The following is a 904,425-nucleotide window of genomic DNA, read 5'->3' as shown; positions in this document are numbered from 1 at the left end:
GGTGACCCCGGGCAGCCACTTCGCCGCCGCCTCGGCGCCGGTGAGCGGGGAGCAGTCGGAGCGGTCGGGGTCGCCGGCGTCGGCGGCGCCCCGACCGGGGGTCGGGTCGGGCCGATCCGCCGCGGCGTCGGCGCCGGCGGCCGGCGCGTCCTCGGCGCCCCAGCGCATCTCGCGGGGCGCATCATCGTCCGCGCAGGCGGCGAGCGCCAGCACGCCGCTGCAGGCGAGGGCGGGCAGCACCCGGCGCAGCCGGGTTCGGCGGTCGGTGGTCGGGGTCATGGTTCCTCCTCGGGCGGGTTGGTTCGGTGGGGTGGGGTGGTCCGTCAGCGGAAGGCGAAGGTGGCGTTGTCCCCGGACCAGCCGGCCGACACCGGGGGGCTGATCCGGAACCGGTAGCCGTCGTGGTTCCCCTCCGGGAGGGAGAGCACCTGCTCGTCGAGCTGTTCGCCGGTGGCCGGGTCGATCTTGAAGCGCATGTCGCCGTCGCGGATGTAGACGTGGTCCTCGTCGACGCCGAGGTAGTCGACGGTGATCCGGCTCAGCTGGTCCGGGGCGATGGCGAAGATCTGCTCGCCGGTGGCGAGATCGACGACCCGGATGCCGTTGTCGTCATCGGTGACCACGGCCCGGTCGCCCATCGCCGTGACCTGCGCGTACTCCTCCGGCGTCGTGCGCAGGAGCACCTCGGACAGGCCCCCGGCGGGGGACCAGGTGCGCAGTTCGCCGGCGGCGGAGTCGTGGATGACGAGCCCGTGCGGGCGCTCGTGGATGCTGAAGCTATCGAGGTACGCGTCGTGGGCGAGGATCTGATGGGCCTGCCCGGTGGTGAGATCGTGCGCGGAGAGGTGCACCATACCGCCCTGCCACACCCGGAGCGTGAGGAAGGGCGCGCCGTCGATGAAGCGGAGGTTGTCCTCGAGGCCGCCGCTGAGGGAGAAGGAATCGCCGTCGGTGCCGTAGTGGCCGGGGGAGAATTCCGGGATGGGGCGGGTCTCCCCGGTGCCGAGGTCGACGAGGACGCCGGCGGCGAGATCGCGGTCGCTGTACCCGGCGGATCCGACGGATTCCTCGAAGCCGGCGATGGCGAGCACGCCCCGGTGGTAGGTCAGCGGCACCGGCAGGATCCCGTCCTCGAGATCCCAGGGGATTTCCCGGGAGTCGATGGGCTCGCCGTCGGTGGCGTCGTAGCGCTCCGCCAGGAAGGTCACCGAACCCTCGTTGATGCCGACGCTGCGCTGCACGATGAACCCGGTGCGCACGATCACCGGGCCGTCCTCGTCCTCGGCGAAGGCGACCCGGGTGGCCCGGAGGCGGTTGCGCTCGTCGACGGGCCGGATGGTCACCGCGTAGGTGGTGCGGCCGGGCACCGCGGCCAGCTCCAGCTGGCGCTGCTTCTCGGCGAGGTCGGTGAATCGGCCGGTGGGCAGCATCGCGGGATCGACGTCCTCGCGCCGGGTGAAGCGGTGGAACAGCGCGGAGCCGGCGAGCTCGGCGTCGAGGTAGCGCTCGGCGGGTTCGCCGATGGACTGCGCGGTGAAGTTCGCCTCCCGCCAGTCGCCCTCGACCCCGGTGGCGGTCTCGCCGCCGGGTGATGCCCCATCGGAGCCGGCCCCGCCGAGGCCGATGACCCCGGCGGCGAGGACGAGGGCGAGCACCAGCACCGCCGCCGCGGCGCCGAGGGCGGCCCGCGGGCGGGTGCGGGCCGCCCCCGCCACCCGGGCCCATCCGCGCCGGGCGCCGGCGGCGCCGGCGGCCAGGCCGTGTCGCAGCCGGGCTCCGGCGCCCCCGCCGGTGGGCGGGCCCGGGTGCGCGCCCGCGGCCGGGGCGGGCCCCGGGCCGGCCGGCCCGGCGGCTGATCCGGTCCCGGCGAGCCGGCGCAGCTCCTCGACGCCGAGCGGCCCGGCGGCGGGATCGTCGAGGTGCCGGTCGTAGATGGTGCGCCGGGCGGGGTCGCCGAGGATGGCCCGGGCGGTGCGCAGCTGGTCCACCTGGCCGGCGTCCAGGCCCGGGGCGGTCAGCGCCCAGTCGATCTCGGCGGCGAGTTGCCCCGGGGGTTTGGCCCGATCCAGGCCGATGGAGGCGTAGAAGTCGAATGTGCGCATGGCGGCTCCTCGTCGATGGGGGTTGACCCGGTCGAAAGGTGACAGTACTGTCACTTCATATGGTGGTCAATACCGAGGTGCCCCCGCCCGGGTTCCCGGCGCATGGGGCCGCGTCCCGCGGTGGGGCACAATGGGGCCCATGCCCCAGTCGCCGAATCACCTCAGCCCCGCGCAGCTCGCGCGGCAGGGGCGGCGCCGGATGAGCCTCGGGCAGACCATCGCCGCGCTGCGCCTGGAGCGGGGCCTGACCCAGCAGCAGCTCGCCGACGCGGTGCTCATCAGCAAACGCGGGGTGATCCGCATCGAGGGCGGCCAGACCAGCATGACCGTGGACGTGCTCTGCCGCTTCGCCGACGCCCTCGGGGTGCGGCCCTCCCGGCTGCTCGCCCTTGCCGAGCGGCGCGAGGCCGGCCCGGATCCCGAATAGCCGAATACGGCGAAAAAAGACGGGCCCCGACGCCGATGGCGTCGGGGCCCGTCAGCGGGGCCTCAGCCCCGGCGGAACACGTGCACCCCGCCGCCGGAGCACGGCGCGGTGCGGTAGTCGCGGGCCAGGTCCCGGGCCCAGCGGGCGTGGTCGAAGTAGGCCGCCGCCTCCGGGTAGGCGCCGTTGATGAGGCCCAGGGCCTCGACCTGGGCGTCGGCGAAGGCGCGGAAGCTCGGCCAGGCGCCGGCGTAGGCCGCCCGGAAGGCGGCCGCATCCGGGGCTCCGGCGGCGTCCCGGGGCGCATCGGCGCCGCGGGCCCAGGCGGCGAGGGCCTCCCGCTCGGCGGGGCCCGTCGGCTGGTCGGGTTCGGTCATGGTGGTCCTCCTGAGGGGATGGGAATCCGGTCAGGACCACCCCCGGCCCCGGCTTTGCCGGGGCACGCCGGGCGACCGGGGCGCGGAAAGGCCCCGCCCCGGCGATGCCGGGACGGGGCGTGGGCGATTTTTGGCGCGGCCCCCCGGGGCCGCGCCGCGCGGGCGGGGCGGGCCTAGGCCCCGGGCGTGACGTGCTCGACGAGGAAGCGGTGCGAGGCCTCCCGGGTGTCCTGCAGGGCCACCCCGTGGTTCAGGCCCGGGGCGACCCGGCGATCCACGGTGAGGAACTCCACCTCCGCCCCGCGGGCGGCCCAGGTGCGGGCCAGCCGCGCCGCCGGGGCGTAGGGCACCACGTCATCGGCGCGGTTGTGCGCCATCAGCACCGGCATCGTCGGGGTGCCCCGGCCCAGCCGCTGCCGCTCCACCAGCGGCCGGATCCGCGGATCCCGGAGCAGCTCGGAAATCGGCCGCCCGGTGCGGGTCAGATCCGCCGAGCGCAGCCCGGTCCAGTTCACGATGGTGGCGTCCACGCACTCCCGGGACACCCGGTCCAGGTACTCCCGGCCGCGGTCGTTGACCAGCTCCGTGACCCGGTCGGCCAGCTCCGGGTAGGCCTCGGCCATCCCGTTGATCGCGTAGCCGAGGAGCCCCGCCAGCGGGGAGGAGTCCAGGCTCGCCGCGGTCGCCGCCAGGTCCGCGGGCACCGACCCGGCGTAGACCGCCCGGATGTCCAGCTCCGGGGCGTAGCCGGCGGCCAGCTCCGCGGCCGCGGCCGCCGCCCCGCCGCCCTGGGAGTAGCCGTGCACGCCGATCGGGGAATCCCCGGACAGGCTCGGCTCCGCGGCGATCGCGGCCCGGGCGGCGTCCAGGGTGACCATCCCCTGGGCGTCGCGCACCATGTAGGTGTGCATCCCCGGGGTGCCCAGGCCCTCGTAATCGGGCACCATCACCGCCCAACCCCGGGCGAGGAAGTGCCGCACCGTCTGCTCCGGGCGCTCCCCGGCGGCGAAGCGGCGGCTCAGCGCGCACTGGTCGCCCTGGCCCAGGGTGCCCGTCGGGGTCAGCAGCAGCGGCCGCGGCCCCGGGCCGGGCCAGGCGGCCTCGGGGGTGAACAGGGAGCCGGTGGCGGTGATCGCCCGGCCGCCGGCGCCGTGGGCGGGGAACTCCAGCACGGTGAGCCGCGCGGGCGCCCCCGGCTCCTCCCCGGGGCGCGGCGGCAGCACCCCGGGCAGCAGCGGATCCCGGCCCGGGGGGATGGGGGAGGTGCCCGGCGGCCGGCCGGGCAGCCCGGGGGCCGTGCCATCGGCCGATCCCGCCGCGGGTGCGGGGAGCGGGGCGGATCCGGGGGCCGCGGCGGCCGGGGCGGTCGCGGCGAGGAGGAGCAGCAGCGCCGCCGCGGCGGTGCGGCGGCCGCGGGCGGGGCGGGGGCGTTCATCGGTGCGCATGGGGGAAACCTACCCCGCCGGACCGGCGGTGGTGAGGCGTGCCTTTTTCAGAATGCCCGGCGCCGATCCGGCCGGGGGATGCCGGACGCCGGCGCGGGCCGGGGCCTAGAACTCCCCGCAGTTCGCCGGCGCGATCGGGGCGTCGCCGACGACGGCGTGGTAGAGGAACTCGTTGCGTTCGGCGCGGGTGCGCGCATCGGCGACCCCGTGGCTCTCCATCGGGCCGACGGACTCGTCGACGGTGAGGAAGCGCACCGCGGCCCCGGCCGCGCACCAGGTGCGGGCCAGATCCCGGGCCTGGCCGAAGGGCACCACCGCGTCGGTGACGTTGTGCGCCATGATCACCGGGGCCGCCGGCACCCGATCGCCGATCCGCTGCTCGGCGAGCAGCCGGCCGAACCCGGGGTCGGTGAGGTGCTCGGCCATGGTGCGCCCGTCGGCGGTGAGCTCCGCCGAGGAGCGGAACCCGAAGGCCGCCCCGGTGTCGTTGAGGCACTGGTCGCGCACCTCGGCGAGGAAGGCCCGGCCCTCGTCGTTGATCGCCGCGCCCACCGGCTCCGCCAGCTCCGGGTAGGCCGCGACCATCCCGTTGATGGCGTAGCCGACCACCCCGGACAGCGGGGACTCGTCCACCCCCCGGGTGACCTCCACCAGATCCGCGGGCACCGCGGAGGCGTCCACGGCGCGCAGATCCAGGTCCGGGGCGTACTCCGGCTGCAGTTCCGCGGCCGCGGCGGCGGCCCCGCCGCCCTGGGAGTAGCCGGCGATCGCGGTCGGCGGCCGATCCCCCAGCGCCGGGTCCAGCTGCACCGCGGCGGCGACGATGTCCAGCACCGCATGCGCCTGCGCGGCGCGCACCATGTAGGTGTGCAGCCCCGGGGTGCCCAGGCCCTGGTAGTCGGTCTGCACCACGGTCCAGCCGAGGGCGGTGAAATGCCGGGCCTGGTCCGGGATGCTGCCCCGGGCCACGCTCGCCGAGGGCGCGCAGCGGTCCGCCATCCCCCAGGTGCCGGGGGCGAGCACCAGCAGCGGGCGGGGCCCCGCGGCCGGTTCGGCGGGGATGAAGGCGGCCCCGCTGACCTCCATCGGACCGCCCCGGGCGTCCCGGCTGGCGTAGCGGAACAGCCGCACCGCCGCGCCCTCCGGGGTGACCCCGGCGTCCTCGGCCTCGCCGATGAGCCCCGGCGGGTGCGCGGCGGGGGTGGGCCGCTCCGGCATGCCCAGCGGATCCGGGGCCTCCTCGGCGGTGGCGCAGCCGGCCAGGAGCAGGGCTGCGGTGAGCGTGGCGGCCAGGCGGCGGATCATGCGCCCGAGTCTAGGGTGGCCGGGCCGGGCCCGTGCGGGCTTCGCTCAGCGCGGCAGCCGGAACCGCCCCCGCCGGTCCTGCTCCGCGAGCCCGTCGGCGAGCAGCGAATCCAGGGCCCGGGCGCGCTGCACCGGGTCATCCCACACCGCGTCGAGGACCTCCTGGGCCACCGGGGCGTCGGCCTCCCGGAGCACCTTGAGCAGTTTGCCGCGCACCTGCCGGTCGGTGCCCTCGAAGCGCTGCACCCGCCGCCGCGCCGCGGCGGCCTCCGCGGCGCTGGGCCCGGGGCGGCCGGCGGCCCGCCAGCGGCAGCCGGCGGCCACCGGGCAGCGGGCGCAGTCCGGGCCCCGGGCCACGCAGACCACCGCGCCGAGCTCCATCAGCGCCGCGGAGAACCGGGCGGCGTCGCGCGCGGGCAGCAGCGCGGCCACCGCCGGGGCGTCCGCGGCCCGGTGCGCCCCCGGCAGCGGCCGGCCCTGCCGATGCCGGCGCAGCACCCGGCGCACGTTGACGTCGACCACCGGCACCGCCGCGCCGAAGGCGAAGGCGGCCACCGCCGCGGCGGTGTAGTCGCCCACCCCGGGCAGGGCGCGCAGCGCCGCCGGATCCGCCGGCACCGCCCCGCCGTGCTCGGCGACGATCGCCGCGGCGGCCGCGCGCAGCCGCAGCGCCCGCCGGGGGTAGCCCAGCCCGCCCCAGGCGCGCAGCACCTCGTCGGCGCCGGCCGCGGCGAGATCCGCCGGGGCCGGCCAGCGCGCCAGCCATTCGCTCCACCGCGGCGCCACCCGGGCCACCGGGGTCTGCTGGCTCATCACCTCGCTGACCAGGATCCCCCAGGCGGTGGTGCCGGGGCGGCGCCAGGGCAGATCCCGGGCATGGGCGTCGAACCAGGCCAGCAGCGCCGCCGCGGGCAGCGCCGGGTCCCCCGACAGCGCGGTAACGGCGTTACCCCCGTCGGGGTGGCGTTGGTTTTCCACGGAAGCGACCACGACCGCAGAATAGACACCATGAGCCGCACCCCCGAATCCGTCTGGCGGGACCTGCGGGAGGGCAACCGGCGCTTCATGCGCGGGGAGTCCGCCCACCCGAACCAGGACCGCGCCCGGCGCCTCCAGCTCGCCGCCGGGCAGAGCCCCAAGGCCGTCGTGCTGGCCTGCTCCGACTCCCGCGCCCCGGTGGAGATCATCTTCGACCAGGGCCTGGGCGACGTGTTCGTGATCCGCACCGCCGGGCAGATCACGGATCTGTCGGTGCTCGCCAGCCTGGAGTTCGCCGTGGTCAGCCTCGGCGTACCGCTGATCTGCGTGCTCGGCCACGAATCCTGCGGGGCGGTCGGCGCCGCGCACACCGCCCTCGACGGCGGGGAGATGCCCGCCGGCTTCCAGCGGGTGCTGATCGAGAAGGTCACCCCCTCGCTGCTCGCCGCCCGCCGCGACGGGCAGACCTCCCGGGACCAGTTCGAGGCCCGGCACGTCGCCGAGATCGTGGAGCACATCGTGGACCGCTCCCCGGAGATCCAGGCCCGCCTGGCCGAGGGCACCGCCGGGGTGGTGGGCATGCGCTACCGGCTCTCCGACGGCCTCGCCGAACCGCTCGTCATGCACGGGATCGGCTGAGCCGCCGGTTACCCTGGGGGCGTGACGAATACGCCGCTGCCCCCCGAGATCTACCGCCGCCGCCGGATCGCCGCCCTGGTGGCCCTGGTCGTGGTCCTGATCCTGGTGATCTGGGCCCTGGTGAAATGCGGCTCACCCGACCCGGCCGAGGAGCCGGGGACCTCGGCGGCGGCGTCCTCCGGGGAATCCGTCACGGTCAGCCGCAGCGACGGCTCCGCGGTGACCTCCGCCCCCGGCGGTGCCGGGGACGGGGACGCGGAGGGGGAGGACGACGGCGCCGCCGAGGCGCCGTACCTCACCACCGAGGTGCGCCAGACCCTGGACAAGGACGCCTGCGAGGCCGGCGACGTGCAGCTCACCGTGGAATCCGATCAGCCCAACTACGGCCCCGAGGGCAAGCCCCGGTTCAGCCTCACCCTGTACAACCCCACCCGCGGCGACTGCGCGGTGGACCTCGACGAGCTGCCGCTGCGCTTCGAGGTCTACACCCTCGACGACTACACCCGGGTCTGGTCGGATCTGGACTGCCACGCCTCCGAGGGCGCCGGGGTGGAGACCATCGCCCCGGGCGAGGAGGTCGTCTACACGGTGACCTGGTCCCGGCTGTCCTCGGCGCCGGGGGCCTGCTCCTCCACCGAGCGCACCCCCGTCGAGGCGGGCGGCTACCTGGTCTACGGCCTGGTCGGGGACCGCAACTCCGACGCCTACACCTTCAACCTGCGCTGAGCGCCCGCCCCGCGGGACGCGCCGCTCAGCCCAGCCGGTCCAGGCCCTGCCGGACGTGCCGGGCCCACAGCGGGCCCACGCCCTCGATCGCGGCGAGCTCCTCCCGATCCGCGCGCAGCAGCGCCGGCAGGGTGGGGAAGCGGCCCACGATCGCGTCCATCAGCGCGTACTGCAGCCGCGGCACCCGGGCCAGCGCCCGGTAGCCGCGGGGATCCACCCGCTCGGTGAGCGATTCCAGGGTGGCCGGGAAGCCCAGGGTGCGGGCCACCGCCTCGGAGCCGAGCAGCTCCGCCTCGTCCAGGCCGGCGAGCTCGGCCAGGGCGGCGTCGACCTGGTCCGGTTCGGGGTGCCCGGAGCCGGTGACCAGGTAGTCGGAGACCAGCAGCCGGCGGTAGTACTCGGTGTCCGCGATGAGCTCGCCGAGCTGCACGTCGAGCTGGTGGCCGTCCGCGCCGAGCGCGATCACGTCCCGGCCGATCGAGCCGGCGGCCCGGCGCAGCAGCTCGGAGACCCGCAGCACCGCGATCGCGTCCGCGGCGGCGGCGACCCCGCGCAGCTCCGCGGCGAAGAGCTCGTCGGCGCCGGCGTCGAGCCGGGAGCGGTAGCGCTCGATGGTGCCCAGGGCCTGGTTCGCCCGGGAGAGGATCGCCGCGGAATCCTGCAGCACATGGCGCACCCCGCCGTGGTAGACGGTGATGATGTTCATCGACTGGGAGACGCTGACCACCGGCGTCCCGGTCTGCAGCGCGGCGCGTTCGGCGGTGCGGTGCCGGGTGCCGGACTCCTCGGTGGGCAGCGAGGGGTCCGTCAGCAGCTGGGTGTTCGCCCGGCGGATCCGGGTGAGGTCCGCGGAGAGCACCACCGCCCCGTCCATCTTGCACAGCTCGCGCAGCCGGGTGGCGGAGAAGGCCACGTCGAAGTCGAAGCCGCCGTCGCAGATCGCCGTCACCGCGTCATCGCAGCCGAGCACCACCAGCGCCCCGGTGCGGCCCCGCCGGATCCGCTCCAGCCCGTCCCGGATCGCGGTGCCGGGGGCGAGCCGGCGCAGCAGATCCTCCCCAATCTCGTTCACCCGTCCAGGATAGCCGCCTCGATCGCCTCCGCCACCGTCGCCGCCTCGATGACGCGCACCCCGGCGGGGGCCTCTGCGCCGACCGGCACCACCGCGGTGCCGAAGCCCATCCGGGCGGCCTCCTTCAGCCGGCGGGCGGCGTCCGGCACCCGGCGCACCTCCCCGGCCAGGCCGAGCTCGCCGAGGGCGACCATCCCGGAGCCGACGGTGCGGCCGCGGGCGGCGGAGGCGATGGCCAGCGCGATCGCCAGGTCCGCGGCGGGTTCGGCCAGCTGCATCCCGCCGACGGTGGCCACGTGCAGCTCCCGGTCGGCCAGGGCCCGCAGGCCCCCGTGCTGGCCCAGGATGGCGGCGATCATCGGCACCCGGCGCGGGTCCAGGCCGGTGACGTTGCGCCGCGGGTTGTGCTGCGGCGAATCCACCACCAGGGCCTGCACCTCGGCCAGCAGCGGCCGGCGGCCGTCCACGGCGACGGTGACCGCGGTGCCCGGGGCCGGGGCCCGGTGGTGCAGGAACAGCCCCGTGGGATCGGGCACCTCCCGGATGCCCTCGGCGGTCTGCTCGAAGCAGCCGACCTCGTCGGTGGCGCCGAAGCGGTTCTTCAGCCCGCGCAGGAAGCGAAGCCCGGTGTGCCGGTCGCCCTCGAAGTTCAGCACCGCGTCCACCAGGTGCTCCATCACCCGGGGCCCGGCGACGGTGCCGTCCTTGGTGACGTGGCCGACCAGCAGCACCGCGATCCCGGTCTGCTTGGCCAGGGCGGTCAGCGCCGCGGTGACCGCGCGGGCCTGGGCCACCCCGCCGCGGGTGCCGTCCACCCCGGCGGCCTGCATGGTCTGCACCGAGTCGACGATGAGCAGCCCGGGGCGCACCCGCTCGGCCAGCTCCAGCACCGCGCCGACATCGCCCTCGGCGGCGAGCAGCAGCCGCTCGTGCAGGGCCCCGGTGCGGCGGGCGCGCAGCGCCACCTGCCCGGGGGACTCCTCCCCGGTGACGTAGAGGGCGGCGGAGTCCCCGGCGGCGGCCCAGCGGTGCGCGACCTCCAGCAGCAGGGTGGATTTGCCGACCCCGGGTTCCCCGGCGAGCAGCAGCACCGAGCCGGGCACCACCCCGGTGCCCAGCACCCGGTCCAGTTCCCCGATCCCGGTGGGGGTGGCCGCGGCCTCCCCGGGGTCGATCCCGGTGATCGGGCGGGCCTCGGCGGCCGCGCCCGGGCCGGGGGCGGGCCCGGGGCCGGCGCCGCCGGATCGGCCGACGGCGGCGGGGGCCCTGGATTCCTCCAGGGTGCCCCAGCCGCCGCAGTCGGGGCAGCGCCCGACCCATTTGCTCACCCGGTGCCCGCAGTCGGCGCACCGGTATCCCGGGCCCTTCGCCATGGGGCGTAACCCTACCGCCCCGGTGGCGCTACTGGCCGACGGCGGTGGCGGTGTCCGCCCCGGTGACCGCGTCCGCGTCCGGGTCGGAGGCGCCCTCGGCGTCGGTGGCCGGGGTCTTCCGGGCCGCCGGCGCCTCGGGGGCGACGGTGCCGTGCTCGCGGTCGAGCACCCCGGCCTCCGGGAGGAAGGCGGAGACGGTGCCGTGCAGCTCGATGCGCTCGGTGCCGCCCTTGTCGGAGGTGAACACGAAGGTGATCAGCCGGTTGCCGCCGGCGGCGGAGGTCTCCGCCCCAGCCAGGGAGCCGGCGTCCACGGTGGTGCCCACGTAGCTGATGCAGGCCGGGTTGCCCTTGGCGGTGTCCGCCAGCTCGGCGACCTGGCGGTCGGCGTCGGCGACGATGGAGCAGTCCCGGGGGATGGTCAGCGGGTCATCGGCGAGCCGCTCGGCGGTGGGGGTCTGCGCCACGGGGGAGAGGTCCACCTCGCCGGCGCCCTCGACCTCCACGGAGACCAGGGTGTACTTGTCGCCGCCGCGCTCCTCGTTGGCCACGGAGAACTTCACGCCCGCGGTGCCGTCGGGGTAGACCACGACATGGGCGTCGCGCACCGCGACGCCGCCGGGCACGGCGGCCTGGGTGTTGGCCGCGCCGTCGACCGCGGCGACCTGGTTCGCGGTCTGCGAGATCTGGCCGGCGCCGCACGCGGCGAGGGCGAGGGCGGAACCTGCGGCGACGGTGGCGATGCCGCCCCGGCGGGCGACCGACTTGAGGGTCATGACTGCGCGTCCTCCATGGGATCGGGAGAAGGGAGTGATTGCGCTCAACCTTAGCTCTTTTAAAGGCTGTTCTCATACTTCGAGGGGGTGGCCGGGTGATCGTGATACGCTGGATGGCCGTTGAAAGGGGCGTGCAAGCAGATGGAATTCGCAGTCGGGGACACCGTCGTCTACCCGCATCACGGCGCGGCGAAGGTCGAGGACATCGTGCAGCGGGAGCTCGACGGGGAGACCCTGGACTACCTGGTGCTGGAGATCCTGCAGTCGGATCTGCGCATCCAGGTGCCGGCGAAGAACGCCGAGCTGGTGGGGGTGCGCGACGTCGTCGGCGAGGAGGGCCTGCGCAAGGTCTTCGGGGTGCTCCGGGAGACCGACGTGGAGGAGGCCGGCAACTGGTCCCGCCGGTACAAGGCCAACCAGGAGCGGCTCGGCTCCGGCGACATCAACAAGGTCGCCGAGGTGGTCCGCGATCTCTGGCGCCGGGACCAGGACAAGGGCCTGTCCGCCGGGGAGAAGCGGATGCTGTCCAAGGCCCGCCAGGTGCTCGTCGGCGAACTGGCCCTGGCCGACGGGGTCGACGAGGAGCGCACCCGGGAGCTCACCGCCCGGATCGAGGCCACCATCGAACGCCACCGCAGCGCCGACGCCGAGGCCGAGGCCGCCCCCGCCGCGGTGGATCTGGACAAGGGCTGAGCCGCCCCGGCGCGGCGCCGGGGGCCGCCGGCGCGCCCGCTATGCTCGGGGACGTGACCTTCCGCATCCACGACACCGCCACCCGCAGCCTGCGCGAATTCACCCCGGTGCGGCCCGGCCGGGCCTCGGTGTACCTGTGCGGGGCCACCCCGCAGACCATCCCGCATATCGGCCACCTGCGCTCCGGGGTCGCCTTCGACGTGCTGCGCCGGTGGCTCAGCGCCAAGGGCTACGACGTCGCCTTCGTGCGCAACGTCACCGACATCGACGACAAGATCCTGGTCAAGGCCGCCGAGCACGGCCGGCCCTGGTGGGAGTGGGCGGCCACCCACGAACGCGAGTTCACCCGCGCCTACGATCTGCTCGGCGTGCTGCCGCCCTCCGTGGAGCCCCGGGCCACCGGGCACGTCCCGCAGATGATCACCTACATGCGCCGGCTCATCGACGCCGGCTTCGCCTACCCCGCCGAGGGCTCGGTGTGGTTCGACGTGGACGCCTGGGCGGGCTCCGCCGGCGGGGACTACGGCTCGCTCTCCGGCAACCGGGTCGCCGAGATGGAGCAGGGCGAACCCGATGCCCGCGGCAAGCGCGGGGCCCACGACTTCGCGCTGTGGAAGGCCGCCCGGCCCGGGGAGCCGGCCTGGGACACCCCCTGGGGGCCGGGCCGGCCCGGCTGGCACCTGGAGTGCTCGGCGATGGCCACCTACTACCTGGGCGCCGAATTCGACATCCACTGCGGCGGGCTGGACCTGCAGTTCCCGCATCACGAGAACGAGATCGCGCAATCGCACGCCGCCGGCGACGGCTTCGCCCGGTACTGGATGCACAACCACTGGGTGACCATGGCCGGGGAGAAGATGAGCAAATCCCTGGGCAACGTGCTCTCCGTGGACCGGATGCTGGAGCTGGTGCGCCCGGTGGAGCTGCGCTACTACCTGGGCAGCGCGCACTACCGCTCGGTGCTGGAGTACTCCGAGGAGGCGCTGCGCGAGGCCGCCGCCGGCTACCGGCGGATCGAGTCCTTCCTGGACCGGGTCGGCGCGGTGGACCCCGGGGAGCTCCCGGCGGCGTTCACCGCCGCGATGGACGAGGACCTGGCGGTGCCGCGGGCGCTGGCGGAGATCCACGGCGCGGTGCGCGAGGGCAACCGGGCCCTGGCCGCCGGCGACGACGCCGCCGCCCGGCGGATCGCCGCGGCGGTGCGCGCGATGACCGCGGTCCTCGGCGTGGACCCGCAGTCGGCGCAGTGGTCCGGCGGCGCCGGCGCCGGCGCCGACCGGGGGGCCGCCGCGGCGCGGGCCGCCCTGGAGTCGCTCATCGCCGAGCAGCTCGCGCTGCGCGCCACCGCCCGCGCGGAGCGCGATTTCGCCACCGCGGACGCGGTGCGCGACCGGCTCGCCGCCGCCGGCGTGACGGTCACCGACACCCCCGAGGGCCCGCAGTGGTCCCTGACCGCCGAGGAGGACTAGATGGCGCGCAAGAACCCCCGACCCGGACGGGCCGGCGGGCCCGGCAAGGGCTCCGCGGCCCGCCCGGACCGGGCCAAGGGCCGGCCCCGCGGCCTGGACGGGCGCGGGCCCACCCCCAAGGCGGAGGACCGGGTCTACCACAAGGCGCACCAGCGCAAGCAGGAGCGGCGCCGCCGCGACCAGGGCCGGCACGTCAAAGCGGAGGGCCCGGAGCTGGTGGTCGGCCGCAACCCGGTCGTGGAGTGCCTGCGCGCGAAGGTGCCCGCGGCGCAGCTGTTCGTGGCCCTGGGCACCGACAACGACGAGCGGCTCACCGAGGCGGTGCGGGTGTGCGGGGACCGCGGGATCGCCGTCAACGAGGTGCCCCGCCATGAGCTCGACCAGATGACCGGCTCCCCCCAGCACCAGGGCATCGGGCTGCAGATCCCGCCCTACCGCTACGCCGAGGTCGCGGATCTGCTGGACCGGGCCGGCGCCTCCGGCGCCCCGGGGCTCATCGTCTGCCTGGACAACATCACCGATCCGCGCAACCTCGGCGCGGTGATCCGCTCCACCGCCGCCTTCGGCGGGCACGGGGTGGTCATCCCGGCGCGGCGCTCGGCCTCGGTGACCGCGGTGACCTGGCGCACCTCCGCCGGGGCGGCGGCGCGGGTGCCGGTGGCCCGGGCGACGAACATGGTGCGCGCGCTCAAGCAGCTGCAGCAGGCCGGCTACCAGGTGATCGGCCTGGACGCCGGCGCGGACGTGGTGCTCGACGACTACGACGGCACCACGCCGACCGTGGTGGTCGTCGGCTCCGAGGGCAAGGGCCTGTCCCGGCTGGTGCGGGAGACCTGCGACACCATCGTGTCCATCCCGATCGGCGCGGGCGTGGAGTCGCTCAACGCCGCGGTGGCGGCGGGGGTGACCCTGGCCGAGTTCGCCCGGCAGCGCCGGGCGCGGGGCTAGTGGCCGCCCCGGTCCTGAAATGGGCCGGCGGCAAGCGCCGCCTGCTGCCGGAGATCCGCGCCCGGATCCCGGAGCGCCTCGGCGTCTACCACGAGCCCTTCCTCGGCGGCGGCGCGGTGCTGCTGGATCTGCAGCCCGCCCGGGCCCGCGCCGGCGACGTCAACGCCGAGCTGATCGGGATGCTCGCCGTGGTCCGCGATGAGCTGCCGGCGCTGCTCGCGGCGCTGCGCGGGCATGCCGCGGCGCATTCCCCGGAGCACTACTACGCGGTGCGCGCGATGGACCGCGGGCCCGACTGGGCCGGGGTGGACCCGGTGACCCGCGCGGCCCGGCTGCTCTACCTCAACAAGACCTGCTTCAACGGGCTGCACCGGGTGAACCGGGCCGGGCACTTCAACGTGCCCTACGGGCGCTACCGCAACCCCAACATCGTCAACGAGGCCGGGTTGCGCGCCGCCCACGACTACCTCGTCGGCGCCGGGGTTGAGCTGGCGGTGGCCGGGTTCGAGCAGACCTGCGCGGCCGCCGGCCGCGGCGACTTCGTCTACCTGGACCCGCCCTATGACGTGGTCAGCGACACCGCGAACTTCACCGGCTACGCCGCCGCCGGCTTCGGCCGCGCCGAGCAGAGCCGGCTGCGGGAGGTCTGCGCGGAGCTCGACGCCCGCGGGGCGCGGTTCCTGCTCTCCAATGCGGCGACCGGGTTCATCCGGGAGCTCTACGCGGACTACCGGGTGGAGATCGTGCAGGCCCCGCGGGCGATCAACGCCAACGCGGCCCGCCGCGGCAAGGTCGACGAGGTGCTGGTGCGCAATTTCTGACCCCGCCCCCCGGCGGCGGTTTCGGCCCCGGCTCGGGGGCCGGGTTCGGCGCACCGAACACCAAGGCCGCCCATATCCGGCACGGCCACGCTAAACTACCGATCGTGCGGCCGCCCCCGGGTGGGCCGCCACGGCCGCGGCCGGATCCGTTCTGCGACGCGAATCCGGCCGCGGCCGCACCCGATCCCGCTAGGGCGCGGCCCGCCCGGCGGCCCCCGCCGCCGGATCCGCCGCCGGGGCGGCCTCCAGCCGGCGATCGCGCACCGCCGCCACCGCCCGGCACACCAGGTAGATGGCGAAGGAGATGGCGGTGACGAACACGCTCACCGGCACCCCCGGGGCCAGGGAGAGCAGCACCCCGCCGACCGCGGCGAGCTCGGCGAAGACCACCGAGAGCACCAGCGCCCGGGTGGGCGAGGAGGTCACCCGCACCGCGGCCGCGCCCGGGGTGATGAGCAGGCTGGTGATGAGCAGCGCCCCGACGATCTGCACCCCCTGGGCGGCGGTGAGCCCGACCAGCACCGCGAAGACCACCGCGATGGAGCGCACCGGCACCCCGCAGGCCTCGGCCATCGCCGGGTCCGCGGAGGCGAAGAGCAGCGGCCGCCGGAGCAGCGCCACCGTGGCCACCACCGCCACCGCGACGAGGGCGAGCAGCTGCACCGAGGCGGAGGTCAGGCCGACGATCTGCCCGGTGAGCAGCGCGAAGGCGGTGGAGGTGCGCCCCGGGTAGAGGTGGATGAACAGCACCGACAGGCCCAGGCCGAAGCCCAGCACCACGCCCACCACCGCATCATCGCGGCCGCGGCCGCCGAGCAGGGCGAGCACCACCGCGGCGAGCACCGAGCCGGCCACCGCCCCGGCGCCGACGTGGAACCCGAGGAGCAGCGCCGCGGAGGCGCCCATCAGGGCCAGTTCGGAGGTGCCGTGCACGGTGAAGCTCATCCGGCGCATCACCACCAGCGGGGCGACGACCCCGGAGACCACGCCGAGCAGGGCGGCGGCCAGCAGCGCCGACTGCACGAAGCCGACCCCGAGCAGATCCAGGGTGGTCGCGATCATGGCCGCACCCCCGGATCCGCGGCGGCCGGCTCGGCCACGCCGAGCCCGGCGAGCGTCGCCGGGTCGAGGATCTCCTCCGGCGGGCCCAGCCGGTGCCCGCCGCGGCCCAGGTGCAGCACCCGGTCGGCGACGCCGAGCACCGGGGCCACCGCATGGGTGACCAGCACCACCGCCGCCCCGGCGTCCCGGCAGGCGGCCAGCCGGCCCATGGTGGCCCGCTGCGCGGCGGCGTCGAGGCTGAGCAGCGGCTCATCGGCGAGGATCAGCCGGGGTTCGCGCACCAGGGCCTGGGCCTGCCGGACCAGCTGCTGCTGGCCCCCGGACAGGGTGCCCACCCGGCGGTCGGCCAGGCCGGCGGCGCCGACCTCGGCCAGCGCCCGGGTCACCCGGACCCGGTCCCGGCCGGCGCGGCCGGCGGCGAGGGAGACCAGATCGCGCACCCGCATCGGCAGATCCCGGGGGAACATCCGCTGCTGCGGGATCCAGCCCACCGGGCCCTCGGCGAGCACGCTGCCGCGGCTGAGCGCGCGGGTGCCCAGGGCGCAGGCGAGCAGGGTGGATTTGCCGCAGCCGTTGGGGCCGACCACGGCGAGGAAGCCCCCGGCGGGCACCTCCAGGTCGAGATCGCGCCACAGCGGCTCCGCCGCGGCGCCGGTGAAGCGCAGCACGCCTCAGCCGATCCCGGCGAACTCGTCGACGGTGCGCCGGTACAGATCCAGGAAGTCCTCCTCGGCGGAGGGCGACTCCCACACCTCGATCACCGGCACCCCGGCGGCGTGGGCGGCGTCGACCAGCCGCTTGGCGACCTGGTCGGCGGTCTGCGGGGCGTCCACCAGGACATCGAGATCCCCGGATTCGATGAGCCGCAGCATGGCGTTGACATCCGCCGCCGCGGGGGTGGATTCGCTGAGCCCGGAGGAGCGGAAGCCCGCCGGGGTGACCTCGCGCATCGCGGTGCCCTCCAGGATCCCGTCGGCGATCGGGTGGGTCTGCGCCACCCGCAGCCCGCCCACGTCCTCCTTGGCCTCCCGGATCTCCGCGATCCGCTCCTCCAGATCGGCGGCGTCGGCGGCGTCCGGGTCGTCCATCTCCCCGTCGACCACGCGCTCCAGCTCCGCGCCGACCCGGGCCAGGGCGTCCAGGTCGTACCAGATGTGCTCGTTGACCTCGCCGTCGTGGTGGTGCCCCCCGGCCCCGTGGCCGTGGTCGGCGTGCCCCCCGGTGGCGCCATCATGATCCTGGTCGTGGCCGTGGTCATGGTCGTCGTGGTCGTGGCCGTCGCGGTCCCCGCCGTCGAGCGCGGAGACCACGGTGGCGCCGGTGTCCCCGGCGGCGCGGGTCAGCCACACGTCGTAGTGGCCGCCGCCGGCGAGCAGCACGTCGGCGTCCTCCACCAGGGCCATGTCCGCGGCGGTGGGCTCGTAGGAGTGCGGGTCGGCGTCATTGCCGGCGATGATCGCGGTGATCGCCACCCGGTCGTCGTCGACGACGTGGGCGGCGATGTCGGACCAGACCTTGGTGGAGGCGACGATGCTCAGCTCGGCGTCCTCCGGGGCGGGCCCGCGGTCCCCGCCGGCGGTGACCGAGCCCTGCGCGGAGCAGGCGGCCAGGGCGGCGGCGGCGAGGGCGGCGGCGGCCGCGCGCAGGGCGCGGCCGCGGTCTCGGGCGGGGGTGCGGGTGCTCATGGTGCACACCTAACCACCGCATGAAAACGGTTGTCAATTGCGGCAGGGCCGGTCCGGGGCGGGCCGCGCCCGCGCCGGGCCGGGTAGATTCGGGGGCGTGACCGATGCCCCCCGCCGCCGCGCCCGCGGCACCCTGGCGTCCATCGCCGCCGAGGTCGGCGTCTCCCGCACCACCGTCTCCAACGCGTACAACCGGCCCGGCCAGCTCTCCCCGGAACTGCGCGAGCACATCCTCGCCGTGGCCCGCCGGCAGGGCTACCCCGGGCCCGACCCGATGGCCCGCAACCTGCGCACCCGCCGCGCCGGGGCGGTGGGGGTGCTCTTCACCGAGGAGCTCTCCTTCGCCTTCGAGGACACCGCCAGCGTGGACTTCCTCGCCGGGCTGGCCGCCGAATGCGGGGCCCGGGAATCCAGCCTGCTGGTGATCCCCGCCTCCTCCGGGGCGGGCGAGGCCGGGGCGGACCTGATCCGGGGCGCGGCGGTGGACTCCATGGTGGTCTACTCCGTCGCCGACGACGATCCCTTCCTGGACATCGTGGCCCGCCGCGGGCTGCCCACGGTGATCTGCGACCAGCCCACCGACCGGGCGGGGCTGCCCTTCGTCGGCATCGACGACCGGGCCGCGATCCGGCCGGCGGTGCGCCGCCTGGTGGAGCTGGGCCACCGCCGGGTCGGGATCCTCTCGGTGCGGCTCTCCCGCACCCAGCGCGACGGCCCGGTGCACCGCCGGGACCTCGCCGAGGCGCACCACCATGTGCAGCGCTTCCGGATCGAGGGGGCGCTCGCGGAGCTCGCCGCCGGCGGGGTGGACCCGGACGCGGTGCCGATCATCGGCCGGCACCTGAACAACCCGGCGGCCAACGACTCCGCCGCCGCGGAGCTGCTCGACGCCCACCCCGGGCTCACCGCCGTGGTGTGCACCACCGACACCCAGGCGCTGGCGGTGCTGCGCGCCGCCGCCGCCCGCGGCATCCGGGTGCCCGAGGAGCTCTCCGTCACCGGCTTCGACGGCATCGAGCTGGCCCGGGCGGCGAACCTCACCACCATCGTGCAGCCGAACCGGGAGAAGGGCCGCGCCGCCGGCCGGGCCCTGTTCGCCGGGGGACCCCGCCGGGTGATCCTGGACACCCGCCTCGAGCCCGGCGGCACCGTGGCCCCGCCGCGGCCCGAGGCGGCGGCGGGGCGGTAGCGCCGCCGCGGCCGGCGGGGGCGGCTCAGCCGCCGAGGGCGCGGCCGCGGGCGGCGACCAGCTCGGCGAGCAGCCGGGTCACCGCGGTGGGGTTGGGCACCCGGAACCGGGCTGCGGTGGGCCCGTCCAGCTCGGAGCCGACCTTCACGCCCACGTCCCCGCGGCGCAGCACCCGCAGCGCGGTCTCGTCGGTGACGTCATCGCCGATGAAGAGCACCCGCTGCCCGGGCCGCCGGGCGGCGTCGAGGAAGCTGCCCTTGGTCACGTCCAGCACGGTGACCTCCAGCACGTCCTTGCCCGGGGTGACGTGCAGGCCGGCGATGGCGCGGACGAAGGAGTGCCCGCGGTCCAGCACCCGGGCCCGGCGCACCGGATCCTCCACGCCCCGCACGTGCAGCACCCGCCCGGCGGGCTTGCGCTCCACCCGGGCGCCCGCCGACGCCGGATCGGCGACCAGCTGCCCCCAGCGCAGGTCGATCGCCTCCAGCAGCGCCGACTCCGCCGCATCCAGGGCCAGGCCCTCCTCCGGTTCCGCGCCGTGGCTGCCCACCAGGCGCACCCGGGGGCCCATCTGGGCGACGTAGCGCAGCTCCTTGAGCTGCCGGCCGGAGAGCAGCATCACCTCCGTGCCGGGCAGCGCGGAGATGTCGTCGAGCAGCGCCACCGTGCCCGGCCGGGGCCGGGCGGCCAGCGGATCGTCGACGAGCTCGGCGAGGGTGCCGTCGAAGTCGAGGGCGAGCAGCAGCCGCTCGGCGGCGGCGATGTCGGCCATCGCCGCGGCGAGGGTCTCGGGTTCCGTCGCGGGGCTCACCCCGCCCACGATAGCCGCCGCCGCGACCGCCCCGGGGCGGCCCCGCGGGGGCGGGGGGTACCATGCCCGGCATGGCCGACGACGACACGGGAGAGCACGCGAACCGGGCGCACGCCGCCCATGAGCTGCCGGCGACGGTGCCGCGCCTGGACGAGCTGCACATCCGCCGGGCGCTGGGCGAATTCGCCACCGGGGTGTCCCTGGTCACCACCGCCGACGAGCACGGCCCCGCCGGGTTCGCCTGCCAGTCCTTCTCCTCGCTGAGCCTGGACCCGCCGCTGGTGCTGTTCACGGTGATGCGCAGCTCCCGGACCTGGCCGCGGATCGCCGAGACCGGCCGCTTCGCGGTGAACGTGCTCGCCGAGGAGCAGCGGCCGCTGTCCGAGGCCTTCGGCCGCCGCGGCGCGGACAAGTTCGCGCACGGCACCTGGGCGACCTCCCCGCTGGGCAACCCGGTGCTGCACGGCTGCGTGATCTGGATCGACTGCGAGCTGATCGCGGTGCACGACGGCGGCGACCACCACATCGCGGTGGGCCGGATCCGGGACCTGGGCCACCGGGAGAAGGCCAAACCGCTGGTCTACCACCGCGGCTCCTACGCGGGCCTGGCCGCCGCCGGCCGGGACGCCCCCGCCGACCAGCTCTCCCGGCAGCGGCCCAGCGTCTGAGGGCCGCCCCGGCTCAGTAGCCCCGGCCCGGGCGCACCCCGGTCAGCGGCTCCCGGCCGGTGCGCAGCCGCCGGTGGTTCTCCGCCACCAGCGGGGCCAGCAGCGCGTCCGTGGAGGCCCGGGTGTTCGCGGTGTGCGGGGTGATCAGCACATTCGGCATCGCCCACAGCGGATGCCCGTCCGGCAGCGGCTCCGGATCGGTGACGTCGAGCCCGGCCCCGCCGAGCCGGCCGGAGTCCAGGGCGTCGACCAGGGCGGCGGTGTCCACCACCGGGCCGCGGGCGACGTTCACCACCACCGCGCCGGGGCGCAGCCGGGCCAGCGCGGCGGCGTTCACCAGCCCCCGGGTGTCCTCGGTGAGCGGGCAGCACACCACCAGGTGGTCCGCCTCCGCCCACAGCCGGTCCAGCTCGGCGAAGGCGGCGCTGCGCCGCGCCCCGGGCACCTCCCGGCCGGAGCGGGTCACCGCGATCGCCTCCGCGCCCAGCGCCCGCAGCGCCGGGATCAGCCGCGCCCCGATCCCGCCGGCGCCGAGCACCAGCACCCGGGCCCCATCCAGCCAGCGGGTGCCGGCGTCCATCGCCGGCTGCGCGGACCAGGAGCCGGCGCGCACCGTGGTGGGGTGCATGTGCAGCACCGACAGCAGCAGCGCCAGCGCCGATTCGGCGACCTGCAGCCCGAAGGCCCCGGCCGCGTTGGTCCAGCGGCGCTCCGGCTCGGCGGCGATCCGCGCCGCGAAGGGCTCCACCCCCGCCTGGCAGAACTGCACCCAGCGCACCGCCTCGGGCAGCGCCGGCAGCCCCGAGCCGTCCGGGGAGTCCGGGAATTCCGTGGTGTAGACGAGCGCCTCCGCCGAGTCGAGGTCGTCGACCAGCTCGGCGCCGTCGGCGGCGAGCGCCGCGGCGATGCGGGGGGAGGGATCCTGACCTATGAAAACGCGCATTCCCCGGTTCTACCCCCCGCCGGTCGGCGGCGGCGACTAGGGTGTCGGCAACCGGCCGGGGCGCCCGCGCCCCGGTGCCGCGACGAGACCCTGGAGGATGCCGTGCCCGCCTGGCCCCCGAGACGACTGAAGCGATGGATGCGCTGGTGGCCGCCGTACCTCGGCGCCGGGGTGCGCATCGTGGAGGCCGCCGACGACGGCACCCGGCTGGTGGTGGAGCACCGCTTCCGCTTCTGGAACCAGAACGGGGTGGGCGTGGTCTTCGGCGGCACCATGCAGGCGATGACCGACCCCTTCTTCATGCTGCTGGCGATGCACCAGCTCGGCCCCGGCTACGTGGTCTGGGACGTCGAGGGCGCCATCGAGTACCTGCGCCCCGGCACCGGGGACGTCCGCGCGGTCATCGAGATGCCCCCGGAGGCGATCGAGGAGGTGCGGGCCGCCTGCGCCGACAGCCGCGGGCACCGGCGCTGGTTCAGCTGCGACGTGGTCGACGACGAGGGCGAGGTGATCGCCCACGTCCGGCGCCGGGTGTACTTCCGGCGCAAGCCGCCCAAGGGCGGCGCGGCGGCGCGCCCCGGCGCGGCGGAGCCGCTGCCCGAGCGGGAGCGCCGCCTCGGCGAGGCCGCCAGCGGGGAGCACGCCTTCGGGCTGGCCGGGGAACCCGAGCCGGACCACCGCGAGCACCGCCACGGCGGCCGGGGGGACTGACCCGGCGGCCGCCGGGGCGGTGCGGGGGGAATCAGTCCGCGGCGCGGGGCGGTTCGGCCACCGCGGCGAAGCCCGCCCCGGCGGCGGGGTCGTCGGCGTCGTCCGCGGGCACCGCGGTGGCGCGCAGTTCGCCCCCGCGCACCCGCACCTCGTGGGTGCCGGGCAGCACCGTGCGCAGCCGCCGGTCGTAGACCCGGATCGCGTCCGTGCAGGGGGTGGCCGCCGGGGCGGTGGCGTCCACCCGGGGCGGGCGGATCCGCACCAGGGAATCGCTCGGCCAGTCCAGCTCCCCGGAGAACTCCCCGCAGGGCGAGGAGCCGGTGTAGGAGCTGGCGCCGAGCACCAGCACCGGGGCCCCGGCGGGCTCCGCCGGGCCGGTGGGCAGCCCCGGATCGTCGAAGACCCCGGTCACCTGCCAGGCGGTGCCGCGCGCCGCCGGCTCCGGATCCGCGCCGGCGCAGCCGGCGGCGGCCAGGGCGAGCGCGCCGAGCGCCGCGGCGGCGCGCAGGCCGGTGCCGCGCCGGCTCACCGGGGGCCTCCCCCGGCATGCGCGGCGGCCAGCTCCTCCAGGAAGGCCCCCGCCCACAGGTCCACGTCATGGTCCCGGACCTGGGCGTGCATCCGGGCCATCCGCTCCCGGGCGTCGGCCGGGTCGGCGTGCACCGCGGCCATCACCGCGCGTTTGACCGACTCGATGTCATGCGGGTTGCACAGGTGCGCCCCGTCGAGCTCGGTGGCCGCCCCGGTGAACTCGGAGAGCACCAGCGCCCCGGAGGCGTCGCCGTGGCAGGCCACGTACTCCTTGCACACCAGGTTCATCCCGTCGCGCAGCGCGGTGACCAGCATGATGTCCGCGGCCCGGTAGAGCTCCAGGAGCCGGTCGAAGGCCACCGGGCGGTGGATGTAGTGGATCACCGGCCGGCCCAGTTCGGCGAAGCGGCCGTTGATCCGGCCGACGGCGTGCTCCACCTCGGCGCGCAGCCGCCGGTAGTCGGCGACCCGCTCCCGGGAGGGGGTGGCCACCTGCACCAGCACCGTCTCCGCCGGGTCCAGCGCCCCGGTGGCCAGCAGCTCCTCGAAGGCCTCCAGGCGGCGCAGGATGCCCTTGGTGTAGTCCAGCCGGTCCACCCCGGCGAGCAGCACCGCCGGATCCCCGGTGAGCCGGCGCACCCGGGCGGCGTCGGCCCGGCCGGCGCGCTCGATCACCTTCGCCGAGTCGATGGAGATGGGGAAGGAGCCCACCCGCACCCGGCGGCCGTCCGGGGCGGTGACCGCCCCGGTGGCCCGGCGCACCGAGGAGGCCCCGGTGACCTCCAGGGTGTCCGGCAGCCCGGTGTGCGCGGAGCCGTGGCCGGGGATGTTGCGGCACAGCTCCAGGAAGTTGTCCGCGCAGGAATCCAGGTGGAAGCCCACCAGGTCCGCGCCGAGCAGGCCCCGGATCACCTCCTCCCGCCAGGGCAGCTGGCGGAAGATCTCGGGGGCGGGGAAGGGGATGTGCAGGAAGAAGCCGATGGTGAGATCCGGGCGCAGCTGGCGCAGGATCCCGGGCACCAGCATCAGCTGGTAGTCCTGCACCCACACCGTGGCGCCGTGGTCGGCGCGCTCGGCGGCGGCCAGCGCGTAGCGGTGGTTGACCTCCCGGTAGGACTCCCACCAGTCGCCCTCGTAGCGGGGGGCGACGATGAGCCCGTGCAGCAGCGGCCACAGGGTGGCGTTGGCGAAGCCCTCGTAGAAGCGCTCGTAGTCGTCGCCGTCGAGCTCCACCGGGTGCAGGTGCAGGCCCTCCTCGGTGACGATCTCGGCGGGGGCCTGCGGTTCGCCCTCCACCCCGGCGCGGGTGCCGGGCCAGCCCACCCAGGCGCCGCGCCGGGCGAGCAGCACCGGGGTCAGCGCGGTGACCAGCCCGCCGGGGCTGGCCTCCCAGGTGACGGTGCCGTCGGCGGCGGTGGCCGGGGCGACCGGGAGCCGGTTGGCGACGACGACCAGCTCAGCCATCTCAGGCCTCTTCGGCGGTCTTCTTCGCGGACGCCTTCGTGGCGGCGGTCTTCTTCGCGGTGGCCTTCTTGGCGGCGGTCTTCTTCGCGGTCGTCTTCTTGGCGGTGGCCTTCTTGGCGGTGGTCTTCTTCGCCGCCGCCTTCTTCGCGGTGGTCTTCTTCGCGGTGGTCTTGGTGGCCCGCTTGGCGGTCTTCTTCGTGGACTTGCGGGTGCGCTTCGCCGGCTTCGGGGCGTTCTCCGCCAGCCATTCGGCGTGCACCCGCTGGTAGTCCAGGCCCTCCGGCTCCACGCCGAGCATGCACATCAGGGTCACGCAGTCGTGGAAGTCCTCCGCCAGCGACGCGACGATCTTCCGCGCCCCCGCGGCGGTGCGTTCCTCGACCTTGACGAGGGCCTCGTTCTGGGCGGTGCGGGTGTCGGTGACCTTCGGCGGCACGAATCCTCCTGGTTGGGCTGCGGTGCAACTTCACCAGTGTACCAGCGCCGCCGGAACCCGGCCCGGCCCGCGCGGGCCGGGCTCAGCCGCGGTGGCGCCGGTGCCGGGGCCCGCGGGGCCGGCCCGCGGCCCGGGCGTCGCGGCGGGCGGCCCGGCGGGCCGCGGCGCCCGGATCCCGGCGGCGGCGTACCCGGGGCCGGATGATGTCCCCGGCCCGGGTGAGCACCCGCGGCCGGCGCAGCTGCCGGGCCACCCATTCGCCGAGCACGATGCCCGCGGCCAGTGCGGAGGCGGTGGCCAGGGCGGTGGCCAGGGCGGTGAAGCCCATCAGGGTCTGCTCGTGCAGCATCGAGTACAGGCCCCGGTAGATGGCCATGCCGGGCAGGAAGGGGGTGATCCCGGCCACCGCGGTGACCAGCGGCGGAATCGCCGCCCGGCGGGAGAGCAGGCCGCCGGCCAGGCCCACCGCGGTCGCCGCCACCGCCGCCCCGGCCACCGGGCCCAGGCCCACCGGCAGCAGCAGGTAGTAGTAGAGCATCGAGCCGAGCAGCGCGGTCGTCCCGGAGACGGCCACCGCCCGGCGGCCGCCCTGGCAGGCCAGGGTGAAGCTCATCGTGGCGATCACCCCGGCCACCACCTTCACCGTGGCCTGGGCCAGGCCCGGGGCGGGGGCGGCGTCCAGGGTGGGCAGGGTGATCCCGACCAGGGCGGCGAGCTCGAAGCCGAAGGCGATCCCGCCGATGATCCCGCCGGTGAGCAGCATGGTGTCGAAGAAGCGGGCGGAGCCGGTCACCGAGGCCCCGGTCATCCCGTCCTGCAGCGCCTGCACCAGGGTCAGCCCGGCGAGCATCACGATGATCCCGGAGGCGACCACCCGCGAGGGCGGCAGCGCGTAGCCCAGCTGGGCGGCGATCTCGAAGGCGGCGGCCGCGGCGGTGGCGGCGATGAACCCGCCGGCGGCGTTCTGGAAGAAGGCGGGCAGCCCGCGCAGCGCCAGCGCGCCCATCGCGGTGACGATGGCCAGGGTGACCACCATGGTCACCGCCGCCACCGGCAGATTCGAGCCCAGCAGCACCGACACCGCCGCGGCCATCATCGCCCAACCGGAGTAGACCACCCGCATCCGGTGCTTCGGCGGGGCCCCCTCGATCTCGGCCATCTCGGCCAGGGCGTCGGCCAGGCACACCGTGCCGCCGCTGATCCGGCGCAGCAGGGAGTCCACCCGCTCCAGGCGGTGGAAGTCCAGGGTGGTGGAGTCCACCACCCGCAGCGCGGTCACCGGCAGCCGGCGGGCGCCGATCAGGTGGTAGACGGTCACCGAGGTGAAGGTGATGTCCACCTGCACCCGGGTCAGCCCGAAGGCGGCGGTGACCGCCTTGAGCTGCACCTCGGTGTCCCGGTTGCCGGTGCCGCAGGCCAGCAGCTCCCCGCCGATCCGCGCGGCGAGGTCCAGCACGTCGGTGACCTGGTCCGGATCGGTGTAGTCGATCGGGGCCAGGGGCAGCGGGGCGGCGGCCGCCCGGACCACGTCCACGGTGGCCCGGGGCCCGCGCAGCCAGTCCCGGATCGGCATCGGCGCCTCCTTCCCGCCGGTAGTCTAAACCGCCCTTGTAGCATTGCCCCCAGCGCGGCGGGGCAGCCCCCGCGGCGCGGTCGCCGGAGTGGCGCAACTGGTAGCGCGCCCGCCTTGTAAGCGGATGGTTGCGGGTTCGACCCCCGTCTCCGGCTCCATCACCCCAGTTCAGAGCGCTGACAGTCGGTGAGGTAGTCGCCCGTTCGGGTAAAAATGGCGATTAAGTGGCAAAATATTCATCCAACGCGGCGGCCACGTCCACCTCGACCAGCCGCTCGGCGTAGTGCGCCTCCGTGGTGCTGATTTTCGCGTGCCCCAGCTGCGCGGCTGCGGCGCGCAGATCGTCGCCGGCCACCGCCGTCGCCACCGTCCGCCGGAACGCGTGGGGGGTGGGGGCGGGGTCGGGGTAGGGCAGGCCCCGCTGGGCGGCGTAGGCGGCCACCGCGCGCATCGCGCGGTGCACCGCACCGGGGGCCACGGCCGTGCCCGCCGACGTGGCCCACACCGGGGCAGCGGGGTCAGCCCCCGCCGGCCGCCACTCCCGCAGGGTGGCGGCGGCGTAGCGGGGGAGGACCACCCGGCGTCGGCGGGCCAGCGTGCCGTGGCGGGTCTTTACGGGCCGCACCAGGAGGGACGGGGCAGCGTCATCGTCAAGGTCCAGGTCGCCCCACCGCATCGCGGTGGCCTCCGACACCCGCAGGCCGGTGCCAAGCAGGACCACGCAAAGCGCCCCCAGCCACGGGTGGCGGGGGCGGGGGCCGGGGATGTCGGGGTCATTGGTGCGCGCCGCCACCGCGGCGATGGTGTCGCGGACCTCGCCGGGGGTGAGGGCCTGGGGGTCACGGGCGGGGACGCGGGGTGGGGTGGTGGGGGTGATCGGGTCGTGCGCCACGACCTCCATCCGCAGCCCCCACTGCCACGCGCCGCGCAGGACCACCCGCGCCCGCCGCCACGATTGGGGCGTCATGCGGTCGGCGGCGGCCTGGACGGCGCGCGGCCCGACCTCCCGCAGCACCAAATCTCCCAGGTAGGGGGCTATTTGATGGTCCAAAGCCGCGCGGTAAATTCGCCGGCTGGCGGGGGACAGGTCGCCCTCGCGGGAGTCCAGCCACGCCCCCACCAGCTCGACCACGGTGGACGCGTCGGTGAGCCCGGCGGCGTCCCCGCCGGCGGTGTCCCCGTATCGCGTCCGCGCGGCCTCCTCCACCGCCGCCTGCCGCCACGCGATTCCCGCCGCCGCGCGGGACGCGCGGGTGCGGCTCACGCGCACGCGGGAGCCGTCGCGGCGGCGCACCTGCCCGCGGGCCTGAAAACCCCCGCCGGGGGCCGGCACGGTGCGACAGGTGCCGATGCTGCCTGGGGGGAGGGGTGGGCGGCCGCGGGCCAAGGGCGCTCCTCACGCGATACGGGGCGCGGTACGGGGCGTGCTACCGGAAGTAGGCGGAGTGATATTCGTCACAGTACGTCCGCGCTGGTCAGGGGACCATTTTAGCGCGCCGGGATGATACCGGGTCGCGCTACCCCCGCGCCGGGGTGCGCTACCGGCGCGACAGCCCCATAAGGGGGTGGGGGAGCGGGGCTATATTGCGTGTTACGCCCGTTACCCGACCAGGAGGACACCCCCATGACCCCCCCGACCCTCTCCACCGCACAGGCTGCGCGCGTCCTCGGAGTCTCACGGCAGACCCTGTACGTGCGCACGTGGCGCAACGAAGGGGTCGCCACGCCCGAGGGCACGGTGATGCCCATCCGCGTCGGTACCGCGGTCCGCTGGCCCACGCGCCCGATCATCGACGCCCTCGGCCTCGATGACGACGCCCTCGCCGCGGCCCTCGCGGACGCCCCGCAGCCCGCCGCCTAACCCCCCCACCGCGGGCCACGGCCCGCCCTACCCCCAGGAGAAAACCCATGACCGAGCACCACGACCAGCACGACCAGCACGCCGACCCCGCCGCCCGCGCCGCCGAGGTGGTCGCCGCCACCCTCGCCGGCCTTGACGCCGGCCCCGGCGAGGTCGAGGCCGCCTACGACGCCCTCCGCGACGCGTGCGCCGCCTACAGCGACGCCCACGAGCGCGCCGCCGTCCTCGGCCTCACCGCCGGCCACCCCACCCCCCGGTCCCTGCGCGGGGTGCGGGCCGTCGAGGCCACCACCCGCGGCCGCCGCCGCGCGCCCCGCCGCAAGGCCGCCTGACCCCCAGCCCCCCCTGGCATTCGGGCGAAGAAAAACCCCCGCATCGGCTGCCACCGATGCGGGGGGTGAGCAGCCCGAAAGCCGCCCAAATAGCTACAGGAGCTACCTTACCATGGGCGTTTACCGTCCCTCATCCACCCCGCCGGCGGCGCTCTTCGCCGCCGCCGACCCCACCGCCGCGCCGGCCACCTTCCACGCACGCACCACCATGCCGTACCCCCGCCGCGTCGCCAGCGTCGAGGCGACCGAAGCGGCGGTCGCCAGCGCAGTCGCCGCCGCCCTGGACGGGGCCCTGGTCTACGACGCCGGCCGCGGCGTCGCGCTCGTCTGGGACGGTACCGTGTGGCAGGACCGCCCCGACGCCCTGACCAGCGGAATCGCCGCCCTCACCCACCGCCGCTACACCGACGACGGCGCGGCGGTGGGCCCGCACATCGAGGTCTACGAGCCGATCACCGCGAAAAGCCGCGCCGCGGAGGCCCGTGACGCGGCGCTGGACGCCGGGGAAATCGAGCCGGCCGACCCCGACAACCCCGACTGCGACCGCTACGTGTGGGCCGATGACCACGCCCCGTGGCGGCCCCTCGCCCAGGTGCCGTGGATGGAGTCGCAGCGACGCACCGCCGCGGCAGCCGCGCTGCTGGAAACCCACCCCCGCATCCGCCGCGACCGCGCCGCCTTCGACGCCGCCCCCGGCGTGGTCGCCACCGCCGGCGGCGCCTACCTGCATCTCGCCACCGACCCGGCCGCACCCGTCCGCGTCGCGGCCCCGGACCCCGCGTTGCTGGTCACCCGCGGCGCCGCCGCCGCCTACGACCCCGACGCCCTGCCCGGTTCGCGGTGGGCGCGCTTCGTGGAGGAGACGCAGCCCGACCCCGCGATGCGCGACTACCTCGCCCGGCTGGTTGGGGTGGCGGTGCAGGGGGCCGAAAAGACGGACGTGTTGCCGGTGCTGGTGGGGGACGGCGCCAACGGCAAAAGCGTGTTCGTGGAGGCGGTGGCGGGCGCGCTCGGCGGCCTCGCCGCGACCCTCGACCCGGCGGTAGTCGCGGGCGACGCCCGCGAGCACATGCTGGTCCCGCTGCGCGGGGCGCGGTGGGCGGTCGCCACCGAGACCGAGGGCGCGTGGAATGCGGCCGCGTTGAAGCGGCTCACCGGCGGTGACCAGCTCACCGCCGCGCAGAAGTACGAGCGCGCGGTGAGCTGGTCGCCTACGCACACCCTTGTGGTGGCCACCAACCACCGCCCACGCATCCCCGCCGGCGACGGCGGGTTTTGGCGCCGCTACCGCGAAATCAGCTGGCCCGCGAGCTTCCGCGACCGCAGCGACCCGTCGTGGCGCCCCGGTGACCTGCCGCCCGACCCCCACCTGGCGGCGGAGCTCGCCACCCCCCGAGAGCGCGCCGCCATCCTCGCCTGGGCAGTCGGCGGCTGGCGCGACTACGTGGCCCGCGGCTGCCGGCTGGACGAGCCGCCGGTGGTGGTGGCCGCCACCCGCGAGGCGCAGGCCGACGCCAGCCCGTTCGCGGAGTTCGCGCACGAGACGTTCGGCCTCGCGGACCACGCGGCGGCCGAGGCGGAAATCCCCGTCGCCGTGGCCTACGCCCTCTGGCAGACCTGGCGCGCCCGCGACACGACCCTGCGGCGGGCCGCGCCCAACACGTCGCGCACCGCCGGCTCCATGCTCGCCCGCGAGCTGCGCTGCGGGCACGTGCCCAGCGCGGGGCGGCAGCGGGCTTCCCTCACCGGCATCGCCCTCACCCCCGCGGGGCGGGAGCTGCTGGAGGCTGCGCGGGATGCCGTGAGGTGGGGGCACGTCGAGGCCACCCCTGCCGCGCGGGAGTGGATCGCCGAGCGCACCCCCCCGCCTGCGGAGGCCGCGCCGCGCCCCTTCCCCATCTCCCGCTGACCCGGCGGAAGGCAAGCGGGAAGGCACGGAAGGCAAGCGGAAGGCAAAAATCCGCGTTGCCTTCCGCCCCATAACCCCTGTTCAAAGGGCATTTTTACCCCCTGGCGGAAGGCGAGGAAGGCAAAATCCCCAAAAGTCCCTCCACAGCGAAAAAACAACCCCGCCGATTCCTCGTAGAGGGGAGTTCGCCCGGATTTACCTTCCTTGCCTTCCGCCCCCCGCCAAAAACCCCTGCTGTACTGGGGAAACACCCCGGAAGGAAAAACAGATTCTTGCCTTCCGCTTGCCTTCCGCTTGCCTTCCGCCCGCCCCCCTACCTCGAAAGGCTGTTCGACATGACTACCCCCGTTACCACCCCCGCCGCCGCGGCCGCCGAGGCGTGGGCGACCGCCCAGGTGCTTCTCGGCATGGGCTTGGCCGTGGTGCTCACTGACCGCGCCGCGCCGCCGGCCAGGGCGAAAGTCCCCTTGGACGCGCGCCCGGCCCCCGCCGGCCCGTCCGGCTGGCACGCACATACCACCCGCCCGGACGAGCTGCGCGCATGGCTGCATGAGGCGGTGCGCCGCGGTATTCGCCCCGGCCTGGGGGTCGTCCCCGGCCCCGGCCGATTGGTGGTGGTGGACGTGGATACCGTCGAGGCGCGGGCCAAGCTCGATGCGATGGGCACCGCCGCCGGTGAGGTGCTGCCGGCCACGGTGGAGACGCCGGGCGCGCGCGACCCTCGCACCGGGGGGTGGCGGCACCGGGGAGGGTGCCACGCGTGGGTGAGGCTTCCCGAGGACTGCGCCGTGGACGACCTGCCGGGGACGGTGGAGGTCGCCCCCGGCGTGGACGTGAAGTGCCATAGCGGCTGGGCGGCGTGCCCGCCCCACGAGCGGGCGGAGGGCCCCTACCGCTGGTCCACCGGTCACCCGCCCGCCGAGGTCATGCCCGCCCCTCGGTGGCTGCTGGAGGCCCTGGACCGGGTGCGGGAGGCCCGGCGGCGGCCCCGCCGGGCGGTGGTGGGGCGGGCCCGGCCGCCGGCCGCGCCGGCCACCCCGGTCACCCCGGCCAGGCCGGGGTTCGACCCCCGCGTCCGCGCGTGGGCGGAGGCGACCCCCTGGGCCGCGATCCTGGCCGAGTGCGGGTGGACGGAGAGCGGCACGGACGCCTGCGGCTGCCCGGTTTTCCGCCGGCCGGGCGGCGCGTCGTCGCGGTCGGGGGTGGGCCATGAGCCGGGGTGCGGGGGAATCTATGGCGACTGGGATTCCCCGCCGCTGGCCGTCTGGAGCACGGACCCCGGCGACCCGGTGGTGGGGCTGCTGGAGGATGCGCAGGCGGAGCGGGGGCGGGGGCGGGTGCTGACCCGCGTCGAGGCGGCGGCCGCGGCGTGGGCCGGTGGTGATGCCGCCGCCTACCGGCGGCGGGCGGGTATCGCCGGGCGGGGCGGGGTGGCCACCGCCCCGGCCGGTGGTGGTGGTGGCTTCGGGGTCGCCGGGGGCGCCCCGGCGTCGCCGCCGCCCGCCCCTGCACCGCAGGCCGCCCCTGCACCGCAGGCCGCCCCTGGACCCGCGCCGGCCACGCCCCCGCCCCCGCCGCCGCCTGCACCTGCCCCTGCACCGCCGGCCGCGCCACCGCCCCCGCCGGCCGCCGCTGCACCTGCACCTGCACCTGCACCTGCCCCGGTCGCGCCGCGTGTGGTGGTGCAGGCGGGGCTGCGCGGGTGGGCGGACGTGACCCCGCCGCCGGTGCTGGTGGGTGGGCCGCCCCTGCCGCGGCCGGTGGTGGTGCGCCTCCAGGCGGGGCAGCTGCCCCGCCTGGAGGTGCCGGAGGCGGACCCGGCGGACGCGGACGGGCCGCTGCTGCTGGGGGGACGGGACGCGGGGGACCGGGCGACGCGGGCCGTCGTCGCCGCGCAGGCGGCGTTGCGGCTGGCCGGTGGGGGCGTGGAGCCGGCGGGGGAGGCGGCGTGGTGGGTGGCGGTGGCGGCGCTGCGGGCCGCCGGCTGCGACCCCTGGGCCGGGCGGGAGGAGCGGCAGCGCCGGGCACGGGCGGGCGGCTGGTTGGCGGCTGCGGGGGCTGCGGTGGCGGTGGCCGCCGCCGCGGCGGGGCGGCCGTGCCCCCCGCCGCCGGCCAGGGCGGCGGCGTGACCGCCGCGCCGCCCCACGCGCGCTCACGCGCGCGAGCGCACGCGCGGCCGCGCGCGTGAGCGCCACCGCCGTGGCGCCCATGCGCGGGGGGCGCACGTACGCGCGCGCATAATGCGCGCGCGCGAAGGGATGGTGGGGCGGTGGTCGCGGATTTTTCGCCGCCGGCCGCCCCGCGCGGCCGCGCGCGCTGCACGGCCCGTAGGGCGCGCAGCACCCCCGCCCCGCTGCCCACCACCGGGCCCGCCGCCCCGGCCCGGCTACGGGCCGCCCAGGGGCCGAAGCGGGGCACCCCCGGCCGCGGCCGCCCCCGCCGCGCCACCACCCCGCCGGGGGCCGCCGGCCGCGTCCGCCCCCGGTGGTGGGGTGGCCCGGTGACCTGGGGAAACGCGGCCCGGACTGCTCCTGACCTGGGCATTCCGCGTCCCCCGCCTACGGGCCGCGGGGCCTCGTTGCTGACACCGTGGCCGCGAGGCCGTGGATCACGCCGCGTAGCGCCCGCCGTACCGGGCCATGTACCGGGCCCCGTAGCGGCCCTCGTAGCACCGCCAGTACCACCCGGCCCCCTCCCCGCGACTCCGCGCCGGCCGGGCCCCTGACCCCCGAAAACCGGGGTGAGCGGCCCGAGGGTACCCCACCCTGGGGTACCCAGCGCGCCCCGCGGCGTGGTGGCGGGGTGGGCCGCGGCGCGGCCCGGCGGCCGGGGATGCGGCGGTGGCGGTACCGGGGATGTGGCGGCCTGCGCGGGGGGCATGTAGCGGCGTCGCGTAGCGCGGTATCGCGGCCCCTGTACCCCCGCTCGTAACGCCGGGGTAGCGCGTCAGCACGGCACGTGCTAAAGCGTCGTTTTTGCTGGTAGAGGGCTTGCTCACGGCGTCAGCAGCGGGTTATACTGGCCTCATGATGCTGACACTGTACCCCCGCTTCCATGCGCTGATGCCGCCCGACTACGACGCCCTCGCGGTGCTCAAGGCCATCGCCCGCTACGCCCGGCCCGATGCCCCGTTCGCCGTCGCGGCCCTGCCCCCCGACTGCACCGCCGTCCGCGTCGCCCGCGGGCGGGTCACCGCCGCCGGCTCCTACCGCGGCGCGCTCCGCGGCGGTGGCCTGGTCTACGGCGTGCCCGCGTGCGGCCTCACGCTCGTGCCGACCGGCGCCGCCGCGCCGGCGCTCTACGACGGCCACGGTCGCGCCGATGGGACGTCCGTCGGCGGCGTGCGCATCGTGGAGCCGGCCGCCCTGGGGGGTGCGGCATGAGCGGCGGCGAGATGCAGGTCGACCAGGAGAAGGCCCGCCGCGTGGTCGCGGCGTTGCGCGCGCAGGCCGATACCGTCGCCTCGTTCATCGACGACTCCGACGCGCTGCACGCCGAGCTCGTACGGCAGGCCAGCCAGGGCACGAGGTCAGGCGCGCCGGCCCCCGGCTACCGGCCCCTGGTCACCATCCACCGGGCGCTGATGGACCGGCACAAGGCCGTCTACGCCGACGCGGCGGCGCGCCTGCACCACGCCGCCGACGTGCTGGAGGCGGCTGCCGCCGCCGCCGAAGCCGCGGACGTCGACGCGGCGGCGGCCATCGACCGCATCTGGGACGAGTCCGGGTGGGGCGCCGCGGCGGCGGGGGGTGGCCTGTCCGGTGCGGGGTGGTGGCAGGCGCAGGCGGCCGGGGCCTCCCCCGCGGGGGTGCGGTTCCGGGCGGAGAGTGACCCGGCGGACGCCGGGTCGCCGCCCCCGCTGCGGTTCCGGGCGGAGAGCGACCGCGCCGGCGCCGGCTCGCCGCCCCCGCTGCGGTTCCGCGGCGCGGGCGACGTGGCGTCGATCCGGTGGACCACTGGGGGCGACGTGGTGGAGCCGCCCACCCGGTTCCGGCCGCCGCGGCAGGTGGTGGGGGAGGAGGGGCGGCAGCCGTGAGCGCGTCAAAAACGACCGAATTCGACCCGTCGCAGAGCGTCGGTATTTCCGCAGGTGGGGGTGCGTCAGATACCGGGGTCAAAAGGCCGGGGCGGGTGGTGGGCTACGCGCGGGTGTCCACCGGCCACCAGGACCACGAATCCCAGCTCGCCGCCCTCGCCGCGGCGGGGGTGGGTGAGGTCGTCACGGAGACCGCCAGCGGCGCCGCCGAGGCAGCGCGTCCCGTCCGGGACGCGCTGCTGGCCGAGCTGCGCCCCGGCGACGTGTTGACGGTGTGGCGGCTCGACAGGCTGGGGCGGTCCATGGCCGACACGGTGCGGGTGGTCGATGATCTCGCCCGACGCGGGGTCCACCTGCGGTCGCTGACCGAGCACATAGACACCGGGACGGCGGCCGGCCGCATGGTGACCGCCTTGCTGGCCGGGCTCGCCGAAATGGAGCGCGAGGCGATCGCCTCGCGCACGGCCGCCGGACTGGCCGCCGCCCGCCGGCGCGGCGCGCGGCTGGGGCGGCCCCCGGCCCTGGACCGCGCCGGCCACCAGGCGGTCGCGGACCTCACCCACGCCGGCCGCACCGCCGGCGAGATCGCGTCGGCGCTGGGGGTCTCCCGGTCCACGGTCACGCGGGCCCGGCGGGCCCTCCGCGAGCGCGGTGACCTCGCCGCGTAGCACCCGTCCCGAAATGCCCCCGCCGCGCACCCCGCGCGGTGGGGGCTTTATCGTGGGGGAATCACCACCGGCGGGGCCACCCGCATAGTGGTGATTTAATGGCAATTTAATAGAGCCGGAGCCGGTATAATCCCTGGTCACAGCGTTACGAGGTTTACACCGCATCCGCAGGTGGTTCAGCATCATCGCAGGTCAGAGCGGTATTGGCCCCGCGTCGGATGGTTGTGGGTTCGAGTCCCATCTCCGGCTCACCCCGCCCGGGGCCCGGCCCCGGGCCCGGCGGCGCGGCAGGCGCGCCGCCGGCGACGATGAGCAGGAGCGGACGATGAACGACGGCGCGCACCCCGGCGGCGAGGGCCCCCGGCCCGACCCGACCACCCCCGCGGACCCCGCCCCGGCCGCGGCGCCGCGCGGCCGGCTGCTGCCGGTGCTGCTCGGCCTGCTCGCCGCCCTGGTGCTGGTGCTCGCCGTGGTGGCGGCGGTGCTCCTCGCCGGCGGCGGCGAGGAGCCCGGCGAACCGGCCCCGGTGCGCCCGGCGGCGGAGTCCGCCGACGCCCCCCGACCCACCTGGGCGCCGGAGGCGGAGCAGACCGTCACGGTCACCGAGACCTCCACGGTGCGGGTGGAGGCGGAGTCGGTGCGGATCTGCCTCACCGGCGACGGCTACGGGGTGTCCCATCTGGCGGTCTCCGGCGGCGCCGACTGCGCCCGGGCCCGCCAGGTGATGGGCGCCATCGTCGAGGGCCGCTCCTCGGAGGAGGATGTCCTCGATTCCCGCGGCGAGTACGCCGGGGCGGACTGCGCCGGGCTGGTCGAGGGCAAGCTGCGCTGCGATCTCGGCGAGGGCGGCGCGGTGTGGCTGTGGAACGAGGCCCCGGCCGGCTGAGCCGGCCGGCCCACCCCCGGCCCCGATGCTCCCGGGGGCAAAACGACCTATGCTGGGCGGCGTGCCCAGGATCCTGTTCGTCGGCGTCGCCAACATGAGCGCCTCCCGCATCGCGGAGGGGCTGCTGCGGCTCGCCGATCCCCGGGCCCGGGTGGGCTCGGCGGGGGTCTCGGTGGCCCCCGGCGCCCGCGGCATGGACGAGGACGCCCGCCGCGCCCTGGCCGAGATCGGCGCCCGCTGCGACGGCGATCCCCGGCAGCTCACCGCCAGCCTGGCGGACCGGCATGACGAGGTGATCGTGCTCGGCGACGTCGACGTGGGCCGGCATATCGCCCCGGACTGCGCGATCCGGCGCTGGGTGCTCGAGGACCCGGCCGGCCGCGGGGTCACCGGCCTGGCCCGGCACCGGCTGCTGCGGGCCATGCTGGGGGAGCGGATCCGGGCGGAACTGGTCACCGGGGCGACCCGGCCGGACTAGGGTTGGGCGCCATGTCGCTCATCCGCACCCTCGTCCGCCGCACCGGCGGGATCACCCCGCCCCGGCTGCGCCGGATGCTCAACCTGTGGCCGCCGCTGCTCGCCTCCGGGATCCGGATCACCCATATCGCCGAGGACTGGTCCGCCGGCCGCCTGGAGCTGCGGATGACCCCGCTCAACGCGAACATGCACGGCGCCGCCTTCGGCGGCACCCTGTTCTCGATGACCGACGTGCTCTTCGGCACCCTGATGATGCAGCGCCTCGGCGCCGAGGAGTTCGAGGCCTGGACCCGCACCGGCTCCTTCGAGTTCATCCGGCCCGGCCGCGACGGCGCCGCGATGACCGTGGAGATCCCCGAGGAGATGGTGGAGCGGATCCTCGCCGACCTGGAGGGCGGCTACTCCACGGTGGTGCAGTGCACCTCCGTCATCCGCAACGTGGACGGCACCCTGGTCGGCATCGGCCAGCAGGACCTGTACGTGCGCCGCCGCGGCGGGGTCAAGCCCCCGCCGAACCCGAACCTGCTCGGCCGGGTGCGCGGGGAGAACCTGTCCTCGGCGGCGCGCACCCTGGCCCGGATGGGCCTGCGCGAGCACCCGGAGCGCCTGGTGGAGCATGAGCGGGTGGCCCGGCGGTGCATCTCCCCGGAGGCCCGGGCGGTGGCCTGGCTGCAGGGGGTGCCCGGCGAGGACGCCGATTTCCGGGCCGCCGGCCTGCCGGAGGACGTGATGGCCGCGCTGCGCGAGGAGCGCCCCGGCCCGGCGGCGGCGTTGCTGCTCGAGGAGGTCGCCGCGGCCCGGGCCTCCCTCGCCGAGGAGTAGCCCCGGCGCGGATGTGAGCGGCGGAACCGCCGGCCGGCGGCGGTGAACGGGGTCACCCCGGGGCCGCGGCTGTGGCGGAGAAGTCCCTGCTCGGCCATGGCGGATCCGGGTTAAAAGGCGTTCAATGGGGGTGTTGCAGTTCCCCAACCCCCCACCCGAGAACACCGTCAGCCGAGGAGGCTCAACCGTGAACGTAGCCGAACAACTCGTCGACACCCTCGCCCGCCAGGGCGTGCGCCGCATCTACGGACTGGTCGGCGACAGCCTGAACCCCGTCGTCGACGCGGTGCGGGTGCACCCCGACATGGAGTGGGTGCACGTGCACCACGAGTCCTCGGCGGCCTTCGCCGCCGGGGCGGAGTCCCTGCTCACCGGGGAGCTGGCGGTGTGCGCCGGCTCCTGCGGCCCCGGTAACCTGCATCTGCTGCAGGGCGTCTACGACGCGCACCGCAACGGGGCGAAGCTGCTGGTCATCGCCTCGCACATCCCCTCCGGGGAAATCGGCTCCACCTTCTTCCAGGAGACCCACCCGCAGCAGCTCTTCGCGGAGTGCTCCGGCTACTGCGAAATGGTCAACTCCGCCGCCCAGGGCGCCCGGGTGCTGCACCACGCCATCCAGTCCACCATGGCCGGGGAGGGCGCCTCGGTGCTGGTGCTGCCCGGCGACATCGCCGAGGACAAGGCCGTGGACGCCCCGGATCTGGCCTCCGCGATCGCCCCGGCCCGGCCCGCGGTGATCCCGGACGAGGCGGCGGTGGCCGATCTCGCCGCGGCGATCAACGACGCCCGCACGGTGACCATCTTCGCCGGCGCCGGCTGCGCCGACGCGCACCCCGAGCTGATGGAGCTCGCCGGCAAACTGCAGGCCCCGGTGGGCCACTCCCTCGGCGGCAAGGAGTCCGTGCAGTACGACAACCCCTATGACGTCGGCATGTCCGGGCTGCTGGGCTACGGCGGCTGCCAGCAGGCGATGGAGGAGGCCGATCTGCTGCTGCTGATCGGCACCGACTTCCCCTACTCCTCCTTCCTGCCCACCGGCAACGTCGCCCAGATCGACGCCCGGGCCGCGCACCTGGGCCGGCGCACCACGGTCGCGCACCCGGTGGCCGGGGATGCCGCGGAGACCATCCGCCGGCTGCTGCCGCTGGTCGAGCCCAAGGACCCGGCCTTCCTGCACAAGCAGCTCAAGCACCACGCCCGGGAGCTGGAGAAGGTCATCGAGGCCTACACCTCCGGGGTGGAGAAGCACACCCCGATCCACCCCGAGTACGTCGCCCGGATCCTCGACGAGCTCGCCGACCGGGACGCCATCTTCACCGTGGACACCGGGATGAACAACGTGTGGGCGGCCCGGTACCTCACCCCCAACGGGCGGCGCCGGGTGCTCGGCTCCTGGCGGCACGGCACCATGGCCAATGCGCTGCCGCACGCCATCGGCGCGGCCAGCGCCACCGAGGGCCGGCAGGTGATCTCCATGTCCGGCGACGGCGGGCTGGCCATGCTGCTCGGCGAGCTGCTCACCGTGCGCCGCCATGACCTGGACGTGAAGACCATCGTGTTCAACAACTCCTCGCTGGGCATGGTGAAGCTGGAGATGCTCGTCGCCGGGGACCCGGACTGGCAGACCGACCACGCCCCGGTGGACTACGCCGCGATCGCCCACGGCGCCGGGATCCCCTCGGTGCGGATCACCGACCCGGCGCGGGTGCGCGAGCAGCTCGCCCGGGCCCTGGCCACCCCCGGCCCGGTGCTGGTGGACGTGGTCACCGACGCCAATGCGCTGTCCATGCCCCCGGAGATCACCCTGGACCAGGTGCGCGGCTTCGCCAAGGCCTCCGCGCGCACCGTGATGGCCGGCGGGGTCGGCGCCATGGTGGACCTGGCCAAGGCCAACCTGCGCAACATCCCCCGGCCCTAGCCGGACCGGGCCCCGCCGGCCGGCGGGGCCGGCTCAGCCGGCCGCGGCGACCGCGTCCAGGGCGTCGCGCACCATCCGGCGCACCCGCCGGTCCCCGGCGATCTCCTCGTGCAGCACCACCGCCCGGGGGTGCACGTCCTGCACCATGATGTTCTGCACCACCCCGGCGCCGCCGTCGTCGAGGAAGCAGGAGCTCGGCGGGGAGATCAGCTGATCGGTGCGGGTGGCGATGCAGGTGTAGGTCACCCCCGGGGCGGTGACGTCCCGGGCGGCGACGGCGTCGGTGAGCTCGCTGCCGGCGATCTGGTCCAGGGCGGAGGGCCCCCACACCCCCACCACCAGGTTCCGCAGCACCTGCTCCGCCCCGGGCACCTTGAGCAGCCCGGCGGCCCGCCCGCCCAACCGGGTGCCGTGGTTCGGCGCCGCCAGGCACACCACGTGCCGCACCCGCTCCGGCATCCCGAAGCTCAGCAGGGTGGCCAGCAGCCCGCCCTGGGAGTGCCCGCAGAGGATCACCCGCTCGCCCCCGGTGGCGGCCAGCACCGCCTCCAGGTACGGCGCCAGCTGGTCCAGGGACTCGCGCAGCGGGTTGGTGGCCCGGAAGCCGTAGTCGGGGGCGAACACCGCCCAGCCGTCGGCGCGCAGCTCCCCGCCGAGATCCGCCCACAGCCCCTTGGAGTGGCCGGTGCCGTGCAGCAGCACCACCGGCCAGGGCCGCGCCGGGGTGACCCGGGCCCGCCAGTCGTCCTCGAAGATGCCCCGGCGGGTGACCCGGGTGGCCAGCGGCGTCGGCTGCTCGGCCACTAGGCGGGTCGGCCCGCCGCGTCGGTGCCCAGGGCGGCGCGCAGCCGCTCCGCGGCGGCGTCCATCTCCGCCGGATCCGGATCCCGGATCACCGCGTCCAGGGAGTAGCCGGACATGTCGGCGGCGGGGAAGACGTGGATATGGGCGTGCGGCACCTCGAACCCGGCGATGAGGTAGCCGGCCCGGGGGCTGCCGAAGGCCTCGATCACGGCGCGGCCGACCATCTGCGCCACCTCGTTGAGCCGGGCCCACAGCGCCGGGGCGGCGTCGGTCCAGCGGTCGACCTCCTCGACCGGCACCACCAGCACATGGCCGTAGGCGACCGGCTCGATGGTGAGGAAGGCGACCACCTCGTCGTCCCGGTAGACGAAGCGGCCCGGCAGTTCGCCGTCGATGATCCTGGTGAATACGGTGGACATGCCCGCCAGGGTAGCGCCCGCGGGCGGCGGGGGCGACCGGATAGACTCGGGCGCATGCGCATCCTCGTCATCGGATCCGGTGCCCGCGAGCACGCCCTGCTTCACGCCATGAGCCGGGGGGAGGCCGGCCACGAGCTGCACGTCGCCCCCGGCAACGTCGGCATGGCGGCCCTGGCCGAGCGGCACGAGGTGGTCGCCGACGACCCGGCGGCGGTCACCGCCCTGGCCCGGTCCATCGACGCCGGGCTGGTCGTGATCGGCCCGGAGGTGCCGCTGGTCGCCGGGGTCGCCGACGCGCTGCGCGGCGCCGGGATCGCCGTCTTCGGCCCGGATGCGGCGGCCGCCCGGATCGAGGGCTCCAAGGCCTTCGCCAAGGAGGTGATGGCCGCCGCGGGGGTGCGCACCGCGCACGCCGAGTCGATCGCCCCCGGCGCCGGGGAGGCCGAGCTGGCCGCCGCGGTGGACCGCTTCGGGCCCACCTGGGTGGTCAAGGACGACGGGCTGGCCGCCGGCAAGGGGGTGGTGGTCACCGACGACCGGGCCGCCGCCCTCGACCACGCCCGGGCGGTGCTCGCCGCGGGCAACCCGGTGCTGCTGGAGTCCTTCCTGGACGGCCCCGAGGTCTCCCTGTTCTGCCTGGTCGACGGCACCGAGGTGGTGCCGCTGCTGCCCGCCCAGGACCATAAGCGGGTCGGCGAGGGCGACACCGGGCCGAACACCGGCGGGATGGGCGCCTACTGCCCCCTGGACTGGCTGCCCGCCGACGCGGTGGACCGGATCGTCGCCGAGGTGTGCGAACCGGTGGCCGCGGAACTGGCCCGCCGCGGCACCCCCTACTCCGGGCTGCTCTACGCCGGCCTGGCCTGGGGCGCGGAGGGCCCGGCGGTGGTGGAGTTCAACTGCCGCTTCGGCGATCCGGAGACCCAGGCGGTGCTCGCCCTGCTGGAGTCCGATCTCGCCGAGGCGCTGCACGCCACCGCCACCGGCCGGCTCGCCGGGCTGGCCCCGCTGCGCTGGCGGGAGGGCCACGCCCTCACCGTGGTGCTCGCCGCCGCCGGCTACCCCGAGTCGCCCCGGACGGGCGATCCGATCGCCGGCGCCGAACCGGGCCGGGAGGCCGAGGGGGTGCTGCACGCCGGCACCGCCCGCGACGGCGCGGGCCGGGTGGTCTCCGCCGGCGGCCGGGTGCTCAACGTGGTCGGCGTCGGCGCGGACCTCGCCGAGGCCCGGGAGCGCGCCTACGCCACCCTCGCCGGCATCGACCTGCCCGGCGGGCACTACCGCCGGGACATTGCGCTGCCCGCCGTCGAGGGCCGGATCCGGATCCCCGGCTGAGGGATCCCGGTGCCCCGCCCCGACCGGCCCACCCGGCCCTCCGCCCGCTCCGGCGTCGCCCCCTTCCACGTGATGGAGGTGCTCGCCGCGGCGAAGGCCCGGCAGCGCGCCCGCGGCGACGCCCTGCTGCTGTGCACCGGGCAGCCGGCCACCCCCGCGCCGCGGCGGGTGCGCGCCGCCGCCGCGGCCGCCGCGGCCGAGGAGGTGCTCGGCTACACCGAGGCCGCCGGCGACCCCGCGCTGCGCGCGGCCATCGCCGCCTGGCACCGCGGGCGCTACGGCACCGCGGTCACCGCCGGGCAGGTGGTGGTCACCACCGGCGTCTCCGGGGCGCTGATCCTGGTGTTCCTCGCCGCCCTGGACCCCGGCGACGAGGTGGTGCTGGCCAGGCCCGGCTACCCCGCCTACCGCAACACCCTGGCCGCCCTCGGCGCGGAGGTCGTGGAACTCGACTGCGGGCCGGACACCCGCCACCAGCTCACCGCGGAGATGCTGGCGGCCCTGCCGCGCCCGCCCCGGGCGGTCATCGTGACCAGCCCGGACAACCCCACCGGCACCATCATCGACGAGGCGGAGCTGGCCCGGATCGCGCGCTGGTGCGCCGCGCACGGCACCCTGCTGGTGAGCGACGAGATCTACCACGGCATCGACTACGGCCGGCGCTGCGCCAGCGCCCTGGAGTCCTCCGCCGCGGCGGTGGTCGCCGGCGGCTTCAGCAAGTACTTCTCCATGACCGGCTGGCGGCTGGGCTGGCTGATCCTGCCCGAGGAGCTGGTGGGGCCGGTGACCCGGCTGGCCGCGAACCTCACCGTGTGCCCGCCGGCGGTGAGCCAGGCCGCCGCGGCCCAGGCCCTGCACCCGGAGTCCCTCGCCGAGCTCGACGGGCACGTGCGCCGCTACCGGGACAACCGGGATCTGCTGCTCGAGGGCCTCGCCGCGGCGGGCATCGACCGGGTGGCCCCCGCCGACGGCGCCTTCTACCTGTGGGCCGACGTCTCCGACTACACCGACGACTCCCTCGTCTGGTGCGCGGAGCTGCTCGACCGGACCGGGGTGGCGCTGGCCCCGGGCGTGGACTTCGACGCCGTGCACGGCGGCGGCCGGGTGCGGCTGTGCTACGCGGGGGCACCCGGGGATCTGGCGGAGGCCTGCCGCCGGCTTTCCCGCGTCACCGGGCGGGCGTAGCCTCCCGGGGGTGTCCCTGAAACACCGGCTCCGCCCGCAGGCCGCGGTCGCCACCGGCTTCGCCTGCCTCACCGCCGTGGGCACCGCCGCCCTGATGACCCCCTTCGCCGCCGCGGACGGGCACGCCACCGCCCCCTCCGACGCGCTGTTCACCGCCGCCAGCGCCTCCTGCCTCACCGGACTGGTCACCGTGGACACCGCCGGGCACTGGAGCTTCGCCGGCAAGGTGGTCATCCTGGCGCTGATCCAGCTCGGCGGGCTGGGCTTCATGACCCTGGCCTCCCTGGCCATGCTGCTGCTCTCCGGCCGGCTGGGCCTCTACGCCCGCGACGGCGCCGGGGCGGAGGGCCGCGGCCCCGACTACGGCTCGGTGTCCTCGGTGGTCGCCGCCACCGTCGCCTTCACCCTGCTCATCGAGGCGGTGGTGGCCATGGTGCTCGCCGTGCGCTTCCTCGTCGGCTACGGGATGCGCCCGCGCCGGGCGATCTGGGAGGGGGTCTTCCACGCGGTGAGCGGGTTCAACAACGCCGGGTTCGCGCTCTACCCGGACAACGTGGCCGGCTTCGCCGCGGACGCCTGGGTGCTGCTGCCGCTGGCCTTCGCGCTCATCGTCGGCGGCCTGGGCTTCCCGGTGCTGCACGAGCTGCTGCGCCGGCCCCGCCGGTTCTCGCTCACCGCCCGGCTCACCTTCCAGGGCACCGCGGTGCTGGTGCCCGCCGGCGCGCTGCTGGTGGGCCTGGGCGAATGGCGCGGCGCGATGGCCGGGATGGCGGTGCCGGAGAAGCTGCTCAACGCCTTCTTCTCCGGGGTCAGCCCCCGCACCGCCGGGTTCAACACCCTCGACTACGGCTCCTTCCACCCCTCCACCCTGCTGGGCACCGACATCCTCATGTTCCTCGGCGCCGGCTCCGGGGGCACCGCCGGCGGGGTGAAGCTGACCACCGCCGCGGTGCTCGTCGCCGCGGTGATCGCCGAGGTGCGCGGGGAGCGGGCGGTGGCCCTGCGCGGGCGCACCGTGCCCGCGGCGACGCTGCGCCAGGCGTTGGCGGTGCTCTCCTTCGGGGTGGTGCTGGTGGTCGGCTGCACCACCGCGATCCTCTTCCTCGCCCCCGGGTTCACCACCGACCAGATAGCCTTCGAGACGGTGAGCGCCTTCGCCACGGTGGGGCTGTCCACCGGGATCACCGGCGAGCTGCCGCTGCCCGCGCAGCTGCTGCTGGTCGCCCTGATGTTCGCCGGCCGGGTCGGCCCGCTGTCCCTGGCCACCGCCATGGCGCTGCGCACCGGCCGGCGCCGCTACGACTACCCCGAGGAAAGGCCCTTCATTGGCTAGGAACCGCAGGCAATCCCATGTCGTCATCCTGGGGCTGGGCCGCTTCGGCCAGGCCCTCGGCGAGGAGCTGATGGCCGGCGGCGTCGAGGTGCTCGGCGTGGACGCCTCCGAACGGCGGGTGCAGCAGCTCTCCGACACCTTCGACCACATCGTGCACGCGGACACCACCATGCCCTCGGTGCTGCGCCAGCTCGGCGTGCACGAGGCGCAGCGGGTGGTCATCGCCATCGGCGCGGACCTGGAGTCCTCGCTGCTCACCGCGAGCGCGGTGGTGGATTTCGGGGTGCCCTCGATCTGGGCGAAGGCCGACTCCATCGCGCACGGCAAGATCCTCGGCCAAATCGGCTGCCACCACGTGATCCGGCCGGAGGCGGACACCGGCCGCCGGGTGGCGCATCTCATCGGCGGGGGCGTGCAGGAGTACGTCGAATTCGACCCGGACTTCGCCGTGGCCAAGATCGCGCCCCCGGTGAGTGTGCTGGGCCGGGAGATCGCGGAGATCAACGCCGGGGCGGTGGTGCGCATCCTGGCGGTGCGCCCCCGCGGCGGCGCCTTCCGCCCGGCGCTGCCCGCCGACCGGCTCGCCGCCGGGGACCTGGTGCTCGCCGCGGGGCCGGTGGCCGAGGTGGAGGCCTTCGCCGCCCGCGGCTGAACCGGGTGCGATACTGGGGGCGTGAACATCGCCAACGTCCTCGCCAGCCGCTACGCCTCCGCCGAGATGGCCGCCCTGTGGAGCCCGGAGCAGAAGATCATCCTGGAGCGCCGCCTGTGGATTGCGGTGCTGCGCGCCCAGCGCGCCCGCGGCGTCGCCGTGCCCGACGACGCCATCGCCGCCTACGAGGCGGTGGTCGACCGGGTGGACCTGGACTCCATCGCCGCCCGGGAGCGGGTCACCCGCCATGACGTCAAGGCCCGGATCGAGGAGTTCTGCGCCCTCGCCGGCACCGAGCACATCCACAAGGGGATGACCAGCCGGGATCTCACCGAGAACGTGGAGCAGCTGCAGGTGCTGCGCTCGCTGATCCTGGTCCGGGACCGCGCCACCGCGGTGGCCGCCCGGCTGGTGGAGCTCGCCGAGACCCACCGGGACCTGGTGATGGCCGGCCGCTCGCACAACGTCGCCGCCCAGGCCACCACCCTGGGCAAGCGCTTCGCCTCCGCCGCCGAGGAGCTGCTGCTGGGCCGGGAGCGCCTGGCCGGGCTCATCGACCGCTACCCGCTGCGCGGGATCAAGGGCCCGATGGGCACCGCCCAGGACATGCTCGACCTGCTCGACGGCGATGAGGCGGCGCTGGCCTCCCTGGAGGCCGAGATCGCCGAGGGCCTGGGCTTCTCCCGGGTATTCGACTCCGTCGGCCAGGTCTACCCGCGCAGCCTCGACTTCGACGCGGTCTCCGCACTGGTGGAGCTGGGCGCCTCGATGAGCTCCCTGGCCACCACGATCCGGCTGATGGCGGGCAATGAGACGGTCACCGAGGGCTTCAAGGAGGGCCAGGTCGGCTCCTCGGCGATGCCGCACAAGATGAACGCCCGCTCCTGCGAGCGGGTCACCGGCTTCCAGACCCTGCTGCGCGGGCACCTGGTGATGGTCGGCGATCTCGCCGGGGCGCAGTGGAACGAGGGCGACGTGTCCTGCTCGGTGGTGCGCCGGGTGGCGCTGCCGGACGCCTTCCTCGCCATCGACGGCATGATCGAGACCTTCCTCACCGTGCTCGCCGAATTCGGCGCCTTCCCCGCCATGATCGACCGGGAGCTGGAGCGCTACCTGCCCTTCCTGGCCACCACCCGGGTGCTCATGGCCTGCGTGCGCGCCGGGGTGGGCCGGGAGGTCGCCCATGAGGCGATCAAGGAGCATGCCGTGGCCACCGCCCTGGACATGCGCGAACGCGGCGGGGAGCAGGATCTGCTGGCCCGGCTGGCCGCCGACCCCCGGATCCCGCTGGACGAGGACCAGCTCACCGCGGCCCTGGCGGACCGGGCGGCGTTCATCGGCGCCGCCGGCTCCCAGGTGGACCGGGTGGTCGCCCGGGTCGCCGCCCTGGTCGAGGAGAACCCGGAGGCCGCCGCCTACCGGCCCGGCGACATCCTCTAGCCGCCGCCGGACCCGCCCCGTCGCCCCGCCCTTTCGGCGGGGTGCGCGGGGCGGCGGCGGATCCGCCTGCCGGGGCCACCCCCGCCGGGGTCGGGCCGGGCGCCGCCGGCGGGTGCGCGGCGGTGCGCCTCGGACGCCTCCCGGCCCCGCTCAGGGCCCGGCCGGGGGCGGGCGCGGCCGTGGCCCGGGCCCCGGCCGGGCACCCCCGCGGGGGTACCCGGGAACTTTCCGCCGGTTGCGTTCTGGTGCAGCCGCTTACATGCGCTTATGCTCAACTCAGGCGAGACTCGCCTATGTAAGTACGGAAAGCAGGTGCTGATGGGCAACCGCATCAACACCCCGGCCCGGATGGCCATCTGGTTCCTCCTGGCCGCGTTCGCCGCCCTGATCCTCGCCTCGGCGACGGCCCCCGCGGCCGCCGCGGAGACCGCGGCACCGGCGGCGACCACCCTGGAGAAGTGCGAGAAGGGCGTCGCCAACCCCGACGGCTCCCCCCGCACCTACCGGGACTACGCCCTGTGCATGGCCGCCGAACTGGAGCTGGCCCAGGTCGCCTACGGCGACGGCGATGCGGAGGGCGCGCTCGACCAGGTCGGCGAGGCCTACTTCGGCTGGTACGAGAACAACCTGGAGCCGGCCTCGATGACCCTGCCGGGCAACCGCAAGGTCACCATGGAGGGCCGCTTCACCCGGCTGAAGATCGCCATCCGCGGCGGCGCCGACGGCGCCACCGTGCACGATGACATCGAGACGCTGAAGACCGCGGTCGCCCGCGACGCGATGGTCCTCGACGGCGTGCTCGCCGATGACGCACCCGAATCCGCCGGGCTGGCCCTCTACGAGGGCGGCCCGCAGGAGGAGGCGGACAGCTCCGCGCTGCGCTGGATCGACTTCACCACGGCGCTGACGCTGCTGCTCCGGGAGGGCCTGGAGGCCCTGCTGGTGGTCGCCGCGATCGTGCTGTACCTGGTCAAGACCGGCAACCGGCGCCTGGTCACGTCCGTGTTCCTGGGCGTCGCGGCCGCGGTCGCGGCGTCCTTCCTGCTGGCCTGGCTGCTGCACGCGGTCACCGGCGGGGCGGGCCGGGCCTCGGAGCTCTTCGAGGGCCTGACCATGTTCCTCGCCGTCGCGATGCTCTTCTACGTGTCCAACTGGATGCTGTCGAAGGCCTCCGGCGAGAACTGGCAGCAGTACATCTCCGGCATGGTGGAGGCCTCGGTCAGCCGGGGCGCCGCCCGCGCCATCGTCTTCGTCGCCTTCCTCGCGGTGGTGCGCGAGGGCGCGGAGCTGGTGCTGTTCTACACCGCGGCGTTCTCCTCCGGGGGACACGACCGCGTCGCCATCGCCGGCGGCTTCGCCGTCGGCGCGGTCATCCTCGCCCTCGTCTACGTCGTCTTCCGCTACGGCGGGGCGAAGCTGCCGATCGGGCCGATCTTCTACGCCACCTCCATCCTGCTGTTCGCCATGTGCCTGTCCTTCGTGGGCAAGGGCGTGGCGGAGCTGAAGGAGGCCGATGTCATCCTCGGCGACACCAATCTGCCGTGGATGGGCCACTACCTGCCCGAACTGGGCATCTACCCCTGGGCCGAGACCCTGCTGCCGCAGATCATCCTCTTGATCGCGGCCGTGTGGATCATCCTCGCCCATGCACGCAAGAACCGCCGGGCCCGCAGCACCGCGGAACCGGACACGAATCAGGAGAATCTCCATGAAGCACACCAATAGCCGCATCCTCACCGCCGCCACGGCCGGCCTCTTCCTCGTCGCGGGCATGACCGCCTGCTCCACCAACGACGCCGCCGACGCCGTCGGCGACGCCACCGACGCCGCGGGCTCCGCGGTCGCCGACGCCACCGACGCCGTCTCCGGCGACGATGCCGAGGGCGAGGACGCCGGGGACGACGCCGCCGCCGAGGACGCCGTGGCCGTCAACGCCCGGCCCGACGAGTGCGGCCTGCAGGAGCAGGAGGGCCCGACCGCCTCCTTCGGCCTCTTCGACGCCGCGGTGATGTACTTCCAGCCCGGCCAGATGGCGGAGAACCCCAACTCCGACATGAAGATGCTGGACTACGCCGATTCGCAGATGCACATCGAGCTGGACCTGAAGGCCAACGCCTACGCCACCAACTGGGGCTACTCGGTCGACGAGACCCCCGCCAACCTGACGATCCTGTACCGCCTCGCCGATGCCGAGGGCAACGAGATCGACAAGGGCATGATGATGCCGATGAACGCCATCGACGGCTCGCACTACGGCACGAACCTGGCCAAGGACACCGTCACCGAGCCGGGCGACTACAAGCTGAAGATCACGATCCTGCCGCCGAAGAACTACGACATCCACTCCGACTACATCACCGGCGTCCCCGCCGACGGGTGGTTCGGCCCGCTCAGCGCCGAGATGGACTGGACGATCGAGCAGGAGAACCTGGACGCGATCGCCGCGAACACCGTCGAGAACCCGATGGAGCCCAGCGACGAGTGCGCCGAGTACCCGAAGACCATGTTCGAGGACGAGACCGCCCAGGAGAACATGGAGGCCGCGGAGGCCGTCGAGCCGCTGCAGATGGGCTAGCCCCCTCCCCGGCTGCCGCGCACCCCGCGGCGGTCGACGCCACCGCCCCCACCCGGGAGCCCCGGGCGGGGGCGGTGCCGCATGCCCGCCCCCGGCGCCGGGGGAGCGGCCTCAGCGGCCGTCCCCGCCGACCGGGTCGGCCAGGCCCGCCTCGGCGATCAGGATCATCGCCTCGCCGAGCTCCCCGGCCTCGGCCCGGCCGGCGCCCGGGGCGGCGGCCCCGGCCGGCGGCCGGGCGCCCCGGGAGCCCCCGGACAGCGGGGTTTCGTGCGCGGCGGCCAGCCGCTCCTGGGCGGCGGCGCCGAGCAGGTGGGCGACCAGGGCCGCGGCGCGGTCGTCGGCGGCGGCCGGGGCGGGCACCGCCACCGCGGTGGCGTCGATGAACCCGGCCGGGTCCCCGGGTTCCCCGGGCGCCCAGCCCACCCCGCCCCGGCCGGGGCGCGCCCGGGCGGCGGCGTCGTCGACCAGGCCGAGGGACACCTCCCCGGCGGCCACCGCCGCCACCACCGCCGCCTCGCTGGGGTAGCGCACCGGGTCGGCCGCGGCGAGCCGGGCCAGCCGGCGGGCGGTCGCCGCCTCGCCCTCCCGGGCGCGCAGCGCCGCCACCATGGCGATGAAGGACGGGTCCCCGGGGGCGATGCCCACCCGGCCCCGCCAGCGCGGCCCGGTCGCCCCGGCGAGGGTGCCCGGCAGCTCCCCGGCGGTGACCCGCCCCGGGTCGTAGGCGAAGCCCCGGGTGCGGGTGGCCAGGCCCGCCCAGGACCCGTCCGCGGCGGCGAAGCCGGCGGGCACCGCGGCGGCGGCGTCACCGGGCAGGGTGGCCAGCAGTCCCCGGGCGTCCAGCAGCGCCGGGGAGCCGGTGCCGGCGGCCAGGTACACCCCGGCCGGGGTGTCCGCCCCCTCGGCGATGAGCAGCTGGGCCAGCTCCCCGGAATCGCCGTAGCGCACCCGCACCGGGGTGCCGGATTCCGCCGACCAGTCCCGCACCAGGGGCTCGACCAGTTCGGCGGGCCGGCCGGAGTAGACCACCAGCGCCTCCGGGTCCGCCCCGGCGGGCGCGGCGCCGGCGTCCGGGTCCACGGGGGCGCAGCCGGCCAGCAGCGCCACCGCCAGGGCGGCGGCGCCGGCGCGGGCGGGCCCGGTGCGGCGGGGCGGGGGCATGGGGATCCTCCCGGGGTGCGGTGGCGGATGCGATCACCGCCGAGGGTAGTCCAGCCCGGCGGCCCGCCCGGTGCGGCGCGGCTACCCGGCGAGCAGGTGCAGCGGCCCCGCGGCCGCCGCGGTGACCTCCGCGCCGGGGGCGTGCCGCGGCGGGCCGGCGGCGCGCGCGGTGATCCGGGTGCCGTCCGGCAGGGCCAGCCCGTAGGTGGTGGCGTGGCCCACGTAGGTCAGATCGGTGACCCGGGCGGGCACCCCGCCCCGGCCGAGGCGCACCTGCTCCGGGCGGACCACCACATACCCGGTGGCCCCGGGTGCGCCGGCGACGGATCCGATCCGGACCTCGCCGAGGGCGCAGCCGCGCCGGCCGCCGCCGAGGTCGGTCGCCGGCAGGGTGGCGCAGTCGCCGACGAACCCGGCCACCCAGCGCGTCGCCGGGCGGGCGTAGAGCTCCTCCGGGGCGGCGCACTGCAGCACCCGGCCGCCGTCGAGCACCGCCACCAGGTCCGCCATGGACAGCGCCTCGTCCTGATCGTGGGTGACCAGCATGGCGGTGGTGCCGGCGGCGGCGAGGATGGCGGCGACATCGGCGCGCAGCCGGGCGCGCAGCGCCGCGTCCAGGGCGGCGTAGGGCTCGTCGAGCAGCACCAGCCCCGGGGCCGGGGCCAGCGCCCGGGCCAGCGCGACCCGGGCGGCCTGGCCGCCGGAGAGCTCCGCGGGCATCCGCCCGGCGAGGTCGGCGATCCCGGCGAGATCCAGCAATTCGCCGACCCGGGGCCCGCGCCGGGCCCGCCGGGGCAGCCCGAAGCCGACGTTGCCGGCCACGTCGAGATGCGGGAACAGGGCCGCGTCCTGCGGCACCAGGCCCACCCGGCGGCGCTCCGGGGGCAGCCCCCGGGGGCCCTCGGCGAGCACCCGGTCGCCGAGCCGGATCCGCCCGGCGGCGGCCGGCAGCAGCCCGGCGAGCACCCGCAGCAGGGTGGTCTTGCCGCAGCCGGAGGGCCCCAGCACCGCCACCAGGCCGCCGGCGGGCACGGTGAGCTCCACCCCGGTGAGCACCTCGGCGGCCCGGGGGTAGCCGGCGCGCAGCCCGGTGATCGCCAGCCGGCCGCCCGCGCCGCTCATCGCCGGCCCCCGTCCCGGGCCAGCAGCAGCGCCGGCACCGTGGCCACGGCCACCAGGGCCAGGCCGTAGGGGGCGGCCTCGCCGAAGGCCACCACGTCGGTGAGCTGCCACAGCCGGGTGGCCAGGGTGTCGGTCCCGGTGGGCCGCAGCATCAGGGTGGCGGGCAGCTCCTTCATCACGGTCAGCGCGACCAGCAGCGCCCCGGCGGCGATGCCCGGCCAGGCCAGCCGGGCGGTGACCGCCACCCAGGTGCCCGCCGGGGAGCGGCCCAGGGTGCGCGCGGCGTCCTCCAGGGCGGGCGGCACCTGCGCCAGGGCCGCCCGCGCCGAGCCCAGCGCCTTCGGCGCGAAGAGGATCCCGTAGGCGAGGACCAGCAGCCCCAGGCTCTGGTAGAGCCCCGGGGCGAGGGCCAGCGCGAGGTAGACCATGGACAGGCCCAGCACGATCCCGGGCAGGCCGTGGGCGAGGTACATGGCGGTCTCCAGGCCGGAGGCCACCGGCCCGCGGTACCGGGCGGCGAGCATCGCCACCGGCAGCGCCAGCGCGATCGCCACCGCCGCCCCGCCCAGGCCCAGGCCCACGGTGACCCGGGCCGCGGCGGCCAGCCGCGGCCAGTCCACCGCGCCACCGGCGACGGAGCGGCCCGCCCGGGCGAGGAGCAGGCCCACCGGCACCCCCACCGCCGCGGCGAACACGGCGGCCAGGGCCGCCAGGGCGGCCCAGCGGCCGCGCCGGGCGGTGGCCGGGGCCGGGGCGGCGACGCGCTGCGCGGCCACCGGGCGGCGCACCGCCCGCTCCACCGCGACCACCGCCATCGCCATCGCCACCAGCAGCACCGACAGCAGCATGGCCAGCTCCCGGTTGAAGCCGCCGGCGAAGGCGGCCTGCACCGCGGGGGTGAGGGTGCGCAGCCGCATGATCGCGACCACGCCGTACTCGGAGATGGCGTAGAGCGCCACCAGCAGGGCCCCGGAGGCCGCCGCCGGCGCGATCTGCGGGCCGGTCATGGTGAGGAAGGCGCGCACCGGGCCGCGGCCCAGGGTGCGCGCGACCTCCTCGCCGCGGGTGTCCGCCCGGCGCAGCGCCGCCGCGGTGGGCAGGGTGACGTAGGGGGCGGTGACCAGGGTGAGCACCAGCACCGAGGCCCAGTAGCCGCGCAGCGGCACCAGGTTCGCCCAGGCCAGCGCGGCGACGTAGGAGGGCACCGCCAGGGGCAGGGCCGCGGCGACCCGGCAGGCCCGGTGGGCCGGCAGATCCAGCCGGGTCAGCGCCACCGCGGTGGGCACGCCCACCGCCAGGGAGCCGAGGACGCAGCCGGCGACCAGGGCGGCGGTGGTCACCGCCGCGGAGCGGGTGCCGGGGCGCGCCGCGGCGGCGGCCATCCGCGCCGCCGGCGCGGTGGCGGCCTCCCCGAGGAGGAAGACCAGGGGTACGGCGACCGCCGCCACGGCCAGGGCCGCGGCGGCGATCAGGAGGGGGGAGGGGCCCCCGCGGGCCCCGGTGCGCGCCCCGCTCACATGGAGGTCAGGCCCGAGGCGTCGATGAGCGCGGTGGTGCCCGCGACATCGCCGAGCTTGGCCAGGTCCACATCCGGCACGGTCATCGAATCCATCGCGGGCACGCCCTCGGGGGAGGCGATCCCGTCGATGAGGGGGAACTCGAAGGTGGTTTCGGTGAACCAGGTCTGCGCCGCATCGGAGAGCAGGAAGTCCACGAACTCCATGGCCCGCTCATCCTCGCCGGCGCCGGTGAGCACGCCCACGCCGGTGGCGTTGACCAGGGCGGCGAGATCGCCGGGGGCGCCGTACTTCAGCTGGGCGCGCATGTTCTCGCCGCCGCGCTCGGCGGCCTCGCGGAACCAGTAGTAGTGGTTGATCAGGCCGATGGCGACCTCGCCGGTGTCCACGCCCTCGAGGATGTGCGAGTTCTTCTCGTAGATGACCGGCTCATTGGCGACCAGCTTGTCCAGCCAGTCGGCGGTGGCCTCGTCGCCGAGGGCGTCGCGCATGGCGGAGACGAAGGCGATGAAGCTGGCGTTGCCGGGGGCGACCCCGATCCGGCCCTTCCACTTCGGGTCCACCATGGCCGCGGCGGTGTCCGGGGCCTCGGCGGCGTCGACGGTGTCCCGGTCGTAGGCGACGACCCGGGCGCGGCCGGTGACGCCCACCCAGGTGCCGTCGCCGGCGGCGAAGCCGGCCGGCACCCGCTCCAGGACCGCATCGGACAGCGGGGCGAGCATGCCCTGCTCGGAGACCAGGCCGAGGGCCCCGGACTCCTGGGAGAAGAACACGTCCGCCGGGGTGTCCTCGCCCTCGGTGAGCAGCAGCTGCGCCTGCTCCGCGGATTTGCCGTAGCGCACGTCCACGTCATAGTCGACGCCCTCGGTGAATTTCTCGATCAGCGGGGCGACCAGGTCCTCGGAGCGGCCCGAGTAGATGACCAGGGCGTCGTCCGGGGAGTCGGCGGCGGAGGTGCCGGAGGCGTCCCCGGCGGTGTCGGCGGAGCCGGAGTCGGACCCGCAGCCGACGAGTGCGCCGGCGAGGCCGGCGAGGGCCAGCCCGGTGGCGGGGAGCTTCTTCTTCAATGACATGCGTTGCGTTCCTCGGGGATTCGGTCGCGGACCGCCGGTGCCCCCGGGATCGGGGCGGTGGTGCCGCTGCTCGGAGATGAGGGTAACCCAAAACTGTTAGCGCTTGCATAGCAAATCGCCTATGGTGCCGCCCCCGACCACCCCCGGGCCCCCGGCGTCGCCGCCGCGGCCACGGCCTCAGCCGAGCAGATCGCGCAGCGCCGCCAGGGAGGCGGCCGCCTCCTCCGGGTCGACGATGTGCACCGCGAACCCGTTCTGCGCGATCACGTGATCGCCGACGGCGACCTCCGGCAGATAGGCCACGCAGATCTCCCGGTGCTCCCCGGCGAAATCGGCGCGGGCCATCGGCATCGGGCCCCCGGTGAGCTCCAGCACGCGGGCCGGCACGCCCAGGCACATGGGTCAGTCCTCCTCTTCGGCATGGTCGACGATGACGCCCATCGCCCCGGCCGGCGCCGAGGTGCACGGCAGGCAGGGATCCGCGGCCCGGATCGCCTGCTCCGGGTCCATCGCGGCGAGCATCCCGGCCAGCCAGGGCTCGTTCTGCGCGGTGGGCGTGAGGATCCGCGCGGCGGTGAGCCGGCCGGCGGCGTCCGCGGCGTACTCGTGCACGAGCAGCCCCCGCGGCCCGTCCACCACCGCCCCGGCCGGCTCCGCGGGCTCGGCGCGCAGCGCCGCCGGGTCCGCGGCGGCCAGCGCCGCCGCCGCCGGGCCGGCCAGATCGGCCACCGCGGCCAGCGCATCGGCCACCGCGACCGCCTGCGCCGCCGCCGGGCCGATACCGGCCGGCAGTGGCCCGCGGTGCCGGGTGGGCAGCCCCAGCCGGGCCAGCGGGCCCACCCGGTAGCCGCGGCCCCGGAACAGCGGCCGCGGCGCGGGCGCCCCGGGCCGGGACTCCACCAGTCCGGCGAGGAACTCCGCCACCGGCACCGGCCGGCCGGCGAAGGACACGTGGTCGCCGAGCGGGTCGAGGAACCCCCCGGCGTCGACGAGGGCGGCGTCCGCGCCGGGGTAGTCGTCCGCCCAACCGGCGTCCGCCGGCGCCGGCGGCGGCTGAGGGGCGGCCGCCGGCAGCGCCGCCAGCGCCGCCGGATCGGCGACCGGGCGCACCCCGCCGGGCAGCGCCACGTCCGGGAAATGCCCGGGGGCGCCCGCGGCGGCCAGGACCGCGGCGCCGAAGCGGGCGGCGGCCGGGTCCACCCGGGGGCCCAGGGTGGTCAGGGTCGCGGCATGGGCCAGCAGCCGGCGCAGCAGCCCGGCGGCCGGCGGCACCGCCGCGGCGCCCTCCAGGGCCATCATCCCGGCGAGGTGGTGCGGCACCGGGCAGATCCCGCAGAGCATCTTCACCGTGTCCGGCACCCCGGCGACCTCCCGGCCGAGCAGCATCGGCTCCAGCCGGGGCAGCGCGGAGAGATCGAAGCGGGGCCCGTCGGCGTCGACGACCACCCGGGCCTCGAAGGGGTCGAGGAACTCGTCGAGGGTGATGCGCATCAGCGGCCTCCTGCGCCCCGGCCCGGTCCGGGGCGGCCCGGGCGGGCGTGGGATAGTGGGGTCGTGCATGAACTGGGTCTGCTCACCGGCGTCGTCGGCGCCGTCGCCGGGGCCGCCGGCGGCCGGGAGGTCGCCGCGGTGGGCCTGCGGGTCGGCGCCCGCTCCGGGGTGGTCGTCGAGGCGCTGCACGCCGCCTGGCCGCTGGCCGCGGCCGGCGGCTGCTGCGCGGGGGCGCGGCTGGTGGTCGAGGAGCTCGGCGCCGCGGTGTGGTGCCCGGCCTGCGCCGCGGAACGCGAGATCGACGAGTACTTCGCGCTGACCTGCCCGGTATGCGGGTTCCCGACCGCGGATCTGCGCCGCGGCCGGGAGTTCGAGGTCGCCTGGGTCGACATCAGGTCCACGAGCTGAGCACCCCCGTCGCCACGGCGGCCGCCGGCTCCAGCGCCGCGGCCACCTCGGCGCTGAGCTCCAGGTCCAGCTCCGGGGAGGCGGCGACCACCCCGACCACGGCCACCCGCCCCGGCTCCCGGCCGAGCAGCCGGGCCGCGGAGAGCAGGTCCAGCAGCCCCACCTGGTGCGGGGAGAGCTTCTGCCGCAGCAGCCGGGGCACCTGGTCGCCGGTGAGGCGGACGACCTCCCCGGGGGCGCCGGGGCCGGCCAGGGAATCCAGCAGCAGCAGATCCCGGGCGCCCTGGATCACCGGCAGCAGCTCCATCCCGGCGGTGCCGCCGTCGACGAAGCGCACCCCGCGGATCTCCTCCTCAGCCAGCGCCGCCGCCGCGGGGGCGGCGTCGCGCCGGTCGCTGGACAGCGGGATGAGCCCGCCGGCGGCCCCGGCCGGCGCGTCCGCGCCCGCCGCCCAGCGGGCGCGCACCCGGGCGAGCAGCGCCAGGCCGGTGGCGTCATCGCCCATGATCGGGTTGCCGACGCCGAGCACCACCGTCATCCGACGCGGTCCTCGTCCACCGGGTGCACGTCCGGGGCCAGCCACAGCCCGCCGCTGATCATCGAGGAGATGGCGCCGTTGCGCTCCACCATGTCCGAGCGCACCGCCAGGTAGACGTGCGCGATGACGAACACCCACAGGCAGAACATGATCCCGGCGTGGAGGAGCCGCACCACGGGCACGCCCAGCCAGTGCACCGGGTAGGAGAGGATCACGAAGACCACGTTGTACTGGTCGTAGAGGCCGTACAACGCCAGCCCGGTGAGCACCTGGAGCAGGCAGAGCACGTAGATGCCGGTGTAGGCGATCTGCTGCAGCGGGTTGTGGGTGAGGTAGACCGGCCCCTCCCGCTTGAGGAAGAGGTAGTGCAGCAGGGTGTCGCGCAGCCCGCGCAGGTCCCGGCGGCCGTGGAAGGGCCACAGGGCGCGCCAGCGCGACTGCGGCGGGCCGATGAAGAGCAGCACCACCCGCCACAGGCCGATCCCGATCCAGGCGAACCCGGCCATGATGTGGATGAACCGGATCCAGCCCATGAGGTAGCCGGCCTCGGTGTCCCCGGTCGGCTGCGGGCCGAAGAAGGGGTCCATGATGTACCAGCCGGTGGCGGACATGATCACGATGAGCGCCACCGAGGTCCAGTGCTGCACGCGCAGCGCCCGGGCCCACAGCCGCACCCGGCGGTGCGTGCGCGGCGGGGCGCCGGCCGCGCCGGCGGCATGCGAGCCGGCCGGCGCGGCGCCGGCGGGGCGGGGGTCGGGGCGGGGGTCCCCGGCGGGGGCGGCCCCGGGGATCCCGGATGCGGCGGTCATTGGGTGCTCACCCGCATCAGCTCCGCCCCGGAGGGGTCCAGCACATGCACCGCGCAGGCCATGCACGGGTCGAAGGAGTGGATGGTGCGCAGCGGCTCCAGGGGCTGCTCCGGGTCCACCAGGGGATGGTTGGCCACCAGGGCCTCCTCGTAGGGGCCGCGCTTGCCCTCCGGGTCCCGCCCGGAGGCCAGCCAGGTCGTCGGCACCACCGCCTGGTAGTTGGCGACCTTGCCGTCCTTGATCCGCACCCAGTGCGAGAGCATCCCGCGGGCGACCTCCACCATGGAGTAGCCGGTGCACTCCTCCGGCCAGGTGTCCGGCTCCCATTTGGTGGAGTCGAACACGTCGAGATCCCCGGCGGCGATGCCCTCGATGAACTCGGGCAGCACCTCGTAGGCGAGGTTGCGGGCGGCGGTGACCGCCTCCACCGCCCGGGCCAGGGTGCGCCCGCCGGTGGAGTTGAGCTTGTCCACCCCGATCCCGTAGCGCTCCAGGGCCTCGTCCACCAGGCGGGTGGTCAGCGGGTCGCCCTGCACGTAGGCGAGCAGCACCCGGGCGATGGGGCCGACCTGCACCACCCGGCCGTCGTAGCGCGGGGCCTTGGACCAGGTGTACTTCTCCTCGTCGGCGAGCCATTCGTAGGGCGGGGTGGGCCCGGTGTACTTCGGGTCGGTCACGCCCACGTCCGGGGTCATCGGCTGGTCGTCGCCGACCGGGTACTCGTACCAGGCCGAGGAGATGTACTCCTCGATCTTGGTCGGGTCCAGGTCGACCACCCGGGTGTAGTCCCCGTCCAGGATGAGCCCGGGTTTGACGTTCGGGTTGACCGTGGGCGTGCGCGAATTCGCCGGGTCCCCGCCGTAGGTCGCCCCGGCCATGCCCACGGCGAGGAAGTTCGGGGCGGCGGCGCCGATGTCGAAGTAGTCGTCGTAGACGCCCATGATGGCCAGCGCGTCCGGCAGGTAGCAGTTCTCCGTGAAGTCGACGATCTCCTCCACCCAGGACTTCACCTGGTCCAGGGCGACCTGGTTGACGGTCTCCGACTTGTCCGGGTCGATCGAGCAGGCCATGCCGCCGACCAGGAAGTTCGGGTGCGGGTTCTTGCCGCCGAAGACGGTGTTCACCCGGATGATGGAGCGCTGGAACTGCAGCGCGTCGAGGTAGTGCGCCACCGCCATGAGATTGGCCTCCGGGGGCAGCCGGTAATCCGGGTGATCCCAGTAGCCGCCGGTGAAGATGGACAGCTGCCCGGATTCGAGCACCTGCTCCAGGGTGGCCTTGACCTCGGCGAAGCGCTCCTCGGAGTTGCCCCGCCAGGTCGAGCCGATGGACTTGGCGAACTCCACCGCCTTCGCCGGATCGGCGCCCGCCGCGGAGACCACGTTCACCCAGTCCAGGGCGTGCAGGTGGTAGAAGTGCACCGCGTGGTCGTGCACCTCCTGGGAGCCGAGCACCAGATCCCGGATCAGCCGGCCCTGTTTCGGCACCTCGATGCCCAGGGCGTCCTCCACGGCGACCACCGAGGCCACCGAGTGCACGCCCGTGCACACCCCGCAGATCCGGCCCACGAAGGCCCACACGTCGCGGGGGTCGCGACCCTCCACGATGGTCTCGATGCCGCGGTACTGGGTGGTCTCCGCCCAGGACTCCCGGATTCTCCCGCCGGAGTGCTCCAGCTCGATCCGCAGATGGCCCTCGATGCGGGTGATCGGGTCGATGACCAGGCGCTCCATATCAGTCCTCCGTCCGTTCGGGCGCCGCCGGGGCCTCCCCGGCGACGTCGATGGTCCGCTCCTCCTCGCCGCGGCGCAGGCCGATCTGGCGCACCACGGTCGCCGCCCCGTGCACCGCCACCCCGGCGGCGGCCAGGCCCACGGCGGTCAGCCCCACCGTCTCCACGGTGGATTCCACGCCGAAGCCGCGCACCTCCGGCAGCTTCTCGTAGAAGGGGGTGAAGCGGTCGAAGAAGTGCTTCTCCGTGCAGCCGATGCACGGGTGCCCGGCGCCGATCGGCCAGCCGGACTTCAGGTTCCACTGGATGATCGGGCAGGGCGAGAAGGTCGACGGCCCCTTGCAGCCGACCTCGTAGAGGCACCAGCCGTTGCGGGCGCCCTCGTCGTCGAAGACCCGCACGAACTGCCCGGCGTCGAAATGCGCCCGCTTCGGGCAGGAGTCGTGGATCCGCTGGTCGTAGGCGAACAGCGGCCGGCCCTCCGCGTCGACCTCCGGGGGTTTGCCGTGGGTGAGCAGGTAGGTGATGGTGGCGGTGATCACCTCGCCGATCGGCGGGCAGCCGGAGACGTTGATCACCGGCTTGTCGGTGATGATCTCGTCCACGCCGACCGCCCCGGTGGGGTTGGGCCGGGCGGCCTGCACCGAGCCGTACACGGCGCAGGCGCCGACGGCGAGGATCGCCTCGGCGTGCTCGGCGGCCTCGCGCAGCACCTGCTCGGCGCTCTTGCCGCCGATGGTGCAGTAGGCGCCGTCCGCGCCGACCGGCACCGAGCCGTTGACCACCAGGATGTGCGGTTCGGCGTTGGTGTCCTCCAGGGCGCGTTCCGCGGCGGCGCCGGCGGCGCCCATCACCAGGTCGTTGTAGTTGACGGAGAGCTTGTTGAGCACCAGGTCCTCGATGGAGGCGCCCCCGGAGCGCAGCACCGACTCCATGCAGCCGGTGCACTCCTGCAGCTGCAGCCACACCACGTTGGGCTTGGTCACCGCGCCGAGGGTGTCGGCGATCTCCTCCGCGGCGGGGGTGAGCTCATCGGCGGCCGCGGCGGGGGTGCCCACCGCGAACACCGCGGCCAGCCCCCCGCAGAACTTGAGGAAGTCGCGGCGGCCGAAACCGGCGGCGAGCAGATCCTCGCCGAGGCTGCGGGTGCGCCAGTCAGCGCTGAGGTTCATCGTCGGAGTCCTTTCCCCCGGCCAGCCAGTCCACCCATTCGGCGACGCCCGCGCCGGTGGTCGCGGAGGTCTCGAAGACGCGCGCGTCCGGGTTGACCCGGCGCAGGTTGTCCCGGAACAGGTCCATGTCGAAGTCCAGGTGCGGCAGCAGGTCCATCTTGTTGACCACCACCGCCTCCGCGGCGCGGAACATCACCGGGTACTTCAGGGGCTTGTCCTCGCCCTCGGTGATGGAGTAGACCATCATCCGCCGGTGCTCCCCGACCTCGAATTCGGCGGGGCAGACCAGGTTGCCCACGTTCTCGATGAGCACCAGGTCCAGCTCCCCGAGATCCAGGCGGGTGAGCGCATCGGCGACCATCGGGGCGTCCAGGTGGCATTCCCCGCCGAAGCCGTCGCCGGTGTTGAGCAGGGACACCTGCGCGCCGAGGCCGGCGAGCCGCTCGGCGTCCAGGGGGGTCTCGATATCGCCCTCGACCACGCCGACCGCGACCCGATCGCGCAGCCGCTCCAGGGCCAGCCGGATGAGCGCGGTCTTCCCGGAGCCCGGTGAGCTCATGATGTTGACGCAGGTGATGCCGTGGTCGTCGAAGGCGGCGCGGTTCGCCGCGGCGCGGTGGTCGTTCTCGTGGAAGATGTCCTCCAGGATCGCGATCCGCTCCCGGCCGGTGTCGTAGCCGGAGTGATCCCCCAGATCCCGATCCGGGTGCCCGTGGGGGTGGTCGTGGTCGTGGCCATGGTCGTGGCCGTGGTGGTGATGGCCGTGCGGATCATCGCCGTCATGCCGGTGGAAACGTCCCAATTCAGCTCCTGCCTGCGATTTCGATGTCGATGACCCGGAACTCCAGGCCCTGGGCGACATCGCCGGGCGCCCCGCATTCCGCGCAGCGGAAGCCGGGCGCCGGTTCGGTGAGGTGGCCGGCCGGGCAGCGCACCCGCGCCGGGCGGTGGATCATCTCCAGTTCCGCGTCGGCGAGGTTGCTCCCCGCCACCGCGAAGCGCCATGCGTGGGCGAGGGAGGCGGGCACCACCTGGCGCAGCGCCCCGATCTCGACGCGGACGGCCATTACTTTTCTGTTGTCGGCAGCCCTGGCCACGATCCGGGCCATCTGCATACTCAAGGCTACCTCATGCATGCATTTAAGGATACTCTGTTGGATATGCCGGACTTACGCCGTTACCTGGAGTACCGCGGAGTGGTGCAAGGCGTCGGTTTCCGTCCGCATATCGCCAGGTTGGCGGGGGATCTGGGGCTTAGCGGAGCCTGCGGTAACACGAACTCCGGCGCATATGCGGATGTGCAGGGCGCACCGGCGGCGATCGCCGTTTTTATTCAGCGCATGCGTGAAAACCCCCCGCCCGCGGCGCGCATTGTGCGGACCATCGAAACGGCGCTGCCGCCGCTGCCCGGGCGGGCCGGATTCGCCATCGACGCCTCCCGCGCGGACTCCGGGCCGCGCACCCTGGCCCCGCCGGACATGGCGCTGTGCGCGGCCTGCGCCGCCGAGCTCGCCGACCCCGCCGACCGCCGCGCCGGGCACCCCTTCATCACCTGCGTGGACTGCGGGCCGCGCTACTCGATCATCGTCGAGCTGCCCTACGACCGGCCGAACACCACCATGGCGGCGTTCCCGATGTGCCCGGCCTGCGCCGCCGAGTACGCCGACCCGGCCGACCGCCGGCACCACGCCCAGCCGATCTGCTGCCCGGACTGCGGGCCCCGGCTGCGCCTGGTGGACCCGGCCGGGGACCCGGTGGCCGGGGATCCGCTGGCCGGGGCGCGGGCGGTGCTCGCCGGCGGCGGGATCCTGGCGGTGAAGGGCATCGGCGGGATGCACCTGCTCTGCGATGCCGCGGACGAGGCGGCGGTCGCCGAGCTGCGCCGGCGCAAACGCCGCCCGGACAAGCCCCTGGCGGTGATGGCCCCGGATCCGGCGGCCCTGGTGGAGCTCGACGCCGAGGCCGCCGCCCTGCTGGCCTCCCCGGCGGCGCCGATCGTGATCGGGCCACGCCGCGCCGGCGCGCCGCTGGCCGCCGGGATCGCCCCGGGCCTGGACGAGGTGGGCGTGCTGGCCCGCTACGCCCCGGTGCACGCGCTGCTGGTGGACCGGCCGATGGTGGCCACCTCCGGCAACCCGCCCGGGGCGCCGCTGTGCCACCGTGACGAAGACGCGATCGCCCGGCTGTCCGGGGTGGCCGATGCGCTGCTGCTGCACGATCGGCCGATCCACCAGCCGGTGGAGGACTCCGTCTACCGGGGCGCGGTCCCGGTGCGCCGGGCCCGCGGCCTGGCCCCGCTGCCGGCGCCGCTGCCCGCCCCGATCCGCGCCGCGGCGGGGGAGGGGCCGGGGCCGGCGGTGCTGGCCGTCGGCGGGGAGCTGAAGAACGCGCCCGCCCTCGCGGAGGGGCCCTGGGTGCACCTGGCCCCGCATCTCGGGGACGTGGGCACCCTGGAGGGCCGGGACCGGCTGGCCGCGACGGTGGACAACCTGCTGCGGCTGCGCGGGGCGACCCCGGCGGTGGTGGTCTGCGATGCGCACCCCGGCTACGCCTCCGCGGCGTGGGCGGAGGAGCGCTTCGGCCGGGTGCTGCGGGTGCAGCACCACCATGCGCACGCCCTGGCCCTGCTCGGCGAGCACGACCTGGTCTCCGGGGTGGTCGCCGCCCTGGACGGCACCGGCTACGGCGCCGACGGCGCCATCTGGGGCGGGGAGATCCTCGACGTCGACGGCCTGGACTGCACCCGGGCCTGGCATGTGCCGGCCTTCGCCTTCGCCGGCGGGGACCGCAGCGTCACCCGGCCCTGGCGCAGCGCGCTGTGCCTGGCCCGCTCCTGGGGGCTGCCGGATCCGCCGCTGCCGGAGGGCCCGGAGCCGGCGGTGCTGCTGCGCCAGCTCGACCGGGGCGCCGGGGTGGCCTCGACCTCCCTGGGCCGGATCTTCGACGCCGCGGCGGTCTACGCGGGGGCCTTCGGCCTCGGGGCGGTGACCCACGAGGGCCAGGCGGCGATGGCCCTCGAGGCCGCCGCGGCCCGGGAGCGCCCCGCGGAGAGCGCGGCGACGGATCTGCCGGAGCTCTTCGCCGAGCTCATCGACGGCGGGGGCCCGCGGCGCTTCCACGACGGGCTGGCCCGGATCCTCGCCGAGCGCCTCGCCGCGGCGGCCGGGGACCCGGCCCGCCCGGTGGGGGTCACCGGCGGCTGCGCCCTGAACCGGCTGCTCGTGGCCGGCCTCGCCGAACGGCTGCCGGGGTTGCGCACCCACCGGCTGGTGCCGCCCAATGACGGCGGGCTGGCCCTCGGCCAGGCGATCTACGGGGTGCTGGCGCTCGCCGAGGGCCCTGCGGGGGCGGGGGCGGCCGGGTAGCGCCCCCGGGGCGGGCTCAGCAGATCCGGGGCAGCGGGTCGCCGACCAGCATGTCCACCATCCGGGTGCCGCCGAAGCCGGTGACCAGCACCACCGACTCCGCCGGCTCCGCCACCACCCGGCCCACCACGGCCGCGTCGGGGGCGCCGGCGGCGACCAGCGCCGCCACCGCGGCCTCCGCCCCGGCCGCGGGCACCACCGCGGCGAAGGTGCCCTCGTTGGCGACGTAGAGCGGGTCGATGCCGAGCATGTCGCAGGCCGCCCGGGTCATGTCGTGGACGGCGATCGCCGCATCCTCGATGGCCACGCCCAGCCCGGTGTCCCGGGCCAGCTCGTTGAGCACCGTGGCCAGCCCGCCGCGGGTGGCGTCGCGCAGCCAGGCGGTGTCCGGCACCGCCTCGAACAGGGCCTCCACCAGCGTGTGCACCGGCCGGGTGTCGGATTCGATGGGGGCGCTGATCGCCAGGTCCCCGCGGGCCATCATCACCGCCATGCCGTGGTCGGCGATCGGCCCGGAGAGGATCACCGCGTCCCCGGCGCGCACCCGGTGCGGCCCGGGATCCCGGCCGGGCGGGATCACCCCCACCCCGGCGGTGGTGACGTAGAGCCGGTCCGCCGCCCCGCGGGGCACCACCTTGGTGTCCCCGGCGACGATGGCCACCCCGGCGGCGTCCGCCGCGGCCGCCATGGAGGCGCAGATCCGGCGCAGCAGGTCGATCTCCAGGCCCTCCTCCAGGATGAACCCCGCGGTGAGGTGCAGCGGCCGGGCCCCGGCGACGGCGAGATCGTTGACGGTGCCGTTGACCGCCAGCTCGCCGATGTCGCCGCCGGGGAACTCCACCGGGTTGACCACGTAGGAGTCGGTGGACATGGCCAGCCGGCCGGCCGGGGGCGCGGCGAGCACCGCGGAGTCCCCGGCGGCGGTGAGCGCCGCGCCGCCGAAGGCCTCGAAGAACACGTTCTCCACCAGGGCGGCCGAGGCCTTGCCGCCGGCGCCGTGGGCGAGGGTGACCTGGGAGTCGAGGAGCCGGTGGCCGCGGGCGCGCACCCGGCCGATGTTGGCGTTGACCCTCGCCTCGTCGTCGTTGAGCCGGTTCTTCGGGTCCATGGGCGTCCTTTCCGGGGCTCAGGCGTGCTGGCCGACCGCGATCCGCCGGGTGGCGTCGCGGTCGATCCGGCCGAAGTTGTAGTAGGCGGCGCAGGCGCCCTCGGGGGAGACCATGCAGGTGCCGATGGGCGTGTCCGGGGTGCAGGCGGTGCCGAACACCCGGCACTGCCAGGGCTTGATCCGGCCGGTGAGCACCGAGCCGCATTCGCAGGTCGCCGGATCCTCGATCCGGGCGCCGGGGACGCGGAAGCGCGCCTCGGCGTCGAAGCCGGCGAACTCCGCCGACAGCGCCAGCCCGGAGCGGGGCAGCTCGCCCAGGCCGCGCCATTCGAAGCTCTCCCGCACCCGGAACACCCGGTCCATCAGGGCCCGGGCGCCGGGGTTGCCCGCGGGGCGGACCACCCGGGCGTACTGGTTGCCCACCTCGGCGCGGCCCGCGGCGACCCGGCCGGAGGTGAACTGCTCCAGCAGCATCGCCACCGCCTGCAGGATGTCCAGGGGCTCGAAGCCGGCGACCACGCAGGGCAGGTTGAACTCCTCGGCGAGGAAGTCGAAGGCGCGGGTGCCCACCACGGTGCCGACGTGGCCGGGTCCGATGAACCCGTCCACGGCGGTCTCCCCGCCGTCGACGATGGCGCGCAGCGGCGGCTCGATGAGCACGTGGTTGCTGAACACGGAGAAGTTGGGCACGCCCGCGCGTTCGGCGGCGGCCAGGGTCACCGCGGTGGAGGGGGTGGTGGTCTCGAAGCCGACGGCGAAGAAGACCACCTGCCGGTCCGGGTTCTCCTCGGCCAGGCGCAGCGCGTCCAGGGGGGAGTACACGAAGCGCACGTCGGCGCCGCGGGCCCGGGCGTCGAGCAGGGAGCCGCGTGAGCCGGGCACCCGCATCATGTCCCCGAAGGTGGTCAGGGTCACCTCCGGCTGCTCCGCCAGGGCGATCGCGTCGTCGACCCGGCCCATCGGGATCACGCACACCGGGCAGCCGGGCCCGTGCACCAGCTCGATGGCCTCCGGCAGCAGGTTCTCCAGGCCGTAGCGGTAGATGGTGTGGGTGTGCCCGCCGCAGACCTCCATCAGCCGGATCGGGCGCTCCAGCCGGTCCGCCTCGGCCTCGATCCGGGTCAGCAGCGCCCGCGCCGCCGCCGGGTCGCGGTACTCGTCGACGTACTTCATCGCGTCGCCCCCGCATCCGGGGCCCCGGCGCCGTCCGGGCCGGCGCCGGGGATCCGGGAGGAGGCGAACTGGGCGACCTCGTCATCGAGGACGCCCTCGCCGAGGCGGGCGATCTGCTCCAGGGTGAGCCGCGCCTCCTCCTCGTCGATCCGGGACAGGGCGAAGCCGACGTGCACGAGCACCCAGTCGCCCGGGGCGAGCGGGCCGGCGTCGGCGAGCAGATCGGTGGCGATCATCCGGCGCACGCCGCTGATCGCGACCGTGGCGCGGGAGGGGTCGACCACCTCGACGATTTGGGCTGGTATTCCGAGGCACATGGGGAAACCTCCTTTTCGCCCATGATGATACGGACGCCCCGGCGTACACCGGAAGCCGCCGTGGTCACCGCGGTCCGGGCGGCGGATCGGCGACGCCGGCGCCGCCGCCCGCGGGATGCGGGGGCGGCGCCGGCGTCGGCGCGCGCGGCCGGCCGGCCGGCCGGTCACAGCATCCGGGTGCTCCCGGTGAAATGCGGCCGCTTGCGGCGGCCGTGCCAGGCGACGATGTCCATGTCGCCGCGGCGGCCGGAGCCCTCGGCCGGGGTGATCGCCAGCAGCACCTTCGCCGGCAGGGTCACCGGGGCGCCGAAGGAGATCGCGAATTCGAAGGGCGCCGCGTCCGGGACGCCGGCCTCGGCGAGCGCCCGGGATGCGGTGTACATGCCGTGCGCGATGACGCCCGGCATGCCCAGCGCCTTGGCGGTGAGCCCGGTGACGTGGATCGGGTTCCAGTCCCCGGAGACCTTCGCCCAGGCCCGGCCGGTGCCGGCGGGCAGCCGCCAGCAGGCGGTGGGCACGGGCACCCGGAACCGGCCCCGGGGGGCGTCCCCGGCCGCGGGGGCGGCCACCCCGGGCAGCCGCCGGCCCTTGGCCAGGTACACGGAGCGCTCCTCGACCAGGGTCTCCCCGCCGCCGGCGGCGGTGACCGTGGCGTCGAGCAGCACCTCGGTGCCGGCGCGGTGCCCGCGGAAGCCGGCGACCCGGACCTCCACGTCCACCTGCGCGCCGAGCGCCACCGCGCCCAGCCGCCGGTAGGTGTTCTCCAGGTGCACCAGGCCCATCATCGGCAGCGGGAAATCGTCCGCGGCCATCAGCTCCATCTGGATGGGCATGATCAGCGCGTGCACGTGGCCGAAGAAGGCCTCCGCGGAATCGGCGGCCCCGGCCAGCCGGCGGAACTCAGCGTCCCGGGCGGCGTCGACGGTGACGCCGCGCACCGCCAGGGCGGGGGTGGCCAGCTCCGTGGAGTCGGGGCGCTTGCGCGCGGCGCCGGCGGCGGCGCGGGCGTAGAGCGGCGCCAGGGCGGGCACCTCGGGCAGGGTCCTCGTCATCTGCGCCACCCCTACTTGCCCACGATGTTCTGGCCGCACACCCGCAGCACCTCGCCGTTGACGCCGAGGGCCTGGTCGGAGACCAGGAAGGCGATCGCGTTGGCGACGTCCAGGGGCAGGCCGCCCTGCTGCAGGGAGTTCACCCGGCGGGCCACCTGGCGGTTGACGAAGGGCACCGCGGCGGTCATCTCGGTCTCGATGAAGCCCGGGGCGACGGCGTTGATGTTGCCGCCGCGCTCGGCGAAGGTCGCCGCCAGCGACTCCACCATGCCGATCACGCCGGCCTTGGCGGCGGCGTAGTTGGTCTGGCCCCGGTTGCCGGCGATGCCGGAGGTCGAGGCCAGGGCGGCGATCCGCGGGGACTCGGCGAAGGCCGGGTGCGCCAGCAGCTGCTCGTTCATGCGCAGCTGGGACTCGATGTTCACCGCGATTACCGCGCCCCACTTGGCCTCGTCCATGTTGGCGAGCATCTTGTCCCGGGTGATCCCGGCGTTGTGCACCACGATATCCAGCCGGCCGTAGCGCTGGACCGCCGCATCGGCGATCACGGTGCCGGCGTCGGCGGCGGTGATGTCCTGCTGCAGGGCCAGCCCGTCGACCTCGTTGGCGACCGTGGCCAGGGCCTCCCCGGCGGCGGGCACGTCGATGACGATCACCTTCGCGCCGAGGGAGCTCATCTGGCGCGCGATCGCGGCGCCGATGCCGCGGGCGGAGCCGGTGATCGCGGCGACCTTGCCGGCCAGCGGCCGGTCCCAGTCCTCGGGCAGCTCGCCGGCGGCGGAGCCCACGGTGAGGAACTGGCCGTCGATGAAGGCGGAGCGGCCGGAGAGCAGGAAGCGCAGCGAGGCCACCGCGGAGGGGGCGGTGACGTCCACCCCGTCGGCGATGAGCACCCCGTTGGCGGTGGCGCCGCCGCGGACCTCGTGGCCCAGGGAGCGCACGATGCCCTCCACCCCGGAGCGCACCGCGTTGAGCGCCGCGTCGGCGATGTCGCCGGACTTCGCCCGGGAGACGAAGACCACCCGGCCGCCCTTGTCCAGCTTGCGCAGGTGCTTCGCGGCGGCGAGCACCGGACCCTGCAGATCGGTGGGCCGGGCGGCCTCGGTGAGCACCACCACGATGGCGCCCACCTTCTTGTCCGCGGCGGAGTCGCGGCGGACGTTGAGCTCCCAGGCGGCGAGCTGCTCGGCGATCGCGTCGGCGTCCGGCCCGGAGCCGGTGACCAGCACCCGGTCATTGGCGCCGAGCAGCCCGGCCCCGGGCTTGTGCCGGCGCAGGTAGGGCGGCTGGGGCAGTCCGAGGGTCTTCGCGACGCCGGTGAGCGGCCCGCCGTTGACCAGTTCCTGATACTTGTCGGCCATGGATTGTCTCCTTATGCGTGTTCGTTCGGGGGTGGCGGCGGGCTAGGCCCGGGCCTCCAGGATGGTGACGACGCCCTGGCCGCCGGCGGCGCACACCGAGATGAGGCCCCGGGCGGTCTTCCCGGTCTCGTCGGCCTTGGCGCGCAGCATCTTCGCCAGGGTCGCCGCGATCCGGGCGCCGGTGGCGGCGAAGGGGTGGCCGCAGGCCAGGGAGGAGCCGTTGACGTTGAGCTTCTCCCGCGGCACCTCGCCGAGGACGCCGTCCAGGCCGAGCCGCTCGCGGCAGAACCCCTCGTCCTGCCAGGCCTTCAGGGTGCACAGCACGGTGGCGGCGAAGGCCTCGTGGATCTCGAAGAAGTCGATGTCGTCGAGGGTGAGCCCGTTGCGGGCGAGCAGCCGGGGGGTGGCGTAGGCCGGGGCCATCAGCAGCCCCTCCGCGCCGTGCACGAAGTCCACCGCGGCGGCCTCGGTGTCCACCACGTCGGCCAGCACCGGCAGCCCGCGCTCGGCGGCCCACTCCTCGGTGGCCACCAGCACCGCGGAGGCGCCGTCGGTGAGCGGGGTGGAGTTGCCGGCGGTCATGGTCGGCTCCGCCTCCAGGTCCAGGCCGAACACCGGGCGCAGCTTGGCGAGCTTCTCCGCGGTGGAGTCCGGGCGCAGGTTGGTGTCCCGGGACACGCCCTTGAAGGGGGTGACCAGGTCGGTGAAGAAGCCCTCGTCGTAGGCGCGGGCCAGGTTGCGGTGCGAGGCGGCGGCCAGCTCGTCCTGCTCGGCGCGGGTGACCCCCCACTTCGCGGTGGTGATCGCCTGGTGGTCGCCCATGGACAGGCCGGTGCGCGGCTCCCCGGTGGAGGGCGCGGCCGGGGCCAGGTCGGCCGGCCGCACGGAGCCGAAGATCTTCACCTGGTCGATCGGCTTCTTCGCCCGGGAGGCGTCCAGCAGCTTGCGGCGCAGCGAATCGGACAGCGCGATCGGGGCGTCCGAGGTGGTGTCCACCCCGCCGGCGATGCCGGCGTCGATCTGGCCGAGCTTGATCTTGTTGGCGATGGAGCTCATCGCCTCCATCCCGGTGGCGCAGGCCTGCTGCACGTCGAAGGCCGGGGTGGCCGGATCCAGGGCGGAGCCGAGCACGCATTCGCGGGTGAGGTTGAAGTCCCGGGAGTGCTTGAGCACCGCGCCCGCGGCGACCTCGCCGAGGCGCTCCCCGGCCAGGCCGAAGCGGGCGGTCAGCCCGTCGAGGGCGGCGGTGAGCATGTCCTGGTTGGAGGCGTGGCTGTACTCCTTGTTGGAGCGGGCGAAGGGGATGCGGTTGCCGCCGACGATGACGGCGCGGCGGATGTCCGTGGGGGGCATGGGGATCAGTGCCTTTCCTGGTACCGATTGTGATCTGAGTTACTAAAATCAGACATTACGTTTTTCCGGGGCGGCTGTCACGGGAACCCCGGGATCGCGGGGGCTAGACTGTGCGGACATGAGACCCGAACTCTCCTCCTATGATCACCTCTCCGCCGGGAAGGTCCGCGAGATCTACGAGATCGACGCGGACACCCTGCTGATGGTGGTCAGCGACCGGATCTCCGCCTACGACCACATCCTGGACACCGAGATCCCGGACAAGGGGCGGGTGCTCACCGCGATGAGCGTGTTCTTCTTCGAGGCGCTGTCCGCGCCGAACCACCTGGCCGGGCCCGCCGACGACGAGCGGATCCCCGCCGAGGTGCTGGGCCGGGCGCTGGTCTGCCGGAAGCTGGACATGGTGCCCTTCGAATGCGTCGCCCGCGGCTACCTCACCGGCTCCGGGCTGCGCGAGTACCGCGAGACCGGGGCGGTGTGCGGGGTGGCGCTGCCCCCCGGGCTCACCGAGGGCTCGAAGCTGCCGGAGCCGATCTTCACCCCCGCCACCAAGGCCGAGCTGGGCGATCACGACGAGAACGTGTCCTTCGCCCATGTCGTCGACGCGATCGGCCGGGAGCGCGCCGAGCAGCTGCGGGAGACCACCCTGGGCGTCTACCGCACCGCCGCGTCGATGGCCGCCGACCGCGGGCTCATCCTCGCGGACACCAAATTCGAGTTCGGCGTCGACGCCGAGGGGACCCTGGTGCTCGCCGACGAGGTGCTCACCCCGGACTCCTCCCGCTACTGGCCGGCCGACTCCTACGCCGAGGGCCAGGTCAACCCCAGCTTCGACAAGCAGTACGTGCGGGATTGGCTCACCGGGCCGAAATCCGGCTGGAAGCGCGGCACCGGCGCGCCCCCGCCGCCGCTGCCCGGTTCCGTGGTGGAGGCCACCCGGGAGCGCTACATCGAGGCCTACGAGCGGATCTCCGGCCGCCGCTTCGCGGACTGGTACGGCGAGCCCGCCTGAGCCATGGCGGATACCCCCGGCACCGCCCCCGACCACCCCGCCGCCGCCCCCGCGGCCATTCCGGCCGCCCCGGTCGCGGCCCGCCGGCCGGTCCGGCGCAGCTTCCACGGCCGCGAGGTCGAGGACGACTACGAGTGGCTGCGCGACCGCGAGGATCCCGAGGTGCTCGCGCACCTGGCGGCGGAGAACGCGCACACCGAGGCGATGACCGCCGAGCTGGCGGGGCTGCGCGAGGAGATCTACGCCGAGATCCGCTCCCGGGTGCAGGAGACCGACCTCTCCGTGCCGGTGCGCTCCGGGGACTGGTGGTACTACGCGCGCACCGTCGCCGGCCGCGCCTACGGGCTGAGCTGCCGGGTGCCGGCCGAGCCCGGGGACTGGACCCCGCCGCGGATCCCCGCCGAGGCCGCGCCCGGCACCGTCGCCGGGGAGCAGATCCTGCTCGACCTCGACGAGCTCGCCGAGGGCCACGACTTCTTCGCCCTCGGCGCCGCCGCGGTCAGCCCGGACGGGAACCTGCTCGCCTACTCGGTGGACCGCACCGGCGATGAGCGCTACGACCTGCGGGTGAAGGATCTGCGCACCGGGGCGCACCTGCCCGACGCGGTGATCGAGGGGATCGCGCCGGGGGCGACCTGGGTTGGCTCCGGGCACCTGTTCTACCAGCGGGTCGACGCGGCCTGGCGGCCCGATTCGGTGTGGCGGCACCGGATCGGGACCGACCCGGCGGAGGATGTGCGGGTCTTCCACGAACCCGACGAGTCCTTCTGGGTGGGCGTCGGCGACACCCGCTCCCGGCGCTTCCTGATCATCGAGACCGCCTCCAAGGTGACCTCGGAGAGCCACTGGATCGACGCCGCGGAGCCCACCGCGGCGCCGCGGTGCATCCGGCCCCGGGAGACCGGCGTCGAGTACGAGGTGGATCATGCCGTGATCGGCGGCGAGGACCGCTGGCTGGTCACCCACAACTTCACCGGGCCGGATTTCGCCCTGGGCAGCTGCCCGGTGGGCGCCTTCGCCGACCCGGGCGAGCTCACCGGGCACATCGCCCATGAGGCGGGCCGGCGCATCGAGGGCGTGGACTGCTTCGCCGGGCACCTGGTGCTGTCCTACCGCTCGGGGGGGATCGGCCGGCTGGCGCTGTCCGGGGTGGACCGGGTGGACTTCGCCGAGCTGGGCTTCGACGAGGAGCTCTACACCGCCGGCCCGGCGGGCAACCCGGAATGGGAGGCCCCGGTGCTGCGCTACGGCTACTCCTCCTTCACCACCCCGGCCCAGGTGTGGCAGCTCGACCCGGCCACCGGGGAGCGCACGCTGCTCAAGGAGCAGCCGGTGCGCGGCGGCTACGACCGCGGCGATTACGTGGCCACCCGCCGCTGGGTCACCGCCGCGGACGGGGCCCGGGTGCCGGTGTCCCTGGTGCACCGCCGGGATCTGGATCTCGGCCGGCCGAACCCGCTGCTGCTCTACGGCTACGGCTCCTACGAGATCCCGGTGGACCCGGGGTTCTCCATCGCCCGGCTGTCCCTGCTGGACCGGGGCATGATCTTCGCGGTGGCGCATGTGCGCGGCGGCGGGGAGATGGGCCGCACCTGGTGGGAGGCCGGCCGGGGCACCGCCAAGCGGAACACCTTCACCGACTTCATCGCGGTCGCCGACGATCTCATCGCCGCCGGGGTGACCGCCCCGGACCGGATGGTCGCCGAGGGCGGCTCCGCCGGGGGGATGCTGATGGGCGCAGTGGCCAACCTCGCCGGGGACCGCTTCGCCGGGATCGAGGCGGTGGTGCCCTTCGTGGACCCGCTGACCTCCATGCTCAAACCCGAGCTGCCGCTGACCGTGGTGGAGTGGGACGAGTGGGGCGACCCCTACCATGACCCGGAGGTCTACGACTACATGGCCGCCTACGCCCCCTACGAGAACATCCGGGAGGCCGACTACCCGCCGATCCTGGCGGTGACCAGCCTCAACGACACCCGGGTGCTCTACGTGGAGCCCGCGAAATGGGTGGCCAGGCTGCGCGAGCGCGCCCGCGGCGGGCCCTTCCTGCTGAAGACCGAGATGAGCGCCGGGCACGGCGGGGTCTCCGGGCGCTACGCGAAATGGCGGGAGACCGCCTTCGAGTACGCCTGGCTGCTGCGCCGCGCCGGCGCCGCCTGAGCCCGGGGGAGCGGGCGTGGAGCTGCACGAGGCGATCCGGCGGCGCCGGGACGTGCGCGCCGAGTTCACCGGCGGGCGGGTGGATCGGGCCACCCTGACCCGGCTGCTCGCCGCCGCCCACGCCGCGCCCTCGGTGGGGCACAGCCAGCCCTGGGACTTCCACGTGATCCGGGATCCGGCGCGGCTGGCGGCGTTCCGGGACCATGTCCTGGACCGCCGGGCGGAGTTCGCCGCGGCGCTGCCGCCGGGCCGGCGGCGGGTGTTCGACCCGATCCGGATCGAGGGCATCGTCGCCGCGGGCACCGGGGTGGCGGTGACCTACGATCCGCGCCGCGGCGGGGAGCATGTGCTCGGCCGGGCCACCATCGCCGACACCGGCCCGCTGTCGGTGGCGCTGGCCATCCAGAACCTGTGGCTGGCGGCGACCGCGGAGGGCCTCGGGGTGGGCTGGGTGAGCTTCTACGAGGAGGGCTTCCTCGCCGATTTCCTCGGCGTGGCCGCCCCGGTGCGCCCGCTGGCCTGGTTGTGCGTGGGCCCGGTGACCCATCTGGCGGACCGGCCCGATCTGGAGCGGGCCGGCTGGCGCCGGGGCCTGCCCCTCGACGAGGTGGTGCACTGGGACTAGCGGCGCCGGCCGGCGGATGTTCCGCCGCCCCTCATCCCCGGGCCACCGGGCGTTCACCGGGGCCGGCCATGCTGGGGCCATGGCCCAGAGTCCCCGCCCGCCCGCGCCGGCCCCGCCCGCCCCGTCGGCCGCGCCACGGCTGCTGGTCTCCCTGTCCGGGATCCGGGGCGACACCCTGCTCGCCGCGGCCCGGGTCGACGCCGACTTGCGCTCCCGCGGAATCGCCCCGGCGCTGCTGGTCGCCCCGCACCAGGGCCGGGATCAGGCGCTGCGGGACTGCCCGGCCACGCTGGCCTGGCTGCGCCGGCGCCGCGCCGCCGGGGCGGAGCTGCTGCTCGCCGGCTACGACGTCTCCGCCCGGGGCCGGCGCGGGGAGCTGGCCGCCCTGGATCACCATGAGGCCCGGCTGCGGCTGGCCGCGGCCTCCCGGCAGCTGGCGGCGCTGGGGCTGGGCACCGATCTGCTCGCCCCGCCGCGCTGGCTGCTCTCCCCGGGGGCGCGCTCGGCGGCCGCGGAGCTGGGCTTCCGGATCGCCGCCGACGCCCACGCGATCCACCATCTGCGCACCGGCCGGGCCGAGCCGATCCGGGTGCTCGCGCTGGGCGAGGGCTTCGGCGGCTCCGCGGCCTGGCGGCGGGCGGTGGGCGCGGCGGTGACCCGCTCGATCGCCGCCGGCCGGCCGATCCGGCTCTCCGCGGCGGCGTCCCGGCTGGGCCGGCCCCGGGTGCGCCGGGAGCTGCTCGGCATCGTCGACGCGGCGCTGGCCGCCGGGGCCCGGCCGGAGGGCTACGCCGCGGCCGCGGGCCGGCTCGCCGCCTGAGCCGCGCCGGGGCCGGGGCCGCCTATCCTGGGGGCATGCGCACCCTGGATGGACGCGAGGTCACCCTCGAGGAGCTCATCGGCCACGTGGTGCTGGTCACCGCCGGCCGGCACCGGGATCTGCTCGCGGAGCTCAACGACGAGTTCCTGATGCGCGGGCTGCACATCGTGGTCGACGAGGTCGGCGAACTGCGGGTGCATGACCCGGCCGGGGCGGTGGTGGGCCGCTTCGACGTCGACGCCGAACCCGACGGGGACGCGATCATCGACCTGCTGGAGGAGCATCTCCCGCTGTAGCCAGCCGGGCCTCCTCGAGCATCCCGGTCCGGCCGAAGCCGAGCACCCCGCGCCGGGAGCGCAGGTCGTAGCTGGTGACCCGGATCCGGCCCAGCTCATCGCCGCCGGCGGCGGTGACGGTGTCCCCGGACACCCGGAGCAGCACCGCGCAGTGCTCGCCGAGGGGGCCGCGGTGGAAGATCACGTCCCCGGGGTGCGGGGCGTAGTCGGGGGCGTCGAGGAAGGCGCCGTGGGCGGCGAAGTCGGCGCGCAGCTGCGCCGGGTCGCGGGGCAGCCGGCCGGGCTCGCCCGGCGGCAGCCCCGCCGACTCCAGCACCCAGGCGGCGAAGGCCGCCGACCACTCGCCCCGGTCCCCCCGGTAGCCGGGATCGCCCTCGGCCTCGCCGCGCTCGGCCTCCACGGCGACCACGGCGTGGATCGCGTGCTGGTAGCCGGGGGCGGCCGCGGGCGGTTCCGGCACCCGCTGCTCCGGGGTGGCCAGCCAGCGCACCGGCGCGAGCAGCAGCAGCGCGGCGGAGAGGACGAAGACGGCGCCGAGGGCGACGATCCCCGCCGGGGGACGCGAATCGGGCATGGCCGCCAGTGTAGGGGCCATGCCCGATCCGATTGCCGGGGCGCCGGGTCAGTCCGGTGCGCCCGGGGATCCGGGCTCCCCGGCCGCGGTGCGCGCCGGGGCGCCGGCGGTCTCCGGGGCCGGACCGCGCACCGGGGCGGCGGTCGCGACGGTCGCGGCGGCCGCCGGCGGCGTGGCGCGGGCCTCGGTGGCCTTGCGGATCTTGCGCAGCTGCACCACCGCGTAGATCGCGAGCACGGGGTAGAACAGAGTGAGGATGAGTGGCGTAGCGAAAAAGCCGGTGAGTGTGAGGACGTTACCGATGGGATTGAAGAAGTCGTTCATCTACACGGTCCTCTTGATCGTGACGCATGCCCGATTGGACCATTCATTCCCGATGCGGATGCGTGCGCAGAATGGCGAGCCCTGATCCAGATTCCGGCGGATTCGGAAGTTCTGTGAGGTGAGTCCGCTACCACACTGCCGGCCGGCGGTCCTGACATGCCTCTTGCCGTTGTCGTAGTAGGAAATGGCAAAGAGATCCACGCATGTATCCGAGGTGCCATAGCTAGTGCCCGGCTCATAGGTGATCCGTGCGTTGTGCACGTATCGGTTCGTTCCGTAGACGCCCAGCACGATACCCGATCCGGCACCTCCAGGGGCCCACGCGGAGTGGTAGGCGGTTGCCGGGTCCGTGGTGCCGCCACCGTCTTCGACCGCATCGCCAATCTTTGTGAGTGGCACGGTGGCGGGGTTGGTGTCGGCCATTGCAATTGGTGTGCTCACGACGGTCATGGCGCAAGCCAGTGCGCCGATAGTCCGTCGGGTCCTGCTGTGAATCATGATTTCTCCCTGGTTGGGTGCATGGGACTACAGCTGGGGGGTGAGTGGGGCCCACCGTACGGGGCCGCTCCGGGTATCGGAACCCCATGTGGGAAATTTCTGAAAATAATTTTGCGACCCCCGGCATGGGGGAGGGGCGCGCCGGGCGGGCGAAAGCGCCCTCGACCAGCGAACAATAGGTAGTGCTGTGCAACCATTGGGATAAAACCTTTGTATTTATTTGGTTGCGCAAGGATGACATCTCCCCCCCCGGATGCGGGGTGGGGGCGGTGACGCTTGGGCCCGCCCCGGACGGTGCGGGGGTGCCGCCGCGGAAGCGGGACCGGGGGCCCGCGCCGGGCCCCACCGGCTAAGCTGTGCCGCGGGACCGGCGGCGCCGCCCGGCGCCGCGCGCCCCACCCCCGGAAACCCCAACACCAGGAGTCAAGCGTGGCCCGCGTAGTCGTCCATGTCATGCCCAAGGCCGAAATCCTCGACCCCCAGGGGCAGGCCGTCCACCGCGCCCTGGGGCGCATCGGCGTCACCGGCGTCGCCGACGTCCGCCAGGGCAAGCGCTTCGAGCTGGAGCTCGACGGGGAGGTCAGCGACGCCCAGCTCGACGAGCTGGCCGCCACCCTGCTCGCCAACACCGTGATCGAGGACTACGAGATCCTCCGCGAGGGGGAGCAGTGACCGCCCGGATCGGCGTCATCACCTTCCCCGGCACCCTCGACGACGTCGACGCCGCCCGCGCGGCGCGCCTGGCCGGCGCCGAACCGGTGGCCCTCTGGCACGCCGACGCCGACTTGCGCGGCGTCGACGCGGTGGTGGTCCCCGGCGGCTTCTCCTACGGCGACTACCTGCGCTCCGGGGCGATCTCGGCGCTGGCGCCGGTGATGCGCTCGGTGGTGGACGCCGCCCGCGGCGGGCTGCCGGTGCTGGGCATCTGCAACGGCTTCCAGATCCTCACCGAGGCCGGGCTGCTGCCCGGGGCGCTCACCCGCAACGAGGGCCTGCACTTCGTCTGCCGGGACATCGAGCTCACCGTGGAGAACACCGGCACCGCCTGGACCGGCCGGCTCGACGCCGGCTCCCGGATCCTGATCCCCTCCAAGCACGGCGAGGGCCGCTTCCAGGCGCAGCCCGCCGTGATCGAGGAGCTGGAGGCCGAGGGCCGGGTGGTGTTCCGCTACGTGGACAACCCCAACGGCTCCGTCAACGACATCGCCGGGGTGTGCAGCGCCGACGGCCGGGTCGTCGGCCTGATGCCCCATCCCGAGCACGCCGTGGAGGCCCTCACCGGGCCCTCCGTCGACGGCCTGCAGCTGTTCCTGTCCGCCGTGTCGGCGATCGCCTAGGAGGCCCCCCATGACCGACGTCCACGATGACACCGTCGACCGCGCCGCGGCCACCCCGGAGCTGGCGCAGCCCTGGGCCGAACTCGGCCTGAAGGAGGACGAGTACGCCCGGATCCGGGAGATCCTGGGCCGCCGGCCCACCGACGCCGAACTCGCCATGTACTCGGTGATGTGGTCCGAGCACTGCTCCTACAAGTCCTCCAAGGTGCACCTGAGGTACTTCGGGGAGACCACCACCGCCGGCATGCGGGAGAAGATGCTCGCCGGGATCGGCGAGAACGCCGGGGTGGTCGACATCGGCGACGGCTGGGCGGTGACCTTCAAGGTCGAGTCCCACAACCACCCCTCCTACGTGGAGCCCTACCAGGGCGCCGCCACCGGCGTCGGCGGCATCGTCCGCGACATCATGGCCATGGGCGCCCGCCCGGTGGCGGTGATGGACCAGCTGCGCTTCGGCCCCGCCGAGGCCCCGGACACCCAGCGGGTGCTGCCCGGGGTGGTCGCCGGGGTCGGCGGCTACGGCAACTGCCTGGGCCTGCCGAACATCGGCGGGGAAACCGTCTTCGACGCCTCCTACGCGGGCAACCCCCTGGTCAACGCGCTGTGCGTGGGCACCCTGCGCAGCGATGACCTGCACCTGGCCTTCGCCTCCGGCACCGGCAACCGGGTGGTGCTCTTCGGCTCCCGCACCGGCCTGGACGGCATCGGCGGGGTCTCCGTGCTCGCCTCCGACACCTTCGAGGACGGCGCCGAGCGCAAACTGCCCGCGGTGCAGGTCGGCGACCCCTTCGCGGAGAAGGTGCTCATCGAATGCTGCCTGGAGCTCTACGCCGCCGGCGTGGTCGTCGGCATCCAGGACCTCGGCGGCGCCGGGCTGTCCTGCGCCATCTCCGAGCTCGCCGCCGCCGGCGACGGCGGCATGGCGGTGGACCTGGACCGGGTGCACCTGCGCGCCGAGGGGATGACCGCCGCGGAGATCCTCTCCTCCGAATCCCAGGAGCGGATGTGCGCCGTGGTGAAGCCCGAGGACCTGGACCGGTTCCTGGGGATCTGCGCCAAATGGGATGTGCTCGCCGCCGATATCGGCGAGGTCACCGAGGGGGAGAACCTCGTGGTCACCCACGGCGGCAAGGTCGTCGTGGACGCGCCCCCGGCCACCATCGCCGACGAGGGCCCCACCTACCACCGGCCCTACGCCCGGCCGGCGTGGCAGGACGCGCTGCAGGCCGAGCCGGATCTCGCCCGGCCCGCCGGGCCGGCGGCGCTGCGGGAGACGGTGCTGGCCATGGCCGCCTCCCCGGCGCTGTGCTCCCGGGCGCACATCACCGAGCAGTACGACCGCTACGTGCGCGGCAACACCATCGCCGCGAAGGACGCCGAGGCCGGGGTGCTGCGGGTCAACGAGGACACCGGCCGCGGGGTGGCGGTGGCCACCGACGCCTCCGGGCGGTACACCAAGCTCGACCCGCGCACCGGGGCCCGGCTGGCCCTGGCCGAGGCGCACCGCAACGTCGCGGTCACCGGGGCGCTGCCCTACGCGGTGTCGAACTGCCTGAACTTCGGCTCCCCGGAGAACCCGGACGTGATGTGGCAGTTCGCCGAGGCGGTGCGCGGCCTGGCCGACGGCGCCGCCGAACTGGAGGTGCCGGTCACCGGCGGCAACGTCTCCTTCTACAACCAGACCGGCGAGGAGCCCATCCTGCCCACCCCGGTGGTCGCGGTGCTCGGCGTCATCGACGACGTCGCCGACGCGATCGGCAACCGGCTGGGCACCGCCCCCGGGGAGCAGCTGGTGCTGCTCGGGGCCACCGCCGACGAGCTCGGCGGCTCCATCTGGCAGCAGGTCGCCCATGACGCGCTGGCCGGGATGCCGCCGCGGGTGGATCTCGCCGAGGAGGCGAAGCTGGTGGGCTTCTTCCACGGCACCCTCGCCGCCGCCGGGGCGCACCCGGCCACCGCCGCCCGGGACCTCTCCGAGGGCGGGCTGGCCCAGGCCCTGGTCGAGGCGGCGGTGACCTCCGGGGTCGGCCTCGCGGTGGACCCGGCGCAGGTGCACGCCGACCCCTTCGTGGCGCTGTTCTCCGAATCGGCCTCCCGGGCGCTGGTCGCGGTGCCGGCGGAGCGCCTCGACGAGGTCCTCGCCCGGGCCGCGGAACTCGACCTGCCGGCCGCCCGGATCGGCGAGGTGCTCGCCGATGAGCCGGTGCTGCGGATCACCGGCGACGCCGGGTTCGAGATCCCGCTCGCCGAGCTGGAGCGGGCCTGGCGGGACACCCTGCCGCGGCTGTTCGCGCACGCCGCCGGGGCGAACTCGGTGGTCGCCGCGGAGGATGACCCCGATGCGACCGGGGATCCCGCGGTCGCCGGCGCCGAGTAGCCGCCGCGCCCCGCGCCGCACCCGCCCGCCCCGGCCCGCCGGCCGGCGGCGGGCAGCGCCGATCCGGGCCCCGGGACCCCGCCCCGGCCCGGGGCCGCGCCGCCGGCGGCGGAAGGGTTCCGCCCGCGGCGGCACCGGCTTCCCCGCGGCGGGCGGCGGCTGCTGCGATGGGGGCATGCACCCGCGCACCCCCGCCTCGACGACCCCGACCGGATCGACCCCGCCACCCCGCCCCCGCCGGCGGACCCCATGCTGGCGCGCACCCGCGCCCGCCTCGCCGGCGCCCGGGTGGTCACCCTCTTCGGGGAGACCACCGGCGAGACCTGCCGCCGCGTCGCCGCGGAGCTGCTCGTGCACGCCGATGAGGACCCGGCGGCCCCGATCACGCTGCTGGTGGACTCCCCGGGCGGCGACGTCTTCGCCGGCATGATCGTGCACGACGTGATGCAGGCGATCCCCGCCCCGGTGCGCACCGTGGCCCTGGGCATCGCCGCCTCCATGGGCCAGTTCCTGGTCACCTCCGGCACCCCGGGGCTGCGCCTGGCGATGCCGCATACCCGGATGCTCATCCACCAGCCGCTGTCCGGGCTGCAGGGGGTGGCCGAGGACATCGCCATCCAGTCCGAGCAGCACATCCTCACCCGCCGGATCCTCTTCGAGGCCCAGGCCCGGCACATCGGCCGGCCGGTGGCCGAGATCGCCGCCGACTCCGACCGGGACCGCTGGTTCACCGCGGAGCAGGCCGTGGCCTACGGCCTCGTCGACGCCGTGGCCGGCTCCTGGCGGGACTATCTCCCGGAGCCGGTCGCGCGCCCCGGCTCAGGCGGCCAGTAGCCGCACGCCCCCGCCGGCCGGCCGGGCCCCGGCGACGTCGCCGAGCCGGGGCCGGGTCGCGGTGGCCCGGCCGAACCAGCGCAGCCGCAGCAGGCCGCGCTCCAGCACCGTCGCCAGGGGCAGCCCCAGGGCGGCGGCCACCGCCCGGATCACCTCCGAGGAGGGCTCCTTCGCGCCGCGCTCCAGATCCGACAGATGGGACACGCTCACCCCCGCGGCCGCGGCGACGTCGGCGAGGCGCTCCCCGCGGCGCAGCCGCTCCTCGCGCAGCACCGCGCCGAGCAGCTCCCGCAGCAGCGGATCGGCGATATCGGCCCGGGGGCGGCGGTGGCGGCTCATGGGCGCAGGATACCGGCGCCCGGGCCGCGGCCGCCGCCCGTTCCGCCGGGCGCGGAACCGGGCCCGGCCCCGGGGCCGCCGCCGCGGCTGGCTACCCTGTCGGGAACATGCCCGGACCGCGGGGGCGGGGAAGTGGAGGAGCGCCCATGACCGAACCGGAGTCGACCACGCCGGAGGCCGCGGGCCCCGCCCCGGCGGCGCGGCCCGCACGGCGCGAGGCCGGCACCCGGCGCCTGGTGCTCGCGCTGGCGGTGGTGCTCATCGCGATCCTCGCCCTCGCCGCGACGCTGCTGCTGCGCGGCGGCGACCCGGAGCCGGCCCCGCCGGCGCCGGCCACCGGGGCCGGCCCGGCGCCCGGGGCGGCCGACCCCGCGTCGCCGGCGCCGGCCGCCGAGGGCGCCCCCGGGGTGTCCGCGGCGGGGGAGATCACCCTGCCCCCGGCCTTCGACGGGCTGCAGGAGGAGCTCGCCCGGCGCGACCCCGGCGACCCGATGGCCCTCGGCGCGGCGGACGCCCCGGTGGTGCTGGTGCTCTTCAGCGATCTGCGCTGCCCCTACTGCGGCGAGTTCTCCCGCGAAATCGAGCCCGACCTGGTCGCCGGGCACGTCGCCGCCGGCCGGCTGCGCCTGGAATGGCGGGATCTGCCCACCTTCGGCGAGGGCTCCCGGCTCGGCGCCCGGGCCGGGCGGGCCGCCGCCGCCCAGGGCCGGTTCTGGGAGTTCACCGCCGAGGTCTTCGCCGCCGCCCCGCGCCGCGGCCACCCCGAACTCGACGAGGAGCTGCTGGTGGCCCGGGCCCGCGCCGCCGGGATCGGCGATATCGACCGGTTCCGCGCCGATCTGCGCTCCGCGCGCTTCGACGCGGCGATTGACGCCGACGTCGCCCAGGCCGGCGAACTCGGCATCTTCTCCACCCCCTCCTACTCGGTGGGGGATCTGCCGGTGGCCGGGCTGCAGCCCAGGGAGTTCCTGGAGGCCGCCATCGCCGATCAGCTGGCGGCGCGGGGGTGACCGGGGCCGGGATCGGCGCGGTCGGCTTCGCCGAGGCCTTCCTCGGCGGGCTCGCCGCCCTGCTCAGCCCCTGCGCGGCGCTGCTGCTGCCGGCCTTCTTCGGCTACGCCTTCGACCGGCCCGGCCGGCTGGTGGCCCGCACCGCCGTGTTCTACCTCGGCATGGCCGCGGTGCTGGTGCCGCTGGGCGCCGGGGTCGGCGCGGTGGGCGCCCTGCTCACCGTGCACCGGGACACGGTCACCGCCCTCGCCGGCTGGACCATCATCGCCCTGGGCGCCCTGGTCGCCCTCGGCGGCGGATTCGGCCCCACCCGGCTGCCCCGGGCCGCCCGGGGCGTCGGCGCGCTCAACGTCGCCGTGCTCGGCGCCGCCTACGGGCTCGCCGGGTTCTGCTCCGGGCCGCTGCTCGGCGCCATCCTCACCGTGGCCCTGGCCGGGGGTTCCCCGGTGCGCGGCGGGGCGCTGATGGCGGTCTACGCCGCGGGGATGGCCGCCCCGCTGCTGCTGCTCGCCGCGGCCTGGTCCCGGGTGGACCCGGATCTGCTGCGCGGCCGCCGGATCGGGCGGTTCCGGGTCCGCGGCCTCGCCGCGGGGGCGCTGCTCATCGCCCTCGGCGCGGGCTACCTGGCCACCGGCGCCGGCGCCGGGCTGCCCGGGGTGCTCGACGTCGGCGCGGAGGCGGCGCTGCAGCGCCGGCTGCTCGCCGCCGACGGGGCCTGGGCGGCGCTGGCGGGGCTGGCCATCCTCGCCGTGGTGCTCGCCGCCGAACTCGGCCGGCGGCGCCGCGCCGGGCGCGCGGGCCGGGCGGCCCCGGGGCCGGCCCCCGCGGATCCGCCGGACCGCCGGCGGGGGTGCGCCACCGGGTATTCGCGCATCCCGGATGCGGAAAAAGGGCCGGGGCCAGGTTAGGCTGGGCTTAGCGCGGCCCCCCGGCCGCCGCACCCCAGCCAGAGGAGCACGGCCATGAGCCGCCAGCAGAAGACCGACTTGGCAGTCGACCGCACGGACACCAGCGAGGACACCGGGGAGGTCGGCGCCGACAACCTCGGCCTGTACTCCCTGATCCTCGCCATCATCGGCGTGGTGCTGTTCTACCCCATGTGGTACATCGCGGTGCCGCTGCTCATCCTCGCCTTCATCATGGGCGTGGTGAAGTACCGCGCCGGCGGCTCCGGGAGGATGCTCGCCCTGGCCGCCGCGGCGATCGCCACCGTGGTGCTGCTCGGCGCCTTCGCCTACTCCATGACCCTCATCGTGGAGTACCACGAGGTCAACGAGATGACCGCCCCCGCCCTCGGCGCGCTCGCGGGCTGACCCGCCGGCGCCCCCGCCGCCGGCGCGCGGCGGATTCCCCGCGCGCGCCGGGCGCACCCGGCGTAGCCTGCCCCCCATGCCCATGCTGAGCCTGCTGGACCGCCTGCTGCCGCTGTGGATCCTGGCCGCGATGGCGGCCGGGCTGGTCCTGGGCCGGGCCGCCCCCGGCATCGGCGCCGCCGCCGAGGCGATCCAGGTCGCCGGGGTGAGCCTGCCGATCGCGCTCGGCCTGTTCGCCATGATGTACCCGGTGCTGGCGAAGGTCCGCTACGACCGGATCGGCCGGATCACCGCCGACCGGCGCCTGATGGGGCTGTCCCTGACCCTGAACTGGGTGCTCGGCCCCGCCCTGATGTTCGCCCTGGCCTGGCTGCTGCTGCCGGATCTGCCGGCCTTCCGCACCGGGGTGATCATCGTCGGCCTGGCCCGGTGCATCGCCATGGTGCTGATCTGGAATGACCTGGCCCGCGGCTGCCGGGAGACCGCCGCGGTGCTCGTCGCGGTCAACTCGGTGTTCCAGATCGCCGCCTTCGCCGGGCTCGGCTGGTTCTACCTGGTGGCCCTGCCCGGCTGGCTGGGCCTGCCCGCCGCCGACGCCGAGGTGGGCTTCTCCACCGCCGCGATCGCCGGATCGGTGCTGGTCTTCCTCGGCGTGCCGCTGGCCGCCGGCTACCTCGGCCGCCGGATCGGGGAGGCCCGCCGCGGCCGGGAATGGTACGAGGGCCGCTTCCTGCCCGCGGTGGGGCCCTGGGCGCTCTACGGGCTGCTGTTCACCGTGGTGATGCTCTTCGCCCTGCAGGGCGAGGCGATCCTCGCCGCCCCCGCCGACGTGGCCCGGATCGCGGCGCCCCTGCTCGCCTACTTCCTGCTCATGTTCGCCCTGGCCACGGTCGCGGCGAAGGTCGCCGGGCTGGGCTACGGGGACAATGCGGCGGTGAGCTTCACCGCCGCGGGCAACAACTTCGAGCTGGCCATCGCGGTGTGCATCGGCACCTTCGGGGTGACCAGCGGGCAGGCCCTGGCCGGGGTGGTCGGCCCGCTGATCGAGGTGCCGGTGCTGCTCGCCCTGGTCTACGCGATGCGGGCCCTCGGCGCACGCTGGTATCGTGGGGAAAATGAACCCCGATAAGCCCGCCGTGTACTTCCTCTGCAACTCCAACTGCGGCAAATCCCAGATGGCGGAGGCGCTGCTGCGGCGCCGCATCGGCGACGCCGCCGAGATCCGCTCCGCCGGGGTGGACCCGGGCGAGCGGGTCAACGCCGAGGCGGCGGCCTCGGTGGCCCGGGCCGGGGCGGACATGTCCGGGGCGGTGCCGGAGCCGGTGGACCCCGCCTTCGCGGAGCGCGCCCGGGTGGTGGTGGTCGGCTCCGCGGTGGTGGAGCCGATCCTGGCCGAGTCCGCGGTGGAGCGCTGGGAGATCGACGAGCCCTCGCTGCGCGGGATCGAGGGCGCGCGGCGGATGGACCTCATCCGCGACCAGATCGACGCCCGGGTGGCGGCGCTCGCGGAGCGGCTGCGCCGCTGAGCCCGGCGGCGGGCTAGTCCCGCGGCTCGCCGGGATCGTCGATGATGAGCGGCAGCGGGTCGTACTTGTCGCGCAGCGCGCGCAGCGCCAGATCGTGGGCGTGCAGCCGCTTGTCCTCGTCGGTGACCGGGGTGAAATGCGGCACCGGCTGGGGGGTGAAGTCGTCGTCCACCGCCACATAGGTCATCGAGGAGTGCAGGGTCTTCTCCAGGCCGCCGCGGCCCTTGCGCGGCTGGCCGGCGTAGACGTGCACGGACATGTGCATGCTGGTGGTGCCGGTGCGCAGCAGCCGGGCCCGGACCTCCACCAGATCCCCGATGTGCATCGGCTTGTAGAAGCGGATCCCGCCGGCGTAGACGGCGATGGTGTCCCGGCCCGCCCAGTTCATGGTGCAGGCGGTGGCCGCCTCGTCGATCCACTCCATGGCGGTGCCGCCGTGCACGTTGCCGCCCCAGTTGACGTCGGAGGGCTTGGCCAGGAAGCGGGTCACCAGCTCCGGGGCGGAGGAGTCCGCGGTGTAGGTCTGCGCCCGCATCGAGGCCTCGATGTCCCGGCGCAGATCCACCCGGGACAGCGCCGCCTCGCGCACCCGCCGCTCCTCCTCGGTGCGCGCCTCGAAGGCGGGCACCGCGCAGGGCCGGCGCTCCTCGTCCATGGCCACGAAGATCACCACGCAGTCCGCGGCCCGGGTGAATTCGCCGGTGCGCGGGTCGGCGGAGAGCACCTCGTTGACGATGTGCATCGAGGACCGCCCGGTGTAGGCGATCTTGGCGCGCACCTCCACCATGTGCCCGGAGGGGATCGGCCGGTTGAAGTGGATGTGCCCGAAGTAGGCGGTGACGCAGTACTGGCCGGACCAGCCCACGGCGCAGGCGTAGGCCGCCTTGTCGATCCACTGCAGCACGCGGCCGCCGTGCACGCTGTTCGAGCCGGCCATGAGGACGTCCTCGGGCGCGGCGAGGAAGCGGAGGGTCACCTGGGGGGATGGCATGCGCATGACTATAGGACTATGGATCGGGTCATGGCGAAAAGGATCGACCCGGCGGCGGTGACCGCCGCGGTGGAGCGGGTGCGCGACTGGCTGACCCGCGAGGACGCACCCGCCCCGGAGCGGGCGGCGGTGGCCGAGGCGGTGCGGTTGAGCGCCCGGATGCTGGCCCAGGAGCTGCCCGGGCGCAGCGTGGAGCTGCGGGTGCCGCCCTTCGTGGCGGTGCAGGCCGTCGCCGGGCCCCGGCACACCCGGGGCACCCCGCCGAACGTGGTGGAGGCCGATCCGCGCACCTGGCTGCGGATCGCCTGCGGGCTGGCCCCGCTGTCCGCCGCGGAGGTCTCCGGGGCCCGGGCGGGGGAGCTGGCCGCGGGGCTGCCGGTGCTGCGGCTGGGCTGAGCCGGCCGCGGCGGGGGGTGGGGCGCCTTGGCCCGGGCCCCGGCGGGCGGCTATCGTCGGGGTCGTGGCTCAACCGACGAATCCGGCGTCCCGGCTCGCCGAGGTCGAGGAGAACGAACCCCGCGAGGAATGCGGGGTCTTCGGCGTCTGGGCGCCCGGCGAGGAAGTGGCCAAGCTGACCTACTTCGGCCTCTTCGCCCTGCAGCACCGCGGTCAGGAGGCCGCCGGCATCGGCGTCGGCGACGGCGACCAGATCCTCGTCTTCAAGGACCTCGGCCTGGTCTCCCAGGTCTTCGATGAGCAGACCCTGGAGGCGCTCAAGGGCCATGTCGCCATCGGCCACGCCCGCTACACCACCGCCGGCTCGCCCTGCTGGGAGAACGCCCAGCCGATCTTCCGGATGGCCCCCGACGGCACCGACCTGGCGCTGGGCCACAACGGCAACCTGATCAACCACCTGGAGCTGGCCCGGGAGGCCGAGCGCCGGGGCCTGGTGGACCTGTCGGTGAAGATGCCCTCCGACTCCGACGTGATGTGCGCCCTGCTCGCCGACGAGACCGGCAGACTCGCCGACGCCGACCCGGTGGCCCTCGGCGGGCGCACCCGCACCGAGGCCGCGGCGCTGACGCTGCTGCCCACCATCCGGGGCGCGTTCTGCCTCACCTTCACCGACGGCGACACCCTCTACGCCGCCCGGGACCCGCACGGGGTGCGCCCGCTGGCCCTGGGCCGGCTGGAGCGCGGCTGGGTGGTCGCCTCGGAGACCTGCGCCCTGGACATCGTCGGCGCCAGCTACGTCCGGGACATCGAGCCCGGGGAACTGGTCGCCATCGACGCCACCGGGGTGCGCTCGGATCGCTTCGCCGACCCCGCCCCGGCCGGCTGCATCTTCGAGTACGTCTACCTGGCCCGCCCGGACTCGATGATCCGGGGCCGCTCGGTCAACGCGGTGCGCGTGGAGATCGGCCGCCGGCTGGCCCGGGAGTACCCCGCCGAGGGGGACATGGTGATCCCGGTGCCGGAGTCGGGCACCCCCGCCGCGGTGGGCTTCGCCCAGGCCTCCGGGATCCCCTTCGGCCAGGGCCTGACCAAGAACGCCTACGTGGGCCGCACCTTCATCCAGCCCTCGCAGACGCTGCGCCAGCTGGGCATCCGGCTGAAGCTGAACCCGCTGCGCGAGGCGATCGCCGGCAAGCGCCTGGTGGTCGTCGACGACTCGATCGTGCGCGGCAACACCCAGCGGGCCCTGATCCGGATGCTGCGCGAGGCCGGCGCCGCCGAGGTGCACGTCCGGATCGCCTCGCCCCCGGTGAAATGGCCGTGCTTCTACGGCATCGACTTCGCCTCCCCGGGCGAGCTCATCGCCAACGGCGTCGACCAGGACGATCTGGTCGAGGGCATCGCCACCGCGATCGGCGCGGACAGCCTCGGCTTCGTGTCCGTGGAGGGCATGACCGAGGCCGCGGAGCAGGACGCGGGCACGCTGTGCCGGGCCTGCTTCGACGGCGCCTACCCGCTGGGCCTGCCCGAGGGCGACCCGAACGCCGAGGCGGTGGCCCGCCTGCGGGCCGCCCGCTAGCCGAACCCCATCCCCGACAGGAGCTGAACCACCCGTGACCGAGAACAAGGGCGCGTCCTACGCGGACGCCGGAGTCGACATCGCCGCCGGCGACCGCGCCGTGGAGCTGCTCGGCCCCATCGCCGGCGCCGCCACCCGACCCGAGGTGCGCGGCGGCATCGGCGGCTTCGCCGGGCTGTTCGCCCTCGGCGAGTACCGCAACCCGCTGCTGGCGGCCTCCTCCGACGGGGTGGGCACCAAGCTGGCGGTGGCCCGGATGATGGACGTGCACGACACCATCGGCCTGGACCTGGTCGCCATGGTCGTCGACGATCTGGTGGTCTGCGGGGCCGAGCCGCTGTTCCTGCAGGACTACATCGCGGTGGGCAAGGTGGTGCCCGAGCACGTCGCCGCGATCGTCTCCGGCATCGCCGAGGGCTGCCGGCGGGCCGGCTGCGCCCTGCTCGGCGGGGAGACCGCGGAGCATCCCGGGGTGATGGCCCCCGACGAGTACGACGTCTCCGCCACCGGCGTCGGCGTGGTCGAGGCCGACCAGCTGCTCGGCCCGGACAAGGTCCGCGAGGGCGATGTGGTGATCGCCATGGCCTCCTCCGGGCTGCACTCCAACGGCTACTCCCTGGCCCGGCACGTGCTGCTGGAGCGCGCCGGGCTGGACGTGCACGCCGAGGTGGAGGACTTCGGCCGCACCCTCGGCGAGGAGCTGCTGGAGCCCACCCGGATCTACGCCCTGGACTGCCTGGCGCTGATGAACGAGGCCACGGTGCGCACCTTCTGCCACGTCACCGGCGGTGGCCTGGCCGCGAACCTGGCCCGGGTGCTGCCGGCCGGGCTCACCGCGGAGCTCTCCCGCGGCAGCTGGACCCCGGCGCCGGTGTTCGGCACCATCGCCGAACTCGGCCGGGTGCCCCGGGAGGAGATGGAGCGCACCTTCAACATGGGCGTCGGCATGGTCGCCGTGGTCGCCCCCGCGGACCGGGACCGGGCGCTGGCGATCCTCACCGCCCGGCACGTGGACTGCTGGGAGCTGGGCGTGGTGCGCGCCGCCGGCGAGGGCGAGGGCCGGGCCGCGCTGGTCGGCGACCACCCCCGGTTCTAGGGGGCCGGCGGAGCCGGAAAAGGCCCGCCGCCGCCCCGGGCGGGGCGGCGGCGGGCGCCGGACGGGCGTTACCGGTCGGTGCCGGTGCGCCAGTCGTCGAAGTCGTCGTCCCAGCGGTCCTCGTGCACGGGCTTGCCGGCCAGCTCGCGCTGGAGCCGCTCGAGATCCATGTCAGGAGTGTTGTACTTCAGCTGACGGGCAACCTTCTGCTGCTTAGCCTTGGCACGGCCGCGACCCATGGCGAGACCCCCTTGCGTGGTCGGGGCGGGCGCGGGCGCCGGCCCCCTCAAATTGTCTATGCGTGATTCCTGTAGAACACCATAGCCGATTGCGCGGCGGATGGGCCACGCGGGCGCTAGCGGCCGCGCAGCCGGTCCACCGCCACCCGCCCCGGCTTGGGTGAATCATCGCGGAACACGGTGGCCGGATCCACCGCCACCGCGCAGCCGCCGGCGGTGAGCCCGGCCGCGGTCTGCGCGGAGCGCTTCACCAGGGCCAGGGCCACCGGGCCGTACTCGTGGTGGTCCACCACGGTGCCCACCCGGCCCACCGCGCGCCGCCCGGCGAGCACCGGATCCCCGGGTGCGGGGCGCTCGCCGGCGGAGCCGTCGAGCTGCAGCAGCACCAGGGTGCGCGGGGGACGGCCCAGGTTGTGCACCCGGGAGACGGTCTCCTGGCCGCGGTAGCAGCCCTTGTCCAGGTGCACCGCGGCCCCGATCCAGCCGGGCACCTCATGCGGGATCGCCTTCGCGTCCAGATCCGCGGCGACCTCCGGGCGCAGCCCGGCGACCCGCTCCGCCTCCCAGGCCATCAGCCCGGTCGGCCGGGCCCCGCCGGCGACCAGGGCGTCCCAGGCGGCGATCGCCCCGCCCTCCGGGGCGAGCAGGGTGCTCATCGCCCGGCGGGGGTGCGGCAGGCACCCCTCCGGCCACCGGTCCGGGTCGGCGCCGAGGATGCCCAGCACATGGTGGCCGGTCTCCGCCACCTGGACGTCGAAGCGGAAGATCATCCGGGTGAGGTAGTCGCGCAGCTCCCCGAACCCGGCGGGTTCGGCGTCGATGTACAGCGCCCCGGCGGTCGGCGTGATCGCCATATGATGCAGCACCCGGCCCTGCGGGTCCAGGTTCAGCGCCTCGGTGGGCTCCTCGCCGACCAGCTGGGAGAACAGGGTGTTGACGTAGTCCACCCGGTCCGCGCCGGTGAGCCGCAGCACCCGGCGGTGGCCCAGATCCACCACCCCCCGCCCGGCGAGCGCGTCGCGCTGCTCCACCAGGGGGGCGCCGTAGTGCCAGGCCACCCCGGCCCGGCCCAGCGGATCGTCGTCGGGCACGGCGACCGCGCCGGGGACATGGTCGATGATCGGGGAGCCTCGCACGTCCGCCATGGTAACGCGCCCTAGGCTGGGCGGCATGAGCCTCATCCTCGTCGACGTCCTCGCCCCGGGCGGGCCCCGCCCCGCCGACCCCGAGGCCCCGCTGCTGCACGCCGACGATCTGGGGGCGGTGCGCGGCGACGGGGTCTTCGAGACCCTGCTGGTGCGCGATGGCCGGGCCTGCAACCTGGCCCGGCACGAGGCGCGGTTCCGGGCTTCGGCGGCGATGCTGCGGCTGCCCGAGCCGGATATGGGGCTCTGGCGCCGGGCCCGGGAGCTGGCGCTGGCCGCCTGGCCCGGCGGGGAGGCGGCGATGCGCTGGGTGTACTCCCGGGGCCGGGAGTCCACCGGCCGGCCCACCGGCTACATCCTGATCTCCCCGGCCCCGCCGCGGCGGACCCGGGTGCGGGTGCTGCTCGCCGAACGCGGCTTCTCCCTGGACGCCGGCGCCCGGGCGCCGTGGGCCCTGATCGGGGCGAAGACCCTGTCCTACGCGGCGAATATGGCGGCGCTGCGGCACGCCCGGGAGCAGGGCCACGATGACGTGCTCTTCACCACCGCCGGCGGGGAGCTGCTGGAGGGGCCCACCTCCACCCTGGTGCTGGTCCGCGACGGCGCCCTGGCCACCCCGGACCCGGGGGAGGGGATCCTGCCGGGCACCACCCAGGCGGCGCTGTTCGCCGAGGCCGCCGCCGCCGGGATCGACTGCGCCGCCGGGCGGCTGCACGCGGCGGAGCTGCACGCGGCGGACTCGGCCTGGCTGGTGTCCTCGGTGCGCATCGCGGCGCGGATCACCGCCGTGGACGGCATGGCCCTGCCGGATCCCGGGGAGGCCGCGGAACGGGACTTCCGGCGCCTGTGCGATCGGGCGCTGGCGCGCTGACCCCGCCCCCGCCGCGGCGGGGGCGGCGGGGGAGGGCTCAGCCGGCCCAGCGGCTCAGCTCGGCGGAGATCCGGGGCACGAACTCCTCGGCCACCATCCGCTCGTCCACCCAGCCGAGATCGTTGTTCGGCATCAGCCCGAACAGCCGCCGGCCGGCGCCGAGATCGGCCGGCCCGGTGGCGGTGACCATGGTGGAGGCCGAGCGCATCTCCCAGGCCCGCTCGGAGATCGGCTCCCCGTAGAAGATCTCCACCGCCCCGGTGGAGTGCGCGGCGACGACCTCCAGCTCATCGGATTCGGAGATCCGCCAGAACCCGGTCTCCCGGTACACCGGGGTGACCCCCGGGGCGGGGGTCTCCGGGGCCGCCGCCCCCTCGGCGGGCTCCGCGGCATCCGTGGCCTCCGCGGCCGCGGCATCCTCCGCGTCCTCCGCGGGCGCGTCGGTCGCGTCGGCGTCGGCCGGCTCCTCGACCCGCCACACCCGGATGTCGTGGCGCAGGTGGTTCTGCCCGTCATGGGCGAAGACGATCTGCACGCCGACGCCGTGATCGCCGTCGGCGGCGTTGAGCCGGCCGGTGCCGCGCCACACCCCGACCAGGGGCAGCAGCGCGAGCAGGCCCTCGTGGATGTCCGGGCCATGGCGCAGGTTCGCGGTGTCCGCCGGCACCGGCAGCCCGGGCAGATCGGAGATGTTGCGGCCCGCGGTGCTGCGGGCCTGCTCGGCGGCGAGGGAGACGGCGTCGTTTCCGTTGAGCGGTCGGGTCATGCGCCCCAGGTTACCGCCCGGGCGCCGGGGCCCCGCCGCCGCGCCCCGCATCCGCCAGGGGCAGGAAATCGGCCGGGGCCACGGTGACGTGCAGCCGCTCGCTCTCCACGTGGATGGACCCGCCGGAGACGTAGATCCGGGTGGGCCGGTCGCCCAGCGGCAGCCGCCCCGGGCCCAGGGTGAGCCGGAAGGCGTCCAGGGTCTCCGACGCGGCCGCGCCCGCGGGGGCGTCGATCACCTCGTAGGGCAGCAGCAGCACCACCCCGTCGCGGATCCGCAGCTTCACCGCCACCGTGGCCGGGCCCGCGAACCCGTCCGGGGTGGCCTGCAGGATCGCCTCGGTCTCCCAGCCGCCGGCCGGGGAGATGTCCTCCAGGTTCTGGATCAGCAGATCGTCGACGCCGAGCAGCCCGCCCAGGGCGACCGCGTCGAGCTGCACCGAGGTGAAGAACTTCTTCGTCGCGGTGCGCTCGAAGTCCCCGGTGAGCACCGCCGAGGCCGGAACCCGGGCGTTGACCGCCCCCGATTCCACGGTGACCAGGCCCAGCCCGGGCACCGCCACATCCCGGGCGCGGACCTTGATCGAGGACCACCGGCCGGTGGCCAGGGAGGAGGCGTAGGCGGCGCCGCCGAGGCCCACCCAGGGCTCCCCGGGCAGGTCCACGGCCTCGCCCAGCCGGGCGGCGAAGCCGTGCTCGGCATGGGCGGCCAGCCCGGTGTCCGCCGCGGCGAGCAGCAGGGCCGCGGCGGCGAGGGCGGCGATGGTTCGACGGGGCGCGCTCACGCCTCCATTCCTACCGCACGGGGTCGATGGCCTACTATCGCGGCAAGGACCCGTTGCGGGAGGAGAGTGGCGAAGTGCGCCTGGCGCTCGTGAGCACGGACCCGGACATCCGATCGAAGGTGCCCACGCTCGGTTTGCTCAACCATGAGGTGGTGCGGCTGCCGGCGACCCCGGAGGCCGCCACGATGCTGGACGACGCCACCGTGGTCCTCATCGACGCCACCGGGCCGAACCTGCTGGCGGTGCGCGAACTGTGCCGGCTGATCGCCGGGGCGAACCCGGATCTGCCGGTGGCGGTGCTGGCGGTGGACACCGCCCTGATCGCCCTGGACGGCTCCTGGGCGATCGACGATTTCATCCTGCCGGTGGCCTCGCCCGCGGAAATCGACGCCCGGCTGCGGCTGCTGCTCAGCCGGCGGCCGGTGCCGGTCACCGAGGACGACGAGGACGCCTTCATCGCGGTCGGCGATCTGGAGGTCGACGAGCACACCTACACCGCCCGGGTCGCCGGCCGGCAGCTGGATCTGACCTACAAGGAGTTCGAGCTGCTGCGCTACCTGGCGGCCAACGTCGGCCGGGTGTTCACCCGGGCGCAGCTGCTGCAGGACGTGTGGGGCTACGAGTACCGCGGGGGCACCCGCACCGTGGACGTGCACGTGCGGCGGCTGCGCGCCAAGCTCGGTCCCGAGCACGAGGGGCTCATCGCCACGGTGCGCAACGTCGGCTACAAGGTCGTCGAACCCGAGGAGCGCTGAACCGGATCGTGAACGCCCGCGAGATCATCGACGCCGCCGCGGCCGCCGACGGGGTGGCCCCGGTGGGGGAGGCGCAGCTGCGCCGGCTGGACTCCGCCCTGGTGCTCGACGGCGCCGGGGTGGCGGTCACCGACGCCGCCGGGGGGATCGCCGAACTGGCGGTGCACCCCGCCCACCGCCGCCGCGGGATCGGCGCCCGGCTGCTCGCCGCGGTCGCCCCGGCGAAGGTGTGGGCGCACGGGGATCTGCCCGCCGCCCGCGCCCTGGCCGCGGCCGCGGGGCTGGCGCCGACGCGCACCCTGCTGCAGATGACGCTGGCCGATCCGCCGGCCGACCCCGGCCCCGCCCCGGCGGGGCTGCGCATCGAGGATCTGCCCGCCGCCCGGGCCCGGCTCGGCGCGGCGGCGGTGGACGCGGCCTGGCTGGCGGTGAACAACGAGGCCTTCGACTGGCATCCGGAGCAGGGCGGCTGGGACGCGGCGCAGCTGCGCCGGGCCCGGGACACCGACTGGTTCGACCCCGCCGGGGTGCTCTTCGCCGTGGACGCGGACGGGACGATCGTGGGCTTCCACTGGACCAAGGTGCACCCCGACGGCGTCGGCGAGGTCTACGTGATCGGGCTGGCCGACGCCGCCCGCGGCCGCGGCGCCGGGGGGTGGCTCACCCGCGCCGGGCTGGCGCACCTGGCCGGGCGCGGCTGCCGCCGGGTGATCCTCTACGTGGAGGGCGACAACGACGCCGCGGTGGCGGTGTACCGCCGGCTGGGCTTCACCGTCTCCCGGCGCGACGTGCTCTACGGCTGAGCCCGCCGCCCCACCGGAATGTGACGCGGATCACGGCCGCGCACCGAAGTTACGCCCCCCGTTCACCCGGGGTTCATCCGCCGACCAGGCGGCGGCCACCCGCGCCGCCTACCTTCGCTCGCGGACGTGGGGCCGACCCGGCCCCCGCCGGCCCAGACCCCGGGCCGCGCCCGCCCACGCGGGGGCCGGCCCCCGAACCCCGGAGGAACCCCGTGATCCACCGCCCCACCCGCCTCGCCGCCCTCGGCCTCGCCGCCGCCGCCGGCCTCGCCCTCACCGCCTGCTCCGAGGGCGGCGGCACCGGCGCTGACCAGGTCGAGGGCCTGGCCGACGTCAGCGGCGAGCTGCAGGGCGAGGGCGCCACCTCGCAGCAGCGCGCCATGGACCAGTTCGCCTCGCTGTTCGAGGTCGCCGCCCCCGGCTCCACCCTGTCCTACAACGCCACCGGCTCCGGCTCCGGGCAGTCCCGGTTCATCGACGGCCAGGTCGCCTTCGCCGGCTCCGACTCCCCGCTGAAGGATGAGCAGGTGGCCGCCGCGAAGGAGCGCTGCGGCGGCAACGACGCCCTGCACCTGCCGATGGTGATCGGCCCGGTGGCGGTGGCCTACAACCTCGAGGGCGTGGACCTGACCCTGACCCCCTCGCTCATCGCCCGGATCTTCGACGGGAAGATCACCTCCTGGGACGACCCGGCGATCGCCGAGGTCAACGAGGGCGTGGCGCTGCCCGCCGAGGGGATCAAGGTGGTGTACCGCTCCGAGGAGTCCGGCACCTCCGACAACTTCATGAAGTTCCTCTCCGCCGCCGCCCCGGAGGACTGGCGCCTCGAGCACTCCAAGTCCTTCCCCTCGGCCACCGGCTCCGGGGCCAGCGGCTCGGCCGGGGTGGCCGACGAGGTCTCCCAGGTGCCGGGCGCCATCACCTACGTCGAGTCCGGCTTCGCCAAGGACAAGGGCCTGGGCATCGCCGCCATCGACTTCGGCGCCGGCCCGGTGGAGCTCACCCCGGAGACGGTGAACACCGCCCTGTCCAACCTGGAGTACTCCGGGGAGGGCGCGAACATGGTGGTCGACGCGGAGAAGCTGTTCGCGATGACCGAGTCCGGCGCCTACCCGCTGGTGCTCACCACCTACGAGATCGTCTGCTCCGCCGGCTACGACGAGCAGACCCGGGACCTGCTGAAGAACTTCCTGCACGTGGTGCTGGAGACCGGCCAGGACGAGGAGCTCGCCGAGCTGGGCTACATCCCGGTGGAGGGCGAGTTCAAGGACAAGCTCGCCGCCGCCGTCGACTCCATCAACTAGCCCCGCCGCGCCCCGCCGCCGCCCCCGCGCGGGCGGCGGGGGCGGGATCGAGAAGCGAAGGACCGAATGGACATGATCACCCCCGCGCCCGCGACCGGCACCCGGTCCCCGGCCCGCGAGGAGCCCCCCGCCGCGCCGCCGGCCGCCCCGGCCCCGGACGCCGCCGCGTCCGTGGTGCGCCCCGGCGACCGGATCTTCCGGCTGCTCGCGGTGGGCTCCTCCTCCCTGACCACGGCCATGATCGTGGCCATCGCGGTGTTCCTGCTGCTGCGCGCCGCCCCCGCCCTGGGCAACAACGCCGCGAACTTCCTCACCTACTCCGCGGACTGGGACCTCTCCGACACCTCCGCGATGGCCTTCGGCATCCCGAACCTGTTCCTGGCCACGGTGACGGTGAGCCTGGTGGCGCTGGCCCTGGCCATGCCGGTGGCCCTGGGCATCGCCATCTACCTCACCAGCTACGCCCCGAAGCGGCTGGTGCGCCCGCTGTCCTTCCTGGTGGACCTGCTCGCCGCGGTGCCCTCCATCGTCTACGGCCTGTGGGGCTTCATGGCCCTGGGCCCGGCGCTGTCCGCCCTCTACGAGTTCCTCGGCACCCGCGCCGGCGGCCTCTTCCTGTTCACCCACTACGCCAACTCCCCGGCCTACGCCACCGGGCGCAACCTCTTCACCGGCGGGGTGGTGCTGGCCATCATGATCCTGCCGGTGATCGCGGCGACCACCCGCGAGGTGTTCACGCAGACCCCGCGCGGGCATATCGAGGCCGCCCTGGCGCTGGGCGCCACCCGCTGGGAGACCACCCGGCTGGCGGTGCTGCCCTTCGGCAAATCCGGGTACATCTCCGGATCCATGCTCGGCCTGGGCCGCGCCCTCGGCGAGACCATGGCGCTGTACATGGTGATCGCGCCGACCTCCTCCTTCCGCGCCTCCCTGCTCGACGGCGGCACCACCTTCGCCACCGCGATCGCCAATGCGGCGCCGGAGTTCAACGACGATCTCAAGGCCGGCGCCTACATGTCCGCCGGCCTGGTGCTGTTCCTGCTCACCTTCCTGGTCAACACCGCCGCCCGCGCGGTGGCGAAGAACAAGGGCTGATCCCCATGAACCGAGACGACACCGCACTCGACGCCGCCGCGCCGGTGCCCACCGCGGAGACCACCTTCACCCCGATCTCCGCCGCCCGGCTGTCCCGGGACCGGCTGGCCACCGCGGTCATCCACCTGTCCATGGCCGCCGCGCTCATCCCCCTGGCCTGGGTGCTGCTGGAGGTGGTCCGCCGCGGGCTGCCGATGGTGCTCGACCCCGCCTGGTGGTCCACCTCCCAGCTGGGGGTCACCGCCGGCGCCGCCGCCGGCGGGGCCGCGCACGCCATCGTCGGCACCCTGGTGCAGGCGGTGGTCACCTCCGCGCTGACCATCCCGGTCGGGGTGTTCGTGGCCATCTACCTCGTCGAGTACGCCGGCGGCTCCCGGCTGGGCCGGGTGACCACCTTCACCGTGGACATCCTCTCCGGGGTGCCCTCCATCGTGGCCAGCCTGTTCATCTACTCCATGTGGGTGGTCATGTTCGGGATGAGCCGCTCCGGGTTCGCGGTCTCCCTGGCCCTGGTGCTGCTCATGCTGCCGCTGGTGGTGCGCAACACCGAGGAGATGCTGCGGGTGGTGCCCGCCGACCTGCGGGAGGCCTCCTACGCCCTGGGCGTGCCGAAGTGGAAGACCATCGCCCGGATCGTGCTGCCCACCGCGCTGTCCGGGATCGTCACCGGGGTGATGCTCGCGGTGGCCCGGGTGATGGGCGAATCCGCGCCGATGCTCATCCTGGTGGCCACCTCCCGGATCATCACCTGGGACCCCTTCGGCCAGTCCCAGTCCTCGCTGCCGCTGTTCATGCTGGACATGTACAAGTCCGGCTCCACCGGTTCGGCCTTCGACAAGATGTGGGGCGCGGCGCTGACCCTGGTCCTCATCATCGCGGCCATCAACGTCATCGCGCGGCTCATCTCCGCGAAGTTCTCCGTCAAAAACTAGCCCCGCCCGCCGCCGGCGGGGCGCGACCCGCCCCGGCCCGGCCGCCCCGACCGCCCGAAAGGTACCGCCCCACCATGGCCAAGCGCCTCGACCTCCACGACGTCGACATCTACTACGGCGACTTCCACGCCGTGCAGAACGTCAACCTGCATGTGCCGCCGCGCTCCGTGACCGCCTTCATCGGCCCCTCCGGCTGCGGCAAATCCACCGTCCTGCGCTCCATGAACCGGATGCACGAGGTCATCCCGGGCGCCCGGGTCACCGGCCGGGTGCTCCTCGACGGGGAGGACATCTACGACCGCAAGGTCGACCCCGTCGCGGTGCGCAACACCATCGGCATGGTCTTCCAGAAGGCCAACCCCTTCCCGACCATGTCCATCGAGGACAACGTGGTCGCCGGGCTGCGCCTGTCCGGGGTGCGCGACAAGGCCCGGCTGCGCGAGGTCGCGGAGCGCTCGCTGCGCTCGGCGAACCTGTGGGAGGAGGTCAAGGACCGCCTGGACAAGCCCGGCGGCGGGCTCTCCGGCGGCCAGCAGCAGCGGCTGTGCATCGCCCGCGCGATCGCGGTGGAGCCGGAGGTGCTGCTCATGGACGAGCCCTGCTCCGCGCTGGACCCGATCTCCACCCTGGCCGTGGAGGATCTGATCCACCAGCTCAAGGAGGAGTTCACCATCGTCATCGTCACCCACAACATGCAGCAGGCGGCCCGGGTGTCCGACCAGACCGCCTTCTTCTCCCTGGAGGCCACCGGCAAGCCCGGGGAGCTGGTGGAGGTCGGCGACACCCGCAAGATCTTCGAGAACCCGGACAAGAAGGAGACCGAGGACTACATCTCCGGCCGCTTCGGCTGAGCCCCGCCCGGGGAGGGCGACGCCCCGCCCGCCGCGATCGCGGCCGGCGGGGCGTCGCGGCGCCCGGGGCGGGCCCGCGGGCGCGGGGCCCCTAGTTGTCGAAATGCCGCTCCAGCTTCGCCAGCCGCTCCCGGATCTGGCGGTCGTCGGCCTCGGATTCGCGCCGGTCCAGGTACTCCGCCGGCTTGTACCCGGTGGCCATGTACACCACCCGGGCGGCGATCTCCACGGCGTGATCGGCGTAGCGCTCGAAGTAGCGGGACAGCAGGGTCACGTCCACGGTGGCCCGGGAGCCGTGCGGCCACCGATCCTCGTTCGTGGTGAGCGTGAACAGGTGGTGGTGGATGTCGTCGACCCCGTCATCGTCCTGGGCCATGGACAGCGCCAGCTCCACGTCGTAGGTGATCAGGATCTCCCGCATCGACTCGGTGATCCGCCCGCACACCGAGGCCATCTCCCGGAAGAAGCCCTCCACGTCCGCCGGCAGGGTGCGCTCCGGGTGCCGGCGCCGGGCGGTGGTGGCGATGTGCACGCTCAGCGCCCCCATCCGGGAGAGATCCTCCACGATCGAGATCCCGGAGACGATCTGGCGCAGGTCCCGGGCCACCGGGGCCTCCAGGGCGAGCAGCTCGAAGGCCCGGTCCTCGCAGCGCACCCGCAGCTCGTCGAGCCGATCCACCTCGGAGAGCACCGATTCGGCCAGCTCCAGGTCCGCCTCGAGCAGCGCCCGGGCCGCGTTGCGGTGCATGGCGTGGATGTGATCGCACATGAGGATGAGATCATGGGCGAAGGTGTCCATCTGCTCTCGGTACACGGTGCGCATGGTCCCCCATAGTAGAGGCCCCGGCCCGCCCGCGCGCGGCGCCGCTCAGCCCCCGGAGTGCATGAGATCCGCCCCCGCCGGCACGCTCGGATCCTCCGGATCGTCGAGCCAGCCCTCCGGCAGCGCCACCTTGGCCGGGGAGCCCTGCCGGCCCCGCGGGCCGTCGGCGTCCACCGGCCGCGCCCCGGCGTGCTCGCCCTCGGCCAGCGGCGCCAGCAGCTCGTCGAGCTCGTCGAGCCCGCGCACCCGGGTCAGCTCGGCGCGCAGCCGGCCCCCGGCGGGGTAGCCGCGCAGGTACCAGCCGATGTGCTTGCGGATGTCCCGGCAGGCCCGGGCCTCGTCGTCGAAGTGCGCCATCAGCCGGGCGTGCCGGGAGATGATCCCGGCGACCTCCGCCAGGGTCGGCGCCGGCGGCACCGGGGCCCCGCGCAGATCCGCGGAGAGCTGCGCGAACAGCCAGGGCCGGCCCAGGCAGCCGCGGCCCACCACCACCCCGTCGCAGCCGGTGGCGGACATCATCGCCCGGGCGTCGCCGGCGGCGAAGATGTCCCCGTTGCCCAGCACCGGCACCCCGGTGCCGGACATGTGCTCCACCAGGCGGGCGATCTCGGACCAGTCCGCGGTGCCGGAGTAGCGCTGCGCCGCGGTGCGCGCATGCAGCGCCACCGCCGCCGCCCCCTGGTCCGCGGCGATCCGGCCGGCGTCCAGGTGCGTCTTGTGCCCCTCGTCGATGCCCACCCGGAACTTCACGGTCACCGGGATCCCGGAGTCGGCGACCCCGCGCACCGCGGCGTCGACGATGTCGGCGAAGAGCCGCCGCTTGTAGGGCAGCGCCGCCCCGCCGCCGCGCCGGGTGACCTTCGGCACCGGGCAGCCGAAGTTCATGTCCAGGTGATCGGCGATGCCCTCCTCGGCGATCATCCGCGCCGCCCGGAAGGTCCACTCCGGGTCGGTGGTGTAGAGCTGCATCGACCGGGGCGACTCGTCCGGGGCGAAGGCGGTCATCCGCAGGGTCTTCTCATTGCGCTCGACCAGGGCCCGGGCGGTGATCATCTCGCAGACGTAGAGGCCGCTGACGGTGCCGGTCAGCGCCCGCTCCCGCTCCCGGCACAGGGTGCGGAAGGCCGCGTCGGTGACCCCGGCCATGGGGGCCAGGATCACCGGCGAGGCCAGGTCGAGGGGTCCGATGCGCAGCGCGGTCACGCCGGGAATTGTCGCACCGGCAGCAGCCCGGCGTGAAATCGGGGATGGGAGGCGACGACCACGGTGCGCCGCGGCCGCGCCCCGGGCAGCTCCGGGGCGGCCAGCAGCCGCTCCAGGGCCGCCGCGCCGGCGTCGTCGAGGTGCTCGTCGGGTTCGTCGAGCAGCAGGATCGGCGATTCGGTGAGCAGCGCCCGGGCCAGCAGCAGCCGACGGCGCTGGCCCCCGGAGAGATCCCCGGCGCCGCCGGCGAGCACCGTGGCCAGCCCCCGGGGCAGCCCGGCCAGCCAGTCGCCGAGGCCCACCGCGGCGAGCACCGCGGCCATCTCCGCGTCCGTGGCCTCCGGCGCGCCGAGCGCCAGGTTGTCCCGGATGGTGGTGGCGAAGACGTGCGCGTCCTCGGTGATGCAGGTGATCCGGTCCCCGCCGGGGCGCACCCGGCCGGCCGCGGCGGGCAGCAGCCCGGCCAGGGTGAGCAGCAGGGTGGTCTTGCCCGCCCCCGAGGGCGCGGTCACCCGCAGCCGGGAGCCGAAGGGCAGGTCCAGGTCCACGGTGCCGAGGCTGCCGCGGATGAGCTCCAGGCCGCGCGCCCGCAGCCGGGGCTCCGGATCGGCCTCCGCCGCCTGCGCCGCCTCGGCCGGCGCGCCGGGCGCGGCCGGGGCGGGCTCGTCCGCCCCGGCGAGGCCGGCCAGCCGCGACCGGGCGGCGCGGGCGCGCTCCCTGGTCACCGCCGCGGCGGGCAGGCCGGCGACCGCCTCGAAGGCGGCCAGCGGCAGCAGCGCCAGCACGCCCACCCACTGCGGGGACTGCGGTCCGGCGGCGAGCACCACCGCGAGCACCCCGGCCACCGTCCACGTCGCCGAGGCCGCGGCCAGCCCGGCCGCGGCGGCGTCGGGCTCCTCGGCGGCGGCCAGCCGGCGCGCCGCCCGATCCGCCTCCGCCAGGGCCTCCGGCAGTGTTCCGCGCACCCGCAGCACCGCCGCATCGGCGAGCACCCGGTCCACCGCGGCGACGTGGTCCTGGGTGGCCCGGGCCCGCCGCGCCCCGGAGCGCCGCTCGGCGCGGGCGGCCAGCGCCGGGGCGGCCAGGCCCGCGGCGGCCAGCCCGGCGGCGAGCACCGCGGCCGCCGCCGGGGAGGCCGCGGCGACCCCGGCCACCGCCACCGCGGAGGTGGCCAGCGCCACCCGGGCCGGCACCCGGGCGCGCACCGTCTCCTCGGTGAGCGCGTCCACGTCCGCGCCCAGCCGGGTCAGCAGCGCCCCCCGGGTGAGCCCGGCCACCCGCTCCGGCGGGGCGGCGGCCACCGCCGCGTACGCCCCGGCCCGGGCCCGCTCGGCCCGGCGCAGCGCCAGATCGTGGGCGGCGAGCCGATCGACGTAGCGGAACACCGCCCGGGAGATGCCCAGGGCGCGCACCGCGGTCACCGCCACCGCCAGATCCAGCACCGGGGGCATCTGCCAGGCCCGGGTGATGAGCCACGCGGAGGTGGCGGTGAGCCCGATCGAGGCCAGCAGGGTGAGTGTGCCGGCCAGCACCGCCCGGATCATCGGCCCACCTCCACCACGTGATCGGCGGCGGCGAGCACCAGGGGATCATGGGAGGCGATGAGCACCGTGGCGCCCCGGTCGGCCTCGGCGCGCAGCCGGGTGAGCATCCGGGCGGCGTTGGCCTGGTCCAGGTGCGCGGTCGGCTCGTCGAGCAGCAGCAGCTCCCGGCCCCGGGCCAGTTCCGCGGCCACCGCCGCGCGCTGCCGCTGGCCCAGGCTCAGCCCGGAGGCGTCGCCGACCAGGGCCGGGGTCAGCGCCGGGCGCTGCGGCAGGTAGGAGGTGCGCGCCCACAGCGCGGCGCCGCGCAGCTCCCCCTCGGCGGCCACCGCCCGGGCGACCCCGGTGACCCCGTCCACGGCGATGCCCAGCAGGGCCAGCAGCGCGGTGGATTTGCCGGAGCCGTTCGGCCCGGCGAGCACGGTCACCGCCCCCGGTTCGGCGACGCCGCAGAGATCCCGGGGCCGGGCGCCGTCCCGGCCGCGGGCGGTGAGCCGGTGGAACTCCACCCGGATGCCCCGCGCCGGCGGCGCCGCACCGGGGTGGCGGTCCCGTGCGGCGGCGCCGGCGACGCCGGCGCCGGCGGCCCCGTCGAGCAGCGCCAGCACCTCCCCGGTGGCGGTCAGCCCGTCCTGGGCGTCGTGGAAGCGGGCGCCGACCTCGCGCACCGGCTGGTAGGCCTCCGGGACGATCACGAGCACGGTGAGCCCCGCGGCGAGGGTGATCGACCCGTCCAGCAGCCGGAAGCCGATCCCGACGGCGACCAGGGCCACCGACAGGGTGGCCAGGAACTCCAGCACGAACCCGGAGAGGAAGGCCACCCGCAGCACCGCCATGGTCGATTCCCGGTGCGCCCCGGACAGCCGCCGGATCTCCGCCGCCGGGGTGGCGGTGCGCCGGTGCGCGCGCAGCGTGGGCAGCCCCGCCACCAGATCCAGCATCTGGTCGGCGAGCACCCCCACATCGCGCAGCCGGCGTTCGGTGCGGCCCTGGGTCAGGGTGCCCACCAGCCACATGAACAGCGGGATCAGCGGCAGCGTGACCGCCGCGATCGCCGCCGAGGCCGGGTCCAGCCACCACAGCACCCCCAGCGCCGCCGGGGAGGCGATCGCGGTGGCCGCCAGGGCGGGCAGGAACCCGGTGAGGTAGGGGCCCAGGCCCTCGATCCCGTCGAGCAGCAGGGTGCGCCAGCGGGCCCGGTCCACGGTGCGCGGATCGGATTCGGCGAGCCGGGCCAGGGCCCGGGCGCGCAGGTCGACCACCGCGGCCGCGGCGGCCCGGCGGCCCAGCCGGCGCCGCGCCCAGGCGATCAGGCCGCGGGCCGCGCCCACGGCGACCAGGGCGGCCAGCAGGGTGCGCGGGACCGGCGCCCCGGGGGCGGGGCCCTCGATCACGGCCGCGGCGATCGCGCCGACCAGCAGCCCGGCGCCGATGGTGGCCAGGGTGCCGGCGGCGGAGAGCGCCGCGGCGAGGGCGATCCAGCGCCGGGTGGGCCGGGAGATCCGCAGCAGCCGCGGATCGATCGGCCTCATCCGACCCGCTCGGCGGTGATCCGGCGGCGGAACACCCAGTAGGTCCAGCCCTGGTAGATCATCACCAGCGGGGTCATCACCGCCGCCGCCCAGGTCATCACCTTCAGGGTGTACGCGCTGGAGGCCGCCGCGTGCACGTCCAGGCCCGGCCACACCAGGGGGAACATGGCGCCGAAGGCGAGCACGGTGACCGCGATCACGGCCGCCGCGGTGGCGGTGAAGGCGATCCCGTCGCGGCCCCGGGCCGCGGCGGCGGCCCCGGCCAGCAGCCCCGCCGCGGCGACCCCGGCCGCCGCCCAGGTCCAGTCCTTGCCGTGGCCGAGCTGCACCACCAGCGCGAAGGCCCCGCCGAGCAGGATCGCCGCCGCCGCCACCGGGGCGAGGAGCCGGCCGGCCTCCGCGCGCAGCGCCCCGGCGGTCTTCAGGCGCAGGAAGGTCAGCCCGTGCAGCACGAACACCGCGGTCAGCCCGGCCCCGCCGAGCAGGCCCACCGGGCGCAGCAGCGGGTAGACCAGGTGCGCGTCCGCGGGCACCCCGGCGACCAGGTTGGCCACCGCCACCCCCCACAGCACCGGCGGGGCCCAGGAGCCGATGATGATCCCGGCGTCGCACCAGGCCCGCCAGCGATCCCCGTCGACCTTGGCCCGCCACTCCAGGCCCACGATGCGCACGATGAGCGCCAGCAGGATGAGGAACAGGGGCAGGTAGAACCCGCTGAACATGGAGGCGTACCACTCCGGGAAGGCGGCGAACAGCGCCCCGCCGGCGGTGATCAGCCACACCTCGTTGCCGTCCCACACCGGGCCGATGGTGCGCAGCAGCGCCGCCCGCCGGGCCTCGTCCCGGCCGAGCACCGGCAGCAGGATGCCGACGCCGAAATCGAAGCCCTCCAGCAGGAAGTACCCGGCGAAGAGGAAGGCGATGATGATGAACCAGAGCAGGGGCAGATCGATGCCGGACATGTCAGGACTCCTTGCCCGCGGGGCCGCCCGCGGCGGTGAAACGGACGGGTCGGGGCGCCTGCGGATCCGCCCCCTCGCCGGGGTCGGGCCCGTCGCCGCCGGCCGCCGGCGGCGCTCCGGCGGGGCCCTCCGGCAGCCCGGCGCGCACCACCCGGCGCAGCAGCCGGAACCACACCACCGCCAGGGCGGCGTAGACCAGGGTGAACCCGACCAGGGAGATGATCACGTTGAGCGGGGCGTGGTCGGTGACCCCCATGTCCACGGTCATCCGGATGAGCTCGGTGCGCGGATCCCCGGCGGATTCCGGGTTGGGGTGCACCACCCAGGGCTGGCGGCCCATCTCGGTGAAGATCCAGCCCGCCGAGTTGGCGAGGAAGGGGAAGGGCAGCGCCGCCAGGGAGGCCAGGGAGAGCAGCCGCCCGGCCCGGCCGGCGGGCAGCCGGCCGCCGCGGGTGAGCCACCAGGAGATCGCGGCCAGCGCCAGGGAGCCGGCCATCAGCCCGATCATGGCGCGGAAGGACCAGTAGGTGACGAAGAGGTTCGGGGTGTAGTTGCCGGGGCCGAACCTGGCCACCGCCTGGGCCTGCAGATCCTGCACCCCCTGCAGGGTCACCCCGGAGAAGCGGCCCTCGGCGAGGAAGGGCAGCACCCAGGGCAGCTCGATGAGGTGGCGCACCGAGTCGCAGTTGTTGTGGGTGCCGATGGTGAGCACCGAGAACCACGGGTCGGTCTCGGTGCGGCACAGCGATTCCGCGGAGGCCATCTTCATCGGCTGCTGCACGAACATCAGCTTCGCCTGGATGTCGCCGGTGAGGAACACCGCCACGGAGGACACCACGGTGGTCCACAGGCCCATGGTGAGCGCCGGGCGGTGCCGTTCGGCGCGGTCCCGGTCGCGCATCATCCACCAGCCGGCGATGCCGAGCACGAAGGTGCCGGCGGTGAGGAAGGAGCCGGCCACCGCATGCGGGAAGGCGGCCAGGGCGGTGGGGTTGGTGAGCAGCGCCACGATGTCCACCAGCTCCGCCCGGCCGGTGTCCGGGTTGTACACCGCGCCCACCGGGTGCTGCATGAAGGAGTTGGCGACGATGATGAAGTAGGCGGAGACGTTCACCCCGATGGCCACCAGCCAGATCGCCGCGGTGTGCGCCCACACCGGGATCCGGCCGCGGCCGAAGATCCACAGGCCGAGGAACACCGACTCCATGAAGAAGGCGACCAGGCCCTCCAGGGCCAGCGGGCCGCCGAAGACGTCGCCGACCATCCGGGAGTACTCCGACCAGTTCATGCCGAACTGGAACTCCTGGACGATGCCGGTGGCCACGCCCATCGCGAAGTTGACCAGCAGGATGGTGCCGAAGAAGCGGGCGAGCCGATCCCAGCGCTCATCGCGGGTCACCGCCCAGATGGTCTGCATGAGCGCGACCATCGGGGCGAGTCCGATGGTCAGCGGCACGAAGATGAAGTGGTAGACGGTGGTGATGCCGAATTGCCACCGCGAGATGTCGACGATGTCCACAGGGGCCTCCGGGAATTTAGGTGATTCGTCAATTAGTCGGCTGGGCGCCGCGGAAGGTTCCCGATGCCCGCGGGGGTATCCGCCTCGCGCGCGCGGGCCGCTACACTGTCCCGCGGGCCTCTAGCTCAGTTGGTAGAGCCGCGGACTTTTAATCCGTAGGTCGTGGGTTCGAGCCCCACGGGGCCCACCGCAGGCGGCGGCCGGGGCCGGGCCGGGGCGGGTGCCCCGGCCGGTCCCGGCCGCCGTCGTCCGCGCCGGGCCGGGGGCGTTTTTGCCGCCTCCGGCGGTGTGCTCTAAGCTCTTCGTCGTCGCCCCCGCGCGGGGGCGGCATGCGGGCGAGCTCCCTTCGTCTAGCGGCCTAGGACACCGCCCTTTCAAGGCGGCGGCGCGGGTTCGAATCCCGTAGGGAGTACCACCCGGCCGCGGCGGGGCGGTCCCGTCCCGCACAATCGAACATGGCCCTGTGGCGCAGTTGGTTAGCGCGCCGCCCTGTCACGGCGGAGGTCGCGGGTTCAAGTCCCGTCAGGGTCGCCAAAGAGGGGCGCGGGGCGTCGGCCGAAGGGCCGGCGCCCCGCGCCCCGTTTTCCTCCCCTCCGGCCCGATAACCCCCGCCACCTGGGGATTTTGCCGATTGCGGGCGGCTGTGTAGAGTAACCGCTTGTGCCCCGGGCGAGCCCGGGGCGCGGTATGAGGCCCTGTGGCGCAGTTGGTTAGCGCGCCGCCCTGTCACGGCGGAGGTCGCGGGTTCAAGTCCCGTCAGGGTCGCAGGACGCCCCCGGTATCCCGGGGGTTTCCGGCCAGATAGCTCAGTTGGTAGAGCGTCCGCCTGAAAAGTGGAAGGTCAGCGGTTCGATCCCGCTTCTGGCCACCGCCCGCGGCGGGCCCGGACATCCGGGCCCGCCGTTTCGCGCTGCCGGTACGATGTCGAACCATGACGGTCGAATTCGCCTCCCCCGGCACCCTCTCCGACGACGCCACCCTGCCCTCGGTGGTGCGGATCTTCATCTACGCCGACGCCGCCCAGCGCGCCGCCGCCGCGGAGCGGGTGCGCGCGGTGCTCGGCGAGCTGCTGCCGGACTCCGGCGCCGAGGTGCACGAGGACGTGATGCCGCCCTCGCCGACCCTGGAGGCGCTGGCGGAGTCCTGGGCCCGGGCCAACCCGGGCGCGGACCCGGGGCCGCGCCGGCATCAGCGGATCACCGTCGTCGTCCCCGGCCTCGGCCACGCCGAGCTGGCGGACCTGTCGGTGCCGCTGGCCGATGCGGTCAGCCCCGGCTGGCGCACCGGGCGCGCCGCCGAGCGCGCCGTCGCCGAGGGGCACCTGCCCTGCCGGGTCGCCGTCGGCCGCGCCGACGAGCATCCCGGGGAACCGCCCATCCGCTACCGTGAGGAGCAGTCATGACCGAGATCCGACATGAGCCCGCCGCCGCCCGCTACGTCCTGGACGTCGACGGGGCCGAGGCCGGCTTCGCCGCCTACGCCGACGATGGCACCGGGGTGCTCGACTTCCACCACACCGTGGTGCATCCGGCGTTCCGGGGCCGGGGGTTGTCCGCCCCGCTGGTGCGCGGCGCCCTCGACGACGTGCGCGCCCGGGGCCTGCGGATCCGGCCCACCTGCAGCGCGGTGGCGCGTTTCCTGGAGAAGAACCCGGACTACGCCGACCTGGTCGGCTGAGCCGGGCGGGCCCCCGCCGGCCGGGGGGGGGGGGGAGGGGCGGCGGCTCAGATGCCGTCGCCGTCGCCGACGATGTAGCAGCCCGGGTCCACCAGCGGGCGGCGCTGATCGGCGCGCCGGGGCCGGATCGTCGCCGGCACCCCGGTGAGGATGGAGTCCGCCGGGGCGTCCCGGGTGACCACCGCGTTGGCGCCGATCGCGGAGCGGGCGCCGATGGTCACCGGGCCGAGCACCTTCGCCCCGGCGCCGACGGTCACCCCGTCGCCGATGGTGGGGTGGCGCTTGACCTTCTCCAGGCTGCGCCCGCCGAGGGTGACCCCGTGGTAGAGCATCACGTCATCGCCGATCTCGGTGGTCTCCCCGATCACCACGCCCATGCCGTGGTCGATGAAGAAGCGGCGGCCGATGGTCGCCCCCGGGTGGATCTCGATCCCGGTGAGGAAGCGGGCGACCTGCGCCAGCACCCGGGCCACGCCCCGGCCCGCCCCGCCCCGGCACCAGATCCGGTGCGCCAGCCGGTGCATCCAGATGGCGTGCAGCCCGGAGTAGACCAGGGCGTTCTCGACATCGCCGCGCGCGGCCGGGTCATGCGCGCGGGCGTTGGCGAGGTCCTCCTTGAGCAGGGCGAGCAGCGTCGGCATGCCCCGTAGCTTAGATCACCCGCGCAGGTCGTCGAAGAGCACCGTGGAGATGTAGCGCTCCCCGAAATCGGGGATGATCACCACGATCCGCTTCCCGGCGGCCTCCTCCCGGGCGGCGACCCGCGCCGCGGCCGCCACCGCGGCCCCGGCGGAGATCCCGGCGAGGATGCCCTCCTCGGCGGCCAGCCGGCGCGCCGCGGCGATCGCGTCCTCGTTGGAGACGTCGAGCACCTCGTCGAGCACGGCGCGGTCGAGCACCTCCGGGATGAAGTTCGCGCCCAGGCCCTGGATCTTGTGCGGGCCGGCGGTGCCCTCGGTGAGCAGCGGGGAGGCCGCCGGCTCCACGCCGATCACCCGCAGGTCGGGGTTGCGCCCCTTGAGGTGCCGGCCGGCGCCGGTGATGGTGCCGCCGGTGCCGATCCCGGCGACCAGGTAGTCCACCGCGCCCCCGGTGCCCTCCCAGATCTCCGGGCCGGTGCCGGCCTCGTGCACCGCCGGGTTGGCGGGGTTGGCGAACTGGGAGGCCAGGATGGCGTTGTCCTCCCCGGCGACGATCTCGCGGGCCTTCTCCACCGCCCCCTTCATGCCCTCGGCCCCGGGGGTGAGCACCAGCTCGGCGCCGAAGGCGCGCAGCACCACCCGGCGCTCCATGCTCATCGTGTCCGGCATGGTGAGCACCACCCGGTAGCCGCGGGCGGCGCCGACCATGGCCAGCGCGATCCCGGTGTTGCCGGAGGTGCCCTCGACGATGGTGCCGCCGGGGCGCAGCTCGCCGGCGGCCTCGGCGGCGTCGACGATGGCCCGGCCGATCCGGTCCTTGACCGAGTTGCCGGGGTTGGCCGACTCCAGCTTGGCGATGATTTCGCCGGGGAGATCGGCGCCGATCCGGGGCAGCCGGACCAGGGGGGTGCCGCCGATGAGGTCGGTGACGTTGTCGTGGATCGTCATGGGGAGGGGTCCTTTCGTCGGGTGCGTACCGACACGGTACCCGCCGATCCCGGATTAGTACAGACCGGTTCGTCTAAATTCGCGGGCGCGCAGGCTTCCCTTCCTCCCCCCGTCCAGGAGATGCTATCGGGAGGGACCCGAAACCACCCGGTATCCTGGGTGGTGGATCACGGTGCCCGGGAACGCCCTGCGAATGGGCGGCGGCCCTCGCCACTGTGATCGGGGTGACCCCGCCCGGCGGAGGCCACCGGCGGCGGCGGGCCGATGGCAAAGGCCCGCCGGCGGCCGGGAAGGCGCCGGGCGGATCCCGCGGCCCGCGGGTGCCCCGTCAGCCAGGAGACCGGCCGGGATCCGACCGCGGCGCCGACCGGCGCCCGCGGAGGAACGGGCGCGGCCGCGAGGTGCCGGCCGCGCGGACAAGGCAGAACGACGGCCATGCATATCGCGGAAGGCTTCCTGCCCCTGGGCCACTGCATCGCGTGGGGGGCGGCCGCCGCCCCCTTCGTGGCGCACGGCGCCTGGCGGGCCGGACGCGTACTCAAGGAACATCCCGGCTCGGGGGTGCTGCTCGGCGCCGCCGGCGCCTTCACCTTCGTGCTCTCGGCGCTGAAGATCCCCTCGGTGACCGGATCCACCTCCCACCCCACCGGCACCGGCTTCGGCGCGGTGCTCTTCCGGCCCCCGGTGATGGCGCTGCTGGGCACGGTGGTGCTGCTCTTCCAGGCGCTGCTGCTCGCCCACGGCGGGATCACCACCCTCGGCGCGAACGCCTTCTCCATGGCGGTGGTCGGCCCCTGGCTGGGCTACGGGGCCTACCTGCTCACCCGCCGGCTCGGCGGGGGGCTGCTGCCGGCGGTGTTCGCCGCCGCCTTCGTCGCGGATCTCTCCACCTACGTGGTGACCTCCGCGCAGCTGGCGCTGGCGCACCCCGCCGAGCCCGGCGGCGTCGGCGGCGCCCTGGTGGCCTTCATGGGCATCTTCGCGATCACCCAGATCCCGCTGGCCGTGATCGAGGGCCTGCTCACCGTGCTGGTGGTGCGCGCCCTGCGCGCGGTCGCCCCGGCCGAACTGCTCGACCTGGGCGTGCTGCGCCCCGGGGACCGGCTCGATGACGCCGGCGCCGAGGTGGTCACCGCCGATATGGCGGCCGCGGACACGGCGGTGGCCCGATGAGCGCCACCCCGGATCGTGCCACCCGGCGCAACAACCCCCTGGTCACCGCGGCCCTGGTGGGCGCCACGGTCGTGCTCGCGGCCTTCCCGATGCTGCTGAACTTCGGCGACCCGGAGGCCGAGGAGCCCTTCGGCGGCACCGACGGCGCCGCCGAGGACGTCGTCGCCGAGGTGCACCCCGGCTACGAGCCCTGGTTCGAGTCGATCACCGGGGAGCTGCCCGGCGAGGTCGAATCGGGCCTGTTCGCCCTGCAGGCCGGCATCGGCGGCGGGGTGCTCGGCTACGCCCTGGGCTGGTACCGGGGCGGCGCCGGCCGCCGGGGGCGGTGAACGCGCTCGAGGCCGCGGCGGCGCGCAGCCGCTGGGCCCGGCGCAACGTCGGCGAGAAGATCCTGCTCTTCGGCGGGCTGCTGCTGCTGGCGGTGGCCGGGCCGCCCTGGCCGGTGGCCCCGGCGGTGCTGCTCTGCGCCGTGGTCGCCGCCCGGCTGGCCCGGGTGCCGGCCCGGCTGTACCTGGTGCTGCTCGCCGCGCCCGCGGCCTTCGTGGTGCTCGGCATCGGCCCGCTGCTGTTCTCCGTCGGCGCCGACGGGCTGGCCTTCTCGCCCACCGGGCCCCGGCGGGCCGCGGAGGTCGTCGCCCGCTCCATCGCCGGGATGGGCTGCACCGTGGCCTTCGCCCTGACCACCCCGCTGGCGGAGCTGCTGAACTGGCTCGGCCGGCATGGCGTGCCCGCGGCGGTGTCCCAGGTCGCGGAGCTGACCTACCGGATGATCGGGGTGCTCGCCGGGTCGGCGCGGTCCATGCACGAGGCCCAGGCGCAGCGGCTGGGCCACCGCACCCGCCGCGGCCTGCTCACCGGGGTCGCCGCCCAGTCGGCGAACCTGTTCGTGCTCGCCATCGGCCGGGCCCGCCGGCTGCAGGAGGGCCTGGCGCTGCGCGCGGAACCCGGGGCCACCGCGGTGGTCGCCGCCGCCCGGCCCCGGGACGCCCGCTTCCTCGCCGCCGCCGCGGCGACCCTGGCCGCGGTGGCCGCGCTGTGGGCGGTGGTCTGATGGCCGGGCCGATCCTCTCCGCCCGCGGGGTGGTCTTCCGGCATCCCGGCCGGGAGGTGCTGCGCGGGGTGGACCTCGATATCGCGGTCGCCGACCGGCTGGCGGTGCTCGGCGCCAACGGCTCCGGCAAATCCACGCTGCTGCGGCTGCTCGCCGGGGCGATCGACCCGGCCGCCGGGCGGCTGACCCTGGACGGGGCGCCCTACCGCCGGGACCGGCGGGGCCGCAACCGGCTGCGCCGCCGGGTGCAGCTGGTGCTGCAGGACCCCGATGACCAGCTCTTCGCCACCACGGTGGCCGCGGACGTCTCCTACGGGCCGGCCAACCTCGGCCTGGACCGCGCCGAGATCGACCGGCGGGTGGCCGCGGCGATGGCGGCCGCGGAGGTCGCCCACCTCGCCGACCGGGTGCCGCACCAGCTCTCCTTCGGCCAGCGCAAGCGGGTCGCCCTCGCCGGGGCGCTGGCCATGGAGCCGGAGGTGCTGCTGCTCGACGAGCCCACCGCCGGGCTGGACCCGGCCGCCACCCGGCGGCTGATGGCCACCCTGGGCCGGCTGCACGCCGCCGGCACCGCGGTGGTGATGGCCACCCATGACGTGGACAGCGCCTGGGAGTTCGCCGAGCATGCCGCGGTGCTGGTCGACGGCCGGGCGCGGACCGGCCCCGCCGCGGAGCTGCTCGCCGACCCCGCGCTGGCCGCCCGGGCCCGGCTCACCCCGCCATGGGCGCCGCTGGTCTCCGCGGCGCTCGGCCGATCGGTGACCCGGCCGGAGGACCTGCTCGACCCCGGCGACGATCCCGGCGCCGGGGGCTGAACGGGCGCCGCCGCACCCGGACCGGGTGCGGCGGCGCGGCCGGGGCCCCGGCTCAGGCGCGGGCCCGCCGGGAGCGCAGGAACTCCGGGCGGCGCTTCGCCCCCGGGTAGTGCAGCGCCCGGCCCAGGTCCACCGCCTCGGCGACCTTCTCCGCGGCGTAGGCCAGGCGGGGGCGCAGCCGCGCCGAAGGCTCCTCGGCGGCCACCGACCAGGGCAGGTGCACCAGCGGCGCCGAGGTCGACGCCGCCACCGGGCGGGTCGCCGCGATCGGGGCGAGCAGACCCAGGGCGGCGTCCAGATCGGTGCGCCAGGGGCTCAGCGCGTCGATCACCCCGGCGGCCACCAGGGTCCGCTCCGGCAGGGGCCGCAGCTCCGGCAGCCCGGAGGTGACCAGGTCCAGGCCGACGGCGTCGGCGCCGACCCCGGCGAGGGCGCCCACCGCCCGGGCGGCGTCGCCCCGGAAGGTGTTCACCAGCACCCGCAGGCCCCGGCCGTGGGCGTGCTCGACCAGCCGCCGCAGCGCCCCGGGCGCGGCGGCCGGGGCCCCGGCGGCGGCGAGGATCGGCTCGTCGTACTGCACCCAGCGCACCCCGGTGCCGGCCAGCGCGTCCAGGATCCGGCGGTGCACCCCCACCAGCTCGGCGAGCCGATGCAGCGGGGCGTCCTCGGCCAGGGCCAGGAAGGTCGCCGGGCCCATCAGCACCGCCCGGGCCGGGGCGTGCAGCCGGCGCGCGGCGCGCACCTGGTCCAGCAGGAACCCGGGGTCAGCGGCCAGGGGGCGCCCCGGGTCCAGGGCCGGCACCGCGTACTCCAGGGGGGTGCCGAACCAGCGGCGCATCGGCCGGCGCTCCCGGGCGTCGAGGTAGTCGCCCAACCAGGCGGGCAGCCCCGCCGGGCCCGGCGCCCCGGCGCCGGGCCCGGGGCCCAGGGCGCCGCAGAGCACCGCGGCGTCGAGCATCCGGTCGCCGAAGGAGAAGGTGCCCACCGGCACCGACTCCAGCCCGGCGGCGGTGGCCCGGGCGACGGGGGAGGCGTTGAGCCGCCCGGCCGTGTCCGCCAGCGCGGCCGCGGCGTCCGGATCGTCCGGGTCCGCGCGGTGGGCGGTGATGGCGCGCTCGAGCTCGCGGTGCGGCCCATTGCGCGGGAAGCCCCCGACGGTGGAGGCGAAGAGGGGTCGATCGGCGTGCATGAGGGGTCTCCTTGATCCTCGTCAAGTGACGGGACGACCCATGGACAGGCGCGATCGCCGAGGACGGGGCTGTCGCGGGCCCCGCCGGTTTCTTCCACGTCACGCCTGTCCACGGGCGTCCCCTGGGCCGGACCGGTCGATCCGGCACACCAGGCAGGTATTCGGGCTCGCTGGCGGGCCGACCCGCGGGGGCCTTGACGACTGCCTGTTCGGCAGAACCCCACGCGGGCGGTCTTCCTACCGGCCGTCGCTTCCCGGGAGTGGCCTCCCAGTGCCATCTGACGGCTTTCGTTCCAGCTGACCGCTGCGGGACAGCTCCGGATTCGCACCGGATTCCCTCTTTCGCCCCGCCCCGGGGGCGGCCCCATGGAGGAGGGGGCCGGGCCCCGGGGAGGGGACCTGATGCACCGATAAGGATACCCGAGGCCCGGTGGGCCGGGTAGAAATGGGGACTGACCCCGCAACACCCGAGGAAGGCGAGGACCCCCATGGACGCCCACGAGACCATCCGCACCGCCGTCGACGGCCGCGTCGCGACGATCACCCTGAACCGGCCCAAGGCCCTCAACGCGCTCAACACGCGGGTGATGGCCGAGCTGGTCGGCGCCGCCGAGGAATTCGACCGGGACCGCGGCATCGGCGCGATCGTGATCATCGGCTCCGAGAAGGCCTTCGCCGCCGGCGCGGACATCAAGGAGATGGCCGGGCTGGACTACCCCGACATCGTCATCGACGACGTCTTCGCCGCCTGGGACCGGTTGCAGAAGGTGCGCACCCCGATCATCACCGCGGTGTCCGGCTACGCCCTCGGCGGCGGCTGCGAACTGGCCATGATGGGCGATGTGCTGCTCGCCGCGGACAACGCCAAATTCGGGCAGCCGGAGATCACCCTCGGCGTGATCCCGGGCATGGGCGGCTCCCAGCGGCTCACCCGGGCGGTGGGCAAGGCCAAGGCGATGGACCTGGTGCTCACCGGCCGGATGATGGACGCCGAGGAGGCCGAGCGCTCCGGGCTGGTCGCCCGGGTGCTGCCCCTAGAGGGCTTCGCCGAGGCCGTCGCCGAGATCGCCGCCACCATCGCGGAGCGCCCGCTGGCCGCGGCCTACGCCGCCACCGAGGCCGTGGACCGCGCCTTCGAGGTCTCCCTGGCCGAGGGCGTGCACTATGAGCGCCGGATCTTCCACGCCCTGTTCGCCACCCCGGACCGGGCCGAGGGCATGGCCGCCTTCGTGGAGAAGCGCACCCCGCGGTGGGATCGCGGCGAGTAGGGGTGGCCGCCGGGGGCCGGGGGTGCCCCGCGGGGGCGACGGACCTCACCCGGGTCACGAAGCGTCCCCTGTTCCCATGCCCGGTTCGCGGGTATAATCACCCATGAACCGAAACCTGCCCCCGCTCGGGGTTGACGGACCACCGGGCGATGTACGGGGCGCGTCAGCAGGAGGAAGCTGGATGGACCCCCACCGCATCGCCGACGACAACGAGGTGATCCGCTCGGCGCTGATCAACCTCAAGAACGTCACGGGCATCCCGGTGACCATGTACGGCGAGGTCGCGGAGCCCGGCAAGCTGAAGATCTCGCACTGGGTGGGGTTGCGCACCCCGGCCCTGCACGACCTGCTGGTCGAGGCCGGCGCCGGGGTCGGCGGCCGGGTGCTGGCCACCCGCCGGCCGGTGGGGGTCAGCGACTACCTGCGCGCGAAGGTGATCACCCACGAATACGACGAGGCGATCCGCGACGAGGGGCTGCACTCCCTGGTCGCGGTGCCGGTGATCGTCAACCGCAACATCCGCGGGGTGCTCTACTCCGGGGTGCACTCCTCGGTGCGGCTGGGCGACAAGGTCCTCGAGGAGGTCACCATGACCGCCCGCTGCCTGGAGCAGGACCTGGCCATCGCCGACGCCTGCCGCTCCATGGACCGCGGCGGCCCCGGCAAGAGCCGCCGGGTGATGAACGGGGCGGAATGGGAGCAGGTGCGCTCCACGCACTCCCGGCTGCGGATGCTCGCCAACCGGATCGAGGACGACATGGTCCGCGAGGAGCTGGAGGAGCTCTGCGACCAGATGGTCTCCCCGGTGCGGGTGAAGCAGACCACCAAGCTCTCCGCCCGGGAGCTCGACGTGCTGGCCTGCGTCGCCCTGGGCCACACCAACGTCGAGGCCGCCGAGGAGATGGGCATCGGCGCGGAGACGGTGAAGTCCTACCTGCGCTCGGTGATGCGCAAACTCGGCGCGCACACCCGCTACGAGGCGGTCAACGCCGCCCGCCGGATCGGCGCCCTGCCCTGAGCGCCCGGCGCCGCCGGCGCGCCACGGCCTAGTCTCCGGCGCCGGCCCCGTCCGGATCCCGGTCCCCGCCGGGGCGCCAGCGCACCTCCGCGCCCGCCGAGGCCACCCGGGCCAGGATGAACAGCAGATCGGAGAGCCGGTTGAGGTACTTCGCCGGCAGCGCCGAGCAGTCCCCCGGGTGCTCCCGCACCGCCGTCCACGCCGAGCGCTCCGCGCGGCGCACCACGGTGCGCGCCACATGCAGCAGCGCCGCCGCCGGGGTGCCCCCGGGCAGGATGAACGAGTCCAGCGCCGGCAGATCCGCGTTGAAGCGATCGCAGTGGCGCTCCAGCCGGTCGATGTAGTCCTGCCGGATCCGCAGCGGCGGATGCTTCGGCTCCGGCACCACCGGGGTGGCCAGATCCGCCCCCGCGTCGAAGAGATCGTTCTGCACCTCCCGCAGCACCCCGGCAATGGCCTCCGGCACCTCGGCCAGCGCCAGGGCCGCGCCGATCGCGGCATTGGCCTCCTCGCAGTCGGCGTAGGCGACCAGCCGCGGATCGTCCTTGGGCACCCGGGAGAAGTCGGCCAACCCGGTGCTGCCGTCGTCGCCGGTGCGCGTGTATATGCGGGTGAGATGCACGGACATGCTCCCAACCCTAGGCGCGGAAATGTGATTGGGTTGAGCCGTGGACCAAGAACGATTCCTCGTCGGCGGCGGAGCCCGGCTCAACGGTCAGGTGCGGGTCTCCGGCGCGAAGAACTCCGTGCTCAAGCTGATGGGGGCGGCGCTGCTCGCCGAGGGCACCACGGTGTTGCGCAACTGCCCGGACATCGACGACGTGCCCCTGATGCGCAATGTGCTGGAGGGCCTGGGCTGCACCGTGGAGCACAGCGGGGACACCGTGGCGATCACCGTGCCCGGGGATCTCTCCCCCCGGGCGGACTTCGACGCGGTGCGCCAGTTCCGGGCCTCGGTGTGCGTGCTGGGCCCGCTCACCGCCCGCTGCCGGCGGGCCGTGGTGGCGCTGCCCGGCGGCGACGCGATCGGCTCCCGGCCGCTGGACATGCACCAGCTGGGCCTGGAGAAGCTCGGCGCGAGCACCCGGATCGAGCACGGCTGCCTGGTCGCGGAGGCCGGCCGGCTGCGCGGGGCCCGGATCAAGCTGGACTTCCCCTCGGTGGGCGCCACCGAGAACATCCTCACCGCCGCGGTGCTCGCCGAGGGGGTGACCACCCTGGACAACGCCGCCCGGGAACCGGAGATCGTGGATCTCTGCGAGATGCTCGTGTCCATGGGCGCCCGGATCGACGGCGCCGGCACGAACACGATCACCGTGGACGGGGTGGAGCGGCTGCACCCGGCCGAGCATGAGGTGGTCGGCGACCGGATCGTCGCCGGCACCTGGGCCTACGCCGCGGCGATGACCGGCGGCGACGTCACCGTCGGCGGCATCGACCCGATCCACCTGCACCTGCCCCTGGAGAAGCTCCGGGTGGCCGGGGCCCAGGTGGAGTCCTACCCGGCGGGCTTCCGGGTGCGCGGGGTGGGCCGGCTGCGCGCGGTGAACTACCAGACCCTGCCCTTCCCGGGCTTCCCCACCGATCTGCAGCCGATGGCGATCGCCCTGGCCGCGGTCAGCGAGGGCGCCTCCATCCTCACCGAGAACGTCTTCGAGTCCCGGTTCCGCTTCGTCGACGAGATGATCCGGCTCGGCGCGGAGGCCACCATCGACGGCCACCACGTGATGATCCGGGGCAAGGAGCGGCTCAGCTCCGCACCGGTGTGGGCCTCGGACATCCGGGCCGGCGCCGGGCTGGTGCTGGCGGGGCTGTGCGCCGAGCCCGGCGGGGTCACCGAGGTCCACGACGTGTTCCACATCGACCGCGGCTACCCGGATTTCGTGGCCACGCTCTCCGCCCTGGGCGCGGACATCCGCCGCGAGGGGGCCGGCCGGCACCACCGCTGAGCTGCGGTTTTGCCGTTGGCGGGGGAGGTGTGTACTGTAAGCCGGGTCAGCGCGCAGGCGTTGGCCGGGAGTTCACCTCCGATTCAGCCCGACTTTGCGGTCGCGGCGCGGATGATGTAGACTCCAATCCTGCTGCCACGGACCGGATGGTTCGACCATGTGGTCCTGGTATGCGCGTGTTGTGTGAGAACTCGATAGTGTGCCGATGTACTACTTATTTTTCCGGTGATGGTGCCGGGAGTCTTTTTCAGGGGCTCTTGAAACAATCACTGATGAGCGTGTGCCCGGTTTGTTCCCCGTCAAGGGCTTCGGGTGCGCGCGTTTTTTGGACAATACGCCAGACTGGGGTCTGTTTGGGTCCTGGTTTGTTGTTTGTTCTTTTTGCCAGTTTTCGGGCTTTTCACTTAAAAGCTTTTGTGGAGAGTTTGATCCTGGCTCAGGACGAACGCTGGCGGCGTGCTTAACACATGCAAGTCGAACGGTAAGGCTCCCGCTTGCGGGGGTACACGAGTGGCGAACGGGTGAGTAACACGTGGGTGACCTACCCTGCACTTCGGGATAAGCCTGGGAAACTGGGTCTAATACCGGATAGGACCACCGTCTAAGGCGGTGGTGGAAAGTTTTTCGGTGCAGGATGGGCCCGCGGCCTATCAGCTTGTTGGTGGGGTAATGGCCTACCAAGGCGTCGACGGGTAGCCGGCCTGAGAGGGTGGACGGCCACATTGGGACTGAGACACGGCCCAGACTCCTACGGGAGGCAGCAGTGGGGAATATTGCACAATGGGCGGAAGCCTGATGCAGCGACGCCGCGTGGGGGATGACGGCCTTCGGGTTGTAAACTCCTTTCACCATCGACGAAGGTTTTCTGACGGTAGATGGAGAAGAAGCACCGGCTAACTACGTGCCAGCAGCCGCGGTAATACGTAGGGTGCGAGCGTTGTCCGGAATTACTGGGCGTAAAGAGCTCGTAGGTGGTTTGTCGCGTCGTCTGTGAAATTCCGGGGCTTAACTCCGGGCGTGCAGGCGATACGGGCATAACTTGAGTACTGTAGGGGAGACTGGAATTCCTGGTGTAGCGGTGAAATGCGCAGATATCAGGAGGAACACCGATGGCGAAGGCAGGTCTCTGGGCAGTAACTGACGCTGAGGAGCGAAAGCATGGGTAGCGAACAGGATTAGATACCCTGGTAGTCCATGCCGTAAACGGTGGGCGCTAGGTGTGGGTCCCTTCCACGGGGTCCGTGCCGTAGCTAACGCATTAAGCGCCCCGCCTGGGGAGTACGGCCGCAAGGCTAAAACTCAAAGGAATTGACGGGGGCCCGCACAAGCGGCGGAGCATGTGGATTAATTCGATGCAACGCGAAGAACCTTACCTGGGCTTGACATATACGGGATCGCCGTGGAGACACGGTTTCCCTTGTGGCTCGTATACAGGTGGTGCATGGTTGTCGTCAGCTCGTGTCGTGAGATGTTGGGTTAAGTCCCGCAACGAGCGCAACCCTTGTCTCATGTTGCCAGCACGTTATGGTGGGGACTCGTGAGAGACTGCCGGGGTCAACTCGGAGGAAGGTGGGGATGACGTCAAATCATCATGCCCCTTATGTCCAGGGCTTCACACATGCTACAATGGTCGGTACAGTGGGTTGCGATGCCGTGAGGTTCAGCTAATCCCTTGAAAGCCGGTCTCAGTTCGGATCGGGGTCTGCAACTCGACCCCGTGAAGTCGGAGTCGCTAGTAATCGCAGATCAGCAACGCTGCGGTGAATACGTTCCCGGGCCTTGTACACACCGCCCGTCACGTCATGAAAGTCGGTAACACCCGAAGCCAGTGGCCCAACCCTTGTGGGGGGAGCTGTCGAAGGTGGGATCGGCGATTGGGACGAAGTCGTAACAAGGTAGCCGTACCGGAAGGTGCGGCTGGATCACCTCCTTTCTAAGGAGTATTTTTTGTAGTCGCGTCATTGGTGTGGTCCTGTGGGCCGGCTGGTGGTGCGCGTTTTTTGTTTTCGGGTGGACGCCGTCTGCCGGGGAGATCGTGGTGCGCCGTGCTTGCCCGGGCCGTGTGGTCCGGGTCGCCCTGTGGTGGTGGGTGGCCCTGTTGTCGGGGTCGCCGGTGGGGTGCGCAGGTGGTGCGTCGGCATGCTGTCGGGTGTCTGGGACGACACGTCCCTTGTTGTGTTGCGCCCGTCGGGTGGCGGCGGAGGCTTGTGGTCTCCGGTTGCCGGCGTCGGGTGGTGTTGTGTGAGAACTGGATAGTGGACGCGAGCATCTTTATTTTTTGTTGTGTGTGTTCCTTGATTTTTGTGTTGTGTGTGTGTTCAAGGGCGCACGGTGGATGCCTTGGCATGGAAGGCCGATGAAGGACGTGAGAGGCTGCGTTAAGCCTCGGGGAGCTGCCAACTGAGCGTTGATCCGAGGGTGTCCGAATGGGGAAACCTGGCCGTCGTTATGGGCGGTCGCCCGCATCTGAATTCATAGGGTGCGTGGTGGTGACGCGGGGAAGTGAAACATCTCAGTACCCGCAGGAAGAGAAAACAATTGTGATTCCGTTAGTAGTGGCGAACGAACGCGGATGATGGCTAAACCGCGCGCGTGTGATACCGGTCAGGGGTTGCGCGTGTGGTGTTGTGGGGCCGCCCGTGGTGGGAGCTGACTGTCCTGCCCGGGGTGTGGATGTGTTAGCGGAAAGTGCGTGGAATCGCCTGCCGTAGACGGTGAGAGCCCGGTACGTGAAAGCATGTTCATATCCTGTGTGGCGTGATCCCCGAGTAGCAGCGGGCTCGTGGAATCCGCTGTGAATCCGCCGGGACCACCCGGTAAGCCTGAATACCTTCCGTGACCGATAGCGGATAGTACCGTGAGGGAATGGTGAAAAGTACCCCGGGAGGGGAGTGAAATAGTACCTGAAACCGTGTGCCTACAATCCGTCAGAGCCTCCGTGTGGGGTGATGGCGTGCCTTTTGAAGAATGAGCCTGCGAGTCAGCGGCATGTCGCGAGGTTAACCCTTTTGGTGGGGTAGCCGTAGCGAAAGCGAATCCTAACGAGGGTGTTTTAGTGGCATGTCCTGGACCCGAAGCGGGGTGATCTACCCATGGCCAGTGTGAAGCGATGGTAAGACGTCGTGGAGGCGCGAACCCACTTAGGTTGAAAACTGAGGGGATGAGCTGTGGGTAGGGGTGAAAGGCCAATCAAACTCCGTGATAGCTGGTTCTCCCCGAAATGCATTTAGGTGCAGCGTCGTGCGTTTCCTCCTGGAGGTAGAGCTACTGGTTGGTTTAGCGGGACTATCATCTTAGCGACATCAGCCAAACTCCGAATGCCGGTGAGGTCAGAGCACGGCAGTGAGACTGCGGGGGATAAGCTTCGTAGTCGAGAGGGAAACAGCCCAGATCGCCGGCTAAGGCCCCTAAGGGTATGCTAAGTGGAAAAGGATGTGGGATCGCGAAGACAACCAGGAGGTTGGCTTAGAAGCAGCCACCCTTGAAAGAGTGCGTAATAGCTCACTGGTCGAGTGGTCCCGCGCCGACAATGTAGTGGGGCTCAAGCATACCGCCGAAGCCGCGGCAGTGCGCCCTCGTGGCGTGCTGGGTAGGGGAGCGTCGTGTACGTGCTGTGAAGCCGCAGGGGTGACCCGTGGTGGAGCGTGCACGAGTGAGAATGCAGGCATGAGTAGCGAATGAGGAGTGGAAACCTCCTCCGCCGAATGACCAAGGGTTCCTGGGTCAAGCTAATCTTCCCAGGGTGAGTCGGGACCTAAGGCGAGGCCGACAGGCGTAGTCGATGGACAACGGGTTGATATTCCCGTACCCGTGATATCGCGCCCCTGGTGAATCAGTGATACTAACCCTCCTGAAGCGCATCCGCCGCCGGCCCTTCGGGGCCGGCATCCGCGGGCGCGTGGATGCAGGGGACCTGAGCTGGTAGTAGCCAAGCGATGGGGTGACGCAGGACGGTAGCCGTGCCACCGGATGGAAGTGGTGGTGCAAGCGTGTAGCCCGCGGGCCAGGTAAATCCGGCCCGCGCTTGAAGGGTGAGACGTGACGCGTACCCGTAGTGGGGACGTCGGTGATCCGATGCTGCCGAGAAAAGCCTCTAGCGATGTGATGTCATGGCCCGTACCCCAAACCGACACAGGTGGTCAGGTAGAGAATACCGAGGCGATCGGGATAACTGTGGTTAAGGAACTCGGCAAAATGCCCCCGTAACTTCGGGAGAAGGGGGGCCGCGGCCGGTGACCCGCCTAGCGTGGCGAGCCGGCTTCGGCCGCAGAGAATAGAGGGAAGCGACTGTTTACTAAAAACACAGGTCCGTGCGAAGACGGGTAAGTCGAGGTATACGGACTGACGCCTGCCCGGTGCTGGAAGGTTAAGAGGACCTGTTAGATCACGTAAGTGGTCGAAGCGGAGAATTTAAGCCCCAGTAAACGGCGGTGGTAACTATAACCATCCTAAGGTAGCGAAATTCCTTGTCGGGTAAGTTCCGACCTGCACGAATGGCGTAACGACTTCCCTGCTGTCTCAACCACAGGCCCGGCGAAATTGCAGTACGAGTAAAGATGCTCGTTACGCGCGGCAGGACGAAAAGACCCCGGGACCTTCACTATAGCTTGGCATTGGTGTTCGGTTCGGTTTGTGTAGGATAGGTGGGAGACTGTGAGGCGGCCACGCCAGTGGTCGTGGAGTCGTTGTTGAAATACCACTCTGATCGGATTGGATGTCTAACCTTGGCCCGTTATCCGGGTCGGGGACAGTGCCTGGTGGGTAGTTTAACTGGGGCGGTTGCCTCCTAAAGAGTAACGGAGGCGCCCAAAGGTTCCCTCAGCCTGGTTGGCAATCAGGTGTTGAGTGTAAGTGCACAAGGGAGCTTGACTGTGAGACTGACAGGTCGAGCAGGTACGAAAGTAGGGACTAGTGATCCGGCACTGGCTTGTGGAAGCGGTGTCGCTCAACGGATAAAAGGTACCCCGGGGATAACAGGCTGATCTTCCCCAAGAGTCCATATCGACGGGATGGTTTGGCACCTCGATGTCGGCTCGTCGCATCCTGGGGCTGGAGTAGGTCCCAAGGGTTGGGCTGTTCGCCCATTAAAGCGGCACGCGAGCTGGGTTTAGAACGTCGTGAGACAGTTCGGTCTCTATCCGCCGCGCGCGTGGAAACTTGAGGAAGGCTGTCCCTAGTACGAGAGGACCGGGACGGACGTACCTCTGGTGTGCCAGTTGTCCCGCCAGGGGCATGGCTGGTTGGCTACGTACGGAAGGGATAACCGCTGAAAGCATCTAAGCGGGAAGCCTGTTCCAAGATCAGGTTTCTTTTGAGGTCCCCAGCAGACTACTGGGTTGATAGGCCGGATCTGGAAGCACCGCAAGGTGTGGAGGTGACCGGTACTAATAGACCGACCACACCACAACCCCCCACCCCGAGCGGTGGGAGCAACGGGTCGAGGTGTGCGCACGACAACACGAAGAATAGAGCTTTTGCTCGCGTCCACCATCCAGTATCTGGGACAACACCGCCCACCATAGGCATGCAGTGCTTTTTTGGTGGGTTTCCCGTAACACGTGTCGGTGGCGAAAGCGGCGGGGCCACGCCCGGTCCCATTCCGAACCCGGAAGCTAAGCCCGCCAGCGCCGATGGTACTGCACCCGGGAGGGTGTGGGAGAGTAGGACACCGCCGGCCACAAACCAATCACGACCCGACGCCCCCGAGGCGCCCGGCCCCCACAAGGGGCCCGGCACCCCGGGGGCGTTCGGCATGTGCCCACCCGCCCCACCGGGGGGTGACGCCTATGAAGGCCCCTTCCCCCACCACCGGGGAAAGGGGCCTTCGTCGTCTGCGCCGCCGGGCTCCGGCGCCTAGGGGCGGCCCAGGTGCGCCGCCAGCCGGTCGCAGCCGGCCTCGATCGCCTCCGGGCCGGCGGCGAAGCTCAGCCGGATCAGGTTCCGCCACCGGGGGTGAGTCGGATCCTCGACGAAGGCGGGTACCGGGATGACCGCCACCCCGGCCTCGGCGGGCAGCCGGCGGGAGACCTCCATCGCATCGCCCAGGCCCAGCGGGGCGCAGTCGGCGAGCACGAAATAGCCCGCGTCGGCGCCGTGGGCCTCGATGCCGAGCCCCGCCAGCCGCTCCAGGAGCAGATCCCGGTTCGCCGCCAACCAGGCGGTGTTCCGGCGCACCCAGCCGTCGCAGTCGGCGAGCCCGCGGGCCACAGCGGCCTGGAAGGGGGCGCCGGCGACGCAGGTGAGGAACTGCTTCGGCGCCAACGCCGCCTGCACCATATCCGCCGGGCCCAGCAGCCAGCCGATCTTCCAGCCGGTGACGTTGAAGGTCTTCGCCGCGCTGGAGGCGATGAGGGTGCGCTCCCGCATCCCGGGCAGCTCCGCGATGGAGCGGTGCGCCGAGCCGTCGAAGATGAGCCGCTCGTAGACCTCGTCGGAGAGCACCGGGCACCCCGCCCGCCGGGCCGCCTCCGCCACCGCGGCGAGATCCCCCGCCGGCAGCACCGCCCCGGTGGGGTTGTGCGGGGAGTTGACGATGATGAGCCCGGTGTCGGCGCCCACCGCCGCGGCCAGCGCCGCCCGGTCCAGATGCCAGCCCGCGGCCTCATCGTGCAGCAGCGGCACCGCCCGCACCCGGGCGCCGGCAAGCGCCGCGGCCGCCCGGTAGGAGTCGTAGTAGGGCTCGATGAGCACCACCTCGGCGCCCGGCTCCACCAGTCCCAGCACCGCGGACATGATCGCCTCCGTGGCGCCGACGGTGACCAGGCATTCGGTGGCCGGGTCGTAGCCGGCGCCGGTGCGCCGGGCGCGTTCGGCGCAGATCGCCTCCCGCAGCCCGGCCTCGCCGCGGGCCGGCGGGTACTGGTTGTTGCCGGCGGCGATCTGGGCGCGGGCCTCCTCGGCGACCGCCTCCGGGGCGCCGGCCGCCGGGGTGCCCCGGCCCAGGTTCACCGCCCCGTGGGCCGCGGCGGCCTCGCCGACCACGGCGAAGATGGTCTCGCCCAGGGGGCGCAGGCGGGAGACGGTTCGGGTCATGGGGACAGGGTACGGGGCGGGTTCCCCCGGCCCTACAATGGCCGCCATGAGCGAGGACCAGTTCACCCCGGTGACCACCGATGAGCAGCGGCTGCGGCAGCTGACCGACTACCTCGAGGAGCATGTCGCCTGCTTCGCCGACCCGCTGCCGGTGCCGCCGCCGCGGCCGGCCGGGTCCGGCGCCCACCCGGGGTGGCTGGCCGAGGTCCGCGCCGCCCGGGACCGGGCCAACGCCATGGCCGCCCGCCGCCCCGACGCGGTGGTGCATGCGGCGATGCTGGTGCTCGGCGCCGGGGTGAACCACACCGCCCCCTTCACCGCCTACGCCCGGCCCGGCACCACCTGGCGGGAGGTGCGCATCCCGGTGCCCGCCCGGCCGGGCTGGCCGGCGGGGGCGCTGGCCCGCGGTGACGGCGGTGCGGACCCCTTCCCGGAGCCGGCCCCGCCGGCCGGGGTGGCTCCGGTGGCGGAGATCGGCGCCACCGTGTTCACCCCCACCGAGCCCACCGGGGCGGTGGTCATCGCCGCCCACGGCGCCACCTGGTGGATGGGCGATGGCGCGGCCCGCGAGGCCGGGTTCTCCCCGGACTGCGCGGCCCTGGCGGAGCGCTCCGGGGCGATCGTGGTGGACGTGGACTACCGGCTCGCCCCGGAGCATCCGCTGCCGGCGGCGGTGGCGGATCTGCGGGCGGCGGTCGACTGGGCCGCGGCGGAGCTCGGCGCGACCCCCGCGACCACGGTGCTGTGGGGCACCAGCTCCGCGGGGCAGGTGTGCACCCTGGCGGCGCTGACGGGGGCGGAGGTGGCCTCCCTGGCGCTGACCATGCCCGCGGTGGACCTGGCCGGCTACGAGCCGGGGACCATGGCCTGGATCTTCGGCGCGGCGGTGGACCCGGCCTCGGCGGTGGCCTCCCCGGTGCACGCCGATCCCGCACTGCTGCCCCGGCTGCACGTGCAGCTGGCCTCCCATGACGACATGGCCCACGGCGGCGCGGAGCTCGCCGCCGCGGCGGCCGCCGCCGGCGGGGCCGCGGAGGTCGTGGAGTTCCTGGGCACCCACCTGGTCACCCCGCCGGCGGTGCACCGGGCGCGGATCACGGATCTGGCCCGCCATGTGCTCGCCGCCACCGGCACCAGCCGGAAGCTGCCCGCGGACCCGGCCGGGGAGTACGACAAGGCCGCGGTGGACGCGGCCAATGAGGCGAGCTGGCGCCGCTGACCCGGCGGCCGGGGCTCAGCCCCTGGCCAGGGGCAGCAGCCCCCGTTTGGTGGCCCGGACCTCGCCGACCCGGTCGATCGCCTCGGCGAGCACCCGCCAGCGCCGCTCCGGGATCTCCGCCTCCGCGGCGGCCACCGCGGCCGCGTCCGGGGTGGCCCAGCACACCGGCACCGGGGTGACCTCGTCATAGTGGATCGCCGCGGCGGAGTGCCGGCCGCCGACGGCCACCGCCGGCACCCGGGCGCCCACGGCGCGGGCCACCCCGGGCAGGCCGGTGACGGTGCGCACCGCCAGCGCCGGGCGCGGATCGGTGCCCTCCTCCGCGGCGGTGTCCACCAGGGCCAGCAGGGTCATGTCCCGGGGGCCGATCTCGGCGATCACCGCCGGGGCCAGCGGATGGTCGTCGTAGAGCTGCCGGGGCGTGCCGATGGTGCGCGGCAGGGTCAGCGCCACCAGGGCGCACATGACGCCGAAGACGAACGCGGCGATGCCCAGGAACAGCGGCCAGCCGGTGTGCCCGAGCCGCCACAGCAGCACCGCGCCGGCGGCCCACAGCAGCACCGCCATGATGGCGGCGGACAGCCGCAGCCGGCGGCTGTCCCGGAAGTACTCGTTGTGCGCGCGCACATGGGCGTCATCGACCGGGATCCGGAACTGGCTCATGCGCCCGATGATAGGCCCGCGCGGGCGGGTCAGTCGCCGAGCAGCTCCGCGGCGTCGGCGATCCGGTAGGCGTAGCCCTGCTCGGCGAGGAAGCGCTGCCGGTGCGCGGCGTACTCGGCGTCCAGGGTGTCCCGGGCGACCACCGAGTAGAACACCGCCCCGCCGCCGTCGGCCTTGGGCCGCAGCAGCCGGCCCAGCCGCTGGGCCTCCTCCTGCCGGGAGCCGAAGGTGCCGGAGACCTGCACCGCCACCGCCGCCTCGGGCAGGTCGATGGAGAAGTTCGCCACCTTGGACACCACCAGGGTGCGCACCTCCCCGGCGCGGAAGGCGGCGAAGAGCTCCTCGCGGCGCCGGTTCGGGGTGGAGCCGTCGATGACCGGGGCGCCGAGCACCCCGCCGAGCTCCTCCAGCTGGTCCAGGTAGCCGCCGATGACCAGGGTGGGCGCGCCGCGGTGCCGGGCCACCAGATCCCGGATCACCGGGGTCTTCGAGGCGGCGCAGGCGGCCAGCCGGTAGCGGTCGGCGGGTTCGGCGGTGGCGTAGGCCATCCGCTCGCCCTCGGTGAGGGTGACCCGCACCTCGATGCACTCCGCCGGGGCGATCCAGCCCTGGGCCTCGATGTCCTTCCACGGCGCGTCAAAGCGCTTCGGCCCGATCAGGCTGAACACGTCGCCCTCCCGGCCATCCTCGCGCACCAGGGTGGCGGTGAGCCCCAGCCGGCGCCGGGACTGCAGGTCGGCGCTCATCCGGAACACCGGGGCGGGCAGCAGGTGCACCTCGTCGTAGATGATGAGCCCCCAGTCCCGGGAGTCGAACAGCTCCAGGGCCCGGTACTCGCCCTTCGTCTTCCGGGTGACCACCTGGTAGGTGGCGATGGTCACCGGGCGGATCTCCTTGCGCTCCCCGGAGTACTCGCCGATCTCCTCGGCGGTGAGGCTGGTGCGGGCGATGAGCTCATCGCGCCACTGCCGGCCGGCGACGGTGTTGGTGACCAGGATCAGGGTGGTGCGCCCGGCGTCGACCATGGCCGCGGCGCCGACCAGGGTCTTGCCGGAGCCGCAGGGCAGCACCACCACCCCGGAGCCGCCGTCGCGGAAGGCGTCCGCGGCCTGGCGCTGGTAGTCGCGCAGGGACCAGTCCGCCGGCTCCGCCCAGGAGATCGGGTGCGCCTCCCCGTCGACGTAGCCGGCGGTGTCCGCCGCCGGCCAGCCCACCTTGAGCAGCTCCTGCTTGATCCGGCCGCGTTCGGAGGGGTGCACCGCGAAGGTGTCGGCGTCGATCCGCTCGCCGAGCATCGGCCGGATCCGCTTGTGCCGGGCGATTTCGGCGAGCACCGCCGGGTCCGCGGCGCTGAGGATGAGCCCGTGCGCGGGATGCCGGGCCAGGGTGAGCCGGCCGTAGCGGTCCATGGTCTCGGCGATGTCGATGAGCAGCGCCTGCGGCACCGGGAAGCGGGAGTGCCGCTCCAGGGCGTCGACGACCTGCTCGGCGTCGTGCCCGGCGGCGCGGGCGTTCCACAGCGCCAGGGGGGTCACCCGGTAGGTGTGCACGTGCTCCGGGGCGCGCTCCAGCTCCGCGAAGGGCGCCAGCGCCGCGCGGGCGGCCTCGGCGTCCGGGTGCGCGGTCTCCAGCAGCACCGTCTTGTCGGACTGCACGATGAGCGCGCCGTCGCCGAGAGCCACGTCAAACCCCGCCTTCCCCGCCGGTCGCCCCGCGGTGTCGTGAAATGGGCCGAACACCCATTATGGCACCGGCGGGGCCTCCTGCACGACCTCGGTGACCCGGTGCATGAGGAAGCGCAGCACCCGCCCCTCGGCCGGATCCAGGGCGTCGACGTGGCCGCCGCCGACGGTGACCGGGCGCACCCGGCGGCGCAGCGCCCGGCCGTTGCGGTCCACGTAGCCGATGGTGACCTCGATCCCGGCGCGGGCGGCGCGGGCCAGCAGATCCTGGGCGGCGGCCCCGGTGGCCGGGTCATCGTCCATCCCGATCCGGGTGCCGCCGGCGCCGTCGCCGGCGGCCGCGGCGGCGTCGCCGCGGACCAGGTCGTCCACGGCGCGGGCGATGACCTCGGCATCGGCCGGCTGCGGGGCGGGGGCGCGCGGCAGCGCCTCGGCGACCCGCCGGGGCTCCTCCGCCAGGTCCAGCACGGCGCCGTCGGCGTCCTCGGCGACCGCCGGCCGGCCGGCGGCGCGCAGCGCGGCGAGCACCTCCGCCAGCGGGGCCTGGGCGATGAGCACCGTGTCCGCCAGCCGGCGCAGGCCGAGCCCGGCCGCCGCGGGGGAGGCCATGATCCCGGCCAGTTCCGCGGCGTCCGCGCAGCGCAGGTAGCTCGCCGCGGGCCCGCCGCGCAGGAGCCCGTGCCGGCGGGCGACGTCGTCGATGAGGAAGCCCATCGCCTGCGGCACCTCGCCCAGGGCCCGTTCGGCGAGCAGGGCGTGCAGTTCCGCGGCGGTCATCCCGGAGTCCAGGCCGCGGCGCACCGACTCCTCGCTCATCCGGTGCACGCTGGCCACCCCGGTGCTCTCCACGTCGGTGAACCGGGCCAGCGCGGCGGCCAGGGCCGGCTCCGCCGGGCCGGGCACCAGGATGGTGAGATCCTCCTGGGCGATGAGGTCGCCGGTGGGGGCGGGCAGCAGCGGGGCGAGCCGGGCGGCGAGCTCCGCGCCGGTGGCGGCGCGGGCGGCCCGCCAGGCGGCGGTGGCCGCCGCGGCGGGGCCCTCGCGGGCGATGAGCCCGAGCGCGGCGAGATCCGCCAGGGCGGACTCCAGCGCCGCCGGCGGGGTGCGCACCGCCACCAGGGGACGGCGGTGCAGCAGCGCCCCCGCCGGGTCGGCCACCGCGGCGTCCGCGTCGAGCAGCAGATCCCCGATCGCGGTGCGCAGCGCCGGCAGGTCCGCGCGCCGGGCCTCCGGGGAGAGCAGCGGCCGGTCCGCGGCCGGGTCCACGTCGGCGCCGCGCAGGCCGTCGATGAGCATCGCCCAGCGCGCCGCGGGCTCCGCGGCGAGGAAGGCGTCGGCCGCCGGGGCGGGGGCGAGGTAGTCGCCGCCGGTGTCCTCGGCGGGCAGCGGATGGGGGGCGCCGACGCCGAGCAGCCCCGCGGCGGCGGCCACGGCCACCAGGCGGGGCAGCTCCGGGCCGAGGGCCTCGGCCAGCCGCCGGTGCTCGCGCATGCCCACGGTGCCGTCCCGGCGCACCGCCGCCGGGGCCCCGCCGAGCAGCTCCAGCAGATCCCGCACCCCCCGGATGAGCTCCAGGGCGGCCGCCGCGCCCCGGGCGTCGGCGTCGCCGGCCGGCAGGGTCGCCGGCGGATCCGGGCGCAGCGGCACCCGGCCCTCCGGCAGCGGGATCCCGCGCAGCAGGGCGCGCACCGCCGCGGGCAGCCGCACCGTGGCGTGGTCGACCCGCTCCAGCAGCCCGGCGGCGATGAGCCGGGGCACCGGCAGCGCCGGGTCCGCGGCCGGGTCGGCCTCCCGGGTGGTGCCCAGGCCCCCGGCCTCGACGAGGGTGTCCAGCAGCCGGCGCTGGTGATCGTCGATTTCGGCCAGGGCCGCGCGGAGCCGCTCCGGGGTGGGCCGGTCCGGGTCCGGCAGCAGCGCCCAGCCCGGCGGCAGCGCCGCCCAGGCCCCGTCGGCGACGCGCAGCGCGCGCCCGGCGAGCCCCGCCCGGCCGGCGAAGCGGCCGCCGCGGCCCGGGCCGTCGCCGATCACCAGGGCGCGCTGCCGCAGCGCGTCGAGGGCGGTGCGCAGCTGGGCCAGGGTGGGCCGTTCCCGGGCGGGCGCGCCCGCGGCGGCGAGCCGGGCGCGCACCGAGTCCAGCACCGTCGCGGCCGGCACCGGCTCCAGATCCGCGCCGAGGTCCACGGCGGCCTCCAGCACCGCCAGGGCGGTGGCGTCCAGGCCGGGCAGCACCCGGCGGGCGGAGGCGCGCAGCTGCAGGCGGGCGGCGAGCACCTCGGAGGAGCGCGGCGGCGGGGTGGCCGCGTCCGGGCGCAGCCGCAGCAGCTCGGCGAGGAAGGCCCGGTCGCGGGCGGCGAGCCAGTCGCGCAGGGCGGGCGTCTCGGTGGCGTGGTCCATGGCGGCTCCCAGGATACTGCGACGGGGGCACCCGAACGGCGTCCTGAACGGAACCTTAAGCGCGACTGAGGTGACTCTGGCCGTTGCTTCTGCCATGATTGGGGGTATGGCTAACGTCGCGAAGAAGCACAAGAAGCAGTACGTCGATCCGGGCTGGCCGCAGGACCTCGAGCCGGGCCAGCACGCCGTGACCGAGCTCATCGCCCACCACGCCGGCGCGGATTCGCCCTTCGGCAGCACCACCTTCCCGGTGGATCCGGAGACCCTGGGCTACGTGCACCCGAACACGGTGATCAACCGCTGATTCCCCCCGGGCGGGGCATGCCCCGCCCCGGCGGCGTCGGCCCATCCCGCCAGAGACCTCATCCGCCCCGCGCGGATGCGGCGTCGGCCGGCGCGCACGAACCGCTACCACCGCCGTGCGCGTCGGCCGATTCGGCGATCCCGGACCCGGATCCCGGCCGCGGCGGCGGCGGGCGCCCCGCGCCCGGACGCGGAGGAACCCGGCCACCCCCAGGGGGTGGCCGGGTTCCGCGTCGGTCGGGTCCGGTGCCGTCCTAGAAGGGCAGCAGCTCGCGGACCATGTCGTAGTAGCCGGCGACCTGGGCCGGGACCGGGAGGTCCTTGGCGTCGTAGGCGCCGGTGATCTCCTCGAAGATGGCGTCCAGGGAGGCGATGTCGGAGGCCTCGCCGAGGCGGGCGATGGCGGCGGCCGGGTCACCGGCGACACCGGAGGGGTCGCCGGCGATGGCGGCGATCGCCTCGACCGGGTTGGCCTCGGCCTTCGGGGCCGGGGCGGCCTGGTGCTTCGGCTTCGGGGCGGCGGTGCCGTGGCTGGTGGTGCCGTTCACCGGCTTCGGCCGGCTGGTGTTGGCCGAGGAGTGCAGGCCGAGCTTGGCGGAGCAGGCGGGCCAGGCGCCCCAGCCCTGGGCGGCGAGGACCTTCTCGGCGACCCAGATCTGCTGATCCTTGGTGGCCTGGCTGGCGTAGGGGGCGAACTCGCCGCCGCCGTAGCCGTTCCAGGTGGAGGCGGAGAACTGCAGGCCGCCGTAGTAGCCGTTGCCGGTGTTGATGGACCAGTTGCCGCCGGACTCGCACTGGGCCAGGCGCTCCCAGTCGGAGTAGGGGGCGGCGTTGGCGGCGGGGGCCAGCAGCGCGGCGCCGGCGCCGAGGGCGACGCCGGTGGCGGCGACCTTGGCGGTGGTGGAGATGGTGCGGGCCTTCTTGGAGTGGCGGGCCATGAGTGGATTCCCTCTCGTTGTTCGGTGGGTCGCCGTCGGGGTTAGCTGTCGGGTTCGGGCGGTGGGGATGCCCGGCGGGCCGCCATGCGGCCCGGCTTCACCCCTAGCCCCGGTGGGGCGGCCGGCCGGCGGGGGCGCCGATCGGCCTCGGGTGGTTTCCCCGACCCCGTCCGCGGTCAGGATGTCCTGTGGAGTTGTGTTCGCGTTGCTCGGGTCCCGGCGCCGCCCCGGACGGGGTTGGGCGAAGGGCGGTCGGGTCTCCCGCGCGTCGTCGCCAAACGTAGCGGTTGGTCACGGAATAGTCACGCCATTGGCGGAAGCCGCCGGTTGGCGGGGGTGCGCACCCGGTGCGCGGGCGGCGGATCCGCACATGAAAACATGCCGCCACCATGGGCAATGGTGGGGAAGTGGCGGATGGGACGGATGTGAAACGTGACGTATATCACGTTATCGGGTCGTTACCGAGAACGGCCTTCGCGGTGTTCGGATATGGTGGGTGGTTCAGATCCGCGAGCGGCCCCGCCGACCGCCACGGCGGCGATCGACGGCGGACCGGGAAAGGTGTGAGGGCGGTGCCCATCGGCAATATCAGGTGGTACGACAAGACCCGCGGCTTCGGCTTCGTGTCCAACCCCGACGGCGAGGACGTCTACGTCGGGCACGCCGTGCTGCCCGAGGGCGTCGAGGAGCTGCACAAGGGCCAGCGCATCGAATACGACTTCGCCGACGGCCGGCCCGGCCCGCAGGCGCTGCGGGTGACCATCCTCGACGAGGCCCCGCGCGCGGCCCGGCCCGCCCGCCGGCATGACCCGGCGGAGCTCAACGGGATGATCTCCGACATGATCACCATGCTGGAGACCACCGTGCAGCGGGATCTGCGCGCCGGCCGGCACCCCGAGCGCCGGCAGGGCCGGCGGATGGCGGAGGTGCTGCGCGCCGTGGCCCGGGAACTCGACCGCTAGCCCCGTGGCCCGCGCCCGCGGGCGGGGGAGGAGGGGGCTACTCCTTCGCGGCGTCCGCCGCGTCCGCGGCGTCGTTGACGATGGACCAGGTGATCCCGTAGGTGGTCTCCTCCCCGGCGGCGTCCAGGCCCACCACCGCGGTGGAGACCTCGATCACGCCCAGCGCGCTGCGCTGCCCGGCGGCGGCCGTGGAGCCGGCGACGGTCTCCGCCGTGGCGGTGCCCGGCTCGTGCAGGGCGGTCGCGTTGGCCGACTCGTCGGCGTAGAAGCGCTGCAGGGTCCACTTCACCGAGGCGACCTCCGGGTCCACCCGCACCTCCGCGGTGTCCTGCGCGCCGAGCGCCATATGGTGCACCCGGTCCTCGTGCACCGTGCAGGAGCCCGGGTCGAAGAGATCGCAGACCCGGTACGGGGCCACCTCGGCCTCCGCCCCGTCGACCACCACGGTCAGGGTCAGCGCCCCCGGGTCGGCCAGCGGGCGCTCGCGCAGCGTGGTCCAGGCGACCACCCCGCCGACGATCACCAGGCCGGTGACCAGGATCGCCGCGACGATGCCCAGTGATTTGCGCGTCCTGCCCCGCCTCATCCGCAGGCTCCCTTCCATCCGGTGCGTTCGCGCCGATCCTAGTCCGCCGGGGTGAACCGGACCTCGAAGAGCACCGGCCAGCGCTTCCCGGCGAGCAGCCACCGGTCGGTGCCGGGCACCTTCGCGATGCCGTTGAGCACATCGGGCTCGACCGCATCCGCCGGCAGCATCGACCGCAGCGCGGAGGCGTCCGCCACCGCGGTGACCCGGCCATCGCGCGGATCCACGGCGACCAGCTCGCCGGTGCGCCACCGGTTCGCCCACACCCGGGGCCCGTCGGGGCCGGTCACGCACTCCAGCTCGTTGAGCTGATCCACCGGGGCCCCGGCGGCGCGCACCGGCACCCCGCCGAGCGGGCGGAAGTCCGCGGCGTCGCGGAAGGCGAGCCGGTCGGTGCCGTCGGAGAGCGCCAGCCGGCCATCGCCCAGATCGCAGATCCCCCAGCCCTCCCGGTCCAGCCGATGCCGGCCCAGCTCCGCCAGGGTCGCCGCATCACGTTCGATGGCCACCCCGTCGCGCCAGGTCAATTGCCAGATCCGCTCCCCGGAGCGGGTGATCCCCTCGCCGAACAGCCCCGGATCCAGGTCCCGGGAGGCGATTTCGCGGGGCTCCCCCAGCGGATCGGCGACCCGGTAGATCCGGGACCGGCCGACCAGCCCGGTGCCCACCAGCAGCTCCCCGTCCCCGGTGAGCTCCAGGCCCTGGGTGAAGGAGGACTCGTCGAAGGGGTGCGCGGCGATCACCTCCACCGCCAGGCGCGCCGGGGCGGCCGGCTCCGCCGGGCGCCCCGCGGCCGGGGGCGCGGGATCCGGGCCGGGGCCGCCGCCGGCGCAGCCGGCCAGCGCGGCGGCGGCCAGGGCGAGGGCGAGCGGCGCGCGGCGGGGCGGGCGGCGGCCGGGGAGGCGGCGGGGGCGGGTCATGGGGCTCATCCTAGGATGGGGCCCATGACGGGCACCCCAGCTTCCGAAGGCGGTTCCCGGCGCCGCCGGCGGCGCCGGGGCGGATCCGGCCGGGACGCCGGCGGCGCGCGCGGCGCCGCCGGCGGGTCGGCGGTGACCCGCCCGGAGGCGGTGCGCCTGGCCCGGCGGGCCGTCGACGATCTCGGCGAGGGCCCGGCCGGCCGGCACTTGGGGGTGGCCCTGCCCGAGGGGCCCGGCGCCGCGGTGCACCGCTTCGCCGCCCGGCTGCCCGGCTACCGGGGCTGGGAATGGCATGTGGTGCTCGCCGCCGCCCCCGGGGCGGATCGGGCCACCGTCTCCGAGGTGGCCCTGGTGCCCGGGGAGGCCGCGCTGCGCGCCCCGGAGTGGGTGCCCTACGAGGAGCGCCTGGAGCCCGGGGACCTCGGCCCGCGGGATCTGCTGCCCCCGGCCGCCGATGATCCGCGGCTCACCCCCGGGGAGGCCGCGCAGCGCCGGCTCACCGAGGCGGGCCTGGCCGCCGCGGCGCGGCGCTGGACCGAATCGGACACCGGGCCCGGCTCCGCGTTCGCCGCCGAGGCGATCCGCTCCTGCGCCAGCTGCGCCTTCCTCATCCCCCTGGCCGGGGAGCTCGGCGGGGAGTTCGGGGTGTGCGCCAACGAATGGGCCTTCGACGGCACGGTGGTGCACCGCGGGCACGGCTGCGGGGCGCATTCGGCGACCCCGGAGGTCACCGGGCAGGGCGCCCCGGTCGGCGACGCCGACGTGGTCTGAGCCGGATCCGCGCACCCGCGCCGGGCTTGCCCCGGCGGGGGCGGCGGTGGGATTCTACGGGGGCCCGGGCGCCGCGAGGCCCCGGGCGGCCGGCCCCGCGGCGGGGCGGCCGGGACCACCTGAGGGAGCAGCGCGCAGTGAGCGAGACCACCGCCACCGGGAGACTGGACGGCTACTTCAAGATCCGGGAACGCGGATCCACCATCGGCACCGAGGTGCGGGCGGGGGTGGTCACCTTCTTCGCGATGGCGTACATCATCCTGCTCAACCCGCTGATCCTGGGCACCGTCGCCGACCGCAACGGCGTGGAGCTGGGCATCGCCCCGGTGGCCGCGGTCACCGCCTTCGCCGCCGGGGTGCTCACCATCGCCTTCGGCGTCTTCGCCCGCTACCCCTTCGGCCTGGCCGCCGGACTGGGCATCAACACCCTGGTGGCGGTGACCTTCGTCGCCGGGGAGGGCCTGACCTGGCCGGAGGCGATGGGCCTGGTGGTCATCGACGGCGTGATCATCGTCGCGCTGGCGGTCAGCGGCTTCCGCTCCGCGGTCTTCGAGGCCATCCCGCCCTCGATGAAATCGGCGATGACCGTGGGCATCGGCCTGTTCATCGCCATGATCGGCCTGGTCGACGGCGGCCTGGTGCGCCGGATGCCGGATGCGGCGGGCACCACGGTGCCGGTGCAGCTGGGCATCAACGGCCAGATCGCCTCCTGGCCCACCGCGGTGTTCCTGCTCGGCATCCTGATCTGCGGGGTGCTGGTCGCCCGCGGGGTGCCCGGCGGGCTCTTCCTGGGCATCGTCGCGAACACGGTGATCGCCCTGGTGGTGGAGGCCGTGGTGGACGCCGGGCCCTCCTTCGCCGATGGCGAGGCCCGCCCGGCCGGCTGGTCGCTGGCGGTGCCGCAGGCCCCGGACTCGATCGGGGGCGTGCCGGATCTGCACCTGCTCGGGGCCTTCGACCTCTTCGGCGCCTTCACCCGGATCGGGGTGATCGGCGCGGTGATGCTGGTGTTCACCCTGGTGCTGGCGAACTTCTTCGACGCGATGGGCACCATGACCGGGCTGGGCAAGCACGCCGGGCTCGCCGACGCCGACGGCACCCTGCCCGGGATGAAGACCGCCCTGGTGGTGGAGGGCGCCGGCGCGGTGGTCGGCGGCGCCTGCTCGGCCTCCTCCAACACTGTCTACGTCGACTCCGCGGCGGGCATCGCCGACGGGGCGCGCACCGGGCTGGCCAACGTGGTCACCGGGGCGCTGTTCCTCGCCGCGATGTTCCTCACCCCCCTCTACGAGATCGTGCCCATCGAGGCCGCCGCCCCGGTGCTGGTCATCGTCGGTGCGATGATGATGGGCCAGATCCGCGACGTGGACCTCACCGAGCTGCACGTGGCCCTGCCCGCCTTCCTCACCATCGTCGCGATGCCCTTCACCTACTCCATCGCCAACGGCATCGGGATCGGCTTCATCACCTGGTCCGCGATGCACCTGTGCACCGGTCGGGCGCGCGCGGTGCACCCGCTGATGTACCTCATCGCGGCGCTGTTCCTGGTGTACTTCGCGGTGGACCCGGTCACCGCGCTGCTCACGGGGGCCTGATGGGCGCCCGGGTGCGGATGGCCGACCCGGCCGATCCCCGGCTGGCGGAGCTGCGCGACCTCAACCGGGCCGAATCCCGCCCGGACCGGCCCGGCGGGAGCGGCCTGGTGGTCGCCGAGGGCCGGCTCATCGTGGAGCGGCTGCTGGCCTCGCGCTACCCGGTGCGCCTGGTCGCCGGCACCGCCGCCCGGCTCGACGAGCTCGCCGCCGGGCCCGGGCTGCCGGCGGGCGCCACCGTCGCGGAGGTGGACCGGGCGACGATCTCCGCGGTGGTCGGCTTCGACTTCCACCGCGGGGTGCTGGCCACCGCGGACCGGGCCCCGGAGCATTCCGTGGCGGAGGTGCTCGCCGGCGCGCGCACCCTGCTGGTGCTCGAGGGCGTCGGCGATCACGAGAACATCGGGGCGCTGTTCCGCAACGCCGCCGGGCTCGGGGTGGACGGGGTGCTCTTCGGCGCCGCCTGCGCCGACCCGCTGTACCGGCGCAGCGTGCGGGTGTCCATGGGCCATGTGCTGCGGGTGCCCTTCGCGCACCTGCCCGGGGGCACCACCACCTGGCAGCGCGGCCTGGCGGGGCTGCGCGAGCGGGGTTTCCGGGTGGTCGCGATGACCCCGGGGGAGTCCTCGGCGCCGCTGTGGGAGGCGATGGCCGCCGAGCGGGTGGCCCTGGTCGTCGGCGCGGAGGGCCCCGGGCTCACCGAGCATGCGATGCGCGCCTGCGAGGTCCGGGCCCGGATCCCGATGGCCGCCGGCGCGGACAGCCTCAACGTGGCCACCGCCGCGGCGGTGGGCCTCTACGAGCGGGCCCGGACGCTGGCCGGGCCGATGGGGCAACCCCGGGTGACCTAGGCCGGCCCCGCCCGCGCGGGCAGGATGCGCGGCGCGGGCCCCGATCAGGGCTCGTTGGAGCGGTTCAGCCGATCCCAGGCGGCCCGGCCCAGCCGGCGGGCCCCCGCCCCGGCGCGGCGCAGCAGCCCCGCCGCGGCGGCGCGGGCGGCCAGGATTCGCTCCCGGGCCTCGTCCGGGGGCGGCGGCGCCGCCTCGTAGTCGTCGTAGTCGCCCGGGCCCGCCCACCCGGCCGGGTCCGCCGGCCCGGCGCCGGCCGGCCGGGCGCGCCCCGTGGCCGGCCGCGGGGCGGGGCGGCCGTCCACGGCGAAGGCGCTCACCGGCACATCGGGGCCCTCGGCGGCCGGGTCGAAGCCCAGCCAGGCGGTGAGCACCGCATCGGCCAGCTCCCCCGGGTCGAAGGGCAGCGCCACCCCGGCGGCCGGGTCCGCCGGCCGCGCCGGGCGCCGCCGGCCCGCCCAGTAGTCCGCCTCCACCGGCTCCGGCAGCCCCGCATCGGCGAGGATCCGGGTGCCGGTGGCGGCGAAGGAGCGGCGCAGCCGGCCGCCGCGCCAATGCGCGAAACCCTGCGGCCCCGCCGCCCCGCCGTCCAGGCGCAGGTAGACGTCATCGGCGGCGATGCCGCGGGTGAGCCCCGCCGGCAGGGCCGCCGGATCGGCGAGCCCGTCGACCACGGTCTGCACCACGGCCAGGCCCGGGTAGCCGCCGACGTAGAACTCCCCGGCCCCGGCGGGGGCGGAGCGGTTCAGCGGGATGTCCGCGATATGGGTCACCGTGCGGGCCGGATCCAGCTGGGCGAGGTACTTCCGGCCGAAGCCGCGGTCATGGCCGGGTTCGGCGCGCAGCACCGCGGCCGGGTCGGCGTCGGCGGTGGTGAACCAGAGGGTGAGCCGGGTCATCGCCGCCTACTTCCGATCGGTGGGGCGCACCCCCAGCAGCACGTCCTCCCAGGAGGGCATCACCGTCTTGCGGCGCCGCCGCGGCGGGGCCTCCCCGTCGGGGTGCCGCAGGAACTCCTCCTCGGCCGGGTCCTCCTCGGCCTGCCCGGCGCCGGAGTCGACCGGGGCCGGGGCGCGGGCGCCCTCGGCGACCGCGGACAGGCCCCGGCGGGGCCGGTGCTGCTCCGGGTCGACCAGCTCGGCGGCCAGCGAGTTGCGGGACACGGTGGTGCCGTGGCCGGGGGACTCCTCATGCCAGCTCCACTCGGCGACCGCCTCGGACATGCCGGTGGTCCAGGTGAGGCTGACGATCCACTGCCCGGTGCGGTCCCGGCGGGCGTCCCAGGTGGCCTCGGCGAGATCCTGGCCGCGGGCGGCGAAGGCGGTGGCCAGGATCTCCTCCAGGGTCAGCTCCGCGGGGCCGTCGCTGCGCCGGGGGTGCGACAGCCGCCCCTGCTCGGCGATCCGGGCCCGGTCGTTGAGCACCGGATGCGCGAAGGCGTCGATCCGGCGGAAGGACATCCCGGTCTCCTCCATCAGCTCCGCCACCGAGGCCCCGGCCCGGACCCGGTCCTGGATCTCGCGCGGGGCCATCACGTACTTCGGGGTGGCCGGGGCGGCGGGCTCCGCCGGCTCCGCGGCCGCGTCCTCCGGGTCCGCGGCGGCGCGCAGCACCGGGCGGGCGGGGGCCGGCCCCTCCGCCGGGGCGGGCTCGTCCCCGGAGGCGTCCGGGGCGGCGTCGCCCCCGGCGGCGGCGACCAGTTCGCGCAGCCGGTCGCCCACGGGCAGCAGCAGCCGCGCCCCGGCATCCTCGTCCTCGACGTCGGCCCAGGTCAGCACGATGGCCCCGGGCTGCGTCTGCTCCGCCAGTGGCTTGAGTTCACGCATTCGGGTACCTCCTGTGCGTTCGCGGACGTGATATCCGCCATGGTATGCGAGGACGCCCCCGCCGGGGGCGCACCGGCTTTCGCGCGGCGTGTGGCGGGGGCGTCCTCGCCGGGGCCGGCGGCCCCGGGGCGGGCGGCGGATCAGGCCGCGGCGTGGCCGCCGTCGAGGATCCAGTCGATGGCGCCGGTGAGCCGGGAGACGTCCTCGGGGTCGATCGCCGGGAACATGCCGATGCGCAGCTGGTTGCGACCCAGCTTGCGGTAGGGCTCGGTGTCCAGGATCCCGTTGGCGCGCAGGATCGCCGCGATCCGGGCGGCGTCCACGGAGTCGTCGAAGTCGATGGTGCCGACCACCAGGGAGCGCTTCGCCGGATCGGCGACGTAGGGGGCGGCGCCCTCCCGCGCCTCCGCCCAGTCGTAGAGCCTGTTGGAGGAGTCGGTGGTGCGCGCCACCATCGCGTCCAGGCCGCCGGACTCGTTCATCCAGCGCACCTGGGCGGCGAGCAGCAGCAGGGTGCCCACCGCCGGGGTGTTGTAGGTCTGGTTCTTCCGGGAGTTGTCCACCGCGGTCTGCAGGTCCAGGAAGGCGGGGATGTAGCGCCCGGAGGCCTTCACCTTCGCGATCCGCTCGATGGCGGCGGGGCTCATCGCGGCCAGCCACAGCCCGCCGTCGGAGGCGAAGCACTTCTGCGGGGAGAAGTAGTAGGCGTCGGCCTGGGCGACGTCCACGGGCAGCCCGCCGGCGCCGGAGGTGGCGTCGATGGCGATGAGCTTGCCCTCGGCGCCCTCCGGCCGGGTCACCGGCACCATCGCGCCGGTGGAGGTCTCGTTGTGCGCCCAGCCGATGAGGTCCACGTCGTCGTCGCCGGCGACCGGCTCCGGGGCGTCGCCCGGGGCGGCCTCGATGAGCTGCGGGTCGGCCAGCCAGGGCGCGGCGGCGGCGGCCTTGGCGAACTTGCCGGAGAACTCGCCGTAGGTCAGGTGCGCGGAGCGGCGCTCGATGAGCCCGAAGGCGGCGGCGTCCCAGAAGGCGGTGGCCCCGCCCAGGGAGAGCACGATCTCGTGGCCCTCGGGCAGGGAGAACAGCTCGGCGAGGCCCTCGCGCACCTCCCCGACGACGTTCTTCACGGCGGGCTTGCGGTGCGAGGTGCCCATCACGTCCACGCCGCCGTCGACGATGGCCTGGATCTGCGCGGGGCGGACCTTGGAGGGGCCGCAGCCGAAGCGACCGTCGCCGGGGCGGAACTCGTCGGGCAGGGTGGGGAAGTCGGCGCTCATGTGGGGCGGGGACCTTTCGTAGCCGGGTCGGTGGCGCGGTCGCGGTCGCGTCCGCGCATTTCCATAATAGGCCCCGCCCGCGACCGGGGGTGCCCGAATCCGCGCACTCCTCGCTTTGCATTATTCGCAAAGTGCGAAGGTTGCGAAGCGACGGTTGCCATTCGGCGGCGCCCCCGGGGCGCGATGGCGCCGCGGGACGCCGTTCGCCGGGGTCGCCCGCGACCTGCGCGGGGTCGCCGCGGGGGAGTCGGCGGGGGGTTTTGTGGCGGATAGCAGATCCGCCCCCGCGCTCCGCCGCGGCCGCCGCGTGTCCTGCGCGGATCGCGTCCGCGGGGCCGCGCGCACGCCGTTTGCGGACGTGACGGCGGGGGAACGGGGTTAGGCGGAACCGGGGCGGGGATGTTGCGGGCCTCACACTCTTTGCTAGGGTGTGCCTCAATCCACTGCTGCCCGGTGGGGCGCGGCCCCGCCGGAACTTGGTGCGAATCGGGCGAAGCCGCCCGGTGTCGGACCGACGCGCCGTGCCCGCCACCGCGGTTACGGTATAGCGTGGGCCGTACTCGGCGTAATCGCCGGTGCGCCGGCGAGAGCCGGATTGTCGGAACGACAGAAAATGAGCGAAAGGGAAGTTGTGGCTACTGAGAACAACAAGGCCGTACTCCATTATCCGGGCGGCGAGTTCGAGATGGACATCGTCAAGGCCACCGAGGGCAACGACGGCATCGCGCTGGGCAAGCTGCTCCAGGAGACCGGGCTGACGACCTTCGACCCGGGCTACACCGCCACCGGCTCCACCGAGTCCAAGATCTGCTACATCGACGGCGCCAACGGCATCCTGCGCTACCGCGGCTACCCGATCGAGGAGCTCGCGGAGAAGGCCACCTTCAACGAGGTCTCCTACCTGCTCATCCACGGGGAGCTGCCCACCCAGGAGCAGCTGGACGAGTTCAACTACGACATCCGGCACCACACCCTGCTGGACGAGGACTTCCGCAGCGCCTTCCACGTTTTCCCGCGGCACTCCCACCCGATGGCCACCCTGGCCTCCTCGGTGAACATCCTCTCCGCGTACTACAACGACGAGCTGGACCCGCAGGACCCGGCGCAGCGCTGGCTGGCCACCTCCCGGCTGATGGCGAAGGTGCCGATGCTGGCGGCCTACGCCTACCGCGCCTCCAAGGGCCAGCCGTACATGTACCCGGACAACTCGCTGAACGCCCGCGAGAACTTCCTGCGCATGATGTTCGGCTTCCCCACCGAGCCCTACGAGGTCGACCCGGTGGTGGTCAAGGCCCTGGACAAGCTGCTCATCCTGCACGCCGACCACGAGCAGAACTGCTCCACCTCCACGGTGCGCATGGTCGCCTCCTCCGGGGCCAACATGTTCGTCTCCATCGCCGGCGGCATCAACGCCCTCTCCGGCCCGCTGCACGGCGGCGCCAACCAGGCGGTGCTGGAGATGCTGGAGGACATCCACGACAACCACGGCGGCGACGCGACCGAGTTCATGAACAAGGTCAAGAACAAGGAGGACGGGGTCCGGCTGATGGGCTTCGGCCACCGGGTCTACAAGTCCTACGACCCGCGCGCCGCGATCGCCAAGAAGACCGCGCACGAGGTGCTCGATCACCTCGGCGGGGACAACCTCCTCGATCTGGCGATGAAGCTGGAGGAGATCGCGCTGGCCGACGACTACTTCGTCGAGCGCAAGCTCTACCCGAACGTGGACTTCTACACCGGCCTCATCTACCGCGCCATGGGCTTCCCGACGGACTTCTTCACCGTCCTGTTCGCCCTCGGCCGGCTGCCCGGCTGGATCGCCCACTTCAACGAGCAGATCACCACCCCGGGCAACAAGATCAACCGGCCCCGCCAGATCTACACCGGCGAGGTCGAGCGCTCCTTCGTGCCGCGCCCGCAGCGCTAGCCGCCCCGCGGCCGCGCCGCGCGCCCGACGGCCCCCGCACCCCGACGTGCGGGGGCCGTCGGCGTCCCCGGGCGGCGGCCCACCCGGTGAAAATCCGCGTTCACCCCCGCTAGGCTGGACGCGCCCCGACCCCCGAGCAACGGAAGGTTCCCCCGCAATGAGCAAGCCGCAGATCGACGCCCAGGCCGGCCCCGCCCCCGAGGGGCTGGTCGTCGCCGACCTCGTCGTCGGCGACGGCGCCGAGGCCACCGCGGACAGCGTCGTCGACGTGCACTACGTCGGCGTCGACTTCGAGACCGGCGAGGAGTTCGACTCCTCCTGGGACCGCGGCGACTCCATCACCTTCCCGCTGTCCCGGCTCATCGCCGGCTGGCAGCAGGGCATCCCGGGCATGCGCGTCGGCGGCCGCCGGCAGCTGACCTGCCCCCCGGAGCTGGCCTACGGCCCCGCCGGGGCCGGGCACTTCCTCTCCGGGCGCACCCTGGTCTTCGTCATCGACCTGCTCGGCGTGGAGTAGCCGGCCCCGCCCCGGCCCCGCCCGGGCTCCGGGGCGCCGCCGGCCGGCGGGCTCAGCCCGCCGCGCCCAGGGCCAGCCGCCGGTAGCGGGCGAAGCGCCGCTCCCGGCCCACCTCCCCGGGCCGGTCGGCGAGCTCGCGCAACGCCGCGGCCACCGCGGCGAGCACCCGATCCGGCAGCTGACCCGGATCCGCCGGCTCGGCGAGCAGCCGATCGCACACCCCGCGGGCGAGCAGCGCCTCCGCCCCGGCCCCCTGGGCGGCGAGCATCTCGGCGGCATGGTCGACGTCGCGGTGCACGATCGCCGAGGCGCCCTCCGGCGGCAGCGGGGAGAGCCACCCGTCGTGCATCGCCAGGCAGCGGTCCGCCGGCAGCAGCGCCAGTGCCCCGCCCCCGCAGCCCTGGCCCAGGATCACCGACACGGTGGGCACCCGCGCATCCAGCAGGGCGGTGAGGGTGCGCGCGATCTCCCCGGCCATGGCGTGCTCCTCGGCATGCCGGGACAGCTCCGCGCCGGGGGTGTCGATGAGCGTCACCACCGGGATCGCCAGCGCCTCGGCGAGCCGGATCGCCCGCTGCGCGAAACGCAGCGCCCCCGGGCCCATCGGGTCCGGGCCCAGCGGGGGCTGGGCGTGCCGGTCCTGGGCGATGAGCACCACGGGGCGCCCGCCCACCCGGGTCAGCCCCGCCCGGATCGCGTCATCGCGCCAGCCGTCCCCGGTGCCGGACAGCGGCACCCAGTCCCCGGCCAGCCGGGCCAGCACCGCGCTCGCCCCGGGCCGGGCCGGGTCCCGGGTGCGCAGCAGCGCCGCCCACGGGTCCCGGCCGTCCGGTTCCGCCGGCGCCGGCGCGGCGGCCGGCTCCGCGGGACCGGCCGGCAGCAGCACCTCGATGGTGCGCAGCACCGCGGCGCGCAGCTGCGCCGGGGCGAGCACCCCGTCGATGATCCCGCGCTCGTGCAGGTGCTCGGCGGTCTGCACCCCCTCCGGCATCGGCTCCCCGGTGGTCAGCTCCACCACCCGGGGGCCGAGGAAGCCCAGCAGCGCCCCGGGTTCGGCGAAGGTGAGGTGCCCGGCGGAGCCCCAGGAGGCCAGCACCCCGCCGGTGGTGGGGTGGCGCAGGTAGACCAGGAAGGGCAGCCGGGCGTCCTTGTGCCGGGCCACCGCGGCGGTGATGGACACCATCATCGCGAAGGCGGGGGTGCCCTCCTGCATCCGGGTGCCGCCGGAGGCGGGGGAGAGCAGCAGCGGCAGCGCCTCCGCGGTGGCCCGCTCGATGGCCAGGATCAGCCGGCGGGCGGTGGCCGCGCCCACGGAGCCGGCGAGGAAGCCGAATTCGCTGCAGATCACCGCCACCCGGCGGCCGGCGACGGTGCCCTCCCCGGAGAGCACCGCCTCGTCCAGTCCGGTGCGCTCGGCGGCGCGGGCCAGCGCCGCGGCGTAGCCCGGATCCGCCCCGGGGTGCTCGGCGGGGGCGTCCCAGGAGCGGAAGGTGCCCTCGTCGAGCACGGAGTCGATGAGTTCGCGGGCGCGGATCGTGGCCATGGACCCCACCGTAGGGCATCGGCGGCGCCGTCCCGCGGCCCCGCCGCACACGACCCCCGGCGACCGGCCCCGGCGCGGGCGGGGGTGACGGCGGGGGTGGTTGTCGAACGATGTTCGCCCCCGCGGACCGGGGTATCCGGGGAACGACGTGGCCGGACGTCGAATGCCCAGCGCAGGCGATGTTTTTCCGTGGCGGGACGATGGCTTCACCACCATACTGGGGGTATGAGCAAAATCATCCTCGACCTCGACACGGGCATCGACGACGCCCTCGCCATCGCATACGCGCTCGGCTCCCCGGAGCTGGAGCTGATCGGCATCACCGGCACCTACGGCAATGTGCTGCTGGAGACCGGCGTCGCCAACGATCTCGCCATCCTCGACCTGCTCGGCGCCGAGTCGGTGCCGGTCTACCCGGGCCTGCCGCACCCCCAGGCGAAGGACTCCTTCGAGGTGCTGGAGATCTCGAAGTTCATCCACGGTCGCGACGGCGTCGGCGAGGTGGACCTGGCCGCCTCGGCGCGCGTCCCGGAGGACACCCCCGCGGTGGACTTCCTCATCGACTCGGTCAAGGCCCATGGCGAGGACCTGGTGATCGTGGCCACCGGCCCGATGACCAACCTGGCCGCGGCGATCCGCAAGGACCCCTCCTTCGCCGAGCGCGCCCGGATCGTGATCATGGGCGGGGCGCTGACCCAGCCCGGCAACGTCAACGCCTGGACCGAGGCGAACATCTCCCAGGACCCGGACGCCGCCGATGAGCTCTTCCGCTCACCGGCCACGGTGACCATGGTGGGCCTCGACGTCACCCTGCAGACCCTGCTCACCTACGAGCACACCGCGAAGTGGCGGGAGCTGGGCACCCCGGCCGGGCGCTTCCTGGCGGACATGACCGACTTCTACATCCGCGCCTACGAGACCATCGCCCCGCATCTGGGCGGCTGCGGGCTGCATGACCCGCTGGCCGTGGCCGTGGCGGTGGACCCCACCCTGGTGGACTGCCTGGAGACCAACCTCAAGGTCGACGTGGAGGGCCCCACCCGGGGCCGCACCATCGGCGACGAGACCCGGCTCAACGATCCCGTCAAGACCGCCCGGGTCGCCGTCGGCGTGGACGTGGACCGCTTCCTCGACGAGCTGATGCGCCGCATCGGCTCCGTCGCCGAGGGCGGGCGATGACGATGAGGGGCGATCCCGTCCACGATCCCGTCCGCCCCGAGGGCCCGGACGCCTGCGGCGGCGCGGCCGCCGCGGCGGCCCCGGCGGACGCCGCCGCGGAGGTGCAGCGCCGGGCGATGCGCACCCTGCCGGCGCTGATCATCATCTTCATCTTCTCCATCCTGTGCATCCAGGCCTTCAACATGGTCTTCGAGGTGATCGGCGCCGAGGTCGGCGCCCCGGAGAAGGCCTCCCTCATCACCGCGATCCCGGGCATCGTGCTCGGCATCGTCTGCGTCATCTACGGCTCGCTCGGCGACTTCGTCTCCCTGCGCCGGATGATGATGGTGGGCATGGTCCTCATCGTGGTGGGCTCGGTGCTGGGCCTGCTGCTGCCCGGCAACATCTGGACCATCGTCGCCGCCCGCGCGATCCAGACCGCCGGCACCCAGGTCGCCGGCTCGGTGTACCTGGTGGTGGCCACCAAGTACGTGCCGGGGCCGAAGAAGGTCATCTACTTCGGCGTGTTCACCGCCGCCTACCAGCTCTCCACCGCGATCGGGGTGCTCGCCGCGGGCTTCCTCGCCGAGATCAACTGGGTGCTGCTCTTCGCCATCCCGCTGGCCTCGGTGGTGTTCATCCCGCTGCTGTGGCGCAACCTGCCGGACGCCTCCCGCGCCGGCGGCCACGTCGACGCGCCCGGCTTCCTGCTCGCCGGGGTCACCATCGCCGCGCTGGTGCTGTACTTCAACACCCAGATCGGCTGGTACCTCGCCGGGTTCGCGGTGCTCGCGGTGGTCTTCTGGGCGTACATCTCCCGGGCCCGGGAGCCGTTCATCACCCCGGCCTTCTTCGCCAACGGCCGGTACCTGATGGCGGTGTCGCTGATCTTCCTGTTCTACTTCGGCAATTACGCGATGACCCCGCTGTTCACCGCCGCCGGCGGGGCGCTGCACGGCTACACCCCGCGGGACATGTCCTTCGTGCTGCTCACCGGCTACCTGGTGGCCACGGTGATGGGCGTCGCCTCCGGCAAGATCGTCGGCGTCATCGGCCGCGGCCCGGGCATCCTGCTCGCCGGCGGGCTGCTCGCCGCCGGCGCCCTCCTCGCCGCGGGCACCCTGCACCTGGGCATCGGCTGGGTGGGCGCGGCGGCGACGGTGTTCTTCGCCGGCCTGGGCATGACCTACGCCCCGGTGGTGGACACCGTGATGGGCACCATCGACGTCAGCGAATCCGGCCGCGCGGTGGGCATGAACGACCTCATCATGAACGTCTCGCCCTCCATCGCGATCTCCCTGATCGGCCCGTGGATGGCCCGGGGCGCCTTCGCCGGCGCCGGGCTGCCCGGGGTGCCGGCCGGTGACGCGGCGACCTACTCGACCCTGTTCGCCGTGGTCGGCGCCGTCGCCGTGCTCGGCATCATCGTGTTCCTGCTGGTGCGGCCGCGGCTCTACGCGGACGCCTGGGGTCGGGCCACCGAGGCCGAGACCGTGGGGGAGGTGCCGGCATGACCACCCGCAACGAGGTCATCACCCGCGGCCCGGCGGCGCCCGCGGCGCGGGTGCCCGCGGAGGTCGCCGGCCCGGCCCGGGCCGCCCTGGAGCGGATCGGCGGCCGGGTGGCGGTGGTCGGCTCCGCCAACGCCGATCTCACCGTGCGGGTCGCCGAGATCCCCGGCCCCGGGGAGACCGTCGCCGGCGGGGACCTGGTGATCCGGCCCGGGGGCAAATCCGCCAACCAGGCCGCCGCCGCGGCCCGGCTGGGCGCCTGCGCGGTGTTCCTCGGCGCCGTCGGCGACGATCCCAACGGGGCGATCCTCGCCGGGGCGCTGCGCGAGGCCGGGGTGGATCTCTCCCGGATGGAGACCGCGGAGGTCGCCACCGGCACCGCGCTCATCACCGTCTCCGACGCGGGGGAGAACTGCATCGTGATCTCCCCGGGCGCCAACGCCCGGGTCACCCCGGACTTCGTCGCCGAGCGGGCCGGGGACATCGCCGGCGCCGGCGCGCTGGGGCTCTGCCTGGAGGTGGAGGTCGACGCGGTGCTCGCCGCGGCCCGGGCGGCCCGCGCCGCCGGGGTGCCGGTGGTGTTCAACCTCTCCCCGATCCGGGAGATCCCCGATGAGCTGCTCGATCTCGTCGACGTGCTCATCGTCAACGAGCATGAGCTGGTGCGCGTGATCGGGGCGGAGGCGGCGGCCGCCGCGGTCGACGGGGGCGCCTGGGCGGAGGCCGCCGAGGCGCTGGCCACCGGGCACGGCATCGCCCATGCGGTGGTCACCCTGGGCGGGGCCGGGTCGGTGGTGCTGGGCACCGGGGCGGCCGGCTCCGAGGCCTCGGTGACCCCGATTCCGGCGGTGTCCGTGGAGGTGGTCGACACCACCGGCTGCGGGGACGCCTACATGGGCACCCTGCTGGCCGGCCTGGCCAGCGGGGTGGAGCTGGCGCACGCCGCCCGGCTGGCGAGCGTGGTCGGCGCCTACGCCGCCGGCGGCGCCGGGGCGCAGGCCTCCTACGGCGACGTCGACGATCTGGTGGCCTTCCTCGACGCCGCCACCGCCGGCTGAGCCGGGGACGGCCCGGCCGGCGGGGCACCCTCCCCGCCGGCCGGGCCGCACGCCGCCTCGCGGGGCGGGCCGGCGCCGCGGCGCTTTAGCCGCGCAGCGCCTCCGCCCAGCGCACCCGGGAGCCCATGCGCAGCACGGTGCGCGGGTAGATCCGGGCGGCCACCCAGGCCACCGCGACCGCGGCGAGGGTGAGCAGCCCCCAGGCGGCGGCCAGGCCGGCGGCGTCGAGGTTGCCGGCGGCGTACTGCAGCGGGGCGGTCGTCGCCGACAGCGGCGGCAGGAAGGCCGCGACCCGCATCGGGGCCGCGTCCAGGGCGCCCCAGCCGAAGGCGGGCACGTAGATAGTGACCACGCCGAGCAGCAGCACCGGCATCTGCGCGCCCTGGAAATCCTCCATCCGGCTGACCAGGGAGCCGGCCGCGGCGTAGCACGCGGCGAAGAGCAGGTAGCCGGAGAGGAAGAAGGGCAGGGTCACCGCCAGCGGGCCGAGATCCATCTCCAGCCGGGAGGCCAGCCCGGTGCCGGCCAGGGTCGCGGCGGCCGCGCCCAGCCAGGCCACCATCATCACCAGGCCCGCGGCGGCGGTGCCCAGGATCTTCCCGGTGAGCAGGTGCACCGGCCGCACCGTGGCCAGCATCAGCTCCACCACCCGGGAGGACTTCTCCTCCACCACGCTCATCGCGGTGGCCCCGCCGAAGGTGAACACCGCCACCATCAGCGCCATCACCGAGCCCAGGGCCAGCGGCACCTCCGCGCCGCCGGGGTCGCCGATGTCGCGCACCTCCGGGGCGGCGGCGGCCTCCGCGGCGGCGAGGGCCGCCGGGTCCACCCCGGACTCGACCAGCGCGGCGTCCCGGGCCTCGGCGGCGGCGAGTCCGGAGATCGTCCCGGCCAGTTCCCGGGCGTGCGGGGAGTCGACGAGGATCACCCGGGTGCCGGGGGCGTCGCCGGGCACCACCGCGGCGTCGACCTCCCCGGCGGCCAGGGCCGCCCGGGCCGCGGCGGCGTCGGCCGCCGGCCGGGGATCGATCGGGCGGATGCCGGCGGGCGGGTCGTCGGCGGCGGGGGCGAGGAAGCCGGCGTCGCCGACCACGGCCACCTCCGCGGGGGCGGGGGCGGCGTCATCGCCGAGGACGAACCGGTCCAGGGCGATGATCCCGCCGATGACGCCGGCCATCGCCAGCAGCAGGGTGATCAGCATGGACCTCTTCAGCAGCGCCGTGCGCAGCTCCCGGCGGGCGACCAGGGCGATGGCGGCGCCGGGCCGGTAGGCCGGTGCGGCGGGCGCCGCGGGTGCGGGCGGGGCGGTTTCGGGGGCGGTCATGACCGCACCACCTCCTGGTAGAGCTCGGTGAGCGGGACGGTGACGGGGGCGAATTCGCGCACCGGGCCACGCGCCAGGGCCGCGGTGAGCAGCCCCTGTTCGGCGGCCTCGTCGGCGGTCCCGTCGGCGGCGCGGGACATGGTGAGCAGCAGCCGGGACGGCGCCGTCGGATCCGGTTCGGCGGCGGTGACCCCGTCCCGGGCGACCGCCCAGGCGGCGTCCACCCCGGGGCAGTCCAGGGCCAGCCGGCGGGGGCCGCGGGCGCGCAGCCCGGCGACGGTGCCGGAGACGGCGATCCGGCCGCCGGCGAGGATGGACACCCGGTCGCAGAGCCGCTCCACCAGGTCCAGCTGGTGGGAGGAGAACAGCACCGGCACCCCGGCGGCGGCGCGGCGGCGCAGCGCCGCGGACATCACGGTCACCGCCACCGGGTCCAGCCCGGAGAAGGGCTCGTCGAGCACCAGGGCGGCCGGGTCGTGCACCAGGGCGGCGGCGAGCTGCACCCGCTGCTGGTTGCCCAGGGACAGGGTCTGCACCGCGTCGCCGGCCCGGTCGGCGAGGCCGAGCAGCTCCAGCAGCCCGGCGACCTGCTCCCGGGCGCGGGCGGCGGGCACCCCGTGCAGCCGGGCGAAGTAGGTGAGCTGCCCGGCGACGCTCTCCCGGGGGTAGAGCCCGCGCTCCTCGGGCATGTAGCCGATCCGCCGGCGCAGCCCCTCGTCGATCACGGCCCCGTCGAGGTAGGCCCGGCCGGCGTCGGCGGCGAGCACCCCCAGGGCGATCCGCATGGCGGTGGTCTTGCCGGCGCCGTTGGCGCCGACGAAGCCGTGGATCTCGCCCGGCGCGACGGCGAGGTCCACCCCGTCGAGCACGGTGCGCCCGCCGTAGGACTTGCGCAGCCCGACCAGGGCCAGGCCCGGACCGGGCGCGTCCGGGGAGCGGGTGGGGGTCATCGTGGTCACGGGGGATCAGTCCTCCGGGGTGGTCCAGGCCAGCGTGACGCTGGGGATGGCGAGGATGCTCAGGCCGCCGAGCAGGGCGATGACGCCGAGCACGTAGGGCACCCCGGCGGCCCAGTCCGGGCGGGTCGCGGCGACCCAGGCGCCGAGGGCGAGCGCCCCGCCGGAGAATAGCATTAAGAACCAGACGCCGATCCGGTAGGCGCGGCCGCGCAGCCGGTCCAGCCGGGACAGCTCGTACTCGTCGAGGCACTCCCGCGGGGCGTCGTCGAGGGTCCCGGCGGCGTAGACCACCAGCTGCCACAGGGCCATCGCGACGAGGACGAGCACCGCCCACGCGACGCCCCAGCGGCCCCAGGCGGGGTCGTCGGCGCGCAGCACCGCCGCGCACAGCGGGATCGCGACCAGGTGCATCGCGGCCAGCGCGGCGACGTAGCCGGCGACCAGGCGGCGGCGCACCCGCAGCGGGTGCAGCGGCCCGTGGGCCTCCGCCAGGCGCCGCCGCCGCGCGAAGCGCTCCCGGCGGTACCGCCAGTACCCGGCCATCCGGTCGTCGCGGTCGTGGATTGTGGTGCTCATCGTCTCTCCCGTCCTCATCGGGGCGTCGCGGCGCCGTAGAGCCTCTCGGACATGGGGGTGAACTCCTCCCGGGAGAACACCGCCTCCACGGGCAGGCCGAAGACCCCGCAGATCCGGAAGGCCAGATCCAGGCTGGGGTAGTGGTCCCCGCGCTCCAGGGCGCCGATGGTCTGCCGGTTGACCTCGATCGCCTCGGCGAGCTCGGCGCGGGACATGCCCCGTTCCGCGCGCAGCACCGCGATGCGGTTGTGGATCGGCCGGCGGCGGCCCGCCCCTGTCGTGCCCATGGCACAAAGTATTGGGAAAACCCAACAACTTGTCAAGTATCGGGGTTTACCGACCGGTTCCCGCCCCCGACCTGCGCCCCGGGGCGGCCGCCGCCCCGGGGCCGCGGGCGGACTCCGTTGCGGGGCGGGGCGCGGTGCGCGCACACTGGCGGGCATGAGCGACATTCCCCTCCTCGATCTCAACGACGGCCACGACATCCCCCAGCTGGGCCTGGGCACCTGGCGGATGGACGACGAGGTCGCCCGGGTCGCGGTGCGCACCGCCATCTCCCTGGGCTACCGGCACATCGACACCGCCGCCCTCTACGGCAACGAGGCCGGGGTGGGCCGCGGCATCGCCGACGCGATCGCCGCCGGGGAGGTCGACCGCACCGAGCTCTTCCTCACCACCAAGGTGTGGAACGACGACCAGGGCGCGGCGCGCACCCGCGCCGCCGCCGCGGCCAGCCTGGACCGGCTGGGCCTCGACTACGTGGACCTGCTGCTGGTGCACTGGCCGGTGCCGGCCGCCGGGCGCTACGTGGAGACCTACGAGACGATCCTGGCGCTGCGCGAGGAGGGGCTGACCCGCTCCGCCGGGGTGGCGAACTTCTACCCCGAGGTCCTCGACGACCTGCCCGAGGCCCCGGCGGTCAACCAGGTGGAGCTGCACCCCGGCTGGCCCCAGGACGCCCTCGTCGCCGAGCACGCCCGCCGCGGCATCGTCACCGAATCCTGGGCCCCGCTGGGCCGCGGCGCCGACTTCGGCGATCCCCGGGTCGCCGGGCTCGCCGCGGAGCTGGGCCGCACCCCCGCCCAGGTGGTGCTGCGCTGGCACCTGCAGCGCGGCCTGGTCGCCATCCCCAAGTCCGCCAACCCGGATCGGATGGCGGAGAACCTCGGCGCGCTCGACTTCACCCTCGACGAGGCGGCGATGGCGGCGCTGGCCGGGCTCGCCGGGCCGGATCGCCGGATCGGCGGGGATCCGCGCACCTTCGGCGAGTAACCTGGGCCACATGTCGAACGCCCAGGCCGGCCCCGAGGGCCCCGTCCCCGCCGAGGTGCGCGTCGTCCACGACGGCGCGATCACCGAGATCACCATCGACCGGGACCATCGGCGCAATGCGCTGTCCGCCGCGGTGTGCGCGGCCATCGCCGACGGCGTGGACGCCGCCGCGGCCCGGGCCGGCGCCAGGGTGATCATCGTGCGCGGGGCGGGCCGGGCCTTCTGCGCCGGGGCGGACCTGGACGGCTCGCACTCCCAGGGCGCCTTCCACGAGCAGCTGCGCCGGATGCTCACCACCATGCAGGACTGCCCGCTCATCATCATCGCGGACATCCAGGGCCCGGCGGTGGGCGCCGGGATGCAGCTGGCCATGGCCGCGGATCTGCGGGTGGTCGGGGAGGGCGCCTGGTTCCAGGTGCCGCCGGTGAAGCTGGGCATCGCGGTGGACCCGTGGACCATCCGCCGGGCCCGGGTGCTGCTCGGCGGGGCGCGGGCGCGCACCCTGCTGCTGGGCGCGGCCAGGATGGACGTCGCCGGGGCGGTGGCCTGCGGCTTCGCCTCCTACGAGGGGGATTCGGCGCGGGTCGACGAGCTCGCCGCGGAAATCGCCGGCTACGCCCCGATGAGCCTGCGCTACCACAAGATGGTGCTCAACGACGACGAGACCCACCGCGAGCCCACCGCGGCCGAACGGGAGCTCTACCGGGCGGTGTGGGCCTCCGCGGACGCCGCCGAGGCTGCCGCCGCCCGCGCCGAACGCCGGGCCCCGGTGTTCCGGGGCGTCTAGCGCCGTGGACGGCCCCCGCCCCGACCCCACGCCGGCCGAGTCCGGCGGGCCGGCGGGGCCGGCGGGGCCGGTGGCGCGGCCGGTGGGCCTGGGCCCGGCGGAGGTGGCCCGGCGGGTCGCCGAGGGCCGGGTCAACGAACTGCCCGGGGCCACCGGGCGCACCGTGGCCCAGATCCTGCGGGCCAACGTGCTCACCCGGGTCAACGCCATCCTCGCGGTGCTGCTGGCGCTGGTGCTGGCCACCGGGTCGCTCATCAACGGCGCCTTCGGGCTGCTCATCATCGCCAACTCCGCGGTGGGCGTGATCCAGGAGCTGCGCGCCAAGCGCACCCTGGAGCGGCTGTCCATCGTCGGCCGGGCCCGGCCCCGGGTGATCCGCGGCGACGCCGCCCCGGCGGAGCTGGACCGGGAGCAGGTGGTGGTCGACGATCTGGTGGCCCTGGCCGCCGGGGAGCAGGTGGTGGTCGACGGGGAGCTCATCGCCGCCCGCGGCCTGGAGGTCGACGAGTCGATGCTCACCGGGGAGGCCGAGCCGGTGGCCAAGGTCGCCGGGGAGGAGGTGCTCTCCGGTTCGCATGTGGTCTCCGGGTCCGCGGTGTACCGGGCCACCCGGGTCGGCGCGGAGGCCTACGCCGCCCAGATCACCGCCCAGGCCCGCCGGTTCACCCTGGTGGACTCGGAGCTGATGGCCGGCATCGACCAGATCCTGCGGGTGATCACCTGGCTGCTGGTGCCGGCCGCGGCGCTGTCCATCTGGACCCAGCTCACCCGGGCCGAGGACGCCGTCGGCGGCTGGCGGGAGGCGGTGCTGGCGATGGTCGCCTCCCTGGTGCCGATGGTGCCCGAGGGCCTGGTGCTGATGACCTCCATCGCCTTCGCCGCCGGGGTGGTGCGCCTGGGCAAGCGCCGGGTGCTGGTCAACGAGCTGCCCGCGATCGAGGGCCTGGCCCGGGTGAGCGTGGTCTGCGCGGACAAGACCGGCACCCTCACCGAGAACCGGATGCGCCTGGGCCGGGTGCTCGACGCCGCCGCGGACCCGGCCGACGCGGGCGCGCCGGAGGCGGCCCCCGGGCACCCGGCCTGGCCGGCCCTGGCGGCGCTGTGCCAGGTGGAGGAGCGGCCCAACGCCACCGCGACCGCGATCCGGGAGGGCCTGGACTCCCGGGGGGTGGCCGACCCGGGTTGGGCGGCGACCGCGGAGGTCCCCTTCTCCTCGGCGCGGAAATGGTCCGCGGCGCGGTTCGGCGACCGGGGCACCTGGGTGCTCGGCGCCCCGGACGTGCTCGCCGACCCGGCCGCCGGGCCGGGGCCCGCCCTGGCCGCGGCCGCCGCCGCGGCGGGGGCGATCGCCGCCGGCGGCCGCCGGGTGCTGATGCTCGCCCGGGCGGCCGGGGAGCCGACCGCCGCCGGCGCCCCGCCGGCGGGGCTGGCGCCGGTGGCGCTGGTGGTGCTGGAGCAGACCATCCGGGCCGACGCCCGGGCCACCCTGGACTACTTCGCCGCCGAGGACGTGGCGGTGAAGGTGCTCTCCGGCGATGACGCCGCCGGGGTGGGCGCGGTCGCCGCGGAGCTCGGCCTGCCCGGGGCCGACCACCCCGTCGACGCCCGCCGGCTGCCCGCCGATCCGCGGGCCTTCGCCGAGGCGGTGCGGGCCAACGGCGTCTTCGGCCGGGTCAGCCCGGAGCGCAAGCGGGAGATGGTCAACGCGCTCACCGCCTCCGGGGAGACCGTGGCGATGACCGGCGACGGGGTCAACGACGTGCTCGCCCTCAAGGACGCCGCGATCGGGGTGGCGATGGGTTCCGGGGCGGCGGCGACGCGCTCGGTGGCGCAGCTGGTGCTGCTCGACGACCGCTTCGCGGCGCTGCCCCCGGTGGTCGCCGAGGGCCGGCGGGTGATCGCGGCCATCGAGCGGGTGGCGAACCTCTTCCTCACCAAGACCATCTACTCGGTGCTGCTGGCCCTGCTGGTCGGCATCGCCGGGGTGCGCTACCCCTTCGAGCCGATCCACGTCACCGTGATCGGCTGGTTCACCATCGGGGTGCCCGCCTTCGTGCTGGCCCTGGCCCCGGCCCAGGAGCGGGCCCGGCCCGGGTTCGCCCGCCGGGTGCTCCGGCTGGCCGCCCCGGCCGGGGCGATCGCCGCCGCCGCGGTGTTCGGGCACTGGCTCACCGTGCTGCCCCCCGACGGGGCCCCGGCGGGGCAGTGGGCGCGGGCGGCCACCGGCACCCTGGCGGTGCTCGTCATCGTGGCCTCCTGGGTGCTCGCCGTGGTGGCCCGGCCCTACCGCTGGTGGAAGGTGGCGCTGCTGGCCGGCTGCGCCGCCGGCTACGCGGCGATCTTCACCGTGCCGGCCCTCGCCCGGGTGCTGCGGATCGCCGCCCTGGAACCGGGCCAGTGGGCGCGGGCGGCGGCCTTCGCGCTGCCCGCGGCGGCGGCGGTGGAGCTGGTCTGGCGGGTGGGCCGGCGCCGGGCCGGCGGGCCCCTCCGGCCGCGAGGCGCCGGCCATGCCGTGAATGGGGATTAACGTTTGGGGGTGGTCGCGGGGGTAACCCCGTTAGTGGGGCGGAACCCGCAGGTGGAGACCGTTTCCACCCGGAAAACGCCCGCCGGGGCCGGGCTGTGGCGTGGATCCGCTTCCCGGATTGGTGTGCCCCAGGTAACTTTGTCGCCACACGTAACCCGGTGTCTCCGCCGCGTACGCCGTCCCCGGCAGGTCCGGGGCCCCGGCGCGGGGGAGGGGCCACCCGGCGGGAGCACCAGCATCACGAGCCCGCCACCCACGACCGGAAAGGTTCACAGTGAGCGCACATCCCGCGCCGGCTAGCCGGCACACACCCACGGCGGAGGAATACCGCTACGTGCAGGGCACGGAGGAGTTCCAGCACCTCCGGTCCACCTTCCGCGGCTTCGCCATCCCGCTGACCGTCGCCGGCCTGGTCTGGTACCTCGCCTACATCCTGGTCGCGATCTTCGCCCCGGACATCATGACCATCGAGCTGTTCCGCAACGTCAACCTCGGCTTCCTGCTCGGGTTCCTGCAGTTCGTGACGACCTTCGCGATCACCGCCTGGTACATCTCCTTCGGCAACAAGAACCTCACGGAGAAGCAGACCGTCATCCGCGAGGCCATGGAGACCGGCCAGATCGCGCAGAAGATGAAGGAGGGCAAGTAGCCCATGAACAACCTCATGCTCCTCGCGGAGAATGACCCGGCCCAGGCCGGCAACCCGCTGCTCAACATCGGCGTCTTCGTCGTCTTCATCGTCGCCACCATGACCGTGGTGACCCGGGTCGGCAAGGGCGGCAACAAGGGCGCCTCCGACTTCTACACCGGCGGCGCCCAGTTCTCCGGCACCCAGAACGGCCTGGCCATCGCCGGCGACTACCTCTCCGCGGCGTCCTTCCTGGGCATCGTGGGCGCCATCGCGCTCAACGGCTACGACGGCTTCCTCTACTCGGTCGGCTTCTTCGTCGCCTGGCTGGTGGCCCTGCTGCTGGTCGCCGAACCGCTGCGCAACGTCGGCAAGTTCACCATGGCCGATGTGCTGTCCTTCCGGCTCCGGCAGAAGCCGGTGCGCACCGCCGCCGCCATCTCCACCCTCTTCGTGACCCTGTTCTACCTGGTCGCGCAGATGGCCGGCGCCGGCTCCCTGGTCGCCGTGCTGCTCAACATCGACGAGCCGGTGTGGCAGTCCGTGATCGTCGCCATCGTCGGCCTCATCATGATCGCCTACGTGCTCATCGGCGGCATGAAGGGCACCACCTACGTGCAGATGATCAAGGCCGTGCTGCTCGTCGCCGCGGTGATCATCATGACCGTGATCATCCTCTGGGGCGTCAAGGGCAACTTCTCCACGCTGCTGCAGAACGCGGTGGACATGCACGGCAAGTCCGCCACCGCCGCGGAGAAGGGCTACGAGGCCCGCGCCATCCTGGAGCCCGGCCTGAAGTACGGCGGGGACTTCACCCACAAGCTCGACTTCGTCTCCCTGGGCCTGTCCCTGGTGCTCGGCGTCGCCGGTCTGCCGCATGTGCTCATGCGCTTCTACACGGTGCCCACCGCCAAGGAGGCGCGCAAGTCCGTCACCTGGGCGATCGTGCTCATCGGCGGGTTCTACCTGCTCACCCTGTTCCTCGGCTACGGTGCCGCGGCGCTGGTCGGCCCGGACCGGATCCTGGCCGCCCCGGGCGGCGCGAACTCCGCGGCCCCGCTGCTGGCCTACGAGCTCGGCGGCTCCATCTTCATGGCCGTGGTCTCCGCGGTGGCCTTCGCCACCGTGCTCGCCGTGGTCGCCGGCCTGGCGATCACCGCCTCCGCCTCCGTCGGCCAGGACCTGTACCAGGCGGTCATCCGCAACGGGCAGGCCACCGAGGCCGAGCAGGTGCGGGTGTCCCGGATCACCGTCGTGGTGCTGGGCATCGCCGCCATCGTGCTGGGCATCCTGGCGATGAAGCAGAACGTCGCCTTCCTGGTGTCGCTGGCCTTCGCCATCGCCGCCGCGGCGAACGTGCCCACCATCCTGATGTCGCTGTTCTGGCGCCGCTTCAACACCTCCGGCGCGGTGGCCTCCATGTACACCGGCGTCATCCTGTCCCTGGTGCTCATCGCCTTCTCCCCGGCGGTGTCCGGGGTGCCGACCGCGATGCTGCCCAACGTGGACTTCTCCTGGTTCCCGCTGACCTCCCCGGGCCTGGTCGCCATCCCGCTGGCCTTCCTCGCCGGGATCGTCGGCACCCTGGTCGGCAAGCCCGACCACAAGGAGGATCTCGCCGCGGAGATGGAGGTCCGCTCCCTCACCGGGGTGGGCACCGAGGCCGCCGTCGACCATTAGCCGACGGGGATCCGCCCCCTCCGCCCGCCCCCGGCGCCGCCCACCGCGGCCGCCGGGGGCGCGGCCGTTCACCGGCCGATAGGATGGAGTCGATTCACCCCAGCCCAGCCCGAGAAGACCCTGGAGGCCCGCCACCCATGACCGACACCGGTTCCACCATCCGCCGCAGCGCCCTGCACGGGGAGCATCTCGCCCTCGGCGCCGACATGGACGTCATCGGCGGCTGGGAGGTGCCGCTGCGCTACCGCTCCGAGCTCGACGAGCACCGCGCCGTGCGCGAGGCCGTCGGCGTGTTCGACCTCTCCCAGATGGGCGAGATCCGGGTCTCCGGCCCGGACGCACCCTCCTTCCTGGCGCACAGCCTCATCTCCGCGATGAAGCCGATCGCGCTGGGCAAGGCGAAGTACACCATGATCGTGCAGGAGGACGGCGGCATCATCGACGACCTCATCGCCTACCGGCTCGGCGTGGACGAGTTCATGCTGGTGCAGAACGCCGGCAACTGCGATGACGTGCTGCGCACCCTGGAGGAGCGGGTCGGCGGCTACGATGTGCGGCTCGACGACCGCTCCGTGGACACCGCGCTCATCGCGGTGCAGGGTCCCCGCGCCGAGGAGCTGCTCATCCGGGTCGCCCCGGACGAGGCCGAGCGCACCATCCGGGATCTGCGCTACTACTCCTGCACCTCCCTGGAGATCGCCGGGGTGGAGTCCATCATCGCCCGCACCGGCTACACCGGCGAGGACGGCTTCGAGATCTTCGCGCCCATGGACCGCAGCGTCGAGGTGTGGCGGGCGCTGCTCGCCCGCGGCGAGTCCCTGGGTGTGCTGCCCTGCGGCCTGGACTGCCGGGACACGCTGCGCCTGGAGGCGGGGATGCCGCTCTACGGCAAGGAGCTCACCCGCTCCCGCACCCCCCTGGAGGCCGGGTTCGCCAGCCTGATCAGCCCCGCCAAGGGCCGGTTCATCGGGCGCAATGCCCTGGTCAACCAGCCGGAGCCGGTGCGGATCCTGGTGGGCCTGGAGATCGTCGGCGCGGCGGCGCCCGCCGACGGCGCCGCCCTGGCCGACGGCGAGGGCGCCGAGGTCGGGGAGGTCACCTCCGCGGCGGTGTCGCCCACCCTGCACCGGGTGATCGCGATGGGCTACGTGGACAAGCGCTGCGCCCTGGCTGGCACCGAGCTGAGCGTCGCCGTGGACGGCGAACCGCGCGCGGCCACCGTCGCCCCGATGCCCTTCTACAACCGCAAGAAGCAGTAGCGGCCCGCCCCGCGCCGCGGGGCCCGGCCCCGCCGCCGCTCAGCCGGTCCCGCCCAGGCCCAGCGCCCGGTGCTTGGCCACGGTGAACTCGGCATCGGTGAGCAGGCCGCGCTCCCGCAGCGCGGCCAGGGCGCGCACCTCCCCGGCGCCGGCCGGCGCCCCGGCCTCCGCCGCCGGCGCCGCGGCGGCGTCGATCCGGGTGCGCAGCAGATCCGCGAAGGTCTTGCCCCGGCCCGGATGCATCCCCTTCATCCGCAGGGTGACGTTCGGCGCGGTCACCGCCACCATGTCCCCGGAGATCCTGGTCAGCGTGGTCAGGGAGGTGATCTTCGCCAGGACGACCTCCCGGGTGCCGGAGCGCAGCAGTTTGCGGTCCTTCACCAGCAGCCGCCGGTCGGTGAGCACCGCCAGGGAGAGGTTCCGGCGCACATGGCAGGAGGCCATCAGGAGCACCCGTTCCCCGGGGATGAGCTCATTGGCCAGATGGCGCAGCTCGAAACCGCCGAGCACCAGCTCCGGGCGGGCCATGGCGGCCAGCGCCGCGGGTAGGCCCTGATCGGCGAGGATCCCCTCCGGCAGCGCGGCGGCGATCTCCGCGGCGAACTCGCCATGGGATTCCCCGCCGCCGTGGATGGCCATCCGCAGCACGCCCGCGTCCGGGGTGAGCCGTGCGGTGAGCGCGAACCGGCGGCCCCGCTCCCCGCCGGCGCGGCGCACCACGATGGGCTCGCCCTCGTCGACGATGGTGCAGCCGTCCAGCCCGGGGAGGGCGGCCAGCAGCGCGGTGCGGGCGCGGCCGGCGTCGGCGGCGAGTTCCCGGGCGTAGGTGTGCGTGAACACCGCGTCCTCTCGGTCGGTCGCGTCCGGTGGGGCGCGGCGGACGGGGCCCCGGGGCGGGCGCCCCGGGGCCGGCGTGCTCGGCTACCTGCCCTCCGCGGCGCGGCGGGCCTTCTCCTCCTCGGCCTGGGCCTGCAGCTTCGCCTCGACCTCCTGGAGCTCCTCGTCGAAGATCTCCACCCGGTCCGCGGCGGACATGTGCCCGTCGATCTCGGCGAAGTTGCGCCCGTAGCGCTGGTTGAGGAAGGTCTCGCAGGCGGCGGCCAGCTGCCGGGCGTCGTAGAAGTTCAGCAGCATGATCTGGTGGCTGTTCTCGTCGAGCAGCTTCAGCCGCAGGTTCCCGTCGATCTCGACCAGCTTGGCGAACACCTGCATCCCCGAGACGTCCGTGAAGGCGGGTTTGGTGGACTTGGCCATGACGATTTCCTTTCCCATGGGGGAGCGGGCGGCCCGATCGTCCCGTTGGCGGGGGATCTCCTCCATGAGCGGCCCGTTCCGGCGGCCGGCGCGCCTCACGACGGGGGCGCACCCTTTCAACGATCAACATTAATCATCTTCGCGGCACCGCGCCGGGCGAGCCTCGGAACACCGTGCGCCGGGGGTGGGCGGATGCGGTGCGATGGCATCCACCTGCGGCGGATGGGACGATTGGGGCGTCAGTGACGGATCCTTCAGGAGGGTGCACCATGCACGCCATCGCCCGCACCATCGCCGCCGGGGCCGCCGCCGCGGGCCTGCTCCTCGCCGCACCCGGGGCCGCCGGGGCGCTTGAGGTCTACGACAAGCCCGGGGACTCAAGGGTGTACAGCCCGATAGAGCAGCCCGAGGACAGCATCATCATCTCGCCCTACGGGCAGGAGGCGACCTGCTTCTCCGTGCTCGGGGGGAAGGGCGGGATGGGGCCCGCCTGCTTCCAGCAGCGCTACGACGGCAAATGGGTGAATCTGTTCCACGTGGTGGATTCGGTGCACGTCTACCCCGTCTGGGAGGACCCGCGGGCGATGCTCGACGCGCTGCCCCCGGAGATCCGCGACGACGTCGCCGAGGCCCTGGGGCTGTAGCCGCCGCCACGGGGACGCCGGCCCCGTCCTCTTTTCGGCCGGCCTGCGTGGCGGGGTGCACGGGGGTGCCGGGACCTGCGCAGCGGTGTGACTGGTGTGACAATTGGGGACGACCGCACGACATCCCTACAGGAGCGCACCATGCACGCCGTCACCCGCACCATCGCCGCCGCGGCCACCGTCGCGGGGCTGCTGATCGCCGCGCCCGGGGCTGCCGGGGCGCTCGACACCGTCGACGATCCCGGGAAGTCCAAGGCGTTGAGCCCGGTGGAGCAGCCCGCAGAGAGCTTCATCATCTCGCCCTACGGGCAGGAGGCGACCTGCTTCTCCTTGCTGGGAGGGAAGGGTGGAAAGGATCCCGTCTGCTACCAGCAGCGCTACGACGGCAAGTGGGTGCGTCTTATCGGCGTGGTGGATTCGGTGTACGTCTACCCGGTCTGGGAGGACCCGCAGGCGATGCTCGACGCGCTGCCCCCGGAGATCCGCGACGCCGTCGCCGAGGCCCTGGGCCTGTAGCCCCTCCACCCCGCCCCCGCTGACCGGGTGCCCCCACCCGGCAACCGGGCCGGCCCCGGCGCGGGGTGCGCCGTGGCCGGCCCGGCGGCGGCCGCCCTAGTCGGGCAGGTTGTCGACCGCGTACTGGGCCTGCTCCGGGGTGTACTGCTCACCGGCCTCGGAGACCAGCTGGTCGTAGATGGCCGACTTCGACATCGCCATGGTGTCCTGGTAGGTCCTCGCGGACTTCAGCGCCTGCTCATTCCAGTCCACCTCGACGTTATCGACCGCGTACTGGGCGGCGTCGGGTTCGAAGCCCGACCCGTACTCGCTGGTCAGCTGGTCGTACAGGCCCCGTTTGGAGAAGGGCATGGTGGACAGGTACCTCTCGGCGCTGCGCAGCGCATTGCGGTACTCCACCGGCACCTCCTCGCCGGGGTCCTCCTCGGCCGCCCCCTCCGCGGTGGTGGGATCCGGGGCCGCTTCCTCGGCGGTGGGCTCCGCGGAGACGGTCTCCACCACGGTCGTGGTGGCCCCCTGCGAGGCGGTGGTGGTCTCCTCGGGGTCGGCGGGGGAGAGGATCGAGCCGATGAGGCCGATGACGAAGAGGACGGCAAGGACGACGCCGATCTTCTTGCCGCGGCTCAACGCGGACCACTTCTCCTTCAGGCCGGTCTTCCTGGGTTCGGGGAGCGGGGTGCTCATGATTGCCCTCGTTTCTCTCGGGAACTGGATTGCATGGCCGAAGGTATCCGGCGACCGGACGCGGCAGCCCCCGCTCACCTGCGACAATCGCCATCCTGTTCGGATGGGGAAAACGATGGGCCTCCCACCGCCGCCGGCGGCAGGATCGCGCGCCGCCCGCCGGATGCCCCGGGGCTCTCCTGTGCCGCCGTCCTCCGGGGCCGGTCGACGGCGCTCCAGTGGGCATGGTCCCGCCGGCGCCGACGTCCCCTGGGGCGGGGGAGGGCGCCGATGGGGTCGACATGGCCCGGGGGTGGCCGCGTCCCCCTATCCCGGTGTGCTCGGGGGATCGGCGATGCGCCGGGTGCTAACGTCCAGGCCCCGACCGGGAACCGCCCGGCGGAACCGGATCGGCGAAGGCGTCGCCGACGCCGATGGGAATGGGGTCAGCCGATCGGCGGCCCGCACGAGGCGGAAACGGTCGAGGTTCCGGCCGGTGGAGTAGGTGGACGAATCATGGACGATTATGACGAGCTCGAGTGGCAGCTCTGGGATCGGATTCGCCAGGACCATCCCGACCTGGCGGAAGAGGAGAGTGTATCAAGCGCGGCGGAATGCGGGCATCCCGGTAATGCCGCAGTGTCTGTTATCGAAGAGGCGTCGCGCCTCGGGATAATGATTGACGATGAACTGCTGGATCTCGCCAATCGCCTGTATCCGCAGGGCGCTAACGGCGTTCTCATGGAGATGGCGATGTCCCGTTTCAACGCCATGCGGGATAAGTAGGCGGAACACCGTCTCGGGCAAACCCGGCATGACCCGTGGTCATGCCGGGTTTTTCCATGGGAGGCGTCCGGCCCGGTAGGGGGCCGTGAGCTGATGGTGGGTTCGATTCCCCCGTCTCCCGCCGGCCCCGCGCCCCGGGGTCCGGGTGGTGTGCCGGGGGCGATCCGGCGCCGCGATTTTTGGCTCACTTTTGGCTCGGCGTTTCGCGGGAGCAGGCCCCGACATGGCCTCGGGGCACCCCGGTGGTGAACAAATCAAACCCTCGCTGTCCTGCATTGCTGCCGGTCAGCGGGGGCGGTCGGGTCGTGCCCCAGGCAGGATTCGAACCTGCGACACCGGCTTTAGGAGAGCCGTGCTCTATCCCCTGAGCTACTGGGGCGGGCGCGGGCGGCGCCCGCGTCATCACCGCGCACCAGGGTAGCGCACCCGGCCACCCCGGCACGAGGCGCCCGGATCGTCCCGGGCCGCTGTCCGGGCCCGGCCGGGCGGGGCCGGTAGATTGGCCCCCGGCACCCCTGGCCCCCGGAAGGACCGCCCCATGAACCTCACCATCGACGTCATCGGCATCGGCGCGGGCAGCCCCGCGCACCTGACCCTGGAGGCGGTCGCCGCCCTCGGCGAGGTCGACGCGGTCTTCGCCATGGACAAGGGCGCCGTGAAGGCGGATCTGCTCGCCGCCCGGCGGGCCATCCTGGACGCCCACGCCCCGGGCGCGCGCCTGGTCACCGTGCCGGACCCGCCGCGGGACCGGGATCCGAGGGACTACCGGGCCACCGTCGAGGACTGGCACGACCGCCGGGCCCGGGTGCTCGCCGAGGCGATCCGGGCCGCGCTGCCGGACGGCGGCCGGGGCGCGTTCCTGGTGTGGGGGGATCCCTCGCTCTACGACTCCACGCTGCGCATCCTGGAGCGGATCCGGGCCCTCGGGGTGGACTTCGGCACCCGGGTGATCCCGGGGATCACCGCGGTGCAGGCGCTCACCGCCGCCCACGGGGTGACCCTGAACCGGGTGGGCCGGCCGGTGCTGACCACCACCGGCCGCCGGCTGGGGGAGCGCCCGGCGGGCATGGACGCGGTGGTGATGCTCGACGGCGGCGCCGCCTGGCTGGAGCACGCCGATCCGGCCGAGGAGATCCTCTGGGGCGCCTACCTGGGCACCGGGCTGGAGATCCTGCGCCGCGGCCGGGTCGGGGAGGTGGGGGAGGAGATCGCGGCGGAGAAGGCGCGGCTGCGCGCCGGCCACGGCTGGATCATGGACATCTACCTGCTGCGCGGGGCCGGCTGAGCCGGTGCGCCGGGCGGGGGCGGTCAGTCCCGGGGCGGTTCACCGTCGGGGATGAGCAGCCAGCCGATGAGGTAGAGCGCCGCCTGCGGGCCGGGCAGCAGCAGGGAGATCAGGAAGGCCAGGCGCACCCGGTTCGGCGGGATGCCCAGCCATTGGCCGATCCCGGCGAGCACCCCGGCGAGCATCCGGTCGGTGCGGGAGCGGCGCAGCGTCGCCGGTGGTCCGGGGCTCATGGGGCGATGGTAGCGCGGGAGGGGTCAGCGCTCCCAGCCGAGGGTGCGCTGCACCGCATCATCCCAGCGGGCGTAGAGCCGGTCGCGCTGCTCGGCGGACATGCTCGGGGCGAAGGTGCGGTCCTCCCGCCACATCTCCCGGATCTCGTCGGTGGACTCCCAGAACCCCACCGCCAGGCCCGCGGCGTAGGCGGCGCCGAGCGCGGTGGTCTCGGTGATCGTGGGCCGGGTGACGCTGACGCCGAGGATGTCCGCCTGGAACTGCATGAGCAGGTCGTTGCCGGTCATCCCGCCGTCGACGCGCAGGCTGGTCAGGCTCACCCCGGAGTCGGCGTCCATCGCCTCGACGACCTCCCGGGTCTGGTAGGCGGTGGCCTCCAGGGCGGCCCGGGCGATGTGGCCCTTGGTGATGTAGCGGGTCAGGCCCACGATCACCCCGCGGGCGTCGGGCCGCCAGCGCGGGGCGAGCAGCCCGGAGAAGGCGGGCACGATGTAGCAGCCGCCGTTGTCGTCCACGGTGCGCGCCAGCGCCTCCACCGAGGGCGCGTCCGGGATGAGGCCCAGGTTGTCGCGCAGCCACTGCACCAGGGAGCCGGTCACCGCGATGGATCCCTCCAGGGCGTAGACCGGCAGCTCCTCGCCGATCCGGTAGGCGACGGTGGTGATCAGGCCGTGATCCGAGCGCTGCGGCACGGTGCCGGTGTTGAGCAGCAGGAAGTTGCCGGTGCCGTAGGTGTTCTTCGCCTCCCCGGGCTCCAGGCAGGCCTGGCCGAAGGTCGCCGCCTGCTGGTCGCCGAGGATCCCGGCCAACGGCACCCCGGCCACCGGCCCGGCCCAGCGCACCTTGCCCAGGTACTGGGAGGAGCTGGCGATGGCCGGCAGCATCGCCGGCGGCACCCCCATCGCCGCGCACAGCTCCCGGTCCCATTCCAGGGTCTCCAGGTTCATCAGCATGGTGCGGGAGGCGTTGGTGACGTCGGTGACGTGCAGCGCCTTGCCGTCGCGGCGGGTGAGGTTCCAGGTCAGCCAGGTGTCCACGGTGCCGAAGAGCAGCTCCCCGGCCTCGGCGCGCTCCCGGGCGCCCTCGACGTGGTCCAGGATCCAGGCGATCTTGGGCCCGGAGAAGTAGGTGGAGATGGGCAGCCCGGTCACCCGGTTGATCCGCTCCTCGCCGATTTCGGCGGCCAGCCGCTCGCAGATCCCGGTGGTGCGGGTGTCCTGCCAGACGATGGCGTTGTACACCGGCTCCCCGGTCTCCCGGTCCCACACGATGGTGGTCTCCCGCTGGTTGGTGATGCCCAGGGCGGCGATGTCGCTGGCGGCGTACTCCGATTCCGCGGTGACGTCGGCGAGCACCCGGCGGGTGTTCGCCCACAGCTCCCGGGGGTCGTGCTCCACCCAGCCGGGCCGGGGCATGATCTGGCGGTGCTCCAGCTGGCTCATCCCGACCCGCTCCCCCTCGCGGTCGAAGAGGATGCAGCGGGTGGAGGTGGTGCCCTGGTCGACGGCGGCGACCACCGAGCCCGCGCCCCGGTTGAACAGGGCGCGCGCCTGGGTCTCGAACTGGGAGGTGAACTGGCCCGGGATCTTCACCCGTCCGAGTCTAGGGGGCGGCGGCCCCGCCGCGGGGCGGACGGCGCCGGAGCGCCCGCGGCGGGGCGGCCCGGGGCTACCCCCGGTCCACCGGGCGGGGATCGCCCGGGTGCGCCGGGTAGGGCCGCGGGGCGACCGCCGCCCGGCCCAGGCCCCCCTCCACCCAGCCGGTGGCGGCCTCCTTCGCCGCGGCGCAGGCGTCGGCGACGGTGACCTCCGGCAGCGCCGGGTCGTCGACCTCGATCACCCGGGCCGGGTCGCCGGCGGCGCGCACCGCGATCTCGGCCTGGTCCTCGCCCACCGGGGTGACGGTGAGTTCGGCGAGCAGCTCCACCCGGGTGCCCTCGGCCACCGCCCAGCGGTAGGCCCGGTCGGCGGCCCAGTCCGCGGCGGCGTCGGCGAAGTACTCGGGGTAGACCCCGCGGCCGTGCGCCCGGGACAGCGCGGGGATGTCGTCGACGCGGTCGTCGTGGCGCAGCGGCCGCAGGTGGAAGCGGCCGGCGTTGAGTTCGATGGGTTCCATGGCGGTGTCCTCCGGGGTGCGGTCGGCCGTCAGTCGGCCGGGGGGTTCTTCTCCAGCTGGTCCAGGGCCCGCTTCTGCTCCTCGGTGAGGTACCACTGCGGGGGGCCCACCTTGGCCACGTAGAGCAGGATCGCGGTGATCGCGGGCAGGAGCCACATCGCATCGCCGATGAGCGGCAGATCGGCCAGCGCCAGCCAGGCCACCCCGGCCAGGGCCATCAGCGCGGTGCGCTCATGGCGCCGCGAGCCCGGCCCCCCGGGCGGCACGATCTCGGCGACGGTGCGCGGCGCCGGGGGCCGCGCCGGGCCCCGCGGGGCGGGCGGCGCCGGCCGGGGCCAGGCCGCCGCGGCATCGGCGGGGCCGGGGGCCTCGGCGGGCAGATCCGCGAACAGGGCGCGGCCCTCCCGGCGGGTGCGGGCGCGGATCGCCTCCGCGGAGCGCTCCTCGAACTCGGCGAGGCTCAGCCGGCCGGCGGCGAGATGCTCCTGCAGCAGCTCCAGCATGCGGGATCGATCCGCGTCGCCGATGCGCATGGCGTCGTCGGCGCGGGGCGGGCTCGGGTCCGGGTGCATGCGCCCAGGATACCGGCAACGGCGGCGGCCCCGCCCGCCGCGCGCGGTGCGCGGGCGGGCGGGGCCGCGGGGTCCGCCGGCCGCGGGCGGGCGCTACTTGATCTCCATCAGCACATCGCCCTTGCCCACCCCGGCGCCGGCCTCGGCGGCCAGCCCGGTGACGGTGCCGGCCTTGTGCGCCTTGACCGGGTTCTCCATCTTCATCGCCTCGAGCACCACCACGGTGTCGCCCTCGGCGACCTCGGCGCCCTCCTCCACGGGCACCTTGATCACGGTGCCCTGCATCGGGGCGACCACGGCATCGCCGCTGGCGGCCTTCTTCGAGCCCCCGGAGCGGCGCTTCTTCGCCTTCTTCCGGGCCCCGCCGGCGCCGCCGCCGAGCGCCAGATCCGCGGGCAGGGCGATCTCCACCCGGCGGCCGTCGATTTCCACGATCACCTTCTTCGCCGGCTCCGCCTCCTCCCCGTCGACCTCGGCGTCGCCCGCGTAGGGCGGGATCGGGTTGTCCCACTCCTCCTCGATCCACTTGGTGTAGACCTCGAAGGACTCCCCGTCGCCGACGAAGGCCGGGTTCTCCACGATGTGCCGGTGGAAGGGGATCACCGTGGCCAGGCCCTCCACCACGTACTCGTCGAGGGCCCGGGCGGAGCGGCGCAGCGCCTCCTCGCGGTCCTCGCCCCAGACGATGAGCTTGGCGAGCATGGAGTCGAACTGGCCGCCGATGACGTCGCCGGCGCGCACCCCGGAGTCCATCCGCACCCCCGGGCCGGCGGGCTCGGCGTAGGCGGTGATGGTGCCCGGGCCGGGCATGAAGTTCGAGCCGGCGTCCTCGCCGTTGATCCGGAACTCGAAGGCGTGCCCGCGCAGCTCCGGGTCCTCCGTGACGGAGAGCTCCCGGCCCTCGGCGATCCGGAACTGCTCCCGGACCAGGTCGATGCCGGTGACCTCCTCGGTCACCGGGTGCTCCACCTGCAGCCGGGTGTTCACCTCGAGGAAGGAGATCAGCCCGTCCGCGCCGACCAGGTACTCCACGGTGCCGGCGCCGTAGTAGCCGGCCTCCCGGCAGATCGCCTTCGCGGACTCGCGCAGCCGGCGATCCTGCTCCTCGGTGAGGAAGGGCGCCGGGGCCTCCTCGACGAGCTTCTGGAAGCGCCGCTGCAGGGAGCAGTCGCGGGTGGAGGCGACGATCACGTTGCCGTGCTTGTCCGCCACCACCTGGCACTCCACGTGCCGGGCCTTGTCCAGGTAGCGCTCCACGAAGCACTCCCCGCGGCCGAAGGCGGCGACCGCCTCGCGGGTGGCGGACTCGAAGAGGTCGGCGACCTCGTCCATGGAGTGGGCGACCTTCATGCCGCGGCCGCCGCCGCCGAAGGCGGCCTTGATCGCGATCGGCAGGCCATGCTCCTCGGCGAAGGCGACCACCTCGGAGGCGTCCTTGACCGGCTCCTTGGTGCCCGGCGCCATCGGCGCCTCGGCCTTCAGCGCGATGGCGCGGGCGGTGACCTTGTCGCCCAGGGCCCGGATCGACTCCGCGGAGGGCCCCACCCAGATGAGCCCGGCGGCCTCCACCGCCTCGGCGAAGTCGCCGTTCTCGGAGAGGAAGCCGTAGCCGGGGTGGATCGCGTTCGCCCCGGACTTGCGGGCGGCGTCGAGGATCTTGTCGAACACCAGGTAGGACTCCGCGGAGGTCTGCCCGCCGAGGGCGAAGGCCTCGTCGGCCATGCCGACGAAGGGCGCGTTCGCGTCCGGCTCGGCGTAGACGGCCACCGACGGGATACCGGCGTCGCGGGCGGCGCGGATCACGCGCACCGCGATCTCGCCGCGGTTGGCGACGAGAATCTTCTCGATCTTCTGGGTGTGCTGCTCGGACACGAAACCCTCCTGTTTTCGTGGCGCCCCGGCGGCGGATTCCCCCGGGGACGATGGTGCGACATGCGGGTTATGCGGGAGGTTCCGCGGCCTCGTCCGGTACCCGGCGGCCCCGGCGGCGCACGGCGTTAGCCCGTGGGCCGCGGGTGTCCCGGTTGCGGTCGACCGGACGCGAAACCCGACAAAACCATTCTTGCACAGGTTCGCCCCGGGACCGGACTCGCCGGTTTCGCCGGCGCCCGTTCCGGGGGAGGGCCCGGGGGCCCTCAGGCCCCGGCCGGGGCCTCGCCGGGGGCGTCGCCGCGGGCGATCGGCATCCGGATCATGTTGCCCCACTCCACCCAGGAGCCGTCGTAGTTGCGCACCCCGCGCCAGCCGAGCAGGTAGCGCAGCACGAACCAGGTGTGCGCGGAGCGCTCCCCGATCCGGCAGTAGACGATGGCGTCCTCGGCGGGCTCGCCGTAGATGGCGTCGAGCTCCTCCCGGGAGCGGAAGCGCGAGTTGGGGTGCACCGCCCGGTTCCAGGGCACGTTGCGCGCGCCCGGGATGTGCCCGCCGCGCAGCACCCCCTCCTGCGGGTAGTCCACCATATGGGTGCGATCGCCGCGGTACTCCTCCGGGGAGCGCACGTCGATGAGCTCCCCGCGGCCCATCTGGGCCAGCGCGTCCCCGGCGAAGGCGCGCAGCGGGGCGTCCTCGCGCGCCACCACGGGGTAGTCGGTGCGCGGGTACTCCGGGACCTCGAAGCTGGTGTCGCGCTCCTCGGTCATCCAGGCGTCGCGGCCCCCGTCGAGCAGCCGGACGTCGGGGTGGCCGAAGAGCTCCAGCACCCACAGGGTGTAGGCGGCCCACCAGTTGGACTTGTCCCCGTAGACCACCACCGTGTCCTCCCGGGAGATGCCCCGGGAGCTCATCAGCTCCGCGAAGGCCCGCGGATCGATGTAGTCCCGGATCACCTGGTCGTTGAGATCGCGGTGCCAGTCGATGCGCACCGCCCCGGGGATGTGCCCGATGTCGTAGAGGAGGGCGTCCTCGTCGGATTCGACGACCCGCAGCCCCGGGGTGCCCAGCCGCGCGGCCAGCCAGGAGCTGGACACCAGCCGTTCGGGGTGGGCGTACTGCCGGAACTGGGCGGTGGGGTCCTGCGGTGCGGCCATGTTCTCCTCCGGGGCTCGTGCGCGGTCGGGCGCATCCGGCCCGTCGACGTCATCGGGTACAGCCTATTACCCGGCGGCCCCGGAGGGGCCCGTCAGGTTCCAGAAGGGGGCCACGCCGAGGCCGTGGCCGGCCAGGATCCGGCGCAGCAGGGGCAGCGACAGGCCCAGCACGCTGGCCGGATCCCCGTCCACGCCGTCGATGAACCAGCCGCCCAGGGCCTCCAGGGTGAACGCCCCGGCGCAGCCCAGCGGCTCCCCGGTGGCGGCGTAGGCGGCGATGTCGGACTCCGCCGGGGTGCCGAAGCGCACCGTGGTGGCCACCGTCTCGGCGTGCTCGCCGAGCACCGCCCCGTCGCGCAGCACGGTCACCGCATGCCCGGTGAGCAGTTCCGCGGCCCGGCCCGCCTGGGCCCGCCAGCGCCGGGCGCATTCGGCGGCGGTGTGCGGTTTGCCGCTGAGCGCCCCGTCCAGCAGCAGCATCGAATCGCAGGCGATGATGACGTCCACCCCGGCCCGCGGGGTGCCGTCCAGGCGCTCGCGCACCGCCGCGGACTTCGCCGCGGCGAGGGCGCGCACCACCTCCGCCGGGGCCGCGGCGCCGAGCCGGTCGCGCACCGCGTCCTCGTCCACCTCGGGGGCGATCACCTCCGGGTCCACCCCGGCCCGGCGCAGCACCAGCCGCCGCGAGGGGGAGCTGGAGGCCAGGATCATGCGGTGGCCGGCGGCGGCCGCCGGGGCCTCGGGTGCCGGGGGCGGCGTCGGGGTGCGCATGGGCCCCGAGCCTACCGCCGGCCGCCGGCGGCGGGCCCACCGGAACCGCCGGCGCCCGCGCGCGGCCGCCGGCGGCCCGGCGGATCCGGCTAGTAGTACTCGACGTTGCGGAAGCTCGACGGGCTGAAGCTGCGCGGCCGGTGGAAGCCCTCGTCGAGCCGGCCCCAGTCATTGCGCGGGCCGGTGTCGGCGGCCCCGCCGGCGGAGGCCGCCAGGGCGGCGACCACCGCGGTCAGCGCGGCGACCTCGGCGTCGTCGGGGTTGCCGGAGAGCACCCGCAGCAGCGGGCGGCCCGGGTCGGCGGCGGTGTCCTCGGTGCGGTCGGCGGCGGTCACAGCGGAATGTTCCCGTGCTTCTTGGCGGGCACGTTGACCACCTTGCGGTCGAGCAGGCGCAGCCCCTCGATGATCTGGCCGCGGGTCTCCGAGGGCGGGATCACCGCGTCGATGAACCCGCGCTCGGCGGCGACGTACGGGTTGACCAGGGTGTCCTCGTACTCCTGCTCATAGCGCTTCTGCACCTCGGCCGGATCCTCCCCGGCCTCGGCGGCGGCCTTGATCTCCCGGCGGTAGACGAAGCCGACCGCCCCGGAGGCGCCCATCACCGCGATCTGGGCGGTGGGCCAGGCCAGGTTGAGGTCCGCGCCCATGTCCTTGGAGCCCATCACGCAGTAGGCGCCGCCGTAGGCCTTGCGGGTGATCACGGTGATCTTGCCCACCGTGGCCTCCGCGTAGGCGAAGAGCAGCTTCGCGCCGCGGCGGATGATGCCGTCGTACTCCTGGTTGGTGCCGGGCAGGAAGCCGGGCACGTCCACCAGCATCACGATCGGGATGTTGAAGGCGTCGCAGGTGCGCACGAAGCGGGCGGCCTTCTCCGAGGCGCGGATGTCCAGGCAGCCGGCGAACTGGATCGGCTGGTTGGCGACGAAGCCCACCGAGCGGCCCTCCACCCGGCCGAAGCCGATCACCACGTTCTGCGCGTAGTCCTCCTGGATCTCCAGGAACTCGCCCTCGTCGACCAGCCGGTGGATCACGTCCTTGATGTCGTAGGGCTGGTTCGGCGAGTCCGGGATGATGGCGTCCAGCTCGAGGTCGGTGTCGGTGATGTTGTCCGCGATGGCGCCGACCATCGGCTCGTGCTCGATGCGCGGCGCCTCGGCCCGGTTGTTCGAGGGCAGGTAGCCGACCAGCTCCTGCACGAAGCTCAGCGCGTCCTCGTCATCGGCGGCGGTGTAGTGCGAGGTGCCGGAGACCGACATGTGCGTGCCGGCGCCGCCGAGCTCCTCCTGGGTGACCTCCTCGCCGGTGACCGTCTTGATCACGTCCGGGCCGGTGATGAACATCTTCGAGGTGCCCTCCACCATCACCACGAAGTCGGTGAGCGCGGGGGAGTAGACGTGCCCGCCGGCGCAGGCGCCCATGATCAGCGAGATCTGCGGGATCACCCCGGAGGCCAGGGTGTTGCGGAAGAAGATCTGCGAGTACAGGCCGAGCGAGACCACGCCCTCCTGGATGCGGGCGCCGGCGCCCTCGTTGATGCCGATGATCGGGCAGCCGGTCTTGATCGCCAGATCCATGATCTTGACGATCTTCTCCCCGTAGACCTCGCCGAGGGCGCCGCCGAAGACGGTGCCGTCCTGGCTGAACACGCAGACCTTGCGGCCGTCGATGGTGCCGTAGCCGGTGACCACGCCATCGGTGACCGGGCGCTTGGCGTCGAGGCCGAAGTTCTTCGAGCGGTGCCGGGCCAGGGCGTCGATCTCCACGAAGGAGCCGTCGTCGAGCAGGAACTCGATCCGCTCCCGGGCGGTGAGCTTGCCCTTGTCGTGCACCTTCTCGATCGGCGCCGGGCCCATCGGCGCCTGGGTTTCGGCGAGGCGGGCGCGCAGGTCCGCGAGCTTGCCCGCGGTGGTGTGCTTGTCCGGCCCCTCGCCGGCGGGTGTGTGTGCGGCAGTCGTCATGTCGTCCATTCTACGTTTGCCGCCGAAGCCCCCGCCCATTCCGGGGGTTTCGTCCCCCGCCGAATCCACCCGCGGCCGCCGCCGGCGGTGGCCGGCGGGGCCGCGGCGGTCCCGGGCGGGGTCCCGGCGGGGGCCGCGGCGTTCCCGGGCGGGGCGGCTAGAGGGGGATGTTGCCGTGTTTGCGGGCCGGCCAGGCCGTGCGCCGATCGGCGAGCAGGCGCAGGTGCCGGGCCACCCGGCCGCGGGTCTCCGAGGGCAGGATGACCTCGTCGACCAGGCCGCGTTCCGCGGCGAGGTAGGGGTTGAGCATCCGGTCCTCGTACTCGCGCTCCCGTTCGGCGATGAGCCGGGCGACGAGCTCCTCGCCCTGCCCGGCCGCCGCGGCGGCGCGGATCTCCCCCCGGTGGATGAAGCCCACCGCCCCGGAGGCGCCCATCACCGCGATCTGGGCGGTGGGCCAGGCCAGGTTGACGTCGGCGCCCAGGCCCTTGGAGCCCATCACGCAGTAGGCGCCGCCGTAGGCCTTGCGCATGGTCACCGTGATCTTCGGCACCGTGGCCTCGGCGTAGGCGTAGAGCAGCTTCGCCCCGCGGCGCAGGATCCCGGAGTGCTCCTGGTCCGCGCCGGGCAGGAAGCCGGGCACGTCCACCAGCAGCACCAGGGGGATGCCGAAGGCGTCGCAGGTGCGGATGAACCGGGCGGCCTTCTCCGCGGCGTCGATGTCCAGGCAGCCGGCGTAGTGCAGCGGCTGGTTGGCCACGAAGCCGACCGCGCGGCCGTCGAGCCGGCCCAGGGAGCAGACCACGTTCTCCGCCCGGTCGGCCTGGATCTCCAGGTGGTCGGCGTCGTCGGTGAGCGCGGTGATCACCTCGCGCACGTCGTAGGGCACGCTCGGCGAGTCCGGGATGATCGAGTCCAGGGCCGCATCCGCCGGCCCCGGCTCGGCCCAGGCCGGGTCCGCCGAGGCCCCGTAGCCCTCCCCGGCGGGGGGTCGGCCGGTGTTGTTGTCCGGCAGGTGGTCGAGCAGATCGCGCACCCAGTCCAGGGCGTCGGCCTCGTCCTCGGCGGTGTAGTGGATGGTGCCCGCCGAGCGCATATGCGGCCCGGCCCCGCCGAGCTCCTCCTGGGTGATCCGCTCCCCGGTGACGGTGCGGATGACGTCCGGGCCGGTGACGAACATCCGGGAGGAGTCGCGCACCATCACGGTGAAGTCGGTGAGCGCCGGGGAGTAGGCGTTGCCGCCGGCGCAGGCGCCGAAGATCACCGAGATCTGGGGCACCACCCCGGAGGCGCGGACGTTGGCGCGGAAGGTGCGGGCGATGTAGTCGAGGCTGACCGCGCCGTCCTGGATCCGGGCCCCGGCGCCCTCGTAGAGGCCGATCAGGGGTCGCCGGGTGGCGATCGCCAGCTCCTGGAGCTTGACCATCTTCTCCCCGTAGACCTCGCCGAGGGCGCCGCCGAAGACGGTGCCGTCCTGGCTGAACACGCACACCTCGCGGCCGTCGACGGTGCCCCAACCGGTGACGATGCCGTCGGTGACCGGGCGCCGGGCGGACATCCCGAAGGCCTCGGTGCGGTGCCGGGCCAGGGCGTCGAGCTCCACGAAGGAGCCGTCGTCGAGCAGGTGGTCCAGGCGGTCCCGGGCGGTGAACCGGCCGGCGGCGCGCAGCCGCTCATGGGCGGCCGGGCCCATCGGGGCGGCGGCCTCGGCGCGGCGGCGCAGCAGATCGGCGTGCCGTTCGGCGGTGGAGCGCGGCGCGGCCGGCGGGGTCGGCGGGGCGGGCGCCGCCGGCGGGGCGGGGGCCTGCGTGCCGGCGGGCTCGGCCAATAAACGTGAGGGAACTGTCATGTTCAGGAAAAATAGCGTTCGGTAACGAAAGAGTAAAGCGGGCCAGGTGTGATTCCGCTCACGGCCGGCCCCGGGGCGGGTGCGGGCGGCGGCGCCCGCGCGGGGGACCGGCGGCGTCCGGGCGGCGACTATGCTCGGCCACCATGACCGCGCGCACCCCCCTCGACCCCGCCGCCCTGCGCGCCGGGCTGCCCGGCCGCGAGGTGCACGCCCCGGCGGCCACCGGCTCCACCAACGCCGACGCCCTGGACCGGGCCGCCGCCGGCGCCCCCGGCGGCACCGTGGTCGCCACCGCGGAGCAGAACGCCGGCCGGGGCCGGATGAACCGGTCCTGGGTCGCCCCGCCCGGGGCGAATATCGCGCTCAGCGTGCTGCTGCGGCCGCTGGGCGTGCCGCTCACCCGGCTCGGCCTGCTGCCCCTGGTCGCCGGGCTGGCGGTGCGCGACGCCCTGGCCGGCCTCGGCGTGGCCGCGGAGCTGAAGTGGCCCAATGACGTGCTCGTCGGGGGCCGCAAGATCTGCGGCATCCTCGTCGAGGCCGCCTCCCTGGAACCGCCCGCCCTGGTCGTCGGCATCGGGGTGAACGTGGACCTCGCGGAGGCGGAGCTGCCGGTGCCGCACGCCACCTCGCTGCGCCTGCTCGGCCACGTCGACGTGGACCGGGAGGCGCTGGTCGCCGCCATCGTCGCCGCCCTGGACGCCCGGGTGGCGCGCTGGCGCGCCGATCCCGCGGCGCTGATGGCCGACTACCGGGGCGCCTGCGCCACCATCGGCCGGCGGGTGCGCGCCGACCTGCCCGACGGCTCCGCCATCGACGGCACCGCCACCGCGGTGCTCGGCGACGGGGAGCTGGAGATCCGGGGCGCCGACGGCGCCCGGCACGCGCTCACCGCCGGTGACGTCACCCACCTGCGCGGCGCCGGCGGATACGGGGGCCGCTGAAGCGATGGCCTTCCCCCAGGACGAGCTCGACCCCGGCGAGGAGGTGCTCCTCGACCTCAACCCCGTCTTCGGCCGGCTGGTGCTGCCCTGGCTGGAGCTGATCTTGATCACCGGGGTGATCTGGCTGCTCATCGGGGTGATCGACGGCCCGCTGATCGCCGCCGGGGATCTCGGCTGGCTGCGCCGGGGGCTGCTGGTCGCCTGGGCGGGGCTGGTCGCCTGGCGCGCGGCGGCCCCGGTGGCGGCCTGGCTGGGGGAGCGCACCGTGGTCACCGACCGGCGGATCCTGCTGCGCCGCGGCTGGCTGCGGCCCCGGGTGGTGGTCATCGACCGGGCCGCGATCCGGGCGGTGGATCGCCGCGGGGCGGACCTGGAGCTGCGGGTGGATCCCTGGGGCCCGCCGCTGGCGCTGCGCGACGTCCCCGGCGCCCGCCGGGTCGCCCGGCTGCTCGCCCCCGGCCGGGGCTGACCCGCCGCGGGCGCTCAGCGCTTCCGGTACAGCGACTTGACCTGGAACTCCGGCTCCGAGGTGACCTCGATGCCCAGGTTGCGGAAGATCCCCTCGTCCACGCTGCCCAGGATGGTGGTGGTGTGCGCCTCGCAGCCGCGCAGATTCGCCAGCTGCGCCAGCGCCCGCCGGGCGTCGTCATCGCCGTCCGCGGAGGTGGACAGCGCGATCAGCACCTCGTCGGTGTGCAGCCGCGGGTTGCGCGAGCCGAGGTGATCCACCTTGAGGGTCTGGATCGGGGCGATCGCGCCCGGGGCGAGCAGATCCACCGCCGGGTCGATCCCGGCCAGGTGCTTCAGCGCGTTGAGCAGCATCGCCGCCGAGCAGCCCAGCAGCGGGGAGGTCTTGCCCACGATGATCGACCCGTCCGCCAGCCGGATCGCCGAGGCCGGCGCCCCGGTGGCCGCGGCCAGCTCCACCGCCGGGGCCACCACCGGGCGCATCCGGTGGGTCAGCCCCAGCTTGCCCATCAGGATCGCGATCCGGTCGGAGACCTCGCTGCCGGACTCCTGCCGGCGCTCCGCCACCAGCGCCTTGTAGTGCCGGCGGATGATCTCCTGCTCCGCGGCGGCCCGGCACACCGCGTCATCGCGGATCGCGAACCCGGCCATGTTCACCCCCATGTCCGTGGGCGAGGCGTAGGGCGAGGAGCCGGAGATCCGCTCCAGCAGGTGCCGGAGCAGCGGGAAGACCTCCACGTCCCGGTTGTAGTTCACCGCCTGCTCACCATGGGCCTGCAGATGGAAGGGGTCGATCATGTTCACGTCGTCGAGATCGGCGGTCGCCGCCTCATAGGCCATGTTCACCGGGTGGTCGATGGGCAGGTTCCACACCGGGAAGGTCTCGAACTTCGCGTAGCCGGCCTCCCGGCCGGCGATATGCTCGTGGTAGATCTGCGACAGGCAGGTCGCCAGCTTCCCCGAGCCCGGCCCCGGCGCGGTGACCACCACCACGTCCCGGGTGGTCTCGGCGTACTCGTTGCGGCCGAAGCCGCCCTCGCCCACGATCCGCTCCGCATCCGCCGGGTAGCCGTCGATCCGGTAGTGCCGGGAGACCGTCAGCCCCAGCCGGGTGAGCCGGGCGCGCAGCTCCTCCGCGGCGGAGTTGTCCTCCTCGTACTGGGTGAGCACCACATGGCGCACCAGGAACCCGCGCTCCCGGAAGGCGTCCACGATGCGCAGCAGATCCTCCTCGTAGGGGATCCCCAGATCGGCGCGCACCTTCCGCCGGGCCAGATCCCGGGCGTTGAGGCAGACCAGGATCTCCATCTCCTCCCGGATCCGCTCCAGCATGGCGATCTTGGTGTCCGGCTCGAAACCGGGCAGCACCCGGGAGGCGTGGAAGTCGTCGAAGAGCTTGCCGCCCATCTCCAGGTAGAGCTTGCCGCCGATGGCCTCCCGGCGGCGGCGGATGTGCTCGGACTGCAGGGCGATGTACTTCTCGCGGTCGAAACCGACGGCAACCTCAGGCATGGGACACCATGGTAGCGGCCCCGCCGGTGCCGGCGGGCCGCCGGACCCTAAGATGAACCCGTGACCACCAGCGACGCGAACACCCCCCAGTCCACCGAGAACCCCGGGGCGCACGCCGCCGGCCGGCCGGTCGTCGCCGTCATCGGCGACGGCCAGCTCGCCCGGATGATGCAGACCGCCGCCATCGAGCTCGGCCAGTCCATCCGGCTGCTCGCCGGCGCCCCGGACGCCTCCGCCGCCCAGGTCTGCGCCGATGTGGTGCTCGGCGACTACCGGGAGCGCGCCGACCTGGACCGGGCGGTCGCCGGCGCGGACGCGGTCACCTTCGACCATGAGCATGTGCCCACCGAGCACCTGCGCGCGCTCATCGACGCCGGCCACAGCGTGCAGCCCGGCCCGGACGCCCTGGTACACGCCCAGGACAAGCTGGTGATGCGGCGCCGGCTCCGCGAAATCGGCGCCCCGGTGCCGCCCTTCGCCCCCATCGGGTCCGTCGCCGACGCCCGCGCCTTCGCCGAGGCGGTGCACGGGGCGGTGTGCCTGAAGGCCCGCCGCGGCGGCTACGACGGGCACGGGGTGTGGTTCCCCGACCCGGGGGAGCTGCCGGAGCTGGTCTCCCGGCTGCTCACCGAGGGGGTGCCGCTGATGGCGGAGCGCAAGGTGGACCTGGTCCGGGAGCTCTCCGCGATGTGCGCGCGCACCCCCTCCGGGGAGGTGGCCTGCTGGCCGGTGGTGGAGTCGGTGCAGCGCGACGGCATCTGCGTGGAGGCGATCGCCCCGGCGCCCGGGCTGCCGGCGGACCTGGCCGACCAGGCGCGCGCGCTGGCCGAGCGGATCGCCGCCGAACTCGGCGTCACCGGGGTGCTCGCCGTGGAGCTCTTCGAGTCCCGCGACGCCAACGGCCGGCCCCGGATCCTGGTCAACGAGCTGGCGATGCGCCCGCACAACACCGGGCACTGGACCCAGGACGGCTGCGCCACCAGCCAGTTCGAGCAGCATCTGCGCGCCGTGGTGGACGCCCCCCTGGGCGCGACCGACCCCACCGCCGCGGTCACCGTGATGGCGAACACCCTCGGCGCCGCCGAGGAGCCCGCCGAGCCCCTGGCGGAGCGCTTCGCCGCGGTGTGGCGGCGCTTCCCGGCGGCGCGCATCCACTGGTACGGCAAAACCCACCGGCCCGGCCGCAAACTCGGCCACGTCAACGTCACCGGCGCCGACGGCTCCGCCGCCGGGATCGCCGCCACCCGCCGGATCGCCGAACTCGCCGCCGGCTACATCGTCGACGGGGTGTGGGCCGACGGGCACGTCGAGCGCGGCTGAGCCGGCGCGGATCGGGGACACTGGGGGACGGACGCCCGCCCGCAGGGGGCGGCGCAGAGAGGATGAGGCATGCAGGACGACAACGCCGCCGCGGGGCCCCTGGTCGGGCTCATCATGGGCAGCGACTCCGATTGGCCGACCATGGCCCCGGCCGCGGAGGCGCTCGCCGAATTCCAGGTGCCCTTCGAGGTGGGCGTGGTCAGCGCGCACCGCACCCCGGAGCGGATGCTGGACTACGCCAAAGCCGCCGCCGGCCGGGGGCTGAAGGTGATCATCGCCGGCGCCGGCGGGGCCGCGCACCTGCCCGGGATGGTCGCCGCGGCCACCCCGCTGCCCGTGATCGGGGTGCCCCGGCCCCTGGAGCACCTCGAGGGCGTGGACTCGCTGCTGTCCATCGTGCAGATGCCCGGCGGGGTGCCGGTGGCCACCGTCGGCGTCGGCCAGGCGAAGAACGCCGGGCTGCTCGCGGTGCGCATCCTCTCCGCCGGGGACCCCGCCCTGGTCACCGCGATGGCCGACTACCAGGAGCGGATGCGCGAGCAGGTGCTGGCCAAGGACCGGGCGCTGCGGAAGCGGCTGCTCGGCGAGTAGCCGCCGGGCCGGGTCAGCGCAGCCGGCGCCAGCGCCGCCAGATCGCCACATCGGCGATCACCAGGACGAGCAGCAGGAAGCTCGCCGCCACCGAGGGGTGGCCGATCGCGATCCGCCAGGCGGCGAGGCCGCCGACCACGGCGGTCCAGAACAGCAGGAAACCCGCGGCGGCCTCCAGCCGCAGCCGGAGCGCCCGCGGGTCGGTGCGCCGGGAATCGTCCATGCCCCCAGCCTAGGCGGGCCGCCGCCCGCCCCCGCCGCGGCGGGGGCGGGGCCTACTCCTTGACCCCGCCGGCGGTGAGCCCGGAGACGATCCACCTCTGGAAGATCAGCACCATCACCACCAGGGGCACGGTGACCAGGGCCCCGGCGGCCATCGTCGCCGCGTAGGGGTATTCGAAGGCGCTCGGCCCGGAGAACCGGGCGATGGCCACGGTCACCGGCTCGGTCGCGGTGGTGGACAGCTGCTTGGCCAGCATGAACTCGTTCCAGGTGGTGACGAAGGCCAGGATCGCGGTGGTGAACAGCGCCGGCGCCGCCAGCGGCAGGATCACGTCCCGGAAGGCCCGGCCCCGGCTCGCCCCGTCCACCCGGGCGGCCTCCTCCAGCTCCCAGGGCAGATCCCGGAAGAAGCTGGTCAGGGTGTAGACGGTCAGCGGCAGCACGAAGGAGATGTTCGGGATCACCAGCGCCCGGTACTCGCCGATCCAGCCCAGCTCCCCGAAGAGCTGGAACAGGGGGGTGACCAGGGCGATGCCCGGGAACATGGACGCCGCCAGGATCACCCCGGTGACCAGGCCCTTGGCCCGGAACTCGAGCCGGGCCAGGGCGTAGGCGGTGAACACCCCCACGGCCAGGGCGGCCGCGGTGGTGGCCGCGCCGACGATGAGCGAGTTGCCGATCGCGGCGAGGAAGTCGTTGCCGGTGCCGGTGGACATCGCCTCCCGGAAGTTGTCCAGGGTGACGTCGGTGAACCAGGGGGTGGTGTCGAAGGTGCCGCGGGAGTCGCGGAAGGCGGTGACCAGCATCCAGTAGAACGGGGCCAGCCCCCACACCAGGATCGCGGCCACCGGCAGGTAGTCCGCGGCCAGCCGGCGCAGCCGGCGCGCGCTCATCGGGCCACCTCCCCGGGGGCCGCGGCATCCGCGCCGGCGGCCGCCCGCGCCCCCGCCCCCGGGTCCGGATCCGGGTCCGGGGCGGGGGAGCCGGCGTCGCGGCGCATGCCGCGGCCGGAGACGTCCGCGCCGAGCAGCCGGATCATGGCGAAGGCGACGCCGAAGATGAGCAGGAACACCAGGGTGGACAGCGCCGAGGAGGAGTTGAAGTGGCCCTGCCGCATATCCTCCACCACCAGCTGGGAGATCGTCGCCGTCGGCGAATTCGAGGAGGCGGAGATCATGATCACCGGCAGGTCGTACATGCGCAGCGCGTCGAGGGTGCGGAAGAGCACCGCCACCACCAGGGCGGGCTTGACCAGCGGCAGGGTGATGGTGCGCAGCCGCTGCCAGGCGGTGGCCCCGTCCACCCGGGCCGCCTCGTGCACCTCCCGCGGGATCATCTGCAGCCCGGCGAGGATGAGCAGCGCCATGAACGGCGCGGTCTTCCACACGTCGGCGACGATCACCGCCGCCCGGGCCGCCCACGGGTCGGTGGTCCAGCGCACCGGATGGCCCAGGATCGGCGCCACCAGGGCATTGGCGATGCCGTAGTCGGCGAAGATGAACTGCCACAGCTTCGCGGTCACCGCGGTGGGGATCGCCCAGGGCACCAGCACCGCGGCGCGCAGCAGGCCGCGGCCGGCGAAGTCCCGGGCCATCACCAGGGCCATGCCCAGGCCCAGGGCGGTCTCCAGGGTGACGGTGACCACGGCGAAGAACAGGGTCACCGCCACCGCCGGCCAGAAGTCGGTGGCCAGGGTGCCGGGGGCGCAGGTGCCGACGGTGCCGTCGGCGAGCAGGCACCGCTGGGTGAGCCAGTACAGGTAGTGCTGGGCCCCGGCGAACCCGCCCTCGACGAACATGCCGGTGGCCGGGTCCAGGTGCCGGTCGGCCCGGAGGGAGAGCCACACCGCGCGCAGCACGGGGTAGCCGATCACCACGGCGAGCACCGCCAGGGAGGGCCCGACCAGCCAGGCGGCGGCGAGCCGGCCCCGGCTGCGCGGGGCGGCGGGGGAGGACACGGGCTCGGATGCTCCTTCCGGCGCGCCCGGGGCGGGGATCCCCGGGGCGCCCTCGCGGGCCCCGCCGCCGGCCGCGCGGGGCGCGGGGCGCGCGGCGGGGCCCTCGGCGGACTAGCGGCCGGCCTGCTCCAGGGCGGCCTTCATGTCGGCGATCGCGTCATCGACGCTCTTCGCGCCGTTGATCGCCGCGTAGGCGTTGTCCTGGATGGCCTTGGACATCGCCGCGTAGAAGGGCGACACCGGCCGCGGCCGGGCGTTCTCCAGGGAGGTCTTCAGCGCCGGCAGGTAGGGGTACTCGGCGACCAGCGACTCATCGTCGTAGATGCTCGCCAGCACCGGCGGGAAGGACTCCTCGGCGAAACCGCGCTGGGACTCCTCGGAGATGACGTACTCCACGAAGTCCCGGGCGGTGGCCTGGTGCGCCGAGGCGGCGTTGATCGCGTTGTTGTAGCCGCCCAGGGTGGACGCGCCCACCCCGCCCGGGCCGACCAGGGCGGAGACCTCGAACTTGCCGGCCACCGGGGTGTCCTCGGCGGCGGTGTACATGTACGGCCAGTTCACCGCCATGGCGGTCTCCCCGGTGGTGAAGGCCTGCAGGGTCTCCTCCTCGGTGGCCCCGGTGGAGGAGGCGGTGATGGTGCCGTCGGCGTAGGCGTCGACCAGGGCCTGCAGCCCGGCCCGGGCCTCCGGGGAGTCCACGGTGACCGCGCCCTCCTCGTCGATGAGGGAGCCGCCCCAGGCGTGGATGAAGTCCAGGGTGTTCAGCGCCAGGCCCTCGTACTGGGACAGCTGCATGGTCAGGCAGCCCGGCAGATCCGGGATCACCCGGCAGGCCTCCACCAGGCCCGCCCAGTCCGCGGGCGGCCCGTCGGGCACCAGCTCGGTGTTGACGTAGAGCAGCTGGCCGTTGGTGTTCTGCGGCACCGCGTACAGGGTGCCCTGGTAGGTGGCGGAGTCCACGGTGGGCTGCAGCAGCCCGGAGACGTCCACCGCCAGATCGCCCTCCAGCGGGGCGATCCAGCCGTTGGCCGCGAACTCCGCGGTCCACGGCACGTCGAGGGCCATCACGTCGAACTCCCCGGAGCCGGACTCCAGGGACTGCACCAGGGTCTCCCGCTGCGCGTCGGCCTCGCCGGCGAGCTCGTGGACGGTGACCTCCTCCTCGGGGTGCTCGGCGTTCCAGCGATCCGCGATCTTCGCCACCTTGCCGATGTCGTTCTTGCCCATCGCGAAGGTGATCGGCCCGCGGCCGTCGGACCCGGCCGCGGTGTCGCCGGCGGCGGCCCCGTCATCGCCGGAGCAGCCCGCCAGGGCCAGGCCCGCGGCCGCGCCGGCGGCGATGAGTGCCTTTCGGATAGAGACCATGGGGTGGTCGTCCTTTCAGTCGGGACCCCGCCCGCGCGGGGTGCTTTCCCAAGTCTAAATGGCCCGGTGGGGCCGCGTGCTCAGTTCAGCCGACGCCCGTCGCCGGCGTCGAAGAGGTGGATCCGCGCCGGGTCGGCCACCAGCGACACCCGCGTCCCGGGGGCCGGCGGCGCCGCCGCGCCGACCCGGGCGATCGCCGGCTCCGCGGCCGCGGGATCGCCGAGGGCGCGGGCGTAGACGTAGGAGTCGGCGCCGAGCTCCTCGACCAGCACCACCTCCGCGTCCAGTCCGCCGGCGCCGAGCCGGGCGTCCTCCGGGCGCACCCCCAGCACCACCTCGGCGCCCTCGGCGGGGGCCGCGCCCGCCGGCAGCGGGATCCGCTGGCCGCCGAAGGCCACCGCGCCGCCGGCCACCCGCGCCGGGCGCAGGTTCATCGCCGGGGAGCCGATGAACCCGGCGACGAAGACGTTGCCGGGCCGGGCGTAGAGCTCCTTCGGCGGGGCGACCTGCTGCAGCACCCCGCCGTCGAGCACCGCCACCCGATCCCCCATGGTCATCGCCTCCACCTGGTCGTGGGTGACGTAGACGGTGGTCACCCCGAGGTCGCGCTGCAGCGTGGCGACCTGGGCGCGGGTCTGCACGCGCAGTTTCGCGTCCAGGTTGGACAGCGGCTCGTCCATGAGGAACACCTTCGGCTCGCGCACGATGGCCCGGCCCATGGCCACCCGCTGGCGCTGCCCGCCGGAGAGATCCCGGGGTTTGCGGTCCAGCAGCCCGGACAGGCCCAGCATCGCCGCGGTGTCGGCCACCCGGCGCCGGATCTCCGCCCGGCCCACCCCGGCCAGCTTCAGCCCGTAGCCCATGTTCTGGCGCACCGACATATGCGGGTAGAGCGCGTAGTTCTGGAAGACCATGGCGATATCGCGCTCCCGCGGCTCCGCGGCGGTGACGTCCACCCCGTCGATGAGGATCCGCCCGGCGCTGACCTCCTCCAGCCCGGCGAGCATCCGCAGGGTGGTGGATTTGCCGCAGCCGGAGGGGCCCACCAGCACCAGGAACTCCCCGTCGGCGATGTCCAGGTCGAGATCCCGGACGGTCGGCGCCGCCGCCCCCGGATAGGTCAGCTGCACATGGTCGAAGGTGACGGTGGCCATGGGGTCGAACCTAGCATTCGGGGGTGCCCCGCGGGCCCCCGCCGGGCGCGCCTCGGCGGGCTCAGCCGCGCCCGGCCGGGGCGGCGTTCTCCATCCCCGCGATCCGGGCCCGCCGCCCGGCGTCGCCGCCGCGCACCACCACCGTCGACCCGGCCGCCGCCCAGGGCGCGAGCAGCCCGTCCACCAGGGCGCCGGCGGTGAGCCGGCCGCCGTCGAGCCAGCCGCGGGTGAGCACCCGGGCGCCGGGGGCGGGCGCGGCCGCCCGGGCCCGGTCCATCAGCTCCGCCGCGCTCGCCCCGTCCAGCAGCGGCTGGCCCGGCCCCGGGCCGGGCCCCAGGTAGTCGTCGGCGTGCAGCCGCACCTCGGGGCCGAAGTCCACCACCCCGGGCGGGATCTCCCCGCCGCATTCCACCACCCCCCGGCCGAAGGCGTCGTCGGTCACCGCGGCGAGCACCGCCTCCGGGTGCCGCTCCTCCCAGCCGGCGAGATCGGCGGGGGCGGCGAACACCGCCAGCGGGTCCTCGTCGCTGAGCTCCACCCCGGCGCGGGCGGCGCCGAGCACCAGGCAGGCCGCCGGCCAGATCACGGGCAGATCCACCCAGGCGGCGTCGCCGGGCTCCAGGTCGAACTCCTCGTGCAGCATGTTCGCCACCTTGGCGGCCCAGTTGTCCAGCGTGGTGGCGTTGAGGTCGGTGCGTCCCCCGGTCACCTCGTCATAGCAGGTGAGCCGGGGCGCGGCCGCGTCGTCGGCGAGCAGCCCGGTGAGAATGTCCACGTCCGCCGATGGTAGCCGGGAATCAGCCCAGCAGCACCGCGATGAGGAGGGTGACCGGCAGCACCGCGAAGGTGGTGAGCACCCCGCAGTCGCGGGCCTGCACCGGCCCGGCGCCGGTGCGCGCCCCGTAGCGGGTGGCGAAGGTGAACACGTTCTGCGCCGTGGGCAGCGCGGCGACCACCACCACGGCGAACAGCGCGGCGCCGTCCATCCCGAACACCAGGTGGCCCAGCGCCCAGGCGGCGGCCGGGTGCACGGTGAGCTTCAGGACGCTGGCCACCGCCACCGCCCGCCGCGGGGAGACCCCGCGGCGCAGCACCGGGGCGCCGTGCATGGACAGCCCGAAGGCGAGCAGGGCCATCGGCACCGCCGCGTCGGCGAGCATGGCCACCGGCCGGTCCACCAGCTCCGGCAGGCGCGCCCCGGTGGCGGAGAGGACGATCCCGACGATCGCGGACAGGGTCATCGGGTTGGACAGCGGGGTGACCAGGGCGGTGCGCGGGTTGAGCCGGCCGGCCGGGGAGGTCAGCACGTCGAGCACGGTGAGGCAGGCCGGGGCGTAGAGGCCGATCTGGAAGAGCAGCGCCGGCACCACCACCGCCGGATCCCCGATCACCGCCGCGGCGATCGGGATGCCCAGGTTGGCGACGTTGTTGTAGCTCGCGGACATCGCCCCGACCACCCGCTCGGGACCGCGCTGGCGCAGCAGCGCCGCGGCGACCAGGGCGTAGAGCGCCGCGGTGGCCAGGGCGGAGCCGGCGGCGACGGCGAAGGCGGGGCCGAAGACGTGCGCCACGTCCCGCTCGGCGAGGGTGTGCACCAGCAGGCAGGGCATCGCCACCCAGAACACCACCATGGTCACCACGGTGACCCCGGAGCGGCCGAGCACCCCGGAGCGGCCGAGCAGCCAGCCCACCGCGACCAGGATCGCCACCGAGCCGAAGCCGGTGAGGATCTCGGTCATCGGGGGAGCTCCCGTCGGGTCGGGTCAGCCGCGGCGCGCGGCGGCGGGGGAGGGGGAAAAGGGGCGGACCCGCCCGCCCCGGTGGGGCGTGGCGGGTCCGCGACGCTGTTGTCGCACGTCTCGTCGTGCGGGCCCAGCGCCAAAGCAGCCGTCCGGGGCCGTTTTAGCGGCTGGAGAACGGCAGCAGGGCCATCTCGCGGGCGTTCTTCACCGCGGTGGCGACCTGGCGCTGCTGCCGCGGCGTCAGGCCGGTGACCCGGCGGGAGCGGATCTTGCCCCGGTCGGAGATGAACTGGCGGAGCAGGTTGATGTCCTTGTAGTCCACCGTCTCGACGCCGGCGGCCTTGAGCGGGTTCTTCTTCGGGCGGCGGGACTGCTCCATCCGCGCCTTCTTCGGGTTGGTGTTGCGCTTCATCGGAAAACTCCCTTACCAGCTGGACTTGCGGACGCCGGGCAGCTCACCGCGGTGGGCCATCTCCCGGACGCGGACACGGGACAGGCCGAACTTGCGGAGGTACCCGCGGGGGCGGCCGTCGGCGGCGTCGCGGTTGCGCACGCGCACCGGGGAGGCGTCCCGGGGCTGCTTGTTCAGCTCGTACTGCGCCTCCATCCGGTCCTCGTCGGAGGTCTCCGGGTTCTTGATGATGCGCTTGAGCTCGGCCCGGCGCTCCGCGTAGCGGGCGACGATCTCCTTGCGCTGCTCGTTCTTGGCGATCTTGGACTTCTTGGCCATCTCTTAGCGCTCCTCGCGGAATTCGACGTGCTTGCGGGCGATCGGGTCGTACTTCTTCAGGGTGATCCGATCGGGGTTGTTCCGCTTGTTCTTGCGGGTGACGTAGGTGTAGCCCGTCCCCGCGGTCGACTTCAGCTTGATGATCGGCCGGATGTCGTTGCGAGCCATATCAGATCTTCTCCCCACGTGCGCGGATCTGGGCCACCACGGCCTCGATGCCGAGCTTGTCGATGGTCTTCATGCCCTTCGGGGAGACGTTCAGCGTGATGCTGCGGCCCTCGGACGCGAGGTAGTACTTCTTGCGCTGGATGTTCGGGTTCCACCGGCGCGAGGTGCGCCGGTGCGAGTGGGACACGGACTTGCCGAAGCTCGGCTTCCGGCCCGTGACCTGGCAAACTGCCGACATGGGTCTTCCTTTGCTCTTCCTGCCGCCCCGCGGGCGTGCGGCACCGCACCGGGGACGCGACCGGGTTTCCGGGCGTGCTCGGGGCGCCGACGTGCCGGGCACGGGGCGTTCAACGATTGGTTAGACAACAGCGAGAGCCGAGCATACAGCCAAACCGGCCCGCGGCCTAATCGCCGGGGGCGCGCGGGCGCTCCCGGCGGCCGGGGTCCGCGGGGGTCGCCCGGCCCCGGCGGGCGGGCCCGGGATTTCCCCGCGGGGGCCGTGGCCTGTACAGTGTCGCGAAGCGCCACCGGGGCCCGCCGGCCGCGGTGCCGCCTCCGAGATCGCGAACCCAACCCGGGCACGACCCGGGGCCCGCCGGCGTCCCCGGCCCGCCCCCGGGACCGACCCGTGGTCCAATCCTGAGGGAATCGAGAGCTTTTCAATGAAGAAGGACATCCACCCCGACTACCACCCGGTGGTCTTCCAGGATGCGGGCACCGGGACGAAGTTCCTCACCCGCTCCACGGCCACCTCCTCCCGCACCGTGGAGTGGGAGGACGGCAACGAGTACCCGCTCATCGTCGTCGACGTCACCTCCGAGTCGCACCCGTTCTGGACCGGCGCCCAGCGCGTCATGGACACCGCGGGCCGCGTGGAGAAGTTCCAGCGCCGCTACGGCAACCGCGTCCGCCGGGCCAAGAAGACCAACTGAGACAAGGAGGGTAGGAAACCATGGCAGTTCCCAAGCGCCGCATGTCCCGCGCGAACACCCGCGCCCGCCGCTCGCAGTGGAAGGCTGACAACGTCGCCCTCCAGGCCGTCAAGATCGACGGCCGCGAGTACATTATCCCGCGCCGGCTGGTCAAGGCCGCGCAGCTCGGCCTGGTCGACGTCGACAAGCTCTAGCCGACGCCGCCCCGCCGCGCGCACGCGGATTCCCGGGGGCGCCCCGGGCACGGCCGACGGCCGCGCCCGGGGCGCCCCCGTTCCCATGCCCGGGGCCGGCCGCCCGCGGCGCCCGACGCCGCGGGCGGCGGGGACGGATCCGGGCCCGCCGGCGGGGCCGCGGGGCGCCGATCCGGGCGCGGCGGTAGGCCCGCGGCCGCGCACGCGGCATGATGGGGGCATGAAGATACTCGTTGTCGACGACGACCAGGCGGTCCGCGACTCCCTGCGCCGCTCCCTGACCTTCAACGGCTACACCGTGGTGATGGCCGAGGACGGTGAGCAGGCGCTGGCCATGATCGAGTCCGACCGCCCGGATCTGGCGATCCTCGACGTGATGATGCCCAAGCTCGACGGGCTCGACGTGTGCCGCCGGCTGCGCAGCGAGGGCGATGATCTGCCGGTGCTCATGCTCACCGCCCGCAACACCGTCTCCGAGCGGGTCTTCGGCCTCGACGCCGGCGCCGACGACTACCTGCCCAAGCCCTTCGCCCTGGAGGAGCTGCTCGCCCGGGTGCGCTCCCTGCTGCGCCGGGCCGCCCTGGAGCCGGCGACCAACCGGGAGCCGGCGGCGCTGACCTTCCAGGACCTCAGCCTCGACCCGGAGACCCGGGAGGTCTTCCGCGGCGAGCGCGCGATCTCGCTGACCCGCACCGAGTTCGCGCTGCTGGAGCTGCTCATGAACAACCCCCGCCGGGTGCTCACCCGCACCCAGATCCTGGAGGACGTCTGGGGCTACGACTTCCCCACCTCCGGCAACGCCCTGGAGGTCTACATCGGCTACCTGCGCCGCAAGACCGAGGCCGGGGGCGAGGAGCGGCTCATCCACACCGTGCGCGGGGTCGGCTACGTGCTGCGGGAGACCGCGCCGTGATCCCGCTCCGCGGCCGGCGGGCGGGGGCCGCCGCCGCGGCGGCGCCGGCCGGCGGGGAGACCGGCGACACCGGCCCGGAGCGGCCGCTGCGCCGGATCTCGCTGCGCTGGCGGCTGACCCTGCTCACCGCCGGGATCGTCGCCGCCGCGATGGCCCTGATGACCGGGGCGGCCTACCTCACCGTGCAGGCCACCCTGTACCGGGAGGTGGACATCAACCTGCGCAACCAGGCCACCCAGCTGCTGAACTCCCCCTACGGCACCGAATTCGCCCTCGAGCCGGCGGTGACCGCGGAGACCCTGAAGATCCTCAACCCGGACCTGGACGCGATGTTCTTCGCCCCCGGCCGGATCACCGGCCGCGGCGACGTGATCACCCTGGGGGGCCCGGAGCTGGCGGTGATCCGCGGCAACCGGGCGGAGTCGCTGCGCACCGACGAATCCACCAACCAGCGCATCTACGCGGTGCACGACGACTCCGGGGCGGCGCTGATCCTCGCCCAGGACATGGACTCCACCGAGGCGATCCTGCGCTCCCTGGGCTCGGTGCTCTTCGGCATCGCCATGCTCGGCATCGTCTTCGCCCTCGGCGCCGGGATCACGGTGGCCACCGCGGGCCTGCGCGCGGTGGCCCGGCTGCGCCGGGCCGCGGAGCGGGTCACCGTCACCGACGAGCTGCGCCCGATCCCGGTGCACGGGGAGGATGAGCTGGCCATGCTCACCCGCAGCTTCAACGAGATGCTGGGCGCGCTGGCCCGGTCCCGGCAGCGGCAGGCGGAGCTGGTCGCCGACGCCGGCCATGAGCTGAAGACCCCGCTGACCTCGCTGCGCACCAATGTGGAGCTGCTCATGATGGCCTCCCGGCCCGGTGCCGCGGCGCGAATCCCGGAGGATGAGCGCGACGCCCTGGAGGCCGATGTGCTCGCCCAGATCGAGGAGCTGTCCACCCTGGTCGGGGATCTGGTGGACCTGGCCCGGGAGGACGGCCCGCAGCAGGTGATCGAGCTGGTGGACCTCTCCGAGGTGCTGGACAGCGCCCTGACCCGGGTCAACCGGCGCCGCGCGGACGTCTCCTTCGAGGTCTCCTCGGCGGACTGGTACCTCTACGGGGATCCGGCGGCCCTGGGCCGGGCGGTGCTGAACCTGCTGGACAACGCCGCGAAATGGTCCCCGCAGGATGGCCGGGTGCGGGTGCGCCTGGCCCCGGCGGGGGCGGATCTCGCCGAGCTCACCGTCGCCGACTCCGGCCCGGGCATCCCCGAGGAGGACCGGGCGAAGGTCTTCGAGCGCTTCTACCGCTCCCTGCAGTCGCGTTCCATGCCCGGCTCCGGGCTGGGCCTGGCCATCGTGGAGCAGGTCGTCGCCCGGCACGGCGGCACCATCGTCGCCGAGGAGTCCGCCGACGGCGGCGCCCTGATGCGGGTGAGCCTGCCCGGGTCGGCCACCCCGCCGGAGCCGGCCGGCGAGGCCGCGGCGGACCCGGACGGGGCCGGCCCCGGCGACGCCGCACCCGGGCCCGGGGCGGCCGGCGGCTGAGCCGGCGCCACCGGCCCCGGCGGATCCGCCCCCGGTGAGCTGCGGTGACCGTATTCACCGGGAAATAGGCCATCCCTCTCAGGGATTCATCAGTTTTCCCGGGCACCCTCTCGGCATGACCGATTCCCAGCCCGGAGGCGTCATGCCCCCCGAACCGCCCGCCCACGACCCCACCCACGACCCCGCCGCCGCGGCGGCCCGGTCCTGGGCCGCCGATCCCCGCGCCGCGCACGGCCCCGCCGCGGCGGCCGACCCCGGCGCGGCGCCGCCGGCCGCCCCGGCCGACGCCGGCGGCCGGGGCGGCCGCCGGGGGGTGGGCCTGCTCGCGGTGGCGGCGCTGATGCTCGGCTCCGCCGCCGTCGGCGGGGTCGCCGGCGGCATGGTCGCCGGCGCGGACGACCCCGCCGGCGGGCAGGCCCCGCCGGGCAACGCCCTGGAGCGGCCCGCCACCCCGCGGGAGCAGCCCGCCCCGGCCGGCTCCATCGAGGAGGTGGCGCAGAAGGTGCTGCCCTCGGTGGTGTCCATCCAGGTCGCGACCGGCCGCGGGATCGACACCGGCTCCGGGTCGATCCTCTCCTCGGACGGGCTGGTGCTCACCAACCACCACGTCGTCGCCGACGCCGACGCCCCCGGGGCCCGGATGAGCGTGCTGCTCAACGACGGCAGCGCGCATCCGGCGGAGCTCATCGCCAGCCACCCGCAGACCGATATCGCGGTGATCCGGATCCTCGACGTGCGCGGGCTGACCCCGATCACCCTCGGCGAGTCCGCCGGGGTGCAGGTCGGCCAGGAGGTGGTCGCGGTGGGCTCCCCGCTGGGCCTGACCGCCACGGTGACCTCCGGGATCGTCTCCGCCCTGAACCGCCCGGTGAGCGCCTCCGGGCCGGGCGGGGAGGCCAGCGTCATCGACGCCATCCAGACCGATGCGGCGATCAACCCCGGCAACTCCGGCGGCGCCCTGGTGGACATGGCCGGCAACCTCATCGGGGTGCCCTCGGTGATCGCCTCCAACACCGGCGGGCCGGGGGAGCAGGCCGGCAGCATCGGCCTCGGCTTCGCCATCCCGGTGGACCAGGCCCGCCGGATCGCCGATGAGCTGATCGACGATGGCCAGGTGACCATGCCGGCGATCAACGCCCGCATCGACACCCGCTCCGCCGGCGGCGCCCTCGTCGGCGAGATCGTGCCCGGGGGTGCCGCGGACCGGGCGGGCTTGCGCGCCGGGGATCTGATTGTGAAGGTGGATGAACGGAGAATCGACTCGGGTGTGGCGCTCATCGCGGCGATCCGCTCCCGCGCGGTCGGCGACACCGTCACCCTCACCGTCGCCGACCCCGACGGCGCGGATCCGCGCACCCTGGACGTCACCCTCGAGGCGGCCCGGGAATGACGGGCGCGGCGCAGTCCGGGCCCCCGGCCGCCCGCGCATGCGCGGCCGGCCCGAACGAGGAGAGGATCATGACGAACCCGGACGTGGACAACGAACCCGACGCGGGCACCCTGGCGCAGGTGGAGCAGCTGCTGCGCGACGAGGACCTGCGCCGCCGGGCCCTGGTGGTGCTGGTCGGGGACCATCCCCGGGCCGATGACCGGGCCGGCGCCCTGGTCGCCGAACTGCTCGACGAGGACGGGCTGAAGGTGGACGCGGTGATCCGAGCCCCCGCGGAGAAGACCCGGGTCCGCCAGGCCCTGGAGACCGCGGTGGTCGGCGGCGCCGATCTGGTGGTCACCGTCGGCGGGGTCGGGGTGGGCCCCCGGGACCGGGTCCCGGAGGCCACGGAGAAGGTGCTGGACCGGCGGCTGTGCGGGATCGAGGAGGCGGTGCGCGCCTCCGGGCTGGCCGTCGGCGCCGCCGACGCGGGGCTCTCCCGGGGCCTGGCCGGGGTCTCCGGCTCCACCGTGATCGTCAACCTCGCCGACTCCCGGGCCGCGATCCGCGACGGGATGGCCACGGTGCTGCCGCTGGTGCACCACGTCATCTCGGACCTGGGCCGCTGGCGGGTGCAGTGAACGGGCCGGGCCCGGCCCGCCGGCCCCGGCGGCGCCGCCGCGCCCGGCGCCGGATTGACCCGGTGCCCCGCGGCGGGGCCGGCGCGGACGCCGCGCCCACCGGGCGGCCGGCGCGGCCCGGGCGGGCGGCCCCGCGCCGGATCGGCGCGGAACCGGAGACCCCGGAGGAGGCCATCGGCCTGGACCGGGGCTTCTGGGAGGCCCAGCGGCCCCCGCACTGGGGCTGAGCGGCTACTCCGCCCGCTCCCCGGACCCGTCCGCGGTGGCCCCGCCGGCCGGCCCGGCCGCGGTCCGCTCGGCGAGCAGATCCCGGATCTCGGTGAGCAGATCCGCCTCGGTGACCTCCTCCTCGGCGGTGGTGCCCAGCCGGTGCTGGCGCAGCTGCTCCAGCTTGTTCATCGGCACCACGATGAGGAAGTACACCACCGCCGCGATGAGCAGGAAGTTCACCGCCGCGGTGATCACCGCCCCGATGTTGACGAAGGTCTCCGGGTTGCCCTTGCGCAGCAGGAAGCCCAGGCCGATGGAGCCCTCCCCGCCGATCGCGGCGATGAGCGGCTCCAGCAGGTTGTCCGTGAAGGCGGTGACGATGGCGGTGAAGGCGGAGCCGACCACGACGCCGACCGCCAGGTCGATGACGTTGCCGCGCATGAGGAAGTTCCGGAAGCCGGCGAGCATGGGGTGGGGGTGTCCTTTCCGCGGGGGCTGGGGTACGGCCGGCGCCGCCGGGGCCGGGATCGGCCCCGGGCGGCGCATGCGGGCCACCACCCTAATCACCGCCCCCGCTCAGCCCGGCGGCGGGGCCGCCCCGGCGAAGACCAGGGTCAGCGGGGCGGCCAGGCCGGCGGCGGCCACCGCCGCCGCGGCCGCCGGCTCGGCCGCCAGCAGCACCGCGCCCTCCGGATCCACCCGCACCACCCGGGCGCCGCGGGCCACCGGGGTGGCCGCCGCACCCGCCCCGGCGGCGAGCACGTCCACCGCATCGCCCACCGCCAGCGCCGGCAGCAGCCCCGGATCGCCCGGGGTGACCGCCACGATCGCGGCATCGCCGCGCCCGGTGAGCAGCTCCGCCAGCCGGGTGCCGGTGAACCGGGCCTCGGTGAGCACCTCCCCGGCGGTCACCGGCCCGGCCAGGGTGCGGCCCACCGCCGCCGCCGGGCCGGCCAGCGCCGCCTCGGGCACCTCCTCCGGCGGGATCCCCCGGGCGGCGACGTCGCCCGCGGCCACCCGGTGCCCGGCGGCCAGGCCCCGGGCGGCCACCGCCACGGTCTCCCGGCCCCGTCCGGGGTGGCGCAGATCCGCCGCCGCCGAGGCCGCGGCCAGGGCCACCAGCGCCGCGGCGGCCAGCCGGCGCCGGGCGGCCCGGTCCCGGGCCCCGCGCCCGCCCGGCCACCGCCGGATCCGCCAGCCCCGCCGCATCACGCCCCCTCCCCCGGGGCGCGGCCGCCGCGCCCCTACCCCTTGGACGCGGCCGGGGTCCGCACGGTTCCCGCGGCGGTGAGGATCGCCCCCACCGGCCGGTCATGCCGGTCATGGGGCACCGCGGCGAGCAGCTCCGGCGGGTGCAGCAGCACCGCCGTCGCGCCGGCGAAGCCGGCCAGGGAGCGGTCGTAGTAGCCGGCGCCGCGGCCCAGCCGCATCCCCTCGCGGTCGGCGGCCAGGCCCGGCAGCAGCGCCGCATCCGCCGCGCCCAGCGCCGCCGGCCCCAGCGCCGGCCCGGCCGGTTCGGCCAGGCCGAAGCGGCCCCGGGTGAGCCGGCCGTCGAAGCGGGCCCAGCGCAGCGCCGCCGGCGGCCCCGGCGGGCACACCGGCAGCAGCAGCCGGGCCACCGCCGCGGAGCCGGCCAGCGCCGCCACCAGATCCGCGGCCGCGGCCGGCTCCGTCCCGGCCGGGGCGTGCGCGGCGAGGGTGAGCGGCCGGCCGCGGGCCCCGGCGAGCCCGTCCACCCAGGACAGCGCCCGCGCCACCAGGGCCGCGTCCTCGGCGGCCCGGGTGCGCGGATCGCGCTCGTCGCGGGCGCGCAGCAGCCGGGCGCGCAGCGCCGCCTTGGCGGCGCCGGCGGACTCCTCGGGGGTGCGCGGCTCCATGGCCCGCAGGCTACCCGCGGGCCGGATCGGCCGGGCCCGCGGCCCGGCACTCGGCCTCGCATCCCGGGCGGGGGCGGTGAACCCGGGTAGGATCCGCAGCATGATCTCCCCCGACGCTGACCCCTCGAAGGCCACCCGGACGAGCGTGCGGACGGTGATCGTCCCCGCCGCGGGGATGGGCACCCGGTTCCTGCCCGCGACGAAGACGGTGCCCAAGGAGCTGCTGCCGGTGGTGGACACCCCGGGCATCGAGATGATCGCCGAGGAGGCCGCCGCCGCGGGGGCGACCCGGCTGGCGGTGGTCACCGCCCCGCACAAGGAGGGGGTGCTCGGCCACTTCCGCCCCCGCCCCGATCTGGAGGAGACCCTGCGCGAGCGCGGCAAGGACGCCATCGCGGACAAGGTCAACCGGGCCTGCGAGGTGATCACGGTCGCCCCGGTGGTGCAGGAGCGCCCGCTGGGCCTGGGGCATGCGGTGCTCGTCGCCGAGGAGCTGCTCGACGCCGACGAGGACGCGGTGGCGGTGATGCTGCCCGATGACCTGGTGCTGCCGCGCGGGGTGATGGACCGGATGGCCGAGGTGCGCGCCCGTTTCGGCGGCAGCGTGCTGTGCGCCCTGGAGCTGCCCCGGGAGGAGGTCTCCAGCTACGGGGTCTTCGACATCGCCGACTGCGCCGAGGAGGGCTTCGCCGACGTCAAGCGGGTGCGCGGGATGGTGGAGAAGCCGGAGCCGGCGGAGGCGCCCTCGAACTTCGCCGCGGTGGGCCGCTACCTGCTGGACCGGGCGGTGTTCGACGCGCTGCGCGCGATCCCGCGCGGCAAGGGCGGCGAGTACCAGCTCACCGACGCCATCGAGGCGCTCATCGAGGACGGCCACCCGGTGCACGTGGTGGTGCACGACGGCTTCCGCCATGACCTGGGCAACCCGGGCGGGTTCATCCGGGCCTGCGTGGACTTCGGCCTGGCCGCCCCCGAGTACGGGCCGGGGCTGCGCCGCTACCTTCAGGCCCGGCTGGCCGAGGACGACACCGCCGCCGCCCGCGACGACGGATCGGGCCGGGGCGCCTGATGCGCCCGGTGGAGGAGCAGCTGGCGGCGATCACCGCCGCCGCGGCGATGCCGGACCCGGTGCGGGTGGCCATCTCGGAGGCGCTCGGCCTGCTCTGCGCCGAGGAGGTCGTCGCCGAGCGCCCGCTGCCCGGGTTCACCCAGGCCGCCATCGACGGCTACGCGGTGCGCGCCGTGGACGTCAACGCCGGCTCCACCGAATCCCTCGCCGAGTTCACCGAGGTGCGGCTGCCGGTGGTGGGGGAGGTGCCCGCCGGCTCGCACCATCCGCTGCGGCTGCAGCCCAAGCAGGCGGTGCGGGTGCACACCGGGGCGCCGCTGCCCACCCTCGCCGACGCGGTGCTGCCCCTGGACTGGACCGACCGGGGCCGGCGCCGGGTCACCGCGCTGCGCCCGGTGTCCTCCGGGGATTTCGTGCGCCGGGTCGGCGATGACGTGCAGACCGGGGACGTGGCCGTGTCCACCGGCTCGGTGATCTCCCCGGCCCAGGTGGGGCTGCTCGCCGCGGTGGGCCGGGCGAAGGTGCTGGTGCACCCCCGGCCCCGGATGTCGGTGGTCTCGGTGGGCCCGGAGCTGGTGGACATCGACCGGGACCCCGGCCTCGGCCAGGTCTTCGACGTCAACTCCTACGCCCTGGCCGCGGCCGGCCGGGACGCCGGGGCGGAGGTGCACCGGGTGGGCATCGCCGCCGGGGAGCCCCGCCGGATCCGGGAGATCCTGGAGGGCCAGCTCATCAAGTCCGAGATCCTGGTGATCTCCGGGGCGGTGGGCGGCGCCGCCGGGGCGGCGGTGCGCGAGGTGCTCGCCGAACTCGGCGAGGTCGACGTCACCCGGGTGGCGATGCACCCCGGGTCGGTGCAGGGCTTCGGGCTGCTCGGCGAGGACCGGGTGCCCACCTTCCTGCTGCCCGCCAACTCCCTGGCCGCCCTGGTGGTCTTCGAGGTGATGGTGCGGCCCCTGGTGCGGATCGCCCTGGGCAAGCGCAACCCGCGGCGCCGGATGGTCGCCGCCCGGGCCGCCGCCCCGGTGGAGTCCACCCCGGGCCGGCGCGGCTACGTGCGCGGCCAGCTGATGCGGGACCGGGACACCGGGGAGTACCTGGTGCAGCCGCTGGGCGCCCCCGGCGGCCGGGGCGCGCATCTGCTCGCCGGGCTCAGCGAGGCCAACTGCCTCATCGTGGTGCCCGACGAGGTGGACCGGGTGCGCGCCGGCGAGGTCGTCGACGTGCTCTTCCTGTCCCGGCAGGCCTAGGCGCGGGCGGGGCCGGGGCGGCGATGCGCACCGAGCGGCTGCGGGTGCCGGCCGGGATCGTGCGGCTGCGCCCGCTGCGCCGCGCCGATCACCCGGCGTGGCGGGCGGCGCGGGCCGCCGACGAGGCAGGCCTGCGCGCCGTGGAGCCGGAGGCCCGCGGGCCCTGGGCGGCCCGGCACTCCCGGCGCGCCTTCCGCGCCTACCTCACCGCCTCCCGGGCCGGGGTCGGCGCGGGCGCCCCGCCCGGCGGGGTGGCCAGCGCCGCCATCGAGCTCGACGGCCGCTTCGCCGGCCAGCTCACCCTCGCCGACTGGCGGCCCTTCCCGGAGGCCGAGTGCAGCGTCGGCTACTGGGTGGCCCCGGCCGCGCGCGGCGGCGGGGTGGCCACCGCGGCGCTGGCCCTGGCCGCCGACCACGCCCATGCGGTGGGGGTGCACCGGGTGACCGCCACGGTGCTGCCGGACAACGCCGCCTCCCGGGCGGTGCTCGCCCGCTGCGGCTTCCGCCGGGAGGGGCTGCTGCGCGCCAGCCTGCGCGTCGACGGGCGCTGGCGGGATCATCTGCTCGCCGCCCGGCTCGCCCCGGGGCCGGGCGAGCCCGGGGCGGTGCAGTCGATCCTCGCCGCCGGGTGGGCCGAGCCGGTCGCCGGGGACCACGGGGGCCCCGATGATTCCTCGGTCTACGGCCTGGCCCCGGGCTGAGCCGGGCCCGGCGTGGCGGGGCCGGTGCGGCCGCCCCGGCGTTTAGGGTGGATCGTGACAGTGCTTCAGGTCGGGGAAGGGCCTGGTCGTCACGGCAACAGGAGGAGACCCCGCATGTCCAGTTCACTTCTCCTTGTGCTCATCGTCGTGGTGTGGGCCTTCGTGCTCGCGCCGCTGGTGGTGCGCAACAGGGAACCGATTCGGCGCACCTCGGAGGCGCTGGGCCGCACCCGGCTGCTGCACACCGGGGGCGAGCCGGTGGCCGCGCGCCGCCGGCCCCGGTTCAGCGCCGAGGAGGTCCGCCGCGGCGCGGACGCCGGGGCCGAGGACCTGGAGATGGTGCACGCCGAGGTCGAGGACCCCGCCGACGGGGTCGACGGGCTGCTCATCGACGACGTCGACGGGGACCCGGGCACCCCGGAGGTGATCGAGGGCGAGCTGGTGCTGGAGCTGGAGCCCGCCGCGGCCGAGGCCGGGGACGCCGCCGATGCGGAGCCCGCGGAACCGGCCCGCGCGGGCGGCTCCACCGCCGCCTCCGCGCTGCTCGCCGATGCGCCCGGCGACGCCGTCGCCGAGGTCGCCGAGGACGATGCCGCCGCCGAGGCGGAGGTGGGCCGGCTGGTCGAGGACGCCGACGAGCCCTATGACGACGACGCCCTGGTCGCCGCCGGCCTCGCCCCCGACCGGGGCGCCGCCCCGGACGCCGACGCGGCCCCGGAATCCGCCGCGGAGGACGCCGGCGCCGACGACCCCGCGGAGCCGATCGACGATGATCTGGCCGAGGAGTTCGACGCCGAGCTCACCGAGGAGGACATCGCCTACGCCCGCTCCCGGCGCGGCCGCGGCGGCTACGAGCCGGAGCGGGAGGACCGCTACGCGGAGACCCGGCACATCCGCCGCCGGCGCAGCGTGGTCGGCCTGGCGGCGCTCGCCGTGGTGCTCGCCGGCCTGGCCGGCTGGCTCGGCGGCTGGCTGGTCTGGGCGGCGGTCGCCGCCGCGGTGCTGCTGGTGGCCTACCTGGCCTCGCTGCGGCGCACCGTGGTCATGGAGCGCGAGCTGCGCGAGCGCCGGATCCGGATGATGAAGCGCCGCCGGCTGGGCGTGCGCACCAGCGCCGATGCGGAGCTGGGGGTGCCGGAGCGGCTGCTGCGGCCCGGCGCCATCGTCGTCGAGCTCGACGACGAGGACCCCGATTTCGCGGACCTGCCCTACGGCCACCTCGACGACCGCTGGGGCGACGACCGGCACCGGGTCGCCGGCTGAGGTCCGCCGCCGGCCGCGGCGCCCGCCCGACCGGGCGGTTTGGCCCCGCGGCGGCGGCGTTGCTAGGATGAGCGACGTCGCAATCGCGGTCCCCGCCGGGCCGCGGTTGCGTCCGGGGCTATAGCGCAGTTGGTAGCGCGTCTCGTTCGCATCGAGAAGGTCAGGGGTTCGATTCCCCTTAGCTCCACCACCGGCCACGACCCCCGCCCGCCAGGGCGGGGGTCGTGGGCGTTCCGGGGGCGGGGAAAGGGTTCCGCCGGCGCCCGGTGAGGCGTAACGTCATGATGATGAACAGGCAAACCTCACAGGACGTGGCCCTCCTCATCCTCCGGCTGGGCCTCGGGATCGTCTTCGTCGCCCACGGGTGGCACAAGCTCTTCTTCACCGGCCCGGAGGCCCTCGGCGGGATGTTCGCCAAGTCCGGGGTGCCGCTGGCGGAGGCCTCCGCGTGGTTCACCGCGGTCGGCGAGCTGGTCTGCGGGGTGGCCCTGCTCATCGGGCTGCTCACCCGGATCGCCGCCGGGGTGCTGCTGTTCATCATGGTGGGCGCCTACGTCTTCGTGCACGCCGGCACCCCGCTGGTCACCGACGAGGGCGGCGCCCAGCTGGTCGTGGTGATCATCGCCGCGCTGGTGGTGCCGCTGCTCATGGGCCCCGGCCGGATCTCCCTGCACCACCTGATCCGCTCCGCGCGCACCCCCGCCCCCGCTAAGGCCTGAGCCCCGCCCGACCCCCGGCCCCCGCCAGATGGCGGGGGCCGTCGCCGTGCCCGGCGGCCCCTCCTTCAGCCCGCCGGCGGCGCCGGGCGGGCGCGGAGCCGCCGGCGGTACCGGGCCATGCCCCGCCGGCCCAGCGGCTCCAGCAGGGTCAGCGCCGCCGGCAGCACCGGCGGGTGCAGCATCGCCACCCGGGCGGCGAGGCCCTCCACCCGGCCCGGGTAGACCTCGGCCACCGGCCGGCCGGCGATCGCGGCGCCCACCGCGCCCAGGATCCGCCCCGCGACGTCGGCGGGGGTGGCCGGGTCGCCGAGGAACTGCAGCGCATTGCCGCCGCCGGCGGCCTCCGCGGCGAGCATCGGGGTGTCCACCGCCCCGGGCAGCACCGAGGTCACCGCCACCCCCTCGGCGCGCAGCTCCATGGCCAGGGAGAGCAGCGCCCCGCGCAGCCCGAACTTGGAGGCGGCGTAGATCGCCTGGCCGGGCATCGGCATGACCCCGCCGAGGGAGCAGAGCACCACCACCTGGGCCCGGGGCGGGCGCCGGCGGCGGGGCCCGCGCCGGGTCGGGTGCGCCCCGGCCAGCCGGCCGGCGCGCAGTGCGGGCAGCGCGGCGGAGATGAGGTGCAGCGGGGAGTGCAGGTTCAGGTGCAGCTCATCGGCGACGTCCCCCGGATCCCGCTCGGCGAAGGGCTCCAGGGACACCCGGCCGGCGGCGTGCACGAGCAGGTCGATCCGGCCATGCGCGGCGGCCACCCGGTCCACCAGGGCCGCGGCCCCGGCGGCGTCCCCGGCCCGGGCGGCGACCTGGGTGATCCGGCCCGACCCGGGGGCCGGCGCGGCCGGGGCCGGCGGGACCGCCGGCAGATCCGCGGCGATCACCTCGGCCCCGGCGGCGGCCAGGGCGGCGGTCACCGCGGCGCCGATGCCGCCGCGGGCGCCGACCACCAGCGCCACCCGACCCCGCAGATCCGGTGGGGTGCGGCGGGCGCGGATGATGTTCATGCCCTGAACGTATCCGATGCGCCGCGGGGCCGGGCGGCCTCGCCCGGGGCGGGGGCGACGCGCGGTAGCATGACCGCCATGGACCGACCCGCCGTACGCGATGCAGCGCTGCTGATCCTCCGCCTGGTGCTGGGGATCATCTTCGTCGCGCACGGGTTCGACAAGGTCTTCGGCGTCGGCGTGGATGCCACCGTGGGCTACTTCGTCGCCGCCGGGATCCCGCAGGCGAAGCTCACCGTGTGGCTGGTCGCCGTGGTGGAGATGGTCTGCGGGGCGCTGCTCATCCTCGGCCTGCTCGCCCCCGCGGTGGCCGGGGTGCTGCTCATCGAGATGGCCGGCGCCTTCTGGTTCGTGCACCTGGGCCACGGCCTCTTCGTCGCCGACGGCGGCGCCGAGCTGGTGCTCGCCCTCATCGCCGGCCTGGTCGTGGTGGTCGCCTTCGGCGCCGGCCGGGCCAGCCTCGACCGGGCCTTCACCCGGTAGGCGGCGGCCGTGGATTGCGAGGCGGTGCGCGCCGCCCTGTCCGCCCGCCTGGACGGGGAGGACGCCCCCGGCGAGGATGACGTCGTCGACGCCCACCTCGACGCCTGCGCCGACTGCCGCGGCTGGTTCGAGAAGGCCGTGGCGGTGAACCGCTCCCTGCTCATGGGCCCGGCCGCGGAACCGCCCGGGGTGGATTTCGCGGAGCTCTCCGAGCGGATCCTCACCACCGTGGAACCGCAGCGCCGCCGCCGGGAGCGGGCCTGGCGGCTGGTCGCCGGCGCCGCCCGCGGGGTGCTCATCGCCTTCGGCCTGGCCTACGTGGTGTGGGGCATCGGCGATCTCGTCGCCGCGGGGCGGCTGCTCGGCGGGGCCGCCGGCGCCGCCGTGGAGGATCCCGGCGCGGGCTACGCGGTGGACGCGGCGGCGCTGCGCCTGGCCCTGGCCGCGGGGCTGTTCTGGGCGGCGTGGCGGCCGCAGGTGGCCGCGGCGATGGCCCCGGTCTACGGGGCGGCGGCGATGTTCTCCGCCGGCTTCGCCACCCGGGCGCTGGTGCTCGGCGCCGCGGATGCCGCGGATCTGGTGCGGCTGGCGCTGATGTTCGCCACCGCCGGGGTGCTCACCGTGGTGTGGTTGGGCGGCTACACCCCGCGGGCGATCGCCGAGGCGTGGCGGGCCGCCGCCGGGCTGCCGGTCGCCGGGGTGCCGCCCCGGCCCGGGGCCGGCCCGGGCCGCTGAGGCCCCGCGCTCAGCGCCAGGAGGGCAGCCAGAAGCGCAGCCCGGCGGAGGCCTCCGGCAGCGCCAGCCCGGCCAGGATCGGGTACCAGAAGGCGAAGGCGGCCACCACCAGGGCCAGGTACAGGGCGACCAGGCCCAGGCCCACCCGGCGGCCGCGGACCCGCCAACCGGCGAGATCGGCGGCCGCGGTGGCGAAGGCCAGGATCCCGAAGGGGATGAGCGCGGTGGCGTAGAAGAAGTACATCTGCCGGTCCTGGGCCACCGCCCAGGGCAGCCAGGAGGCCACCGCCCCGGTCACCGGCAGCGCCAGCCGGCGGTCCAGGCGCCGGATCAGCCGCCATGCCGCCCAGGCCAGCACCGGGGTGAGCAGCCACCAGATCGGCGGGGTGCCGAAGAGCATCTGCCGGGCGGTGCAGCGCATCCCCTCGGCGCAGTCGCCCTCGCTGGAGTAGTAGAGCATCGGCCGGCCCGCCCACAGCCACTGCCAGGGCTTCGACTCCCAGGGGTGGTGGTGGCCCCCGGAGGTGGTCAGCGAGGCGTGGAACTCCAGCACCCCGCGCTGGTAGTGCAGGAAATTGCGGATCGGCTCCGGCCAGCCGGCCGCGGCGGCGAACCCCGGTTCGGCCTGGTCGGCGGGCAGGTGCCGGTACACCGAGGTCTCCTGGGCGAACCAGGAGCGCCAGGACATGAGGTAGGTCCCCAGCGGCACCGCCACCAGGTGGCCCAGCGCCGGGAGGGTGTCCCGGCGCAGGGCGCCGAGCACCGGGTGCGCCGCCCCGGCCCGGCGCCGGTCCGCGAGATCGGTGAACACGCTCCACAGCCCGAAGGCCGCCATGTAGTACAGCCCGGACCATTTCACGCCCAGGGCCAGGCCGAGGGCCACCCCGGCGGCGAAGCGCCACCAGCGCCAGGGAAGCCGGGGGCCGAAGGCGGCGTCGGCGGCGGCGGCCGCGCCGGCCGGTCCCGCCGCGGCGGCGGCCTCGCGCCCCCGCGCCCAGTCGGCGAGCCGGCGGGCCTGCCGATCCCGGTCCACCAGCAGCGCCCAGGCCGCGGCGAGGATGAACAGGGTCTGGATCATGTCCAGCATGCCCACCCGGGAGCCGACGAAGAGCACCCCGTCGCAGATGCCGAGCACCCCGGCGGCGACCATCGCGACCCGGGAGCCGGTGAGCCGGCGGGCGGCGTCGACCAGCAGCAGCACCACCGCCACCCCGGCCAGGGCGGACATCACCCGCCAGCCGGCGGGGCCGTAGCCGAGCAGCCATTCCCCGATGGCGAGCACCCGCTTGGCCACCGGCGGGTGCACCACCAGGCCGAATCCGGGGTTGTCCTCGATGCCGCCGCCGGCGATCCCGGCGAGGGTGCCCCGGGTGGAGCGCAGCATCTGCCAGGCCTGCGGCACGTAGTGCTTCTCGTCGAACACCGGGGTGCCGTGGTCGGTGGGCCGGGTCAGCCCGGTCAGCCGGGTCAGCGCGGCGAGCAGCCCGAGCACGGTGAGGATCACCCGGTCCAGGCGGGTCAGCGGCACCGGCTCCCGGGGGCCCCGGGGGGCGGCGGGCAGCCGGTGCGCGCCCCCGCGGCGGCGCCGGCGCCACCGGCCGCGCAGCCGGGCAAGGGCGCCGCGCCGGCCGGGCCGCGCCGGGCGGGCGGCGGCCGGTGCGGCGGCGGCGGGGTCCTCGCGGGTCGGGGGCTCGGGGCTCACCCGGTCGAGTCTAGGGCCTGCGCGGCGCCGGCCCGCCCCGGTCGCGCCGGGCGGGGGCCGCCCCGGGTGACCCCGGCCGCCGGGCGCGGGGCCGCGGCTGCGGGGGATAGGCTGGCCGCATGCCCGATCGCCCCGCCCGCCCCGCCCGCCCCCGGCATCCGCTGCGTCCCGGGATCACCCTGGCCGCCACCCCGCTGGGCAATGCCGGCGACGCCGGGGAGCGGCTGCGCGATGCGCTGGCGGATGCGGACCTGATCGCCGCCGAGGACACCCGGCGCACCCGGGCGCTGGCCGCCGCCCTGGAGGTGCCGATCCGCGCCCGGGTGGTGTCCAATTTCGACCACAACGAGGACGGCCGCGCCGCGGAGCTCGTCGACGCGGCCCGGGCCGGGGCGAAGGTGCTGGTGGTCAGCGACGCCGGGATGCCGGTGGTCTCGGACCCGGGCCTGGGCGTGGTCGCCGCCGCGCATGCCGCCGGGGTGCCGGTGACCTGCCTGCCCGGGCCCTCGGCGGTGACCGCGGCGCTGGCGCTGTCCGGGCTGGGGGTGGGCCGGTTCATCTTCGACGGCTTCGCCCCGCGCAAGGCCGGGCCCCGCCGGGCCTGGCTGGAGTCGCTGCGCGGCGAACGCCGGGCGGTGTGCTTCTTCGAGTCCCCGCACCGGATCGCGGCCACCCTCGCCGACGCCGCGGAGGTGCTCGGCGCGGAGCGGCGGGCGGCGGTGGCCCGGGAGCTGACCAAGACCCATGAGGAGGTCCGCCGCGGCGGCCTCGGCGAGCTCGCGGACTGGGCCGCCGGCGGGCTGCGCGGGGAGATCACGGTGGTGCTCGACGGGGCGGGGGAGGCCCCGGCGGCGGATCCGGCGGAGCTGGTCGCCGCCGTGGAGCGGCGGGCCGCGTCCGGGGTGCGGCTGAAGCAGGCCTGCCGGGAGGTCCTCGCCGCCCACCCGGGGTCCGGGGTGCGCCCCCGGGAGCTCTACGAGGAGGTGCTGCGGGCCCGATCCGGCGGCGCCGGGGAGGCTCCCGGATAATTGTTATGAACCTGTGATGTTTTGCCGTCGAAGGCGCGATCTACCTGCCGCTATCGGCGTTCACCAACTGCACGAAAACGAAAAGGCGCAGCGTACGGGCCTGCCCCGATTTGAAAAGCCCCCCGCACCCCGGTCACCCTGTTCGCATGACTGACTCGACTCCTTCCGGGGCCGGCGCGCCCGGGGCCGACCCCGAGGCCCTCGCGCCCGTCGCCACCGAGCACATGCCCGCGCCACCGGCCGAGGACGATTCCGCGCCGATCGACTGGAAGGTCGCCGGCCCCGCCGGGGTGCTGCTGCTCGCCGTCGTCGCCTGGGGGCTCATCGCCCCGGAATCCTTCTCCGGCTTCGCCGGCTCCGCGCTGGACTCCGTGGTCGCCGACTTCGGCTGGCTGTTCGTGCTCGCCGGCACCGTGTTCGTCTTCTTCATCATCGCCATCGCGGTGTCCAAGTTCGGGCATATCCGCCTCGGCCAGGACGATGAGGAGCCCGAGTTCACCACGCCCAGCTGGATCGCGATGATGTTCGCCGCCGGGATGGGCATCGGCCTGCTGTTCTACGGCGTCGCCGAACCGCTCAGCCACTACCGCACCCCGGTGCCCGGCCACGGCGAGCACGAGGTGGGCACCGCCCTGGCCACCACCATGTTCCACTGGACGCTGCACCCCTGGTCGCTCTACGCCATCGTGGGCCTGGCGATCGCCTACGGCACCTTCCGGCTGGGCCGCAAGCAGCTCATCTCCGCGGCCTTCATCCCGCTCATCGGCGCCAAGCGCGCCGAGGGCCCGCTGGGCCGGGTGATCGACATCCTGGCCATCTTCGCCACCGTCTTCGGCACCGCCGCCTCCCTGGGCATCGGCGTGCTGCAGATCGCCGCGGGGCTGGGCAAGACCGGGATCCTGGCCAACCCGGGCACCTGGACCCTGGTCGGCATCATCGTCGTCCTCGGCGCCGCCTTCCTGGTCTCCGCCCTGTCCGGGGTGAGCAAGGGCATCCAGTACATCTCCAACTTCAACATGGTCGCCGCGCTCATCCTGGCGGTGTTCGTGCTGATCGTCGGCCCCACCGTGGCCATCCTCAACACCATCCCCACCGCGATGGGCTCCTACCTGGACCAGTTCTTCCAGATGGCCTCGCGCACCGCCAGCTCCGCCAACGCCTCCGCCGGGGACTGGCTGGCCGGCTGGACCATCTTCTACTGGGCCTGGTGGGTGTCCTGGTCGCCCTTCGTGGGCATGTTCATCGCCCGGATCTCCCGGGGCCGGACCATCCGCGAGTTCGTCTTCACCGTGGTGCTGGTGCCCTCCCTGGTCTCCCTGGTCTGGTTCGCCATCTTCGGCGGCTCCGCCATCGACCTGGAGCAGGCCGGCGAGTCCATCTGGGGCGACGGGACCGCGGAGAACCAGCTCTTCGATCTGCTGGCCACCATGCCCGCCGGCAAGGTCGCCGCGATCATCGCGATGGTGCTGCTGGCCACCTTCTTCATCACCTCCGCGGACTCCGCCTCCACGGTGATGGGCACCATGAGCCAGTCCGGCCGGCTCACCGCCGCCAAGCCGGTGACCGCCTTCTGGGGCGTGACCACCGCCACCATCGCCGTGGTGCTGCTGGTCTCCGGCGGCGAGGACGCGCTGAACAACCTGCAGAACGTCACCATCCTCGCCGCCAGCCCCTTCCTGATCATCATCATCGCCCTGATGTTCGCCATCGTGCGCGGCCTCGGCGATGACCCGATGTACCTCGACGAGAAGGAGAAGCGCCGCTTCGCGCTCAAGCTCGCCCGGGAACGCCGGATGGCCGAGCACGAGGCGCGCAAGAACGCCGGGCGGTCCCGCGGCCACGGCCGCGGGCGCGCCGGCGCCCGGGACTAGGCCCCGGAGACGGGACCGGCACCAGCACCGCCGGCGCCGCGGCCCGCCCCGCATCCGGGGCGGGCGGCGCCGGGAAAGGACGACCCCCATGCAGCAGCACGACGACAGCGCCGACCGCCGCCCCGGCGGGGACGCCGCCGGCGGCCCGCTGGCCGCCGAGGCCGCCGCGGTGGACCCGATCGGCCGCGGCGAACCCGTCGCCGCCCCCGAGGCGGTCGCCGACGAGGGCGCCCCCGGCGGGGTGGACCTCAAGGTCGCCGGCCCCGCCCTGGCCGCCGTGATCGGGATCGTGATCTGGGGCCTGGCCGATCAGGAGGGCTTCGCCGCGGTCACCGGGGCGGCGCTGGGCTGGATCCTGGACAACCTGGGCTGGCTCTTCGCCACCATCGCCACCGCCATCGTGGTGTTCGTGATCGCCCTGGGCTTCTCCCGCTACGGGGCGATCCGGCTCGGCGGCGACGAGGAGCGCCCCGAGTTCTCCACCCCGGCCTGGATCGCGATGATGTTCGCCGCCGGGATGGGCATTGGCCTGCTGTTCTACGGCGCCTACGAGCCGCTCAACCACTACCGCAACGCGCCCCCCGGGGTCGCCGGGGAGGACGTCTCCGCGGCCTTCGCGCACGCCCTGCTGCACTGGACCCTGCACCCGTGGTCCATGTACGCCATCGTGGGCCTGGCGATCGCCTACGGCACCTTCCGGCTGGGCCGGCCCCAGCTCATCTCCGCGGCCTTCATCCCGCTCATCGGCGCGAAACGCGCCGCCGGCCCGCTGGGCCGGACGATCGACGTGCTCGCGGTGTTCTCCACCGTCTTCGGCACCGCCGCCTCGCTGGCGGTCGGCGCCACCCAGATCGGCGCCGGGATGGAGTTCACCGGCTTGGTCGGCTCCGCCGGCACCGGGCTCTTCGTCACCGTGGTGGTGGTGCTCGGCGTGGCCTACCTGGCCTCGGCGATGTCCGGGGTGGGCCGCGGTATCCGCTGGCTGTCCAACATCAACATGGTGCTCGCCTCGGTGCTCGCCCTGTTCGTGCTGCTGCTCGGGCCCACCGTGGCCGCCCTGGACGCGCTGCCCATGGCGGTGGGCTCCTACCTGGACCAGCTGCCCCGGATGGCCTTCCGCACCGCCGCGAACCAGGACGGCAGCGCCGGGGAGTGGCTGAGCTCCTGGACCCTGTTCTGGTGGGCCTGGTGGATCTCCTGGTCGCCCTTCGTGGGCATGTTCCTGGCCCGGATCTCCCGGGGCCGGACCATCCGGGAGTTCCTCGCCGGGGTGATCCTGGTGCCCTCGGTGGTCTCCGCGGCCTGGTTCGCCATCTTCGGCGGCTCCGCGATCCACCTGGAGCGGGACGGCCGCGGCATCTGGGGCGACGGCACCCCGGAGTTCATCCTCTTCCGGCTGCTCGACCAGCTGCCCTTCGCGGCGGCGGCCTCCGGGGTGGCGATGGTGCTGCTCGGCACCTTCTTCATCACCTCCGCGGATTCGGCCTCCACGGTGATGGCCACGATGAGCCAGTACGGGCGCACCACCCCCTCGCCGTGGCTGTCCGCCATCTGGGGCACCATGACCGGGCTGGTCGCGGTGCTCTTCCTGGTCACCGGCGGGGAGGACACCCTCACCGCGCTGCAGACCATCCTGATCGTGGCCGGTTCGCCCTTCCTGCTGGTCGCCGCGGGCCTGGCCGTCTCGGTGGCCGCCGGGGTGGCCAAGGACCCGCTCTACCTCGACGAGCGGGAGCGGCGCAGATTCGCGCTCCGGCTCGCCCGGGAGCGCCGGATCAGCCGCGACGAGGCCGCCGCGCTCGGCTGAGCCGGCGCCTGCCCCACCCGCTCGACCCGCGTCACCCGCCCCACCCGCGGCAGCCGCCGCACCAGCCCGCCTGCTCGACCCGCTCGACCGCGTCCGGCGACCGCCGGATGCGCCATCCCGCCCGCGGCGCCCGCCGCGAGCCGGCGGAAGGAACCGACCATGACCGAGGCGTCGCACGCCTCCGCATCCGGCGCCGCGCAGGCGCTGCCCGAGACCCTGCAGGCCCCCGGACCCGCCCCGGACGACGACAGCTCGGGGGTGGACCTGCGGGTCACCCTCCCGGCGCTGGCGCTGATCATCGGCATCGTGGTGTGGGGGCTCACCGCCCCGGCCGGGTTCACCGCCGTCGCCGGCGCCGCCCTGGACTGGATCCTCACCGACCTGGGCTGGTTGTTCGCCCTGGTCGCCACCGGGATCGTCGCCTTCGTGATCGCCCTGGGCTTCTCCGGCTACGGCCGGATCAAGCTCGGCGCCGATGAGGAGGAGCCGGAGTTCTCCACCCCGGAATGGCTGGCCATGATGTTCGCCGCCGGGATGGGCATCGGGCTGCTGTTCTACGGCACCTACGAGCCGCTGCAGCACTACATGAGCCCGCCCCCGGGCCGCCCCGAGCGCGATGCCGCCGGCGCCTTCGCGCACGCCCTGCTGCACTGGACCCTGCACCCCTGGGCGATGTACGCCATCGTCGGCCTGGCGATCGGCTACTCCACCTTCCGGATGGGCCGGCGCCAGCTCATCTCCTCCGCCTTCGTGCCGCTCATCGGCGCCCGCCGCGCCGCCGGCCCGATCGGCCGGGTGATCGACGTGCTCGCGGTGTTCTCCACCGTCTTCGGCACCGCCGCCTCCCTGGCCGTCGGCGCCACCCAGATCGGGGCGGGGCTGACCTACATCGGGCTCATCGACGGCGCCTCCACCGGGCTCTACCTCGGCGTGGTCGTGGTGCTCGGGGTGTGCTACCTGGCCTCGGCGATGTCCGGGGTGGGCCGCGGCATCCGCTGGCTGTCCAACGGCAACATGGTGCTCGCCGGGATCCTGGCGGGCTTCCTCATCATCTTCGGGCCCACCGTCGCCGCCCTGGACTCCATCCCGGTGGCGCTGGGCTCCTACCTCGACCAGCTGCCCCGGATGTCCTTCCGCACCGCCGCGAACCAGGACGGCGGGGCGGGGGAGTGGCTCTCCGCCTGGACCCTGTTCTACTGGGCCTGGTGGGTGTCCTGGACCCCCTTCGTGGGCATGTTCCTGGCCCGGATCTCCAGGGGCCGCACCATCCGGGAGTTCATCGGCGGGGTGCTCGTGGTGCCCACCGTGGTCTCCGCGGTCTGGTTCGCCATCTTCGGCGGCTCCGCGATCCACCTGGAGCGCAACGGCGAATCGGTGTGGGGCGACGGCTCCCCGGAGGGGATCCTGTTCCGGATGCTGGGCCATCTGCCGGCGGCGACCATCGCCTCCGCGGTGGCGATGATCCTGCTGGCCACCTTCTTCATCACCTCCGCGGACTCCGCCTCCACGGTGATGGGCACGATGAGCCAGGGCGGCCGGGTCACCCCGGCGCCGTGGATGTCCGCCATCTGGGGGTCGATGACCGGCCTGGTCGCGGTGCTCTTCCTGGTCACCGGCGGGGAGGACACGCTGTCGGCGCTGCAGACCATCCTGGTGGTCTCCGGCACCCCCTTCCTCATCGTCGCCGCGCTGCTGGTGGTCTCCGTGGCCAAGGGCATCGCCGCCGACCCGCTCTTCCTCGACGAGCGGGAGCGCCGCCGGCATGAGCGGCGCCTGGCCCGGGAGCGCTTCCTGGTCGGCGACCCCGAGGCGCCGGGGGACCCCGCCGGGGCCGCGGCGGCCGAGGGGGCGGGCCGCCGGCCCTGATCCCCGCGGCCCGCGGCCGCGGCCGCCCGGACGGGCGCGGCGATCGTCGATCGCGCCCGGACGCACCCGGATCCGGGGGCGAATCCCGGGCGGCCCCCGGGGGCCCGCCGGGGCCCGGATCGGCCCCGGATCCGGGCCCCGGCCCCCGGATCGGGGCGTCCGAATCCGGTGGTCGAGGTTCACCCATAAGGGGGCAATGCACCCCCGGCGCTGCGGGCATTGCTCTATTGTTATTCCCGGTTTTCTTTGTCAAGTAAACGTCCGGCAGCGCACCCGCACCGCGGGAACGGGCTCCGGGCCCGCCGACGGAAAGTGGAAAAGTGAATAGTCCCGTAACCCGATCCGCCCATCATGACGACGCCACCGGGGTCCCCGACGACCCCGTCGCCACGACGAGCGCGCTGGCCAGGATCGACTTCGGCGTGGCCGTGCCCGCCCTGCTGCTCATCCTCGGCATCGCCGCCTGGGCCATGTTCGGCCGGGATTCCTTCGACGTCGCCTCGACCTCCTCCTTTTCCTGGCTGGTCAATGACATGGGCTGGGCCTTCATCCTCATGGCGACGGTGTTCTTCTTCGTCATGTTCGGCATCGCCTTCTCCCGCTACGGGCACATCAAGCTCGGCCGGGATGATGAGAAGCCGGAGTTCTCCACGCCCTCCTGGGTGGCCATGATGTTCGCCGCCGGGATGGGCATCGGCCTGCTGTTCTACGGCCCCTACGAGCCGCTCTACCACTACCGGGAGGGCGTACCCGGCCACGCCAAGCACGAGGTGGGCACCGCCTTCGCGACCACCCTGCTGCACTGGGGCCCGGTGGCCTGGGCCACCTACGCCATCGTCGGGGTGACCATCGCCTACGGCACCTTCCGGCTGGGCCGGCCGCAGCTCATCTCCGCCGCCTGCATCCCGCTCATCGGGGAGCGCCGCGCCAACGGCTGGCTGGGCAAGCTCATCGACATCGCCGCCATCTTCGTCACCGTCTTTGGCACCGCCATGTCCCTGGGCCTGGGCGCCGGCCAGATCGCGGCCGGCCTCACCGCGGTGGGCTGGATCGACGGCACCACGGTCACCGTGATGCTCGGCGCCATCGGGGTGCTCGCCGTGGCCTACCTGGCCTCGGCGATGTCCGGGGTGGCCCGCGGCGTGCAGTGGCTGTCCAACACCAATATGCTGCTCGCCGGCGCGGTGGCGGTGTTCATCCTCGTCTTCGGGCCCACCGTGGCGATCCTCAACACCATCCCCACCGCCGCCGGGTCCTTCCTGGACCAGGCCTTCGAGATGCTCGGCCGCTCCGCCGGCAGCGTGGACGGCACCGCCGGGGAGTGGATGGGCTCCTGGACCATCTTCTACTGGGCCTGGTGGGTGTCCTGGACGCCCTTCGTGGGCATGTTCCTGGCCCGGATCTCCCGGGGCCGGACCATCCGCGAGTTCACCGTCGGCATCGTGATCGTGCCCACCGTGCTGGTGCTGGTCTGGTTCGCCATCTTCGGCGGCACCACCATCCAGATGGAGCGCTCCGGCGACTCCGTGTGGGGCGACGGCTCCCCGGAGGCGATGCTGTTCAACATGCTCGGCGAACTGCCCTTCCCCGGGGTGGTCTCGGTCATCGTGGTGGTGCTGCTGGCCACCTTCTTCATCACTACCGCGGACAGCGCCTCCACCGTGATGGGCACCATGAGCCAGCGCGGCCGGGTCAACCCCACGCCCTGGGTCACCGGCATCTGGGGGCTGATGACCACCATCATCGCCTCGGTGCTGCTGCTCTCCGGCGGCACCGACATCCTCAACTCGCTGCAGACCATCATCATCGTTGCCGGCGCCCCCTTCCTGCTGGTGGTCATCGCCCTGATGCTCTCCCTGGCCGTCGCGGTGCAGGAGGACCCGATGTTCCTGGAGGAGAAGGAGGCCCGCAAGGCCTACGTGCGGCTGCTGCGCGAGCAGCGCAACCGGGAGCGCCGCGGGGTGATCGACGACTCCGCGCACTCCGGGTCGATCACCGCCGACGCCCCCGAGGATCTGGCGAAGAAGTGGGGCTGAGGCCCCCGCCCGCCCCGGGGCCCCGGGGCGGGGAGCTTAGCCCGCTAAAATGACATCGGGCGGGCGGGGCGCCACCCCGCCGGCCCGGAGCATCGCAGAACCCCGGCCGCCGGCCCCGCCGCCGCGGCCCGAAAGGACCCCATGGCCAACCCCGATGACCCGAACCGCGCCGGAGGCCCCGGCGGGCCCGGCGCCGGCGACGAGCGCTGGACCCAGGAGGAGGCCGCCGCCATCGCCGACCGCGCCGACCGGGCGGCCGAGGACGCCGAGGGGGAGGACCCGCCGGCCCCGGCCGGCACCCCGGATCGCGCCGAGGCCGCCGCGCTGCTCGCCGAGGGCCGCGACGCCTCCGGCCGACCCACCGGCATCGTCGACTACGCCGTCGCCGCCCCGGCGCTGATCGTGATCCTCGCGATCGCGATCTGGGCGATCGCCTCGCCGGCCAGCTTCGACCGGGTCTCCACCGCCGCCTTCCAGTGGCTGATCACCGACCTCGGCTGGATCTTCGTGCTCGCCGCCAGCCTGTTCTTCTTCGCCATGGTGGGCCTCGCGATCAGCCGGCACGGGCACATCAAGCTCGGCCGGGACGATGAGAAGCCGGAGTTCTCCACCACGTCCTGGGTGGCCATGATGTTCGCCGCCGGGATGGGCATCGGCCTGCTGTTCTACGGCCCCTACGAGCCGCTCTCGCACTACCTCAACGGGGTACCGGAGCATCAGCCCCGGGAGGTCGGCACCGCCTTCGCCACCACCATGCTGCACTTCGGCCCGGTGGCCTGGGCCACCTACGCCGTGGTCGGCTGCGCCATCGCCTACGGCACCTTCCGGCTGGGCCGGCCGCAGCTCATCTCCGCCGCCTGCATCCCGCTCATCGGCCCCCGCCGGGCCCGCGGGCTGCTCGGCAAGCTCATCGACATCGCCGCCATCTTCGCCACCGTCTTCGGCACCGCCATGTCCCTGGGCCTGGGCTCGGCGCAGATCTCCGCGGGCCTGGCCGCGGTCGGCTGGATCGACGCGCCCACCATCACCTCCATGCTGTGGGTGATCGGGGTGCTGTCCATCGGCTACCTCGCCTCGGCGATGTCCGGGGTGGCCCGCGGGGTGCAGTGGCTGTCCAACCTCAACATGTCCATGGCCGGGCTGCTGCTGGTGTTCCTGCTCATCGCCGGGCCGACGGTGGCGATCCTCAACCTGCTGCCGCTGTCCGTGGGCTCCTTCTTCGACCAGCTGCCGGAGATGCTCTCCCGCACCGCGGGCGACGATGACGGCAAGGCCGGCCAGTGGCTGTCCAACTGGACCATCTTTTACTGGGTGTGGTGGGTGTCCTGGACCCCCTTCGTGGGCATGTTCCTGGCCCGGATCTCCCGGGGCCGCACCATCCGCGAATTCGTCGGCGGGATCGTGCTGGTGCCCAGCGTGCTCACCCTGCTCTGGTTCGCGGTCTTCGGCGGCAACGCGATCACCCTGGAACGGGAGGGCCGCTCCATCTGGGGCGACGGCACCCCGGAGAAGATGCTCTTCGCCATGCTGGACCGGCTGCCGCTGACCGGCATCTCCTCGGTGCTGGCGATCGTCCTGCTGGGCACCTTCTTCATCACCACCGCGGACAGCGCCTCCACGGTGATGGGCACCATGAGCCAGCGCGGCCGGGTCAACCCCACCCCGTGGGTCACCGGCGTCTGGGGGCTGATGACCACCCTCATCGCGGTGGCCATCCTGCTCTCCGGCGGCACCGACGTGATGGATTCGCTGCAGGTCATCATCATCGTCGCCGGGTCGCCCTTCCTCTTCGTGGTGGTGGCGCTGCTGGTCTCGCTGTGGCGCGGGGTGACCACCGACCCGGCGCACCTGGAGGACCGCAAGGCCCGCTTCGCCTACGCCCGGCTGGCCCGGGAGCAGCGCATCCGGGCCCGCCGGGGGGAGGGCGGCATGGACGCGGCGGCGAAGTCCATCACCCGCGACCGGGTGATCCCGGAACCGGAGGACAACCCCGGCCCGGCGCCGGCGAAACCCCCGATCCGCTAGGTCCCCCGCCGCCCGTCCGGCGAGCCGCTCAGTCCAGCAGCGGCGCCGCCTTGGCGGCGATCTCGGCCCATTCCGCCGCGGCCTCCGAGTCGATGGTGATGCCCCCGCCAACCCCGGCCTCGGCGCGCAGCCGGCCGGGTTCGCCGCGGAACTCCACGGTGCGGATCGCCACGTTGAGCTCCAGCCGGACCCCGGCGGCGGCGCCCACCGCCCCGCAGTGCACCCCGCGCGGCTCCGGCTCGAGCTCCCCGATGATCCCCGCCGCCCGGAGCTTCGGGGTGCCGGTCACCGAGGCCGGCGGGAAGCAGGCGTCGATGAGCCCCGCATGCGGCAGGGCGGGATCGAGCTCCGCGGCCACCGTGGACACCAGGTGCAGCACCCCGGGCGCGGGGCGGACCTCGAGGAGCCGGTCCACCCGCACCCCGCCGACGCGGGCGACCCGGCCCAGGTCATGGCGCACCAGGTCCACGATCATGATGTTCTCCGCCACGTCCTTGCCACTGCCGGTCAGCTCCGCCGGATCCGCCCCGGCCGGCACGGTGCCCTTGATCGGGGAGGAGCGCACCGCCGCGCCATCGCGGATCAGGAACTCCTCGGGGCTCAGCGAGGCCGTCGCCACCCCGGCCCCGTCCGCGGCAACGCCCGGGAGGAACGCCGCCCGGGCCGGGTGGTGGGCGCGCAGTTTCGCGGCGAACCAGGCCTGGGCGGCCAGCTGCGCCGGCGCCGGGCCGGCCCCGCCGCCGGGCAGGGCCGCGCTGGCGTGCAGCCGGGTGGACAGGCAGGCCTGGTAGATGTCCCCGGCCCGGATGTGCTCCAGGATGGCCGCCACCCCGCGCTGATGCGCCGCCCGGTCCCCGGAGTCCCAGGTGAGCGCCGGAGGCGCCGGCGCGGGTGCGGGGGAGTCGGCCAGGGCGGTCGCGGCCAGCCCCGCGGCCACGCCGCGGTTCTCCCACCGGCCCCCGGCGAGCACCAGCACCCCGCGGTCGGCGACCGCAGCGTAGGCCTCACCGGAGTAGGGCAGCCAGCCCAGCCGCAGCCCCGGGCCGGGCCCCTCGTCCCCGGCGGGGGAGGAGGGCGCCGCCGGCCCGGGGAAGACCTCGTCGAAGGCCATCGGCCGGGTGACGGCGCCGGGGGCGACCACCGCGTCCACCCCGAACCAGTCCCCGGCGAGCACCGCGGCCGGCACACCGGCGGCGGTGAGGTTGCCGAGCACCCGGCCCGCCTCCGCGGCGGCCGCCGGATCCGGCCGGCGTGGGCTCATCGCCGGCGCGGCTTCCCGTCGCCGGCGGCGCCGGGCTTCGCCCCGTCCGCGCCGATCCCCCGGGAGGCCACCGCCCAGGCGGCCAGGCCCGCCAGGGCCACACCCAGGCCCGGGCCGACATGGCCGTTGTAGACCACCGCCGCGGCGACCGTGTACAGCAGCGCGGAGACGGTGAGCAGCACCGTGGCCCGGGTCCCCGGGGTGATCCCGGCGGGCAGCATCGGGTGCGGCCGGCCGCGGGAGGCGGCCGCAGCGCCGGTGGCGGTGTACAGGGCCAGCGCGATGAGCAGGATCGGGGTGAGCAGCTGCATGCCGCCGAGTCTAGGTGCCGAATCGGGAGGTGCGGCAGGCGGCCCGGCGGCGGCGTCCGCCGTGGTCGGGCCATGGTTTACCCTGGATGGCATGTCTCGCATCCTCGTCGCCGTCGCCTGGCCCTACGCCAACGGTCCCCGCCATATCGGACACGTCGCCGGGTTCGGGGTCCCCTCGGACGTCTTCGCCCGCTACCAGCGGATGATCGGCAACGAGGTGCTGATGATCTCCGGCACCGACGAGCACGGCACCCCGCTGCTGGTGCAGGCGGAGAAGGAGGGCGTCGCCGTCCAGGAGCTCGCCGACCGGTACAACCGGCAGATCGTCGAGGACCTCGCCGGGCTGGGCCTGTCCTATGACCTGTTCACCCGCACCACCACCCGCAACCACTACGCGGTGGTGCAGGAGCTCTTCCGGGGCCTGCACGACAACGGCTACCTGGTGCGGGAGACCATGATGGGCGCGATCAGCCCCTCGACCGGCCGCACCCTGCCGGACCGCTACATCGAGGGCACCTGCCCCATCTGCGGCGCCGGCGGCGCCCGCGGCGACCAGTGCGACAACTGCGGCAACCAGCTCGACCCGGCCGATCTCATCGACCCGGTGTCCAAGATCAACGGCGAGACCCCCGAGTTCGTGGAGACCGAGCATTTCCTGCTCGACCTGCCCGCCCTGGCCGAGAAGCTCGCCGAGTGGCTGCGTGGCCGCGACGACTGGCGGCCGAACGTGCTGAAGTTCTCCCTCAACCTGCTCGAGGACATCCGGCCCCGGGCGATGAGCCGGGACATCGACTGGGGGGTGCCGATCCCCCTGGAGGGCTGGAGCGAGGAGGCCTCGAAGAAGCTCTACGTGTGGTTCGACGCCGTGGTCGGCTACCTTTCGGCCTCCATCGAATGGGCGCACCGGATCGGCGACCCGGAGGCCTGGCGGCGCTGGTGGAACGACCCGGAGGCGCGGTCCTTCTACTTCATGGGCAAGGACAACATCACCTTCCACTCCCAGATCTGGCCGGCGGAGCTGCTCGGCTACCGGGGCGAGGGCGCCCGCGGCGGCGAGGTCGGCGAGCTCGGCGAACTGCGGCTGCCCACCGAGGTGGTCTCCAGCGAGTACCTCACCATGAGCGGGTCGAAGTTCTCCTCCTCCAAGGGCGTGGTCATCTACGTCAAGGACTTCCTCGCCGAGTTCGGCGCCGACCCGCTGCGCTACTTCATCGCGGTGGCCGGTCCGGAGAACCAGGACACCGACTTCACCTGGGACGAGTTCGTCCGCCGGGTGAACAACGAGCTGGCCAACGGCTGGGGCAACCTGGTCAACCGCACCGTGTCCATGGCGCACAAGAACTTCGGCGAGGTGCCCGAACCCGGGGAGCTCACCGCGGCGGACCGGGAGCTGCTGGAGCTCGCCGAGCGCACCTTCGGCAGCGCCGGGGAGGCCATCGGCGCCTCCCGCTTCCGCACCGGGACCACCGCGATCATGCACGTGGTGGGGGAGGCCAACGCCTACATCGCCGCCCAGGAGCCGTGGAAGCTGGCGAAGGACCCCGAGGCCCGGGGGCGCCTGGCCACCGTGCTGTGGACCGCCCTGCAGGTCGTCGCGGACTGCAACGTGATGCTCACCCCCTTCCTGCCGGCCTCGGCGCAGAAGGTGCACGAGACCCTCGGCGGGGAGGGCCTGTGGGCGGCGATGCCCCGGGTCGACGAGGTCGTCGACGATATGCCGGTGCAGCCGGTGGGCGTGGGCCTGCCGGAGCCCGGCCGCGGCTACCCGGTGATCCGCGGCGACTACGCCGCCGGCGCCGCCCGCTGGGGCCGCCGCGACATGGTCCCGGGCACGCCCCTGGCCAAGCCGAAGCCGCTGTTCGCGAAGCTCGACCCGGAGCTCGGCGAGACCGGTCCGGAGTGGGCGCCGGTGGTGCGCTGAGCCCCTCCCCGACGGGGATGGGGCGCCCCGCCGGCGCGACATGCCCGGTGGACGTGCCGAAGGGGGCGGGGGCGGTCCGGGCATGTCCGGGCCACGTGCCGGTGGCGTGTGCCCGTCGGCGGGACGCGTCGATGGGGGAGGGGCACCTCCGGCATGCCCCGCCCGGGCGGCGGGCGCGGGGCGCGCCGGGCGCGGCTAGTGCCCGGCCTCCAGCCCGGCGATAATGAACTCGACCTTGCCGTCGAGGAAGCCCCGGTCCAGCCAGGTGTCGTCGGGGACGAAGCGCCGCGATCCCTCGGGGCGGATCCGGTCCATCCGCTCCCGGGCGGCGTCCAGCCCCTCCCGGCGGATCGCGGCGACCGCGATATGGGTGACCAGCGCGGTGTCCCCGATGAAGTCCAGGGCGAACTCCATCCGGGCCTCGTCGCCGGGGAAGCCGGCGCCGCGTAGGCCGGTGACCATCTGGTCCAGGTAGCCCTGGATGTGCGCGTGTATCCCGGGGTTGTCCAGCAGCACCTCGGCCAGGCCCGGGTTCGCCTCGTAGCCGGCCCAGCAGTCGTCGGCGAAGCGGCGCAGCTGGTCCTGCCAGGACAGCGTCGGATCCGGCACCCGGAAATCCGCCGCCAGCCGGGCGAGCAGCCGGTCGAGCAGGTCCTGGCGGGAGTCCACCACCCGGTACAGGCTCGGGGTGGCCACCCCGAGCTCCTTGGCGACCCCGGTGAGGGTGAAGTCCCGGATGCCCAGGCGCAGCGCCGCGGCCTCGACGTCGGCCAGCGTGAAGATGGGCTTCGGACCGGTCTTGCGTCCCACGCGCGCTGCATTCATGCCGACGATCCTAGCGGGGGCCGCCGCGGCCCCCGCCCCGGCCGCGGGGCCGGGGCGGGGTGGGCCCGGGTGCCTCGCATGACCGGCGCCGCTCCCGCTCAGCCGGCCAGGGTCCAGCCGGTGGCGGCCTCCCGGCGGTCCCAGAACCTGCGGTAGGCGCCGCCGGCGGCGTGCAGCTGCTCGTGGGTGCCGGTTTCCGCCACCCGGCCGTGCTCGTCGAGGACGATGATCCGGTCGGCGTCGCGGATGGTGTCCAGCCGGTGCGCGATCACGATGAAGGTCGACTCCGCGCGCAGCGTCTCCACGCTGGCCAGGACGTTGGCCTCGTTCTCCGCGTCCAGGGCGCTGGTCGCCTCGTCGAAGAGCACGATCGGGGCCCTCTTCAGCAGCGCCCGGGCGATGGAGACGCGCTGGCGCTCCCCGCCGGACAGGCCCCGGCCGCCCTCGCCGACCCTCGCCGCCCAGCCGCCGGGCAGCCGCTCGGCGATCGCGGTGACCCCGGCGAGATCCGCGGCGGCGCGCACCTCGGCCCCGGTGGCCTCCGGCCGGCCCACCCGGATGTTCGCCTCCAGGGTGTCGTCGAAGAGGTACACGTCCTGGAAGACCAGGGAGAGCTGCGCCATGAGGGTTTCCGTGGGCAGCTCCCGGATGTCCGCGCCATCGACGCGCACGGTGCCGGAGTCGACGTCCCAGAACCTCGAGATCAGCCGGTGCACGGTGGTCTTGCCGCAGCCCGAGGGCCCCACCAGGGCGGTCATCGTGCCCGGTTCGGCGGTGAAGGAGAGATCCCGCAGCACCGGGTGGTCCGGGTCGTAGCCGAAGGTGACGTGGTCGAACTCGACCCGGCCGGGGGCGGTGCGCGCCGCGGTCGCGGCGGGGTCCGGCTCCGGCAGCCCGGGCGCCCCGATGATGGCGCCGGCCTCCTCCAGCGGGGGCCGGGCGATCTCCATGCTCACCACGAACCGGCCGATCGCGTCCAGACTGCGGCTGAACCGCAGGGTCAACCCGATGAAGGCCACCGCCTGCACCGGGGCGACGTCCCCGGACACCGCCAGCGCGGCCACCCCGGTGATGAGCAGCACCACGAAGGCCTGCACCACGATCCCGTTGAGGGTGAGCGCCAGCAGCGACCACCACATGTTCACCCACCGGGCCCGGTCCACCCGGGCGCAGGCCCCGCCCAGGGGCGCGAAGTCCTCGGCCCGGCCGGCCGCGCGCAGCGCCGGCTGGCAGGCGGCGTACTCCACCAGGCGGGCGGACAGCTCCGCCTGGGCGGCGCTCATCGGCCGGTCCTTGGCGCGCTTGAGCGCCTGGGCGGCGACCATCGCGGCCAGCGCCACCGGGGCGAGCAGGGTGAGGGTGAGCCCGATCCGGGGATCCCAGAACCAGCCGCCGAGGATCAGGGTGAGCACCGCGAAGGCGGAGGTCACCGCCTCCGGCATGATGTGCGCCACCCCGCCGGCGGCGGCCATGAACCCGTCGGACATGAGCCGGGACAGGCCCCCGGTGCGCTCCTTGGTGAACCAGCCCAGCGGCAGCCGGGCCAGCTGGTCGCCGATGGCGCGGTGCCCGGTGCGCAGGAAGTCGATGGCCGCGGCGTAGCCCACCCGGGCCTGCGCGTAGCGCAGCACCGCGGCGGCGACGGCCAGTCCGGCGAGCACCCACAGCCAGCCGGCCAGGCCCAGGCCGAGGGAGGGGGAGCCGGTGGCGAGCACCGTGGCCGCCGGCAGCAGGGCGAGCAGGCCGAGGCCCTCCAGCACCCCGCCGAGGGCGTGCAGGATCAGCGCCCGGGTGAGCAGCCGGCGCCCCGCGGGGGTCATCATGGCCCGGTAGCGGCCGAGCAGCAGCGGATCCCGCCAGTCGGCGACCCCGTGGCCGTGCGCGGTGGTCTCATTCATCGGTGGCGTCCTTCCCCTCGGCGCCGGCCGGGGCGGCCCCGGCGGCGTGGTCGGCGGCGCCGGCGGCGCCGCGGGCGAGCGTGATCCGGCGCAGCGCGGATCCGGTGATCTCCGCGCCGGCGAGGCGCTCGGCCACCCGGCCGCGGTCGAGCACCACCACCTGGTCGGCGCCGAGCACGGATTCCGGGCGGTGCGCGATGACCAGCACGGTGCGCCCGGCGGTGAGCCGGTTCAGGGCGGTCTGGATGTCCGCCTGGGCGTCCGGGTCGGTGGCCGACATCGCCTCGTCGAGGATGAGCACGTCGGCGTCGGCGAGCAGGGCGCGGGCGATCGCGATTCGCTGTGCCTGCCCACCGGAGAGCACCGAGTCCTCCCCGTAGACGGTGTCCAGGCCCTCCGGCAGGGCGGCGATCTCCTGGTCGATGGCGGCGTCCCGGGCGGCGGCCCAGATCTCCTCCTCGGTGGCCTCCGGGCGGGCCAGGGCGATGTTCTCGCGCAGGCTCAGCCGGGGCAGCTGCGGGTCCTGCAGCACGAAGGCCACCCGGCGGTAGAGCTCCGCCGGGCGCAGGTCGGCGATGGGCGCCCCGTCGAGCAGGATCTCGCCCTCGTCGGGGTCCTGGAAGCGGGCCAGCATGGTGGCCAGGGTGGATTTGCCGGATCCGGATTCGCCGAGCAGCGCGGTGACCGTGCCCGGTTCGAGCGTGAGGTCCACCCCGTCCAGGGCGCGGTGCTCGCCGTAGGAGAAGCCCACGCCCCGGAACTCGACCCTCCCGGCGCCGGCGGGGGCCTCGGCCTCGCCGGCGGGCAGTTCCCCGGTGGCCAGGATCTCGTGCAGCCGGTGCGCCGCCGCCCCCGCCAGCTCATAGGACCAGGCCATGTTCATCAGGGTCTCGATGCTGCCGGGCAGCACCAGGGCGATGAGCGCGGTGGCGACGACGTCGGCCGGCCCGACCGCCCCGGCGCGGACCAGGGCGGCCCCGCCGGCGACGTTGATGAGCACCAGCACCGGCACGCTGACCGCGGACAGCGAAATCGCCGAGGAGCGCAGCATGGGCTTGACCCAGTCGTAGTAGAAGTCGCCGAACTCGTCGGCGGCCCGCGCGAAGCGGGCGTGTGAGCGGCCCACCGTCCCGAAGGCCTTCACCACGGCGATGCCGTCGGCGAACTCCACCGCGGTGGCGGAGACGTGGCCCAGGCGGGTGTCCATCTCCGCGGTCTTCTCGCCCATGCCGCGCAGCATCAGCGCCTGCAGCCCCAGGTAGATGGGGATCATGGCGATGGTGAGCAGGCCCAGGCGCCAGTCGATGCTCATCGCGTAGCCGACCAGGGCCAGCGGGGTGACCACGGCGACGGTGGTGTCCACCGGGGCATGCGCGACCAGGGCGTGCAGGGTGCTCACGTCATCCTGGACGGCCTTGCGGATCCGCCCGGAGGTCTTCTCCGTGAACCAGGACAGCGGCGCCCGGGAGACCCGGTCGATGATCCGGTCGCGGAGGATGGCGCCGAGCCGCAGATCCGCGAAATGGGTGGCGGCCAGGGCGGTGAAGAGCAGCACCAGCTGGCCGAGGAAGGTGCCGATGAGCAGCATCGCGATCCGGTGCACCCGATCGGCGTCGGGGGCGACCCCGGCGGCGCGGGCGGCGAGCAGCACCTCGCCGAGGCGGACCAGGGCGATGTAGGGGGCGATGGCCAGGATCCCGGAGGCGGCGCCGAGGATCCGGCCCAGCCACAGCCGGCCGCGCACCGGGGCGAGCAGCTCCTTCAGGGCCGCCTGGCCGGCGGCACGCTTGGCCGCCGGGTCCGTCGCCGGCGGGGTGCCCGCCGGCGGCCGCGGGTCGGGTTCGGCCGGGCCGCCCGGGGCGGGCCCGGGTGGTGCGGATGCTGCGCTGCTGCTCATGTGCTCCCCTTTCCGGTGTCGTGATCCGAACCTAACACCTAAGGGGCTTAGTGGGAAGGGTGTGCGATGTATTTTTCCGCGACGCTTCCCGGCGGCGGGGATGCGCGGTGGCAGGGCGGGCGCCCGCGGCGGTGGCGGCCCGCGGCGGGCTCAGCGCGGCGAACCCGGCCCGGCCACCCGGTTCACCGCCGGCAGGTGCACCTCATGATCGGCGCAGGCCTCGATCAGCTCCTCGTCATGGGTGACCACGACCACCACCGACCCGGCATCGGCCAGGGCCCGCATCCGGGCGGCGATCGCCTCCAGATGCGCCCGGCCCACCCCGGAGGTCGGCTCGTCGAGGATGTGCACCCGCTTGTCCTGGGCCAGCGCCGAGGCGAGCACCAGGCGCTGGCGCTGCCCGCCGGAGAGCGACTGCGGATGCCGGTCCTGCAGCCCGGCGAGATCCAGGTCGGCGAGCAGCCCGGCGACGTCCACCGCGGCCGCGGCGGCGCGGTCCAGGCCCAGGGTGACCTCGTGGGCGACGGTGTCGGCGAAGAGCTGCCGGCCCACGTCCTGCATCACGATGTAGCTGGCCCGGGCCCGGGCCGGGCCGCGCAGCCGGCGCCCGGCCAGCCGGATCTCCCCGCCGCGGGCCGGGTCCGCCAGCCCGCAGATGAGCCGGGCCAGGGTGGTCTTGCCGCAGCCGTTGGGCCCGGTGAGCGCGGTGATCCGGCCGGCCGGGAACACCGCCCGGTCGATGTCCAGCACCGGCCGGCCCCGGTAGCCGAAGCGCACCGAGCGCAGCTCCAGGCCGTCCGCCGCGGCCTCCGCCGGCGGGGCCGGGGGCGCCGGCCGCTCCGGGGCGGCCAGCCGGCGCAGGCCGAGGCCGCGCCGGGTGGCCTCGTCGAGGGCGAAGAAGGACTCCCCGTCGAAGCGGCGCTCGATCCGGCCGTTCCGGAAGTACAGCACCTGGTCCACCAGATCGCGCAGGAAGTGCAGCCGGTGCTCGGCGACGACCACCGCCCGGCCCGCGGCCTTCTGCTCCGCGATCAGCCGGCGTAGCCGGCCGATCGCCTCGGCGGAGAGGTTCGAGGTGGGCTCGTCGAGCAGCAGCACCGGTGGCTCGGCGGCGATCGCGGCGGCGAAGGCGACCTGCTGGGTCTGCCCGCCGGAGAGCTCGCCCAGGCCCCGGCCGAGCAGCCCGGTGACCCCGGTGGCGGCCGCGGCGGCGCGCACCCGGGCGACCGTGGTGGCCCGGTCGGCGCCCAGGTTCTCCGAGCCGAAGGCCAGTTCGGCGAGCACCGCGTCGGTGAAGAAGCCGGTGCGCGGGTTCTGGAAGACCATCCCGGTGCTGCGCCCGGCCTCGTGCAGCGGGCGGTTCGGCACCGCCTCCCCGGCGACGGTGATCTCCCCGGTGAGCTCGCCGCGGTGGAACTGCGGCACCAGCCCGTTGAGCAACCGCAGCGCGGTGGTCTTGCCGGAGCCGGAGGGCCCGCACAGCAGGGTCACCGTGCCCGGGGCGAGCTCGAAGGAGATCCCGGACACTCCCTCCGCGGCGAGGTCCCCGGCGGTGCCGCGGGCGTAGCGGAACCCCGCCCCGGCGACCCGCACCGCGGGATCCGCCCCGGCGCTCACGGCAGCCCCCAGCCGCCGTAGTTGGCCACGAGCAGGCCCACGATCATGGCGAGCACCACCGCGTCGACGGCGCGCGGGCCCAGCGGGGCGATGCCCCGGGGCCTGCCCGGGGCGCCCAGGCCGCGCACCATGGCGGCGGCGGCCAGCTCATCGCCGGCGCGCACCACGGTGGTCAGCAGCGGGATGAGCACCAGCTCCCCGGTGCGCACCGGATGCGCGGCCAGGCCCCGGGAATCGGGGCGCAGCCCGCGCAGGGTCATCGCGTCGATGACCGCGGCGGCCTCCACCGCGATCACCGGCAGGACGCGCAGCACCACCGCCAGCGGCACCACCACCGCGTTCGGCAGCCGCAGCCGGCGCAGCGCCTCGATCAGCTCGGTGGGCTTGAGCGAGGTCACCGCCCACCAGCCGGCGGCGATTGCCACCGAGAAGCGGCCGAACCAGAAGCCGAAGAGGCTCACCGCCGCGGTGAGGCCGTTGGCCGCGAGCCGCGGGGCGGCGACGGCGGCGCCGAAGCAGATCAGGAAGACCAGGGCGAAGCGCACCGCGGCCCGGCGCCGGCCGGCCACGGCGAGCAGCGCCACCGCGCAGGCCGAGGCGGCGGTGGGCACGCTCAGGGTGGGCGCGCCCAGGGCGAGCACGTTCGCGGTGAGCAGGAAGAGCAGCACGGTGCGCGGATCCGGGCGGGCCGCCGGGCGCACCCGGGCGGCGGCGATCGGGTCCGCGGCGGCCTCCCCGGCCGCGGCGGCGGGGGCGGGCCCGGTCACGCCAGACCGGAGCGCTCGAAGTGGCGGCGGGTGGCGCGCACCCCGAGCAGCCCGCCGAGCAGGCCGAGGATGAACACGGCCACCGCCCAGGCCGGCAGCACCCAGCCCTGGAAGAGCTCCTGCATCCGCCGCGAGTAGTCGGCGCCCATGGTCTCGTCGACGTAGGTCCAGTACCCGGCCGGGTCGAGCACGATGGGCAGCAGCGGCACCATGTACCACAGGCTCATCACCGCGTAGGCGAGGGGGAAGCGCTTCGCGGACAGGCCGTCGCGGCGGCGGGCGGCGAGGATGGCGTCGCCGGCCAGGCCCAGCAGCGGGGCGAGGATCGGGGTGAACCAGGGGTGCCCGGTGGCCCAGAAGAGCAGCCCGTTGACGAGGCCGATGAGGGCCAGGGCGCCGAACTTCGGGGTGCGGGAGACGTAGAGCGCGATCACGATGCCGTTGAGCAGGATGCCCAGCCCGTAGCCGAGGAACATCACCCAGGGGGCGATGATGCCGAGCATCCCGGTGCCGAAGACGACGACGAAGTAGAGGGCGGCGAAGACGCCGACGTTGATGAAGTCGCGGGTGCCGAGCCGGCCGGCGGCGACGGCGGTGTTCGTGGTGGCCATGCGGTGGTCCCCTTTCTCATGGCGGGCGCGGGCGCGCCCGAAAACCCCGCCTATCCTAACAGCTAAGGGCATTAGGTCAAGTGTCCGCGCCCCGCGCCTACACTCGGGGCCCATGTCCAGGAAGAAGCGCCCCGTCGCCCGCCCCGCCGCCCCGATGGGGCCGCTGTTCGACGCGCACACCCACCTCGCCTCCTGCGGCGCCCGCGATGACGCGGCCGTCGCCGCGCTCATGGACCGCGCCGCCGCGGCCGGGGTGGTGGGGGTGTGCACCGTCGGCGACGGCCTGGCCGAGACCGAGCTCGCCGCCGCGGCCGCCCGCGGCCACGACCGGGTGTGGGCGGCCGCCGCGATCCACCCCACCCGGGCCGGGGAGCTCGACGAAGCCGCCCGGGCCCGGCTCGCCGAGCTCGCCGCCGAACCCCGGGTGGTCGCCGTCGGGGAGACCGGCCTGGACTGGTACTGGCTGGGCAAAATGGACGGCTGCGCGGACCGGGGGACCCAGCTCGAGGCCCTGCGCTGGCATATGGATCTCGCCCGCGAGGTCGGCAAACCGCTGATGATCCACAACCGGGAGGCCGACGAGGACCTCCTCGCCGCGCTCGAGGGCTACGACCATCCGGTGATCCTGCACTGCTTCAGCTCCCCGCCGGCGGTCGCCCGGGAGGCGCTGGGCCGCGGCTACGTGCTCTCCTTCACCGGCAACGTCACCTTCAAGCGCAACGACCACCTGCGCGCCGCGGTCGCCGAGGCCCCGGCGGGGCAGCTGCTGGTGGAGACCGACGCGCCCTACATGACCGCCGAACCCCACCGGGGCGCGCGCAATGAGCCGGCCTTCATCGGCCACCAGGTGCGCTGCATGGCGGAGGTCCGCGGGGTCGCCGCCGAGGAGATGGCCGCGCTGCTCACCGGCAACGCCGCGCGGATCTACGGCATCGACCTGGGCTGAGCCGGGCCCGCGCCGCGCCGCCGGCGGCCGTGGCGGATGTGGCGGACGGGTCGGCTGGGGCGGATGCGCGTTGAGCTGCGCGGATCGCCCCGGACCGGGGTGGACAGCCGCGGCGCCGTTACCGTACTGTTATTGCGATATCGCGGGCCCGGGGCATCCGGGCCACGCGGCCCCCGAGCACCCGAGGAACCCCCGCACGTGAGCAACACCGCCAAGCGCACCGTCAACCCCCGCAACACCCGGGCCGCCGCGCCCATGAAGTTCGGGGCCGCCACCCTGGTCGTGGCCATGGCCGCCGGCGGCGGGGTCGCCGCCGCCACCCAGAAGACCGTCACCGTCGAGGTCGACGGCCAGGTGCGCCAGGTCTCCGTCATCTACGGCGGCCTGGACCGGGTGCTCGACTCCGCCGAGGTCGATCTCGGCGCCGGCGACGAGGTCATCGCCCAGGACACCGTCACCGACGGCGACCGGATCATCGTGCGCACCGCCAAGCCGGTCACCCTCGTCGTCGACGGGGTGCGCCGGGAGCTGACCACCACCGCCGCCACCGTGCGCGAGATGCTCGCCGAACTGCCCGACCTGGACGGCGCCGCCGTCGACGGCTCCGGCCGGATCCCCGCCGACGGGGTGGAGCTGGCGATCACCACCCCGAAGGAGATCGAGCTCGCCGATGACGGCCACGTCGCCCGGATGAGCCTGCCCGCGGCCACCGTCGCCGAGGTGCTGAAGATGCGCGGCATCGAGCTCGGCCCCGGCGACAGCGTCACCCCCGACCCGGCCACGAAGGTGGTGCAGGGCCTGCGCATCGCGGTGTCCCGGATCATCGAGCGCGAGATCGTGGAGGACGTCGAGGTGGCCCCCGGGGAGGAGGTCATCGAGGACCCGGAGATGTTCGAGGACGAGTGGGAGGTCATCGAGGAGGGCGTCCCCGGGCAGAAGCGGGTCACCTACAAGGTGACCACCCGCGACGGCGAGGAGCTCGCCCGCGACGTCGTCGCCGAGGAGCCGATGCGCGAGGCCACCGCCACCCTGGTGCGCCGCGGCACCAAGGCCCGCCCCGCCGCCCCGGCCGCCGGCTACGGCGTCTGGGACGAGCTCGCCCAGTGCGAGTCCGGCGGCGACTGGCACATCGACAACGGCAACGGCTTCTCCGGCGGGCTGCAGTTCACCGACTCCACCTGGGCCGCCTACGGCGGCACCGAGTACGCCCCGCGGGCCAGCCAGGCCAGCCGGGAGCAGCAGATCGCGGTCGCCGAGCGCGTCCAGGCCGGGCAGGGCTGGGGCGCCTGGCCCGCCTGCTCCGCCCAGCTGGGCCTCATCTAGGGCCTTGGCCGCCGACCACCCCGGCGCGCCCCCGGTGCGCTACCTCGGCCCCGCCGAGATCCGCGATCTCGCCACCGGCCTGGGGCTCTCGCCGACGAAGAAGCTGGGCCAGAACTTCGTGCACGACCCCAACACGGTGCGCCGGATCGTCGACGCCGCCGGCATCGGCCCCGGCGACCACCCCGTGGAGGTCGGCCCCGGCCTGGGCTCGCTCACCCTCGCCCTGCTGGACCGCTGCGGCCGGGCCAGCGCCGTGGAAATCGACCCCCGGCTCGCCGAGCTGCTGCCCGCCACCTGCGCCGAACGCGCCCCCGGCCGCCCGCTGCGGCTGGTGCGCGCCGACGCCATGACCGTCACCGCCGCCGATCTCGCCGCCGCGGAGGTGCACGGCGGCACCGCCGCCGCGCTCGCCGACCCGCCCACCGCCCTGGTGGCGAACCTGCCCTACAACGTCTCCGTGCCGGTGCTGCTGCACATGCTCGCCGAGTTCCCCGGCATCCGCACCGTGCTGGTGATGGTGCAGGCCGAGGTCGCCGACCGGCTCGCCGCGGCCCCCGGGTCCCGGGCCTACGGGGTGCCCAGCGTCAAGGCCGCCTTCCACGGCCGGGTGCGCCGGGCCGGCGCCATCGGCCGCACCGTCTTCTGGCCCGCCCCGAAGGTCGACTCCGGGCTGGTGCGGATCGACGTCTTCGGCCCCGGCTCCCCGGCCGGGGAGGCCCCCTGGCCGGTGGACGCCGCCACCCGGGAGGCGGTGTGGCCCCTGGTGGACGCCGCCTTCGCGCAACGCCGGAAGACCCTGCGCGCGGCGCTGGCCGGGCACTACGGCTCCGCGGCGGCCGCGGAGGCGGCGCTGCGCGCCGCCGGCGTCGACCCCGGCCTGCGCGGGGAGCGCCTGGGCGTCGCCGATTTCGTCCGCCTCGCCGGGGTGGCCGCCGGCCGGTAGCGCGCCGGCCCCGCCGCGGATCAGCCCGCGGGCCGATCCCGGCCCCCGGGGCCGGCCGCCGCCGGGGCGGCGGCGCCGGGGGCCGCATCGGCGCCCGCGGCGGGCTCGGAGATGCCGAGCAGCCGGTTGAAGAAGCAGGTGAGCTTGCCGTGCCGGCCGAGGATCACCACGACCAGGGCGAGCGCCAGGGTGATCCCCGCGGTCCAGGCGAAGTTCATCGGCGAGGGCTCCAGCACCGCCCCGGTGAAGGAGGGCACCGCCACCAGCAGCGAGGCCACCGCCAGACCCCGCTCCATCCGGGTGCGCTTGCGCTCCTCCCGATCGCGCTTGCGCTGGGCCGCCTCGGCCTTCTGCTGCCCGGCGAGGCCGGAGAGGATCTCGTGGCGCAGGGTGAGGTCCTCGGTGAGCTCGGCGAGCTGCGCCGGGATGTCCAGCCGATCCTGCATCGCCTGCAGCATCGCGGAGGCCACCGGCCGGCGGGGCACATGGCCGAACCACAGGTTCTTGCGGTAATCCAGCATCATGCCGTTCAACCTGGTCAGCCCCGCGTAGGCGCGGGCGATCTCCCTGCCGGCGGCGCGGTCCGGCGGATCCCCGCCATCGCCGTGCCGGGGGTCCACCGCCGCGGCGCCCTCCGCGGGGGTGGCGTCGAGCGCGTCCGCGGCCTCGGCGAGGTACTCCAGCCCGTAGAGCTGCCGCATCGCCAGCACCGCCAGGTCGACGTCCCGGGTCTGCGCCAGGCGCAGCGGCTCCCCGTACCGGGAGGAGTCCGGCTCGGTGCGGATCGTGGTCATCCCCCAGCCGGTGACGTAATCCGCCCACCCCTCGCGCAGCTCCAGGCTGTCGCGCCCGGCGCCCTCGGCGGTGTCCGGGGGCAGCGCGGAGGAGGTGTCGGCGCCGGTGGACAGCAGCAGCCCCCACTGCCGTGCCCGGGTCCACGCGGGGTCGGCGTAGCTGAGGTCCGTGGCCTCGGCGATCGGGCAGGCCGGCAGCCCCCGGCCGGGCACCGGCAGCGCCGCGACGGTGGTGTACAGCCGCCGCCGATCGGAGGCGTCGTTCTCCTGCCGGGCCTCGGAGCGCACCCGGGTGTGGCCGGCCCGGATGGCGAAGATGACGCTGGTCCCGCCGGCCTCCCCCGCCGGGGCGAGATCCAGCTCCTGCGGCAGGTGCAGGCCCCGCGGATCGGCGGCGGCGAGCAGCTCCGCCGCGATCGCCGCATGATCCGGTTTCCGGGTGGCGGCATCGTAGTGCCGGTGCTCCAGGAGGATCACCTTGACGTGGTACTCCAGCAGCTCCGAGGCGCTGAGCGTGCGCGGCGCCACCCCGTCGCCGGCGTCGAAGGCCATCCGCGCGTACGGCTTGACCTCCCCGGTGGGCGGGCGCAGCGCCGCGGTGGGCGCCCCGGTGCGCAGGCTCTGCCGGAAGGCCACCAGATCCTGGGCATGCGGGGCCTCCAGGGCGAGCTGGGCGACGAGGAAGTCCATGCTGTCGGTGCGGTGCTGGCCGGTGAACCGGAGCACCTCCACGCTGCGCAGGTCGATATGGCCCCGGTGCGCCAGGTCCGCGATGCGCAGGGTGCCGCGGAGGCTCGCCTGGCAGTCCTCGGCCTCCCCCCAGTGCCCGTTGCCGCCGCGGCGCTCCCGTTCCAGCAGCGTCGAATCGAGGTTGATCCCCGGATCCGGGAAGACGGTGCCGTCCGCGCTGCAGGTGGCCCCGGCGTCGGGGAGGCTGCCGGTGGCCCGCCACAGCCGGCGCGGGAACCACTGCTCCGGCGCCCGGTAGACGCCGGCGAGCTCCCCGCCGTCGGGCTGGCGGACCGCGGCGATGCCCCGGTAGCGGCCCGGGTGGAAGCGGTTGCCCAGGGCGGCCTCCGCCCCGGGGGAGCAGAGGTTCACCGGGATGATCACGCTCATCAGGACCAGGCGGAACCGGTCGCCGCACCGGGCCGGGTCGGCCAGCAGGGCGGCCTCGGCCTCGCCCAGGGCGGATTCCTGCCGCCGCTGGGTCCATTTCAGGCAGTCGGGGACCACGCATGAGGTCCCCGCGGCGGTGGCGCGGGTGGCGGCTGCGGTGCTCATGGGCCGAGCACACCGCGGGGCGGCCCCGCCGGGCCAGTGGCGCGAGGAGCGTTCCCCGCCGGCGGGCGCGGATAGGATCGGGCATCATGCGCCTCGCCACCTCCGCCGACCCCGCCGCGGGCGCGGCCGCGGTCGCCACGGCGCCGCTGCTGCTCGCCCCGCATCTGGCGCTGGCCGGGGACGGCTCGGCCACCGCGGTGGTGGTCCCGCTGTCCCAGCGGGTGCGGGCCCGCGCCCGGTGGGCGACCGCCGGCGATGCGGCCCCGGCCCCGTTCGGGCCGGCGGATCCGCCGGTGCGGGTGGCCTACCACGGGTTCTGGACCCCGCCGGCGGCCACCGCGCCGGGCTCGCCGCTGCATGCCGCGGCGGCCGCGGTGGCCCGCGCCGCCGCCGCCGCGGGCACCGCCCCGGCCGGCGCCGCCCTGGAGGTGGCCGCGACGATCCCGGCCCCGCCGCAGGCCGGCCTCGCCGCGGTGGACGCGGCCGTGGCCGCCGCCCTGGTCGCCGCGGACGCGGTGGCCGGCACCCGGCTCGGCGCGGCCGGGCTCGCGGAGGTCGCCGGCTGCCCGCCGGTGGCCGGCGGCGCCCCGCTGGCCGGGGTGGCGCTGGCCGGCTCCGCCGCGCTGGCTCGCCTCCCCCGGCTCGCACCCGGGGAGCCCGCCGCGCCAACCCGGCACAGCCCGGTGCTCGATCGCGGCGCCGTGCACTGGGTGCTCTCCCTGGTCAACGAGGACCCGGGCCGGGACGCGGTGCTGGCCACCCTGGCCCGGATCCGCGCCACCCGGGCGGTGCCCCGGGCCGGGGACCCGGGGCCGCTGCTGCGGGCGCTGGCCGCCGGGGACGCCGCCGCCGCGGCGGCGGCCATGGTCAACGACCTGGCCCCGGCGACGGTGTCGCTGCTGCCCCGGCTGCGCCGGACCCTCAAGGCGGGTGCGGACCTGGGCGCCCTGGCCGGTATCGTGTGCGGGGCGGGTTCGGCGGTGGCGCTGGCCTGGCCGGATCGGGCCGCGGCGCTGGATGCGGCGGCGCAGCTGGCCACCACCGGCGCCGGGGCGTGGACGCTCGCGGCGGCGCAGGCCGGCCCGGGCGCCCGGCTGGAGCCGGTGCGGTAGTCGACGTGGAAGGCGGGATGGGCGGACGATGGCCAACCTGGTGAACCTGGAGAAGGTGTCGAAGTCCTTCGGGCTGAAGACGCTGCTCGACGAGGTGAGCCTGGGGGTGCACTCCGGCGACCGGATCGGGGTGGTCGGCCTCAACGGGGGCGGCAAGTCCACGCTGCTGCGGATCCTCGCCGGGGTGGAGCCGGCCGATGCCGGCCGGGTCTCGCACAACGGGGACATGACCATGGCGCTGGTCGCCCAGGACGTGGGCCTGGATCCGGGGGCCACCGTCTTCGACTCGGTGATCGCCCCGCTGGGCCTCGCCGAGCACGAGTGGGCCGGCGACGCCCGGGTGCGCGAGGTCCTCGACGGCCTGGGCATCGGGGCGCTGGGCCTGGACACGAAGGTCGGCGGGCTCTCCGGCGGGGAGCGCCGCCGGGTGAACCTCGCCGCGGCGCTGGTGCGGGATCTGGACCTGCTGGTGCTCGACGAGCCGACGAACCACCTGGACATCGAGGGGGTGCGCTGGCTGGCCGATCATGTGCTGGCCCGGCGCTCCGCGCTGGTGGTGGTCACCCACGACCGCTGGTTCCTGGACACCGTGGCCACCCGCACCTGGGAGGTCCACGACGGGGTGGTGGACCAGTACGAGGGCGGCTACAACGACTGGACCTTCGCCCGGGCCGAACGCGCCCGGCAGGCCGATGCCGCGGATGCCCGGCGGCGCAACCTGGCCCGCAAGGAGCTGGCCTGGCTGCGCCGGGGCGCCCCGGCGCGGACCTCGAAGCCCCGTTACCGGGTGGAGGCCGCCGAGGCGTTGATCGCCGATGTGCCGCCCCCGCGGGACACCGTGCAGCTGATGAGCTTCGCCCGCACCCGGCAGGGCCGCACCGTGATCGATCTGGAGGACGCGGAGGTGCGCAGCCCCGATGGCCGGGTGCTGGTCGCCGATCTCACCTGGCGGCTGGCCCCGGGGGAGCGGATCGGCCTGGTCGGGGTGAACGGCTCCGGGAAGACCACCCTGCTGCGCGCCCTCGCCGGGGAGCATCCGCTGGCCGCCGGGCGCCGGGTGCAGGGGGTGACCACCCGGGTGGGCCAGCTGCGCCAGGAGCTCGACGATCTGCCCACCGGCATGCGGGTGATCGAGGCGGTGGAGGACGTCGCCGCCCGGATCGAGATGGGCGGCCGGGAGTTCACCGCCGCGCAGCTCGCGGAGCGGCTCGGCTTCCCGCCGAAGCGGCAGCGCACCCCGGTCGGCGATCTCTCCGGCGGGGAGCGCCGCCGGCTGCAGCTCACCCGGGTGCTGATGGGGGAGCCGAATGTGCTGCTGCTCGATGAGCCGACCAATGACCTGGACATCGACACCCTGCAGGAGCTGGAGGATCTGCTCGACGGCTGGCCGGGCACCCTGGTGGTGATCTCCCACGACCGCTACCTGGTGGAGCGGGTCTGCGACTCCACCTGGGCGCTGTTCGGCGACGGGGAGCTGACCCACCTGCCCGGCGGGATCGACGAGTACCTGCGGCGCCGCCGGGACCTGGCCGCCGCCGGGGACGCCGGCAAGGGCGCCGGCCGGGCCGCGCCCGCCGCGGGGGGCCCGGACGCCGCCGGGTCGGGCGGGGACGGGTCGGCCGCCCCCGCGCCGGGGTCGGCGGAGCAGCGCCGGATGCAGAAGGAGATGCGCGCCCTGGAGCGGCGGCTGGCGAAGCTCGAGGAGCGCGAGGGGGCGATCCACCGGGAGATGGCCGCGGCCAGCGCGGACCCGGCGAACCTGGACGCGGCGAAGCTCGCCGCCCTGGACGCGGAGCTGGCGGAGCTGGCCGGCGAACGCGAGGGGATCGAGCTGGAGTGGCTGGGCCTCGGCGAGGCCCTGGAGGGCTGAGCCCGGCCCGAGCGCGGGGCGGATGCGGCGGCGCCGCCGGGGATCCGGGGATCTCCGGCGGCGCCGGGAGCGGGGTGGCCGGGCGGGTCAGGGGTGCATGTCCGCCTCATGGCCGGCATGCGCCGGCTCCTCGATCTGGATGGTGGAGTGGTCGATGCCGAAGCGTTCGCGCAGCACGTCCTGGGCGGCGTCGAGCAGGTCGCAGCCCGGATCCGCCGCCGGATCGGCGACCAGGTGCGCGGTGAGCAGCACCTCGGTGCCGGAGACCGACCAGACGTGCAGATCGTGCACTTCGGCGACCCCGTCGATGGCCTCCAGGGCGGCGCGGATCTCGGCGGCGTCGATGCCGGCGGGGGTGCGCTCCATGAGGATGCCCAGGCAGCGCAGCAGCAGCTGCACGCTGCGCGGCACGATGAGCCCGGCCAGCAGCAGGGAGATCACCGCGTCGATGGCGTTCCAGCCGGTGGCCGCGATGACGATGCCGGAGATGATCACCGCCACCGAGCCCAGGGCGTCGACCAGCACGTGCAGGTAGGCGCCGCGGATGTTCACCGAGTCCTTCGCCGGGGCGGCCAGCAGCATCATGCCGATGAGGTTGGCCACCAGGCCGACCACGGCGACGATGATCATCGGGGTGGTGTGGATCTCCACCTCCTCGCCGGTCATCCGGCGCACCGCGCCGTAGGCGATGACGATCCCGATGCCCAGCACGGTGAGCGCGTTGACCAGGGCGGCGAGCACCTCGGCGCGGCGCAGCCCGTAGGTGGAGCTGTCCGTGGCCGCGCGCCGGCCGATGAGCAGCGCCACCAGGGCCATGATCAGCCCGGCGGCGTCGGTGAGCATGTGCCCGGCGTCGGCGAGCAGCGCCAGGGAGCCGGTGAGCCAGCCGCCGATCGCCTCGGCGAGGAAGATGGTGGTGGTCAGCGCGACGACGGCGAGCAGCCGGCGCGGGGAGTCGGGCACATGGGAGTGGTCGTGGTCATGGCCGTGTCCGTGGCCGTGATCGTGGCCGAGCAGCCCGCCGTGGCCGCGATCGTGGCCGTGGTGCCCGGGGTCGTCGTGGTCGTGGCATTCGTGGGCCTCGGCCCCGGCGGCGCAGCAGGCGCCGTGGGCGTGGTCGCGGTGGCCGGCCTCGGTGTCGCGGCAGGTGCCGTGGTCGTGGTCGTCGTGGTCATGCGGATGCCGGTGATCCGGATGATCGCTCATGCGTCCTCCTTGGGTTGCCCGCAAGGCTAATGGAAAAGCGATGCCCCGTCTACCTGCGTAAATGCGTAGGCGTTTTCAATAAGGCCTAGAATGTGCCGAGCTGCAGGAAGGCCGCTGCGCGTTGCGGCTCCCGGATCCGGCCGGTGCGCGCGAAATCCGCCCAGATCCGGCGCAGCTCGGCGCCCTCGGCATGCGTCCGCGACCAGGGCACGTCCGAGGTCAGCGCGCTGCCGCGCCAGCATTCCCGGTCGCCGAAGAGCAGCGGCAGGTCCGAGGTGTGCGCCGCGCGCAGCGGATTGCCGGGCCCGCCCCAGTCCAGCAGGTAGCGGTACCCCCGGCCGCCCCCGGCGACCCAGTTGGCGAGAAAGCCGTCCAGGCCGTAGGTGCGCTCGGCGTAGCGGGAGACCAGGGCGTCGAAGACCCGGCCCCCGCCGGGCAGCCGGCGCACCCGGCGCAGCGCCGGGTGATCCGCCATGAACAGCGCCGGCTCCCGGGCGGTGCGCCCGATGAGCAGCCCCACCCGGCCGGCCACCGCGCGCCAGGCGGCGTCGAGCTCCTCCTCCGGCGGCAGCGGGGGTGCGCCGTAGGCGAGCCCGAAGGGCATCGCCGCCTGGGGGCCGAGCCCCCGCGCGGCGGCCTCGGCGCGCCGCGCCGCGGCGAGCATCTCCGCGGTCGGGGCGTCCGCCGGCGGTGGGCCGGCGGCGTCCCGCATCGCCGCGAGCATCGGCGACCGGCCGCGGATGAAGCCCACCGGGGCGCTCTGCACGATCGCGCGGGCCACCCGCAGCGGCAGCGCCCCGGCGCCGACCGCGGCGAGGATGCCCAGCACCGCGTCCGCGCCCGCGGACTGGCCGGCCAGGGTGATGTTCGCCGGGTCCCCGCCGAAGCCGGCGATATTGCGCGCGGTCCACGCCAGTGCCCGGTCGATGTCCAGCAGCGCCAGGTTCGCCTCCCCGAGGAAGCCGTAGACGCCGAGCCGGTAGCCCACGGTGACCACCACCACGTCCTGCTCGGCGACCAGCCGGGCCGGGTCATTGGCCGCCGCGTCGGCGGCCCCGGAGGTGTAGGCCCCGCCGTGCACCCAGACCAGCACCGGGCGGCCGCCGCCGTCCCCGGCGGCGCCGGCCGGGGCGGTCACGGACAGCCGCAGGCAGTCCTCGTCCTGGGCCGGGGCGGCCGCGTGCGGGGCGAGCAGTGCCGCCACCGCCGAGGGGTTCTGCGGGCAGGCCGGGCCCGCCGCACGCGCGTCCACCGTCGTCGCCGGGGTGGCGTCGGCCACCGGGGCGGGGGCGGCGTAGCGCTCGGCGCGGGCGTAGCGGATGCCGCGGAAGCGCTCCACCGGGCCATCGGCGAGCCCTAGGAACCGGCCCGCCGGGGCTTCGGCCACCGGGCCATGGGGATCCTTCATGCCCCGATACTGTCACGCCAGGTAGGGTCCCGCCCAGCAGGCGATGAGATCCGCGGCCCGCGCCGCCGCACCGCGGTGCACCAGCCGGTGATCCGCCCCGTCCAGGGTGGCCAGCGCCTTCGGCCAGGCCGCCCCGGCGAAGAGCGCCTCGGCGTGGTCGAGGCCGATCACCTCGTCGTCGGGGGAGTGCAGCACCAGCAGCGGCACCCCCAGCGCGGCCAGCGTCGCCGCCGGATCATGGGCGTCCAGGGTGGCGATGAAGGAGTCGGAGAGCCGCACCGTGCGCCCGGCCAGGGTGATCTCGCGCACCCCGCGCGCATCGGGGGCGCCGAAGAGCTCGGCGAAGCGGTGGATCACCGGGCCCGGCCGGTAGGGGGCGGCCACCGTGGCCACCGCCCGCACCCCGGGCAGGTCGACCGCGGCGCCCAGCGCCGCGGCCCCGCCCAGGCTGTGCCCGACCAGCAGCCCCGGGGCGCGGCCGGCGGCGGCCAGGGCCGCATGCGCCGCGCGCAGATCCGCGATGTCCCGGTTGAGGCCGCTGTCGGCGAGGTCCCCGGGGGAGTCGCCCACCCCGGTGAAGTCGATCCGCGCCGCGCCGATCCCGTGCGCGGCCAGGCCGCGGGCGATCCGGGCGGCGGCGGGGGATTTGCGGCCGCAGGCGAAGCAGTGCGCGATGAGCGCCCAGCCGCGCACCGGCCCGGCCGGATGATCGATGCTCGCCGCGAGCTCGCCGGCGGCCCCGGGCAGCCGGAGATGTTCGGTGGCCATGGGCACCAGGGTAACGGGGCGGCGCGGCGGGTTCCGGCGATCCGGCCACGGCGCTAAGGTGAGGGTCGACTAAGACGGAGGTGGACCCATGGCCGAGCCCGAGATCCCCGCCGAGCCCGCCGGGGCCGCAGTGCCGACCGTGCCGGCGCCGACCGGGCCGGCGGCGCCGGAGGGGCCCGCCGGGCGGGCGGGCCCGCGGCCGGTGCGCGGCCCGCTGCGGGTGCTGCTGCTGGTGCTCGGCACCATCTGCGCGGGCATCGGCGCCCTCGGGGTGGTGCTGCCGCTGCTGCCCACCACGCCCTTCCTGCTGCTGGCCGCGGTGTGCTTCGCCCGGGCCTCGACCCGGCTGCATGACGCGCTGCTGGCGCACCGGGTGCTCGGGCCCTACATCCGCGACTACCGCAACGGCGCCATGACCCGCGGCCAGCTGACCCGCACCATCGGGCTGCTCTGGGCGAGCCTCGTCCTGTCCTCGGTGATCGTGGCCAAGCCCGTGGTGTGGGTGGTGCTCGCCGTCATCGGCATCGCGGTGAGCTGGCATCTGCTGAGCATGCGCCGGCGCTGACCGGCGCGCCCGCGGAGGCGGCTCAGCGCACCGCCACCCCGGGGCCGAGGTCGATGCCGAGCAGGTACCAGCAGACGAAGAAGGCGAACCAGCCGATGAGCATCGCCAGCGAGTAGGGGATGGTCAGCGACATCAGGGTGCCCACCCCGGAGGCCGGCCGGTACTTCTGCAGGAAGGTCAGCGCCAGCGCGAAATAGGGCGACATCGGGGTGATGATGTTCGTCGGCGAATCGCCGATCCGGAACAGCATCTGGGTGACCTCGGGGGCGATCCCGACGTACATGAGCATCGGCACCACCACCGGGGCCATCAGCGCCCACTGCGCCGACCCGGAGGTGATGAACAGGTTCAGCGCGGCGACCATGAGCACCAGGGCGGCGAAGAGCACCAGGGGCGGCAGGTCGGCGCGGGTGAGCAGCTCGGCGCCGCGGATCGCGGTCCACCGGCCCAGGTTCGACCAGTCGAAGTAGGCGGTGAACTGGGCCACCGCGAAGAACAGCACCAGCATGGTGGTCAGCGTGCCCATGCCGCGCTCCATGAAGGCGGGCACGTCCGCCGACCCGCGGATGGAGCCCACCCGCATCCCGTAGGCGATGCCCACGGCGGCGAAGAGGATCGCGATCGGCACCACGATGTCGGTGAGCAGCGGGGAGTTGAGGATCCCGTCGCCGGCCCCGCGCAGCGGGGAGCCGGGGATGAACAGCGCCGCCGACCAGGCGGCGAGCACCGCGGCCCCGGCCAGCGCCCCGGCGACCAGGCCGCGGCGCTCCACCGGGTCCAGGGCCAGCTCCTCGGCGAGCTCCTCGGCGGAGGCGGAGTCCCCGCCGGCCCGCGGGGCCTCCGGGGCCCCGCCCCCGCCCGCGGCGGCGTCCTCGCCGTTGCCGGGTTTGGTGAAGGCCGCGGCCTCGTAGTTGATCTCGTCATCGTGCATGGTGCGCGCGGCGTGGGCGGTGACGAAGAGCTCCGTGACCACGGTGATGATGATGGACAGCACGATCGCCGAGGCCATGGAGAAGAAGTAGTTCGACAGCGGGCTGACCACGTAGTCCGGGTCGACGAACCCGGCCGCGGAGGTGGAGATGCCGGCGAGCAGCACATCGGTGATGTTGAGCACCAGGGAGGAGTTGAACCCGGCGGAGGAGGCGGCGAAGGCGACCATCGCGCCGACCACCGGGTTGCGGCCCACCGAGCGGAACGCCGCCGCGCCCAGCGGGATCAGGATCACGTACACCGCGTCGGAGGCCACCGAGCCGGTGACCCCGGCCAGGGCGATGGCGAAGGTGAGCTGCCAGCCGCCGTGGATCCGGCCCACCGCGGCGCGGATCGCCGCGCCGATGAACCCGGAGTACTCGGCGACCGCGACGCCGAGCATGCACACCAGGATCAGGCCCAGCGGGGCGAAGGAGGTGAAGTTCTCCACCGCGTCGGTGATCATCCGGGAGGCGTATTCGGCGGTGAGCAGGCTCTCCACCCGGATCTCCTCGCCGCTGGCGGGATCGGTGGCGCTCATCCCGGCGGTGGCGCCGGCCCAGGAGGACGCGATCACCGCCAGCGCCAGGATGACGAAGAGCCAGAAGGGGTTGGGCAGCCGGTTGCCGATCCGCTCCAGGGCGGCGAGGACGCCGCCCGGCCGGTCGGCGGCTCCGCCGCGGGTGGCGGCGCCCGGATCGGCGCCGGTGGTGGTCGGGGTGTCGGTCATGGTCATCCTCGGCCGATAGGGGACAGGTACGCGGGGTTCACCAAAATAACGGGTTTCACCGCCGGGCGCGAGGTTTCGGCGGAAAAACCCCGCGCCCGCCCGCGACGGCCCGTGGCCGGGGCGGACCGCCCATGGCCGCCGCGCCGGGCCGCGGGCTAGGATGGGTCGGGTTATGGCGAAGAAGCGGAAGTCGAAGAAGGGCCGGGCGGCCGGGGCGAACCCGGTCATCGCGACCAATCGGCGCGCCCGGCACGACTACCACATCCTGGAGACCTGGGAGTGCGGCATCGTGCTCGTGGGCACCGAGATCAAGAGCCTGCGCGAGGGCCGGGCCAGCCTGGTCGACGCCTTCGCCACCGTCGACGAGGGCGAGGTGTGGCTGCGCGGGCTGCACATCCCGGAGTACTCGCACGGCTCCTGGACGAACCACGCCCCGCGGCGCAACCGCAAGCTGCTGCTGCACCGCCGGGAGATCGACTCCATCGCGGGCAAGGTCCGCGACGGCAACAACACCCTCATCCCGCTGTCGCTGTACTTCGTCAACGGCCGGCTGAAGGTGGAGCTGGCCCTGGCCCGCGGCAAGCAGGACTACGACAAGCGCCAGGACATCAAGCGCCGCACCGAGGAGCGCGAGATCACCCGGGACCTGGGCCGGCGGATCAAGGGCATCAAGGGCTGAGCGGCGCCAACCGCCGTTGACCCGGGGCCCGGCCCGCGCTATCCTGGGATATCCGCCGGGTAAACGCATGACCCGCCCGGCGGCGCACAAGGGGCCGATTCTGGTTTCGACTCCGTACAGCGAGCCAGGGGAAGCGTGCCGGTGCAGGCTGAGGACCACCGCAAGCGTCGCAGCAAACAATCAAGCGCCGAGAACACTCAGCGCGACTACGCCCTCGCTGCCTAAGCAGCGACCGCGTGTCTGTCAGACCGGGATGGCCCCCGTCCCGGACCCTGGCATCGACTAAGAGGGGCTCGCCAGCCCGGTTGGCCGCAAGGCCGGGCTGGGACACCTTCCTTGCGGCTGGGCCCGTCATCCGGACATGTTCGCCTGAGCCGGAGGGCCGAGCAGAGACCCCGCGCGAACTGCGCACGGAGAAGCCCTGGCGAGATGGCGGAGGACCCGGGTTCAATTCCCGGCGGCTCCACTGCTCCCCCCGACCCGGTCCCCGGGTCGGGGGTTTTCCCTGCATCCCGGTCTCAGGCGATGACCTCCCAGCCCGCCTCGGCGAGCTCCTCGAGGTGGGTGAAACGCATGTATTCCTCACCCAGGTCGGTCGGGCTGCCGGTGAGGATGCCCACCGGCAGCGCCGCCCCCGAGTTCGTGACCAGGAACACCGGGGAACCGGAATCGCCCTTGATGCTGAGCATCCGGTAGTCGTCGAAGGAACCGTTCCGGCGATGCCAGGGGCCGCAGCCCAGCCCCGTCTTCACCCCGACCTTGCACACGGTGGGCCGGTGCGCCCGCAGCCACGCCGCATCCCCCGGCACCGGGTCCGGGGCGACGTTGAGCACCGCGATGGTGCGCTCATAGGGGATGGCCGGATCGGTGATCCGGACCACCCCGATATCGCCGTGGGCGGCGGCGTCGCCCGGGTTGGCGTAACGGACGTGGCCGACCTCGATTTTCCGATCCCCGTGCAGGATCCCGATCCGGTCGCCCGGGTCGCCGCAGTGCCCGGCGGTGGCGAAGTCCAGCCCGGGATCCGCGTGGGAGAGCACCTGGAAGCCGAAGGTGCAGATGGTGCGCCCATCGGCCCGATCCAGGTTGTAGAACATGGTGCCCGGGGCGATGCTGCCGTAGTCGCGCAGGTCGACCTGGGGCTCCGCGGCGGCCGGCCCGGCGGGCAGGGCGAGCAGGGCCGCGGCCAGGGCCGCCGCGGCCGGGCGGCGGAGGCGGGCGGGGATCAGGCGGCGGATGCGGGTACGCGGGCGCATGGGGGCTCCTTCGGCGGGTCAGGGGACGAGCAGGTACCGGGCGGGTTCGCAGCCGTCGCGATCCAGGGCGACGATCTTCCAGGCCGGGGCATCCGATCCCCCGCCGAGGGGGAGGCGGGCCAGCCGGTAGCTGCGGGAGCATTCGCCGCGCCTCTGGTCGGTGGGGTCGGTGCTGTCCAGCAGCGTGTAGTCGGCGTCCATAATCATCCCGCCGGCGGTGGGCCGGAGCCCGGCGAGATGCGGATCGTGCAGCTCATAGGCGCCCACCGACCGGGAGGCGGTGTCCAGGATGGGCGCGAGCTCCGCGGGGCCGGCCACGTCGAAGCGGGCGGCGGTGGCCGCCAGGAAGGCCCGGTCGGCGAGCAGCCCGGCGGCCGGGTCGCCCTCGCGCAGCGCGGCCTGCAGCCGGTTGTAGATCCCGGTGGCGGTCTCCGCGTCGAGCTCCTCGGCGAGCTGCCCGGGCACCGGGGCGATCGCCGCGGCCGCCGGATCCGGCGTCATCTGCGCCGTATCCGCGACCGGATCCGGCGCCGCGGGCGGGGTCGCGCACCCGGCGGTCAGCGCGGTCAGGCCGGCGGCGAGCAGCGCGGCGGCGCCGCGCATGCGGTGCGGCGGGGTCGGGGCGGGGAGGGGCATCGCGGGATCTCCTGTCGGCGGCCCCGGCCCGGTGCCGGGGTCGCCGCTGGGACGCGCCGGGCGGCCCCGATGTTCCCCGCCGGCGCCGGGTCGTGGCCGGCTCAGCCGGCGTGGTCCGCCGCGGCCGGGGTGCACTCCCGGTAGGAGTCGGCGAGCGCGGCCAGGTCTTCGGTGGTGGCGGCGTCCGCCGGCCGCGGGATCCCGTCGCCGCCGACCAGCATCGGGGTCCACCGCGCGCCGGTGACCCGGGGCCGGTCCCGCTCGGCGGCGGGGGCGTCGCCGGCGGGGATCTCGACGTCCAGGGTGAGCACCCCGGTGTGCCCGGCCTCGCCGCGGTTGAGGTAGTAGACGAAGTTGCCGAGCCCGTAGTGCACGTAGGTGTCGCCCACCCAGCCGCGGCCGGCGACCCGGTGGTTGTGCGCGGAGATCACCGCGTCCGCCCCGGCGGCGGCGAGCGCGTCGACGGTGTCGATGAGGTGCTCCCCGGGGCAGTGCGTGCCCTCGACCCCGCCGTGCATCATCACCACCACCAGGTCGTGGGTGCCCTTCGCCGCGGTCACCGCCTCGGCGAGGCGCCGCCGGCCCTCCGCGGTGCGGGTCGCCGCGATGCCCGGGGTGGACGCCCCGGCGGTGTGGTGCTGCGTGGTCTCCTCGAGGAGGTCGTTGCCGGCGAGCAGCGCCACCCGGGCCCCGCCGGCGGTGAGGGTGACCGGGGCGTAGGCCTCCGCGGCATCCCGGCCGATCCCGGCCATCGGGATCGGCGAGTCCTCCCGGATCGCCAGGGTCTCCGCGAGGCCGGCGGCGCCGTGGTCGGCGGCGTGGTTGTTGGCCAGGCTCACCGCGTCCACCCCGGCGCCGGCGAGGGCGTCCAGGGCGCCGGGGCCGGTGCGGAAGGTGAAGGGCTTGCCGGGGATCGGCGCCCCGCCGCCGCGGGTGACCGCGGTCTCCAGGTTCACCACGGAGAGATCCGCCGCGCCCAGGGTGCCGGCGAGTTCGGCCAGCGAATCCGGGTCCTCGGCCAGGGGCGCGAGATGGGCCTCGAACATCACGTCCCCGCCGAAGGCCATGGTGAGGGCGCGCGCCGGGGCGGGATCGGCGGTGGCCGCCGCATCGGGCCCGCCGCCGGCGCAGCCGCCGAGGGCGAGCAGGCCCGCCGCGGCGGCGGCGAGGGCGCGGGGCGGGCGGCCGGGCGTCGGGGGCATGGCGGAATCCGGGGTGGCTCGGGCGATCGGGGATGCGCCGCGGGGGCGGGCCCCGGGGTGCGGGGCCCGCCCCCGGCGGGGCGCGGCGCGGCCTAGACCTGGCGGGCGATGATCTCGCCCATCGCCTTCGAGCCCTCGATGGTGGGGTGGAACTTCATGTTGTGGTTGCTCACCGTGTCGTAGACCCCGGAGACGTAGCGCTGCTCGGGGGCGGCGCACATGCCGTGGCCGGCGGTGAGCGGCTTCATGTCGATGAACCGGGCGCCGACCGCGGCCGCGGAGGTGGCCAGGGTGCCGCGCACGCCCTCCTCCAGGCCGGCGACGCCGGGCACGATGAGCGACAGCGGGGTGCCGGTGGTGTCCACCGGGCAGACCCGGTCGCCGTCGGCGATCTCCGGGTAGCCGACGATGATGATCTCGGCGCCGGGGGCGGCGGCGCGGACCTTCTCCGCGAAACCGCGCAGCTCGGCGGTGTAGGCCCGCGGCAGCGGGGACTGGCCGGCCACCCCGGTGACGGTGTCCGCCCACTGCAGGGTGTTCAGGGCGCCGTACATGAGGAAGACCTTCTGCGTGCCGCGGCCGAGGTGCCCGCGGGCGGTGGCGGCGTCGACGTGGTCGTAGAGGGTCTTCACCGGCAGCCGGCCGTCGCCGTTGCAGGAGTAGTCGGCCAGGCCGCGGTCGCCGACGCCGGCGGCGCGGGCGGCGACCCGGGGCCAGTTGTGGAAGTCCTGCTCGCAGCCGGGGGCGAAGCTGGGCACCGGGTGCCGCTCGGCGGCCCGGGGATCGTGCCCGGCGAAGATGGAGCTCGCCGGGATCACCGGGTTGGCGGCGTAGGAGTCGCCGAAGACCACCCACGGCGCGGCCGGGGCGCGGTCCCCGGCGGGGGCCGGGACGGGGGCGCCGGGCAGCGGCGGCAGCGCGGGCAGGGCCCCGGCGGCGGGGGCGGCCAGGGCCATCGCGGCGGCGGCCGCGGTCGCGGCGATGAGGCGGCGCAGCGGGGTGCGCGGGGTCTTCGGGGAGGTGGTCATCGGGGCGGCTCCGGGGGTCGTGCGGGAACCCGCCGGCGGTGGCCGGCGGCGCGGGTGACGGCCGGTTCCTCCGCCCGCTGTGACGCATGGGGCGAACTGTTACCGGTCCGTGACCGGTCATTGTAGGCGGTGCCCGAGTGGCCGCCGCAGCCGGTCCCCGGATGGGGGTGCCCGCGGGGGTGCGGGGCCGGGCTCAGTCGCCCCGGTGGTAGCGCACCGCGATCACGTCGGCGAAGACCCGGGAGCCGCGGTGGGTGAGGTGGTTGGTCATGTTGTACTGCGCCACGTCGGAGTCGAGCACCGCGGAGACCAGGCGCTCCCCGTCCGGGGCGCACATCCCGGCCCGGACGTGGGCGACGTCCTTCATGTCCACGAAATGGGCGCCCGCCGCGGCCGCGGCCGCGGCCTGCCGGTGCTGCAGCTGGGCCTCGGCGACGTGCACCGGGGCGGCGGGCACCTCCGGGGCGACGCCGGCGACGTTCACCGGGCAGGCGAAGTGCCGGTCGTCGCGGGAGGTCAGCTCCGGGTAACCGATGAGCTTCACCTGGGCCCGGGGCGCCCGGGCGCGGATGTCGCGGAGCGCGGCGACCACGGCCTCGTGGAAGGCGGCGTCCTGGGCGGGGGCGGGCGCCCAGCCGGCCTGGGCGGCGTCGTTGGCGCCGATGAAGACGGTGACCAGGCGAGTGGCGCCGTTGAGGTGCCCCGCGGCGGTGGCGGCCTCGATCTGGCCCCGCAGGGTCTTCTGCGGCTGGCTCGGCATGAAGGCGGTGGAGCCGTTGCAGGTGTGGTCGTGCAGCCGCAGGTTGAGGGTGCCGGCGAGCAGCCGGCCGACATTGCCGCGGCCCTGCGGGCAACCGCCCGCGCCGGGCACCTCGTCGCCGGGGCCGGGGTTGGCCGGGAAGGAGTCGCCGAAGGCGACGTAGCCGCCGGCCGGGGCCGCGCCGGCCGGCCCCGCCGGGGCGGCGACCAGGCCCGCGGCCGCGGCGACCGAGGCCAACGCGAGGGTCAGCGGGCGGCGGGTGCGGCGGGGCGTCGCGGGGGCGGGGTGGCGGGGTGCGGGGACCGGCATCGGGGCTCCTCGGGAATCGGCGCGCCGGGGCGCGCGATAACGGAAGGGTAACGACGACCTAGCCAACACCATTACTGTTTGAAATGCAAATCACAGCGATGGGCTCGGGTCCCGCGGCACCCGCCCCCCGGGGGTGCGGCTCAGTCCGCCCCGCCGCCGTCGAAGGTGGCGCGCAGCGCCGCGAGCACCCCGTCGGCGACCCCGGTGCCGTCGCGCAGCTCCACCCGGTCCTCGGCGAAGGGCCCGGCCTCGGCCAGCTCCGCCTCGGTGGGCCGCGGCTGGATGAGGGTCAGCTCCGGGCCCTCGGCGAGGACGGCGGAGATCAGCCGCGCCTGCCGGGCCAGGCCCTCGGGCACCCGGGCCCGGACCTCCTCCAGGCTGAGCCCGCCGATGGCCTCGCCGTCGGCGGGGTCGACCACCAGGATTTCCTGCACCAGCACCGCGCCGACCACCCCGGCCGGCCAGGTGGTGCGGGCCAGGAAGTCCGCCAGCTCCGGGGAGCCGCCCTCGACGCCGGCCGGCAGCGGCTCCTGGGTGACCAGGGCCAGCGGCGAGTCGTCGAGGGTGGCGTCCAGGGCCCGGGCGACCAGCTCCGCCGGCACCAGGGCGATGAGCTGCGGGGGCTCGTCCCAGCCGGCGGCGTGCACCAGCTCCACGGCCTCCAGGGCGGCCCGGTTGAGCGCCTGCGGGCTGCGCCAGGGCGCCGCCTGGGAATCCGACATCTTCGGTGACCTCCTCGTCGACGTGCCCGGCGGGGCCCCGGCCCGCCCCGCGGGCCGGGTGCGCGGATTGCCGCCGCGGCGCGGTTTTTCTTTAGAGTGGGGTCAACCCTAGGCCCGCCGCCGCCGGGCGGCGCAATCGCCGCCGCCGCGCGGCCGGGGCGTGTCCACCGGTATCCGCCCGCACCCGTCGCAGTCAGGAGATTCGCGTTGTCCGCAAGCGCAGCCCCCGCGGGGATGAAGGGTCGGGGCCGGCCCCGGCCGCTGGCCGTCGTGGCCGCGGTCCTCGCCGCCCTGCTCTTCGTCTTCCCCGTCCTCGTGTCCGTGTACACCGACTTCCAGTGGTTCGGGGAGGTCGGCTTCCGCGGGGTGTTCTCCACCGTGTGGCTGACCCGGATCCTGCTCTTCCTCATCGTCGGCGCCCTGGTCGGCGCGGTGGTGTTCCTCGCCCTGCTCGCCGCCTGGCGGACCCGGCCCCCGGAGGACCCGGCCCTGGACCCGCGCAGCCCGGTGGCCGCCTACCGGCGGCTCGCCGAGGCCGGCTCCCGCACCGCGCTGATCGGCCTGCCGGTGGCGATCGGCCTCTTCGGGGGCATGATCGGCCAGTCCGCCTGGCGGCAGGCCCAGCTCTTCCTCCACCGCCGCCCCTTCGGCGAGGTCGACCCGCAGTTCGGCAAGGACTACGGCTTCTACGCCTTCCAGCTGCCCTTCCTGCGCTTCACCGTGGGCACCCTGGTGCTCGCGGTGCTCATCGCCCTGGTGCTCTGCCTGCTCACCCATTACCTGCTCGGCGGGATCCGGGCGGGCAACCCGGCCACCGGGGAGAAGATGAGCGTCTCCGCCCCGGCCCGGGCCCAGCTGGCGGTGTGGGCCGGCGCCTTCATGCTGCTCAAGGCGGCCAGCTACTGGCTGGACCGCTACGACCTGCTGGGCAACCGGCAGGAGACCTTCACCGGCGCCTCCTACACCGACGTCAACGCGCTGCTGCCCGCCAAGATCGTGCTGCTGGTGATCGCGATGCTGGTCGCGGCGGCCTTCTTCGCCGCGATCTTCCTGCGCAACCTGGCCATCCCGGCGATGGCCACGGTGCTCATGCTGGTCTCCGCCCTGGTCATCGGGGTGGCCTGGCCGCTGATGGTGGAGAAGTTCTCCGTGGACCCGAACCGGGCCGCCAAGGAGCGCGAGTACATCTCCCGCAACATCGACGCCACCCGCTACTTCTACGGGCTGACCGAGGACAAGGTCACCGTGGAACGGGACTGGGGGGTCGCCCCCGAGCGGGAGGACGACGCCGCCTCCGCCGCGGAGGGCGCGAAGTCCATCGCCGCCGACGAGTCCACCATGTCGAATATCCGGATCCTGGATCCGGAGGTGCTGCCGGCGACCTTCACCCAGCAGCGCCAGCTGAAGAACTTTTACGGTTTCCCCGAGGTGCTCACCGTCGACCGCTACGAGATCGACGGGCGGATGCGCGACTTCGTGGTCGCCGCCCGGGAGCTCAACCCGCAGACCCTGCAGGGCAACCAGACCAACTGGATCAACCGGCACACCGTCTACACCCACGGCAACGGCTTCATCGCCGCCCCGGCGAACCGGGTCGACGAGGTCGCCACCGAGGCCGGCTCCGCCCGCGGCGGCTACCCCATCTACACGGTGGCGGACCTCTTCGAGTCCGAGGACCCCAACGGGATGAACCTGGAGCTGCAGCAGCCCCGCATCTACTACGGGCCGGTGATCGCCGACTCGGACGCGGACTACGCCATCGTCGGCGGCAACGGGTCCGGCTCGGACGTGGAGTACGACGCCGACGGCCGCAACTTCACCTACGACGGCTCCGGCGGGGTGGGCATCGGCAACCTCTTCGACCGGGCGGTGTACGCCACCCGCTACCAGGAGCTCAACATCCTGCTCACCGACCGGATCGGGCCGGAGTCGAAGATCATCTTCGAGCGCGACCCCCGGGACCGGGTGCAGAAGGTCGCCCCCTGGCTGACCACCGACACCCGCACCTACCCGGCGGTGATCGACGGCCGGATCAAGTGGATCGTGGACGGCTACACCACCCTGGCGGACATGCCCTACTCGCAGCGGATGAGCCTGCAGGAGACCACCACCGACTCGCAGAACCCGGACGGCACCCCGCGGCCGCTGCCGAACACCGAGGTCAGCTACATCCGCAACTCGGTGAAGGCGGTGGTCGACGCCTACGACGGCACCGTGGACCTCTACCAGTTCGACGAATCCGATCCGGTGCTCTCCGCCTGGATGGGCGTCTTCCCCGGGGTGGTCAAGCCGGCCAGCGCGATCACCGAGGATCTGCGGGAGCACTTCCGCTACCCGGAGGACCTGTTCAAGGTGCAGCGGGAGCTGATGGCGAAGTACCACGTCTCCGATCCGGGGGTGTTCTTCACCAACGACGCGTTCTGGTCGGTGCCCAATGACCCGACCGCCCCGGAGGAGAAGAAGCTCTCCCAGCCGCCGTACTACGTCGTCGCCGCCGACCCGCAGACCGGCAAGCCCAGCTTCCAGCTGATCTCGGCCTTCCGCGGCCTGGAGCGCGAGTTCCTCGCCGCGCACATGACCGCCTCCTCCGACCCGGACGACTACGGGCGGATCACCATCCGGGCGCTGCCCACGAACACCCAGACGATGGGCCCGAAGCAGGCGCAGGACACCATGATGTCCGCCGACGAGGTCGCCCAGGACCGCACCCTGCTGGAGGGCGCGAACGTGGTGACCAACGGCAACCTGCTCACCCTGCCCGTCGGCGACGGCGAGATCCTCTACGTGGAGCCGATCTACACCAAGCGCAAGGGCCAGGAGACGGCCTTCCCGAAACTGCTGCGGGTGCTGGTCAGCTATCGCGGCGAGGTCGGCTACGGGGCCACCGTGGCCGCCGCCCTCAAGCAGGTGGGCATCGATCCCTCGGCGGCCACCCGGGTCGCCGGCGACCCGGTCGACGGGGAGGAGGCCGAGGACGCCGAGGGCGCGGAAACCCCGGCCGCGGATGCGGGGGACTCCGGGGAGGCCGACCGGCAGGTCGACCCGGCCGCCCGGGATGCGGCGGTGAAGAAGATCAACGCCGCCCTGGACGCCCTCCAGGAGGCGCAGAAGAACGGCGACTTCGCCGCCCAGGGCAAGGCCCTGGCGGATCTGGACGCCGCGGTGGCGGAGTACCGCCGCGCCAACGGCCAGGAGTAGCCGCCGGGCGGATCCCGCCGACGGGGCCGGGGCGCGCACCCGCGCGCCCCGGCCCCGTCGCCGCATCCGGCCCCGCCGGCGGCGCGCCCGCCGCGGCCCGGGTCCCGCGGATCCTCGCTCTGAACTGGGGATTGGCCTTTTGCGGCGGAGGGCGTTAGAGTGGTGACTCGTTGGCCGCGAGGCCGGCACCCGCTGCGGGAGACCGCAGTCGACGCGGGGTGGAGCAGCTCGGTAGCTCGCTGGGCTCATAACCCAGAGGTCGTAGGTTCGAATCCTGCCCCCGCTACCACGTGAAAGGCGAAACCCCCGGACTCCGGTCCGGGGGTTTCGCCGTATCCGCGATCCCGGGCCCCGCCCCGCCCGCCCCGGGCCCGCGGGCCCCCCGCGGCGGGGTGGGGGAGGGGTCCGCCGGGGCGCCGGGGCGGAGGCCCGCCGGCGGCCCGGATCCGGCCCGGACGAGGCGGCGCGGGCCGGCCGCGGTCCCGGATCCGGGACCGCAGGATACCGCGTGGGGTATTCCGCACTGAATGGTTAAAGGTATTGACCTGCGCTAAGGCAATGGTAATGAACACTTGGCCGGATCGTTGCCGTCCTGTGACGGTAAATCCGGGGCACCTGCGTTATGGTGGGGTCAACGCCACAGAGTGAACGATAAATACTCAGTGGTTTGACAGAATCATCCGAAGATTAAGAGGAGCATTCGCCGCATGAGCGACAAGAAGAGCATCCGGGACCTGTTCGACGCCACCGCCTACGACAAGGCCGGCGACAAGCTGGGCGACGTCAAGGAGGTCTTCGTCGACGACCGCACCGGCCAGCCGACCTTCGTCGAGGTTGGGCACGGCCTGTTCGGCATGAGCAGCTCCCTGGTGCCGATGCGCGGGCACCGCCTCGAGGGCGACCAGCTGACCCTGGCCTTCGACAAGGACCGGATCAAGGACGCCCCCGACTTCGACGCCGACAAGGCGCTCACCCCGGAGGAGGAGCGGGAGATCTACGCCCACTACGGCGTGGACACCGCCGCCGAGGTGCAGGGCTACGACGCCGGCCGGGAGACCGCCCCGCGGCACGCCGCCGGCACCGAGGCCGCCGCGACCACCGGCGCCGCCGACCGCGGCGAGACCGTCTCCGATGACACCATGATCCGCTCCGAGGAGCGCCTCAACGTCTCCAAGGACCGCGTCGCCACCGAGACCGCCCGGCTGCGCAAGTACGTGGTCACCGACACCGAGACCGTGGAGGTCCCGGTGACCCGCGAGGAGGTGCGCCTGGAGCGCGAGCCGATCTCCGCCGAGGAGGCCGCCCGGATGAAGGACGCCGGCGAGATCGGGGAGGAGACCGCCGAGGTCACCCTGCACGAGGAGCGCGTCAACGTGGAGAAGGAGACCGTGCCGGTGGAGAAGGTGCGCCTGTCCAAGGAGCAGATCCAGGACACCGAGACCGTCTCCGGCGAGGTCCGCAAGGAGCGCTTCGAGACCGACGTCGACGGCGAGCGCAAGTAGCACCCGGCCTCCCCGCCGCGGCCGGACCGCTCACCCCGGACCGCGGCGGGGCCGCCGCCGCCAGGGCCCCCACCGCAGCACGGCTGCGGCGGGGGCCCTCGCGCCGTCCGGGCCCGCCCCCGGCGGCCCGGCGCTATCCTTGGCCGAATGGCAGCCCCCATCGACGCCCGCGCCGCCGCCAGCCGCGGCTGGATCCCGGAACTGACCTCGCTGCGCGCCGTCGCCGCCTTCGCCGTCTGCGTCACCCACGCCGCCTTCTGGACCGGCGGCTACACCGACGATCTCGCCGGCCGGCTGGCCGGCCGGATGGAGATCGGGGTCACCGTCTTCTTCGTGCTCTCCGGGTTCCTGCTCTTCCGGCCCTGGGTGGCCGCCCTCGCCGGGGCGGGCGCCGCACCCGGGGCGGCGCCCTCGGCCCGGCGCTACGCCCGGCACCGGGTGCGCCGGATCCTGCCCGGCTACTGGATCACGGTGCTCGCGGTGTACCTGCTGGACCTGCACCCGATCGACGTGGGCGGGCCGCATCCCGGGGGCGCGGCCTGGATCGACGCCGCCGAGACGGGGACGCCGATGGCCGCCGGCGGCTGGGCGGGGCTGCTGCGCACCCTGACCTTCACCCAGTCCGCCCAGGCCGGCTGGTTCCACGCGGGGCTCACCCAGATGTGGTCCATGGTCGTCGAGGTGGGCTTCTACCTGGTGCTGCCGCTGGTCGGGTGGGCCATCTGGCGGCTGCTCGGCGGGCGCTGGCGCCCGGTGGCGCTGGCCGGCTGCGTGGTCGCCTTCGGGCTCATCGGCCCGGCCTGGGCGGTGGCGGCGCACCGGGTGGAGGCGCTGCCCTTCATCGCCCGGCTGTGGCCGATGGGGTACTTCGACTGGTTCGCCGGGGGCATGGCCCTGGCGGTGGCCCGCCGGGCGGGCCTGCGCGCCCCGGCGCACCTGGCCTGGCCGCTGGCGGCCGCCGCGCTGGCGGTGGCCGTCACCCCGGTGGCCGGCCCGGCCACCCTGGTGCCCGAGGAGCTCGGCCAGGCGCTGGCGAAGAACCTCGTGTACCTGGTCTTCGCGGTGGCCCTGATCGCCCCGGCGGCGCTGGGCCCCGCCGCCGGCGCCCCGGCGGCGCGCGGGCTGGGCTGGCTGCGCCACCCCGCCCCGCATTGGCTGGGCGAGATCTCCTACGAGTTCTTCCTGGTGCACCTGGTGGTGCTGGAGCACGTCATGCCGATGCTGGGCTACGGCGCCTTCCAGGGCTCCTTCCTCGGCGCGCTCATCGTCACCACCGCGATCTCGGTGCCGCTGGCCTGGGCGCTGCGCCGGGTCACCGATCGGATCACCGCGCACCGGGGCCCGGCGAGCCCCTGGGCGGCGCCGCTGGGCGGCTGAGCCGGCCGGCGCGGGCGCGGATATGAGGGCGCGCCCGGGGGCTCCGGGCGCGCGGGGCGGGCGGGGCCTCAGGCGCGGATCCGGGCCCGGTCGGCGATGTCGCGCAGCCGCTCCCGGTCGACCTCCCCGGCGTACACGGCGCGCTGCAGCTTGTGCACCACCACCGGGCAGTTGCGGCAGCGCACCCGCTTCTGGCAGCACCGCGGCTTCGGGGTGGCCAGGGCCAGCTTCAGGCCCTCCAGCGGGGAGGAGCGGCGCGCCTCGGCGAGGTCGAGTGCGGAGCCGTAGCGCTCCAGCCGGCGCATGCGCTTGTCCTTGCCCATGGGGGGCAGGCTAGCCCACCCTTCGGCATATCCGCAAACACCGATATGCGAAATACGCCCGTAACATCGCCTGCTCGGCGGCGTTCGCCCAGGTGGAGAATATGCTTCACTACCCCCCGTCGGCCGCCCCCGCGGCACCCTCCGCGGCCGCCGCGCCGGTGCCGATCCGCGCCAGCACGGCGGCGTGCAGCAGCCCGTTGGTGGCCAGCGCGTCCCCGCCGGCCGGGCCGGGGGTGCCGTCCAGGGCGGTGAAGGCCCCGCCGGCCTCGGTGACCAGCACCGCCAGCGGCGCCAGATCCCACAGGCTCACCTCGGGTTCCGCGGCGACGTCCACCGCGCCCTCGGCGACCAGGCAGTAGGAGAGGAAGTCCCCGTAGCCGCGCAGCCGCCAGGCCTCGTCGGTGAGCGCGATGAGATCGTCCCGCAGGCCGCGGTCCCGCCAGCCGCTGAGCGAGGACACCGACACCGAGCAGTCCGCCACCTCGGCGACCCGGCTCACCGCCAGCCGGCGCCGGGCCCCGGCGAAGTCCAGGTGCGCCCCCGCCCCGGCGGCGGCCCACCAGCGCCGGCGCAGCGCCGGGGCGCTGACCACCCCGACCACCGGCTCCCCGTCCACCAGCAGGGCGATCAGGGTGGCCCACACCGGCACCCCGCGGACGAAGTTCTTCGTCCCGTCGATGGGGTCGAGCACCCACTGCCGGCCCGAGCCCGCGGTCGCGCCGCCGAACTCCTCGCCGAGCACCTCGTCCCCGGGCCGGGCCTCGGCGAGGGCGGCGCGCAGCCGGCGCTCGCAGGCCAGGTCGGCGTCGGAGACCGGGGTCAGATCCGGCTTGGCCGACACCGACAGGTCGGCGGCGCCGAAGCGGGCCATGGTCAGCTCATCGGCGAGGTCGGCGAGGTCGCGGGCGAGGGCGAGGTCGGCGGCGTAGTCGGTCATGGCCGGTAGTCTATCCGGCAGGCGCGCCACACCCCGGCCCGCCCGACGCCCGCCACCCAGGAAGATCCCGCCGCATGCTGCACGCCCTCTCCTACGCGTTCGTGGACTCGATCAACGTGCTGCTCATCGGGGTCGTGGTGGCCCTGGGCGTGCTCGCCCCGGCCGGGGTGTACCGGCGGGTCACCCCGCTGCTCATCGCCGGGGACTGGCTGGGCGTGCTGGTCCCGGCGGCGGCGGTGCTGCTGGTCTTCGACGGCCTCGGCGAGACGGTGCGCCGGCTCGTGGAGTCCCCCGCCTTCGGCATCCTGCTGGTGGCCACCGGGGTGCTCACCGGGGCGCTCACCCTGCGCGGCGGGGGCACGCCGCGGGTGCTGGACCGGATCCTGGCCCCGCTGCTGCGCCCCTCCATCCTCACCGTGGGCACCGGCTTCGCCCTCGGCGCGGTGCAGTCGTTGACCTCGGTGCCCTTCTTCGCGGGCCTGGCCGTGCTCTCCGCCGAGGGCCTGCCCGCGGCCACCCGCTACCTGGGGCTCATCGCCTACGCCTCGCTGGCGCTGAGCCTGCCCACCGCGGTGGCCGTCGCGGTGGGCGGAATCCGGCACCGGCCCGACTCCGCCGCCGGGCGGGTCTTCGCCGCGGCCCGGGCGAACCAGGCCGCGGTCGCCCGCGGCGCCGGCTACCTGGTCTCGGCGCTGCTCATCCTGATCGGCGGGCTGCAGCTCATCTGAGCGCCCGCGGTCCCCGCGGCGCGGGCGGGCCTAGTCGGCGCCGAGGATCCCGCCCAGGGTCCGCACCGTCGCCGGGGCGCCGGCGATCCGCCAGCCGCCGGCGAGGTCCCCGGCGCCCCCGGCCCCGGCGACCAGGGCGAACCCGGGCAGCCAGTCCCAGGGCGCCACCGAATGCTGGAACCAGGCGCCCAGCCGGCCCTCGGCGACCCCGGCGAGATCCAGCGAGGCCGAGCCGAGCACCCGCCAGGTGGCGAAGCGGCCGGTCGCCGTGGTCCAGCGCCGCGCCAGCGCCGCATCGGCGGCGCCGGCGCCGGGGCCGAAGTGGGTGCCGTGCAGGTAGGTCGCCGCGCACATCCGCTCCGGGGCCGCCGCGGCCACCCCGGGCAGCGCCCGGGTGCGCCGCACCCCGTCCGCCCCGGGCCGGCTGGTGACGGTGGGCGCGCCCGGGCCGCCCACCCAGCCGGCGTCGCCGGCGGCGCGGTGCACCGCGCCGAGCAGCAGCCGGTCCGGGTCCTCGGCGGGGCCCTCGACCAGGGCCACCGCCGAGCACCAGTAGTCGGAGCCGGCGGTGAAGTTGTAGGTGCCGTCGACCGGATCGACCACCCAGGTCCGCCCGGAGGCGGAGGCCTTCGCCGAGCCCTCCTCGCCGAGGATCCCGTCGGCCGGGCGCAGCCGGGCCAGGGCGGAGACCACCAGCTCCTCGGCGGCCCGGTCGGCGGCGGTGACCACGTCGGAGACGGAGGTCTTGTACTCGGTGTCCAGGCCATCCGCGCGCATCCGGGCGGCCAGCTCCGCGGCGGCGGCGACGACCGCGGCGGCCACCTCGGCGTCGTCGGCGGCCGGATCCAGGGCACGGAGGCGGGCGGCGTGCGGGTTGGGCTGATCCATGGCCCCCATTGTGCCCACCGCGGCCGCCGCCCGCCGCCGGGGCGGGGCCGCGGGGGCCGCTCCGGCGCCGCGCTAGAGTGGGGCCCGTGAATCCCGACGTGACCGCAGACCTCGCCGACCTCGACGTGACGCTGACCACCATCGAGAAGGTGGTGGATCCGGAGGAGCTCTCCGACCGGATCCGCGAGCTCGAGGCGCAGGCCTCCGATCCCTCCCTGTGGGATGACCCGGATCATGCCCAGACGGTGACCTCGGAGCTGTCCGCCAAGCAGGCCCAGCTGAAGAAGGTCCGCGCCCTGCGCGAGCGGCTCGGCGACCTGCCGGTGATGTACCAGCTCGCCGAGGAGGAGGGCGACGCCGACGCCGCGGAGCTCGCCGACGCCGAACGCGCCGAACTGCGCGCGGACATCGCCGCCCTGGAGGTGACCACCATGCTCAGCGGGGAGTACGACGCCCGCGAGGCGGTCATCAACATCCGGGCCGGCGCCGGCGGGGTGGACGCCGCCGACTTCGCGGAGATGCTCATGCGGATGTACGTGCGCTGGGCGGAGAAGCACGGGCACAAGGTCGACGTCTACGACACCTCCTACGCCGAGGAGGCGGGCCTGAAGTCCGCCACCTTCGTGGTGCACGGGGAGTACACCTACGGCACCCTGTCCGTGGAGCAGGGCACGCACCGGCTGGTCCGGCTGAGCCCCTTCGACAACCAGGGCCGCCGGCAGACCTCCTTCGCCGAGGTGGAGGTGCTGCCGGTGGTGGAGCAGACCGACTCCATCGAGGTGCCCGACTCCGAGATCAAGGTCGACGTGTACCGCTCCTCCGGGCCGGGCGGGCAGTCGGTGAACACCACCGACTCCGCGGTGCGGATCACCCACCTGCCCACCGGGATCGTGGTGACCTGCCAGAACGAGAAGTCCCAGCACCAGAACAAGGCCTCCGCGATGCGGGTGCTCGCCGCGAAGCTGCTGGAGCGCAAGCGCCAGGAGGAGCAGGCGGAGATGGACGCCCTCGGCGCCGGGGGCAACGCCTCCTGGGGCAACCAGATGCGCTCCTACGTGCTGCACCCGTACCAGATGGTCAAGGACCTGCGCACCGGCTACGAGGTGAACAACCCGGATGCGGTGCTCGGCGGGGATCTGGACGGTTTCCTGGAGGCCGGGATCCGCTGGCGGATGGACCAGCTGCAGGGCGAGGGCGACTGAGCCCGCGGGGGGTTCGGCGGGGCGCGCCGCCGGGGATGATGGGACATGCGGGGCGCCAGTGGCTAATGTGGCCCACGTGATCACCTTCGACCACGTGACCAAGAGCTACCGCACCTCGACCCGGCCCGCCCTCGACGACGTCTCCGTGGAGATCGGCAAGGGCGAGTTCGTCTTCCTGATCGGCCCCTCCGGGTCCGGGAAGTCGACCTTCCTGCGCCTGATGGTGCGCGAGGAGCGCGCCGACTCCGGCGTCATCACCGTCGCCGGGGAGGACCTCACCAAGCTCTCCGCCCGCAACGTGCCGAAGCTGCGCCGCCGGATCGGCTACGTCTTCCAGGACTTCCGGCTGCTGCCGAAGAAGAACGTGCACGACAACGTCGCCTTCGCGCTGCAGGTGATCGGCAAGGACCGCAAGACCATCGACCGGCTGGTCCCGGAGACCCTGGAGCTGGTCGGCCTCGACGGCAAGGCCAACCGGATGCCCCATGAGCTCTCCGGCGGGGAGCAGCAGCGGGTGGCCATCGCCCGGGCCTTCGTCAACCGGCCGCTGGTGCTGCTCGCCGACGAGCCCACCGGCAACCTGGACCCGGACACCTCCGGGGACATCATGCTGCTGCTGGACCGGATCAACCGCACCGGCACCACCGTGGTGATGTCCACCCACGACGACGACGCCGTCGACGCGATGCGCCGCCGGGTGATCGAGCTGTCCCTGGGCACACTCGTCCGCGATGACGCCACCGGCGTCTACGGCATCGGCCGCTGAGCCGCGAACCCGAGCAGGAGAGAAGCACATGAAGACCCGGTTCGTCCTCGGCGAGGCCCTCGCCGGCCTGCGCAAGAACCTCACCATGACCGTGGCGATGATCATCACCACCGCGATCTCGCTGGCCCTGCTGGCCTCCGGGCTGCTGGTCACCGACATGACCAAGCGGACCAAGGACATGTACCTCGACCGGGTGGAGGTGATGCTGGAGCTGGACGAGGAGGTCTCCGCCGGCGACGACGCCTGCACCACCGAGCCCTGCCGGGAGGTGCTCGACGCCCTCGACGGGGTCGCCGGCGTGGAATCGGCGACCTTCCGCAACCGGGAGGCCAACCACGCCCACTTCGTGGAGCTGTTCCAGGCCACCGATCCGGTGCTGGTGGAGAACACCACCGCCGATTCGCTGCCCGCCGTGGTGCTGGTGCGCCTGGCCGATCCCACGGACCTCTCCCCCCTGGCCGGGGTCCGGGAGCTGCCCCAGGTGGTGCACGTCACCGACCAGGCCGAGGACGTCGGCGAGGCCGTCGGCAACCTCGACTCGATCCGCAACGCCACCTTCGTGATCGCCGCGATCCAGGCCCTGGCCGCGGTGTTCCTGATCGCGAACATGGTGCAGATCGCCGCCTACTCCCGGCGCAAGGAGGTCGAGATCATGCTCATGGTCGGCGCCTCCCGGCTGTTCACCCAGGCGCCCTTCGTGCTCGAGGCGGTGATCGCGAGCCTGATCGGCGGGCTGCTCGCCATCGGCGGGCTGTTCCTGGGCAAGTCCGCGGTGGTGGACCCGGCCCTGGGCAACCTGTACCGGGCGCAGCTCATCGCCCCGGTGCAGGCCGCGGACATCTGGATCGTGGCCCCGGTGGTGATCGCGGTCGGGGTGATCTTCTCCGCGATCACCGCCCAGGTGACGCTGCGGCTCTACACCCGCCGCTGAGCCGGGGACCCGCGGGATCCGCCCCGGTGCGGCCGCGGCGACCTTGTAGCATTGCGATCATGAGCAAAGACGAGCCGACCCGGCCCCCGAAGCTGAACAAGAAGGCCTACGAGAAGGAGCTCAAGCGGCTCCAGGCCGAGCTGGTGGAGATGCAGCAGTGGGTCGTGGAGACCGGCGCCCGGATCGTGGTCATCATGGAGGGCCGCGACGCCGCCGGGAAGGGCTCCGCGATCAAGCGGATCACCCAGTACCTCAACCCCCGGTCCTGCCGGATCGAGGCGCTGCCGGCGCCGACCTCCCGGGAGCAGGGGCAGTGGTACTTCCAGCGCTACGTGGAGAAGCTGCCCGCGGCCGGCGAGATCGTCATCTTCGACCGCTCCTGGTACAACCGCGCCGGGGTGGAGCGGGTGATGGGCTTCTGCACCTCCCAGGAGTACCGCCGCTTCCTGCACCAGGCCCCGATCTTCGAGCGGCTGCTCGTCGAGGACGGGATCATGCTGCGCAAGTACTGGTTCTCCGTCTCCGACGAGGAGCAGGTGCGCCGCTTCGAGTCCCGCCGGGAGGATCCGCTGCGCCGCTGGAAGCTCTCCCCGATGGACCTGGAGTCGATCACCCGCTGGGAGGACTACTCCCGGGCCAAGGACGAGATGTTCATCCACACCGACATCCCCTCCGCACCCTGGTACACCGTCGAATCCGAGGACAAGAAGCGCTCCCGGATCAACGTGATCAACCACCTGCTGTCCACCATCCCCTACGAGCACATCGAGCGGGAGCTGCCGGAGATCCCGGAGCGGCCCGAATCGGAGGCGGCCTACGAGCGCCCGCCGCGCACCGAGTTCCGCTACGTGCCCGATGTCGCCGCCGGCCTGGAGAAGGGCCGGGACGACGACGCCGGCAAGGACAAGGCCAAGGTGAAGGCCAAGGGCAAGGGCAAGGCGAAGTCGAAGGGCAAGGCCAAGGGCGACTAGGCCCGGCGGGGCCGGGGGCGGGGGCGCCCCCGCGGCGGGAAAACGTGTCCTGTGTCACACTGGGGGCATGAGCGATACCGTGCACGCGACCGTCTCCGGGCTCTCCGGGCGGCTCACCCTGGACCGGCCGAAGGCCCTCAACTCCCTCGACACGGCGATGGTGCGCGCCATCGCCGGGGCCCTGGACCGCTGGCGCGAGGACGACGCCATCGCCCAGGTGATCCTCGACTCCGCGCATCCGAAGGCCTTCTGCGCCGGCGGCGACGTGCGCGCCGTGCGCGAGGCCCAGCTCGCCGGGGACTTCGCCTCCGGCGACGAGTTCTTCGCCGTGGAGTACCGGATGAACGCGGCCATCGCCGAGTTCCCCAAGCCCTACCTCGCCCTCATCGACGGCATCGCCATGGGCGGCGGCCTGGGGGTGAGCCTGCACGGCAGCCACCGGGTGGTCACCGAGCGGGCCAGCGCGGCGATGCCGGAGATGGCCATCGGCTTCGTCCCCGATGTCGGGGTGAGCCACCTCTCCCAGCGCACCCCGGTCGCCGGCGGGGCCGCCGACCCGGCGGTGGCCCGCTTCCTCGGGCTCACCGGCTACCGGCTGGACGCCGCGGAGCTGCTCTGGGCGGGCTGGGCCACCCACTACCTCGGCTCCGCGGACATCCCCGCCTTCCTGGACCGCGCCGACGCCGAGGGGGTGGACGCGGCCCTGGCCGAGTTCGCCCGGGATCCGGCGGAGGCCGGGGAGCCCGCCCTGGCCCGCTGGCGCGCCGACATCGACGCGGTCTTCGGCGCCGGGGACTACGCGGCCATCGAGGCCGCCCTGGACGCCCCGGACCGCGATCCGGGCTTCCGCGCCGAGGTCGGGCGGCTGCTCCGCCCCGCGGCGCCGACCTCCCTGGTCGCCGCCGTCGAGCTCTACCGGGCGAACCTGGACGTGGACCTGCGCACCGCCCTGGGCCATGAGCTGGTCATCGGCGGCCTGCTGCGCCGGCACCCCAATTTCGCCGAGGGGGTGCGCGCGGTGCTCGTGGACAAGGACCGCGCCCCCCGCTTCGACCCGGAGCGGGCCGCCTCGGTGGACCCGGCGCCCTATCGGGAGGCGCTCGCCGCGGCCGGCTGATCCCCCGACCCGCAACCGGCGGCCGGCCCGGCCGGCGGCCCCGGCGGCGCCGCCGGGGCGGCGGGGGCGGGCATGGCGTGCCGGCCGGCGGGGGCGCCGAAATCCTCCGCGATGGTCGCCGCCAGGCGCCGGTAGGCCAGCGCCGTCGCCGGCTGCAGCCGGCGCAGATCCAGATCCGCGCCGCGGGCGATATGCGGATCGAAGGGCACCGGATGCACCGCCCGGCAGCGGGCCCCGAACAGCTCGGCGAGCTGGTCGTCATCGACCCCGGTGGCCCGATCCGCGGTGCGGTTGACCACCACCACGGTGGCCGAGACCAGGTGCCGGTAGCCGTGCGCGGAGAGCCAGTCCAGGGTCGCCCACGCCGAGCGCGCCCCGTCCAGCGCCGGGGTGGCCACCAGCACCAGGCAGTTGGCGTGCGCGAGCACCGCGGACATCGCCGAATGCACCAGCCCGGTGCCGCAGTCGGTGAGGATCAGGTTGTAGTGGCTGCGCAGGATGGCCAGCGCCCGGGCGTAGTCCGCCGCGGAGAAGGCCTCGCTGACCGAGGGATCGCGTTCGCTGCCGAGCACCTCCAGCCGGGACGGCGCCTGGGTGGTGTAGGCGCGCACCTCCGCGTAGCGCCGGGTCGAAGGGGCGCGCAGCAGATCCCGCACCGTCGCCGGGTTCGGCTCCGGCACCCGATCGGCGAGGGTGCCCAGATCCGGGTTCGCGTCCACGGCGACCACCCGGTCGCCGCGGGCGGCGGCGAAGGTGGCGCCCAGGCCGATGGTGGTGGAGGTCTTGCCCACCCCGCCCTTCAGGCTGAGCAGCGCGATCCGGTAGTCCCCGGTGATGGGGGCGCCGATCCGCTCGGCCAGCTCCCGATCCCGGCGTTCCGCGGCCGATTCGCCCGGATCGATCCGGCCGCCGGTGGCCCGGTGCACCGCGGCCCGCCAGCCCCGGGTCGGCCGGGGCCGCTCGACCAGGCCCGCGGCCAGGTCCGCCACGGTCAGCGGGGTGCGCCCCGCCCCGGGTTCTCGCGTCATCGCCCCGTCCCCCTTCCTCGCCCCGTCCCCCCTCGGGACCGCGTGGCCGGCAGGCTACCGGCGCCGGCCCGGTCCCGCATCCGGTGCGCGCCGGCGGGGGAGGACCCCGGGGGGGGGAGCGGTCGCCGGGGCGGCTCAGGCGGGCAGCACCGCGGCGAGGATCACCACGGCGCTCACCGCCATCTCGGAGAGGCCGATGGTGCGCGGCCGCCAGGGGGTGCCGCGCCGGGCCGCCTCATGCGGCATCCACCAGGCCCGGCCGGCGACGAGCAGCGCGGCCACCGGCACCAGCCAGTGGATCCGGCCCGCCGCGGCGCCGGCCACCGCGGCGACCGCCGCGAGGGCGTGGAACACCAGCGAGAACATCAGCCAGCCGCGGTCCCCGCGCTCCCGGATGAGGGTCTTCACGTAGGGCACGGTGCCCAGGTAGTAGACGGTGAGCACCCCGGTGACCACGATCACCCGGGCGTCCAGGGGGTGCCCGCCGGCCCAGGCGGCCACCGGCAGCATCAGGCAGGCGGCGATCACCGTGGACCAGCCGGAGAGCAGCGAGCGCGGCCGGCGCCGCCAGGTCTCGTAGACGGCGATGGCGACCAGGGGCGCGTACACCGGCGCCCAGATGAGCAGCCGCCAGTTCAGCAGCAGGGTGAGCGCCCCGGCCACCGCGGTCGCCGACCCGTAGGCGACGACCGGGGGCCGGTTGGTCGCGCGGAAGCGGGAGCGCATCCAGATCCCGGCGGCGAAGAAGGCGAAGTAGCCCGCCCACCAGGTCGCCAGCAGCGGGATGTGGATCCAGGCCGGGGCGAAGAGGACCCCGAGCAGCACCGGGACGGTGACCATGAACCAGGCGCCGTGCTGATCCGGCACCCAGCCCTTGGCCCGGCGGCGCCTGCGCGGCCGCCCCTTCGCCCCCGTGGCGGCCCGGCCCGCCCGGCCCGTCCGGGCGCCCGCGGCGGGTGCCGCGGCCGCGGATCCGGTGTCGCGGGGATTCTCGGGGACGGGTGCGCTCTCGGCCATGAGTCCAGCCTAACCGCACCCGCCGATAAGGCGCCCCGGGGCTGCGCAATAGCCGCCCACGCGGGGCCGGCGGAACCGGTGCCGGGCGCGGTGCGGGGGTGCTAGCCTGGGCCCCACGTTCTCAGGGCGGGGTGGAATTCCCCACCGGCGGTGACGGCGACGCGGCCCCCATGGCCGCGGCGGCGGAGCCCGCGAGCGCCCGGCGGACCCGCCGCCCCGCAGCGGCCCGGGTCCGGCGGGGTCAGCAGACCAGGTGCGATTCCTGGGCCGACGGTGACAGTCCGGATGGAAGAGAACCCCGCGTCCCGTGACGCGCGGCCCGCCCCCGCCGGCGACCCCGGCGGGGGAGGCCCGCCGCCGCGGCGCCCGGGTGCCCCGGAGGACCACGACGACGACCCCGGCACCCGGGAGGGACAAGTGGACCTTTTCATCGGACTCCTCGACGCGCGGCTGAGCATCGGCGGCACGACGATCCTCTGGCGCGAGATCATCGGCAACGCCTTCGGGCTGGCCTGCGCCTACGGCGGCATGCGGCGGGTGGTGTGGGCCTGGCCGGTGGGCATCGTCGGCAACGCCCTGCTGTTCACCGTCTTCCTCGGCGGGGTGTTCCACACCCCCCAGGACCTCGACCTCTACGGCCAGGCCGGCCGGCAGGTGATGTTCATCGCGGTGAGCCTCTACGGCTGGTGGCGCTGGGCGCGCACCCGGGCCGCCGGCCGCCGGGAGGCCGCCGGGGTGGACCCCTCCCGTTCGGTGGTCGCCGCGGTGCGGCCGCGCTGGGCCACCGGCCGGCAGCGGGCGGCGATGGCGGCGTTCTGGGTGGCCGGCACCGTCGCCTGCGCCTGGGCGTTCACCGCCCTGGGCTCCTGGGGGCCGTGGGCGGACGCCTGGATCTTCACCGGCTCGATGCTGGCGACCTGGGGGATGGCCCGCGGGCTCACCGAGTTCTGGCTGGTCTGGATCGGGGTGGACATCGTCGGGGTGCCGCTGCTGCTCGCCGGCGGCTACTACCCCTCGGCGGTGCTCTACCTGGTCTACGCCGGGTTCGTGATCTGGGGCTTCGTCACCTGGTTGCGGGCCGGGCGCGCGGAGCCGGCCGCGCCCGCGCCCGCCCCGGCGCGGGTGGGTTCCTGAGCCCCGGGCGGGCTCAGCGGCCCAGCAGGTCGAGCAGCCGGTTGACCGTGACGACCACCCCGGCCTCGGCATTGGCCGGGGCGACGTAGTCCGCGGCGGCGAGGATCTCCGGGTGCGCGTTGGCCATGGCGAAGGAGAGCTCCCCCTCGGCCATCATCTCCAGGTCGTTGAGGTAGTCGCCGAACACCGCCACCGCGGACCTGGGCACGCCCAGCCGGTCGCGCAGCGCCGCCACCGCGGTGCCCTTGGTGCGGGCCGGGTCCATCATGTCCACCCAGTGCGCCCCGGAGACCACGGTGCGCAGGGTCGCCGGGGCGGCCGCGGCGAGCGTCGGCAGCGCCCGGGCCTCGGCGTCCACCGGCTCGTAGGCGGCGAGCTTCACCACGTCCCCGGCGAGGGCGTGCAGATCGGCGACCACGGCGTGGTTGCGGTAGTACTTCGCCAGTTCCGCGGCCATCCCCTCGGGCAGCCGCTCGGCGTAGGCGCGGTCGGCGTGGCAGCGCACCAGGGTGATGTCCGCCCCGGCGGCGTTGGCGGCGCGCACCGCGTCGATGATCGCGGCCACCGCCGCCGGGTCGATCGCCGCGGAGTCCACCACGGCGCCGTGGTGGGCGACGACGTTGCCGTTCTCCGCGATGTAGGTGTGCACCGGCACCGGGGCATCGTCGAACATGTGCCGCAGGGTGGCCAGCTGGCGGCCGCTGGCGGGCACGAACACCACGCCGGCGGCGTGCATCCGGTGCAGCAGGGCGGTGAAGCCGGCCGGGGTGTCGCCGGCGTCGTCGAGCAGGGTGCCGTCCATGTCGGCGACGACCAGGCGCAGGTCCTCGGGGTGCTCCGGGTACCGGGGATCGGGTCGGGTCATGGCGGCGGCTAGTCCTCGGGCAGCGGGGGCTGGTGGCGCAGGTCCCGGGCCTCGGCGCGGCGCACCTCGCGTTCGGCGCCCCCGCCGCGGCGGCCCCGGGTGGGCCACTCCGGCAGATCGGGCAGCTTCTCCAGGGCCTCCCGGCCGGCCTCCAGGGAGCGGCGGAGCACCCCGCCGCCGGCCTCCCGGGTGCGGTCCAGGGCGTCGGCGGTGATGTGGCCGACCTTGCGCTGCAGCTCCCGGCGGCGGCGCTCCCGGCGCTCCTCCCGGCCGCGGCGGGCCGCGGCGGCGTCGTTCTGCCGGCGGCGCTCCCGCTCGAAGGCCTCCGCGTCCCGGGCCTCCGCGGCGGAGAGCCGCGCCGAGGCCGCGGCGGCGGCGTCCCACAGCTCCTCCAGGGTCTCCGCCAGGTGCAGCATCGCGTCGATCCGGCGCTCCACGTCGCGGATCCGCTCCCGGTAGCCGGACTGGATGGAGAACCGGCGCAGCAGCCGGCGGGCGCGCACCGCCTCCTCCCGCCAGGCCGCGATCGCCCCGTCGTGGATGGACTCGTCGACGATGAAGCGCATCTCCCAGGGATCGACGTCGGCGGCGGCGAGGTTCGTCCGGACCCGCTCCTCGCGGTCGAGGATGTCCTGGACGAGCCCGCGGGCGCGGTCCTCGGCATGCGCGGCGCGGCTGGTGCGGGAGTTGTCCGGTTGGAAGATCACGGGCCCCATCCTACGGGCCGGGGCGGCCCCGGCCACCGCCCGCCGGCCGCCGCGCCCGGGGCGGGTCCGCGGCGCCGCTCAGCGGCGGCGGCCCTCCACGGTGCGCCGCTTGGTCACGTCCACCGCGTCGCCCAGGGCGGCGACCAGCGCGGAGACGGTCAGCGGCTGGAAGGTGCCGGCGATGCGCAGCATCGCCTCCCGGTCCAGCGCCCCGGCCCGGTAGCGCGGCCAGATCCGCTCCCGGAACACCTCGGTGAGCCCCTCGGCGATCGCGGCGACATGCTCGTCGATGAGCCGGCGGGCGGCCTCGGCGGCATCCGGCGGCAGGCCCGCGTCGAGCAGCGCGATGCCCTCGGCGAGGGTGCCGCCGCGCACCTGCCAGCCGCCGCGCGGATCGGCCTCGATGATCCGCAGCTGCACCAGCAGCGCCCGGTCCGCCTCGTCCAGGGCGCGCCCGGCCCGCTCGTCGAGCCCGGCGTCGTCGAGGTGCTCCGCCGGGTCCGCGGTCCACGGCGCGAGCAGCGCCCCGTGCAGCGCGATCGCCTCCTCGGAGGCGTCCGCCGGCAGCCGGCGCAGGTAGTCGCCGATCGCGTTCAGGCTCAGCCCGGTGGCCTGCAGGGTGCGGATCAGCTCCAGCCGGGCCAGGTGCCCGGGCCCGTACACCGCGGCCCGGCCGCGCCGGGCGGGGGCGGGCAGCAGGCCGCGGGTGGTGTAGAAGCGGATGGTGCGCGCGCCCACCCCGGAGCGCGCCGCCAGCTCCGCCAGGCCCAGCTGCGCCGGGGCGCCGGCCGCGGCGCGGTCGTCGGGGTCCTCGGCGGTGCTCATGGGCCCATCGTCTCATAGCCGTGGCAGCGGGCGGGTCGCGCCGGGCCGTGCCCCCGCGCCGGCCGGGGGTGGCCGGGGAGGGGGATTGAGAAGGAGATGCGCGGATCCGGCCCCCATGCTGACAGTGACAGTGTTACTGTCCCCGTAATCGCCGGGGCGCCGCCCCGGAGCCCGTGCCCCGACGAATCCCCCAGGAGCAGCAGCATGACCGCATCCCCCGGCGCCGCCGCCGATTCCCCCGCCGATCCCGCCGAGGTCGCCGCGGCCCCGCTGGCCGGGGTCCGGGTGGTCACCCTCGCCCCGAACCTGCCCGGCCCGGTCGCCGCCGCCCGGCTCGCCGCGCTCGGCGCGGACGTGGTGAAGGTGGAGCCGCCGAGCGGGGATCTGCTGGCCATGGCCTGCCCGCCCTACTACGCGGCGCTCGCCGAGGGGCAGCGGGTGCGGGTGATCGACCTCAAGGGGGCCGCCGGCCGCACCGAGCTCGAGGAGCTGCTCCGCGACGCGGATCTGCTGCTCACCTCCTCCCGGCCCGCCGCCCTGGCCAAACTGGGCCTGGGCTTCGCCGATCTCGCCGCCCGGCACCCCCGGCTGGCGCAGGTCGCCATCGTCGGCGAGGTCGCCGACCCCGAGCACCCCGGCCACGACCTGACCTACCAGGCGGCCGCGGGCACCCTGCAGCCCCCGGCGATGCCCCCGGTGCCCTGGGCGGACATGGCCGGCGCGGAGCGCGCCGTCGCCGAGGCGCTGCTCGCCCTGGCCATCGTCGATCGCACCGGGCGCGGGGTGCTGCGCACCGTGGGCCTGGGCGATGTGGTCGCCGATCTCGCCGCCCCGCTGCGGCACGGCCTCACCGGCCCCGGCGCCCCGTTGGGCGGGGCGCTGCCCCAGTACGCCATCCACGCCGCCGCCGAGGGCCATGTCGCCGTCGCCGCCCTGGAACCGCATTTCCTGGGCCGGCTCATCGACGAACTGGGCCTCGGCCCCGATGAGGCCGCGGCGCTGGCCTCCGGCGACGGCGCCGCCCTGGCCGAGGCGCTGCGCGGGCGCACCGCCGCGCAGTGGGCGGCCTGGGCCGCCGAACGCGATCTGCCGATCGCCGAGGTCCGCCGGCCCGGCTAGCCCCGCGGGCCCCGCCGCCCGACGACCCCCATCGACCCCCACCACCCCCACGCCGCCGCGGGATCCCGCGCCGGCCGATCCCCACACAAGGAGCACGCACATGTTCAGCCGCACCGAATACACCTCGCCCTGGCGCACCCCCGACGTCGAGGAGCTGGGCAAACTCGCCCGGGACGTCTTCCTCAAGGAGGCCGTGCCGAACCAGGAGAAGTGGGACGCGCAGAAGCACGTCGACCGCGGGTTCTGGAACACCTGCGGGGACGTGGGCATGCTGCTGCCCTCGATCCCCGAGGAGTACGGCGGCGGCGGGGGCACCTTCGCCCATGAGGCGGTCATCCAGGAGGAGCAGGCCAAGGTGGACAACGACTCCTTCGGCTTCTCCGTGCACTCCGGGATCGTCGCCCACTACATCCTCGCCTACGGCACCGAGGAGCAGAAGCGGCGCTGGCTGCCGAAGATGGCCAGCGGCGAACTGGTCGGCGCGATCGCGATGACCGAGCCGGGCACCGGCTCCGATCTGCAGGCGATCCGCACCTCCGCGAAACTCGACGGGGACCATTACGTGGTCAACGGGGCGAAGACCTTCATCACCAACGGCTCCCAGGCGGAGCTCATCATCATCGTCTGCCGCACCAAGGACGAGCCCGGCGGGGCGGGCCTGAGCCTGCTCGTCGCCGAGGTCGCCGACCTGCCCGGGTTCACCCGGGGCCGGGTGCTGGACAAGATCGGCATGCCCGGCCAGGACACCTCGGAGCTGTTCTTCGAGGACATGCGGGTGCCCAAGGAGAACCTGCTCGGCGAGGACGAGGGGATGGGCTTCCTGCAGCTGATGATGCAGCTGCCCCAGGAGCGGCTGATCATCGCCGTCGCCGCGGTCGCCGGCATGGAGCGCGCCCTGGAGCTGACCGTCAAGTACACCAAGGAGCGCACCGCCTTCGGCCGGGAGCTGCTGAAGTTCCAGAACACCCGCTTCGAGCTCGCCGAGTGCACCACCGAGACCTACGCGGTGCGCACCTTCGTGGACCACTGCGTGGGCCTGCACATCGAGGGCCGGCTGGATCCGGCGACCGCCTCCATGGCGAAGTACCTGGCCACCGACAAGCTCTGCGAGGTCGTGGACCGCTGCCTGCAGCTCTTCGGCGGCTACGGGTACATGAAGGAGTACCCCATCGCGCGCTCCTACGCCACGGCCCGGGTGCAGCGCATCTACGGCGGCACCAACGAGATCATGAAGGAGCTCATCGCCCGCTCCCTGTAGCGGCCCCGCCCGCGCCGCCGGCGCCCGCGCCCCCTCCCGGGGCCCGGGCGCCGTCGGCGCGGGCCGGTTCAGTGCGGGGCGTAGTGGGAGTCCAGCAGATGCCGGAAGTTCGCCATGATGGTGCGCCGGCGCAGCTTCATGGTGGGGGTGAGCTCCCCGGCCTCCACGGACAGCTCCCGGTCCAGGATGGTGAACCGGCGCACCCGCTCCCAGTGCGAGAGGGTGGCGTTCAGCTGCTCCACGTAGCCGCCGATGAGCTCGCGCACCTCCGGGGCCTTGGCCAGGTGCGGCAGCTCCAGCGAGCCCAGCCCGTGCCGGGCCGCCCAGTCCCGGATCGCCGCCTCGTCGAGGGCGACCAGGGCGGAGACGAATTTCCGGCCCGGCCCGTCGACGACGATCTGCGCGGTGAAGGGGCACAGCGCCCCGAAGGTGGACTCGATCTTCGTCGGCGCCACGTATTTGCCGGTGGAGGTCTTGAACAGCTCCTTCTTGCGGTCGGTGATGCGCAGGAACTCCCGATCGTCGAGCCGGCCGATGTCCCCGGTGTGCAGCCAGCCGTCGGCGTCGATCACCTCGGCGGTGGCCTCCGGCAGCCCGTGGTAGCCGTCCATCACCCCGGGCCCGCGCAGCAGCACCTCCCCGTCGGGGGCGATGGCCAGCTCGGTGCCGGGCAGCGCCCAGCCCACGGTGCCGGCCCGCCAGGCCCACATCCGGTTCACGGTGGCCGCGGCGGCGTACTCGGTCATCCCGTAGCCCTCGTACACCGGCAGCCCGATGATCGCGAACCAGTCGGCGACCTCGGCGGCCAGCGGGGCCGCCCCGCTCATGATGGCCTGCACATTGCCGCCGAAGCGGGCCCGGATCTTGGCGAAGACCAGCCGGTCGGCCAGGGCCACCTGGGCGCGCAGCCGGGCCGGCACCGGCTCCCCGGCGCAGCGCAGCGCCCAGGCCCGGCCGCCGACGGCCACCGCCCAGCGGTACAGGGCGGCCTTGGCCCCGCCGGCGGCGTCCATGGCCGAGCCCACCCCGGCGTGGATCTTCTCCAGCACCCGCGGCACGCAGGCGAGGAAGGCCGGGCGCACCGCGGCGAGGTTCTCCGCGAGATGGTTGACGTCGCCGTCGATGGTGGTCACCGCGCCGACCTGGTAGCTGGCGCCGAGCAGCACCTTGCCGAAGGAGTGGGTCAGCGGCAGCCACAGGTAGTGGCTGTCGCCCTCGTGGATGAAGCCGATGGTGGTGCTCACCGCGCCCTGGTAGGCTACCGCCCGGTGGGACAGGCGCACCCCCTTGGGCAGCCCGGTGGTGCCGGAGGTGTACATCAGGGTGCACAGGTCATCGGCGGTGACCGCCTCGGCGCGGGCGGCGACCCGGCCGGGGTCGGCGGCCAGCGCGGCCCGGCCGGCGGCGAGCAGCTCGGCGAAGGTGCGCACCCGCCCCGGCGCCGCCGCGGCGGCCTCGCCCGGCCGGTCGTCGAGGACGATGATCTCGCGCAGCCCGGGCAGCTGGTCGGCGTGGGCGGCCAGGGTGCGCACATGGTCGGCGTCCTCGGCGAAGAGCACCCCGACCCCGGCATCGCGGAGGATGTGCACCAGCTCGGCGTCGATCGCGGTGGGGTAGAGGGGGGTGGTCGCCGCCCCGGTGAACATCGCCCCGGTGTCGGCGAGCACCCATTCGTAGCGGGTGCCGGAGAGGATGCCGACCCGGTCGCCGGGGGCGACGCCGAGGTCGATGAGCCCGGCGGCGACGGCCTCGGCGGCCGCGCCGAAATCGGCCCAGGTGTGCTCCACCCAGGTGGCCGGGTCGGCCGGGTCGGCCGGGGGCGCGGCGGCGTGCGGATCGGGGTCCGCGGCGGCGCGGTGCCGGAAGGCGATCCGCTCCGGGCTGGCCGCGATCCGGCGGCGGATCTGGGTCACCACGGTGAGGTCGGGGTCCGAGATCGGGGCCAGATCGGCCGGCTCCTCCTCGGGCCGCCGGTGCCGGGTGGGGTTCGGTCGGGGTGCCCGCATGGCGTGTCTCCTCGGGTCGGTTCCTCGGGGCGGCGACCGGGGCCGCGCCCCTAACCTACGGCTCGGTAGGTTACGGTTACGTTAGCGTAGGTTCAGGTGCCCCGTCGAGGGATTCCCCCCGGGGTAGCCTGGTGACATGGATCACCTCCCCCGGCTCATCGGGACGCCCCGCCCCGGCGGCGACCTCATCGTGGTCGCCGTGCCCGCCGAGGCCGCCGGTCTCGCGGAGCTCGCCCCGGTGCTGGTCACCGGGGTGGGCCGGCTCGCCGCGGCCGCGGCGCTGGCCGGGCACCTGGGCCGCGGCCCCCGCCCGGGCCGGATCCTCAACGCCGGCACCGCCGGGGCGCTGCGCGACGACCCCGGGCTCGCCCCCGGCACCGTGCACCGGATCGGGCAGGTGCGCCTGCACGACTACCCGCATGCGGTGATCGCGGACCTCGCCGGGGCGGATCCGCATCCGCCGCTGCGCCTCGACCCCGCCCCCGGGGCGGTCCGGCTGGCCACCGGGGACGCCTTCGTCGCCGACCCGGCCACCCGGGCGCGGCTGGCCCGGGGCGCGGATCTGGTGGACATGGAGGGCTACGCGGTGGCCTGGATCGCCGCGCGCGCCGGGATCCCGGCCCGGCTGGTGAAGGTGGTCTCCGACACCGCCGGCGGGGGCGGCGACGCCGCCGCGGCCTGGGCGGCGGCGGTGCCGCGCTGCGCCGGGCTGCTCGCCGGGCACCTCGGCGCCGGCTGAACGCGCGGCCGCCCCCGCGCGCCGGGGCCGGCGGCGGGGGCGGGGCGGCGGCGGGTCAGCGGTAGTGCGCGTCGAGCAGCTCCCGGAAGTTCTCCAGGATCACCCGGCGGCGCAGCTTCAGCGTCGGGGTGACCTCCCCGCGCTCGATGGACAGCTCCCGGTCCAGGATCGTGAAGCGGTGCACCTGCTCCCAGTGCGCCAGGCCGGCGTTGAGCCGCTCCACGTAGCCGGCGATGAGCCCGCGCACCTCCTCCCGGGCGGCCAGCGCGGGCAGATCCAGATCCCCCAGGCCGTTGGCCGCCGCCCAGTCCCGGATCGCCTCCTCGTCGAGGGCGACCAGCGCGGAGACGAACTTCCGGCCCGGCCCGTCGACCACCAGCTGGGTGCTGTACGGGCACAGCGCCCCGAAGGCGGCCTCGATCTTCGCCGGGGCGACGTACTTGCCCACCGAGGTCTTGAACAGCTCCTTCTTCCGGTCGGTGATCCGCAGGAAGCCGCGCTCGTCGAATTCGCCGATGTCCCCGGTGCGCAGCCAGCCCCCCTCGTCGAAGGCCGCCGCGGTGGCCTCCGGCAGCCCGTGGTAGCCGTCCATCACCCCGCCGCCGCGGATGAGCACCTCCCCGTCGTCGGCGCAGCGCATCTCGGTGCCCGGCATCGGCCAGCCCACGGTGCCCGCCCGCCAGGCGCCGATCCGGTTCGCGGTGGCCGCGCCCCCGCATTCGCTGAGCCCGTAGCCCTCGTAGACCGGCAGGCCCACCGCCGCGAACCAGTCCGCCACCTCCGTCGACAGCGGGGCCGCCCCGCACATGATGGTGCGCAGCCGGCCGCCGAAGCGCTCCCGGATCCTGGCGAACACCAGCCGGTCGGCGAGCGCCATGCGCAGCCGCAGCACCGCCCCGATCGGCTCCCCGGCCACGGTGCGCCGCCAGTATTCGCCGCCGACCGCGATCGCCCGGCGGTAGAGCAGCGCCTTCACCCCGCCGGCCTCCGCCATCGCCGAATCCACCCCGGCCCGGATCTTCTCCAGCAGCCGGGGCACCGCGGCGATGAAGTGCGGCCGGGCCACCGGCAGGTTCTCCAGCAGGTGGGCGGGGTCGCCGTCGATGGTGGTGTCGGTGCCGTTGTGCAGGCAGGCGCCGATGAGCGCCTTGCCGAAGGCGTGCGACATGGGCAGCCACAGGTACTTCGCGTCCCCCGGGTTGACGAAGCCCATGGTGTCGGTGGCCGCGCCCTGGTAGGCGGCGGCCCGGTGGGACAGCCGCACCCCCTTGGGCAGCCCGGTGGTGCCCGAGGTGTAGAGCAGGGTGCACAGATCCGCGGGCCGCACCCGGTCGGCGCGGGCGGCGACCAGCTCCGGGTCCGCGGCGTGCACCCGCCGGCCGCGGGCGATGAGCTCCTCGAAGGTGCGCACCCGGGCCGGGGTGGCCGTCACCGCGGCGGCGGCCGCCTCCCCGGCCAGCGCCCCGGCCCCGCCGAGCATGATGATCTCGCGCACCCGGGGCAGCTGCCCGGCGTGCGCGGCCAGGGCCTCCAGATGCCGGGTGTCCTCGGCGAACACCACCTCGGCTGCCGAATCGCCGAGGATGTGCACCAGCTCGGCGTCGATCACGGTGGGGTAGAGCGGGGTGGTCGCCGCCCCGGCGAGCATCACCCCGGCGTCGGCGAGCATCCACGGGTAGCCGGTGCCGGCCAGGATCGCCACCCGGTCGCCGAAGCCCACCCCGGCGTCCACCAGCCCGGCGGCCACCGCATGGGCCTCGGCGCCGAACTCGCCCCAGGTGCGGGTGGCCCAGCGGGCCGGCTCCCCGGGGCCGTCCACCCGGAAGCGGATCCCGATCCGGTCCGGGGTGTCGGCCACCCGGTGCCGGATCTGCTTGACCACGGTCAGCTCCGGATCGGAGATCGGGGCCAGGTTCACCGGCTCATCCTCGGGGCGGTGGATCCGGTTGGGTTCGGGTCGGGTGCGCTGCATGTCCTCGCCTTCTCCTGGCACGGCCCCGGGCGGGGCCGCGGGGACCGCGGCACCGCCGGATGCTCCGGTGATCCGGACCGTGGCTACGGTTGCGTAGGTTAGCGTCCCGGCCGCCCCGGCGGGGGCGGAACCCCCGGACGGGCCCCCGAACGCGGGGCGCCGCCCCGGCGGCTCAGCGGTAGTGCGCCTCGAGCAGGTGCCCGAAGTTCTCCATGATGGTGCGCCGGCGCAGCTTCATCGTCGGCGTGAGCTCCCCGGCCTCGATGGAGAACTCCCGGTCGATGATGGTGAAGCGGCCGATCCGCTCCCAGGGGGAGAGGGTCCCGTTGAGCTCGTCGACGTAGCCGCCGATGAGCTCCCGGACCTCGTCGGCGGCGGCGAGGTGGGCGAGGGTGTCGCCGGCCACGCCGTGGGCGGCGGCCCAGTCCCGCACCGCCGGCTCGTCGAGGGTGATCAGCGCGGAGACGAACTTCTCGCCCGCCCCGCCGACGATCGCCTGCGCCACGTAGGGGCAGCTCGCGCCGAGGCCGGCCTCGATCCGGCCCGGGGCGACGTATTTGCCGGTGGAGGTCTTGAACAGCTGCTTCTTCCGGTCGGTGATCCGCAGGAAGCCGCGCTCGTCGAGCTCGCCGACGTCGCCGGTGTGCAGCCAGCCCTCGGCGTCGATGGCCTCCGCGGTGGCCTCCGGCAGCCCGTGGTAGCCCTCCATCACATGCGGGCCGCGCAGCAGCACCTCCCCGTCCTCGGCGATCCGCAGCTCGGTGCCGGGGAAGGGCCAGCCCACGGTGCCGGCCCGCCAGGCCCACATCCGGTTCACGGTGGCCGCGGCCCCGCATTCGGTCATTCCCCAGCCCTCCAGCACCGGCATCCCGATGGCGGCGAACCAGGTGGCGATCTCCTCGCCCAGCGGGGCGGCGCCGCTCATCACCGCGCGCACCCGGCCGCCGAAGCGCTCCCGGATCTTGGCGAAGACCAGGCGATCGGCGAGGCGGTGCCGCAGCCGCAGGGTCAGCGGGGGCTCGGTGCCGGCGACCCGGTGCGCCCAGTGCCGGTGCCCGACGTCGATCGCCCAGCGGTACAGCGCGGCCTTCACCCCGCCGGCCTCGCCCATCGCCGCGCCGACGCCGGCGTGCACCTTCTCCAGCACCCTGGGCACCGAGGCGAGGAACACCGGCCGGAACTCCGGCAGGTTCGCCATCAGGTGCTCCGGGTCGCCGTCGATGACGGTCTCCGCCCCGAACTGGATCGAGGCGGCGACCAGGACCTGGCCGAAGGCGTGGCTCAGCGGCAGCCACAGGTAGTGCACCTCGCCCTCCGCGATGAGGTCCAGGGTGCGGGTCACCGCCCCCTCGAAGGACATGCAGCTGTGCGGCAGGCGCACCCCCTTCGGGGCGCCGGTGGTGCCGGAGGTGTACATCAGGCTGCGCAGATCCGCGGGGGTCAGCGCCGCCACCCGGCGCTGCACCAGATCCGGGTCCGCGGCGAGCGCGGCGGCGCCGAGCTCGCGCAGCCCGGTCAGGGTGCGCACCCGCCAATGCGCCCCCGGGTCCGCCGCGCCCGGCTCGTCGTCGAGGATCACCACGTCGGAGACCTCGGGCAGCCGGTCGGCGATCGCGGTGAGCCGGGCCAGCTGGGCGGCGTCCTCGGCGAAGACCACCCGGGCCCCGGAGTCGTTGATGATGTGCCGGATCTCGTCCGGGATGGAGGTGGGGTACAGCGGGGAGGTCGCCGCCCCGGCGTGGATGATCCCGGCGTCGGCGAGCACCCACTCGTAGCGGGTGCCGGAGAGCAGGGAGACCCGGTCGCCGCGGTGCACGCCGAGCTCGGCCAGGCCCGCGGCGACGAGCCGGAGCTCCTCGCCGAATTCGGCCCAGGTGCGGGTGAGCCAGCCGCCGGCGCCGTCGGGGGAGCGGAAGGCGGTCAGGTGGGGGGTCTTGCCGATCCGCCGGGCGATCTGGGCGGTGACGGTGCCGGGATCATCATCCAGGACGGAGCCGTCGATGGGCTCGTCCTCGGGTCGGCGGTAGCGGTTCGGCTCGGGGTAGACGGCGCTCATGCGGCCTCGGCTTCTCGGTCGGTGGTCCATCGCGGTTCCGCGGGCCACCGCGGCGCCATCGGCGCCGTCGGCCGCGGACCCGTCCGGGGTGTGAGCCACATCATAGCCTCGGTGCTATCCGTGGGGAACGGGTTTCGCCGAAAAACCTATCCGCCCGCCGCCGCCCGCCCCGGTCGGCGGCGCGACTCAGTCGGCGACCAGGGTCTCCAGGGTGAACTCGGGATGCTCCTTCTCGATGAAGGACAGCTTCCACTTGTCCCCGAACAGGGCGATGATCGCCCCGTCGGAGCGGTGGAAGATCTCCACCCCGCGCTGCCGGGCCAGCCCCGGCGCGGAGGCCTCGTCGGTGCGCCGGGCCACCGAGTAGGGGATCGGCTCGGTGACCGTCTCCACGTTGTACTCCCCGGCCATCCGGGCCTGCATCACCTCGAACTGCATCGGGCCGACCGCGGCCATCACCGGGGCGGCCTCGCCGCGGGCGTCGTTGCGCAGGATCTGCACCACGCCCTCGGCGTCGAGCTGCTCGATGGCCTTGCGGAACTGCTTGTAGCTGCCCAGCGACTTCGCCCGCAGGGTGCGGAAATGCTCCGGGGCGAACTGCGGCATCGGCGGGTACTGCACCCGCCGGCCCGCGTACAGGGTGTCCCCGGGGGCCAGCGCCCCGGCGTTGACCAGGCCGACGATGTCGCCCGGGTAGGCGGTGTCCACGGTGGCCCGGGTGCGCCCGAACACGGTGAGCGCGTACTTGGTGGAGAAGCTGCGCCCGGACTGGGCGTGGGTGACCTGCATGCCCCGGTCGAAGGCCCCGGAGACCACCCGCAGGAAGGCCAGCTTGTCCCGGTGGTGCGCGTCCATCCCGGCCTGCACCTTGAACACCACCCCGGAGAAGTCGTCGCCGGGGGCGCGGGAGTCGTCCATGGCGCTGGTCGCGGCGGCCAGCGCCGCCGGGTCCGCGGCCCGCGGCCCCGGTGCCGGGGCGAGCTCGCAGAGGGTGTCCAGGATCTGGTGCACCCCCCAGTTGAGCATCGCGGAGGCGAAGATCACCGGGGAGGTGTCCCCGGCCAGGTACATCTCCTGGTCGTGGTCGGCGCTGTCGGCGGAGAGCAGCTCGGATTCCTCGGCCGCGGTCTCCCAGGCCGCGCCCTGCTCCGCGGCCGCGGCCGCCGGGTCCAGGTGGGTCTCCCCGGCGATGGTGGAGCCGCCGGCGGTGCGCTCGAAGCGGATGAACCCCCGGGCGGCCCCGCCCTCGCCACGGTGCAGCAGCCCCCGGAAGTCCCCGGCCTCGCCCACCGGCCAGTACAGGGGGGTGGGCTGCAGCCCGATCTCGGCGACGATCTCGTCCATCAGCTCCAGCGGCGCCTTGCCCGGCCGGTCCCATTTGTTGATCACGGTGATGATCGGGATCCCGTTGGTCTTGCACACCCGGAACAGCTTCAGGGTCTGCGGCTCCAGGCCCTTGGCCCCGTCGACGAGCATCACCGCCGCGTCCACGGCGGTGAGCACCCGGTAGGTGTCCTCGGAGAAGTCCGCGTGGCCGGGGGTGTCCACCAGGTTGATCACGTAGGGCTCGCCGACGTGGCCGGCCGGGGCGTACTCGAACTGCAGCGCCGAGGAGGCCACCGAGATGCCCCGGTCCTGCTCCATCTCCATCCAGTCCGAGACGGTGGCCTTGCGCCCGGATTTGCCGTGCACCGCGCCGGCCTCGGCGATGACGTGCGCATGCAGCGCCAGCGCCTCGGTGAGCGTGGACTTGCCGGCGTCCGGGTGGGCGATGACCGCGAAGGTGCGGCGGCGGGCGGCCTCGGCGGCGGGGGAGGACATGGGGGGATCGGCTTCCTTCCGTGGTCGGTGCCGGTCAAGGATACCGCCGCGGCGCGCCCGCCCCGCGCCGCCCCGGGCCGGGCGCGGGGGCCGCCCCTTCGGGGGCCCCGGCGGCGCGGAGGGGGCGCAAGCGGCTACTTTCGGGGGTGAGCCGTCCGCGGTGACCGCGGACGCCGCCACCAGCCCACCCCCGCCGGCGACCTTCGCCGGCGCCGCAGACGATGGAGGATCCATGACCGTCGACAGCCCGCACCCCGAATCCACCGATCCGGCCGACGCCGACGACATCCGCGGCACCCACGCCGCCGGGGTGTCCGCGCCGATCACCGACGCCGACTGGAACGAGCGGATCGCGCTGGCCGAGGCGATGATCCCGCTGCTGGGCCGGCTGCGCCGGGAGCGCAACGTGGTGACCTCCATCTTCGGCCGCCGGCTGGAGAACGTCACCGAGACCGGGATCATCAAGTCGCACCGCTACGCCCGCCGGATCATCAACGAGGAGCTGCCGCTGGCGCAGACCCTGCCGATCCTGGAGCAGCTGGTGGAGATGGACCTGGGCACCGCCTCCATCGACCTGGGCACCCTGGCCACCCGGCACGAGGAGGTCGGCGGGGATCTGCGCGCCTTCCTCGACGCCGAACTCGCCGAGGTCATCGGCCGCAACGAGGAGACCCCGAAGACCGACGTGGTGCTCTACGGCTTCGGCCGGATCGGCCGGCTGCTGGCCCGGATTCTGCTCACCCGGCAGGCCGACCACAACGGCCCGGTGCTGCGCGCCATCGTGGTGCGCCAGGGCGCCGAGGACGACATCGTCAAACGCGCCTCCCTGCTGCGCCGGGACTCGGTGCACGGCGCCTTCGACGGCACCATCTCGGTGGACCGGGAGAACAACGTGATCTGGGCCAACGGCACCCCGATCCAGGTGATCTACTCCGATGACCCGGCGACGGTGGACTACACCGCCTACGGCATCGACGACGCGGTGGTGGTGGACAACACCGGCCGCTGGCGCGACCGGGCGGGGCTGGAGCAGCATCTGCGGGCCACCGGGGTGGCCCGGGTGCTGCTCACCGCCCCGGGCAAGGGCGACGTGAAGAACATCGTCTACGGGATCAACCACAAGGGGATCACCGACGCCGACCGGATCCTCTCCGCGGCGAGCTGCACCACCAACGGGATCACCCCGGTGCTCAAGGTGGTCAACGACAAGTGGGGGGTGGCGCACGGCCACGTGGAGACGGTGCACTCCTTCACCAACGACCAGAACCTGATCGACAACTTCCACCGGGGCTCGCGCCGCGGCCGGGCGGCGACGCTGAACATGGTGCTCACCGAGACCGGGGCGGCGAAGGCGGTGGCCAAGGCGCTGCCCGAGTTCGAGGGCAAGCTCACCGGCAACGCGATCCGGGTGCCCACCCCGGACGTGTCCATGGCGGTGCTCAACCTCACCCTGGAGCGCGAGGTCACCCGCGAGGAGGTCAACGACTACATCCGGGAGGTGTCGCTGCGCTCGGTGCTGCGCCAGCAGATCGACTACATCCACTCCCCGGAGGTGGTCTCCAGCGACTTCATCGGCACCACGCACACCGGCATCGTGGACGGCCTGGCGACCATCGCCGCCGGCCGGCACCTGGTGCTCTACGTCTGGTACGACAACGAGTTCGGCTACTCCAACCAGGTGGTCCGGATCGTCGAGGAGATCGCCGGGGCCCGGCCGATCGTGCTGCCCAAGCGCAAGCACCTCGAGGAGCTCTAGGCCCCGCCCCGGCCCGCCGGCCGGCGCCCCCGCCGCACCGGCGGGGCGCCGGCCGCCGCCGATCCCCGGGGCGGCCTAGCGGCCGTGCACCCGGTTCTGCGCCCCGGTCAGGCCGAGGTCGACCAGCGCCTCCACCGCGTCGGCGGCCTCGGCCACGGCGAGCGCGAACTCCTCGCGCTCCCGCGCCGGGGGTTCGCGCAGCACGTAGTCGGCCGGGTCCATCCGCCCCGGCGGCCGGCCGATGCCCACCCGCACCCGCAGGTAGTCGCGGGTGCCCAGGGCCTTCGAGGTGGAGCGCAGCCCGTTGTGCCCGCCCTCGCCGCCGCCGCGTTTGAGCCGCACCACGCCCGGGTCCAGGTCCAGCTCATCGTGCACCACGATGATCCCGGCGGGGTCGATCTTGAAGAAGCGGGCCAGGGCGGCCACCGGGCCGCCGGAGAGGTTCATGTAGCTGCGCGGCTTGGCCAGGATCAGCGCCCGCTCGCCGCCGTCGGGCAGCCGCCGGCGGATCCGCGCGATCTCGGCGTTGGAGCGCCGGTGCGCGGAGAAGGACGCCGGCATCGGGTCGGCCCGCCCGGCGAGCTCATCGAGCACCAGGTGGCCGATGTTGTGCCGGGTGCCGGCGTACTTCGGGCCCGGGTTGCCCAGGCCCACCACGAGGAGGGGGGAGTCGCTTGCTGGCATGCCGGCCATGATCGCATAGACCGGCCCCGCCGCGCCCATGCGGGTGCGGCGGGGCCGGTCGGGGCGGCGGGCCGGTGGCCCGCCGGCGGTCCGGGCGGGGGAGGGGCTACTCCGCCGCCTCGCCCTCGCCCTCGGCGGGCTCGTCGGGCAGCTCGTCCTCGCCCATGCCCTCGATGTCGGCGTCGACGTCGCCGGCCGGGTCCTCCTCCGGCTCCACGATGTTGAAGATGAGCAGATCGGCGTCGTCGGCCAGCTCCAGGCCCTCCGGCAGGGTGATCTCGCCGGCGGAGATCTGGGTGCCCTCCTCCAGGCCCTCCACGGAGACCTCGATCTCCTCGGGGATGGCCAGCACCGGGGCGAGCACCAGGATGGAGTCCGCGTCCTGCATGACCAGGGTGTTCGGGGCGGCCTCGCCGACGTGCACGACCGGCACCTCGACCTCGACCTTCTCGCCACGCTTGATCGCCAGCAGGTCGACGTGGTCGAACTCCATGGTGATCGGGTTCTGATCCACGGCCTTGACCATGGACAGCTGCTTCTCGCCCTCGACGTCGAACTCGATGATCGCGTTGATGCCGTAGTTGCGGATCACCGCGTTGAACTCCAGCACGTCCATGGCGATGTGGATCGGGGCGTCCAGGTTGGTGCCGTAGATGACGGCGGGGATGGACCCGTCGCGGCGCAGCCGGCGGGCGGCGCCCTTGCCGAACTCGGTGCGCGCGCGCACCGACAGGCTGGTGATGTTGGGCTTCTTGGCCATGTCTGACTCCTTGTTCGCTCTGTCGGGACCCGGGAGTCGACCACTTCGGCGCCCGCGGCGGCCCCTGGGGGGCGCCGGCGGCGGCGCGTCGCGTCGATAACGGGGCCGGGTGCGGCGGGGACCCGCCGCGCGCCCGGCCGCCCTCGCCGAGACATAACGCACCGCATCCTACCCGCGGGCGGGTGCGGCGGGGAAATCGCCCCCGGGAGGCGCGGGCAGGGGCGGACCCGGCCACCGCGCGGTGGCCGGGTCCGGTGCGGGTGCCTCGGCGGCGGCTAGGCCTGGCCCTCGAAGAGGGTGGTCACCGAGCCGTTCTCGAAGATCTCGTGGATGGTCTTCGCCAGCAGCGGCGCGATCGGCAGCACGGTGAGGTTGTCCCAGCCCTCGGTGCTCTGCGGCAGGGTGTCGGTGGTGATGACCTCCTTGGCCCCGCAGCCGGAGAGCCGCTCCGCGGCCGGCCCGGAGAACACCCCGTGCGTGGTGGCGATGATGACGTCCTTCGCCCCGGCGGCGCGCAGCACCTTCACCGCCCCGGCGATGGTGCCGCCGGTGTCGATCATGTCGTCGATGAGCAGGCACACCCGGCCGTCGACGTCGCCGACCACCCGGTTGGCCACGATCTCGTTGGCCACGTCCACGGAGCGGGTCTTGTGGATGAACGCCAGCGGCACATCCCCCAGGGTGTTCGCCCACTTCTCGGAGACCTTCACCCGGCCGGCGTCCGGGGACACCACGCACAGGTTCTCCATGGAGTACTTGTCCTTGATGTAGTCGGAGAGGATCGGCATCGCGTGCATGTGATCCACCGGGCCGTCGAAGAAGCCCTGGATCTGGTCGGTGTGCAGATCCACGCTGACGATCCGGTCCGCGCCGGCGGTCTTCAGCAGGTCGGCGACCAGGCGGGCGGAGATGGGCTCCCGGCCGCGGTGCTTCTTGTCCTGCCGGGCGTAGGGGAAGAAGGGCAGGATCGCGGTGATCCGCTTCGCCGACCCGCGCTTGAGCGCGTCGATCATGATGAGCTGCTCCATCAGCCACTTGTTCAGCGGGGCCGGGTGCGCCTGCAGCACGAAGGCGTCGCAGCCGCGCACGGACTCCTCGAAGCGGATGAAGGTCTCCCCGTTGGCGAAGTCCCGGGCGGTGGTCGGGGTCAGCCGCACCCCCAGCTCCCGGGCCACCGCCTCGCCCAGATCCGGGTGCGCCCGCCCGGAGAAGAGCATCAGGTTCTTCTGGTTGTCGATCCACTGGCCGGTCATCGGCAGTCTTGGCCTTCCTCGTCGTCAACGGTGGGGTTCGGCGCGGCCTCGCCGGCGCCGCCGGCGGCCGCCGCAGCCTCCGCGGCCGGGGTGCCCGGCCGCTTCCGCTGGACCCATCCCTCGATATTCCGCTGCCTGCCCGCGCTGACGGCCAGCGCACCGGGGGGGACATCGTCCTTGATCACAGTACCCGCCCCGGAATACGCGCCGTCACCGACCGTCACCGGGGCGATGAACATGGTGTCCGAGCCGGTGCGCACATGGGAGCCGATCCGGGTGCGGTGCTTGCGCACCCCGTCGTAGTTGACGAACACGCTGGAGGCGCCGATATTGGACTCCTCGCCGACCTCGGCGTCGCCGATGTAGGTCAGGTGCGGCACCTTCGAGCCCGCCCCCACCTGGGCGTTCTTCGCCTCCACGAAACCGCCGAGCTTGCCGCGCGGGCCGAGCACGGTGCCCGGCCGCAGGTAGGTGAAGGGGCCCACCTCCGCATCGGCGCCGATCCGGGACTCCCGGGCGTGGGTGCGCGCCACCGTGGCGCCCTCGCCGACCTCGACGTCGACCAGGGTGGAGTCCGGGCCGATGACCGCCCCCTCGGCCACCCGGGTGCGCCCGGCCAGCTGCACCCCGGGCAGCACGGTGACGTCCCGGCCGAGTTCGACGTCCATGCCCAGCCAGGTCGTCGCCGGGTCCACGATGGTCGCCCCGGCGCGCATCGCCTCCTCGCACAGCCGGCGGTTCAGCTCCGCGCCGACGGCGGCCAGCTGCACCCGGTCGTTGACCCCGGCGACCAGCCAGGGATCGTCGAGGCGGTGCCCGCGGGCGGTGCGGCCCAGCTCCCGGGCGATGCCGATGACGTCGGTGAGGTAGAGCTCGCCCTGGGCGTTGTCGGTGTCCAGCAGGGTCAGCGCCCGGCGCAGCGTCGCGGAGTCGAAGGCGTACACCCCGGAGTTGATCTCGGTGATCTCCCGCTGCCGCTCATCGGCGTCCTTCTCCTCAACGATCCCGGTGACCTCCCCGTCGGCGGTGCGCAGGATCCGGCCGTAGCCGTGCGGGTCGGCGACGGTGGCGGTGAGCACGGTCACCGCCGCCTTCGGCGCCCGCTCGTGCTCGGCGAGCAGGGCGCGCAGCGTGGCGCCGTTCAGCATCGGCACATCGGAGGTGGTCACCACCACGGTGCCGGCGAACTCGGCGGCCCGGTCCAGGGCGGTGAAGGCGCACTGCACCGCGTGCCCGGTGCCGTTCTGCTGCTCCTGGTGGGCGATGTCCACCGCCTCCGGGGCCAGCCCCGCCGACTCCGCCCAGGCGCGCACCCCGGCCTCCACCCGCTCCCGGGCATGCCCCACGACCACCGCGATCCGGTCGGCGCCGGCGTCGCGGGCGGCGTGCAGGGCGTGCGCCAGCATGCTCCGCCCGGCGACCTCGTGCAGGACCTTCGGGGTGGCCGAGCGCATCCGGGTGCCCTGGCCGGCGGCCAGGACCACCACCGCGGTGGCCGAGTCGGGGTTCATCATCCATCTCCTCATGCGGGCTGGGATCGTCCGTCGGGGATGAGGGTACCGCCTCAGCCGCCCGCCCCCGGCCGGGACACCTCGGGCAGCGCGCGGGCGGCGGCCACCCCGGCCAGGCCCATCGCGGCGAGCAGGAGCAGCGCCCACTCGACCCCGATATGCGCCAGGGCACCCGAGATCACGCCGGTGAGCAGCAGGATCGCGCCCATGGCGGTGTTGCCCACCGCCACGTACGCGGTGCGCCGGTCCCCGGTGGCCATGTCCACCACGTAGGTTTTCCGGGCCACCCGGATCTCGGTGTGGGTCAGCGCGAGCAGGAAGTAGGTCGCCGGCAGCGCCCAGCCGGCCGCGCCCGGGGCGAGCCGGGCCAGCGCCAGGGCGGCCAGGATCACCGCCGAGGCCGCGGCGGCACCGAGGATCATCGCCCGCCGGGAGGAGCGGTCGGAGAGCCGCCCGGCGATCCGGCCGCCGATGATGGACGCCGCCCCGGAGGCGATGAGGAAGGTGCCCAGCCCGCCCAGGCCCGCCCCGCCCCGGGCGGCCAGGGCCACCAGGAAGGCCGGGGCCAGGGCGGAGACCAGCAGCAGGGCGCGCACCACGACGAAGCGCCGGAAGGGCCGGTCCTCGCGCAGCAGGTCCACCGATTCGCGCAGCCAGCCGGGGCCGGCGCCCGGATCCTCGGGGGCGGTGGCCGGTTCCGCGATCCGGGCGAAGATCACCGCCCCGGCCACCCAGGCCAGCGCCGCCGCCCCGATCAGCCACTCCAGATCCGCCTCGGTGAGCCGGCCGGCCCCGCCGAGGACGCGCACCGCGGCGCCGACGGTGATCGCGGCGACGCCGCCGACCATGGTGGACACCCCGCTGACCCGGCCCCGCCGGCCCTTGGGGATCACCCGGCCCTGGATGTCCTTGGAGCCGATCGAGCACAGCGAACGGCCCAGGGAGAACCCGGCCAGGCCGAGCAGCACCAGGGCGCCGGCCGCCGGCCCGGTGGCCGCCGCCGCGGCGAGGGCGATCACCGCGGCCATCGCCGCCTGGGTGAGCGCCCCGATGAGCCACACCCGCTTGCGCCGGGGCTGGGCGCGCACCCAGGGGGTCAGCGCCGCCTGCGGCAGCATGGAGCCGGATTCGCGGATCGGCACCAGCAGGCCGAGCATGAACCCGGGGGCGCCCAGGGCGTGCAGCAGCCAGGGCAGCACCGTCTTCGCGTCCACCACCTGGTCCCCGGCCGATTGCAGCCCCTGGGCGGCGACCAGCCGCCGGGTGTTCGCCGGAATCGCCCGCCGGACGTCGGGATCCATGCCCGCCGCCCCGTCGTCCCCGTGCCCTCCGTCCGCGCCCATCGCGCCCGTCCTTCCCGCGTCAACCTGGTGCCGTCCTCGGCGCGCGGACCGTGCGGCGGGCGCTCCCCCGCCAGGACTCGAACCTGGAATGCCTGAACCAAAATCAGGAGTGTTGCCATTACACCACGGGGGATCGTCGGCGGCGGTGCCGCGGCCACGCGCCGATGGTAGCCGATACAGTGGGGTTTCATGAGCACCCCCGCCCGCCGCCGGATGAGCACCGCCGAGCGCCGCCGCCAGCTTCTCGACGTCGGCTGCACCGCCTTCGCCCGACTCGGCCCGGACGGGGTGTCCATGGAGGAGCTCGCCGCCCGCGCCGGGGTGTCCAAACCGGTGGTGTACGAGCATTTCGGCTCCAAGGAGGGCTTCTACGATGCGGTGGTCGCCGAGGAGATGGAGCGCCTGGAGGCGGTGATCGCCGGGGCGATGTCCCTGGGCCGGGCCCGGCTGCGGATCGAGCGGGCGGTGCTGGCCCTGCTCACCTACGTCGAGGAGCACCCCGACGGGTTCACCATCGTCGCCCGGGACCCGGCGACGAAGGAGGGCTTCGCCACCCTGCTGGGCAACGCCACCTCCCGGGTGTCGCATATCCTCGGCGCCGCCTTCACCCGCGCCGGGCTGGACCCCTCCCCGGCGACGCTGTACTCCCAGGCGATGGTGGGCATGGTCTCGCAGACCGCCCAGTGGTGGCTGGAGCAGGGCAGCGCGGAGACCGCCCCGGACAAGGAGACCGTCGCCGCGCACATCGTCAACCTGCTGTGGAACGGGCTGGCCGGGATGGAGGCCGAGCCCCGGCTGCGCCGGGAGGTGCCCGCCCCGGTGGCCGGGGAGGGGGTGCGCCTGGGCGCCGGGGAGTCCGCCGACCCGGCCGAGGCGATCGCCGCCGGGGCGGAGCCCGGGCCCGGGGACCCGGCCGCGGGCTGAGGCCCGCGCCGGGGCCGCCACCGGCCCGTCCCCGGGCCCGGGGGGCCAAGTAGACTGCCCGGACGTGACCGCCCCCGACGCCGCCGATCCCGACCCCACCGCAGCCGCAGCCCCCGCCCGCCCCGACGCCGCCGCCCCACTGGGCGGGCTGGCCCGGGTGGTGGCCACCGAACCGCAGCTGAGGGGGGTGCTGCGCCACCTCGGCGAGGCCGAGCTGCACCTCACCGGCCCCGAGGAGCTGCGGCCCTTCCTCGTCGCCGCGCTCGCCGGCGCCGCCCCGGTGCTCGCGGTGACCGCCACCGGACGGGAGGCCGAGGAGCTCGCCGCCGCCCTGGCCGGGCTGCTCGGCGAGCGGGTGGCGCTGTTCCCCTCCTGGGAGACGCTGCCCCATGAGCGGCTCTCCCCGGCGGTGGACACCGTCGCCCGGCGCCGCCGGGTGCTGCACCGGCTGCGCGCCGGGGGCCTCGACGTGGTGGTCGCCGCGACCCGCTCCCTGGTGCAGCCGATCCTCGACGACCGGGTGGCGCCGATCCGCCTCGCCGAGGGCGCCGAGGTGCCCGATCTCGCCGAGAAGCTGGCGGAGCTGGGCTACTCCCACGCCGACATGGTCGGCCGGCGCGGCCAGTTCGCGGTGCGCGGCGGGATCGTCGACGTCTTCCCCGGCACCATGGACAACCCGGTGCGGGTGGAGCTGTGGGGCGACGAGATCACCGATCTGCGGCTGTTCAGTGTCGGCGATCAGCGCACCATCGAGGAGGAGCGGGTCGAGGTCGCCGAGGTCTACCCGGTGCGCGCGCTGCTGCTCGACGCCGGCGTGCGCGCCCGAGCCGCGGACCTGGCCGCCCGGCGCTCCGGGGACGTGCAGGAGATGCTCACCCGGATCGGGGAGGGCCAGTGGGTGGAGGGCATGGAGGCGCTCATCCCGCTGCTCAGCGAGGTGCCGCTGGCCACCCTGCCGGAGCTGATGCCCGCCGGCGCGCACACCCTGCTGCTCGCCCCGGAGCGGATCCGCTCCCGGGCCGCGGATCTCATCGCCACCGGGGAGGAGTTCCTCGCCGCGGCCTGGGAGTCCGCGGCGATGGGGGCCGCCGCCCCGGTGGCCGACGACGCCCTGGCCGCCACCGCCTACCGGGACCTGGACCAGGTGCGCGCCGCCGCGCCCGGGCCCTGGTGGGGCTTCGCCCCGGAGGGCATGCTCGGCGCGGTCGCGGACACGGAGATCCTGCCGCTGCGCTTCGAGCCCGCCCCCCGCCCGCGCGGGGACCTCGCCGCGATCGGGGAGATGATGTCCGGGCTGCGCCACCGGCTCGCCGAGGGCGCCCGGGTGGCCTATCTCGCGGCCACCCCGGCGGGGGTGCGCCGGCAGGCGGAGCGCTTCCGGGAGGCCGGGCTGCCCTGCCGGGTGGCCACCGGCCCGGAGGAGCCCGAACCCGGCCGGGTGACCGTCTACCGGGGGGTCAACCACGGTGGGCTGGTCTTCCCGCGCACCGCCGGCGGCCCGCTGACCGTGCTCGCCGAGGCGGATCTCACCGGCAATCGGGTCACCGCCGCCGCGGGCCGCACCCGCGGCCCCGCCAAGCGCCGCAACCGGGTGGACCCGCTGGCCCTGGAGGCCGGGGATTTCGTGGTGCACGACACCCACGGCATCGGCCGCTTCGTCAAGCTCACCGAGCGCACCATCGGCTCCGGGGCGGAGCGGGCCCGCCGCGAGTACGTGGTGCTGGAGTACGCGCCCTCCCGCCGCGGCGGGCCCCCGGATCAGCTCTTCGTGCCGATGGAGAGCCTGGACCTGCTCAGCCGCTACGTCGGCGGGGAGACCCCGACCCTGTCCCGGATGGGCGGCTCGGACTGGAAGGCCACCAAGCGGCGGGCCCGCGGGGCGGTGCGCGAAATCGCCGGGGAGCTGGTGAAGCTCTACGCCGAGCGCAAGGCCGCCCCCGGCCACGCCTTCGCCCCCGATTCGCCCTGGCAGCATGAGCTGGAGGACGCCTTCCCCTTCGTGGAGACCGAGGACCAGCTGCGCGCCATCTCCGAGATCAAGGCGGACATGGAGGCGCCCACCCCGATGGACCGGGTGCTCATCGGCGACGTCGGCTACGGCAAGACCGAGGTGGCGGTGCGCGCGGCCTTCAAGGCGGTGCAGGACGGCCGCCAGGTGGCGGTGCTGGTGCCCACCACGCTGCTCGCCCAGCAGCACATGGCCACCTTCACCGAGCGGATGGAGGAGTTCGGCACCACCATCCGGGGCCTGTCCCGGTTCACCCCCGCCAAGGAGGCCAAGGAGACCCTCGCCGGCCTGGCCTCCGGGGAGGTCGACATCGTCATCGGCACCCACCGGCTGCTGCAGACCGGGGTGACCTGGAAGAACCTGGGCCTGGTGATCGTCGACGAGGAGCAGCGCTTCGGGGTGGAGCACAAGGAGCACATCACCGCGCTGCGGCACAGCGTGGACGTGCTCACCATGTCCGCGACCCCGATCCCGCGCACCCTGGAGATGTCCATGGCCGGGATCCGGGAGATGAGCCAGATCCTCACCCCGCCGGAGGACCGGCACCCGGTGCTCACCTACGTCGGCGCCTACTCCGGTAAGCAGGTCGCCGCCGCGATCCGCCGGGAGCTGCTGCGCGAGGGCCAGGTGTTCTACCTGCACAACCGGGTGCGCACCATCGACGCCGCGGCGAAGCGGATCCGGGACCTGGTGCCGGAGGCGCGGGTGGTGGTCGCGCACGGGCAGATGCCGGAGGAGCAGCTGGAGCGCACCGTGCAGGGCTTCTGGGACCGGGAGTACGACGTGCTGGTGTGCACCACCATCGTGGAGACCGGCCTGGACATCGCCAATGCGAACACCCTCATCGTGGAGGACGCGCACCATATGGGCCTGTCCCAGCTGCACCAGCTGCGCGGCCGGGTGGGGCGCAGCCGGGAGCGCGCCTACGCCTATTTCCTGTACCCGGCGGAGCACACCCTCACCGAGGCCTCCTACGGGCGGCTGTCCACGATCGCGGCGAACAACGAGCTCGGCGCGGGCATGGCGGTCGCGATGAAGGACCTGGAGATGCGCGGGGCCGGTTCCATCCTCGGCGCCGAGCAGTCCGGGCACATCGCCGGGGTGGGCTTCGACATGTACGTGCGCCTGGTCGGGGAGGCGGTGCGCGCCCTGAAGGCCGCCGCCGACGGGGAGGCCGTGGACGGCTCCGCGGAGGAGCCCGCCGAGGTGCGGGTGGATCTGCCGGTGGACGCGAACATCCCGCCGGACTACGTCGCCGCGGAGCGGCTGCGCCTGGAGGGCTACCGGAAATTCGCCGAGGCCCGGGGCCTGGACGAGGTGGATCGGGTACTCGAGGAGCTCGCCGACCGGTACGGGCCGCCGCCGGTGGAGGTGCAGCGGCTCGCGGCGATGGCCCGGCTGCGGATCATCTGCCGCGAATTCGGGGTGCGCGAGATCTCCGCGGCCGGCAAGCACATCGCGGTGTCCCCGATGCAGCTGGCGGACTCCAAGCAGGTGCGGCTGCGCCGGCTGCACCCGGGGTCGACCTACCGGGCGGCCTCCGGGACGGTCACCCTGCCGCAGCCGAGGTCCGGCCGCGGCCCGGCGGCGCGGCCGGTGCGCGACGTCGCCCTGGTGCAGTGGGTGGCCGATTTCCTCACCGCGATGGCGGGGATCCCGGCGATGGACGTCACCGGCGGTGCCGCGGAGCCGCCCGCCGCGGACCCGGCCGCCGGGCGGGGCGGGCGGAACCGCCCGGCACCCGACCGGGGCGGCGCCCACCGTCGCGGTGGTGGACGTGGCAATGTTGAGGGCGGAACAGGGCGACCGGCGCGCCGCGCCGGCGGAAAGGACTGACGATGGCCATCATCGAGCTGGATCCCCGATTCCCCACCGCCGTGCCGCTGCAGGCGGCCGGGCTGCTGGCCGGCGAGGTCAGCTACACCGAGGAGGTGCCGATCCGGGTGCGGTGGGCGATCGCCGACGCCGGCGGGCATTCGGTGAGCGATGCGGAGGTGCTGGTCACCACCGACCCGGACAATGAGGAGGTTCGCGCCCGGGTGGAGCGCGGGGAGCCCCGGATCGCGGTGGAGTTCGCCGAGGGCGCCGGGGCCGCCCCGGCCCCGGCGGCGCAGGAGCCGCCGCAGCCGGTGGTGGACCCCGCCGATCCGCTCGGCGAGAACGCCCCGCCGCTGCCCCGGCTGGCCGAGGCCGTGGAGCTGATGGCCCGCGCCCGGCGCCGCGGGGAGTGGGAGGCCGGGCGCACGCACCGCAACCTGCTGCCGCATCTCATCGAGGAGACCCACGAGTTCATCGACGCCGTCGAGGACGGCGGGGACATCCTGGGGGAGCTGTCCGATCTGCTGCTGCAGGTGCTCTTCCACGCCGAGATCGCCGAGGGCTTCGACATCGAGGACGTCGCCGACGCCTTCGTCGCGAAGCTGCGCCGGCGCGCCCCCTACCTCTTCGAGGCGGGGGAGGGGCAGGTGCCGGTGGCCGAGCAGGAGCGGACCTGGGCCGCCGGCCGGGTCGGCCCGCGCGCCGAGCCGGCCCGGGGGCTGCCCGCCCTGGCGCTGGCCGAGGAGGTCATCCGCCGGGCCCGCGCCGCCGGGCTCAGCGACTCCGACATCCCCAATGAGCTGCTCTGCCCGACCCCGGGCCTGGAGCTCGACGACGGCGCCGAGGCGCGCACCCGGCACGCCGCCCGGGTCTTCCTGGCCACCTTCGAACCCGCCGCCGGCGACGGGGACGCCACCGCGGCCGATGCCGCGGCCGAGGAGGCCCCGGAGGATGCGGGGGAGGAGCCGGCGGACCGCCGGGCCGGGGACGCCGCCGCGGCGGCCGAGGACGCCGAGTCCGCCGGCTACGAGTCCGCCGGGGTCGCCGACGCCGCCGTGGACGAGGCCTGGACCGCGGCCGGCCCCGGCGCGGCCGCCCCGGAGCCCGGGCGGGACTGACCCGGCCCGGCGGGGCCGCGGTGCCCCGGCGCCCGCGCCCGCCCCGTAGGATGTGACCCCGTGCCCGAATCCGCCCGCCCCCGCCCGCCGGCCGCCCGCCGCCGCGGCTCCTCCGGCTGCGGCCTGCTGACCCTGACCTCGGCGGCCGTGCTCGCGCTCATCGCCCTGATCGGGGCCATGACCATGCTCGGCGGCCCCTCCGGGGTGCCCTTCACCCGGCAGCCGATCCCCGATGACGTCCCCCCGAAGGCCGCGGAGCGGGCGCTGAGCGTCGACGTCGACGCCCCCGGCCGGCCCGCCGCGCAGCTCGCCCAGTGGGCGGCGCCGATCGCCGCGGCCACCGGGATCCCGGAGCAGGCGCTGCGCGCCTACGGCCTCGCCGAGGTCCGCGCCGGCCTCGAGTTCCCCCAGTGCAACCTGCGCTGGAACACCCTCGCCGGCCTGGGCTGGGTGGAGAGCCGGCACGGCACCTACAACGGGGACTGGTTCAACCGCTCCGGGCTGCGCGCCGACGGGGTCGCCGAACCGCCGATCATCGGGGTGCCGCTGGACGGCGGACCGGGCCTGGCGGAGATCCCGGACACCGACGGCGGCAGGCTCGACGGCGACCCGGACTGGGACCGGGCGGTGGGCCCGCTGCAGTTCATCCCGGAGTCCTGGGCGAGGTACGGGGTGGACGCCTCCGGCGACGGGGTGGCCGACCCGCAGCAGATCGACGACGCCGCCGCGGCGGCGGTCCGGCTGCTGTGCTCCGGGGAGCGCGATCTGGCCACCCCGGAGGGCTGGACCGCGGCGATCGGGGCCTACAACCAGTCCGCGCAGTACATCATCGACGTGCGCGACGCCGCGGCGAACTACGCCCTGAACCAGCCCGCCTGAGCCCGCCCCGGCGGGGCCCCCGGGGCGCCGCCGACACTGCGGGTGACACCGTTAGCCCATGGTGCCCGGGGCCCGCGCCGGCCCGGCGGCGGGCGGGTCCGGGCGGCGTCGGCGCGCGACCGCGAAAAGTGGAACAATCGGGGTCGTACGGCCGGAAGAGTTCTGGCGGAAAGGTGATACATGGCTGCACCCATCATTGGAATCCGGGCGCTGGAGATCCTCGACTCCCGCGGCAACCCGACCGTCGAGGTCGAGGTGGCGCTGGAGGACGGTTCCCGCGGGGTGGCGATGGTGCCCTCGGGCGCCTCCACCGGGGAGCATGAGGCGTATGAGCTGCGCGACGGCGGCGACCGCTACCTGGGCAAGGGCGTGCAGGAGGCCGTCGCCAACGTCGGCGGCCGGATCCAGGACGCGCTGCAGGGCGAGTTCGCCGATGAGCAGCGGGCCATCGACCGGGCCATGCTCGAGCTGGACGGCACCCCGAACAAGAAGGACCTCGGCGCCAACGCCATCCTCGGCGTGTCCATGGCGGTGGCCAAGGCCGCCGCCGCCTCCGCCGACCTGGAGCTCTACCAGTACATCGGCGGCCCCAACGCCCATGTGCTGCCGGTGCCGATGATGAACATCCTCAACGGCGGCGCGCACGCCGACTCCGGGGTGGACGTGCAGGAGTTCATGATCGCCCCCATCGGGGCGGACAGCTTCGCCGAGGCGCTGCGGATGGGCGCCGAGGTGTACCACGCCCTGAAGTCCGTGATCAAGGGCAAGGGCCTGTCCACCGGGCTCGGCGACGAGGGCGGCTTCGCCCCCTCCGTGGACTCCACCCGCGCCGCCCTGGATCTCATCGCCGAGGCGATCCGGGAGGCCGGGTACGTCCCGGGCGAGGACGTCGCCCTGGCCCTGGACGTCGCCTCCTCCGAGTTCTACGCGGACGGGGTGTACCGCTTCGAGGGCGGCGAGCACAGCGCCGAGGAGATGGCCCGGGTCTACCGGGAGCTCGTCGAGGAGTACCCGATCGTCTCCATCGAGGATCCGCTGGACGAGAACGACTGGGACGGCTGGGTGAAGCTCACCGAGGCCATCGGGGACAAGGTGCAGATCGTCGGCGACGACTTCTTCGTCACCAACCCGGAGCGCCTCGCCGAGGGCATCGCCAAGGGCGCGGCGAACGCGCTGCTGGTGAAGGTCAACCAGATCGGCACCCTCTCGGAGACCTTCGAGGCGGTCGCCCTGGCGCACAACAACGGCTACAAGTCGATGATGTCGCACCGCTCCGGCGAGACCGAGGACACCACCATCGCGGATCTGGCGGTGGCCCTCAACTGCGGCCAGATCAAGACCGGCGCCCCGGCCCGCTCCGAGCGGGTGGCCAAGTACAACCGCCTGCTGCGCATCGAGGACCAGCTGGGCTCGGCCGCCGTCTACGCCGGCCGCGCGGCCTTCCCGCGCTTCGCCAAGTAGCGCACGCCCCCCCGGGGCGCGGCCTGCGCCCCGGGGACGCCCCGGCCCCCGCGGAGGATCCCCCCGCGGGGGCCGCGGCGCATCCCACCGGCCCCACCGGCCCCACCCGCCCCGGCCGCGCGGACCGGGCGGGCGCGCCGCGGGCCGGGTGGGCGCCGGGTAGAGTCGGCGCCATGGACGACCACCCCAGGCGGGCCCGCTGGTCCCGCGGCACCCGAGTCGGCCGCGCCGGCGGCGCCGGCCGCGGCCGGGATCTGCCCTCCGGCGCGGGTTTCCGCGAGCTCTCCCCGGCGCAGGCCCTCGGCGGCGGGCTGCTGGTGCTGCTCCTGCTGGGCACCCTGGTGATCCCGCTGCGCGCCTACGCGGAGCAGCGCGCCCAGCTGGCCGCCACCCGGGCCTCGATCGTGCGCCTGGAGGATCGCCGCGCCGAATTGGAGGGGCAGATGCGCCGCTACTCCGACGAGGCCTACATCCGGGAGCAGGCCCGGATCCGGCTGGGCCTGGTGGAGCCGGGGGAGACCCCCTTCCGGCTGATCGACCCCGAGCTCGGCGCCGGGCCGGGCCGCGCCCCGGGCGAGGAGGACCCCGCCCCGGAGCAGGCCTGGTGGCGGCTGCTGTGGGCCTCCATCGCGGAGCCCCCGCAGCCGGCCGCCCCGGATCCGGGGGTGCGCGACGAGTCCACCTCCCCGGACCGGGTGCCCCGGGTGCCCGACCCGGCCGCGGAATAGCCCCCCGACGCGAGCCGCCCCGGCCCCGGCCGACCCGTCACGGGTCGGCCGGGGCCGGGGCGGCAAGCGTTGCCGGCCGGGCCTAGGCGGCGGCGCCGCGGGCGCGCGCGGCGCGCAGCCCGTTGATGATCACCAGCACCTCGGCGGCCTCGTGGATGAGCACGATCCCGCCCAGGCCGAGCACCCCGGTCACCGCCAGCGGGGGCAGCACGATGACGATGAGCGCGGAGAGCACCAGGTTCTGGGTGATGATCGTGCGGCACCGGCGGGCATGGGCCAGGGCCCGGGGGATGAGCCGCAGATCATGGCCGGTGAAGGCCACGTCCGCCGATTCGATGGCCGCGTCCGAGCCGGCGGCGCCCATCGCGATGCCCACCTCGGCGGCGGCCAGCGCCGGGGCGTCGTTGACCCCGTCGCCGATCATCGCCGTGGGGGAGGCCCCGGACAGCTCGCGCACCGCCGTGGACTTCTCCTCCGGGCGCAGGCCCGCGCGCACGTCGTCGATCCCGGCCTCGGCGCCCAGCGCCGCGGCGGCCGCGGCGTTGTCGCCGGTGAGCATGGTCACCCCGATGCCGGCGGCGCGCAGCGCGGCCACGGCCTCGGCGGCCTCGGCGCGCAGGTTGTCGCGCACCCCGATCACCCCGGCGACCGCGCCGTCGACGCTGAGCGCCACCACGGTCATCCCGGCGGCCTCCAGCTCGTCGAGTTCGCCGGCGAGCTCGGCGGGCAGGCCCGCGGCCAGGTGCCGGGGGTTGCCCACCTCCACCGCGGCGCCGTCGACGACGCCGGCCACCCCGGTGCCGGGGCGCTCCTCGACCTCGTCGGCGACCAGGTCGCCCACCCCGGCGGCGTCCGCGGCGGCCACTATCGCGGTGGCCAGGGGATGGGAGCTGCGCCGCTCCAGGGCGGCGGCCAGGGCGAGCACCCGATCCGGGTCACCGCCGGCGACGGGGCGCACCCGCTCCACGGCGGGCCGGTTCGCGGTGAGCGTGCCGGTCTTGTCCAGGCCGATGTGCCGGATCCCGCCGAGCCGCTCGAAGGCGGCCCCGGATTTCACGATCACGCCGAAGCGGCTGGCCGCGCCGATGCCGGAAATGACGGTCACCGGCACCGAGATGGCCAGGGCGCAGGGGCTGGCCGCGACCAGCACCACCAGGGCGCGGGTCACCCACACCGCCGGGTCGCCGAGGATCGAGCCGAGGATGGCCACCGCCAGGGCGACCACGATCACCGCGGGCACCAGCGGCCGGGCCAGCCGGTCGGCCATCCGGGCGCGTTCGCCCTTCTCCGCCTGGGCCTGCTCGACCAGGGCGACGATGGCGGTCAGCGAGTTGTCCGCGCCGGGGTTGGCGGCCTCCACCTCCAGGGCGGCGGAGCCGTTGATGGAGCCGGCCCGGACCTCGTCGCCGGGGGCGACCGCCACCGGGATGGATTCGCCGGTGATCGCGGAGGCGTCCACGGAGCCGGCGCCCGAGCGCACCACCCCGTCGGTGGCGATCCGGTCGCCGGGGCGCACCAGCAGGGTGTCGCCCACGGCGATCTCGGCGGCCGGGATGGTCCGGGTGAGCAGCCCCCGGCGCACCTCGGCGGTGTCCGGGACCAGCTCCAGCAGCCCGCGCAGCCCGGCCCGGGCCCGGTCCATGGCCCGGTCCTCCAGGGCCTCGGCGATGGAGAACAGGAAGGCCAGCATCGCCGCCTCGGCGACGTGGCCCAGGGCCACCGCGCCGATCGCGGAGATGGTCATCAGCAGGCCCACCCCGGGCTTGAGGTCCTTGACGAAGCGGCGCAGGGTGCCCGGGATGAAGGTGGAGCCGCCGAGCAGCAGCGCCGCCCAGTAGGCCACCTGGGCCGGGATCGACGCCCCCGCCCAGTCCAGCAGCAGCCCGGCGAGCAGCGCCGCCCCGGAGGCCACCGGGACCAGGATCGCCCGGTCCCGGTACCAGGCCGGGTGCTCCTCGATCGGCCCGGCGGGGGCGTCGGCGGCGCAGGGTTCACCGCATCCGCAGGTCATGCCGCACCCCCCGTCACCGCGGCGGCGCAGCCGGGCAGCTCGCAGTCCGGCTCCAGGCAGGTCGCGGAGTGGTCCACGGCCAGGGTGACCTCGACCAGGGTCAGCAGCGCGGTGCGCAGCGCCGGATCGGCGATCTCGTAGCGGGTCTGCCGGCCCTCGGCGGTGGCGGTGACGATCCCGCAGTCGCGCAGGCAGGCCAGGTGGTTGGAGACGTTCGGGCGGGTCAGCCCCAGCCGGTCGGCGAGCGCGGCCGGGTAGGCGGGCCCGTCGAGCAGGATGAGCAGCATCCGGGAGCGGGTCTTGTCCGCCATGGCCCGGCCGAGCCGGTTGACCACGTCGAGGCGCGGGTCCGCACCGGGATCATTATTCAGCATGCGCTGAATGGTACACCCTCGGCTGAACAATGTAAGGGGCGGACTGCCGGACCCGCCCGGCGACCCGGTAACCTACCGCGGGACAGGGGGCGCGCCGGCGGGCCCGGGACCGGTCCGCCGCGCCGCCCGCGATCGACGATCCCCGCCGCCCGGCGGGGCAGTGGAGGGAGCACCGACGTGAGCGTTTCCGAGGCCGACCTGGCGGCCGTCGCCGCCCAGCTGGGCCGCACCCCCCGGGGGGTGCTCGACGTCGCCTACCGCTGCCCGGACGGCGCCCCCGGGGTGATCCGCACCGCCCCCCGGCTGCCCGACGGCACCCCCTTCCCGACCCTGTACTACCTCACCGACCCCCGGCTCACCGCCGAGGCCTCCCGCCTGGAGGTCGCCGGGGTGATGCGCGACATGACCGCGCGGCTGGTCGCCGACGAGGAGCTCGCCGCCGACTACCGCCGCGCCCACGAGCACTACCTCGCCGAGCGCAACGCCCTGGCGGACCTGGGCACCGACTTCTCCGGCGGGGGCATGCCGGACCGGGTGAAGTGCCTGCATGTGCTCATCGCCTACGCCCTGGCCGAGGGTCCGGGGCATTTCCGGCTCGGCGATGAGGCGGTCGCCCTCGCCGCCGAGGGCACCGGGCTGCGCGGGAGCGCGCTGCCCGCCGACTGGCCGGACTGCGCCGCGCTGGGTATCCGCCGCCCCGGCGCCGGGGACGCCGAGGGGGCCGCCCGATGAGCCGCTACGCCGCCGTGGACTGCGGCACCAACTCGATCCGGCTGCTCATCACCGAGGTCGCCGAGCGCGGCGGGGTGCTGGAGTTCACCGAACTGCACCGGCTGATGGAGATCGTCCGCCTCGGCGCCGGCGTCGACGCCACCGGCCGGCTGGACCCGGCCGCGCTGGCCCGGGTGGACGAGGCGCTGGGCCGCTACGCCGGGCTGATGGCCGAGGAGGGGGTCACCCGGGTGCGCATGGTGGCCACCTCCGCCACCCGCGACGCCGCGAACCGGGAGGAGTTCTTCGCCATCGCCCGGCGCCGGCTCGCCCCCTGGGCCGCCGGGGCGGAGGTCATCGACGGGGAGGCGGAGGCGGCGCTGTCCTTCCGCGGCGCGGTCGACGATCTCGACCCCGCGGACGGGCCCTTCGCGGTGATCGACATCGGCGGCGGCTCCACCGAGATCCTGATCGGCGACCACGACGGCACCGGCTACGGCGCGGCCAGCGCCCCGATGGGCAGCGTCCGGCTCACCGAGCGCTTCCTGCACGACTCCCCGCCGAGCGCCGGGCAGCTCGACGCCGCCCGCGACTACGTCGCCGGGATCCTCGCCGGGCTCGCCGAGCGGCTGCCGGTGGCCCGGGCCCGCACCGTGGTCGGCTGCGCCGGCACCTTCACCACCCTCTCCGCCCTGGCCCAGGGCCTGGAGAGCTACGACCCGGCCGCGATCCACCACTCCGAGCTGCGCTTCGACGCGCTGCGCAGCCTCAACGCCGCGGTGCTCGCCACCGATGCCGCGGCGCTGGCGGCCAATCCGGTGATGCACCCCCGCCGCGCCGACGTGTTCGCCGGCGGACTGGTCGTCGTCGATGCGATGATGGACCTCTTCGACGGCGCCGGGGCGTTTAGGATCAGCGAGAAGGACATCCTCGACGGGATCATCGCCGGTCTCGTCGACGAGGCGGGCTAGCCCCGCCGGCGCGGCCGCGCCCCGCGGTCGCGCCCCGGCCCCCGTAGCCCAATCGGCAGAGGCGGCGGACTTAAAATCCGTGCAGTGTGGGTTCGAACCCCACCGGGGGCACCACCGGGCACGCGCCCCGGCGCGCGCACGCCCGCCGGGGCGGGCGCCCGCGCCGAAACCCCCGGCCGGCCGCGGCTGCGGCCGACCGGGGGTTATTCGGTTCCGCCCCGGCGCGGTGCGCCGGCTAGGGCAGGATGCGGAACTTCTTGCCCAGGTTCAGCGCCAGGCTCATCACCCGCGAGTAGTTGCGCCGGGAGAGGAAGGGGAAGGTCACCGGGAACAGCCGCTGCACGGTGACGGTCTGCGACTCGGTGTACTTCAGCAGCCCCTCGGCGCCCTGCCGGCGGCCCACCCCGGAATCCTTCCAGCCGCCCATGGGGGCGTCCACGGAGGCGAAGGTGGCGCCGAAGCCGTCGTTGACGTTGACCGAGCCGGCCTCCAGCAGCGGGCCCAGCTCCCGGCCCCGGCGGGGGGTGGTCCACAGGGAGGCGTTGAGCCCGTAGCGGGAGTCGTTGGCCCGCCGGATGCCCTCCCGGGCGTCGGCGACCCGCTCCACGACCACCACCGGGCCGAAGACCTCCTCGGTGCACACCTCGGTGCCCTCCGGCACGTCCACCAGGATGGTCGGCTCGTAGAAGGTGGGCCCCAGATCCGGGCGGGTGCGCCCGCCGGCGAGCACGGTGGCCCCGGCGGCGCGGGCGTCCTCCACGAAGCGCTCGGCGGTGGCCAGCTGCTCCGGGGACTGCAGGCAGCCCATGTCGATCTCCCAGCCGTAGCCGGCGCCCAGGGTCATCGCCTTGGCCCGGTCCACGAAGGCGGCGAGGAACTCGTCCCACACCGCGTTGGCGACGTAGATCCGCTCGATGGACACGCACAGGTGCCCGGAGTTGGTGAAGCAGGCCACCCGGGCGCCGTCGGCGGCGGCCGCCACATCGGCGTCCTCCGCGACGACCAGGGCGTTCTTGCCGCCGAGCTCCGCGGAGAAGCCGATCAGGCGCTCCCCGGCCTGGGCGGCCAGGGAGCGGCCGGTGGCCGAGGAGCCGGTGAACATCAGGTAGTCGGCGCGCGCCAGGATGGCCTGGCCGACCACCCGGCCCGGCCCGGGCACCACGTTGAACAGGCCCTCCGGCAGACCGGCGCGGGCGAGCAGGTCCGCGGCGATGAGCGCCGAGTAGGGGGTGGTCGAATCCGGCTTGAGCACGATCGCGTTGCCCGCGGCGAGCGCGGCGATGGCGTCGGAGACCGCCAGGGTCAGCGGGTAGTTCCAGGGCGCGATGACGCCCACCACGCCCTTGGGGTGGTGGTGCACCGTGGTGCGGCTGATCACCGGCAGCGCGCCATGGGCCCTCTTCGGGGCGAGCAGATCCGCGGCCTGGTTGCCGTAGTAGCGGGCGGTGATCGCGGTGTGCACCAGCTCCTCGAAGGCGCTGGAGCGGGATTTGCCGGTCTCCGCCTGCACGATGTCCAGGACCTGGTCCTGGTGGGTGAGCAGCAGATCGTGGAAGCGGTGCAGCACCTCCCGGCGGGCCTTCGGGGTCACCTTCGCCCAGGAGGCCTGGGCGCGGCGGGCGGTGGCGAAGGCGGCCTCCACGTCCGCCTCGGTGCCCACCGGGATCTCGGCGATGATCTCCCCGGTGAAGGGCATCGGGATCTCGCGGGTGTCCGTGCGGTCGGCGACGGTGGCGAAGCCGAGCAGGCGCTCGGCGACGCCCCCGGCGAGGGGGTTGCGCGGCGCGGCGCCGCGGTCGGTGGTCTCGGTGGTGGTGCTCGCTGAGGTCATGCGGCGATGATACGTGCCCGCCCCCGGCGGGATATGTCTTTTCGCCCACATAACCCACCGCGGGCGGATCCGCCGCCGCCGGCGGGGCGGCTCAGCGCGCGGACCAGCCCAGCCGGCGGTTGTGATCCGGGTCCTCCCGGCGCCGGCCGAAGGGCAGCCCGGGATCCCCCTCGTGGCCGTCGACGTCGCCGTAGCGGCCCTCCGGGTCCACGTCCGGGTCATCATCGGGGTCGATGTCCGGCTTCTCCTCGGCCAGCCGGGCGTCGAGGGTGTCATGCGGCTCCGCGCCGCGCCAGGAATCCGGGGCGTCCATCACGTAGTTCTCCCCGTCGGAGCTGATCACGTCGCCGTCCAGGCCCTCGGCGCCGTCCAGGGTGGTCTCGTCGAAGTCCCCGGTGGTGTCCGGGTCGTAGTCGCCGGCCATGGCGGCCTCCCATCTCGCGTTCCTCGGGGTCGATGTTACCGGGGGCGATCGCCGTTCCGGCGGCGGGGCGGGCGAATATGCGCGTCCTTCACCACGGTCCCCGGGAACAAGGCGGGCGCCGGGATCGTTGACACCGGTGACAGGCGAAATACGGGCCCGCCCCCGCGGGACCGCGCAAACCGACCAAGAAGAGGTACACGTGCGCCAGAGCTCCAACCCAGCCTTCAGCTCGCTGACCAGGACCGTGGCCGGCGGGCAGGCCGCCGCCACCCGCCAGGCGAACCCCTACGACGGCTACGTCGAGGCCGCCCCGGCGGCGCCGGGCGCCCCGGCGCGGGCGATGACCGTCGACGACGTCGTCGCCAAGACCGGGATCACCCTCGGCGTCATCGTCGCCGGCGCCGCGATCACCTACGCGATCAGCACGGCCAATCCGGGCCTCGGCGCGCTGCTGGCCATGGTCGGCGCGATCGGCGGGCTCATCGCGGTGCTGGTGTCCACCTTCGGCAGGAAGTTCGGCTCCGCCGCGGTGACCCTGACCTACGCCGCCTTCGAGGGCCTCTTCGTCGGCGGGATCAGCTTCATGTTCGCCGGCGCCACCGTCGGCGGCGGCGACGCCGCCGCGCTCATCACCCAGGCCGTGATCGCCACCATCGGCGTTTTCGCGGGCATGCTCTTCGTCTACAAGACCGGCGCCATCCGGGTCACCCCGAAGTTCACCCGGCTGCTCACCGCCGGCCTCATCGGCGTGCTCGTGCTCGCCGTGGGCAACCTGCTGCTGGCCCTGTTCACCGGGTCCAGCCCGCTGCGCGACGGCGGCCCGCTGGCCATCGTGTTCTCCCTGGTGTGCATCGGCCTCGCCGCGTTCAGCTTCCTGCTGGACTTCGACCAGGCCGACCGCCTGGTGCGCGCCGGCGCCCCGGCGAACTACGCCTGGGGCGTGGCCCTGGGCCTGGCCGTGACCCTGGTCTGGCTCTACGTCGAGATCCTGCGGCTGCTCAGCTACTTCCGCGACTAGGGCGGCGCCCGCCGCCGCGAGGGGCCCCGCATCCGGTGTCGGATGCGGGGCCCCTCGCCGATCCCGGCCCCGGCCGCGGCCGCGGGCATGCGCCGGGCCCCCGGCCGCGCGCCGCGCGGTCCGGGGGCCCGGGGGGGGGGCTGGAGCCTAGTCCTCGAAGTTCGGGTCGTAGGGCTCGGCCTTGATCAGGGTCACCCGCACCTCATCGCCGGTGGGGGACTTGTAGGAGCGGGTCTCGCCCTCGGTGGCGCCGATGATCGCCTGGCCCAGCGGGGAGTCGGTGGAGTAGGTCTCCAGGTTCGGGTTGGAGGAGTCCGCCCCGCGGGTGCCGATCAGGAAGGTCTCCGCGTCATCCTCGTCATCGTCGTAGTAGACGTGCACCACGGTGCCGACCAGGGCCACCCCGGACTCCTGCGGGGTCTCCCCGACGGTGGCGCGCTGCAGCAGATCCTCCAGGTAGCGGATCCGCGCCTCCTCCTGGCCCTGCTGCTCGCGGGCGGCGTCGTAGCCGGCGTTCTCCTTCAGATCGCCCTCCTCGCGCCGCTCGTTGATCTCCGCGGCGATGACGGGGCGGTTCTCGTAGAGCGCCTCCAGCTCCGCCTTGAGCTTGTCGTAGGACTCCTGGGTGAGCCACGGGTTCTTCGAATCGGCCATGGGGGACCTCCTGCGGGTTTTCGGCGTAGAACGGCGCCCGGGACGCGCTCCCGGGGCCGCCCGGCCCATCAGCTGGGCCGGACCGGTGGTGTGGATACGAAAAACGGCCCGCGGTGGGCCGTCGAACGTCGACAGGATAGCACCGCCGGGCCCCGGGGCAAACCCGGCGCGCCCCGCGGCGCGCCCGGCTCAGCGGTCCAGCAGCGCCGGCAGCTCCGTGGAGCAGCCGTAGACGTCCCCGGCCACGGCCTTGGCGCGGGTGCGCACCGGCACGTCCATGCGCACCGTGCGCTCCTCGCCGCCGGGCACCAGCACATCGCGCCGGCCCACCTCGTTCATGTCGTAGTCCAGGGCGTAGATGACGCAGTAGGCGTCCCGGGCCGGCTCCTCGCGGGTGACGTCCAGGGTGAACACGAACACGTCGTCCTCCCGGCCCTCCATCCGATCCCAGCCGGCGGCGGAGGCGGTGACGTCCGGGGTGGACACCCGGTTCATCTGCACGAAGATGTAGGCGGTGCACACCACCACCAGGCCGATGATGCCGACCACGATCAGCCTGCCGGTGGGGACCCGGCGCTGGTCCCCGTAGCGGCCGCGCGGGCGATCCGGGTTCGGGGTGCTGGCTTCAGACATGCCCCAACCCTATCCGACCCGGCCGGCGGCGCCGGATCCGGCCCGGACGCGGCTGCGGGGCCCGGATCCGGGGGCCGTAGACTGGTCGGCGATCCACGTGGAAGGAGCGATGATGGGATACCGCTTGCTGGCGGTGCACGCGCACCCCGACGACGAGTCCTCCAAGGGGGCGGCCACCCTGGCCCGCTACGCCGCGGAGGGCCATGAGGTGCTGGTGGTGACCTGCACCGGCGGGGAGCGCGGGTCGATCCTCAACCCCAAGGTGGACCGCCCGGAGGTGGCCGCCGACCTGGTCAACGTGCGGGTGCGCGAGATGGCCGCCGCCGCGGCCGCGCTCGGCGTGCGGCACCGCTGGCTGGGCTTCGTCGACTCCGGGCTGCCCCAGGGCAAGCCCACCCCGGTGCTGCCCGCCGGCTGCTTCGCCCGGGAGCGGGTGGACGTGGCCACCCGGGCGCTGGTGCGGGTGGTGCGCGAATTCCGGCCGCATGTGCTCATCACCTACGACGAGAACGGCGGCTACCCGCATCCGGACCACATCATGACGCACATCATCTCCATGCGGGCCTGGAACGAGGCCGCCGCCGGGGATCCGGAGCTCGGCGAGCCCTGGCAGGTGCAGAAGATGTACTACACGCACGGGTTCATCCGCCGCCGGCTGGAGGTGCTCGACGACTACTACCGCCGCCGGGGCGAGCCCAGCCCGATGGGGGAGGCCCTGGAGCGCTGGCGCGGCGGCGAGGATCTGATGCGCCGGGTGACCACCCGGGTGGAGTGCGCCGACTACTTCGAGGCCCGGGATCGGGCGCTGCTCGCGCACGCCACCCAGATCGACCCGGACGGGCCCTTCTTCGCGGTGCCCACCCCGATCCAGAAGGAGGTGTGGCCCACCGAGGAGTTCGAGCTGGCGCGCACCCGGGTGCGGACTACGCTCCCGGAGGACGATCTCTTCGCCGGCGTGGTGCCGGACGCGGAGTGGACCGCCGGGGCGCAGGGCCCCGGCGCGGAGGACGAGTGAGGCAGATGTACGAGATCATCGATTTCCTGGCCCAGAACCCGGTCGGCCCCCGCGGGGCGGACTTCGGCAAGGCCTCCCCGGTGGGGTGGCTGGTCATCATCGGCATGCTGCTGGTGGTGCTGATCGCCGGCTGGGACCTGGCCCGCCGGCTGAAGCGGATCCGCACCCGCCGCGCCTTCGCGGAGCGCCACGGCATGGACCCCTTCGACATCGCGGCGATCGACGAGGCGATGGTCGCCGAGGCCCGCGGCGAGTTCCAGGGCGCCGGCGCCGCCCCCGCGGAGCCGGACGACGGGGGCAACCGCTGGGCCGGGCCCGCCGATCCGGCCCCCGGCGCGGCCGGGCCCGCGGAGCCGGGGGAGCCGGGGGAGCCCGCCGACGGGGGCAACCGCTGGGCCGGGCCCGGCGATGCGGCCGAGGGCGAGGACGGCCGGCCCCGCCCCTGACCCGGCCGAACCCACCCCCGCGGCACCCCCGAACCGGCGGTCGCCGCGGGGGTCGGTTTGCCTTCGGGGGCCTGGCGGGGCTAATGTCGCCGGCATGCGCGATATCCGGTTCTATTTTCCCGGGGGCTCCGGTGTGACCCCCTGAGGCCGGCGTTCGCGCGGCACCGGAGCCCAAGGCAGCCACCCCATGCGGGGGCTGCCTTTTTTGCTGCCCCGGTGCCGCCGCCGCCCGCGGTGGGCCGGCCCCGGGCGGCGGCGCCGGTCGACCACGCAGACCAGTCCACCGCGCGGTGCGCCCCGCAGGGCGCGCCCGCACCCGGCCGGGGACGCCCCGGCCGCCCGCAGAAAGGCAGTCGCCCGATGGCTCCCCCGACCTCCCTGGCCAACCCCGCATCGACCTCCAACCGGCGGGTGATCGGCTTCCACGAGCTGCCCGCGCCCACCGCGCTGCGCGCGGAGATCCCGCTGCCGGAGCAGCTGGCGGAGCGGGTGGAGGCCGCCCGCGGCGCGGTCGCCGGGATCCTCGCCGGCGAGGATGACCGGCTGCTGGTGGTGGTCGGCCCGTGCAGCGTGCACGACCCGGCCGCCGCCCTGGACTACGCCCGCCGGCTGCGCCCGCTGGCCGATGAGCTCGCCGGGGACCTGCTGGTGGTGATGCGGGTCTACTTCGAGAAGCCGCGCACCACGGTGGGCTGGAAGGGGCTCATCAACGATCCCCGGATGGACGGGTCCTGCCGGGTGGTGGAGGGCCTGCACCTGGCCCGCCGGCTGCTCGTGGACGTGCTCGCCGAGGGCCTGCCGGTGGGCTGCGAGTTCCTCGAGCCGAACTCCCCGCAGTACATCGCCGACGCGGTGGCCTGGGGCGCGATCGGGGCCCGCACCACCGAATCCCAGGTGCACCGGCAGCTCGCCTCGGGGCTGTCCATGCCGATCGGCTTCAAGAACGGCACCGACGGCAATGTGCAGGTGGCGGTGGATTCGCTGACCTCGGCGGCGCATCCGCACGTGTTCTTCGGGATGGACGACGACGGCGCCGCGGCGGTGGTGCAGACCGCCGGCAACGCCAACTGCCACGTGATCCTGCGCGGCGGCAGCGGGGGGCCGAACCACTCCGCCGCCGATGTCGCCGCCGCCGGGCGGCGCCTGGCCGCCGCCGGCCGGCCGCCCCGGGTGATGGTGGATGCCTCGCACGCCAACTCCGGCAAATGCGAGGTGCGGCAGGCCGAGGTGGTGCGCTCCCTGGCGGGGAGGATCGCCGCCGGGGAGGACGGCGTCGACGGCGTGATGATGGAGTCCTTCCTGGTCGCCGGGGCGCAGCCGGCCGCCCCCGGCGGGGCCGGGCTGACCTACGGGCAGTCGGTGACCGACGCCTGCCTGGGCTGGGAGGTCACCGAGGGGCTGCTGCGCGAGCTCGCCGCGGCGGTGCGCGCCCGCCGCGGCGGCGCCGCCGGGCGGTCCGGCGGGGGCCGCTGAGCCGGCCGCTGCGGATCCGCGGCGATGCTAAAATCACCGCCGTGAGCCTCTCCCACCTGCCCGGCTGCCTCACCCAGGCCGCCCGCCGCGCCGCGTACCCGATGTACGAGCGGCATCTGGTGCGCTCCCTGGCGGGCCGGCCCCGGCCGGGCCATGTCGCGGTGATGGCCGACGGCAACCGGCGCTGGGCCCGGGAGGCCGGGTTCACCGACGTCAGCCACGGCCACCGGGTCGGCGCCCGCCGGATCGCGGAGCTGGTCGGCTGGTGCGCCGAGCAGTCCATCGGCCTGGTCACCGTCTACCTGCTGTCCACGGAGAACCTCGGCCGGGAGGCCGAGGAGCTGGACCTGCTCTTCGACATCATCGGCGACGTCGCCGATGAGCTCACCGAGCTGGCGGTGCGGCCCCGGCTGCGCATGGTCGGCCACCTGGAGCTGCTCCCGGCGGAGATGGCCGCCCGGCTGCGCGCCGACGAGGAGCGCACCGCCGGCAACGACGGCATCCAGGTCAACATCGCGGTCGGCTACGGCGGCCGGCAGGAGATCGTCGACGCGGTGCGCCGGATCCTCGCCGACCGGGCCGCCGCCGGGGTGCCCGCCGCGGACCTCGCCGCCGAGATCACCGCCGAGGCGATCAGCGACCACCTGTACACCTCCGGCCAGCCCGACCCGGATCTGGTGATCCGCACCTCGGGGGAGCAGCGGCTGTCCGGGTTCCTGCTCTGGCAGTCCGCCTACTCGGAGATCTGGTTCACCGACACCTACTGGCCGGCCTTCCGGCGGGTGGACTTCCTGCGCGCGCTGCGCGATTTCGCCAAGCGCTCCCGGCGCTTCGGCAAATAGCCCGCGCACCCCCGCGGCGGCCGCGCCGACCCGGGGCTCAGAGCTTGCGCATGCGCACCCGCGTGATCGCGTGATCCGGGCCCTTGCGCAGCACCAGGGAGGCGCGCACCCGGGTGGGCAGGATGTTCTCCACCAGGTTCGGCAGGTTCACGGTCTGCCAGATCCGGCGGGCCTGCTCCGCGGCGGCGGCGTCGTCCAGATCCGCGTAGTGGGCGAAATGCGCCCCCGGCTCCCGGAAGGCGGTGTGCCGCAGCTTCAGGAAGCGGTCGATGTACCAGCGCTCGATATCGCCCTTGTGCGCGTCGACGTAGACGGAGAAGTCGAAGAGATCCGAGACCATCAGCATCGGGCCGGTCTGCAGCACGTTGAGGCCCTCCAGGATGAGGATGTCCGGCTTGTCCACGATGATCGACTCGCCCGGCACCCGGTCGTAGCGGGTGTGCGAGTACACCGGGGCGGGCACCTCCCGGGCCCCGGACTTCACCGCGGTGACGAAGCGCATCAGCGCGCGCTGGTCATAGGACTCCGGGTAGCCCTTGCGCTGCATGATCCCGCGCCGGGTGAGCTCCGCGGTGGGCAGCAGGAACCCGTCGGTGGTGATCAGGTCCACCCGCGGGTTGGTGTCCCAGCGCTCCAGCAGCACCTGCAGCAGCCGGGCGGTGGTGGACTTGCCCACCGCCACCGAACCGGCCACCCCGATGATGAAGGGCACCCCGTGGTACTCCTCGCCGAGGAAGGTGGCGGTGGTGCGGTTCAGCGCCCGGTGCGCCTGCACCCGCAGGTGGATCAGCCGGGACAGCGGCAGGTAGACCTCGGCGACCTCCACCAGGTCGATGTTCTCGCCGATGCCGCGCAGCCGGACCAGCTCCTCCTCGGTGAGCACCTGGGGCATCGACTCGCGCAGCTCGCGCCACTGCGCGCGGTTGAACTCGAGGTAGGGGCTGGGCGCCTGGGGCCGGGACATGCCCCCATTGTGCACGTCCGGCCCGCCGGCGCCCCGGCCGGGCCGCCGCGGATCGGCGCGGGGGGGAGCGCGGGGGATTCCGGCGGCGCCGGGGCGGCGGTAGGGTGCGCCCCCATGAGCCGAGCGCGCCGCGCCGCCGCCGCCCGCGCCGCGGGCGCCGGGGAGGTGCTGCGCGCCTTCGCCGCGCTGGGCTGCACCTCCTTCGGCGGACCGGTGGCGCATCTGGGCTACTTCCGGGCCGAGTTCGTCGACCGCCGCGGCTGGGTGGACGACCGGGAGTACGCCGACATCGTGGCGCTGTGCCAGTTCCTGCCCGGCCCGGCCTCCTCCCAGGTGGGCATGGCGCTGGGGCTGCGCCGGGCCGGGGTGGCCGGGATGCTCGCCGCCTTCGCCGGGTTCACCGCCCCCTCGGCGGCGCTGCTCCTCGCCGCCGCGGCGGGCCTGTCCCGCCTCGGCGGGCTCGGCGGGCACCTGGCGGGGCTGAAGGCCGCGGCGGTGGCGGTGGTGGCCCTGGCGGTGCACGCGATGGCCACCCGGCTGGCCGCCACCCGCACCCGGGCGCTCATCGCGCTGGCCGTCTTCGCCGCGATCCTGCTCGCCCCGCCGGGGGCGCGCGCCTGGGCGCAGCCGGCGGCGCTGGCCGCGGCGGCCCTGGCCGGGGCGGCGCTGCTGCGCGAACCGGCCGCGGACCCCGCCGCCGAACCCGCCCCGGCGGCGGGGCCGCGCCCGGCCGGGTGGGCCCCGCCGGCGCGGCCGCCGCGCTGGCTGGCCCCGGTCGCGGCGGCGGCCCTGGTGCTCGGGCTGGCGTCCGGGCGGGCCGCGGCCTGGGGCGGCTACTTCCGGGCCGGGGCGCTGGTCTTCGGCGGCGGGCACGTGGTGCTGCCCATGCTGGAGTCCGGGCTGGTGCCCGACCGGGTCGGCGCGGACGCCTTCCTCGCCGGCTACGGGCTCGCCCAGGCGGTGCCCGGGCCCCTGTTCACCCTCGCCGCCTATCTCGGCGCGGTGGACTCGGCCACCCCGGACGCCGCCGGCGGGCTGGCCGGGGCGGGGCTGGCCCTGGCCGCGATCTTCGCGCCCTCGATGCTGCTGCTGCTCGCCGTCGCCCCGGTGTGGGCGCGGCTGTCCGCCCACCGCGGGGCGCGCGCGGCGGTGGCCGGGGTCAATGCGGCGGTGGTGGGCCTGCTCGGCGCCGCCCTGGTCGACCCGGTGCTGCCCGCCGGGGTGGATTCGCCGGCCACCGCGGTGCTCGCGGTGGCCGCGGCGGTGGCGCTGCGGGTGCTGCACGCCCCGCCCTGGGCGGTGGTGCTCGGCGCCGGGCTGCTCGGGGCGGCGGCGGGCTGAGCCCCGCCCCCCGGCGGTCGCACCCGCCGGGGCGGGGGCGGCCGGGGCGCTGGGCTAGCATGGGTGCCACTCACGCAGCCCCCCCACGAAAGGTTCCCGCACCCCATGACCGGCTCCCCCACCGCGGACGTCCGCTACCAGCCCCTCGCCGAGCTCGATCCGGCCGTCGCCGAGGCGATGGCCGGGGAGCTCGCCCGCCAGCGCGACACCCTGGAGATGATCGCCTCGGAGAACTTCGTGCCCCGGGCGGTGCTGCAGGCCCAGGGCTCGGTGCTGACCAACAAGTACGCCGAGGGCTACCCGGGCCGCCGCTACTACGGCGGCTGCGAGCACGTCGACGTCATCGAGGACATCGCCCGGGACCGGGCCAAGGAGCTCTTCGGCGCCGAGTTCGCCAACGTCCAGCCGCACGCCGGCGCCCAGGCCAATGCCGCGGTGCTGCACGCGCTCATCGAGGCCGGGGACAAGATCATGGGCCTGGACCTGGCCCACGGCGGCCACCTCACCCACGGGATGCGGATCAACTTCTCCGGCAAGCTGTACCGGGTCGCCGCCTACGGGGTGGACGAGGACACCATGCGCATCGACATGGACAAGGTGCGCGAGCAGGCCCTCGCCGAACGCCCGGACGTGATCATCGCCGGCTGGTCGGCCTACCCCCGGCACCTCGACTTCGACGCCTTCCGGGCGATCGCCGACGAGGTCGGCGCGAAGCTGTGGACCGACATGGCCCATTTCGCGGGCCTGGTCGCCGCCGGGCTGCACCCCTCCCCGGTGCCGGCCTCCGACGTGGTGTCCACCACCGTGCACAAGACCCTCGGCGGGCCCCGGTCCGGGATGATCCTGGCGAAGTCGGACTACGCCAAGAAGCTCAACTCCGCGGTGTTCCCCGGCCAGCAGGGCGGGCCGCTGATGCACGCGGTGGCCGCAAAGGCGGTGGCGCTGAAGATCGCCGGCACCGAACAGTTCCGGGAGCGCCAGGAGCGCACCCTCGCCGGGGCCCGGATCCTCGCCGAGCGGCTCACCGCCGCCGACGCCCGGGCCGCCGGGGTGGACGTGCTCACCGGGGGCACCGACGTGCACCTGGTGCTCGCGGACCTGCGCAACTCCGAGCTCAACGGCCAGGAGGCCGAGGATCTGCTGCACGAGGTCGGGATCACCGTCAACCGCAATGCGGTGCCCTTCGACCCGCGCCCGCCGATGGTCACCTCGGGGCTGCGCATCGGCACCCCGGCGCTGGCCACCCGCGGCCTCGACGAGGCGGCCTTCACCGAGGTCGCCGACGTGATCGGCACCGCCCTGGCCGCCGGCAAGGCCGCCGACGTGGACGCGCTGCGCGCCCGGGTGGCCAAGGTCGCCGCGGACTTCCCGCTCTACGAGGGCCTGGAGGAGTGGACCATCTCCTGACCCGGCGCCCGCCGCCCCCGGGGCCCCGCCCCGGGGGCGCCGGCACGTCCGGGCCCGCCTAGGATCGGGGCCATGAGCTGCGTGGAGACCACCCTCGACGAGGGTCTGCTGGAGATCGCCTTCCATCGCCCGGAGGCCCGCAATTCGCTGGACCGCGCCGCCCGCGCGGAACTCACCGGCGCCTTCGAATCGGCCGCGGCCGGCTGCGACGCGGCGGAGCGGCCGGTTCGCGCGGTGCTGCTGCGCGGCACCCGGGAGGCCTTCTGCACCGGCCAGGACCTCGGCGAGCACCTCGCCGACCTGGACTCCGGGGCGGGCCGGGACAAGGTGCACCGGGAGTACAACCCGATGATCGCCGCGCTGCACGCGATCCCGGTGCCGGTGGTCGCCGCGGTCAACGGCGCCGCCGCCGGCGCCGGCTGGTCGCTGGCCCTGGGCTGCGATCTGCGGGTCGCCGCGGAGACGGCCGTGTTCAAGGCGGCGTTCCCCTCCATCGGCCTGGCCAACGACTGCGGGATCTCCCGGCTGCTGCCGGAGATCGTCGGGCCCGCGAAGGCCCTGGAGCTGCTCTTCGCCGATGCGGCCATCCCGGCGGCCCGGGCCCTGGAGCTCGGCCTGGTCACCGAGGTCGCCGAGGGCCCGGACGCCGACGCCGCCGCCCGGGCGCTGGCGCGGCGCCTGGCCGCCGGGCCGACCCGCTCCTACCGGGAGATCAAGGCCCTGGTGCGCGATCCGCGCGCGGTGGCCGAGATCGCCGAGCGGGAGGCCGCCGCCCAGGTGCGGCTCTCCGACAGCGCCGATCACCGGGAGGCCGTCGCCGCCTTCCACGCCCGCCGCGCGCCCCGCTTCACCGGCCGCTAGGCCGGACCCGCCCCACCCCCGCCGCACCCGCCCCGCAGGAGACCCCGATGCGCCTGGCCACCCTCCGACTGCCCGACCCCCGCCCCGACCACCCCGGCACCGCCGCGGTGCGCCTCGACGACGCCGCCGCCGAGGCCTGGCTCGCCGCCGGCGCCGAATCCGGGGGGATGCTCGCCGGGCACCCCGTCGACGGCGCCGCCGATGTCGGGGCGCTGCTCGCCGACCCGGGGTGGCGCGAGCGCGCCGGGCGGGCCGGCGGACCGCTCCTGGAGTTCCCCGCCGACCGGCTCGCCCCGGTGATCCCGGCCCCGCCGAAGATCCTGTGCACCGGGCTGAACTACGCCCGGCACATCCGCGAGATGGGCCACGAGCCCCCGGAGACGCCCACCCTGTTCGGCAAATTCACCGACGCCCTCGCCGGGCCCTTCGACGAGGTCGCGGTGCCGGCGGCCAATGCCGGCACCCTCGACTTCGAGGGGGAGCTCGCGGTCATCGTCGGCGCGGGCACCGCCGGGCCGGCCCGGCTGGACCGCGCGGCCGCGGAGGCCGCCATCGCCGGCTACGCGGTGTTCAACGACTACACCAGCCGGGGCATGCAGTACCGCACCCTGCAGTGGCTGCAGGGCAAGAACCTCGCCGCCTCCTCCGGGCTCGGGCCCTGGCTGACCACCGCCGGGGACTGGGCGCCGGGGCCGCGGCTGGTGACCCGGCTCAACGGGGCGGTGATGCAGGACGCGCCCACCTCGGACCTGGTGCACGACCCGGCGGCGCTGGTCGCCTTCGTCGCCTCCTTCCTGCCGCTGCGCCCCGGCGACGTCATCGCCACCGGCACCCCGGAGGGGGTGGGCCACGCCCGCCAGCCGCGCCGCTACCTCGGCGAGGGCGATGCGGTGGAGGTGTCCATCGGCGGTCTCGGCCTCATCCGCAGCGTGACCCGGATCCGCGGCTGACCCGGCCGCATCCGGGACCGGGGACGGCGCCGGCCGCCGCCCCGGATGCGGGGCGGCGGCCGGATGGGCGCGCGGGGGAGGGGGGCTTAGGCGTAGCCGCCCTTGGCGATCCGCCGGGAGATGATCTCCTTCATGATCTCGTTGGTGCCGCCGTAGATGGTCTGCACCTTGGTGTCGAGGTAGTGCGTGGAGATCGGGTACTCCATCATGAAGCCGTAGCCGCCGAACATCTGCAGGCAGCGGGTGACGATGTCCTGCTGCTCCTCGGTGGTCCAGAACTTCGCCATCGAGGCGCCGATCTCGTCGAGCTTGCCGGCGTTGTGCGCCATCACCGCCTGGTCCACGAAGGCCTGCAGCGCGGTGATCCGGGTGGCGATGTCGGCCAGGTAGTGGCCGTGCACCTGGTGCTGGATGATCGGGCGGCCGAAGGTCTCCCGCTCCTGGGCGTAGTTGTAGGCCAGGGTCCAGGCGCGCCGGGAGGTGGCCACCGAGCCCACCGCGAGGGTGAGCCGCTCATGGGCGAGGTTGGTGCGCAGGTAGCCGAAGGCGGCGCCCTCCTCGCCGAGCAGGTTCGCGCCGGGCACCCGGACATTGTCGAAGTGCAGCTCGGCGGTGTCCTGGGCCTTCAGGCCGACCTTCTTCAGCGGGCCGTTCTTGGTGTAGCCCTCCAGATCGGAGTCCACCACGAACATGGACACCCCGGCGCGGCCCTTGGCGGGGTCGGTGATCGCGGCGACCAGGGCGAAGTCGGAGAGCATGCCGTTGGAGATGAAGGTCTTGGAGCCGTTGAGGATCCAGTCGTCGCCGTCCTTCCGGGCGAAGGTGCGCATCCCGGCCAGGTCGGAGCCGGCGCCCGGCTCGGTCATCGCCAGGCAGCCGATCAGCTCGCCGGCGTTCATGCCCGCCAGGTACTTCTGCTTCAGCTCCTCGGAGCCGAACTTGGCCAGGTAGGGGGCCACCAGGTCGTTGAGGGTGCCGAAGCTCACCACGATGGAACCGCAGTCGGAGTTGGCCAGCTCCTCGTTGAGCACCTGGTTGTAGCGGAAGTCGGCCTCGCCGCCGCCGCCGTACTCGGCCGGGGTGGACATGCCGATCAGGCCGAGCTCGCCGGCCTTCTTGAAGATCTCCCGGTCGGGCATGCCCTGCTCATGCCACTTCTCGACATTGGGGGTGATCTCCTTCTCGACGAAGCCGCGCACCATGTCGCGGAACATCTCGTGCTCTTCCTCGAAGTGGGTGCGGGGCAGGAAGTCCTTCATGTGATCTCCTTCGTAGGGTGCGGCGAATGCGCTCGGCATCACGCAGCTGGTCTGCCAACCATTATGCCCTCATATGTGACCCCGGACACCAATCCCGGTGAATTCCGAACCCCCGTCGTGGGCCCCCGCCGCCGGCGGCCCGCCGCACCGCCCCGCCCGGCCCGGTCCGGCCGGGGCCGCGTCACCGCCGGTGCGCGCCCCGCCGGGGCCCCGCCACGGGGCCGTCCCGGGGTACGGCGGCGACCGGCGCGGGCGCCGCGGCGGCCGGGGCGGGGGTGGCCGGCGGCCGGATCGGGGGTAGCCGGCGGCGACGCCGAAGGTAAGGCAACACTTATCCAAAAAGATAGGCTGCGCTGGGTGAACGCGGGATCCGGCGGGGTGCGCCGGCCGGTCCGGGCATGGCCGCACCGGGGGTGAAATAGCGCAGATTCGCATGACGTTATTGACCGCACCCCAGGTCACGGGTCTATTGTGTGGTCAGTGGTTCAACTGCCACGCAGTCACGGCAACCTCCAATTGCACACGCGAATGAGGCGGTGCCCCGGGTCCCCCGGGGTGCCGCCTCAGTCGTCGTCGGGCCGGCGCGGCGCTCAGCCGCCGGCGAACCAGCCGGCCAGGATCGGGTTCACCAGCTCCGGGCGCTCCGCGGTGAGCAGGTGCTTGGCCGGGGAGACGGTGATCATCGCGGAACCGGGGATCCGCCCATGCAGATCGCGCACCACCGGCAGCGGGGTGGAGGTGTCCTGCTCCCCGGCGATGACCAGGGTGCGCCGGGCCAGCCGGGGCGCCAGCCCGGCCAGCGCCTCCCGGGAGTCGAACCCGGCCAGCGCCCCGCAGCAGCCCGCGTATCCGGCGTCCGGGGTGGCCCGGATGCCCTCGGCGAAGCGCCGCGGCAGCTCCGGGCGCATCCGGCGGCAGTCGTCGGTGAACCAGTTGCCCACCACGGCATCGGCCAGCGCCGCGGTGCCGCGCGCGGCGACCAGCTCGGATTTGCCCCGCCAGGTCTCCGGGGTGCCGAACCTCGCGGCGGTGGACACCAGGGTCAGCGAGGCCACCAGCTCCGGGCGCGCCAGCGCCAGGGTCTGCGCCACCGCCCCGCCCAGGGACAGCCCCACCAGGTGCACCCGGCGCTCGTTGACCGCGCCGAGGACGTCGAGCACGTCCTCGGCCAGCTCCGCCATCCGGTACGGCCCGCCGGGGGCCGGGGAGCGGCCGTGGCCGCGCAGGTCCGCGGTGATCACCCGCCACCGGCCGGCCAGGGCGCGCACCTGCGGATCCCACATCCGCCGATCCGCGCCGAGGGAGCCCAGCAGCAGCACCGCGGGCTGGCCGAGCCGGCCGTGCACGTCATGGTCGAGCATCATCGCCGCGGCCCCCCGTCGCCGTCCCGGGCGGCCCTCGCGGCGCGCCCCTCCCGGCGGGCCCGCGCCCGGGCGTCCTCCTCGCGGCGCCGGGCCAGCCCCGCCCGGGCCTCGCGCAGCCACTCCGGGGGATCGGCGAGCAGCGCCCGGATCTCCTCGGTGGTCAGCGGCAGGTCCATGTCATTGCGCTTCAGCGCGGCGATGGTGACGCCCAGCCGGCGGGCGACCTCGGGTCGGGGATGCGGTCCGGTGCGGCGCAGCTCGCGCAGCCACTCCGGCGGATCGGACTGCAGTGCGCGCAGCCGCTCGTGGCTCACCTCCCCGGCGCGGAACTCCTCCGGGGTGGCGGGCAGGTGCACGCCCAGTTTCTTGGCCGCGGTCAGTGGCTTCATGGGCGCCACGCTAGCAGCCCGCCCGGGCGGTCCCGCGCGGTAGCATCGGGGCCCATGGACGCCCCCGCCGACCCCGCCGCCGCACCCCGGCTGCGGATCGCCTTCGCCGCCGGCACCAGCCCCGGGAAGTGGTTCCGCCGCTGGCGGGAGCGCACCGGCGGGGAGCTGGTGGAGCTGCCGGCCGATGATCCGGCCGCCCGGCTCGCCGCCGGGGAGGCGGATATGGCCCTGGCCCGGGATCCCGGGGCGGACCCGGGGCTGCACCGGATCCGGCTCTACCGGGAGGCCCCCGGGGTCGCCGCCGGCCGGGAGCACCTGATCGCGCTGCTCGGCGCCGATGAGCCGGTGGCGGAGGCGGATCTCGCGGGGGAGACGCTGCTGGCGGACACCGCCGACCCGGAGCTGCTGCGGCGGATGCTGCCGGCCGCGGCCGCCGGCGCCGGGGTGGTGCGCGCCCCGCGGCCGCTGCTGCGCGCCCTCGGCGGGCGAGGGGTGGTGGAACGGCCGCTGGCCGAGGCCGGTGCCGGCCCGGACGGCGCCGATGCCGCGGGGGAGGCGGAGCCGCCCGGCACCTGGATCTGGCTCATCTGGCCGAGGGAGCTGGACGGGCCGGCGGCCCAGGAGTTCGCCGGGGTGGTGCGCGGCCGCCGGGCCGGGTCCTCCCGCGGCACCGGGGCGCGGCGGGAGGACGCGGCCCCGGCCCGCGCGGGCAGCGGTGGCCGCGGGGCGGGCGCCGGCCGGGCCGGCCGGGGCGGTCGTGGAGCCGGCGCCGGCGCCGGATCCGGGCGGGGCCGCGGGAAATCCGGCGGCTCCCGGGCGGGTCGCCGCCGGCGGCGGCGGTAACCGCCCCGGGCTGGGCCTTCGGCGGATTTCGGGGACCGGATACGACAGTTCTGCGTTATCCGATTGATATGTTCCCGGGTTGCGGGGGTTCGCCCGGTCATGCATGCTGGGGGAGCAGATTTAATTTAACCCAATCATTATCGGAGGCATCCATGCGTTCCACTATCACCCGCTCCCTCACCGCCGTCGTGCTCGGCGCCGGCCTCGTGCTCGGCTCCGCGGCCTGCTCCACCGAGGACGTCGACGCGGCGAAGGACAAGGCCGGTAACGCCGCCGCCGACGCCACCAACGCCGTCGGCGACGCCGCCGACAAGGCCGGCGACGCCGCGGGCGATGCCGCCGACAAGGCCGGGGACGCCATCTCCGGCACCGGCGAGATCGACGGCACCGAGGTGCCCGCCGGGATCGCCGACAAGTACGAGGAGCTCGGCGGCGCGGACGCCCTCGGCGCCCTCGGCGAGGTCACCGAGGACAACGGCGTCACCGTCGCCGTCTTCGACAACGCCCGCATCTACGACACCCCGGACAATGGCGCGGTGCTCATCCAGGGCAAGATCCTGGAGACCTGGCTTGCCGACGGCGGCGCCGAGTCCGAGCTGGGCCTGCCCATTCGCGACGAGGCCGAGATCGAGGGCGGCTGGATCTCCTACTTCGAGAACGGCTCCATGACCTGGACCGTCGGCGAGGACGGCGAGTTCGGCCCGACCACCGAGATCGGCGCCACCCCCGAGGACTGATTCTTCGGACCCGCGAAAAGCCCCCGGACCGTTGGACGGCCCGGGGGCTCGTGCATTAAGACTGGAACCCATGGCAGACACGAAGCCCGGATTCGAGATCCGGCCCATGACCGAGGGCGACTACCCGCAGGTCCAGGAGATCTACGAGATCGGCCTGGACACCGGGCACGCCTCCTGGGAGCATGAGGCGCCCGACTGGCCCGAATTCGCGCGGCTCAAACGGCTCGACCTGTGCTTCGTCGCGGTCGCCGAGGAGGACCCGGCCAGGATCCTGGCCTGGGCCTCGGCCTCCCAGGTGTCCAAGCGGCACATCCTGCGCGGGGTGATCGAGGACTCCATCTACGTGCACCCCGACGGCCAGGGCCGCGGGCTGGCCGGGGCGCTGCTGTCCACCCTGATGGACGCCGCCACCGAGGCCGGCTGCTGGTCCATCCACTCCTGGGTGTTCCCGGAGAACGTCGGCTCGCTGAAGCTGCACCGCAAGCTCGGCTTCCGGGAGGTCGGCGTCTACCACCACATGGCGAAGATGACCTACGGGCCGATGGCCGGCCAGTGGCGGGACATCATCATCCTGGAGAAGCTGCTGGAGAAGCCGGAGGAGCGCGCCGAGAAGCGCGCCCTGCGCGAGGCCGAGGAGGCCGGCGACCCGGTGCGCCCGCTGCTGGAGAAGCTCGACTCCGCCGAACGCCAGGTCGGCGCCTGATCCCCGCCCCGCCCGGGGCGCCCGCAAGCCACCGCGACCCCGCGACCGATCCGGTCGCGGGGTCCTCGCGGATCCGGGCCCCGGCGGGCTACTCCACGGTGTCCTTGAGCTTCTCCTCCCGGATGCCCACCAGCAGCAGCGTGGCCAGCACCATCAGCGGCACCAGCATCGCCAGCACCGGGGTGAGCGCGTCGTTGTAGCTGCCCAGGATCGCCTCGTGCATCGGCGCGGGCAGCCCGGCGAGCACCGAGGGGCTCAGATGCGCCGCGGCGTCGCCGCCGGTGAAGGCCGCCCCGGCGGCCCGGCCGGCCTCCCCGGAGGCGGCCACCGCCGCGGGCAGCCGCTCGGCCATGAGATCCCGCAGATTGTGGATGAAGATGGTGCCCACCACCGCCGAGCCCACCGCCCCGCCGATCTGGCGGAAGAAGTTGTTCGCCGCGGTGGCGGTGCCCACCATGGCCACCGGGAAGGAGTTCTGCACCACCAGCACCAGCACCTGCATGCCCATGCCCAGGCCGAAGCCCATGAGGAACAGCTCCGCGCCGACCACCGGCAGGGAGGTGTCCGTGCTCATCCGGGACATCAGCAGCAGCGCCACGCCCATGATCGCCATCCCGGCCACCGGGTACCACTTGTAGCGGCCGGTGGCGCTCACCACCGCCCCGATGCCGATGGAGGTGCCGAGCATGCCCACCATCATCGGGATCATCATCAGCCCGGCCGCGGTGGGGCTGAGCTCGTGCACCATCTGCAGGTAGGTGGGCAGGTAGGCCATGGTGCCGAACATGCCGATGCCCAGGGCCAGGCCCGCGGCGGTGGTGAGGCTGAAATTGCGGTTGGCGAACAGGTGCATCGGCACCACCGGGTTCGCCGCCCGGCGCTCCACGGCGACGAAACCGGCCCAGGAGGCCACGGACACCGCGATCAGGGCCAGGATCATCGGGTCGGTCCAGGCGTACTGGGTGCCGCCCCAGGTGGTGGTGAGGATGAGCGTGGCCGCGGCGGTGGCCAGCAGCGCGGTGCCCGGCCAGTCGAAGCGGCCGACCGGGGTGCGGGTGGGCAGCCGCAGGTAGCGCGCGGCGGTGGCCAGGGCGATGAGCCCCAGCGGCACGTTCATCCACAGCCCCCAGCGCCAGCCGGGGCCGTCGGTGAACCAGCCGCCGAGCACCGGGCCGAGCACCGAGCTCAGCCCGAACACGGCGCCGATGATGCCCATGTACTTGCCGCGCTCCCGGGCCGGGATCACCTCGGCCATGATCGCCTGGGAGGAGACCATCATGGTGCCGCCGGCCAGGCCCTGCACCGCCCGGGCCAGGATCAGCAGCATCATGGACCCGGCCAGCGCGCCGATCACCGACCCGGCGATGAAGGCGGTGATCCCGGCGAGGAAGAACAGCTTCCGGCCGTACATGTCGCCGAGTTTGCCGACCACCGGCAGCGCGATGGTCTGCATGAGCAGGAAGGCGGTGATCACCCAGGACATGTGGTCCACCCCGCCGAGATCGCCGACGATGGTGGGCAGCGCGGTGGAGAAGATCATCTGGCCCAGGGAGCTCATCAGCATCGCGGTCATCAGCGAGGTGAGCACCAGGGCGCGCTGGCGGCCGACCACCTCGGCGGCGCGGCGGGTGGCCCGGTCCGGGCGGCCGGCGGGGCGGGCGCCGGCGGCCGGGGTGGCCGGGGGCTGGGCGGGGCCGGCCGGGCGGCCGGCGGGGGAGGCTTGGTCTACCACGGGATCTCCTGGGTGAATCGGGTGATGGTGCGGGCGGCGTCGAGGAGCGGGTGATCCCCGGCGGCGGCGCGTGGGCCGGGTCGGATGGTGGCCATCCACATGGCCTCGCGGATGAGCGCCGCGCCGAGCGCGGCCTCCTCCGCGGCGGGGATGCCGGGGGCCCGGCGGGTGGCCGGGTCGGCGGTGTGCACCTGCTCGAGCATGGCGGTGATCCGCTGGAAGACGTCCGCCTGGGCGGCGATCGCCAGGCCGAGCAGCCGGGGATCGGAGTCGATGATCCGGCGGCGCAGCCCGTGCAGCCGGCGGTGCCGGGCCACCGGATCGGCGAGATCGTCATCGCTGTCCGGGGGGCCGGTGAGCGCGTCCTCGACGATGCCCAGCAACGCCCGCAGCGGGTCGGCGTGCCCGGCGGCGCGGAAGCGCTCCGCATCGGCCTCGTCGAAGGTGAGCAGCCCCCGGCCGAGGACCACCTCGTCCTTGGACTCGAAGTAGTTGAAGAAGGTGCGCCGGCTGACCTCCGCGGCGGCGCAGACGTCCTCGACGGTGACCGCGTCGAAGCCGCGTGCGGCCATCAGCTCCAGCGCGGCATCCTCGATCCCGCGCCGGGTGCGCCTCCGGTTGTGCTCGCGGCGGCCGCAGGGGCGGCCGCATTGGCTTGATTCGTTCACGGGGTGCAAAGTTACACCAGGTGCAAGATTGCGGCAACCATCCAGGTCATACCGGGTGAAGGGGCCTCATCCCGGTACGTCGGACGCCCGGCTCAACCCCGTTCGGGGGCGGGCCGGAGCAGTTCATGGCGCAGCGCCCCGGCCAGGCCCGGATGGCGGAACACGTGCCCCATCGACACCAGCCGGGCCGGCACCGCCGGCTGATCGGCCAGGGCCAGCTCCGCGGCCCCGCGGCGGCCCAGCAGCAGCGCCGGGCCGGCGGCGGGCACCGGCGGGCCCACCGGGCGGCGCAGCACCTCCGCGAGGGTCCGGGTGAACGCGGCATTGTCCACCCCGCCCGGGGCGACCGCGTTGACCGGGCCGGCCAGCGCCGGATCCAGCGCCGCCCGGTGGTAGAGGTCCACCAGATCGTCCAGGGCGATCCAGGGGAACCACTGCCGCCCGGAGCCCAGCCGGCCGCCCAGGCAGGCCCGGGTGAGCCCGGCCAGGGGCGGCAGCAGCCCGCCCCCGCCGGCGAGCACCAGCCCGGTGCGCAGCAGCGCCACCCGCGCCCCGGCGGCGCGGGCCGGGGCCCAGGCGTCCTCCCAGTCGGCGACGATGCCGGCCAGCGCCTCGGTGCGCGGCCCCGCCGCGGCGTCCTCGTCGAGGATCTCCCCGCCGCGGTCGGCGCCGTAGTAGCCCACCGCGGAGGCGGAGACCACCACCGGGGTGCCCGCCGCGGCGACCGCCTCGGCCAGCCGCCGGGTCGGTCCCACCCGGGAGTCGCGCACCGCGGCGAGGTGCGCCTCGGTGAACCGGCCGGCGATCGGCGCCCCGGCCAGGTGCACCAGGGCGTCGACGCCCTCGAGCAGGTCCGCCGCCGGCGCCTCCGGATCCCAGCGCCGCTCACCCGGCCCGGCCGCCGCGCCGCGCACCAGCCGGATCACCTCGTGGCCGGCGGTGCCCAGCAGCGCGACGAGCGCCGTGCCCACCGTCCCGGAGGCCCCGGTGACCGCGATGGTCAGCCGCGGCAGCCGCTCCCCGGGCTCCCGGCCCACCCCGGCGCCGATGCCGAGCACCCCGGCGAGCCGGTCCGCGGCGGCGAGATCCCCGGCCAGGGTGGTGTGCCGGAAGGCGAAGAGCCCGTGCAGCGCCGCCGCCGGCACCCGGGCGCGGATCCGGTCCACGACCACGGTGCCGGCGCCCCCGGGGCCGCGGGAGTCGGCGAGCTCGTGCACGTGCCGCCAGCCGGTGAGCGCCCGCCAGGGCGCGTTGACCACCTCATCGGCGAAGCGGCGGCCGGGGATGAAGGCCGCCGGATCATGCCGGGCCCGCCAGGACAGGCCCACCGGCATGGCGAAGACGGTCTCCCCGGCGGCGAGATCCGCCGCGGCGGCGCGCGGGGTCAGCGGGGCCGCGCCCGGGGTGAGCCGGGTCACCGCCCCGGGGCGGGCGAACCAGTCGGCCACCCGCTCGCGGCGGTGCGGCAGCTGCTGGACGAATCGGGCGCTCATCGGATGCTCCTGGGGAATCGGGGTCGGATGCGGGGCGGGCGTCCCGCCGGGGGTTCGGCGCCGGCGCCGCCCGGGGCCGGGCGGGGGAGCCCGGCGGGGGCGGGGCGGCCCCGGGAAGCGCCGCGGCGCCGGCGCATCCGCGATCCTGCGGATGGGCCGGCGCCGGGCGGGCGGGGGAGGGGGAGGGTCAGTCGCGGTCGGTGTTGGCCATGGCCAGCACGTCGAGGCGGCGGTCCAGCTCCTCCTCGGTGAGGGTCTCGCCGTCGACGAAGCCCATGTCGATCACGGTCTGCCGGATGGTCTTGCCCTCCTTCAGCGCCGTCTTCGCCACCTTCGCGGCGTTCTCGTAGCCGATCGCCGAGTTCAGCGGGGTGACGATGGAGGGCGAGGACTCCGCCAGGGTGCGCATCCGCTCCACGTTCGGCTCGATCCCGTCGACCAGCTTCTCCGCGAACACCCGGGAGGTGTTCGCCAGCAGCCGGGCGGACTCCAGCACGTTGCGGGCCATCACCGGGATGAACACGTTGAGCTCGAAGGCGCCGCCGGCGCCGGCGAAGGCCACCGCGGCGTCATTACCGATCACCTGGGCGGCGACCTGGGTGGCGGTCTCGCACAGCACCGGGTTGACCTTGCCCGGCATGATCGACGAACCCGGCTGCAGATCCGGCAGGTGGATCTCGCCGAGCCCGGTCAGCGGGCCGGAGCCCATCCAGCGGATGTCGTTGGCGATCTTGTTCAGGGACACCGCGATGGTGCGCATCGCCCCGGAGAACTCCACCAGGGCATCCCGGTTGGCCTGCGCCTCGAAGTGGTTCCGCGCCTCGGCGAGCTGCTCGACCCCGGTGAGCTTCTTCAGCTCCTCGGTGACCAGGGCGCCGAAATCGGCGGGGGTGTTCAGCCCGGTGCCCACGGCGGTGCCGCCGATCGGCAGCTCGCCCAGCCGCGGCAGGGTGGCCTCCACCCGCTCGATGCCGGCCTCGATCTGGCGGGCGTAGCCGGCGAACTCCTGGCCCAGGGTCACCGGGACCGCGTCCATCAGGTGGGTGCGGCCGGACTTGACCACGGTCTCCCACTCGGCGGCCTTCTTCGCCAGGGAGGCGTGCAGCACCTTCAGCCCGGGCACCAGGTCGGTGACCGCGGCCTCGGTGGCGGCGACGTGGGTGGCGGTGGGGAAGGTGTCGTTGGAGGACTGCCCCATGTTCACGTGGTCGTTGGGGTGCACCTCCACCCCGGCGTTCTTCGCGATCGAGGCGATGACCTCGTTGGTGTTCATGTTCGAGGAGGTGCCGGAGCCGGTCTGGAACACGTCGATCGGGAACTCGGCGTCATGGGCGCCCTCGGCGATCTCCTTCGCCGCGGCGATGATCGCGTCGGCCTGCTCCGCCGGGAGCAGGCCCTTGTCCTTGTTCACCTGGGCGCAGGCGGCCTTGAGCAGGCCCATGGCGCGGATCTGGGCGGACTCCAGGGGGCGGCCGGAGATCGGGAAGTTCTCCACCGCGCGCTGGGTCTGGGCGCGCCACAGGGCCTCGGCGGGGACCTTGACCTCGCCCATGGTGTCGTGCTCGATGCGGTACTGCTGCTCGGTCATGCGTCTTCTCTTTCGTCGGGTGGAAATCAGCCGGGTTCGGCCGGGGTGCGCCGTCGGCCGCCGCGGCCGCCGCCGGCGAGCCCCGGTACCCAGTATCCCCCAACGCCGCCGCGGGGGTGGGCCGCGGCGGCGCGGGGTCGGATGGTCGGTGCCGGGATCGGGGGCTCAGCGCTCCTTCATCGGCTCGCCGTAGTCGATGGTGGCGAACTCGCGGAGCTTCTCCATGGAGTGGAAGGCCTCGATGGAGCGGATCGTGCCGGACTTGGAGCGCATCACGATGGAGCGGGTCCAGGCGCCGGTGCCGCGGTAGGCCACCCCGCGCAGCATGTCGCCGTTGGTCACGCCGGTGGCCACGAAATAGCAGTTGTCGCTGCGCACCAGGTCATCGGTGGTGAGGATGGCGTCCAGGTCCAGCCCGGCCTCCCGGGCGGCGTTGGCCTCCGCCTCGTCCTTGGGGTGCAGCTTGCCCTGCAGCTCACCGCCCATGCACTTCATCGCGCAGGCGGTGATGACGCCCTCCGGGGTGCCGCCGATGCCCATCATGATGTCGATGGAGTTGGTGTCCTGGGCGGCGGCGACCGCGCCGGCGACGTCGCCGTCGCCGATGAGCCGCACCTTCGCCCCGGTGACCCGGATCTCGCGGATCATCTCCGCATGCCGGGGCCGGTCCAGCACCACCACGGTGACGTCCTCGGGCAGGATGCCCTTCTTCTTCGCCACCGCGTTGATGTTGTGCGCCACCGGGGCCTCGATGTCCACCACCCCGCGGGCGGAGGGGCCGACCGCGATCTTGTCCATGTAGAACACCGCCGAGGGGTCGTACATGGTGCCGCGCTCGGCGGCGGCGAGCACCGAGATGGCGTTCGGCCGGCCCTCGGCCATCAGGGTGGTGCCGTCGATCGGGTCCACCGCGATATCCACCGCCGGGCCCTCCCCGGTGCCGACCTCCTCGCCGTTGAACAGCATCGGGGCCTCGTCCTTCTCGCCCTCGCCGATGACCACCACGCCGTTCATCTGCACGGTGTTGATGAGCTGGCGCATGGCGTCGACGGCGGCCCCGTCGCCCTCGTTCTTCAACCCCCGGCCGACCCACCGGCCCGCGGCCAGCGCCGCCGATTCGGTGACTCGGACCAGCTCCATGGCGAGGTTGCGGTCGGGTGCCTGGGGGTGCTTGGCGTTCATCTGGGGGAGCCTCCTGAGCTTCGAGGGCGGGACCGCGGTCCCGGTGTGTCATGCGCCGTCCGGGCGGGCCCGGCGGGCGCGCCGGACTCCCCCGCGGGGGTGCCCGACGGGTGCCGGCACGCACACGGACGCACCCCCCAGTGTTCCACCTTTCGCCCGCCCCGGGGGTGGGCCGGTCCACACTCTCGGGGGTGGCCGGGTGCATCGCCGCTGGCCTGGCATACTGGCGGCGTGAGTTCGGACAAGCCCAGAATCCTGCAGGACGGCCGCGACATGGTCCTCAGCCTCGTCGCGATGGCCGTGCTCATGCTCGTCTTCGTCGGCTTCACCGGCCTGTGCAGCTTCAACCCGGGCCGACCGGAGAACGGCCCGGTGCACGAGGTGGACGCGGAGACCTTCCTGCGCCAGGAGGCCTCCCGGGTGCCCTTCCCGGTGCGCGCCCCCGAGCTGCCCGCGGACTGGACGGTCAACTCCGCCCGGGCCGGGGTGGTCGCCGGCCACCAGGCCACCATCCTGGGCTACGTCACCGGTGCCGGGGACTACGTGCAGCTGCTGCAGACCGATGCGCCGGCCGATGCGCTGCCCGAACCCGAGCCGCCCCGGATCGGCTCCGGGGAGCGCAAGGCCGGGGGGCTGTCCTGGCGGGTCGCCGAGGGTGCGGACGCCGACACCCGCACCACCTGGACCGCCGACGCCGGCGAGCTGCGCCTGGAGATCCAGGGCTCCGCGGCGGAGGCGGAGTACCGCACCCTCGCCGAGGCCGCCGCGGCGGCGCAGCCGGTGGCCGCGCCCGCCGGCTAGCCGCTGCGGGTCGGGCCCTGGTAGCCGGCCCCCTCGGCGGTATCCGCCCCCTCGCCCAGGGCCTCGGCCACCCGCTCCCGGGCCCCGGCGAGGCGCTCCTCGCAGGCCCGGGCCAGCGCCTCCCCGCGCTCCCACAGCGCCAGCGACTCGTCCAGGCCCATCTGGCCCAGCTCCAGCAGCTTCACCGTCTCGATCAGCTCATCGCGGGCCTGCTCGTAGCTGAGCTGCTCCACCGGCGGACGCTGCGCGTCCTGCCCGGTGCCCGCGCCGATGGTCTCCCGGCTCATCCTCTCCCGTCCTTCCCCGGGGCGCCTCGCCCCGGCCGCTCGTTACTGCACCGTATCCGTCCCCGCCGCCGGCGGCGGCGGGCCCCGCGGCCCTAGTCCGCGGGCCGCACCCCCATCGCCGCGGCGGTCACCGCCCCGTCGGTGACCCGGATCCGCAGCTGGGAGCCCGGCGGGGCCTGCCCGATCGTGGTCACCACCTGGTCGCCGGAGCCGTCCCGGGGCTGCACCTGCACCACCGCGTAGCCGCGGGCCAGGGTCGCCGCCGGGCCCAGCGCCGAGATCTTCCCGCGCAGCCCCGCCACCGCCGCCTCCTGGCGCTCCAGCACCGCGGCGACGCCGCGGCGCAGCCGCAGCCGGGCGGCGTCGAGCTCCTCGGCCCGCCGGGTGACCGCGAGCAGCGGATCCGCCAGCGCCGGCCGGCTGCGCAGCTGCGCCAGGGCCTGCTCCTCGCGCTGCACCCAGCGGCGCAGCGCATCGGCGGTGCGCGCCCGGGCCTCGGCGATCCGGCGGCGCTCCTCCACCACGTCCGGCACCACCCGCTTGGCGGCGTCGGTGGGCGTGGCCGCGCGCACGTCGGCGACGTTGTCCAGCAGCGGGGTGTCCATGGCGTGCCCGATCGCGGAGACCACCGGGGTGCGCGCCCGGCTCACCGCGCGCACCAGGGTCTCCTCCGAGAAGGGCAGCAGATCCTGCACCGAGCCGCCGCCGCGGGCGATGATGATCACCTCCACGGCCTCCTCGGCGTCCAGCTCCGCGAGGGCGGCGAGGATCTCCGGCACCGCCCGGGCGCCCTGCACCGCGGTGTTGCGCACCGCCACGTCGACCTCCGGCCAGCGCTCCCGGGCGATGTTCAGCACATCGCGCTCCGCGTCCGAGCCGCGGCCGGTGATGAGGCCCACCCGCCGCGGCAGGAAGGGCGGGGTGCGCTTCAGCCGCGGATCGAACAGGCCCTCGGCGGCCAGGGCCTGCTTGAGCCGCTCGATCCGGGCCAGCAGCTCGCCCTCGCCGACCGGGCGGAATTCCGCGGCCATCAGCGAGAAGCTGCCCCGGGCCTGGTAGAACGCCGGTTTGGCGTGCAATACCACCTGGCTGCCCACGGTGACCGTGCCATCGCGCAGCAGGGAGGTGCGGCAGGTCACCGGCACCGAGGCGTTGGCCTGGGTGTCGCGCAGGGTGACGTAGGACAGCGCCCAGTTCGGCTTGGAGTTCAGCTGGGCGACCTCGCCCTCCACCCAGATCGGGCCGAGCCGCTCGATCCAGCCGCCGACCAGCTCGTTGACCCGGCGCACCGACACCGGCCGCTCCGGGGAGGTCTCCAGTTTGCCGGCCATCAGGACCCCGCCTGCGCCAGCGCGTTGCCCAGCAGGGTGGTGAAGGCCGGCCGGTCGCCGTGCGCCAGCTCGTAGTCCAGCAGCGCGGCGATCCGCGCCCGGTCCAGCTCGGGGAGCAGATCCTCCAGACCATCGGCGTCCAGCTCCGGGTAGCCCACCGCCAGGGCGGTCTGCTCCGCGGTGGTGGCGCGCACCCCGGCGCCGGGGTCGTCGTCGAAGACCGCCTCCGCCCCGGCGGCGGAGTCGTCGGCGACGAGGTCGGCCAGCGCCTCATCGCCCTTGGCGGCCAGCGCGGAGAGGTTCTGCTGCACCCGCAGCGCCCGGGCGAGCACCCGGGTGCCGGCCCGGCCCGCCGCGCTAGCGCCGGCGTCGGCGACCGCGCCGGGGGCGGCGGCCACCCGGGCGGGCGCCCGGCGCAGCCGGTAGGGCAGCCGGAAGGCCTCCTCGGCGGCGGTGACCGCGAGACCGGCGGCCAGGCGGAGCGGTGCGGGCGCGTTCATGGCGACCTCCTGGGGACGGGGGCGGGGCGGCCGCCGGATCCGGCGGCCGCGGTTCGCCGCCGATTGTAGGTGCCCGGCGCCCCGGCGCTACCGGGGATCGCCGTGCCGGGGGCCGTCCCCCGGCCGACCGCGGTAGCGCGGGTGCGGGCCCTCGCCCCGGTATGGATCCCGGGCCGCGCGGGGGTCCCGGGGATCCCGGGCGGTGCGGGGGTCCCGGGGATCCCGGGGATCTGCGACCCGCCGCGGGCCGCGCGGATCCTGCTCCTGCCGGGGGTCCCGCCCCGTGCGGGCGTGCCGGGGATCCCGCTCCAGGCGGGGATCCCGGCCGCCCCGGGCATGCCGCGGATCCCGGGGACCCCTGGGGTCCCGGACCTCCCGCGGATCCCGGGGATCGCGGATCCCGCGGGGATCCCGGATAACCCGCGGATCGCGCGGGTCGCGCGGATCACGGGGATCCCGGCGCTGCGGCTGCGGCTGGGGACGGGGTTCGCGGACCCCGCGGCCGCCGCGCGGATCCATCGGCCCGCGGGGCACCCGGGCCTCCCGGCCGCCGCGGCCCTGCCGCGGATCGCGGGGGTCCCGCGGGTCGCGGGGATCGCGGCGCGGGTCCTGCGGACCCGGCCGGCGCGGCCCCTGCATCCGGCGCGGATCCCCGGCGGCGACCCGGCGGGGGCCGGTCGCGCGCGGATCGGCGCCCCGGGTGCGGCGCTCCCCGGCGCGCACCGGACGGGAGCCCGCGGCGGGATCGGGCCGGCGCGCGGCATGCGGCTGTCGGCGGCGATCCGCCTCGGCGACGACCTCGGAGGCCCGGCCCGGGCGGGGTCGGCCGCCGCCGGCGCCGTGCTCGGCGATCCGGCGCCGGGCCCGGGCAGCCTCCCGGCTGCCCTCCTGGGCGCGGCGGCGCTCCCGGGCGCGCTTGCGCTCGGCGCGGGCGATGAGGTTGTTCTCGGTGCGGATCCGCAGATAGCGCCAGATGCCCACCGCGGTGCACAGCACCAGCATGGCCAGCATCCAGGGGAAGAACTGCACCACCGGGTAGACGGCGGTGATGAGCCGGGTCTTACGGGGGGTGGACGCCAGGGCGCCGCCCACCGCCGGGTCGGCGAAGGAGGCGGTGAACCAGGCGGTCACCGGGGTGAGCAGGCTGAACAGCACCGGGATCTGGGAGACCGCGACGACCAGGCCGCGCGGATCCACCCAGGCCACCCCGGCGAGTGCGGCGAGCAGGAAGAGGATCAGGTAGGGCCAGCCGAGGGAGCCGGTCGGCGTGGACACCGCCACGCCCGCCGCGGCGGCGAGCAGGAGCAGCGCCGCCGGGGCCCACAGCGGCAGCCGCCGCGGTCCCGCCTGGGCGGGCGGGGGCGGTGCGGGGGCGGCGTTGGTGGCGGACACGCCAGGGATGTTACCGACCCCCCGGGCCCGGTCGGGGCACCGCACGGGGTCTGGGTGTCGCGCGGGCACCCCGGGCGGTCGCGGGGCGAGGACGCCGGGATCGGCGACGCCGCCGGGGCGCGCCCGGGGCGGGTGCGCCCCGGCGGCGCGGGGTCGGGGTGCGGACGGGTCAGCGGCGCCGGAAGGGCGGGCGCACGATCTTGGTCAGCCGGGTGAAGGAGGACCCGCGGGTCTCCGGCTCCTCGATGCCCTGGGCGCGGGCCACGGTGTCCGCGGAATCCGCCGGCGGCCGGGGCTCGTCGCCGGCCTCCCCGTCCTCCTCGGCCGGGTCGCCGTGGTGGCGCAGCAGCCGGTCGCGCATCAGCCGGCCCATCGCCTCGGTCTGCATCCCGGAGATGGAGCCGGCCTCGGTGGCGAACTGGATGTCCTTGGCGGTCTTCACCCCGGTGCGCAGATCGGTGAGATCGCCGAGGTAGCGGAACCACACGGCGAGCACCGCGGCCACCGGCACGGCGAGGAAGGCGCCGATGATGCCGAAGATGCCGCCACCGACGGTGACCGCCAGCAGCACGATCGCGGCATGCAGGTCCATGGCCTTGGACTGCAGCATCGGGGAGAGGATGTTGCCCTCGATCTGCTGCACCGCGAGGATGAGCAGCAGGGCGAAGATGGCGGTGGACAGCCCGTTGGCGACCAGGGCGACGACCACCGCGATGAAGCCGGCGCTGACCGCGCCGACGATCGGGATGAACCCGGCGAAGAAGGTGATCACCGCCAGCACCAGGGCCAGCGGCACGTTGAGCAGCCACAGCCCGCCGCCGATGAACACCGCGTCGATGAGGGAGACCAGCGCCTGGGTGCGGATGAACCCGGACAGGGTGTTCCAGGACCGGGAGAGCACCTCGGTGAGGTGCCAGCCCAGCCGGCGGCCGGTGATCCGCCGGATCCAGGGCAGGAAGCGGTCCCCGTCCTTGATGAAGAAGAAGGTGAGCACCAGGGTGACGCCGAGGGTGATGGCCACCGAGCCGACCGCGGAGACGCCCTGCACCACGGTGCCGGCGATCTGCCCGGACTGCTCCTGCAGCCAGTTGGTGGCCTGGTCCAGGGCCTCGGAGACCTGCTCGCCGTTGACGTTGAACGGCGGCTTCATCAGGGTGTCCTGCAGATGCCGGATGCCCTCGTCGAACTGCTGCACCAGGGAGGGCAGCTGGCTGCGGATCACCGGGGCCATCAGCGCGAACACCCCGCCGACGACGGCGATGGAGCCGAGCAGCGCCACGATCGCGGCCAGGGAGGCGGGCAGCTTCGCCTTGCGCAGCGTCGCCGCCACCGGCCACAGCACCGTGGACACGATGAGCGCCAGCAGCACCGGCAGCAGCCCGCCCCAGACCTTGCTCAGGCCCAGCCAGGCGACGTAGAGCGCCGCGGCGACGATGAGGAAGCGCAGGCACCAGGCGGCGAACCAGCGGGCGCCCTCGCCGATCACGTCCGCGCGGTCGATGGTCTCGTCCGCGGACTCGTCGAGGAGATCGTCGATCGCCTCGTCATCGGCGGGGGCGTGCACCGCCGGGGCCTGGTCGTCGCCGGGCACGGCGAGGGTCTCCTCGACGCTCAGCCGGCTGGCACCGGCGATCTGGTCGACGATGTCGCGCTCGGCCGGGTCGCCGCCGTTGTTCTCCGGGGTCTTGTCGTTGTCGCTCACGGGGACATTATGCAGTCTGGGCGCCCTCAGGTGAACCCGGGTGCCGGGGAAGGCGCGGCGGCCGCCGCCGCCGGCGCCCCGGGAACGGCGGTTCCGGGGCGCGGCGGCGACGGCCGCGATGGTGCCGGGTGCGGGCGCTCAGGCCCGCTCGAGATCGGCGAGCGCCTCATCGGAGAGCTCCGGCGTGGTGCCCAGCTCCCCGGAGCTCTCGTCGGGGTGGCGCATGAGGTGCGCGATGGCCAGCGCCAGGCCACCCCAGATGATCAGGATGAACAGTGCCATCATCACGATCGCGATTCCGCTCATGTCAGTCCTCCTTCCCGGAGTCGGTGGTCTCCGCGGCCGCGGCGGCGGCCCGGGCCTCGGCGGCCTCCGCGGAGGCGGCGGTGTCCCGGTCGGCCAGCTGCGGGGCGCGCAGCGCCAGCTTATGCGCCGGGCGCACCCCGAAATCGGAGCCGGGCGGGCCGTCCAGGTAGTGGTCCCCGCGCCAGGGCGCGACGGTCATCATCAGCGCGCCGACCACGATGACGGCGATCACGCCCCAGCCGAACCAGCCCAGCTGGGCGGCGGAGTAGCCCTCGTAGGGCTCCCGCATCCGCTCCAGGATCTCCTGCAGCAGGGTGAAGCCCAGCACGATCGGGGTGATGTTCGCCACGCACACCCGCCACCAGGTGCCCACCTTGAAGGAGGACACCGCGTTGAGGTGCATCCCGAACTCGTCGGTGCGGCGCAGCACCCAGTCCAGCACGATGATCGCGGCCAGGGCCACGCCGACGATGCCGATCTGGTTGGTCCAGCGGTCCATGATGTCCAGGGTGACCAGGCCGGTGGTGGTGGGGAAGAGGATCATGGCGATGACCGCCATCGCCCCGCCGATGCCCAGCACCGCGGTGCGCCGCGGCAGGTCCAGCTTGTCCTGGGCGGCGGAGACCACCACCTCCAGCAGGGACATCAGGGAGGTGAACCCGGCCACGGTGAGGGAGACGAAGAAGAGCACGCCGAAGACGCTGCCCACCACCCCGGGCATCTGGGAGATGACCGTGGGGAAGGCGATGAAGGCCAGGCCGATGCCGCCGGTGACCACCTCGCCGATGGGCTCCCCGGTCTGGGCGGCCATGAAGCCCAGGGTGGCGAAGACGCCGATGCCGGCGAGGACCTCGAAGGAGGAGTTCGCGAAGGCGGTGACCAGGCCGGTGCCGGTGAGGTTGGTGCGCGGCTTCAGGTAGGAGGAGTAGGTCAGCATGATGCCGAAGGCCACGGACAGGGAGAAGAAGATCTGCCCGTAGGCGGCGATCCACACCTGGGAGTCCGACAGCGCCGACCAGTTCGGGGTGAAGAAGGCGTCCAGGCCGTCCACGGCGCCGTCCAGGGTCAGCGAGAACGCGACCACCGCGATGAACAGCACGATGAGCAGCGGGATGAACATCTTGGACACCTTGCCGATGCCCTTGTCCACGCCGAGCGCGAGCACCGCGATCACCGCCACCCAGACCAGCAGCAGCACGATCGCGATCGGGCCGACGAAGTCCAGGGAGGTCACGGTCTCGGTGTCGGCCTGCAGGAAGTCCCCGAAGAAGTGCCCGTTGGGGTCATCGCCCCAGGTCTTGCCGATGGACTTCCAGGCGTAGATGGCGGCCCAGGCGATGATCACCGAGTAGTACACGGTGATGAAGAAGGAGATCCCGACCTGGACCCAGCCCACCGGCTCCGCCCAGGGCTTGATCCGGCGGTACGTCTTCGGCGCGGAGCCGCGGAAGCGGTGGCCGAGGGCGTAGTCGAGGAAGAGCAGGGGGATGCCCGCGGTGAGCAGGGCGACGATGTAGGGGATGAGGAAGGCGCCGCCGCCGGACTCGTAGGCCACGTAGGGGAAGCGCCAGATGTTCCCCAGGCCCACCGCGGAGCCGATCGCGGCGAAGAGGAAGGCGGCGCGGGAGGAGAACACCTCCCGCCGCTGGGGGGTGCCGGCGGTGCCGGCGGAATCTGCGGTCATGTGTCAGGTCCGATCCGTTAGTCGGGACATGGTCCGGCCGGCGGGGTCGGCCCCCGCCCGGCGGACCGGGCGGCCCTGATGTTAGCGGTGGCTTTTCGGATCGGGAAGAATTTTCCCCGGGTGCCCCCGGCTGCGGGTGCCGCGTGCCCCCGGCGGCCGGGCGGGGGTGCTGCGGGGGGCCGCCGGCGCGGCCGCGGCGGGGCCGGATCCCGGAGCCGGCCGCCGGCCCGGCCCGGCCGGCCCCGTAGGATGGGTGGGCGTGAGCCTAACTCTTGGAATCGTCGGTCTGCCCAATGTCGGCAAATCCACCCTGTTCAACGCGCTGACCCGCAATGACGTGCTGGCGGCGAACTACCCCTTCGCCACCATCGAGCCCAACGTGGGCGTGGTCGAGCTGCCGGACCCCCGGCTGGAGACGCTCGCGGGGATCTTCGGCTCGGAGCGGATCCTGCCCGCCACGGTGTCCTTCGTGGACATCGCCGGCATCGTCAAGGGCGCCTCGGAGGGGGAGGGCCTGGGCAACAAGTTCCTCGCCAACATCCGCGAGGCCGACGCCATCTGCCAGGTGGTGCGGGTCTTCGGCGATGACGACGTGGTGCACGTCGACGGCCGGGTGGACCCGGCCAGCGATATCGGGGTGATCGAGACCGAGCTCATCCTCGCCGATCTGCAGACCATCGAGAAGGCGCTGCCCCGGCTGGAGAAGGAGGCGAAGCGGGACAAGTCGGTCTCCTCCCAGGTGGACCTCGTCCGCCGCGCCCAGGGGATCCTGGAGGAGGGCCGCACCCTCTTCGCCGCCCAGGACGACATCGACCTCTCCGGGCTGCGCGAACTGCACCTGCTCACCGCCAAGCCCTTCCTCTACGTCTTCAACGCCGATGAGGAGGTGCTCGGCGACGAGGACGCCCGCGCCGAGCTGGCCAGCGCGGTGGAGCCGGCGGACTGCGTCTTCCTCGACGCCAAGGCGGAGGCGGACCTGCTGGAGCTCGACGAGGAGTCCCGCAATGAGCTGCTCGCCGAGATCGGCCAGGCCGAGCCGGGGCTGAACTCCCTGGCCCGGGCGGGCTTCCGCACCCTGGGGCTGCAGACCTACCTCACCGCCGGGCCGAAGGAGGCCCGCGCCTGGACCATCCCGCGCGGGGCCACCGCCCCGCAGGCCGCCGGGGTGATCCACACCGACTTCGAGCGCGGCTTCATCAAGGCCGAGATCGTCTCCTTCGAGGATCTCGTCGACGCCGGCTCCATGGCCGAGGCGAAGTCCCGGGGCAAGGTCCGCCAGGAGGGCAAGGACTACATCATGCGGGACGGGGACGTCGTCGAGTTCAGATTCAATGTATAGCAACAGTACGGAGAAGAGGGATGGCCGTAGCTATGATCAAGTCCGCCAACCAGTATCATGTGCACGCCCTCTTTAGCCATGAGGGCAACATCCTCTACAAGATTCCGCCGTACCAGCGCGAATACTCCTGGAGTAAGTCCCATTGGGAGGATCTGTTCGAGGACCTCGTCGACGCCGAGGGTCAGCACTTCCTCGGCACGATTATCACACTCGACCAGACCGACGACGCCCTGCAGGGCAGTACGCTCGAGGTAATCGACGGTCAGCAACGGCTGACGACGTTGACGCTACTCCTAGCGGCGGTTTATGCGGTGCTAAAGGAGCACCTCGATGAGCTTGATGAGGATACCCGGACCGACGTTAACAACCTCAGTCGCCAGTTGGTCCGCAGATCCGACGGGCAACCAAGGGTGGTTCCGCAGATGCAGGGGCACAACCTCTCCGACTTCCTGAAGGTGCTCGAGGAGGCCGGACTGCCGGTCAAGGGCGAATGGAAGCCGTACTACCCCAGCCGAAAAATCAAGAAGTGCTACAAGTACTTCCGGCAGGCGATCCGGGACCTCGGCGAAACCGGGGAGGGTCTGGATGAAACGTCGGCTGCGCTGCGGGTGCACAAGGCGGCACTGCAGGCCGTCATCGTGAAAATCGAGGTCGGCAGCCACGCCGACGCCTTCGTGCTCTTCGAGTCCCTCAACAACCGGGGAATGCCGCTATCGCCCGTAGACCTGATCAAGAACCACCTTCTGGCGGTCTCTGAGAAGAAGGAGGTTATGGAGGTCAGTGAGGCGTTCGGGCGCTGGAACGAGATGCTGACCAACCTGGGTGACAGTTATTCCACACACGAGCGGTTCCTCCGGCATTACTACAACGCCTTCAAGCCAGACCTTCCGGATGTGCCTGGCGCATCCATCGCCACGAAGTCCAATCTGATCCGGGTGTACGAAAAGGTTCTCGAACCGGATGTCCTGAAGGTGGTCGACTCCCTCGTTTCCGCCAGCCAGGTTTACGGCCGCATCAATTGCGTGGCCGAGGTCGATCAACCGACCACATTGGACCGAGCCTTTCAGCGCCTCATGCGCGCGCAGGGCGCAACGTCTTATGTCCTCCTGCTCTGGCTCATGACCATGCGGGACGAGCTGGCGCTCAGCGACGCCCACCTCGAGGAGATCGTTGACCTCCTCACTAGTTTCTTCGTGCGTCGCAACCTGACCGGGGCGCCGCCCACATATGTGCTGGCCAAGCTGTTCATGACGATCATAGGTTCGCTTCGCGGTGTTCGCGGTCATGCGGTAGTCGAGCGCGTCCGGGAGAAGCTGACCGCGGTATCGGCGTCCGATGACGAGTTCCGCAACCGGCTCTCCGGCCCCATCTACGACGAGAACACCGATATCGCGCGATTCGTTCTGGCCACGTTGGCGGAGGACGCGATGACCAAGGAGACCTGGGTCGATCTGTGGCGGCAGGAGAAGAACCGCTTCGTGTGGACCATCGAGCACATCCTTCCGCAAGGGGAGAACCTGCCGGCCGCGTGGCGAGAGATGCTGGGTGGCGCGGAGCGCGCCGCTCAGGTGCAGGAAGAGCACCGACACCGGCTGGGTAATCTCACCATAACCGCGTACAACAGCAGCCTCGGCAACAAGTCCTTCGCGGAGAAGCGGGACCGGCAGGACCGTCAGGGGCGGTACATTGGCTATAGGAATGGTCTCTCGCTGAATGTCGACCTGGCCGCCCGGGACTCCTGGACCGGCGATGACATTGCGCGGCGGACGGAGGACCTGGCAGCCCGGGTCCTCGCCCGATTCCCGCTTCCCAATTAGCCGGGTACCATGCCTGGGGTGCCGACTTCGCTCCCGTCCGGTACAGCGGGTTCCACGCGGTGTCCCGGGCGGCGGGCCCATCCGATAGCACCCCGCGGGTATTCGTAGGGGTGACCCGCATCGGTCATAGTAGTGAGGTGCGAAGGATGCCGGACACGTCAACCGGGGATCGGGAAGTGATCGATCCGATCCACCCGGGGAAATCCTCATGGAGGACTTCATCCGCGGGTTCGGCATCACGCAGCACAAGCTCGCCGTGGCCATCGGCGTACCGCCGCGGCGGATCGACGAGATCGTGCACGGCGAACGGGGCATCACCGTGGACACCGCGATTCGCCTGGCCCGGTACTTCGGGACCTCCGCGGAGATGTGGATGACCCTGCAGTCGGACCACACGCTGCGCATGCGCCGGCGCGAGCTGGGGGACCGGATCGAGGCCATCGCACCGCTGCACACCGACTGAGGGCGGATCCGCTGCCGTCCCGGACCGAATGCGGGGCGCCGTCATGTCCGCAGGTCAGTCGTCGGCGACCTCGGCCGGTCCCTCATAGCGGGCCAGGCGGTAATCCAGGGTCATGTAGGACACCCCGGCGCCGGAGTTGCCGATGTAGCCCACCGGCGCACCGTCCTTGTAGGCGCGGGTGCCCATGGCGGTGACGTAGGGGCCGTCGGCCTCGATGTCGTGGAAGGGGTTCGCCGGCTGCCCGGGAATCCGCTCCTGGAGGTACTCCTCGTAGATGGACGCGCCCATGATCCGCAGCATCGGCAGCGGGCTGTCATCACCGCAGACGCCGATGGTCCACAGCGAGGCGCTAGCGAGGTTGCGCTCATACCATTCGGCCTCCGCGGCGGCGGAGGGCACTTCGGCGCCGATCGGCGTGACCAGGCAGGTCCGGCCGGCCTCGTCGGTGACGTGGTCGCCTGGGCGAACCACGACGAGCCCGTCCCCGGCGGCCGGCGCGGTCGCCGCGACGGCGGCGGGGGCGGAGAGGAGCATCAGGGCGGGGGCCCCGGCGACGGCGGAGCGAAACATGCTTTTCATATAAGTAACCTTAGGTTCGCCATGGCCGCCCCGGTGGCCACCCGTGCCCCGGGTTCACCCGGATGGGGGAGCGGGCGTCGGCCCCGGCACGGTCCGGTGCTCGGCGTTGTCCCCGGTCGGGTCCGATTTCCGGTGTCCTGGTGCTGCGAGCCCACCATGGGTGGAAGTGGTGGCAATCCACGGAAATCTGGTGAAGAATCATGACTGAAGGGTGGTGATTCAGATGGTTCGTGATGGTAATGCGGTGGGCCGACGGGTGACCACGGTCCGGGAAGCCGTCGGGATGACCCAACGACAGCTCGCCGACAGGACAGGGATCTCCCCGTCGAGCGTGTGCTGTATCGAGGGGGCTGAACGGGAGCCCAGCCCCATGGAGCTGGTGCTGATCGCAGAGAGCTGCGGGGTGACGGTCGCCGACCTGCGAGCCGATCCCCGGCTTCGCCGAGAGGTCCGGTGCGCCGGCCGGACGGATGATGAAGCAGTTCATGAGCTGACCGTGCACCTCCTCCACGCCTTCGGCGCGGCAGAGACACTGGACGCCCTGGGCATCCCGGAGTAGATGTGAGCAACGAGGGCATCGGCCGTGAGGCTGCTGAGCAGGTGCGCGCTGAAGCTGGTCTCGGGGGCCAGCCGGTGCAGAGCGTCGAGCGGGTCATCGAAGCGGTCACCGGGGCCGGGGTTATGAGGGTGCCCGCCACGAGACCCGGGCATGGCATGACAATGCGGCATGGGGACCGGATTCTTGTCGCCGTCAGCTGCACTCCGCATCCCATGCGGCTGCGGTCAACCCTTGCGCATGAGCTGGGCCATATCAGGCTGGATACCATAGATCGGCCGATTGATGCGGAGGCCTGGTCCACCAGGGAGCCGGCCGAGATCCAGGCGGATGCTTTCGCACGGCATCTGCTGCTTCCTCGGGAGTCCGCGGCGCGTTTCGCGGAAGGTCGGCCACGGGATGAGCGATTACTCTCTGACCTGGTTCAGGAGTACCGGCTTTCCCCGACGATGGCGGCGATCCAACTCCGGGAGAGCGAGGTGATCGGCCTCCAGGTTAGCGAAGAATGGGCAAGGCTCAGTACACGGCAACTGGCGACCTGGTTCGGTTGGGAAGATGAATATCGGCGACTCGCCGCAGCCGCGCAAAATCCGTGTGCGCCACAACGGCTCCTGGCCCGAGCCGTGGAGGGGTATCGAATGGGGCTCGTTGAGCCGGCGCTGATCGCAAGGCTGCGTGGGATCTCTAATGTGACTGAAATAGTCGCCAGCCTCGCCAGCGAGGGAATCGAGGTTGAGGGAATGGATCTGCCACCGGTGCCACGTCCGCCGGACACCGGGAGGCGGTTGCACTCGCCGTCCGTTGACGCGGATGGTGAGGATCGCGGCTAATGTACATCCTGGATACGGGCCCGATCTTCAAGTTCTTGGCTACGCATTGCACGGCCGAGCTCATTGCGGCTCTGGGGGGTAACACAATACATGTGCCAGCCGCCGTGGAGAAGGAAATCCTATCCACGCCGGAGCGGTACCCCCAATTTAGGCCGGCGATTCGAGAATGGGGCGATCTGCGGCCTAACTTCAAGAAAGTGCTCGATGATCGCGGTTCGGAACACCTGGACAGGCATTGCCTCAGGGTCATGCAGCGTCCCCTTGAAGAAGTGTATGCCAATCCCCAAGACTTAGGGGAAACGATGGCTGTGTTGCATGGGCTCGTGGCGGCGGAGCAGGGGGCCGATGTCGTCATCGCTTGCGATGATGGCGCGGGGAAAGAGTTAATCAAGCGGCAACAGGCGTTCATTTATACTAGGCGGGTCAAGGGTTGGTGCAAGGGCTGCGGCTCGATTCGGCACGTCGATACCCTGGATCTGCTCCGTTGGGCTATAGCGGCGGACGGGGGCTTCACGGAAAAGGCCAGGTTCCGGGCCAAGTATCAGGAGATGGCGAACCTCGATTCGGCGTTGCCCCCTGATCTGAATGATACCGACCTCATGAAGCGCTCGCTATGGTCCTCATGAGTCCGGATCACCCACCCTGTCCAGGCCCGTCGATCCCCTTCGGCTCATGGCGCAGCCGGGGCACCCCGCGCTTCTCCGGGCGGAAGCCCGCCTTGTCGGAGTAGAACTCCCGGATGTGCTCCATGTCCGCGTGCACGTCCCCGGTGAGCTCGTACTGGGGGCCCAGCCCCGCGGTCATCGTGGTGCGGTCGATGTAGCACAGGGTCACCGGCAGGCCGGTGGCCCGGGCGATCCGGTAGAACCCGGACTTCCAGTGCGTGTTGCCGCCGCGGGTGCCGTCCGGGGCGACCACCAGGCCGAAGACCTCGCCGCGGCGGACCTGCTCCACCACCGCCTCGACCACCCCGTCCGGGTTGTCCCGGTTGACCGGGATGCCGCCGGTGGCCCGGGTGAGGAACCCGATCGGCCCCCGGAAGAGGCTGTCCTTGCCCAGCCAGCGGAAGTCGATGCCCAGCGCCCAGGTGGTGGCCAGCATGAGCACGAAATCCCAGTTGGAGGTGTGCGGGGCGCCGACGAAGACGGTCGGCCGCTCCGGCTTGGGCCAGGGGGAGAGGTTCCACCGGCTCAAGCGCCAAAACGTTCGGGCGATGAATCTTCGCAGCATGGCCTCACCGTAGTTGCCGCCCGGCGCAATGTCGCGGGTTCTCCCCGCCGGGGGCACCTGTCCGCCGGCCGGCGCGTGGAGGCCCCGGTCCCCCGCGGTGCACGGCATTCGCCGGTGGCTATGGTCGGGGCGTGACCGCCACCCCCGCCGACCCCCGACCCGCCGCGCCCGCCCACCCCGCCGATGACGGTCTGGTGCGCGTGCGCGGCGCCGCCGAGCACAACCTGCGCGACCTGGACCTGGACATCCCCCGCAATCGGCTGGTCGCCTTCACCGGGGTCTCCGGCTCCGGGAAGTCCTCCCTGGCCTTCGGCACCATCTACGCCGAGGCGCAGCGCCGCTACTTCGAGTCGGTGGCCCCCTACGCCCGCCGGCTGCTCGACCAGGTCGGCGCCCCGAAGGTCACCGACATCACCGGGCTGCCGCCGGCGGTGGCGCTGCGGCAGCGCCGCGGCGCCGGCGGGGCGCGGTCCTCGGTGGGCACCATCACCACCCTGTCCAACCTGCTGCGGATGCTGTACTCGCGCACCGGCAGCTATCCGGAGGGCGCGGCCCACCTGGACGCGGAGTCGTTCTCCCCGAACACCGCCGCCGGGGCCTGCCCGGGCTGCGGCGGGCTGGGGGAGACCCATGACGCGGACCCGGCGCTGCTGGTCCCGGATGATTCGCTGAGCATCCGCGAGGGCGCCATCGCCGCCTGGCCCGGGGCCTGGCAGGGGGCGAACCTGCGCTCCGTGGTCGCCGGGCTGGGCATCGACATCGACCGCCCCTGGCGGGAGCTCGATCCCGCCACCCGGGATTGGCTGCTGTTCACCGAAGAGCAGCCGCGGGTGTTCATCCAGCCCCAGGACGACCGGATCGACCACAGCTACCATGGCACCTTCCGCAGCGCGCGCACCCATATCCGGCATGTGCTGGCCACCTCCGCCAGCGAGCGGATGCGCCGCCGGGCGCTGTCCTTCACCCGGGCGATGGCCTGCCCGGACTGCGCCGGCACCGGTCTGCGCGCCGAGGCCCGCGCGGTGACCTTCGCCGGGGCGGGCATCGACCGGGCCACCGCGCTGCCCATGGCGGAGCTGGCCGAGCTGCTGCGCCCGGCGGCGGAGAACCCCGACCCGGCGCCGGCGGTGCCCGGGGCGGCCTCCGGGGAGCGCACCGAGGTGGCCCGCCGGATCGCCGCGGACCTGCGCTCCCGGATCGCGGTGCTGGTGGACCTGGGCCTGGGCTACCTCAGCCTGGACCGGCGGGCGACCACCCTCTCCGCGGGGGAGGCGCAGCGGCTGCGCCTGGCCACCCAGCTGCGCAGCGGCCTGTTCGGGGTGGTCTACGTCCTCGACGAGCCCTCCGCGGGGCTGCACCCGGCGGACAAGGAGCCGCTGCAGGAGGTGCTCACCGGGCTGCGCGACGCCGGCAACTCCCTGTTCGTGGTGGAGCATGACCTGGACCTGGTGCGCCGGGCGGACTGGGTGGTGGACATCGGCCCCGGCGCCGGGGAGCACGGCGGGCAGGTGGTGCACGCCGGGCCGCCGGCGGAGCTGGCCGCGGCGGCCGGCTCCGCCACCGGCGACTACCTCGCCGGGCGGCGCCGGATCCGGCGCCGCCCGCCCCGGCCCGGCACCGGGGCGATCCGGCTCACCGGGGTGCGCCGGCACAATCTGCGCGATCTGGACGCCGCCTTCCCGCTGGGCGCGCTCACCGCGGTCACCGGGGTCAGCGGCTCCGGGAAATCCACCCTGGTCACCGGGGTGCTCGCGGATGCGGTACGGGGGTGGCTGGACGGGTCCGCCGGCGGGTCCGCCGCCTCGCTCAGCATCGACGCGGCCGAGCCGTCCGCCGGGGTGGACCGGCTGGTGCTGGTCGACCAGCGGCCCATCGGGCGCACCCCCAGGTCCACCCCGGCGACCTACGTGGGCCTCTTCGACGCGGTGCGCCGGCTCTTCGCGGGGACCCCGGAGGCCCGCCGCCGGGGCTGGGCGCCGGGCCGGTTCTCCTTCAACGTCGCCGGCGGGCGCTGCCCCACCTGCGAGGGCGACGGGTTCGTGGAGGTGGAGCTGCTCTTCCTGCCCGGCAGCCACGGGCCCTGCCCGGACTGCCGCGGCGCCCGGTACACCCCGGAGACCCTGGAGGTCACCTGGGGCGGGCGCAGCATCGCCGAGGTGCTGGACATGACCGTGGACGAGGCCCTGGCCTTCTTCGCCGGGCAGCCCGCGGTGGCCCGGGGCCTGGCCGCCCTGGCGCAGGTGGGCCTGGGCTACCTGCGGTTGGGCCAGCCGGCCACGGAGCTCAGCGGCGGGGAGGCGCAGCGGGTGAAGATCGCCGCGGAGCTGCAGCGGGCCCGCCGCGGGCGCAGCCTGTACCTGCTCGACGAGCCCACCGCCGGGCTGCACCCGGCCGATGCCGAGCTGCTCTTCGAGCAGCTGCGGGCCCTCGTCGACGACGGCGCCACCGTGGTGCTCGTCGAGCATGACCTGGACCTCATCGCCGCCGCCGACCACGTCATCGACCTGGGCCCCGGCGGCGGGGACTCCGGCGGCCGGGTGGTCGCCGCGGGCGCCCCGGCGGAGATCGCCGCGGCCCCGGGCAGCGTCACCGGCCGGTACCTGGCCCGTCGGCTCGCCGCCGGGGCCGCGGGGGAGGGGGCCGGCTGAAGCCGGCCGCCGGCTCAGGTGCCCTTGAGGTTGAGCACCTGGCGCAGGGTGCCGCGGATCTCCACCAGATCCGCGGCATCGGCCATGACCCGGTCGATCGGCTTGTAGGCGTCCGGGATCTCGTCCACCCAGCTCTCCCCGGGCCGGTAGACGATCCCGCCCATCCGCCGATCCAGATCCGCGGCGGTGAAGCGCTTGCGCGCCGCGGTGCGGCTCATCGCCCGGCCCGCCCCGTGCGGGGCCGACCACAGCGCCTCGGCGTTGCCCAGCCCGGCCACGATGTAGGAGCGATCCCCCATCGACCCGGGGATGAGGCCCGGCCGCCCGGCCGAGGCGTCGATGGCGCCCTTGCGGGTCAGCCACACCCGCCGGCCGTCGATCTCCACCGGCTCGGTGTAGTTGTGGTGGCAGTTGATCCGCTCGGCCTCCCCGGGGTCGTCCTCGCCGAAGACGGCGGCCACCCGCTCCAGGAAGCGGTCCATCATCTCCTCCCGGTTGAGCAGCGCGAAGCGCTGCGCCCAGGCCAGCTCCCGCAGATAGGAGTCGAATTCGTCGGTGCCCTCCCGCAGGTGGGCGTGATCCCGCTGCGCCAGGCGCACCCCCTCCCGGGCGCACTGCTCCCGGGCGGCGGCGATGTGCCGGCGGGCGATCCTGTTGCCCACTCCGCGCGAACCCGAGTGCAGGAAGCACCACAGCCGGCCGTCTTGGTCCAGGCAGAGCTCGATGAAGTGGTTGCCGCCGCCGAGGCTGCCGAGCTGCCGGCGCCAGGCGGGGCTGTGCGAGAGATCCACGCCATCGCGCTCGGCGAGCTCCTCCAGCTCGGCGATCCGCTCCCGGGCCGAGGCCCGGTGCACGCCCCGGTTGTAGTTGCCGGGCGAAAGCGGGATCGCCGCCTCCACCGCGTCGCGCAGCGCCACCAGGTCCACCCGGTGCAGGTCCGCGGCGGTGTAGCGGGTGCGCGCGGCGATCATCCCGCAGCCGATGTCCACGCCCACCGCCGCGGGCAGCACCGCCCCGACGGTGGGGATCACGGTGCCCACCGCCGAGCCCATGCCGGCGTGCGCGTCCGGCATCAGCGCGATATGCGGGTGGATGAACCACAGCCCGCCCAGCGCGATCGCCTGCTCGCGGGCCGCGTCGTCGAGGATGGAGGCCCAGGACAGCACCTTCTCCGCGATGCGCCGCCCGCCCATGATCCCGCTCCTTTCCGCCCGTCGGCTCCGGTGCCCGTCGCCCTCCCGCGGGGTACGGCGGCGCCCCCGGCCCGGGCCCCGCGGGGGAGGCGAGGGACGCTGCCCGCCAGCCTAACCATGGCCCGCCGCCCGGGGCGGGGTGCGCAGGGCGGCGCCCCCGGCCCCCGCACCGGAGGATGCGGCGGGTGACCGGGGGCGCGCCCGTCGGGATGCGACGGCCCGACGGTTCGGGGCGCGGGGTGCGCGGGGGCGGGCCGGCGCGGGGCCGGCCCGCGGGGCGGGCCGTCGCCGCCGCCCCGCGGTGGGGCGGCGGGGGGCCGGTCAGCGCCCGGCGTCGGCCGGGGCCTGCGCCCCGTCCCCGGCGAGCTCCGGGGAGCCGGCGACGGTGCGCTCATCGGAGCGCCGCTTCAGCGAGTGCCCGGTGAGGATGCCCACCATGAACACGCCGATGGACACCGCGCCCAGGGCGAAGAGGACGTCGCCGGGGGTGCGCAGCCAGCGCAGCACGGTGAGCACCGGCTGGTAGAGGAACTCGTCGCTGCGCGCCCACCACAGGCCCTCGGTGATGGAGGCCCAGGCCTGGGCCAGGCCCAGCGGCAGCAGGGAGAGCAGGCTCATCGCGAGCAGGCCCAGGTTGAGCCCCCAGAAGCCCCACTTGATGAAGCGCTCGTGCCATTCCGCGCCGGGCATCAGGCTGCGCACGCAGAACAGCATCAGGCCGATGCCGAGCATGCCGTAGACGCCGAACAGGGCGGTGTGCCCGTGCAGCGGGGTGAGGTTGAGCCCCTGCACGTAGAACAGGGAGATCGGCGGGTTGATCAGGAAGCCGAACACCCCGGCGCCGAGCGCGTTCCAGAAGGACACCGCGATGAAGAAGTAGATCGCCCACCGGTAGCCGGCGACCCACTTGCGGGTGCGCAGCAGCTTCAGGTGCTGGAAGGCCTCGAAGCCGATCAGCGCCAGGGGCACCACCTCGAGGGCGGAGAAGACCGCGGACAGCGCCATGACCACGTCGTTGGCGCCGGTGAAGTAGAGGTGGTGGCCGGTGCCGATGATCCCGCCGAAGAGGAAGATCACCGTCGAGGACAGCGCCGCGGTGGCGGCGGTGGAGGAGCGCAGCAGGCCCAGCCGGGTGAACAGGAAGCCGATCACCACGGTGGCGAAGACCTCGAAGAAGCCCTCCACCCACAGGTGCACGACCCACCAGCGCCAGTACTCGGTGATGGACAGGTGGGTGTCGTGGCCCATGCCGAAGGCGGCGCCGAAGAAGGAGGCGATCGCCAGGCAGGAGATGAGCAGCATGATCACCAGGGTGCGCTGCGAGCCCATCGCCAGCGGCGCGTCGTCCCGCGGGGAGAGGGTGCCGGCGCCGGCGCGGCGGATCGCCGGCCACATGCCCCGGGCCATCAGGAAGAACCACAGGAACAGGCCGATGAACAGGGCCACCTGCCACAGCCGGCCGAGGTCCAGGTACTCCATGCCGGTGGTGCCGAGCCACCAGCTCACCTCGCTGCCGTGGGTCATGCGCCCGGTGATGGACAGCCACTCGCCGGCCATGGAGCCGACCACGACGAGGATGAGCGCGCCGAAGAGCACGTTGACGCCGAGGCGCTGGTACTTGGGCTCGCGGCCGCCGACCGCGGGGGTGACGTAGAGGCCGGTGGCCAGCCAGGCGGTGGCGATCCACAGGATGCCGAGCTGGGTGTGCCAGGTGCGCACCACCGCGTAGGGCAGGATCCGGTCGATCGGGATGCCGTAGAGCGCCCCGCCCTCCACGCCGTAGTGGGCGCTGAGGATGCCCATCGCGATCTGCAGCACGAACAGGCCGCCGACGGCGAAGAAGTACTTCAGGGTGGCCTTCTGCGAGGGGGTCGGCCGGTAGCCGAGCAGCGGATCGTCCTCAGGGGAGTCCAGCAGGTCCTCGTCCTCCTCGCCGTCGTGGCGCTGGTGGTAGTACACCATCCCGGCGATGCCGCCGAGCAGCAGGATGAAGGAGATGATCGACCACAGGATGTTCGGTGCGCTGGGCACGTTGTCGATCAGCGGCTCATGGGGCCAGTTCTGCGTGTAGGTGACGTCCTTGCCGGGGGCGTCGGTGGAGGCGGCCCAGGCCGACCACCAGAAGAAGTCCGCCAGCCGATCCTGGTCGGCGGGCTCGACGAGGGTGCCGGCGGGGATGGCGTAGCGCTCGTGGCCCTCGGCGAAGATCCCGGCGTAGTGGTCGCGGAGCCGGTCGAAGGCGGCGACCCGCGCCGCGGGCAGGGTGATGGTGTCGGTGGCCTCGTCGTAGGTGTTGGTCCGCATCACCTCCTTGAGCCGGGCCTTCAGCGCCGCCTGCTCGGGGGCGTCGGCGGCGGCGTAGGCCTCGGGGCCGCCGGCGAGATCGTCGAGGATGAGCTCGGACTCGCGGTGCAGCCAGTCGGCGGTCCAGTCCGGCGCCACGTAGGCGCCGTGGCCCCAGACGGAGCCGATCTGCTGGCCGCCCATGGACTGCCAGACCCGCTGGCCGTCCATGATGTCCTCGCCGGTCATGAGCACCTGTCCGGATTCGTCGACGACGCGGTCCGGGATCGGGGGTTTGGAGACGTTGATCTGCTGCCCCATGAACAGCAGTGTGGCGAAGGACGCGGCCACGGTGACGATGAGCGCGATCCACCAGCGGCGATCGCGGCGGCTGATTGCTCCCGGGGCGCCGCGGTCGGCGCGCGTGCGGGCGGGCGTTGACATGTGTTCCTCCGGGCTGGGGGAGTGGGACGCGTCGCCGGGCGGCGGCGCCACCCCTTTTGTTACAGGCCGCATGTGAAAAAGGTCAACGATGTTCAGGCTATGCTCTCACCCGAATGTTCCCCTGGGCGAACCGTGTGCGGCGAACGGGGTTCGCGCGGATCCGGGATCCGGGCGCCCGGATCGGGCACCGCCCCGCGGCACCGGGGCGCGGCGGGGATCAGCTCTCCGGGTCCTCCTCCGGCAGCGGGCGCAGCAGGCAGTCCCCGGCCACCGCATGGGGGGTCAGCTCCACCCGATCCGGGCCGCCGAGCCGGCCGAGCAGCTCCCCGGCCATGCCCTCGTGCACCGGGCACATGAACTCCGGGTGCTCCGCGGCGACGTCGAGGTAGGGGCAGCCGCGCAGCACCGCCGCCGCGGTCTCGCCCGCCCCCTCCCCGGCGCCGTCCCCCGCCTCGCCCGCGTCGTCCGCGTCCCCCGGATCGCCGTCGTCGCCCGCCCCGGCGTCCCCGGCGGTCACCGGCGCCGGGTCGAAGCCCTGCACGTCGAGGACCTCCAGCAGCGTCGACCAGGCGTCCGCGGCGCCGTCCCCGCCGGCGTCGACCTTGCGGCCCAGATCCACGCGGGCGCCCCACTCCCGCCCGATCGCCCGGGCCTCCTCCACCCCGGCGCCGCGGGCGGCGAGCACCGCCGCGGTGGCCTGCACCAGCGCCCGGTGCCGGTCCGGCTCCGCCCCGGCCAGCGCCCGGCGCCCGGCCCGGGTGAGCCGGTAGCCCAGCGGGGGCCGCCCGGATCCGGGCTGCGGCAGCGGGGCGACGTCCAGCCGGCCCTCGTCGACGAGGGCCACCAGATGCCGGCGGGTGGTGTTGGGGTGCCCGCCGAGCTCCGCGGCGAGATCGGCGAGCGTCACCGGCGCGCCGCGGCGTTCCGCGATCGCGCGCAGCACCCGGACCTGGCCCGGCGTGGGCGGGTCCGCGGCGTCCCGGCATGGCTCCATGCCCCCGAGGGTACCGCCGTTGCCGGCATCGGCCGCAACGGCGCCCGGCCGCCCCCGCTCAGCCCGCCTCGCCGGCGGTCTCCCGGCGGTGCTGCGCCCACGCCTCCCAGGCGTAGTCCGCCAGCTCCCGGCCGGCGCCCTCGTAGAGGTAGGTCACCGCATCCGCGCCATGCTCGATGAGATCGAAGGTGGTGTGCCGCTGGTGCGCCACCGCCGCCACGGTCAACGGCAGATCGGTGGCGCGCATCAGCTTCAGCACGGTGACGTTGGCGTCGTGCTCCGGCATCGCCAGCACGATCAGCCGCGGCCCCCGGCCGGCCCCGCGCATCCGCCGCCACAGGTCCGGGTCGGTGCCGTCGCCGTGGATCACCCGCAGCCCGCGGTGCACCAGATCCGCGCAGCGGTCCTCGTCGAACTCGATCCCGGCGACCTCCAGGTCATGCTCGTCGGCCAGCCGCCGGTAGACGCCGATGCCCACCCGGCCCATCCCGATCACCAGCGCGTCGATGCCCTCCACGTGCACCGGCCGCTCCGAGGCGGTGAGCCGCTCCTCGGGCACCGTGGGCAGCAGATCCGCGATCCGGTTGATGATCCGCTCGCTGCGGATGCCCACCAGGGTGGAGAGGATGAAGCTCGCCGCGACGGTGACCCCCATCACCGGCACCCAGGTCTCCGGCAGCATCCCGCCGGCCACCGCCACCGAGGCGACGATGAGCCCGAACTCGGAGTAGTTCGCCATGATCAGCGCCGTGATCGCGGTGGTCCGGTTGGACAGCCGCATCGCGTGCAGCAGGGCGATGAACACCGCCGCCTTCACCGGGATGAGCAGCAGCAGCAGCCCGGCGATCGCGAACCCCGCCGGGGTGGGCACCCCGCCGAGGCCGATCTGCAGGAAGAAGCCGACCAGCAGCAGCTCCTTGATCTCCATCAGGGCGTCGAAGAAGCGGTCCGAGATGGGGTGCCCGGAGATGGTCATCCCGGCCAGCAGCGCCCCGAAGTCGCCGCTGACCCCGGCGGCGTCGAAGAGGGCGTAGGCGGCCATCGCCACCGCCACCCCGCCGAGCACCATCAGCTCGGTGCGCCGGCCCCGGTCCGGCAGCCGGTTCACCAGGGGCCGCAGCAGCGGCAGGATGATCAGCGCCGGGGCCCACAGCGCCGGCTTGTCGTCCGCGGAGAGCACCAGGAAGGCCACCGCGACGATGTCCTGCAGCACCAGGATCGAGATCGCGATCGAGCCGGAGGTCGAGCGCATCCGCCCGGACTCCTCCAGCTGGGCCATCACGAACACGGTGGAGGAGAAGCTGGTGGCCAGGCCGATGAGCAGGAACACCCCGAAGCCGGTGCCGGCGAACAGGGCCAGCGGCAGCAGCGAGGCCAGCCCCAGCACCACCGCGACCAGCAGGGTGTAGGCCACCGCGTGGCCGGCGGCGGTGCCCGCGGCGCGGACCTTCAGCAGGGAGCGCGGATCCAGCTGCAGCCCGATGGTGAACAGCAGGATGGTCACGCCCAGGTTCGCCGCCACGTCCAGGCCCGGGATCGCGTCCACCCCGGCGGCGCCGAGGCCGAAGCCGGCGGCGAGGAAGCCGACCAGCGGGGGCAGCCGCAGCGCCGCGGCGGTGAGCCCGCCGACGATGGCGAAGAGCAGGGCCTCGACGTAGATGGCGGTCATATGGTGCTCTCCGGTGGCCTTCCTGGGGTCGGTCGCGGCGGTGGCGCCCGGGCGGGCGCGGGGCGCGCGGGCGGCGGAGCCGGGCCCGCTCGGCCCATCGCCGAGGGTACCCGGCGGCCGCGCCGGGGCGGGCAGGCGCCCGGTGCCGCCCCGCGGCGGGGTCTACCCTGGTCGCATGCGCTTCCTCAACGACGTCCGCGCCCCCTACGAGCTGACCTACGACGACGTGTTCATGGTGCCCTCCCGATCCGGGGTGGGCTCCCGGATGTCGGTGGACCTGCGCTCCGATGACGGCACCGGCACCACCATCCCCCTGGTGGTGTCGAACATGACCGCGGTGGCCGGGCGCCGGATGGCGGAGACCATCGCCCGCCGCGGCGGGATCGCGATCCTGCCGCAGGACGTGCCCGCGGACATCGCCGCGGGGACCATCGCCACGGTCAAGGCCTGCCACACCGTCTTCGACACCCCCATCACGGTGAAGGCGCACCACACCGCCGGCTACGCCCGCAACCTCATCCCGAAGCGCGCGCACGGGGCGGCGGTGGTGGTCGAGGAGGATCGCCCGATCGGCATCCTGACCAACGCGGATCTGCGCGGGGCGGACAACTTCGCCCAGGTCGGCACCCTGATGTCGGCCTCCCCGATGACCCTGCCCGATGACGTCGCCCCCCGGGAGGCCTTCCTGGGGCTCACCGCCGCGGGCCGCCGGCTGGCCCCGGTGGTCGCCGCCGACGGCACCCTGCGCGGGGTGCTCACCCGGGCCGGGGCGCTGCGCGCCTCCATCTACGACCCGGCCCTCGACGCCGGCGGCCGGCTGCGGGTGGGCGCGGCGATCGGGATCAACGGCGATGTCGCCGGCCGGGCCCGGGCGCTGCTCGCCGCCGGGGCGGATGTGCTGGTGGTGGACACCGCGCACGGCCACCAGGACTCGATGCTCGCCGCCCTGGCGCGGGTGCGCGACCTGGACCCGGGGGTGCCGGTGGCCGCGGGCAACGTGGTCACCGCCGAGGGGGTGCGGGATCTGGTCTCCGCGGGGGCGGACATCGTCAAGGTCGGGGTGGGCCCGGGGGCGATGTGCACCACCCGGATGCAGACCGGGGTGGGCCGGCCGCAGTTCTCCGCGGTGCTGGAATGCGCCGCCGCGGCCCGCGCCGCCGGGGCCCGGGTCTGGGCCGACGGGGGCGTGCGGCACCCCCGGGACGTGGCGCTGGCGCTGGCCGCCGGGGCCTCCAACGTGATGATCGGCTCCTGGTTCGCGGGCACCCACGAATCCCCCGGCGATCTCATGCACGACGCCGACGGCACCCCGTACAAGGAGTCCTTCGGGATGGCCTCGCACCGGGCGGTGGTGCACCGCAACGCCGGCACCGAGGAGTTCGAGAAGGCCCGCCGCGCCCTGTTCGAGGAGGGCATCTCCTCGGGGCGGATCCGGCTGGAGCCGGGCGCCGGCGGGGTGGAGGATCTGGTGGACCGGATCGTCTCCGGGGTGCGTTCGGCGTGCACCTACGCCGGGGCCGAGGATCTCCCCGGCTTCGCCGAGCGCGCCGTGGTGGGGGTGCAGTCCGCGGCCGGCTTCGCCGAGGGCGCGCCCCGGCCCGGCGCCCGCTGACCGCCCCGCGCGGGCGGGGGCCTAGAAGGTGGCCTCGGAGAAGATGAACATCCCGGCGGTGAAGAAGGCCACCCCGGCCACGCCGAGCAGCACGTTGAGCACGAAGCCGGTGTCCGACTGCCGGGGCACCCGCACCCGGCCGGGCCCGTCCGCCGCGGGCGGGTCCACGGAGATCTCGATCTCCTCGCCCACCCGGTCCAGGGCGAAGGCGGTGTAGAGCGGGTCGGTCCAGGTGCGGGTGCGCCCGTCGCGGTCGGTGAAGGAGATCACCATCGCCCGCAGATCGTCCTCGGGGCGGCCCACCGCCCCGGTGACCCGGCCCACCGCGGTGAACCGGCGGGCCTCGCGGCGGCGGCGCAGCAGCGCCCAGCCGATCGCGGCGGCCACCGCCGCCATCCCGATCGCCATCGTCACGAGCCCCTCGATCACCTGCGCCGCCTCTCCCGCGGCGGCCACGCCCCGCCGCGATCCGCGCCCAGGATACCCCCGGGGCGGATCCCCGCCCTGCGCGCCGGCGCGGGCTGGGGTACAACCGTGGGCGATGCGCCGCGGGCGCCGCCGCCGGGGCGGGCGCCGGGCGCCGGGGGAGGAGGAGCCGATGAGCGGGGTGTTCGGGGCCGGGTCGGCGGGGCCGGCCCCGCCGGGGGATGCCGCGCGGTGCCCCTGCGGCAGCGGGGCGCGCTACGGGGCGTGCTGCGCCCCGCTGCACCGCGGGGAGGCCCGGGCGCCCACCGCGGAGGCGCTGATGCGCGCCCGGTACAGCGCCTACGTCGCCGGGGAGGCGGATTTCCTGTGGCGCACCTGGCATCCGCACGGCCGGCCGGAGGCGATCCTCTTCGACCCGGCGGTGCGCTGGGAGGGCCTGGAGATCCTGGAGGTCGTCGACGGCGCCGAGGGTGACCGGGAGGGGGTGGTGGAGTTCCGGGCCCGCTACCGCGACGCCACCGGCCCGGCGGTGCTGTGGGAGCGCTCCACCTTCATGCTGCGCGCCCGGCGCTGGATGTACGTCGACGGCGAATTCCGCGGCTGAGCCGCCCCCGCCCCGCCCGGGGACCGGGCGGGGCGGCGGCGTCGGGGCGGCTATTCGCCGAAGCGCCAGCGGCCCGCCGCGGAGGAGGCCTCCGCGAATTCGGCGTAGCGCCCGCCGGCGGCGATCAGCCCCGCGGGCGTGCCCCGTTCGGCGATCCGGGCGGCGCCGGAGGGGTCCGGCTGCAGCACCAGGATCTGGTCGGCGTCGCGCACCGTGGACAGCCGGTGCGCCACCAGGAACACGGTGCGGCCCCGGGTGAGCTCGCGCATCACCGAGGTGATCGCCGCCTCGTTCTCCCCGTCCAGGGCGGAGGTGATCTCGTCGAGCAGCAGGATCGGGGCGTCCTTGACGAAGGCCCGGGCGATGGACACCCGCTGCCGCTCCCCGCCGGAGAGCTTCAGCCCGCCCTGGCCGACCTGGGTGTCCCAGCCATCGGGCAGCGCCTCGATCACCTGGTCCAGGCGGGCGGCCCGGGCGGCGGCGTCCAGTTCCGCGTCGGTGGCCCCGGGCCGGGCCAGGCGCACGTTCTCCCGGATCGTGGTGTCGAACAGGTACACGTCCTGGAAGACCATGGAGGTCAGCTCCATCAGCCGCCGGGTGGGGATCTCGCGCACGTCCACCCCGCCGACGGTGACCGCCCCGGCGTCGACGTCCCAGAACCGGCCGATGAGCCGCAGGATGGTGGATTTGCCGGAGCCGGAGGGCCCCACCAGGGCGGTCATCGTGCCCGCCGGGGCGGTGAAGTCCACCCCGTCGAGCACCGGGGCGGCCGGGTCGTAGCCGAAGCGCACCCCGGAGAAGGCCACCTCGGTGCCGGCCGGCTCCCGGGCCTCGGCCGGCTCCGGCTCCGGCAGCGGTTCGGCGAAGACGATGGAGTGGATGGCGCGCAGCGCCACCGCCGCATTGTGGATCTCCGAGGAGAACAGCACCGCCTGGGTCAGCGGGCCGAGCATCCGGGCGGTGATCACCATCACCGCCAGGTAGGCCACCGCGTCCAGGCGCCGGTCCAGCACATGGGCCAGGCCCAGGGCGATGAGCGCGGCGAAGGTGGCGTAGAGCACCAGGGTGAAGCCCATCGCGGGCCGGCCCTTGACGGTGAGCGCCCGGCGCACCGCGACATCCTCCTCGGCCAGGGCGTCGTCCAGGCTGGCCCAGCCCCGCCGGGTCAGCCCGGTGGCGCGCAGCACCGGCTGCAGCCGGGCGTACTCGATGAGCCGGCCGGCGGCCCCGGTGGCCGCGGCGGTCTCGATTTCGCTGGCCTCGGTCGCCGCCCGGCGCATCCGGGCCCAGATCCACGCCAGCGGCAGCACCGCGATGAGCATCACCGCCGCCAGGGTCCAGTCCACCAGGGCCACCGCGATGAGCATCACCGCGGGCACCCCCAGGGCGGAGATGATGTTGGGCAGCACGATCGAGGCGATATGCGACAGGGTGTTGATCTCCCGGGAGACCGCGGAGGCGATCCGGGCCTCCCGCTCGGCGGTGAACCAGCCCAGGGGCAGCTCCAGCACCCGGTCCGCGATGCGCACGATGAGCGCGTCGCAGACGTCGTAGACGGAGATCCGGTAGGAGCGCACCATCGCCGCCGACTGCAGCACCAGGAAGGCCACCCCGGTGGCGCACAGCGCCACCAGCCAGCCGCCGGCGCCGGCGCCGGAGTCGTCGAGGAAGGCGCGCAGGAAGGGGATGAGCAGCGCCAGGGTCACCCCCTCCAGCACCGCGGCGACGGCGTAGAGGGCGATCAGGGAGCGCACCTCGCGGACGCCGACGAGGTCGGCGAGCAGCGTCATCATGGGTCAGTCCTCCTCGGGGGCCGGGGTGGCGGATGCGGTGTCGGCGGGCCCGGTCTGCTGGGCGCGCCACAGCGCCGCGTAGGCGCCGTCGGCGGCGAGCAGCTCCGCATGCCGGCCGGATTCGACGATCCGGCCGCCGTCGACGACCAGGATCCGGTCCGCGCCGGCGATGGTGGCCAGCCGGTGCGCGATGATGATCACGGTGCGGCCCCGGGCCAGGGTGCCCAGGGCCCGGTGGATCGCCCGCTCGGAGCGGGGATCGGCCTGGGCGGTGGCCTCGTCGAGCACCAGGATCGGCGCGTCCTGCAGATAGGCCCGGGCGATGGTGATTCGCTGGCGCTCCCCGCCGGAGAGGACGCCCCCGGCGTCGCCGACCACGGTGTCGTAGCCCTGCGGCAGCCGCAGGATCCGCTCGTGGATGCAGGCGGCCTTCGCCGCCTCCTCGATCCGCGCCCGGTCGGCGTCGGCATGGCCCAGGGCGATGTTCGCGGCCACGGTGTCGTGCACCAGGGAGACGTCCTGGAAGACGATGGCGATATTCGACAGCAGCCATTCCAGGCTCACCTCCCGGGCGTCCAGGCCGCCGACCCGCACCGTCCCGGAGTCGGGGTCGTGGAAGCGGGCGATGAGCCGGGCGATGGTGGTCTTGCCCCCGCCGGAGGGCCCCACCAGGGCGGTGACCTCCCCGGCGGCGGCGGTGAGGGACACCCCGTGCAGCACCGGCTGAGCCGGGTCGTAGCCGAAGGTGACCTCCTCCAGGCGCACCTCGCCGGGTGCGGGGACCGGCCCCTCGGGGTCGGCTCCCTCGGGCATCGGCTCCTCGGCGAGCATCGCGGCGGTGGCGCCGGCGGCCAGCCGCGCCTCGTAGAGGTGCTGCACCAGGGACACCGCCTGCATCAGGCCCTGCGGGATGCCGATCCCGATGAGGAAGAAGGGCAGCGCGTAGCCGGGCTCCAGCCAGCCGTTGCGCACGAAGAGGTACGCCGCCGGGGCGACCGTGGCGGCCACCGCCGCCGGGTGCAGCAGGGCGTAGACCACCGCCATGCCCCGGCCGAAGCCGTGGACCCAGTCGTAGGAGATGTCGGTGAAGGCGCGCCGGGCGTCGTCGAAGCGGGTGCGCGCGGCGTCGGCGGCCTGGAAGTTCTTGATCTCCTCGATGCCCTCGACCATCTCCACGGTGGTGGCGGACAGCCGGGTCTGCGCCACCCCGAAGGCGCGCATGATCTCCCCGGCCCGGGTCAGCCCGATGCCGATGGCCAGGGCGATGCACAGGATCCAGATCACCAGCAGCAGCAGCGCCAGCCGCCAGTCCACCCACAGCAGGTAGCCGAAGCCGACCACGAGGGACACCCCGGCGTAGGTGAAGTCCCCGGCCAGGTGCGCGACGATGGTGTGGATCGCGACGGTGTCGTCGACCACCATCTTCCGGATCGCCCCGGAGGAGGTCTGGTCCACCCGGCCCAGCGGGATCCGGCCCAGGGTGCGCACCAGGGCCATCCGCAGCCGGTGCCGCAGCCGGGCCTCGGACATGTGGGTCAGACCCACCCCGATGGAGTAGAGCAGGCTGCCGGCCAGGGCGGCGGCCACCGCCACCGCCGCCAGGGTGCGCGGGTGGCCGCCGTCGCCGCGCAACCAGGTCACCGCCATCTCGGTGAGCGCGATATAGGGGACGATCGAGAGGATCGCGCCGAGCCCGCTGAGGGTCGCGCTGAGGATCATCGAGCCCCGGGCGGGCCGGATGAGCGCCCCGATCCCGGGCTGCGCCGGCGGATCCCCGGTCTCCTCCCGCGCATCGTGTTCCCGCTGGTCGATCGTGGTCACATCGCCTCCCGAAAATAAACCTCAAGGCTTTCGGTGTTATGGCAGACAACCCTACACCGGGCCCGCGGGCGCGTCGACGGCGCCCGCCCGCGCCGGGCGGCGCGGGCGGGGAGGGGAGGGGAGGGGCGGGGTCCGGGGCGGGGCTCAGTGCAGCAGCCGGCGCAGCGGCGGGGCCATGGTCACCGCCACCACCAGGGCGCCCCAGACCAGGCCGACGACCATCGCGCAGGCGGTGTCCACCGCCCAGGCCGCCGCCCCGGCGGGCACCGCCGCGGCCAGGTGGTGCACCAGCTCATAGGGCGCGGCCCAGAGCAGATCGTGCACCCCGACCAGCATGATGTGCCCGCCCACCCAGAGCATGGCGAGCACCCCGATCACGGAGATGAGCCGCAGCACCCGCGGCATCGCGCGCACCAGGGCCCGGCCCGCCCGCCGGGTGCCGGCGGCATCGGATTCGCCGAGCCGCAGCCCGATATCGTCCATCTTCACCAGCACCCCGACCGCCCCGTAGACCAGGGCGGTGATGCCGACGGCGACGAGCACCAGGATCATCGCCCGCTGCAGCAGTGGTTGTGCGGCGACCTCGTTGAGCGAGATCACCATGATCTCCGCGGAGAGGATCAGGTCCGTGGTGATCGCCGCCTTGACCAGCTTGTCCTCCGCGCCGGGCCCGACGTGGGCGACCGGTTCCGCATGGGCCCCGCCGGTGAGCCGCTCCAGGATCTTCTCCGCGCCCTCGTAGCAGAGGTAGGTCGCCCCCAGCATGAGGATCGGCTGCAGCGCCCAGGGCGCGAAGGCGCTGAGCAGCAGCGCCACCGGCAGGATGAGCACGATTTTGTTGAACAGGGAGCCCTTGGTGATCCGCCAGATGATCGGCAGTTCCCGGGCCGGGGTCACCCCGGCGACGAAGCGGGGGGTCACCGCGGCGTCGTCGACGACCACCCCGGCGGCCTTGGTGCCCACCCGGGCGGCGGCGGCGCCGACGTCGTCGATGCTGGCCGCGGCGGCGCGGGCGATGAGGGCGACGTCGTCGAGCAGGGCGGCGAGTCCGGCGCTCATCGGCCGGCTCCTCTGCGGTGGCGGGGGCTCATGGTTGCATCCTAGGGCCGGGCGGGCCCGGCCGCGGGCGGCCGGGGCGGAAAACGCGCCCCCGGCGCCCGCCGCGGCCCGCTGCTATGGTTCCCGGCATGAACGAGCCGCGGATCATCCCGGACCCCGCGGAGCCGACCTCGCTGCGGCCCGCCTTCGCCGACGACCCGGAGGAGGGGCGCACCCGGTCGGTGACCGCCCTGGTCATCGTCGACGCGCAGAACGACTTCTCCGAGGGCGGGGCGCTGGCCGTGTCCGGGGCCGTCGCCGCCTACCAGGCGATGGGGGTGCACGTGGTCGGCCGGGCCGGGAAGTACTCCCTGCTGGTGACCACCCGCGACGAGCACGTCGACCCCGGCGATCACTTCGCCGCCGAGCCCGATTTCGTGGACAGCTGGCCGGTGCACTGCGTGGCCGGCACCCGGGGCGCGGCGCTGCACCCGCTGGCGCTGCGCGTGACCGACCTCTTCGCCGAGGTCAACCCGCATGCGGAGTGGATCGAGGTGACCAAGGGCGCCTACTGCGCGGCCTACTCCGGCTTCGAGGGGGCCACCGCCGCCGGCGTGGGCCTGGCCGAGGCGCTGCGCGCCGCCGGGGTGGAGCGGATCGACGTCTGCGGGGTGGCCACCGACCACTGCGTGCGCGCCACCGTGCTCGACGGGCTGCGCGAGGGCTTCGAGGTGCATGTGCCCACCGGGCTCATCGCCGCGGTGGACCCGGACCGCGGTGCGGCGGCGCTGGCCGAGATGGCCGACGCCGGCGCGATCGTGGAGTAGCCGCGGTGGCGCCCGCGCGACCGGCCCGGGGCCGTCCGCATCCGGCGGCGCCGGCGGCGGCGGCCGCCGCCGCGCTCGCCGGCTGCGCCGCCCTCGCCGCCGCGGATCCGGAGACCCCCGGTGGGCCGGTGCCGGCCTGCCCCACCCGGGCGCTGCTCGGCGTGGACTGCCCGGTGTGCGGCACCGCCCGGATGCTGCAGGCGCTCACCCGCGCGGATCTGCCCGCCGCGCTGGGCTACAACGCCCTCGGCGTGGTCGCGGTGGCCCTCGCCGGCTGGGCCTGGCTGGCCTGGGCGGCCCGCGCCCTGGGCCGCCCGGCGGCCGGGCCGGCGCGGATCCCCGGGCTGGGCCGGATCGCGGTGGCCGCGCTCATCGCCTGGACGGTGCTGCGGCTCATCCCGCATCCCGCCCTGGACGTGCTGCGGCCCTGACCCCGCCCGCCTCCGGGTGCGGGGGTGGGCCGCCGGGTCAGCCGATGGTCTCGTCGAGGACCTCGGCCAGCGGGATCGGGCGCAGCCCGCGGTGCGCGGCGGCGGTGCCGACGTAGCGCCCGGCATGGGCGACGAAACCCGCCGCGGCCGCCGCGTCGAGCTCCCGGCGCACCTTCGCGGGCACCCCGGTGGCCAGGGCGCCGGCCGGGATCTCCTGGTCCTCCAGCACCACCGCCCCGGCGGCGATGAGGCTGCCGGCGCCGACCCGGGAACCGGAGAGCAGCGTGGCCTGCATGCCCACCAGGGTGGCGTCGCCGACGGTGGCGCCGTGCACCAGGGCCAGGTGCCCCACGGTGACGTCGTCGCCGAGGATTGCCGGCACGCCCCGGTCCACGTGCACCGTGCAGTTGTCCTGGATGTTGGTGCGGGCGCCGATCCGGATCGGGCCCACGTCGCCGCGCAGCACGCAGCCGTAGAACACCGAGGAGCCGGGGCCGATGACCACGTCGCCGATGATGGTCGCCGTCGGCGCGATCCACGCCTCGGGGTGGATGCGCGGGGTGATCCCGGCGAAGGGCAGGATGAGCGGTTCCATCCGCCCATCATCGCCCACCGGCCCGCCGCGGCGCCGGGCCGGCCGCCCCCGGTGGCCGCCCCCGCCGCCGGCGGCCGCGGGGGGATCCCGGGTGCGCGGCAAGCCCGATGTACGGCCTGCTTCGCCTGGGTTCGGCTCCCCGCGCTGTGCTACCGTGACCAGGTCAGCGTCGCCTAAACAGCCGGAGTTCGAGGATATGCCGATCACCCCATTGCGCAGGCAGGGCGTCGTCGCCCTCCTGCTGGCGCTCATCGTGCTCGCCGGGGCGCTGGCCTCCTGCGCGCTGCCGGACCGGGACGCCGCACCCGAGTCCGCCGCCGGCGCCGCCGGGGCGGTGCACGCCGATCTGCCCCCGCGGGATCCGGAGGTGCTGCTGCCGGATCCGCGACCGGCGCTGCCGGTCACCCTGGTCGACGACCGCGGCAACGAGGTCACCGTCACCAAGGTGGACCGGGTGATCGCCCTGGACCGCTCCGGGGCGCTGTCCCGGATGGTGTGGGCGCTGGGCATGGGCGACCGGCTGGTCGGCCGGGACATCGCCTCCGATTTCCCCGGGGTGGCCGGGCTGCCCGAGCTCACCCCCGGCGGGCACGCGGTGAACCCGGAGTCGGTGATGGCCCTGGAACCGGATCTGATCCTCACCGACGGCACCATCGGCCCGGTGGCCGCGATCCGCGGGTTCCGGGAGGCGGGCATCCCGGTGGTGCACGTCAGCGACCGGCGGCTGCCCTCCACGGTCGGCGATCTCGCCGACCAGGTCGCCGCCGCCCTGGGCCTCGGCGACGCCGGGGCGGCCCGGGGGGCGATCACCGCCGGCATCGACGCCGCCGCGGAGGCGGCCCGGGCCCGCGCGGACGGCCGCCGGATGCTGCTGCTCTACGTGCGCGGCACCTCCACGGCGCTGATCGCCGGGCGGGACACCGGGGCCGGGGAGCTCATCGAGATGCTCGGCGGGGTGGACGCCGCCGGGGACTCCGGGATCGACGCCGGCTTCGTGCCGCTGACCCCGGAGGCGCTCGCCGCGGCCGCGCCGGACACCGTGATCGTGATGACCGGGGGCCTGGAGTCCGTCGGCGGGGTCGCCGGGCTGGTGGACCTGCCCGGGATGGCGCAGACCCCGGCCGGGGCCAATGAGTCGGTGCTCGACGTGCCGGACTCCCAGCTGCTCTCCTTCGGCCCGCAGACCGCGCAGGTGATCGACGCGATGGCCGCGGCGCTCTACGGCGGCGGGGCCGCCGGATGAGGGCGCGGCCGGCCCGGCCGGCCGGCGCCGCCGATCCCGCGGTCGCGGCGCCGCCCGCAGACCCGGCCGCGGCGGTGCGCCCGGCCGGCGGCGGCGCGCTCCGCCGCACGGTGATCCTGGTGGTCATGGCGGCCGCCCTGGTGGGGCTGATGCTCGCCTCCGCGCTCACCGGCCAGCTCGGCATCGGCGTCGCCGACGTGCTCGCCGCGATCGGCCGCGGGCTGGGGCTCGCCCCGGCGGACGCCGCCGCGGCCCCGGCGGACGCGGTGCTGTGGTACGTGCGCTTCCCCCGGATCATCGTCGCCGCCCTGGTCGGGGCGGGCCTGGCGGTGGCCGGGGTGACCCTGCAGGCGATCTTCGGCAACCCCCTGGCCGAACCCGGGCTCATCGGGGTGTCCTCCGGGGCCGCGGTCGGCGCCGCGTGCACCGTGGTGCTCGCCCCGGCGCTGCCCTTCGCCGGGGCCTGGCTGGGCGGGCAGTGGCTGACCACCCTCGGCGCCTTCGCCGGCGGGGTGGGCGCCACCGCGGTGGTCGCCGCCATCGCCCGGGCCCGCGGCGGCCGCGGCGACGCCGCCGGGATCATCCTGGTCGGGGTGGCGGTCAACGCCATCGGCGGCGGCCTGGTCAGCCTGCTCACCTTCATCGCCAACCCCACCGCCCGGGACCAGATCGTGTTCTGGCAGATGGGCACCTTCGCCGGCGGCTCCTGGACCGCCGCGGCGATCATCGCCGCGGTCACCGCGGTGATCGCGGTGGCCTTCATCGGGCTGGCCGGCCAACTCGACCTGATCTCGCTGGGGGAGACCCCCGCCCGGCATCTCGGGGTGGACGTGGCCCGGCTGCGCCGGATCGTGATCGTGCTCTCCGCGCTGCTGGTCGCCGCCGGGGTGGCCTTCTCCGGGATCATCGTCTTCGTGGGCCTGGTGGTGCCGCATGCGCTGCGCCTGCTCTTCGGCCCCGGGCACCGGCTGCTGGTGCCCGCCAGCCTGCTCGGCGGGGCGCTCACCACCACCATCGCCGATGTCGCGGCGCGCACCCTGGTGCCCAACGCGGATCTGCCGCTGGGCATGATCACCGCCCTGGTCGGCGGCCCGCTGTTCTTCTGGCTGCTCGGCCGGGATCGGGCGGTGCGGCCATGAGCCCCCGGAGCCGGCGCGCCCCCGCCGCCCCGCGCCCGACCGGCCCGGTCCCGGTGGAGCTGGCCGGGGTCGGCGTGCGCCGCGGCGGGCGCACCATCCTCGAGGGGGTGGACCTCACCGCCCGCCCCGGGGAGGTGCTCTCCCTGGTCGGCCCGAACGGGGCCGGCAAATCCACCCTGCTCGCGGTCGCCGCCGGCGATCTGCGCGGCGCCGGCTCCGCCCGGATCGGCGCCCTCGACGTGGCCGGGACGCCCCTGGCGGATCTGGCCCGGTACCGCGCGGTGCTCACCCAGCGCCTCGCCGTGGACTTCCCCTTCACCGCCGGCGAGGTCGTCGCCATGGGCCGGGCGCCGCACGGCTGCCCCGATCCGGAGCTGACCGCCGCCGCGATCCGGGACTGCCGGATCGCCCATCTGCTGGACCGGCCGGTGGGCCGGCTCTCCGGCGGCGAGCAGGCCCGGGTGCACATGGCCCGGGTGCTCGTCCAGGACACGCCGGTGCTCATGCTCGACGAACCCACCGCCGCGCTCGACTTCCACCATTCGGAGGAGGTGCTCGCCATCGCCCGCCGGCGGGCCCGCGAAGGCGCGACGGTGATCCTCGTCCTGCACGACCTCTCCGCCGCCGCCGCGTGGTCGGATCGGGTCGCCGTGCTGGAGGGGGGCCGCCTGCGCGCGGTGGGCGCGCCCGACCGCACCCTGACCGCCGAGCTCGTCTCGGAGGTCTACGGCCGTGCGGTGGAGATCCTGCGCGATTCGGCGGGCAACCCGGTAATCCAGCCCAGACGGGCCCGGGACACGACGACCACGAGGAGCCGGCCATCATGACCGCACCCGAGAAGACCACCGTTTCCGCCCTGCTGCGCAAGGCGACCATCGAAGTGCACGAGGAGGCCGAGAACTCCGGGTTCATGAACCGGATGCTCAACGGGCTGCTCACCCGCGAGGCCTACGTCGACTACCAGGGCCAGATGCTGTGCATCTACCGGGCCCTGGAGGGCGCCGGGGAGGCCCTCGCCGGCACCCCGGTGGTCGAGGCGCTGGCCGATGAGCGGCTGCTGCGCACCGCGGCGCTGAGCGCCGACCTGGACTTCCTGCACGGCGCCGAGGGCGCCGCGGAGCGGGTCCGGCCCACCGAGGCCACCGCCGCCTACGTCGCCGAACTGCACCGGGTGGCCGAGGAGGGCGACCAGGTCGCCTTCGCCGCGCACCACTACGTGCGCTACCTCGGCGATCTCGCCGGCGGCCAGATCATCGCCACCCTGGTGTCCCGGATCTACGGCTTCGGCGAGGACGGGGTGCAGGGGCTGCGCTTCCCGGGCATCGACAAGCTCAAGGCCTACCGGGACACCTACCGCGGCCGGCTGGATTCGCTGGCGGTGCTCGACGAGCACCGCGAGGAGCTGGTCGCGCACGCCCGCACCGCCTTCACCTGCAACACCGCGGTGTTCGCGGACCTGGATCGGCGCCACCCCGCCGAATAGGCCCGCACCGCCGGCCCCGCCGCATCGCCCCGGCCCGCCCCGCGCGGCCGCGGCGGCGGCGGGGCGTCCGCGTAGGGTGGAGTGCATGATTTTCATCGTGGTCAAGTTCCCGGTCCTGCCCGGCCGCGCCGACGAGTTCGTCGAGGCGGTCGCCGACTTCACCGCCGCCACCCGCGCCGAGGAGGGCAACCTCTGGTTCGAGTGGTCGCGCAGCCTGGCCGACCCCGACGAGTTCGTGCTCGTGGAGGCCTTCGCCGACGACGCCGCCGAGGCGCACGTGGGCAGCGCGCACTTCGCCGCCGGACTCGCCGCGATGCGCCCGCTGCTGCGGGAGACCCCGCGGATCATCTCCCAGTCCCTGCCCGGCAAGGACGGCTGGGACCGCATGGGCGAACTGGAGATCGGCTGATGCGCGCCCGCACCGCCGCCGCCCTGATCGCCCTGCTGGCCGCCGCCGGCGCCGCCGGCTGCGGCTACGACCCGGCCACCGTCGACGACGGCGGGGCCGGCAAATCCGCCGCCGCCGAGGCCACCGCCGCCAACTCCGCGGAGGACGCCGCCCAGCGCACCGCCCATCTGCTCGCCGACGCCGAGGAGCTGCGCACCGCCGCGGAGGACGCGCTGTCCTCCGGGGCGCGCGGCCGCGAGGCCGGGCTCTTCGGCCGGGTCAAGGGGATGTGCCACCGCCAGCTCGGCGCCTTGCACGACTACGCCGGGGAGGGGGGCGCGGCCACCGTGGACGCCTCCCGGGTGATCGGCGCCGCCGACCCGGCCGCGGCGCTGACGGAGCTGCTCCGCGAGGAGCTGCCCCGGCTGCGCGACGCCTGGGCGGGGCTCGCCGACGCCCCGCAGCCGGAGATCGCCGAGGAGGCCCGGCGCACCGTCGCCGAAATCGACGACATCCTCGGCCAGTTCGGCTGAGCCGGCCCACCCCGGGGAGGACTCCCGCGCAACCGGCCTCGCCGGGGTCGCGCGCCGGGTAGCATCCGCACTGAAGCGCCCGGCGGGGCCCCGTCGGGCGGGGACGATTTTCGGAGAGTATGGACATGGCTGTTGAAATCACCCGGGTCGGCGTCGTCGGCGCCGGTCAGATGGGATCCGGGATCATCGAGGTGTGCGCCCGCGCGGGCAGCGAGGTGCTGGTCTGGGAGGCCAAGGAGGAGTTCCTCGACGGCGGGCGGAAGCGCATCGCCGGCTCCCTGGACAAGGCGGTCTCCCGCGGCAAGCTCGACGCCGCCGAGCGCGACGCCATCCTCGGGCGGATCTCCTACACCACCGATCTCGGCGATTTCGCCGATCGCCAGCTGGTCATCGAGGCCATCGTGGAGAACCCCCAGGTCAAGGCGGAGGTCTTCGGGAAGCTCGATGAGGTGGTCACCGATCCGGAGGCGATTCTGGCGACCAACACCTCCTCCCTGCCGGTGCAGTCCATCGCCGCGGCGACGACCCGCCCGGAGCGGGTGATGGGCCTGCACTTCTTCAACCCGGTGCCGGTGCTGCCCCTGGTGGAGCACGTGGTGACCCTGTCCACCGGGGAGGTGCAGGCCGAGCGCGCCCACGCCTACGCGGAGCAGGCCCTGGGCAAGACCGTGATCCGGGCCAAGGACCGCTCCGGGTTCATCGTCAACGCCCTGCTGGTGCCCTACATCCTCGGCGCGATCCGGATGCTGCAGGACGGCGTCGCCGCGAAGGAGGACATCGACGCCGGCATGGTCAACGGCTGCGCGCACCCGATGGGCCCGCTGACCCTGGCCGACATGGTCGGCCTGGACACGGTGAAGTTCATCGCCGACGCCATGTTCGAGGAGTACGCCGAGCCCACCTACGCCGCCCCGCCGCTGCTCAAGCGGATGGTGGAGGCCGGCCGGCTGGGCCGGAAGTCCGGCGCCGGCTTCTACGACTACTAGGCCGCGCCCCGCCCGGGGCGCCCCGGGCCCCGGCCCCGACCCGGCCCGCGCGCACCCGCGCGGGCCGGGTTCACCGATTGTTCACCGACGCGCCCGGCGCGGCTCATCCGGCGGCCACCGCGGGCTCGCCCGGGGCGGCTAACCTGCGCGCCGTGTCCGACAGCAGCCGCATCCCGTCCCCCGCCCGCCCCCGCCCGCGACGAGCCCGCGGCCGGTGCCGCGCCGCCGCGCTGGCGCTGCTGCTGGCCCTGCCGGCGGCCGCCCCCGCCGCCGCGGCGCCCGCCGTCCCCGCGATCCCCGGCCCCGCCGCCGATGCCGCGGCGGACCCGGCGGCGCCCACCCCGCGGCCCTTCACCCCCGGCCAGCTGGCCCGGCCCTACCGTTCCGACGCCTCCGGGGAGGGGGTGTTCTACTTCCACGTGGTCGAACCCTACGAGGAGCTGCGCGAGCGGCACCCGGAGACGCTCGCGGAGAACCTGGAGACCACGGTGCGGATCAACAACGCCGCCCGCGGGGACCGCGCCGCGCAGCTGCGCGCCCTCGCCGACGACCACGATGATCCGCTGGTCACCCTCTCCGACGCCCTCGGCGCCGGCCTCGGCGCGCATTTCCGGGCCGCCCTGGCCGCAGGCCGGCTGCCGAAGACCGAGGCGCTGCTCTCCGGCACCCTGGCCCGGGCCGGCGGGGTGGCCTCCTCGACCTTCGCGGAGAAGTACTACTACGGCGAGGACCGGCCCTTCGTCGTCGCCCCGGAGCGGATCGTGCGCTACCACCGGGGCGCACCCGGCGATGACGACCCCTACTCGACCACCCCCTCCTACCCCTCGGGGCACGCCAACAAGGCCACCTGGACGGTGACCCTGCTGTCACTGATGCTCCCGGAGCTGGGCCCGCAGCTGCAGGCCCGCGGCGCGGAGGCCGGCCGCAACCGGGTGCTGCTCGGGGTGCACTACCCCCTCGACGTCATGGCCGGGCGGATGATGGGCACCGCCGCGGCCGCCGACCGCTGGGCGGACCCCGGGTTCCGGCCGCTCATCGAGGCCGCCGCGGGGGAGCTGCGCGCCGAGCTGGAGTACCGCTGCGGTGCGGCGCTGGCCGAGTGCATCGCCGCCGACGAGCCCTACCTGGACGATGCCGCGGCGGTGGCCGCCTACACCGCGGCGATGGGCTACGGCTTCGCCCCGGTGGGCGCGCCCGGCCGGCCGATGACGGTGCCGGAGGGCTACGCCGGGCTGCTGGCGACCCGGTTCCCGGGGCTCGACGAGGCCCAGCGCGCCGAGGTGCTCGCCGCCACCGCCCTGGACTCCGGGCTGCCCCTGGACCGCGCCGAGGGGGCCTCGCATATGCGGGTGAACCTGGCCCGGGCCCTCGCCGCGGAGGTCGAGGTCGCCCCGGACGGTTCGCTGCGGATCCGCGGCTGAGGCGGCCGGCTCAGCCGGCGGCGGCGACGGCGGCGCCGATCCGGTCCAGGGCCCCGGCCAGCAGATCCGGGTTGGCGGCGAAGTTCAGCCGCACGCGCCCGGCCCCGCCGTCGCCGAAGGCGGTGCCGGGGTTGACCGCCACCCGGGCCCGGTCCAGCAGCCAGCCGGCCGGGTCGGCGGGATCCACCCCGGCGACCCCGCGGAAGTCCAGCCAGGCCAGGTAGGTCGCCGCCGGGGGCCGCCAGCGGATCCCGGGGGCGACCTCGGGCAGCCGGCGGGCGAGCAGGCCCCGGTTGGCCCGCAGCGCCGCCAGCAGGCCGGTCCGCCACTCCTCGCCGGCGGTCCAGGCGGCCACCGCCGCGGCCATGCCCAGGGTGGAGGCCCCGGAGGTGAGGATATGCGGGATCGACGCCCAGGCGGCGGCGTCGGCGGCGGTGTCGCCGAGGATCACCTGGGCGCATTTCAGCCCGGCGGTGTTCCAGCCCTTGGAGGTGGCGGTCACCGTGACGGTGACCCGCTCCGCGGCGGCGGAGACCGAGGCCGCCGGCGTATGGGCGCCGTCGAGCACCACCGGGGCGTGGATCTCGTCGGCGATGATCCGGGCGCCGTGGCGCTCGGCGATCCCGGCCAGCTCCGCCAGCAGCGCCGGCTCGTGGGTGAAGCCCAGCGGGTTGTTCGGGTTGCACAGGATGAGCGCGCCCGCCCCGGCGGCGAAGGCGCGGGCCACCGCCGCCGGGTCCGGGCCGCGGTCGCCGGTGGGGATGGTGATGGTCTCCCGGCCGGTGGCCGGGCCGACCTCGAAGAAGGGCATGTAGGCGGGGGTGGGCAGCACGATGGGCGAGCCCGCCCGGGTCAGGTGCGCCACCGCCAGGGTCACCCCGCGCACCACGTCGGCCACCGCGTGCACCCGGGCCGGGTCCGGGTCCCAGCCGGTGGTGCGCGCGTACCAGCCGGCGGTGGCCGCGCCCAGGCCCAGTTCATCGGCCGGGGGGTAGCCGAGGAACTCCCGGTCCACCGCCTCCCGGATCGCGTCCAGCACCGCCGGGCAGGTCGCGGCATCGGATTCGGCGACCCACAGCGGGGTGACGTCGGCGTCGAAGCGGGTCCATTTGCTGGTGCCGCGCTCGCGCAGCCGGGCCTCGTCGGGGAATTCGGGGATGCCGGGTGGGGTCATGGCGACGACGATAGCGCCGATGCGCGACCGCCGCGGCCCCGGCGCCGGGGTGGGCGCGGGGCCGCGGCGGCGCCGGGGCGGGGCGGCTCAGATGGCGGAGCCGTCGTAGCGCTCCCGCAGATCATGCGGGCCGTTCTGCAGTTTGCCGGGGTTGAGGATCCCGGCCGGGTCCAGCTCCGCCTTCACCGCGCGCAGCACCCGGGCGAAGAGCTCGGTGTTCTCCTCGTAGTTCTGCGGGGCGTGGTCCTGGCCGATCCCGTGGTGGTGGGTGATGGTGCCGGCGAACTCCAGGATCGCCTCGCCGGCGGCGGACTTGATGTCCATCCACTGGTCCAGGATCCGCCCGGGCTCCTCGCGGAAGAAGTAGGTGAAGTACAGCGAGCAGCCGGACTCGTACATGTGCGAGATATGGCAGAACACGTAGGCGGGGGCGCCGTGCGCCTCCGCGGCGGCGCGCATCCGGTCCATGATCCGCCGGCGCAGCTCGGCGGCGTGCTCCCAGGTGGTGGCGGTCTCCAGGGTGTCCACGCCCACCCGGCGGGTCATCATCACGTCCCGCAGGTAGGGGGAGGTGAAGCGGTGCTTGACCCACAGCTGGCCGGGGATCGGGCCCAGCCGCACGCACTTGTGCCGGAGCATCCGGGCGGCGAGCAGCTCCCGGGCGGCGCGGGCCTCGGCCCGGGACTCCTGGCCGAAGCCGAAGAGCATCATGCAGGGGGTGTCCATGCCGCGCAGGGCGAGGTACTTCTTCAGCTTGGGGCCGGTGGCCCCGCCCATCTGCTCGATGCCGAAGAGGGTCTCCGGCTCATCGGAGAGCCGGGCCAGGTGCGGGATGTGCCCGCGCTGCTCCAGATCCCGGAAGATCTCCAGGCCGTGCTCGAAGGAGTCGACGAAGTAGGTGTCGAAGATCATCTCGTCGGGGCGGCGGTGCAGCTGCAGGGTCACCTGGGTGATCACCCCGAGGGTGCCCTCGGAGCCGAGGAAGAGCTCCCGCGGGTTGGGCCCGGCCGCCGAGGAGGGCATGTCCCGGAAGGCCATCGCCCCGGCCGGGGTGATCACCCGCATGCCGATCACGTTGCGGTCGATCCGGCCGTAGCCGGAGGACTCCTGCCCGGCGGAGCGGCAGGACACCCAGCCGCCGACGGTGGAGAACTCGAAGGACTGCGGGAAATGGCCCACGGTGACGCCCAGCGGGGCGAGGCGCTCCTCCAGATCGGGGCCGAAGACCCCGGTCTGCACGGTGACCGTGTTGGCCTCCAGGTCCACGTCGAGGACCCGGTCGAAGGCCACCATGGACAGCGCCACCGCCCGGCCGTGCCCGCCGTCGACGGCCTCCACGCCGCCGACCACGGAGGTGCCGCCGCCGAAGGGGGTCACCGCGATGCCGCGCTCGGTGCAGGCGGCCAGCAGCCGGGCCACCGCCTCCTCGTCGCGGGGCACCACCACCGCGTCCGGGGCGATGTCGAGCACCCCGGCGCGCAGCCGGGCCAGGTCCGGGTAGCTGCGGCCCACGGCGTGGCGTACCCGGGTGTCGTGGTCCACGCACACCGCGCCCTCGCCGACGGCGTCGCGCAGGGCGGCGAGATCGGCCTCGTCGAGCCGGGAGTCGGGGATGGCGACCTCGGCGATGTCCTTCGGCGGGTTGTCCGCCTCGGCCATGCCGATTTCGCGGATCAGCAGCTCCTCGGCCTCGGCGGTGATCGGCTTGTCGAAGCCGTCCACGCCCCAGCCCCACCAGCGCATGCGGTGCGGGGCGGTGTCGGATCGGTTCATGTCGGGTTCCTTTCGGCCGGTGCGCCGCCCGCGGTGAGCGGGGCGGGCGGGGCGCCGGCGGGGTTCGGGTGGGTTGCGGATGGGGGAGGGGCGGGCTCAGCCGGCGCAGGCGGCCAGCGCCTCCTCGGCGGCGGGTTCGGCGGCGGCCCGGTCGGCGGGCACCAGCCCGATCCGGGTGCGCCGGTCCAGGATGTCGGCGACGGTGAGCGCGCCCTCGTGGGTGACCGCCCAGGAGAACTCGGCGCGGGTGACGTCGACGCCCTCGGCGACCCGGTCCAGGGGCCGGTCCAGTTTGCTGGCGGCGACCACCGCCCCGGCCTCGGCGCCGTAGCGCTCGATGAGCCAGCGCGGGGCCGCGCCGGGCAGCGGCTCGGCCTCGCCCTCGGCGCCGACCAGGGGCAGCCGGTCGGTCCAGCAGGGCGCGGCGGGCTGGCCGGTGCGGGCCAGGGCGGCGTCCACGGTCTGCTCGGCCATCAGCCGGTACTCGGTGAGCTTGCCGCCGACGACGCTGATCAGCCCGTTGTCGGCGACGATGATCGCGTGCTCCCGGGAGAGGTCCGCGGTGTCGCCCTCCCCGGAGTCGATGAGCGGGCGCAGCCCGGCGAAGGCGCCGAGGATGTCGGCGCGGCCGACCTTGCGGTCCAGGCCCCGGTTGATCACCTCCAGCAGGAAGTCGATCTCGGCCTCGGTGGGCTCCGGCTCATCGGGGATCGGCCCCGGCGCGTCCTCGTCGGTGAGGCCGACGTAGACCCGGCCCAGGGGGGCGGGCAGCACGAAGCAGAAGCGGTTCAGCGCGCCGGGCACCGGCACGGTCAGCGACCCGGTCGGGTTGCCGAAGAGGGCGGCGTCGAAGACCAGGTGGGTGCCCCGGGAGGGCCGCACCCGGATCGTCGGGTCGATGCCGCCGGCCCACACCCCGGTGGCGTTGACCACGTTGCGGGCGCGCAGCCGCAGTTCGCCGCCCTCGCCGAGGCGATCGGCCAGGGTGGCCGCGGTGCCGGTGGCGTCGACCGCGCCGACGTGGGTGAGCACCCGGGCGCCGCAGGCCGCGGCGGTGCGGGCCAGGGCGACGACCAGGCGGGCGTCGTCGACGAGCTGGCCGTCGTAGTTGACGTAGCCGAAGCGCAGGCCCTCGGTGCGCACCGTGGGGGCCAGTTCGACGACCTCCTTCGGGCCGACGGTGCGCGAGCGCGGCAGGGTGGACGCGGCGGTGCCCGCGGCGATGCGCAGCGCATCGCCGGCGACGAAGCCGACCCGGGGCAGGGTCTTGTTGGCCAGGGTGAACTCGTCGAGCACCGGCACCACCTGGGGCAGCGCGTGCACCAGGTGCGGGGCGGTGACCTCCATGAGGATGCCGCGCTCCTTCGCGCTGCGCCGCGCGATGCCGATGTTGCCGCTGGCCAGGTAGCGCAGCCCGCCGTGGGCGAGCTTGGAGGACCAGCGGCTGGTGCCGAAGGCGATGTCCTGCCGATCCACCAGGACCACGTCCAGGCCGCGGGAGGCCGCGTCGAGGGCGATCCCGGCCCCGGTGACCCCGGCGCCGATGACGAGCAGATCGACCTGGCCCCCGTCGGCGACCAGCTCCTCGAGCTCCTTCCATTCCGCGTCCCGGCGCGCCCGGTCGAGCGCGGAATTTCCGTTGGGAATACTCATGGGATCCTCCTGGTGACCCTGGAATAGTTTCACGGTTTTCGCAGTGTGCGGGCCGCTTCGTCCACTATGTTATACATATGCGGACGGTTCCCCGGTACTCGATCCCCCGCCATTATCCGACTTAATCTGAAGAACCATTTTCACGAAAGGAATTCCTTAATGTCGAATTACCTGGAGGACTACCCGGTCGAGCATGTGCAGGTCTCGACTGTGGCGCTGGTCACCAATCCGAAGGCGGGCCACGGCGCGGCCGCGCACGCCGCGGAGCGGGCGATGGACCGGTTCTCGGAGCGCGGGGTGGACGTGGTCGCGCTGCAGGGCAAATCGCCGGCGGACGCCCGCCGGCTCATCCGCACCGTGCTCGACGACGGCCGGATCGACGCCCTGGCGGTGGCCGGCGGGGACGGCATGATCAACCTGGCGTTGCAGGAGCAGGCCGGCACCGGGGTGCCGCTGGGCATCATCCCGGCCGGCACCGGCAACGACCACGGCCGGGAGTACCGGCTGCCCCGGAACAACCCGGAGGCCGCCGCCGACGTGGTCGCCGACGGATTCGCGATCACCACCGACCTGGGCCGGATCCTGCCGATCGGCGCCGACGGGGAGCCCGATGCGGCCCAGGCCAAGTGGTTCGGCACCATCATGTGCGCCGGTTTCGACTCCCTGGTCTCCGACCGGGTCAACGTCATGAAGTGGCCGCATGGCCGCAACCGGTACAACGCGGCGATCGTGGTGGAGTTCCTCAACTTCCACGCGCTGCCCTTCCGGATCACCCTCGACGACGGCACCGTGATCGACGACCGGATCACCCTGGCCGCCTTCGGCAACACCCGCAGCTACGGCGGCGGGATGAAGATCTGCCCCGCCGCGGACCACGCCGACGGGCAGCTGGACATCACCGTCATCGGCAAGGCCGGCCGGCTCAAGGCCGCCGCGGTGTTCGGCAAGGTGTTCAAGGGCGAGCACGTCCGCCAGCCGGAGGTCACCCAGTACCGCAGCCCCGGCGCGCTGGTGGAGTTCTTCGGCGGCGAGGACGCGATGAACGCCTACGCGGACGGCGATTTCATGGCCCCGCTGCCGGTGCGCGTGGAAATCGCCCCGGCCGCCGGCCGCTACATCGTGCCGCGGCCCTGACCGGGGCCGCGCCCGCGGCGCCCCCCGGACGGGGGCGCCGCGAGGGGGCTCCGCCGCCGGGTGCTCGCGGGGGCGCTGCCGACTAGACTAGTCTGTACGCATACCCGCGGCGGAGCGGCCGCCGCGGCAGGAGACGGGCAGGGAGGATCCGGCGATGGGCGAGCAGCGCGCGACCGCCACCGCATCGCCGCGCGGCATGCGCCGCTGTCGACGGTCCATGCCGCCCCGCTGAGGCGCACCACCCGCCCGGGATCGACCCGGGGCCGGGACGCGCGGCGGGCCGCATGGACGCCGCCGCCCCCGACCCGATTCGGCCGAGCCCGGCCGCCGCAGACGAAAGCGCGCCCCATGACCACCGCCATCGCCGCCCCCCGCGCCCAGCGCACCGCCGCCCCCGCCGCCGGCCCGGACCGGTTCACCGACTCCGCCTCCGGCCCCGGGGTGTTCGCCCTCTCCGACTACCTGGCGCTGTTCCGCTACGAGGGCCCCACCACCCCCGCCATCCTCGCCTCCGAGCTGGTCACCGTCGCCGGCGGCTAGCCCTCCCCGCCGGGGGCCAGCCCGAAGCGGCTCAGCCGGCGCCGATCCTCGGCGGAGGCCGAGGCGGTGAGCCGGAGCAGCTCCGCGTAGATCCCGCCGGTGCCGGCCAGCTCCGCCGGGGAGCCGACCTCGTCCACCCGGCCCCGGTCCAGGGTGACCACCCGGTCCACCCCGGAGATGGTGGACAGCCGGTGCGCGATCACGATCGTGGTGCGCCCGGCCATCAGCTCCTCCAGGCCGCGCTGCACCTCCCGTTCGGCGCGGGTGTCCAGCGCCGAGGTCGCCTCGTCGAGGATGAGCACCGGGGCGTCCTTGAGGATCGCCCGGGCGATCGCGATCCGCTGCCGCTGCCCGCCGGAGAGCTTCAGCCCCCGCTCGCCGATCACGGTGTCGTAGCCCTCGGCGAAGGCGCGGATGAACCCGTCCGCGTTGGCCCGCTCCGCCGCCGCCCGGATCTCCGCCTCCCCCGCCCCGGGCCGCCCGTAGGCGATGTTCTCCCGGATGGTCCCGGAGAACAGCGCCGCATCCTGGAAGACCACGCCCACCGTGGCCCGCAGATCCGCCATCGGCAGCCCGGTGACGTCGCGGCCGCAGATGCGCAGCCGCCCGCCGGTGGGCCGGTAGAAGCCCAGCAGCAGCTGCACGATGGTGGATTTGCCGCCCCCGGATTCGCCGACCAGGGCCACCCGGTGGTCGGCCTCGGCGGTGAAGCTCACCCCGCGCAGCACCGGGGTGCCCGGCTCGTAGGCGAAGTCCACCGCGTCGAACTCGATGACCGGGGCGCCGGGCACCGGCTCCAGCCGGCGGCCCGGCGCCGGGGCGTCCTCGCCGGCCTCGGCGGCGTCGCGGCCGCCGCCGTCGCGGGCGGCCGCGGCGCGCAGCCGGGGATCGGCGGCCGGTTCGGCGTCGAGCACCATCACGTCGAAGTAGTCCCGGGAGCCGGCCACCGCCCGCTGCGCGGTGTCGATGACGTAGCTCATCATGGTCACCGGGTGCTTGGCCATGGTGGTCAGCTGGATCAGCATCACCATGGTGCCGATGGAGAAGTGCCCGCCCAGGGTGCGGGTGAACAGCAGCAGGTGGATGCCGAAGAAGATCAGGGTCAGCGCCGCCCCGCGGGTCGCGTCCATGCCGTGCCACCACCGGGACTGCACCCGGGTGAGCCCCACCGTGCGGGCGTAGCGGCCGGCGAAGGCGCGCAGCTCGCGCAGCTCCGCGACGAAGGAGCGCACGACCTGGATCTGGCCCACCGCCTCGGCGAAGCGGCCCCCCGCGTGGTCGATCTCGTGGTTCTTCGCCCGCTCCAGGCGCTGCCAGCGCCGGGAGGTCAGCGCGGTCAGCCACACGTAGACCGGGAAGACCACCGCCAGCAGCACCGCCAGCGGCCACCAGTGCCAGGCGGTGATCGCCAGCACCGCGGCCATGGTCAGCAGCATCGGGAAGAAGGTGTTCGCGAAGGCCTGCAGGAACTGGATCACGTTGGTGATGGACCGGTCCAGCCGGGCGATCATGGTGCCGGTGCGCTGATCGTCGAAATAGCGCTGCGGCAGCGCCAGCAGCTTCGCGAAATAGCGGGTGGCCAGGATCTCGCGCATCCGGGCGGCCATCACGTCGCCGAGGTAGCCGCCGATGTTCTGCACCACCGCCTGCACCAGATCCGCGGCGAGCAGGCCCAGGGCCAGCGCCACCACGGTGCGCGCGGCGCCGGCGCGGTCCCCGCCGGCGCCGAGGGCGCCGACGATCGCGTCCGTGGCGTCGCGGATCAGGAAGGGGCTGACCAGGGCCGCGGCCGCGGTGCCCACCGAGCACACGACGATGCCCAGGTAGAAGGGCCAGAGCACCCGCGCGGTGCCCAGGATCCGGGTGAGGTACTGCACCCCGCCGACTATAGGCGGCGGTGGCGCGCGCCCCGCCGGCGGCTACCGGTCCGCCGCCGGGTCCGGGTCGGCCCCCTCGGCCCCGTCGAGCAGCCGGTGCACCGCGGCCAGCGGCAGCGCCAGCCAATCCGGGCGGTTCTGCGCCTCGTAGAGGCATTCGTAGATCGCCTTGTCCAGGGTGAACGCGTCCAGCAGGGCGGCCTCGGCCCGCGGATCGGCGCCGGCCTCGGCGGCGTAGCCGTCGAGGAAGGCGCCGATGTTGCGGCCGGCCCACTCGGCGACCCGGTAGCGGTGCTGCGGGGAGTCCTCCCGCCCGGAGAGCAGCGGGAAATGCGCCGCGTAGTCGAAGGAGCGCACCATCCCGGCGATGTCGCGCAGCCGGTGATCCGGGATCCGGCGCTCGTCCCAGGGCCGCGAGGGCTCGCCCTCGAAGTCGATCAGCAGCCACTCCCGGGGGGTGCGCAGCACCTGGCCGAGATGCAGATCCCCGTGGATGCGCTGCACCGGGGCGCCGGCGGCGGGCACCGCCGCCGCGGCCCGCCGGTACACCGCCCGAACCCGGTCCGCGGCGGCGGCGACCTCCGGCACGGTGGCGGCGACCTGCTCCAGCCGGGTGAGCATCGGCGCGATGAGCTCCGCGCCGGTGAGCGGCGCCCCGGCGGGCAGCGCCGCGGCGAGGGTCAGGTGCACCCGGGCCACCGCCGCGCCCAGGGCGCGCGCCTCCGCGGCGAAGTCGGTGCCCAGATCCGCCGGCTGCAGATCCCCCTCCCGGATGATGTCGCGCACGCTGGTCAGCGCCATCGCCCAGCCATCGGCCGAATTCGGCACGTACTCCTGCAGCATCGCGGTGGTGTAGGCCTCCCCGTCGACGACCAGCTCGGTCCAGGCCAGCAGCGGCGGCACCGCCGCGCAGTCCGCGGCGGAGAGCGCCGTGAGCAGCTCCACGTCCGCGTTGACCCCCGGGTGCAGCCGGCGGAAGAACTTGCACAGCACCGCCTCGTCCAGGATCGCCGAGGTGTTGGACTGCTCCACGCCCATCGCCCGGCCCGCCGCGGGCACCGCCGGCTCCGCCGCCCCGGGCACCCGGCGCAGCTCCATCGCGCCGAGCCGGCCGGCGCCGATCAGCGCCGCGCCCAGGGCGGTCACCGCCTCGGCGTCGGCGAGGGCGTCCACCCCGGCCAGCTCCCCGGCGGCGACCAGCACATCGGATTCCGGGGCGGCCGCCGCCGGGGTCCACACCACCGGCAGCAGGTAGCCGGGGGCGGCGTCGCCGACGTGCACCCGGGCGAAGATGAGCTCCACCGGCCGGCCCCCGGCGGCGGCCACCGGCTCCCGGTGCCGCAGCTCCACCCGGGTCACCGCGGCGGCCTTGTCCGCGAAATAGCGCCGGCCCGGCAGGGTGCGGGCCAGCTCCGCGGCGACCTCGGCGTCGCCGGGCAGGCCCGGGCCGGCGTGGGCGGTGGTCGCGGTCTCGTCGCTGCTCATCGGTTCTCCTCCGTGGTCGGGTGGTCGTCGGGTCGCGCGCCGGGGGCGTCCGGGTCCCGGGTGGCGGCCACCGGGGCATCGGAGATCGCCTGGGCCACCGGCACCACCGGGGCGGCGGTGGAGGTCGCCGGGCCGGCGGCCCCGCCCTGCAGCTCGAACCAGTAGAAGCCGTGCCCGGGCAGGGTCACCTGGTAGGGCAGCTCCCCGATCGCGGGGAAGGGCACCGACCCGGTCATCTCCACCGGCACCGCCCCGTCGAACTCGGCGAGATCCAGGGTCACCGCCTGCGGGTACTTCGACAGGTTGTTCACGCACAGGATCCGCTCCCCGGCGTATTCGCGCAGGTAGGCCAGCACCGAGGGGTTGGCGCTGCCCAGCTCCCGGAAATCGCCGCGGCCGAAGGCCTCGTAGCGCTTGCGCAGGTGCACCATGGTGCGCAGCCAGTTCAGCAGCGAATTCGAGGTGCCCATCTGGGCCTCCACGTTCACCGCCTGGTAGCCGTAGGCCGGGTCCTGGATGGTGGGCAGGTACAGCTTGCCGGGGGTGCACCGGGAGAACCCGCCGTTGCGGTCCGGGGACCACTGCATCGGGGTGCGCACCCCGTCGCGGTCGCCGAGCCAGATGTTGTCGCCCATCCCGATCTCGTCGCCGTAGTACAGCACCGGCGACCCCGGCAGGCTCAGCAGCAGCGCGTGGAAGAGCTCCAGCTGGTTGCGGTCGTTGTCCAGCAGCGGGGCCAGCCGGCGCCGGATCCCGATATTCGCCTTCATCCGCGGATCCGCGGCGTACTCGGCGTACATGTAGTCCCGCTCGGCGTCGGTGACCATCTCCAGGGTCAGCTCATCGTGGTTGCGCAGGAAGATCCCCCACTGCGCGGAGGAGGGGATCGGCGGGGTGGTCTCCAGGATCTCCGAGATCGGGAACCGGGACTCCTTGCGCACCGCCATGAAGATCCGGGGCATCAGCGGGAAGTGGAAGGCCATGTGGCACTCGTCCCCGCCGACCGCCGGGTCGCCGAAGTACTCCACCACGTCCGCCGGCCACTGGTTGGCCTCGGCGAGCAGCACCCGGCCCGGGTACTCCGCGTCGAGCACCGCCCGGCAGCGCTTGAGGAAGGCGTGCGTCTCCGGCAGGTTCTCGCAGTTGGTGCCCTCCCGCTCGAAGAGGTAGGGCACCGCGTCCAGGCGGAACCCGTCCAGGCCCATATCGCACCAGAAGCGCAGCACGTCGAGCATCGCCTCCTGCACCGCCGGATTGTCGTAGTTGAGATCCGGCTGGTGGGAGAAGAAGCGGTGCCAGTAGTACTGGCGGCGCACCGGGTCCCAGGTCCAGTTGGAGTCCTCGGTGTCCACGAAGATGATCCGCGCCCCCGAGTAGGTCTCCGGATCATCGGTCCACACGTAGAAGTCCCCGTAGGGGCCCTCCGGGTCGCTGCGCGAGGCCTGGAACCACTCGTGGGTGTCGGAGGTGTGGTTCATCACCAGATCGGTGATCACCCGCAGGCCGCGGGCGTGCGCCTCGTCGAGCAGGGTGCGGAAGTCCTCCACGGTGCCGAAATCGGGCAGCACCGCCCGGAAGTCGCGGATGTCGTAGCCGCCGTCGCGCAGCGGGGAGTCGTAGAAGGGCGGCAGCCACAGGCAGTCCACGCCCAGCCAGCGCAGGTAGTCCAGCTTCGCGGTGAGCCCGGCGAGATCGCCGGAGCCGTTGTGGTCGGAGTCGTTGAAGGCCCGCACCAGGACCTCGTAGAACACCGCGCTGCGGTACCAGTCGTCCATGGCCACCCAGCGTAGGGAATCCCGGTTCACCCCGCAGCCGGGGGTGCGCCGTGCCATGATCGGGGCCATGAGGAGCAACTGGCGGGAAGGCCTGCGCGGAACCTGGGGCGGGGTGCCGAAGGTGGCGGTGGTGTCCGTGGTGGGGGTGCTGGTGGTGCTCTTCGCCCTCGGCGCCGGGCTCACCGAGCTGCGCCGGGCGGCGAAGGCGGATCCGCCGGCGGCCGGGGAGGCGGTGCCCGGCCGGCGCTGGGCGCTGGCCGAGGATCCGGCGGCCTGGTTCGCGCTGCCCGAGGTCGACGGCGCCGGGGCCGAGGGCGCGCCGCGGCCGATCCGCGGCTCCGACGGCTGCAACCTGTTCTTCGGCCAGGGCGCCCGGCTGGGCGCGGACACCCTCGAGTTCGGGATGACCGGCTCGACCCGGATGTACTGCCCGGATCACCGGGAGGCGGAGCGGCTCTTCACCCATTTCGCCGGCGCCGGGGCGGTGGCGCTGCATCTGCGCGAGGGCGGCGATGCGGTGACCCTGCACCTGCGCGGCCCCGGGGACCGGTGGGTGGAGTTCCGCGACGCCGGCCCCTACCGGGAGGACGCCGGCCCCGCCGGCGACGGCGCGGACGGCGGGGCCGGCTGACCCGCCCGGACCGGGCGGCCGCCGCGCCCGCCCCGCCGCGGGCTGCGGATGTGCTGTGATGGGGGCATGCGCGAACCCGAGGATGACCCCGACCGCCGGCCCCGGCCCGACCGGGTGACCCGGCTGTGGGCGGTGCTGATCACCCTGGTCACCCTGCTCAGCTGCGCGATGCTGCTGAAGAACGCGCTGGCCGCCGGGCTGCTGCCGCTCTAGGGCCGCCGGGCCCGGGGCGCCGGGAACAGGGCGCGCACCTCCGCCCAGGGATCGGCGGCCACCGAGGCCACGCAGGCCGGGCCCGCCCCCGCGTAGATCCGGGCCGGCCGACCCGGATCCGCGTAGCTCGGCCACCCGGGATCGCCGGGGACGCCGGGGGCGGCCGCCGCGGGGTCGCCGGCCATGATGAAGGCGAGCGCCGCCTCGTGGAAGGGGTGCTCCTCCCGGCCGAACAGCCGGGGCAGCTCGATGCAGTGCGGGGCCCCCGAGGTCGGCCCCGCCGGACCGGTGCCCACCCCGGCGCCGGGGCGGAACTCCGCCGCCCACACCGGGACCCCGGCGGCCACCGCGGCATCGGCCGCGCCCACCGCGTAGCGCCGGATCGTGGCATCGGAGATCACCCGCGACATCGGCGCCGGATCCGCGGGCAGCCGGCCCCGGCCGCCGTGCGCCAGCGCCGTGGCCCGGGCGATCGCCCGGGCCCCGCGCCGGGCGTCCAGCCGGCGCAGCTCCGGCAGGAAGTGGAATTCCTCGCTGGTGGCGGTGACCATCAGGGGCAGCCCCGGCCGGCCCTCGGCGGCATGCGGGCCCAGCGCCGGTTCGGTGGGGGAGAGCCGGCGCAGCCGGGCGTAGAGCGCCGCCACCGCCGCCGGCCCGGAGTCGGCGTGCAGCCGGGCCAGCCGGGCCCGGGTCGCCGGGCCGCGCAGCAGCGCCGCCGCCGCGGCGCGCTGCACCGGCCCCCCGGAGCGGTGCGAGAACCCGGGGGAGGCGGCCAGCACCCGGGCCACCCGGCCGGCGGCCTCCGGGCGGGTGGCCAGGGTCAGCGCCAGGCCCGCCCCGGCGGACTGGCCGGCCAGGGTGACCCGGTCCGGGTCCCCGCCGAGGGCGGGGGCGTTGTCCCGCACCCAGTCCAGGGCGTGCAGCAGATCGGCCACCGCCGGCAGCGGATCGGCCTCCCGGTCCCGCCAGAACCCCTCCAGGCCCTTGCGGTAGCCCAGGGACACCCCGACGACGCCGCGGGCGGCGAGCAGGCGGGCGTTGGTCCACGGTTCCGAGGGATGGCCCTCCTCGTAGCGGCCGCCGTGGATCCAGACCAGGACCGGCGCCCCCGCCGGCCACGGATGCGGGGCGGTGAGGGTGAGGGTGAGCTCCCCGGCGCCGGGGCGGCGGCCGTCATGGTCGGCGGGCGCGGCCCGGCGGGCCGGGGCGAAGGGCGCGGCGGCGGCGTAGGCGATGGTGTGGCAGCGCCACACCCCGCGGCGCAGGGTGCCGGTGAGCCGGCCGGCGGGGGCCTCGACGGTCAGCGTGTCCATGCGCCCACGGTAGACCGGGCGGCCCCGCCGCGGGGCCGGCCCGGCCGGGGCCCGCGCCGCGGCGGGGGTGGGGTAGCATCCCCGACCGTGGGAGAGCTCATCGACGGGGTCGGCCAGTGGCTGACCCAGCTGCCGGTCATCGGCCAGACCGCGGTGCTGCTGGCGGTGCTGCTGCCGGTCGGCGGCCTCGCCGCGTTCGCCCTGATCGGGGTGATCGACATCGTCGTGGGCCGGCTCTTCGGCCGCTGGGGCGGTCGGCCCGCCACGGTGGGCCGGGCCCGCGTGGAACTGGCCGAGCATCGACGTCCATAAGGAGGGGCCGTGCGCTTCAACCGGGTCAAGCTGGCGCTGATCGTGCTGATCCTGCTGGTCATCATCGCCGGGATCATCTCCGGGCTCTAGGCCGCCGCGCCCCGATCCGGCCGCCCCCGGGGGCGGCTCAGCCGGCCCGCTCCGGCGCCGCGGCGGGGTCCCCCGGTGCGGCCCCGGCGGCCCCGCCCGGGCGGGGCCTGGGCTCCCGGCGCCGCCCGTCGAGGACCAGGCAGACCGCGATCGCGGCCAGGGTCGGCACCAGCCAGGCCAGGGAATCCCGGTACAGCGGCAGCCCGGCGAGGGCGGGCAGCGTCCCGGCCGGATCCGCGCCGAGGGCGGTGAGCAGATCCAGGGCGGCGAAGGCCGCGGCCACCGCCACCGGGGCCCGGTAGGACCAGCGCAGCCGGAACGGCAGCGCCGCCTGCAGCAGGGTGATCAGCACCAGGGCCACCGCGATCGGGTGCAGGAACACGTTCAGCGGCACCGCCAGGGCGATGATCGTGTCCAGCCCCTGGTTGGCCAGCAGCAGCCCCACCAGGGTGAACAGCACCGCCCAGCCCCGGTAGCCGAGGGCGGTGGGCAGGGTGGCGAACCAGGCGGCGGTGGCGGTGATGAGGCCCACCGCGGTGGTCAGGCAGGCCAGCAGCACGATCCCGGCGAAAATCCAGGCGCCGACCCCGCCGAGCGCCCGGTTCGCCGCCGCGCCGAGCAGTTCCGCGCCATTGGCGCTGCCCGGGCCGAGGATCCGGCCCAGATGGCCCAGGCCCAGGTAGACCGCGCCGAGCAGCACCGCGGCGAGCACCCCGGCGGCGATCGTGGCCCGGGTCAGCGGCCCGCCGCCGCGCACCCCGCGGGAGCGCAGCGCGCCGACCACCACGATGCCGAACACCAGCGCGGCCAGGGAGTCCATGGTCAGGTAGCCCTGCACGATGCCCGCCGGGTAGGGCGCCTGCGCCCAGTCCCCGGCCGGGGCGCCCGGGGTCGCCGCGGGCAGCCGCAGCGCGGCGAGCAGCAGCACCACGATGAGCGCCAGCAGCGCCGGGGTGAGCCAGCGGCCCAGCACGTCGACCACCCGGGCGCCGCACAGGGACAGCCACAGCGCCACCGCGAAGAAGGCGGCGGTGAAGGCCAGCCGGGCCGCCGCCCCGGTGGCCCCGGCGCCGGCGGCGCCGGTCTCGAAGGCCACCCCGGCGGTGCGCGGGATGGCGTAGAGCGCGCCGATGGACAGGTACACCGCGGCCGTGAACACCCGGCCGAAGACCCGGCCCACCCGCCCGGCGATGTCGCCGAGGCCGGTGCCGGAGACCGCCACCGCGATCACCGCCACCATGGGCAGCAGCACCCCGGTGGTGAGGAAGCCGAGGATGGCCGGCCAGTAGGCGGTGCCGGCCTCCGCGCCGAGCTGCGGCGGGAAGATCAGGTTGCCGGCGCCGAAGAACATCGAGAACAGCATCAGGCCGACGAGGATGATGCTCGTCGGCGACTCCGCGTGGTTTTCCTGGGTCACGGCTATATCGAAGCAGATGGCCGGCGCCGCCCCGGCACCGGCCCACCCCGGGGGCTAACCCTGTTCCGGGCGCCGGGAGGCCGCCGCCACCCGGCGGAACAGGTCCAGCTCCGGCAGCTCGCGCACCAGCACCGCCCGCCCGGACCCGTCGACCAGCGGCATGCACCAGTTGGGGTGCTGCGCCACCGTGGTGCCCGGCTGGTTCTGGATGCTCCGGTCGCCGACCATGTCCACCAGGGCCATGCAGGTCAGCGCCGCCGGGGTCCCCGCCAGCCAGCGGTGCAGGCCCACCACCAGATCATCGGCCCCGGGCAGGGTGTCCCGGGTGGCGTTCGCCCAGTCGGCGCCGGCGGCGGTGCCGGCGAAGCAGCCGGCGGCGTCGACCTCGGCGAGCACCCGGCGCACCCAGTCCAGGTCCCGGGCGTCCTCGGCGGCCGGGTCGGAGAGCAGCAGGCCCAGCTCCTCGCGCAGCCGGATATGCGCCCCGTCCAGGTAGCCGGCGGTGGGCGGCAGATCGTGGGTGGTCACCGAGGCCAGGCACAGCCGGCGGTAGTCCGCCCGCGGCTTCGGCCGGCCGCCGTCGCCCTCGAACCACAGGATCGAGGTGCCCATCACCCCGCGCTCGGCGAGGTAGTCCTGCACCCAGGGCTCGAAGGTGCCCAGGTCCTCGCCGATCACCGCCGCCCCGGCGAGTTCGGCCTCCAGGGCGAGGATGCCCACCATCGCCTCATGGTCGTAGCGCACGTAGGTGCCCTCCAGCGGGGAGGCCATCCGCGGCATCCACCACAGCCGGAACATGCCCAGGATGTGGTCCACCCGGATCCCGCCGGAGTGGCGCAGCACGGTGCGCAGCATGTCCCGCCAGGGCAGGTAGGCGGCCTCGGCGAGCTTATGCGGATCCCACGGCGGCTGGGACCAGTCCTGGCCCTGCTGGTTGTAGCCGTCCGGGGGCGCGCCCACGGAGGCGCCGGGGGCCATCCAGTCGGCGAGGTTGCGCGCGTCCGAGCCGCCGGGGTGCACGCCGACGGCGAGATCGGCCATCACCCCGATCCGCATCCCGGCCTCCTTCGCGGCGCGCTGCGCCTCGGCGAGCTGGGAATCGCAGATCCACTGCAGCCAGCAGTGGAAGTCCACCAGCTCGGCGTGCAGCGCCGCCGGATCCTCGTGCGCGCCCAGCGGCTCCACCCACTCCAGGCCGGGTTCGGCGGGGGTGAAGGAGTCGTCCCCGGCGGCGGCGGCCTCGGCGGCGGCGCGGGCGCGGCGGCGCTGCTCCAGCTCCCGGTCCGCGCACCAGGTGGCGTAGGCCACCAGGCCCTCGCCCTCCTCCTCCCGGAAGCGGGCGAAGTCCGCGGCGCGCACCGGGGACAGCGGGATCCGGTGCAGCTCGTGCAGGGCGCGCAGCTTCGCCCGGTAGATCGGGTTGCGCTCGATCCGCCCCGCGGAGCGGTTCCGGCGCCGGAAGCGCTCGCCGAGCTCGCGCAGCTCCTCGGCATCGGCCGGCGGCAGGTAGGAGAACTCCGGGATCATCTCCACCCGCACGTAGATCGGGTTGATGTAGCGCCGGGTGGTGGGCAGATAGGGCGAGTCCTCCACCGGCGGCGCCGGCTCCGCCGCGTGCAGCGGGTTGACCAGCACGTAGTCCGCGCCCGCGTGCTCGGCGCAGACGGTGGCCAGATCGCCGAGGGTGGTGAAGTCGCCGATCCCCCAGGAGCGGTCCGAGCGCACCGAGTACAGCTGCGCCATCACCCCGGTGGCCGGCCGGGCCACCAGGTCATCGGCGGTGGACAGCCGCCGGGGGGTCACCGCCAGCGGGCAGCGCGCCTCGGCCCCGTCATTGTCGGCGACCAGCTCATGCCAGCCCAGCGGCAGATCCTCGGGCACCGCGAAGGCGGCCTCGCCGAGGCGCACCCCGTCGACCACCCGGGGGGCGACGTTGTGCTCCAGCTGCGCCAGCGGGCGCACCCCGCCGTCGGCGAGCACCGCGGAGACGTGCACTGGGGTGCCGTCCGGGACGTGCACCAGGACCGAGCGGTGCACCCCGGCGGTGGCGACCACCACCGGCGGCAGCAGCCGCCGCCAGGCCCGGTCCGCGAAGGCCTCCCGGGCGGCGTGGATCGCCGCGTCATCGGGGTCCTCGCCGAGGTCGACGTCCATCGCGGCGGCGATGGCCAGCACGGTGCGCCGGCTGACCTGCACCTCCTCGCCCTCGGCGGAGGTGTACCGGGTGGCGATGCCCAGGTCCTCGGCGAGATCGGCGAGCGGTCCGGTCACCGGCTCGGGGGGCTGCGGGGCGGCGTTGTCGTCGGTCACGGGCCCCATCATGCCAGGCGGGCGCGCCGGCCCCGCGGCCCGCCCGCACCGGTCCCGGGCGGGCCCGCGCGCGGGGTCCGGGAGGGCCCGCGGCCCCCGGGGGCGGCGTGCGGGGGCGGCGGTCGGAAAAGACGGTTCCGCAATCGCCGCGGCCGGGGCAGAATCGGGGGAAGTCCGCGCAATCGCGGCCACGCGGGCGTCCGGTGACGTATGTTGAGCGTCGAAGTTACCGGCGTCACAGAACGTGCACGGAGGCGCCCCCGGCCGCCGGGGGCCCGAACCCCCGCGGGCCGGATGAAGCCAACCCCTGAAGGAGACCGACCAGGATGCGCGAATACTCGACAGAAGCCCAGTACGCGATCGGGGCCGACGAGACCTGCGTGACCGCACTGCTCGACATGGCGGCCAAGCGCCCCAAGCTGGTGCTGTTCACCCGCCCGCGGAACTTCGAGTGGGTCAACGTCACCGCGGAGGAGTTCGTCGAGGAGGTCCGGGCCACCGCCAAGGGCCTCATCGCGAACGGGGTGGAGAAGGGCGACCGGGTCGCCCTGCTCTCCGAGACCCGCTACGAGTGGACCCTGCTGAACTTCGCGATCTGGATGGCCGGCGCCACCCTGGTGCCGGTCTACGGCTCCTCCTCCACGGACCAGATCCGCTGGATCATCGAGGACTCCGGGGCGGTGTTCGCGATCACCGAATCGCGCCGGCACACCGAGCGCACCAAGATCCTGGTGGTCGGCCCGGACGGGCAGGAGCCGCTGCCCGGCTCCCCCTCGAAGCTGCGCCGGGTGGTGGAGATCAACTCCTCCGCGGTGGACACCCTCATGTACGAGGGCCGCGACGTCGACGACGCCGAGCTCGACGCCCGGATCGAGGCCACCGGGGCCGATGATCTGGCCTCGGTGATCTACACCTCCGGCACCACCGGACGGCCCAAGGGCTGCATGCTGCACCACTCCAACTGGCTCTCCGAGGTGCGCGGGCTGCTCACCCACGACATCGGCGTGATCGCCCGGCCCGGCAACCGGGTGCTCACCTTCCTGCCGCTGGCCCATGTGCTGGCCTCCGCGGTGTCCCTGGCCGCGGTGATCTCCGGGGCCACCCAGTCGCACTGGGCGGACACCTCCACGGTCACCCTGGAGTTCCAGCGCTCCCGGCCGCATCTCATCCTGGGCGTGCCCCGGGTGTTCGAGAAGGTCCGCGACTCCGCCTACGCCGGGGCGAAGGAGAAGGGCCCGCTGGGCCTGGCCATGTTCACCCGGGCCGAGGCCACCGCCATCGAGTACTCCAAGGCGCTGGACACCCCGCAGGGCCCCTCGGCGGCGCTGAAGCTGCGCCGCAAGCTCTACGACCGGCTGCTCTTCGCCAAGATCAAGGCCGCCATGGGCGACAGCGTGCAGTACACCATCTCCGGCGGGGCCGCCCTGTCCAGCGACATCGGGCACTTCTTCCGCGGGCTGGGGGTCCCGGTCTACGAGGGCTACGGGCTGACCGAGTCCACCGCCGCGGTCACCGTCAACGCCCCCGGCGCGCAGCGGGTGGGCACCGTGGGCCTGCCGGTGGGCGGCTGCTCGGTGCGCATCGCCGAGGACGGCGAGATCCACCTCAAGGGCCCGGTGGTGTTCAAGGGCTACTGGCGCAACGAGGAGGCCACCGCCGGGGCGCTGGTCGACGGCTGGTTCCGCACCGGCGACATGGGCGAGCTCGATGACGAGGGCTACCTGCGGATCACCGGCCGGAAGAAGGATCTGCTGGTCACCGCCGGCGGCAAGAACGTCTCCCCGGGCCCGCTGGAGGACCGGATGCGCGCGCATCCGCTGATCTCCCAGGCCGTGGTGATCGGCGACGGCCAGCCCTTCATCGCGGTGCTGGTCACCCTCGACGACGAGGCGGTGGAGAAGTGGAAGGCCGAGCACGACATCCCGGAGGCGACCTCGGTGCGCGAGCTGGCCACCAACCCGGTGCTGCGCGCCGAGGTGCAGGACGCGGTGAACTCCGCCAATGAGCTGGTCTCGCATGCGGAGTCGATCAAGAAGTTCTTCATCCTCAAGCGCGATCTCAGCGAGGAGTCCGGGGAGCTCACCCCGACCCTGAAGGTCAAGCGCAATGTGGTGCTGGACCACTTCTCCAAGGTGGTCGACCAGATCTACGCCCGCTGACCCGCCGCCGCGGCGCACCCGAGCAGGGGCCCCGCCCGACGCCCGATCCGGCGCCGGGCGGGGCCCCGGCGCATGCCCGCCGCGGGCCCGCGGCGCGGCGCCCCGGCGCGCCACCCGGATCGCCGCCGGGCGCGGCCCTAGGGTGGGGACGCGAGTCGTCGGCACGGCAGCGGAAGGGAGGGCCGGGATGCGCCACCACGATGCCCGGCTGCGCCTCCGCGAGGTCACCCAGGAGCTCTACGACATCGGCGACGAGATCGCCGAGCACCTCGACAACCTGGGCCAGGCGATCGCCGACGTGGACGTGGAGCTGGTCGACGAATGCGTCCTCGAGCTCGGCGAGGTCGTCGACGAGGGCGTCGCCGACGCGATCCCGCTGATCGGGGAGCTCGCCGGGCTGCGCCAGGCCTTCACCTCCGGGATCCGCTCCGGGGAGCTCTCCGCGGCCGCCCGCCGCGATCCGGGCCCCGCCCCGGAGGCCCTCGACGTCGCCGCGCTGGTCGCCCTCGCCCCGGTGCCCGCCCGGCCCGCCCCGGTGCCGGCGGTGGCGCGCGCCCTGGCGGCGCGCTCCGACGCCGCCGCGGCGCACCTGGGGGCCCTGGCGGACTGGCTCTCCGCGGAGAACCTGCGCGGGGTGGAGGTGCTCGGCACGGTGGGCCTGACCGGGCTGTACTCGCGCTGCGGGCGCCGGGCCCTGGAGGTCGCCGCGGCCTGGCGGGTCACCGTCGCCGAGGCCCATCCCGCGGTGGCCCGCTCGCTGCGCGGCCGCCGGCCCCCGGCCTTCCTCGCCGAACGGGCCCGGATCGACGCGGTGGTGGCCCGGGTCGCCGCCGCCCGCGCCCGGCGCCCGGAGCGGGTGTGAGCGCCGCCGCGGCGGCGGCCCCGGCGGACCCGGCGCCGTTCGGGGTGTACCTGCACGTGCCCTTCTGCGCCGCCCGCTGCGGCTACTGCGATTTCAACACCTACACCCCCGGGGAGCTCGGCGACGCCACCTCCCCGGCGTCCTACCTGGACGCGATCCTGGGGGAGCTGGACTTCGCCGCCGCGGATCTGGCCCGCCGCGGGATCCCGCCCCGGCCCGCGGAGACCGTCTTCGTCGGCGGCGGCACCCCCTCGCTGCTCGGGGCGGCGGCGCTGGCCCGGCTGCTCGAGGGGGTGCGCGGCGCCTTCGGCCTGGCCCCCGGGGCGGAGGTGACCACCGAGGCCAACCCGGAGTCCACCGACCCGGCCTTCTTCGAGGGGATCCGGGCGGCCGGTTTCACCCGGGTGAGCCTGGGCATGCAGTCCGCCGCGCCGCATGTGCTGGCCACCCTGGGCCGGCGGCACCGGCCAGGGCGGCCGGTGGCCGCCGCCGCGGAGGCCCGCGCCGCCGGGTTCGAGCACGTCAACCTGGATCTCATCTACGGCACCCCGGGGGAGTCGATGGCGGATCTGGACGCCTCCCTCGACGCGGTGCTCGCCGCCGGGGTGGATCACGTCAGCGCCTACTCCCTGATCGTGGAGGAGGGCACCGCGATGGCCCGCCGGGTGCGCCGCGGGGAGCTGCCGATGCCCGATGACGACGATCTCGCCGAACGGCACGCCCGGATCGACGCCCGGCTCGTCGACGCCGGGCTGTCCTGGTACGAGGTGTCGAACTGGGCGGCGCCGGGCGGGCGCTGCCGGCACAACCTGCTCTACTGGCGCGACGGGGACTGGTGGGGCGCCGGGCCGGGGGCGCATTCCCATCTCGGCGGGCGGCGCTTCCACAACGTCAAGCACCCCGCCCGGTACGCGGCGCTGGTCTCCGCGGGGCGGCTGCCGCTGGCGGGGGAGGAGCTGCTCACCGAGGAGGACCGGCACGTGGAGGCGCTGATGCTGGGCCTGCGCCTGGCCGAGGGGATCCCGGCGGCCCGGCTGCGCCCGGCGGAGCGGGCCCGGGCGGAGGCCATCGCGGGCCGGGGGCTGCTGGAGTTCACCGGGGCGGGGGCGGATCGGCGGCTGCGGGTCACCGACGCCGGCCGGCTGCTCGCCGACGGGCTGGTGCTGGACCTGCTCGGCTGAGCCGCGGCCCGCCGGCGCGCCCGACCGGCCCGGAGGCCCGGTTCCCCCGGATGGGGGCGATGCCCGCCGATATGTGATTCCCATCTCACAATGAGGTTCGTCCACCCCCGTGCCCTTTATCTGCGCATACGTTGAAATAACCAGCACAGTGCATGGATCGGCTACGAAAAACCCTCAGGATCGCCTTCCTGGCACCCCCGCCGCCCCATGGTCATCATGGGGCCATGAGCACGACCGCCACCCCCGACACCGCCCCCGCCGGCGCGGGCGCCTCCCCCTGGCGCGACTTCGCCTCCTCGCGCGACGGCATCCTCGCCCTCGCCGCGGTCGCCGCGATCGCGGTGCACCTGCTGCTGCGCCTCGGCCTCGGCATCGCCGGCTGGCCGGCGGAGGCCCCGCTCATCGCGGTCACCCTGGTGGCCGGGGTGCCGCTGACCATCGACGTGGTCAAGGGCGCCATCGCCGCCCGCGGCGGGGCGGACCTGCTCGCCGCGGTGTCCATCATCACCGCGGTGGCGCTGGGGGAGTGGCTGGTGGCCACCATCATCGTGCTCATGCTCTCCGGCGGGGAGGCCCTGGAGGAGGCCGCCTCCAAACGCGCCTCGGCCACCCTGGACGCGCTGGCCCGGCGCAGCCCCACCGTCGCGCACCGGCTGCGCGGGGACACCGCCGCGGCCGGGTTCGACGACATCCACGTCGACGAGGTCGCCGTCGGCGACCTGCTGCTGGTGCTGCCCCATGAGCTGTGCCCGGTGGACGGGGAGGTCCTCGCCGGCCGGGGCGCCATGGACGAGTCCTACCTCACCGGCGAGCCCTACATCATCCCCAAGTCCGCGGGCAGCGAGGTCATCTCCGGCGCGGTCAACGGGGAGGCGGCGCTCACCGTGCGCGCCGGGCGCACCGCGGGCGACTCCCGCTACGCCCAGATCGTCGGGGTGCTCAAGGAGGCGGAGGAGAACCGGCCGCCGATGCGGCGCCTCGCCGACCGGATGGGCGCCTGGTACACCCTCGTCGCCGTGGGCCTGGGCCTCATCGGCTGGCTCATCTCCGGCGAGGCCTCCCGCTTCCTCGCGGTGGTCGTCATCGCCACCCCCTGCCCGCTGCTGATCGGGGTGCCGGTGGCCATCATCGGCGCGATCTCGCTGTCCGCGCGCAGCGGCATCATCATCAAGAACCCGGCCATGCTGGAGGACGTCGGCCGGGTGCGCACCGTGGTCTTCGACAAGACCGGCACCCTCACCTACGGCCGGCCCGCCCTCACCGGCCTGGCCGTCGCCGAGGGCGTCGACGCCGACGCCGCGCTGGCCGCCGCCGCCGCGGTGGAGGGCTACTCCCGGCACCCCCTGGCCCGGGCGGTGGTCGAGGCCGCCGAGGAGCGCGGCCTGGCCATCCCGGAGGTCGGCGACGTCGCCGAACGCCCCGGCCGGGGCCTGGCCGGCACCGCCGGCGGGCATGCGGTGCACCTGACCAACCGGGCCGGGCTCGCCGAGCTGGACCCGGCCGGGGCGGCGGCGCTGCCGGAGCGCGGCGCCGGGCTGGAGTCGGTGCTGGTCCTCGACGGCCGCTACGCGGCGACCATGACCTTCACCGACGAGCCCCGCGGCAGCGCCCGCGAGTTCATCGCGCACCTGCCCCGGCACCACCGGGTGAGCCGCACCATGATCCTCTCCGGCGACGGGGAGGCCGAGGTCGCCCGGCTCGCCGGCCAGGTCGGCATCGACGAGGTGCACGGCTCGATGAGCCCGGAGAACAAGCTCGCCGTGGTGCGCGACCTGGAGGCGACCGGCCCCTGCCTCTTCCTCGGCGACGGCATCAACGACGCCCCGGCGATGACCGCGGCCAGCGCCGGGGTCGCCTTCGGCGCCACCTCCGACGTCACCATGGAGGCCGCCGACGCGGTGGTGCTGGACTCCTCCCTGGAGCGGCTGGACGATCTGCTGCACATCGGCTCCCGGATGCGCCGGATCGCGCTGCAGTCGGTGCTCGGCGGGATGGGGCTGAGCATGATCGGCATGCTGCTGGCCGTGGTCGGCCTGCTCACCCCGCTGATGGGGGCCATCGCCCAGGAGCTCATCGACATCCTGGCGATCCTCAACGCCGCCCGGGTGGCCATGGTCCGCGGGCAGCTCGGCGACTTCGACGCCCCCGCCGAGGCGGACTGAGCCGGCCCGCCGGGGACGCCGCCGCCCCCTGGTGGCGGCGTCCCCGGCGCCGGTAGCCTCACCGGGCATGAGCGAAGCGATTCCCGCGGCCGCGCGCCGCGGCTCCCGCCGGACCATCGGCGCCCTCGTCGCCGCCCAGATGCTCGGCGGCATCGGCATGGGCTCGGCGCTCAGCGTCGGCGCCCTGCTGGCCAAGGAGGTCTCCGGCTCCGACGCCTGGTCCGGGGCCGCCTCCACCTTCACCACCCTCGGCGCGGCGCTGCTCGCGGTGCCCCTGGCCCGGCTCGCGGTCGCCCGCGGCCGCGGGATCGCGCTCGGCGCCGGGGCGGTGCTCGCCGGGGCCGGCGGGGCGCTGGCGATCCTCGCCGGGGCGCGCTCCTCGCTGCCGGCGCTGATCCTCGCCTTCCTGCTCATCGGCGTGTCCACCGCGGTGGGCCTGCAGGCCCGCTTCGCCGCCGCCGAGCACGCCGAACCCGCCCGGCGGGGCCTCATGCTGTCCACGGTGATGTGGGCCACCACCGTCGGCGCGGTCGCCGGGCCGAACCTCTCCGGGCCCGGCGAGGCCCTCGGCCTGGCCCTGGGCCTGCCCCACCTCACCGGGCCCTTCCTGTTCACCGTCGCCGCCCAGGCCGCGGCCACGCTCATCTACCTCGCCCTGGTCCGGCCCGCCCCCGGCGGGGCCGCCGACCCGGACCGGCCCGGCGCCCGGGCCCGCGGCCGGGTGCGCGCCGCGCTGCGCCGCAGCCCCGTCGCCCGCCGCGCGATCGCCGCGATCGGGGTGTCCCAGTTCGTCATGGTGATGCTCATGGCGATGACGCCCATCCACCTCGTCGCGCACGGCGCCTCCCTGGAGGTGGTGGGGTTGACCATCAGCCTGCACGTCGCCGGCATGTACGCCGCCTCCCCGCTGTTCGGCTGGGCCGCGGACCGTTTCGGCCGGCGGGCGGTGATCCTCGCCGGGCAGGCCATGTTCGCCGCGGTGGCGGCGCTGGTGCTGGCCGCCCCGGCCGACCGGGCGGCGCTCATCGCGGCGCTGATCCTGCTCGGCCTGGGCTGGTCGGCGGCGGTGATCGCCGGCTCCGCGGCGGTCACCGAGGCGATCCCGGTGGCGGACCGGGCCGCGGTGCAGGGCGCCTCGGACCTGGTGATGAACGCCTGCGGCGCCGTCGGCGGGGCGATCGGCGGACCGCTGCTGGCCCTGCTCGGCTTCCCCCCGCTGACCCTGGTGGCCCTGATCCCGGTGGCCGGGGTCGTGGTCTCCCAGCTGCGCGGCGGCGCCACCCCGGCGCGCGGCTAGACTGGGGCGGACCCCGCCCGACCCAGGAGAGGAGCCGCGCCCATGTCCGGCGCCACCGAACGCCGCCGCCAGGAGGTGCTGCGCGCCATCGTCGCCGACTACGTCGCCTCCCAGGAGCCGGTGGGCTCCAAGGCGCTGGTCGAGCGGCACCGCCTCGGCGTGTCCTCGGCGACGGTGCGCAATGACATGGCGGTGCTGGAGGCGGAGGGCTACATCGCCCAGCAGCACGCCTCCTCCGGGCGGATCCCCACCGAGAAGGGCTACCGGCGCTTCGTCGACGGGATCGACGAGGTCAAGCCGCTGTCGAAGGCGGAGCGGCACGCCATCCTGGAGTTCCTCGAGGGCGGGGTGGACCTGGAGGACGTGCTGCGCCGCAGCGTGCAGCTGCTCAGCCGGCTCACCCGGCAGGTCGCGGTGGTGCAGCTGCCCACCCTGCGCGCCACCCGGGTGCGGCACGTGGAGGTGGTGCAGCTGGCGGACGTGCGGCTGCTGGTGGTGCTCATCACCGACGCCGGCCGGGTGGAGCAGCGCCAGGTGGAGCTGGCCGAGCCGATCGACGGCGAGGCCGATGTGCCCCGGCTGCGCGCCCTGGTGAACCGGGCCCTGGCCGGCAAAACCCTCACCGAGGCCTCGGTGACGGTGGCGGAGCTGCCCGCCGCCGCGCCGGCGGATCTGCGCGATGCGGTGCTGCGCACCGCCACGGTGCTGGTGGAGACCCTCATCGAGGGCCCCAGCGAACGGCTCATCCTCGCCGGGGCCTCGAACCTCACCCGGGTGGAGGCGGATTTCCCGGCCGGGCTGCCCGCGGTGCTGGAGGCCCTGGAGAAGCAGGTGGTGATGCTCAAGCTGCTCAGCGCGGCCAGCGACCTGCACCGGGTGCGGGTGTCCATCGGGGAGGAGAACGAGGACGAGGAGCTGCGCGGCACCTCCGTGGTGTCCACCGGCTACGGCACCGGCGACGCGATCCTCGGCGGGATGGGCGTGGTGGGCCCGACCTTCATGGACTACCGGGGAACAATGTCCTCGGTGGCCGCCGTTGCACGGTACGTCGGGCTGGTCCTCGGCGAGGGCCAGCCCCGCTGAATCGACCCCGCCGCCGGGCCCCGGCTAGGGTGTGCGGGGTCGGACCCCGACCACGAGAGCACTCGATACGCAAGGGAAGTAACAGACGTTGGCGCGTGACTACTACGGCATCCTCGGCGTCTCCAGGGACGCCTCGGAGGCGGAGATCAAGAGGGCCTACCGCAAACTGGCCCTGAAGTACCACCCGGACCGCAACCCGGACGACGCCGAGGCCGCGGAGCGCTTCCGGGACGTCTCCGACGCCTACGAACTGCTCTCCGACCCGGAGAAGCGCCGGATCGTGGACATGGGCGGCGACCCCCTGGACGCCTCCGCCGGGGGCTTCGGCGGCGGCGGGTTCTCCGGCGGCTTCGGCGGCGGGGGCCTCGGCGACGTCTTCGAGGCCTTCTTCGGGGGCGCGGCCGGCGGCGGCCGGCAGCGGCGCAGCCGGGTGCAGCCCGGCGCCGACGCGCTGCTGCGGGTGGGCCTCGGCCTGGACGAGTGCTTCACCGGGGTGCGCAAGCCCATCACCGTGGACACCGCGGTGCTCTGCGAGGACTGCGCCGGCACCGGCTCCGCCTCGAAGTCGGCGGCCCAGACCTGCCCGGACTGCTCTGGCACCGGGGAGATCCAGCAGATGCAGCGCTCCTTCCTCGGCAACGTGATGACCTCCCGGCCCTGCGGGCGCTGCCGCGGCACCGGCGAGGTGATCGAGGACCCCTGCGCCAACTGCGGCGGCGACGGGCGGGTGCGCTCCCGCCGGGAGCTCACCGTCAACGTGCCCGCCGGGGTCTCCGACGGCACCCGGATCCGGATGGCCGGCCAGGGCGAGGTCGGCCCCGGCGGCGGCCCCGCCGGGGACCTGTACGTCGAGGTGCACGTGCAGCCGCACCCGGTGCTGCGCCGGGAGGGCGATGATCTGCACCTCACCGTGCACGTGCCGATGGTTGACGCCGCCCTGGGCACCCGCCTCGACGTCGACGACCCGGTGGGCGAGCCGGTGGCGGTGGAGGTGCCCGCCGGCTCCCAGCCGGGCGCCCGGATCCGGGTGGACGGCCGGGGCATGCCGCATCTGCGCGGCGAGGGCGCCGGCGACCTGGTCGCCCATGTCGAGGTCACCGTGCCCACGAAACTCGACGCCACCTCCCGGGAGCTGCTGGAGCGGCTCCGCGAGCACCGCGGCGAGGACAGCGCGGTGGGCGAGGACCGGCACGGCCGGGGCTTCTTCTCCCGCTTCCGGTCCGGGCGGTGAGCGTGCGCCGCGACGGGCTGCCGCTGTTCCTCGTCGAACCGGGCGCGCTGCCCGACCCGGGTGCGGCCGCCGGGGCCCGGGTGGCCCTGGCCGGGCCCGAGGGCCGGCATGCGGTCACCGTGCGCCGGCTCGGCGCCGGCGACGCGCTGCTGCTCGCCGACGGCGCCGGGCGTATTGCCCGGGCCGCGGTGGCGGAGACCGCCGGGCCGGACCGGCTGGTCGCCGAGCTCGCCGAGGTCGCCGAGGAACCGGCGCCGCGGCCCCGGGTCACCGTGGTGCAGGCGCTGCCGAAGTCCCCGCGCGGGGAGCTCGCCGTGGATCTGGCCACCGAGGCCGGGGCGGACGCGATCGTGCCCTGGGCGGCCCGGCGGTGCATCGCCCGCTGGCCCGGGGCGAAGGCCGAGCGCGGCCGGGCGAAATGGGCGGCCGCCGCCCGGGAGGCCGCCAAACAGTCCCGCCGCGCCCGGGTGCCGGAGATCGCCGCGCTCGCCGGCACCGCCGCGGTGCGCGAGCGCATCGCCGCGGTCCGCGCCGCCGGGGGCGCCGCCCTGGTGCTGCACGAGGCCGCCACCACCCCGCTGGCCGCCGCGCTGCCCGCCGCCGCCCCGGAGCTGCTGCTCATCATCGGCCCGGAGGGCGGCGTCGACGAGGCCGAACTCGAGGGCTTCGCCGCCGCCGGGGCGCGGCCGGTGGCCCTCGGCCCGGAGGTGCTGCGCAGCTCCACCGCCGCGGCCGTGGCCCTCGGCGCGCTCGGCGCGCTCACCCCCCGGTGGGACCGGGCGGGCCTGGCCTAGAATCGAACGGACCCGACACAGGAGGAGGGGACCCCACCGCGTGAGCGAACCCAGCACCGCGACCGCCGGCGGCGCCGCGCCGCAGGCCATCGTCGACCTCGACCCCGAGCTGTCCGCGACCATCCTCGGCCCCGCCGACCGCAACCTGCGCCGGCTCGACGACCTGCTCGCCGCCGGGGTGCACGCCCGCGGCAACCGGGTCACCCTCACCGGGGCCCCCGAGCACGTCACCCGCGCGGTGCGCGCCTTCCGGGAGCTGGAGTCGATGGCCCGCCGCGGCCACGAGCTCTCCCCGGAGTCGGTGACCCGGGCGGTGCAGCTGGTGGAGCGGCAGATCCCCGGCGCCGCCGACGTGCTCGCCGCGGACATCATCACCCGCCGGGGGCGGACCATCCGGCCGAAGACCCTGGGCCAGAAGGCCTACGTCGACGCCATCGACGAGGCCACCGTGATCTTCGGCATCGGCCCCGCCGGCACCGGCAAGACCTACCTGGCCATGGCCAAGGCGGTGCAGGCGCTGCAGGACAAGACCGTGGAGCGGATCATCCTCACCCGGCCCGCGGTGGAGGCCGGGGAGAACCTGGGCTTCCTGCCCGGGTCGCTCACCGAGAAGATCGACCCCTACCTGCGGCCGCTGCATGACGCGCTGCGCGACATGATGGACCCCGAGCTCATCGACCGGCTGATGTCCTCCGGGGTGATCGAGGTGGCCCCGCTGGCGTACATGCGCGGGCGCACCCTGAACAACGCCTTCATCATCCTCGACGAGGCGCAGAACACCACCCCCGCCCAGATGAAGATGTTCCTCACCCGGCTGGGCTTCGGCTCCACCATGGTGATCACCGGCGACGACACCCAGGTGGACCTGCCCGGCCGGGGCCGCTCCGGGCTGGAGCCGGCCCGCCGGATCCTCGCCGGGATCGACGGGATCGCCTTCCCGGAGCTGGGCGCGGCCGATGTGGTGCGCCATGGCCTGGTCACCGCGATCGTGGAGGCCTACGGCCGCGACGACGCCCGCCGCACCGCGGCGGCGCGCCCCGGCGGGGACGACACCGACGGGAGCCCGCGATGAGCATCGAGGTATTCAACGAGTCCGGGGCCGGCGTCAACGAGGAGTCCCTCGTCGACGTCGCCCGCTACGCCCTGTCCCGGATGGACGTGCACCCCGCCGCGGAGCTGTCCATCCACCTCGTCGACGAGGACACCATCGCCGACCTGCACCTGCGCTGGCTGGAGCTGCCCGGGCCCACCGACGTGATGAGCTTCCCGATGGACGAGCTCACCCCCGGCGCGGGCCGGCCGGACGCCGCCGCACCGGGCCCGGCGATGCTCGGCGACATCGTGCTGTGCCCCGACTTCGCCCGCGCCCAGGCCACCCGGGCGGGGCATCCGCTCTCCCATGAGCTGGTGCTGCTCACCGTGCACGGGGTGCTGCACCTGCTCGGCTACGACCATGTCGAGCCCGCCGAGGAGCGGCGCATGTTCGCCCTGCAGAACGGGCTGCTCGCCGACTGGTACGACGACATCGACCGCCGCGGGGTGGACTTCCCGGACAAGCCGCTCACCCCGGGGGCCTTCCCCTCCGCCGCGGACCGGGCCCGCCTCGACGAGCCCGGGGACGGCCCCGGGGCCGGGGGTGGCCCGCGGTGAGCCCGCAGCTGTGGATGATCCTCGGCGCGGTGGCGCTGCTGCTGCTCGCGGCGGCGGCGAACAGCCTGGAGATGGCGGTGGAGTCGCTGTCCCGGGCCCGGGTGCTGGAGATGGCCCGGGCGGAGCGGCCCGGGGCGCGGCCGCTGCTCCGGGTGGTGGACAACCGGGCCCGGCAGGTCAACCTGCTGGTGCTGCTGCGCACCGCCAGCGAAATCGGCGGCGCGGTGCTGGTGGCCCTGCTGTGCATCGAGTACCTGCCGGACCGGCGCTGGGCGGTGGTCGCCGCGGTGGCCGGGATGACCCTGTTCGGCTTCCTGGTGCTCGGCGTGGTCTCCCGCACCCTGGGCCGGCGCAACCCCTACACCCTGGCCCTGGGCTCGGCGGTGGTGCTCAACGCGCTGCTGCGGCTGCTCGGCCCGGTGGAGAAGCTGCTCATCCGGCTCGGCAACGTGATCACCCCCGGCGGTGGTTTCCGGGACGGGCCCTTCTCCACCGAGGTGGAGCTGCGCGAGATGGTGGACATCGCCCAGGAGCGCGGCATCGTGCAGGTCGACGAGCGGCGCATGATCCAGTCCGTGTTCGACCTCGCCTCCACCCCGGCGCGGGCGGTGATGGTGCCCCGGCCGGAGATGGTGTGGATCGAGGACTCCAAGAACGGCGACCAGGCGACCACCCTGTGCGTGCGCTCCGGGCATTCCCGGATCCCGGTGCTCGGCGAGGACGCCGATGACGTCGTCGGCGTGGTCTACCTCAAGGACCTGGTGCTGCACGCCCCGCGCACCACCGGCCGGCCGGCCCCGCCGGTGCGCGAGATCATGCGCGAGCCGCTGTTCGTGCCGGACTCCAAGCCCCTGGATCAGCTGCTCGACCAGATGCAGCGCACCCGGGTGCACATCGCCATCCTGATCGACGAGTACGGCGGGGTGGCGGGGCTGACCTCCATCGAGGACATCCTGGAGGAGATCGTCGGCGAAATCGCCGACGAGTACGACGTCGCCGAGGTCGCCCCCGTGGAGGAGCTGGGCCCCGGCCGCTTCCGGGTGGTCGCCCGGCTGGGCCTCAACGAGCTGGTGGAGCTCTACGCGGAAACCGGCCGGGAGGTGGAGTTCGAGGAGGAGATCCTCGACGAGGTGGACACCGTCTCCGGGCTGCTCGCCTACCGGCTGGGCCGGGTGCCGCTGCCCGGCTCCGAGGTGGAGGCCGCCGGGCTGCGCCTGGTCGCCGAGGGCGGGGAGGACCGCCGCGGCCGGGTGCGGGTGGACACCGTGGTGGTGCGCCCGGCGGAGCAGGACCCGGCCGCCGCGGCGGCCGAGCCGGCGGCGCCGCCGGCTGGCGCCCCGGAGGCTCCGGGTGCCACGATGGGCGATGACGGCGCCACCCGGCGCGGAAAGGAGGACCGCCGATGAGCGGCCCCGAGGATCGGCCCCAGGCCCCGGCGGACCCCGCCGGCCCGCCCGGCGAATACGACCACCTGATCGCCGAACCGGCGGACTTCACCGCCCCGGAGGGGCACCGCTCCGGGTTCGTCTCCATCGTGGGCCGGCCCAACACCGGCAAATCCACCCTCACCAACGCCCTGGTGGGGGAGCGGATCGCGATCACCGCGGACCAGCCGGAGACCACCCGGCACGCGGTGCGCGGGGTGGTGCACCGGCCCCTGGCCCAGATCGTGGTGGTGGACACCCCCGGGCTGCACAAGCCCCGCAAACTGCTCGGGGAGCGGCTCAACGACATGGTGCACGAGGCCTACGCGGACGTGGACCTCATCGCCCTGGCGGTGCCCGCCGACGAGAAGATCGGCCCCGGGGACCGCTGGATCCTCGACGCGGTGCGCGCCGAGGCCCCCGGCACCACCCTGCTCGGGGTGGTCACCAAAACCGACGCGGTGGGCCGGGACCGGGTCGCCGCCCAGCTGGTGGCGCTGCATGAGCTGCTCGGCGGCGCCGCCGAGGTGGTGCCGGTGTCCGCGCGCACCGGGGAGAACCTGGACACCCTGGTGGAGGTGATCACCTCGCTGCTGCCGGAGGGCCCGAAGTACTACCCGGCCGGGCACGTCACCGACGAGGACCGGGACACCCGGATGGCGGAGCTCATCCGGGAGGCCGCGCTCGGCGGGCTGCGCGATGAGCTGCCGCATTCGGTGGCGGTGCAGATCGACGAGGTGCTGCCCGGGGCGACCCGGGAGGGGGTCACCGACGTGCACGCCGTGATCTACGTGGAGCGCCTCGGCCAGCGGCGCATCCTGGAGGGCCGGGACGGCCGCCGGCTGCGCGGCACGGTGCGCCGGGCCCGGGCCGGGATCATCGAGCTGCTCGGCACGAACGTGTACCTGGACCTGCGGATCAAGGTGCTGCCGGACTGGCAGTCCGATCCGAAGGCCCTGGGCCGGCTGGGCTTCTAGCCGGCGCGCGGCGGCGATGGCCGAACCGTACCGGGACCGCGCCCTGGTGGTGCGCCACCACGACCTCGGCGAGGCCGACCGGATCATCGTGCTGCTCACCCGGGACCACGGGATCGTGCGCGCCGTGGCCAAGGGGGTGCGCCGGGCGAAGTCCCGCTTCGGCTCCCGGATGAGCCCCTTCGTGGACGTGGACGTGCAGATCCACCCCGGCCGGGGGCTGCACACGGTCACCGGGGCGGACACCGTGGCCACCTGGGCGGCGCCGATCGTCGCCGACTACGCCCGCTACACCTGCGCCTGCGCCGCCCTGGAGGCCGCCGAGCGGCTGATCTCGGAGGAGGCGGCGCCCAATCCGGCGCTGTGGGAGCTCACCCGGGCCACCCTGGCCCGGCTCGCCGAGCCCGGGGCCGATCCCGGGCTGGCGCTCACCGCGCATCTGCTGCGCGCGATGGCCGCCGCCGGCTGGGACCCCAGCCTGTTCGACTGCGCCCAGTGCGGCCGGGCGGGCCCGCACCACGCCTTCAGCCCCGCCGCCGGCGGCGCGGTGTGCGTGCGCTGCCGGCCGCCGGGGGCGGCGACCCCGCCGACCGAGGTGCTGCGGCTGATGTGGTGGCTGCGGCACGGCGACGCCGCCGCGGTGGCCGCCGCCGCGGCCCGCCCCGGCTTCGGCCAGCTCGCCGCCGCCGCCCGGGGCCTGGCCGCGGCGCATCTGCAGTACCACATCGGCCGCCGGGTGGGCGCGCTGGCGCTGGTGGAGGCCCGCTGGGGCGAGGACGGCCCCGCCGCGGCGCCGCGTACGCCGGGGCCGCCGGCCGATCCGGCATGATGGTGGGGTGAGCCAGACGAGCCCCGCGGACGCCCCCTTCGACCCCTACGACCACGCCGCGCCGGCGAACCCGCCGGTGCCGGCGGAGTTCGTGCCCCGGCACATCGCCCTGGTGATGGACGGCAACGGGCGCTGGGCCACCGAGCGGGGCCTGAAGCGCACCGAGGGCCACCGCCGCGGCGAGGCGGTGCTCATGGACTGCGTGGACGCCTGCCTGGAGATGGGCGTGGCGCACCTGTCCGCCTACGCCTTCTCCACGGAGAACTGGCGCCGCTCCGCCGAGGAGGTGCGCTTCCTGATGGGCTTCAACCGGGACGTGCTGCGCCGGCGCCGCGACGACCTCGACGCCAAGGGGGTGCGGGTGCGCTGGGCGGGCCGGCGGCCCCGGCTGTGGCGCTCGGTGATCCGGGAGCTGGAGACCGCGGAGCGGCAGACCGCCGGCAACACCCGGATGACCCTGTACATGTGCGTCAACTACGGCGGCCGCGCCGAGATCGTCGACGCCGCCCGGGCGGTGGCCGCCGCCGCCCGGGAGGGCCGGCTGCGCCCCGAGGACATCGACGAGGCGACCTTCGCCGGGTTCCTCGACGAGCCGGGGATGCCGGACGTGGACCTGTTCCTGCGCCCCTCCGGGGAGCGGCGCACCTCCAACTTCCTGCCCTGGCAGTCCGCCTACGCGGAGCTGGTCTTCCAGGACAAGCTCTTCCCCGACTTCCGGCGCGAGGATCTGCGCGCCGCGGTGGTGGAGTACGCCGGCCGGGACCGCCGCTTCGGCGGGGTGCGCTAGGCCGAGCCGGCCTCCGCGGAGCGCCGGCACCGCGCGCACAGGCCGAAGATCTCCGCGGAATGCCCGGTCATCAGGTAGCCGTGCGCCTCGGCGAGTTCGGCGGCCCACCGCTCCACCGGGCCGCCGCCGATCTCCACGGTGGCCCCGCAGGCGGTGCACAGCAGATGGTGGTGGTGCTCATCGGAGCACAGCCGGTACACCGCCTCCCCGGCCTCGGTGTGCAGCACATCGGCGGCGTCCGCGTCGACCAGGGACTGCAGGGTGCGGTAGACGGTGGTCAGGCCCACGCTGAAGCCCCGGTCGCCGAGCTCGCGGTGGATCTGGCGCGCGGAGAGGAAGTTGTCCCGATCCTGGAGCACCTCCACCACCGCGGTGCGCTGCTTCGTCGTGCGCACCCCGATCCGCCGGGCCGCGCCCGCGGCGGAACCGCCGGGCCTCTGCACCGCCACTGGCACTCACCTTCCTTCGCGTTCGCCGCCGAGGATACCCGGCGCGCGCGGATCGGGGGCCGGGCGCGCGGGGCGCGGGCCCCGCCGCGGGTGCGCCCGCCCGGCGCCCCGGGGCACCCGGCCGGGCCGATGGCGCCGCCGGCGCCGCCCGTGGCTAGAGTGGTCGGGGTATTCGAGCAGTCCGCCCCCGACCAAGGAGCAAGCTGAGGCAATGGCGCCCAAGTCGATCGTCGACACCGTCGCGAACCTGTGCAAGCGCAGGGGGTTCGTCTACCCCTGCGGCGAGATCTACGGCGGCACCCGGTCCGCCTGGGACTACGGTCCGCTCGGGGTGGAGCTGAAGGAGAACATCAAGCGGCAGTGGTGGCGCACCTTCGTCACCGGCCGCGCCGACGTGGTCGGCCTGGACTCCTCGATCGTGCTGCCCCGGCAGGTGTGGCAGGCCTCCGGGCACGTGGAGACCTTCACCGACCCGCTGGTGGAGTCGCTGCACACGCATAAGCGCTACCGCGCCGACCACCTGCTGGAGGCCTACGAGGCCAAGCACGGCCACCCCCCGGCCAACGGCCTGGCCGATGTGCCCGATCCGGAGACCGGCCAGCCCGGCAAGTGGACCGAGCCGCAGTTGTTCTCCGGGCTGATGAAGACCTACCTCGGCCCGGTGGACAACGAGGAGGGGCTGCACTACATGCGCCCGGAGACCGCGCAGGGCATCTTCGTCAACTTCAAGAACGTGATGACCACCGCCCGGATGAAGCCGCCCTTCGGCATCGGGCAGACCGGCAAGGCCTTCCGCAACGAGATCACCCCGGGCAACTTCATCTTCCGCACCCGCGAGTTCGAGCAGATGGAGATCGAGTACTTCGTCGCCCCCGAGGACGCCCCCGCCAAGTTCGACGAGTGGGTGCAGGCCTGCTGGGACTGGTTCCTGGACCTGGGCATCGACCCGGAGAACATCCGCCAGTTCGACGTGCCCGCCGATGAGCGCGCGCACTACTCGGCGCGCACCATCGACTTCGAGTACCGCTTCGGCTTCACCGGCGGCGAATGGGGCGAGCTGATGGGCGTGGCCAACCGCACCGATTACGACCTGGGCTGCCATATCGAGCACTCCGGGGAGGATCTGCGCTACCACGACCAGGTCACCGGGGAGAAGTACGTGCCCTACGTGATCGAGCCCTCCTTCGGGCTGACCCGTGCGCTGATGGCCTTCCTCTGCGACGCCTACGCCGAGGAGGAGGTGCCCAATGCCAAGGGCGGCACCGACACCCGCACCGTGCTCAAGCTGGACCCGCGGCTGTCCCCGGTGAAGGTGGCGGTGCTGCCGCTGTCCAAGAAGGACACGCTCACCCCGGTGGCCGAGGACATCGCCGCCCGGCTGCGCCGGCACTGGAACGTCGACTACGACATCACCGGCGCGATCGGGCGCCGCTACCGCCGCCAGGACGAGATCGGCACCCCGCTGTGCGTCACCGTGGACTTCGACACCCTCGAGGATGACGCGGTCACCGTGCGCGATCGTGACACCATGGAGCAGGAGCGGGTCCGCATCGACGAGCTGGAGGCCCACCTGGCGGCCCGCCTGGTGGGCTGCTGACCGGCCAACCGGCGCCGCCCGCGGCGCACCGCATCGGCCACGAGGACGAGGGAGTCACCCAGATGAGCAGCACAGCCAGCACCCCCGGCGGGGACCCGCGGCGGCCGGAGCCGGCCGCCGAGGCCGACGCCACCGGCGCGGCGCGGCCCGCGGAACCCACCGCGGCCCCCGCGCCCGCGGAGGCCGATCCCGGGGCGCACAGCACCCGCCTCGACGACGGCACCGTGGTGACCTGGCAGTCCTGGTCGCTGGGCGAGCGGCGCGGCTCCGGCGGGCGCGCCGTCGCCCCGATCCTCGCCGAGGACCGGGAGGTCGCCGAATACGCCCGGGTCGGCGGGGAGGAGTCCATCGCCACCGCCGAGGGGGCCTGGGCGCTGCGGGCCGCCGACGGCCGGCTGGACGCCACCCTGCCCGATGGCCGGGCCTTCGTCGCCGAGGCCGCGGACAAGCCCCGGTTCAGCCGGGCCAAGCGGATCACCGTGGACTTCGGCGAGGGCGCCGGGGAGCCGCTGGTGATCCTCTGCGAATCCCAGCAGCATTACGTCATCGAGGACGCCGCCGGGGGCAAGCTCGGCCAGTTCACCGGGGCCTCGCATGGGGTGCGCCGGGCGGAGATCCAGTACGACACCCCCGCCGGCCGGGCGCTGCCGGAGGAGCGCAAGATCTTCCTGTCCTGGGTGGCCCGCCGGGTGCTGGAGGCCCGGATGGTCTCCACCACCTGGGTGCTCACCCTGGTGCTGCTGCTGCTCATCGCCTACCTGGCGTACATCTGGATGCTCTAGCCGCCGTGGAGGGCCATCCGCTGCCGTGGACCGTCGCCGGCGGGGTGCTGCGCGACGCCGCCGGTGCCCGGGTCGGCGCCGGCTGGGCCGCCCGGCCCCGCGGCGGGTCGGTGGCGGTCACCGCCCCCGACGGCCGGCGCTGGACCGCCCGCCCGGCCCGGCTGCTGCTCTCCGATGTCCGGGTCGACGCCCCCGCCGGGCGCCTTCTGCTGCGCCGGGCGCCCCGGGGCGCCGGGCTGGGCCGGTTCACCCGGCTGATCTCCCGCGCTGACGGGGCCGGGCCCGCGCTGCGCAGCGTCGCCGGCCCCGGCGGGATCACCCTGGACCTCGCCGAGCCGGCCGCGGCCGATCCCGGCCTGGACCGGGAGTCGCTCATCATCGCCGCGCTCCTCTGCGCGCACCTGGACGGGCCGGGCCGGCTGCGCGGCTAGGCCACGGCGCCGCCCCGCCCGGGCGGGGCGGCGCCGGGCTCAGAAGCCGCTGGAGCCGCCGGTGAACCCGCCGCCGCCGCCGAAGCCGCCGCCCCCGCCGAATCCGCCGCCGAAGCCGCCGCCGCCGAAGCCGCCGCCCCCGCCGCCGCCCATCATGGAGCCCAGGATGGCGCCGGCGATGAAGCTGCCGCCGCCGCCCCCGCCCCGGTAGGCGGTGCGCTCCCGGTGCTCCTCGATGTCCCGGCGGGCCCGCTGCTCGGCGTCCCGGGCCTTCTTCGAGGCCTCCCGGGCCTGGCCGATGGCCCGCCGCGGCCACACCAGCTCCTCCCCGGCGGGCACCCGCCCGGCGTCGATGGCCGCCGCCCCGGAGACGGCGGAGTCCAGCAGCCGCTGCGCCTCGTGCAGCAGCGCCCGGGCGTCGCCGCCCACGATCCGGCCGCGGGTGCCGATCAGCGCCTGCGCCGCATCCACCCGGGTCCGCGCCTCCCGGATCGCGTTGCCCAGGGTGGCGGTGGTGCGCCGGTGCCGGTCCGCGGCGTCCCGGGCGGAGTCGAGCTGCTCGTCCAGGGCCGCGTCGGCCTCGGTGAGCCGGGTCCACGCGCCCAGCGGATCGGAGTCGCCGCCGGCGCGGGCGGCGTCCACCGCGGCGGAGCCCTCCGCCATGGCCTCGGACAGCGCCGGCGCGTCCAGGCCCAGGGCGCCGGCGTCGAGCAGCCGGCGGCCCTCCTCGACCTCCGCGGCGACCTCGTCGATCAGGGCGGGCAGGCCCCGGCCGGCCTGGGCGATCCGGGCGTCGGCGTGCTCCACCGCCTCCAGCAGCCGGTCCACCTGGGCCAGGGACACCTGGGCGTCGTGGATGGCGTCGACGATCCCGCCCTGCTCCCCGGCGGGCAGCGTCAGCATCGGCCGGGCCCGGCCCACCGCCTGCTCCGCCTCCGCGATATGCGCCGCGGCGATGTCCACGTTGTCGTTCACGGAGGCCAGCGTCTCCGCGGGATGGCGTTCGCGCAGCGCGGCCAGGGTGGCCCGGGCGGACTCCATCCGGGTGCGCGCGTCGATGCACCGGCGGGTGAGCTCGTCCAGGGCGCCCCCGGCGTTCATCAGCTGGGTGCGCATCTCCCGGTAGTCCGCGGCCCGGGCGTCCAGGGCCTCGTCGGCGCTGCCGCAGGTGGAGATGATCTCCAGCAGGGTGGCCCGGCGGGTGGCCTCGTCCAGCTCCGCCCCGGACAGCGACTCGTGCAGCCGGAAGGCCCGGTCCAGGGTGGACCGGGAATGCGCCAGGGCGCGCTCCAGATCGGCCACCCGCTCCGCGCCGAATTCGGCGCGGGCCAGCTCCAGCTCATCGGCGGCGGTGCGCACCGACTGGTCGGTGGAGGTCAGCTCCTCGGCGGCGAGGCCCCGCAGCACCTCGGTGGACTGGGCGTCCAGGGCGGCGACGTCGCCGGGGCGGATCCCGCGGGCCGCGGCGAGCTCCCCGGCCAGCCGGCGCTTGCGCCGCCGGCTGCTCCAGGCCACCGCACCGCCGCCGATCGCCCCGGCGGCGGCGAGCCCGCCCAGGGCCACCCCGGCGCCGATTCCGCCGCCGCCGGCGGCGGCGTCGACGGCCGCATCGGCCGCCGCCGCCCAGTCCGGGTTCGCACCGGAGCCGGCGAGCACATCGCGGACCGCCTCGTTGAGCTCCGGCCCGGTCACCGAGGCGTCCGGGCCCGCGTAGGTGCCGATCAGGCGGTCCTCCACCGCGATCGCGGCCACCGCCATGTTGTCCGCCCCGCCCTGGGCGGTGAGCGCCTCGGCGGCCCACCGCTCGGCGCCCATCCCGTCGAAGGAGCGCACGAAGATCACGTAGAGCTTGGTGCCGGTGTCCGCCTGCACCGCGGTGAGCCGGTCCGCGATCCGCCGGGCCTCGCCGGCGGGCAGCACCCCGGCATCGTCGACCAGCGGCTCCGGGCTCTGCCGGGGCGCCTCGGCCACCGCCGGCGGGGCGGCGGCGAGGCCGGCCAGGCCGGCCACCGGCAGGGCGAGCGCCGCCCCGCAGGCGAGGGCGGCGGCCAGGCGGCGGCCGCGGCGGGGTCGGTCGGGGCGGTGCGCGGGGATGATCATGCCCTACAGGATAGGCGCATCCGCGGCCGCGCCTCATGCGCCGCCCCACCGGGCCGGGGCATGATGGGCGCCATGGCCAGGGGATACGAGTACGGTGCCGCGGACGTCGAGCGGAGGATCGAGGAGCCGGCGAAGGGCTCGCTGCCGGCGGGGGCGCCGCCGGCGCCGATGCGGCGCAGCGCCTTCGCCCGGGACCGGGCCCGGGTGCTGCATTCCGCGGCGCTGCGCCGGCTGGCGGACAAGACCCAGGTGGTCGGCCCCGGGGAGGGCGATATCCCGCGCACCCGGCTCACCCACTCCCTGGAGGTCGCCCAGATCTCCCGGGGCATCGCCGAGGAGCTCGGCGCGGACCCGGATCTCGCGGAGCTGGCGGGGCTCACCCATGACATCGGGCACCCGCCCTACGGGCACAACGGGGAACGCGCCCTCGACGAGATCGCCGCCGGCTGCGGCGGTTTCGAGGGCAATGCGCAGACCCTGCGGATCCTGGTCCGGCTGGAGCCGAAGGTGCTCGGCCCGGACGGCGCCCCGGCGGGGCTGAACCTCACCCGGGCGGCCCTGGACGCGGCCTGCAAGTACCCGTGGACGCCGACCTCCCCGGGCGGGCCGACCCCGCCGCCGGGGCCGGACGGGGCGCCCGGGCGGCGGGGGAAGTACGGCGCCTACCCGGAGGACGCCGGCCTGCTGGACTGGGTGCGCCGCGGCGCCCCGGCGGGCCGGCGCTGCCTGGAGGCGCAGATCATGGACTGGTCCGATGACGTGGCCTACTCGGTGCACGACGTGGAGGACGGGATCGTCTCCGGCCGGGTGGACCTGGGGGTGCTCTGGGACACCGTGGAGCTGGCCGCCCTGGCGGACAAGGGCTCCCGGGCCTTCGGCGGGGACCCGGCGGAGCTGGTGGAGGCCGCCGGCAGGCTGGCCTCGCTGCCGGTGGTGTGCGCCGCCGCGGAGGGCGGCGGCACCCCGGCGGCGGCCACCGCGCTGAAGCGGATGACCTCGGAGCTGGTGGGCCGCTTCGTCACCGCCTCGGTGGCGGAGACCCGGCGGCTCGGCGGACCGGGGCCGCTGGGCCGCTACGCCGCGGATCTGGCGGTGCCGGCGCCGATCGTGGCGGAGGTGACCATCCTCAAGGCGATCGCGGTGCTCTACGTGATGGACCAGCCCCGGCACCTGCGCCGGCAGGCCCGGGACCGGGAGCGGCTGCACCGGGTGGCCGGCTACCTGCTGGAGGCCGGCCCGGCGGCGCTGGATCCGATGCCGCGCTGGCTGTACGAGCACGCCGAGGACGACGCCGGCCGGCTGCGCGCGGTGGTCGACCACGTCGCCTCGATGACCGAGTCCCGGGTGGAGCGGCTGGACCGGCGGATCGCCGACGTCTCCGCGGCCCGGGCCTGAGGCGCCGGCCCGCGTCGCACCCCGTCGGCGGGCTCATTCCTCGGCGTCGGGGATGGCGCAGAAGCTGTCGTAGTGGTCGGGGGTGTAGTACCACACGTCGGGGTCGGCGGCGGTGCCGCCGCCGACCACTATCCGGCGGGCCCCGCGGTGGCCCACCCCCGGGGTGTCCACGGTGTACTCCCGGTAGTAGGAGCCGCCGCGCCGCGGCAGCCGGCCCTCGTAGTTGCCGAAGTGCGCCCCGTCGTGGCGCGGGTCCAGGCGCGCCGGATCCCGCAGGATGGCCTCGATCACCTCATCGGCCTCGGCCGGCAGGGTGGCCACCGGGCAGGTCCGCCCGTAGTCGGCGGCCGCCGCCCGCGCCGGGTCCGGCGCCCCGGGGGCCGCGGGCCCGGCCCCGCCGGCGGGCCGGGCCGGCCCGGCGGCCTCCCCGGCGCCGGGGCCCAGCCCCGCCCAGCCCGCGGCGGCGGCGAGCACGGCCACGGCGAGGGCGGCGAGGGTCTTCCGGCGCGGCGCGGGGCGGTTGCTCATGGGGGTATCCTGCCACGGCCCTTCACCCGGGTGGGGGCCGGGGCGGGCGGGCTAATGTGGTGGCCATGGCCAGAGGACGCATCCCGGACAGCGATATCGCGGCGATCCGCGAGAACACCCCGCTGGAGGAGGTCGTCGGCGAGTACGTGCAGCTCAAACCGGGTGGGGCGGATTCGCTCAAGGGCCTGAGCCCCTTCAAGGACGAGCGCACCCCCAGCTTCCACGTCCGGCCCAACCACGGCTACTACCACTGCTTCTCCACGGGCAAGGGCGGGGACGTGTTCAGCTTCCTCATGGAGATGGAGCACCTGAGCTTCCCGGAGGCGGTGGAGGCCTGCGCGGAGCGGATCGGCTACCGGATCAACTACGAGGGCGGCGGCACCGGCCGCCGCGAGGAGCCGGGCACCCGGCAGCGGCTGGTCGCGGCGAACCGGGAGGCGCAGAAGTTCTACGCCGAGCGGCTGGGGACCCCGGAGGCGGCGGTGGCCCGGGACTTCCTCGCCGACCGGGGCTTCACCGCCGAGCACGCCCGCGCCTTCGGCTGCGGCTACGCCCCCGCCGGCTGGGACACCCTGACCCGGCATCTGCAGCGGCTGGGCTTCGAGTTCGCGGAGCTGGAGAAGGCGGGCCTGGCGAAGATGGGTCGCAAGGGCCCCATCGACCGCTTCCACCGGCGGCTGCTGTGGCCGATCCGGAACATGGCCGGCGACGTGATCGGCTTCGGGGCGCGCAAGCTCTTCGACGACGATCAGCTGGGCAAGTACATGAACACCCCGGAGACGATGCTGTACAAGAAGTCGAAGGTGCTCTTCGGCCTGGATCTGGCCAAGCGCGCCATCGCGGAATCGCACCGGGCGGTGATCGTGGAGGGCTACACCGACGTGATGGCGATGCACGCCGCGGGGGAGACCACCGCGGTGGCCGCCTGCGGCACCGCCTTCGGCGAGGAGCATCTGCAGCTGCTGCGCCGGCTGATGCTCGACGACAGCTTCTTCCGCGGGGAGCTCATCTACACCTTCGACGGCGACGAGGCCGGGCAGAAGGCGGCGCTGCGCGCCTTCGCCGGGGAGCAGCAGTTCACCGGGCAGTCCTACGTGGCGGTGGCCCCCGCCGGGGCGGACCCCTGCGATCTGCGGCTGGCCAAGGGCGATGCGGCGCTGCGGGACCTGGTCGCCACGCGCACCCCGATGGTGGAGTTCGTGCTGCGCACCCTGCTCGCGGATTTCGACCTGGACACCGCCAACGGCCGGGTCGCGGCGCTGAACCGGGTGGTCCCGGTGCTGGCCCAGGTGCGCGAATCGGCGCTGCGCGACGAGTACGCCCGGGAGGTCGCCGGCTGGATCGGCTGGAATGACGAGGCGGAGCTGGTGCGCCGGGTGCGCGAGGAGGCCCGGGCGCCGCGGAAGGCCGATCCCGGCGAGCGGCGCCGGCGCCGGCTGGCGGAGGCCGCCGCCGCGGAGGAGCGCCGCCGCGTCGCGGCGGGCCCGCCGACGACACCGCGGCCGGATCCGCGGGATCCGCGGCTGCATGTGCAGCGGGAGGCGCTGAAGCTGGCGGTGCAGGAGCCGGCGGCGCTGGGCCCGGTGTTCTCCGAGCTGGACCCGGAGGTGTTCACGCACCCGGCCTACCGGGCGGTGTTCGACGCGGTGGCCGCCGCCGGCGGGATCCCCGCCGACGGCGGCGGCGCCGGGTGGGTCGCCGATCTCGCCGCTGCGGCCGCCGATGAGGTGGTGCGCGGGCTGGTCACCGAGCTGGGCGTGGAGGAGATCCACGTCGATCCGCCGGCCCTGGCCGGCTACGCCGCCTCGGTGCTCGCCCGGCTGCAGGAGGTGTGGGTGGGCCAGCAGATCGCCCAGGTCAAGGGGACCCTGCAGCGGATGCGGCCCGGTGATGACGAGGCCGGCTACCGGCGCCTGTTCGAGGATCTGATCGGCCTGGAGGAGTACCGCCGGGAGCTGCTCGCCGAGGCGCTGCGCGGCCCGGCCGCGGAATAGCCCGCCCCCGGCGGCGGGCTCAGGGCTCGATCCGGGTCACCGCGCGCACCAGCAGCGCCGCGGCGATCACCCCGATCGGGATGGTGAAGAGGAACACCCCCGGCCAGGGCGCGCGGATGCCGGGCAGGTCCGTGGACAGGGCCAGCCACAGCGAGCCCAGCCAGGCGGCGAAGACGGCCAGTAGCAGCCCCGCCAGCGCCGGGGCGCCCCAGGCGGCGCGCACCGCGCCGAGCGCGGCGCCGGCCACCGCGGTGCAGAGGAAGAGCGCCGCGAACACCAGGTAGGTGCCCGCCCAGGTCAGCGCGGTGGTCTCCGATCCGGCGGCGAGGTGGGGCCGGCCGGAGGTGTCGGTGAGCATCCGCTCGCCGACGGTGATCACGAAGGAGCTGAACCGGGCGTCCGGCGGGTCGGCCCGCCAGAGGAGCAGGGTGCCCGCCCAGCAGAGCGCGGCGAGGCCGGCGGAGAGCGCGCCGGCGGCGAGGCCGAGGCCGGCCAGCCAGGTGCGGGCGGGCACGTCGGCGGCGCGGGCGGGCACGGCGCCGCCGGCGGCCCAGCCGAAGAGCGGCACCATGCCGGCGATGGCGGCGAAGTACCAGCCGAAGCCGTCCTGGTCGGCCAACGGGGCGAGGAGGACCAGGGCGGCGAGGACGGCGGCGCCGGCGGCGAAGCCGCGGCGCACGGGGTGGAGGAAGGCGGGGAGCATCGGGGTCCTTTCGGGCGGGGGCCGGCGGTCATGTGGGACGGGTGGGGCGGGGACGCGGCGGGCGGCGGCTCAGGGGTCGATCCCGGCGGCGGGGTGAGGGGTCGCCGCGGCGCCGGGGACGGTCGGCGGCGCGAGTGGGACGAGCGCGCCAGGCCAGGGGGAGCGGACGGCGGGGGGCATCACGGGGTCGCCCCGGCGGGGGCGTGCATCGCCATGGCGTCGATGAGCGCGTTGTCGTCGAGCGGGGTCAGGGTCACGCCGAGCCCGGCGGCGCGGGCGCGGGCCGCCGCGTCCAGCGGCGCGGCCAGGGTGGCCTCCGCGATCCCGCCGATTCGGCGGGTGGCCACCCGGGGCCGGCCCCCGGCGAGGGCCGCCACGGCGTCGGCCGGCCCGGCGAGCACCGGGTACCGGTCCCGGGCGTCGTCCAGCGCGATGGGCGGGTGCACCCGGCCGCCGGCGACCACGATGAGGTCGTCGACCAGGCCGGCGAGGTCCTCGGCGCGGTGCGAGGTGAGCACCAGGCGCAGCCCGGGCCGGTCGGCGAGCACGGCGATGATCCGCTCCCGCAGTCCCCGCCGGGTGGCCGCGTCGAGGCCGTTGAAGGGCTCGTCGAGCAGCACCGTGGCCGCTCCGGAGGCCAGGGCCACGGCCGCGGAGAGCAGCTGGCGCTGGCCGTTGCTGAGCCGGGCGGTGCGACTGCGCTCCTCGACCCCGGCGTCGGCGAGGATCGCCAGGGCCAGCCGCCGATCCAGGCCGGGGTGGCCGATTCCGGCGAGGTCGAGGTGGGCGCGGACGTCCCGGCCGGCGGGGTGCACGTCATGGGCCACCCGGCCCAGGGCGGTGTCCGCGGCCAGCCGGCGGCCCGCGTCATCGCGCAGGTGCCCGGCGAGCAGCCGCAGCAGGGTGGTCTTGCCGGCGCCGTTGGCGCCGATCACGCCGTGCACCCCGGGGCCCAGGCGCAGTCGCACCGGGGCGAGGATGGCCCGGCCGCCGCGGGTGACCGCGGCCTCCTCGAGCACCGGGTCCGCGGCGGCGGCGCCGGTGGTGGGGGTGTCGCTCATGGGGTGGTCCTTTCCGCGGCGATCAGCCGGTCGAGTTCGGCGGAGTCGATGCCCAGGGCCCGGGCCTCGGCGAGCATCGGGGCGAGGAAGTCGGCGGCGAAGCGGGCGCGTCGTTCGGCGAGCACCGCCTTCCGGGCGCCGGCGACGACGAACATGCCCAGCCCGCGGCGCTTCTCCAGCAGGCCCTCGGCGGCGAGTTCGGCCAGGGCCCGGCCGGAGGTGGTCGGGTTGACGCCGTGGTAGGCGGAGAGCTCGTTGGTGGACGGGGCCCGCTGCCCCTCCGGCAGCGCCCCGGAGCCGATGTGCCCGCGCAGTTCCGCGGCGATCCGCCGGTAGATGGGGCGGGGGTCGCCCATCGGCGGCCTCCTTCCGGTGGGTCGGCCCGGCCGCGCCTGCCGCGGCCGGATGACGTCGGCAGCATCCCAGTTAATGGGTTAACCACCTATGTGGTGAACTATAGGGGCGCCCGCCCCGGCCGGACAAGGGGTACACGGGGGAAACCCGCGCACCCGTCCCATCTGGGGGTGCGCGGGGCGGCGGCGGGCGCGGATCCCCCGCGGCCCCGGCGACCGCCGCGGATGCCGCGGGGCCGCTCGGGGCCGGTGCCCGGGGCGCGCCGGGCGGCGGGGGAGGGGTGGCGCGGGCTCAGTAGCCCCGGCGGATCCACTCCTCCAGATGGGGCGCCTCGGCGCCGATCGTGGTGTGGTCGCCGTGCCCGGTGCGCACCACGGTCTCCGCGGGCAGGGTGAGCAGGTTGTCCCGGATCGAGTCGATGATGGTGTCGAAGTCCGAGTAGCTGCGCCCGGTGGCGCCGGGCCCGCCGGAGAACAGGGTGTCCCCGCTGAACAGCTCCGCGGCCTCGGGCACGTACAGGCAGCAGGACCCCGGGGAGTGGCCCGGGGTGTTGATCACGACGACCTCGGTGCCGGCGATCCCCAGGCGCTGCCCGTGCGCCAGGTCCCCGTGCGCCACGCCCGGCCAGGTCTGCTCCCAGAGCATCTGGTCGCCGGGGTGCACCAGCATCGGCGCGTCGAGCTTCTCGGAGAGCTCCGGGGCGACGGTGATGTGGTCGTTGTGCGCATGCGTGCACACGATGGCGCGCACCCGCCGGCCGTCGACCGCGTCGAGGATCGGCGCCGCGTCATGGGCGGCGTCGACGATGATGCACTCGGCGTCGTCGCCGAGCAGCCAGATGTTGTTGTCCACCTCCCATTCGCCCCCGTCGAGGGCGAAGACGCCGGAGGTCTCCACATGGTCGATCCGCAGATCGCCCTGCCGGCGGATCCCGCCGGTGGCCTCGCCGCTCATCGGTTCACCACCACCGATCGCAGCACCCCGCCGTCGCGCATCGCGGCGAAGGCGTCCTCCACCCCGTCCAGGCCGATCCGCTCGGTGACGAAGTCGGCCAGGGGCAGCCGGCCCTGCCGGGAGAGGTCCACCAGCATCGGGAAATCGTGCTCGGGCAGGCAGTCGCCGTACCAGGAGGACTTCAGCGACCCGCCGCGGGCGAACACGTCCGCCAGCGGCAGGTCCAGGCGGGCCTCCGGGGCGGGCACGCCCACCAGCACCACCCGGCCGGCGAGATCCCGGGCGTAGAAGGCCTGCCGGTAGGTCTCCGGCCGGCCCACCGCGTCGATCACCACATCGGCGCCGAATCCGCCGGTGAGCTCCCGGATCCGGGCCACCACCGGGTCCTCCTCCCCGGTGCGCCCGTCGGCGAGCTCCCGGGAGTTCACGGTGTCGGTGGCGCCGAAGCGGCGGGCGGTGTCGAGCTTGGTGTCGTCGATGTCCACCGCGATGATCCGGGTGGCCCCGGCGAGCCGGGCCCCGGCGATGGCGGCGGTGCCCACCCCGCCGCAGCCGATCACGGCCACCGATTCGCCGCGGGCGACTGCGCCGGTGTGGATCGCCGCGCCGATGCCGGCCATCATCCCGCAGCCGAGCAGCCCGGCCACCGCCGGATCCGCCTCCGGGTCGACCTTGGTGCACTGGCCCTCGTGGACCAGGGTGGCCTCGCAGAAGGCGCCGATGCCCAGGGCGGGCTCCAGCACGGTGCCGTCGGCGAGGGTCATCGGCTTCGAGGCGTTGTGCGTGTCGAAGCAGTACTTCGGCTCGCCGCGGCGGCAGGCGCGGCATTCGCCGCACACCGCCCGCCAGTTGAGCACCACGAAATCGCCGACCGCGACATGTTCGACGGCCTCGCCGATTTCGGCGACCACCCCGGCGGCCTCGTGGCCGAGCAGGAAGGGGAAGGAGTCGTCGATGTCGCCGTCGCGGTAGGCGAGGTCGGTGTGGCAGACGCCGCAGGCGTCCACCCGCACCACCACGTCATGGGGGCCCGGGGCGGGCACCACCACCTCGACGGACTCCACCGGGGCGCCCTTGGCCCGGGCGATGATGCCGCGCACGATGCGCGAGCCGTCCCCGCGCTCGGGCGCGGGGAGCGGGGACTCGGGTTTTGTGTTCATATCATCGACCCTAATCCCCGCGGCCGCGCGCCGCTCAGCCGCGGTCGTGCCGGCGCACCGGCTCGGCGAAGAACTCGAGCTCATGCCGGGAGGAGAGCCGGAAGGCGGTCTCCATCGCGGCCCGCTCCGCGGGGGTCGCCGCCGCCGCGGCCTCCGCGCAGATCCGGATCGCCTCCCGGGTGGCGTCCGCGAACTCCTCGTCCGCGTAGGTCTCCAGCCACTCCCGGTAGGGGTGCCCCTCGTGGGCGCGGTCGACCAGCCGGGAGCCGGTGTCCTGGTAGAGCCAGAAGCAGGGCAGCACCGCGGCCACCGCCTCCCCGTAGGTGCCGTGCACCGCCGCGGCGAGGAGGTGGTCCACGTAGGCGCGGGTCACCGCCGAGGGCTCCGGGGCCGCCGCCCCGGCGGCCTCCCCGATGAAGGAGCGGTGCAGGTCCATCTCCACCGCGATCGCGTCATGGGCGCTGCGCGCCCAGAACATCTGCTCGGCCTGGGTGGGCGCCTTCGCCGCGGTGGCCGCCAGGGCCCGGGCGTAGCCGTTGAGGTACAGCGCGTCCTGGGCCAGGTACCAGCCGAAGTCCTCCGCCGCGAGATCCCCGGCGGCCAGGCCGTGGAGGAAGGGCAGTTCGTCGATGGCCTCCCGGATACCGGCGATCCCCGCCCACCAGGAGTCCATCAGGTCCAGCGGCCGGGTCGGCTCCAGGCCGCGCGCCCACATCCCGGCGAAATGGTGCACCGGCCCGTGCCCGCGGCCCACCGCCAGCTCATCGGCGTGCGTCAGGGACTCGGTCAGCCAGCGCTTCGCCCGCCGCACCGCCGCGGCCGGGTCCCCGGTGCGCGGCCACAGCGCCGCGATCGCCGCGGAGAGGGAGCAGCCGGTGCCGTGGGTGCAGGTGGTGTCCACCCGGGCGGCGGTGAATTCGGCGACCGACCCGTCCGGGGAGACCAGGGCGTCGAGCACCTCCGCCCCGGGCAGGTGCCCGCCCTTGGCCAGCACCGCCACGTCATGCCGGGCGGCGACCGCGCGGGCCTGCTCGAGCAGGCCCGCGGAGTCCCCGGCCGGCTCCGCGCCGGCGAGCACCGCCAGCTCCGGCACGTTCGGGGTGACCAGGTGCACCCGGTCGAGCAGCCCGGCGAGGGCCCGCTCCGCCGCGGCGTCGAGCAGCCGGTCCCCGGAGGTGGCCACCATCACCGGGTCCAGCACCACCACCGGGGGGTCGACCTCGGCCAGCCAGTCGGAGACCACGCCGATGAGCTCCGCGGAGTAGAGCATGCCCAGCTTCACCGCGTCGACGGCGACGTCGTCGGAGACCGCGTCCAGCTGGGCGCGGAGGAAGGCCGCCGGGGGCACGTGCAGGTCCCGCACGCCGACGGTGTTCTGCGCCACCAGCACGGTCACCGCGGCCATGCCGTAGGCCCCGCAGGCGGCGAAGGCCTTGAGATCGGCGTGCACCCCGGCGCCGCCGGTGGGATCGGTGCCCGCGATGGACAGCACCCGCGGGGGGCGGCCGGCCACCCGGCCGGGGGCGGGGGCGGAGATGTCCGCGGTGGGGCTCGCCGGGGCGGCGCCGCGGGCGTCGTCGGGCATGGGTGCAGTCATGGATGACCATCCTTTCGCCGGTGCTAACCGGATCAAGTTCGACGGGTGTGTTCTCAGCCCGGGCCGCTCCCGGGCACCCCGTGTCGCAGCCCACCATAGCGATCCCCCGCCCCCCGGTGGCCGCCGCCGCCTCCGCCGGGGCCGGGAACCCCGTGTGAACTGCGGATTTGTCCCGTCGTCGGGGGCTCGGTAGAGTGATCATCCGTTGCGCGGGCACCGTCCCGCGGCGACGCCATTCCCCCATAGCTCAACGGCAGAGCATTCGACTGTTAATCGAAGGGTTACTGGTTCGAATCCAGTTGGGGGAGCCAAAGAAGCAGGCCAGGGCGGATCCGCCCTGGCCTGCTGCGCTGTCGGGGGCCGGAAGCGCCCGTGCCGCGGCCGGACTGGGGGGGGACGGGCGCCCCGGCACGGCGACGCCGCCCGGGCACCATGCGGTGCCCGGGCGGCGTCGGCGGCCCGGCGGTCCCGGCGGCGGGGGCGCCGGCCGGGGGCGGAGGCACCCTGCGCCCCGGCCGGCGGCCGCGCCGCCGGGGCGGCGGGTGCGGTGCCGGCGGTTAGCGGCCGGCGTCCGGGGTGATGTCGATCGGCGTCATGGTCCCGCCGGCGGCGACGCATCCGGTGAGGGTCTGGAAGTCGCCGGCGAAGGCGGCCTGGCCGGAGCAGGTGGCCGGCTCATCGCCGGGCACGTGCGCGGCGCTGTCCGGGCCGGCGATGCCGATGGCGAGGCCGGGGGAGACCCCGTGCACATGCGCCTCGGCGCCCTCGCCGACGGCGATCGCCGCCGGGCCGGAGGTGTTGGCCGCATGGGCCTCGGCGACGCCGCCGCCGGCGGCGATGCCGAGGGCGATGGCGTCGTCGGCGGCGGCGTGCGCCGCCCCGCGGTGGACCTCGGTGCCGGGCAGCGCGCCGGCGACGTCGAGGCCGTCGACGGGCCCGGAGACGTCCAGATCGGAGAGCATGCCGGCGATGTCGGCGGAACCGGCGTCGCCGGCCCCGTCCGCGTCGCCGGGCAGCTCGGCGGAGCCGGAGCCCATGTCGGGCAGCTCGGGCAGCTCGGCGGAGCCGGAGCCCATGTCGGGCAGCTCGGGCAGGCCGTCGAGGCCGGGCAGGCCCTCGGCGGCGCCGGCGAGGCCGGCTCCGAGCAGCGCCGTGGCGCCGGCGGCGCCGACGACGGCGGTGGTGATGCGTGCGATGGTGCGCATGGGGGTGATCCTTAGGTTCGGTGGTGCTGGGCTGGTCGGTCCGGGACTACATGGGGGGCAGCAGGACCGTGTCGATGAGGTACACGGTGGCGTTGGCGGTGGTGATGCCGCCGCAGGCGATGTTCGCGTCGTTGACGGTCATCTCCTCGCCGTCGATGGTCACGGTGACCTTCTCGCCCTGCACGGTGACGTGCTCGCCGTCGACCATGTCCAGGCCGGCCTGGCCGTCGACCACGTGGTAGGTGAGCACGGCGGAGAGCAGGTCCGCGTCGGTCTTGAGCTTCTCGATGGTCGCGTCGTCGACCTTGGCGAAGGCCTCGTCGGTGGGCGCGAAGATGGTCCACTCGCCGCCCTCGAGGGTGGCGACCAGGTTCACGTCCGGGTTGAGCCCGCCGGTGAGCGCCGCGGTGAGCGTGGACAGCTCGGGGATGTTCGGCACCGCCTCGACGATGTTCTGGTCGGCGATGACGCCGAGCGAGGCCGGGCCGTCCGGGTGGGCCTCGGCGTAGGCGGCGCAGCCGGGGCCGGCGGGGCCGGAGCCGTCGGCGCCGGCGTCGGCGGACTCCGACTCGGAGCCGGTCATGGTGGAGGTCGCGGTGGAGGCCGCGGTGGTCTCCTCGGCGCCGTCGCCGTCGGTGGCGCAGGCGCCCATGGTGAGGGCGGCGGCGACGAGCGCGGCGGCGGTGAGGGGGCGTCGGGTGATCTTCATGGGGTGTCTCCTGTGTTCCGGCCGGGGTGCCCCGGCCGTGGGGGTCGTGCGGTGCGGCCCCGAGTCGGGGTCGCGGCATATCCGAGGGAACCCGTCGCCGGGCGCCATCGTCACAGGGTGTTCGGAGCCGACGCCCCGAGGGATGGGTTTGTCAAAAAAATGGATACATCACCTTTATCGATCGAGGTCGCCTCGGGGACCGGATCCGCCCGGCCCCGGGCGGCGCCGGGGGTGGGCCGGGTGCGGGCACCGGCTACGCTCGACCGCACCGCGCCCCGGACGGCGCCGTGCCCCGGGGCGATCCCGCCCCGTGGCGCCGGCGCCCTCCGCCGGCCGCCGTCCCGGACTCGCCGGGTCGGGGCCCCGGCCCGGTGCTATCCCCAGGAGCCCAGTGCCCCCGTTTTCCCCCGAGCCCCCGGGCCCGAATCCCGCAGCCCCGGCGCGTCCCGATGACGCCGGCGCCGCGGAGCTCGTCCACGAGGTCGCCGCCGGCGACCGCGCCGCCTTCGCCCGCCTCTACGACCTCTACGGATCCCGCGTGTACGGGATGGCGCTGCGCGTCGTCGGCGACCCCGCCCTGGCGGAGGACGTCGCCCAGGACACCTGGCTGTCGGTGTGGGACTCCGCCGCGGGCTTCCGCGACGGCCGCGGTTCGGTGGCCGGCTGGCTGCTGGCCATCGCGCACCGGAGGGCCGTCGACGCGGTGCGCGCGATCGAGGCCGGGCGCCGTCGCGCGGACCGCGCCGCGCAGCTCGACGCGGCGATCGTCGCCGACGACCCGGCCGACGCGGGCCTGCTGCGCGCGGAGGAGCGGGGGACCGTGGCCTGGTGCCTGGAGCAGCTCACCGCGCGTCAGCGCGAGGTGCTGGAGCTGGCCTATTTCCGGGGGTTGACGCAGTCGCAGATCGCGACGCGCCTGAGTATCGGGGTATCGGCGGTGAAGTCCCGGGTCCGGGACGGCATGGTCGCGATGAGGAGGTGCCTGGGCGCATGACCGCTTCGGACGCACATGACCTGTTCGACGACCACGGCGATTCCCGTGACCTGGCCGGTTGGGCGGCCCTGGCGGCGCTCGACGCCGTCGACGCCGCCGATGCCGGCCACGTCGACGCCCTGCGCGCCGACCCCGAGTTCCGGCGCCTGCTCGCCGGTTTCCGGGAGGTCGCCGCGGATCTCGCCGCCGCGGTCGCCGCGGCCCCGCCGCCGCGGCTGCGGCCCCGGGTGCTCGCCGCCGTCACCGGACGCGCCCCCGCCGCCGCCGACGGGGGTGGCCGCGCCGGCGCCGCCGGCGCCGCCGGCCCCGCCGCCGCCGACGGGGGTGCCGGGGGTGGCGGCGTGGACCGCGCGGAGCGCCCCGGGCCCGGGGCCGCCGACGCGGCGGGTCACCCGGGCGGGCGCGGCCGGCGGCGCCGGGCGGCGGTCGTCGTCGCCGGGGCGCTGCTGCTCGGCGGACTCGGCCTCGGCGTGCTCGCCGAGCGCCTCGGCGAGGACGCCGCCGGCCCGGATCGCCCCGGGGTCGCCGGGGAGGCCGACCCGGGCCGGATCGTCGCCGAGGCGGAGGTCGCCGGCGGCACCGTGCGGGTGGAGTACGCCGCCGGCTCCGACGCCGCGGTGGTGCGCCTGACCGACGTGCCCCCGCCGCCGGCGGGCAGCGCCTACCAGATGTGGGTGCGCGACGCCTCGGGCAGCCATTCCCGCGGGGTGATGGAGGCCGACGAGGTCACCCCGGAGATGACCGCGGAGATCACCGGGATCGCCGGCGCCCGCGGGCTGTTGATCAGCATGGAGCCGGCCGGCGGGTCGGAGCGGCCATCGACGCCGATCGTGGAGCTACCCCTGAACTGATCGGGGACGGCGAAAACCGCTCCGTGGTTAGGTTCCCGCTGCTAACGTCCGCCCCATGACAACTGCAGCCACCACCTCCGCGGCCACCGCCCACCCGGCCGTCGACGAGACCCGCGAACGCGAGGTCCTCGTCATCGGCGCGGGCTTCTCCGGGCTCATCGCCGGCGCCGCGCTGATGCGCGCCGGCATCGACGACTTCACCATCATCGAGCGCTCCGACAGCGTCGGCGGCACCTGGCGGGACAACTCCTACCCGGGTGCGGCCTGCGACGTGCCCAGCCACCTGTACTCCCTGTCCCACCGGCAGGACTTCGACTGGTCCCGCAGCTTCGCCACCCAGCCGGAGATCCACAGCTACCAGCTCTCCGCGGCCGTGGCCGACGGGGTGCACCCGCACATCTCCTTCCGCACCGAGATGACCGACGCCACCTGGAACGACGCCGAGGCGGTGTGGGAGGTCAGCACCCGCGGGGTGCGCGTCCTCGACGACGGCAACGTGGTGCCCGATCCGGAGGGGCGGACCATCCGCTGGCGGGCCGGGGAGCTCATCCTCGGCGTCGGCGCCCTGTGCGAGCCGCGGATGCCGGACATCCCCGGCATCGGCGACTTCGCCGGGGAGATCTTCCACTCCGCCCGCTGGGACCACTCGGTGAGCCTCGCCGGCAAGCGGGTCGCCGTGATCGGCACCGGCGCCTCCGCGATCCAGGTGATCCCGGCCATCGTCGACCAGGTGGCCTCCCTGGACGTCTACCAGCGCACGCCCCCCTACGTGATCCCCCGCTTCGACCGGCCCTACACCGGGGTCGAGCGCGGGCTGCTGGCGAAGGTGCCGGGCCTGCGCCGGGTGGTCCGGGCCCAGGACTGGTTCTTCCGGGAGCTGCAGGTGCCCGGGCTGACCACCACCGCGGAATGGGCCCTGGACCCGGTGAAGATGGTCTCCCTGGCGATGCTGCGGGCGCAGGTGCGGGACAAGGACACCCGCGCCAAGCTCACCCCCGACTACCGGCTGGGCTGCAAGCGGATGCTCATCTCGAACACGTACTACCCGGCGATCGCCCGGGAGCACGTGGACCTGGTCACCGCCGGGATCGACGAGGTGCGGGCGCATTCCATCGTGGACCGCGACGGGGTGGAGCGCGAGATCGACGTGCTCATCGTGTGCACCGGCTTCAACGTCACCGACTCCCCGGCCTTCGAGCTCATCCACGGCGTCGAGGGGATCTCCCTGGCGGAGACCTGGCGCCGGGACGGGATGGCCGCCTACAAGGGCACCACGGTGCACGGCTTCCCCAACATGAACGTGATGTTCGGCCCGGCCACCGGGCTCGGCCACTCCTCCATGCTGCTCATGATCGAGGGCCAGGTGAACTACGTGGTGCGCAAGCTGCGCTGGCGGCGCCGCCGCGGCGCCGCGGTCGCCGACGTCACCGCCGAGGCGCAGGAGGGCTACAACGCCGAGCTGCGCGCCCGGCTGCCGAAGACCGCCTGGGTCGCCGGCTGCAACTCCTGGTACCTCGACGACCAGGGCAACGCCCCGGCGGTGTGGCCCTTCTCCACGGTGAAGTTCCGGGGCCTGACCCGGCGCTTCGACCCGGGCGCGTACGCGACCCGGTAACCGCCCGCGCCGCGCCCCGCCGCCGATCCGGCCGCCGGGTCAGCGCCGGGTCGGCCGGCGCCACTGCGCCAGGGGCCCCCGCCCCGGCAGCGCGCCGGAGTCCAGCAGCCGGCGCAGCGTGGCCTCGTCGGCGTAGGAGGAGGTCGCGCCGATGGACTTCACCGCCTCCGCGCCGGCGACGCAGCCCAGGGCCACCGCCGCCGCGAGATCCCGGCCCCGGGCCAGCTCCGCGGCGAGCACCCCGACGAAGGCGTCGCCGGCGCCGGTGGTGTCCACGGTCTGCTCCGCCGGCACCGTCACCGCCGGCTGATGCCAGGCCACCCCGTCGCCCCCGGCGAGCTCGGCGGTGGCGTACACCGCGCCCAGCTCGGACATGGTGATCACCACCGAGGGGCAGTAGTGCAGCAGCGCGGCGACGATCCCGGCCAGATCGCTGCGCGCGATCCCGGTCTCCACGCCCAGGCCGCGCAGCACCTCCCACGCCTCGGACTCGTTGACCACCAGCGGATCCGCGGCGTCGATGAGATTCGGGGTGACCACGGTCACCGGGGCCAGGTTGAGCACCAGCCGGGTGCGGTGCATGTTCGCCAGCATGCCCAGGGTCTCCGTCGCCGCCGGGGGCAGCTCCCCCTGGGCGAGCACGATGTCCGCCACCGCGATGTCGTCGGCGTGATCGGCCGGGTCGGTGAGCCGGTTCGCCCCGGAGGTGACGAAGATCATCGGATCCCCGTCGGCGTCGGTGGCGATGTAGGAGGTGCCGGTGGGCCGATCCCAGGTGGTCTGCACCGCCTGGGTGTCCACGCCGGTGGCGGCGAGCTCGGCGAGCAGGGTGTCCGCCGCCGGATCCTCGCCCACCGTCGCGGCCAGCCGGGTGCGGGCCCCGGCCAGCGCGGAGGCCACCGCCTGGTTCGCCCCCTTGCCGCCGAGCGCCTTGGTGCCCGGGCTGGTGATGACCGAGGTACCCGGCCGCGGGTACTCCTCCACCTGCACGATGGTGTCGAGGTGGATGGACCCGCAGACGAGCACCCGGGGATGGCGGGAATCGACGTCCGGGGCGGCGGGGGCGGGCTGGGGTGCGGGCGTGGCGGGGGAGAGCATGATCCCCACCATGCCACGGCACCGCCGGTGCCGCGCCCGGGTGTGGGCCGGACGGGCATCCCCGCGTCCGGGATTGTGGGAAACCCCCTTGGGTGGGTTCCGAACGGGGGCCGCCGGATTCGCTGAGCCCACCGCCGGGCAGCGCCGACGGGCGCGTGTCCCCGGGGGTTCGGCGGCGTCCCGGGCGGCGGGTGCCCCGGTGCGCGGATCACTCCCGAGGGGTCCGGGGCCGCCGCCCGGCGGTGGCCCCGGGGTGCTCCCTCCGGGCGGGCCGGGGCGATCTCCGACAGCGTTCGGAGCTCCGGGACGCGACCTGGCCGCGGCACGGTCCCCACCGTGGCACGGGGTCGGCCGGGAGGGCTGGTCGGTGCACCGCAACCCGCCCCGGCTGGGCCGGGTGCCGATGGAGATGCTGGTGCACCGCCCGCACCTGGAGCGCGAGTTCGGCATGTCCCGGATCACCGGCACGGTGATGGACCTGACCGACTCGGCGGCGCGGACGGTGCTGCGCATGGAGGGCACCGCGGAGTTCTTCTCCTTCCCGCAGCGCTACGCCCTGGGGGTGGACGGCGACGACTTCGCCGATACCTTCCGCACCTACCTGAACCGCTTCCTGGCCCTGGGCCGGGACACCGAGGGCGGCCTCCCGCAGCTGGGCCAGTTCACCGCGTCCTCGCCGCAGCCGCATATCGAGCAGCTGCGCGCGGTGGCGTCGCTGTTTTCCGGGGAGACCTCGATTCCGCTGAACTATCTGGGCATCGTGCACGACAACCCGTCGTCGGCGGATGCGATCCGGGCGGCGGAGGCCGATCTGATCACCGTCACCGAGCGCGCCCAGCGCATCTACGGGGCGGCGTGGGCGCGGGTGATGGGCCTGGCCCGCAAGGTCCGCGATGGCGCCGGGGCGCCGGCGCCGCGGTTGCGGGTGCAGTGGCGGGATCCGGCGACGCCGACCAAGGCCGCCAACGCCCAGTCGGTGATGGCGCTGGTGTCGGCGGGGGTGCTGCCGGCGATGTCGGAGGTGACCTGGGAGCTGCTCGGCTACGACGAGGCCACCATCACGCGCCTGTCGGCGGTGGCGACCCGTGCCGGCGCCCAGGCCACCCTGGCCGAGTTGGCCACCGGCGCGGCGGCCCCCGACCCGGAGGCAGATGCCCTGGCCGGCCGCGTGGATCTGGGCTAGGGCCCCGGCCGGGCGGTGCCGGCCGGCTGAGCCACCCCGGGTGAGGCGGCCCCGATCCCGATATGACCCCGCACCGGGGCCGCGGCCCCGGTGCCCGCGCATGCGCCGTAAGGAAGGAGGTGAGCCCACATGGGCCCGTGGGATACCGACCGGGAGCGGCAGCAGGAGATCGCCGCCCTGGCCACCCGGGAGCTGCTGCGGATCGCCAGGGACAATCCGGATCTGCCGAAGGAGCGGTTCGCGGAGGTCTACCAGGCGCTGGTGGACAAGTACGGCCAGCTGTCGGCGGACTCGGCGATGCGCGCGCTGGAGAAGTTCCGCGAGGCGGCCGGGCAGCTCGATGTCCTGCCGGCGGTGCGCGTTGCGAAGTCGATCCCCATCGAGCAGGTGCGCGGCTCGTTCGTGTGGGCGTTCCGCGAGACCTCCGAGGATGACCTGATGGCCCTGGCGCGGCTGCTGGCCGGGCCGCTGGGCCGGCTGGTGCGCCAACGCGGCCGGGAGACGGTGTGGGACAACACGGTGGCCGCGGGCACCCGCTACGCCCGGCTGCCGGGGGGCGCGGGCATGCGCCTTCTGCCTGATGCTTGCCTCCCGGGGCGCGGTCTACACCCGGAAGACCGCGGTGAAGGTGGGCCGGGATGCCGAGGGACGGCGCCGGTCCAGGCGTCCGGAGGGGATGCGCTACCACGACAACTGCGACTGCATCGCCATCGAGGTGTACTCCGACCTCGACCTCCCGCAGGACCTCCTGGATCTCCGGGAGGACTGGGAGATCGCCACCCGGGATGAGCAGGGCCGGTCGCTTCCGGGCAAGTGGAAGCGATGGCGGAGGTTCGTCCACGAGACCCGCCCCACCAACACCACGCACCGCCTGCGGATGAAGGTGCCCTCCGACGATCCGCGCCCGCTGCTGGACTCCTGGGCCCGGCGGCACATCCTCGACGGCGAACCCGACAACCCGCGGCAAGGGGGCCACCGGTTCGGCACCGGTCGGCTCGGGAAGACGGAATTCCCGCCGCAGTGGACCGACGATGATATCCTGAACGCCGTCCAGGAGACCCTCGACCGGCCCCACTGGTCGGACCGTCGAGGTGACCGCAGAACACTTCGAAGAGTCGTCACCAAGAAAAACAAGCGGGTTATCGTGGATGCGGCGTATTATCCCGGCAGAGATGGGAATCCGATGGTTCGGCATGGTTATCCAGCCTGTGGTGATGGGGTGGTTTCCAATTCTATCGATGGGCGTCGCGAACGCTGTCCATATGATCCAGAGATGCTGGAGGTTGATCCGCGTGGCCGACGATAGAGGTGGTTTTGTACATCTCACCCCTTTGAGTGATACTGATGTCCATATCCTACGGCGAATGTATTGTTTGGATGATTTAGCCGCCAAGATCGTGTGCATGATCTGGCCGAAAATCCCCGATAGCGATGAGACGCGGTACTGGATACATAACGCCGGACGTTACGGCGAGCCCTGGGAGGGCGTTGATGAGGCGCTGATGTTCGCGGCGGATCATGATATCGTCGTCCCCGCCGAGATCCTCGATGAGGTGGATCAGCGGAATGCGGAAACCGATGAGTATATGACGATGCATCGTACGGTTCCGGCGTTGCGCAAGCTGCTCGAACGGCAGGGCGGTCAGCAGAGCTGACCGCGCGCATCTGGCCCGGCATGACCTGTGGTCGTGCCGGGTTTTTCCATGGGAGGCGTCCGGCCCGGTAGGGGGCCGTGAGCTGATGGTGGGTTCGATTCCCCGGCCTCCCGCCGGCCCCGCGCCCCGGGGCCCGGGCCTGTGGTCGCGTCCTCGCGGCCGGGCCCGGTGGTTTTTCCGGGGTCGGCGGGGTTTTGTCATGTCCCGACGATTCTCCCAGGAGGAGCCGCGATGGCGGACACCACGATGGGCCCCGGCGCCGAGGGCGCGGCGGGGCGGCCGGCCCCGGAGGCCGGCGATACGACCACCACCCCCGATGCGCCGCAGGACCGGGACACCGGTGCCGGCGCGGCGGAGGCGGGCGAGGAGTTGTCGGCGGAGGACCTGCGCGCCGCGTTGGCCGCGGCGCGCCGGGAGGCCGCCCGCTACCGGGTGGAGGCCCGGGAGCTTCGGCCGCTGGCCGAGGCCGCGCGTGCGGCCGAGGAGGCGGGCAAGTCCGAGGCCGAACGCGCCGCGGAGCGCATCGCCGCCCTGGAGGCGGAGAACCACGCTCTGGCGCTGTCGGCGGCGCGCGACAAGGTCGCCGCCGAATCCGGCATCACCGCCGAGGTGCTGCGCGGCGACTGCCCCGAGGAGCTCGCCGAGCACGCCACGGCGGTGAAGTCCCTGGTGGAGCAGGCGGTCGCCGAGGCGCTGGCCGCCGCGGTGCCCTACGCCCCGGTGGTGCCGGGGGAAAACGCCGGCGGATCCCCGCCGGCGGAATCTGATTGGCTGCGCGCGACGCTGCGCGGCCGCTGACCGAAAGGAGACCCGCCATGCCGGGTTACGACAAGCTGGTGGGACGCGCGCAGGTAAGCGATGCGCTGCTGCCCGACCAGGTCATCAACGATATTCTCCAGCAGGCCCCGGGCACCTCCACGGTGCTGTCCCGGGCCCGGCGGGTGCCGATGTCCGCGGCGAAGACCAAGCAGCCGGTGCTGGCCTCCCTGCCGGAGGCCTACTGGGTGCAGGGCGACACCGGGATGAAGCAGACCACCGACGCCGCCTGGAAGGGGGTGACCATGACCGCCGAGGAGCTGGCGGTCATCGTGCCGATCCCCGACGCGCTGGTCGCCGACTCCGGCATCCCGCTGTGGCAGGAGATCCAGCCGCTGCTGGTGGAGGCCATCGGCACGAAGGTCGATGAGGCCGCGCTGTTCGGCACCGACCGGCCGGCGTCCTGGCCGGAGGCGGTGGTGCCCTCGGCGATCGCCGCCGGCAACGTCGTCGCCCGCGGCACCGCCAAGGACCTCGCCGCCGGCCCCGGGGGATCCGCGGGATACCGGACCCAGTGAGCGGACTCACGGTGACGATGTCGAGGGGGGCGATGACCACGGTGCCGCCACATCCTCGCGGTGTGCGCTGCTCGGGGTCCGGAACCTCGGAGGCGGACCGCGGACCCCGCCAGCGGTGGGGTCCGGAGGGGTCAGGACGTCCGGGCAGATGAGGCTGCGGGGTGTTTGATGGCGGTGCGGTTATCCCGCCGAGCCGGGTGCCGCGGTCCGGGACCGGACATGGGAAAACCCGCTGTCTAGAGCGGGTCTCCGGTGCCCCCAGCAGGGCTCGAACCTGCGACCAGCGGATTATGAGTCCGCTGGTATACCCTGGGGCGGGGTGGTAAAACCGGGTATAGCCAGGTAGTTAGCACGTACATTCGTCCGACTATCTAGCGCTATCTAGCACTCGCACGTGTTAGATCCGTGTCAGATCCAGGGCCTCCCCGACGACCCCCGCGGCGGCGTCCAGATCGGCCGAAAAGGCGTGGCTGTAGACGGAGAGAGTCACTGCGGGGGATGAGTGCCCGAGCTGGGAGGCCACCGTCACCACCGACGCGCCCCCGGCGATAGCCAGGCTGGCGTAGGTATGCCGGAGATCGTGGACCCGCGGGCGGGGATACGTCGAGTCTGCCTCCTGGCACCTGTCCACCGCCGCGGCAAGCCAGGAATGCGCTCCCTCCCGGGTGCTGGGGGCCACCAGGGGAGCGCCCGTACGGGGGGTCACCCACAGCAAGTCGTCCGAGTCCATCTCCAGCCCCCTGCGGCGCGCCTGCGCCATCATCGCCGCGTCCACCGCCGGCGGCGCCGCGATAGTCCGGGCCGAACGGCCTTTGGTGGGCCCGAACCCCGCGGCGCGGCCGCTGATGACCGTCACCGCGCGGGCCACCCGCCACCGGCCTGGCCCCACCCGGTCGCAAGGTCGCAGTGCGGCGGCTTCTCCGAACCGCAGTCCCGTCCCTAAAAGGGTCATGACCAGTGCTTTTTGGCCCTCGCCGCGTGTGGCCTCGATGAGCCGGCGCGCTTGTGCGCCGGTGAGGAAGACCCGCTCGGCGGCGGTGTCGGGCTGCGCGGGTACCCGGAGTCGGCCGCGGGCGGGGTTGCGGGCCACCGCCGCGTCCGCCTCCGCGGCGTCGAGGCTGCCCCGGAGAACCTGGAGCGCCTGGCGGCAGGTCGAGGCGCTGCGGCGTGAGGCGAGGTCGGCCACCCATTTCTGGATCTCCCCCACCTTGATCGACCCCACCTGGCGGTCAGCCCAGGCCCCGGCGACGTGGCTGCGCCACAGGCCCTCGTAACGCGCCGCGGTGGACGGGGCGGCGGTAGCTCTAACCCCCGCGAGCCAGCCGGCGTAGTACTCCCGCAGGGGGCGGCGCGCGGCCTGGGTATCGACCTCGCCGCCTTGCGCCTTGGACACCTCTACAGACGCCAGGAACCGGGTGGCCTCGCCCTTCGTCTTGAACCCCGACCTGCTACGCGATCCGCCGGCCGCTGTGCGCCACCGGGCGCGCCACCGCACCCCCTGCTGTGTCTGGTATCGCTCCGTCGTCGCCATGCGGCCAGGATAGCACGTAGATTCCGCTACTCTCTGCTGGTCGGGGGACGAGGAAACCCCAGGTGGGAACAGGCGGTCGGTAAAAACCATTTATGCTGGTAGTGGCAAGTGGGGGCGCGGCGTTAAGATGTCATCAGCCCCCTCCCCCTAGCACTAGGAGCTCGATGATGGACCTGCTCACCCCGGAAGACTTGTGCGAGATGATCCCTGGCACCTCCGTGTGGACCTGGACGCGGCTCTACACCACCGGCCGCGGCCCGCGCGTGACCCGCGTGGGCCGCGCGAGGCTGTACCGCCGCGCCGACGTCGAAGCGTGGCTGGACGCGCAGCGGGAGGGGGTGGCCTAGCCCCCCAGCACCCCCGCTAAACACCCCCAAAAAGCATCCGTCGCACGGACGTGCGACGGTACCCCCAACCCCCCCCTAGGAGCACTACATCATGACCGACTGGAACCCCGACCACACCGACCCCGAAACCCCGACCCCCGAGGTGCAGGCCGCGCAGGTCGTCGCCGGGCTCGTAGCCCGCCTCGACGCCGGCCCCGAGGCGGTGGCCACTGCCCTGAACGACCTGCGCAGTGCGGTGGCCGACTACCAGGCCGCCTACGACGCCGCCACGCCGCTGGGCCTCACCGCCGGCCGCCGCCGGCCCGGCCGCCTGCCCGGCGCCCGCGCGGTGGCCGCGGTGGCCCGCCGCCGCCGCGAGGCCGCCTAGCGCGAAAAAGGGGCCCCCACCGTGGTCGCGGCGGGGGCCCCAACAGCAGGCATTACACCTACTCAGACTCTCGAAGAAAAGGATACCACATGCTCGGCCTCTCGTGGGTGATGGCGCTGCTCGGCGCAGCCCCGACCCGCATCCTCGACCCCGAATCCGACCCCACCGGAACCACCCCCACCGACCCCGATTCCCAGCGCGCCGGCTACGACAGCTACATCAGCGAGTTGTGCCGTCACGGGGTGGCGCTGCTGCCCATCGACCACCAGGGCAAGCTGCCGGCCGATACCCGCACCCCGGCGATGCGCACCCGGGACGCCGCGGAGCTGGCCGCCGCCGTCGACGCCTACCGGGAGGTCCACGGCTGCGATCACCCGCACCTGCCGAGGACGGTGACCCCGGGGGAGGCCCCCGGCGGGGTGTACCTCGCCTCCTCCAACCCGGCGCGGGTAAAAACCCTGGTCAAGCGGTATTTCGACGACCGCGGCGTGCTGCCGAACTTGGCAATTGCGGTGGGACGGTCGCCGGTGATCGTCGTCGACGCCGACACCCCCGCCGAGGTCGCCGCCTGGCACGCCTGGGCCGAGCGCCACGCCGGCGTGGACGACCAGGGCCGGCCCCGGTGGGCCGAGGCCGTCCACCCGCTGATGGGGTGGCGGTCCTACCCGTCGCCGACCATCAGCACCCCCGGCACCACCGGCGCCGACGGCCGCCCCGCCCACCACGGCGGCGGGCACTGGTACTTCACCCTGCCCGGCGCCACCGGCGGCGATGACCTCGATGCCCGCCGGGGGTGGGAGGCGGACTGCCGGGCGGCGCGCCGCGAGCATGAGGCGGCCGCGCGGGCGTGGCGGGAGGGCGGCCGGGTGGGCCCGGAGCCGGTGCTGCATCTGCCCCCGGACCCCGCCGATTCCCCGGAGATGCAGGCCCGCTGGCAGGGGTTCCGGTTCGCGGATTTCCCCTCCAGCATGACCATCACGGTTGACGGCGTCGGCAGCTTCACGGTCATGATCCGCCAGCGCTACGTCCTCATCCCCCCGTCCCGCCGCGCCGAAGGCCGCTACCGCCTCACCGGCGAGGACCACCCCGCCGAGGACTGGCTGCTGCCCGCCCTCGTCGCCGAAAACGCACGCCGCAAGGAGAACTCCGCGGCCCGGGTCGTCGGCGGGGCCGGGGCGGGTGGCACCGGCACCGGGTTGTCCCCCGCGGCGGAAGACGCGCTGGAGGGCATCGACTGGGGCGACATCCTGCGCGAGATCCACTGGGAGGTCTCCGGGACCGGGGCGGACGGCGCCGTCATCTGGCGCCGCCCCGGCGGGTCGTCACCCCGCAGCGCTTGCGAGTATGCGGACGGCCGCCTGCACGTCTGGTCCACCGACGACCCGGACCTCCCCGAGGGGTCGTACTCGAAGGCGGGCGCCTACGCGACGATCCACGGGACGTCGGTCAGCGAGGCCATCACGGCTCTGACCGGCATCGAACCCGCGCGGCCGCCCTCCCGCACCGTGTGGGCCACCGCCGGTCCCCTGGCGGTGGTGTGGGACGCCGAGGCCCCGGTGCCTGAGGGGTGGTCCCGCTACTGCGCCGCCGAGGACGACGCCTATGAGCGCGTCCCCGATGACCGCGCGGTTCGGGTCGTGGGGCACGGCGACGACGGCCGACCCATCGTCGACCTGGTGCCGTCCGCCGATGGGTCGTGGTCGCTGCCCGCCGGGACCGGCCTCCCCGCCACCACCACCGCCGGCGGCGCCCCCGCCACGATGGACGCGGCGGTGGGCATCCCCCCCGCCGCCCTGGACGCCGCCTGGGCCCACCTCGTCGCCGCCCACGGCGACGCCGGGGCGGGTGACCTGCTCGCGGCCCACGGCCGTGGTCTGCTCTACGAGACCGCCAGGTCCCTGCGCGTGGCCATCGCGCGCGCCGCCGCCGCCACCCCCATCGACGCCGCCGCCGCCGAGCCGCCGGTGCCCGACGCCGACACCCTGGACCAGTGGCTCGCCGACGCCGACACGCCGGTGCGCCTGCTGCGCGACATGTGGTACCCCCAGGCCCTGCACCTGCTGGTCGGCCCACCCACCGCTGGAAAGACCTGGGCGTGCTTGGACCTGCTCGCCGGCGCCGGCGCCGGCCTCTACCTGGACCTGGACGCCAACACCCCCGCCGCTCTGGCGTCCCGCTACGTCCGGCTCGGCGGCGCCCGCGAGGATCTGCTCCAGGGGCGCGTACGACTCGTCAGCGCGCACGAGGAAGCCCGCCGCCAGGGAGTGACGCCCCTGGAGGCGGTACGCCGCCTCGCCGCCTGGGCCCTGGAGGAAGCCACCGCCACGGACGGCGCGTACGTGGTGGTGGTCGACAGCATGACCCAGCTGCTGTCGGCCGCCGGGGAGGACTCCAACAGCGACACCGCGGTGACCGCCGGCATGCAGACGTTCGGGCCCCTGGCGGAGCGGGCCTGCGTCGTCATCGCCGACCACGTCGGCCACGAGGCGGTGGATAGGCCCCGCGGGTCGACCGCCAAGTCCGACGCCGCGCACGCGGTCTTGGTGATGCGCCCCACCGAGCCCCGCGACGGTGCGACGATGCTGGCCGCGCACATCTCCATCGCCAAGGATCGGTACGCGGCGCTCACCTCCCAGCTCACGGCCCCCGGAGACCCGCGCCACGCCGGCACCTGGCTGCTGCGTGAAGCTGGCGCCCCCCTCGCCCCCGCCGGCGCCCCGTCCCTGGCGGGAGAGTTCATCCCCGCCGCCACCGCGGCCGCGGCCGCCGAGCGCCGCCAGGCGTCCCAGGCCGCGGAGGATGCGCGGACCGTGGCCCGCGAGATTGCGGCGTTGGACGGGGACGGGTCGGGGGTGGCCAAGACCAAGGCGGCCGCCGCCGTGCTGGCCCGGCTCAACGCCGCCGCCGAGGCGGACGACGCGCCGGCCACGTGGTCGCGGGCCCGGGTCACCGCGGCCATCGAGGAGGCCATCGAGGCCGGGCTGGTGGTCCAGCGGCGGGACGGTCCGCGCAAGCAGCTGACCGCCGCCTGACCGCCCCCACGGCCGGGGAATCCGAGCCGTGGGGGCATCGCCCAAAAACACCCTCTGACCTGCGGTTTTCCGCTTTCCCGGGGCCTCCTGGGAAAGCGGAGGTCAAAAACGCCCCCTGACCTGCGGTTTTCCGCTTTCCCGGGGGTCGCGGGAAAACGGCCACTTTCCCGGGGGTCGCGGGAAAACGAAAAACACGCCATGACCTGCATTTTTACTAATAGTGAAGGGGCTTCTCCGGCGGCTCCCGGGGGGTAGGCGAAGCCCCCCCCGGGCCACCGCTCCGGCCGGGAAAGCGCCGCGGGAAAGCGAAACCACCACCGCCGCCTCGACCCCCGCCGGCCGCCGCCTCGCGAACGCGCACGCGCGCGCGTGAGCCGGCCACCGCCGCCCCCGGGCTTCGGGCCCGCACGCCCGCGTACGCCCGGGCACGCGCATTATGCGCGCGCGCGAAGGGAGGTAGCCGACCCGGGTGGTGGATTTTTCTTCTTGCCGGCCACCGCCGCGCGACCACGCGCTACACGCGCCGTAGACGCCCGCACCACCCCTCCCCGCTGCCCACCACCGGGCCCACCGCCCCGGCGCCTCTACGGGCCGCCCAGGGGCCAAAAACGCGCCCCTGCGGGGGCCTGCCCCCCTGCCGCACCGCCATCCCCACCGCCCCAGCCGCCCGGCTGCCGGCCACCGGGCCACCTGGGGGACGGGGCGGCGGGCGGCGGGGGCACTGCCCACCGCGTCAGCAGCCGGGGACGGGCCACCGCCTCGCGGGAGCCGTGACCTGCGGAGATGCCCCGCCGGGGCAGCGTCAGCCGACCCCCACGGCCGCCGGGTCGCCGGCCGTGGGGGCCGCGGCGCCGGCCGAAACCCGTGGTGACCAGGACCGATGCGAGCCGCCGGCCGCCGGCCAGTCCCGCCCGGTGGCGGGGGTGGCCCGGTGACCTGGGGAAACGCGCCCCGGCCCGGGCCTGGCCTGGATGTTCATCGTCCCCCGGCCGCGGGGCGTCCGGGCCCGTTGCTGACACCGTGGCCTCCGAGGCGTGGATCGCGCCGCGTAGCGCCCGCCGTAGCAGGCCACGTGCCAGGCCCTGTAGCACCGCTCGTACCGCCGTCAGTACCGCCCGGCCGCCTCCCCGCGGCCTCGCGCCGGCCGGGCCCCGGACCCCCGAAAACCGGGGTCTGGGGCCCGAGGGTACCCCGATCTGGGGTACCCAGCCGCCGTGGCGGCGTGGTGGCGGGGTGGGCCGCGGGGCGGCCCGGCGGCCGGGGGTGCGGTGGTGGCGGTACCGGGGCGGTGGCGGTGGGTACCGGGTCACGTAGCACCGTCGCGTAGCGGTGGATAGCGGCCTCGGTACCCCCTCGCGTAGCGCGTGGGTAGCGCGTCAGCACGGACTATGCTAAGCCATCGTTTTAGCTGGTAGGAGCCTTGACTGCGGCGTCAGCGCCGGGTTATACTGCTCCTATGTTGCTTGCACTGTACCCCCGCTTCCATAGCCTGATGCCGCCTGACTACGACCCGCTCGCGGTGCTCCAGGCCCTCGGCGCCCACGCCCGCCCCGATGCCCCGTTCGCCGTCGCGGCCCTGCCCCCCGGCACCACCGCCGTCCGCGTCGCCCGCGGGCGGGTCACCGCCGCCGGCAGCTACCGCGGCGCGCTCCGCGGCGGCGGCGGGGAGGCCCTGGTCTACGGCGTCCCGCAGAGTGGCTTGGTCCTGGTGCCCCTGGGCGAGGACCTGCCGTCCCTCTACGACGGCCACGGCCGCCGGGACGACCACCGCGCCGGCGGCGTGACCATCGCGGAGCCGGCCAACCTGGCGGGGGGCGCGGCATGAGCGGCGGCGGCGGTGGTGAGATGCAGGTCGACCAGGCGAAGGCGCGCGCGGTGATTGAGTCCCTGCGCCGCCAGGCCGACGCGATCGCCGCGTTCATCGGCGACAGCGACGCGCTGCACGCCGAGCTCGTACGGCAGGCCAGCCAGGGCACCCGGTCGGGCAAGCCGGCCCCCGGCTACCGCCCGCTGATCGACGTACACGCGCCGCTGATGGACCGGCACAAGGCCGTCTACGCGGCGGCAGCCCGCCAGCTCCACCACGCCGCGGACGTGCTGGAGGCGGCGGCCGCGGCGGCGGCCGCTGCGGACGCCGACGCCGCCGTGGCCATCAGCCGGGCCTGGGACGACGCCGGGTGGACCGGCGACACCGCCGGTGGTGGCCTGCCTTCCGGTGCCGGGTGGTGGCAGGCGCAGGCGGCCGGGGCCTCCCCCGCGGGGGTGCGGTTCCGGGCGGAGAGCGACCCCGCCGCCACCGGCGCGCCCCCGCTGCGGTGGACCACCGGCGGCGAGCCGGTGGAGCCGGCGACCCGGTTCCGCCCGCCGCGGCAGGTAGTGGGCGAGGAGCGCCCGGCGACGGTCGATCTCCGGCCGCTCCGGCAGGTGGCGGGGGAGGAAGGGCCGGTGCGGGAGTAGACTGAATCGTGACCGTAAACCCCCGCCGGGCAGCACGCCCGGCGGGGGCTTTTGTGTCAGTTTTGTGTCAGGTGCGGGTCCTCCGACCCAGGTGATCTGCCCAAAAACCGCCTCTGACCTGCGTGCCCCCAGCAGGGCTCGAACCTGCGACCAGCGGATTATGAGTCCGCGGCTCTAACCGACTGAGCTATGGGGGCGTACCCGGATGAAGATAGCAAGGCGGCGGGCATCCCGGGGCGCGCGCCCGCCGGTGTCGCCCCTACGGGGCCGGTGGGGCCGGGGGAACGGCCGGAAATCAACCGAATGGTTGATCCGCCACCCGGATGAAGCCCGGATACTTGGTTTCATGACCGTTTCTCCGCAGGATCCCGCACCCCGGTCCACCACGTCCGCCGATGGGCCACCGGCCCCGGCGCACCGCTGGTGGGCCCTGGCCGTGCTGGCCCTCGGGCTGGCGCTGATCATCCTCGACGGCACCGTGGTGGGCGTGTCCCTTCCCGCGATCATCGCCGACCTGGGCCTGGATCTCACCGGGGCCCAGTGGGTGACCAGCCTGTATTCGGTGGTCTTCGCGGCCCTGCTGCTCACCGCCGGCCGGATCGGCGACCGGGTGGGCCGGCGCCGGGTGTTCCTGCTCGGCCTCGTGGTCTTCGCCGCCGGCTCCGCCCTGGCCGGGCTGGCCGGGGGGAGCGGGATGCTCATCGGCGCCCGGGTGGTGCAGGGCCTCGGCGGGGCGTGCATCCTGCCGGCCACCCTGTCCACGGTCAACGCGGTGTTCCGGGGCCGGGACCGCGCCGCCGCCTTCGGGGTCTGGGGCGCGGTGATGTCCGGTGCGGCCGCGGTGGGCCCGCTCATCGGCGGTGCCCTCACCGAATGGGCCGGCTGGCGCTGGATCTTCTGGGTGAACGTGCCCCTGGCGGTGCTGCTGGTGGTCGGCGCGCTCGCCATGGTGCCGGAGACCCGGGCGCCGCGCGACGCGGTCGCGGACGACTCCGCCGACCCGGCCGGGTTCGCGCTCTCCGCGGTCGGGTTCGGGTTGCTCGTCTTCGGCATCATCGAGGGCCCCACCCTGGGCTGGTGGCGGCAGCTCGCCCCGCTGCGCATCGCCGGCCTGACCTGGCCGGAGGGCTGGCCCTCCGCCGCCCCGGTGGCGCTCCTCGCCGGGCTCGCCGCCCTCGCCGCCTTCGTGGTGGTGGAGCGTCGCCGCAGCGACCGCGGCGCCGCCCCGCTGCTGGAGCTGTCCATGTTCCGCGAACCCACCTTCACCTGGGGCAACCTCACCGCCTGCACCGTGGCCATCGGGCAGTTCGCGCTGGTGTTCACGCTGCCGCTCTTCCTCGTCTCCGCAGTGGGGCTGTCCACCATCGGCACCGGGCTGGTGCTCGCCGCGATGGCCGCCGGGGCCTTCGCCTCCGGTGCGGCGGCACGGCATCTCGCCGCGCGCATCGGGGCCGCCGGTACCGTGGTGCTGGGGCTGGCCCTGGAGGTCTTCGGTGCGTTCCAGCTCGCCGCCGAGGAGCGCGCCGGCCAGCAGCTGTGGCTGGTGATCCTGGCCCTCGTCATCTACGGGGTGGGCCTGGGCCTGGCCTCGGCGCAGCTGACCTCCCTGGTGCTCGCCGACGTCCCCGTGGAGTACTCGGGCCAGGCCTCGGCCACCCAGTCCACGGTGCGCCAGGTCGGCTCCGCGATGGGCGCGGCCCTGGCCGGCGCGGTGCTGTCGGCGGCCCTGGCCCGCAGCACCGCCGGCTTCACCGGCGCCGCCGCCGAGGCCGCCGCCGCGGTGCGCTCCTCCGCGGGCCAGGCGCTGGTGGGGATGCGCGCCGCGGGCGCGGACCCGGCGCTGCTGGATCCGCTCACCCGGGCCTTCGCGGAGGCCACCCGGGCGACGCTCTTCGCCGCGGCCGCGGCGCTGGTGGTCGGCCTGGTCGGCGCGCTGCGGGTGCGCCGGGTGGCGCGGGACCGGGGGTAGCGCCCGGGCGGCGGGGCGTGTTGCCCGCCCGGGCGGCCGCGGGATTGAATTGGGCCATGGTTGTGGATCCCACCGTCGACGCGGTCTACCGAATCCTGGATCTGACCGGCGTCGTCATCAACGGCGCCATCGGCGGGACCATCGCCCGGCAGCGGCGCTTCGACCTCGTCGGCTTCTCCTTCCTAGCGCTGTTCTCCGCCCTCGGCGGGGGGCTGCTGCGGGACACCTTCATGCAGAAGGGCACCCCGGCGGCCTTCGCCGAACCGGCGTACATGGGCTTCGCGCTGCTTGGCGGGCTGATCGCCTGGATCGCGCATTTCGAGGGCCGGGTGTGGGACCTGTTCTTCCGCTACGGCGACGCCATCATCCTCGGGGTGTGGTCGGTCACCGGCGCGATGAAGGCGATGGTGCACGGCATGCCCTGGCCCACCGCCATCCTGTGCGGGATGCTCACCGCCGTCGGCGGCGGCATGATCCGGGACATCGCCGTGGGCAATGTGCCCGCGATCTTCGGCGGCAACACCATCTACGCCACCCCGGCGCTGCTCGGCGCCTCGGTGCTGGTCGGCTTCTACCTCCTCGATCTACCCACCGTGGGCATGATCGTGGCGACCTGTTCGGGGGCGGGGCTGGCGATCCTCGCCGGGCACCGCAACTGGGTGCTGCCGGGCAGCCCGGAGGTCGCCCCGATCACGATGACCCGCCAGCAGCTCGCCGGGCTGCTCGCCCGCCGGGAGCGCGACGGCACCCTCCGGGAGCGCCGCCGCTGGCGCCGCGCCCAGGCCGGCGGCTCCGGCATCGTCGACCCCGCGCCGGGACCGGGGGACGGCGGCCCGGAGGGGCCGGGGGCCGGCGGGTCTTGACCCGGCCCGAAAACAGGATTTACCCTGGGGCCATGTCGATGTTGCTCACCCGGCGGCTCTGGCTGGACCAGTGCCGCATGCACTCCGCCGCCTGACCCGGGCCGGGACCATCCGGCCGATCCCGCGCGCCGCGGCCCCGCCCCGGCGCCGCACCCCATCGACATCGCGTCCGCGGCCCACGCCCCGGCGAGCGCCCACCCGGCGAGCCGGCGCACGGCCGCCGCGCCCGCAGCGAAGGACACCCCCATGGCGAACCAGCCCCCGAACCGCCGCACCCCGGCGGACCACCCCGACAGCCCCGCCCCCGGACGCCGGCCCCGGCGGCCCCGGATGCCCTCCTTCGGCGTCCAGGTGCTCCTCGGCCTGCTCATCGGCCTGGCCCTGGGCCTGCTCGCCCGCCGCGGCGGCGCCGCCGCGGCCGGCCTCGGCGCCGTCCTCGACGGCGTCGGCGACGCCTACGTCAAGCTCCTCATGCTCCTCGTGCCGCCCCTGGTGGTCACCGCGGTGGTGACCTCGGTGGCGCAGCTGCGCCAGGTCGCCGACGCCGCCCGGCTCGCCGCGTCGACCCTGCTCTGGTTCGCCGCGACCGCCCTGGCCAGCGTGCTCGTCGGGATCGGCGTCGGCGCGCTGATCGATCCCGGGGTGCGCACCGGGGTGCCCCGGACCGCCGCGGCCGCCCCGGAGGGGGTGGGCAGCTGGTGGGCCTTCCTCGCCTCGGTGGTGCCCGACAACATCCTCGGCCTCGGCGTCCGCCTCGGCGGGGACGGCGCGGAACCCCGCTTCCAGGTGCTGCAGCTGCTCGTCATCGCCATCGCCCTCGGGGTCGCCGCGGTGCGCGTCGGCCCCGCCGCGGAACCCTTCCTCGCCGTCATGGCCTCCCTGCTGGCGATCATCCAGAAGGCCCTGTGGTGGGTGATCCGGCTCGCCCCGGTGGGCACCGCCGCCCTCATCGGCCGGGCCGTCGCCGCCTACGGCTGGTCCGCCATGGGATCGCTGGGCTGGTTCATCCTCGCCGTCTACCTCGGCCTGGCCATCGTCCTCGCGGTCGTCTACCCCCTGGTGCTGCGCGGCACCGGCCTCGACGTCATCGGGTTCTACCGGCGGGTGTGGCCGGTGACCTCCCTGGGCTTCGTCACCCGCTCCTCCATGGGCGTCATGCCGGTGACCCAGCGGGTGGCGGAGCGCCGCCTGGGGGTGCCGCCGGCCTACGCCTCCTTCGCGGTGCCGCTGGGGGCGACCACCAAGATGGACGGGTGCGCCGCGGTGTACCCGGCGGTGGCCGCGATCTTCGTCGCCGGGTTCTACGGGGTGGATCTCGCCCCGCATCACTACCTGCTCATCGTGGTGGTCTCCGTGCTGGGCTCGGCGGCCACCGCCGGCACCACCGGGGCCACCGTGATGCTCACCCTGACCCTGTCCACCCTGGGCCTGCCGCTGGCCGGGGTGGGGCTGCTGCTGGCGGTGGAGCCGGTGGTGGACATGGGCCGCACCGCGGTCAACGTCACCGGGCAGGCCCTGGTCGCCGCGGTGGTGGCCCGGCGGGCCGGGATCCTCGACGAGGAGCGCTGGGCGGCCGGGGCGGGCGCCGATCTGGACGCCGACGCCCCGGCGCCGGCCCCGGGGGCCGCGGGCTAGCCTGGGTCCATGATCCAGCAGCCGCACCCGCCCGCCGATCCCGCCGACGTCCTCGCCGAGGTCGACGGCTGGCCCGCCGACCACGTCGTCGCCGCGGTGCGCGGCCCCGGCGGGGAGTGGGCGGTGCACGGCGACCCGGATCGGCGCTACGGCCTGGCCAGCGTCACCAAGCTGCTCAGCGCGCACGCCTTCCTCATCGCCGTGGAGGAGGGCGTCTTCGACCTGGACGGGGCCTGCGGGCCGCCCGGGGCGACGGTGCGGCATCTGCTGGCGCACGCCTCCGGGGTGGGCTTCGCCTCCCGGGAGCCCGAGCGCGCCCCCGGGGAGCGCCGGATCTACTCCTCCGCCGGATTCGACATTCTCGCCGATGCGGTCGCCGCGGAGACCGGGATGGCCTTCCCGCACTACCTGCGGGAGGCAACCTTCGCCCCCCTGGGCATGGCCGGGGCGGCGCTGCACGGCTCCGCCGGGCACGGCGGGGAGGCCACCGCCGCGGGCCTGATGAACTTCGCCGACGAGATCCTGGACCCGGCGCTGCTGCACCCGGGCACCGTCGCCGAGGCGCTCACCGTGCAATTCCCCGGCCTGGACGGGGTGGTGCCCGGCTACGGTCCGCAGCGCCCGGCGGACTGGGGGCTGGGCTTCCAGATCCACGGCCGGCCGAAATCCCGGCGGGGCCTGTGGTTCGGCGCCTCGATGCCCGCGGACGTCGCCGGGCACTTCGGCCAGGCCGGCACCTTCCTGTGGCTGCACGCCCCCACCGGCCGGGCCTGCGTGGTGCTCACCGACCGGCCCTTCGGGGACTGGGCGAAGCCCCGCTGGACCGAGTGGAACGACCGGCTCTGGGCGGCCCTGGGGGAGGCCGGGTAGCCGGCCCGCCGCCGGGCCCGCCACCGGGCGGTGCGGCCCACCCCGGGCCGGGGGTCCCGGACCGGTATGCCGGCCGGCCCCCGGCCGTGATCGGATCGGCGTCCGCCCTGCTCAGCGGCCGGTGGGCCCGGTGATGGCTACCCTGGGAGGGTGAACGCGGCCATCCCCGCGGCATCCGCCCCCGAAAGGAGCAGAAACCGCCATGACCGGCACCGACGACCAGAACCGCACCCCCGCCCGGCCCGGGTACGTGCCCGCCGGGGCGCGCATCGACCATCTCCTGCCGAAGAGCCTCGGCCAGGCCTCCTTCGACGCCGGCATCGCCCCGGCGCTCACCGTCGCCGCCGGCGGGGGCGAGCGGATCGGCTTCGAGACCGATGACGCCGTCTACGCGCAGCTGCACGAGCGCGGCAGCCTGGACAAGGTCACCGCCACCATCAACCCGGTGACCGGGCCGCTCTACGTCGAGGGCGCCGAACCCGGGGACGCGCTGCAGGTCACCGTGCACGAGATCCACCTCAAGGACCACGGCTGGTCGGTGTCCCTGCCGGGCGCCGGGGCGCTGGCCGACCGGATGGGGGAGCGGTCCTTCACCCGGCGGATCCCGGTGGGCGAGCGGGTGCAGCTCACCGAGCGCATCGACACCGCCCCGCGGCCCATGATCGGCTGCATCGGCACCGCCCCCGCCACCGGCACCGGGTCGACCATCATGCCCAGCTTCGCCTCCGGCGGGAACATGGACCTCACCGACGTCGCCCCGGGCGCCACCGTCTACCTGCCGGTGCTGGTGCCGGGCGCGCTGCTGAGCATCGGCGACATCCACGCGGTGATGGCCCGCGGCGAATCCTCCTTCGTCGCCATCGAGGCCGAGGGCGTGGCGGTGGTCTCCGTGGACGTGGTGAAGTCCATGCCGCTGCGCGCGCCCCGGGTGGAGACCCCCGGGGAGTGGTGCTTCATCGGCATCGGCGACCCGGTGCAGGAGTCCATCAAACGCGGCTACGAGGACATGTTCGACTTCCTGGTCGACGACCGGGGCTTCACCCGGGAGGACGCCTACGTGGTGATGAGCGCCCTGGCGCATTCCGAGCTCGGCGGGCCCACCGGTTCCGGGGAGCCCGACCCGCTGCACCCCTTCACCGCGGTCGGCGCGGTCACCGTGCACCGGCTGCCCAAGTCCGTGCTCGGCTGAGCCCCCGCCGCCGGGTCAACCGCCGCTTGAACCTTCGGGGGGTTCCAGCGGCGGTTGAGCCTTGTCGGGGTCCCGGCACCGCGGCCACACTGGATCCATCGGCTCCGGGCGCGGTGCGCCCGCGGCGAGTCGGCGATGAGGACGTTGGGGAAGACGAGCCTCGTCTTGGCCCCGGTGGCGCGGATGCGCCGGCGGGGTCCCCGCCGACCCCAGGTGAGACGATGAACCGACCGAACGCCGTGCGCGGGGTGCTCTGGGTGCACTCCGCCTCCGCCGCGCTGATCCCGCATGTGCTGTGGGCCATGGCGCGCGCCGGGCTCGCCCCCGCCGACGGCGCCCGACCGGGCCCGCGCCTGTTCGCCCGCCGTCCCGGGGAGCCCGCCCGCTGCTGCGCCGAAATCGCCGTCACCGGGCCGGCCGGCGCCGCCGACGCGCTCGCCGATGATCTCGCCCGCTGGCCGGACCTGGTCTTCGAAATCGCCGTGGACCCGGCCGGCGCGCTGCCCGGCCGCCGGATCCAGGCGCACCCGGAGCTGGGCACCTGGGCCGGGGACGTCGACGCCGCCGGCAACATCGTGCTCGGGGAGAACCTGCTGCGCGCCATCCTGGCTCGCGCCGGCGGGGACGGCGCGGCCATCGCCGAGGCGGTGGACCGGGCCCTCGGCGGGCCCTGGGATCGGCTGCTGGAGCCGCTGCGGCCCGGCACCGCGGGGCACGCCCCGGTCCCCGAGCCGGCCGCGCCGGAGCCGCCCGCCCAGGGGGCCTGCCCGGTGCTGCCCCTGGTCGACCCGGCGCTGCGCCGGGCCCGCCGCGCCGGGGCCTGAGCCCGCGGCCGCGGCCTATTTGCCGCAGTAGTCGCCGTAGATCCGCTCGTCCTGCATGATCCGGGAGTTGGTCTCGATGCCGGTGTCCGCGGCGCACAGCGCCTCCCGGTCATGGCCGAAGTCCTTGTACACCGCGTAGACCGGGTAGCCGTCCTTCTCCGGGTTGAGGCTCGCGCAGGCGCCGGGGGAGGCGTAGACGGTGCCCGGGTGGGCGTCCAGGGCCGCGTTGAGCTGCTCCCCGGCGTTCGGCCCGTACACGGACTGGTAGATGATGATCCCCCGGCCGTCGCAGGGCGGATCCACCGGATCCTCCCGGGCCCCGGCGGGCCGGGTCGAGCTCGCCGACCGGGCCGGGGCGGCGCCCCCGGAGCCGCCGCGGCCGGTGTCCGCGGCCCGGGCGCGTGTGGCGGATTCGGTGGCGGTGACCGTCACCGTCGCCTGGTCGGCGGTGTCGGCCTCCTCCGCGGCGGCCCCGGCGATACCGGCGAAATCCAGGCCCTCCCCGACATCCGGGGTGTCGCCCGCCCCGCGGCCGGAGAGCGCCACCGCGGCGCCGGCGGCGATCGCCACCAGGGCGAGCACGCCCAGCAGCACCGGGGTGCGCGATCGGGCCCCGGGTGCGCCGACCGGGCTGGATCCGACCGGGGGCGCGGGCGGGGGCGCCCAGCCCGGGTACGGTCCCGGCGGCCCGGGCCGGCCGGGATGCCCCTGCGCCGGCGGGTGGCCCGGGTGCCCGGGTGCGGCGCCGGGTGCGGCCGGCGGGCCCTGCGGCGGGAACCAGGTCACCTCCGGGGTCGGCTCGGCCGGCGATTCCCCGCCGGCGCCGGCGGAATCCCGCCCGCGGCCATCCTGCTCGTGCATCGGCACCGTCCCTTCCCGCTCCGCCGCCCGCGTTCCCGGCGGCTCCCCGGCCAGGATAGGCGGTGGGCGGCGCCGGGAGGCTCAGCGCGGGCAGTACTCCCCGCGATCCTGCTCCGTGGTCATGATCCGGGACATGGTGCCCGCGCCCCGATCCGCGGCGCACAGCGCCTCCAGATCATGGCCGAAGTCCTCGTAGACGGCGTAGACCGGGTAGCCCTCCCGCTCCGGGTTCAGCGAGGGGCAGGCCCCGGCTGAGGCGTAGACCGACCCGGGATGCGCGGCCAGCGCCGCGTTGACCTTGCGGCCGGCCTCCGGGCCCCACACCGACTCGTGGATGAGGATGCCGCGGCCGTCGCAGGGCGGATCGGTGGGCGCCTCCCGGGCGCCCTCCGGGCCGGGATGCGGTCGGGCGGTGGGCCGGCGGTCCCCGTCCGCCGCCGCGATCCGGAAGGTCGTCGCCGGGCCCGCGCCCTCCCCGGCGCCGCCGGCGCCGATCCGGGCCGGCGGCACCGGGGTGAGCTGGCCGGGCACCAGATCCAGGCCCACGTCCGCGGCCCCGGCGCCGCCGCGCAGATGCGCCGCCCCGGCCAGGCCGGTTAGCGCGAGGATCAGCCCCAGCGCGGGCAGCAGCAGCCGGCCCGCCCGCCGGGGCGCCCCCGCCCCCGGCGCCGCCGCGGGGGCGGCGGACCAGGTGAGCTCGATGTCGGTGGGCCGCTCCGGCGGGGCCGCGGGCGGGGCAGCGGGCATCGGGGCGCCCGGCGGCAGCGTGGTCGGCGCGGCCGCGGCGGCCTCGGCACCCGGCGCCGGGTGATCCCGCCCGCCCATCACCGCATCCCCCGCGCCGGCGCCGCCATGGTCAGCCCAGCGCGTCGTAGCCGGTGTTCGGGATCCGCCCCGAATGGGCCACCTTGGACCCGTCCCACCAGTACTCGACCGATTCCACGGAGTCCCCGCCGTCCTCCAGATCGGTGTACTCCACGATGAAGCCGTCGTCGGTGACCCTGATCGAGTTCGCGCGCTGCGGGTAGTTCGAGTCCACGCCCAGGTAGTCGGGTCCGTGGAACATCAGCAGCATGGTGTGCCCCGCGGAGCCGGAGGTCTCGTAGAGCACCGCGTAGGTCAGCGGGTGGCAGCCGTCGAAGTTGGATTCCCCGCGGTACTCCCAGCGGCCCCGGTACTTGCCGTTGACCTCGTCGACCGCCCGGCCGATCACCGCGGCGTCCGCGTCCACCGAGCAGCCCGAGGAGCGCGCCTCCGGCTCCGTCGAGCGGGAGCTGGTGGGGGAGGGCGCCGGCGGCGGGGTGGATTCCCCGGTGGCCCCGGCCTCGGCCCCGGCGCCGGAGCCGTCCTCGCCGTCCGGCTCCGCGGAGGCGGTGAAGCCGCCCTCCTCGGCCAGTTCGGCGTCGGCGGCGATCGGCGCCGGATCGGCGTCCTGGGTCAGCCACCACCAGCCGCCCCCGCCGAGGAGCAGCAGCAGCGCCGCGACCACCGCGATCCCGGGCAGCATCCCGCCGCCGGCGCCGCCCCCGGTAGGGGTGGAGCCGGCCGGCATCGGCGGCATCATCGCGGTCGGCGGGGGCTGCTGGCCCAGCTGGGCCGCATGGGGGGTCGCCGACCAGGCGGCGGTCTGCGCCGGCTGCGCGCCGGGGTAGCCGGCCGGCGGGGGATAGCCCCCCGCCGGGGGGTGGCCTCCGGCCGGCGGGGGCGCGGCCGGCGGCAGCGGATCGGCGCTCCAGGTCAGCTCCGGGTTCTCCGCGGGCCAGGCCGGCTGCTCCGGCATCGGGCCCCCGGCCCCGCCGTCGGCGGGGCCGGGCCCCTGCGGATCGCCGGGCGCACCCCAGCGGTTGGCGTCCCCGGAGAAGCCTCCGTCGTTCATCGGCGCACAGCCCCTTTCCTCGGCGTCGGCCGGATCCCGGCCCTGTCCACGATTCCCCATCCTAGGGGCCGGATCCGGGCCCGCGGGGGTCTCCGGGGGCCCGATTCGCGCCATCGGGGAGCGCTCCCCGGGGCCCTGGCGGCGGCCACCGGGCCGGGTTAGCGCCACCGGGCCGGGCCGGCCGGCCGGTCCCGGCGCCGCCGGGGCGGTGCGGGCGGCCGGCCCCCGGCCGACGCCCCGGCTCCCGGGACACGGGACCTGCCCAGGGGATTTCCCGGAACCCGGGCCATCGGGCGGGGCGGGCGCGCCCGCCCGGCGGCATCGCGGGGCCGGGGTCCGGGCGCGTCCCGCGGCGACCCGCGGGGCGCCCCGATCCACCGGATCGGCCGGTGCGGGGAAAGCGGGGGTAAATCCCCGTTTGCCGTTCTGGGTTCCGGGAGGGCGGTGAACCGATTGGTATATTCACCCGCGCGTCGGCCCCGCCCCCGGAACACCCGGCGGCAGGGCCTCCCGGGACCCAGCGGACCACTCGCCCGACGACCCCGTCATCGGGGAGCGCTCCCCGCCGGAGGAGGCGGATCCGGACCGGTCGGGATGGAATGGACGCAGCACGCCGCCCCCGGCACCGCGCATCGCGGCGCCGGCGGCCCCGCGGCGGGATTCGGACGAGATGAGGAGGCGAGGAGATGGCGGAGACCCGGGATCCCCTCATCGGTCACCTGGAGGAGAAGTACGGGTACACCGACATCGCCGAAATCGGGCGCGGCGGCATGGGGGTGGTCTACTCCGCCACCGATGAGTCGCTGAAGCGCAAGGTCGCGATCAAGCGCCTCGGCGAGAACGTGGACATCGACGATGACGCGCTGCGCCGCTTCGACACGGAGATGACCACCCTGGCCAACCTTCGCCATGAGGCGATCGTGGGGGTGCACACCGCCGGCAACATCGACGGCCGCTGCCCCTACTACGTGATGGACTTCATCGAGGGGGTCTCGCTCAAGCAGGAGCTCGACCAGCGCCGCCGCGATTCCGGCGGACGGCCCTTCACCGTGGCCGAGGCCACCCGGATCCTGCGCCCGGTGGCCCGCGCCCTGGACTACCTGCACGGGCAGACCCCGCAGGTCATCCACCGGGACGTGAAACCGGCGAACATCCTGCGGCCCTCCACCAAACAGCATCGGGTGGCCGCGGTGCTGGTGGACTTCGGCATCATCTGGACCCCGGACACCACCCGCACCGGGGCCTTCATCGGCACCCCCGCCTACGCCCCGCCGGAGGCCTTCACCGGCGGGGGCGGCAGCAGCGCCCCGCTGGCGCCCACCGCCGCCGGCGACGACTACGCCCTGGCCCTGGTCGCCTTCGAGATGCTCACCCTGCAGAAGTTCCACGACCTGGTCGGCCCCGGCCACTGGCAGGGCGACCGGCCCCGGGTGCGCCTGGGCCCCGGGTCCATCCACCCCGACGACGCCGCGCACCATGCCGCGATCACCGACGTCTTCGCCCGGGCCCTGGCCAACCGGCCCGCGGACCGCTACCCCACGGCCACCGGGTTCATCGACCAGCTCGCCGCCGCCGCGGCCGGCCGCGATGTCGCCGGCCGCGCCGAGGCGCTCGCCGAGACCATCGTGGACGCCCGGCCGCTGGACGCCCCCGGGGTCACCGGCCCCTGGGCGACCACCGGCTCCTTCCTCTCGACCACCGGCTCCTTCCCCTCGGTCACCGGGGCCTACCCGGCGGCCGGCGCACCGCCGGCCCGACCCGGCGGCGGCCGGGGCCGCCTGGTGGCGGTGCTCACCGCGCTGACCCTGCTGCTGGTCGGGGTGCTCGGCTTCGGCGGCTACCGGATGACCCGGGCCTGGCCCGAGGAGCAGCGCGCCATCGTCTCCGACTTCGACCGGGCCCTGCCCGCCGAACGCGGCGGTCGGGTCGGCTGGGCGATCGGCGACGCCGGCGGGTACAGCTGCTCGGCGGTGCGCTGGCGCAGCCGCCCCGCGGTGCGCTGCGCCGCCGGGGAGGACGGCACCGACGTCATCTTCGTCGACTTCGGCAGCGGCGCCGACCGGGACCGGGCCTTCGGGGAGATCCTCGGCGGCGAGGAGGACTGGCGCGACTACCTGGTGCGGGCCACCAGCGAGCGCTGCAGCGTCGAGGTGTTCCGCTCCGGCACCGGCGACGCGGACGCCGCATTCGTGTTCCCCGAGGGCGACAAGGAACGGTACTCCGTGGTGCTCACCGGCCCGGAGTCCCACGAGGGATGGGAGGGACTGCCCCTATGCTGACCACCGACGGCGCCGATCGCGCCGCCAACGACGACCGTCCCGCCGATGACGGGCGCGCCCTGCTGCGCCTGGACGACCTGGTGTGCAATGCCGCGGTGTACCGCATCCGCGGCAACGTCACCGTCGGCCGCGCCGGGCAGTTCCGGATCGGGGAGGATGACCTGCACCTGCACCGGGTGCTGCTGCACTTCTGGAGTACCGGCGGGCAGTGGATGGTCACCAACGTCGGCGCCCGCATCCCGGTGGTCATGGAGCCCCGGCTGGTCCGCGGGCACACCCGGTCCAGCCTCGGCCCCGGGGCGACCGCCCCGCTGCCGCCCACCCTCACCGCGATGACCTTCTCCACCCCGGAGCGCATCTACGAGTTCCACGCCGAGGTCTTCCCCGACCTGCCGGTGAACCGCCCGGACATCACCATCGGCAACGGCGAGGAGACCATCGGCCAGCGCCCGCTGCGCCGGGAGCAGGCGCAGCTGCTGCGCGCGCTCATCGAGCCGCTGCTCAGCCGGCGCGGCTCCGGGCTCAACGACGTGCCCACCACCGAGGAGCTCGCCGCCACCCTGGGCTGGTCGGTGAAGAAGGTGGAGACCAAGGCCGATCGCCTCGCCGCCACCCTCGCCGACCGCGGGGTGCGGGAGTTCCGGGGCGCGGTGAACTCCCGGGGCCGGGTGCCCAAGCGGCTGCTGCTGGCCCTCTACGCCCTGCAGATCTGGGACGGCGTGGAGCTGCGGCTGTAGCCGGCGCCCGCGGTGGGGTACCCCACCCCGGAGTGAACAGGTACGGGTTAGGCGGGCAGCCGGAACATGACCCGGCGTTGTCGGTTACGCGCCGTGGGCCTCCCGTGATGGGCCCCCGACACCGCCGTGGCACCACGCCTGGGCCACGTCCGCCGCCGCAAAGCGATGGGGTCGCGGTCGCCAACCGGAGGACGCCGAGGCGCGGTCGGCGTCGTCCCGGTGGTACCTGTTCGCCCTATCCGCAGCGAGTGGCCGTTTCCGGGCCCGTACTCGCACATTAGGGATCGATCGCTGCCCCTTGCGGGGCGGAGCTGTGTGCGCGGGGTCGCACAAAAACCGGCGGCTATCTTCTGTAGATCTTCCACCCTTCGGGGGAAAGCACGAATACGGCCTCCCCTCCTTCAACAAGCCCCTTCATCAGATAATAGCCGTCGTAGTAGACCCAACCCCCTGATACGCCAGTCCAGTAGTCGGGCATCCTCAATCTCTTGTTCCGGGGTATGTCGACCGTCTCCGCGTCCCAGATATCACCATGATTGACGGGTAGTGGGTTTTCTTCGGTCGGGTCGTCCAGGCTCTTGCCGCTCTTCAGGTTGACCGAGGTGAGTTCATCCCCGGAATCGAGGTTCCAGTACCCCTCCGCGGTTGCGCAAACACCAACTCCGAGATTGCTGAAATCCGGGAGGTCGAAGGCGCAATGGACCTCCACCCCATCATCGTTGCGGAACGAGAAGGCCGAATAGTCTGTATCGGTGGTTTCCATGGAGGCGACTTGCCACACGTATTCCTCCGATGGCAGCGGAGGCAGATTCTCCGATGCGCTGGTCGAGGAGTCCGCGCGCTCCGCGAGGTGCGTCACCGTCTGGTAGCTGCCGAAGCCCAGCGGGAGCGTCACCGCGAGGATGAGGCCCACGGTCTTCACCCCTCCGCCGAGGGCGGCCCCGGCCAGCATCGACGACGCCCCGGTGGCGCCCGTGGCCGCCGCACCCCCGTGGACGGCGGCGCCGGCCTGCGCGGTGCCCGCCGCGATTCCCGGGGGCGGGCCGGCCGGCGGCATCCCGGGGCCGGCGGGGCCGGCGGGGCCGGCGGGGCCGATGCCCTGCGGTGTGCCGGGGGCGCCGTGGCCGTACCACTGGGGCTGCGGCGTCGGGGCCTGCGCCATGGCGCCGGGCCCCGCCGGCGGTGTGCCGCCGTAGCCGGCGTTGACCATGCCATCGGTTCCGGGGACCGGGTGGTGGGGCCCCGGCTGGGGCCCCGGTGCGACGCCGGCCCCCGATCCGCCGGCGTGGGGTGGGGTGCCGGCCGACGGGGCGCCCGGCGGGGGATTGGGGTTGACCCAGTCGGGGCCCCCGGCGCCGGATGCGGCGGCGGATCCCCCGTCGGAGGGCGGCGGGTTCGGGTTCACCCAGTCCGGGGTGCCGGAGCCCGCCCCGCCGGTGGCCCCGAGATCATCGGGGTGCACCCAGTCCGGCCGCTGTCCGGCCGCATCCGGGTGGACCCAGTCGGGTCCACCCGCGGAACCGGAGTCGGCCGGCGAGTGCGCCCCCGCGGCGGAGCCGGCGTCATCGGGGTGCACCCAGTCCGGCTGGTGGCCCGCAGCGTTGCCGCCGTCGGCGTCCGGATGGGACACCACGGTGGCGTCATCGGGGTGCACCCAGTCGGCCTGCGGGGCGGAGGAGCCGGGGTTGTCCTGGTGGTAGGAGACGAACTGCGCGTCACCGGCGCCCCCGCCCGGGCCCTGGTTCGCCCACTCGCCGCCGGGGTGGCCGGGGCCGGTGGCGCCGGCCCCGGCCTCCGGGGTCGGGGCTGAGCCTGCCGCCCCCTCGCCGGCGGGCGGGTCCGCCGGGTTCACCGACACGTCCCAGCCGTAGTCCATCCCCGGATCCGAGGCGGCGCCGGAGTCGCCGGCGGGGGCGTGCCGGGCGCCGGCGGCGACATCGCGGGCTATGCCGGCCGCGTCGTCCTTCCCGGACCGGGCGTCCTCGGGGTCGTCGGGGGTGGGATCGGTCCAGCGGTTGCTCATCGGGGCGTCCTTCGTCTCTTCGTGGGGTCGATGGTAGTGGGGTGGGGCCCGGGTTACGGAATGGCGACCAGGCCGCGGCGGCGCCACCGGCCGGTGGCGGGGTCAGTAATCCCAGATGATGTTGTGGCTGCCCGGGGAGACGACGATCACCGGGTATTCCCCACCGACCTCGATGCCGCCGCGCATGAGGTAATAGCCGTCGTAGTACACCCAGCCATCGTCATCGGGCAGCAGCACGCGGGTGTCGGTCTCGAGGTCCTCGGAGGCGGCGTCCCATACGTCCACGTCCGTCACCGACAGGTCGGATTCCCAGACGGGATCCCCGGAGGCGAGGTATAGCGAATACGCGTCGCCGTCGGCGATGAACCCCCAGTAGTCATCTATCGTGGAGCAGGCCCCGAGGCCGAAGCCCTCGCCGAAGGCGCAGTGGATGGAGATCTCGTCATCGTCGCGCAGGTAGAAACCGGTGGCGTCGGTGCTCTCCGAGGAGCCGTCGACGACGATCCGGACGTAGTCCTCGATCGTCCTCCCCGAACCTTCCCCGGAGTCCTCCGCGTCCGTGGCCTCGGTGGTGCTCTCCGAGGTGGTCCCGGCGGAGCCCGTCGAGTCCCCGGAACCCGGGTCGGCGTCCCCGTCCCCCGAGTCCGGGGAGTCGGCGGCGACGACGGGATCGGAGCCCGGGAACCTGCCCGCGCCGTACAGGTAGGCCCCGCCGGTGGCCAGGACCAGCACGAGCACGAAGCTGATGCCGATGAGGACGCGGCGCAGCCTGGTCTTGTCGGATCCCGCCTGGTCCGCGGGGGCCGCGCCGGCCCAGTCGCCGGCGCCGGGGACGGCGCCCGCCGGGGGCCAGGGGCCGCCGGGATAGCCCGCCTCGGGTCCGCCGTAGCCCTGGGCGGGGCTTTGGGCGCCGGTGGCCCACTGCGCGGGACCCGGGGGTTGCTGAGGCAGCATCCGGGTGTCTCCGGCCCCGTCCGCGGGCCCGGGGCCCGGGCCCGTCGCGGGGGATTCGGGTGGCCGGGCGGGATCCCCGGGCTGATCGGGGTTGGTCCAGCGTTCGTTCATCGATTCGGTCCTTTCGTCTGGGCGGGTGCGGGTCGGGTAGCGGGAATCGGGGTGGACGGATAATGCGGATCGGCTTTCCGCGGGGCCGCCGCTGGCCTAGTCATCGCGGAGGAACATCCAGATCGAGTCCTCCAGGTAGACCACCGGCGACTGCTCGTCGCCGTCGATTCCGCCGCGCATGAGGATCCCGAGGTCGTAGTAGATCCAGCCGCGGCCATCGGGAAGCGCGATCTTCCGGTCCGCGGGGAGGTACTCGACGCCCCCGTCCCAGACCGCGGCCGCGGTGCCGGCGATGGGGGAGTCGTCATCGGGATCCCCGAGGGGCAGCCCCGAGGCCAGGTTCACCGAGTGCTGCGCCGGCCGGTTGTCCAGTTCCCAGTAGTCCCGCAGGGTCGCGCAGGCGCCGATGCCGAAACCCTCCCCGAAGGCGCACCGGATTTCGGTGCCCTCGGAATCCCAGAGGAAGAAGCCCGTGGCCTCGGTGCTCGCCTCGATGGGCGCATCCATCACGCCGTTGGTCCACCTCGTCATGACGCAGACGTAGTCCTGCGGTTCGGCCGCGCAGTACTCCTCGACGCTGCCGTATCCGCCGTAGTCGTCCCCGGCCGTCTCCTCGGCGGAAGCCGTGTCCCCGGCCGGCGGAAACCACTCGTCGGCTTTGTCCGCCAGCGTCTCGGTGCCGTAGGCGACCGCGCTCAGGATGAGCGTGAGCAGCGTGATTATCAGGGCGGTGGCGCCGGGCATCGTCGTGCGGCGCTCCGGGGGAAACGGTGGCGGGGCAGTCGGAGCGGGGCCGTCGACGACCACGGGGACGGGGGTCCCCGGCCGGTGCTGCGCCGCCCCCGGCCCGTCGGGCAGGGTCAGGGTCGGCGCGGCGGGGCGCCCCGGCTCCGGGGGAGCGGCGGTGTCCGCGGGCCACGTGGCGGCCCGGTGGTCCTCCGGGGCAGCGGGGTCGAGCCGGTGGTTGTCCGGGCCGGGGTCGAGCCAGCGGTTGTTCATTGCGGGGTCCTTGGCGTCGGGTCGGGCGTCATTGCGGGATCGGGGAGGTCCGGCGAGGTCGGGGGATTCGGTTCGCGGGGCCCCGGGTGCGCCCCGGCCGGCATCCCATGCCGGGTGTCCGGCCCCGCCCCGGCCTTTCGATGAGGCGGATGCGGGCGATGCGGGGGAGGGGCGAGGCGGCGGCCTCCGCCGGCCGGGTCGCGATGACCATCCCGGGGTGGCCGTCCGCCGTGGGCGCCCCAGCCGGCCGGGGGCCGCGAGCCGGGGCGCCGCGGGGATGGGCGCAGCCGCCGTGGGGGCATGAACCCCGCGCGGCGGACCGCCGCCCCCGGGCACCAAGCGGGGTGGGGCGGGCCCCTCCGGTCAATCGCCGCGGGATCTACATCGTGTCGACGTAGAAGACCTGCTGGCCCGAGCCGAAGTCCGCGACCATGACCATCAGCACCGGGTCGTCCCATTCATCGGAGACGACGGTGACGTAGGCGTCGGTGATCCGGTCCTCGAGTGAATCGGGGACGCTGAGGGACGGGTCGATGGCCGTGAGGGCGTCCTGGTCGAAGGTTGCCATGATCTTCGGGTCGTCGGTGCCGATGGTGTAGCTCACCGGCACGTAGTCGTCGTCGGCGCGCACCTCCAGGAAGGACCGCAGGTCGTCCCGGGCATCGGCGTAGACGTGCTTGGAGACCCATTTCTCGGCCTTGCCCGGATCCTCCAGCGCCACCAGCTGCTTGACGAGCTTCTCCGCCTTGTACTCGGCGGAGGTGATGCGCATGATGCCGGCGACGCCGGCGACCAGCACCAGGGTCGCCACCACGCTGGCGGCGACGATGGTCAGCAGGGTCTGCTTCGGGACCTGCCGGACCTGCTCACCGGTCTGCCCGAGCACCGCCTTCGCCGCCCCCAGCTGGCCGCCGCCGGCGGTGGGCGCCATGCCCGGGGCGGCGCCGCCCTGGGGGCCCTGCGCGACCCCGGGGGCCTGCTGGTAGCCGGGGGCCTGCTGGTAGCCCGGGCCCTGCGGGAAGCCCGGGGCCGGCTGCTGGCCGGGGGCCTGCCCGGCGGCGCCGTACTGCGCGCCGGCGGCCCAGTTCTGATCCACCGGCGGCTGCTGGGGCTGCGGGGGTTGCTGGGGCTGCTGCGGGGCCGGCTGCGCCGCGGGCCGCTGCGGGGCCGGGCGCTCGCCCTGGGGCGCGGCCCCGTCGGGGGTCGGCTGCGGACGGATGATGGTGGCCTCGGAGTCGGCGTCCTCGGCGCCGCCGTCGAGCTTCATCTCCGCCAGCTGGCGCAGATCCTCGAAGGTGATGTCCGCCAGGGAGGTGTCCGCCAGCTGCCGGTCGTACAGCTTCCGCTTGCGCTCGTCGCCGAGCACCGCCATGCCCACCTGCAGCGGCTCCAGGGCGTCCTTGTCGTCGTAGTCGACGCCCTTGAGGCGGTGGTTGATCTGGAGGCGCAGCGCCGAGGATGAGGCGTGCGGGCTGAGGTTCAGCTTCTCGTACAGGTCGTAATGGGCCATGATCGTGGTCCTCTCGGGGCGTGGTCGATGTCGGCGACGCCGCCCGGGGGAGGAATCTCCCCCGGTGGGGTCGAACACAATCTATGACCGCCCCGGGGGGACCCGGAACCGATTCGGGGACCGTTCCCCGCTGGCGGCCCCCCGCTCAGCGCCCCGCCCAGTAGGGGTCGTTGCTGATCCGCTCCGCGGCGTACCGGGCCAGGATGAGCCGGCGGCTGATGGCGTTGCCGTTCCTCGCCTGGAAGTCCGGGATCCCCGATTTCAGCAGCTGGGTGCAGATGTAGTTGATCTTGGTGTTGACCTTCTTCTCCGACCAGCCCAGCTCCCGCATGAGGTCCTTGACCGTCGGGATGTCGTAGTAGCCGGCGCCCGGGTACTTCAGCAGCGGCGCGGCCAGCGCCCGCATCAGCTGCAGATGCTCGGCGGTGGGCTCGTAGACGTCCACCGTCGGATCGGAGGTGAGCTCCGAGAGATCCTCCAGGGGGGCGGGCAGCGGGCCGTCGGTGACCTCCACGGTGAGTTCGTAGGTGCGCTCCACGGTGGCGACCACGAAGGCGGTGCGCGCCCGCGGCACCGGGCTCATCGCCCCGGGGCCGAGGGTGGTGACGCTGTAGTAGCCCGGCCCCACCGGCTGCATGGTCACCGACAGCGCCCGGCCCACGTTGGTGACCAGCCAGGTGCCGTCGTAGTGGAAGGTCAGCAGCCGGCGGTGCAGGTAGCGGTCGTCGTCGCCGATCACGAAATCGGCCTTCCGCCCGACGGTGAGCTGGTCGCCGGCGAGGATGGTGACGCGGTTGCCGATCCCGTCGTCGATGGTGAGGGTGGGGGTGCTGCTCAACGTGGCTCCTCGGGCTGCGGTGGTGGCGGGGGCGGTCTTCGCCCCCTGGTCAGGCTATCGCGGCCGGCGGCCGGTGCGCCGCCGGCCGGCCTCATCCGCCCATCGGGCGCCGGGTCAGTTCATGCCCCGGACGGGTTGGCGGATGATGATCGGGTCGAAGCCCTTCTGCCGGATCGTGAACTCGATGACGAACTCGTCGATGCCCTCCTCCAGGATCGGGGTGAAGGAGGATTTGCACCTTTCCTGGCGCAGCTCCGTGGTCGACTCCTGGTGGAACCACTGGTCGGCTTTGCCGGTGACGTCGACGCCCTCGGCGTCCAGCACCCGCATCTCGCCGAGGCAGGAACTCTCCTGGACCTCGCCGTTGAGCCCGATGGCCTTCCACTCCAGGTCCGGGCCGTAGTCCCCGGTGGGGTAGCTGAGGAAGGCGTTCTGGTTGTCCTTGGTGATCTCGAACTCGATGGCGGTGAATCCATGGTCCTCCAGATCCCCGAACGTGACCTTGACCGCCCTGGGCGCGTCGTTGCTCGGGGGCTTGCTGCTCAGCCGGTAGCTGCCGTCGCCATTGTCCAGCGCGGCCATGCGGGCCTCCCCGGCACCGGAGTCATCCTCGGCCGCGTCGTCCTCATCCTCGGGCCGGCCGTCATCGGCCTGCCCCGATTCGGAGGTGGTGCTGGAGGTCGTGGACCCGGCGGGGGCCTTCGCCCCGGTGGATTCCTCGACGGTGAAGTCGGGGACCTCCACCTCGTCGGGGGCGTCCTGGCAGGCGGCGGTGAGCAGGGCCGCGGCGGCGAGGGCGGCGGCGAGGCGCTGATGGCGGATGGTGGTCATGGCGGTCCTCCGGGGATCGTCGGCGGCGGGCGGTGCCCGCCGGTGGGGGTGGGGGTCGGTTTCGGGTCGGGGCGGCTCAGTCCGCGTGGTCGAGGACCCGGATCTGCTGGGCCCGGAAACTCTGCATGGGCCGCAGCAGCGGGTCGATCATGGACATGTCCAGCGCCAGCGTGCCGGGTTCGTGGAAATCGTAGAGCGAGGGCGGCTTCTCCCGCTCGTTGGCGATGACCTCGGTGATCCGGGCATGGCGCTCCCGTTCGGCGCCGGTGGCCCAGTCCTCGGACCAGTCCGCGCCGAGGTCGAGGCCCAGGTACTCGCAGACGAGGATCGTCATCCGGTCCCGGCATCGCCCGTTCTCGGTCTCCCAGCGCCGCCGCTCGAGCCGGTCCCGTTCGATGAGGGCGGCCAGTTCGGCGCGGCGCCGGTTCTCCGCGGCGACCTGGCGCGACTGCTCCTCCCACTGCCGGTGCGCCTGCTCCGGGGCCCGCACCTTGGTGTGCAGCCACCACGAGATCAACCCCGGCAGAATCGCCATGATCAGCCCGCGGAGGTTCATCGACGTCAGGGCCGGCAGGACGACCAGCACGGTGAACACGAGCGAGAGGTAGTAGAGCGCCTTGAGCTCCGTGGAGGCGGCGGCCGGCTCCGCGGGCTCCGGCAGCTGCGAGAGGTCCTCGCGCTCGGCACCCGGCGGCGACTGCCGTCCCGGCATGGGCAGGAAACGGCCGGTGTCGGGGGCGTCGGGCAGCCAGCCCGGGTCCCGCCAGGAGTTGTAGTCCGCCAGGCGGCGCCGGACGGTGAGCAGCACCTGGGCCCGCCACAGCTCGCTCATCCGCCGGTAGGACTCCAGGTAGGCCAGCGCGCGCGGGCGGTACTCGTAGTAGTACCTCTGGCCCACCGGGCTGCCGTCGCGCCACTGCGCGAAACGCTGATCGGCGGCGACTTCGCCGCTGCGCTCCAGGACCGCGGTCTGCTCGTCGATGGCGTCGACCATCCGCACATTGTCCTCGTGCAGGAGCCGCGTCTGCCGGCGAATCGCCCGGTCGATGCCCCGCAGCGCCTCGGTCTGCTCGCCCATCTCCCCGTGCAGCTGCGTGAAGTGCTCGTCGATCATCTCGTACTGCGCCATCTCGACGGCGAGCTGGGCGGCCTGGATCCGGTTGCTCTGCCGCAGCAGGCCGGTCTGGGCCCGGGCGTTGTAGAGCATCCCCCTGCTGTTGTAGGAGTCGGACATGTCGTTCCCTCCGGTGGGTCGGTGAATTGTCGGTGGTTCCGGTGCGGGGCCCGGCTCAGTCGGCGGCCCGGCCCCGGCGCAGCTGTTCGATGAGGTCGTCCCGCGTCGGGGAGAGCGCCTCGCGGGTGAACCGCGGCAGCCCGGGGTCGAGCTCCAGGGCGCCGACCCGGTGCGCCGCGTAGGCGCGGCGCTCGGCGGCGCCGGCCCAGGCCCCCGCCCAGTCGCCCTCGGCGGGCAGCCCGAAGGCCCTGCGCAGGGCGGTGCCCCAGGCGGCGTTGCATTCGGCGTTGGCCCTCCGCCACTCGTGCACCTCCTGCCGGTGCCGGCCCGCGCGGGCCTCGTTGCGGCGGATCACCTGGAGCCTGCGGGCCTCGGTGGCCTCCGACTCGGCATTGCCGGCGGCGACCGCCGCCGCGCGGGTCCGATCCCGGTGCACCAGCCGGCGGCCGATCCACCATCCGATGGCGCCGGTGCACAGCAGCCAGAGGCCGGTCCCCACGGCCCCGATGAGCAGGAGCGTGGCATCGTCGGGCAGCACCCCGGCGAGGCAGGCCTCGTCCCCGCCGCAGGCCGCGGCCCGCCGCTCCACATCGTCGGCGACGAGGGCCGTGGCGATCGCGGTGAACAGCGCGAAGGGCACGGACAGCAGGAAGACGCCGAGGAACGCCCCGATGGCCGCTCCGGCGAGCGGCAGGGCCTCGCGCACCCGCGGCACCGGCTGCGGCTCCGCACCCGGTGCGGGCACCGGATCCGGCGCCGGCTGCACCGGCTCGGGCAGGAACGCCCCGGTGCGCAGCCCCTCGGGATCCCAGCCGGCGGGCAGCCAGCGCCCCGGGCGGGAGCGCACCAGGTCGATGACCCGGACCATGCCCTGCCGGAACACCGCGGTCATCCGCTCATGGGCGGCGCGGTGCCGTTCCACCTCGGTCGTCGCGCCGGTGGCGTCGAGATCGATCGCCGGGGCGCGGAAGCACCGGCGGATCTCCTCCTCGGTGACGGTGTCGCGCAGCAGGGCCGGATCGATGCCGGCGGTGCCTTCGCGTGCGGTCATGGGGGCTCCTCCTCTTCCGCCGGCCCCGCGGCCGGTGGGGTGTCTGCGCGGCCGACGTTAGGGGCGCGGCGACCGGGGGCGAAGCCCCGCGGGGAACAGTCCCCGCCACGGTTCCGGGGGAGGGGCCCCGCGCCTAGGAACAGGGGTGGCCAGAGACGAGGAACGGCGCGGAGGAGCGGTGACCATGGTGAAGTGGCGGGAAAGCGGGCGCGAACGTGACGCCCGGATCTGGGGGCCGGTGGATCGGCTCCTCGACGAGGGCCGGCTGCACCAGGCCCGCAACGAGGTGCGCGGGTTGCGCGCCGAGGAGGGGCCGGCCACCGCCGCCGGGGCGGCGGTGCGGGACCGGCTCACCGCCGCGAGCGCGCGGCTCGACGCGGATCTGGCGCAGCTGCACGCCATCGACGCCTCCCGGGATCCGGTCGCTTTCCATGCGTTCCTCGACCGGATCCGCGGCTACTGCGTCGATGACCCCGAGGTCAACGAGCTGTCCCGGTGGTTCCGCGGCTCCCTGCGGGATCCGATCCTGCGGGCCCGGGTGGGGCCGCTGGCGGACTGGATCGTCGAGGTGGACGCCACCTCGGGGCCGCGGGCGGATCGGCTGCTGCGCCTCGGTCTGGGGGCGGCGCTCGGGATCGGCTGCCTGGCCATCCTGCTCCTGGGGGCGAGCGTGGGCGAGGGGGTGGTGCCCGACTCACCCGGGGGACGGGCCCTGGTCATCGTCGTGTTCCTGCTCATCGGGGTCGTCTTCATGGCCCCGCCGGTTCTCCTGGTCGGGTGGCTCGGCCGCCGGGACAGCATGGCGTTCGTGACGGGGATGCTGTTGCTCCTCTCCTGGGGCGGCCTCACCTCGGCGACATTGGGCCTGGGCTTCAACCCGGTGGTGGGGGTCCTCGGCGCGGCGATCTGCATCGCCTCCGTGGTGGCCGGGGTGCGGTGGCATCGGGCGCATCTGCTGGGGGAGTGGAACCGGTTCGTGGCCGGGGCAACCCGGGTGCTGGACGGGGAGCCGGGCCGGCCCGGGGAATGGGCCGGCGGGGTGCTGCTCCTGCATTGCGTCCACCGGTTTAACCCGCTCCGCGGGGGAGGCACCCGGAAATGCACGGTCGGCCCGGTCCGGGAGCCGCACCGCACCGAGACGGTGGAGCTCAACGGCGCATCCCGCGTCACCGGGGGCGAGTGGATCGCGGTGGACGCGTCGGAGACGGTGGTCGCCGTCGCACCGTCGCTGATGCGGCGGGTGGCGGGGCGTGCCGGCGCCGGGGCCGTACCGGGGCTCGGCGCGCCCGGTGCCGAAAGGTCCTGAACGGACCCCGGGGACGGATCCGGGACGACGCCGCGGGGGACCGGCCCCGTCGATTGCCGCCCCGTCCCCCGGGAGGAGCGGCAGGGTCGCCCGGGGGCCGTCCCCGGCGGCGCGCGGCACCCGCCGGCTCAGCCGGCCCCGGGTTCGCCGCGGCGGGCCTCGACGTAGTCGACGATATCGCCGAGGGTGCGGAAACCGGCGGCGTCGGCGTCCTCGATGCGCACCCCGGTGGCCTCCTCCACGCGGACCACGAACTCCACCACGGCCAGCGAGTCCATGCCGAGGTCGTCGACCAGGCGCGCCTCCGGCGCCGGCGGCCAGGCCATTGCCGGCGCCGCCCCGGCGGCATCCGCGTCGTCCCCGGCCGCGTCCGCGTCGGGCGGGTCCGTCCCGGGGTCGGCGAAGGCGTCCTCGCCGAGCACCCGGCGGAGCACCCCGGCGACCTCCCCGGCGGTGCCGTCCGGGGCCGCGGCGGTCCCGTCGGCGTCCTCGGCGGCGGATTGCTCGCCGAGCATCGCCGCCAGCGCATCACCCAGGCTGCGGGTCATCGCCGGCTACTCCGCGCCCGAGTCGGGGTCGACGTCGGACTGCCTCTTCGTCGACGCGGACACCGCGGTGGGGTCGGTGAGCCGGAACCGGCGGGCCGCCTCGTCGGCGACCTTCATGTCCAGCTTGCCCTCCCGGGCCAGGCCGGCCAGGGCGGCGACGACCACCGACTCGGCGTCGGTGTTGAAGTAGCGGCGGGCGGCCTCGCGGGTGTCGGAGAAGCCGAACCCGTCGCAGCCGAGCACCGTGTAGTCGCCGGGCACCCAGCGCCGGATCTGCTCCGGCAGCGCCTTGGCGAAGTCGGTGACCGCCACGAAGGGCCCGTCGGCGTCCTCCAGGGCGCGCTCCACGAAGGGCCGCTCGTGGGACTCGCCGGGGGCGCGCAGCACCTCGGTCTCCCGGGCCAGCCCGTCCCGGGCCAGCTCGTTCCAGGAGGTCACCGAGTAGATCGACGCCGGGACGTCGAACTCCTCGGCGAGGATGTCCGCGGCCCGCAGCGCCGCCTGCATGCCGATCCCGGAGGCCAGCAGGTTGACGTGCTTGTCGCCCTCGGCCGCCCGGTAGCGGTAGATGCCCTTGTGCAGGCCCTCGACGTCCAGGTCCGCCGGCTGCGCCGGTTGCGCGGTGGGCTCGTTGTAGATGGTCAGGTAGTAGATCACGTTCTCGCCGCGGTCGGGCCCGTACATCCGGTCGATGCCCTCCCGGATGAGGTGCGCCGCCTCGTAGGCGAAGGCCGGGTCGTAGCTGACCACCGCCGGGTTGGTGGAGGCCAGCACCGGGGAGTGGCCGTCCATGTGCTGCAGGCCCTCGCCGGTGAGGGTGGTGCGCCCGGCGGTGGCGCCGAGCAGGAAGCCGCGGCACATCTGGTCCCCGGCGGCCCACATGGAGTCGCCGGTGCGCTGGAACCCGAACATCGAGTAGAAGATGTACATCGGGATCATGGCGGTGGACTGGGTGGCGTAGGCGGAGCCGGCGGCGATGAAGGAGGCCATCGCCCCGGCCTCGGAGATGCCCTCGTGCAGGATCTGCCCGTCCGTGGCCTCCCGGTAGCTGAGCATCAGATCATGGTCCACCGGGGTGTAGTTCTGCCCGTGCGGGTTGTAGATCTTCAGCGTCGGGAACCAGGAGTCCATGCCGAAGGTGCGCGCCTCATCGGGGATGATCGGCACGAACCGGTCCTTCAGCCCCTTGTCCCGCATGAGCTCCTTGAAGATCCGCACCACCGCCATGGTGGTGGCCACCTTCTGCTTCCCGGAGCCCTTGAGCACCGACTTGAGCTGCTCCACCGGGGGCACGGCGAGCGGCTCGTAGCCCTCGGTGCGGGTGGGCACGAACCCGCCCAGCTCGGCGCGGCGCTCCTTGAGATAGCGGATCTCGGGGGCGTCCTCGCCGGGGTGGTAGTAGGGCGGCAGGTAGGGGTCGGCCTCCAGCTGCTCGTCGGTGATCGGGATCCGCTGCTTGTCCCGGAACAGCTTGAGATCGTCGAGGGTGAGCTTCTTCATCTGGTGGGTGGCGTTGCGGCCCTCGAAGTTGTGGCCCAGGCCGTAGCCCTTGATGGTGTGCGCCAGGATCACCGTGGGCTGGTCCTTGGTCTCCAGGGCCTTGGCGTAGGCGGCGTAGATCTTGCGGTAGTCGTGGCCGCCGCGGCGCAGGTTCCACAGCTCCTCGTCGGTCCAGTCCGCCACCAGCGCCGCCACCTCCGGGTCCTCCCGGAAGAAGTGCTCGCGCACGTAGGCGCCGTCGTTGGCCTTGATGGTCTGGTAGTCGCCGTCGGTGGTGCGGTTCATCAGGTTGACCAGGGCGCCGGTGCGGTCGGCCTCGAAGAGGCGGTCCCATTCCCGGCCCCAGACCACCTTGATCACGTTCCAGCCGGCGCCGCGGAAGAAGCTCTCCAGCTCGGCGATGATCTGCGAGTTGCCGCGCACCGGCCCGTCCAGGCGCTGCAGGTTGCAGTTGATCACGAAGGTGAGGTTGTCGAGGTTGTTCAGCGCCGCGGTCTGGATCAGCCCGCGCGACTCCGGCTCGTCCATCTCCCCGTCGCCGAGGAAGGCCCACACGTGCTGGTCGGAGGTGTCCCGGATCCCGCGGTCGTGCAGGTAGCGGTTGAACCGGGCCTGGTAGATGGCGTCCATCGGGCCCAGGCCCATGGACACGGTGGGGAACTCCCAGAAGCCCGGCATCCCATGCGGGTGCGGGTAGGAGGGCAGGCCCCCGCCGGGGTGCGAGACCTCCTGGCGGAACCCGTCGAGGTCGTCCTCGCCGAGCCGGCCCTCCAGGAAGGCGCGGGCGTAGATGCCGGGGGAGGCGTGGCCCTGGAAGAAGATCTGGTCCCCGCCGCCGGGATGGTCCTTGCCGCGGAAGAAGTGGTTGAAGCCGACCTCGTAGAGCGGGGCGGAGGAGGCGTAGGTGGAGATGTGCCCGCCCACGCCGACGCCGGGGCGCTGCGCCCGATGCACCATGATCGCCGCGTTCCAGCGGATCCAGCGCCGGTAGCGCTTCTCCACGTCCTCGTCGCCGGGGAACTCCGGCTCCATGGAGGTGGGGATCGTGTTGACGTGGTCGGTGGAGGTCAGCGGGGGCAGGTTCACCCGCTTCGCGGTGGCGCGCTCGAGCAGCCGGAGCATCAGGAAGCGGGCCCGCTCGGGCCCGGCGGATTCGAGGAGCCCGTCGAGGGACTCCATCCACTCCCGGGTCTCCTCCGGGTCGGCGTCGTTGAGGTAGGAGGCGACGCCGTCGCGGATCATCGCGAAGTTGGAGTCGTCGGCGGAGCGGGGCGTGGTGTCGGCCATGGGGTCCTCCCGGTGGTGACGGCGCTGGGGATGCGGTGGCCCAGCGGTGTTCTCGTGGCGGGTGGTCCCCGCCGTCTTTCCCCCACCCTACGTAGCCCGCCGCCGGGGCGCATCGGCCCGCCGCGGGGCGGTTCCCGGCCCCCGGCCTGTGCGTTCGCCGCGGCGGACGGTAAACTTTCGCGCTGGAACGACGACAACCGCGGGGCCGAGCCCGGTCCCGGTGAACCGAGGAGGATCAGGGAAGTGGACGACGCCTCCGGCGCTGCCGGGCGGACCATCGACGTACTGGGCGTGCGCAAGGGCATGCGCATCCAGGAGATCGGCTGGGACGAGGACTGCGACAGCTCGCTGAGCGAGGCGGTGGAGACCTTCCTCGGCGCGGATCTGCTCGACGAGGACACCGACGAGGTCGTCGACATGGTGCTGTACTGGTTCCGGGAGGACGACGGGGATCTGGTCGACGGCCTGGTCGACCTGATCCGCCCGCTCGGCGAGGGCGGCTGCATCTGGCTGCTCACCCCCGGCGCGGGCCGGCCCGGCGCCCTGGAGGCCGGGGTGATCGACGAGTCCGCGCAGCTGGCCGGGCTCACCGGCACCTCGGCGACCCGGCTCGGCGACTGGCAGGGCAACTGCCTGGTGCCGCGCGGCACGAAGCGGCAGTAGCCCATGCATCCGGCCGGGCGCGCGGGATCCGGCCGCAGGCGGAGATAGCTCAGCGGTAGAGCACTGGTCTTACACACCAGCGGTCGGGGGTTCGACACCCTCTCTCCGCACCATCGGCGGGCCCCGGCATCGGGGCCCGCCGCACCGGATCCGGGCCCCGGCGGGGTGCCGGCACGCACCGCGGGGCCGCGGCGCGCCCCGCGCGGCGCGGTCGCGCGCCCCGGGGGCGGGGAGCCCCGCCGGCGGACCCGGCCGGGGACGGGGGCCGCCCGAGCGCCGGCGGCGGTAGAGTGCCATCGCGAACCCCGCCGGCGGCGGGCACCCCGGCCCGCCCGCCGCAGCCGACCCCGGGGAGGACCCATGCCCGCCACCGCGCGTCCGCCGCGGCGCCGCCGGCTGCTGCTGCGCGCCGCGGCCCTGGCCGTCGGCGCCGCCGCGGACCGGGTGTTCGGCGACCCGTCCCGGCACCACCCGGTGGCCTGGTTCGGCTCCGCCGCCGCCGCCGCGGAACGGGCCTGCTGGGCCGACTCCCGCCCCCGTGGCGCGGTCTACGCCGCCGCGCTGGTGGCCGCCCCCACCCTGGCCGCGGCCGCGCTGGCCCGCCGGGCCCCGGCGATCACCCTGGCCGCGGCGACCTGGGCGGCCCTCGGCGGCACCACCCTGCTGCGCACCGGGGACCGGATGGCCGCCGCCCTGGCGGACGCCGACCCGGCCGCGCCCGGCTCCCTCGACCCGGCCCGCGGGCTGGTGCCCTGGCTGTGCTCCCGGGACCCGGCGGCGCTGGACGCGGCCGGGATCGCCCGGGCCACGGTGGAGTCCCTGGCGGAGAACACCTCCGACGCGGTCACCGGCACCCTGTTCTGGGGTGCGCTCGCCGGGGCCCCGGGGGTGGTCGCGCACCGCTGCCTGAACACCCTGGACGCGATGATCGGCTACCGCGACGACCGGTACCGCCGCTTCGGCTGGGCCGCCGCCCGCGCCGATGATCTGGCCAATCTGGGCCCGGCCCGGCTCACCGCCGCGGCCACCGTGGCCGCCGGCTCCGACCGGCGCGGCGCGCTGCGCGCCTGGGCGCGCGACGCCGCCGCCCACCCCAGCCCGAACGCCGGGGCGGTGGAGGCCGCCGCCGCCGGCGCCCTGGGGCTGCGCCTGGGCGGGCCCACCCGCTACCGGCACGGCGTGGAGCGCCGCCCCACGCTCGGCGACGGGGCGGCGCCGGGGCCGGCGGATGTGCGCCGGATGGTGCGCCTGGGCGCCCGGGTGCAGGCGATCGCGGCCGCCATGGTGCTCGCCGGGCTGCTCGCCGCGGCGGCCGCCCGGCCGGGGGACCGGCCCTAGAAGCGCTCCCGGCCGCGGCGGGAGCGGTGCAGCGCCTCGGTGTGCCCGGAGCCGCCGTAGCGGGCGGCCAGCCGGCGGGCCCGCTCCTCCTCGGCGTCCCCCGCGGCCGACCGGTCCCCGGGATCGCTCCCGGCCGGCGTCGCCGGGGCGGCCCCGGGCTCGGCCGCGTCGCGCCGGGCGGTGGCGTCGGCGGCGGAGTAGCCCGCCCCGGGGCGCGGCGCCGGGGCGGCGCCGCCGCGGCGGGCGGCGGCCAGCGCCGCCTCATGCTCGGCCTGCTCCTCCTGCTCCCGGCGGCGCTCCCGCACCTCGGCGTAGACGAACCAGAGCACGGTCAACGGGGCGGCGAAACCGAAGAAGATCCACTGGATGCCGTAGGACAGGTAGGGCCCGGACTCCAGCTGCGGCAGCGGGATCGGGTTCAGCCCGCCGGGCTGCTCCTCGGCCAGCTGCACCCAGTCCGGGGCCACCTCGGCGCCGATCAGCTCCCCGATCTGGGCGGTGTCGATGCCGTAGACCTGCACCGCGTCCGCGTCCACGATGGGCGGGCGCTCCGGGGTGCGCTCCCCGCGGCGGGCGTAGCCGCGGATGGTGACCTCCCCGGCCGGCGCCGGCTCGATGTCCGGGGTGCGGCCCTCCGCCGGCGGCACCCAGCCCCGGTTCACCAGGAAGGCCCGGCCGTCCGCGGCGCGGAACACGGTGAGCACCTGCACCGCCGGCACCGACTCCACCGGCCGGTTGCGCAGCTGGGCCTGCTCGCGCACCTGGTAGCGCCCGGTGAGCTCCACCCGGCGCCATTCCGCGCCCTCCGGGATCCGCCCGGCCGGGTCGAAGACCTCCGCCGCCGGCACCGGGTCGGTCTCGAAGGCCTCCCGCAGCTGGTGGTTGCGCTCCTGGGTCGCGGTGTTCTTGCCCAGCTGCCAGGGGGCGAGCACCGTGAACGCGAGATAGGCGAAGGCGATCGCCACCACGGCGGCGAGCACCCAGCCGGGTGTCAGGAACTGGCGGATTCTGCTTCCCACGCCCTTCACCTTACGTTGCCCTCACCCCCGTCGCGCCCGGCCGCCGCGGGCGGTGGGCCCGCCGCGGCACCGGGGTAAACTGGGCGCCGACGCCGACTCGGGCGCCCCGGCGGCGCCGGCGCGAGCCGGCCCGCCCCACGCCCCACCCGGAGGAGACCGTGCCCGCCACCGCAGCCCAGCCCGCATCGGGCCGCCGACGCCGCGTGCTCGGCCAGTTCATCAAGTTCGGGCTGGTCGGCGGCACCGGGGTGGTGGTCAACACCGCCGTGGCGGTGGCGGTGCGCAAAACCGGGCTGCATTTCGGCGTCGACGAGCACCAGGTGTTCCTCAACCTGCTGGGCACCCGGTGGAACATCCGCTGGTCACACGTCTACGCCACCCTCGCCTTCCTGGTGGCCAACATCTGGAACTTCCAGCTCAACCGCTCCTGGACCTTCCGGGTCGCCGACCGGCCGAACTGGTTCCGGCAGTTCCTGCCCTTCCTGGTGGCGGGGCTGTCCGGGCTGCTGGTCGGGCTGATCACGATCACCGCGCTGACCAACCCCACCTCCCCGCTGGCGCTGCCGCCGGAGATCTTCGACGACTCCACCGGGCTGCGCACCCGCTTCTACTGGGCGAACCTCATCGGCGTGCTGCTGGGCACCCCGGCGAACTTCCTGATCAACAAGCTGTGGACCTTCCGGGTGCGCGGCCGCGGGCAGCGCCCCCGGGTGGATCTGGCCTGAGCCGGGCCGGTGCCCGGCCGGGGGCCCTCAGCGGCCGGAGATCTCCTCGAGCAGCCCACGCGCCCACGCCACCAGACCCGGGGCGGCGGCGTCGATCTCCTCCCGGGTGCGGGTGAACCCGGACCGATCCCCGTAGTAGGGGTCGGCGACCTCCGCCCCGGCCGGCGAATCCGGGTCGAAGGAGCGCAGCAGCCGGATCCGGTCCGCCGGGATCCCGGCGGCGCGCAGCTCCCGGACATGGCCGGCGTCCATCGCCACGTACAGGTCGGCGCCGGCGTGCTCCGGGCCGAGCTGCGCGGCCACATGCGCCGGGTCGTGCCCGGCGGCGAGGAGCTCCGCGGCGGCGCGCGGGTCGGCGCCCTGGCCCACATGCCAGCCGCCGATCCCGCAGGAGCGCACCCGCACCCGGTCGCCCAGGCCCGCCTCGTCGAGGGCGTCGCGGACGATGATCTCGGCCATCGGGGAGCGGCAGATGTTGCCGGTGCACACGAACACCAGGTAGACGGGCTCGGTCCGATCCATATCGCGCACGCGGCGCCTCCCTTCGCTTCCGCCGGCGCCGCCTCACCGGCGCCGGACCGCCCACCGAGGGTAGACCATCGGCGGGGTGCGGCTCATCCGGCGCCGGCCAGCAGCCGGCGCACCGCCGCGTCCAGGCCCGCCGCGTCCGCGGCGATCTCATCGGCCCGGGCCCGCTCCGCGGCGTCGCCGTAGCCCCAGCCCACCGCCACCGCGGGCAGGCCGAAGACATGCGCCCCGGCGAAGTCGTGGCTGCGGTCGCCGACCAGCACCACCCCCGCCAGCGCCGGCCCGCCCGGCCCCGCCCCGCCGGCGGCGTCCGGGTCGTCCGGGCGGTAGCCGGCCCGGCGGACCGCGGGCAGGCCCAGCATCCGCAGGGTGTGCCCGATCACCTCGTCCTTGGCCCGGCGGTCCCCGGCGTCGTCGGCGGCCCCGATCGCGTCGAAGCGGTCCAGGATCCCGAACCGGGCCAGCACCCGGCGGGTGAACACCCCGCCCTTGGAGGTGGCGGTGGCGATCCGGAAGCCCGCGGCGCGCCAGCCGTCGAGCAGCCCCGGCCAGCCGTCGAACATCCGGGTGTCCGCCCAGCCGCCGGCGGCCTGCTGCGCCCGGTAGGCCGCCAGGGCCCGCCGCGCCCGGTCCCCGGTGATGCCCAGGGCGGCGAAGGAGTCCACCATCGGCGGGCCCGCGATCCGGGCCAGGAAGGATTCCTCGGGCGTCGGCTCGTCCACGGCGGCCAGCGCGGCGAGGAACCCGGCCCGGATCCCGGGCAGGGAGTCGCTGATGGTGCCGTCGACGTCGATGAGCACGGTCGGCGGGTGCGGGTGGGCGTCCATGGGCCCAGTATGGCCCGCCGCCTAGGCTGGCGGCATGGCCCCGCACCCGCCCCCGGTCGATCCGCTGCGCTACCACGGCGACCTCGCCGCCGCCGGGGCCCGCCTGGACTTCGCGGTGAACGTCCGCGGCCCGGCGCCGGAGTGGCTGGTCCGGGAGCTGCGCGCCGCCGTCGACGGGCTCGCCGGCTACCCGGACGCGGCCCTGGAGCGGCGGGTGCGCGAGGCGCTCGGCGCCCTGCACGGCCGGCCCGCCGAGGAGGTGCTGCCCCTGGCCGGGGCCGCCGAGGGCTTCGCCCTGCTGCCCGATCTGGTCCCCGCCGGCCGGCCCGCGGCGGTGCTGCACCCCCAGTTCACCGAACCGGAGGCGGCGCTGCGCGCCGCGGGCGTGCCGGTGCGCCGGATCCTCGCCGAGGCGCCGCGGCGGCTGCCCGACCCGGACGGGCCCGACCTGGCCGGTGCGGCGCTGGTGGTGGCCGGCAACCCGGTCAACCCCACCGGGGCGCTGCACCCGGGGGCGCGGCTGCGCCGGCTGGCCGGCCCCGACCGGCTGCTCCTCGTCGACGAGGCCTTCGCCGACGTGGTGCACCCCGCCGACCACCCCGGCGGGGCGGAGCCGGCCCTGGCCGGGGTGCGCGACCCGCGGGTGCTGGTGCTGCGCTCCCTGACCAAGACCTGGGGGCTGGCCGGCCTGCGCTGCGGCTACGCCCTGGGCGAGCCGGGGGTGCTGGCCCGGCTGGCGCGGCGCCGGCCGGCCTGGCCGGTGGGCACCCTGCAGCTGCGCGCCATGGCCGCCGTCGCCGCCCGCGGGCCCGCCGAACTGCCCGCCATCCGGGAGCGGCTGCGCGCCGAGCGCACCGCGATGACCGCCCGGCTTCGCGCCGCGGGCTGGACGGTGGCGGCCTCGGCGGCGCCCTTCCTGCTCGCCCGGCCGCCGCTGGCCGCCGACCCGGCCGCGGACCCGGCCGCGGCGGTGGCCGAGCTGCACCGGCTGCGCGCCCGGCTGGGCGCCCGCGGGATCGCGGTGCGCCGCTGCGACACCTTCCCCGGCCTGGCCGGCGGCGGCCTCGGCGGGCCCTGGTGGCGGTTGGCGGTGCGCGCCGCGCCGGAGGTGGGCACACTGGTGGACGAGGTGCATCAGCTCGCCCGCGGCAGCCGGCCCGGGCGCGCCGGAGGAGAGGAACCACGATGAGCGTGACCGTCGGGGAGATCCGGGACCTGCTGGACCGGGCCTACCCCCCGCAGCTGGCCGAGGACTGGGACCGGGTGGGGTTGATCTGCGGTGACCCCGCCGCCCCGGTGGACCGGGTGGCGGTCGCCCTGGACTGCACCGACGCCGTCGCCGAGGCGGCGATCGAGACCGGGGCGCAGCTGCTGGTGGTGCACCACCCGCTGCTGCTGCGCGGGGTGAGCAGCGTCGCCGCGGACACCCCCAAGGGCCGGATCCTGCACCGGCTGATCCGCGCCGGGGTGGCCCTGTTCGCCGCGCACACCAACGCCGACTCCGCCCGGCCCGGGGTCAACGACGCCCTCGCCGAACTGCTCGGGGTGCGCCCCGGCCGGCCCCTGGCGCCGACCCCCGACCCGGGCCTGGACCTGTGGGCGGTGAAGGTGCCGGCCGGTGACGCCGACGCGGTCGCCGCGGCGCTGTTCGACGCCGGGGCCGGGGCGATCGGCGACTACGACCGGTGCCGCTTCGACACCGCCGGCACCGGCCGCTTCCGGCCCGGCCCCGGCGCCCGGCCGCATATCGGCGCCGCCGGGGTGGAGGAGGCCGTCGCGGAGACCAAGCTGGAGCTGGTCGCCCCGCGGCCGGCCCGGGCCCGGGTGCTCGCCGCGCTCCGCGCGGCGCACCCCTACGAGGAGCCGGCCTTCGACATCATCGAGTCCGCCGCCCCCACCGTCGACCCGGACCGGGCCACCGGGCTGGGCCGGATCGGGGAACTGGACCGGCCGATGGCCTTCCGCGATTTCGTGGCCCGGGTCGCCGAGCGGCTGCCCGCCACCGAATGGGGGGTGCGCGGGGCCGGGGACCCGGACCGGCGGATCCGCACCGTGGCGGTGGCCAGCGGCTCCGGGGACTCCTTCCTCGGCGCCGCCGCGGCCGCCGGGGTGGACGCCTTCGTCACCTCCGATCTGCGGCACCACCCGGTGGACGAGGCGCTGCGCGCCGGCGGGCCCTGCATCGTGGATACCGCGCACTGGGCCAGCGAATCGCCCTGGTGCGCCGCCGCCGCGGCGCTCATCGCCGAGCGCGCCGGGATCGCCGCCGAGGTGCTCGACATCCGCACCGACCCGTGGACCCTCGCCGCCGGCGGCCGCGGCCGGGCCCCGGACGGGCCCGCGGCCGGGGCCGGGGACGGGGGGCCGCGGCGATGAGGATCGACCCCGCGCTGCAGGTGCGGCTGCTGGACCTGTCCACCTGCCGCACCCGCCTCGACGGCATCGCCGCCCGCCGGGAATCGCTGCCCGAGCGCGCCGAGTGGACCCGGCTGCAGGCCGAGGCCGCGCGCAGCCGCACCGACTCCGCCCGGGCCCGGCTGGCCGCCAAGGACCTGGGCATGGACCTGCGCCGGCTGGAGGCGGATCTGGAGAAGATGCGCCGCCGGGAGGCCGATGACCGCCGGGTGCTCGGCGCCGTCGGCGACGCCCGCACCCGCCGGGACATCGAGCACGATCTGCGCTCCACCGCCCGCCGCCGGGAGGCCCTGGAGGCCCGGATCGCCGAGGTGCGCGACCACCGCGACGCCCTGCAGATGCACGCCGGGGCCGCCGGCGGGGACGTCGACGACCGCCTCGCCGCGGCCCGGCGGGCCCTGGACGCCGCGGACGCGGCCCTGGTCGCCGAACGCGAGGAGCTCACCGCCGAGGCCGCCCGGCTGCGCGCCGGGGTGGAGCCGGGGCTGCTCGCCCGCTACGACGCCCTGGAGGAGGAGGTCGGCATCGCGGTGGCCCGGCTCGCCGGCCGGCAGTGCCGCAGCTGCTTCATGGACCTGGACCCGGCCACGCTGCGCGAATTCGCCGCCCTGGACGTCGACGAGGTCGCGGTGTGCCCGGAGTGCCTGTGCTGGCTGGTGCGCCCGGAGACCATCGAGGCGGGCCGCCGGTGAGCGCCGCCGGGGCCGCGGCCGCGCCGGGCTGGACCGGGGCGACGGGGGCGCCCACCCGGCTGGTGCTGCTGCGCCACGGGCAGACGGCGATGAGCGTGGACCGGCGCTACTCCGGCTCCGCCTCCGACCCGGGGCTCACCGAGCTCGGCCACGCCCAGGCCCGCGCGGCGGCGCGCCGCCTGGCCGGGGCCGGCTGGCGGTTCGCCGCCGTGGTGAGCTCCCCGCAGCGCCGGGCCCGGGCCACCGCCGGCCACGCCGCGGCGGCGCTCGGCCTGGAGGTGGAGGTCGACGAGGATCTGCGGGAGACCGACTTCGGCTCCTGGGAGGGGCTCACCTTCGCCGAGGCCGCCGCCCGGGACCCGCGCCGGCACGCCGACTGGCTGGCCGACCCGACACTGGCCCCGCCCGGCGGGGAGGCCTTCGCCGAGGTCGACGCCCGGGTGCGCGCCGCCCGGGGGCGCCTGGCCGGCCGGGGGCCGGCGGATCTGCTCGTGGTCAGCCACGTCACCCCGATCAAGGCGCTGCTGCGGCAGGGCCTGGGGGTGGGCTTCGAGCTCTTCGTCAACCTGCACCTGGATCTCGCCTCGGTGAGCGTCGCCGAGTTCTACGCGGACGGGCCCACCTCGGTGACCCTGGTCAACGACACCGGGCACCTGGGGTAGGCTGTCCCGCGGTGAGCGAGCCGGCCGGATGGCCGCGGCACGGGGACCAGCGCGGCATGCGCCCGGCCCGGCGCCGAGGAAAGTCCGGACTCCGCAGGGCGCGGTGGTTGCCAACGGCAACCCGGGGCGACCCGCGGGACAGTGCCACAGAAAGGAAACCGCCCGGGCGGCGGCGGGGGAGACCCCGCCGCGCGGACCCGGGTAAGGGTGAAAGGGTGCGGTAAGAGCGCACCAGCGCCGCGGGTGACCGCGGCGGCTCGGTAAACCCCACCGGGAGCAAGGCGAGAGGGTGCACCGCGGCGGTCGCCGGGGTGCGCCTGCCCGGACGTTCGAGGGCGGCCCGCCCGAGTCCGGGGGTCAGCCGCTTGAGGCGCCCAGCGATGGTGCGCCCAGATGGATGGCCATCACCCGCCGCGGCCGAAAGGCGCGGCGGGGACAGAATCCGGCTTAGAGGCCGGCTCGTTCACCGCACAGCCCCCGCCGCGGGCGGGCCCCGCCGGGGCCCGCCCGCGGCCCCGGCGGCTACAGGAACTGGTCGTAGGCGGGCAGGTCCAGGAACCCGTTGCCGGACAGGCCGATCAGGATCACCGGGCCGGAGCCGGGCTCCCCGGTGTGCCGGCGGGCCTCCGCCACCGCGGCGGCGATGGCGTGGTTGGACTCCGGGGCGGGCACGGTGCCCTCGGTGCGGGCGAAGAGGATCCCGGCGGCGAAGGCCTCCTCCTGGGTGATCGAGCGGGCCTCCATCAGCCCGGTCTCCACCGCATGGGAGACCATCGGGGCCATCGCGTGGTAGCGCAGCCCGCCGGCGTGGATCGGATCCGGGACGAAGTCCCGGCCCAGGGTGTGCATCTTCAGCAGCGGGGTCAGCCCGGCGACGTCGCCGTGGTCGTAGCGGTACTCGCCCTTGGTCAGGGAGGGGCAGCGGGCCGGCTCCACGGCGAGGATCCGGGCGGCGGTCTCGCCGCGGATGTTCGCCCCGATGAAGGGGAAGGACAGCCCGGCGAGGTTGGAGCCGCCGCCCGCGCAGCCGATCACGATGTCCGGGCCGGCGTCCTCGCCGAACATCTCCAGCTGCCGGATCGCCTCCTGGCCGATGATCGTCTGGTGCAGCATCACGTGGTTGAGCACCGAGCCCAGGGAGTACCGGGCGCCCTCGGTGCCCACCGCGACCTCGATCGCCTCGGAGACCGCCATGCCCAGCGACCCGGGGGTGTCCGGGTCCTTGGCCAGCATCGCCCGGCCGGCCTCGGTGAGGTCGGAGGGGGAGGGGTGCACGGTGGCGCCGTAGACGTGCATGAGCATCCGCCGGTAGGGCTTGGAGTCGTAGGAGGCGCGCACCTGCCAGACCTCGACCTCCTGGTCGAAGAACTGGCCGGCGAAGGCCAGGGAGGCGCCCCACTGGCCGGCGCCGGTCTCCGTGGTCAGCTTGGTGATCCCGTCGACCCGGTTGTAGTACGCCTGGGCGATCGAGGTGTTCGGCTTATGCGAGCCGATGGGGGAGACCGACTCGTTCTTGAAGTAGATCCGCGCCGAGGTGCCCAGGGCGCGCTCCAGCCGGGGCGCCCGGGCCAGCGGGGAGGGCCGCCACAGCCGGTAGATGTCGCGCACCGGCTCCGGGATCTCGATATAGCGCTCCCGGGAGAACTCCTGCTCGACCAGTCCGGTGGCGAACAGCGGGGTCATGTCCTCCGGGGCGAGGGGTTCGCCGGTGCCCGGGTGCAGATGCGGCGGCATCGGCTCGGGGAAGTCCGCGGCGAGGTTGTACCAGTGCGTCGGCATCAGCGACTCGGGCAGCACCGCCTTGGTCATGTGCCGGTCGACGGGGCCTGCGGGGCCGGCCTGCTCGGGTCCGGAGGAGGGGACGGGGGCGGGGTCGCGCTGTTCGGGGCTCATGCCCCCCAGGGTAGCCCGGCGGGGGTGGCCGCCACGGGGATTGCGGAACCTCCGGCGGCGCGGATCGCCGCGGCGGTCGCCGCGGCCGCCCCGGCCGGCGCCCAGGCCACCAGGGCCGCCGCCGGGGCGCCCAGCGGGCGCACCAGGGCGCCGGCGTCGGCGGCGGCGGCGGTGAGCTGGCCCAGCGGGGCGTCCGCGTCGGGGGCGCCGCCGTGGTCCCGGATGTCCACGGCCACGGTGTTCAGCGCCGCGGCGACGTCGCCGTGGCGCAGGTGCCCGGAGATCGCCCGGCACCGGTCCGCCCCGGCGCCGGCCCGCTCCAGCCAGGCCGCGGCCCGGGACTCGGTGGGCGCGTCGGAGTCCGGGTCCACCTGGTGGCGGGCCCGGATCCACTCCAGCACCCGGGTGTCCGCGTCCGGCAGCTCCGCCAGGGTGGGCACCCCGAAGGCCCGGCAGGCCTCGGCGAAGAACCGGTCCCGGGCCACCGGCGGCTCCGCGCCGGTGACATCCGGGGACCAGGCCACCAGCAGCCGGAGGTGATCCGGCACCGGCACCTGGGTGACCGCCCCGTCGGCGTGGTTGCACAGGGCCACGTGCCCGGCCCGGGCGCGCAGCGCCACCGTGTACGGGTGCAGCGGGATGTCCCGGCCCAGGTGCGCGGCCTGCGCCTCGTGCAGTGCGGCGGCGTAGCGGGCCCGGGTGGGCACGTCATCGCGGTCGCCCCAGATCTCGTTGGCGGCCAGCGCCAGCGCCGCCCCGATCGCGGCGCGCTCGCCCAGGCCCCGGCGGGAGGGGATGTCCGATGCCACGGTGACGCTGAGGCCCCGCCCGGTGCGCGGGATGAGCGGCACCGCCTGCTGCAGGGCGACCACCGCGGCGGCCACCGTCGCCGCGGTGCGCGGCAGCCCCTCGGGGGTCGCGTCCGGCATCGGCATCCGGTGCTCCTCCCCGCCGGCGCGGATCACCAGGGCGTCGTCCTCGGCGGGGCCCAGCGCCACCGCCGCGGACGCCCCGGCGGCGGCGGTGAGCAGCATCCCGCCGGCGCGGGCGCAGGGGTCGCCGATGAGCTCCACGGAGGCCGGGGCGGAGGCGGCGGCGTGGCCGTCGGGCAGTGCGCGCGCATCGGCTCCGCCGCGCACGGCGGCCAGGACGCGGTCGAGGGCGGGGGTGCCGGGCATCGGGGTCCTCTCCACGGATCGGGCGGCGTCGGGGGTGGTCATCGGCACATGGTAGCCGGGGCCGGGGGCGCCGGGGCCCGGGGGGAGCCCGCCGGGCGGCGGCCGCGCGGCGCCGGCGCTACCGTGGGGACAGCAGCGTTCACCGGGCCGCGGGCGGGCCCCGCCGGCGGCCGGCACCGGGAAGGAGGCGCCCGATGGGCGGCGAGAAGTGGTACTACCTGCTCAGCACCGGCGAGGTGGTGCGGGGCAAGTTGCACGGCTGGGACGACCGGATGGGCCCCTATGACACGGAGGCGGAGGCCCGGGCGGCCCTGGAGCGGGTGCAGGCCCGCAACGCCGCCGCCGATGAATGGGACGAGGCCGACGACGACTGGGGCGAGCCGGCGCGCACGTCCGGCGACTAGCCCGGCCGGGGCTCAGTCCCCCCGGATCATCCTCCGGTGCCGGCGGCGGATCTCCCGGATCCGCTCGTCGTAGTCGGCCAGCGCCGCCCGCCCGGCGGCGTACTCCATCTGGTGCAGCACCCCGTAGCCGAAGGTGTCCCGGCCCAGCCGGCGGGCCCGGCGGGCGTGCCGGCGCAGCACCGCCCGGGCGGTGACCGCGTCCTGGTGCTCGCCGAGGCTGGTCTGCAGCTCCCGGCAGGCCCGGCGCAGCCCCCGGGTGCGCACCCCGGCGGCCTTCGCCGCGTCCGCGGAGTAGCGCAGCTTCTTCGCCGCCTTGCGCACCTCGTGCAGCCGCCGATCCCGCTCCGCCGGGTCGGGCGCCTCGGCGACGGCCTCATGGTCGGCGATGAGCTCGGCGTAGGCGGCCTCGAGATGGCGCAGCAGGGTGGCCCGGGTGCGCTCCCGCTCCCGGCGCTTGGCCTTCTTCCGGGCCTTCCCGGCCTTCTTCGCGGCCCCCGTGCCCGGATCCCCCGGGACCGGCTCCGCCCCGGTCCCGGCCGCGTCCCCGGCGTCGTCCGCCCCGGCCTCCCCGGCCGGCGCGGCGGGCCCCGCCGGGCCGGCCGCGTCGGCCCCGTCCTGCACCGGCGGATCCGCGATCAGCGCGTCGAGCTCGTCGAGCAGCCGCAGATAGCGATCCGAGTCCAGGGCCAGCACCACCCGGCGGTGCGCCCGGGCGTAGTCGCGGCGGATGTCCTCGACCAGATGCGCCCGGATCCCCTCATCGAGATCCCGGGCCTCCTCCCGGTCCAGGTCCGCCGCCAGCCGCTCGGCGACCACCTCCGCGTCCCGGGCGGCGCCGAGCACCCGGCCCAGCGCCTTCAGCTCCGCGGCGACGAGCTCGTAGCGCTCCCCGCCGAGGATCCCGCGGAAGGTGCGCAGATGGCTGCGCAGCTCCCGGGTGGCCACCCGCATCCGGTGCACCGAGTCGAACTCGTCGCGGCGCACCCGCGGATCCATGTCCAGCAGCACGTCCCGGTTGCCGGCCAGCGCGTCGACCACCGCCCGAGCCGCGGTGCCCTTCGGCGGCCGCGCCGGGGCGTCCGGGGCGGGCACGTTGCGCACCGAGTCGCCGAGCGCGGTGGCCAGCTTCGAGGGGCTCTCCGCCTCGGTGGCGCCGGCGGCCAGCAGCAGCTCCCGCGCCGCCGCCAGCAGCTCGGCGCCGCGGGGATCGCCGGCGAGGTCCTCGGCGAGCTCGAACTCCCATTCCCGCCAGCTGGTCGCGGTGCCCCTGGGCAGCAGGGAGCGCGCCCGCACCCGGTCATCGCAGAACTCGCCGAGCACGGCGCCGGCCGCGTCGCGCAGCCGGGTGACCCGGCGGGTGTTGTCCACCACCGCGATGGGGGAGAGCTCCCGGCCGCGCACCAGGGCGCGCACCGGGGCGAGCACCTCCGCCGGCGGGGGCGCGTCCGGCTCGCCCAGGGGCGCGCCGTACTCCACCCGGCCGGCCTCGGCGGGGGTCTTCAGATGCCAGCCGGCGTCGGCGCCCCCGGTGCGCCGGCGCAGGGTGCACCGGGCGCGGGTGAGGGTGAGCCGGTCGGTGTCGTGGTAGACCGCGGAGAGCCCGATGGTCTCCGGCTCCCCGACCGCGGCCACCCCCGCCACCCCGATCAGCTCCTCGAGCCCCGGGTCCGGCAGATCGTCCCCGGCGGCGAACTTCGCCTCCACCTCGATGGCCCTCGTCGCGTTCATGCCCCGACCCTACCGGGGCCGCGGCCGGGCGCGCCCGGCCGCGGCGCCGGGAGGGCGGCTCAGCCGTCGAAGGTGTGCCCGGCGGTGGGGAAGTCCCCGGCCTCCACGGCCTCCCGGTAGGCGCGGGCGCCCTCGGTCATCGCCCGGCCCGCCTCGGCGAAGACGTGGCTGAAGCTGGGCCGGCGGCCGTCCTCGGGCACCCCCAGCATGTCCTGCCAGACCAGCACCTGGGCATCGCAGTCCGCCCCGGCGCCGATGCCGACGGTGGGGATCGCCAGGTCGGCGGTGATCTCCGCGGCCAGCGCCCCGGGCACCATCTCCAGCACCACCGCCGCCGCCCCGGCGGCCTGCACCGCCGCCGCGTCGGCGCGCAGCGCCTCGGCGGCGGCGCCGCGGCCCTGCACCCGGAACCCGCCCAGGGCGTGCACGGACTGCGGGGTGAAGCCGATATGCGCCATCACCGGGATGCCCGCGGCGACCAGCGCCCGGATCCGGGGGGCGATCCGCTCCCCGCCCTCGATCTTGACCATGTGCGCCCCGGATTCGCGCATCATCCGGGCCGCGGAGAGCACCGCCTGCGCATCGGAGGCCTCGTAGCTGCCGAAGGGCAGATCCGCGACGACCAGGGCCCGCGGGGCGCCGCGCACCACCGCCCGGGCCAGCGGGATGAGCTCCTCGAGGGTGACCTCGGCGGTGGTGCCCATGCCGTAGACCACGTTCGCGGCGGAATCGCCCACCAGCAGCACCTCGATCCCGGCCTCGGCGAAGGCGCGGGCGGTGGAGTAGTCGTAGGCGGTGAGCATCGCCCAGCGGCGGCGCTCGGACTTCCAGCGGGCGAGGTCATGGAGTCGGGTCTGCTTCGCGCTCATGCCCCGAAGTCTGCCATGAGCCGGCGCCGCGCGTCCGCGCGGCGGCTATCGTCGGATCCATGGACCGCCAACAGGAATTCGTGCTGCGCACCGTCGAGGAACGCGAGATCAAGTTCATCCGGCTCTGGTTCACCGACATCCAGGGCTACCTGAAGTCCGTGGCGGTGTCCCCCGCGGAGCTGGAGGGCGCCTTCGAGGAGGGCATCGGCTTCGACGGCTCCGCCATCGAGGGCTTCTCCCGGGTCTCCGAGGCCGACACCATCGCCAAGCCGGATCCCTCCACCTTCCAGGTGCTGCCCTGGCGCCAGGATGACGAGCAGCCCCATTCGGCCCGGATGTTCTGCGATATCGTGATGCCCGACGGCCAGCCCAGCTGGGCGGATCCGCGCCATGTGCTGCGCGGCCAGATCCGGGCCGCCGCGGAGCAGGGGCTGAGCCCCCTGGTGCACCCGGAGATCGAGTTCTTCCTGGTGGAGAGCCTGGACACGGGGGGCCGGCCGCCGGTGCCGGCCGACGGCGGCGGCTATTTCGACCAGGCGGTGCACGAGAAGGCCCCGCATTTCCGGCGCGACGCGATCACCGCCCTGGAGGCGATGGGCATCCAGGTGGAGTACTCCCACCACGAGGGCGCCCCGGGTCAGCAGGAGATCGACCTGCGCTACGCCGATGCGCTGGCCATGGCGGACAACATCATGACCTTCCGCTACCTGGTGAAGCGGGTGGCGATGGACAACGGGGTGCGCGCGACGTTCATGCCGAAGCCCTTCGCCGACCAGCCCGGCTCGGCGATGCACACGCACATGTCCCTGTTCGAGGGCGACGAGAACGCCTTCAACGACCCCGATGACGAGTTCCAGCTCTCCCGCACCGCGCGCGGGTTCATCGCCGGGGTGCTCACCCACGCCAACGAGATCTCGGCGGTGACCAACCAGTGGGTGAACTCCTACAAGCGCACCGTCTTCGGCGCGGAGGCGCCGACCGCGGCGACCTGGGGGATGGCGAACCGCTCGGCGATGGTGCGGGTGCCGATGTACTCCCCGGGCAAGGCCTCCTCCCGGCGGGTGGAGATCCGCTCCATCGACTCGGCGTGCAACCCCTACCTGGCCTTCTCGGTGGTGCTCGCCGCGGGCCTGCGCGGGATCACCGAGGGCTACGAGCTGCCCCCGCAGGCGGAGGACAACATCTCGGAGATGACCCTGCGGGAGCGCCGGGCGCTGGGCTACCGGGATCTGCCGACCTCCCTGGAGGAGGCGCTGCGCGAGATGGAGCGCTCCGAGCTGGTGGCGGACACCCTCGGCGATCACGTCTACGAGTTCTTCCTGCGCAACAAGTGGCGGGAATGCCGCGAGTACCAGTCCCAGGTCACCCCCTGGGAGCTGCGCGCGAACCTGGACTACTGAGGCGGCGCCGGTGACGAATCGCCCGCGGACCTCGCGAAGCACCCTGCCCACCCCGGCGGCGCTCGGCATGGCCGGCGGGGAGCGCACCCTGGCCGATCTGCGCGCCCTGGGCTGGTACGACGATGACGGCCTGGAGCTGCTCTGGGGCCTGGCCGGAGCCTCGGACCCGGATCTGGCGCTCAACGCCATGGTGCGGCTGAAGGAGGCCCTCGACGCCGGGCGGGAATCCGGGGAGCTGCCCGAATGGGCGGGCTGGGCGGCCCTCGACGCGGCGCTGCGCGGCACCGTGGCGATGCGCACCCGGGTGTTCGCCCTGCTCGGCGGGTCCGCGGCGCTGGGCGATCATCTGGTGGCCAATCCGGCGCAGTGGCCGACCCTGGCCGAGGAGCTGCCCACCCGGGCGGAGATGTTCCGGGGCATGCTCGGCGCGGTGGCGGCGGAGCCGGAGGTCGCCGCCGCCGGGGACGGCGCGGACGATCCCGGCGCCGGGGCCGCGGAGCCGGCGGGGCCCGCCCCGGACGGCTCGGGCCCGGGGCTGTACCGGGCCGGGGTGGACGGGGTGGACGCGGAGCGGGCGCTGCGCCGGGCCTACCGCAACCTGCTGCTGCGGATCGCCGCGGTGGACCTGGCCGGCACCTACCCGCGCGGGCCGCGCCGGCCCGGGCAGCCCCCGGTGCCCTTCGCGGAGCTCACCGGGATGCTCTCCGATCTCGCCGATGCGGCGCTGACCGCCTCCCTGGCGGTGGCGGTGGCGCGCACCCACCCCTCCCGGCCGGTGACCGGCCGGCTGGCGGTGCTGGCGATGGGCAAATGCGGCGCCCGGGAGCTGAACTACATCTCCGACGTGGACGTCATCTTCGTCGCCGAACCCGCCGACAACCGGGCCACCCGGCTGGCCGGGGAGTTCGTCCGGGTGTCCTGCCGCTGCTTTTTCGAGGTGGATGCGGCGCTGCGCCCGGAGGGCAAGTCCGGGGCGCTGGTGCGCACCCTGGACTCGCATATCGCCTACTACCGGCGCTGGGCGAGCACCTGGGAGTTCCAGGCGCTGCTGAAGGCCCGGCCGATGACCGGGGACATGGCCCTGGGCCGGGCCTACGTGGCGGCCCTGGCGCCGATGGTGTGGGAGGCCTCCCAGCGGGAGTCCTTCGTCGACGATGTGCAGGCGATGCGGGTGCGGGTCATCGACAACGTGCCCGAGGAGCTGCGCGAGCGGGAGCTCAAGCTCGGCCCCGGGGGTCTGCGCGACGTGGAGTTCGCGGTGCAGCTGCTGCAGATGGTGCACGGCCGCTATGACCCGACGCTGCGCGGCACCGCCACCGTGGACGCCCTGGAGGCGCTGGTGGAGGCCGGCTACATCGGCCGCGAGGACGGGGCGGCGATGATCGACTCCTACGAGTTCATGCGGCTGCTGGAGCACCGGCTGCAGCTGCAGCGGATGCGCCGCACGCACACCCTGCCGGAGGCCGGGGACGCGCACGGCCGGCGCTGGCTGGCCCGGGCCGCCGGGATCCGCGCCGCCGGCTCCGACGACCACGGCACCGCCCTGGACCGGGAGGTCCGCGCCACCGCGCTGGGCATTCGCAGCCTGCACAACAAGCTGTTCTACCGGCCGCTGCTCAACTCCGTGGTGGAGCAGGACATCGGCACCCTGCAGCTGTCCGCGGACGCGGCGAAGCGGCAGCTGGCGGTGCTGGGCTACCGCTACCCGGACCGGGCCTTCGAGCACCTCTCCGCCCTGGCCGCCGGGGGCTCGCGCAAGGCCCGGATCCAGGCGATGCTGCTGCCCACCCTGATGGAGTGGCTCTCCGGCACCCCGGATCCGGACGCGGGGCTGCTCAACTACCGGCGGCTCTCCGATGCCCTGCACGAGAAGCCCTGGTTCCTGCGCATGCTGCGCGATGAGGGCATCGTGGGGCGCCGCCTGATGCACGTGCTGGGCACCTCCCCGTACGTGGCGGGGCTGCTGCTGGCCGCCCCGGACGCGGTGAAGCTCTACGGCGACGGGGCGCACGGGCCGAAGCTGCTGGACGCCGACCCGACCACGGTGTGCCGCTCCCTGGTCGCCGCCGCGGGCCGCTACGAGGACCCGGATCGGGCGATTTCGGTGGCCCGGGCGCTGCGCCGGGCGGAGCTGGCCCGGGTGGCCTCGGCGGATCTGCTGGGCCTGATGGAGGTCCGGGAGGTGTGCCGTTCGCTGTCCCTGGTCTGGGACGCGGTGCTGGAGGCGGCCCTGCAGGCGGAGATCCGCGGCTGGGCCCGGGACGCCGCCGCGGACCCCGACGCCGGTGCCGCGGCCCCGCCGGCGACCATCTCGGTGATCGGGATGGGCCGGCTCGGCGGGGCGGAGCTGGGCTACGGCTCCGATGCGGACGTGATGTTCGTCTGCGAGGTCGCCGAGGGCGCCGAGGAGACCGAGGCGGTGCGCTGGGCCACCGGGATCTGCGAGCGGATGCGCCGCCGGCTGGCCCGGCCCAGCCAGGACCCGCCCCTGGAGGTGGACCTGGACCTGCGCCCGGAGGGCCGCTCCGGGCCGCCGGTGCGCACCCTGCACAGCTACCTGCGCTACTACGAGCGCTGGGGGGAGACCTGGGAGCTGCAGGCGCTGCTGCGGGCGACCTGGATCGCCGGGGACGCCGATCTCGGCCGGCGTTTCCTGGAGGGCGTGGACCCCTTCCGCTACCCCGCGGGCGGGGTGCCGGAGGCCACCATCCGGGAGGTGCGCCGGATGAAGGCCCGGGTCGACGATGAGCGGCTGCCGCGCGGGGCGAACCGGCGCACGCACACTAAGCTCGGCTCCGGGGCGCTCACCGACATCGAGTGGACGGTGCAGCTGCTCACCTTCCAGCACGCCCACGAGGTGCCCGCGCTGCACGACACCTCCACGCTGCGCTGCCTGGACGCCCTGGAGGAGGCCGGCACCCTGGCCGCGGCGGACGTGGCGCATCTGCGTACCGCCTGGTTGACCGCCACCCGGGCCCGCAACGCGCTGGTGCTCGCCCGCGGCAAGCGCACCGACCAGCTGCCCCAGCCGGGCCCGCATCTGGCGCACGTCGCCGCCGCCGCGGGCTGGGATCACCGCGACTCCACCGGGTTCATGGAGCACTACCTGCGGGTGACCCGGCTGTCCCGGAAGGTGGTGGACCGGGTGTTCTGGGGCGAGGAGGCCCCGGACTACCACTAGGGCGGGCCCGGCCCCTCGGCTCGATTCCCCCCGGCACCTGGTGCATGATGTGGGGCGTGCGGGGACAGACGGACTACTCGGTGGAGCGCTCCTGGTGGCGCCATTGGCGGGATCGGGGCGAGCCCGCCATCCGGGAGCTCTACCTCACCGCGGTGCCCGGCCGCGCCGGGGCCGCCGCCGGCGCCGGCGCCGCCCGGCCCGGCCCCGCCCGGATGCTGCGCGAGATCATGTCCGCCGACGGGGCGGTGGGCGCGCTGTCCGAGGCGACCGTGGACGTGCCCGCGGTGCTGCTGCTCATCCACGCCCTGGAGGGCCGGGCGCATATCGACGATCTGCTGGCGCTGGCCTGGTGGGTGGCGGAGACCGAGACCTTCCCGCACGAGGGCGACACCGCGCCCTCGCCGGTGCGGCCGGCGGCCACCCGCGCCGAGATGCGCGCGGTGCTGGACCGGGCCGACCGGCTGGGCCTGGTGTGGGAGGAGCCGGCCGGGGTGTGGAACCTGCCCGGCCACGCCGCCGAGGCGCTGCTGCCGGAGCCGACCCTGGCCACCACCGTGGACCATCTGCTGCGCTTCACCGGGGCGGCCGCGCTGACCCGCCGGGCCCGGGGACTGGGCCTCATCGGCGCCGGGGAGGAGTTCGACCCGGCCCGGCACGCCGCGGCGCTGCGCTCCTTCCTGTGCTGCCCCCGCCGGGTGCGCGCCCTGGTGTCCACCGCCCCGCACGCGGTGCGCCGGGAGCTGCGCCATTTCGCGGTGGAGGGGGTGCACCTGGACTCCGCGGACTGGGCGCCGCGGCGGCGGGAGGCGGTGGCCTGGGGCCTGGAGCACCTGCTGCTGGTGCTCTTCCCCGGGGAGGCCGACACCGGCGCCGCCGGCCCCGCGGAGGGGGAGGAGCTGGCCGGGGACCCGGCGGCGGGCTGGAACGCGGCCATGCCGGCGCCGGTGGCGCTGGCCCTGCGCGGGGACCGGCACGCCCTGCCCCGGCCGCACGAGATCGAGGCCCGGCCGCTGCCGCCGGGCCACCAGCCGGATCCGGTGGCCCGGGCCACCGCGGCGGTGGCGATCGCCTCGGCGTACATGGACCTGTGGGGCCACGGCGGCTACCTGGACGGGGATCTGCGCCAGTTCGAGGGGGCGGTGGCCGCCGGGGACTTCGCCGCGGTGCACGGCATCGACGAGGGCGAGCTCTTCGACGTGATCGGGATGCTCGCCGCGGTGCGGCTCATCGACCCGGCCACCGGGCTGCCCACCGCGGCCGCCCACGCGCACTGGTTCACCGCCGGGCCCGCGGAGCGCTGGACCTGGTTGGCCGCCGGCTGGCTGCGCGGGCCCGACGAGTGGTTCGGCGGCGTCCCCCGGCACCCCTCCGATCCGCTCTCCCCGGAGCGGATGGCCCATGTGCTGCGCCGGGCGTGCCGGGAGCTCACCGTCTTCGCCGCCGGCCTGGAGCCGACCATGATGGCCTACGAGTGCTGCGTGGAGGATCACCTGTGGTGGCGCTGCGGGGCCCCGTTCTTCGGCCGCGGCGAGGAGTGGCGCGAACTCGCCGGCAAGGCGCTGCACGGGGCCCGCACCCTGGGCGTCTTCGTCGACGGGGTGGGCGGGGCGCCGGCGGGGCATATCGCCGCGGCGCTGTCCGAGCTGTGGCTGAGCCGCCAGGATCTGCCGGCCGACGCCATCGCGGCGACCCTGCTGGAGCGCGCCCCCGGGTTCGTCCGGGTCGCCGACCGGGTGCGCCTGCGCACCCGGCCCGATCCCGGCGATCCGCGGCACCCGCAGCTGGTCGCGGTGGTCTCCGGGGTGCCGGGGGCGCATCTGGCGGCGCTGCTCGACGACTGCGGGCACCGGGAGGCCACCGGGGCGCGTTCGCGCTGGCTGCTGGACCCGGAGGCCCTGGCCGCGGGGATCCGGCGCGGCCGCACCGCCGCCGGGATCGTCGCCGACTTCACCGCCGCCGGGGCCCGCGGCGGGGGCCGGGCGCTGCTCATCCGGCGGCTGCGCGCCCTCGGCGAGGCGGTGGACCTGGAGCTGGACCTGCGCCTGGCCGGGGAGGGGGCCGACGCCGGGGAGGCGGCCGCGCCGGGCGCGGACGCCCCGGCCGAGCCCGCCGCCGGGGAGGCCGATCCGGGCGGGCCGGGCGATGCCGGGGACCCCGGCGAGGGCGATGGCGGCCCGGGCGCGGACCCGGCGCAGCTGCGCCTGTTCTAGGTCCCGGGAGCCGGCCCCGGCACCGGGGCGGATGGGGCGGACGTGGCGCGCGGGGCGGCTGTGGCGCCGGGCGGCGGGGGCGCCGGGTAGGCTGGGGACGATGAGCCCCAGGACGCCGGGCCCGCCGCCAGGGCCGCGCACCCCGTCGAACGATGACGTTCGCCGGGGCCCCCGGCGTCCCCGGGGCACCGGGCGGGCCGATGCGGGCCCGCGGCGGGGGAGCGCCGCGGCCCGGGCGCAGGCCGGGCCGGACCGGCCCGCGCACACCCCCTACGCCGCCCATGCCGCGCGCACGGCCGGCGCCGGCGGCAGCCGGCCGGTGCGCGGCCGCGGCGGCCGCCGCCGATCCGGCGGGGGCCTGCCCGCCGCCGCGGCGGCCTTCCGCCGGCGCACCGGCGTCGGCGCGGACGCCGCCCTGGTGGCGCTGGCCGGGGTGATCACCCTGGTCGTCGCCGGCGGCCTGGCCCTCGGCGGGGAGCGGGACATCACCGCCCCGGGCGAGCCGACCACCCCGGCGGCGCTGCCGGAGCCCGAGGTGGAGCGGATCGTCGCCGAGTACACCACCGGGGTGCGGCTGCCGTATCCGCGCAACATGGCCCTGGCCGACGTCATCGACGGCGGCGGCTTCGCCGATGCGGAGCAGGTGCGCCGGGCCGTGGACGGGCAGCTGGCGCAGTGGAACCTGCGCGCCGACGGCACCCTGGTGCGCAATGACTGCCCCCCGGAGGCCCGCGCCTGCGTGGACCTGGACAACCGGCTGGCCTGGCTGCAGGACGCCGGGGGCGTGTTCTACGGGCCGGTGCCCACCATCGGCGGCCCGGAGGCCGAGCCCACCCCCCGGGGGTCCTTCCGGGTGCTGTGGAAGAACGTCGACGACATCAGCGAGCGCTACGGGCAGCGGCTGCCCTTCGCGGTGTACTTCACCGACAACGGGATCGCCTTCCACGAGGGCCCGCTGGCGGAGAACTCGCACGGCTGCCTGCACCTGGCCCACCAGGATGCGCCGACCTTCTTCGAGCGGCTCAACGAGGGCGACCTGGTCGTCATCATGTGAGGGGCGCCCCGCCGGGGGCCCCGGGGATAGACCGCTTTGTCTGCCCGTGCTAGCATCGCCGGCACGGTCCGGTTCGGCCCGCCCGCGCACCGTGGAGCCCCGCCCGCGCGGAGTCGGCCGACAACGAGGGAACCCGGTGCGAATCCGGGACTGACCCGCAACGGTATCCGCCCCCGCCGGGGACGCCCCGCCGCGCGCCGCGCGACGGGCCGGCCCCCGCGGGCCCCGGCGCCGCCGCCCGTCCGGCGACGGCCGCCGACACCAGGGGCTCCGCAGGCGGCGGGGGCGCAAGTCCGATCACCTGCCGGCCGCGGCCGCCGGAACCCCGGCGGCCGGCCACCCCCGCCTCGAGGATCGGGCGGACGGCCGGCGAATCGCGCCCGCGCGCGCCCGCCCCCGGATGACGTGGGGCGGGTGCCCCGCGGGCGGGCCACGAGTCCCCGGCGACGTCCCCCATGGGCGGGATGGCCTCGTCATCGAACAAGGAAATGGGGACCATGACCACCACGACATCCACCACCGCGCCCGCCTTCGCCGCCACGGTGCCGGGCCTGCCCCGGATCGGCCCGGACCGGGAGCTCAAGCGCGTCATCGAGGCGCACTGGGCCGGCCGCGCCGAGGCCGGGGAGGTGCTCGCCGTGCGGGATCGGCTGCGCCGGGACGCCCGCGACCGGCTCCTCGCCGCCGGGCTCGACTCGGTGCCGGTCGGCGTGCACTCGCTCTACGACCAGGTGCTCGACGCCGCCGCCCTGTTCGGCATGCACGCGCCGCGGCATCTGCTCGACGCCGCCGGGGAACCGCGCGACGTCCTGGCCGCCTACTTCGCCGCCGCCCGCGGCACCGCCGAGGCCGCGCCGCTGGAGATGACCAAGTGGTTCGACACGAACTACCACCACCTGGTGCCGGAGCTCAGCGAGGCGACCAGCCTCACCCTGCACGATGAGGCGCTGCTGGCGGAGGTGCGCGAGGCCGTCGCCGCCGGCGCCCCGGCCCGGCCGGTGCTGATCGGCCCGCTGACCCTGCTGCGGGCGGCCAAGCCCGCCGCCGGCGCCGCCGCCGGCTTCGACCCGCTGGACAAGCTGGAGGAGCTGCTGCCGCACTACCGCACCCTGCTCGCCCGGCTGCGCGTCGCCGGCGCCGACTGGGTGCAGATCGACGAGCCCGCCCTGGTCACCGATCTCGGCGAGGCGGAGCTCGACGCCGCCCGGCGGGCCCTGGCCGCCCTCGGCGAGACCCCGGATCGGCCCGCGATCCTGGTGCAGACCTACTTCGGCGACCCCGGCCCGGCCCTGGACCTGCTCGCCGCCGCCCCGGTGGAGGCGGTGGGCCTGGACCTGGTCGCCGGGGGCGTCCCGGAGCGGCTGCCCGCCGGATTCGCGGACAAGACCCTCCTCACCGGGATCGTCGACGGCCGCAACGTGTGGCGCGCCGATCTCGACGCCGCCCTGGCCACCCTGCGCGCGCTGGCCCCCCAGGTGGGGCATCTGGCCGTGGGCACCTCCTGCTCCCTGCTGCACGTGCCCTACGGCCTGGCCGCGGAAACCGCGCTCGCCGAACGCGATCCCGAGCTGGTCGCCCGGCTGGCCTTCGCCGAGGAGAAGATCACCGAGGTCGCCGCCCTGGCCACCGCCCTGGCCGCGGCGGACCCGGAGCGGGCCATCGCCGGGGCGCTGGCCGCCTCCCGGCGGGCGGCCCGGCTCACCGCCGAGGACCCCCGGCTGCACCGGGCCGCGGTGCGCGAGCGGGTCGCCGCCGTCGACGAGGCCGACCTGGCCCGCGCCCCCTACCCGGAGCGCGCCGCCGCGCAGGCGGCGGCCACCGCGCTGCCGCCGCTGCCGACCACCACCATCGGCTCCTTCCCGCAGACCGCCCAGCTGCGCGCCGCCCGGGCGCGGCTGCGCGCCGGCGAGATCGACGAGGCCGCCTACCGGGAGCGGATGCGCGAGGAGGTCCGCGAGGTGATCGCCCTGCAGGAGGACCTCGGCCTGGACGTGCTGGTGCACGGGGAGCCGGAGCGCAACGACATGGTGCAGTACTTCGCCGAGCAGCTCGACGGCTACGCCGCCACCGCCGCCGGCTGGGTGCAGTCCTACGGCACCCGCTGCGTGCGCCCGCCGATCCTCTTCGGCGACGTCGCCCGGCCGCGGCCGATGACCGTGGACTGGGCCCGCTTCGCCGCCTCGCTCACCGACCGGCCGGTCAAGGGCATGCTCACCGGGCCGGTGACCATGCTCGCTTGGTCCTTCGTCCGGGAGGACATCCCGGCCGCGGACACCGCCGCCCAGGTGGCGCTGGCGATCCGCGACGAGGTCGCCGACCTGGAGGCCGCCGGGCTGGCCATCATCCAGGTCGACGAGCCGGCGCTGCGCGAGCTGCTGCCCCCGCGGGCCGCGGATCGGCCCGCCTACCTGGACTGGTCGGTGCGCGCCTTCCGGCTGGCCACCGCCGGCGCCGCGCCGGCCACCGCCATCCACACGCACATGTGCTACTCGGAGTTCGGGGAGCTCATCGACTCCATCGCCGCCCTGGACGCCGACGTCACCTCCATCGAGGCGGCCCGGTCCACCATGGGCATCGTCGCCGACCTGGACCGCGCCGGCTTCGCCCTGGGCATCGGGCCGGGCATCTACGACATCCACTCCCCGCGGGTGCCCGGGGTGGAGGAGCTCGCCGAGTCGCTGCGCCGCGCCGCCGCGGCGGTGCCCGCGGACCGGCTGTGGGTGAACCCGGACTGCGGGCTGAAGACCCGGCGCCCGGAGGAGTGCGTCCCGGCGCTGCGCAACATGGTCGCCGCGGCGCGGCGGGTGCGCGCCGAACTCGCCGGCTGAGCCGCCCCGCGCTCCGCGCCCGGCCGAGCGGCCGGGGCGCGGGGCGCGGCCCCCGGGGGCCTCAGCCCCGTTCGGCGAGCAGCGCGTCGACCAGGCCGTGCAGCCGGTCCGCGAAATCCCCGGCCGGGGTGAAGGACCCGCCGTCGGGGTAGTCGGTGGCCAGGTTCACGGTCACCGCCGGCTGCACCACCCGCATGCCCAGGTTGGCGGTGATGTCGCGCCAATGCGAGATGGCGCGCACCGCCCCGTTGAAGGCGTAGCCGACGAAGCCCACCGGCTTGGCCCGCCACTCCGCCCACAGCAGGTCCACCGCGTTCTTCATCGCCGCCGGGGGCGCCGCGTTGTACTCGGGGGTGACGAAGATGAAGGCCTCGCAGGGCGCCACCGCCGCCGCCCAGCGCGCGGTGGCCGGGTCCGCGTAGCGGCCGTCGGCGTGCGCCGGCAGCACCGGATCCGCCAGCAGGCCCAGATCGAAATCCGCCACCCGCAGATCCGCGACCTCGACATCGGCCCGCCCGGCCAGCGCGGCGACCACCGCGTCGCCGATCGCCGCCCCCCGGTTGCCGCCGCGGGTGCTGCCCGTGATCACGCCGATCCTCAACTCCACTCACCCTCCATGCCGGTGCGCCGATGATGCCGTCCCGGGCCATGCCGCCGCGGGACCCGGATCAGGGTAGCCGCGGCCGGGTCGCTCAACTGGACCGGGTGGAGCGGTACTCGCGCACCGTGGCCGCGTCCACCCAGGTGACCTGCGGATGCCGGTCGTGCTCGAGCAGTTCGGCCGGGTCGTGCACGAAGACCCGCACCTCCCCGGAGATCCGGTCCAGCAGCCGGTGGATGTGCGCCGCGGCGACCGCGCCGATGGAGCGGACCTCCACCAGATCCAGGAACAGGGAGCGGTGCCGCTCCGCGTCGTAGATCACCTCCCGGTCGATGGACTCGTAGGAGGTGAAGTCGATGTCGCCGTAGAGGCGCAGCAGGGTGGTGTCGCGCACCCCGTCATCGTCGAAGTCCACCACCGCCCGGTTGCGCAGCGCCCCGGTGGGCCGGCCGGTGATGCGCATCATGTGCAGGCCCAGCTCGGCGGAGGCGGTGCGGAAGAACCGGGCCCCGCGCACCGAGGTGCCCACCTCGTCCAGCCGCGGGGAGAAGGCCACGATCGCCAGCTGGCCGGGGATCACCCCGAGGATGCCCCCGGAGACCCCGGATTTCGCGGGGATGCCCACGGTGTTCATCCAGGACCCGGCGGAGTCGTACATGCCGCAGGTGCTCATCACGGACAGCACCCACTGCACCGTCTCCGCGCGCAGCACCCGCTCCCCGGTGGCCGGGTGGATCCCGCCGGCGGCCAGGGTCGCCCCGATCATCGCCAGATCCCGGACGGTGACCCGGATCGAGCACTGCCGGCAGTAGCCCTCGTAGACGTGCCGGGGGTTGCCCTCGATGGTGCCCGCCGAGCGCAGCAGGTTCGCGATCGCCAGATTGCGGTAGCCGGTGGCGGCCTCGTCGGCGAAGAGCTCCTCGTCCACGGTGAGCCGGCGGCCGGCCAGGCGGGAGAGCCCGTCGAGCACCAGCTCATCGGGGTCCGCGGCGGAGCAGTCCAGGATCCGGTCGTGCAGCAGCCCGTGCACGGCCAGCGCCCCGGCGTTGATCATGGGGTTCACCGGCCGGCCGCCGGGGGAGAGCGAGATGGAGTTGAAGGAGTCCCCGGAGGGCTCCACGCCCACCCGGCGCAGCACCGCGGCCAGGCCCAGCTCCTCGATCGCCAGCCCGTAGACCAGGGGCTTGGACATGGACTGGATGGTGAACTCGTGATCGGCGTCGCCGAAGGCGTAGAGATCGCCGTCCGGGGTGATCGCCGCGGTGGCGTAGAGGGCCGGGTCCACCGCGGCGAGGCCGCCGATGTAGTCGGCGTTGGCGCCCTCGTCACCGGGTCGGCAGCGCTCGGTGATCTCGGCGAGGGTGTCCCGGAAGGGCGAGGAGATGGTGCGCTCGGACATGGCCATCGACCCTACTCGGCGCCGTCGCGCGCCCCGGGGCGGGGGAGCGGCGCTCACCCGGGGCGCCCACCGGTGGGGCGCCCGCCGGCGGGGCGCACCGGCCGGGGCCGGCGCGGGGCGAGATCCGCCCGGGAGGTCACCGCCAGCCCGATCATGCCCACGGCCCACACCGCGGCCATGGCCAGGAAGGCGAGCCGGAAATCCGCCCAGCCGTAGGCGCCGTCGGGGGCGGCGGCGTCCAGGGCCAGCCCGATGCCCTGGGCGGCGGCCATGGTGGCCAGGAACCCGCCCATGTTCGCCAGCCCGGTGCCGGCGGCGAGCACCCGCCGGTCCACCCGTTCGCGCACCGTGTCGAAGCCGGTGTTCGCCACCGGGGTGCACACCGCCACGAGCACCGCCAGGGCGGTGGCCGCGGCCGGGCCGCGGGGCTCGGCCGGGGCGAGGAACCAGGTCCAGGCGGCGGCGATGATGAGCCCGCCGGCCAGCGCCGCGGCCGGCCGGCGGGCGCCCAGTCGGGCGGAGAGCAGCCCCACCGCCGGCCCGGCGGCGATGGTCGCCACGGTGAACCAGACCAGCACCCGGCCCGCGGCGGCCGGGGTCATGCCCTGGCCCAGGGTCATCAGCGGCATCCCCCACAGCAGGGTGAACACGCCCATGGAGAGCAGCCCGGTGAAGTGGGTGAAGAAGCCCTGCCAGCAGGCGGGGTGGCGCAGCACCGCGCCCAGCGCCGCCCGCGGGCCCGGCCCCGGCCCCGCGGCCGCGCCCGCCGCGGCGGCGTCCCCGGGGGCGTCGCGCACCGCCAGCCAGGCCAGCAGCGCCACCAGCGCGCCGGCGGCGGCCAGGGCGGTGAAGGCCGGGGTCCAGCCGGGGCCGTGCAGCAGCGCCAGGAAGGGCACCGCGGAGAGGAACTGCCCGGCCTGGCCGAGCGCCGAGGTCAGCTGGGTGAACAGCGGGGTGCGCCGCATGTCGAACCAGGTCGGCAGCAGCCGCATCACCGAGAGGAAGGCCCCGGCGTCGCCGGCGCCGACCAGCACCCGGGCGGCCACCGCCGCCGGGTAGCCGGCGGTGGCCGCCAGCACCAGCTGGCCGGCGGCCATCACCAGGGCCCCGCCGACCAGGCTGCGCCGGGCGCCCCAGCGGTCGATGAGCATCCCGGCGGGGATCTGCGCCGCCGCGTACACGCCGACCTGCACCGCGGTGAACACCGCCAGCCGGGAGGCGTCCACCCCGAAGCGGTCGATCGCGTCGACCCCGGCAACCCCGAAGGAGGTCCGGCCCAGGATCGCCACCACGTACACCGCGGTCGCCGCCGCCCACACCGCCACCGCGCGGCGCGGATCCGGCCGGCGCGATGCGGTGGGGCGGGTGCGGTTCATCGGGGGCGCTCCTGCGGGCGGGTCGGCGGCGGGGATCGGGACCGCCACAGGCTACCCCCGCGGGGCGGCGCCCCGGCGCGGGCGGCCGCCCCGGCGGTACGCTCGCCGCCGAGGAGAAAGGTGATCGACATGCACGACGCCGTCCGGCCGTCCCCGATCCCCCCGACCGGCCCCCGCCCGCGCCGCGGCCGGATCGCGTTCGCCGCCATCGCCGCCGCGGCGCTGCTCGCCAGCTGCGCCGGCGGCGAACCCGGCGCCGGCCCCGGCGACCGGGGCGCGGCCACCGCGGGCACCGCCGCCCCGGCCGGCGGCGACCACGACGCCGACGCCGACCGGCCCGATCCCACCGCGGGCGCCGGCCCCCGGGACGCCGCGACCACCGCGACCACCACGAGCACCGTCCCGCGCCCCGGCCGCGGCGCCGGCGGCGACGGCGAGGGGATCCTCGCCTGCGAGGGCACCGCCGCGGAGGCCGTCGCCGCGCACATCGACTCCATCGATCCCCCGGGGGCCGGGCAGCGCTGGGAGTTCGACGGCGAATCCAACTACGAGATCTGCGGGCCGCTGACCTACGCGCTGCTGGTGCAGCAGCCCCAGGGCAGCGCCCAGTTCGGCACCAGGCTGATGTTCTTCCACCACGGCCGCTACCTCGGCGTGGACACCCTCAACCCGCAGCAGGCGATGCACGTCGCCGGCGACGGGGAGGTCGTCCAGGTGCGCTACAAGGACTGGCGGGCGCTCAACGAGGCCGGTGAGCCCCATGTCATGGCCCCGCACCACTACCAGGACGTGGAGTACCGTTGGGACGGGGCGCGGGTCGCCCACCGGGGCACCATCCCGGACAACTGAGCCACCGCCCCGCCGGGGCCGCCGGCCCGGCGGGCCGGGGCGGCGGCGGCGACCTTGTACCCTGTGTGCCGTGGACTACATCTCGACGCGTGACCCCCAGGCGACCCCGGCGGCCTTCTCCGACATCCTGCTCGGCGGGCTCGCCCCCGACGGCGGCCTGTACCTGCCCGCCGCCTACCCCCGCGTCGACGCGGCCGACCTGGCCCGCTGGCGCAGGGTGCTCGCCGAATCCGGCTACGCCGAGCTGGCCTTCGAGGTGCTCTCCCTCTTCGTCGACGACATCCCCGCCGAGGACCTGCGCGCCATCGTGCACCGGGCCTACCGCACCCCGGTGTTCTCCGACCCGCAGATCGTGCCGGTGAGCGAACTGGAGGACGGGCTGCACATCGGGCACCTGTCCATGGGCCCGACCGCGGCCTTCAAGGACATGGCCATGCAGCTGCTCGGGGAGCTCTTCGAGTACGAGCTGGGCCGCCGCGGGGAGACCCTGAACATCCTCGGCGCCACCTCCGGGGACACCGGCTCCTCGGCGGAGTACGCGATGCGCGGGCGCACCGGGATCCGGGTGTTCATGCTCACCCCCGCCGGCCGGATGACCCCCTTCCAGCAGGCCCAGATGTTCGGCCTGGACGACCCGAACATCTTCAACATCGCCCTGGACGGGGTCTTCGACGACTGCCAGGACGTGGTCAAGGCGGTCTCCGCGGACGCCGGGTTCAAGGCGGCCCGCCGGATCGGCGCGGTGAACTCCATCAACTGGGCGCGGCTGATGGCCCAGGTGGTCTACTACGTCTCCTGCTGGATCCGGGTCACCGAGGATGACGCCGAGCGGGTGTCCTTCGCCGTGCCCACCGGCAACTTCGGCGACATCTGCGCCGGGCACATCGCCAAGTCCATGGGGGTGCCCATCGACCGGCTGATCGTGGCCACCAACGAGAACGACGTGCTCGACGAGTTCTTCCGCACCGGCGACTACCGGGTGCGCACCGCCGCGGAGACCGAGGCGACCTCCTCGCCCTCGATGGACATCTCCCGGGCCTCGAACTTCGAGCGCTTCGTCTTCGACCTGCTGGGCCGGGACGCCGACCGGACCGCCGAGCTCTTCGGGCGCCGGGTCCGCGAGGGCGGGTTCTCCCTGGCCGACGACCCCTCCTTCGCCGATGCCGCGGGCCGCTTCGGCTTCCTCTCCGGCCGATCCACGCACGCCGACCGGGTCGCCGTGATCGCCGATCTGCACTCCCGGCTGGGCGTGCTGGTGGACCCGCACACCGCCGACGGCATCCACGTCGCCCGGGGCCTGCGGGATCGGGTGGCCACCCCGATCGTCTGCCTGGAGACCGCGCTGCCGGTGAAGTTCGCGGACACCATCCGGGAGGCCACCGGGGCGGACCCGGAGGTGCCGGAGCGCTTCGCCGGGGTGATGGACGCCGGCCGGCACGTCACCGACCTGCCCAATGACGCCGAGGCGGTCAAGGCCTTCATCGCCGAGTCCATCGACGCCACCGAGGTGCGCTGAGCCCGGTGCCCGCCCCGGATCCGCGCGGCGGCCCGGTCCGCGGGCCCGACGGGCTGCTCCGGCCGCCCTGGGCGGCGGCCGATCCGCTGCTGCGCGACTACTACGACCGGGAGTGGGGGATGCCGGTGCGCGATGAGCGGGGCGTCTTCGAGCGGCTGAGCCTGGAGGCCTTCCAGTCGGGGCTGTCCTGGGCGACCATCCTGCGCAAGCGGGAGGCCTTCCGCGCCGCCTTCGCCGGCTTCGACCCGGCGGCGGTCGCCGCCTTCGGGCGGGCCGACGTGGCGCGGCTCCTCGACGATGCGGCGATTGTGCGCAACCGCGCCAAAATCGAGGCGACCATCGGCAATGCCGCGGCGACGCTGCGGCTGCGCGGGCGCGGCGGCCTGGCGGGCCTGGTGTGGTCGCACCGGCCCGCGGCGACCCCGGCGCCGCGCACCATGGCGGAGGTGCCCACCCGCTCCGCGGAGTCGGCGGCGCTGGCCCGCGAGCTCAAGGCCGCGGGCTTCCGCTTCGTCGGGCCGACCACCATGTTCGCCCTGATGGAGGCGATCGGGGTGGTGGACACCAACCTGGTGGGCACCCATCGCCGCGGTGCCTCCGGGGTATGGCCGGCCGGCGCGGGCGCGGGCCCCGGCGGGGCGGGGGAGTAGCCCCGCCCCGCCCGGTGCGGGCGCGGCCCTACTCGGCGAAGGTCAGCGGCACATCGGCGACGTCGACGAAGCCGTTGGCGTGATCGCCGAAGACCTTCAGGGTGCACTCCTCGGCGGCGCAGTCGATGTCGGTGCCGTCCTCGCTCCGCCCGGTGCGGGTGACCGTGAGCTCGTCGGTGACGTGGCCGTCCTCGGGGATGGTGCCGTCCTCGTACTTGTTGGTGATCCACAGCTGGGTGCCGCCGGCGTCGCGGTCGCCGATGCACACCGGCACCGGGCCCTGCTTCTCGCCGGTGCACACCGCCACGTAGTAGCCCATCTCCGGGTCGGCGCCGGTGATGTCGATGGCCACCCGCTGGCCGTCCTGGAGATCCGTGGCGGGGTCGACGGTGACCGTCACCGAGCCGTCCTCGCTGGTGGCGGTCCCGGCGGCGTCGCCGGTGGCTGCCTCGGTGGTGATCTCGGCGCTGGCGCCGGCGTCGATGCCGGCGGAGTCGTCGTCGGAGCAGGCGCCGAGGGCCAGGGCGGCGGCGGCGAGCCCGGCGAGGCCGGCGCGGGTGATGATGGTGCGGTGCATGGGGGTTCCTCCTGTGCGGTTGTGGGGGTATGCGGCCGGCCCGCCCCGGGTGGGGCGGGCCGGCGGCGCCTCGCGCGGGGCGCGGGGCGGGGGTGCTACGCGGCGGGTTGCTCGCGGTCCTTCTTGCGCCGGGCGGCGCCGATCAGGAACACGACGATCCCGCCGAGGATGAAGCCGAGCAGGCCGAAGCCGAAGTAGCCGAGGCCGCTGGACTTGGCGGTGCGGTCGACGTCGGCGTCGGCGGCGTCATCGGAGCCGACCATGCCGGCCTTGTCCTTGCCGTCGGTGCCCTCCTTGTCGGCCTTGTCCTTCTCCTCCTCGGCGGCCTTGCGGGCCTCCTCCTTCTCCTTCTCGCTGCCGGAGACGGTGATGTCGGTGGCGGTGTCCTGGCTGCGGTCGGAGGACCCGTGCGCGGCGAAGGTGAAGATGGCGCACTGGTTGTCGATGCAGTTGCCGGAGGGGAACACCGGGGAGATGTCCAGGGTGGTGGACCAGGACCCGTCGGAGCCCATCTCGGAGGCCCGGATGAACTCCACGGCACCGAAGACGGAGGCGTCGACGTGGGAGAACTTGGACTTCTCGGCGACGCCGACGTAGATGCCGGGGCCGTCGGTGGAGAAGCCGGAGCCGGAGACGGTCACCGGGGTGGAGCCCTTCGCGGCGATGGTGGTCGGCGAGGCGGTCACCGACAGCGAGCCGTTCGAGGAGGACGCGGAGTCGGCGTCATCGTCGGAGTCGGCGTCGGAGCCGGCGGCGGCGTAGTTGCCGCCGCTGGTGCCGCCCGAGCCGGCCTTGGCCTCGGGGGTCTCGCCGGCGGCGCCGGGGGCGACGCCGCCGGTGAAGCCCACCGGGGTGGCGGTGTCCTGGCTGCGGTCCGAGGACCCGTGCGCGGCGAAGGTGAAGATGGAGCAGCGCTGCGTCAGGCAGTTGGTGGAGCCGAACTTCGCCTGCACCGGCAGGGAGACGGTGAAGGAGCCGTCGGAGCTCATCCGGCCGTTCTTCTCCGCGACCCAGATGGTGTCCGGGCCGAAGGCGTCCTGGTTGGTGGGGGAGAAGTTGTCGTTGGCGGCGATGCCGACGTAGATGCCGGGCTCGCCGGTCTTGAAGCCGCTGCCGCTGACCGTGACGGTGTCCCCGGCCGGATTCAGCCCGGTGGTCGGGGTGGCCGAGACGGAGACCCCGGAGGAGTTCGACGCGGTGCCGGTGCCGGAGGCGCCGGAGGTGCCGGAGTCACCGGAGGCGTTCGAGTCGGTGCCGGTGCCCGCGCCGGAGTCGGTGCCCTTGCCCGAGTCGGTGCCGCCGGTGCCGGTGCCGGCCGCGCCGGCGGCGAACTTCACGGGGGTGGAGGTGTCCTGGCTGCGGTCCGGGGAACCGTGCGCGGCGAAGGTGTAGACGGCGCATTCGACCTTGGTGCAGTCGGTGTCGTTGAACTTGGCCTGCACCGGCAGGTCGATCGCGAAGGAGCCGTCCTCCTTCAGCTTGTTGTTGTTCCGGGCCACCCAGACGGTGCCCGGGGCGAAGGCGTCCCGGTTGATCGGGCTGAACTTCGCCACGTCGACCAGGCCGACGTAGACGCCGTTGCCGGAGGTCTTGAAACCGCGGCCGACGACCCGCACGGTGTCCCCGGCGGGCTTGAGCCCGCTGACCGGGCTGACCGTGACGGTCGCCCCGGAGGAGGACTTCGAGGTCGCCGAGTCGCCGCCGCCGGTGGCGGCCGGGCCGGAATTGCCCTTGCCGGAATCGCCCTTGCCGGCGTCGCCCGTGCCGGCGGCCCCGGCGGCGGGCTTGACGCCCGCGGCGAAGGAGATCGGCTTCCACACGTCCTGCGTGCGGTCCACCAGGTTCGGGAAGGCGGTGAAGGAGCCGACGTAACAGTCGGTCTTCCGGCAGTCCACCTCGCCGAAGACCACGTTGACCGGCAGCTTCGCGGTGAAGGAGCCGGACTCGTCCGGGGTGACCTTCACGGCCTCGCCGTAGGTCTGCGGGAAGCCGACCTTGGGCTTCTCGATGGTCTGCGCGATGTACACCCCGTCATCGGGGCGGTAGCCGGTGCCGGTGATGGTGATCGTCTCCCCATCGGCCAGGCCGGTGGACTTCGACAGATCCATGGCCGGCTCCCCGGACTTCTTCCCGCCGGGCAGCCCGGGGATGGGCAGATTCGGGATGTCCGAGGGCCCGGGGGTCAGCGACCCCGAGGGGAGGTCGGGCAGCTTGTCGGTGATGTTCGGCAGCGCGGAGCTGCCCGAGGGCGCATCCTGGGCGGCGGCGGATCCGGCGAGCAGCGGCAGCCCGGCGCCGGCGAGCGCGATGGCTCCGGCGACGGCGATGGCGCGCAGTCGGATCCCCTGGGGGCGACGATTCATATGGGGAACGCTTCTCTCGTTGTGGTAATGCGACGGAACAGTCCTCAGGCAAGCCTAAAGGATTGATGGCGTTTGCGAAAGACCAGGTGCCCGCGGGATGTCGGATGATTACGGGTGAGGAATCTTCATCCCCCGCGGCGGGCCCGGTCGGCGGTCACCGGCCCCGGGCGATCCGGCGCATCTCGGCGCGGATCCCGGCCAGCTCCCGCCGGATCCGGGTCGGTTCCCCCTCGCCGATGAGCGCCCCGGCGCCGATCGCGGAGTCGAGCTCCAGGGTCTCCTCGTGCCCGCGGCCGTCATGGCCGCGGTAGCGGATGCGGATCCGCCGGCGGCCCGGGGCGCCCTCGTGCGGTGCCGCGGCGCCGGCGTCCGCCGGGTGCGGGGGCCGCAGCGGCACCCGCAGCCGCTGCCCCGGGGCCCAGGTGCCGAAGGTGGTGCGCGCCAGCGCGCTCGCGGTCAGCGCCCCGGGGCCCTGCCCCGCGGTCGGCCCCGGCGGGGGGCCGGGCAGCGGCGGCTCGAAGCTGATCCGCACATCGTGGGCGATGGTCCGGCCGATGTTCTGCACCGAAATCCCCTGCGGCGCCCCGCCCCCGGCCGGGAACTCGTATTCGGCGATCATCATCGGCCGGTTGACCTGCCGCTGCTCCTCCCGTGCGGCGCGCAGCTGGCCGAGCGCGACCAGCGCCGCGCCCAGGGTGATCACCGCGGTGGCCACCGCGGCGATCGCGGTCACCCAGTCCGGGGTCATGGCGCCTCCTCGATGCATCGGATCCGCCCCCGATCCTGCCCGGGCGCCGCCCCAGGTTGCGGGCGGGTGAAATCGGCGTGTCGCTTCGGTGGCCGCCCCCGGTTTCACCCCCCGGGGGTGGGTGAGGCTCTGCTACCTTGCCCCCATGCTGACCCGCACGGAACGCCTCGACGGCCTGCCCTTCACCGGAAAACACCGCCGGCTGCTGCTCGGATCGGGGGTCGGCTGGGCCCTGGACGCGATGGACGTGGGGCTCATCTCCTTCGTGATGGCGGCGCTGGCGGTGCAGTGGAACCTCTCCACCACACAGCTGTCCTGGCTGGGCTCGGTGGGCTTCATCGGGATGGCCCTGGGCGCCGCCCTCGGCGGGCTGCTCGCCGACCGGATCGGGCGCCGCCAGGTGTTCGCGCTGACCCTGCTGGTCTACGGCATCGCCACCGGCGCCTCCGCCCTGGCCGCCGGGGTGGGCGCGCTGATGGCGCTGCGCTTCGTGGTGGGCCTGGGCCTGGGCGCGGAGCTGCCGGTGGCCTCCACCCTGGTCGCCGAGTTCGCGCCGAAGCGGATCCGGGGCCGGGTGCTGGTCATCCTGGAGGCCTTCTGGGCGCTGGGCTGGCTGCTCGCCGCGCTCATCGGCTACCTCATCATCCCCGCCGGGGCGGACGGCTGGCGCTGGGCGCTGGCCCTGGGGGTGGTGCCGGCGGCCTACGCCATCTACGTGCGGGCGCGGCTGCCGGAGTCGGTGCGCTTCCTGGAGACCCGGGGCCGGGCCGACGAGGCCGAGGCGATCGTCGCCGAGTTCGAGGCCGCCGCGGGCCGCACCGCGCGGCCCGCCGCCGACCGGGCCGCGCCGCCGGCGGCGCCGGAGGGGGCCCGCGGCGAGGGCGAGTCGATCTGGTCGGCCCGGCTGCGGGCGCGCACCGCGGCGCTGTGGGCGGTGTGGTTCTGCATCAACTTCTCCTACTACGGGGCCTTCATCTGGCTGCCCAGCCTGCTCGTGGACCGCGGTTTCGACCTGGTCCGCTCCTTCGGCTACACCCTGGTCATCACCCTGGCCCAGCTGCCCGGCTACGCCCTGGCCGCCTGGCTCATCGAGCGCTGGGGGCGCCGGGTGACCCTGGCGGCCTTCCTCGCCGGCTCCGCGGTGGCCGCCGCCGCCTTCGGCTTCTCCGGGGACGTGTGGCAGGTCATCGCCGCCGGCTGCGCGCTGTCCTTCTTCAACCTGGGCGCCTGGGGCGCGCTGTACGCGATCGGCCCGGAGCTCTACCCCACCGCCACCCGCGGCTCCGGCACCGGGTCGGCCGCGGCCTTCGGGCGGCTGGCCTCGATCGCCGCGCCGCTGGTGGTGCCGCTGCTGCTGCCCGGGGGCCAGGGCCTGGTCTTCGGGGTCTTCGCCGCGGCCTTCGTGCTCGCCGCCGCGGCGGCGTTCACCCTGCCCGAGCGCACCGGCGCCGCCCTGGAGGCCTGAGCCCCGCCCGCGTGAGGGCGGACGGCCCCGGCCCCCGCGGGATGCGGGGGCCGGGGCCGTGGGCCGCGCGGGGCGCGCGCGGCGGTCAGCAGTCGTAGTAGAGCTCGAACTCCTGGGTGGTCGGGCGCAGCCGGGCGGGCACGATCTCCTCGTCGAACTTGTGCCGGATATGGGCCTCGATGAGGTCCTCGGTGAACACGTCCCCGGCGACCAGGAACTCGTGGTCGTCCTCCAGGGCGTGCAGCGCCGCCTCCAGGGAGGTGGGCACCGTGGGGATGCCCTTGGCCTCCTCGGGGGGCAGTTCGTAGAGGTCCTTGTCCACCGGCGCGGGCGGCTCGATGCGGTTGCGGATCCCGTCCAGGCCGGCCATGAGCATCGCGGTGAAGCCCAGGTAGGGGTTGCCGGAGGCGTCCGGGGCGCGGAACTCGATCCGCTTGGCCTTCGGGTTCGGCCCGGTCAGCGGGATCCGGATCGCCGCGGAGCGGTTCTGCTGGGAGTACACCAGGTTGATCGGGGCCTCGAACCCGGGCACCAGGCGGTGGTAGGAGTTCAGGGTCGGGTTGGTGAAGGCCAGCACCGCCCCGGCGTGCTCCAGGATCCCGCCGATGTAGAACCGGGCGAGGTCCGACAGGCCCCCGTAGCCGCCCTCGTCGTGGAAGAGCGGTTCGCCGTCCTTCCACAGCGACTGGTGCACGTGCATCCCGGAGCCGCCGTCGCCGGCCAGGGGCTTGGGCATGAAGGTCGCGGAGCGGCCGTTGCGCTTGGCCACGTTCTTCACGATGTACTTGAAGGTCTGCAGGTCATCGGCGGCGTGCAGCAGGGTGTTGAACTTGTAGTTGACCTCCTGCTGGCCGCCGGAGCCCATCTCGTGGTGGGCGCGCTCCACGGTGAAGCCGATGGAGTCCAGGGTCTCGCCGATCTCGTCGCGCAGGTGCTCCAGGTGGTCGTAGGGGGCCACCGGGAAGTAGCCGCCCTTGGTGCGCACCTTGTGCCCCAGGTTGCGGGAGCCGTCCGGGTTGTACTCCTTCCCGGAGTTCCACCAGCCCTCCACGGAGTCGACCTCGTGGAAGGAGCGGTTGGAGGTGGTGTCGTAGCGGACCTTGTCGAAGATGTAGAACTCCGCCTCGGAGCCGAGGAAGCAGGTGTCCGCGATCCCGGTGGACGCGAGGTACTTCTCCGCCTTCAGCGCGATGTTGCGCGGGTCCCGGGAGAAGGGCTCGGTGGTGTGCGGGTCCTGCACGAAGAACATCATGTTCAGCGTCGGCGACTCCCGGAAGGGGTCGACGTAGGCGGTGGAGATGTCCGGCACCAGGTTCATGTCGGAGTTGTCCACCGAGGTGTAGCCGCTGATCGAGGAGCCGTCGAAGGCGAGCCCGTCGATCATGGCCTCCTCGTCGAACTGGTGCGCGGGGATGGACAGGTGCTGCATCACCCCCGGCACATCGGTGAAGCGGACGTCGACCCAGCGGATCCCCCGGTCCCTGATGAACGACACGATGTCAGACGGGCTTTCGAAAGCCACGGTAAATCAATCCCTGATTCAGATGGTGCTTGGTTGGGTATTCGGTTGTCCGGGTCCGGGCGGGGCCGCCCGGGCGCCGGGGGCGCGGGTCGCGGCGGCCGCTCAGGCCAGCCGCGGGGTCTCCCAGAGGTTCAGGGTGGTGCCGATGCCCCGCTCCTTCGCCGCATGGTAGAGGTCGGTGGCCCAGGCGACGTCCTCCACCGGCATGCCGCCGATGGAGTAGCAGAAGATCTGCTCGTCGTTCTCGCGCCCGGGGGCGCGGCCGGCGGCGATGTCGCCGATGTTGACGATCCGCTCCTCGGGGAGGGTGCCCTCCTCCTTCATATCCCACCAGCGGTTGCCGGGGATGCCCAGCAGCCGCTCGTAGGTGACGCCGGGGCCGTTCTCGTGGAACCACTCCTGGTACAGGCCGCGGTAGTCGACCACCAGGTTGGCCTCCTCGGAGGTGACGAAGTCGTCGTCGAGGCGGGCGGCGGCCGGCATCAGCAGCAGCGCGCCGGGCTTGATCCACTCCCGCCGGAAATGCGGGAAGCCCTCCGGGCCGTCCGGGGAGGTGGAGGTGCCGGCGATGACGATGTCGGAGCCCTCGATCGCCTCGCGCTCGCTGTCCACCACGCGCACCTCGGTCAGCTGCGGGTAGGTCTCGCGGATCCAGGCCACGGCCTTCTCCGTGGACCGGCGCGAGCGGCCCTTGACCTTCACGGTGCGGATGCCGGGGCGCTGGGACAGCGCCGAGCCGAGGATGGTGCGGCTCATCACGCCGGGGCCGATGATGCCCACGGTCTCGGCCTCGGCGAGGGCGAGGTGCTTGACGCCCACGCCGGGCACCGCGCCGGTGCGGTAGGCGGAGAGCAGGTTGGCGCTCATGATGGCCAGGGGCGCGCCGGTGGTGGCGTCGTTGAGCACGAAGACGTGGATGGAGCGCGGCAGATCGTGCTCGCGGTTCTCCGCGTTGGAGCCGTACCACTTCACCCCGGCGGTGCCGAAGCGGCCGCCGAGGTAGGCCGGCATGGCCATGAAGCGCCGGTCCGGGCCGTCCGCGGGCATCCTGGGATGCTCGGGGTCGGCGGGGAAGTTGATCTGCGCGCCATGGGAGTTCGCCGAGGCGCCGGCCATCCGGAAGTCGCCCTCGGCGAGCAGGATCAGCGTCTCCTCCATGCACTCGACGCATTTCGCGGCGTCGTCGACGCCGGCGGCGAGCATGTCCTCCTCGTCCAGGTAGAGGAAGTCGATGCGGGGGTTATCTGGAAAACCGGTCATGGGGTGGTGTGCCCAGCCTTTCCGGGGTTCACGCGACGGGGACTGCCTCCGCCGCGCGACCGCGCCCGGTGGTGGGGCGGGCCGCGGCGCCGGGGTGGCCTCCGGGGGGTTCCAGGTACCCGTCCACCCCCGAGCGGGCGAGGGCGGACCGTCACTGTGTTCGCTTGTCTCATAGGCGGGACTGAAAATCCCGCCGAAGAAACATATTACAGGCCGCGGGGGAGGGTGCATCGCCTGCACCATGGGCTGCGGGGCGGGTCCTGCGGGCTAACACCGCTGCTCTGGGCGGTCCGGGAGCGCCCGGCGGGACGTGATCGCGCCGCACCGCGGCCCGCCGGGGCGGGTCGCGGTGCGGCGCGATGACGGTGGAGGAGGGTCCGGGGCTAGACGTCGTAGTAGAGCTCGAACTCCTGGGGGGTGGGCCGCAGCCGGGCCGGGGCGATCTCGTTGTCGTGCTTGTAGGCCAGGTAGGTCTCCAGCAGATCCGGGGTGAACACGTCGCCCTCCTGCAGGAACTCGTTGTCCTCCGCGAGGGCGGCGAGGGCGGCCTCCAGGGAGGTCGGCGCCTGCGGGATGTTCGCGGCCTCCTCCGGGGGCAGCTCGTAGAGGTCCTTGTCCACCGGGGCATCGGGCTCGATCCGGTTGCGGATCCCGTCGAGGCCGGCCATCATCATGGCCGCGAAGGCGAAGTACGGGTTCGCCGAGGGGTCCGGGGCCCGGAATTCCAGGCGCTTGGCCTTGGGGTTGGAGCCGGTGATCGGGATGCGCACCGCCGCGGAGCGGTTGCGCTGGGAGTACACCAGGTTGATCGGGGCCTCGAACCCGGGCACCAGGCGGTGGTAGGAGTTCAGGGTCGGGTTGGTGAAGGCCAGCACCGCCCCGGCGTGCGCGAGGATGCCGCCGATGTAGAAGCGGGCGATGTCCGACAGGCCGCCGTAGCCGGCCTCATCGTGGAAGAGCGGCTCACCGCCGGCCCACAGGGACTGGTGGGCGTGCATCCCGGAGCCGTTGTCCCCGGCCAGGGGCTTGGGCATGAAGGTGGCGGACTTGCCGGCGCGCCAGGCGACGTTCTTCACGATGTACTTGAAGGACTGCAGGTCGTCGGCGGCGTGCAGCAGGGTGTTGAACTTGTAGTTGATCTCCTGCTGGCCGCCGGTGCCGACCTCGTGGTGGGCGCGCTCCAGCTCGAACCCGGCGGCGGCCAGGTTCAGGCACATCTCGTCGCGCAGGTCCTGGTAGTGGTCGTAGGGCGCGGTGGGGAAGTAGCCGCCCTTGACCCGGGTCTTGTAGCCGAGGTTGGCCGACCCGTCGGGGTTGGCCTCGGCCCCGCGGTTCCACCAGCCCTCCACGGAGTCCACCCGGTAGAAGCCCTCGTTCATGCCGGTGGCGAAGCGGACGTTGTCGAAGAGGTAGAACTCGGCCTCGGCGCCGAAGAAGCAGGTGTCCGCGATGCCGGTGGAGACCAGGTACTCCTCGGCCTTGCGGGCCACGTTGCGCGGATCCCGGCTGAAGGGCTCCAGGGTGAAGGGATCGTGCACGAAGAACTTGATGTTCAGGGTCTTCGCGGTGCGGAAGGGGTCGATCCGGGCGGTGTCCAGGTCCGGCAGCAGGGCCATGTCGGACTCGTCGATGGAGGTGAACCCGCGCACCGAGGAGCCGTCGAAGGCGAGCCCCTCGGTCATCGCGTCGGCGTCGAAGGCCGAGGCGGGGATGGTGACGTGCTGCTCGGTGCCGGGGACGTCGGTGAAGCGGACGTCGACGAATTCGACGCCCTCGTCCCGGATGAGCTGCTCGATGGTTTCGGGTGAGGTGGTGCCCACGATGACTCCTAGATGGTTGGCTGGCTTCGGGCCGCCCCGGGAGGGGCCGGCCGCAGGCGCCCCTGCCGGTCACGAACCTGCGGCCGGCGCCCGTGGCGTCCACGGTCCGGGGGGTACCCGATCCGGGGACGTCGCCGACGTTAGGTACCCGGTGTTTCCCGTCCCGTTCCCCCGTGTTGCCGCCAGGTAACCATCGCGACGCCCCCGGGGGGCCGCCGCGTGGGCCCGCCGCGGGGCCCCTCGGGGCCGGCTACTGGCGCTTGAGCACCTCGGCGATGAAGTCGGCGACGACCTCCCGGGAGATCTTCACGTCCACCACGGTGACCCCCTCCGGTGCGGCGAGGGCGGCCTCCGCGGCCGGCCAGTCCGCCGGATCGGCCACGGTCACCCCGCGGGCGCCGAGGGCGCGGCCCAGGGCGGCGAAGTCCACGTCCTCGATCAGCATCGAGGCGGTGTGCAGGCCCTCGGCGGCGTACTGGTGCAGCTCCGCGCCGTAGGCGGCGTCGTTGAGCACCACCACCGCGCCATGGCGCACGGTGCGCAGGAAGGAGTCCAGGTCGGCCAGCGCCATCAGCCCGCCGCCGTCGCCGGTGACCAGCACCGTCGCCGCCCCCGGGCGGGCCGCGGCGGCGCCCACCGCGGAGCCGAAGCCCAGGCCGATGGACTGCACCGCGGTGCCCACCAGCACCTGGCCATGCGGATCGGTGGCGGTGAGGTGCTTGGGCACCCAGCCCAGGAAGTGCCCGCCGTCGGTGACCACGGTGCGCTCCGCCGGCAGCGCCGCGTCGATCCGGCGCAGCGCCGCCCGCGGGTCGATCCGGCCGTCCGCGCCGGTTTCCGCGAACAGCTCCGGGGTGGCCGCGCGGTCCTCGGCCGGCCCGAGCGCGCCGAGCTCCTCGCGCCAGGTCGCCGCGGGCCCGGGCAGCCCGGCCAGGGCCTCCAGCAGCGCCGGCAGCAGGTCGCGCAGATCGGCGAGCACCAGCTCGTCGACCGGCCGGGCCGCCGGATGCGCTTCGTCGACGACCTGGATGACGTGCGCCGCCGGGTCCAGCAGCCGGCCGCCGCGGACCTGGAAGGCGTTGTGCGAGGCGCCGAGGCTCAGCACCACGTCGGCGGCCCGGGTGAGTCCCAGGCGGGAGGCGTGCGCGAATCCGCCGGCGGTACCCAGGCACCAGGGCCCGCCGAGGACGTTGGCGGCCATCGCGGTGTGCATGTGCAGCGCGCCGAGCCGCTCGGCCAGGGCGGCGACCGCCCCGGCGGTGCCGGAGTCGACCACCCCGCGCCCGGCGATGATGAGCGGCCGGGCCGCGCCGGCCAGGCGCCGGGCCAGGGCGGCCACCACCGCCGGCTCGGGTGCGGCCGGGGCGGGGGCTGCCACCGGGTTGGCCGGCGCCGCAGCGGCGCCGGCCCCGGCGGGGGCGGTCTGCGCGTCGAAGGGCACCTCGAGCACCACCGGGGTGCGCGAGGCGGCCGCCTCGGCGAAGGCGGCGGCGGCCTCGGCGCCCGCGCGCCCGGGGGCCGCGGTGCGCCGGGGCACGCCCAGGGCGTCCACCAGCCCGGCCTGGTCCAGGTCGAAGGGGCGGGGCGCGGTCGGGGCGGCGCCGGTGACCAGCACCAGCGGGATCCGGGCCTTCGCGGCCTCGGCCAGGGCGGTGAGCGTGTTGGTGAACCCGGCCCCGCAGGTGGTGGTGGCCACCGCGATCCCGCCGCCGGCGCGGTGGAAGGCGTCCGCGGCGGCGACCGTGGCGCTCTCGTGGCGCACCGCGGTGTAGGGGAAGCCGCGGCGGGTCAGCGAGGAGACGATATGGGAGTTGGCGTTGCCGACCAGGCCGAAGACGTGATCGGCGTGGACGGCGATCGCGTCGGCCACCACCTGGGAGACGGTGGGCTCGTGCAGGTCGGGTTCCACGAGGGGATCGGCGAGGTGCTGGGCGAGGGTCATGGGGGTCCTTCGGTGGTGCGTGGCGCGGTGCGCCGGGGGCGCCCGCGCGGCGCCGGCGGCCGGGCCGGCCGCCGGCGCGGGGTGGTCGGGGAATGTATCGCCCCGGAAGTGACCCATGCTACATCCACGCACCCCCGGAATGGGGCGGGTGGCGGATCGCCGAGGGAAAAACGGGGGGACGCGGGGGTGGTCCGATGGTGGGGGAACCGGGAATCCGCCGGAACCCCGGGGTGGGATCGCCCGCCCGGGCATCCGGGCGGCGCCCCCCCGGGGACACGGCCGGCCGCCCGGCCCCATGCGGGGCCGGGCGGCCGGTGGTGCGGCGGGGACGCTGCCCGCCGGGCGCTACACGTCGTAGTAGAGCTCGAACTCCTGGGGGGTGGGCCGCAGCCGCACCGGGGCGATTTCGTTGTCGTACTTGTACGCGATGTAGGTCTCGATCAGGTCCTCGGTGAACACATCGCCCTCGAGCAGGAACTCGTGATCGGCCTCCAGGGCGGCCAGCGCGGCCTCCAGGGAGGTCGGCGCCTGCGGGATGCTGGCGGCCTCCTCGGGGGGCAGCTCGTAGAGATCCTTGTCCACCGGCGCGTCCGGCTCGATCCGGTTGCGGATGCCGTCGAGGCCGGCCATCATCATCGCCGCGAAGCCCAGGTAGGGGTTGCCCGAGGGATCCGGGGCGCGGAACTCGATCCGCTTCGCCTTGGGGTTGGAGCCGGTGATCGGGATGCGCACCGCCGCGGAGCGGTTGCGCTGCGAGTACACCAGGTTGATCGGCGCCTCGAAGCCCTTCACCAGCCGGTGGTAGGAGTTCAGCGTCGGGTTGGTGAAGGCCAGCACCGCCCCGGCATGCGCCAGGATGCCGCCGATGTAGAACCTGGCGATGTCGGAGAGCCCCCCGTAGCCCGACTCGTCGTGGAAGAGCGGCTCGCCGTCCTTCCACAGCGACATGTGCGCGTGCATCCCGGAGCCGTTGTCCCCGGCCAGGGGCTTGGGCATGAAGGTGGCGGACTTGCCCGCCCGCCAGGCGACGTTCTTCACGATGTACTTGAAGGACTGCAGATCATCGGCGGCGTGCAGCATGGAGTTGAACTTGTAGTTGATCTCCATCTGCCCGCCGGTGCCCACCTCGTGGTGGGCGCGCTCCAGCTCGAAGCCGGCCGCGGCGAGCTCCCTGCACATCTCGTCGCGCAGGTCCTGGTAGTGGTCGTAGGGCGCGGTGGGGAAGTAGCCGCCCTTGACCCGGGTCTTGTAGCCCAGGTTCGCCGAGCCGTCCGGATTGGCCTCCTTGCCCCGGTTCCACCAGCCCTCCACGGAATCCACCTCGTAGTGGCCGCCGTTGATGCCGGTGGCGAAGCGCACCGAGTCGAAGACGTAGAACTCCGCCTCCGCGCCGAAGAAGCAGGTGTCCGCGATCCCGGTGGACACGAGGTACTCCTCGGCCTTGCGGGCGACGTTGCGCGGATCCCGGCTGAACGGCTCCAGGGTGAAGGGGTCATGCACGAAGAAGCGGATGTTCAGGGTTTTCGCGGTGCGGAAGGGGTCCAGCCGCGCCGTGGCGAGATCCGGCAGCAGGGTCATATCGGATTCGTCGATGGTGGTGAAGCCCCGGATCGACGAGCCGTCGAAGGCGAGCCCGTCCTCCATGGCGTCGACGTCGAAGGCCGAGGCGGGGATGGTGACGTGCTGCTCGGTGCCGGGGACGTCGGTGAAGCGGACGTCGACGAACTCGACGGCCTCGTCCTCGATGAACTTGACCACGTCCTCGGGGGAGGTGAAAGCCACGGTGCATGCTCCTTGTGGGGGTTGAGTCCCCGGCGGGGCTCGGACAGGGGGTGCAGGGGCGCCCCGCCGGTCGACCGGGTGGGCGTCGACGTCCGCACCGCCGGCGCGCCGCGCGGGCGCCCCGCCGGGCGGGGCGGGGTGCCCGTGCGATCGCGGGAGCATGCGGCCGGGTTGACCCACGGCCATGCACACCAGCATAACCAATGGCCCCCGGCGCCGCGGCCCCGTCACGGCGGCGGTGGCGGCCGGCCCCGGCCCGGTTCGGGGCCGCCGCCGCGGCGGCTATGCTGACCGCATGGCCGAGAAGCACAACTGGCTGGAGGGCCCCCAGGTCCCCGGCCAATACGAAGACCCCGAGAACCTCTCCGAGTACCCCGGGCAGAACCTGGGCCTGGAGCGCACCGGCTCCGGCTCCCAGGCCAGCCTGGGCCGCCGGGTCGGGGCGCTGGCCATCGACTGGCTGGTCTCGATGATGCTGACCACCCTGGTCTACCCCTTCTTCGGCCCCGACCAGTCCCAGATGGAGCAGTACGGCGACCCCTTCATCGCCTGGCAGTCCTTCTCCGCCACCTGGACCTTCATCATCTTCCTCATCGTGGGCACGGTGTCGGTGTGGCTCTTCGCGCGCACCCCGGGCCATGCGGTGCTCGGCATGGGCGTGGCCCGGATCGACAAGCCCGACCAGCGGGTCGGCCTGTGGCGGGCCTTCGTGCGCAGCTTCCTCACCCTGCTGCTGCTGCCGCCGATCATCCAGGACTCGGATCTGCGCGGTATGCACGACCGGGCCACCGGCACCGCCGTGATCCGCGCCTGAGCCCGCCGGGGTTGACGCCCCGGGGGTGGGCGCCTACGCTTCCGGATCAACAAGACCCGCCCAGGCTAGTGCGCTCGCGAGAGCGCATCCTCAAATTGGCGGGTTCTTTCATGCCCGGGGCCGGGTGCGCCGGGCCGGGGCGCCGCCGCCCTCCCCGGCCGCACCGGGCCCGGTGTCACACCAGGGTGACGATGAGCAGCTGGGCGAGGATGATCTTGACGATCATCGCCATCGGGTAGACGGTGGTGTAGCCCATCGCGGGCAGCTCATTGCGGGACTGGTCGTTGACGTAGGTGAGCACCGCCGGGTGGGTCTGCAGCCCGGCGAGGATGCCCGCGGTCTGGCCGAAGGGGATCCGCAGCACCTTGTGGCCCACGATCAGGGTGCCCATGGACATGGTCACCGCGATGATCCCGGCCAGGCCCAGCACGATGAGGGAGGCCGGGTCGGACAGCGCCGCCTTGAACCCGGCGCCGGCGGTGGTGCCGATGCCGGCGAGGAACAGCGCCAGGCCCACCTGCCGGAAGGCGAGGTTCGCGGAGTAGGGGATGGGCCACACCAGCGGGCCGGTGCGGCCCAGCGCGCCGAGGATGAGCGCGACGACCAGGGGGCCGCCGGCCGAGCCCAGCTTCAGGCCCACCCCGCCGGGGATCGGGATCTCGATCATGCCGATCAGGATGCCCAGGGTCAGGCCCAGCACCATGGGCAGCAGGTTGACGTCGGAGAGGCGCTTGTAGGAGTCGCCGAAGAACTTCGTGGCCTCCTCGATCCTGTCCGGGGTGGCCACCACCCGCACCCGGTCGCCGAGCTCCAGCTTCATCTCCGGGGAGGCCACCATGTCCAGGTCGCCGCGGCGCACCCGGGTGATCACCATCCCGTTCATCTCGGTGTGCAGCTCCGCCAGCGGCACCCCGCACACCCGCTCCGAGGAGACGAAGATGCGCCGGAAGTCCAGCCGGCCGTCCGCGGTGGGATCGCCGGGCAGCAGTTCGCCGACCCGGGTGGCCACCTCCTCGATGACGTCCTCGGTGGCCACCACGGTGACGATGTCCCCGGCGTCGACGGTGTCCGAGTCGGCGGGCACGTACAGCTTGCCCTTGTGCTCGATCCGGGAGATGGAGAAGTCCAGGCCGAACACCCGGGGCATCTCGCCGACCTCCGGCAGCTCCGCGCCGGTGATCTCCACCCGGCGGGTGTGCAGCGGCAGCGCCGCCACCCCGGCCTCCATCGCCTCCCGGTCGTGATCCACCCGGAACACCCGGGCCATGATGGCGATGGAGGCGATCACCCCGAGCACGCCGATGGGGTAGGCCAGGGAGTAGCCGACCACCGGCATCGCCAGGGCGGCGCCCCGGTCGGCGTCCTCGGCGATCAGCCCGGGCAGCGCGTCGACCACCGCGGCCAGGGCCGGGGTGTTGGTCACCGCGCCGGTGTAGGTGCCCACGCCCTCGATGTTGTCCAGGGGGAAGAGGTGGATGAGCAGCCAGGCCACCGCGGCCAGCGCGGCGAGCATCGCGGCGCCGAAGAGGTTGTGCCGCCAGCCGGTGGAGCGGAAGTTGGCGAAGAACTCGGGCCCGGACTCCAGGCCGATGGTGTAGACGAACATGGACAGCCCGATGATGTAGACGATGGGCGGCAGCTCGATGCCCGGCTCCACGGTGGCGAAGCCGAGGCCGACGAAGAGCACCGCCGCGACGCCCAGCTTGAACCCGCCGATCCGGATCTGGCCGATGGCGATGCCGATCGCCATGATGAGCATGAGGGCGAGAAGCGGTTCATCTACGAGGATATGCACGTGTCCATAGTGACATAGCCCGTCGATTCCTGCAGAAAGGGCATCACCGCAGGTCAATAGCTAATCTAATTCAAGGCGAAATTACGCGGAAACCCGGTTGTGCGATAGCGCACAACCGGGTTTGCATGTGGCGGCGGCGACTATCCGCGGCGCTGTTTGCGTTCCGCGGCGCGGCGGGCCCGCCGGTTCATCCCGGCGGTGGAGGCGCCCTTGGGCATCGGCCCCTTGGGCAGGCCCGCGCGGGCGTCCCGGTTGGCGTCCATGGTGCGCAGCTTGCGGTCGATGGCGGTGGCCTCGTCCTTGTTGTAGTTGCGCGGGAAGCGCAGCAGCTCCCGCTGCAGCCGCTTCGCCGGCACCTGGCCCTCGGCGGAGCCGGACATCACCTCGTAGATGGGGGTCTCGCCGACGATCCGGGCCAGGGTGCGCTTCTCCCGGGCCATCATGGCGCGCACCCGCTGCTCATCGCCCTCGCCGACGAGCACGATGCCCGGGTTGCCCACCACCCGGTGCACGGCGTCCATGTGCTGGTTGGCGACCACCCCGGTCTTGACGTGCCAGATCATGCCCACCCCGGAGCGCATGTTGTCCAGCGCCCAGGCGGCCGCCCCGGCCTGGCCCTCGGCCTCGGCGTAGAAGCTGTTCTGCAGCCGGGTGGAGAAGATCCACATCGCCACGGTGGCGCCGATCATGATGCCGAGCAGCGGCAGGAACCACACCCAGATCCCGCCGAGCGCCAGCCCGATGAGCAGCAGCACCAGGATCGGCCCGAAGAAGCCCAGGGCCATCAGCGGGATGAGCTTCTTGTCCCGGCCCTTGAGCAGCTTGAAGGCCTGCCACATCTGGCCCCAGGTCTGCTTGCGCTGGGCGCGCTTGGCCTGCCGCTGGGCCTTCTTGAACGCCTTCACGTCATCGTTTTTCGCCATGCCCACCAGCTTAGGGCATCGCCGGGGCCGCCCCACGGGGCCCCTGCGCCGTCCCGGTCAGCTGGCCTTGGAGGGCGCCACCGGCACGTCCGTGGAGGCGCCGAAGCGGGCCAGTACGCTGGAGGCCTCCTGGGCGGTGCTGTCGGAGCCCTCCGCCAGGCCCGCCAGGTGCTCCGGCAGCTCCTCGCCGCGGGCGGCCAGCGCCCGGGCGTAGAGGGTGCCGGCCCGGTAGGAGGAGCGCACCAGGGGACCGGCCATCACCCCGGCGAAACCCATCTCCCGGGCGATATTGGACAGCTCCACGAACTCCTCGGGCTTGACCCAGCGGTCGATCGGGTGGTGCAGGTTCGTCGGCCGCAGGTACTGGGTGACGGTGAGGATGTCGCAGCCGGACTCCAGCAGATCGTGCATGGTGTCCAGGATCTCCTCCCGGGTCTCGCCCATGCCCAGGATGAGGTTCGACTTGGTGACCAGGCCGTACTCCCGGGCCCGGTGGATCATCTCCAGGCTGCGCTCGTAGCGGAAGGCCGGCCGGATCTTCTTGAAGATCCGTGGCACCGTCTCCAGGTTGTGCGCGAACACCTCCGGGCGGGCCTCGAAGACCGCCTCGGCCGCGGAGCCGTCGCCGCGGAAGTCGTCGACCAGCAGCTCCACCCCGGTGCCCGGGTTGAGCTCGTGGATCTGCCGGCAGGTCTCCGCGTAGAGCCAGCTGGCCCCGTCGGGCAGGTCATCGCGGGCCACCCCGGTGACCGTGGCGTAGCGCAGGCCCATCTCGCGCACCGACTCGGCGACCCGGCGCGGCTCATCGCGGTCCAGGGCCTCGGGTTTGCCGGTGGCGATATTGCAGAAGTCGCAGCGCCGGGTGCAGCGGCCGCCGCCGATGAGGAAGGTCGCCTCCCGGGATTCCCAGCATTCGTACATGTTGGGGCAGTTGGCCTCCTGGCACACCGTGTGCAGGGAGGCCCCGGACACCCGGGACTTCATCTCCCGGTACTCCGGGCCGGTTTTCGCGGTGGTGCGGATCCAGCCGGGTTTGGCCTCGATCGGGGTCTGCGCGTTCTTCGCCTCGATGCGCAGCAGGCGACGTCCCTTCGGTGCTTGTGCCATGGGCCCCACCCTACAAGTCGTGCGGGGAAACCGGCAGCCGCCCCGCTAGCGCCGCGGACACCGCCACGACCAGGGGTTCGCGCATCTCCTCGACGCCGATGCGGCGGCCGGTTTCCGCGCTCAGGGTGGTCACCCCGGCGTCGGCGATCCCGCAGGGCACGATATGGCCGTAGTAGTCGAGGGTGTTGTCGCAATTGAGGGCCAGCCCGTGCATGGTCACCCCGTGGGTGACCCGGATCCCGATCGCGGCGAGCTTGCGGGCCGGGCGCAGTTCGCCCCCGACCACCCCGGCGGGCAGCCACACCCCGGAGCGGCCCGGCACCCGGCCGGCGGCGGTCAGGCCCGCGTCGCGGGCCACCGCGATCACCGCCTCCTCGATCCGGCGCACGTAGTCGACCACGTCGAGGGGCTCGCGCAGCCGCAGGATCGGGTAGCACACCAGCTGCCCGGGGCCGTGCCAGGTGATCCGGCCGCCCCGGTCGACGTCGATGACCGGCAGCCCGTTGTCCGGGCGGTCCCCGGGCTGGGTGCGTTTGCCGGCGGTGTAGGTCGGCGGATGCTCCAGGGTCCACAGCTGGTCCGGGGCCTCGCCGCGGGCGACCGCGGCGGCGGTGGCGGCCTGCCGGCGCCAGGTCTCGGCGTAGTCCACCACGCCGAGCGCATGGTGCACCAGAGGCGCGGCGGAGGCGCGGATCGGGTCGGGCTGCGCATCGGCGGGGGGCGGCCCGCCGGCGCCGGGGGAGGCGTGCATGGCCCCCACTGTAGGCACGGCGACGGCCCGGGCGGGAACCCGCCCGGGCCGTCGCCGCCGCAGCCGGTGCCGGCTAGAGCTCCAGGTCCGCGGTGAAGTCGGCGACCTGCAGCCGATCCACCACGGTGGTCATGAACCGGCCCGCGTCGGCGCCGTCGACCAGCCGGTGGTCGTAGGTCAGCGGCAGCAGCGCCATGGCCCGGATGCCGATGGCGTCGTTGTCGCCCTCGGTGACCACCACCGGGCGCTTGCGGATGGCGCCGGTGCCCATCATCGCCGCCTGCGGCGGCACCAGGATCGGGGTGTCCGTGAGCGCCCCCTCGGAGCCGATGTTGGTGATGGTGAAGGTGCCCCCGGAGAGGTCCTTCGGCTTGAGGTCGCCGGAGCGGGCCCGCTCCGCGATATCCGCGATGGCCTTGGCCAGCTCGGGCAGGCTCATCTCCTGGGCGTCGTGGATGACCGGGGAGAGCAGCCCGCGCTCGGTGTCCACGGCGATGCCGAGGTTCACCGCCGAGTGGTAGGTGATCTCCTTGGTCTCGTCATTCCAGGAGGCGTTGACGTTCGGATGCGCCACCAGCGCCTCGACCACGGCCTTCGCGAAGAAGGGCAGGAAGGTCAGCTTGGCGCCGTGGGCGTCGGCGAACGCGGTCTTGTGCTCCGCGCGCAGCTCCCAGATCTCGGTCATGTCGACCTCGTGCACCTGGGTGAGCTGCGCGGACTCCTGCAGCGACTGGTGGGTCTTCGCCGCGGTGATTTCGCGGATCCGGTTCACCCGCTGGGTGGTGCCGCGCAGCTCGGCGAGCTCCGGGCGCACCCCCTTGGTGGAGGCCCGGGAGGCCGGGGCGGCCTCCGCGCCCGGCTCGGCGGAGTCGCCGCCGGCGGCGGCCTCCGCGGCGCGCAGCACGTCCTGCTTGCGGATCCGGCCGCCGATCCCGGAGCCCTCCACGGTGGCGAGGTCCACGCCGTGCTTGTCGGCGAGCTTGCGCACCAGCGGGGTGACGTAGGGGGTGTCGCCGTCCTTGGCGGCCGGCTTCGCCTCCTTCTTCGGCTCCGGCTTCTGCTCCGCGGCCTTCTTCGGCGCGGCCTGCTCCTTCTTCGCCGGCTGCGCCGCGGCGGCGTCGTCGGAGTCGACCTCCTTCTGCGCGGCCTTCTTCTTCGCCGCGGCCTCGCCGTCGGACGCCTCCTTGGCGCCGTCGGCGTCCTGGCCGGAGTCGCCGGCGTCGCCGGCGGGGGCGGCGTCGGCGTCGCCGACGCGGCAGATCACCGCGCCGACGTCGACGGTGTCGTCGACCTCGGCGAGGATCTCGACCAGGGTGCCGGCCACGGGGGAGGGCACCTCGGTGTCCACCTTGTCGGTGGAGACCTCCAGCAGCGGCTCATCGACCTCGACGGTGTCGCCGACCTCCTTGAGCCAGGTGGTGATGGTGCCCTCGGTGACGGATTCGCCGAGCTCCGGCATCTCCACGTCGGTGGCCGCGCCGCCGGCGGAGCCGCCGGAGGACTTCGGGGCCTCCTCGGCCTGCTCGTCCTCGGCGGCCTCCTCGGGCTCATCGGAGCCGCCGGCGTCGCCGGCGGGGGCGGCGTCGGCGTCGCCGACGCGGCAGATCACCGCGCCGACGTCGACGGTGTCGTCGACCTCGGCGAGGATCTCGACCAGGGTGCCGGCCACGGGGGAGGGCACCTCGGTGTCGACCTTGTCGGTGGAGACCTCCAGCAGCGGCTCATCGACCTCGACGGTGTCGCCGACCTCCTTGAGCCAGGTGGTGATGGTGCCCTCGGTGACGGATTCGCCGAGCTCGGGCATCTCCACGTCGGTGGCCGCGCCGCCGGCGGACTTCGGGGCCTCCTCGGCGGACTCCGCCGGCTCATCCCTGGCCTCGGCGGCGGAGTCGTCGCCGTCGTCGGCGCCGGCCTCGTCGGCGTCGCCGATTTCGCAGATCACCGCGCCGACGTCGACGGTGTCGTCGACCTCGGCGAGGATCTTCACCAGGGTGCCGGAGACCGGGGAGGGCACCTCGGTGTCCACCTTGTCGGTGGATACCTCCAGCAGCGGCTCGTCGACCTCGACGGTGTCGCCGACCTCCTTGAGCCAGGTCGTGATCGTGCCCTCGGTGACGGATTCGCCAAGCTCCGGCATCTCAACAGAGGTCGCCATATGTGCCACTCCTCGACAGTCAGCAAAAAGTTCTCTCGTTCAGACCCGACAGTACCGGGTGCGGGCGCCCGCCGCCGCACCCCGGTGCCCGCCCGGCGCCGCGGGCGGGCCGGGTGCGGCTACCACCGCTCGCCGACGGCCCCGCGCCCGGGTCGGGCGGGGGCCGCCGGCGGGGCCGGGCGCCGGTCTAGCCGGCGATGTCCTCCAGCACCGCGAGCAGGGTGCGCACCGGCACCCCGGTGGCCCGCGTCGGGGTGCAGCCCCAGGCGGCGTGGGTGTTGTACGCCGGGCCGGCGACGTCCAGGTGCGCCCACCGGGGGCCCTCCGGGGCCTCCGGCACGAAGCGGCGCAGGAAGGAGGCGGCCACGCTCATCCCGCCCTCCCGGTTGGCGCCGATATTGCGCAGATCCGCCACCGGCGAGTCCAGGCCCTCGGCGAGCTCGGCGGGCATGGGCATCGCCCAGCCGCCCTCGCCGACCGCCCGGGAGAGCTCCGCGACCCGGTCCCGGAAGCCCCCGTCGCCGAGCACCCCGGGGGTGCGCCCGCCGAGGGCGACCAGCTGCGCCCCGGTGAGGGTGGCGGTGTCCAGCAGGTAGTCGGGCTCGTCCTCCGCGGCGCGCACCAGCGCGTCGGCGAGGATCAGCCGGCCCTCCGCGTCGGTGTTGAGCACCTCCACGGTGGTGCCCCCGTACTGGGTGATCACGTCGCCGGGGCGGTAGGAGCGGCCGTCGGGCATGTTCTCCGCCATCGGCACCGTGGCGGTGACGTCGAGGCCCAGGCCCAGCCGGGCGGCGAGCACGACGGTCGCGATGACCGCCGCCGCCCCGCCCATGTCGGAGATCATGTTCTCCATGTTCGCCCCCGGCTTCAGCGAGATCCCGCCGGTGTCGAAGGTCACGCCCTTGCCGACCAGGCCGACGCGGGCGGCGGCCCCGGCGCCGCCGTGGTGGTGCAGCCGCACCAGCCGGGGCCCGCGGGCCGAGCCGCCGCCGACGGCGAGCAGCCCCCCGTAGCCGCCGGCGGCGAGCTCCTCGGGGCCGAGCACCTCGGCGGCCAGCCCGGCGTCGGCGGCCAGGGCCGCGGCGGCCTCGGCGAGCGCGCCCGGGTGCAGGGCCGCGGAGTCGGTGTTCACCAGGTCCCGGGCGGTGCACACCGCGTCCACCACCGCGGCGGCCCGGTCCACCGCCGGCTCCCCGGCGCCGAGCACGGTGACGGTGAGCTCCTCGGCGGCGGTGCCGGCCTCGGCCTTGCGCCCGGCGTAGGCGTAGCCGCCCAGGCCGGCGCCCTCCAGGGCGGCGGCGGGGTCGAGGGCGCCCAGGGCGCTGGCGATGTGCGTCGCCCCGGTGGCGGCGCGCACCGCCGCCCCGGCGGCGCGGCGCACCGCGTCGGCGTCGGGGTCCTCGGCGCCCAGGCCGACGGCGATGATCGAGTCCACGTCCAGCCCCGCCGGGGCGGGGATCCGGGTGGTGCGCTCCAGGGCGCCCTTCGCGCCCACGGCCTGCAGCCCGCGCAGCACCTCCTCGGCGGCCCCGCCCAGGGCCCCGTCGGCCACCAGTTCCAGGCCCTCCTCGCCGTCGAGCACCGCCACCACCAGGGTGTCGGCCTCCGCCGGGGCGGCCGCGGCGCCGGCCAGGCGCACCCGGCGGCCCACCGCCGGCAGCAGGTGCGCGAGCACCTCGGCATTGGGGTACTGGGCGCCCGCGGCGCCGGTATCGGCATCGGTCATGGTCTGCACCTCCCGCCGGGGCCCGCCCGGGCCCCGGCCGACACGGCCCCGGCGCGGCCGAGCCGCCGTCGCCGGGGCCTTCTCTCGAACGGACCACCCCACCGTACCGGCCCCATCGCGGTCCGGCCGCCGGCGCCGGGGACTAGAATGCTGGAGCATGGCTGCACTCGACTTCGACATCCGACCCAACCCCGCACCGCATTCGGCGGCCGAACGCGAGGCGATCCTCGCCGATCCCGGCTTCGGCCGGCATTTCACCGATCACATGGTGCGGATCGACTGGGACGTCGATCGCGGCTGGCATGACGCCCGGGTGGAGGCCTACGGGCCGCTGACCATGGACCCGGCGTCCTCGGTGCTGCACTACGGGCAGTCCATCTTCGAGGGCCTCAAGGCCTACCGGCACGCCGACGGCTCCATCGTCACCTTCCGCCCGGAGCAGAACGCCCGCCGCTTCCAGCGCTCCGCGGCCCGGATCGCGATGCCGGAGCTGCCCGAGGAGGTGTTCCTGGAGGCGGTGCGGCTGCTGGTGGACATCGACCGGGACTGGGTGCCGGCCGCCGGCGGGGAGGAGTCGCTCTACCTGCGGCCGGTGATGTTCGCCACCGAGCGCACCCTGGGCGTGCACCCCTCGCTGAACTACACCTTCATCCTCATGGCCAGCCCCGCCGGGGCGTACTTCTCCGGGGGGATCGACCCGGTGACGGTGTGGCTGTCCCACGAGTACGTCCGGGCCTGCCCGGGCGGCACCGGGGACGCGAAGTTCGCCGGCAACTACGCCGCCTCCCTGGCCGCCCAGGCCGAGGCGGAGCAGCACGGCTGCGACCAGGTGGTGTGGCTCGACGCCATCGAGCGCACCTGGATCGAGGAGATGGGCGGGATGAACCTGGCCTTCATCTACGGCGAGGGCGCCGACCCGTCCGGGATCACCCTGGTCACCCCGGCGCTGTCCGGGTCCCTGCTGCCCGGGATCACCCGGGACAGCCTGCTCACCGTCGCCGCGGACATGGGCCTGACCGTGGCGGAGAAACGGGTGTCCACCGCGGACTGGGTGAACGACGCCGCCTCCGGGGCGATGAGCGAGGCCTTCGCCTGCGGTACCGCGGCGGTGATCACCCCGGTGGGCACCGTGGCGCACCGCGAGGGCCGCTTCGAGATCAACGGCGCGGCCACCGGCGAGTGGACCATGCGGCTGCGGGAGCGGCTCACCGGCATCCAGCACGGCGATGTCGAGGACGTGCACGGCTGGGTGCGCCGGCTGGTGCCCGCCGAGTAGCCCGCCCCGGCACCCCCACCGGCCCCCGCCGGGCCCGCGGCAGCCGCGGCCCCCGGCGGGGGCCGGCGCATGCCCGCCCCCGGCGCCCGCCGCCGGGGCGGGGGAGGGGGGCGCGAACGGCGATGCGCCCCATGGCCATGGGCCACGGAGCGCATCTTCGTGCGGAGTCCACTGGGTTGGCTCGTGCGTGGCGCCCCGGCAAACGGACGACGCTCGATTATTCGGGCGAGCCCCGGAGTGGTCTCCGACTCCGCCTCATCGGCGGTGCACCACTCACTGTAGGGGCGGCGCATGGGGCGGTCAAGGGTTTCCGAATAATCCCCCGCCGCGGGGGTACCACCGTTACCCCCGGGTGCTCCGGGGACGGGGAAACCCCAGCTCAGGGGGGGGGAGGTGCCCACCCCGCTCAGGCGGCCAGCGCCAGGGTCACCGCGACCGCGGCGGCGCTCAGCTCGATGATCGCGCCGAGCACGTCGCCGCCGACCCCACCGAGCCGGCGCAGCGCATGCCGGCCCAGCGCCAGCGCGCCGGCCGCGGCGATCCCGGCGGCGGCCAGGCCCGCGGCGCCGGCGGCCGCGTAGGCGGCGGCGGCCAGCACCGCCCACCAGGCCAGCAGCGACCAGGCCGGCTGGGTGCCGGCGACCAGGGCGCCGAAGCCGGTCGCCCCGGCCGCCGGCCAGCCCCGGCGGCAGGCGGTCATCGCCGCCGCCCGGGACAGCACCGCCGGCAGCGCCAGCGGCGCCGCGGCGGCGGCGAGCCCCCCGGCGCCCCCGCCGGCGGGCTGCTGCGCGGCGAGCGCGGCCAGGCCGGCGGCGTGCAGGGGCAGGGTCAGCGCCACCGCGCCGAGCGCCATCGGCCCGGTAGCGGGGTCGGCGAGGATCTCCCGGGCCCGCGCCGGGGGCGCGTAGGAGCCCAGCGCATCGGCGACATCGGCCAGCCCGTCGAGGTGCATGCCCCGGGTGAGCGCCTCGGCGGCGGCCACCGCGAGCAGCCCCGCCAGGGCGGCGAGGAGCCCCGCCCGGGCGGTCCCGGTCCCGGCGAGGCCGGTCACCGCCAGCAGCACCGCGGCCTGGACCAGGCCCACCACCAGGCCCACCACCGGCAGCGCCGCGATGGCGCGGCGGCCGGTGACCCGGTCGAAGGTCCGCGCCCCGGGCACCGGCAGCACGGTCAGCCAGTTCAGCGCGGTGCCGAGGCCCTCGGCGAGGGCCGGGCCATGGCCCTCGCCCGCCGCGGCGCCGGGGCCGCCGGGCGGGTGCGGCCCGGCCTTGCCGGACACCGGCTAGTCCGCCCGGCCGGAGACCCCGGCGTCGTCGAAGGTGGCCATGTCGCGCAGCACCGCGGTGGCCGACTGCAGCATCGGCAGCGCCGCCACCGCCCCGGAGCCCTCGCCCAGGCGCATCCCGTAGTCCAGCAGCGGCTCCAGGCCCAGCTGCGCCAGGGCCAGGGCGTGCGCCGGTTCGGCGGAGCGGTGCCCGGCGGCCCACCAGGCCCGTGCGCCCGGCGCCAGCTCCTCGGCGGCCAGCGCCGCGGCGGTGACCACCACCCCGTCCAGCAGCGCCGGGGTGCGCCGCACCGCGGCCTGGGCGAGGAAGGCCGCCATCGCCGCCAGATCCGGGGAGGCGATCCGGCGCAGCAGCTCCATCGGCTCCCCGCGCAGCCCCCGGGCCCGGAACATCGCGTCCCGGATCGCGGCGGTCTTGCGCTTCCAGCCCTCGTCGTCGACCCCGGTGCCGCGGCCGACCACCGCCACCGGCTCTGCGCCGACCATGGCGCCGATGATCGCCGCCGCCGGGGTGGTGTTGCCGATGCCCATGTCCCCGGCGATGAGCAGCTGCGCCCCGGAGTCCACCGCCTCGTCGGCGAGCCGGCGGCCCACCGCCAGGGCCCGGGCGACCTCGGCCTCGGTCATCGCGTCCTCCCGGTCGATGGCCCCGCAGCCCCGGCGCACCCGGTAGGGCGCCTCGGCCTCGTCGACCTCGCGGTCCAGGCTGATGTCCGCGGCGACGACGCTCGCCCCCTGGGCGCGCGCGATCGCGTTGACCGCGGCGCCGCCGGCGACGATGTTGGCGAACATCTGGCCGCTGACCTCCGCCGGGTAGGCGGACACCCCGGAGGCGACGACCCCGTGATCGCCGGCGAAGACCACCACCCGCACATCCTCCAGGGCCCGCGGCGGCACCTCCCCCTGGCAGGCGGCCAGCCACACCCCCAGCTCCTCCAGCCGGCCCAGGGACCCGGGCGGCTTGGTCAGGGTCAGGTGCCGCTCCCGGGCGGCCGCCGCGGCCGCCTCGTCGGGGGCGGTGACCGGGGCGAAGCTCTCGTGCGTCATGGGCTCGAGGGTAACGCACCCTTCAGCGCCAGGGGCAGCCCCGCGACCACCAGGACGACCCGGTCGCAGACCTCCGCGAGCCGGGCGTTGAGCACCCCGAGCTCATCGCGGAACAGCCGGCCGGAGCGGTGCCCGGGGATGACCCCCAGCCCGGTCTCCGGGGAGACCAGCACCAGCTCCGCCGGGCCCGGCCAGGCCGCGACGGCGGCGAGCAGCCGGTCCGCGGCGGCGGCGGTGCAGCCGCGCGGGGCCTCCCACAGGCGGTCCTCGTCGAGCACCCCGGTGAGCCAGGTGCCGGCGTCGTCGAGCAGCGCCGGCGGGGCGGGGTCGCGGTCGGCGAGCCCGGCCAGCGCCGCCGGGGCGTCGGCGGCCGGCACGGTCACCCAGTGCGCGGGGCGGCGGGCCCGGTGCGCGGCGATCCGCTCGGCGAAGTCGGCGTCGAAGCCGGCCTCGCCCGGCCGGGGCCGGGCGGTGGCCAGGTAGTGCACCGGGGCGGCGGCGCCGGGGCCGGGGTCGGCGAGCAGCCGCTCGGCCCAGGCGGATTTGCCCGAGCGGGCCCCGCCGAGCACGAGCGTGCGCATCGGGGGCCTAGACCTCGGCGCCGACGTCCACCCGCGGCCGCGGGGTGCGCAGCCGGCGCGGCTGGGAGGCCCGGGAGTAGGCGTAGAAGCCCAGCCCGAACCCGGTGCCGGTGAACTTCGGGAACCGCTCCCGGACCAGCTTGTTGGCGTTGCGCCCGATCAGGATGCCCTCCACGAAGAGCAGCACCAGCAGGCCCATCGAGATCAGGGAGATGATGTTCGCCAGGGTGGGGAAGGCCTGCCCGAGCAGCATCACCAGCAGCAGCACCAGGGCGAAGGGCAGGAAGATGTTCGCCACGAAGCGGCGGGAGTCGACGTAGTCGCGCACCAGGGCCCGCTCCGGGCCCTGGTCCCGGGGCAGCAGGTAGCGTTCGTCGCCGGCGGCCATCCGCTCATCGGCGATCCGGCGGGCCTCCCGGCGTTCGGCGCGCTCCCGGGCCCGCTTGGCCTTCAGCTCCGCCTTGCTCATGGTGGCCTTCTCCGCCTTGCGCCGGGCCCGGGCCTCCTTGGCGGTCATCGGCGGCTCGACGGGGCCGCGCCGGATGCCCTGGGCGCGCTCGACCTCCTTGCGCTTCGGCGTCGGCCGGCCCTTCTTCGGGGTGTAGGCCTTGCCCCGGCCGCGCCCGCCCCCGCCGGGGCGATCCTCGGCGGGGCGCTGGTCGGGGTCGCCGGCCGGGCGGGCGCCGGCGGCGTCGGCGTCGTGCTCTTCGTTCCTCCAGGGCAGTTTCACGGCCACCAGCCTAAGTGATGCCCGCCGCGGCCGCGGCGGGGGGCTGTGCGCCGCGGCGCGTCGGTGTACCCTTTCGGGATACGACGGCACCGGACCAGGCGGCCCGGCCCGTCCACCGCGGCCGGAGCAGCCGGCGCGCGGTTGAACGACCCCCAGGAGGACCACCCGCATGACCACCGCACAGACCACCGGCGTGACCCTGACCGAGGCCGCCGCCGCGAAGGCGAAGGCCCTGCTCGCCCAGGAGGACGCCGGGGACCTGTCCCTGCGCATCTCCGTCGCCCCGGGCGGCTGCGCCGGCCTGCGCTACCAGCTCTACTTCGACGATCGCGAGCTCGACGGCGACCTCGCCGAGATCTTCGACGGCGTCCGGCTCGTCGTCGACCGGCAGTCCGCCCCCTACCTGATGGGCGCCACCATCGACTTCGCCGACACCATCGAGCAGCAGGGCTTCACCATCGACAACCCCAACGCCACCGGCTCCTGCGCCTGCGGCGACTCCTTCAACTAGGCGACCGCCGCCGCCCCGCGCCCGTGGCGGGCGCGGGGGAGCGGGCGAAGGGCGCGGCGCCCGCCGGATCGGGGGATCCGGCGGGTGCCGCGCCCTTTGCGCGTCCGGGGCCGGCCGCGGGCCTAGAGCCGGACCGGGTAGTCCCGCTGCTCGATCTCGGGGCGGATCCGGTCCTCGATGAAGATGCCGTGCCAGATCATGAAGGCCAGCACGGTCCACAGTCGGCGGGAGTTGTCGTTGCGGGTGGGGTGGTGCTCGGCGAGCATCCGGCGCACCGCGGCCTTGTCGATGAGGTCCCCGGTGCCGGACTCGTCGATGACGCCGCGCGCCCAGTCGTGCAGCTCATCGCCGGCCAGCCAGTGCCGGATCGGCACCGGGAAGCCGAGCTTGCGACGGTTGATCACGTGCTCCGGCACGATCTGCTCCATCGCCCGGCGCAGCGCGTACTTGGTGGTGCCGTGCGCGATGCGCATGTCCACCGGCAGGGTCTGCGCCACCTCGAAGACCTCCCGGTCCAGGAAGGGCACCCGCAGCTCCAGGGAGTTGGCCATGGTGATCTTGTCCGCCTTGACCAGGATGTCCCCGCGCAGCCAGGTGAACAGGTCCAGGTGCTGCATCCGGGTGACCGGGTCCATGTCCGCGGAGCGGGCGTAGATGGGCGCGGTGACCTCGCCGTGGTCCCATTCCCGCGGGGCCCAGGGCAGCACCTCGCGCAGCTGCTCGAAGGTGAAGGAGCGGGCGTTGCCGTAGTAGCGCCGCTCCAGGGGCGTGGAGCCGCGCAGCAGCAGGGATTTGCCGCGCATCCCCTCCGGCAGCGCCCGGCCCAGGGCGCCCAGCCCGCGCAGCGCCGCCGCGGGCAGCCGCTCGAAGGGGCGCAGCGACAGCGGCTCCTTGTAGATGGTGTAGCCGCCGAAGAGCTCGTCGGCGCCCTCCCCGGAGAGCACCACCTTGACGTGCTTGCGGGCCTCGGCGGCGACGAAGTACAGCGGCACCAGGGCCGGGTCGGCCACGGGGTCGTCGAGGTACCAGATGATCTTCGGGATCGCCCCGGCGAACTCCTCGGGGGAGACCACCTTGACGATGTGCTCCACCCCGATCGCGGCGGCGGATTCGGCGGCGACGTCGACCTCGGAGAAGCCCTCCCGCTCGAAACCGGTGGTGAAGGTCAGCAGATCGGGGTTGTGCCGCTTGGCCAGGGCGGCGATCGCGGTGGAGTCGATGCCCCCGGAGAGGAAGCTGCCCACGGTGACGTCGGCGCGCATGTGCTTGGCCACCGAGTCCTCCAGCACCGCGGCGATCCGGTCGAACACGGCCTGCTCGCCGCCGGCGGGCACCGGCTCGATGGGGAAGGCCGGGTCGAACCAGCGCACCTGGGTGACCTCCCCGCCGGGGGCGAGGGTGGCGTGGCAGCCGGACTCGAGCCGCCGGATCCCGGCGTGCAGGGTCTCCGGCTCCGGGACGTACTGCAGATCGGTGTAGTGCACCAGGGCCCGGCGGTCCAGGTCCGCCGCGTCCAGGCCGAGCTCGGGGGCCATCTCCAGGATGGACTTCTTCTCCGAGGCGAAGGCGGTGCCGGCGCCGGTGGTGGCGTAGAACAGCGGCTTGATGCCGAAGCGGTCCCGGGCGAGGAAGAGCCGGCGGGTGCGGGTGTCCCAGATCGCGATCGCGAACATGCCGCGCAGCTTCTCCAGCACGGCCTCCCCCCAGTGGTGGTAGCCGACCAGGATCGGCTCCCCGTCGCCCTCGGTGCGGAACTCGTAGCCGGCCCCGGCGAGTTCGGCGCGCAGCTCGGGGTAGTTGTAGATCTCCCCGTTGAAGGTCATCGCGTAGCGCTCCGGGTCATCGGCCGGGCCCCAGGTCAGCGGCTGGTGGCTGTGCTCCAGGTCGATGATGGAAAGGCGGTTGAAGCCGAAGACGACGTCATCGTCGCACCAGGTGCCGGCGGCGTCGGGGCCGCGGTGCCGCATGCAGGGCAGGGCGCGTTCGACGGCGGGGGTGAGGGCGGCGGCGTCGCCGTCGCCGGTGAGGATGCCGAGGAGGCCACACATCTCGGGCGGTCACCTTTCCGGGGTCGGGGAGGGGGTCGATTCCCGTCCACCCTAGTCGGGCGCCTCCGCCGCACCCGCATCCCGCGGCCGCCGGCGCCGGGCGCCGGGCGCGGGCGGGCCCGGAACCTGGGCGGACCCCGGGGGCGGCGGTTGGTGTGGGCGAACTCACACCCCCGTCGACGCGCGGGGGCGGGGGGATTCTCTCAGGCTTTTATCAGCGGGGTTATACTTGGCAGCACCCCATGCGGGCCAGCCGTTGTGGAGAATTCACAGGAATGGGCTACTCTTCATGGGTAAGACTGAACCTCGTCCCGGGCCCCGGCCCGGACGGGCTCACAGGAACTTGTGTGGATCAGGAAGGCAGACACACGTGAATCACCTCAGGAAGAACGGGGTCGCCCGCAAGGCTGGCGTCCTCGGGTCCCTCGCCGCAGGCGCCACCCTGCTGACGGGCTGCGATGTCAACCCCCCGGACAACGGGCTGTTCCGGCTGATCCGCTTCGGCTGGCCCGAGGGCGTCACCCCGGAGTCCCAGGCCATGGGCAACTTCTGGGTGTGGACCTGGGTCGCCGCCTGGACCATCGGCATCATCGTCTGGGGCATCACCATCTTCTCGATGATCAACTTCACCGCGAAGAAGGCGGAGAAGGCCGGCAAGGGCGAGTTCCCCCGGCAGACCGCCTACAACGTGCCCCTGGAGCTCGTGCTCACCGCGGTGCCGATCCTCATCGTCATGGCGATGTTCTTCTTCACCGTCCAGGCGCAGGACAAGGTCACCGCGATGGACAAGGAGCCGGAGGTCACCGTCGACGTGACCGCCTTCCAGTGGAACTGGAAGTTCGGCTACGCCAACGTCTCCGCCGACCTGGCCGGCGGCACCGAGTACGACGGCCGGATCCCCTCCGATGACCCGGAGGTCTTCTTCACCGGCGAGCACGGCCACGTCCCGGCCGGCGAGACCCGCACCCAGAAGGAGTTCCCGATCCACGGCCAGTCCAAGTCGGACGTCTCCTACCTGCACTTCAACGAGATCGAGACCCTGGGCACCACCAACGAGGTGCCGGTGCTGGTGCTCCCGCTGGACACCGCCATCGAGTTTGACGTCGCCTCCGCGGACGTGGCCCACTCCTTCTGGGTCCCGGAGTTCCTCTTCAAGCGCGACGTGTTCCCGCACCCGGACGAGAACAAGGCCCAGCGGAAGTTCCAGATCGAGGCCATCGAGTCCGACAAGGTCGCCAACCGGCGCCACGTGAACCCCTCCGACAAGGTCAAGCACGCCTTCGTCGGCCGCTGCGCCGAGATGTGCGGCACCTACCACGCGATGATGAACTTCGAGATCCGCGCGGTCTCCCGCGAGGACTTCACCAAGTACCTCGAGTTCCGCCGCGCGAACCCGGACGCCACCAACGCCGAGGCGCTGGCCCACATCGGCGAGGACGCCTACGCCGTGTCCACCAGCCCCTTCAACCCGGGCCGCGTCGACACCCGCGACGTCGACGACCACTCCGCCAACACCGTCGACCTGAACGCCCGGAACTAGGGCACCGAACCATAGGAAGGGCACGACAATGAAGTCCGCCGCCAAGCTGTTCTACGGGCTCACGGTGTTCATGTTCACCGCGACCGTGGTCTACATCCTCTCCACCATCTACGTCCAGGACACGGGCAACATCATCACCGAGAGCCAGGGCCGCCTCGAGTGGGCCGGCGCCACCGGCCTCGCCCTGGGCACCCTGCTCTGCCTGTTCCTCGGCGCCTACCTGCACTTCACCGAGGTGCGCACCGACATCGCCCCCTCCGACTTCGAGGAGGCGGAGGTCGCCGACGGCGCCGGGACCCTGGGCTTCTTCTCCGCCAGCTCCATCTGGCCCTTCGTGATGACCCTGGGCATCGTGCTGATGGGCTACGGGATCGCCTTCATGAACTACTGGGTCATCGTGCTCGGCGCGGTGGTGCTCATCGTCAGCGGCACCAAGCTGAACACCCAGTACTACGTCCCGCCGGAGAAGCACTAGCGACTCCCCGCGGCCCCCGGCCCGGCCTTCCCCCGGCCGGGGCCCGCGACCCCGCCCGCCGCGCCCCACGGGCGCGCGGGGCGCACCCCGCCACCTGGCCTTCCGGTGGCGGGGTTTCCGCATGCCCGGGCCCGCGCCCGACGCCGCCGGCGGCCGGTGAGCCGGGGGCGGACGGCCGGTCCCGGGGCCGCCGGCGGCGTCGGGCCGGGGGGAGGGGCCCGCGGGGGCGCCGGGCGGTGCGCTCAGGCGAATTCGACCGGCCTGCGGCCCCGGGGCAGCTCGGTGACCTCGCCGGCCTCCACGACCAGATGGCGGGCCTCCAGGCGCTGCACCATCCGCCGATCGTGGGTGACCACGATGACGGTGCCCTCGGTGGCCTCGATGGCGTCCTGGACCTCCTCGATGAGGTCCACGCTCAGGTGGTTCGTCGGCTCGTCGAGGATCAGCACCTCCGGCGGATCGGCGACCACCAGGGCCAGGGCCACCCGGCGCTGCTGGCCCACGGAGAGATCCCCCACCGGCCGGTCCGCGTCCTCGGGGGAGAGCAGCCCCAGATCCTCGAGCTCCACGCCCCCGTCGTGCAGCTCCTCGAAGAGCTGGTTGGCGCTCTTGCGCGGATCCGCCCAGCGCTGCTCCTGGCGCAGCATCGCCACCCGGGCGCCCTGGCCGATCCGGGCCTCCCCGGACTCCGGGGCCAGCTCCCCGGCGAGCACGGACAGCAGCGTGGACTTGCCGGCCCCATTCGGGCCGGTGACCACCACGGTGTCCCCGGGCCGGATGGTCAGCGAGCCGACCCGGATCCGGTCCGGCACCACCACCCCGCGCAGCTTCAGGTGGAAGTCGTCCTCGCTGCCGGAGGGCGCCCGCTTCGTCGACGGCGGCCGGGTCAGGGGCGCGTCGAAGCCGAGCAGCGCCGGCGGTTTGGCCACCCCCTCGGCCTCCAGCTCCTCCAGGCGGGAGCGGGCGGCGCGGACCCGGCGGGCGATCTGGCGCTCCACCCGGGCCCCGGCCTGGTTGTAGGAGATCTTGTCGTTGTCGGTGCGCGCCCGCCCCGGGGAGACCTCCCGGGCCCCGGTGTCGATGGCCTTCTCCAGCCGGGCCTTCTCATGGGTCTCGGTGCGCCAGCGGTGCTCCCACAGGGCGCGCTCATGGCGGCGGTGCCGGTCGTACTCGGTCCAGTTGCCGCGGAAGATGCCGATCCCCGGCCGGCCCGGGATGAGATCGCCGATATGGGTGCAGGTCTCGTCCAGGAAGTCCCGATCGTGGGTGGCCAGCACCACCACCCCGGGATGCTCCCGGATGGTGCGGATGATGAGCTCCCGGCCCCGGTCGTCGAGGTGGTTCGTCGGCTCGTCGAGCAGCAGGATCTCCGGGCGCCGGATGAGGGTCAGGGCCAGGCCGAGCAGCGCCCGCTGGCCCCCGGACATCTCCACGGTGAGCTGGTCCAGCAGCGGGCCCTCGGGCCCGTCCTTGATGAGCCCCAGGTGGTCGAGCACCACCTCGGCGTTGTGCTCGGCGTTCCAGTCGTCGTGGGCGACCACGTCGGCGAAGTGCCGGTTGTAGTCCTCCTCGGCGGCCGCCGCGGCCTCCGGGTCCTCGCTGGCCATCGCCTCCGCGGCGGCCTCCAGGGCGGCCAGCCGGCGCCGGGCCGGGCCCAGGGCCTCCTCCACCAGCATCCGCCCGGTGGAGTCGAAGGGGGCCTGCAGCTCCTGGGAGCCCAGGGCGCGCACCCCGATGTGGGTGACGCGGCCGGAGGTGGGCTTGCGCCGGCCGGAGAGGATCCACAGCAGGGTGGACTTGCCGGCGCCGTTGTCGCCGACCAGGCCGAGCACATCGCCGGCGGAGAGGGTGAGATCGACCTCCCGCAGCACCGGGGTGGCCTCGTAGTCGAAGCTGACCCCGTTGGCGCTCAGCTGGGTCGCCGAGGCGTCGATCGGCGGCAGGGTGGGGTCCGCCATGGCTGCTGCGCCTCCTCCTCATCGGCCCCGGTTCGGGGGCTGTCCGGGCTGGGTGCGGCGGGTGCGGGCCCCGCCGCGGAACATGCCGATCATACCCCCGGACGGGCGCAGTCCCGGCGCCGGGCGCCGGCCGCCGCGGCCGCCTGGGCCGGGCGCGTCGCGCGCGGCCGGGGCCGGTTCCGGCGGGGGAGGGGAGGGGCGCGAAAAAGGCGGCCGCCCCGCCCCGTCTTCCGACGGGGCGGGGCGGCCGCTGAGCGCAATTGCGGTGGGTGCACCGCGGGCCCGGGTCAGTCCTCGAGGGCCTTCCGGGCCTCGGCCTCGGCATTGCGCGCCTCGAGGTCGCGGAACATCTGCGCCTGCTGCGCGTGGTTCTCGTGCTCGATGCGGGCCGCCTCGGCGGCGATGTGCTCCGGATCCGGGCGGAAGAACCCGCCGCGGCCCGGGCGGCCGGCCGCGCCCAGCTCGTTCATCTGCTTCGGCACGTACGCGCCCTGGTACTCCAGGGGGATCGCGTGGCCGTGCTCGTCCACCGGGCCGAGCGGCTGGTGGACCTCGATGAACTCACCGGAGGGCAGCTGGTTGATGACGCCGGTCTCGATGCCGTGCTCCAGGACCGCCCGGTCGGCGCGCTGCAGGCCGATGCAGATCCGGTAGGTCACGAAGTAGGCGATGGGCGGCAGGATGATGAGCCCGATGCGGCCGATCCAGGTCATCGCGTTCAGCGAGATCTGGAAGTGGTAGGCGATCAGGTCGTTGCCGCCGGAGAGGGTCAGCAGGGTGTAGAACACCAGCGCGGCGGCGCCGAGCGCGGAGCGCACCGGCACGTCGCGGGGCCGCTGCAGCAGGTTGTGGTGGGCGGTGTCGCCCGTCATCTTCTGCTCGATCCAGGGGTAGCTGATGAGCAGCGCGACCAGCACACCGCACAGCAGGGCCACCCAGAACACGGCCGGGATGGTGTAGTTGCCCAGGTAGATCTCCCAGGCCGGCATGACGCGGGCGGCGCCGTCCGTCCAGAGCATGTAGATGTCCGGCTGGGAGCCGGCGGAGACCTGCGAGGGGTTGTACGGGCCCAGGTTCCAGATGGCGTTGATCTGGAAGACGCCGGCCAGCAGGAACAGGAACCCGAAGGTGATGGCGCCGAAGGCCGCGGACTTCACCGCGAACACCGGCAGGATGCGGATGCCCACCACGTTGGTCTCGGTGCGGCCGGGCCCGGGGAACTGGGTGTGCTTCTGGTACCAGACCAGGGCCAGGTGCGCGCCGATGAGGCCCAGCAGCAGGGCCGGGATGAGCAGCACGTGGGCGATGTAGAGCCGGTCGATGATGATGTCGCCGGGGAAGTCGCCGTTGAACATCATCCAGTGCATCCAGGTGCCGATGATCGGCAGCCCGATGATGATGGCGGACATGATCCGCAGGCCCACGCCGGAGAGCAGGTCGTCCGGCAGGGAGTAGCCCATGAAGCCCTCGGCCACGGACAGCAGCAGCAGCACGCAGCCGATCACCCAGTTCGCCTCGCGCGGCTTGCGGAAGGCGCCGGTGAAGAAGATCCGGAACATGTGCGCCATGATCGAGATGGCGAACAGCAGGGCGGCCCAGTGGTGGACCTGGCGGATGAACAGGCCGCCGCGGACCTCGAAGGAGATCTGCAGGGCGGTCTCGTAGGCGCGGGACATCTCCACGCCGTTGAGCGGCGCGTAGGCGCCGTCGTAGATGACCTTGGTCATCGACGGGTCGAAGAAGAGGGTCAGGTAGACGCCCGAGACCAGCAGCACGACGAAGCTGTACAGCGCGATTTCGCCGAGCAGGAAGGACCAGTGCGTCGGGAAGACCTTGTTGATCTGGCGGCGCATCCCGGACGACATGGTGTAGCGCTCGTCCATGTTGCGCGCCGCGTGCGCGAGGCGGTTGTTGTTCTTACTCATGACTTACGCTCCCAGAAAGCCGGGCCGACAGGCTCGATGAAGTTGCCCTCGGCCACGAGGAACCCGTCCTCGTCGACGTCGATGGGCAGTTCGGGCAGGGCACGCGCCGCGGGGCCGAAGACCGGCTTGCCGTAGTGCAGCGCGTCGAACTGCGACTGGTGGCACGGGCAGAGGATGCGGTTCGTCTGCGCCTCGTACAGCGAGGTGGGGCAGCCGATGTGCGTGCAGATCTTCGAGTAGGCGAAGTAGTCGCCGTAGTGGAAGTCCTCCTGGCCCTGTCGCAGGGTGGCCCGCGCCGCGTCCTGCGAGCGCAGGCGGATCAGCATCACGGCGTTGCGGGAGCCGTGGATGGAGTGCATATGCGCCTCGTAGACGTCCTTCTGCGGGTCGTACTCGCCGCCGTCGTTGACGTCGGCCTCGGGCAGCGGGAACACGGTCTCCATCGCGCCGGCGGAGAGGTCCTCCGGGCGCATCCGCACCAGGCGGGAGACCCCGCGGGTGGTGTAGCCGTGGTGGCCCTCCTCGGCGATGGCGCCGGTGTCCCGGCCCAGGTAGACCTTCTCGCCCTTCTCGACGAGGGTCCAGCCGGTGGTCCACAGGGTGCCGTCGCCGGTGATGTCCAGCTCGTGGCGGGGCTTCCAGGGGTTCTTGATCATCCCGCCGAAGGGCAGGATGAGGCCGATCCCGGCGAGCACCGCGCCGGTGCCGAGCAGGCCCTTGATGGCCTTGCGCCGGCCCAGGGTGGAGGTCTCCCAGGAGTCGTTGAGCAGGGCCACGATGGTCTTCTGGTCCACCTCCTCGGAGGGGCCGTCATGGCGGCGCTGCACCGAGATCTCCTCGGGGATGAAGCGCTTGGTGTACTTCACCGCGCCGACGCCCAGGCAGAGGATGGACCCGCCGAGGGTCACGCCCAGCATCGGGTTGTGGAAGGTGTACAGCCACATGCCCTCCTGGCCGTGGCCGCGGTAGTGCCAGGGCCAGAAGAGGTAGACCGCGATGAAGGCCAGGCCGAGGACCACGGCCAGCGCCAGCCAGATGCCGACGCCGAGCGCGGCGCGCTTCTCCGCCGGGTCGCCCTCGATGGGGAAGCGCTCCTTGCGGTAGGCGATGGTGACGTCGTCGAGCTCGGTGCCGAGGCGGGCGAGCTCCTCGTTGCTCATCTTCGCCAGCTCCGCGGAGCTGGGCTTGGTGTTGAAATCGTTGTTGCTCATCGACGGGATCCAATCCACATGGCCGCCGCAATCAGGGCGACGATACCGACAATCCACATGAAGAGGCCCTCGGTGACCGGCCCGATGCCGGCGAGGCCGTAGCCGCCGGGGTTGGGGGTCTCCTTGGCCGCCTTGATGTAGGCGATGATGTCCTTCTTCTCGTCAGCGCTGAGCTGGCGGTCGGAGAACTTCGGCATGTTCTGCGGGCCGGTGAGCATGGCCTGGTAGATCTCCTGCTCATTGGCCGGGTCCAGCACCGGGGCGTACTTGCCGCCGGAGAGGGCGCCGCCGCGGCCGGTGAAGTTGTGGCAGGAGGCGCAGTTCAGGCGGAACAGCTCGGAGCCGCGGGCCACGTCGGCGGGGTCGATCTCGCCGTTGGGCCCGGCGTTCTTGCCGCGCAGGGACTCCATCGCGATGGAGCCGTCCTCGTCGAGGACCAGGCCGGCGCCGCCGCCGTGCGACTGCACGTAGGCCGCGATGGCCAGCGCCTGCTCATCGGAGTAGCGCGGGGTCTTGCGGGCGGCCTGCGCCTCGTTGCGCAGCATCGGCATCCGGCCGGAGTGCACCTGGAAGTACACGGCGCCTTCGCCGACGCCGATGAGGGACTTGCCGCGGTCCTTGACGCCCTGGAGGTTCACGCCGTGGCAGGTGACGCAGGCCACGTCGTAGAGCTCCTTGCCCTCCTGGATGAGGGCGGCGGCCTCGTCGGACTGGGCGGTGGCGGTCTGCGCGTCGGGCGTGACCGCGTTGGCGAGGAGGCCCGCGCCGGTGAGGGCGAGGGCGAGCGCCATCACGCCGGAGGCGGCGCGGCGCATCTTCCGCCGGCCGCGCTTGGCGCGCGCCGACGGGGAGGACGTCCGGTCCTCCGCTGCGGGGTAATGGGTTTCCATCATTTTCCTTTGAGAAGTCGTGGAAAGTGCGATGGGCTGTAGGCCGCGCGTCAGGTGCGGCCGCTACGGCCTACTGGATGAAGTAGATGGTGATGAACAGGCCGATCCAGACCACGTCGACGAAGTGCCAGTAGTAGGACACGACGATGGCGGCGGTCGCCTGGGCCGGGGTGAACTTGGACTTGGCCGTGCGGATCAGCACCACGACGAAGCCGAGCACGCCGGCGAGGACGTGCGCGGCGTGGAAGCCGGTGGTGATGAAGAACACGGAGCCGTAGATGGAGTTCTGGATGGTCAGGCCGTGGCCCACGAGGGTGAAGTACTCGAAGCCCTGCCCGAGGAGGAACACGGCGCCGAGCACGATGGTCAACGCGTACCACTTGCGGAGCCCGAAGATGTCACCCCTCTCCGCGGCGAAGACGCCCCACTGCGCGGTGAACGACGATGACACGAGGATCACCGTGATCAGGAGGGCGTACGGGACGTTGAGGTGGCCGGTGCCCCAGTCCCACGACTCGCCCTGCCCGTTGGCGCGCGACACGAAGTACATCGCGAACAGGCCGGCGAAGAACATCAATTCCTGAGACAGGAACACGATCGTGCCGACACTGACCATGTTCGGCCGGTTCAGTGTCGTGGCACGACGCGGTGCTGTCATACCTTGGTTATCAACTGCGCTCGTCACGTAAGACAGTATGGCCTGTTCTTAAGGGAGAGTCACGTCAGATCCCCCGATCTGGGCAGGAAATCTGCAAAACCCCAGGTCGCGGCTCCCCGAACCTGAGAGGAAACCTAAATCTTCGGCGTGTCGGGAACTTCTTGGGTACGCCATCCGACGCGGCCCCCGCCCCGTCCCCGGCCCTCGCCAGCCCCGCCGGCCGTCCCCCGGGCCCGCCCGCGGGGCGCGCCCCGGCCGCCGGCGGCGGCCGCGCTCACCTTCCTCGCGGACTGTCCTCAGCTTAGCCCATGGGGGAACCCCGCGGGCGCGCTCCCGCGGCGACCCCCGCGCCGGTAACATCCGCCCCGTGCCCCCGCCGCCGGCGGGGCGGCAGAGACCCGAATCCACCGAAGGAGCCACCGGCATGAGCGAGCACGAGGACGAGGCCACCCGCAACCGCTGGATCGGGGTGCTCGGCGCGATCGGCGCCGGCCGCGACCTGGATCCGGCGCAGGTGCGCTTCGCCATGGCCGAGATCATGTCCGGCCGGGCCGAGGAGCTGCGCATCGGCGCCTTCGCCCTGGGCCTGATGGCCAAGGGCGTCAACGCCGCCGAGCTGGAGGCCGCCGCCGACGGGATGCTCTCCTTCGCCGCCCCGGTGGACGCCCCCGAGGCCGCCGAGGCGGTGGACATCGTCGGCACCGGCGGCGACGGGGCGCATACCGTGAACATCTCCACCATGGCCGCCGTGGTGGTCGCCGCCACCGGGGTGCCGGTGATCAAGCACGGCAACCGGGCGGCGTCCTCGCGCTCCGGCGGCGCGGACATGCTCGAGGCCCTCGGCCTGGACATCACCGCGGATCGGCTGCGCGCCCCGCGGCACCCGGACTTCCGGCTCACCTTCGTCTTCGCCGGGGCGCACCACCCGGCGATGCGCTTCGCCGGCCCGGTGCGCGCCCGGCTGGGCGTGCCCACCGTGTTCAACCTGCTGGGCCCGCTGACCAACCCGGCGCAGCCGGCCGCCGGGCTCATCGGCTGCGCCTTCGCCGACCGGATGGACACCATGGCCGGGGTCTACGCGCGCCGCGGGCAGCGGGTGCTGGTGGTGCGCGGCGCCGACGGCCTGGACGAGATCACGGTCACCGGGCCCACCGCGGTGCGCGTGGTCGAGGACGGGGCGGTGCGCGCCGAGGAGATCGCCCCGGAGGACTTCGGGATGGCCCGCGCCGGACTGGACGCGCTGCGCGGCGGCACCCCGGCGGACAACGCCGAGGTGGCCCGCCGGGTGTGGGCGGGGGAGCAGACCGGCCCGATCCGGGATGCGGTGCTGCTCAACGCCGCCGGGGCGGTCGCCGCCGCCCGCGGCTTCGCCGGGGCCCCGGCCGCCGAGGCGATCGGCGCGGCCCTGGCCGACGTCCGCGCCACCGTGGACTCCGGGCGCTGCGCGGGCATCGTCGACGACGTCCTCGCCGGCTGATCCCGCCGGCGGCCCGCCGCCCGCGGGCCCGCCGGTATCGATCCCCCTATTAGTAAGGAGCGCACCGGCCGGCGCGCCCCCCGGGATGGCTCCGCTCACCGGCGGCCGGCGCCCCGGTCCGACTCCCGGGCCTCCCGGGCCGCCCCGGCGGCGCGGGCGGCCCACGCCCGCCATCGGCCGGCGCCGTCGACCCGGCCGGCCCACACCCCCGCCACCGGTCCGATCCGCACCTCGGGGCGCAGCAGCCAGTCGTGCAGCACGGTGAGCTCATGCGGGTTCGCCCCGTGCAGCGGGCCCTCGCCGGGGGTGACCGTGTCCGCGGATTCGGCGAGCAGCCGGCTCACCCGGGCGGCGTCGCCGCCGCGGGGGCAGCGCCCGGCCGCGGCGAGCCGGCCGTGCCGGATGACCGCCAGCTCCCAGCCGCCGCCCTCGGCGGGCCGGGCCGCCTGCAGCTGCGGCACCGCCGCCAGCGCGCCCAGCTGCTGCCGGCGGGCCACGGCTTCGATGAGCTCGGCGAGGATGTCGCGCTCATGGGCGGCCCGCCGGTAGCGGCCGGCCTCGGCCAGGGCGCCGATCCGCGCCACCAGGGCGCCCAGCCGCGCCCCGCCGCCCTCGGCGAGATCCGCGGCGACCTCCGCGAAGCTGGGCGCCTCCCCGGCCGGGCCGGCGAGCCCGGCGACGGGGGAGCCGGGGTGGCCGAAGAGCAGATCCCGGGCGGCCTCGGCGGCGGAGCGGGTGCGGAAGGGCCCGATCGACCCGGCGTCGCCGGCGCCGCGGCGCACCGCCGGCCGGCCGCCGGCGGCGGCCAGGTGCCAGCCGCGGCCGGGTTCGGTGCGCTGCCGGTTGTAGGGCGGGCGCAGCGCGGCGAGCATCCGGGCCTCGCGCACCTCGGCGTCCAGGGCATGCGCGCAGGCGACGGTCTCCACGGATTCGGCGAGCAGCACCATCTCGGTGATCCGCCGCCGCGGGTCGGCGCCGGTGAAGTACTGGGTGAGCCGGCGGCGCAGATCGGCGGCGGTGCCGATGTAGAGCGGGTCCCCGCCGGGGCCGCGGAAGAGGTACACCCCGGGCCCGTGCCCGACGCCGTCGATGAGCGCGCGTTTCGCGCGCAGCCGGGGGTCCACCTCCGGGCGGAAGCGGCGCAGCTGCTCGGCGGTGGTCACCTCATGGCCGGCGAGGCGTTCGATGAGGTGGTGCAGCACCGCCACCGTGGCCCGGGCGTCGGCCAGCGCCCGGTGGCTGGGCCGGTGCGCGGCCCCGACGTGGGCGGCCAGGGCGCCGAGCCGGTAGGAGCCGACCTCGCCCCGGTCGATGAGGTCGCGGGCCAGGCGCAGGGTGTCCACCACCGGCGGGGCCGGCCAGGCCAGCCCGAGTTCGGCGGCGTTGGCGCGCAGGAAGCCCAGATCGAAGGGGGCGTTGTGCGCCACCCAGGTCGCGCCCCGGGCGAAGTCGAGGAAGCGGGGCAGCACGGTGCCGATCTGGGGCCGGCCGGCGACGTCGGCATCGCCGATCCCGGTGAGCCGGGTGATCCGGGGGTCGATCGGCCGGCCCGGGTCGATCAGCTCGTCGAACTCGGCCTCGACCACCCCGCCGCGCACCCGCACCGCGCCGATCTCCAGGATGGCGGCGCGTTCCGGGGACAGCCCCGTGGTCTCCAGGTCGAGCACCACGAAGGTGGTCCGGTGCAGGGCCGCGTCGCCGAGCCCGGCCTCGTCCGGATCCGCGCCGGGCGCGGCTCCGGGGAGGCTCAGCTGCCGGGGTGCGTGCGTCACGGGGACCACCATAGGAGCGGCCCGGACGGCGGGCCCGCGGGCCCGCCGGGACCCCCGAAGAGCCCAATGTGGCGCAAATCACAATGAAAACAGTCGGCGAGGCGCGCCGGCTTCGCGCCGGCGGGCGGGTCCGGGCTCCGGTTACCGGTGAACCGCCAGCGCATGGCGGTGGTTCGGCGCCGCTTCGGCGGGCGTTACAGGGGGGAGCGGTATCGTTATCGAGCTGTTATCGACAATACTGAAAGTCGGTAACGGTTTGATTTCGGCGACGCGCCGGGCCGTGGGCTGGACACGGGGCGATCCCGTTTCGTAATCTTGCCGAGACCTTGCGGAGGGGTCCACCGGAGACGGTGCCCCCGACGCCAAGACGTACAGGCCTAATCGCCGGCCCCCGCGGTCGGCGAGCCGGGGACCCACCTCCTCGGGGTGAATCCCGCCGCAGCCGCGGCGGGTAGGGAGATCTTCCACGCTCCCGAACCCGTCAGCTAACCCGGTCCGCACGCATCAGGAAGAAACTGGAGACACACATCATGGGTAAGCACACCCGCCGTTCCACCCTCGGCCGCAACGCCGCCATCGCCGGGGCCACCATCGCCTCCGTCACCGCCCTGGCCGTCCCGGCCGCCGGCGCCAACCCGGTGCAGGACATCGTCGACTTCGGCAGCTCCCAGGTCGACCTCGACGACATCGCGGGCATCGCCGGCAACCTGCCGGTGGACGTGCCCTCCATCAACTCCGCCCCGGTCCCGGTGGCCGGCGCCGCCGCCCCGGTCTCCCAGGGCCAGCGCATCGTCTCCGCCGCCCGCTCCAAGATCGGCTCCCCCTACGTCTGGGGCGCGACCGGCCCGGACTCCTTCGACTGCTCCGGCCTGACCTCCTGGGCCTACAAGCAGGTCGGCAAGGCCATCCCGCGCACCTCCCAGGACCAGGCCGCCAACGGCATCCGGGTCGCCCGCAACGCCATCCAGCCCGGCGACATCATCGCCTTCTACTCCGGCGCCACCCACGTGGGCATCTTCTCCGGCGGCGGCAACGTGATCCACGCCCCGAACTCCGGTGACGTGGTCAAGGAGGCCCCCATGGACTACATGCCCTACCACTCCGCCGTCCGCTACTAGGCCACGGCCCACCGGCCCCCGCCGAGGCACTCGGAACGGCCCCCGACGGGGGTCCTGATTCGACCCTCCAGTCACATCCGCCACGGCAGTGGCGGGGTGGCCCGCACGCCCCGCGTCGACACCGACGCGGGGCGTGCGCATTGCTATCCTCACTACTCGAGTCGCCGCCCGCCCGGGCGGCGCCGCCCGGAGAACCGAAAGGCCCGCATCCCCGTGATCCGCCGCCCGCGCACCCTGCTCGCCGCCGCCGCGGTGGCCGCCGCCCTGCCCCTGGCCGCCCCCGCCAGCGCCCTCGCCCCCGCCGCGGCCCAGGAGCTCACCGCCGAGGCCATCATCGCCGAGCTGGAGGAGCTCTCCCGCGAGGCCGAGGCCAATTCCGAGGCGGTCACCGCCCTGGACATCGAGGTCGAGGAGCAGGAGCGGCTCGTCGCCGAGCAGGGCGAGCGGGTGACCGCGGCCACCCGGGCCGCGGAAACCGCCCGGGACCGCGCCGCGGACACCCGCGCCCGGCTGGCCGGCTACGTCCGGCAGCGGCTGCGCGGGGCCACCACCGACCCGGTCACCGCGGTGCTCGGCGCCGCCGACGCCCAGGACGCCATCGACCGCACCGCCTACCTGGCCCGGCTCGGCCGGGAGCAGGACGAGGTGCTCGCCGGGGCCGCGGAGCGGCTGCGCGCCGCCGCGGACGCGCACGCCCGCGCCGCCTCCGCCGCCGCGGAGGCCCGGTTCACCCTCAACCAGCTGGAGGCGCGCCGCGGCGAACTCGACGCCGAGCGCGCCGAACTGGACCGGCGCACCGGCGAGGTCCGGGACCGGGTGTCCGCGCTCAGCCCCGAGCAGCTGGCCATTTGGCGCGCCAAGAACAACCCGGTCACCGAGGGCCTGGCGGACCTGCTGGGCTCCTCGGCGGCGGTGGACGCGGCGATGTCGAAGATCGGCGCCCCCTACTCCTGGGGCGCCGCCGGCCCGGACGCCTTCGACTGCTCCGGGCTGATGTACTGGGCCTACGCCCAGATCGGCAAATCCATCCCGCGCACCTCCCAGGCGCAGCTCGCCGGCGGCACCCCGGTGAGCCGGGACCAGCTGCAGCCCGGCGACATCATCGGCTACTACCCCGGGGTGACCCATGTGGGCATGTACGTCGGCAACGGCCAGATCGTGCACGCCTCCGACTACGGGATCCCGGTGCAGGTGGTCTCCATCGACCAGGGCGGGCCCTACCAGGGCGCGGTGCGCTACTAGCCGATGGGCGCCCCCGCCTCGCCCACAGACCGCCCCGGCGACCCCGCGGGGTGCGCGCACCCGCGCACCCTGCTCATCACCAACGACTTCCCGCCCCGGCCCGGCGGCATCGAGAGCTACCTGCGGGACTTCCTGGGCACCCTCGACCCCGCCCGGGTGAGCGTGCTCGCCTCCACCCGGGCCCCGGCCGCGGAGATCGCCGCCCACGACGCCGCCGCGCCCTACCGGGTGCACCGGCTGCCGGACCCGGTGCTGCTGCCGCTGCCGCACGTGGCCCGCGCCGCGGCGGCGATCATCGCCGCCGAGGACGTCGAGACGGTGTGGTTCGGCGCCGCCGCCCCGCTGGGCCTGCTCGCCCCGGCGCTGCGCCGGGCCGGGGCGCGCCGGGTGGTGGCCACCACGCACGGCCACGAGGTGGGCTGGGCGATGCTGCCCGGGGCGCGGGCGGCGCTGCGCCGGATCGGCGCCGCCGCGGACGCGGTGACCTTCATCTCCGACTACACCCGCCGCCGGATCGCCGCCGCCTTCGGGCCGGCCGCCGCCTTCGAGCGGCTGCCCTCCGGGGTGGACGCGGACTTCTTCCGGCCCGACCCGGCCGCGGGCGCGGCGATCCGCGCCCGGCACGGCATCCCCGCGGACGCCCCCGTGGTGGCCTGCGTCTCCCGGCTGGTCACCCGCAAGGGCCAGGACCGGCTCATCGACGCCCTGCCGGCGCTGGCCCGCCGGCACCCCGGGGTGCGGCTGCTCATCGTCGGCACCGGCCCGCGCGCTGCGGCGCTGCGGCGCCGGGCGCGGCGCCGGGGGGTGGCCGACCGGGTGACGTTCACCGGGGCGGTGCCCCACCCGGAGCTGCCCGCGCACTACAACGCCGCGGACGTGTTCGCGATGCCGGCGCGCACCCGCTTCGGCGGCCTCGACGTGGAGGGCCTGGGCATCGTCTACCTGGAGGCCCAGGCCTGCGGGATCCCGGTGGTCGCCGGGGACTCCGGCGGCGCCCCGGAGACCATCGTGGACGGGGTCACCGGGCATGCGGTGCCCGGCCGGGACGCCGCCGCCGTCGCCCGGGCTATCGGGGCGCTGCTGGCGGATCCGGCGGCCGCGGCGGCGATGGGCCGGGCCGGGCGGGCCCATGTGCTGCGGCAGTGGACCTGGGACCGGCTCGGCGCCCGGCTGCGGGCGATCCTCGACGGCCCGCCGGCCCGGCGGTAGTTTGGTGCCCATGAGCGAGCGAACCCGGGCCGAGATCGTCATCGACGCCACCCCGGAGGCGATCCTGGACGTCATCGGCGACGTCGCCGCCTACCCCGACTGGGCCGCCGGCACCGCCGCCGCGGAGGTCACCGAGGCCGGCGCCGCCCCGCTGCGCCCCCGCCGGGCGGCGTTCACCGTGGACGCGGTGCTGCGCGACGAGTTCGAGCTGGAGTACGACTGGGAGGACTCCGGGGTGTCCTGGCGGCTGCTGCGCTCCCAGCTGCTGCGCAGCCAGACCGGCAGCTACCGGCTGAGCGCGGAGCCCGCCGGCGGCACCCGGGTGGCCTATGAGCTCGCCGTGGAGACCGCGGTGCCGATGCTGGGCATGCTGCGCCGCAAGGCCGAGCGCCGGATCATCGACACCGCCCTGGCCGGGCTGCGCGACCGGGTGCGGGACCTCGCCGGGTGAGCGCCTGGCTGCACCTGCTCTGCCCGCCGCGGCCCGCCCCGCCCGGGGCGCGGGCGCTGCGCCCCGGCGATGACCTGGCCGCGGCCGCCGGGCTGCTCGAGATCTCGGAGACCCCCCTGGCCGGGGTCGCCGGGCTGGAGCGGCTGGGCGTGTGGGCCCGGGCCCGCCGCCAATTCGAGGACACCGGCGCCGCGGTGGCGGTGCACCTCGGCGATACGCCCGCCGAGCAGCTGGACTGGCTGCGGCTGCTGCACGCCCCCGGCGAACTCGCCGATCTGATCGACGCGGTGGAGCCCCGGGTGGAGCGGCACCGGGAGATGCCGGAGGTCTTCGGCCAGCGCTCCCGGCGGGCCCGGCTGCTGGAGCGCACCTGGGCCCGGGGCACCGGCCTGCGCGCCGCGATCGGGGCCGGGGAGGTGCTGCTGCACCCCGCCGCCGCCGATGACCCGGTCGCCGCGGCCGCGTCCTTCACCGGGGTGCACCTGGCCCCGCCGGGCCCGCCGGGGACCGCGCCGGTGCCGCCGGCGGGCCCGCGGCTGTCCGCCCCCGACTACGACGGGGCCGGCCGGCTGCTGCTGGAGCTGCGGCTGCCGCTGCCCGCCGCCCTGGCCGACCGGGGCGGGGCCCCGGCCCGGGCCCGCTTCGGCGGCGGGGTGGCGGTGGTGCGCTACGCCGGCTGGGCCCGCCGGATCCCCGTCCCGCCGGTGCTGCGCGCCTGCGAGCTCCTCGGGGCGCGCACCCGGATCCGCCGGGCCGATTCGGGCGGGCCGGCCGGCGGCGATATCCTGTTGTCGTTCCGCTCCCTGCCCGGCCTGCTGCCGCGCGGGGCCTGAGAGGGCCCCCGGGGGGCGGGCCCGCCCCCCGTCCACCCCTCGCCGCGCCGCGCGGTCCCCCAGGAGCAGCAGTGAGCCCCACCCGACCCGCCATCGGCTTCGACATCGGCGGCACCAACCTGCGCGCCGCCGTCGTCGACGGCTCCGGCCGGGTGCTCGCCCGGGCCCGGCGGGCCACCCCCGGCACCGAGGCCGCCCTGGAGGACGCGATCGTCGACGTGGTCGGCGAACTCGACGCCGCGGCGGCGGTGGGGGGAGTGGGCCTGGCCGTGGCCGGGTTCCTCGACGCCGGCTGCCGCACCGTGCGCTTCGCCCCGCACCTGCCCTGGCGCGACGCCGCGGTCGCCGACCGGCTGGAGGCCCGGCTGGGCCGCCCGGTGACCCTGGAGCACGACGCCAACTCCGCGGCCTGGGGGGAGTACCGCTTCGGCGCCGCCCGCGGCGCCGGCACCTGGGCGCTGTTCGCCCTGGGCACCGGGATCGGCGGTGCCCTCATGCACGAGGGCCGGCTCTTCCGCGGCGCCTTCGGCACCGCCCCCGAATTCGGCCACCTCACCGTCGTCGACGGCGGCCGACGGTGCCCCTGCGGCAAACGCGGCTGCCTGGAGCGGTACTGCTCCGGCACCGCCCTGGCCACCACCGCCGCGGAACTCGCCGCCGCCGGGGGCTGGGCCGGGCCGCTGGCCGAGGAGGCCGCCGGTGGCGGGCTCACCGGCACCGCGGTGATGGCCGCGGCCGCCGCCGGGGACCCGCTCGGCCGCGCCGCGGTGGCCGATTTCGCCGGCTGGCTGGGCCGCGGCCTGGCCCTGGTCGCCGATGTGCTGGACCCGGAGCTCATCGTCATCGGCGGCGGGGTCGCCGCCGACCACGCCATGTTCCTGGACCGCGCCCGGGAGGTCTACGCCCGGGAGATCACCGGGGCCGGGCACCGGCCGCTGGCCCGGGTCGCCCCCGCGGTGCTCGACGGGGACGCGGGCATGATCGGGGTGGCCGATTTGGCCGCCGCGCGGGTGGCGGCCTGACCCCGGCCGGGTTCACCCCGTATGCTTTCGACGTGACTATTTGGTGGTACCGGTTCTTCAAGTACATCCTCATCGGGCCCTTCCTGCGGGTGTGGAACCGGCCCCGCACCCAGGGGCTGGGGCGGATCCCGGAGGAGGGCGCGGTGATCCTGGCCTCCAACCACCTCGCGGTGCTGGACTCCTTCTACCTGCCCCTGGTGTTCCGCCGGCAGATGACCTTCCTGGCGAAGAAGGAGTACTTCACCGGCACCGGGTTCGTCGGCGCGGTGCAGCGCTTCTTCTTCACCGTGGTCGGCCAGGTGCCCATCGACCGCACCTCCGGCGACGCCGCCCGGGACGCGCTGGTCGCCGGGCTGAAGGTGCTCGACGGCGGGGATGTGCTGGGCATGTACCCGGAGGGCACCCGCTCCCCGGACGGCCGGCTCTACCGGGGCAAGACCGGGGTGGCCCGGGTGGCCCTGGCCAGCGGGGCGAAGGTGTACCCGGTGGGCATGATCAACACCGAGCGGGCGAACCCGCCGAACACCTGGCGGGTGCTGCCGCACCGGATCGGGGTGCGCATCGGCGAGCCCCTGGACCCGGCGGACTACCGGGACCGCGGCGACGAGTACGCCTGCGCCCGGGCGCTCACCGACGATCTGATGCGCGCCCTGCAGAACCTCACCGGGCAGACCTACGTCGACGCCTACTCCGCCGAGGTGAAGGCGGCCCTGGCCGCGGGGGAGGGCTACCCGGCGGGCGCCGAGCCCGGCGGGGCCCTGGAGGCCGCCGCCCCGGCCGGGGCGCTGCGCTGGTGGCGCGGCCGGTAGGTTGGCCGACGTGCGCTACTTCTACGACACCGAGTTCATCGAGGACGGACGCACCATCGACCTGATCTCGATCGGGGTCGTCGCCGAGGACGGCCGGGAGTTCTACGCCGTCTCCGCGGAATTCGACGAGCGCGCCGCCGGGCCCTGGGTGCGCGCCCACGTGCTCGGCCAGCTGCCCAGCCCCGGCTCCGGGCTGTGGATGCCCCGGGCGCGGATCCGGGATCGGCTGACGGAGTTCCTGCTGCCCGCCGGGGGCGGGGACCCCGAGCTGTGGGCCTGGGTGGGCGCCTACGACCACGTGGTGCTCGCCCAGCTGTGGGGGGACATGACCCGGCTGCCCCGCCGGCTGCCCCGGTACACCCGGGAGCTGAAGCAGCACTGGGAGGCCGCGGGCCGGCCGACGCTGCCCGCCCAGCCCTCCGGCCGCCATGACGCGCTGGCCGACGCCCGGCACAACCTGGCCCGGTTCCGGGCCATCGAGGCGCACCGGGAGCGGGCCCGGGGGCGCTGAGCCCGGCCCCCGCGGCAGCGGCGATGCCACCGCGCGGCGGCGGGGCCCGTATGATGTGCCCCGTGAGTTGGACCATTGACGTACCCCTGGCCGAACTGCCCGATCTGCCCCCGCTGCCGGGGGGGATCCAGGAGCGCTTCGACGACGCCGTGGCGCGGCGCGCCCTGCAGCAGCCCTCCTGGGATCCGGCGAAGGCGCGGCAGGTGCGCAAGATCCTGGAGTCGGTGCCGCCCATCGTGGTCGCCCCGGAGATCCGGCGGCTGCAGGGCGAGCTCGCCGACGTCGCCAACGGGCGGGCCTTCCTGCTGCAGGGCGGCGACTGCGCGGAGACCTTCGAGTCCAACACCGAACCGCATATCCGGGCCAATATCAAGACCCTGCTGCAGATGGCGGTGGTGCTCACCTACGGCGCCTCCACCCCGGTGGTGAAGATGGCCCGGATCGCCGGCCAGTACGCCAAGCCCCGGTCGAAGGACATCGACGGCGACGGGCTGCTCAGCTACCGCGGGGACATGGTCAACGGGGTGGAGCCCACCGAGGCCGCCCGGGTGCACGACCCGGCCCGGATGGTGCGCGCCTACGCCAACGCCTCCGCGGCGATGAACCTGGTGCGCGCGCTCACCGGCTCCGGCACCGCCGATCTGCACCGGCTGCACGAGTGGAACCGGGAGTTCGTCAACGACTCCCCGGCCGGGGCCCGCTACGAGGACCTGGCCGCGGAAATCGACCATGCGCTGTCCTTCATGGCCGCCTGCGGGGTGTCCGACTCCAATCTGCAGACCGCCCAGATCTACTGCTCGCACGAGGCCCTGGTGGTCGACTACGAGCGGGCGATGCTGCGCCTGGCCGAGGACAACGACGGGGCGAAGGCGCTCTACGACCTCTCCGCGCACCAGCTGTGGATCGGGGAGCGCACCCGCGGCCTGGAGGACTTCCACGTCGCCTTCGCCGCGCTCATCGGCAACCCGGTCGGGGTGAAGATCGGGCCGACCACCACCCCGGAGGAGGCGGTGGCCTACGTCGAGCGCCTGGACCCGCTCAACCAGCCGGGCCGGCTGACCCTGACCTCCCGGATGGGCAATGACAAGGTCCGCGCCGCGCTGCCGCCCATCGTGGAGGCGGTGGAGGCCACCGGGCACAAGGTGATCTGGCAGTGCGATCCGATGCACGGCAACACCTACTCCGCCTCCAACGGGTACAAGACCCGGCACTTCGACCGGATCGTGGACGAGGTGCAGGGCTTCTTCGAGGTGCACCGGCGGCTGGGCACCCACCCCGGCGGCATGCACATCGAGCTCACCGGGGAGGACGTCACCGAGTGCCTGGGCGGCGCCCAGGACATCTGCGACGTGGATCTGCCGGGCCGCTACGCCTCCGCCTGCGACCCCCGGCTGAACACCCAGCAGTCCCTGGAGCTGGCCTTCCTGGTCGCGGAGATGCTCCGCAACTAGCGCCCGCGCGCCACCGACGCCGGCCGCGGACCCCGCAGGGGGTCCGCGGCCGGCGGCGTCTGCGCCGGCGAGCCTAGAGGGTGCGCACGGTGACCGTGTCGCCCTCGTGGGCGCCGCGGCCCGGCCGCGGGGACTGGGTGATCACCGTGTCACCGTCGCCGGCGTCGCCGGTGACCGCCAGCTCCAGGCCGGCGCGCTCGGCGACCTCCCGGGCGTCGCGCAGCCGGCGGCCGATGAGCCGGGGCACCTCCACCCGGTCGGAGACCCGCAGCACCACCCGCGGATCCTCCGGGTCGACGACCTCCCCGGCCGCCGGGGAGGTCGCCTCCACCCGGCCGGCGTCGCGGGTGGAGTCCGCCGCCACCGCCACCTCGTCGACGATGAGCCCGGCCTCGCGCAGCGCCCGGGTGGCCCGCTCCTCGGTCATCCCGGACACGTCCGGCACCTCCACCCCGGAGTTGACGGTGAGGCCCACCTCGCTGCCCCGGGCCATCGGGGTGCCCGCCTCCGGGGCGGTGCCGAGCACCTCCGCGGCACCGGCCCGCGCGTCGAAGCGGCGCTCGATCCCGGCCACCGCCAGACCCGCCTCCGCCAGCACCCGGCGGGCGTCGGCCTCGGCCATGCCCACCAGATCCGGCACCGGCACCGGGGCCGGGCCCCGGGACAGGTGCACGGTGACCGCGGAGCCGACCGCCACGGTGCGGCCCGGCTCCGGTTCCGCGCCGGCGACCTTGCCCTCGGGCACCTCATCGGAGTACACCGCCTCCCCGGCGCGCTCCACCAGGGTGCGCTCGCGCAGCAGCTCCGAGTAGCGGGCCGGGGAGCCGTCGGCGGGCAGCGCCGGCACCGTGGGCCGGCCCAGCGACACCCGCACCTCCACCGGCCGGCCGCGCACCAGCCGGGTGCCGGCCGGCGGGCTGGCGTCGCCGACCACCCCGGCCGGCACCTCATCGCTGTACATCTCCCCGGCCACCGGCTCGAATCCGGCGGCGTCGACCGCGGCGACCGCCGCGGGCCGGGCCATCCCGGTGATGGAGGGCACCTCCCCGTAGCGCCCGGAGCCCAGCCACCAGGCGCCGATGCCGATCGCGAACACCCCCACCAGGGCCAGGATCAGCCAGATCGCGAACCCGGTGCGGGAGCGCCGCCGGCCCGCGGCGGGCCGGGCCGGCCGGGCCGCCGGGCGCGCCCCGCCGGCGGCGGGGGCGGGGTCCCCGCCCCCGGCGCCGGCGAAGTCCCCGTCCGGGTCGTAGTCCAGCGGCGGCCGGGGCCGGTCCAGGCGGGTGTGCCGATCCGGGTCGCCGAGGGCGTCCAGGATCCCGGTGCCGGCCTCGTCCGGGTGCGGCAGATCCACCGGGGTCGCCCCGGCGGCGGGATCCGCCCCGGCGGCCCCGCCGGGGCCCGGCAGCACCGTGGTGCCGGCGGCATCCGCGGCGGCGCCCCCGGCGGCCGCGGCGGCGCGGGCGGCCGCGGAATCGGCCGGCGCCGGCACCCGGAACGCCGGCAGCGCCAGGGCCGCGGTGACCCGATCCAGCTCCGCGGCGAACTCCGCGGCGTCGGCGAAGCGGTCCGCCGGCCGGCGGGCGCAGGCCCGGGCCACCAGATCGTCGAGCTCCAGGGGCACCCCGTCGATGAGGTCGCTGGGCGGGGGCACGTCCCGGTCCAGCCGCTGCAGCGCCACCGCCAGGGTGGAGTCCCCGGTGAAGGGGGTGCGCCCGGTGAGCATCTCGAAGAGCAGCACCCCCGCGGCGTACACGTCCGAGGCCGGGGTCACCTCCCGGCCGTCGACCTGCTCGGGGGAGAGGTAGCCCACGGTGCCCACGATCACCGAATTGGAGGTCACCGAGGCGTCCGCGGCGGCGCGCACCAGCCCGAAGTCGGCGAGCTTGACCTTCCCCCCGGCGCCGATGAGCACGTTCTCCGGTTTGATGTCCCGGTGCACTATGCCCCGGGCATGCGCCAGGGACAGCGCGCGCAGCACCGGGGCGAGCACCGCCACCGCGGCATGCGGCGGCATCGGGCCGCGTTCGCGCAGCAGCTCGCGCAGGGTGCCGCCCTCGACCAGCTCCATCACCAGGAAGACGTGGCCGGCGTCGTCGACGCCCTGGTCGTAGACGTTGACCAGGGTCTCGTCGCTCATCGCGGCCACCGCCCGGGCCTCCCGGGAGAAGCGCACCCGGAAGGCCTCGTCCTCCCGGAAGCGCGGGTCCATCACCTTCGCCGCGACCTCCCGGCCCAGCCGGGTGTCGGTGGCCCGGTGCACCGCGGACATGCCGCCGCGCGCGATGAGCGGCCCGATCCGGTAGCGGCCGTCGAGGAGATCGCCTTCGCGCAGTTCAGTCACCCGCCCAGTATGGCCGAGGCCGCCGTCGCGGGGCCAGTGCCCCGGCGCCGGGTAGCATCGCGGCCGTGAAGAAGATCCCAGCCTGCGCCGACGTCCTCGACCCCGCCGAACCCACCCTGGACCTGCCCGCCGTCGCCGGGCGGCTGGGGGCGCCGGTCACCCGGGTGCACGCGCTGCTCCAGGAGGGCCGCCTGGTGGCGGTGACCCGCGAGGGGGTGCCGCGGGTGCCCGCGGCCTTCCTCGACGACGACGGGGTCAACCGCTTCGTGCCCGGGGTGCTGGCGCTGCTGCACGACGGGGGCCATTCCCCGGAGGAGATGCTGCGCTGGCTCTTCGCCGAGGACGACTCCCTGCCGGGCCGGCCGGTGGACGCGCTGCACGGCCATCTCGCCCGGGAGGTGCGCCGCCGCGCCCAGGCGATGGCGCTCTAGCGCCGGCCTGGGCCGGCTCAGCCGCGCAGCAGCGCGCCGAGCCGGCCCAGGCCCCGGCCGGCCGCGGAGCCGGCCACCGCCGCCGAGGCCGCGGCCGCCTGCGGCAGCGCCGTGGCCAGCCGGCGAACCGGGGGCACCACCGCCCGCCCGGCGAAGGGGTCGTGGCCCTGCTCGGCGAGGCGGTCCAGGATCCCGCCGTAGAGCACCCGGGCGGTGCGCACGGTCTGCCGGCCCGGGGCGGTGAGCATCGGCACCCCCGGATCCGCCCGCCGGTACTGGGCCCGGTTCACGGCCGCGAAATGCCGCATCGCGGCGACCACCTCCGCGGTGGCCGCCCCGCGCGCGGCGCAGTCGGCGAGCATCGCCTCGTCCACCCCGAAGGCCGCCCACTCCGCCATCGGCAGGTAGATCCGGCCCCGGTCCAGGTCCTCGGCCACGTCGCGCAGGAAGTTCGTCACCTGGAAGGCCTCGCCGAGGGCCACCGCATGCGGGGCGGCCTCGGCGGCCGGCACCCGGGTGCCCAGCACCGGCAGCAGCTGCAGCCCGATCACCGCCGCGGAGCCCCACATGTACTCCGCCAGCTGCGCCCAGTCGGCGTAGCGGTCCCGGTGCTCGGCGGCGCCGGGCACGTCCATGAGCATCGAGGCCACGAAATCCTCGATCAGCGACGGGTCGATCCCCCAGTGCCGGATCTCGTGCGCGGCGGCGCCGAGCACCAGCCACTCCCGGCCGCCGGGCTCGATTCCGGACAGGTCCCCGCGGGGATCGCCGAGGAAGGCGCGCAGGCCCGCGTGCAGGGCCCGCACCCGCCCCGCGGCGGCGGCCGGGTCGGCGGCGCCGGGGCCGTCGACGATGTCGTCGACCACCCGCGCCCAGGCGTAGAGCGCCCACACCGCGCGGCGCCGGCCGGGGGTGAGCAGCCGGGTGGCCAGGGCGTAGGTGCGGCCATTGGCCTCGGTGATGCCGCGGCAGAGCCGCTGCGCCTCGGCGAGCCGGCCGGGGGAGAGCCTCATCGCGGCGCCTCCCCGGACCCGGCCGCGGCGGTGGGGGAGCCGGCCCCGCCGGCGGGCGCGGCCGGATCCGCGGGGCCCCCGCCCCCGGGGAGCCGGGACCGCGGCGGGCGGAGGGAGCCGGTGTCCAGCCAGCGCACCGCCGCGATCGCGGCGAGGGTGACCAGGATCATCCACAGCGGCTCGTAGAGGCGGTTGTTGCCGCCGCCGGCGAAGGACAGGCAGAGCAGCACGGTGGCGCCCACCGCGCCCAGGCTCACCCACCGGGGCGGGCGCACCGCGCCCAGCGGCACCAGCAGCGAGGCGTAGTACCAGGGCAGGGTCACCGCGTTGAACACCACCATCACCCCGTAGGCGGCGCAGCTGCCGGCGATGTTGCGCCGGGGGGTGGCCCGGAACAGCACCCAGGTGGCGACCAGGCCGGCGAGCATGAGCACCGCCGAGATCCGCCGGGTGACGGCCACCACCACGTTGAAGGTCACCGAATCGTCGATCCAGGCCATCACCCCGGAGATGATCCCGGCCACCGCGCTGGGCGCGGCCAGCGGGTTGACCACCTTGGTGTTGCCGCTGAGCTCGCCCACCCAGCCCCAGCTGGTGCCGGTGGCCCAGGTCACCGCGGCGAGCACCGCCACGGCCAGCCCGGTCATGCCCAGACCCGCGGCGAGCAGCCCCGGCAGCCGGCGGAGCGCGTCGCGCAGGCCCGGCAGCGGGGCCCGGCGGGTCAGCGCCACCCACACCAGGAAGGGCAGCGCGATGACCGCGGTGGCCTTCAGCGACACCGCCACGCCGACCAGCGCCGCGGCCAGCGCCGCGCCGCGCCGCCGGGGCAGCTCCAGGGCGGCGACCGTGGCCAGGGAGACCAGGCCCACCATCAGCGCCTCATTGTGCATGCCGCCGACCAGGTGCAGCAGCACCAGCGGGTTCAGCGGGCCCAGCCACAGCGCCAGGGCCGGGTTGCCGCCCAGGGCCCGCGCGATCCGGGGCGCGGCCCAGACGATCGCGGCGAAGCCGGCCAGGGCGAGCAGCCGGAAGGCGATCACCCCGACGCCGACGCTGTCGCCGACGGCGGCGGTGATCCACTTGCCGATGCCCAGGTGCAGCGGCCCGTAGGGGGTGGTGGTGTTGCGCCAGTCGGCGGAGACCTCCAGCAGCATCGGGCCCGGGTTGACCGCCGCGCCCTGGGTGTAGGGGTCGTAGCCGTCGCGCACCATGGCGCCCTGCATGAGGTAGGAGTACACGTCCCGGGAGAACACCGGCCCGGCCAGGGCCAGCGGCCCCGCCCACCAGGCCACCAGCCGGCGTACCCGGGCCAGCCGGGCCGCGGGCGGGGCCGGCTCCGGCCCGGGGGCCCACACCAGGGCCCGGCCGGCGCGCAGCCAGGCCACCAGCAGGGCGGCCACGCCGGCCCAGATCAGGGTCTCGAAGGCGGCGAAGCCGTGCCCGTAGGTGATCCAGCGCATCCCGAGGGCCTCCACCACGCCGCCGCGGTAGCGGGTCGCCCCGGCGCCGTAGGAGCCCACCGCGATGAGCGCGGCCCCGGCGGCGCCGAGCGGCGCCGGGTCGGCGAGGACGCGGCGGGCCCGGGGCCCGATCCCGGCGGGCGCGCTCATCGCGGGCCCCCGCAGCCGAGCCGGCCGGCGGCCAGCGCCCCGGAAATGAGCACCGTGGGCACGCCCACCCCGGGCACGGTGGTGGACCCGGCGGCGACCAGGTTCGCCGGCCACGCCGGGTGCAGGTTGCGGGGCCGGAAGGGCCCGGTCTGCCGGAACAGGTGCGCCAGCCCGAAGGGGGAGCCGGCGCCCATCCCGGCCGCCGCCCAGGTCGCCGGGGTGTCCACCCGGCCGACCCGCCAGCCCCCGCGCAGCCCGGTCAGCCCCCGATCCTCGAGGACGCCGGCGAGTTCGGCGACGTAGCGTTCGGCCAGCGGGCCCCAGTCCAGGGGCGCGGAGTCCAGGTTCGGCGCCGGGGCGAGCACGCTCACCGGCTCGTGGCCGTCCACCACCCGGTCGGGGGCGGTGACCGCCGGCCGGGTCACCAGCAGCGAGGGATCGCCCATGAGCCGCCCGCCGCGCGGGGCGCAGATCTCGGCGAAGGTGGCCGCCCAGCGCCGGCCGAAGGAGATCAGGTGGTGCGCCGCCGGCCAGTCCCGGGTGAGCGCCACCGGCACCGCGCCGTGGGCGACCACCGCCGAGGGCGACCAGCGCAGGCCGCGGCGGGGCCGCAGCCCCAGCCAGTCCTCGACGATCGGCCGGTCCACGGTGGCCACCGCCGCATCGCAGGCGATCCGGTGCGGTTCGGCCCCGCCGATCTCGGCGGCGACGACCTCCCCGGCGGTGTCGCGGACCAGGGCGGTCACCGGGGCGGAGGTGCGGATCTCCCCGCCGGCGCGGCGCACCGCGGCGGCCATCAGCTCCGGCACCGCCCCGGCGCCGGAGCCGGCGGCCGAGGCCACCGGGTAGTGCACGCCCAGGCCGGTGTCCATATGCGCGATCACCCCGTAGACGGCGCGGGCGGCGTCCGGGGCGACCCCGGCGTAGAGGGCCTGGAAGCTGAACAGCCGGGCCAGATCGGCGTCGCCCACCCGGCGCCGGGCGAGCCGGCCCAGGGAGCCGAAGCCGCCGAGCCGGGCCAGGCGCAGCAGATCCCGGCGGGCGGCGGGGCCGGCGACCATGTCCAGCGGGGAGTCGTAGGAGCGGGCCATGAAGGAGTCGAAGGCGGCGTCGTGCATCCGGCGCAGCAGCCCGGCGAGATCGGCGACCCCGGCCGCGGCGGCCGCGCCATCGCCCCCGCCGGCGGCGGCGAAGGCCCGGGCGGCCCCGGCGAGGCCGGCCGGGTCCGCGCCGGGCACCGCGATCTCCCGGCCGTCGGCGTAGCGGGCCAGGTAGGCGGGGGCCACCGGCGCCCAGGCGAACGCGGGATCGACCTCGGCGGCGGTGAGCCCCGCCGCGGCCAGGGCGCGATCGACGAGATCCGGCATGGTGAGCACGCTGGCGCCGGTGTCGTAGCGCAGCGCCGGGGCCCCGGGGGCGGCGATCCGCTCAGTGGCGCAGCGGCCGCCGACGTGGTCGGCGGCCTCCACCACGGTGACCCGCCGGCCGTCGCCGAGCAGGTGCAGCGCGGCGGCCAGGCCGGACAGGCCCGCGCCGATGACGAGGACCCGCTCCCGGCGGCCCGGCACCCGGCGCAGGCTCACAGCGACCTCACCGTCACCTGGTGCGCGAGCCGCTCCAGCAGCCCCCGGTGCGCCGGCTCGATCGGGGCCCGGCCGAGGCTGGCCAGCGCCCGGCGGGTGCGCTCGGCGATCTCGGCCTCCATCGCCTCCGCCGCCCCCGAGTCGACGATGATCCGGGTGAGCCGGTCGATGTCCGCGGCCTCGCGCACCCGGCCCAGCCGGGAGTCCAGCTCCCGGGCGGCGGCCGGGTCGGAGCCGGCCAGCCGGTCCAGGGCGGTGGCCACCAGCACGGTGCGCTTGCCCTCCCGCAGATCATCGCCGGCGGGTTTGCCGGTGACCTCCGCGTCGCCGAAGACGCCGAGCTGGTCATCGCGCAGCTGGAAGGCGATCCCGATCTCGCGGCCGAAGACCCGGTAGGCGTCGATGATCTCCGGACCCGCCCCGGCGATCGCGGCGCCGATGTGCAGCGGCCGCTCCACGGTGTAGGCGGCGGTCTTGAACAGGTTGATCCGCTCGGCGACGGCGACCCCGCCCTCCCCGGAGTTCTCCGCGGTGATGTCGAGCACCTGCCCGCCGAGGACCTCGGTGCGCATCTCCGACCAGGGCCGGCGGGCCCGGGCCAGCGCCGCGGCGCTCAGGCCGGACTCGTGCAGCAGATCATCGGACCAGGCCAGGGCGACGTCCCCGGCGATGATCGCGATCGCCTGGCCGTAGCGGGCGGCGTCGCCGCGCCAGCCGGCGTTGGCGTGCGCCAGCTCGAAGCGGCGGTGCACGGTGGGCCGGCCGCGGCGGGTGTCCGAGGCGTCGATGATGTCGTCGTGGATGAGCGCGCAGGCCTGCACCAGCTCCAGGGCGCACAGCGCGCGGAACACCGCGGCCGGATCCTCCTCGCCGGCGGCGCCGCCGGCGCCGAGCCAGCCGGCCCAGGCGAAGGCCGGGCGCACCCGCTTGCCGCCCTCCAGGGTGAACTCCGCCAGGGCCTCGAACACGGCGGTGAACCGCGGATCGACCCGGGCCACCGCGGCGCGGCGCGACTCCAGGAAATCGCGGAGCTCCTCGGTGACGGCCCCGGGGACCTCGCCGGGGGCCAGGCCGGGGGAAATGCGCGGTGCGGGCATGGCCCCATATTAAGGTAGGCGGACATGTCCGCTTCGACCCCGTCCCCGGTCCCCGGCCGGCAGGTCCCGATCCGGCGGGCGCTGAGCCTGCCCGGGCCCGGCCCGGTGCCGTTCTCCGTCGAGTTCATGCCCCCGCGCGACGACGCCGCGGAGCGGCGCCTGTTCGAGGCCGCGGAGGCCTTCCACGATCTCGGCGCGGCCTTCGCCTCGGTGACCTACGGCGCCGGCGGCGGCACCCGGGCGCGCACCCTGCGGGTCGCCGAGGACCTCGCCGGCCGGCCCCTGACCACCCTGGTGCACCTCACCCTGGTGGACCACACCGTGGCGGAGCTGCGCGGCATCCTGCGCGGCTACCTCCGGCGGGGGTTGACCAATCTGCTGGTGCTGCGCGGGGACCCGCCCGGGGACCCGCTGGGGCAGTGGCGGACCACCCCGGGCGGGCTGACCTACGCAAGCGAGCTCATCGACCTGATCCGGGCCGAGGAGGAGTTCGCCGGCTTCGAGATGGGCATCGCCTCCTTCCCGGAGGGCCACTACCGGGCCCCGGATCTGGAGGCGGACACCCGGCACACCCTGGCGAAGCTGCGCGGCGGGGCGGAGTACTCGATCACCCAGATGTTCTTCGACGTGGAGGACTACCTGCGGCTGCGCGACCGGCTCGCCGCGGCGGACCCGGTGCACGGGGCCAAGCCGGTGATCCCGGGGCTGATGCCGATCACCTCGCTGCGCTCGCTGCGCCGCCAGGTGAGCCTGTCCGGCTCCCAGCTGCCCGCCGGGCTGGAGGAGCGGCTGCTGGCCGCCGCCGCCGGCGATGAGGAGGCCAACCGGGACGAGATCCGCAAGGTGGGCATCGAGGTGTCCACCGAGATGGCGGAGCGGCTCATCGCCGAGGGGGTGCCGGGGCTGCACTTCATGACCCTGAACTTCACCCGCGCCACCCAGGAGGTGCTGCACAACCTGGGCATGGCGCCGGCCTGGGGCGGCGGCCAGTCCATGCAGCGCGACGGCTTCTAGCCCCCCGGCGCGGCCCGGCGGTCCCGGCCGGCCCAGGCGAAGGCCGCCGCGGCGGCGCCCGCCCCGGCCAGCGCCAGGATCGCCGCCCACTGCAGGATCACCCGGCCGCCGCCGGGCCGCCTCGGCAGCTCCGCCCACAGCCGGGTGGCGGTGCCGCCCTCGGCGGTCCAGCGCACCGCGCCATCGCCGCCGAGCGCCCCGTTGCTGCCGTCGACGCCGTCGGGCAGGCCCACCGCCAGGCGCACCCGCGCCGCCGGCTGCCCGCCGAGGTCGATGAGGCCGGTGAGCGAGCCCGGCTCCGCGCCGGGACGGTCCAGTTCGGCGTGCACCGCGCCGCCGCTGGCCTCCTCCACCGCGGTGGCGAAATCGGCGAAGTCGACCCCGCGCACGGTCACCGAGAGCACGTCGCGGTCCCCGACGGTGGTCGCCGTCGCATCCACCCGGTCGGCCAGCTGCGCCGGGGGCCGCCAGGCCCCGAGATCGCGCTGCCCGGCGGGGGCGATCACCTCGATGCCGCCGGTGACCGCGCCCCGATCGTCGAGCACCAGATCGGCCTCCGCGTCCACGCAGCCGGCCGGGGCGAGCCCGGCCAGGGCCAGCGCGGCGGCCGCCAGCCGGCGCCGCGGGCTCATCGGCGCGCCCCCGGGGCGCCGGCGGGGCCGGGGGCCTCCGGCAGCGGCAGGTCGGCGGCGAGCACCGCGAAGGGCCGCGGATCCCCGGCGAAGCGGAAATCGCGCAGCACGTCGGCGAAGCCCAGGGAGCGGTAGAGCCGCCAGGCCCGGTTGCCCTCGGCCCCGGCCTCCGGGGTGGACAGCAGCACCCTTGGCTCGGGGCGGTCCGCGAGCAGCAGCCGCAGCATCCGGGGGCCCAGGCCCTGGCCCTGGTGGCGGGGGTCGACGTGGATTTCGGCGAGTTCGACGTAGTCGGCGAGCAGCGCCTGGATCTCCGACACCGGCCGGGTGCCGGCGAGGCCGCCGCGGACCTGCCGGTGCCACCACTGCCGGGTCGTGCCGTGATGACAGTAGGCGACGCCCACGATCGGGCAGTCGGCGCGGGCGACCGCCTCGGCGGCGGGCGTCGCCGGGGGGTGCAGGATCGCCGCGACCGCCGCCCAGCCGGGTTCGCGCTGGTGGGCGGTCCAGGCCCGGATGCGGTCGTCGATCATCGCGGGGGCGTAGCCCATCGCGTCGACGTAGACGCCGACGGCCTCGCGCATGCGGCGCCGCAGGACCTCGCGGCTGACCGGGGTGACGCTGTAGTGCACGCCCCCATCCAACCACGGCCCCGCCCCCGCCGGGCGGGGTGCGCGCCCCGCGGCCCGGCCGCCCTGCGGGGGAGCGGAGCATCCCGACAATCGAACAACAGTGCTATAATTCGAACATGGCGGCGGATGCGCCGTCCGGCCGGGCCCTAGCCTGCGGGGCGAACCCGGCGGGAGGTCCCCGCCGAAGCGGCGCGGAGACGACGCGGGAGCGGGAAGGAGCGGAACATGCACGGCGCATACGACATCACCGGGATCCGGGGCGGTGCCCATCTGGCGCCGGCGGGCGCGCCCGCGGCGGGCATCGGCTACCTCGGCCGGGCCGTGGAGCTGCTCCGCCAGGCGGAGGTCGCCGCCCCGGCGGAGCGCCTCGAGCTGGCCTACCAGGCGGCGCTGCGGGTCTCCGGGGCGCTGCAGGCCCGCCGGCCGCGGCGGCGCCGGGCCGCCGGGCACGGGGCCTGGGAGCGGCTGCGCCGGGCCGCCCCGGAGTACGCCGGCTGGGCGGACCGCTTCGAGGCCTACCAGCCGGTCCGGGAGCGGGTCCGGCTCGGCCTGGACCGGCACCCGGATCCGGAGCTGGTCCGCGCGGTGGCGGCCGCCGCGGGGGACTTCCTCGCCGAGGCCGAGGCGGAGTTCGGGGTGCTGCCCGCGGTGGCCTGAACCGGGTCCGCCGCACCGCGTGCACCGCGGCCCCGGCGCCGCGGCGGGGCACGTAGACTCGGTGGCGCATCCGGGCGCGGGTCGCGGCCGGGTGCGGGAACAATGATCCGGTCCCGGGCGTTGTACCTGAGGACACGGCGCACCGGATCCCCGGTGGCGCCGGGGCCGTCGGCGCGGGGACCGCGCCGGGCCGGATGAGGTTGAGAAGCGGAGGGAAGCAATGGCGCTATCCGAGCAGGAGCAGCGGATGCTCGACGAGATCGAGTCCGCGCTGTATGCCGAGGATCCCAAGTTCACCTCGACGATGACCGGGCACGCCTTCGGCGGCCGTTCCGCGGGCGCGCCCCGCGGGGTGACCATCCAGGCCGTGGCGATCGCGGTGCTCGGGCTCGTGCTGCTCCTCGGCGGCGTCGCCCTGGCCCAGATGAGCCTGTGGTTCATCGCGCTGAGCGTGGTCGGCTTCATCGCCATGTTCGCCGCCGGCGTGTGGTCCCTGGGCACGGCCCCGGGCGACGGCGCCGGCCCGGCCCCGCGGCGCGGCCGCGGCGGTCGCGGCGGTCGCGGCGGCGGCGGCCGCGGGCCCCGTCCGCCGCGCAGCCCGCGCGGCGGCGGCTCCGGCCCCGGCAGCCTGGAGTCCCGGTTCCGCAACCGCTTCGAGCAGGGCTGACCCCACCGCGGGGCAGCGGGCAGGGGGCCGACGTCGACGACGTCGGCCCCCTTCCGCGATCCCGGACCCAGCCGGCCCCCCGCGCACCGGGGATCGGGGCCGGCCCCCGCGGGCGGAGGCCGCGCCCCACAATCCCCCACCCGGATCCCCCACTTCGCCCCACCGGCCCGGCCGCCGCCGATCCCGGGGATCGGCGGCCGGCGGCGCCCCGGGGCGGCCCCGGTGCCGGTTCCCGGGTCCCGGCCACGGTGCCGGATGGGGGATAGGGGCAGTTCACAGGGGTTTTCTCCGTTCTTTCCCGGAGTCCGGCGGCCCCGGGGTCCGGGGATTCGGCGGGTGCTCCCGCGGTGGGCCGGGGGCGGGCGCCGGCGGCCGCCCGCGGGGCCCGCGGGGAGGGGCGGGGGTGCGCGACGCGCGGGGTCCGCGGGAAATTCCGCCACCCCTGACATGATCCCGATGGATCGTCATAGATCCTGGTCACGGCGTTACCATGGCCTAACCCCAGTAACCCGTGGGGCGCGCGAGGCGGATGCGATCGGGGAATCGCAGGATTCCCGGTGTTGCCGGTGGGGCGAAGTGGGGTACTGTGGGGCGTGATGTCGGGCAGGTATCTCGGCATCCGTGGAAAGAGACGAATAACCGCATGACGACGCACGCACCCGGCACCCGGGCGCGCTGACCGACGGCACGGGGAGAGGAGCCGGAGCCGCGATGTTCCTCGGCACCTACACCCCGAAGCTCGACGACAAGGGCCGGCTGACCCTGCCGGCGAAGTTCCGCGAGGAGCTCGCCGGGGGGCTGATGGTCACCAAGGGGCAGGACCACTCGTTGGCCGTCTACCCCAAGGACGAGTTCGTCCGGCTGGCCCAGCGCGCCACGAAGGCCTCGCGCACGAACACCCGCGCACGGGCCTTCATCCGCAACCTCGCGGCGAGCACCGACGAGCAGCGGCCGGACGCCTCCGGCCGGATCACGCTCTCGGCGGATCACCGCGCCTACGCGGGGCTGACCAAGGAGTGCGTGGTCATCGGCTCGATCGATTTCCTCGAAATCTGGGACGCCGAGTCCTGGAGCGCCTACCAGGCGGAGCACGAGGAGGACTTCTCCGATGCGGAGGACGATTCCCTCTTCGATGTGCTGTAGCCGCCCGGAGGGGCGCGGGAGCGTCCGCAAGGACTCTGCCCGGCCGGCCCCTGGTGTACTTCCCCGACACCAGGTTCCGGACGGGCAGGGCCCTGTGCACGCCCCCGGCCCCGGCGCCCGCGGGCGCCCGGCCCCATGCCGGGCCGAGGAGAACGTGCAGACCGACGGAACCCGGGAGGAGGGGCGATGAGCGGCATCGAGGAGCCGCGGCCGGAGGCCGCGGCGGACGCCCCCGGGCATGTCCCGGTGCTGCGCGATCGGATCGCCGAGCTGCTCGCCCCGGCCATCGGGGCCGCCGGCGGGCGCGCCGTGGTCCTCGACGCCACCCTCGGCGCCGGCGGGCATGCCGAGCATCTGCTGCGCACCCACCCGGGGCTGCACCTCATCGGGCTGGACCGCGACTGCGCGGCGCTGGCCGGGGCGCGGCGCCGGCTGGCCTTCGCCGGGGATCGGCTGGGCACCGCGCACGTCCGCTTCGACGAGCTCGGCGCCGCCATCGACGCCGGGGAGGGCCCCGCCTTCGAGCTGGCCCGCGCCCACGGCCTGGCCGGGGCGCTGTTCGACCTGGGGGTCAGCTCCATGCAGCTGGACCAGGCCGAGCGCGGTTTCGCCTACCGGGTGGACGCGCCCCTGGACATGCGGATGGACCCCGACTCCGGCGGCCGCACCGCCGCGGACGTGCTCAACACCTACGACCACGCCGAGCTGGCCCGGGTGCTCAGCGTCTACGGCGAGGAGCGCTTCGCCGGCCGGATCGCCTCCGCGGTGCTGCGGGAGCGCGAACGCGAGCCCTTCCGCACCTCGGGGCGGCTGGTGGAGCTGCTCTACCAGGCGATTCCGGCGGCGGCCCGGCGCAGCGGCGGCCATCCGGCCAAGCGCACCTTCCAGGCGCTGCGGATCGAGGTCAACGGGGAGCTGGAGTCCATCCGCCGGGCGCTGCCGGCGGTGCTGGATCGGCTCGCCGTGGGCGGCCGGGCGGTGTTCATGAGCTACCAGTCCCTGGAGGACCGGCTGGTCAAGCGCTGCTTCGCCGAGGCCTGCGCGGACACCACCCCGCCGGGGCTGCCGATGGCGCTGCCCGGGCATGAGCCGCGCTTCGCCCAGCTCACCCGCGGGGCGGAGAAGGCCGATACCGCGGAGATCGAGGCCAATCCGCGGGCGGCCCCGGTGCGGGTGCGCGCCGTGCAGCGGCTGCGCGCCGACCCCGGGTAGGCCCGCGCCCCGCCGATCCCGGGGGCGGCCCCCGGCCACCAGGTTCAACGTCAACTGAAGATTCAACCGATTTCCGCCGCGGGCCCTGCGCCAAGGGCCCGCACCGACCGAGACGACCAGGACACCCGCCGCCGGCGGGGCCGACCACGGGAGACACGCAATGGCAGCCATCATCACCGACGGGCCCCGGACGAGCCGGGGCGCCCGCGGCGGCGTCGCGACCCCCGCGCGCCGCCGCCCCCGCCCCGGCCGGGGGGCCATCCGGCTCGGCTCCCGGCAGGTGGTCTCCGTGCGCGGCCGGCGGCTGCCCACCGCCGAGGCCGACCGCACCCGGCGGCGCAACGCCACGCTCATCATCGCCCTCGCCGTGGCCGCGGTGGCCGCCGCGCTGGTGCTCTCCGCGTTCTCCACCCAGCGCTCCCTGGAGATCGCCGAGGCCCGGGAGCAGGAGAAGGCGCTCATCGATCAGGTCGAGGTGCTCGAGCGCGACACCGAGTACCTGCGCTCCACCGCGGAAATCGCCCGCCGCGCCGCCGAACTCGGCATGGTCACCCCCGAGCAGCCCGCGATCCTGGTCGCCGGGCCGGAGGGCCTGGCCGAGGTGCGCCCCGCCGAGGCGGAGGCCCGCGGCATCATCGACCTCAACGGCGCGCCCACCCGGCCCGCCCCGCCGACCTCCGACCCGGCGCAGACCGCCCAGGTGCCCGGGATGGCCGGCCCGGTGGTCGAGGAGCGGCCCGGCCCCGGCCGCGGCGCGCTGACCCCCTACGCCCCGGTGCCGCCGGCGGCCCCGCCCGCCCCGGAGCAGGGGCCCGCCGCCCCGCCGCCGCCGGCCCCGGAGAACGCCCCGGCGCCGCCGCCGGCGAACCCGCCCGCGCCGGAGAACGCCCCGGCGCCGCCCGGCCCGGCGCCCGCCCCGGCGGTAGACTGACCCGGACATGCCCGCGACGGCGCGGCGGTACTGGACCTTGAGCAGGCACGACGACGCGGAGGTGCGTGGATGAGCCCCCTGGGCGGCGATCGCGGGTACCCGCGGCGAGGCGGCGACGGGCCGCGCCCGATCGGCGCGGACCGCGGACCGCGGCCGCGGCCGCCGCGCAACCGCGCCCGGGCCGCCGACGCCGCCGACCGCTCCGGGCGGATCCGCGCCGCCGGCGGCGGGGCCCGGATGGCCACCACCGCCGCGGACTTCGCCCGCCGGCGCACCTGGGTGCAGCTGGTCGGTCTGCTCATCGCCCTCGCGGTCGTCGCCCGGCTCGGCTGGGTGCAGCTCATCGTCGGCCCGGAGCTGTCCGCCCTCGCCGCCCAGCAGCGCACCGTCACCCTGGTCGACCCGGCCCGCCGCGGCGCCATCGAGGACCGCTCCGGCAACGCCCTGGCCTTCACCATGGAGGCCCGCTCCATCACCGTGCACCCCAACACGCTGCGCTCCTACATCGAGGACCGGCACCGCCTCTGGCCCGAGGACACCGAGGAGCCGGAGCCGCGGATGGAGCGCATCGCCGAGGAGCTGCCCGGGCTCATCGGGGTGCGCGATCTCGACGAAATCGACCGGCGCACCGGGGGCCGGCGCCGGGTCGGCGACGCCGCCGAGCGCGTCGAGGGCGCCGCCGCGGTGCCGGAGGGGATCAGCTCCCGGGAGATCCTGGACAAGCTGCGCAACGAGGAGTCCACCTACGAGGTGCTGGTGCGCAACGTCGACCCGGACAAGGCCGCCGCGGTGGTGGAGCGCTTCCCGGAGCTGGTCGCCGAGCGCCAGGACATCCGGCAGTACCCCAACGGCGCCGTGGGCGCGAACGTGATCGGCAAAATCGGCATGGACGGGGTCGGCCAGTTCGGCTTCGAGGCCGCCCGGGACGCCACCCTGCAGGGCGTCAACGGCGGGCGCACCGTGGACATCGCCGCCAACGGGATCGCCATCCCCGGCTCCACCCGGGACCGGGTCGCCCCGGTCGACGGCACCTCCTACGAGCTCACCCTCGACGTGGACATGCAGTACCAGGTGCAGCAGCAGCTGGAGCAGGCCGTCGCCAACTCCGGGGCGGCCGGCGGCTCCGCGGTGGTGCTCGACGCGCGCAGCGGCGAGGTGCTCACCATGGCGCAGTCGGGCACCGCGAACCCGAACAAGGACATCGGGGTGGAGGTGGAGCAGGGCCGCTCCATCGGCAACACCGCGGTGACCAGCCCCTTCGAACCGGGGTCGGTGGCGAAGGTGATCACCGCCGCGGCCGCCATCGAGGACGGGGTGACCACCCCCGACGAGGTGCACACGGTGCCCGGCTCCATCCGGATGGCCGGGGTGGAGGTCTCCGACGCCTGGCAGCACGGCGAGGAGCGCTTCACCACCACCGGCATCTTCGGCAAATCCTCCAACGTGGGCACCCTGATGCTCGCCGACCGGGTGGGCCAGGACCGCTTCGCCCGGATCCTCACCGCCTTCGGCCTGGGCCAGCCCACCGGGGTGGAGCTGCCCGGGGAGACCGCGGGCCTGGTGCCCAGCCGGCAGCAGTGGTCCGGGGGCACCTTCGCGAACCTGCCGATCGGCCAGGGCATGGCGATGTCCCTGCTGCAGATGACCGGCATCTACCAGACCATCGCCAATGACGGGGTGCGGGTGCCGCCGCGGATCATCCGCGCCTCCACCGCCCCCGGCGGGGACCGGGTGGAGGCCCCGGAGCCGGAGGGGGTGACCGTGGTCTCCCCGGAGACCGCGCGCACCGTCCGGGAGATGTTCGAGGCGGTGGTGCAGGACGATCCCACCGGGGTGCAGCAGGGCACCGGCCCGCAGGCCGCGGTGCCCGGCTACCGGATCGCCGGCAAGACCGGCACCGCGCAGAAGGTGGACGAGGACACCGGGGCGTACTCGAACTCCCGGTACTACATCACCTTCGCCGGGATCGCCCCGGCCGACGACCCCCGCTTCGTGATCGGGATCATGCTCGACGAGCCGGTGCGCGGGGTGCACGGGGAGGGCGGCCAGTCCGCGGCCCCGCTGTTCCACGACATCGCCGCCTGGGCCCTGGACCGCTACAACGTGCCGCCCTCGCCGCCCGCCGAGGGCCGGCTGCTGCTGGACGCGGGATGAGGGGGACGACGCCGATGACCGACCCCGCCCGCCCCGCCCGCGCCGGCCGGCCCGCCCCGGCCGGCGGAGGAGATGAAGGAGAACCCATGACAGTCACCCTGGACCGGCTCGCCGCCCTCGCCGGCGGCCGGGTGGACCCGGCCGAGGCCGGCGACGTGGAGGTCGCCGGGATCGCGATCAACGCCGCCGACGTGCCCGCCGGCGGGATCTTCGCCGCGGTGCCCGGCACCCGGGCGCACGGCGCCGCCTACGCCGGGCAGTCCGCCGGCGCCGCGGTGCTCACCGACGCCCGCGGCCTGGACATCCTGCGCGGCGCCGGCGTCGGGTCCCCGGTGGTGGTGGTCGACGAGGTGCGCGCGGTGCTCGGCCCCGTGGCCGCCGAGGTCTACGGCCGGCCCTCGGCGGGGCTGACCATGATCGGGGTCACCGGCACCTCCGGCAAGACCACCACCACCTACCTGCTGGAGGGGGCGCTGATGGCCGCCGGGGCCCGGGTGGGGCTCATCGGCACCACCGGCACCCGGATCGACGGGGCGGCGGTGCCCAGCCACCTGACCACCCCGGAGGCCCCGGAGCTGCAGCGGCTGCTGCGCCGGATGGCCGATGCCGGGGTCACCCACGTGGTGATGGAGGTCTCCTCGCACGCGCTGGCCCTGGGCCGGGTCGCCGGGCTGGACTTCGACGTCACCGCCTTCCTCAACCTCAGCCAGGACCACCTGGACTTCCACGGCAGCCTGGAGGAGTACTTCGCCGCCAAGGCCGCCCTGTTCGACCCGGGCTCCGCGCTGCGCGCCCCGCGCGCGGTGATCTGCGTCGACGACGCCTGGGGCCGCCGGATGGCCGCCCTCGCCGCCGGGGACCCCGGGGCCCGGGTCACCGCGGTGGCCACCGCCGGCGCCGGGGATCCGGCGGCCGCGGCGGAGGCCGCCGACGCCGCCCGCGGCGGGGCCTGGCGGGCCGCGACCCCCCGGATCGCCGCCAATGGCGTCCAGCACACCACCTTGACCGGCCCCGATGGTCAATCCGTGGAACTTGATGTGGCGATGCCGGGGGCCTTCAACATCGCCAACGCCACCGTCGCCTGGGCGATCCTCGCCGCCCTCGGCCGGGACGGCGCCGACGCCGCCCGGGGTCTTGGCGCGGTGGGCGTGCCCGGCCGGATGGAGCGGGTCGACGCCGGCCAGGACTTCCTCGCCGTGGTGGACTACGCGCACAAGCCCGCCGCGCTGGCCGCGGTGCTGGCCACCCTGCGCGCGCAGACCGCCGGCCGGCTCATCGCCGTGATCGGCTGCGGCGGGGACCGCGACGCCGGCAAGCGCCCCCTGATGGGCGCCGCCGCCGCGGAGGCCGCGGACACCGTGATCGTCACCGACGACAACCCGCGCGGGGAGGACCCGGGGGCCATCCGGGAGGCGATCCTCGACGGCGCCCGCGCGGCCGCGGCCCGCCGCGACCCCGCCCCGGAGGTGCGCGAAATCGCCGACCGGGCCGCGGCGATCGCCGCGGCGGTGGCCGCCGCCGCGCCCGGTGACGCGATCCTCGTCGCCGGCAAGGGCCACGAGACCGGCCAGGACGTCGGCGGGGTGGTGCACCCCTTCGACGACCGGGTGGAGCTGCGCCGCGCCCTGGACGCGGCCCCGGCGACGGGGGCGGGCCGATGATCCCGCTGCGCGCCGCCGAGATCGCCGCCATCGTCGGCGGCAGGCTGCACCACGTCGACCCGGCGACGACGGTCACCGGGCCCGCCGAATTCGACTCCCGGAAGGTCGCCCCGGGCGGGCTGTTCCTGGCCCTGCCCGGCGCCCGGGTGGACGGCCACGAGTTCGCGCCCGCGGCCGCCGCCGCCGGCGCCGCCCTGGTGCTCGCCGCCCGGGAGGTCGACGCGCCCTGCTGCGTGGTCGAGCCCACCGGCCGCCCGGAGGGCAACTCCGACGCCTACGCCCATGACCCGGACGGCTCCGGGGCGGCGGTGCTGGCCGCGCTCGGCGCCCTGGCCCGGGACCTGGTGGACCGGCTCACCCCGGCCGGGCTCACCGTGGTCGGGGTGACCGGCTCGGCGGGCAAGACCTCCACCAAGGACATGCTGGCCACCATCCTCGGCGGCGCCGGGCCCACGGTCGCCCCGGCCGGCTCCTTCAACAACGAGATCGGGCACCCCTACACGGTGCTGCGCGCCGATGCGGGCACCCGCTTCCTGGTCGCCGAGATGTCCGCCCGGGGGGTGGGGCATATCGCGCACCTGGCCCGGATCGCGCCGCCGCGGATCGGCGCGGTGCTCAACGTCGGCACCGCCCACCTCGGCGAATTCGGCTCCCGGGAGACCATCGCGGCCGCCAAGGGCGAACTCGTCGAGGCGCTGCCGGCGGCCGCCGCCGGCGGGGTGGCGGTGCTCAACGCCGATGACCCGCTCGTCGCGGGGATGGCCGGGCGCACCGCCGCGCGGGTGCTCACCTTCTCCGCCGCCGGCGACCCGGCCGCCGATCTGCGGGCCACCGGGGTGGTCCTCGACGAGCTGGCCCGGGCCAGCTTCACCCTGCACGACGGCCGCGGCGGGGCGCATCCGGTGCGGCTGCGGGTGCACGGCGCCCACCAGGTGGCCAACGCCCTGGCCGCCGCCGCGGTGGCGATCGCCGCCGGCATCGACCCGGCCGCGGCCGCCGCGGCGCTCTCCGGCCACGCCGCGGCCTCGGCGCACCGGATGGACGTGCGCACCCGCGCCGACGGGGTCACCGTCATCAACGACTCTTACAACGCCAACCCGGACTCCATGCGCGCCGGGATCGCGGCCCTGGCGCGCACCGCCGCGGCCCGGGACGGCGCCGCCGCGGTGGCGGTGCTCGGCGAGATGGGCGAGCTCGGCGAGGCCGCGGTCGCCGAGCACCGCGCCCTGGGGGAGGCCCTGGCCGAGGCGGGGGTGGACGCCCTGGTCGCCGTCGGCGACTCCCCGGCGGTGCGGGCGCTCGCCGAGGCCGCCGCCGGGGCGGGTATAACCAGTGTGTCCGCCGGGGACCGCCCGGCGGCGGTGCGCGCCGCGGCCCGGATCCTGCGTCCGGGGGACGCGGTGCTGGTCAAGGCGTCGTACGCCGATGGCCTGTGGCGGGTGGCCGAGGGGCTGCTCGATGAGGGACTCCAGGACGAAGGAGCGTAAGGCAACCATGACCCAGCTCATGCTCAGCGGGGCGGTCGCGTTCATCGTGACCGTGCTGCTCACCCCGGTGCTGATCCGGCGGTTCACCGCCGACGGCATCGGCCAGGAGATCCGCGAGGAGGGCCCGGCCAGCCACCAGCGCAAGCGCGGCACCCCCACCATGGGTGGGATCGCGATCATCGCCGGCCTGGTCGCCGGCTACGTCGCCGCGCACGTCCTCGGCGCCTTCACCGTCGGCGGCGGGCCCACCGCCTCCGGGCTGCTGGTGCTCTTCCTCGCCCTGTCCATGGGCGCGCTCGGCTTCGCCGACGACTTCATCAAGATCTACAAGGGCCGCAACCTGGGCCTGAACAAGAAGGCCAAGCTCATCGGGCAGCTCGCCGCCGCGCTCATCTTCGGGGTGCTGCTGCTGCGCTTCCCCGGCGGCGACGACCTCACCCCCGGGTCGACCTCGCTGTCCTTCATCCGGGACATCTCCACCTGGAACCTCGCCCCCGGCCCCGCCTGGCTGGGCATGGTGGTCTTCCTGGTGTTCGTGTTCATCGTGATCGGGGGCTGGACCAACGCGGTGAACCTCACCGACGGGCTCGACGGGCTCGCCGCCGGGGCGATGGCGCTGCTGCTCATCACCTACTCGGCGATCACCTTCTGGCAGTTCCGCTACTCCTGCGGGGAGTCCGCGGTGCCCGGCTGCTACACGGTGCGCGACCCGCTGGACGTGTCCTTCCTCGCCGCCGCCGGCCTCGGCGCCTGCCTGGGCTTCCTGTGGTGGAACGCCGCCCCGGCGCAGATCTTCATGGGCGACACCGGCTCCCTGGCCCTCGGCGGCCTGGTCGCCGGCCTCGGCTTCGTCACCCGCACCGAGCTGCTCATGGCGATCATCGGCTTCCTCTTCGTCATGGAGGTGGTCTCCGTCATCATCCAGGTCGCGGTGTTCCAGACCGTGGGCAAGCGGCCCTTCCGGATGGCGCCGCTGCACCACCACTTCGAGAACGGCGGCTGGGCGGAGACCACCGTGGTGATCCGCTTCTGGCTGCTCGCCGCGATCTTCAACCTGGTCGGCTTCGCCCTGTTCTACGGGGACTGGCTGCTGGAGACGGGGCTGCTGCAATGACCGGCCCGGAGCTGCTCGCCGCCGCCCGCGCCGGCACCGTGATCATCGCCGGGGCGGGGGTCTCCGGCGCCGGGATCGCCGGGATCCTCGCCGACGCCGGGGCCACCGGGCTGGTCATCGCCGACGACGACCTCGCCCGGGGCACCGCCCTGGCCGGGGCGCACGGCGCCCGCGCCGTCGACGTCGCCGGGGCGATCGCGATGCTCGGCTCCGCCGCCCTGGTCGCCGCCTCCCCGGGCTGGCGCCCGGATGCGCCGCTCTTCGCCGCCGCGGCGGCCGCCGGGGTGCCGGTCACCGGGGAGGTCGCCCTGGCCCGCGCCGCCGACGCCGCCGGGGTGTGGGGCCCGCCCCGGACCTGGCTGGCGGTCACCGGCACCAACGGCAAGACCACCACCACCGGGATGCTCGCCGCGATGCTCGGCGACCGCGGCGCCGCGGTGGGCAATATCGGCGTCGCCCTGCACGACGCGCTCACCGCGAAGCCCCGGGTGGGGGTGCTCGCCGCGGAGCTGTCCAGCTTCCAGCTGCACCGGGCCCCGGGGCTCGCCCCGGAGGCCGGGGCGCTGCTCAACCTCGCCGAGGACCACATCGACTGGCACGGCGGCTTCGAGGCCTACGCGATGGCCAAGGCCGCCGCGCTCACCGGGGCGGTGGCCGTCTACGGCGCCGATGACCCGAAGGTGCGCGCGGTGGTGGACCGGCTGCGCGCCGAGGGCCGGCTGGCGCCCACCGCGGTGGGCTTCACCGCCGGCGAGCCCGCCCCCGGCCAGGTGGGCGTGGCCGACGGCCGGATCCTCGACCGGGCCTTCGCCGACGACCCGGCCGGGCTGCCCCTGGCCGAGGTGGCCGGGATCTCCCCGCCGGGGCTGCCCGGGGTGCTCGACGCGGTGGCCGCCGCGGCCCTGGCCCGCGCCGCCGGGGCGGCCCCGGCGGAGATCGCCCGGGGCCTGGCCGGGTTCACCGTCGCCGCGCACCGCGGCCAGCTGGTGCACCGCTCCCGCGGCGGGGCGGTCGCCTGGTACGACGACTCCAAGGCCACCAACCCGCATGCCGCCGACGCGGCGATGACCGGGGTGCCGGAGTTCACCTGGGTCGGCGGCGGCCAGCTCAAGGGCGCCGACATCCGGCCGCTGCTCGCCCGGCACGCCGGGCGGATGGAGGCCGCGGTGCTGCTCGGGGCGGACGCCCCGGTGATCGCCGCCGCCCTCGCCGAGGCCCGCCCGGGGCTGCCGGTGACCGTCATCGAGGACACCGACCCGCGCAGCGCGATGAGCGCCGCGGTGCGCGCCGCCGCGGCGCACGCCACCAGCCGGGTGCTGCTCGCGCCGGCGGCGGCGAGCCTGGACATGTTCGAGGGGATGGCCCAGCGCGGCGAGCTCTTCGCGGAGGCCGCCCGGGCCCTGGACGGCGCCGCCGCGCCGGGGGAGGGGGAGTCGCCGTGAGCGCCCCCGCGACGCGCCCCGCCCGCGCCGGGATCCGGGCCCGGATCGCCGACTACGCCTCCCGGCCGCTCTTCGACTACCTGCTGCTGCTCGCGGTCACCGCGCTGCTCACCGGGATCGGCCTGGTGATGGTGCTGTCCTCCTCCATGGCCGTGTCCGGGGTGGAGGACCACAGCGTCTGGCGCGGGTTCCTGCACCAGGCGGCGATGGTCGCCGCCGGGGTGGTGGTGTTCTGGCTGGTGCTGCGCATGCGCGTGGAGACCATCCGCTCGCTGACCACCCCGCTGCTGGTGCTCGCCTTCGCGCTGCTGCTGGCGGTGCTCGCCATCGGCGTCGGCCTGGAGGAGGTCGGCTCCCAGTCCTGGCTGGTGATCGGCCCGATCCGGGCGCAGCCCTCCGAGTTCGCCAAGATCGCGCTGGCCATGTGGGGTTCGCGGCATCTGGCGCACCGGGTGCGCACCGCCACCACCCCCGGGCAGCTCTACGGGCCCTTCGCCCTGATCTCCGGGGTGGTGCTGGGCCTGGTGGTGGCGCAGCGCGATCTCGGCATGGCCGCCTCCATCGGCATCGTGGTGATGCTGCTGGCCCTGTTCTCCGGGCTGCCGATGCGCATCTTCGCCGCGGTATGCGGCATCGCCGCCGCCTTCTTCGCCATCTTCACCATGGTGGAGGGCTTCCGCACCCAGCGGGTGCTGGTCTACCTGGACACCCTCTTCGGCCGCTTCCCGGAGACCCGGGCCGGCGGCTACCAGTCCTACCAGGGCTTCCTCTCCCTGGCCGATGGTTCGCTCACCGGGGTCGGCATCGGCCAGTCCCGGGCGAAGTGGTTCTACCTGCCGGAGGCGAAGAACGACTTCATCTTCGCGATCATCGGCGAGGAGACCGGCTTCTTCGGCGCCGCCCTGGTGGTGGCGCTCTACGCGGTGCTCGGCTGGGTGGGGCTGCGCATCGCGCTGAAGCAGGCCGATCCCTTCCTGCGGCTGCTCGCCGCCACCCTGACCACCGGCACCGTGGTGCAGGCCTTCATCAACATGGGCTACGTGGTGGGCCTGCTGCCGGTCACCGGGCTGCAGCTGCCGCTGATCTCCGCCGGCGGCACCTCCGCGGTGGTCACCCTGGGCACCATGGGGCTGCTCGCCACCTGCGCCCGGCATGAGCCGGAGACGGTCTCCGCGATGCAGGTCAGCGGCCGGCCGCTCTTCGACCGGCTGCTGGCCATCCCGGAGCCCCTGCCCTATGAGCCGGCCCGCTCCGGGGCGGGCGCCTCGCGCACGCACCGCCGCCCGCAGCGCTTCGGGCCCCCGGTGACCCGCGCGGAGCGGGACCGCCCGGAGCGCGCCGGGCGCGCGGCCCGCGGGGATCGGGATCCCCGGCCGGCCGGCGGGCCCCGCCGGGCCCGGCCGGAGCGCGACCCGCGCGAGCCCGCGCCCCGGGAACCCCGCCAGCCGGAGCGGGGCGGGGCCCGCGACGGGCGCGGGCGCCGGGCGGCGAAGGGCCGCGACCGCGGCGCCGGCGCCCGGGGCCGGTACGGTGAACCGGGACGCCGCGGCGAGGGCCGGGGCGGGACCCACGGGAGGAGACGCTAGGACATGCAGGCAGCCGAATCCGGGCGGGGACGCTCGATCGTCGTCGCCGGCGGCGGCACCGCCGGTCACGTGGAGCCGGCCTTGGCCGTCGCCGACGCGATCCGCCGGCTCGACCCGGAGGCCCGGATCACCGCCCTGGGCACCCGCCGCGGCCTGGAGACCACCCTGGTGCCGGCCCGCGGCTACGACCTGGAGCTCATCCCCCCGGTGCCGGTGCCGCGCAAGCCCACCGCCGACCTGGTGAAGCTGCCCTGGCGGGTCGCCGCCGCGGTGCGCGACACCCGGCGGGTGCTCGACCGGGTGGGCGCCGATGCGGTGGTGGGCTTCGGCGGCTACGTCGCCGCCCCCGCCTACCTCGCCTGCGCCCTGGCCCGGCCGGGGAGGCGGATCCCCTTCGCCGTGCACGAGGCCAACGCCCGGGCCGGGATGGCCAACAAGCTGGGGGTGCGCCTGGGCGGGGCGGCCCTGGCCGCCGTCGCCGGGTCCGGGATCGACGCCGAGGTGGTGGGCATCCCGGTGCGCGCCGCCCTGGCGGACCTGGATCGCCCGGCCCGCCGCGCCGAGGCGCGGGCCTTCTTCGGGCTACCCGCCGAGGGCCCGGTGCTGCTGGCCACCGGCGGCTCCCAGGGGGCGCGCTCCATCAACGAGGCCGTCGCCGGCGCCGCCGCGGATCTCGCCGCCGCCGGGATCGCGGTGCTGCACGCGCACGGCCGCGGCAACCGGGTGACGGTCCCGGAGGGCCTGGAGGCCCCCTATGTCGCGGTGCCCTACATCGACCGGATGGACCTGGCCTATTCGGCGGCGGATCTGGTGATCTGCCGCTCCGGGGCGATGACCGTGGCGGAGGTCTCCGCCACCGGGCTGCCCGCGGTGTACGTGCCGCTGCCGCACGGCAACGGCGAGCAGGCGCTCAACGCCACCGGGGTGGTCGAGGCCGGCGGCGGGCTGCTGCTCGCCGACGCCTCGCTGACCCGGGCCAGCGTCGCCGACACGATCATCCCGCTGCTGCGCGACCCGGGGCGGCTGGCGGCGATGGGCGCGGCGGCGGCCGCGGCGGGCTCCCGCGACGCCGCGGAGACGATCGCCCGCCGGGTGCTGGCGCTCGCCGGCTGAGCGCCGGCCCCGGCCCGAGAAGACAACCGAACCCCGAACACCCCCGCAACCCGAGAGGCGGTCCCCATGACCAACGGCCCAGAGGCGGCCCTGCCCGGCAGCGTCCACATGATCGGCATCGGCGGCGCCGGGATGTCCGGCGTGGCCCGGATCCTGCTCGCCCGCGGGGTCGCGGTGAGCGGCTCCGACGTCAAGGAGTCCCGGGCGGTGGTGGGCCTGCGCGCGATGGGCGCCCATGTGGCGGTGGGCCATGACGCGGCGAACCTCACCGCCGCCGGGGCGGTGCCGGAGGCGGTGGTGGTCTCCTTCGCCGCGATCCCCGAGGACAACCCGGAGCTGGTGGAGGCCCGCCGGCTGGGGGTGCCGGTGATCCGGCGCTCCGATGTGCTGGGCATGCTCATGGCCGGGCACCGGGCGCTGCTCATCGCCGGCACCCACGGCAAGACCTCGACGACCTCCATGGCGGTGGCCGCGCTGCAGGCCGCCGGGCTGGACCCCTCCTTCGCCGTGGGCGGGCTGATGTCCCGGGCCGGGGTGAACGCGCACCAGGGCAGCGGGGACGTCTTCGTCGCCGAGGCCGATGAATCGGACGCCTCCCTGCTCACCTACTCCCCGCAGGTGGCGGTGGTCACCAACGTGGAGGAGGACCACCTGGACTTCTTCGGCACCGCCGAGGCCTACTACCGGGTCTTCGACGACTTCGCCGACCGGGTGGTGCCCGGCGGCACCCTGGTGGTCTGCGCCGAGGACCCGCGCGCGGCGGAGCTGGGCGAACGCGCCGCCGCCCGGGGCATCCGGGTGCTCGGCTACGGCGGCGCGGAGGCGCTGGCCGGGCATCCGGAGCTGGCCGCCGGGGCGGTGCTGCACGGCTGGACCTCCACCGGCGGGGGCGCGGAGGTCACCGCCGAGGTGCTCGGCGAACCGGTGACGATGCACCTGCGCCAGCCCGGCCGGCATATGGCGCTCAACGCCCTGGCCGCCCTGGTGGCGGGCCGCTGCGTGGGTGCGGAGCTGCGCCGGATGGCCACCGGCCTGTCCGAGTTCACCGGGGTGCGCCGCCGCTTCGACTACCACGGGGCGGTCGCCGACGGGCCCTACGCCGGGGTGCGGGTCTACGACGACTACGCGCACCACCCCACCGAGGTGCGGGCGGTGCTCGGCGCCGCCCGGGAGCTGGTCGACGAGGCCGGCTCCGGCAAGGTGATCGCGGTGTTCCAGCCGCACCTGTACTCGCGGACCCGGGCCTTCGCCGGGGAGTTCGCCGAGGCGCTGTCCCTGGCCGACCGGGTGGTGGTGCTCGACGTCTTCGGGGCCCGGGAGCAGCCGATCCCCGGGGTGGACGGCGGGCTCATCGAGCGCGCGGTGCGCGTGCCCTCGGTGTTCGAGCCGCATTTCACCGACGCCCCGGCCCGGGTGCGCGAGGTCGCCGAACCCGATGACGTGGTGCTCACCATCGGCGCGGGCAGCGTCACCATGCTCGCCGACGAGATCCTGGGGGCGCTGCGGTGAGCCGGGCCCGCCGGGTGGCGGTGGCGCTCGGCGCCCTCGCCGCGGTGGTGGCGGTGGCCTGGGCGGTGCTGTTCTTCACCCCCGCGGCCACGGTGCGCGAGATCCGGGTGGCGGGGGTGGTGCACGCCGACGAGGCCGCGGTGCGCGAGGCCTCCGGGGTGCGCGAGGGGCAGCGGATGCTGCGGGTGGACACCGCCGATGCGGCGGCCGCGGTGGCCGGGCAGCCCTGGGTGCGCCGGGCCACGGTGGCGCGCGCCTGGCCGCGCGGGATCCGGATCGAGGTGGTGGAGCACGCCCCGGCGCTGTTCCTGCGCGACGCCGACGGGGACCGGCTCTTCGACGAGGCGGGCACGGAGTTCCTGCGCGCGCCCGCCCCGGAGGGCGTCCCGGAGCTCACCGGGGCCCCGGCCGGGGAGGCCGGGGAGGTCGTCGGCGAGGCGCTGGAGCTGCTGCGCGCGCTGCCGGGGGAGCTGCGCGGGCGGCTCACCCGGGTGGAGGCGCCGGGGCCGAACGCGATCACCCTGGTCTTCGACGGGGATCGGGCGATGTACGCCGGTTCCGCGGACCAGGCCGCGGCCAAGGCGGTGGCGATCCGGGATCTGCTGGGCCGCCCGGAGCGCTCCTGGAACGTCGCCGATCCGCGCCGGCCCGCCACCCGGGATATCGCCGGGGATCCGGCGGGGGCGGAAACCCCAGGTTAACCATCAAGTTCAGCTTGAGGGAGGCGACACGCCGCGCCCGCGGCGGTGGGCGCGCCCGGGTCCGCCATGCACGATGATGGAGCCCGAGCAAGCATCGGCCGCGCGCGGCCACCCGAACCCGCGGAACACAGTCAAGGAAGGGCGAGCACAGCATATGACCTCCCCGAACAACTACCTCGCCGTCATCAAGGTCGTCGGAGTCGGCGGCGGCGGCGTCAACGCCGTCAACCGGATGATCGAGGAGGGCCTCAAGGGCGTCGAGTTCATCGCCATCAACACCGACTCCCAGGCGCTGATGTTCTCCGACGCGGACCTCAAGCTCGACATCGGCCGGGAGAAGACCCGCGGTCTCGGCGCCGGCGCCGACCCCGAGGTGGGCCGGGAGTCCGCGGAGGACCACAAGGAGGAGATCGGCGCCGCCCTGGAGGGCGCGGACATGGTCTTCGTCACCGCCGGCGAGGGCGGCGGCACCGGCACCGGGGCCGCCCCGGTGGTCGCCGGGATCGCGAAGAAGGCCGGCGCGCTCACCGTCGGCGTGGTCACCAAGCCCTTCTCCTTCGAGGGCCGCCGGCGCACCAAGCAGGCGCTGGCCGGGATCGAGAACCTCAAGGAGGCCTGCGACACCCTGATCGTGATCCCCAACGACCGGCTGCTGCAGATCGGCGAGGCCAACATCGGCATGATGGAGGCCTTCCGCTACGCCGACCAGGTGCTGCTCAACGGCGTGCAGGGGATCACCGACCTCATCACCACCCCCGGCATGATCAACGTCGACTTCGCCGACGTGCGCTCGGTGATGTCCGGGGCCGGGTCGGCGCTGATGGGCGTCGGCGCCGCCCGCGGGGACAACCGGGCGATGGCCGCCGCCGAGGCGGCGGTGAACTCCCCGCTGCTGGAGACCGCCATGGACGGCGCCACCGGGCTGCTGCTCAGCTTCGCCGGCGGCTCCGACATGGAGCTGCTGGAGGTCGGCGAGGCCGCCGCCTTCGTGGAGGCCAAGGCCGACGAGGACGCCAACATCATCTTCGGCACCATCTTCGACGACAACCTCGGCGACGAGATCCGGGTCACCCTCATCGCCACCGGCTTCGACGCCGCCGCCGGGGAGGCCCCGGCCTCCCGGGCGGAGCGCCGGGAGCGCGGCGAGCGGGAGGGGGCGCTGCCCGGCGGCGACCACCTCGGCGAGGGCGACCGCGCCGGGGAGGGCGAGTCCCGCGGCGAGCCGCGCGCGGCCCGCCCCCGGGAGTCCTTCACCCCCCGGGCGGAGACCTTCGAGCGCCGGGAGCCGCGCCGCGCCGGCGGGCTGTTCTCCTCCGGGCTGGACGAGGGCCCCGGCCGGCACTCCCGCGACGGCCGTGACGGCCGCGACCACCGCGAGGACGACGACGGCCTCGGCCTGCCGGGCTTCCTGTGACCCGACCCGGCCCCGCCCGCCGCGTGCGCAAGGTGTTCACCACCCGCCGCGGCGGGTTTTCCGCGCCGCCCTACGACTCCTTCAACCTGGCCACCCACGTCGGCGATGATCCGCGGGCGGTGGCGCGCAACCGGCGCCGGCTGGCCGCCGCGCTGGACCTGGACCCCCGCGATCTGGTGTGGATGGAGCAGACCCACTCCGCCCGGGTCGCCGTGGTCGGCTCCCGCCGGGCCGACCCGGTGCCCGGGGTGGACGCCCTGGTCACCGCCACCCCGGGCCTGGCCCTGGTGGTGCTGGTCGCCGACTGCGTGCCGGTGCTGCTCTGCGACGAGGCCGCCGGGGTGGTCGCCGCCGCGCACGCCGGCCGGCGCGGCGCCCGCGACGGGATCATCCCCGCCACCGTGGCCGCCATGGAGCGCCTCGGGGCGCGCCCGGGGCGGATGCACGCGCTGCTCGGCCCGGCGGCCTCCGGGGCCCGCTACGAGGTGCCCGCGGAGATGGCCGCCGACGTGGAGGCGCATCTGCCCGGCTCCCGCACCCGCACCGCCGCGGGCACCCCGGGCCTGGACCTGCGCGCCGGGATCCTGCGCCAGCTGCACGGGCTCGGCGTCGCCGGGCTGGACTCGCTGCCGGCGTGCACCATCTCCGATCCGGCGCTGTTCTCGCACCGCCGGGAGGGGGTCACCGGCCGGCAGGCCGGGGTGGTGGCGCTCACCGGCTGAGCCGGGCGCCGGCCCCGGTGTGTCGGGGCCCGCGCGGCCGCGTCGGGCGGTACGGTCGAGCCTGGCACGATGACCCCGTTCACGAGCACGACGAAGGATTGACATGGCCGACTTCCTCAGGAAATTCAACGACTACTTCGGGCTGACCCCCGACGCCGGCAAGGACGGCTACGACGACTACCGCGAGGACGGCTACGCCCCGGCGGACCGGGACTACGGCTACGAGCGCGGCTACGAGCGCGGCTACGACCGGGACTACGGGCGCGGCTACGACGAGCCCGGCTACGACGAGCCCGGCCGCGACTACGACTCCCCGCGGCTGCGCCCGCTGGCCGCCCCCGCGGCCCCGGAGCAGGTGCACATCACCCCCCGGGCCGATTTCGCCGACGCCTACTCCGAGGCCCGGGAAATCGGGGAGCGCTTCCGCGACGGCGACGTGGTCACCTTCGATCTCGTGGACCTGGCCCCGGCCGAGCGCAAGCGCTACCTCGACTTCGCCGCCGGGCTGTCCTTCGCGCTGCGCGGCCGGATCATCCCCGACGGCACCGCCTTCACGCTGCTGCCGGAGGGCGTCGAGCTGCCGGACGCCGGCCGCGACCAGATGTCGGTCTAGGCCGGGGGAGCCGTGCACGCCTTCTTCGCCGTCATCGGCATCCTCCTGCAGGTCTTCACCTACCTGCTGCTCACCCGGATCATCATCGAGATGATCGCCTCCTTCTCCCGGGCCTGGCGGCCCGGGCGGGTCTTCGCCACCATCGGCGAGGTGGTGTTCACCATCACCGACCCGCCGGTGAAGGCGGTGCGCAAGGTGATCCCGCCGATGCCGATGGGCGGGGTGCAGCTGGATCTCTCGGTGCTGGTGCTCTTCTTCGTGCTCATGATCCTGCGCATCATCGTCACCGGCCTGGCCGCCGGGGCCTAGCCCCGCCGGCGCCCGTGCTCCCGGGGCGGCCCCGCCGCGCGATGCCCGCATCGCCCGGCGGGGCCGCCCCCTCGCCATGCCCGCCGCCGCCCCGTCCCGCCCGCCGCCGGCGGCGCGGCGGCCCCCGCGCCCGGGCCCCGATCCGGCCGCGGGAATCGCGCCGGGATCTGGGGGTGCGCCGCGTGGGATGGTGTGCCGGTGATTGAAACGGGTTAGTATGGGCGTCGAAGAAAGAACATCGTGAACGTGCATGTCCCGTTTACCCCGATTCCCCGGGGGCGGCGGGCGGCAGGTTCGCAGGTGGCCCGGCCACCGCGTCGGGTGCGACCCGCGGAATATACGTCCACAACCATGCGAAGGGGAACTGTCCAATGCCGCTGACTCCCGCTGACGTGCACAACGTCGCTTTCAGCAAGCCGCCGATTGGCAAGCGCGGCTACAACGAGGACGAGGTCGACCAGTTCCTCGACCTTGTCGAGGACGCCCTCGGCGAGCTGCAGGACGAGAACTCCGAGCTGCGCGTCCGGGTCGACGACCTGGAGCGCGACCTCGCCGAGGCCCGCTCCGGCACCGCCGCCCCGGCCGGCTCCGGGGTCGACGAGGACCGGCTGCGCGCCTCCATCGAGGCCGAGCTGCGCGCCGATTACGAGCGCCGGCTGGCCGAGGAGACCGAGCGGATCCGCGCCGAGAGCGAGGACCGCCTCGCCGAGGCGGAGTCCCGCGCCGACGCCGCCGAGCGCCGCGCCCGCGACGCCGCGGACGCCGCCCCCTCCGCCGCCCAGGCCGAGGCCGACACGCATATGCAGGCCGCCCGGGTGCTCGCCCTGGCCCAGGAGACCGCCGACCGGCTCACCACCGACGCCAAGCGGGACAGCGAGCAGATGGTCGCCGACGCCCGCGCCGAGGCGGAGGAGACCATCGAGCGCGCCAACGAGCAGTCCGAGTCCACGGTCGGCTCCGCCCGTGCCGAGGCGGAGAAGACCCTCGGCGACGCCCGCCGGGAGGCCGAGGAGACCGTCGCCGAGGCGCAGCGCCGCGCCGAGCGGATGGTCACCGAGGCCCGCGAGGAGTCCGAGAGCACCCTCGCCGACGCCCGCCAGCGCAGCGAGCAGATGATCTCCGACGCCGACGCCCGGTCCTCGGCCACCGTGTCCTCCGCGGAGCAGCGCGCCGCCGAACTGCAGGCCGACGCCGAGCGCAAGCACACCGAGATCATGACCACGGTGCGCGAGCAGCAGTCCGCCCTGGAGGCCCGGATCGAGGAGCTGCAGCTCTTCGAGCGCGAGTACCGCACCCGGCTGAAGACCTTCCTGGAGTCCCAGCTGGAGGACCTCAACTCCCGCGAGTCCGCCGCCCCCGCCGACGGCTACTCCAGCTAGCGCACCCCCGCCGCGGCCCCGCCGCCGGAGCGCCCCGCGCCCCGGCCGGCGGGGCCGCGTCGATCCGGGCGGCCGGTGCGGCTATACTGCCCCGTGCATGCGCGAGGATCCGGCCATCACCGGGGAGCGCTCCGGAAGAACGGCGCGGCCGCCGCGCCCAGTAGAACCGGACGGGTCGGGCCCGGCACAGCCCGCCACGAGCGGACGGCGCCCGGCCCCCGGGCGGCGTCAAGCGGGGTGGTACCGCGTCACCGGGGCACCGGGCCCGTCGGGTGGCGTCCCCGTCGACCACGACACCCCGGCCGGCGGCGCCCCCGCCGGCCGGCACGGCGACGGGAGCCCCATATGACCACGCCCACCCCCGCAGGCGGCGCCTACCCGCGCACCGACCTCTTCGGCGGCAGCGCCGCCGGCGGCCCCGACTTCCCCGCCCTGGAGGAGCGAGTCCTGGACTTCTGGGACGCCGACGGCACCTTCGCCGCCTCCGTGGCCGCCCGCGAGGGCGCCGAGGAGTACGTCTTCTACGACGGCCCGCCCTTCGCCAACGGGCTGCCGCACTACGGCCACCTGCTCACCGGCTACGTCAAGGACATCGTGCCGCGCTACCGCACCATGCGCGGCCAGCAGGTCAAGCGGGTCTTCGGCTGGGACTGCCACGGCCTGCCCGCGGAACTGGAGGCGGAGAAGCAGCTCGGCATCACCGACAAGGGCCAGATCCAGGACATGGGCCTGGCGAAGTTCAACGAGTACTGCGGCGCCAGCGTGCTGAAGTACGCCGGGGAATGGCGCGACTACGTCACCCGGCAGGCCCGCTGGGTGGACTTCGACGGCGGCTACAAGACCATGGACCTCGACTTCATGGAGTCGGTGATCTGGGCCTTCAAGGAGCTCTACGACAAGGGCCTCATCTACCAGGGCTTCCGGGTGCTGCCCTACTCCTGGGCGGAGCACACCCCGCTGTCGAACCAGGAGACCCGCCTGGACGACTCCTACAAGATGCGCCAGGACCCCACCCTGACGGTCACCCTGCCCATCGTCGACGCCGGGGACTCCGCCGCCGCGGACCTGGTCGGCGCCAACGCCCTGGCCTGGACCACCACCCCGTGGACGCTGCCGTCCAACCTGGCGCTGGCGGTGCACCCGGAGGTGACCTACGTGGAGGTGCGGGTCGGCGAGGACGGGATCGCCGATTTCCGGGGCGAGCGGATGCTGCTCGCCGAACCGCTGCTCGGCGCCTACGCCGAGGAGCTCGGCGCGGACCCGGAGATCCTCTCCCGCCGGCCCGGCGCCGACCTGGTGGGCCTGCGCTACCGGCCGGTGTTCGACCACTTCGCCGACCAGCCGAACGCCTTCCGGGTGCTCGCCGCCGACTACGTCACCGTGGAGGACGGCACCGGCATCGTGCACCAGGCGCCGGCCTTCGGCGAGGACGACATGGAGGTCTGCCGGGCCCACGGCATCGACCCGGTGATCCCGGTGGACATGGACGGCCGCTTCACCGCCGCGGTGCCCGAATACGCCGGGCAGCTGGTCTTCGACGCGAACAAGGCGATCATCCGGGACCTCAAGGCCGCCCGCCGGGTGCTGCGGCACCGCACCATCGAGCACTCCTACCCGCACTCCTGGCGCAGCGGGGAGCCGCTCATCTACATGGCGCTGCCCTCCTGGTTCGTGGAGGTCACCAAGATCCGCGACCGGATGGTGGAGCTCAACCGGGAGGGCATCCGCTGGGTGCCGGGGCACATCCGGGACGGCCAGTTCGGCAAATGGCTGGCCGGCGCCCGGGACTGGAACATCTCCCGCAACCGCTACTGGGGCGCGCCGATCCCGGTGTGGGTCTCCGACTCCGAGGAGTACCCGCGGGTCGACGTCTACGGCAGCCTCGATGAGCTGGAGCGCGATTTCGGGGTGCGCCCGACCTCCCTGCACCGGCCCTACATCGACGAGCTGACCCGGCCCAACCCGGACGACCCCACGGGCCGGTCCACCATGCGCCGGGTGCCGGAGGTGCTGGACTGCTGGTTCGAGTCCGGGTCGATGCCCTTCGCGCAGAAGCACTACCCCTTCGAGAACAAGGAGTGGTTCGAGTCGCACTCCCCGGCGGACTTCATCGTGGAGTACTCCGGGCAGACCCGCGGCTGGTTCTACACCCTGCACGTGCTGGCCACCGCCCTGTTCGACCGGCCCGCCTTCAAGGAGGTCGTCGCGCACGGGATCGTGCTCGGCAACGACGGGCTGAAGATGAGCAAGTCCAAGGGCAACTACCCCGACGTCAACGAGGTCTTCGCCCGGGACGGCTCCGACGCGATGCGCTGGTTCCTGATGTCCTCGCCGATCCTGCGCGGCGGCAACCTGGTGGTCACCGAGCAGGGCATCCGGGAGGGGGTCCGCCAGGCGCTGCTGCCGATGTGGAACGCCTACTCCTTCCTGCAGCTCTACGCCTCGAAACCCGCCGAGCGGCGCACCGACTCGGAGCATGTGCTGGACCGGTACATCCTGGCCAAGCTCGCCGAGCTGGTCGACGACGTCACCGCCCGGATGGAGGCCACCGACATCGCCGGGGCCTGCGATGAGGTGCGCTGGTTCTGCGATGCGCTGACCAACTGGTACGTGCGCCGCTCCCGGGACCGGTTCTGGGCCGGCGACGAGGCCCACCCGGAGGCCTTCGACACCCTGTACACGGTGCTGGAGACCCTCACCCGGCTCGCCGCCCCGCTGCTGCCGATGGCCGCCGAGGTGATCTGGAAGTCCCTCACCGGGGGCCGCTCGGTGCACCTGGCGGATTGGCCGGACGGGGCGGGCCTGCCCCGCGACGCCGCCCTGGTGCACGCCATGGACGTGGTGCGCGACGTCTGCTCCGCGGCCTCCCGGGTGCGCAAGGCCAACAAGCTGCGCAACCGGCTGCCGCTGCCGCGGCTCACCGTGGCGATCCCGGAGGCGCACCAGCTGGCGCCCTTCACCGAGATCATCGCCAGCGAGGTCAACGTCGACGAGGTGGTGCTCGACGACGACGTCGCCGCCGCGGGCCGCTTCGAGGTGGTCGTCGACGCCCGCGCCGCCGGGCCCCGGCTGGGCCGGGAGGTGCAGACCGCGATCCGGGCGGTGAAGGCCGGGGACTACGAGACGGTCGGCGACCGGGTGATCGCCGGCGGGGTGGAGCTGGCCCCCGGGGAGTTCAGCCGCCGGCTGGTGGCCGTGGACGCCGACGCCGCCGCGGAGGTCTCCGGGGTCGACGGCCTGGTGGTGCTGGACATGACCGTCGACGAGGACCACGCCGCCCGGGGTTGGGCCGCGGACCGGGTGCGCGGGCTGCAGGACGCCCGCAAGCGCGCCGGGCTGGCCATCACCGACCGGATCCGGGCCACCGTGGACGTGCCCGAATCCCGGCTGGCCTGGGCCCGGGCGAACCGGGAGGCGATCGCCGCCGAGGTGCTCGCCGTGGAGCTGGAGGTGACCTCCGGCGCCGGCCCGCTGGCCCATGATCTCGGCGACGGCTGCACCGCGGAGATCCGCAGGGCCTGAGCCGGCCACCGGCGCCCCGCGCCCGCCCCGGGCGGTGCGGGGCGCCGGCGCAGCGCCGCCCGGGGCCTAGGATGGGCGATCATGCGCCGCTGGGTTCTGCACATCGACATGGACGCGTTCTTCGCCTCCGTGGAGCAGCTCACCCGGCCCACCCTGCGCGGCCGGCCGGTGCTGGTCGGCGGGCTGTCCGGGCGCGGCGTGGTCGCCGGGGCCTCCTATGAGGCCCGGGTGCACGGGGCGCATTCGGCGATGCCGATGCGCCGGGCCCGCCGGCTGATGCCGCCCTCGGCGGTGGTGGTCGCCGCCCGCAAGGGCATCTACGGTCCGGTGTCCCGCCGGGTCTTCGACGTGATCCGCGACCATGTCGCCGTGGTGGAGCAGCTCAGCGTCGACGAGGCCTTCCTGGAGCCCCCGGAGCTGGCCGGGGCCGGGGAGGAGGCGGTGCGCGCCTGGGCGGAGCGGCTGCGCGCCGCGATCCGGGAGGAGACCGGGCTGCCGGCCTCCATCGGCGCCGGGGCCGGCAAGCAGTACGCCAAAATCGGCTCCGGGATGGCCAAACCCGACGGGGTGGCGATCATCGCCCCGGAACGCCGCCACGAGGTCCTCGACCCGCTGCCGGTGGGCGCCCTGTGGGGCATCGGCCCGGTCACCGCCGCCCGGCTGAACGCCCTCGGCGTGCGCACCATCGCCGATTTCGCCGCCCTGGGCCCCCGCGACGTGGAGGCCTGCCTGGGCCGCACCATCGGCCCCCAGCTGCACCTGCTGGCCCGCGGCATCGACGACCGCCCGGTGCGCGAACGCGAGGTCGCCAAGTCCATCTCCGCCGAGTACACCTACCCGGAGGACCTGGTCACCGGCGCGCAGGTGCGCGCCGCCATCGACCGGGCCGCCGCCCGCGCGCACCAGCGGCTGCTCGCCGACGGCCGCGGGGCGCGCACCGTCACCGTCAAGGTGCGCCTGGCCGACCTGAGCGTGCACACCCGCTCGGAGACGCTGTCCTTCGCCACCGTGGACGAGCCCACCCTTCGCGCGGTGGCGCACCGGATCGCCTTCGACGTGGATCGGATCGGGCCGATGCGCCTGGTCGGGGTGGGCTTCTCCGGGCTGCACGACACCATCCAGGAGGTGCTCTTCCCGGAGCTGGAGCGCGGCCGGGTGGTGGAGGACGCCGCCCCGGCCGCGCCGGGCATCCCCGGGGCGGCGGCCGCGGCGGCGGCCGGCGCCGGGGAGGGGCCCGGCGCCGGGCTGCTGCCGGTGTACCGGCCCAGCGACTCGCGCTGGCCGCCCACCGGGGACGTGCACCACGAGACCCACGGCCACGGCTGGGTGCAGGGCGCCGGGCACGGGGTGGTCTCGGTGCGCTTCGAGTCCCGGGCCACCGGGCCGGGCCGGGCGGTGACCCTCGCCGAGGACGACCCGCTGCTGCGGGAGTGCTCCCCGCTGTGCAGCCTGGACTGGGCGGACTGGTTCGCCCGGGCGGAGGAGGACGCCGCCGGCATCGACGCGGAACCGGAGCTGCCGGAGGAGCCCCCGGGCCCGGTGGAGCCCGCCGACCCCGCCGCGGCGCCCGCGCCGCCGGATCCGGGCGCGGCACCACCCGCGGGGGAGGGCGGGGCCGGGCCCCGGCCCGGGCCGGCCGGGTAACCTGCGGCCATGAGGACCCACCGCAACCCCCGCCGCCCGGCCGACCCGGGGCCGGACCGCCCCGCCCCCGGCGCGGCCGGGATGTGGTCCCGGATGGTCTCCGGGCGGTGGTACCACGCCGATGACCCGGTGATCGCCGGGGCCAACGCCCGCGCCATGGAGCTGGCCGCCCGCTTCAACGCCTGCTGGGCCACCGAGCCCGCCCGCGGCCGGGAGATCCTCGGCGAACTGCTCGGCACCCTCGGCCCGGGCGCCACGGTGCGCGGGCCGATCCAGGTCGACTACGGGGTGAACCTGCACATCGGCCCGGGCTGCTTCATCAACTTCGGGCTGATCGCCCTCGACGTCGCCGAGATCCGGCTCGGCGAGGCGGTGCAGCTCGGCCCCGGGGTGCAGCTGCTCACCGCGGTGCACCCGCTGGCCCCGGCGGCGCGCCGGGCCGGGATCGAGGCCGCCGACCCCATCACCATCGGCGACAACGCCTGGATCGGCGGCGCGGCGGTGCTCCTGCCCGGGGTGGCCGTCGGCGCCGATGCGGTGGTCGGCGCCGGCGCCGTGGTCACCCGCGACGTCCCGCCCGGCGCGGTGGTGGCGGGCAATCCGGCCCGGGAGCTGCCCGGCCGCTGAGCGGCGCCCGGCCGGCGGCGGGGGAGGGCCTAGTCGGGGGCGTCGAAGAGGGTCTGCGGGTGCACCCCGGCGGCCAGGGCGGCGGCCAGGGCCACCCGGGCCTGCCCGGCGTGCAGGCAGCCGGCCCCGATCACCCCGCGGGCGGCGAGCGTGGCGCCCCCGCCGGCGCCGCCGTAGTCGCCGCGCACCACCCCCCGCGGCACCCGGGTGCACATCACCACCGGCACCCCGGCGTCGAGGGCGCGGACGGCGGCCGCGGCGAAGGCCCCGCCGATGTTGCCGGCGCCGTAGCCCACCAGCACCAGGCCCTCGGCGCCGGCGGCGAGCGCGGCGTCCACCAGGGCCCCGTCGGCGCCGGGGTAGGCGGCGATGACGTCCACCCGGGTGCCGGCCAGGGCGACCCGGGGCAGCGGCGCCGGCCGGGGCGGATCCTCGGGGGCGTTGGTGGCGAAGGCCAGCGGATCCTGGGCATGCCACTTCACCGCGCCGCGGGCGGGCAGCACCGCGTGGCCGAAGACGATGAGCGCCCCGATCCCGCGGGCGGAGGCGTCGGCGGCGACGACCATCGCCTCGAAGAGGTTGCCGGGCCCGTCGGCCTCCGGGTCGTCGGCGGGGCGCTGCGCCCCGGTGAACACCACCGGCCGGGGGTCGTCGTGGAAGAGGTCCACCGCGGCGGCGGTCTCCTCCATGGTGTCGGTGCCGTGCAGCACCACCACCCCGGTGACCCCCGGATCGGCCAGCGCGCCGTGGCAGGCCTCCACCACCGCGTCGACGTCGGCCATGGTCAGGGCCGCCGAATCCAGCCTGGCGAGCTCGCGCACCTCCACCTCGAGGGCGCCGTCGGGGAAGCGGGCTGCGACCTCGGCGACCAGCTCCGCCCCGGAGCGGGTGGGCACCAGCGCCCCGGCACGATCCCGGGTGCAGGCGATGGTGCCGCCGGTGGCGAGCACCACCAGGCGGGCGGGCGGGGCGGGGGTCGCGGCGGGCGCGGGCTGATCCATGGGCCCGACTCTACGGAAGCCCGCCGCGGCGGAGGCGGGTAGACTCGCCCGGGTCCGCGGGGCCCCGGCCGGGCCCCGGCCCCACCCGGGCCACGCACCCCACCCATGTCAGGAGAGCCATGACCATCCGACGCAGCATCCTCGCCCTCGCCCTCGCCGGTTCCACCGCGCTGGCCCTGGCCGGCTGCGGCGACGACGACGCCGCGGGCGGCAACGGCACCGGCACCCCGGAGACGAGCACCACCTCGGTGGCCCCGGCGCCGGCGCTGCCCACCGCGCAGGAGCTCAACGAGGTCCTCGCCCGGGCCACCGATCCGGCGCTGCCGCCGGAGGAGAAGTCCCGCACCGTGGAGAACGGCGAGCAGTTCCCGGAGCTGTTTGAGATCATCACCGAGTCCCAGCAGGAGTCCGGGGCCACCCTGGAGGTGCTGGACCCGATCGTGGAGGGCTACGCCCCGGACACGGTGCTCGCCCCGGTGAACTTCACCATCCCGGAGCAGGAGCCGCAGCTCATCGAGGGCGTGGAGTTCGTCAACGTCGACGGCGGCTGGCGGCTGTCCCAGATGTGGGCGTGCACCCTGATCCGCAACGTCGCCCCGGACCGGGTGCCGCCGCTGTGCGATGACCCCAACGCCCCGGCCCCGGCCCCGGCGGACCCGAACGCCCCGGCGGACCCGAACGCCCCGGCGGATCCGAACGCGCCCGCCCCGGCCCCGGCGGACCCGAACGCCCCCGCCCCGGCGGATCCGAACGCCCCGGCGCCCGCCCCGGCCCCGGAGGACGGGGCCCCGGTGCAGTAGCCGCCCCGTCCCCGACCCGTGCGCCGGCCGGGCCCCGCGGCAGCCGCCGCGCCGGGCTCAGCCGGCGTACTCGATTGCGCGCAGGGTGCGCTGGATGACCCGCGGGCCCGCGTCATCGCCGGGATCGCCGTAGACCACGGTGACGACGAAATCCACCGCCCCGGACACCGGCAGCGGCCGGCGCAGGTCCACCCGCAGCCGGCCCTCCCGGGTGCGGGTCTCGGCCTCGATGACGCTCAGCGCCACCTCCCCGTCGTCGAGGGTGGCCTCCACCGGGGTCTGCTCCGCGGTGACCTCCAGGTCCACCAGATCCCCGTCCCGGCCGACCAGCCGGTAGGTCAGCGCCCGGCGCATCCCCGGGTCATCGGCCTCGCCGGCGACCCGCCACACCGCGCCGACGCCCACCGGGTCGTCCGGGAAGGCCACCGGGGTGGTCAGCCACTGCCGCAGGGAGGTCTCCACCCCCGCGCGGGCGGTGTCGCTGGCCCGCTCCGGGGCGCCGGCCGCCGGGTTGCGGGGCAGCCCGGTGCCGCCGGCGTCGTAGTCCAGGCGGAAGCCCTCGGCGGTGGCCAGATCCTCGTTGAGCCGCTCATCGCTGCCGGTGGGCTCGCCGAGCTCCACCCCGACGCTGCGGGCCGGGCCCGCCCCCGCGGCGGTGGCCTGCAGGGGCAGCACCATGGTGGTGTCCGGCAGCGCCGGGTCGGCCTCGACGGTGCCGTCCGGGGCCTCCACCGCCTGGGTGAAGCCGCGGGTGACGGTCACCCGGGCGGCCTGGTCGGCGCCCTCGTCGCGGTAGCGGATCACCGCCTTGTCCCCGCCGCCGGGCTCGAGCAGCTCCACTCGGGCCGGGTCCAGGCCCAGCGGGGTGAGCTCCGGTTCCGGGTCGGCGCAGCCGGCGGCGCCGAGGGCGAGCAGCGCGGCGCAGGCCAGGGCGGCGGTTCTGGTGCGGGGGCGGGATGCGGGGCGCGGGTTCACCCGGCCCAGGCTACCGGCCCGGCGCCCGGCCCGGGCTGCTGGCCCCGGGGGCGCCCATGGGCGATGATGGTGCGGTGACCGATTCCGCGACCCCCGACCGGCCGGCGGCCCCGGCCGGGAACCCCGGCGCCGCCGCCATCGCGGCGGGCGGGCGCCGCCCGCCCCGGCGGCGGCTGTTCGCCGCCGTCCTGGTGGTGGTGCTGGTCCTCGACCAGCTGACCAAGATCGCCGCCATCGGCGCCCTGGAGGGCGAGCCCCCGGTGCCGGTGCTCGGCCGGTGGCTGCAGCTGACCCTGCTGCGCAACCCCGGTGCGGCCTTCTCCATGGGCACCGGCGCGACCTGGCTGTTCACCACCATCCAGCTGGGCTACCTGGCCGCGGCGGTGTGGTTCTCCGGGCGGCTGCACCGGGCCTGGCCGGCGGCGGCGGTGGGCCTCATCGCCGGGGGCGCGGCCGGCAACCTGGTGGACCGGCTGCTGCGCGAGCCCGCCTTCTACGTGGGCCATGTGGTGGACTTCATCTCGGTGCGCGGGTTCGCGGTGTTCAACATCGCCGATTCGGCGATCACCGTCGGCGTGGTGATCCTCGCCGCCTGGCTGGTGCTCGCCCCGGCCGAGGGGGACGCCGATGCGTGAGACCAGGACCATGCCGGTGCCCGCGGGCCTGGCCGGGATGCGGGTGGACGCCGGCCTGGCGAAGCTGCTCGGGGTCTCCCGCACCACCGCCGGCCGGCTCGCCGCCGCCGGGGAGGTCAGCCTCGACGGGGCGGCGGTCGGCAAATCCGACCGGCTGGTGGAGGACGCCTGGCTGGAGGTGCTGCTGCCGGAGGCCCCCGGCCCGCCGGCGCCGGCGGCGGAGCCGGTGGCCGGGATGGAGGTGCTCTACTACGACTCCGACCTGGTGGCGGTGCATAAGCCGGTGGGCGTGGCCGCCCACCCCACGGTCGGCTGGTCCGGGCCCACCGTGGTCGGCGGCCTGGCCGCCGCGGGGTTCCGGATCGCCACCTCCGGCCCGCCGGAGCGGCAGGGCATCGTGCAGCGCCTCGACGTGGGCACCTCCGGGGTGATGGTGGTCGCCGCCAGCGAGCACGGCTACTCCATGCTCAAGCGGGCCTTCCGCAACCGGGAGGTGACCAAGCGCTATCACGCGCTGGTGCAGGGCCACCCCGATCCCTCCTCGGGCACCATCGACGCGCCGATCGGCCGGCACCCCTCGGCGGGCTGGCGGTTCTGCGTGCGCGATGACGGCAAACCGGCGGTGACCCACTACGCCACCCTGGAGGCCTTCGCCCCGGCGACCCTGGTGGACGTGCGCCTGGAGACCGGCCGCACCCACCAGATCCGGGTGCATTTCTCGGCGCTGAACCACCCCTGCGTCGGCGATCCGATGTACGGTTCGGATCCGGCGCTGGCCGAGCGGCTGGGCCTGACCCGGCAGTGGCTGCATGCGGTGGCGATCGGGTTCCATCATCCGGCGGACGGCCGCTGGATGGAGATCGAGTGCCCGTACCCGGAGGATCTCCGGTACGGGCTGGAGGTGTTGCGGGGCCAATGAGCGGGCTGCGCGCGCGGTGGCGGTCCTTCCGCGCGGTCGACGATGATTCGGTGCACCCGGCGGTGGCGCTGCTGTCCCTGGCGTGCGTGATCGGGCTGTCCGTGATGTTCGTGCTCGCCGCCGGCTCGGACCGGGTGCGCGGGCCGATGAGCATCAACGGCGATTTCCTGGGCCCCGAGGACGGGGAGTCGGTGGCCGGCTACGCCGCACGCGCCGACGCCGCCCTCGCCGGGATCGACGATGAGCTGGCGCATTGGGCGCTGGTCTCGCTGGCCCCGCCGGCGGAGCCGGAGGTGGTGGACCGGATCGCCCCGGGCGGGTCCGGGATCCGGGTGGGCCGGGTGCTGCTGGGCGCGGCGATCGCGGTGGAGCTGCCGGAGCCGCCGGCCGGCGGGTCCCGGGCGGAGGTGCTGCGCCGGGAGGCCACCCGCGCGGCGGTGGAGTCCGGGCTGGACCCGGCCGCCCCGCTGCCCGGGGTGGTGGGCCTGGTGGTGCACGCCGATGCCGCGGCGCTGCGCGCGATGCGCGATCGGCCCGGGGTGGCGGCGGTGGAGCCGCTGCCGGCGGACGCCGCCTACGGCCGTTTCGGGGTGCGCCCCCTGGCGGAGCCCGCGGGTTCCGCGCCGGAGGGGCCCGGCGGGGACGCCGCCGAACCCGGGCCGCCCGGGCCGCCGGCCGGGGGCGCGGAGCCCGCGCCCGCGCCCGGTGCCCCCGCCCCGGCGCCGGCGGCCTGACCGGGGGTTCCGGGGCCGACCCCGCCGCCGGCGCGGTCATCCGGTGGAGTAGATTCCACCGGCATGCTCAACGTGTTCGGCGCCTACGCCCTGTGGGGCCTGTTCCCGCTGTATTTCCCGCTGCTGCGCCCGGCCGCCCCGGTGGAGATCCTGGCGCACCGGTTCCTGTGGACCTTCGTCCTGATGGCGGTGCTGGTGGCGGTCACCGGCACCTGGCGGGAGCTGCGCGCGGCCTCGGCGCGGACCTGGGCGACCCTGTTCGCGGCGAGCGCGTTCATCGCGGTGAACTGGGGCGTCTACGTCTACACGGTGAACACGGGCCATGTCGCCGAGGCGGCGCTGGGCTACTTCATCAACCCGCTGGTGTCGGTGGTGCTGGGCGTGATCTTCCTCCGGGAGCGGCTGAACCGGCCGCTGGCGGCGGCGGTGGGCCTGGCCGTGGTGGCGGTGGCGGTGATGACCGCGGATCTGGGCCGGCCGCCCGTCCTGGGCCTGGCCCTGGCCTTCAGCTTCGGCTGCTACGGGCTGCTGAAGAAGCGGGTGCGGCTGTCCTCGGCGGCCTCGCTCACCGCCGAGTCGATGATCATGACGCCGCTGGCGGCGGGCTACCTGCTGTGGCTGGCCGGCACCGGGGCCTCCACCTTCACCGCCCACGGCCCGGGGCACGCCCTGCTGCTGCTCAGCGCCGGGGTGGCCACGGGGGTGCCGCTGCTGCTCTTCGGCCGGGGCGCCAAGCAGGTGCCGCTCATCACGGTGGGCATGCTGCAGTACCTCACCCCGATGATCCAGATGCTGATCGCGGTGTTCGTCCGGCATGAGGAGATCAGCGCCGGCCGCTGGGTGGGCTTCGGGATCATCTGGGTGGCGGTGGCGATCTCCATCGCCGACGGGCTGGTGCGGATCCGCGCCCGGCGGCGCACCCGGGCGGCGCTGGACCGCGGCTAGCGCCCGGGGGGGGGCTCAGGCCCCGAAGAGCCCGCGGAGGTGATCGTTGAGGAACACCCCCTCCGGGTCGAGGCGGGCGCGCAGCCGGGCGACCTCGTCGAAGAGCGGGTAGCGTTCCCGCAGCTCGGTGGCGCCCAGGGTGTGCAGCTTGCCCCAGTGCGGGCGGCCGCCCGCGGCGGCGAGCACCGGCTCGACCAGGGCGAAGTAGTCCCGGTGATCCTCCCGGTGGTAGCGGTGCACCGCGATATAGCAGGACTGCCGGCCGTAGGCGGTGGACAGGGCCACGTCATCGGCGGCGGCGGCGCGCACCTCCAGGGGGAAGGAGACGTGGGCGCCGGCGGCGTCGATCACCCGGCGGATCTCGGCGAGGACCTCGGGGGCGTCGTCGAGGTCCACCGCGTACTCCATCTCCGCGAAGCGCACCCGCCGCGGGGAGACGAACACCTCATGGGCCGGGCCCACCCAGCGCCGCCGGGGCACGGTGCGCGCGGCCAGCGCGTTGAGCCGGGGCACCAGGCCGGGCCGGGCCCGGGCGAGTTCGCACATCGCCCACAGCGCCCCGTTGGAGATGAGCTCCTCGTCGATGAAGCCGCGCACCCGGCCGAGCCGGGTGGGCCGGGTCACCCCGGCGGCCTCCGGGGAGGCCGCCCAGGCGGCCAGGTCGGCGTCCGGGATCCGGCGGTTGTCCTTCACCAGGGCGGCGTCGGTGCCGGGGAACCAGTAGAACTCCAGGTGATCGGCGGCGCGCACCCGGGCCGGGAACTCCCGGCGCAGCGCCTCGAAGTCCTCGAGGTGCTCATCGGCGAGCAGGTGGAAGGCGGGTACCGCGGTCATGGTGAGCTCGGTGAGCACCCCGAACACGCCCAGGCCCAGCCGGCCCAGCCGGAACAGCTCCCCGGCCTCGCCGGGGGCGTCCGGGCGGCAGTCCCGGGCGACCCCGTCGGCGCCGATGATGCGGAAGGCCCGCACGGTGCCGGCGAAGCCGGTGAACCCGGCCCCGGTGCCGTGGGTGCCGGTAGACACCGCCCCGGCCACCGACTGCGGGTCCACGTCGCCCTGGTTGGGCAGCGCCAGGCCGAGGGGGCGCAGCAGCCCGGGGATGTCCCGCAGCCGGGTGCCGGCGCGCAGGGTGACGGTGCCCGCGGCATGGTCCACGGCGACCAGCCCGGAGAGCCCGTCGAGCTGCAGGCGCACCCCCTCGGTGCAGGCCACCGGGGTGAAGGAGTGCCCGGCGCCCAGCGGCCGGACCACCCCGCCGGCCGCGGCGGCCTCGGCCACGGCGGCGGCGACGGCCCCCTCGGTGGCCGGCCGCAGGGTGCGCTCGGGGCGGCAGGTCTGGGTGCCGGACCAGTTGCGCCAGACGGTGGTGCTCATGCGTGGATCCTTCCCTCGCCGCGGTAGGTGGGCCAGCGGTCGATGACCCGGCCGCCGGCGACGACGACGGCCTCGTTGGCGTGTTCGGCGGCCTCCCCGGCCTTGGCGTGCCGGAACCACACCGGATCGCCGAGCGCCAGCCGCGCGGCGGCGGCGCCGGTGAGCGGGGTCTGCACCTCCCCGGGGCCCTCGGCGGCGGCGTAGGCCAGGCCCTCCGGCCAGACCGGCCGGGGCAGCCGGTCGGCCCCGGCCGGGCCGGAGGCGATCCGGCCGCCGCCGGCGACGGTGACGGTGCGCGGGGCCGGCCGGCGCACCACCGGCAGCACGAACCACTCCGCCGGGGTGGGGGCGAAGGCCCGGTAGCCGTCGAAGAGCGTCGGGGCGACCACCCCGGAGCCGGCGGCGGCCTCGGTGACCGCGGCCTCCGCGCAGGTGGATTCCAGGGAGCCGGTGCCCCCGCCGTTGACGAACTCCAGGGCCCCGGCCGCCGCCTCCACGGCGGCGACCACCCGCCCCCGGCGGCGGGCGAGCTCCCGGCGGGAGAGCCGCTGCATGAGCCGGATGCCGCGGGCGCGCGCCGAGGACCCCCGGTCGCCGACGCCGGCGATATGGCCCTCGTACATCATCACCCCGACCAGGTGCAGCCCGGGCGCGGCGGCGACGGCGCGGGCCAGGGCGGCGGCCTGGGCGGGGGTGCGGGTCGGCGAGCGCAGGGTGCCCACGTGCACCCCGGGCAGCGGCCGCCAGGAGGCGTCCACGTCCAGGCAGATCCGCACCGGGGCATCGGCCAGCGCGGCCGGGTCGCCGAGGTGCCGGGCGAGCAGATCGAGATGCTCCACGCAGTCCACCATCAGGGTGATCGCGGCCCGCGCCGCCGGGTCGGCGGCCAGCTCGGCCAGGCCCGCGGCATCGGCGGTGGGGTAGGCCACCACGATATCGGCGCTGATCCCGGCCCGGAACAGGTCCAGGGCCTCGGAGAGGGTGTAGCCGAGCACCCCGGCGAAACCGGGCCGGGCGAGCACGTGGGCGATGAGCCCGGGGATGCGCAGCGATTTGGAGGCCACCCGGATGGGCGTGCCCCCGGCGCGGCGGAGCAGATCGTCGAGGTTGGCGTCGACGGCGTCGAGGTCGACGACGAGGGCGGGCAGCGCCTCGCCGGCCACCGCGGCGCGCACCGCGGCGGGCACCGCCGGGGGGTGGGCGGGCTCGGGCGCGTCGGGGATGTTCATGGTGTGAAACCTAATCCCCCGGCGCCGGCGGCGCCAGGGTTTCCGCGCGAAAGGACCCGCCCCCGCGGGGAAGGTCGGGGACGGGTCCGCGGCGGTCGTTCGACGGATCGCCGGTGGTCGGCTGCGGCGGCTAGATGAGCCAGGAGTAGCGGGCGGCGTCGTTGGAGGTGACCACGACATCGCCGTCGGCGAGGTAGCCGGCGGCGACCGGGCGGCGCTCCATGGTGGACAGGGCCTCGTCGAGGGCGTTCGCCGGGAAGAAGGAGTACACGCCGTCGGGCAGGGGAGCGAACATGGGAGGGTTCCTTTCAGAAGGCAAAACGTGAGGACTTGCTCAAGTATGGGGCGGGGGAGGCGGGAAGGCAAGCCCGGGGGGCGTGATCTTCGCCACGTCCGAAAACACCGCCGCCGCCCGCCGCGGGGCGCCGGCCGCCCCCGGCGGCCGGGCGTCCGCGGGCCACCTACAATCCGGGGTCATGGCCAACTCGTCCTTCGTCCACCTGCACAACCACACCGAGTACTCGATGCTCGACGGCATGGCGAAGATCGACCTGCTCGCCGAGGAGGTCACCCGGCAGGGCATGCCCGCCGTCGGCGTCACCGACCACGGCAACATGTTCGGCTCGGACGCGTTCTACCGGACCATGAAGGCCAAGGGCGTCAAGCCCATCATCGGCATCGAGAGCTACCTGGCCCCGGAGAGCCGCTTCAACAAGCAGCGGGTGCGCTGGGGCGAGCCGCACCAGAAATCCGATGACGTCTCCGCCTCCGGCGCCTACCTGCACCAGACCATGCTCGCGGAGAACGCCCAGGGCCTGCGCAACCTCTTCTACCTGTCCTCCATGGCCTCCTACGAGGGGCAGCTGGGCAAATGGCCCCGGATGGACGCCGAGATCATCGCCGAACGCGCCGAGGGGATCATCGCCACCACCGGCTGCCCCTCCGGGGACGTGCAGACCCGGCTGCGGCTCGGCCAATTCGACGAGGCCCTCGCCGCCGCCGGCAAATGGCAGGACATCTACGGCAAGGACAACTACTTCCTGGAGCTGATGGACCACGGCCTAGACATCGAGAACCGGGTGCGCACCGAGCTGCTGGAGATCGGCCGCAAGCTCAACCTGCCGCCGCTGGTCACCAACGACTGCCACTACGTCACCCGGGACCAGGCCAAGGCCCATGAGGCGATGCTGTGCGTGCAGACCGGCAAAACCCTGCACGACCCGGACCGGTTCAAGTTCGACGGGGACGGCTACTTCATCAAATCCGCCGCGGAGATGCGCGCCACCTGGGACCACCTGGTGCCCGACGCCTGCGACAACACCCTGCTCATCGCCGAGCGGGTCGGCGACTACGACGAGATCTGGGAGGAGCACCCGCACGACCGGATGCCCAAGGCCGACGTGCCCGCCGGGGAGACCCCCACCAGCTGGCTGCGGCACAACGTGCTGGAGGGCCTGGCCAAGCGCTTCGCCGGATCCGAGGTGCCCGAGGAGTACATCCGCCGCGCCGAGTACGAGATCGACGTCATCGACGGCAAGGGCTACCCCTCCTACTTCCTGATCGTCGCCGACATCATCGCGCACGCCCGCGAGATCGGCATCCACGTCGGCCCCGGGCGCGGTTCCGCGGCCGGCTCCCTGGTCGCCTACGCCACCTGGATCACCAACATCGACCCCATCGAGCACGGCCTGCTCTTCGAGCGCTTCCTCAACCCGGAGCGGCCCTCGGCCCCCGACATCGACATCGACTTCGACGACCGGCGCCGCGACGAGATGATCCGCTACGCCGCGGACAAGTGGGGCGAGGACAAGGTCAGCCAGGTGGTCACCTTCGGCACGGTGAAGACCAAGCAGGCGATCAAGGACTCCGCCCGGGTGCAGTTCGGCCAGCCCGGCTACCAGATCGCCGACCGGATCACCAAGGCCCTGCCGCCGGCGGTGGCCGCCAAGGACATCCCCCTGGCCGGGATCACCGACCCCGCCCACGAGCGCTACGGCGAGGCCGCGGAGGTCCGCCAGCTCATCGAGACCGACCCGGACGTGGCCCGCATCTACGAGACCGCCCGCGGCCTGGAGGGGGTGATCCGGCAGACCGGGGTGCACGCCTGTGCGGTGATCATGGCCTCGGTGCCGCTGCTGGACCACATCCCGATGTGGAAGCGCGCCGCCGACGGGGCGATCATCACCGGCTGGGACTACCCGGCCTGCGAGGCGATCGGCCTGCTGAAGATGGACTTCCTGGGCCTGCGCAACCTCACCGTGATCGGCGACTGCCTGGACAACATCGACGCCAACCGGGGCGAGACCATCGACATGGACACCCTCGCCACCGATGACCCGAAGGTCTACGAGCTGCTCGCCCGGGGCGACACCCTCGGCGTGTTCCAGCTCGACGGCGGCGGCATGCGCGAACTGCTCAAGCGCATGCAGCCCACCGAGTTCAATGACATCGTCGCCGCGCTGGCGCTGTACCGGCCGGGTCCGATGGGCGTCAACGCGCACCTGGACTACGCCGACCGCAAGAACGGGCGCAAGCCGATCACCCCGATTCACCCGGAGCTGGCGGAGCCGCTGCGCGAGATCCTCGACGAGACCTACGGCCTCATCGTCTACCAGGAGCAGATCATGCGGATCTCGCAGAAGGTGGCGAACTACACCGCCGGCCAGGCCGACGGGTTCCGCAAGGCGATGGGCAAGAAGAAGCCGGAGGTGCTGGAGAAGGAGTTCGTCAACTTCGAGTCCGGGATGAAGGCCAACGGCTACTCCGACCAGGCGATCAAGACCCTGTGGGACACGATCCTGCCCTTCGCCGGGTACGCCTTCAACAAGTCCCACGCCGCCGGCTACGGCCTGGTGTCCTACTGGACGGCCTACCTCAAGGCCAACTACACCGCCGAGTACATGGCGGCGCTGCTCACCTCGGTGGGCGACAACAAGGACAAGACCGCCATCTACCTCGCCGACTGCCGGCACCTGGGCATCCGGGTGCTGCCCCCGGACGTCAACGAGTCGGCGCTGACCTTCCAGTCCGTGGGCGAGGACATCCGCTACGGCCTCGGCGCGGTGCGCAACGTCGGCCGCGACGTGGTGGACTCCATCGTCGCCACCCGGGAGGACAAGGGCCACTTCGCCAGCTTCTCCGACTACCTGGACAAGATCGAGACCCTGCCCTGCAACAAGCGGGTCACCGAATCCCTGATCAAGGCCGGCGCCTTCGACTCCCTGGGGCACCCCCGCAAGGGCCTGGTGCTCATCCACGAGGACGCCGTGGACGCCGCCCTGCCCACCAAGAAGGCCGCGGACAAGGGCCAGTTCGACCTCTTCGCCGGGCTCGGCGGGGAGGAGGAGTCCGCCGCGGAGTCCATCTTCCAGGTGCAGGTGCCGGAGGAGAGCTGGGAGCGCAAGCACGAGCTCGCCCTGGAGCGGGAGATGCTCGGCCTCTACGTCTCCGGCCACCCCCTGGACGGGTTCGAGGAGTCCCTGGCCGCGCAGACCGACACCGCGCTGACCACCATCGTCGGCGGGGAGGTGGGCAACGGCAGCACGGTGATCATCGGCGGGATCATCTCCTCCGTGGAGCGCCGGGTGACCAAGGACGGCCGGCCCTGGGCGATTGTCGCGGTGGAGGACCACAACGGCGCCACCGTGGAGGTGCTCGCCTTCGCGAACACCTACGAGCGCGTCGCCACGGTCATCGCCGAGGACGCGATCGTGCTGGTGAAGGCGAACGTGAGCTACCGCGACGACCGGATGTCGGTGATCTGCGACGACATCAAGGTCCCCGATCTCGGGGTCAACGGCACCTCCGGGATCCCGCTGCGGATCACCCTGCGCACCGACGAGTGCACCCCGGACAACATCGCCCGGCTCAAGGGCGTGCTGCAGGCCAACCCCGGCGACTCCGACGTCTACCTCAACCTCGTCGACGGCGGGAACTCCACGGTGATGGTGCTCGGCGAGCATCTCCGGGTCGCCCGCAGCGCGAACCTCTTCGGCGATCTCAAGGCCACCATGGGCGCCGGGATCATGGGCTGAGCGACCCGGACCGGACGGGACGACGCGCGCCCCGGCGCCCCGCGGTGGCGGGGGCCGGGGCGCGCCCGGGGCGGGCGGGGCCTATCCGGAGGTGCGGATGGGGAAGTCCACGCCCTTCTTGTTCAGCTCACCGCGGACCCCGAACTTCGGCGAGCTGAAGTAGAGCTTCCCGCCCTGGTAGAGGACCACATGGCCCTGGTACTCGTACTTCTGCCCCTTCGGCAGCTTCTTGAACTTCATGTTCCGGATGTCCATGTCGGCGCTGTGCACCGTGGTGGTGGCCTTGCGCAGATTGAACTCGAGGGTGTTGCCCTTCCGCTTGCCGGTGTCCCTGCGCTGGGTCCAGGTCCAGGGGGTCTGGCAGGTCAGGGTGCGCTCGGTGCCGACGCAGTGGATCGTCGACTTCCCGGAGCCGGCGGTGAATCCGTCCACGGCACGGATCCGCGGGTAGTCCGGCAGGGAGGGGTCGAGGTCGGTGGCCGCGCTGGCGGCCGGGGCGCCGGCGAGGGCGACGGCCGGCAGCAGCAGCGCCGCGGCGGCGGCGCGCAGCGCGCCCCGTCGGGAACGGCGGGCGGGGGAGGGGGTGCGGGTGGATCGGTGGGCGCCGGTGGCGCTGGTGTTCGTGCTCATGACCCCATGGTGGGGCGGCGGCGGCCGGGGCACCACGGGAGAAGTCCCGCCCCAACCGGCCCGCGGGTGGTTAGCGTGTGGGCATGACCTACCTGCTCGGCCTCGACGACGACGACCACCACAACACCCGCCCCTGCGCCCCCGTGGGCATGGCCGAGCTCGGCCTGCGCGAGCAGGAGCACCTGGAGCGGTGGCTCAGCGATCATCCCGAGGCCCTCGGCGAGGACCTCAAGATCGTGGCCACCCAGTACTCTCACTGGTCCTCCGAGGTGGACCAGGCCCGGGAACGGCCGGACATCATCGCGCTGTCCTCTTCCGGGGAGCTCGTCGTCATCGAGCTCAAGCGCGGCGCGGATCCGCGGATCCACCTGCAGGCGATCACCTACGCGGCCCTGTGCTCCTCCTTCGACGCGGACCGGCTGGCCGAGGCGCACGCCGACTGGGTGACCGGCCGGCGGCGGGCCGCCGATCCCGGGGCCGAGCCCATGAGCGCCGAGGCGGCGCGCAAGGCCCTGGTGGAGCACGTCGAGGACGGCACCCTGGACAAGGAGCGCTTCCTGCTGCCCCGGATCCTGCTGGTCGCCGAGGACTTCGACGCCAAGACCCTCACCACGGTGCAGTGGCTGCAGTCGGTGGCGGAGGACCTCACCGTGGAATGCCACGAGTACCGGATCTTCGAGCTCGGGGCCGGCGCCCCCGGGGAGCCGGCCGGGTCGCGGCACGTGGTCAGCTTCCGGCGGGTGTTCCCCGTCGACGATGTGGCGCAGTGGCGGCTGCGACCCGGCCGCGGCGATCTCGCCGGGGGCGTCGCGGAGACCATCCGCTCCGCCAAGCGCCGGGCCCGGGCGGTGAGCATCATCCACGAGCGCGGGCTCATCCCGGATGGGGCGCCGCTGGAGCTGCGCCTGGACTCCCTGGTGTCCCCGGAGTCGCGGGCGGTGGTCGAGCGATGGCTCGAGGCGGACCCGGACCGCTCCGCCTTCTCCTGGCGCCCGCACCCGGTGCGGCCGCTGCGGTGGCGGCTGCACCCGGGGCGGGAGTACACGCCCACCGCGCTGCGCAACGCGATCTTCGCGGAGGCCGGCGCCGGCGGGCAGGCGAACTTCGCCGCGACCCTGGCCTTCCTCCACGAGGGGCAGAACCTGGACCAGCTCTCCCGGGACAGCGACGAGGAGCCGGCGCGGTGACCGGGGTCGCCGCGGGGTGCGCCCATGCCGGGCCGGCGGGGCGGCCGGGGTAACGTAACCGGACATGACCGACACCGCCGCCCCCGCCGACACCGCCGCCGCGCCGCTGGCGCACGCCTCGGACATCCAGGCCGCGCAGGCCCGGATCTCCTCCGTGATCGCGGCGACGCCGCTGCAGTACTGCGGCCGGCTCTCGGAGGCCACCGGGGCGCGGGTGTTCCTCAAGCGCGAGGATCTGCAGGACGTGCGCTCCTACAAGATCCGCGGCGCCTACAACGCCATCGTGCAGCTCGGGGAGGAGGAGCGCGCCGCCGGGGTGGTCGCCGCCTCCGCCGGCAACCACGCCCAGGGCGTGGCCTACGCCTGCCGCACCCTGGGCATCGCCGGGCGGATCTACGTGCCCAACCAGACCCCGAAGCAGAAGCGGGACCGGATCGCCTACCACGGCCGGGACGCGGTGGAGATCATCGTCGTCGGGGACAGCTTCGACGAGGCCCGGGCCGAGGCGCTGGCCGACGCCGAACGCACCGGGGCGACCGTGGTGGAGCCCTTCGACGCCTTCGACACCATCGTCGGCCAGGGCACCGTTGCCGCCGAGATCGTCGCCCAGCTGTCCATGCAGGGCCTCACCCTGGACCGGGTGAGCGTGCCCGTCGGCGGCGGCGGGCTGCTCGCCGGGGTGACCAGCTACCTGGCGGACATGTCCCCGGCCACCCGGATCACCGGGGTGGAGCCGGCCGGCGCGGCCTGCCTGGCCGCCGCCCTGGCGGCCGGGGGGCCGGTGGCCCTGGACGAGGTGGACCCCTTCGTCGACGGTGCCGCGGTGAAGCGGGTCGGCGAACTGCCCTGGCGCACCGTGGGCGCCAACCGGGACCGGCTGGACCTCATCTCGGTGGCCGAGGGCGCGGTGTGCGTCGCCCAGCTGGACCTGTACCAGAACGAGGGGATCATCGCCGAGCCCGCCGGGGCGCTGTCCGTGGCCGCCCTGGAGCGGATGGACCTGCGCCCGGGGGAGGTGGTGGTGTGCATCGTCTCCGGGGGCAACAACGACGTGCTGCGCTACGCGGAGATCATGGAGCGCTCCCTGGTCTACCGGGGGCTGAAGCACTACTTCCTGGTGAACTTCCCGCAGAAGCCCGGGCAGCTGCGGATGTTCCTCTCCGAGGTGCTCGGCCCGGACGACGACATCGCCCTGTTCGAGTACCTCAAGCGCAACAACCGGGAGACCGGGGCCGCCCTGGTCGGCCTGGAGTTGCGCCGCGCCGGCGACCTGGACAGCCTCCTGGCGCGGATGGAGGCCTCCCCGCTGGTGTGCCGCCGGCTGGAGCCGGGCACCCCGGAATACGAGTTCCTCACCTAGCGCCGGGCCCCGCCCGGACCACCCCGCGGGGGCGGCGTGCGCGGGGCCGATTCCGCCGGTGAACCCCGGTGGCCGAGCCCTCGCCGGCGGCGGTAGCGTGGCCGGGGTGAAGGACCTTGCCCACCCCTCGCCCCAGCCCGATCCCGTGCCGGAGCGCCGATCCGCCATCCCCGCCGAACCGGCGGCGCGGCCCGCGCCGCCGGCCTCGCCGGTGTCCGCGCGCCGCCGCTGGGCGGGCCTGGCGGTGCTCGCCCTGGCGATCATGGTGCTCGCCATCGACATGACGGTGCTGAACCTCACCCTGCCCGCCATCGCCCGGGATCTGCGGCCCTCCGGCACCCAGCTGCTGTGGATCGTCGACATCTACCCCTTCGCGATGGCCACCCTGCTCATCACCATGGGCACCCTCGGCGACCGGGTGGGCCGCCGGCGCACCCTGCTGGTCGGGGTGGTCGGCTTCGGCCTGGCCTCCCTGGCCGCGGCCCTGGCGCCCAGCGCCGGGGTGCTCATCGCCGCCCGCGCCGCCCAGGGCGTGGCCGGGGCGACCCTGATGCCCTCCACGCTGTCCATCATCAAGCACATGTTCACCGACCCGGCGGAGCTGTCCCGGGCGGTGTCGGCGTGGGTGTCCACCTACGCCCTGGGCGCCATCGTGGGCCCGCTGCTCGGCGGCTGGCTGCTGGAGCACCACGGCTGGGGCTCGGTGTTCCTGATCAACGTGCCGGTCGCCGCGGCCCTGGCCATCGTCGGGCATGTGGTGCTGCCGGAATCGCGTTCGGCGGCGCCGGGGCGCTTCGACCTGGCCGGCTCCGCGCTGTCCATGGTCGCCCTGTTCGGGGTGGTCGGCGCGATCAAGGCGGTCACCGCGGACCTCGCCCTGTGGGTGCCGGCCGCCCTGGCGGCGCTCGCCGCGGTCGCGGCCACCGCCCTGGTGGCGCACCTGAACAACGCCCCGCACCCCTTCATCGACGTGCGCCTGCTGCACAACCGGCCCTACGCCGGGGCGGTGCTGGTCAACGCCGCCTCCACCTTCATGCTGCTCGGCGTGATGCTCTACCTCTCCCAGTACCTGCAGACGGTCACCGGGCTCAGCCCCATCCGGGCCGGGCTGCTGCTCATGCCCGGCATGATCGCCTCCATGGCGGCGACCGTGGTCACCGGGGAGCTCACCCGGCGGGTGGACGCCCGCCGGCTGCTCACCGTGGCGGTCGCGGTCACCGGTTCCGGGGTGCTGATGCACCTGGTGGAGGCGCTGCGGGTGATCCCGGCGGTGAGCTCCGGGCCGGGGGCGATGTGGTGGTTCGGGGCCAGTTTCGTGCTCCTCGGCGCCGGCACCGGGATGATCGACCCGGTGACCAACATCATCATCCTGGGCGCGGCGCCCCCGGAGCACTCCGGCACCGCCTCCGCGCTGTCGGAGACCGGCTACGAGCTCGGCGGCGCCTTCGGCGCGGCGGTGCTCGGCTCGGTGCTGGTGGGCGTCTACGCCCGCCGGATGGGGGAGCTGGACCTGGGCTTCGCCGGCCCCGGGGCGGCGGCCGCCGCCGGGGACGTCAACACCGCCCACGAGGTGGCCGCGGCGCTGCCCGCGGCGGAGGGCGCCCGGCTGCTGGAGCTGGCCGACGCGGCCTTCGTCACCGGCATGGGCTGGACCGCCGCGGCGGGCATCCTGGCCTGCGCCGCGACGGTGGCGGTGGTGCGCGCCCTGGTGCCGCCGATGACCGTGGGGGAGGTCGCCGCGCGGTGACCGGGCGCGGATATGCTGAGGCGGTTGACCTGCCGGGGGAGGCCCCGGCGCGAGCCCCGAGCGAAGGAGCCCTCGAGCCATAATGCCCGCCGCCGGAGATTCCCCCGTCGATGCCGCCGGGGCGCTGCCCCTGGCCGCCTGGTTGGCCGCCACCGAGGCGGAGCTGCGGGAGCGGCTCCGGGTCCTCGACCCCGGATCCGGCGCCGCCGACCCCGCCGCCCCCGCCGGGGCGGAGGGGGCCGCCGCGGCGCCGCCGGCGCCGGAGCCGCTGCTGGCCTGGGCCGGGGTGCGCATGGACGAGGTGGAGCGGATCGACGCCTTCCTCGGCGCCCTGCTCACCCGGGTGCTCGCCGGGGTCGCCGGGGTGCCCGGCGACGCCGCCGAGGCGGCCCTGGCCAATCCCGCGGTGCTGGTGGCCTCCCTGGCCGGCCGGGCCACCCGGGTGGCGGCCACCGCGGACCTGTGGGCGGACTGGCCGGCCGGGCTCGGCCTGGACCCGGCGGACCCGGCGGTGGCCGGGCTGGTGGACGCGGTCGCCGCGGCGCTGCCCGGGCTGCTCGCCGGGCTCGGCCTGGCCGACGTCGCGGAACTGGACGGCGCCCGCGCCGCCCGCGGCGGCCGGGAGGACTCCGCCCGGCTGGCGATGCTGCACGCCGGGGTGCAGCGCTCGGTGATGCCGCTCATCATCGAGCGGATCGAGGCCGCGGCGGGGCTGGCCGAGGCCGATCCGGCGGGGCCGCGCAGCCCCGCCGACATCGTCGCCGCCCTGCACGGGGTGCGGGACCGGGTCGGCGACCTGGTCGCCGGCTTCGCCGCGGACGCCGACGGGGAGTCCCCGCGGCCGCTGCGGGTGCTCGCCTCCTCCGCCCCGGCGCGGGCCGCGGAACTGGTCTCCGCCACCCTGGGCTTTCTGCTGGCCACCGCCGCGGACCCGCTGAACTGGGAGTCCCGGGAGGACCTGGACGCCGCCGCGGTGGGCCTGCCCGAGCCGCTGGCCGAATCCGCCCGGGAGGAGCTGCGGGCCCGCCCGGCGGGCACCGCGCACCGCCGCCAGGCGGTCGGCATCTCGGCGACCACCGGCCGCCCGCAGCTGTTCTTCGACGAGTTCACCGCCACCGTGGGCGTGCAGCTGCCCACCCCCGCCAACCCCGGGCGGCGCTCCTGGCGGGTGACCTGCGGCGGCCAGGTCGCCGTCGCCGAGGCGGTGGCCCTGGCCGAGGGCGCCGCCCGGCCGGTGGTCGCCGTCGACGAGCCGGTGCGCGAGGTGCTGGTGGAGCTCGGCGAGGACCGGGCCTGGCGGCTGCCCGCGGTGGACACCGAGGATCCGGTGCTGATCTTCGGCGCGGACGGGCAGGCGGTCACCGGCAAGGTGTCCCTGCACTCCGAGTCCGTGCACGTCATCTACCCCGATGACGCCACCCTGGTGGACCCGGTCACCGGGGAGCCGGTGCCGCTGCTCACCGACCCCCGGCCGGCCCGGTGGCCGCTGTGGCAGGTGGCGGTGGCGGACCTGCGGGAGGTCACCGCGGTGCAGGTGCGCCGGCCCGGGGTGACCGGGGCGGTGCGCTCGGCTTCCCCGCGGCGCCGGCCGCGGCTGACCACCCCGCACGCCCGCCTGGACGGGGCGGTGACCGCGCACGGCACCCCGGTGCACGCCGGCGGTCCGGTGGCGGTGTTCCCGCCCACCCTCTCCGGCCGGGACGAGTCCTGGCGGGTGCAGCTGGCCGAATTCGGCGGCTACGGCGTCTTCGCCGAGGAGCTGACCATGGAGTACGAGCTGGAGGTGCCCGCCGCCGGCGGGGAGGTGGAGATCCTCACCGACGACGACTACCCCTGGGTCGGCGAATTCGTGGTGCGGTTGACCAACCCGCGGGGGATGGGCTTCCAGGCCCATTTCGCCGTGGCCGAGGGCGCGCAGCTGGACATCGCCCCGCGCGGCGGCGGCGACGGGTTCCGGATCCCCGCCGACGGGGGGCTCTCCCCGGCGGAGGTGCGGCTCAGCCCCGGGGACAAGCCCCTGGCGGCGGAGCCCGCGGTGCTGCGCCTCGGCGCGGCGGAGACCTCCGGGGAGATCACCGTGGCCACCGCCGAGGGCGCGGAGCTGGCCCTGCGGGTCACCCCCGGGGTGCTGTCCTTCCGGGTGCCGCTGCTCGACGAGGCCGCCGCGGTGCGCACCCGCACCCTGCGCACCCGGCCGGGCCGGGTGGACGCGGCCGGGGAGTTTGAGGTGCACGCCCCCGGGGAGCTGCGCCATGCGCATCTGTCGGTGCGCGGCCCGGAGGGGGAGGTGTGCCGGGTGCCGATGACCCGCCGCGGCGATGAGGCGGTGGGCCGGCTCGGCGGCTGGGCCGAGAAGGTCGCGGGCCTGGCGGAGGTCACCGTCTCCCTGGAGTGGACCCGCTCGGCCGGCCGGCGCCGGCTCTCGGTGCCCCTGGTGGAGGCCGCCGCCGCGGACCCGGTGGCCGAGGCCGGGCTCGCCGGCGGGGTGCTCACCGTGCGCCGGGCCGGCCAGGCCGCGGGCGCCGCGCTGAGCGTGCACGCCTGGTCGGCGGCCCGGCCCTGGCTGGCCCCGGCGGCGGTGGCGCTGCCCGAGGACGGTGCGGTGGCGCTGCCGGAGCCGATGCGCGGCGACTCCCCGGTGGTCGCCCAGGTGGTGTGGGGCACCCCGGAGGAGCGCGCCCCGCGCTGGCCCTCCCCGGAGGCCCGGGCGCTGGTCGACGCCGAGACGGCGGATGCCGCGGACGCCGATGCCGCGGACGCGGCGGCGGGGCCCGCCGACCAGGCGGATCTGGTGCGGCTGTGGTCGCTGCTCGCCGCCTGGCGCACCGGCCGGGCCGGGGCCCTGGCCACCGCCCCGGGCGCCCCCGGCGCGGACCGGGTCCGCGGCCTGCTCGCCGCGGACGCCCGCCGCGGGCTGGCGGCGCTGAACGCGGCGTCCATCCGGCTGGCCGACCAGCCGGGGCTGCTCATCTCCTCCGGGGTGGTGCTCGGCGACTTCACCCGCCGCGCCGAGACCCCGGGCCGGCGCCGGGTGCCCTGGCTGGGGGCCCTCGCCGCCCTCGCCGACGTCACCGCCGCCGAGGCCGCCGGGGACGCCGACGCCGCCGCGGCGCAGCGGGGCTTCCTGCGCGCCACCGCCGGCCCGGCCGCCCTGGAGGCCCTGGCCACCGGGCAGGACCCCACCGTGGAGGCGGCGAAGATCGACTCCACCTCGGTGCAGATCGCCGCGCTGCCGCCGGCCCAGGCCGAGGCGATCCTGGCGCAGGTCTTCGACCGGCACCGGATGGTGCCCGGCCCGCTCACCGACGATGACGCCCGGTTCACCGCCATCCACGAGGTGGTCACCCGCCGCGCCGAGATCCTCGACTCCGGGCTGATGGTGGAGCTGGCGAAATCCTCCCGGGCGCTGTTCCAGCAGATGTCCAAGGTCTCCCCGCGGCTGCGCAAGGCGGTCAACGTGCGCTTCCACAAGCTCGACGGGATCGACGCCGGGGACCCGGGGCTGCACTGGACCCTGGTGCCGGGCACCTCGCTGCTCATCGCGGTGGCCGCCCGGGCCCTGGCCCGGGACAATGCCCGCCGCACGGCCGCGGGCCTGGACCGGCTCGACGAGTCCCCGGTGCGCGAGCTGCTGCCGCAGTGGGCGCGGCTGGCGGATCTGGTGCCCACCCTGGTGATGGGCGACATCCTGATCGCCGATGCGATGGCCGCCCACGCGGTGGCCGCGCACGCCGCCGGCTGAGCCCGGCCGGGGCGGCGACGGCCCCGCCCGCCCGGGGATCCGGGCCGGCGGGGCCGTGCGCCGCGCGGGATGGCTCAGCCGAGCACGGCGTAGCCCCAGGCCGGCAGCCGCACCGAACCCTCGCCGGGTTCGGCGGCGGCGTCGGCGAAGGTGTGCAGCAGCCCCGCCGGCGCGCCGGCCGGCAGGTCGACGGTGACCGGCCCATCGGAGAAGTTCGCCGCCAGCAGCACCCGGTCCGCTTCGGCGAGATCCGGGTCGGTGGCCCGCTCCAGCAGCAGCCAGCGCCCGGCCGGGTCCACGGTGGTGGCCACCGAGGCCGCCCAGGGATCGGTGAGCGCGGGCCGGGCCCGGCGCAGCGCGAACAGCTCCCGGTAGGCGGCCAGCAGCCGGGCGTGCGGCTGCTCGGCCCGCTCCGCCCAGTCCAGCCGGGAGGCGGCGAAGGTCCCCGGGTCCGCCGGATCGGCGACCTCCTCGGGATCCCAGCCGGAGCGGGCGAACTCGCGCATCCGGCCCTCCCGGGTGAGTCGCTGCAGCAGCTCCGACTCATGCGAGCAGAAGAAGGCGAAGGGGGTGGACGCGCCCCACTCCTCGCCCTGGAAGAGCATCGGGGTGAAGGGGGCGCAGGCGACCACCGCGGCCTTCAGCGCCTGCCGGGCCGGGCTGAGGTTCATCGAGGGCCGGTCGCCGATCGCCCGGTTGCCGGTCTGGTCGTGGGTGGTGGTGTAGGTGACGAAGGCGGACAGCGGGGTGGTGGCCAGATCCAGGGGCCGGCCGTGCCGGCGGCCCCGGAAGGTGGAGAACCGGCCGGCGTGGTGGAAGGCCCGGCCGAGGGTCTCCGCGAGGACCTCCACGGTGCCGAAGTCGGCGTAGTAGGCGTGGTCCTCCCCGGAGACCAGGGTGTGCAGCGCATGGTGCACGTCATCGTCCCACTGGGCGGCCAGACCGTAGCCGCCGGCGGCGCGGGCCCGGGTGAGCCGCGGATCGTTCTGGTCGGATTCGGCGATGAGGCTGCGCGGCACCCCGGTCTGCGCGGAGATCCGCTCGGCGAGCACCTGCATCTGCTCCAGGATGTGGAAGGCGCCCTCGTCATGCAGGGCGTGCACCGCGTCCAGGCGCAGCCCGTCGACGTGGTAGTCCACGAACCACTGGCGCACCGCGTCGAGGATGTAGGCGCGCACCTCGTCGGAGTCGGGCCCGGTGAGGTTGACCACCTCGCCCCAGCCGGTGTTCCCGCCGGAGGTGTAGGGGCCGAAGAAGCCCACGTAGTTGCCGTCCGGGCCGAAGTGGTTGAACACCACGTCGAGCACCACCGCGATCCCGCGGGCGTGGCAGGCCTCCACCAGGCGCTTCAGCCCCTCCGGGCCGCCGTAGCCGGCGTGCACCGCATGCCAGCACACCCCGTCGTAGCCCCAGTTGCGGTCCCCGCCGAAGGGCTGCACCGGCATCAGCTCCAGATGGGTCACGCCCAGCTCCACCAGGTGGTCCAGGTGCTCGGCCACCCCGGCGAAGTCCCCGGATCCGCTGAAGGTGCCCACGTGCATCTCGTAGAGCAGCCCGCCGGGCAGGATCCGCCCGGTCCAGGCCCCGTCCGCCCAGTCGTGGGCGGCGTGGTCGACGACCTGGGAGAAGCCGTGCGGGCCGTCCGGCTGCGCCTGGGAGCGCGGGTCCGGCAGCGGGGCGGTCCACTCGCCGGGGTGGTCCGGGCCATCGCCCTCGGCGGCGCCGTGGCCGGCGATGGCGCGCAGCCGGAAGGCGTAGCGCGCCCCCGGGGTCATCTCCCGGCCGGAGTCGAACCAGCCGCCGCCGGCGGCGGCCATCGGCACCCGCTCCGGGGAGTCGGGATCGCCGAGCAGCAGCTCGACCTCGGCGGCGTACGGGGCCCAGACGCGGTAAGTGCACATACCGGCGATGGTAGGGGGTGCCCGGGCGATGGGGGATGATGGGGCCATGTCCGCTGATCTGCTGGTGCCCGCCCGCGGCACCCTGGCCGTCGGGGAGCTGGAGGTGCGCCGCTCCCGGTTCCTCACCTGGGTGGGCCGCGCCGACGACGGCGACGCCGCCCGGGAGCTCATCGACGCCGCCCGCGCCGAGTATCCCGACGCCCGGCACCACTGCAGCGCCTACCTGCACGAGGTCCCGGGCGCGAACCGGGTGGCGCGCTCCAGCGATGACGGGGAGCCCTCCGGCACCGCCGGCAGGCCGATGCTGGACGTGCTCGCCGGGTCCGGGATGACCGACATCGCCGCGGTGGTCACCCGCTACTTCGGCGGGGTGAAGCTGGGCACCGGGGGCCTGGTGCGCGCCTACTCCGATGCGGTGGCCGAGACGCTCGCCGAGGTGGAGGTGCACGTGCGCCGGGAGCGGCTGCTGCGCGCGGTGGAGGTCGGCGCCGCCGAGGCGGGCCGGGTGGAGGCGGAGCTGCGCTCCCGCGGCTTCGACATCGTGGACACCGACTGGGGCGCCCGGGTGCGCCACCTGGTGGCGGTGGACCCGGCGGATCTCGCCGGCCTCGACGGGGCGCTGGCCGCGCTCAGCCACGGGGAGCTGGTGACGACCGACGCCGGCCGGCGGATGGTGGAGACCCCGCTGCGCCGCCGCTGAGGGGCGCGCCACCTGGTGGTTTGAGGGGGGGCGGGGGTGGTTTCGGCATGCCCGGGGAAGGTTTTCCAGGAGAAAGCTTGACAGTTTTCCATCAGAATGTAAGATGCATCACACTACGGAATCGGGTAATCCGCTACGCATATGCGTAGCGCCTATGGCTGGAGGTGTGCTGTGCTGGAACCACGGAGCAGGGGCCCCGCAATGCGCGGGGCCATGGCCGAGGGGGGACGACATGGGCGGGGATAGGCGCGGGGGCGCATCGGCCCGGCGCGCGGTGGCCGCGGCACTCGCCGCCGCCGCACTCGGGCTGGCCGGATGCGCGGGCGGGGCCGGCGCCGGGGCCCGCGGGGAGCGGACGCTGGTGATGGGGGACAACTTCTCCTTGACCCATCCGATGGGCCGGGGCGGCACCGAGGGCTTCGTCGAGGGGCTCCGCGCCCGGGGCGGGGAGGTCGGCTTGGAGGTCGAGTACTACGCCTCCGGGCAGCTCGGCAAGCAGTGGGACATGCCCACCATGGCCCGCACCGGGGTCGCCGACATCGCGGTGGTCTCGCCCTCGTACGTCGCCTCGGAGATGCCGCTGTCCTCGGTCGGCGATCTGCCCGGGCTGGTCGCCGACTCCTGCCAGGCCGGCTATGCGCTACGTGAGCTGCTCGGTGAGGGTGGGGTGCTCTACGAGGAGGAGTTCCGGCCGTTGGGCCTGCACCCGCTGTGGGTCGGTGTGATCCCCGCCTACGAGGCGATGGCCGCGGATATCGAGATCGCGGTACCGGAGGATCTGCGCGGCAGCGTGCAGCGCTCCACCGGCGGCGCCCAGGACCGGATCGTCGAGGCCATCGGCGCGGCCGGGGTGGCGATGCCGATCGGCGACCTCTACGAGGCGCTGACCCGCGGCACCGTCGAGGGCACCGTGGCCAGCCCGGTGTCCATCACGCCCTACGGGCTGGAGGAGGTCATCTGGCATTCCACGAAGGGGGCCAACCTGGGGTCCTTCACCAGCGTCTACGTGATGAACGAGGACACCTGGCGCGGCCTGGACGAGGCCCAGCGCGAGCTCGTCGGCGAACTCGCCGATGAGGCCCAGCAGGGCGTGTGCGAGGAGCTCAACCGTTCCGTGGACGAGTCCTATGCGGCGATGGCCGCCGCCGGGGTCGAGTTCGTCGACGTCACCCCGGACCAGGCCAAGTGGGAGGCGCTGCTGGAGCCCACCCGCCGGGAGTGGGTGCGCGACCTGGAGTCCATCGGTCGTCCCGCCGGGCGCGTGCTCGAGGAGTTCACCCGGGCGCTGGACCGCAACGCGGACCGGGCGGGGGTGGCGTCATGACGAACCTCATCGTGCACCCCGGCCGCCACGGCATCGGGCGGCGCACCACCTTCGGCTTCATGACCGACGAGCTGCCCGGGCTGCACCGGGTGCAGAACGCGATCTCGGCGGTGTGCGCGGTGATCGCCGCGGTCGCCATCGCCGCCAGCGGCATCCTCACCCTGGTCGAGGTCGCGCTGCGCGCCATCTTCACCGCCCCGCTGGGCTGGAACATCGGCTTCGCGGAGCGGTACCTGATGGTCGCGATCGCCTTCTTCGGGGTGGTCACGGCCTACCGCAGCTCCTCGCATGTCGCGGTGGCCACCCTGTTCGGCAGATTCCCGCCACGGGGCCGCAAGCTTCTCATCCTGCTTTCCGAGATCACCGTCTTCGCCGTGTTCACGCTGCTGCTGGTCGCCGGCTGGCGTGCCACCGGCTTCGCCATCGCCATCGACGAGCGGATCCCGCCGGGGATGGCCGATCTCGCGTGGCCCAGCTGGACCTGGCGGGTGATGGTGCCGGTGGCCGCGGCGATGGGCATGGTCGTCTCCGGGATCGACGTCCTGCGGGAGCTGACCACGCCGTGGACCGGCCCGGCGACCGACTACGACCCGGGGGAGGGGAGCTGAGATGCTGCTGACCATCGTCATCGTCGTCCTGGCGGCACTCATCATGCTGCGGGTGCCGGTGTCCTTCGCCATCTTCGCCGCCGGGGTGCTCGGCCTGGCGATGATGGGCGGGCTGGACCTGGTGCTGCCGGTGATGCAGACCGCCCCGGCGACCGCGGTGCGCTCCACCGCGCTCACCGCCATCCCCCTGTTCATGCTGATGGCCCAGTTCATGCTGCTCTCCGGCTTGCTGGACTCCCTCTTCGACGCCGCCCGGGGCCTTGTCGGCCGGATCCCGGGCGGTACCGGAATCGCCTCCATCGGGGCGGGGACCGCGTTCGCCGCGGTCTCCGGATCCTCCACCGCCGCGGCGGCCACCCTGGCGCAGACCTCCACGGCCCGAATGATCCGGGAGGGCTACCGCCCGGATGTCGCCGGCGGCCTGGTCGCCTCGGTGGGCACCCTGGCGGCGATGATCCCGCCATCGATCATCCTGGTCTTCTACGCGATCACCGCCGAGGCCCCGGTCGGCGACGTACTCGTCGCCGGGTTCTTTCCCGGGGTGCTCATCGCCGCGGCGATGGCCGCGACGATGTACCTGGGCATGGTGCGGGATCGGGCCTCGGTGCCGATGGGCGCTCCCACCACCCTGGGCGAGAAGGCCCGGCACCTGGGACAGGCCTCGCCACTGCTCATCATCTTCGTCGCGGTGGTCGGCTCCATCTTCCTCGGCATCGCCACCCCCACGGAGGCCGCCGCCCTGGGCGCGGCCGCGGCGCTGGTGCTGGTCATCGCCCGACGCCGCTTCACCCTCACCGCGGTGGGGGTCTGCCTGGTGGAGACGGTGAAATCCACCGCGATGATCCTGGCCATCATCATGGCCGCGCATGTGCTCGGCCACTTCCTCACCGAGACCCGGGCCGCGCCCCGGTTGGTCGGCGCGATCGAGGCCTCGGCGCTGCCGGCGCTGCTGGTGATGGCCCTCATCGCGGCCTTCTACGTGGTGCTCGGCTTCTTCATGGACCAGATCGCGATCATCGCGCTGACCGTGCCGGTGGTGCTGCCGGTGGTGGAGGGCCTCGGCTACGACCCCGTGTGGTTCGGCATCTTCATGGTGCTGCTCGCCGAGGTCGGCATGGTCACACCGCCGATGGGCATCAACGTCTTCGTGGTCGCCAAATCCGCGCGGCTGGCCCCGATGACCGTCTTCCGCGGGGCCTTCCCCTACGTGGTGGCGATGCTGGCCATGGCCGCGGTGCTGCTGGCCTGGCCGCAGCTGGTGCTGTGGGTGCCGAATCTCATCTGAGCCCCGGCATGAGACATTGACAGGAAACGAAAGGAAACGATGGACATGACCGACGCCCGCGACACCGACGCCGCCCCGCTGCTCGTCGAGGCCGCCGACCACGTGGAGACCTGGACTCTGAACCTGCCGGATTCCCGCAACCCCATCTCCGAACCCGGGATCATCGACGCCCTGGTGGACAACGTCGCCCGGGTCAACCGGGACCACGGGGTGCGGGCGGTTGTCCTCACCGGGGCGGGGCCGGCCTTCTCCGCCGGCGGCAACGTCAAGGACATGGCCGAGCGCCGGGGGATGTTCGGCGGCTCCCCCTATGAGCTGCGCGAGGGCTACCGCAACGGCATCCAGCGGATCCCGCTGGCGTTGGCCGACTGCCAGGTTCCGCTCATCGCCGCGGTGAACGGGCCCGCGGTGGGCGCCGGCTGCGACCTGAGCCTCATGTGCGATCTCCGGGTGGCCTCCACCCGGGCCTGGTTCGCGGAGAGCTTCGTGGGCCTGGGCATCATCCCCGGCGACGGCGGCGCCTGGCTGCTCACCCGCACCATCGGCCGGGCCCGGGCCGCGGAGATGGCGCTCACCGGGGACCGGATCGATGCGGCCACCGCCCTGGAGTGGGGCCTGGTGAACCGGGTCGTGGAACCGGGGGAGCTGATGGAGGCGGCCCGGGAGCTGGCGGGGCGGGTGGCGAAGAACCCGCCGCATGCGGTGCGCATGGCGAAGACCCTCCTGCGCGAATCCCAGCATCAGTCGCTGCCGGCCCTGCTGGAGATGTCCGCGGCGATGCAGGCCCTGGCCCATCACGCCGAGGATCATCGGGAGGCGCTGGCCGCGTTCGCGGAGAAGCGCCGGGGCGAGTACCGCGGCCGCTAGCCCGCGCGCAACCGCCCCCGTCACCGGCTCCGGCCGGAGGCGGGGGCGGCGGTGTGCCGGGGCTCAGCCGGCGGCGGCCTCCCAGCCGCGGCGCCGGCGCAGCAGCACCTCCACGAGCTCCTCGCGCCGGGCGGCGATCTCCTCATGGGAGCCGATCACGCCGACCGCGGCGACGGTGCGGCCGTTTTGCCGCACCGCCACGGAGACCCCGTCCACGCCGCGCTCGGCCACCGCCGGGGAGGCGCACACCCCGGTGTCGGCGATGTCCCCGGCGGCGGCGAGGAAGGCCTCCACGTACCCCTCCTGCTCCTCGGGCCGGGTGCGCAGGTAGGACCACAGGTCGCGGCGCTCCATCCCGGCCAACAGCACCCAGCCGGAGGAGGTGCGCAGCAGCGATCGGGGCAGGAAGTTCTCCGTCAGGTAGCGGTAGGACATCCCGTCCGCGGCGTGGTGCAGGTAGAACACCCGCTCATCGACGGCGATGGCCAGCACCGTGACCAGCCCCGTCTCCGCGAAGATGGCGTCGATCTCGGATTGGTTGACCACCTCGATGGGGCGCCGGCCGGCCATCGCGTTGATCAGGTAGGGGGCCATGCCGAGGGTGTAGCGCTTGTCCCGCTCATCGAGGTAGCCGGTCGCGGTGAGCCCGTTGACCAGGCCCTGGGTGGTGCTCAGCGGATAGTCCAGGCCCTGGGCGATATCGGTGAGGGTGAGCCCCTCCGAGCGCGCCACCAGCTCCAGGATCGCGGCCACCCGGTCCACCGTGCGGTGCCGGGGTCGCATGGGCTCAGTCATGCGGCCAGGGTAGCAACCCGGCGAACATCCCAGGTCATGGACCATGCACCGAAATAACGTAGCATGCTACGCAAATCAGTAGTTTTGGTGTAGAGTGTGAGCACGGTCACTACGACGTGAGGAGTCCATATGACGACCGAGGCCCCCGAGCTGCGCAGGCTGCGGCTCGACGTCCGCCGCTTCCTGGCGGAGAAGATCAAGGAAGGGCGGTTCACCCCCAGCATCGACACCTGGCTCACCCGGTGGGACGAGGACTTCACCCGCGAACTCGCCGCACACGGTTGGGTGGGCATGACCATCCCCGTGGAATACGGCGGGCACGGGCGCAGCTTCGTGGAGCGCTTCGTGGTCACCGAGGAGCTGCTCGCCGTCGGTGCCCCGGTGGCCGCGCAGTGGGTCGCCGACCGCCAGATCGCCCCCTCGCTGCTCGCCCACGGCACCGAGGCGCAGAAGCGCGAGTACCTGCCCCGGATCGCGGCCGGCGAATGCTGCTTCGCGATCGGGATGAGCGAACCGGACTCCGGCTCCGACCTGGCGAGCGTGCGCACCCGCGCCGAGCGGGTCGAGGGCGGCTGGCGGGTCACCGGCACCAAGGTGTGGACCTCCGGGGCACAGCATTCCGAGGCCTTCTTCTGCCTCGCCCGCACCGCCCCGGTCGATCCTGCGGATCGGCACGCCGGGCTCAGCCAGTTCCTGCTCGACCTGCGCACCGAGGGCGTGACCATCCGGCCCATCGAGTCCATGTCCGGGTCCCGGCACTTCTCCGAGGTGATCCTCGACGGGGTGTTCGTCGCCGATGACATGGTGTTCGGCGATATCGGCGCCGGCTGGCGCCAGGTGAACTCCGAGCTGGCCTTCGAACGCTCCGGCCCGGAGCGCTTCCTGTCCTCCTTCCGGCTCTTCGCCGAGGCGCTCGCCCCCATCGGCGGGGGCGGGCCCGTCCTCGACGAGGCCGCCGGGGGACGGGCCCTGGCCCGGCTCGCCGGACTGCACGGGCTCTCCCGCACCGTGGCGGACACCCTGCAGGCCGGCGGGGAGGCCGATGTGCCCGCCGCCCTGGTGAAGGTGCTCGGCACCGCCACCGAGGGCGATCTCGTCGACCTCGTCGACGCCGCCGTCGGCGATGAGGCCGACCATGACCCGGCCCTGCGTGAGCTGCTGCGCGCCGGGGTCGTCCAGCGCCCGGGCTTCACCCTCCGCGGCGGTACCAACGAGATCCTGCGCGGCGTCATCGCGCGGGGATTGGAGCTTCGCTGATGAGCATCATCGACACCATCGTGGACAAGGACCTGCGCGACCTCATCGACGGCGTGCTGGACCGCGCCGCCGCCGAGCCCGAGGATTATGCCGGGCTGTGGGCCACGCTGCGGGAGCTGGGCCTGGCCCGGCTCACCGGGCCGGCCGCGGCCGGCGGCTCCGAGGCCGGTTGGGCCGAGGCCGCGGCACTGGCCGGGGCCGCCGCCGCCCGCGGCGTGCCCGCCCCCTACGTGGAGGCCGACCTGCTCGCCGGTTGGCTGGCCGACCGGGCGGGTTTGGGATCCGATGACCGGATCCGCACCCTGGCCCGGATCGACGACACCGGTGCCGCCGCCCCGGTGGCCTGGGGCGACCGAGCCGAGGCGCTGGTGCTGCTCGGCCGCCGCGACGGCGTCTGGCGGGTCGCCGAGATCGCCCCCGGTGCCGCCGAGTGCACCGGGTACCCGGCCCTGGGCCGCGAACCCCGGTGCGCGCTCACCGTGGATCCGGCCCTGCTGGACGCCGGCGCGAAGATCGGCGAGGACGACGTGGCCGAACTGCAGCTGCGCGGGGCGCTGGCCCGCTGCCTGCAGACCGTCGCCGCCCTGGAGACCGCCAACGCCCTGGCCCGGGAGTACGTGGTCACCCGCACCCAGTTCGGCCGGCCGCTGGCGAAGTTCCAGTCGGTGCAGAACCTCATCGTCGACGCCGTCGCCGAGGCCGCCCTGGCGCGTTCCGCGGCGGATCTGGCGTTGGCCGAGGCGATCGAGACCGACCTGCGCGGACCGGGCTCGGCCTACCGGGTGGCGGTGGCGAAATCCGTGGTCGGCCGGGCCGCCTCCACGGTGGTGCGCAACACCCACCAGGCGCTCGGCGCGATCGGCACCACCGGGGAGCACAGCCTGCACCGGTACACCAATGCCGCGATGACCTGGCGCGCCGAGTTCGGCTCGATCCGCGCCTGGGAGGTCGCCCTCGGCGCGGCAGCCCGCGGCACCGACCCGGAGACGGTGTGGGACCTGGTCGTGCACGATGGGCCGGTCGGGGTCCCGCCGCCGGGGAAGTAGCCGCCAATGGCGGGACCGGTGGCGCCACTGCGCCTGATGTTCGCCTCCGGGGTGCTGGTGCACGGAGCGTATGACGCGATCCGGGTGCTCGTCTCCTACCGGGTGATCAACCTCGGCGGGGATGGGGCCGCGGTCGGCCTGGTGGCCGCCTCCTTCGCCCTGGTTCCGCTGCTGGTCGCGCTGCGGATCGGCCATCGGGTGGATACCCGGGGCAGCTGGGCGGTGATGCTCGCCGGCGGGGTGCTCAGCCTGCTGGCCTGCCTGCTCATCCTGCTCGGGCCGACCCTGGCGGTGCTCGCCGCGGGCAACGCCCTGCTTGGACTGGGCCAGGTGATGACCTTCCTCGCCGGGCAGGGCGTGGTGGTGGAGCAGTCCGAACCGCACCGTTTCGTCAACGGCTTCGCGCTGTTCTCGCTGTCCGTGGCCGCCGGCCAGTCCCTGGGCACTCCGGTCGCGGGGCTGCTGGTGGAGTGGCAGAACCGCGCCACCGGCGGGGTCGTCCCCGGCGGGGAGGTCGCCGTGGGCTGGGCGCTGCTCACCATGAGCGCGGCGATTGCCCTGGCCCTCCCGTTGATGGCGGCGTTGCCCCGGGTGCCCGGCGCGACCGCCGGGGCGGCGCCGGGGGCCGCCGCGCGCGCCGGCCGGCCGGTGGCGATCCTGGGCATCCGGGGCATGCCCGCGGCGATCTACGCCAGCCTGGTGGTGCTCACCGGGATCGACCTCATCACCGCCTATCTGCCGGTGGTCGGACAGGCCCATGGCATCGCCCCGCTGACGGTGACCCTGCTGGTGGCGCTGCGCTCGGTGTTCTCCATGGTCTCCCGGGGGGCGATGCCGCTGCTGCTGCGCATCGCCGACGGGCCCCGGCTGCTCACCTGGGCGATGGCCGGCTCCGCCCCGGCGATCCTCGGCGTCGCGCTCACCGGCCGGGTGCCTGCGCTGGCCCTGCTGCTCGCGGTGGTCGGCTTCTGCTGGGGGATGAGCCAGCCGCTGTCCATGAACTGGGTGGCGCTGCTGGTCGATCCCGGGGTCCGGGCGGTGGCGCTGTCGCTGCGGCTCACCGGCAACCGGCTCGCCCAGGCGGTGGTGCCGGCCGCGGCCGGCGCGCTCACCGGCCCCTTCGGCCCCGGGGCGGTCTTCATCGTCTCCGGGGCGCTCACCGCGGTGGCCGCGTTGACCACCGCCACGTACTACACCGCCCCCCGCCAGGCGCCGGGGGCGCAACAGGAAAGGAAACGACCATGACCATGTCCCTGGAGGGGATCCGCGTCATCGACGCCTCCCGTGTGCTCGCCGGGCCCATGTGCGGTCAGATGCTCGCCGACCACGGGGCGGAGGTGATCAAGGTGGAGCCGCCCCGCGGCGACGAGACCCGGTACTGGGGGCCGCCGTTCTTCCGGGAGGACCACAGCGCCTACTTCACCGGGCTGAACCGCAACAAGGCGAATGTCAGCCTGGATCTGCGCACCCCGGGCGGGCAGGCGGTGCTGCGCCGGATGCTCGCCGGCGCCGATGTGCTGCTCGAGAACTTCAAGGCCGGAACGCTCGCCGCCTGGGGCCTTGACGACACGACCATCGCGGACGAGTTCCCGCATCTCGTGCACTGCCGGATCACCGGCTACGGCACCGACGGCCCGCTCGGCGGCGCGCCCGGCTATGACGCGGTGATCCAGGCGAACTCCGGGCTGATGAGCATCAACGGGGAGGCCGAGGGGCCCGAGATGCGCATCGGGATCCCCCTGGTGGACATCGTGACCAGCCTCAACGCGATGGCCGGGGTGCTGATGGCGCTGCGTGCCCGGGACACCACCGGCCGTGGCCAGCTGCTGGACATGGCGCTGCTGGATTCGGCGCTGGCCATCCTGCACCCGCACGCCTACACCTACCTCGCCTCCGGGGCGGATCCGGTGCGCACCGGGGTGGCCCATCCCACGATCGCCCCCTACGAGACCTTCGCCGCCGCGGACGGGCCACTTTTCCTGGCCGTGGGCAACGACGGTCAGTACCGGCGCGCCCTGGAGGTGCTCGGCGCCGAAGGGGAGGCCGCCGGGGAGCGGTTCGCCACCAACCCGGACCGGGTGCGCAACCGGGCGCAGCTGCGCGAGGTGCTCGGCCCGCTCATCGCCCGCCGGGGCCGCGAGGAGCTCGCCGAGGCGATGCTCGCCGCCGGTGTACCCGCCGGGGCGGTGAACAGGGTCAGCGAGGCGCTGGCCCATCCCCAGGTCCGGCACCGCGGCATGGTGGTGGAGGAGGACGGGTACCGCGGAATCGGCATCCCGATCAAGCTCACCGGCACCCCGGGGCGGGTGCGCTTCGGGCCCCGGGATCGCGGCGCGGACAACCGTGCGGTGCTCGCCGGACTCGGCCTGGACGAGGCGGAGATCGCCGAACTGGAGCGCACCGGGGTGCTCGGCGCGACCACGGCGGGCACCGTCGGGGATTGACTCCGCCCCGCTATGATCCGGGGCATGAGCAGCAGCCTTCAGCCCCGTCCGACCAACCCGATCGCGCAGCGCAAGCAGGCGGTGCGCAAGCACGCCCGGGCCGCGGTGACGTGGACCGGCGGCGGGGTGGCCTCCGGGGTGGTGCTGGGCCTGCTCGCCGGATCCTGGACGCTGCTGGTGCTGTGCGTGGTCGTCGGGGTGGCCATGGGCGGGGTGAACTGGGCGAAGGTGCGCCGGATCGTCAACCACCGGGACCAGGCGTAGGGGTGCGCCCATGGCGGAGCAGGACTCGGCCCCGGTCCGGGTGGACGCCTGGCTGTGGGCGGTGCGGCTGCTGAAGACCCGGTCGAAGGCGGCGGCGGCCTGCCGCGGCGGGCATGTGAAGGTCAACGGCGCGACCGCGAAGCCGGCGCAGCTCATCGCCCCCGGCGATGAGGTGCGGCTGTGGGCGAACCACCGGGAGCATATCGTCGAGGTGCGCCACACTATCGCCAAGCGGGTCGGCGCCCCGGTGGCGCGCACCTGCTACCTCGACCGCAGCCCGGCGCCGCCGCCGCGGGAGGTGCTCGCCGCGGTGCCGGTGCGCGACCGCGGCGCGGGCCGGCCGACGAAGAAGGAGCGCCGGGAGCTGGACCGGCTGCGCGGCCGCCGCGGCTAGTCCCCGGCGGCGGGCGGGGCGACCCCGGCCTTGCGCAGCTGCGCCAGCCGGCCCTTGAGCCGGTCCGGGCGGACCTTGGGGTGCGCCCCGGTGCGCCCGGTGCGGTCCACGTGCTCCTGGCCGTGCATGGAGAGCAGCAGATCGTCGACGATCCGGATGTGCCCGGGCTGGAAGCGGTACTTCAGGGCCCGCTCCACCGCGGCGACCCGCTCGCCGTCCACCAGCTCGCGCAGGCCGCCCACGGTGGTCACCCCGTTGGCCTCGAGCAGCTCCTCCAGCCAGGGGTACTGCTCCGACTTGGACCGGGGCGTGCCCGGCAGCAGCAGGGTGAGCAGCCCCGGCAGGGTGTCCGCGCCCAGGCGCACCTCATCGGCGCCGGAGGCCCCGGCGTCCCCGGCGCCCTCGCCGGCCCCGGCCGCGCCGGCGCCCGGGTCCGCGGCCTCGGCGAGATCGGCGTCCTCGGCGTCGTCGAGGATCGCCGCGATCTGGTCGAACTGCTGGTCGGCGAGCTCGATGAGCCCGGCGGCCAGGGAGAACGCCCGGTCGATCCGGGGGTCCACCGGACCCTCCGGGGACTTGTAGCGGATATCGTGCTCGAACTCGGCCCAGGCGTGCTGCAGCACGGTGCGCACCTGGATCTCGAAATGCTGGCCCCGGTAGCCGGCCAGGCCCTCCGGGGCGCCCTCGCCGACCCGGCACACCAGATGGTGCGAGCCGTAGCCGAGCTGGCCGGCGACCCGGGTCTCCGCGGTCTTGTCGGTGGTGCGCAGCACGTCCAGGCTGTCGCCGAGCACCGCCAGCACATCCGGGATCTCGTGGGAGTGGTAGGTGGTGATCCGCACGCCCACCAGGTCGTGGATGTCCGCCCAGGGATCGGGGTAGCGCCAGGCCCCGTCGGCGGTGCGCAGCCGCGCCTTGGCGCGCAGCGAACGCCAGGTCTTCACCCGGGCGGTCACCGCGTCGAAGGCGATGCCGGCGTCGGAGAGCAGTTCGGCGATCGCCTCGGAGAAGTCGTCCGCGGCGTCGGGGTGCGCCGCCAGCCACCGGCCGTAGCGGTCGTGCAGCCCGGACAGGCGGGTGGGTGCCTTGGCCACCGGGGGCTAGCCCTCCTTCTCGTCGGCGACGAGCAGGGCGAAGGGGTAGGTGTCGAACACCGAGGCCACGGTGACCGTGCCGGACCAGGAGCGGCCGGTGAAGCGGTCCGTCCACAGCCCCTCGGGCAGGGTCACCGTGGTGTCGCCCCAGCCGCCCTCGGCCTGCAGCCCGATCGGGCGGCGGGTGACCAGGGTGATGATGTCCTGCTCCCCGTCGACGGGCCCGCGGGCGGAGCCGACGAGGTAGCGCTCCCCGGTGCCCTCGGCGAACACCGGCTGGTAGGTGCCGCCCACGAAGGAGCCCGGGCGCTCCCGGCGCAGCCGCAGCCCCTCGTGCACCACCATCAGCTTCACCCGGTCCGCGGCGTCCTGGTCGAAGCCCTCCGGCGGCTCCGCCGGGGTCTCCGGGGCGGCCACCGGGCTCGGCGCCGCGCCGTGGGCCAGCTCGGCCAGCGCCGCGGCGCGGGCGGCGTAGTCGATGAAGCGGCGGTTGTCCGGGTCCACCAGGGAGTCCTCCACGAACTCGGTGCCCTGGTAGGTGTCCGGGATGCCGGGGCCGGTGAGCTGCAGCAGCTTCCGCGACCAGCCGGTGACCCAGCCGGCCGGGGCGATCCGGGCGACGAAGGCGGTGATGTCGTCGTGCAGGGGCCCGTCGAGCAGGGCGTCGATCCAGTGCCGCACCGCCATCTCGAAGTCCTCGTCGGGCTCGAACCAGTTGGTGCGCATCGCCGCCTCGCGCATCGCCTTCTCCGCGTAGGCGTGCAGCCGGGCGCGCAGCTCATCGGTGACCACCCCGTCGACCGGCCAGACCCCGATGATGTTCTGCAGCAGGAAGTAGCCGGTGGCCCCGTCCGGGGCGGGGGTGATGGAGGTCCAGGAGCGCACCGCCTCCGCCCAGTCGCCGCTGACGTCGGACAGGCCGAGGATCCGGGCGCGGACGTCCTCCCCGCGCTTGGTGTCGTGGGTGGACAGGGTGGTCATCGACTTCGGCCACAGCCGGGCGCGCTCGGACTGCAGCAGGTGGAACTCCGCCGAGGACATGCCGTAGCGGCCCGGGTCCCCGCCGACCTCCTGGGAGCTGACCAGCCGGCAGGCCCGGTAGAAGGTGGTGTCCTCCACGCCCTTGGCCATCACCGCGCCGCAGACCTGGGCGAAGCGGGTGGCGGCCTCCCCGTCGGCGACCAGGCCCGCCGAGATCAGGTCCAGGGCGAACACCCGGGAGGGGAAGCGGGCCACCATCTCCGCGATCACGGTGGAGGTGGTGCGCGACAGCGACTCGTAGTCGGCGCGGTAGACCGGCATCGCGGCGACCAGCTCGCAGATGGTGTCGATGAGCTCGTCCTCGCCGACGTTGCCGCCGCCGGTGGACCAGTTGTCCCGGCGCAGCGCCCGGGCCAGCCGGCGCACCTCGGCGGCGAGTTCGCCGCGGGCGATCTCGTACTTCAGCCGCTGCTCGGTGGCGGCCACCGCCGCCCGGTCCCAGGGGGAGCCGGACTGCTGCAGCGCCAGGATGGACATCCGGTCCCGGGAGTCCCGGTTGTAGAAGACGTTGTCGAATTCGCGCAGCGCGTCGTAGCCGGTGGTGCCGTCGACGTCCAGGCGCGGGTCCAGGGGCTCGGCGGCGCCGAGGATCTTCTCGATCACCAGCCACTTGTCCTCGCCGAGCAGCCGGCGCAGCTCGCGGAGGTACTCGAAGGGGTCGGACAGGCCGTCCGGGTGGTCGATGCGCACCCCGTCGATGACGTCCGCGGCGAGCAGCTCGCGCACCACCCGGTGGGTGTGCTCGAAGACCACCGGATGCTCCTGCCGGATCCCGGCCAGGCCGTTGACGGAGAAGAAGCGGCGGTACCCGATGATCCCGTCGCGCCAGTACATCAGCCGGTAGCTCTGCCGGTCGTGCACCTCCTGCGGGGTGCCGGCGTCGGTGCCCGGGGCGATGGGGAAGGCGTGGTCGTAGTAGCGCAGCAGCGGCTCCTCCCCGGAGCGGTCCACCTCCAGCTTGTCCAGGTCGTCCTCGGCGCCGAGCACCGGCAGGCCCATCTTCCCGCCGGCGCCGTTGTCGGCGTGCCAGTCGATGTCGAAGTAGGGCTCGAACTGGGAGTCCCGGCCGTGGGTGAGCACATCCCACCACCACTCGTTGAGCCGCGGCTCGGCCACGCCCAGGTGGTTGGGCACCAGGTCGATGATGAGGCCCAGGCCCGCGGCGTGCGCGGCGTCGGCCAGGGACTGCAGCCCGGCCATGCCGCCGAGCTCCGGGTTGACCGTGGTCGGGTCGATCACGTCGTAGCCGTGGTTGGACTCCGGCACCGCGGTGAGGATGGGGGAGAGGTAGAGGTGGGAGACCCCCAGATCCGCGAGGTAGGGCACCTGGGCCTCGGCGTCGGCGAAGGTGAACGCCCGGCCGGCGGCGTCGGCCCGGGGCCCGCGCAGCTGCAGCCGGTAGGTGGATGTGATGGGTCGACGGTCCATTGCCTCGGTCAACTGCCTTTCCTCGGGTGAAGCGGGTGGCCCCCCACTGTATCCGCCGCGCGCGGGCGGGCGGTCGCCCCCGGGGCCTAGAAGGGCGGTTCGGCCTCCAGGCCGAGCACGTCGAAGAGCTCCCGCTCGCTCCAGATGTCGATCTCCTGGCCCTTGTCCCGCAGCTCCCGGGCCTTGCGCTCCTTGGCGGTCATCGAGTCCCAGGGCCCGGCGACCAGCAGATCGGTCTTCCGGGTGACGTTCTTGCCGATGATCCCGCCGGCGGCGGCGATCGCCTCCCACAGCCGGCCCTTGTCATAGGGGGCGAAGTCCCCGGTGAGGGTGACCCGGCGGCCGAAGAGCAGCCCGGCCGGGTCGGCGTCCGGGTTCGGCTCCGGGACGGTGTCCGGGGTCTTCGCCGCATCCCAGGCGGCGCGCCGGGCCGCGCCACCGCCGCCGGCGGCCGCGCCGGCCCCGGAGTGCCGGCCGGAGACCATGCGCAGCCCGGAGGAGTCCAGCCGGCCCATGCCCAGGCCCAGGGCGGCGGAGTAGGCGGTCGGGTCCCGGTGCTCCTCGGCGCCGTGCGCGGCGTCGCCGCGCATCAGCCACAGCGCCACCTCCGCGCAGGCCACCGCATCGGCGGCGGCGTCATGGTGGTCGGCCAGGTTGTGGCCGGCCGCGGCGGCGAGGGTGTCCAGCTTCTTGTTCGGGGTGCGCACCCGCGCGGCCTGGGCCCAGCGGTAGGTGCAGGCGAAGTCCACGGCCGGGGCGGGCGCGCCGGCGGCCCGGCAGGCCTGGCGCAGCGCGGTGAAGTCGAAGCGGGCGTTGTGCGCCACCACCGGGGCGTCGCCGATGAAGCCCCGGAGGTCCGCCAGCCGGTCGGCGAAGGCCGGGGCGTCGGCGATGTCGGAGGGCCGGATGCCGTGCACCGCGATGTTCTCCTCGGCGAAGTGCTCCAGCCCGGCGGGGGGACGGCAGTACCAGGAGCGGGTCTCCGCCACCGCGCCGCCGCGGACCGCGGCCAGGCCCAGCTGGATGATGGAGCCGGGGTCGTCGTTGGCGGTCTCCACGTCGAAGGCGATGAAGTCGATGGGCAGCCGGGTGGCCCGGGCCCCGGCCCCCTCGGCGCCGACGGCCGGCTCCGGGGCGGGGGCGTCGCCGGCGCCGGGCAGCGGGCCCGCCGCGGCGGCGACGTCCGCCGCGGCCGCCTCGTCGAGGTCCGCCACCGCCGCGGCGAGCGCCCCGGCGCCCTCGGCGGCGGCGGCGATGAGCCCGGGCAGGGCCGCGCCGGCGGCGGCGCAGCCGGCGGTGATCCGCACCGCGGGCAGGGCCGAGGCGGGGGCGAAGGAGACCTCCCCGGGCAGCCACGGCGTCGGCGCCCGGTGCGCCGGCCCGGCCTCGGCGGCCGGGGCGGTGACCGGGCCGTGGTCGGCGGCGGCGGTGCGGGCCAGCCGGGCCACGGTGACCGCGCCGGCGGCCACCCGCACGGTGGCGCCGGAGAGGGCCACGTCCCAGGCGGCGGGGGTGTCGTCGGCGGCGGAATCGGCTGCGGCGGGGGTGTGGCTCATGGCCGCCGATCCTAGCCGGGGGCGGGTGCCCGCCGGGCCGGGGGCGATCCGGTGACCGGCCCGGCGGGCCCGGTGCGGGTGTGATGGGGGTAACAGTGTTGCGACCATGTGATTCCCCGGACATTATTGGGAGGGAAACCGAATCCCCATGGCGGTGAATCCGCCGGTGAGGCCGGTGGGGCCGCGGTGGATGCCCGATCGGGCGCGTCCGGGCGCGGAAATGCCCGCTCGCCCGTTGCGCGTTTCCGCTTCGGAGGCGCTACGGTATGCCCCGGCGGTCGCCACCAGCGCCCCGCCGACGCCATTTCCGCAGCACCCAGGAAGGATTGGCCCCACCCATGTCGAATCCCGCGAACATCGCCCCCGCCCACCCCGGTGAGGTGCTCGCCGAGCGCTTCCTCGCCCCGCGGGGGCTGAGCATCTACCGGCTCGCCGTGGCCATCGGCGTGCCCAGCTCCACCCTGGAGCGCTTCCGCGAGGGCCGCACCCGGGTCACCGGGGATCTCGCCGGCCGGCTGGCCGGCTACTTCGGCACCGACGCCGATTTCTGGCTGGACACCCAGGCCCGCTTCGACGAGCGCGTCGCCGCCTGAGCCGGCGCCCGCCCGCCGGCGAACCCCGACCCCGACCCCGCGCCCGGGCCCGCCCGGGTGCGCCGGCCGCGCCCGCCGCGGTCCGGACCCCACCCCGCGCAGTCCCCGGCGCCGGCCCCCGCCGGCGCCGTTTTCGCGTCCCCGCCCCCGGGCGGGATGCCACCGCCCCCGCGAGCCGAGGCTCGCGGGGGCGGTGCGCGATGCGGCGCGGGGGCGCCGCGGGGAGGGCCTAGTGGCGCTCCTGGAGCACGAAGGTGCACCGGGCGGGCACCCGGAGGGTGTCCCCGGCGGCGACCTCCCGGGGCTTGTCCGGCCGGCCGGTGAGCTCCGAGGTGTCGATGATGACCTCCCAGTCCGCGGCGTAGTCGGCGCCGGGCACCTGGAAGTCCAGCTCCTCGTAGTGGGCGTTGATGCACAGCAGGAAGGAGTCGTCGACGATCCGGTGGCCGCGCTCATCGGGCTCGGCGATGCCGGCGCCGTTGAGGAACACCGCCAGGGACTTGCCGAAGTCGAAGTCCCAGTCCTCGGGGGTCATCACCCGGCCCTCGTGGGTGAGCCAGGCGATGTCCCGGTCATCGCTCTCGGCGCCCAGCGGGCCGCCGCGCAGGAAGCGCCGGCGGCGGAACACCGGATGCTCGGCGCGCAGGTTGATCAGGAACCGGGTGAAGTCGTGCAGCTCCGAGTTGGTGGTCAGCTGCGTCCAGTCCACCCAGGACAGCTGGTTGTCCTGGCAGTAGACGTTGTTGTTGCCGCGCTGGGTGCGGCCCATCTCGTCGCCGTGGCTGATCATCGGGGTGCCCTGGCTGAGCAGCAGGGTGGTCAGGAAGTTGCGGCGCTGCCGGGCGCGCAGGCCCAGGATCCGCTCATCGTCGGTCCAGCCCTCCGCCCCGCAGTTCCAGGAGCGGTTGTGGCTCTCCCCGTCGTTGTTGTCCTCCCCGTTGGCCATGTTGTGCTTGTGGTTGTAGCTGACCAGGTCGTTGAGGGTGAACCCGTCGTGGGCGGTGATGAAGTTGATCGAGGCGGTGGGCCGGCGGCCGTTGTTGGCGTAGAGATCCGAGCTGCCGGTGATCCGGGAGGCGAATTCGCCCAGGGTGGCCGGCTCCCCGCGCCAGAAGTCGCGGATGGTGTCCCGGTACTTGCCGTTCCACTCGGTCCACTGCGGGGGGAAGTTGCCCACCTGGTAGCCGCCCTCGCCGACGTCCCAGGGCTCGGCGATGAGCTTGGCCTGGCTGACCACCGGGTCCTGCTGCACCAGGTCGAAGAAGGCGGAGAGCCGGTCCACGTCGTGGAATTCCCGGGCCAGGGTGGAGGCCAGGTCGAAGCGGAAGCCGTCGACGTGCATCTCGGTGACCCAGTAGCGCAGCGAGTCCATGATCAGCTGCAGGGTGTGCGGGTGCCGCACGTTGAGGCTGTTGCCGGTGCCGGTGTAGTCCATGTAGTGCTGCCGGTCGCCCTCCACCAGGCGGTAGTAGGCGGCGTTGTCGATGCCCCGGAAGCAGATGGTGGGCCCCATGTGGTTGCCCTCGGCGGTGTGGTTGTACACCACGTCGAGGATCACCTCGATGTCGGCGTCGTGGAAGGCGCGCACCATCGCCTTGAACTCGCTGACCGCGCCGCCGGGTTTGGTGGAGGCGGCGTAGTCCTGGTGCGGGGCGAGGAAGCCGAAGGTGTTGTAGCCCCAGTAGTTGCGCAGCCCGATGTCGCGGAGCCGGTCGTCCTGCAGGAACTGGTGCACCGGCATCAGCTCGATGGCGGTGACCCCGAGGTCCTTGAGGTAGTCGATGATCGCCGGATGCGCCAGGCCCGCGTAGGTGCCGCGCAGGTTCTCCGGGATCTCCGGGTGGTTCATGGTCATGCCCTTGACGTGGGCCTCGTAGATGACCGTCTCGTTGTAGGCGTGCCGCGGCAGCCGGTCCCCGGCCCAGTCGAAGAAGGGGTTGATGACCACCGAGGTCATCGTGTGGCCGAGGCTGTCCTCCTCATTGCGCCGGGCGGGATCGTCGATGTCGTAGCTGAACAGCGACCGGTGACCGTCGAATTCGCCGTCGAAGGCCTTCGCGTACGGGTCCACGAGCAGCTTGCTCGGATCGCAGCGGTGGCCGTTGGCCGGGTCGTAGGGGCCGTGCACGCGGTAGGCGTAGCGCTGCCCGGGCATGATCCCGGGCAGGTAGCAGTGCCAGATATGCGCGTCGACCTCCTCCAGCGGGATGCGGGTCTCCTCGCCCGCTTCGCTGATGAGGCAGAGCTCGACCTTGTCGGCGACATCCGAGAACAGCGCGAAGTTGGTGCCGGCGCCGTCGTAGGTGGACCCGAGGGGGTAGGCCTCCCCGGGCCAGACCTGGAAATCGGTGACGGGTGTGTCGTTGGTCATGGGGCACCACTTTACTGTGCCGGGCCCCGGGAGCGGGGAAGGCCCTGGTCGGGGCCCCGCCACCGGGGAATCGGGTTCACGCCCCGGTGGCGGCCAGGGCCCCGATCCCGGCGACGATGATGTCCACCCCGCGGCGCAGCCGGCGCGCGGGCTGCGCGGGCTCCGTCTCCGCGGCGTCCGCGGCCTCCCCGGGGTCCCCGGTGCCGGCCGGCCCGGCGCCGAGCGCCTCCGCGGCGGCGGCGCGTCGCGCGGTCTGCTCGTCGACGGTGGCGCCGAGGATGAAGTGCAGCAGCGTCGCCGCGGCGTCCCCGCGGGTGGTGTCGTCGATCGCCACCGGCTCGAGCAGGGTGGCGATGTCCGCGGCCGGGGAGTGCTCCAGGGTGCCGGCGGCCAGGGCGGCGGAGACCACCTCGGCGCCGTCGGTGTGCGCGGTCAGCGCGGTGCGCAGGTACTCGGAGCGGGCGACGACGTCGGCGCGCCAGTCCCCGGAGACCGTCGCCGGGCCGGCGGCGTCCAGGATCCGGGTGGCCACGGCGCCGAGCAGCGCCTGCTTGGAGGGGAAGTGCCAGTACATGGCGCCGGCGGCCATGTTGAGGTGCCGGGCGAGGCGGCGGATGGTCAGATCCTGCAGGCCGTACTCGTCCAGGATCTCCAGGGCCGCGGTGGTGATGATGTCCTTGCTCAGCTGCACGTCCCCCACGGTAGTGGAATCGCCGGGTGCGGGAACGCCCCCGTGTCCGGTTCCGGGGGCTATTCCGCCCCCGCCCCTCCGCGGTCGTTTGCCCTGGTCGGCGATCGGCGCAGGACCCCGCGCCGGAGGCGGAGGGCCGATGCCGCATACCGCGACCCCGGTCCGCCGGGCCCCGGGCCGGCGGGGCGTGCCCGGATCGGGGATCCCGCCATTCACTTGAATGATGTTCGGGGCGGGTCTAGGTTTGCTGTCAAAGCAGCCGAACGGCGATCATCTCCGCCGCCGGCCGACCAGCCCCGCCCGCGCAGTCCCGGAGGAAGACCATGCCCAGCCCCGCCGATCCACGCCCCGCCGCCGCGCCCGTCGTGCCCGAAGAACTGCCGCCCATCCTCGCGCTCGCCCGGGAGAAGGTGCTCGATCGGGGCGAGGGGCTGAGCCGGGAGGAGACCCTGCGGGTGCTGCAGCTGGGCGAGGAGCACATCGAGGCGCTGCTCGCCCTGGCCCACCAGGTGCGGCTGAAATGGTGCGGGGAGGAGGTCGAGGTCGAGGGGATCATCTCCCTGAAGACCGGCGGCTGCCCCGAGGACTGCCACTTCTGCTCCCAGTCGGGGCTGTTCGAGTCCCCGGTGCGCTCGGCCTGGCTGGACATCCCCGCCCTGGTCGACGCCGCCAAGCAGACCCAGAAGACCGGGGCCAGCGAGTTCTGCATCGTCGCCGCGGTGAAGGGCCCCGATGAGCGCCTCCTCGCCCAGCTGGAGCAGGCTGTCGCCGCGATCCACGCCGAGGTGGACATCAACGTCGCCGCCTCGGTGGGCATCCTCGACGCCGAGCAGGTGCGCCGGCTCGCCGCCGCCGGGGTGCACCGCTACAACCACAACCTGGAGACCGCCCGCTCCTTCTTCCCCGAGGTGGTCACCACGCACACCTGGGAGGAGCGCCGGGAGACCCTGCGCCTGGTCCGCGAGGCCGGGATGGAGGTCTGCTGCGGCGGCATCCTCGGCATGGGCGAGACCCTCGCCCAGCGCGCCGAATTCGCCGCGGATCTCGCCGAGCTGGACCCCACCGAGGTGCCGATGAACTTCCTGGATCCCCGCCCCGGCACCCCCTTCGGCGGCCGGGAGCCGCTGCCGGCGGCCGATGCGCTGCGCGCCATCGGCGCCTTCCGGCTGGCCCTGCCGAAGACCATCCTGCGCTTCGCCGGCGGCCGGGAGCTCACCCTCGGCGATCTCGGCGCGGAACAGGGCCTGCTCGGCGGGATCAACGCGGTAATCGTGGGCAACTACCTGACCACCCTGGGTCGCCCGGCCGAACAGGACCTGGACCTGCTGGGCAAGATCCGGCTGCCGATCAAGGCGCTCAATGCCACCGTCTGAGCCGCCGCGGTGGCCGGCGCCGCCGAAACGGCCCGCCAGCCGGGAACTCGCCGAGGCGCACCTGCTCGGCGACCCCGGCCGCTTCGACCCCTTCACCGGCGCCGATCTCGCCGCCGGGGAGGAGCGGGCGCGCTCGCACTCGGCCCGGGCCGGTCTGGAGGCGCCCCGGTTCTGCATGCTCTGCGGGCGCCGGATGGTGGTGCAGGTGCGCCCGGACGGCTGGAGCGCGCTGTGCTCGCGGCACGGCGAACTCGACTCCGCGCTGCTGGAGCGGCGCTGAGCGCGGGTATCCTCGACTCCCATGACCGATCCCGCCGCCTCCGCCGCCGCCGAGACCGCCCCCGCCGCCACGCCCGCCGCCCCGGCCAGCCGCGCCCCGCGGGCCCGCCGGACCCCCCGGCTGACCCCGGCCCGCCGCGCGGAGGGCGCCGGGGTGGGTTGGCTGGTGCTGGTCACCCTGGTGGTCGGGATGGCCGCCGGGGTGGTGTGGGGCCTGGTGCGGCCCACCCAGGGCATGCGGGTGCGCGCCGGCGGGGCGCTCACCTTCGAGCCGGTGGGCCTGGAATCCGGGTTCGTCGGCTACCTGATGCTGCTGGGCCTGGCCGCGATCCTCGGCCTGGCGGTGGCGGCGCTGGCTTTCCACCGGCTGCCCGGCCGCCGCGGGGCGCTGACCCTGCTGCTGGTCGGGGTGGTCGCCGGCCTGGGCGCGCTCACCGTCTACGGCGTCGGCGAACTCGTCGCCGGGCTGCGCCAGCCCGATATCTCGAGCCTGCGGGTGGGCCAGCCGGTGGCCGTGGTGCCGCCGGTGACCGGGCTGCTCAACCTGCTCATCGGCCCCTTCATCGGGATGCTCGGCTACTGGTGCGCGCTGCTCTTCGCCCCCGGTGTGGGCGGGGCCCCGGCGGCCGCGGAGGACGCCGCGGAGGATGCGGCGGAGGCCGCGGAGCCCGCCGATCCGGCCGACCCCGCGGGGCCCGCCCGCGGCTGAGCCCGGCGCCGCCGGCGCGCAGCCGGGGGTATTCCGGATTCAGCCGTTCCCACCCCGCCCGGCGGTGCATAGGTTCCCCGGTGGGGCCGCGCATCCGGCGCCGCCCCGCGAGCCCCGGGGCCGCCCGGGGGAGGGGAGTGCGCCATGCAGCAGCTGGAGCCGAAGATCACCGTCCGCCTGACCTGGTTCTGGGTCCTGGTCGCGGCGGTGGCCGCCGTCCTGGTCTCGCCGGGGTTCTGGGTCAGCGCCGGCCTCGGCGCGGTCGGGGCCCTGGCCGGGGAGGCGCTGCTGCCGAAGCGGCCGGCGATGGCCCGGATCATCGCCTTCATCGCCCTGGTGGCCCTGCTGGCCACCGCGATCCTGCAGATCGTGCTCGGTCAGACCGGCATCCTCGGCTGATCCGGACCGGATGCGCGGCCGGGGGTATTCGGGATTCAGTGGCCCCACGCGAACCCTGGTCGGCCTACCGCGGAAAGGTGAGGCGCGCACGGGTCACCGCCCGCGGAACCCGGTTCATCCGGGGTGAGGAAGGCTGCCACCATGCCCACGAAGGCCACCACCATCGTCCGGTTGCTCTGGGTGTGGACCGTCGTCGCCGCGGCGGTCGCGTCCTTCATGCGCGCGCCCATGCTCGGCTGGCTGATCGCCGCCGGCGCCGCCGGCGCGCTGTTCCGCGAGGTGCTGCTGCGCAAGCGCCCGGCCATCGCCAGCGCCTGCGCCATCGCGATCACCGTGATCATGATCGTGCTGGCCTACTACGTGCTCTACCACGGTCCCGACCCGCGGCTGGGCTGAGCGCGTCCTGCCCCCGAAAGTGGTGAGCGGCGCGGACTTCATGCGCCCTGTACGACGGGGATGGGGGTAGGGTCTTTCCCACCCCGGACGGCCCGCGGCCGCCGGACCAGCCCCCTCCCGCACGCCCGAGGAGCCGCCGTGCCCAGCCCCGCCCCCGCCCAGCCCGCCGATCCCGATTCCCGGGAGGACACCGCCCCCGCCGCCCCGCCCGGGCCGATCCCCTCGGCGCTGGCCGAGCGGGTCGTCGACGGCCCCGAGGGCTACACCGGCGTCGCGGCCGGTCCGGAATGGGCCGCCGAGATCCGCCGCCTGGCCCGGGAGCGCGACGCGGTGATCCTGGCGCACAACTATCAGTTGCCGGAGATCCAGGACATCGCCGACCACACCGGAGATTCCCTGGGCCTGTCCCGGATCGCCGCGGAGACCGACGCCGCCACGATCGTGTTCTGCGGGGTGCACTTCATGGCGGAGACGGCGAAGATCCTCTCCCCGGACAAGACGGTGCTCATCCCGGACGCCCGGGCCGGCTGCTCCCTGGCGGACTCGATCACCGCCGGGCAACTGCGCGAGTGGAAGGCCGAGCACCCCGGGGCCACCGTGGTCAGCTACGTCAACACCACCGCCGAGGTGAAGGCGGAGACCGACGTGTGCTGCACCTCCTCCAACGCGGTGGAGGTCGTCGCCGCGCAGCCGGCGGACCGGCCGATCCTGTTCTGCCCGGACCAGTTCCTCGGGGCGCATGTGCGCCGGGAGACCGGCCGGGAGGACATCCTGGTCTGGGCCGGGGAATGCCATGTGCACGCCGGGATCAGCGGCGCCGAGCTGGCCCGCCGGGCCGAGGCGCACCCGGAGGCGGATCTCTACATCCACCCCGAGTGCGGTTGCGCGAACTCGGCGATCTACCTCGCCGGGGAGGGCACGATCGACCCGGGGCGGGTGCACATGCTCTCCACCGGGGCGATGCTCGAGGCCGCCCGCCGGGCCCAGCGCGAGGACCCGGCCCCGGTGCTGGTGGCCACCGAGACCGGGATGCTGCACCAGCTGCGTCAGGTCGCCCCGGACATCGACTTCGCCCCGGTCAACGACCGGGCCAGCTGCTCCTACATGAAGACCATCACCCCGGCGGCGCTGCTGCGCTGCCTGGCCGGCGGGGTCGACGAGGTCACCGTGGCGCCGGAGGTGGCCGAACGCGCCCGCGCCTCGGTGCGGGCCATGATCGCGATCGGGGAACCCGGCGGCGGGGAGTAGCCCGGGGCCGCCGGCCCCGGTGACGGAGAGGAGTATCGGCATGCTCGACGAGCGCACCACCCGCGGGGTGATCCGCGTCGGACTGCAGGAGGATCTGGCCCACGGCCCGGACGTGACCAGCCTGGCCACCATCGGCCCGACCGCGCGGCTGCGTGCCCGGGTGGTCTCCCGGGAGCACGGGGTGGCCGCCGCGACGCAGGTCATCGGGTGGACCCTGGCGGAGGTGATCGCCGACGGCCACGAGGTCGACCTGCGGGTCGCCGACGGCGATCGGCTCGCCCCGGGCACCGTGCTCGCCGAGATCGACGCCCCCGCCCGGGGCCTGCTCACCGCGGAGCGCACCATGCTGAACCTGCTCACCCACGCCTGCGGGATCGCCACCGGCACCCGCGCCTGGGTGGATGCGGTGGCCGGCACCGGCACCCGGATCCGGGACACCCGGAAGACCCTGCCGGGCTTGCGCAACCTGGAGAAGCACGCGGTGGCCTGCGGCGGCGGGGTGAACCACCGGCTGGGCCTGGGCGATGAGGCGCTGGTGAAGGACAACCACGTCGCGGCCGCGGGCGGGGCGGCGGTGGCCCTGGAGCGGGTCCGCCGCGCCTGGCCGGAGCTGCGCTGCGAAATCGAGGTCGATGATCTGGCGCAGCTGGAGGAGGTGCTCGCGGCGAAGCCGGAGCTGGTGCTGCTGGACAATTTCGAGGTGTGGCAGACCCAGGTGGCGGTGCAGCGCCGGGCGAAGCTCTCCCCGGCCACCCAGCTGGAGTCCTCCGGGGGGCTGCGCCTGGAGAACGCCCGCGACTACGCCGGCTGCGGGGTGGACTTCCTCGCCGTGGGCGCGCTCACCCACTCCGCCCGGGCCCTGGACCTGGGCCTGGACGTGGTCGGCTAGGGTGCGTCCGGCCTAGAGCCGGGCGGCGATCATCCGGGTCAGCCGGTCCAGTTCGCCGGCCCGCAGCCGGGCGGCGTCCGGATCGGCCTCGGCGAGGGCGCGGTGCAGCCCCCGGGCGCGGTGCAGCGCCATCTCGGCGCGCACCGGATCATCGGTGTCGAGCTGGCAGTCCGCGATCGCGATCACCAGCGACAGCGCCTGGGCCACCAGGGATTCGGCCTCCAGCACCCCGGCGGCCAGCTCCAGGTGGTCGATGGCCCGGCCCGAGCGGCCGCGCCGGATCTCCGCCTGCCCGGTGAGCGCATGCCACTGCGCCCAGCGCAGCTGCCGCGGCGGGGCCTCCGGTTCCGGGGCCGCCGCGCCCTCCCCGGCGGCCTTCGCCTCCAGCTGGTCGAGCAGCTCCAGCCAGTCCGCGGCGGCGTCCATCAGGTTCGGCGCGGAACCCCGGATCGGCCGGCCCAGGGGATCGACCTCGGCGCCGCCGGCGGCGTCGCCGAGCTCGGCGGCCCCGGCCATGAGCAGGTCCGCGGCCGGCCACAGCCGCCGGGCGTGGGCCAGGTCGCGGGCCTCGTCGAGCAGCCCGCGGGCGCGGTCGGCGGCGGTGCTGGGGGAGTCGGTCATGGCCGCCGAGTCTAGTCCCCGGCAGTCCCGGCGGCCCCGCCGGCCGCCCCGGGGTCGCCGAGCAGTTCGGCCAGCCGCAGCCGCACCGGATGATCCGCGCCGGCCTCGCCGAGCGAGGCGCTGATCGCCGCCCCGCGCGCCCGCGCCGCCGCGGCGTCCCCGCGCTGCAGCTCCGCCAGCACCGCGACCAGCTGCGCCTCCGCGGCCGCCTCCGGGGCGCCGGCGGCGCGGTGGCCCTCCGCGGCCGCCCCGGCGTGCCGGATCGCCTCCTCGAACCGGCCGGCGAGCAGCCGGACGTGGGCGAAATCGGCCCACCAGGCCGGCTCCTCCGCCGGATCCTCCTGCAGCGCATGGGCCTGGGCCATCAGCGCCCCGGGCACGTCCCCGTCCCCGGCGGTTTCCGGGGAGAGCCCGAAGCGGTCCCGCAGGGTCTCCGCCACCGTGGTCGCGGCCGGTTCCCCGGCGGCCGGGGCGAGCATCCGGGCGGCCAGGCGCAGCCGCCGGGAGGCCGCGGTGGCCGCCCCCAGCTCGCGCAGATGCGCGGCATCGCAGACCAGCAGCCGGGCGCCCCGGGCGGGTTCGCCCCGGCGTTCCGCGGCGGTGGCCGCCAGCAGGTGGGCGTCATCGTGGCGGGCCGCCAGATGCGGGGCCCGGGAGGCCTCGATCACCTGCCGGGCCCGGGCCAGGGCCTCCACCGGGTTGCCCAGCCGCAGATGGGTCAGCGCCAGGGTGAGCCCGATGTCCAGGCTCCAGCCGTTGTCCGGCAGCCCCCGGGAGCGGTTCAGCCCCGCCGCGCCCCAGCGCAGCACCTCCGCGTAGTCCCCGGCCTCCAGGTGCCGGGCGGTGAGCAGCCGCAGCGCGCGCACCCCGGTGAGATCCAGGCCCGCGGCGTCGCAGCCCCGGGCCACCGCGTCGAGCTCCCGGATCTGCGCGGCCAGGTCCCCGTCCTCCTCGTGCAGGCGCACCAGCACCCGGGCGGCGGCGAGATCCGCGGCCGCCGGGTCCCCGGCCGGGGCGGCGCGCACCTCGGTGCAACGCCGGGCGGCCTCGGCCCGGGCGGCCGGGGCATGCTCCTCCAGCAGCACCCGGGCGTCGAGCACCGCCAGCTCATCGGCCAGCGGGCCCGCCGCCGGGGTGGTGCGCAACCAGGTGACCAGGCCGCGGGCCAGGTCGGTGCGCCGGTTGCCCACCGCCGCCTCCGCCAGGGACACCGCGGCCCGGGCGACGGCGGGGGAGAACCCGCCCCCGCCGCCGGTGAGGATCCGGTTCGCCAGCTGCGCCAGCTCCGGGAAGGCCACCCCGGTGGCCGAGGACGCCGCCACCGCGGTGGCCACCCCGGTGGCCCGGGCGAGCAGCTCCTGATCGGCGCGGCCGGCGGCCCGGGCGGCGTCCAGCCAGTCGCCGAGGGCGGCCACCGCCTCGGCGTCCAGGGCCAGCTCGGCGGCGACGATATGCCGCAGCCGGTGGAATTCCACGGCCATCGCCGGATCCGCCCCGGCGGGCAGCGCCCGGCCCCAGTGCCGCCGGGCGAAGACGGCCGCCGCCCGGCCGGCGTCCCCGGGCCGGTAGTCCTCCAGGGCCCGCCGGGAGTACTCCAGCAGCGGCACCAGATCCGCCGGCGGCGCCGGCACGGTGCGCGCCGGCGCCGGGGGATCCGCGGTTTCGGCGGGCTCGGATCCGGCGGGGCGGCGCTGCGGGCTCATTGCCCCATTATCGCCGCCGCCGGCCCCGTTTGGGAAGGGGCGCCTTGGCTCGATTCGGAAGGGCCGGCTCAATCCCGGCCGCCGAGCAGGTCGTCCAGGGTGCGCAGCATCCAGAAGTCCCCGGGCAGGCCCGCCGGCAGCAGGGCGCGGACCTGCTCGGCGTAGTGGCGCAGGCCCGCATCATCCTCCAGCCGGCGGCAGCAGGCCGCGGCCACGATCAGCGCCTCCGCGGCGGCGAGGGCCTCCCCGGTGTCCCGGTAGGCGGCGGCGGTGGCCTCGGCCAGCCGGATCGCGGCCATCGGCCGGTTGGTGAGCATGAGCACGTACGCCAGGTTCGCCTCGCGCACCAGCCGGGAGGCCCGGTCATCGGCGAGGGCGGCGGAGATCGCGATGAGCTCCCCGGCGAGGTGCTCCCGGGCCGAGGCGGTGCCGGCGGCGCCGGATGCGCCCACCGGCGGCTCCCCGCGGTCGACGTCGTCGAAGCCGCGGCGCAGCTCCTCGGCGAGATCCGGCCAGGCCGCGCCGGGACCCGGATCCGGCAGGGCCGCCGAGCGCGCGGCCAGGGCGATCCGGCGCGCGGCGTCGGCGCCGCGGCCGTCCCGGCGCAGCTGCCCGGCGTGGCGCACCAGCAGCACCGCCGAGTGCAGGTGCCACCCGGAGGCGATCGCGGCGTCCACCGCGGTGGCGTAGGCGTGCCCGGCCAGCGACGAGCAGCCGGACAGCTCCGCCCAGGCGGCCACCGGCTCGGCGGCGCGCAGCGCCCCCGCCGGCTCGCCCAGGTGCAGCAGCGCCCGGGCCCGGTGCGCGGTGATCCCCTGGACCACCGGGTTCGCCGGCGGGGGGTGGTGCAGCACGGCCGGGGGCAGCGCCGAGACCCGCCGGGCCACCGCATGGTCGCCGCGGCCCAGCGCCACCGCCCCGGCCCGGTGGCGCGCGCGCAGCTCGGCGAGCAGCAGCCCCGCCCCGGCGGCGGCGTGCGCCGCGGCCTCCAGGTGGTGGGCCTCCCCGGCCGCGTCCCCGCGGCGGTGCGCCAGGCCGGCCAGGATCCGGTGCGCGCCGGCGGCCGCCCAGCCCGGGTCCCCGGCCGGGTCCCGCAGCACCAGCTCGCAGTCGGCCACGGCGGTGGCCAGGCTGCCGGCGACCACCCGGGCGCGGGCCTGCAGCAGCCGGAAGGCGTCGCCGCGGGCGACCGGGCCGGGCCGGTGGGCCAGCCAGTCCAGCACCGAGCGGGCCAGGCCCAGCTCCCCGAAGTCCAGGGCTGCGCCGATCAGCACCTGGGCGACGTGGTCGAGCAGCGGGTCGGGGTTCCGGCCGGGTTTGCCGGGCAGTGCGGCGGCCACCGCGGTGAGCGCGGTGACCACCTCCACCGGGGGTGACAGCGCGATTCCCTCGGCGACCGGGTCCACGTCGCCGACCGCGGCGGCGGCGCCCGCGACCCGGGCGAGCAGGGTCTCCGGCCCGGGATCCGCCCCCGCGGCGGGGCTGCCCGCCCCGGCGGCGGCGTCGGCGACCCGGGCGGCGGCCAGCCAGTCCCGGTGCGCCCGGCGGGCCTCCTCGCCGAGCTCCAGGGACCGGGCGACCACCATGCGCAGCCGGTGCGCCTCGCAGCGCGGCACCGGGGCCAGCTCCTCCGGCGCCGGCTCGTCGAGCCAGTGGTCCAGGGCGTAGTCCACCGCGGCCCGGGCCATCGCCGGGGCATCGCCGCGCAGCAGCGCGGCCCGGGAGCGCGCCAGCAGCACCGCCAGCTCCCCGTGCGCCCCGCCGCTGCTCTCGCTCATCGGCCCATTATGCGGGGCGCCTGCCCCTCCGGCCAAGGGCAGGCTCGCCCAATCGGGGGAGGGCGGGCTACCCCCGCGGGGGCGGGCTCAGCCGCCGTATTCGCGCAGCAGGATCGCCAGCTGCTCGCGCAACCAGAAATCCGGAGGGGCCTCCGGGGGCAGCAGCCCCTCGATCCGCTCCGCGCAGTGGTGCAGCCCCTCCCGGTCGCCCTCGGCGCAGCGGCAGGTCGCCGCGACGATGAGCAGCTCCGCGGCGAGCAGCCGCCGCCCGGCGGCGGCGTAGCGGCCCGCGGCGTCCTCGGCCAGCGCGATCGCGGCCCGGCTGCGCCGGACCAGCATGAGGATCCGGGCCAGGTCCGCCCGCCGGTCCAGCTCCACCGATTCGGCGGTGCTCACCCGGCGGGACACCCCGAGCAGCAGCGCCGCGGCCGCCACCGGGCCGTCCTCGGCCGCCCCGGCGAGCTCCGGGGCGGGCGGGGCGTCGGCGAGGTTCCCGAAATCGCGGTGCAGCGCGGCCAACGCCGCCGCCGGGTCCGGGGCCGGGGCGCCCTCCCCGGCGGGCATGAGCAGCGCCCGGGCGGCCAGGGAGAGCCGCCGGGCGGCCTCCTCGGGATGGCCCTCCCGGCGCAGGTGCCCGGCGCAGCGCACCAGGGCCGCCGCGGCGTGGCCGGGCCGGCCGGCCAGGGCGTGCGCGTCCGCGGCGATGGTGCAGGCGGTGCGCGGCTGATCCCCGGCGCCGGCGGCGCAGCCCAGATCGGCGACCGCCTCGGCGAGCCGGGCGGCGGTGGCCGGGTCCCCGCGGCGCAGCCGGGCCCGGGCGCGCAGCAGGTCCAGGTCGGTGCTCACCGGGTTCAGCGGCGCGGACTCGGCCATCGGCGCGGCCGCGTCCAGGTGCGCCTCGGCCCCGGCCGGGTCGTCCAGGGCGAGCAGCGCGGCCGCCAGGCGGCGGCGCACCCGCAGCCCCAGCAGGTCCAGGCCCTGCGCCGCGCAGGCGGCGGCGACCACCCGCAGCTGCCGGACCTCCTCCTCGGCCTCCCCGCGGGCCCGGGAGAGCTCCGCGATGAGCAGCCGGGCCGCCACCGCCGCGGTGACCGGTTCGCCCACCGGGTTCGCCGCCACGTAGAGGCAGTCCGCCGCCGCCCGCGCCGGCTCCCCGGCCCGGGCGGCCACCCGGGCGGTGAGCAGCCGGAACTCGTCGAGCAGCTTGAGGGTGGCCATCCCCCCGGGCAGCCAGCCCAGCAGCCGCTCCGCCGGCTCCGGCTGGTCCAGCTCGATGGCGGCCCGGGCCAGCAGCAGCGCCGCCTGCAGCTGCAGCGCCCCGGCCCGCCGGGGCGCGGCGGGCAGCTGCCCACCCAGCTCCGCGAGCTCGGCCACCGCCTGCCGGCGGGCGGTGGCGGAGCGGGTCCCGGCGGCCAGCCGGGGGGCCGCGGCGGCCAGGCCGGTGGCCCGGCACAGCAGGGTCTCCGGGCCCTCGGCGGCCCCGGCGCGCAGATCCACCCGCCGGGCCCATTCCAGCCAGTTCCGGTGCGCCTCGGCGGCCTCGGCGGTCAGCTCCAGGCAGTCGCCGACCACGAAGCGCAGCCGGTGGAACTCCCCGCGCAGCTCCTCGGGCAGGCTGCGCGGCAGATCCCGGGGCCCGGCCAGCCAGTGGTGCTCGGCGAAGCGGGTGCGGATCCGGGCGGCGGTGAGCCGATCCGAGCCCAGCAGCGCCTGGCGGGATTTGCCGAGCAGCCCGGGCAGGGTCAGCGGGGTGGGATCGCGTTCCGGGCTGCGACCGGGTTCCGGCAGGGGCGGCTGGTAGAGGTCCCAGGCCCATTCCGGGGGCAGCCCCGGCGCCTGCGCGTCCCGCTCGGCTCCGCTCCACCAGCTCATTGCGCGATTATGGGACCCGCGGCCCCGCCCAGGCAAGGCTGGCCTACGCCCGCCCCCGATCCGGGCCCCCGCCGGAGGCGCCCCGGGGACGGTCAGCCCCCGGTCGCGCCGTCCTCGCCGAGCAGCTCCGCCAGGGCGTCGCGCACCGGGTGCCCGGCCCAGGTCTCCGCCGGCAGCAGCCGGTTGATCCGCTCCGCGTAGCGGCCCGCGCCGGCGGCGTCGTCCCGATCCAGGCAGCAGCGCACCCCGGTGAGCAGCGCCCGGGCGGACTCCACCCCGTCCCCGGAGTCGAGGTAGCCGGCCGCGGCGGTGTCCACATGGCCCAGGGCCAGGTCCTCCCGGCCGGTGGCCCAGTACACGTAGGCGAGATCGTCATGCCAGTCCGCGATGGACCAGCCGTCGTCGATGAGATCCCGGGCGGCGACCATGAGATCCTCGGCGAGGTCGTCGCGGGCCGCCCCGGCGGCGACCTCCGCCAGGTCCCGGTCGGGGCGTCCCATCGCCCCGCCGATTTCGCGCAGCATGGTCGCCGCCAGATCCGGCACCTCCGCCGGGCCCACCGCCCCCGGGGCGACCAGGGTGCGCGCCGCCTGGCGCAGCGCCGCGCTGGCCCCGGGGCGATCCCCCAGCCGGCGCAGGTGCCCGGCATGCTCCAGCAGCAGCCGCACCGCCCGGGCGTGCTCGTCGAGGGCGGTCGCCGCGGCGGCGGCGATGGTGTAGGCGGCGTCGGTGCGCTCCTCATCGGCGGTCATCGTGGACCACTGCGCCACCGGGGTGGCCCGCAGCCCGGCCTCCGCGTACTCCCCGGCGTCGAAGAGGCTGCGCGCCAGGATCAGCTCCAGGTCCATGGTCAGCGGGTTCACCGGCATGCCCCGGGTGTGCCGGAGCATGTCGGTGGCCAGCGCCCGGGCCGCCGGGTAGTCGCCGCGGCCGTTGAGCAGGGCGGTGAGCAGCCGCGCCGAGCGCAGCCCGGCCACGGTGAAGTCCAGGGCCAGGCAGGTCGCCGCCACGGTGCGCAGCTGGCGGATCGCCTCATCCTCGTGCCCGGCCTCCAGGGACAGCCAGGCCAGCATCTGCCGGGCCTCCACGGTGGCGGTCACCGGCTCCCCGCGGGGGTCCTCCGCCACCGCGGCGGCCAGCCGGGCGGCGCCGGCGAGATCCCCGCGGGAATGCGCGATCTGGGCCTCCAGCAGCGCCCGGTCGTCGCCGGCCGCGGCCCGCGGGGCGTGCCGGCGGGCCCAGTCGGCCAGCGCGGCGGCGAGATCCGCGCGCCGGCAGAGCGTCGCCGCGGCGCCGACGATGGTGGCGGCCAGACCCACCTGGTAGTCGTCGCGGCCCTCCGGGCGCCGGTCCAGGATGCCCCGGGCCGCGGCGATCAGCTCCGGGATCTCGGCATCGGCGGGTGCGGCGGGGGCGGGAACCCGGTCGGCGTAGGCCTCCGCCTCGGCGACGGCGGCGAAGGCGCGGGCGTGCAGCACCGCCGCGGGGCGGTCATGGGCCACCGCCCAGTCCAGCCAGGCCCGGCGGGCCTCCGCGGCCTCGGCGACCAGCTCCAGCTGATCGGCGGCGGCGTGCCGCAGCGCGTGGAACTCGCCGAGCAGGTCCACGTCCAGGCCGGCGGGGTCGTCCAGCCAGTGGTCGCGGGCGAAGGCGCTCACCGCCCGCCAGCTGGCCACGTGGTCGAGGTTGCGGGCGGCGTGCCGGGAGAAGGCGAGCAGCGCGGCCAGCTCCGCCGGGGCGGGCCGCGGCGCCCAGGTCGGCATCCGCGGCGGCGGCGGTGCGGCGTCCCCGCCGGCGGCGTCCCCGCCGGCGGCCGGGTCCGCGGGCGCGTCCGCGGCGGCGGCGTCCGCGGCCGCCGCCTCCTCGTCCTCATCCCACCAGAGCATCAGCCCATGATGGGCCGGGCCGGGGTCCTTCGGCAAGGTGGGCGGGGCCGGGCCGGGGCACCCGACTATGCTCGACGGCGGACACCGCCCGGGCCCGGCGGCCCCGCCGGGCCCGGGCGCCGGCACCCCATGACCCGGAAGGTGGGCGAAGACCCCGATGCTCTCCATCACCGACCTGCGCGGCACCACGCCGACCACCTCGCAGCTGCGCCGCGCGCTGCCGCGCGGCGCCGCGGACGTCGACTCCATGATCCCGACGGTGCGGCCCGTGGTGGAGGAGGTCGCCGCCGGCGGCGCCGCCGCCGCGGCCGGCTACTCGGAGCGCTTCGACGGCTGCCGCCCGGAGCGCACCCGGGTGCCCGCCGAGGCGATCGCCGCCGCCGTGGACCGGCTGGACCCGGCGGTGCGCCGGGGCCTGGAGAACTCGATCACCCGGATCCGGGCCTTCCACGCCGCGCAGAAGCCGGCGGACGTCACCGTGGAGGTCGTCCCCGGGGGCCGGGTCACCGAGAAGTGGATCCCGGTGGGCCGGGTGGGCCTCTACGTTCCCGGCGGCAACGCGGTCTACCCCTCCTCGGTGCTGATGAACGTGATCCCCGCCCAGGAGGCGGGGGTGGCCTCCCTGGTGGTGGCCTCCCCGCCGCAGGCCGAGCACGACGGCCTGCCGCACCCGACCATCCTCGCCGCCTGCGCCCTGCTCGGCGTGGACGAGGTGTGGGCGGTCGGCGGCGCCCAGGCGGTGGCGCTGCTGGCCTACGGCGACGATGACCCGGCCGACGGCTCCGGGCCCCTGGAGCCGGTGGACATGATCACCGGGCCGGGCAACATCTTCGTCACCGCCGCCAAGCGGCTGTGCCGCTCCGTGGTGGGCATCGACGCCGAGGCCGGCCCCACCGAAATCGCCGTGCTCGCCGACGCCGGCGCGGATCCGGTGGCCGTGGCCTACGATCTCATCTCCCAGGCCGAGCATGACGTGATGGCCGCCTCGGTGCTGGTCACCGACTCCGCGGAGCTGGCCGGGGCGGTCGACCGGGAGATCGAGGCCCGCTACGGGGTGACCCTCAACCACGACCGGGTGCGCCGGGCCCTGGAGGGTCCGCAGTCCGGGATCGTGCTGGTCGACGACATCGAGGCGGGGCTGCGGGTGGTCGACGCCTACGCCGCGGAGCACCTCGAGGTGCACACCGCCGATGCGGCGGCCGTGGCCGACCGGGTGCGCAACGCCGGGGCGATCTTCGTCGGCGCGCATTCCCCGGTGCCGCTGGGCGACTACTCCGCCGGCTCCAACCACGTGCTGCCCACCTCCGGCACCGCCCGGCACTCCTCGGGCCTGTCCACGCACACCTTCCTCAAGGGGGTGCACGTGGTCGACTACGACGAGGCCGCGCTCAAGGGCGTCGCCGAGGACGTGGTGGCGCTCGCCGACGCCGAGCGCCTGCCCGCCCACGGCGAGGCGATCCGGGCCCGGTTCGAGGATCTCGCCGCGAAGGGGGACGCCGATGCCTGAGCGGGACGCGGGCGCCTTCGGCGCCGGGGTGCGCCTGGCGGATCTGCCGCTGCGCGAGGAGCTGCGCGGGGAGGAGGCCTACGGGGCCCCGCAGCTCGACGTGGAGGTGCGGCTGAACACCAACGAGAACCCCTACTCGCCCTCCGAGGACCTGGTGGAGGACCTCATCCGGGAGGTCGCGCACGTCGCCCGGGGCCTGAACCGGTACCCGGACCGGGACGCCCTCGCGCTGCGCGAGTCCCTGGCGCAGTACGTCACCGGGCGCACCGGGGTGGACTGCGACGCGACCCGGGTGTGGGCCGCCAACGGCTCCAACGAGGTGCTGCAGCAGCTGCTGCAGGCCTTCGGCGGGCCGGGCCGGTCGGTGCTGGGCTTCACCCCCAGCTACTCGATGCACCCGATCCTCGCCGCCGGCACCCGCACCCGCTTCATCGCGGTGCCCCGCGGCGCCGGCTTCGACATCGACCCGGACGCCGCCGAGGCCGCGATCGCCGAGCACGCCCCGGACGTGATTTTCGTGACCACCCCGAACAACCCCACCGGCGGGGTGACGCCCTACGCCGACCTGCGCCGGATCCTGGACGCCGCGCCGGGCATCGTGATCGTCGACGAGGCCTACGCTGAATTCGACGAGGGGCCCTCGGCGGTGGCGCTGCTCGCCGACTATCCCACGAAGCTGGTGGTCAGCCGCACCATGAGCAAGGCCTTCGACTTCGCCGGCGGCCGGCTCGGCTACTTCGTGGCGGCCCCGGCCTTCATCGAGGCGGTGATGCTGGTGCGGCTGCCCTACCACCTGTCCACGCTCACCCAGGCCGCCGCCCTGGTGGCGCTGCGCCACGCCGACGACACCCTGGCCACCGTGGCGAAGCTCGCCGGGGAGCGGGACCGGGTGGTGGCGGGGCTGCGCGGGATGGGCCTGGACGTGGTGGAGTCGCGCTCCAACTTCGTCTTCTTCGGGCCCTTCGCCGACGCCGGGGCGACCTGGCGGGCTCTGCTGGATCGGGGGGTGCTGATCCGGGACGTGGGCGTGCCCGGCCGCCTTCGTGCGACCATTGGGCTGCCGGCGGAGAACGACGCCCTGCTGGAGGCCATGGCCGCGGTGCTCGAGGAGGAGCCCGCCACCCTGGCCGGAGACGACGAGGAGGAGAACCCCACGTGAGCGAGAGCACCGAAACCCCGCGCGCCGAGGGCCGGCGCACCGGCCACGTCGAGCGCGCCACCCGCGAATCCTCGATCGTGTGCACCGTGGACCTGGACGGCACCGGCCGGGCCGAGATCGGCACCGGGCTGCCCTTCTTCGACCATATGCTCACCGCCTTCACCCAGCACGGCAGCTTCGATCTCTCCCTGCGGGCCAGCGGGGACGTCGAGGTCGACGCGCACCACACCGTGGAGGACTGCGGGATCGTGCTGGGCGCCGCCTTCGCCGAGGCGCTCGGCGACAAGCGGGGCATCCGCCGCTTCGGTGACGCCCTGATCCCCATGGACGAGACCCTCGCCCAGGCGGTGGCGGACGTCTCCGGCCGGCCCTACTTCGTGATCACCGGGGAGCCGGAGCATATGCTCACCACGGTCATCGGCGGCCACTACGCCACCGTGATCAACGAGCACTTCTTCGAGTCCTTCGCGCTCAACGCCCGGATCGCGCTGCATGTGCGCTGCCTCTACGGCCGGGATCCGCACCACATCACCGAGGCGGAGTTCAAGGCGGTGGCCCGGGCGCTGCGCGCGGCCTGCGAACCGGATCCGCGGGTCGAGGGCGTGCCCTCCACCAAGGGCACCCTGTGAGCGCCGGGATCCTCGCCCAGGCCTCGGCGGTGGGGCCGAACGCGGCGGCGACCTACCTGCTGTTCATCATCGCCGGGCTGCTGGTCGGCGGCACCTACTCGGTGTACAAGGCCGGCTCCCGGGTGGGCACCATCGTCATGGGGGTGCTCGCGGTGATCGCCCTGGCCGGGGCGATCCTCTGGCTCACCGGGGCCCTCGGCTAGACCGGGGCGGCGGCGCCCGGCCGGCTCAGGCGCCGGCGGGCGTCCGCGCGGGCACGCCGAGCTCGTCCAGCAGCGCCCGCACCCGGGTCTCGATCTCGTCGGCGATGGCGCGCACCACGGTGAGGTCCCGGCCCTCCGGGTCGGCGATCTCCCAGCGGGTGTAGCGGTCGCCGGGCACGTCCGGGATCTCGTCCACGCCGAGCAGCACCACCACGTCGGCGCGGTGCACGGTGCGCGCCACGATCTCCTTGCGGTAGAGCCCCGCATGGGAGATGCCGCGTTCGTCGAGCACGGCGAGCACCTCCGGCTGCACCTCGGCGGCCGGGGCCAGGCCCACCGCGCGGACGAAGACCGCCTCCCCGGCGAGGTGCCGGGTGATCGCGGCGGCGAGCTGGGAGCGCCCGGCGTTGCGCATGCAGGCGTAGAGCACCTCCGGCCGGGCCTTCGGCTCCTGGCCGCGTTCGGCGGCCAGGGCCGCCAGGCGCGCGGCGGCGTCGCGTTCCACGAACACCGGCAGGAAGGTGTCCACCTTCGCGGTGGCCCGCGCCTCGGCGATGACCTCGTCGAGCACCCGGTCGATCTCGGCCGGAGGATGGCCGCCCTCATGGCGGCGGTGCAGGTCCTCGCGGACGATCTCCAGCTGGCGGTCGAGCATGACGGTCCTTCCGGGCCCGGGGCGGCCGCCGCCGGGGCCATGATCCTGGCCGGGGTGTTCACCCCTCGTTCACCGGGTGTTCACCTTACGCCGGGGCCAGGGCGCCCGCACCGGATGAGCGGCGAAAACCCCCGGATGCGCGCCTCGCGCCCGGGGGTTTCCCGCGGTGGGCGGGGCAGCGGCTCAGCCGGCGGCGGGGGCGGCCTCCCGGGTGGCGTGATCCTCCACGTGCCCGGTGGCCCGGCCGATGACCGCCAGGGCCGCGACGACCAGCACCAGGGTGGCCACCAGGCCGATGCCGACCGAGTCGGTGGCGGCGTAGACCACGTAGCCGGCCAGCGCCGCCGCGCCCACGGTGATCGCGTAGGGCAGCTGCGTGGACACGTGCGTGACCACATCGCAGCCGGCGCCGGTGGCCGACAGGATGGTGGTGTCCGAGATGGGGGAGCAGTGGTCGCCCCACACCGCGCCGGCCAGCACCGCGCCGAGCGCGGCCACCAGGTAGGCGTCCGCGTTCGCGGCGATCAGCATGTCCCCGGCGATGGGCAGCAGCAGGCCGAAGGAGCCCCAGGAGGTGCCGGTGGAGAAGGCCATCGCCGCGGCGGCGACGAACATCAGCGGCACCAGCCAGGCCGAGGACATCCCGGAATCCACCACCAGGCCGCCGAGGTAGTCGCCGGTGCCGAGCTCGCCGACCACGGTGCCCAGCATCCAGGCCAGCAGCAGGATGATGATCGCGTCCTTCATGGACTTCGCGCCCTCCCAGGAGCCGCGGCCTAGGGTCGCCGCGGAGAAGGACCCGGCCGGGATGGTCACCCGCGCGTAGTAGAACAGGGCGGTGGCCAGGCCGGCGACGGCGCCGATGATGAGGGAGTCGGAGACGTTGGTGTTGGCGAGCATCTCCATCGGGTCGGTGGAGCCGGACGCGGCCCGGCCGGTGGCGAACATCGCGGCGATGACGCCGATGACGAGCACCAGGAAGGGCACCACCAGGGAGCGCTTCGCACCGGGCCGGTGCACCGGCAGCCCCGCGGAGAGCTCCCCGGGGATGTTCGCGTTCGCCGCGTAGGCCTCGCCGCGGTGGTGCGCCCGGTTCTCCTCCCGGCGCATCGGCCCGAAGTCCACCCGCAGGTAGATGACCAGGAACACCGCGATGATGGCGGCGATGGCGTAGAAGTTCGCCGCCGCCGCGCCGAGGAAGCCGCCGACGTCGCTGACCTGGATCGCGGAGGCGGCGAAGATGGGCGCCAGGATGCCGATGATGGAGGCGCCCCAGGAGCTGAAGGGCATGAGCACCGACACCGGGGCGGAGGTGGAGTCGATGATGTACGCCAGCTTCGCCCGGCTCACCCCGCGGGTGTCGGTGACCGGCTTGGCGATCTGGCCCACCGCCAGGGCGTTGAAGTAGTCGTCGATGAAGATGAGCACGCCCAGGCCGCCGGCCATGGACTGCGCCGAGCGCCGGGAGCGGATCCGGGCCCCGATCCAGTCGGAGAAGGCCGCGGAGCCGCCGGACATGAGCACCATCGAGGTGAGCACGCCGAGCAGCACCAGGAAGAGCAGGATGTAGACGTTGCCGGTGTTCACGGCGCCCTCGTCCCAGAAGATGCCCGCGAAGGCCGCCCACATCGTCTTCAGGGCGGCCACCACGTCGAGGTCGGTGACCAGCAGGGCGGCGGCGACGATGCCGGCGCCGAGGGAGAGCCGCACCCGGCGGGTGGCGATGGCCAGGATGATCGCGCCCAGCGGGGGGATCACCGTGAGGATGGGGTACTGGTCGACCACGTGGCCTCCAAGGGTCGGGGCGCCGGGCCTCGGGGCCCGCGCCGGGTGCTCGTAAAGCGGAAAGGTCGGGGATGAGCGTACAGGCAGCGGGGGCGGGGGATCCCCCGTTCCGATGCCCTCGGGGGCACCCCGGGGGCCCGGCGGGGATGCAACGCGGGTGCGACCGGGCGCCCCGGGGCCCAGGCCGTACAATCCCCCCATGACCACCGTCGCACTCCTGGACTACGGCTCCGGCAACCTGCGCTCCGCCGAGCGCGCGATCGCCGCCACCGGCGCGGAGACCATCGTCACCGCCGACCCGGGCACAGTGCTCGCCGCCGACGGGCTCGTCGTCCCCGGCGTGGGCGCCTTCGCCGCCTGCATGGAGGGCCTGCGCGCCGTCAACGGCCCCCGGCTCATCGGCTCCCGGCTGGCCGGGGGCCGGCCGGTGCTGGGCATCTGCGTCGGGATGCAGGTGCTCTTCGACCGTGGCGTGGAGTTCGCCGAGGGCATCCACGCCCCGGAGGCCGCCGATGAGGCCGGCGAGGCCGCCCCGCAGGCGGTGGGCGCACCCGGCTGCGGGGAGTGGCCCGGCACGGTGGAGCGCCTGGACGCGGCGGTGCTGCCCCATATGGGCTGGAACACCGTGGAGGTGGCCCTCGGCTCGAGGCTCTTCGCGGGCCTGGACCCCAATGAGCGCTACTACTTCGTGCACTCCTACGCCGCCCGCCGCTGGGAGCTCACCGACACCGGCCGGATCGCCGCGCCCCTGGTGCACTGGGCCGAGCACGACGGCTGCCGCTTCGTCGCCGCCGTGGAGAACGGCCCGCTGTGGGCCACCCAGTTCCACCCGGAGAAGTCCGGGGCCGCCGGGGCGGCGCTGCTGCGCAACTGGGTGGCCACGCTCGACTGAGCGCACCCTCCTGAACGCCGATCGAGGGGCGGTCTAGGCTGGGCCCATGCCCGCCCAGCCCGCCGCAGGCCACAAATCCGTCCTCGCCGAACTCGACCGCATCGCCGAGCGCCGCCGCGCCGCCGGCCTGCACCGGGAGCTGCGCCCCCGGCCGCCAGCCGGGGCGGGGCAGCCGCCGCTGGATCTGGCCTCCAACGATTACCTGGGCCTGCACGATGACCCCCGGGTCACCGCCGCCGCGGCGCGGGCGCTGCGCGACTACGGCCTCGGCGCCACCGGCTCCCGCCTGGTCACCGGCGCCACCGAGCTCCACGACGAGCTGGAGCGGGAGCTGGCCGGCTTCCTCGGCCTCGGCTCCGCCACGGTGCTCAGCTCCGGCTACCTCGCCAATCTCGCGGCGGTCACCGCCCTGGCCGGCCGCGGGGACCTCATCGTCAGCGACGCCGGCTGCCACGCCAGCCTCATCGACGCCTGCCGGCTCTCCCGGGCCCGGGTGGCGGTCACCCCCGCCGGGGACCCCTCCGCGGTGGCGGCGGCGCTGGCCGGCCGCGCCGAGGCCCGGGCCATGGTGCTCGTGGACGCGGTGCAGTCCGCCGACGGCGCCGTCGCCGACATCGCCGGGCTGCACCGGGTGTGCCGGGAGCATGCCGCCCTCCTCATCGTCGACGAGGCGCACGCCCTGGGCGTGGTGGGCCCGGGCGGCCGGGGCGCGGTGGCCGCCGCCGGGCTCGCCGGGGCCCCGGACCTGGTGGTCACCCTCACCCTGTCGAAGTCGCTCGGCGCCCAGGGCGGGGCGGTGGCGGGGCCGGCGAATCTGCGCGACCACATCCTCAACCACGCCCGGGCCGCGATCTTCGACACCGCCCTGGCCCCGCCGGCGGCCGCCGGGGCGCTCGCCGCGCTGCGGATCCTCGCCGCCGAACCGGGGCTGCCCGGGCAGGCGCTGGCGAACGCCCGGGCGATCGCGGCGGCCTGGGGCGTGCCCGCCACCGGGTCGGCGGTGGTGCCGGTGGTGCTCGGCGACCCGGTGCGCGCCGTGGCCGCCCGGGACAACCTCGCCGCCCGCGGGGTGCACGTGGGCGTGTTCCGCCCGCCCAGCGTCCCCGCCGGCGGGTCCCGGCTGCGCTTCACCGCCCGGGCGAACCTGGGCGAGGCGGATCTCGACCGGGCCGCCCCGGCGCCCGGGGACCTGCCCGACTGAGCGGGACGCGGGGGCGTACCCCGGGCCGGCGGCCGGCCTCCCGGTGCGGCGGGAATCGGCTCGCCCGCGCTCGCGTATGATCCAGGCGACAGCCGGACCGCGGCACGGGGCACGACCCGCGCCGCGGCCCGGGAGGCACCGACACCCTGGAGTCCGAATACCCATGAGCCTGACCCTGCTGCCCGCCGTCGACGTCGCCGATGGACAGGCGGTGCGCCTGGTGCAGGGCGCCGCGGGAAGCGAAACCCACTACGGCGCCCCCATCGACGCCGCCAGGAACTGGCAGGACGCGGGCGCGGAGTGGATCCACCTGGTCGACCTCGACGCCGCCTTCGGCCGGGGCTCCAACTACGAGCTGCTCAAGGACGTCGTCGGCGCCCTCGACGTGGACGTGGAGCTCTCCGGCGGGATCCGGGACACCGAGTCCCTGGAGCGGGCCCTGGCCACCGGCTGCCGCCGGGTGAACATCGGCACCGCCGCCCTGGAGGACCCGGACTGGTGCCGGCGGGTGATCGGCGACTACGGCGACCGGGTCGCCATCGGCCTGGACGCCCGGCTCATCGACGGCTCCTGGCGGCTGCGCGGCCGCGGCTGGGTCTCCGACGGCGGGGACCTGTGGGAGGTCCTGGAGCGCCTGGACGCCGAGGGCTGCTCCCGCTTCGTGGTCACCGACGTGTCCAAGGACGGCACCCTCGCCGGGCCGAACCTGGACCTGCTGCGCGATGTCGCCGCCGCCACGGACGCGCCCATCGTCGCCTCCGGCGGGGTGAGCAGCCTGGAGGACGTCACCGCGATCAAGGGCCTGGTCGACGAGGGCGTCGACTCGGCGATCATCGGCAAGGCGCTCTACGCCGGCCGGTTCACCCTCGAGGAGGCCCTGGCCGCGGCGAAGTAGCCGCGCCGGCGACGGCGCGGGAGACCGGACCCACGGAAGGCGGGCGGATGAGCACCACCGATGAGCAGGACACCGGCGCCGGATCCGCGCGCGAACCCGACGCCGTCGCGCTGCTGGCCGCCGCGGAGGCCGCCGTGGACGAGGCGGCGGCGGTCTTCCGCGCCAACCTCGGCGCGGATCCGCTCATCACCAAGGCCCGCGGCGACTTCGCCACCGAAATCGACCTCGCCATCGAGCGCCTCCTCCGGGACCGCCTCGGCGCGGCCACCGGGCTGCCGGTCTACGGGGAGGAGTTCGGCGGGGACGCGGACAGCGCCACCGGCTGGGTGGTCGACCCCATCGACGGCACCACCAACTACGCCGCGGGCTTCCCCGCCTGCGCGATCCTGGTGGCCCTGATGCACCGGGGCGAGCCGGTGGTGGCGGTGGCGGACCTGCCCCTGATGGGGCTGCGGCTCACCGCCGTCCGCGGCGGCGGCACCCGCCGCAACGGCGAGGAGGTCACCCTCGCCGAGACCCCGGGCCGGCCGGTGGCGATCGCCTTCGGCTCGGTGATCGCCCGCCGGGACGGCACCTTCCCCCGCGGCTGGCGGCAGTCGCTGCTCTCCGCGGTGGGGGAGTCCTTCCCCACGATCCGGATCTCCGGGTCGGTGGGCGTGGATCTGGCCTGCACCGCCGGCGGCGCCTTCGCCGGCACGGTGACCTTCTCCCCGAACCTGTGGGACAACGCCGCCGGGGTGCTGCTCATCCGGGAGGCCGGGGGCGTGGTCACCGACGTGGCCGGCCGGCCCTGGACCCCGCGTTCGGTGGGGGTGCTCGCCGGCACGCCCACGGTGCACGCCCGGCTCCGGGAGATCATCGCCGGGCTGCAGCCGCCGGCGGACTTCCGGGCCTAGCGGCCGGTCCCCGCGGGCGGGCCCCCGACCCCGGCCCGGGGCTCGCCTACCCTCGGATCCGCCCGCACCGGGCATGATCCGGGCAACGGAAGGACACCCCATGACCGTCATCGGCCTCGCCGAGGTCCTCCTCGGCTCCCTCGCGTTCCTGCCCGCCATCCTCCTGTTCGTGGCGGTGCTCTACGGGATCGCGGTGCTCCGGGACATCCGGGCGACCGCGCACCGCATCGAGGAGGCCCTGCGCGGCCCCGGCGGCGGCGCCGCCTAGAATCGGGCCCGTGCGCCGGGGATTCCGGCGCCGCCACCGCACGCCCCCGCCGCAAGGAGCCCGCATGCCCGTCGCCGTCCGCGTCATCCCCTGCCTCGACGTCACCGCCGGACGGGTGGTCAAGGGCGTCAACTTCGAGAACCTGCGCGACGCCGGGGACCCGGTGGAGCTGGCCCGGCGCTATGACGCCGAGGGCGCCGACGAGCTCACCTTCCTCGACGTCACCGCCTCCAAGGACGGCCGGGGCACCATGCTGGAGGTGGTGCGCCGCACCGCCGAGCAGGTATTCATCCCGCTCACCGTCGGTGGCGGGGTGCGCAGCGTCGACGACGTCGACCAGCTGCTGCGCGCCGGGGCCGACAAGGTCAGCGTGAACACCTCCGCCATCGCCCGCCCGGAGCTGCTCAAGGAGCTCTCCCAGCGCTTCGGCGCCCAGTGCATCGTGCTCTCCGTGGACGCCCGGCGGGTCCCCGCCGGCGGCGCCCCCCAGCCCAGCGGCTTCGAGGTCACCACGCACGGCGGCTCCCGCTCCGCCGGGATCGACGCCATCGAGTGGGCCCGCCGCGGCGAGGAGCTCGGCGTGGGCGAGATCCTGCTGAACTCCATGGACGGCGACGGCACCAAGGACGGTTTCGATCTCGAGCTCACCCGGCTGGTCCGCGAGGCGGTGGACGTGCCGGTGATCGCCTCCGGCGGGGCCGGGGCGGCGGAGCATTTCCCGCCGGCGGTGGCCGCCGGGGCGGATGCGGTGCTCGCGGCCTCCATCTTCCACTTCGGGGAGGTCTCCATCCGCGAGGTCAAGGAGGCGCTGCGCGCCGCCGGGCACGAGGTGCGGCTGTGAGCGCGCCGGACCACTCGGCCAACCCCGGCTACCGCTTCACCGCGGGGGAGCGCCGCGACGACGACCCCGCCACCTGGCGGCTGGACCCCGGGCTCGCCGGCCGGCTGAAGACCACCGCGGACGGGCTGCTGCCGGCGATCGTGCAGGAGGCCGGCACCGGCCGGGTGCTCATGCTCGCCTGGATGGACGAGGCCGCCCTGGCCTACACCCTGGGCACCCGGCGGGGCACCTACTGGTCCCGCTCCCGCGGCGAATACTGGGTCAAGGGCATGACCAGCGGCCACTACCAGCGGGTGGAGCACCTCGCCCTGGACTGCGACCGGGACACGGTGCTGCTCACCGTCACCCAGACCGGGGCGGCCTGCCACACCGGCGCGCACTCCTGCTTCGACGTCGAACCCCTGCTCTGAGCCGGCCCGGCGCACCGCCCGGGGGCGGATCGGCCGCATGGCACAATGTGCCCCATGAGCCGAACCTCCATCACCAGCCGGGCGACCTTCCGGCGCCTGGCCCGGGATCACCGGGTGGTGCCGGTGGTCAAGCGGGTGCTCGCCGACGGCGAGACCGCGCTGTCCGCCTACCGCAAGCTCGCCGACGACCGCCCCGGCACCTTCCTGCTGGAGTCCGCCGACGTCGGCGAGAGCTGGTCGCGCTGGTCCTACATCGGCTCCGGCTCCCGGGCGGCGCTCACCGTCGTCGACGGCGAGGCCCGCTGGATCGGCACCGCGCCCTCCGGCGCCCCCGAGGGCGGGGATCCCCTCGACGCGCTGCGGGAGACCCTGGCGCATCTGCACACCGAATTGCCCGACGGGGACTGGCAGGGCCGGGCCCTGCCCCCGCTGACCTCCGGGATGGTCGGCTACTTCGGCCATGACATGATCCGCTTCATCGAACCCCAGCTGCCCGACGGCTGCGTCGACGATCTCGGGGTGCCGGAGATGGTACAGCTGCTCGTCGACGATCTCGCGGTGGTGGACCACCACGAGGGCACCATCTGGCTCATCGCCAACGCGGTGAACTGGGACGGCTCCGATGAGCGGATCGACGCCGCCTACGATGACGCCGTCGCCCGGGTCGAGGACATGCTCCGCCGCCTGGCCACCGGCCCCGGCCTGGCCCCGGTGGAGGTCGGCGAGGCCGAGCCGGAGGTGCGCCGGCAGCGCACCGCCGAGGAGCACAAGCGCCGGATCGGGGTGTGCAAGGAGCGGATCCGCGCCGGCGACGCCTTCCAGATCGTGCTCAGCCAGCGCTTCGAGATCGACTCCGCCGCCCCCGCCCGGGACATCTACCGGATGCTGCGGGCCACCAACCCTAGCCCCTACATGTTCCTGCTCAACGTCCCCGACGAGACCATGGCGGGCACCGCCTTCCGGATCGTCGGCTCCTCCCCGGAGTCGCTGGTGTCGGTGCAGGACCGGGTGGTGGTCACCAACCCGATCGCCGGCTCCCGGCCCCGCGGTGCGGACTTCGAGGCCGATCAGCGCAACGAGAGGGAGCTGCTCGGCGACGAGAAGGAGAACTCCGAGCACCTGATGCTGGTGGACCTGGGCCGCAACGACCTGGGCCGGGTCTGCGAACCGGGCACGGTGACCGTGCAGGACTTCCGGCACATCGAGCGCTACAGCCACATCATGCACCTGGTGTCCACGGTCACCGGCCGGCTGCGCGCCGACCTCGGCGCCGTGGACGCCTTCGCCGCCACCTTCCCCGCCGGGACGCTCTCCGGGGCGCCGAAGCCCAGCGCCCTGGAGATCATCGACGAGCTGGAGGACACCCGGCGCGGGGTCTACGGGGGCACCGTGGGCTACTTCGACTTCCGGGGCAACACCGACCAGGCGATCGCGATCCGCACCGGCCTGGTCAAGGACGGGGTCGTGCACGTGCAGGCCGGCGGCGGCATCGTCGCCGACTCGGACCCGGACGCCGAGGACGAGGAGACCCGCAACAAGGCCGCGGCGGTGCTGCGCGCCGTCGCCGCCGCGGAGACCATGCGCCCGGCCGGCGCGCCGGGCGCGGCCGCGGCGGGGGAGGGGGCGTAGATGGCCGCCGCGGAACGGAACCCGATGGGGGAGCCGATCGGGGACGGCGCCGGGGCCGCCGGGGCCGGGGATCGCCGGCCCGGGGCGGCGATGGGCCTCATCGCCGCCGGCGCGGTGGGCATGTGGCTCGCCGGCCGGGCCACCTGGCTGACCGTGGCCACCTTCGATGACAAATCCGGCGACGGCAGCCACGCCATCGCCGGGGCGGCCTGGTTCCCCGAGTCCACCGCCCTGGTGCTCACCCTGCTCGCCGCGGTCGGCGCCGCGCTCATCCTCGGCCGGCTCGGCCGCCGGCTGGTGGGGGCGCTGGCCGCGCTCGTCGCCGCCGCGGCGACCTGGGGCCCGGTGCAGCTGCTCACCGGCGGCGCCGACCCGGACCGGGCGCTCAGCCTGCTGCAGACCGGCCAGGTCACCCAGCGGGCCACCGACCCGGTGACCGTCTCCGACTGGGCCACGGTCAGCGAGGTCGGCGTGCACCAGCTGCCGCCGGCGGCGGCCCTGGCCGCCGGGGCGGTGGCCCTGCTCGGGGCGGTGCTGCTGGTGATGCGCCCCGGCGGCGGCGGGGACGCCCGCGGCGGCGCCTACGAGACCCCCGAGGTGCGGCGGGCGCGGGCCCGGGAGGATCTCGCCGAGGCCCCCGACTCCGGCCGGGTGCTCTGGGACGCCCTCGACGCCGGGGTGGACCCCACCGCCGATGATCCGGACCCCGACCGGGGGTGACCGGCGGGTTCGCCGCGGCGGCCGCCCCGGGTTTCCGGGGCCCGCGCGGGGCGGGCTACGCTATCCGAAACCGGGGTCGACGCCGAGGCCCGCCCGGAGCCGCCGGCCCCGGCACCGCCCCGGGCCATGAGGAGGACCTGGACCATGAGCACCGTGCTGGACGGCATCATCGCCGGCGTCCGCGAGGACCTCGCCGAACGCGAGGCGCGGGTGCCCTACCCGGAGATCAAGCGCCTGGCGGACCTGGCCCCGGCCCCGCGGGACGCCCTGGCGGCGCTGTCCGCCCCCGGGGTGCAGGTCATCGCCGAGGTCAAACGCGCCTCGCCCTCGAAGGGGGCGCTGGCGGACATCCCGGAGCCGGCGGAGCTCGCCGCCGCCTACGCGGACAACGGCGCCGCGGTCATCTCCTGCCTCACCGAGGCCCGCCGCTTCCGCGGGTCCCTGGCGGACCTGGACGCGGTGCGCGCCGCGGTGGAGGTGCCGGTGCTGCGCAAGGACTTCATCGTCACCCCCTACCAGGTGCACGAGGCCCGGGCCCATGGCGCGGACCTGGTGCTGCTGATGTGCTCCGCCCTGGACCAGCCGGCCCTGGAGGCGCTGCTGGACCGCACCGAGAGCCTCGGCATGCACGCCCTGGTGGAGGCGCACACCGCGGAGGAGGTCGACCGCGCCACCGCCGCCGGGGCCCGGATCATCGGCGTCAACGCCCGCAACCTGAAGACCCTGGAGGTCGACCCCGGCACCTACGCCCGGCTCGCCCCCGGCCTGCCGGCGGACGTGGTGAAGGTCGCCGAATCCGGGATCTTCGACCGCGAGGACCTGCTCGCCTACGCCCACGCCGGGGCGGATGCGGTGCTCGTCGGGGAGGGCCTGGTCACCGCCGGGGACCCGGGCCGGGCCTGCCGGGAGCTGGTCGCCGCCGGCGAGCACCCCGCCACCGGGCGGCGCTGAGCCGGGCCCGCGCCGCCGCGGCCGGGGCGAGGTCGGGAAATCGGCCCCCGCCGCCCACCACGGCCGCGACATGGGTCACAATGGGTCGCGTGAGCGACAGCGACTTCAAGAACCACGACGCCCGCGGGGACCGGCTGCCCACCATGGGCGAGGTCATCGCGGAGCCGACCGGCCAGGAACCCGACGAGCTCGGCCACTGGGGCCCCTGGGGCGGGCGCTACCTGCCCGAGGCCCTGATGGCGGTGATCGAGGAGGTCACCGACGGCTACGCCACGGCCCGGGTGGACGAGGGCTTCCGGCGCACCCTCGACGAGCTGCAGCGCGACTACGTGGGCCGGCCCTCCCCGCTGTACCGGGCGGAGCGCTTCGGCGCCGAGATCGGCGCCGAGGTGTGGCTGAAGCGCGAGGACCTCAACCACACCGGCAGCCACAAGATCAACAATGTGCTGGGCCAGGTGCTGCTGGCGCGCACCATGGGCAAAACCCGGGTGATCGCGGAGACCGGCGCCGGCCAGCACGGGGTGGCCACCGCCACCGCCTGCGCCCTGCTCGGCCTGGAGTGCCGGATCTACATGGGCGGGGTGGACGCGCGCCGGCAGGCGCTGAACATCGCCCGGATGCGGCTGCTCGGCGCGGAGGTGGTGGAGGTGGAGCTCGGCTCGGCCACCCTGAAGGACGCGATCAACGAGGCGATGCGCTACTGGGTGGCGCATGCCGAGGACACCTACTACTGCTTCGGCACCGCCGCCGGGCCGCACCCCTTCCCGATGATGGTGCGCGATTTCCAGCGGGTGATCGGCGCCGAGGCCCGGGGGCAGATCCTCGCCGCCCGGGGCCGGCTGCCCGATGCGGCGGTGGCCTGCGTCGGCGGCGGCTCCAACGCGATCGGGCTGTTCCACCCCTTCCTCGACGATGAGTCGGTGCGCCTGGTCGGCGCGGAGGCCGCCGGGGACGGGGTGGCCACCGGCCGCCACGCCGCCCCGATCACCGCCGGCCGGCCCGGGGTGTTCCAGGGCTCCTACGCCGCCCTGATGCAGGACGCCGATGGCCAGATCATCGAATCCCACTCCATCTCCGCCGGGCTGGACTACCCCGGGGTGGGCCCGGAGCACTCCCTGCTCGCCGAGACCGGCCGGGCGACGTACCTGCCGGTGACGGACGCGGAGTGCATGGCCGCCTTCGAGCGGCTCTCCCGCACCGAGGGGATCCTCCCGGCCATCGAATCGGCCCATGCCGTCGCCGCCGCCGGGATGCTCGCCCCGCGGCTGGCCGAGGAGCTCGGCCGGGAGCCCATCATCATCGTCAACGTCTCCGGGCGCGGGGACAAGGACGTGGACACCGCCGCGCGGTGGTTCGGCATCGCCGGGCCGGGCGGCACGACCGGCGCGGACGCCGGGAAGGAGCACGCATGAGCCTGGCACCCGTCTTCGAGGCCGCCCGCGCCGAGGGCCGCGCCGCCTTCATCGCCTACTACCCGGCGGGCTACCCCACGGTGGACGGCTCCATCGAGGCGATCCGGGCGATCGTCGACGCCGGGGCGGACATCGTCGAGGTGGGCCTGCCCTACTCCGATCCGATGATGGACGGCCCGGTCATCCAGGCCGCCGCCGACGAGGCCCTGGCCAACGGCTTCCGGATCGCCGATCTCTTCCGGGTGATCCGGGAGGTCACCGCCGCCGGCGGGGCCTGCGTCACCATGACCTACTGGAACCCGGTGCTGCAGTACGGCCCGGAGCGCTTCGCCGCGGATCTCGCCGCCGCCGGCGGGCACGCGGTGATCATCCCGGACCTCATCCCCGAGGAGGCGGGGGCGTGGCTCGCCGCCGCGGAGGCCCATGGGGTGGAGACCATCTTCCTGGTCGCGCCCTCGTCCACCCCGGAGCGGCTGGCGAGGACCGTCGCCGCCGGCTCCGGGTTCGTCTACGCCTCCTCCCACATGGGCGTCACCGGGGCCCGGGACGCGGTGGACTCCGCCGCCGGGCGCCTGGTCGCCCGGGTGCGGGAGGCCACGGACCTGCCGGTGGCGGTGGGTCTGGGCGTGTCCACCGGGGCGCAGGCCGCGGAGATCGCCGGCTTCGCCGATGGGGTGATCATCGGCTCGGCGCTGATCCGCGCCGCCGGTGAGTCCCGGGAGGCGCTGGTGGCGCTGGCCGGCGAACTCGCCGCCGGGGTGCGCGGCGAGGGGGCGCCGCGATGAGCGTGCGGATACTGGCGAACATCCCCTCCCCGGCGCAGGGGGTATGGCATCTGGGCCCGCTGCCGCTGCGCGGCTACGCGCTGTCCATCCTCGCCGGGATCGTGCTGGCCATCATCTGGTCCCGGCGCCGCTACGCCGCCCGCGGCGGGGACCCGGAGCTCATCCTCGACGTCGCCATCGCCGCGATCCCCTTCGGCATCATCGGCGGCCGGCTCTACCACGTGCTCACCGACCACGAGAAGTACTTCGGGCCGGGCCGCAACCCCTGGCAGGCCCTCAACATCACCGCCGGGGGCCTGGGCATCTGGGGCGCGGTGGCGCTGGGCACCCTCGCCGGCTGGGTGGTGGTGCGCCGCCGCAAGGTGCCCGCCGCCCCGGTGCTCGACGCGGTGGCGCCGACCATCATCGCCGCCCAGGCGATCGGCCGGCTCGGCAACTGGTTCAACCAGGAGCTGCACGGGGCGGAGACGACCCTGCCCTGGGGCCTGGAGATCTACGAGCGGGTCGACGCCCTCGGCCGGCTCGCCCCGGTCACCGGGCACTCCACCGGCCAGGTGCTCGCCGTGGTGCACCCCACCTTCCTCTATGAGCTGATCTGGAACCTGCTGGTCGCCGCGGTGCTGGTGTGGGCGGACCGGCGGTTCCGGCTCGGCGGGGGCCGGGTGTTCGCCCTCTACGTCGCCGGCTACACCCTGGGCCGGTTCTGGATCGAGCTGATGCGCACCGACCCGGCCACCGAGGTGCTCGGCGGCCTGCGGATCAACACGGTGACCTCCACGGTGGTCTTCGCCGCCGCGCTGCTCGCCCTGTACCTGTTGCGCGGCCGGCGCCGGGAGTCGGCGGCCTTCGTGCGCGGGCGGTCCCACGACGCCGGCGCGGATCGGCCGCTGCAGCCCGCCCCGCCGCCGGAGCAGGCGATGCCGGAGGTCGGCGACCGGGCCGGGGAGCGTCCCGGCGCCGCCGGCGGTGACCGGGCGGAGGCCCCGGAGGCGCCGGCGTAGGGGGGTGGGCCCCGGTCCGGGTGAGCCCGCCGCACCGGGCGGATCCGGGCCGTGCCGGGCCCGGAAGGGGCGGTGCGCTGCCGCGATGCCGCCCCGCCGGGGGCCGACTAGGGTGGGGGCGTGCACAGAAGAACGAAGATTGTTTGTACCCTCGGCCCGGCCGTCGCCAGCTACGAGGGCATCACCGGCCTCGTCGAGGCCGGGATGGACGTCGCCCGGCTGAACTTCTCGCACGGCGAGCACGCCGATCACGAGCGCAACTACGACTGGGTGCGGCGGGCCTCCGACGCCACCGGGCACGCCGTGGGCGTGCTCGCCGACCTGCAGGGGCCCAAGATCCGGCTCGGCCGCTTCGCCGAGGGCGAGACCTACTGGGCCGACGGGGAGACGGTGCGGATCACCGTCGAGGACGTCGAGGGCACCCACGACCGGGTGTCCACCACCTACAAGCAGCTCGCCGAGGACGCCAAGCCCGGCGACCGCCTCCTCGTCGACGACGGGAAGGTGGGCCTGGAGTGCATCGCCGTGGAGGGCCCGGACGTGGTGTGCCGGGTCACCGAGGGCGGCCCGGTGTCCAACAACAAGGGCGTCTCCCTGCCCGGGATGAGCATCTCGGTGCCGGCGCTGAGCGAGAAGGACGTCGCCGATCTGCGCTTCGCGCTGCGCCTGGGCGTGGACTTCATCGCCCTGTCCTTCGTGCGCAGCCCCTCCGACGTGGAGCTGGTGCACGCGATCATGGACGAGGAGGGCCGCCGGGTCCCGGTGATCGCGAAACTGGAGAAGCCGGAGGCGGTCGACGCCCTGGAGGCGATCATCCTCGCCTTCGACGCGATCATGGTCGCCCGCGGCGATCTCGGCGTGGAGGTGCCACTGGAGGATGTGCCGCTGGTACAGAAGCGGGCGATCCAGATCGCCCGGGAGAACGCCAAGCCGGTGATCGTGGCCACCCAGATGCTGGACTCCATGATCGTCAACTCCCGGCCCACCCGGGCGGAGGCCTCCGACGTGGCCAACGCGGTGCTCGACGGGGCGGACGCGGTGATGCTCTCCGGGGAGACCTCGGTGGGCAAGTTCCCGCAGACCACGGTGCGCACCATGGGCCGGATCGTCACCGCCGCGGAGCGCGACGGGGTGGTCCCCGAGCTCACCCACGTGCCGCGCACCAAGCGCGGGGTGATCTCCTACGCCGCCCGGGACATCGGGGAGCGGCTGCACGCCCGCGCCCTGGTGGCCTTCACCAGCTCCGGGGACACCGCCCGGCGGGTGGCCCGGCTGCACTCCCGGCTGCCGCTGCTGGTGTTCACCCCCCGGCCGGAGGTGCGCTCCCAGCTGGCGCTGACCTGGGGCGCGGAGACCTTCCTGACCCCCCAGGTGCGCTCCACCGACGAGATGATGGCGGAGGTGGACCGGGCGCTGCTGGCGATGCGCGACTACGACCGGGGCGACATGATGGTCATCGTCGCCGGCACCCCGCCCGGCAACGAGGGCAACACGAACATGATCCACGTCCACATGCTGGGCGAGGACGTCACCGCCTAGGGCCGCCGTGGTCAGCCTCGCCGATCCCCTCGACCTCGCGGGCCTCGCCCTGCCCAACCGGGTGGTGATGGCCCCGATGACCCGGCTGCGCGCCCCCGACCAGGTCGCCGATGAGCTCATCGCCGAGTACTACGCGCAGCGCGCCTCCGCCGGGCTCATCGTCTCCGAGGGGGTGCCGGTGTCCGCCGCCGCCCGCGGCCATGCCGCGGTGCCGGGCATCCACCGGCCCCGCCAGGTCGCCGGCTGGCGCGGGGTCACCGAGGCGGTGCACGCCGCCGGCGGCCGGATCGTCGCCCAGCTCTGGCATGTCGGGCGGCTGTCCCACCCGGCGCTGCAGCCCGGCGGCGCCGCCCCGGCCGGGCCCACCGACGCCCCCGCCGCCGAGGGCCGCAGCTTCCTCTTCGACGATGACGGCGTCGGCGGCTTCGTGCCGGTCACCGCCAGCCCCCGGGCCCTCGACGCCGCCGGGATCGCGCAGGTGATCGCCGACTTCGCCGCCGCGGCGGGCAACGCCGTCGACGCCGGCTTCGACGGGGTGGAGATCCACGGGGCCAACGGCTACCTCATCCACCAGTTCCTCAACGCCGCGGTCAACGACCGGGAGGACGAATGGGGCGGGGAGCCCATGGCCAACCGGCTGCGGCTGCCGCTGGCCATCGTCGACGCCGTCATCGGGGCGGTCGCCGCCAAGGGCCTGGGCCCGGGCCGGGTGGGTTTCCGGGCCAGCCCCTACGGCACCGCCCACGACATGCCGCTCTACCCGGGCATCGAGATCAGCTACCGCACCCTGGCGGCGGAGCTCTCCGCCCGCCGGGTGGGCTTCCTGCACCTGGCCGACCAGTCCACCACCCGGGCGGAGCCGACCATGGCGATCCCCGCCGATGTGCTGGCCATGGTGCGCGAGGAGTTCCCCGGGCCGCTGATCCTCACCGGGGGCATGGACCGGGCCCGCGCCGAGGCGGCCCTGGACTCGGGGGTGGCGGACCTGATCGGCTTCGGCCGGCCCTTCATCGCCAACCCGGATCTGCCCCGGCGGCTGCTGGAGGATCTGCCGCTGGCCGAGGTGCACCAGGACACCGTCTACGCCCAGGGCCCGGAGGGGTACGTCGACTACCCCGCTTACGGGGGCTGACGGGGCGGGCCCGCCTGCATATTCAGTGGGTGCGCAGATCGATAGGTAGTGTTGTTCACTACGTCTCGCATCGGGTCTGATGCGGCGCCCCGGGGCCGAGGCGCGACCATCCGCCCGCGCCGCCGGAGGGGATCCGCCGCCCATGGCACCCGAGGACACCGCAGCAGCACCCGATCCCGACCCGGGCCCGTCCCCGCGGCGGCGCCGATTCACCATCGACGGCCCCGTGTACTGGCCGGCCCTGGCGCTCATCCTCGGCTTCGTCGCCTGGACGCTCGCGGACACCGGCACCGTCAACGCCCGGTTCTCCTCCGCTGCCGACCGGCTGATGGCGAACCTCGGCTGGTTCTACATCCTCGGGGTGACCGCCTTCCTGGTCTTCCTGGTGTGGATCGCCGCCTCCCGGTGGGGCCGGGTCCGCCTCGGCGGGGACGGGGAGGAGCCCGAGCACTCCACCGCCACCTGGTTCGGGATGCTCTTCGCCGCCGGGATCGGCACCATCCTCATGTTCTGGGGCGTGGCCGAACCGCTGAGCCATTTCGCCGAACCCCCGCTGGCCGACGTGCCCGCCGGCACCCCCGCCGCGGCCCGGGAGGCGATGGCCTTCACCCTGTACCACTTCGGCCTGCACACCTGGACCATCTTCGCCCTGCCCGCCCTGGCCTTCGCCTACTTCATCTACAAGCGCAAGCTGCCCGCCCGGGTCAGCTCCATCCTCGCCCCGCTCATCGGGCACCGGATCTACGGGCCCATCGGCCGGGTCGTCGACGTCATCGCCGTCGTCGGCACCGTGTTCGGGGTCGCCGTGTCCATCGGCCTGGGCACCCTGCAGATCAACGCCGGACTGACCCGGCTCTACGGGATCCCCGAATCGGCGCTGGTGCAGGTCGGCCTCATCATCGCGGTCTCCGCGGTCGCCTGCGTCTCGGTGGCCCTCGGCCTGGACCGCGGGATCAAGCGGCTGAGCAACCTCAACATCATCGCCGCCATCGGGCTGCTGCTCTTCGTGCTCGCCACCGGGCCCACCCTGCTGCTGCTGCGCGGCACCATCGAATCCCTCGGGGGCTACCTGCACCAGCTGCCGCGGCTGGCGCTGTGGAACGACGCCTTCGACGAGCATGTCGGCTGGCAGCAGTCCTGGACCGTGTTCTACTGGGCCTGGACCATCACCTGGTCGCCCTTCGTGGGCATCTTCATCGCCCGGATCTCCCGGGGCCGCACCATCCGGCAGTTCGTCGGCGGTGTGCTGGGCCTGCCGGTGGCCTTCTCGGTCATCTGGTTCGGGGTGTTCGGGATGGCCTCCTTCGACATCGAGCGCTCCCGCGGCGGCGGGCTGGTGCGCGCCGTCGTGGACGAGGGCGATGTGCCCGGCGCCCTGTTCGAGTTCCTCTCCCACTTCCCCCTCGCCCCGGCGGTGTCCCTGCTGTCGGTGATCATCGTGGTGGTGTTCTTCACCACCTCCATGGACTCCTCCTCGATGGTGCTCGACATGATGGCCACCGGCGCCGAGGAGCGCTCCACCGCGGTGCAGCGGGTGGTGTGGGCGGTGCTCACCGGCCTCGTCGCCGCCACCCTGCTGATCGGCGCCGGGGAAGCCGGGCTCGGCGCCCTGCAGGACGTGATCACCGTCGTCGGGCTGCCCTTCTTCGTGCTCGGCTTCGTCATGATGGCCGCCCTGGTCAAGGGGATCTCCGACGATACGGCGGCCCGGCCGGAACCGCGCACCCGCCAGTGGCGGCCCGCCTTCGACGCCGACGCCCTGGCGGAGCAGGAGGCCGCACCCGCGCCCGGCTACGACCGGGAGGGCAATCCGGTGGAGCCGGTCCGGGTCACCGCGGAGGGGGAGCTGGTGGTGCCGGCCCGCACCGTCTTCGAGGGCGGGCTGGAGATCCGGGATCCGGGGGAGTCGGACCCGCCGGGGGAGGGCCCCGGCGGCTCCGCCCGCTGAGCGGCGGCACCGGGAACGAGCGGGGGCCCGGCACCGCGGACGCGGTGCCGGGCCCCCGACCCTCCTGACGAGAGGTCTCGGTCGGCCGATCACGCCCCGGAGGCGCGGGCCTGGTCCGGTTCCGGCTCCCGGGTGCTCACCGGCACCCAGCCGCCGGCGCCGGGGGCGGTGTAGGTGCGCGGGGTGCGCGAGCGGTACACCACGTAGGGCCGGGTGACGTAGCCCACCGGGGCGCTCATCGCGTGCACCAGCCGGGTGAAGGGCCAGATCATGAACAGCAGGAAACCGGCGATGATGTGCAGCTTGAAGGACAGCGGCACATCGGCCATCAGCTCCGGTTGCGGGTGGAGCAGGAACACCCCGCGCAACCAGGGGGAGATGGTCTCCCGGTAGTCGTAGCCGTGGGCGTCGCCGAAGATCTGGTTGCGCACCGTGGCGATGGTGCCCAGGAGGATCGGCAGGGCCAGCATCAGGTACATGAACTTGTCGTTGGCGGTGGTGGCCCGGAACACCCCGGAGTCGGTGCGCCGCCGCCACAGCAGCCCGATCAGGCCGACGATGGTCATCACCGCGGCGAGGGAGCCGCCGATGGTGGCGAGCAGATGGTAGGCGGTCTGGCCCACGCCCACCGCCTCGGTCCAGCTCTTGGGGATGATGAGCCCCATGAAGTGGCCGACGGCGACGAAGAGGATGCCGTAGTGGAACAGGGGGGAGGCGTAGTGCAGCACCCGGTTGCCGAGGAACTGCGAGGAGCGGGTGGTCCAGCGGAACTGGTCGACCCGGAAGCGCCAGATGCTGCCGACCAGCAGCGTGCCGACGCTCAGCCAGGGCAACGCCACCCACAGGACGTAGTCGAAGGCGGTCATGCGTGGTTCTCCTGTCGGATCATGGGGAAGGGCAGGTCGGCGGTGCCGACCAGCTCCGCCGGGGGGCCGGCGGTGACCAGGTCGAGGTAGCGGCGGCGGGTGTCCTCGTCGAGCGCGGGCAGCGCGGTGACCAGGGCCTCGATGAGGTGGGCGTAGGGGCTGCCCCGGTCGGCGAGGGCGTGCCGGAGCACCTCGATGCCGTCGCGGTGCGCGGCCAGGGCGGCCGCGGCGATGGCGTCGCCGGCGGCGACGGTGCCGGGTTCCCGGGCGGCGGCCTCGCAGACCACGCTGAGGTGATCCGGCAGCTCCGCCCGTTCGGCGGCGGGCTCCAGGCCGACCGCGGCGAGCAGCTCCCGGAAGCTCAGCAGGGCGGCCCCGCGGGCCCGGGTGTCGCCGGTGGCGTAGTAGCTGAGGTAGGGGGTGCACCGGCGGCGCCGGTCGAAGGTGTCCACGTAGTGCACCGCCAGCCCGCGGGGGCCGAGCTCGCGCGCCGCGGCGAGGAAGCGGCGCAGCGGCGCCGCGGCCGGCTCCGGCAGCTCCCCGGCGGACTCGGCGACCGCGTCGAGCAGCCCGGTGATCCGCTCCTCCTCGGGGTAGTCGATGAGCAGCGCCACCGCCATCAGCAGGCTGCGCCGCTGCGCCTCGGTCATCGGGACGGCCGGGGCGGCCGGGTCCGCCGCCGGCGCACCGCCGCGCCGGCGGGGCCGGCCCAGGAAATTGGGGATCATCGGCCGGCCCCCGCATCCCCGCCGCGGCGGGGGAACATCGACTCCGGGCGGGAGCCGGTGGCCCAGGTGGCCAGGGGCACCGTCCCGGAACCGGCGGCGACCTGGTCCGGGGCGACCCCGTGGAAGGCCGCCGCGGCGTCCGTGGCGTCGCCGCCCATCATCCCCGGACCGCCGAAATCGTCCAGGGAGCAGCCCATCGCCGCCACCCCGGCGGGGGTGGCCGCGGATTCGGCGTGCGCGGTGGGGATGACGTAGCGCTCGTCGTATTTCGCGATCGCCAGCAGCCGGTACATGTCCTCCAGCTCCCGGCCCTCCATGCCCACGGCCGCGGCGATCTCCGGATCCGGTTCGGCGCCGTTGCGGACCTCGCGCATGAAGGAGCGCATCGCGGCGAGCTTGCGCAGCACCCGCTCCACCACGGCGACGTCGCCGGCGGTGAACAGCTCCGCGAGGTACTCCAGCGGGATCCGCATGGTGGAGATCGCGGAGTAGAGGATCCGGTGGGCCTCCCCGTCGGCGCCGGAGGCGGTGACCGCGTCGACCACCGGGGACAGCGGCGGGATGTACCAGACCATCGGCAGGGTGCGGTACTCCGGGTGCAGCGGCAGCGCCACCCGGTACACCGAGATCAGCTTCCAGATGGGGGAGTCCTGGGCGGCGGTGATCCAGGAATCCGGCACGCCCCCGGCCCGGGCGCCGGCGACCACCTCCGGGTCGAAGGGGTCGAGCAGGATCGACCGCTGCGCCTCGTAGAGGTCCCGCGGATCCTCGGTGGCGGCGACCTCCCCGACCCGGTCCGCGTCGTAGAGCACCACGCCGAGGTAGCGCAGCCGGCCCACGCAGGTCTCCGAGCACACGGTGGGCTCGCCGACCTCCAGCCGCGGGTAGCACAGGGTGCACTTCTCGGCCTTGCCGGTGTGGTGGTTGAAGTAGACCTTCTTGTAGGGGCAGCCGGAGATGCACATCCGCCAGCCGCGGCAGCGGTCCTGGTCCACCAGGACGATGCCGTCCTCAGCGCGCTTGTACATCGCCCCGGAGGGGCAGGAGGCCACGCAGGTGGGGTTGAGGCAGTGCTCGCAGATCCGGGGCAGGTAGAACATGAACGCGTTCTCGATGTCGTGCTTGACGGTCTCGCTCATCTTCGCCAGCACCGGATCCTCGGGCAGGATCTCCTGGGAGCCGCCGAGATCGTCATCCCAGTTCGAGGACCACTGCACGGTGTCCATCGGCTTGCCGGAGATCTGGGACACCGGCCGGGCGGTGGGCACGTGCCGGGAGTCCCGCGGCGCCGAGAGCAGCTTGTCGTACTCGTAGGTCCACGGCTCGTAGTAGTCCGCCATCTCCGGCAGATCCGGGTTGGCGAAGATGGTCGCCAGCTTGCGCAGCCGGCCGCCGGCGCGCGGCACCACCTTGCCGTTGTCCTTGCGCACCCAGCCGCCGCGCCACTTCTCCTGGTCCTCCCACTGGCGCGGGTAGCCCACGCCGGGGCGGGTCTCCACGTTGTTGAACCAGACGTACTCGGTGCCCTCCCGGTTCGTCCAGGTCTGCTTGCACGTCACGGAGCACGTGTGGCAGCCGATGCACTTGTCGAGGTTCATCACCATCGCGAGCTGCGCCATGACCTTCATCAGAACTCCACCTCCTGGGAGCGGCGACGGATGACGGTGACCTCGTCGCGCTGGTTACCGGTCGGCCCGGTGTAGTTGAATGCGTAGGAATGCTGGGCGTAGCCCCCGATGAGGTGCGAGGGCTTGATCAGGATCCGGGTCAGCGAGTTGTGGATCCCGCCGCGCTTGCCGGAGGTCTCCGCCACCGGGGTGCCCACGGTGCGCTCCTGGGCGTGGTGCATGTACACCGTGCCCTCCGGGATCCGGTGCGAGACGATCGCCCGGGCGGCGACCACGCCGTTGCGGTTGTAGCCCTCCACCCAGTCGTTGTCGGCGACGCCGATCTTCGCCGCGTCCGCCGGGGACATCCACACCACCTGCCCGCCGCGGGAGAGCGCGAGCATGTGCAGGTTGTCGAAGTACTGGGAGTGGATCGCCCACTTGTTGTGCGGGGTGAGGTAGCGCACCGCGACCTCCGCCCGGCCCGCGCCGTCCACGCCGGTGGTGCCGGGGGCGGCCTCACCGTAGAGGTGGTGCAGGTCCAGCGGGGGCCGGAACACCGGCAGGGACTCGCCCATGTCCCGCATCCAGTCGTGGTCCAGGTAGTAGTGCTGGCGGCCGGTGAGGGTGTGGAAGGGCTTGTGCCGCTCCACGTTGATCACGAAGGCGTTGTAGCGCCGGCCGCCGTGCTCGGAGCCGGACCATTCCGGGGAGGTGATCACCGGCACCGGCCGGGCGGAGACGTCGGCGAAGGTGACCCGTTTGCCGGCCTCCTCCGCGGAGAGGTCCGCCAGGTCGGCGCCGGTGCGCCGCTCCTGGTGCCGGAAGCCCTCGGTGGCCAGCCGGCCGTTGGTGGTCCCGGACAGGCGCAGCACCATCTCGGCGGCCTTGACGTCGGTGTCCACCAGGGGCCGGCCGGCGGTGGCGCCGTCCCGGGCGACGCCGTTGATCTCGGCGAGTTCCGCGATTTCCCGGGCCGGGTCGAAGGCGACGCCCTTGGTGGCCATCCCGGCGGTCTCCGGCAGTGGGCCGATGGTGCGGAACCTGTCCCAGGTGGCGGGGTAGTCCCGCTCCACCTCGATGAGCTTCGGCATGGTCACCCCCGGCACCTTCGGGCCGGTCTCCCAGTCGGCGACGGCGCCATGCGGGGTGGCCATCTGGTCGGGGGTGTCGTGGGTCAGCGGCGCGGCGATGACGTCCCGCTGCACGCCCAGGTGGGTGCGCGCCATCGCGGAGAAGCGCCTCGCGAGCTCGCCGAAGACGGCGAAGTCGCTGCGCGCCTCCCAGGGCGGGTCGATCGCCGCGTTGAAGGCGTGCACGTAGGGGTGCATGTCCGTCGAGGACAGGTCGTTCTTCTCGTACCAGGTGGCCGCGGGCAGCACCACGTCGGAGTGCAGGGTGGTGGAGGTGTTGCGGAAATCTGCGGTCCACATCAGGTCGACCTTGCCGACCGCGGCCTCCTCCCGCCATGCCATGAGCTTCGGCCGCCGCTCCTCGGGCACCTCCTCGCCGCGCACCGCGTCATCGCAGCCGAGCATGTGCCGGTAGAAGTACTCGGTGCCCTTGGCCGAGGAGCCGAGCAGGTTGGTCCGCCAGTTGCCGATGACCCGCGGGAAGTTCGCCGGGTCGCCGGGGTCCTCCACGGCGAAGCGCAGCCGGCCGGCCTCGAGTTCGCGGACCACGTAGTCGGCGACCCCGATGCCCTCCTCGGCGGCGGCCGCCCCGATCGCCAGCGGGTTGCGGTCGAAGGTGGGGAAGCCCGGCATCCAGCCCCGCCGGGTGGCCTCCACCAGGGTGTCCGCCGTGGTCAGGCCCTCGAAGGAGCCGGCCTGCAGCGGGGAGGCGAGGCGTTCGGCGGCGGTGCCGTCATAGCGCCACTGCTCGGTGGTGAGGTACCAGAAGGCGGTGGAGATCATCTGCCGCGGGGGGCGCTGCCAGTCCAGGGCGAAGGCGTACTGCGCCCAGCCGGTGATCGGGCGCACCTTCTCCTGGCCGACGTAATGCGCCCAGCCGCCGCCGTTGACCCCCTGGCAGCCGGTCATCGTGGTCAGTGCCAGGAAGGTCCGGTAGATGGTGTCGGAGTGGTAGTAGTGGTTCGTCCCGGCGCCCATGACGATCATGGACTTGCCCTCGGTCTCGATGGCGTTGCGGGCGAACTCCCGGCCGATCCGCTCCGCGGCGGCCGCGGGCACCCCGGTGAGCTCCTCCTGCCAGGCAGGGGTGCCCGGCACCGAGGCGTCGTCGTAGCCGGTGGGCCACTGCCCGGGCAGGCCCTCCCGGCCCACCGCGTAATTGGCGAGCATGAGGTCGAACACGGTGGTGACCAGATCGTCGCCGAGGCGCATCGCGGGCACCCCGCGGCGTACCACCCCGGCGCCGACCGGGCCCTGCGCGGTGGCCTCGCCGGGCAGATCGAAGCGCGGCAGGCTGACCTCCACGGCCTCGGCGCCCTCCCGCCCGTAGACGGTCATCGCCGGGTCGCAGTCCTCCAGGTTGAGGTTCCAGCGGCCCTCCCCGGCCTCCCCCCAGCGGTCCGCCATGGTGCCGCCCGGGTCCTTGACGGTGCCGTCGACGTCGAGCACCAGGGGCCGGAACTCGGCGTTGGCGGAGTCGCGCAGGCCCTCGCCGGCGGGCAGGTCCGCGGCGGTGAGGAATTTGCCGGGCACCATGGTGCCGTCGCCGTGGTCCTCCAGCCGGACCAGGAAGGGCGCGTCGGTGTACCGGGCCATGTAGTCCAGGAACCGGGGGGTGCGCTCGCCGAGGTGGAACTCGCGCAGGATGACGTGGCCCATGGCCAGGGCCAGCGCCCCGTCGGTGCCGGGGTGCACGCGCAGCCACTCGTCGGCGAACTTGGTGTTGTCCGCGTAGTCGGGGCTGACCGCGACCACCTTCTGCCCGTGGTAGCGGGCCTCGGTCATGAAATGCGCGTCCGGGGTGCGGGTCAGCGGGATGTTCGAGCCCCACATGATGAGGTAGCCGGAGTTGAACCAGTCCGCCGATTCCGGCACGTCGGTCTGGTCGCCGAAGACCTGCGGGGAGGCCATCGGCAGATCCGCGTACCAGTCGTAGAAGCTCAGCATGGTGCCGCCGACCAGCTCGTAGAACCGGGAGCCCGCCCCGTAGGAGATCATGGACATCGCCGGAATGACGGTGAACCCGGCGAGCCGGTCCGGGCCCCACCGCTTCACCGTGTACACGTGGGCGGCGGCGACGAGCTCCATCGCCTCGTCCCAGCCGACCCGGACCAGGCCGCCCTTGCCGCGGGCGGCCTTGTACTCGGCGGCGCGCTCCGGATCCTCCACCACGTCCCGCCAGGCCAGCACGGGATCGCCGAGGCGGGCCTTGGCCTCCCGGTAGTGGTCCAGCAGCACCCCGCGCACGTAGGGGAAGCGGATCCGGGTGGGGGAGTAGGTGTACCAGGAGAAGGCGGCGCCGCGGGGGCAGCCGCGGGGCTCGTACTCGGGCATGTCCGCGCCGATGCTGGGGTAGTCGGTCTCCTGGGTCTCCCAGGTGATCACCCCGTCCTTGACGTAGACCTTCCAGGAGCAGGAGCCGGTGCAGTTCACCCCGTGGGTGGAGCGCACCACCTTGTCATGGCTCCAGCGCTGCCGGTAGAAGCGGTCCGCGGCGCGGCCGCCGGAGAGGAACAGCTGCCGGGAGTCCTCGGAGACGGTGCCGTGGCGCAGGCGTCCGCCGAGCTTGAACAGGGGGTTCGGCGCGGTGGCGCCGGTGTCCGTAGCGGTCATTGGGTGGGTCTTTCCTAGGTGGGCCGATGGGCGGGGGCAGTGGGGCTCAGCCCGGGTAGGGCGCCCCGGGGCGGGCGTAGTAGATCCAGGTCAGGGCGGTGGCGATGGCGAAGAAGCCGGCGCAGAGGAAGAAGAACAGCTGCGCGTCCATGGCGGAGAGCATGATCCCGACGAAGAAGGGGCCGAAGGAGGCGATGGCGGCGGTCCAGCCGATCACGCCGCCGGCCTGCCGGGGCTCGAGGATCATGGGCATCTGCTTGAAGGTGCCGGCGTTGCCGAGCCCGGAGAAGAAGAACAGCACCAGCATCGCGATGAGGAAGGGCCAGAAGTCGTCGGGGGAGTCCGGGTGCAGGTACAGCGCGGCCACCACGGTGGCGACGGTCATCCCGATCCCGCAGATGAAGGTCCAGATCGCCCCGCCGAAGCGGTCGCACAGCGGGCCCCACAGGGCCCGGATGAGGGAGCCGATGAGCGGGCCGAGGAAGGCGAAGGCGGCGCCCTTGGGCAGCGTGGCGGGGTCGTGGGTGGCGGCGAAGCCGCTGGCCTTGCCGAAGGTGTTGTTGATGAGCAGCGCGAATTGCGCGGCGAACCCGGAGAAGGCCCCGAAGGTCATGATGTAGACGATGGTGAGGATCCAGGTGTTCGGGTTGCCGAAGATGTCCAGTTGCTCGCGGAACTTGGCCTGCACCGGCACGTCCTTGAGCAGGGTGAAGGCCAGCACCGCGGCGAGGATCGCCCAGGGCACGAAGAAGAAGGCGACGTTGTGCAGCCACAGCGGGGCATCGGCGGCCCGGTCATGCTGCGGGGCGATGAAGCCCAGGCCGAGCAGGCCGAAGCCCATCAGCCAGGGCCCGAGCAGCTGGATCAGGCTCACCCCGAAGTTGCCGATCCCGGCCTGCAGGCCCAGGGCGGTGCCGGCCATCCGCTTGGGGAAGAAGTAGCCGGTGGAGGGCATGTACCCGGAGAAGCAGCCGCCGCCGATGCCGGTCATCAGGGCGAGGGTGATGAGCACCCAGAACGGGGTGCGCGGGTCGGTGACCGCGAAGCCCCAGCCGAGCATCGGGATCACCATGAGCAGGGAGGTGATCCCGATCAGCTTGCGGGTGCCCAGGACCGGGGGCAGGAACATGTAGATGAGGCGGATGATGCCGCCGGACAGGCCCGGCACCGCGGCGAGCCAGTACAGCTGGCCGGCGCTGAGATCGAAGCCGATGTCGTTGAGCTTCGGCGCGATCGCGGAGACCAGGAACCAGACGCAGAACGCCAGGGTCAGGGAGAAGGTGCTGATGGTGAGGGTGCGCCAGGCGATGGCCTTGTCCCAGGTCTCCGGGTTCTCCGGATTCCAGCCCTCGAGGACTTTTCCGCTCGTGTTCACGGGTGTTATCGCTCCATGACGGGGTGGGTGATGACGCCTTCATGGTACCGGAGATTCGCCTTTAAAGGCCGGTAAGCTATCACCGTTGAGCTGCGGAAAGTCTATATTGTGCGTAGCATGTTAGCCTAACCTCGCACGGCACGGGGAATGGTTGTGGAGTGCATTTCATGGCCGTATCATGGGTTCATGGATAAACACGATTCGACGGTCGATCGGCAACCGGGCGAGCTTATCGGGCGGGTGCCGGGGGCGATTATCGTGGTCGATGACCGCGTCGCCCGCGGGCAGCGTCCGGACCGCTCCGGGCCGGCGGCGGTGGCCGCCCTCGGTGAGCGCGGGGTGGACTGCCCGGCCCCGCGGGTGGTCGCCGAGGAGGAGGCGGAGATCGCCGCCGCGATCCGCGCCGCCCTGGCCGGCGGCGCCCGGCTGGTCTTCACCGCCGGCGGCACCGGGGTCACCCCGCGGGACGTGGTCCCGGAGGTCACCCGCGGCTTCCTGGAGGTGGAGCTGCCCGGCCTGGCCACCCAGATCCTGCTGCGCGGGGTGGCGAACACCCCGCTGGCCGGGCTCTCCCGGGGCCTGGTCGGGGTCACCGGCCGCGGCGCCGAGGCCGCGGTGGTGGTCAACGCCCCGGGCTCCCGGGGCGGGGTGCGCGATGCCGCGGCGGTGGTGGGTGAGGTGCTGCCGAACCTGCTGGAGCAGCTCGGCGGCGGCGACTGAGCTCAGCCGGCCGCCGGCGGGTCGAGCGCGGCCAGCGCCGCCAGGTCCGCCGGCGCATCGGCGTCGCGCACCCAGCCCGGCACGGGCGCCTCGATCAGGTGCAGCGGGGCGAGCAGCCGGCGCACCGAGCGATCCCGCACCCCGCCGGCGGCCCGCAGCGCCGCCACCGCATCCTCCAGCGCCGCGAGATCGACCACCGCGAGCAGCCGCTGCACCCGGCCGGCCGGGTCCACCCCGACCGCGCCATCGGCTGCCCCGCCGGCGGCGCGGTCGGCGGCCAGGCGCTCCTCCAGCAGCGGCAGCGCCCGGGCCGAGTAGGGCGCATCGCAGGCCAGCACCGCCACCCGCCGGGCCCCGGGGTGGCGCCGGCGCACCGCGGCGGCGCCGGCGGCGATCCCGGCGGCCGGCCCGCCCAGCGGGGGATCCTCCAGGGTGCGGTCGACCAGGGGGGACTCCGGCAGCGTCAGCCCCGGCGGGCCCACCACCACCGCCGGCCGGCCCTGGGCGGCCAGGTCGCCGAGGAGATGATCCACCAGCCGGCGGCCGTGCAGGCGCAGATCCGGTTTGCTGGCCCCGCCCATCCGGCGGCCGGTGCCGCCGGCGAGGATGATCGCGGGCTCAGCCATCGCCGCCCACCCGCGTGGCCGGGTCGTCGAAGGGGAGCAGCCGGGCCCGGGCGCCGGCGGGCAGCTCCCCGGCGCCGGGGTCGATCAGCAGCAGCCCATCGGCCCCGGCCAGGCCGACGACCCGGTGCGATCCGGAGCCGGGGCGCGGTGGGGCGCCCGCGCCCCCGGGCGCGCGGACGCGCCCGGCGGCGTCCCGGGCCACCGGAACCACCCGCAGCAGATCCGGGCGGCGGCGCATCGGCTCGCCCACGATCACCGGGATCGAATGATCCGGGGTGCCCCGCCCGGCGAGCCGGTCCAGCATCGGGCGCAGGTGCAGGTGCGCGGAGACGAAGGCGGCCACCGGGTTGCCGGGCAGGCAGAGCAGCCGGGCGCCGCCGATCCGGCCATGGCCCTGCGGCGCCCCGGGCTGCACCCGGGTGCGCACCAGCTCCAGCCGCAGCCGGCCCGCCGCGGCGAGCGCCACCAGCGGATCATGCGCTCCGGCCGAGATCCCCCCGGCGGTGAGCACCAGGTCCGCGCCGGCGGCGGCCTCCTCCAGCGCGGCGAGCACCCGGTCCGGGTCATCGCCGGCGCGGCCGGCGCCGGTCACCTCGGCGCCGAATTCCCCGGCGAGGGCGGCCAGCATCACCGAGTTGGAGTCCGGGATCGCCCCGGGGCCGGGGAGCCGGCCGGCGGGGGTGAGCTCCGCGCCGGTGGCCAGCACCGCCACCCGGGGGCGCGGGTGCACCGGCAGCTCGCCGTGGCCCGTCGCCGCGGCCGCGGCCAGGGCGGCGGCATCGAGCACCCGGCCGGCGGCGAGCACCCGCGCCCCGGCGACGACGTCCTCCCCGGCGGTGCGCCGGTGCGCTCCCGGGGCCACCCCGCCGGGCAGGCGCACCGTCGCCGGGGCGGCGCCGGGCCCGGCGGCGGCGTCGGTGTCCTCCACCGGCACCACCGCGTCGGCGCCGGCCGGCAGCGGCGCCCCGGTCATCACCCGCGCCGCCGCCCCGGCGGGCAGCGGCGGCGGGGGGCAGCCGGCCGGGACATCGGCGACCACCGGCAGCCGAGCCGGCCCGGCGGCGAGATCGGCGGCGTGCACCGCGAACCCGTCCATGGCGGAGTTGTCGAAGGGCGGCACCGGCAGGGCCGCCGCGACGTCCCCGGCGAGGACCAGGCCGTGCGCCCGGGCCAGGGGCAGCGGCACCGGGGCGGTGGGCCGCAGGTCCGCCAGCAGGCGCCGGCGGTAGTCGGCGGCGTCGGCGACGACGCGCCCCGGATCCGCGGGGCGGGGAGGTTGTTCGGGCCGGTCCGGTGGGGTCGGCGGGGTGGGCGAGGCGGGCGCCGGGGCATGGCACATGGGCTGGGGTCTTCTCGGGTTGGGCTGGCGGGTGGGCTGGTCTGGGGGGAGCGGGGCGGGATCGGGACCCGGTGCGGGCGGGCTCATCCCCCGATCGCGGACATGCCGCGATCCGGGCGCAGGAAGGAGGGATCGTCGATGCCGTGGCCTGGGGCCTTGGTCGCCATCTCCCCGACCCAGGCGTCGATGAGCTCCTCGTCGGTGGCCCCGCCGCGCAGCAGCCCGCGCAGCGGGCGCTCCCCGCGGGCGAAGAGGCAGTTGCGCACCGCCCCGTCCGCGGTGAGCCGGGTGCGGTCGCAGGCCCCGCAGAAGGGGGCGCTCACCGAGGCGATGACGCCGACCTCCCCGGCCGGGTGCGCGCGGCCGGCCCGGTCCACGCCGGCGGCCACCAGCCAGCGGTCCGCGGGCGCGGAGCCGCGCGGGGCGGGCGCCGGGCGCAGCTCGAAATCGCGGCGCAGCATGGCCAGGATGTCGGCGGCGGTGACCATCCGGGAGCGGTCCCAGGCCCCGCGCGGGCCCAGCGGCATCTCCTCGATGAAGCGCAGCAGGTAGCCGCGGTCCAGGCAGAAGCGGAGCAGCTCCGGCGCATCGGCCTCGTTGAGCCCGGGCAGCAGCACCGCGTTGATCTTGATCGGCGCCAGGCCCGCCTCCTCCGCGGCGGCCAGGCCGGCGAGCACCTGCGGCAGCCGGTCCCGGCGGGTCAGCCGGGCGTAGCGCTCCCGGTCCACGGTGTCCAGACTCACGTTGACCCGGTCGAGGCCGGCCGCGGCCAGCCGTCCGGCGAGCCGGGGCAGCAGGATCGCGTTGGTGGTCGCGGCGATGCCTGGGCGCTCCCCGGCGACGGTGCGCATCCCCGCGACCGCGGCGATGATCTCCGGCAGCCCGGGGCGCAGCAGCGGCTCCCCGCCGGTGAAGCGCACCTCGGTGATGCCCAGGCGCTCCACGCCGATCCGGATGAGCCGGATCATCTCCTCGTCGGTGAGCAGATCCCGGCCCGGGATCCAGGCCATCCCCTCGGCGGGCATGCAGTAGCTGCAGCGCAGGTTGCACCGGTCGGTGAGGCTCACCCGGAGATCCCGGGCCACCCGGCCGTGCGCGTCGGCCAGCGGGCGCCATGTCACCGTGCTCGCATCCGGGGAGGTCATGGCCCCATGCTAGGGGCGTTCCCCGAATCCCGGCAATTGCCCATGTGGAATACCGAAAACTGGCGGCAACGTGCCCGCAACACGGTCGAAACGCCGGGTGCGGGCGCGGCGGCGGGCGCTACCGGGCGTCGAGGACGCCCAGCGCCACGGCCGCCGCGGCGGTGGTCGCCGAGGCCGCGGTGGGGGCGTAGTCCGGCAGGAAGGTGGCCATGTGGTTGGCCGGGACGTCCTCCAGCTCCCTCCCGGCCGCGGCGGCGGCCGCCCACTGCGCCCGCGGGGTGGCGCCGACCATCCAGTACACGTAGGGGCTGCCGAGCGCCCGCGGGATGTCGGAGAAGTCCTCCGAGGCGGTCCAGGGGGAGCAGTCGGCGGAGTCCTCGCCGAGCACCCGGTCGAACACCGGGCGCACCCGGGCGTAGAGCCCCGGATCATTGTCGGTGACCTCCCCGTGGTCGGAGTAGCCGAACACCGGCTCCGCGGCCCCGGAGGCGGCGCATTCGCCGCGCACCACCCGCTCGATGGCGGCGATCAGGGTCTCCCGCACCGCGGTGTCGTAGAAGCGGATGCTCAGCACGATCCGGGCGGTGCCGGGGATGGTGTTGTTGGAGTGCCCGGAGGCCAGGGTGCCCACGCTGACCACCGCGAAATCATGGGGGGAGATCTCGCGGCCGACGATGCCCTGCAGCCGCAGCACGATCGCCGCGGCCAGGTAGGTCGGATCCACCGAGGTCTGCGGCATGGAGCCGTGCGCGGCCCGGCCGCGCAGATCGATGGAGATGGTGTCGCAGCCGGCGAGCACCGGCCCGGCCGCGGAGCGCACCTGCCCGGCCGGGCCGGGCACCACATGCTGGCCGAAGCAGGCGTCCGGGCGGCCGACGATGTCCGCCAGGCCGTCCTCGACCATCGCCCGCGCCCCGGAGGCGGTCTCCTCGGCGGGCTGGAACAGGGCGATGTAGGTGCCGGACCACCGCTCCCGGGTGGCGGCCATGATGGCCGCGGCGCCGAGGCCGGCGACGATGTGCAGATCATGGCCGCAGGCGTGCATCACCGCCGATTCCTGGCCCTCCCGGGAGCGCCCCCGGGCGGTGGAGGCGTACTCGGCGCCGGTGGCCTCGGCCACCGGCAGCGCGTCGATGTCCGCCCGGAACAGCGCGCTGGGGCCCTCCCCGTTGCGCAGCACCGCCACCACCCCGTGGCCCCCGACGCCCTCGTGGATCTCGTAGCCGCCGATGGCGCGCAGCCGCTCCACGATCGCCGCGGCGGTGGCCTCCTCCATCGCGGAGAGCTCCGGATGGGCGTGCAGATGCCGGTAGGTCGCCTCCTGCCAGGAGAGATCGGCGCCGTGGGCGTCCAGGATCCGGGCGACGTGGTCTGCGTGCATGCGGGTTCCTTCCGGGGTGCGGTCCATCGGCCGGGCGGCGGCCCGGGTACGGGCTCGAGCATAGGCCCCGCTCACCCCGGTTGGCGCGGGCGCCGGCTCAGTCGGCGCCGCGCAGCCGGCGGGAGCGCCGCTCCGGGAGCCGGGCGTGCCCGTCCGGGGGCAGCACATGCTCCCCGGTGCGGTCGGTGGCCAGGGCCAGGGAGGAGATGTACTGCACCCGCCCGTCCGGGCCGGGGGCCGCCGAGGCGATCATGTCCGGGCGCTCGAAACGCTCCCCGGTGACGCAGCAGCGCAGCAGGTCCGCCGCGGGGTTGCCGTGCTCGTCGAGATGCGGCAGCCCCACCCCGTCATCGACCCGGCGCAGGTAGTGCCGGCCCCCGGTGGCCGCGGCCAGGGCGATGGTGCACGTCACCGCCAGGCCGGCGGCCAGCAGCGGGGAGTACGGGGCCACCGCCGGGCCGAGCAGGCCGAAGTAGGCGGCGATGGACACGCCCCCGGAGATGAGCAGGGAGCCCACGCCCACCGGGTTGACCTCGTGCAGCATCCCGCGGCGGAACTCCGGGCGGCGCGGGGAGAGCCCCAGCAGCATCTTGTTCACCGCGATATCGGTGGCCACGGTGACGATCCAGGCGATCGCCAGGTTGGAGTAGAAGGAGAGCACCGCGCCGAGCACGGCGAACATGTCGAACTCCATCAGCGCCAGGGCGATGGCCAGGTTCACCAGCACGAAGGTGAACCGGCCCGGGTAGCGCCGGGTCAGCCTGGTGTACGCGTTGGTCCAGGCCAGGGAACCGGAGTAGGCGTTGGTGACGTTGATCTTGACCTGGGAGAGCACCACCAGGGCCACCGCGGCGGCCACCGCCGCCCATTCGGGCAGCAGATCCCGGTACACGGCGAGGAACTGGGTGACCGGCTCCCGGGCACCGGCGGCGTCCCCGCCGAGCACGGCGATGACGTACACGGCGAGGAAGACGCCGATCACCTGCTTCGCGGCGCCGAGGAGCACCCAGCCGGGCCCGCCGAGCAGCACCGCCGCCCACCAGGAGCGCCGGTTGGCCGGGGTCCTCGGCGGCATGAAGCGCAGGTAGTCGATGTTCTCCGCGATCTGGGCGATCAGGGACAGGCAGACCCCGGCGGCGAGCATCATCGCGGCCGGGTCGGCGCCGCCGCCGTGGTCGCCCCCGTAGGAGGCGAAGGCGCGCACCGAGGCGGGTTCGCGCCACACCAGCCAGGCCAGGGGCAGCACCATCATCACCAGCCACGGCGGGGAGGTCCACGCCTGCAGCTTCGCCAGCGCCCCCATGCCATGGGCGACCAGGGGGATGACCAGCACCGTGGAGACCAGGTAGCCGGCCCACAGCGGCAGCCCCAGGCCCACCCGCAGGCCCTGGGCCATGATCACGCCCTCGGTGGCGAAGAAGATGAAGGTGAAGCTGGCGAAGATCAGGTTGGTCAGCACCGAGCCGTAGTAGCCGAAGCCCGCCCCGCGGGTGATGAGGTCCAGGTCCAGGTTGTACCGGGCGGCGTAGTAGGCCGGGGGCAGCGAGGAGGCGAAGATGATGGCCGCGGCGATCAGGATCCCGCCGACGGCGTTGACGGTGCCATGCGCGATGCCGATTCCGGCGCCGATGGAGAAGTCCGCGAGATAGGCGATGCCGCCGAGCGCGGAGCCGGCGACCACCGCCGGGGTCCACCGGCGGTGGCTGCGCGGGGCGTAGCGCAGGGTCCAGTCCTCGGCGCCGCGCCGGCGGCGGGAGCCGGCCGGCTCCGCGGGGGTCGGGTGCTTGCGTGGGTCCGGGGTGAGCGTCCTGGTGGTCATGCGGCCGAGGCTAGGGAGCCGATGTTTCCCCATCGGCGCGGCGATGTTGTGCCCGCGCAACGAATGGGCGCCGATGTCGCGGGGGCGTGATCGGGCGGTGACGGGCACGGAACCCGTGGGTTACCGCCGTTTTTCACTCAGCGTTTCCGCAGGTCGAAAGCGGGCAGGCCGAGCAGCGCCGGCCGGGCGGCCGCCCACAGCGCCCGCAGCGCGAGCCCCACCGGCTCGGCGGGCCGGGCCGGATCGACGCCGGCCACCCGCGCCCAGGCGCCGCGCCCGCCGGCCAGGGCGCTCACCCCGATCCGGGCCCCGGGCACGGCCACCGCGCGCATCGCCGCCACCGCGGCCGCCACCGCCGGCGGATCGCCGACGCAGGTGAGCCCGCCGACGGCGCCGGCCTCCCCGAGGCCCACCGGGCCGGCCGGCCCGCCCAGGCGCAGCCGCTCCCGCAGCAGCGGCGTCCCCGCGCAATCGACGTCCAGCCGGGCGCGCACCCGGGCCGGCGGCGGCTCCGGCGCCCGGCCCCGGGTGCCGCCGGCGTCGGTGAGCACCAGGGAGTCCACCAGGATCAGCGCCCCGCCGGCGGCGACCTCGGCGCGGAGGCCCTGCACCAGACGCGCCCCGGGCACCGCGAGCACCGGATCGGCGAGATGCTCCAGGACCGCCCCCGGGCCCACCCGCAGCCGGGTGGCGGCCTCGGCGTGGCCGGCGTCCATCCGGTGCACCCGGGTGGCGGCCTGGGTGGTGATCACGGCATGGCCGCCGGCGGCCACCGCCACCTCGACGGTGGTGCGGTCGCCCTGCACCAGCCCGCCGCCGAGGGCCATGAGATAGGCCACCGGCGTCCCCGGCGCGGCCGGATCCACGTAGAGCGGGCGCATCATCGCCAGCGGGGCGCGCGCCCGCCGCCGGGTCCAGCAGGTGCCGCCGGCCCCGTCCGGGGCGAAGGCGAGCTCCACCCGGCCGTCCTTGCCGGGGGAGCCCGGGCCCACCGGGGTCATCCCGGGGGCCCGCCCGGCGCCGCTCATGGCCGCCGGTCCTCCAGCAGCGCCGCCAGGGCGGCGACGCCCGCCCCGGAGAGGCAGTCCGTGGCGGCCACCGGCCGGCCGCCGCGCACCGCGTCGGCGTCGGCGAGCATCCGGTCCAGATCGCAGCGCACGTGGGCGGCGATCTCGGTCTTGTTGATCACCAGGATGTCGCAGTCGGTGATCCCGGGGCCGCGTTTGCGGGGCATCTTGTCGCCCTCGGCGGTGTCCAGCACGAAGAGGAACACGTCGACCAGGGCGGGGGAGAAGGTCAGGGTGAGGTTGTCCCCGCCGGACTCGAAGAAGAGGGTGTCCACCGCCGGGTGCTCGGCGAGCAGATCCGCGGCCGCCATCAGGTTCATCGTGGGATCATCGCGCACCGCGGTATGCGGGCAGGAGCCGGTCTCCACGCCCACCACCCGGGACGGGTCCAGGGTGCCGGCCAGGGTGCGGCGGACGTGCTCGGCGTCCTCCTGGGTGTAGATGTCGTTGGTGATGACGCCGACCTCCCGGCCGGCGGCGGCGAGAATCGGCACCAGGGCCTCGATGAGGGCGGTCTTCCCGGAGCCGACGGGGCCGCCGACTCCGATCCGGTAGGGGCGCCGGGGCGTGGTTCCGGTGGTGCGGGGTTCGGTCATGGGGGTCCTTTCCGTGGTGTCCGTTGCGGCGGGGCCGGGGCTAGCTGAGGAAGAGCCGGGCGGGGGCGGTCTCATGCCGGGCGGCGGCGATGTCGGCGATCGGCGCGGCGGCCCCGATATCGGCGATGCCGCGCTCGGCGGCGGCGTCGAGGACCTCCTCGATCACCGGGGCCATCGCGGCGATGAGCCGCTGCGCCCCGACATGGTCGACCAGGCGCAGCCGCAGCGCCGCCCCGGCGACCCCGTTGACCCAGCCGGCGAGCTCCGCGGCGGCGCACTCGGCGGCGCCGAGGCCCAGCGCCCGCTGGATCACCGCCATCGCCGGCGCCTGGTGCCCCGGCGCCGCCCCCGCGGCGACCCGCGCCCGGTAGCCGGCGAGCACCCCGCCATCGGCGCCGTCGGCGCCGACGTCGAGTTCGGCGGCCATGGTGAGCAGCTGCGCGCCCACCCGGGCCGAGGCCCGCCGGGCGCCCGCCCCGGGCCGCGCCGCCGACACCAGCAGGTCCACGGCGACCAGCCCCTCCGGGCCGTCCAGGTCACCGCGGTCGGCGGCGGCGAAGGCGGCGAAGGTCGCGGTGGCGTCCACCGGGCCGACGGCCTCCCGGAGCAGCCCCGCCACCACCGTGGGCAGCGTCGCCGCATCGGCGACGCCGTCCTGCACCAGGCCCTCCAGCCCGTGGGAGAGTGTGTACAGCCCGGCGGGGAAGGCCGAGTCCGTCCACTGCAGGGCGGTGATCAGCCGGCGCCGGGCACCGCGGTCGGCGGGGGCCATCAGAACAGGTACATCCGCTGCGCCAGGGGCAGCGACTCCGCCGGGGCGATGGTGGCGTGCACCCCGTCGACGAGCACCCGGTAGGTCTCCGGGTCCACGTCGATCTCCGGCAGCGCGTCATTGCGCACCATGTCCGCCTTGCCGATCCCGCGGCAGCCGGACACCGGCAGCACCTGCGAGGACAGCCCCAGCCGCTCCGGGACGCCGGCCTCGATCGCCGCGGCGGACATCCAGGTCACCCGGGTCGCCGGCAGGGCCGCCCCCAGGGAGCCGAACTGGGGCCGGTAGCGCACCGGCTGCGGGGTGGGCAGGGACCCGTTCGGGTCGCCCATCGCCGCCCAGCAGATCTGCCCGGCGCGCAGCACCAGATGCGGTTTCGCCCCGAAGGTGGCCCGCGGCCACAGCACCAGGTCCGCGATCCGGCCCGGCTGCACCGAGCCGACGTGACCGGCGATGCCGCAGGCGATCGCCGGGTTGACGGTCATCTTCGCCACGTAGCGCAGCACCCGGTCATTGTCCGCGGGCCCGGCGCCGGCGCCGAGCTGGGTGCGGCAGTGGTGCGCGGTCTGCAGCGCCCGGGTCCAGCTCTCCCCGACCCGGCCCATGGCCTGGGAGTCGGAGGAGAAGATGGACAGCACCCCCATGTCGTGCAGCACCGTCTCCGCGGCGATGGTCTCCGCGCGCACCCGGGACTCGGCGAAGGCCACGTCCTCGGGGATGTCGTGGGAGAGGTGATGGCACACCATCACCATGTCCAGCAGCTCCTCCACCGAGTTCACCGTGTACGGCAGGGTGGGGTTCGTCGAGGCCGGCAGCACCGAGGCCATCCCGGCCACCCGCAGGATGTCCGGGGCGTGCCCGCCGCCGGCGCCCTCGGAGTGGAAGGTGTGGATGGTGCGCCCGGCGATGGCCGCGCGGGTGTCCTCGAAGAAGCCGCCCTCGTTGAGGGTGTCGGTGTGGATCGCCAGCTGCACGTCGAGGTCCTCGCAGACGTCCAGGGCCGCCCGGATGGTCGCCGGGGTGGCGCCCCAGTCCTCGTGGATCTTCAGCCCCGCCGCCCCGGCCCGAATCTGCTCGGCCAGCGGGGCGGCGGTGCTGCAGGAGCCCTTGGCCAGGAACCCGGTGGACACCGGCAGCGCGTCCGCGGCGCGCAGCATGGCCGCCAGCCCCGCCGGGCCCGGGGTGCAGGTGGTGCCCCGGGTGCCCTCGGCCGGGCCGGTGCCGCCGCCGAAGAAGGTGGTGATCCCGTTGGACAGCGCCTCCTCGGCCTGCTGCGGGGTGACGTAGTGGATGTGCGAGTCCACCCCGCCGGCGGTGAGGATCCGGTGCTCCCCGGAGATCACCTCGGTGGCCGCCCCGATCACCAGCTCCGGGTCCACCCCGTCCTGGGTGTGCGGGTTGCCGGCCTTGCCGATGCCCGCGATCCGGCCGTCCCGGATCCCGACGTCGCCCTTGACCACCCCGGCGACCGCGTCCACCACGATCACGTCGGTGATCACCAGGTCCAGCGCCCCGTCGGCGTGGGTGGCCGTCGGGTCCTGGGCCATCCCGTCGCGGATCGCCTTGCCCCCGCCGTAGACGGATTCGTCGCCGGGGCAGCGGGCGTTGTGGTCGACCTCGATCTCCACCTCCAGGGCGGTGTCCGCCAGGCGCACCCGGTCGCCGACGGTGGGGCCGAACACCGCGGCGTAGTCGCGGCGGCTCATCGCGGGGCTCATCGGGCGTCCTCCCGGTCCGCGGCGCGATCGCCGTCGAATCCGGCGAAGCCGGCGGCGATCGCCTTCTCCCGGGCGGCCAGGCGCACCCCCGGGTCGTCCAGGGGCCCCTCGACGAGGCCCGCGAACCCGTGCAGTACCCGGTCCCCGCCGAAGTCGACGAGTTCCACGGTGCGCGCCACGCCGGGTTCGAAGCGGGCGGCCAGGCCCGCGGGCAGCGCCAGGTGCATCCCCCAGGCGGCGTCGCGGTCGAAGGACAGCGCCCGGTTCGCCTCGAAGAAGTGGTAGTGGCTGCCGACCTGGATGGCCCGGTCGCCGGTGTTGGCGACGGTGACCTCCGTGGTCCGCCGGCCCGGGTAGAGGGCGATGTCCCCGCCCTCGGCGACCCGGTAGTCCGCGGCTGCGCTCATGATCGTCCCTCCGCTGGGTGATGGTGGTGGTCGTGCCCGTCGTGGTCGCGCCCGTGGCCGTGCGGGCCGTGGGCGTGGTCGTGGCGGTGCTCGCCGGCGGGCCCGTGCGAATGCGCCGGGCCGTGGTCGTGCCCGGCGGCCAGGGCCGCCGCGATCCCGGGATCCCCGCAGGCGGCGGCGTCGATGGCCTGCCCCACCCGGCGTGCGATGAGCTCCGCGGCGGCCGCCGGGCGCCACAGCGGCGCGCCCCGGGCGGGATCCGGGTCCAGGTCGGCGCGCAGCACGGCGACCCCGGTGGCGCCGAGCAGCCGGGCCCGCTCGGCGGCGGCGGCGACCGCCGGCTCCGCGCCCTCGAAGCCGACCTCCACCGGGGTCGCCCCGTACTGCCAGGCCAGCCGGGCGATCCGGAACAGCTCCGCATCGGCCCAGGGGTCCAGGGCGATCGAGGCGACCACGGCGGCGACCCCCGGTCCGCAGCGGGCGCGGATGTTCGCGCGCAGCGCCGCGATCACCGCGGTCGCGTCGGCCAGGGCCGGGGCCAGCACATGGCCGGCGCCGGCGCGCCGGGCGAAGGCCACCGCCCGGGCGGCGTCCGCCGCCGGGCGCGGGTCGCGGCCGGCGGCCAGCGGCAGCACCACCGCGGGGGCCCCGTCCAGGGCGGCGGGCAGCTCGGCCGGGCGCACCGCCGGCTCCGCTGGGATGCCCGCGTCGGCGAGCAGCCGATTCCAGGAATCCGGGTCGGGGACCTCCGGGCCGGCCAGGGGGATGAGCCGCCCCGCCGGCGCGCTCACCGGCCCGGGTCGGCGGGCCCGCCGACGGGGTCGTGCACGCTGACCAGCTTCGTGCCGTCCGGGAAGGTCGCCTCCACCTGGATCAGCGGGATCATCTCGCGCACCCCGTCGAGCACGTCCGCCTCGGCGAGCACCCGGGTGCCGGCTTCGGCGGCCTCCGCCACGCTCAGCCCGTCCCGGGCGGCCTCCACCACCGCATCGGAGATCAGCGCCACCGCCTCCGGGTGGTTCAGCCGCAGCCCCCGGCCCCGGCGCCGTTCGGCGACCCGGGCCGCCGTGAACAGCAGCAGCTTGTCCTCCTCGCGCGGGGTCAGCTCCATGGGGTGCTCCCTTCCCGTGTCGCCGGCGGGGCCGCCGGCGGATCCGGGATCGACGCTAACCCCGGCGTGTTACCGCCGGGTTTCGGCGCCGCTAGAGCCGGGGCGCGTCGTCGACCAGCGGGTTGTAGCGCAGGCTGTTCGGCCGGCAGGCGCATTCGGTGGCGATCCGGATGCCCCGGTCGATGGCCCCGGCGTCGCGCAGCCGGTACAGCTCCGGGACCACCCGGTCGCGCAGATTCCAGGGGGAGATGGTGTTGAGGTAGATCTTGGTGCCGCCCTCGAACCCGGCGAGGTTGGACACCCGCCATTTCAGCATCACCCGCCAGGGCATCCGCTCGTCGAGGTCCACCGGCCGGTGGTGCCATTCCTCGTTGCAGGGCACGTCCGCCCCGGTGGCGGCGTGGCAGGCGTGGATCAGATCCGACATGGCGGCGACCTCCGCCTCCGACTGCAGCCAGGGCTCGCAGGTGGCGGAGGTGGAGTAGATCTCCAGGGTGGGGTAGCGGTGCCCGAACCCGGCGAAGGCCACCGCATGGTCGTTCTCCGCGATGACCAGGTTGCGCCGGGCGGCGTGGTCCACGGCGTACTCGTTGTACATGTTCGGGTGGCTCCGCAGCAGCGCGATCTCGTCGGCGAGCTGCTCGCCGTGCTCGTCGATGGCGACGAGCTGCTTGTGCAGGTGGTCGAAGCTCGCCCCGGCGGGTTTCAGCCAGTTCTGGAAGGCGGCGACGTAGCGCACGTAGCGGTTGCGCCGGTACAGGTCCGCCATGGAGTCCACGGTGAACTGGATGAAGGCCCGGTGCTCGGCGACGGAGAGGGTGCCGGAGGAGGCGAGCTGGTCATCGTGGGTGGCGCCGTCGACGAAATGCCGGCGGGCGATGATCACGTCATGGCCGCCGGCGAAGTAGCCGGGGGCCTTGAGCATCAGCTCCCCCTCGGCCATCGCGGCGACCTCCTCGGCCGGGGCGCCGGCGGCGCGCAGCCGGGTGCGCACGATCTCGGCGACATGGGCCCGGCCGGCGTCATCGGCGAGGTAGCGGGCCATCCGGCGCCGGGTGGGCTCATCGGGGACGAAACCGTAGTTGGCGGCCCAGTAGTCGTAGGTGACGATCTCGAAGAGGTTCGGCACCCGCCGGAACTCCGCCACCGTGTCGTCGATCTGGCCGGGCAGCACCCCGGTGAGCTCCCGGAAGCCGTGGCCCAGATCGCGCACGTGCACGCCATCGGCGCCGCGGTCGGCCGGGTCCAGCTCCGGGTCCGGGTCGGGGGCGGCCTCGGCGCGCACCACCCGGGCCTTCTCCGGCGGGGTGGCGAGCTTGTTGCCCTCGCCGAAGGAGTCGCGGCGGGTGAAATCCTCCCCGGTGAGCGGCGCCGGGCTGGGCCTGCTGATCCCCAGGGGCCGGTTCCCGCGGCCGGGCACGGTCCACACCTCGGTGCCGGAGAAGGGGTTGATCTGCTTGACGGTGCCGTCGGCGAGGGTGCTCAGCGGCTGCGGGAAGACCTTCATGGGGACCACTGTAGGGCCGCCGCGGCCCCGCCCCGGCGTCAACCCCGGGCCGCGCGCAGCTCCCGGCCGAGGGATTCGGCCGCCCGGGCCAGCGCCGGCGGGGTGGCCGCGGCGGTGGCCGGGCCGGGCAGCGCCCGCCAGGCCACCGCGCCGAGTTCGGCGGCCACGGCCGCGTCGACGCGGCCGGCGAGGATCGCCAGGGGCACCCGGGCGGCGGCGGCCCGGGCGGCGACCTCGCCGATCACCTTGCCCTGCGGGGACTGCGCGTCCAGGGCGCCTTCGCCGGTGACCACCAGGTCCGCCTGCGCCAGCGCGGCGTCCAGGCCCACCGCCTCGGCGACGGCGGCCGCCCCGGGGCGCAGCCGCCACCGCGCCCCGGCCTCGGCGAGCAGCGCGGCCAGGCCCACCGGGGCGGCCCCGGCGGCGCCGTAGCCGGGTTCGCCCGGATCCACCCCGGCGGCGGCGCAGGCGGCGCGGATGCGCCGCTCGGCGGCGGCCGCCCCGGCGGCGTCCAGGCCCTTCTGCGGGCCGAACACCGCCGCCGCACCACGGGGCCCGCAGGGCGGGTTGGTCACGTCGGCCAGGATCGTCCAGGTGACCTCCGGGCCGGGTCCGCCGGCGGCGCGCAGCGCGGCGGCCAGCCCGGCCCCGGCGTCCACGGTGGCCGAGCCGCCGAGGGCGAGGGTGACCTCGCGCACCCCCTCGGCCAGGGCGGCGGCGAGCAGCTGCCCGGTGCCGGCGGTGCCGGCGCCGGCCATCGCGGCCGGGTCGTCGACGGCGTCGGCGACCAGGGGCAGCCCGGAGGCCGCGGCGATGTCGACGTAGGCGGCCCCGCCCACCCGCCACCAGGTGGCCCGCACCGGTCGGCCCAGGGGATCGGCGACCCGGGCCCGCCGGCGGATGGCCGGGGCGTCGGGGCCGGCCGCGGCGGCGGCGAGCAGCTCCGCGGTGCCCTCCCCGCCGTCGGCCAGGGGCAGCTCGACCGTCGCCCAGCCGGCGGCGCGCAGGCCGCGGGCGATGGCGGCGGCGGCCGCGGCGGCGGAGGCGGTGGACTTGAAGCTGTCCGGGCAGACCAGGGCGCGCATGGCCCCATCATGCCCGCGGGCCGGGGTGCGGCGCCGGGGCGCGCTCAGCAGCGCCCGGCGGCGACCAGGTGCATGGTCAGCGTCCCGGCCATCATCGCGGTGGCCAGGATGCCCAGGGCCACGAAGAGCTGCATCACCGCGGCCTCGATGAGCCCGGCGCCGCCGAGGATCATGCCCACGAAGGCGCCCGGGATGGACACCAGGCCGATGGTGCGGATGGAGTCCACCGCGGGCATCATCTGCGCCAGGGCGGCCTCGCGGAGCACCATCAGCCGGGCCCGGCGCATCTCGAAGCCCAGGGCGAGGGCCGCCTCGACCTCCCCGTGCCGCTGGTGCAGCTCATCATGGCAGCGCCGGCCCACCAGGGAGGTCTGGGTCATCCCGTTGCCGATGAAGATGCCCGCCACCGGGATGATCGCGATGCCCCGCAGGGGCACCACCCCGGCGGCGAGGAGGGCCAGGGTGAGCCCCACCGGGAAGGCGGCCACCGGCAGCAGCATCCAGGCGACGCGGCGGGCGCGGTGCGCCATCCCGGCCGGGCCCGGACCGCCGTCGCCGTCGCCGGCGTCGTCGCCCTCGCCGCCGCGCCGGTCCCGGGGGTCGCCGCGGCGGGTGCGGCCGACCCTGCCATCGGAGGTGCGCGCGGCCACCCAGGACATCACGCACAGGAACAGCGCCACCGCCCACAGCCGATCCACGATCAGGGTGAGCAGCCCGGCGAGCACCGCCAGCTGCACCGTGGCGCGCAGCGCGGCGACCGGCACCGGCCAGGGCGGTCGCCGGCCCACGTCGCGCATCGCGCCGGCGGCGATGATGACCAGCAGCGCCAGCGCGAGCGCCAGCGGCGGGCCGATGGCCACGAGCGTCGAGGTCATGGGCAGATGATACGTCGCTCCCCCTAGCCGCGGGACGGTTTTTGAGGGTACCCTCACCGCCATGACCGCGATCACGTTCAACGTCCTCGTGCTCCCCGATGAGGTGGAGCAGCTCACCGACGCGTTCCGGGCCCGGCTCGACGAGCTCATCGCCGAGGGCCGGCTCGGCTCGGCGACCATCGACGTCGATTCCGCCCCGGAGGATCCGCAGCTGCGCGAGCAGTTCGAGCGGCAGCACCCCGGCCACGGCGTGGGGGAGCGGGTGGAGCGCCGCTGGATCCTCGGCCTGGAGGGGGTGGTCGGCTCCCTCAACGCCACCGCGATGAACCTGTCCAAGCTGCTCACCCCGGAGGCGGAGCTGCCCCCGGACCCGGTGTACCGGCAGTTCGACGATCTCCTGGAGGCCGTCTCCGAGTACCCCTGGTTCCTCGCCATCGAGCCCTGAGCCGGCCCGGGCGGACGGGGGGAGCGGCCCGGGGCGGGGGATGCCCCCGCCGCCGGCGAATAGGGTGACCTCGGTCACTTATCGGGCCGGCCTAGGGGTCCATGAGCCGCCGATCGGCACAGCTCACCTGGCCACCGGACCATGCGCATTTGATCAAGAAAGCAAGGTTAACCTAAGGTTAACGGCCGGTGGTCTTTCACCCGCCGCCGTCGGCGTGAGAGTATGAGGAACGCACAGCGTTCCCGCCCCGGGCCAAACGTCGGCCCGCCGGACACTCGCGTCGGGTACGGGCGGGACAAATGAAAGGTGAGCACTTGAACGTCGAAGAGAAGGTGTCGGACTTCTATCAGCAGGTACTGCGACGCAACGCCGGGGAGCCGGAGTTCCACCAGGCCGTCTCCGAGGTCCTGGATTCCCTCAAGGTGGTCCTGGAGAAGGACCCGCACTACGCCGACCAGGGCCTCATCCAGCGGCTCTGCGAGCCCGAGCGGCAGCTGATCTTCCGCGTGCCCTGGGTCGACGACCAGGGCGTGGTCCAGGTCAACCGGGGCTTCCGGGTGCAGTTCAACTCGGTGCTCGGCCCCTACAAGGGCGGCCTGCGCTTCCACCCCTCGGTGAACCTGGGCATCATCAAGTTCCTCGGCTTCGAGCAGATCTTCAAGAACTCCCTCACCGGCCTGCCCATCGGCGGCGGCAAGGGCGGCTCCGACTTCGATCCCAAGGGCAAGTCCGAGCTGGAGATCATGCGCTTCTGCCAGTCCTTCATGACCGAGCTGCACCGCCACATCGGCGAGTACCGCGACGTTCCCGCCGGCGACATCGGCGTCGGCGGCCGCGAGATCGGCTACATGTTCGGCCAGTACCGGCGGCTGGCCAACCAGCACGAGTCCGGGGTCCTCACCGGCAAGGGCCTCACCTGGGGCGGTTCCCTGGTGCGCACCGAGGCCACCGGCTACGGCGTGGTCTACTTCGCCAGCAAGATGCTCGAGGCCCACGGCGAGTCCTTCGACGGCGCCAAGGTGATCGTCTCCGGCTCCGGCAACGTCGCCATCTACGCCATCGAGAAGGCCCAGCAGCTCGGCGCCACCGTGGTCGGCTTCTCCGACTCCTCCGGCTACGTGTCCACCCCCAACGGCGTGGACGTGGAGCTGCTCAAGGACGTCAAGGAGGTCCGCCGGGCGCGGGTCGCCGAGTACGTCGCCGCCGCCGAGGGCGCCGAGTTCCACGAGGGCGGCAACATCTGGGAGCTCGCCGCGGACGTGGCGCTGCCCTGCGCCACCCAGAACGAGCTCAACGGCGAGGACGCCAAGGTGCTCGCCGCCAACGGCGTGCGCTACGTCGCGGAGGGCGCGAACATGCCCTCCACCCCGGAGGCCGTGGAGGTCTTCCGGGAGAAGGGCGTCAACTTCGCCCCGGGCAAGGCCGCCAACGCCGGCGGCGTGGCCACCTCCGCCCTGGAGATGCAGCAGAACGCCACCCGCGACTCATGGTCCTTCGAGTACACCGACGAGCGGCTGCAGAAGATCATGGAGAACATCTTCACCACCTGCGCCTCCACCGCCGCCACCTACGATCACGAGGGCGACTACGTGATCGGCGCGAACATCGCCGGCTTCAAGAAGGTCGCCAACGCGATGCTCGCCCAGGGGATCGTCTAGCCCCGCGCGCGACCCCCGCACGCCAACGCCCCCGCCCGCCGGTTGCCCGGCGGGCGGGGGCGTCCCCGTGGCGGCCCGGGCCCGGCCCGGGCGTCCCGTCTAGTGCTCGTCGTAGTGGTCGCCGTGCGCGGCGTGCCGGTGCCCGTCGTGCAGGTAGTCCACGTGATCGCCATGGGGCACCGCGACATGGCCGCAGCCCTCGCCGTGCACGTGATCGCCGTGATCCTCGGCGACGACATGGCCCTCGGGCTCGCATTCGGCCCAGCCGCCCTCGACGCGGCGGTGCACGTGGCCGTCATGGGCGTAGTCGACGTGGTCGCCGTGCGGGAAGGACACGTGGCCGCAGCCGGCGCCGTGCTCGTGCTCGTGGGACCGGTGGATGGTGCTCATGGGTGCTCCTCGGATCGCGTGCCCCGGGCTCCGCGGCCCGGGTGCCGGGCGCGGCCGGGGCGATCCCGGCGGGGCGTATCCGTCCAGGCTACGCCCGCCGGCCCGCGAACCCCGCCCCGGCGGATCCGCCCGGTCGCCGCAGCCGGCCGGGGGAGCGGGGCGGGGCGGGGCCTAGAACAGGGTGGAGATGAACGCCCGGGTGCGCTCGTTCTCCGGCTCCACCAGCACCTGCTCCGGGGGCCCGGACTCCACCACCGCGCCCTCGGCCATGAACACCACCTGGTCGGCGACCTCCCGGGCGAAGGACAGCTCGTGGGTGACCACGATCATGGTCATGCCGTCATCGGCCAGGCCCCGCATCACGGTGAGCACCTCGCCGACCAGCTCCGGGTCCAGCGCCGAGGTCGGCTCGTCGAAGAGCATCAGCTTCGGGTGCATCGCCAGCGCCCGGGCGATGGCCACCCGCTGCTGTTGGCCGCCGGAGATCTGCGCCGGGTAGGCGTCGGCCTTGTGCGCGAGGCCCACCTGGTGCAGCAGCTCCATGCCCAGCTCCGAGGCGTCGCCGGGATCCATGCCCTTGACGTGCACCGGGGCCTCGATCACGTTGCCCAGCACGGTGCGGTGCGGGAACAGGTTGAAGCTCTGGAAGACCATGCCGATGTCCGCGCGCTGCCGCGCGGCGTCGCGCTCGGAGATCTCGTGCAGCACCCCGTCGCGCTCCCGGTAGCCGATCAGCTCCCCGTCGACGTAGAGCCGGCCGGCGGTGATCTTCTCCAGGTGGTTGACGCAGCGCAGCAGCGTCGACTTGCCGGAGCCGGAGGGGCCCACCAGGCAGGTCACGCTGCCGGTGGGCACGGTCAGGTCGATGCCGCGCAGCACCTCCAGCCGGCCGAAGCTCTTGCGCACCTTCTTCGCCTCCACCATCGGCTTGGCGGTGCGGGGGCGCCGGTGGGCGGGTCGGGCGGTCATCGCGGATCCTCCTCGGTGAAGCGCCGCTCGCCGTGGTCGACGACGCGGGCGTTGGACGGCGGCACCCCCTCGGCATCGGCGAGCGCGGCCAGCTGCCGCGCCGTCAGCTGCCGGGAGGCGCCGCGGGCGAAGTACTTCTCCAGGTAGTGCTGGCCCACCATGAGCACCGAGGTGATGGCCAGGTACCAGGTGGCCGCCACCAGCAGCAGCGGCACCGGCAGGAAGAGCTCGTTGGCGATGTCCGTGGCCCGGCCGTAGAGCTCCATGGTGTAGGACACCGCGATCACCAGGGAGGTGGTCTTCAGCAGGGAGATGAACTCGTTGCCGGTCGGCGGGATGATGATCCGCATCGCCTGCGGCAGCACCACCCGGCGGATGGTCTGCGACCAGCTCATGCCCAGCGCCTTGGAGGCCTCGGTCTGGCCCTCCGGCACCGCCTCGATCCCGGCCCGGACGATCTCGGCCATGTACGCCGCCTCGTTCATGGCCAGCCCGATCACGGCCAGCCAGAAGGTGTTGGTGAGGAAGTCCTCCAGGTCCAGGGTGAAGGAGCCGGCGCCCACCGTGGAGTAGATCGTGGACAGCAGCCCCCAGAACACCAGCTGCACGTAGATCGGGGTGCCCCGGAAGATCCACAGGTACAGCCAAGCCACCGAGGACAGCACCGGGTTCGGCGACATCCGCAGCACCGCCAGCAGCGCCCCGCCGACCACGCCGAAGAACATGGCCAGCACGGTCAGCGCCAGGGTGCGCGCCGCGGCGGCGGCGATCCGGGTGTCCAGCAGGTAGGCGAAGTAGACGTCCCAGCGGTAGGCGTCCCGGTTGGCGGCGTCGACGACGAAGGCGACGAGGGCGGCCAGCAGGAGCACCGCGGCCAGCCAGCGGCCCGGGTGCGGCAGCGGCCGGGCCCGGATCACCTGCTTCAGCTCCGCCTCGGTCGCCTCCCGGCGGGGGCTCCTGGTGCCGATGGTCTCGCTCACGGGATCTCCTCTCCATTGATCCGGGCCGCGTCCACGGCACCGTCGGCGAGCCCCCAGATCTCGCAGATCCGCCGGTAGTCGCCGCTGTCGATGAGGTGCTGCAGGGCGGCGGCCAGCACCGGGGCCAGCTCCGAGCCCTTGGGCACCGGCCAACCGTACATCGCGCCATCGTGGATGTCCCCGGCGAACTCCAGCTTGCCCTCGGCGCGCTTGACCGCCCACGCGGTCACCGGGGAATCCGCGGACAGCGCATCGGCGCGGCCGAGCACCACCGCGGTGGCGGCGGTGCCGGAGTCCGGGTAGGACAGCTTCTCCACCGGGGGCAGGCCCCGGCGGGCGCAGGAGGCGTCCGCGGCGGGCACGTCGTCGGTGTCGGAGACGGTGCCGCGCTGCACCGCCACCTTCATGCCGCAGGCGTCCTCGGGGGTCACCGCGGACCCGGGCTGGCGGGCCCACTGCAGCCCGGCCTCCAGGTAGTCGACGAAATCGTAGGTGGCCCGGCGCTCCTCGTTGTCGGTGAACCCGGAGGCGCCGAAGTCCAGGGTGCCCCCGGAGATCGAGGGCAGGATGAGGGAGAAGTCCTGCTCCTGCACCACCAGCCGCACCCCGACCACGTCGGCGATGGCCTGGGCCAGGTCGATGTCGAAGCCGATGATCTCGCCGGCGGAGTCCTTGAACTCGGCGGGCGCGAAGGGCGGGTTGGTGCCGATCACCAGCTCCCCGGACTCGCGGATCCCCTCGGGCAGCAGCGCGGCGATCTCGGGCACCTCCGCCGGGCGCACCGGCGCCCAGTCCGGGGGCCGGCCGCCCTCCTCGTTGGTCACGCAGCCGCCGGCGGCGAGCGCCGACAGCGCGAGGACGGCCGCGGCCAGCGCGCCGCGGATGCGATTGCTCATGGGCGGGATGTTACCCCCACCGGGGGAGCGCCCCGGGCCCGCTGCGCGGACACCCCCATCCGGGGCGGGACCGGGGGCGCCGGCTCGGGCCGGGGGCCGGCGCGGGCCGTGCGGACGCCCGGGGCTAGTCCTTCGCGCGGGTGGCCCGGCGGGCCCCGGAGAAGCGGTCGTTGCGGGCGGCGACCTCCACCGCGGCGGTCACCGCGGGGGCGACCCGCGGGTCCAGGGCGGAGGGGATCACCTGGTCCGGGGCCAGGTCCGCGGCGGCGACCTCGGCGATCGCCCGCGCCGCGGCGAGCTTCATGTTCCGGGTGATGTGCTTGGCCCCGGCGCCGAGGGCCCCCTTGAAGATGCCCGGGAAGGCGAGCACGTTGTTGATCTGGTTGGGGTAGTCCGAGCGCCCGGTGGCCACCACCGAGCCATGCCGCAGCGCGATCTCCTGCGGGATCTCGGGGGAGGGGTTGGCCAGGGAGAACAGGATCGGGCCCTCGGCCATCGCGGCGACGTCGTCCTCGCCGAGGTGGCCGGCGCTGACCCCGATGAAGGTGTCCGCCCCGGCGAGGGCTACCCGGATGTCCCCGGTGAGCCCCCGCGGGTTGGTCATCCCGGCGATGTCCCGCTTGACCTCGTTCAGCGGCTCCCGGCCCGGGTGGATGATCCCGCGGGAGTCGCAGACCACCACGTCGGCGACCCCGGCGTCGAGCAGCATCCGGGTGGTGGCCACCCCGGCCGCGCCCGCCCCGGAGATCACCACCCGCAGGTCCTTGAGCTCCCGGCCGGTGAGCTTGCAGGCGTTGCGCAGCCCGGCGAGGATCACGATCGCGGTGCCGTGCTGGTCATCGTGGAACACCGGGATGTCCAGCATCTCGTCCAGGCGGCGCTCGATCTCGAAGCAGCGCGGGGCGGAGATGTCCTCCAGGTTGATCCCGCCGAAGGAGGGCGCCAGGCGGGCGATGGTGGCCACCAGCTCATCGGGATCGGTGGTGTCCAGGGCCAGCGGGATCGCGTTGATCCCGGCGAAGCGGCCGAAGAGCTGCGCCTTGCCCTCCATCACCGGCAGCCCCGCGCGGGGCCCGATGTCGCCGAGCCCGAGCACCGCGGTGCCGTCGGTGATCACCGCGACGTTGCCCCCGGTCCAGGTGTACTTGCGGGCCAGCGCCGGGTCATCGTGGATCGCCTCGCAGACCTGGGCCACGCCCGGGGTGTAGGCGATGGACAGGTCCCGCGGGGAGTCCAGGGGCAGCGTGGAGGCGGTGATCAGCTTCCCGCCCTCGTGGGCGCGGAAGATCTCCTCGTCCGTGATGGCCCCGACCTTCTCCGTGTCCATGTTCGCTCCGATCCCCGCCTGCGGCGCCGGATTTCGGCGCTGGTGGCGTACATTTCTCGCTGGCGCCATCGTAGCGGGCCGGTCAGCCGCCGACGCCCGGGATTGGCACATCGCCGATACCGGGCACCCAGCCCGGCAGCGGCGGCACCCCGGGGATGGCGGGCGGCGGCGGGTTGCCGCCCGGCGGGGGCGGCGGCGGGGCCGGCGGGGGCGGGGGCGCCGGCTGCGGTTCCGGGGCCGGCGGCGGCGCCTCCTCCTCGATCGCCCCGTCGACCGGAGCCGGCTCCTCCGGGACGGCGGTCTCCTCGGTGGTCTCCTCGGTGGTCTCCTCGGTGGTGGCGCTGGTGCTGCCGCGCGGGGTGCGGTCCGCCGGCTCCTCGGCGGGGGTGCGGTTGGCCGGGGCCGGGGCGGCCCCGCCGGCACCTGGGTCGGGCAGGCTCATCGCCAGGGCGCCGCCGGCGATGAGCAGGGCGCCGGAGATCGGGATGATGAACCGCCAGCGCCGGTCGAGCACCGCCGCCGGGGCGTCCGGGTCGATCGCGGCGCGGCGCTCCCGGCGCCGGTGCCGCAGCCACCACAGCCCCGGCAGCGCGATCCCCGCGGCGAGCAGCGCCGCGGGCCGGGCGGCGGCCGACCCGTGCCGGAGGAGCAGCACCAGGGCCACCACCACGGCGAGGACCACGGCGGTCCAGGCGAGCCGGCGGCGGGTGGGGCTGACCCGGTCGCGCAGCACGCCGATCCCGGGCGGCGGCAGCGGGATCGGCCGGCGGTCGGGCTCCAGGCTGTGCTTGCCCACGGCAGGTTCCTCCTCCTCGGCGGGGTTTCGCCGGTGTCCAGGGTAATCGGGCGCGGCGCCCCGCGGGCCGGGTTCCGCCGCCCCGTCGGCGTCCCCGGGTAGTGCGGGCCGGGCCGATCCAGGGGATATCCCGGACGCGGTGCGGGGAACCGCCACCAGAAGGCCGGTGATTCCCAGTCAGATAGCGTGGCGCTATCGGCCCATAGTCAAAATCGAGAAATGGGTTCACCCGGGGGAATCCCGCGATTCATCCGCGCCTGAGGGGAGCGCCCCGGCCGCCACAGGATCGGGCGGACCCCCGATCGGCGATGCCGATCGGGGGTCCGGTGGTGCCCCAGGTGGGACTCGAACCCACACTGGACGGGTTTTGAATCCGTTGCCTCTGCCGATTGGGCTACTGGGGCCGGCCCGGGCGCGAGCCGCCCGGGATGAGCGGAATCCTACCCGGCGTGCGCGGCGCCGGTGAAACGCCGCTGCGCCCAGGCGACCACCGCGACCACCGCCGCGCCCAGGGCGAACAGCGCCAGCGCGGCCGGCCAGTCCGCCCCGGGCGCCCGCATCGCCCCGTCGACGGCCTGCCAGGGCCATAGCGCGCGCAGCGAGCCCAGCAGCAGCCCGGCCATCGCGGCCAGGGTCAGCCCGTGGTGCCGGGCCAGCATCCACTCCAGGAAGCGCACGAAGGCGACGATGCCGGTGAGCGCGCCGAGGGCGAACACCGCGAGATAGCCGAGATCCCGGTCCGCGACGGCGCCCATGGTGGGCGCGTAGAGGCCCACCACGAGCAGGAAGAAGGAGCCGGAGACCCCGGGCAGCACCAGGGCGCACACCGCCACCGCGGCGGCGGCGAAGACCGCGACGAGGCCGGGCTCGTGGGCGGCGGCCTTGGGCATCGAGGTCAGCGCGAACAGGCCGAGGGCGAACAGCGCGAACACCACGGCCGCGCGCGCCCGCAGCCCGGGCCGATCCAGCTCCCCGGGCCGGATCTCCTGCAGCGGGATGGCGATGGAGGCGGCGATCATCCCGGAGAACAGCGCCCGGGAGGCGGTGGGGTGATCGGTGACGAAGGACTCCATGGTGCCGGCCACGGAGAAGACCATCGCGACCATGCCCAGGCCCACCGGCAGCAGCAGCCACCAGTCGATCCGGCGCAGCGCCGCGGCGGCCTCACCACGGGCGATGGCCCGGGGCAGCCGGGTGATCGCGGTGGCCGAGGAGATCAGCCGCTCGTAGATGCCGGTGATGAGCGCCAGGGTCCCCCCGGAGACCCCGGGGATGGACTCGGCGATGCCGATGAGCGCGCCGCGGGCGATGTTCGCCACCGCGGCGGCGGGCGTGGGGGCGGGGAAGGGCGGGCCGCCGTCCGGGGTGACCGGGGCCCGGGCCGCGTCGGGGGCGGTGTCGTTGGTGTTCATCGTCGGGGATGCTACCCGAGTCCGCGTCCGCCGCCGATCCCCCGGAGCGCGCCGCGCCGGCGGCGTCGGGGTCGGCCTAGTCCGCGGCCGGGGCGGCGTCGGTGAGCGCCCCGATGGGCGAGGCGATCACGTTCTGGATGTGCGCGCCGTAGGAGTCCACCGCCGCGGGGCCCTCGATCGGGATGCCCCGGGTGTAGTTGATGAGCACCGTGCACAGGCCGGTGTACATGGCCAGCGCGTACTGGCAGCGCTGCTCGGCGTCATCGTCGTCGACGACGCCCGGGGCCTCCTCCCGGATCCGGTCGAAGAGGGCGCCGCCGATGGTCTCCTGGAACTTGTCCGTCACGGTGCGCACCGCGGCCTGGCTGCCGGCGGTGGCCATCAGCAGGGCGATGAGCGAGGCGGTGCCGGAGCGTTCGCCGTTGATCGCGTCATCGGCCAGGGAGCGCCCGATGTCGTCGAAGTCGGCGTCGCAGATGACATCGCGCATCGGGGAGAAGTCGATCAGGTTCTCCAGCAGCCCCTCCTTCGTGCGGAAGTACTTGATGATGAGCGGGGCGCTGACGCCGGCCTCGTCCGCGATCTCTTTCAGCGAAATCTTCGAGAAGGGCTTCCGGGTGAAGTACTCGGACGCGACGCTGATGATCCGCGCACGGGTATCCGCCGAACTGGGCCGACGATGCCGTGGGGGATTGCTGTTCATACCCCTAAATATACGGATCGATTTTCCCGGTTCCGCAAGTGGCGCGACGCCCAGGGGGGCATCGGTTCGGGGCGCCGAACTCCCCCGGCGTGTTTCGCGAATGTTACGTCGGGGCCGTCACCAGGTCACGAGCGGTTCGCCCGGTCATCCCCGGCGGCCCGGCGCCGCACCATCGCCGCCCCCGCGACCGGGGGTATACGCCCGGGGGGATCCGTGTCCCCAGGTCGCGCGATATCCGGCGATCCGAGCATGGTCGACGCCGCGGGAACAGGGCAGGCTCCCCTGGGGCAACCCCGCATGGGGTGCGCGGGCGGCGCGCCGGGGTCGCCGCGCGTGCGCCCGGGGCGGGTCTCGGCCGGCGGCGGCCGGGGTCCGGCGGGCGGGGCCGCGGCGACCCCGCCCGGCCCTACACTGGGGGCCATGAAGCGAACCCTCATGCTCGTCGACGGTCACTCCATGGCCTTCCGCGCCTTCTACGCGCTGCCCGCGGACAACTTCTCCACCACCGGCGGGCAGTGCACGAACGCGGTCTACGGCTTCCTGTCCATGCTGTCCTCGCTCATCGCCGAGGAGAAGCCCACCCATGTCGCGGTCGCCTTCGACGTCTCCCGGAAGACCTTCCGCTCGGAGATGTTCCCCGAGTACAAGGCGCAGCGGGAGAAGGCCCCGGAGGAGTTCCGCGGCCAGGTGCCGCTCATCCAGGAGGTGCTCTCCGCGATGGGCATCGTCACCATCGAGAAGGACAACTACGAGGCCGACGACATCATCGCCACCCTGGCCACCCGCGCCGAACCGGAGGGCTTCGAGACCCTCATCGTCACCGGGGACCGGGATTCGCTGCAGCTGGTCGACGAGTCCACCACGGTGCTCTACCCGATGCGCGGGGTGTCCAACCTGCACCGCTTCACCCCGGAGGCGGTGCAGGAGAAGTACGGGCTCACCCCCACGCAGTACCCGGATTTCGCGGCGCTGCGCGGGGACCCCTCCGACAACCTGCCCGGGATCCCCGGAGTGGGGGAGAAGACCGCCACGAAGTGGATCGTGCAGTACGGCTCCCTGCCGGAGCTCATCGCCCGGGCTGAGGAGATCCGCGGCAAGGCGGGGGAGAACTTCCGGGACCGGCTCGACGCGGTGGAGATGAACCGCCGGCTCACCGAGATGGTCAAGGACCTCGACTTGCCCTTCGGCCCGGAGGAGCTGGAGCTGCGGCCGGCCGACGCCCAGGGCATCGCCGACTTCTTCGACCGCCTGGAGTTCGGCTCCTCGCTGCGGGACCGGGTGCTGGCCACCCTGCGCGCCGATGCCGCGGGCCTGGCGGAGTCCCCGGCGGCCGCCGAGGCCACCGAATTCTCCGAACTGCGGCCGGCCGACGGCACCCTCGGCGACTGGCTGGCCGGCCGGGCCGCCCCCGCGGCGCTGGACCTGCGCGAGGGCCGGCTGGCGATCGCCGCCCGCGGCGCCGCCGGCGCGGAGGACGCCGATGCGGTGGCCGTCGCGGTGCTCGACCTCGCCGATCTCGACCCGCGCGATGAGGCGGCGCTGGCGGCGTGGCTGGCGGACCCGGCGGCGCCGAAGGCCGCCCATGACGCGAAGACCATGATGCACGCCCTGTGGGCCGGCCCCGATCTGGAGCTGGCCGGGGTGGTGCACGACACCTTCCTCGCCGCCTACCTGCTGCGGCCCAGCCAGCGCAGCTACGAGCTCGACGATGTGCTGCAGCGGCATCTGCAGCGCGGCCTGGACGCGGGCGGCGAGGCCGGGCAGCTCACCCTGCTCGACGAGGAGCCGCCGGCCGGGGAGCGCGCCGCCGCGGTGCTGGACCTGGTCGCCGCCCTCTCCGCGGAGCTCGACGAGGCCGGGCTGTACCCGGTCTACGCCGATATCGAGGTGCCCCTGGCGCCGGTGCTGGCCCGGATGGAGCGGGTCGGCATCGCCGTGGACCTCGCGGCCCTGGAGGAGCTGCGCGCCGATTTCGCGGAGCAGACCGCCGGCGCCGAGGCCTCCGCCCGGGAGCTGGTGGACCGCCCCGAGCTCAACCTCGGCTCCCCGAAGCAGCTCCAGGAGGTGCTCTTCGACCAGCTGGGCATGCCGAAGACGAAGCGGACCAAGACCGGCTACTCCACCGCCGCCCGGGAGCTGGAGAACCTGGCGAAGAAGTCCCCGCACCCCTTCCTGGAGCAGGTGCTGCTCTTCCGCGAGTTCCAGAAGATGAAGTCCACCGTGGAGGGGCTCATCAAGGCCGTCGCCGAGGACGGCCGGATCCACACCACCTTCAACCAGGCGGTCGCCGCCACCGGCCGGCTGTCCTCCACGGAGCCGAACCTGCAGAACATCCCGGTGCGCACCGATTTCGGCCGCCGAATCCGGGCCGCCTTCACCGTCGGCGAGGGCTACGCCGCCCTGGTCACCGCCGACTACTCCCAGATCGAGATGCGGGTGATGGCGCACCTCTCCGGCGACGCCGGGCTCATCGAGGCCTACCGGGAGGGGGAGGACCTGCACAACTACGTCGGCTCGAAGGTGTTCGGGGTGCCCATCGACGGGGTCACCCCGGAGCTGCGCCGCCGGGTGAAGGCGATGAGCTACGGGCTGGCCTACGGGCTGTCCGCCTTCGGCCTGTCCCAGCAGCTGGACATCCCCGCCGGGGAGGCCAAGGAGCTGATGGAGGAGTACTTCGAGCGCTTCGGCGGGGTGCGCGCCTACCTCGACGCGGTGGTGGAGCGCGCCCGCGGCGACGGCTACACCGCCACCCTCTACGACCGGCGCCGCTACCTGCCGGACCTCAACTCCCCGAACCGGGTGGCCCGGGAGAACGCCGAGCGCGCCGCGCTGAACTCGCCCATCCAGGGCACCGCCGCGGACATCATCAAGGTGGCCATGCTGCGCGTGGACGACGCCCTGGCCCACGGCGGCCCCGACGGTGCCCCGATGGCCTCCCGGGTGCTGCTGCAGGTGCATGACGAGCTGGTGGTGGAGGTCGCCGAGGGCGAGGAGGAGGCCGTGGCCGATCTGCTGCGCCGGGAGATGGACGCCGCGATCGAGCTGCGGGTGCCCCTGGAGGTCTCCGTGGGCGTGGGCGGCAACTGGGACGCCGCCGCGCACTGAGCCGGATGCCGGTCCGGCCCCCGCCCGGGACGGGCGGGGACCGGGGCCCGATCGGAGGGGTGTTCGAGTCCGGGGGATTTTTCCCCGCCCCCGCGTCCGGTGGCTGTGCCATCCTTTTGACGACGAGGGGATGCGCCGGCCGCCCCCGGAGAGGACCGACGATGACCACCACCCTGGACGGCTACCCGGGGCTGCTCGAGGCGATCGACGACCTGCGCGGCGGGGACCCGCTGCACCCGGTGACCGTGCTCGCGCCCTCCCCGGCGGCGAGCCGGGACATCCGGCGGGCCCTGGCGCGCGCGGGCGGCAGCGCCGCGGTGGAGGTGGTGCCGATCACCGCCCACCTCGCCGAGCAGCGCCTGGCCGGACTGCACCCGCTGCGCCCGGCCGGCCGGGACGCCATCGACGCAGCGGTGCTCGCCGTGCTCGCCGAGGACCCGGGTGCGCTGGCCTACGCCGCCGACCAGGAGGGCACCGTGGACGCGGTCTCCCGGGCGCTGCGCGGGGTCCGGCACCTCGGCGATGCCGAACTGGAGGGGATCGCCGCCACCGAATCCGGTGCGCTGCACGCCGAGATCCTTGCCCTGGCGCTGCGCGCCCGCCGCAGACTGCGCGCCGAGGGCCTGGTCGAGGGCCCTGAGCTCGATGAGGCAGTGCTGCACCGGATGCGCGACGCCGGCGACGTGATTCTCCTCGGCGGCTTCCCGGACACCCGGGTCGCCGAGCTGCTCCACGACCGGCTCGCCGAACTGGCCAACGTCCGGGTGCTCCCGGTCGCCCCGGAGCCGGCGGAGCCGGCCCTGGCCCATGTCGGCCTGCTGCACGCCTCCGATGCGGAGGAGGAGGTCACCGCGGTGGTGCGCCGGGTGGTGGACCTGCTCGCCGAGGGCGTGCCCGGGCACGAGATCGCGGTCGCGCACCCCGGCGGGATCTACCCGAACCTGCTCTTCCCCGCCTTCGCCCGCGCCGGGGTCGCGGTCAACGGCACCGCCACCCACGGCGTGGCCGACTCCGTGGCGGCCCGCGGCCTGCTGCTCCTGCTCGACGAGGATCCGGCGGCGATCCGGCGGGAGGCGGTGCTCGACGGGCTCTCCTCCGGGGCGCTGGCCGCCGTGGAACGCGACGGGACCCGGGTGCCGGCGTTCCACGCCGAACGGCTCACCCGGGACATCTTCCCGGTCACCGACGGCGGCGGCTGGGGGGTGCTGGACGTCACCGCCGCCGATGCCGCCGCGGCCCGGGCCACCGTGATGGGCGTGCCGGAGGTCACCGACCGTGACGAGGTCACCGCCGCGCGCGCCCGGGCGCTGCTCGCCTGGGTCCGGGACCTCTCCGCCGCCCTGGCCGCGGTGCACGACGCGATGGGCTCCTGGGCGGATCTCGCCGAGGCCCTGGTCGTCCTCATCGAGGGGTTCCTGCCGAAATCCGCCGACCGCGGGGTGCTCGCGGCCTGCGCGGCCGCACTGGGCTCCGGGGTTCCCGGCGCCCCGCCGGCCGGCGCCACCCCGCGGACCCTGCTGGTCCGCCGGCTGCCGGTCACCGCACCGGTCGGCCAGGCCGGGGCGGGCGTGCGGGTGGAGCTCTACCGGGACGCGTGCGGCCGCCGGGTGCGCCACCTGTTCGCCCTCGGCTGCGCGGAGGGCATCCTGCCCCCGCTGCACCGGGAGGACCCGACCCTGCCGGATGTGGTGACCGGGGACTCCCCGGCGGGCCGGCAGCGCCGGCTGCGCCGGGTGTTCCACGCCGCGCTCGCCGCCGCGGAGCAGGTGACCTGCTCGCTGCCGCGCGGGGATCTGCGCTCCACGATGGTCTACCGGCCCAGCCGGTGGCTCGCCGCGCGGGTGGAGCGGATCCTGGACGATGCCGGGCTCGCCGGCCGGGACCCGATGGGGGTCTCCGGCATCCCGGGCCTCGACGCCGCCCGATCCTTCGCCACCGCCCTGCTCGAGGAGGCCCCGGCGACCCGGCAACAGCTCTGGTTGGGCGTGGCGGCCCAGGCGAGCCCGGGGATCATCGCGGAACCGCGGCGGCCCGAGGCCGCCGCCTACCGGGGGCGCCTGCCGGAGCGGATCGCGGACCGCCTGGCCACGGCGGCCACGATCCAGCGGGATCGGCTGCGGGGTGTGCCGAGCAGCGTCAACTGCGCGACCGACCGGGATCCCGGGGTGCTGGCGAAGGTGCTCTCGGCGAGCCGGCTGGAGGAGTACATCGCCCAGCCCTTCCTCTACTTCATCGGGAAGGTGCTCGGCGCCGAGGTGCTCGACCACCCGGCCGATGCCGAGGAGATCGACGCCCTCGGCAAGGGCAGCCTGGTGCACGCCATCCTGGAGGACTGGACCAACCGCCGGATCGCGGATCGGGTCGGCGCCCCCGACGCCGATGCCTGGGCCGATGCGCTGGAGGCGATCGCCGGGGAGCACCTCGATGCCCACGACAGCGCCGGCTACCTGCCCAACCTGTGGCGGCGGACCCGGGAGCAGATCATTTCCGCGGCCCGTGCCTTCGGCCGGCTCGACGCCCACGAATCCGCCTTCGGCTGGCGCCCCATCGCCGCGGAGCTCACCTTCGGCGGGGCGGCCGGCCCCGAAGTGCGGCTCGACGTCGGCGAGGACCCGCCCTTCCGCTTCCGCGGCAGCATAGACCGGGTCGACGTCAACGAGATCACCGGCCAATACCGGGTCACCGACTACAAGACCGGCAGGGGCTCCGGTTACGCGGGCGTCACCCCGGAGACGCCGACCGCCGACGGCACCCGGCTGCAGCTGGGCATCTACGGGCTCGCGATGCGCGCCATTTACGGTCCGGCGGAGACGCTCGGCCGGTACCTCTTCGTGGAGCTGCTCGACCCGGAGGCCAGGGCGCCGGGCACTCCGGGGGAGGAGCAGTCCCGAGAGGTTCCCGCCGATGCCGCGATCGCCCGCCTCACCCAGGACCTCGAGCGTCTGCACCCGCAGCTGCGCGCGGGCTGGTTCCCGCCGCCGACGGAGATCCCGCCGTACCTGGCCGATGACCCGGCGGTGATCCGGCTGGGCGGGGGTCTGCTTGCCGCGGAGGGCCGGCGCATCGCGGAGCATCTGCGGGCCAAGGACGACGAAGAGACCGGACGGGAATAGGAGCAGCAGATGAGCGAGCACGGGACCACCCCCGCCGGGGCACTCGCCGATGCCGGGGAACGCGAGCTGATCGCCGCCGGCACCGGCCACACCCTCTTCGTGGAGGCCGGCGCCGGCACCGGGAAGACGCACAGCATGGTGCAGCGGCTGCGGACCCTGATCATCGACGACGGGATCCCGGTGGAGTCTATTGCGGCGATCACCTTCACGGAGAAGGCCGCCGCGGAGATGCGCGCCCGGATCCGCGGGATGCTGGAGCAGGAGGCCGCCGACCTGGGCGGAGCCGACCCGGCGAAGGCAGAGCGGCTGGGCGCCGCCCTCGACGGCCTCGACGGCGCCGCCATCGAGACCCTGCACCGCTTCGCCCGCCGGATCATCTCCCTGTACCCGCTGGCGGCGAGGGTGCCGCCGCGGGTGGAGATCCTCGCCGACATCGGCCAGGACGTGGCCGCGGAGCGGGGGTGGGCGGATTTCCGGGCCCGGCTGTTTCCCGCGGAGACCCCCGAGGACGATGCTGATCGCACCCTCGCCGAGGCCGCCGCGATCCTCGTGGAGCACGGCATCGAGGTCGACGACATCCGGGCGGTCCGCGCCGGCATCGACGAGAATTACCACCTCGCCGACCCCGACCCGGAGTTGCCCGACCTGGACGCGACCCCGTGGGCGGAGCTACGCCGGGTGATCGCCGACGCCCGGGACCTCGGCGCCCGCGGCATCGCCGGGGCGCCGACCGGGGACCCGCTGCTGGCGCTGATCCGGGACTGCACCCGCTTCGCCGACGAGCTTGCCGAGGCCGTCGCTGACACCGGTCCCGGAGATCGCGCCTGGGCGTCGATCCGGCTGCCCAATGACGGCCGCTCGGTGCACCGGATCAGCAAGGCGGACGCCTGGAAGGGCGCCCGGATGGACGGGGCGCCGGTGAAGATCACCGATTTGCGCAAGGAACTCAGCGGCATCTTCGACGGCTACCGGGCGGTGGTCGGCGACCGGCTGAGCCGCTGCGCGGAGGCGATCGCCCTGGCCGCCGGCGCCGATGCGCTGGCGGCGGCTGCGGAGCGCCGCCGTACCGGGCGACTGACCTTCCACGATCTGCTGGTGATCGCCGAGGAGCTCACCCGGGATCCGGAGGTGCGCGACGCGCTGCATGGGCGGTTCCGGATGATCCTGCTCGACGAGTTCCAGGACACCGACCCGCTGCAGTGGCGGCTGGCCCGCAACATCGCCACCGGGGCGCATGACCGGGTCCAGGATGGGCACCTGTTCACCGTCGGCGACCCCAAGCAGTCCATCTACCGCTTCCGGCGGGCGGACATCTCCACCTACCTGGCGGCCCGGGATGACACCGCCGCCGCGGGAGAGGAGGTCGCGGTGAACCTGCGCACCAACTTCCGCTCCACCCCGGCGGTGATCGACTGGGTCAACGCCGTGTTCTCCGGCTACCTGCGGGAACGGAACCTCCCCGACGGCCGGCGGATCCAGGCTGGCTACGTCCCTCTGACCCCGCGACCGGATCTCCGGCGGATCGGCGACGCGGATCCGCGCCGCGGGCGGGCGCTGGTCTTCGGCCCGCCGCGACAGGAGCCCGGCGAGGCCCCCCGTGACGTCGACTTCGCCGCGGAGGCCGCCGACATTGCCGAGCTCATTCACGGCGCGGTCGCCGACCGTTGGCCGGTGACCACCCGTGAGGGCGGCCGGATCGGCAGCCGTCCGGTGACCTACGCGGACATCCTGGTGCTCACCCCCACCGCCCACGCCGCGGAGCGAATCATGGACGCGCTCGGCACCCGGGGCATCGAATACCGCTCCTCGACCTCCTCGGTGGTCTACCGCGCCCCGGAGGTGCTCTCCCTGATCAACGTGATGCGCGCGATCGCGGATCCGACCGACGCCGTGGCCTGCGTCGCGGCGCTGCGCTCCCCGCTGTTCGGCTGCTCCGACGCCGATCTGCTGGAGCACCGCCTTAGCGGGGGCGGCTGGCGGATCGACGTCCCGCCCGCGTCGCCGGACGGGGATTCGGCGGACCGGGGCATGGTCGGGGAGGGGCTGGCCTGGCTGCACGGGCTGCACTCCCGCCGTACCGGGCTGCGCCCGGCCGATGCGCTGGAGGCGGTGGTGGAGGAGCGGCTCGGCTACGCGGTGTGGTCCGCCGCCCGCAACCGGGAGGACCGCTGGCGCCGGATCCGCTTCGTCGTGGAGCAGGCCCGGCAGTGGTACGAGGCCACCGGCGGCACCCTCCGGGAGTACTGCGACTGGGTTGACGCCCAGTCCACGGATCGGGCCCGGATCAACGAGGCGATCGTCCCGGAGCTCGGCGTCGACGCGGTGCGGCTGATGACCATCCACGCGGCCAAGGGCCTGGAGGCGCCCTTCGTGATCGTCGCCGGGCTCGGCCGCGGCCTGCGCACCGACCCGGACCCGGTGCTCGTCGACGCCGGCGGCGGGCTGCACGCCCGGTTCCGCAAGGACTTGCAGACCGAGGGCTACGCCGCCCTCCAGGAGGAGGAGCGTGCCCAGCTCGAGGCGGAGCGGGCCCGGCTCTGGTACGTCGCGGCCACTCGCGCGGAATCGGTGCTCGCGGTGTCCGGGCACGTCTCCTGGAACAAGAGCGGTGCGGTGAGCGGCCGCTGCCGCGGCGCGGACTTCCTCGCCGCGATCCTCGACGCCGAGGCGGACGGGGCGCCGGGCTGCACCCCGCGGACGGTGCCCGAGATTCTTGCCGACCAGGCCACCCCGGAGCAGATCGCCGCCGCCGAGGAGCCGGCGCAGGCGAGCCCGGCGCGGCCCGACCCGATGTCCACGGAGGAGTTCGAGCGGCGGATGGCCGCCGCCCGCGCCAGCGCCGAGATCCCGGGGCTGGCCTCGGTGACCGGGCTGCTGGACGAGGGGCGGCTGCGCTTCGAGGGGGAATCCGCCGCGGCGGTCGCCGCCACCGCGGTCGGCGCCGCCGCCGGGGCGGCCCTGGGCGACGTCGTCGGCGCGGCCGGCACCCCTGCCCCGGTACCGGAGCCGGTGGCCCCGCCGGCGGTCGGGTACGCCGACCACGGCCCGGTCTTCGGTGACGCGATGCACGCCTTCCTGGAGCACTCCGATCTCGACGCGGATACCGCCGAGGACGGCGCCTGGGCGGCCGCGGCCCGGGCCCACGCGCGCGCCGCGGGCCTGGGCGATGCCGACGCCTTCGTCGCCCGGGCCCGCTCCGCGTTGGAATCGGCCCCGGTGCGCGCCGCCGCGGCCGCGCCCCGGCACTGGCGGGAGATGCACCTCACCGGGGTCACCGCCGGTGCGGACGGGGCGGCGCAGCCGGTGTTCGGCATCGCCGACCTGGTGTGGGAGGACGACTCCGGGCTGCTGCACATCATCGATTACAAGACCGACGTGACCATCGGGGAGGAGGAGCTGGCCCGGTACTTCGCGCAGTTGGGGACCTACGCCGGGCTGCTGGAGGACGCCACCGGCCGGCGAGTCGCCGATCTCTGCCTGGTGGTGCTGCGCGACGGGCCCGCGGAGGTGCGCATCAGGGCCCGCTGAGCACCCCCGGCACCGGCGCCCGCGCCCCTCCCGTCACAGCGGTCACAGCCCTGGTCGTGGCGGGGTTGCGGGGTGGCCGGGGGTATTTGCCGCACCGGCGCCGCGGGGGTAGGGTATCCGGCACGTGTGCGCGCACGTCCGGTTTCGCGATCCCGTCGGAGCATCCGCCGAAGCTGCCCGCCGTCCGCCGAGCCGAGCCTGGCGCGCATGCGCACCCTGTCCGTTTTCGATTCCAACCGCTTCGGAGCACATCGCATATGCCCACCTCCAACACCCCTCAGGTCGCCATCAACGACATTGGCACCGCTGAGGATTTCCTCGCCGCCGTCGACGCCACGATCAAGTACTTCAACGATGGGGACATCGTCGAGGGCACCGTCGTCAAGGTCGACCGCGACGAGGTCCTGCTCGACATCGGCTACAAGACCGAGGGCGTCATCCCCTCCCGCGAGCTGTCCATCAAGCACGATGTCGACCCCGACGAGGTGGTCGAGGTCGGTGACGAGATCGACGCCCTGGTCCTCACGAAGGAGGACAAGGAGGGTCGGCTGATCCTGTCCAAGAAGCGCGCCCAGTACGAGCGCGCCTGGGGCACCATCGAGGACCTCAAGGAGAAGGACGAGCCGGTCACCGGCACCGTCATCGAGGTCGTCAAGGGCGGCCTCATCCTGGACATCGGCCTGCGCGGCTTCCTGCCGGCCTCCCTGGTGGAGATGCGCCGGGTCCGCGATCTGCAGCCCTACATCGGCCAGGAGCTCGAGGCGAAGATCATCGAGCTGGACAAGAACCGCAACAACGTGGTGCTCTCCCGCCGGGCCTGGCTGGAGCAGACCCAGTCCGAGGTGCGCTCCGAGTTCCTGCACCAGCTGCAGAAGGGCCAGGTCCGCAAGGGCGTCGTGTCCTCCATCGTCAACTTCGGCGCCTTCGTGGATCTCGGCGGGGTCGACGGCCTGGTGCACGTCTCCGAGCTGTCCTGGAAGCACATCGACCACCCGTCCGAGGTCGTCGCGGTCGGCGACGAGGTCACCGTCGAGGTGCTCGAGGTCGACCTCAACCGCGAGCGCGTCTCCCTGTCGCTGAAGGCGACCCAGGAGGACCCGTGGCGCGTGTTCGCCCGCACCCACGCGATCGGCCAGATCGTGCCGGGCAAGGTCACCAAGCTGGTGCCCTTCGGCGCCTTCGTCCGGGTCGAGGAGGGCATCGAGGGCCTGGTGCACATCTCCGAGCTGGCCGAGCGGCACGTCGACGTGCCGGACCAGATCGTCAGCGTCGGCGAGGAGGTCATGGTCAAGGTCATCGACATCGACCTGGAGCGCCGCCGGATCTCGCTGTCCCTGAAGCAGGCCGACGAGGACTACACCGAGGAGTTCGACCCCACCAAGTACGGCATGGGCGACTCCTACGACGAGCAGGGCAACTACATCTTCCCGGAGGGCTTCGACCCGGAGACCAACGAGTGGATGGAGGGCTACGAGACCCAGCGCGCCGAGTGGGAGGCCCGCTACGCGGAGGCGGAGCGGCACCACCAGCTGCACACCGCCCAGATCGAGCGGCACCGCGCGCAGGCCGCCGAGGCGGCCTCCGCCCCGGCGAACTACAGCTCCGGCGCCGCCACCGCGGCCACCGAGGCCCCCGCCGAGTCCGGCGGCACCCTCGCCTCCGACGAGCAGCTCGCCGCGCTGCGCGAGAAGCTGGCCGGCAACTAGCCGCGCCGCCGCGCACCCGCGCACCGGGCCGCGCCCCCTCCCGCCTCGGCGGGGCGGGGCGCGGCCCCTTTTTTCCGCGTGCCCGCCCCGCGCGGCCGCCGCGCCCCGGTTAGGCTGGCCGGCATGCTGACAGTGGGATTGACCGGCGGGATGGGCAGCGGCAAGTCCTCGGTGAGCGCGCGGCTGCGCGAGCACGGGGCCCGGGTGGTGGACGCCGACGCGATCGCCCGGGAGGTGGTCGCCCCCGGCGAGCCCGCCCTGGCGGAGCTGGCCGAGGCCTTCGGCGCGGACGTGATCGCCGCCGACGGCACCCTGGACCGGGCGCTGCTGGCCCGCCGCGCCTTCGCCGATGACGCCTCCCGGCGCCGGCTCAACGCGATCACCCATCCGCGGATCGCGGCCCGCACCGCGGAGTTGTTCGCCCTGGCCCGGCCGGGGGAGGTGCTGGTGCACGATATGCCGCTGCTCATCGAGAACGGCCTGGCCGGGGATCATGATCTGGTCGTGGTGGTGCACGCCCCGGAGGAGATCCGGGTGCGCCGGCTGGTGGAGTCGCGCGGGGTGGACGCCGCCGATGCGCGGCGCCGGATCGCCGCGCAGATCGACGACGCCACCCGGCTGGCCGCCGCCGATGTGGTGCTGGACAACTCCGGCACCCGGGAGGAGCTGGTGGAGCAGGTGGATCGGCTGTGGCGGGGGCGGCTGGCCCCGGAGGCGGCGAAACGCGCCTGAGCGGGGGAGACCCCTCTAGTTGACAACGGTTGTCATTTTCGGTTTGCTGTCCGGCATGTCCGATACCCTTCTGCGGCCCACCCTGCTGGCCGTGCTCGCCACCCCCGCCCTGCTGCTCGGCGCCTGCGCCGACGACGACCCCGCCGCCGACGCAGCGGATGACCACGCCGGCGCCGGCCACGACCACGATCACGACGGCGCCGGCCACGACCACGGCCACGACGGCGCCGCGGCGAGCCTGCCCGAGGTGCGCTCCGCCCAGCCCCGGGTGGCGATCACCCACGAGGGCGGGGTGCTCGTCCTCGACGGCGGCGAGGAGCCGAAGGTCCTCGCGGATCTGCCCGCCGAGGGCTACCTGCGGCTCAACGCCGCCGGCGACGGCCGGCACGCCTTCGTCACCGACGCGGCCGGTTTCCGGGCCCTGGACCTGGGCTCCTACTCCCGGGCGCACGGGGACCACTTCCACCACCACGCCGGGGAACCCTCCTTCACCGGCTTCACCGTGCCCGCCGAGGAACCCGGCCACGTCGTCGGCGGGCCGACCCGGGCGGTGCTCTTCGACGACGCCGGCCAGGTCACCGAGGTGCGCCTGGCCGGGATGGCGGTCACCGAGCAGTTCCGGCTGCCCGCCCACCACGGCATCGCCGTGCGCGAGGATCGCGACCGCTACCTGACCACCCTCTCCGACGGGGCCGGGGAGCGGATCGGGGTGGCCCTGCGCGATGGCGCGGGCGAGGAGCTGGAGCGCCACGAGGACTGCCCCGGGGCGCACGGCGCCGCCGAGGCCGCCGGCGGCGCGGTCGTCGTCGGCTGCGCCGACGGGGCCCTGGTGCACCGCGACGGCACCGTCGCCAAGGCCGCCGCCCCCGGCGGCTACGGCCGGATCGGCACCGAGATCGGCGTCCCCGACTCGCCCCTGGTGCTCGCCGACTACCGGGACGACGAGGCCGCCGCCCGGGCCGATCGCCCGCAGCGGCCCACCCGGGTCGCCGTGGTGGACACCCGGGACGCCAGCCTGCGCCTGGTGGACCTCGGGACCTCCTACAGCTTCCGCTCCCTGGCGATGACCGAGGCGGGGATCGGCGTGGTGCTCGGCACCGACGGCGCCCTGCACCTGGTGGACCCCGCCGCCGGCGCGGTCACCGGGACCATCGAGGTGATCGGGGGGTGGACCGAGCCGGAGGAGTGGCAGCGGCCCCGGCCCGCCCTCGCCGTCGCCGGCGACCGGGCCTACGTCACCGACCCCGCCGCCCGCGCCCTGCACATCGTCGACCTGGCCGCCGGGGAGGTCACCGCCACCGTGGACCTCCCGGGGACCCCGGACGAGATCCTGGCCACCGCGGGCTAGCCGCGCGCGGCCCGCCGCGGCGGCCCCGCCGCGGCTGCGTACCCTGGGATCCATGGCGTTCGCAGCAGAGCACCCGGTCCTCGCCCAATCCGAGTTCCGCCCCGTCGGCGACATCGAGCGCACCGACGCCCGCTTCGAGGTGATCAGCGACTTCGAGCCCGCCGGCGACCAGCCGCAGGCCATCGAGGAGCTCGCCGAGCGGCTCGGCCGCGGGGAGCGGGAGGTGGTGCTCATGGGCGCCACCGGCACCGGCAAATCCGCCACCGCCGCCTGGCTCATCGAGCGGATGCAGCGGCCCACCCTGGTGATGGCGCCGAACAAGACCCTCGCCGCGCAGCTCGCCAACGAGCTGCGCTCGCTGCTGCCGAACAACGCCGTCGAGTACTTCGTCAGCTACTACGACTACTACCAACCCGAGGCGTACATCGCGCAGACCGACACCTACATCGAGAAGGACTCCTCCATCAACGAGGACGTGGAGCGGCTGCGCCATGCGGCCACCTCCAACCTGCTCTCCCGCCGCGACGTGGTGGTGGTGTCCTCGGTGTCCTGCATCTACGGCCTGGGCACCCCGCAGTCCTACCTGGACCGCTCGGTGGTGCTCAAGGAGGGCGAGGAGGTCGAGCGGGACGCCTTCCTGCGGCTGCTCGTGGACATCCAGTACGCCCGCAACGACATCGCCTTCACCCGCGGCACCTTCCGGGTCAAGGGCGATGTGGTGGACATCATCCCCGCCTACGAGGAGAAGGCGGTGCGGGTGGAGTTCTTCGGCGACGAGATCGACGCGCTCTACCACCTCAACCCGATCACCGGCGACATCATCGACCAGGTCCCGGAGCTGCGGATCTTCCCCGGCACCCACTACGTGGCGGGCCCGGAGCGGATGGAGCGGGCGATCGCGGACATCCGCGAGGAGCTCGCCGAACGGCTCGCCGACCTGGAGAACCGGGGCAAGCTGCTGGAGGCGCAGCGGCTGCGGATGCGCACCGAATACGACCTGGAGATGATCCAGCAGGTCGGCTTCTGCACCGGGATCGAGAACTACTCCCGGCACATCGACGGCCGGGAGGCCGGCTCCGCCCCGGCCACGCTCATCGACTACTTCCCGGAGGACTTCCTCACCATCATCGACGAGTCGCACGTCACCGTGCCGCAGATCGGCGGCATGTTCAACGGCGACGCCTCCCGGAAGCGCAACCTGGTGGACTTCGGCTTCCGGCTGCCCTCGGCGCTGGACAACCGGCCGCTGACCTTCGAGGAGTTCGACGCCCGGGTCGGCCAGGTGGTGTTCATGTCCGCCACCCCCGGCGACTACGAGCTGGCGAAGACCGGCGGGGAGATCGTGGAGCAGGTGATCCGGCCCACCGGGCTGGTGGACCCGAAGGTGGTGGTCAAGCCCACCGCCGGCCAGATCGACGACCTGATCCACGAGATCCGGCTGCGCACCGGCCGCAATGAGCGGGTGCTGGTGACCACCCTGACCAAGAAGATGGCCGAGGACCTCACCGACTACCTGCTGGAGAACGGGGTCCGGGTGCGCTACATGCACTCCGACGTGGACACCCTCAAGCGGGTGGAGCTGCTGCGCCAGCTGCGCCTCGGCGACTACGACGTGCTGGTCGGCATCAACCTGCTCCGGGAGGGCCTGGACCTGCCGGAGGTGTCCCTGGTGGCGATCCTGGACGCGGATAAGGAGGGCTTCCTGCGCTCCTCGAAATCGCTCATCCAGACCATCGGCCGCGCCGCCCGCAACGTCAGCGGCGAGGTGCACATGTACGCCGACACCATCACCGACTCGATGGCCGAGGCGATCGAGGAGACCGAGCGGCGCCGGGAGAAGCAGATCGCCTACAACGAGGCCCACGGGGTGGACCCGCAGCCGCTGCGCAAGAAGATCGCGGACATCCTGGACCAGGTCTACGACACCGCCGAGGACGACCCCGGCGAGGGCGAGGGCGCCGCCGCGGACGCCGCCCTGGCCGGGGCGGTGGACCCCTCCGGGCTGCCGAAGGCGCAGCTGGGCAAGCTGATCGACGATCTCACCGAGCAGATGGGCGCCGCCGCCCGGGAGCTGAAGTTCGAGCTCGCCGGCCGGCTGCGCGACGAGATCGCGGAGCTGCGCCGGGAGTACCGGGGCATGTCCGACGCCGGGGTGGACTGAGCCCGGGCGGCCGGCGGGGCGCCGCCGGTGGTTTTGCTACCCTAGGTGGCATCGCCCGGCGGGGCCGCCGGAGCAGCACGCCGCCCCCGCCCCGCGGCAGACCGATCACCTCATCCACCAGGGACGAAGCCCTCCCGGAAGGACAGCATCATGAGCGCTTACCAGACCATCGTCGTCGGCACCGACGGCTCCAAGTCCTCCCTCCTCGCCGTGCAGCGCGCCGCGGCGATCGCCGCCGCCTTCGAGGCGCGGCTGATCATCGGCTGCGCCTTCTACGATTCGGAGAAGTCCGCCTCGGAGACCCTCCGGCAGGATTCGGTGCAGGTGCTCGGCGACGAGACCGCGCAGGCCAACCTCGCCGCCGCGAAGGAGGCCGCCGAGGCCGCCGGCGCCGGCCGGGTGGAGGCCGAGGTGCGCTCCGGCTCCCCCGTGGACGCGCTGATGGCCCTGGTCAACGAGCATGGCGCGGATCTGCTGGTGGTCGGCAACCGGGGCATCAACTCGCTCACCGGCCGGCTGCTGGGCTCCGTGCCGGCGGAGGTGGCCCGCCAGTCCGACTGCGATGTCATGATCGTGCACACCGTCAACTAGCCCCGCCCGCCCCGCGCGCCGCCGCCCCGCCACCCGGGGCGGCGGCGCGCGGCTATTCGTCCAGCACCGTCGCCGGGCCCACCAGGGTCAGCGACTGGGTGGCCCGGGTCATCGCCACGTAGAGGTCCTGCAGCCCCTGCGGGGAGGCCGCGGCGATCCCGTCCGGGTCGGCGAGCACCACATGGTCGAACTCCAGGCCCTTGGCCCCGGCGACGTCCCCGGGGCCGAGCACCGCGGTGAGCCGCCCCGGTTCCGCGGCGCGCAACCGCGCCGCCTCCGCCTCCGCCGCCGCCGGCGCCCCCGCGGCATCGGCGGGGATCCGGCGCACCGGGCGCCCGGTGGCCCGGATCGAGGTCGGCGGGGTCGCCCCCGGATCGATGCGGGCGAGCACCCGGGCGGCGGCGGCCATCACCTCCGCGGGGGTGCGGTAGTTCACGCTCAGCTCGTGCAGCCGCCACCGGTCGCCGAGGATCGGGCCCAGCGCGGCCCCCCAGGACTCCGCGCCCGCCGGGGAGCCGGTCTGCGCGATATCGCCGACCAGGGTCATCCACCCGTTGGGGCTGCGCCGGTGCACCATCCGCCAGGCCATCGCGGAGAGCTCCTGGGCCTCGTCGACGATCACGTGCCCGTAGGCCCAGCGCCGGTCCGCCCGGGCCCGCTCGGCGGTGGTGCGGTGCTCCCGGTGCCGCTGCCGCTCGGCGAGCGCCTCGGCGTCGATGAGGTCGTAGGCCATGAGAATCTCCGGGGCGAAGCCGTCGTCCAGATCCTGGGCCGCGGAGCCGGTGAGCACGTCCAGGGCCTCCTGGGCCTCCTCGATCTGGGCCAGCCAGGCGGCCCGATCCTCCTCATCGGCGTCCGGGCGGTCATCGCCGAGCAGCTCCGCCAGCTCATCGAGCAGCGGCGGATCCGAGGGCCCGAAGGCGGCGCCGTCGGCCCGGTGCAGCGCCGCCCGGGTGGCCTCATCGTAGTCCGCGGCGGCGGAGTCGATCCGCGCCCGGTCGCCGAGCAGGTCGGCGAGCACCCGCTCCGGGGTGAGCCGCGGCCACAGCTCCTCGAGCACCGCGCCGACCCGATCGTCGGCGGCGAGCTCGGCGCGCAGATCCACCCGGTCCGCGGCGGTGAGCAGATTCGCCCCGCCCAGCGGATCCGCCCCGATCGCCGCGGCCGCGGCCTCGGCCAGGGCGCCGGCGAGATGCTCCCGGAACAGCGGCCGGGCCAGGTTATGCGGTTTCCGGGAGCGCCGCGCCCGGGTCCGCGCCGCCCGGGCCATCGCCGGGGTCACCGTCACGGTCATATCGTCCAGGCGGATGTCGATCGGCGCATCGGGCACCCGCTGCCGGTCGCGCACCGCGGCGCGCAGGATCGGCACCATCTCCGCGGAGCCCTTCACCTCCCGGGTGACCAGATCCTCCGCGCCCGCCCCGGCCACCCCGGGGTAGAGCTCGGCGATGGTGGTGAGCACCACCCCGGTTTCGCCGAGGCTGGGCAGCACCCGGGAGATGTAGTCCAGGAAGGCCCGGTTGGGGCCCAGGATGAGCACCCCGGTGCGCTCCAGGCGCTCCCGGTGGGTGTAGAGCAGCCAGGCCACCCGGTGCAGCGCCACCGCGGTCTTGCCGGTGCCCGGCCCGCCCTGCACCACCATGGTGCGCCGGGTGGCGTCCCGGATCACCAGGTCCTGCTCCCGCTGGATGGTCTCCACGATCCCCGACATCCGCCCGGTGCGGGCGGCGTCGAGGACCTCCCGCAGCACCGATTCGCCGCCCACCCCGGCATCGGCCCCGGCGGCGCCGGCCGCCGCCGGGTCGGCGCCGGCGGGCAGGGCCAGCCACTCATCGTCGATGGCGCGCAGCCGGCGGCCCCCGGTGCGCAGATGCCGGCGCAGCGTCACCCCCTCCGGGTGCGCGGTGGTGGCCAGGTAGAAGGGCCGCGCCTGCGGGGCCCGCCAGTCCATGAGCAGCCCCCGGTAGTCGTCCCCCGGATCGGACAGGCCCATCCGGCCGATGTAGCGCCGGTCCAGCTCCGGGTGGCCGGGCACCGGGTTGTCCGGTTCCGCGTCGGCGATGTCGATCCGGCCGAAGACCAGGCCGGTCTCCGCGGCCCGGAACCGCTCCAGCCGGCCCTGCAGCCGGTGGTACTCCACCTCCCGGCCCACCCGGGCGGCCGGCTCCGGGTCATCGTCGAGCATCACCCGGGCCAGCGCCGCCTCGTCATGGCGGCGCTCGGCGTCCAGGTGGGCGTAGATCCGGTCCAGGACGCGCTGTTCGGCGGGCAGCTCCGGATGCGGCACGGGTCCCCTTTCGGCGGCGGGCGGCGGGGCCGCGGCGCGGCCGCGGCCAAGGAGGGAGAGTATACGTGCGCCGGCCCCCGCCGCCCCGGTGGCGGGGGCGGCGGGGGCCGGCGGCGGGGTGCGCGGCGCGGTGGCCTAGGAGAGCTTGCGCAGCTCCCTGCGGGCCTTCTTCGCGGCCTTCTCGCCGCGCTTGCGGGCCTTCTTCGCGGCCTTGCCGGAGCTCTTCCGCAGATCCGCGACGGTGGACTCCACGTCGGCCTCCTCGGCCAGCTCGTGCAGCTTCTCCCGGGCCTCGCCGGCGACGCCGATGACGGTGTCCCGGGCGTCCCCGGCGAAGGAGGCGACCGCGTCGCGCCAGTCGTCCTTGTTCTCCTCCACGTAGGCGCCGGCGGCGGCGGTGGAGGCGGCGGCGCGGTCGGCGAGCACCGCGGCCTTCTCCCGGGCGGCCTCGCCGAACTCGGCGGCCCGGCCGGCGAGCTCCTCGCGGGTCTTCTCCGCCTCGGTCTTCGTCGGCAGCGCGGCGCGCACCTTCTTGTTCACCTGCTCGCCGGCCTTGTTCGCGCGCCAGGCCAGGCCGGGCTTGCCGGCGGTGTCCGCGCTGGCCAGGAACAGCCCGCCGAGCAGGGCGATGTCGGTGAGGAAGCCGGTGCGGCGGTTCTTCTTCTCCTCGGCGTCGGAGGTGGCCCAGAAGGAGTGCCGGGCCAGGGCGGTGGGCACCTGGATGACCGCCAGGGTGCCGGCGGCCAGGCGCGGGGCGCGGCCCAGGGCGTACAGCGAGGCGGCCCCGACCTTCGCCCCGGCGGCGGCCTGCACCAGCGCCTTGGGGGAGTCCGGGATGAGCCCGGCGTACTGCGGCGGGGTGACCTTGCGGACCTGCTGCAGGACCTCCCGGGCGCCGTCGACGTGGTCGCCGGGGTTCTTCAGGGTGTCGACGCCGTCGGCGACGAACACCGAGGCGAGCATCGGGCGGGCGAGCTTGCGGATCATTGCGGTTTGACTCCTGGGGATTGTCCGTGGGCGGCGCGCGGCGCCGCCGGGTGGTGTCGCCCCATCATACGGCAAACCCTGATCCGGGTTCACCGGATTTTCCCGCCCCGGGCCGCTCACCAGCCGCGACGGCGCCACTCCGGCAGCCGCGGGCGCTCCACGCCGACGGTGGTGTCCGCCCCGTGCCCGGGGTGCACCACCGCCGCATCCGGGTAGGCTTCGAAGACCCGCTCCGCGACATCGTCGATGAGCTGGGCGAAGGCGGCCTGGGACTCGGTTTTGCCGACCCCGCCGGGGAAGAGCGAATCGCCGACGAAGAGGTGCGGCTCCGCGCCGGGGACCTCCAGGGCCAGGCAGGCCCCGCCCCGGGTGTGCCCGCGCAGGATGAACACCACCGGATCCACCCCGCCGAACTCCAGCACATCGCCCTGGTCGAGCAGTTCGTCCACCGGCGCCGGCAGATCCGGGGCGTCCAGGGTGGCGGCGACGTGCCGGGCCCCGGTGGCGGCGAGCACCTCGGCGAGCGCCCCGACGTGGTCGGCGTGCGAATGGGTGGTCAGCACGGTCCGGATCGGGGCGCCGGCGGCCTCGGCGAGGGCGAGCAGGTGGCCCGGCTCCGCGGCCGCGTCGATGAGCAGGCCCTCCCCGCCGGCGGCGAGCAGGTAGCAGTTGTTCGACATCGGCCCCACCGCGGTCTTGTACACCGCGACCCCGCCGAGGCGCAGCAGCTGCACCTCCCGGTCGCCCGGGTCGCCGTCGTAGTGCTCGGTCACCGTGATACGTGGCTGGTCCATGCCGACCAGCCTACGGAGGCCCCGGGCGGCGGCGCGAACCGGCGGCGGCCGCCCCCTCGCGCCCCGGGATCGAACAGATGTAGCATGGTCGATCGCGCCCCGCGCGGCCCCGCATGCGGCGGGGGCCGCGCCCCACGACACCGAAGGAAGGCCGCCCGTTGGCTGAACGCCTCATCGTCCGCGGCGCCCGGGAGCACAACCTCGCCGGCGTCGACATCGATCTGCCCCGCGACAGGTTCATCGTCTTCACGGGCTTGTCCGGCTCCGGCAAGTCCTCCCTGGCCTTCGACACCATCTTCGCCGAGGGCCAGCGCCGCTACGTCGAATCGCTGTCCTCCTACGCCCGGATGTTCCTCGGCCAGATGCAGAAGCCCGAGGTGGAGCTCATCGAGGGGCTCTCCCCGGCGGTGTCCATCGACCAGAAGTCCACCAACCGCAACCCCCGGTCCACGGTGGGCACGATCACCGAGGTGCACGACTACCTGCGGCTGCTCTACGCCCGCACCGGCACCCCGCACTGCCCGGTGTGCGGGGAGGTGATCCGCTCGCAGACCCCGCAGCAGATCGTGGACCAGGTGCTCGCCCTGCCCGAGGGCACCCGCTTCCAGGTGCTCGCCCCGGTGGTGCGCACCCGCAAGGGCGAGTTCGTGGACCTCTTCGAGGAGCTCGCCGCCGCCGGCTACGCCCGGGTGGTGGTCGACGGGGCGGCGCACCGGCTGTCGAACCCGCCGAAGCTGGAGAAGCAGATCAAGCACGACATCGACGTGGTGGTGGACCGGCTGCAGGCCAAGCCCGCCCAGCGCCGCCGGCTCACCGACTCGGTGGAGACCGCGCTGCGCCTGGCCGACGGGGTGGTGGTGCTCGACTGCGTGGACCTCGACGACGCGGACCCGAACCGGCGGATGCGCTTCTCGGAGAAGATGGCCTGCGCCAACGGGCACCGGCTGGGCATCGACGAGCTGGAGCCGCGGTCGTTCTCCTTCAACTCCCCCTACGGGGCCTGCCCCGCCTGCGACGGGCTGGGCACCCGCCTGGAGGTGGACCCGGAGCTGGTGGTGCCGGATCCGACGCTGCCCGCGGTCGCCGCGATCGCGCCGTGGACCTCCACGCACAACTCCCGCTACTTCGCCCGGCTCATCGAGGCCCTCGGCGCGGAGACCGGCTTCGACCCGGCCACCCCCTTCGCGGAGCTGCCGAAGAAGCACCGGGAGGCCCTCATGCACGGGTCGAAGACCCGGGTGCACGTGAAGTACAAGAACCGCTTCGGCCGGCAGCGCTCCTACAACGCCCCCTTCGAGGGCGTGATGCCCTACCTGCACCGCAAACTGGACTGGGCGGAGAGCGACTCCCAGAAGGAGCGGGTGCGCGGCTACATGCGCGAGGTGCCCTGCCCGACCTGCCGCGGGGCGCGGCTGAAGCCCGAGGTGCTCGCGGTGACCCTGTCCGGCGGGGAGCGCGGGGAGCTGTCCATCGCGGAGCTGTCCGAGCTCTCCGTGGCGGAGGCCTCCGCCTTCCTCGACGATCTGCGGCTGGGCCGCCGGGAGGAGCTCATCGCCGGCCGGGTGCTGCGCGAGGTGCAGGCCCGGCTGCGCTTCCTGCTCGACGTGGGACTGGACTACCTCTCCCTGGCGCGCTCCGCGGGCACCCTCTCCGGCGGGGAGGCGCAGCGGATCCGGCTGGCCACCCAGATCGGCTCCGGGCTGGCCGGGGTGCTCTACGTCCTCGACGAGCCCTCCATCGGGCTGCACCAGCGGGACAACCACCGGCTCATCGAGACCCTGAAGAAGCTTCGCGATCTGGGCAACACCCTGATCGTGGTGGAGCATGACGAGGACACCATCCGGGCCGCGGACTGGCTGGTGGACATCGGACCCGGCGCCGGGGAGTACGGCGGCCGGATCGTCTACCAGGGCGAACCCGGCGGGGTGCTGGAGCAGGAGGATTCGCTCACCGGGGCCTACCTCTCCGGCCGGCGGGTGCTCGCGGTGCCGGAGCGGCGCCGCCCGGTGGACTTCGACCGGATGATCACCGTCGTCGGCGCCCGGGAGAACAACCTGCGCGAGGTCACCGCCTCCTTCCCGCTGGGCGTGCTCACCTGCGTCACCGGGGTCTCCGGATCCGGCAAATCCACCCTGGTCAACGAGATCCTGGCGAAGGTGATGGGCAATGAGCTCAACGGCGCCCGGCTGGTGCCCGGCCGGCACACCCGGGTGGAGGGCCTGGACCAGCTGGACAAGCTGGTGCAGGTGGACCAGTCGCCGATCGGGCGCACCCCCCGGTCCAACCCGGCGACCTACACCGGGGTATTCGACAAGATCCGGGCGCTGTTCGCGGAGACCCAGGAGGCGAAGGTGCGCGGCTACAAGGCCGGGCGGTTCAGCTTCAACGTCAAGGGCGGCCGCTGCGAGGCGTGCAAGGGCGACGGCACCATCAAGATCGAGATGAACTTCCTGCCCGACGTGTACGTGCCCTGCGAGGTCTGCGGCGGGGCCCGGTACAACCGGGAGACCCTGGAGGTGGCCTACAAGGGCCGGAACATCGCCCAGGTGCTGGACATGCCGATTTCGGAGGCGGCGGAGTTCTTCGCCCCGATCCAGTCCATCGCCCGCTACCTGGACACCCTGGTGGACGTGGGCCTGGGCTACGTGCGGCTGGGTCAGTCCGCGACCACGCTCTCCGGCGGGGAGGCGCAGCGGGTGAAGCTCGCCTCGGAGCTGCAGAAGCGCTCCCGGGGCCGCACCGCCTACATCCTCGACGAGCCGACCACCGGCCTGCACTTCGAGGACGTGCGCAAGCTGATGCTGGTGCTGCAGGGCCTGGTGGACAAGGGCAACACGGTAATCGTGATCGAGCACAACCTCGACGTGATCAAGGCCGCGGACTGGATCCTGGATCTCGGCCCGGAGGGCGGCGCCGGCGGCGGCCGGGTGGTGGTGGAGGGCACCCCGGAGGATGTCGCCGGCTGCGCGGGGAGCCACACCGGGGCCTATCTGAAGGGGATGCTGCCGGGGGCCGCCGGGGACTGAACGACGGGCCGGGGACGCCGGCGCCCCGGCACCGGATGGTGCCGGGGCGCTCCGTGGCGGGTCAGGGGGCCGTCGCGGCGGCGCCGTCCTTGACCACGGTGATGGTCCACTCCGCGTCGCCGACGACGCGGAAGTCCTTCACCCCGTGGCCCTCGCCGGCGGCCCAGCGGGGGATCGCCTCGGTGGCCTGGGTGCAGTCGAAGCCGATCACCAGCTCATCGCCGGCGTCGAGCGCGGCGATCGCCTCCTTGGCCTCGAGCAGGGGGAAGGGGCACACCGCGCCGGTGGTCTCGAGCACTCGGGTGGTCATGGGGGGTCCTTTCGTTCGGGGGTTCGCGGGGGAGGGGGATCAGGCGGTGACCGGCGCGGGCGCGGGCTCGGCGGCCCGGTCCCGGCGGGGGCGCAGCGCGGCCGGCAGCAGCGGTTTGCGCTGCAGGTAGATCCGGGTGGCCACGCCGCAGCCGAGCACCATCGCGGCCAGCGAGATCCAGCCCTGCCAGGCGAAGAGGCCGGTGGCGACCATGCCGTTGCCGACGGTGCAGCCGCCGGCCAGGGCGGCGCCGACGCCCATGGCGACGCCGCCGCGCACGGAGCGCCAGGCGATCTCCGCGGAGGGCACCCGGACCCGGAATTCGCCGGAGAGCTTCGCGGCGAGGTAGGACCCGGCGATGATGCCCAGGGCGAGCAGGGTGCCCCAGTTGAGGTACTCGGCCTCGCCGGTGCCCACCCAGCCGATGAAGTGCGCCGAGGGGGTGGTCACGCCGAGGCCGGCGTACCGGCCGGTGGCCTCCGACAGCGGCCAGGCGGCCACGCCGATGAGGCCCACGATGACCGCGGTGGGGTAGAGGCCCCAGGGCTTCTCGGCGAGCAGATGCGCCAGGCCGGTCCTGCGCGCCGGCAGGGTGGGGATGGCCAGGGCCGGCCGGCGCAGCTCCCGGGCGAGCAGCCAGCCGGTGACCGCGACCAGGGCGAGCAGCGGCACCGCCACCGGCAGGCCCAGATCGCCGTGGATGGTGCCGGAGCCGACGGTGGCCCCGCGCAGCCGCTCGGTGTAGTCCGCGGCCGGGCCGATTTTGATGAAGGCGGCGGAGAGGGCGTAGGTGGTCAGCGCCAGCCAGGAGCCGACCAGGCCCTCCCCGGCGCGGTAGTAGGTGCCGGTGGCGCAGCCGCCGGCGATGACGATCCCGTAGCCGAAGACGAAGCCGCCGAGGATGCTGGCCACCGGGGGGAAGCCGAGATCGCGCAGCTGCACCAGGCCGAGGGCGTGCAGCCCCCAGGCGCCGACCGCGTGCACCGCGATGACCAGCATCAGCGCGGTGAACCCGCGCATGCTGCGGGTGAGCCAGATGTCGCGGAGGAAGCCCGTGACGCAGAAGCGGCCGCGCTGGAGCACGTAGCCGAGTACGGCCCCCAGGGCCGCGCCGGTGAGGATCATGCGGATGCACCGTCCTTCGGTGGTCGTGTGGTGGGGATGGGCGCCGCCGCCGGCCCCGGAAAGAAAACGGACCGGTCTGTACGGCTTCCCGGCAGGCTAGCGCAAACAAACAGGTCTGTCTAGTCCCGGGCCGGGGGTTCCGCCCGCGGGGCCCGCCGCGCCGCGCCGACCGGCGGTTTCCCGCGCGGCCCGGGGCGTGCTATCCTCATCCCCACGACCGCCGATCGGCTGTGCCCGGACAAGGTTCCGGGTTCCGTCGAGCCGGTGTCGAAGAGGATGAGGATCCCACCCTGGGTGCGCCGAAGAACCATGGTTGCGCCGGGGTCACCCGGGTCACCGGGCCGGCCGGGTAACCGGCCCGCCCGCGCCCCGGGCCCAGCGGGCGCCGCACGCGCCCGGCCGCCGGGTGCGCCCGCGGCCGGCGGGTTCGGCCCGTTCCCCGCGGTGGCCTCAGCCTCCTCGCCCCGCGGCGGTCCGCACAGCAGTGAAAAGCTCGACTTAGGAGGCCACATCAGCGCTGAAGCTCGCATCAACGACCGCATCCGGGTACCCGAGGTCCGCCTCGTCGGCCCCGGTGGCGAGCAGGTCGGGATCGTCCGCACGGACGAGGCCCGCAAGATCGCCTACGAGGCCGATCTCGATCTCGTCGAGGTCGCGCCCAACGCCAAGCCGCCGGTCTGCAAGATCATGGACTTCGGAAAGTTCAAGTACGAGCAGGCCCAGAAGGCGCGCGAGTCCCGCAAGAACCAGCAGCAGACGGTGGTCAAGGAACAGAAGTTCCGTCCCAAGATCGACGATCACGACTACGAGACGAAGAAGAACAACGTCATCCGGTTCCTGGACAAGGGGTCCAAGGTCAAGGTCACGATCATGTTCCGCGGCCGCGAGCAGTCGCGCCCGGAGCTGGGCTTCCGGCTGCTGCAGCGGCTCGCCGACGACGTCGCCGAGCACGGCACGGTGGAGGCCCGGCCGAAGCAGGACGGCCGCAACATGACGGTGGTCCTGGCCCCGGTCCGCAAGGGCAAGAAGTAACGGCACCGGCCCGCACGCCGGGACGCGGGATGACCCGCCCCCGGCGCGCGCCCCGCTGCCCGCAGAACCCGGCGACCCGGATCCCCATCCGGGTGCCCCGGCCCCCGGCTGCACCCCGGGGTGGACCGGACACGACAATCGCGTAAGGACGTGGACGAATCATGAAGCAGAAGACCCACAAGGGCACCGCCAAGCGTTTCAAGGTCACCGGCTCCGGCAAGCTCCGCCGCGAGCAGGCCAACCGCCGGCACCTCCTGGAGGGCAAGCCCTCGACCCGCACCCGCCGCCTCAAGGGCGACACCGACGTGGCCAAGGCCGATGTCAAGCGCGTCAAGCGCCTCCTCGGCAAGGCCTGAGCGCCCGCCGACAGCCCCCGCGCCGCCCACCCCGGCGCACCCCGCGGACCGCATCAGCCTCCGCGGCCCCCAGGAAGAACACGAAAAACCAAGTAAGGAAGTATCACCGTGGCACGTGTGAAGCGCTCCGTCAACGCCAAGAAGAAGCGTCGCGAGGTCCTCGACTCCGCCAAGGGCTACCGGGGCCAGCGCTCCCGGCTGTACCGCAAGGCCAAGGAGCAGATGCTCCACTCGAAGACCTACGAGTTCCGGGATCGCCGGGCCCGCAAGGGCCAGTTCCGGCGCCTGTGGATCCAGCGCATCAACGCCGCGGCCCGCGCCAACGGCATGACCTACAACCGGTTCATGCAGGGCCTCGCCGCCGCCGGGATCGAGGTCGACCGGAAGAACCTCGCCGAGCTCGCGGTGACCGACCCGGCCGCGTTCACCGCCCTGGTCGAGGCCGCCCGCGCCGCCCTGCCGGCCGACGTCAACGCCCCCGCCGAGGCCAAGTAGCCCGCCGGGCGCACCCCGCCCGCCGACCCCGCCCCCGAGGCAATACGCCCCGGGGCGCGGGGTCGGCGGCGATCCGGGGCCGCGGCATCGGCTAGCGTCACGGGCATGGCCCTCCCGGAGCACGACGCCCCCGCCCTCACCCCGCGCACCCCGCGGATCGTCGCCGCCGCGAAACTGCACCGCGGCGCCGCCCGCCGCAAGGCCGGCCGCTTCCTCGCCGAGGGCCCCAACTCGGTGTCCGCCGCAATCGCCGCCGGCGCCGCGGTGGAGCTCTACGTCGCCGCGGCGGCCGCCGCCCGGCACCCGGGGATCCTCGCCGCCGCGGCGGCCGCCGGGGTGCGCGCGCACCCGATCGACGACGCCGCGGCGGCGAAGCTCGCCGACACCGTCACCAGCACCGGGCTGTTCGCGCTCTGCGCCGCCGACGCCGCCCTGGCCGAGCCCGGGGAGGTGCTCGCCGCCGCGGCCGCCGGCGGCACCGGCCCCGGCGGGATCGCGCTCATCGGCGTGGACACCGCCGACCCCGGCAACGCCGGGACGCTCATCCGGATGGCCGACGCCCTCGGCGCGGCCGGGGTGGTGCTCGCCGGGGACTGCGTGGACCCGCTCGGCGGGAAGGTGGTGCGCTCCACCGCCGGCTCGCTCTTCCACGTGCCGGTGGCCCGGCACCGCGACATCGGTGCGGTGCTCGACGCGGCCGCCGCCGCCGGGGTGGCCACCCTGGCCACCGCCGCGGACGCCGAGCTCGCCCTCGGCGCGGACCCGCTGCCGGCCGGCCCGGTGGCCTGGCTGCTCGGCAACGAGGCCCACGGGCTGGACCCGGCGACCCGCGCCCGCGCCGACGCCCGGGTGCGGATCCCGATCCGGGGGCGGGCGGAGTCGCTGAACCTGGCCACCGCCGCGGCGATGTGCCTGTGGGAGTCCGCCCGCTCCCGCGGCGCCGAGCCGACCCACTATGCTTGATCCGCCCGGTCCGCAACCGGGCCCGGCGCACCGCCCGGCCCCGATCGACGACGAGGAAGATGGTCCCCGCACCGTGAGCGACAACCCCAGCACCCCCGATCTCTCCGCCGAGGCGCTCGACTCGGCGGCCGACGCCGCCCTGGCGGCCTTCGCCGCCGCGGCCGATCTCGCCGGGCTCGCCGAGGCCCGGCGCGCCCACCTCGGCGATGAGGCCCCCATCCCGGCGGCCCGCCGGGCGCTGGGCTCGCTGCCCAAGGCCGAGCGCAAGGACGCCGGCCGCCGGGTGAACCAGGCCCGCGGGCGGGTGGAGGCCGCGCACGCCGCCCGGCGCGCGGAGCTGGAGGCCGAGGAGAACGCCCGCCGGCTGGAGGCCGAGCGGATCGACGTCACCGTGGACACCACCCGCGGCCAGCGCGGCGGGATGCACCCCATCACCATCCTCTCCGAGCGGATCGCGGACATCTTCACCGCCATGGGCTGGGAGGTCGCCGAGGGCCCCGAGGTGGAGGCCGAGTACTTCAACTTCGACGCGCTGAACTTCCTGCCGGACCATCCGGCGCGCACCCTGCAGGACACCTTCCACATCGCCCCCGAGGGCAGCCTGCAGGTGCTGCGCACGCACACCTCCCCGGTGCAGGTGCGCACCATGCTGGACCGGGAGCCGCCGATCTACGTGATCTGCCCGGGCCGGACCTTCCGCACCGATGAGCTCGACGCCACGCACACCCCGGTGTTCCACCAGGTGGAGGGCCTGGCGGTGGACCGCGGGCTGACCATGGGGCATCTGCGCGGCACCCTGGACCACATGGCCAAGGCGCTGTTCGGCCCGGACACCCGCACCCGGATGCGCACCAACTACTTCCCCTTCACCGAGCCCTCCGCGGAGGTCGACGTGTGGTTCCCCGGCAAGAAGGGCGGCGCCGGCTGGATCGAATGGGGCGGCTGCGGGATGGTCAACCCCAATGTGCTGCGCGCCGCCGGGGTCGACCCCGAGGTCTACTCCGGCTTCGCCTTCGGCATGGGCCTGGAGCGCACCCTGCAGTTCCGCAACGGGCTGCCCGACATGCGCGACATGGTCGAGGGCGACGTCCGCTTCACCCAGCCCTTCGGCATCACCGGCTGACCGCCGCCGCCCCGCACCCGAGCCCCACCGCAGCACAGGAGAAACGCACGCCATGATCATCCCCCAGTCCTGGGTCACCGAGGTCGCCGCGGCCGGCGCCGAGCCCGGATTCGCCCCCACCCCCGCCGAACTCGACGCCGGTTTCGTCCGGGTCGGCTTCGAGACCGAGGGCCACGCCCCGCTGGAGCCGGTGACCGGCCCGCTGGTGCTCGGCCGGGTCGAGGGGATCGAGGAGCTCACCGGCTTCCGCAAGCCGATCCGCTACTGCGCGGTGGACGTCGGCGGCGAGCAGCCGCAGCGGATCATCTGCGGGGCCCGCAACTTCGCCGTCGGCGACATCGTCGCCGTGGCGCTGCCCGGGGCGGAGCTGCCCGGGGGCTTCGCGATCTCCGCCCGGAAGACCTACGGGCACGTCTCCGAGGGGATGATGTGCTCCGAGGCGGAGCTGGGCCTGGCGGAGAGCTCGCCCGGGATCATCGTGCTCGACCAGGCGGACCTGGACCACGCCGCCGCGGCCGGGGCGGAGACCGGGATCGGCGCCGACGCCCGCGGGGTGCTCGGCCTGGACGAGGAGATCTTCGAGGTCAACGTCACCCCGGACCGCGGCTACGCGCTGTCCCTGCGCGGGCTGGGCCGGGAGATCGCCTCCGCCTTCGAGCTGCCCTTCACCGATCCGGCCGGGATCGAGCCGCTGGCGGCCTCGGGGGAGTGCCTGCCCGTGGAGCTGCGCCCGGAGACCGATGCGCTGCGCTTCGGCCTGCGCCGGGTGCGCGGGGTGGACCCGGCGGCCCGGGCCCCCTGGTGGCTGCGCCGTCGGCTGCAGCTGGCCGGGCAGCGCAGCGTGAACCTGCCCACCGACGTCACCAACTACGTGATGCTGCTGCTCGGCCAGCCGATGCACGCCTTCGACGGGGCGCGCATCGCCGGCGGCCTGGTGGTGCGCAACGCCGCGGCGGGGGAGCGGCTCACCACCCTCGATCACGTCGAGCGGGAGCTCGACCCCGGGGACGTGGTGATCTGCGACGACTCCGGGATCCAGTCCCTGGCCGGGGTGATGGGCGGGCTGACCTCCGAAATCGGCGAGGGCACCACCGATGTGCTGCTCGAGGCGGCGACCTGGTCGCCGCTGCGGGTGTTCCGCACCGGCCGCCGGCACAAGCTCTCCTCCGAGGCCTCCCGCCGCTTCGAGCGGGGGGTGGACCCGGCGCTGGTGGAGCCCGCCCTGGATCTGGCCTGCCGGCTGCTCGCCGAATACGGCGGCGGCGAGGTCGACCCCGGGCGCACCCTGGTCGGCGAGGCGCCCGCCCCGCGGGCCATCACCATGGCCGCCACCCGGCCCGGGGAGGTCGCCGGGGTGGACTACCCGCGGGAGACCGTCATCGCCCGGCTGCGCGAGGTCGGCTGCGCGGTGACCGGGGACGATCCGCTCACCGTCACCCCGCCGAGCTGGCGGCCGGATCTCACCATGCCCGCGGACCTGGTGGAGGAGGTGCTGCGCCTGGAGGGCCTGGAGGACATCCCGGTGACCCTGCCGGTGGCCCCGGCCGGCCGCGGGCTCACCCCGCGCCAGATCCGGCGGCGCGCGGTCGGCCATGCGCTGGCGCACGCCGGCTACCTGGAGATCATCCCCACCCCCTTCACCGCCGCGGACGTCTTCGACACCTGGGGCCTGGCGGCCGATGACCCGCGCCGCGCCGCGGTGCGGGTGGTCAACCCCCTGGAGGCGGACCGGCCGCTGCTGGGCACCACCCTGCTGCCGGCGATGCTGGAGTCGCTGCGCCGCAACGTCTCCCGCGGCCAGGTGGACCTCTCCCTCTACGGGCTGGCCCAGGTCAGCCTGGCCCGCGGCACGGGCCGCTCCCCGATGCCGGACACCTCCGGCCGGCCCCCGGCCGAGGAGATCGCCGCGGTGATCGACTCGCTGCCCGCGCAGCCGCTGCACGTGGCCACCGTGGCCTGCGGCCGGGTGGAGCTGGACACCCCCTGGGGACCGGGCCGGGACTACACCGCCGCCGACGCCATCGAATCGGCCCGGGTGGTCGCCCGGGCCGCCGGGGTGGAGCTGGAGCTCGCCGCCGCCGAGCACCTGCCCTGGCATCCGGGCCGCTGCGCGGAGCTGCGGGTGGCCGGGGCCGTGGTGGGCCACGCCGGGGAGCTGCACCCGGCGGTGTGCCGGGCGGCGAACCTGCCCGAGCGCACCTGCGCCATGGAGCTGGACCTGGACGCGCTGCCGCTGGCCGAGCGCCTGCCCGCCCCGCGGCTGAGCTCCTTCCCGGCGGTGCACCAGGATCTGGCGCTGGTCGTCGACGACGCGGTGCCGGCGGCGGCGGTGCAGGCCACCATCGCCGAGGGCGCGGGCGAGCTGCTGGAGCAGGTGCGCCTGTTCGACGTGTACCGCTCCGAGGCCCTCGGCGCCGACCGGCGCTCCCTGGCCTTCGCGCTGCGCTTCCGGGCGATGGACCGCACCCTGACCGAGGACGAGGCCTCCGCGGCCCGGTTGGCCGCCGCGGAGCTGGCGCGCACCCGGCACGGGGCGCAGCCGCGGATGTGAGCCGGGGCCGGGGACACGCACGATGAATAACTTGCGTTCAACTGAATAATGCCCTTGAATGGTCGCATGACTTACTCAGTGGCCATCGCCGGAGCCAGCGGCTACGCCGGTTCCGAGGTGCTCCGTCTCCTGCTCGACCACCCCGCGTACGCCTCCGGGGAGCTCGCCATCGGCGCGCTCACCGCCGCCTCGAACGCCGGGCGGTCGGTCGGCGAGATCCTGCCGCATCTGGCCCCCCTGGCCGACCGGGTGATCCAGGAGACCACCCCGGAGAACCTCGCCGGCCATGACGCGGTCTTCCTCGGCCTGCCGCACGGGCACTCCGCGGAGATCGCCGCCGCCCTCGGCGAGGGCCCGGACGCGCCGGCGATCCTGGACTGCGGGGCGGACTTCCGGCTCTCCGACCCGGCGGAATGGCGCCGCTACTACGGCACCGAGCACGCCGGCTCCTGGACCTACGGGATCCCGGAACTGCCCGGCGGCCGGGAGGCGATCGCCTCCTCCCGCCGCGTCGCGGTGCCCGGCTGCTTCCCCACCGGCGGCACCATCGCCTGCCTGCCCGCCACCGCCGCCGGCCTGGTGGAGCCGCAGTGGTCCATCGTCTCCGTCACCGGCACCTCCGGGGCCGGGAAGAAGGCCGCGGTGCCGATGCTCGGCTCCGAGGTGATGGGCAACCTGCGCGCCTACAACACCGCCGGCCGGCACCGGCACACCGCCGAGTTCCTGCAGAACCTCGGCGGGGCCGGGGAGCTCTCGGTGAGCTTCACCCCGGTGCTCGCGCCCACCTCCCGCGGCATCCTCACCGTGGCCACCGCACCGCTGGCGGACCCGGCGACCACCACCGCCGCCGCCCGCGCCGCCTACGCGGAGCACTACGCCGGGGAGCCCTTCGTGCAGCTGCTCGCCGAGGGCCTGCAGCCGCAGACCAAGTCCGTGGTCGGCTCCAACATGGTGCAGCTGCAGGTCGAGGTCGACGAGCGCGCCGGCCGGCTGCTCGTCACCTCCGCCATCGACAACCTGGTCAAGGGCACCGCCGGCGCCGCCGTGCAGTGCATGAACCTCATGCTCGGCCTGGACGAGACCGCCGGGCTGCCCCGCGCCGGCCTCGCCCCCTAGACCCGCCCACCGACCACCCGACCGCCACCCGAGGGACACCCCAGGACATGAACGAAACCACCCCCGCCGACGCCCGGCCCACCGGCGTCACCGCCCCGGCCGGCTTCCGCGCCGCCGGCACCACCGCCGGGATCAAGGCCTCCGGCAACCGGGACCTGGCCCTGGTCGTCAACGACGGCCCCGACCACGCCGCCGCCGCGGTGCTCACCCTCAACCGGGTGCAGGCCGCCCCCGTGGTGGTGCTGCGCGACCACGTCGCCGACGGCCGGCTGCGCGCGGTGGTGCTCAACTCCGGCAACGCCAACGCCTGCAACGGCGCCGCCGGGATCGCCGACGCCCTGGCCACCTGCGAGGCCGTCGCCGACCGGCTCGACCTCGCCGTCGACGAGGTGGGCGTGGCCTCCACCGGGCTCATCGGCGACCGGCTGCCCATGGACGTGCTCCTCGGCGGGATGGACGACCTGGTCGCCGGGCTCACCGGGGACCAGTCCGGCGCGGACGCCGCCGCCGACGCGATCCGCACCACCGACCTGGTGCCCAAGCAGGCCGTCGCCGCCGGCGCCGGCTACCTCGTCGGCGCCATGGGCAAGGGCGTGGGCATGATCAGCCCCGCCATGGCCACCATGCTCGCGGTGATCACCACCGACGCCCGGGTCACCCCGGCGATGGCCCACGAGGCCCTCGCCGGCGCCGCCGAGCTCACCTTCAACCGGCTCGACGTGGACGGCTCGACCTCCACCAACGACACCGCGGTGCTGCTGGCCTCCGGGGCCTCCGGGGTCACCCCCGACCAGGCCGAGTTCAACGCCGTGGTGCGCGCCGCCTGCGAGGACATCGCCCGGCAGATGCAGGCCGACGCCGAGGGCGTCACCAAGCGCGTCGCGATCACGGTGCGCGGCACCGGCGGCGAGGAGCAGGCGCTCACCGCCGCCCGGGTGATCGGCCGGGACAACCTGTTCAAATGCGCCATGTTCGGCTCCGACCCGAACTGGGGCCGGGTGCTCGCCGCCGTCGGCACCGCCCCGGTGGCGATGGACCCGGAGCGGATCTCGGTGCGCTTCAACGGCCACCTGGTGTGCGCGGACACCGCCGGCACCCCCGACGCCCGGGAGGTCGACCTCTCCGGGCCGGACATCACCGTGGAGGTGGACCTCGGCACCGGCGACGCGGCCTCGGCGACCATCCGCACCACGGACCTCTCCCACGACTACGTGCACATCAACTCCGCCTACTCCAGCTAGCCCGCCCCACCACAGGAGGACACCGGCCCATGACCGTGCAACCCCCCGAAATCGACCCCGAGGTCACCGGGGACCTCACCGCCCGGCAGCGCGCCCACGTGCTCGCCGAGGCGCTGCCCTGGCTGCAGCACTACCGCGACCGGATCGTGGTGGTGAAGTACGGCGGCAACGCCATGGTCGACGAGGACCTCAAGCGCGCCTTCGCCAAGGACATGGTCTTCCTGCGCACCGTCGGCGTGAAACCGGTGGTGGTGCACGGCGGCGGCCCCCAGATCTCGGCGATGCTGCGCCGGCTGGGCATGGAGGGCGAGTTCCGGGGCGGTTTCCGGGTCACCACCGCCGAGGTGATGGAGGTGGTCCGGATGGTGCTCTTCGGCCAGGTCGGCCGGGAGCTGGTGGGCCTCATCAACGAGCACGGGCCCTACGCGGTGGGCACCTCCGGGGAGGACGGCGGCCTCTTCCAGGCGGAGAAGCGCCTCGTCGACGTCGGCGGGGTGCCCACCGACATCGGCCTCGTCGGCGACATCACCGGGGTGCGCGCCGACGCCCTGCTCGACCTCATCGAATCCGGGCGGATCCCGGTGGTGTCCACCATCGCCCCCGGCGCCGACGGGGAGGTCTACAACATCAACGCGGACACCGCCGCCTCCGCCCTGGCCACCGCCATCGGCGCGGAGCGGCTGGTGGTGCTGACCAACGTGGAGGGCCTCTACACCGACTGGCCGAACCGGGAGTCCCTGGTCTCCCGGATCTCCATCGACGCCCTCCGCGAGGCGCTGCCCGGGCTGGACTCCGGGATGGTGCCGAAGATGGAGGCCTGCCTGCGCGCCGTGGAGGCCGGGGTCAACGCCGCGCACGTGATCGACGGCCGGGTGGCCCATGCGGTGCTGCTGGAGCTGATGACCTCCGGCGGCATCGGCACCATGGTGCTGCCCGACGAGGAGTCCCCGGCCCTCGCCCACGACATCGGCGGCACCGTGTTCCGCGTGCCCCGCTAGACCCGCCGCACCCGAGACCAACCCCGGCCCCCGGGCCGGAGCGAAGGAGCACCCCATGACCGCTTTCGCCGACCGCTACGCGGCGCTGATGATGGACAACTACGGCACCCCCCGGGTGGAGCTCACCGCCGGCCGCGGGGCCACCCTCGTCGACGCCGAGGGCCGCGAGTACCTCGACATGCTCGCCGGCATCGCCGTCAACGCCCTCGGCCACGGCCACCCCGCGGTGGTCGAGGCGGTGCGCGCCCAGATCGGCGAACTCGGCCACGTGTCCAACATCTTCGGCGCCGAACCGCCGCTGCGGCTGGCCGACCGCCTGGTGGGGCTCACCGGCTGGGACGCCGGGGAGACCCGGGTGCTGTTCTGCAACTCCGGCACCGAGGCCAACGAGGCCGCCTTCAAGCTGGCCCGGCTCACCGGACGGCGGCGGATCATCGCCGCCCACCACGGCTTCCACGGCCGCACCATGGGGGCCCTGGCGATGACCGGGCAGCCCGACAAGCGCGCCCCCTTCGACCCGATGCCCGCCGGGGTGGAGTTCGTGCCCTACGGGGACATCGACTTCCTCACCAAGACCATCGAATCCGATCCCCTGGGCACCGCCGCGGTGATCCTGGAGCCGATCCAGGGCGAGACCGGGGTGGTCGCGCCCCCGGAGGGCTACTTCGCCCGGGTGCGCGCGCTCACCGAGCGCTACGGGGTGCTGCTCATCGTCGACGAGGTGCAGACCGGGGTGGGCCGCACCGGCGCCTGGTTCGCGCACCAGCACGACGGCATCGTCCCGGACGTGATGACCCTGGCCAAGGGCCTCGGCGGGGGGCTGCCGCTGGGCGCGGTGGTCGCCCGCGGCGCGGCCGCGAAGCTGTTCACCCCCGGCTCGCACGGCACCACCTTCGGCGGCAACCCGGTGTGCTGCGCCGCCGGCCTCGCGGTGCTGGACACCCTCGAATCCGAGGGCCTGGTGGACCGGGTGGCCCGGATGGGCCGGGTGCTGGCCCGCAAGGTCGCCGCCCTCGACCACGTCGACCACGTCCGCGGCCGCGGGTTCATGCTCGGCGTGGTGCTCGACGGCCCCCTGGCCAAGGGTGCCGTGGACGCCGGCTACGACCGCGGCATCATCCTCAACGCGCCCCAGGCCAATGTGCTGCGCCTGGTGCCGCCGCTGACCCTTTCCGACGCGGAGGCCGATGAGGCGGTGGCCCGGATCGGGGCCTGCCTCGCCGACGCGGCCGCCGCCCACGACGACGGGAGCCCGACGTCATGACCCGACATTTCCTCGCCGACGACGACCTGAGCCCCGCCGAGCAGGCCGAGGTGCTGGCGCTGGCCGCGGAGCTCAAGCGGGCGCCGTACTCCCGGCGCACCTTCGCCGGGCCGCAGTCGGTGGCGGTGCTGTTCGACAAGACCTCCACCCGCACCCGGTTCTCCTTCGACGCCGCGATCGCCGCCCTCGGCGGCAACGCCATCGTGGTGGACACCTCCCGCTCCCAGATGGGCAAGGGGGAGACCTACGGCGACACCGGGGCGGTGCTGTCCCGGTTCACCTCCGCCATCGTGTGGCGCACCTACGCGCACTCGAACCTGGAGGAGATGGCCGCCACCGCCACGGTGCCGATCGTCAACGCGCTCTCCGATGATCTGCACCCCTGCCAGATCCTCGCCGATCTGCAGACCATCATCGAGCACCGCTGCCCCGAGGCCGGCGCGGCCGGCCTGGCCGGCCGCCGGGCGGTGTACCTCGGCGACGGGGCGAACAACATGGCCAACTCCTACCTGCTCGGCTTCGCCACCGCGGGCATGGACATCACCATCTGCGCCCCGGAGGGCTTCCAGCCGGACCCGCGCTTCGTCACCCGCGCCGAGGCCATCGCCGGGGCCACCGGCGCACGGGTGCGGGTCACCGACGATCCGGGCTGCGTCGCCGGGGCGGAGGCGGTGATCACCGACACCTGGGTGTCCATGGGCCAGGAGGACGACGGCCTGGACCGGCGCACCCCCTTCCTGCCCTACCGGGTCACCGCGGAGCTGATGGCCACCGCCCACCCGGAGGCGATCTTCCTGCACTGCCTGCCCGCCTACCGCGGCAACGAGGTCACCGCCGAGGTGATCGACGGGGCGCAGTCGGTGGTCTTCGACGAGGCGGAGAACCGGATGCACGCCCAGAAGGCGCTGCTGGCCTGGCTCATCGAGCACCAGGGGCAGGGGGCGCGGCGATGACCGCCGCGGCCGGCTCCCGGGCCGCCCGGCAGGCCCGGATCGCCGATCTGCTGGCCCGCGAGGAGGTCACCAGCCAGGTGCAGCTGATGGAGCTGCTCGCCGCCGAGGGCATCGAGATCGCCCAGGCGACGCTCAGCCGGGACCTCGACGAGCTCGGCGCCCGCAAGGTGCGCGACGCCTCCGGGGCGGGCCGCTACCGGCTCGAGGGGGAGGGCGCCGGCGGCGGCGGGGGCGCGGTCACCCGGATGCGCCGGGTGCTCGACGAGCTGCTCGTCGGCGCCGAGGCCTCCGGGCCGATCGCGGTGCTGCGCACCCCGCCGGGGGCCGCCCAGTACCTCGCCGGGGCCATCGACCGGGCCGGGCTGGCCGAGATCGCCGGCACCATCGCCGGCGACGACACCATCATGTGCCTGGCCCGGGAGCCGGTCACCGGCGCCGAACTGGCCCGGCGGCTGGCCCCCGGCGCCGGGACGTAGACTTGGGCGGCGCCGCCGCGCCGCCCGCGCACCGCGCGAAGCCCGCACAGACAACCAGAAACGACCACGAACCACCGCCGCCCACCGCGGCGGGCCCATGAAGGAGAACACCCCATGACCGATCGCGTCATTCTCGCCTACTCCGGCGGCCTGGACACCTCCGTCGCCATCGAGTGGATGAAGCAGGAGACCGGCGCCGAGGTCGTCGCCGTGTCCATCGACGTCGGGCAGGGCGGCGAGGACCTGGAGACCATCCGCCGGCGCGCCCTGGACTGCGGCGCCGTGGAGAGCGTGGTCGTCGACGCCCGCGACGAGTTCGCCGAGGAGTACTGCCTGCCCGCGATCAAGGCCAACGGGCTGTACATGAAGCAGTACCCGCTGGTCTCCGCGCTGTCCCGGCCGCTCATCGTCAAGCACATGGCCGCCGCCGCCAAGGAGCACGGCGGCACCCACGTCGCGCACGGCTGCACCGGCAAGGGCAATGACCAGGTCCGCTTCGAGGTGGGCTTCGCCAACACCGCCCCGGATCTGAAGATCATCGCCCCGGCCCGCGACTACGCCTGGACCCGGGACAAGGCGATCGCCTTCGCGGAGAAGAACGATCTGCCCATCGAGCAGTCGAAGTCCTCGCCCTTCTCCATCGACCAGAACCTCTTCGGCCGGGCCATCGAGACCGGCTACCTGGAGGATCTGTGGAACGCGCCGACGAAGGACGTCTACGCCTACACCGAGGACCCCACCCTGAACTTCTCCTCCCCGGACGAGGTCATCGTCACCTTCGAGGACGGGGTGCCGGTGGCCATCGACGGCCAGCGGATGAGCATGCTGCAGATCATCGAGGAGATGAACCGCCGCGCCGGCGCCCAGGGCGTGGGCCGGCTGGACATGGTCGAGGACCGGCTGGTGGGCATCAAGAGCCGCGAGATCTACGAGGCGCCCGGCGCCATCGCGCTCATCACCGCGCACCAGGGCCTGGAGGACGTCACCGTGGAGCGCGAGCTGGCCCGCTACAAGCGCTCCGTGGAGGGCCGCTGGGCGGAGCTGGTCTACGACGGGCTGTGGTTCTCCCCGCTCAAGCGGGCCCTGGACGTCTTCGTGGAGGAGACCCAGCGCAATGTCAGCGGCGATGTCCGGATGGTCATGCACGGCGGGGCCTGCTGGGTCAACGGCCGGCGCTCCACCTCCTCGCTCTACGACTTCAACCTGGCCACCTACGACGAGGGCGACACCTTCGACCAGACCCTGGCCCGCGGTTTCGTGGAGCTGCACGGGCTGAGCTCCAAGATCGCCGCCAAGCGCGACTTCGGGCTCTGAGCGGGCGGATCGGGACAGCGGGCGAGGAGGACCGAGGCAGATGAGCGTTGAGCGGCACGGCACCAACGAGGGCTCCCTGTGGGGCGGCCGGTTCGCCGGGGGACCGGCGGAGGCGATGGCGGCGTTGAGCAAGTCCACCCACTTCGACTGGGTGCTCGCCCCCTATGACGTGGCCGCCTCCAAGGCGCACGCGCGGGTGCTGCACGCCCGGGGGCTGCTCTCCGAGGAGGATTTCGCCACCATGCTCGCCGGGCTGGACGCCCTCGGCGCGGACGTCGCCTCCGGGGCCTTCGGCCCGGAGCCGGCCGACGAGGACGTGCACGGTGCCATGGAACGCGGGCTCATCGACCGGGTCGGCCCCGAGGTCGGCGGCCGGCTGCGCGCCGGCCGCTCCCGCAACGACCAGGTCGCCACCCTGTTCCGGATGTGGCTGCGCGACGCGGTGCGCGAGGTCGCCGACGGGGTGCTCGACCTGGTCGACGCCCTGGCCGGGCAGGCCGCGGCCCATCCGGCGGCGATCATGCCGGGCAAGACCCACTTCCAGGCGGCGCAGCCGGTGCTGCTCGCCCACCAGCTGCTCGCGCACGCCCAGCCGCTGCTGCGCGATATCGCCCGGATCCGGGATCTGGACCGCCGGCTGGCGGTGAGCCCCTACGGCTCCGGGGCGCTGGCCGGGTCCTCGCTGCACCTGGACCCGGAGGCGATCGCCGCGGAGCTGGGCTTCGATTCGGCCGCGGACAACTCCATCGACGCGACCAGCTCCCGGGACTTCGCCGCGGAGGCGGCGTACGTGCTCGCCCAGATCGCGGTGGACATGTCCCGGCTCGCCGAGGAGGTGATCGCCTGGTCCACCCCGGAGTTCGGCTACGTCACCCTCGCCGACGCCTGGTCCACCGGCTCCTCGATCATGCCGCAGAAGAAGAACCCGGACGTCGCGGAGCTGGCCCGCGGCAAAACCGGGCGCCTCATCGGCAACCTCGCCGGGCTGATGGCCACCCTCAAGGCGCAGCCGCTGGCCTACAACCGGGACCTGCAGGAGGACAAGGAGCCGATCGTCGACTCGGTGGCGCAGCTGCGGCTGCTGCTGCCCGCGATGACCGGGCTGGTGGCCACCCTGACCTTCCACGAGGAGCGGATGGCGGAGCTCGCCCCGGCCGGCTACACCCTGGCCACCGATCTCGCGGAATGGCTGGTGCGCCGCGGGGTGCCCTTCCGGGTCGCCCACGAGGCCTCCGGGCAGTGCGTGCGCATCGCCGAATCCCGCGGGGTGGGCCTGGACGGGCTCACCGACGCCGAGCTGGCCGGGGTGCACCCGGAGCTCACCGCGGAGGTGCGCGAGGTGCTCACCGTGGAGGGCGCGGTAGCCTCCCGGGACACCCGGGGCGGCACCGCCGGCGAGCGGGTCGCCGAGCAGCTCGCCCGGGTCCGGGAGGCCGCGGCCACCGGCCGGGCCTGGGCGGCCACCCCGGTGCGCGCCGATTAGGATGTGGGCATGAGCCTCGACCCCGACCTGCTGGAGATCCTCGCCTGCCCCCGCGACCGGGGCCCCCTGGAGTACCGCGAGGCCGACCAGGTGCTGGTCAACCCGCGGCTGGGCATCGCCTACCGGATCGACCGGGGCATCCCGGTGCTGCTGCCCGATGAGGCGGTCGACTGGCCGTGACCGGTCTTGGCGAGCGCCTCGCCGGGCATCCGGAGGCCGCCGCCCGGGCGCTGGCCGGGGCGGTGCTGGAGATCCCGGCGGAGGGGCTGCGCGCGGTGATCACCGAGGTGGAGGCCTACGGCGGCCCGCCGGAGTCGCCCTGGCCGGACCCGGGGGCGCACACCTGGCCCGGGCCCACCGACCGCAACCGGGTGATGTTCGGCCCCGCCGGCCGGCTCTACGTCTACCGCTCCTACGGGCTGCACCGCTGCGCCAACGTCACCTGCGGGCCGGAGGGCGTCGGCGGCGGGGTGCTGCTGCGCTCGGTGCGCCTGCTCGCCGGCCGGGAGGCGGCGCTGCGCCGCCGCGGCCTGGACGCGGACGCCCCGCCGGCGCGGCTGCGCCGGGCCACCCTCGGCCCCGGCAACGTCGCCGCCGCGCTGGGCATCGACCTCGCCGACTACGGCACGGATCTGCTGCACCCGGATTCGCGGATCCGGCTGCGCCCCGCCGGGGCGCCGGTCGAGCTCATCGCCGGGCCCCGGGTGGGGCTGCGCCGCGCCTCCGCCCGGCCCTGGCGGCTGCGGGTCGCCGGGGAGCGGGTCTCCGGCTACCGGGCGCATCCGCTGGCCGACGGGCTGGAGTAGCCCCGCGGGCGCTAGCATGGTGCGGGTGAGCACCCCGAACATCATCGACGAACTGCTGTGGCGCGGGCTGATCGCGCAATCCACGGACCTCGACGCGCTGCGCGAGGAGGTCGAGGCCGGGCCGATCACCGCCTACGTCGGCTTCGACCCGACCGCCGATTCGCTGCACGCCGGGCACCTGGTGCCCCTGGTGATGCTCAAGCGCCTCCAGGAGGCGGGCCACCGCCCGATCGCGGTGGCCGGCGGCGCCACCGGGATGATCGGCGATCCCCGCGACGTCGGGGAGCGCTCCATGCTCACCGATGAGCAGGCCGCGGCGAACGTCGCCAAGATCAAGGTCCAGCTGGCCCGGTTCATCGACTTCTCCGAGGGCCGGGGGCTGCTGGTCAACAACGCGGACTGGACCATGCGGATGAGCGTCATCGAGTTCCTCCGCGATCTCGGCAAGAACTTCCCGCTGAACATGATGCTGGACCGGGAGACCGTGAAGCGCCGCCTGGAGGGCGACGGCATCTCCTACACGGAGTTCTCCTACATGCTGCTGCAGGCCAACGACTTCGTGCAGCTCCGCCGCGAGCACGACTGCCGGCTGCAGATCGGCGGCTCCGACCAGTGGGGCAACATCGTCTCCGGGGTGGATCTGAACCGCCGCCTGGACGGGGAGCGGGTGCACGGGTTGACCGTGCCCCTGGTCACCGACGCCGAGGGCAAGAAGTTCGGCAAGTCCACCGGAGGCGGCAAGCTGTGGCTGGACCCGGAGCTGACCAGCCCCTACGCCTGGTACCAGTACTTCGTCAACGCGGGGGACGCGGTGGTCATCGACTACCTGAAGTGGTTCACCTTCCTGGACCGGGAGGAGATCGCCGGCTACGAGGAGGCCGTCGCCGAACGCCCCTTCAAGCGCGAGGCGCAGCGGCGGCTGGCCCGGGAGCTCACCGACCTGGTGCACGGGGTCGAGGCGCGCCAGGCGGTGGAGGCCGCCGCCGCGGCGCTGTTCGGCCGCGGGGAGTTGCGCGAGCTCGACGAGCCCACCCTGGCCGCCGCGGTGACCGAGACCACCGGGGGAACGGTCGCCGACATCGCCGCCGGGCAGCCGCGCACCATCGTGGACCTGCTCATCGCCTCCGGGCTGGCGAAGTCCAAGGGGGAGGCCCGGCGCACCATCAAGGAGGGCGGGGCCTACGCGAACAACGAGCGGATCACCGACGAGGCCTGGGAGCCCGGGGAGGGGGACCTGCTGCACGGCCGCTGGCTGGTGCTGCGCCGGGGCAAGAAGAACTTCGGCGGGGTGCGCTTCGCCGGCTGAGCCGGGGAGCCGGCCCGAGGCCGTCGCGGGGCGAAAAAGCCGCGGTGGCCTCGGGTTTTGTGTTGTCCACGGGTTGTGGCTAGAGTAATCGCAGTCAGCGCGGCCGAGCCGCCGGGTCCCCGAGCGGGACGCGGAGGAGGCCGACGCCGACGGGGGAGGATTCACCGCTGGTCCGGAGCCGGTTTGACTGGTTGCGGCGGGTGTGGTTAGAATCTTCTCTTGCTGCCTGGGGCGCCGGAGTGGTCCGGTTGTCCGGGTGTGCGCGTGTTGTGTGAGAACTCGATAGTGTGCCGATGTACTACTTATTTTTCCGGTGATGGTGCCGGGAGTCTTTTTCAGGGGCTCTTGAAACAATCACTGATGAGCGTGTGCCCGGTTTGTTCCCCGTCAAGGGCTTCGGGTGCGCGCGTTTTTTGGACAATACGCCAGACTGGGGTCTGTTTGGGTCCTGGTTTGTTGTTTGTTCTTTTTGCCAGTTTTCGGGCTTTTCACTTAAAAGCTTTTGTGGAGAGTTTGATCCTGGCTCAGGACGAACGCTGGCGGCGTGCTTAACACATGCAAGTCGAACGGTAAGGCCCCCGCTTGCGGGGGTACACGAGTGGCGAACGGGTGAGTAACACGTGGGTGACCTACCCTGCACTTCGGGATAAGCCTGGGAAACTGGGTCTAATACCGGATAGGACCAGCACGTAGGGTGCTGGTGGAAAGTTTTTCGGTGCAGGATGGGCCCGCGGCCTATCAGCTTGTTGGTGGGGTAATGGCCTACCAAGGCGTCGACGGGTAGCCGGCCTGAGAGGGTGGACGGCCACATTGGGACTGAGACACGGCCCAGACTCCTACGGGAGGCAGCAGTGGGGAATATTGCACAATGGGCGGAAGCCTGATGCAGCGACGCCGCGTGGGGGATGACGGCCTTCGGGTTGTAAACTCCTTTCACCATCGACGAAGGTTTTCTGACGGTAGATGGAGAAGAAGCACCGGCTAACTACGTGCCAGCAGCCGCGGTAATACGTAGGGTGCGAGCGTTGTCCGGAATTACTGGGCGTAAAGAGCTCGTAGGTGGTTTGTCGCGTCGTCTGTGAAATTCCGGGGCTTAACTCCGGGCGTGCAGGCGATACGGGCATAACTTGAGTACTGTAGGGGAGACTGGAATTCCTGGTGTAGCGGTGAAATGCGCAGATATCAGGAGGAACACCGATGGCGAAGGCAGGTCTCTGGGCAGTAACTGACGCTGAGGAGCGAAAGCATGGGTAGCGAACAGGATTAGATACCCTGGTAGTCCATGCCGTAAACGGTGGGCGCTAGGTGTGGGTCCCTTCCACGGGGTCCGTGCCGTAGCTAACGCATTAAGCGCCCCGCCTGGGGAGTACGGCCGCAAGGCTAAAACTCAAAGGAATTGACGGGGGCCCGCACAAGCGGCGGAGCATGTGGATTAATTCGATGCAACGCGAAGAACCTTACCTGGGCTTGACATATACGGGATCGCCGTGGAGACACGGTTTCCCTTGTGGCTCGTATACAGGTGGTGCATGGTTGTCGTCAGCTCGTGTCGTGAGATGTTGGGTTAAGTCCCGCAACGAGCGCAACCCTTGTCTCATGTTGCCAGCACGTTATGGTGGGGACTCGTGAGAGACTGCCGGGGTCAACTCGGAGGAAGGTGGGGATGACGTCAAATCATCATGCCCCTTATGTCCAGGGCTTCACACATGCTACAATGGTCGGTACAGTGGGTTGCGATGCCGTGAGGTTCAGCTAATCCCTTGAAAGCCGGTCTCAGTTCGGATCGGGGTCTGCAACTCGACCCCGTGAAGTCGGAGTCGCTAGTAATCGCAGATCAGCAACGCTGCGGTGAATACGTTCCCGGGCCTTGTACACACCGCCCGTCACGTCATGAAAGTCGGTAACACCCGAAGCCAGTGGCCCAACCCTTGTGGGGGGAGCTGTCGAAGGTGGGATCGGCGATTGGGACGAAGTCGTAACAAGGTAGCCGTACCGGAAGGTGCGGCTGGATCACCTCCTTTCTAAGGAGTATTTTTTGTAGTCGCGTCATTGGTGTGGTCCTGTGGGCCGGCTGGTGGTGCGCGTTTTTGTTTTCGGGTGGACGCCGTCCGCCGGGGAGATCGTGGTGCGCCGTGCTTGCCCGGGCCGTGTGGTCCGGGTCGCCCTGTAGTGGTGGGTGGCCCTGTTGTCGGGGTCGCCGGTGGGGTGCGCAGGTGGTGCGTCGGCATGCTGTCGGGTGTCTGGGACGACACGTCCCTTGTTGTGTTGCGCCCGTCGGGTGGCGGCGGAGGCTTGTGGTCTCCGGTTGCCGGCGTCGGGTGGTGTTGTGTGAGAACTGGATAGTGGACGCGAGCATCTTTATTTTTTGTTGTGTGTGTTCCTTGATTTTTTGTGTTGTGTGTGTGTTCAAGGGCGCACGGTGGATGCCTTGGCATGGAAGGCCGATGAAGGACGTGAGAGGCTGCGTTAAGCCTCGGGGAGCTGCCAACTGAGCGTTGATCCGAGGGTGTCCGAATGGGGAAACCTGGCCGTCGTTATGGGCGGTCGCCCGCATCTGAATTCATAGGGTGCGTGGTGGTGACGCGGGGAAGTGAAACATCTCAGTACCCGCAGGAAGAGAAAACAATTGTGATTCCGTTAGTAGTGGCGAACGAACGCGGATGATGGCTAAACCGCGCGCGTGTGATACCGGTCAGGGGTTGCGCGTGTGGTGTTGTGGGGCCGCCCGTGGTGGGAGCTGACTGTCCTGCCCGGGGTGTGGATGTGTTAGCGGAAAGTGCGTGGAATCGCCTGCCGTAGACGGTGAGAGCCCGGTACGTGAAAGCATGTTCATATCCTGTGTGGCGTGATCCCCGAGTAGCAGCGGGCTCGTGGAATCCGCTGTGAATCCGCCGGGACCACCCGGTAAGCCTGAATACCTTCCGTGACCGATAGCGGATAGTACCGTGAGGGAATGGTGAAAAGTACCCCGGGAGGGGAGTGAAATAGTACCTGAAACCGTGTGCCTACAATCCGTCAGAGCCTCCGTGTGGGGTGATGGCGTGCCTTTTGAAGAATGAGCCTGCGAGTCAGCGGCATGTCGCGAGGTTAACCCTTTTGGTGGGGTAGCCGTAGCGAAAGCGAATCCTAACGAGGGTGTTGTGTAGTGGCATGTCCTGGACCCGAAGCGGGGTGATCTACCCATGGCCAGTGTGAAGCGATGGTAAGACGTCGTGGAGGCGCGAACCCACTTAGGTTGAAAACTGAGGGGATGAGCTGTGGGTAGGGGTGAAAGGCCAATCAAACTCCGTGATAGCTGGTTCTCCCCGAAATGCATTTAGGTGCAGCGTCGTGCGTTTCCTCCTGGAGGTAGAGCTACTGGTTGGTTTAGCGGGACTATCATCTTAGCGACATCAGCCAAACTCCGAATGCCGGTGAGGTCAGAGCACGGCAGTGAGACTGCGGGGGATAAGCTTCGTAGTCGAGAGGGAAACAGCCCAGATCGCCGGCTAAGGCCCCTAAGGGTATGCTAAGTGGAAAAGGATGTGGGATCGCGAAGACAACCAGGAGGTTGGCTTAGAAGCAGCCACCCTTGAAAGAGTGCGTAATAGCTCACTGGTCGAGTGGTCCCGCGCCGACAATGTAGTGGGGCTCAAGCATACCGCCGAAGCCGCGGCAGTGCGCCCTTGTGGCGTGCTGGGTAGGGGAGCGTCGTGTACGTGCTGTGAAGCCGCAGGGGTGACCCGTGGTGGAGCGTGCACGAGTGAGAATGCAGGCATGAGTAGCGAATGAGGAGTGGAAACCTCCTCCGCCGAATGACCAAGGGTTCCTGGGTCAAGCTAATCTTCCCAGGGTGAGTCGGGACCTAAGGCGAGGCCGACAGGCGTAGTCGATGGACAACGGGTTGATATTCCCGTACCCGTGATATCGCGCCCCTGGTGAATCAGTGATACTAACCCTCCTGAAGCGCATCCGCCGCCGGCCCTTCGGGGCCGGCATCCGCGGGTGTGTGGATGCAGGGGACCTGAGCTGGTAGTAGCCAAGCGATGGGGTGACGCAGGACGGTAGCCGTGCCACCGGATGGAAGTGGTGGTGCAAGCGTGTAGCCCGCGGGCCAGGTAAATCCGGCCCGCGCTTGAAGGGTGAGACGTGACGCGTACCCGTAGTGGGGACGTCGGTGATCCGATGCTGCCGAGAAAAGCCTCTAGCGATGTGATGTCATGGCCCGTACCCCAAACCGACACAGGTGGTCAGGTAGAGAATACCGAGGCGATCGGGATAACTGTGGTTAAGGAACTCGGCAAAATGCCCCCGTAACTTCGGGAGAAGGGGGGCCGCGGCCGGTGACCCGCCTAGCGTGGCAAGCCGGCTTCGGCCGCAGAGAATAGAGGGAAGCGACTGTTTACTAAAAACACAGGTCCGTGCGAAGACGGGTAAGTCGAGGTATACGGACTGACGCCTGCCCGGTGCTGGAAGGTTAAGAGGACCTGTTAGATCACGTAAGTGGTCGAAGCGGAGAATTTAAGCCCCAGTAAACGGCGGTGGTAACTATAACCATCCTAAGGTAGCGAAATTCCTTGTCGGGTAAGTTCCGACCTGCACGAATGGCGTAACGACTTCCCTGCTGTCTCAACCACAGGCCCGGCGAAATTGCAGTACGAGTAAAGATGCTCGTTACGCGCGGCAGGACGAAAAGACCCCGGGACCTTCACTATAGCTTGGCATTGGTGTTCGGTTCGGTTTGTGTAGGATAGGTGGGAGACTGTGAGGCGGCCACGCCAGTGGTCGTGGAGTCGTTGTTGAAATACCACTCTGATCGGATTGGATGTCTAACCTTGGCCCGTTATCCGGGTCGGGGACAGTGCCTGGTGGGTAGTTTAACTGGGGCGGTTGCCTCCTAAAGAGTAACGGAGGCGCCCAAAGGTTCCCTCAGCCTGGTTGGCAATCAGGTGTTGAGTGTAAGTGCACAAGGGAGCTTGACTGTGAGACTGACAGGTCGAGCAGGTACGAAAGTAGGGACTAGTGATCCGGCACTGGCTTGTGGAAGCGGTGTCGCTCAACGGATAAAAGGTACCCCGGGGATAACAGGCTGATCTTCCCCAAGAGTCCATATCGACGGGATGGTTTGGCACCTCGATGTCGGCTCGTCGCATCCTGGGGCTGGAGTAGGTCCCAAGGGTTGGGCTGTTCGCCCATTAAAGCGGCACGCGAGCTGGGTTTAGAACGTCGTGAGACAGTTCGGTCTCTATCCGCCGCGCGCGTGGAAACTTGAGGAAGGCTGTCCCTAGTACGAGAGGACCGGGACGGACGTACCTCTGGTGTGCCAGTTGTCCCGCCAGGGGCATGGCTGGTTGGCTACGTACGGAAGGGATAACCGCTGAAAGCATCTAAGCGGGAAGCCTGTTCCAAGATCAGGTTTCTTTTGAGGTCCCCAGCAGACTACTGGGTTGATAGGCCGGATCTGGAAGCACCGCAAGGTGTGGAGGTGACCGGTACTAATAGACCGACCACACCACAACCCCCCACCCCCAGCGGTGGGAGCAACGGGTCGAGGTGTGCGCACGACAACACGAAGAATAGAGCTTTTGCTCGCGTCCACCATCCAGTATCTGGGACAACACCGCCCACCATAGGCATGTAGTGCTTTTTTGGTGGGTTTCCCGTAACACGTGTCGGTGGCGAAAGCGGCGGGGCCACGCCCGGTCCCATTCCGAACCCGGAAGCTAAGCCCGCCAGCGCCGATGGTACTGCACCCGGGAGGGTGTGGGAGAGTAGGACACCGCCGGCCACAAACCAATCACGACCCGACGCCCCCGAGGCGCCCGGCCCCCACAAGGGGCCCGGCACCCCGGGGGCGTTCGGCGTACCCGGGGCGGGCCCGCAACGGCCCCTCGCCCGGCGCCCGGGGCGCCCACGACCCTATGAGATACTGCCCGCCATGACCATCATCGCCGCCGCAGACGGTTCCGCCCTCGGCAACCCCGGCCCCGCAGGCTGGTGCTGGTACATCGACGAGGACTCCTGGGCGGCCGGCGGCTGGCCCAGCGGCACCAACAACCGCGGTGAGCTCACCGCCGTCGCCGAGCTCCTCGACGCCACCGCGCACCGCACCGACGAACCCCTCGAGATCCTCTGCGACTCCCAGTACGTCATCAACTCGGTCACCAAGTGGATGGCCGGGTGGAAGCGCAAGGGCTGGAAGAAACGGGACGGCAAACCCGTGCTCAACGTGGACCTCATGCAGCGGCTCGACGCCGCCATGGTGGGCCGGAAGGTCACCTTCACCTGGGTCAAGGGCCACTCCGGGCATGAGCTCAACGAGGCCGCCGACCAGCGCGCCCGGGCGGCGGCCACCGCCCACCAGAAGGGCCTGCCCGTCGAACCCGGCCCCGGTTTCGCCGGCGACCCCCGGGACACCCGCCGCGGCCAGGCGAGCCCGGGGCTGGCCCCGGACACCCGGGAGCCGGACCTCTTCGACGACGCCGCCGGGGAGCCGGCCGCCGCCGACCGGGACCGCGGCGAGGAGGCCCGCCGGGCGCACCGCACCCTGGCCCGGGCCATCGGCCGGCTGATCGCCGGGGACGGCCGCCGGGCCCGGTTCCTCACCCGCGGCGCGGTGCTGGTGCCCGCCATCGACGCGGTGGACCCCGCCTTCGTCGACGCGGAGGTGGAGATCGGCGTCGTCGCCGGCGATGTCGCGGTCACCGTCGCCCGGGCCGCGGACCTGGTCGCCACCTGCACCTGGGAGGTCGCCGGGGAGCCCCGGCTGGTCGCCCTGCACGCGGGGCGCCCCTGAGGGCGGCGCGCACCCCGCCTGGTAGCGTGACCATGATCGACGCGGCGCCCACAGGTGGGCGCCGCCCAGCGTCCACGCAGGTGGAAGGAGTGCGCAGGCAATGGCGGACAATGAACGGCCCCGCCGGAGGGCGGATCGGGACGACCGCGGACGGGCCGGCCGGCCGGGCCGGGATCGCGGCGAGCGCGGGGACCGGGGCGACCGGCGCCGCGCCAACCGGGGCGGGCGCGGCCAGGCCGAGGCCCGGGGCCCGCGGACCGGCCCGCAGCGCCCCGGCTTCCGCGAGGAGCGAATGGGCCTGCGCGCCAATGAGCCGGCGCTGCCCGATGACGTCCGCGCCGACGAACTCGACCCCTCGGTGCGCCAGGATCTGCGCAGCCTCGCCAAGGACAACGCCGACGCGGTGGCGCGGCACATGGTGATGGCCGCGAGCCTGCTCGCCGAGGACCCCGGGAAGGCGCTGCGGCACGCCCGCGCCGCCAAGGACCGGGCCGGCCGGGTCGGGGTGGTCCGGGAGACCCTCGGGGTGGCCGCCTACCACGCCGGGGAATGGCGGGAGGCGCTCGCCGAACTGCGCGCCGCCCGCCGGATCAGCGGCGGGCCGGGGATGCTCGCGGTGATGGCGGACTGCGAACGCGGCCTGGGCCGGCCGGAGAAGGCCATCGAACTGGGCCGCTCCGCGGAGGCCGAGCAGCTCGACGAGGACGACCGCACCGAGCTGGCGATCGTGCTCGCCGGGGCGCGCCGCGACCTCGGCGACGTCGCCGGGGCGCTGCTCGAGCTGGAGACCCGGAACCCGGACCCCCGCGCCGAGGATCTCGCCTCGGCCCGGCTGTTCTACGCCTACGGCGACGCCCTGGCCGCCGCCGGCCGACTGGAGGAGGCCCGCACCTGGCTGCGGCGGGTCGCGAAACTGGACCCCGATGACGCGCTGCAGGCCCGGGCCCGGCTCGACGAGCTCGGGAAGGGGCGGTAGCGGTGGCCGGGGGCACCCTCGTCGCGGCCCATGACGCCGCCCTGCTCGACCTCGACGGCACCGTCTACGAGGGCGGCCGGGCGATTCCCGGCGCCCGCGAGGCGCTCGCCGAGGCAGAGCTGCCGATGCTGTTCATCACCAACAACGCCTCCCGGGCGCCCGGGGCGGTCGCCGCGCAGCTGCGTGACCTCGGCTACGCCGCCGAGGCCGCCGACGTGATGACCTCCGCGCAGGCGGCCATCGAGATGGCCCGGGAGCTGATCGACCCCGGTGCGGCGGTGCTGGTGCTCGGCGCCGAGTCCTTCCGGGAGCTCGCCGCCGAGGCCGGCTACCGGGTGGTCTCCTCCGCCGACGACTCCCCGGCCGCGGTGCTGCACGGGCACAGCCCGGACACCGGCTGGGCGGAGCTCTCCGAGGCGGCGCTGGCGATCCGCGCCGGCGCGGCCTACCTCGCCTCCAACCTGGACACCACGCTGCCGGTGGAGCGCGGCCTGCTGGTCGGCAACGGCTCCATGGTCGCCGCGGTGACCTCGGCGACCGGGGTGGCCCCGCGCAGCGCCGGCAAACCCGAGCCGGCCATGTTCCACCGCGGCGCCGCCCGGCTCGGCGCCACCCGCCCGCTGGCCATCGGGGACCGGCTGAACACGGACATCGCCGGCGGCAACAACGCCGGCCACGCCACCCTGATGGTGGTCACCGGGGTCTCCGGGCACCGGGAGACCCTGCTGGCCGCCCCCGGGGAGCGGCCCCGCTACATCGGGGCCACCATGGCGGCGCTCAACGAGCCGGCCGAGCACGCCGCCCCCGGCCCCCAGGCCGGGTTCACCGTCACCCGGGACGAATCCGACCCGGCGACGCTGGTGCTCGCCGGCGGCGACCCGGCGGACCCGCGGCTGGCGGACCCGGCCCGCGCGGCGGTGGCCGCGCTGCTCACCGCCGCCGGGCTCGCCTGGGCGCCGGGCGCGGCCCCGGTGACCGGGATCCGCGCCGCCGAACCCGGGGGCCCGGCCGCGGCGGCCCTGGCGGCGTGGCGATGAGCGCGCCCCGGAGCGCCCCCAGCCCCGCGGATCTGGCCGGCCGCGGGCCCGCGGGCGCGGACCCCGCGGCGGACGGGACCGCCGAGGCCGCCCGCCTGGAGAAGCTCGGCGAGGCCCTCGCCGAGCTCACCGCCCGCTCCGCCGACGCCGGGGACCCGGTGGCCCGGGCGGAGCTGCTGGAGGCCGAGCACCGCCTGCTGCAGGAGGCCCTCGGCGACCAGGCGGGTCGGGAGCGCCGCGATGGCTAAGCCCCGCGGCACCCGCCGGCGGTTGGACGCGGAGCTGGTCCGCCGCAAAATCGCCCGCTCCCGGGAGCACGCCGCCGGGCTGATCCGCGCCGGCCGGGTGGAGGTCGGCGGGATCCGGGCGACGAAACCGGCCACCGGAGTCGGCCCGGAGGCCTCGATCCGGGTCAGCGACGCCGGGGCGGAGGAGGACTGGGCCTCCCGCGGCGCGCATAAGCTGCTCGGGGCCCTGGCCGCCTTCGAACCGGCCGGGCTCAGCCTCAGGGACCGGCGGGTGCTCGACTGCGGGGCGTCCACCGGCGGCTTCACCGACGTGTGCCTGCGCCGCGGCGCCGCGGAGGTGATCGCCGCCGACGTCGGCTACGGCCAGCTCATCTGGCGGCTGCGCGATGACCCCCGGGTGCGGGTGCTCGACCGCACCAACGTGCGCACCCTCACCCCGGAGGCCATCGGCGGACCCGCGGACGCGATGGTGGGGGACCTGTCCTTCATCTCGCTGCGCCTGGTGCTGCCCGCGATCGCCGGCTGCCTGGTCGACGGCGCCGACCTGCTGCCCATGGTCAAGCCCCAGTTCGAGGTGGGCCGGGAGCGGCTCGGCCGCGGCGGGGTGGTGCGCTCGGCGCAACTGCGCGCCGAGGCCGCGATCGGGGTGGCCGGGCACGCCCGCGAACTGGGCCTGTCCTTCCGGGATGCGGTGGCCTCCCCCCTGCCCGGGCCCTCCGGGAACGTGGAGTACTTCCTGTGGCTGGTCAAGGACGGCGGCGCCGCCGATCCGGGTCCCGATGCGGTGGCCGCGCGGATCCGGGACGCGGTGGCCGCCGGGCCCGAGTAGGGTCGGACGGCGGGGGAGTCGCGGCTCCCGCCCGCCCATGGACCCTGACCACCACCCGATCTCAAGGAGCGGCGATGACGAGGCGCGTGCTGCTCGTGCCCCACACCGGCAGGAGCTCGAACCTGGAGGCGGCCGCGGAGGCCGCCCGCCTGCTGGAGGATGCCGGCATCGACGTGCGGATGCTCTCCGGGGACTCCCCGGAGGCGCTCATCCGGCACCCCGTGCTCGGCGGCTACCCCCGCTACGGGCACTCCCCGGAGGCCGCCGCGGACTGCGAGCTGGTGCTCGTGCTCGGCGGCGACGGCACCTTCCTGCGCGCCGCGGATCTCGCGTACTCCAATGATCTGCCGGTGCTGGGCATCAACATGGGCCATGTCGGCTTCCTCGCGGAATGGGAGCAGGAGTCGATGACCGAGGCGATCCGGCACGTCATCGACCGCACCTGGCGGGTGGAGGACCGGATGACCATCGCGGTGACGGTGCGCGACGGCAACGGCTACGTCACCGGCAGCGGCTGGGCGCTCAACGAGCTGGCCCTGGAGAACATGAACCGCCGCGGGGTGCTCGACGTGGTGCTGGAGGTGGACCGGCGCCCGGTGTCCTCCTACGGCTGCGACGGGGTGCTGGTGTCCACCCCCACCGGCTCCACCGCCTACGCCTTCTCCGCGGGCGGGCCGGTGCTGTGGCCGGAGCTGGACGCGATGCTGGTGGTGCCGAACAACGCGCACGCCCTCTTCGACCGGCCGCTGGTGGTCTCCCCGGCGTCCACGGTGGCGGTGGAGACCTCCGCCACGGGCGGGCCGGCGCAGGCGATGCTGGACGGGTTCCGCTCCCTGATGTGCCCGCCGGGCTCCCGGATCGAGATCACCCGGGCGGAGCAGCCGGTGCGCTGGGTGCGCCTGGACGCCGCCCCCTTCGCCGACCGGCTGGTGCACAAGTTCCGGCTGCCGGTGACCGGCTGGCGCGGTCCCCGGGGGTGAGCCGCCGGTGCTGACCGACCTGGCGATCCGGGATCTGGGGGCGATCGGCTCCTCCGCGGTGGAATTCAGCCCCGGCCTGACCGTGCTCACCGGGGAAACCGGCGCGGGCAAGACCATGCTGGTCACCGGGCTGCGGCTGCTCGCCGGGGGGCGGGCCGACGCCGGCCGGGTCCGCGAGGGCGCGGCGAAGGCCGTGGTGGAGGGCCATATCGCGCTGGCCGGCCTGGACGCGCCGGTGGCGGAGTCGGTGCGCGCGGCGGTGGCCGACTGCGGTGGGGAGCTCGACGAGAACGGGGAGGCGCTGCTGGTGCGCCAGGTCTCCGCCAAGGGCCGCTCCCGGGCCTGGGTGGGCGGCCGGGCCGCCCCGGCGGCGGCGCTGGCCGGGATCGCCGGGGAGGTGATCGCCATCCACGGGCAGAACGATCAGCTGCGGCTGCTCGGCGCCGGGGAGCAGCGCGCCGCCCTCGACCGGATGGGCGCCGCGGCGCACCGCCGGCTCGTCGCCGCCGTCGCCGAGCGCCACGGGCGCTGGCGGGCGCTGGCGAAGGATCTCGCCGAGCGCACCGAGCGCCGCCGGGAGCTGGCGATGCGCGCCGACCAGCTGCGCTTCGCGATCGGGGAGATCGACGCGGTCGACCCGGAGCCGGGGGAGGACGCCGAACTGGCCCGCACCATCCGGCGGCTGCAGGACGTCGACGGCCTCCGCGAGGCGGCCCTGGGCGCGCTGGGCGCCATCGACGGCGACCCGGCGGCCGATGCGGCGGGGGCGGCGGATCTGCTGGGCCGGGCCGGCTCGCTGCTCGGCGCGGTGGAGGACCCCGAGCTCGCGGAGCTGGCGGAGCGGTTGGGCACCCTGACCTCGGTGCTCGCCGACGTCTCCGCGGACCTGGGCCGTTTCGCCGAGGCGCTGCCCGCGGAGGCGGGGGATCTCGACGGGCTGCTCTCCCGGCAGGCGGAGCTGCGCACCCTGACCCGGAAATACGCCCCGGACCTGGCCGGGGTGCTGGCCTGGCGGGACAAGGCGGCGCGCACCCTGGACGGCCTGGACGTCTCCGAGGACGCCCTGGAGCGCCTCGCCGGCGAGGTCGCCGCCGCGGAGGCGGACTACGACGCGGCCGCGGCGAAGCTCACCGCGTCCCGGCGGCGGCTGGCCGGGCGGCTGGCGGAGGCGGTCACCGCGGAGCTGGCCGGCCTGGCGATGCCGGAGGCCCGGTTCGCCGTGGACCTCGCCGACTCCGGCGGCCGTGCCGAGCATGGCCGCGATGAGGTGGTCTTCGGCCTGGCCGGGCACGCCGGGGGCGGGGCCCGGCCGCTGGCCACCTCCGCCTCCGGCGGGGAGCTGTCCCGGGTGATGCTCGCCCTGGAGGTGGTCCTCGCCGCCGGGGACACCGGGCGCACCCTCATCTTCGACGAGGTCGACGCCGGGGTGGGCGGCCGCGCCGCGGTGGAGATCGGCCGCCGGCTGGCCCGGCTGGCCGCCGGCAACCAGGTGATCGTGGTCACCCACCTGCCGCAGGTCGCCGCGTACGCGGACACCCACCTGCACGTGGCCAAGGGCTCCGGGGAGGGGGCGGCGAGCTCCGCGGTGGCGGAGCTGGACCGGGGGGCCCGGATCGCCGAGCTGGCCCGGATGCTCGCCGGCCTCGACGACACCGCCTCCGGCCGGGCGCATGCCGCGGACCTGCTGGAGCGCGCCGAGGCCGACCGTCGGGCGGATGCGGCCGGCTGATCGGCGCGGCGCGCCTCCGCGCCCCGGGCGGCCGGGGCGGGCACACTGGCCGGTATGAGTCTCTTCACCCGGAACTCCGCCGACCTGCCCGGCGTGCACGGCGACGTCCGCGACGGGTCCCGGCTGGACCGCGCGCTGCGCAGAGCCCGCGAGGGCGACATCCTCGCCATCGACGCCCCCGACCTCAGCCACGATCTGGCGAAGCGGATCGTCGAGGCCAAACCGGCGGCGGTGATCAACGCCTCCCGGTTCACCACCGGGGCGGTGCCGAACTTCGGCCCCCAGCTGCTGGTGGACTCCGGCGTGGAGCTGGTCGAGGACGCCGGGCCGGAGCTGTTCGACAAGCTGCGCGACGGCCGCCGGGCCCGCCTCGACGAGGGCAAGCTGTACTACGGCGACCGCCGGGTGGCCGCCGGCACCCCGGTGACCATGGCCGAGCTGACCGCCTCCTTCGAGGAGGCGCGCACCGGCCTGGTGGACCGGATGGAGGCGCTGTCCGGCAACCTGGTGGAGTTCGCCGCCGCGGAATCGCCGCTCTACGTCGACGGCCTGGGCATCCCGGACCTGGACATCGGGCTGCGCGGCCGCAAGGCGGTGCTGGTCGGCCCCGGGGAGGGCCACCGGCGCACCCTGGAGCGGCTCAAGCACTTCATCCGGGAGTACGAGCCGGTGCTCATCGGCGTCGACGCCGGGGCGGACACCCTGGTGGACCTGGACCACACCCCGGATCTGATCATCGGCGACCCGCAGGGCATCGCCGCGGAGACGCTGCGCTGCGGCGCCCGGGTGGTGCTGCCCGCGGACCCGGACGGGCACGCCACCGGCCTGGAGCGGATCCAGGACCTCAACATCGGCTGCGTCACCTTCCCGGCGCTGTCGGATTCCGCCATGGACCTGGCCCTGGTCTTCGCCGCGCACCACGGCGCGGAGATGATCGTCGCCGTCGGCGCGCCCCTGGACGTGGAGACCGTCTTCGCCGCCGCGGACGCCCCGGGCACCCCCTCGGCGCTGCTGTCCCGGCTCAAGGCCGGGCCCCGGCTGGTCGACGGGGAGGTCGTCGCCGACCTGTACCGGGTGGACGGCACCGGCTTCGGGGTGGCCTGGGCGGTGCTGGCGGTGCTCATCGCGGTGGCGGTGATCCTGGCGATCGCCGGCACCAACGGCGACGGCTCGGTGACCGAGAACCTCATCGACACCTGGAACTCCATCGCGCTGTGGTTCCAGGGGCTGTTCCGGCGCTGATCCCGCGCCGGTGTCACGACGATTACTGGAGGGAACCTGATGGGCAAGCGAGCGGGCGGCGGCCGGGGCGCCGCGGCGGTGACCGGGGCGGCGCTGGGCGTGGCCGCCGGGGCGGCGCTGGGCGCCTACGTGCTGGCCCCGGACGGGGGCATCACCATCGGCGGGGCCACCGCCGAGGAGCGGGCGGAGGCCCGGCTGGCCGCGGAGCACGCCGAGGGCCGCGCCGCGGTCGCCGACGAGGTGCTCACCACGGTGCAGGACGACATCATCGGCGGCCGGCTGCGCGATGCGCCCACGGTGCTGCTGGTCGCCCCGGACGCCGATCCCGCGGACGTCGCCGCGGTGGCGGAGGCGCTGCGCACCGCCGGCGCCCCGGACGGGGGCCGGCTGGAGCTGACCGCCGCGGCGCTGTCCGCGGATCGCGCCGATGCGCTCGGCGACGTGATCGCCGGGGCGCTGCCGGCGGGGGCGAGCCTGGACGAGGCGCGCACCACCCCGGGCCGGCATACCGGGCAGGCCCTGGCCTCGGCGCTGCTGCTCGACGACCGGGGCGGGGAGCGGGCCACCGCGGAGGATCGGGAGCTGCTGCTGGGCTCGCTGCGCGAGGCCGGGTTCGTGGACTACGAGGACGGCACCCTGCGGCCCTCCGCGGCGATCGTGGTGGTCGCCGGCCGGGGCACCGCCGACGGGGAGCCGGGCGCGGCCGGGGAGTTCGGCGCGGGCGTGCTCGCCGAGACCGCGGCGGCGCTGCGCGCCGAGGGCGGGGCGGTGGTGCTCGCCGGGCGACCGGCCGCCGCCGACGAGGGCGGGGCGGCGGCCGCCCTGGCCGAGGTGCCCGACGGCGACCGGGTCGACGCGGTCGCCGCGATCGGCGACGCCGCCGGCCGGATCCTGGTGATCAACGATCTGCGCAACCAGCTCGACGCGGCCCCCGCGGCCCGGCCCGCCCCGGCCGGGGAACCGGCGGGGCAGCCCGACGGGGAGCCGGCGGAGGAGCCCGCGAACTAGGGTGCGGGCCGCCCGGGGCGGGGGCGTGTAACCGCCGTGTTACGCCCCGTCACCTCCGGATCACCGGATGTGACCGGGGCGTAAATTCTCCCTCCGCCCCAGGTCAGCGGCATTCGCCGGCCCGGTGCGGCGTTGTGGTCCCGCCTCGGCGCGCAATATGCTGGAGTCCCGTGGTCGTCAACGTAGCGGCCTCCGCCGCCGCGGGGCCCCGCCCCGCCGAGGCGTGAAGCGAACCGACCAGGGAGCCGCCGTGAAGCGCAGCAGAACCGCAGGGCACGTCACCAAGTACATCATCGTCACCGGGGGCGTGGCCTCCTCGCTCGGCAAGGGGCTCACCGCCTCCTCGCTGGGCCGGCTGCTGTCCTCGCGGGGGCTGCGGGTGACCATGCAGAAGCTCGACCCCTACCTCAACGTCGACCCGGGCACGATGAACCCCTTCCAGCACGGGGAGGTCTTCGTCACCGAGGACGGCGCGGAAACCGACCTGGATCTCGGCCACTACGAGCGCTTCCTGGACCGGGACCTCGACGCCGGGGCGAACGTGACCACCGGCATGGTGTACTCCTCGGTCATCGCCCAGGAGCGGCGCGGCGATTTCCTCGGGGAGACCGTCCAGGTCATCCCGCACATCACCGACGAGATCAAGTCCCGGATCACCGGCATGGACGTGCCCGGCGCGGACGGGGCGCGGCCGGATGTGGTGATCACCGAAATCGGCGGCACCGTCGGCGACATCGAGTCCCAGCCCTTCCTGGAGGCGGCCCGGCAGCTGCGCCATGAGGTGGGCCGGGAGAACATCTTCTACATCCACGTCTCCCTGGTGCCCTACCTGGCGCCCTCCGGGGAGCTGAAGACCAAGCCCACCCAGCATTCGGTCACCGAGCTGCGCTCCATCGGCCTGGTCCCGGACGCGGTGGTGCTGCGCTGCGACCGGGAGGTGCCGGAGGCGCTGAAGCGCAAGATCGCCCTGATGTGCGATGTGGAGCTGGAGGGCGTGGTGTCCTGCCCGGATGCGCCGAGCATCTACGACATCCCCAAGGTGCTGCACTCCGAGCACCTCGACGCCTTCGTGATCCGGCGGCTGGACCTGCCCTTCCGGGATGTGGAATGGGCCGGCTGGGGGGAGCTGCTGGAGAAGGTGCACGCCCCGACCCGGACGGTGCGGGTCGCCCTGGTCGGCAAGTACATCGACCTGCCGGACGCCTACCTGTCGGTGACCGAGGCGATCCGCGCCGGCGCCTTCCACCACGGGGCGCGCGCGGAGATCGCCTGGATCGCCTCCGACGGGTGCGAGAGCCCCGCCGGCGCCGCCGAGCGGCTCGCCGGCGTCGACGCGGTGGTGGTGCCCGGCGGCTTCGGGATCCGCGGGATCGAGGGCAAGATCGGGGCGGTGCGGCACTGCCGGGAGCACGGGGTGCCGTTGCTGGGGCTCTGCCTGGGCATGCAGTGCGTGGTCCTCGACGCCGCCCGCGCCGCCGGGGTGGCCGGGGCCTCCTCCACCGAATTCGACCCGGACACCGCCGATCCGGTGATCGCCACCATGGCCGAGCAGCTCGCCGCCGTCGGCGGCGAGGCCGACCTCGGCGGCACCATGCGGCTCGGCGCCTACCCGGCGCACCTGGCCGAGGGCTCCGTCGTCGCCGGCCTGTACGGGGCGACCGAGGTCTCCGAACGGCACCGGCACCGCTACGAGGTCAACAACGCCTACCGGGACCGGCTCGCCGAGGCAGGCCTGGTGATCTCCGGGACCTCCCCGGACGGGGAGCTGGTGGAGTTCGTGGAGTACCCCGCCGAGCGGCATCCCTTCCTGGTGGCCACCCAGGCGCATCCGGAGTACAAGTCCCGGCCCACCCGGGCCCATCCGCTCTTCGCCGGGCTCATCGGGGCGGCCCTGGATCGGTAGCCCGTCAGGCGGTCCGCCGCGGTGCCGCGGTGAGCGCCGCGGCCAGGCCGGCGGCGGTGATCGCGGCGACCACCACGGCGAAGGCGATCGCGCTGCCCAGGAAATCCAGGTAGGTGATCGCGAAGCCCAGACCCACGATGGGCACACCGGCACCGAAGTAGGCGATGGTGAAGAACATGTTCATGTTCCCCATCCGGTCCGCCTCGTCGGCCACTTGGGCGGCGATCCCCACCGAACGGGCCATGGTCAGGCCCTGGCCGATACCGCAGACCACCGCCCCGGCGACGTAGAGCCATACCGCGCCGGTCGGGATCGCCAGGCAGATGAGGGCCAGGGAGGCCACCAGCAGCAACGAGCCGTGCCGCAGGCCTGCCCGGGCCGGCACGCGGGCGAGCCCCAGCTGGGTGACCCCGGAGACGATGAAGGCCAGCCCCACGGCGAAGCCGGTGAGCATCGGCGAACGCACCCCGGCGATGGTGTCCAGGAAGGCCTGGGTGAGCCCGGCGAGTAGCCCGAAGGCGGCGAGCCCGGCCAGGGCCAGGCCCGCGGCGCCGAGGAAGGCGGCCACCCCGCGCCGGGGCAGGGTGGGCGGCGCGAACCCGGTCGCGCCGCCGCGGCGGTGCGTCTCCGGCATGGTCGCCAATGCGAGGGCGGACAGCGCGACCAGCGTCAGGTGCACGAGGAAGACGGTGCGCTCGGGGGAGGGGGCGTATTCCACGATGAGCCCGGCCACCGCGGGCCCCAGGCCCAGGCCGAGCACATTCGCGGCGGTGGCGTAGGTGGAGGCCCGCGTCTTCCGGTGCTCGGGGGCGACCTCGATGGCGGCGACGGTGGCGGTGCCGACGTAGATGCCGGAGGACAACCCGGTGACCACCCGGGCGGCGTAGAGCCCGATTTCGCTGGGCCAGGTGAGGAACATGAGGTCCGAGACGACGAACACCGCCAATCCCGTCCACAGCGCCCCGCGCCGGCCGACCCAGTCGGAGAGCCCGTTGAGCAGGATCAGGGCGAGCACGATGCCGCCGGCGAAGATGGCGTAGATGCCGGTAACCGACCAGTCGGGAAGGTCGTAGGTCTCCTTGTACCCAGCGTAGAGCGGGGTGGGCATCGTGGTGCCGAAGATGACGGTGGCCAGGGCGAGCAGGACCGCGAATAGTCCGAGTGAGCTGCGGGTGTTCGGCATCGCTTCTCCCATTTCTCGTGCGCTTCAATGGACTCCGATGAATACGATTTGGTTCATGTATCCCGTGGCTGCCGTACCGTACCTGGGTAGCGGGGGGGGGGGCGTCCAGCCGCTGACCTGAATAACACCCATTCGGGGTTATGAATATTGAGCCTTACCTGGGCGGCTGGCAATCCCGACTAACGATGGGGTGGCTCTTATTCAGTCTTATTGCGTACCCAGCTAGGCGGCGGATCGGCGCGGCCGGCGGGTAGAACTGGGGGCATGGTTAACCCGCAGCAGACCGACCCTGGCACCGCCGCCGAGTCCCCTGGCCCCGGCGGCCACGATTTCGCGGTGGTGGGCTCCGAGGTGCTGGTGGAGGCCCCGATCCTGGCGTTGCGCCGGGACATGGTGCGCATGCCCGGCGGCCGGATCGCCGCCCGCGAGGTGGTGGAGCATTTCGGGGCGGTGGCGGTGGTCGCCCTCGACGGGCGGGGGCGGGTCGCGCTGCTGCGGCAGTGGCGGCAGGCCGCCGGGGACCGGCTGCTGGAGCTGCCCGCCGGGCTGCTCGACCTGGCGGGGGAGGACCCGCTGGCCGCCGCCCGCCGGGAGCTGGCCGAGGAGGCCGGCCTCGCCGCGGGCCGCTGGTCGCTGCTCACCGACTTCCTCACCTCGCCCGGGTTCGCCGAGGAGGCGGTGCGGGTGCTGCTCGCCGAGGGGATCACCGAGGTGGCCCGCCCCGGGGGAGCCGATGACGAGGAGGCGGATCTGCAGCTGATGCGGGTGCCGCTGGCCGAGGCCGCGGCGATGTGCCTGGACGGGCGGATCCGCAACGGCATCGCCGTGGCCGGGATCCTCGCCGCCGCCCGGGTGGTGGAGCACGACCTGCCCCGCCGCCCCGCGGACGCCCCCTTCGGCATCCGGCCGACCACCCTGGCCCGGCGCCGGGCCCGGCTGCTCGGCGGCGGGGACCTCAAGCGGGTGCCGGGCGCCGGGGCGGGGGAGTAGCCGGTGGGCGGTGCGGCGGGGCTGCGCGAGCTGGCCGGGGCCTTCCTGGACCAGTTGACCGTGGAGCGCGGCGCCAGCCGGCACACCCTCGCCGGCTACCGCCGGGACCTGGGCCGGTACCTGGGTTTCCTGGACCGGCTGGGGCGGACCGACATCGGTGCGGTGACCACCGCGGACGTGGAGGCCTTCCTGGAGGACCTGCGCCGCGGGGACCCGGAGGCCGGACGGGCCCCGCTGGCGCCGAGCTCGGTGGTGCGGGTGCTCTCCGCGGTGCGCGGGCTGCACCGCTTCGCCGCCGCCGAGGGCGCCGCCGCCGATGATCCGGCCGCCCGGGTGCGCCCGCCGAAGACCCCGGGCCGGCTGCCGAAGGCGCTGAGCCTGGCGGAGGTGGAGCGGCTGCTCGCCGCGATCCCGGGCGGGGAGGCCGCCGGCGTGGCCGATCTGCGCGACCGGGCCCTGGTGGAGCTGCTGTACTCCACCGGGGCGCGGGTGAGCGAGCTCTGCGATCTGGACGTCGACGATCTGGACCGGGCCGACGGCCTGGTGCTGCTGCGCGGCAAGGGCGGCCGGGAGCGGCTGGTGCCGGTGGGCCGGCCCGCCCTCGCCGCGGCGGAGGCCTGGCTGGTGCGCGGCCGGCCCGCCCTGGCCCGGGCCGGCTCCCCGCCGGCGCTGCTGCTCAACCGGCTGGGCCGGCGGCTGTCCCGGCAGTCCGCGGGCAACGCGCTGGCCGCGATCGGGGAGCGCGCCGGGCTGCCCGGGCGGGTGAGCCCGCATGCGCTGCGGCACAGCTTCGCCACGCACCTGCTGGAGGGCGGGGCGGACATCCGCACCGTGCAGGAGCTGCTCGGGCACGCCTCGGTGACCACCACGCAGATCTACACCCGGGTCACCGCGGAGAACCTGCGGCGGGTGTGGGCCGGGGCCCATCCCCGCGCCGGCGGCTGAGGCGCCCCCGCGCGCCGGGTTCGGGGCGGCCGCGGCGATGGGTACAGTGGTGGGGGATGCAGGTGCGGGCCTTGACCGGTGCGCGCCACCGCCGAAACCGTCAAGGAGGAGAGGTTGACCGTGAGTGATGCGGCCTTGTTCGACGCCGACTCCGGCCGGCTCGGCCTCACCGGGCGACCCGAGCGGGAGCTGCCCGAGCCGAAGCCCCTGGACTCCCATGGGCCGGCCACGGTGCTGGCGATGTGCAACCAGAAGGGCGGCGTCGGCAAGACCACCTCGACGATCAACCTCGGCGCGGCGCTGGCCGAATTCGGCCGGCGGGTGCTGCTGGTCGACCTCGACCCGCAGGGGGCGCTGTCCGCGGGCCTGGGCGTGCCCCATGAGGAGCTCGACCTCACCGTCTACTCCCTCATCATGGACCCCTCCCTCGACGTGCGGGACGCGGTGCACCGCACCAACGTCGCCGGCCTCGACCTGGTGCCCGCCAACATCGACCTCTCCGCGGCGGAGATCCAGCTGGTCAACGAGGTCGGCCGGGAGCAGGCCCTGGGCCGAGCGCTGCGCCCGGTGATGGCCGACTACGACTACGTGATCATCGACTGCCAGCCCTCGCTGGGGCTGCTCACCGTCAACGCGCTGACCATCGCGCACGGGGTGATGATCCCCATGGAATGCGCCTACTTCTCGCTGCGCGGGCTGGCCCTGCTCACCGACACCGTGGAGAAGGTCCGGGACCGGCTGAACTTCAACCTCGAGGTGCTCGGCATCCTGGTCACCATGTTCGACCGGCGCACCCTGCACGCCCGCGAGGTGATGACCCGGCTGGTGGAGGTGTTCGGGGACAAGGTCTTCGACACCGTGATCACCCGCACCGTGCGCTTCCCGGAGACCTCCGTGGCCGGGGAGCCGATCACCACCTGGGCGCCGTCCACGGAGGCCGCCGAGCAGTACCGGGACCTCGCCCGCGAGGTCATCGAGCGCACCGGGGGCTAGGCGGTGGCCGGGCCGGCGGAGCCGGTGCAGGAGGAGCTGCCCGGGTTCCGGGTGGCGCTGGCGAACTTCACCGGCCCCTTCGACCTGCTGCTGCAGCTCATCGGGGACCGCAAGATGGACGTCACCGAGGTGGCGCTGGCCGCGGTCACCGACGAGTTCATCGCCTACACCCGGGGGTTGGACGCGGTGAAGGACCTCGACGAGATCACCGGCTTCCTGGTGGTCGCCGCGACCCTGCTGGATCTGAAGACCGCCCGGCTGCTGCCGCGCGGCGAGGTCGACGACGAGGCGGACCTGGAGCTGTTGGAGGCCCGGGACCTGCTCTTCGCCCGGCTGCTGCAGTACCGCGCCTACGGCCGGGTCGCGGACCTCTTCGCCCAGTGGCAGCGCGACGCGCCCCGCCGGCACCCCCGGGCCACCGGCCTGGAGGAGCGCTACGCCCATCTGCTGCCCCCGGTGGAGCTGGGCATGGACGCCGCCGGATTCGCCCGCTTCGCCGCCGCCACGCTGCGCCCGAAGCCCCCCGAGGAGGTCGGGGTGGAGCATCTGCACCGGGTGGAGGTCTCCGTGCCCGAGCAGGCCGGACGGCTGCTGGACGCGCTGCGCCTGGCCGGCCCCGGCGCGGCGGTGCCCTTCAGCGCGCTCACCGCCGGCTGCCGGGCCTCCATCGAGGTGGTCGGCCGCTTCCTGGCGCTGCTGGAGCTCTACCGGGCCAAGGCGGTGGAGGCCGAGCAGGCCGAGCCGCTGGCCGAGATCGACGTCACCTGGACCGGCCTGGACGTCGACCCCGCGGTCGTCGCCGCGGCGAACTGGTCCTGACCGGGCCTCAGAGCAGCAGCATGATGAGCCCCTGGGCGGCGAGGATCTTGCCCACCATGGCCACCGGGTAGACGGTGGTGTAGCCCCGGGCGGAGAGATCCGTGCCGGAGGCGGAGTTGAGGTAGGCGATCACCGCCGGGTTGGTGGACAGCCCCGCGGCCACCCCGATCGCCTCGTCGAAGCTGAGGCCGCGCCAGGCCATCACCGCCGCGACCACCGCCACCGCGGCGACGACGGTGAGCACCAGGCCGAGGCCGATGTAGCGCAGGCTCGCCGGGTCGGTGAGCGCCTCCCGGAAGCCCGCCCCGGCGGAGGTGCCCACCCCGGCCATGAACAGGGCCATGCCCGCGGCCTCCAGGGTGCGGGTGGCGTGATAGGGCAGCTGCCACCGCACCGGGCCGGTGCGGCCCAGCGCCCCGAGCACCAGCCCGGCGAGGATCGGCCCGCCGCCGAAGCCCAGGGCCAGGCTGGACCCGCCGGGCAGCGGGATCGGGATCGCGCCGAGGCCCAGGCCGATCGCCAGGCCCAGCGCCAGCGGCAGCAGATCCGGGCTGGCCAGCGACTTCTCCGAATCGCCCAGGTAGTCCCGGATCGCGTCGATGCGCTGCCGGGGCGCGACCACGCGCACCCGGTCGGCCAGCTGCAGCCGGTCCGCGCCGGTGGGCACCACATCGGCGTCGCCGCGGCGCAGCCGGGCGATGGTGAACCCGTGCTCCTCCAGGGTGCGCAGCTCCGCGATGGTGCGCCCGGCGACCTCCGGGTTGGACACGGCCATCCGCACGAAGCGCAGGTCCGCGGCGTCGAGGGCCATCTCGGAGCGCTCGCCGAGGGCGGCGGTGGCGGCCTCGATCGCCGCGGCGGTGCCGTTGACCAAGATCACCCGGCCGGGCCGCAGCCGATCCTCCGGCTCCGCCAGCCGCTGGTCGGCGTCCGCGCCCTCGCCGAGCGCCAGTCGGGTGGTGATGACCCGGGCCCCGGTGTAATCGGGCACCTCGGCGACGGTGAGGTCCCGGCCCGGCCCGATCCGGATGCAGGCGTAGTGCAGCGGCTCCGGCAGCACCCCGGCGGCGCGGGCGTCGGCCTGGTGGTCCACCTTCAGCAGCCGGTAGCCCACGGCGGCGACCAGGATGATGCCGAGCACCCCGCCCGGGTAGGCCAGGGAGTAGCCGACCACCGCATCCGTTGCGCGGGCCGGGTCGGCGCCGGGGGGCAGCAGCTCCGGCACCGCGTCCAGGATCGCGGCCATGCCCGGGGTGGAGGACACCGCCCCGGCGAACATGCCCGCCCCGGTGACGGGATCCGCCCCGCTGACCCGGATGAGCACCGCGGCCAGGCCGGTGAGCGCGGCGAGCGCCCCGACGATGACGAGGTTCAGCGCCAGGCCGCGGCTGCGCAGGGTGCGGAAGAAGGCCGGGCCGGCGGCCAGCCCGATGCAGTAGACGAACAGCGCCAGCCCCAGCTGGTAGAGCAGCGGCGGCATCCGGATCCCCGGCTCCGCGGTGGACACCGCGATCGCGACGAAGAGGATCGCCGCGGAGCCGAGGCTCAGCCCGCCGAGCCGGATCCGGCCCACGGCGAAGCCGAGGGTGAGGATGAGGGCGAGCGCGAGCAGTGGGGCGGAGGCGAGGTAACCGAGCACGGCCCCACCCTAGAGGGTTCCCGCAACACCGTTCGCCGACGGGGCCCCGGAGCACCGGGATCCCACCAGGCGGGATGATTCGCGTATGCGATGTGGTGAAGGTAACGCGGCCGGCGCCCCCGTAAATCAGCGCATATGGCTTTTCCCCTCCCCGCCCATCGCCTACAGTGGCATCGTTTTCCCGCCCCGCGGGAAACCCCGCGTCCGGCGCCCGCCGGGGGCGGCCACGTGAGGGCCCGCATCGCCGGGCCCCGGACGAAGGAGGCCCCGATGAGCGCACCCGCCGCACCCGCGGACGTCTCGCCGCCGGAGGGCGTCGAGTTCCTGCGCCCCGATCCCGAGCTGCCCCCGGTCGGCGTCGTCGACCGGCGCCCGATGCCGATGGCCAAGCGCCTGCTCTTCGCCGCGGTGGCGCTCGTCGCCGCGGTCGGCTGGGCGATGATCGCCGTGGTCCGCGGGGAGGAGATCTCCGCGACCTGGCTGGTGCTCGCCGCGGTGGGCACCTACATCATCGGCTACCGCTTCTACGGCCGGCTCATCGAGTACAAGGTGATCCGGCCCCGCGACGACCGGGCCACCCCCGCGGAGCGCCATGACGACGGCCGGGACTTCATGCCCACCGACCGCCGGGTGCTCTTCGGCCACCACTTCGCCGCGATCGCCGGCGCCGGGCCCCTGGTCGGCCCGATCCTGGCCGCCCAGATGGGCTACCTGCCGGGCACCATCTGGATCGTCTTCGGCGCCGTGTTCGCCGGGGCGGTGCAGGACTACATGGTGCTGGCCATCTCCACCCGGCGCAAGGGCCGCTCCCTGGGCCAGATGATCCGCGATGAGCTCGGCTCCTTCGGCGGGGTCCTCGCCATCGTCGGCATCCTGGTCATCATGATGATCCTCATCGCCGTGCTCGGCGTGGTCATCATCGGCGCCCTGGCGCAGTCGCCCTGGGCGGTGTTCTCCCTGGCGCTGACCGTCCCGATCGCGGTGTTCATGGGCTGCTACCTGCGCTACCTGCGGCCCGGCCGGGTCACCGAGACCACCGTGATCGGCATCGTGCTGCTGCTGCTGGCGATCATCGCCGGCGGCTGGGTGGCCGCCGACCCGACCTGGTCGCAGTGGTTCACCTGGGACAAGCCCACCCTGGCCTGGGCGCTCACCGGCTACGGCTTCGCCGCCAGCGTGCTGCCGGTGTGGCTGCTGCTGGCCCCCCGCGACTACCTGTCCACCTTCATGAAGGTCGGCGTGATCGCGCTGCTGGCGGTGGGCACCGTGATCGCGATGCCGGTGATCCGGATGCCCGCGATCACCGACTTCGCCCGGGAGGGCACCGGCCCGGTGTTCCACGGGGAGCTCTTCCCCTTCCTGTTCATCACCATCGCCTGCGGGGCCCTGTCCGGCTTCCACGCCCTGGTGTCCTCCGGGACCACCCCGAAGCTGGTGGAGAAGGAGTCCCAGGTGCGCATGATCGGCTACGGCTCCATGCTCATCGAGTCCTTCGTCGCGGTGATGGCGATGTGCGCCGCGGTGATCCTGGACCAGCACCTGTACTTCGCGATGAACGCCCCGGCGGCGCTCACCGGGGGCACCCCGGAGACCGCCGCGGCCTACGTCAACGGCCTGGGCCTGCCCGGGGCGGGCATCGACCCGGCGGCGCTCACCGCCGCCGCGGAGGCGGTCGGCGAGGAGACCATCGTCTCCCGCACCGGCGGCGCGCCCACCCTGGCCTTCGGCATGTCCGAGATCCTCTCCGACGTGTTCGGCGGGGACGCGCTGAAGGCCTTCTGGTACCACTTCGCGATCATGTTCGAGGCGCTGTTCATCCTCACCACCGTCGACGCCGGCACCCGGGTGGCCCGGTTCATGCTCGCCGACGCGCTCGGCAACGTGCCGGGGCTGACCCGGTTCAAGGACCAGTCCTGGGTGCCCGGCAACGTGGTCGCCTCCTTCCTGGTCTGCGCCGGCTGGGGCTCCATCCTGATCATGGGCGTCACCGACCCGCTGGGCGGCATCAACATGCTCTTCCCGCTGTTCGGCATCGCCAACCAGCTGCTCGCCGCGATGGCGCTGACCCTGGTCACCGTGGTGGTGATCAAGAAGGTCGGGCTGCGCTGGGCCTGGATCCCGGGGCTGCCGCTCATCTGGGACCTGGTGATCACGATGACCGCGTCCTGGCAGAAGATCTTCCACGAGTCGCCGACCATCGGCTACTGGTCGCTGCACGCGGCCTACCGGGCCGGCGATCCCGAGGTCACCGCCGGGCGCACCCCGGAGGAGATCGACGCGGTGATCCGCAACACCGCGGTGCAGGGCTCGCTGTCCATCGTCTTCGCCGGGGTGACCCTGCTGGTGGTCCTCGCCGGGGTGGTGGTCTCCGCCCGGGCGGTGGCCGCCCGGCGCCGCGACCCCGATGCGGTGGTGCCGACCTCGGAGGAGCCGTACGCGCCCTCCCGGCTGTTCGCCCCGCGGGGCCTGGCGCCCACCGCCGAGGAGCGGGCCATCCAGGCCGAGTGGGACCGGCTGGATCCGGTGGCGCTGGCCCGGCTGCGCCGGGAGCGCGCCGGGGCGGCGGAACCCGCCGCGGAGCCGGCCCGGTGAGCGCGGTCTCCCGCCTGGCGGCGGCGGCCAGGTCGGTGGCCTGGTACGTCAAGGAGCTGATGGGCGACCACGACTACGCCCGGCATGTGGCGCATCTGCGCGCCCACCATCCGGAGGCGCCGGTGCCCACCGAGCGGGAGTACTGGCGGGCGCGCTGGGCCGAGGAGACCGCCCGGCCCGGGGCGCGCTGCTGCTGAGCGCGGCGGCCGGCGGCGGCTACCCTGGGCCCATGACCGAGACCCCGGAGACCGCCCCGGCCGGCCCGGCCGCCGGGCCCGTCGACCCGCTGCGCGCCGCGGTGGAGGCGATCCTGCTCGTCGTGGACGCCCCCGTGGCCCCGATGGACCTGGCCCGCGCCCTGGACGAGGACCCGGACCGGATTCGCGGGGCGCTCGCGGAGATCCGCGCCGAGTTCGACGCCCGCGGCAGCGGGTTCGATCTGCGGGAGTCCGCGGAGGGCTGGCGGCTCTACACCCGCCCGGAGCACGCCGACGCGGTGGAGCGCTTCCTGCTCGACGGCACCCAGACCCGACTGTCCCGGGCGGCCCTGGAGACCCTGGCGGTGGTCGCCTACCGGCAGCCGGTGACCCGGGGCCAGGTCTCCGCGGTGCGCGGGGTGAACGTGGACGGGGTGATGCGCACCCTGCTCGCCCGCGGGCTGGTCGCCGAGGCGGGGGAGGAGCCGGCCACCGGGGCGCACCTCTACGTCACCACCAACCTGCTGCTGGAGCAGCTGGGCATCGGCAGCCTCGAGGAGCTGCCGGATCTGGCGCCGCTGCTGCCGGACGTGGATCTCATCGACGAGCCGCTCGGCGAGCCCTGATCGTCGTTCAACTACGCTGGGGGCCATGACCGGACCAGCCCCCGCGGCCGATCTCGCCGCCTTCGACGCCGCGCACATCTGGCACCCCTACGGGCCGCTGCCCGCCGCACCGCCCGCGCTGCCCGTGGTCGCCGCCGAGGGCACCCGGCTGCAGCTGGCCGACGGCCGGGAGCTCATCGACGCGATGAGCTCCTGGTGGGCGGTGGCGCACGGCCACCGCAACCCCCGGCTCACCGCCGCCGCGCACGCCCAGCTGGGCCGGATGAGCCACGTCATGTTCGGCGGGCTCACCCACCCGCCGGCGGTGCAGCTGGTCCGCGGGCTGCTCGACCTGGTCGAACCCCACCTGGACCGGGTCTTCCTCGCCGACTCCGGATCCGTGGCCGTGGAGGTCGCGGTGAAGATGGCCCTGCAGTACCAGCGCGCCACCGGGCACCCGGAGCGCACCCGGCTGATGACCTGGCGCGGCGGCTACCACGGCGACACCCGCGCCCCGATGGGCGTCTGCGACCCCGACGGCGGCATGCACGCCCTGTGGCGCGGCGCCATCGCCGCCGAGGTCTTCGCGCCCCGGCCCCCGGACCGCGGCGCCGGGCCGGGGGAGATCGACGCCTACCTCGCCGCCGTCGACGCCGCGGTCACCCCGGAGGTCGCCGCGGTGATCGTGGAGCCGGTGGTGCAGGGCGCCGGCGGGATGCGCTTCCACGACCACGCCACCGTCGCCGGGCTGCGCCGGATCTGCGATGAGCGGGGCCTGCTGCTCATCGCCGACGAGATCGCCACCGGCTTCGGCCGGGCCGGTGACCTGTTCACCAGCGCCGCCGCCGGCGCCGCCCCGGACATCCTCTGCCTGGGCAAGGCGCTCACCGGCGGGATGCTCACCCTGGCGGCCACCCTGACCACCGGGGAGGTCGCCGCCGCAATCTCCCGGGCGCACGGCGGGCTGATGCACGGGCCCACCTTCATGGGCAACCCCCTGGCCTGCGCGGTCGCCGCGGAGGCCACCGCGATCATCGCCGAGGGCGACTGGCGCGGGCAGGTGCCCCGGATCGCCGCCGGCCTGCGCGCCGGCCTCGCCGGCCTCGCCGGGGACCCCCGGGTCGCCGAGGTGCGCGCGCTCGGCGCCATCGGGGTGGTGGAGCTCCACGACCCGGTGGACATGGCCGCGGCCACCGCCGCGGCCGTGGCCGAGGGGGTGTGGCTGCGCCCCTTCGGCCGGCTCATCTACACGATGCCGATGTACATCAGCGACGACGCCGAGATCGCCCGGATCTGCCGGGCGATGGCCGCCGCGGTCGCCGCCCAGCCGGAGCCGGCCCGGTGAGCGCGGTCATCCTCACCGGGGTGGGCACCGACGTCGGCAAAACCGTCGCGACCGCCGCCCTGGCCGCCGCCCTCGCCGCCGCCGGCCGGCGCCCCCGGGTGGTCAAGCCCATCCAGACCGGGCTGCGCCCCGGCGAGGCCGGGGACCTCGCCGAGGTGACCCGCCTGGCCGGGGTCGGCGACGTCCACGAATTCGCCCGCTACCCCGACCCGCTGGCCCCGGCCACCGCCGCCCGCCGGTGCGGCGCGACCCCGCCGGAGCTCGGGGAGGTCGCCGCCCGGGTGCGCGGCCTCGCCGCCGGCCGGCCCACCCTGGTGGAGGGCGCCGGCGGGGTGCTGGTGCGGATGGGCGGCTGGACCATCGCGGACCTCGCCGCGGAGCTGGCCGCCCCGGCGGTGGTGGTCACCGGCTGCGCCCTGGGCGCCCTCAACGCCGCGGAGCTGACCTGCGAGGCGCTGCGCGCCCGCGGGGTCCGGATCGCCGGGCTCATCATCGGCGCCGTGCCCGCCCGGCCCGATCTCGCCACCCGGCTGAACCTCGGGGAGCTGCCCGAGGTCACCGGGGCGCCGATCCTCGCCCGGATCCCGGACGGGGCCGGGGCATGGCGGGGGCGGGCCTTCCGCGCCGCCGCCGCCGGCTGGTTCACCGCCCGCCCGCGCGAGGTGGGGTTCCCCGGCCCCAGCGCCTAGACTGGCCCCGATGCGGGCCCGCCGGGGACGGCGCGGCCCGCGCAGGACCATCTCCCCCGCCGCGGAGCCCCGCGGCGGGGACCCCGAAGTCTCTAAGGACGTGCAGAAGTGACACCCGCTCGCCGAGACGGCACACCGGAACGACACGACGGCTCCCGCGGCGCCCACGCCGCGGACACCTTCATCCCCGGCGCGAAACCCGCCCGCCACCAGCATCCCCGCGGCGCCGCCGCCCGCGGCTCCGGCGAACCCGGCGGCGCCGCCGGGGAGGGGGTGCGCCTGCAGAAGGTCCTCGCCGCCGCCGGGGTGGCCTCCCGCCGGATGGCGGAGAAGCTCATCGCCGACGGCCGGGTCGAGGTCGACGGCAAGACGATCACCCGCCAGGGGGTGCGGGTGGACCCGGGCACCGCGGTGATCCGGGTCGACGGCAACCGGGTCATCGTCGACGAGGAGATGACCTACCTGGCGCTGAACAAGCCCCGCGGGGTGCACTCCACGATGAGCGACGACCAGGGCCGGCCCTGCGTCGGCGACATCGTCGGCGAGCACCTCGCCGCCGGCCGCCGGCTCTTCCACGTCGGCCGCCTGGACGCGCAGACCGAGGGCCTGCTGCTGCTCACCAACGACGGGGAGCTCGCCAACCGGCTGATGCACCCCCGCTACGAGATCGCCAAGACCTACCTGGCCACCGTGCTCGGCGAGGCCGGCCGGGACCTGGAGCGCACCCTCACCGCCGGCATCGAGCTCGACGACGGCCCCGCCAAGGCGGACCTGGTGCAGGTCGTCGACGCCTGGCAGGGCCGCTCCATCGTGCGCATCGAACTGCACGAGGGCCGCAAGCACATCGTGCGCCGGATGCTCAAGGCCGCCGGGTACCCGGTGCAGCGCCTGGTGCGCACCAAGATCCACACCGTGCAGCTCGGCGAGCAGACCCCCGGGGCGCTGCGCGCCCTGAACCGGGCCGAACTCGCCTCCCTGTACAAGGCGGTGGGGCTGTGAACGAGCTGACCCGGACCGAGTCCGCCGAGCCGGTGCTGGTGGCCGTGGACGGCCCCTCCGGCACCGGGAAATCCACCGTCTCCCGGGCGGTCGCCGAGCGCATCGGCGCCGCCTACCTGGACACCGGGGCGATGTACCGGGTGGCCACCCTGTGGGTGCTGCGCCGGGGCATCGACCCCGCCGACGCCGCCGCGGTCGCCGCGGCCACCGCGGAGCTGCCGATGACGGTGTCCGAGGATCCCCGCTCCACCGCGGTACTGCTCGACGGCGAGGACGTCTCCGCCGAGATCCGCGGCCCCGAGGTCACCGGCGCGGTGTCCGCGGTCTCCGCGATCCCGGCGGTGCGCGACAACCTCGTCGCCCTGCAGCGCGAGCTCGCCGCCCGCGCCGGGCGCTGCGTGGTGGAGGGCCGCGACATCGGCACCGTGGTGCTGCCGGACTGCCCGGCGAAGGTGTACATGACCGCCTCCGCGGAGGTCCGGGCCCGCCGGCGCACCGACCAGGACCTCGCCGCCGGCCGGGACGCCGACTACGACACCGTGCTCACCGAGGTGATCCGCCGCGATGAGCTGGACTCCACCCGGGAGACCTCCCCGCTGCGGCCCGCCGCCGACGCCCGGATCCTGGACACCTCCGACCTCGACGTGGCGCAGGTGATCGAGGAGATCCTGGGCATCGTCGACGCCGCCTACCCGGGCCTGTTCCCCGAGGAGGGGGAGGAGGGCGACGGCGCCGCGGCCCCGGCGGCGCCGGAGCCGGATCCGGAGGAGGCCCTGGACCGGGCGCTGGCCCGCCATGAGGAGGTCATCGCCGAGGCGGTGGCGCGCGCCGAGGCCGGCGAGCTCGGCCCGGACACCGACTGGGCCGCCCTGGAGGAGGCCTTCTCCGCCCTCGGCATGGAGGACGCCGAGGACGAGGCGCTGCCCACGGTGGCCATCGTGGGCCGGCCCAACGTCGGCAAGTCCACGATGGTCAACCGCTTCATCGGCCGCCGCGAGGCCGTGGTGGAGGACTTCCCCGGGGTCACCCGGGACCGGATCAGCTACCTCGGCGACTGGGCCGGGCGGCGGTTCTGGGTGCAGGACACCGGCGGCTGGGACCCCGACGCCAAGGGCATGCACGCCGCCATCGCCCGGCAGGCGGAGACCGCGATGGCCGACGCGGACGTGATCCTCATGGTGGTGGACACCACCGTGGGCGTCACCGCCGCCGACGAGCTGATGGCCCGCCGGCTGCAGCGCGCCGAGCAGCCGGTGATCCTGGTGGCCAACAAGTTCGAGTCCGACGCCCAGCTCGGCGACGTCGCCGAGTTCTGGGGCCTCGGCCTGGACTACCCGCACCCGGTGTCCGCGCTGCACGGCCGCGGCAACGCCGACGTCCTCGACGAGGTCGTCGCCAAGCTGCCGGAGACCCCGCGCGCGGCCGGGCAGCCCTCCGGCCCGCGCCGGGTGGCGCTGGTCGGCAAACCCAACGTCGGCAAATCCTCGCTGCTGAACAAGATCACCGGCGAGGACCGGGCGGTGGTCTCCGAGGTCGCCGGCACCACGGTCGACCCGGTCGACGCGGTCGTCGTCCTGGACGAGCGGCCCTGGCGGATCGTGGACACCGCCGGGCTGCGCAAGAAGGTGCGGCAGGCGCAGGGCCACGAGTTCTACGCCTCCCTGCGCACCCGCGCGGCGATCGACGCCGCCGAGGTGTGCGTCTTCCTCGTCGACGCCTCGGAACCGGTCACCGAGCAGGACCAGCGGGTGCTGCGGATGGTGCTCGACGCCGGCCGGGCGCTGGTGCTGGCCTTCAACAAATGGGATCTCGTCGACGAGGATCGCCGCCCGCTGCTGGAGCGCGAGGTCGACCTGCAGCTGGCGCACGTGCCCTGGGCGCGCCGGGTGAACATCTCCGCGAAGACCGGCCGGGCCCTGCACAAGCTGGAGCCGGCGATGCTGGAGGCCCTGGACAGCTGGGATCAGCGGATCCCGACCTCCCGGCTGAACACCTGGCTGCGCGAGGTGCTCCAGCAGACCCCGCCGCCGATGCGCGGCGGCCGGCTGCCGCGGGTGCTCTTCGCCACCCAGGCCTCCACCCGGCCCCCGGTGATCGTGCTGTTCACCACCGGATTCCTGGAGCACGGCTACCGGCGCTTCCTGGAGCGCCGGCTGCGCGAGGAGTTTGGCTTCGCCGGGTCCCCGGTGCGCATCGCGGTGCGCGTCCGGGAGCGCCGCCGCCGCAGGTAGGCTGGACCCCCGACCGCGGGCGTTGCGCCCGCGGCCGCCGGGGTGCACAGTAGTGGATTCCGGCGTCGCGGCCCCGGCGCCGCGCATCCACGACAGAGAGGCACGCAGGACCATGGCCGACCAGCGCACCCCCCGCGATCCCTTCGATCCGGAGTCGCCCACCGAGTACATCGGCGGCGGCCCCGGCTCGCGCGGCGGCGATGACGGCGCCCCCACCGAGTACCTCGGGGCGGAGCGCCCGGGGGAGACCCGGGCCGCCTGGGGCAACACCGCCGCCGGGGCCGGGGCGAGCCGGGCCGGCTCCGGCGGGTCCGGGCAGTACTGGGCGCCGCTGACCCCGGAGGAGGCCGGCTACGCCGACGAGGACTTCGCCGGCGGCGGGGCGCAGCCGCAGCCCGGCTACGCCGAGCCCGCCGGGCACGCCGCGCCGGTGCAGTCCCGCGGCGGCGGCCGGCCCGGGGTGGTCGCGATCGTCGGGATCGTCGCCATCGTCGCGGTGGTGGCGCTCATCATCTGGTTCTTCGCCGGCCGCGAGGACGCCGCCCCCGCCCCGGAGCCGACGACCACCTCCGCGCCGCCGCCGAGCACCACGGACACCACGGATCCGGCCACCGAGATCACCAACCAGATCCAGGACCAGATCGACGGGCTGCGCGATGAGATGGAGTCGCTGCGGGAGAACCCGCCGGCGATCCCGGGCGTGCCCGGCGGGGAGGTCACCGAGCAGACCATCCCGGAGGCGGAGGGCAAGTCCCCGGCCCAGGTGGAGCTGAACCTGCGCCGGCTGGGCTTCAGCGACATCACCGTCGTCGACGCCGACGGCACCGAGGTCAACTCGCTGGTCGCGGCGACCTCCACGGTGGACTCGATCGACCCGCCGACCGGCACCTCGGTGCCCACCGACCAGCCGATCACCATCTACCTGCGCTGATCCGCGCCCGGCCGCGCATCCCGGGGGTGACGGGGGTGCCTCCGGCGGAAAACCCTGGACGCAGTCGAACGCCCATGCGATAATCGTGGGCGAAGCGAACCCCCGGGGGACCGGGGGATCGGGCGAGACATCGGGGGAGTGACGCGCCATGGGGGACGACCGCACGCCGACCGGCACGACCGGCGCCGGCGACCACGCCGACCGGGTGGCTCCCCCGGCGGCCACCGCCCCCGGGGCCGGGGCCGGCGGGGATCTCGCCGCGCTGGACCTGGCCCTCGACGAGATGGAGTACGCGGCGGAGGTCCTCGCCGAGCGCCTGCCCCGGGTCCCCGAGGACGAGCGCCGGCGGGTCTACCGGGCCCTGGAGCGCTGCCGGGCCAAACTCGCCGCCGTCGACGTGGCCTACCTCACCGCCGGGCGGACGGAGGAGCTGCGCTTCCCGCCCCGGGTGGTCCGGGATCTCGCCGACGAGGTGCACGTCTCCCACGGGGAGGCCCGCCGCCGCTACCGCACCGCCCGGCTGCTGCAGGGCACCATCGAGGAGGGGCCCGACGGGCACACCCTGCCCGCCATCGCCCGGATGGTCGCCTCGGGCGAGATCGGGGCCGACGCGGTGGAGAACCTGCACCGCAGCATCGCCCGGCTGCCGCAGGCCGCGCGCTACCGGGTGCGGGAGGTCGAGAAGCCGATCGCCTGGGTGTGCCGGAACGCCCGCGTGGACGAGCTGGCCGACATGACCGGGATGCTGCGCTTCCTGCTCGGGGTGGAGGACACCGCCGGCGACGGGGCGCGCCGCGCCCGCCGTTCGCTGAGCATCTCCCGGCCGGACCGGCACAACATGTGCGCCCTGCGCGGCACCATCACCCCGCAGTTCGCGGCGGTGCTCCGGGGCCTGGCCGCCGATCACGCCCGCCCCGGCGGGCTGCTGCCCGGGGAGCTGGTCGAGGCCGATCGGCGCACCCCCGCGCAGCGGCTGCATGACGCGGTGCTCGCCGCCGTGGAGGGCGGCTACCGGCGCGGCGGGCCGATGCGGCCCGGCCGCGGCACCACCACCGTGGTCGCGGTGATGACCGTCGCCGAGCTCGCCGCCCGGGCCGGGGTGGCGCTGACCGACGTGGGCACCACGATGAGCGTCACCGAGGCGATGGAGCGCGCCGACTTCCGGGATCTGCATATCGGGGTGCTCGATCTGGAGGGCCGCCCGCTGGCCCTGTACCGGGGGCGGCGCTGCGCCTCGCTGGCCCAGTACCTGATGCTCTGCGCCGAGGAGGGCGGCACCGTCGCCGCCCGGGCCAGCGCCCCGCCCCGCTACTGCGAAATCCACCACATCGTGCCCTGGGCGATGGGCGGGCCGACCAACCTGGGGAACCTGACCCTGCTGGATCGGCGCACCCACTCCCTGGTCGATGATTCGCGCACCGATCCGGGCCGGTACTGGACGGTGCCGGGGGATGGGCCGGAGAAGGCGTGGGTCTTCCCGCCGGACTACGTCGACCCGCTGCGTCGGCCGCGGGCCAACGAATCCCCCGGGGCCTACCGCGCCCCCGGCCGCCGGATCCGGCGCTGCCGGATCGGCCTGGCCGAGATCATCGGGGACTGGGAGCGGGCCCGTCGGCGGGCGCGGGAGCGCGAGGCGGCCGGGGAGCCGCCGGGGCCGCCGCCGGAGGCGCCGCCGCCGCGCAACCGGGTCGCCGATCCCCCGGCCCCGGACCCCGGGCCGCCCGCCCATCCGCCGGCGTTCCCGCGGGAGCAGCTCGACGCGCTCCTCGGATTCGGCCCCCGCCGGGGCCCGGCTCCGCCCGGGGCGGACGAGGGGCCCGCGGAACCCGGGGGACTCGAGGGGCCCCTGTCGATCGGCGAGGACGCCGTGCCCGATGCGCCCGGCGGCGCCGGCTAGACCGCCGGCGCCCGGATCGACGACGGCGCCGCGCCGGGGAGATGCTCCCCGGCGCGGCGCCGGATGGTCGGACTGACAGGATTTGAACCTGCGACCCCCTCACCCCCAGTGAGGTGCGCTACCAAGCTGCGCCACAGTCCGCCGGTCCGCCGTGCGGACCCCGACCACCATACCCAGGCGGTCCCCGCCGCGCCAAATCCCCCGAACACCGGGGATATCAGGCCCTTTCCGGGAGCCGGCCGGCGAGCAGCCGGGCCAGCGCCGGCTCCCCGCCGGCGCCCGCGGGGAAGGCGGAGAGATCCACCCGGAAGCCGCCGACCCGGCCCCGATCGGTGTACTGCCACAGGTCCGGGCGCACCCCGTGCACCGGCCGCCAGGCGGGGTGATCGTCGCCCGGGTAGGCCGGCGGCTCCGGATCCCCCGGCCACTCGGCCAGCCACAGCCCGCCGATCCGGGGCATCCGGCGCAGCCGCCAGTAGCCGCGGGTGGCGTACATCCCGGCGCAGGCCACCCCGCGCTCGGCGAGCAGCCCCGCGGCCAGCCGCACCTGCCCGGCGGTGAGGCGCGGCCGGGTCTCGCAGTCCAGCCACACCCCGGGCCGCGGCCCCGCGCCCAGCCGGGCCAGCTGCGCGGCCACCGCATCGGCCTGCTCCGCCAGGGCGCTGCCCTCGTCGGGGTGCCGCAGGTACCAGTAGGCGCCCAGGTGCAGCCCGGCGGCGGCGGATTCGCCGGCCTGCCGGAGGAAGGCGGGGTCGGCGTAGTCGCCGTCGCAGGCGCGCACGATGGCGAAGCGGTGCCCGGCGGCGGCGATCGCCGCCGGGTCCAGCCCGTCCTGCCATTGGCTCAGGTCGACGCCGGTGATGGTCCCGGCGGCGCGGGCGGAGCGGGTGATGGTCATGGGGGCACCTCCAGTGCACCCCCGATGGTAGGTGAACTCAGCGCACCACGATGCCGTCGGAGTCCGCCCAGACATGCTCACCGGGGACGAACTCCACCCCACCGAAGCGCACCGGCACATCGCGCTCCCCGGCGCCGGTCTTGGTGGACTTGCGCGGGTTGGTGCCCAGCGCCTTGCAGCCGAAGTCCATCTCCCCGATGAGCTTGGAGTCGCGCACCGCGCCGTGCACGATCACCCCGGCCCAGCCGTGGTCGCGGCCCAGACCGGCGATCACGTCGCCGACCAGGGCGGTGTGCAGGGAGCCGCCGCCGTCGATGACCAGCACCCCGCCCGGGTTGTCCTCGGAGAGCACGGACTTCAGCAGGGCGTTGTCCTGGTGGCAGCGCACGGTGGAGATGACGCCGTGGAATTCCCGGCGGCCGCCGATATCGCGCAGCTGCAGATCGCAGGAGCGCACCTCGGCTCCGATCTCGTCGACGAGATCCGCGGTGGGGGTGAATCCGGTGTCGGTCATGGGCGTCCTTTCCTCGGGGGGGTCGGCGGGGCCGCGGGGCAGCGGCCCCGACTCCCAGGGTGCCAGATGGGCCGGGGCGCCCCGCCGGGTGCATTAGGGTGGATCGCCGGAAAGGGCCCGCCCCCGCCCGGCCGGGGGAGCGTGGGCCGGACGCGGCCGAGGTGGAGGAAACGCCCATGGCGGGGATGAACTGGTTCTGGAGGGCCCTCGGCGGCAGGCAGGGCCGGGATCAGAAACGCAGCCTGGGCCTGGTCGCCGCCGCGGCGGCGCTGGAGCCGGAGCTGGCCGAACTGGGCGACGCCGAGCTCGCCGAACGCGCCCGCGCCGGCCGGGACGACGCCCCGGCGCTGCTCGCCGCGCTGCGCGAGATCTCGCGGCGCACCATCGGGTTGCGCCCCTTCGACGTGCAGTTGCAGGGTGCCCTGCGGCTGCTGGAGGGCGATGTGGTGCAGATGGCCACCGGCGAGGGCAAGACGCTCTCCGGGGCGCTGGCCGCCGCCGGGTTCGCGCTGCGCGGCAGCCGGGTGCACGCGATCACGGTGAACTCCTACCTCGCCGGCCGGGACGCCGCCTGGATGGGCCCGCTGTTCGAGTTCCTGGGCCTCACCGCGGCCGCGATCGGGGAGGCCGACGGCCCGGCGGCCCGGCGCGCCGCCTACGCCGCGGACGTGGTCTTCGTCGCGGTCAACGAGCTGGGCTTCGACGTGCTGCGGGACCGCGGGGCGCTGGCGACGGGGGAGCGGGTGCTCTCCCCGGCGCCGGTGGCGATCATCGACGAGGCGGACTCCGCCCTGGTGGATGAGGCGCTGGTGCCGCTGGTGCTCGCCGGCTCGGAACCGGGGGCCTCCCCGGCGGGCCGGGTCACCGACGTGGTGCGCCGGCTCACCCGCGGGGAGGACTACACCGTCGACGAGGGCCGCCGCAACGTCTTCCTCACCGACTCCGGGGCCCGCCGGGTGGAGCGGCTGCTGGGCATCGGCTCCCTCTACGACGCCGCCCACGTGGGCGGCACGCTCACCCAGGTCAACGTGGCCCTGCACGCCCGGGAGCTGCTGCGCCGGGACGTGGACTACATCGTCCGGGACGGCCGGGTGGCCCTGGTCGACGGCTCCCGGGGCCGGGTGGCGGATCTGCAGCGCTGGCCCGACGGGCTGCAGGCGGCGGTGGAGGCCAAGGAGGGCCTCGACGTCACCGAGGGCGGCCGGGTGCTGGACAGCCTGACCATCCAGCAGCTCATCGGCCGCTACCCGGTGACCTGCGGGATGACCGGCACCGCGGTGGCCGCCGGGGACCAGTTCCGGGAGTTCTACGGGCTCACCGTGTCGGTGGTGGAGCCCAACGTGCCCTGCATCCGGGTCGATGAGCCGGATCGGATCTACGCCACCGGGGCGGACGCCTTCGCCGCGGTGGTCGCCGAGGTGCTGGCGGTGCACGCCACCGGGCGGCCGGTGCTGGTGGGCACCCGCGACGTGGCCGAATCGGAGGCCCTGGCCGCCGCCCTGGCCGAGGCCGGGGTGGCCCCGGCGGTGCTCAACGCCAAGAACGACGAGGCGGAGGCGGCGGTGATCGCCGAGGCCGGCGCCCCGGGCCGGGTCACCGTGTCCACCCAGATGGCGGGCCGGGGCACCGACATCCGGCTCGGCGGGGCCGATGGGGCCCGCCGCGGGGAGGTCGTCGAACTCGGCGGGCTGTGCGTGATCGGCACCGGCCGGCACCGCACCGCCCGGCTCGACGATCAGCTGCGCGGCCGCGCCGGGCGGCAGGGCGACCCGGGCTCCTCGGTGTTCTTCGTCGCCCTGGACGACGACATCGTCCGGGAGGGCGGCGCCGGGGAGGAGCTGGTGGTGCAGCCGGAGGACGACGGCCGGATCCGGGATCCGCGGGCGGCGGCGCATGTGGACCGCGCCCAGCGGGTCACCGAGGCGACGATGCTGTCCATCCACGCCACCACCTGGAAGTACAACAAGCTGATCGGCGACCAGCGGGACATCCTCGACGAGCGCCGGGACCGGCTGCTGGCCACCGACGCCGCTTGGGAGGAGCTCGCCGCGGCGGAACCGGCGCGGGCCGCGGAGGTGGAGGCCATCGCCGGGCCGGCCGCAGCCCGGGAGGCCGCCCGCGGGATCATGCTGCACCACCTCGACGAGGGCTGGTCGCGGCATCTGGCCGATCTCGACGATCTGCGCGAGTCGGTGCATCTGCGGGCCCTGGCCAAGGAGAGCCCCATCGACGAGTTCCACCGCGCCGCGATCGCCGCCTTCAAGGGCCTGGCGGAGCGGGCGGTGGCCGGGGCCCGGGAGACCTTCCGAAGCGTCCGGGTCACCGCCGAGGGGGTGGACTTCGCCGCGGAGGGGCTGGGCCGGCCCACCGCCACCTGGACCTACATGGTGAACGACAACCCCCTGTCCGGCGGTTCCGCGGTGGGCGCGATCGCGGCGCTGTTCCGCTGAGCCCGGCCCCGGATGCCGCGGGGGGCTTCCCGTCGGCGCCCGGGGCGCTATGATTCAACCTGAAGTCGAAATCGCCACGAATTCTGGAGGAACAGACTGATGAGCGACAACACCGGCACACCCGAGCCTTCCGTGGAGACCACCTCGGTCTTCCGGGCGGATCTCCTCAAGGAGATGGAGACCGGCCCGGGCAAGGAGCCCGCGGTCTCCGGGGTCGAGGGGCTGCCGGAGGGCTCGGCCCTCCTCGTGGTGAAGCGGGGGCCGAATGCCGGCTCGCGTTTCCTCCTGGACCAGGCGGTGACCACCGCCGGCCGGCATCCGGACAGCGATATCTTCCTCGACGATGTCACCGTCTCCCGCCGGCATGCGGAGTTCCGCCTGCAGGACGGCTCCTTCGAGGTCGTCGACGTCGGCTCGCTCAACGGCACCTACGTCAACCGGGAGCCGAAGAACTCCGCCGCCCTGGGCAACGGCGACGAGGTGCAGATCGGCAAGTTCCGCCTGGTCTTCCTCACCGCCTCCGCCGAGGACTAGCCCGCGCCCCATTCCGGAAGGACCGACCCGACAGTGACCGCAGCAGAGTCGACCGCCGGCGGCCCCGCGCGCCCCGGCGCCACGCGGACGATGACCATCGGCGCGGTGCTCAAGGAGCTCCAGCGGGAGTTCCCGGAGATCACCGTGTCCAAGATCCGCTTCCTGGAGGCCGAGGAGCTGGTGTTCCCGGCGCGCAGCAAGTCCGGGTACCGGAAGTACTCCGCCGCGGACGTGGATCGGCTGCGCTACATCCTCACCCTGCAGCGGGACAACTACATGCCGCTGAAGGTGATCCGGGAGCAGCTCGCCGCCATCGACGCCGGCCCCTCCGATCCGGGGTCGGCGCTGGCCACGGTGACCCCGCTGGTCAACGCCGACCAGTTCCGGGAGGCCGGGATCGTGCGGCTCACCGTCGCCGAGCTGGCCGCCGAGGCCGCCGTCGACGAGGGCTTCGTCGGCGAGCTGGAGCGGGCCGGGTTGCTCGTCGCCGACGCCTTCGGCGAATACGACGCGGATGCGGTGGTGATCGCCCGGGCCGCGGGCCGGCTGCGCGACCGGGGCATCGACGCCCGGCATCTGCGGGCGGTGCGCAACGCCGCGGACCGGGAGGCCGACCTGATCGGCCGGGCGGCGGCGCCGACCGCGCGCTCCCGGCGGGAGAACGCCCGCCAGGAGGCCGAGGAGCTGGCCCGGGAGATGACCGCGGACATGGTCTCCCTGCACGGGGCGCTGGTCAAGCGCCAGGTCAACGGGAGCCTGCGCTGACGGTGGAGGGCTTCGTCGAGGTCGGCGTCCGCGCGGTGGCGGTGCATCCGCCGGAGGGGGATCCGGTGCTGCTGCTGGAATGGGCCGAGGGCGGCAGGGTGCTGCCGATCTGGATCGACCCGGGCGACTACCGGCATCTGGTGATCGACGGGGCGATGCCCGCCCCGCACCGGCCCGGCGGGGTGGACGCGCTGGCGGATCTGCTCGCCGAGCTCGGCGGGGCGGTGGCCCGGGCGGAGATCACCGGCTGCCATGAGGGGGTGTTCATCGCCGCGCTGGTGGTCTCCGGGGTGGGCGCCGGCGAGATCGCGCTGGATCTGCGGGTCTCCGAGGCGGTGGCCGCCTGCGTCGCCGCGGAGGCCCCGATCCTGGTGGATCGGCAGGTGCTGGATGCGGTGGGGGTGGCCGCGGCGCTGCTGGACGGGGGCCGCGATGACGTCGCCGCCGGCCGGGAGCAGCAGGAGTCCGTCGACGAGTTCCGGCGCTTCCTGGAGGAGGTCGACGCCGGGGACTTCCTCGCCGCGGAACTCGGCGATGACGGCACGCCCGGGGCTGATGGTGAGGATGGGGACGATGTGACTGGAGGGCACCGGGATCCTGGGGAACCCCCCGTCGAATAACCCCGGTGGGATTCCGGCCCGGCTCGCTGAGCTGGGCCTTTTCCATGAGCGGGGGATGAACCTCAAGGGCAGGTTGAAACTTCCGGCGTGTCGGGGCCTATTCTGGTGCACGTGACCTAATCTGGGCGTCGACGACGATGACCCGGTGTCATCCGACCGGGCGCGGCCGCGCCCGGTCCGACGCGACGAGCGCATGGGAGCGATCATGGCCGACGAGCACAAGCCCGAGGGCGTCCAGGAGTCCCTGTTCGACATGGGCCCCGATGAGGAGGTCGGCTACCGCGTGCCGATCGCGCTCCAGGTCGCCGGGATCACCTACCGGCAGCTCGACTACTGGGCGCGCACCGGCCTGGTGGAGCCCTCCATCCGCACCGCCCGCGGCTCCGGCTCGCAGCGGCTGTACTCCTTCCGGGACATCCTGGTGCTCAAGATCGTGCGCGGCCTGCTCGACACCGGCATCTCCCTGCAGAACATCCGCCTGGCCGTGGACAAGCTCCGCGACCTCGGCGTCGACGACCTGGCCACCATCACCCTGGTCTCCGATGGCCGCACCGTCTACCAGTGCCGCTCCAGCGAGGAGGTCATCGACCTGCTCAACGGCGGCCAGGGCGTGTTCGGCATCGCGGTGCCCGGCATCATGAAGGAGCTCGCCGGCTCCATCGCCAGCTTCCCCTCGGAGCGCGTCGACGGCACCCGCGAGCAGCCGGTCGACGAGCTCGCCGCCCGCCGCGCCCGCCGGATCGGCTAGAGCCCCAGCGCGGCGCGCAGCGCCGCCGGCAGATCCCCGGTGCCGTCGTGCACGGCGCCGCCGGTGGCCTCCGCCAGCTCCGCGAGCAGCCCGCCGGTGCGGTCCTCGCCGAGCAGCACCACATCGACCCGCACCTCCGGGCCGGCCGCATGCGCCGCCCGGATCGCGGCCACCGCCGCCGCCCCGTCATCGCCCGCGGCATCCGCCCCGGAGGTCAGCAGCACCAGCCGGTTCGCCCGGCCCTCCTGGTGCGCCTCCTGCGCATGGGCGTAGGCCGGCTGCACCGAACGCCACAGCCAGGGCTCGCCGACCTCGCCGATCTCGCCCAGCACGGCCCGCGAGTACTCCGGCAGCGCATCGGCCAGGTACACGTTCGCCCGCACCGGGGTGACCACCCCCGGCGACTGCGGGGAGGAGAAGTTCCACAGCGCCACCCGGCGCTCCGGCGGCGCCCCGGCCTCGTCCAGCAGCGGGTCCAGGGCGGGGCGCACCCGGTCCAGGCCCACCCCGGCGGAGGCGTCCAGCAGCACCAGCGCCGAGCCCGCGGGCGGCCCCGCCGGGGCGGCCGGCTCCGGTTCCGCGGCGAAGGGGGAGGTGCGCAGCTCCGCCAGCGCCGGGGCCACCGCGGCGGCCCGGTCCGCGGCCGGCCCGGCCGGGGAGGGCTCGTCGGCGACGGTGCGGCCGTGCTCGGCGGCGAAGGCCGTGAAATCCGCCGCGGCCCGGGCCACCGCCTCGTCCACCGGTCCGCCGGCGCCGAGGGGCACCACCGGGGCGGCGATCACCGAGGAGCCCTCGGGGGAGACGAAGCCCAGCGCCTCGCCCACCGGGGCGATCATCGACTGGGTCGCCGCGACCGCGGCGAAGGGGGCCTCGCCGGCGGCGAGCCGGCCGAGCAGGGTGCCGGCGGTGTCCTCCCCGGTGGCCCGGGCCCGCCCCACCGCCTCGGCGCGCAGCGCCGCCTCATCCGGGGCGGCGCTCAGGTGCGCGTCCACCAGGGCGGAGACCTCCGCATCGGCCCCGCCGGGGGCGGCGACCTCCAGGAAGCGCAGCTCCTCCCAGCTCCGCCCGCGCAGCGCGTCCCGCTGCCCGGCCGGCACCGCCAGGCCCACCGGCTCCGGGCTGAGCCGGGCCCGCGGGGAGGCGAAGGCCACCACGTCGAGCTCCTCGGCGGCGGCGACCGCGGCATCGGAGGCCGGGATCCACACCGCGGGCACCGCCGCGGCGGCCTCCGGATCCCCCTCGCCCGCCGCCCGGATGGCGTCGACCACCCCGGCCGCGCCGGATTCGTCGAGCACCGGGCGCACGCAATAATCCCGCACCACCGGGTCGGTGTCGCCGTAGGCCTGCACCAGCTCCCGGGCCCGGTCCGCCACCGCGGGATCGGCGACCACCCGGATCGACAGATCCCCCCGCGAGCAGCCGCCGCCGGCGGCCCGGTCCTCCGCGGTGCCCCGGGCGTAGATCGCCCAGGCCGCCACCGCGGCGACCAGCAGCACCGCCAGCAGGACCATCGCCAGCGGCCCCTTGGCCACCCGGTAGTTCGGACGTCCGTCGGAATGCCTCGCCATGCCGGTCACGCTCCTGATCCTGCCGCGTCATTGACCGCGGGAACCCCGGCGGGGCCCGCCGTATCGAGCATATCGGTTCGCCCCGGCCCCTCGGCGCCGGCGGCGAGGGCGGTCTCCGCCGCCGCGATGAGCCGGGCCCGGATCGGCTCCGCGCGCTCGGCGAAGCCGCGCTGCGCGGCGACGTAGGCGGCCTTGCCGGCATCGGTCTCCACCGGCACCGGGTCCAGCCCCCAGGCCCGCAGATCGTAGGGCGAGGCGGCCATGTCCAGGTAGCGGATGTCCCGGGCCAGCTCGAAGGCGTCGAGCAGCAGGCCCGACTCCACCAGGGGGCCGAGCTTGAGCGCCCATTTGAGCAGATCCATGTTCGCGTGCAGGCAGCCCGGCTGCTCGAAGCCGGCCCGGTCCGCCGCCGTTGGCCGCAGCGTATTGCGCTCCCGGGCGGCCGGGGTGAAGAAGCGGAAGGCGTCGTAGTGGCCGCAGCGGATCCGGTGGGACTCCACCACCGCGTCCGTGCCGGCCGCGCCCAGCCGCAGCGGGTCCGGGTGCCGGGGCTCCGGCTCCCGGTAGACCATCGCCCACTCGTGCAGGCCGAAGCAGCCGAAGCGCCCCGCCCGGCCGGCGGTGGCGCGCAGCAGGGCCAGGGCGGCGCGCACCTGGGCGCCGCGGGCGGCGCGGAAACCGGCGACGTCGACCCGCACCCGGTCGCCGTCGACCCGCAGCCACCGCCGGTTGGCCAGCGCCGGATCCGGGGCGCCGGCGGGGTCGGCGGCCCCGGCCAGCGCCACCCCGGGCCCGGGGCACCAGCGACGCAGCTGCGCCGGGCGCACCGGGTAGTAGCTGTACAGGAAATCCTCCACGGGGTGCCGCAGCCCCCGGGCGCGGCGCTCCAGGTGCGCCCCGGTGAGCGTCTCGGCGCGGCGGCGCTGCGCCGCGGCGAGCGCCCGCCAGGTCCCCTCCGGCAGCGGCTCGGCGGCCATCAGGCGACCGGGCCCCGCTCGCCCGGGTTCGTCGAGCGCGCCGCCCGGCGCATCGCGGTGGTGCGCTGCTGCGCGGCCCGCGCCGCGGCCTCGGAGACCTGCGGCGGGGCCGGGGCCCGGCCCACCGTCTCATGGGTCCAGTCCCGCACCACGCCGATGTGCTCCTCGATGAGATCCTCCATGGTGACGATCCCGGCGGGCCGGCCGGCGGCGGTGGCCAGCGCCATGTGCTTGGACTTGCGCCGCATCACCCGCAGGATCCGGTCGATGGCCCCGTCGGCGTCGACCGCGATGAGCTCCCGGATCTCCCCGTCCGGGATCGGGGTCTCCGGCCCGGAGGCCGGATCGGCGACCCGATCCAGCACGTCCTTGACGTGGATGTAGCCGCGGAAGCCGCCGGCGCCGTCGGCCACCGGGAAACGGGAGAACCCGGTGGCGCTGACCGCCTCCTCCAGGTCCCCGACGGTGGGGTGGCGGGGCACGGTGCGCACCTGGTCCATGGGGATGAGCACCTCCCGGATCGCCCGGGACTCCGAGGACAGGGCCCGGTTGAGCCGGGAATGCTCCTCCGCGTCGAGAAGGCCCTCCTGCCGGGACTCGGCGATCATGGAGGCCAGCTCCGAGGAGTCCACCGCGGATTCCAGCTCGTCCTTCTGCTCGATGCCGAACAGGGCCAGGGTGTGCCGGGCTACCCAGTTGAAGAAGAGCAGCAGCGGCTTGGTGAGCCGGAAGAACAGCAGATGCACCGGGGTCAGCCACATGGCCATGGTCTCCGGGCCGGCCAGGGCGATGTTCTTCGGCACCATCTCGCCGAGCAGGATGTGCAGGATCGAGATCAGGCCCAGCGCGATCGCGAAGCTCACCGGGTGCAGCAGGTTCTGCGGCAGGCCCAGGTCGGTGAAGGGCCGCTCCAGCAGATGCGCGATCGCCGGTTCGGAGACCTTGCCCAGCAGCAGCGAGGCGATGGTGATGCCCAGCTGCGCGGCGGCGAGCATCAGGGAGAGGTGCTCGGTGGCGGCGAGCACCGTGCGGGCCCGTTTGCGGCCCTGGGCGATCATCGCCTCCAGGCGGTCCCGGCGGGCGGCGATGAGCGCGAACTCGGCGCCGACGAAGAAGGCGTTGATGAGCAGCAGCAGGAAGGTCAGGACGAGGCCGAAATAGTCGCTCATCAGCCGAACAGCTCCTTCGCGCGGGCATCGGACATGGGGATGAGCAGCGCCCGGTCCACCCGGCGGCCGTCCATCGCGGTGATCCGGGCGCACCAGCGCCCGGAGATGCCGGACTCGAACTCGTCGAGCTGATCCCGGTCGGTCTGCGGCAGCAGCGCCACATCGCCCTCCTCCGGGATCCGGCCGAGCGCGGCCATGAGCAGCCCGCCCAGGGTCTCGTAGTCGCCCTCCGGGGCGAAGTAGCCCACCTCGGCGGGCAGGTCGTCGACCCGGACCAGCCCGGAGCAGTCCCAGCCCTCGACGATCCGGCGCACCTCCTGCTCCGCCTCGGCGTCGTCGTACTCGTCGTAGACCTCGCCGAGGATCTCCTCGACCACGTCCTCGATGGTGACGATGCCGGCGGTGCCGCCGTACTCGTCGGCGATGAGCACGATCTGGCTCCCGGCGGAACGCACCGCCTCCAGGACCGAATCGCCGTCCAGGGACTGCGGCAGCACCGGCACCGGCCGGGCGAGGGAGCCCACGGTGACCTCCCCGCGGCGGGCCGCGGGCACCGTGAACGCCTCCTTGACGTGCACCACCCCGATGGTGTTGTCGAGATCGCCGTCGGCGACCGGGAAGCGGGAGCGCCCGGTGTCGTGGGAGATCTCCAGCAGATCCGCCACGGTGGCGTCCACCGGCAGCCAGTCGATGGTGGAGCGCGGGGTCATCAGATCCTCCGCGGAGGTCTCCCCGAAGCGCAGGGAGCGGTCCAGCATCTGCGCCTTCGCCTGATCCAGGGAGCCGTGCTGGGCGGAGTTGCGCACCAGCGCGCCGAGCTCCTGGGGGCTGCGCGCCGAGGCCAGCTCATCGGCGGGCTCGATGCCCAGCCGGCGCACCAGCCAGTTCGCCGTCGCGTTCATCACCTGGATGATCGCGTAGAACAGCCAGTTGAAGGCCATCACCGGCCGGGCCACCACCCGGGCCACGCCCAGCGGCACCGTGATCGCGATGTTCTTCGGCACCAGCTCCCCGTAGATCATGGACAGCCCGGTGGCGATCACCATCGCCAGGGCCAGCGCGATCGGGGTCACCGCCGCGTTCGGCAGCCCCGCCCACTCCAGCAGCGGGGTGAAGTAGCCGGCGAGCACCGGTTCCGCGAGGAAGCCGGTGGCCAGGGTGGTCAGGGTGATGCCCAGCTGCGCCCCGGAGAGGTGGAAGGACAGCCGGTTGTGCGCGGACTCCAGGGCCTTGGCGGGGCCGTCGCCGCGTTTGCGGACGTCGCCGTCGATGGCGGAGCGCTCCAGTCCGGTGAGGGCGAATTCGAAGGCGACGAACAGCCCGGTGCCGGCGGTCAGCGCGATGAAGCCGAGGATCGCGGCGAGGTTGAGCAATATGTCCATGATTGGAATGGGATCCTAGCGTGCCGGGGGCCGTGGTCGCCGCATCACCCGCGCCGCCCGTCCCGCCGGCGCCCCCCGCGGGGGTTGCCCCGGGGGGTGCCGCGCGGCGCCGCCCCGGGCCGCCGCCGCGGGCCGGGCGGGCGGCGGGCGCCGAGCGCCTCGGCCAGGGCGGGCGAGCCGGGGGGCGCGGCGAGGGTCTCCGGGGCCACCCCCGCGGCGGCGAGCACCCGCCGTGCGGCGTCGAGCTGGCGGGCCCGGGCGATGGTGGCCACGGTGCCGGCGTCCCCGGAGCGGGCGGTGCGCCCGGAGCGGTGCACGTAGGTCGCCGGGTCCGCGGCCGGGTCGACGTGCACCACCAGGTCCAGGCCGCCGATGTCCAGGCCGCGGGCGGCGACGTCGGTGGCCACCAGGACCGGGCAGGCGCCGCCGGCGAAATCGGCGAGCGCGGCGCGGCGGGCGGCCTGGCCGCGGTCGCCGTGGATGGTGCGGCAGGCCACCCCGGCGGCGGCGAGCGTCGCGGCGACCTCGCCGACCCGGTGCCGGCCGGAGACGAAGAGCACGGTGCGCCCGGCCCGGGCCGCGATCCAGGGCAGCAGCCGGTCCGCGGCGGCGTCATCGGCCACCGGCAGCAGCAGATGCCGCATCCGGGTGACCGCCCCGGCCGCGTTCGCGCCGCCGGCGCCGGCGCCGCCCACCTCATGGCGGGCCGGCTCCCGCAGCCGGGCCAGCAGCGGGGCCACCCGATCCCCCAGGGTGGCGGAGAAGGCCATCAGCTGGGCCTCCCGCGGCAGCCGGTCCAGGATCCGGTCCAGCTCCGGCAGGAAGCCCCGGTCGGCGAGCTCATCGGCCTCGTCGACCACCGCCACGGCGACATCGGAGAGGTGCATCCGGCCCTCCCGGAGATGCTGCAGCGCCCGCCCCGGGGTGGCCACCACGATATCCGCGGGGGCGGCGAGCAGCCGGCGTTGCCGGGCGGGCTTCTCCCCGCCGATGAGCACCAGGGTGCGCAGGCCGCGGGCGGCGCCGAGATCGGCGAGCACGTCGCCGACCTGGTCGGCCAGTTCCCGGGTGGGGGTGATGACCAGCCCCCGGGGCCGGCCGGCCAGGGCGTGCCCGGTGGTCAGCCGGGCGACCATCGGGATCGCGAAGGCGAGGGTTTTGCCGGTGCCGGTGGGCGCTCGGCCGAGGACGTCCCGGCCGGCGAGGGCGTCCGGCAGCACCGCCGCCTGCACCGGGGTGGGCCGGGTGAGCCCCAGCCGGCGCAGCACCGCGGTCACCGGCTCCGGGACGCCGAGGTCGGCGAAGCCGGCCGCGCCGGCCCCGCCGGGGGCGCTCAGGCCTCCACCTCGGAGCGGTCGTCGCCCCACAGGGTGTGGAAGGAGCCCTCCCGGTCCACCCGGCGGTAGGTATGCGCCCCGAAGTAGTCGCGCTGGCCCTGGATGAGCGCCGCCGGCAGCCGCTCGGCGCGCAGCCCGTCGTAGTAGGCCAGGGTGCTGGCGAACACCGGGGTGGGGATGCCCAGCCGGGTGGCGGTGACCACCACCTCCCGCCAGGCGTCGAGGCAGTCGGCGACCTGGGCCCGGAAGTAGTCGTCGAGCAGCAGCGCGGGCAGCGCCGGGTCCCGGTCGTAGGCGTCCTTGATCCGGTCCAGGAACCGGGCCCGGATGATGCAGCCGCCGCGCCAGATGGTGGCCAGCGCGCCCCGGTCGATGTCCCAGCCGTATTCCGCGGCGCCGGCGTTGATCTCGTCGAAGCCCTGCGAGTAGGCGACGATCTTGGAGGCGTAGAGCGCCCGGCGGACCTGCTCGACGAAGGCGTCGCGGTCCGCGGGGGCCTCCCCGAGGCGGCCGGCGGGCAGCTCCCGGGCGGCGGCGCGCTGGTCCAGGGCGGAGGACAGGGCGCGGGCGAAGACCGCCTCGCCGATCCCGGTGACCGGGATGCCGAGATCCAGGGCGGCCTTGGCGGTCCACCGGCCGGTGCCCTTCTGCCCGGCGGCGTCGAGGATCACGTCCACCAGCGGCCGGCCGGTGGCGGCGTCGGTCTGCGCGAGCACCTCGGCGGTGATCTCCACCAGGTAGGAGTCCAGGTCCCCGGTGTTCCACTCCCGGAAGATCCCGGCGATTTCGGCCGGCTCCAGCCCCGCGGCGTCCCGGAGCAGCTGGTAGGCCTCGCCGATGACCTGCATGTCGGCGTACTCGATGCCGTTGTGCACCATCTTCACGAAATGCCCGGCCCCGTCGGCGCCGATATGCGCGCAGCAGGGGGTGCCGTCGACGTGCGCGGACACCGACTCCAGCAGCGGGCCCAGGGAGGCGTAGGCCTCGGCGGTGCCGCCGGGCATGATCGCCGGGCCGTTGAGAGCGCCCTCCTCCCCGCCGGAGATCCCCGCGCCGACGAAGTGCAGCCCCCGGGCGCGGATCTCGCGCTCCCGGCGGATGGTGTCGGTGTAGAGCGAGTTGCCGCCGTCGATGATGATGTCGCCGGGCTCCATCGCATCGGCGAGCTGGCCGATCACCGCGTCGGTGGCGGGCCCGGCCTGCACCATGATCAGCGCCCGGCGAGGTCGCTCCAGGGAGGCGACGAACTCCTCGATCGTCTCGGCGGGGCGGAACTCGCCCTCGTCGCCGTGCTCGGCCAGCAACGCCCGGGTCTTCTCCGGGGAGCGGTTGTAGACGGCGACGACGTGGCCGTGCCGGGCGAAGTTGCGGGCGATGTTCGATCCCATCACCGCCAGGCCGACCACGCCGATATGGGCGCGGGAGGTGTCGTTTGTCATGTCCCGGATCCTAGACCCCGCGGGGGCGGTTTCGCCCATGCCGGCCGATCCGGGGCGCTATCGTGGCTGGTGCATTCACCGAGGAACGGAAAGGGGTGGCCGATGTCCACCACGGAGCAGGATCAGGCGCGCACCATGGAGCTGATGGCCGCGGCCACGCAGCGGGAGCTGGAGCAGGCGGAGCTGGTCGAGTTCAACACCTGGGCCGCCGGCGACGTCGCCGCCTCCGGGCTGGACGCGGTGCTGGGGCTGGAGTACACCCGGGTCGGCCCGCGCGGCTGCGCCACCCGGGTGGTCGTCGACCAGCGGCATCTGCAGCCCTGGGGGGTCACCAACGGCGGGGTGTACTCCTCCATCGGGGAATCTGCCGGCTCGGTGTCGGCCTTCCTCGCCGCCGGCGGGCTCACCCAGGTCGTCGGGATGAACAACTCCACCGACTTCTACCGGCCCTCCCGGGCCGGGGAGGTGATCGTCTCCACCGCGGAGCCGGTGCACCTGGGCCGGACCACCCAGGCCTGGGAGATCCGGCACCACCGGGAATCCGACGGCAAGCTGCTGGCGCGCACCAGCCTGCGCATGGCGGTGCTCGGCGCCGGCTGAGCCCGCCGCGAAGGGGGGGGGGGGAGGATTGCCCGGGGCGTCACCGGGCCCTCGCCCGGGCGTCGCCGATCGTTCACCGGGGCCGGTCATCCTGCCGGGGTCAGTCGATCCCGAGCGTGAGGAGCATCCGAGGCGATGAGCACCATGACCATGCAGGCCCCCGGGGACGCCGCGAGGGGGGTGGGCGCCGGCGGCGACCGGTGGTGGCACACCGGCTTCGGCGCGGTGCTCGCCGCCACCCTGATCCTGTTCATCCTGTGGGCCCGCGGCTACGTCGGCCCCGATGCGGGGCTGCCGCTGCTGCTGACCGCGATCCTCTTCGCCATGTTCATGGCCTTCAACATCGGCGGCAATGACGTGGCCAACTCCTTCGGCACCTCCGTCGGCGCCGGCACCCTGACCATGAAGCAGGCGCTGCTGGTCGCCGCGGTCTTCGAGGTCGGCGGGGCGGTGCTCGCCGGCGGGGAGGTCACCGACACGGTGCGCTCCGGGATCGTCGATCTCGGCGCCATCGACCTGGCCCCGGCCGATTTCGGCTTCATCATGATGTCCTCCCTGCTCGGGGCGGCGCTGTGGCTGCTCGCCGCCACCCGGATGGGCTGGCCGGTGTCCACCACGCACTCCATCATCGGCGGCATCGTCGGCGCCGCGCTGACCATCGGCGCCGTCGACGGCACCGGCGGGGTGGAGATGGTGCAGTGGTCGAAGATCGGCACCATCGCCGCGTCCTGGGTGCTCTCCCCGGTGCTCGGCGGGCTCGGCGCCTACCTGATCTTCGGCCTCATCAAACGGCACATCCTGGTCTACAACGAGCACGCCGATGAGCGGGTGCGCGCGATCCGGCTGCGCCGGGCGGAGCTACGCACCCGGCACAAGGCCGCCTTCGAGCGCCTCGACGAGCTGCAGCAGATCTCCTACACCAACGCGATGGCCCAGGACGCGGTGACCGTCACCGAGGAGGGGCACACCCGGGAGGATCTGGAGAGCGACTACTACCGGGAGCTGCACGACATCAACGCGGACATCGACGCGGTGGATCCGCACCGCGCCCTGGAGACCTGGGTGCCGGTGCTCGCGGCCGTCGGCGCCATCGTGATCGGCGCGATGATGCTGTTCAAGGGGCTGAAGAACCTGCACCTGGACATCTCCGGGGTGGGCAACCTGATCATCCTGGCCATGATCGGGGCCACCGTGTGGATGGCGGTGTTCATCTTCGCGAAGACCCTCAAGCGGCAGTCCCTGGAGCGGTCCACCTTCCTGCTCTTCTCCTGGATGCAGGTGTTCACCGCCTCGGCCTTCGCCTTCAGCCACGGCTCCAACGACATCGCCAACGCGATCGGCCCCTTCGCCGCGATCGTGGACGTGCTGCGCACCGGGGCGATCGACGAGGAGGCGCCGGTGCCCCCGGAGGTGATGCTGGCCATGGGCCTGGCCCTGGTCTGCGGGCTGTGGTTCATCGGCCGCTTCGTGATCGCCACCGTCGGCTCCGGGCTCACCGCCATGCACCCGGCCTCCGGGTTCGCCGCGGAGCTCGCCGCCGCGGCGGTGGTGATGACCGCCTCGCTGATCGGCCTGCCGGTGTCGTCCACGCATATCCTGATCGGGGCGGTGCTCGGGGTGGGCATCGTCAACCGGGCCGCGAACTGGGGGCTGATGAAGCCCATCGCCCTGGCCTGGGTGGTGACCCTGCCCGCGGCGGCGGGGGTGTCCGCGGCGGCGGTGCTGGCGTTGCGCGCCGTCTTCGGCTGAGCCCGGCTCAGCCGAGCAGCTGGTCCCGGGCCAGCTCCCGGTACAGGGCGTTGCCCGCGAGCAGCCCGGCATGGTCGCCGACCCCGGCGACCCGGCCCTGGTCGAGCACGATGATCCGGTCCGCGTCGGCGACCGTGGCCAGCCGGTGCGCCACGATGAGCACGCTGCGCCGCCGCGCGGAGGCGGCGATCGCCTCGCGCAGGGCGCGCTCGTTGCGGGAGTCCAGGGCGGCGGTGGGCTCGTCGAGCAGCAGCAGCGGCCGGTCCGCGAGTAGGCAGCGGGCCAGCGCCAGGCGCTGACGCTCCCCGCCGGAGAGGGCCACCCCGCCCTCGCCGATCTCCGCGGCGAGCCCGTCCGGGTGCGCCTCGACGCGCCCCAGCAGGTTCACCTCCGCCAGCGCGGCGCGCTGCCGCCCCTCGTCGACCCCGTCCAGGCCCAGGGTGAGGTTGCCGGCGACGGTGCCGGACACCGCGGTGGCGGCCTGGTCCACGTAGCCGATCGCGGCGCGCAGCCGCGCCCGGTCCAGATCCCGCAGATCCGCCCCGCCGACCCGGATCACCCCGGAATCGGGTTCGGCGAAGCGCTCGATGAGCTCCAGCAGGGTGGATTTGCCCGCCCCGGAGGGGCCGACGATGGCGGTGACCGCCCCGGCCTCGGCGGTGAAGCTGACCCGGTCCAGGGCCGGCGCGGCGGCGCCGTCGTGGGTGAAGGTCACCTCCTCGAAGGACACCGCCGGGGCGGCCCCGGAGAAGTCCGGGGCGGCGCCGGGGCGGGGCCGATCCGCGGCGTCCTCGGCGGGGGCGTCGAGCACCTCGCCGATCCGGGTGAGCGCGCCGAGCGCGGCGGCGATGGTGGAGATTGCGCCGAAGACCGCGCCCACCGGCATCATCAGCATGAACAGGAACATCAGGAAGGCCACCAGATCCGCCACGGTGAGCGCCCCGGCGGCGACCCGGGCCCCGCCCAGGCCCAGCACGGAGAGGAAGGCCAGCTGCACCGCGATCCCGCTGGCCGGCCAGAGCAGCGCCTGCAGCCGCACCGAGCGCAACGAGGCCGCCCAGGCCCGGTCCGCGGCGCCGCGCACCGCCGCGATCTCCGCGTCGGCGGCCCCGGCGGCGCGGATCAGCGGCATCCCGCCCAGCGCCCGGGTCACCCCGGCGGCCATCTCCCCGGTGGATTCCTGCACCCGGCGGGCCAGCTCCCGGATCCGGGCGCCGGCGGCGAGGACCACCGCCACCGCCAGGGCGAGCACCCCCACCGCCACGGCGAGCAGCAGCCGGTCCAGCAGGAACATCGCGATCCCGGCGCCGAGGATCACCAGCGCCCCGCCGACGGCGTCGACGACGCCGCCGGTGAGCGCGGCGCGCACCGCGGCGGTGTCCGCGCCCACCCGGGAGACCAGGTCGCCGACCCGGTGCCGGCGGTAGGCGGCCATCGGCAGGGTGAGCAGATGGCCGATCAGGGTGTGCCGCAGGGAGCGCACCATGGTCTCCGCGGTGCGGCCCAGCAGGTACTGCTGGCCGGCGCCGGCGATCGCGGCGAGGACGATGGTGCCGGCGAGCAGCGCGACGATGCCGCGGATCGCGGCGCCGGCGCCGACGGCGTCGATGAGCCGGTGCACCAGCAGCGGCTGGGCCAGGCCGGCTGCGGCGTCGACGGCGGACAGGGCCAGCACGGCGGCCAGCGCCGGGCCGGCGCCGGCGAGGTGCGCCCGCAGCATGGCGGCGCCCCGGCGCACGCCGATTGGGCGCGCCGGGGCGTCGGGGGAGCGGCCCGCCATCTACTTCCGGCGGGTGTCCGAGACCTCGATCGGCTTGACCTCGCCGACCAGGTCATCGAGCTGGTCGATGGCGTTGCGGGCGTACATCTGCTGGCGGGTGGACACCAGCTGCCAGCGGTCCCGGGTGAGCACGTTGAGCCCCCAGCTGATGCAGGACACCAGCCGGTTGCGGAAGCCCACCAGGAACATCAGGTGCACGCCCAGCCAGAGCAGCCAGCCGAGGAAGCCGGAGACCTCCACCTTGCCGAGCTTCACCACCGCGGAGAAGCGGGACACGGTGGCCATGGAGCCCTTGTCGAAGTACTCGAAGGGCTCCCGCTCGGCGATGTCGCGGCCCTCCGCCTCGGCGGCGATGTAGCCGGCGGCGCATTCGCCGCCCTGGATCGCCACCTGGGCCACCCCGGGCAGCCCGTCCAGGCTCATCATGTCGCCGAGCACGAACACGTCGCGGCGCTCGCCGACGGTGAGGTCCGGGTTCACCGGCACCCGGCCGGCGCGGTCGACCTCCACCCCGGCCTGCTCGGCGACCATCCGGCCCAGCGGGGAGGCGGACACCCCGGCCGACCAGATCTTGCAGTAGGAGGGGATGGACTCCTCCTGGCCGTCCTTGTTGCGGTAGGTCACGCCACGCTCGTCGACGTCGGTGACGATGGAGTTGAGCTTGACCACCACGCCGAGGGACTCCAGGTTCTGCTGCGCCTTGCGGCCCAGACGCTTGCCGAAGGGCGGCAGCACCTGCGGGGCCCCGTCGAGCAGGATCACCCGGGCGGAGTGCGGGTTGAAGGAGCGGTAGCTGGAGGTCAGGGTGCGGTTGGCGAGCTCGGCGAGCTGGCCGGCGAGCTCCACGCCAGTGGGCCCGGCGCCGACCACCACGAAGGTGAGCAGGCGCTCCCGCTCGGCCGGGTCGTCGGTGAGCTCGGCGCGCTCGAAGGCGGAGATGATCCGGGCCCGGATCTCCAGGGCGTCGTCGATGGTCTTCATGCCGGGCGCGTAGTGGGCGAAGCCGTCGTTTCCGAAGTAGGACTGGCCGGCGCCGGCGGCCAGCAGCAGGTAGTCGAAGCCCCAGACGTTGGTCTGCTCGCCGAGCTGGGAGGTGACCGTGTTGGCCTCGAGGTCGATGTCGGTGACGTCGCCCTTGACCACCCGGACATTGGATTCGCCGTCGAAGATCTGCCGGGTCGGCGGGGCGATCTCGCCGGAGGAGAGGATGCCGGTGGCGACCTGGTAGAGCAGCGGCTGGAAGAGGTGGTGGTTGGTTCGGTCGATGATGGTGACGTCGACGTTGGCGTCCTTGAGCTTGCGGGCCGCGAACAGCCCGGCGAAACCGGAACCGACGATGACCACGTGCGGGCGCCCGGTCTGCGGGCGGAACGGGGTCTGGCTCATGGTGTCTCCTAGGAAGTGGGTTTGCCGCGGCCGCCGCCGCGGGTGGCGGCGGGTGGCCGGTGTTCCCGGTCATCCTATCCCCACGGTGCGCCGCCGCCGATTCGGGGCGCCGCGGCGGTAGCCTGCCAGGCGGGCGGCGGACGGCGCCCGGCCGGCGGCGAGGGAGGTCAGCACGATGCGCGGCGCGATCATCGACGAGCGGCGCTGGCCCGGGGTGGCCCGGGTGCCCGGCGGCCGGCTGGCCGGGGTGCGCGCGGATCTGGCCCGGCGCGGGTTCACCCGGGCGCTGGCCCGGGCCGGGGTGGTCGACCTCGCCGCCGACGACGCCGCCGGCGGCCGCCGGATCCGGATCCGCGACGCGGCGCTGTACGCCCGGATCGCCGAGTCCGGCTGGCTGGGCCTGGGCGAGTCCTACCTGGCGGGGGAGTGGGACTCCGACACGCTGCCGGAGACCCTGGCGGCGCTGCTGGCCGCGGGCCTGGACGCCGGGCCACCCGGCCGGCTCGGCCGGGGGCTGCGCACCGTGGCCGGGCCCCGGCCGGACGTGGCCGAGGCCGACCCGGGCGGGGATCTCCCGGCTTCCCTGGTGGCGCTCTACGCGGGGCCGGGGCTGGCCGCGGGCAGCGCCCTGTTCGCCTCCGGGCCGGCGACCACGGTGGTGGAGCAGGTGCCGCTGCCGGGCCCCGGCGCGGGCCGCCGCGGGGCCCCGGAGCGGGTGCCGGTGGAGGTCACCCGGGTGGCCGACCCGGTGGCCCCGGACCGGGCGGATCTGCCGGCGGCGCAGGCCCGGCGGGTGGCGGCGATGCTGCGCCTGGCGGGGGTGCGCGCCGGGGACCGGGTGCTGGAGTGGCCGGCCGCCGGCGGGGCCGCGGCGATCGCCGCGGCCCAGGCGGGGGCGGCCGCCGATGTGCTGGCGGTCTCCGATGACGCCGCCGAGGCGGTGCTCGCCGCCGCCGGGGCGGCGGGGCTGGCCCCGGCGGTGCGGGTGCTGCGCGCCGAGGACGCGCTGCCCGGACCGCGGGCCTTCCCCAGCGACTACGACGCGATCCTGTGCGTGGAGCGGCTGGAGACCCTGGGCGCGGCGGGGCTGCGCACCTGGTTGCGCGATGCGGAGCGGCTGCTCGCCGACCGGGGCCGGATCGTGGTGCAGGCGGCGGTGGCCACCGGGGATTTCGACGAGACCGCGGCGGAGGCGCTGCAGCTGACCCGCTCCTATGTGTGGCCGGCGCTGCACCACCCGAGCCTCGCCGCGCTGCAGCGCACCGTGGCACGCGACACCGGGCTGCGGATCGTCTCCCGCACCCATTTCCCCGGGCACTGGGCGGCGAGCCTGCGGCTGTGGCGGGCCCGGTTCGAGGCGAACTCCCGGCAGGCCGCGGGCCTGGGCTACGACCGGGTGTACCGACGGCTGTGGGACTACCACCTGGCGCTGCAGGAGGCGTTGGTGGCCTCCGGCCGGCTGGACATGGTGCTGCTGGAGCTGGCCGCCGCGCCCCGGCCCCGGCGCTGAGCGCCGCGGCGGGAGCGTCCCCCGGGAAACTGGTGCGGTTCCGGAAAGGAAACGCTAGGGTCCGGGGCATGAGCACGCAGCACGCCAATCCCACGCCCGCGGGCGAATTCGACGTGGTGGTGGTCGGCGCCGGCCTCGCCGGGCTGGTCGCCGCCTACGAGGCCCAGGCCGCCGGGGCCCGGGTGGTGGTCGTGGACCAGGAGTCCGCGGCGAACCGGGGCGGCCAGGCGCACTGGTCGCTGGGCGGGCTGTTCCTGGTGGATTCCCCGGAGCAGCGGCGGCTGGGGGTGCGCGACAGCCTGGAGCTGGCCCGGCACGACTGGCTGGCCTCCGCCGGCTTCGACCGGGCCGAGGACCATTGGCCGCGCCGGTGGGCGGAGGCCTACCTGGAGTTCGCGGCGGGGGAGAAGCGGGACTACCTCACCGGGCTGGGCCTGCGCCTGGTGCCGGTGGTCGGCTGGGCCGAACGCGGCGCCGGCCGCGCCGACGGGCACGGCAACTCGGTGCCCCGGTTCCACCTCACCTGGGGCACCGGCCCGGAGGTGGTGCGGATCTTCGCCGAGCCGCTGGCCGAGGCGGAGGCCGCCGGGCGGGTGCGCTTCGCGCACCGGCACCGGGTGGATCGGCTGATCGTGGAGGACGGGGTGGTGCGCGGGGTGGCGGGCGCCGTGCTGGAGGCCTGCGACCACCTGGAGCGCGGGGTGGCCTCCCCGGACGGGGAGCTGCGCGACTTCGAGCTGCGCGGCCGGGCCACCCTGGTGGCCACCGGCGGGGTGGGCGGCAACCTGGCGAAGGTGCGCGAGCACTGGCCGGAGCAGTCCCTGGGCCCGATGCCGGAGGACATGGTGGTGGGCGTGCCCGCGCACGTCGACGGCCGCGGCATCGACATCGCCGAGGCCGCCGGGGCGCGCACCATCAACCGGGACCGGATGTGGCATTACACCGAGGGCATGGCCAACTGGGACCCGATCTGGCCCGGGCACGGGATCCGGATCATCCCCGGGCCCTCGGCGATGTGGTTCGACGCCACCGGGGAGCGCCTGCCGGCGCCGAACATCCCGGGCGCGGACACGGTGGGCACCATGCGCGCGATCCTGGGCACCGGCTACGGCTGGTCCTGGTTCGTGCTCAACGGCACCATCGTGGCCAAGGAGTTCCTCTTCTCCGGCTCCGAGCAGAACCCGGACCTCACCGAGAAGAAGCTCGCCAAGCTGGTGGACAAGGTCCGCTCCGGGATCCCGGCCCCGGTGCGCGCCTTCATGGACCATGGCGAGGACTGGGTGGTCGCGGAGAACCTGGAGAAGCTCGTCGCGGGGATGAACGAGCTGGTCGGGGAGGCGGGCCCGGAGCTGCGCGCGGAGCGGCTGCGTGAGCAGATCGAGGCCCGGGATCTGCAGGTGGCCAACCCCTTCTCCAAGGACCACCAGGTCAACTACCTGCGGGTGGCGCGCCGCTTCATCGGGGATCGGCTGATCCGGGCGGCCGCCCCGCACCGGATCCTGGACCGGGCGCATGGGCCGCTCATCGCGGTGCGGCTGCGCCCGCTGACCCGGAAGACCCTCGGCGGAATCGAGACCGACCTGGACGCCCGGGCGCTCGGCGCCGACGGCGCCCCGGTGCCGGGGTTGTGGGCCGCCGGGGAGGCCACCGGCTTCGGCGGCGGCGGGATGCACGGGGGCAACGCCCTGGAGGGCACCTTCCTCGGCGGCTGCATCTTCTCCGGAATGCGGGCGGGCCGGTCGATGGCGGCGGCCGTGCGCGGGACCCGACCGTGAGCACCATTCCCCTTTGGCTCCGAATGCGGTAGAACGGGGGCATGACTACCACCGCATTCCATGGAACCCCCGTCCACCTCTCCGGCGAGCTGCCCGCCGTCGGCGACCGCCTGCCGGGCTTCACGCTCACCGGCACCGACCTCGCCGAGGTCACCGCCGAGCGCTTCGCCGGCCGGGCCCTCGTGCTGTCCATCTTCCCGTCCATCGACACCGGGGTGTGCGCCGCCGCGGCCCGCCGCTTCAACGAGATCGCCGACGGCCGCGGCGACGTCACCGTCCTCAACGTCTCCCGCGACCTGCCCTTCGCCCTGGACCGCTTCTGCGCCGCGGAGGGCCTCGACGCCGTCGTCTCCGCCTCCGACTTCCGCCGCGGCTTCGGCGAGGCCTTCGGGGTGGTGCAGGCCGACGGGCCGCTGGCCGGGTTGCTCGCCCGGGCCGTGGTCGTCGCCGATGCGGAGGGCGTGATCCGCCACGTGGAGCTGGTCGGCGAGATCACCGAGGAGCCCGACTACGACGCGGCGCTGGCCGCCCTCGACGGCTGAGGCCCGATGGCGTCATGAGCGCGAACCAGGTTGGCCTCTCGCTGCTGCTGCTGGGCCTCGTCCTCCTCGTCGGCAAGGCCATCAGGATGCGGGTCCGGTGGGTGCAGTCGCTGTTCCTGCCCTCGGCGATCATCGCCGGCTTCCTCGCCCTGCTCGCCGGCCCGGAGGTCCTCGGCGCCGCCGCGGCCGCCCTCGGCCACGACGGGTTCGCCGAGGGCGGGCTCTTCGGCGCGGACACGCTGGCGGTGTGGAAGACGCTGCCCGGGATGCTCATCTCGGTGGTCTTCGCCACCCTCTTCCTGGGCCAGAAGCTGCCCGGGCCGAGGACGGTGGTGGATCTCGCCGGGCCCCAGCTCAGCGTCGGCGTGGCCTTCGCCGCCGGCCAGTACGTCGTCGGCCTGCTGCTCGCGGTCGCGGTGCTCGGGCCCCTGCTGGACCTGCCGCCAATGGCCGGGGCGCTGATCGAGATCGGCTTCGAGGGCGGCCACGGCACCGCCGCCGGCATGATCCCGGTGTTCGAGGAGGTCGGCTGGTCCGAGGGCGCGGACCTGGCCATCGCCGTGGCCACGGTCGGCCTGGTCGGCGGGATCGTGATCGGCGTGGCGGTGATCAACTGGGCGATCCGCACCGGGCGCACCGAGGTGGTGCGCGACGTCTACGAGCAGTCCATCGAGGAGCAGCGCGGCCTGTTCGGCAAGGACGAGCAGTACACCGCCGGCACCCTGACCTCCCGGCCGGCGTCCATCGAGCCGCTGTCGCTGCACATGTCCTTCGTGGCGCTGGCGATCATCATCGGCCAGCTGATGCTCTCCGGGCTGCAGTGGCTGGAGCAGGCGCTGTGGGCGGACACCGTGGAGCTGCTCGCCTACGTGCCGCTGTTCCCCCTGGCCATGCTCGGCGGGATCGTGCTGCAGCTGGGCCTCAACGCCGCCGGCTGGGGTCATCTCATCGATCCGGGGCTGATGCTGCGGATCCAGGGCTTCGCCCTGGACGTGCTCATCGTCGCCGCGCTGGCCACGATCTCCCTGGAGGCGATCGCCTCCAACATGTGGGCCTTCCTGCTGCTGTGCGCCGGCGGGATCGTGCTCAACGTGGTGCTGCTGCTGTGGCTGGTGCCGCGGACCATCCCCTCCTTCTGGCTGGAGCGCGGGATCGGCGACTTCGGCCAGTCCATGGGCGTCACCGCCACCGGGCTGGTGCTCATGCGGATCGTGGACCCGGAGGCGAAATCGCCCTGCTTCGAGGCCTTCGGCTACAAGCAGCTGGTCTTCGAGCCCTTCTTCGGCGGCGGGTTGATCACCGCGATCGCGGTGCCGCTGGTGTTCCAGTTCGGGCCCTGGCCGCTGCTCGGCGTGATGGGGGTGCTCTTCCTGGGCTCGCTGGCGGTGAGCCTGCTCTACTGGGGGCGCAAGACCACCGATGAGGCGGCGATCGAGGTCGCCGAGGTCACCCCGGATCATGTCGGCCCCGGGGACGGGGCCGGCTGAGCGGACCCGGGACGGGGTGTTGCGTGTTTACGCAAGTCAATCAGTGCAGACCAATGCAACTAATCATGTCCGCATAAATGTTTGGCGAGGTTATCTTTCCTTGGTATAAGTGGGTGTGATGCTGAAAACCAGCGTCATCATCCGAGACACCTCCGGAGGTAATCAATGACCACCGCCCGCACCGCCCGCCTGGCCGCGGCGAGCCTGGCCGCCGCCGCCCTCGTCCTCGCCGGCTGCTCCACCGACGACGGCGCCGACGAGACCGCCACCACCGCCACCGAGACCACCACCTCGGCGACCACCGAGACCGCCACCGAGACCGAGACCTCCGCCGCGGCGGAGGAGGGGGTCAAGGACTCCGACCAGAAGGCGAGCCTCGCCGACTGGGACGGCACCTGGAAGAGCCTCGGCGCCTACGTCGACGATCCGGAGATGCAGGATCCGATGCAGGAGGCCGCCGAGGAGCACGGCGAGTCCACCGACGAGATCCGCGCCGAGATCGACGAGTCCCGCGGGGCCGACTTCGAGGGCATGGTCATCGAGGGCGACAAGATCGCGTTCATCGCCGACGCCGCCGACCTGGACACCGCCGACGCCTCCGAGGGCGTGGAGTACACCTTCGTCGGGGCGAAGGACGTCACCACCGACGAGCATGAGTTCACCTGGTTCATCTTCGAGGGCGGCGAGGGCGCCCCGCACAAGTACGTGCTGCTGATGCCGCTGCACGGCGAGGAGGCCCTGGCGCACTTCCACATGCGCTACGGCGACACCATCGAGGAGGCCCTGGACGCCCCCGAGGGCTGGTTCCCGACCTTCGTGGACCCGAAGGAGGCCACCGACGAGCAGATCGCGGAGACCCTCTTCCACCACGATCACTGATCCACCGTCCACCCAGCCGGCGCCCGGGGGCCTCCCCGGGCGCCGCGGAATGAGGCAGGCATGCACACTCGGCGCAGCTTCCTGAAGTCCCTGGCCCTCCTCGGCGCCGCAGGCGCCCTGGCCGGCTGCCGCGGCCAATCGCCCACGGCGGCGGACCCGGCCGCGGTCGGCGCCTCCGGGAAGCCGGTGGTGTACGCCTCCTTCTATCCCATCCACAGCCTGGTCTCGGCGATCGCCGGCGATGCGCTGGAGGTGCGCGCCTTCCTGCCCCCGGGGCAGGACCCGCACCTGTGGGAGCCCTCCCCGCGCGCGATGCAGGGCCTGGCCCGGGCGGATCTGCTGGTGGTCAACGGCGCCAACATGGAGCCGTGGCTGCCGCAGGTCCGGGCCAACCTGCCGGATCTGGAGATCCTGGTGCTCAGCGACTACGTGGAGCTCATCACCTACAAGGGCGCCGCCGCGATCGGCGAGTTCCAGTACCTCGCCGCCGCCCCGTTGACCCCCGGGGCGGACTACCGGCTGGCCTTCGGGCACACCCATGAGCGCACGATGCGCGCCGCCTTCTTCACCGCCCCGGCCGGGGCCTCCGAGAGGGACCTCGTCGCCCGGGGCAAGGAGGTGATGGAGGACCAGGGCACCGAGGTGCGGCAGAAGGAGTCCGTGGAGCTGGTCGACGGTGAGGTGCTGAAGATCGACATGGGCCACGAATCCGGCAACATCGACTTCCGGGTGCCCGCCGGCGAGGCCGACTGGTACTTCGTCGCGGACCGGGTCAGCCAGGACATCCTCAGCTACGACATCATCGACGACTCCGGGGCGAAGGTGCCCACCGACCCGGTGATCGACGGCTCCTCCTCCGGCACCGACGAGATCACCTTCGACCCGCACTCCTGGATGTCGGTGATCAACGCCAAGCGCTACTGCAACGCCATCCACGGCACCCTCGGCGAACTGTGGCCCGAGCAGGAGGGCGCCTTCGGCAAGGGCAAATTCGCCCTGGTCCGGGAGCTCACCCGGCTGCAGGGGGAGTACAAGGAGATCTTCGGCGCCGCGGATCGCCAGGAGTTCATCGTCAGCCACAACGGCTTCGCCTACCTGGCCCGGGACTTCGGGCTGCAGCAGCGCAGCCTGCAGGGGCTCACCACCAATGAGGCGCCCAGCCTGTACTCCCTGGTCGCGGCGATCCGCTACGTGCGCGCCGAGGGCATCCGGATCGTCTACCACGAGCTCGGCGTGGAGGACCCGGGCATCGAGACCATCGTCGGCGAGGTGGGCGGGGAGACCCTGCCGCTGGCCTCGATGGAGCATGTCTCCGTCGAGGACGGCCCCTTCGGCGAGGGCTACCTGGGCTATCTGCGGATGAACCTGGAGAACCTCGCCGCCTCCATCCACTGAACCGGCCACCCGACACGGAAGGGCGCATCACGGCCACCGCCATGACCACAGACACCACCACACCAGCGATCCGGGCCCGCGGCCTGCGCTTCTCCTTCGGCAGCTTCCCGGTGCTCAAGGGCGTCGACCTCGACGTCGCCCCCGGGGAGACCGTGCTGCTCACCGGGGAGAACGGCTGCGGCAAATCCACCCTGCTGAAGGTCCTCATCGGGCAACTGCCCCGTGACGCCGGGGAGCTCACCGTGCTCGGCCAGGAGGTCGGCGGGCGCACCGGGCTGCGCCACGTCGGCTATGTGCCGCAGGCCAACGTGATGGCCAAGATCTCCTTCCCGATCACCTCCCGGGAACTGGCCGTGCAGGGGCTCACCCGGGATTTCGGCCCGGTGAAGATCCCCCGCCGGGTGCACCGGGAGCGCACCGACGCCGAATTCCGCCGGATGGGCCTGGCCGACTACCTCGACGTGCCCTTCGGGGAGCTTTCCGGGGGACTGCAGCAGCGGGTGATGATCACCCGGGCGCTGCTCGCCGAACCCCGGCTGCTGGTGCTCGACGAGCCCACCGCCGGGGTGGACAAGGACAGCCGGGCCGGTTTCCTCGATCTGCTGCGCGAACTGGGGGAGGACCTCGGCATGAGCATCGTGGTGGTCACCCACGACCTCGCCACCGTGCAGCGCCATCTCGCGGTGACCACCACCTACCGCATGGAAGAAGGGACCCTGATCCGATGCTGAGCCTGCTCGCCGAATTCGAGTTCGTGCGCCGCACCTTCATCGTCGGCCTGATGCTCTCCGCCGCGATCCCGCTGATCGGGGTGGTGATGGTCAACCGGCGCACCTCGATGATGTCGGACGCGCTCTCGCACACCTCCCTGGCCGGGGTGGCGCTGGGCCTCATCGCCGGCTTCAACCCGGTCACCGGGGCGATCCTCACCGCCGTGGCCGGCGCCTTCCTGATCGAGGCGATCCGGCGGAAATGGCCCCAGTACGGGGACATGGCCACCGCGGTGACGCTCTCCGCGGGCCTCGGCCTGGCGGTGCTGCTCAGCGATCTGGCGCCCTCGGGGCGGACCTTCGACTCCTACCTCTTCGGCTCCATCACCGCGGTCACCGATGCCGACATGTGGGCCACCGCCGTGGTCTTCCTGCTGGTGGTGGGCACCTCGGTGATGTTCTACGGCAGTCACCTGGACATCGCCGTGGACCCCACCCTGGCGCGGCTGTCGGGGACCAACGTGGCGCTGGCCAACGCCAGCTTCACCGCCCTGGCCGCGGTGACCGTGGCCCTGGCCGCGAAGGTGGTGGGCGCGCTGCTGGTGGTCTCCCTGATGGTGCTGCCGGTGGCCACCGCGCTGGTGCTCTGCCGCAGCTACCGGCAGGCGATGGCGGTGTCGGTGGCGCTGGGCGTCGTGCACATGACCATCGGGCTGAGCGTGTCCTACACCATCGACGTGCGCCCCGGCGGGGCGATCGTGATGAGCGCGGTGGCGGGCATCCTGCTGGCGCTCATCGCCCGCCGGCTGCGGCCGGCGGGGCGCCGGCGCGGGGCGGGGCCGGAGGTGGCCGCCCAGGTGCTCGCCGACGCCTGAGCCGGGTTCACCCGATGGGGGAGCGGGGGAGCGGCCTCAGGCGCCCTCGCCGAGCCGGCCGGAGAGCCGCTGCAGGCGCTCCAGGGAGGCCCCGTCCAGGCCGATGATGGAGACCTCCTTGCCGCGCTCACGGTATTTGCGGGTGATCGAGTCCAGGGTGGCCACCGTGGAGGCGTCCCAGATGTCCGCGCCGGTCATGTCGATGATGATGTGCCGGGCGTCGTCGGTGTAGTCGAAGCTGTACACCAGGTCATTGGAGGAGGCGAAGAAGAGCTGCCCGTTGACCCGGTAGCGGCGGGTGTCCACCCGGCCGTCGTGGTCGGTGTCCAGCTCGGCGACCTGCTCCACCTCGACCAGATGCGCGATACGGCGGGCGAACATGACCATGGCGGTGAGCACCCCGAGCACCACGCCCACCGCGAGGTTGTGGGTGATCAGGGTGGCGGCGACGGTGGTGGCCATCACCGCGGTCTCGCTGCGCGGCATCAGCCGCAGGGTGGTCGGGTGCAGGGAATGCCAGTCCATGGTGGACACCGAGACCATGATCATGATCGCGACCAGCGCGGCCATCGGGATCCGGCCGACCAGGTCGCCGAGGCTGACCACCAGGATGAGCAGGAAGATCCCGGCGAGCAGGGTGGACAGGCGGGTCCGGGCCCGGGAGGCGCGCACGTTGATCATGGTCTGGCCGATCATGGCGCAGCCGCCCATGCCCCCGAAGAAGGCGGTGACCACGTTCGCCGCGCCCTGGCCGAGGGCCTCCCGGGACTTGTCCGAGTGGGAGTCGGTGATGTCGTCGACGAGCTTGGCGGTCATCAGCGACTCCAGCAGGCCGACGATCGCCATCGCCGCGGCGTAGGGGGCGATAATCCGCAGGGTCTCCCAGGTCGCCGGCACCTGGGGGAGGAGCAGGGCGGGCAGGGTGCGCGGCAGCTCGCCCTGGTCGGCGACATCGGGCACGGACCAGCCGAAGGCGGCCGTCGCGGCGGTGAGCACGATGATGGCCACCAGGGGCGCGGGCACCGCGGTGGTGAGCCGGGGCAGCAGGTAGACGATGAGCAGGCCGATGACCACCATGGGGTAGACCAGGCCGGGCACACCCAGCAGATGCGGGATCTGGGCGGCGAAGATCAGGATGGCCAGGGCGTTGACGAAGCCGATCATCACCGATCGGGGGATGAAGCGCATCAGCCGGGCCACGCCGAGGGCGGACAGGGCCATCTGGATGAGCCCGCCGAGCAGCACCGTGGCGATGAGGTAATCCAGGCCGTGCGCGGCGGCGACGGGGGCGATGACCAGGGCGATCGCGCCGGTGGCGGCGGAGATCATGGCCGGCCGGCCGCCGGTGAACGCTATTGTCACGGCCATGGTGAAGGAGGCGAAGAGGCCGACCCGGGGATCGACCCCGGCGAGGATGGAGAAGCTGATCGCCTCCGGGATGAGCGCCAGGGCGACGACGAGGCCGGCGAGGACCTCGGTGCGCAGCCGGGCGCCGCTGGAGAAGGCGTAGCGCAGGCTGCCCAGCACGGAGGTCGGGGCGCCGGCGCCGTCCGGGCGGTGGTCGACGGGGGCGTCTTCGGGTGCCGCGGTGGCGGTCTGGCTCATGGGATCCTTCGGGGGCGGCGCCGCCGGGGGCGGGCGGATGGTCATGGAATCATCTGCGAATACCCGGCAACGCTAAACCGGCGGCGGCGCCGGCGCCAACTCGGGGCGGCGCCCCCGGAGCCGTAATGTCATAATGTATATTATCGGACAATGGGCGGGAGGGGCCCGGTCCGGTGGCGCTCAGCGGTCCCGGGACGGGCCGGGGTCGTCGATCACCTCATGGCCGGCATGCGGATCGGCGGCGGCCGCGTCGGCGGCGCGCACCGCGATCTCCTCGCGGATCCGGCGCATCTGCCACAGGGTCAGCGCGATGAGCCCGAGGCCCACCACGCTCAGCAGGTACATCCGCTCCCAGCTCATCGCCAGGGTGAACACCACGAGCAGCCCGATGCGCACCCGGCGCGCCATGAGCATCGAGTCCAGGGTGGTCGTCGGCATCGCGTCCTCGTCTCCTCGTCGTCGATCGGGGCCCGGATTCGGGCGCTCCCCCCGACCCGGACATGCCCCCTATTTACGTCACAGTGACGAAAAGGGGCGGGGTGCGGGGGTCGTTTCCCCCGGTCAGTTCGCCGCCCCGCCGGCCGGTTCCAGCACCAGGCGGATGTTCAGCTCCCCGTCCTCGTCGATGAGCGCCGCCGCGAAGTCCGGGGTGCGCACGTTGTACTCCAGGCGGTTGATCGGCAGATCCGAGGTGATCAGGATGTGGTCCCCGGTGCGGATCACCTCCATCGGCGCCACCACGTCCCGGGTCACCCCGCGGATGGTGAGCCGGCCCGGCACGTCCACGGTCGTCGGCGTCGCGTCCTCGGGCACCCCGGAGACGTCCACCGGCTCGGCGACCTCGAAGCGGGCCTGCGGGTACTCGTCCGTGGAGAAGATGGTCATCCGCACGTTGATGTCGCGGCGCTCGATGTCCGAGCGCATCTCGGTCATGTCCACGACGACCTCGCCCTCGACGAGTTCGCCGTCGCGCACTCGCACCGACCCGGTGACCGCCTGGCTGGCCCCGGAGGTGGTCCGGGCGTCCGAGGGCAGCAGCTCGCCGAAGGTGTAGCCCACCGCGGTGGTGTTGCGGCCCTTGCCGGCGACGATGTCCCAGTCCCCGTCGACGCCGGCGCTCGCCGGCGGCAGCCCGGACACCGTGAAATCCTCGGTGTGCGTGCCATCGGACGTGGCCAGGCGGTACAGCGCCGGGCCGACGATGACGATGGCCGCGGTCACCATCGCGACGGCGATCAGGGTCAACAGGGTCTTCTTCATGGGCACCATGGTAACCCCCGTCGATCCCCGGGCGGGTATCGCCCGGCCCGGTCCCCGGTCAGCGCAGTTTGTCCAGCTCGCGGGCCAGGTCCAGGGCGTCGGCGGCCAGGGCCGCGATCTGCTCGTGCCCGGCGCCCTCCTCGGCGGCGGTGGCGATGTCCTCCACCGCGCAGCGCAGCTCGTAGAGCCCGTCGTGCAGCCGGGCCACGGTGGCCCGGGACAGCGCCACCGCATCCACCGGCCCGGCCCCGCGGCCGCCGCGGCGGGCCTCGTAGGCGCGCTGCCGGCAGGACTGGCCGCAGTACCGCCGGGGCCGGCCCCGGCCCGGCGACTCGATTTCCCGGCCGCACCACAGGCAGTGCGCCGGAGTCCGCTCGCTCATGCCGGGCAGCCTATCCCCCTGGCGGTTCCCGCGCGAACCGGGATATAATGGCGGGTCGACGCCGCGGGCGCCCCGCCCGGGCGACTGCGGGAGCAACGGGAGGAAGCAGCATATGGCGGATCGAGTTCTGCGCGGCAGCCGCATGGGCGCCGTGTCCTATGAGACGGATCGCGATCACGACCTCGCGCCCCGTCGGATGGTGAAGTACCAGACCGACGACGGCGACGTCTACGAGGTCCCCTTCGCGGAGGACGCGGAGATCCCCGGCGAGTGGCTGTGCAAGAACGGCCAGGTCGGCAAGCTGATCGAGGGCGAGGGCACCGAGGCCAAGCCGGTGAAGCCCCCGCGCACGCACTGGGACATGCTCCGCGAGCGGCGCAGCATCGAGGAGCTCGACGTGCTCCTCGACGAGCGGATCGACCTGCTGCGCAAGCGCCGCCGCAACGCCGCCCGGCTGCTCAAGCAGCAGCAGGAGGCCGAGGCCGCGGAGCAGGCGAAGAAGTAGCCGCTCCCCCGCGCATCCCCCTCATTTTCCGGTACGGGCCCCGGCCCCGGCGCGTCCACCGCGCCGGGGCCGGGGCCCGTGCCGTGCCGCTCAGCGGCCGAGCCGGCGGCGCAGCCGCCCGGCCAGCTCCCGCAGCTGGCCCGCGCGGTGCCGGATCCCCCATTTGGTGACCTCCGCCAGAGAGGCCGCCACGAAGCTGGAGTCCATCTTCGACTCGCCGAGCTCGCGCTCGGTGAAGGTGATCGGCACCTCCACCACGGTGAAGCCCGCCTCCTTGACCCGGAAGCCCACCTCGGTCTGGAACAGGTACGCCGCCCCGCCGATCGCGTCCAGGTCGAGCGCCTCCAGCACCTCCCGGCGGAAGGCCCGGTAGCCGGCGGTGATGTCCCGGATCCCGGCGCCGAGGGCCAGCGAGATGTACAGGTTGCCGCCCCGCGAGAGCAGCTGCCGGCTGGCCGGCCAGTTCACCGTGGACCCGCCCGGCACGTAGCGCGAGCCGATCGCCAGATCGGCGCCGGCGTCCACGGCGTCGAGCAGCCGGTGCAGCTGCTCCGGGGCGTGCGAGCCATCGGCGTCCATCTCGCAGAGCACCGCGTAATCGCGCTCCAGGCCCCAGCGGAAGCCGGTGCGGTAGGCGCCCCACAGGCCGTCCTTCACACTGCGGTGAATTACATGCACATTATTGTCCGCGGCGGCGAGCTCCTCGGCGAGCTCCCCGGTGCCGTCCGGGGAGCTGTCGTCGACGACGAGCACCTCCGCCTCCGGCCGGGCCCGCCGCAGCCGGCCGATGACCAGGGGCAGGTTCTCCCGCTCATTGAACGTCGGGATGATGACGAGCGTCCGGCTGCTGGGCTGCGACACCCTGACTCCTTCGTGCTGGGGATACGGCGGCCGCCGCGGCCAGGAGGGCCAGGGCGGCGATGCACGCCTCGATGGCGGCCCCGTGCCGGGAGGCCATGGTCGGATCATCGCGCAAGGGCAGCGTCGAGGTCAAAACCGCCCGCTCGAAGATCCCGGTCTCGGCGAGCACCGCCCCGTCCGGGTCGATGATCGCGCTCACCCCGGAGGTGGCGGCGACCACTACCGCCCGGCGGTGCTCGATGGCGCGCAGCCGGCTCATCGCCAGCTGCTGGTAGGTCATCCCGGTGAAGCCGAAGGTGGCGTTGTTCGTGGGCGTGGCCAGCAGCCGCGCCCCGGCGGCCGCGGACTCCCGGAAGGCCTGGTCGAAGACCACCTCGTAGCAGGTCGCCACGCCCAGGGCGATGCCCCGGGCGTGCACCACCCCGTCCCCGGAGCCGGGGGCGAGATCCCCGGCCAGGTCCACCAGGTCGGTGACGTGGCGCAGCAGCCCCCGGTAGGGCATCCACTCGCCGAAGGGCTGCAGCCGCTTCTTCTCGTGCCGCTCCCCCGCCCCGTCGTCGTCCCAGACGATCATGGCGTTGCGCGGCGCCCCGTCGTAGCTGAAGGTGCCCACCAGGATCGGCGCCCCGATCGCGGCCTGCGCCGAGGCCACCAGCCGGGCCGCCGCCGGATCGGTCAGCGGGCTGACGTCGGCGGAGTTCTCCGGCCAGATCACCAGATCCGGGCGCGGCTCCCGGCCGGCGGCCACCGCCTCGGCGAGCTCCCGGGTGGCGGCGACGTGGTTCTCCAGCACCGCCCGGCGCTGCGCGTTGAACTCCAGGCCCAGCCGGGGCACGTTGCCCTGCACCGCCGCCACCCGCACCGGCTCCCCCGGCCCGCCGGCGTCATGGGGCGCGGCGAGCCCCGCGGCCAACGCGGCCGCGGCCAGCCCCGCCCCGGCCATCCGGTGCCGCGCGGCCGCCCCCGGCCGGGCGGCCTCGGCCACCCCGGCGCCGATGAGCGCGGCGGCCAGGCCCACCAGCGGGGCCCCGCCGATCGCGGCGAGCTGCGCCAGCGGGCCGTCGACCTGGCCGAAGGCCAGCCGCAGCCAGGGGAAGCCGCCGAAGGGCCACCGGCCCAGCAGCGCCTCCACCGCGATCACCCAGGCCGCGGCGCCGGCGGCGGAGACCGCCCCGGGCAGCCGGCCGCCCCGGATCACCCGGATCCCGGCGGCGGTGGCCATCTGGATGAGCCCCAGCAGCGCGCACAGCGCCAGCCACGGCCCGGCGCCGACGAAGGAGCCGATCCAGCCCAGGGCGACCAGCGCCGCCGCCGCGCCATGGGCGAAGCCGACGGTCAGGGTCAGCGGCCAGGAGGGTCGGCCGGTGAGCGCCGCGATGAGCAGGGCCACCGCCGCCGGCCCGCCCGGGGTGAACCCGATCGGGGCGAAGGAGGCGGCCAGCGCCGCCCCGGAGGCCGCGCCCGCGGCCAGCCGCAGCGCCGCGGCCGCCCGCGGCCCGGGGCGGCTCACCCGCGGTCCGGGCCCGGGGGATCCCGGAAATCATCCGGGTCCGGGATCTCCACCCCGTCGGGCATGTCGATGGTCTCCGCGCCCGGCCGGCGCACCCCGTAGTGCTCCACGATGGTCAGCGACTGCCCGGCGGTGCGCTGCACCCAGGCCAGCGCCGCCGCGCCCAGGCCCCGGCGGATCAGCGCCCGGGTCGGCGGGGCGATCGCGATCAGCCCGGCGAGGGTGCTGACGAACCCGGGCAGGGCCACCAGCAGGCAGCCCAGGATCACCAGGGCGGTGTCCGCCATGATGGTGCCCGGGCCCTCCCCGGCCCGGCCGCCGGCCAGGGCGCGGGCGGTGATCGCGCGCAGCTGCGCGGCGGCGAAGAGCACGCCGAGGGCGAACAGCCCCGCCAGGGCGAGCAGCGCCCAGCCGAAGCCGAGCCACCTGCCCACCGCCCAGAAGGCGATCGCCTCGACGAGGACGTAGCCGAATGCCGCAACCCGTGTCATGGCCGCCATGCTACCGGTCCTCCAGGTCCCCCTCGGTCTCCAGGAGGGTCTCCCGGAGCAGCTCCAGGCGGGCCGCGTCCGGGGACTCCCACAGCCCCCGGTCGGCGGCCTCCAGCAGCCGCTCGGAGATGTCGTGCAGCGCCCACGGGTTCGAGGCGTCGAAGAACTCCCGGTTCACCTCATCGCCGACGTAGGTGTCCGTGAGCGTCTCGTACATCCAGTCGTCGAGCACCCCGGTGGTGGCGTCGTAGCCGAAGAGGTAGTCCACGGTCGCGGCCATCTCGAAGGCGCCCTTGTAGCCGTGGTTGCGCATCGCCGCCACCCACCGGGGGTTGGCCACCCGGGCCCGGAACACCCGGCGGGTCTCCTCGTGCAGGGTGCGGGTGCGCACCGCGTCCGGCCGGGTGGAGTCGCCGATGTAGGCCTCCGGGGCGGCGCCGGTGAGCGCCCGCACGGTGGCGACCATGCCGCCGTGGAACTGGAAGTAGTCGTCCGAGTCGGCGATGTCGTGCTCCCGGGTGTCGGTGTTCTTCGCCGCCACCTGGATCCGGCGGTAGGCCGCCCGCATGTCCTCGGCGGCCTCCACCCCGTCCACGCCGCGGCCGTAGGCGTAGCCGCCCCAGGTGGTGTACACCGCCGCCAGGTCCGCGTCATCGCGCCAGGATCCGGAGTCGATGAGCTCCAGCAGCCCCGCCCCGTAGGTGCCCGGCTTGGAGCCGAAGATCCGGCGGGAGTGCCCGTCGGCGGCGACGTGGGCGCGCACCAGGTTCTCCTCCGGGGCCTCGTCCAGGCCCGCGACCAGCTGCACCGCGTCATCGAGCATGTGGATGACATGCGGGAAGGCGTCCCGGAAGAACCCGGAGATGCGCACCGTGACGTCGATCCGGGGCCGGCCCAGCTCCGCGGCGTCGATCACCTCCAGGCCGGTGACCCGGCGGGAGGCCTCGTCCCACACCGGGCGCACCCCCAGCAGGGCGAGCACCTGGGCGATGTCGTCGCCGGAGGTGCGCATCGCGGAGGTGCCCCACACCGACAGCCCCACCGAGGCCGGGTAGGCCCCGTCGTGATCGGCGCGGTAGCGCTCCACCAGCCCGTCGGCCAGCGCCTGCCCGGTCTCCCAGGCCAGCCGGGAGGGCACCGCCTTGGGGTCCACGGCGTAGAAGTTCCGCCCGGTGGGCAGCACCCCCACCAGCCCGCGCAGCGGGGAGCCCGCCGGCCCGGCGGGGATGAACCCGCCGTCCAGGGCGTGCAGGATCCGGGGGATCTCCTCGGCGGTGCCGGCCAGCCGGGGCAGGATCTCGTCCCGGGTGAAGCCCAGCAGCGCCGCCACCGCCGCCCGGTCCGCGCCCCCCGGCAGATCCCCGGCGATCCCCTCCGGGTCCTCCCCCGCGATCAGGCGGCGCACCAGGGAGGTGGCCAGCTCGTCGACGTCGTCGACCCGGGTGCGGCTCTCCGAGCCGTCCTCGGCCAGGCCCAGGGCCTCCCGCAGCCCCGGCAGGGTGACCTCCCCGCCCCACAGCTGCCGGGCGCGCAGCATGGTGCCCACGGTCTGCGCCAGCTGCTCCCCGGTGGGTGCGTCGCCGAGGATGTGCAGCCCGCCGCGGATCGCGACGTCCTTGATCTCGCACAGCCAGCCGTCGACGTGCATCAGCATGTCGTCGAAGACCTCCTCGTCCGGGCGGGACTCCCAGCCCAGATCCCGGTCCATCTGCGCGGCGGTGATGAGCGTCCAGATCTCCTGCCGGATCGCGGGCAGCTTCGCCGGGTCCATCGCGGAGATGTTCTGGTGCTCGTCGAGCAGCTGCTCCAGGCGGGTGATGTCCCCGTAGGACTCCGCCCGCGCCATCGGCGGGATCAGGTGATCCACGAGGGTGGCGTGCGCCCGGCGCTTGGCCTGGGTGCCCTCTCCGGGGTCGTTGACCAGGAAGGGGTACACCAGGGGCAGCTCCCCGATCGCCTGGTCCGGGCCGCAGGCCGCGGACAGGCCGACGGTCTTGCCGGGCAGCCACTCCATGTTGCCGTGCTTGCCCATGTGCACCACCGCGTCCGCGCCGAAGCCGCCGCGGTCCCGGTCCAGGGCCAGCCAGTGGTAGCAGGCCAGGTAGTGGTGGGTGGGCGGCAGGTCCGGGTCATGGTAGATGCCCACCGGGTTGTCCCCGAACCCGCGCGGCGGCTGCACCATCACCACCACGTTGCCGAAGGCCAGGCCCGCGATGTAGATGTCCCCGGTGTCCGGGTGCACGTAGAGCTGCCCCGGCGCCGCCCCGTGGTGGGCGGTCATCGCCTCGCGCAGCTCCGCGGGCAGGGTGTCGAAGAAGCGCCGGTAGGCCGCGGCGGGCAGCCGCAGCGGGTTGGCGGCCATCACCTCCTCGGTGAGCCACTGCGGGTCCTGGCCGCCGGCGTCGATCACCGCGTGCATGAAGGCGTCCCCGTCGAGCTCGGCGTCGTCCTCCGCCCAGCCGGGGATGGCGGAGACATCGCCGAGGTCGTAGCCGGCGGCGTGCAGCGCGCGCAGCACCTTCAGGGTGGACACCGGGGTGTCCAGGCCCACCGCGTTGCCGATCCGGGCGTGCTTGGTGGGGTAGGCCGAGAGCATCACCACGATCCGCTTCTCCGCGTTGGCCAGGTGCCGCAGCCGGGCGTGCCGCACCGCGATCCCGGCCAGCCGGGCGCAGCGCTCCGGATCCGGCACGTAGGTGATGAGCTGGTCGTCGTCGATCTCCTTGAAGGAGAAGGGCACCGCGATGATCCGGCCGTCGAACTCGGGCACCGCCACCTGGGTGGCCACGTCCAGGGGGCTGAGCCCCTCATCGGAGTCCGCCCAGGCCCGCCGGGGCCCGGTCAGCGCCAGGCCCTGCAGGATCGGCCGGTCCAGGGCGGCGAGCTCGCGCACGTCCCAGGCGTCCTCGTCCCCGCCGGCCTGGGCCACCGCCGGCCGGGTGCCGCCGGCGGCGAGCACGGTGGTGATGATCGCGTCGCAGCGGCCCAGCTCGGCGAGCAGATCCGCCCCGGCGGTGCGCAGCGAGGCGGCGAAGATCGGCACCGCCCGGGCGCCCCGGGCCTCCACGGCGCGGGCCAGCTCCGCGATGTAGCCGACGTTGCCGGCCAGGTGCTGCGCGCGGTAGTAGACGATGCCCACCCGGGGCGCGTCCGCGGCGGGCTCGGCGGCGGCCCATTCGGCGCGGTCCAGTTCCCCCCAGGCGGGCAGCCGGCGCGGCGGGGCGAAGCCGTGCCCGGTGAGCAGCAGCGTGTCGGAGAGGAAGTCGTGCAGCGCGGCGAGGTTGTCCGGGCCGCCCTCGGCGAGGTAGGTGTGCGCCTCGGTGGCCACCCCCGCCGGCACCGTGGACAGCTCCGTCAGCTCCGCGTCCGGGGCCTGCTCCCCGGAGACGAATACCGCCGGCACCGGCGAGTCGAGCAGTTCGGCGACCCCCTCCTCCCAGGCGCGGCGCCCGCCGAGCAGGCGCACCACGGCGATGTCCGCGCCCTCGAGCAGGTCCGCCAGCGCCCCGGCGGGCAGCCGGGCCGGGTTCGCCCAGCGGTAGGCCACGTGGGCCTCCGCCTCGGCGGCGGCGCGGGCGGAGAGCAGATCGGTGTCGGAGGTCGACAGCAGCAGAATCACGTCGGGTGGGCCTTTCCCGGGGTGCATGCGCCCCGCGGCGTCGGCGAGCCCGGCGCGCGGGGGTCTGGCTCTCACAGTGGCGCGACCGCGCGGAATCTCACCGTCTTCCCCGCGCACCGGCGTCGGTGCGGATGTTCGGTTGGTTACCCGAGCCTACCCGGCGGGACGGCGACGTAGCATGGCGGCATGACCCAGCCCACCCAGCACCGCGACCGCGGCGACCGCTGCCCCGGCGCCCGGCGGGTGCACCAGGCCGCCGATGGCGCGATCGGGCGGATCCGGCTGCCCGGCGGCCGGGCGCACGCCCGGGTGCTCGGCGATCTCGCCGACCTCGCCGGACGCTTCGGCGACGGCGACGTGCACCTGACCTCCCGCGGGAACCTGCAGATCCGGGGTATCGCCGACCCGGCCGGCTTCGCCGCGGCGGTCGCCGCCGCCGGCCTGCTGCCGCACCCCGCCCATGACCGGATGCGCAACATCCTGTCCTCCCCGCTCACCGGCCGGCTCGGCGGCGCCGCCGACGTCGGCGGACTGGTCGAGGAGGTCGATGCGGCGCTGTGCGCCGACCCGGTGCTCGCCGAGCTGCCCGGGCGCACCCTCATCGCCATCGACGACGGCCGCGGCGACGTGCTCGCCGAGGCCCCCGACCTGGGGCTGCTCGCCCTCGGCGGGGAGGAGTTCGAGCTGATCCTGGCCGGTGCGCCCACCGGGCACCGCGCCGGGCGGGTATCCGCCGCGGCGCTGCTGCATGACGCCGCCCGGGCCTGGGCGGCGCTGCGCGGCGACGCCTGGCAGATCGCCGAATCCGGCCGGGCCGCGGAGGTCGCCGCCGCGGTGACCGCGCACCGGGAGCGCCGCGCCCCCACCCCGGCCCCGGCGCCGCCGCCGGCGCCGGTGGGCTGGCTCACCCAGGACGACGGCCGGGTGGCGCTGGCCGCGGGCCTGCGCTTCGGGGTGCTGCCCGGCCGGATCGCCCGGGCGCTGGCCCACCTGGACTGCCCGGTGCGGGTCACCGCCGGCTACTCGCTGGTGCTGCTCGACCTGGACGAGGACATCGCCGAGGCGGCGGTGCGGGCCCTGGCCCCGGCCGGGCTGGTCTTCGACGCCGCCTCCGACTGGCTGCGGGTCAGCGCCTGCACCGGGGCGCCGGCCTGCGCCAAGGCGGTGGCGGACACCCGCGGCGACGCCGCGGCGGGCATCGCCGGCAACCTGCTGCCCGCCGGCCGGGTGCACTTCTCCGGCTGCGAACGCCGCTGCGGGGCGCCGAAGACCGGGTTCGTGGACTACCTCGCCGTCGCCGAGGGCGAGTACGAGGTCACCGACCGCGCCGGGCGCCGGCCGCCGGCGGTAGATTCCCAGGCATGAGCAGGTACCGCTACGAGACCGACGGGGCCGCCATCTACCGGCGCTCCTTCGCCATCATCCGGGCCGAGGCGGATCTCGCCGCCTTCACCGCCGAGCAGGAGCCGGTGGCGGTGCGCATGATCCACGCCGCCGGGGACGTGGACCTGGCCGGGGACATCGTCTTCTCCCCCGGCGTGGTCGCCGCCGCCCGGGCCGCGCTGGAGGCCGGCGCCCCGGTGCTCGCCGACGCCGCCATGGTCGCCGCCGGGGTGACCCGGCGGCGGCTGCCCGCCGGCAACGAGGTCCGCTGCGCCCTGGCCGACCCCCGGGTGCCCGGGCTCGCGGAGTCGCTGGGCACCACCCGCACCGCCGCCGCGATCGAGCTGTGGGGCGACGCCCTGGCCGGGGCGGTGGTGGCCATCGGCAACGCGCCCACCGCCCTGTTCCACCTGCTCGAGGGGATCGCCGCCGGCCGGCTGCCCCGGCCGGCGGCGCTGCTGGCGCTGCCGGTGGGCTTCGTCGGCGCCGCCGAATCCAAGGAGGCGGTGCTCGCCGACGCCCCCGGGCTGGGCGTGGAGCACCTCACCGTGCGCGGCCGGCGCGGCGGTTCGGCGATCACCGTCGCCGCGGTGAACGCCCTGGCCTGCGCGGCGGAGATCCGGTGAGCGGGGCGCGGCCGGGCCGGCTCTACGGCATCGGGCTGGGCCCCGGCGACCCGCGGCTGCTCACCCTGCGCGCCGTGGAGCTGCTGCGCACCGCCGACGTGGTGGCCTACCACGCCGGCCCGCGCGGCTCCACCGCCCGCCGGATCGCCGCGGACGCCCTGGCCGGCCGGGAGGCCCCCGCGATCGAGGAGGAGCTCACCTACCCGGTGACCGCCGGGGGCGGACCGGACTACGCCGAGCGGATGGCCGCCTTCTACGCCGAGGCCTCCGCCCGGCTGGGCGCGCACCTGGCCGCCGGGCGCTCGGTGGCCGTGGCCAGCCTCGGCGACCCCATGCTGTACAGCTCCTACCAGCACCTGCACCGGGCGCTGGCCGAGTACGCGGAGGAGATCGTGCCCGGGGTGGCCTCGCCCTCGGCCGCGGCCGCCGCGCTCGGCGAACCCCTGGCCGAGGCCGGGGAGATCCTCACCGTGCTGCCCGCCACCGCCGGGGAGCCCCGGCTGGCCGCCGCCGCCGCGGCCGCGGACGCCCTGGTGGTGATGAAGCTCGGCGGGCACGTCGGGCGGGTGCGCCGGGTGCTCGCCGCCGCCGGGATGCTCGACCGGGCCCGGGTGGTGGCCCGGGCCACCATGGGCGACGGCTGGACCGCCCCGCTGGCCGAGGTGGACGACGCCGCGGTGCCCTATTTCGCCGTGGCCGTGGTGCCCTCGGCGGTCGCCGGCCGGCGCGCCGCCGCCGCGGCCGGCGCCCCCGGCGACGGGGAGGTGGTCGTGGTGGGCCTGGGTCCGGGGCCGGCGCGCTGGCTCACCCCGGAGGCCGCCGCGGAGCTCGCCGCGGCCACCGACGTCGTCGGCTACGGCACCTACGTGGACCGGGTGCCGGAGCGCCCCGGGCAGCGCCGGCACCCCTCGGACAACCGGGTGGAGGCCGAGCGCGCCGCGATGGCCCTGGATCTCGCCGCCGGCGGGGCCCGGGTGGCGGTGGTCAGCTCCGGCGACCCCGGGGTGTTCGCGATGGGCGCGGCGGTGCTCGAGGTCGCCCGGGACCCGCGCTGGGCGGGCGTGCCGGTGCGGATCGTGCCCGGGATGACCGCCGCCCAGGCCGTGGCCTCCCGGGTCGGCGCCCCCCTGGGCCACGACTTCGCCATGATCTCCCTCTCCGACCGGCTCAAGCCCTGGCCGGTGGTGGCCCGCCGGGTCGCCGCGGTCGCCGCCGCGGACATGGCGATGGCGGTGTACAACCCGGCCTCGCGCAGCCGCCGCCGGCAGGTGGTGGAGCTGCTCGGCATCGTCGGCGCGCACCGCGGCCCGGACACCCCCGTGGTGGTCGCCCGGGCGGTCGGCGCCGCCGAGGAGGAGGTCACCGTCACCACCCTCGCCGGGGTGGACCCCGAGGTGGTGGACATGCGCACCATGCTCATCATCGGCGCCTCGACCACCGTGGCCTACCCGGACGGCGCCGGGGGCACCCGGGTGTACACCGCCCGCCGCTACGGGGGTGCCCCCGGGGAGGCGGGCAGGTGATTTAGGTCCGCCCGGCTGCCATCATGGATTGGTCCGTTTCCGCGATGAAGAAAAACGAGGCCCCCATGTCGAAGGTCAGGTTCCACGGCGAAAAGCAGTACCCGCTGGAGATGCACAAGGTCCGGATCATCCAGAAGCTCACCCTGCTGCCCGTGGAGGACCGCGCCGAGGCGATCGCCGGGGCCGGCTACAACACCTTCCTGCTGCAGAACCGGGACGTGTTCCTGGACATGCTCACCGACTCCGGGGTCAACGCGATGAGCCAGGAGCAGCAGGCGGCGATGCTCGACGCCGACGACGCCTACGCCGGCTCCGCGACCTACACCCGGCTGGAGGACAAGCTCCGCGAGCTGTTCGGCATGGACTGGTTCCTGCCCGCGCACCAGGGCCGCGCGGCGGAGAACATCATCTCCCGGGTGCTGGTGCGCCCCGGCACCGTGGTGCCGATGAACTACCACTTCACCACCTCCAAGCAGCACATCGTCGAGCACGGCGGCGAGATCGCGGAGCTGATCCGGCCCGAGGGCCTGGAGGTCACCAGCGAGCACCCCTTCAAGGGCAACCTGGACGTCGACGCGCTGCGCCGGCTCATCGCCGAGCGCGGCGCCGAGGGGGTCAGCTACCTGCGCATGGAGGCCGGCACCAACCTGATCGGCGGCCAGCCCTTCAGCCTGTCCAACCTGCGCGAGGCCGCCGGGGTGTGCCGCGCCCACGGCATCCCGCTGGTGCTCGACGCCTCCCTGCTCGCGGACAACCTGCACTTCAACAAGGTGCGCGAACCCGCCTGCCGGGATATGTCGATCCGGGAGATCACCCGCGAGATCGCCGATCTCTGCGACGTGATCTACTTCTCCGCCCGCAAGCTCGGCTTCGGCCGCGGCGGCGGCATCCTGCTGCGCGAGGAGGCGATGTACAAGCGGATGCGCGGCCTGGTGCCCCTGTTCGAGGGCTTCCTCACCTACGGCGGCATGTCGGTGCGCGAGATGGAGGCGATCACCGTCGGCCTGGAGGAGACCATGGACGAGGACATGATCAACCAGGGCCCCCAGTTCATCGAGTACATGGTCGGCGAGCTCGCCGACCGGGGCATCCCGGTGATCACCCCGGCCGGCGGGCTCGGCGCGCATATCGACGCGATGGCCTTCCTGGACCACGTCCCGCAGACCGAGTACCCGGCCGCCGCCCTGGCCGCGGCGATCTTCCTCGCCTCCGGGGTGCGCGGCATGGAGCGCGGCACGATGAGCGAGGCCCGCGACGCCGAGGGCGTGGAGCCCCTGGCGGATATGGAGCTGGTCCGGCTCGCCCTGCCCCGGCGGGTGTTCACCCTCTCCCAGATCAACTACGCGGTGGACCGGATCGAGTGGCTCTACCGCAACCGGGGGCTCATCGGCGGCATGGAGTGGGAGGAGGAGCCGGAGATCCTGCGCTTCTTCTACGGCCGGCTCACCCCGCGGACCCCGTGGCCGGCGGCGCTGGTGGCGAAGTTCCGGGAGGACTTCGGCGACTCGCTCTAGGCCCGGCGCCGGGCCATCGCCCCGCGGCCCCGGCACCCCCGGGTGCGGGTGCCGGGCGGCCGCCCGCGGTCGGGGCGGGGAACCGGCGATGACGATCCGGTGAACATCGGCGGACATCGCCGCGGCGGACCGGCCCGGCCGGCGCCGGGGTGCTGGAATGGCGGGGTCACCCCTCCCCCGCGGCCGCGCCCGGCCGCCGACCCCGGAAAGGCCCCCGTGATCCACGGCTACCTCGTCAACCCCGATCTCACCAGCCGCCGCATCGGATTCGAGCTCGACCACGCCGGCCAGTTCCTCGGCGGCGTCGACGAGGATCGGGTGTCGGTGGCCTTCCAGGAGGACGGCACCACCTACGCCGGCCTGTACTCGGCGCGGGCGCAGGCCGAGGGCGCCGAACCCAACCCGGTGGCCTCCCTGGGCCGCAACACCGCCGCCACCGGCGACCCGGCCTTCTTCACCGACCCGACCACCGCCATCTCCGGGCCGGTGATCTTCGTCGGCGCCGCCGGGCAGGACATCACCGAGGAGGAGATCGAGCGGATCGACGACGGGATCCGGGCGGTGCGCGCCTACCGGGAGGATCAGCCCCGGGAGTACGGCTACTGGCGGGCGGCGGTGCTCAACCTCGCCGCCGGCCGCCGCTGAGCGCCCCGGGACCCGCCGGGGCGATCCTCACGCCCACCGCGCCAGGTATTCCGTCGCCTGGGGGGCGTTGCGGGCCAGTGCGCTCCGCCAGGGGATCCGCCCCTCATGCTGCAGTCTGCCGATCACGACGATCGGATGAACCCCGTTTTTCGCGGCCTGTTCATCGACCCAGGGGCGGCGGATCCGCGCCGGGGGCGTCGCCAGGCCCTCGGGGAGCAGCCAGGTCGCCGCCAGATCATCGGCCTCCCGCTCGATCCCGTCGACATGCTCCCCTTCGCTGACGACCGGGGCGTTCGGCGAGACGTGCCCGCAGGCCAGGTGGGCCAGCTCGTGGAGAATGGTGAACAGGACCTTGTCGAAGCGTTTGCCCCGGCCGGAGATTCCCACTATCGGCTGCCGGCCGGCCTCGTCCAGGTACATCGTGCACCCGTCGATCCTGCTTCCGGGCAGCGCGCCGATATGGCACAGGCGAACGCCGACCTCGGCGAAACGGCGGGGTAGTTCGGCCAGCGACTCCGGTTCCCGGGTCAGCTGCGCGGTCTTTCGGGCCATCTCCCGGAAGGCGTCCTCGGAAAACGGCGCCACCTCCGGCATGTCCTCCGCCCGTCGACGGACCAGGGCGACCCACGTGCGCTGGAGCGGGGTCATGTCCGCGACCCGATTCGACCGGCGTGCGGCCATCCGATAGTCCGCCGGTTCATCGTGGATGGAGTCCATCCCGAATAGACGGCAGACTTCGGCCTCGACGGCGGTGAGCGGTTCCGCCGGCAGGAGCCCACGCTGCTGGAGGGCCGAGATCGGCGCCAGCTCATTCAGGCGGGCCCGGCGCTGCACGTCCGAGAGCTGTTCATCCGATGCGGACTGCCCCTCCACGTGCAGCTCGTAGAGGTTCTGGAGATTGAGCCAGTACTCGGCCGAGGTGCCGAACGCGGCACCGAGGCGCCGGGCGGTCCGGATCGAGATGCGGCGGCGGCCCCCGATGACATCGGAGACGATCTGGCGATCGACGCCCATGATCTCGGCGAGCGTCTCCTGGGTCCAGCCGCGCTCCTCCAGCTCCTCCTCGATGAACCCGCCGGGCGGAAAGGCCTCCGCCACGTTGATGTCCATGGTCTCCTCCGTCCCTCAGTGATAGTCCAGGCCATCGATGATGATGGCCACCCGTCCGTCGTCCCGGGTGTCGAATCTCAGGATGAGTCGGTATTTCCGGTTGATGCGGATCGAGCATTGCCCGGCCCGGTCTCCCTTGAGCTTTTCGAGGTTGAGTGCGCGGATCGCCCGGAGGTCCCGCTCATCGCGTGCCGCCCCGATCTGCTGGATGCGGCGGCGGTACCGGCGGGTGACCTCATCGGGCCATCGCCTCGTGCGCGTCCCAGGTTGGGTGGCGAGGCGGCGACGCTCCTCATCCTCGAACACGATTCTCATCCGTGGGGTCCTCGACGTCGACGGGGCAGCCATGGACAAGAGTATGCGCTGCTGTCTCGTATGGCAACTGACACGCTATATGTGACAGCGTGGGGATGCTTACCGGGACCGGTGCTACCGGGTCCAGCCGGCGCGGCGGGCGGCCCGCACCGCGGAGTCGACGTCCTCGACCACCACGGCGATATCCGCCCCGGGCAGCCGCGGCCGGCGCACCATCACCACCGGTTTGCGCAGATCCCGGGCGGCCTCCAGTTTGGCGTGGGTGGCCGCGCCCCCGGAGTTCTTCGTCACCAGGCAGTCCACCGCGTAATCGCGCATCAGCTTGCGCTCGGCGGCGACCTCGTAGGGCCCCCGGGAGAGCACCACCGTCCGGTTCGGCGGCAGTGGCGGCTCCGGCTCGTCCACGCAGCGGATCAGGTAGCGGCCCTCGGCGTCCTCGGCGAAATGCGCCAGCTGCTGGCGGCCGATGGTGAGGAAGGGCGCCCGGAAGCGCCGCCGCACCAGGGCGGCGGCCTCCGCCATGGAGTCCACCTCCAGCCACTCCTCGCCGCGGCCGGGGGTCCACGCCGGCCGGTGCAGCGCCACCAGGGCCACCCCGGTGGCCCGGGCGGCCTCCGCCGCGGAGATCGAGATCCGCTCCGCGAAGGGGTGCGTGGCGTCCACCAGCACGGTGACGTCCTCCTCGACGAGATGCCGGGCCAGGCCCGCGGGGCCGCCGAAGCCGCCGATGCGCACCCGGCCCACCGGCAGCCGGGGCGCGGCGACCCGGCCGGCCAGGGAGGAGGTCACCGCCCAGCCCTCGGCGGTGAGCCGGGCGGCGAGTTCGCGGCCCTCCGCGGTGCCGCCCAGGATCAGCGCACGCATGGCAGGGTCCGTCCGTGCGCGTCCCGGGGCCGGTCCGCGGAGTACAGGTAGGAGTCCGGGAAGCCCTCGGCGGCGAGCACCGGCCCGACCAGGATCACCGCGGTGCGGCTCACCCCGGCCCCCTTCGTGGCCGCGGCGATGTCGGCCAGGGTGCCGCGCAGGATCACCTGCTCCGGGCGGGAGGCGAAGGCCACCACCGCCGCCGGGCAGTCCGGGCCGTAGCCGGGGGTGAGCTCCGCGACCACCCGGTCGATGTCGTGGGCGGCCAGGTGCACCGCCAGGGTCGCCCCGGTGGCCGAAAAATTGGCCAGGGTCTCCCCCGCCGGCATCCGCGAGGCCCGCCCGGAGACCCGGGTGAGCACCACCGACTGCCCCACCTCGGGCACGGTGAGCTCATGGCCCAGCGCCGCGGCGGCGGCGGCGAAGGCCGGCACCCCGGGCACGATCTCGTAGTCGATGCCGGCGGCGGCGAGCCGCCGGGCCTGCTCCGCCAGGGCGCTCCACACGCTGGGATCGCCGGACTGCAGCCGGGCGACGTCGGCGCCGCGGGCGTCGGCGGCGGCGATGATGGCCATGATCTCGTCCAGCGGCATCCGCGCGGTGTTCACCACCTCGGCGCCGGCGGGGCAGTTCGCCAGCACCTCCTCCGGCACGATCGATCCGGCGTAGAGGCACACCGGGCAGGAGCGGATCAGCCGATCCGCGCGCAGCGTGAGCAGGTCCGCGGCGCCGGGGCCGGCGCCGATGAAGTAGACGGTCATGGTGCTCCTCCCCCGCCGCCCGGCGGCGGCGGATCCGCGATCCACTGCGTCACCGGCAGGGCCGGGCGCAGCACCGTGAAAGCACCGACTTTACCGGGGTGATCCACCTGCACCCGGCGGATCTCCCCGCCGTGGCGCTCCCGGGCCGCCCACAGCACCCGCTCCGATTCCACGGTCACCGCATTGGCGACCAGCCGCCCGCCCGGGGCCAGCGCCGCCGCGCAGGCGTCCACCAGCCCGGGCGCGGTGAGCCCCCCGCCGATGAAGATCGCCTCCGGGGCGCCGCACCCGGCGAGCAGGCCCAGATCCCCCGGGGCGGTGCCCTCCACCACGGTGACCGGGGCCAGCCGGGCGGCGTTGCCCCGGATCCGGCGCACCCGGTCCGGGTCGCGCTCCAGGCAGGCGGCCCGGCCGCCGTGCCGGGCCCATTCGATGGCGATGGAGCCGGTGCCGCCGCCGATGTCCCAGAGCAGCCGGCCCGGGCCGGGGCCGAGCGCGGCGAGGGTGAGCTCCCGGATCGGCGATTTGGTGAGCTGGCCGTCGGTGTCGAAGTCGGCGTCGGCCAACCAGGCCCGGGCCGGGGCGGTGGGCGTCACGGCGAGGATGCGCAGGGCGCCGGCCGGTTCCGGGGGCGCGGCCGCGGTGCCGTGCGCGATGCGCTCCCCGGCCGCGCCCAGGTCGGCGAGCAGGGTGAGCCCGGCGCCGGGATCGCGTGCGGCGAGGACGGCGGCGACCGCGGCGATGGAGCCGGCGTCGCGGGCGAGCACCAGGAACCGCCGGCCCCGGTCGGCGACCGCGGCGACCTCGGCGACCTCCCCGGTGACCAGGGAGACCACCGGGGTGTCGTGCAGCGCCCAGCCCAGCCGGGCGCAGGCCAGCGCCGCCGAGCTCGGCGCGGGCAGCACCCGCAGCCGCCCCGGGCCGAGCAGCCGGGCCAGGGTCACCCCGATCCCGTGGAACATGGGGTCCCCGCTGGCCAGCACGGCCACCCCGCCCAACCCGGGGTCGGCGGCGAGCTCGGCGAGCAGGCCCGGCAGGCCCTCGCGCAGCGGGGTGGGCAGCCGCACCCGCCGGGCGGCGAGGGATTCGGGCAAGAGCCCAAGCTGCCGGGGCGCGCCGACCACCACCGTGGCGCGGGCCAGCGCCTCGGCGGCGGCCGGGGCGAGGCCGGCGTGGCCCTCGGCGCCGATGCCGACGACCGTCAGCCGGCCGGGGCCGTTCATCGCGGCATCCGGCGCCAGATCGGCCGCGGCACCCAGCGGGTCAGCCAGGCCAGCGCCCCCACCCGGGCCGGGATCCACACGTGGTCCCGCCCCGCGTCGAGGGCGGCGACCGCGGCCTCGGCGACCTGGTCCGGGGTGGAGGACATCGGGGCGGGGTCCATCCCGGCGGTCATCCGCCCGATCACGAACCCGGGCCGAGCGATGGTGAGCCGCACCCCGGTGCCGTGCAGCCGGTCCTGCAGGCCCTGCAGGAACCCGTCGAGGCCGGCCTTGGCGGAGCCGTAGACGTAGTTGGGCCGGCGCACCCGGGCCCCGGCGATGGAGGAGAAGGCCAGGATCCGGCCCCCCGCCGGCGCCATCCGGGCCACCAGCTCGGTGGCCACCGCGGCGTGCGCGGTGAAGTCGGTGTGGATCACCGCCGCCACCCGGGTCCCGGAACGCTCGTCGCGGTCCTGCTCGCCGAGCACCCCGAAGGCGATCACCGCGGTGTCCACGGGCCCGTGCGCCCAGGCCGCGTCGAGCACCCCCGGCTGGGCGTCGATCTCGTCGGCGTCGAAGCGCAGCCGGTGCACCACGGTCGCCCCCGCGGCGGTGAGCCGGGCGGCGGGGCCGTCCAGGGCGTCGACCCGGCGGGCGGCGAGGGTGACCGCGTTGCCGGGGGCGAGCCGCTCGGCGACCTCCAGGCCGATTTCCGAGGTGCCGCCGAGGATCAGCACATGGCCCATCTCAGTGCTCCCCCGCGCCGGCGGCGACCAGGGCCCGGTCGCCGTTGTTGAGGGTGCGCGCCCCGTCCGCGGTGACCGCCACGATGTCCTCCAGGCGCATCCCGAAGCGGTCGGCGAGGTAGATGCCCGGTTCCACGGAGAAGCACATGCCCTCCTCCAGCACCAGGTCGTTGCCGGCCATGATGAAGGGCTCCTCGTGCAGGCTGAGCCCGATGCCGTGCCCGGTGCGGTGGATGAAGGCCTCCCCGTAGCCGGCCCCGGCGATGGCCCCGCGGGCCACCGCGTCGATCTCGGCGGCGGTGACCCCGGGGCGCACCGCGGCGACCGCGGCCTCCTGGGCGCGGCGCAGCACCGCGTACACCGCCTCCGCCTCGGCGTTGGCGCCGAGCACGTAGGTGCGGGTGCAGTCGGAGTGGTAGCCCGCGCCCCAGGTGCCGCCGATGTCCACCACCACCACATCGCCGGCGGCGAGCACCCGGTCGGAGACGTCGTGGTGCGGGTTCGCCCCGTTCGGCCCGGAGCCGACGATGACGAAGTCCACCGCGGAATGGCCCTCCTCGACGATGGCGGCGGCGATCTCCTCGCCCACCTCCGCCTCGGTGCGCCCCGGGCGCAGCATCGCGGGCACCCGGGCGTGCACCCGGTCGATGGCCGCGCCGGCGGCGGTGAGCTGGGCGAGCTCCGCGTCGTCCTTGCGCATGAACAGCTCCCGGAGCACCTCCCCGGCGAGCACCGGGGCCGCCCCGGTGGCCTCCAGGATCGGCAGCAGATGATCCGCGGTGAGGCCCGCGCCCACGCCCAGCCGGCTCCCGGCGGCGATGTCCAGCAGATCCGCGACGATGAGGTGCGGGTCCTCCCCGTCCTCCCACAGCCGCACCGCGCAGTCGACCTCGCCGACCGCGCAGTCGGCGAGGCTGCCGCGCTCCACCGCGGGCAGCACCAGGGTGGCCCGCCCCCGGTCATCGAAGACCAGGGCGGTGAGCCGCTCATGGGAGCTCACCGCGGAGCCGATCAGGTACTGCAGGTCGGGGCCGGTGCCGAAGACGAGGCCGGCGAGGTCCCGCTCGGCGGCGAGATCCGCGGCCCTGGTGAGGCGGGTGGCGTGCACCCGCGGGTCGAAGCGCGTGACGGTACTGCTCTCGGTCATGGCCCCCACGCTACCCCCGGCGCCGGGGCGCGCCCGCCGGCCCCGCGGTAGGTTCGGCCCATGAACCATCGACGCCACCCGCTGGACCGGATCCTCGCCGCGGGCACCCGCGCGGTGACCGCCCTGCCGGAGCCGCTGCTGGCCGCGGTGGCCCGCCCGCCGGTCAATTCCGCCGGGGAGCGCCTGGACGCCGATGTGGCGGTCTCGCTGCGGCTGCTCCGGCTCATCGGCGGCGGCCGCGGGATGACCCACGGGGGCCTCGCCCGGGGCCGCCGGGAGCTGGAGCGGCAGGCCCGGCTCGCCGCGGGCCGGCGCACCCCGGCCCGGGTCCGGGAGACCCGGATCGCCGGGGTGCCGGTGCGCGAGTACCTCCCCCGGCACGCCGCACCGCGCGGCACCGTGGTGCTCCTGCACGGCGGGGGCTGGGCGATGGGCTCCCCGGACTCCCATGACGCCCCGGCCCGGCGGCTCGCCGACGGCGCCGGGGCGCGGGTGGCCTCCGTGGACTACCGGCTCGCCCCGGAGCACCCGCATCCCGCCGCCCTGGACGACGCCTGGGCGGTGTACGCGGAGCTGGCCGCCGACCCGGCGGCCGGCCCGGTGGCGGTGGCCGGGGACTCCGCCGGGGCGACCCTGGCCGCGGCGGTGTGCCTGCGGGCGCGGGCCCGGGGGCTGCCCCAGCCGGCGCTGCAGGCCCTGGTGGTGCCGGTGGCCGATCTGGTCGGCCGCAGCGCCAGCCGCGCCGAGTTCGCCCGCGGCTTCTTCCTGCACGACGCGGATCTGGAGTGGTTCTACCGGGTGCGCCTGGGCGCCGGCGCGGGGGCGGCCGACCCGGCCGACCCGGAGGTCTCCCCGCTGCGGGCCGGGGATCTCCGCGGCCTGGCCCCGGCCTACGTGGCGGTCGCCGGGTTCGACCCGCTGCGCGATGAGGGCCTGGCCTACGCCGGCCGGCTGGCCGCCGCCGGGGTGCCGGTGGCCCTGGTGCGGCACCGCGGCCTGGTGCACCCCTTCCTCAACTCCACCGGGATCTGGCGCGGCGCGCGCCGGGCGGTGGACCAGCTCGCCGGGGCGCTGCGCCTGGCCCTGGCCGGGGCCTAGGCGGCGATCGCCACCACCCCGCGCCGGATCGCCGCGATCGCCGCGGACGCGTTGTCCCGGATCCGCTCGGTGTAGCCGGTGGCCCGGACCTGCTGCAGGAGATCCACCACCTGCCGGCACCAGCGCACGAAATCGCCGGGGGTGAGTTCGGCGCCGTTGGCGGCCGCGGCCTCCAGGCAGTACGCCAGCGGGGCGCCGGCGGTCCACTGGTGCATCGCCCCGGCGAAGGCCGCGTCCGGTTCCGGGGAGGCCGGCAGCCGGTGCCGCTCCTCGTCCACGGCCAGTTCCCCGTGGATCCGGCGGATCCCGGCGATCGCGTCGGCCAGCGCCTCGGTGGGCACCGCGTCGATGCCCGCCCCGGTGTCCCGCCGGTTCTCGAAGACCAGGGCGCTGACCGCCCCGGCCAGCTCCGCCGGGTCCAGGTCGTCCCAGATCCCGCGGCGCAGGCAGGTCGCGGCCAGCAGATCCGCGCCATTGTGGATCCGGGCCAGCCGCTCGCCCTCCGCGGTGACCCGCCAGGCGTCGGCGTCGTCGCGCTCCACGTAGTCCATCTCCGCGAGCAGCTCCAGGATCCGGTCGAAGGTGCGGGCCAGGGTGTCCGAGGCGGCGGCGACCCGGCCCTCCAGCCGGCGCACCTCGGCGCGGGCCTCGCGCAGCCGGTCCCCGGCGGCCATCGCCTGGTCGGCGACCGGATCGGCGTGCAGCGGATGGGCCCGCAGCCGCGCCCGCAGCTCCTTCAGCCGCGGGTTGGGCCGGGCCTTGGGCCGGCGCAGCCGGCGCGGCCCGGTGATCCCGCGGCGGTCGATTTCGGAGGCGATGATGCCCACCGCCCGGCCGGGTCTGCGGGCGGCGTCCGCGGGTACCCGGATGGTGCCCAGCACCTGCGGGGCGGCGGGGAACAGCCCCGGATCGACCCGGCCGGTGAACCCGCGCACCCCCACCACGGTGGGCCGCGGCTCCGTGCCCCCGTGCTGTTCGCGCACCACCGCGGCCAGCTCCACCCGCTTGCCCCGGGGCAGCGCGATCACGTCGCCGCGGCGCAGCTGGCGCAGCGCGGTGACCGTCTCCCGGTGCCGCTCGGTGAGCGCCCGGCATTTCGCGGCCCGCTCCTCGGCGGTGATCTCCGCGCGCAGGTCCAGGTACTCCAGCAGCGCCTCGACCTGCCCCGGATCGCCGTGGTGGGCGAGGGACTCGGTCATCGCGGCCACCCGGGCGCGGGCCCGCTCCAGTTCGGCGAGATCCGCGGCGACGTCGCCGTCGGCCTGGAACTGGGCGAAGGAGCGCTCCAGGGTGGCGGTGGCGTCGGCGTAGCCGACGGTGCGCAGCAGGTTCACCGCCATGTTGTAGCCGGGGGCGAAGGTGGAGTTCAGCGGGTAGGTGCGGGTCGAGGCCAGGCCCGCCACCCAGCGCGGGTCCATCGCCGGGCCCCACTGCACCACGGCATGGCCCACGGGGTCGATGCCGCGGCGCCCCGCCCGGCCGGTCATCTGGGTGTACTGGCCCGGGGTGAGGTCCACATGCGCCCGGCCGTCGTACTTCACCAGCCGCTCCAGCACCACGGTGCGCGCCGGCATGTTGATGCCCAGCGCCAGGGTCTCGGTGGCGAAGACCACCTTCACCAGCCCGGCGTTGAAGAGCCTCTCCACGATATGCCGGAACGCGGGCAGCATCCCGGCGTGGTGCGCGGCGAAACCGCGGCGGGCGGCGGCGCGGAAGCGGCGGAAGTCCAGCACCTCCAGGTCGGCCGGGTCCACCCCGGCGACCCCGGCGTCCACGATGGCGTCGATCCGGCGGGCCTCGGCCTCGTCGGTGAGCCGCATCCGGGTGGCGGCGAGCTGGGCGAGCGCCCCGTCGCAGCCGGCCCGGGAGAAGATGAACACGATCGCCGGCAGCATGCCCTCCCGCTGCAGCCGGGCCACCACGTCGGGGCGGCGGGCCGGGCGGAAGCGGTGCTGCTCGGCGCGGGCGGTCGCGGCGAGCACCTCCCGGTTCACCCCCCGCCCCCCGGCGTCGAACAGGGGCAGCAGCCGGGTGCCGACCAGCATGTGCTGGTGCAGCGGCACCGGGCGGTGGTCGGTGACGATCACCTCGGTGTCCCCGCGCACCGCGGCCAGCCAGCGGCCGAACTCCTCCGAGTTCGACACGGTGGCGGATAGGCCCACCACCTTGACCTCCTCGGCGAGGCCGAGGATCACCTCCTCCCACACCGCGCCGCGCTCCCGGTCCGCCAGGTAGTGGATCTCGTCCATCACCACATGGGAGAGCCGGTCCAGCGCCGGGGAGCCGGCGTAGATCATGTTGCGCAGCACCTCGGTGGTCATCACCACGATGTCGGCGTCGCCGTTGCGGCTGACGTCGCCGGTGAGCAGGCCCACCCGGTCCTCGCCGTAGACGGTGACGAGATCCCGGTGCTTCTGGTTGCTCAGCGCCTTGATCGGGGTGGTGTAGAAGCATTTGGTGCCGCGGGCGTGCGCCAGGTGGATCGCGAATTCGCCGACCACGGTCTTGCCGGAGCCGGTGGGGGCGCAGACCAGCGCCCCCCGGCCGGCCTCGATCGCGCGGCAGGCGTCGAGCTGGAACCCGTCCGGGGTGAAGCCGAGGGACTCGGCGAAGGAGTCGAGGACCGTCATGGCCCCAACTGTGTCACAGCACGTCGTCGAAGTCCCCGGCCGGGCGGGCGTCCAGGGCCGCCCCGGGCGCGGCCGGCGGGGCGGTGGCGTCGGGCCGGGCGGAGGCGCGTACCGGGCCGGAGGCGGTCACCGGCCCGGAGCCCTGCTCATCGTCGAGGTCCAGCCAGTCCGGCCGGGCCTTGGCCCGGCGTTTGTCGTTGAGCCGGCAGATCTGCAGGGCGATCTCCACCATCAGGCACAGCGACAGCGCCATGGCCACCATCGAGGCCGGGTCCTGGCCGGGGGTCATGAAGGCGGCGAAGATGAACAGCAGCAGGATGATGGCCCGCCGCTTGTCCTTGATCGCGTCGTACTTGAGCACGCCGACGGCGTTGAGCATCACGATGAACAGGGGCAGCTCGAAGCTCACCCCGAACACCACGATGAGGCCCACCACGAAGCCGAAGTACTCCCGGCCGGTGAGGGCGGTGGTCTGCACCTCCTCGCCGATCATCATGAGGAAGCTCAGCCCGTAGGTGAGCACGAAGTAGGCGAGCACCGCGCCGAGCACGAACAGGGTCACCGCCGCGGAGACCACGGCGAGGGTGACCCGGCGCTCCCGGCGCACCAGGCCGGGGGTGATGAAGGCCCACAGCTGGCCCAGCCACACCGGGGAGGACAGCACCACCCCGGCCAGCGCGCCGACCTTCAGGCGCAGCAGGAACATCTCGAAGGGGCTGGTGGCCAGTAGGCGGCACTCCCCCGGCGGGCCCAGCCGGGAGGATTCGGGCAGCGCGCAGTAGGGCCGCAGCAGGATCTCGCCGAGCGCGGGGATGCGCAGCCGGCCCAGGGTCAGCCCATTCTGGTACCAGATGTAGCCGACGATGGTGCCGAGGAGCAGGCCCAGCAGGGCCTTGATGATCCGGGAGCGCAGCTCCTGGATGTGCTCGACGATGGTCATCACGCCCTCGGGGTTGCGGGATCTCCCGAACCGCCGGGGCCTTGCGCCGCGTGCCACCGGGGCCTAGGCCCCCGGGGTGTCGCCGGCGTCGCGCCGCGGCTGCGGCTGGCCGGGCTGGTCGACGGGCTGGGGCTGCACCGGCTGCTGCGCCGGCGGCAGCTGGCCCCCGGCCTGCGGCTGCTGGGCCGGGGCGTCGTCGTTCTGCATCTCCTTGACCTCGGACTTGAAGATGCGCATGGAGCGGCCCAGGGAGCGGGCCGCGTCGGGCAGTCGCTTCGCCCCGAAGAGCAGCACGACCACGAGCAGGATGATCAGCAGTTCCCAAGTGCCCAGGTTCGGCATAACGTGCACCTTCTCCTTATCGGGTTTGGCGGGGTGGGGCGGGCCCTAGCGCGGGGGATCGGGCTCCCCCGCGGCGGGTATCGGCATCTGAGCATACGCGGCCAGGGCGGCCTCCGCCCGACCGGCCACCTCCCCGGCGAGCACCGCGTCCACGGCGCGCACCCCCGGCGCCCGGCGCAGCAGGAAGGCCACCGCGCGGCGCGGGTCCCGGGCCGGGATCCAGCCCCGGTAGCCGGCCGCCGGGTCCGCCCCGGCCGGCTCCAGGTCGAACACCGGGTCGTAGTCGGCGACCCAGGTCCACTCCGGGTCGATGCGCACCTCCACCCACTCCGGGTCGGCGTGGAAGCCGTGCGGGTCCGCCGGGTCGGGTTCCGGGGCGGCCACCGGCACGGCCGGCTCCGCCAGCACCCGGGCGGATTCGATCCGATCCATCCGGAAGGACTTCACCCGGGCGTCCGGGGCGGCGCCGCCGTAGGCGGCGGCCTCCGGGTCGTGGTCCACGGCGCGCAGGTAGGCCCGGCCGTCGACGGCGATGAGCCGGACCGGGTCCACCCGCCGGGTGCGCCGCTCGTCGAGGGCGCTGCGGTAGGTCATCTCCAGCACCCGGCCCCCGGCGACCGCGGCGCGCACCGCGGCGGCCACCCCGGGCGGCTGCGCGGCGGGGGCGGCCTCGGCGATGAACGCCGGGTCCGCCTCGTCGCCGGCGAGCACCGCGCGCAGCTTCGCCGCGGCGGCGCGCACCGTCGCCGGGTCCGCGATCCCCGGCACCGCCTCCAGGGACTCCAGGCTCATCAGCACCGCCGCGCCCTCGGCGGGGGTGAGCCGCAGCGGTTCGGCGACCAGCGGCACCCGGGCGGTGACCAGCTCCGCCTCATTGGGCCCGTGCCGGACCACCTCGAAGGGCGGGATCCCGATCTGGCCGGGCAGTTCCGCGGTCTCCAGCAGCTCCAGGGCGCGGCGCACCCGGGCCCAGTCCAGGCCCAGTTCCGCGGCCGCCTCGGTGAGGGTGCGCCGCCGGCCGGTGAAGAACCAGGACACGGCGAGCAGCTCCGGCAGGGTCGGCTCCCGGCTCATCGCCCCTCCTCCCCGGCATCGGCGCCGTGCCCGCCCGGGGGCGCCCCGGCGATGGCGCGCAGCCGGCCGATCACCTCGGCGCGCAGCCCGGCCGGGGCCTCCACCAGCAGATCCCCGGCATGGGCCAGGGCCAGCTCCACCGCCTCGCCCCGGGGCATCTCCGGCAGCCGCCACCGGCCCCCGCCGAGGGGCTCGGCCCCAGCGGTGACGTCCCCGCAGGTGCCCTCGGCGATCCGGGCCACCGGGCGCACCGGGGCGCCGCCGCGGTGCAGCGAGCCCCGGGCCACCTCGATGATCCCCGCCGTGCCCGGCCGGGGGGTCAGCGCCGGCTCGCCCACCGCGACCTCCCGGACCCGGGCCAGCCGGAAGGCCCGCGGGCCGCCGCGCTGCACGTCGTAGCCGACGAGGTAGCGGCGGCCGCCGATGCTCACGATCGCCCAGGGCTCCAGGTGCCGCTCCTCATCATCGGCGCCGAAGCGGGGGGTGTACCAGAAGCGCACCCGGCGGCCCTCGGCGCGGGCGCGCAGCAGTTCGGCGACGTCCCCGCCGGCGGTGTCCGCCCCGTCGGCGAGCAGCACCCGGGTGCCGGCCTCGCGCAGATCCGGCCGGCCCGCCTCCGCGGCGAGCTTGCCCCAGGCCCGGGCGCCGAGCCGGTCCAGGGCGGCGTCCGGGCTCACCGCGGAGGCCGCCAGCGCCACCACGGTGGCCTCCTCCGGGGTGAAGCCGGGATCGCGCAGCCGCCAGCCGGCGTCGTCGACCCGGATCCGCTCCCCCGCCGCGTCCACCGGCACCCCGATCTCGCGCAGCGCCGCGAGATCGCGCTCCAGGCGCTTGCGGGCGGCCTCCGCGGCGCCGTCGGCCCCGGCGTAGTCCGGGATCACCCGGCCCAGCTCGGCGCGGGTGAGCCCCAGCCGGCTGTCCGCCAGGGCGAGCAGCAGCTCCAGCTGCCGGGGGGCCGCGGCGCTCACGCCGGCGCCCCCGGGGCGGGCTCGGGCAGGGTGGCCAGCAGCGCGTCGACCCGCTCGTCGACGGCGGCCAGCGGATCGTCGAGCACCACGGTGACGGGGTCGTCGCCGGGGATCTTCAGATGCGTCCAGTCCACCACGGTGGGCACCCCGGCGGCGCGGGTGGCGGCGAGGAAGCGGCCCCGCAGATGCGCCCGGGTGGTCTCCGGGGCGCGGGTCATCGCCCGGGTCACCGCGGCGTCGTCGACCATCCGGCTCACCGCCCCCCGGGCCTCCAGCAGCCGGAACACGCCCCGGCCCGGCCGGGTGTCGTGGTAGGCGAGGTCCACCTGCGCCAGCCGCGGGTCGGTGAGCTCCAGGCCGCGCTCCCGGTACCGGTCGAGGAGGCTGAGCTTGATCGCCCAGTCGATGTCGCCGGCGATCGCCGAATGATCCCCGGACTCCACCGCGTCGAGCACCCGGCCCCACAGCTCCAGCAGCGGGGCCAGCTCCGCATTGGGCGTGCCCGCGCCCTCCTCCGGGCGCTCCGCCAGCCAGGAGCGGGCGGCGTCGAGGTAGATCCGCTGGATCTCCAGCGCGGGCATCTCCCCGCCGGCGCGCAGCGCCACCGGGGCCCGGCCGCCGAGATCCCGGCTGACCTCCCGGATCGCCTTGATCTCGTTGGCGACCTCGAGATCCGGGAGGTCCCGGCCGGCCTCGATCATCTCCAGCACCAGTTGGGTGCTGGCCACCTTCAGCGCGGTGGTGGTCTCGCTCATGTTGGAGTCGCCGACGATGACGTGCAGCCGCCGGTAGCGGGTGGAGTCCGCATGCGGCTCGTCCCGGGTGTTGATGATCGGCCGGGATCGGGTGGTGGCGCTGGACACGCCCTCCCACACGTGGTCGGCGCGCTGGGAGAAGCAGTACTGCTCCGCCTCCTGCTCATGCGGGCTGCCCGGGTAGGGCCGGGCGATGAGCCCGGCGCCGCAGATCAGCTGCCGGGTGACCAGGAAGGGCAGCAGCAGCCGGGACAGCGCCTTCAGGCTCATCGACCGGCCCACCAGGTAGTTCTCGTGGCAGCCGTAGGAGTTGCCGGCGGAGTCGACGTTGTTGCGGAAGAGGAACACCCGGCCGCCGATGCCCTCCTCGGCGAGCTGGGCCTCGGCCCGCGCGGCGAGCTCGTCGAGGAGCCGCTCCCCGGCCCGGTCCTGGGCGATGAGCTGGCCCAGGCCATCGCATTCCGCGGTGGCGAACTCGGGGTGCGAGCCGACGTCGAGGTAGAGCCGGCCGGCGTTGGCGGTGAAGATGTTCGTCGCGCCGTAGTCGGAGATCACCGGGCGGAACATGTACCGCGCTGTCTCCTCCGGGCCCAGCCGGGTGGCCCCGTCGAGGGTGCAGGCGATGCCGTACTCGGTCTCGATCCCGGTGACCCGGCGGGTCAGCGCGACCCCGGCCACCGGCTACTCGCCGCCCTTCTGCACGTAGGAGCGGACGAACTCCTCCGCATTGGCCTCCAGCAGCCCGTCGATCTCGTCGAGCAGATCATCGGCGGCCTGGGCGTGCACCTGGGCCTGCCCGGCCGCCCCGGAGCCGATCTCCCCGGGCTCCTCCTCCGGCCCGCCCGAGCCGCCGCCGTGCACCTGCGCACCGGTGATGTCCGCCATGAAAGCTCCGTTCCTCGCATGCTCCGCCGGCGGGGGCCTCCCCGCCGACTCCGTCACACCCGACCTTAGCGCGGCCTTAGCCCGGCCAGGCCGCGGGCGGCCAACCCGGACACCAGGGCCGCCATGTCCGGGGCGCCCTCCAGCAGATCCGCCACCGCGGCGGCGCCCAGCCCGGTGACGTCGTGCAGCCGGAGCTTCACCAGCTCCCCCTCCGGGTCGCCGTCCACGGTGACGATGGCGGAGTCCCAGCTGGCCGCGACCACGTCGTCGGGGAAGCGGCGCAACAGCCCGCCGCGCAGGTAGGCGCGGGTGTCCCGGGGCGCGGTGGTCACCGCCTCGGCGACCTGGGCGTCGGTGCTCAGCCGGCGCATCCGGCCCCGGGCGAGGAGCGCGTGGTAGAGCCCCCGGTCCGGGTCGATGTCGGCGTACTGCAGGTCGATGAGCGCCAGCTTGGGGTGATCCCAGCCCAGCCCGCCGCGCTCGCGCAGGCCCCGCAGCAGCGCCAGCTTCGCGGTCCAGTCCAGGATCCCGGCGGTCTCCATCGGATCCCGCTCCAGCAGGTCGAGCACCTCCGCCCAGCGGGCGGTGACCTCGCCGGCGGCGTCGAAGCCGCGCACCCGGTCGAGGTACTCGCGCTGGATCTGGATCGCGGTGCGCCGGGTGACGTGGTCGGCGTGCTGCAGCGCCGCGGTGCAGGAGAGGTCCCGGGAGACCTCGCGCACCGCGGCGACCGGGTCGCGCAGCGCCAGGTCGGTGAAGTCCACCCCCGCCTCGATCGCGTCGAGCACCAGGGCGGTGGCGCCGAGCTTGAGGTAGGTGGCGGTCTCGCTCATGTTCGCGTCGCCGATGATGACGTGCAGCCGGCGCCACAGCTCCGGGTCGGAGTGCGGCTCATCCCGGGTGTTGATGATCCCGCGGTTGAGCGTGGTCTCCAGGCTGACCTCGGTCTCGATGTAGTCGGCGCGCTGGGCGATCTGGAAGCCGGGGCGCTCCCCGCGCACCCCGATGCCGACCCGGCCGGCGCCGCAGAACACCTGCCGGGTGACGAAGAAGGGGGTCAGCCCCGCCGCCACCGCATCGAAGTCCGTCTCCCGGGAGAAGCGGTAGTTCTCGTGCGCCCCGTAGGAGGCGCCCTTGCCGTCGACGTTGTTGCGGTAGATCCGCAGATCCGGGCAGTCCTCCTCCGCGGAGGCCAGCCGGGCCGCCTCGTGCATGATCGCGTCCCCGGCCCGGTCGGCGACGACCGCGGCCAGCGGGTCCAGGGTCTCCGGGGCGGAGTACTCCGGGTGGGCGTGGTCGACGTAGAAGCGGGCCCCGTTGTCCAGGATGATGTTCGCCGCGCCCACCGCGTCCGGGTCCACCACCGGCACCTGCCGGTAGCGGCGCAGGTCGAAGCCGCGGGAGTCGCGCAGCGGCGACTCCGGCTCATGGTCCCAGCGGGCCCGCCGTCCGGAGCCGGGGGCGTGCGCCCGGGCGTAGGCGAGCACCGCCCGGGTGGAGGTGAGGATGGGGCTCACCTCGGGGTCGTCGGGGGCGGCGATCCCGTACTCGATCTCGGTGCCCAGCACCCGGCCCATCACGCCTGCCCCCGGTCGTCGTGGGCGATCACCGCGACGTCCACCACCCGGCCGGTGGGCCGGCCGGTGATCCGGGCCCATTCATCGGGGTTGGCGGTGTTGGGCAGATCCTCGTTCTGCGCGTACTCCTCCACCACCGCGGCGATGAGGTGCTCCCGGCGGATTCCGCCGGCCCCGGGGGCGCCGGCGATGACGTCCTTGATCGCCAGCTTCTTGGCCCGGCCGACGATGTTGGCGATCATCGCCCCGGAGGCGAAGTCGCGGTAGTGCAGGGTGTCCACGTGCCCGTCGGCGTAGGACACCCGCACGTACTCGTTCTCCGGGCCGGTGGCGTACATCCGGGCCACGGTGGCGTCGATGAGCGCCGCCGCGGTCGCCGCGGCATCGCCGTGCTCGGCGAGATCCTCGGCGGCGTAGGGCAGCGCCGGGGTGAGGTACTTGCCGAAGATGTCCCGGGCGGCGTCGGCGTCGGGCCGTTCGATCCGGATCTTCACGTCCAGCCGGCCGGGCCGCAGGATCGCCGGGTCGATCATCTCCTCCCGGTTGGAGGCGCCGATCACGATCACGTTGTCCAGGCCCTCCACCCCGTCGAGCTCCGCGAGCAGCTGGGGCACCACGGTGTTCTCCATGTCGGAGCTCACCCCGGAGCCGCGGGTGCGGAAGATGGAGTCCATCTCGTCGAAGAAGACGATCACCGGCCGGCCCTCCTCGGCGATGTCCCGGGCCCGGTCGAAGATCAGCCGGATCTGGCGTTCGGTCTCGCCGACGAACTTGTTCAGCAGCTCCGGGCCCTTGACGTTGAGGAAGTAGGAGGTGGCCCGGCGGGCCTCGGCCTCCCCCGCGCCCCGGGAGAGCGCGATCTTGCGGGCCAGGGAGTTGGCCACCGCCTTGGCGATGAGGGTTTTGCCGTTGCCGGGCGGGCCGTAGAGCAGCACCCCCTTCGGCGGGCGCAGGTCGTAGGCCTCGAAGAGCTCCGGGTGCAGGAAGGGCATCTCCACCGCGTCGTGGATCTGCTCGATCTGCCGGTGCAGCCCGCCGATGTCGGAGTACTCCACGTCGGGCACCTCCTCCAGCACGAGGTTCTCCACCTCGGCCTTGGGGATCACCTCGAAGGCGTGGCCGGATTTGCGGTCCACCAGCACCGTGTCGCCCACCTTCGGCTCCAGGTCCCCGGCCAGGGCGACCAGGAACTCCTCCCCGTGGGTGTCGGTGACCAGCACCCGGCGCCGGTCCGGCAGGGTCTCCCGGACCAGGGCGAGCTCCCCGTTGTCCGGGTAGCCGCAGTCCTCCACCACCAGGGCGCCCTCGGAGATGCGCACCAGGGACCCGTGCCGCAGCGCGGCGGGGTCGAGGGAGCGCAGCACGTTGAGCCGCATCCGCCGGTTGCCGGTGAACACCTCGGCGGCGTGGTCGCCGGCCGGGCGCAGGAACACCCCGTAGGTCGAGGGCGGTTCGGTCATCGCCTCCACGTCGGCGCGCAGCCGGGAGAGCTGGTCGCGGGATTCGCGCAGCGCCTCGACGAGCTTCTCGTTGCGGGCGCCGAGCACCCGGTTCTTCTGCTCGAGGCTGCGGATCTGGCGGAGCTGGTCGGCGACGTCGGTCATGTGGTGAAGGTTACCCTGCGCGCCACGCCGGCCGGCGGGGGCCTCAGCGGCGGTTGCGCCGCTGCGGCCGCGGGGCCACCGTGCCGTCGGCCAGCCGGCGGGCGGTGATCAGGAAGGCGGTGTGCGCCTGCATCCGGTGCACCGGGCGCACCGCCAGGTCCACCACGTGCCAGTCGCGCACCATGGTCTCCCAGGCCCGCGGCTCGGTGAAGCAGCCGAGCGCGCGCAGGCCCTCCATCACCTTCATCAGCTGGGTGACCGTGGCCACGTAGCCGATGAGCACCCCGCCCGGGGCGAGCAGGTCCTTCACCGCCCCCAGGGTCGCCCAGGGCTCCAGCATGTCCAGCAGCACCCGGTCCACGGGCCCGCCGAGATCGGCGGCGGTGGCCTCGGCGACGTCGCCCAGGCGCAGCTCCCAGTTGTCCGGATGCCGGCCCAGGAAGCCGGTGACGTTGCGCTCGGCGTGGGCCAGGTGGTCCTCGCGGATCTCGTAGGAGAACAGCCGGCCGGCCTCGCCGATGGCGCGCAGCAGGTACAGGCTCATCGCCCCGGAGCCGGCGCCGGCCTCCAGCACCCGGGCCCCGGGGAAGACGTCGCCCTCCACCAGGATCTGGGCGGCGTCCTTGGGGTAGATCACCGCCGCCCCCCGCGGCATGGAGAGCACGTAGTCGACCAGGGTGTGCCGCTGCGCCAGGTAGACGGTGCCCATCTCGGAGGTCACCGTGGTGCCCTCCTCCGCCCCGATCAGGTCATCGTGCGCGATCGCGCCGCGGTGCGTGAAGAACCGCTCCCCCGGTTCCAGGGTGATCGTGAAGCGGCGGTTCTTGCCGTCGCTGAGCTGCACCCGATCCCCGGGCTGGAACGGTCCGCTGTGCGCCATGCGCGCTTCCCCTCTGCTCGTCGGATGCCCCCGCCCCGGGCGACGGGGCCGTGCGGGCGGTGGCTAGCCTGGGTGATTATGCCCGAAACCCAGCCCCCGCCCCGCACCGCCCCCGCCCCGGGCACCGGGGTGCGCCGGCAGCCGGCGCTGTCGCCCTCCCGCGCCAACGACTACCGGCAGTGCCCGTTGAAGTACCGGCTGCGCGCCATCGACCGGATCCCGGAGCCGAAGACCCTCGCCCAGGTCAAGGGCACCCTGGTGCATGCGGTGCTGGAGCAGCTGCACACCCTGGAGCGGGCGGGGCGCACCTACCCGGCCGCGGTGGCCCGGCTCAAACCCACCTGGGCGGGGATGGTCGAGGAGGATCCGGAGCTGGCCGCCCTGGTGCCCGAGGAGTCGCTGCTGGATTTCCTGGTGGAGTGCCGGGGGCTGCTCAAGGGCTACTTCATGCTGGAGAACCCGCGCGGCTTCGACGCCGCGGAGGTGGAGCGCTTCGTCAACATGCGCCTGGGCGACGTGCCCGCCCGGGGGTTCATCGACCGGGTGGACGTCGCCCCCACCGGGGAGGTGCGGATCGTCGACTACAAGACGGGGCGCAAACCCGCGCCCCGGTTCCGCGGGGAGGCGCTGTTCCAGATGCGCTTCTACGCCCTGGCCTGGTGGCGGCTCACCGGGCGGGTGCCCGATCAGCTGCGCCTGATGTACCTCAGGGTCGCCGATGATCTGGTGCACGTGCCCCGGGCCCGGGAGCTGGAGGCCTTCCAGGCGGAGCTGTCCCGGCTGTGGGGGCGGATCCGCGCCGACGGGGAGCACGGCGACTTCGCCCCGCGCACCTCCCGGCTATGCGACTGGTGCTCCTTCCACGCGCTGTGCCCCGCCCAGGGCGGCACGCCCCCGGAGTACCCGGGCTGGCCGGGCGACGCCGGGGGCGGCGCCTAGAGGATCAGCCCGCCGAGGACGAAGCCGGCGGCCACCGCCAGGGCGATCGCCACGGTGCCCGGGATGATGAAGGGGTGGTCCACCACGTAGTGGCCGAGCCGGGTGGAGCCGGTGTCGTCCATCTCCACCGCGGCGAGCAGGGTGGGGTAGGTCGGCAGCACGAACAGCGCCGAGGTGGCGGCGAAGGAGGCCACCGCGGTGGCCGGGGACACCCCGATCGCCAGGGCGGCGGGCAGCATCGCCTTGGCGGTGGCGGCCTGGGAGTACAGCAGCGCCGCGGCGAGGAAGAGCACCACCGCGAGCAGCCAGGGCCGGGCGCGCAGCAGGTCCCCGGCGCCGGCGGTGATCGCCTCCAGATGCGCGTTGACCAGGGTGGTGCCCAGCCAGGCGACGCCCATCACGCAGACGCAGGCGCTCATCCCGGAGCGGAAGACCTGGGTGCCGGGGATCTCGCCGGCCGGGATCCGGGCGATGAGCGTGATGGCCAGCGCGGCGGCCAGCATGATCGCCATGATCGCCTCATTGCGGGGCAGCGCCGGGTCGGCGATGAGCCCCACCTGCTCGCTGATCGCGGTGGCGTAGACCATCACCACCGCGATCGCGGCGAGGAAGATCCCCACCGAGGCCCGCGCCCCCGGGGCGGGGACGTAGTCCTCCGCCGCCCGCGGGGCGGCGACCAGGCCGGCGGCGCGCCGGCGCCGGTACTCGGGGTCGTCCTCCAGTTCCGGGCCCAGGTGCTCGGCGAGGAAGCTGGTGGCGATCACCGCGGCCAGGGTGGCGGGGATCACCACCGCGAGCAGCTGCAGGTAGCCCACCCCGTGCGGTTCCAGCAGGGCGGCGACGAACACCACCGCCGCGGAGATCGGGGAGGCGGTGATCGCCATCTGGGAGGCGACCACGGCCACGCTCAGCGGCCGGGAGGGGCGCACCCCGCCCTCCTTGGCGACCTCCACGATGACCGGCAGGGTGGCGAAGGCGGTGTGCCCGGTGCCGGCGAAGAGGGTCATGAAGTAGGTGACCAGCGGGGCGAGCCGGGTCACCCGGCGGGGGTTGCGGCGCAGCAGCCGCTCCGCCAGGTGCACCAGGTGGTCCATGCCCCCGGCGCGCTGCATCGCGGAGATGGCCGCGATCACCGCCATGATGATGCCGATGACGTCGAAGGGGATGTCGGCGGCGGCCACCGGCACCCCCAGGGCCGCCAGGGCGACCACGCCGGCGCCGCCGGCGAACCCGATTCCGACGGAGCCCAGCCGGGCCCCGATGACCAGCGCCGCCACCACGACGGCGATTTGCGCGGCGATGAGCATGGCCGCGATGCCTCCTTCACTGCGGCCGGCCGTGGGTGGGCCGGCGGGGTGGCGCGGCGGCCCGGCGGGTGGGGGCCGCGCGCCGGGGATGGCGGGGCCGGGCGCCCCGCGGGGGTCAGTCGGTGAAGCGGTTCTCGCCCTCGACGTAGCGCCGGCCCCGGTACTCGGGGTGCATGAGGTTGTCCACGCTGAGGATCCGATCCAGCTCCTCGGCGCTGAGCAGGCCCTTCTCCAGGACCAGTTCGCGCACCCCCCGGCCGGTGGCCGCCGCCTCGGCGCCGATCAGGTCGCCCTGGTGGTGGCCGATCACCGGGTTGAGGTAGGTGACGATGCCGATCGAGTCGTCGACGTAGCCGCGGCAGCGCTCCGGGTTGGCGGTGATGTCCACGATGCACAGCTCGCGCAGGGTGCGCGCGCCATGGCGCATCAGGGACATCGACTCGAAGAGGCACTGCGCGATCACCGGCTCCATCACGTTGAGCTGCAGCTGCCCGGCCTCGGCGGCCCAGGACAGGGTGACGTCGTTGCCGAAGATCTTGAAGCAGGCCTGGTTGACCACCTCCGGGATCACCGGGTTGACCTTGGCGGGCATGATCGACGAGCCCGCCGCCCGCTGCGGCAGGTTCACCTCGTTGAGCCCGGCCCGCGGCCCGGAGGAGAGCAGCCGCAGGTCATTGCACATCTTGGACAGTTTCATCGCGGTGCGCTTGATCGCCGAATGCACGTTGACGTAGCCGCCGGTGTCGCTGGTGGCCTCGATGAGGTCCTTGGCGGAGACGATCTGCAGGCCGGTGACCTCGCGCAGCGCCTGCACCACCGCCTCCCGGTAGCCGGCCGGGGCGTTCACCCCGGTGCCGATCGCGGTGGCGCCCATGTTGACCTCCAGCAGGCCCTCCCCGGCCTGGCGCAGCACCTCCTGCTCCTCGGCGAGGTTCGCGGCGAAGGCGTGGAAGGTCTGCCCCAGGGTCATCGGCACCGCGTCCTGCAGCTGGGTGCGGCCCATGGTGATCACGTCGTTGAACTCGTCGCCCTTGGCGTGCAGCGCGGTGGCCAGCTCGGAGAGCTCCGCCAGCAGCGGCTGCATGGCCATGTGCACCGCCAGCCGGAAGCCCGTGGGGTAGGCGTCGTTGGTGGACTGGCACTGGTTGACGTCGTCATTGGGGTTGACCGCGTCATAGTCGCCCTTGTCCCGGCCCAGCTGCTCCAGGGCCAGGTTGGCGATCACCTCGTTGGTGTTCATGTTGAGGCTGGTGCCGGCCCCGCCCTGGAAGACGTCGATCGGGAACTGGTCCAGGCAGCGGCCCTTCTCGAGCACCTCGTCGCAGGCGGCGATGATCGCGTCGGCGACGTCATGGGGCAGGGTGTGCACCCGCCGGTTGGCGATCGCGGCGGCCTTCTTCACCATCACCATGCCCCGGATGAACTCGGGGATGTCGTTGACGGTGGTGCCGGAGATCCGGTAGTTCTCCGTGGCGCGCAGGGTGTGGATGCCGTACCAGGCCTCGGCGGGGACCTCCCGGGAGCCGAGCAGGTCGGTCTCCACGCGGTGGGCGGCGCCGTCGGCGGCCGGGTCGGGGGCGGGATCGGGGGTGTCGGCGATGGTGCTCATAACCCAAGGATATCGAAGGGCTAACGGCGTTGCCGCCCCGGGGTCCGCCCAGGCAGGGGGCTAGATCCGGGCGATCCGGATATCGGAGGCGAGGATCGCCTGGGCTCCGGCGGCGGCCAGCCGGTCCATCACCGGGTTCGCCTCCGCCCGGGGCACCATGGCGCGCACCGCCACCCAGTCGTCGTGCTGCAGCGGCGACACCGTGGGCCCGGACAGGCCCGGGGTGATCTCCGAGGCCGCCGCCAGCTTCGACCGCTCGATGTTGTAGTCGAGCATCAGGTAGTTCTTCGCGTGCAGGATGCCGGTGATCCGGGAGAGGAACACCGCCTGGTCCGGGTGCGGCTCCGCCCCGCGGCGGCCCACCACCACCGCCTCCGAGGCGACCAGCGGCTCGCCGAAGGGGGCCAGGCCCTGGGTGCGCAGGGTGCGCCCGGTGGACACCACGTCGGCGATGACGTCGGCGACGCCGAGCTTGATGGAGATCTCCACCGCCCCGTCGAGGCGGATCACCTCCGCCTCGATGCCCCGGTCGGCGATGTCCCGGCGCACCAGGTTCGGGTAGCTGGTCGCGATCCGGGTGCCGGCGAGGCGCTCGACGCTCCACTCCTGCCCCGCCGGGGCGGCGTAGCGGAAGGTGGAGGCGCCGAAGCCCAGGGACAGCACCTCGTCCACCGGGGCCAGCGAATCGGCGGCCAGGTCCCGGCCGGTGATGCCCAGGTGCAGCTGCCCGTCGCCGACGTAGATCGGGATGTCCTTGGGCCGCAGGAAGAAGAACTCGATCCCGTTGGCCCGGTCGGCGACGGTGAGCCGCTTGCTGTCGCCCCGGCCGGCGTAGCCGGCCTCGTGCAGGATGTCGAGGGCGGCTTCCGACAGGGAGCCCTTGTTGGGGACGGCGACGCGCAGCATGCGGTGGTTTCTCCTGGTTCGGCGGGGGTCGGGGTACGGCGGGGCGGGCGGCGGCTAGAGGTGCCGGTAGACGTCCTCGGGGGTGAGCCCGCGGCCGACCATGATCACCTGCAGCCAGTAGATGAGCTGGGAGATCTCCTCGGCGAGGGCCTCGTCGGACTCGTGCTCGGCGGCGAGCCACACCTCGCCGGCCTCCTCCATGATCTTCTTGCCCTGGGCGTGCACGCCGGCGTCGAGCATGGCCACCGTGGCCGAGCCCTCCGGGCGCTCCTCGGCGCGGGCGCGCAGCTGCTGGTACAGGGTGTCAAAGTCCTTCACGCGGGTCATTGTTCCACACCGCCGAGCCTGCGGTGCAGCTCCCCCAGCGCCGCCAGGTCGACCCCCGCCAGATCCCGGCGCCCGGTGAGCGCCGCCAGCTCCCCGGCCCCCGCCGGGGCCGGCCCCACCCCGGGGCCGGGCACGTACAGGGTGCGGCAGCCGGCGGCCACCGCCGCGGTCGCCCCGCCCGGGGAATCCTCCACCGCCAGGCACTCCCCCGGCGCCGCGCCGGCGATCCGGGCGCCGGCCAGGTAGGGGTCCGGGGCGGGTTTGCCGGCCGGGACCTCGTCGCCGCAGACCGTGCCGGCGAACCAGCCCGGCCCGATCGCGGCGATGCCCACCCCGGCGACCCGGCGCACCGTGTTGGTGACCAGCACCTGCGGGATGCCCGCGGCGCGGGCCTCGGCGAGCAGCCCGGCGACCCCGGGGCGCAGCTCCGCGCCACCGCGGGCGGCCTCCAGGAACAGCTCGAAGAGCCGCTCCCCCGCCCGGGCCCGGGCCGCGGCGTCCAGATCCAGGCCGAGGTGCTCGGCGATGATGCCCACGGTGCGCGGGGCGGAGCCGCCGATGGTGCGGGCCCGCACCTCCTCCGGCAGCGGCCCGCCGAGCTCCCGGGCGAGCGCATGCGTGGCCCGCCCCCACAGCGGCTCGGAGTCGAGCAGGGTGCCGTCCATGTCCCAGAGAATCGCCTTCATCACGCCCGGCGATCCTACCCGGCGCGGGCCCCGGCGGCGGCCCCGCCGGAGGGCTATCCTATTGGTCATGAAAGAGGATCTCGAGCACGGCTACTACGAGCCCCTCGGCGCCGTCGGCGGCGCGGAGCGCTTCCGGCCCACCGAACGCACCCACGGCGCCTGGGGGGATTTCCAGCACGGCGCTCCCCCGGCGGCGCTGCTCACCCGCGCCCTGGAGCGCGGCGCCGGCACCGCCGACGACGGTATGCGGATCACCCGGATCGCGGTGGACCTGCTCTCCGCGGTGCCCTACACCGAGCTGCGCTCCCGGGCCCGGGTGACCCGGCCCGGCCGGCAGATCCAGAAGGTGGAGGCGGAGCTGCTCGCCGAGGTGCGCGGCCGGTGGCGGGCGGTGGCCACCGCCGCGGCCTGGCGGATGGCGGTGACCCCCACCGATGTGGTGGAACGCGCCCTGGAACGGCCCATCCCGGGCCCCGACGCCTGCGCCGGGGACCCGGACACCCCGCTGCTGCGCTGGTCCGGCGGCTACATCGACTCCATCCGGGCCCGCTCCATCGCCGACCCGGACGACCCCGCGCGGCCCCGGATCCACTGGGTGCGCACCGACCACCCGATCGTCTCCGGGGAGCCGCCCAGCCCGATCGGCCGGCTGATGAGCGTGGTGGACACCGCCAACGGGATCGGCGCCACCCTGGACCCGGCGGCGTGGACCTTCATGAACACCGACCTGGTGGTGCACCTGCACCGCGCCCCGGAGCCCGGCTGGACCGGGATCTCCGCCCGCGGCTCCATCGGCCCGGACGGGATCGGGATGACCGCCGCGGAGATCTACGACGAGCGCGGCCCGGTGGGCCGCTCCACGCAGACCCTGCTGGTGCGGCCCCGCGGATAGCGGATCAGACGTTGAAGTACTTCGCCTCCGGGTGGTACAGCACGAAGGCGTCGGTGGACTGCTCCGGGTGCAGCTGCAGCTCCTCGGAGAGCCGCACCCCGATCCGCTCCGGGCGCAGCAGCTCCACCATGGTGCGCCGGGACTCCAGATCCGGGCAGGAGCCGTAGCCGAAGGAGTAGCGGGCGCCCCGGTAGTCCAGGTCGAAGAAGCCCCGGGTGTCCGCGGAGTCCTCCGCCGCGGCGGTGGACCCGTCGGCGAAGGTCAGCTCCGCGCGGATCCGGGCGTGCCAGTACTCGGCGAGCGCCTCGGTGAGCTGCACCCCGATCCCGTGGATCTCCAGGTAGTCGCGGTAGTCGTCGGCGGCGAAGAGCCGGTCCGCGTAGTCGGCGATCGGCTGGCCCATGGTGACCAGCTGGAAGGGCAGCACGTCGACCTGCCCGGCCTCGATGGCGCGGCCCCGGTCCCGGATGAAGTCCGCGATGCACAGGAACCGGCCCCGCCGCTGCCGGGGGAAGGCGAAGCGGGCCACCGGCTCGGCGGCCGGGTCCGGGGCCGCCCCCTCCGCCGGGGTGGGCAGCACCAGCACCTCCTCGCCCTCGGCGACCGCCGGGAAGTAGCCGTAGACCACCGCGGCGTGCTGCAGGACGTTGTCCGTGGCCAGCCGGTCCAGCCAGGCGCGCAGCCGGGGCCGGCCCTCGGTCTCCACCAGCTCCTCGTAGCTGGGCCCGTCCCCGCCGCGGGTGCCGCGCAGCCCCCACTGGCCCATGAACAGGGCACGCTCGTCGAGGCAGCTGAGGTAGTCCGCCAGCGCCACCCCCTTGATGATCCGGGTGCCCCAGAACGGCGGGGTGGCCACCGGCGCGTCCGCGGCGACGTCCGAGCGCGCCGGCAGCGCCACCGGCTCCTGCTCGGCGGCGCGCCGGGCGGCGATCCGCTTCGAGCGCTCCCGGCGGGCCCGCCGCTTGGCCCGCTTCTCCGCCGCGGCCCGGGCCTCCGGGGAATCCGGGTCCGGGCCCTCGCCGCGTTTCGCGGCCATCAGATCGTCCATGATCCGCAGACCCTCGAAGGCGTCCCGGCCGTAGTACACCTCGCCCTGGTAGACCTCGGTGAGATCGTCCTCGACGAAGGTGCGGGTCAGCGCCGCCCCGCCGAGCAGCACCGGGAAGTCCGCGGCCACCCCGGCGGCGTTGAGCTCCTCCAGGTTCTCCTTCATCACCACGGTGGACTTCACCAGCAGCCCGGACATGCCGATTGCGTCGGCCCGGTGCTCCCGGGCGGCGGAGAGGATGTTCGCCACCGGCTGCTTGATGCCGATGTTGTGCACCTCGTAGCCGTTGTTGGACAGGATGATGTCCACCAGGTTCTTGCCGATGTCGTGCACGTCGCCCTTGACCGTGGCCAGCACGATCCGGCCCTTGGCCCCGGTGTCGTCGGCGGCGTCCATGAAGCCCTCCAGGTAGGCCACCGCGGTCTTCATGCATTCCGCGGACTGCAGCACGAAGGGCAGCTGCATCTGCCCGGAGCCGAAGAGCTCGCCGACGGTCTTCATCCCGCCGAGCAGATCCTCGTTGATGATCGCCAGCGGCTTCTTGGTGGCCATCGCCTCGTCGAGGTCGGCCTCCAGGCCATTGCGGTCGCCGTCGATGATCCGCTGGCCGAGCCGCTCGAACAGGGGCAGCGCGGCGAGCTTCTCCGCCCGGGCGTCCCGGGCGTCGGCGGCGGAGACGCCCTCGAAGAGCTCCATGAAGGTCTGCAGCGGGTCGTAGGCGCCCTCGGGGTGGTCCTCGCCGCGGCGCCGGTCGTAGACCATGTCCAGGGCGACCTGCCGCTGCTCCGGGTCGATCCGGTTCATCGGCAGGATCTTGGAGCTGTGCGCGATGGCGGAGTCCAGGCCGGCGGCGACGCATTCGTGCAGGAACACCGAGTTGAGCACCTGCCGGGCGGCCGGGTTGAGCCCGAAGGAGATGTTGGACAGGCCCAGGGTGGTGTGCACCCGGGGGTGCCGGCGGGTGAGCTCCCGGATCGCCTCGATGGTCTCGATCCCGTCGCGGCGGGTCTCCTCCTGCCCGGTGGAGATCGGGAAGGTCAGGCAGTCCACGATGATGTCGGATTCGTCGAGGCCCCAGGTGCCGGTGATGTCGGCGATGAGCCGCTCGGCGATGGCGACCTTGCGTTCGGCGGTGCGGGCCTGGCCCTCCTCGTCGATGGCCAGGGCCACCACCGCCGCCCCGTGGTCGCGCACCAGCCGCATGATCCTCCGGTAGCGGGATCCGGGGCCGTCGCCGTCCTCGAAGTTCACCGAGTTGACCGCGCAGCGGCCGCCGAAGCACTCCAGGCCGGCCTCGATCACGGCCGGCTCGGTGGAGTCGATCATCACCGGCAGGGTGGTGCCGGTGGCGATCTGGGCGGCCAGGGTGCGCATGTCCCCGGTGCCGTCGCGGCCGACGTAGTCGACGCAGAGGTCGATCAGCTGCGCCCCGTCGGAGGTCTGCGCCCGGGCGATCTCCAGGCACGTCTCCCAGTCCCCGGCGAGCATCGCCTCCCGGAAGGCCCGGGAGCCGTTGGCGTTGGTGCGCTCCCCGATCATGGTGATCCCGGTGTCCTGGGTCAGCGGCACCGCCGAGTACAGGGAGGACACCTCGTCAATGGGCGCCACCTGCCGCTCCGCGCGCACCGCCGGCGCCGTCGAGGGGCCGCCGACGATGGCCTCGTGCACCGCGGCGATGTGCTCGGGGGTGGTGCCGCAGCAGCCGCCGACCATGGACAGCCCGAAGTCCTCCACGAACCCGCGCAGCGCCGCGGCGAGCTGGTCGGGGGTCAGCGGGTACTCGGCGCCGTCCGGGCCCAGCACCGGCAGCCCGGCGTTGGGCATCACCGACACCGGGATCGAGGCGTGCCGGGAGAGGTAGCGCAGGTGCTCGCTCATCTCCTCCGGCCCGGTGGCGCAGTTCAGCCCGATCATGTCGATGCCCAGCGGCTGCAGCGCCGCCAGGGCCGCCCCGATCTCCGAGCCCATGAGCATGGTGCCGGTGGTCTCCACGGTGACGTGCACGATGATCGGCAGCTCGGCGCCGAGCTCCGCCATCGCGGCGCGCACCCCGAGCACCGCCGCCTTGACCTGCAGCAGGTCCTGGCAGGTCTCGATGAGGAACCCGTCCACCCCGCCCTCGATGAGCCCGGCCCCGGCCTCGGCGTAGGCGTCGCGCAGCTCCGCGTAGCCGGCGTGGCCCAGGGAGGGCAGTTTGGTGCCCGGACCCAGCGAGCCCAGCACGAAGCGGTCCATCCCGGCCCGGCCCGGCCCGAGCTCATCGGCGACCCGGCGGGCGATCGCCGCCCCCTTGGCGGCGAGCTCCCGGATCCGGTCCGCGATGCCGTAGTCGGCGAGGTTGGGCAGGTTGCAGCCGAAGGTGTTGGTCTCCACCAGGTCCGCGCCGGCGGCGAAGAAGGCCCGGTGGATCTCCTCCAGCACATCCGGCCGGGTGTGGTTGAGGATCTCGTTGCAGCCCTCCAGGCCGAGGAAGTCCGCCTCGACGTCGAGGTCGAAGCCCTGCAGCTGGGTGCCCATCGCCCCGTCGCCGATGAGCACGCGCTCGGACAGGGCGGCCAGCAGGGGGGAATCCACGGGATGCGACATGGGCAGACAGCTTAGTCCGCACCCCCGCGGGTCCGGTACCCGGGGTCGCGGCGGTGGCCGGTTCAGGGCAGTCGGGCGGCGGCCTCGCGCAGCCGCTCCGCGTCGGCCCCGGGCACGTCGGCCCGCTCCACCAGCTCCACCATGGTGGCCACGTGCCCGCGCAGCCGGGCGGCCAGCCGCTCGTCCTCGACCCGCCGCAGCACCCGGCCGGCCATGCCCACCAGGGCCTCCAGCACCAGCGGCTGGCCCAGCGCATAGGGCACGATGTGGGTGAAGGGCAGGTCGATCACCTCGGCGGCGCCGACCCGGGGGATCGCCGCCCGGGTCACCCCGGCGTCATCGGCGAGCAGCCGGGGCGGGGCCTGCCGGGTCACCGCCAGCAGGATCCCCGGCACCAGCTCGTCGATCGCCCCGATCGCGGTGTACGGGTCATTGGAGCCCGGGGACAGCGCCCGCACCGCCAGCTCCACCACCTGCTGCTCGGCGTAGCCGACGTCGCGGTGCGGGTCCCGGGAGGCGGCGACGTCGGTGGCCTGGCGCAGCGCCCGGTCCAGGGCGGCGAGATCATCCTCGGACAGGCCCGCCCCGGTCTCCGACCACACCCGGGCCACCCGCTCCCCGCGGGCCACCGGGTCGCCGACCCCGACGTCGAGGGCGAGCACCGCATCCCGGGCGGCGGCGGCGTCGCGCAGCAGGGAGCCGTCCACGTTGGTGACGTAGCCCTCGGCGCGGGCGCGCAGCACGTGCACCCCCTCCGCCGGGGCCTGTACCGGCTCCGCGGCCGGCTCGGCGGGGCGCTCGGGGTCGCGTTCCCGGAACACCCGGGTCACCGCATCGACGAAGCGGTCCCGGGTGGAGCGGGACAGCGTCTCCACCCGGATCGAGGTGGCGATGTGGTTGATGAAGTACACCAGCAGGAACACGTCCGCCACGGCCAGCAGGATCGCCACGTACACCGCGATATGCGGCACGAAGTCCCCGCCCGCCTCCTGGCCGCCGGCCTTCACCGTGCGCAGCACCAGCAGCGAATAGACGAAGGTGGCGGAGAGCACGCCCAGCACCACCTGGTTGCCCCGGTCCGCCATGAAGTTGCGCACCAGCCGCGGCCCGTAGCTGGTGGAGGCGGTGGCCACCACCGAGATGGTGATGGAGAAGGCGGTGCCGGCCACCCCGAACACGGTGCCGCCGATCCCGGAAAGCATCGCCCGGGACCCGGAGACGCCCAGCTCCAGCAGCCCGGGCAGCCAGCCGCCGAGGCTGAACCGGCGGTCCACCTCCACCAGGGCCGCGGCCGCCGCGATCGCGGCGAGGATGCAGGCCGAGGGGATGAACCAGAAGGAGTCCAGCCAGCCCCGGGCGCGGCGGGCCGCCTTGCGCAGGCCCGCCCGGCCGATCATCGCGGCCCGCCGGCCGGGGCGCCCAGGTCCACGCCGAGCAGCGCGTCCACCGCGGCCGCCAGCGCCCGGCCCTCCGCGGGATCCGCCGCGCCGGGCTCCCCGGCGGCCGCCCAGGCGTCGACGGCGGCCAGCGCCGCCGGGGTGTCCAGATCCTCGGCCAGCGCCGCGCGCAGCGCCGCCACCGCGGGCGCCGCCGGCGAGCCCGGCGCCGCGGCCGCCGCCCGCCAGGCGGCCAGCCGCTCCCGGGCGGCGGCGAGCAGCCCCGCCGACCAGGAGCGGTCCTGGCGGTAGTGCCCGGCGAACAGGGCCAGCCGGATCGCCGCCGGATCCTCCCCGGCGGCGGTGAGCCGGGAGACGAAGACCAGGTTGCCCAGGGATTTGCTCATCTTCTCCCCGTCCAGGCCGATCATCGCGGCGTGCACGTAGTGCCCGGCCATCCGGGGCGCCCCGGTGGCGGCCTCGGCATGCGCGGCGGAGAACTCGTGGTGCGGGAAGGCCAGGTCGCTGCCGCCGCCCTGGATGTCGAAGCCCGCGCCCAGGCGGTTCACCGCGATGGCGGAGCATTCCACGTGCCAGCCGGGCCGGCCCGCGCCGAAGGGCGCCGCCCAGGCGGGCTCGCCCTCCCGGTGCGCCCGCCACAGCAGGGCGTCCAGCGGATCCCGTTTACCGGGCCGGTCCGGGTCCCCGCCGCGTTCGGCGAAGAGCCGGGCCATGGTCGCCTCGTCGAGGTTCGACTCGTAGCCGAAGGCGGCGGTGGCGTCGCGGCGGAAGTACACGTCCGGGTGCTCGTCGTCGAGCTGGTAGGCGGCGCCGGCCTCCAGCAGCCGGCCGACCATCTCCACCACCTCCGGCACCGACTCCACCGCCCCGACGTAGTCCCGGGGCGGGATCACCCGCAGCGCGGTCATGTCGGAGCGGAACAGCTCCACCTGCTCGGCGCCGAGCTCGCGCCAGTCCACCCCGTCGCGCTCGGCCCGCTCGAACAGCGGGTCGTCGACGTCGGTGATGTTCTGCACGTAGTGCACCCGGTGGCCGTTGTCCAGCAGCACCCGGTGGATCAGGTCGAAGGCCAGGTAGGTCGCGGCATGGCCGAGGTGGGTGGCGTCGTAGGGGGTGATCCCGCAGACGTAGAGCCCGGCCACCGGGCCCGGGGCGACCGGCCGGATCCGGCCGTCGGCGGTGTCGTGCAGCCGCAGCGGGACCGGGTCGCCGGGCACGGTGGGGACGTCGGGGGCGGGCCAGGAACGCATGCCGATGACACTACCCGGCGCCGATCAGGGCGCCAGCACCCCGGCGGCGAGTAGCCCGGCCACCGCCAGGCCCACCGGGATCCGGTAGGCGGCGAACCAGGCGAAGGAGTGCCCGGAGACGAAGCGCAGCAGCCAGGCGATGGTGGCGTAGCCCACCCCGAAGGCGACCAGGGTGCCCACCGTCAGCTGCAGCCCGGAGGCGGCCTGCCCGGCCTGCGGGGCGAAGGCGTCGGGCAGCGAGAACAGCCCGGAGGCGAGCACCGCCGGAATCGCCAGCAGGAAGGAGAACCGGGTGGCCACCTCCCGGTCCAGGTGCAGGAACAGGCCCGCGGAGATGGTGCCCCCGGAGCGGGACACCCCCGGGATGAGCGCCAGGCACTGCGCCAGGCCCATCAGCACCGCATCGCGCATGGTCAGCTCCGCGAAACCCCGGGTGCGACGGCCGAGCCGCTCGGCGAGGATGAACACCAGGGAGAAGCCGACCAGCACCCCGGCGGTGATCCACAGGTTGCGCAGGTTCTCCCGGATCACGTCCTTGCCGAGGAAGCCGATCACCCCGACCGGGATGGTGCCCACGATGACCATCCAGCCCATCCGGTAGTCGAAGCCGCGCAGCCGCGGGTTGACCAGGCCCCGGAACCAGGAGGTGAGGATCCGCCAGATGTCCCCGGCGAAGTACACCAGCACCGCCGCCTCGGTGCCCAGCTGGATCACCGCGGTGAAGGAGGCCCCGGCGTCCTCGCCGAAGAACAGCTCGCTGACGATCCGCAGATGCCCGGAGGAGCTCACCGGCAGGAACTCGGTGAGGCCCTGCACGACGGAGAGCACGATGGTCTGGGTCCAGCTCATGGGGGTCGCGTCAATCACGACGGACAGGCTACCCGGTGCGGCGCGTAAAGTCGGGCCCGTGCGGGAAAGGATTCTGGGCGCCAGCGGGCTGCGGGTCTCCGCCCTCGGGCTGGGCACCGCGACCTGGGGCGCGGGCACCGACGCCGATGAGGCCGCGGGCATCCTCGGCGATTTCGTGGACGCCGGGGGCACCCTCGTCGACGCCACCCCGGTGCAGGGCGGGGCGGCCGCCGCCGAGCTGCTCGGCCGGCTGCTGCGCCGCCGCGGGATCCGCGGGGAGCTGGTGCTCTCCGCCGCCTCCGGGGTGGACCCCACCCGGCCGGTGGGCCGCCGGGTGGACTGCTCCCGGCGGGCCCTGCTCGCCGATCTCGACGATCTGCTGGCCCTGCTGCGGGTGGATCACCTCGACCTGTGGAGCGCCGGCTACTGGGATCCGGCCACTCCCCCGGAGGAGGTCGCCGACACCCTCGCCGAGGCGGTGCGCTCCGGGCGGGTGCGCTACGCGGGCCTGCGTGGGCACACCGGCTGGCAGCTGGCGGTCACCCACGCCGCCGCCGGGCGGATCCGCCCGGTGGCCGCGCAGGCGGAGTACTCGCTGCTGCGCCGCGGCCCGGAGGCGGAGCTGCTGCCCGCCGCGGAGCATCTCGGGGTGGGCTTCATCGCCGGGGCGCCGCTGGCCCAGGGGGTGCTCACCGGCAAGTACCGCGACTTCATCCCGGAGGACTCCCGGGGCGCCAGCGAGTACGCGGACGCGGAGGTGCAGGACTACCTCGACGCCCGGGGGGTGACCGTGGTGGGGGCGCTGGCCACCGCCGCGGAGGGCCTGGGGGTCTCCGTCCCGGCGGCGGCGCTGGCGTGGACCCTGACCCGGCCCGGGGTGACCGCCGCCCTGGTCGGGGCGCGCACCCGGGGGCAGCTCGCCGAGGCCCTGGCCGCCGGCCGGGTGCGGCTGCCGAACGCGATCTGCGACGCCCTCGACGACGTCTCCCTCTGAGACCCGCCGCGGCGGACGGCGCCGGCCGGGGTGGTAGCGTCGGGATTCGTGAGCAGCCTCATCCGTGACCGAAAGCCCGCCGCGGCGATCCTGCTCGCCGCGGCCCTGGCCCTGTCCGCCTGCGGCGGCGATGACGCCGAGGGGGATGCGGCGCCCGGCATGGGCGACGCCGCCCCCGCCGCCCCCGCCGACCGGGACACCGCACCGGCCGGGGCGGTCGCCGCCCTGGACCGGGAGGTCACCGGCGCGGTGCGGGTGGGCGGGCGGATCCTGCTGCGCGCCGGCGACGCGGTGCTCTCCGGCACCGCCGCCGACCCCGCCGCCCGGGTCGTCGACGTGGACCCGGCCTGCGGGCGGCTCGCCCCCGCCGGGGACATGGCGGTGCTGCCCTGCCCGGACGGCATCCACGTGCTCGCCCCGGACGGCTCGGCCGCCGCCCTGGTCGGCAAGGGCACCGCCTACACCGCCGCGGTGGGCCTCGGCGACGGCCGGATCATCGGCCACCGCGCCGAGGGCCGCCGGATCGACGTCTACGGCCCCCGCGGGGAGCTCGACGACGACTTCGACGTCTCCCGGCACGGCTCCCAGCTGCTCGCGGTGCCGGGCGCGCAGGACCTGGTGCTGGAGATCAACGTGCCGGAGACCTCCATCCACGAGGTGGAGCTGGCCGACTCCCGCTCCGGCTCCGGTCTGCGCGCCGGACTCGGCATCGCCGGCGCCGCCGCCGGCGCGGACGGCACCATCGCCGCCGTGGACGCCACCGGCGGACAGCTGCTGATCTACACCGCCACCGACGTGATCCGCCTGCACCAGGCCTTCCCGGTGCCCGGCGGGCCCTGGTCGGTGCACGTCGACGACGCCCGGGGCCTGGTCTGGGTGGGCTCCACCGGACAGTCCCTGCTCACCGCCTGGGACATCTCCGGCGGCACCGGCGTGGAGGTCGCCCGGCTGGACGCGGTGCGCGATCCGCGGGCCATCGCCGGTGACGGCGACGGCGGGCTGATGGTCTACTCCGGCTCCGGCGCCGGCGCCCAGCACCTGGACCGGGCCACCGTGGACCGAGCCCTGGCCGCGGGTGCCGCCGAGGCCGAGGCCGAACGCGCCACCCTCTCCCCCGATACCCGCTGACCCCACAGGAGGCCCCGCCCATGGCCCACCCCGTCCGCTCCGCCGCCTACCGCGCCCTGCTCGCCGGCATGTTCCGCCTCGATCCGGAGGGGGTGCACGGGGCGGTGTCCCGCGGCGTCGCCGCGGTGCACTCCTCCCGGCCGCTGCGCGCCGCGCTCGGCCAGCTGCTGCCGGTCAACGACCCGGTGCTGCGGCAGACCGTGTTCGGGGTGGACTTCCCCCGGCCGCTGGGCCTGGCCGCCGGCTTCGACAAATCCGCCGCCGCCGCCGACGCCTGGGTCCCGCTGGGCTTCGGCTACGCCGAGCTGGGCACCGTCACCGCCCGGGCGCAGCCCGGCAACCCGCGGCCCCGGCTGTTCCGGCTGCCCGCGGACCGGGCGATCCTCAACCGGATGGGCTTCAACAACCCCGGTGCGGAGGCGGTGGCCGCCACGCTGCGCGCCCGGCGCACCGATGCGGTGGTGGGCGTGAACATCGGCAAGACGAAGACCACCGCCCTGGCCGACGCGGAGGAGGATTACCGGGCCTCCACCGGGCTGCTCGCCCCGCTGGCGGACTACCTGGTGGTCAACGTGTCCTCCCCGAACACCCCGGGGCTGCGGGATCTGCAGGCGGTGAGCGCGCTGCGCCCGATCCTCGCCGCGGTGCGGGGGGCGGCCGGGGACACCCCGGTGCTGGTGAAAATCGCCCCGGATCTCGATGACGCCGATGTGGACGCGGTCGCCGATCTGGCCCTGGAGCTGGGCCTGGCCGGGATCGTGGCCACCAACACCACCATCTCCCGGGAGGGGCTCGCCACCGGCGCGGCGGAGGTCGCCGCGCTCGGCGCCGGCGGGATCTCCGGGCCCCCGGTGGCCGCGCGCGCCGAGGAGGTGCTGCGCCGGCTGCACGACCGCGCCGGGGATCGGCTCACCCTGGTGGGGGTCGGCGGAATCGAGACGCCCCGGCAGGCCTGGGCCCGGATCGGGGCCGGGGCGAGCCTGCTGCAGGGCTACACCGGGCTCATCTACGGCGGCCCGGACTGGATCCGGGACATCCACCTGGGCCTGGCGGCGCAGGTGCGCGCCCACGGGCTCGGCTCCATCACCGAGGCCGTGGGCCGCGGGCTGCCCTGGATCGACGCCTGAGCCGGCGCTAGGCCTCCTCGGTGTTCTCCCACCACGGGGCCAGGATCGCCCGGCCGATGGAGTGGAAGTACAGGTTGAAGCCCAGAACGGTGGGCGTGGCGTCCTCCGGCACGTCCAGGGACTCCACGTCCACGGCGTGCACGGCGTAGAGGTAGCGGTGCGGGGCGTGCCCGGCCGGCGGGTTGGCCCCGTAGTGGCCGCGCTGGCCGGAGTCGCCGACCAGCTGGACGGCGCCGGCGGGCAGGCCCGCGCCCTCGGCGTCGCCGGCGCCGCGGATGAGCCCGGTGGCGGCGGCCGGGATGTTGAACACCGCCCAGTGCCAGAAGCCGGCGGCGGTCGGCGCATCCGGGTCGAAGCAGGTCACCGCGATGGACTTGGTGCCCTCGGGCAGCCCGGACCAGTTCAGCTCCGGGGAGACGCTCGCCGGGGCGCGGTGCGCCTCCGGCAGCGGCTCCCCGTCGGCGATGTCCGGGGAGCTCAGCTCGAAGGAGGGCAGGTCCTTCAGGGGGGCGTAGGGGTCGGGGCCGGGGAAATTCTTCGGGGTGCTCATGGGGCCAGTGTGCCCGGCGCCCGCCCGCCCCGCCAGGTTCGGCCGCCCGAGCTGCGGATTTGTCCGCCCCCCGGCCGCGGGGTAAGGTATCCGACGTTGCCGCGGACCACGGTCCGCACCAACCGCTCGTCCGGGTGGCGGAATGGCAGACGCGCTAGCTTGAGGTGCTAGTGTCCTATTAACGGACGTGGGGGTTCAAGTCCCCCTCCGGACACCACAATCGGATTCCCGCGAGGGGCCGGGTCGCAATGACCCGGCCCCTCCGCCGATCCCGGGGGGCTACTGCAGCGCCGAGGTGAGCCGGAAGACGTTGTCCAGGTAGCGCTGCCGCCAGGGCCGGGACTCCCATTCGGCCATGTCCAGCTCCGTGGACACCGCCGCGTAGCCCTCGGCGATCTCGGCCAGCTCGCGCACCAGGTTGCCCCGCACCGCCAGCAGGGTCACCTCGTAGTTCAGCCCGAAGGAGCGCATGTCCAGGTTCGAGGAGCCCACCGCGGCCACCTCATCGTCGATGACCAGGAACTTCGAGTGCAGCACGCCCGGCGCCGGGAAGCGCAGGATGCGCACCCCGGCCTCCAGCAGGGCGTGGTAGTAGGACTGCTGGGCGTGGCCGACCATGAACTGGTCCGCCTTCTCGTTGACGTGCAGCACCACCTCCAGGCCCGCGTAGGCCGCCGAGGTCAGGCCCATCAGCAGCGATTCGTCCGGCACGAAATAGGGGCTGACCACCACGATCTTCCGCCGGGCCCCGTAGATGAGGTCGTTGAACACGCGCAGGTTCGGCTCCGTGGTGAACCCGGGGCCGCTGGGCAGCACCTGCACCAGGTTGACGTCGTCGCCGTCGGCGAGCCGGTGCGGGATCGGGGTGATGTCCCGCGGTTCCGGGCGCTCGTAGCCCTCGCTGGTCCAGTCCACCGCGAACACCGCGTCCAGGTGCGGCACCACGTCCCCGGTGAGCTCCACCATCACATCCGACCAGCGCCGGCCGTCGCGGTGGTTGACCCGGGACTCGTACTCCGGCTCGATCATGTTCTGCGAGCCCATGAAGGCCCGCCGGCCGTCGATGGTGAGGATCTTGCGGTGGTTGCGCAGATCCGGCCGGCGCCACTGCAGCCGGGCGACGTCGATGGGCAGCATCGGGTGCCAGGGGATCCCGGTGTCGTCGAGGAGCTCGCGCAGCCGGGCGTAGCCGGCGTACTTGCGGGAGCCGATCGGGTCCACCAGCACCTTCACCGACACCCCCCGGCGGTGCGCCTCGACCAGGGCGTCCACGAAACCGCGGGTCGCCTCGTCCAGGGCGAAGATGTACATCTGCACGTGCACGCTCTCCTCCGCGGCCGCCACCGCCGCGGTCATCGCGGCGATGGATTCGGCGGTGTCGGCGTAGACGCCGTGGCAGACGCATTTCACCGCGGGCAGCCCGGTGAGCCGGCGGCTGAGCTTGATGGAGTAGACCATCTCCTCGGCGACGTCCCCGCCGCCGTCCTCGGGTCCGGCGACGTCCTCCGGGATATCCGGCAGATGCCGGGTGCGGCGCACGATCTCCCGGTTCGCCAGGGCCTGGATCCGGTGCCGGCGGCCGGTGATGGTCTGCGAGCCGAGCAGCAGGAACAGCGGCAGGCCGAGGAAGGGCACCAGCAGGATGATGAGCAGCCACGCCGTCGAGGAGGAGGGGTGCCGGTTCTCCGGCACCACGCCCACGGCGATGAACTTGATCAGGTAGTCCGCGATGAGCAGCGCGATCTGCCACCACTGCGGGTCGCCGCTCGGCAGCAGCGTCTGGAGCACCGATTCCATGTCCGCCACCCTAGCCCCGCCAGGGCCATCGCCGACCGTCGCCCTGGGATCGGATTCCCCGGGCCGCCGGGCGCGCCGCGGGACCGGATCCCGGGCGGCTGCGCCGGGCGCTGGAGGTCCCGGCCGCCACCGGGGCCTGCGCACCGTGGCCACCCGCTTCCCCACGGACGCGGTGCGCGGCTTCACCGCCCGGCCCGACTCCGCCGGCCGGCTGCACCGGCTCACCGGCTACGGCGCGGATTTGCGCGACCCGGACCAGGCGGCGTTGAACATGCGCACCCGCCCCGCGGCGGCGGGGCTGCGCGAGCACGGGATCCCGATGACCGCGGTGGACACCGGCTGGATCACCGACGGGCGGCCGCACCCGACCCGGGTGCGGCCGGCCTGCGGGGTGCTCCCCGAGGAACACGCGCCGGCGCCCCGGTGAACCGGCCCCTCCCCCGCCGGCTCAGCCGCCGGCGGGGCCCTCCGGGCCGGGCGGCCGGTCGAAGGCCTCCAGGATCCGCTCCGCGGCGAGGGTGGCGGTGATCCGGCCCTCGCGGACCTGATCCTCCACCAGGCCGCGGATCTCGGCGACCCGCGGATCGGCGTCGAGCCGGCGCAGCAGCGTCTCCTGCACCATCGACCACATCCAGCCCACCTGCTGCCGGGAGCGGTGCACGTCGAAGCGGCCGGCGGCGAGCATCGCGGCATGGTGCTCCTCGACCGCCGCCCACAGCTTCTGCACCCCGCCGTCCTCCACCGCGGACATGGTGAGCACCGGCGGGGTCCACTCCGCGTCCGGCGGGCGCACCAGCTTCATCGCGGTGGCCAGGTCCCGGGCGGCCCGCTTCGCCGGGCGCAGGTTCGCCCCGTCGGCCTTGTTGATCGCGATCACGTCGGCCATCTCCAGCACCCCGCGCTTGATGCCCTGCAGCTGGTCCCCCGCCCCGGCGAGGGCGAGGAAGGCGAAGCAGTCGGTCATCTGGCTCACCGCGGTCTCCGACTGGCCCACCCCGACGGTCTCCACGATCACCACGTCGAACCCGGCGGCCTCCAGCACCACCATCGACTCCCGGGTGGCCCGGGCCACCCCGCCGAGGGTGCCCGCCGAGGGCGAGGGCCGGATGTAGGCCTCGTCCCGGGCGGACAGCCGCGACATCCGGGTCTTGTCGCCCAGGATGGAGCCGCCGGTGCGGGTCGAGGAGGGGTCGATGGCCAGCACCGCCACCTTGTGGCCCTCCTCGATGAGGTGCATGCCGAGGGACTCGATGGTGGTGGACTTGCCCACCCCGGGCACCCCGGTCAGGCCCAGCCGCAGCGCCTTGCCGGAGAAGGGCAGCAGCCGGTCCAGCAGCTCCTGGGCCAGCGCCCGGTGCGCCGGGGCGGTGGACTCCAGCAGCGTGATCGCCCGGGCGATCACCCCGCGGCGGCCGGCGCGCACCCCCTCGAAGAGCTCGTCGACGTCGATCCGGCGCCGGGCCCGGCGCACCGCCGCCGGGGCGGCGGCGGTGCGCCCGGGCACCACGGTGCCGGCGGTGGTGCCCAGGGTGCCCAGGTCGTGCTCCAGGAACCTGCCCATCCCGGCCCCCGTCAGCCCGCCGCCCCGGCCGGCGCGGCCGCGTCCGGGGCGGGCACGTCCAGGCCCAGGGAGTCCGCGAGCTTGCCGATGAGATCCACCGCGCAATCGGCGATCACGGTGCCCGGCGGGTAGATCGCCGCCGCCCCGGACTCGTAGAGCTCCGCGAAGTCGCCGGGCGGGATCACCCCGCCGACGACGATCATGATGTCCTCCCGGCCGAGCTCGGCGAGCTCCGCGCGCAGCTCCGGGACCAGGGTGAGGTGCCCGGCGGCCAGCGAGGACACGCCCACCACGTGCACGTCGGCGTCCACCGCGGAGCGCGCCGCCTCCGCCGGGGTCTGGAACAGCGGCCCGACGTCGACGTCCATGCCCAGGTCCGCGTAGGCCGAGGCGATCACCTTCTGGCCCCGGTCATGGCCGTCCTGGCCCATCTTCGCCAGGTAGATCCGGGGCCGGCGGCCCTCCTGCTCGGCGAAGCGCTCCGCCATCGCCATCGCCGCCGCGACATTGGACTGCACGCCGCCCACGCCGACCTCCTCCTTGTACACGCCCGACAGGGTGCGGATCTCGGCCTGGTGCCGGCCGAACACCTCCTCCATGGCATCGGAGATCTCCCCGATGGAGGCCATGGCGCGGGCGCAGTCCACGGCCAGCTTGAGCAGGTTCTGGCCCAGGTCCCCGGGCTCGCCCGGGGTGCGGCAGGCCTCGGTGAGCCGGGCCAGCGCCGCCCGGCAGGCCCCCTCGTCGCGTTCGGCGCGCAGCCGGGCGAGCTTCTCGTGCTGCTCGGCGCGCACCCGCGAGTTCTCCACCTTGAGCACCTCGATCTCCTCGTCGGCGTCGGTGCGGTACTTGTTGACGCCGATGAGGGCCTGCCGGCCGGAGTCGATCCGGGCCTGGGTGCGCGCGGCGGCCTCCTCGATGCGCAGCTTGGGGATGCCCTCCCCGGTGGCCTGGGCCATGCCGCCGGCCTCCTCCACCTCCCGGATGTGCTCCCGGGCGCGTTCGGCGAGCTCGTGGGTGAGCGCCTCCACGTAGTAGGAGCCGCCCCAGGGGTCCACCGGGCGGATGGTGCCGGACTCCTGCTGCAGCAGCAGCTGGGTGTTGCGCGCGATCCGGGCGGAGAAGTCGGTGGGCAGCGCCAGCGCCTCGTCGAGGGCGTTGGTGTGCAGCGACTGGGTGTGGCCCTGGGTGGCGGCCATCGCCTCGATGCAGGTGCGCGCCACGTTGTTGTAGACGTCCTGGGCGGTCAGCGACCAGCCGGAGGTCTGCGAGTGGGTGCGCAGCGAGCGTGATTTCGGGGAGGCCGGGTCGAAGCCGGCGACCAGCTCCGCCCAGAGCAGCCGGCCGGCGCGCAGTTTCGCGATCTCGGTGAAGGTGTTCATCGAGATGCCCCAGAAGAAGGACAGCCGGGGGGCGAACTCGTCGATCTTCAGGCCCGCGGCCAGGCCCGCCCGGATGTACTCCAGGCCGTCGGCGAGGGTGTAGGCCAGCTCCAGGTCGGCGGTCGCCCCGGCCTCCTGGATGTGGTAGCCGGAGATCGAGATGGAGTTGAACTTCGGCATCATCCGCGAGGTGTACTCGAAGATGGAGGAGATGATCCGCATCGACGGCTGCGGCGGGTAGATGTAGGTGTTGCGGACCATGAACTCCTTGAGGATGTCGTTCTGGACCGTGCCGCGCAGCTGCTCCGGGGGCACCCCCTGCTCCTCCGCGGCGACGATGTACATCGCCATCACCGGCAGGATCGCCCCGTTCATGGTCATCGACACGCTCACCGCGCCCAGGTCGATGCCCTCGAAGAGCTGGCGCATGTCGTAGATGGAGTCCACCGCCACCCCGGCCATGCCCACATCGCCCTGCACCCGGGGGTTGTCCGAGTCGTAGCCGCGGTGGGTGGCCAGGTCGAAGGCGACGGAGAGGCCCTTCTGCCCGGCGGCGAGGTTGCGCCGGTAGAAGGCGTTGGACTCCGCGGCGGTGGAGAAGCCCGCGTACTGGCGGATCGTCCACGGCTGGTTGGTGTACATCGTCGGGTAGGGCCCGCGCATGAACGGGGGCATGCCGGGGAAGGAGTCCACCGGGTGCCCGGCCGCGGCGGCGGCCTCCCGGTCGGCCCGGCGGTACACCCGGCGCACGTCGATGCCCTCCGGGATGGTCCAGGTCGCCCCCGCGCCGGCGTCGGCTGCGGCAGCGTCCTCGGCCGCGGTCTCCGGGGAGAGCCGCGGCACCTCTGCGAAATTGGGGATTGCGCTCATGGCGGATCAGGCTCCCAGGGTGTCCAGCAGCCGCGTCAGCTCCGCGACCGCGTCGATGGTCAGGGTGAGGTGGCCGTCCGGGGCCCCGCCGGGCGGGGCGCCCTCGAAGGGCGTCGGCGGCCCGGCGACGAGCACCTCCGCGGCCCCGGCGGCGCGGGCGGCGGCCACCGCCGCGGCGCCGTGCTCGGCGTATTCGGCGTCGGCGCCGCAGAGCACCACCACCGGGCCGGCCGCGGCGGCCTCGGCGAACCCGGGCTCGCCCGGGGTGACCTGGCCGGGGTTGACCGCCTCGATCCCGCCGGCGGCGAGCAGGTTGGTCGCGAAGCCGGTGCGCGCGTTGTGCTTGGCCAGCGGGCCCAGCGGCAGCAGCGTGATCCGGGGGCGCCGCCCGGTGGCGGCGAGATGGTCGTCGGAGCGGTCCCGCAGCGCCTCGAAATCGGCGGCGTAGCGGCGGATCGGGGCCTCGGCGGGCCGGGCCTCCGGCGGCAGCGGCGCCTCGGCGAGGTTCGGGAACTCGTTGATCGCGGTGATCTTGAAGCGGCGGTGCGCGATATCGGCGCGGCGGGCGGCGTGGGTGGCGTCGATCCGGGATCGGATGAGCTCCTCGGCGGCGGCGAAGCCGCCGGCGGCCTCCACCTCGGCGAAGGCGGCCCAGGCGCGCTCGGCGAGGGATTCGGTGAGCTCCTCGACGTAGTAGGAGCCGCCGGCCGGGTCCACCACGAAGCCCAGGTGCGACTCCTCCAGCAGCAGCAGGTTGGCGTTGCGCGCGATCCGGGCGGCGAAGCCGGCGGTGACCCCGGGTTGGCCGCCGGCGATGGCGTGGTCGAAGGGCAGCACCTCGACGGTGTCCGCGCCGCCGACCCCGGCGGCGAAGGCGGCCACGGTGCCGCGCAGCATGTTCACCCAGGGGTCCCGCCGGGTGAACATCACCGGGGCGGTCACCGCGTGCATCGGGGCCCGGCCCGCCTCGGCGGCGCCGAGCACCTCCGCGACCCGCGCCCACAGGGTGCGCGCGGCGCGGAACTTCGCGATGGTCGGGAACTGGTCGTCGCCGGCGGCGAAGCGGAAGGAGATCTGGGCCAGCGCCGCCGCCGGGGTCATCCCGGCGTCGGTGAGCGCCCGCACGTAGTCCACCCCGGCGGCCAGGGCGAAGCCGACCTCCTCGGCGTCGGAGGCGCCGAGATCGGACAGCGCCACCGCGTCGACGAGCAGGGCGCGCTCCCGCCCCGGGCGCTCCGCGGCGGCGCGGGCCAGCGCCACCGCCTCGGCGAGGTCGGGCTCCCGGGTGCCGGCGTAGCCGGCGGTCAGCGGGGCCGCGCCGAGCTCCACGCGCAGCGCCTCCGGGTCGGCCGGGTCGGCGGCGTCGATGAAGGCGTGCAGCGCCTCGGCGGCCTCGCCGACCCGGTCCCCGGCGGCCAGGGTGATGGCCGCCAGATCCGGGTACACCCCGGCCAGGGCGGCGCCGATGTCCCCGGGGCCGAGGTCGCCGCGCAGCTCCAGCCGAAGATCGGTGGTGCCGTTGGTCAGCGCGTCCAGGATGGCGGCGTTGACCCGCGCGGGCGCGGCGCCGCCGGTGCCGAAGCTCTCCCGCACCCCCCAGCCGGCGCGTTCGGCCGGCCGCACCACCGCGGCCCGGGTGTAGGGGAAGGCCCCCGGCGCCGGGGCCTCCGGCAGGTCGTCGCCGCGGGTGTACAGCGGCCGGATCTCGATCCCGTCGTAGGTGGTGACCACCAGCTTGCGCCACACGTCCCGGGGCACGTCGGCCAGGTCGCGGCGCTGCACCCGGGCGAAGACCCCGGCCACCGCCTCATACCAGGCCTCCCGGCGGTCGTCGAAATCCGGCGGCAGGCCGGCGGGGGGCTTCGTCTCAGTCACGGCGGACCGTCTCCTCGCATGTTCGCGGTCCCCGCCGCGCCTCCCCGGCGCGGGTGCGACCGTCCGCGCGGGGGCCGGGCGGAGGACCTCCTCCACTTAGCCGCCGATCGGCGCCGCCGGGCCCGGGGCCGGACGTCGCCCACCGACGCCCCCCATCGTAGTTGCTCGCCCGAAATCGCCCCGCCCGCCGCGCGCGGCCCCGCCCGGGCCGCCCCGAAAGAGGGGTAGCCTGTCGCTCCGTGCCCCCGATCCGCCGCCGCCCCCGCCCGCGCGCCCTCGCCGCGGCCGCGGCGCTGTTCGCCCTGGCGGGGATCGCAGCCTGGCTGGGGGCGCCCTCCCCGGAGCGGGTGCGCGCCTGGGCGGAGGCCGCCGGGGCCTGGTTCCCCCTGGCCTTCTTCGCCGCCTACGTGGCGATCACCCAGTTCCCGGTGCCGCGCACGGTGCTCACCCTCTCCGCGGGGCTGCTCTTCGGCCCGGTCGCCGGCACCGCGCTGGCGATCGCGGCCACCGGGGCCTCCGCGGCGCTGTCGCTGACCCTGGTGCGCGCCCTGGCCCGGGACTGGGTGCGCGAGCGGGTGTCCGGGCCGCTGGTGGCGGAGGTGGACCGCCGGCTGCGTGCCCGCGGCTGGTTGGCGGTGGGTTCGCTGCGGCTCATCGCCGGGGTGCCCTTCTCGCTGCTGAACTACGCCTGCGCGCTCACCGCGATCCGGCTGGGCCCCTTCGTCGCGGCCACCGTGGTCGGCTCCGCCCCGGGCACCGCCGCCGGGGTCGCCTTCGGCGACGCGCTCACCGGCGGGGTGGATCCGCGGCTGTGGGCGGCGGCCGCCGCTTTGGTCGCCCTCGGCGTGGCGGGGCTGGTGCTGGAGGCCCGGCTGCCGGTGCCGGCGGCCCCCGGGCCGGACCCGGCGGTCAAGCCGGAGGGGTAGACTGGACGCATGTTCGCCGTGCATGCCAGATACCGGGGCCGGGATCGTCGCCGCGCCGAGCTGGTCGCCGCCTCCGCGGCGGCGCTCACCGGCCTCGACGGGGTCGGCGAGGTGCGGGTGGCCGGGGTGGAGGAGCTCACCGCCGCCCCGGAGACCCCGGTGGGGGTGACCACCCTGGTGCTGGCGCTGCTCGCCGCCGGGGACTGGGCGGTGGGCGTGGGGGTCGCCCCGGCCGCCGGGGCGGCCGCCGCCGCGGACGCGGCCGCCGGGGCGCTGGGCCCGGGCGGCCGGCCGGGGCTGGTGCGGGTGCGGGTGCGCGGCGATGATCCGGCCGCCGCGGACGCCGCCGCGGACGTCGCCGCGGCGTTCACCCTGCTGCAGCACGTGATCTCCCGGCGCTCCGCGCAGGGCCGGGAGGCCACCGGGCTGATGCGCGCGGGGCTGACCCAGGTGGAGGCCGCCGCGGAGCTGGGGGTGAGCAAGCAGGCGGTGAACCAGCGCCTGGCGGCGGCCGGCTGGGCCGCCGAGGAGGCCGGCTGGGCGCTGGCGGTGCACCTGCTGGAGCGCGCCGCGGCGCTGGGCTAGGCCTCCGGCCGGTCCTGCTCGCGGGGGGCGGGCAGCGGGTCCGGGGCCTGGTGCGGGGCCCGGGTCCAGGCGTCGTCCGGGGTGGGCGCGGCGAGGCCGCGGGTGGCCTCCGGTTCGGCGCCGGCCTCGGCGGGGTCCTTGCGGTTCTGCGCCGCATCGGCCACCGGGTCGGCCACCGGCCGGTTGGCGACCTCGTTGGCCGCGGCCACCGCCCGGGCGATCTCCGGGTTGGTGGACATGTCGAACCACTCCTCGGCGTCGTCGGCGGCCTCCTCGCGGACCCGCTCGCTGACCTCCGGGGCCTCGTAGCGGAACACCCCGTCCTCGTCGCGGTGTCCGAAGGCCCGGGCGAAGGACTCCAGGGAGTCGCCGAACTGGGCGGGCACCATCCACACCGAGTTGCCGTCCCGGTTCGCCAGCTCCGGCAGGGTCTCCAGGTAGCGCCAGGCCAGCACCTCGGGGGTCAGCTCGGAGGCCTTCACCGCCGCGTTGACCTTCCGGATCGCCCGGGCCTCGCCCTGGGCGTGCAGGTACTGTGCGGCGCGCTCGCCCTCGGCGCGCAGGATGGTGGCCTGCCGCTCCGCCTCGGCGGCGAGGATCGCGGCGTGCTTATCGCCCTCCGCGGAGAGGATCTGGGCCTGCTTGCGGCCCTCGGCGGTCTTGATCTCGGCCTCTCGGGTGCCCTCGGCGGTGAGGATCATGGCCCGCTTCTCCCGGTCCGCCTTCATCTGCTTCTCCATGGACTGCTGGATCGACGGCGGCGGGTCGATGGCCTTCAGCTCCACCCGGGCGATCCGCAGCCCCCAGTTCGCGGTGGCCTCGTCGAGGCTGCCGCGCAGCCGGCGGTTGATGTACTCCCGGGAGGTCAGGGTCTGCTCCAGGGTGAGCCCGCCGACGACGTCGCGCAGCGTGGCGGTGGTGATCTGCTCGATGCCGAAGATGTAGTCGCTGACCCCGTAGATGGCCCGGGCCGGGTCGTTGACCTGGAAGGTCACCACGGTGTCGATGGCGACGGTGAGGTTGTCCTCGGTGATCACCGCCTGCGGCGGGAAGGTGACCATCCGCTCGCGGGTGTCCACCTTCTCCCGCACCGTGTCGATGAAGGGGATGACGAAGGACAGTCCGGAGTTGAGGGTGCGGGTGTAGCGGCCCAGCCGCTCCACGATGGCGGATTCGCCCTGGCGGACGAGCACCATCGAGCGGGCGACGATGATCACCACCAGGGCGATGATGACGACGGTGAGTACGATTTCGGACACGGGGTCAGTGCACCTCCTGGTCGACGACGGCGGTGTTGCCGTCGACGTGGACCACGGTCACCCGGTCGCCGGGGCCGAAGGCGGCGCCCACCACGAGCGCACGCGCCGACCACAGCGAGCCGTCCACCCGGACGAGCCCGGAGAGGCCGTCGACGTCCTCGACGACCACCCCGGTGCGCCCGGCCAGCGCCCGGGTGCCGCCCTCGAGTTCCGCGGCCCGGTCGGGCGCCGCCATCCGGCGCCGCAGCGCGGGGCGCACGGCGATGAGCAGCAGGGCGGTGACCGCCGCGAAGACCACGGCGGCCGCCCAGGTGGGGGCGCCGGCGGTGGTGGCCCCGGCCGCGGCGAGCGCTCCCCCGCCGAGCATCAGCAGGGAGAGGTCGCCGAGCAGGAGCTCACCGCCGACGAGCGCGGCGGCGAGGAGAAGCCAGATGAGCGCGGACACGGCCACCAGGGTACGCATGATCCGCGGCCGGGACCGGGCGGATCAGGCCCCGGGCTCGGTGACGAAGTCGATGAGCCGCTCCACCGCGCCCAGCAGCGCCGGCTCCAGGTCCCGGAAACCGCGCACCGCGTCGCGCACCCGGGGCCAGCCCTCGGCCGGGTCCCCCCAGCCCAGCCGGGCGCACACCCCGGTCTTCCAGTCCTCCCCGCGGGGCACCTCCGGCCAGGCGGGGATGCCCACCGCGGCGGGTTTCACCGCCTGCCACACGTCGACGTAGGGGTGCCCGGTGACCAGCACATGCGGGCCCAGGCCCCGGGTCAGCCGGGCCTCCTTGGTGCCCTCGACGAGGTGGTCGGCGAGCACCCCGACCCGCCGGCCCGGCCCGGGCCGGAACTCGGCGAGCCGCGCCGCGAGGTTGTCCAGGCCCTCCAGGTGCTCCACCACCACCCCCTCCACCCGCAGGTCGTGGCCCCAGACCCGCTCCACGATGGCGGCGTCGTGGATGCCCTCCACCCAGATCCGGGAGGGCTGGGCCACCCGGGCGCGGAGATCGGCGACCCGCCGGGAGCCGGAGGCGGAGCGGTTCCGGCGCGGATCGGCGGCCGGCCGCGCCGGGGCGACCAGGGTGACCTCGGCGCCGTCGACGAGGAAGCCGCGCGGGCGCAGCGGGAACAGCCGCACCCGGCCGCGGCGGTCCTCCAGGCGCACGTGCTCGCCGCCGGGGGCGCGCTCGAAGCCGACCACCGCGCCCACCCAGCCGTCGTCGGCGACTTCGGCGACCAGCCCCGGTTCGGCGACCACCTCCGGCGCCGGCGGCGGGTTGCGCCGCGGATGCGCCCGCGCGCCGCGGCCGAGGATGTCCTGCCCGGAGTACCTGTCGTAACGGTCCATGGGCACCGAGACTAACCTGGCCCCCCATGGAGACGAGGGAGCTGGCCCGGGTGTGGCATCCGGCGCAGCATTGCGCGCTGTGGCTGGGCGCCTGGGCGACCGGGCACGCCGGCTGGGACCATGTGCTGGCCGCGTTGACCGCGCTCACCGGCCGCCAGGGCGTGGCCCTGGTCGACGCGGTGGTGCCGGAGGTGGTGGACCTCTCCGGGGATCCGGGGGCCGCCGGGCTGCTGCGCCTGGTGCGCGCCGTCGCCGGGGATCGGCCGCGCGGGCTGGCCGAGGAGCCGGTGGTGCGCCTGGTGCTCTCCGGGCCGGGCGACGCCCCGGCGCTGCCCGCGGACGCCCCGGTCGCGGCGGAGGCCCGGGCGGCGGGGGCGGCGGTGGTACTCGCCGACGCGGCGCCGGGCTGGCGGCATGTGCTGGTGCCGGCGCGCGCCCGCGGCGGGGTGGCCTGGCGCTGGCACAGCATCGAGGGCCCGCTGCCGGAGCCGGCGCACCTCTCCCCCGGCGAGGCGGATCTGCTGCTCGCCGAGGCCACCCGGGAGGCGGCCGCGGCGATCGCGGCCCGGTGCCCGGGCGGGGTCGCGGCGGGGGCGGATCCGGCGCTCACCGTGGGCCGGCTGGACGATCACCTGGATCTGGCGGAGACCCCGGCGGCGCTGCCGCGGCGGGCCGCCGGGCTGCTCGCCCGGGCGGATCGGGTCGCCGCGATCCTCGCCGGGGCGCGGGCGGCCGCCGGCGCCGCCGCCGACCCGGAGCTGGCCCGGCTGCACCGGCCGGTGCGGCTGGCTCGGATGGCGGCGGTGGATTACGCGGTGCGCACCTGGCAGGACGCCGCCGGCTAGGCGCCCGGGTGTCCGCCGGGGTGGCCGCCCGGGCGTCCGCCGGGGTGGCCGCCCGGGTGCCCGCCGGGATGGCCGCCCGGGTGGCCGGGGCGCTTCGGCGGCGTGCAGCACCGGGTGGCGCAGGGCTCGCCGTCGACGTTCGCGCCGTGCTGCGGCAGGGTGCCCAGCCGGCGCACCGGCAGCCCGTCGGTGCGCTCCCGGATGAGCTCCACCACCATCTCCGCGAACTCCTCGGTGGGGCCCGGGGTGGCGGAGCGCTCGATCACGATGTCGTGGTGGTCCATCTCGTCCTGCAGCTCCGAGTCGAGGTCCCAGGCCACCTCGATGTGATCGGAGATGAAGCCGATGGGGCACACCACCGCGGCGCGCAGCCCGTCCTCGCAGAGCTCCTCGACATGGTCGACCACGTCCGGCTCCAGCCAGGGCACCGAGGGCGGGCCGGAGCGGGACTGCCATACCACGTCGTATTCCGCGACCCCGACGGCCTCGGCGACGAGGCGGGCGGCCTCGGCGACCTGCCGGGAGTACAGCCGGGTGCCCTCCCCGGCGGGGCCGGAGGCGATGTCCGCGGAATCCGGGATGGAGTGCGCGGTGAAGATCAGCCGGGCCTCGCCGCGGCGGTCCTCGGGCAGTTTCGCGAAGGAGTCGCGCACGCCCTGGGCGAAGGCCTCGATGAACAGGGGGTGGTCGTGGAAGCCGCGGATCTTCTCCATCCGGATCGGCTCGAGTTTTCGTTCGGCGAGGTGCTCCCGGGCCCGCTCCAGGTCCTCGTGGTACTGCCGGCAGCCGGAGTAGCCGGCCCAGGCGGAGGTGGCGAAGACCAGGGCGCTGCGCACCCCGTCGGCGGCCATCTTCTCCACCGTGTCCTCGAGCATGGGGTGCCAGTTGCGGTTGCCGAAGTAGATCGGCATCCGGATCCCGCGGGCGTCCAGGGCCAGCCGGACATGGTCCATGATCTCCCGGTTGAGGTCGTTGAGCGGGGACTTGCCCCCGAAGTGCTTGTAGTGCGCGCCGACCTCGTCGAGGCGCTCCGGGGGGATCCCGCGGCCCCGGGTGACGTTCTCCAGGAAGGGCCGGACGTCCTCCATCTTCTCCGGTCCCCCGAAGGAGAGGAGCAGCAGTGCGTCGTAGTTGGCGTAGCTGGCGGCGGTCATGCCGGACAGTGTAGCCCCGCCCCCGCCGCCCGGGGCACGGGTTAGGGCGCCCTGCGCGCGTCGGCCGCCGCGGCGGCCGCGCCGAGGGCGGCCACCGCCAGTGCGGCGATGGTCCACGGCCGCGGATCCTCCTCCCGGCGCAGCTCCCAGCCGATGTCCTCGGCGAGGTCGGCGTAGGCCTCCTGCAGTTCGCCCGCGGTGCCCGCGGCGTGGAAGGCGCCGCCGGTGCGGGCGGCGATCTCGGCGAGGGAGGCGTCGTCGGTGGGCACCGGCACCCGCTCCCCGTCGATGATCACCGTGCCCTCGGCGGTGCCGAAGCTGATCGTGGACACCGGCACGCCCCGGCGGGCGGCCTCGTCGGCGGCGGTGTAGGCCCCGCGGGGGGCGTCCAGTTCGGCGGGGATGGTCTGCTTGCCGTCGGAGAGCAGCACCACCGAGGCAGGCGGCGGGCCCTGCCCGCCGGGCAGTGCCGCGTCGAGGGCCTCGACGGCCTCCAGGGCCGCCATGATCGCGTCCCCGGTGGCGGTGGCGGTGTCCAGCTGCGCCCCGGCCAGGGCGCGGGCCACCCGGTCGTGGTCGGTGGTCGGCGCCACCGGGGTGCGCGCCCGCCCGGAGAAGGTGACCAGGCCGACGTTGAGATCGGCGGGCAGGTCGGCGATGAAGTCGGCGCCGGCGGCCTTGGCGGCGCTGAGCCGGTCCGGGGCGACGTCGGCGGAGCCCATGGAGTAGCTGACGTCGACGACCAGCATCACCGTGGCCCGGTTGCGGGCCACCTTCGTCTCGCCCACCGGCCCGGCCAGGGCGATGGCCAGCAGCGCGGTGGCCGCCAGCAGCGCCGCCGCCGGGGCGTGGCGCAGCGGGGCCCGCCGGCCGCCGGCGACCCGGGCCAGGGTGGCGAGGTTGCCGAAGGGCAGCGCCCGGCGCCGGCCCCGGCGCGCCGCCGCCGCGTAGCCGGCGGCGAGCAGCGCGGCCGCGGCGATCCCGGCGAGCCAGGCGGGGTGCGCGAACATCAGCGCCGCCCCCGTCCCCGGGCCAGCTGCCGGGCCAGATCGGCCACCCAGTCGGAGTCGGTGCGCAGCTCCACCAGCCGGGCCCCGGCCCCGCGCAGCACCCGGGCCACCTCGGCGCGGTGCGCGAGCGCGGCGGCGGCGTAGTCGGCGCGCAGCCGCTCGTCGACCTCCACCTCGAGCACCCGGCCGTCCTCGGGGTCGGCCAGGGCCACCGGGCCGGCCCCGGGCAGCGCCTCGTCGGCGGGGTCGGTGAGCCGGATGGCGAGCACCTCCGCCCGGGCGGCGGCCACCCGCAGCGGGGCCGCCCAGTCCAGGGGGCCGAGGAAGTCGGAGACCACCACCACCAGCCCGGCCCGCGGGGCGCGGGCGCGCAGCGCGGCGAGATCGGCGGCCAGGGTGGCCCCGCCGCGGTGCTCGGCGACGGCGGCGAGCAGCCGGCGGGCGGCGCGCCGGCCGGACGCCGGGGGCAGCACCAGGGTCCCGGCGAGCAGGCCGGTGCGGTCGCCGGGGCCGTCGTTGAGCAGCGCCACCGCCGCGCAGGCGTCGAGCAGCAGATGCCGTTTGGTCAGCTCCCCCGCCCCGGCGTCCAGCCGGGCCGGCGCATCGGCGATCAGCCAGGCCTCCAGCTCGCGCTCCGCGATCGGGTCGCGCACCTGGGCCACCCCGGTGCGGGCGGTGGCCGGCCAGTCCATCAGCCGCACGTCATCGCCGGGCGCGTACTCCCGGGCGGCGTCGGGTTCGCTCCCCGGCCCCGGCCGAGCGGAGGGGAAGGAGCCGCGCAGCAGCCCGTCCAGGCGGCGGGTGACGGTGAGCTCCAGATGGCGCAGCAGCCGGGCCAGATCCGCGCCCCGGTCCACCGGCGCGGCCATCTCAGGCACCCGGGGCGGGCAGCCGCACCGAGGCGAGCACCCGCTGCACGAGCTGATCCGGGGTGACCTCGTCGGCGATGCCCTCGTAGCTGAGCACCAGCCGGTGCCGGAGCACATCGGGCAGCACGTCGACGACGTCCTCGGGGATGACGTAGTCCCGGCCGGCGAGCAGCGCGGTGGCCCGGGCCGCGGCGATGGCGCCCAGGGTGGCCCGCGGGGAGGCGCCGAAGGCGAGCTGGCGGTCCACGTCGACGAGATCGGCGCGCAGCGGGTTGCGGGTGAGCTCCACCACCGCCACCACGTAGTCGATCAGGCTGTGGTGCACGAACACCTCGCGGGTGGCGCGCTGCAGCGCCCGCATCCGGGCGGGGTCGAGCACCCGGCGGGCCCGGGGCGGCTCCCCGCCCATCCGGTAGACGATCTCGCGCTCCTCCGCCGGGGTGGGGTAGCCGACCAGGATATGCAGCAGGAAGCGGTCCCGCTGCGCCTCCGGCAGCGGGTAGACCCCCTGGTTCTCGATCGGGTTCTGGGTGGCCAGCACCAGGAAGGGGTCCGGCACCGCCAGGGTGGTTCCGCCGATGGAGACCTGGCGTTCGGCCATCACCTCCAGCAGCGCGGACTGCACCTTCGCCGGGGCCCGGTTGATCTCGTCGGCGAGCACCACGTTGGTCATCACCGGGCCGGGCTCCACGGTGAACTCCCCGGTGTCCTGGCGGAAGATCCGGGTGCCGGCGATGTCGGCGGGCACCAGGTCCGGGGTGAACTGGATGCGCCGGAAATCCCCGCCGACGGCGTCGGCGAAGGTGGACACGGCGAGGGTCTTGGCCACCCCGGGCACGCCCTCGACGAGCACGTGCCCCCCGGCGAGCATCGCCACCACCAGGCCGCGCAGCAGCCGGGACTGGCCGACCACCACGGTGCTCATCTCGGCGAGCAGCCGCCGCAGGTCCTCCGCGGCGGCCCCCGCCGGCTCTGCCTCGTTCATGGCCCGTGCGCCCTTCCTTCCTCCGATGCCCCGATCCTGCCCCCGACGACGGCGGCGCCCCGCGCCGGGGCGCGGGGCGCCGCCATCGCCCGGGGCGGGCCGGCTAGAGCAGCCGGACCACGTTGGGGGTCATGCCGTTGTACCGCACCTTGGAGATCTTGACGACCGAACCGGAGTGCGGGGCCTCGATCATGGTGCCGTCGCCGAGGTAGATGGCGACGTGGCCGTGCCCGTTGGGGCCCCAGAACAGCAGGTCGCCGCGCTGCATCTGGCTGACCGGGTAGTGGGTGCCGCGCTGGTACTGGTAGCCGGTGTAGTGCGGCAGGGTGATGCCCACCCCTGCGTAGGCGTAGAGGGTGAGCCCGGAGCAGTCGAAGCCGACCTTGTTGTAGTCGCCGTGCCGGTCGGCGGTGCCGCCGTCGCGGATGCCCTTGGTGGGCCCGCTGGCGTTGCCGCCGCCCCAGGCGTAGGGGGTGCCCAGCTGGGCCATGGCGCGGCTGATCACCTTCTCGATCTTGGCGGAGCGGGAGCCGGCGGCGGGGCTGGCGGACTCCGGGTCGGTGGGCGCGGCGGTCTGCGCCGGGGCGGTGGTCGCCCCCGACTCGCCGGTGCCGGAGTCGGCGGTGCCGGACCCGGTGCCGTCGGACTCGGTCGCGTCGGCCTCGGCGGTGCCGGACCCGGTGCCGTCGGACTCGGCGGTGCCGGTGTCGGCGGCGCCGGATTCGGTGACGTCGGCGGGGTCGTCGGACTCCCCGGTCGACTCGGTGCCGGTCGCGCCGGCGGTGTCCGAGCCGGTGGAGCCGGGCTCCCCGGCGGTTTCGGTGGTGGCGGCGTCGGAGTCGGCCCCGGCGGCGCGCTCCTCCGCGGCCTTTTCGGCGGCCTCCTCGCGGGCGGCCTCGGCGGCGGCCTCCGCGGCGGCGGCCTCGGCGCGCTTGCGCTCCTGCTCGTCCTCGTAGGCGGCCCGGTCCCGGTGCAGCTGGTCCACCGCGGCGCGCGCGGCCTCCAGCTGGGCGATCGCGGAATCGCGGGCGGCGCGGGCGCGCTCCAGATCGCCCTGCCGCTCGGCGAGCCGATCCTGGGCGGCGGCGAAGGCGGCCTCGGCATCGGACTTGCGGGCGGCGGCGGCCTCGGCGGCGGCGGCCGCCTCCCGGCCGGCCACGCGCAGCGCGGCCTCCAGGTTGGCGTCGCGGGTGCGCGCCCGGACCAGGTCCTCCAGGATGGCGCGCTGCTCATCGGCCTTGCGGCGCAGCACCGAGGCGCGCTCCAGGGCCTGGCCGACGTTGTCGGCGCCGCCGAGGGCGGAGCCGATGGTCTTGCCCTGGCGCATGATGGCCCGGGCCAGCTCGTTGAAGCGGCCCTGCTCCACGCGCAGCCGGGTGCGGGAGCCGTCGAGGTCGGCGCGGGCGGAGTCCACCGCGGCGCGGGCCCGATCGGCCTCCGCGTTGGCGCGGTCCAGGTCCACCATGGCGCGGTTGACGTCCTCGCGGACGCCGCCGAGCTCCAGCTCCAGATCGGCCAGGGAGCCCTCGGTCTCGGCGACCTGGCCGACCAGGGACTGCAGCACCCCGGCGGCGGAATCGGCCGCGCCCTGGGCGGCGGCGATCTCGGCGGGGTCCACGTTGCGTGGCTCGGCCGCGGCGAACTGGGCCTGGGAGGCGAACATGCCGGCCATCACGATGCCGGCGAGCGGGCGCATCCAGCGCCCCCTGCCACGGGGCGTACGGGGGTGTGCCACCAATGCTCCTTGCTGTAGCTGGGCACCCGGGGTCCCCGCGGCAGCTGCAACTTCCCCATTGCGACTGCGTCGGCGGTGATCCGGATGTCGGCGGGTGACCGCCCCACGAGTGCTCATGGGTCGATCCGTCGAACACCAGGCACGCTACGACACAAACGTCCCTGAAAACACAACAGTCACAGGAACATCCCCATTGCCGCCACCGGTTTTCACCAGCGGGGCGCCCGTGGCCTGCGCGGTTATCGATATCGCTTCGTTATGTGAGATTAGTCACAAATACGGTTAACCACGGCGTTGCGCCGCCTCCGGGTACGCCGAAACAAGTAGGGGGCCTTGTCCCGCGACAAGGCCGGCGACTTGACCCATCATCCGGGAATTCCGGTACCCCGGGGTCCCCGCGGGGCCCGGGCGCGGGTCACCGGCGGGTGCCGGCGGCGCCCCGGCGGGCCGCGGCGCGGGCGCGCAGCCACCACACCGTCGGCAGGAGGATCGCCAGCGCCAGCACCACCGCGGCCATCGCGTAGTTGATCTCCGACCAGGGGATGTGGTGCCCGGCGGCGGCCTCGACGAAGGCGTCCAGGCCCTCCGGGTAGTCCGGGGTGCTCATCATGTCGTACTCCCCGGCGGACAGCGCCGCGCGCGGCAGCTCCGTCGAGGAGGAGCCGCCGGCCAGCGGGGAGCGCACCACCACGGTGCCGCCGAGGTCGTCCACCAGCTTGTTCGCGATGTCATGGGCCTGGGAGGCCACCGGCAGCACATCGTCGATGACCACCACCCGCAGCTCCGGGACGCCGCGATCGGCGGCGGAGTCCACCACCGGGCGCAGCGCCGCCTCCAGCTCCGGGTTCGCGGCGGCGATGCCGTCGGCGGCGAGCTCCGCCCGGATCGCCGCCAGGTCGATGGCGGGGGTTGCGGCGTGCACGGGCCTCGGCCTCCTTCGCTCGATGCGGTCCGCGCCGGGGTCGCGCGGGTCTCCCCCGCCATCATGCCGCCCGGGCGGGGGTGGTGCGTGGAGCATCGCCCCGGCGCGCCGCGCCCGCACCGGGGGTGTTAGCAGCAGAACGCCCGTACTGTTAAACTGGTGAAAGGTCGAGCGTGCGTCCGGCGCACAGCCGGCGGCAGCTCGCGCCACGTGCCCAGGGGCCCGTTCGTGTGCGGGGCCGGGTGCGGTTTCACCCGAACGAAGAATTGGAGCTGACTGTGACTGACAGCAAGAACTCCTTCAACGCCAAGAGCACCCTCGACGTCGGCGGGAAGTCCTACGACTACTTCCGCATCGAGGCCGTGCCCGGCATGGAGAAGCTGCCCTACGCGCTGAAGGTTCTCGGCGAGAACCTGCTGCGCAACGAGGACGGCAAGAACACCACCGAGGATCACATCAACGCGGTCGCGAACTGGGATCCCAAGGCGGAGCCGTCCATCGAAATCCAGTTCACGCCGGCCCGCGTGATCATGCAGGACTTCACCGGCGTGGCCTGCGTGGTCGACCTGGCCACCATGCGCGAGGCCGTGAAGACCCTCGGCGGCGACCCGGACAAGGTCAACCCGCTCAACCCGGCCGAGATGGTCATCGACCACTCGGTCATCATCGAGGCCTTCGGCGACTCCGACGCCCTCGAGACCAACGTCAACATCGAGTACCAGCGCAATGACGAGCGGTACCGCTTCCTGCGCTGGGGCACCGGCGCCTTCTCCAACTTCCGCGTGGTCCCCCCGGGAACCGGCATCGTGCACCAGGTCAACATCGAGTACCTGGCCCGCACCGTCTTCGACAAGGACGGCCTGGCCTACCCGGACACCTGCGTGGGCACCGACTCCCACACCACCATGGAGAACGGCCTGGGCATCCTGGGCTGGGGCGTCGGCGGCATCGAGGCCGAGGCCGCGATGCTCGGCCAGCCGATCTCCATGCTGATCCCGCGCGTGGTCGGCTTCAAGCTCACCGGCGACATCCCGGTGGGCGTCACCGCCACCGACGTGGTGCTCACCATCACCGACATGCTCCGCCAGCACGGCGTGGTCGGCAAGTTCGTCGAGTTCTACGGCGCCGGCGTGTCCAAGCTGCCCCTGGCCAACCGCGCCACCATCGGCAACATGAGCCCCGAGTTCGGCTCCACCGCGGCGATCTTCCCGATCGACGCGGAGACCGTCAAGTACCTGCGCCTGACCGGCCGCTCCGAGGAGTCCCTCGCCCTGGTGGAGGCCTACGCCAAGGCCCAGGGCATGTGGCTCGACGAGAATACCCCGGAGGCCGAGTACTCCGAGTACCTCGAGCTGGACCTGTCCACCGTGGTGCCCTCCATCGCCGGCCCGAAGCGGCCGCAGGACCGGATCGAGCTCACCGACGCCAAGGCCCAGTTCCGCAAGGACCTGCACAACTACGTCTCCCTGCCGGACGCCCCGGCCGGCGAGGCGAAGATGGCCGCCGAGGGCGGCGCCCCGAACCAGGGCGAGGACGTCTCCGCGACGAAGACCCCCGCCCCCGCCGCGGACGCCAAGGGCCAGGTGCCCTCCGCCGCCGCCGGCGCCGAGGGCCGGCCCTCCAACCCGATCCGGGTCAACTACAACGGGCAGGACATGGAGCTCGACCACGGCATGGTCGGCATCGCCTCCATCACCTCCTGCACCAACACCTCGAACCCGTCGGTGATGGTCGGCGCCGCGCTGCTGGCCCGTAACGCCGCGGACAAGGGCCTGAAGTCCAAGCCGTGGGTGAAGACCTCCATGGCCCCGGGCTCCCAGGTGGTCACCGGCTACTACGAGAAGGCCGGGCTGTGGCCCGCCCTGGAGGCCATGGGCTTCTACCTCGTCGGCTACGGCTGCACCACCTGCATCGGCAACTCCGGCCCGCTGCCGGAGGAGATCTCCGCCGGCATCAACGAGGGCGACCTCGCCGCCACCGCGGTGCTCTCCGGCAACCGCAACTTCGAGGGCCGGATCAACCCGGACATCAAGATGAACTACCTGGCGTCGCCGATTCTGGTGATCGCCTACGCCATCGCCGGCACGATGGACTTCGACTTCGAGACCGACCCGCTGGGCCAGGACACCGAGGGCAACGACGTGTTCCTGCGGGACATCTGGCCCTCCGCGGAGGAGATCGAGAAGGTCATCGAGGAGTGCATCACCTCCGAGCTCTACGACGAGGACTACGCCGACGTCTTCGCCGGCGACCACCGCTGGCAGTCCCTGCCCACCCCGGAGGGCAAGACCTTCGCCTGGGACGACAAGTCCTCCTACATCCGCAAGGCGCCCTACTTCGACGAGATGGAGATGGAGCCGGAGCCGGTGGAGGACATCGCCGGCGCCCGGGTGCTGGCGCTGCTCGGGGACTCGGTCACCACCGACCACATCTCCCCGGCGTCCTCCATCAAGCCGGGCACCCCGGCCGCCCAGTACCTCGACTCCATGGGCGTGGCGCGCAAGGACTACAACTCCCTGGGCGCCCGCCGCGGCAACCACGAGGTGATGGTGCGCGGCACCTTCGCCAACATCCGGCTGCAGAACCAGCTGCTGGACGGGGTCTCCGGCGGCTACACCCGGGACTTCACCCAGGAGGGCGCGCCGCAGGCGTACATCTACGACGCGGCCCAGAACTACAAGGCCGAGGGCACCCCCCTGGTCGTGCTGGGCGGCAAGGAGTACGGCACCGGCTCCTCGCGTGACTGGGCCGCCAAGGGCACCCTGCTGCTGGGCGTGAAGGCCGTCATCGCCGAGTCCTTCGAGCGGATCCACCGCTCGAACCTCATCGGCATGGGCGTCATCCCGCTGCAGTTCCCCGAGGGCGAGTCCTGGAAGTCGCTGGGCATCGAGGGCGCGGAGACCTTCGACATCAGCGGCATCGAGGAGCTCAACGACGGCGGGATCCCCGAGACGGTCAAGGTCAAGGCCACCAAGGAGTCCGGCGAGACCATCGAGTTCGACGCGAAGGTCCGCATCGACACCCCCGGTGAGGCCGACTACTACCGCCACGGCGGCATCCTGCAGTTCGTGCTCCGCAACATGATCCGCGGCTGACCCCGCGCCCTCCCCCCCCGGGGAGGGCGGCGACAGCCCCGATCGGGTTCCCCCGGGCCGGGCCGGCCGGTCCCCGCGACCGGCCGACCCGGCCCGGGCGCCCCGATCCCGGAGAGGAATGCAGGTGGCCCCAGATGCCGAGAGTCAGTGACGCCGACCTGGCGTCGCGCCGCGGGGAGATCCTCGTCGGCGCGCGCCGGTGCTTCGCCGAATTCGGCTATGACGGGGCGACCGTCGCCCGGCTGGAGGCCGCCACGGGCAAGTCCCGGGGCGCGATCTTCCACCATTTCGGCTCCAAGGAGGGGCTCTTCCTGGCCCTGGCCGAGGAGGACGCCGAGCGGATGGCCGAGGTGACCGCCACCAGCGGGCTGGTCGAGGTGATGCGCGACGTGGTCGCGCACCCCGATGAGCACGACTGGCTGGGCACCCGGCTGGAGGTGGTCGGGCGCCTGCGCACCGACGCCGAGTTCCGGCGCCGGTGGCTGGCCCACCAGGAGCACCTCGACGCCGCGGTGGTCTCCCGACTGCGGGAGACCGCCGAATCGGGCGCCCTGCGCGAGGACCGCTCCCCCGCGGCCCTGCGGCTGCTGCTGGAGCTGATGCTCGACGGCGTGATCACCCGGGTGGCCACCGGGCGCTCCACCGAGTCCATGGCCGAGGTCCTCGACATCATCGAGGAGACCGTGCGACGGCCGCCGCCCCGCGCATAGGCGGGCGGGCACCGCATCAGGTGGGCGACGCCCGCCGCCGGGAGCCCCCGGCGGCGGGCGTCGCCGCATCCGGGGCGCCCGCGCGATACCCCGGGGGGTGGCTGGCCCCGGCGGGCGGCGGCGAACTAAGCTGTCCGTCCATGAGCGAGGCGGATTTCCGGGGGCGTTTCCTGCAGGTGGCCCTGCGCGACGGCGACGAGGTCGCCGACGCCGAATACGACGACTTCCTGCGCGCCACCGGGCTCGCCCCCGGGGACCTGGTGCACCACCCGATCACCGCGCCCGCCGACGGGCTGCCCGATCTGGGCGACTACGCCGGGGTCTTCGTCGGCGGCAGCCCCTTCAACATCACCGATCTGGAGCACCCCCCGCTGCAGCGGCATGTGCACGCCCTGCTGCGCCGGATCGCCGCGCACCCCACCCCGGCGCTGATGCTCTGCTACGGCTCCAGCTGGGCGGCCTTCGCCGCCGGGGGCCGGGTGGACTGCGCGCATGGTGAACCCGCCGGGGTCACCGAGGTCCGGCCCACCGCCGCCGCGGCCGCCGATCCCGTCTTCGGCGGGCTGCCGGAGTCCTTCACCGGGCTCACCGGGCACAAGGAGGGCGTCGCGGAACTGCCCCCCAGCGCCACCCTGCTGGCCACCGGGCCGCGGTGCGCGGTGCAGGCCTACCGGGCCAACGCCACCACCTGGGTCACCCAGTTCCACCCGGAGCTCGACGCCGAGGGGATCCTGCGCCGGATGGCCTTCTACGAGGACGCCGGCTACTTCGCCCCCGAGGAGGTCGCCGAAATCGCCGCGCGGGTGCGCGCCGCCGACCTGGGGCCCTCCGGGCGGATCGTGCCCGCCTTCGTCGCGCACTGCCTGCGCCGCGCCGGCGGGCCGGCGTGAGCCGGCCGGCGGCCGATCCGCGGCCCTTCCTGCTGCTGTCCACCCGGGCCGAGGACGCCGCCGCGCACGCCGAGCAGCTCTCCTTCGCCCGGGCGATGCGCATCGCCCCCGCGGCGCTGCACCAGATCCGCCTGGAGCGCGGCACCCCGGGCCGGCTGGACCTGGCCGGGTACTCGGGGATCGTCGTCGGCGGCGGGCCCTACAACTACTCCGATGCCGCGAAGCCGCCCCGGCAGCGGGAGGTGGAGGCCTGGTTCGCGGATCTGCTCGCGGAGGTGCTCGGCACCGGCTACCCCTTCTTCGGCGCCTGCTACGGGGTGGGCCTGCTCGGGGTGGCCGGGGCCGGGGTGGTCTCCCGGGCTCATGGCGAGGAGGCCGGGGTGGTCGCCGCCCGGCTCACCGAGGCCGGCCGGGCCGATCCGGTGCTCGCCGGGCTGCCGGGGGTCTTCCACGCCGCGGTGGGCCACAAGGAGGCGATCGAGGTGCTGCCGGAGTCGGCGACCCTGCTCGCCGTGGGCGAGGCCTGCCCGGTGCAGATGTTCCGGCTGGGGCCGAACGCCTACGCCACCCAGTTCCACCCGGAGCTCGACGCCGACGCCTTCGCCCAGCGGCTGGCGATCTACAACCGGCACGGCTACTTCTCCCCCGGCGGCGACGCCCGGGCGGTCGCCGAGTCCCGGCGGCTGCGCGTGGAGCGCAGCGGGGCGATGCTCGCCAACTTCGCCCGGCTGCACGCCCGGCCCCGCTGAGCCGGCCCCGCCGCGGGCGCCGGCTCAGGCCAGTTCGACGATCTCCATGTAGTCCTCGCTCCACAGGTCCTCGGTGCCGTCGGGCAGCACGATCACCCGCTCCGGCTCCAGGGCGCGCACCGCGCCGGGATCGTGGGTGACCAGCACCACCGCCCCGGTGTAGGTGCGCAGCGCGTCGAGCACCTGCTCCCGGGACACCGGGTCCAGGTTGTTCGTCGGCTCGTCGAGCAGCAGCACGTTCGCCCGGGAGCTGACCAGCGCGGCCAGCGCCAGCCGGGTCTTCTCCCCGCCGGAGAGGGTCCCCGCCGGCTGCTCCAGCTGCGCCCCGGAGAACATGAACGCCCCCAGCAGCCCGCGCAGCTCCTGCTCGTCGACCTCCGGGCAGGCGTCCACGGTGTTCTGCCACACCGACTTCGCCGGGTCGATGGTGTCGTGCTCCTGGGCGAAGTAGCCGATCTTCAGCCCGTGCCCGGAGACCACCCCGCCCTCGCCGTCGGTGCGCTCCACCCCGGCGAGGAGCTTGAGCAGCGTGGTCTTGCCGGCGCCGTTGAAGCCCAGCACCACCACCCGGGATCCCCGGTCGATGGCCAGGTCCACCCCGGCGAAGACCTCCAGGGAGCCGTACATCTTGGTCAGCCCGCGGGCGTTGAGCGGGGTCTTCCCGCAGGGCGCCGGGGTCGGGAAGGAGATGTGCGCCACCTTGTCCGCGACGGTCTCCTCGTCGAGCTCGTCGAGCATCCGCTCCGCGCGGGCGACCATCTGCTTCGCCGCCCGGGCCTTGGTGGCCTTCGCGCCGAGCTTGTCGGCCTGCCGGCGCAGCGCGGTGGCCTTCTTCTCCGCGTTCGCCCGCTCCCGGCGCCGCCGGGCCTCGTCGGTGGCCCGGGCGTCGAGGTACTTGCGCCAGCCCATGTTGTACACGTCGGCCTCCCCGCGCACCGCGTCGAGGAACCACACCTTGTTGCACACCGCGGCGAGCAGGTCCACGTCATGGCTGATCATCACCAGCCCGCCCTCGTGGCCGCGCAGGAACCCGCGCAACCAGGTGATGGAGTCGGCGTCGAGGTGGTTGGTGGGCTCGTCGAGCAGCAGCGTGGTCGCCGATTTGCCGGCCCCGCCGGAGGCGGCGAAGAGGATCCGGGCGAGCTCCACCCGGCGGCGCTGGCCACCGGAGAGGGTGCCCAGCGGCTGGTCCAGGATCCGCTCCGGCAGGCCCAGGGCGTCGCAGATCCGGGCGGCCTCGCTGTCCGCCTCGTAGCCGCCGAGATCGTGGTAGCGCTCCTCCAGGCGGGAGTACTTGCGGATCGCCGCATCACGCTTCGCCGGGGCCCCGGCGGTCTCCATGATCTCCTGCTGGCGCTCCATGGAATGCCGGATCGTGTCCAGGCCCCGGGCGGAGAGCACCCGATCGCGGGCGGAGACGGTGACATCGCCCTCCCGGGGATCCTGGGGCAGGTAGCCGATGTCCCCGGCGCGGATCACCTCCCCGCCGTAGGGCTCGCCCTCCCCGGCCAGGATCCGCATGGTCGTGGTCTTGCCCGCGCCATTGCGCCCGACCAGGCCGATCCGGTCGCCGGGCTGCACCCGCAGCTGCTCCCCGGGGGCGTCGAGCAGGGTGCGCGCGCCGGCGCGGACCTCCAGATCCTTGGTGACAATCACGTCGGGGAAGGCTACCAGGTGGGCGGGCCGCACCCGGCGCGGACGTATCCTGTGGGGCCATGGACGCCACGCCCGCCCCCGGTACCCGACCCGAGCCCCCGCCGCGGCTGGTGGTGCTGGGCCTGGGGCCGGCCGGCACCGCCCTGGCGCACCGGGCCGCGGCCCGGGGCTGGCCGGTGCTCGGCGTGGACCCGGCCGGGCCCCGGGCCCCGTCCACGGTGGGCGCCTGGGCCGACCAGCTGCCCGGCTGGCTGCCGGCGGCGGCGGTCGCGGCCCGGGCGCGGCCGGTGCTCATCGACGCCGCCGGCCGGGAACGGGCCCTGGACTCGGAGTACGCGGTGCTCGACGCCGGCGCGCTCGCCGGGCTGGGCGGCTTCGCCGTGGCCCGGTCCCGGGCGGGCGCCCGACCCGGCCCGGCGGGGCCGGAGGTGACCCCGGCCGGGGTCGTGGCCGCGGCCGGCTGGGACCGGCCGGACGCGGTGGCGGACACCCGGCCGGCGCGGCCGCTGGCCGCCCGGCAGCTGGCCTACGGGCAGGTCCTCCCCGCCGCGGCGCTGCCGGCGGCGCACCGGCGGGCGGTGCTCATGGACTTCCGGGTGCCCGCGGGCGCCCCGCCGGGGGCCGAGGCGCTCCCGGCGACCTTCTCCTACCGGATTCCGCTCGGCGGCGGCCGCTGGCTGGTGGAGGAGACCATCCTCGCCGTGGCCGCGAACGCCGCCGGGGATGCGGGGCTGCACGCCCATCTGCGGCGGATGCAGGCCGCCCGGCTCGCCGATCTCGGCGTGCCGCCGGGGGCGGCGCTGGCGGAGGAGGTGGTGGACTTCCCCCTGGGCCCGGGGCGGATGCCGCCGCCCCGCCGGCGCGGCGGCGGGGTCGTCCGGTTCGGGGCGGCCGCCGGGTGGATGCACCCGGCCACCGGCTACTCGGTGGGCTGGGCGCTGGCGGACGCGGATCGGGTGCTCGACGCCCTCGCCGGGGGCCGGGCGGCGGCGGCCCCGGGCGGGGCGGCGGCGACCTGGCTGCGCCGGCGGGGACTGCGGGTGCTGCTGGGCTTCGACGCGCCCGCCACCCGGGCCTTCTTCGCCGAATTCGCCCGCCTCCCGGAGCACCGGATCCGGGCCTACCTCACCGGGGCCTCCCCGGCCGGGATCGCGGCGACCATGCTCGCGCTGGCCCCGGGCCTGGCCCGGCGGGCCCCGCGGGTGCTGGGCCGGCTGCTGGCCACGGTGGCGCTGCCGCTGCGCCCGGCGGCGGATCCGGCTAGAGCCGGCGGATGATCGCCGCGATCAGCGCGATCGCGCAGATGACGATGAGCAGGATGACCAGCTCCGGCCAACGGACGTTGGGCAGCATGATGGATCCCTCCCTTCGCCAGGTGTCGCGCGCCGCCCCGGGCGGGGGCGGCTAGACGGAGAAGCCCAGCGCCCGCATCTGGTCGCGGCCGTCCTCGGTGATGAACTGGGGGCCCCACGGCGGGGACCACACCCAGTTGATCCGGTAGTCCTCGATGCCGTCGAGGTCCATCACCAGCGACTCGGTCTGGCTGGTGAGCAGATCGGTCAGCGGGCAGGCCGGGGAGGTCAGGGTCATGTGGATGACCGCGGTGGAGCCGTCCTCGATCCAGATGTCGTAGACCAGGCCGAGATCGACCACGTTGATCCCGATCTCGGGGTCGACGACGTCGTACATCGCCTCCTCCACCTGGATCGCCAGCTGCTCGTCCGCGGCGGACTGCTCGGGGCGCTCCGGCACCCCGAGGGTGTTCTCCTCCTCGGCGATCCGGGCCGCGCGGGCGGCCTCGGCCTCCGCGGCGGCCGCCGCGTCGGGGGTGTGCTCGTTCTGGTTCATCGGTCCTCCTCGGTGTCCGCGGCGGGGCCGGCCCCGCCGTGCATGGCCTCGGCGGTGGCCGCCTGGAAGGCCTTCCAGCCCAGCAGCGCGCATTTCACCCGCGCCGGGTACTTCGAGACCCCGGCGAAGGCGATGCCGTCGCCGATCAGGTCCTCATCGCCCTCCACGGTGCCCCGGGAGGTGATCATGCGCTCGAATTCGGCGAGCTTGGCCATCGCCTCCTCGACCGGCCGGCCGATGATCTCCTCGGCCATCACCGAGGTCGAGGCCTGCGAGATGGAGCAGCCCACCGCGTCATAGGACACGTCCTCGACGGTGGCCCCGTCCGCGGAGAGCGCCACCCGCAGGGTGAGCTCGTCCCCGCAGGAGGGGTTGACGTGGTGCACCTCCGCCCCGTAGGGCTCCCGCAACCCGGCATGCTGCGGGTGCTTGTAGTGGTCCAGGATGACCTCCTGGTACATCTGCTCGAGTTTCATATGCTCCTCCAGGACCCGCCGGATGAGGCGGTGCGCCGCCCGGGGTCCGGGCGGGCGCGGGTTCAGACGCCGAAGAAACGCTTGGCGTCGACGATGGCGTCGGCGAGCGCGTCAACCTCGTCGAGGGTGTTGTACAGGTAGAACGAGGCCCGGGCGGTGGACTGCACGCCCAGGGCGCGGTGCACCGGCCAGGCGCAGTGGTGGCCGACCCGGATGCACACCCCGCGGTCATCGAGGACCTGGCCCAGGTCATGCGGGTGCACCCCGTCGACCTGGAAGGACACCGCCGCCCCGCGATCCTCGGGGCCGGCCGGGCCGATGATCCGCAGGCCCGGGATGGCGGGCAGCAGCTCCAGGGCGCGCTCGGTGAGCGCCCGCTCATGCGCGGCGACGGCGGGCATGCCCAGCGCCTCCAGGTACCCCACGGCCGCGCCGAGGCCGACGACCTGGCTGGTCATCATGGTGCCGGCCTCGAAGCGCTGCGGGGGCCCCGCGTAGCTGGAGCCGTCCATGGCGACGACCTCGATCATGGAGCCGCCGGTGAGGAAGGGCGGCAGCGCGGCGAGCAGCTCCCGCCGCGCCCACAGGGCGCCGACCCCGGTGGGGCCGAGCATCTTGTGCCCGGAGAAGGCCAGCGCGTCCACCCCGAGCTCGCCCACGTGCACCGGCATATGCGGCACCGACTGGCAGGCGTCGAGCACGGTGAGCGCGCCCACCGCCCGCGCCCGGGAGACGATCTCGGCGACGTCGCTCACCGCCCCGGTGACATTCGACTGGTGGGTGAAGGCCACCACCTTGACCGTCTCATCGAGGTCCAGGGAGTCCAGGTCGATCCGGCCATCGGCGGTGGCGGCGTACCAGCGCAGCCGCGCCCCGGTGCGCCGGGCCAGCTCCTGCCAGGGCACCAGGTTGGCGTGGTGCTCCAGCTCGGTGACCACGATGGTGTCGCCGGGGCCGACCGCCCACCGGCCGGCCCGGTCGTCGCCGAGGGTGTAGGCGAGCAGGTTCAGCGCCTCGGTGGCGTTCTTGGTGAACACCAGATCCTCGTGATCGGCGCCGATGAAGGCCGCGATCGCCTCCCGGGCGCCCTCGTAGGCGTCGGTGGCCTCCTCCGCGAGCTGGTAGGCGCCGCGGTGCACCGGGGCGTTGCACCGCTCCAGGAACCGGGTCTCCGCCTCGATCACCTGCCGGGGCCGCTGCGCGGTGGCCCCGGAGTCCAGGTAGACCAGCGGCCGGCCGTCCCGGACGGTGCGGGCGAGGATCGGGAAATCCGCCCGCAGCTCAGGACTGAGCATCGATGAACCGCTCGTAGCCGTGCTCCTCCAGGGCCAGGGCCAGCTCCGGGCCACCGGACTCGACGAAGCGGCCGTCGTGGAAGACGTGCACGAAATCGGGCCGCACGTAGTTCAGGATCCGCTGGTAGTGGGTGATGATGAGGATCCCGCCGTCGGTCTCCTCCTGGTAGCGGTTGATCCCGTCGGAGCAGACCCGCAGCGCGTCGACGTCCAGGCCGGAGTCGGTCTCGTCGAGCACGGCGAACTTGGGCCGCAGCAGATCCAGCTGCAGGATCTCGTGGCGCTTCTTCTCCCCGCCGGAGAAGCCCTCGTTGACGGAGCGCTCGGAGAACGACGGGTCGATCTCCAGCCCGCGCATCGCCTCCTTGACCTCCTTGACCCAGTGCCGCAGCTTCGGGGCCTCGCCGCGCACCGCGGTGGCCGCCGAGCGCAGGAAGTTGGACATGGACACGCCGGTGACCTCCACCGGGTACTGCATGGCCAGGAAGAGGCCGGCCCGGGCGCGCTCGTCGACGCTCATCTCCAGGATGTTCTCGCCGTCGAGCAGCACCTCGCCCTCGGTGACCTCGTAGCGGGGGTGCCCGGCGATGGTGTACGCCAGGGTGGACTTGCCGGAGCCGTTGGGGCCCATCACCGCATGGGTCTCCCCCGACCGGATGGTCAGGTTCACCCCCTTGAGGATCGGCTTCGGCTCGGCGGTCTCGTCGGTGGGGAGCACCTGCGCATGCAGGTTCTTGATTTCCAGGGTGCTCATCGTCAGGTGGTGTCCTTCTCGGGAAGTTCGGGTGGGTGGGGCGCCGCTAGAGCTCGACGGTGGCGAGCTCGGCGTCGATGAGGTCGGTGAGCCGGTCGCGGACGGACTCCACCGGGATCCGGTGGATCACCTCGCCGAAGAAGCCGCGCACCACCAGCCGGCGCGCCACCTCCTCCGGGATGCCCCGGCTCATCAGGTAGAACAGCTGGTCGTCGTCGAAGCGGCCGACGGTGGCGGCGTGCCCGGCGCCGGCGATCTCGCCGGTCTCGATCTCCAGGTTGGGCACCGAGTCCGCCCGGGCGCCCTCGGTGAGGATCAGGTTCCGGTTCAGCTCGTAGGTGTCCGTGCCGCCGGCGTTCTCCCGGATCAGCACATCGCCGACCCAGGCGGTGCGCGCATCGGGCAGCCGGGAGTCCGGGTCGCCCTGCAGGGCGCCCTTGTACATCACGTTGGAGCGGCAGTTCGGCACCGCGTGATCCACCAGCAGCCGCTGCTCGAAGTACTGGCCGTCATCGGCGAAGTACACGCCCAGCAGCTCGGCGTCGCCGCCGGGGGCGGTGAAGGCCACCCGCGGGATCACCCGCACCACGGACCCGCCGAAGCAGGCCACGGTGTGCCGCAGCACCGCGTCGCGGCCCAGCCGGCCGTGGTGGCCGGAGAGGTGCACCGCGTCCGCGGCCCAGTTGCCGAGGCTGACCACGGTCAGCGAGGCGGCGTCGCCGACCAGGAACTCCACGTTGTCGGCGAAGGCCCCGGAGCCGCGGTAGTCCAGCACCACCGCGGCGTGGGCGCCGGCGGCGACGTCGATCACCACGTGCCCGTAGGCGACCCGGCCCTCCCCGGGCCCGGTGATCCGCACCGTGACCGGATCCTGGGCCCCGGCCTCGGCGCCGCGGCCGACCTCCAGCACCACGGCCTCGTCGAAGCTGCTGAAGGCCTGGGCGGCGACCCGGTCCACCGGCGTCCCGGCCCGGCCGAGGCGCTCGTCGCCGCGGCGCACCCGGTGCACCTCGACGCCCTCGGCGGCGTCGACGGCGATGTCCGCCGGCGCCGGCTCCCCGGCGGTGCCGTCGTGCAGGCCGTGCAGCCGGCGCAGCGGGGTGAACCGCCACTCCTCGTCGCGGCCCTTGGGCACCGGGAAGTCGGCGACGTCGAAGGAGCTGAAGATGTCGCCCTTGTTGGCGAGCACCCGGCGGTGCGGCTGCACCGCCGGTTCAACGGTGTTTGCGGTAGTCATGGGTTTAACCGACCGACCCTTCCATCTGCAGTTCAATGAGGCGGTTGAGCTCCAGGGCGTACTCCATGGGCAGCTCCTTGGCGATGGGCTCCACGAATCCGCGGACCACCATGGCCATCGCCTCATCCTCCTCGATCCCGCGGCTCATCAGGTAGAAGAGCTGGTCATCGGAGACCTGGGAGACGGTCGCCTCATGGCCGAGGGTGACGTCGTCCTCGCGCACGTCGACGTAGGGGTAGGTGTCCGAGCGGGAGATGGTGTCCACCAGCAGCGCATCGCACTCCACCGAGCTGGCGGAGTGCTTGGCGCCCTTGTTCACCTGCACCAGGCCGCGGTAGGCGGCCCGGCCGCCGCTGCGCGCCACCGACTTGGAGACGATGTTGGAGGAGGTGTGCGGGGCCATGTGCACCATCTTCGCCCCGGTGTCCTGGAACTGGTCCTGCCCGGCGAAGGCCACCGAAAGCACCTCCCCGCGGGCGTGCGGGCCGGTCATCCACACCGCCGGGTACTTCATGGTCACCTTGGAGCCGATGTTGCCGTCGATCCACTCCATGGTCGCGCCCTCCTCGCACTTGGTGCGCTTGGTGACCAGGTTGTAGACGTTGTTCGACCAGTTCTGGATGGTGGTGTAGCGGCAGCGGCCGCCCTTCTTCACGATGATCTCCACCACCGCGGAGTGCAGCGAATCCGACTTGTAGATCGGCGCGGTGCAGCCCTCGACGTAGTGCACGTAGGCGTCCTCGTCGACGATGATCAGGGTGCGCTCGAACTGGCCCATGTTCTCGGTGTTGATCCGGAAGTAGGCCTGCAGCGGGATGTCCACGTGCACCCCCTTGGGCACGTAGATGAAGGAGCCGCCGGACCACACCGCGGTGTTGAGCGCGGAGAACTTGTTGTCGCCGGCGGGGATCACCGAGCCGAAGTACTCCCGGAACAGCTCCGGGTGCTCCTTCAGGCCGGTGTCGGTGTCGAGGAAGATGACCCCCTGGGCCTCCAGGTCCTCGCGGATCTGGTGGTAGACCACCTCGGACTCGTACTGGGCGGCCACCCCGGAGACCAGGCGCTGCTTCTCCGCCTCCGGGATGCCCAGCTTGTCGTAGGTCTCCTTGATGTCGGCGGGCAGATCGTCCCAGGTCTGGGCCTGCTTCTCCGTGGAGCGCACGAAGTACTTGATGTTGTCGAAGTCGATGCCGGAGAGATCCGCGCCCCAGGTGGGCAGCGGCTTCCGATCGAAGATGTCCAGCGCCTTCAGGCGGCGCTCGAGCATCCACTCCGGCTCGTCCTTCTTGGCGGAGATGTCGCGCACGACCGCCTCGGACAGGCCGCGCTTGGCGGCCGCCCCGGCGGTGTCGTCGTCATGCCAGCCGTACTGGTAGGCGCCGATCGACTCGATGATCTCCTCATCGGTCTGGGGCTTGGGCACCATCGCGGATTCATCCTGGGCGAGGGTCATTGTCCGCTCCTTTCTGTGGGTGCTGCATGGGGGGCTGGGGGTCGGGATCGGACGAGGGGGATGTGCACGGTGCACACGCCGTTGCCGTCGGCGATGGTAGCCAGCTGCTGGGTGTGCTGGCCCAGCAGGGTGCTCACCGCCTCCTGCTCGGCCTCGCACAGCTCGGGGAAGTCCCCGGCGACCTCGCTGATCGGGCAATGCCGCTGGCACAGCTGCAAACCGGCGCGGCCCGGGTGGGCGTGCGCGGCGTAGCCGTGCCGCCGGAAGGCGCCGACGACCTGGTCCACCACCTCGGGCACGCTCACCCCGTCGCCGACGGCGTCGACGCCGTCGAGGATCTCCGCGGCCCGGCGGCGGGCGAAGGCCATGACGGCCGCCTCCCCGCCGGCCTCGCGCAGGGCGGCCAGCGCCGCCGCGGCGAGTTCGTCGTAGCCGTGGCCGAAGCGGGAGCGCCCCTCGGCGGTGAGCCGGAAGGTCTTCGCCGGCCGGCCCCGGCCGCGGGGTCCCGCCGCCGGCGCCGGCGCGGCCTCGGCGAGGCCCTCGCCGACCAGGATGTCCAGGTGGCGGCGCACCGCCGCCGCGGACAGCCCCAGTTCGGCGGCGATCTCCGAGGCGCTGGCCGGGTCCCCGGCAAGCAGGGTCTCCAGGATCCGGCGGCGGGTGTCGCCGTCGCGCGTGGGCGTCATCGTCGGCACCTCCTGCCGGTATCGTCTCGTGCACTGCCGCGCCCCCGGGTCCGATCCGGGCCCGGGCACGGTCCGCCGCCCCGGCGGATCCCGCCGGGGCTTTAGACAACACAAGTGTTGCGTAATTGGGCCGCCATGTCCAGACGGCCCCGGGGCGCCTGGGCCGGTATCCTCTAGCCCGTGGACGAGGAAGCGACCCGGGGCGCGCTGGCCCCCGGCTGGGTGCGCGACGCGCTGCCCCGGATCGGCCGGGCCGGGTCCCGATCGGCGACCCTGCACCGCGGCGTGGAATCCCCCCTCGCCTACCGGGTGGACCACCGCGAGCTGCGCCGCTTCACCGCGCTGCGCTGGACCGGCACCCTCGGCGCGATCCTGATCCTGGTCGGCGGCATCGGCGCCGGGGCCACCCCGGTGATCGGCAACGCCTTCTGGGCCAACCCGCTCGGCGGGGCGCTCGGCCGGATGCTGCAGGCCACCACCATCGTCACCTTCACCGGGATCGCCTTCCTGGTGCTGGCCTGGCTGGGCGTGGGCGTGTTCGTCTACGCCGGGGCGCGCACCCGGGTCACCGCGGTGGACACCGGGATGCTGGTGCGCACCTTCGCCGGCTGGGTGCTGCCCCTGCTCATCACCGCCCCCCTGTTCACCCAGGACATCTACTCCTACCTGGCGCAGGGCGCGATCGTGGGCCGGGGCCTGGACCCCTACCTCGCCGGGCCGGTGGACATCCTCGGCGCCCGGGATCCGCTGGCCCGCTCGGTGCCGCTGATCTGGTCCCATTCGCCCAGCCCCTACGGCCCGGTGGCGATGGCGGTGGCCGCGGGCATCTCCGCGCTCACCGAGGACCACGTGCTCGCCTCGGTGCTGCTGCACCGCACCATCGCGGTGATCTCCCTCTACGCGGTGGCCTGGGCGCTGGTCCGGCTCGCCCAGCGCTGCGGGGTCTCCCCCCAGTTCGCGCTGTGGCTGGGCGTGCTCAACCCGCTGGTGCTGCTGCACCTGGTCGGCGGCGCGCACAACGAGTCGCTGCTGCTGGCGCTGCTGCTGTGCGGGCTGGAGCTCACCCAATGCGCCCTGCACGGCGCCCCCCGGGCCGGTTCCCCGGACCCGGCGCCCGACCCCGGCCGGGGCCGGCCCCGGGGCCGGCGCCTGGTGCTGCTCATCGCCGGGATCGTGCTCATCGCCCTGGCCGGGATGGTGAAGGTCACCGGCTTCGTCGCCCTCGGGTTCGCCGGGATGGCCCTGGCCCGCCGGTTCGGCGGCGGGGCCGCGGCGGTGGCCCGCGCCGCCGCCGGGGTGGCCGCGGTGGCCGGGGTCACCGTGGTCGCCGCCTCCACCGCCACCGGGCTGGGCTTCGGCTGGGTGACCAGCCAGGGCGGGGCGGCCAGCATCCGCAGCTGGATGTCCCTGCCCACCCTGCTCGGCGTGCTCGCCGGGTTCTTCGGCCGGCTGCTCGGCGTCGGGGACGTCTCCGATGCGGCGCTGACCCTGACCCGGGGCCTGGGCGTGGCCCTGGCCGGGGCGTGGATGCTGCGCATGCTCTGGGCCACCTTCCGGGGCCGGATCCACCCCCTGGGCGGCTACGGGCTGTCCATGTTCGCCCTGGTGCTGCTCTTCCCGGTGGTGCACCCCTGGTACCTGCTGTGGGCCCTGGTGCCGCTGTCCGGCTGGGCGGACCGGCCCGGGTTCCGGGTGGCGGTGGTGGCCTACTCCACCTTCTTCAGCTTCGCGGTGCTGCCCCGCGGCCTGGGCCTGCCGCCGATGACCGTGCTGCAGATCTACCTCGGCGCCGCCGGGTCCTTCGCGGTGTGCCTGGCGGCGGTGCTCGCCCTGGGCGCGCGCACCCGGGTGTTCCGGGTGCGCTGAGCGGCGCGCGGCGCGGCCCTGTGGCCGGGTTGCGGCCCGGGCTGGCCTATGCTTGCCCCGTGACCCACGCCATGGAGGCCGGCGACGCGCCGGCGCTGGAACTTACCGGGGTGACGAAGCGCTACGGCGACGTCACCGCGGTCGACGGGCTCGGCCTGCGCCTGGCGCGCGGCAAGGTGCTCGCCCTGCTGGGGCCCAACGGCGCCGGCAAGACCACCACCGTGGAGATGTGCGAGGGCTTCGTGCGGCCCGACTCCGGCACCGTGCGGGTGCTGGGCCTGGATCCGCACCGGCAGACCGATGCGCTGCGCCGCCGGATCGGCGTGATGCTGCAGGGCGGCGGCGCCTACCCGGGGGTGCGCGTGGCCGAGATGCTGGAGCTGGTCGCCGGCTACGCCGCCGACCCCCTGGACGTGGACTGGCTCATCGACGTCGTCGGCCTGGGCCGCAACCGGGCCACCGCCTACCGCCGGCTCTCCGGCGGCCAGCAGCAGCGGCTCTCCCTGGCCTGCGCCCTGGTCGGCCGGCCGGAGCTGGTCTTCCTCGACGAGCCCACCGCCGGGCTGGACGCCCAGTCCCGGCTGGCGGTGTGGGACCTGATCGGCTCGCTGCGCCGGGACGGGGCCACCGTGGTGCTCACCACCCACCTGATGGACGAGGCGGAGGCCCTGGCCGACGAGGTGATGATCATCGACCGGGGGCGCACCGTCGCGCATGGCACCACCGGGGAGCTCACCGGCCTCGCCACCACCCGGGGCATCGACCTCACCGTGGACGCGCCGATCGACGCCGCGGCCCTGGCCGGCCACCTCGCCGGCCCGGGGGCGGCGGTGGAGGTGCGCGCGGTGGCGCCGAACCGGTACCGGGTCGCCGGGGCCGCCGACGCCGAGGGCATCGCCCGGCTGGCCGCCTGGTGCGCCGACCGCGGGGTGCTGATCACCGGGCTGCAGGTGGCCCGGCGCAGCCTGGAGGACGTGTTCCTGGACATCACCGGCCGAGAGATGAGGAGCTGACGTGGCGGAGAGCCCCGAGACCACCAGCAGGTTCCCCCGCGGCACCTTCGCCCCCAACCCGGGGGCGGCGCCGATGCGCCGGGTGCTCGTCGCGCAGACCCGGATGGAGACCGCGCTGATCCTGCGGCACGGGGAGCAGGCGCTGCTGTCCATGGTGATCCCGCTGGCCCTGCTGGTCGGCTTCACCGTGGTGCCGGTGCTCGACGTGGCGGAGCCCATCGACGCGGTCTACCCGATGGTGCTCGCCGTCTCCGCGATGTCCGCCGGGTTCACCGGCCAGGCCATCGCGGTGGGCTTCGACCGCCGCTACGGGGCCCTGAAGCGGGTCGGCGCCTCCGGGCTGCCGCGCTGGGCGATCATCGCCGGCAAGGTCGGCGCGGTCGGTGTGGTGGTCGCCATCCAGTTCGCGCTGATGACCGCCACCGCCATCGCCCTGGGCTTCCGGGCCGGCCCGGGCGCCATGGCCCTGGTGCTGGCGGCCACCCTGCTGGCCACCGCGAGCTTCGCCACCATGGGGCTGCTCATGGGCGGCACCCTCGGCGCGGAGCTCATCCTCGCCCTGGCCAACCTGATCTGGTTCCTGCTGCTCGGCGCGGCCACCCTGGTCGCCGTCGGCCCGGAGCTGCCCGGCCCCCTGGCCGCCGCCCTGGACCTGCTGCCCTCGGTGGCCGCCACCCGGCTGCTCACCGGGATCCTGGACGGCGGGGACACCGCCGTGCCGCTGCTGGTGCTGCTCGCCTGGGGCCTGCTCTGCGGCTGGGCGGCGACCCGCCTGTTCCGCTTCGAGGCCTCCGGGGAATAGCGGCCGCCCCGCCCCCGTCGCCCCCGGTCGCGGCGGGTAGGCTTGGGCCCCGTGACCACCTCGACCCATGATTCCAGCGCCCCCGGCACCGGGCGGCGGCTGCCGCTGCAACGGCTGCCGCTGCCGACCATCCGGCGGCAGCGCCTCTACGCCCTGCTGGTGCTCGTCGCCCAGGCCGGTATCGCGGTGACCGGATCCATCGTCCGGGTCACCGGCTCCGGGCTCGGCTGCGAGACCTGGCCGCAGTGCCACCCCGGCTCCTTCACCCCGGTCGCCGGGGCCGCCCCGGCCCTGCACCAGGCCATCGAATTCGGCAACCGGCTGCTCACCTTCGTCCTGGTCGCCCTGACCCTGCTGCTCTTCCTCGCCGTGGTCCGGGCCGGCCGCCGCCGCGAGATCAAGGTGCTGGCCCTGATCTCCGGGCTCGGCATCATCGTGCAGGCCGTGATCGGCGGCGTCTCGGTGTGGGTGGACCTGAAGTGGTACGCCGTGGCCCTGCACTTCCTGCCCTCCATGCTGCTGGTGTGGATCGCGGGCCTGGCCTACGTCAAAGTCGCCGAACCCGATGACGGCGCGGTGACCCGCACCTACCCGCCGCTGCTGCGCCGCCTGGCGGCGCTGTGCGCGGCCGCGATGACCGCCACCCTTATCACGGGCACCATGGTCACCGGCGCCGGCCCGCACGCCGGCGACGCCACGGTCGCCCCCGAGGACCGGCTGAACCTGCCCATCGTGGACCTCACCCACGTGCACGCCGGGTTCATGTACCTGCTGCTCGGCCTGGTCATCGGCCTGATCTTCGCCCTGGCGGTCAGCGAGGTCGACTCCGCGGCGGTGAAGCTCGGCGCCTGGCTGTTCGCCATGATCCTGATCCAGGGCGGGGTCGGCATGATCCAGTACTGGAACGACGTGCCCGAGGCCCTGGTGCCGGTGCACGTCGCCGGCTCCGGGATCGTCACCGGCCTGACCGCGGTGCTGTTCGCCCTGGGGCTGCGCCGCATCGGCGGCGCCGCCACCGTCACCGGCTCCACCGCCGGCGACGCCGAGCATGCCGCGGCCCGTTGATTCCCCGGCCGTGACGGCCACGTAAACTGGGCCCCGGGCCCTGGTTACAGTCGCAGGCCCGGGCCCGGGCGGGGGCCGCGCACCCAGCGGGTGCGCGGCCCCTTTGCCGTCCCCGGGACGTCGCCCGGCCGGCCCTCCCCCGGATCCGGCGGCGTCCGCCGCCGGGCCCTCGCCCGGGCCGGCGCGGCGCGGGGCCGGGCGCGCATGCGGCGGGGCCCCGCCCCCGGGGTCGGGGTGCGGGGCCCGTGCGGCGCGGCCGGCGGCCCGTGCTCAGCCGAGCATCTGGGCGACGGTCTGCAGGCCCAGCACCGCGTCCACGGACAGGCCCACGCACACCAGCGCCAGGTAGTTGTTGGACAGCAGGAACAGCTTCATCGGCTTGATCTCCCCGCCGGCCTTGACCTCCCGGTGCAGCAGGATCGCCCCGCGCAGGAACCAGGCGGCGGCGATGAGGGAGGTCACCAGGTACACCCAGCCGGCCGCCGGGATGAGCAGGAAGGTGGTCACCGCGGTGGCCGCGGTGTAGGCGATGATGCGCACCGTGACGTAGAGCGGCTCGCGCACCACCGGCATCATCGGCACCCCCGCGGCCTCGTAGTCCTCCCGGTAGCGCAGGCCCAGCGCCCAGGTGTGCGGCGGGGTCCAGAAGAAGATCACCATGAACAGCACCGCGGCCTGCCACCAGTGCGCCCAGCCGGTGACGTTGGCGGAGTTGTCGGTGATCACCGCCCAGCCCACGAACACCGGCATGCAGCCGGCGGCGCCGCCCCAGACCACGTTCTGGTCGGTGCGGCGCTTGAGCCACATGGTGTAGACGAAGACGTAGAAGGCGATGGTGATCAGGATGAACACCGCGGCGAGCAGGGAGTTGCACAGCAGCCACAGCCACAGGAAGCTCGCCACCATCAGCGCCACCCCGAAGACCAGGGCGTGCCGGTTGGTCACCGTCTGCTCCGCCAGCGGGCGGCGCCGGGTGCGGTTCATCAGCTTGTCGATGTCCGAGTCGGCGACCATGTTGAAGGTGTTCGCCGCGGCGGCGCCCATCCAGCCGCCGACCAGCGTGCCGAGGATGTACCACACGTGGACCTCGCCGCGGTCGGCTTGCAGCATCGCCGGGATCGCGGCCACGAGCAGCAGCTCGATGACGCGGGGTTTCGTCAGCGCGAAATACGCCTTGACGGTCTCCAGCAAGGGTCCTCCAACGATTCGTCTCCGGCCGACGCGGGTCCTCCGGCGGCTTTGCGGCCCCAATCGTAGCCCCAGCCCGATACCGCAGCGGGCATCGCCCCGATCCGCGCGGCGCGCATCCGCCGGGCCGGGTCCGGATCGGGGCTAGGATGTAGCCGGAACAGACGAACCGTTTCGAGCATCCAAGGCAGGAGCCCCCGTGACCCTCTCCCCCGAGCTGCAGGCGCGCATCGAGCGCAGGTACCCCGACGACTGGACGGATCTGGACACCCGGGCGGTGGACACCGCCCGGGTGCTCGCCGCCGATGCGGTGCAGAACTGCGGGTCCGGCCACCCCGGCACCGCGATGAGCCTCGCCCCGCTGGCCTACCTGCTCTACCAGCGGGTGCTGCGCCATGATCCGGCGGCGCCGCGCTGGGCGGGCCGGGACCGCTTCGTGCTGTCCTGCGGGCACTCCTCGCTGACCCAGTACATCCAGCTCTACCTCGCCGGCTTCGGCGTGGAGCTGGAGGATCTGAAGGCGCTGCGCACCTGGGGCGCGCTGACCCCCGGCCACCCCGAGTACGGGCACACCGACGGGGTGGAGATCACCACCGGCCCGCTGGGCCAGGGCCTGGCCTCCGCGGTGGGCATGGCGATGGCCGCCCGCCGCGAGCGCGGCCTGCTCGACCCCGAGGCCGCCCCGGGGACCTCCCCCTTCGACCACTTCGTCTACGTGATCGCCTCCGACGGCGACGTCCAGGAGGGCGTCACCGCCGAGGCCTGCTCCCTGGCCGGCACCCAGGGGCTGGGCAACCTGATCGTGTTCTGGGACGACAACGGCATCTCCATCGAGGACGACACCACCATCGCCTTCACCGAGGACGTCGCCGCCCGCTACCGGGCCTACGGCTGGCAGGTGATCGAGGTCGACGGCGGCGAGGACGTCGCCGCCCTGGAGGCCGCGGTCGCCGAGGCGAAGGCGGACCGGGACCGGCCCACCTTCGTCCGGGTGCGCTCGGTCATCGCCTACCCCGCCCCGAACGCGATGAACACCGGCGCCTCGCACGGCGCCGCCCTCGGCGAGGAGGAGGTGGCGCTGATCAAGCGGGAGCTGGGCTTCGACCCGGAGGCCACCTTCGAGGTGCCCGCCGAGGTCATCGAGCACACCCGCGCGCTGGCCGCCCGGGCCGCGGCGGCGCATGCCGAATGGGACGCCGCCTTCGACGCCTGGGCCGCCGCCAACCCGGAGGGCAAGGCGCTGTTCGACCGGATGACCGCCGGCGAGCTGCCGGCCGGCTACGCCGACGCGCTGCCCTCCTGGGAGGCCGACGCCAAGGGCCTGGCCACCCGCAAGGCCTCCGAGGCGGTGCTGCAGGAGCTCGGCCGCACCCTGCCGGAGCTGTGGGGCGGGTCCGCGGACCTCGCCGGGTCCAACAACACCGTGATCAAGGGCGATCCCTCCTTCGGCCCGGAGGAGATCAGCACCGGCACCTGGACCACCTCCCCCTACGGGCGCAACCTGCACTTCGGCATCCGCGAGCACGCCATGGGCGCGATCCTCAACGGCATCGCGCTGCACGGCGGCACCCGCCCCTACGGCGGCACCTTCCTGATCTTCTCCGACTACATGCGCCCGGCGGTGCGCCTGGCCGCCCTGATGGGGGTCTCCCCCATCTACGTGTGGACCCATGACTCGATCGGCCTCGGCGAGGACGGGCCCACCCACCAGCCGGTGGAGCAGCTCGCCTCGCTGCGCGCCATCCCGGGCATGGCCACCCTGCGCCCGGCCGACGCCAACGAGACCGCCGCGGCCTGGGTCGCCGCCCTGGAGGGCCCGGCCGGGCCGAAGGCGCTGGCGCTGACCCGGCAGAACGTGCCGGTGCTGGCCGGTACCGCGGAGGCCGCCGCCGAGGGGGTGCGCCGCGGCGCCTACGTGCTGCGCGACACCGAGGGCACCCCGGACGTGATCCTGATGGCCACCGGCTCCGAGGTGCAGCTGGCCCTCGCCGCCGCCGAGGACCTCACCGGCTCCGGGGTGGCCGCCCGGGTGGTCTCCGTGCCCTGCCTGGAGTGGTTCGAGGCCCAGGACGAGGACTACCGGGAGTCGGTGCTGCCGGCGGCGGTGCGCGCCCGGGTCTCCGTGGAGGCCGGGATCGCGATGCCCTGGCACCGCCACCTCGGCGAGGCCGGCCGCGCGGTGAGCCTGGAGCACTTCGGCGCCTCCGCCGACTACGCCCGGCTCTTCGCCGAGTTCGGGATCACCGCCGAGGCGGTCGTCTCCGCCGCCCGCGAGTCCATCGCCGCCGCCGGCGCCTGAGCCGGCCGCCCGGGCGCGGGGCGGCCCCCGCCCCGCGCCCGGCCCCGCCGCCCACCCGCCGCACCCCGCCCCCATCGACCCGACATCCGGAGGAATCCCCCACATGCCCAACGCGAACCTCACCGCACTGGCCCAGGCCGGCACCGCCACCTGGCTCGACGACCTCTCCCGGAGCCGCCTCACCGGCGGCGGGCTGAGCCGGCTGATCGAGGAGCTCGAGGTGGTCGGGGTGACCACCAACCCGGCGATCTTCCACACCGCGATGACCGCCGGCGACGCCTACGACGCCCAGCTCGCGGAGCTGGCGCGGGCCGGGGCGGAGCCGGCGGAGGCGGTGTTCGCGATGGCCGTCGACGACGTGCGCGAGGCCTGCGATGTGCTCGCCCCCGTCGCCGAGGCCACCGGCGGCCGCGATGGCCGGGTGTCCATCGAGGTCGACCCCCGCTACGCCGCGGACCGGGAGGCCACCATCGCCCAGGCCCGCGAACTGTGGGCCCGGGTGGACCGGCCCAACGCCATGATCAAGATCCCGGCCACCGACGAGTCGCTGCCCGCGGTCGCCGACGCCCTCGCCGAGGGGATCTGCGTCAACGTCACCCTGATCTTCTCGGTGCCCCGGTACCGCCAGGTCATCGCCGCCTACCTGGACGGGCTGGAGCGCGCCCGCGCCAACGGCCGGGATCTCTCCGCCATCCACTCGGTGGCGTCCTTCTTCGTCTCCCGGGTGGACACCGAGGTCGACGCCCGGCTGGAGGCGATCGGCGGCGAGGAGGCGCTGGCCCTGCGCGGCACCGCGGGCCTGGCCAACGCCCGGCTGGCCTACGCCGAGTTCGAGGCCGCCTTCGCCGCGGACGCGGAGCGCTGGCGCGACCTCGCCGCCGCCGGGGCGAACGTGCAGCGGCCGCTGTGGGCCTCCACCGGGGTGAAGAACCCCGACTACCCGGCGACCATGTACGTCACCGGGCTGGCCGGCCCGCACACCGTGAACACCATGCCGGAGGCCACCCTGGACGCCGTCGCCGCCGAGGAGGCCCCCGGCATCGCCGACCGGCTCTCCGGGACCGGGGCGCGGGCGCAGGAGGAGATGGCCGCCATCGCCGCCGCCGGGGTGGACCTCGACGAGGTCTTCGCCCTGCTGGAGACCCAGGGCGTGGACAAGTTCGTCGACGCCTGGCGGGCCCTGCTGGAGGCCATCGGGGCCCGGCTGGCCGAGCCGCGCGGCTGAGCCCCCGCCCCGCGGGCCGCACCGGCCCCGCCCCGGCGCCGGATCCCGGCGCCGGGGCGTATCCTGCTTCCGCGGGCACCGCCCCGCCCGACGCACCCCCTCCCCGAAGGACCCGGATGAGAGAACACCAGACCCCCGCGGCCGGCTGGACCAACCCGCTGCGCGACCCGCAGGACAAGCGGCTGCCCCGGATCGCCGGGCCCGGCGGCATGGTGATCTTCGGGGTCACCGGGGACCTGGCCCGCCGCAAGCTGCTGCCCGCGATCTACGACCTCGCCAACCGGGGCCTGCTGCCGGCCTCCTTCGCCCTGGTCGGCTACGGCCGCCGGGACTGGTCCAAGGAGTACTTCGAGTCCTACGTGCGCGACGCCGTCACCGCCGGGGCGCGCACCCCCTTCCGGGAGCACGTCTGGCGCCGCCTGGCGGAGGGCATCCACTTCGTGCGCGGCACCTTCGACGATGACGCCGCCTTCGACCGCCTCGCCGGCACACTCGCCGAACTCGACGCCTCCCGGGGCACCGCCGGCAACTGGGCGTACTACCTGTCCATCCCCCCGGACAACTTCCCGGACGTGTGCCACCAGCTGGATCGGGCGGGCCTGGCCGCCGCCGGGCCGGACAACTGGCGCCGGGTGATCATCGAGAAGCCCTTCGGCCACGACCTGGCCAGCGCCCGGGAGCTCAACCGGATCGTCAACCAGGTGTTCCCGGAGTCCTCGGTGTTCCGGATCGACCACTACCTGGGCAAGGAGACGGTGCAGAACATCCTCGCGATGCGCTTCGCCAACCAGCTCTTCGACCCGCTGTGGAACTCCCACTACATCGACCATGTGCAGATCACCATGGCCGAGGACATCGGCCTGGGCGGCCGGGCCGGCTACTACGACGGCATCGGCGCCGCCCGGGACGTGATCCAGAACCACCTGCTGCAGCTGCTCGCCCTGGTCGCCATGGAGGAGCCGATCGCCTTCACCCCGGAGGAGCTGCAGGCGGAGAAGGTGAAGGTGCTGCGCGCCACCGAGGCGGTGCGCCCGCTGTCGAAGACCACCGCCCGCGGCCAGTACGCCGCCGGCTGGCAGGGCTCGCACCAGGTGCGCGGGCTGCGCGAGGAGGAGGGCTTCGACGCGGAGTCCACCACCGAGACCTACGCCGCGTGCACCCTGCAGATCAACTCCCGGCGCTGGGCGGGCGTGCCCTTCTACCTGCGCACCGGCAAGCGCCTAGGCCGCCGGGTCACCGAGATCGCGCTGGTGTTCAAGACCGCCCCGCATCTGCCCTTCGCGGACACCATGACCCAGGCGCTGGGCGCCAACGCGATGGTGATCCGGGTGCAGCCCGATGAGGGGGTGCTGATGCGCTTCGGCTCCAAGGTGCCCGGGTCCACCATGGAGGTCCGGGACGTGAACATGGACTTCTCCTACGCGGAGTCCTTCACCGAGCAGGCCCCGGAGGCCTACGAGCGGCTCATCCTGGACGCCCTGCTCGACGAGGCGAGCCTGTTCCCCACCAATGAGGAGGTCGAGCTGTCCTGGCGGATCCTCGACCCCGTGATCGAGTACTGGGCGGGCCGCGGCCGGCCCGAGGACTACCCCGCCGGCACCTGGGGGCCCGCCTCCGCGGACCGGATGCTCGCCCGCGCCGGCCGCACCTGGCGCCGGCCCTAGCCGCCCCGGACAAGGAATCAGGACACCGAGATGATCATCACCCTCTCCGACACCGACACCCGCGACGTGGCCCGGGAGCTGGTCTCCCGCCGCGATGACGGGGGCGTGGTCGCCACCGGCCGGGTGCTCACCCTGATCGTGCTCGCCGCCCGCGGCGACGACCTGGAGACCATCATCGCCACCGCCAACGACGTCTCCCGGGAGCACCCCGCCCGGGTGCTGGTGCTCGTCGCCGGGGATCCGCGCGCCGCCGACCGCCTGGACGCGGAGCTGCGCCTGGGCGGCGACGCCGGCGCCGCCGAGATCGTGGTGATGCACCTGGCCGGGGAGGTCGGCGAGCACCCGGAGGCGATCGTCACCCCGCTGCTGCTGCCGGACACCCCGGTGGTGGCCTGGTGGCCCTCCACCCCGCCGCAGGTGCCCGCGGCCTCCCCGATCGGCGCGCTGGCGCAGCGCCGGATCACCGACTCCCTCGCCGATCCCGACGATGCCGCGATCTTCGCCCGCCGCTCCGGCTACACCCCCGGCGACTCCGACCTGGCCTGGTCCCGGCTCACCCCCTGGCGGGGCATGCTCGCCTCCGCCCTGGATCTGCCCCCGCATGAGCCGGTCACCGCGGTGGAGCTGGCCGGGCCCGCCGGGGATCCCTCGGTGGATCTCGCCGCCGGCTGGCTCGCCGACCGGCTGGGGGTGCCGGTGACCCGCGCCGGCACCGGCGAGGAGCCGGTGCCCGCCGACGCCGCCGGGGAGCCGAAGGCCCCGGTGACCCGGGTGCGCCTGGAGCGCCCCGGCGCCCCGGTGACCCTGCGGGTGCTCGACGCCACCACCGCGGAGGTGGCGATCGGCGACCGGCCCCCGTTCAAGGTGGCCCTGTTCCGCCGGCCCACCGTGGACTGCCTCTCCGAGGAGCTGCGGCACCTCGACCCCGACGCGGCCTACGCCCGCGCGCTGCGCGGCCTGGGCCGGATCCGACGCGCCGAAGGAGAACCCCGATGACCGGTACCGCCCCGTCCGACCGCCCCGCCCCGCGGCTGTCCTGGCACGCCGACCAGGCGGGCCTGGTGGAGGCCGCCCGGCGGCGCTTCACCGAGGTCGTCGCCGCCGCCCAGGGTGAGCGCGGCATGGCCCGGGTGGTGCTCACCGGCGGCGGCGCCGGGATCGCGCTGCTGGCCGCCCTGGCCGCCGACTCGGCGCCGGTGGACTGGTCCCGGGTGCACCTCTTCTTCGGCGATGAGCGCTTCGTGCCCGCCGACTCCCCCGAGCGCAACGCCGGCCAGGCCCGGGCGGCGCTGCTGGACGCGGTGGGCGTGCCGGAGGGGCACGTGCACGAGATCGCGGCGGCCGGCGGCGCCTTCGGCGGGGATCCGGCGGCCGCGGCCGCGGACTACGCCCGGGTGCTCGCCGAGCACGCCCCCGACGGCTTCGACCTGCACCTGCTCGGCATGGGCCCGGAGGGCCACGTCAACTCCCTGTTCCCCGGCACCGCGGAGGTCGCCGAGCGGGCGGCCACCGTGGTGGCGGTGCGGGACTGCCCGAAGCCGCCGCCGACCCGGGTGTCGCTGACCCTGCCCGCGATCGCCGCCGCGGACCGGGTGTGGCTGCTGGTGGCCGGGGCCGCCAAGGCCGAGGCGGTCGCCGCGATTGCCGATGGCGCGGATCCGGCGCGGTGGCCGGCCGCCGGGGCCCGGGGCCGGCTGGAGACCGTGGTCTTCGTCGACGACGCCGCCGCCGGCGGGCTCTGAGCCGCCCGCGCGGCGGATCGGGGACGGCCGCCGCGCCCCCGGCGGCGGGGGCGCGGCGGCCGCGGCGTCGGCTGCGCGGGGGCCGGTCAGGCCGCCCAGTCGAAGGCCTGGAACAGGCCCAGCAGGATGATGCAGGCCACCCACAGGATCGCGGTGATCACGGTGATCCGGTCCAGGTTCTTCTCCACCACGGTGGAGCCGGACAGGTTCGACTGCATCCCGCCGCCGAAGAGGCTGGACAGGCCGCCGCCCTTGCCCTTGTGCAGGAGGATGAACAGGCCCATCAGCAGGGAGGTGATGACCAGGATGATCTGGAGTGCGAGGTACACGCGGCCTTCCTCGGGGGATCGGGGGTCGGGGTCGGGACGGCGGTTCCGGCGCCGGGCGCCGGATGACCGCACCCCACGATAGCGCATGCCGGCGCGGCCGCGGGGATGCGGTCCGGGCGCTCCCCTAGCCGGAGTTGCGCAGCGCGGTGGCCAGCCCGTTCATGGTCAGCTGGATGCCCCGGTGCACCCGGTCCCGGTTGTCCCCGGCCCGGTAGCGGCGCAGCATCTCCAGCTGGATCACGTTCAACGGCATCAGGTAGGGGAAGCGCATGTCCACCGAGCGGGCCAGCAGCGGATTGTCGTCGAGCAGCCCGGACTGGCCGGTGACGGCGAGGAACATCTCCCGGGTGAGCTCGAACTCGGCGCGCAGCCGGCCCCGGATCCGCTCGGCGACCTCCCGGTCGGCGACCAGGTCGGCGTAGAGCCCGGCGAGATCCATGTCCGCCTTCGCCATCACCTGCGCCATATTGGACAGCACCGAGGCGAAGAAGGGCCAGTCCCGGTACAGCCCGCGCAGCTCCGCCAGCCGGGCGCCGTCGGGGTCCTCGCCCAGCCAGTCCCGCAGCGCGGAGCCCACCCCGAACCAGCCGGGCACCATGGAGCGCTGCTGGGACCAGGACAGCACCCAGGGGATCGCCCGCAGATCCGAGATGGAGGAGGTCTGCTTGCGCGAGGAGGGCCGGGAGCCGATGTTGAGCGCCCCGATCTCGGCGACCGGGGTGGAGGTCTCGAAGAACTCGATGAACCCGGGGTCCTCGTGCATGAGCGAGGCGTAGGCGGTGCGGGACAGCTCCGCGATCTCCGCCATCACGGCATGCGCCCGCTCCGGGTGCGGGGGCTCCCCGACGCCGAGGGCGGTGGCCTCGATGGTCGCGGCGACCAGGGCCTCCAGGTTGCGCCGGGCGGCTTCGGGGTGGCCGTACTTGGCGGAGATGATCTCGCCCTGCTCGGTGATCCGCACCCGGCCGCCGACCGCCCCCGGGGGCTGGGCCAGGATCGCCTCGTAGGAGGGCCCGCCGCCGCGGCCCACGGTGCCGCCGCGGCCGTGGAAGAGCCGCAGCGCGATGCCGTGCTCGGCGGAGACCGCGCTGAGCCTCAGCTCCGCGTCGTAGAGCGCCCAGTTCGCCGCGAAGTAGCCGCCGTCCTTGTTGGAGTCGGAGTAGCCGAGCATCACCTCCTGCAGATCCCCGCGCCCGGCGACGTAGCCCCGGTAGAGCGGCAGCGCCCAGGCGGCGCGGAGCACCTCCGCCCCGGCCCGCAGATCCTCGATCGTCTCGAACAGCGGGATCACGTCCACCGCCCCGGCCGGCCCCTCGGGGCCGACGGTGATGAGCCCGGCCTCCTTGAGCAGGATCATCGGCTCCAGCAGATCGGAGACCGAGGCGCACATGGAGATGATCGACCGGGGCACCATCTCCGCCCCGTAGGCGCGGGCGGCGGCCGCGGCGGCCCGGACGATGCCGAGCTCCCGGGCGGTGGCCTCGCTGAGCTCGGCCTCGCGCGGCACCAGGGGCCGGGCGGTGGACAGCTCCCGGGTGAGCAGGGCCACCCGGTCGTCCTCGTCGAGGCCCGCGTAGTCCGGGTGCACCCCGGCGAGGGCGAAGAGCTCGGCGAGGATCGCCTCATGGGACTCGGAGTTCTGGCGCAGGTCCAGGGAGTGCAGGTGGAAGCCGAAGGCGTCCACGGCGTCCTGCAGCCGGGCCAGCCGGTGGTCGGCGATGAGGTCGTCCCGGCCGGCGCGCAGCGAGGCCTCCACCACGTCGAGTTCGGCGCGGAAGGCCGCCGCATCCGGGTAGGGCTCGAAACCGGCCGCCTCGGCGGAGGCGGCGGTGCCGAGCAGCTGCTCGGCGGTGGCCGCGATCCGGCCCCGGATGCCGTGCACGGCGCGCCGGTAGGGCTCGTCGACCCGGCTGGGGATGTCGTTGCGGCCGGCGGCGGCCAGGGCCACCAGGTCCACGCTGACGGTGCCCAGCCGGTCGGAGAGGGACAGCTCCCGCTCCAGGTCGGCGAGCTCGTCGAGGTAATGCCGCAGGATGGTGCCGGCGGCCCGGTCCGCGGCGTATTCGATGGTGCCGGCGGTGACGTAGGGGTTGCCGTCGTGGTCGGCGCCGATCCAGGAGCCCATCCGCAGCATCGGCCGGGCCGGCGCCGCCGCGGCGGCATCGCCGGCGGCGCGGCGCAGGCCCCGGCGCACCTCCCGGTTCACCGCGGGCACGGTCTCCAGCAGGGAGAGCTGGTAGTAGCGCAGGCCCACCTCGATCTCGTCGCGGATGTCGGGCCGGTTGACCCGGATGAGCGCGGTCTGCCACAGGGTGATCACCCGGCGCCGGATCTCCAGGTCCAGCTCCGCCAGCCGGGCGGCGGTGCGGGCGGTGGCCGGGGCGGCCTGCACCCGGTGCCGGGCGCGCATCGCCGCGGCGATGTGCTTCTGCGCGTCGAAGACGGTGCGCCGGCGGGTCTCCGTGGGATGGGCGGTGAGCACCGGCACCACCTCCCCGCCGGCGAGCAGCCCGGCGGCCGCCGCCGCCGCGTCCTCCCCGGCGGCGGCGAGCTTCGCCCAGGTGGCGTCCAGGGAGGAGTCCGGGGCGGGCCGGCCGGCGTCGAGGGCCCGGTCCAGCAGCCGCTCCTCGTGCAGGTCCTCGGCGAGGTTGGCGAGCAGCGCGAAATGGGTGAAGGCGCGGATCACCGGGGAGGCGTCATCGGGGTCGATGTCCCGGAACAGCCCGGTGAGCTCCCCGATCCCGCCCTCGCCGCGGTGCAGCCGGAAGGCGGTGCGGCGGGCGGATTCGACGAGGCCGAAGACCTCGTCGCCCTCCTGCTCGCGGATTACCTCCCCCAGGATCCGGCCCAGGTGCCGGATGTCCTCGCGGAGCAGATCATCGGCGCCGGCGGCGCTGTGGCTAACGTTCATGCCGGGCATGGTACCGCCCCGCCGCCGGTCCGCCCGGCGGGGCCGGGTCGGGCGGGCGCGCGGGGCGGGGCGCGGTGCGCGGGGCCGGCTCAGGCCACCGCGTCGGCGGCCAGCGCGGCGAGCCTGGCGAAGCCCTCCCCGTCGAGGGAGGCGCCGCCGACCAGGCCGCCGTCCACGTCGGGCTGGGCGACCAGCTCGGCGACGTTGTCGACCTTCATGGAGCCGCCGTAGAGGATGCGCATGCCCTCGGCGGTGGCCTCCCCGGCGATCTCGGCGACGGTGGCCCGGATCGCGTGGCAGACCTCCTGGGCGTCCGCGGAGGAGGCGACCTTGCCGGTGCCGATCGCCCACACCGGCTCATAGGCGATCACGGTGCGGGCGAGGTCGGCCTCGCCGAGGCCGTCCAGGCTGGCGCGCACCTGGGCGACCACGTGGTCGACGTGCCCGCCGGCCTCGCGGACCTCCAGGGGCTCGCCGACGCAGACGATCGGGTCCATTCCGGCGCGCAGCGCGGCCTTGGCCTTCGCGGCGACGGTGGCGTCGTCCTCGGCGTGGTAGTCGCGGCGCTCGGAGTGGCCGACGACCACCCAGGTGCAGCCGAGCTTGGCGAGCATCGCCGCGGAGATCTCGCCGGTGTAGGCGCCGGACTCGTGCACGGAGACGTCCTGTGCGCCGTAGGTCACCGGCAGCTTGTCCCCCTCCACGAGGGTCTGCACGCTGCGCAGGTCGGTGAAGGGCGGGATCACCGCCACGTCGACCTTGTCCTGGTACTCCTTCGGCAGCGCGAAGGCCAGCTTCTGGACGACGCCGATCGCCTCCAGGTGGTTGAGGTTCATCTTCCAGTTGCCGGCGATGAGGGGCTTGCGGGCCATGGGGTGTTCCTTCCGTGGGGGCGGGCCGCGGCGCGCTGCGCGCGGGCGCGGCCCGGGGGGTGATGTGCGGGTGGCCGGCCGCGCCGGCCGGGGCGGGGGTCGCCCCCGGCCCCGGCCGGCGCGGCCGGGGCCGGTCTAGCGGTCCAGGATCTCGACGCCGGGCAGCGCCTTGCCCTCGAGGTACTCCAGGGAGGCGCCGCCGCCGGTGGAGATGTGGCTGAACCCGTCCTCGGCCAGGCCCAGGGCGCGCACCGCGGCGGCGGAGTCGCCGCCGCCGACGACGGAGAAGGCCCCGCCGGCGGTGGCGTCGATGATCGCCTGCGCCACGGCCCGGGTGCCCTCGGCGAAGGGCGCCATCTCGAACACGCCCATGGGGCCGTTCCAGAACACCGTCTTCGCCTCGCCGAGCACGCGGGCGAACTCCCGGGCGGACTCCGGCCCGATGTCCAGGCCCATCCAGCCGTCCTCGATGGCGTCGGCGGCGGCGACCGTGGTGTTCGCGTCCGCGGCGAAGGCGTCGGCGGCGACCACGTCCACCGGCAGCACGATCTTGTCGCCGAAGCGCTCCAGCAGATCCCGGCAGGTGTCCACCATCTCCTCCTGCAGCAGGGAGGAGCCGACCGCGTTGCCGCGGGCGGCGAGGAAGGTGAAGCACATCCCGCCGCCGATGATCAGCTTGTCCACCTTCGGGGCGAGCGCCTCGATGACGCCGAGCTTGTCGGAGACCTTGGAGCCGCCGAGCACCACCGCGTAGGGGTGCTCGGGGGTCTCCGCCACGGTGCGCAGCACCTCCAGCTCGGAGCGCACCAGGCCGCCGGCGTAGGCGGGCAGGGTCTTCGCCACGTCGTAGACGGAGGCCTGGGCGCGGTGCACCACGCCGAAGCCGTCGGAGACGAAGGCCCCGCCGGGCACCAGGTCCGCCAGCTCCGCGGCGAGCGCCTCGCGCTCGGCGGAGTCCTTGGCGGTCTCCCGGGCGTCGTAGCGGACGTTCTCCAGTAGCAGCACATCGCCCTCGGTGAGGCCGTTGGCGCGCTCGTGGGCGTCCTCCCCGGAGACGTCGCCGGCCAGGGCGACGTAGCGCTCCAGCCGCTCGGAGAGCGCCTCGGCGACCGGGGCCAGGGACAGCTCCGGCACCGCCTCGCCCTTGGGCCGGCCCAGGTGCGCGGCGACGACGACCTTCGCGCCGGCCTCGGAGAGCGCCCGGATGGTGGGCACCGAGGCGTCGACCCGGCCGAAGTCGGTGATCGCGCCGTCGGCGAGCGGGACGTTGAGATCGGAGCGGACGAGGACGTGGCGGCCCTCGACCCCCTCGGCGAGCAGATCCTCGAGGGTGTGCACGGTCATGGTGGTGGTGTTCCTTTCTTCGGGGCCGGGGCCCGGTTCCCCCGCGCGGCGGGGGCGGATACGGCTCGGGCCGGGGTGCGCGCCGAGGCGCACCCCGGCCCGGGGCCGTTTGCGGTTGACGGGGCGGGGCTAGAGGCGCTCGCCCACGTAGGCGGTCAGGTCGACGAGGCGGTTGGAGTAGCCCCACTCGTTGTCGTACCAGGAGACCACCTTGACCTGGTCGCCGATGACCTTGGTCAGGCCGGCGTCGAAGATCGAGGAGTGCGGGTCGGTGACGATGTCGGTGGAGACGATCGGGTCCTCGGTGTAGGCCAGCACGCCCTTGAGCTCACCCTCGGCGGCGGCGCGCAGGGCGGCGTTGACGGACTCCACGGTGACGTCCTTCTTCGCGGTGAAGGTCAGGTCGGTCACGGAGCCGGTGGGGGTGGGCACCCGCAGCGCGTAGCCGTCGAGCAGGCCCTTGAGCTGCGGCAGCACCAGGGCCACGGCCTTGGCGGCGCCGGTGGAGGTCGGCACGATGTTGATCGCGGCGGCCCGGGCGCGGCGCAGGTCCTTGTGCGGGGCGTCGTGCAGGCGCTGGTCGCCGGTGTAGGCGTGGATGGTGGTCATCAGGCCGCGCTCGATGCCGAAGGCCTCGTCGAGGACCTTCGCCATCGGGGCGAGGCAGTTGGTGGTGCACGAGGCGTTGGAGATGATGTCGTGCTGCGCCGGGTCGTAGTCGGTGTGGTTCACGCCGACGACGAAGGTGGCGTCCTCGTTCTTCGCCGGGGCGGAGATGATCACCTTCTTGGCGCCGCCGTCGATATGCGCGCGGGCGGCGTTGGCGTCGGTGAAGAAGCCGGTGGACTCCACCACGATGTCGACGTCCTGCTCCCCCCAGGGCAGGTTCTTCGGATCCCGCTCGGCCCAGACGGTGATCCGGTGATCGCCGACGGTGATGGACTCGTCGTCGTAGGTGACCTCGGCGTCGAGGCGGCCCAGCAGCGAGTCGTACTTCAGCAGATGGGCCAGCGTCTTGTTGTCGGTGAGGTCGTTGACCGCCACGATCTCCAGGTCGGCGCCGGTTTCCCGGACCGCCCGGAAGAAGTTGCGGCCGATCCGGCCGAAGCCGTTGATGCCTACACGAACCGTCACGATGAGCTCCTTAAGAGAGGGTTGCAGCTTGTGGCCGGCCGCGCCGAACCGCGGCCGGGCTCACCTCGAAGTGTACGTGGGCGCCGATGGTTTCGCACCGGCGCCGGACGTGGTCTCGGCCACCTCCGCGGCTAGCCGGGACCGGCCCCGTCCACCGCCGCGGTGGTGTCCGGCACCCCCAGTTCGGCGGCCCGCCGGTCGGCCATGGACAGCAGCCGCCGGATCCGCCCGGCGACGGCGTCCTTGGTCATCGGCGGCACCGCCAGCTGGCCGAGCTCCTCCAGGGAGGCCTGGGTGTGCTCGGCGCGCAGCCGGCCGGCGGTGGCCAGGTGCTCCGGCACGTCCTCGCCGAGGATCTCCAGGGCCCGCTCCACCCGGGCGGCGGCCCGGGCGGCGGCGTCGGCGGAGCGGCGCATGTTCGCGTCGTCGAAGTTCGCCAGCCGGTTGGCGGTGTTGCGCACCTCCCGGCGCATCCGGTGCTCCTCCCACTGCAGCCGGGTGCGCTGGGCGCCCATCCGGGTGAGCATCGCCCCGATCGACTCGGCGTCGCGGATCACCACCCGGTCCCCGGTGCGGGTCTCCCGGCTCTTCGCCGCCAGACCCAGCCGGCGGGCGGAGCCGACCAGGGCCAGCGCCGCCTCCGGGCAGGGGCAGCCCACCTCCAGGGAGGAGGATCGGCCCGGCTCGGTGAGGCTGCCGTGGGCGAGGAAGGCGCCCCGCCAGGCCGCCTCGTGGTCGACCACCTCCCCGCCGACGATCGCCGGCGGCAGCCCCCGCACCGGCCGGCCGGAGCGGTCCACCAGCCCGGTGCGCCGGGCCAGCTCCTCCCCGCCGTCCTCCACCCGCACCAGGTAGCGGGTGCCGCGCCGGATCCCGCCGGGGGCGAGCACCATCAGCTCCGGGGTGACCTCGTAGAGCTCCCCGATCATGCGGTGCAGCCGGCGGGCCACCGCCCCCGCGCCGACCTCGGCCTCCACCACGATCCGGCCCGCCACCAGGTGCAGCGCCCCGGCGAAGCGCAGCAGGGCGCCCACCTCGGCGCGGCGGGCGCTCTCCCGGGTGGCCTCCACCCGGGCCAGCTCGTCCTTGACTTCGGCGGTCAGGGCCACCTCG

790 protein-coding genes, 18 tRNA genes, 6 rRNA genes, 2 other RNA genes, 3 pseudogenes and 4 riboswitches (1 of these 823 cut by a window edge) are annotated in these 904,425 nt (G+C 74.6%); of the genes and pseudogenes, 437 read left to right on the top strand and 382 right to left on the bottom strand.

From position 1 onward, the window contains the following. A protein-coding gene (locus CSPHI_RS10285; protein WP_075693036.1) for an LppP/LprE family lipoprotein crosses the window boundary here: on the bottom strand, window positions 1-279 show its beginning. It extends 759 nt beyond the left edge of the window; only the first 279 of its 1,038 coding nucleotides appear in the window; it begins with the start codon at window positions 277-279; its stop codon lies beyond the left edge, outside the window. Between the two features lie 44 nt (window positions 280-323). Continuing rightward, a complete protein-coding gene (locus CSPHI_RS10280; protein WP_075693035.1) occupies window positions 324-2,102 on the bottom strand; it encodes a PQQ-binding-like beta-propeller repeat protein in 1,779 nt (592 codons plus the stop codon). Window positions 2,103-2,241: 139 nt separating this feature from the next. On the opposite strand from CSPHI_RS10280, the gene CSPHI_RS10275 reads away from it, so the two are divergent. Continuing rightward, a complete protein-coding gene (locus CSPHI_RS10275) occupies window positions 2,242-2,529 on the top strand; it encodes a helix-turn-helix domain-containing protein (protein WP_075693033.1) in 288 nt (95 codons plus the stop codon). 62 nt (window positions 2,530-2,591) lie between these two features. On the opposite strand, the gene CSPHI_RS10270 is transcribed toward CSPHI_RS10275, so the two are convergent. The 4 genes from CSPHI_RS10270 to CSPHI_RS10255 form a co-directional block, all read right to left on the bottom strand. Further along, entirely contained in the window at window positions 2,592-2,903 is a 312-nt protein-coding gene (locus tag CSPHI_RS10270; protein WP_075693032.1) for an antirestriction protein ArdA, read from the bottom strand. A 173-nt stretch (window positions 2,904-3,076) separates the two neighbouring features. Beyond that, window positions 3,077-4,348 (bottom strand): lipase family protein, encoded by a 1,272-nt coding sequence (locus tag CSPHI_RS12720; RefSeq protein WP_075693030.1) that lies wholly within the window; start codon window positions 4,346-4,348, stop codon window positions 3,077-3,079. Window positions 4,349-4,453: 105 nt separating this feature from the next. Next, entirely contained in the window at window positions 4,454-5,653 is a 1,200-nt protein-coding gene (locus CSPHI_RS10260; RefSeq protein WP_084210376.1) for a lipase family protein, read from the bottom strand. Window positions 5,654-5,698: 45 nt separating this feature from the next. Then, window positions 5,699-6,568, bottom strand: a complete 870-nt coding sequence (locus CSPHI_RS10255; protein ID WP_075694019.1) for an HhH-GPD family protein — start codon at window positions 6,566-6,568, stop codon at window positions 5,699-5,701. Window positions 6,569-6,661: 93 nt separating this feature from the next. Here CSPHI_RS10255 and CSPHI_RS10250 point away from each other — a divergent pair, with 93 nt between their 5' ends. Together CSPHI_RS10250 and CSPHI_RS10245 are read left to right on the top strand one after the other, a co-directional pair. After that, window positions 6,662-7,270 carry a carbonic anhydrase gene (locus tag CSPHI_RS10250; protein ID WP_075693029.1) on the top strand — a complete coding sequence of 203 codons (609 nt, stop codon included), beginning with the start codon at window positions 6,662-6,664 and terminating at the stop codon, window positions 7,268-7,270. 21 nt (window positions 7,271-7,291) lie between these two features. Continuing rightward, window positions 7,292-7,996 (top strand): hypothetical protein, encoded by a 705-nt coding sequence (locus CSPHI_RS10245; RefSeq protein WP_075693027.1) that lies wholly within the window; start codon window positions 7,292-7,294, stop codon window positions 7,994-7,996. 25 nt (window positions 7,997-8,021) lie between these two features. Here the strand turns inward: CSPHI_RS10245 and disA are convergent, their stop codons facing one another. Genes disA through CSPHI_RS10230 form a run of 3 tightly spaced genes read right to left on the bottom strand, consistent with a single transcriptional unit; the run spans window position 8,022 to window position 11,216 of the window. Next, window positions 8,022-9,068: a DNA integrity scanning diadenylate cyclase DisA gene (gene disA / locus CSPHI_RS10240; protein ID WP_075693025.1), complete on the bottom strand. Its 1,047-nt coding sequence runs from the start codon at window positions 9,066-9,068 to the stop codon at window positions 8,022-8,024. Further along, on the bottom strand, window positions 9,065-10,441 hold the full coding sequence (radA, locus tag CSPHI_RS10235; RefSeq protein ID WP_075693023.1) for a DNA repair protein RadA: 1,377 nt from the start codon (window positions 10,439-10,441) through the stop codon (window positions 9,065-9,067). The genes disA and radA overlap by 4 nt, the downstream gene beginning before the upstream one ends. Window positions 10,442-10,469: 28 nt before the next feature. Then, window positions 10,470-11,216 carry a hypothetical protein gene (locus CSPHI_RS10230; RefSeq protein WP_075693022.1) on the bottom strand — a complete coding sequence of 249 codons (747 nt, stop codon included), beginning with the start codon at window positions 11,214-11,216 and terminating at the stop codon, window positions 10,470-10,472. 141 nt (window positions 11,217-11,357) lie between these two features. On the opposite strand from CSPHI_RS10230, the gene CSPHI_RS10225 reads away from it, so the two are divergent. Genes CSPHI_RS10225 through CSPHI_RS10210 form a run of 4 tightly spaced genes read left to right on the top strand, consistent with a single transcriptional unit; the run spans window position 11,358 to window position 15,147 of the window. Continuing rightward, window positions 11,358-11,909 (top strand): CarD family transcriptional regulator, encoded by a 552-nt coding sequence (locus CSPHI_RS10225; protein WP_075693020.1) that lies wholly within the window; start codon window positions 11,358-11,360, stop codon window positions 11,907-11,909. Window positions 11,910-11,962: 53 nt separating this feature from the next. Continuing rightward, complete coding sequence (cysS, locus tag CSPHI_RS10220) at window positions 11,963-13,378, top strand: cysteine--tRNA ligase (protein ID WP_075693018.1); 1,416 nt, start codon at window positions 11,963-11,965, stop codon at window positions 13,376-13,378. Continuing rightward, window positions 13,379-14,326 carry a 23S rRNA (guanosine(2251)-2'-O)-methyltransferase RlmB gene (rlmB, locus tag CSPHI_RS10215; RefSeq protein ID WP_075693016.1) on the top strand — a complete coding sequence of 316 codons (948 nt, stop codon included), beginning with the start codon at window positions 13,379-13,381 and terminating at the stop codon, window positions 14,324-14,326. Then, window positions 14,326-15,147, top strand: coding sequence for a DNA adenine methylase (locus CSPHI_RS10210; protein WP_075693014.1), 822 nt, complete (start codon window positions 14,326-14,328; stop codon window positions 15,145-15,147). The genes rlmB and CSPHI_RS10210 overlap by 1 nt, the downstream gene beginning before the upstream one ends. Before the next feature lie 189 nt (window positions 15,148-15,336). On the opposite strand, the gene CSPHI_RS10205 is transcribed toward CSPHI_RS10210, so the two are convergent. Genes CSPHI_RS10205 through CSPHI_RS10195 form a run of 3 tightly spaced genes read right to left on the bottom strand, consistent with a single transcriptional unit; the run spans window position 15,337 to window position 17,894 of the window. Further along, window positions 15,337-16,209, bottom strand: coding sequence for a metal ABC transporter permease (locus tag CSPHI_RS10205; protein WP_075693012.1), 873 nt, complete (start codon window positions 16,207-16,209; stop codon window positions 15,337-15,339). Next, the gene (locus CSPHI_RS10200; protein WP_075693011.1) at window positions 16,206-16,877 is read right to left on the bottom strand and encodes a metal ABC transporter ATP-binding protein; all 672 of its coding nucleotides are present in this window, start codon (window positions 16,875-16,877) and stop codon (window positions 16,206-16,208) included. Before CSPHI_RS10200 ends, CSPHI_RS10205 begins: the two co-directional genes overlap by 4 nt. Window positions 16,878-16,880: 3 nt before the next feature. Further along, a complete protein-coding gene (locus tag CSPHI_RS10195; RefSeq protein WP_075693009.1) occupies window positions 16,881-17,894 on the bottom strand; it encodes a metal ABC transporter solute-binding protein, Zn/Mn family in 1,014 nt (337 codons plus the stop codon). Window positions 17,895-17,991: 97 nt separating this feature from the next. On the opposite strand from CSPHI_RS10195, the gene CSPHI_RS10190 reads away from it, so the two are divergent. Beyond that, window positions 17,992-19,083 (top strand): LacI family DNA-binding transcriptional regulator, encoded by a 1,092-nt coding sequence (locus tag CSPHI_RS10190; RefSeq protein ID WP_075693007.1) that lies wholly within the window; start codon window positions 17,992-17,994, stop codon window positions 19,081-19,083. A gap of 25 nt (window positions 19,084-19,108) precedes the next feature. On the opposite strand, the gene otsB is transcribed toward CSPHI_RS10190, so the two are convergent. Next, entirely contained in the window at window positions 19,109-19,894 is a 786-nt protein-coding gene (gene otsB, locus CSPHI_RS10185) for a trehalose-phosphatase (RefSeq protein WP_211274665.1), read from the bottom strand. 71 nt (window positions 19,895-19,965) lie between these two features. Here otsB and CSPHI_RS10180 point away from each other — a divergent pair, with 71 nt between their 5' ends. After that, window positions 19,966-20,562, top strand: a complete 597-nt coding sequence (locus CSPHI_RS10180) for a flavin reductase family protein (protein WP_084210374.1) — start codon at window positions 19,966-19,968, stop codon at window positions 20,560-20,562. A 13-nt stretch (window positions 20,563-20,575) separates the two neighbouring features. Here CSPHI_RS10180 and CSPHI_RS10175 read toward each other — a convergent pair whose 3' ends face one another. After that, window positions 20,576-21,505, bottom strand: a complete 930-nt coding sequence (locus tag CSPHI_RS10175; RefSeq protein WP_075693005.1) for a D-isomer specific 2-hydroxyacid dehydrogenase family protein — start codon at window positions 21,503-21,505, stop codon at window positions 20,576-20,578. A gap of 138 nt (window positions 21,506-21,643) precedes the next feature. Between CSPHI_RS10175 and CSPHI_RS10170 the strand changes: the two genes are divergently transcribed. Further along, window positions 21,644-22,216 carry a DUF4442 domain-containing protein gene (locus tag CSPHI_RS10170; protein ID WP_075693003.1) on the top strand — a complete coding sequence of 191 codons (573 nt, stop codon included), beginning with the start codon at window positions 21,644-21,646 and terminating at the stop codon, window positions 22,214-22,216. A 31-nt stretch (window positions 22,217-22,247) separates the two neighbouring features. Here CSPHI_RS10170 and CSPHI_RS10165 read toward each other — a convergent pair whose 3' ends face one another. From CSPHI_RS10165 to thrE, 4 genes are all read right to left on the bottom strand, one after another. Next, window positions 22,248-22,745, bottom strand: a complete 498-nt coding sequence (locus CSPHI_RS10165; protein WP_075693001.1) for an META domain-containing protein — start codon at window positions 22,743-22,745, stop codon at window positions 22,248-22,250. Next, a complete protein-coding gene (locus tag CSPHI_RS10160) occupies window positions 22,742-24,211 on the bottom strand; it encodes an alpha,alpha-trehalose-phosphate synthase (UDP-forming) (RefSeq protein WP_075692999.1) in 1,470 nt (489 codons plus the stop codon). The genes CSPHI_RS10165 and CSPHI_RS10160 overlap by 4 nt, the downstream gene beginning before the upstream one ends. Before the next feature lies 1 nt (window position 24,212). Continuing rightward, window positions 24,213-24,647: a hypothetical protein gene (locus CSPHI_RS10155; protein ID WP_075692998.1), complete on the bottom strand. Its 435-nt coding sequence runs from the start codon at window positions 24,645-24,647 to the stop codon at window positions 24,213-24,215. An 82-nt stretch (window positions 24,648-24,729) separates the two neighbouring features. Then, window positions 24,730-26,220 carry a threonine/serine exporter ThrE gene (gene thrE, locus CSPHI_RS12715; RefSeq protein WP_075692996.1) on the bottom strand — a complete coding sequence of 497 codons (1,491 nt, stop codon included), beginning with the start codon at window positions 26,218-26,220 and terminating at the stop codon, window positions 24,730-24,732. A gap of 82 nt (window positions 26,221-26,302) precedes the next feature. Between thrE and CSPHI_RS10145 the strand changes: the two genes are divergently transcribed. Further along, a tRNA-Thr gene (locus tag CSPHI_RS10145) sits at window positions 26,303-26,378 on the top strand. Window positions 26,379-26,440: 62 nt separating this feature from the next. Here CSPHI_RS10145 and CSPHI_RS10140 read toward each other — a convergent pair. Beyond that, the gene (locus CSPHI_RS10140; RefSeq protein ID WP_157118534.1) at window positions 26,441-27,484 is read right to left on the bottom strand and encodes a tyrosine-type recombinase/integrase; all 1,044 of its coding nucleotides are present in this window, start codon (window positions 27,482-27,484) and stop codon (window positions 26,441-26,443) included. 644 nt (window positions 27,485-28,128) lie between these two features. Between CSPHI_RS10140 and CSPHI_RS10130 the strand changes: the two genes are divergently transcribed. From CSPHI_RS10130 to CSPHI_RS10080, 10 genes are all read left to right on the top strand, one after another. Then, window positions 28,129-28,413 carry a hypothetical protein gene (locus CSPHI_RS10130; protein ID WP_075692990.1) on the top strand — a complete coding sequence of 95 codons (285 nt, stop codon included), beginning with the start codon at window positions 28,129-28,131 and terminating at the stop codon, window positions 28,411-28,413. Between the two features lie 112 nt (window positions 28,414-28,525). Continuing rightward, entirely contained in the window at window positions 28,526-30,322 is a 1,797-nt protein-coding gene (locus tag CSPHI_RS12710) for a phage/plasmid primase, P4 family (protein ID WP_075692988.1), read from the top strand. Window positions 30,323-30,657: 335 nt separating this feature from the next. Beyond that, window positions 30,658-32,451 carry a bifunctional DNA primase/polymerase gene (locus tag CSPHI_RS11925; RefSeq protein ID WP_084210373.1) on the top strand — a complete coding sequence of 598 codons (1,794 nt, stop codon included), beginning with the start codon at window positions 30,658-30,660 and terminating at the stop codon, window positions 32,449-32,451. Window positions 32,452-33,348: 897 nt separating this feature from the next. Beyond that, a complete protein-coding gene (locus tag CSPHI_RS10110; RefSeq protein ID WP_075692986.1) occupies window positions 33,349-33,705 on the top strand; it encodes a hypothetical protein in 357 nt (118 codons plus the stop codon). Then, the gene (locus CSPHI_RS10105; RefSeq protein WP_157118532.1) at window positions 33,702-34,358 is read left to right on the top strand and encodes a hypothetical protein; all 657 of its coding nucleotides are present in this window, start codon (window positions 33,702-33,704) and stop codon (window positions 34,356-34,358) included. Before CSPHI_RS10110 ends, CSPHI_RS10105 begins: the two co-directional genes overlap by 4 nt. A 95-nt stretch (window positions 34,359-34,453) precedes the next feature. Then, a complete protein-coding gene (locus CSPHI_RS10100; RefSeq protein ID WP_075692982.1) occupies window positions 34,454-35,026 on the top strand; it encodes a recombinase family protein in 573 nt (190 codons plus the stop codon). Between the two features lie 325 nt (window positions 35,027-35,351). After that, complete coding sequence (locus tag CSPHI_RS12195) at window positions 35,352-35,912, top strand: hypothetical protein (RefSeq protein WP_075692980.1); 561 nt, start codon at window positions 35,352-35,354, stop codon at window positions 35,910-35,912. A 61-nt stretch (window positions 35,913-35,973) separates the two neighbouring features. Beyond that, window positions 35,974-36,390, top strand: coding sequence for an arsenate-mycothiol transferase ArsC (locus CSPHI_RS10090; RefSeq protein WP_169840407.1), 417 nt, complete (start codon window positions 35,974-35,976; stop codon window positions 36,388-36,390). A gap of 11 nt (window positions 36,391-36,401) precedes the next feature. Further along, window positions 36,402-37,211 carry a PaaI family thioesterase gene (locus CSPHI_RS10085; RefSeq protein ID WP_075692977.1) on the top strand — a complete coding sequence of 270 codons (810 nt, stop codon included), beginning with the start codon at window positions 36,402-36,404 and terminating at the stop codon, window positions 37,209-37,211. Between the two features lie 124 nt (window positions 37,212-37,335). Next, window positions 37,336-39,129, top strand: a complete 1,794-nt coding sequence (locus CSPHI_RS10080; RefSeq protein WP_084210370.1) for a pyruvate dehydrogenase — start codon at window positions 37,336-37,338, stop codon at window positions 39,127-39,129. Window positions 39,130-39,162: 33 nt separating this feature from the next. On the opposite strand, the gene CSPHI_RS10075 is transcribed toward CSPHI_RS10080, so the two are convergent. Both CSPHI_RS10075 and CSPHI_RS10070 read right to left on the bottom strand, forming a co-directional pair. Next, the gene (locus CSPHI_RS10075; RefSeq protein ID WP_075692973.1) at window positions 39,163-39,933 is read right to left on the bottom strand and encodes an alpha/beta hydrolase; all 771 of its coding nucleotides are present in this window, start codon (window positions 39,931-39,933) and stop codon (window positions 39,163-39,165) included. After that, window positions 39,933-40,352: an HIT family protein gene (locus CSPHI_RS10070; RefSeq protein ID WP_075692971.1), complete on the bottom strand. Its 420-nt coding sequence runs from the start codon at window positions 40,350-40,352 to the stop codon at window positions 39,933-39,935. Before CSPHI_RS10070 ends, CSPHI_RS10075 begins: the two co-directional genes overlap by 1 nt. 54 nt (window positions 40,353-40,406) lie before the next feature. Here CSPHI_RS10070 and purD point away from each other — a divergent pair, with 54 nt between their 5' ends. The 7 genes from purD (at window position 40,407) to CSPHI_RS10035 (ending at window position 48,872) form a co-directional block, all read left to right on the top strand. After that, window positions 40,407-41,687 carry a phosphoribosylamine--glycine ligase gene (purD, locus tag CSPHI_RS10065; RefSeq protein ID WP_075692969.1) on the top strand — a complete coding sequence of 427 codons (1,281 nt, stop codon included), beginning with the start codon at window positions 40,407-40,409 and terminating at the stop codon, window positions 41,685-41,687. 72 nt (window positions 41,688-41,759) lie between these two features. After that, window positions 41,760-42,872, top strand: a complete 1,113-nt coding sequence (locus CSPHI_RS10060; RefSeq protein WP_075694013.1) for a pyridoxal phosphate-dependent aminotransferase — start codon at window positions 41,760-41,762, stop codon at window positions 42,870-42,872. A gap of 10 nt (window positions 42,873-42,882) precedes the next feature. Then, a complete protein-coding gene (locus tag CSPHI_RS10055) occupies window positions 42,883-44,205 on the top strand; it encodes a TrkH family potassium uptake protein (protein WP_075692968.1) in 1,323 nt (440 codons plus the stop codon). After that, window positions 44,198-44,857 carry a potassium channel family protein gene (locus CSPHI_RS10050; protein ID WP_075692966.1) on the top strand — a complete coding sequence of 220 codons (660 nt, stop codon included), beginning with the start codon at window positions 44,198-44,200 and terminating at the stop codon, window positions 44,855-44,857. The genes CSPHI_RS10055 and CSPHI_RS10050 overlap by 8 nt, the downstream gene beginning before the upstream one ends. A 21-nt stretch (window positions 44,858-44,878) precedes the next feature. After that, entirely contained in the window at window positions 44,879-46,297 is a 1,419-nt protein-coding gene (gene purB / locus CSPHI_RS10045; RefSeq protein ID WP_075692964.1) for an adenylosuccinate lyase, read from the top strand. Window positions 46,298-46,615: 318 nt separating this feature from the next. Continuing rightward, window positions 46,616-48,022 carry an FTR1 family iron permease gene (locus CSPHI_RS10040; protein WP_157118531.1) on the top strand — a complete coding sequence of 469 codons (1,407 nt, stop codon included), beginning with the start codon at window positions 46,616-46,618 and terminating at the stop codon, window positions 48,020-48,022. Further along, window positions 48,006-48,872, top strand: coding sequence for an iron transporter (locus CSPHI_RS10035; RefSeq protein ID WP_075692962.1), 867 nt, complete (start codon window positions 48,006-48,008; stop codon window positions 48,870-48,872). Before CSPHI_RS10040 ends, CSPHI_RS10035 begins: the two co-directional genes overlap by 17 nt. A 111-nt stretch (window positions 48,873-48,983) precedes the next feature. On the opposite strand, the gene CSPHI_RS10030 is transcribed toward CSPHI_RS10035, so the two are convergent. The 6 genes from CSPHI_RS10030 to CSPHI_RS10005 form a co-directional block, all read right to left on the bottom strand. After that, window positions 48,984-50,033 carry a substrate-binding domain-containing protein gene (locus tag CSPHI_RS10030; RefSeq protein WP_075692960.1) on the bottom strand — a complete coding sequence of 350 codons (1,050 nt, stop codon included), beginning with the start codon at window positions 50,031-50,033 and terminating at the stop codon, window positions 48,984-48,986. 81 nt (window positions 50,034-50,114) lie between these two features. After that, a complete protein-coding gene (locus CSPHI_RS10025) occupies window positions 50,115-51,155 on the bottom strand; it encodes an ABC transporter ATP-binding protein (protein ID WP_075692958.1) in 1,041 nt (346 codons plus the stop codon). Continuing rightward, window positions 51,152-52,672, bottom strand: a complete 1,521-nt coding sequence (locus tag CSPHI_RS10020) for an ABC transporter permease (protein ID WP_084210368.1) — start codon at window positions 52,670-52,672, stop codon at window positions 51,152-51,154. The genes CSPHI_RS10025 and CSPHI_RS10020 overlap by 4 nt, the downstream gene beginning before the upstream one ends. After that, entirely contained in the window at window positions 52,669-53,745 is a 1,077-nt protein-coding gene (locus CSPHI_RS10015; RefSeq protein WP_075692957.1) for an extracellular solute-binding protein, read from the bottom strand. The genes CSPHI_RS10020 and CSPHI_RS10015 overlap by 4 nt, the downstream gene beginning before the upstream one ends. Before the next feature lie 177 nt (window positions 53,746-53,922). Then, a complete protein-coding gene (locus CSPHI_RS10010) occupies window positions 53,923-54,144 on the bottom strand; it encodes a HypC/HybG/HupF family hydrogenase formation chaperone (protein WP_075692955.1) in 222 nt (73 codons plus the stop codon). A 3-nt stretch (window positions 54,145-54,147) separates the two neighbouring features. Next, window positions 54,148-55,236 carry a hypothetical protein gene (locus CSPHI_RS10005; protein ID WP_075692953.1) on the bottom strand — a complete coding sequence of 363 codons (1,089 nt, stop codon included), beginning with the start codon at window positions 55,234-55,236 and terminating at the stop codon, window positions 54,148-54,150. Window positions 55,237-55,299: 63 nt separating this feature from the next. Here CSPHI_RS10005 and CSPHI_RS10000 point away from each other — a divergent pair, with 63 nt between their 5' ends. Continuing rightward, on the top strand, window positions 55,300-55,644 hold the full coding sequence (locus tag CSPHI_RS10000; RefSeq protein WP_075692951.1) for a hydrogenase maturation nickel metallochaperone HypA: 345 nt from the start codon (window positions 55,300-55,302) through the stop codon (window positions 55,642-55,644). Here CSPHI_RS10000 and CSPHI_RS09995 read toward each other — a convergent pair. Genes CSPHI_RS09995 through CSPHI_RS09970 form a run of 6 tightly spaced genes read right to left on the bottom strand, consistent with a single transcriptional unit; the run spans window position 55,628 to window position 61,031 of the window. Further along, entirely contained in the window at window positions 55,628-56,182 is a 555-nt protein-coding gene (locus CSPHI_RS09995) for a hydrogenase maturation protease (protein WP_075692949.1), read from the bottom strand. The two genes, CSPHI_RS10000 and CSPHI_RS09995, sit on opposite strands and share 17 nt — an antisense overlap. Next, window positions 56,179-56,991, bottom strand: a complete 813-nt coding sequence (cybH, locus tag CSPHI_RS09990) for a Ni/Fe-hydrogenase, b-type cytochrome subunit (protein ID WP_075692947.1) — start codon at window positions 56,989-56,991, stop codon at window positions 56,179-56,181. Before cybH ends, CSPHI_RS09995 begins: the two co-directional genes overlap by 4 nt. Continuing rightward, the gene (locus CSPHI_RS09985; RefSeq protein WP_075692946.1) at window positions 56,988-58,724 is read right to left on the bottom strand and encodes a nickel-dependent hydrogenase large subunit; all 1,737 of its coding nucleotides are present in this window, start codon (window positions 58,722-58,724) and stop codon (window positions 56,988-56,990) included. Before CSPHI_RS09985 ends, cybH begins: the two co-directional genes overlap by 4 nt. Window position 58,725: 1 nt before the next feature. Further along, window positions 58,726-59,895 carry a hydrogenase small subunit gene (locus CSPHI_RS09980; protein ID WP_075692944.1) on the bottom strand — a complete coding sequence of 390 codons (1,170 nt, stop codon included), beginning with the start codon at window positions 59,893-59,895 and terminating at the stop codon, window positions 58,726-58,728. Next, window positions 59,879-60,697, bottom strand: coding sequence for a hydrogenase nickel incorporation protein HypB (gene hypB / locus CSPHI_RS09975; protein WP_075692942.1), 819 nt, complete (start codon window positions 60,695-60,697; stop codon window positions 59,879-59,881). Before hypB ends, CSPHI_RS09980 begins: the two co-directional genes overlap by 17 nt. 1 nt (window position 60,698) lies before the next feature. Further along, window positions 60,699-61,031 (bottom strand): hydrogenase maturation nickel metallochaperone HypA, encoded by a 333-nt coding sequence (locus CSPHI_RS09970; RefSeq protein WP_075692940.1) that lies wholly within the window; start codon window positions 61,029-61,031, stop codon window positions 60,699-60,701. Between CSPHI_RS09970 and hypF the strand changes: the two genes are divergently transcribed. Continuing rightward, window positions 61,026-63,260, top strand: a complete 2,235-nt coding sequence (gene hypF, locus CSPHI_RS09965; RefSeq protein WP_342743743.1) for a carbamoyltransferase HypF — start codon at window positions 61,026-61,028, stop codon at window positions 63,258-63,260. The two genes, CSPHI_RS09970 and hypF, sit on opposite strands and share 6 nt — an antisense overlap. Before the next feature lie 16 nt (window positions 63,261-63,276). On the opposite strand, the gene hypE is transcribed toward hypF, so the two are convergent. The 6 genes from hypE to CSPHI_RS09935 form a co-directional block, all read right to left on the bottom strand. Next, window positions 63,277-64,368, bottom strand: coding sequence for a hydrogenase expression/formation protein HypE (gene hypE / locus CSPHI_RS09960; RefSeq protein ID WP_075692936.1), 1,092 nt, complete (start codon window positions 64,366-64,368; stop codon window positions 63,277-63,279). Between the two features lie 18 nt (window positions 64,369-64,386). Further along, entirely contained in the window at window positions 64,387-65,541 is a 1,155-nt protein-coding gene (hypD, locus tag CSPHI_RS09955) for a hydrogenase formation protein HypD (protein ID WP_075692934.1), read from the bottom strand. Further along, window positions 65,538-65,858, bottom strand: coding sequence for a HypC/HybG/HupF family hydrogenase formation chaperone (locus CSPHI_RS09950; protein WP_075692932.1), 321 nt, complete (start codon window positions 65,856-65,858; stop codon window positions 65,538-65,540). Before CSPHI_RS09950 ends, hypD begins: the two co-directional genes overlap by 4 nt. A gap of 164 nt (window positions 65,859-66,022) precedes the next feature. Then, window positions 66,023-66,910: a MaoC/PaaZ C-terminal domain-containing protein gene (locus CSPHI_RS09945; RefSeq protein WP_075692930.1), complete on the bottom strand. Its 888-nt coding sequence runs from the start codon at window positions 66,908-66,910 to the stop codon at window positions 66,023-66,025. A gap of 11 nt (window positions 66,911-66,921) precedes the next feature. Then, window positions 66,922-68,271, bottom strand: a complete 1,350-nt coding sequence (locus tag CSPHI_RS09940) for a 3-oxoacyl-ACP reductase (RefSeq protein WP_075692928.1) — start codon at window positions 68,269-68,271, stop codon at window positions 66,922-66,924. 42 nt (window positions 68,272-68,313) lie between these two features. Continuing rightward, window positions 68,314-69,624, bottom strand: a complete 1,311-nt coding sequence (locus CSPHI_RS09935) for an acetyl-CoA C-acetyltransferase (RefSeq protein ID WP_075692927.1) — start codon at window positions 69,622-69,624, stop codon at window positions 68,314-68,316. A 118-nt stretch (window positions 69,625-69,742) separates the two neighbouring features. Between CSPHI_RS09935 and CSPHI_RS09930 the strand changes: the two genes are divergently transcribed. From CSPHI_RS09930 to CSPHI_RS09910, 5 genes are all read left to right on the top strand, one after another. Further along, the gene (locus CSPHI_RS09930) at window positions 69,743-70,636 is read left to right on the top strand and encodes a phosphoribosylaminoimidazolesuccinocarboxamide synthase (RefSeq protein ID WP_075692925.1); all 894 of its coding nucleotides are present in this window, start codon (window positions 69,743-69,745) and stop codon (window positions 70,634-70,636) included. A gap of 3 nt (window positions 70,637-70,639) precedes the next feature. Further along, on the top strand, window positions 70,640-72,796 hold the full coding sequence (locus CSPHI_RS09925) for a S9 family peptidase (protein ID WP_075692923.1): 2,157 nt from the start codon (window positions 70,640-70,642) through the stop codon (window positions 72,794-72,796). Window positions 72,797-72,812: 16 nt separating this feature from the next. After that, on the top strand, window positions 72,813-73,421 hold the full coding sequence (gene bluB / locus CSPHI_RS09920; protein WP_075692921.1) for a 5,6-dimethylbenzimidazole synthase: 609 nt from the start codon (window positions 72,813-72,815) through the stop codon (window positions 73,419-73,421). 79 nt (window positions 73,422-73,500) lie between these two features. Further along, window positions 73,501-74,241, top strand: a complete 741-nt coding sequence (locus tag CSPHI_RS09915) for a DUF2334 domain-containing protein (RefSeq protein WP_075692920.1) — start codon at window positions 73,501-73,503, stop codon at window positions 74,239-74,241. Between the two features lie 35 nt (window positions 74,242-74,276). Then, window positions 74,277-74,537: a hypothetical protein gene (locus CSPHI_RS09910; RefSeq protein WP_075692918.1), complete on the top strand. Its 261-nt coding sequence runs from the start codon at window positions 74,277-74,279 to the stop codon at window positions 74,535-74,537. Here CSPHI_RS09910 and CSPHI_RS09905 read toward each other — a convergent pair. The 3 genes from CSPHI_RS09905 to CSPHI_RS12080 all read right to left on the bottom strand — a co-directional run bounded on the left by CSPHI_RS09905 (window position 74,503) and on the right by CSPHI_RS12080 (window position 75,885). Beyond that, window positions 74,503-75,111, bottom strand: coding sequence for a C40 family peptidase (locus CSPHI_RS09905; RefSeq protein ID WP_075692917.1), 609 nt, complete (start codon window positions 75,109-75,111; stop codon window positions 74,503-74,505). The genes CSPHI_RS09910 and CSPHI_RS09905 overlap by 35 nt on opposite strands. 48 nt (window positions 75,112-75,159) lie before the next feature. Further along, window positions 75,160-75,348 (bottom strand): hypothetical protein, encoded by a 189-nt coding sequence (locus CSPHI_RS12085; protein WP_075692915.1) that lies wholly within the window; start codon window positions 75,346-75,348, stop codon window positions 75,160-75,162. An 87-nt stretch (window positions 75,349-75,435) separates the two neighbouring features. Further along, window positions 75,436-75,885 carry a hypothetical protein gene (locus tag CSPHI_RS12080; protein ID WP_211274663.1) on the bottom strand — a complete coding sequence of 150 codons (450 nt, stop codon included), beginning with the start codon at window positions 75,883-75,885 and terminating at the stop codon, window positions 75,436-75,438. A 477-nt stretch (window positions 75,886-76,362) separates the two neighbouring features. Between CSPHI_RS12080 and purS the strand changes: the two genes are divergently transcribed. The 4 genes from purS (at window position 76,363) to CSPHI_RS09880 (ending at window position 80,481) form a co-directional block, all read left to right on the top strand. After that, a complete protein-coding gene (gene purS / locus CSPHI_RS09895; RefSeq protein ID WP_075692913.1) occupies window positions 76,363-76,605 on the top strand; it encodes a phosphoribosylformylglycinamidine synthase subunit PurS in 243 nt (80 codons plus the stop codon). Next, window positions 76,602-77,270, top strand: a complete 669-nt coding sequence (gene purQ / locus CSPHI_RS09890) for a phosphoribosylformylglycinamidine synthase subunit PurQ (protein WP_075692911.1) — start codon at window positions 76,602-76,604, stop codon at window positions 77,268-77,270. Before purS ends, purQ begins: the two co-directional genes overlap by 4 nt. Before the next feature lie 10 nt (window positions 77,271-77,280). Beyond that, window positions 77,281-79,647 carry a phosphoribosylformylglycinamidine synthase subunit PurL gene (purL, locus tag CSPHI_RS09885; protein WP_075692909.1) on the top strand — a complete coding sequence of 789 codons (2,367 nt, stop codon included), beginning with the start codon at window positions 77,281-77,283 and terminating at the stop codon, window positions 79,645-79,647. Between the two features lie 249 nt (window positions 79,648-79,896). Next, entirely contained in the window at window positions 79,897-80,481 is a 585-nt protein-coding gene (locus CSPHI_RS09880) for a ClpP family protease (protein ID WP_075692908.1), read from the top strand. Here the strand turns inward: CSPHI_RS09880 and CSPHI_RS09875 are convergent. Further along, window positions 80,467-80,820 carry a helix-turn-helix domain-containing protein gene (locus tag CSPHI_RS09875; RefSeq protein WP_075692906.1) on the bottom strand — a complete coding sequence of 118 codons (354 nt, stop codon included), beginning with the start codon at window positions 80,818-80,820 and terminating at the stop codon, window positions 80,467-80,469. The genes CSPHI_RS09880 and CSPHI_RS09875 overlap by 15 nt on opposite strands. A 146-nt stretch (window positions 80,821-80,966) precedes the next feature. Between CSPHI_RS09875 and CSPHI_RS09870 the strand changes: the two genes are divergently transcribed. The 5 genes from CSPHI_RS09870 to CSPHI_RS09850 all read left to right on the top strand — a co-directional run bounded on the left by CSPHI_RS09870 (window position 80,967) and on the right by CSPHI_RS09850 (window position 84,669). Then, window positions 80,967-81,830: a DsbA family protein gene (locus CSPHI_RS09870; RefSeq protein ID WP_084210364.1), complete on the top strand. Its 864-nt coding sequence runs from the start codon at window positions 80,967-80,969 to the stop codon at window positions 81,828-81,830. Continuing rightward, window positions 81,827-82,738, top strand: a complete 912-nt coding sequence (locus CSPHI_RS09865; RefSeq protein ID WP_075692904.1) for a cytochrome c biogenesis CcdA family protein — start codon at window positions 81,827-81,829, stop codon at window positions 82,736-82,738. Before CSPHI_RS09870 ends, CSPHI_RS09865 begins: the two co-directional genes overlap by 4 nt. A 54-nt stretch (window positions 82,739-82,792) precedes the next feature. Next, the gene (locus CSPHI_RS09860; RefSeq protein ID WP_075692902.1) at window positions 82,793-83,143 is read left to right on the top strand and encodes a hypothetical protein; all 351 of its coding nucleotides are present in this window, start codon (window positions 82,793-82,795) and stop codon (window positions 83,141-83,143) included. A 76-nt stretch (window positions 83,144-83,219) separates the two neighbouring features. Beyond that, complete coding sequence (arsB, locus tag CSPHI_RS09855) at window positions 83,220-84,272, top strand: ACR3 family arsenite efflux transporter (protein WP_075692900.1); 1,053 nt, start codon at window positions 83,220-83,222, stop codon at window positions 84,270-84,272. Then, entirely contained in the window at window positions 84,259-84,669 is a 411-nt protein-coding gene (locus CSPHI_RS09850; protein ID WP_075692898.1) for an arsenate-mycothiol transferase ArsC, read from the top strand. The genes arsB and CSPHI_RS09850 overlap by 14 nt, the downstream gene beginning before the upstream one ends. 13 nt (window positions 84,670-84,682) lie before the next feature. Here the strand turns inward: CSPHI_RS09850 and CSPHI_RS09845 are convergent, their stop codons facing one another. Next, entirely contained in the window at window positions 84,683-85,666 is a 984-nt protein-coding gene (locus CSPHI_RS09845; RefSeq protein ID WP_075692896.1) for an acyl-CoA thioesterase, read from the bottom strand. Window positions 85,667-85,690: 24 nt separating this feature from the next. Between CSPHI_RS09845 and CSPHI_RS09840 the strand changes: the two genes are divergently transcribed. The 3 genes from CSPHI_RS09840 (at window position 85,691) to purM (ending at window position 88,731) form a co-directional block, all read left to right on the top strand. Then, entirely contained in the window at window positions 85,691-86,056 is a 366-nt protein-coding gene (locus CSPHI_RS09840; protein WP_075694006.1) for a sterol carrier family protein, read from the top strand. 64 nt (window positions 86,057-86,120) lie between these two features. Continuing rightward, window positions 86,121-87,635 carry an amidophosphoribosyltransferase gene (purF, locus tag CSPHI_RS09835; protein ID WP_245803308.1) on the top strand — a complete coding sequence of 505 codons (1,515 nt, stop codon included), beginning with the start codon at window positions 86,121-86,123 and terminating at the stop codon, window positions 87,633-87,635. A gap of 34 nt (window positions 87,636-87,669) precedes the next feature. Beyond that, window positions 87,670-88,731, top strand: a complete 1,062-nt coding sequence (gene purM, locus CSPHI_RS09830) for a phosphoribosylformylglycinamidine cyclo-ligase (protein WP_075692894.1) — start codon at window positions 87,670-87,672, stop codon at window positions 88,729-88,731. A gap of 68 nt (window positions 88,732-88,799) precedes the next feature. Here the strand turns inward: purM and CSPHI_RS09825 are convergent, their stop codons facing one another. Both CSPHI_RS09825 and ygfZ read right to left on the bottom strand, forming a co-directional pair. Next, on the bottom strand, window positions 88,800-88,970 hold the full coding sequence (locus CSPHI_RS09825) for a DUF3073 domain-containing protein (RefSeq protein WP_075692892.1): 171 nt from the start codon (window positions 88,968-88,970) through the stop codon (window positions 88,800-88,802). A gap of 116 nt (window positions 88,971-89,086) precedes the next feature. After that, window positions 89,087-90,106, bottom strand: coding sequence for a CAF17-like 4Fe-4S cluster assembly/insertion protein YgfZ (gene ygfZ, locus CSPHI_RS09820; protein ID WP_425429723.1), 1,020 nt, complete (start codon window positions 90,104-90,106; stop codon window positions 89,087-89,089). A gap of 34 nt (window positions 90,107-90,140) precedes the next feature. Here ygfZ and CSPHI_RS09815 point away from each other — a divergent pair, with 34 nt between their 5' ends. Further along, entirely contained in the window at window positions 90,141-90,986 is an 846-nt protein-coding gene (locus CSPHI_RS09815; protein ID WP_075692888.1) for an aminodeoxychorismate lyase, read from the top strand. Between the two features lie 37 nt (window positions 90,987-91,023). Here CSPHI_RS09815 and CSPHI_RS09810 read toward each other — a convergent pair whose 3' ends face one another. Then, window positions 91,024-91,752 (bottom strand): heme-binding beta-barrel domain-containing protein, encoded by a 729-nt coding sequence (locus tag CSPHI_RS09810; RefSeq protein WP_084210478.1) that lies wholly within the window; start codon window positions 91,750-91,752, stop codon window positions 91,024-91,026. A 10-nt stretch (window positions 91,753-91,762) separates the two neighbouring features. After that, entirely contained in the window at window positions 91,763-92,536 is a 774-nt protein-coding gene (locus tag CSPHI_RS09805; RefSeq protein WP_075692887.1) for an LmeA family phospholipid-binding protein, read from the bottom strand. A gap of 74 nt (window positions 92,537-92,610) precedes the next feature. Here CSPHI_RS09805 and CSPHI_RS09800 point away from each other — a divergent pair, with 74 nt between their 5' ends. The 6 genes from CSPHI_RS09800 to pstB all read left to right on the top strand — a co-directional run bounded on the left by CSPHI_RS09800 (window position 92,611) and on the right by pstB (window position 98,276). Continuing rightward, window positions 92,611-93,291, top strand: a complete 681-nt coding sequence (locus CSPHI_RS09800; protein ID WP_075692885.1) for a winged helix-turn-helix transcriptional regulator — start codon at window positions 92,611-92,613, stop codon at window positions 93,289-93,291. Between the two features lie 8 nt (window positions 93,292-93,299). Further along, the gene (mshD, locus tag CSPHI_RS09795; protein WP_245803307.1) at window positions 93,300-94,094 is read left to right on the top strand and encodes a mycothiol synthase; all 795 of its coding nucleotides are present in this window, start codon (window positions 93,300-93,302) and stop codon (window positions 94,092-94,094) included. Window positions 94,095-94,306: 212 nt separating this feature from the next. Beyond that, window positions 94,307-95,398, top strand: coding sequence for a phosphate ABC transporter substrate-binding protein PstS (pstS, locus tag CSPHI_RS09790; protein WP_084210362.1), 1,092 nt, complete (start codon window positions 94,307-94,309; stop codon window positions 95,396-95,398). A 72-nt stretch (window positions 95,399-95,470) separates the two neighbouring features. Continuing rightward, on the top strand, window positions 95,471-96,493 hold the full coding sequence (gene pstC / locus CSPHI_RS09785; protein WP_075693998.1) for a phosphate ABC transporter permease subunit PstC: 1,023 nt from the start codon (window positions 95,471-95,473) through the stop codon (window positions 96,491-96,493). A gap of 5 nt (window positions 96,494-96,498) precedes the next feature. After that, a complete protein-coding gene (gene pstA, locus CSPHI_RS09780) occupies window positions 96,499-97,425 on the top strand; it encodes a phosphate ABC transporter permease PstA (protein ID WP_075692883.1) in 927 nt (308 codons plus the stop codon). Window positions 97,426-97,499: 74 nt separating this feature from the next. Next, entirely contained in the window at window positions 97,500-98,276 is a 777-nt protein-coding gene (pstB, locus tag CSPHI_RS09775; protein ID WP_075692881.1) for a phosphate ABC transporter ATP-binding protein PstB, read from the top strand. Window positions 98,277-98,367: 91 nt separating this feature from the next. Here pstB and phoU read toward each other — a convergent pair whose 3' ends face one another. The 6 genes from phoU to CSPHI_RS09745 are packed head-to-tail and all read right to left on the bottom strand — an operon-like array spanning window position 98,368 to window position 105,856. Then, window positions 98,368-99,099 carry a phosphate signaling complex protein PhoU gene (gene phoU / locus CSPHI_RS09770; RefSeq protein WP_075692879.1) on the bottom strand — a complete coding sequence of 244 codons (732 nt, stop codon included), beginning with the start codon at window positions 99,097-99,099 and terminating at the stop codon, window positions 98,368-98,370. Between the two features lie 45 nt (window positions 99,100-99,144). Further along, the gene (dusB, locus tag CSPHI_RS12075) at window positions 99,145-100,245 is read right to left on the bottom strand and encodes a tRNA dihydrouridine synthase DusB (protein ID WP_245803414.1); all 1,101 of its coding nucleotides are present in this window, start codon (window positions 100,243-100,245) and stop codon (window positions 99,145-99,147) included. A 53-nt stretch (window positions 100,246-100,298) separates the two neighbouring features. Next, window positions 100,299-101,846: a thiol reductant ABC exporter subunit CydC gene (gene cydC, locus CSPHI_RS12070; RefSeq protein WP_075692875.1), complete on the bottom strand. Its 1,548-nt coding sequence runs from the start codon at window positions 101,844-101,846 to the stop codon at window positions 100,299-100,301. Then, on the bottom strand, window positions 101,843-103,375 hold the full coding sequence (locus tag CSPHI_RS09755; RefSeq protein ID WP_075692873.1) for an ABC transporter transmembrane domain-containing protein: 1,533 nt from the start codon (window positions 103,373-103,375) through the stop codon (window positions 101,843-101,845). The genes cydC and CSPHI_RS09755 overlap by 4 nt, the downstream gene beginning before the upstream one ends. Continuing rightward, window positions 103,372-104,337: a cytochrome d ubiquinol oxidase subunit II gene (cydB, locus tag CSPHI_RS09750; protein ID WP_084210361.1), complete on the bottom strand. Its 966-nt coding sequence runs from the start codon at window positions 104,335-104,337 to the stop codon at window positions 103,372-103,374. Before cydB ends, CSPHI_RS09755 begins: the two co-directional genes overlap by 4 nt. Before the next feature lies 1 nt (window position 104,338). After that, entirely contained in the window at window positions 104,339-105,856 is a 1,518-nt protein-coding gene (locus CSPHI_RS09745) for a cytochrome ubiquinol oxidase subunit I (protein WP_075692871.1), read from the bottom strand. Window positions 105,857-105,970: 114 nt separating this feature from the next. On the opposite strand from CSPHI_RS09745, the gene CSPHI_RS09740 reads away from it, so the two are divergent. The 7 genes from CSPHI_RS09740 (at window position 105,971) to CSPHI_RS09710 (ending at window position 107,533) form a co-directional block, all read left to right on the top strand. Further along, a tRNA-Lys gene (locus tag CSPHI_RS09740) sits at window positions 105,971-106,043 on the top strand. 152 nt (window positions 106,044-106,195) lie between these two features. Beyond that, a tRNA-Glu gene (locus CSPHI_RS09735) sits at window positions 106,196-106,271 on the top strand. A gap of 42 nt (window positions 106,272-106,313) precedes the next feature. After that, window positions 106,314-106,390, top strand: a tRNA-Asp gene (locus tag CSPHI_RS09730). A 157-nt stretch (window positions 106,391-106,547) separates the two neighbouring features. Further along, window positions 106,548-106,621, top strand: a tRNA-Asp gene (locus tag CSPHI_RS09725). Between the two features lie 30 nt (window positions 106,622-106,651). Then, window positions 106,652-106,724 (top strand) — tRNA-Phe (locus tag CSPHI_RS09720). 63 nt (window positions 106,725-106,787) lie between these two features. Further along, window positions 106,788-107,258 (top strand): hypothetical protein, encoded by a 471-nt coding sequence (locus CSPHI_RS09715; RefSeq protein ID WP_075692870.1) that lies wholly within the window; start codon window positions 106,788-106,790, stop codon window positions 107,256-107,258. Further along, entirely contained in the window at window positions 107,255-107,533 is a 279-nt protein-coding gene (locus tag CSPHI_RS09710) for a GNAT family N-acetyltransferase (RefSeq protein WP_075692868.1), read from the top strand. Before CSPHI_RS09715 ends, CSPHI_RS09710 begins: the two co-directional genes overlap by 4 nt. Before the next feature lie 47 nt (window positions 107,534-107,580). Here CSPHI_RS09710 and epsC read toward each other — a convergent pair whose 3' ends face one another. Both epsC and cysK read right to left on the bottom strand, forming a co-directional pair. Continuing rightward, on the bottom strand, window positions 107,581-108,174 hold the full coding sequence (gene epsC, locus CSPHI_RS09705; protein WP_075692866.1) for a serine O-acetyltransferase EpsC: 594 nt from the start codon (window positions 108,172-108,174) through the stop codon (window positions 107,581-107,583). A 15-nt stretch (window positions 108,175-108,189) separates the two neighbouring features. Next, the gene (gene cysK / locus CSPHI_RS09700; RefSeq protein ID WP_075692864.1) at window positions 108,190-109,122 is read right to left on the bottom strand and encodes a cysteine synthase A; all 933 of its coding nucleotides are present in this window, start codon (window positions 109,120-109,122) and stop codon (window positions 108,190-108,192) included. A 153-nt stretch (window positions 109,123-109,275) separates the two neighbouring features. After that, window positions 109,276-109,485, top strand: a riboswitch (cobalamin riboswitch). A gap of 72 nt (window positions 109,486-109,557) precedes the next feature. Here cysK and CSPHI_RS09695 point away from each other — a divergent pair. Genes CSPHI_RS09695 through CSPHI_RS09680 form a run of 4 tightly spaced genes read left to right on the top strand, consistent with a single transcriptional unit; the run spans window position 109,558 to window position 112,161 of the window. Continuing rightward, on the top strand, window positions 109,558-110,295 hold the full coding sequence (locus tag CSPHI_RS09695) for an energy-coupling factor ABC transporter permease (RefSeq protein ID WP_075692863.1): 738 nt from the start codon (window positions 109,558-109,560) through the stop codon (window positions 110,293-110,295). Then, a complete protein-coding gene (locus tag CSPHI_RS09690) occupies window positions 110,292-110,624 on the top strand; it encodes an energy-coupling factor ABC transporter substrate-binding protein (protein WP_075692861.1) in 333 nt (110 codons plus the stop codon). The genes CSPHI_RS09695 and CSPHI_RS09690 overlap by 4 nt, the downstream gene beginning before the upstream one ends. Then, complete coding sequence (gene cbiQ, locus CSPHI_RS09685) at window positions 110,621-111,346, top strand: cobalt ECF transporter T component CbiQ (RefSeq protein WP_075692859.1); 726 nt, start codon at window positions 110,621-110,623, stop codon at window positions 111,344-111,346. The genes CSPHI_RS09690 and cbiQ overlap by 4 nt, the downstream gene beginning before the upstream one ends. Then, a complete protein-coding gene (locus CSPHI_RS09680) occupies window positions 111,346-112,161 on the top strand; it encodes an energy-coupling factor ABC transporter ATP-binding protein (RefSeq protein WP_075692857.1) in 816 nt (271 codons plus the stop codon). The genes cbiQ and CSPHI_RS09680 overlap by 1 nt, the downstream gene beginning before the upstream one ends. Before the next feature lie 52 nt (window positions 112,162-112,213). On the opposite strand, the gene CSPHI_RS09675 is transcribed toward CSPHI_RS09680, so the two are convergent. Beyond that, a complete protein-coding gene (locus CSPHI_RS09675; RefSeq protein ID WP_075692855.1) occupies window positions 112,214-113,350 on the bottom strand; it encodes a hypothetical protein in 1,137 nt (378 codons plus the stop codon). Window positions 113,351-113,485: 135 nt separating this feature from the next. After that, window positions 113,486-113,732, bottom strand: a riboswitch (cobalamin riboswitch). A gap of 106 nt (window positions 113,733-113,838) precedes the next feature. Here CSPHI_RS09675 and CSPHI_RS09670 point away from each other — a divergent pair. Together CSPHI_RS09670 and ramA are read left to right on the top strand one after the other, a co-directional pair. Next, window positions 113,839-114,618: an enoyl-CoA hydratase gene (locus tag CSPHI_RS09670; protein WP_075692853.1), complete on the top strand. Its 780-nt coding sequence runs from the start codon at window positions 113,839-113,841 to the stop codon at window positions 114,616-114,618. Between the two features lie 181 nt (window positions 114,619-114,799). Then, on the top strand, window positions 114,800-115,636 hold the full coding sequence (gene ramA / locus CSPHI_RS09665) for an acetate metabolism transcriptional regulator RamA (protein ID WP_075692851.1): 837 nt from the start codon (window positions 114,800-114,802) through the stop codon (window positions 115,634-115,636). A 28-nt stretch (window positions 115,637-115,664) separates the two neighbouring features. Here ramA and CSPHI_RS09660 read toward each other — a convergent pair whose 3' ends face one another. Beyond that, entirely contained in the window at window positions 115,665-116,264 is a 600-nt protein-coding gene (locus CSPHI_RS09660) for a cob(I)yrinic acid a,c-diamide adenosyltransferase (protein WP_075692849.1), read from the bottom strand. A 40-nt stretch (window positions 116,265-116,304) separates the two neighbouring features. On the opposite strand from CSPHI_RS09660, the gene murA reads away from it, so the two are divergent. The 4 genes from murA to rrf (CSPHI_RS09640) all read left to right on the top strand — a co-directional run bounded on the left by murA (window position 116,305) and on the right by rrf (CSPHI_RS09640) (window position 123,262). Continuing rightward, entirely contained in the window at window positions 116,305-117,585 is a 1,281-nt protein-coding gene (murA, locus tag CSPHI_RS09655) for a UDP-N-acetylglucosamine 1-carboxyvinyltransferase (RefSeq protein WP_075692847.1), read from the top strand. Window positions 117,586-117,998: 413 nt separating this feature from the next. After that, a 16S ribosomal RNA gene (locus CSPHI_RS09650) occupies window positions 117,999-119,518 on the top strand. 376 nt (window positions 119,519-119,894) lie between these two features. Continuing rightward, window positions 119,895-122,993: ribosomal RNA gene (locus tag CSPHI_RS09645) — 23S ribosomal RNA — on the top strand. Window positions 122,994-123,145: 152 nt separating this feature from the next. Further along, window positions 123,146-123,262: ribosomal RNA gene (gene rrf, locus CSPHI_RS09640) — 5S ribosomal RNA — on the top strand. The 16S, 23S and 5S rRNA genes sit together here, the layout of an rRNA operon. A gap of 176 nt (window positions 123,263-123,438) precedes the next feature. On the opposite strand, the gene CSPHI_RS09635 is transcribed toward rrf (CSPHI_RS09640), so the two are convergent. Next, the gene (locus CSPHI_RS09635) at window positions 123,439-124,617 is read right to left on the bottom strand and encodes an aminotransferase class I/II-fold pyridoxal phosphate-dependent enzyme (protein WP_075692845.1); all 1,179 of its coding nucleotides are present in this window, start codon (window positions 124,615-124,617) and stop codon (window positions 123,439-123,441) included. Between the two features lie 46 nt (window positions 124,618-124,663). Here CSPHI_RS09635 and CSPHI_RS12705 point away from each other — a divergent pair, with 46 nt between their 5' ends. Continuing rightward, window positions 124,664-125,836, top strand: a complete 1,173-nt coding sequence (locus CSPHI_RS12705; RefSeq protein ID WP_075692843.1) for an alpha/beta hydrolase — start codon at window positions 124,664-124,666, stop codon at window positions 125,834-125,836. Window positions 125,837-125,851: 15 nt separating this feature from the next. Here the strand turns inward: CSPHI_RS12705 and CSPHI_RS09625 are convergent, their stop codons facing one another. From CSPHI_RS09625 to CSPHI_RS09615, 3 genes are read right to left on the bottom strand one after another with little or no spacing between them, the layout of a single operon-like run. Then, window positions 125,852-126,499, bottom strand: a complete 648-nt coding sequence (locus CSPHI_RS09625) for a DUF3239 domain-containing protein (protein ID WP_075692842.1) — start codon at window positions 126,497-126,499, stop codon at window positions 125,852-125,854. A gap of 29 nt (window positions 126,500-126,528) precedes the next feature. Then, a complete protein-coding gene (locus CSPHI_RS09620; RefSeq protein WP_075692840.1) occupies window positions 126,529-128,181 on the bottom strand; it encodes a DNA repair helicase XPB in 1,653 nt (550 codons plus the stop codon). Window positions 128,182-128,241: 60 nt separating this feature from the next. Next, on the bottom strand, window positions 128,242-130,575 hold the full coding sequence (locus CSPHI_RS09615; protein ID WP_075692838.1) for a helicase-associated domain-containing protein: 2,334 nt from the start codon (window positions 130,573-130,575) through the stop codon (window positions 128,242-128,244). A 106-nt stretch (window positions 130,576-130,681) separates the two neighbouring features. Here CSPHI_RS09615 and CSPHI_RS09610 point away from each other — a divergent pair, with 106 nt between their 5' ends. Next, window positions 130,682-130,879 carry a hypothetical protein gene (locus CSPHI_RS09610; RefSeq protein WP_075692836.1) on the top strand — a complete coding sequence of 66 codons (198 nt, stop codon included), beginning with the start codon at window positions 130,682-130,684 and terminating at the stop codon, window positions 130,877-130,879. A gap of 253 nt (window positions 130,880-131,132) precedes the next feature. Here CSPHI_RS09610 and CSPHI_RS09605 read toward each other — a convergent pair whose 3' ends face one another. Beyond that, window positions 131,133-131,816, bottom strand: coding sequence for a transglycosylase family protein (locus CSPHI_RS09605; RefSeq protein ID WP_075692834.1), 684 nt, complete (start codon window positions 131,814-131,816; stop codon window positions 131,133-131,135). 572 nt (window positions 131,817-132,388) lie between these two features. Between CSPHI_RS09605 and CSPHI_RS09600 the strand changes: the two genes are divergently transcribed. Further along, complete coding sequence (locus CSPHI_RS09600; RefSeq protein WP_075692833.1) at window positions 132,389-132,778, top strand: cold-shock protein; 390 nt, start codon at window positions 132,389-132,391, stop codon at window positions 132,776-132,778. A gap of 37 nt (window positions 132,779-132,815) precedes the next feature. Here the strand turns inward: CSPHI_RS09600 and CSPHI_RS09595 are convergent, their stop codons facing one another. Both CSPHI_RS09595 and CSPHI_RS09590 read right to left on the bottom strand, forming a co-directional pair. Continuing rightward, window positions 132,816-133,364, bottom strand: a complete 549-nt coding sequence (locus CSPHI_RS09595) for a DUF2771 family protein (protein WP_075692831.1) — start codon at window positions 133,362-133,364, stop codon at window positions 132,816-132,818. A 38-nt stretch (window positions 133,365-133,402) separates the two neighbouring features. Further along, window positions 133,403-134,284 carry a glutaminyl-peptide cyclotransferase gene (locus CSPHI_RS09590; RefSeq protein ID WP_075692829.1) on the bottom strand — a complete coding sequence of 294 codons (882 nt, stop codon included), beginning with the start codon at window positions 134,282-134,284 and terminating at the stop codon, window positions 133,403-133,405. A 24-nt stretch (window positions 134,285-134,308) separates the two neighbouring features. Between CSPHI_RS09590 and CSPHI_RS09585 the strand changes: the two genes are divergently transcribed. The 3 genes from CSPHI_RS09585 to CSPHI_RS09575 all read left to right on the top strand — a co-directional run bounded on the left by CSPHI_RS09585 (window position 134,309) and on the right by CSPHI_RS09575 (window position 137,498). Then, entirely contained in the window at window positions 134,309-135,055 is a 747-nt protein-coding gene (locus CSPHI_RS09585; RefSeq protein ID WP_084210359.1) for a DUF3027 domain-containing protein, read from the top strand. Window positions 135,056-135,192: 137 nt separating this feature from the next. After that, window positions 135,193-136,650 carry an NCS2 family permease gene (locus tag CSPHI_RS09580; protein WP_245803306.1) on the top strand — a complete coding sequence of 486 codons (1,458 nt, stop codon included), beginning with the start codon at window positions 135,193-135,195 and terminating at the stop codon, window positions 136,648-136,650. Further along, entirely contained in the window at window positions 136,650-137,498 is an 849-nt protein-coding gene (locus CSPHI_RS09575; protein ID WP_075692827.1) for a TrmH family RNA methyltransferase, read from the top strand. The genes CSPHI_RS09580 and CSPHI_RS09575 overlap by 1 nt, the downstream gene beginning before the upstream one ends. Before the next feature lie 44 nt (window positions 137,499-137,542). On the opposite strand, the gene CSPHI_RS09570 is transcribed toward CSPHI_RS09575, so the two are convergent. The 3 genes from CSPHI_RS09570 to serC form a co-directional block, all read right to left on the bottom strand. Then, window positions 137,543-138,394: a DUF6928 family protein gene (locus CSPHI_RS09570; RefSeq protein WP_075692825.1), complete on the bottom strand. Its 852-nt coding sequence runs from the start codon at window positions 138,392-138,394 to the stop codon at window positions 137,543-137,545. A gap of 6 nt (window positions 138,395-138,400) precedes the next feature. Continuing rightward, a complete protein-coding gene (sepH, locus tag CSPHI_RS09565; RefSeq protein ID WP_075692824.1) occupies window positions 138,401-139,321 on the bottom strand; it encodes a septation protein SepH in 921 nt (306 codons plus the stop codon). Between the two features lie 140 nt (window positions 139,322-139,461). After that, window positions 139,462-140,598 (bottom strand): phosphoserine transaminase, encoded by a 1,137-nt coding sequence (serC, locus tag CSPHI_RS09560; protein WP_075692822.1) that lies wholly within the window; start codon window positions 140,596-140,598, stop codon window positions 139,462-139,464. A gap of 613 nt (window positions 140,599-141,211) precedes the next feature. Between serC and CSPHI_RS09555 the strand changes: the two genes are divergently transcribed. Both CSPHI_RS09555 and CSPHI_RS09550 read left to right on the top strand, forming a co-directional pair. Continuing rightward, window positions 141,212-142,525 (top strand): citrate synthase, encoded by a 1,314-nt coding sequence (locus CSPHI_RS09555; RefSeq protein ID WP_075692820.1) that lies wholly within the window; start codon window positions 141,212-141,214, stop codon window positions 142,523-142,525. A 157-nt stretch (window positions 142,526-142,682) separates the two neighbouring features. Next, the gene (locus CSPHI_RS09550; RefSeq protein ID WP_075692818.1) at window positions 142,683-143,042 is read left to right on the top strand and encodes an FKBP-type peptidyl-prolyl cis-trans isomerase; all 360 of its coding nucleotides are present in this window, start codon (window positions 142,683-142,685) and stop codon (window positions 143,040-143,042) included. A 52-nt stretch (window positions 143,043-143,094) separates the two neighbouring features. Here the strand turns inward: CSPHI_RS09550 and CSPHI_RS09545 are convergent, their stop codons facing one another. Further along, window positions 143,095-144,585 (bottom strand): carboxyl transferase domain-containing protein, encoded by a 1,491-nt coding sequence (locus CSPHI_RS09545; RefSeq protein WP_075692817.1) that lies wholly within the window; start codon window positions 144,583-144,585, stop codon window positions 143,095-143,097. 225 nt (window positions 144,586-144,810) lie between these two features. On the opposite strand from CSPHI_RS09545, the gene CSPHI_RS09540 reads away from it, so the two are divergent. The 3 genes from CSPHI_RS09540 to CSPHI_RS09530 are packed head-to-tail and all read left to right on the top strand — an operon-like array spanning window position 144,811 to window position 148,312. Beyond that, a complete protein-coding gene (locus tag CSPHI_RS09540) occupies window positions 144,811-145,764 on the top strand; it encodes a nucleoside hydrolase (protein ID WP_075692815.1) in 954 nt (317 codons plus the stop codon). Then, window positions 145,761-147,257 carry an MFS transporter gene (locus CSPHI_RS09535; protein WP_245803305.1) on the top strand — a complete coding sequence of 499 codons (1,497 nt, stop codon included), beginning with the start codon at window positions 145,761-145,763 and terminating at the stop codon, window positions 147,255-147,257. The genes CSPHI_RS09540 and CSPHI_RS09535 overlap by 4 nt, the downstream gene beginning before the upstream one ends. After that, window positions 147,254-148,312, top strand: coding sequence for a ribokinase (locus tag CSPHI_RS09530; RefSeq protein ID WP_084210357.1), 1,059 nt, complete (start codon window positions 147,254-147,256; stop codon window positions 148,310-148,312). Before CSPHI_RS09535 ends, CSPHI_RS09530 begins: the two co-directional genes overlap by 4 nt. An 85-nt stretch (window positions 148,313-148,397) precedes the next feature. On the opposite strand, the gene CSPHI_RS09525 is transcribed toward CSPHI_RS09530, so the two are convergent. The 4 genes from CSPHI_RS09525 to CSPHI_RS09510 are packed head-to-tail and all read right to left on the bottom strand — an operon-like array spanning window position 148,398 to window position 151,458. Then, window positions 148,398-149,636: an ABC transporter permease gene (locus CSPHI_RS09525; RefSeq protein WP_084210356.1), complete on the bottom strand. Its 1,239-nt coding sequence runs from the start codon at window positions 149,634-149,636 to the stop codon at window positions 148,398-148,400. After that, window positions 149,633-150,586, bottom strand: a complete 954-nt coding sequence (locus tag CSPHI_RS09520; protein WP_075693987.1) for an ABC transporter ATP-binding protein — start codon at window positions 150,584-150,586, stop codon at window positions 149,633-149,635. Before CSPHI_RS09520 ends, CSPHI_RS09525 begins: the two co-directional genes overlap by 4 nt. 15 nt (window positions 150,587-150,601) lie before the next feature. Then, window positions 150,602-151,171 (bottom strand): hypothetical protein, encoded by a 570-nt coding sequence (locus CSPHI_RS09515; RefSeq protein WP_075692811.1) that lies wholly within the window; start codon window positions 151,169-151,171, stop codon window positions 150,602-150,604. Window positions 151,172-151,185: 14 nt separating this feature from the next. Further along, window positions 151,186-151,458: a helix-turn-helix transcriptional regulator gene (locus tag CSPHI_RS09510; protein ID WP_075692809.1), complete on the bottom strand. Its 273-nt coding sequence runs from the start codon at window positions 151,456-151,458 to the stop codon at window positions 151,186-151,188. A 154-nt stretch (window positions 151,459-151,612) separates the two neighbouring features. Between CSPHI_RS09510 and CSPHI_RS09505 the strand changes: the two genes are divergently transcribed. The 6 genes from CSPHI_RS09505 to gcvT all read left to right on the top strand — a co-directional run bounded on the left by CSPHI_RS09505 (window position 151,613) and on the right by gcvT (window position 159,324). Beyond that, the gene (locus CSPHI_RS09505; protein WP_075692807.1) at window positions 151,613-152,443 is read left to right on the top strand and encodes an aldo/keto reductase; all 831 of its coding nucleotides are present in this window, start codon (window positions 151,613-151,615) and stop codon (window positions 152,441-152,443) included. Window positions 152,444-152,453: 10 nt separating this feature from the next. Beyond that, window positions 152,454-153,230, top strand: a complete 777-nt coding sequence (locus CSPHI_RS09500) for an enoyl-CoA hydratase (RefSeq protein WP_075692805.1) — start codon at window positions 152,454-152,456, stop codon at window positions 153,228-153,230. A 70-nt stretch (window positions 153,231-153,300) separates the two neighbouring features. Then, a complete protein-coding gene (locus CSPHI_RS09495; protein WP_084210476.1) occupies window positions 153,301-155,757 on the top strand; it encodes an HAD-IC family P-type ATPase in 2,457 nt (818 codons plus the stop codon). A 274-nt stretch (window positions 155,758-156,031) separates the two neighbouring features. Beyond that, a complete protein-coding gene (locus tag CSPHI_RS09490) occupies window positions 156,032-156,406 on the top strand; it encodes a DUF485 domain-containing protein (protein ID WP_075692802.1) in 375 nt (124 codons plus the stop codon). A 3-nt stretch (window positions 156,407-156,409) separates the two neighbouring features. Continuing rightward, window positions 156,410-158,065, top strand: a complete 1,656-nt coding sequence (locus CSPHI_RS09485; protein WP_075692800.1) for a solute symporter family protein — start codon at window positions 156,410-156,412, stop codon at window positions 158,063-158,065. Between the two features lie 137 nt (window positions 158,066-158,202). Next, window positions 158,203-159,324, top strand: a complete 1,122-nt coding sequence (gene gcvT / locus CSPHI_RS09480) for a glycine cleavage system aminomethyltransferase GcvT (RefSeq protein ID WP_075692798.1) — start codon at window positions 158,203-158,205, stop codon at window positions 159,322-159,324. A 39-nt stretch (window positions 159,325-159,363) separates the two neighbouring features. Here gcvT and CSPHI_RS09475 read toward each other — a convergent pair whose 3' ends face one another. Both CSPHI_RS09475 and CSPHI_RS09470 read right to left on the bottom strand, forming a co-directional pair. Next, entirely contained in the window at window positions 159,364-160,164 is an 801-nt protein-coding gene (locus tag CSPHI_RS09475) for a PH domain-containing protein (protein WP_075692796.1), read from the bottom strand. Window positions 160,165-160,245: 81 nt separating this feature from the next. Continuing rightward, a complete protein-coding gene (locus CSPHI_RS09470) occupies window positions 160,246-160,578 on the bottom strand; it encodes a cg0963 family protein (protein ID WP_157118527.1) in 333 nt (110 codons plus the stop codon). A 269-nt stretch (window positions 160,579-160,847) separates the two neighbouring features. On the opposite strand from CSPHI_RS09470, the gene CSPHI_RS09465 reads away from it, so the two are divergent. Both CSPHI_RS09465 and CSPHI_RS09460 read left to right on the top strand, forming a co-directional pair. After that, window positions 160,848-161,222, top strand: coding sequence for a hypothetical protein (locus CSPHI_RS09465; RefSeq protein ID WP_075692792.1), 375 nt, complete (start codon window positions 160,848-160,850; stop codon window positions 161,220-161,222). Between the two features lie 141 nt (window positions 161,223-161,363). Beyond that, window positions 161,364-161,738 (top strand): hypothetical protein, encoded by a 375-nt coding sequence (locus CSPHI_RS09460; protein ID WP_075692790.1) that lies wholly within the window; start codon window positions 161,364-161,366, stop codon window positions 161,736-161,738. A gap of 96 nt (window positions 161,739-161,834) precedes the next feature. Here the strand turns inward: CSPHI_RS09460 and CSPHI_RS09455 are convergent, their stop codons facing one another. Next, the gene (locus tag CSPHI_RS09455) at window positions 161,835-162,422 is read right to left on the bottom strand and encodes an Ltp family lipoprotein (RefSeq protein ID WP_075692788.1); all 588 of its coding nucleotides are present in this window, start codon (window positions 162,420-162,422) and stop codon (window positions 161,835-161,837) included. A gap of 495 nt (window positions 162,423-162,917) precedes the next feature. Here CSPHI_RS09455 and CSPHI_RS09450 point away from each other — a divergent pair, with 495 nt between their 5' ends. Then, the gene (locus tag CSPHI_RS09450) at window positions 162,918-163,187 is read left to right on the top strand and encodes a hypothetical protein (protein WP_075692786.1); all 270 of its coding nucleotides are present in this window, start codon (window positions 162,918-162,920) and stop codon (window positions 163,185-163,187) included. A 306-nt stretch (window positions 163,188-163,493) separates the two neighbouring features. Here CSPHI_RS09450 and CSPHI_RS09445 read toward each other — a convergent pair. Next, a tRNA-Arg gene (locus CSPHI_RS09445) sits at window positions 163,494-163,566 on the bottom strand. Window positions 163,567-163,725: 159 nt separating this feature from the next. On the opposite strand from CSPHI_RS09445, the gene cobF reads away from it, so the two are divergent. Continuing rightward, window positions 163,726-164,472 carry a precorrin-6A synthase (deacetylating) gene (gene cobF / locus CSPHI_RS09440; RefSeq protein ID WP_075692784.1) on the top strand — a complete coding sequence of 249 codons (747 nt, stop codon included), beginning with the start codon at window positions 163,726-163,728 and terminating at the stop codon, window positions 164,470-164,472. Between the two features lie 23 nt (window positions 164,473-164,495). Here cobF and CSPHI_RS09435 read toward each other — a convergent pair whose 3' ends face one another. The 10 genes from CSPHI_RS09435 to CSPHI_RS09390 all read right to left on the bottom strand — a co-directional run bounded on the left by CSPHI_RS09435 (window position 164,496) and on the right by CSPHI_RS09390 (window position 174,999). After that, a complete protein-coding gene (locus CSPHI_RS09435) occupies window positions 164,496-164,705 on the bottom strand; it encodes a PspC domain-containing protein (RefSeq protein ID WP_075692782.1) in 210 nt (69 codons plus the stop codon). 24 nt (window positions 164,706-164,729) lie between these two features. Continuing rightward, window positions 164,730-166,247, bottom strand: coding sequence for a glycerol kinase GlpK (gene glpK, locus CSPHI_RS09430; protein ID WP_157118591.1), 1,518 nt, complete (start codon window positions 166,245-166,247; stop codon window positions 164,730-164,732). 127 nt (window positions 166,248-166,374) lie between these two features. Further along, window positions 166,375-166,821, bottom strand: a complete 447-nt coding sequence (locus tag CSPHI_RS09425) for a hypothetical protein (protein ID WP_075692780.1) — start codon at window positions 166,819-166,821, stop codon at window positions 166,375-166,377. Window positions 166,822-166,850: 29 nt separating this feature from the next. Beyond that, window positions 166,851-167,393: a DUF1707 SHOCT-like domain-containing protein gene (locus CSPHI_RS09420; RefSeq protein ID WP_075692779.1), complete on the bottom strand. Its 543-nt coding sequence runs from the start codon at window positions 167,391-167,393 to the stop codon at window positions 166,851-166,853. 93 nt (window positions 167,394-167,486) lie between these two features. Next, window positions 167,487-169,265, bottom strand: a complete 1,779-nt coding sequence (locus CSPHI_RS09415; protein WP_075692777.1) for an acetyl/propionyl/methylcrotonyl-CoA carboxylase subunit alpha — start codon at window positions 169,263-169,265, stop codon at window positions 167,487-167,489. A 263-nt stretch (window positions 169,266-169,528) separates the two neighbouring features. Further along, a complete protein-coding gene (locus tag CSPHI_RS09410; protein WP_075692775.1) occupies window positions 169,529-170,419 on the bottom strand; it encodes a sulfurtransferase in 891 nt (296 codons plus the stop codon). A 66-nt stretch (window positions 170,420-170,485) separates the two neighbouring features. Next, entirely contained in the window at window positions 170,486-171,190 is a 705-nt protein-coding gene (locus tag CSPHI_RS09405; RefSeq protein ID WP_075692773.1) for a Maf family protein, read from the bottom strand. Between the two features lie 89 nt (window positions 171,191-171,279). Then, complete coding sequence (locus CSPHI_RS09400) at window positions 171,280-171,525, bottom strand: acyl-CoA carboxylase epsilon subunit (RefSeq protein ID WP_075692771.1); 246 nt, start codon at window positions 171,523-171,525, stop codon at window positions 171,280-171,282. Then, entirely contained in the window at window positions 171,522-173,150 is a 1,629-nt protein-coding gene (locus CSPHI_RS09395; protein WP_075692769.1) for an acyl-CoA carboxylase subunit beta, read from the bottom strand. Before CSPHI_RS09395 ends, CSPHI_RS09400 begins: the two co-directional genes overlap by 4 nt. A gap of 157 nt (window positions 173,151-173,307) precedes the next feature. Next, a complete protein-coding gene (locus CSPHI_RS09390) occupies window positions 173,308-174,999 on the bottom strand; it encodes an acyl-CoA carboxylase subunit beta (RefSeq protein ID WP_084210355.1) in 1,692 nt (563 codons plus the stop codon). 143 nt (window positions 175,000-175,142) lie between these two features. Here CSPHI_RS09390 and CSPHI_RS09385 point away from each other — a divergent pair, with 143 nt between their 5' ends. Both CSPHI_RS09385 and CSPHI_RS09380 read left to right on the top strand, forming a co-directional pair. Next, the gene (locus CSPHI_RS09385) at window positions 175,143-175,940 is read left to right on the top strand and encodes a biotin--[acetyl-CoA-carboxylase] ligase (protein ID WP_075692768.1); all 798 of its coding nucleotides are present in this window, start codon (window positions 175,143-175,145) and stop codon (window positions 175,938-175,940) included. A 4-nt stretch (window positions 175,941-175,944) separates the two neighbouring features. Then, a complete protein-coding gene (locus CSPHI_RS09380; RefSeq protein WP_075692766.1) occupies window positions 175,945-176,409 on the top strand; it encodes a PH domain-containing protein in 465 nt (154 codons plus the stop codon). Window positions 176,410-176,423: 14 nt separating this feature from the next. Here CSPHI_RS09380 and CSPHI_RS09375 read toward each other — a convergent pair whose 3' ends face one another. Next, window positions 176,424-177,920 (bottom strand): DUF1846 domain-containing protein, encoded by a 1,497-nt coding sequence (locus CSPHI_RS09375; RefSeq protein WP_075692764.1) that lies wholly within the window; start codon window positions 177,918-177,920, stop codon window positions 176,424-176,426. Window positions 177,921-177,980: 60 nt separating this feature from the next. Between CSPHI_RS09375 and CSPHI_RS09370 the strand changes: the two genes are divergently transcribed. After that, entirely contained in the window at window positions 177,981-179,240 is a 1,260-nt protein-coding gene (locus CSPHI_RS09370) for a 5-(carboxyamino)imidazole ribonucleotide synthase (protein WP_075692762.1), read from the top strand. A 69-nt stretch (window positions 179,241-179,309) separates the two neighbouring features. After that, window positions 179,310-179,831: a 5-(carboxyamino)imidazole ribonucleotide mutase gene (purE, locus tag CSPHI_RS09365; RefSeq protein WP_075692760.1), complete on the top strand. Its 522-nt coding sequence runs from the start codon at window positions 179,310-179,312 to the stop codon at window positions 179,829-179,831. A gap of 13 nt (window positions 179,832-179,844) precedes the next feature. Here the strand turns inward: purE and CSPHI_RS09360 are convergent, their stop codons facing one another. The 11 genes from CSPHI_RS09360 to rpmB all read right to left on the bottom strand — a co-directional run bounded on the left by CSPHI_RS09360 (window position 179,845) and on the right by rpmB (window position 187,407). Next, the gene (locus CSPHI_RS09360; RefSeq protein ID WP_075692758.1) at window positions 179,845-180,054 is read right to left on the bottom strand and encodes a hypothetical protein; all 210 of its coding nucleotides are present in this window, start codon (window positions 180,052-180,054) and stop codon (window positions 179,845-179,847) included. Between the two features lie 52 nt (window positions 180,055-180,106). Then, the gene (locus tag CSPHI_RS09355; protein ID WP_075692756.1) at window positions 180,107-180,946 is read right to left on the bottom strand and encodes a carbohydrate ABC transporter permease; all 840 of its coding nucleotides are present in this window, start codon (window positions 180,944-180,946) and stop codon (window positions 180,107-180,109) included. Then, complete coding sequence (locus CSPHI_RS09350; protein ID WP_084210354.1) at window positions 180,943-182,010, bottom strand: carbohydrate ABC transporter permease; 1,068 nt, start codon at window positions 182,008-182,010, stop codon at window positions 180,943-180,945. The genes CSPHI_RS09355 and CSPHI_RS09350 overlap by 4 nt, the downstream gene beginning before the upstream one ends. Window positions 182,011-182,121: 111 nt before the next feature. Next, complete coding sequence (locus CSPHI_RS09345) at window positions 182,122-183,375, bottom strand: ABC transporter substrate-binding protein (protein WP_075692755.1); 1,254 nt, start codon at window positions 183,373-183,375, stop codon at window positions 182,122-182,124. Window positions 183,376-183,455: 80 nt separating this feature from the next. After that, window positions 183,456-184,529, bottom strand: a complete 1,074-nt coding sequence (locus tag CSPHI_RS09340; protein ID WP_075692753.1) for an ABC transporter ATP-binding protein — start codon at window positions 184,527-184,529, stop codon at window positions 183,456-183,458. 61 nt (window positions 184,530-184,590) lie between these two features. Next, the gene (locus CSPHI_RS09335) at window positions 184,591-185,304 is read right to left on the bottom strand and encodes a TIGR03089 family protein (RefSeq protein ID WP_075692751.1); all 714 of its coding nucleotides are present in this window, start codon (window positions 185,302-185,304) and stop codon (window positions 184,591-184,593) included. A gap of 22 nt (window positions 185,305-185,326) precedes the next feature. Further along, the gene (locus tag CSPHI_RS09330; protein WP_075692749.1) at window positions 185,327-186,268 is read right to left on the bottom strand and encodes an AEC family transporter; all 942 of its coding nucleotides are present in this window, start codon (window positions 186,266-186,268) and stop codon (window positions 185,327-185,329) included. Window positions 186,269-186,431: 163 nt separating this feature from the next. Next, window positions 186,432-186,683 carry a 30S ribosomal protein S18 gene (rpsR, locus tag CSPHI_RS09325; RefSeq protein ID WP_075692747.1) on the bottom strand — a complete coding sequence of 84 codons (252 nt, stop codon included), beginning with the start codon at window positions 186,681-186,683 and terminating at the stop codon, window positions 186,432-186,434. A gap of 12 nt (window positions 186,684-186,695) precedes the next feature. Further along, on the bottom strand, window positions 186,696-187,001 hold the full coding sequence (gene rpsN, locus CSPHI_RS09320) for a 30S ribosomal protein S14 (RefSeq protein ID WP_075692745.1): 306 nt from the start codon (window positions 186,999-187,001) through the stop codon (window positions 186,696-186,698). Between the two features lie 3 nt (window positions 187,002-187,004). Further along, on the bottom strand, window positions 187,005-187,169 hold the full coding sequence (gene rpmG, locus CSPHI_RS09315; protein ID WP_018019289.1) for a 50S ribosomal protein L33: 165 nt from the start codon (window positions 187,167-187,169) through the stop codon (window positions 187,005-187,007). 1 nt (window position 187,170) lies between these two features. After that, window positions 187,171-187,407, bottom strand: a complete 237-nt coding sequence (gene rpmB / locus CSPHI_RS09310) for a 50S ribosomal protein L28 (protein ID WP_075692743.1) — start codon at window positions 187,405-187,407, stop codon at window positions 187,171-187,173. Between the two features lie 424 nt (window positions 187,408-187,831). Here rpmB and CSPHI_RS09305 point away from each other — a divergent pair, with 424 nt between their 5' ends. From CSPHI_RS09305 to CSPHI_RS09275, 7 genes are all read left to right on the top strand, one after another. Beyond that, window positions 187,832-188,101 carry a type B 50S ribosomal protein L31 gene (locus tag CSPHI_RS09305; protein ID WP_075692741.1) on the top strand — a complete coding sequence of 90 codons (270 nt, stop codon included), beginning with the start codon at window positions 187,832-187,834 and terminating at the stop codon, window positions 188,099-188,101. Window positions 188,102-188,121: 20 nt separating this feature from the next. Beyond that, window positions 188,122-188,295, top strand: coding sequence for a 50S ribosomal protein L32 (gene rpmF / locus CSPHI_RS09300; protein WP_075692739.1), 174 nt, complete (start codon window positions 188,122-188,124; stop codon window positions 188,293-188,295). Window positions 188,296-188,515: 220 nt separating this feature from the next. Next, window positions 188,516-189,208, top strand: a complete 693-nt coding sequence (locus CSPHI_RS09295; RefSeq protein WP_075692737.1) for a response regulator transcription factor — start codon at window positions 188,516-188,518, stop codon at window positions 189,206-189,208. Further along, entirely contained in the window at window positions 189,205-190,743 is a 1,539-nt protein-coding gene (locus tag CSPHI_RS09290) for a sensor histidine kinase (RefSeq protein ID WP_075692735.1), read from the top strand. Before CSPHI_RS09295 ends, CSPHI_RS09290 begins: the two co-directional genes overlap by 4 nt. A gap of 115 nt (window positions 190,744-190,858) precedes the next feature. Next, window positions 190,859-192,133 carry a S1C family serine protease gene (locus CSPHI_RS09285; protein WP_084210353.1) on the top strand — a complete coding sequence of 425 codons (1,275 nt, stop codon included), beginning with the start codon at window positions 190,859-190,861 and terminating at the stop codon, window positions 192,131-192,133. Window positions 192,134-192,201: 68 nt separating this feature from the next. Next, window positions 192,202-192,753: a MogA/MoaB family molybdenum cofactor biosynthesis protein gene (locus CSPHI_RS09280; RefSeq protein ID WP_075692733.1), complete on the top strand. Its 552-nt coding sequence runs from the start codon at window positions 192,202-192,204 to the stop codon at window positions 192,751-192,753. 62 nt (window positions 192,754-192,815) lie between these two features. Beyond that, window positions 192,816-192,980: a hypothetical protein gene (locus tag CSPHI_RS09275; protein ID WP_157118526.1), complete on the top strand. Its 165-nt coding sequence runs from the start codon at window positions 192,816-192,818 to the stop codon at window positions 192,978-192,980. Window positions 192,981-192,984: 4 nt separating this feature from the next. Here CSPHI_RS09275 and mscL read toward each other — a convergent pair whose 3' ends face one another. The 3 genes from mscL to CSPHI_RS09260 all read right to left on the bottom strand — a co-directional run bounded on the left by mscL (window position 192,985) and on the right by CSPHI_RS09260 (window position 194,840). Further along, window positions 192,985-193,431: a large conductance mechanosensitive channel protein MscL gene (gene mscL, locus CSPHI_RS09270; RefSeq protein WP_075692729.1), complete on the bottom strand. Its 447-nt coding sequence runs from the start codon at window positions 193,429-193,431 to the stop codon at window positions 192,985-192,987. A gap of 108 nt (window positions 193,432-193,539) precedes the next feature. Continuing rightward, complete coding sequence (locus tag CSPHI_RS09265; protein ID WP_075692727.1) at window positions 193,540-194,172, bottom strand: SAF domain-containing protein; 633 nt, start codon at window positions 194,170-194,172, stop codon at window positions 193,540-193,542. Window positions 194,173-194,207: 35 nt separating this feature from the next. Further along, the gene (locus CSPHI_RS09260; protein ID WP_075692725.1) at window positions 194,208-194,840 is read right to left on the bottom strand and encodes a 5-formyltetrahydrofolate cyclo-ligase; all 633 of its coding nucleotides are present in this window, start codon (window positions 194,838-194,840) and stop codon (window positions 194,208-194,210) included. Between the two features lie 100 nt (window positions 194,841-194,940). Here CSPHI_RS09260 and CSPHI_RS09255 point away from each other — a divergent pair, with 100 nt between their 5' ends. The 6 genes from CSPHI_RS09255 (at window position 194,941) to CSPHI_RS09230 (ending at window position 199,842) form a co-directional block, all read left to right on the top strand. Beyond that, window positions 194,941-195,909, top strand: a complete 969-nt coding sequence (locus CSPHI_RS09255) for a UTP--glucose-1-phosphate uridylyltransferase (protein WP_075692723.1) — start codon at window positions 194,941-194,943, stop codon at window positions 195,907-195,909. Then, on the top strand, window positions 195,909-197,159 hold the full coding sequence (gene glp, locus CSPHI_RS09250; RefSeq protein ID WP_075692721.1) for a molybdotransferase-like divisome protein Glp: 1,251 nt from the start codon (window positions 195,909-195,911) through the stop codon (window positions 197,157-197,159). Before CSPHI_RS09255 ends, glp begins: the two co-directional genes overlap by 1 nt. 23 nt (window positions 197,160-197,182) lie before the next feature. Continuing rightward, the gene (locus CSPHI_RS09245; RefSeq protein ID WP_075692720.1) at window positions 197,183-197,860 is read left to right on the top strand and encodes a GNAT family N-acetyltransferase; all 678 of its coding nucleotides are present in this window, start codon (window positions 197,183-197,185) and stop codon (window positions 197,858-197,860) included. A gap of 114 nt (window positions 197,861-197,974) precedes the next feature. Then, window positions 197,975-199,123 carry a divisome protein SepX/GlpR gene (gene sepX / locus CSPHI_RS09240; RefSeq protein ID WP_075692718.1) on the top strand — a complete coding sequence of 383 codons (1,149 nt, stop codon included), beginning with the start codon at window positions 197,975-197,977 and terminating at the stop codon, window positions 199,121-199,123. A gap of 114 nt (window positions 199,124-199,237) precedes the next feature. Further along, window positions 199,238-199,313: transfer RNA gene (locus CSPHI_RS09235), tRNA-Ala, on the top strand. A gap of 97 nt (window positions 199,314-199,410) precedes the next feature. Next, window positions 199,411-199,842 (top strand): DoxX family protein, encoded by a 432-nt coding sequence (locus CSPHI_RS09230; RefSeq protein ID WP_075693979.1) that lies wholly within the window; start codon window positions 199,411-199,413, stop codon window positions 199,840-199,842. Between the two features lie 65 nt (window positions 199,843-199,907). On the opposite strand, the gene CSPHI_RS09225 is transcribed toward CSPHI_RS09230, so the two are convergent. Then, a complete protein-coding gene (locus CSPHI_RS09225; protein ID WP_075692716.1) occupies window positions 199,908-200,843 on the bottom strand; it encodes an SDR family NAD(P)-dependent oxidoreductase in 936 nt (311 codons plus the stop codon). Window positions 200,844-200,921: 78 nt separating this feature from the next. On the opposite strand from CSPHI_RS09225, the gene CSPHI_RS09220 reads away from it, so the two are divergent. Beyond that, entirely contained in the window at window positions 200,922-201,326 is a 405-nt protein-coding gene (locus CSPHI_RS09220) for a DoxX family protein (RefSeq protein ID WP_075692715.1), read from the top strand. A gap of 9 nt (window positions 201,327-201,335) precedes the next feature. Then, window positions 201,336-202,061: a zf-HC2 domain-containing protein gene (locus tag CSPHI_RS09215; protein ID WP_075692713.1), complete on the top strand. Its 726-nt coding sequence runs from the start codon at window positions 201,336-201,338 to the stop codon at window positions 202,059-202,061. A gap of 10 nt (window positions 202,062-202,071) precedes the next feature. Here CSPHI_RS09215 and CSPHI_RS12700 read toward each other — a convergent pair whose 3' ends face one another. After that, window positions 202,072-203,763, bottom strand: a complete 1,692-nt coding sequence (locus CSPHI_RS12700) for a dolichyl-phosphate-mannose--protein mannosyltransferase (protein ID WP_281248681.1) — start codon at window positions 203,761-203,763, stop codon at window positions 202,072-202,074. A gap of 119 nt (window positions 203,764-203,882) precedes the next feature. On the opposite strand from CSPHI_RS12700, the gene rsmI reads away from it, so the two are divergent. From rsmI to CSPHI_RS09180, 6 genes are all read left to right on the top strand, one after another. Beyond that, window positions 203,883-204,791: a 16S rRNA (cytidine(1402)-2'-O)-methyltransferase gene (gene rsmI, locus CSPHI_RS09205; protein ID WP_075692711.1), complete on the top strand. Its 909-nt coding sequence runs from the start codon at window positions 203,883-203,885 to the stop codon at window positions 204,789-204,791. Window positions 204,792-204,937: 146 nt separating this feature from the next. Next, window positions 204,938-206,662, top strand: coding sequence for a BCCT family transporter (locus CSPHI_RS09200; RefSeq protein ID WP_084210351.1), 1,725 nt, complete (start codon window positions 204,938-204,940; stop codon window positions 206,660-206,662). Between the two features lie 88 nt (window positions 206,663-206,750). Continuing rightward, window positions 206,751-208,469 carry a BCCT family transporter gene (locus CSPHI_RS09195; protein WP_084210350.1) on the top strand — a complete coding sequence of 573 codons (1,719 nt, stop codon included), beginning with the start codon at window positions 206,751-206,753 and terminating at the stop codon, window positions 208,467-208,469. 159 nt (window positions 208,470-208,628) lie between these two features. Continuing rightward, window positions 208,629-210,335: a BCCT family transporter gene (locus CSPHI_RS09190; RefSeq protein WP_075692707.1), complete on the top strand. Its 1,707-nt coding sequence runs from the start codon at window positions 208,629-208,631 to the stop codon at window positions 210,333-210,335. A 320-nt stretch (window positions 210,336-210,655) separates the two neighbouring features. After that, entirely contained in the window at window positions 210,656-212,371 is a 1,716-nt protein-coding gene (locus CSPHI_RS09185; RefSeq protein WP_157118525.1) for a BCCT family transporter, read from the top strand. Between the two features lie 141 nt (window positions 212,372-212,512). Then, entirely contained in the window at window positions 212,513-214,396 is a 1,884-nt protein-coding gene (locus CSPHI_RS09180; protein WP_075692705.1) for a BCCT family transporter, read from the top strand. A 28-nt stretch (window positions 214,397-214,424) separates the two neighbouring features. On the opposite strand, the gene CSPHI_RS09175 is transcribed toward CSPHI_RS09180, so the two are convergent. Then, a complete protein-coding gene (locus CSPHI_RS09175; protein ID WP_075692703.1) occupies window positions 214,425-215,657 on the bottom strand; it encodes a chorismate-binding protein in 1,233 nt (410 codons plus the stop codon). Then, a complete protein-coding gene (locus CSPHI_RS09170; protein ID WP_075692701.1) occupies window positions 215,654-215,968 on the bottom strand; it encodes a hypothetical protein in 315 nt (104 codons plus the stop codon). The genes CSPHI_RS09175 and CSPHI_RS09170 overlap by 4 nt, the downstream gene beginning before the upstream one ends. Window positions 215,969-216,059: 91 nt before the next feature. Here CSPHI_RS09170 and metG point away from each other — a divergent pair, with 91 nt between their 5' ends. Then, entirely contained in the window at window positions 216,060-217,889 is a 1,830-nt protein-coding gene (metG, locus tag CSPHI_RS09165) for a methionine--tRNA ligase (protein ID WP_075692699.1), read from the top strand. A 195-nt stretch (window positions 217,890-218,084) separates the two neighbouring features. Here the strand turns inward: metG and CSPHI_RS09160 are convergent, their stop codons facing one another. From CSPHI_RS09160 to CSPHI_RS09135, 6 genes are all read right to left on the bottom strand, one after another. Next, on the bottom strand, window positions 218,085-218,714 hold the full coding sequence (locus tag CSPHI_RS09160; protein ID WP_075692697.1) for a TetR/AcrR family transcriptional regulator: 630 nt from the start codon (window positions 218,712-218,714) through the stop codon (window positions 218,085-218,087). A 98-nt stretch (window positions 218,715-218,812) separates the two neighbouring features. Then, window positions 218,813-220,612, bottom strand: coding sequence for an ABC transporter ATP-binding protein (locus CSPHI_RS09155; RefSeq protein ID WP_075692695.1), 1,800 nt, complete (start codon window positions 220,610-220,612; stop codon window positions 218,813-218,815). Continuing rightward, the gene (locus CSPHI_RS09150; RefSeq protein WP_075692694.1) at window positions 220,605-222,509 is read right to left on the bottom strand and encodes an ABC transporter ATP-binding protein; all 1,905 of its coding nucleotides are present in this window, start codon (window positions 222,507-222,509) and stop codon (window positions 220,605-220,607) included. The genes CSPHI_RS09155 and CSPHI_RS09150 overlap by 8 nt, the downstream gene beginning before the upstream one ends. Before the next feature lie 150 nt (window positions 222,510-222,659). Continuing rightward, a complete protein-coding gene (locus tag CSPHI_RS09145) occupies window positions 222,660-224,126 on the bottom strand; it encodes an ATP-binding cassette domain-containing protein (protein ID WP_245803304.1) in 1,467 nt (488 codons plus the stop codon). Then, a complete protein-coding gene (locus tag CSPHI_RS09140; protein ID WP_169840406.1) occupies window positions 224,123-224,893 on the bottom strand; it encodes an energy-coupling factor transporter transmembrane component T in 771 nt (256 codons plus the stop codon). Before CSPHI_RS09140 ends, CSPHI_RS09145 begins: the two co-directional genes overlap by 4 nt. Then, complete coding sequence (locus CSPHI_RS09135; protein ID WP_075692692.1) at window positions 224,890-225,504, bottom strand: MptD family putative ECF transporter S component; 615 nt, start codon at window positions 225,502-225,504, stop codon at window positions 224,890-224,892. The genes CSPHI_RS09140 and CSPHI_RS09135 overlap by 4 nt, the downstream gene beginning before the upstream one ends. Before the next feature lie 112 nt (window positions 225,505-225,616). Here CSPHI_RS09135 and CSPHI_RS09130 point away from each other — a divergent pair, with 112 nt between their 5' ends. The 3 genes from CSPHI_RS09130 to rsmA all read left to right on the top strand — a co-directional run bounded on the left by CSPHI_RS09130 (window position 225,617) and on the right by rsmA (window position 228,716). Then, entirely contained in the window at window positions 225,617-226,450 is an 834-nt protein-coding gene (locus CSPHI_RS09130; protein ID WP_075692691.1) for a TatD family hydrolase, read from the top strand. Window positions 226,451-226,648: 198 nt separating this feature from the next. Next, complete coding sequence (locus tag CSPHI_RS12695) at window positions 226,649-227,773, top strand: resuscitation-promoting factor (RefSeq protein WP_281248679.1); 1,125 nt, start codon at window positions 226,649-226,651, stop codon at window positions 227,771-227,773. A gap of 4 nt (window positions 227,774-227,777) precedes the next feature. Then, the gene (rsmA, locus tag CSPHI_RS09120; RefSeq protein ID WP_084210347.1) at window positions 227,778-228,716 is read left to right on the top strand and encodes a 16S rRNA (adenine(1518)-N(6)/adenine(1519)-N(6))-dimethyltransferase RsmA; all 939 of its coding nucleotides are present in this window, start codon (window positions 227,778-227,780) and stop codon (window positions 228,714-228,716) included. Window positions 228,717-228,736: 20 nt separating this feature from the next. Here rsmA and CSPHI_RS09115 read toward each other — a convergent pair whose 3' ends face one another. Then, on the bottom strand, window positions 228,737-230,794 hold the full coding sequence (locus CSPHI_RS09115) for a hypothetical protein (RefSeq protein WP_075692689.1): 2,058 nt from the start codon (window positions 230,792-230,794) through the stop codon (window positions 228,737-228,739). Window positions 230,795-230,880: 86 nt separating this feature from the next. On the opposite strand from CSPHI_RS09115, the gene CSPHI_RS09110 reads away from it, so the two are divergent. Next, window positions 230,881-231,906: a hypothetical protein gene (locus tag CSPHI_RS09110; RefSeq protein ID WP_075692687.1), complete on the top strand. Its 1,026-nt coding sequence runs from the start codon at window positions 230,881-230,883 to the stop codon at window positions 231,904-231,906. Window positions 231,907-231,934: 28 nt separating this feature from the next. Continuing rightward, window positions 231,935-233,776 (top strand): ABC-F family ATP-binding cassette domain-containing protein, encoded by a 1,842-nt coding sequence (locus CSPHI_RS09105; RefSeq protein WP_075692685.1) that lies wholly within the window; start codon window positions 231,935-231,937, stop codon window positions 233,774-233,776. Between the two features lie 87 nt (window positions 233,777-233,863). Here CSPHI_RS09105 and CSPHI_RS09100 read toward each other — a convergent pair whose 3' ends face one another. The 3 genes from CSPHI_RS09100 to CSPHI_RS09090 all read right to left on the bottom strand — a co-directional run bounded on the left by CSPHI_RS09100 (window position 233,864) and on the right by CSPHI_RS09090 (window position 237,158). Beyond that, a complete protein-coding gene (locus CSPHI_RS09100; RefSeq protein ID WP_084210346.1) occupies window positions 233,864-234,982 on the bottom strand; it encodes a cation diffusion facilitator family transporter in 1,119 nt (372 codons plus the stop codon). Between the two features lie 85 nt (window positions 234,983-235,067). Further along, window positions 235,068-236,390 carry a carboxylesterase family protein gene (locus tag CSPHI_RS09095; RefSeq protein WP_075692683.1) on the bottom strand — a complete coding sequence of 441 codons (1,323 nt, stop codon included), beginning with the start codon at window positions 236,388-236,390 and terminating at the stop codon, window positions 235,068-235,070. A 12-nt stretch (window positions 236,391-236,402) separates the two neighbouring features. Beyond that, entirely contained in the window at window positions 236,403-237,158 is a 756-nt protein-coding gene (locus CSPHI_RS09090) for an alpha/beta fold hydrolase (protein WP_075692681.1), read from the bottom strand. Window positions 237,159-237,246: 88 nt separating this feature from the next. On the opposite strand from CSPHI_RS09090, the gene CSPHI_RS09085 reads away from it, so the two are divergent. After that, entirely contained in the window at window positions 237,247-237,723 is a 477-nt protein-coding gene (locus CSPHI_RS09085) for a YbaN family protein (protein ID WP_211274662.1), read from the top strand. Between the two features lie 22 nt (window positions 237,724-237,745). On the opposite strand, the gene CSPHI_RS09080 is transcribed toward CSPHI_RS09085, so the two are convergent. Continuing rightward, window positions 237,746-239,422, bottom strand: coding sequence for an AbgT family transporter (locus CSPHI_RS09080; protein WP_245803303.1), 1,677 nt, complete (start codon window positions 239,420-239,422; stop codon window positions 237,746-237,748). Between the two features lie 172 nt (window positions 239,423-239,594). Here CSPHI_RS09080 and smpB point away from each other — a divergent pair, with 172 nt between their 5' ends. Further along, complete coding sequence (gene smpB, locus CSPHI_RS09075) at window positions 239,595-240,101, top strand: SsrA-binding protein SmpB (protein WP_075692680.1); 507 nt, start codon at window positions 239,595-239,597, stop codon at window positions 240,099-240,101. Between the two features lie 90 nt (window positions 240,102-240,191). Continuing rightward, window positions 240,192-240,570: a transfer-messenger RNA gene (gene ssrA / locus CSPHI_RS09070) on the top strand. Window positions 240,571-240,619: 49 nt separating this feature from the next. Here ssrA and CSPHI_RS09065 read toward each other — a convergent pair. From CSPHI_RS09065 to CSPHI_RS09040, 6 genes are all read right to left on the bottom strand, one after another. Next, window positions 240,620-241,357, bottom strand: a complete 738-nt coding sequence (locus CSPHI_RS09065) for a chymotrypsin family serine protease (RefSeq protein WP_075692678.1) — start codon at window positions 241,355-241,357, stop codon at window positions 240,620-240,622. A gap of 18 nt (window positions 241,358-241,375) precedes the next feature. Next, on the bottom strand, window positions 241,376-241,993 hold the full coding sequence (locus CSPHI_RS09060; RefSeq protein ID WP_075692676.1) for a hypothetical protein: 618 nt from the start codon (window positions 241,991-241,993) through the stop codon (window positions 241,376-241,378). Between the two features lie 101 nt (window positions 241,994-242,094). After that, the gene (locus CSPHI_RS09055; RefSeq protein WP_245803302.1) at window positions 242,095-243,195 is read right to left on the bottom strand and encodes a CapA family protein; all 1,101 of its coding nucleotides are present in this window, start codon (window positions 243,193-243,195) and stop codon (window positions 242,095-242,097) included. Window positions 243,196-243,287: 92 nt separating this feature from the next. Next, window positions 243,288-244,223 carry a GDSL-type esterase/lipase family protein gene (locus CSPHI_RS09050; protein ID WP_075692674.1) on the bottom strand — a complete coding sequence of 312 codons (936 nt, stop codon included), beginning with the start codon at window positions 244,221-244,223 and terminating at the stop codon, window positions 243,288-243,290. 193 nt (window positions 244,224-244,416) lie between these two features. After that, complete coding sequence (locus CSPHI_RS09045) at window positions 244,417-245,292, bottom strand: GDSL-type esterase/lipase family protein (protein WP_084210344.1); 876 nt, start codon at window positions 245,290-245,292, stop codon at window positions 244,417-244,419. Between the two features lie 140 nt (window positions 245,293-245,432). Then, window positions 245,433-246,014: a PPA1309 family protein gene (locus tag CSPHI_RS09040; RefSeq protein ID WP_075692672.1), complete on the bottom strand. Its 582-nt coding sequence runs from the start codon at window positions 246,012-246,014 to the stop codon at window positions 245,433-245,435. 234 nt (window positions 246,015-246,248) lie between these two features. Here CSPHI_RS09040 and CSPHI_RS09035 point away from each other — a divergent pair, with 234 nt between their 5' ends. From CSPHI_RS09035 to CSPHI_RS09020, 4 genes are all read left to right on the top strand, one after another. Continuing rightward, entirely contained in the window at window positions 246,249-249,212 is a 2,964-nt protein-coding gene (locus CSPHI_RS09035) for a UPF0182 family protein (protein WP_075692670.1), read from the top strand. A 212-nt stretch (window positions 249,213-249,424) separates the two neighbouring features. Then, window positions 249,425-249,501: transfer RNA gene (locus CSPHI_RS09030), tRNA-Met, on the top strand. 418 nt (window positions 249,502-249,919) lie between these two features. Beyond that, complete coding sequence (locus tag CSPHI_RS09025) at window positions 249,920-250,714, top strand: PRC and DUF2382 domain-containing protein (RefSeq protein ID WP_075692668.1); 795 nt, start codon at window positions 249,920-249,922, stop codon at window positions 250,712-250,714. A 147-nt stretch (window positions 250,715-250,861) separates the two neighbouring features. Next, window positions 250,862-252,091: an acyltransferase family protein gene (locus tag CSPHI_RS09020; RefSeq protein ID WP_075692667.1), complete on the top strand. Its 1,230-nt coding sequence runs from the start codon at window positions 250,862-250,864 to the stop codon at window positions 252,089-252,091. A 68-nt stretch (window positions 252,092-252,159) separates the two neighbouring features. Here the strand turns inward: CSPHI_RS09020 and CSPHI_RS09015 are convergent, their stop codons facing one another. Further along, the gene (locus CSPHI_RS09015; RefSeq protein ID WP_075692665.1) at window positions 252,160-252,414 is read right to left on the bottom strand and encodes a hypothetical protein; all 255 of its coding nucleotides are present in this window, start codon (window positions 252,412-252,414) and stop codon (window positions 252,160-252,162) included. Between the two features lie 109 nt (window positions 252,415-252,523). After that, window positions 252,524-253,351: a histidinol-phosphatase gene (gene hisN / locus CSPHI_RS09010; RefSeq protein WP_075692663.1), complete on the bottom strand. Its 828-nt coding sequence runs from the start codon at window positions 253,349-253,351 to the stop codon at window positions 252,524-252,526. A gap of 74 nt (window positions 253,352-253,425) precedes the next feature. Between hisN and CSPHI_RS09005 the strand changes: the two genes are divergently transcribed. After that, on the top strand, window positions 253,426-254,079 hold the full coding sequence (locus CSPHI_RS09005) for a hypothetical protein (RefSeq protein ID WP_075692661.1): 654 nt from the start codon (window positions 253,426-253,428) through the stop codon (window positions 254,077-254,079). Between the two features lie 30 nt (window positions 254,080-254,109). Here the strand turns inward: CSPHI_RS09005 and CSPHI_RS09000 are convergent, their stop codons facing one another. Then, window positions 254,110-254,967, bottom strand: coding sequence for an inositol monophosphatase family protein (locus CSPHI_RS09000; protein ID WP_075692659.1), 858 nt, complete (start codon window positions 254,965-254,967; stop codon window positions 254,110-254,112). An 86-nt stretch (window positions 254,968-255,053) separates the two neighbouring features. On the opposite strand from CSPHI_RS09000, the gene prfB reads away from it, so the two are divergent. The 5 genes from prfB (at window position 255,054) to CSPHI_RS08975 (ending at window position 259,954) form a co-directional block, all read left to right on the top strand. Beyond that, on the top strand, window positions 255,054-256,169 hold the full coding sequence (prfB, locus tag CSPHI_RS08995) for a peptide chain release factor 2 (RefSeq protein ID WP_075692658.1): 1,116 nt from the start codon (window positions 255,054-255,056) through the stop codon (window positions 256,167-256,169). A gap of 76 nt (window positions 256,170-256,245) precedes the next feature. After that, window positions 256,246-256,935, top strand: coding sequence for a cell division ATP-binding protein FtsE (ftsE, locus tag CSPHI_RS08990; protein ID WP_075693954.1), 690 nt, complete (start codon window positions 256,246-256,248; stop codon window positions 256,933-256,935). Between the two features lie 28 nt (window positions 256,936-256,963). After that, window positions 256,964-257,866 carry a permease-like cell division protein FtsX gene (gene ftsX / locus CSPHI_RS08985; RefSeq protein WP_075692656.1) on the top strand — a complete coding sequence of 301 codons (903 nt, stop codon included), beginning with the start codon at window positions 256,964-256,966 and terminating at the stop codon, window positions 257,864-257,866. A gap of 59 nt (window positions 257,867-257,925) precedes the next feature. After that, entirely contained in the window at window positions 257,926-258,837 is a 912-nt protein-coding gene (ppk2, locus tag CSPHI_RS08980; RefSeq protein WP_075692654.1) for a polyphosphate kinase 2, read from the top strand. 67 nt (window positions 258,838-258,904) lie between these two features. Beyond that, window positions 258,905-259,954, top strand: a complete 1,050-nt coding sequence (locus tag CSPHI_RS08975) for a 3-hydroxyisobutyryl-CoA hydrolase (protein WP_075692652.1) — start codon at window positions 258,905-258,907, stop codon at window positions 259,952-259,954. On the opposite strand, the gene CSPHI_RS08970 is transcribed toward CSPHI_RS08975, so the two are convergent. Both CSPHI_RS08970 and CSPHI_RS08965 read right to left on the bottom strand, forming a co-directional pair. After that, window positions 259,924-260,982 carry a MinD/ParA family ATP-binding protein gene (locus CSPHI_RS08970; RefSeq protein WP_075692650.1) on the bottom strand — a complete coding sequence of 353 codons (1,059 nt, stop codon included), beginning with the start codon at window positions 260,980-260,982 and terminating at the stop codon, window positions 259,924-259,926. The genes CSPHI_RS08975 and CSPHI_RS08970 overlap by 31 nt on opposite strands. Before the next feature lie 135 nt (window positions 260,983-261,117). Beyond that, complete coding sequence (locus tag CSPHI_RS08965; RefSeq protein WP_084210343.1) at window positions 261,118-261,999, bottom strand: YwiC-like family protein; 882 nt, start codon at window positions 261,997-261,999, stop codon at window positions 261,118-261,120. Window positions 262,000-262,416: 417 nt separating this feature from the next. Here CSPHI_RS08965 and CSPHI_RS08960 point away from each other — a divergent pair, with 417 nt between their 5' ends. After that, window positions 262,417-263,133 (top strand): nicotinamide mononucleotide transporter family protein, encoded by a 717-nt coding sequence (locus CSPHI_RS08960; protein ID WP_075692648.1) that lies wholly within the window; start codon window positions 262,417-262,419, stop codon window positions 263,131-263,133. A gap of 13 nt (window positions 263,134-263,146) precedes the next feature. Here CSPHI_RS08960 and CSPHI_RS08955 read toward each other — a convergent pair whose 3' ends face one another. From CSPHI_RS08955 to CSPHI_RS08945, 3 genes are all read right to left on the bottom strand, one after another. Next, window positions 263,147-263,998, bottom strand: coding sequence for an HAD-IIB family hydrolase (locus tag CSPHI_RS08955; protein WP_075692646.1), 852 nt, complete (start codon window positions 263,996-263,998; stop codon window positions 263,147-263,149). A gap of 8 nt (window positions 263,999-264,006) precedes the next feature. Next, on the bottom strand, window positions 264,007-264,714 hold the full coding sequence (locus tag CSPHI_RS08950) for a hypothetical protein (RefSeq protein ID WP_245803301.1): 708 nt from the start codon (window positions 264,712-264,714) through the stop codon (window positions 264,007-264,009). A 69-nt stretch (window positions 264,715-264,783) separates the two neighbouring features. After that, complete coding sequence (locus tag CSPHI_RS08945) at window positions 264,784-265,530, bottom strand: MerR family transcriptional regulator (RefSeq protein WP_075692642.1); 747 nt, start codon at window positions 265,528-265,530, stop codon at window positions 264,784-264,786. A 204-nt stretch (window positions 265,531-265,734) separates the two neighbouring features. Between CSPHI_RS08945 and CSPHI_RS08940 the strand changes: the two genes are divergently transcribed. Further along, a complete protein-coding gene (locus CSPHI_RS08940) occupies window positions 265,735-266,649 on the top strand; it encodes a CoA transferase (RefSeq protein ID WP_084210342.1) in 915 nt (304 codons plus the stop codon). A gap of 100 nt (window positions 266,650-266,749) precedes the next feature. Continuing rightward, complete coding sequence (locus CSPHI_RS08935; RefSeq protein WP_075692640.1) at window positions 266,750-267,907, top strand: acyl-CoA dehydrogenase family protein; 1,158 nt, start codon at window positions 266,750-266,752, stop codon at window positions 267,905-267,907. A 68-nt stretch (window positions 267,908-267,975) separates the two neighbouring features. Here the strand turns inward: CSPHI_RS08935 and CSPHI_RS08930 are convergent, their stop codons facing one another. Beyond that, complete coding sequence (locus CSPHI_RS08930; RefSeq protein ID WP_075692638.1) at window positions 267,976-269,913, bottom strand: AMP-dependent synthetase/ligase; 1,938 nt, start codon at window positions 269,911-269,913, stop codon at window positions 267,976-267,978. Between the two features lie 136 nt (window positions 269,914-270,049). On the opposite strand from CSPHI_RS08930, the gene CSPHI_RS08925 reads away from it, so the two are divergent. Continuing rightward, window positions 270,050-270,652, top strand: coding sequence for a nucleosidase (locus tag CSPHI_RS08925; RefSeq protein ID WP_075692636.1), 603 nt, complete (start codon window positions 270,050-270,052; stop codon window positions 270,650-270,652). 55 nt (window positions 270,653-270,707) lie between these two features. On the opposite strand, the gene CSPHI_RS08920 is transcribed toward CSPHI_RS08925, so the two are convergent. The 3 genes from CSPHI_RS08920 to CSPHI_RS08910 all read right to left on the bottom strand — a co-directional run bounded on the left by CSPHI_RS08920 (window position 270,708) and on the right by CSPHI_RS08910 (window position 276,501). Then, entirely contained in the window at window positions 270,708-272,624 is a 1,917-nt protein-coding gene (locus CSPHI_RS08920; protein WP_075692634.1) for an AMP-dependent synthetase/ligase, read from the bottom strand. Window positions 272,625-272,796: 172 nt separating this feature from the next. Next, window positions 272,797-274,680 carry an AMP-dependent synthetase/ligase gene (locus tag CSPHI_RS08915; protein WP_075692632.1) on the bottom strand — a complete coding sequence of 628 codons (1,884 nt, stop codon included), beginning with the start codon at window positions 274,678-274,680 and terminating at the stop codon, window positions 272,797-272,799. 186 nt (window positions 274,681-274,866) lie between these two features. Beyond that, window positions 274,867-276,501, bottom strand: a complete 1,635-nt coding sequence (locus tag CSPHI_RS08910; protein ID WP_075692630.1) for a peptide chain release factor 3 — start codon at window positions 276,499-276,501, stop codon at window positions 274,867-274,869. Window positions 276,502-276,733: 232 nt separating this feature from the next. Between CSPHI_RS08910 and CSPHI_RS08905 the strand changes: the two genes are divergently transcribed. Next, entirely contained in the window at window positions 276,734-278,257 is a 1,524-nt protein-coding gene (locus CSPHI_RS08905; protein ID WP_084210340.1) for a glyceraldehyde-3-phosphate dehydrogenase, read from the top strand. Window positions 278,258-278,332: 75 nt separating this feature from the next. Here CSPHI_RS08905 and pth read toward each other — a convergent pair whose 3' ends face one another. The 6 genes from pth to CSPHI_RS08875 all read right to left on the bottom strand — a co-directional run bounded on the left by pth (window position 278,333) and on the right by CSPHI_RS08875 (window position 283,941). After that, window positions 278,333-278,941, bottom strand: coding sequence for an aminoacyl-tRNA hydrolase (pth, locus tag CSPHI_RS08900; RefSeq protein ID WP_075692629.1), 609 nt, complete (start codon window positions 278,939-278,941; stop codon window positions 278,333-278,335). Window positions 278,942-279,047: 106 nt separating this feature from the next. Then, window positions 279,048-279,701 carry a 50S ribosomal protein L25/general stress protein Ctc gene (locus CSPHI_RS08895; protein WP_075692627.1) on the bottom strand — a complete coding sequence of 218 codons (654 nt, stop codon included), beginning with the start codon at window positions 279,699-279,701 and terminating at the stop codon, window positions 279,048-279,050. A 275-nt stretch (window positions 279,702-279,976) separates the two neighbouring features. Next, on the bottom strand, window positions 279,977-280,954 hold the full coding sequence (locus CSPHI_RS08890; RefSeq protein ID WP_075692625.1) for a ribose-phosphate diphosphokinase: 978 nt from the start codon (window positions 280,952-280,954) through the stop codon (window positions 279,977-279,979). Further along, on the bottom strand, window positions 280,951-282,465 hold the full coding sequence (glmU, locus tag CSPHI_RS08885) for a bifunctional UDP-N-acetylglucosamine diphosphorylase/glucosamine-1-phosphate N-acetyltransferase GlmU (protein ID WP_211274704.1): 1,515 nt from the start codon (window positions 282,463-282,465) through the stop codon (window positions 280,951-280,953). Before glmU ends, CSPHI_RS08890 begins: the two co-directional genes overlap by 4 nt. Window positions 282,466-282,518: 53 nt before the next feature. Then, window positions 282,519-283,766 carry an MFS transporter gene (locus tag CSPHI_RS08880; protein ID WP_075693946.1) on the bottom strand — a complete coding sequence of 416 codons (1,248 nt, stop codon included), beginning with the start codon at window positions 283,764-283,766 and terminating at the stop codon, window positions 282,519-282,521. A gap of 104 nt (window positions 283,767-283,870) precedes the next feature. After that, window positions 283,871-283,941, bottom strand: a tRNA-Gln gene (locus CSPHI_RS08875). 80 nt (window positions 283,942-284,021) lie between these two features. On the opposite strand from CSPHI_RS08875, the gene CSPHI_RS08870 reads away from it, so the two are divergent. The 6 genes from CSPHI_RS08870 to CSPHI_RS08845 all read left to right on the top strand — a co-directional run bounded on the left by CSPHI_RS08870 (window position 284,022) and on the right by CSPHI_RS08845 (window position 292,744). After that, a complete protein-coding gene (locus tag CSPHI_RS08870) occupies window positions 284,022-284,732 on the top strand; it encodes a TetR/AcrR family transcriptional regulator (RefSeq protein WP_075693944.1) in 711 nt (236 codons plus the stop codon). 64 nt (window positions 284,733-284,796) lie between these two features. Continuing rightward, window positions 284,797-288,576 (top strand): transcription-repair coupling factor, encoded by a 3,780-nt coding sequence (mfd, locus tag CSPHI_RS08865; RefSeq protein ID WP_084210339.1) that lies wholly within the window; start codon window positions 284,797-284,799, stop codon window positions 288,574-288,576. Window positions 288,577-288,578: 2 nt separating this feature from the next. Beyond that, window positions 288,579-289,676, top strand: a complete 1,098-nt coding sequence (locus CSPHI_RS08860) for a MazG nucleotide pyrophosphohydrolase domain-containing protein (RefSeq protein WP_075692621.1) — start codon at window positions 288,579-288,581, stop codon at window positions 289,674-289,676. 60 nt (window positions 289,677-289,736) lie between these two features. Continuing rightward, window positions 289,737-290,555: a lytic murein transglycosylase gene (locus CSPHI_RS08855; protein WP_075692620.1), complete on the top strand. Its 819-nt coding sequence runs from the start codon at window positions 289,737-289,739 to the stop codon at window positions 290,553-290,555. A gap of 180 nt (window positions 290,556-290,735) precedes the next feature. Next, on the top strand, window positions 290,736-292,016 hold the full coding sequence (gene eno, locus CSPHI_RS08850; protein ID WP_075692618.1) for a phosphopyruvate hydratase: 1,281 nt from the start codon (window positions 290,736-290,738) through the stop codon (window positions 292,014-292,016). A gap of 173 nt (window positions 292,017-292,189) precedes the next feature. Beyond that, window positions 292,190-292,744, top strand: a complete 555-nt coding sequence (locus tag CSPHI_RS08845; RefSeq protein WP_075692616.1) for a septum formation initiator family protein — start codon at window positions 292,190-292,192, stop codon at window positions 292,742-292,744. An 82-nt stretch (window positions 292,745-292,826) separates the two neighbouring features. Here the strand turns inward: CSPHI_RS08845 and CSPHI_RS08840 are convergent, their stop codons facing one another. Together CSPHI_RS08840 and cmtR are read right to left on the bottom strand one after the other, a co-directional pair. Continuing rightward, on the bottom strand, window positions 292,827-294,755 hold the full coding sequence (locus CSPHI_RS08840) for a heavy metal translocating P-type ATPase (RefSeq protein ID WP_075692614.1): 1,929 nt from the start codon (window positions 294,753-294,755) through the stop codon (window positions 292,827-292,829). After that, window positions 294,752-295,129, bottom strand: a complete 378-nt coding sequence (gene cmtR / locus CSPHI_RS08835) for a Cd(II)/Pb(II)-sensing metalloregulatory transcriptional regulator CmtR (protein ID WP_075692612.1) — start codon at window positions 295,127-295,129, stop codon at window positions 294,752-294,754. Before cmtR ends, CSPHI_RS08840 begins: the two co-directional genes overlap by 4 nt. A 177-nt stretch (window positions 295,130-295,306) precedes the next feature. Here cmtR and CSPHI_RS08830 point away from each other — a divergent pair, with 177 nt between their 5' ends. The 3 genes from CSPHI_RS08830 to CSPHI_RS08820 all read left to right on the top strand — a co-directional run bounded on the left by CSPHI_RS08830 (window position 295,307) and on the right by CSPHI_RS08820 (window position 296,925). After that, on the top strand, window positions 295,307-295,861 hold the full coding sequence (locus CSPHI_RS08830; RefSeq protein ID WP_075692611.1) for a DUF501 domain-containing protein: 555 nt from the start codon (window positions 295,307-295,309) through the stop codon (window positions 295,859-295,861). After that, complete coding sequence (locus tag CSPHI_RS08825) at window positions 295,858-296,811, top strand: Ppx/GppA phosphatase family protein (RefSeq protein WP_075692609.1); 954 nt, start codon at window positions 295,858-295,860, stop codon at window positions 296,809-296,811. The genes CSPHI_RS08830 and CSPHI_RS08825 overlap by 4 nt, the downstream gene beginning before the upstream one ends. A 37-nt stretch (window positions 296,812-296,848) precedes the next feature. Beyond that, window positions 296,849-296,925, top strand: a tRNA-Leu gene (locus CSPHI_RS08820). Window positions 296,926-297,046: 121 nt separating this feature from the next. Here the strand turns inward: CSPHI_RS08820 and CSPHI_RS08815 are convergent. Further along, window positions 297,047-298,642 (bottom strand): succinic semialdehyde dehydrogenase, encoded by a 1,596-nt coding sequence (locus CSPHI_RS08815; protein WP_075692607.1) that lies wholly within the window; start codon window positions 298,640-298,642, stop codon window positions 297,047-297,049. Window positions 298,643-298,733: 91 nt separating this feature from the next. Further along, window positions 298,734-299,066, bottom strand: a complete 333-nt coding sequence (locus tag CSPHI_RS08810) for a hypothetical protein (RefSeq protein WP_075692605.1) — start codon at window positions 299,064-299,066, stop codon at window positions 298,734-298,736. A gap of 199 nt (window positions 299,067-299,265) precedes the next feature. Between CSPHI_RS08810 and CSPHI_RS08805 the strand changes: the two genes are divergently transcribed. Further along, complete coding sequence (locus CSPHI_RS08805; protein ID WP_075692603.1) at window positions 299,266-300,084, top strand: Bax inhibitor-1/YccA family protein; 819 nt, start codon at window positions 299,266-299,268, stop codon at window positions 300,082-300,084. 147 nt (window positions 300,085-300,231) lie between these two features. Here the strand turns inward: CSPHI_RS08805 and greA are convergent, their stop codons facing one another. Further along, window positions 300,232-300,738 (bottom strand): transcription elongation factor GreA, encoded by a 507-nt coding sequence (greA, locus tag CSPHI_RS08800; protein WP_075692601.1) that lies wholly within the window; start codon window positions 300,736-300,738, stop codon window positions 300,232-300,234. Window positions 300,739-300,927: 189 nt separating this feature from the next. After that, window positions 300,928-301,371, bottom strand: coding sequence for a DUF4307 domain-containing protein (locus CSPHI_RS08795; protein WP_075692600.1), 444 nt, complete (start codon window positions 301,369-301,371; stop codon window positions 300,928-300,930). A 109-nt stretch (window positions 301,372-301,480) separates the two neighbouring features. On the opposite strand from CSPHI_RS08795, the gene mca reads away from it, so the two are divergent. The 4 genes from mca (at window position 301,481) to CSPHI_RS08775 (ending at window position 305,147) form a co-directional block, all read left to right on the top strand. Then, window positions 301,481-302,386 (top strand): mycothiol conjugate amidase Mca, encoded by a 906-nt coding sequence (mca, locus tag CSPHI_RS08790; protein WP_075692598.1) that lies wholly within the window; start codon window positions 301,481-301,483, stop codon window positions 302,384-302,386. 5 nt (window positions 302,387-302,391) lie between these two features. Continuing rightward, window positions 302,392-302,832 carry a hypothetical protein gene (locus CSPHI_RS12490; protein WP_075692596.1) on the top strand — a complete coding sequence of 147 codons (441 nt, stop codon included), beginning with the start codon at window positions 302,392-302,394 and terminating at the stop codon, window positions 302,830-302,832. Window positions 302,833-303,192: 360 nt separating this feature from the next. Further along, window positions 303,193-304,305, top strand: coding sequence for a 3-deoxy-7-phosphoheptulonate synthase (locus tag CSPHI_RS08780; protein WP_075692594.1), 1,113 nt, complete (start codon window positions 303,193-303,195; stop codon window positions 304,303-304,305). A 41-nt stretch (window positions 304,306-304,346) separates the two neighbouring features. Continuing rightward, window positions 304,347-305,147 (top strand): isoprenyl transferase, encoded by an 801-nt coding sequence (locus CSPHI_RS08775; protein ID WP_075692593.1) that lies wholly within the window; start codon window positions 304,347-304,349, stop codon window positions 305,145-305,147. A gap of 37 nt (window positions 305,148-305,184) precedes the next feature. Here CSPHI_RS08775 and coaA read toward each other — a convergent pair whose 3' ends face one another. Continuing rightward, window positions 305,185-306,111, bottom strand: a complete 927-nt coding sequence (coaA, locus tag CSPHI_RS08770) for a type I pantothenate kinase (RefSeq protein WP_075692591.1) — start codon at window positions 306,109-306,111, stop codon at window positions 305,185-305,187. Between the two features lie 114 nt (window positions 306,112-306,225). Here coaA and chrA point away from each other — a divergent pair, with 114 nt between their 5' ends. The 4 genes from chrA to CSPHI_RS08750 all read left to right on the top strand — a co-directional run bounded on the left by chrA (window position 306,226) and on the right by CSPHI_RS08750 (window position 310,670). Continuing rightward, window positions 306,226-307,452, top strand: a complete 1,227-nt coding sequence (chrA, locus tag CSPHI_RS08765; protein WP_075692589.1) for a chromate efflux transporter — start codon at window positions 306,226-306,228, stop codon at window positions 307,450-307,452. A 105-nt stretch (window positions 307,453-307,557) separates the two neighbouring features. Further along, a complete protein-coding gene (gene glyA / locus CSPHI_RS08760) occupies window positions 307,558-308,859 on the top strand; it encodes a serine hydroxymethyltransferase (RefSeq protein WP_075692587.1) in 1,302 nt (433 codons plus the stop codon). A gap of 72 nt (window positions 308,860-308,931) precedes the next feature. Further along, entirely contained in the window at window positions 308,932-309,720 is a 789-nt protein-coding gene (locus tag CSPHI_RS08755) for an enoyl-CoA hydratase-related protein (RefSeq protein ID WP_075692585.1), read from the top strand. A gap of 47 nt (window positions 309,721-309,767) precedes the next feature. After that, entirely contained in the window at window positions 309,768-310,670 is a 903-nt protein-coding gene (locus CSPHI_RS08750) for a fumarylacetoacetate hydrolase family protein (protein ID WP_075692583.1), read from the top strand. 86 nt (window positions 310,671-310,756) lie between these two features. On the opposite strand, the gene CSPHI_RS08745 is transcribed toward CSPHI_RS08750, so the two are convergent. The 3 genes from CSPHI_RS08745 to CSPHI_RS08735 all read right to left on the bottom strand — a co-directional run bounded on the left by CSPHI_RS08745 (window position 310,757) and on the right by CSPHI_RS08735 (window position 313,682). Beyond that, entirely contained in the window at window positions 310,757-311,929 is a 1,173-nt protein-coding gene (locus tag CSPHI_RS08745; RefSeq protein ID WP_075692581.1) for an acyl-CoA dehydrogenase family protein, read from the bottom strand. Between the two features lie 590 nt (window positions 311,930-312,519). Continuing rightward, a complete protein-coding gene (locus CSPHI_RS08740; RefSeq protein WP_075692580.1) occupies window positions 312,520-313,293 on the bottom strand; it encodes an alpha/beta fold hydrolase in 774 nt (257 codons plus the stop codon). After that, window positions 313,290-313,682 carry a DUF5997 family protein gene (locus tag CSPHI_RS08735; RefSeq protein WP_075692578.1) on the bottom strand — a complete coding sequence of 131 codons (393 nt, stop codon included), beginning with the start codon at window positions 313,680-313,682 and terminating at the stop codon, window positions 313,290-313,292. The genes CSPHI_RS08740 and CSPHI_RS08735 overlap by 4 nt, the downstream gene beginning before the upstream one ends. Window positions 313,683-313,736: 54 nt before the next feature. Between CSPHI_RS08735 and CSPHI_RS08730 the strand changes: the two genes are divergently transcribed. The 3 genes from CSPHI_RS08730 (at window position 313,737) to CSPHI_RS08720 (ending at window position 315,965) form a co-directional block, all read left to right on the top strand. Further along, complete coding sequence (locus CSPHI_RS08730) at window positions 313,737-314,525, top strand: LysR substrate-binding domain-containing protein (RefSeq protein ID WP_075692576.1); 789 nt, start codon at window positions 313,737-313,739, stop codon at window positions 314,523-314,525. A 152-nt stretch (window positions 314,526-314,677) separates the two neighbouring features. After that, window positions 314,678-315,262 carry an LGFP repeat-containing protein gene (locus CSPHI_RS08725; RefSeq protein ID WP_075692574.1) on the top strand — a complete coding sequence of 195 codons (585 nt, stop codon included), beginning with the start codon at window positions 314,678-314,680 and terminating at the stop codon, window positions 315,260-315,262. A 70-nt stretch (window positions 315,263-315,332) separates the two neighbouring features. Continuing rightward, on the top strand, window positions 315,333-315,965 hold the full coding sequence (locus tag CSPHI_RS08720; RefSeq protein WP_075692572.1) for a GNAT family N-acetyltransferase: 633 nt from the start codon (window positions 315,333-315,335) through the stop codon (window positions 315,963-315,965). Between the two features lie 88 nt (window positions 315,966-316,053). Here the strand turns inward: CSPHI_RS08720 and CSPHI_RS08715 are convergent, their stop codons facing one another. From CSPHI_RS08715 to glpX, 5 genes are all read right to left on the bottom strand, one after another. Next, on the bottom strand, window positions 316,054-317,697 hold the full coding sequence (locus CSPHI_RS08715; RefSeq protein ID WP_425429722.1) for an MDR family MFS transporter: 1,644 nt from the start codon (window positions 317,695-317,697) through the stop codon (window positions 316,054-316,056). Next, window positions 317,691-318,365: a TetR family transcriptional regulator gene (locus tag CSPHI_RS08710; RefSeq protein ID WP_211274661.1), complete on the bottom strand. Its 675-nt coding sequence runs from the start codon at window positions 318,363-318,365 to the stop codon at window positions 317,691-317,693. The genes CSPHI_RS08715 and CSPHI_RS08710 overlap by 7 nt, the downstream gene beginning before the upstream one ends. Window positions 318,366-318,457: 92 nt before the next feature. Beyond that, window positions 318,458-319,858 carry a TIGR01777 family oxidoreductase gene (locus CSPHI_RS08705; RefSeq protein ID WP_075692568.1) on the bottom strand — a complete coding sequence of 467 codons (1,401 nt, stop codon included), beginning with the start codon at window positions 319,856-319,858 and terminating at the stop codon, window positions 318,458-318,460. A gap of 187 nt (window positions 319,859-320,045) precedes the next feature. Further along, window positions 320,046-321,446 (bottom strand): class II fumarate hydratase, encoded by a 1,401-nt coding sequence (locus CSPHI_RS08700; protein WP_075692566.1) that lies wholly within the window; start codon window positions 321,444-321,446, stop codon window positions 320,046-320,048. A gap of 165 nt (window positions 321,447-321,611) precedes the next feature. Beyond that, window positions 321,612-322,628 (bottom strand): class II fructose-bisphosphatase, encoded by a 1,017-nt coding sequence (glpX, locus tag CSPHI_RS08695; protein WP_075692564.1) that lies wholly within the window; start codon window positions 322,626-322,628, stop codon window positions 321,612-321,614. 231 nt (window positions 322,629-322,859) lie between these two features. Between glpX and CSPHI_RS08690 the strand changes: the two genes are divergently transcribed. Next, window positions 322,860-323,429: a DUF4245 domain-containing protein gene (locus CSPHI_RS08690; protein WP_075692562.1), complete on the top strand. Its 570-nt coding sequence runs from the start codon at window positions 322,860-322,862 to the stop codon at window positions 323,427-323,429. Here the strand turns inward: CSPHI_RS08690 and CSPHI_RS08685 are convergent. The 7 genes from CSPHI_RS08685 to CSPHI_RS08655 form a co-directional block, all read right to left on the bottom strand. Then, on the bottom strand, window positions 323,426-323,716 hold the full coding sequence (locus tag CSPHI_RS08685) for an exodeoxyribonuclease VII small subunit (RefSeq protein ID WP_075692560.1): 291 nt from the start codon (window positions 323,714-323,716) through the stop codon (window positions 323,426-323,428). The genes CSPHI_RS08690 and CSPHI_RS08685 overlap by 4 nt on opposite strands. A gap of 92 nt (window positions 323,717-323,808) precedes the next feature. Continuing rightward, on the bottom strand, window positions 323,809-325,047 hold the full coding sequence (gene xseA / locus CSPHI_RS08680; protein WP_075692558.1) for an exodeoxyribonuclease VII large subunit: 1,239 nt from the start codon (window positions 325,045-325,047) through the stop codon (window positions 323,809-323,811). Next, window positions 325,047-325,547: a hypothetical protein gene (locus CSPHI_RS08675; protein ID WP_075692556.1), complete on the bottom strand. Its 501-nt coding sequence runs from the start codon at window positions 325,545-325,547 to the stop codon at window positions 325,047-325,049. The genes xseA and CSPHI_RS08675 overlap by 1 nt, the downstream gene beginning before the upstream one ends. Window positions 325,548-325,634: 87 nt before the next feature. Beyond that, complete coding sequence (locus CSPHI_RS08670; RefSeq protein ID WP_075692554.1) at window positions 325,635-326,939, bottom strand: DUF6542 domain-containing protein; 1,305 nt, start codon at window positions 326,937-326,939, stop codon at window positions 325,635-325,637. A 169-nt stretch (window positions 326,940-327,108) separates the two neighbouring features. Beyond that, window positions 327,109-328,641, bottom strand: a complete 1,533-nt coding sequence (locus tag CSPHI_RS08665; RefSeq protein ID WP_075692552.1) for an AI-2E family transporter — start codon at window positions 328,639-328,641, stop codon at window positions 327,109-327,111. Between the two features lie 138 nt (window positions 328,642-328,779). After that, window positions 328,780-328,947, bottom strand: coding sequence for a methionine/alanine import NSS transporter subunit MetS (gene metS, locus CSPHI_RS08660; RefSeq protein ID WP_075692550.1), 168 nt, complete (start codon window positions 328,945-328,947; stop codon window positions 328,780-328,782). A gap of 1 nt (window position 328,948) precedes the next feature. Then, on the bottom strand, window positions 328,949-330,631 hold the full coding sequence (locus CSPHI_RS08655) for a sodium-dependent transporter (RefSeq protein ID WP_075692548.1): 1,683 nt from the start codon (window positions 330,629-330,631) through the stop codon (window positions 328,949-328,951). Window positions 330,632-330,890: 259 nt separating this feature from the next. On the opposite strand from CSPHI_RS08655, the gene ychF reads away from it, so the two are divergent. The 3 genes from ychF (at window position 330,891) to CSPHI_RS08640 (ending at window position 334,250) form a co-directional block, all read left to right on the top strand. Continuing rightward, window positions 330,891-331,970, top strand: coding sequence for a redox-regulated ATPase YchF (gene ychF / locus CSPHI_RS08650; protein WP_075692546.1), 1,080 nt, complete (start codon window positions 330,891-330,893; stop codon window positions 331,968-331,970). Window positions 331,971-332,002: 32 nt separating this feature from the next. Continuing rightward, window positions 332,003-333,787, top strand: a complete 1,785-nt coding sequence (locus CSPHI_RS08645; protein ID WP_075693940.1) for a DUF262 domain-containing protein — start codon at window positions 332,003-332,005, stop codon at window positions 333,785-333,787. A gap of 208 nt (window positions 333,788-333,995) precedes the next feature. Then, window positions 333,996-334,250: a HigA family addiction module antitoxin gene (locus CSPHI_RS08640; protein WP_075692544.1), complete on the top strand. Its 255-nt coding sequence runs from the start codon at window positions 333,996-333,998 to the stop codon at window positions 334,248-334,250. Window positions 334,251-334,304: 54 nt separating this feature from the next. Here the strand turns inward: CSPHI_RS08640 and CSPHI_RS08635 are convergent, their stop codons facing one another. Next, window positions 334,305-334,820: a hypothetical protein gene (locus tag CSPHI_RS08635; RefSeq protein WP_075692542.1), complete on the bottom strand. Its 516-nt coding sequence runs from the start codon at window positions 334,818-334,820 to the stop codon at window positions 334,305-334,307. A gap of 232 nt (window positions 334,821-335,052) precedes the next feature. Between CSPHI_RS08635 and CSPHI_RS12690 the strand changes: the two genes are divergently transcribed. The 3 genes from CSPHI_RS12690 to CSPHI_RS08620 are packed head-to-tail and all read left to right on the top strand — an operon-like array spanning window position 335,053 to window position 336,841. Then, entirely contained in the window at window positions 335,053-335,388 is a 336-nt protein-coding gene (locus CSPHI_RS12690; protein WP_075693938.1) for a helix-turn-helix domain-containing protein, read from the top strand. A gap of 2 nt (window positions 335,389-335,390) precedes the next feature. After that, entirely contained in the window at window positions 335,391-336,215 is an 825-nt protein-coding gene (locus CSPHI_RS08625; RefSeq protein WP_075692540.1) for an ImmA/IrrE family metallo-endopeptidase, read from the top strand. After that, window positions 336,215-336,841 carry a PIN domain-containing protein gene (locus CSPHI_RS08620; RefSeq protein ID WP_075692538.1) on the top strand — a complete coding sequence of 209 codons (627 nt, stop codon included), beginning with the start codon at window positions 336,215-336,217 and terminating at the stop codon, window positions 336,839-336,841. Before CSPHI_RS08625 ends, CSPHI_RS08620 begins: the two co-directional genes overlap by 1 nt. Window positions 336,842-336,848: 7 nt before the next feature. On the opposite strand, the gene CSPHI_RS08615 is transcribed toward CSPHI_RS08620, so the two are convergent. Continuing rightward, on the bottom strand, window positions 336,849-337,409 hold the full coding sequence (locus CSPHI_RS08615) for a 1-acyl-sn-glycerol-3-phosphate acyltransferase (RefSeq protein ID WP_245803298.1): 561 nt from the start codon (window positions 337,407-337,409) through the stop codon (window positions 336,849-336,851). A 167-nt stretch (window positions 337,410-337,576) separates the two neighbouring features. On the opposite strand from CSPHI_RS08615, the gene uvrA (CSPHI_RS08610) reads away from it, so the two are divergent. Further along, entirely contained in the window at window positions 337,577-340,093 is a 2,517-nt protein-coding gene (uvrA, locus tag CSPHI_RS08610; protein ID WP_075692534.1) for an excinuclease ABC subunit UvrA, read from the top strand. Between the two features lie 14 nt (window positions 340,094-340,107). Here uvrA (CSPHI_RS08610) and CSPHI_RS08605 read toward each other — a convergent pair whose 3' ends face one another. The 4 genes and pseudogenes from CSPHI_RS08605 to CSPHI_RS08590 form a co-directional block, all read right to left on the bottom strand. Continuing rightward, window positions 340,108-341,286, bottom strand: a complete 1,179-nt coding sequence (locus CSPHI_RS08605) for an RtcB family protein (RefSeq protein WP_075692532.1) — start codon at window positions 341,284-341,286, stop codon at window positions 340,108-340,110. A 420-nt stretch (window positions 341,287-341,706) separates the two neighbouring features. Beyond that, window positions 341,707-344,013, bottom strand: a pseudogene (locus CSPHI_RS08600) (nitric-oxide reductase large subunit); the annotation flags it as partial. Window positions 344,014-344,230: 217 nt separating this feature from the next. Further along, window positions 344,231-345,007 carry a helix-turn-helix transcriptional regulator gene (locus tag CSPHI_RS08595; protein ID WP_075692530.1) on the bottom strand — a complete coding sequence of 259 codons (777 nt, stop codon included), beginning with the start codon at window positions 345,005-345,007 and terminating at the stop codon, window positions 344,231-344,233. A gap of 58 nt (window positions 345,008-345,065) precedes the next feature. Beyond that, window positions 345,066-346,676: a cation:proton antiporter family protein gene (locus tag CSPHI_RS08590; RefSeq protein WP_075692528.1), complete on the bottom strand. Its 1,611-nt coding sequence runs from the start codon at window positions 346,674-346,676 to the stop codon at window positions 345,066-345,068. Window positions 346,677-346,851: 175 nt separating this feature from the next. Here CSPHI_RS08590 and CSPHI_RS08585 point away from each other — a divergent pair, with 175 nt between their 5' ends. Then, window positions 346,852-348,288 (top strand): GuaB1 family IMP dehydrogenase-related protein, encoded by a 1,437-nt coding sequence (locus CSPHI_RS08585; RefSeq protein ID WP_075692525.1) that lies wholly within the window; start codon window positions 346,852-346,854, stop codon window positions 348,286-348,288. A gap of 21 nt (window positions 348,289-348,309) precedes the next feature. On the opposite strand, the gene CSPHI_RS08580 is transcribed toward CSPHI_RS08585, so the two are convergent. Continuing rightward, entirely contained in the window at window positions 348,310-348,717 is a 408-nt protein-coding gene (locus CSPHI_RS08580; RefSeq protein ID WP_157118523.1) for a DUF3592 domain-containing protein, read from the bottom strand. Between the two features lie 169 nt (window positions 348,718-348,886). On the opposite strand from CSPHI_RS08580, the gene CSPHI_RS08575 reads away from it, so the two are divergent. Beyond that, entirely contained in the window at window positions 348,887-349,318 is a 432-nt protein-coding gene (locus tag CSPHI_RS08575; protein ID WP_075693934.1) for a YchJ family protein, read from the top strand. Between the two features lie 50 nt (window positions 349,319-349,368). Here CSPHI_RS08575 and CSPHI_RS08570 read toward each other — a convergent pair whose 3' ends face one another. The 3 genes from CSPHI_RS08570 to CSPHI_RS08560 form a co-directional block, all read right to left on the bottom strand. After that, window positions 349,369-351,111: an ABC transporter ATP-binding protein gene (locus tag CSPHI_RS08570; RefSeq protein WP_075692521.1), complete on the bottom strand. Its 1,743-nt coding sequence runs from the start codon at window positions 351,109-351,111 to the stop codon at window positions 349,369-349,371. A gap of 3 nt (window positions 351,112-351,114) precedes the next feature. Beyond that, entirely contained in the window at window positions 351,115-352,932 is a 1,818-nt protein-coding gene (locus CSPHI_RS08565; RefSeq protein WP_245803297.1) for an ABC transporter ATP-binding protein, read from the bottom strand. Window positions 352,933-353,076: 144 nt separating this feature from the next. Further along, window positions 353,077-353,991, bottom strand: a complete 915-nt coding sequence (locus CSPHI_RS08560; protein WP_075692519.1) for a DUF808 domain-containing protein — start codon at window positions 353,989-353,991, stop codon at window positions 353,077-353,079. 128 nt (window positions 353,992-354,119) lie between these two features. On the opposite strand from CSPHI_RS08560, the gene CSPHI_RS08555 reads away from it, so the two are divergent. After that, on the top strand, window positions 354,120-354,797 hold the full coding sequence (locus CSPHI_RS08555) for an isochorismatase family protein (protein WP_211274660.1): 678 nt from the start codon (window positions 354,120-354,122) through the stop codon (window positions 354,795-354,797). A 5-nt stretch (window positions 354,798-354,802) separates the two neighbouring features. Beyond that, the gene (locus tag CSPHI_RS08550) at window positions 354,803-355,228 is read left to right on the top strand and encodes a DUF2752 domain-containing protein (protein ID WP_075692517.1); all 426 of its coding nucleotides are present in this window, start codon (window positions 354,803-354,805) and stop codon (window positions 355,226-355,228) included. A gap of 37 nt (window positions 355,229-355,265) precedes the next feature. On the opposite strand, the gene CSPHI_RS08545 is transcribed toward CSPHI_RS08550, so the two are convergent. Further along, entirely contained in the window at window positions 355,266-355,823 is a 558-nt protein-coding gene (locus CSPHI_RS08545; RefSeq protein WP_075693928.1) for a gamma carbonic anhydrase family protein, read from the bottom strand. A 196-nt stretch (window positions 355,824-356,019) separates the two neighbouring features. On the opposite strand from CSPHI_RS08545, the gene CSPHI_RS08540 reads away from it, so the two are divergent. The 8 genes from CSPHI_RS08540 (at window position 356,020) to CSPHI_RS08505 (ending at window position 363,016) form a co-directional block, all read left to right on the top strand. Continuing rightward, window positions 356,020-357,066, top strand: coding sequence for a heme/hemin ABC transporter substrate-binding protein (locus tag CSPHI_RS08540; protein ID WP_075692515.1), 1,047 nt, complete (start codon window positions 356,020-356,022; stop codon window positions 357,064-357,066). 125 nt (window positions 357,067-357,191) lie between these two features. After that, the gene (locus tag CSPHI_RS08535; protein WP_245803296.1) at window positions 357,192-358,205 is read left to right on the top strand and encodes a FecCD family ABC transporter permease; all 1,014 of its coding nucleotides are present in this window, start codon (window positions 357,192-357,194) and stop codon (window positions 358,203-358,205) included. Further along, window positions 358,202-359,032 carry an ABC transporter ATP-binding protein gene (locus CSPHI_RS08530; RefSeq protein ID WP_084210331.1) on the top strand — a complete coding sequence of 277 codons (831 nt, stop codon included), beginning with the start codon at window positions 358,202-358,204 and terminating at the stop codon, window positions 359,030-359,032. The genes CSPHI_RS08535 and CSPHI_RS08530 overlap by 4 nt, the downstream gene beginning before the upstream one ends. Then, window positions 359,029-359,688: a biliverdin-producing heme oxygenase gene (locus tag CSPHI_RS08525; RefSeq protein ID WP_075692513.1), complete on the top strand. Its 660-nt coding sequence runs from the start codon at window positions 359,029-359,031 to the stop codon at window positions 359,686-359,688. Before CSPHI_RS08530 ends, CSPHI_RS08525 begins: the two co-directional genes overlap by 4 nt. Before the next feature lie 85 nt (window positions 359,689-359,773). Next, complete coding sequence (locus CSPHI_RS08520) at window positions 359,774-360,097, top strand: putative quinol monooxygenase (RefSeq protein WP_075692511.1); 324 nt, start codon at window positions 359,774-359,776, stop codon at window positions 360,095-360,097. Beyond that, entirely contained in the window at window positions 360,097-360,609 is a 513-nt protein-coding gene (locus CSPHI_RS08515; RefSeq protein WP_075692510.1) for a hypothetical protein, read from the top strand. The genes CSPHI_RS08520 and CSPHI_RS08515 overlap by 1 nt, the downstream gene beginning before the upstream one ends. Before the next feature lie 125 nt (window positions 360,610-360,734). Further along, a complete protein-coding gene (locus tag CSPHI_RS08510) occupies window positions 360,735-361,595 on the top strand; it encodes a 3-hydroxybutyryl-CoA dehydrogenase (RefSeq protein ID WP_075693922.1) in 861 nt (286 codons plus the stop codon). Window positions 361,596-361,747: 152 nt separating this feature from the next. Continuing rightward, on the top strand, window positions 361,748-363,016 hold the full coding sequence (locus tag CSPHI_RS08505; protein WP_245803295.1) for an acid phosphatase: 1,269 nt from the start codon (window positions 361,748-361,750) through the stop codon (window positions 363,014-363,016). A gap of 10 nt (window positions 363,017-363,026) precedes the next feature. Here the strand turns inward: CSPHI_RS08505 and CSPHI_RS08500 are convergent, their stop codons facing one another. The 3 genes from CSPHI_RS08500 to CSPHI_RS08490 all read right to left on the bottom strand — a co-directional run bounded on the left by CSPHI_RS08500 (window position 363,027) and on the right by CSPHI_RS08490 (window position 367,616). Continuing rightward, a complete protein-coding gene (locus CSPHI_RS08500; protein WP_075692508.1) occupies window positions 363,027-364,190 on the bottom strand; it encodes a MalY/PatB family protein in 1,164 nt (387 codons plus the stop codon). Window positions 364,191-364,277: 87 nt separating this feature from the next. Continuing rightward, a complete protein-coding gene (locus tag CSPHI_RS08495) occupies window positions 364,278-365,963 on the bottom strand; it encodes an FAD-binding oxidoreductase (RefSeq protein WP_075692506.1) in 1,686 nt (561 codons plus the stop codon). Between the two features lie 96 nt (window positions 365,964-366,059). Continuing rightward, window positions 366,060-367,616, bottom strand: coding sequence for a glycerol-3-phosphate dehydrogenase/oxidase (locus CSPHI_RS08490; RefSeq protein ID WP_075692504.1), 1,557 nt, complete (start codon window positions 367,614-367,616; stop codon window positions 366,060-366,062). 159 nt (window positions 367,617-367,775) lie between these two features. Between CSPHI_RS08490 and CSPHI_RS08485 the strand changes: the two genes are divergently transcribed. After that, window positions 367,776-368,750 (top strand): diacylglycerol kinase, encoded by a 975-nt coding sequence (locus CSPHI_RS08485; protein ID WP_075692502.1) that lies wholly within the window; start codon window positions 367,776-367,778, stop codon window positions 368,748-368,750. 348 nt (window positions 368,751-369,098) lie between these two features. Next, entirely contained in the window at window positions 369,099-369,290 is a 192-nt protein-coding gene (locus tag CSPHI_RS12065) for a hypothetical protein (protein ID WP_075692500.1), read from the top strand. Here the strand turns inward: CSPHI_RS12065 and CSPHI_RS08475 are convergent. From CSPHI_RS08475 to treS, 3 genes are read right to left on the bottom strand one after another with little or no spacing between them, the layout of a single operon-like run. Further along, window positions 369,287-371,167, bottom strand: coding sequence for an ABC transporter ATP-binding protein (locus CSPHI_RS08475; protein ID WP_075692498.1), 1,881 nt, complete (start codon window positions 371,165-371,167; stop codon window positions 369,287-369,289). The genes CSPHI_RS12065 and CSPHI_RS08475 overlap by 4 nt on opposite strands. Window positions 371,168-371,209: 42 nt before the next feature. Beyond that, a complete protein-coding gene (locus CSPHI_RS08470; protein WP_245803294.1) occupies window positions 371,210-372,652 on the bottom strand; it encodes a phosphotransferase in 1,443 nt (480 codons plus the stop codon). Then, entirely contained in the window at window positions 372,649-374,427 is a 1,779-nt protein-coding gene (gene treS, locus CSPHI_RS08465) for a maltose alpha-D-glucosyltransferase (protein ID WP_075692496.1), read from the bottom strand. Before treS ends, CSPHI_RS08470 begins: the two co-directional genes overlap by 4 nt. A gap of 67 nt (window positions 374,428-374,494) precedes the next feature. Between treS and CSPHI_RS08460 the strand changes: the two genes are divergently transcribed. Beyond that, window positions 374,495-375,058, top strand: a complete 564-nt coding sequence (locus CSPHI_RS08460) for an META domain-containing protein (RefSeq protein WP_075692494.1) — start codon at window positions 374,495-374,497, stop codon at window positions 375,056-375,058. A gap of 66 nt (window positions 375,059-375,124) precedes the next feature. Beyond that, window positions 375,125-375,271 (top strand): hypothetical protein, encoded by a 147-nt coding sequence (locus CSPHI_RS12060; RefSeq protein ID WP_157118522.1) that lies wholly within the window; start codon window positions 375,125-375,127, stop codon window positions 375,269-375,271. Here CSPHI_RS12060 and CSPHI_RS08455 read toward each other — a convergent pair. Beyond that, window positions 375,268-376,584 (bottom strand): carboxylesterase family protein, encoded by a 1,317-nt coding sequence (locus CSPHI_RS08455; protein ID WP_075692492.1) that lies wholly within the window; start codon window positions 376,582-376,584, stop codon window positions 375,268-375,270. The genes CSPHI_RS12060 and CSPHI_RS08455 overlap by 4 nt on opposite strands. Before the next feature lie 87 nt (window positions 376,585-376,671). On the opposite strand from CSPHI_RS08455, the gene CSPHI_RS12190 reads away from it, so the two are divergent. Then, complete coding sequence (locus CSPHI_RS12190) at window positions 376,672-376,896, top strand: hypothetical protein (RefSeq protein ID WP_075692490.1); 225 nt, start codon at window positions 376,672-376,674, stop codon at window positions 376,894-376,896. A 127-nt stretch (window positions 376,897-377,023) separates the two neighbouring features. On the opposite strand, the gene brnQ is transcribed toward CSPHI_RS12190, so the two are convergent. Both brnQ and malQ read right to left on the bottom strand, forming a co-directional pair. Continuing rightward, window positions 377,024-378,403, bottom strand: a complete 1,380-nt coding sequence (gene brnQ, locus CSPHI_RS08445) for a branched-chain amino acid transport system II carrier protein (protein ID WP_075692488.1) — start codon at window positions 378,401-378,403, stop codon at window positions 377,024-377,026. Between the two features lie 54 nt (window positions 378,404-378,457). Next, a complete protein-coding gene (malQ, locus tag CSPHI_RS08440; protein WP_245803293.1) occupies window positions 378,458-380,722 on the bottom strand; it encodes a 4-alpha-glucanotransferase in 2,265 nt (754 codons plus the stop codon). Between the two features lie 317 nt (window positions 380,723-381,039). Between malQ and CSPHI_RS08435 the strand changes: the two genes are divergently transcribed. From CSPHI_RS08435 to CSPHI_RS08370, 14 genes are all read left to right on the top strand, one after another. Continuing rightward, window positions 381,040-382,872 (top strand): AMP-dependent synthetase/ligase, encoded by a 1,833-nt coding sequence (locus CSPHI_RS08435; protein ID WP_075692484.1) that lies wholly within the window; start codon window positions 381,040-381,042, stop codon window positions 382,870-382,872. Between the two features lie 187 nt (window positions 382,873-383,059). After that, window positions 383,060-383,734, top strand: a complete 675-nt coding sequence (locus CSPHI_RS12480; RefSeq protein ID WP_075692482.1) for a hypothetical protein — start codon at window positions 383,060-383,062, stop codon at window positions 383,732-383,734. Beyond that, window positions 383,731-384,915 carry a radical SAM family heme chaperone HemW gene (gene hemW, locus CSPHI_RS08425; protein WP_075692480.1) on the top strand — a complete coding sequence of 395 codons (1,185 nt, stop codon included), beginning with the start codon at window positions 383,731-383,733 and terminating at the stop codon, window positions 384,913-384,915. The genes CSPHI_RS12480 and hemW overlap by 4 nt, the downstream gene beginning before the upstream one ends. A 224-nt stretch (window positions 384,916-385,139) precedes the next feature. After that, window positions 385,140-387,077: a heavy metal translocating P-type ATPase gene (locus CSPHI_RS08420; protein WP_075692478.1), complete on the top strand. Its 1,938-nt coding sequence runs from the start codon at window positions 385,140-385,142 to the stop codon at window positions 387,075-387,077. A gap of 67 nt (window positions 387,078-387,144) precedes the next feature. Next, window positions 387,145-388,374 (top strand): MFS transporter, encoded by a 1,230-nt coding sequence (locus tag CSPHI_RS08415; RefSeq protein WP_075692476.1) that lies wholly within the window; start codon window positions 387,145-387,147, stop codon window positions 388,372-388,374. Between the two features lie 42 nt (window positions 388,375-388,416). After that, complete coding sequence (hrcA, locus tag CSPHI_RS08410; RefSeq protein WP_075692474.1) at window positions 388,417-389,457, top strand: heat-inducible transcriptional repressor HrcA; 1,041 nt, start codon at window positions 388,417-388,419, stop codon at window positions 389,455-389,457. 88 nt (window positions 389,458-389,545) lie between these two features. Next, entirely contained in the window at window positions 389,546-390,688 is a 1,143-nt protein-coding gene (gene dnaJ, locus CSPHI_RS08405) for a molecular chaperone DnaJ (protein WP_075692472.1), read from the top strand. Beyond that, a complete protein-coding gene (locus CSPHI_RS08400; RefSeq protein ID WP_425429721.1) occupies window positions 390,685-391,482 on the top strand; it encodes a 16S rRNA (uracil(1498)-N(3))-methyltransferase in 798 nt (265 codons plus the stop codon). The genes dnaJ and CSPHI_RS08400 overlap by 4 nt, the downstream gene beginning before the upstream one ends. Window positions 391,483-391,522: 40 nt before the next feature. Further along, the gene (locus CSPHI_RS08395) at window positions 391,523-392,554 is read left to right on the top strand and encodes a PhoH family protein (RefSeq protein WP_075692470.1); all 1,032 of its coding nucleotides are present in this window, start codon (window positions 391,523-391,525) and stop codon (window positions 392,552-392,554) included. Continuing rightward, window positions 392,551-393,132 (top strand): rRNA maturation RNase YbeY, encoded by a 582-nt coding sequence (ybeY, locus tag CSPHI_RS08390; RefSeq protein ID WP_075692468.1) that lies wholly within the window; start codon window positions 392,551-392,553, stop codon window positions 393,130-393,132. Before CSPHI_RS08395 ends, ybeY begins: the two co-directional genes overlap by 4 nt. After that, window positions 393,129-394,538 (top strand): hemolysin family protein, encoded by a 1,410-nt coding sequence (locus CSPHI_RS08385; RefSeq protein ID WP_425429720.1) that lies wholly within the window; start codon window positions 393,129-393,131, stop codon window positions 394,536-394,538. The genes ybeY and CSPHI_RS08385 overlap by 4 nt, the downstream gene beginning before the upstream one ends. Beyond that, window positions 394,535-395,533: a GTPase Era gene (era, locus tag CSPHI_RS08380; RefSeq protein WP_084210329.1), complete on the top strand. Its 999-nt coding sequence runs from the start codon at window positions 394,535-394,537 to the stop codon at window positions 395,531-395,533. The genes CSPHI_RS08385 and era overlap by 4 nt, the downstream gene beginning before the upstream one ends. Before the next feature lie 16 nt (window positions 395,534-395,549). After that, complete coding sequence (gene recO / locus CSPHI_RS08375) at window positions 395,550-396,359, top strand: DNA repair protein RecO (RefSeq protein WP_075692464.1); 810 nt, start codon at window positions 395,550-395,552, stop codon at window positions 396,357-396,359. A 76-nt stretch (window positions 396,360-396,435) separates the two neighbouring features. After that, on the top strand, window positions 396,436-397,146 hold the full coding sequence (locus tag CSPHI_RS08370; protein ID WP_075693912.1) for an isoprenyl transferase: 711 nt from the start codon (window positions 396,436-396,438) through the stop codon (window positions 397,144-397,146). On the opposite strand, the gene CSPHI_RS08365 is transcribed toward CSPHI_RS08370, so the two are convergent. Continuing rightward, a complete protein-coding gene (locus tag CSPHI_RS08365; protein WP_281248675.1) occupies window positions 397,143-397,595 on the bottom strand; it encodes a Fur family transcriptional regulator in 453 nt (150 codons plus the stop codon). The genes CSPHI_RS08370 and CSPHI_RS08365 overlap by 4 nt on opposite strands. 211 nt (window positions 397,596-397,806) lie before the next feature. On the opposite strand from CSPHI_RS08365, the gene CSPHI_RS08360 reads away from it, so the two are divergent. The 3 genes from CSPHI_RS08360 (at window position 397,807) to CSPHI_RS08350 (ending at window position 400,405) form a co-directional block, all read left to right on the top strand. Beyond that, entirely contained in the window at window positions 397,807-399,192 is a 1,386-nt protein-coding gene (locus CSPHI_RS08360) for a glycine--tRNA ligase (protein ID WP_075692463.1), read from the top strand. A gap of 62 nt (window positions 399,193-399,254) precedes the next feature. Continuing rightward, window positions 399,255-399,974 carry a hypothetical protein gene (locus tag CSPHI_RS08355; RefSeq protein ID WP_157118520.1) on the top strand — a complete coding sequence of 240 codons (720 nt, stop codon included), beginning with the start codon at window positions 399,255-399,257 and terminating at the stop codon, window positions 399,972-399,974. A 5-nt stretch (window positions 399,975-399,979) separates the two neighbouring features. Further along, on the top strand, window positions 399,980-400,405 hold the full coding sequence (locus CSPHI_RS08350) for a hypothetical protein (protein WP_075692461.1): 426 nt from the start codon (window positions 399,980-399,982) through the stop codon (window positions 400,403-400,405). 39 nt (window positions 400,406-400,444) lie between these two features. Here the strand turns inward: CSPHI_RS08350 and CSPHI_RS12245 are convergent, their stop codons facing one another. Further along, window positions 400,445-402,505 (bottom strand): TPM domain-containing protein, encoded by a 2,061-nt coding sequence (locus tag CSPHI_RS12245; RefSeq protein WP_075692459.1) that lies wholly within the window; start codon window positions 402,503-402,505, stop codon window positions 400,445-400,447. 72 nt (window positions 402,506-402,577) lie between these two features. Here CSPHI_RS12245 and CSPHI_RS08340 point away from each other — a divergent pair, with 72 nt between their 5' ends. Continuing rightward, on the top strand, window positions 402,578-403,900 hold the full coding sequence (locus CSPHI_RS08340; protein WP_075692457.1) for a deoxyguanosinetriphosphate triphosphohydrolase: 1,323 nt from the start codon (window positions 402,578-402,580) through the stop codon (window positions 403,898-403,900). 33 nt (window positions 403,901-403,933) lie between these two features. Here the strand turns inward: CSPHI_RS08340 and CSPHI_RS08335 are convergent, their stop codons facing one another. Beyond that, window positions 403,934-404,428, bottom strand: a complete 495-nt coding sequence (locus tag CSPHI_RS08335; protein ID WP_075692455.1) for a guanyl-specific ribonuclease — start codon at window positions 404,426-404,428, stop codon at window positions 403,934-403,936. Window positions 404,429-404,493: 65 nt separating this feature from the next. On the opposite strand from CSPHI_RS08335, the gene dnaG reads away from it, so the two are divergent. Then, on the top strand, window positions 404,494-406,422 hold the full coding sequence (gene dnaG, locus CSPHI_RS08330) for a DNA primase (RefSeq protein WP_084210327.1): 1,929 nt from the start codon (window positions 404,494-404,496) through the stop codon (window positions 406,420-406,422). A gap of 19 nt (window positions 406,423-406,441) precedes the next feature. Here dnaG and CSPHI_RS08325 read toward each other — a convergent pair whose 3' ends face one another. From CSPHI_RS08325 to thiD, 6 genes are all read right to left on the bottom strand, one after another. Next, window positions 406,442-407,125, bottom strand: a complete 684-nt coding sequence (locus tag CSPHI_RS08325) for a hypothetical protein (RefSeq protein ID WP_075692451.1) — start codon at window positions 407,123-407,125, stop codon at window positions 406,442-406,444. A 179-nt stretch (window positions 407,126-407,304) separates the two neighbouring features. Continuing rightward, entirely contained in the window at window positions 407,305-408,186 is an 882-nt protein-coding gene (locus tag CSPHI_RS12240; protein WP_084210326.1) for an AAA family ATPase, read from the bottom strand. Beyond that, window positions 408,183-408,542, bottom strand: coding sequence for a GntR family transcriptional regulator (locus CSPHI_RS08315; protein ID WP_075692449.1), 360 nt, complete (start codon window positions 408,540-408,542; stop codon window positions 408,183-408,185). Before CSPHI_RS08315 ends, CSPHI_RS12240 begins: the two co-directional genes overlap by 4 nt. A 289-nt stretch (window positions 408,543-408,831) precedes the next feature. Beyond that, window positions 408,832-409,494, bottom strand: a complete 663-nt coding sequence (locus tag CSPHI_RS08310; RefSeq protein WP_075692447.1) for an MBL fold metallo-hydrolase — start codon at window positions 409,492-409,494, stop codon at window positions 408,832-408,834. Then, window positions 409,491-410,654, bottom strand: coding sequence for an S-(hydroxymethyl)mycothiol dehydrogenase (locus CSPHI_RS08305; protein WP_075692445.1), 1,164 nt, complete (start codon window positions 410,652-410,654; stop codon window positions 409,491-409,493). Before CSPHI_RS08305 ends, CSPHI_RS08310 begins: the two co-directional genes overlap by 4 nt. A gap of 34 nt (window positions 410,655-410,688) precedes the next feature. Beyond that, complete coding sequence (gene thiD, locus CSPHI_RS08300) at window positions 410,689-412,251, bottom strand: bifunctional hydroxymethylpyrimidine kinase/phosphomethylpyrimidine kinase (RefSeq protein ID WP_084210325.1); 1,563 nt, start codon at window positions 412,249-412,251, stop codon at window positions 410,689-410,691. Beyond that, a riboswitch (TPP riboswitch) is annotated at window positions 412,243-412,342 on the bottom strand. (Overlaps the previous gene by 9 nt.) A 145-nt stretch (window positions 412,343-412,487) precedes the next feature. Here thiD and CSPHI_RS08295 point away from each other — a divergent pair. Continuing rightward, window positions 412,488-412,562: transfer RNA gene (locus CSPHI_RS08295), tRNA-Asn, on the top strand. 246 nt (window positions 412,563-412,808) lie between these two features. Here CSPHI_RS08295 and CSPHI_RS08290 read toward each other — a convergent pair. Next, complete coding sequence (locus CSPHI_RS08290; RefSeq protein WP_157118519.1) at window positions 412,809-413,456, bottom strand: hypothetical protein; 648 nt, start codon at window positions 413,454-413,456, stop codon at window positions 412,809-412,811. 46 nt (window positions 413,457-413,502) lie between these two features. Further along, a complete protein-coding gene (locus CSPHI_RS08285; protein ID WP_075692442.1) occupies window positions 413,503-414,165 on the bottom strand; it encodes a fasciclin domain-containing protein in 663 nt (220 codons plus the stop codon). Between the two features lie 391 nt (window positions 414,166-414,556). On the opposite strand from CSPHI_RS08285, the gene CSPHI_RS08280 reads away from it, so the two are divergent. The 3 genes from CSPHI_RS08280 to CSPHI_RS08270 are packed head-to-tail and all read left to right on the top strand — an operon-like array spanning window position 414,557 to window position 417,625. Further along, complete coding sequence (locus tag CSPHI_RS08280; protein WP_075692440.1) at window positions 414,557-415,159, top strand: sigma-70 family RNA polymerase sigma factor; 603 nt, start codon at window positions 414,557-414,559, stop codon at window positions 415,157-415,159. Next, window positions 415,156-416,010, top strand: coding sequence for an anti-sigma factor (locus CSPHI_RS08275; protein ID WP_075692438.1), 855 nt, complete (start codon window positions 415,156-415,158; stop codon window positions 416,008-416,010). Before CSPHI_RS08280 ends, CSPHI_RS08275 begins: the two co-directional genes overlap by 4 nt. A gap of 55 nt (window positions 416,011-416,065) precedes the next feature. After that, the gene (locus tag CSPHI_RS08270; protein ID WP_075692436.1) at window positions 416,066-417,625 is read left to right on the top strand and encodes a flavin-containing monooxygenase; all 1,560 of its coding nucleotides are present in this window, start codon (window positions 416,066-416,068) and stop codon (window positions 417,623-417,625) included. Window positions 417,626-417,664: 39 nt separating this feature from the next. On the opposite strand, the gene CSPHI_RS08265 is transcribed toward CSPHI_RS08270, so the two are convergent. Continuing rightward, window positions 417,665-418,723: a ribokinase gene (locus tag CSPHI_RS08265; RefSeq protein WP_075692434.1), complete on the bottom strand. Its 1,059-nt coding sequence runs from the start codon at window positions 418,721-418,723 to the stop codon at window positions 417,665-417,667. Window positions 418,724-419,090: 367 nt separating this feature from the next. Here CSPHI_RS08265 and CSPHI_RS12175 point away from each other — a divergent pair, with 367 nt between their 5' ends. The 5 genes and pseudogenes from CSPHI_RS12175 to CSPHI_RS08235 all read left to right on the top strand — a co-directional run bounded on the left by CSPHI_RS12175 (window position 419,091) and on the right by CSPHI_RS08235 (window position 422,895). Continuing rightward, window positions 419,091-419,906, top strand: coding sequence for a phage portal protein (locus CSPHI_RS12175; protein ID WP_075692432.1), 816 nt, complete (start codon window positions 419,091-419,093; stop codon window positions 419,904-419,906). Between the two features lie 129 nt (window positions 419,907-420,035). After that, window positions 420,036-420,585: pseudogene (locus CSPHI_RS12170) on the top strand (VG15 protein); the annotation flags it as partial. A gap of 412 nt (window positions 420,586-420,997) precedes the next feature. Then, window positions 420,998-421,561 (top strand): hypothetical protein, encoded by a 564-nt coding sequence (locus CSPHI_RS12475; protein ID WP_245803292.1) that lies wholly within the window; start codon window positions 420,998-421,000, stop codon window positions 421,559-421,561. A 231-nt stretch (window positions 421,562-421,792) separates the two neighbouring features. Then, window positions 421,793-422,359 (top strand): hypothetical protein, encoded by a 567-nt coding sequence (locus CSPHI_RS08240; protein WP_075692424.1) that lies wholly within the window; start codon window positions 421,793-421,795, stop codon window positions 422,357-422,359. Between the two features lie 17 nt (window positions 422,360-422,376). Next, window positions 422,377-422,895 carry a phage major capsid protein gene (locus tag CSPHI_RS08235; RefSeq protein WP_075692422.1) on the top strand — a complete coding sequence of 173 codons (519 nt, stop codon included), beginning with the start codon at window positions 422,377-422,379 and terminating at the stop codon, window positions 422,893-422,895. Window positions 422,896-423,148: 253 nt separating this feature from the next. On the opposite strand, the gene CSPHI_RS08230 is transcribed toward CSPHI_RS08235, so the two are convergent. Beyond that, a tRNA-Met gene (locus CSPHI_RS08230) sits at window positions 423,149-423,211 on the bottom strand. Between the two features lie 81 nt (window positions 423,212-423,292). Continuing rightward, window positions 423,293-424,426, bottom strand: a complete 1,134-nt coding sequence (locus CSPHI_RS08225) for a tyrosine-type recombinase/integrase (protein WP_075692420.1) — start codon at window positions 424,424-424,426, stop codon at window positions 423,293-423,295. 167 nt (window positions 424,427-424,593) lie between these two features. Here CSPHI_RS08225 and CSPHI_RS08220 point away from each other — a divergent pair, with 167 nt between their 5' ends. From CSPHI_RS08220 to CSPHI_RS08200, 5 genes are all read left to right on the top strand, one after another. Then, window positions 424,594-424,773, top strand: a complete 180-nt coding sequence (locus CSPHI_RS08220) for a helix-turn-helix transcriptional regulator (protein ID WP_084210324.1) — start codon at window positions 424,594-424,596, stop codon at window positions 424,771-424,773. A gap of 91 nt (window positions 424,774-424,864) precedes the next feature. After that, window positions 424,865-425,140 carry a hypothetical protein gene (locus CSPHI_RS08215; protein WP_075692416.1) on the top strand — a complete coding sequence of 92 codons (276 nt, stop codon included), beginning with the start codon at window positions 424,865-424,867 and terminating at the stop codon, window positions 425,138-425,140. A gap of 89 nt (window positions 425,141-425,229) precedes the next feature. Then, complete coding sequence (locus CSPHI_RS08210; RefSeq protein WP_075692414.1) at window positions 425,230-428,172, top strand: AAA family ATPase; 2,943 nt, start codon at window positions 425,230-425,232, stop codon at window positions 428,170-428,172. Between the two features lie 1,492 nt (window positions 428,173-429,664). Next, window positions 429,665-429,997 carry a hypothetical protein gene (locus tag CSPHI_RS12055; protein ID WP_075692413.1) on the top strand — a complete coding sequence of 111 codons (333 nt, stop codon included), beginning with the start codon at window positions 429,665-429,667 and terminating at the stop codon, window positions 429,995-429,997. Beyond that, entirely contained in the window at window positions 429,994-430,629 is a 636-nt protein-coding gene (locus CSPHI_RS08200) for a hypothetical protein (protein WP_157118513.1), read from the top strand. Before CSPHI_RS12055 ends, CSPHI_RS08200 begins: the two co-directional genes overlap by 4 nt. Before the next feature lie 123 nt (window positions 430,630-430,752). On the opposite strand, the gene CSPHI_RS08195 is transcribed toward CSPHI_RS08200, so the two are convergent. After that, a tRNA-Ile gene (locus CSPHI_RS08195) sits at window positions 430,753-430,826 on the bottom strand. A 149-nt stretch (window positions 430,827-430,975) separates the two neighbouring features. Here CSPHI_RS08195 and CSPHI_RS08190 point away from each other — a divergent pair. The 6 genes from CSPHI_RS08190 to CSPHI_RS08165 all read left to right on the top strand — a co-directional run bounded on the left by CSPHI_RS08190 (window position 430,976) and on the right by CSPHI_RS08165 (window position 437,979). After that, window positions 430,976-432,598: an MFS transporter gene (locus tag CSPHI_RS08190; protein WP_075692409.1), complete on the top strand. Its 1,623-nt coding sequence runs from the start codon at window positions 430,976-430,978 to the stop codon at window positions 432,596-432,598. A 56-nt stretch (window positions 432,599-432,654) separates the two neighbouring features. Beyond that, complete coding sequence (locus tag CSPHI_RS08185) at window positions 432,655-433,461, top strand: trimeric intracellular cation channel family protein (protein ID WP_075692408.1); 807 nt, start codon at window positions 432,655-432,657, stop codon at window positions 433,459-433,461. A gap of 246 nt (window positions 433,462-433,707) precedes the next feature. Further along, complete coding sequence (locus tag CSPHI_RS08180; protein WP_084210322.1) at window positions 433,708-435,096, top strand: dicarboxylate/amino acid:cation symporter; 1,389 nt, start codon at window positions 433,708-433,710, stop codon at window positions 435,094-435,096. A gap of 9 nt (window positions 435,097-435,105) precedes the next feature. Then, window positions 435,106-435,966 (top strand): serine hydrolase domain-containing protein, encoded by an 861-nt coding sequence (locus CSPHI_RS08175; RefSeq protein ID WP_075692406.1) that lies wholly within the window; start codon window positions 435,106-435,108, stop codon window positions 435,964-435,966. A gap of 202 nt (window positions 435,967-436,168) precedes the next feature. Beyond that, window positions 436,169-437,155 (top strand): acetamidase/formamidase family protein, encoded by a 987-nt coding sequence (locus CSPHI_RS08170; protein ID WP_084210321.1) that lies wholly within the window; start codon window positions 436,169-436,171, stop codon window positions 437,153-437,155. Between the two features lie 221 nt (window positions 437,156-437,376). Then, window positions 437,377-437,979, top strand: a complete 603-nt coding sequence (locus CSPHI_RS08165; protein ID WP_084210320.1) for a DUF3145 family protein — start codon at window positions 437,377-437,379, stop codon at window positions 437,977-437,979. A 15-nt stretch (window positions 437,980-437,994) separates the two neighbouring features. Here the strand turns inward: CSPHI_RS08165 and CSPHI_RS08160 are convergent, their stop codons facing one another. The 3 genes from CSPHI_RS08160 to CSPHI_RS08150 all read right to left on the bottom strand — a co-directional run bounded on the left by CSPHI_RS08160 (window position 437,995) and on the right by CSPHI_RS08150 (window position 440,716). Continuing rightward, entirely contained in the window at window positions 437,995-438,840 is an 846-nt protein-coding gene (locus CSPHI_RS08160) for a hypothetical protein (protein ID WP_075692403.1), read from the bottom strand. 81 nt (window positions 438,841-438,921) lie between these two features. After that, a complete protein-coding gene (locus CSPHI_RS12050) occupies window positions 438,922-439,665 on the bottom strand; it encodes a hypothetical protein (RefSeq protein ID WP_075692401.1) in 744 nt (247 codons plus the stop codon). A gap of 31 nt (window positions 439,666-439,696) precedes the next feature. After that, window positions 439,697-440,716 (bottom strand): hypothetical protein, encoded by a 1,020-nt coding sequence (locus CSPHI_RS08150; protein ID WP_075692399.1) that lies wholly within the window; start codon window positions 440,714-440,716, stop codon window positions 439,697-439,699. A gap of 686 nt (window positions 440,717-441,402) precedes the next feature. Between CSPHI_RS08150 and CSPHI_RS08145 the strand changes: the two genes are divergently transcribed. Both CSPHI_RS08145 and CSPHI_RS08140 read left to right on the top strand, forming a co-directional pair. Next, the gene (locus CSPHI_RS08145) at window positions 441,403-442,995 is read left to right on the top strand and encodes a serine/threonine-protein kinase (protein WP_075692397.1); all 1,593 of its coding nucleotides are present in this window, start codon (window positions 441,403-441,405) and stop codon (window positions 442,993-442,995) included. Continuing rightward, window positions 442,989-443,732: a hypothetical protein gene (locus CSPHI_RS08140; protein ID WP_075692395.1), complete on the top strand. Its 744-nt coding sequence runs from the start codon at window positions 442,989-442,991 to the stop codon at window positions 443,730-443,732. Before CSPHI_RS08145 ends, CSPHI_RS08140 begins: the two co-directional genes overlap by 7 nt. 343 nt (window positions 443,733-444,075) lie before the next feature. On the opposite strand, the gene CSPHI_RS08135 is transcribed toward CSPHI_RS08140, so the two are convergent. The 8 genes from CSPHI_RS08135 to CSPHI_RS08100 all read right to left on the bottom strand — a co-directional run bounded on the left by CSPHI_RS08135 (window position 444,076) and on the right by CSPHI_RS08100 (window position 453,283). After that, window positions 444,076-445,608: a hypothetical protein gene (locus CSPHI_RS08135; RefSeq protein ID WP_157118512.1), complete on the bottom strand. Its 1,533-nt coding sequence runs from the start codon at window positions 445,606-445,608 to the stop codon at window positions 444,076-444,078. Window positions 445,609-445,857: 249 nt separating this feature from the next. After that, entirely contained in the window at window positions 445,858-446,709 is an 852-nt protein-coding gene (locus CSPHI_RS08130) for a hypothetical protein (protein WP_075692391.1), read from the bottom strand. 207 nt (window positions 446,710-446,916) lie between these two features. Next, entirely contained in the window at window positions 446,917-447,819 is a 903-nt protein-coding gene (locus CSPHI_RS08125) for a hypothetical protein (RefSeq protein ID WP_075692389.1), read from the bottom strand. A 379-nt stretch (window positions 447,820-448,198) separates the two neighbouring features. After that, on the bottom strand, window positions 448,199-449,329 hold the full coding sequence (locus CSPHI_RS08120) for a hypothetical protein (RefSeq protein WP_075692387.1): 1,131 nt from the start codon (window positions 449,327-449,329) through the stop codon (window positions 448,199-448,201). 145 nt (window positions 449,330-449,474) lie between these two features. Continuing rightward, window positions 449,475-450,167 (bottom strand): hypothetical protein, encoded by a 693-nt coding sequence (locus CSPHI_RS08115; protein ID WP_075692385.1) that lies wholly within the window; start codon window positions 450,165-450,167, stop codon window positions 449,475-449,477. A 114-nt stretch (window positions 450,168-450,281) separates the two neighbouring features. Further along, window positions 450,282-450,998, bottom strand: coding sequence for a hypothetical protein (locus tag CSPHI_RS08110; protein WP_075692383.1), 717 nt, complete (start codon window positions 450,996-450,998; stop codon window positions 450,282-450,284). Between the two features lie 76 nt (window positions 450,999-451,074). Next, the gene (locus CSPHI_RS08105; RefSeq protein ID WP_075692381.1) at window positions 451,075-452,232 is read right to left on the bottom strand and encodes a hypothetical protein; all 1,158 of its coding nucleotides are present in this window, start codon (window positions 452,230-452,232) and stop codon (window positions 451,075-451,077) included. Between the two features lie 55 nt (window positions 452,233-452,287). Further along, window positions 452,288-453,283 (bottom strand): hypothetical protein, encoded by a 996-nt coding sequence (locus CSPHI_RS08100; RefSeq protein ID WP_075692379.1) that lies wholly within the window; start codon window positions 453,281-453,283, stop codon window positions 452,288-452,290. A gap of 145 nt (window positions 453,284-453,428) precedes the next feature. On the opposite strand from CSPHI_RS08100, the gene CSPHI_RS08095 reads away from it, so the two are divergent. Further along, window positions 453,429-454,589, top strand: coding sequence for a hypothetical protein (locus tag CSPHI_RS08095; protein ID WP_157118511.1), 1,161 nt, complete (start codon window positions 453,429-453,431; stop codon window positions 454,587-454,589). A 128-nt stretch (window positions 454,590-454,717) separates the two neighbouring features. Here the strand turns inward: CSPHI_RS08095 and CSPHI_RS08090 are convergent, their stop codons facing one another. Together CSPHI_RS08090 and aceE are read right to left on the bottom strand one after the other, a co-directional pair. Next, window positions 454,718-455,137, bottom strand: a complete 420-nt coding sequence (locus tag CSPHI_RS08090; RefSeq protein ID WP_075692375.1) for an acyl carrier protein — start codon at window positions 455,135-455,137, stop codon at window positions 454,718-454,720. Between the two features lie 6 nt (window positions 455,138-455,143). Beyond that, complete coding sequence (gene aceE / locus CSPHI_RS08085) at window positions 455,144-457,924, bottom strand: pyruvate dehydrogenase (acetyl-transferring), homodimeric type (RefSeq protein ID WP_075692373.1); 2,781 nt, start codon at window positions 457,922-457,924, stop codon at window positions 455,144-455,146. 243 nt (window positions 457,925-458,167) lie between these two features. Between aceE and CSPHI_RS12470 the strand changes: the two genes are divergently transcribed. From CSPHI_RS12470 to CSPHI_RS08070, 3 genes are all read left to right on the top strand, one after another. Beyond that, window positions 458,168-458,587 (top strand): DUF3052 domain-containing protein, encoded by a 420-nt coding sequence (locus tag CSPHI_RS12470; protein WP_075692371.1) that lies wholly within the window; start codon window positions 458,168-458,170, stop codon window positions 458,585-458,587. A 38-nt stretch (window positions 458,588-458,625) separates the two neighbouring features. Next, a tRNA-Val gene (locus CSPHI_RS08075) sits at window positions 458,626-458,700 on the top strand. Between the two features lie 247 nt (window positions 458,701-458,947). Beyond that, entirely contained in the window at window positions 458,948-459,925 is a 978-nt protein-coding gene (locus CSPHI_RS08070) for a cobalamin biosynthesis protein (protein WP_075692369.1), read from the top strand. On the opposite strand, the gene CSPHI_RS08065 is transcribed toward CSPHI_RS08070, so the two are convergent. Further along, window positions 459,922-460,944 (bottom strand): SURF1 family cytochrome oxidase biogenesis protein, encoded by a 1,023-nt coding sequence (locus tag CSPHI_RS08065; protein ID WP_075692367.1) that lies wholly within the window; start codon window positions 460,942-460,944, stop codon window positions 459,922-459,924. The genes CSPHI_RS08070 and CSPHI_RS08065 overlap by 4 nt on opposite strands. A gap of 158 nt (window positions 460,945-461,102) precedes the next feature. Here CSPHI_RS08065 and CSPHI_RS08060 point away from each other — a divergent pair, with 158 nt between their 5' ends. Next, window positions 461,103-461,669 (top strand): GtrA family protein, encoded by a 567-nt coding sequence (locus CSPHI_RS08060; RefSeq protein ID WP_075692365.1) that lies wholly within the window; start codon window positions 461,103-461,105, stop codon window positions 461,667-461,669. A gap of 27 nt (window positions 461,670-461,696) precedes the next feature. Here the strand turns inward: CSPHI_RS08060 and CSPHI_RS08055 are convergent, their stop codons facing one another. Further along, window positions 461,697-462,191 carry a low molecular weight protein-tyrosine-phosphatase gene (locus tag CSPHI_RS08055; RefSeq protein WP_075692363.1) on the bottom strand — a complete coding sequence of 165 codons (495 nt, stop codon included), beginning with the start codon at window positions 462,189-462,191 and terminating at the stop codon, window positions 461,697-461,699. Between the two features lie 92 nt (window positions 462,192-462,283). Beyond that, window positions 462,284-463,024, bottom strand: a complete 741-nt coding sequence (locus CSPHI_RS08050; protein WP_075692362.1) for an HAD hydrolase-like protein — start codon at window positions 463,022-463,024, stop codon at window positions 462,284-462,286. 34 nt (window positions 463,025-463,058) lie between these two features. Between CSPHI_RS08050 and CSPHI_RS08045 the strand changes: the two genes are divergently transcribed. From CSPHI_RS08045 to rnpB, 5 genes are all read left to right on the top strand, one after another. Continuing rightward, window positions 463,059-464,213, top strand: a complete 1,155-nt coding sequence (locus tag CSPHI_RS08045; RefSeq protein WP_075692360.1) for an aminotransferase class I/II-fold pyridoxal phosphate-dependent enzyme — start codon at window positions 463,059-463,061, stop codon at window positions 464,211-464,213. Further along, window positions 464,210-465,400, top strand: coding sequence for a Nif3-like dinuclear metal center hexameric protein (locus CSPHI_RS08040; protein ID WP_075692358.1), 1,191 nt, complete (start codon window positions 464,210-464,212; stop codon window positions 465,398-465,400). The genes CSPHI_RS08045 and CSPHI_RS08040 overlap by 4 nt, the downstream gene beginning before the upstream one ends. After that, window positions 465,397-466,131 carry a zinc ribbon domain-containing protein gene (locus CSPHI_RS12465; protein WP_075693898.1) on the top strand — a complete coding sequence of 245 codons (735 nt, stop codon included), beginning with the start codon at window positions 465,397-465,399 and terminating at the stop codon, window positions 466,129-466,131. Before CSPHI_RS08040 ends, CSPHI_RS12465 begins: the two co-directional genes overlap by 4 nt. Next, window positions 466,128-466,793, top strand: coding sequence for a histidine phosphatase family protein (locus CSPHI_RS08030; RefSeq protein WP_075692356.1), 666 nt, complete (start codon window positions 466,128-466,130; stop codon window positions 466,791-466,793). Before CSPHI_RS12465 ends, CSPHI_RS08030 begins: the two co-directional genes overlap by 4 nt. 16 nt (window positions 466,794-466,809) lie before the next feature. Then, an RNA gene (rnpB, locus tag CSPHI_RS08025) (RNase P RNA component class A) lies at window positions 466,810-467,259 on the top strand. A gap of 56 nt (window positions 467,260-467,315) precedes the next feature. Here the strand turns inward: rnpB and CSPHI_RS08020 are convergent. Then, window positions 467,316-468,602, bottom strand: a complete 1,287-nt coding sequence (locus tag CSPHI_RS08020) for a TrpB-like pyridoxal phosphate-dependent enzyme (protein ID WP_075692354.1) — start codon at window positions 468,600-468,602, stop codon at window positions 467,316-467,318. An 80-nt stretch (window positions 468,603-468,682) separates the two neighbouring features. Then, a complete protein-coding gene (locus CSPHI_RS08015; protein WP_075692353.1) occupies window positions 468,683-469,906 on the bottom strand; it encodes a GHMP family kinase ATP-binding protein in 1,224 nt (407 codons plus the stop codon). 152 nt (window positions 469,907-470,058) lie between these two features. On the opposite strand from CSPHI_RS08015, the gene CSPHI_RS08010 reads away from it, so the two are divergent. Continuing rightward, window positions 470,059-470,268, top strand: coding sequence for a hypothetical protein (locus CSPHI_RS08010; protein ID WP_075692351.1), 210 nt, complete (start codon window positions 470,059-470,061; stop codon window positions 470,266-470,268). Between the two features lie 12 nt (window positions 470,269-470,280). Here the strand turns inward: CSPHI_RS08010 and CSPHI_RS08005 are convergent, their stop codons facing one another. Together CSPHI_RS08005 and panB are read right to left on the bottom strand one after the other, a co-directional pair. Continuing rightward, a complete protein-coding gene (locus CSPHI_RS08005) occupies window positions 470,281-471,996 on the bottom strand; it encodes a CYTH and CHAD domain-containing protein (RefSeq protein ID WP_075692349.1) in 1,716 nt (571 codons plus the stop codon). A gap of 59 nt (window positions 471,997-472,055) precedes the next feature. Further along, window positions 472,056-472,865 carry a 3-methyl-2-oxobutanoate hydroxymethyltransferase gene (gene panB, locus CSPHI_RS08000; RefSeq protein ID WP_075692347.1) on the bottom strand — a complete coding sequence of 270 codons (810 nt, stop codon included), beginning with the start codon at window positions 472,863-472,865 and terminating at the stop codon, window positions 472,056-472,058. Window positions 472,866-472,924: 59 nt separating this feature from the next. Here panB and CSPHI_RS07995 point away from each other — a divergent pair, with 59 nt between their 5' ends. The 5 genes from CSPHI_RS07995 to metE all read left to right on the top strand — a co-directional run bounded on the left by CSPHI_RS07995 (window position 472,925) and on the right by metE (window position 483,538). Continuing rightward, window positions 472,925-474,265, top strand: coding sequence for a glutamine synthetase family protein (locus CSPHI_RS07995; protein WP_075692345.1), 1,341 nt, complete (start codon window positions 472,925-472,927; stop codon window positions 474,263-474,265). Between the two features lie 10 nt (window positions 474,266-474,275). Then, entirely contained in the window at window positions 474,276-477,446 is a 3,171-nt protein-coding gene (locus CSPHI_RS07990; RefSeq protein ID WP_075692343.1) for a bifunctional [glutamine synthetase] adenylyltransferase/[glutamine synthetase]-adenylyl-L-tyrosine phosphorylase, read from the top strand. A 56-nt stretch (window positions 477,447-477,502) separates the two neighbouring features. Further along, the gene (locus CSPHI_RS07985; protein ID WP_075692341.1) at window positions 477,503-479,656 is read left to right on the top strand and encodes a hypothetical protein; all 2,154 of its coding nucleotides are present in this window, start codon (window positions 477,503-477,505) and stop codon (window positions 479,654-479,656) included. A gap of 319 nt (window positions 479,657-479,975) precedes the next feature. Then, a complete protein-coding gene (locus CSPHI_RS07980) occupies window positions 479,976-480,710 on the top strand; it encodes a L,D-transpeptidase (protein ID WP_157118510.1) in 735 nt (244 codons plus the stop codon). A gap of 497 nt (window positions 480,711-481,207) precedes the next feature. After that, on the top strand, window positions 481,208-483,538 hold the full coding sequence (gene metE / locus CSPHI_RS07975) for a 5-methyltetrahydropteroyltriglutamate--homocysteine S-methyltransferase (RefSeq protein ID WP_075692338.1): 2,331 nt from the start codon (window positions 481,208-481,210) through the stop codon (window positions 483,536-483,538). 61 nt (window positions 483,539-483,599) lie between these two features. Here the strand turns inward: metE and CSPHI_RS07970 are convergent, their stop codons facing one another. From CSPHI_RS07970 to CSPHI_RS07960, 3 genes are all read right to left on the bottom strand, one after another. Next, window positions 483,600-484,127 carry an NADPH-dependent FMN reductase gene (locus CSPHI_RS07970; RefSeq protein ID WP_169840403.1) on the bottom strand — a complete coding sequence of 176 codons (528 nt, stop codon included), beginning with the start codon at window positions 484,125-484,127 and terminating at the stop codon, window positions 483,600-483,602. 103 nt (window positions 484,128-484,230) lie between these two features. Continuing rightward, on the bottom strand, window positions 484,231-485,538 hold the full coding sequence (gene glsA, locus CSPHI_RS07965) for a glutaminase A (RefSeq protein WP_075692335.1): 1,308 nt from the start codon (window positions 485,536-485,538) through the stop codon (window positions 484,231-484,233). A gap of 53 nt (window positions 485,539-485,591) precedes the next feature. Beyond that, window positions 485,592-486,914: an MFS transporter gene (locus CSPHI_RS07960; protein WP_075692333.1), complete on the bottom strand. Its 1,323-nt coding sequence runs from the start codon at window positions 486,912-486,914 to the stop codon at window positions 485,592-485,594. Window positions 486,915-487,043: 129 nt separating this feature from the next. Here CSPHI_RS07960 and CSPHI_RS07955 point away from each other — a divergent pair, with 129 nt between their 5' ends. The 3 genes from CSPHI_RS07955 to CSPHI_RS07945 all read left to right on the top strand — a co-directional run bounded on the left by CSPHI_RS07955 (window position 487,044) and on the right by CSPHI_RS07945 (window position 489,929). Continuing rightward, window positions 487,044-487,763: an LppP/LprE family lipoprotein gene (locus CSPHI_RS07955; RefSeq protein ID WP_157118509.1), complete on the top strand. Its 720-nt coding sequence runs from the start codon at window positions 487,044-487,046 to the stop codon at window positions 487,761-487,763. A 70-nt stretch (window positions 487,764-487,833) separates the two neighbouring features. After that, a complete protein-coding gene (gene thrC, locus CSPHI_RS07950; protein ID WP_075692330.1) occupies window positions 487,834-489,279 on the top strand; it encodes a threonine synthase in 1,446 nt (481 codons plus the stop codon). Window positions 489,280-489,284: 5 nt separating this feature from the next. Beyond that, a complete protein-coding gene (locus tag CSPHI_RS07945) occupies window positions 489,285-489,929 on the top strand; it encodes a DNA-3-methyladenine glycosylase I (RefSeq protein ID WP_075692328.1) in 645 nt (214 codons plus the stop codon). A gap of 28 nt (window positions 489,930-489,957) precedes the next feature. Here the strand turns inward: CSPHI_RS07945 and CSPHI_RS12685 are convergent, their stop codons facing one another. The 3 genes from CSPHI_RS12685 to CSPHI_RS07930 form a co-directional block, all read right to left on the bottom strand. Next, window positions 489,958-490,506, bottom strand: a complete 549-nt coding sequence (locus CSPHI_RS12685) for a neocarzinostatin apoprotein domain-containing protein (protein ID WP_075692326.1) — start codon at window positions 490,504-490,506, stop codon at window positions 489,958-489,960. A 95-nt stretch (window positions 490,507-490,601) separates the two neighbouring features. Beyond that, window positions 490,602-492,869, bottom strand: a complete 2,268-nt coding sequence (locus tag CSPHI_RS07935; protein WP_075692324.1) for a neocarzinostatin apoprotein domain-containing protein — start codon at window positions 492,867-492,869, stop codon at window positions 490,602-490,604. 154 nt (window positions 492,870-493,023) lie between these two features. Then, on the bottom strand, window positions 493,024-493,617 hold the full coding sequence (locus tag CSPHI_RS07930) for a hypothetical protein (protein WP_075692322.1): 594 nt from the start codon (window positions 493,615-493,617) through the stop codon (window positions 493,024-493,026). Between the two features lie 145 nt (window positions 493,618-493,762). Between CSPHI_RS07930 and CSPHI_RS07925 the strand changes: the two genes are divergently transcribed. After that, window positions 493,763-495,082, top strand: coding sequence for an MFS transporter (locus CSPHI_RS07925; protein ID WP_075692320.1), 1,320 nt, complete (start codon window positions 493,763-493,765; stop codon window positions 495,080-495,082). 85 nt (window positions 495,083-495,167) lie between these two features. On the opposite strand, the gene glnA (CSPHI_RS07920) is transcribed toward CSPHI_RS07925, so the two are convergent. From glnA (CSPHI_RS07920) to glnA (CSPHI_RS07900), 5 genes are all read right to left on the bottom strand, one after another. Beyond that, complete coding sequence (gene glnA / locus CSPHI_RS07920) at window positions 495,168-496,604, bottom strand: type I glutamate--ammonia ligase (RefSeq protein WP_075692318.1); 1,437 nt, start codon at window positions 496,602-496,604, stop codon at window positions 495,168-495,170. 102 nt (window positions 496,605-496,706) lie between these two features. Continuing rightward, entirely contained in the window at window positions 496,707-497,864 is a 1,158-nt protein-coding gene (locus CSPHI_RS07915) for an ornithine cyclodeaminase family protein (RefSeq protein WP_075692316.1), read from the bottom strand. A gap of 383 nt (window positions 497,865-498,247) precedes the next feature. After that, window positions 498,248-499,684 carry a type I glutamate--ammonia ligase gene (gene glnA / locus CSPHI_RS07910; RefSeq protein ID WP_075692314.1) on the bottom strand — a complete coding sequence of 479 codons (1,437 nt, stop codon included), beginning with the start codon at window positions 499,682-499,684 and terminating at the stop codon, window positions 498,248-498,250. Between the two features lie 250 nt (window positions 499,685-499,934). Further along, window positions 499,935-501,626: a thiamine pyrophosphate-binding protein gene (locus CSPHI_RS07905; protein ID WP_075692312.1), complete on the bottom strand. Its 1,692-nt coding sequence runs from the start codon at window positions 501,624-501,626 to the stop codon at window positions 499,935-499,937. 345 nt (window positions 501,627-501,971) lie between these two features. Then, window positions 501,972-503,408, bottom strand: coding sequence for a type I glutamate--ammonia ligase (gene glnA, locus CSPHI_RS07900; protein WP_075692310.1), 1,437 nt, complete (start codon window positions 503,406-503,408; stop codon window positions 501,972-501,974). A gap of 295 nt (window positions 503,409-503,703) precedes the next feature. On the opposite strand from glnA (CSPHI_RS07900), the gene CSPHI_RS07895 reads away from it, so the two are divergent. Continuing rightward, window positions 503,704-504,222, top strand: coding sequence for an RDD family protein (locus tag CSPHI_RS07895; protein ID WP_075692308.1), 519 nt, complete (start codon window positions 503,704-503,706; stop codon window positions 504,220-504,222). Window positions 504,223-504,397: 175 nt separating this feature from the next. Here CSPHI_RS07895 and CSPHI_RS07890 read toward each other — a convergent pair whose 3' ends face one another. The 6 genes from CSPHI_RS07890 to CSPHI_RS07865 form a co-directional block, all read right to left on the bottom strand. Next, entirely contained in the window at window positions 504,398-506,017 is a 1,620-nt protein-coding gene (locus tag CSPHI_RS07890) for an aspartate:alanine exchanger family transporter (RefSeq protein WP_075692306.1), read from the bottom strand. 140 nt (window positions 506,018-506,157) lie between these two features. Then, complete coding sequence (locus CSPHI_RS07885; protein ID WP_075692305.1) at window positions 506,158-506,940, bottom strand: DUF4191 domain-containing protein; 783 nt, start codon at window positions 506,938-506,940, stop codon at window positions 506,158-506,160. Window positions 506,941-506,997: 57 nt separating this feature from the next. Beyond that, window positions 506,998-508,047, bottom strand: coding sequence for a lipoyl synthase (gene lipA, locus CSPHI_RS07880; protein WP_075692303.1), 1,050 nt, complete (start codon window positions 508,045-508,047; stop codon window positions 506,998-507,000). Between the two features lie 10 nt (window positions 508,048-508,057). Further along, window positions 508,058-508,798 (bottom strand): lipoyl(octanoyl) transferase LipB, encoded by a 741-nt coding sequence (gene lipB, locus CSPHI_RS07875; RefSeq protein ID WP_075692301.1) that lies wholly within the window; start codon window positions 508,796-508,798, stop codon window positions 508,058-508,060. Window positions 508,799-508,871: 73 nt separating this feature from the next. Next, a complete protein-coding gene (gene sucB, locus CSPHI_RS07870) occupies window positions 508,872-510,953 on the bottom strand; it encodes a 2-oxoglutarate dehydrogenase, E2 component, dihydrolipoamide succinyltransferase (RefSeq protein WP_075692299.1) in 2,082 nt (693 codons plus the stop codon). 187 nt (window positions 510,954-511,140) lie between these two features. Then, window positions 511,141-512,679, bottom strand: coding sequence for a leucyl aminopeptidase (locus CSPHI_RS07865; protein ID WP_075692297.1), 1,539 nt, complete (start codon window positions 512,677-512,679; stop codon window positions 511,141-511,143). 157 nt (window positions 512,680-512,836) lie between these two features. Here CSPHI_RS07865 and CSPHI_RS07860 point away from each other — a divergent pair, with 157 nt between their 5' ends. Beyond that, window positions 512,837-513,955, top strand: a complete 1,119-nt coding sequence (locus CSPHI_RS07860) for a branched-chain amino acid aminotransferase (RefSeq protein WP_075692295.1) — start codon at window positions 512,837-512,839, stop codon at window positions 513,953-513,955. 406 nt (window positions 513,956-514,361) lie between these two features. Here the strand turns inward: CSPHI_RS07860 and CSPHI_RS07855 are convergent, their stop codons facing one another. From CSPHI_RS07855 to CSPHI_RS07840, 4 genes are read right to left on the bottom strand one after another with little or no spacing between them, the layout of a single operon-like run. Continuing rightward, window positions 514,362-515,234: an adenosylcobinamide-GDP ribazoletransferase gene (locus CSPHI_RS07855; RefSeq protein ID WP_075692293.1), complete on the bottom strand. Its 873-nt coding sequence runs from the start codon at window positions 515,232-515,234 to the stop codon at window positions 514,362-514,364. 3 nt (window positions 515,235-515,237) lie between these two features. Then, window positions 515,238-516,287 carry a nicotinate-nucleotide--dimethylbenzimidazole phosphoribosyltransferase gene (cobT, locus tag CSPHI_RS07850; protein WP_075692291.1) on the bottom strand — a complete coding sequence of 350 codons (1,050 nt, stop codon included), beginning with the start codon at window positions 516,285-516,287 and terminating at the stop codon, window positions 515,238-515,240. Beyond that, the gene (locus CSPHI_RS07845; protein WP_075692290.1) at window positions 516,284-516,868 is read right to left on the bottom strand and encodes a bifunctional adenosylcobinamide kinase/adenosylcobinamide-phosphate guanylyltransferase; all 585 of its coding nucleotides are present in this window, start codon (window positions 516,866-516,868) and stop codon (window positions 516,284-516,286) included. Before CSPHI_RS07845 ends, cobT begins: the two co-directional genes overlap by 4 nt. A gap of 7 nt (window positions 516,869-516,875) precedes the next feature. Continuing rightward, window positions 516,876-517,598, bottom strand: a complete 723-nt coding sequence (locus CSPHI_RS07840) for a DUF3043 domain-containing protein (RefSeq protein WP_075692288.1) — start codon at window positions 517,596-517,598, stop codon at window positions 516,876-516,878. Between the two features lie 169 nt (window positions 517,599-517,767). Between CSPHI_RS07840 and CSPHI_RS07835 the strand changes: the two genes are divergently transcribed. After that, window positions 517,768-518,109, top strand: coding sequence for a HesB/IscA family protein (locus tag CSPHI_RS07835; RefSeq protein WP_075692286.1), 342 nt, complete (start codon window positions 517,768-517,770; stop codon window positions 518,107-518,109). A gap of 122 nt (window positions 518,110-518,231) precedes the next feature. Here the strand turns inward: CSPHI_RS07835 and asnB are convergent, their stop codons facing one another. Continuing rightward, entirely contained in the window at window positions 518,232-520,157 is a 1,926-nt protein-coding gene (gene asnB / locus CSPHI_RS07830; RefSeq protein ID WP_075692285.1) for an asparagine synthase (glutamine-hydrolyzing), read from the bottom strand. A gap of 370 nt (window positions 520,158-520,527) precedes the next feature. On the opposite strand from asnB, the gene ctaC reads away from it, so the two are divergent. Then, the gene (gene ctaC / locus CSPHI_RS07825) at window positions 520,528-521,697 is read left to right on the top strand and encodes an aa3-type cytochrome oxidase subunit II (protein ID WP_075692283.1); all 1,170 of its coding nucleotides are present in this window, start codon (window positions 520,528-520,530) and stop codon (window positions 521,695-521,697) included. Window positions 521,698-521,725: 28 nt separating this feature from the next. Beyond that, a complete protein-coding gene (gene ctaF, locus CSPHI_RS07820) occupies window positions 521,726-522,172 on the top strand; it encodes an aa3-type cytochrome oxidase subunit IV (RefSeq protein ID WP_075692281.1) in 447 nt (148 codons plus the stop codon). 242 nt (window positions 522,173-522,414) lie between these two features. Here the strand turns inward: ctaF and CSPHI_RS07815 are convergent, their stop codons facing one another. The 5 genes from CSPHI_RS07815 to ctaE all read right to left on the bottom strand — a co-directional run bounded on the left by CSPHI_RS07815 (window position 522,415) and on the right by ctaE (window position 528,841). Beyond that, complete coding sequence (locus tag CSPHI_RS07815; RefSeq protein ID WP_084210310.1) at window positions 522,415-524,130, bottom strand: ABC-F family ATP-binding cassette domain-containing protein; 1,716 nt, start codon at window positions 524,128-524,130, stop codon at window positions 522,415-522,417. A 287-nt stretch (window positions 524,131-524,417) separates the two neighbouring features. Next, the gene (gene qcrB / locus CSPHI_RS07810) at window positions 524,418-526,055 is read right to left on the bottom strand and encodes a cytochrome bc1 complex cytochrome b subunit (RefSeq protein WP_075692279.1); all 1,638 of its coding nucleotides are present in this window, start codon (window positions 526,053-526,055) and stop codon (window positions 524,418-524,420) included. Further along, window positions 526,052-527,266: a cytochrome bc1 complex Rieske iron-sulfur subunit gene (gene qcrA / locus CSPHI_RS07805; RefSeq protein WP_075692277.1), complete on the bottom strand. Its 1,215-nt coding sequence runs from the start codon at window positions 527,264-527,266 to the stop codon at window positions 526,052-526,054. The genes qcrB and qcrA overlap by 4 nt, the downstream gene beginning before the upstream one ends. Beyond that, a complete protein-coding gene (qcrC, locus tag CSPHI_RS07800; RefSeq protein WP_075692275.1) occupies window positions 527,263-528,159 on the bottom strand; it encodes a cytochrome bc1 complex diheme cytochrome c subunit in 897 nt (298 codons plus the stop codon). The genes qcrA and qcrC overlap by 4 nt, the downstream gene beginning before the upstream one ends. A gap of 67 nt (window positions 528,160-528,226) precedes the next feature. After that, complete coding sequence (gene ctaE / locus CSPHI_RS07795; RefSeq protein WP_157118508.1) at window positions 528,227-528,841, bottom strand: aa3-type cytochrome oxidase subunit III; 615 nt, start codon at window positions 528,839-528,841, stop codon at window positions 528,227-528,229. A gap of 397 nt (window positions 528,842-529,238) precedes the next feature. Here ctaE and trpD point away from each other — a divergent pair, with 397 nt between their 5' ends. Further along, window positions 529,239-530,291: an anthranilate phosphoribosyltransferase gene (trpD, locus tag CSPHI_RS07790; RefSeq protein WP_075692271.1), complete on the top strand. Its 1,053-nt coding sequence runs from the start codon at window positions 529,239-529,241 to the stop codon at window positions 530,289-530,291. Window positions 530,292-530,386: 95 nt separating this feature from the next. Here trpD and CSPHI_RS07785 read toward each other — a convergent pair whose 3' ends face one another. After that, window positions 530,387-532,063: a DEDD exonuclease domain-containing protein gene (locus CSPHI_RS07785; protein WP_245803291.1), complete on the bottom strand. Its 1,677-nt coding sequence runs from the start codon at window positions 532,061-532,063 to the stop codon at window positions 530,387-530,389. Between the two features lie 364 nt (window positions 532,064-532,427). Further along, window positions 532,428-532,580: riboswitch (cyclic di-AMP (ydaO/yuaA leader) on the top strand. A gap of 13 nt (window positions 532,581-532,593) precedes the next feature. Between CSPHI_RS07785 and CSPHI_RS07780 the strand changes: the two genes are divergently transcribed. From CSPHI_RS07780 to CSPHI_RS07740, 9 genes are all read left to right on the top strand, one after another. Next, window positions 532,594-533,181, top strand: a complete 588-nt coding sequence (locus CSPHI_RS07780; protein ID WP_075692269.1) for a C40 family peptidase — start codon at window positions 532,594-532,596, stop codon at window positions 533,179-533,181. 213 nt (window positions 533,182-533,394) lie between these two features. Further along, a complete protein-coding gene (locus CSPHI_RS07775; protein ID WP_075692261.1) occupies window positions 533,395-534,423 on the top strand; it encodes an NlpC/P60 family protein in 1,029 nt (342 codons plus the stop codon). Window positions 534,424-534,426: 3 nt separating this feature from the next. Beyond that, a complete protein-coding gene (locus CSPHI_RS07770) occupies window positions 534,427-535,632 on the top strand; it encodes a glycosyltransferase family 4 protein (RefSeq protein WP_075692255.1) in 1,206 nt (401 codons plus the stop codon). Between the two features lie 10 nt (window positions 535,633-535,642). Further along, window positions 535,643-536,083 carry an SRPBCC family protein gene (locus tag CSPHI_RS07765; RefSeq protein WP_075692253.1) on the top strand — a complete coding sequence of 147 codons (441 nt, stop codon included), beginning with the start codon at window positions 535,643-535,645 and terminating at the stop codon, window positions 536,081-536,083. Further along, window positions 536,080-536,916 (top strand): hypothetical protein, encoded by an 837-nt coding sequence (locus tag CSPHI_RS07760; RefSeq protein WP_075692245.1) that lies wholly within the window; start codon window positions 536,080-536,082, stop codon window positions 536,914-536,916. Before CSPHI_RS07765 ends, CSPHI_RS07760 begins: the two co-directional genes overlap by 4 nt. 71 nt (window positions 536,917-536,987) lie before the next feature. Further along, on the top strand, window positions 536,988-537,938 hold the full coding sequence (locus CSPHI_RS07755; protein WP_075692244.1) for an ROK family protein: 951 nt from the start codon (window positions 536,988-536,990) through the stop codon (window positions 537,936-537,938). Between the two features lie 32 nt (window positions 537,939-537,970). After that, the gene (locus CSPHI_RS07750) at window positions 537,971-538,747 is read left to right on the top strand and encodes a lysophospholipid acyltransferase family protein (RefSeq protein WP_075692243.1); all 777 of its coding nucleotides are present in this window, start codon (window positions 537,971-537,973) and stop codon (window positions 538,745-538,747) included. A 10-nt stretch (window positions 538,748-538,757) separates the two neighbouring features. After that, window positions 538,758-539,258: a polyadenylate-specific 3'-exoribonuclease AS gene (locus CSPHI_RS07745; RefSeq protein WP_075692242.1), complete on the top strand. Its 501-nt coding sequence runs from the start codon at window positions 538,758-538,760 to the stop codon at window positions 539,256-539,258. A 62-nt stretch (window positions 539,259-539,320) separates the two neighbouring features. Next, on the top strand, window positions 539,321-540,709 hold the full coding sequence (locus tag CSPHI_RS07740; protein ID WP_075692241.1) for a class II 3-deoxy-7-phosphoheptulonate synthase: 1,389 nt from the start codon (window positions 539,321-539,323) through the stop codon (window positions 540,707-540,709). Between the two features lie 73 nt (window positions 540,710-540,782). Here CSPHI_RS07740 and pknB read toward each other — a convergent pair whose 3' ends face one another. Continuing rightward, window positions 540,783-543,053: a Stk1 family PASTA domain-containing Ser/Thr kinase gene (gene pknB, locus CSPHI_RS07735; protein ID WP_075692240.1), complete on the bottom strand. Its 2,271-nt coding sequence runs from the start codon at window positions 543,051-543,053 to the stop codon at window positions 540,783-540,785. A 56-nt stretch (window positions 543,054-543,109) separates the two neighbouring features. On the opposite strand from pknB, the gene CSPHI_RS07730 reads away from it, so the two are divergent. Further along, complete coding sequence (locus CSPHI_RS07730) at window positions 543,110-543,484, top strand: Rv2175c family DNA-binding protein (protein WP_075692239.1); 375 nt, start codon at window positions 543,110-543,112, stop codon at window positions 543,482-543,484. 17 nt (window positions 543,485-543,501) lie between these two features. Here the strand turns inward: CSPHI_RS07730 and CSPHI_RS07725 are convergent, their stop codons facing one another. From CSPHI_RS07725 to CSPHI_RS07710, 4 genes are read right to left on the bottom strand one after another with little or no spacing between them, the layout of a single operon-like run. After that, window positions 543,502-544,497 (bottom strand): phytoene/squalene synthase family protein, encoded by a 996-nt coding sequence (locus CSPHI_RS07725; protein WP_075692238.1) that lies wholly within the window; start codon window positions 544,495-544,497, stop codon window positions 543,502-543,504. Continuing rightward, entirely contained in the window at window positions 544,494-546,107 is a 1,614-nt protein-coding gene (locus CSPHI_RS07720) for an alpha-(1->6)-mannopyranosyltransferase A (RefSeq protein ID WP_075692237.1), read from the bottom strand. Before CSPHI_RS07720 ends, CSPHI_RS07725 begins: the two co-directional genes overlap by 4 nt. Beyond that, window positions 546,104-547,690, bottom strand: a complete 1,587-nt coding sequence (gene crtI / locus CSPHI_RS07715; protein ID WP_245803290.1) for a phytoene desaturase family protein — start codon at window positions 547,688-547,690, stop codon at window positions 546,104-546,106. The genes CSPHI_RS07720 and crtI overlap by 4 nt, the downstream gene beginning before the upstream one ends. Further along, complete coding sequence (locus CSPHI_RS07710; protein WP_075692236.1) at window positions 547,687-548,787, bottom strand: polyprenyl synthetase family protein; 1,101 nt, start codon at window positions 548,785-548,787, stop codon at window positions 547,687-547,689. Before CSPHI_RS07710 ends, crtI begins: the two co-directional genes overlap by 4 nt. A gap of 24 nt (window positions 548,788-548,811) precedes the next feature. On the opposite strand from CSPHI_RS07710, the gene CSPHI_RS07705 reads away from it, so the two are divergent. Next, the gene (locus CSPHI_RS07705) at window positions 548,812-549,801 is read left to right on the top strand and encodes a methylenetetrahydrofolate reductase (protein WP_075692235.1); all 990 of its coding nucleotides are present in this window, start codon (window positions 548,812-548,814) and stop codon (window positions 549,799-549,801) included. On the opposite strand, the gene CSPHI_RS07700 is transcribed toward CSPHI_RS07705, so the two are convergent. Beyond that, complete coding sequence (locus CSPHI_RS07700; RefSeq protein ID WP_075692234.1) at window positions 549,798-550,433, bottom strand: LppM family (lipo)protein; 636 nt, start codon at window positions 550,431-550,433, stop codon at window positions 549,798-549,800. The genes CSPHI_RS07705 and CSPHI_RS07700 overlap by 4 nt on opposite strands. Next, window positions 550,430-551,065 carry a GNAT family N-acetyltransferase gene (locus CSPHI_RS07695; RefSeq protein ID WP_245803289.1) on the bottom strand — a complete coding sequence of 212 codons (636 nt, stop codon included), beginning with the start codon at window positions 551,063-551,065 and terminating at the stop codon, window positions 550,430-550,432. Before CSPHI_RS07695 ends, CSPHI_RS07700 begins: the two co-directional genes overlap by 4 nt. A gap of 225 nt (window positions 551,066-551,290) precedes the next feature. Here CSPHI_RS07695 and CSPHI_RS07690 point away from each other — a divergent pair, with 225 nt between their 5' ends. From CSPHI_RS07690 to CSPHI_RS12680, 22 genes are all read left to right on the top strand, one after another. Continuing rightward, entirely contained in the window at window positions 551,291-551,722 is a 432-nt protein-coding gene (locus CSPHI_RS07690; protein ID WP_084210307.1) for an SAV_6107 family HEPN domain-containing protein, read from the top strand. Window positions 551,723-551,942: 220 nt separating this feature from the next. Next, window positions 551,943-552,389 (top strand): DUF3040 domain-containing protein, encoded by a 447-nt coding sequence (locus CSPHI_RS07685; protein WP_075692232.1) that lies wholly within the window; start codon window positions 551,943-551,945, stop codon window positions 552,387-552,389. A gap of 711 nt (window positions 552,390-553,100) precedes the next feature. Further along, window positions 553,101-553,532 (top strand): division/cell wall cluster transcriptional repressor MraZ, encoded by a 432-nt coding sequence (gene mraZ / locus CSPHI_RS07680; protein WP_075692231.1) that lies wholly within the window; start codon window positions 553,101-553,103, stop codon window positions 553,530-553,532. A 186-nt stretch (window positions 553,533-553,718) separates the two neighbouring features. Then, complete coding sequence (gene rsmH, locus CSPHI_RS07675) at window positions 553,719-554,744, top strand: 16S rRNA (cytosine(1402)-N(4))-methyltransferase RsmH (RefSeq protein ID WP_075692230.1); 1,026 nt, start codon at window positions 553,719-553,721, stop codon at window positions 554,742-554,744. A gap of 160 nt (window positions 554,745-554,904) precedes the next feature. Continuing rightward, window positions 554,905-555,675 (top strand): cell division protein FtsL, encoded by a 771-nt coding sequence (gene ftsL / locus CSPHI_RS07670; RefSeq protein ID WP_075692229.1) that lies wholly within the window; start codon window positions 554,905-554,907, stop codon window positions 555,673-555,675. A 69-nt stretch (window positions 555,676-555,744) separates the two neighbouring features. Beyond that, a complete protein-coding gene (locus CSPHI_RS07665; protein WP_425429719.1) occupies window positions 555,745-557,829 on the top strand; it encodes a peptidoglycan D,D-transpeptidase FtsI family protein in 2,085 nt (694 codons plus the stop codon). 86 nt (window positions 557,830-557,915) lie between these two features. Continuing rightward, on the top strand, window positions 557,916-559,490 hold the full coding sequence (locus CSPHI_RS07660; protein WP_075692228.1) for a UDP-N-acetylmuramoyl-L-alanyl-D-glutamate--2,6-diaminopimelate ligase: 1,575 nt from the start codon (window positions 557,916-557,918) through the stop codon (window positions 559,488-559,490). Further along, a complete protein-coding gene (locus CSPHI_RS07655) occupies window positions 559,487-560,977 on the top strand; it encodes a UDP-N-acetylmuramoyl-tripeptide--D-alanyl-D-alanine ligase (RefSeq protein WP_075692227.1) in 1,491 nt (496 codons plus the stop codon). The genes CSPHI_RS07660 and CSPHI_RS07655 overlap by 4 nt, the downstream gene beginning before the upstream one ends. A gap of 7 nt (window positions 560,978-560,984) precedes the next feature. Further along, window positions 560,985-562,091, top strand: coding sequence for a phospho-N-acetylmuramoyl-pentapeptide-transferase (gene mraY / locus CSPHI_RS07650; protein WP_075692226.1), 1,107 nt, complete (start codon window positions 560,985-560,987; stop codon window positions 562,089-562,091). Then, window positions 562,088-563,533 carry a UDP-N-acetylmuramoyl-L-alanine--D-glutamate ligase gene (murD, locus tag CSPHI_RS07645; protein ID WP_075692225.1) on the top strand — a complete coding sequence of 482 codons (1,446 nt, stop codon included), beginning with the start codon at window positions 562,088-562,090 and terminating at the stop codon, window positions 563,531-563,533. The genes mraY and murD overlap by 4 nt, the downstream gene beginning before the upstream one ends. Further along, window positions 563,530-565,119 carry an FtsW/RodA/SpoVE family cell cycle protein gene (locus tag CSPHI_RS07640; protein WP_075692224.1) on the top strand — a complete coding sequence of 530 codons (1,590 nt, stop codon included), beginning with the start codon at window positions 563,530-563,532 and terminating at the stop codon, window positions 565,117-565,119. Before murD ends, CSPHI_RS07640 begins: the two co-directional genes overlap by 4 nt. A gap of 3 nt (window positions 565,120-565,122) precedes the next feature. Then, on the top strand, window positions 565,123-566,232 hold the full coding sequence (murG, locus tag CSPHI_RS07635; protein ID WP_075692223.1) for an undecaprenyldiphospho-muramoylpentapeptide beta-N-acetylglucosaminyltransferase: 1,110 nt from the start codon (window positions 565,123-565,125) through the stop codon (window positions 566,230-566,232). A gap of 66 nt (window positions 566,233-566,298) precedes the next feature. Next, a complete protein-coding gene (gene murC / locus CSPHI_RS07630; protein WP_075692222.1) occupies window positions 566,299-567,741 on the top strand; it encodes a UDP-N-acetylmuramate--L-alanine ligase in 1,443 nt (480 codons plus the stop codon). After that, window positions 567,738-568,442 carry a cell division protein FtsQ/DivIB gene (locus CSPHI_RS07625; RefSeq protein ID WP_075692221.1) on the top strand — a complete coding sequence of 235 codons (705 nt, stop codon included), beginning with the start codon at window positions 567,738-567,740 and terminating at the stop codon, window positions 568,440-568,442. Before murC ends, CSPHI_RS07625 begins: the two co-directional genes overlap by 4 nt. Before the next feature lie 154 nt (window positions 568,443-568,596). Further along, the gene (ftsZ, locus tag CSPHI_RS07620) at window positions 568,597-569,856 is read left to right on the top strand and encodes a cell division protein FtsZ (protein ID WP_075692220.1); all 1,260 of its coding nucleotides are present in this window, start codon (window positions 568,597-568,599) and stop codon (window positions 569,854-569,856) included. 32 nt (window positions 569,857-569,888) lie between these two features. Next, on the top strand, window positions 569,889-570,578 hold the full coding sequence (gene pgeF / locus CSPHI_RS07615) for a peptidoglycan editing factor PgeF (protein WP_245803288.1): 690 nt from the start codon (window positions 569,889-569,891) through the stop codon (window positions 570,576-570,578). A gap of 103 nt (window positions 570,579-570,681) precedes the next feature. After that, window positions 570,682-571,191 (top strand): cell division protein SepF, encoded by a 510-nt coding sequence (gene sepF, locus CSPHI_RS07610; protein ID WP_075692218.1) that lies wholly within the window; start codon window positions 570,682-570,684, stop codon window positions 571,189-571,191. A 12-nt stretch (window positions 571,192-571,203) separates the two neighbouring features. Further along, a complete protein-coding gene (locus tag CSPHI_RS07605) occupies window positions 571,204-571,500 on the top strand; it encodes a YggT family protein (protein ID WP_075692217.1) in 297 nt (98 codons plus the stop codon). Window positions 571,501-571,871: 371 nt separating this feature from the next. Beyond that, window positions 571,872-572,879, top strand: coding sequence for a DivIVA domain-containing protein (locus tag CSPHI_RS07600; protein ID WP_075692216.1), 1,008 nt, complete (start codon window positions 571,872-571,874; stop codon window positions 572,877-572,879). A gap of 345 nt (window positions 572,880-573,224) precedes the next feature. Continuing rightward, complete coding sequence (gene ileS / locus CSPHI_RS07595; protein WP_075692215.1) at window positions 573,225-576,401, top strand: isoleucine--tRNA ligase; 3,177 nt, start codon at window positions 573,225-573,227, stop codon at window positions 576,399-576,401. Window positions 576,402-576,482: 81 nt separating this feature from the next. Beyond that, a complete protein-coding gene (locus CSPHI_RS07590; RefSeq protein ID WP_075692214.1) occupies window positions 576,483-578,045 on the top strand; it encodes a DNA polymerase IV in 1,563 nt (520 codons plus the stop codon). Between the two features lie 9 nt (window positions 578,046-578,054). Then, window positions 578,055-578,672, top strand: a complete 618-nt coding sequence (locus tag CSPHI_RS12680; RefSeq protein WP_084210306.1) for a sugar O-acetyltransferase — start codon at window positions 578,055-578,057, stop codon at window positions 578,670-578,672. Between the two features lie 29 nt (window positions 578,673-578,701). Here the strand turns inward: CSPHI_RS12680 and CSPHI_RS07580 are convergent, their stop codons facing one another. Next, window positions 578,702-579,673: an asparaginase domain-containing protein gene (locus CSPHI_RS07580; protein ID WP_075692213.1), complete on the bottom strand. Its 972-nt coding sequence runs from the start codon at window positions 579,671-579,673 to the stop codon at window positions 578,702-578,704. A gap of 119 nt (window positions 579,674-579,792) precedes the next feature. Between CSPHI_RS07580 and CSPHI_RS07575 the strand changes: the two genes are divergently transcribed. After that, on the top strand, window positions 579,793-580,473 hold the full coding sequence (locus CSPHI_RS07575) for a WKL family lipoprotein (RefSeq protein WP_075692212.1): 681 nt from the start codon (window positions 579,793-579,795) through the stop codon (window positions 580,471-580,473). 57 nt (window positions 580,474-580,530) lie between these two features. Here CSPHI_RS07575 and CSPHI_RS07570 read toward each other — a convergent pair whose 3' ends face one another. Beyond that, window positions 580,531-581,448 (bottom strand): hypothetical protein, encoded by a 918-nt coding sequence (locus CSPHI_RS07570; protein ID WP_084210305.1) that lies wholly within the window; start codon window positions 581,446-581,448, stop codon window positions 580,531-580,533. Between the two features lie 74 nt (window positions 581,449-581,522). Between CSPHI_RS07570 and lspA the strand changes: the two genes are divergently transcribed. From lspA to rarD, 4 genes are all read left to right on the top strand, one after another. Then, window positions 581,523-582,083: a signal peptidase II gene (lspA, locus tag CSPHI_RS07565; RefSeq protein WP_245803287.1), complete on the top strand. Its 561-nt coding sequence runs from the start codon at window positions 581,523-581,525 to the stop codon at window positions 582,081-582,083. Further along, on the top strand, window positions 582,076-583,002 hold the full coding sequence (locus CSPHI_RS07560; protein WP_075692210.1) for an RluA family pseudouridine synthase: 927 nt from the start codon (window positions 582,076-582,078) through the stop codon (window positions 583,000-583,002). Before lspA ends, CSPHI_RS07560 begins: the two co-directional genes overlap by 8 nt. Further along, window positions 582,999-583,736, top strand: a complete 738-nt coding sequence (locus CSPHI_RS12675; RefSeq protein WP_075692209.1) for a hypothetical protein — start codon at window positions 582,999-583,001, stop codon at window positions 583,734-583,736. The genes CSPHI_RS07560 and CSPHI_RS12675 overlap by 4 nt, the downstream gene beginning before the upstream one ends. A 63-nt stretch (window positions 583,737-583,799) precedes the next feature. Then, complete coding sequence (gene rarD, locus CSPHI_RS07550) at window positions 583,800-584,681, top strand: EamA family transporter RarD (RefSeq protein ID WP_075692208.1); 882 nt, start codon at window positions 583,800-583,802, stop codon at window positions 584,679-584,681. A 15-nt stretch (window positions 584,682-584,696) separates the two neighbouring features. On the opposite strand, the gene CSPHI_RS07545 is transcribed toward rarD, so the two are convergent. The 3 genes from CSPHI_RS07545 to CSPHI_RS12165 form a co-directional block, all read right to left on the bottom strand. Next, window positions 584,697-586,055 carry a D-arabinono-1,4-lactone oxidase gene (locus tag CSPHI_RS07545; RefSeq protein WP_075692207.1) on the bottom strand — a complete coding sequence of 453 codons (1,359 nt, stop codon included), beginning with the start codon at window positions 586,053-586,055 and terminating at the stop codon, window positions 584,697-584,699. Next, complete coding sequence (locus tag CSPHI_RS07540; protein ID WP_075692206.1) at window positions 586,052-587,284, bottom strand: alanine racemase; 1,233 nt, start codon at window positions 587,282-587,284, stop codon at window positions 586,052-586,054. Before CSPHI_RS07540 ends, CSPHI_RS07545 begins: the two co-directional genes overlap by 4 nt. A gap of 130 nt (window positions 587,285-587,414) precedes the next feature. Continuing rightward, window positions 587,415-587,579: a hypothetical protein gene (locus CSPHI_RS12165; protein ID WP_169840402.1), complete on the bottom strand. Its 165-nt coding sequence runs from the start codon at window positions 587,577-587,579 to the stop codon at window positions 587,415-587,417. 181 nt (window positions 587,580-587,760) lie between these two features. Between CSPHI_RS12165 and dnaE the strand changes: the two genes are divergently transcribed. Next, entirely contained in the window at window positions 587,761-591,318 is a 3,558-nt protein-coding gene (gene dnaE, locus CSPHI_RS07535) for a DNA polymerase III subunit alpha (RefSeq protein WP_075692205.1), read from the top strand. A gap of 81 nt (window positions 591,319-591,399) precedes the next feature. Here dnaE and CSPHI_RS07530 read toward each other — a convergent pair whose 3' ends face one another. Then, complete coding sequence (locus CSPHI_RS07530) at window positions 591,400-591,948, bottom strand: hypothetical protein (RefSeq protein ID WP_075692204.1); 549 nt, start codon at window positions 591,946-591,948, stop codon at window positions 591,400-591,402. An 83-nt stretch (window positions 591,949-592,031) separates the two neighbouring features. Between CSPHI_RS07530 and CSPHI_RS07525 the strand changes: the two genes are divergently transcribed. The 4 genes from CSPHI_RS07525 (at window position 592,032) to CSPHI_RS07510 (ending at window position 599,984) form a co-directional block, all read left to right on the top strand. After that, the gene (locus CSPHI_RS07525; protein WP_075692203.1) at window positions 592,032-593,135 is read left to right on the top strand and encodes a PDDEXK family nuclease; all 1,104 of its coding nucleotides are present in this window, start codon (window positions 592,032-592,034) and stop codon (window positions 593,133-593,135) included. Window positions 593,136-593,199: 64 nt separating this feature from the next. Then, the gene (ilvA, locus tag CSPHI_RS07520; RefSeq protein ID WP_075692202.1) at window positions 593,200-594,495 is read left to right on the top strand and encodes a threonine ammonia-lyase IlvA; all 1,296 of its coding nucleotides are present in this window, start codon (window positions 593,200-593,202) and stop codon (window positions 594,493-594,495) included. Between the two features lie 106 nt (window positions 594,496-594,601). Next, window positions 594,602-596,242 (top strand): MFS transporter, encoded by a 1,641-nt coding sequence (locus tag CSPHI_RS07515; RefSeq protein WP_084210304.1) that lies wholly within the window; start codon window positions 594,602-594,604, stop codon window positions 596,240-596,242. 82 nt (window positions 596,243-596,324) lie between these two features. Then, window positions 596,325-599,984, top strand: coding sequence for a hypothetical protein (locus tag CSPHI_RS07510; RefSeq protein WP_075692201.1), 3,660 nt, complete (start codon window positions 596,325-596,327; stop codon window positions 599,982-599,984). Window positions 599,985-600,058: 74 nt separating this feature from the next. Here the strand turns inward: CSPHI_RS07510 and treZ are convergent, their stop codons facing one another. Continuing rightward, window positions 600,059-601,885 (bottom strand): malto-oligosyltrehalose trehalohydrolase, encoded by a 1,827-nt coding sequence (gene treZ / locus CSPHI_RS07505; RefSeq protein ID WP_075692200.1) that lies wholly within the window; start codon window positions 601,883-601,885, stop codon window positions 600,059-600,061. Window positions 601,886-601,931: 46 nt separating this feature from the next. On the opposite strand from treZ, the gene CSPHI_RS07500 reads away from it, so the two are divergent. The 5 genes from CSPHI_RS07500 (at window position 601,932) to CSPHI_RS07480 (ending at window position 606,669) form a co-directional block, all read left to right on the top strand. After that, a complete protein-coding gene (locus CSPHI_RS07500; RefSeq protein WP_075692199.1) occupies window positions 601,932-602,585 on the top strand; it encodes an IMPACT family protein in 654 nt (217 codons plus the stop codon). 274 nt (window positions 602,586-602,859) lie between these two features. Then, a complete protein-coding gene (locus CSPHI_RS07495; protein ID WP_245803286.1) occupies window positions 602,860-603,909 on the top strand; it encodes a TRAP transporter substrate-binding protein in 1,050 nt (349 codons plus the stop codon). Further along, window positions 603,906-604,517 (top strand): TRAP transporter small permease, encoded by a 612-nt coding sequence (locus tag CSPHI_RS07490; protein ID WP_075692197.1) that lies wholly within the window; start codon window positions 603,906-603,908, stop codon window positions 604,515-604,517. The genes CSPHI_RS07495 and CSPHI_RS07490 overlap by 4 nt, the downstream gene beginning before the upstream one ends. Window position 604,518: 1 nt before the next feature. After that, a complete protein-coding gene (locus tag CSPHI_RS07485) occupies window positions 604,519-605,802 on the top strand; it encodes a TRAP transporter large permease (RefSeq protein WP_075692196.1) in 1,284 nt (427 codons plus the stop codon). A gap of 45 nt (window positions 605,803-605,847) precedes the next feature. Next, complete coding sequence (locus tag CSPHI_RS07480; protein WP_075693881.1) at window positions 605,848-606,669, top strand: crotonase/enoyl-CoA hydratase family protein; 822 nt, start codon at window positions 605,848-605,850, stop codon at window positions 606,667-606,669. A 63-nt stretch (window positions 606,670-606,732) separates the two neighbouring features. Here CSPHI_RS07480 and CSPHI_RS07475 read toward each other — a convergent pair whose 3' ends face one another. Beyond that, window positions 606,733-607,464 (bottom strand): IclR family transcriptional regulator, encoded by a 732-nt coding sequence (locus CSPHI_RS07475; RefSeq protein WP_075692195.1) that lies wholly within the window; start codon window positions 607,462-607,464, stop codon window positions 606,733-606,735. A 129-nt stretch (window positions 607,465-607,593) separates the two neighbouring features. On the opposite strand from CSPHI_RS07475, the gene CSPHI_RS07470 reads away from it, so the two are divergent. From CSPHI_RS07470 to CSPHI_RS07445, 6 genes are read left to right on the top strand one after another with little or no spacing between them, the layout of a single operon-like run. After that, window positions 607,594-608,721, top strand: a complete 1,128-nt coding sequence (locus CSPHI_RS07470; RefSeq protein ID WP_075692194.1) for an acyl-CoA dehydrogenase family protein — start codon at window positions 607,594-607,596, stop codon at window positions 608,719-608,721. Further along, window positions 608,721-609,767 (top strand): acyl-CoA dehydrogenase family protein, encoded by a 1,047-nt coding sequence (locus CSPHI_RS07465; RefSeq protein WP_075692193.1) that lies wholly within the window; start codon window positions 608,721-608,723, stop codon window positions 609,765-609,767. Before CSPHI_RS07470 ends, CSPHI_RS07465 begins: the two co-directional genes overlap by 1 nt. Window positions 609,768-609,773: 6 nt before the next feature. Further along, window positions 609,774-611,012, top strand: coding sequence for an MFS transporter (locus tag CSPHI_RS07460; protein WP_075692192.1), 1,239 nt, complete (start codon window positions 609,774-609,776; stop codon window positions 611,010-611,012). Next, window positions 611,009-612,211 (top strand): CaiB/BaiF CoA transferase family protein, encoded by a 1,203-nt coding sequence (locus CSPHI_RS07455; protein WP_075692191.1) that lies wholly within the window; start codon window positions 611,009-611,011, stop codon window positions 612,209-612,211. Before CSPHI_RS07460 ends, CSPHI_RS07455 begins: the two co-directional genes overlap by 4 nt. A gap of 24 nt (window positions 612,212-612,235) precedes the next feature. Further along, window positions 612,236-612,475 carry a hypothetical protein gene (locus CSPHI_RS07450; RefSeq protein ID WP_075692190.1) on the top strand — a complete coding sequence of 80 codons (240 nt, stop codon included), beginning with the start codon at window positions 612,236-612,238 and terminating at the stop codon, window positions 612,473-612,475. 10 nt (window positions 612,476-612,485) lie between these two features. Next, a complete protein-coding gene (locus CSPHI_RS07445) occupies window positions 612,486-612,869 on the top strand; it encodes an RNA-binding S4 domain-containing protein (RefSeq protein ID WP_075692189.1) in 384 nt (127 codons plus the stop codon). Here the strand turns inward: CSPHI_RS07445 and CSPHI_RS07440 are convergent. The 3 genes from CSPHI_RS07440 to CSPHI_RS07430 all read right to left on the bottom strand — a co-directional run bounded on the left by CSPHI_RS07440 (window position 612,866) and on the right by CSPHI_RS07430 (window position 617,988). Next, on the bottom strand, window positions 612,866-613,963 hold the full coding sequence (locus CSPHI_RS07440; RefSeq protein ID WP_075692188.1) for a GTP pyrophosphokinase: 1,098 nt from the start codon (window positions 613,961-613,963) through the stop codon (window positions 612,866-612,868). The two genes, CSPHI_RS07445 and CSPHI_RS07440, sit on opposite strands and share 4 nt — an antisense overlap. Before the next feature lie 6 nt (window positions 613,964-613,969). After that, window positions 613,970-616,432 (bottom strand): malto-oligosyltrehalose synthase, encoded by a 2,463-nt coding sequence (gene treY / locus CSPHI_RS07435; protein ID WP_075692187.1) that lies wholly within the window; start codon window positions 616,430-616,432, stop codon window positions 613,970-613,972. Between the two features lie 86 nt (window positions 616,433-616,518). Beyond that, window positions 616,519-617,988, bottom strand: coding sequence for an exonuclease domain-containing protein (locus tag CSPHI_RS07430; protein WP_075692186.1), 1,470 nt, complete (start codon window positions 617,986-617,988; stop codon window positions 616,519-616,521). Window positions 617,989-618,326: 338 nt separating this feature from the next. On the opposite strand from CSPHI_RS07430, the gene CSPHI_RS07425 reads away from it, so the two are divergent. After that, window positions 618,327-618,581: a HigA family addiction module antitoxin gene (locus CSPHI_RS07425; protein ID WP_075692185.1), complete on the top strand. Its 255-nt coding sequence runs from the start codon at window positions 618,327-618,329 to the stop codon at window positions 618,579-618,581. 229 nt (window positions 618,582-618,810) lie between these two features. Here the strand turns inward: CSPHI_RS07425 and glgX are convergent, their stop codons facing one another. Beyond that, complete coding sequence (gene glgX, locus CSPHI_RS07420; RefSeq protein WP_075692184.1) at window positions 618,811-620,952, bottom strand: glycogen debranching protein GlgX; 2,142 nt, start codon at window positions 620,950-620,952, stop codon at window positions 618,811-618,813. 76 nt (window positions 620,953-621,028) lie between these two features. Beyond that, window positions 621,029-621,643, bottom strand: coding sequence for a TetR family transcriptional regulator (locus tag CSPHI_RS07415; protein ID WP_075692183.1), 615 nt, complete (start codon window positions 621,641-621,643; stop codon window positions 621,029-621,031). A 377-nt stretch (window positions 621,644-622,020) separates the two neighbouring features. Between CSPHI_RS07415 and bioB the strand changes: the two genes are divergently transcribed. The 7 genes from bioB to nadC all read left to right on the top strand — a co-directional run bounded on the left by bioB (window position 622,021) and on the right by nadC (window position 626,936). Further along, on the top strand, window positions 622,021-623,016 hold the full coding sequence (gene bioB, locus CSPHI_RS07410) for a biotin synthase BioB (protein ID WP_157118583.1): 996 nt from the start codon (window positions 622,021-622,023) through the stop codon (window positions 623,014-623,016). Beyond that, window positions 623,003-623,296, top strand: a complete 294-nt coding sequence (bsaP, locus tag CSPHI_RS07405) for a biotin synthase auxiliary protein BsaP (protein WP_075692182.1) — start codon at window positions 623,003-623,005, stop codon at window positions 623,294-623,296. Before bioB ends, bsaP begins: the two co-directional genes overlap by 14 nt. A 21-nt stretch (window positions 623,297-623,317) precedes the next feature. Further along, window positions 623,318-624,004 carry a hypothetical protein gene (locus tag CSPHI_RS07400; RefSeq protein ID WP_157118506.1) on the top strand — a complete coding sequence of 229 codons (687 nt, stop codon included), beginning with the start codon at window positions 623,318-623,320 and terminating at the stop codon, window positions 624,002-624,004. 144 nt (window positions 624,005-624,148) lie between these two features. Continuing rightward, the gene (locus CSPHI_RS07395; protein WP_075692180.1) at window positions 624,149-624,403 is read left to right on the top strand and encodes a hypothetical protein; all 255 of its coding nucleotides are present in this window, start codon (window positions 624,149-624,151) and stop codon (window positions 624,401-624,403) included. Window positions 624,404-624,544: 141 nt separating this feature from the next. Continuing rightward, complete coding sequence (locus CSPHI_RS07390; protein WP_075692179.1) at window positions 624,545-624,799, top strand: hypothetical protein; 255 nt, start codon at window positions 624,545-624,547, stop codon at window positions 624,797-624,799. Window positions 624,800-625,015: 216 nt separating this feature from the next. Next, window positions 625,016-626,047 (top strand): quinolinate synthase NadA, encoded by a 1,032-nt coding sequence (gene nadA / locus CSPHI_RS07385; protein WP_075693877.1) that lies wholly within the window; start codon window positions 625,016-625,018, stop codon window positions 626,045-626,047. A gap of 40 nt (window positions 626,048-626,087) precedes the next feature. Then, on the top strand, window positions 626,088-626,936 hold the full coding sequence (nadC, locus tag CSPHI_RS07380) for a carboxylating nicotinate-nucleotide diphosphorylase (protein ID WP_075692178.1): 849 nt from the start codon (window positions 626,088-626,090) through the stop codon (window positions 626,934-626,936). Between the two features lie 12 nt (window positions 626,937-626,948). Here nadC and CSPHI_RS07375 read toward each other — a convergent pair whose 3' ends face one another. The 5 genes from CSPHI_RS07375 to CSPHI_RS07355 form a co-directional block, all read right to left on the bottom strand. Continuing rightward, complete coding sequence (locus CSPHI_RS07375; RefSeq protein ID WP_075692177.1) at window positions 626,949-627,557, bottom strand: hypothetical protein; 609 nt, start codon at window positions 627,555-627,557, stop codon at window positions 626,949-626,951. Between the two features lie 11 nt (window positions 627,558-627,568). After that, window positions 627,569-629,260 (bottom strand): hypothetical protein, encoded by a 1,692-nt coding sequence (locus CSPHI_RS07370; RefSeq protein ID WP_075692176.1) that lies wholly within the window; start codon window positions 629,258-629,260, stop codon window positions 627,569-627,571. Between the two features lie 68 nt (window positions 629,261-629,328). Further along, window positions 629,329-631,038 (bottom strand): ATP-binding protein, encoded by a 1,710-nt coding sequence (locus CSPHI_RS07365; protein WP_075692175.1) that lies wholly within the window; start codon window positions 631,036-631,038, stop codon window positions 629,329-629,331. Window positions 631,039-631,125: 87 nt separating this feature from the next. Then, window positions 631,126-632,910 carry a hypothetical protein gene (locus tag CSPHI_RS07360; protein ID WP_075692174.1) on the bottom strand — a complete coding sequence of 595 codons (1,785 nt, stop codon included), beginning with the start codon at window positions 632,908-632,910 and terminating at the stop codon, window positions 631,126-631,128. Window positions 632,911-633,002: 92 nt separating this feature from the next. Then, window positions 633,003-634,796: a hypothetical protein gene (locus CSPHI_RS07355; RefSeq protein WP_075692173.1), complete on the bottom strand. Its 1,794-nt coding sequence runs from the start codon at window positions 634,794-634,796 to the stop codon at window positions 633,003-633,005. Window positions 634,797-634,953: 157 nt separating this feature from the next. On the opposite strand from CSPHI_RS07355, the gene hisD reads away from it, so the two are divergent. The 4 genes from hisD to CSPHI_RS07335 are packed head-to-tail and all read left to right on the top strand — an operon-like array spanning window position 634,954 to window position 638,294. Continuing rightward, entirely contained in the window at window positions 634,954-636,303 is a 1,350-nt protein-coding gene (gene hisD / locus CSPHI_RS07350) for a histidinol dehydrogenase (protein ID WP_075692172.1), read from the top strand. Next, window positions 636,296-637,462, top strand: a complete 1,167-nt coding sequence (locus CSPHI_RS07345; protein WP_075692171.1) for a histidinol-phosphate transaminase — start codon at window positions 636,296-636,298, stop codon at window positions 637,460-637,462. The genes hisD and CSPHI_RS07345 overlap by 8 nt, the downstream gene beginning before the upstream one ends. After that, window positions 637,459-638,091 carry an imidazoleglycerol-phosphate dehydratase HisB gene (hisB, locus tag CSPHI_RS07340; RefSeq protein WP_075692170.1) on the top strand — a complete coding sequence of 211 codons (633 nt, stop codon included), beginning with the start codon at window positions 637,459-637,461 and terminating at the stop codon, window positions 638,089-638,091. The genes CSPHI_RS07345 and hisB overlap by 4 nt, the downstream gene beginning before the upstream one ends. Beyond that, window positions 638,088-638,294 carry a non-structural protein NS4A gene (locus CSPHI_RS07335; protein WP_245803285.1) on the top strand — a complete coding sequence of 69 codons (207 nt, stop codon included), beginning with the start codon at window positions 638,088-638,090 and terminating at the stop codon, window positions 638,292-638,294. Before hisB ends, CSPHI_RS07335 begins: the two co-directional genes overlap by 4 nt. Before the next feature lie 25 nt (window positions 638,295-638,319). On the opposite strand, the gene CSPHI_RS07330 is transcribed toward CSPHI_RS07335, so the two are convergent. Together CSPHI_RS07330 and CSPHI_RS07325 are read right to left on the bottom strand one after the other, a co-directional pair. Beyond that, window positions 638,320-638,949 (bottom strand): arsenate-mycothiol transferase ArsC, encoded by a 630-nt coding sequence (locus CSPHI_RS07330; protein WP_075692169.1) that lies wholly within the window; start codon window positions 638,947-638,949, stop codon window positions 638,320-638,322. A gap of 183 nt (window positions 638,950-639,132) precedes the next feature. After that, entirely contained in the window at window positions 639,133-640,734 is a 1,602-nt protein-coding gene (locus tag CSPHI_RS07325; RefSeq protein WP_075692168.1) for a Na+/H+ antiporter NhaC family protein, read from the bottom strand. A gap of 199 nt (window positions 640,735-640,933) precedes the next feature. On the opposite strand from CSPHI_RS07325, the gene CSPHI_RS07320 reads away from it, so the two are divergent. The 16 genes from CSPHI_RS07320 (at window position 640,934) to CSPHI_RS07250 (ending at window position 657,254) form a co-directional block, all read left to right on the top strand. Further along, window positions 640,934-641,626 (top strand): imidazole glycerol phosphate synthase subunit HisH, encoded by a 693-nt coding sequence (locus CSPHI_RS07320; protein WP_075692167.1) that lies wholly within the window; start codon window positions 640,934-640,936, stop codon window positions 641,624-641,626. A gap of 46 nt (window positions 641,627-641,672) precedes the next feature. After that, on the top strand, window positions 641,673-642,827 hold the full coding sequence (locus CSPHI_RS07315; protein WP_075692166.1) for an aminotransferase class I/II-fold pyridoxal phosphate-dependent enzyme: 1,155 nt from the start codon (window positions 641,673-641,675) through the stop codon (window positions 642,825-642,827). Between the two features lie 163 nt (window positions 642,828-642,990). Continuing rightward, entirely contained in the window at window positions 642,991-643,722 is a 732-nt protein-coding gene (gene priA / locus CSPHI_RS07310; protein WP_075692165.1) for a bifunctional 1-(5-phosphoribosyl)-5-((5-phosphoribosylamino)methylideneamino)imidazole-4-carboxamide isomerase/phosphoribosylanthranilate isomerase PriA, read from the top strand. Between the two features lie 47 nt (window positions 643,723-643,769). Continuing rightward, the gene (locus tag CSPHI_RS07305) at window positions 643,770-644,618 is read left to right on the top strand and encodes an inositol monophosphatase family protein (RefSeq protein WP_075692164.1); all 849 of its coding nucleotides are present in this window, start codon (window positions 643,770-643,772) and stop codon (window positions 644,616-644,618) included. A gap of 100 nt (window positions 644,619-644,718) precedes the next feature. Continuing rightward, entirely contained in the window at window positions 644,719-644,886 is a 168-nt protein-coding gene (locus CSPHI_RS12045; RefSeq protein ID WP_157118505.1) for a hypothetical protein, read from the top strand. 64 nt (window positions 644,887-644,950) lie between these two features. Continuing rightward, on the top strand, window positions 644,951-645,727 hold the full coding sequence (hisF, locus tag CSPHI_RS07300; protein WP_075692163.1) for an imidazole glycerol phosphate synthase subunit HisF: 777 nt from the start codon (window positions 644,951-644,953) through the stop codon (window positions 645,725-645,727). Between the two features lie 80 nt (window positions 645,728-645,807). After that, on the top strand, window positions 645,808-646,137 hold the full coding sequence (hisI, locus tag CSPHI_RS07295; protein WP_075693873.1) for a phosphoribosyl-AMP cyclohydrolase: 330 nt from the start codon (window positions 645,808-645,810) through the stop codon (window positions 646,135-646,137). 54 nt (window positions 646,138-646,191) lie between these two features. Beyond that, window positions 646,192-647,766 carry an anthranilate synthase component I gene (locus CSPHI_RS07290; RefSeq protein ID WP_075692162.1) on the top strand — a complete coding sequence of 525 codons (1,575 nt, stop codon included), beginning with the start codon at window positions 646,192-646,194 and terminating at the stop codon, window positions 647,764-647,766. Further along, window positions 647,767-648,486 (top strand): TIGR02234 family membrane protein, encoded by a 720-nt coding sequence (locus CSPHI_RS07285; protein WP_245803284.1) that lies wholly within the window; start codon window positions 647,767-647,769, stop codon window positions 648,484-648,486. 144 nt (window positions 648,487-648,630) lie between these two features. Beyond that, window positions 648,631-649,437, top strand: a complete 807-nt coding sequence (gene trpC, locus CSPHI_RS07280; protein ID WP_075692161.1) for an indole-3-glycerol phosphate synthase TrpC — start codon at window positions 648,631-648,633, stop codon at window positions 649,435-649,437. Between the two features lie 143 nt (window positions 649,438-649,580). Then, entirely contained in the window at window positions 649,581-650,849 is a 1,269-nt protein-coding gene (trpB, locus tag CSPHI_RS07275) for a tryptophan synthase subunit beta (protein WP_084210461.1), read from the top strand. Next, window positions 650,846-651,634, top strand: a complete 789-nt coding sequence (gene trpA / locus CSPHI_RS07270; protein WP_075692159.1) for a tryptophan synthase subunit alpha — start codon at window positions 650,846-650,848, stop codon at window positions 651,632-651,634. The genes trpB and trpA overlap by 4 nt, the downstream gene beginning before the upstream one ends. Further along, the gene (lgt, locus tag CSPHI_RS07265) at window positions 651,631-652,635 is read left to right on the top strand and encodes a prolipoprotein diacylglyceryl transferase (protein WP_084210299.1); all 1,005 of its coding nucleotides are present in this window, start codon (window positions 651,631-651,633) and stop codon (window positions 652,633-652,635) included. Before trpA ends, lgt begins: the two co-directional genes overlap by 4 nt. Window positions 652,636-652,755: 120 nt before the next feature. Next, complete coding sequence (gene pyk, locus CSPHI_RS07260; RefSeq protein ID WP_075692158.1) at window positions 652,756-654,174, top strand: pyruvate kinase; 1,419 nt, start codon at window positions 652,756-652,758, stop codon at window positions 654,172-654,174. A 7-nt stretch (window positions 654,175-654,181) separates the two neighbouring features. After that, a complete protein-coding gene (locus tag CSPHI_RS07255; RefSeq protein WP_075692157.1) occupies window positions 654,182-655,306 on the top strand; it encodes an alkene reductase in 1,125 nt (374 codons plus the stop codon). A gap of 142 nt (window positions 655,307-655,448) precedes the next feature. Continuing rightward, window positions 655,449-657,254 carry a BCCT family transporter gene (locus CSPHI_RS07250; protein ID WP_169840401.1) on the top strand — a complete coding sequence of 602 codons (1,806 nt, stop codon included), beginning with the start codon at window positions 655,449-655,451 and terminating at the stop codon, window positions 657,252-657,254. Between the two features lie 89 nt (window positions 657,255-657,343). Here the strand turns inward: CSPHI_RS07250 and narI are convergent, their stop codons facing one another. The 5 genes from narI to CSPHI_RS07225 are packed head-to-tail and all read right to left on the bottom strand — an operon-like array spanning window position 657,344 to window position 665,585. Further along, window positions 657,344-658,120, bottom strand: a complete 777-nt coding sequence (gene narI, locus CSPHI_RS07245; protein ID WP_075692155.1) for a respiratory nitrate reductase subunit gamma — start codon at window positions 658,118-658,120, stop codon at window positions 657,344-657,346. Beyond that, window positions 658,117-658,848 (bottom strand): nitrate reductase molybdenum cofactor assembly chaperone, encoded by a 732-nt coding sequence (gene narJ / locus CSPHI_RS07240; protein WP_084210298.1) that lies wholly within the window; start codon window positions 658,846-658,848, stop codon window positions 658,117-658,119. The genes narI and narJ overlap by 4 nt, the downstream gene beginning before the upstream one ends. Continuing rightward, window positions 658,845-660,476, bottom strand: coding sequence for a nitrate reductase subunit beta (gene narH, locus CSPHI_RS07235; protein WP_075692154.1), 1,632 nt, complete (start codon window positions 660,474-660,476; stop codon window positions 658,845-658,847). Before narH ends, narJ begins: the two co-directional genes overlap by 4 nt. Then, entirely contained in the window at window positions 660,476-664,201 is a 3,726-nt protein-coding gene (locus CSPHI_RS07230; protein ID WP_075692153.1) for a nitrate reductase subunit alpha, read from the bottom strand. Before CSPHI_RS07230 ends, narH begins: the two co-directional genes overlap by 1 nt. A 46-nt stretch (window positions 664,202-664,247) precedes the next feature. After that, the gene (locus CSPHI_RS07225; RefSeq protein WP_075692152.1) at window positions 664,248-665,585 is read right to left on the bottom strand and encodes a nitrate/nitrite transporter; all 1,338 of its coding nucleotides are present in this window, start codon (window positions 665,583-665,585) and stop codon (window positions 664,248-664,250) included. Between the two features lie 177 nt (window positions 665,586-665,762). On the opposite strand from CSPHI_RS07225, the gene CSPHI_RS07220 reads away from it, so the two are divergent. Further along, complete coding sequence (locus CSPHI_RS07220; protein ID WP_075692151.1) at window positions 665,763-666,296, top strand: molybdopterin-binding protein; 534 nt, start codon at window positions 665,763-665,765, stop codon at window positions 666,294-666,296. Window positions 666,297-666,298: 2 nt separating this feature from the next. On the opposite strand, the gene mobA is transcribed toward CSPHI_RS07220, so the two are convergent. The 15 genes from mobA to CSPHI_RS07145 form a co-directional block, all read right to left on the bottom strand. Beyond that, the gene (gene mobA, locus CSPHI_RS07215) at window positions 666,299-666,922 is read right to left on the bottom strand and encodes a molybdenum cofactor guanylyltransferase (protein WP_075692150.1); all 624 of its coding nucleotides are present in this window, start codon (window positions 666,920-666,922) and stop codon (window positions 666,299-666,301) included. Next, the gene (locus tag CSPHI_RS07210) at window positions 666,915-668,261 is read right to left on the bottom strand and encodes a molybdopterin molybdotransferase MoeA (protein ID WP_169840400.1); all 1,347 of its coding nucleotides are present in this window, start codon (window positions 668,259-668,261) and stop codon (window positions 666,915-666,917) included. The genes mobA and CSPHI_RS07210 overlap by 8 nt, the downstream gene beginning before the upstream one ends. A gap of 83 nt (window positions 668,262-668,344) precedes the next feature. After that, window positions 668,345-669,406: a GTP 3',8-cyclase MoaA gene (gene moaA, locus CSPHI_RS07205; RefSeq protein ID WP_075692149.1), complete on the bottom strand. Its 1,062-nt coding sequence runs from the start codon at window positions 669,404-669,406 to the stop codon at window positions 668,345-668,347. A 118-nt stretch (window positions 669,407-669,524) separates the two neighbouring features. Continuing rightward, window positions 669,525-670,787 carry an amidohydrolase gene (locus tag CSPHI_RS07200; RefSeq protein ID WP_075692148.1) on the bottom strand — a complete coding sequence of 421 codons (1,263 nt, stop codon included), beginning with the start codon at window positions 670,785-670,787 and terminating at the stop codon, window positions 669,525-669,527. Between the two features lie 97 nt (window positions 670,788-670,884). Beyond that, window positions 670,885-672,606: a purine-cytosine permease family protein gene (locus CSPHI_RS07195; protein WP_075692147.1), complete on the bottom strand. Its 1,722-nt coding sequence runs from the start codon at window positions 672,604-672,606 to the stop codon at window positions 670,885-670,887. A gap of 137 nt (window positions 672,607-672,743) precedes the next feature. Further along, window positions 672,744-673,634, bottom strand: a complete 891-nt coding sequence (locus CSPHI_RS07190) for an urease accessory protein UreD (RefSeq protein WP_075692146.1) — start codon at window positions 673,632-673,634, stop codon at window positions 672,744-672,746. Beyond that, window positions 673,631-674,269, bottom strand: coding sequence for an urease accessory protein UreG (ureG, locus tag CSPHI_RS07185; RefSeq protein ID WP_075692145.1), 639 nt, complete (start codon window positions 674,267-674,269; stop codon window positions 673,631-673,633). Before ureG ends, CSPHI_RS07190 begins: the two co-directional genes overlap by 4 nt. Before the next feature lie 40 nt (window positions 674,270-674,309). Beyond that, window positions 674,310-675,041, bottom strand: a complete 732-nt coding sequence (locus CSPHI_RS07180) for an urease accessory protein UreF (protein ID WP_075692144.1) — start codon at window positions 675,039-675,041, stop codon at window positions 674,310-674,312. Further along, window positions 675,041-676,747, bottom strand: a complete 1,707-nt coding sequence (gene ureC, locus CSPHI_RS07175) for an urease subunit alpha (RefSeq protein WP_157118504.1) — start codon at window positions 676,745-676,747, stop codon at window positions 675,041-675,043. Before ureC ends, CSPHI_RS07180 begins: the two co-directional genes overlap by 1 nt. A gap of 8 nt (window positions 676,748-676,755) precedes the next feature. Then, window positions 676,756-677,166, bottom strand: a complete 411-nt coding sequence (locus CSPHI_RS12745) for an urease subunit beta (RefSeq protein ID WP_075692142.1) — start codon at window positions 677,164-677,166, stop codon at window positions 676,756-676,758. Further along, entirely contained in the window at window positions 677,163-677,957 is a 795-nt protein-coding gene (locus CSPHI_RS07165; RefSeq protein WP_084210296.1) for a hypothetical protein, read from the bottom strand. Before CSPHI_RS07165 ends, CSPHI_RS12745 begins: the two co-directional genes overlap by 4 nt. Beyond that, window positions 677,954-678,277 carry an urease subunit gamma gene (locus CSPHI_RS07160; RefSeq protein WP_075692141.1) on the bottom strand — a complete coding sequence of 108 codons (324 nt, stop codon included), beginning with the start codon at window positions 678,275-678,277 and terminating at the stop codon, window positions 677,954-677,956. Before CSPHI_RS07160 ends, CSPHI_RS07165 begins: the two co-directional genes overlap by 4 nt. 91 nt (window positions 678,278-678,368) lie before the next feature. After that, window positions 678,369-679,784, bottom strand: coding sequence for a DUF4921 family protein (locus CSPHI_RS07155; protein WP_075692140.1), 1,416 nt, complete (start codon window positions 679,782-679,784; stop codon window positions 678,369-678,371). 38 nt (window positions 679,785-679,822) lie between these two features. Then, the gene (locus CSPHI_RS07150) at window positions 679,823-680,869 is read right to left on the bottom strand and encodes a glycerate kinase (protein ID WP_075692139.1); all 1,047 of its coding nucleotides are present in this window, start codon (window positions 680,867-680,869) and stop codon (window positions 679,823-679,825) included. Window positions 680,870-680,913: 44 nt separating this feature from the next. Beyond that, window positions 680,914-681,744 carry an ABC transporter permease gene (locus tag CSPHI_RS07145; protein WP_075692138.1) on the bottom strand — a complete coding sequence of 277 codons (831 nt, stop codon included), beginning with the start codon at window positions 681,742-681,744 and terminating at the stop codon, window positions 680,914-680,916. Window positions 681,745-681,805: 61 nt separating this feature from the next. Between CSPHI_RS07145 and CSPHI_RS07140 the strand changes: the two genes are divergently transcribed. Together CSPHI_RS07140 and gdhA are read left to right on the top strand one after the other, a co-directional pair. Then, a complete protein-coding gene (locus tag CSPHI_RS07140; protein WP_075692137.1) occupies window positions 681,806-682,189 on the top strand; it encodes a hypothetical protein in 384 nt (127 codons plus the stop codon). 314 nt (window positions 682,190-682,503) lie between these two features. Next, window positions 682,504-683,847 (top strand): NADP-specific glutamate dehydrogenase, encoded by a 1,344-nt coding sequence (gene gdhA / locus CSPHI_RS07135; protein ID WP_075692136.1) that lies wholly within the window; start codon window positions 682,504-682,506, stop codon window positions 683,845-683,847. Between the two features lie 99 nt (window positions 683,848-683,946). On the opposite strand, the gene CSPHI_RS07130 is transcribed toward gdhA, so the two are convergent. From CSPHI_RS07130 to CSPHI_RS07090, 9 genes are all read right to left on the bottom strand, one after another. Beyond that, on the bottom strand, window positions 683,947-684,237 hold the full coding sequence (locus CSPHI_RS07130; RefSeq protein ID WP_075692135.1) for a hypothetical protein: 291 nt from the start codon (window positions 684,235-684,237) through the stop codon (window positions 683,947-683,949). 171 nt (window positions 684,238-684,408) lie between these two features. Next, a complete protein-coding gene (locus tag CSPHI_RS07125; protein ID WP_075693863.1) occupies window positions 684,409-685,161 on the bottom strand; it encodes an amino acid ABC transporter ATP-binding protein in 753 nt (250 codons plus the stop codon). A 41-nt stretch (window positions 685,162-685,202) separates the two neighbouring features. Continuing rightward, window positions 685,203-686,186, bottom strand: coding sequence for an amino acid ABC transporter permease (locus CSPHI_RS07120; RefSeq protein ID WP_075692134.1), 984 nt, complete (start codon window positions 686,184-686,186; stop codon window positions 685,203-685,205). After that, on the bottom strand, window positions 686,183-687,082 hold the full coding sequence (locus CSPHI_RS07115; protein WP_075692133.1) for an ABC transporter substrate-binding protein: 900 nt from the start codon (window positions 687,080-687,082) through the stop codon (window positions 686,183-686,185). The genes CSPHI_RS07120 and CSPHI_RS07115 overlap by 4 nt, the downstream gene beginning before the upstream one ends. A 124-nt stretch (window positions 687,083-687,206) precedes the next feature. Then, on the bottom strand, window positions 687,207-688,409 hold the full coding sequence (locus tag CSPHI_RS07110) for an NAD(P)-dependent malic enzyme (protein ID WP_075692132.1): 1,203 nt from the start codon (window positions 688,407-688,409) through the stop codon (window positions 687,207-687,209). 82 nt (window positions 688,410-688,491) lie between these two features. After that, entirely contained in the window at window positions 688,492-689,205 is a 714-nt protein-coding gene (locus tag CSPHI_RS12160; RefSeq protein WP_075692131.1) for a hypothetical protein, read from the bottom strand. Window positions 689,206-689,532: 327 nt separating this feature from the next. Then, window positions 689,533-689,609 (bottom strand) — tRNA-Leu (locus CSPHI_RS07100). Window positions 689,610-689,645: 36 nt separating this feature from the next. Then, window positions 689,646-690,617 (bottom strand): DUF368 domain-containing protein, encoded by a 972-nt coding sequence (locus tag CSPHI_RS07095; protein ID WP_075692130.1) that lies wholly within the window; start codon window positions 690,615-690,617, stop codon window positions 689,646-689,648. A 76-nt stretch (window positions 690,618-690,693) separates the two neighbouring features. Further along, window positions 690,694-691,320 carry a TetR/AcrR family transcriptional regulator gene (locus CSPHI_RS07090; RefSeq protein WP_075692129.1) on the bottom strand — a complete coding sequence of 209 codons (627 nt, stop codon included), beginning with the start codon at window positions 691,318-691,320 and terminating at the stop codon, window positions 690,694-690,696. A 420-nt stretch (window positions 691,321-691,740) separates the two neighbouring features. Between CSPHI_RS07090 and polA the strand changes: the two genes are divergently transcribed. The 8 genes from polA (at window position 691,741) to CSPHI_RS07050 (ending at window position 707,604) form a co-directional block, all read left to right on the top strand. Continuing rightward, complete coding sequence (gene polA, locus CSPHI_RS07085; RefSeq protein ID WP_245803283.1) at window positions 691,741-694,425, top strand: DNA polymerase I; 2,685 nt, start codon at window positions 691,741-691,743, stop codon at window positions 694,423-694,425. Between the two features lie 161 nt (window positions 694,426-694,586). Continuing rightward, complete coding sequence (locus tag CSPHI_RS07080; RefSeq protein WP_075692128.1) at window positions 694,587-697,538, top strand: PD-(D/E)XK nuclease family protein; 2,952 nt, start codon at window positions 694,587-694,589, stop codon at window positions 697,536-697,538. A gap of 9 nt (window positions 697,539-697,547) precedes the next feature. Beyond that, on the top strand, window positions 697,548-701,066 hold the full coding sequence (locus CSPHI_RS07075; RefSeq protein ID WP_075692127.1) for a UvrD-helicase domain-containing protein: 3,519 nt from the start codon (window positions 697,548-697,550) through the stop codon (window positions 701,064-701,066). A 257-nt stretch (window positions 701,067-701,323) separates the two neighbouring features. Next, window positions 701,324-702,772 (top strand): 30S ribosomal protein S1, encoded by a 1,449-nt coding sequence (gene rpsA, locus CSPHI_RS07070; RefSeq protein ID WP_075692126.1) that lies wholly within the window; start codon window positions 701,324-701,326, stop codon window positions 702,770-702,772. A 123-nt stretch (window positions 702,773-702,895) separates the two neighbouring features. Beyond that, complete coding sequence (coaE, locus tag CSPHI_RS07065; RefSeq protein WP_075692125.1) at window positions 702,896-703,504, top strand: dephospho-CoA kinase; 609 nt, start codon at window positions 702,896-702,898, stop codon at window positions 703,502-703,504. Window positions 703,505-703,559: 55 nt separating this feature from the next. After that, window positions 703,560-704,852, top strand: coding sequence for a hypothetical protein (locus CSPHI_RS07060; RefSeq protein WP_075692124.1), 1,293 nt, complete (start codon window positions 703,560-703,562; stop codon window positions 704,850-704,852). 52 nt (window positions 704,853-704,904) lie between these two features. Next, the gene (gene uvrB, locus CSPHI_RS07055; RefSeq protein WP_075692123.1) at window positions 704,905-707,013 is read left to right on the top strand and encodes an excinuclease ABC subunit UvrB; all 2,109 of its coding nucleotides are present in this window, start codon (window positions 704,905-704,907) and stop codon (window positions 707,011-707,013) included. A 150-nt stretch (window positions 707,014-707,163) separates the two neighbouring features. Continuing rightward, entirely contained in the window at window positions 707,164-707,604 is a 441-nt protein-coding gene (locus tag CSPHI_RS07050; protein WP_075692122.1) for a universal stress protein, read from the top strand. Window positions 707,605-707,656: 52 nt separating this feature from the next. On the opposite strand, the gene CSPHI_RS07045 is transcribed toward CSPHI_RS07050, so the two are convergent. The 3 genes from CSPHI_RS07045 to CSPHI_RS07035 form a co-directional block, all read right to left on the bottom strand. Beyond that, window positions 707,657-709,891 (bottom strand): HelD family protein, encoded by a 2,235-nt coding sequence (locus CSPHI_RS07045; RefSeq protein WP_075692121.1) that lies wholly within the window; start codon window positions 709,889-709,891, stop codon window positions 707,657-707,659. Between the two features lie 135 nt (window positions 709,892-710,026). Next, window positions 710,027-710,878 (bottom strand): DoxX family protein, encoded by an 852-nt coding sequence (locus CSPHI_RS07040; RefSeq protein ID WP_075692120.1) that lies wholly within the window; start codon window positions 710,876-710,878, stop codon window positions 710,027-710,029. 116 nt (window positions 710,879-710,994) lie between these two features. Next, entirely contained in the window at window positions 710,995-711,672 is a 678-nt protein-coding gene (locus CSPHI_RS07035; protein WP_342743733.1) for an MBL fold metallo-hydrolase, read from the bottom strand. A gap of 158 nt (window positions 711,673-711,830) precedes the next feature. Here CSPHI_RS07035 and uvrA (CSPHI_RS07030) point away from each other — a divergent pair, with 158 nt between their 5' ends. Then, on the top strand, window positions 711,831-714,698 hold the full coding sequence (uvrA, locus tag CSPHI_RS07030; protein WP_075692119.1) for an excinuclease ABC subunit UvrA: 2,868 nt from the start codon (window positions 711,831-711,833) through the stop codon (window positions 714,696-714,698). Between the two features lie 61 nt (window positions 714,699-714,759). Here the strand turns inward: uvrA (CSPHI_RS07030) and CSPHI_RS07020 are convergent. Continuing rightward, window positions 714,760-716,133 (bottom strand): annotated as a pseudogene (locus CSPHI_RS07020) (YeeE/YedE thiosulfate transporter family protein). Window positions 716,134-716,577: 444 nt separating this feature from the next. Here CSPHI_RS07020 and infC point away from each other — a divergent pair. The 30 genes from infC to CSPHI_RS06870 all read left to right on the top strand — a co-directional run bounded on the left by infC (window position 716,578) and on the right by CSPHI_RS06870 (window position 750,337). After that, the gene (infC, locus tag CSPHI_RS07015; RefSeq protein WP_075692116.1) at window positions 716,578-717,165 is read left to right on the top strand and encodes a translation initiation factor IF-3; all 588 of its coding nucleotides are present in this window, start codon (window positions 716,578-716,580) and stop codon (window positions 717,163-717,165) included. Between the two features lie 161 nt (window positions 717,166-717,326). After that, window positions 717,327-717,521: a 50S ribosomal protein L35 gene (gene rpmI / locus CSPHI_RS07010; RefSeq protein ID WP_075692115.1), complete on the top strand. Its 195-nt coding sequence runs from the start codon at window positions 717,327-717,329 to the stop codon at window positions 717,519-717,521. Window positions 717,522-717,629: 108 nt separating this feature from the next. Beyond that, entirely contained in the window at window positions 717,630-718,016 is a 387-nt protein-coding gene (gene rplT / locus CSPHI_RS07005) for a 50S ribosomal protein L20 (RefSeq protein ID WP_075692114.1), read from the top strand. Window positions 718,017-718,121: 105 nt separating this feature from the next. Next, the gene (locus CSPHI_RS07000) at window positions 718,122-718,979 is read left to right on the top strand and encodes a TrmH family RNA methyltransferase (protein WP_075692113.1); all 858 of its coding nucleotides are present in this window, start codon (window positions 718,122-718,124) and stop codon (window positions 718,977-718,979) included. Window positions 718,980-719,052: 73 nt separating this feature from the next. Next, window positions 719,053-720,102: a phenylalanine--tRNA ligase subunit alpha gene (gene pheS, locus CSPHI_RS06995; protein ID WP_075692112.1), complete on the top strand. Its 1,050-nt coding sequence runs from the start codon at window positions 719,053-719,055 to the stop codon at window positions 720,100-720,102. A 52-nt stretch (window positions 720,103-720,154) separates the two neighbouring features. After that, window positions 720,155-722,653 carry a phenylalanine--tRNA ligase subunit beta gene (gene pheT / locus CSPHI_RS06990; RefSeq protein WP_075692111.1) on the top strand — a complete coding sequence of 833 codons (2,499 nt, stop codon included), beginning with the start codon at window positions 720,155-720,157 and terminating at the stop codon, window positions 722,651-722,653. A gap of 66 nt (window positions 722,654-722,719) precedes the next feature. Beyond that, window positions 722,720-723,769, top strand: a complete 1,050-nt coding sequence (argC, locus tag CSPHI_RS06985) for an N-acetyl-gamma-glutamyl-phosphate reductase (RefSeq protein WP_075692110.1) — start codon at window positions 722,720-722,722, stop codon at window positions 723,767-723,769. Window positions 723,770-723,816: 47 nt separating this feature from the next. Beyond that, entirely contained in the window at window positions 723,817-725,010 is a 1,194-nt protein-coding gene (gene argJ / locus CSPHI_RS06980; protein WP_075692109.1) for a bifunctional glutamate N-acetyltransferase/amino-acid acetyltransferase ArgJ, read from the top strand. 29 nt (window positions 725,011-725,039) lie between these two features. Further along, complete coding sequence (gene argB, locus CSPHI_RS06975; protein ID WP_075692108.1) at window positions 725,040-726,008, top strand: acetylglutamate kinase; 969 nt, start codon at window positions 725,040-725,042, stop codon at window positions 726,006-726,008. Window positions 726,009-726,063: 55 nt separating this feature from the next. Then, window positions 726,064-727,272 (top strand): acetylornithine transaminase, encoded by a 1,209-nt coding sequence (locus CSPHI_RS06970; RefSeq protein WP_075692107.1) that lies wholly within the window; start codon window positions 726,064-726,066, stop codon window positions 727,270-727,272. Then, window positions 727,269-728,225, top strand: coding sequence for an ornithine carbamoyltransferase (argF, locus tag CSPHI_RS06965; protein WP_075692106.1), 957 nt, complete (start codon window positions 727,269-727,271; stop codon window positions 728,223-728,225). Before CSPHI_RS06970 ends, argF begins: the two co-directional genes overlap by 4 nt. After that, window positions 728,222-728,701 carry an arginine repressor gene (locus tag CSPHI_RS06960; protein ID WP_075692105.1) on the top strand — a complete coding sequence of 160 codons (480 nt, stop codon included), beginning with the start codon at window positions 728,222-728,224 and terminating at the stop codon, window positions 728,699-728,701. The genes argF and CSPHI_RS06960 overlap by 4 nt, the downstream gene beginning before the upstream one ends. Before the next feature lie 114 nt (window positions 728,702-728,815). Then, window positions 728,816-730,015: an argininosuccinate synthase gene (locus tag CSPHI_RS06955; RefSeq protein WP_075692104.1), complete on the top strand. Its 1,200-nt coding sequence runs from the start codon at window positions 728,816-728,818 to the stop codon at window positions 730,013-730,015. Between the two features lie 40 nt (window positions 730,016-730,055). Further along, on the top strand, window positions 730,056-731,498 hold the full coding sequence (gene argH / locus CSPHI_RS06950; RefSeq protein ID WP_075692103.1) for an argininosuccinate lyase: 1,443 nt from the start codon (window positions 730,056-730,058) through the stop codon (window positions 731,496-731,498). A 9-nt stretch (window positions 731,499-731,507) separates the two neighbouring features. Beyond that, a complete protein-coding gene (locus CSPHI_RS06945; RefSeq protein ID WP_075692102.1) occupies window positions 731,508-731,678 on the top strand; it encodes a Trm112 family protein in 171 nt (56 codons plus the stop codon). Beyond that, complete coding sequence (locus CSPHI_RS06940; RefSeq protein WP_211274655.1) at window positions 731,675-732,304, top strand: DNA-3-methyladenine glycosylase; 630 nt, start codon at window positions 731,675-731,677, stop codon at window positions 732,302-732,304. The genes CSPHI_RS06945 and CSPHI_RS06940 overlap by 4 nt, the downstream gene beginning before the upstream one ends. A gap of 16 nt (window positions 732,305-732,320) precedes the next feature. Further along, complete coding sequence (gene tyrS, locus CSPHI_RS06935; protein ID WP_075692100.1) at window positions 732,321-733,610, top strand: tyrosine--tRNA ligase; 1,290 nt, start codon at window positions 732,321-732,323, stop codon at window positions 733,608-733,610. A 501-nt stretch (window positions 733,611-734,111) separates the two neighbouring features. Beyond that, a 16S ribosomal RNA gene (locus tag CSPHI_RS06930) occupies window positions 734,112-735,631 on the top strand. Window positions 735,632-736,005: 374 nt separating this feature from the next. Next, a 23S ribosomal RNA gene (locus CSPHI_RS06925) occupies window positions 736,006-739,108 on the top strand. Between the two features lie 152 nt (window positions 739,109-739,260). Continuing rightward, window positions 739,261-739,377 (top strand): 5S ribosomal RNA (gene rrf / locus CSPHI_RS06920). 150 nt (window positions 739,378-739,527) lie between these two features. Continuing rightward, entirely contained in the window at window positions 739,528-740,385 is an 858-nt protein-coding gene (locus CSPHI_RS06915; protein ID WP_157118502.1) for a ribonuclease H family protein, read from the top strand. A 100-nt stretch (window positions 740,386-740,485) separates the two neighbouring features. Continuing rightward, window positions 740,486-741,361 carry a tetratricopeptide repeat protein gene (locus CSPHI_RS06910; RefSeq protein ID WP_075692099.1) on the top strand — a complete coding sequence of 292 codons (876 nt, stop codon included), beginning with the start codon at window positions 740,486-740,488 and terminating at the stop codon, window positions 741,359-741,361. Between the two features lie 2 nt (window positions 741,362-741,363). Continuing rightward, the gene (locus CSPHI_RS06905) at window positions 741,364-742,398 is read left to right on the top strand and encodes an HAD-IIA family hydrolase (RefSeq protein ID WP_075692098.1); all 1,035 of its coding nucleotides are present in this window, start codon (window positions 741,364-741,366) and stop codon (window positions 742,396-742,398) included. Next, complete coding sequence (locus CSPHI_RS06900; RefSeq protein WP_075692097.1) at window positions 742,395-742,646, top strand: hypothetical protein; 252 nt, start codon at window positions 742,395-742,397, stop codon at window positions 742,644-742,646. The genes CSPHI_RS06905 and CSPHI_RS06900 overlap by 4 nt, the downstream gene beginning before the upstream one ends. Next, window positions 742,639-743,475, top strand: coding sequence for a TlyA family RNA methyltransferase (locus CSPHI_RS06895; RefSeq protein WP_075692096.1), 837 nt, complete (start codon window positions 742,639-742,641; stop codon window positions 743,473-743,475). The genes CSPHI_RS06900 and CSPHI_RS06895 overlap by 8 nt, the downstream gene beginning before the upstream one ends. A 74-nt stretch (window positions 743,476-743,549) precedes the next feature. Further along, a complete protein-coding gene (locus CSPHI_RS06890) occupies window positions 743,550-744,455 on the top strand; it encodes an NAD kinase (RefSeq protein WP_075692095.1) in 906 nt (301 codons plus the stop codon). 7 nt (window positions 744,456-744,462) lie between these two features. After that, complete coding sequence (gene recN, locus CSPHI_RS06885) at window positions 744,463-746,184, top strand: DNA repair protein RecN (protein WP_075692094.1); 1,722 nt, start codon at window positions 744,463-744,465, stop codon at window positions 746,182-746,184. Between the two features lie 45 nt (window positions 746,185-746,229). After that, a complete protein-coding gene (steA, locus tag CSPHI_RS06880) occupies window positions 746,230-747,426 on the top strand; it encodes a putative cytokinetic ring protein SteA (RefSeq protein WP_169840422.1) in 1,197 nt (398 codons plus the stop codon). A 39-nt stretch (window positions 747,427-747,465) separates the two neighbouring features. Then, window positions 747,466-748,434, top strand: coding sequence for a copper transporter (locus CSPHI_RS06875; protein WP_075692092.1), 969 nt, complete (start codon window positions 747,466-747,468; stop codon window positions 748,432-748,434). A 250-nt stretch (window positions 748,435-748,684) separates the two neighbouring features. After that, a complete protein-coding gene (locus CSPHI_RS06870) occupies window positions 748,685-750,337 on the top strand; it encodes a CTP synthase (protein WP_245803282.1) in 1,653 nt (550 codons plus the stop codon). A gap of 4 nt (window positions 750,338-750,341) precedes the next feature. On the opposite strand, the gene CSPHI_RS06865 is transcribed toward CSPHI_RS06870, so the two are convergent. Continuing rightward, entirely contained in the window at window positions 750,342-751,520 is a 1,179-nt protein-coding gene (locus CSPHI_RS06865) for an MFS transporter (RefSeq protein WP_075692091.1), read from the bottom strand. Window positions 751,521-751,784: 264 nt separating this feature from the next. Here CSPHI_RS06865 and CSPHI_RS06860 point away from each other — a divergent pair, with 264 nt between their 5' ends. From CSPHI_RS06860 to CSPHI_RS06845, 4 genes are all read left to right on the top strand, one after another. Beyond that, window positions 751,785-752,510 (top strand): NUDIX domain-containing protein, encoded by a 726-nt coding sequence (locus tag CSPHI_RS06860; protein WP_075692090.1) that lies wholly within the window; start codon window positions 751,785-751,787, stop codon window positions 752,508-752,510. A gap of 3 nt (window positions 752,511-752,513) precedes the next feature. Further along, window positions 752,514-753,455, top strand: coding sequence for a tyrosine recombinase (locus CSPHI_RS06855; RefSeq protein ID WP_075692089.1), 942 nt, complete (start codon window positions 752,514-752,516; stop codon window positions 753,453-753,455). Window positions 753,456-753,575: 120 nt separating this feature from the next. Continuing rightward, window positions 753,576-754,448, top strand: a complete 873-nt coding sequence (locus CSPHI_RS06850; RefSeq protein WP_075693855.1) for a ParA family protein — start codon at window positions 753,576-753,578, stop codon at window positions 754,446-754,448. 3 nt (window positions 754,449-754,451) lie between these two features. Beyond that, window positions 754,452-755,267 (top strand): segregation and condensation protein A, encoded by an 816-nt coding sequence (locus CSPHI_RS06845; protein ID WP_084210292.1) that lies wholly within the window; start codon window positions 754,452-754,454, stop codon window positions 755,265-755,267. 7 nt (window positions 755,268-755,274) lie between these two features. Here the strand turns inward: CSPHI_RS06845 and CSPHI_RS06840 are convergent, their stop codons facing one another. Further along, window positions 755,275-756,906: an aspartate:alanine exchanger family transporter gene (locus CSPHI_RS06840; RefSeq protein WP_075692088.1), complete on the bottom strand. Its 1,632-nt coding sequence runs from the start codon at window positions 756,904-756,906 to the stop codon at window positions 755,275-755,277. A gap of 270 nt (window positions 756,907-757,176) precedes the next feature. On the opposite strand from CSPHI_RS06840, the gene CSPHI_RS06835 reads away from it, so the two are divergent. The 9 genes from CSPHI_RS06835 (at window position 757,177) to CSPHI_RS06795 (ending at window position 768,392) form a co-directional block, all read left to right on the top strand. Beyond that, window positions 757,177-759,498 (top strand): carbon starvation CstA family protein, encoded by a 2,322-nt coding sequence (locus tag CSPHI_RS06835; RefSeq protein WP_075692087.1) that lies wholly within the window; start codon window positions 757,177-757,179, stop codon window positions 759,496-759,498. Continuing rightward, complete coding sequence (locus CSPHI_RS06830; protein WP_425429718.1) at window positions 759,495-759,695, top strand: YbdD/YjiX family protein; 201 nt, start codon at window positions 759,495-759,497, stop codon at window positions 759,693-759,695. The genes CSPHI_RS06835 and CSPHI_RS06830 overlap by 4 nt, the downstream gene beginning before the upstream one ends. A gap of 32 nt (window positions 759,696-759,727) precedes the next feature. Then, entirely contained in the window at window positions 759,728-760,321 is a 594-nt protein-coding gene (gene scpB / locus CSPHI_RS06825; RefSeq protein WP_075692086.1) for an SMC-Scp complex subunit ScpB, read from the top strand. 25 nt (window positions 760,322-760,346) lie between these two features. Continuing rightward, a complete protein-coding gene (locus CSPHI_RS06820; RefSeq protein ID WP_075692085.1) occupies window positions 760,347-761,645 on the top strand; it encodes an adenosylmethionine--8-amino-7-oxononanoate transaminase in 1,299 nt (432 codons plus the stop codon). Further along, a complete protein-coding gene (gene bioD / locus CSPHI_RS06815) occupies window positions 761,642-762,334 on the top strand; it encodes a dethiobiotin synthase (protein WP_075692084.1) in 693 nt (230 codons plus the stop codon). The genes CSPHI_RS06820 and bioD overlap by 4 nt, the downstream gene beginning before the upstream one ends. A gap of 108 nt (window positions 762,335-762,442) precedes the next feature. After that, window positions 762,443-763,333 carry a pseudouridine synthase gene (locus CSPHI_RS06810; RefSeq protein WP_075692083.1) on the top strand — a complete coding sequence of 297 codons (891 nt, stop codon included), beginning with the start codon at window positions 762,443-762,445 and terminating at the stop codon, window positions 763,331-763,333. Continuing rightward, entirely contained in the window at window positions 763,330-765,564 is a 2,235-nt protein-coding gene (der, locus tag CSPHI_RS06805) for a bifunctional cytidylate kinase/GTPase Der (RefSeq protein WP_075692082.1), read from the top strand. Before CSPHI_RS06810 ends, der begins: the two co-directional genes overlap by 4 nt. Before the next feature lie 112 nt (window positions 765,565-765,676). Next, the gene (locus tag CSPHI_RS12670; protein WP_075692081.1) at window positions 765,677-766,495 is read left to right on the top strand and encodes a PASTA domain-containing protein; all 819 of its coding nucleotides are present in this window, start codon (window positions 765,677-765,679) and stop codon (window positions 766,493-766,495) included. Between the two features lie 148 nt (window positions 766,496-766,643). Continuing rightward, on the top strand, window positions 766,644-768,392 hold the full coding sequence (locus tag CSPHI_RS06795) for an HNH endonuclease signature motif containing protein (RefSeq protein ID WP_075692080.1): 1,749 nt from the start codon (window positions 766,644-766,646) through the stop codon (window positions 768,390-768,392). A gap of 64 nt (window positions 768,393-768,456) precedes the next feature. On the opposite strand, the gene CSPHI_RS06790 is transcribed toward CSPHI_RS06795, so the two are convergent. From CSPHI_RS06790 to rraA, 3 genes are all read right to left on the bottom strand, one after another. Beyond that, window positions 768,457-768,533 (bottom strand) — tRNA-Pro (locus CSPHI_RS06790). Window positions 768,534-768,609: 76 nt separating this feature from the next. Beyond that, the gene (locus CSPHI_RS06785) at window positions 768,610-769,290 is read right to left on the bottom strand and encodes a glycoside hydrolase family 25 protein (protein ID WP_075692079.1); all 681 of its coding nucleotides are present in this window, start codon (window positions 769,288-769,290) and stop codon (window positions 768,610-768,612) included. 37 nt (window positions 769,291-769,327) lie between these two features. Further along, complete coding sequence (rraA, locus tag CSPHI_RS06780) at window positions 769,328-769,804, bottom strand: ribonuclease E activity regulator RraA (protein ID WP_075692078.1); 477 nt, start codon at window positions 769,802-769,804, stop codon at window positions 769,328-769,330. A 176-nt stretch (window positions 769,805-769,980) separates the two neighbouring features. Between rraA and secA2 the strand changes: the two genes are divergently transcribed. From secA2 to CSPHI_RS06755, 5 genes are all read left to right on the top strand, one after another. Continuing rightward, complete coding sequence (secA2, locus tag CSPHI_RS06775; protein ID WP_075692077.1) at window positions 769,981-772,254, top strand: accessory Sec system translocase SecA2; 2,274 nt, start codon at window positions 769,981-769,983, stop codon at window positions 772,252-772,254. A 99-nt stretch (window positions 772,255-772,353) separates the two neighbouring features. Then, window positions 772,354-772,788 (top strand): oxoglutarate dehydrogenase inhibitor Odhl, encoded by a 435-nt coding sequence (gene odhI, locus CSPHI_RS06770; RefSeq protein ID WP_075692076.1) that lies wholly within the window; start codon window positions 772,354-772,356, stop codon window positions 772,786-772,788. 33 nt (window positions 772,789-772,821) lie between these two features. After that, entirely contained in the window at window positions 772,822-773,553 is a 732-nt protein-coding gene (ftsR, locus tag CSPHI_RS06765) for a transcriptional regulator FtsR (RefSeq protein ID WP_075692075.1), read from the top strand. Between the two features lie 2 nt (window positions 773,554-773,555). After that, entirely contained in the window at window positions 773,556-774,173 is a 618-nt protein-coding gene (locus tag CSPHI_RS06760) for a bifunctional nuclease family protein (RefSeq protein ID WP_075692074.1), read from the top strand. Between the two features lie 205 nt (window positions 774,174-774,378). Beyond that, entirely contained in the window at window positions 774,379-774,921 is a 543-nt protein-coding gene (locus CSPHI_RS06755) for a MerR family transcriptional regulator (protein WP_075692073.1), read from the top strand. Here CSPHI_RS06755 and CSPHI_RS06750 read toward each other — a convergent pair. The 6 genes from CSPHI_RS06750 to gndA are packed head-to-tail and all read right to left on the bottom strand — an operon-like array spanning window position 774,918 to window position 782,793. Continuing rightward, window positions 774,918-776,489: a vWA domain-containing protein gene (locus CSPHI_RS06750; RefSeq protein ID WP_157118500.1), complete on the bottom strand. Its 1,572-nt coding sequence runs from the start codon at window positions 776,487-776,489 to the stop codon at window positions 774,918-774,920. The genes CSPHI_RS06755 and CSPHI_RS06750 overlap by 4 nt on opposite strands. Before the next feature lie 5 nt (window positions 776,490-776,494). After that, window positions 776,495-777,466 carry a hypothetical protein gene (locus CSPHI_RS06745; RefSeq protein WP_075692071.1) on the bottom strand — a complete coding sequence of 324 codons (972 nt, stop codon included), beginning with the start codon at window positions 777,464-777,466 and terminating at the stop codon, window positions 776,495-776,497. Next, window positions 777,466-778,635: a hemolysin family protein gene (locus tag CSPHI_RS06740; protein WP_075692070.1), complete on the bottom strand. Its 1,170-nt coding sequence runs from the start codon at window positions 778,633-778,635 to the stop codon at window positions 777,466-777,468. Before CSPHI_RS06740 ends, CSPHI_RS06745 begins: the two co-directional genes overlap by 1 nt. Beyond that, the gene (locus tag CSPHI_RS06735; RefSeq protein WP_075692069.1) at window positions 778,635-780,017 is read right to left on the bottom strand and encodes a hemolysin family protein; all 1,383 of its coding nucleotides are present in this window, start codon (window positions 780,015-780,017) and stop codon (window positions 778,635-778,637) included. Before CSPHI_RS06735 ends, CSPHI_RS06740 begins: the two co-directional genes overlap by 1 nt. A 44-nt stretch (window positions 780,018-780,061) precedes the next feature. Further along, complete coding sequence (locus CSPHI_RS06730; protein ID WP_084210287.1) at window positions 780,062-781,384, bottom strand: DEAD/DEAH box helicase; 1,323 nt, start codon at window positions 781,382-781,384, stop codon at window positions 780,062-780,064. Continuing rightward, window positions 781,351-782,793 (bottom strand): NADP-dependent phosphogluconate dehydrogenase, encoded by a 1,443-nt coding sequence (gndA, locus tag CSPHI_RS06725; protein WP_075692068.1) that lies wholly within the window; start codon window positions 782,791-782,793, stop codon window positions 781,351-781,353. The genes CSPHI_RS06730 and gndA overlap by 34 nt, the downstream gene beginning before the upstream one ends. 102 nt (window positions 782,794-782,895) lie before the next feature. On the opposite strand from gndA, the gene CSPHI_RS06720 reads away from it, so the two are divergent. After that, the gene (locus tag CSPHI_RS06720; protein WP_075692067.1) at window positions 782,896-783,393 is read left to right on the top strand and encodes a PaaI family thioesterase; all 498 of its coding nucleotides are present in this window, start codon (window positions 782,896-782,898) and stop codon (window positions 783,391-783,393) included. A 135-nt stretch (window positions 783,394-783,528) separates the two neighbouring features. Continuing rightward, on the top strand, window positions 783,529-785,142 hold the full coding sequence (locus tag CSPHI_RS06715) for an inorganic phosphate transporter (protein ID WP_075692066.1): 1,614 nt from the start codon (window positions 783,529-783,531) through the stop codon (window positions 785,140-785,142). A gap of 7 nt (window positions 785,143-785,149) precedes the next feature. Here the strand turns inward: CSPHI_RS06715 and CSPHI_RS06710 are convergent, their stop codons facing one another. Both CSPHI_RS06710 and CSPHI_RS06705 read right to left on the bottom strand, forming a co-directional pair. Continuing rightward, window positions 785,150-786,862, bottom strand: coding sequence for an ABC transporter ATP-binding protein (locus CSPHI_RS06710; RefSeq protein ID WP_157118499.1), 1,713 nt, complete (start codon window positions 786,860-786,862; stop codon window positions 785,150-785,152). Between the two features lie 60 nt (window positions 786,863-786,922). Further along, window positions 786,923-788,308, bottom strand: coding sequence for an NAD(P)/FAD-dependent oxidoreductase (locus tag CSPHI_RS06705; RefSeq protein ID WP_075692064.1), 1,386 nt, complete (start codon window positions 788,306-788,308; stop codon window positions 786,923-786,925). 175 nt (window positions 788,309-788,483) lie between these two features. Here CSPHI_RS06705 and CSPHI_RS06700 point away from each other — a divergent pair, with 175 nt between their 5' ends. The 8 genes from CSPHI_RS06700 to CSPHI_RS06665 all read left to right on the top strand — a co-directional run bounded on the left by CSPHI_RS06700 (window position 788,484) and on the right by CSPHI_RS06665 (window position 797,481). After that, entirely contained in the window at window positions 788,484-789,818 is a 1,335-nt protein-coding gene (locus CSPHI_RS06700) for a class I SAM-dependent methyltransferase (RefSeq protein ID WP_075692063.1), read from the top strand. Between the two features lie 68 nt (window positions 789,819-789,886). After that, window positions 789,887-791,593 carry an FAD-binding dehydrogenase gene (locus CSPHI_RS06695; RefSeq protein WP_075692062.1) on the top strand — a complete coding sequence of 569 codons (1,707 nt, stop codon included), beginning with the start codon at window positions 789,887-789,889 and terminating at the stop codon, window positions 791,591-791,593. 41 nt (window positions 791,594-791,634) lie between these two features. After that, window positions 791,635-792,135: a thiol peroxidase gene (gene tpx / locus CSPHI_RS06690; protein ID WP_075692061.1), complete on the top strand. Its 501-nt coding sequence runs from the start codon at window positions 791,635-791,637 to the stop codon at window positions 792,133-792,135. A gap of 14 nt (window positions 792,136-792,149) precedes the next feature. After that, complete coding sequence (locus CSPHI_RS06685; protein WP_075692060.1) at window positions 792,150-793,622, top strand: sodium/glutamate symporter; 1,473 nt, start codon at window positions 792,150-792,152, stop codon at window positions 793,620-793,622. A gap of 165 nt (window positions 793,623-793,787) precedes the next feature. Further along, window positions 793,788-794,501, top strand: coding sequence for a ZinT/AdcA family metal-binding protein (locus CSPHI_RS06680; RefSeq protein WP_075692059.1), 714 nt, complete (start codon window positions 793,788-793,790; stop codon window positions 794,499-794,501). A 60-nt stretch (window positions 794,502-794,561) separates the two neighbouring features. Beyond that, window positions 794,562-795,896, top strand: coding sequence for a metal ABC transporter substrate-binding protein (locus CSPHI_RS06675; RefSeq protein ID WP_075692058.1), 1,335 nt, complete (start codon window positions 794,562-794,564; stop codon window positions 795,894-795,896). 41 nt (window positions 795,897-795,937) lie between these two features. Next, a complete protein-coding gene (locus CSPHI_RS06670) occupies window positions 795,938-796,627 on the top strand; it encodes a metal ABC transporter ATP-binding protein (RefSeq protein ID WP_075692057.1) in 690 nt (229 codons plus the stop codon). Next, window positions 796,621-797,481 (top strand): metal ABC transporter permease, encoded by an 861-nt coding sequence (locus tag CSPHI_RS06665; protein ID WP_075692056.1) that lies wholly within the window; start codon window positions 796,621-796,623, stop codon window positions 797,479-797,481. The genes CSPHI_RS06670 and CSPHI_RS06665 overlap by 7 nt, the downstream gene beginning before the upstream one ends. A 36-nt stretch (window positions 797,482-797,517) precedes the next feature. Here CSPHI_RS06665 and CSPHI_RS06660 read toward each other — a convergent pair whose 3' ends face one another. The 4 genes from CSPHI_RS06660 to CSPHI_RS06645 form a co-directional block, all read right to left on the bottom strand. Next, window positions 797,518-799,086, bottom strand: coding sequence for a SulP family inorganic anion transporter (locus CSPHI_RS06660; RefSeq protein ID WP_084210458.1), 1,569 nt, complete (start codon window positions 799,084-799,086; stop codon window positions 797,518-797,520). A 180-nt stretch (window positions 799,087-799,266) separates the two neighbouring features. Continuing rightward, entirely contained in the window at window positions 799,267-799,524 is a 258-nt protein-coding gene (locus tag CSPHI_RS06655) for a hypothetical protein (protein WP_075692055.1), read from the bottom strand. Between the two features lie 123 nt (window positions 799,525-799,647). Further along, a complete protein-coding gene (locus CSPHI_RS06650; protein ID WP_245803281.1) occupies window positions 799,648-800,346 on the bottom strand; it encodes a YceI family protein in 699 nt (232 codons plus the stop codon). Between the two features lie 58 nt (window positions 800,347-800,404). Continuing rightward, window positions 800,405-800,728 (bottom strand): hypothetical protein, encoded by a 324-nt coding sequence (locus CSPHI_RS06645; RefSeq protein ID WP_075692053.1) that lies wholly within the window; start codon window positions 800,726-800,728, stop codon window positions 800,405-800,407. Window positions 800,729-800,840: 112 nt separating this feature from the next. On the opposite strand from CSPHI_RS06645, the gene CSPHI_RS06640 reads away from it, so the two are divergent. Further along, complete coding sequence (locus tag CSPHI_RS06640) at window positions 800,841-801,233, top strand: RNA polymerase-binding protein RbpA (protein WP_075692052.1); 393 nt, start codon at window positions 800,841-800,843, stop codon at window positions 801,231-801,233. Between the two features lie 90 nt (window positions 801,234-801,323). Here CSPHI_RS06640 and CSPHI_RS06635 read toward each other — a convergent pair whose 3' ends face one another. From CSPHI_RS06635 to cobN, 4 genes are read right to left on the bottom strand one after another with little or no spacing between them, the layout of a single operon-like run. Beyond that, on the bottom strand, window positions 801,324-802,094 hold the full coding sequence (locus CSPHI_RS06635) for a polyprenol monophosphomannose synthase (protein ID WP_075692051.1): 771 nt from the start codon (window positions 802,092-802,094) through the stop codon (window positions 801,324-801,326). After that, window positions 802,045-803,604 (bottom strand): apolipoprotein N-acyltransferase, encoded by a 1,560-nt coding sequence (gene lnt / locus CSPHI_RS06630; RefSeq protein WP_075692050.1) that lies wholly within the window; start codon window positions 803,602-803,604, stop codon window positions 802,045-802,047. Before lnt ends, CSPHI_RS06635 begins: the two co-directional genes overlap by 50 nt. Next, window positions 803,601-804,095: an FxsA family protein gene (locus CSPHI_RS06625; RefSeq protein ID WP_075692049.1), complete on the bottom strand. Its 495-nt coding sequence runs from the start codon at window positions 804,093-804,095 to the stop codon at window positions 803,601-803,603. Before CSPHI_RS06625 ends, lnt begins: the two co-directional genes overlap by 4 nt. A gap of 10 nt (window positions 804,096-804,105) precedes the next feature. After that, entirely contained in the window at window positions 804,106-807,714 is a 3,609-nt protein-coding gene (gene cobN / locus CSPHI_RS06620) for a cobaltochelatase subunit CobN (RefSeq protein ID WP_245803280.1), read from the bottom strand. A gap of 186 nt (window positions 807,715-807,900) precedes the next feature. On the opposite strand from cobN, the gene CSPHI_RS06615 reads away from it, so the two are divergent. From CSPHI_RS06615 to CSPHI_RS06595, 5 genes are all read left to right on the top strand, one after another. After that, window positions 807,901-809,079: a hypothetical protein gene (locus tag CSPHI_RS06615; RefSeq protein WP_075692047.1), complete on the top strand. Its 1,179-nt coding sequence runs from the start codon at window positions 807,901-807,903 to the stop codon at window positions 809,077-809,079. Next, window positions 809,076-809,723: a precorrin-8X methylmutase gene (locus tag CSPHI_RS06610; protein ID WP_075692046.1), complete on the top strand. Its 648-nt coding sequence runs from the start codon at window positions 809,076-809,078 to the stop codon at window positions 809,721-809,723. Before CSPHI_RS06615 ends, CSPHI_RS06610 begins: the two co-directional genes overlap by 4 nt. Then, window positions 809,720-811,246, top strand: coding sequence for a precorrin-3B C(17)-methyltransferase (cobJ, locus tag CSPHI_RS06605; protein ID WP_075692045.1), 1,527 nt, complete (start codon window positions 809,720-809,722; stop codon window positions 811,244-811,246). The genes CSPHI_RS06610 and cobJ overlap by 4 nt, the downstream gene beginning before the upstream one ends. 65 nt (window positions 811,247-811,311) lie before the next feature. Next, window positions 811,312-812,760: a tryptophanase gene (locus tag CSPHI_RS06600; RefSeq protein ID WP_075692044.1), complete on the top strand. Its 1,449-nt coding sequence runs from the start codon at window positions 811,312-811,314 to the stop codon at window positions 812,758-812,760. A 216-nt stretch (window positions 812,761-812,976) separates the two neighbouring features. Next, window positions 812,977-813,405 carry a hypothetical protein gene (locus CSPHI_RS06595; RefSeq protein WP_075692043.1) on the top strand — a complete coding sequence of 143 codons (429 nt, stop codon included), beginning with the start codon at window positions 812,977-812,979 and terminating at the stop codon, window positions 813,403-813,405. A 27-nt stretch (window positions 813,406-813,432) separates the two neighbouring features. On the opposite strand, the gene CSPHI_RS06590 is transcribed toward CSPHI_RS06595, so the two are convergent. The 7 genes from CSPHI_RS06590 to CSPHI_RS06560 form a co-directional block, all read right to left on the bottom strand. Continuing rightward, window positions 813,433-814,515 (bottom strand): HigA family addiction module antitoxin, encoded by a 1,083-nt coding sequence (locus CSPHI_RS06590; RefSeq protein WP_075692042.1) that lies wholly within the window; start codon window positions 814,513-814,515, stop codon window positions 813,433-813,435. 15 nt (window positions 814,516-814,530) lie between these two features. Beyond that, the gene (locus CSPHI_RS06585; RefSeq protein WP_075692041.1) at window positions 814,531-814,830 is read right to left on the bottom strand and encodes a type II toxin-antitoxin system RelE/ParE family toxin; all 300 of its coding nucleotides are present in this window, start codon (window positions 814,828-814,830) and stop codon (window positions 814,531-814,533) included. A 114-nt stretch (window positions 814,831-814,944) separates the two neighbouring features. Beyond that, window positions 814,945-815,694 (bottom strand): cobalt-precorrin-6A reductase, encoded by a 750-nt coding sequence (locus CSPHI_RS06580; RefSeq protein WP_075692040.1) that lies wholly within the window; start codon window positions 815,692-815,694, stop codon window positions 814,945-814,947. After that, window positions 815,682-816,455, bottom strand: coding sequence for a precorrin-4 C(11)-methyltransferase (gene cobM / locus CSPHI_RS06575; protein WP_075692039.1), 774 nt, complete (start codon window positions 816,453-816,455; stop codon window positions 815,682-815,684). Before cobM ends, CSPHI_RS06580 begins: the two co-directional genes overlap by 13 nt. Continuing rightward, window positions 816,452-817,678 carry a bifunctional cobalt-precorrin-7 (C(5))-methyltransferase/cobalt-precorrin-6B (C(15))-methyltransferase gene (locus tag CSPHI_RS06570; protein WP_075692038.1) on the bottom strand — a complete coding sequence of 409 codons (1,227 nt, stop codon included), beginning with the start codon at window positions 817,676-817,678 and terminating at the stop codon, window positions 816,452-816,454. Before CSPHI_RS06570 ends, cobM begins: the two co-directional genes overlap by 4 nt. Then, window positions 817,675-818,403, bottom strand: a complete 729-nt coding sequence (gene dprE2 / locus CSPHI_RS06565; protein ID WP_075692037.1) for a decaprenylphospho-beta-D-erythro-pentofuranosid-2-ulose 2-reductase — start codon at window positions 818,401-818,403, stop codon at window positions 817,675-817,677. The genes CSPHI_RS06570 and dprE2 overlap by 4 nt, the downstream gene beginning before the upstream one ends. A 1-nt stretch (window position 818,404) precedes the next feature. Continuing rightward, a complete protein-coding gene (locus CSPHI_RS06560) occupies window positions 818,405-819,550 on the bottom strand; it encodes a M24 family metallopeptidase (protein WP_075692036.1) in 1,146 nt (381 codons plus the stop codon). Window positions 819,551-819,610: 60 nt separating this feature from the next. Between CSPHI_RS06560 and CSPHI_RS06555 the strand changes: the two genes are divergently transcribed. Then, window positions 819,611-820,648 carry an alpha/beta hydrolase gene (locus CSPHI_RS06555; protein ID WP_075692035.1) on the top strand — a complete coding sequence of 346 codons (1,038 nt, stop codon included), beginning with the start codon at window positions 819,611-819,613 and terminating at the stop codon, window positions 820,646-820,648. On the opposite strand, the gene CSPHI_RS06550 is transcribed toward CSPHI_RS06555, so the two are convergent. The 10 genes from CSPHI_RS06550 to CSPHI_RS06505 all read right to left on the bottom strand — a co-directional run bounded on the left by CSPHI_RS06550 (window position 820,645) and on the right by CSPHI_RS06505 (window position 832,303). Beyond that, complete coding sequence (locus tag CSPHI_RS06550) at window positions 820,645-823,278, bottom strand: DEAD/DEAH box helicase (protein WP_075692034.1); 2,634 nt, start codon at window positions 823,276-823,278, stop codon at window positions 820,645-820,647. The two genes, CSPHI_RS06555 and CSPHI_RS06550, sit on opposite strands and share 4 nt — an antisense overlap. Window positions 823,279-823,291: 13 nt before the next feature. Further along, the gene (tatC, locus tag CSPHI_RS06545; RefSeq protein ID WP_075692033.1) at window positions 823,292-824,218 is read right to left on the bottom strand and encodes a twin-arginine translocase subunit TatC; all 927 of its coding nucleotides are present in this window, start codon (window positions 824,216-824,218) and stop codon (window positions 823,292-823,294) included. Between the two features lie 63 nt (window positions 824,219-824,281). Further along, on the bottom strand, window positions 824,282-824,560 hold the full coding sequence (tatA, locus tag CSPHI_RS06540) for a Sec-independent protein translocase subunit TatA (RefSeq protein ID WP_075692032.1): 279 nt from the start codon (window positions 824,558-824,560) through the stop codon (window positions 824,282-824,284). Between the two features lie 45 nt (window positions 824,561-824,605). Further along, entirely contained in the window at window positions 824,606-825,634 is a 1,029-nt protein-coding gene (locus CSPHI_RS06535) for a helix-turn-helix transcriptional regulator (RefSeq protein WP_075692031.1), read from the bottom strand. Continuing rightward, entirely contained in the window at window positions 825,631-826,602 is a 972-nt protein-coding gene (locus tag CSPHI_RS06530) for a helix-turn-helix transcriptional regulator (RefSeq protein WP_075692030.1), read from the bottom strand. Before CSPHI_RS06530 ends, CSPHI_RS06535 begins: the two co-directional genes overlap by 4 nt. Continuing rightward, window positions 826,599-828,035, bottom strand: a complete 1,437-nt coding sequence (gene pafA / locus CSPHI_RS06525; RefSeq protein ID WP_075692029.1) for a Pup--protein ligase — start codon at window positions 828,033-828,035, stop codon at window positions 826,599-826,601. The genes CSPHI_RS06530 and pafA overlap by 4 nt, the downstream gene beginning before the upstream one ends. Before the next feature lie 3 nt (window positions 828,036-828,038). Then, window positions 828,039-828,242, bottom strand: a complete 204-nt coding sequence (locus CSPHI_RS06520) for a ubiquitin-like protein Pup (RefSeq protein ID WP_075692028.1) — start codon at window positions 828,240-828,242, stop codon at window positions 828,039-828,041. A gap of 65 nt (window positions 828,243-828,307) precedes the next feature. Beyond that, window positions 828,308-829,819, bottom strand: a complete 1,512-nt coding sequence (dop, locus tag CSPHI_RS06515; RefSeq protein ID WP_075692027.1) for a depupylase/deamidase Dop — start codon at window positions 829,817-829,819, stop codon at window positions 828,308-828,310. After that, window positions 829,819-831,423, bottom strand: a complete 1,605-nt coding sequence (arc, locus tag CSPHI_RS06510; RefSeq protein WP_075692026.1) for a proteasome ATPase — start codon at window positions 831,421-831,423, stop codon at window positions 829,819-829,821. The genes dop and arc overlap by 1 nt, the downstream gene beginning before the upstream one ends. A 43-nt stretch (window positions 831,424-831,466) precedes the next feature. Further along, window positions 831,467-832,303, bottom strand: coding sequence for a tRNA (adenine-N1)-methyltransferase (locus tag CSPHI_RS06505; RefSeq protein ID WP_075692025.1), 837 nt, complete (start codon window positions 832,301-832,303; stop codon window positions 831,467-831,469). A gap of 78 nt (window positions 832,304-832,381) precedes the next feature. Between CSPHI_RS06505 and CSPHI_RS06500 the strand changes: the two genes are divergently transcribed. Continuing rightward, the gene (locus tag CSPHI_RS06500; protein WP_075692024.1) at window positions 832,382-833,242 is read left to right on the top strand and encodes a RecB family exonuclease; all 861 of its coding nucleotides are present in this window, start codon (window positions 832,382-832,384) and stop codon (window positions 833,240-833,242) included. Here the strand turns inward: CSPHI_RS06500 and CSPHI_RS06495 are convergent. The 5 genes from CSPHI_RS06495 to CSPHI_RS06475 all read right to left on the bottom strand — a co-directional run bounded on the left by CSPHI_RS06495 (window position 833,239) and on the right by CSPHI_RS06475 (window position 838,077). Then, the gene (locus tag CSPHI_RS06495; RefSeq protein WP_075692023.1) at window positions 833,239-834,549 is read right to left on the bottom strand and encodes an anaerobic C4-dicarboxylate transporter; all 1,311 of its coding nucleotides are present in this window, start codon (window positions 834,547-834,549) and stop codon (window positions 833,239-833,241) included. The two genes, CSPHI_RS06500 and CSPHI_RS06495, sit on opposite strands and share 4 nt — an antisense overlap. Window positions 834,550-834,664: 115 nt before the next feature. Beyond that, window positions 834,665-836,158, bottom strand: coding sequence for an aspartate ammonia-lyase (gene aspA, locus CSPHI_RS06490; protein ID WP_075692022.1), 1,494 nt, complete (start codon window positions 836,156-836,158; stop codon window positions 834,665-834,667). 60 nt (window positions 836,159-836,218) lie between these two features. After that, window positions 836,219-837,064 (bottom strand): ATP phosphoribosyltransferase, encoded by an 846-nt coding sequence (hisG, locus tag CSPHI_RS06485; protein WP_075692021.1) that lies wholly within the window; start codon window positions 837,062-837,064, stop codon window positions 836,219-836,221. Window positions 837,065-837,118: 54 nt separating this feature from the next. Then, window positions 837,119-837,391: a phosphoribosyl-ATP diphosphatase gene (locus CSPHI_RS06480; RefSeq protein WP_211274654.1), complete on the bottom strand. Its 273-nt coding sequence runs from the start codon at window positions 837,389-837,391 to the stop codon at window positions 837,119-837,121. Beyond that, entirely contained in the window at window positions 837,388-838,077 is a 690-nt protein-coding gene (locus CSPHI_RS06475) for an HAD family hydrolase (RefSeq protein WP_075692019.1), read from the bottom strand. Before CSPHI_RS06475 ends, CSPHI_RS06480 begins: the two co-directional genes overlap by 4 nt. A gap of 67 nt (window positions 838,078-838,144) precedes the next feature. Between CSPHI_RS06475 and CSPHI_RS06470 the strand changes: the two genes are divergently transcribed. Continuing rightward, a complete protein-coding gene (locus CSPHI_RS06470; protein WP_075692018.1) occupies window positions 838,145-838,969 on the top strand; it encodes a thioesterase family protein in 825 nt (274 codons plus the stop codon). Between the two features lie 4 nt (window positions 838,970-838,973). On the opposite strand, the gene metH is transcribed toward CSPHI_RS06470, so the two are convergent. The 4 genes from metH to CSPHI_RS06450 form a co-directional block, all read right to left on the bottom strand. Next, window positions 838,974-842,603: a methionine synthase gene (gene metH, locus CSPHI_RS06465; RefSeq protein WP_075692017.1), complete on the bottom strand. Its 3,630-nt coding sequence runs from the start codon at window positions 842,601-842,603 to the stop codon at window positions 838,974-838,976. A gap of 62 nt (window positions 842,604-842,665) precedes the next feature. Next, window positions 842,666-844,000 (bottom strand): DUF2254 domain-containing protein, encoded by a 1,335-nt coding sequence (locus CSPHI_RS06460; protein ID WP_075692016.1) that lies wholly within the window; start codon window positions 843,998-844,000, stop codon window positions 842,666-842,668. Further along, a complete protein-coding gene (mshC, locus tag CSPHI_RS06455; protein WP_075692015.1) occupies window positions 843,997-845,250 on the bottom strand; it encodes a cysteine--1-D-myo-inosityl 2-amino-2-deoxy-alpha-D-glucopyranoside ligase in 1,254 nt (417 codons plus the stop codon). The genes CSPHI_RS06460 and mshC overlap by 4 nt, the downstream gene beginning before the upstream one ends. A gap of 24 nt (window positions 845,251-845,274) precedes the next feature. Beyond that, window positions 845,275-846,099 carry an undecaprenyl-diphosphate phosphatase gene (locus CSPHI_RS06450; RefSeq protein WP_075692014.1) on the bottom strand — a complete coding sequence of 275 codons (825 nt, stop codon included), beginning with the start codon at window positions 846,097-846,099 and terminating at the stop codon, window positions 845,275-845,277. A gap of 58 nt (window positions 846,100-846,157) precedes the next feature. On the opposite strand from CSPHI_RS06450, the gene CSPHI_RS06445 reads away from it, so the two are divergent. Genes CSPHI_RS06445 through CSPHI_RS06435 form a run of 3 tightly spaced genes read left to right on the top strand, consistent with a single transcriptional unit; the run spans window position 846,158 to window position 849,348 of the window. Continuing rightward, window positions 846,158-847,093, top strand: a complete 936-nt coding sequence (locus CSPHI_RS06445; protein ID WP_075692013.1) for an aldo/keto reductase — start codon at window positions 846,158-846,160, stop codon at window positions 847,091-847,093. 48 nt (window positions 847,094-847,141) lie between these two features. Continuing rightward, window positions 847,142-848,221 carry a hypothetical protein gene (locus tag CSPHI_RS06440; protein WP_075692012.1) on the top strand — a complete coding sequence of 360 codons (1,080 nt, stop codon included), beginning with the start codon at window positions 847,142-847,144 and terminating at the stop codon, window positions 848,219-848,221. A 20-nt stretch (window positions 848,222-848,241) separates the two neighbouring features. After that, on the top strand, window positions 848,242-849,348 hold the full coding sequence (locus tag CSPHI_RS06435; protein WP_075692011.1) for a quinone-dependent dihydroorotate dehydrogenase: 1,107 nt from the start codon (window positions 848,242-848,244) through the stop codon (window positions 849,346-849,348). Window positions 849,349-849,355: 7 nt separating this feature from the next. On the opposite strand, the gene CSPHI_RS06430 is transcribed toward CSPHI_RS06435, so the two are convergent. After that, window positions 849,356-849,898 carry a YbhB/YbcL family Raf kinase inhibitor-like protein gene (locus CSPHI_RS06430; protein ID WP_075692010.1) on the bottom strand — a complete coding sequence of 181 codons (543 nt, stop codon included), beginning with the start codon at window positions 849,896-849,898 and terminating at the stop codon, window positions 849,356-849,358. 128 nt (window positions 849,899-850,026) lie between these two features. Here CSPHI_RS06430 and CSPHI_RS06425 point away from each other — a divergent pair. After that, window positions 850,027-850,115: transfer RNA gene (locus CSPHI_RS06425), tRNA-Leu, on the top strand. Between the two features lie 62 nt (window positions 850,116-850,177). Here CSPHI_RS06425 and cls read toward each other — a convergent pair. Next, complete coding sequence (cls, locus tag CSPHI_RS06420) at window positions 850,178-851,695, bottom strand: cardiolipin synthase (protein WP_075692009.1); 1,518 nt, start codon at window positions 851,693-851,695, stop codon at window positions 850,178-850,180. 145 nt (window positions 851,696-851,840) lie between these two features. On the opposite strand from cls, the gene CSPHI_RS06415 reads away from it, so the two are divergent. Beyond that, on the top strand, window positions 851,841-852,122 hold the full coding sequence (locus CSPHI_RS06415) for a hypothetical protein (RefSeq protein ID WP_075692008.1): 282 nt from the start codon (window positions 851,841-851,843) through the stop codon (window positions 852,120-852,122). 21 nt (window positions 852,123-852,143) lie between these two features. Here CSPHI_RS06415 and meaB read toward each other — a convergent pair whose 3' ends face one another. Genes meaB through CSPHI_RS06400 form a run of 3 tightly spaced genes read right to left on the bottom strand, consistent with a single transcriptional unit; the run spans window position 852,144 to window position 857,383 of the window. Then, complete coding sequence (meaB, locus tag CSPHI_RS06410; protein WP_075692007.1) at window positions 852,144-853,256, bottom strand: methylmalonyl Co-A mutase-associated GTPase MeaB; 1,113 nt, start codon at window positions 853,254-853,256, stop codon at window positions 852,144-852,146. A gap of 11 nt (window positions 853,257-853,267) precedes the next feature. Then, window positions 853,268-855,508: a methylmalonyl-CoA mutase gene (scpA, locus tag CSPHI_RS06405; RefSeq protein WP_075692006.1), complete on the bottom strand. Its 2,241-nt coding sequence runs from the start codon at window positions 855,506-855,508 to the stop codon at window positions 853,268-853,270. Between the two features lie 6 nt (window positions 855,509-855,514). Next, on the bottom strand, window positions 855,515-857,383 hold the full coding sequence (locus tag CSPHI_RS06400; protein WP_075692005.1) for a methylmalonyl-CoA mutase family protein: 1,869 nt from the start codon (window positions 857,381-857,383) through the stop codon (window positions 855,515-855,517). Between the two features lie 239 nt (window positions 857,384-857,622). Here CSPHI_RS06400 and CSPHI_RS06395 point away from each other — a divergent pair, with 239 nt between their 5' ends. Continuing rightward, the gene (locus CSPHI_RS06395; protein WP_245803279.1) at window positions 857,623-858,309 is read left to right on the top strand and encodes a TVP38/TMEM64 family protein; all 687 of its coding nucleotides are present in this window, start codon (window positions 857,623-857,625) and stop codon (window positions 858,307-858,309) included. A 9-nt stretch (window positions 858,310-858,318) separates the two neighbouring features. Next, a complete protein-coding gene (locus CSPHI_RS06390; protein WP_075692004.1) occupies window positions 858,319-858,894 on the top strand; it encodes a DNA-binding protein in 576 nt (191 codons plus the stop codon). Here CSPHI_RS06390 and CSPHI_RS06385 read toward each other — a convergent pair. From CSPHI_RS06385 to CSPHI_RS06375, 3 genes are all read right to left on the bottom strand, one after another. Next, window positions 858,891-860,090 carry an SPFH domain-containing protein gene (locus CSPHI_RS06385; RefSeq protein ID WP_425429741.1) on the bottom strand — a complete coding sequence of 400 codons (1,200 nt, stop codon included), beginning with the start codon at window positions 860,088-860,090 and terminating at the stop codon, window positions 858,891-858,893. The two genes, CSPHI_RS06390 and CSPHI_RS06385, sit on opposite strands and share 4 nt — an antisense overlap. Before the next feature lie 67 nt (window positions 860,091-860,157). Beyond that, a complete protein-coding gene (locus CSPHI_RS06380) occupies window positions 860,158-860,598 on the bottom strand; it encodes an NfeD family protein (protein WP_245803278.1) in 441 nt (146 codons plus the stop codon). A 42-nt stretch (window positions 860,599-860,640) separates the two neighbouring features. Beyond that, window positions 860,641-861,489, bottom strand: a complete 849-nt coding sequence (locus tag CSPHI_RS06375; protein ID WP_075692002.1) for a DUF3097 domain-containing protein — start codon at window positions 861,487-861,489, stop codon at window positions 860,641-860,643. A gap of 26 nt (window positions 861,490-861,515) precedes the next feature. On the opposite strand from CSPHI_RS06375, the gene CSPHI_RS06370 reads away from it, so the two are divergent. Further along, complete coding sequence (locus CSPHI_RS06370) at window positions 861,516-862,334, top strand: hypothetical protein (protein ID WP_075692001.1); 819 nt, start codon at window positions 861,516-861,518, stop codon at window positions 862,332-862,334. Here CSPHI_RS06370 and CSPHI_RS06365 read toward each other — a convergent pair. The 6 genes from CSPHI_RS06365 to CSPHI_RS06340 all read right to left on the bottom strand — a co-directional run bounded on the left by CSPHI_RS06365 (window position 862,331) and on the right by CSPHI_RS06340 (window position 869,009). Further along, window positions 862,331-863,488 (bottom strand): ferrochelatase, encoded by a 1,158-nt coding sequence (locus CSPHI_RS06365; RefSeq protein ID WP_084210284.1) that lies wholly within the window; start codon window positions 863,486-863,488, stop codon window positions 862,331-862,333. The genes CSPHI_RS06370 and CSPHI_RS06365 overlap by 4 nt on opposite strands. 41 nt (window positions 863,489-863,529) lie before the next feature. Further along, window positions 863,530-864,498 carry a VWA domain-containing protein gene (locus tag CSPHI_RS06360; RefSeq protein WP_075692000.1) on the bottom strand — a complete coding sequence of 323 codons (969 nt, stop codon included), beginning with the start codon at window positions 864,496-864,498 and terminating at the stop codon, window positions 863,530-863,532. Further along, on the bottom strand, window positions 864,498-865,367 hold the full coding sequence (locus tag CSPHI_RS06355; RefSeq protein ID WP_075691999.1) for a DUF58 domain-containing protein: 870 nt from the start codon (window positions 865,365-865,367) through the stop codon (window positions 864,498-864,500). The genes CSPHI_RS06360 and CSPHI_RS06355 overlap by 1 nt, the downstream gene beginning before the upstream one ends. Window position 865,368: 1 nt before the next feature. Continuing rightward, complete coding sequence (locus CSPHI_RS06350; RefSeq protein ID WP_075691998.1) at window positions 865,369-866,352, bottom strand: AAA family ATPase; 984 nt, start codon at window positions 866,350-866,352, stop codon at window positions 865,369-865,371. Between the two features lie 103 nt (window positions 866,353-866,455). After that, entirely contained in the window at window positions 866,456-868,048 is a 1,593-nt protein-coding gene (locus tag CSPHI_RS06345) for an NlpC/P60 family protein (protein ID WP_075691997.1), read from the bottom strand. 454 nt (window positions 868,049-868,502) lie between these two features. Then, a complete protein-coding gene (locus CSPHI_RS06340) occupies window positions 868,503-869,009 on the bottom strand; it encodes an Rv1476 family membrane protein (RefSeq protein ID WP_075691996.1) in 507 nt (168 codons plus the stop codon). 278 nt (window positions 869,010-869,287) lie between these two features. Here CSPHI_RS06340 and CSPHI_RS06335 point away from each other — a divergent pair, with 278 nt between their 5' ends. The 4 genes from CSPHI_RS06335 to CSPHI_RS06320 all read left to right on the top strand — a co-directional run bounded on the left by CSPHI_RS06335 (window position 869,288) and on the right by CSPHI_RS06320 (window position 874,453). Then, window positions 869,288-872,104, top strand: a complete 2,817-nt coding sequence (locus CSPHI_RS06335; RefSeq protein ID WP_075691995.1) for an aconitate hydratase — start codon at window positions 869,288-869,290, stop codon at window positions 872,102-872,104. A 134-nt stretch (window positions 872,105-872,238) separates the two neighbouring features. Further along, window positions 872,239-872,814, top strand: a complete 576-nt coding sequence (locus CSPHI_RS06330) for a TetR/AcrR family transcriptional regulator (RefSeq protein WP_075691994.1) — start codon at window positions 872,239-872,241, stop codon at window positions 872,812-872,814. Window positions 872,815-872,954: 140 nt separating this feature from the next. Further along, window positions 872,955-873,704 carry a glutamine amidotransferase-related protein gene (locus CSPHI_RS06325; protein ID WP_075691993.1) on the top strand — a complete coding sequence of 250 codons (750 nt, stop codon included), beginning with the start codon at window positions 872,955-872,957 and terminating at the stop codon, window positions 873,702-873,704. After that, entirely contained in the window at window positions 873,701-874,453 is a 753-nt protein-coding gene (locus CSPHI_RS06320) for a glutamine amidotransferase (RefSeq protein ID WP_075691992.1), read from the top strand. Before CSPHI_RS06325 ends, CSPHI_RS06320 begins: the two co-directional genes overlap by 4 nt. A gap of 24 nt (window positions 874,454-874,477) precedes the next feature. On the opposite strand, the gene CSPHI_RS06315 is transcribed toward CSPHI_RS06320, so the two are convergent. After that, window positions 874,478-876,109: an ABC-F family ATP-binding cassette domain-containing protein gene (locus CSPHI_RS06315; RefSeq protein ID WP_075693843.1), complete on the bottom strand. Its 1,632-nt coding sequence runs from the start codon at window positions 876,107-876,109 to the stop codon at window positions 874,478-874,480. 59 nt (window positions 876,110-876,168) lie between these two features. Here CSPHI_RS06315 and CSPHI_RS06310 point away from each other — a divergent pair, with 59 nt between their 5' ends. Then, the gene (locus CSPHI_RS06310; RefSeq protein ID WP_075691991.1) at window positions 876,169-877,386 is read left to right on the top strand and encodes a lycopene cyclase family protein; all 1,218 of its coding nucleotides are present in this window, start codon (window positions 876,169-876,171) and stop codon (window positions 877,384-877,386) included. A gap of 127 nt (window positions 877,387-877,513) precedes the next feature. Here the strand turns inward: CSPHI_RS06310 and CSPHI_RS06305 are convergent, their stop codons facing one another. The 7 genes from CSPHI_RS06305 to CSPHI_RS06275 form a co-directional block, all read right to left on the bottom strand. Next, a complete protein-coding gene (locus tag CSPHI_RS06305) occupies window positions 877,514-877,957 on the bottom strand; it encodes a metal-sulfur cluster assembly factor (protein ID WP_075691990.1) in 444 nt (147 codons plus the stop codon). Further along, window positions 877,954-878,433, bottom strand: a complete 480-nt coding sequence (gene sufU, locus CSPHI_RS06300; RefSeq protein ID WP_075691989.1) for a Fe-S cluster assembly sulfur transfer protein SufU — start codon at window positions 878,431-878,433, stop codon at window positions 877,954-877,956. Before sufU ends, CSPHI_RS06305 begins: the two co-directional genes overlap by 4 nt. A gap of 62 nt (window positions 878,434-878,495) precedes the next feature. After that, window positions 878,496-879,728: a SufS family cysteine desulfurase gene (locus CSPHI_RS06295; RefSeq protein ID WP_075691988.1), complete on the bottom strand. Its 1,233-nt coding sequence runs from the start codon at window positions 879,726-879,728 to the stop codon at window positions 878,496-878,498. Then, on the bottom strand, window positions 879,715-880,482 hold the full coding sequence (gene sufC / locus CSPHI_RS06290; protein WP_075691987.1) for a Fe-S cluster assembly ATPase SufC: 768 nt from the start codon (window positions 880,480-880,482) through the stop codon (window positions 879,715-879,717). The genes CSPHI_RS06295 and sufC overlap by 14 nt, the downstream gene beginning before the upstream one ends. A gap of 46 nt (window positions 880,483-880,528) precedes the next feature. After that, a complete protein-coding gene (gene sufD / locus CSPHI_RS06285; protein ID WP_075691986.1) occupies window positions 880,529-881,719 on the bottom strand; it encodes a Fe-S cluster assembly protein SufD in 1,191 nt (396 codons plus the stop codon). 4 nt (window positions 881,720-881,723) lie between these two features. Further along, window positions 881,724-883,172, bottom strand: coding sequence for a Fe-S cluster assembly protein SufB (gene sufB, locus CSPHI_RS06280; protein WP_075691985.1), 1,449 nt, complete (start codon window positions 883,170-883,172; stop codon window positions 881,724-881,726). Further along, window positions 883,169-883,858 carry a helix-turn-helix transcriptional regulator gene (locus tag CSPHI_RS06275; protein WP_075691984.1) on the bottom strand — a complete coding sequence of 230 codons (690 nt, stop codon included), beginning with the start codon at window positions 883,856-883,858 and terminating at the stop codon, window positions 883,169-883,171. The genes sufB and CSPHI_RS06275 overlap by 4 nt, the downstream gene beginning before the upstream one ends. A 180-nt stretch (window positions 883,859-884,038) precedes the next feature. Between CSPHI_RS06275 and mptB the strand changes: the two genes are divergently transcribed. The 4 genes from mptB to CSPHI_RS06255 all read left to right on the top strand — a co-directional run bounded on the left by mptB (window position 884,039) and on the right by CSPHI_RS06255 (window position 888,604). Beyond that, the gene (mptB, locus tag CSPHI_RS06270; RefSeq protein WP_084210283.1) at window positions 884,039-885,724 is read left to right on the top strand and encodes a polyprenol phosphomannose-dependent alpha 1,6 mannosyltransferase MptB; all 1,686 of its coding nucleotides are present in this window, start codon (window positions 884,039-884,041) and stop codon (window positions 885,722-885,724) included. A 71-nt stretch (window positions 885,725-885,795) separates the two neighbouring features. Beyond that, the gene (locus tag CSPHI_RS06265) at window positions 885,796-886,737 is read left to right on the top strand and encodes an ABC transporter ATP-binding protein (RefSeq protein ID WP_075693839.1); all 942 of its coding nucleotides are present in this window, start codon (window positions 885,796-885,798) and stop codon (window positions 886,735-886,737) included. A gap of 1 nt (window position 886,738) precedes the next feature. Beyond that, complete coding sequence (locus CSPHI_RS06260) at window positions 886,739-887,539, top strand: ABC transporter permease (RefSeq protein WP_075691983.1); 801 nt, start codon at window positions 886,739-886,741, stop codon at window positions 887,537-887,539. A gap of 51 nt (window positions 887,540-887,590) precedes the next feature. Further along, a complete protein-coding gene (locus CSPHI_RS06255; RefSeq protein WP_245803277.1) occupies window positions 887,591-888,604 on the top strand; it encodes a COX15/CtaA family protein in 1,014 nt (337 codons plus the stop codon). Window positions 888,605-888,874: 270 nt separating this feature from the next. Here CSPHI_RS06255 and CSPHI_RS06250 read toward each other — a convergent pair whose 3' ends face one another. Further along, window positions 888,875-889,795, bottom strand: a complete 921-nt coding sequence (locus CSPHI_RS06250; RefSeq protein ID WP_281248671.1) for a heme o synthase — start codon at window positions 889,793-889,795, stop codon at window positions 888,875-888,877. 196 nt (window positions 889,796-889,991) lie between these two features. Between CSPHI_RS06250 and tkt the strand changes: the two genes are divergently transcribed. From tkt to pgl, 5 genes are all read left to right on the top strand, one after another. Beyond that, entirely contained in the window at window positions 889,992-892,091 is a 2,100-nt protein-coding gene (gene tkt / locus CSPHI_RS06245) for a transketolase (RefSeq protein ID WP_075691982.1), read from the top strand. Between the two features lie 103 nt (window positions 892,092-892,194). Continuing rightward, the gene (tal, locus tag CSPHI_RS06240; protein ID WP_075691981.1) at window positions 892,195-893,316 is read left to right on the top strand and encodes a transaldolase; all 1,122 of its coding nucleotides are present in this window, start codon (window positions 892,195-892,197) and stop codon (window positions 893,314-893,316) included. Window positions 893,317-893,432: 116 nt separating this feature from the next. Continuing rightward, window positions 893,433-894,980, top strand: a complete 1,548-nt coding sequence (zwf, locus tag CSPHI_RS06235) for a glucose-6-phosphate dehydrogenase (protein WP_075691980.1) — start codon at window positions 893,433-893,435, stop codon at window positions 894,978-894,980. A 30-nt stretch (window positions 894,981-895,010) separates the two neighbouring features. Beyond that, window positions 895,011-895,976 carry a glucose-6-phosphate dehydrogenase assembly protein OpcA gene (locus CSPHI_RS06230; protein WP_075691979.1) on the top strand — a complete coding sequence of 322 codons (966 nt, stop codon included), beginning with the start codon at window positions 895,011-895,013 and terminating at the stop codon, window positions 895,974-895,976. Continuing rightward, entirely contained in the window at window positions 895,973-896,722 is a 750-nt protein-coding gene (gene pgl / locus CSPHI_RS06225; protein ID WP_075691978.1) for a 6-phosphogluconolactonase, read from the top strand. The genes CSPHI_RS06230 and pgl overlap by 4 nt, the downstream gene beginning before the upstream one ends. A gap of 86 nt (window positions 896,723-896,808) precedes the next feature. Here pgl and secG read toward each other — a convergent pair whose 3' ends face one another. The 6 genes from secG to whiA form a co-directional block, all read right to left on the bottom strand. Further along, window positions 896,809-897,051, bottom strand: coding sequence for a preprotein translocase subunit SecG (secG, locus tag CSPHI_RS06220; RefSeq protein ID WP_075691977.1), 243 nt, complete (start codon window positions 897,049-897,051; stop codon window positions 896,809-896,811). A gap of 124 nt (window positions 897,052-897,175) precedes the next feature. Then, window positions 897,176-899,962: a phosphoenolpyruvate carboxylase gene (gene ppc / locus CSPHI_RS06215; protein WP_211274652.1), complete on the bottom strand. Its 2,787-nt coding sequence runs from the start codon at window positions 899,960-899,962 to the stop codon at window positions 897,176-897,178. An 89-nt stretch (window positions 899,963-900,051) separates the two neighbouring features. Then, the gene (gene tpiA, locus CSPHI_RS06210; protein WP_075691975.1) at window positions 900,052-900,834 is read right to left on the bottom strand and encodes a triose-phosphate isomerase; all 783 of its coding nucleotides are present in this window, start codon (window positions 900,832-900,834) and stop codon (window positions 900,052-900,054) included. 135 nt (window positions 900,835-900,969) lie between these two features. Next, window positions 900,970-902,178, bottom strand: coding sequence for a phosphoglycerate kinase (locus CSPHI_RS06205; protein WP_075691974.1), 1,209 nt, complete (start codon window positions 902,176-902,178; stop codon window positions 900,970-900,972). Window positions 902,179-902,307: 129 nt separating this feature from the next. Further along, window positions 902,308-903,312 carry a type I glyceraldehyde-3-phosphate dehydrogenase gene (gap, locus tag CSPHI_RS06200; RefSeq protein ID WP_075691973.1) on the bottom strand — a complete coding sequence of 335 codons (1,005 nt, stop codon included), beginning with the start codon at window positions 903,310-903,312 and terminating at the stop codon, window positions 902,308-902,310. A gap of 131 nt (window positions 903,313-903,443) precedes the next feature. Continuing rightward, a complete protein-coding gene (gene whiA / locus CSPHI_RS06195) occupies window positions 903,444-904,421 on the bottom strand; it encodes a DNA-binding protein WhiA (protein WP_075691972.1) in 978 nt (325 codons plus the stop codon). Window positions 904,422-904,425 lie beyond the last annotated feature (4 nt).

Source organism: Corynebacterium sphenisci DSM 44792, from assembly GCF_001941505.1.
GTDB lineage: Bacteria > Actinomycetota > Actinomycetes > Mycobacteriales > Mycobacteriaceae > Corynebacterium > Corynebacterium sphenisci.
Note: the sequence above shows the minus strand (reverse complement) of the source record. Positions and strands in the feature narration are given on the sequence as shown.

What these genes read in the sequence shown, in the direction of transcription:
- CSPHI_RS10035 (WP_075692962.1), top strand. Translation starts at nt 48,006, where the DNA reads ATGAAGCACACCAATAGCCGCATCCTCACCGCCGCCACGGCCGGCCTC.
- CSPHI_RS08145 (WP_075692397.1), top strand. Translation starts at nt 441,403, where the DNA reads ATGGCGGAGACCCGGGATCCCCTCATCGGTCACCTGGAGGAGAAGTAC.
- CSPHI_RS12670 (WP_075692081.1), top strand. Translation starts at nt 765,677, where the DNA reads ATGGCCGACCAGCGCACCCCCCGCGATCCCTTCGATCCGGAGTCGCCC.
- CSPHI_RS06585 (WP_075692041.1), bottom strand. Translation starts at nt 814,830, where the DNA reads ATGAGAATCGTGTTCGAGGATGAGGAGCGTCGCCGCCTCGCCACCCAA.
- CSPHI_RS09545 (WP_075692817.1), bottom strand. Translation starts at nt 144,585, where the DNA reads ATGGCCACGATCCGCGCCCGCGAACTCATCGACTCCGTGCTCGACGAG.
- CSPHI_RS09935 (WP_075692927.1), bottom strand. Translation starts at nt 69,624, where the DNA reads ATGCCCCCCACGGACATCCGCCGCGCCGTCATCGTCGGCGGCAACCGC.
- CSPHI_RS08950 (WP_245803301.1), bottom strand. Translation starts at nt 264,714, where the DNA reads ATGGGGCCCGTGATCTTCCAACCGGACAACTCCCGCACCAGCCGCGCC.
- CSPHI_RS10080 (WP_084210370.1), top strand. Translation starts at nt 37,336, where the DNA reads ATGGGGGTGTTGCAGTTCCCCAACCCCCCACCCGAGAACACCGTCAGC.
- CSPHI_RS08290 (WP_157118519.1), bottom strand. Translation starts at nt 413,456, where the DNA reads ATGCGCACCATCGCACGCATCACCACCGCCGTCGTCGGCGCCGCCGGC.
- CSPHI_RS08265 (WP_075692434.1), bottom strand. Translation starts at nt 418,723, where the DNA reads ATGCTCTCCCCCGCCACGCCCGCACCCCAGCCCGCCCCCGCCGCCCCG.
- rarD (WP_075692208.1), top strand. Translation starts at nt 583,800, where the DNA reads ATGCTCAACGTGTTCGGCGCCTACGCCCTGTGGGGCCTGTTCCCGCTG.
- CSPHI_RS08515 (WP_075692510.1), top strand. Translation starts at nt 360,097, where the DNA reads ATGCGCGCCCGCACCGCCGCCGCCCTGATCGCCCTGCTGGCCGCCGCC.
- CSPHI_RS08560 (WP_075692519.1), bottom strand. Translation starts at nt 353,991, where the DNA reads ATGAGCGCCGGACTCGCCGCCCTGCTCGACGACGTCGCCCTCATCGCC.
- CSPHI_RS06390 (WP_075692004.1), top strand. Translation starts at nt 858,319, where the DNA reads ATGTTCGCCGTGCATGCCAGATACCGGGGCCGGGATCGTCGCCGCGCC.
- CSPHI_RS06945 (WP_075692102.1), top strand. Translation starts at nt 731,508, where the DNA reads ATGAGCCTCGACCCCGACCTGCTGGAGATCCTCGCCTGCCCCCGCGAC.
- CSPHI_RS09420 (WP_075692779.1), bottom strand. Translation starts at nt 167,393, where the DNA reads ATGCACCCGGACCCGAGCCCGCCCCGCGCCGACGACGCCATGCGCATC.
- CSPHI_RS10040 (WP_157118531.1), top strand. Translation starts at nt 46,616, where the DNA reads ATGGGCAACCGCATCAACACCCCGGCCCGGATGGCCATCTGGTTCCTC.
- CSPHI_RS07895 (WP_075692308.1), top strand. Translation starts at nt 503,704, where the DNA reads ATGGCCGAGAAGCACAACTGGCTGGAGGGCCCCCAGGTCCCCGGCCAA.
- CSPHI_RS07590 (WP_075692214.1), top strand. Translation starts at nt 576,483, where the DNA reads ATGCGCCGCTGGGTTCTGCACATCGACATGGACGCGTTCTTCGCCTCC.
- CSPHI_RS08215 (WP_075692416.1), top strand. Translation starts at nt 424,865, where the DNA reads ATGACCGACTGGAACCCCGACCACACCGACCCCGAAACCCCGACCCCC.
- CSPHI_RS06460 (WP_075692016.1), bottom strand. Translation starts at nt 844,000, where the DNA reads ATGATCGGCCGGGCGGGCCTGCGCAAGGCGGCCCGCCGCGCCCGGGGC.
- thrE (WP_075692996.1), bottom strand. Translation starts at nt 26,220, where the DNA reads ATGCCGATCCGGGACTGGCTGCGCGGGCCCCGGGCCACCGTGGACGTG.
- CSPHI_RS11925 (WP_084210373.1), top strand. Translation starts at nt 30,658, where the DNA reads ATGACTACCCCCGTTACCACCCCCGCCGCCGCGGCCGCCGAGGCGTGG.
- ybeY (WP_075692468.1), top strand. Translation starts at nt 392,551, where the DNA reads ATGAGCATCGAGGTATTCAACGAGTCCGGGGCCGGCGTCAACGAGGAG.
- CSPHI_RS08720 (WP_075692572.1), top strand. Translation starts at nt 315,333, where the DNA reads ATGGCAGACACGAAGCCCGGATTCGAGATCCGGCCCATGACCGAGGGC.
- CSPHI_RS08825 (WP_075692609.1), top strand. Translation starts at nt 295,858, where the DNA reads ATGAGCCGCTACGCCGCCGTGGACTGCGGCACCAACTCGATCCGGCTG.
- cmtR (WP_075692612.1), bottom strand. Translation starts at nt 295,129, where the DNA reads ATGCTGAATAATGATCCCGGTGCGGACCCGCGCCTCGACGTGGTCAAC.
- CSPHI_RS07955 (WP_157118509.1), top strand. Translation starts at nt 487,044, where the DNA reads ATGCACGACGCCGTCCGGCCGTCCCCGATCCCCCCGACCGGCCCCCGC.
- CSPHI_RS06915 (WP_157118502.1), top strand. Translation starts at nt 739,528, where the DNA reads ATGACCATCATCGCCGCCGCAGACGGTTCCGCCCTCGGCAACCCCGGC.
- CSPHI_RS06355 (WP_075691999.1), bottom strand. Translation starts at nt 865,367, where the DNA reads ATGGCCGCGCCGGTGGACCGGGGCGCGGATCTGGCCCGGCTGCTGCGC.
- CSPHI_RS07915 (WP_075692316.1), bottom strand. Translation starts at nt 497,864, where the DNA reads ATGACCGGTTTTCCAGATAACCCCCGCATCGACTTCCTCTACCTGGAC.
- CSPHI_RS08360 (WP_075692463.1), top strand. Translation starts at nt 397,807, where the DNA reads ATGGCGCCCAAGTCGATCGTCGACACCGTCGCGAACCTGTGCAAGCGC.
- CSPHI_RS07905 (WP_075692312.1), bottom strand. Translation starts at nt 501,626, where the DNA reads ATGACCCTCGCCCAGCACCTCGCCGATCCCCTCGTGGAACCCGACCTG.
- cydB (WP_084210361.1), bottom strand. Translation starts at nt 104,337, where the DNA reads ATGTCCGGCATCGATCTGCCCCTGCTCTGGTTCATCATCATCGCCTTC.
- CSPHI_RS06610 (WP_075692046.1), top strand. Translation starts at nt 809,076, where the DNA reads ATGAGCAGGTACCGCTACGAGACCGACGGGGCCGCCATCTACCGGCGC.
- CSPHI_RS08175 (WP_075692406.1), top strand. Translation starts at nt 435,106, where the DNA reads ATGATCCAGCAGCCGCACCCGCCCGCCGATCCCGCCGACGTCCTCGCC.
- mshC (WP_075692015.1), bottom strand. Translation starts at nt 845,250, where the DNA reads ATGCGTTCCTGGCCCGCCCCCGACGTCCCCACCGTGCCCGGCGACCCG.
- CSPHI_RS10205 (WP_075693012.1), bottom strand. Translation starts at nt 16,209, where the DNA reads ATGATCGCGACCACCCTGGATCTGCTCGGGGTCGGCTTCGTGCAGTCG.
- CSPHI_RS09845 (WP_075692896.1), bottom strand. Translation starts at nt 85,666, where the DNA reads ATGCGCATGCCATCCCCCCAGGTGACCCTCCGCTTCCTCGCCGCGCCC.
- CSPHI_RS06600 (WP_075692044.1), top strand. Translation starts at nt 811,312, where the DNA reads ATGTCGAAGGTCAGGTTCCACGGCGAAAAGCAGTACCCGCTGGAGATG.
- CSPHI_RS07355 (WP_075692173.1), bottom strand. Translation starts at nt 634,796, where the DNA reads ATGCTCTGGTGGGATGAGGACGAGGAGGCGGCGGCCGCGGACGCCGCC.
- CSPHI_RS07925 (WP_075692320.1), top strand. Translation starts at nt 493,763, where the DNA reads ATGCTGACCCGCACGGAACGCCTCGACGGCCTGCCCTTCACCGGAAAA.
- CSPHI_RS06720 (WP_075692067.1), top strand. Translation starts at nt 782,896, where the DNA reads ATGTCCACCACGGAGCAGGATCAGGCGCGCACCATGGAGCTGATGGCC.
- CSPHI_RS06325 (WP_075691993.1), top strand. Translation starts at nt 872,955, where the DNA reads ATGAGCGAGGCGGATTTCCGGGGGCGTTTCCTGCAGGTGGCCCTGCGC.
- CSPHI_RS06520 (WP_075692028.1), bottom strand. Translation starts at nt 828,242, where the DNA reads ATGGCGGACATCACCGGTGCGCAGGTGCACGGCGGCGGCTCGGGCGGG.
- CSPHI_RS12245 (WP_075692459.1), bottom strand. Translation starts at nt 402,505, where the DNA reads ATGATCATCCCCGCGCACCGCCCCGACCGACCCCGCCGCGGCCGCCGC.
- CSPHI_RS08975 (WP_075692652.1), top strand. Translation starts at nt 258,905, where the DNA reads ATGAGCGATACCGTGCACGCGACCGTCTCCGGGCTCTCCGGGCGGCTC.
- CSPHI_RS08040 (WP_075692358.1), top strand. Translation starts at nt 464,210, where the DNA reads ATGAGCGTGACCGTCGGGGAGATCCGGGACCTGCTGGACCGGGCCTAC.
- CSPHI_RS07445 (WP_075692189.1), top strand. Translation starts at nt 612,486, where the DNA reads ATGGCGGAGCAGGACTCGGCCCCGGTCCGGGTGGACGCCTGGCTGTGG.
- CSPHI_RS09435 (WP_075692782.1), bottom strand. Translation starts at nt 164,705, where the DNA reads ATGAGCCCCGGACCACCGGCGACGCTGCGCCGCTCCCGCACCGACCGG.
- rpsR (WP_075692747.1), bottom strand. Translation starts at nt 186,683, where the DNA reads ATGAAGCGCAACACCAACCCGAAGAAGGCGCGGATGGAGCAGTCCCGC.
- CSPHI_RS09755 (WP_075692873.1), bottom strand. Translation starts at nt 103,375, where the DNA reads ATGAGGCCGATCGATCCGCGGCTGCTGCGGATCTCCCGGCCCACCCGG.
- CSPHI_RS12080 (WP_211274663.1), bottom strand. Translation starts at nt 75,885, where the DNA reads ATGACCGTCGTGAGCACACCAATTGCAATGGCCGACACCAACCCCGCC.
- CSPHI_RS08055 (WP_075692363.1), bottom strand. Translation starts at nt 462,191, where the DNA reads ATGGATCGGACCGAGCCCGTCTACCTGGTGTTCGTGTGCACCGGCAAC.
- sufU (WP_075691989.1), bottom strand. Translation starts at nt 878,433, where the DNA reads ATGAAACTCGAGCAGATGTACCAGGAGGTCATCCTGGACCACTACAAG.
- CSPHI_RS07780 (WP_075692269.1), top strand. Translation starts at nt 532,594, where the DNA reads ATGGGTAAGCACACCCGCCGTTCCACCCTCGGCCGCAACGCCGCCATC.
- CSPHI_RS09160 (WP_075692697.1), bottom strand. Translation starts at nt 218,714, where the DNA reads ATGAATGCAGCGCGCGTGGGACGCAAGACCGGTCCGAAGCCCATCTTC.
- CSPHI_RS07530 (WP_075692204.1), bottom strand. Translation starts at nt 591,948, where the DNA reads ATGAGCACGAACACCAGCGCCACCGGCGCCCACCGATCCACCCGCACC.
- CSPHI_RS08810 (WP_075692605.1), bottom strand. Translation starts at nt 299,066, where the DNA reads ATGGCCGGCGACTACGACCCGGACACCACCGGGGACTTCGACGAGACC.
- asnB (WP_075692285.1), bottom strand. Translation starts at nt 520,157, where the DNA reads ATGTGTGGCCTCCTCGGCATCCTCACCGGCGACGGCGACGCCGCCGCC.
- CSPHI_RS12745 (WP_075692142.1), bottom strand. Translation starts at nt 677,166, where the DNA reads ATGAGCGCAGCCGCGGACTACCGGGTCGCCGAGGGCGGGGACATCGCC.
- CSPHI_RS09940 (WP_075692928.1), bottom strand. Translation starts at nt 68,271, where the DNA reads ATGGCCGACAAGTATCAGGAACTGGTCAACGGCGGGCCGCTCACCGGC.
- glmU (WP_211274704.1), bottom strand. Translation starts at nt 282,465, where the DNA reads ATGAACCCCGACTCGGCCACCGCGGTGGTGGTCCTGGCCGCCGGCCAG.
- CSPHI_RS06615 (WP_075692047.1), top strand. Translation starts at nt 807,901, where the DNA reads ATGACCCAGCCCACCCAGCACCGCGACCGCGGCGACCGCTGCCCCGGC.
- CSPHI_RS08525 (WP_075692513.1), top strand. Translation starts at nt 359,029, where the DNA reads ATGACCGCACCCGAGAAGACCACCGTTTCCGCCCTGCTGCGCAAGGCG.
- CSPHI_RS09875 (WP_075692906.1), bottom strand. Translation starts at nt 80,820, where the DNA reads ATGAGCCGCCACCGCCGCCCCCGGGCCGATATCGCCGATCCGCTGCTG.
- tpiA (WP_075691975.1), bottom strand. Translation starts at nt 900,834, where the DNA reads ATGGCCCGCAAGCCCCTCATCGCCGGCAACTGGAAGATGAACCTCAAC.
- ftsX (WP_075692656.1), top strand. Translation starts at nt 256,964, where the DNA reads ATGAAGACCCGGTTCGTCCTCGGCGAGGCCCTCGCCGGCCTGCGCAAG.
- CSPHI_RS10130 (WP_075692990.1), top strand. Translation starts at nt 28,129, where the DNA reads ATGACCGAGCACCACGACCAGCACGACCAGCACGCCGACCCCGCCGCC.
- ppc (WP_211274652.1), bottom strand. Translation starts at nt 899,962, where the DNA reads ATGAACGTTAGCCACAGCGCCGCCGGCGCCGATGATCTGCTCCGCGAG.
- tatC (WP_075692033.1), bottom strand. Translation starts at nt 824,218, where the DNA reads ATGACCATCGTCGAGCACATCCAGGAGCTGCGCTCCCGGATCATCAAG.
- CSPHI_RS07370 (WP_075692176.1), bottom strand. Translation starts at nt 629,260, where the DNA reads ATGAGCCCGCAGCGCCGCCCCGCCGGATCCGAGCCCGCCGAAACCGCG.
- CSPHI_RS10280 (WP_075693035.1), bottom strand. Translation starts at nt 2,102, where the DNA reads ATGCGCACATTCGACTTCTACGCCTCCATCGGCCTGGATCGGGCCAAA.
- CSPHI_RS08780 (WP_075692594.1), top strand. Translation starts at nt 303,193, where the DNA reads ATGGCTCCCCCGACCTCCCTGGCCAACCCCGCATCGACCTCCAACCGG.
- odhI (WP_075692076.1), top strand. Translation starts at nt 772,354, where the DNA reads ATGAGCGACAACACCGGCACACCCGAGCCTTCCGTGGAGACCACCTCG.
- CSPHI_RS09345 (WP_075692755.1), bottom strand. Translation starts at nt 183,375, where the DNA reads ATGGTCTCTATCCGAAAGGCACTCATCGCCGCCGGCGCGGCCGCGGGC.
- glyA (WP_075692587.1), top strand. Translation starts at nt 307,558, where the DNA reads ATGACCGGCTCCCCCACCGCGGACGTCCGCTACCAGCCCCTCGCCGAG.
- CSPHI_RS09055 (WP_245803302.1), bottom strand. Translation starts at nt 243,195, where the DNA reads ATGCCCCCGACGCCCGGCCGCCCGCCCCGCGCCCTCGCCGCCGCCGCG.
- ileS (WP_075692215.1), top strand. Translation starts at nt 573,225, where the DNA reads ATGACCACGCCCACCCCCGCAGGCGGCGCCTACCCGCGCACCGACCTC.
- CSPHI_RS06705 (WP_075692064.1), bottom strand. Translation starts at nt 788,308, where the DNA reads ATGAGCCAGACCCCGTTCCGCCCGCAGACCGGGCGCCCGCACGTGGTC.
- CSPHI_RS09945 (WP_075692930.1), bottom strand. Translation starts at nt 66,910, where the DNA reads ATGACGAGGACCCTGCCCGAGGTGCCCGCCCTGGCGCCGCTCTACGCC.
- CSPHI_RS07145 (WP_075692138.1), bottom strand. Translation starts at nt 681,744, where the DNA reads ATGACCTCGACGCTCGTGGCCATCGGCCCGCCGCTGGCGCTCGCGCTG.
- CSPHI_RS10025 (WP_075692958.1), bottom strand. Translation starts at nt 51,155, where the DNA reads ATGAGCGGCGCGGGCGGCCGGCTGGCGATCACCGGGCTGCGCGCCGGC.
- CSPHI_RS08965 (WP_084210343.1), bottom strand. Translation starts at nt 261,999, where the DNA reads ATGGCCGAGAGCGCACCCGTCCCCGAGAATCCCCGCGACACCGGATCC.
- CSPHI_RS08310 (WP_075692447.1), bottom strand. Translation starts at nt 409,494, where the DNA reads ATGAGCGGCGAGGCCACCGGCGGGATCCGCCGGCAGGGCGATCTGCGG.
- CSPHI_RS07160 (WP_075692141.1), bottom strand. Translation starts at nt 678,277, where the DNA reads ATGGAGCTGACCCCGCGCGAGGAGGACAAGCTGCTGCTGTTCACGGCG.
- CSPHI_RS08495 (WP_075692506.1), bottom strand. Translation starts at nt 365,963, where the DNA reads ATGAACCGATCCGACACCGCCCCGCACCGCATGCGCTGGTGGGGCTGG.
- CSPHI_RS06700 (WP_075692063.1), top strand. Translation starts at nt 788,484, where the DNA reads ATGCGCGGCGCGATCATCGACGAGCGGCGCTGGCCCGGGGTGGCCCGG.
- CSPHI_RS07460 (WP_075692192.1), top strand. Translation starts at nt 609,774, where the DNA reads ATGGCGGGACCGGTGGCGCCACTGCGCCTGATGTTCGCCTCCGGGGTG.
- CSPHI_RS09810 (WP_084210478.1), bottom strand. Translation starts at nt 91,752, where the DNA reads ATGACCCGACCGCTCAACGGAAACGACGCCGTCTCCCTCGCCGCCGAG.
- CSPHI_RS06625 (WP_075692049.1), bottom strand. Translation starts at nt 804,095, where the DNA reads ATGACACGGGTTGCGGCATTCGGCTACGTCCTCGTCGAGGCGATCGCC.
- CSPHI_RS12060 (WP_157118522.1), top strand. Translation starts at nt 375,125, where the DNA reads ATGCGCGAACCCGAGGATGACCCCGACCGCCGGCCCCGGCCCGACCGG.
- CSPHI_RS06570 (WP_075692038.1), bottom strand. Translation starts at nt 817,678, where the DNA reads ATGAACGGCCCCGGCCGGCTGACGGTCGTCGGCATCGGCGCCGAGGGC.
- CSPHI_RS09690 (WP_075692861.1), top strand. Translation starts at nt 110,292, where the DNA reads ATGAGCGCCACCCCGGATCGTGCCACCCGGCGCAACAACCCCCTGGTC.
- CSPHI_RS09860 (WP_075692902.1), top strand. Translation starts at nt 82,793, where the DNA reads ATGAGCCGCCAGCAGAAGACCGACTTGGCAGTCGACCGCACGGACACC.
- CSPHI_RS09595 (WP_075692831.1), bottom strand. Translation starts at nt 133,364, where the DNA reads ATGAGGCGGGGCAGGACGCGCAAATCACTGGGCATCGTCGCGGCGATC.
- CSPHI_RS07860 (WP_075692295.1), top strand. Translation starts at nt 512,837, where the DNA reads ATGGCTGCACTCGACTTCGACATCCGACCCAACCCCGCACCGCATTCG.
- sufC (WP_075691987.1), bottom strand. Translation starts at nt 880,482, where the DNA reads ATGAGCACCCTGGAAATCAAGAACCTGCATGCGCAGGTGCTCCCCACC.
- tal (WP_075691981.1), top strand. Translation starts at nt 892,195, where the DNA reads ATGCCCAACGCGAACCTCACCGCACTGGCCCAGGCCGGCACCGCCACC.
- CSPHI_RS08535 (WP_245803296.1), top strand. Translation starts at nt 357,192, where the DNA reads ATGGCGGCCGCCCTGGTGGGGCTGATGCTCGCCTCCGCGCTCACCGGC.
- CSPHI_RS09080 (WP_245803303.1), bottom strand. Translation starts at nt 239,422, where the DNA reads ATGACCGACACCCCGACCACCACCGGCGCCGATCCGGGCGCCGCCACC.
- CSPHI_RS07545 (WP_075692207.1), bottom strand. Translation starts at nt 586,055, where the DNA reads ATGAGCACCACCGTCTGGCGCAACTGGTCCGGCACCCAGACCTGCCGC.
- CSPHI_RS08870 (WP_075693944.1), top strand. Translation starts at nt 284,022, where the DNA reads ATGAGCACCGCCGAGCGCCGCCGCCAGCTTCTCGACGTCGGCTGCACC.
- CSPHI_RS06675 (WP_075692058.1), top strand. Translation starts at nt 794,562, where the DNA reads ATGCACACTCGGCGCAGCTTCCTGAAGTCCCTGGCCCTCCTCGGCGCC.
- cobM (WP_075692039.1), bottom strand. Translation starts at nt 816,455, where the DNA reads ATGACCGTCTACTTCATCGGCGCCGGCCCCGGCGCCGCGGACCTGCTC.
- CSPHI_RS06555 (WP_075692035.1), top strand. Translation starts at nt 819,611, where the DNA reads ATGAACCATCGACGCCACCCGCTGGACCGGATCCTCGCCGCGGGCACC.
- CSPHI_RS06710 (WP_157118499.1), bottom strand. Translation starts at nt 786,862, where the DNA reads ATGCTGCGGGCGCACCTCGCCGGCGCCGGCCCGGCGCTGGCCGCCGTG.
- CSPHI_RS10180 (WP_084210374.1), top strand. Translation starts at nt 19,966, where the DNA reads ATGGCCGACGACGACACGGGAGAGCACGCGAACCGGGCGCACGCCGCC.
- CSPHI_RS07290 (WP_075692162.1), top strand. Translation starts at nt 646,192, where the DNA reads ATGAGCCGAACCTCCATCACCAGCCGGGCGACCTTCCGGCGCCTGGCC.
- CSPHI_RS09515 (WP_075692811.1), bottom strand. Translation starts at nt 151,171, where the DNA reads ATGAGCACCACAATCCACGACCGCGACGACCGGATGGCCGGGTACTGG.
- CSPHI_RS09540 (WP_075692815.1), top strand. Translation starts at nt 144,811, where the DNA reads ATGAGCAAAATCATCCTCGACCTCGACACGGGCATCGACGACGCCCTC.
- CSPHI_RS06655 (WP_075692055.1), bottom strand. Translation starts at nt 799,524, where the DNA reads ATGCCGACGACCACCCTGGACTCGATGCTCATGGCGCGCCGGGTGCGC.
- CSPHI_RS07935 (WP_075692324.1), bottom strand. Translation starts at nt 492,869, where the DNA reads ATGAATCGTCGCCCCCAGGGGATCCGACTGCGCGCCATCGCCGTCGCC.
- CSPHI_RS08595 (WP_075692530.1), bottom strand. Translation starts at nt 345,007, where the DNA reads ATGGAGCCATGCCGGGACGCCGCGGACCCGCCCACGCCGGGCCAGGTC.
- CSPHI_RS08845 (WP_075692616.1), top strand. Translation starts at nt 292,190, where the DNA reads ATGGACGACCACCCCAGGCGGGCCCGCTGGTCCCGCGGCACCCGAGTC.
- pgl (WP_075691978.1), top strand. Translation starts at nt 895,973, where the DNA reads ATGACCGGTACCGCCCCGTCCGACCGCCCCGCCCCGCGGCTGTCCTGG.
- CSPHI_RS06375 (WP_075692002.1), bottom strand. Translation starts at nt 861,489, where the DNA reads ATGGACCGTTACGACAGGTACTCCGGGCAGGACATCCTCGGCCGCGGC.
- qcrB (WP_075692279.1), bottom strand. Translation starts at nt 526,055, where the DNA reads ATGAGTAAGAACAACAACCGCCTCGCGCACGCGGCGCGCAACATGGAC.
- CSPHI_RS09870 (WP_084210364.1), top strand. Translation starts at nt 80,967, where the DNA reads ATGACCGAACCGGAGTCGACCACGCCGGAGGCCGCGGGCCCCGCCCCG.
- CSPHI_RS09220 (WP_075692715.1), top strand. Translation starts at nt 200,922, where the DNA reads ATGGACCGACCCGCCGTACGCGATGCAGCGCTGCTGATCCTCCGCCTG.
- CSPHI_RS08500 (WP_075692508.1), bottom strand. Translation starts at nt 364,190, where the DNA reads ATGACCCCACCCGGCATCCCCGAATTCCCCGACGAGGCCCGGCTGCGC.
- CSPHI_RS06660 (WP_084210458.1), bottom strand. Translation starts at nt 799,086, where the DNA reads ATGAGCCAGACCGCCACCGCGGCACCCGAAGACGCCCCCGTCGACCAC.
- CSPHI_RS09170 (WP_075692701.1), bottom strand. Translation starts at nt 215,968, where the DNA reads ATGCAGCTGCTCACCCCGATCCTGCTCATCGCGCTGGCCCTGTACACC.
- malQ (WP_245803293.1), bottom strand. Translation starts at nt 380,722, where the DNA reads ATGGGGCCCGTGACCGACGACAACGCCGCCCCGCAGCCCCCCGAGCCG.
- CSPHI_RS07500 (WP_075692199.1), top strand. Translation starts at nt 601,932, where the DNA reads ATGTCCGCTGATCTGCTGGTGCCCGCCCGCGGCACCCTGGCCGTCGGG.
- CSPHI_RS06560 (WP_075692036.1), bottom strand. Translation starts at nt 819,550, where the DNA reads ATGACCGAGAGCAGTACCGTCACGCGCTTCGACCCGCGGGTGCACGCC.
- CSPHI_RS06820 (WP_075692085.1), top strand. Translation starts at nt 760,347, where the DNA reads ATGACCGGACCAGCCCCCGCGGCCGATCTCGCCGCCTTCGACGCCGCG.
- CSPHI_RS07455 (WP_075692191.1), top strand. Translation starts at nt 611,009, where the DNA reads ATGACCATGTCCCTGGAGGGGATCCGCGTCATCGACGCCTCCCGTGTG.
- CSPHI_RS12685 (WP_075692326.1), bottom strand. Translation starts at nt 490,506, where the DNA reads ATGCACCGCACCATCATCACCCGCGCCGGCCTCGCCGGGCTCGCCGCC.
- CSPHI_RS09175 (WP_075692703.1), bottom strand. Translation starts at nt 215,657, where the DNA reads ATGAGCCCACGCCGGCCGGATCCGGCGGCCGCCGCGGAGGCGGGCCGG.
- CSPHI_RS10015 (WP_075692957.1), bottom strand. Translation starts at nt 53,745, where the DNA reads ATGTCATTGAAGAAGAAGCTCCCCGCCACCGGGCTGGCCCTCGCCGGC.
- CSPHI_RS06475 (WP_075692019.1), bottom strand. Translation starts at nt 838,077, where the DNA reads ATGAAGGCGATTCTCTGGGACATGGACGGCACCCTGCTCGACTCCGAG.
- CSPHI_RS06785 (WP_075692079.1), bottom strand. Translation starts at nt 769,290, where the DNA reads ATGACCATCACCCGCTCCGCCCGCGCCGCCGGGACCATCACCGGCGTC.
- CSPHI_RS06590 (WP_075692042.1), bottom strand. Translation starts at nt 814,515, where the DNA reads ATGGACATCAACGTGGCGGAGGCCTTTCCGCCCGGCGGGTTCATCGAG.
- CSPHI_RS09575 (WP_075692827.1), top strand. Translation starts at nt 136,650, where the DNA reads ATGGGCGCCCGGGTGCGGATGGCCGACCCGGCCGATCCCCGGCTGGCG.
- CSPHI_RS08165 (WP_084210320.1), top strand. Translation starts at nt 437,377, where the DNA reads ATGAACCGACCGAACGCCGTGCGCGGGGTGCTCTGGGTGCACTCCGCC.
- CSPHI_RS06735 (WP_075692069.1), bottom strand. Translation starts at nt 780,017, where the DNA reads ATGGACATATTGCTCAACCTCGCCGCGATCCTCGGCTTCATCGCGCTG.
- CSPHI_RS12705 (WP_075692843.1), top strand. Translation starts at nt 124,664, where the DNA reads ATGAGCGAGGACCAGTTCACCCCGGTGACCACCGATGAGCAGCGGCTG.
- CSPHI_RS08235 (WP_075692422.1), top strand. Translation starts at nt 422,377, where the DNA reads ATGCCGGGTTACGACAAGCTGGTGGGACGCGCGCAGGTAAGCGATGCG.
- ureG (WP_075692145.1), bottom strand. Translation starts at nt 674,269, where the DNA reads ATGACCGAACCCCGCACCACCGGAACCACGCCCCGGCGCCCCTACCGG.
- CSPHI_RS08860 (WP_075692621.1), top strand. Translation starts at nt 288,579, where the DNA reads ATGGCCATCATCGAGCTGGATCCCCGATTCCCCACCGCCGTGCCGCTG.
- CSPHI_RS08955 (WP_075692646.1), bottom strand. Translation starts at nt 263,998, where the DNA reads ATGACCCGACCCGATCCCCGGTACCCGGAGCACCCCGAGGACCTGCGC.
- CSPHI_RS07110 (WP_075692132.1), bottom strand. Translation starts at nt 688,409, where the DNA reads ATGGACACGGAGAAGGTCGGGGCCATCACGGACGAGGAGATCTTCCGC.
- CSPHI_RS07250 (WP_169840401.1), top strand. Translation starts at nt 655,449, where the DNA reads ATGGCACCCGAGGACACCGCAGCAGCACCCGATCCCGACCCGGGCCCG.
- CSPHI_RS06310 (WP_075691991.1), top strand. Translation starts at nt 876,169, where the DNA reads ATGGACGCCACGCCCGCCCCCGGTACCCGACCCGAGCCCCCGCCGCGG.
- CSPHI_RS10195 (WP_075693009.1), bottom strand. Translation starts at nt 17,894, where the DNA reads ATGAGCACCCGCACCCCCGCCCGAGACCGCGGCCGCGCCCTGCGCGCG.
- CSPHI_RS09085 (WP_211274662.1), top strand. Translation starts at nt 237,247, where the DNA reads ATGGCCGAGCCCGAGATCCCCGCCGAGCCCGCCGGGGCCGCAGTGCCG.
- aspA (WP_075692022.1), bottom strand. Translation starts at nt 836,158, where the DNA reads ATGAGCACCATCGCCGACACCCCCGATCCCGCCCCCGACCCGGCCGCC.
- CSPHI_RS08210 (WP_075692414.1), top strand. Translation starts at nt 425,230, where the DNA reads ATGCTCGGCCTCTCGTGGGTGATGGCGCTGCTCGGCGCAGCCCCGACC.
- sepH (WP_075692824.1), bottom strand. Translation starts at nt 139,321, where the DNA reads ATGCGTGAACTCAAGCCACTGGCGGAGCAGACGCAGCCCGGGGCCATC.
- sucB (WP_075692299.1), bottom strand. Translation starts at nt 510,953, where the DNA reads ATGGCGACCTCTGTTGAGATGCCGGAGCTTGGCGAATCCGTCACCGAG.
- CSPHI_RS10010 (WP_075692955.1), bottom strand. Translation starts at nt 54,144, where the DNA reads ATGTGCCTGGGCGTGCCGGCCCGCGTGCTGGAGCTCACCGGGGGCCCG.
- phoU (WP_075692879.1), bottom strand. Translation starts at nt 99,099, where the DNA reads ATGCGCACCGTGTACCGAGAGCAGATGGACACCTTCGCCCATGATCTC.
- CSPHI_RS09195 (WP_084210350.1), top strand. Translation starts at nt 206,751, where the DNA reads ATGCAGCAGCACGACGACAGCGCCGACCGCCGCCCCGGCGGGGACGCC.
- CSPHI_RS09715 (WP_075692870.1), top strand. Translation starts at nt 106,788, where the DNA reads ATGACGGTCGAATTCGCCTCCCCCGGCACCCTCTCCGACGACGCCACC.
- CSPHI_RS08940 (WP_084210342.1), top strand. Translation starts at nt 265,735, where the DNA reads ATGACCGCATCCCCCGGCGCCGCCGCCGATTCCCCCGCCGATCCCGCC.
- CSPHI_RS09360 (WP_075692758.1), bottom strand. Translation starts at nt 180,054, where the DNA reads ATGGACGATTCCCGGCGCACCGACCCGCGGGCGCTCCGGCTGCGGCTG.
- CSPHI_RS08930 (WP_075692638.1), bottom strand. Translation starts at nt 269,913, where the DNA reads ATGCGGGCACCCCGACCGAACCCCACCCGGCACCGGCGGCCCGAGGAG.
- polA (WP_245803283.1), top strand. Translation starts at nt 691,741, where the DNA reads ATGAAGCGAACCCTCATGCTCGTCGACGGTCACTCCATGGCCTTCCGC.
- CSPHI_RS09455 (WP_075692788.1), bottom strand. Translation starts at nt 162,422, where the DNA reads ATGAGCACCCCGCTCCCCGAACCCAGGAAGACCGGCCTGAAGGAGAAG.
- CSPHI_RS08130 (WP_075692391.1), bottom strand. Translation starts at nt 446,709, where the DNA reads ATGCTGCCTCAGCAACCCCCGGGTCCCGCGCAGTGGGCCACCGGCGCC.
- CSPHI_RS09505 (WP_075692807.1), top strand. Translation starts at nt 151,613, where the DNA reads ATGAGCGACATTCCCCTCCTCGATCTCAACGACGGCCACGACATCCCC.
- CSPHI_RS09850 (WP_075692898.1), top strand. Translation starts at nt 84,259, where the DNA reads ATGAACCCCGATAAGCCCGCCGTGTACTTCCTCTGCAACTCCAACTGC.
- argF (WP_075692106.1), top strand. Translation starts at nt 727,269, where the DNA reads ATGACCCGACATTTCCTCGCCGACGACGACCTGAGCCCCGCCGAGCAG.
- CSPHI_RS09020 (WP_075692667.1), top strand. Translation starts at nt 250,862, where the DNA reads ATGGCAGCCCCCATCGACGCCCGCGCCGCCGCCAGCCGCGGCTGGATC.
- CSPHI_RS07580 (WP_075692213.1), bottom strand. Translation starts at nt 579,673, where the DNA reads ATGGATCAGCCCGCGCCCGCCGCGACCCCCGCCCCGCCCGCCCGCCTG.
- CSPHI_RS08645 (WP_075693940.1), top strand. Translation starts at nt 332,003, where the DNA reads ATGATCAAGTCCGCCAACCAGTATCATGTGCACGCCCTCTTTAGCCAT.
- CSPHI_RS09045 (WP_084210344.1), bottom strand. Translation starts at nt 245,292, where the DNA reads ATGCCGGTCCCCGCACCCCGCCACCCCGCCCCCGCGACGCCCCGCCGC.
- CSPHI_RS09525 (WP_084210356.1), bottom strand. Translation starts at nt 149,636, where the DNA reads ATGACCGCCCCCGAAACCGCCCCGCCCGCACCCGCGGCGCCCGCCGCA.
- CSPHI_RS09295 (WP_075692737.1), top strand. Translation starts at nt 188,516, where the DNA reads ATGAAGATACTCGTTGTCGACGACGACCAGGCGGTCCGCGACTCCCTG.
- CSPHI_RS09815 (WP_075692888.1), top strand. Translation starts at nt 90,141, where the DNA reads ATGAGCCTCATCCTCGTCGACGTCCTCGCCCCGGGCGGGCCCCGCCCC.
- dnaG (WP_084210327.1), top strand. Translation starts at nt 404,494, where the DNA reads ATGGCCAGAGGACGCATCCCGGACAGCGATATCGCGGCGATCCGCGAG.
- CSPHI_RS09000 (WP_075692659.1), bottom strand. Translation starts at nt 254,967, where the DNA reads ATGGATCAGCCCAACCCGCACGCCGCCCGCCTCCGTGCCCTGGATCCG.
- CSPHI_RS09530 (WP_084210357.1), top strand. Translation starts at nt 147,254, where the DNA reads ATGACCACCCGCAACGAGGTCATCACCCGCGGCCCGGCGGCGCCCGCG.
- CSPHI_RS10030 (WP_075692960.1), bottom strand. Translation starts at nt 50,033, where the DNA reads ATGCCCCCGCCCCGCCGCACCGGGCCCGCCCGCGCCGGCGCCGCCGCC.
- dusB (WP_245803414.1), bottom strand. Translation starts at nt 100,245, where the DNA reads ATGGCCGGGGTCACCGACGCGGCCTTCCGCACCCTGTGCCGGGAGCGG.
- CSPHI_RS09110 (WP_075692687.1), top strand. Translation starts at nt 230,881, where the DNA reads ATGCGCCTCGCCACCTCCGCCGACCCCGCCGCGGGCGCGGCCGCGGTC.
- CSPHI_RS06370 (WP_075692001.1), top strand. Translation starts at nt 861,516, where the DNA reads ATGGAGACGAGGGAGCTGGCCCGGGTGTGGCATCCGGCGCAGCATTGC.
- CSPHI_RS08925 (WP_075692636.1), top strand. Translation starts at nt 270,050, where the DNA reads ATGGATCACCTCCCCCGGCTCATCGGGACGCCCCGCCCCGGCGGCGAC.
- CSPHI_RS08045 (WP_075692360.1), top strand. Translation starts at nt 463,059, where the DNA reads ATGGCCCCGCACCCGCCCCCGGTCGATCCGCTGCGCTACCACGGCGAC.
- CSPHI_RS07210 (WP_169840400.1), bottom strand. Translation starts at nt 668,261, where the DNA reads ATGTGCCATGCCCCGGCGCCCGCCTCGCCCACCCCGCCGACCCCACCG.
- CSPHI_RS07655 (WP_075692227.1), top strand. Translation starts at nt 559,487, where the DNA reads ATGATCCCGCTGCGCGCCGCCGAGATCGCCGCCATCGTCGGCGGCAGG.
- treZ (WP_075692200.1), bottom strand. Translation starts at nt 601,885, where the DNA reads ATGTGCACTTACCGCGTCTGGGCCCCGTACGCCGCCGAGGTCGAGCTG.
- greA (WP_075692601.1), bottom strand. Translation starts at nt 300,738, where the DNA reads ATGGCCGATTCGAAGAACCCGTGGCTCACCCAGGAGTCCTACGACAAG.
- CSPHI_RS07305 (WP_075692164.1), top strand. Translation starts at nt 643,770, where the DNA reads ATGAGCACCACCGATGAGCAGGACACCGGCGCCGGATCCGCGCGCGAA.
- CSPHI_RS09260 (WP_075692725.1), bottom strand. Translation starts at nt 194,840, where the DNA reads ATGGAGCCGCGCACCCCCGAGGAGTCCGCCGGCGCCGCCAAGGCGGCG.
- CSPHI_RS07685 (WP_075692232.1), top strand. Translation starts at nt 551,943, where the DNA reads ATGGCGCTATCCGAGCAGGAGCAGCGGATGCTCGACGAGATCGAGTCC.
- CSPHI_RS07960 (WP_075692333.1), bottom strand. Translation starts at nt 486,914, where the DNA reads ATGAACCGCACCCGCCCCACCGCATCGCGCCGGCCGGATCCGCGCCGC.
- trpC (WP_075692161.1), top strand. Translation starts at nt 648,631, where the DNA reads ATGAGCACCGTGCTGGACGGCATCATCGCCGGCGTCCGCGAGGACCTC.
- trpD (WP_075692271.1), top strand. Translation starts at nt 529,239, where the DNA reads ATGAGCGAGCACGAGGACGAGGCCACCCGCAACCGCTGGATCGGGGTG.
- CSPHI_RS06665 (WP_075692056.1), top strand. Translation starts at nt 796,621, where the DNA reads ATGCTGAGCCTGCTCGCCGAATTCGAGTTCGTGCGCCGCACCTTCATC.
- CSPHI_RS08520 (WP_075692511.1), top strand. Translation starts at nt 359,774, where the DNA reads ATGATTTTCATCGTGGTCAAGTTCCCGGTCCTGCCCGGCCGCGCCGAC.
- CSPHI_RS09710 (WP_075692868.1), top strand. Translation starts at nt 107,255, where the DNA reads ATGACCGAGATCCGACATGAGCCCGCCGCCGCCCGCTACGTCCTGGAC.
- CSPHI_RS07040 (WP_075692120.1), bottom strand. Translation starts at nt 710,878, where the DNA reads ATGATCCGCAAGCTCGCCCGCCCGATGCTCGCCTCGGTGTTCGTCGCC.
- CSPHI_RS09585 (WP_084210359.1), top strand. Translation starts at nt 134,309, where the DNA reads ATGACGGGCACCCCAGCTTCCGAAGGCGGTTCCCGGCGCCGCCGGCGG.
- CSPHI_RS06835 (WP_075692087.1), top strand. Translation starts at nt 757,177, where the DNA reads ATGAGCGCACCCGCCGCACCCGCGGACGTCTCGCCGCCGGAGGGCGTC.
- CSPHI_RS08730 (WP_075692576.1), top strand. Translation starts at nt 313,737, where the DNA reads ATGGACGCCCCCGCCGACCCCGCCGCCGCACCCCGGCTGCGGATCGCC.
- CSPHI_RS07430 (WP_075692186.1), bottom strand. Translation starts at nt 617,988, where the DNA reads ATGAGCCACACCCCCGCCGCAGCCGATTCCGCCGCCGACGACACCCCC.
- CSPHI_RS06680 (WP_075692059.1), top strand. Translation starts at nt 793,788, where the DNA reads ATGACCACCGCCCGCACCGCCCGCCTGGCCGCGGCGAGCCTGGCCGCC.
- CSPHI_RS09825 (WP_075692892.1), bottom strand. Translation starts at nt 88,970, where the DNA reads ATGGGTCGCGGCCGTGCCAAGGCTAAGCAGCAGAAGGTTGCCCGTCAG.
- CSPHI_RS06345 (WP_075691997.1), bottom strand. Translation starts at nt 868,048, where the DNA reads ATGCGCCCGCTCGCCGGCATCGTGATGGCCGGCATGTTCGCCTCCCAG.
- serC (WP_075692822.1), bottom strand. Translation starts at nt 140,598, where the DNA reads ATGAGCGCCGACTTCCCCACCCTGCCCGACGAGTTCCGCCCCGGCGAC.
- CSPHI_RS08485 (WP_075692502.1), top strand. Translation starts at nt 367,776, where the DNA reads ATGTCGAATTACCTGGAGGACTACCCGGTCGAGCATGTGCAGGTCTCG.
- CSPHI_RS07390 (WP_075692179.1), top strand. Translation starts at nt 624,545, where the DNA reads ATGCCCACGAAGGCCACCACCATCGTCCGGTTGCTCTGGGTGTGGACC.
- sufB (WP_075691985.1), bottom strand. Translation starts at nt 883,172, where the DNA reads ATGACCCTCGCCCAGGATGAATCCGCGATGGTGCCCAAGCCCCAGACC.
- CSPHI_RS09105 (WP_075692685.1), top strand. Translation starts at nt 231,935, where the DNA reads ATGGCCAACCTGGTGAACCTGGAGAAGGTGTCGAAGTCCTTCGGGCTG.
- sepX (WP_075692718.1), top strand. Translation starts at nt 197,975, where the DNA reads ATGTCCAGTTCACTTCTCCTTGTGCTCATCGTCGTGGTGTGGGCCTTC.
- CSPHI_RS07400 (WP_157118506.1), top strand. Translation starts at nt 623,318, where the DNA reads ATGACCGATCCCGCCGCCTCCGCCGCCGCCGAGACCGCCCCCGCCGCC.
- CSPHI_RS09265 (WP_075692727.1), bottom strand. Translation starts at nt 194,172, where the DNA reads ATGCGGCGGGGCTGGCGGATCCGGCGGTGGCCGGGCGGGCGCGGGGCC.
- CSPHI_RS07195 (WP_075692147.1), bottom strand. Translation starts at nt 672,606, where the DNA reads ATGACCACCAGGACGCTCACCCCGGACCCACGCAAGCACCCGACCCCC.
- aceE (WP_075692373.1), bottom strand. Translation starts at nt 457,924, where the DNA reads ATGGCCGACACCACGCCCCGCTCCGCCGACGACTCCAACTTCGCGATG.
- CSPHI_RS06295 (WP_075691988.1), bottom strand. Translation starts at nt 879,728, where the DNA reads ATGCTCAGTCCTGAGCTGCGGGCGGATTTCCCGATCCTCGCCCGCACC.
- secA2 (WP_075692077.1), top strand. Translation starts at nt 769,981, where the DNA reads ATGGCGGGGATGAACTGGTTCTGGAGGGCCCTCGGCGGCAGGCAGGGC.
- CSPHI_RS06645 (WP_075692053.1), bottom strand. Translation starts at nt 800,728, where the DNA reads ATGAGCGAGCGGACTCCGGCGCACTGCCTGTGGTGCGGCCGGGAAATC.
- CSPHI_RS10230 (WP_075693022.1), bottom strand. Translation starts at nt 11,216, where the DNA reads ATGACCCTCAAGTCGGTCGCCCGCCGGGGCGGCATCGCCACCGTCGCC.
- CSPHI_RS08590 (WP_075692528.1), bottom strand. Translation starts at nt 346,676, where the DNA reads ATGACCGCCATCTACGTCGAGGCCCTGCTCTTCGCCATCGTCGGCGGG.
- CSPHI_RS06480 (WP_211274654.1), bottom strand. Translation starts at nt 837,391, where the DNA reads ATGACCCGCGTGAAGGACTTTGACACCCTGTACCAGCAGCTGCGCGCC.
- CSPHI_RS06740 (WP_075692070.1), bottom strand. Translation starts at nt 778,635, where the DNA reads ATGAGCGACTATTTCGGCCTCGTCCTGACCTTCCTGCTGCTGCTCATC.
- tpx (WP_075692061.1), top strand. Translation starts at nt 791,635, where the DNA reads ATGACTACCACCGCATTCCATGGAACCCCCGTCCACCTCTCCGGCGAG.
- scpA (WP_075692006.1), bottom strand. Translation starts at nt 855,508, where the DNA reads ATGAGCGCAATCCCCAATTTCGCAGAGGTGCCGCGGCTCTCCCCGGAG.
- CSPHI_RS09280 (WP_075692733.1), top strand. Translation starts at nt 192,202, where the DNA reads ATGACGAACCCGGACGTGGACAACGAACCCGACGCGGGCACCCTGGCG.
- trpB (WP_084210461.1), top strand. Translation starts at nt 649,581, where the DNA reads ATGGGCGAGGTCATCGCGGAGCCGACCGGCCAGGAACCCGACGAGCTC.
- CSPHI_RS06955 (WP_075692104.1), top strand. Translation starts at nt 728,816, where the DNA reads ATGACCGATCGCGTCATTCTCGCCTACTCCGGCGGCCTGGACACCTCC.
- CSPHI_RS08140 (WP_075692395.1), top strand. Translation starts at nt 442,989, where the DNA reads ATGCTGACCACCGACGGCGCCGATCGCGCCGCCAACGACGACCGTCCC.
- CSPHI_RS09500 (WP_075692805.1), top strand. Translation starts at nt 152,454, where the DNA reads ATGTCGAACGCCCAGGCCGGCCCCGAGGGCCCCGTCCCCGCCGAGGTG.
- CSPHI_RS08285 (WP_075692442.1), bottom strand. Translation starts at nt 414,165, where the DNA reads ATGAAGATCACCCGACGCCCCCTCACCGCCGCCGCGCTCGTCGCCGCC.
- CSPHI_RS08915 (WP_075692632.1), bottom strand. Translation starts at nt 274,680, where the DNA reads ATGAGCGCCGTCTACCCCGAGCCGAACCGCTACCGCCGACCCGAGGAC.
- CSPHI_RS08530 (WP_084210331.1), top strand. Translation starts at nt 358,202, where the DNA reads ATGAGCCCCCGGAGCCGGCGCGCCCCCGCCGCCCCGCGCCCGACCGGC.
- CSPHI_RS09950 (WP_075692932.1), bottom strand. Translation starts at nt 65,858, where the DNA reads ATGTGCCTCGGAATACCAGCCCAAATCGTCGAGGTGGTCGACCCCTCC.
- CSPHI_RS08160 (WP_075692403.1), bottom strand. Translation starts at nt 438,840, where the DNA reads ATGCACGAGCAGGATGGCCGCGGGCGGGATTCCGCCGGCGCCGGCGGG.
- CSPHI_RS07365 (WP_075692175.1), bottom strand. Translation starts at nt 631,038, where the DNA reads ATGAGCGAGAGCAGCGGCGGGGCGCACGGGGAGCTGGCGGTGCTGCTG.
- CSPHI_RS09605 (WP_075692834.1), bottom strand. Translation starts at nt 131,816, where the DNA reads ATGGCCCGCCACTCCAAGAAGGCCCGCACCATCTCCACCACCGCCAAG.
- gcvT (WP_075692798.1), top strand. Translation starts at nt 158,203, where the DNA reads ATGACCGACACCGGTTCCACCATCCGCCGCAGCGCCCTGCACGGGGAG.
- CSPHI_RS06205 (WP_075691974.1), bottom strand. Translation starts at nt 902,178, where the DNA reads ATGACCGTGCACACCCTCGAGGATCTGCTCGCCGAGGGGGTCGAGGGC.
- dop (WP_075692027.1), bottom strand. Translation starts at nt 829,819, where the DNA reads ATGGGCCGGGTGCTGGGCACCGAGATCGAGTACGGGATCGCCGCCCCC.
- tyrS (WP_075692100.1), top strand. Translation starts at nt 732,321, where the DNA reads ATGGTGCGGGTGAGCACCCCGAACATCATCGACGAACTGCTGTGGCGC.
- CSPHI_RS06900 (WP_075692097.1), top strand. Translation starts at nt 742,395, where the DNA reads ATGAGCGCGCCCCGGAGCGCCCCCAGCCCCGCGGATCTGGCCGGCCGC.
- CSPHI_RS09025 (WP_075692668.1), top strand. Translation starts at nt 249,920, where the DNA reads ATGAGCGACAAGAAGAGCATCCGGGACCTGTTCGACGCCACCGCCTAC.
- CSPHI_RS08305 (WP_075692445.1), bottom strand. Translation starts at nt 410,654, where the DNA reads ATGAACACAAAACCCGAGTCCCCGCTCCCCGCGCCCGAGCGCGGGGAC.
- CSPHI_RS09130 (WP_075692691.1), top strand. Translation starts at nt 225,617, where the DNA reads ATGTCCAGGAAGAAGCGCCCCGTCGCCCGCCCCGCCGCCCCGATGGGG.
- CSPHI_RS08090 (WP_075692375.1), bottom strand. Translation starts at nt 455,137, where the DNA reads ATGACCCGCAGCCTGGGTGATGCGCTGGCGGCGATGCTCGGCGAGCAA.
- treY (WP_075692187.1), bottom strand. Translation starts at nt 616,432, where the DNA reads ATGGACCGTCGACCCATCACATCCACCTACCGGCTGCAGCTGCGCGGG.
- CSPHI_RS12680 (WP_084210306.1), top strand. Translation starts at nt 578,055, where the DNA reads ATGAGGACCCACCGCAACCCCCGCCGCCCGGCCGACCCGGGGCCGGAC.
- CSPHI_RS09035 (WP_075692670.1), top strand. Translation starts at nt 246,249, where the DNA reads ATGAAGGGTCGGGGCCGGCCCCGGCCGCTGGCCGTCGTGGCCGCGGTC.
- xseA (WP_075692558.1), bottom strand. Translation starts at nt 325,047, where the DNA reads ATGGCCGGCAAACTGGAGACCTCCCCGGAGCGGCCGGTGTCGGTGCGC.
- meaB (WP_075692007.1), bottom strand. Translation starts at nt 853,256, where the DNA reads ATGGGCAGGTTCCTGGAGCACGACCTGGGCACCCTGGGCACCACCGCC.
- CSPHI_RS09180 (WP_075692705.1), top strand. Translation starts at nt 212,513, where the DNA reads ATGGCCAACCCCGATGACCCGAACCGCGCCGGAGGCCCCGGCGGGCCC.
- thiD (WP_084210325.1), bottom strand. Translation starts at nt 412,251, where the DNA reads ATGACTGCACCCATGCCCGACGACGCCCGCGGCGCCGCCCCGGCGAGC.
- panB (WP_075692347.1), bottom strand. Translation starts at nt 472,865, where the DNA reads ATGAGCGCGAAGCAGACCCGACTCCATGACCTCGCCCGCTGGAAGTCC.
- CSPHI_RS09880 (WP_075692908.1), top strand. Translation starts at nt 79,897, where the DNA reads ATGCTGGCGCGCACCCGCGCCCGCCTCGCCGGCGCCCGGGTGGTCACC.
- CSPHI_RS07700 (WP_075692234.1), bottom strand. Translation starts at nt 550,433, where the DNA reads ATGAGCCCGCGGCGCCGGCTGGCGGCCGCCGCGCTGGCCCTGGCCGGG.
- CSPHI_RS06500 (WP_075692024.1), top strand. Translation starts at nt 832,382, where the DNA reads ATGCCCGAAACCCAGCCCCCGCCCCGCACCGCCCCCGCCCCGGGCACC.
- ilvA (WP_075692202.1), top strand. Translation starts at nt 593,200, where the DNA reads ATGACCGACACCGCCGCCCCCGCCGACACCGCCGCCGCGCCGCTGGCG.
- CSPHI_RS07710 (WP_075692236.1), bottom strand. Translation starts at nt 548,787, where the DNA reads ATGCCCGCACCGCGCATTTCCCCCGGCCTGGCCCCCGGCGAGGTCCCC.
- CSPHI_RS10110 (WP_075692986.1), top strand. Translation starts at nt 33,349, where the DNA reads ATGATGCTGACACTGTACCCCCGCTTCCATGCGCTGATGCCGCCCGAC.
- murG (WP_075692223.1), top strand. Translation starts at nt 565,123, where the DNA reads ATGCAGGCAGCCGAATCCGGGCGGGGACGCTCGATCGTCGTCGCCGGC.
- CSPHI_RS12465 (WP_075693898.1), top strand. Translation starts at nt 465,397, where the DNA reads ATGAGGATCGACCCCGCGCTGCAGGTGCGGCTGCTGGACCTGTCCACC.
- CSPHI_RS08620 (WP_075692538.1), top strand. Translation starts at nt 336,215, where the DNA reads ATGTACATCCTGGATACGGGCCCGATCTTCAAGTTCTTGGCTACGCAT.
- CSPHI_RS08745 (WP_075692581.1), bottom strand. Translation starts at nt 311,929, where the DNA reads ATGAAGGACTTCCTGCCCCGCACCCACTTCGAGGAAGAGCACGAGATG.
- CSPHI_RS09405 (WP_075692773.1), bottom strand. Translation starts at nt 171,190, where the DNA reads ATGCGCACCCCGACGCCGCCCCCGGCACCCGAGGCCCCGGCGGCCGCC.
- CSPHI_RS09155 (WP_075692695.1), bottom strand. Translation starts at nt 220,612, where the DNA reads ATGAATGAGACCACCGCGCACGGCCACGGGGTCGCCGACTGGCGGGAT.
- treS (WP_075692496.1), bottom strand. Translation starts at nt 374,427, where the DNA reads ATGGACGACTGGTACCGCAGCGCGGTGTTCTACGAGGTCCTGGTGCGG.
- CSPHI_RS08575 (WP_075693934.1), top strand. Translation starts at nt 348,887, where the DNA reads ATGAGCGGGGTGTTCGGGGCCGGGTCGGCGGGGCCGGCCCCGCCGGGG.
- CSPHI_RS08880 (WP_075693946.1), bottom strand. Translation starts at nt 283,766, where the DNA reads ATGGATCCCGACGTCCGGCGGGCGATTCCGGCGAACACCCGGCGGCTG.
- era (WP_084210329.1), top strand. Translation starts at nt 394,535, where the DNA reads ATGAGCGGCCCCGAGGATCGGCCCCAGGCCCCGGCGGACCCCGCCGGC.
- CSPHI_RS09065 (WP_075692678.1), bottom strand. Translation starts at nt 241,357, where the DNA reads ATGCGCCCGCGTACCCGCATCCGCCGCCTGATCCCCGCCCGCCTCCGC.
- CSPHI_RS09095 (WP_075692683.1), bottom strand. Translation starts at nt 236,390, where the DNA reads ATGAAGGATCCCCATGGCCCGGTGGCCGAAGCCCCGGCGGGCCGGTTC.
- CSPHI_RS09050 (WP_075692674.1), bottom strand. Translation starts at nt 244,223, where the DNA reads ATGACCACCTCCCCGAAGACCCCGCGCACCCCGCTGCGCCGCCTCATC.
- CSPHI_RS07345 (WP_075692171.1), top strand. Translation starts at nt 636,296, where the DNA reads ATGCCTGAGCGGGACGCGGGCGCCTTCGGCGCCGGGGTGCGCCTGGCG.
- CSPHI_RS09375 (WP_075692764.1), bottom strand. Translation starts at nt 177,920, where the DNA reads ATGCCTGAGGTTGCCGTCGGTTTCGACCGCGAGAAGTACATCGCCCTG.
- CSPHI_RS08635 (WP_075692542.1), bottom strand. Translation starts at nt 334,820, where the DNA reads ATGTTTCGCTCCGCCGTCGCCGGGGCCCCCGCCCTGATGCTCCTCTCC.
- ftsL (WP_075692229.1), top strand. Translation starts at nt 554,905, where the DNA reads ATGGCAGCCATCATCACCGACGGGCCCCGGACGAGCCGGGGCGCCCGC.
- CSPHI_RS07930 (WP_075692322.1), bottom strand. Translation starts at nt 493,617, where the DNA reads ATGACCCCGGACTGGGTGACCGCGATCGCCGCGGTGGCCACCGCGGTG.
- CSPHI_RS06715 (WP_075692066.1), top strand. Translation starts at nt 783,529, where the DNA reads ATGAGCACCATGACCATGCAGGCCCCCGGGGACGCCGCGAGGGGGGTG.
- CSPHI_RS09925 (WP_075692923.1), top strand. Translation starts at nt 70,640, where the DNA reads ATGGCGGATACCCCCGGCACCGCCCCCGACCACCCCGCCGCCGCCCCC.
- CSPHI_RS09305 (WP_075692741.1), top strand. Translation starts at nt 187,832, where the DNA reads ATGAAGAAGGACATCCACCCCGACTACCACCCGGTGGTCTTCCAGGAT.
- CSPHI_RS07995 (WP_075692345.1), top strand. Translation starts at nt 472,925, where the DNA reads ATGGACCGCCAACAGGAATTCGTGCTGCGCACCGTCGAGGAACGCGAG.
- CSPHI_RS08740 (WP_075692580.1), bottom strand. Translation starts at nt 313,293, where the DNA reads ATGATGCTCGACCATGACGTGCACGGCCGGCTCGGCCAGCCCGCGGTG.
- coaA (WP_075692591.1), bottom strand. Translation starts at nt 306,111, where the DNA reads ATGTCCCGGCCCCAGGCGCCCAGCCCCTACCTCGAGTTCAACCGCGCG.
- CSPHI_RS07450 (WP_075692190.1), top strand. Translation starts at nt 612,236, where the DNA reads ATGAGCAGCAGCCTTCAGCCCCGTCCGACCAACCCGATCGCGCAGCGC.
- CSPHI_RS09425 (WP_075692780.1), bottom strand. Translation starts at nt 166,821, where the DNA reads ATGGAACCCATCGAACTCAACGCCGGCCGCTTCCACCTGCGGCCGCTG.
- CSPHI_RS09395 (WP_075692769.1), bottom strand. Translation starts at nt 173,150, where the DNA reads ATGACGACTGCCGCACACACACCCGCCGGCGAGGGGCCGGACAAGCAC.
- CSPHI_RS07835 (WP_075692286.1), top strand. Translation starts at nt 517,768, where the DNA reads ATGACCACCGCACAGACCACCGGCGTGACCCTGACCGAGGCCGCCGCC.
- mobA (WP_075692150.1), bottom strand. Translation starts at nt 666,922, where the DNA reads ATGGCTGAGCCCGCGATCATCCTCGCCGGCGGCACCGGCCGCCGGATG.
- CSPHI_RS10170 (WP_075693003.1), top strand. Translation starts at nt 21,644, where the DNA reads ATGCGCTGGTGGCCGCCGTACCTCGGCGCCGGGGTGCGCATCGTGGAG.
- rsmH (WP_075692230.1), top strand. Translation starts at nt 553,719, where the DNA reads ATGAGCGGCATCGAGGAGCCGCGGCCGGAGGCCGCGGCGGACGCCCCC.
- CSPHI_RS07815 (WP_084210310.1), bottom strand. Translation starts at nt 524,130, where the DNA reads ATGGCGGACCCCACCCTGCCGCCGATCGACGCCTCGGCGACCCAGCTG.
- cobF (WP_075692784.1), top strand. Translation starts at nt 163,726, where the DNA reads ATGAACCTCACCATCGACGTCATCGGCATCGGCGCGGGCAGCCCCGCG.
- CSPHI_RS10225 (WP_075693020.1), top strand. Translation starts at nt 11,358, where the DNA reads ATGGAATTCGCAGTCGGGGACACCGTCGTCTACCCGCATCACGGCGCG.
- CSPHI_RS09255 (WP_075692723.1), top strand. Translation starts at nt 194,941, where the DNA reads ATGATCTCCCCCGACGCTGACCCCTCGAAGGCCACCCGGACGAGCGTG.
- CSPHI_RS07050 (WP_075692122.1), top strand. Translation starts at nt 707,164, where the DNA reads ATGAGCGCTTACCAGACCATCGTCGTCGGCACCGACGGCTCCAAGTCC.
- CSPHI_RS12490 (WP_075692596.1), top strand. Translation starts at nt 302,392, where the DNA reads ATGTACGAGATCATCGATTTCCTGGCCCAGAACCCGGTCGGCCCCCGC.
- ramA (WP_075692851.1), top strand. Translation starts at nt 114,800, where the DNA reads ATGGACCCCCACCGCATCGCCGACGACAACGAGGTGATCCGCTCGGCG.
- CSPHI_RS12710 (WP_075692988.1), top strand. Translation starts at nt 28,526, where the DNA reads ATGGGCGTTTACCGTCCCTCATCCACCCCGCCGGCGGCGCTCTTCGCC.
- CSPHI_RS12055 (WP_075692413.1), top strand. Translation starts at nt 429,665, where the DNA reads ATGCCGCCTGACTACGACCCGCTCGCGGTGCTCCAGGCCCTCGGCGCC.
- mscL (WP_075692729.1), bottom strand. Translation starts at nt 193,431, where the DNA reads ATGCTCGCCGGCTTCCGGAACTTCCTCATGCGCGGCAACGTCATCGAC.
- sufD (WP_075691986.1), bottom strand. Translation starts at nt 881,719, where the DNA reads ATGACTACCGCAAACACCGTTGAACCGGCGGTGCAGCCGCACCGCCGG.
- CSPHI_RS10060 (WP_075694013.1), top strand. Translation starts at nt 41,760, where the DNA reads ATGGAGGTGCTCGCCGCGGCGAAGGCCCGGCAGCGCGCCCGCGGCGAC.
- CSPHI_RS08420 (WP_075692478.1), top strand. Translation starts at nt 385,140, where the DNA reads ATGAGCACGACCGCCACCCCCGACACCGCCCCCGCCGGCGCGGGCGCC.
- CSPHI_RS08585 (WP_075692525.1), top strand. Translation starts at nt 346,852, where the DNA reads ATGCGCTTCCTCAACGACGTCCGCGCCCCCTACGAGCTGACCTACGAC.
- CSPHI_RS09015 (WP_075692665.1), bottom strand. Translation starts at nt 252,414, where the DNA reads ATGGGCAAGGACAAGCGCATGCGCCGGCTGGAGCGCTACGGCTCCGCA.
- CSPHI_RS08220 (WP_084210324.1), top strand. Translation starts at nt 424,594, where the DNA reads ATGGACCTGCTCACCCCGGAAGACTTGTGCGAGATGATCCCTGGCACC.
- CSPHI_RS10260 (WP_084210376.1), bottom strand. Translation starts at nt 5,653, where the DNA reads ATGATCCGCCGCCTGGCCGCCACGCTCACCGCAGCCCTGCTCCTGGCC.
- CSPHI_RS06960 (WP_075692105.1), top strand. Translation starts at nt 728,222, where the DNA reads ATGACCGCCGCGGCCGGCTCCCGGGCCGCCCGGCAGGCCCGGATCGCC.
- CSPHI_RS09090 (WP_075692681.1), bottom strand. Translation starts at nt 237,158, where the DNA reads ATGGCCACCGAACATCTCCGGCTGCCCGGGGCCGCCGGCGAGCTCGCG.
- CSPHI_RS09380 (WP_075692766.1), top strand. Translation starts at nt 175,945, where the DNA reads ATGGCCTTCCCCCAGGACGAGCTCGACCCCGGCGAGGAGGTGCTCCTC.
- hypF (WP_342743743.1), top strand. Translation starts at nt 61,026, where the DNA reads ATGCATGCATTTAAGGATACTCTGTTGGATATGCCGGACTTACGCCGT.
- ureC (WP_157118504.1), bottom strand. Translation starts at nt 676,747, where the DNA reads ATGAGCCGCCGCGACTACGCCGCGGTGTTCGGCCCCACCGTCGGCGAC.
- CSPHI_RS07475 (WP_075692195.1), bottom strand. Translation starts at nt 607,464, where the DNA reads ATGACTGAGCCCATGCGACCCCGGCACCGCACGGTGGACCGGGTGGCC.
- glp (WP_075692721.1), top strand. Translation starts at nt 195,909, where the DNA reads ATGCGCCCGGTGGAGGAGCAGCTGGCGGCGATCACCGCCGCCGCGGCG.
- CSPHI_RS06895 (WP_075692096.1), top strand. Translation starts at nt 742,639, where the DNA reads ATGGCTAAGCCCCGCGGCACCCGCCGGCGGTTGGACGCGGAGCTGGTC.
- CSPHI_RS08675 (WP_075692556.1), bottom strand. Translation starts at nt 325,547, where the DNA reads ATGAACGCGCCCGCACCGCTCCGCCTGGCCGCCGGTCTCGCGGTCACC.
- CSPHI_RS08455 (WP_075692492.1), bottom strand. Translation starts at nt 376,584, where the DNA reads ATGGACACGCTGACCGTCGAGGCCCCCGCCGGCCGGCTCACCGGCACC.
- CSPHI_RS09225 (WP_075692716.1), bottom strand. Translation starts at nt 200,843, where the DNA reads ATGAACATCATCCGCGCCCGCCGCACCCCACCGGATCTGCGGGGTCGG.
- CSPHI_RS06360 (WP_075692000.1), bottom strand. Translation starts at nt 864,498, where the DNA reads ATGTTCGCGCACCCCGCCTGGCTCGCCGGGATCGCCGCGGCCGCGCTG.
- CSPHI_RS09100 (WP_084210346.1), bottom strand. Translation starts at nt 234,982, where the DNA reads ATGAGCGATCATCCGGATCACCGGCATCCGCATGACCACGACGACCAC.
- CSPHI_RS12480 (WP_075692482.1), top strand. Translation starts at nt 383,060, where the DNA reads ATGCGCCACCACGATGCCCGGCTGCGCCTCCGCGAGGTCACCCAGGAG.
- CSPHI_RS07125 (WP_075693863.1), bottom strand. Translation starts at nt 685,161, where the DNA reads ATGGTGGAGGCGAAGAAGGTGCGCAAGAGCTTCGGCCGGCTGGAGGTG.
- CSPHI_RS08705 (WP_075692568.1), bottom strand. Translation starts at nt 319,858, where the DNA reads ATGAGCGCCCGATTCGTCCAGCAGCTGCCGCACCGCCGCGAGCGGGTG.
- CSPHI_RS07200 (WP_075692148.1), bottom strand. Translation starts at nt 670,787, where the DNA reads ATGCACGCAGACCACGTCGCCCGGATCCTGGACGCCCACGGCGCCGAT.
- CSPHI_RS06865 (WP_075692091.1), bottom strand. Translation starts at nt 751,520, where the DNA reads ATGCCGAACACCCGCAGCTCACTCGGACTATTCGCGGTCCTGCTCGCC.
- dnaE (WP_075692205.1), top strand. Translation starts at nt 587,761, where the DNA reads ATGGCCAACTCGTCCTTCGTCCACCTGCACAACCACACCGAGTACTCG.
- CSPHI_RS09040 (WP_075692672.1), bottom strand. Translation starts at nt 246,014, where the DNA reads ATGTCGGATTCCCAGGCGGCGCCCTGGCGCAGCCCGCAGGCGCTCAAC.
- metH (WP_075692017.1), bottom strand. Translation starts at nt 842,603, where the DNA reads ATGTCGCATCCCGTGGATTCCCCCCTGCTGGCCGCCCTGTCCGAGCGC.
- cls (WP_075692009.1), bottom strand. Translation starts at nt 851,695, where the DNA reads ATGGAATCGGTGCTCCAGACGCTGCTGCCGAGCGGCGACCCGCAGTGG.
- CSPHI_RS08340 (WP_075692457.1), top strand. Translation starts at nt 402,578, where the DNA reads ATGGCCAGGGGATACGAGTACGGTGCCGCGGACGTCGAGCGGAGGATC.
- nadC (WP_075692178.1), top strand. Translation starts at nt 626,088, where the DNA reads ATGCTCGACGAGCGCACCACCCGCGGGGTGATCCGCGTCGGACTGCAG.
- rpmB (WP_075692743.1), bottom strand. Translation starts at nt 187,407, where the DNA reads ATGTCGGCAGTTTGCCAGGTCACGGGCCGGAAGCCGAGCTTCGGCAAG.
- CSPHI_RS10250 (WP_075693029.1), top strand. Translation starts at nt 6,662, where the DNA reads ATGAGCCGCACCCCCGAATCCGTCTGGCGGGACCTGCGGGAGGGCAAC.
- CSPHI_RS07600 (WP_075692216.1), top strand. Translation starts at nt 571,872, where the DNA reads ATGCCGCTGACTCCCGCTGACGTGCACAACGTCGCTTTCAGCAAGCCG.
- CSPHI_RS06365 (WP_084210284.1), bottom strand. Translation starts at nt 863,488, where the DNA reads ATGACCGCCGCCAGCTACGCCAACTACGACGCACTGCTGCTCCTCTCC.
- CSPHI_RS09355 (WP_075692756.1), bottom strand. Translation starts at nt 180,946, where the DNA reads ATGAGCGCGCGCCGGCTGCGCCGGCTGGCCGCGGACTACCTGCCGGTG.
- CSPHI_RS08190 (WP_075692409.1), top strand. Translation starts at nt 430,976, where the DNA reads ATGACCGTTTCTCCGCAGGATCCCGCACCCCGGTCCACCACGTCCGCC.
- CSPHI_RS09060 (WP_075692676.1), bottom strand. Translation starts at nt 241,993, where the DNA reads ATGCCCCTCCCCGCCCCGACCCCGCCGCACCGCATGCGCGGCGCCGCC.
- CSPHI_RS07375 (WP_075692177.1), bottom strand. Translation starts at nt 627,557, where the DNA reads ATGACCGACTCCCCCAGCACCGCCGCCGACCGCGCCCGCGGGCTGCTC.
- CSPHI_RS07060 (WP_075692124.1), top strand. Translation starts at nt 703,560, where the DNA reads ATGTCCGATACCCTTCTGCGGCCCACCCTGCTGGCCGTGCTCGCCACC.
- CSPHI_RS08125 (WP_075692389.1), bottom strand. Translation starts at nt 447,819, where the DNA reads ATGAACAACCGCTGGCTCGACCCCGGCCCGGACAACCACCGGCTCGAC.
- CSPHI_RS06230 (WP_075691979.1), top strand. Translation starts at nt 895,011, where the DNA reads ATGATCATCACCCTCTCCGACACCGACACCCGCGACGTGGCCCGGGAG.
- CSPHI_RS06505 (WP_075692025.1), bottom strand. Translation starts at nt 832,303, where the DNA reads ATGGCGCACAGCGGACCGTTCCAGCCCGGGGATCGGGTGCAGCTCAGC.
- CSPHI_RS09230 (WP_075693979.1), top strand. Translation starts at nt 199,411, where the DNA reads ATGAACAGGCAAACCTCACAGGACGTGGCCCTCCTCATCCTCCGGCTG.
- CSPHI_RS08970 (WP_075692650.1), bottom strand. Translation starts at nt 260,982, where the DNA reads ATGACGCGAGAACCCGGGGCGGGGCGCACCCCGCTGACCGTGGCGGAC.
- purD (WP_075692969.1), top strand. Translation starts at nt 40,407, where the DNA reads ATGCGCATCCTCGTCATCGGATCCGGTGCCCGCGAGCACGCCCTGCTT.
- CSPHI_RS06435 (WP_075692011.1), top strand. Translation starts at nt 848,242, where the DNA reads ATGGCCCACCCCGTCCGCTCCGCCGCCTACCGCGCCCTGCTCGCCGGC.
- CSPHI_RS09675 (WP_075692855.1), bottom strand. Translation starts at nt 113,350, where the DNA reads ATGCACGCCGATCGACCCCTCTTCGCCTCCACCGTCGGGGGCTTCCCG.
- CSPHI_RS08545 (WP_075693928.1), bottom strand. Translation starts at nt 355,823, where the DNA reads ATGGAACCGCTCATCCTGCCCTTCGCCGGGATCACCCCGCGCATCCAC.
- CSPHI_RS08905 (WP_084210340.1), top strand. Translation starts at nt 276,734, where the DNA reads ATGACCGTCGACAGCCCGCACCCCGAATCCACCGATCCGGCCGACGCC.
- rpsA (WP_075692126.1), top strand. Translation starts at nt 701,324, where the DNA reads ATGCCCACCTCCAACACCCCTCAGGTCGCCATCAACGACATTGGCACC.
- CSPHI_RS08275 (WP_075692438.1), top strand. Translation starts at nt 415,156, where the DNA reads ATGACCGCTTCGGACGCACATGACCTGTTCGACGACCACGGCGATTCC.
- CSPHI_RS07095 (WP_075692130.1), bottom strand. Translation starts at nt 690,617, where the DNA reads ATGAACACCAACGACACCGCCCCCGACGCGGCCCGGGCCCCGGTCACC.
- smpB (WP_075692680.1), top strand. Translation starts at nt 239,595, where the DNA reads ATGGCGAAGAAGCGGAAGTCGAAGAAGGGCCGGGCGGCCGGGGCGAAC.
- CSPHI_RS08840 (WP_075692614.1), bottom strand. Translation starts at nt 294,755, where the DNA reads ATGACCTGCGGATGCGGTGAACCCTGCGCCGCCGACGCCCCCGCCGGG.
- CSPHI_RS09450 (WP_075692786.1), top strand. Translation starts at nt 162,918, where the DNA reads ATGGACGATTATGACGAGCTCGAGTGGCAGCTCTGGGATCGGATTCGC.
- cysK (WP_075692864.1), bottom strand. Translation starts at nt 109,122, where the DNA reads ATGACGATCCACGACAACGTCACCGACCTCATCGGCGGCACCCCCCTG.
- CSPHI_RS08270 (WP_075692436.1), top strand. Translation starts at nt 416,066, where the DNA reads ATGACAACTGCAGCCACCACCTCCGCGGCCACCGCCCACCCGGCCGTC.
- CSPHI_RS07510 (WP_075692201.1), top strand. Translation starts at nt 596,325, where the DNA reads ATGCCCGCCGCCGGAGATTCCCCCGTCGATGCCGCCGGGGCGCTGCCC.
- hisG (WP_075692021.1), bottom strand. Translation starts at nt 837,064, where the DNA reads ATGCTGCGCGTCGCCGTCCCCAACAAGGGCTCCCTGTCGGAAGCCGCC.
- CSPHI_RS06695 (WP_075692062.1), top strand. Translation starts at nt 789,887, where the DNA reads ATGAGCACGCAGCACGCCAATCCCACGCCCGCGGGCGAATTCGACGTG.
- metG (WP_075692699.1), top strand. Translation starts at nt 216,060, where the DNA reads ATGTCTCGCATCCTCGTCGCCGTCGCCTGGCCCTACGCCAACGGTCCC.
- CSPHI_RS07725 (WP_075692238.1), bottom strand. Translation starts at nt 544,497, where the DNA reads ATGAGGCTCTCCCCCGGCCGGCTCGCCGAGGCGCAGCGGCTCTGCCGC.
- CSPHI_RS06470 (WP_075692018.1), top strand. Translation starts at nt 838,145, where the DNA reads ATGAAAGAGGATCTCGAGCACGGCTACTACGAGCCCCTCGGCGCCGTC.
- CSPHI_RS06385 (WP_425429741.1), bottom strand. Translation starts at nt 860,090, where the DNA reads ATGGTGCTCGTCCGCCAGGGCGAATCCGCCATCGTGGAGCGGCTGGGC.
- CSPHI_RS07720 (WP_075692237.1), bottom strand. Translation starts at nt 546,107, where the DNA reads ATGAGCGCGCCCGCCGGGATCGGGCCCCGGGCCCGCCGCGTCCTCGCC.
- CSPHI_RS07000 (WP_075692113.1), top strand. Translation starts at nt 718,122, where the DNA reads ATGGCCCTCCCGGAGCACGACGCCCCCGCCCTCACCCCGCGCACCCCG.
- rpmG (WP_018019289.1), bottom strand. Translation starts at nt 187,169, where the DNA reads ATGGCTCGCAACGACATCCGGCCGATCATCAAGCTGAAGTCGACCGCG.
- hypD (WP_075692934.1), bottom strand. Translation starts at nt 65,541, where the DNA reads ATGAAGTACGTCGACGAGTACCGCGACCCGGCGGCGGCGCGGGCGCTG.
- CSPHI_RS08510 (WP_075693922.1), top strand. Translation starts at nt 360,735, where the DNA reads ATGGCTGTTGAAATCACCCGGGTCGGCGTCGTCGGCGCCGGTCAGATG.
- CSPHI_RS07315 (WP_075692166.1), top strand. Translation starts at nt 641,673, where the DNA reads ATGCCCGCCCAGCCCGCCGCAGGCCACAAATCCGTCCTCGCCGAACTC.
- pstB (WP_075692881.1), top strand. Translation starts at nt 97,500, where the DNA reads ATGGCCAAGCGCCTCGACCTCCACGACGTCGACATCTACTACGGCGAC.
- CSPHI_RS07465 (WP_075692193.1), top strand. Translation starts at nt 608,721, where the DNA reads ATGAGCATCATCGACACCATCGTGGACAAGGACCTGCGCGACCTCATC.
- mraZ (WP_075692231.1), top strand. Translation starts at nt 553,101, where the DNA reads ATGTTCCTCGGCACCTACACCCCGAAGCTCGACGACAAGGGCCGGCTG.
- CSPHI_RS07540 (WP_075692206.1), bottom strand. Translation starts at nt 587,284, where the DNA reads ATGAACATCCCCGACGCGCCCGAGCCCGCCCACCCCCCGGCGGTGCCC.
- CSPHI_RS06265 (WP_075693839.1), top strand. Translation starts at nt 885,796, where the DNA reads ATGGAGGCCGGCGACGCGCCGGCGCTGGAACTTACCGGGGTGACGAAG.
- CSPHI_RS07080 (WP_075692128.1), top strand. Translation starts at nt 694,587, where the DNA reads ATGACCACCACCCTGGACGGCTACCCGGGGCTGCTCGAGGCGATCGAC.
- CSPHI_RS08490 (WP_075692504.1), bottom strand. Translation starts at nt 367,616, where the DNA reads ATGAGTATTCCCAACGGAAATTCCGCGCTCGACCGGGCGCGCCGGGAC.
- hypE (WP_075692936.1), bottom strand. Translation starts at nt 64,368, where the DNA reads ATGGACCCGAAGAACCGGCTCAACGACGACGAGGCGAGGGTCAACGCC.
- glsA (WP_075692335.1), bottom strand. Translation starts at nt 485,538, where the DNA reads ATGTCCGAGCGCACCATCTCCTCGCCCTTCCGGGACACCCTCGCCGAG.
- CSPHI_RS06640 (WP_075692052.1), top strand. Translation starts at nt 800,841, where the DNA reads ATGGCGGATCGAGTTCTGCGCGGCAGCCGCATGGGCGCCGTGTCCTAT.
- CSPHI_RS08435 (WP_075692484.1), top strand. Translation starts at nt 381,040, where the DNA reads ATGCGCGAATACTCGACAGAAGCCCAGTACGCGATCGGGGCCGACGAG.
- CSPHI_RS08150 (WP_075692399.1), bottom strand. Translation starts at nt 440,716, where the DNA reads ATGAACGACGGAGGCTTCTCCGGGGACGCCAACCGCTGGGGTGCGCCC.
- CSPHI_RS07190 (WP_075692146.1), bottom strand. Translation starts at nt 673,634, where the DNA reads ATGAGCGGCGCCGGGCGGGCCCCCGGGATGACCCCGGTGGGCCCGGGC.
- radA (WP_075693023.1), bottom strand. Translation starts at nt 10,441, where the DNA reads ATGGCGAAGGGCCCGGGATACCGGTGCGCCGACTGCGGGCACCGGGTG.
- pheT (WP_075692111.1), top strand. Translation starts at nt 720,155, where the DNA reads ATGATCATCCCCCAGTCCTGGGTCACCGAGGTCGCCGCGGCCGGCGCC.
- rpmI (WP_075692115.1), top strand. Translation starts at nt 717,327, where the DNA reads ATGAAGCAGAAGACCCACAAGGGCACCGCCAAGCGTTTCAAGGTCACC.
- CSPHI_RS08890 (WP_075692625.1), bottom strand. Translation starts at nt 280,954, where the DNA reads ATGACCGGCCAGTGGATCGACAACCAGAAGAACCTGATGCTCTTCTCC.
- lipA (WP_075692303.1), bottom strand. Translation starts at nt 508,047, where the DNA reads ATGGCACAAGCACCGAAGGGACGTCGCCTGCTGCGCATCGAGGCGAAG.
- hisD (WP_075692172.1), top strand. Translation starts at nt 634,954, where the DNA reads ATGCTCTCCATCACCGACCTGCGCGGCACCACGCCGACCACCTCGCAG.
- eno (WP_075692618.1), top strand. Translation starts at nt 290,736, where the DNA reads ATGGCTGCACCCATCATTGGAATCCGGGCGCTGGAGATCCTCGACTCC.
- priA (WP_075692165.1), top strand. Translation starts at nt 642,991, where the DNA reads ATGAGCCTGACCCTGCTGCCCGCCGTCGACGTCGCCGATGGACAGGCG.
- CSPHI_RS07155 (WP_075692140.1), bottom strand. Translation starts at nt 679,784, where the DNA reads ATGAAGGTCTTCCCGCAGCCGCTGAGCACCCTCGCCGACGGCACCGTC.
- CSPHI_RS09670 (WP_075692853.1), top strand. Translation starts at nt 113,839, where the DNA reads ATGGACGCCCACGAGACCATCCGCACCGCCGTCGACGGCCGCGTCGCG.
- CSPHI_RS09910 (WP_075692918.1), top strand. Translation starts at nt 74,277, where the DNA reads ATGCGCACCCTGGATGGACGCGAGGTCACCCTCGAGGAGCTCATCGGC.
- arc (WP_075692026.1), bottom strand. Translation starts at nt 831,423, where the DNA reads ATGACCGACGTCGCCGACCAGCTCCGCCAGATCCGCAGCCTCGAGCAG.
- CSPHI_RS08725 (WP_075692574.1), top strand. Translation starts at nt 314,678, where the DNA reads ATGCGTTCCACTATCACCCGCTCCCTCACCGCCGTCGTGCTCGGCGCC.
- CSPHI_RS09570 (WP_075692825.1), bottom strand. Translation starts at nt 138,394, where the DNA reads ATGACCCGGCTCACCCTCTGGTTCACCACCGCCGACGCCGACCCGGCC.
- CSPHI_RS07180 (WP_075692144.1), bottom strand. Translation starts at nt 675,041, where the DNA reads ATGGCCCCCGCCGACCGCGGTGCCCGGCGCCGGCTGATCACCGCCCTG.
- CSPHI_RS07425 (WP_075692185.1), top strand. Translation starts at nt 618,327, where the DNA reads ATGTCGAATCCCGCGAACATCGCCCCCGCCCACCCCGGTGAGGTGCTC.
- CSPHI_RS09340 (WP_075692753.1), bottom strand. Translation starts at nt 184,529, where the DNA reads ATGGCCACCGTCACCTTCGACCATGTGCAGCTGACCTATCCGGGGGCG.
- CSPHI_RS08100 (WP_075692379.1), bottom strand. Translation starts at nt 453,283, where the DNA reads ATGACCGCACGCGAAGGCACCGCCGGCATCGATCCGGCCCTGCTGCGC.
- moaA (WP_075692149.1), bottom strand. Translation starts at nt 669,406, where the DNA reads ATGACCTCCCCGGATGCGAGCACGGTGACATGGCGCCCGCTGGCCGAC.
- CSPHI_RS07075 (WP_075692127.1), top strand. Translation starts at nt 697,548, where the DNA reads ATGAGCGAGCACGGGACCACCCCCGCCGGGGCACTCGCCGATGCCGGG.
- CSPHI_RS09470 (WP_157118527.1), bottom strand. Translation starts at nt 160,578, where the DNA reads ATGGCCAAGTCCACCAAACCCGCCTTCACGGACGTCTCGGGGATGCAG.
- CSPHI_RS09115 (WP_075692689.1), bottom strand. Translation starts at nt 230,794, where the DNA reads ATGAGCACCGCAGCCGCCACCCGCGCCACCGCCGCGGGGACCTCATGC.
- CSPHI_RS09970 (WP_075692940.1), bottom strand. Translation starts at nt 61,031, where the DNA reads ATGCATGAGGTAGCCTTGAGTATGCAGATGGCCCGGATCGTGGCCAGG.
- CSPHI_RS07360 (WP_075692174.1), bottom strand. Translation starts at nt 632,910, where the DNA reads ATGAGCTGGTGGAGCGGAGCCGAGCGGGACGCGCAGGCGCCGGGGCTG.
- argJ (WP_075692109.1), top strand. Translation starts at nt 723,817, where the DNA reads ATGAACGAAACCACCCCCGCCGACGCCCGGCCCACCGGCGTCACCGCC.
- CSPHI_RS08935 (WP_075692640.1), top strand. Translation starts at nt 266,750, where the DNA reads ATGTTCAGCCGCACCGAATACACCTCGCCCTGGCGCACCCCCGACGTC.
- CSPHI_RS07660 (WP_075692228.1), top strand. Translation starts at nt 557,916, where the DNA reads ATGACAGTCACCCTGGACCGGCTCGCCGCCCTCGCCGGCGGCCGGGTG.
- cydC (WP_075692875.1), bottom strand. Translation starts at nt 101,846, where the DNA reads ATGATCCGGGCGGTGCTGGCCGGCACACTCACCCTGCTGGCCTCGATC.
- CSPHI_RS12720 (WP_075693030.1), bottom strand. Translation starts at nt 4,348, where the DNA reads ATGCGCACCGATGAACGCCCCCGCCCCGCCCGCGGCCGCCGCACCGCC.
- CSPHI_RS07705 (WP_075692235.1), top strand. Translation starts at nt 548,812, where the DNA reads ATGTCCGCTTCGACCCCGTCCCCGGTCCCCGGCCGGCAGGTCCCGATC.
- CSPHI_RS07665 (WP_425429719.1), top strand. Translation starts at nt 555,745, where the DNA reads ATGAGCCCCCTGGGCGGCGATCGCGGGTACCCGCGGCGAGGCGGCGAC.
- CSPHI_RS09330 (WP_075692749.1), bottom strand. Translation starts at nt 186,268, where the DNA reads ATGACCGAGATCCTCACCGGCTTCGGCTCGGTGGCGATCCTGGTCGCG.
- CSPHI_RS08795 (WP_075692600.1), bottom strand. Translation starts at nt 301,371, where the DNA reads ATGTCTGAAGCCAGCACCCCGAACCCGGATCGCCCGCGCGGCCGCTAC.
- pth (WP_075692629.1), bottom strand. Translation starts at nt 278,941, where the DNA reads ATGCCAGCAAGCGACTCCCCCCTCCTCGTGGTGGGCCTGGGCAACCCG.
- CSPHI_RS06970 (WP_075692107.1), top strand. Translation starts at nt 726,064, where the DNA reads ATGACCGCTTTCGCCGACCGCTACGCGGCGCTGATGATGGACAACTAC.
- ftsZ (WP_075692220.1), top strand. Translation starts at nt 568,597, where the DNA reads ATGACCTCCCCGAACAACTACCTCGCCGTCATCAAGGTCGTCGGAGTC.
- CSPHI_RS06535 (WP_075692031.1), bottom strand. Translation starts at nt 825,634, where the DNA reads ATGAGCCGGGAGCCGACCCTGCCGGAGCTGCTCGCCGTGTCCTGGTTC.
- CSPHI_RS08815 (WP_075692607.1), bottom strand. Translation starts at nt 298,642, where the DNA reads ATGACCTCAGCGAGCACCACCACCGAGACCACCGACCGCGGCGCCGCG.
- CSPHI_RS07525 (WP_075692203.1), top strand. Translation starts at nt 592,032, where the DNA reads ATGACCTACCTGCTCGGCCTCGACGACGACGACCACCACAACACCCGC.
- argB (WP_075692108.1), top strand. Translation starts at nt 725,040, where the DNA reads ATGACCGTGCAACCCCCCGAAATCGACCCCGAGGTCACCGGGGACCTC.
- CSPHI_RS07035 (WP_342743733.1), bottom strand. Translation starts at nt 711,672, where the DNA reads ATGGACCAGCCACGTATCACGGTGACCGAGCACTACGACGGCGACCCG.
- uvrB (WP_075692123.1), top strand. Translation starts at nt 704,905, where the DNA reads ATGGCGTTCGCAGCAGAGCACCCGGTCCTCGCCCAATCCGAGTTCCGC.
- CSPHI_RS10270 (WP_075693032.1), bottom strand. Translation starts at nt 2,903, where the DNA reads ATGACCGAACCCGACCAGCCGACGGGCCCCGCCGAGCGGGAGGCCCTC.
- CSPHI_RS10175 (WP_075693005.1), bottom strand. Translation starts at nt 21,505, where the DNA reads ATGCGCGTTTTCATAGGTCAGGATCCCTCCCCCCGCATCGCCGCGGCG.
- CSPHI_RS07770 (WP_075692255.1), top strand. Translation starts at nt 534,427, where the DNA reads ATGGGCGCCCCCGCCTCGCCCACAGACCGCCCCGGCGACCCCGCGGGG.
- bsaP (WP_075692182.1), top strand. Translation starts at nt 623,003, where the DNA reads ATGCCACCGTCTGAGCCGCCGCGGTGGCCGGCGCCGCCGAAACGGCCC.
- dprE2 (WP_075692037.1), bottom strand. Translation starts at nt 818,403, where the DNA reads ATGGGCCATGTGCTGATCCTCGGCGGCACCTCGGAAATCGGCCTGGAG.
- chrA (WP_075692589.1), top strand. Translation starts at nt 306,226, where the DNA reads ATGAGCCGAGCGCGCCGCGCCGCCGCCGCCCGCGCCGCGGGCGCCGGG.
- mca (WP_075692598.1), top strand. Translation starts at nt 301,481, where the DNA reads ATGATGGGATACCGCTTGCTGGCGGTGCACGCGCACCCCGACGACGAG.
- CSPHI_RS07485 (WP_075692196.1), top strand. Translation starts at nt 604,519, where the DNA reads ATGCTGCTGACCATCGTCATCGTCGTCCTGGCGGCACTCATCATGCTG.
- CSPHI_RS12195 (WP_075692980.1), top strand. Translation starts at nt 35,352, where the DNA reads ATGAACGACGGCGCGCACCCCGGCGGCGAGGGCCCCCGGCCCGACCCG.
- CSPHI_RS09510 (WP_075692809.1), bottom strand. Translation starts at nt 151,458, where the DNA reads ATGGGCACGACAGGGGCGGGCCGCCGCCGGCCGATCCACAACCGCATC.
- CSPHI_RS07320 (WP_075692167.1), top strand. Translation starts at nt 640,934, where the DNA reads ATGACCACCGTCGCACTCCTGGACTACGGCTCCGGCAACCTGCGCTCC.
- ctaF (WP_075692281.1), top strand. Translation starts at nt 521,726, where the DNA reads ATGAAGTCCGCCGCCAAGCTGTTCTACGGGCTCACGGTGTTCATGTTC.
- CSPHI_RS08240 (WP_075692424.1), top strand. Translation starts at nt 421,793, where the DNA reads ATGGCGGACACCACGATGGGCCCCGGCGCCGAGGGCGCGGCGGGGCGG.
- trpA (WP_075692159.1), top strand. Translation starts at nt 650,846, where the DNA reads ATGAGCCTGGCACCCGTCTTCGAGGCCGCCCGCGCCGAGGGCCGCGCC.
- CSPHI_RS12050 (WP_075692401.1), bottom strand. Translation starts at nt 439,665, where the DNA reads ATGGGCGGGCGGGATCACCCGGCGCCGGGTGCCGAGGCCGCCGCGGCC.
- purL (WP_075692909.1), top strand. Translation starts at nt 77,281, where the DNA reads ATGACCGACGTCCACGATGACACCGTCGACCGCGCCGCGGCCACCCCG.
- metE (WP_075692338.1), top strand. Translation starts at nt 481,208, where the DNA reads ATGACCACCACGACATCCACCACCGCGCCCGCCTTCGCCGCCACGGTG.
- CSPHI_RS08910 (WP_075692630.1), bottom strand. Translation starts at nt 276,501, where the DNA reads ATGTCCTCCCCCGCCGCCGAGGCCGCCCGCCGCCGCACCTTCGCGGTC.
- CSPHI_RS08170 (WP_084210321.1), top strand. Translation starts at nt 436,169, where the DNA reads ATGACCGGCACCGACGACCAGAACCGCACCCCCGCCCGGCCCGGGTAC.
- CSPHI_RS08185 (WP_075692408.1), top strand. Translation starts at nt 432,655, where the DNA reads ATGGTTGTGGATCCCACCGTCGACGCGGTCTACCGAATCCTGGATCTG.
- CSPHI_RS12675 (WP_075692209.1), top strand. Translation starts at nt 582,999, where the DNA reads ATGAGCGGGCTGCGCGCGCGGTGGCGGTCCTTCCGCGCGGTCGACGAT.
- CSPHI_RS08335 (WP_075692455.1), bottom strand. Translation starts at nt 404,428, where the DNA reads ATGAGCAACCGCCCCGCGCCGCGCCGGAAGACCCTCGCCGCCCTCGCC.
- CSPHI_RS08225 (WP_075692420.1), bottom strand. Translation starts at nt 424,426, where the DNA reads ATGGCGACGACGGAGCGATACCAGACACAGCAGGGGGTGCGGTGGCGC.
- CSPHI_RS07490 (WP_075692197.1), top strand. Translation starts at nt 603,906, where the DNA reads ATGACGAACCTCATCGTGCACCCCGGCCGCCACGGCATCGGGCGGCGC.
- CSPHI_RS06430 (WP_075692010.1), bottom strand. Translation starts at nt 849,898, where the DNA reads ATGAGCACCCCGAAGAATTTCCCCGGCCCCGACCCCTACGCCCCCCTG.
- purE (WP_075692760.1), top strand. Translation starts at nt 179,310, where the DNA reads ATGCAGGACGACAACGCCGCCGCGGGGCCCCTGGTCGGGCTCATCATG.
- CSPHI_RS09190 (WP_075692707.1), top strand. Translation starts at nt 208,629, where the DNA reads ATGACCGAGGCGTCGCACGCCTCCGCATCCGGCGCCGCGCAGGCGCTG.
- pstC (WP_075693998.1), top strand. Translation starts at nt 95,471, where the DNA reads ATGATCACCCCCGCGCCCGCGACCGGCACCCGGTCCCCGGCCCGCGAG.
- lgt (WP_084210299.1), top strand. Translation starts at nt 651,631, where the DNA reads ATGAGCGTGCGGATACTGGCGAACATCCCCTCCCCGGCGCAGGGGGTA.
- argC (WP_075692110.1), top strand. Translation starts at nt 722,720, where the DNA reads ATGACTTACTCAGTGGCCATCGCCGGAGCCAGCGGCTACGCCGGTTCC.
- CSPHI_RS09980 (WP_075692944.1), bottom strand. Translation starts at nt 59,895, where the DNA reads ATGAACCTCAGCGCTGACTGGCGCACCCGCAGCCTCGGCGAGGATCTG.
- CSPHI_RS06745 (WP_075692071.1), bottom strand. Translation starts at nt 777,466, where the DNA reads ATGGCCGCCGAGCCGCTGCCGGAGGGGACCTGGCGGGCGCTCGCCGCG.
- CSPHI_RS09200 (WP_084210351.1), top strand. Translation starts at nt 204,938, where the DNA reads ATGACTGACTCGACTCCTTCCGGGGCCGGCGCGCCCGGGGCCGACCCC.
- CSPHI_RS09995 (WP_075692949.1), bottom strand. Translation starts at nt 56,182, where the DNA reads ATGACGGTGGTGCTCGGCGTCGGCAACCCGATCATGGGCGATGACGCC.
- CSPHI_RS08180 (WP_084210322.1), top strand. Translation starts at nt 433,708, where the DNA reads ATGGCGAACCAGCCCCCGAACCGCCGCACCCCGGCGGACCACCCCGAC.
- CSPHI_RS08325 (WP_075692451.1), bottom strand. Translation starts at nt 407,125, where the DNA reads ATGCTCCCCGCCTTCCTCCACCCCGTGCGCCGCGGCTTCGCCGCCGGC.
- CSPHI_RS08700 (WP_075692566.1), bottom strand. Translation starts at nt 321,446, where the DNA reads ATGACCGAGCAGCAGTACCGCATCGAGCACGACACCATGGGCGAGGTC.
- CSPHI_RS08070 (WP_075692369.1), top strand. Translation starts at nt 458,948, where the DNA reads ATGCCCGCCACCGCGCGTCCGCCGCGGCGCCGCCGGCTGCTGCTGCGC.
- ppk2 (WP_075692654.1), top strand. Translation starts at nt 257,926, where the DNA reads ATGAGCAAAGACGAGCCGACCCGGCCCCCGAAGCTGAACAAGAAGGCC.
- CSPHI_RS06580 (WP_075692040.1), bottom strand. Translation starts at nt 815,694, where the DNA reads ATGCGTGCGCTGATCCTGGGCGGCACCGCGGAGGGCCGCGAACTCGCC.
- CSPHI_RS10070 (WP_075692971.1), bottom strand. Translation starts at nt 40,352, where the DNA reads ATGTCCACCGTATTCACCAGGATCATCGACGGCGAACTGCCGGGCCGC.
- CSPHI_RS09465 (WP_075692792.1), top strand. Translation starts at nt 160,848, where the DNA reads ATGCACGCCATCGCCCGCACCATCGCCGCCGGGGCCGCCGCCGCGGGC.
- cybH (WP_075692947.1), bottom strand. Translation starts at nt 56,991, where the DNA reads ATGACCGCCGCATCCGGGATCCCCGGGGCCGCCCCCGCCGGGGACCCC.
- argH (WP_075692103.1), top strand. Translation starts at nt 730,056, where the DNA reads ATGAGCGTTGAGCGGCACGGCACCAACGAGGGCTCCCTGTGGGGCGGC.
- CSPHI_RS08920 (WP_075692634.1), bottom strand. Translation starts at nt 272,624, where the DNA reads ATGCAGCGCACCCGACCCGAACCCAACCGGATCCACCGCCCCGAGGAT.
- CSPHI_RS07150 (WP_075692139.1), bottom strand. Translation starts at nt 680,869, where the DNA reads ATGCGCGCCCTGGTCTGCCCGGACAGCTTCAAGTCCACCGCCTCCGCC.
- CSPHI_RS07470 (WP_075692194.1), top strand. Translation starts at nt 607,594, where the DNA reads ATGACGACCGAGGCCCCCGAGCTGCGCAGGCTGCGGCTCGACGTCCGC.
- CSPHI_RS08315 (WP_075692449.1), bottom strand. Translation starts at nt 408,542, where the DNA reads ATGGGCGACCCCCGCCCCATCTACCGGCGGATCGCCGCGGAACTGCGC.
- CSPHI_RS08355 (WP_157118520.1), top strand. Translation starts at nt 399,255, where the DNA reads ATGAGCAGCACAGCCAGCACCCCCGGCGGGGACCCGCGGCGGCCGGAG.
- CSPHI_RS07090 (WP_075692129.1), bottom strand. Translation starts at nt 691,320, where the DNA reads ATGAACAGCAATCCCCCACGGCATCGTCGGCCCAGTTCGGCGGATACC.
- CSPHI_RS08415 (WP_075692476.1), top strand. Translation starts at nt 387,145, where the DNA reads ATGAGCGAAGCGATTCCCGCGGCCGCGCGCCGCGGCTCCCGCCGGACC.
- CSPHI_RS07230 (WP_075692153.1), bottom strand. Translation starts at nt 664,201, where the DNA reads ATGACCGCTACGGACACCGGCGCCACCGCGCCGAACCCCCTGTTCAAG.
- scpB (WP_075692086.1), top strand. Translation starts at nt 759,728, where the DNA reads ATGACCGAGACCCCGGAGACCGCCCCGGCCGGCCCGGCCGCCGGGCCC.
- CSPHI_RS10275 (WP_075693033.1), top strand. Translation starts at nt 2,242, where the DNA reads ATGCCCCAGTCGCCGAATCACCTCAGCCCCGCGCAGCTCGCGCGGCAG.
- CSPHI_RS08755 (WP_075692585.1), top strand. Translation starts at nt 308,932, where the DNA reads ATGAGCTGCGTGGAGACCACCCTCGACGAGGGTCTGCTGGAGATCGCC.
- rpsN (WP_075692745.1), bottom strand. Translation starts at nt 187,001, where the DNA reads ATGGCCAAGAAGTCCAAGATCGCCAAGAACGAGCAGCGCAAGGAGATC.
- CSPHI_RS09390 (WP_084210355.1), bottom strand. Translation starts at nt 174,999, where the DNA reads ATGACAGTTCCCTCACGTTTATTGGCCGAGCCCGCCGGCACGCAGGCC.
- CSPHI_RS09635 (WP_075692845.1), bottom strand. Translation starts at nt 124,617, where the DNA reads ATGACCCGAACCGTCTCCCGCCTGCGCCCCCTGGGCGAGACCATCTTC.
- CSPHI_RS08555 (WP_211274660.1), top strand. Translation starts at nt 354,120, where the DNA reads ATGAACGAGCCGCGGATCATCCCGGACCCCGCGGAGCCGACCTCGCTG.
- CSPHI_RS08470 (WP_245803294.1), bottom strand. Translation starts at nt 372,652, where the DNA reads ATGAGCAGCGACGAGACCGCGACCACCGCCCACGCCGGCCCGGGCCTG.
- CSPHI_RS08460 (WP_075692494.1), top strand. Translation starts at nt 374,495, where the DNA reads ATGAGGAGCAACTGGCGGGAAGGCCTGCGCGGAACCTGGGGCGGGGTG.
- CSPHI_RS08020 (WP_075692354.1), bottom strand. Translation starts at nt 468,602, where the DNA reads ATGACCAAGGCGGTGCTGCCCGAGTCGCTGATGCCGACGCACTGGTAC.
- mraY (WP_075692226.1), top strand. Translation starts at nt 560,985, where the DNA reads ATGACCCAGCTCATGCTCAGCGGGGCGGTCGCGTTCATCGTGACCGTG.
- CSPHI_RS08945 (WP_075692642.1), bottom strand. Translation starts at nt 265,530, where the DNA reads ATGAGCACCGCCGAGGACCCCGACGACCGCGCCGCGGCCGGCGCCCCG.
- CSPHI_RS09985 (WP_075692946.1), bottom strand. Translation starts at nt 58,724, where the DNA reads ATGGAGCGCCTGGTCATCGACCCGATCACCCGCATCGAGGGCCATCTG.
- CSPHI_RS07560 (WP_075692210.1), top strand. Translation starts at nt 582,076, where the DNA reads ATGCGTGAGACCAGGACCATGCCGGTGCCCGCGGGCCTGGCCGGGATG.
- CSPHI_RS09555 (WP_075692820.1), top strand. Translation starts at nt 141,212, where the DNA reads ATGAGCGAAAGGGAAGTTGTGGCTACTGAGAACAACAAGGCCGTACTC.
- CSPHI_RS08685 (WP_075692560.1), bottom strand. Translation starts at nt 323,716, where the DNA reads ATGAGCCGGGAGACCATCGGCGCGGGCACCGGGCAGGACGCGCAGCGT.
- CSPHI_RS06750 (WP_157118500.1), bottom strand. Translation starts at nt 776,489, where the DNA reads ATGGCGAGGCATTCCGACGGACGTCCGAACTACCGGGTGGCCAAGGGG.
- CSPHI_RS09285 (WP_084210353.1), top strand. Translation starts at nt 190,859, where the DNA reads ATGACCGATTCCCAGCCCGGAGGCGTCATGCCCCCCGAACCGCCCGCC.
- CSPHI_RS08570 (WP_075692521.1), bottom strand. Translation starts at nt 351,111, where the DNA reads ATGATGACGCTGCTCGCCGACCTCGTCGGCGTCCGCGAGGTGCGCTCC.
- CSPHI_RS12065 (WP_075692500.1), top strand. Translation starts at nt 369,099, where the DNA reads ATGACCACCGCCATCGCCGCCCCCCGCGCCCAGCGCACCGCCGCCCCC.
- CSPHI_RS07115 (WP_075692133.1), bottom strand. Translation starts at nt 687,082, where the DNA reads ATGAGCAATCGCATCCGCGGCGCGCTGGCCGCGGCCGTCCTCGCGCTG.
- CSPHI_RS08105 (WP_075692381.1), bottom strand. Translation starts at nt 452,232, where the DNA reads ATGTCCGACTCCTACAACAGCAGGGGGATGCTCTACAACGCCCGGGCC.
- CSPHI_RS09520 (WP_075693987.1), bottom strand. Translation starts at nt 150,586, where the DNA reads ATGACCCCCACCCGCTCCCCGGACGCGCCCGGTCCGGGCCTGGCCCTG.
- CSPHI_RS07395 (WP_075692180.1), top strand. Translation starts at nt 624,149, where the DNA reads ATGCAGCAGCTGGAGCCGAAGATCACCGTCCGCCTGACCTGGTTCTGG.
- CSPHI_RS10160 (WP_075692999.1), bottom strand. Translation starts at nt 24,211, where the DNA reads ATGGCTGAGCTGGTCGTCGTCGCCAACCGGCTCCCGGTCGCCCCGGCC.
- CSPHI_RS08015 (WP_075692353.1), bottom strand. Translation starts at nt 469,906, where the DNA reads ATGACCACCCCCGACGCCGCCCGATCCGTGGAGAGGACCCCGATGCCC.
- sepF (WP_075692218.1), top strand. Translation starts at nt 570,682, where the DNA reads ATGGCCGACTTCCTCAGGAAATTCAACGACTACTTCGGGCTGACCCCC.
- rsmI (WP_075692711.1), top strand. Translation starts at nt 203,883, where the DNA reads ATGCCCGATCGCCCCGCCCGCCCCGCCCGCCCCCGGCATCCGCTGCGT.
- CSPHI_RS09615 (WP_075692838.1), bottom strand. Translation starts at nt 130,575, where the DNA reads ATGGACCACGCCACCGAGACGCCCGCCCTGCGCGACTGGCTCGCCGCC.
- epsC (WP_075692866.1), bottom strand. Translation starts at nt 108,174, where the DNA reads ATGCCGACGCTGCTCGCCCTGCTCAAGGAGGACCTCGCCAACGCCCGC.
- CSPHI_RS09460 (WP_075692790.1), top strand. Translation starts at nt 161,364, where the DNA reads ATGCACGCCGTCACCCGCACCATCGCCGCCGCGGCCACCGTCGCGGGG.
- CSPHI_RS10085 (WP_075692977.1), top strand. Translation starts at nt 36,402, where the DNA reads ATGTCGCTCATCCGCACCCTCGTCCGCCGCACCGGCGGGATCACCCCG.
- CSPHI_RS09410 (WP_075692775.1), bottom strand. Translation starts at nt 170,419, where the DNA reads ATGGCCGCACCGCAGGACCCCACCGCCCAGTTCCGGCAGTACGCCCAC.
- CSPHI_RS07140 (WP_075692137.1), top strand. Translation starts at nt 681,806, where the DNA reads ATGACCGCGATCACGTTCAACGTCCTCGTGCTCCCCGATGAGGTGGAG.
- CSPHI_RS06450 (WP_075692014.1), bottom strand. Translation starts at nt 846,099, where the DNA reads ATGAGCTGGACCCAGACCATCGTGCTCTCCGTCGTGCAGGGCCTCACC.
- rraA (WP_075692078.1), bottom strand. Translation starts at nt 769,804, where the DNA reads ATGACCGACACCGGATTCACCCCCACCGCGGATCTCGTCGACGAGATC.
- CSPHI_RS06890 (WP_075692095.1), top strand. Translation starts at nt 743,550, where the DNA reads ATGACGAGGCGCGTGCTGCTCGTGCCCCACACCGGCAGGAGCTCGAAC.
- CSPHI_RS09840 (WP_075694006.1), top strand. Translation starts at nt 85,691, where the DNA reads ATGGCGAAAAGGATCGACCCGGCGGCGGTGACCGCCGCGGTGGAGCGG.
- CSPHI_RS07690 (WP_084210307.1), top strand. Translation starts at nt 551,291, where the DNA reads ATGCACGGCGCATACGACATCACCGGGATCCGGGGCGGTGCCCATCTG.
- hisF (WP_075692163.1), top strand. Translation starts at nt 644,951, where the DNA reads ATGCCCGTCGCCGTCCGCGTCATCCCCTGCCTCGACGTCACCGCCGGA.
- CSPHI_RS07865 (WP_075692297.1), bottom strand. Translation starts at nt 512,679, where the DNA reads ATGACCGATGCCGATACCGGCGCCGCGGGCGCCCAGTACCCCAATGCC.
- recO (WP_075692464.1), top strand. Translation starts at nt 395,550, where the DNA reads ATGGCCGAACCGTACCGGGACCGCGCCCTGGTGGTGCGCCACCACGAC.
- murD (WP_075692225.1), top strand. Translation starts at nt 562,088, where the DNA reads ATGACCGGCCCGGAGCTGCTCGCCGCCGCCCGCGCCGGCACCGTGATC.
- CSPHI_RS09680 (WP_075692857.1), top strand. Translation starts at nt 111,346, where the DNA reads ATGGCCGGGCCGATCCTCTCCGCCCGCGGGGTGGTCTTCCGGCATCCC.
- CSPHI_RS07885 (WP_075692305.1), bottom strand. Translation starts at nt 506,940, where the DNA reads ATGGCGAAAAACGATGACGTGAAGGCGTTCAAGAAGGCCCAGCGGCAG.
- CSPHI_RS07220 (WP_075692151.1), top strand. Translation starts at nt 665,763, where the DNA reads ATGGATAAACACGATTCGACGGTCGATCGGCAACCGGGCGAGCTTATC.
- metS (WP_075692550.1), bottom strand. Translation starts at nt 328,947, where the DNA reads ATGAGCGGAATCGCGATCGTGATGATGGCACTGTTCATCCTGATCATC.
- CSPHI_RS10105 (WP_157118532.1), top strand. Translation starts at nt 33,702, where the DNA reads ATGAGCGGCGGCGAGATGCAGGTCGACCAGGAGAAGGCCCGCCGCGTG.
- rlmB (WP_075693016.1), top strand. Translation starts at nt 13,379, where the DNA reads ATGGCGCGCAAGAACCCCCGACCCGGACGGGCCGGCGGGCCCGGCAAG.
- CSPHI_RS08050 (WP_075692362.1), bottom strand. Translation starts at nt 463,024, where the DNA reads ATGGACGCCCACCCGCACCCGCCGACCGTGCTCATCGACGTCGACGGC.
- CSPHI_RS09660 (WP_075692849.1), bottom strand. Translation starts at nt 116,264, where the DNA reads ATGTCCGTGCATCTCACCCGCATATACACGCGCACCGGCGACGACGGC.
- CSPHI_RS09150 (WP_075692694.1), bottom strand. Translation starts at nt 222,509, where the DNA reads ATGAGCAGCAGCGCAGCATCCGCACCACCCGGGCCCGCCCCGGGCGGC.
- CSPHI_RS08655 (WP_075692548.1), bottom strand. Translation starts at nt 330,631, where the DNA reads ATGACCGCAGATTCCGCCGGCACCGCCGGCACCCCCCAGCGGCGGGAG.
- CSPHI_RS12045 (WP_157118505.1), top strand. Translation starts at nt 644,719, where the DNA reads ATGACCGTCATCGGCCTCGCCGAGGTCCTCCTCGGCTCCCTCGCGTTC.
- CSPHI_RS06305 (WP_075691990.1), bottom strand. Translation starts at nt 877,957, where the DNA reads ATGAACCAGAACGAGCACACCCCCGACGCGGCGGCCGCCGCGGAGGCC.
- CSPHI_RS09610 (WP_075692836.1), top strand. Translation starts at nt 130,682, where the DNA reads ATGGCTAACGTCGCGAAGAAGCACAAGAAGCAGTACGTCGATCCGGGC.
- CSPHI_RS06795 (WP_075692080.1), top strand. Translation starts at nt 766,644, where the DNA reads ATGGGGGACGACCGCACGCCGACCGGCACGACCGGCGCCGGCGACCAC.
- CSPHI_RS07130 (WP_075692135.1), bottom strand. Translation starts at nt 684,237, where the DNA reads ATGAGCACCATCCACCGGTCCCACGAGCACGAGCACGGCGCCGGCTGC.
- glpX (WP_075692564.1), bottom strand. Translation starts at nt 322,628, where the DNA reads ATGAACGCCAAGCACCCCCAGGCACCCGACCGCAACCTCGCCATGGAG.
- zwf (WP_075691980.1), top strand. Translation starts at nt 893,433, where the DNA reads ATGAGAGAACACCAGACCCCCGCGGCCGGCTGGACCAACCCGCTGCGC.
- CSPHI_RS08640 (WP_075692544.1), top strand. Translation starts at nt 333,996, where the DNA reads ATGGAGGACTTCATCCGCGGGTTCGGCATCACGCAGCACAAGCTCGCC.
- CSPHI_RS06650 (WP_245803281.1), bottom strand. Translation starts at nt 800,346, where the DNA reads ATGAAGAAGACCCTGTTGACCCTGATCGCCGTCGCGATGGTGACCGCG.
- CSPHI_RS08120 (WP_075692387.1), bottom strand. Translation starts at nt 449,329, where the DNA reads ATGGCCCATTACGACCTGTACGAGAAGCTGAACCTCAGCCCGCACGCC.
- hisN (WP_075692663.1), bottom strand. Translation starts at nt 253,351, where the DNA reads ATGACCGACTACGCCGCCGACCTCGCCCTCGCCCGCGACCTCGCCGAC.
- CSPHI_RS09930 (WP_075692925.1), top strand. Translation starts at nt 69,743, where the DNA reads ATGAGACCCGAACTCTCCTCCTATGATCACCTCTCCGCCGGGAAGGTC.
- rpmF (WP_075692739.1), top strand. Translation starts at nt 188,122, where the DNA reads ATGGCAGTTCCCAAGCGCCGCATGTCCCGCGCGAACACCCGCGCCCGC.
- glgX (WP_075692184.1), bottom strand. Translation starts at nt 620,952, where the DNA reads ATGACCAACGACACACCCGTCACCGATTTCCAGGTCTGGCCCGGGGAG.
- CSPHI_RS08605 (WP_075692532.1), bottom strand. Translation starts at nt 341,286, where the DNA reads ATGGGCGGGCGGCGCATCGCGGAGAAGGTGCTGTCCTGGGCCTCCATC.
- CSPHI_RS07480 (WP_075693881.1), top strand. Translation starts at nt 605,848, where the DNA reads ATGACCGACGCCCGCGACACCGACGCCGCCCCGCTGCTCGTCGAGGCC.
- CSPHI_RS07575 (WP_075692212.1), top strand. Translation starts at nt 579,793, where the DNA reads ATGACCATCCGACGCAGCATCCTCGCCCTCGCCCTCGCCGGTTCCACC.
- CSPHI_RS09385 (WP_075692768.1), top strand. Translation starts at nt 175,143, where the DNA reads ATGACCGCGCGCACCCCCCTCGACCCCGCCGCCCTGCGCGCCGGGCTG.
- pstA (WP_075692883.1), top strand. Translation starts at nt 96,499, where the DNA reads ATGAACCGAGACGACACCGCACTCGACGCCGCCGCGCCGGTGCCCACC.
- CSPHI_RS06685 (WP_075692060.1), top strand. Translation starts at nt 792,150, where the DNA reads ATGAGCGCGAACCAGGTTGGCCTCTCGCTGCTGCTGCTGGGCCTCGTC.
- CSPHI_RS06755 (WP_075692073.1), top strand. Translation starts at nt 774,379, where the DNA reads ATGGCCGACGAGCACAAGCCCGAGGGCGTCCAGGAGTCCCTGTTCGAC.
- CSPHI_RS06350 (WP_075691998.1), bottom strand. Translation starts at nt 866,352, where the DNA reads ATGAACGAGGCAGAGCCGGCGGGGGCCGCCGCGGAGGACCTGCGGCGG.
- CSPHI_RS08735 (WP_075692578.1), bottom strand. Translation starts at nt 313,682, where the DNA reads ATGAAGCCACTGACCGCGGCCAAGAAACTGGGCGTGCACCTGCCCGCC.
- CSPHI_RS09245 (WP_075692720.1), top strand. Translation starts at nt 197,183, where the DNA reads ATGCGCACCGAGCGGCTGCGGGTGCCGGCCGGGATCGTGCGGCTGCGC.
- CSPHI_RS08135 (WP_157118512.1), bottom strand. Translation starts at nt 445,608, where the DNA reads ATGGACTACGGCTGGGACGTGTCGGTGAACCCGGCGGACCCGCCCGCC.
- hrcA (WP_075692474.1), top strand. Translation starts at nt 388,417, where the DNA reads ATGTCCGGCGCCACCGAACGCCGCCGCCAGGAGGTGCTGCGCGCCATC.
- CSPHI_RS07845 (WP_075692290.1), bottom strand. Translation starts at nt 516,868, where the DNA reads ATGCGCACGCTCGTGCTCGGCGGGGCCCGCTCGGGCAAATCCGCCTGG.
- CSPHI_RS08200 (WP_157118513.1), top strand. Translation starts at nt 429,994, where the DNA reads ATGAGCGGCGGCGGCGGTGGTGAGATGCAGGTCGACCAGGCGAAGGCG.
- CSPHI_RS09550 (WP_075692818.1), top strand. Translation starts at nt 142,683, where the DNA reads ATGAGCAAGCCGCAGATCGACGCCCAGGCCGGCCCCGCCCCCGAGGGG.
- CSPHI_RS08005 (WP_075692349.1), bottom strand. Translation starts at nt 471,996, where the DNA reads ATGAACGCGACGAGGGCCATCGAGGTGGAGGCGAAGTTCGCCGCCGGG.
- CSPHI_RS06495 (WP_075692023.1), bottom strand. Translation starts at nt 834,549, where the DNA reads ATGCTCATCGCCGCGCAAATCGCCGTCGTGGTGGCGGCGCTGGTCATC.
- narJ (WP_084210298.1), bottom strand. Translation starts at nt 658,848, where the DNA reads ATGATCCCCAATTTCCTGGGCCGGCCCCGCCGGCGCGGCGGTGCGCCG.
- gndA (WP_075692068.1), bottom strand. Translation starts at nt 782,793, where the DNA reads ATGACAAACGACACCTCCCGCGCCCATATCGGCGTGGTCGGCCTGGCG.
- CSPHI_RS08010 (WP_075692351.1), top strand. Translation starts at nt 470,059, where the DNA reads ATGGGCGGCGAGAAGTGGTACTACCTGCTCAGCACCGGCGAGGTGGTG.
- murC (WP_075692222.1), top strand. Translation starts at nt 566,299, where the DNA reads ATGACCAACGGCCCAGAGGCGGCCCTGCCCGGCAGCGTCCACATGATC.
- CSPHI_RS09915 (WP_075692920.1), top strand. Translation starts at nt 73,501, where the DNA reads ATGGCCCAGAGTCCCCGCCCGCCCGCGCCGGCCCCGCCCGCCCCGTCG.
- lipB (WP_075692301.1), bottom strand. Translation starts at nt 508,798, where the DNA reads ATGCACGCCTCCCCCGGCGCCGGCGGGCCGCCCCCCGCCGATGCGCAG.
- tatA (WP_075692032.1), bottom strand. Translation starts at nt 824,560, where the DNA reads ATGCCGAACCTGGGCACTTGGGAACTGCTGATCATCCTGCTCGTGGTC.
- CSPHI_RS09535 (WP_245803305.1), top strand. Translation starts at nt 145,761, where the DNA reads ATGACGATGAGGGGCGATCCCGTCCACGATCCCGTCCGCCCCGAGGGC.
- CSPHI_RS07285 (WP_245803284.1), top strand. Translation starts at nt 647,767, where the DNA reads ATGGCCGCCGCGGAACGGAACCCGATGGGGGAGCCGATCGGGGACGGC.
- CSPHI_RS09905 (WP_075692917.1), bottom strand. Translation starts at nt 75,111, where the DNA reads ATGCCCGATTCGCGTCCCCCGGCGGGGATCGTCGCCCTCGGCGCCGTC.
- arsB (WP_075692900.1), top strand. Translation starts at nt 83,220, where the DNA reads ATGCCCATGCTGAGCCTGCTGGACCGCCTGCTGCCGCTGTGGATCCTG.
- CSPHI_RS06860 (WP_075692090.1), top strand. Translation starts at nt 751,785, where the DNA reads ATGGTTAACCCGCAGCAGACCGACCCTGGCACCGCCGCCGAGTCCCCT.
- CSPHI_RS09005 (WP_075692661.1), top strand. Translation starts at nt 253,426, where the DNA reads ATGCTGCACGCCCTCTCCTACGCGTTCGTGGACTCGATCAACGTGCTG.
- CSPHI_RS12690 (WP_075693938.1), top strand. Translation starts at nt 335,053, where the DNA reads ATGGTTCGTGATGGTAATGCGGTGGGCCGACGGGTGACCACGGTCCGG.
- CSPHI_RS08540 (WP_075692515.1), top strand. Translation starts at nt 356,020, where the DNA reads ATGCCGATCACCCCATTGCGCAGGCAGGGCGTCGTCGCCCTCCTGCTG.
- CSPHI_RS09485 (WP_075692800.1), top strand. Translation starts at nt 156,410, where the DNA reads ATGAACAACCTCATGCTCCTCGCGGAGAATGACCCGGCCCAGGCCGGC.
- qcrA (WP_075692277.1), bottom strand. Translation starts at nt 527,266, where the DNA reads ATGAGCAACAACGATTTCAACACCAAGCCCAGCTCCGCGGAGCTGGCG.
- CSPHI_RS12165 (WP_169840402.1), bottom strand. Translation starts at nt 587,579, where the DNA reads ATGTTCGCTCCCCTGCCCGACGGCGTGTACTCCTTCTTCCCGGCGAAC.
- qcrC (WP_075692275.1), bottom strand. Translation starts at nt 528,159, where the DNA reads ATGATGGAAACCCATTACCCCGCAGCGGAGGACCGGACGTCCTCCCCG.
- CSPHI_RS09695 (WP_075692863.1), top strand. Translation starts at nt 109,558, where the DNA reads ATGCATATCGCGGAAGGCTTCCTGCCCCTGGGCCACTGCATCGCGTGG.
- CSPHI_RS06275 (WP_075691984.1), bottom strand. Translation starts at nt 883,858, where the DNA reads ATGACGCCCACGCGCGACGGCGACACCCGCCGCCGGATCCTGGAGACC.
- CSPHI_RS09625 (WP_075692842.1), bottom strand. Translation starts at nt 126,499, where the DNA reads ATGAGCCAGTTCCGGATCCCGGTCGATGACGCCCATGTGCGCGCGCAC.
- CSPHI_RS06910 (WP_075692099.1), top strand. Translation starts at nt 740,486, where the DNA reads ATGGCGGACAATGAACGGCCCCGCCGGAGGGCGGATCGGGACGACCGC.
- CSPHI_RS07765 (WP_075692253.1), top strand. Translation starts at nt 535,643, where the DNA reads ATGAGCGAGCGAACCCGGGCCGAGATCGTCATCGACGCCACCCCGGAG.
- CSPHI_RS06670 (WP_075692057.1), top strand. Translation starts at nt 795,938, where the DNA reads ATGACCACAGACACCACCACACCAGCGATCCGGGCCCGCGGCCTGCGC.
- CSPHI_RS06875 (WP_075692092.1), top strand. Translation starts at nt 747,466, where the DNA reads ATGGGCAAGCGAGCGGGCGGCGGCCGGGGCGCCGCGGCGGTGACCGGG.
- CSPHI_RS08895 (WP_075692627.1), bottom strand. Translation starts at nt 279,701, where the DNA reads ATGGCCAAGAAGCCCAACATCACCAGCCTGTCGGTGCGCGCGCGCACC.
- CSPHI_RS10005 (WP_075692953.1), bottom strand. Translation starts at nt 55,236, where the DNA reads ATGCGCATCACCCTCGACGAGTTCCTCGACCCCTTCGAGGCCCGGGTG.
- CSPHI_RS09135 (WP_075692692.1), bottom strand. Translation starts at nt 225,504, where the DNA reads ATGGCCACCACGAACACCGCCGTCGCCGCCGGCCGGCTCGGCACCCGC.
- CSPHI_RS08750 (WP_075692583.1), top strand. Translation starts at nt 309,768, where the DNA reads ATGCGCCTGGCCACCCTCCGACTGCCCGACCCCCGCCCCGACCACCCC.
- CSPHI_RS09590 (WP_075692829.1), bottom strand. Translation starts at nt 134,284, where the DNA reads ATGACCCGCCCCCGCCGCCTCCCCGGCCGCCGCCCGCCCCGCCGCGCG.
- coaE (WP_075692125.1), top strand. Translation starts at nt 702,896, where the DNA reads ATGCTGACAGTGGGATTGACCGGCGGGATGGGCAGCGGCAAGTCCTCG.
- CSPHI_RS12240 (WP_084210326.1), bottom strand. Translation starts at nt 408,186, where the DNA reads ATGAGCGACACCCCCACCACCGGCGCCGCCGCCGCGGACCCGGTGCTC.
- CSPHI_RS08110 (WP_075692383.1), bottom strand. Translation starts at nt 450,998, where the DNA reads ATGACCACCATCCGCCATCAGCGCCTCGCCGCCGCCCTCGCCGCCGCG.
- CSPHI_RS06330 (WP_075691994.1), top strand. Translation starts at nt 872,239, where the DNA reads ATGCCGAGAGTCAGTGACGCCGACCTGGCGTCGCGCCGCGGGGAGATC.
- cobT (WP_075692291.1), bottom strand. Translation starts at nt 516,287, where the DNA reads ATGACGCACGAGAGCTTCGCCCCGGTCACCGCCCCCGACGAGGCGGCC.
- CSPHI_RS06550 (WP_075692034.1), bottom strand. Translation starts at nt 823,278, where the DNA reads ATGACGGTCCTCGACTCCTTCGCCGAGTCCCTCGGCTTCACCCCGGAC.
- narH (WP_075692154.1), bottom strand. Translation starts at nt 660,476, where the DNA reads ATGAAGGTCATGGCGCAGCTCGCGATGGTGATGAACCTCGACAAGTGC.
- narI (WP_075692155.1), bottom strand. Translation starts at nt 658,120, where the DNA reads ATGACCGCCTTCGACTACGTCCTGTGGGTGGCGTTGCCCTGGCTGAGC.
- CSPHI_RS07330 (WP_075692169.1), bottom strand. Translation starts at nt 638,949, where the DNA reads ATGCTCGACCGCCAGCTGGAGATCGTCCGCGAGGACCTGCACCGCCGC.